The sequence below is a fragment of the Blastococcus colisei genome, from assembly GCF_006717095.1.
Classification (GTDB): Bacteria; Actinomycetota; Actinomycetes; order Mycobacteriales; family Geodermatophilaceae; genus Blastococcus_B; species Blastococcus_B colisei.
In genome coordinates, this window is sequence record NZ_VFQE01000001.1 from 2620038 (window position 1) to 3542783 (window position 922746).

The 922746-nt window shown below is 72.6% G+C and carries 868 protein-coding genes, 12 tRNA genes, 3 rRNA genes, 1 other RNA gene, 7 pseudogenes and 5 riboswitches (2 of these 896 running past the window's edge); of the genes and pseudogenes, 299 read left to right on the forward strand and 592 right to left on the reverse strand.

Going from position 1 to position 922746, the window contains the following annotated elements:
* The 5 genes from FHU33_RS12450 to FHU33_RS12470 all read right to left on the reverse strand — a co-directional run.
* Positions 1-298: the 5' portion of an NADH-quinone oxidoreductase subunit J gene (locus FHU33_RS12450; protein WP_142025636.1), read on the reverse strand. Its footprint begins 284 nt before the window's first position; only the first 298 of its 582 coding nucleotides appear in the window; it begins with the start codon at positions 296-298; its stop codon lies beyond the left edge, outside the window.
* 10 nt (positions 299-308) lie between these two features.
* Entirely contained in the window at positions 309-1247 is a 939-nt protein-coding gene (locus tag FHU33_RS12455; protein ID WP_142025637.1) for an NADH-quinone oxidoreductase subunit H, read from the reverse strand.
* Positions 1240-2376 (reverse strand): hypothetical protein, encoded by a 1137-nt coding sequence (locus FHU33_RS12460; protein ID WP_142025638.1) that lies wholly within the window; start codon positions 2374-2376, stop codon positions 1240-1242. The genes FHU33_RS12455 and FHU33_RS12460 overlap by 8 nt, the downstream gene beginning before the upstream one ends.
* Positions 2367-2708: an NADH-quinone oxidoreductase subunit A gene (locus FHU33_RS12465; RefSeq protein WP_142025639.1), complete on the reverse strand. Its 342-nt coding sequence runs from the start codon at positions 2706-2708 to the stop codon at positions 2367-2369. The genes FHU33_RS12460 and FHU33_RS12465 overlap by 10 nt, the downstream gene beginning before the upstream one ends.
* Before the next feature lie 176 nt (positions 2709-2884).
* Complete coding sequence (locus tag FHU33_RS12470; protein WP_142025640.1) at positions 2885-3262, reverse strand: ArsR/SmtB family transcription factor; 378 nt, start codon at positions 3260-3262, stop codon at positions 2885-2887.
* Between the two features lie 118 nt (positions 3263-3380).
* Between FHU33_RS12470 and FHU33_RS12475 the strand changes: the two genes are divergently transcribed.
* The gene (locus FHU33_RS12475; protein ID WP_142025641.1) at positions 3381-3788 is read left to right on the forward strand and encodes a four-helix bundle copper-binding protein; all 408 of its coding nucleotides are present in this window, start codon (positions 3381-3383) and stop codon (positions 3786-3788) included.
* A gap of 226 nt (positions 3789-4014) precedes the next feature.
* Here the strand turns inward: FHU33_RS12475 and FHU33_RS12480 are convergent, their stop codons facing one another.
* Both FHU33_RS12480 and FHU33_RS12485 read right to left on the reverse strand, forming a co-directional pair.
* A complete protein-coding gene (locus FHU33_RS12480) occupies positions 4015-4629 on the reverse strand; it encodes a DUF305 domain-containing protein (protein WP_142025642.1) in 615 nt (204 codons plus the stop codon).
* An 80-nt stretch (positions 4630-4709) separates the two neighbouring features.
* Positions 4710-5069 (reverse strand): hypothetical protein, encoded by a 360-nt coding sequence (locus FHU33_RS12485; RefSeq protein ID WP_142025643.1) that lies wholly within the window; start codon positions 5067-5069, stop codon positions 4710-4712.
* 383 nt (positions 5070-5452) lie between these two features.
* Here FHU33_RS12485 and FHU33_RS12490 point away from each other — a divergent pair, with 383 nt between their 5' ends.
* The gene (locus FHU33_RS12490; protein WP_142025644.1) at positions 5453-6055 is read left to right on the forward strand and encodes a DUF305 domain-containing protein; all 603 of its coding nucleotides are present in this window, start codon (positions 5453-5455) and stop codon (positions 6053-6055) included.
* A gap of 116 nt (positions 6056-6171) precedes the next feature.
* Here the strand turns inward: FHU33_RS12490 and FHU33_RS12495 are convergent, their stop codons facing one another.
* Positions 6172-7008 (reverse strand): TetR/AcrR family transcriptional regulator, encoded by an 837-nt coding sequence (locus FHU33_RS12495; protein WP_211355111.1) that lies wholly within the window; start codon positions 7006-7008, stop codon positions 6172-6174.
* 92 nt (positions 7009-7100) lie between these two features.
* Between FHU33_RS12495 and FHU33_RS12505 the strand changes: the two genes are divergently transcribed.
* Both FHU33_RS12505 and FHU33_RS24995 read left to right on the forward strand, forming a co-directional pair.
* Positions 7101-7628, forward strand: a complete 528-nt coding sequence (locus tag FHU33_RS12505) for a hypothetical protein (RefSeq protein ID WP_211355112.1) — start codon at positions 7101-7103, stop codon at positions 7626-7628.
* 261 nt (positions 7629-7889) lie between these two features.
* Positions 7890-8627, forward strand: coding sequence for an SCO family protein (locus FHU33_RS24995; RefSeq protein WP_211355113.1), 738 nt, complete (start codon positions 7890-7892; stop codon positions 8625-8627).
* A gap of 87 nt (positions 8628-8714) precedes the next feature.
* Here the strand turns inward: FHU33_RS24995 and FHU33_RS12515 are convergent, their stop codons facing one another.
* Both FHU33_RS12515 and FHU33_RS26205 read right to left on the reverse strand, forming a co-directional pair.
* On the reverse strand, positions 8715-9014 hold the full coding sequence (locus tag FHU33_RS12515) for an SHOCT domain-containing protein (protein ID WP_211355114.1): 300 nt from the start codon (positions 9012-9014) through the stop codon (positions 8715-8717).
* Between the two features lie 87 nt (positions 9015-9101).
* Positions 9102-9227 (reverse strand): hypothetical protein, encoded by a 126-nt coding sequence (locus tag FHU33_RS26205; protein WP_281281639.1) that lies wholly within the window; start codon positions 9225-9227, stop codon positions 9102-9104.
* A 616-nt stretch (positions 9228-9843) separates the two neighbouring features.
* Between FHU33_RS26205 and FHU33_RS12520 the strand changes: the two genes are divergently transcribed.
* Complete coding sequence (locus FHU33_RS12520; protein WP_170182439.1) at positions 9844-10800, forward strand: alpha/beta fold hydrolase; 957 nt, start codon at positions 9844-9846, stop codon at positions 10798-10800.
* A 6-nt stretch (positions 10801-10806) separates the two neighbouring features.
* Here FHU33_RS12520 and FHU33_RS25835 read toward each other — a convergent pair whose 3' ends face one another.
* The 8 genes and pseudogenes from FHU33_RS25835 to FHU33_RS12550 all read right to left on the reverse strand — a co-directional run bounded on the left by FHU33_RS25835 (position 10807) and on the right by FHU33_RS12550 (position 15116).
* Entirely contained in the window at positions 10807-11043 is a 237-nt protein-coding gene (locus tag FHU33_RS25835; RefSeq protein WP_246063965.1) for a TlpA family protein disulfide reductase, read from the reverse strand.
* 37 nt (positions 11044-11080) lie between these two features.
* Positions 11081-11392, reverse strand: a pseudogene (locus FHU33_RS25840) (TlpA family protein disulfide reductase); the annotation flags it as partial.
* Positions 11392-12261 (reverse strand): F510_1955 family glycosylhydrolase, encoded by an 870-nt coding sequence (locus FHU33_RS12530; protein WP_170182441.1) that lies wholly within the window; start codon positions 12259-12261, stop codon positions 11392-11394. The pseudogene FHU33_RS25840 and the gene FHU33_RS12530, both read right to left, overlap by 1 nt.
* 147 nt (positions 12262-12408) lie before the next feature.
* The gene (locus FHU33_RS12535; protein ID WP_170182442.1) at positions 12409-13365 is read right to left on the reverse strand and encodes a M56 family metallopeptidase; all 957 of its coding nucleotides are present in this window, start codon (positions 13363-13365) and stop codon (positions 12409-12411) included.
* Positions 13362-13796 (reverse strand): BlaI/MecI/CopY family transcriptional regulator, encoded by a 435-nt coding sequence (locus FHU33_RS25000; RefSeq protein ID WP_246063552.1) that lies wholly within the window; start codon positions 13794-13796, stop codon positions 13362-13364. The genes FHU33_RS12535 and FHU33_RS25000 overlap by 4 nt, the downstream gene beginning before the upstream one ends.
* Positions 13797-13818: 22 nt before the next feature.
* The gene (locus tag FHU33_RS12540) at positions 13819-14625 is read right to left on the reverse strand and encodes a prolipoprotein diacylglyceryl transferase (RefSeq protein ID WP_142025651.1); all 807 of its coding nucleotides are present in this window, start codon (positions 14623-14625) and stop codon (positions 13819-13821) included.
* A 93-nt stretch (positions 14626-14718) separates the two neighbouring features.
* The gene (locus tag FHU33_RS12545) at positions 14719-14907 is read right to left on the reverse strand and encodes a hypothetical protein (RefSeq protein WP_142025652.1); all 189 of its coding nucleotides are present in this window, start codon (positions 14905-14907) and stop codon (positions 14719-14721) included.
* Entirely contained in the window at positions 14904-15116 is a 213-nt protein-coding gene (locus FHU33_RS12550; protein ID WP_142025653.1) for a hypothetical protein, read from the reverse strand. The genes FHU33_RS12545 and FHU33_RS12550 overlap by 4 nt, the downstream gene beginning before the upstream one ends.
* Positions 15117-15269: 153 nt before the next feature.
* Between FHU33_RS12550 and FHU33_RS12555 the strand changes: the two genes are divergently transcribed.
* Both FHU33_RS12555 and FHU33_RS12560 read left to right on the forward strand, forming a co-directional pair.
* A complete protein-coding gene (locus FHU33_RS12555; RefSeq protein ID WP_142025654.1) occupies positions 15270-15866 on the forward strand; it encodes a TlpA family protein disulfide reductase in 597 nt (198 codons plus the stop codon).
* Positions 15863-16738, forward strand: a complete 876-nt coding sequence (locus tag FHU33_RS12560; RefSeq protein ID WP_142025655.1) for a cytochrome c biogenesis CcdA family protein — start codon at positions 15863-15865, stop codon at positions 16736-16738. The genes FHU33_RS12555 and FHU33_RS12560 overlap by 4 nt, the downstream gene beginning before the upstream one ends.
* Positions 16739-16961: 223 nt before the next feature.
* On the opposite strand, the gene FHU33_RS12565 is transcribed toward FHU33_RS12560, so the two are convergent.
* The 8 genes from FHU33_RS12565 to merA all read right to left on the reverse strand — a co-directional run bounded on the left by FHU33_RS12565 (position 16962) and on the right by merA (position 24073).
* A complete protein-coding gene (locus tag FHU33_RS12565) occupies positions 16962-17696 on the reverse strand; it encodes a ZIP family metal transporter (protein WP_142025656.1) in 735 nt (244 codons plus the stop codon).
* A complete protein-coding gene (locus FHU33_RS12570) occupies positions 17693-18346 on the reverse strand; it encodes a cation diffusion facilitator family transporter (RefSeq protein ID WP_246063554.1) in 654 nt (217 codons plus the stop codon). The genes FHU33_RS12565 and FHU33_RS12570 overlap by 4 nt, the downstream gene beginning before the upstream one ends.
* Positions 18347-18494: 148 nt before the next feature.
* A complete protein-coding gene (locus FHU33_RS12575) occupies positions 18495-19268 on the reverse strand; it encodes a cation diffusion facilitator family transporter (protein ID WP_142025658.1) in 774 nt (257 codons plus the stop codon).
* Positions 19265-19645, reverse strand: a complete 381-nt coding sequence (locus FHU33_RS12580; protein ID WP_142025659.1) for an ArsR/SmtB family transcription factor — start codon at positions 19643-19645, stop codon at positions 19265-19267. The genes FHU33_RS12575 and FHU33_RS12580 overlap by 4 nt, the downstream gene beginning before the upstream one ends.
* Positions 19646-19896: 251 nt before the next feature.
* Positions 19897-20865, reverse strand: coding sequence for an MFS transporter (locus FHU33_RS12585; RefSeq protein WP_246063556.1), 969 nt, complete (start codon positions 20863-20865; stop codon positions 19897-19899).
* Between the two features lie 109 nt (positions 20866-20974).
* The gene (locus tag FHU33_RS25845; protein WP_246063558.1) at positions 20975-21124 is read right to left on the reverse strand and encodes a hypothetical protein; all 150 of its coding nucleotides are present in this window, start codon (positions 21122-21124) and stop codon (positions 20975-20977) included.
* 152 nt (positions 21125-21276) lie between these two features.
* Positions 21277-22626, reverse strand: a complete 1350-nt coding sequence (locus FHU33_RS12590) for a dihydrolipoyl dehydrogenase family protein (RefSeq protein ID WP_142025660.1) — start codon at positions 22624-22626, stop codon at positions 21277-21279.
* A gap of 55 nt (positions 22627-22681) precedes the next feature.
* Complete coding sequence (merA, locus tag FHU33_RS12595) at positions 22682-24073, reverse strand: mercury(II) reductase (protein WP_142025661.1); 1392 nt, start codon at positions 24071-24073, stop codon at positions 22682-22684.
* A 90-nt stretch (positions 24074-24163) separates the two neighbouring features.
* Between merA and FHU33_RS12600 the strand changes: the two genes are divergently transcribed.
* A complete protein-coding gene (locus FHU33_RS12600; RefSeq protein WP_142025662.1) occupies positions 24164-24553 on the forward strand; it encodes a heavy metal-responsive transcriptional regulator in 390 nt (129 codons plus the stop codon).
* A 520-nt stretch (positions 24554-25073) separates the two neighbouring features.
* Here FHU33_RS12600 and FHU33_RS12605 read toward each other — a convergent pair.
* Together FHU33_RS12605 and FHU33_RS12610 are read right to left on the reverse strand one after the other, a co-directional pair.
* A complete protein-coding gene (locus FHU33_RS12605) occupies positions 25074-26144 on the reverse strand; it encodes a glycosyltransferase family 4 protein (RefSeq protein ID WP_142025663.1) in 1071 nt (356 codons plus the stop codon).
* Positions 26141-27211: a glycosyltransferase family 9 protein gene (locus FHU33_RS12610; protein WP_246063560.1), complete on the reverse strand. Its 1071-nt coding sequence runs from the start codon at positions 27209-27211 to the stop codon at positions 26141-26143. Before FHU33_RS12610 ends, FHU33_RS12605 begins: the two co-directional genes overlap by 4 nt.
* A 73-nt stretch (positions 27212-27284) precedes the next feature.
* Between FHU33_RS12610 and FHU33_RS12615 the strand changes: the two genes are divergently transcribed.
* Positions 27285-28553: a glycosyltransferase family 4 protein gene (locus tag FHU33_RS12615; RefSeq protein WP_142025664.1), complete on the forward strand. Its 1269-nt coding sequence runs from the start codon at positions 27285-27287 to the stop codon at positions 28551-28553.
* A 19-nt stretch (positions 28554-28572) separates the two neighbouring features.
* Positions 28573-30360 (forward strand): glycosyltransferase, encoded by a 1788-nt coding sequence (locus FHU33_RS12620; protein WP_246063562.1) that lies wholly within the window; start codon positions 28573-28575, stop codon positions 30358-30360.
* Positions 30361-30552: 192 nt separating this feature from the next.
* Here FHU33_RS12620 and FHU33_RS12625 read toward each other — a convergent pair whose 3' ends face one another.
* Genes FHU33_RS12625 through FHU33_RS12635 form a run of 3 tightly spaced genes read right to left on the reverse strand, consistent with a single transcriptional unit; the run spans position 30553 to position 33165 of the window.
* Complete coding sequence (locus FHU33_RS12625; RefSeq protein WP_142025666.1) at positions 30553-31656, reverse strand: zinc-dependent alcohol dehydrogenase; 1104 nt, start codon at positions 31654-31656, stop codon at positions 30553-30555.
* Positions 31649-32668, reverse strand: coding sequence for a Gfo/Idh/MocA family protein (locus FHU33_RS12630; protein WP_142025667.1), 1020 nt, complete (start codon positions 32666-32668; stop codon positions 31649-31651). The genes FHU33_RS12625 and FHU33_RS12630 overlap by 8 nt, the downstream gene beginning before the upstream one ends.
* A complete protein-coding gene (locus tag FHU33_RS12635) occupies positions 32665-33165 on the reverse strand; it encodes a hypothetical protein (protein WP_142025668.1) in 501 nt (166 codons plus the stop codon). The genes FHU33_RS12630 and FHU33_RS12635 overlap by 4 nt, the downstream gene beginning before the upstream one ends.
* Before the next feature lie 223 nt (positions 33166-33388).
* Here FHU33_RS12635 and folP point away from each other — a divergent pair, with 223 nt between their 5' ends.
* The 4 genes from folP to FHU33_RS12655 all read left to right on the forward strand — a co-directional run bounded on the left by folP (position 33389) and on the right by FHU33_RS12655 (position 36930).
* On the forward strand, positions 33389-34234 hold the full coding sequence (gene folP, locus FHU33_RS12640) for a dihydropteroate synthase (protein WP_142025669.1): 846 nt from the start codon (positions 33389-33391) through the stop codon (positions 34232-34234).
* Between the two features lie 220 nt (positions 34235-34454).
* The gene (locus FHU33_RS12645; RefSeq protein WP_170182443.1) at positions 34455-34946 is read left to right on the forward strand and encodes a DNA-methyltransferase; all 492 of its coding nucleotides are present in this window, start codon (positions 34455-34457) and stop codon (positions 34944-34946) included.
* 579 nt (positions 34947-35525) lie between these two features.
* Positions 35526-36149, forward strand: a complete 624-nt coding sequence (locus tag FHU33_RS12650) for a Rho termination factor N-terminal domain-containing protein (RefSeq protein ID WP_142025671.1) — start codon at positions 35526-35528, stop codon at positions 36147-36149.
* A 97-nt stretch (positions 36150-36246) separates the two neighbouring features.
* A complete protein-coding gene (locus FHU33_RS12655) occupies positions 36247-36930 on the forward strand; it encodes an endonuclease V (protein WP_170182444.1) in 684 nt (227 codons plus the stop codon).
* A 408-nt stretch (positions 36931-37338) separates the two neighbouring features.
* Here FHU33_RS12655 and FHU33_RS12670 read toward each other — a convergent pair.
* Positions 37339-37412 (reverse strand) — tRNA-Pro (locus FHU33_RS12670).
* A gap of 213 nt (positions 37413-37625) precedes the next feature.
* Between FHU33_RS12670 and FHU33_RS12675 the strand changes: the two genes are divergently transcribed.
* Entirely contained in the window at positions 37626-39785 is a 2160-nt protein-coding gene (locus tag FHU33_RS12675) for an MMPL family transporter (RefSeq protein WP_142025672.1), read from the forward strand.
* A 16-nt stretch (positions 39786-39801) separates the two neighbouring features.
* Here the strand turns inward: FHU33_RS12675 and der are convergent, their stop codons facing one another.
* The 10 genes from der to ald all read right to left on the reverse strand — a co-directional run bounded on the left by der (position 39802) and on the right by ald (position 48949).
* Entirely contained in the window at positions 39802-41148 is a 1347-nt protein-coding gene (der, locus tag FHU33_RS12680; RefSeq protein WP_142025673.1) for a ribosome biogenesis GTPase Der, read from the reverse strand.
* Positions 41145-41840 carry a (d)CMP kinase gene (gene cmk, locus FHU33_RS12685; RefSeq protein WP_142025674.1) on the reverse strand — a complete coding sequence of 232 codons (696 nt, stop codon included), beginning with the start codon at positions 41838-41840 and terminating at the stop codon, positions 41145-41147. The genes der and cmk overlap by 4 nt, the downstream gene beginning before the upstream one ends.
* Positions 41837-42199 carry a chorismate mutase gene (aroH, locus tag FHU33_RS12690; protein WP_142025675.1) on the reverse strand — a complete coding sequence of 121 codons (363 nt, stop codon included), beginning with the start codon at positions 42197-42199 and terminating at the stop codon, positions 41837-41839. The genes cmk and aroH overlap by 4 nt, the downstream gene beginning before the upstream one ends.
* Before the next feature lie 172 nt (positions 42200-42371).
* The gene (locus tag FHU33_RS12695) at positions 42372-43229 is read right to left on the reverse strand and encodes a pseudouridine synthase (RefSeq protein ID WP_142025676.1); all 858 of its coding nucleotides are present in this window, start codon (positions 43227-43229) and stop codon (positions 42372-42374) included.
* Between the two features lie 53 nt (positions 43230-43282).
* Complete coding sequence (gene scpB, locus FHU33_RS26210) at positions 43283-44173, reverse strand: SMC-Scp complex subunit ScpB (protein ID WP_142025677.1); 891 nt, start codon at positions 44171-44173, stop codon at positions 43283-43285.
* Positions 44170-45045: a segregation and condensation protein A gene (locus FHU33_RS12705; protein ID WP_142025678.1), complete on the reverse strand. Its 876-nt coding sequence runs from the start codon at positions 45043-45045 to the stop codon at positions 44170-44172. The genes scpB and FHU33_RS12705 overlap by 4 nt, the downstream gene beginning before the upstream one ends.
* A gap of 40 nt (positions 45046-45085) precedes the next feature.
* On the reverse strand, positions 45086-45601 hold the full coding sequence (locus FHU33_RS12710) for a hypothetical protein (RefSeq protein WP_142025679.1): 516 nt from the start codon (positions 45599-45601) through the stop codon (positions 45086-45088).
* A gap of 151 nt (positions 45602-45752) precedes the next feature.
* The gene (locus FHU33_RS12715; RefSeq protein WP_142025680.1) at positions 45753-46655 is read right to left on the reverse strand and encodes a ParA family protein; all 903 of its coding nucleotides are present in this window, start codon (positions 46653-46655) and stop codon (positions 45753-45755) included.
* 213 nt (positions 46656-46868) lie between these two features.
* Complete coding sequence (locus FHU33_RS12720; RefSeq protein WP_281281641.1) at positions 46869-47795, reverse strand: site-specific tyrosine recombinase XerD; 927 nt, start codon at positions 47793-47795, stop codon at positions 46869-46871.
* A gap of 38 nt (positions 47796-47833) precedes the next feature.
* Positions 47834-48949 carry an alanine dehydrogenase gene (ald, locus tag FHU33_RS12725; RefSeq protein ID WP_142025682.1) on the reverse strand — a complete coding sequence of 372 codons (1116 nt, stop codon included), beginning with the start codon at positions 48947-48949 and terminating at the stop codon, positions 47834-47836.
* 274 nt (positions 48950-49223) lie between these two features.
* Between ald and FHU33_RS12730 the strand changes: the two genes are divergently transcribed.
* The gene (locus FHU33_RS12730; RefSeq protein ID WP_142025683.1) at positions 49224-49886 is read left to right on the forward strand and encodes a hypothetical protein; all 663 of its coding nucleotides are present in this window, start codon (positions 49224-49226) and stop codon (positions 49884-49886) included.
* On the opposite strand, the gene FHU33_RS12735 is transcribed toward FHU33_RS12730, so the two are convergent.
* From FHU33_RS12735 to steA, 9 genes are all read right to left on the reverse strand, one after another.
* Entirely contained in the window at positions 49875-50297 is a 423-nt protein-coding gene (locus FHU33_RS12735; protein WP_142025684.1) for a nuclear transport factor 2 family protein, read from the reverse strand. The two genes, FHU33_RS12730 and FHU33_RS12735, sit on opposite strands and share 12 nt — an antisense overlap.
* 94 nt (positions 50298-50391) lie before the next feature.
* Entirely contained in the window at positions 50392-50988 is a 597-nt protein-coding gene (locus FHU33_RS12740; protein ID WP_142025685.1) for an NUDIX domain-containing protein, read from the reverse strand.
* The gene (locus FHU33_RS12745) at positions 50988-52724 is read right to left on the reverse strand and encodes a CTP synthase (RefSeq protein ID WP_246063564.1); all 1737 of its coding nucleotides are present in this window, start codon (positions 52722-52724) and stop codon (positions 50988-50990) included. The genes FHU33_RS12740 and FHU33_RS12745 overlap by 1 nt, the downstream gene beginning before the upstream one ends.
* The gene (locus tag FHU33_RS12750; protein WP_142025686.1) at positions 52699-55065 is read right to left on the reverse strand and encodes an alkaline phosphatase family protein; all 2367 of its coding nucleotides are present in this window, start codon (positions 55063-55065) and stop codon (positions 52699-52701) included. Before FHU33_RS12750 ends, FHU33_RS12745 begins: the two co-directional genes overlap by 26 nt.
* On the reverse strand, positions 55065-56213 hold the full coding sequence (locus FHU33_RS12755) for a glycosyltransferase family 4 protein (protein WP_142025687.1): 1149 nt from the start codon (positions 56211-56213) through the stop codon (positions 55065-55067). Before FHU33_RS12755 ends, FHU33_RS12750 begins: the two co-directional genes overlap by 1 nt.
* A complete protein-coding gene (gene murJ / locus FHU33_RS12760; RefSeq protein WP_142025688.1) occupies positions 56206-57846 on the reverse strand; it encodes a murein biosynthesis integral membrane protein MurJ in 1641 nt (546 codons plus the stop codon). The genes FHU33_RS12755 and murJ overlap by 8 nt, the downstream gene beginning before the upstream one ends.
* The gene (locus FHU33_RS12765; RefSeq protein WP_246063566.1) at positions 57843-58691 is read right to left on the reverse strand and encodes a hypothetical protein; all 849 of its coding nucleotides are present in this window, start codon (positions 58689-58691) and stop codon (positions 57843-57845) included. Before FHU33_RS12765 ends, murJ begins: the two co-directional genes overlap by 4 nt.
* Positions 58692-58702: 11 nt before the next feature.
* Positions 58703-59653: a copper transporter gene (locus FHU33_RS12770; RefSeq protein WP_142025689.1), complete on the reverse strand. Its 951-nt coding sequence runs from the start codon at positions 59651-59653 to the stop codon at positions 58703-58705.
* Positions 59650-60837: a putative cytokinetic ring protein SteA gene (steA, locus tag FHU33_RS12775; RefSeq protein WP_142025690.1), complete on the reverse strand. Its 1188-nt coding sequence runs from the start codon at positions 60835-60837 to the stop codon at positions 59650-59652. Before steA ends, FHU33_RS12770 begins: the two co-directional genes overlap by 4 nt.
* 243 nt (positions 60838-61080) lie before the next feature.
* On the opposite strand from steA, the gene FHU33_RS12780 reads away from it, so the two are divergent.
* Complete coding sequence (locus FHU33_RS12780; RefSeq protein WP_246063567.1) at positions 61081-61815, forward strand: TetR/AcrR family transcriptional regulator; 735 nt, start codon at positions 61081-61083, stop codon at positions 61813-61815.
* 119 nt (positions 61816-61934) lie between these two features.
* Here the strand turns inward: FHU33_RS12780 and FHU33_RS12785 are convergent, their stop codons facing one another.
* From FHU33_RS12785 to FHU33_RS12805, 5 genes are all read right to left on the reverse strand, one after another.
* Positions 61935-62651 carry a class I SAM-dependent methyltransferase gene (locus FHU33_RS12785; protein WP_142025691.1) on the reverse strand — a complete coding sequence of 239 codons (717 nt, stop codon included), beginning with the start codon at positions 62649-62651 and terminating at the stop codon, positions 61935-61937.
* Between the two features lie 80 nt (positions 62652-62731).
* Positions 62732-64528 (reverse strand): DNA repair protein RecN, encoded by a 1797-nt coding sequence (gene recN, locus FHU33_RS12790; protein ID WP_211355116.1) that lies wholly within the window; start codon positions 64526-64528, stop codon positions 62732-62734.
* Positions 64503-65561, reverse strand: a complete 1059-nt coding sequence (locus FHU33_RS12795; RefSeq protein ID WP_142025692.1) for an NAD kinase — start codon at positions 65559-65561, stop codon at positions 64503-64505. Before FHU33_RS12795 ends, recN begins: the two co-directional genes overlap by 26 nt.
* A gap of 73 nt (positions 65562-65634) precedes the next feature.
* Positions 65635-66432: a TlyA family RNA methyltransferase gene (locus tag FHU33_RS12800; protein WP_142025693.1), complete on the reverse strand. Its 798-nt coding sequence runs from the start codon at positions 66430-66432 to the stop codon at positions 65635-65637.
* Positions 66432-66719 (reverse strand): hypothetical protein, encoded by a 288-nt coding sequence (locus FHU33_RS12805; RefSeq protein WP_211355117.1) that lies wholly within the window; start codon positions 66717-66719, stop codon positions 66432-66434. The genes FHU33_RS12800 and FHU33_RS12805 overlap by 1 nt, the downstream gene beginning before the upstream one ends.
* Positions 66720-66821: 102 nt before the next feature.
* Here FHU33_RS12805 and FHU33_RS12810 point away from each other — a divergent pair, with 102 nt between their 5' ends.
* Positions 66822-67139: an alkyl sulfatase C-terminal domain-containing protein gene (locus FHU33_RS12810; RefSeq protein WP_246063569.1), complete on the forward strand. Its 318-nt coding sequence runs from the start codon at positions 66822-66824 to the stop codon at positions 67137-67139.
* Here the strand turns inward: FHU33_RS12810 and FHU33_RS12815 are convergent.
* Entirely contained in the window at positions 67087-68262 is a 1176-nt protein-coding gene (locus FHU33_RS12815; RefSeq protein WP_142025695.1) for an HAD-IIA family hydrolase, read from the reverse strand. The genes FHU33_RS12810 and FHU33_RS12815 overlap by 53 nt on opposite strands.
* Positions 68259-68651 (reverse strand): tetratricopeptide repeat protein, encoded by a 393-nt coding sequence (locus tag FHU33_RS12820; RefSeq protein WP_142025696.1) that lies wholly within the window; start codon positions 68649-68651, stop codon positions 68259-68261. Before FHU33_RS12820 ends, FHU33_RS12815 begins: the two co-directional genes overlap by 4 nt.
* 108 nt (positions 68652-68759) lie before the next feature.
* On the opposite strand from FHU33_RS12820, the gene FHU33_RS12825 reads away from it, so the two are divergent.
* A complete protein-coding gene (locus tag FHU33_RS12825; protein ID WP_142025697.1) occupies positions 68760-70070 on the forward strand; it encodes a DUF1015 domain-containing protein in 1311 nt (436 codons plus the stop codon).
* Between the two features lie 7 nt (positions 70071-70077).
* Here FHU33_RS12825 and FHU33_RS12830 read toward each other — a convergent pair whose 3' ends face one another.
* The 14 genes from FHU33_RS12830 to argC all read right to left on the reverse strand — a co-directional run bounded on the left by FHU33_RS12830 (position 70078) and on the right by argC (position 87801).
* A complete protein-coding gene (locus FHU33_RS12830) occupies positions 70078-70437 on the reverse strand; it encodes a single-stranded DNA-binding protein (protein WP_142025698.1) in 360 nt (119 codons plus the stop codon).
* Positions 70438-70536: 99 nt separating this feature from the next.
* Positions 70537-71445 (reverse strand): tetratricopeptide repeat protein, encoded by a 909-nt coding sequence (locus tag FHU33_RS12835; protein ID WP_142025699.1) that lies wholly within the window; start codon positions 71443-71445, stop codon positions 70537-70539.
* A gap of 1309 nt (positions 71446-72754) precedes the next feature.
* Positions 72755-72871 (reverse strand): 5S ribosomal RNA (rrf, locus tag FHU33_RS12840).
* 119 nt (positions 72872-72990) lie between these two features.
* Positions 72991-76140, reverse strand: a 23S ribosomal RNA gene (locus tag FHU33_RS12845).
* Between the two features lie 462 nt (positions 76141-76602).
* Positions 76603-78123: ribosomal RNA gene (locus FHU33_RS12850) — 16S ribosomal RNA — on the reverse strand.
* The 16S, 23S and 5S rRNA genes sit together here, the layout of an rRNA operon.
* A 378-nt stretch (positions 78124-78501) precedes the next feature.
* Positions 78502-79779, reverse strand: coding sequence for a tyrosine--tRNA ligase (gene tyrS / locus FHU33_RS12855; protein ID WP_142025700.1), 1278 nt, complete (start codon positions 79777-79779; stop codon positions 78502-78504).
* Positions 79776-80480 (reverse strand): DNA-3-methyladenine glycosylase, encoded by a 705-nt coding sequence (locus tag FHU33_RS12860; protein WP_342778681.1) that lies wholly within the window; start codon positions 80478-80480, stop codon positions 79776-79778. Before FHU33_RS12860 ends, tyrS begins: the two co-directional genes overlap by 4 nt.
* The gene (argH, locus tag FHU33_RS12865) at positions 80444-81919 is read right to left on the reverse strand and encodes an argininosuccinate lyase (RefSeq protein ID WP_142025701.1); all 1476 of its coding nucleotides are present in this window, start codon (positions 81917-81919) and stop codon (positions 80444-80446) included. Before argH ends, FHU33_RS12860 begins: the two co-directional genes overlap by 37 nt.
* Positions 81916-82455, reverse strand: a complete 540-nt coding sequence (locus FHU33_RS12870) for an arginine repressor (RefSeq protein ID WP_142025702.1) — start codon at positions 82453-82455, stop codon at positions 81916-81918. Before FHU33_RS12870 ends, argH begins: the two co-directional genes overlap by 4 nt.
* 46 nt (positions 82456-82501) lie before the next feature.
* Positions 82502-83446, reverse strand: a complete 945-nt coding sequence (gene argF / locus FHU33_RS12875) for an ornithine carbamoyltransferase (RefSeq protein ID WP_142025703.1) — start codon at positions 83444-83446, stop codon at positions 82502-82504.
* Entirely contained in the window at positions 83443-84630 is a 1188-nt protein-coding gene (locus FHU33_RS12880) for an acetylornithine transaminase (RefSeq protein WP_142025704.1), read from the reverse strand. The genes argF and FHU33_RS12880 overlap by 4 nt, the downstream gene beginning before the upstream one ends.
* Complete coding sequence (gene argB / locus FHU33_RS12885; protein ID WP_211355118.1) at positions 84627-85616, reverse strand: acetylglutamate kinase; 990 nt, start codon at positions 85614-85616, stop codon at positions 84627-84629. Before argB ends, FHU33_RS12880 begins: the two co-directional genes overlap by 4 nt.
* Complete coding sequence (gene argJ / locus FHU33_RS12890) at positions 85613-86764, reverse strand: bifunctional glutamate N-acetyltransferase/amino-acid acetyltransferase ArgJ (RefSeq protein WP_142025705.1); 1152 nt, start codon at positions 86762-86764, stop codon at positions 85613-85615. The genes argB and argJ overlap by 4 nt, the downstream gene beginning before the upstream one ends.
* Positions 86761-87801 (reverse strand): N-acetyl-gamma-glutamyl-phosphate reductase, encoded by a 1041-nt coding sequence (gene argC / locus FHU33_RS12895; protein ID WP_246063572.1) that lies wholly within the window; start codon positions 87799-87801, stop codon positions 86761-86763. The genes argJ and argC overlap by 4 nt, the downstream gene beginning before the upstream one ends.
* A 137-nt stretch (positions 87802-87938) precedes the next feature.
* On the opposite strand from argC, the gene FHU33_RS12900 reads away from it, so the two are divergent.
* Entirely contained in the window at positions 87939-88820 is an 882-nt protein-coding gene (locus FHU33_RS12900) for a diacylglycerol/lipid kinase family protein (RefSeq protein ID WP_142025707.1), read from the forward strand.
* A 15-nt stretch (positions 88821-88835) separates the two neighbouring features.
* On the opposite strand, the gene FHU33_RS12905 is transcribed toward FHU33_RS12900, so the two are convergent.
* The 5 genes from FHU33_RS12905 to pheS all read right to left on the reverse strand — a co-directional run bounded on the left by FHU33_RS12905 (position 88836) and on the right by pheS (position 95835).
* Positions 88836-89507: a class I SAM-dependent methyltransferase gene (locus tag FHU33_RS12905; protein WP_246063920.1), complete on the reverse strand. Its 672-nt coding sequence runs from the start codon at positions 89505-89507 to the stop codon at positions 88836-88838.
* Between the two features lie 5 nt (positions 89508-89512).
* The gene (locus FHU33_RS12910; RefSeq protein WP_142025709.1) at positions 89513-91309 is read right to left on the reverse strand and encodes a SpoIIE family protein phosphatase; all 1797 of its coding nucleotides are present in this window, start codon (positions 91307-91309) and stop codon (positions 89513-89515) included.
* A gap of 92 nt (positions 91310-91401) precedes the next feature.
* Complete coding sequence (locus FHU33_RS12915; protein ID WP_142025710.1) at positions 91402-92277, reverse strand: SDR family NAD(P)-dependent oxidoreductase; 876 nt, start codon at positions 92275-92277, stop codon at positions 91402-91404.
* Positions 92270-94756 (reverse strand): phenylalanine--tRNA ligase subunit beta, encoded by a 2487-nt coding sequence (gene pheT, locus FHU33_RS12920; protein ID WP_142025711.1) that lies wholly within the window; start codon positions 94754-94756, stop codon positions 92270-92272. Before pheT ends, FHU33_RS12915 begins: the two co-directional genes overlap by 8 nt.
* Positions 94753-95835, reverse strand: coding sequence for a phenylalanine--tRNA ligase subunit alpha (pheS, locus tag FHU33_RS12925; RefSeq protein ID WP_142025712.1), 1083 nt, complete (start codon positions 95833-95835; stop codon positions 94753-94755). The genes pheT and pheS overlap by 4 nt, the downstream gene beginning before the upstream one ends.
* A gap of 204 nt (positions 95836-96039) precedes the next feature.
* Here pheS and FHU33_RS12930 point away from each other — a divergent pair, with 204 nt between their 5' ends.
* The 3 genes from FHU33_RS12930 (at position 96040) to FHU33_RS12940 (ending at position 100810) form a co-directional block, all read left to right on the forward strand.
* Positions 96040-97431 (forward strand): transposase, encoded by a 1392-nt coding sequence (locus FHU33_RS12930; RefSeq protein ID WP_142025713.1) that lies wholly within the window; start codon positions 96040-96042, stop codon positions 97429-97431.
* A gap of 197 nt (positions 97432-97628) precedes the next feature.
* The gene (locus FHU33_RS12935; RefSeq protein ID WP_142025714.1) at positions 97629-98471 is read left to right on the forward strand and encodes an EamA family transporter; all 843 of its coding nucleotides are present in this window, start codon (positions 97629-97631) and stop codon (positions 98469-98471) included.
* A 71-nt stretch (positions 98472-98542) separates the two neighbouring features.
* Entirely contained in the window at positions 98543-100810 is a 2268-nt protein-coding gene (locus FHU33_RS12940; RefSeq protein ID WP_246063574.1) for a diguanylate cyclase domain-containing protein, read from the forward strand.
* A gap of 6 nt (positions 100811-100816) precedes the next feature.
* On the opposite strand, the gene FHU33_RS12945 is transcribed toward FHU33_RS12940, so the two are convergent.
* Positions 100817-101131, reverse strand: a complete 315-nt coding sequence (locus tag FHU33_RS12945; protein WP_142025716.1) for a DUF4873 domain-containing protein — start codon at positions 101129-101131, stop codon at positions 100817-100819.
* Between the two features lie 17 nt (positions 101132-101148).
* On the reverse strand, positions 101149-101835 hold the full coding sequence (locus FHU33_RS12950; protein ID WP_142025717.1) for a TetR/AcrR family transcriptional regulator: 687 nt from the start codon (positions 101833-101835) through the stop codon (positions 101149-101151).
* A 65-nt stretch (positions 101836-101900) separates the two neighbouring features.
* Between FHU33_RS12950 and FHU33_RS12955 the strand changes: the two genes are divergently transcribed.
* Complete coding sequence (locus tag FHU33_RS12955) at positions 101901-102839, forward strand: AurF N-oxygenase family protein (RefSeq protein WP_142025718.1); 939 nt, start codon at positions 101901-101903, stop codon at positions 102837-102839.
* An 18-nt stretch (positions 102840-102857) separates the two neighbouring features.
* Here the strand turns inward: FHU33_RS12955 and FHU33_RS12960 are convergent, their stop codons facing one another.
* From FHU33_RS12960 to FHU33_RS12980, 5 genes are all read right to left on the reverse strand, one after another.
* Positions 102858-103646 carry a TrmH family RNA methyltransferase gene (locus FHU33_RS12960; protein ID WP_142025719.1) on the reverse strand — a complete coding sequence of 263 codons (789 nt, stop codon included), beginning with the start codon at positions 103644-103646 and terminating at the stop codon, positions 102858-102860.
* A gap of 96 nt (positions 103647-103742) precedes the next feature.
* Positions 103743-104138, reverse strand: a complete 396-nt coding sequence (rplT, locus tag FHU33_RS12965; RefSeq protein ID WP_142025720.1) for a 50S ribosomal protein L20 — start codon at positions 104136-104138, stop codon at positions 103743-103745.
* A 39-nt stretch (positions 104139-104177) separates the two neighbouring features.
* Complete coding sequence (gene rpmI / locus FHU33_RS12970) at positions 104178-104372, reverse strand: 50S ribosomal protein L35 (protein WP_092200389.1); 195 nt, start codon at positions 104370-104372, stop codon at positions 104178-104180.
* Positions 104373-104465: 93 nt separating this feature from the next.
* A complete protein-coding gene (gene infC, locus FHU33_RS12975; RefSeq protein WP_142025721.1) occupies positions 104466-105053 on the reverse strand; it encodes a translation initiation factor IF-3 in 588 nt (195 codons plus the stop codon).
* Between the two features lie 449 nt (positions 105054-105502).
* Positions 105503-105988, reverse strand: a complete 486-nt coding sequence (locus tag FHU33_RS12980) for a PH domain-containing protein (protein WP_246063576.1) — start codon at positions 105986-105988, stop codon at positions 105503-105505.
* Positions 105989-105994: 6 nt separating this feature from the next.
* Between FHU33_RS12980 and FHU33_RS12985 the strand changes: the two genes are divergently transcribed.
* From FHU33_RS12985 to FHU33_RS12995, 3 genes are all read left to right on the forward strand, one after another.
* A complete protein-coding gene (locus FHU33_RS12985) occupies positions 105995-107113 on the forward strand; it encodes an MBL fold metallo-hydrolase (RefSeq protein WP_142025722.1) in 1119 nt (372 codons plus the stop codon).
* Positions 107092-107694 carry a uridine kinase family protein gene (locus FHU33_RS12990; protein WP_246063578.1) on the forward strand — a complete coding sequence of 201 codons (603 nt, stop codon included), beginning with the start codon at positions 107092-107094 and terminating at the stop codon, positions 107692-107694. Before FHU33_RS12985 ends, FHU33_RS12990 begins: the two co-directional genes overlap by 22 nt.
* 67 nt (positions 107695-107761) lie before the next feature.
* The gene (locus tag FHU33_RS12995; protein ID WP_142025723.1) at positions 107762-108877 is read left to right on the forward strand and encodes a uroporphyrinogen-III synthase; all 1116 of its coding nucleotides are present in this window, start codon (positions 107762-107764) and stop codon (positions 108875-108877) included.
* 14 nt (positions 108878-108891) lie between these two features.
* Here the strand turns inward: FHU33_RS12995 and FHU33_RS13000 are convergent, their stop codons facing one another.
* The 3 genes from FHU33_RS13000 to FHU33_RS13010 form a co-directional block, all read right to left on the reverse strand.
* On the reverse strand, positions 108892-109380 hold the full coding sequence (locus FHU33_RS13000; RefSeq protein WP_142025724.1) for a hypothetical protein: 489 nt from the start codon (positions 109378-109380) through the stop codon (positions 108892-108894).
* Positions 109381-109743: 363 nt separating this feature from the next.
* On the reverse strand, positions 109744-110316 hold the full coding sequence (locus FHU33_RS13005; protein WP_142025725.1) for a GNAT family N-acetyltransferase: 573 nt from the start codon (positions 110314-110316) through the stop codon (positions 109744-109746).
* Between the two features lie 40 nt (positions 110317-110356).
* Complete coding sequence (locus FHU33_RS13010; RefSeq protein WP_142025726.1) at positions 110357-111754, reverse strand: nitrate/nitrite transporter; 1398 nt, start codon at positions 111752-111754, stop codon at positions 110357-110359.
* Positions 111755-111899: 145 nt separating this feature from the next.
* On the opposite strand from FHU33_RS13010, the gene FHU33_RS13015 reads away from it, so the two are divergent.
* The gene (locus FHU33_RS13015) at positions 111900-112688 is read left to right on the forward strand and encodes a hypothetical protein (RefSeq protein WP_142025727.1); all 789 of its coding nucleotides are present in this window, start codon (positions 111900-111902) and stop codon (positions 112686-112688) included.
* Between the two features lie 354 nt (positions 112689-113042).
* Positions 113043-113480, forward strand: coding sequence for a hypothetical protein (locus FHU33_RS13020; protein WP_142025728.1), 438 nt, complete (start codon positions 113043-113045; stop codon positions 113478-113480).
* A gap of 4 nt (positions 113481-113484) precedes the next feature.
* Here the strand turns inward: FHU33_RS13020 and FHU33_RS13025 are convergent, their stop codons facing one another.
* From FHU33_RS13025 to FHU33_RS13035, 3 genes are read right to left on the reverse strand one after another with little or no spacing between them, the layout of a single operon-like run.
* Positions 113485-113811 carry a Rieske (2Fe-2S) protein gene (locus tag FHU33_RS13025; protein ID WP_142025729.1) on the reverse strand — a complete coding sequence of 109 codons (327 nt, stop codon included), beginning with the start codon at positions 113809-113811 and terminating at the stop codon, positions 113485-113487.
* A complete protein-coding gene (gene nirB / locus FHU33_RS13030; RefSeq protein WP_142025730.1) occupies positions 113808-116336 on the reverse strand; it encodes a nitrite reductase large subunit NirB in 2529 nt (842 codons plus the stop codon). Before nirB ends, FHU33_RS13025 begins: the two co-directional genes overlap by 4 nt.
* The gene (locus FHU33_RS13035) at positions 116336-118924 is read right to left on the reverse strand and encodes a molybdopterin oxidoreductase family protein (RefSeq protein ID WP_246063581.1); all 2589 of its coding nucleotides are present in this window, start codon (positions 118922-118924) and stop codon (positions 116336-116338) included. Before FHU33_RS13035 ends, nirB begins: the two co-directional genes overlap by 1 nt.
* A gap of 147 nt (positions 118925-119071) precedes the next feature.
* Between FHU33_RS13035 and FHU33_RS13040 the strand changes: the two genes are divergently transcribed.
* The 4 genes from FHU33_RS13040 (at position 119072) to FHU33_RS13055 (ending at position 122134) form a co-directional block, all read left to right on the forward strand.
* A complete protein-coding gene (locus tag FHU33_RS13040; protein ID WP_142025731.1) occupies positions 119072-119878 on the forward strand; it encodes a TetR/AcrR family transcriptional regulator C-terminal domain-containing protein in 807 nt (268 codons plus the stop codon).
* Between the two features lie 117 nt (positions 119879-119995).
* On the forward strand, positions 119996-120784 hold the full coding sequence (locus tag FHU33_RS13045; RefSeq protein ID WP_142025732.1) for a DUF2382 domain-containing protein: 789 nt from the start codon (positions 119996-119998) through the stop codon (positions 120782-120784).
* Complete coding sequence (locus tag FHU33_RS13050) at positions 120784-121380, forward strand: M48 family metalloprotease (protein WP_142025733.1); 597 nt, start codon at positions 120784-120786, stop codon at positions 121378-121380. The genes FHU33_RS13045 and FHU33_RS13050 overlap by 1 nt, the downstream gene beginning before the upstream one ends.
* A gap of 88 nt (positions 121381-121468) precedes the next feature.
* Positions 121469-122134 (forward strand): GNAT family N-acetyltransferase, encoded by a 666-nt coding sequence (locus FHU33_RS13055; protein ID WP_142025734.1) that lies wholly within the window; start codon positions 121469-121471, stop codon positions 122132-122134.
* Between the two features lie 46 nt (positions 122135-122180).
* Here FHU33_RS13055 and FHU33_RS13060 read toward each other — a convergent pair whose 3' ends face one another.
* Together FHU33_RS13060 and arfB are read right to left on the reverse strand one after the other, a co-directional pair.
* Entirely contained in the window at positions 122181-122570 is a 390-nt protein-coding gene (locus FHU33_RS13060; RefSeq protein WP_142025735.1) for a bleomycin resistance protein, read from the reverse strand.
* Positions 122571-122592: 22 nt separating this feature from the next.
* Positions 122593-123564 carry an alternative ribosome rescue aminoacyl-tRNA hydrolase ArfB gene (gene arfB, locus FHU33_RS26390; protein WP_342778651.1) on the reverse strand — a complete coding sequence of 324 codons (972 nt, stop codon included), beginning with the start codon at positions 123562-123564 and terminating at the stop codon, positions 122593-122595.
* A 39-nt stretch (positions 123565-123603) separates the two neighbouring features.
* Here arfB and mmuM point away from each other — a divergent pair, with 39 nt between their 5' ends.
* The gene (gene mmuM / locus FHU33_RS13075; protein ID WP_142025738.1) at positions 123604-124512 is read left to right on the forward strand and encodes a homocysteine S-methyltransferase; all 909 of its coding nucleotides are present in this window, start codon (positions 123604-123606) and stop codon (positions 124510-124512) included.
* An 81-nt stretch (positions 124513-124593) separates the two neighbouring features.
* Here the strand turns inward: mmuM and FHU33_RS13080 are convergent, their stop codons facing one another.
* Positions 124594-125451: an SDR family oxidoreductase gene (locus FHU33_RS13080; protein ID WP_142025739.1), complete on the reverse strand. Its 858-nt coding sequence runs from the start codon at positions 125449-125451 to the stop codon at positions 124594-124596.
* Between the two features lie 115 nt (positions 125452-125566).
* Between FHU33_RS13080 and FHU33_RS13085 the strand changes: the two genes are divergently transcribed.
* Both FHU33_RS13085 and FHU33_RS13090 read left to right on the forward strand, forming a co-directional pair.
* Entirely contained in the window at positions 125567-128119 is a 2553-nt protein-coding gene (locus tag FHU33_RS13085) for a DEAD/DEAH box helicase (protein WP_142025740.1), read from the forward strand.
* Positions 128120-128121: 2 nt separating this feature from the next.
* Complete coding sequence (locus FHU33_RS13090) at positions 128122-128706, forward strand: GNAT family N-acetyltransferase (RefSeq protein ID WP_142025741.1); 585 nt, start codon at positions 128122-128124, stop codon at positions 128704-128706.
* Here the strand turns inward: FHU33_RS13090 and FHU33_RS13095 are convergent.
* Positions 128649-129602 carry an arginase family protein gene (locus FHU33_RS13095; RefSeq protein ID WP_142025742.1) on the reverse strand — a complete coding sequence of 318 codons (954 nt, stop codon included), beginning with the start codon at positions 129600-129602 and terminating at the stop codon, positions 128649-128651. The two genes, FHU33_RS13090 and FHU33_RS13095, sit on opposite strands and share 58 nt — an antisense overlap.
* Positions 129603-129670: 68 nt before the next feature.
* Between FHU33_RS13095 and FHU33_RS13100 the strand changes: the two genes are divergently transcribed.
* Both FHU33_RS13100 and FHU33_RS13105 read left to right on the forward strand, forming a co-directional pair.
* Complete coding sequence (locus tag FHU33_RS13100; RefSeq protein ID WP_142025743.1) at positions 129671-130444, forward strand: sulfite exporter TauE/SafE family protein; 774 nt, start codon at positions 129671-129673, stop codon at positions 130442-130444.
* Positions 130441-131214, forward strand: a complete 774-nt coding sequence (locus FHU33_RS13105; protein WP_142025744.1) for a sulfite exporter TauE/SafE family protein — start codon at positions 130441-130443, stop codon at positions 131212-131214. Before FHU33_RS13100 ends, FHU33_RS13105 begins: the two co-directional genes overlap by 4 nt.
* 15 nt (positions 131215-131229) lie before the next feature.
* Here FHU33_RS13105 and FHU33_RS13110 read toward each other — a convergent pair whose 3' ends face one another.
* The 4 genes from FHU33_RS13110 to FHU33_RS13125 all read right to left on the reverse strand — a co-directional run bounded on the left by FHU33_RS13110 (position 131230) and on the right by FHU33_RS13125 (position 135432).
* The gene (locus tag FHU33_RS13110; RefSeq protein WP_142025745.1) at positions 131230-131790 is read right to left on the reverse strand and encodes a hypothetical protein; all 561 of its coding nucleotides are present in this window, start codon (positions 131788-131790) and stop codon (positions 131230-131232) included.
* A 108-nt stretch (positions 131791-131898) separates the two neighbouring features.
* Positions 131899-132615: an HNH endonuclease family protein gene (locus tag FHU33_RS13115; RefSeq protein WP_211355119.1), complete on the reverse strand. Its 717-nt coding sequence runs from the start codon at positions 132613-132615 to the stop codon at positions 131899-131901.
* A gap of 103 nt (positions 132616-132718) precedes the next feature.
* Positions 132719-134392: an alpha-amylase family protein gene (locus FHU33_RS13120; protein WP_142025746.1), complete on the reverse strand. Its 1674-nt coding sequence runs from the start codon at positions 134390-134392 to the stop codon at positions 132719-132721.
* Entirely contained in the window at positions 134389-135432 is a 1044-nt protein-coding gene (locus FHU33_RS13125) for a TIGR03885 family FMN-dependent LLM class oxidoreductase (RefSeq protein WP_142025747.1), read from the reverse strand. Before FHU33_RS13125 ends, FHU33_RS13120 begins: the two co-directional genes overlap by 4 nt.
* Before the next feature lie 175 nt (positions 135433-135607).
* Here FHU33_RS13125 and FHU33_RS13130 point away from each other — a divergent pair, with 175 nt between their 5' ends.
* Positions 135608-136525: an AEC family transporter gene (locus FHU33_RS13130; RefSeq protein ID WP_170182446.1), complete on the forward strand. Its 918-nt coding sequence runs from the start codon at positions 135608-135610 to the stop codon at positions 136523-136525.
* A 47-nt stretch (positions 136526-136572) separates the two neighbouring features.
* On the opposite strand, the gene FHU33_RS13135 is transcribed toward FHU33_RS13130, so the two are convergent.
* The 3 genes from FHU33_RS13135 to FHU33_RS13145 form a co-directional block, all read right to left on the reverse strand.
* A complete protein-coding gene (locus FHU33_RS13135; protein WP_142025749.1) occupies positions 136573-138078 on the reverse strand; it encodes a tripartite tricarboxylate transporter permease in 1506 nt (501 codons plus the stop codon).
* A gap of 7 nt (positions 138079-138085) precedes the next feature.
* Positions 138086-138541 carry a tripartite tricarboxylate transporter TctB family protein gene (locus FHU33_RS13140; protein WP_246063921.1) on the reverse strand — a complete coding sequence of 152 codons (456 nt, stop codon included), beginning with the start codon at positions 138539-138541 and terminating at the stop codon, positions 138086-138088.
* A gap of 83 nt (positions 138542-138624) precedes the next feature.
* On the reverse strand, positions 138625-139695 hold the full coding sequence (locus FHU33_RS13145; RefSeq protein ID WP_142025751.1) for a tripartite tricarboxylate transporter substrate-binding protein: 1071 nt from the start codon (positions 139693-139695) through the stop codon (positions 138625-138627).
* 167 nt (positions 139696-139862) lie between these two features.
* Here FHU33_RS13145 and FHU33_RS13150 point away from each other — a divergent pair, with 167 nt between their 5' ends.
* Positions 139863-141089 carry an MFS transporter gene (locus tag FHU33_RS13150; RefSeq protein ID WP_170182447.1) on the forward strand — a complete coding sequence of 409 codons (1227 nt, stop codon included), beginning with the start codon at positions 139863-139865 and terminating at the stop codon, positions 141087-141089.
* 64 nt (positions 141090-141153) lie between these two features.
* On the opposite strand, the gene FHU33_RS13155 is transcribed toward FHU33_RS13150, so the two are convergent.
* Entirely contained in the window at positions 141154-141822 is a 669-nt protein-coding gene (locus FHU33_RS13155) for a response regulator (RefSeq protein WP_142025752.1), read from the reverse strand.
* The gene (locus FHU33_RS13160; protein ID WP_211355120.1) at positions 141819-143453 is read right to left on the reverse strand and encodes a sensor histidine kinase; all 1635 of its coding nucleotides are present in this window, start codon (positions 143451-143453) and stop codon (positions 141819-141821) included. The genes FHU33_RS13155 and FHU33_RS13160 overlap by 4 nt, the downstream gene beginning before the upstream one ends.
* Positions 143454-143555: 102 nt before the next feature.
* Between FHU33_RS13160 and FHU33_RS13165 the strand changes: the two genes are divergently transcribed.
* Positions 143556-144029 (forward strand): enolase-like domain-containing protein, encoded by a 474-nt coding sequence (locus FHU33_RS13165; protein ID WP_142025753.1) that lies wholly within the window; start codon positions 143556-143558, stop codon positions 144027-144029.
* A gap of 260 nt (positions 144030-144289) precedes the next feature.
* Here the strand turns inward: FHU33_RS13165 and FHU33_RS13170 are convergent, their stop codons facing one another.
* Positions 144290-144691: a tautomerase family protein gene (locus FHU33_RS13170; protein WP_142025754.1), complete on the reverse strand. Its 402-nt coding sequence runs from the start codon at positions 144689-144691 to the stop codon at positions 144290-144292.
* Between the two features lie 88 nt (positions 144692-144779).
* Positions 144780-145415: a LysE family translocator gene (locus tag FHU33_RS13175; RefSeq protein ID WP_142025755.1), complete on the reverse strand. Its 636-nt coding sequence runs from the start codon at positions 145413-145415 to the stop codon at positions 144780-144782.
* 138 nt (positions 145416-145553) lie between these two features.
* Here FHU33_RS13175 and malQ point away from each other — a divergent pair, with 138 nt between their 5' ends.
* Entirely contained in the window at positions 145554-147404 is a 1851-nt protein-coding gene (gene malQ, locus FHU33_RS13180; protein ID WP_142025756.1) for a 4-alpha-glucanotransferase, read from the forward strand.
* A 69-nt stretch (positions 147405-147473) separates the two neighbouring features.
* Here malQ and FHU33_RS13185 read toward each other — a convergent pair whose 3' ends face one another.
* Positions 147474-151820, reverse strand: coding sequence for an ExeM/NucH family extracellular endonuclease (locus FHU33_RS13185; protein ID WP_142025757.1), 4347 nt, complete (start codon positions 151818-151820; stop codon positions 147474-147476).
* 320 nt (positions 151821-152140) lie between these two features.
* On the opposite strand from FHU33_RS13185, the gene FHU33_RS13190 reads away from it, so the two are divergent.
* From FHU33_RS13190 to FHU33_RS13205, 4 genes are all read left to right on the forward strand, one after another.
* On the forward strand, positions 152141-152497 hold the full coding sequence (locus FHU33_RS13190) for a hypothetical protein (protein ID WP_142025758.1): 357 nt from the start codon (positions 152141-152143) through the stop codon (positions 152495-152497).
* A 75-nt stretch (positions 152498-152572) separates the two neighbouring features.
* Positions 152573-152773, forward strand: coding sequence for a hypothetical protein (locus FHU33_RS13195; protein ID WP_142025759.1), 201 nt, complete (start codon positions 152573-152575; stop codon positions 152771-152773).
* Between the two features lie 135 nt (positions 152774-152908).
* Positions 152909-153235 (forward strand): hypothetical protein, encoded by a 327-nt coding sequence (locus tag FHU33_RS13200; protein WP_246063583.1) that lies wholly within the window; start codon positions 152909-152911, stop codon positions 153233-153235.
* Positions 153223-154017 carry a DUF998 domain-containing protein gene (locus FHU33_RS13205; protein ID WP_246063585.1) on the forward strand — a complete coding sequence of 265 codons (795 nt, stop codon included), beginning with the start codon at positions 153223-153225 and terminating at the stop codon, positions 154015-154017. Before FHU33_RS13200 ends, FHU33_RS13205 begins: the two co-directional genes overlap by 13 nt.
* Before the next feature lie 262 nt (positions 154018-154279).
* Here FHU33_RS13205 and FHU33_RS13210 read toward each other — a convergent pair whose 3' ends face one another.
* Entirely contained in the window at positions 154280-155224 is a 945-nt protein-coding gene (locus tag FHU33_RS13210; protein ID WP_246063586.1) for a DMT family transporter, read from the reverse strand.
* Positions 155225-155328: 104 nt separating this feature from the next.
* Complete coding sequence (locus FHU33_RS13215; protein ID WP_142025761.1) at positions 155329-156072, reverse strand: SDR family oxidoreductase; 744 nt, start codon at positions 156070-156072, stop codon at positions 155329-155331.
* Between the two features lie 79 nt (positions 156073-156151).
* Here FHU33_RS13215 and FHU33_RS13220 point away from each other — a divergent pair, with 79 nt between their 5' ends.
* Complete coding sequence (locus FHU33_RS13220; protein ID WP_211355121.1) at positions 156152-157696, forward strand: helix-turn-helix domain-containing protein; 1545 nt, start codon at positions 156152-156154, stop codon at positions 157694-157696.
* Between the two features lie 183 nt (positions 157697-157879).
* Here FHU33_RS13220 and FHU33_RS13225 read toward each other — a convergent pair whose 3' ends face one another.
* The 4 genes from FHU33_RS13225 to FHU33_RS13240 all read right to left on the reverse strand — a co-directional run bounded on the left by FHU33_RS13225 (position 157880) and on the right by FHU33_RS13240 (position 162811).
* Positions 157880-159271, reverse strand: coding sequence for a transposase (locus FHU33_RS13225; RefSeq protein WP_142025713.1), 1392 nt, complete (start codon positions 159269-159271; stop codon positions 157880-157882).
* 136 nt (positions 159272-159407) lie between these two features.
* Complete coding sequence (locus FHU33_RS13230) at positions 159408-160181, reverse strand: SDR family NAD(P)-dependent oxidoreductase (protein ID WP_142025762.1); 774 nt, start codon at positions 160179-160181, stop codon at positions 159408-159410.
* A 75-nt stretch (positions 160182-160256) separates the two neighbouring features.
* On the reverse strand, positions 160257-160970 hold the full coding sequence (locus FHU33_RS13235; protein ID WP_281281643.1) for a DUF5995 family protein: 714 nt from the start codon (positions 160968-160970) through the stop codon (positions 160257-160259).
* Between the two features lie 32 nt (positions 160971-161002).
* Positions 161003-162811: a PucR family transcriptional regulator gene (locus FHU33_RS13240; RefSeq protein WP_142025763.1), complete on the reverse strand. Its 1809-nt coding sequence runs from the start codon at positions 162809-162811 to the stop codon at positions 161003-161005.
* A gap of 402 nt (positions 162812-163213) precedes the next feature.
* On the opposite strand from FHU33_RS13240, the gene FHU33_RS13245 reads away from it, so the two are divergent.
* On the forward strand, positions 163214-164221 hold the full coding sequence (locus FHU33_RS13245; RefSeq protein WP_142025764.1) for an oxamate carbamoyltransferase subunit AllH family protein: 1008 nt from the start codon (positions 163214-163216) through the stop codon (positions 164219-164221).
* A gap of 18 nt (positions 164222-164239) precedes the next feature.
* Here the strand turns inward: FHU33_RS13245 and FHU33_RS13250 are convergent, their stop codons facing one another.
* From FHU33_RS13250 to pyrR, 28 genes are all read right to left on the reverse strand, one after another.
* Complete coding sequence (locus tag FHU33_RS13250) at positions 164240-164713, reverse strand: SSI family serine proteinase inhibitor (protein WP_211355122.1); 474 nt, start codon at positions 164711-164713, stop codon at positions 164240-164242.
* 11 nt (positions 164714-164724) lie between these two features.
* On the reverse strand, positions 164725-165591 hold the full coding sequence (gene hisG / locus FHU33_RS13255; protein WP_142025765.1) for an ATP phosphoribosyltransferase: 867 nt from the start codon (positions 165589-165591) through the stop codon (positions 164725-164727).
* 30 nt (positions 165592-165621) lie between these two features.
* Positions 165622-165885, reverse strand: a complete 264-nt coding sequence (locus FHU33_RS13260) for a phosphoribosyl-ATP diphosphatase (protein ID WP_142025766.1) — start codon at positions 165883-165885, stop codon at positions 165622-165624.
* The gene (gene ribH, locus FHU33_RS13265; RefSeq protein ID WP_142025767.1) at positions 165882-166406 is read right to left on the reverse strand and encodes a 6,7-dimethyl-8-ribityllumazine synthase; all 525 of its coding nucleotides are present in this window, start codon (positions 166404-166406) and stop codon (positions 165882-165884) included. The genes FHU33_RS13260 and ribH overlap by 4 nt, the downstream gene beginning before the upstream one ends.
* Positions 166403-167734 carry a bifunctional 3,4-dihydroxy-2-butanone-4-phosphate synthase/GTP cyclohydrolase II gene (locus tag FHU33_RS13270; RefSeq protein WP_142025768.1) on the reverse strand — a complete coding sequence of 444 codons (1332 nt, stop codon included), beginning with the start codon at positions 167732-167734 and terminating at the stop codon, positions 166403-166405. Before FHU33_RS13270 ends, ribH begins: the two co-directional genes overlap by 4 nt.
* A complete protein-coding gene (locus tag FHU33_RS13275; RefSeq protein ID WP_142025769.1) occupies positions 167731-168339 on the reverse strand; it encodes a riboflavin synthase in 609 nt (202 codons plus the stop codon). The genes FHU33_RS13270 and FHU33_RS13275 overlap by 4 nt, the downstream gene beginning before the upstream one ends.
* A gap of 1 nt (position 168340) precedes the next feature.
* Positions 168341-169417: a bifunctional diaminohydroxyphosphoribosylaminopyrimidine deaminase/5-amino-6-(5-phosphoribosylamino)uracil reductase RibD gene (gene ribD / locus FHU33_RS13280; RefSeq protein ID WP_246063588.1), complete on the reverse strand. Its 1077-nt coding sequence runs from the start codon at positions 169415-169417 to the stop codon at positions 168341-168343.
* Positions 169414-170085 (reverse strand): ribulose-phosphate 3-epimerase, encoded by a 672-nt coding sequence (gene rpe / locus FHU33_RS13285; protein WP_142025770.1) that lies wholly within the window; start codon positions 170083-170085, stop codon positions 169414-169416. The genes ribD and rpe overlap by 4 nt, the downstream gene beginning before the upstream one ends.
* Positions 170086-170206: 121 nt before the next feature.
* Positions 170207-171583: an RsmB/NOP family class I SAM-dependent RNA methyltransferase gene (locus FHU33_RS13290; RefSeq protein WP_142025771.1), complete on the reverse strand. Its 1377-nt coding sequence runs from the start codon at positions 171581-171583 to the stop codon at positions 170207-170209.
* Positions 171580-172569, reverse strand: coding sequence for a methionyl-tRNA formyltransferase (gene fmt, locus FHU33_RS13295; protein ID WP_246063591.1), 990 nt, complete (start codon positions 172567-172569; stop codon positions 171580-171582). The genes FHU33_RS13290 and fmt overlap by 4 nt, the downstream gene beginning before the upstream one ends.
* Positions 172506-173051, reverse strand: coding sequence for a peptide deformylase (def, locus tag FHU33_RS13300; protein WP_142025772.1), 546 nt, complete (start codon positions 173049-173051; stop codon positions 172506-172508). The genes fmt and def overlap by 64 nt, the downstream gene beginning before the upstream one ends.
* Positions 173048-173773 (reverse strand): aspartate/glutamate racemase family protein, encoded by a 726-nt coding sequence (locus FHU33_RS13305; protein ID WP_142025773.1) that lies wholly within the window; start codon positions 173771-173773, stop codon positions 173048-173050. The genes def and FHU33_RS13305 overlap by 4 nt, the downstream gene beginning before the upstream one ends.
* Before the next feature lie 78 nt (positions 173774-173851).
* Positions 173852-175843 (reverse strand): primosomal protein N', encoded by a 1992-nt coding sequence (locus FHU33_RS13310; RefSeq protein WP_246063593.1) that lies wholly within the window; start codon positions 175841-175843, stop codon positions 173852-173854.
* Between the two features lie 148 nt (positions 175844-175991).
* Entirely contained in the window at positions 175992-177188 is a 1197-nt protein-coding gene (gene metK / locus FHU33_RS13315) for a methionine adenosyltransferase (RefSeq protein WP_142025774.1), read from the reverse strand.
* A 105-nt stretch (positions 177189-177293) separates the two neighbouring features.
* Positions 177294-178508 carry a bifunctional phosphopantothenoylcysteine decarboxylase/phosphopantothenate--cysteine ligase CoaBC gene (gene coaBC, locus FHU33_RS13320; protein WP_142025775.1) on the reverse strand — a complete coding sequence of 405 codons (1215 nt, stop codon included), beginning with the start codon at positions 178506-178508 and terminating at the stop codon, positions 177294-177296.
* 139 nt (positions 178509-178647) lie between these two features.
* A complete protein-coding gene (gene rpoZ / locus FHU33_RS13325; protein ID WP_012949163.1) occupies positions 178648-178911 on the reverse strand; it encodes a DNA-directed RNA polymerase subunit omega in 264 nt (87 codons plus the stop codon).
* A 76-nt stretch (positions 178912-178987) separates the two neighbouring features.
* The gene (gene gmk / locus FHU33_RS13330; protein ID WP_142025776.1) at positions 178988-179575 is read right to left on the reverse strand and encodes a guanylate kinase; all 588 of its coding nucleotides are present in this window, start codon (positions 179573-179575) and stop codon (positions 178988-178990) included.
* A gap of 40 nt (positions 179576-179615) precedes the next feature.
* Positions 179616-179942 carry an integration host factor, actinobacterial type gene (mihF, locus tag FHU33_RS13335; RefSeq protein ID WP_026855236.1) on the reverse strand — a complete coding sequence of 109 codons (327 nt, stop codon included), beginning with the start codon at positions 179940-179942 and terminating at the stop codon, positions 179616-179618.
* A 343-nt stretch (positions 179943-180285) separates the two neighbouring features.
* A complete protein-coding gene (locus tag FHU33_RS13340; protein ID WP_142025777.1) occupies positions 180286-182394 on the reverse strand; it encodes a GAF domain-containing SpoIIE family protein phosphatase in 2109 nt (702 codons plus the stop codon).
* Complete coding sequence (locus FHU33_RS13345; RefSeq protein ID WP_142025778.1) at positions 182391-183554, reverse strand: acyl-CoA dehydrogenase family protein; 1164 nt, start codon at positions 183552-183554, stop codon at positions 182391-182393. Before FHU33_RS13345 ends, FHU33_RS13340 begins: the two co-directional genes overlap by 4 nt.
* A gap of 99 nt (positions 183555-183653) precedes the next feature.
* Positions 183654-184523, reverse strand: a complete 870-nt coding sequence (gene pyrF, locus FHU33_RS13350) for an orotidine-5'-phosphate decarboxylase (RefSeq protein ID WP_142025779.1) — start codon at positions 184521-184523, stop codon at positions 183654-183656.
* On the reverse strand, positions 184520-185485 hold the full coding sequence (locus tag FHU33_RS13355; RefSeq protein ID WP_211355123.1) for a dihydroorotate dehydrogenase: 966 nt from the start codon (positions 185483-185485) through the stop codon (positions 184520-184522). Before FHU33_RS13355 ends, pyrF begins: the two co-directional genes overlap by 4 nt.
* Complete coding sequence (locus FHU33_RS13360) at positions 185482-186390, reverse strand: iron-sulfur cluster-binding protein (protein ID WP_246063594.1); 909 nt, start codon at positions 186388-186390, stop codon at positions 185482-185484. The genes FHU33_RS13355 and FHU33_RS13360 overlap by 4 nt, the downstream gene beginning before the upstream one ends.
* Positions 186387-189683, reverse strand: coding sequence for a carbamoyl-phosphate synthase large subunit (gene carB / locus FHU33_RS13365; RefSeq protein WP_142025780.1), 3297 nt, complete (start codon positions 189681-189683; stop codon positions 186387-186389). Before carB ends, FHU33_RS13360 begins: the two co-directional genes overlap by 4 nt.
* 1 nt (position 189684) lies before the next feature.
* Positions 189685-190854 carry a glutamine-hydrolyzing carbamoyl-phosphate synthase small subunit gene (carA, locus tag FHU33_RS13370; protein WP_142025781.1) on the reverse strand — a complete coding sequence of 390 codons (1170 nt, stop codon included), beginning with the start codon at positions 190852-190854 and terminating at the stop codon, positions 189685-189687.
* The gene (locus tag FHU33_RS13375; protein ID WP_142025782.1) at positions 190851-192137 is read right to left on the reverse strand and encodes a dihydroorotase; all 1287 of its coding nucleotides are present in this window, start codon (positions 192135-192137) and stop codon (positions 190851-190853) included. Before FHU33_RS13375 ends, carA begins: the two co-directional genes overlap by 4 nt.
* Positions 192134-193057 carry an aspartate carbamoyltransferase catalytic subunit gene (locus tag FHU33_RS13380; protein WP_142025783.1) on the reverse strand — a complete coding sequence of 308 codons (924 nt, stop codon included), beginning with the start codon at positions 193055-193057 and terminating at the stop codon, positions 192134-192136. The genes FHU33_RS13375 and FHU33_RS13380 overlap by 4 nt, the downstream gene beginning before the upstream one ends.
* Complete coding sequence (gene pyrR, locus FHU33_RS13385) at positions 193054-193677, reverse strand: bifunctional pyr operon transcriptional regulator/uracil phosphoribosyltransferase PyrR (protein WP_142025784.1); 624 nt, start codon at positions 193675-193677, stop codon at positions 193054-193056. The genes FHU33_RS13380 and pyrR overlap by 4 nt, the downstream gene beginning before the upstream one ends.
* Before the next feature lie 274 nt (positions 193678-193951).
* Between pyrR and bldD the strand changes: the two genes are divergently transcribed.
* A complete protein-coding gene (bldD, locus tag FHU33_RS13390; protein ID WP_081788280.1) occupies positions 193952-194506 on the forward strand; it encodes a transcriptional regulator BldD in 555 nt (184 codons plus the stop codon).
* 47 nt (positions 194507-194553) lie between these two features.
* Here bldD and FHU33_RS13395 read toward each other — a convergent pair whose 3' ends face one another.
* The 24 genes from FHU33_RS13395 to FHU33_RS13510 form a co-directional block, all read right to left on the reverse strand.
* Positions 194554-197259, reverse strand: coding sequence for a helix-turn-helix transcriptional regulator (locus FHU33_RS13395; protein ID WP_142025785.1), 2706 nt, complete (start codon positions 197257-197259; stop codon positions 194554-194556).
* Between the two features lie 250 nt (positions 197260-197509).
* Positions 197510-200734, reverse strand: coding sequence for a hypothetical protein (locus tag FHU33_RS13400; RefSeq protein ID WP_142025786.1), 3225 nt, complete (start codon positions 200732-200734; stop codon positions 197510-197512).
* Between the two features lie 102 nt (positions 200735-200836).
* Complete coding sequence (locus FHU33_RS13405) at positions 200837-201028, reverse strand: hypothetical protein (RefSeq protein WP_142025787.1); 192 nt, start codon at positions 201026-201028, stop codon at positions 200837-200839.
* A 368-nt stretch (positions 201029-201396) separates the two neighbouring features.
* A complete protein-coding gene (locus FHU33_RS13410; protein WP_142025788.1) occupies positions 201397-201582 on the reverse strand; it encodes a hypothetical protein in 186 nt (61 codons plus the stop codon).
* A 449-nt stretch (positions 201583-202031) separates the two neighbouring features.
* Positions 202032-204236 (reverse strand): helix-turn-helix domain-containing protein, encoded by a 2205-nt coding sequence (locus tag FHU33_RS13415; protein WP_142025789.1) that lies wholly within the window; start codon positions 204234-204236, stop codon positions 202032-202034.
* Positions 204237-204275: 39 nt separating this feature from the next.
* Complete coding sequence (locus tag FHU33_RS26395) at positions 204276-204740, reverse strand: AAA family ATPase (RefSeq protein WP_142025790.1); 465 nt, start codon at positions 204738-204740, stop codon at positions 204276-204278.
* A 237-nt stretch (positions 204741-204977) separates the two neighbouring features.
* Positions 204978-208202 carry a DUF2968 domain-containing protein gene (locus FHU33_RS13425; protein ID WP_142025791.1) on the reverse strand — a complete coding sequence of 1075 codons (3225 nt, stop codon included), beginning with the start codon at positions 208200-208202 and terminating at the stop codon, positions 204978-204980.
* Positions 208203-208323: 121 nt separating this feature from the next.
* The gene (locus tag FHU33_RS13430; protein WP_142025792.1) at positions 208324-208515 is read right to left on the reverse strand and encodes a hypothetical protein; all 192 of its coding nucleotides are present in this window, start codon (positions 208513-208515) and stop codon (positions 208324-208326) included.
* A 129-nt stretch (positions 208516-208644) separates the two neighbouring features.
* Complete coding sequence (locus tag FHU33_RS13435) at positions 208645-208848, reverse strand: hypothetical protein (RefSeq protein WP_142025793.1); 204 nt, start codon at positions 208846-208848, stop codon at positions 208645-208647.
* A 1119-nt stretch (positions 208849-209967) separates the two neighbouring features.
* Positions 209968-210372, reverse strand: coding sequence for a transcription antitermination factor NusB (gene nusB / locus FHU33_RS13440; RefSeq protein WP_142025794.1), 405 nt, complete (start codon positions 210370-210372; stop codon positions 209968-209970).
* 13 nt (positions 210373-210385) lie between these two features.
* Complete coding sequence (gene efp / locus FHU33_RS13445) at positions 210386-210946, reverse strand: elongation factor P (RefSeq protein WP_142025795.1); 561 nt, start codon at positions 210944-210946, stop codon at positions 210386-210388.
* Positions 210947-212077, reverse strand: coding sequence for a M24 family metallopeptidase (locus FHU33_RS13450; RefSeq protein ID WP_246063598.1), 1131 nt, complete (start codon positions 212075-212077; stop codon positions 210947-210949). It abuts the gene before it with no gap.
* The gene (aroQ, locus tag FHU33_RS13455) at positions 212074-212508 is read right to left on the reverse strand and encodes a type II 3-dehydroquinate dehydratase (RefSeq protein WP_142025797.1); all 435 of its coding nucleotides are present in this window, start codon (positions 212506-212508) and stop codon (positions 212074-212076) included. Before aroQ ends, FHU33_RS13450 begins: the two co-directional genes overlap by 4 nt.
* Positions 212509-212581: 73 nt before the next feature.
* Positions 212582-213658 carry a 3-dehydroquinate synthase gene (gene aroB / locus FHU33_RS13460; RefSeq protein ID WP_142025798.1) on the reverse strand — a complete coding sequence of 359 codons (1077 nt, stop codon included), beginning with the start codon at positions 213656-213658 and terminating at the stop codon, positions 212582-212584.
* On the reverse strand, positions 213655-214191 hold the full coding sequence (locus FHU33_RS13465; RefSeq protein WP_142025799.1) for a shikimate kinase: 537 nt from the start codon (positions 214189-214191) through the stop codon (positions 213655-213657). The genes aroB and FHU33_RS13465 overlap by 4 nt, the downstream gene beginning before the upstream one ends.
* Positions 214188-215381: a chorismate synthase gene (aroC, locus tag FHU33_RS13470; protein ID WP_142025800.1), complete on the reverse strand. Its 1194-nt coding sequence runs from the start codon at positions 215379-215381 to the stop codon at positions 214188-214190. The genes FHU33_RS13465 and aroC overlap by 4 nt, the downstream gene beginning before the upstream one ends.
* 274 nt (positions 215382-215655) lie before the next feature.
* Entirely contained in the window at positions 215656-216318 is a 663-nt protein-coding gene (locus FHU33_RS13475) for a prepilin peptidase (RefSeq protein WP_142025801.1), read from the reverse strand.
* Positions 216319-216330: 12 nt separating this feature from the next.
* Entirely contained in the window at positions 216331-217134 is an 804-nt protein-coding gene (locus FHU33_RS13480; protein WP_142025802.1) for a shikimate dehydrogenase, read from the reverse strand.
* 1 nt (position 217135) lies between these two features.
* Positions 217136-218989 carry an endolytic transglycosylase MltG gene (gene mltG / locus FHU33_RS13485; protein ID WP_246063600.1) on the reverse strand — a complete coding sequence of 618 codons (1854 nt, stop codon included), beginning with the start codon at positions 218987-218989 and terminating at the stop codon, positions 217136-217138.
* Entirely contained in the window at positions 218986-219657 is a 672-nt protein-coding gene (gene ruvX, locus FHU33_RS13490) for a Holliday junction resolvase RuvX (protein WP_142025803.1), read from the reverse strand. Before ruvX ends, mltG begins: the two co-directional genes overlap by 4 nt.
* Positions 219658-219662: 5 nt before the next feature.
* On the reverse strand, positions 219663-222338 hold the full coding sequence (gene alaS, locus FHU33_RS13495) for an alanine--tRNA ligase (protein ID WP_142025804.1): 2676 nt from the start codon (positions 222336-222338) through the stop codon (positions 219663-219665).
* A gap of 56 nt (positions 222339-222394) precedes the next feature.
* Positions 222395-222679 carry a hypothetical protein gene (locus FHU33_RS13500; RefSeq protein ID WP_142025805.1) on the reverse strand — a complete coding sequence of 95 codons (285 nt, stop codon included), beginning with the start codon at positions 222677-222679 and terminating at the stop codon, positions 222395-222397.
* Entirely contained in the window at positions 222679-223104 is a 426-nt protein-coding gene (locus tag FHU33_RS13505; RefSeq protein WP_142025806.1) for a DUF948 domain-containing protein, read from the reverse strand. The genes FHU33_RS13500 and FHU33_RS13505 overlap by 1 nt, the downstream gene beginning before the upstream one ends.
* A 102-nt stretch (positions 223105-223206) precedes the next feature.
* The gene (locus FHU33_RS13510; RefSeq protein WP_142025807.1) at positions 223207-224544 is read right to left on the reverse strand and encodes a replication-associated recombination protein A; all 1338 of its coding nucleotides are present in this window, start codon (positions 224542-224544) and stop codon (positions 223207-223209) included.
* A gap of 143 nt (positions 224545-224687) precedes the next feature.
* Between FHU33_RS13510 and FHU33_RS13515 the strand changes: the two genes are divergently transcribed.
* The 3 genes from FHU33_RS13515 to FHU33_RS13525 all read left to right on the forward strand — a co-directional run bounded on the left by FHU33_RS13515 (position 224688) and on the right by FHU33_RS13525 (position 227622).
* Positions 224688-225557, forward strand: a complete 870-nt coding sequence (locus FHU33_RS13515) for an aldo/keto reductase (protein ID WP_142025808.1) — start codon at positions 224688-224690, stop codon at positions 225555-225557.
* 101 nt (positions 225558-225658) lie between these two features.
* Positions 225659-227182 carry an adenylate/guanylate cyclase domain-containing protein gene (locus tag FHU33_RS13520; RefSeq protein WP_142025809.1) on the forward strand — a complete coding sequence of 508 codons (1524 nt, stop codon included), beginning with the start codon at positions 225659-225661 and terminating at the stop codon, positions 227180-227182.
* Positions 227179-227622 (forward strand): CBS domain-containing protein, encoded by a 444-nt coding sequence (locus FHU33_RS13525; protein ID WP_142025810.1) that lies wholly within the window; start codon positions 227179-227181, stop codon positions 227620-227622. The genes FHU33_RS13520 and FHU33_RS13525 overlap by 4 nt, the downstream gene beginning before the upstream one ends.
* On the opposite strand, the gene FHU33_RS13530 is transcribed toward FHU33_RS13525, so the two are convergent.
* The 3 genes from FHU33_RS13530 to FHU33_RS13540 form a co-directional block, all read right to left on the reverse strand.
* The gene (locus FHU33_RS13530; RefSeq protein ID WP_142025811.1) at positions 227508-228965 is read right to left on the reverse strand and encodes an ATP-binding protein; all 1458 of its coding nucleotides are present in this window, start codon (positions 228963-228965) and stop codon (positions 227508-227510) included. The two genes, FHU33_RS13525 and FHU33_RS13530, sit on opposite strands and share 115 nt — an antisense overlap.
* Complete coding sequence (locus tag FHU33_RS13535) at positions 228962-230602, reverse strand: FAD-dependent oxidoreductase (protein WP_142025812.1); 1641 nt, start codon at positions 230600-230602, stop codon at positions 228962-228964. Before FHU33_RS13535 ends, FHU33_RS13530 begins: the two co-directional genes overlap by 4 nt.
* A gap of 105 nt (positions 230603-230707) precedes the next feature.
* Complete coding sequence (locus FHU33_RS13540; RefSeq protein WP_142025813.1) at positions 230708-231796, reverse strand: pyridoxal-phosphate-dependent aminotransferase family protein; 1089 nt, start codon at positions 231794-231796, stop codon at positions 230708-230710.
* 38 nt (positions 231797-231834) lie between these two features.
* Here FHU33_RS13540 and FHU33_RS13545 point away from each other — a divergent pair, with 38 nt between their 5' ends.
* A complete protein-coding gene (locus FHU33_RS13545) occupies positions 231835-232332 on the forward strand; it encodes an ASCH domain-containing protein (RefSeq protein WP_142025814.1) in 498 nt (165 codons plus the stop codon).
* A gap of 1 nt (position 232333) precedes the next feature.
* Here the strand turns inward: FHU33_RS13545 and aspS are convergent, their stop codons facing one another.
* Genes aspS through FHU33_RS13565 form a run of 4 tightly spaced genes read right to left on the reverse strand, consistent with a single transcriptional unit; the run spans position 232334 to position 237090 of the window.
* The gene (gene aspS, locus FHU33_RS13550; RefSeq protein ID WP_142025815.1) at positions 232334-234109 is read right to left on the reverse strand and encodes an aspartate--tRNA ligase; all 1776 of its coding nucleotides are present in this window, start codon (positions 234107-234109) and stop codon (positions 232334-232336) included.
* A 49-nt stretch (positions 234110-234158) separates the two neighbouring features.
* A complete protein-coding gene (locus FHU33_RS13555; RefSeq protein WP_246063601.1) occupies positions 234159-235148 on the reverse strand; it encodes an aldo/keto reductase in 990 nt (329 codons plus the stop codon).
* A complete protein-coding gene (hisS, locus tag FHU33_RS13560; RefSeq protein WP_142025816.1) occupies positions 235145-236410 on the reverse strand; it encodes a histidine--tRNA ligase in 1266 nt (421 codons plus the stop codon). The genes FHU33_RS13555 and hisS overlap by 4 nt, the downstream gene beginning before the upstream one ends.
* The gene (locus FHU33_RS13565) at positions 236407-237090 is read right to left on the reverse strand and encodes an MBL fold metallo-hydrolase (protein ID WP_142025817.1); all 684 of its coding nucleotides are present in this window, start codon (positions 237088-237090) and stop codon (positions 236407-236409) included. Before FHU33_RS13565 ends, hisS begins: the two co-directional genes overlap by 4 nt.
* Positions 237091-237282: 192 nt before the next feature.
* Here FHU33_RS13565 and FHU33_RS13570 point away from each other — a divergent pair, with 192 nt between their 5' ends.
* Entirely contained in the window at positions 237283-238119 is an 837-nt protein-coding gene (locus tag FHU33_RS13570; protein ID WP_142025818.1) for a peptidylprolyl isomerase, read from the forward strand.
* Positions 238120-239336: 1217 nt separating this feature from the next.
* On the opposite strand, the gene FHU33_RS13580 is transcribed toward FHU33_RS13570, so the two are convergent.
* The 20 genes from FHU33_RS13580 to FHU33_RS13675 form a co-directional block, all read right to left on the reverse strand.
* Positions 239337-241787 carry a RelA/SpoT family protein gene (locus FHU33_RS13580; RefSeq protein ID WP_142025819.1) on the reverse strand — a complete coding sequence of 817 codons (2451 nt, stop codon included), beginning with the start codon at positions 241785-241787 and terminating at the stop codon, positions 239337-239339.
* A gap of 103 nt (positions 241788-241890) precedes the next feature.
* Positions 241891-242493 (reverse strand): adenine phosphoribosyltransferase, encoded by a 603-nt coding sequence (locus tag FHU33_RS13585; RefSeq protein WP_142025820.1) that lies wholly within the window; start codon positions 242491-242493, stop codon positions 241891-241893.
* Positions 242490-243875 (reverse strand): protein translocase subunit SecF, encoded by a 1386-nt coding sequence (gene secF / locus FHU33_RS13590; protein WP_211355124.1) that lies wholly within the window; start codon positions 243873-243875, stop codon positions 242490-242492. Before secF ends, FHU33_RS13585 begins: the two co-directional genes overlap by 4 nt.
* Positions 243872-245521, reverse strand: coding sequence for a protein translocase subunit SecD (gene secD, locus FHU33_RS13595; protein WP_142025821.1), 1650 nt, complete (start codon positions 245519-245521; stop codon positions 243872-243874). Before secD ends, secF begins: the two co-directional genes overlap by 4 nt.
* 14 nt (positions 245522-245535) lie before the next feature.
* Complete coding sequence (gene yajC, locus FHU33_RS13600) at positions 245536-245886, reverse strand: preprotein translocase subunit YajC (RefSeq protein WP_142025822.1); 351 nt, start codon at positions 245884-245886, stop codon at positions 245536-245538.
* A gap of 184 nt (positions 245887-246070) precedes the next feature.
* Positions 246071-247213, reverse strand: a complete 1143-nt coding sequence (ruvB, locus tag FHU33_RS13605; RefSeq protein WP_425456770.1) for a Holliday junction branch migration DNA helicase RuvB — start codon at positions 247211-247213, stop codon at positions 246071-246073.
* Positions 247213-247851, reverse strand: coding sequence for a Holliday junction branch migration protein RuvA (gene ruvA, locus FHU33_RS13610; RefSeq protein WP_142025824.1), 639 nt, complete (start codon positions 247849-247851; stop codon positions 247213-247215). Before ruvA ends, ruvB begins: the two co-directional genes overlap by 1 nt.
* Positions 247848-248417: a crossover junction endodeoxyribonuclease RuvC gene (gene ruvC / locus FHU33_RS13615; protein ID WP_142025825.1), complete on the reverse strand. Its 570-nt coding sequence runs from the start codon at positions 248415-248417 to the stop codon at positions 247848-247850. The genes ruvA and ruvC overlap by 4 nt, the downstream gene beginning before the upstream one ends.
* Positions 248418-248495: 78 nt before the next feature.
* Complete coding sequence (locus FHU33_RS13620; protein WP_142025826.1) at positions 248496-249248, reverse strand: YebC/PmpR family DNA-binding transcriptional regulator; 753 nt, start codon at positions 249246-249248, stop codon at positions 248496-248498.
* Positions 249245-249907 (reverse strand): pyridoxal 5'-phosphate synthase glutaminase subunit PdxT, encoded by a 663-nt coding sequence (gene pdxT, locus FHU33_RS13625; protein ID WP_142025827.1) that lies wholly within the window; start codon positions 249905-249907, stop codon positions 249245-249247. The genes FHU33_RS13620 and pdxT overlap by 4 nt, the downstream gene beginning before the upstream one ends.
* Before the next feature lie 35 nt (positions 249908-249942).
* Entirely contained in the window at positions 249943-251043 is a 1101-nt protein-coding gene (locus FHU33_RS13630) for a heparan-alpha-glucosaminide N-acetyltransferase domain-containing protein (protein ID WP_142025828.1), read from the reverse strand.
* Positions 251040-251936, reverse strand: a complete 897-nt coding sequence (gene pdxS / locus FHU33_RS13635; protein ID WP_142025829.1) for a pyridoxal 5'-phosphate synthase lyase subunit PdxS — start codon at positions 251934-251936, stop codon at positions 251040-251042. The genes FHU33_RS13630 and pdxS overlap by 4 nt, the downstream gene beginning before the upstream one ends.
* A 49-nt stretch (positions 251937-251985) precedes the next feature.
* Positions 251986-252522: a LemA family protein gene (locus FHU33_RS13640; RefSeq protein ID WP_142025830.1), complete on the reverse strand. Its 537-nt coding sequence runs from the start codon at positions 252520-252522 to the stop codon at positions 251986-251988.
* Positions 252523-252532: 10 nt separating this feature from the next.
* Positions 252533-253735: a glycosyltransferase family 4 protein gene (locus FHU33_RS13645; RefSeq protein WP_142025831.1), complete on the reverse strand. Its 1203-nt coding sequence runs from the start codon at positions 253733-253735 to the stop codon at positions 252533-252535.
* Positions 253735-254700: a phosphatidylinositol mannoside acyltransferase gene (locus tag FHU33_RS13650; protein WP_142025832.1), complete on the reverse strand. Its 966-nt coding sequence runs from the start codon at positions 254698-254700 to the stop codon at positions 253735-253737. Before FHU33_RS13650 ends, FHU33_RS13645 begins: the two co-directional genes overlap by 1 nt.
* Positions 254697-255335: a phosphatidylinositol phosphate synthase gene (gene pgsA, locus FHU33_RS13655; RefSeq protein ID WP_142025833.1), complete on the reverse strand. Its 639-nt coding sequence runs from the start codon at positions 255333-255335 to the stop codon at positions 254697-254699. Before pgsA ends, FHU33_RS13650 begins: the two co-directional genes overlap by 4 nt.
* 1 nt (position 255336) lies before the next feature.
* On the reverse strand, positions 255337-255957 hold the full coding sequence (locus FHU33_RS13660; protein ID WP_246063603.1) for an HIT family protein: 621 nt from the start codon (positions 255955-255957) through the stop codon (positions 255337-255339).
* Complete coding sequence (thrS, locus tag FHU33_RS13665) at positions 255954-257990, reverse strand: threonine--tRNA ligase (protein WP_246063605.1); 2037 nt, start codon at positions 257988-257990, stop codon at positions 255954-255956. The genes FHU33_RS13660 and thrS overlap by 4 nt, the downstream gene beginning before the upstream one ends.
* 38 nt (positions 257991-258028) lie before the next feature.
* Entirely contained in the window at positions 258029-259120 is a 1092-nt protein-coding gene (locus FHU33_RS13670; RefSeq protein ID WP_246063606.1) for a CapA family protein, read from the reverse strand.
* Positions 259121-259130: 10 nt separating this feature from the next.
* Positions 259131-259664, reverse strand: coding sequence for an MOSC N-terminal beta barrel domain-containing protein (locus FHU33_RS13675; RefSeq protein WP_142025835.1), 534 nt, complete (start codon positions 259662-259664; stop codon positions 259131-259133).
* A 202-nt stretch (positions 259665-259866) separates the two neighbouring features.
* Between FHU33_RS13675 and FHU33_RS13680 the strand changes: the two genes are divergently transcribed.
* Entirely contained in the window at positions 259867-260703 is an 837-nt protein-coding gene (locus tag FHU33_RS13680; RefSeq protein WP_142025836.1) for a hypothetical protein, read from the forward strand.
* Positions 260700-262097, forward strand: a complete 1398-nt coding sequence (locus FHU33_RS13685) for a multicopper oxidase family protein (RefSeq protein ID WP_142025837.1) — start codon at positions 260700-260702, stop codon at positions 262095-262097. The genes FHU33_RS13680 and FHU33_RS13685 overlap by 4 nt, the downstream gene beginning before the upstream one ends.
* A 52-nt stretch (positions 262098-262149) precedes the next feature.
* Here FHU33_RS13685 and FHU33_RS13690 read toward each other — a convergent pair.
* The 4 genes from FHU33_RS13690 to FHU33_RS13705 all read right to left on the reverse strand — a co-directional run bounded on the left by FHU33_RS13690 (position 262150) and on the right by FHU33_RS13705 (position 264195).
* Positions 262150-262221: transfer RNA gene (locus FHU33_RS13690), tRNA-Val, on the reverse strand.
* Positions 262222-262277: 56 nt separating this feature from the next.
* On the reverse strand, positions 262278-262655 hold the full coding sequence (locus tag FHU33_RS13695) for a PGPGW domain-containing protein (protein WP_142025838.1): 378 nt from the start codon (positions 262653-262655) through the stop codon (positions 262278-262280).
* 122 nt (positions 262656-262777) lie between these two features.
* Positions 262778-263569, reverse strand: coding sequence for an anti-sigma factor (locus FHU33_RS13700; protein WP_142025839.1), 792 nt, complete (start codon positions 263567-263569; stop codon positions 262778-262780).
* Positions 263566-264195 carry a sigma-70 family RNA polymerase sigma factor gene (locus FHU33_RS13705; protein ID WP_170182448.1) on the reverse strand — a complete coding sequence of 210 codons (630 nt, stop codon included), beginning with the start codon at positions 264193-264195 and terminating at the stop codon, positions 263566-263568. The genes FHU33_RS13700 and FHU33_RS13705 overlap by 4 nt, the downstream gene beginning before the upstream one ends.
* Positions 264196-264399: 204 nt before the next feature.
* Here FHU33_RS13705 and FHU33_RS13710 point away from each other — a divergent pair, with 204 nt between their 5' ends.
* From FHU33_RS13710 to FHU33_RS13725, 4 genes are all read left to right on the forward strand, one after another.
* The gene (locus FHU33_RS13710; protein WP_142025841.1) at positions 264400-264867 is read left to right on the forward strand and encodes an SsgA family sporulation/cell division regulator; all 468 of its coding nucleotides are present in this window, start codon (positions 264400-264402) and stop codon (positions 264865-264867) included.
* Positions 264868-264962: 95 nt separating this feature from the next.
* A tRNA-Gly gene (locus FHU33_RS13715) sits at positions 264963-265035 on the forward strand.
* Between the two features lie 41 nt (positions 265036-265076).
* Positions 265077-265147, forward strand: a tRNA-Cys gene (locus tag FHU33_RS13720).
* A gap of 54 nt (positions 265148-265201) precedes the next feature.
* Positions 265202-265276: transfer RNA gene (locus tag FHU33_RS13725), tRNA-Val, on the forward strand.
* Between the two features lie 55 nt (positions 265277-265331).
* On the opposite strand, the gene FHU33_RS13730 is transcribed toward FHU33_RS13725, so the two are convergent.
* Both FHU33_RS13730 and coaE read right to left on the reverse strand, forming a co-directional pair.
* Positions 265332-265544, reverse strand: a complete 213-nt coding sequence (locus FHU33_RS13730) for a hypothetical protein (protein ID WP_142025842.1) — start codon at positions 265542-265544, stop codon at positions 265332-265334.
* Positions 265541-266137, reverse strand: coding sequence for a dephospho-CoA kinase (gene coaE / locus FHU33_RS13735; RefSeq protein ID WP_142025843.1), 597 nt, complete (start codon positions 266135-266137; stop codon positions 265541-265543). Before coaE ends, FHU33_RS13730 begins: the two co-directional genes overlap by 4 nt.
* A gap of 160 nt (positions 266138-266297) precedes the next feature.
* Here coaE and FHU33_RS13740 point away from each other — a divergent pair, with 160 nt between their 5' ends.
* A complete protein-coding gene (locus FHU33_RS13740; RefSeq protein WP_142025844.1) occupies positions 266298-266573 on the forward strand; it encodes a hypothetical protein in 276 nt (91 codons plus the stop codon).
* Positions 266574-266695: 122 nt separating this feature from the next.
* Here FHU33_RS13740 and rpsA read toward each other — a convergent pair whose 3' ends face one another.
* Positions 266696-268165 carry a 30S ribosomal protein S1 gene (gene rpsA / locus FHU33_RS13745; RefSeq protein ID WP_142025845.1) on the reverse strand — a complete coding sequence of 490 codons (1470 nt, stop codon included), beginning with the start codon at positions 268163-268165 and terminating at the stop codon, positions 266696-266698.
* Between the two features lie 219 nt (positions 268166-268384).
* Here rpsA and FHU33_RS13750 point away from each other — a divergent pair, with 219 nt between their 5' ends.
* A complete protein-coding gene (locus tag FHU33_RS13750) occupies positions 268385-269227 on the forward strand; it encodes a class I SAM-dependent methyltransferase (RefSeq protein ID WP_142025846.1) in 843 nt (280 codons plus the stop codon).
* Between the two features lie 232 nt (positions 269228-269459).
* Here FHU33_RS13750 and FHU33_RS13755 read toward each other — a convergent pair whose 3' ends face one another.
* Entirely contained in the window at positions 269460-270500 is a 1041-nt protein-coding gene (locus tag FHU33_RS13755; RefSeq protein WP_170182449.1) for an AI-2E family transporter, read from the reverse strand.
* Positions 270501-270615: 115 nt separating this feature from the next.
* Entirely contained in the window at positions 270616-273357 is a 2742-nt protein-coding gene (gene polA, locus FHU33_RS13760) for a DNA polymerase I (RefSeq protein WP_142025848.1), read from the reverse strand.
* A gap of 98 nt (positions 273358-273455) precedes the next feature.
* Here polA and FHU33_RS13765 point away from each other — a divergent pair, with 98 nt between their 5' ends.
* Positions 273456-273860: a PaaI family thioesterase gene (locus tag FHU33_RS13765; RefSeq protein WP_142025849.1), complete on the forward strand. Its 405-nt coding sequence runs from the start codon at positions 273456-273458 to the stop codon at positions 273858-273860.
* A 6-nt stretch (positions 273861-273866) separates the two neighbouring features.
* Here the strand turns inward: FHU33_RS13765 and FHU33_RS13770 are convergent, their stop codons facing one another.
* Positions 273867-274466, reverse strand: coding sequence for a GNAT family N-acetyltransferase (locus tag FHU33_RS13770; protein WP_170182450.1), 600 nt, complete (start codon positions 274464-274466; stop codon positions 273867-273869).
* Between the two features lie 219 nt (positions 274467-274685).
* Between FHU33_RS13770 and FHU33_RS13775 the strand changes: the two genes are divergently transcribed.
* From FHU33_RS13775 to FHU33_RS13790, 4 genes are read left to right on the forward strand one after another with little or no spacing between them, the layout of a single operon-like run.
* Positions 274686-276047, forward strand: coding sequence for a branched-chain amino acid ABC transporter permease (locus FHU33_RS13775; protein WP_246063608.1), 1362 nt, complete (start codon positions 274686-274688; stop codon positions 276045-276047).
* 3 nt (positions 276048-276050) lie between these two features.
* A complete protein-coding gene (locus tag FHU33_RS13780; RefSeq protein ID WP_142025851.1) occupies positions 276051-277049 on the forward strand; it encodes a branched-chain amino acid ABC transporter permease in 999 nt (332 codons plus the stop codon).
* Positions 277039-278079 (forward strand): ABC transporter ATP-binding protein, encoded by a 1041-nt coding sequence (locus FHU33_RS13785; RefSeq protein WP_142025852.1) that lies wholly within the window; start codon positions 277039-277041, stop codon positions 278077-278079. Before FHU33_RS13780 ends, FHU33_RS13785 begins: the two co-directional genes overlap by 11 nt.
* A complete protein-coding gene (locus tag FHU33_RS13790; RefSeq protein ID WP_211355125.1) occupies positions 278076-278999 on the forward strand; it encodes an ABC transporter ATP-binding protein in 924 nt (307 codons plus the stop codon). Before FHU33_RS13785 ends, FHU33_RS13790 begins: the two co-directional genes overlap by 4 nt.
* A 253-nt stretch (positions 279000-279252) precedes the next feature.
* Here FHU33_RS13790 and FHU33_RS13795 read toward each other — a convergent pair whose 3' ends face one another.
* On the reverse strand, positions 279253-280590 hold the full coding sequence (locus tag FHU33_RS13795; RefSeq protein ID WP_142025853.1) for an ABC transporter substrate-binding protein: 1338 nt from the start codon (positions 280588-280590) through the stop codon (positions 279253-279255).
* A 213-nt stretch (positions 280591-280803) separates the two neighbouring features.
* On the reverse strand, positions 280804-281421 hold the full coding sequence (locus FHU33_RS13800) for an ANTAR domain-containing response regulator (RefSeq protein WP_142025854.1): 618 nt from the start codon (positions 281419-281421) through the stop codon (positions 280804-280806).
* A gap of 72 nt (positions 281422-281493) precedes the next feature.
* Here FHU33_RS13800 and FHU33_RS13805 point away from each other — a divergent pair.
* Positions 281494-281567 (forward strand) — tRNA-Leu (locus tag FHU33_RS13805).
* Positions 281568-281779: 212 nt separating this feature from the next.
* Complete coding sequence (locus tag FHU33_RS13810) at positions 281780-283483, forward strand: aminotransferase class V-fold PLP-dependent enzyme (protein WP_246063610.1); 1704 nt, start codon at positions 281780-281782, stop codon at positions 283481-283483.
* On the opposite strand, the gene FHU33_RS13815 is transcribed toward FHU33_RS13810, so the two are convergent.
* The 19 genes and pseudogenes from FHU33_RS13815 to FHU33_RS13905 form a co-directional block, all read right to left on the reverse strand.
* Complete coding sequence (locus FHU33_RS13815; RefSeq protein WP_142025855.1) at positions 283461-284339, reverse strand: acyl-CoA thioesterase; 879 nt, start codon at positions 284337-284339, stop codon at positions 283461-283463. The genes FHU33_RS13810 and FHU33_RS13815 overlap by 23 nt on opposite strands.
* Positions 284336-285751 carry a pyruvate kinase gene (gene pyk / locus FHU33_RS13820; protein WP_142025856.1) on the reverse strand — a complete coding sequence of 472 codons (1416 nt, stop codon included), beginning with the start codon at positions 285749-285751 and terminating at the stop codon, positions 284336-284338. Before pyk ends, FHU33_RS13815 begins: the two co-directional genes overlap by 4 nt.
* Positions 285752-285924: 173 nt before the next feature.
* Positions 285925-287427: a glutamate synthase subunit beta gene (locus FHU33_RS13825; protein ID WP_142025857.1), complete on the reverse strand. Its 1503-nt coding sequence runs from the start codon at positions 287425-287427 to the stop codon at positions 285925-285927.
* Between the two features lie 114 nt (positions 287428-287541).
* A complete protein-coding gene (gene gltB, locus FHU33_RS13830; RefSeq protein WP_142025858.1) occupies positions 287542-292191 on the reverse strand; it encodes a glutamate synthase large subunit in 4650 nt (1549 codons plus the stop codon).
* 439 nt (positions 292192-292630) lie between these two features.
* On the reverse strand, positions 292631-293575 hold the full coding sequence (lgt, locus tag FHU33_RS13835) for a prolipoprotein diacylglyceryl transferase (RefSeq protein ID WP_142025859.1): 945 nt from the start codon (positions 293573-293575) through the stop codon (positions 292631-292633).
* Between the two features lie 73 nt (positions 293576-293648).
* Positions 293649-294434, reverse strand: coding sequence for a tryptophan synthase subunit alpha (gene trpA / locus FHU33_RS13840; RefSeq protein ID WP_142025860.1), 786 nt, complete (start codon positions 294432-294434; stop codon positions 293649-293651).
* Complete coding sequence (gene trpB, locus FHU33_RS13845; RefSeq protein ID WP_142025861.1) at positions 294431-295783, reverse strand: tryptophan synthase subunit beta; 1353 nt, start codon at positions 295781-295783, stop codon at positions 294431-294433. The genes trpA and trpB overlap by 4 nt, the downstream gene beginning before the upstream one ends.
* Positions 295784-295941: 158 nt before the next feature.
* Positions 295942-296856: an IS982 family transposase gene (locus FHU33_RS13850; protein WP_142025382.1), complete on the reverse strand. Its 915-nt coding sequence runs from the start codon at positions 296854-296856 to the stop codon at positions 295942-295944.
* 248 nt (positions 296857-297104) lie between these two features.
* Complete coding sequence (gene trpC / locus FHU33_RS13855; RefSeq protein WP_142025862.1) at positions 297105-297914, reverse strand: indole-3-glycerol phosphate synthase TrpC; 810 nt, start codon at positions 297912-297914, stop codon at positions 297105-297107.
* Between the two features lie 160 nt (positions 297915-298074).
* Positions 298075-298674 (reverse strand): Trp biosynthesis-associated membrane protein, encoded by a 600-nt coding sequence (locus FHU33_RS13860; protein ID WP_142025863.1) that lies wholly within the window; start codon positions 298672-298674, stop codon positions 298075-298077.
* Positions 298671-300167, reverse strand: coding sequence for an anthranilate synthase component I (locus tag FHU33_RS13865; protein ID WP_142025864.1), 1497 nt, complete (start codon positions 300165-300167; stop codon positions 298671-298673). The genes FHU33_RS13860 and FHU33_RS13865 overlap by 4 nt, the downstream gene beginning before the upstream one ends.
* Complete coding sequence (hisI, locus tag FHU33_RS13870; protein WP_142025865.1) at positions 300164-300538, reverse strand: phosphoribosyl-AMP cyclohydrolase; 375 nt, start codon at positions 300536-300538, stop codon at positions 300164-300166. The genes FHU33_RS13865 and hisI overlap by 4 nt, the downstream gene beginning before the upstream one ends.
* Before the next feature lie 43 nt (positions 300539-300581).
* A complete protein-coding gene (locus FHU33_RS13875) occupies positions 300582-301259 on the reverse strand; it encodes a hypothetical protein (protein ID WP_142025866.1) in 678 nt (225 codons plus the stop codon).
* Positions 301256-302929, reverse strand: coding sequence for an FAD-binding dehydrogenase (locus FHU33_RS13880; protein ID WP_142025867.1), 1674 nt, complete (start codon positions 302927-302929; stop codon positions 301256-301258). Before FHU33_RS13880 ends, FHU33_RS13875 begins: the two co-directional genes overlap by 4 nt.
* Positions 302930-303471: 542 nt before the next feature.
* Entirely contained in the window at positions 303472-304590 is a 1119-nt protein-coding gene (locus FHU33_RS25865; protein WP_342778682.1) for an RNA-guided endonuclease InsQ/TnpB family protein, read from the reverse strand.
* A 131-nt stretch (positions 304591-304721) separates the two neighbouring features.
* Positions 304722-304829 (reverse strand): annotated as a pseudogene (locus FHU33_RS26220) (helix-turn-helix domain-containing protein); the annotation flags it as partial.
* A gap of 65 nt (positions 304830-304894) precedes the next feature.
* A complete protein-coding gene (locus FHU33_RS13895; RefSeq protein WP_142025870.1) occupies positions 304895-305311 on the reverse strand; it encodes a hypothetical protein in 417 nt (138 codons plus the stop codon).
* A gap of 17 nt (positions 305312-305328) precedes the next feature.
* On the reverse strand, positions 305329-307164 hold the full coding sequence (locus FHU33_RS13900; protein WP_246063612.1) for an ABC transporter ATP-binding protein: 1836 nt from the start codon (positions 307162-307164) through the stop codon (positions 305329-305331).
* Positions 307161-308936 (reverse strand): ABC transporter ATP-binding protein, encoded by a 1776-nt coding sequence (locus FHU33_RS13905; protein ID WP_211355126.1) that lies wholly within the window; start codon positions 308934-308936, stop codon positions 307161-307163. Before FHU33_RS13905 ends, FHU33_RS13900 begins: the two co-directional genes overlap by 4 nt.
* A gap of 126 nt (positions 308937-309062) precedes the next feature.
* On the opposite strand from FHU33_RS13905, the gene FHU33_RS13910 reads away from it, so the two are divergent.
* The 3 genes from FHU33_RS13910 to FHU33_RS13920 all read left to right on the forward strand — a co-directional run bounded on the left by FHU33_RS13910 (position 309063) and on the right by FHU33_RS13920 (position 311665).
* Positions 309063-309674 carry a TIGR03085 family metal-binding protein gene (locus FHU33_RS13910; RefSeq protein WP_142025871.1) on the forward strand — a complete coding sequence of 204 codons (612 nt, stop codon included), beginning with the start codon at positions 309063-309065 and terminating at the stop codon, positions 309672-309674.
* Positions 309675-309786: 112 nt separating this feature from the next.
* Positions 309787-311139 carry an RNA-guided endonuclease InsQ/TnpB family protein gene (locus FHU33_RS13915; RefSeq protein WP_170182451.1) on the forward strand — a complete coding sequence of 451 codons (1353 nt, stop codon included), beginning with the start codon at positions 309787-309789 and terminating at the stop codon, positions 311137-311139.
* Positions 311140-311263: 124 nt separating this feature from the next.
* The gene (locus tag FHU33_RS13920) at positions 311264-311665 is read left to right on the forward strand and encodes a hypothetical protein (protein WP_142025873.1); all 402 of its coding nucleotides are present in this window, start codon (positions 311264-311266) and stop codon (positions 311663-311665) included.
* A gap of 19 nt (positions 311666-311684) precedes the next feature.
* Here FHU33_RS13920 and hisF read toward each other — a convergent pair whose 3' ends face one another.
* From hisF to FHU33_RS13945, 5 genes are all read right to left on the reverse strand, one after another.
* On the reverse strand, positions 311685-312479 hold the full coding sequence (hisF, locus tag FHU33_RS13925; RefSeq protein ID WP_142025874.1) for an imidazole glycerol phosphate synthase subunit HisF: 795 nt from the start codon (positions 312477-312479) through the stop codon (positions 311685-311687).
* Positions 312480-312582: 103 nt separating this feature from the next.
* The gene (locus FHU33_RS13930) at positions 312583-312975 is read right to left on the reverse strand and encodes a RidA family protein (protein WP_142025875.1); all 393 of its coding nucleotides are present in this window, start codon (positions 312973-312975) and stop codon (positions 312583-312585) included.
* A complete protein-coding gene (gene priA / locus FHU33_RS13935; RefSeq protein ID WP_142025876.1) occupies positions 312972-313703 on the reverse strand; it encodes a bifunctional 1-(5-phosphoribosyl)-5-((5-phosphoribosylamino)methylideneamino)imidazole-4-carboxamide isomerase/phosphoribosylanthranilate isomerase PriA in 732 nt (243 codons plus the stop codon). Before priA ends, FHU33_RS13930 begins: the two co-directional genes overlap by 4 nt.
* An 82-nt stretch (positions 313704-313785) precedes the next feature.
* The gene (locus FHU33_RS13940; RefSeq protein ID WP_142025877.1) at positions 313786-314046 is read right to left on the reverse strand and encodes a Txe/YoeB family addiction module toxin; all 261 of its coding nucleotides are present in this window, start codon (positions 314044-314046) and stop codon (positions 313786-313788) included.
* A complete protein-coding gene (locus tag FHU33_RS13945; protein WP_142025878.1) occupies positions 314043-314294 on the reverse strand; it encodes a type II toxin-antitoxin system Phd/YefM family antitoxin in 252 nt (83 codons plus the stop codon). The genes FHU33_RS13940 and FHU33_RS13945 overlap by 4 nt, the downstream gene beginning before the upstream one ends.
* Before the next feature lie 99 nt (positions 314295-314393).
* Here FHU33_RS13945 and FHU33_RS13950 point away from each other — a divergent pair, with 99 nt between their 5' ends.
* Together FHU33_RS13950 and FHU33_RS13955 are read left to right on the forward strand one after the other, a co-directional pair.
* Complete coding sequence (locus FHU33_RS13950; protein WP_142025879.1) at positions 314394-315005, forward strand: nitroreductase family protein; 612 nt, start codon at positions 314394-314396, stop codon at positions 315003-315005.
* Positions 314992-315753: an SDR family NAD(P)-dependent oxidoreductase gene (locus tag FHU33_RS13955; RefSeq protein WP_142025880.1), complete on the forward strand. Its 762-nt coding sequence runs from the start codon at positions 314992-314994 to the stop codon at positions 315751-315753. Before FHU33_RS13950 ends, FHU33_RS13955 begins: the two co-directional genes overlap by 14 nt.
* A 6-nt stretch (positions 315754-315759) precedes the next feature.
* On the opposite strand, the gene FHU33_RS13960 is transcribed toward FHU33_RS13955, so the two are convergent.
* Together FHU33_RS13960 and hisH are read right to left on the reverse strand one after the other, a co-directional pair.
* Positions 315760-318090 carry a M20/M25/M40 family metallo-hydrolase gene (locus FHU33_RS13960; RefSeq protein WP_142025881.1) on the reverse strand — a complete coding sequence of 777 codons (2331 nt, stop codon included), beginning with the start codon at positions 318088-318090 and terminating at the stop codon, positions 315760-315762.
* 40 nt (positions 318091-318130) lie between these two features.
* The gene (hisH, locus tag FHU33_RS13965) at positions 318131-318769 is read right to left on the reverse strand and encodes an imidazole glycerol phosphate synthase subunit HisH (RefSeq protein WP_246063614.1); all 639 of its coding nucleotides are present in this window, start codon (positions 318767-318769) and stop codon (positions 318131-318133) included.
* Between the two features lie 160 nt (positions 318770-318929).
* Between hisH and FHU33_RS13970 the strand changes: the two genes are divergently transcribed.
* Positions 318930-320024 carry a GGDEF domain-containing protein gene (locus tag FHU33_RS13970; protein ID WP_142025883.1) on the forward strand — a complete coding sequence of 365 codons (1095 nt, stop codon included), beginning with the start codon at positions 318930-318932 and terminating at the stop codon, positions 320022-320024.
* Positions 320025-320054: 30 nt separating this feature from the next.
* Here the strand turns inward: FHU33_RS13970 and FHU33_RS25010 are convergent, their stop codons facing one another.
* From FHU33_RS25010 to hisD, 4 genes are all read right to left on the reverse strand, one after another.
* Positions 320055-320231, reverse strand: a complete 177-nt coding sequence (locus FHU33_RS25010) for a hypothetical protein (RefSeq protein WP_170182452.1) — start codon at positions 320229-320231, stop codon at positions 320055-320057.
* Between the two features lie 3 nt (positions 320232-320234).
* The gene (gene hisB / locus FHU33_RS13975) at positions 320235-320831 is read right to left on the reverse strand and encodes an imidazoleglycerol-phosphate dehydratase HisB (protein WP_142025884.1); all 597 of its coding nucleotides are present in this window, start codon (positions 320829-320831) and stop codon (positions 320235-320237) included.
* 79 nt (positions 320832-320910) lie between these two features.
* Positions 320911-322017 carry a histidinol-phosphate transaminase gene (locus FHU33_RS13980; RefSeq protein WP_142025885.1) on the reverse strand — a complete coding sequence of 369 codons (1107 nt, stop codon included), beginning with the start codon at positions 322015-322017 and terminating at the stop codon, positions 320911-320913.
* A 73-nt stretch (positions 322018-322090) separates the two neighbouring features.
* Complete coding sequence (gene hisD, locus FHU33_RS13985) at positions 322091-323395, reverse strand: histidinol dehydrogenase (RefSeq protein WP_142025886.1); 1305 nt, start codon at positions 323393-323395, stop codon at positions 322091-322093.
* Positions 323396-323475: 80 nt separating this feature from the next.
* On the opposite strand from hisD, the gene FHU33_RS13990 reads away from it, so the two are divergent.
* Positions 323476-324306, forward strand: a complete 831-nt coding sequence (locus tag FHU33_RS13990; RefSeq protein WP_142025887.1) for an LON peptidase substrate-binding domain-containing protein — start codon at positions 323476-323478, stop codon at positions 324304-324306.
* A 189-nt stretch (positions 324307-324495) separates the two neighbouring features.
* On the opposite strand, the gene FHU33_RS13995 is transcribed toward FHU33_RS13990, so the two are convergent.
* From FHU33_RS13995 to FHU33_RS14075, 17 genes are all read right to left on the reverse strand, one after another.
* On the reverse strand, positions 324496-325812 hold the full coding sequence (locus FHU33_RS13995; RefSeq protein WP_142025888.1) for a PucR family transcriptional regulator: 1317 nt from the start codon (positions 325810-325812) through the stop codon (positions 324496-324498).
* Positions 325809-327224, reverse strand: coding sequence for a phytoene desaturase family protein (locus tag FHU33_RS14000; protein ID WP_142025889.1), 1416 nt, complete (start codon positions 327222-327224; stop codon positions 325809-325811). Before FHU33_RS14000 ends, FHU33_RS13995 begins: the two co-directional genes overlap by 4 nt.
* Positions 327221-329029 (reverse strand): DUF3556 domain-containing protein, encoded by a 1809-nt coding sequence (locus tag FHU33_RS14005; protein WP_142025890.1) that lies wholly within the window; start codon positions 329027-329029, stop codon positions 327221-327223. The genes FHU33_RS14000 and FHU33_RS14005 overlap by 4 nt, the downstream gene beginning before the upstream one ends.
* A gap of 76 nt (positions 329030-329105) precedes the next feature.
* On the reverse strand, positions 329106-330572 hold the full coding sequence (locus FHU33_RS14010) for a class I adenylate-forming enzyme family protein (RefSeq protein ID WP_142025891.1): 1467 nt from the start codon (positions 330570-330572) through the stop codon (positions 329106-329108).
* 208 nt (positions 330573-330780) lie between these two features.
* Entirely contained in the window at positions 330781-331506 is a 726-nt protein-coding gene (locus tag FHU33_RS14015) for an LPXTG cell wall anchor domain-containing protein (RefSeq protein ID WP_170182453.1), read from the reverse strand.
* Positions 331507-331606: 100 nt separating this feature from the next.
* Positions 331607-335167 (reverse strand): DNA polymerase III subunit alpha, encoded by a 3561-nt coding sequence (gene dnaE / locus FHU33_RS14020; protein ID WP_142025893.1) that lies wholly within the window; start codon positions 335165-335167, stop codon positions 331607-331609.
* Positions 335168-335373: 206 nt separating this feature from the next.
* On the reverse strand, positions 335374-335655 hold the full coding sequence (locus FHU33_RS25015) for a hypothetical protein (RefSeq protein ID WP_170182454.1): 282 nt from the start codon (positions 335653-335655) through the stop codon (positions 335374-335376).
* Entirely contained in the window at positions 335652-336449 is a 798-nt protein-coding gene (locus tag FHU33_RS14030) for a CPBP family intramembrane glutamic endopeptidase (RefSeq protein WP_142025895.1), read from the reverse strand. Before FHU33_RS14030 ends, FHU33_RS25015 begins: the two co-directional genes overlap by 4 nt.
* Positions 336450-336456: 7 nt before the next feature.
* Positions 336457-337404 carry an RluA family pseudouridine synthase gene (locus tag FHU33_RS14035; protein WP_211355128.1) on the reverse strand — a complete coding sequence of 316 codons (948 nt, stop codon included), beginning with the start codon at positions 337402-337404 and terminating at the stop codon, positions 336457-336459.
* Positions 337405-337441: 37 nt separating this feature from the next.
* A complete protein-coding gene (gene lspA, locus FHU33_RS14040; RefSeq protein WP_142025896.1) occupies positions 337442-338014 on the reverse strand; it encodes a signal peptidase II in 573 nt (190 codons plus the stop codon).
* A gap of 40 nt (positions 338015-338054) precedes the next feature.
* The gene (locus FHU33_RS14045; protein ID WP_142025897.1) at positions 338055-339698 is read right to left on the reverse strand and encodes a glycoside hydrolase family 13 protein; all 1644 of its coding nucleotides are present in this window, start codon (positions 339696-339698) and stop codon (positions 338055-338057) included.
* 98 nt (positions 339699-339796) lie between these two features.
* Positions 339797-341074: an ABC transporter ATP-binding protein gene (locus FHU33_RS14050; protein ID WP_142025898.1), complete on the reverse strand. Its 1278-nt coding sequence runs from the start codon at positions 341072-341074 to the stop codon at positions 339797-339799.
* 64 nt (positions 341075-341138) lie between these two features.
* On the reverse strand, positions 341139-341972 hold the full coding sequence (locus tag FHU33_RS14055; protein WP_142025899.1) for a carbohydrate ABC transporter permease: 834 nt from the start codon (positions 341970-341972) through the stop codon (positions 341139-341141).
* A 3-nt stretch (positions 341973-341975) separates the two neighbouring features.
* On the reverse strand, positions 341976-342941 hold the full coding sequence (locus tag FHU33_RS14060; protein WP_142025900.1) for a carbohydrate ABC transporter permease: 966 nt from the start codon (positions 342939-342941) through the stop codon (positions 341976-341978).
* The gene (locus tag FHU33_RS14065) at positions 342938-344182 is read right to left on the reverse strand and encodes an extracellular solute-binding protein (RefSeq protein ID WP_142025901.1); all 1245 of its coding nucleotides are present in this window, start codon (positions 344180-344182) and stop codon (positions 342938-342940) included. The genes FHU33_RS14060 and FHU33_RS14065 overlap by 4 nt, the downstream gene beginning before the upstream one ends.
* Before the next feature lie 249 nt (positions 344183-344431).
* Entirely contained in the window at positions 344432-345709 is a 1278-nt protein-coding gene (locus FHU33_RS14070) for a DUF4032 domain-containing protein (protein ID WP_246063616.1), read from the reverse strand.
* A gap of 120 nt (positions 345710-345829) precedes the next feature.
* Positions 345830-347341 (reverse strand): potassium/proton antiporter, encoded by a 1512-nt coding sequence (locus FHU33_RS14075; protein WP_142025902.1) that lies wholly within the window; start codon positions 347339-347341, stop codon positions 345830-345832.
* A 107-nt stretch (positions 347342-347448) separates the two neighbouring features.
* Here FHU33_RS14075 and ileS point away from each other — a divergent pair, with 107 nt between their 5' ends.
* On the forward strand, positions 347449-350619 hold the full coding sequence (gene ileS / locus FHU33_RS14080) for an isoleucine--tRNA ligase (protein ID WP_211355131.1): 3171 nt from the start codon (positions 347449-347451) through the stop codon (positions 350617-350619).
* A 22-nt stretch (positions 350620-350641) separates the two neighbouring features.
* Here the strand turns inward: ileS and FHU33_RS25020 are convergent, their stop codons facing one another.
* Positions 350642-351208 (reverse strand): hypothetical protein, encoded by a 567-nt coding sequence (locus tag FHU33_RS25020; protein WP_170182455.1) that lies wholly within the window; start codon positions 351206-351208, stop codon positions 350642-350644.
* Between the two features lie 52 nt (positions 351209-351260).
* Positions 351261-352373, reverse strand: a complete 1113-nt coding sequence (locus tag FHU33_RS14090; protein WP_142025903.1) for an ABC transporter ATP-binding protein — start codon at positions 352371-352373, stop codon at positions 351261-351263.
* Between the two features lie 294 nt (positions 352374-352667).
* Here FHU33_RS14090 and FHU33_RS14095 point away from each other — a divergent pair, with 294 nt between their 5' ends.
* The 3 genes from FHU33_RS14095 (at position 352668) to FHU33_RS14105 (ending at position 356089) form a co-directional block, all read left to right on the forward strand.
* On the forward strand, positions 352668-354041 hold the full coding sequence (locus FHU33_RS14095; protein WP_142025904.1) for an ABC transporter substrate-binding protein: 1374 nt from the start codon (positions 352668-352670) through the stop codon (positions 354039-354041).
* Between the two features lie 138 nt (positions 354042-354179).
* Positions 354180-355169 carry a carbohydrate ABC transporter permease gene (locus FHU33_RS14100; protein WP_211355132.1) on the forward strand — a complete coding sequence of 330 codons (990 nt, stop codon included), beginning with the start codon at positions 354180-354182 and terminating at the stop codon, positions 355167-355169.
* Positions 355166-356089: a carbohydrate ABC transporter permease gene (locus FHU33_RS14105; protein ID WP_142025905.1), complete on the forward strand. Its 924-nt coding sequence runs from the start codon at positions 355166-355168 to the stop codon at positions 356087-356089. Before FHU33_RS14100 ends, FHU33_RS14105 begins: the two co-directional genes overlap by 4 nt.
* Before the next feature lie 61 nt (positions 356090-356150).
* Here FHU33_RS14105 and wag31 read toward each other — a convergent pair whose 3' ends face one another.
* From wag31 to mraZ, 17 genes are all read right to left on the reverse strand, one after another.
* Entirely contained in the window at positions 356151-356870 is a 720-nt protein-coding gene (wag31, locus tag FHU33_RS14110; RefSeq protein WP_142025906.1) for a DivIVA-like cell division protein Wag31, read from the reverse strand.
* A 72-nt stretch (positions 356871-356942) separates the two neighbouring features.
* Positions 356943-357236, reverse strand: coding sequence for a YggT family protein (locus FHU33_RS14115; RefSeq protein ID WP_142025907.1), 294 nt, complete (start codon positions 357234-357236; stop codon positions 356943-356945).
* A gap of 83 nt (positions 357237-357319) precedes the next feature.
* A complete protein-coding gene (locus FHU33_RS14120; protein WP_142025908.1) occupies positions 357320-358072 on the reverse strand; it encodes a cell division protein SepF in 753 nt (250 codons plus the stop codon).
* Between the two features lie 25 nt (positions 358073-358097).
* On the reverse strand, positions 358098-358892 hold the full coding sequence (locus FHU33_RS14125) for a YggS family pyridoxal phosphate-dependent enzyme (protein ID WP_142025909.1): 795 nt from the start codon (positions 358890-358892) through the stop codon (positions 358098-358100).
* 41 nt (positions 358893-358933) lie between these two features.
* The gene (gene pgeF / locus FHU33_RS14130) at positions 358934-359665 is read right to left on the reverse strand and encodes a peptidoglycan editing factor PgeF (protein WP_142025910.1); all 732 of its coding nucleotides are present in this window, start codon (positions 359663-359665) and stop codon (positions 358934-358936) included.
* 28 nt (positions 359666-359693) lie between these two features.
* Positions 359694-360998, reverse strand: coding sequence for a cell division protein FtsZ (gene ftsZ, locus FHU33_RS14135; RefSeq protein WP_142025911.1), 1305 nt, complete (start codon positions 360996-360998; stop codon positions 359694-359696).
* Positions 360999-361428: 430 nt separating this feature from the next.
* The gene (locus FHU33_RS14140; protein ID WP_246063617.1) at positions 361429-362325 is read right to left on the reverse strand and encodes a cell division protein FtsQ/DivIB; all 897 of its coding nucleotides are present in this window, start codon (positions 362323-362325) and stop codon (positions 361429-361431) included.
* Complete coding sequence (gene murC, locus FHU33_RS14145; RefSeq protein WP_142025912.1) at positions 362322-363785, reverse strand: UDP-N-acetylmuramate--L-alanine ligase; 1464 nt, start codon at positions 363783-363785, stop codon at positions 362322-362324. Before murC ends, FHU33_RS14140 begins: the two co-directional genes overlap by 4 nt.
* A gap of 94 nt (positions 363786-363879) precedes the next feature.
* A complete protein-coding gene (gene murG, locus FHU33_RS14150) occupies positions 363880-364974 on the reverse strand; it encodes an undecaprenyldiphospho-muramoylpentapeptide beta-N-acetylglucosaminyltransferase (protein WP_142025913.1) in 1095 nt (364 codons plus the stop codon).
* Entirely contained in the window at positions 364971-366395 is a 1425-nt protein-coding gene (gene ftsW / locus FHU33_RS14155; RefSeq protein WP_142025914.1) for a putative lipid II flippase FtsW, read from the reverse strand. The genes murG and ftsW overlap by 4 nt, the downstream gene beginning before the upstream one ends.
* A gap of 238 nt (positions 366396-366633) precedes the next feature.
* Complete coding sequence (mraY, locus tag FHU33_RS14160; protein WP_142025915.1) at positions 366634-367713, reverse strand: phospho-N-acetylmuramoyl-pentapeptide-transferase; 1080 nt, start codon at positions 367711-367713, stop codon at positions 366634-366636.
* Entirely contained in the window at positions 367710-369104 is a 1395-nt protein-coding gene (locus FHU33_RS14165; RefSeq protein ID WP_142025916.1) for a UDP-N-acetylmuramoyl-tripeptide--D-alanyl-D-alanine ligase, read from the reverse strand. Before FHU33_RS14165 ends, mraY begins: the two co-directional genes overlap by 4 nt.
* Positions 369101-370699, reverse strand: coding sequence for a UDP-N-acetylmuramoyl-L-alanyl-D-glutamate--2,6-diaminopimelate ligase (locus tag FHU33_RS14170; protein WP_142025917.1), 1599 nt, complete (start codon positions 370697-370699; stop codon positions 369101-369103). Before FHU33_RS14170 ends, FHU33_RS14165 begins: the two co-directional genes overlap by 4 nt.
* A 115-nt stretch (positions 370700-370814) precedes the next feature.
* Positions 370815-372659 (reverse strand): peptidoglycan D,D-transpeptidase FtsI family protein, encoded by a 1845-nt coding sequence (locus tag FHU33_RS14175; protein ID WP_142025918.1) that lies wholly within the window; start codon positions 372657-372659, stop codon positions 370815-370817.
* A gap of 3 nt (positions 372660-372662) precedes the next feature.
* Positions 372663-373145 (reverse strand): cell division protein FtsL, encoded by a 483-nt coding sequence (gene ftsL, locus FHU33_RS14180; protein ID WP_142025919.1) that lies wholly within the window; start codon positions 373143-373145, stop codon positions 372663-372665.
* Positions 373142-374125, reverse strand: coding sequence for a 16S rRNA (cytosine(1402)-N(4))-methyltransferase RsmH (gene rsmH, locus FHU33_RS14185; protein WP_142025920.1), 984 nt, complete (start codon positions 374123-374125; stop codon positions 373142-373144). Before rsmH ends, ftsL begins: the two co-directional genes overlap by 4 nt.
* A 376-nt stretch (positions 374126-374501) precedes the next feature.
* Positions 374502-374936, reverse strand: coding sequence for a division/cell wall cluster transcriptional repressor MraZ (gene mraZ, locus FHU33_RS14190; protein ID WP_142025921.1), 435 nt, complete (start codon positions 374934-374936; stop codon positions 374502-374504).
* Between the two features lie 269 nt (positions 374937-375205).
* Here mraZ and FHU33_RS14195 point away from each other — a divergent pair, with 269 nt between their 5' ends.
* From FHU33_RS14195 to FHU33_RS14205, 3 genes are read left to right on the forward strand one after another with little or no spacing between them, the layout of a single operon-like run.
* Entirely contained in the window at positions 375206-376189 is a 984-nt protein-coding gene (locus FHU33_RS14195; RefSeq protein WP_211355133.1) for an AAA family ATPase, read from the forward strand.
* 6 nt (positions 376190-376195) lie between these two features.
* On the forward strand, positions 376196-377581 hold the full coding sequence (locus FHU33_RS14200) for a DUF58 domain-containing protein (RefSeq protein ID WP_142025922.1): 1386 nt from the start codon (positions 376196-376198) through the stop codon (positions 377579-377581).
* Entirely contained in the window at positions 377578-379950 is a 2373-nt protein-coding gene (locus FHU33_RS14205) for a transglutaminase TgpA family protein (protein WP_142025923.1), read from the forward strand. Before FHU33_RS14200 ends, FHU33_RS14205 begins: the two co-directional genes overlap by 4 nt.
* A 69-nt stretch (positions 379951-380019) precedes the next feature.
* Here FHU33_RS14205 and FHU33_RS14210 read toward each other — a convergent pair whose 3' ends face one another.
* A complete protein-coding gene (locus FHU33_RS14210; protein WP_142025924.1) occupies positions 380020-380439 on the reverse strand; it encodes a DUF3040 domain-containing protein in 420 nt (139 codons plus the stop codon).
* Positions 380440-380565: 126 nt separating this feature from the next.
* Positions 380566-381858 carry a DNA polymerase IV gene (gene dinB, locus FHU33_RS14215; protein WP_246063619.1) on the reverse strand — a complete coding sequence of 431 codons (1293 nt, stop codon included), beginning with the start codon at positions 381856-381858 and terminating at the stop codon, positions 380566-380568.
* A 225-nt stretch (positions 381859-382083) separates the two neighbouring features.
* Between dinB and FHU33_RS14220 the strand changes: the two genes are divergently transcribed.
* From FHU33_RS14220 to FHU33_RS14230, 3 genes are all read left to right on the forward strand, one after another.
* Positions 382084-382368, forward strand: a complete 285-nt coding sequence (locus FHU33_RS14220) for a BatC protein (RefSeq protein WP_142025925.1) — start codon at positions 382084-382086, stop codon at positions 382366-382368.
* A gap of 314 nt (positions 382369-382682) precedes the next feature.
* Entirely contained in the window at positions 382683-383651 is a 969-nt protein-coding gene (locus tag FHU33_RS14225) for a cupin domain-containing protein (protein WP_342778655.1), read from the forward strand.
* Complete coding sequence (locus FHU33_RS14230) at positions 383648-384583, forward strand: ferredoxin family protein (protein WP_142025927.1); 936 nt, start codon at positions 383648-383650, stop codon at positions 384581-384583. The genes FHU33_RS14225 and FHU33_RS14230 overlap by 4 nt, the downstream gene beginning before the upstream one ends.
* Before the next feature lie 12 nt (positions 384584-384595).
* Here the strand turns inward: FHU33_RS14230 and FHU33_RS14235 are convergent, their stop codons facing one another.
* The 6 genes from FHU33_RS14235 to FHU33_RS14260 form a co-directional block, all read right to left on the reverse strand.
* Positions 384596-384865, reverse strand: coding sequence for a hypothetical protein (locus tag FHU33_RS14235; protein ID WP_142025928.1), 270 nt, complete (start codon positions 384863-384865; stop codon positions 384596-384598).
* A 132-nt stretch (positions 384866-384997) separates the two neighbouring features.
* A complete protein-coding gene (locus tag FHU33_RS14240; RefSeq protein WP_246063621.1) occupies positions 384998-385327 on the reverse strand; it encodes an STAS domain-containing protein in 330 nt (109 codons plus the stop codon).
* A 223-nt stretch (positions 385328-385550) separates the two neighbouring features.
* Entirely contained in the window at positions 385551-386279 is a 729-nt protein-coding gene (locus FHU33_RS14245) for a GAF and ANTAR domain-containing protein (protein WP_170182456.1), read from the reverse strand.
* Positions 386280-386494: 215 nt separating this feature from the next.
* Positions 386495-387667 carry an alkaline phosphatase family protein gene (locus tag FHU33_RS14250; protein WP_142025931.1) on the reverse strand — a complete coding sequence of 391 codons (1173 nt, stop codon included), beginning with the start codon at positions 387665-387667 and terminating at the stop codon, positions 386495-386497.
* Positions 387664-388413 (reverse strand): class I SAM-dependent methyltransferase, encoded by a 750-nt coding sequence (locus FHU33_RS14255; RefSeq protein WP_246063623.1) that lies wholly within the window; start codon positions 388411-388413, stop codon positions 387664-387666. Before FHU33_RS14255 ends, FHU33_RS14250 begins: the two co-directional genes overlap by 4 nt.
* 163 nt (positions 388414-388576) lie before the next feature.
* Entirely contained in the window at positions 388577-389062 is a 486-nt protein-coding gene (locus FHU33_RS14260; RefSeq protein WP_142025933.1) for a VOC family protein, read from the reverse strand.
* 172 nt (positions 389063-389234) lie between these two features.
* On the opposite strand from FHU33_RS14260, the gene FHU33_RS14265 reads away from it, so the two are divergent.
* Positions 389235-389429: a hypothetical protein gene (locus FHU33_RS14265; protein WP_142025934.1), complete on the forward strand. Its 195-nt coding sequence runs from the start codon at positions 389235-389237 to the stop codon at positions 389427-389429.
* A gap of 69 nt (positions 389430-389498) precedes the next feature.
* Here FHU33_RS14265 and FHU33_RS14270 read toward each other — a convergent pair whose 3' ends face one another.
* From FHU33_RS14270 to FHU33_RS14295, 6 genes are all read right to left on the reverse strand, one after another.
* On the reverse strand, positions 389499-389786 hold the full coding sequence (locus FHU33_RS14270) for a CopG family transcriptional regulator (protein ID WP_142025935.1): 288 nt from the start codon (positions 389784-389786) through the stop codon (positions 389499-389501).
* Between the two features lie 303 nt (positions 389787-390089).
* Positions 390090-393860, reverse strand: a complete 3771-nt coding sequence (locus tag FHU33_RS14275; RefSeq protein ID WP_142025936.1) for a DNA polymerase III subunit alpha — start codon at positions 393858-393860, stop codon at positions 390090-390092.
* Positions 393861-393933: 73 nt separating this feature from the next.
* Positions 393934-394440, reverse strand: a complete 507-nt coding sequence (locus tag FHU33_RS14280) for an SAV_6107 family HEPN domain-containing protein (RefSeq protein ID WP_142025937.1) — start codon at positions 394438-394440, stop codon at positions 393934-393936.
* Entirely contained in the window at positions 394440-394763 is a 324-nt protein-coding gene (locus tag FHU33_RS14285; protein ID WP_142025938.1) for a DUF6504 family protein, read from the reverse strand. Before FHU33_RS14285 ends, FHU33_RS14280 begins: the two co-directional genes overlap by 1 nt.
* A gap of 285 nt (positions 394764-395048) precedes the next feature.
* Positions 395049-395384, reverse strand: coding sequence for a type II toxin-antitoxin system PemK/MazF family toxin (locus tag FHU33_RS14290; RefSeq protein ID WP_142025939.1), 336 nt, complete (start codon positions 395382-395384; stop codon positions 395049-395051).
* Positions 395381-395617 (reverse strand): hypothetical protein, encoded by a 237-nt coding sequence (locus FHU33_RS14295; RefSeq protein WP_142025940.1) that lies wholly within the window; start codon positions 395615-395617, stop codon positions 395381-395383. The genes FHU33_RS14290 and FHU33_RS14295 overlap by 4 nt, the downstream gene beginning before the upstream one ends.
* A 434-nt stretch (positions 395618-396051) precedes the next feature.
* Between FHU33_RS14295 and FHU33_RS14300 the strand changes: the two genes are divergently transcribed.
* The 5 genes from FHU33_RS14300 to FHU33_RS14320 are packed head-to-tail and all read left to right on the forward strand — an operon-like array spanning position 396052 to position 400829.
* Positions 396052-396603, forward strand: coding sequence for a YbaK/EbsC family protein (locus tag FHU33_RS14300; RefSeq protein WP_211355134.1), 552 nt, complete (start codon positions 396052-396054; stop codon positions 396601-396603).
* On the forward strand, positions 396600-397220 hold the full coding sequence (locus FHU33_RS14305; RefSeq protein WP_142025942.1) for a GNAT family N-acetyltransferase: 621 nt from the start codon (positions 396600-396602) through the stop codon (positions 397218-397220). The genes FHU33_RS14300 and FHU33_RS14305 overlap by 4 nt, the downstream gene beginning before the upstream one ends.
* A gap of 2 nt (positions 397221-397222) precedes the next feature.
* Entirely contained in the window at positions 397223-398908 is a 1686-nt protein-coding gene (locus FHU33_RS14310; RefSeq protein WP_246063625.1) for a phytoene desaturase family protein, read from the forward strand.
* Positions 398905-399735: a carotenoid biosynthesis protein gene (locus tag FHU33_RS14315; protein WP_246063627.1), complete on the forward strand. Its 831-nt coding sequence runs from the start codon at positions 398905-398907 to the stop codon at positions 399733-399735. Before FHU33_RS14310 ends, FHU33_RS14315 begins: the two co-directional genes overlap by 4 nt.
* Positions 399732-400829 (forward strand): glycosyltransferase family 2 protein, encoded by a 1098-nt coding sequence (locus FHU33_RS14320; RefSeq protein WP_246063629.1) that lies wholly within the window; start codon positions 399732-399734, stop codon positions 400827-400829. The genes FHU33_RS14315 and FHU33_RS14320 overlap by 4 nt, the downstream gene beginning before the upstream one ends.
* On the opposite strand, the gene FHU33_RS14325 is transcribed toward FHU33_RS14320, so the two are convergent.
* Complete coding sequence (locus FHU33_RS14325) at positions 400804-401724, reverse strand: alpha/beta hydrolase fold domain-containing protein (RefSeq protein ID WP_142025944.1); 921 nt, start codon at positions 401722-401724, stop codon at positions 400804-400806. The two genes, FHU33_RS14320 and FHU33_RS14325, sit on opposite strands and share 26 nt — an antisense overlap.
* A gap of 105 nt (positions 401725-401829) precedes the next feature.
* Here FHU33_RS14325 and FHU33_RS14330 point away from each other — a divergent pair, with 105 nt between their 5' ends.
* Positions 401830-402480: a flavin reductase family protein gene (locus FHU33_RS14330; protein WP_246063631.1), complete on the forward strand. Its 651-nt coding sequence runs from the start codon at positions 401830-401832 to the stop codon at positions 402478-402480.
* 135 nt (positions 402481-402615) lie between these two features.
* On the opposite strand, the gene FHU33_RS14335 is transcribed toward FHU33_RS14330, so the two are convergent.
* The 3 genes from FHU33_RS14335 to FHU33_RS14345 all read right to left on the reverse strand — a co-directional run bounded on the left by FHU33_RS14335 (position 402616) and on the right by FHU33_RS14345 (position 404740).
* Complete coding sequence (locus FHU33_RS14335; RefSeq protein ID WP_142025945.1) at positions 402616-403593, reverse strand: carbohydrate kinase family protein; 978 nt, start codon at positions 403591-403593, stop codon at positions 402616-402618.
* 116 nt (positions 403594-403709) lie between these two features.
* Positions 403710-404363 carry a CDP-alcohol phosphatidyltransferase family protein gene (locus FHU33_RS14340; protein ID WP_142025946.1) on the reverse strand — a complete coding sequence of 218 codons (654 nt, stop codon included), beginning with the start codon at positions 404361-404363 and terminating at the stop codon, positions 403710-403712.
* Between the two features lie 62 nt (positions 404364-404425).
* On the reverse strand, positions 404426-404740 hold the full coding sequence (locus FHU33_RS14345; RefSeq protein ID WP_246063930.1) for a hypothetical protein: 315 nt from the start codon (positions 404738-404740) through the stop codon (positions 404426-404428).
* Between the two features lie 309 nt (positions 404741-405049).
* Between FHU33_RS14345 and FHU33_RS25870 the strand changes: the two genes are divergently transcribed.
* The 3 genes from FHU33_RS25870 to FHU33_RS14355 all read left to right on the forward strand — a co-directional run bounded on the left by FHU33_RS25870 (position 405050) and on the right by FHU33_RS14355 (position 408149).
* Positions 405050-405700 carry a hypothetical protein gene (locus FHU33_RS25870; protein WP_246063633.1) on the forward strand — a complete coding sequence of 217 codons (651 nt, stop codon included), beginning with the start codon at positions 405050-405052 and terminating at the stop codon, positions 405698-405700.
* 41 nt (positions 405701-405741) lie between these two features.
* Positions 405742-407277 carry an HNH endonuclease signature motif containing protein gene (locus FHU33_RS14350; protein WP_246063635.1) on the forward strand — a complete coding sequence of 512 codons (1536 nt, stop codon included), beginning with the start codon at positions 405742-405744 and terminating at the stop codon, positions 407275-407277.
* 236 nt (positions 407278-407513) lie between these two features.
* Entirely contained in the window at positions 407514-408149 is a 636-nt protein-coding gene (locus tag FHU33_RS14355; RefSeq protein ID WP_142025947.1) for a hypothetical protein, read from the forward strand.
* On the opposite strand, the gene metF is transcribed toward FHU33_RS14355, so the two are convergent.
* On the reverse strand, positions 408139-409041 hold the full coding sequence (gene metF, locus FHU33_RS14360) for a methylenetetrahydrofolate reductase [NAD(P)H] (protein WP_142025948.1): 903 nt from the start codon (positions 409039-409041) through the stop codon (positions 408139-408141). The two genes, FHU33_RS14355 and metF, sit on opposite strands and share 11 nt — an antisense overlap.
* Before the next feature lie 259 nt (positions 409042-409300).
* On the opposite strand from metF, the gene FHU33_RS14365 reads away from it, so the two are divergent.
* From FHU33_RS14365 to FHU33_RS14375, 3 genes are all read left to right on the forward strand, one after another.
* Positions 409301-410419: a polyprenyl synthetase family protein gene (locus tag FHU33_RS14365; protein WP_246063636.1), complete on the forward strand. Its 1119-nt coding sequence runs from the start codon at positions 409301-409303 to the stop codon at positions 410417-410419.
* Positions 410419-411912 carry a phytoene desaturase family protein gene (gene crtI / locus FHU33_RS14370; protein WP_142025950.1) on the forward strand — a complete coding sequence of 498 codons (1494 nt, stop codon included), beginning with the start codon at positions 410419-410421 and terminating at the stop codon, positions 411910-411912. Before FHU33_RS14365 ends, crtI begins: the two co-directional genes overlap by 1 nt.
* A 73-nt stretch (positions 411913-411985) precedes the next feature.
* Positions 411986-412939, forward strand: a complete 954-nt coding sequence (locus tag FHU33_RS14375) for a phytoene/squalene synthase family protein (RefSeq protein WP_211355135.1) — start codon at positions 411986-411988, stop codon at positions 412937-412939.
* Here the strand turns inward: FHU33_RS14375 and FHU33_RS25875 are convergent.
* The 3 genes and pseudogenes from FHU33_RS25875 to FHU33_RS14390 form a co-directional block, all read right to left on the reverse strand.
* Positions 412936-413223: pseudogene (locus tag FHU33_RS25875) on the reverse strand (hypothetical protein); the annotation flags it as partial. The gene FHU33_RS14375 and the pseudogene FHU33_RS25875 sit on opposite strands and share 4 nt — an antisense overlap.
* The gene (locus tag FHU33_RS14385; protein WP_142025952.1) at positions 413142-413486 is read right to left on the reverse strand and encodes a lycopene cyclase domain-containing protein; all 345 of its coding nucleotides are present in this window, start codon (positions 413484-413486) and stop codon (positions 413142-413144) included. The pseudogene FHU33_RS25875 and the gene FHU33_RS14385, both read right to left, overlap by 82 nt.
* A gap of 43 nt (positions 413487-413529) precedes the next feature.
* Entirely contained in the window at positions 413530-413853 is a 324-nt protein-coding gene (locus FHU33_RS14390; protein WP_142025953.1) for a helix-turn-helix domain-containing protein, read from the reverse strand.
* Positions 413854-413866: 13 nt separating this feature from the next.
* Here FHU33_RS14390 and FHU33_RS14395 point away from each other — a divergent pair, with 13 nt between their 5' ends.
* The 4 genes from FHU33_RS14395 (at position 413867) to FHU33_RS14410 (ending at position 419569) form a co-directional block, all read left to right on the forward strand.
* Entirely contained in the window at positions 413867-414946 is a 1080-nt protein-coding gene (locus FHU33_RS14395) for an alpha-hydroxy acid oxidase (protein ID WP_142025954.1), read from the forward strand.
* Positions 414947-414950: 4 nt separating this feature from the next.
* Positions 414951-415034, forward strand: a riboswitch (ZMP/ZTP riboswitch).
* A 24-nt stretch (positions 415035-415058) separates the two neighbouring features.
* Positions 415059-416540: a glycine hydroxymethyltransferase gene (locus tag FHU33_RS14400; RefSeq protein ID WP_142025955.1), complete on the forward strand. Its 1482-nt coding sequence runs from the start codon at positions 415059-415061 to the stop codon at positions 416538-416540.
* 141 nt (positions 416541-416681) lie between these two features.
* Entirely contained in the window at positions 416682-418676 is a 1995-nt protein-coding gene (gene pknB / locus FHU33_RS14405; protein WP_142025956.1) for a Stk1 family PASTA domain-containing Ser/Thr kinase, read from the forward strand.
* A gap of 2 nt (positions 418677-418678) precedes the next feature.
* On the forward strand, positions 418679-419569 hold the full coding sequence (locus FHU33_RS14410; RefSeq protein ID WP_142025957.1) for a deoxyribonuclease IV: 891 nt from the start codon (positions 418679-418681) through the stop codon (positions 419567-419569).
* 50 nt (positions 419570-419619) lie between these two features.
* On the opposite strand, the gene FHU33_RS14415 is transcribed toward FHU33_RS14410, so the two are convergent.
* The 4 genes from FHU33_RS14415 to FHU33_RS14430 all read right to left on the reverse strand — a co-directional run bounded on the left by FHU33_RS14415 (position 419620) and on the right by FHU33_RS14430 (position 424066).
* Positions 419620-420540: a DUF559 domain-containing protein gene (locus FHU33_RS14415; protein WP_142025958.1), complete on the reverse strand. Its 921-nt coding sequence runs from the start codon at positions 420538-420540 to the stop codon at positions 419620-419622.
* Between the two features lie 131 nt (positions 420541-420671).
* Positions 420672-421682: a threonine aldolase family protein gene (locus tag FHU33_RS14420; protein WP_142025959.1), complete on the reverse strand. Its 1011-nt coding sequence runs from the start codon at positions 421680-421682 to the stop codon at positions 420672-420674.
* On the reverse strand, positions 421675-423012 hold the full coding sequence (locus FHU33_RS14425; protein WP_142025960.1) for a class II 3-deoxy-7-phosphoheptulonate synthase: 1338 nt from the start codon (positions 423010-423012) through the stop codon (positions 421675-421677). The genes FHU33_RS14420 and FHU33_RS14425 overlap by 8 nt, the downstream gene beginning before the upstream one ends.
* 28 nt (positions 423013-423040) lie before the next feature.
* Complete coding sequence (locus tag FHU33_RS14430; RefSeq protein WP_142025961.1) at positions 423041-424066, reverse strand: 6-phosphofructokinase; 1026 nt, start codon at positions 424064-424066, stop codon at positions 423041-423043.
* 381 nt (positions 424067-424447) lie between these two features.
* On the opposite strand from FHU33_RS14430, the gene FHU33_RS14440 reads away from it, so the two are divergent.
* Complete coding sequence (locus tag FHU33_RS14440) at positions 424448-426583, forward strand: methyl-accepting chemotaxis protein (protein ID WP_142025962.1); 2136 nt, start codon at positions 424448-424450, stop codon at positions 426581-426583.
* 80 nt (positions 426584-426663) lie between these two features.
* A complete protein-coding gene (locus FHU33_RS14445) occupies positions 426664-427056 on the forward strand; it encodes a PaaI family thioesterase (RefSeq protein WP_142027178.1) in 393 nt (130 codons plus the stop codon).
* Positions 427057-427068: 12 nt separating this feature from the next.
* On the opposite strand, the gene FHU33_RS14450 is transcribed toward FHU33_RS14445, so the two are convergent.
* Positions 427069-427554, reverse strand: a complete 486-nt coding sequence (locus FHU33_RS14450; RefSeq protein ID WP_246063638.1) for a polyadenylate-specific 3'-exoribonuclease AS — start codon at positions 427552-427554, stop codon at positions 427069-427071.
* 34 nt (positions 427555-427588) lie between these two features.
* Here FHU33_RS14450 and glpK point away from each other — a divergent pair, with 34 nt between their 5' ends.
* A complete protein-coding gene (gene glpK / locus FHU33_RS14455; RefSeq protein WP_142025964.1) occupies positions 427589-429064 on the forward strand; it encodes a glycerol kinase GlpK in 1476 nt (491 codons plus the stop codon).
* 102 nt (positions 429065-429166) lie between these two features.
* Here the strand turns inward: glpK and FHU33_RS14460 are convergent, their stop codons facing one another.
* Positions 429167-430081, reverse strand: coding sequence for a short-chain dehydrogenase/reductase (locus FHU33_RS14460; RefSeq protein WP_142025965.1), 915 nt, complete (start codon positions 430079-430081; stop codon positions 429167-429169).
* 136 nt (positions 430082-430217) lie between these two features.
* On the opposite strand from FHU33_RS14460, the gene FHU33_RS14465 reads away from it, so the two are divergent.
* The 3 genes from FHU33_RS14465 to FHU33_RS14475 are packed head-to-tail and all read left to right on the forward strand — an operon-like array spanning position 430218 to position 433302.
* Positions 430218-431750, forward strand: a complete 1533-nt coding sequence (locus FHU33_RS14465) for a flavin-containing monooxygenase (protein ID WP_142025966.1) — start codon at positions 430218-430220, stop codon at positions 431748-431750.
* Positions 431747-432697 (forward strand): alpha/beta fold hydrolase, encoded by a 951-nt coding sequence (locus tag FHU33_RS14470; RefSeq protein ID WP_142025967.1) that lies wholly within the window; start codon positions 431747-431749, stop codon positions 432695-432697. Before FHU33_RS14465 ends, FHU33_RS14470 begins: the two co-directional genes overlap by 4 nt.
* 17 nt (positions 432698-432714) lie before the next feature.
* On the forward strand, positions 432715-433302 hold the full coding sequence (locus FHU33_RS14475; RefSeq protein ID WP_142025968.1) for a TetR/AcrR family transcriptional regulator: 588 nt from the start codon (positions 432715-432717) through the stop codon (positions 433300-433302).
* Positions 433303-433545: 243 nt separating this feature from the next.
* On the opposite strand, the gene FHU33_RS14480 is transcribed toward FHU33_RS14475, so the two are convergent.
* Positions 433546-434307, reverse strand: coding sequence for a lysophospholipid acyltransferase family protein (locus FHU33_RS14480; RefSeq protein WP_246063640.1), 762 nt, complete (start codon positions 434305-434307; stop codon positions 433546-433548).
* 122 nt (positions 434308-434429) lie between these two features.
* On the opposite strand from FHU33_RS14480, the gene FHU33_RS14485 reads away from it, so the two are divergent.
* From FHU33_RS14485 to FHU33_RS14505, 5 genes are read left to right on the forward strand one after another with little or no spacing between them, the layout of a single operon-like run.
* On the forward strand, positions 434430-435257 hold the full coding sequence (locus tag FHU33_RS14485) for an alpha/beta hydrolase (protein WP_246063642.1): 828 nt from the start codon (positions 434430-434432) through the stop codon (positions 435255-435257).
* Positions 435254-435943 (forward strand): DUF308 domain-containing protein, encoded by a 690-nt coding sequence (locus FHU33_RS14490; protein ID WP_142025969.1) that lies wholly within the window; start codon positions 435254-435256, stop codon positions 435941-435943. Before FHU33_RS14485 ends, FHU33_RS14490 begins: the two co-directional genes overlap by 4 nt.
* Positions 435944-435960: 17 nt before the next feature.
* A complete protein-coding gene (locus tag FHU33_RS14495) occupies positions 435961-436962 on the forward strand; it encodes an asparaginase (protein WP_142025970.1) in 1002 nt (333 codons plus the stop codon).
* Positions 436963-437020: 58 nt separating this feature from the next.
* Positions 437021-438262 (forward strand): ornithine cyclodeaminase, nickel-pincer nucleotide-dependent, encoded by a 1242-nt coding sequence (locus tag FHU33_RS14500; protein ID WP_142025971.1) that lies wholly within the window; start codon positions 437021-437023, stop codon positions 438260-438262.
* Positions 438263-438266: 4 nt separating this feature from the next.
* Positions 438267-438455, forward strand: coding sequence for a hypothetical protein (locus FHU33_RS14505; protein ID WP_142025972.1), 189 nt, complete (start codon positions 438267-438269; stop codon positions 438453-438455).
* A 57-nt stretch (positions 438456-438512) separates the two neighbouring features.
* Here FHU33_RS14505 and FHU33_RS25025 read toward each other — a convergent pair whose 3' ends face one another.
* From FHU33_RS25025 to FHU33_RS14530, 5 genes are all read right to left on the reverse strand, one after another.
* A complete protein-coding gene (locus tag FHU33_RS25025; protein WP_170182457.1) occupies positions 438513-438857 on the reverse strand; it encodes a nuclear transport factor 2 family protein in 345 nt (114 codons plus the stop codon).
* Positions 438858-439234: 377 nt separating this feature from the next.
* Positions 439235-440224 (reverse strand): ROK family glucokinase, encoded by a 990-nt coding sequence (locus FHU33_RS14515; RefSeq protein WP_142025974.1) that lies wholly within the window; start codon positions 440222-440224, stop codon positions 439235-439237.
* Positions 440221-440538 carry a hypothetical protein gene (locus FHU33_RS14520; RefSeq protein ID WP_142025975.1) on the reverse strand — a complete coding sequence of 106 codons (318 nt, stop codon included), beginning with the start codon at positions 440536-440538 and terminating at the stop codon, positions 440221-440223. Before FHU33_RS14520 ends, FHU33_RS14515 begins: the two co-directional genes overlap by 4 nt.
* Entirely contained in the window at positions 440535-441680 is a 1146-nt protein-coding gene (locus FHU33_RS14525; protein ID WP_142025976.1) for an ArsA family ATPase, read from the reverse strand. Before FHU33_RS14525 ends, FHU33_RS14520 begins: the two co-directional genes overlap by 4 nt.
* Positions 441681-441685: 5 nt before the next feature.
* On the reverse strand, positions 441686-442117 hold the full coding sequence (locus FHU33_RS14530) for an SRPBCC family protein (protein ID WP_142025977.1): 432 nt from the start codon (positions 442115-442117) through the stop codon (positions 441686-441688).
* Between the two features lie 156 nt (positions 442118-442273).
* Between FHU33_RS14530 and FHU33_RS14535 the strand changes: the two genes are divergently transcribed.
* Entirely contained in the window at positions 442274-444067 is a 1794-nt protein-coding gene (locus tag FHU33_RS14535; RefSeq protein WP_142025978.1) for an AMP-dependent synthetase/ligase, read from the forward strand.
* 72 nt (positions 444068-444139) lie between these two features.
* On the opposite strand, the gene FHU33_RS14540 is transcribed toward FHU33_RS14535, so the two are convergent.
* From FHU33_RS14540 to FHU33_RS14560, 5 genes are all read right to left on the reverse strand, one after another.
* On the reverse strand, positions 444140-445285 hold the full coding sequence (locus tag FHU33_RS14540; protein WP_142025979.1) for a glycosyltransferase family 4 protein: 1146 nt from the start codon (positions 445283-445285) through the stop codon (positions 444140-444142).
* A complete protein-coding gene (locus tag FHU33_RS14545) occupies positions 445282-446562 on the reverse strand; it encodes a M48 family metallopeptidase (protein WP_246063643.1) in 1281 nt (426 codons plus the stop codon). The genes FHU33_RS14540 and FHU33_RS14545 overlap by 4 nt, the downstream gene beginning before the upstream one ends.
* 97 nt (positions 446563-446659) lie before the next feature.
* Entirely contained in the window at positions 446660-447628 is a 969-nt protein-coding gene (locus tag FHU33_RS14550) for a C40 family peptidase (RefSeq protein WP_246063646.1), read from the reverse strand.
* A 125-nt stretch (positions 447629-447753) separates the two neighbouring features.
* Positions 447754-447934: riboswitch (cyclic di-AMP (ydaO/yuaA leader) on the reverse strand.
* A gap of 187 nt (positions 447935-448121) precedes the next feature.
* A complete protein-coding gene (locus tag FHU33_RS14555; protein WP_142025982.1) occupies positions 448122-448448 on the reverse strand; it encodes a hypothetical protein in 327 nt (108 codons plus the stop codon).
* Between the two features lie 77 nt (positions 448449-448525).
* Positions 448526-450268, reverse strand: a complete 1743-nt coding sequence (locus FHU33_RS14560; protein ID WP_142025983.1) for a D-alanyl-D-alanine carboxypeptidase family protein — start codon at positions 450266-450268, stop codon at positions 448526-448528.
* 187 nt (positions 450269-450455) lie between these two features.
* Here FHU33_RS14560 and FHU33_RS14565 point away from each other — a divergent pair, with 187 nt between their 5' ends.
* Positions 450456-452303, forward strand: a complete 1848-nt coding sequence (locus tag FHU33_RS14565) for a DEDD exonuclease domain-containing protein (RefSeq protein WP_142025984.1) — start codon at positions 450456-450458, stop codon at positions 452301-452303.
* Positions 452300-452587 (forward strand): Lrp/AsnC family transcriptional regulator, encoded by a 288-nt coding sequence (locus FHU33_RS14570; RefSeq protein ID WP_142025985.1) that lies wholly within the window; start codon positions 452300-452302, stop codon positions 452585-452587. The genes FHU33_RS14565 and FHU33_RS14570 overlap by 4 nt, the downstream gene beginning before the upstream one ends.
* Positions 452588-452650: 63 nt before the next feature.
* Here the strand turns inward: FHU33_RS14570 and trpD are convergent, their stop codons facing one another.
* Entirely contained in the window at positions 452651-453706 is a 1056-nt protein-coding gene (gene trpD / locus FHU33_RS14575) for an anthranilate phosphoribosyltransferase (RefSeq protein WP_142025986.1), read from the reverse strand.
* 7 nt (positions 453707-453713) lie between these two features.
* Complete coding sequence (locus tag FHU33_RS14580; protein WP_246063647.1) at positions 453714-454154, reverse strand: ANTAR domain-containing protein; 441 nt, start codon at positions 454152-454154, stop codon at positions 453714-453716.
* 123 nt (positions 454155-454277) lie between these two features.
* On the opposite strand from FHU33_RS14580, the gene ctaE reads away from it, so the two are divergent.
* The 4 genes from ctaE to qcrB are packed head-to-tail and all read left to right on the forward strand — an operon-like array spanning position 454278 to position 458548.
* Positions 454278-454901, forward strand: a complete 624-nt coding sequence (ctaE, locus tag FHU33_RS14585) for an aa3-type cytochrome oxidase subunit III (RefSeq protein ID WP_342778657.1) — start codon at positions 454278-454280, stop codon at positions 454899-454901.
* Between the two features lie 37 nt (positions 454902-454938).
* On the forward strand, positions 454939-455775 hold the full coding sequence (gene qcrC, locus FHU33_RS26225) for a cytochrome bc1 complex diheme cytochrome c subunit (RefSeq protein ID WP_142027183.1): 837 nt from the start codon (positions 454939-454941) through the stop codon (positions 455773-455775).
* Positions 455772-456884 carry a cytochrome bc1 complex Rieske iron-sulfur subunit gene (gene qcrA / locus FHU33_RS14595; protein WP_211355137.1) on the forward strand — a complete coding sequence of 371 codons (1113 nt, stop codon included), beginning with the start codon at positions 455772-455774 and terminating at the stop codon, positions 456882-456884. Before qcrC ends, qcrA begins: the two co-directional genes overlap by 4 nt.
* Positions 456884-458548: a cytochrome bc1 complex cytochrome b subunit gene (gene qcrB, locus FHU33_RS14600; RefSeq protein ID WP_142025987.1), complete on the forward strand. Its 1665-nt coding sequence runs from the start codon at positions 456884-456886 to the stop codon at positions 458546-458548. Before qcrA ends, qcrB begins: the two co-directional genes overlap by 1 nt.
* 575 nt (positions 458549-459123) lie before the next feature.
* Here the strand turns inward: qcrB and FHU33_RS14605 are convergent.
* Positions 459124-459528: a cytochrome c oxidase subunit 4 gene (locus FHU33_RS14605; RefSeq protein WP_142025988.1), complete on the reverse strand. Its 405-nt coding sequence runs from the start codon at positions 459526-459528 to the stop codon at positions 459124-459126.
* Between the two features lie 51 nt (positions 459529-459579).
* Entirely contained in the window at positions 459580-460464 is an 885-nt protein-coding gene (ctaC, locus tag FHU33_RS14610; RefSeq protein ID WP_142025989.1) for an aa3-type cytochrome oxidase subunit II, read from the reverse strand.
* A gap of 264 nt (positions 460465-460728) precedes the next feature.
* On the opposite strand from ctaC, the gene FHU33_RS14615 reads away from it, so the two are divergent.
* Genes FHU33_RS14615 through asnB form a run of 3 tightly spaced genes read left to right on the forward strand, consistent with a single transcriptional unit; the run spans position 460729 to position 463406 of the window.
* A complete protein-coding gene (locus FHU33_RS14615; protein WP_142025990.1) occupies positions 460729-461097 on the forward strand; it encodes a metalloprotease in 369 nt (122 codons plus the stop codon).
* Positions 461087-461437 carry a DUF3817 domain-containing protein gene (locus tag FHU33_RS14620; RefSeq protein ID WP_142025991.1) on the forward strand — a complete coding sequence of 117 codons (351 nt, stop codon included), beginning with the start codon at positions 461087-461089 and terminating at the stop codon, positions 461435-461437. Before FHU33_RS14615 ends, FHU33_RS14620 begins: the two co-directional genes overlap by 11 nt.
* A 37-nt stretch (positions 461438-461474) precedes the next feature.
* Positions 461475-463406 carry an asparagine synthase (glutamine-hydrolyzing) gene (asnB, locus tag FHU33_RS14625; protein WP_142025992.1) on the forward strand — a complete coding sequence of 644 codons (1932 nt, stop codon included), beginning with the start codon at positions 461475-461477 and terminating at the stop codon, positions 463404-463406.
* Between the two features lie 167 nt (positions 463407-463573).
* On the opposite strand, the gene FHU33_RS14630 is transcribed toward asnB, so the two are convergent.
* The gene (locus tag FHU33_RS14630) at positions 463574-463945 is read right to left on the reverse strand and encodes a HesB/IscA family protein (protein WP_142025993.1); all 372 of its coding nucleotides are present in this window, start codon (positions 463943-463945) and stop codon (positions 463574-463576) included.
* Between the two features lie 154 nt (positions 463946-464099).
* On the opposite strand from FHU33_RS14630, the gene FHU33_RS14635 reads away from it, so the two are divergent.
* Positions 464100-464711: a DUF3043 domain-containing protein gene (locus FHU33_RS14635; protein ID WP_142025994.1), complete on the forward strand. Its 612-nt coding sequence runs from the start codon at positions 464100-464102 to the stop codon at positions 464709-464711.
* Between the two features lie 10 nt (positions 464712-464721).
* Positions 464722-466533: an aldo/keto reductase gene (locus FHU33_RS25450; RefSeq protein WP_142025995.1), complete on the forward strand. Its 1812-nt coding sequence runs from the start codon at positions 464722-464724 to the stop codon at positions 466531-466533.
* A 51-nt stretch (positions 466534-466584) separates the two neighbouring features.
* Here FHU33_RS25450 and FHU33_RS14645 read toward each other — a convergent pair whose 3' ends face one another.
* On the reverse strand, positions 466585-466797 hold the full coding sequence (locus FHU33_RS14645; protein WP_142025996.1) for a hypothetical protein: 213 nt from the start codon (positions 466795-466797) through the stop codon (positions 466585-466587).
* A gap of 120 nt (positions 466798-466917) precedes the next feature.
* On the opposite strand from FHU33_RS14645, the gene FHU33_RS14650 reads away from it, so the two are divergent.
* From FHU33_RS14650 to FHU33_RS14665, 4 genes are all read left to right on the forward strand, one after another.
* Positions 466918-467364: a phage holin family protein gene (locus FHU33_RS14650; RefSeq protein ID WP_142025997.1), complete on the forward strand. Its 447-nt coding sequence runs from the start codon at positions 466918-466920 to the stop codon at positions 467362-467364.
* Positions 467361-467834 carry a DUF3618 domain-containing protein gene (locus FHU33_RS14655; RefSeq protein ID WP_142025998.1) on the forward strand — a complete coding sequence of 158 codons (474 nt, stop codon included), beginning with the start codon at positions 467361-467363 and terminating at the stop codon, positions 467832-467834. Before FHU33_RS14650 ends, FHU33_RS14655 begins: the two co-directional genes overlap by 4 nt.
* Positions 467831-468103: a DUF4235 domain-containing protein gene (locus tag FHU33_RS14660; RefSeq protein WP_142025999.1), complete on the forward strand. Its 273-nt coding sequence runs from the start codon at positions 467831-467833 to the stop codon at positions 468101-468103. Before FHU33_RS14655 ends, FHU33_RS14660 begins: the two co-directional genes overlap by 4 nt.
* Positions 468104-468206: 103 nt before the next feature.
* Positions 468207-469349, forward strand: a complete 1143-nt coding sequence (locus tag FHU33_RS14665) for a YihY/virulence factor BrkB family protein (RefSeq protein WP_142026000.1) — start codon at positions 468207-468209, stop codon at positions 469347-469349.
* A 7-nt stretch (positions 469350-469356) separates the two neighbouring features.
* Here the strand turns inward: FHU33_RS14665 and gcvT are convergent, their stop codons facing one another.
* A complete protein-coding gene (gcvT, locus tag FHU33_RS14670; RefSeq protein WP_142026001.1) occupies positions 469357-470478 on the reverse strand; it encodes a glycine cleavage system aminomethyltransferase GcvT in 1122 nt (373 codons plus the stop codon).
* A 35-nt stretch (positions 470479-470513) separates the two neighbouring features.
* Here gcvT and FHU33_RS14675 point away from each other — a divergent pair, with 35 nt between their 5' ends.
* Positions 470514-472025, forward strand: coding sequence for a leucyl aminopeptidase (locus tag FHU33_RS14675; RefSeq protein ID WP_142026002.1), 1512 nt, complete (start codon positions 470514-470516; stop codon positions 472023-472025).
* Between the two features lie 180 nt (positions 472026-472205).
* On the opposite strand, the gene FHU33_RS14680 is transcribed toward FHU33_RS14675, so the two are convergent.
* Both FHU33_RS14680 and FHU33_RS14685 read right to left on the reverse strand, forming a co-directional pair.
* Positions 472206-473597: a transposase gene (locus FHU33_RS14680; RefSeq protein WP_142025713.1), complete on the reverse strand. Its 1392-nt coding sequence runs from the start codon at positions 473595-473597 to the stop codon at positions 472206-472208.
* A 131-nt stretch (positions 473598-473728) separates the two neighbouring features.
* On the reverse strand, positions 473729-474136 hold the full coding sequence (locus FHU33_RS14685; RefSeq protein ID WP_246063650.1) for an oxidoreductase: 408 nt from the start codon (positions 474134-474136) through the stop codon (positions 473729-473731).
* Between the two features lie 131 nt (positions 474137-474267).
* Between FHU33_RS14685 and lpdA the strand changes: the two genes are divergently transcribed.
* From lpdA to FHU33_RS14700, 3 genes are all read left to right on the forward strand, one after another.
* Positions 474268-475647, forward strand: a complete 1380-nt coding sequence (gene lpdA, locus FHU33_RS14690) for a dihydrolipoyl dehydrogenase (protein ID WP_142026003.1) — start codon at positions 474268-474270, stop codon at positions 475645-475647.
* A gap of 47 nt (positions 475648-475694) precedes the next feature.
* The gene (gene sucB / locus FHU33_RS14695) at positions 475695-477578 is read left to right on the forward strand and encodes a 2-oxoglutarate dehydrogenase, E2 component, dihydrolipoamide succinyltransferase (RefSeq protein WP_142026004.1); all 1884 of its coding nucleotides are present in this window, start codon (positions 475695-475697) and stop codon (positions 477576-477578) included.
* 72 nt (positions 477579-477650) lie between these two features.
* A complete protein-coding gene (locus tag FHU33_RS14700; protein ID WP_142026005.1) occupies positions 477651-478559 on the forward strand; it encodes a TIGR01777 family oxidoreductase in 909 nt (302 codons plus the stop codon).
* Positions 478560-478566: 7 nt separating this feature from the next.
* On the opposite strand, the gene FHU33_RS14705 is transcribed toward FHU33_RS14700, so the two are convergent.
* Positions 478567-480267, reverse strand: coding sequence for a protein kinase domain-containing protein (locus FHU33_RS14705; protein WP_142026006.1), 1701 nt, complete (start codon positions 480265-480267; stop codon positions 478567-478569).
* Between the two features lie 106 nt (positions 480268-480373).
* On the opposite strand from FHU33_RS14705, the gene FHU33_RS14710 reads away from it, so the two are divergent.
* The 3 genes from FHU33_RS14710 to lipB are packed head-to-tail and all read left to right on the forward strand — an operon-like array spanning position 480374 to position 483019.
* Positions 480374-481624 (forward strand): NAD(P)/FAD-dependent oxidoreductase, encoded by a 1251-nt coding sequence (locus FHU33_RS14710; protein WP_142026007.1) that lies wholly within the window; start codon positions 480374-480376, stop codon positions 481622-481624.
* Complete coding sequence (locus FHU33_RS14715) at positions 481624-482370, forward strand: Type 1 glutamine amidotransferase-like domain-containing protein (protein WP_142026008.1); 747 nt, start codon at positions 481624-481626, stop codon at positions 482368-482370. Before FHU33_RS14710 ends, FHU33_RS14715 begins: the two co-directional genes overlap by 1 nt.
* A 10-nt stretch (positions 482371-482380) precedes the next feature.
* Positions 482381-483019 carry a lipoyl(octanoyl) transferase LipB gene (lipB, locus tag FHU33_RS14720; RefSeq protein ID WP_142026009.1) on the forward strand — a complete coding sequence of 213 codons (639 nt, stop codon included), beginning with the start codon at positions 482381-482383 and terminating at the stop codon, positions 483017-483019.
* A 111-nt stretch (positions 483020-483130) separates the two neighbouring features.
* Here the strand turns inward: lipB and leuS are convergent, their stop codons facing one another.
* On the reverse strand, positions 483131-486025 hold the full coding sequence (gene leuS / locus FHU33_RS14725) for a leucine--tRNA ligase (RefSeq protein ID WP_142026010.1): 2895 nt from the start codon (positions 486023-486025) through the stop codon (positions 483131-483133).
* A 242-nt stretch (positions 486026-486267) separates the two neighbouring features.
* A complete protein-coding gene (locus FHU33_RS14730) occupies positions 486268-487197 on the reverse strand; it encodes an LLM class F420-dependent oxidoreductase (protein WP_142026011.1) in 930 nt (309 codons plus the stop codon).
* 111 nt (positions 487198-487308) lie between these two features.
* Between FHU33_RS14730 and FHU33_RS14735 the strand changes: the two genes are divergently transcribed.
* The 3 genes from FHU33_RS14735 to FHU33_RS14745 all read left to right on the forward strand — a co-directional run bounded on the left by FHU33_RS14735 (position 487309) and on the right by FHU33_RS14745 (position 490382).
* The gene (locus FHU33_RS14735) at positions 487309-488436 is read left to right on the forward strand and encodes a hypothetical protein (protein WP_142026012.1); all 1128 of its coding nucleotides are present in this window, start codon (positions 487309-487311) and stop codon (positions 488434-488436) included.
* A 76-nt stretch (positions 488437-488512) separates the two neighbouring features.
* Complete coding sequence (lipA, locus tag FHU33_RS14740; RefSeq protein ID WP_142026013.1) at positions 488513-489487, forward strand: lipoyl synthase; 975 nt, start codon at positions 488513-488515, stop codon at positions 489485-489487.
* A 61-nt stretch (positions 489488-489548) separates the two neighbouring features.
* A complete protein-coding gene (locus tag FHU33_RS14745) occupies positions 489549-490382 on the forward strand; it encodes a DUF4191 domain-containing protein (protein ID WP_142026014.1) in 834 nt (277 codons plus the stop codon).
* A gap of 136 nt (positions 490383-490518) precedes the next feature.
* On the opposite strand, the gene FHU33_RS14750 is transcribed toward FHU33_RS14745, so the two are convergent.
* Complete coding sequence (locus FHU33_RS14750) at positions 490519-490938, reverse strand: RDD family protein (RefSeq protein WP_142026015.1); 420 nt, start codon at positions 490936-490938, stop codon at positions 490519-490521.
* A 160-nt stretch (positions 490939-491098) separates the two neighbouring features.
* On the opposite strand from FHU33_RS14750, the gene glnA (FHU33_RS14755) reads away from it, so the two are divergent.
* Entirely contained in the window at positions 491099-492532 is a 1434-nt protein-coding gene (gene glnA / locus FHU33_RS14755; protein WP_142026016.1) for a type I glutamate--ammonia ligase, read from the forward strand.
* A gap of 34 nt (positions 492533-492566) precedes the next feature.
* On the opposite strand, the gene FHU33_RS14760 is transcribed toward glnA (FHU33_RS14755), so the two are convergent.
* From FHU33_RS14760 to FHU33_RS14800, 8 genes are all read right to left on the reverse strand, one after another.
* Entirely contained in the window at positions 492567-493682 is a 1116-nt protein-coding gene (locus tag FHU33_RS14760; protein WP_425456772.1) for a site-specific integrase, read from the reverse strand.
* 260 nt (positions 493683-493942) lie between these two features.
* Positions 493943-497629: a MobF family relaxase gene (mobF, locus tag FHU33_RS14770; protein WP_246063652.1), complete on the reverse strand. Its 3687-nt coding sequence runs from the start codon at positions 497627-497629 to the stop codon at positions 493943-493945.
* Positions 497630-498128: 499 nt separating this feature from the next.
* The gene (locus tag FHU33_RS14775; protein ID WP_142026018.1) at positions 498129-500684 is read right to left on the reverse strand and encodes an excinuclease ABC subunit UvrA; all 2556 of its coding nucleotides are present in this window, start codon (positions 500682-500684) and stop codon (positions 498129-498131) included.
* 597 nt (positions 500685-501281) lie between these two features.
* Entirely contained in the window at positions 501282-501590 is a 309-nt protein-coding gene (locus FHU33_RS14780; RefSeq protein WP_142026019.1) for a putative quinol monooxygenase, read from the reverse strand.
* 102 nt (positions 501591-501692) lie between these two features.
* Positions 501693-502541 carry an aldo/keto reductase gene (locus tag FHU33_RS14785; RefSeq protein ID WP_170182461.1) on the reverse strand — a complete coding sequence of 283 codons (849 nt, stop codon included), beginning with the start codon at positions 502539-502541 and terminating at the stop codon, positions 501693-501695.
* A 375-nt stretch (positions 502542-502916) separates the two neighbouring features.
* Positions 502917-503246, reverse strand: coding sequence for an MDR/zinc-dependent alcohol dehydrogenase-like family protein (locus FHU33_RS14790; protein ID WP_246063653.1), 330 nt, complete (start codon positions 503244-503246; stop codon positions 502917-502919).
* The gene (locus FHU33_RS14795) at positions 503243-503818 is read right to left on the reverse strand and encodes a type 1 glutamine amidotransferase domain-containing protein (protein ID WP_142026020.1); all 576 of its coding nucleotides are present in this window, start codon (positions 503816-503818) and stop codon (positions 503243-503245) included. The genes FHU33_RS14790 and FHU33_RS14795 overlap by 4 nt, the downstream gene beginning before the upstream one ends.
* Before the next feature lies 1 nt (position 503819).
* On the reverse strand, positions 503820-504974 hold the full coding sequence (locus FHU33_RS14800) for a glutathione-independent formaldehyde dehydrogenase (protein ID WP_142026021.1): 1155 nt from the start codon (positions 504972-504974) through the stop codon (positions 503820-503822).
* A gap of 174 nt (positions 504975-505148) precedes the next feature.
* Here FHU33_RS14800 and FHU33_RS14805 point away from each other — a divergent pair, with 174 nt between their 5' ends.
* The gene (locus FHU33_RS14805; protein ID WP_170182462.1) at positions 505149-506039 is read left to right on the forward strand and encodes a LysR family transcriptional regulator; all 891 of its coding nucleotides are present in this window, start codon (positions 505149-505151) and stop codon (positions 506037-506039) included.
* A 31-nt stretch (positions 506040-506070) separates the two neighbouring features.
* Here the strand turns inward: FHU33_RS14805 and FHU33_RS14810 are convergent, their stop codons facing one another.
* From FHU33_RS14810 to FHU33_RS14825, 4 genes are all read right to left on the reverse strand, one after another.
* The gene (locus FHU33_RS14810) at positions 506071-507237 is read right to left on the reverse strand and encodes a low temperature requirement protein A (protein ID WP_142026023.1); all 1167 of its coding nucleotides are present in this window, start codon (positions 507235-507237) and stop codon (positions 506071-506073) included.
* Positions 507238-507442: 205 nt separating this feature from the next.
* Positions 507443-508132 carry a LuxR family transcriptional regulator gene (locus tag FHU33_RS14815; RefSeq protein ID WP_142026024.1) on the reverse strand — a complete coding sequence of 230 codons (690 nt, stop codon included), beginning with the start codon at positions 508130-508132 and terminating at the stop codon, positions 507443-507445.
* Positions 508125-508781, reverse strand: a complete 657-nt coding sequence (locus tag FHU33_RS14820; RefSeq protein WP_142026025.1) for a hypothetical protein — start codon at positions 508779-508781, stop codon at positions 508125-508127. The genes FHU33_RS14815 and FHU33_RS14820 overlap by 8 nt, the downstream gene beginning before the upstream one ends.
* Positions 508782-509085: 304 nt before the next feature.
* The gene (locus tag FHU33_RS14825) at positions 509086-509289 is read right to left on the reverse strand and encodes a helix-turn-helix transcriptional regulator (protein ID WP_142026026.1); all 204 of its coding nucleotides are present in this window, start codon (positions 509287-509289) and stop codon (positions 509086-509088) included.
* A 412-nt stretch (positions 509290-509701) separates the two neighbouring features.
* Between FHU33_RS14825 and FHU33_RS14830 the strand changes: the two genes are divergently transcribed.
* Complete coding sequence (locus FHU33_RS14830) at positions 509702-510232, forward strand: hypothetical protein (protein ID WP_142026027.1); 531 nt, start codon at positions 509702-509704, stop codon at positions 510230-510232.
* Positions 510233-510377: 145 nt separating this feature from the next.
* On the opposite strand, the gene FHU33_RS14835 is transcribed toward FHU33_RS14830, so the two are convergent.
* From FHU33_RS14835 to FHU33_RS14895, 13 genes are all read right to left on the reverse strand, one after another.
* Complete coding sequence (locus FHU33_RS14835; protein ID WP_142026028.1) at positions 510378-510851, reverse strand: hypothetical protein; 474 nt, start codon at positions 510849-510851, stop codon at positions 510378-510380.
* Positions 510852-511453: 602 nt separating this feature from the next.
* A complete protein-coding gene (gene fliD / locus FHU33_RS14840) occupies positions 511454-512818 on the reverse strand; it encodes a flagellar filament capping protein FliD (protein WP_142026029.1) in 1365 nt (454 codons plus the stop codon).
* Positions 512819-513720: 902 nt separating this feature from the next.
* A complete protein-coding gene (locus FHU33_RS26480; protein WP_211355138.1) occupies positions 513721-514347 on the reverse strand; it encodes an SEC-C metal-binding domain-containing protein in 627 nt (208 codons plus the stop codon).
* Entirely contained in the window at positions 514262-514834 is a 573-nt protein-coding gene (locus FHU33_RS25460; protein WP_211355139.1) for a hypothetical protein, read from the reverse strand. Before FHU33_RS25460 ends, FHU33_RS26480 begins: the two co-directional genes overlap by 86 nt.
* A gap of 85 nt (positions 514835-514919) precedes the next feature.
* Entirely contained in the window at positions 514920-515648 is a 729-nt protein-coding gene (locus FHU33_RS14855; protein ID WP_142026030.1) for a glutamine amidotransferase, read from the reverse strand.
* 24 nt (positions 515649-515672) lie between these two features.
* A complete protein-coding gene (locus FHU33_RS14860) occupies positions 515673-516488 on the reverse strand; it encodes a mechanosensitive ion channel family protein (protein WP_170182463.1) in 816 nt (271 codons plus the stop codon).
* 23 nt (positions 516489-516511) lie between these two features.
* Entirely contained in the window at positions 516512-517636 is a 1125-nt protein-coding gene (locus FHU33_RS14865) for a 5-methyltetrahydropteroyltriglutamate--homocysteine S-methyltransferase (RefSeq protein WP_142026032.1), read from the reverse strand.
* A 54-nt stretch (positions 517637-517690) separates the two neighbouring features.
* Positions 517691-518107 (reverse strand): hypothetical protein, encoded by a 417-nt coding sequence (locus FHU33_RS14870; RefSeq protein WP_142026033.1) that lies wholly within the window; start codon positions 518105-518107, stop codon positions 517691-517693.
* A 264-nt stretch (positions 518108-518371) separates the two neighbouring features.
* Positions 518372-518848: a DUF1353 domain-containing protein gene (locus FHU33_RS14875; RefSeq protein WP_246063655.1), complete on the reverse strand. Its 477-nt coding sequence runs from the start codon at positions 518846-518848 to the stop codon at positions 518372-518374.
* 96 nt (positions 518849-518944) lie between these two features.
* Positions 518945-521242 (reverse strand): xanthine dehydrogenase subunit D, encoded by a 2298-nt coding sequence (gene pucD, locus FHU33_RS14880; RefSeq protein ID WP_142026035.1) that lies wholly within the window; start codon positions 521240-521242, stop codon positions 518945-518947.
* Complete coding sequence (locus FHU33_RS14885; protein WP_142026036.1) at positions 521239-521709, reverse strand: (2Fe-2S)-binding protein; 471 nt, start codon at positions 521707-521709, stop codon at positions 521239-521241. The genes pucD and FHU33_RS14885 overlap by 4 nt, the downstream gene beginning before the upstream one ends.
* A gap of 1 nt (position 521710) precedes the next feature.
* Positions 521711-522619 (reverse strand): FAD binding domain-containing protein, encoded by a 909-nt coding sequence (locus tag FHU33_RS14890; RefSeq protein WP_142026037.1) that lies wholly within the window; start codon positions 522617-522619, stop codon positions 521711-521713.
* A 134-nt stretch (positions 522620-522753) separates the two neighbouring features.
* The gene (locus FHU33_RS14895) at positions 522754-523599 is read right to left on the reverse strand and encodes an SDR family oxidoreductase (RefSeq protein ID WP_142026038.1); all 846 of its coding nucleotides are present in this window, start codon (positions 523597-523599) and stop codon (positions 522754-522756) included.
* A 29-nt stretch (positions 523600-523628) separates the two neighbouring features.
* Between FHU33_RS14895 and FHU33_RS14900 the strand changes: the two genes are divergently transcribed.
* Both FHU33_RS14900 and FHU33_RS14905 read left to right on the forward strand, forming a co-directional pair.
* Entirely contained in the window at positions 523629-524687 is a 1059-nt protein-coding gene (locus tag FHU33_RS14900; RefSeq protein ID WP_246063657.1) for an iron-containing redox enzyme family protein, read from the forward strand.
* 106 nt (positions 524688-524793) lie between these two features.
* Entirely contained in the window at positions 524794-526344 is a 1551-nt protein-coding gene (locus FHU33_RS14905; RefSeq protein WP_142026039.1) for a methyl-accepting chemotaxis protein, read from the forward strand.
* A gap of 69 nt (positions 526345-526413) precedes the next feature.
* Here the strand turns inward: FHU33_RS14905 and FHU33_RS14910 are convergent, their stop codons facing one another.
* The 6 genes from FHU33_RS14910 to FHU33_RS14935 form a co-directional block, all read right to left on the reverse strand.
* Positions 526414-527301 (reverse strand): bile acid:sodium symporter family protein, encoded by an 888-nt coding sequence (locus tag FHU33_RS14910; protein WP_142026040.1) that lies wholly within the window; start codon positions 527299-527301, stop codon positions 526414-526416.
* Between the two features lie 124 nt (positions 527302-527425).
* Positions 527426-527761: a CDGSH iron-sulfur domain-containing protein gene (locus FHU33_RS14915; RefSeq protein ID WP_211355140.1), complete on the reverse strand. Its 336-nt coding sequence runs from the start codon at positions 527759-527761 to the stop codon at positions 527426-527428.
* Between the two features lie 121 nt (positions 527762-527882).
* On the reverse strand, positions 527883-531026 hold the full coding sequence (locus FHU33_RS14920) for a bifunctional [glutamine synthetase] adenylyltransferase/[glutamine synthetase]-adenylyl-L-tyrosine phosphorylase (RefSeq protein WP_142026041.1): 3144 nt from the start codon (positions 531024-531026) through the stop codon (positions 527883-527885).
* A complete protein-coding gene (locus FHU33_RS14925; protein WP_142026042.1) occupies positions 531023-531754 on the reverse strand; it encodes a type 1 glutamine amidotransferase in 732 nt (243 codons plus the stop codon). Before FHU33_RS14925 ends, FHU33_RS14920 begins: the two co-directional genes overlap by 4 nt.
* A gap of 54 nt (positions 531755-531808) precedes the next feature.
* Positions 531809-533149, reverse strand: coding sequence for a type I glutamate--ammonia ligase (gene glnA / locus FHU33_RS14930; RefSeq protein ID WP_142026043.1), 1341 nt, complete (start codon positions 533147-533149; stop codon positions 531809-531811).
* Between the two features lie 128 nt (positions 533150-533277).
* Complete coding sequence (locus tag FHU33_RS14935) at positions 533278-533712, reverse strand: MarR family winged helix-turn-helix transcriptional regulator (protein WP_142026044.1); 435 nt, start codon at positions 533710-533712, stop codon at positions 533278-533280.
* Between the two features lie 150 nt (positions 533713-533862).
* Between FHU33_RS14935 and FHU33_RS14940 the strand changes: the two genes are divergently transcribed.
* The 6 genes from FHU33_RS14940 to FHU33_RS14965 all read left to right on the forward strand — a co-directional run bounded on the left by FHU33_RS14940 (position 533863) and on the right by FHU33_RS14965 (position 539770).
* Positions 533863-534789, forward strand: a complete 927-nt coding sequence (locus FHU33_RS14940; protein ID WP_142026045.1) for a universal stress protein — start codon at positions 533863-533865, stop codon at positions 534787-534789.
* Between the two features lie 83 nt (positions 534790-534872).
* Entirely contained in the window at positions 534873-535340 is a 468-nt protein-coding gene (locus FHU33_RS14945; RefSeq protein ID WP_246063659.1) for a GNAT family N-acetyltransferase, read from the forward strand.
* Positions 535341-535398: 58 nt separating this feature from the next.
* Positions 535399-537252 (forward strand): NAD+ synthase, encoded by a 1854-nt coding sequence (locus FHU33_RS14950; RefSeq protein ID WP_142026046.1) that lies wholly within the window; start codon positions 535399-535401, stop codon positions 537250-537252.
* On the forward strand, positions 537249-538079 hold the full coding sequence (gene panB, locus FHU33_RS14955; RefSeq protein ID WP_142026047.1) for a 3-methyl-2-oxobutanoate hydroxymethyltransferase: 831 nt from the start codon (positions 537249-537251) through the stop codon (positions 538077-538079). Before FHU33_RS14950 ends, panB begins: the two co-directional genes overlap by 4 nt.
* Positions 538080-538166: 87 nt before the next feature.
* Positions 538167-538604 (forward strand): ester cyclase, encoded by a 438-nt coding sequence (locus tag FHU33_RS14960; RefSeq protein WP_142026048.1) that lies wholly within the window; start codon positions 538167-538169, stop codon positions 538602-538604.
* 59 nt (positions 538605-538663) lie between these two features.
* Positions 538664-539770 carry a glycosyltransferase gene (locus tag FHU33_RS14965; protein WP_142026049.1) on the forward strand — a complete coding sequence of 369 codons (1107 nt, stop codon included), beginning with the start codon at positions 538664-538666 and terminating at the stop codon, positions 539768-539770.
* On the opposite strand, the gene FHU33_RS14970 is transcribed toward FHU33_RS14965, so the two are convergent.
* The 5 genes from FHU33_RS14970 to FHU33_RS14990 form a co-directional block, all read right to left on the reverse strand.
* Positions 539771-540136 (reverse strand): DUF2784 domain-containing protein, encoded by a 366-nt coding sequence (locus FHU33_RS14970; RefSeq protein ID WP_142026050.1) that lies wholly within the window; start codon positions 540134-540136, stop codon positions 539771-539773.
* Between the two features lie 29 nt (positions 540137-540165).
* Positions 540166-540918, reverse strand: coding sequence for a helical backbone metal receptor (locus tag FHU33_RS14975; protein WP_246063660.1), 753 nt, complete (start codon positions 540916-540918; stop codon positions 540166-540168).
* Between the two features lie 73 nt (positions 540919-540991).
* A complete protein-coding gene (gene npdG / locus FHU33_RS14980; RefSeq protein ID WP_142026051.1) occupies positions 540992-541687 on the reverse strand; it encodes an NADPH-dependent F420 reductase in 696 nt (231 codons plus the stop codon).
* Between the two features lie 104 nt (positions 541688-541791).
* Positions 541792-541974 carry a hypothetical protein gene (locus FHU33_RS14985; RefSeq protein WP_142026052.1) on the reverse strand — a complete coding sequence of 61 codons (183 nt, stop codon included), beginning with the start codon at positions 541972-541974 and terminating at the stop codon, positions 541792-541794.
* Positions 541975-542047: 73 nt separating this feature from the next.
* Positions 542048-542521 (reverse strand): cupin domain-containing protein, encoded by a 474-nt coding sequence (locus FHU33_RS14990; protein ID WP_142026053.1) that lies wholly within the window; start codon positions 542519-542521, stop codon positions 542048-542050.
* A gap of 123 nt (positions 542522-542644) precedes the next feature.
* On the opposite strand from FHU33_RS14990, the gene FHU33_RS14995 reads away from it, so the two are divergent.
* Positions 542645-543790 carry a GGDEF domain-containing protein gene (locus FHU33_RS14995; RefSeq protein WP_142026054.1) on the forward strand — a complete coding sequence of 382 codons (1146 nt, stop codon included), beginning with the start codon at positions 542645-542647 and terminating at the stop codon, positions 543788-543790.
* Between the two features lie 120 nt (positions 543791-543910).
* A complete protein-coding gene (locus FHU33_RS15000) occupies positions 543911-545212 on the forward strand; it encodes a M24 family metallopeptidase (RefSeq protein WP_142026055.1) in 1302 nt (433 codons plus the stop codon).
* Positions 545213-545304: 92 nt separating this feature from the next.
* Here the strand turns inward: FHU33_RS15000 and FHU33_RS15005 are convergent, their stop codons facing one another.
* Genes FHU33_RS15005 through FHU33_RS15015 form a run of 3 tightly spaced genes read right to left on the reverse strand, consistent with a single transcriptional unit; the run spans position 545305 to position 547139 of the window.
* Positions 545305-545733 (reverse strand): ChaB family protein, encoded by a 429-nt coding sequence (locus FHU33_RS15005; RefSeq protein ID WP_142026056.1) that lies wholly within the window; start codon positions 545731-545733, stop codon positions 545305-545307.
* Positions 545734-545785: 52 nt separating this feature from the next.
* The gene (locus tag FHU33_RS15010) at positions 545786-546670 is read right to left on the reverse strand and encodes an alpha/beta fold hydrolase (RefSeq protein WP_142026057.1); all 885 of its coding nucleotides are present in this window, start codon (positions 546668-546670) and stop codon (positions 545786-545788) included.
* A gap of 31 nt (positions 546671-546701) precedes the next feature.
* The gene (locus FHU33_RS15015; RefSeq protein ID WP_142026058.1) at positions 546702-547139 is read right to left on the reverse strand and encodes an Lrp/AsnC family transcriptional regulator; all 438 of its coding nucleotides are present in this window, start codon (positions 547137-547139) and stop codon (positions 546702-546704) included.
* A gap of 156 nt (positions 547140-547295) precedes the next feature.
* Here FHU33_RS15015 and ddaH point away from each other — a divergent pair, with 156 nt between their 5' ends.
* Entirely contained in the window at positions 547296-548144 is an 849-nt protein-coding gene (gene ddaH / locus FHU33_RS15020; protein WP_211355141.1) for a dimethylargininase, read from the forward strand.
* Positions 548145-548154: 10 nt separating this feature from the next.
* On the opposite strand, the gene FHU33_RS15025 is transcribed toward ddaH, so the two are convergent.
* Genes FHU33_RS15025 through FHU33_RS15040 form a run of 4 tightly spaced genes read right to left on the reverse strand, consistent with a single transcriptional unit; the run spans position 548155 to position 550210 of the window.
* On the reverse strand, positions 548155-548535 hold the full coding sequence (locus FHU33_RS15025) for an acyl-CoA thioesterase (protein WP_142026059.1): 381 nt from the start codon (positions 548533-548535) through the stop codon (positions 548155-548157).
* A 1-nt stretch (position 548536) separates the two neighbouring features.
* On the reverse strand, positions 548537-548788 hold the full coding sequence (locus FHU33_RS15030; RefSeq protein ID WP_142026060.1) for a hypothetical protein: 252 nt from the start codon (positions 548786-548788) through the stop codon (positions 548537-548539).
* A 1-nt stretch (position 548789) separates the two neighbouring features.
* Positions 548790-549047: a DUF2795 domain-containing protein gene (locus tag FHU33_RS15035; RefSeq protein WP_142026061.1), complete on the reverse strand. Its 258-nt coding sequence runs from the start codon at positions 549045-549047 to the stop codon at positions 548790-548792.
* Between the two features lie 32 nt (positions 549048-549079).
* Complete coding sequence (locus FHU33_RS15040) at positions 549080-550210, reverse strand: baeRF2 domain-containing protein (RefSeq protein WP_142026062.1); 1131 nt, start codon at positions 550208-550210, stop codon at positions 549080-549082.
* A 168-nt stretch (positions 550211-550378) separates the two neighbouring features.
* Here FHU33_RS15040 and FHU33_RS15045 point away from each other — a divergent pair, with 168 nt between their 5' ends.
* A complete protein-coding gene (locus tag FHU33_RS15045) occupies positions 550379-550717 on the forward strand; it encodes a DUF8129 domain-containing protein (protein ID WP_142026063.1) in 339 nt (112 codons plus the stop codon).
* A 286-nt stretch (positions 550718-551003) separates the two neighbouring features.
* Here FHU33_RS15045 and FHU33_RS15050 read toward each other — a convergent pair whose 3' ends face one another.
* The 9 genes from FHU33_RS15050 to FHU33_RS15090 form a co-directional block, all read right to left on the reverse strand.
* A complete protein-coding gene (locus FHU33_RS15050; RefSeq protein WP_142026064.1) occupies positions 551004-551903 on the reverse strand; it encodes a type II secretion system F family protein in 900 nt (299 codons plus the stop codon).
* Positions 551903-552850 (reverse strand): type II secretion system F family protein, encoded by a 948-nt coding sequence (locus tag FHU33_RS15055; protein WP_246063662.1) that lies wholly within the window; start codon positions 552848-552850, stop codon positions 551903-551905. Before FHU33_RS15055 ends, FHU33_RS15050 begins: the two co-directional genes overlap by 1 nt.
* The gene (locus FHU33_RS15060) at positions 552847-554280 is read right to left on the reverse strand and encodes a TadA family conjugal transfer-associated ATPase (RefSeq protein ID WP_142026065.1); all 1434 of its coding nucleotides are present in this window, start codon (positions 554278-554280) and stop codon (positions 552847-552849) included. The genes FHU33_RS15055 and FHU33_RS15060 overlap by 4 nt, the downstream gene beginning before the upstream one ends.
* Positions 554280-555470, reverse strand: a complete 1191-nt coding sequence (locus FHU33_RS15065) for a CpaE/TadZ family protein (protein ID WP_142026066.1) — start codon at positions 555468-555470, stop codon at positions 554280-554282. The genes FHU33_RS15060 and FHU33_RS15065 overlap by 1 nt, the downstream gene beginning before the upstream one ends.
* A 73-nt stretch (positions 555471-555543) precedes the next feature.
* Positions 555544-556296 carry a Flp pilus assembly protein CpaB gene (gene cpaB, locus FHU33_RS15070; protein WP_142026067.1) on the reverse strand — a complete coding sequence of 251 codons (753 nt, stop codon included), beginning with the start codon at positions 556294-556296 and terminating at the stop codon, positions 555544-555546.
* Positions 556297-556307: 11 nt separating this feature from the next.
* Positions 556308-557267: a pilus assembly protein TadG-related protein gene (locus FHU33_RS15075; protein ID WP_142026068.1), complete on the reverse strand. Its 960-nt coding sequence runs from the start codon at positions 557265-557267 to the stop codon at positions 556308-556310.
* A complete protein-coding gene (locus FHU33_RS15080) occupies positions 557255-557650 on the reverse strand; it encodes a TadE/TadG family type IV pilus assembly protein (RefSeq protein WP_142026069.1) in 396 nt (131 codons plus the stop codon). Before FHU33_RS15080 ends, FHU33_RS15075 begins: the two co-directional genes overlap by 13 nt.
* Positions 557651-557752: 102 nt before the next feature.
* The gene (locus FHU33_RS15085; protein ID WP_142026070.1) at positions 557753-557953 is read right to left on the reverse strand and encodes a Flp family type IVb pilin; all 201 of its coding nucleotides are present in this window, start codon (positions 557951-557953) and stop codon (positions 557753-557755) included.
* A 130-nt stretch (positions 557954-558083) separates the two neighbouring features.
* Positions 558084-558767 (reverse strand): prepilin peptidase, encoded by a 684-nt coding sequence (locus FHU33_RS15090; protein ID WP_142026071.1) that lies wholly within the window; start codon positions 558765-558767, stop codon positions 558084-558086.
* 124 nt (positions 558768-558891) lie between these two features.
* On the opposite strand from FHU33_RS15090, the gene FHU33_RS15095 reads away from it, so the two are divergent.
* The 3 genes from FHU33_RS15095 to FHU33_RS15105 all read left to right on the forward strand — a co-directional run bounded on the left by FHU33_RS15095 (position 558892) and on the right by FHU33_RS15105 (position 561482).
* The gene (locus FHU33_RS15095; protein ID WP_142026072.1) at positions 558892-560148 is read left to right on the forward strand and encodes an APC family permease; all 1257 of its coding nucleotides are present in this window, start codon (positions 558892-558894) and stop codon (positions 560146-560148) included.
* Between the two features lie 97 nt (positions 560149-560245).
* Positions 560246-560416, forward strand: coding sequence for a DUF1059 domain-containing protein (locus FHU33_RS15100; protein WP_142026073.1), 171 nt, complete (start codon positions 560246-560248; stop codon positions 560414-560416).
* Positions 560417-560438: 22 nt separating this feature from the next.
* Entirely contained in the window at positions 560439-561482 is a 1044-nt protein-coding gene (locus tag FHU33_RS15105) for a Gfo/Idh/MocA family protein (RefSeq protein ID WP_246063664.1), read from the forward strand.
* Positions 561483-561485: 3 nt separating this feature from the next.
* Here FHU33_RS15105 and cobU read toward each other — a convergent pair whose 3' ends face one another.
* The 3 genes from cobU to FHU33_RS15120 form a co-directional block, all read right to left on the reverse strand.
* Positions 561486-562037, reverse strand: coding sequence for a bifunctional adenosylcobinamide kinase/adenosylcobinamide-phosphate guanylyltransferase (gene cobU / locus FHU33_RS15110; RefSeq protein WP_246063665.1), 552 nt, complete (start codon positions 562035-562037; stop codon positions 561486-561488).
* 543 nt (positions 562038-562580) lie between these two features.
* On the reverse strand, positions 562581-562877 hold the full coding sequence (locus FHU33_RS15115; RefSeq protein WP_142026074.1) for a cupin domain-containing protein: 297 nt from the start codon (positions 562875-562877) through the stop codon (positions 562581-562583).
* 202 nt (positions 562878-563079) lie between these two features.
* The gene (locus tag FHU33_RS15120) at positions 563080-563487 is read right to left on the reverse strand and encodes a VOC family protein (protein ID WP_142026075.1); all 408 of its coding nucleotides are present in this window, start codon (positions 563485-563487) and stop codon (positions 563080-563082) included.
* Between the two features lie 54 nt (positions 563488-563541).
* Here FHU33_RS15120 and FHU33_RS15125 point away from each other — a divergent pair, with 54 nt between their 5' ends.
* The 3 genes from FHU33_RS15125 (at position 563542) to FHU33_RS15140 (ending at position 566365) form a co-directional block, all read left to right on the forward strand.
* Positions 563542-564201, forward strand: a complete 660-nt coding sequence (locus FHU33_RS15125; protein ID WP_142026076.1) for a TetR/AcrR family transcriptional regulator — start codon at positions 563542-563544, stop codon at positions 564199-564201.
* Between the two features lie 341 nt (positions 564202-564542).
* Positions 564543-565100: a DUF1643 domain-containing protein gene (locus tag FHU33_RS25040; RefSeq protein WP_170182465.1), complete on the forward strand. Its 558-nt coding sequence runs from the start codon at positions 564543-564545 to the stop codon at positions 565098-565100.
* A 416-nt stretch (positions 565101-565516) separates the two neighbouring features.
* Positions 565517-566365 carry a toll/interleukin-1 receptor domain-containing protein gene (locus tag FHU33_RS15140; protein ID WP_170182466.1) on the forward strand — a complete coding sequence of 283 codons (849 nt, stop codon included), beginning with the start codon at positions 565517-565519 and terminating at the stop codon, positions 566363-566365.
* A 378-nt stretch (positions 566366-566743) separates the two neighbouring features.
* Here FHU33_RS15140 and FHU33_RS15145 read toward each other — a convergent pair whose 3' ends face one another.
* Positions 566744-567301 (reverse strand): hypothetical protein, encoded by a 558-nt coding sequence (locus FHU33_RS15145; protein WP_142026079.1) that lies wholly within the window; start codon positions 567299-567301, stop codon positions 566744-566746.
* A gap of 250 nt (positions 567302-567551) precedes the next feature.
* Complete coding sequence (locus tag FHU33_RS15150) at positions 567552-568685, reverse strand: DUF429 domain-containing protein (RefSeq protein WP_170182467.1); 1134 nt, start codon at positions 568683-568685, stop codon at positions 567552-567554.
* 591 nt (positions 568686-569276) lie between these two features.
* Between FHU33_RS15150 and FHU33_RS15155 the strand changes: the two genes are divergently transcribed.
* The 4 genes from FHU33_RS15155 to FHU33_RS15170 all read left to right on the forward strand — a co-directional run bounded on the left by FHU33_RS15155 (position 569277) and on the right by FHU33_RS15170 (position 571555).
* On the forward strand, positions 569277-569489 hold the full coding sequence (locus FHU33_RS15155) for a helix-turn-helix domain-containing protein (RefSeq protein ID WP_142027196.1): 213 nt from the start codon (positions 569277-569279) through the stop codon (positions 569487-569489).
* An 89-nt stretch (positions 569490-569578) separates the two neighbouring features.
* Positions 569579-569776 (forward strand): hypothetical protein, encoded by a 198-nt coding sequence (locus FHU33_RS15160; RefSeq protein ID WP_142026081.1) that lies wholly within the window; start codon positions 569579-569581, stop codon positions 569774-569776.
* Complete coding sequence (locus tag FHU33_RS15165) at positions 569773-570174, forward strand: type II toxin-antitoxin system VapC family toxin (protein ID WP_142026082.1); 402 nt, start codon at positions 569773-569775, stop codon at positions 570172-570174. Before FHU33_RS15160 ends, FHU33_RS15165 begins: the two co-directional genes overlap by 4 nt.
* Before the next feature lie 406 nt (positions 570175-570580).
* On the forward strand, positions 570581-571555 hold the full coding sequence (locus tag FHU33_RS15170; protein ID WP_211355142.1) for a site-specific integrase: 975 nt from the start codon (positions 570581-570583) through the stop codon (positions 571553-571555).
* 129 nt (positions 571556-571684) lie between these two features.
* Here the strand turns inward: FHU33_RS15170 and FHU33_RS15175 are convergent, their stop codons facing one another.
* Complete coding sequence (locus tag FHU33_RS15175; protein ID WP_142026083.1) at positions 571685-572749, reverse strand: WD40 repeat domain-containing protein; 1065 nt, start codon at positions 572747-572749, stop codon at positions 571685-571687.
* Between the two features lie 680 nt (positions 572750-573429).
* On the opposite strand from FHU33_RS15175, the gene FHU33_RS15180 reads away from it, so the two are divergent.
* Entirely contained in the window at positions 573430-573663 is a 234-nt protein-coding gene (locus tag FHU33_RS15180; protein ID WP_142026084.1) for a hypothetical protein, read from the forward strand.
* A 520-nt stretch (positions 573664-574183) separates the two neighbouring features.
* Here the strand turns inward: FHU33_RS15180 and FHU33_RS15185 are convergent.
* The 7 genes and pseudogenes from FHU33_RS15185 to FHU33_RS15210 all read right to left on the reverse strand — a co-directional run bounded on the left by FHU33_RS15185 (position 574184) and on the right by FHU33_RS15210 (position 580436).
* Positions 574184-575596 carry an IS1380 family transposase gene (locus FHU33_RS15185; RefSeq protein WP_170182468.1) on the reverse strand — a complete coding sequence of 471 codons (1413 nt, stop codon included), beginning with the start codon at positions 575594-575596 and terminating at the stop codon, positions 574184-574186.
* Positions 575597-575699: 103 nt separating this feature from the next.
* Positions 575700-576308 (reverse strand): hypothetical protein, encoded by a 609-nt coding sequence (locus FHU33_RS26400; RefSeq protein WP_246063966.1) that lies wholly within the window; start codon positions 576306-576308, stop codon positions 575700-575702.
* A gap of 115 nt (positions 576309-576423) precedes the next feature.
* Positions 576424-577179: pseudogene (locus FHU33_RS26405) on the reverse strand (transposase); the annotation flags it as partial.
* A gap of 565 nt (positions 577180-577744) precedes the next feature.
* Positions 577745-578047, reverse strand: coding sequence for a hypothetical protein (locus FHU33_RS15195; protein WP_142026086.1), 303 nt, complete (start codon positions 578045-578047; stop codon positions 577745-577747).
* Between the two features lie 344 nt (positions 578048-578391).
* Positions 578392-578792: RNase P RNA component class A (gene rnpB / locus FHU33_RS15200), an RNA gene on the reverse strand.
* Between the two features lie 61 nt (positions 578793-578853).
* Entirely contained in the window at positions 578854-579504 is a 651-nt protein-coding gene (locus tag FHU33_RS15205) for a class F sortase (RefSeq protein WP_211355143.1), read from the reverse strand.
* Positions 579505-579665: 161 nt separating this feature from the next.
* Positions 579666-580436, reverse strand: coding sequence for an EF-hand domain-containing protein (locus tag FHU33_RS15210; protein WP_142026087.1), 771 nt, complete (start codon positions 580434-580436; stop codon positions 579666-579668).
* A 561-nt stretch (positions 580437-580997) separates the two neighbouring features.
* On the opposite strand from FHU33_RS15210, the gene FHU33_RS15215 reads away from it, so the two are divergent.
* Entirely contained in the window at positions 580998-581750 is a 753-nt protein-coding gene (locus tag FHU33_RS15215) for a class I SAM-dependent methyltransferase (protein ID WP_211355144.1), read from the forward strand.
* Between the two features lie 2 nt (positions 581751-581752).
* Positions 581753-582808, forward strand: a complete 1056-nt coding sequence (locus FHU33_RS15220) for an NAD-dependent epimerase/dehydratase family protein (protein ID WP_142026088.1) — start codon at positions 581753-581755, stop codon at positions 582806-582808.
* Between the two features lie 6 nt (positions 582809-582814).
* On the opposite strand, the gene FHU33_RS15225 is transcribed toward FHU33_RS15220, so the two are convergent.
* The gene (locus FHU33_RS15225) at positions 582815-584173 is read right to left on the reverse strand and encodes a hypothetical protein (RefSeq protein WP_142026089.1); all 1359 of its coding nucleotides are present in this window, start codon (positions 584171-584173) and stop codon (positions 582815-582817) included.
* 87 nt (positions 584174-584260) lie between these two features.
* Between FHU33_RS15225 and FHU33_RS15230 the strand changes: the two genes are divergently transcribed.
* From FHU33_RS15230 to FHU33_RS15245, 4 genes are read left to right on the forward strand one after another with little or no spacing between them, the layout of a single operon-like run.
* Entirely contained in the window at positions 584261-584935 is a 675-nt protein-coding gene (locus FHU33_RS15230) for a glycosyltransferase family 2 protein (protein WP_142026090.1), read from the forward strand.
* The gene (locus tag FHU33_RS15235; protein WP_142026091.1) at positions 584932-585594 is read left to right on the forward strand and encodes a TIGR04282 family arsenosugar biosynthesis glycosyltransferase; all 663 of its coding nucleotides are present in this window, start codon (positions 584932-584934) and stop codon (positions 585592-585594) included. Before FHU33_RS15230 ends, FHU33_RS15235 begins: the two co-directional genes overlap by 4 nt.
* Positions 585591-586823, forward strand: a complete 1233-nt coding sequence (locus tag FHU33_RS15240) for a molybdopterin-dependent oxidoreductase (RefSeq protein ID WP_142026092.1) — start codon at positions 585591-585593, stop codon at positions 586821-586823. The genes FHU33_RS15235 and FHU33_RS15240 overlap by 4 nt, the downstream gene beginning before the upstream one ends.
* Positions 586820-587344, forward strand: coding sequence for a hypothetical protein (locus FHU33_RS15245; protein WP_142026093.1), 525 nt, complete (start codon positions 586820-586822; stop codon positions 587342-587344). Before FHU33_RS15240 ends, FHU33_RS15245 begins: the two co-directional genes overlap by 4 nt.
* Positions 587345-587657: 313 nt before the next feature.
* Here FHU33_RS15245 and FHU33_RS15250 read toward each other — a convergent pair whose 3' ends face one another.
* Positions 587658-588374 carry a PIG-L deacetylase family protein gene (locus tag FHU33_RS15250; protein WP_142026094.1) on the reverse strand — a complete coding sequence of 239 codons (717 nt, stop codon included), beginning with the start codon at positions 588372-588374 and terminating at the stop codon, positions 587658-587660.
* Between the two features lie 86 nt (positions 588375-588460).
* Positions 588461-588820 (reverse strand): DoxX family protein, encoded by a 360-nt coding sequence (locus FHU33_RS15255; protein WP_142026095.1) that lies wholly within the window; start codon positions 588818-588820, stop codon positions 588461-588463.
* Between the two features lie 24 nt (positions 588821-588844).
* On the opposite strand from FHU33_RS15255, the gene FHU33_RS15260 reads away from it, so the two are divergent.
* On the forward strand, positions 588845-589600 hold the full coding sequence (locus FHU33_RS15260; RefSeq protein ID WP_142026096.1) for a sulfite exporter TauE/SafE family protein: 756 nt from the start codon (positions 588845-588847) through the stop codon (positions 589598-589600).
* A 19-nt stretch (positions 589601-589619) separates the two neighbouring features.
* Here the strand turns inward: FHU33_RS15260 and FHU33_RS15265 are convergent, their stop codons facing one another.
* Genes FHU33_RS15265 through FHU33_RS15280 form a run of 4 tightly spaced genes read right to left on the reverse strand, consistent with a single transcriptional unit; the run spans position 589620 to position 593756 of the window.
* On the reverse strand, positions 589620-590714 hold the full coding sequence (locus tag FHU33_RS15265) for a bifunctional RNase H/acid phosphatase (protein WP_211355145.1): 1095 nt from the start codon (positions 590712-590714) through the stop codon (positions 589620-589622).
* Between the two features lie 46 nt (positions 590715-590760).
* The gene (locus FHU33_RS15270) at positions 590761-591501 is read right to left on the reverse strand and encodes a zinc ribbon domain-containing protein (RefSeq protein WP_142026098.1); all 741 of its coding nucleotides are present in this window, start codon (positions 591499-591501) and stop codon (positions 590761-590763) included.
* A gap of 60 nt (positions 591502-591561) precedes the next feature.
* The gene (locus FHU33_RS15275) at positions 591562-591966 is read right to left on the reverse strand and encodes a hypothetical protein (RefSeq protein ID WP_142026099.1); all 405 of its coding nucleotides are present in this window, start codon (positions 591964-591966) and stop codon (positions 591562-591564) included.
* Positions 591963-593756 carry a carbon starvation CstA family protein gene (locus tag FHU33_RS15280; protein WP_142026100.1) on the reverse strand — a complete coding sequence of 598 codons (1794 nt, stop codon included), beginning with the start codon at positions 593754-593756 and terminating at the stop codon, positions 591963-591965. The genes FHU33_RS15275 and FHU33_RS15280 overlap by 4 nt, the downstream gene beginning before the upstream one ends.
* Positions 593757-593833: 77 nt before the next feature.
* Here FHU33_RS15280 and FHU33_RS15285 point away from each other — a divergent pair, with 77 nt between their 5' ends.
* A complete protein-coding gene (locus FHU33_RS15285) occupies positions 593834-594598 on the forward strand; it encodes a pyridoxamine 5'-phosphate oxidase family protein (protein ID WP_142026101.1) in 765 nt (254 codons plus the stop codon).
* Positions 594599-594605: 7 nt separating this feature from the next.
* Here FHU33_RS15285 and FHU33_RS15290 read toward each other — a convergent pair whose 3' ends face one another.
* A complete protein-coding gene (locus FHU33_RS15290) occupies positions 594606-595421 on the reverse strand; it encodes a Nif3-like dinuclear metal center hexameric protein (RefSeq protein WP_211355146.1) in 816 nt (271 codons plus the stop codon).
* A gap of 141 nt (positions 595422-595562) precedes the next feature.
* Between FHU33_RS15290 and FHU33_RS15295 the strand changes: the two genes are divergently transcribed.
* The 4 genes from FHU33_RS15295 (at position 595563) to FHU33_RS15310 (ending at position 601278) form a co-directional block, all read left to right on the forward strand.
* A complete protein-coding gene (locus FHU33_RS15295; RefSeq protein WP_142026102.1) occupies positions 595563-597527 on the forward strand; it encodes an FUSC family protein in 1965 nt (654 codons plus the stop codon).
* 44 nt (positions 597528-597571) lie between these two features.
* The gene (locus FHU33_RS15300) at positions 597572-598537 is read left to right on the forward strand and encodes an alpha/beta fold hydrolase (RefSeq protein WP_246063667.1); all 966 of its coding nucleotides are present in this window, start codon (positions 597572-597574) and stop codon (positions 598535-598537) included.
* Positions 598538-598693: 156 nt separating this feature from the next.
* Complete coding sequence (locus tag FHU33_RS15305; protein WP_246063941.1) at positions 598694-600205, forward strand: WS/DGAT/MGAT family O-acyltransferase; 1512 nt, start codon at positions 598694-598696, stop codon at positions 600203-600205.
* A complete protein-coding gene (locus FHU33_RS15310) occupies positions 600202-601278 on the forward strand; it encodes an NAD-dependent epimerase/dehydratase family protein (RefSeq protein ID WP_142026105.1) in 1077 nt (358 codons plus the stop codon). The genes FHU33_RS15305 and FHU33_RS15310 overlap by 4 nt, the downstream gene beginning before the upstream one ends.
* On the opposite strand, the gene FHU33_RS15315 is transcribed toward FHU33_RS15310, so the two are convergent.
* Positions 601279-602193, reverse strand: a complete 915-nt coding sequence (locus FHU33_RS15315; protein ID WP_142026106.1) for an alpha/beta fold hydrolase — start codon at positions 602191-602193, stop codon at positions 601279-601281. It abuts the gene before it with no gap.
* A gap of 221 nt (positions 602194-602414) precedes the next feature.
* Between FHU33_RS15315 and FHU33_RS15320 the strand changes: the two genes are divergently transcribed.
* Positions 602415-603224 carry an esterase/lipase family protein gene (locus FHU33_RS15320; protein ID WP_142026107.1) on the forward strand — a complete coding sequence of 270 codons (810 nt, stop codon included), beginning with the start codon at positions 602415-602417 and terminating at the stop codon, positions 603222-603224.
* Between the two features lie 58 nt (positions 603225-603282).
* Entirely contained in the window at positions 603283-603471 is a 189-nt protein-coding gene (locus tag FHU33_RS15325; RefSeq protein ID WP_142026108.1) for a hypothetical protein, read from the forward strand.
* Positions 603472-603611: 140 nt separating this feature from the next.
* Here the strand turns inward: FHU33_RS15325 and FHU33_RS15330 are convergent.
* From FHU33_RS15330 to FHU33_RS15340, 3 genes are all read right to left on the reverse strand, one after another.
* Positions 603612-603683: transfer RNA gene (locus FHU33_RS15330), tRNA-Val, on the reverse strand.
* 99 nt (positions 603684-603782) lie between these two features.
* Positions 603783-604244, reverse strand: coding sequence for a peroxiredoxin (locus FHU33_RS15335; RefSeq protein WP_142026109.1), 462 nt, complete (start codon positions 604242-604244; stop codon positions 603783-603785).
* Between the two features lie 15 nt (positions 604245-604259).
* A complete protein-coding gene (locus tag FHU33_RS15340; RefSeq protein ID WP_142026110.1) occupies positions 604260-604679 on the reverse strand; it encodes a DUF3052 domain-containing protein in 420 nt (139 codons plus the stop codon).
* A 449-nt stretch (positions 604680-605128) separates the two neighbouring features.
* Here FHU33_RS15340 and aceE point away from each other — a divergent pair, with 449 nt between their 5' ends.
* The gene (aceE, locus tag FHU33_RS15345; protein WP_142026111.1) at positions 605129-607948 is read left to right on the forward strand and encodes a pyruvate dehydrogenase (acetyl-transferring), homodimeric type; all 2820 of its coding nucleotides are present in this window, start codon (positions 605129-605131) and stop codon (positions 607946-607948) included.
* 119 nt (positions 607949-608067) lie between these two features.
* On the opposite strand, the gene FHU33_RS15350 is transcribed toward aceE, so the two are convergent.
* The 4 genes from FHU33_RS15350 to FHU33_RS15365 form a co-directional block, all read right to left on the reverse strand.
* Positions 608068-609474, reverse strand: a complete 1407-nt coding sequence (locus tag FHU33_RS15350; RefSeq protein WP_142026112.1) for a GH1 family beta-glucosidase — start codon at positions 609472-609474, stop codon at positions 608068-608070.
* 99 nt (positions 609475-609573) lie between these two features.
* Complete coding sequence (locus FHU33_RS15355; protein WP_142026113.1) at positions 609574-610779, reverse strand: M20 metallopeptidase family protein; 1206 nt, start codon at positions 610777-610779, stop codon at positions 609574-609576.
* 36 nt (positions 610780-610815) lie between these two features.
* The gene (locus FHU33_RS15360; RefSeq protein WP_142026114.1) at positions 610816-611364 is read right to left on the reverse strand and encodes a pirin family protein; all 549 of its coding nucleotides are present in this window, start codon (positions 611362-611364) and stop codon (positions 610816-610818) included.
* Positions 611361-612056, reverse strand: coding sequence for a phosphatase PAP2 family protein (locus tag FHU33_RS15365; RefSeq protein WP_246063669.1), 696 nt, complete (start codon positions 612054-612056; stop codon positions 611361-611363). Before FHU33_RS15365 ends, FHU33_RS15360 begins: the two co-directional genes overlap by 4 nt.
* A gap of 56 nt (positions 612057-612112) precedes the next feature.
* On the opposite strand from FHU33_RS15365, the gene FHU33_RS15370 reads away from it, so the two are divergent.
* The 6 genes from FHU33_RS15370 (at position 612113) to FHU33_RS15395 (ending at position 618841) form a co-directional block, all read left to right on the forward strand.
* Complete coding sequence (locus FHU33_RS15370) at positions 612113-613282, forward strand: PucR family transcriptional regulator (protein WP_246063671.1); 1170 nt, start codon at positions 612113-612115, stop codon at positions 613280-613282.
* Positions 613283-613420: 138 nt separating this feature from the next.
* The gene (locus FHU33_RS15375) at positions 613421-614623 is read left to right on the forward strand and encodes an acyltransferase domain-containing protein (protein WP_142026116.1); all 1203 of its coding nucleotides are present in this window, start codon (positions 613421-613423) and stop codon (positions 614621-614623) included.
* A 67-nt stretch (positions 614624-614690) separates the two neighbouring features.
* On the forward strand, positions 614691-615659 hold the full coding sequence (locus tag FHU33_RS15380) for a beta-ketoacyl-ACP synthase III (RefSeq protein ID WP_142026117.1): 969 nt from the start codon (positions 614691-614693) through the stop codon (positions 615657-615659).
* 118 nt (positions 615660-615777) lie between these two features.
* Positions 615778-616023, forward strand: a complete 246-nt coding sequence (locus FHU33_RS15385; RefSeq protein WP_135099764.1) for an acyl carrier protein — start codon at positions 615778-615780, stop codon at positions 616021-616023.
* Positions 616024-616109: 86 nt separating this feature from the next.
* Positions 616110-617351, forward strand: a complete 1242-nt coding sequence (gene fabF, locus FHU33_RS15390) for a beta-ketoacyl-ACP synthase II (protein WP_142026118.1) — start codon at positions 616110-616112, stop codon at positions 617349-617351.
* Between the two features lie 77 nt (positions 617352-617428).
* Positions 617429-618841, forward strand: a complete 1413-nt coding sequence (locus FHU33_RS15395) for an acyl-CoA carboxylase subunit beta (RefSeq protein WP_246063672.1) — start codon at positions 617429-617431, stop codon at positions 618839-618841.
* Positions 618842-619020: 179 nt separating this feature from the next.
* Here the strand turns inward: FHU33_RS15395 and FHU33_RS15400 are convergent, their stop codons facing one another.
* Positions 619021-619521 carry a DUF3145 domain-containing protein gene (locus tag FHU33_RS15400; RefSeq protein WP_142026119.1) on the reverse strand — a complete coding sequence of 167 codons (501 nt, stop codon included), beginning with the start codon at positions 619519-619521 and terminating at the stop codon, positions 619021-619023.
* 386 nt (positions 619522-619907) lie between these two features.
* Entirely contained in the window at positions 619908-621047 is a 1140-nt protein-coding gene (locus tag FHU33_RS15405) for a GGDEF domain-containing protein (RefSeq protein ID WP_142026120.1), read from the reverse strand.
* Positions 621048-621213: 166 nt separating this feature from the next.
* Between FHU33_RS15405 and FHU33_RS15410 the strand changes: the two genes are divergently transcribed.
* A complete protein-coding gene (locus tag FHU33_RS15410; RefSeq protein ID WP_142026121.1) occupies positions 621214-622089 on the forward strand; it encodes a maleylpyruvate isomerase N-terminal domain-containing protein in 876 nt (291 codons plus the stop codon).
* Here FHU33_RS15410 and FHU33_RS15415 read toward each other — a convergent pair.
* Complete coding sequence (locus FHU33_RS15415) at positions 622086-622742, reverse strand: TVP38/TMEM64 family protein (RefSeq protein WP_170182470.1); 657 nt, start codon at positions 622740-622742, stop codon at positions 622086-622088. The genes FHU33_RS15410 and FHU33_RS15415 overlap by 4 nt on opposite strands.
* A gap of 44 nt (positions 622743-622786) precedes the next feature.
* Positions 622787-624022: a peptidoglycan DD-metalloendopeptidase family protein gene (locus tag FHU33_RS15420; protein WP_246063675.1), complete on the reverse strand. Its 1236-nt coding sequence runs from the start codon at positions 624020-624022 to the stop codon at positions 622787-622789.
* Between the two features lie 12 nt (positions 624023-624034).
* Positions 624035-624193, reverse strand: a riboswitch (cyclic di-AMP (ydaO/yuaA leader).
* 185 nt (positions 624194-624378) lie between these two features.
* Here FHU33_RS15420 and FHU33_RS15425 point away from each other — a divergent pair.
* From FHU33_RS15425 to FHU33_RS15450, 5 genes are all read left to right on the forward strand, one after another.
* Positions 624379-624455 (forward strand) — tRNA-Ile (locus FHU33_RS15425).
* 100 nt (positions 624456-624555) lie between these two features.
* A complete protein-coding gene (locus FHU33_RS15430) occupies positions 624556-625452 on the forward strand; it encodes a tyrosine-type recombinase/integrase (RefSeq protein ID WP_246063677.1) in 897 nt (298 codons plus the stop codon).
* 1514 nt (positions 625453-626966) lie between these two features.
* On the forward strand, positions 626967-627497 hold the full coding sequence (locus FHU33_RS15440; RefSeq protein ID WP_142026124.1) for a hypothetical protein: 531 nt from the start codon (positions 626967-626969) through the stop codon (positions 627495-627497).
* Complete coding sequence (locus FHU33_RS15445) at positions 627494-627946, forward strand: hypothetical protein (RefSeq protein WP_142026125.1); 453 nt, start codon at positions 627494-627496, stop codon at positions 627944-627946. Before FHU33_RS15440 ends, FHU33_RS15445 begins: the two co-directional genes overlap by 4 nt.
* Positions 627943-629007, forward strand: a complete 1065-nt coding sequence (locus FHU33_RS15450; protein WP_170182471.1) for a response regulator transcription factor — start codon at positions 627943-627945, stop codon at positions 629005-629007. Before FHU33_RS15445 ends, FHU33_RS15450 begins: the two co-directional genes overlap by 4 nt.
* Positions 629008-629093: 86 nt before the next feature.
* Here the strand turns inward: FHU33_RS15450 and FHU33_RS15455 are convergent, their stop codons facing one another.
* The 3 genes from FHU33_RS15455 to FHU33_RS15460 are packed head-to-tail and all read right to left on the reverse strand — an operon-like array spanning position 629094 to position 629788.
* On the reverse strand, positions 629094-629405 hold the full coding sequence (locus FHU33_RS15455) for a response regulator (protein WP_170182472.1): 312 nt from the start codon (positions 629403-629405) through the stop codon (positions 629094-629096).
* A gap of 21 nt (positions 629406-629426) precedes the next feature.
* Positions 629427-629579: a hypothetical protein gene (locus tag FHU33_RS25045; protein WP_170182473.1), complete on the reverse strand. Its 153-nt coding sequence runs from the start codon at positions 629577-629579 to the stop codon at positions 629427-629429.
* Positions 629580-629590: 11 nt separating this feature from the next.
* Positions 629591-629788 carry a hypothetical protein gene (locus tag FHU33_RS15460; protein ID WP_142026128.1) on the reverse strand — a complete coding sequence of 66 codons (198 nt, stop codon included), beginning with the start codon at positions 629786-629788 and terminating at the stop codon, positions 629591-629593.
* Between the two features lie 213 nt (positions 629789-630001).
* Between FHU33_RS15460 and FHU33_RS15465 the strand changes: the two genes are divergently transcribed.
* Positions 630002-630334 (forward strand): hypothetical protein, encoded by a 333-nt coding sequence (locus FHU33_RS15465; protein ID WP_142026129.1) that lies wholly within the window; start codon positions 630002-630004, stop codon positions 630332-630334.
* A 359-nt stretch (positions 630335-630693) separates the two neighbouring features.
* Positions 630694-632085: a cytochrome P450 gene (locus tag FHU33_RS15470; RefSeq protein ID WP_142026130.1), complete on the forward strand. Its 1392-nt coding sequence runs from the start codon at positions 630694-630696 to the stop codon at positions 632083-632085.
* An 8-nt stretch (positions 632086-632093) separates the two neighbouring features.
* Here FHU33_RS15470 and FHU33_RS15475 read toward each other — a convergent pair whose 3' ends face one another.
* Positions 632094-633116: a cation diffusion facilitator family transporter gene (locus FHU33_RS15475; protein ID WP_142026131.1), complete on the reverse strand. Its 1023-nt coding sequence runs from the start codon at positions 633114-633116 to the stop codon at positions 632094-632096.
* 1 nt (position 633117) lies between these two features.
* Positions 633118-633507 (reverse strand): ArsR/SmtB family transcription factor, encoded by a 390-nt coding sequence (locus FHU33_RS15480; protein ID WP_246063678.1) that lies wholly within the window; start codon positions 633505-633507, stop codon positions 633118-633120.
* 105 nt (positions 633508-633612) lie between these two features.
* On the opposite strand from FHU33_RS15480, the gene FHU33_RS15485 reads away from it, so the two are divergent.
* Complete coding sequence (locus tag FHU33_RS15485) at positions 633613-634272, forward strand: DUF1775 domain-containing protein (protein ID WP_142026133.1); 660 nt, start codon at positions 633613-633615, stop codon at positions 634270-634272.
* Positions 634273-634297: 25 nt separating this feature from the next.
* Complete coding sequence (locus FHU33_RS15490; protein WP_142026134.1) at positions 634298-634498, forward strand: hypothetical protein; 201 nt, start codon at positions 634298-634300, stop codon at positions 634496-634498.
* A gap of 37 nt (positions 634499-634535) precedes the next feature.
* Here the strand turns inward: FHU33_RS15490 and FHU33_RS15495 are convergent, their stop codons facing one another.
* On the reverse strand, positions 634536-635117 hold the full coding sequence (locus tag FHU33_RS15495) for a hypothetical protein (protein WP_142026135.1): 582 nt from the start codon (positions 635115-635117) through the stop codon (positions 634536-634538).
* A gap of 159 nt (positions 635118-635276) precedes the next feature.
* Here FHU33_RS15495 and FHU33_RS15500 point away from each other — a divergent pair, with 159 nt between their 5' ends.
* Genes FHU33_RS15500 through FHU33_RS15530 form a run of 7 tightly spaced genes read left to right on the forward strand, consistent with a single transcriptional unit; the run spans position 635277 to position 642942 of the window.
* Positions 635277-635810: a Chromate resistance protein ChrB gene (locus tag FHU33_RS15500; protein ID WP_246063680.1), complete on the forward strand. Its 534-nt coding sequence runs from the start codon at positions 635277-635279 to the stop codon at positions 635808-635810.
* Positions 635807-636238, forward strand: coding sequence for a chromate resistance protein ChrB domain-containing protein (locus FHU33_RS15505; RefSeq protein ID WP_142026137.1), 432 nt, complete (start codon positions 635807-635809; stop codon positions 636236-636238). Before FHU33_RS15500 ends, FHU33_RS15505 begins: the two co-directional genes overlap by 4 nt.
* 14 nt (positions 636239-636252) lie before the next feature.
* Positions 636253-637698 carry a chromate efflux transporter gene (chrA, locus tag FHU33_RS15510; RefSeq protein ID WP_142026138.1) on the forward strand — a complete coding sequence of 482 codons (1446 nt, stop codon included), beginning with the start codon at positions 636253-636255 and terminating at the stop codon, positions 637696-637698.
* 17 nt (positions 637699-637715) lie between these two features.
* Positions 637716-638093 carry a hypothetical protein gene (locus FHU33_RS15515; RefSeq protein WP_142026139.1) on the forward strand — a complete coding sequence of 126 codons (378 nt, stop codon included), beginning with the start codon at positions 637716-637718 and terminating at the stop codon, positions 638091-638093.
* 6 nt (positions 638094-638099) lie between these two features.
* Positions 638100-639101 (forward strand): aminoglycoside phosphotransferase family protein, encoded by a 1002-nt coding sequence (locus tag FHU33_RS15520; RefSeq protein WP_142026140.1) that lies wholly within the window; start codon positions 638100-638102, stop codon positions 639099-639101.
* 11 nt (positions 639102-639112) lie between these two features.
* Positions 639113-641029 carry an ABC transporter ATP-binding protein gene (locus FHU33_RS15525; RefSeq protein ID WP_211355147.1) on the forward strand — a complete coding sequence of 639 codons (1917 nt, stop codon included), beginning with the start codon at positions 639113-639115 and terminating at the stop codon, positions 641027-641029.
* A complete protein-coding gene (locus FHU33_RS15530) occupies positions 641026-642942 on the forward strand; it encodes an ABC transporter ATP-binding protein (RefSeq protein WP_142026141.1) in 1917 nt (638 codons plus the stop codon). Before FHU33_RS15525 ends, FHU33_RS15530 begins: the two co-directional genes overlap by 4 nt.
* Here the strand turns inward: FHU33_RS15530 and FHU33_RS15535 are convergent.
* Together FHU33_RS15535 and FHU33_RS15540 are read right to left on the reverse strand one after the other, a co-directional pair.
* Complete coding sequence (locus FHU33_RS15535; protein ID WP_142026142.1) at positions 642933-643787, reverse strand: DUF3152 domain-containing protein; 855 nt, start codon at positions 643785-643787, stop codon at positions 642933-642935. The two genes, FHU33_RS15530 and FHU33_RS15535, sit on opposite strands and share 10 nt — an antisense overlap.
* Positions 643788-644010: 223 nt before the next feature.
* Positions 644011-645762, reverse strand: coding sequence for a copper resistance CopC/CopD family protein (locus FHU33_RS15540; RefSeq protein WP_246063682.1), 1752 nt, complete (start codon positions 645760-645762; stop codon positions 644011-644013).
* 553 nt (positions 645763-646315) lie between these two features.
* On the opposite strand from FHU33_RS15540, the gene FHU33_RS15545 reads away from it, so the two are divergent.
* The 3 genes from FHU33_RS15545 (at position 646316) to FHU33_RS15555 (ending at position 648849) form a co-directional block, all read left to right on the forward strand.
* Entirely contained in the window at positions 646316-647527 is a 1212-nt protein-coding gene (locus FHU33_RS15545; RefSeq protein ID WP_142026144.1) for a hypothetical protein, read from the forward strand.
* Between the two features lie 252 nt (positions 647528-647779).
* Positions 647780-648082, forward strand: a complete 303-nt coding sequence (locus FHU33_RS15550; RefSeq protein WP_425456788.1) for an ArsR/SmtB family transcription factor — start codon at positions 647780-647782, stop codon at positions 648080-648082.
* Positions 648079-648849 (forward strand): cation diffusion facilitator family transporter, encoded by a 771-nt coding sequence (locus FHU33_RS15555; protein WP_246063683.1) that lies wholly within the window; start codon positions 648079-648081, stop codon positions 648847-648849. The genes FHU33_RS15550 and FHU33_RS15555 overlap by 4 nt, the downstream gene beginning before the upstream one ends.
* A gap of 147 nt (positions 648850-648996) precedes the next feature.
* Here FHU33_RS15555 and FHU33_RS15560 read toward each other — a convergent pair whose 3' ends face one another.
* The 4 genes from FHU33_RS15560 to FHU33_RS15575 are packed head-to-tail and all read right to left on the reverse strand — an operon-like array spanning position 648997 to position 652503.
* Positions 648997-650172, reverse strand: coding sequence for an FAD/NAD(P)-binding protein (locus FHU33_RS15560; RefSeq protein ID WP_170182475.1), 1176 nt, complete (start codon positions 650170-650172; stop codon positions 648997-648999).
* A gap of 20 nt (positions 650173-650192) precedes the next feature.
* Positions 650193-651215: a WD40 repeat domain-containing protein gene (locus FHU33_RS15565; protein WP_142026146.1), complete on the reverse strand. Its 1023-nt coding sequence runs from the start codon at positions 651213-651215 to the stop codon at positions 650193-650195.
* Entirely contained in the window at positions 651212-652207 is a 996-nt protein-coding gene (locus FHU33_RS15570) for a CobW family GTP-binding protein (RefSeq protein WP_142026147.1), read from the reverse strand. Before FHU33_RS15570 ends, FHU33_RS15565 begins: the two co-directional genes overlap by 4 nt.
* Entirely contained in the window at positions 652204-652503 is a 300-nt protein-coding gene (locus FHU33_RS15575; protein WP_142026148.1) for a hypothetical protein, read from the reverse strand. The genes FHU33_RS15570 and FHU33_RS15575 overlap by 4 nt, the downstream gene beginning before the upstream one ends.
* Positions 652504-652586: 83 nt before the next feature.
* Here FHU33_RS15575 and FHU33_RS15580 point away from each other — a divergent pair, with 83 nt between their 5' ends.
* The 4 genes from FHU33_RS15580 to FHU33_RS15595 are packed head-to-tail and all read left to right on the forward strand — an operon-like array spanning position 652587 to position 655816.
* Entirely contained in the window at positions 652587-653567 is a 981-nt protein-coding gene (locus FHU33_RS15580) for a metal ABC transporter substrate-binding protein (protein WP_142026149.1), read from the forward strand.
* Positions 653564-654376 (forward strand): metal ABC transporter ATP-binding protein, encoded by an 813-nt coding sequence (locus FHU33_RS15585; RefSeq protein WP_142026150.1) that lies wholly within the window; start codon positions 653564-653566, stop codon positions 654374-654376. The genes FHU33_RS15580 and FHU33_RS15585 overlap by 4 nt, the downstream gene beginning before the upstream one ends.
* Before the next feature lies 1 nt (position 654377).
* Entirely contained in the window at positions 654378-655403 is a 1026-nt protein-coding gene (locus FHU33_RS15590; RefSeq protein ID WP_142026151.1) for a metal ABC transporter permease, read from the forward strand.
* Entirely contained in the window at positions 655400-655816 is a 417-nt protein-coding gene (locus FHU33_RS15595) for a Fur family transcriptional regulator (RefSeq protein ID WP_142026152.1), read from the forward strand. The genes FHU33_RS15590 and FHU33_RS15595 overlap by 4 nt, the downstream gene beginning before the upstream one ends.
* 15 nt (positions 655817-655831) lie before the next feature.
* Here the strand turns inward: FHU33_RS15595 and FHU33_RS15600 are convergent, their stop codons facing one another.
* From FHU33_RS15600 to mrf, 4 genes are read right to left on the reverse strand one after another with little or no spacing between them, the layout of a single operon-like run.
* Positions 655832-656281: a hypothetical protein gene (locus tag FHU33_RS15600; RefSeq protein WP_142026153.1), complete on the reverse strand. Its 450-nt coding sequence runs from the start codon at positions 656279-656281 to the stop codon at positions 655832-655834.
* Complete coding sequence (gene rpmF, locus FHU33_RS15605; RefSeq protein WP_142026154.1) at positions 656278-656439, reverse strand: 50S ribosomal protein L32; 162 nt, start codon at positions 656437-656439, stop codon at positions 656278-656280. Before rpmF ends, FHU33_RS15600 begins: the two co-directional genes overlap by 4 nt.
* Positions 656440-656441: 2 nt before the next feature.
* Positions 656442-656705, reverse strand: coding sequence for a type B 50S ribosomal protein L31 (locus tag FHU33_RS15610; RefSeq protein WP_142026155.1), 264 nt, complete (start codon positions 656703-656705; stop codon positions 656442-656444).
* On the reverse strand, positions 656705-658003 hold the full coding sequence (gene mrf, locus FHU33_RS15615) for a ribosome hibernation factor-recruiting GTPase MRF (RefSeq protein ID WP_142026156.1): 1299 nt from the start codon (positions 658001-658003) through the stop codon (positions 656705-656707). Before mrf ends, FHU33_RS15610 begins: the two co-directional genes overlap by 1 nt.
* Before the next feature lie 78 nt (positions 658004-658081).
* Here mrf and rpmB point away from each other — a divergent pair, with 78 nt between their 5' ends.
* From rpmB to rpsR, 4 genes are read left to right on the forward strand one after another with little or no spacing between them, the layout of a single operon-like run.
* Entirely contained in the window at positions 658082-658348 is a 267-nt protein-coding gene (gene rpmB / locus FHU33_RS15620) for a 50S ribosomal protein L28 (RefSeq protein WP_142026157.1), read from the forward strand.
* Positions 658348-658515: a 50S ribosomal protein L33 gene (rpmG, locus tag FHU33_RS15625; RefSeq protein WP_142026158.1), complete on the forward strand. Its 168-nt coding sequence runs from the start codon at positions 658348-658350 to the stop codon at positions 658513-658515. Before rpmB ends, rpmG begins: the two co-directional genes overlap by 1 nt.
* 1 nt (position 658516) lies before the next feature.
* Entirely contained in the window at positions 658517-658819 is a 303-nt protein-coding gene (rpsN, locus tag FHU33_RS15630; RefSeq protein WP_142026159.1) for a 30S ribosomal protein S14, read from the forward strand.
* Positions 658816-659040: a 30S ribosomal protein S18 gene (gene rpsR / locus FHU33_RS15635; protein ID WP_425456773.1), complete on the forward strand. Its 225-nt coding sequence runs from the start codon at positions 658816-658818 to the stop codon at positions 659038-659040. The genes rpsN and rpsR overlap by 4 nt, the downstream gene beginning before the upstream one ends.
* Before the next feature lie 286 nt (positions 659041-659326).
* Here the strand turns inward: rpsR and FHU33_RS25465 are convergent, their stop codons facing one another.
* Positions 659327-659761, reverse strand: a complete 435-nt coding sequence (locus tag FHU33_RS25465; protein ID WP_211355265.1) for an HAD-IC family P-type ATPase — start codon at positions 659759-659761, stop codon at positions 659327-659329.
* Positions 659762-660249: 488 nt separating this feature from the next.
* Here FHU33_RS25465 and FHU33_RS26570 point away from each other — a divergent pair, with 488 nt between their 5' ends.
* Positions 660250-660696: a hypothetical protein gene (locus tag FHU33_RS26570; protein ID WP_211355280.1), complete on the forward strand. Its 447-nt coding sequence runs from the start codon at positions 660250-660252 to the stop codon at positions 660694-660696.
* Here the strand turns inward: FHU33_RS26570 and FHU33_RS26575 are convergent.
* Positions 660615-660926 (reverse strand): annotated as a pseudogene (locus FHU33_RS26575) (hypothetical protein); the annotation flags it as partial. The gene FHU33_RS26570 and the pseudogene FHU33_RS26575 sit on opposite strands and share 82 nt — an antisense overlap.
* On the opposite strand from FHU33_RS26575, the gene FHU33_RS15650 reads away from it, so the two are divergent.
* The 3 genes from FHU33_RS15650 (at position 660925) to ftsH (ending at position 666091) form a co-directional block, all read left to right on the forward strand.
* The gene (locus FHU33_RS15650) at positions 660925-661122 is read left to right on the forward strand and encodes a hypothetical protein (protein WP_142026161.1); all 198 of its coding nucleotides are present in this window, start codon (positions 660925-660927) and stop codon (positions 661120-661122) included. The pseudogene FHU33_RS26575 and the gene FHU33_RS15650 overlap by 2 nt on opposite strands.
* Before the next feature lie 89 nt (positions 661123-661211).
* Positions 661212-664154, forward strand: a complete 2943-nt coding sequence (locus FHU33_RS15655; protein WP_142026162.1) for a WD40/YVTN/BNR-like repeat-containing protein — start codon at positions 661212-661214, stop codon at positions 664152-664154.
* Entirely contained in the window at positions 664151-666091 is a 1941-nt protein-coding gene (gene ftsH / locus FHU33_RS15660) for an ATP-dependent zinc metalloprotease FtsH (RefSeq protein ID WP_142026163.1), read from the forward strand. Before FHU33_RS15655 ends, ftsH begins: the two co-directional genes overlap by 4 nt.
* A gap of 33 nt (positions 666092-666124) precedes the next feature.
* On the opposite strand, the gene FHU33_RS15665 is transcribed toward ftsH, so the two are convergent.
* From FHU33_RS15665 to FHU33_RS25055, 3 genes are all read right to left on the reverse strand, one after another.
* Positions 666125-667009, reverse strand: coding sequence for a metal ABC transporter permease (locus FHU33_RS15665; RefSeq protein WP_142026164.1), 885 nt, complete (start codon positions 667007-667009; stop codon positions 666125-666127).
* Positions 667010-667726: 717 nt separating this feature from the next.
* A complete protein-coding gene (locus FHU33_RS15670) occupies positions 667727-669901 on the reverse strand; it encodes a heavy metal translocating P-type ATPase (protein WP_142026165.1) in 2175 nt (724 codons plus the stop codon).
* The gene (locus tag FHU33_RS25055) at positions 669901-670218 is read right to left on the reverse strand and encodes a DUF1490 family protein (protein WP_281281646.1); all 318 of its coding nucleotides are present in this window, start codon (positions 670216-670218) and stop codon (positions 669901-669903) included. Before FHU33_RS25055 ends, FHU33_RS15670 begins: the two co-directional genes overlap by 1 nt.
* A 199-nt stretch (positions 670219-670417) precedes the next feature.
* On the opposite strand from FHU33_RS25055, the gene FHU33_RS25910 reads away from it, so the two are divergent.
* Positions 670418-670753: a helix-turn-helix domain-containing protein gene (locus FHU33_RS25910; RefSeq protein WP_246063686.1), complete on the forward strand. Its 336-nt coding sequence runs from the start codon at positions 670418-670420 to the stop codon at positions 670751-670753.
* A gap of 315 nt (positions 670754-671068) precedes the next feature.
* On the opposite strand, the gene FHU33_RS15685 is transcribed toward FHU33_RS25910, so the two are convergent.
* The 3 genes from FHU33_RS15685 to thiC all read right to left on the reverse strand — a co-directional run bounded on the left by FHU33_RS15685 (position 671069) and on the right by thiC (position 676339).
* Positions 671069-672454, reverse strand: coding sequence for a S8 family serine peptidase (locus tag FHU33_RS15685; RefSeq protein WP_211355148.1), 1386 nt, complete (start codon positions 672452-672454; stop codon positions 671069-671071).
* A 383-nt stretch (positions 672455-672837) separates the two neighbouring features.
* The gene (bluB, locus tag FHU33_RS15695) at positions 672838-674595 is read right to left on the reverse strand and encodes a 5,6-dimethylbenzimidazole synthase (RefSeq protein ID WP_142026168.1); all 1758 of its coding nucleotides are present in this window, start codon (positions 674593-674595) and stop codon (positions 672838-672840) included.
* Between the two features lie 4 nt (positions 674596-674599).
* Complete coding sequence (gene thiC / locus FHU33_RS15700) at positions 674600-676339, reverse strand: phosphomethylpyrimidine synthase ThiC (RefSeq protein ID WP_246063688.1); 1740 nt, start codon at positions 676337-676339, stop codon at positions 674600-674602.
* A riboswitch (TPP riboswitch) is annotated at positions 676333-676445 on the reverse strand. Its footprint overlaps the gene before it by 7 nt.
* Before the next feature lie 417 nt (positions 676446-676862).
* Between thiC and FHU33_RS15705 the strand changes: the two genes are divergently transcribed.
* Together FHU33_RS15705 and FHU33_RS15710 are read left to right on the forward strand one after the other, a co-directional pair.
* Positions 676863-677420: an RNA polymerase sigma factor gene (locus FHU33_RS15705; protein ID WP_142026170.1), complete on the forward strand. Its 558-nt coding sequence runs from the start codon at positions 676863-676865 to the stop codon at positions 677418-677420.
* A complete protein-coding gene (locus FHU33_RS15710; protein WP_142026171.1) occupies positions 677417-678307 on the forward strand; it encodes a hypothetical protein in 891 nt (296 codons plus the stop codon). The genes FHU33_RS15705 and FHU33_RS15710 overlap by 4 nt, the downstream gene beginning before the upstream one ends.
* 393 nt (positions 678308-678700) lie before the next feature.
* On the opposite strand, the gene FHU33_RS15720 is transcribed toward FHU33_RS15710, so the two are convergent.
* Positions 678701-679084: a helix-turn-helix domain-containing protein gene (locus FHU33_RS15720; protein ID WP_142026173.1), complete on the reverse strand. Its 384-nt coding sequence runs from the start codon at positions 679082-679084 to the stop codon at positions 678701-678703.
* Positions 679085-679273: 189 nt separating this feature from the next.
* Entirely contained in the window at positions 679274-679612 is a 339-nt protein-coding gene (locus tag FHU33_RS15725; RefSeq protein ID WP_142026174.1) for a hypothetical protein, read from the reverse strand.
* Between the two features lie 224 nt (positions 679613-679836).
* On the opposite strand from FHU33_RS15725, the gene mobF (FHU33_RS15730) reads away from it, so the two are divergent.
* A complete protein-coding gene (mobF, locus tag FHU33_RS15730) occupies positions 679837-685440 on the forward strand; it encodes a MobF family relaxase (protein WP_246063948.1) in 5604 nt (1867 codons plus the stop codon).
* Between the two features lie 251 nt (positions 685441-685691).
* Here the strand turns inward: mobF (FHU33_RS15730) and FHU33_RS15735 are convergent, their stop codons facing one another.
* The 17 genes from FHU33_RS15735 to FHU33_RS15815 form a co-directional block, all read right to left on the reverse strand.
* Positions 685692-686681: a hypothetical protein gene (locus tag FHU33_RS15735; RefSeq protein WP_142026176.1), complete on the reverse strand. Its 990-nt coding sequence runs from the start codon at positions 686679-686681 to the stop codon at positions 685692-685694.
* Positions 686682-686824: 143 nt separating this feature from the next.
* Positions 686825-688393, reverse strand: coding sequence for an ATP-binding protein (locus FHU33_RS15740; protein WP_142026177.1), 1569 nt, complete (start codon positions 688391-688393; stop codon positions 686825-686827).
* A gap of 281 nt (positions 688394-688674) precedes the next feature.
* On the reverse strand, positions 688675-689367 hold the full coding sequence (locus tag FHU33_RS15745) for a hypothetical protein (protein WP_246063690.1): 693 nt from the start codon (positions 689365-689367) through the stop codon (positions 688675-688677).
* Positions 689368-689503: 136 nt separating this feature from the next.
* Entirely contained in the window at positions 689504-689986 is a 483-nt protein-coding gene (locus FHU33_RS15750) for a hypothetical protein (protein ID WP_142026178.1), read from the reverse strand.
* Positions 689983-691503, reverse strand: a complete 1521-nt coding sequence (locus FHU33_RS15755) for a type IV secretory system conjugative DNA transfer family protein (protein WP_142026179.1) — start codon at positions 691501-691503, stop codon at positions 689983-689985. Before FHU33_RS15755 ends, FHU33_RS15750 begins: the two co-directional genes overlap by 4 nt.
* A gap of 12 nt (positions 691504-691515) precedes the next feature.
* Positions 691516-692811: a hypothetical protein gene (locus tag FHU33_RS15760; RefSeq protein WP_142026180.1), complete on the reverse strand. Its 1296-nt coding sequence runs from the start codon at positions 692809-692811 to the stop codon at positions 691516-691518.
* Positions 692811-693119, reverse strand: a complete 309-nt coding sequence (locus tag FHU33_RS15765; RefSeq protein WP_142026181.1) for a hypothetical protein — start codon at positions 693117-693119, stop codon at positions 692811-692813. Before FHU33_RS15765 ends, FHU33_RS15760 begins: the two co-directional genes overlap by 1 nt.
* A complete protein-coding gene (locus FHU33_RS15770) occupies positions 693116-693736 on the reverse strand; it encodes a conjugal transfer protein (protein ID WP_170182477.1) in 621 nt (206 codons plus the stop codon). Before FHU33_RS15770 ends, FHU33_RS15765 begins: the two co-directional genes overlap by 4 nt.
* Before the next feature lie 54 nt (positions 693737-693790).
* Entirely contained in the window at positions 693791-694960 is a 1170-nt protein-coding gene (locus tag FHU33_RS15775; protein WP_142026182.1) for a M23 family metallopeptidase, read from the reverse strand.
* A complete protein-coding gene (locus FHU33_RS15780; RefSeq protein WP_142026183.1) occupies positions 694957-696462 on the reverse strand; it encodes an ATP-binding protein in 1506 nt (501 codons plus the stop codon). The genes FHU33_RS15775 and FHU33_RS15780 overlap by 4 nt, the downstream gene beginning before the upstream one ends.
* A complete protein-coding gene (locus FHU33_RS15785; protein WP_142026184.1) occupies positions 696459-697973 on the reverse strand; it encodes an SCO6880 family protein in 1515 nt (504 codons plus the stop codon). The genes FHU33_RS15780 and FHU33_RS15785 overlap by 4 nt, the downstream gene beginning before the upstream one ends.
* Positions 697970-699580 (reverse strand): hypothetical protein, encoded by a 1611-nt coding sequence (locus FHU33_RS15790; protein ID WP_142026185.1) that lies wholly within the window; start codon positions 699578-699580, stop codon positions 697970-697972. Before FHU33_RS15790 ends, FHU33_RS15785 begins: the two co-directional genes overlap by 4 nt.
* Positions 699573-700379, reverse strand: coding sequence for a hypothetical protein (locus tag FHU33_RS15795; protein WP_142026186.1), 807 nt, complete (start codon positions 700377-700379; stop codon positions 699573-699575). The genes FHU33_RS15790 and FHU33_RS15795 overlap by 8 nt, the downstream gene beginning before the upstream one ends.
* A complete protein-coding gene (locus tag FHU33_RS15800; RefSeq protein ID WP_246063693.1) occupies positions 700379-700759 on the reverse strand; it encodes a hypothetical protein in 381 nt (126 codons plus the stop codon). Before FHU33_RS15800 ends, FHU33_RS15795 begins: the two co-directional genes overlap by 1 nt.
* On the reverse strand, positions 700756-701526 hold the full coding sequence (locus tag FHU33_RS15805) for a hypothetical protein (RefSeq protein ID WP_142026187.1): 771 nt from the start codon (positions 701524-701526) through the stop codon (positions 700756-700758). The genes FHU33_RS15800 and FHU33_RS15805 overlap by 4 nt, the downstream gene beginning before the upstream one ends.
* A 338-nt stretch (positions 701527-701864) precedes the next feature.
* Positions 701865-702623 (reverse strand): hypothetical protein, encoded by a 759-nt coding sequence (locus FHU33_RS15810; protein ID WP_142026188.1) that lies wholly within the window; start codon positions 702621-702623, stop codon positions 701865-701867.
* Positions 702624-703198: 575 nt separating this feature from the next.
* Complete coding sequence (locus FHU33_RS15815) at positions 703199-703738, reverse strand: sigma-70 family RNA polymerase sigma factor (protein ID WP_142026189.1); 540 nt, start codon at positions 703736-703738, stop codon at positions 703199-703201.
* 29 nt (positions 703739-703767) lie between these two features.
* Between FHU33_RS15815 and FHU33_RS15820 the strand changes: the two genes are divergently transcribed.
* Genes FHU33_RS15820 through FHU33_RS15830 form a run of 3 tightly spaced genes read left to right on the forward strand, consistent with a single transcriptional unit; the run spans position 703768 to position 706952 of the window.
* A complete protein-coding gene (locus FHU33_RS15820) occupies positions 703768-704445 on the forward strand; it encodes a zf-HC2 domain-containing protein (RefSeq protein WP_246063695.1) in 678 nt (225 codons plus the stop codon).
* Positions 704442-706190 carry a copper resistance CopC/CopD family protein gene (locus tag FHU33_RS15825; protein ID WP_142026190.1) on the forward strand — a complete coding sequence of 583 codons (1749 nt, stop codon included), beginning with the start codon at positions 704442-704444 and terminating at the stop codon, positions 706188-706190. Before FHU33_RS15820 ends, FHU33_RS15825 begins: the two co-directional genes overlap by 4 nt.
* 27 nt (positions 706191-706217) lie before the next feature.
* On the forward strand, positions 706218-706952 hold the full coding sequence (locus tag FHU33_RS15830) for a YcnI family copper-binding membrane protein (protein ID WP_142026191.1): 735 nt from the start codon (positions 706218-706220) through the stop codon (positions 706950-706952).
* Positions 706953-707620: 668 nt separating this feature from the next.
* On the opposite strand, the gene FHU33_RS15835 is transcribed toward FHU33_RS15830, so the two are convergent.
* The 3 genes from FHU33_RS15835 to FHU33_RS25060 all read right to left on the reverse strand — a co-directional run bounded on the left by FHU33_RS15835 (position 707621) and on the right by FHU33_RS25060 (position 709893).
* A complete protein-coding gene (locus tag FHU33_RS15835; protein WP_142026192.1) occupies positions 707621-708406 on the reverse strand; it encodes a DsbA family protein in 786 nt (261 codons plus the stop codon).
* Positions 708390-708890, reverse strand: a complete 501-nt coding sequence (locus tag FHU33_RS15840; protein ID WP_142026193.1) for a MauE/DoxX family redox-associated membrane protein — start codon at positions 708888-708890, stop codon at positions 708390-708392. The genes FHU33_RS15835 and FHU33_RS15840 overlap by 17 nt, the downstream gene beginning before the upstream one ends.
* Before the next feature lie 175 nt (positions 708891-709065).
* The gene (locus tag FHU33_RS25060) at positions 709066-709893 is read right to left on the reverse strand and encodes a copper chaperone PCu(A)C (RefSeq protein ID WP_170182478.1); all 828 of its coding nucleotides are present in this window, start codon (positions 709891-709893) and stop codon (positions 709066-709068) included.
* A gap of 1 nt (position 709894) precedes the next feature.
* Between FHU33_RS25060 and FHU33_RS25065 the strand changes: the two genes are divergently transcribed.
* Genes FHU33_RS25065 through FHU33_RS15855 form a run of 3 tightly spaced genes read left to right on the forward strand, consistent with a single transcriptional unit; the run spans position 709895 to position 711692 of the window.
* Positions 709895-710461 (forward strand): SCO family protein, encoded by a 567-nt coding sequence (locus tag FHU33_RS25065; RefSeq protein ID WP_170182479.1) that lies wholly within the window; start codon positions 709895-709897, stop codon positions 710459-710461.
* A complete protein-coding gene (locus tag FHU33_RS15850) occupies positions 710458-710964 on the forward strand; it encodes a COG4315 family predicted lipoprotein (protein ID WP_170182480.1) in 507 nt (168 codons plus the stop codon). Before FHU33_RS25065 ends, FHU33_RS15850 begins: the two co-directional genes overlap by 4 nt.
* Positions 710961-711692 carry a hemerythrin domain-containing protein gene (locus tag FHU33_RS15855; RefSeq protein ID WP_142026195.1) on the forward strand — a complete coding sequence of 244 codons (732 nt, stop codon included), beginning with the start codon at positions 710961-710963 and terminating at the stop codon, positions 711690-711692. Before FHU33_RS15850 ends, FHU33_RS15855 begins: the two co-directional genes overlap by 4 nt.
* 513 nt (positions 711693-712205) lie before the next feature.
* On the opposite strand, the gene FHU33_RS15860 is transcribed toward FHU33_RS15855, so the two are convergent.
* From FHU33_RS15860 to FHU33_RS15915, 12 genes are all read right to left on the reverse strand, one after another.
* Complete coding sequence (locus tag FHU33_RS15860; protein WP_142026196.1) at positions 712206-715574, reverse strand: LysM peptidoglycan-binding domain-containing protein; 3369 nt, start codon at positions 715572-715574, stop codon at positions 712206-712208.
* Entirely contained in the window at positions 715571-715996 is a 426-nt protein-coding gene (locus FHU33_RS15865; protein WP_246063697.1) for a pilus assembly protein TadG-related protein, read from the reverse strand. The genes FHU33_RS15860 and FHU33_RS15865 overlap by 4 nt, the downstream gene beginning before the upstream one ends.
* Complete coding sequence (locus FHU33_RS15870; RefSeq protein WP_142026197.1) at positions 715993-716460, reverse strand: TadE/TadG family type IV pilus assembly protein; 468 nt, start codon at positions 716458-716460, stop codon at positions 715993-715995. The genes FHU33_RS15865 and FHU33_RS15870 overlap by 4 nt, the downstream gene beginning before the upstream one ends.
* The gene (locus FHU33_RS15875; protein ID WP_281281678.1) at positions 716457-716831 is read right to left on the reverse strand and encodes a TadE family protein; all 375 of its coding nucleotides are present in this window, start codon (positions 716829-716831) and stop codon (positions 716457-716459) included. Before FHU33_RS15875 ends, FHU33_RS15870 begins: the two co-directional genes overlap by 4 nt.
* Before the next feature lie 112 nt (positions 716832-716943).
* Positions 716944-717111 carry a hypothetical protein gene (locus FHU33_RS15880; RefSeq protein ID WP_246063700.1) on the reverse strand — a complete coding sequence of 56 codons (168 nt, stop codon included), beginning with the start codon at positions 717109-717111 and terminating at the stop codon, positions 716944-716946.
* A 98-nt stretch (positions 717112-717209) separates the two neighbouring features.
* Positions 717210-718106: a type II secretion system F family protein gene (locus tag FHU33_RS15885; protein ID WP_142026200.1), complete on the reverse strand. Its 897-nt coding sequence runs from the start codon at positions 718104-718106 to the stop codon at positions 717210-717212.
* On the reverse strand, positions 718103-718969 hold the full coding sequence (locus FHU33_RS15890; RefSeq protein WP_142026201.1) for a type II secretion system F family protein: 867 nt from the start codon (positions 718967-718969) through the stop codon (positions 718103-718105). Before FHU33_RS15890 ends, FHU33_RS15885 begins: the two co-directional genes overlap by 4 nt.
* Complete coding sequence (locus FHU33_RS15895; RefSeq protein ID WP_142026202.1) at positions 718966-720513, reverse strand: TadA family conjugal transfer-associated ATPase; 1548 nt, start codon at positions 720511-720513, stop codon at positions 718966-718968. Before FHU33_RS15895 ends, FHU33_RS15890 begins: the two co-directional genes overlap by 4 nt.
* Positions 720510-721292, reverse strand: coding sequence for a CpaE/TadZ family protein (locus FHU33_RS15900; protein WP_142026203.1), 783 nt, complete (start codon positions 721290-721292; stop codon positions 720510-720512). The genes FHU33_RS15895 and FHU33_RS15900 overlap by 4 nt, the downstream gene beginning before the upstream one ends.
* 4 nt (positions 721293-721296) lie before the next feature.
* Positions 721297-721941, reverse strand: a complete 645-nt coding sequence (locus FHU33_RS15905; protein WP_246063702.1) for an SAF domain-containing protein — start codon at positions 721939-721941, stop codon at positions 721297-721299.
* An 86-nt stretch (positions 721942-722027) separates the two neighbouring features.
* Positions 722028-722708: a hypothetical protein gene (locus FHU33_RS15910; RefSeq protein ID WP_246063704.1), complete on the reverse strand. Its 681-nt coding sequence runs from the start codon at positions 722706-722708 to the stop codon at positions 722028-722030.
* Positions 722709-722983: 275 nt separating this feature from the next.
* Positions 722984-723598, reverse strand: coding sequence for a hypothetical protein (locus tag FHU33_RS15915; protein ID WP_246063705.1), 615 nt, complete (start codon positions 723596-723598; stop codon positions 722984-722986).
* 260 nt (positions 723599-723858) lie between these two features.
* Here FHU33_RS15915 and FHU33_RS15920 point away from each other — a divergent pair, with 260 nt between their 5' ends.
* Positions 723859-724497 carry a peptidase gene (locus FHU33_RS15920; RefSeq protein WP_142026206.1) on the forward strand — a complete coding sequence of 213 codons (639 nt, stop codon included), beginning with the start codon at positions 723859-723861 and terminating at the stop codon, positions 724495-724497.
* A 151-nt stretch (positions 724498-724648) separates the two neighbouring features.
* Here the strand turns inward: FHU33_RS15920 and FHU33_RS15925 are convergent, their stop codons facing one another.
* A complete protein-coding gene (locus FHU33_RS15925; RefSeq protein ID WP_142026207.1) occupies positions 724649-725620 on the reverse strand; it encodes a coiled-coil domain-containing protein in 972 nt (323 codons plus the stop codon).
* Positions 725621-726491: 871 nt separating this feature from the next.
* Between FHU33_RS15925 and FHU33_RS15930 the strand changes: the two genes are divergently transcribed.
* From FHU33_RS15930 to FHU33_RS26240, 3 genes are read left to right on the forward strand one after another with little or no spacing between them, the layout of a single operon-like run.
* Complete coding sequence (locus FHU33_RS15930) at positions 726492-727064, forward strand: type IV toxin-antitoxin system AbiEi family antitoxin domain-containing protein (RefSeq protein ID WP_142026208.1); 573 nt, start codon at positions 726492-726494, stop codon at positions 727062-727064.
* Entirely contained in the window at positions 727061-727696 is a 636-nt protein-coding gene (locus tag FHU33_RS26235; protein ID WP_211355149.1) for a nucleotidyl transferase AbiEii/AbiGii toxin family protein, read from the forward strand. The genes FHU33_RS15930 and FHU33_RS26235 overlap by 4 nt, the downstream gene beginning before the upstream one ends.
* Positions 727627-727986, forward strand: a complete 360-nt coding sequence (locus tag FHU33_RS26240) for a hypothetical protein (protein WP_211355150.1) — start codon at positions 727627-727629, stop codon at positions 727984-727986. Before FHU33_RS26235 ends, FHU33_RS26240 begins: the two co-directional genes overlap by 70 nt.
* Positions 727987-728161: 175 nt before the next feature.
* Here the strand turns inward: FHU33_RS26240 and FHU33_RS15940 are convergent, their stop codons facing one another.
* Entirely contained in the window at positions 728162-728803 is a 642-nt protein-coding gene (locus tag FHU33_RS15940) for a class I SAM-dependent methyltransferase (protein WP_246063707.1), read from the reverse strand.
* Between the two features lie 312 nt (positions 728804-729115).
* Between FHU33_RS15940 and FHU33_RS15945 the strand changes: the two genes are divergently transcribed.
* On the forward strand, positions 729116-729532 hold the full coding sequence (locus FHU33_RS15945) for a PaaI family thioesterase (protein WP_142026210.1): 417 nt from the start codon (positions 729116-729118) through the stop codon (positions 729530-729532).
* On the opposite strand, the gene FHU33_RS15950 is transcribed toward FHU33_RS15945, so the two are convergent.
* Entirely contained in the window at positions 729533-730822 is a 1290-nt protein-coding gene (locus FHU33_RS15950) for a hydroxyacid-oxoacid transhydrogenase (RefSeq protein ID WP_142026211.1), read from the reverse strand. It abuts the gene before it with no gap.
* 143 nt (positions 730823-730965) lie between these two features.
* Here FHU33_RS15950 and FHU33_RS15955 point away from each other — a divergent pair, with 143 nt between their 5' ends.
* Entirely contained in the window at positions 730966-731934 is a 969-nt protein-coding gene (locus FHU33_RS15955; RefSeq protein WP_142026212.1) for a cyclase family protein, read from the forward strand.
* Positions 731935-731942: 8 nt separating this feature from the next.
* The gene (locus FHU33_RS15960; protein ID WP_142026213.1) at positions 731943-733592 is read left to right on the forward strand and encodes an AMP-binding protein; all 1650 of its coding nucleotides are present in this window, start codon (positions 731943-731945) and stop codon (positions 733590-733592) included.
* 11 nt (positions 733593-733603) lie between these two features.
* On the opposite strand, the gene FHU33_RS15965 is transcribed toward FHU33_RS15960, so the two are convergent.
* On the reverse strand, positions 733604-734875 hold the full coding sequence (locus tag FHU33_RS15965; protein ID WP_142026214.1) for a hypothetical protein: 1272 nt from the start codon (positions 734873-734875) through the stop codon (positions 733604-733606).
* 103 nt (positions 734876-734978) lie between these two features.
* On the opposite strand from FHU33_RS15965, the gene FHU33_RS26245 reads away from it, so the two are divergent.
* Both FHU33_RS26245 and FHU33_RS15970 read left to right on the forward strand, forming a co-directional pair.
* Positions 734979-735104: a hypothetical protein gene (locus FHU33_RS26245; protein ID WP_281281648.1), complete on the forward strand. Its 126-nt coding sequence runs from the start codon at positions 734979-734981 to the stop codon at positions 735102-735104.
* A gap of 26 nt (positions 735105-735130) precedes the next feature.
* Complete coding sequence (locus tag FHU33_RS15970; RefSeq protein ID WP_142026215.1) at positions 735131-736318, forward strand: serine/threonine-protein kinase; 1188 nt, start codon at positions 735131-735133, stop codon at positions 736316-736318.
* Positions 736319-736322: 4 nt separating this feature from the next.
* On the opposite strand, the gene FHU33_RS15975 is transcribed toward FHU33_RS15970, so the two are convergent.
* Both FHU33_RS15975 and FHU33_RS15980 read right to left on the reverse strand, forming a co-directional pair.
* Positions 736323-737354, reverse strand: a complete 1032-nt coding sequence (locus tag FHU33_RS15975) for an ion channel (protein ID WP_142026216.1) — start codon at positions 737352-737354, stop codon at positions 736323-736325.
* A gap of 61 nt (positions 737355-737415) precedes the next feature.
* The gene (locus tag FHU33_RS15980; protein WP_142026217.1) at positions 737416-737979 is read right to left on the reverse strand and encodes a universal stress protein; all 564 of its coding nucleotides are present in this window, start codon (positions 737977-737979) and stop codon (positions 737416-737418) included.
* A gap of 231 nt (positions 737980-738210) precedes the next feature.
* Between FHU33_RS15980 and FHU33_RS15985 the strand changes: the two genes are divergently transcribed.
* Positions 738211-739395 (forward strand): acyl-CoA dehydrogenase family protein, encoded by a 1185-nt coding sequence (locus FHU33_RS15985; RefSeq protein WP_142026218.1) that lies wholly within the window; start codon positions 738211-738213, stop codon positions 739393-739395.
* A 36-nt stretch (positions 739396-739431) separates the two neighbouring features.
* Here FHU33_RS15985 and FHU33_RS15990 read toward each other — a convergent pair whose 3' ends face one another.
* Entirely contained in the window at positions 739432-739692 is a 261-nt protein-coding gene (locus tag FHU33_RS15990; RefSeq protein ID WP_142026219.1) for a hypothetical protein, read from the reverse strand.
* Positions 739693-739874: 182 nt separating this feature from the next.
* Between FHU33_RS15990 and FHU33_RS15995 the strand changes: the two genes are divergently transcribed.
* A complete protein-coding gene (locus FHU33_RS15995) occupies positions 739875-740180 on the forward strand; it encodes a hypothetical protein (RefSeq protein ID WP_142026220.1) in 306 nt (101 codons plus the stop codon).
* Between the two features lie 54 nt (positions 740181-740234).
* Positions 740235-740978: an esterase/lipase family protein gene (locus FHU33_RS16000; RefSeq protein WP_142026221.1), complete on the forward strand. Its 744-nt coding sequence runs from the start codon at positions 740235-740237 to the stop codon at positions 740976-740978.
* A gap of 3 nt (positions 740979-740981) precedes the next feature.
* Here the strand turns inward: FHU33_RS16000 and FHU33_RS25485 are convergent, their stop codons facing one another.
* The 3 genes from FHU33_RS25485 to FHU33_RS16010 are packed head-to-tail and all read right to left on the reverse strand — an operon-like array spanning position 740982 to position 742007.
* Entirely contained in the window at positions 740982-741296 is a 315-nt protein-coding gene (locus FHU33_RS25485; RefSeq protein ID WP_246063709.1) for a dienelactone hydrolase family protein, read from the reverse strand.
* Positions 741242-741550 (reverse strand): dienelactone hydrolase family protein, encoded by a 309-nt coding sequence (locus FHU33_RS25490; RefSeq protein ID WP_211355151.1) that lies wholly within the window; start codon positions 741548-741550, stop codon positions 741242-741244. The genes FHU33_RS25485 and FHU33_RS25490 overlap by 55 nt, the downstream gene beginning before the upstream one ends.
* Position 741551: 1 nt before the next feature.
* Positions 741552-742007 carry a MarR family winged helix-turn-helix transcriptional regulator gene (locus FHU33_RS16010; protein ID WP_142026222.1) on the reverse strand — a complete coding sequence of 152 codons (456 nt, stop codon included), beginning with the start codon at positions 742005-742007 and terminating at the stop codon, positions 741552-741554.
* A 20-nt stretch (positions 742008-742027) separates the two neighbouring features.
* Here FHU33_RS16010 and FHU33_RS16015 point away from each other — a divergent pair, with 20 nt between their 5' ends.
* The 3 genes from FHU33_RS16015 (at position 742028) to FHU33_RS16025 (ending at position 745705) form a co-directional block, all read left to right on the forward strand.
* The gene (locus FHU33_RS16015) at positions 742028-743074 is read left to right on the forward strand and encodes an ABC transporter substrate-binding protein (protein WP_142026223.1); all 1047 of its coding nucleotides are present in this window, start codon (positions 742028-742030) and stop codon (positions 743072-743074) included.
* Positions 743075-743157: 83 nt separating this feature from the next.
* Positions 743158-744606, forward strand: a complete 1449-nt coding sequence (locus tag FHU33_RS16020; protein WP_142026224.1) for an APC family permease — start codon at positions 743158-743160, stop codon at positions 744604-744606.
* A gap of 73 nt (positions 744607-744679) precedes the next feature.
* On the forward strand, positions 744680-745705 hold the full coding sequence (locus FHU33_RS16025; RefSeq protein ID WP_142026225.1) for an acetamidase/formamidase family protein: 1026 nt from the start codon (positions 744680-744682) through the stop codon (positions 745703-745705).
* Positions 745706-745757: 52 nt separating this feature from the next.
* On the opposite strand, the gene FHU33_RS16030 is transcribed toward FHU33_RS16025, so the two are convergent.
* Positions 745758-747320 carry a bifunctional NAD(P)/FAD-dependent oxidoreductase/class I SAM-dependent methyltransferase gene (locus FHU33_RS16030; protein ID WP_142026226.1) on the reverse strand — a complete coding sequence of 521 codons (1563 nt, stop codon included), beginning with the start codon at positions 747318-747320 and terminating at the stop codon, positions 745758-745760.
* A gap of 76 nt (positions 747321-747396) precedes the next feature.
* Between FHU33_RS16030 and FHU33_RS16035 the strand changes: the two genes are divergently transcribed.
* Together FHU33_RS16035 and FHU33_RS16040 are read left to right on the forward strand one after the other, a co-directional pair.
* Positions 747397-747996 (forward strand): helix-turn-helix domain-containing protein, encoded by a 600-nt coding sequence (locus FHU33_RS16035; RefSeq protein WP_142026227.1) that lies wholly within the window; start codon positions 747397-747399, stop codon positions 747994-747996.
* A gap of 89 nt (positions 747997-748085) precedes the next feature.
* Positions 748086-748973 carry a siderophore-interacting protein gene (locus FHU33_RS16040; RefSeq protein ID WP_142026228.1) on the forward strand — a complete coding sequence of 296 codons (888 nt, stop codon included), beginning with the start codon at positions 748086-748088 and terminating at the stop codon, positions 748971-748973.
* Positions 748974-749034: 61 nt separating this feature from the next.
* Here FHU33_RS16040 and FHU33_RS16045 read toward each other — a convergent pair whose 3' ends face one another.
* The 9 genes from FHU33_RS16045 to FHU33_RS16085 all read right to left on the reverse strand — a co-directional run bounded on the left by FHU33_RS16045 (position 749035) and on the right by FHU33_RS16085 (position 757723).
* Positions 749035-750498, reverse strand: a complete 1464-nt coding sequence (locus tag FHU33_RS16045; RefSeq protein WP_142026229.1) for an aldehyde dehydrogenase family protein — start codon at positions 750496-750498, stop codon at positions 749035-749037.
* Between the two features lie 66 nt (positions 750499-750564).
* A complete protein-coding gene (locus FHU33_RS16050; RefSeq protein WP_246063711.1) occupies positions 750565-751158 on the reverse strand; it encodes a 5-formyltetrahydrofolate cyclo-ligase in 594 nt (197 codons plus the stop codon).
* A gap of 44 nt (positions 751159-751202) precedes the next feature.
* Positions 751203-752231, reverse strand: coding sequence for an amidohydrolase family protein (locus tag FHU33_RS16055; RefSeq protein ID WP_142026231.1), 1029 nt, complete (start codon positions 752229-752231; stop codon positions 751203-751205).
* Positions 752228-753040, reverse strand: coding sequence for a DUF1932 domain-containing protein (locus FHU33_RS16060; protein WP_142026232.1), 813 nt, complete (start codon positions 753038-753040; stop codon positions 752228-752230). Before FHU33_RS16060 ends, FHU33_RS16055 begins: the two co-directional genes overlap by 4 nt.
* A complete protein-coding gene (locus FHU33_RS16065; RefSeq protein ID WP_142026233.1) occupies positions 753037-753993 on the reverse strand; it encodes a VOC family protein in 957 nt (318 codons plus the stop codon). Before FHU33_RS16065 ends, FHU33_RS16060 begins: the two co-directional genes overlap by 4 nt.
* 41 nt (positions 753994-754034) lie before the next feature.
* The gene (locus tag FHU33_RS16070) at positions 754035-755114 is read right to left on the reverse strand and encodes a 4-oxalomesaconate tautomerase (protein WP_142026234.1); all 1080 of its coding nucleotides are present in this window, start codon (positions 755112-755114) and stop codon (positions 754035-754037) included.
* A complete protein-coding gene (locus tag FHU33_RS16075) occupies positions 755111-755815 on the reverse strand; it encodes a 4-carboxy-4-hydroxy-2-oxoadipate aldolase/oxaloacetate decarboxylase (RefSeq protein WP_142026235.1) in 705 nt (234 codons plus the stop codon). The genes FHU33_RS16070 and FHU33_RS16075 overlap by 4 nt, the downstream gene beginning before the upstream one ends.
* A complete protein-coding gene (locus FHU33_RS16080; protein ID WP_142026236.1) occupies positions 755812-756483 on the reverse strand; it encodes a GntR family transcriptional regulator in 672 nt (223 codons plus the stop codon). The genes FHU33_RS16075 and FHU33_RS16080 overlap by 4 nt, the downstream gene beginning before the upstream one ends.
* Before the next feature lie 43 nt (positions 756484-756526).
* Positions 756527-757723, reverse strand: a complete 1197-nt coding sequence (locus tag FHU33_RS16085; RefSeq protein ID WP_142026237.1) for an MFS transporter — start codon at positions 757721-757723, stop codon at positions 756527-756529.
* A gap of 488 nt (positions 757724-758211) precedes the next feature.
* On the opposite strand from FHU33_RS16085, the gene FHU33_RS16090 reads away from it, so the two are divergent.
* The 7 genes from FHU33_RS16090 (at position 758212) to FHU33_RS16120 (ending at position 765600) form a co-directional block, all read left to right on the forward strand.
* Positions 758212-759156 carry an ABC transporter permease gene (locus tag FHU33_RS16090; protein ID WP_211355152.1) on the forward strand — a complete coding sequence of 315 codons (945 nt, stop codon included), beginning with the start codon at positions 758212-758214 and terminating at the stop codon, positions 759154-759156.
* The gene (locus FHU33_RS16095) at positions 759153-759938 is read left to right on the forward strand and encodes an ABC transporter permease (RefSeq protein ID WP_142026239.1); all 786 of its coding nucleotides are present in this window, start codon (positions 759153-759155) and stop codon (positions 759936-759938) included. The genes FHU33_RS16090 and FHU33_RS16095 overlap by 4 nt, the downstream gene beginning before the upstream one ends.
* Positions 759939-759958: 20 nt before the next feature.
* Positions 759959-760741: an ABC transporter ATP-binding protein gene (locus FHU33_RS16100; RefSeq protein WP_142026240.1), complete on the forward strand. Its 783-nt coding sequence runs from the start codon at positions 759959-759961 to the stop codon at positions 760739-760741.
* 72 nt (positions 760742-760813) lie between these two features.
* Positions 760814-761812 (forward strand): ABC transporter substrate-binding protein, encoded by a 999-nt coding sequence (locus FHU33_RS16105; protein ID WP_170182482.1) that lies wholly within the window; start codon positions 760814-760816, stop codon positions 761810-761812.
* Positions 761813-761891: 79 nt separating this feature from the next.
* Positions 761892-763571: a thiamine pyrophosphate-binding protein gene (locus FHU33_RS16110; protein ID WP_142026242.1), complete on the forward strand. Its 1680-nt coding sequence runs from the start codon at positions 761892-761894 to the stop codon at positions 763569-763571.
* 97 nt (positions 763572-763668) lie between these two features.
* Positions 763669-765069: a vanillate/3-O-methylgallate O-demethylase gene (ligM, locus tag FHU33_RS16115; protein WP_142026243.1), complete on the forward strand. Its 1401-nt coding sequence runs from the start codon at positions 763669-763671 to the stop codon at positions 765067-765069.
* A gap of 318 nt (positions 765070-765387) precedes the next feature.
* Positions 765388-765600, forward strand: a complete 213-nt coding sequence (locus FHU33_RS16120) for a hypothetical protein (RefSeq protein WP_142026244.1) — start codon at positions 765388-765390, stop codon at positions 765598-765600.
* A gap of 97 nt (positions 765601-765697) precedes the next feature.
* Here FHU33_RS16120 and purU (FHU33_RS16125) read toward each other — a convergent pair whose 3' ends face one another.
* The 9 genes from purU (FHU33_RS16125) to FHU33_RS16165 all read right to left on the reverse strand — a co-directional run bounded on the left by purU (FHU33_RS16125) (position 765698) and on the right by FHU33_RS16165 (position 773070).
* A complete protein-coding gene (gene purU / locus FHU33_RS16125) occupies positions 765698-766570 on the reverse strand; it encodes a formyltetrahydrofolate deformylase (protein ID WP_142026245.1) in 873 nt (290 codons plus the stop codon).
* A gap of 32 nt (positions 766571-766602) precedes the next feature.
* Positions 766603-767460, reverse strand: coding sequence for a class III extradiol dioxygenase subunit beta (locus FHU33_RS16130; protein ID WP_142026246.1), 858 nt, complete (start codon positions 767458-767460; stop codon positions 766603-766605).
* Complete coding sequence (ligA, locus tag FHU33_RS16135; RefSeq protein WP_142026247.1) at positions 767453-767821, reverse strand: protocatechuate 4,5-dioxygenase subunit alpha; 369 nt, start codon at positions 767819-767821, stop codon at positions 767453-767455. The genes FHU33_RS16130 and ligA overlap by 8 nt, the downstream gene beginning before the upstream one ends.
* A 55-nt stretch (positions 767822-767876) precedes the next feature.
* Positions 767877-768155 carry a muconolactone Delta-isomerase family protein gene (locus tag FHU33_RS16140; RefSeq protein ID WP_142026248.1) on the reverse strand — a complete coding sequence of 93 codons (279 nt, stop codon included), beginning with the start codon at positions 768153-768155 and terminating at the stop codon, positions 767877-767879.
* 1 nt (position 768156) lies between these two features.
* Complete coding sequence (locus tag FHU33_RS16145) at positions 768157-768894, reverse strand: alpha/beta fold hydrolase (protein WP_142026249.1); 738 nt, start codon at positions 768892-768894, stop codon at positions 768157-768159.
* A gap of 226 nt (positions 768895-769120) precedes the next feature.
* The gene (locus FHU33_RS16150; RefSeq protein ID WP_246063713.1) at positions 769121-769420 is read right to left on the reverse strand and encodes a 2Fe-2S iron-sulfur cluster-binding protein; all 300 of its coding nucleotides are present in this window, start codon (positions 769418-769420) and stop codon (positions 769121-769123) included.
* A 153-nt stretch (positions 769421-769573) separates the two neighbouring features.
* Entirely contained in the window at positions 769574-770239 is a 666-nt protein-coding gene (locus FHU33_RS16155; protein ID WP_211355154.1) for a response regulator, read from the reverse strand.
* Positions 770236-771876: a GAF domain-containing sensor histidine kinase gene (locus FHU33_RS16160; RefSeq protein WP_246063715.1), complete on the reverse strand. Its 1641-nt coding sequence runs from the start codon at positions 771874-771876 to the stop codon at positions 770236-770238. Before FHU33_RS16160 ends, FHU33_RS16155 begins: the two co-directional genes overlap by 4 nt.
* A 183-nt stretch (positions 771877-772059) precedes the next feature.
* Positions 772060-773070, reverse strand: a complete 1011-nt coding sequence (locus tag FHU33_RS16165) for a zinc-binding dehydrogenase (RefSeq protein ID WP_211355155.1) — start codon at positions 773068-773070, stop codon at positions 772060-772062.
* 451 nt (positions 773071-773521) lie between these two features.
* Here FHU33_RS16165 and FHU33_RS16170 point away from each other — a divergent pair, with 451 nt between their 5' ends.
* The 4 genes from FHU33_RS16170 (at position 773522) to FHU33_RS16185 (ending at position 777080) form a co-directional block, all read left to right on the forward strand.
* The gene (locus FHU33_RS16170; RefSeq protein WP_142026251.1) at positions 773522-774385 is read left to right on the forward strand and encodes a methylenetetrahydrofolate reductase; all 864 of its coding nucleotides are present in this window, start codon (positions 773522-773524) and stop codon (positions 774383-774385) included.
* A 50-nt stretch (positions 774386-774435) separates the two neighbouring features.
* Positions 774436-775350 (forward strand): formyltetrahydrofolate deformylase, encoded by a 915-nt coding sequence (purU, locus tag FHU33_RS16175; protein WP_142026252.1) that lies wholly within the window; start codon positions 774436-774438, stop codon positions 775348-775350.
* Between the two features lie 10 nt (positions 775351-775360).
* Positions 775361-776221: a bifunctional methylenetetrahydrofolate dehydrogenase/methenyltetrahydrofolate cyclohydrolase FolD gene (gene folD / locus FHU33_RS16180; RefSeq protein WP_142026253.1), complete on the forward strand. Its 861-nt coding sequence runs from the start codon at positions 775361-775363 to the stop codon at positions 776219-776221.
* A 202-nt stretch (positions 776222-776423) separates the two neighbouring features.
* Positions 776424-777080 carry a cyclodeaminase/cyclohydrolase family protein gene (locus tag FHU33_RS16185; protein WP_142026254.1) on the forward strand — a complete coding sequence of 219 codons (657 nt, stop codon included), beginning with the start codon at positions 776424-776426 and terminating at the stop codon, positions 777078-777080.
* Here FHU33_RS16185 and FHU33_RS16190 read toward each other — a convergent pair whose 3' ends face one another.
* The 9 genes from FHU33_RS16190 to FHU33_RS16235 all read right to left on the reverse strand — a co-directional run bounded on the left by FHU33_RS16190 (position 777081) and on the right by FHU33_RS16235 (position 787911).
* Positions 777081-778667: an FAD-dependent monooxygenase gene (locus FHU33_RS16190; protein WP_142026255.1), complete on the reverse strand. Its 1587-nt coding sequence runs from the start codon at positions 778665-778667 to the stop codon at positions 777081-777083.
* 671 nt (positions 778668-779338) lie between these two features.
* Positions 779339-780523, reverse strand: coding sequence for an MFS transporter (locus FHU33_RS16200; protein WP_246063950.1), 1185 nt, complete (start codon positions 780521-780523; stop codon positions 779339-779341).
* A gap of 339 nt (positions 780524-780862) precedes the next feature.
* Positions 780863-781636, reverse strand: coding sequence for a PDR/VanB family oxidoreductase (locus tag FHU33_RS16205; protein ID WP_246063717.1), 774 nt, complete (start codon positions 781634-781636; stop codon positions 780863-780865).
* A 359-nt stretch (positions 781637-781995) separates the two neighbouring features.
* On the reverse strand, positions 781996-782505 hold the full coding sequence (locus tag FHU33_RS16210; protein ID WP_142026258.1) for a hypothetical protein: 510 nt from the start codon (positions 782503-782505) through the stop codon (positions 781996-781998).
* Between the two features lie 28 nt (positions 782506-782533).
* Complete coding sequence (locus FHU33_RS16215) at positions 782534-783646, reverse strand: zinc-dependent alcohol dehydrogenase (RefSeq protein WP_170182484.1); 1113 nt, start codon at positions 783644-783646, stop codon at positions 782534-782536.
* 17 nt (positions 783647-783663) lie between these two features.
* Positions 783664-784560 carry an ABC transporter ATP-binding protein gene (locus tag FHU33_RS16220; RefSeq protein WP_142026260.1) on the reverse strand — a complete coding sequence of 299 codons (897 nt, stop codon included), beginning with the start codon at positions 784558-784560 and terminating at the stop codon, positions 783664-783666.
* 50 nt (positions 784561-784610) lie between these two features.
* Positions 784611-785447 (reverse strand): ABC transporter permease, encoded by an 837-nt coding sequence (locus FHU33_RS16225; RefSeq protein ID WP_142026261.1) that lies wholly within the window; start codon positions 785445-785447, stop codon positions 784611-784613.
* A gap of 25 nt (positions 785448-785472) precedes the next feature.
* On the reverse strand, positions 785473-786579 hold the full coding sequence (locus FHU33_RS16230) for an ABC transporter substrate-binding protein (RefSeq protein ID WP_142026262.1): 1107 nt from the start codon (positions 786577-786579) through the stop codon (positions 785473-785475).
* 45 nt (positions 786580-786624) lie between these two features.
* The gene (locus FHU33_RS16235; protein ID WP_142027217.1) at positions 786625-787911 is read right to left on the reverse strand and encodes a Rieske 2Fe-2S domain-containing protein; all 1287 of its coding nucleotides are present in this window, start codon (positions 787909-787911) and stop codon (positions 786625-786627) included.
* A gap of 197 nt (positions 787912-788108) precedes the next feature.
* Between FHU33_RS16235 and FHU33_RS16240 the strand changes: the two genes are divergently transcribed.
* Both FHU33_RS16240 and FHU33_RS16245 read left to right on the forward strand, forming a co-directional pair.
* On the forward strand, positions 788109-788927 hold the full coding sequence (locus FHU33_RS16240; protein ID WP_142026263.1) for an IclR family transcriptional regulator: 819 nt from the start codon (positions 788109-788111) through the stop codon (positions 788925-788927).
* 216 nt (positions 788928-789143) lie between these two features.
* A complete protein-coding gene (locus FHU33_RS16245; protein WP_142024800.1) occupies positions 789144-790631 on the forward strand; it encodes an NF041680 family putative transposase in 1488 nt (495 codons plus the stop codon).
* Here the strand turns inward: FHU33_RS16245 and FHU33_RS16250 are convergent.
* The 3 genes from FHU33_RS16250 to FHU33_RS16260 form a co-directional block, all read right to left on the reverse strand.
* Positions 790628-790942, reverse strand: coding sequence for a hypothetical protein (locus FHU33_RS16250; RefSeq protein WP_142026264.1), 315 nt, complete (start codon positions 790940-790942; stop codon positions 790628-790630). The genes FHU33_RS16245 and FHU33_RS16250 overlap by 4 nt on opposite strands.
* A 250-nt stretch (positions 790943-791192) precedes the next feature.
* Entirely contained in the window at positions 791193-791951 is a 759-nt protein-coding gene (locus FHU33_RS16255) for a hypothetical protein (protein ID WP_142026265.1), read from the reverse strand.
* Positions 791948-792127, reverse strand: coding sequence for a hypothetical protein (locus tag FHU33_RS16260; protein ID WP_142026266.1), 180 nt, complete (start codon positions 792125-792127; stop codon positions 791948-791950). Before FHU33_RS16260 ends, FHU33_RS16255 begins: the two co-directional genes overlap by 4 nt.
* A gap of 268 nt (positions 792128-792395) precedes the next feature.
* Here FHU33_RS16260 and FHU33_RS16265 point away from each other — a divergent pair, with 268 nt between their 5' ends.
* Positions 792396-793541 (forward strand): site-specific integrase, encoded by a 1146-nt coding sequence (locus FHU33_RS16265; protein ID WP_142026267.1) that lies wholly within the window; start codon positions 792396-792398, stop codon positions 793539-793541.
* Between the two features lie 290 nt (positions 793542-793831).
* Here FHU33_RS16265 and FHU33_RS16270 read toward each other — a convergent pair.
* A tRNA-Asn gene (locus FHU33_RS16270) sits at positions 793832-793904 on the reverse strand.
* A 139-nt stretch (positions 793905-794043) separates the two neighbouring features.
* On the opposite strand from FHU33_RS16270, the gene FHU33_RS16275 reads away from it, so the two are divergent.
* Positions 794044-794253, forward strand: a complete 210-nt coding sequence (locus FHU33_RS16275; protein ID WP_142026268.1) for a hypothetical protein — start codon at positions 794044-794046, stop codon at positions 794251-794253.
* A gap of 13 nt (positions 794254-794266) precedes the next feature.
* Here the strand turns inward: FHU33_RS16275 and FHU33_RS16280 are convergent, their stop codons facing one another.
* From FHU33_RS16280 to dusB, 7 genes are all read right to left on the reverse strand, one after another.
* Positions 794267-794842, reverse strand: a complete 576-nt coding sequence (locus FHU33_RS16280) for a hypothetical protein (RefSeq protein ID WP_142026269.1) — start codon at positions 794840-794842, stop codon at positions 794267-794269.
* Positions 794839-796728, reverse strand: coding sequence for a DNA primase (dnaG, locus tag FHU33_RS16285; RefSeq protein WP_142026270.1), 1890 nt, complete (start codon positions 796726-796728; stop codon positions 794839-794841). Before dnaG ends, FHU33_RS16280 begins: the two co-directional genes overlap by 4 nt.
* A complete protein-coding gene (locus FHU33_RS16290) occupies positions 796728-797204 on the reverse strand; it encodes a hypothetical protein (RefSeq protein WP_142026271.1) in 477 nt (158 codons plus the stop codon). Before FHU33_RS16290 ends, dnaG begins: the two co-directional genes overlap by 1 nt.
* Positions 797205-797214: 10 nt before the next feature.
* Positions 797215-797844, reverse strand: a complete 630-nt coding sequence (locus FHU33_RS16295) for a YdcF family protein (protein ID WP_142026272.1) — start codon at positions 797842-797844, stop codon at positions 797215-797217.
* Between the two features lie 67 nt (positions 797845-797911).
* Positions 797912-800632, reverse strand: coding sequence for a pyruvate, phosphate dikinase (gene ppdK, locus FHU33_RS16300; RefSeq protein ID WP_142026273.1), 2721 nt, complete (start codon positions 800630-800632; stop codon positions 797912-797914).
* Positions 800633-800802: 170 nt separating this feature from the next.
* The gene (locus FHU33_RS16305; protein WP_142026274.1) at positions 800803-801237 is read right to left on the reverse strand and encodes a hypothetical protein; all 435 of its coding nucleotides are present in this window, start codon (positions 801235-801237) and stop codon (positions 800803-800805) included.
* Between the two features lie 82 nt (positions 801238-801319).
* Positions 801320-802462, reverse strand: coding sequence for a tRNA dihydrouridine synthase DusB (gene dusB / locus FHU33_RS16310; protein WP_142026275.1), 1143 nt, complete (start codon positions 802460-802462; stop codon positions 801320-801322).
* Between the two features lie 164 nt (positions 802463-802626).
* On the opposite strand from dusB, the gene FHU33_RS16315 reads away from it, so the two are divergent.
* Entirely contained in the window at positions 802627-803709 is a 1083-nt protein-coding gene (locus FHU33_RS16315) for a type IV toxin-antitoxin system AbiEi family antitoxin domain-containing protein (protein WP_142026276.1), read from the forward strand.
* A 99-nt stretch (positions 803710-803808) separates the two neighbouring features.
* On the opposite strand, the gene FHU33_RS16320 is transcribed toward FHU33_RS16315, so the two are convergent.
* The 8 genes from FHU33_RS16320 to era form a co-directional block, all read right to left on the reverse strand.
* Positions 803809-805212 (reverse strand): glycine--tRNA ligase, encoded by a 1404-nt coding sequence (locus FHU33_RS16320; RefSeq protein ID WP_246063719.1) that lies wholly within the window; start codon positions 805210-805212, stop codon positions 803809-803811.
* A 117-nt stretch (positions 805213-805329) separates the two neighbouring features.
* On the reverse strand, positions 805330-805758 hold the full coding sequence (locus FHU33_RS16325; protein WP_142026278.1) for a hypothetical protein: 429 nt from the start codon (positions 805756-805758) through the stop codon (positions 805330-805332).
* Positions 805759-805901: 143 nt separating this feature from the next.
* A complete protein-coding gene (locus tag FHU33_RS16330; protein ID WP_142026279.1) occupies positions 805902-806450 on the reverse strand; it encodes a hypothetical protein in 549 nt (182 codons plus the stop codon).
* 135 nt (positions 806451-806585) lie between these two features.
* Positions 806586-806861, reverse strand: coding sequence for an antibiotic biosynthesis monooxygenase family protein (locus FHU33_RS16335; protein ID WP_142026280.1), 276 nt, complete (start codon positions 806859-806861; stop codon positions 806586-806588).
* 106 nt (positions 806862-806967) lie between these two features.
* Positions 806968-807648, reverse strand: coding sequence for a hypothetical protein (locus tag FHU33_RS16340; RefSeq protein ID WP_142026281.1), 681 nt, complete (start codon positions 807646-807648; stop codon positions 806968-806970).
* A gap of 112 nt (positions 807649-807760) precedes the next feature.
* Positions 807761-808525 carry an isoprenyl transferase gene (locus tag FHU33_RS16345; RefSeq protein WP_142026282.1) on the reverse strand — a complete coding sequence of 255 codons (765 nt, stop codon included), beginning with the start codon at positions 808523-808525 and terminating at the stop codon, positions 807761-807763.
* Entirely contained in the window at positions 808522-809307 is a 786-nt protein-coding gene (gene recO / locus FHU33_RS16350; protein ID WP_142026283.1) for a DNA repair protein RecO, read from the reverse strand. The genes FHU33_RS16345 and recO overlap by 4 nt, the downstream gene beginning before the upstream one ends.
* The gene (gene era / locus FHU33_RS16355; protein WP_142026284.1) at positions 809307-810224 is read right to left on the reverse strand and encodes a GTPase Era; all 918 of its coding nucleotides are present in this window, start codon (positions 810222-810224) and stop codon (positions 809307-809309) included. The genes recO and era overlap by 1 nt, the downstream gene beginning before the upstream one ends.
* Positions 810225-810352: 128 nt before the next feature.
* Between era and FHU33_RS16360 the strand changes: the two genes are divergently transcribed.
* Positions 810353-810943, forward strand: coding sequence for a hypothetical protein (locus FHU33_RS16360; RefSeq protein ID WP_142026285.1), 591 nt, complete (start codon positions 810353-810355; stop codon positions 810941-810943).
* Here the strand turns inward: FHU33_RS16360 and FHU33_RS16365 are convergent.
* The 13 genes from FHU33_RS16365 to hrcA all read right to left on the reverse strand — a co-directional run bounded on the left by FHU33_RS16365 (position 810940) and on the right by hrcA (position 823861).
* Positions 810940-811275 carry a cytidine deaminase gene (locus FHU33_RS16365; protein WP_142026286.1) on the reverse strand — a complete coding sequence of 112 codons (336 nt, stop codon included), beginning with the start codon at positions 811273-811275 and terminating at the stop codon, positions 810940-810942. The two genes, FHU33_RS16360 and FHU33_RS16365, sit on opposite strands and share 4 nt — an antisense overlap.
* Positions 811276-811281: 6 nt before the next feature.
* Complete coding sequence (locus tag FHU33_RS16370) at positions 811282-812637, reverse strand: hemolysin family protein (RefSeq protein WP_142026287.1); 1356 nt, start codon at positions 812635-812637, stop codon at positions 811282-811284.
* Entirely contained in the window at positions 812634-813137 is a 504-nt protein-coding gene (ybeY, locus tag FHU33_RS16375) for an rRNA maturation RNase YbeY (RefSeq protein WP_142026288.1), read from the reverse strand. Before ybeY ends, FHU33_RS16370 begins: the two co-directional genes overlap by 4 nt.
* A gap of 5 nt (positions 813138-813142) precedes the next feature.
* Complete coding sequence (locus FHU33_RS16380) at positions 813143-814252, reverse strand: PhoH family protein (protein WP_246063721.1); 1110 nt, start codon at positions 814250-814252, stop codon at positions 813143-813145.
* Between the two features lie 151 nt (positions 814253-814403).
* Entirely contained in the window at positions 814404-815222 is an 819-nt protein-coding gene (locus FHU33_RS16385) for an enoyl-CoA hydratase/isomerase family protein (protein ID WP_142026289.1), read from the reverse strand.
* Positions 815223-815254: 32 nt separating this feature from the next.
* Positions 815255-815614 carry a histidine triad nucleotide-binding protein gene (locus tag FHU33_RS16390; RefSeq protein ID WP_211355157.1) on the reverse strand — a complete coding sequence of 120 codons (360 nt, stop codon included), beginning with the start codon at positions 815612-815614 and terminating at the stop codon, positions 815255-815257.
* A gap of 9 nt (positions 815615-815623) precedes the next feature.
* Positions 815624-816382: an ABC transporter ATP-binding protein gene (locus FHU33_RS16395; RefSeq protein WP_142026290.1), complete on the reverse strand. Its 759-nt coding sequence runs from the start codon at positions 816380-816382 to the stop codon at positions 815624-815626.
* Complete coding sequence (locus tag FHU33_RS16400) at positions 816379-818205, reverse strand: branched-chain amino acid ABC transporter ATP-binding protein/permease (RefSeq protein ID WP_142026291.1); 1827 nt, start codon at positions 818203-818205, stop codon at positions 816379-816381. The genes FHU33_RS16395 and FHU33_RS16400 overlap by 4 nt, the downstream gene beginning before the upstream one ends.
* Entirely contained in the window at positions 818205-819080 is an 876-nt protein-coding gene (locus FHU33_RS16405; RefSeq protein WP_142026292.1) for a branched-chain amino acid ABC transporter permease, read from the reverse strand. Before FHU33_RS16405 ends, FHU33_RS16400 begins: the two co-directional genes overlap by 1 nt.
* 76 nt (positions 819081-819156) lie before the next feature.
* The gene (locus tag FHU33_RS16410; protein WP_142026293.1) at positions 819157-820332 is read right to left on the reverse strand and encodes an ABC transporter substrate-binding protein; all 1176 of its coding nucleotides are present in this window, start codon (positions 820330-820332) and stop codon (positions 819157-819159) included.
* 589 nt (positions 820333-820921) lie between these two features.
* The gene (locus tag FHU33_RS16415; protein ID WP_142026294.1) at positions 820922-821689 is read right to left on the reverse strand and encodes a 16S rRNA (uracil(1498)-N(3))-methyltransferase; all 768 of its coding nucleotides are present in this window, start codon (positions 821687-821689) and stop codon (positions 820922-820924) included.
* A 1-nt stretch (position 821690) separates the two neighbouring features.
* A complete protein-coding gene (gene dnaJ / locus FHU33_RS16420; protein ID WP_142026295.1) occupies positions 821691-822824 on the reverse strand; it encodes a molecular chaperone DnaJ in 1134 nt (377 codons plus the stop codon).
* 14 nt (positions 822825-822838) lie between these two features.
* Positions 822839-823861, reverse strand: coding sequence for a heat-inducible transcriptional repressor HrcA (hrcA, locus tag FHU33_RS16425; RefSeq protein WP_142026296.1), 1023 nt, complete (start codon positions 823859-823861; stop codon positions 822839-822841).
* Here hrcA and FHU33_RS26485 point away from each other — a divergent pair.
* On the forward strand, positions 823821-824483 hold the full coding sequence (locus FHU33_RS26485; protein ID WP_425456777.1) for a type II toxin-antitoxin system VapB family antitoxin: 663 nt from the start codon (positions 823821-823823) through the stop codon (positions 824481-824483). The two genes, hrcA and FHU33_RS26485, sit on opposite strands and share 41 nt — an antisense overlap.
* 46 nt (positions 824484-824529) lie before the next feature.
* Here the strand turns inward: FHU33_RS26485 and FHU33_RS16435 are convergent, their stop codons facing one another.
* The 4 genes from FHU33_RS16435 to FHU33_RS16445 form a co-directional block, all read right to left on the reverse strand.
* Positions 824530-825807: an NAD(P)/FAD-dependent oxidoreductase gene (locus tag FHU33_RS16435; protein ID WP_142026297.1), complete on the reverse strand. Its 1278-nt coding sequence runs from the start codon at positions 825805-825807 to the stop codon at positions 824530-824532.
* A 1-nt stretch (position 825808) separates the two neighbouring features.
* Positions 825809-826126: a TraR/DksA family transcriptional regulator gene (locus FHU33_RS16440; protein ID WP_142026298.1), complete on the reverse strand. Its 318-nt coding sequence runs from the start codon at positions 826124-826126 to the stop codon at positions 825809-825811.
* Between the two features lie 83 nt (positions 826127-826209).
* A complete protein-coding gene (locus FHU33_RS25070) occupies positions 826210-826386 on the reverse strand; it encodes a hypothetical protein (RefSeq protein WP_170182486.1) in 177 nt (58 codons plus the stop codon).
* Between the two features lie 70 nt (positions 826387-826456).
* Entirely contained in the window at positions 826457-827374 is a 918-nt protein-coding gene (locus FHU33_RS16445; RefSeq protein WP_142026299.1) for an oxygenase MpaB family protein, read from the reverse strand.
* A gap of 332 nt (positions 827375-827706) precedes the next feature.
* Between FHU33_RS16445 and FHU33_RS16450 the strand changes: the two genes are divergently transcribed.
* Positions 827707-828561 carry a hypothetical protein gene (locus FHU33_RS16450; protein ID WP_142026300.1) on the forward strand — a complete coding sequence of 285 codons (855 nt, stop codon included), beginning with the start codon at positions 827707-827709 and terminating at the stop codon, positions 828559-828561.
* Positions 828562-828694: 133 nt separating this feature from the next.
* Here FHU33_RS16450 and FHU33_RS16455 read toward each other — a convergent pair whose 3' ends face one another.
* From FHU33_RS16455 to hemW, 3 genes are all read right to left on the reverse strand, one after another.
* Positions 828695-829294 (reverse strand): hypothetical protein, encoded by a 600-nt coding sequence (locus tag FHU33_RS16455; RefSeq protein ID WP_142026301.1) that lies wholly within the window; start codon positions 829292-829294, stop codon positions 828695-828697.
* Positions 829295-829526: 232 nt separating this feature from the next.
* Complete coding sequence (locus FHU33_RS16460) at positions 829527-829727, reverse strand: hypothetical protein (protein WP_142026302.1); 201 nt, start codon at positions 829725-829727, stop codon at positions 829527-829529.
* A 344-nt stretch (positions 829728-830071) separates the two neighbouring features.
* Positions 830072-831325: a radical SAM family heme chaperone HemW gene (hemW, locus tag FHU33_RS16465; protein WP_142026303.1), complete on the reverse strand. Its 1254-nt coding sequence runs from the start codon at positions 831323-831325 to the stop codon at positions 830072-830074.
* Positions 831326-831365: 40 nt separating this feature from the next.
* Between hemW and FHU33_RS16470 the strand changes: the two genes are divergently transcribed.
* Entirely contained in the window at positions 831366-832142 is a 777-nt protein-coding gene (locus FHU33_RS16470; RefSeq protein ID WP_142026304.1) for an enoyl-CoA hydratase-related protein, read from the forward strand.
* Positions 832143-832211: 69 nt separating this feature from the next.
* Here FHU33_RS16470 and selB read toward each other — a convergent pair whose 3' ends face one another.
* The 3 genes from selB to FHU33_RS25075 form a co-directional block, all read right to left on the reverse strand.
* Entirely contained in the window at positions 832212-833996 is a 1785-nt protein-coding gene (gene selB / locus FHU33_RS16475) for a selenocysteine-specific translation elongation factor (protein WP_246063723.1), read from the reverse strand.
* The gene (gene selA / locus FHU33_RS16480; protein WP_142026305.1) at positions 833993-835303 is read right to left on the reverse strand and encodes an L-seryl-tRNA(Sec) selenium transferase; all 1311 of its coding nucleotides are present in this window, start codon (positions 835301-835303) and stop codon (positions 833993-833995) included. Before selA ends, selB begins: the two co-directional genes overlap by 4 nt.
* Positions 835304-835380: 77 nt before the next feature.
* Positions 835381-835476: transfer RNA gene (locus FHU33_RS25075), tRNA-OTHER, on the reverse strand.
* A 64-nt stretch (positions 835477-835540) separates the two neighbouring features.
* On the opposite strand from FHU33_RS25075, the gene FHU33_RS16485 reads away from it, so the two are divergent.
* From FHU33_RS16485 to FHU33_RS16510, 6 genes are all read left to right on the forward strand, one after another.
* Complete coding sequence (locus tag FHU33_RS16485) at positions 835541-836125, forward strand: helix-turn-helix transcriptional regulator (RefSeq protein ID WP_142026306.1); 585 nt, start codon at positions 835541-835543, stop codon at positions 836123-836125.
* Positions 836126-836189: 64 nt separating this feature from the next.
* Entirely contained in the window at positions 836190-837197 is a 1008-nt protein-coding gene (gene selD / locus FHU33_RS16490) for a selenide, water dikinase SelD (RefSeq protein WP_246063726.1), read from the forward strand.
* 485 nt (positions 837198-837682) lie between these two features.
* On the forward strand, positions 837683-838267 hold the full coding sequence (locus tag FHU33_RS16495; protein ID WP_142026307.1) for a hypothetical protein: 585 nt from the start codon (positions 837683-837685) through the stop codon (positions 838265-838267).
* Between the two features lie 60 nt (positions 838268-838327).
* Complete coding sequence (locus FHU33_RS16500) at positions 838328-839293, forward strand: zinc-binding dehydrogenase (protein ID WP_142026308.1); 966 nt, start codon at positions 838328-838330, stop codon at positions 839291-839293.
* A 150-nt stretch (positions 839294-839443) separates the two neighbouring features.
* Positions 839444-839692, forward strand: coding sequence for a helix-turn-helix domain-containing protein (locus FHU33_RS16505; RefSeq protein ID WP_142026309.1), 249 nt, complete (start codon positions 839444-839446; stop codon positions 839690-839692).
* Between the two features lie 3 nt (positions 839693-839695).
* Positions 839696-840238 (forward strand): Clp protease N-terminal domain-containing protein, encoded by a 543-nt coding sequence (locus FHU33_RS16510; RefSeq protein WP_142026310.1) that lies wholly within the window; start codon positions 839696-839698, stop codon positions 840236-840238.
* Positions 840239-840293: 55 nt separating this feature from the next.
* Here FHU33_RS16510 and FHU33_RS16515 read toward each other — a convergent pair whose 3' ends face one another.
* From FHU33_RS16515 to FHU33_RS16545, 7 genes are all read right to left on the reverse strand, one after another.
* Positions 840294-841697, reverse strand: coding sequence for an FAD-binding oxidoreductase (locus FHU33_RS16515; RefSeq protein WP_211355159.1), 1404 nt, complete (start codon positions 841695-841697; stop codon positions 840294-840296).
* Between the two features lie 98 nt (positions 841698-841795).
* Complete coding sequence (locus FHU33_RS16520; protein WP_142026311.1) at positions 841796-843202, reverse strand: FAD-binding oxidoreductase; 1407 nt, start codon at positions 843200-843202, stop codon at positions 841796-841798.
* On the reverse strand, positions 843199-846801 hold the full coding sequence (locus FHU33_RS16525; protein ID WP_142026312.1) for an ATP-binding protein: 3603 nt from the start codon (positions 846799-846801) through the stop codon (positions 843199-843201). Before FHU33_RS16525 ends, FHU33_RS16520 begins: the two co-directional genes overlap by 4 nt.
* Positions 846802-846875: 74 nt before the next feature.
* Positions 846876-847190, reverse strand: a complete 315-nt coding sequence (locus FHU33_RS16530) for a DMT family transporter (RefSeq protein ID WP_142026313.1) — start codon at positions 847188-847190, stop codon at positions 846876-846878.
* Between the two features lie 10 nt (positions 847191-847200).
* A riboswitch (guanidine-III (ykkC-III) riboswitch) is annotated at positions 847201-847266 on the reverse strand.
* The gene (locus tag FHU33_RS16535) at positions 847267-848952 is read right to left on the reverse strand and encodes an MFS transporter (protein ID WP_246063728.1); all 1686 of its coding nucleotides are present in this window, start codon (positions 848950-848952) and stop codon (positions 847267-847269) included.
* Between the two features lie 46 nt (positions 848953-848998).
* Positions 848999-849703, reverse strand: coding sequence for an LppX_LprAFG lipoprotein (locus tag FHU33_RS16540; protein WP_142026315.1), 705 nt, complete (start codon positions 849701-849703; stop codon positions 848999-849001).
* 67 nt (positions 849704-849770) lie between these two features.
* Positions 849771-850331, reverse strand: coding sequence for an MOSC domain-containing protein (locus FHU33_RS16545; protein WP_246063730.1), 561 nt, complete (start codon positions 850329-850331; stop codon positions 849771-849773).
* Between the two features lie 466 nt (positions 850332-850797).
* Here FHU33_RS16545 and FHU33_RS16550 point away from each other — a divergent pair, with 466 nt between their 5' ends.
* The 9 genes and pseudogenes from FHU33_RS16550 to FHU33_RS16590 all read left to right on the forward strand — a co-directional run bounded on the left by FHU33_RS16550 (position 850798) and on the right by FHU33_RS16590 (position 860975).
* Positions 850798-851466: a GntR family transcriptional regulator gene (locus tag FHU33_RS16550; protein WP_142026317.1), complete on the forward strand. Its 669-nt coding sequence runs from the start codon at positions 850798-850800 to the stop codon at positions 851464-851466.
* Positions 851467-851570: 104 nt separating this feature from the next.
* Positions 851571-853172 (forward strand): ABC transporter substrate-binding protein, encoded by a 1602-nt coding sequence (locus tag FHU33_RS16555; RefSeq protein ID WP_142026318.1) that lies wholly within the window; start codon positions 851571-851573, stop codon positions 853170-853172.
* A gap of 25 nt (positions 853173-853197) precedes the next feature.
* Positions 853198-854154, forward strand: a complete 957-nt coding sequence (locus FHU33_RS16560; RefSeq protein ID WP_142026319.1) for an ABC transporter permease — start codon at positions 853198-853200, stop codon at positions 854152-854154.
* 17 nt (positions 854155-854171) lie between these two features.
* Positions 854172-855047, forward strand: a complete 876-nt coding sequence (locus FHU33_RS16565) for an ABC transporter permease (protein ID WP_142026320.1) — start codon at positions 854172-854174, stop codon at positions 855045-855047.
* Positions 855044-856072, forward strand: coding sequence for an ABC transporter ATP-binding protein (locus tag FHU33_RS16570; protein WP_142026321.1), 1029 nt, complete (start codon positions 855044-855046; stop codon positions 856070-856072). The genes FHU33_RS16565 and FHU33_RS16570 overlap by 4 nt, the downstream gene beginning before the upstream one ends.
* Positions 856069-857139, forward strand: coding sequence for an ABC transporter ATP-binding protein (locus FHU33_RS16575; protein WP_142026322.1), 1071 nt, complete (start codon positions 856069-856071; stop codon positions 857137-857139). Before FHU33_RS16570 ends, FHU33_RS16575 begins: the two co-directional genes overlap by 4 nt.
* A gap of 100 nt (positions 857140-857239) precedes the next feature.
* Entirely contained in the window at positions 857240-859027 is a 1788-nt protein-coding gene (locus tag FHU33_RS16580) for a gamma-glutamyltransferase family protein (RefSeq protein WP_211355160.1), read from the forward strand.
* Positions 859024-859782, forward strand: coding sequence for a sulfite exporter TauE/SafE family protein (locus tag FHU33_RS16585; protein ID WP_142026323.1), 759 nt, complete (start codon positions 859024-859026; stop codon positions 859780-859782). The genes FHU33_RS16580 and FHU33_RS16585 overlap by 4 nt, the downstream gene beginning before the upstream one ends.
* Before the next feature lie 280 nt (positions 859783-860062).
* Positions 860063-860975 (forward strand): annotated as a pseudogene (locus tag FHU33_RS16590) (IS982 family transposase).
* 32 nt (positions 860976-861007) lie between these two features.
* Here FHU33_RS16590 and lepA read toward each other — a convergent pair.
* Positions 861008-862852: a translation elongation factor 4 gene (gene lepA, locus FHU33_RS16595; protein WP_142026324.1), complete on the reverse strand. Its 1845-nt coding sequence runs from the start codon at positions 862850-862852 to the stop codon at positions 861008-861010.
* 233 nt (positions 862853-863085) lie between these two features.
* On the opposite strand from lepA, the gene rpsT reads away from it, so the two are divergent.
* Positions 863086-863346, forward strand: a complete 261-nt coding sequence (gene rpsT, locus FHU33_RS16600) for a 30S ribosomal protein S20 (RefSeq protein ID WP_142026325.1) — start codon at positions 863086-863088, stop codon at positions 863344-863346.
* Positions 863347-863449: 103 nt separating this feature from the next.
* Here the strand turns inward: rpsT and holA are convergent, their stop codons facing one another.
* The 11 genes and pseudogenes from holA to FHU33_RS16650 all read right to left on the reverse strand — a co-directional run bounded on the left by holA (position 863450) and on the right by FHU33_RS16650 (position 876267).
* Positions 863450-864457 (reverse strand): DNA polymerase III subunit delta, encoded by a 1008-nt coding sequence (gene holA, locus FHU33_RS25925; RefSeq protein WP_246063732.1) that lies wholly within the window; start codon positions 864455-864457, stop codon positions 863450-863452.
* 382 nt (positions 864458-864839) lie between these two features.
* A pseudogene (locus FHU33_RS25930) lies at positions 864840-866699 on the reverse strand (ComEC/Rec2 family competence protein); the annotation flags it as partial.
* 188 nt (positions 866700-866887) lie between these two features.
* A complete protein-coding gene (locus FHU33_RS16610) occupies positions 866888-867754 on the reverse strand; it encodes a ComEA family DNA-binding protein (protein ID WP_142026326.1) in 867 nt (288 codons plus the stop codon).
* A 140-nt stretch (positions 867755-867894) separates the two neighbouring features.
* Positions 867895-868785 carry a DegV family protein gene (locus FHU33_RS16615; RefSeq protein ID WP_142026327.1) on the reverse strand — a complete coding sequence of 297 codons (891 nt, stop codon included), beginning with the start codon at positions 868783-868785 and terminating at the stop codon, positions 867895-867897.
* 79 nt (positions 868786-868864) lie between these two features.
* A complete protein-coding gene (locus FHU33_RS16620) occupies positions 868865-869602 on the reverse strand; it encodes a histidine phosphatase family protein (RefSeq protein WP_142026328.1) in 738 nt (245 codons plus the stop codon).
* Positions 869599-870072, reverse strand: a complete 474-nt coding sequence (gene rsfS / locus FHU33_RS16625) for a ribosome silencing factor (protein WP_246063733.1) — start codon at positions 870070-870072, stop codon at positions 869599-869601. Before rsfS ends, FHU33_RS16620 begins: the two co-directional genes overlap by 4 nt.
* Positions 870069-870731 (reverse strand): nicotinate-nucleotide adenylyltransferase, encoded by a 663-nt coding sequence (gene nadD / locus FHU33_RS16630; protein ID WP_246063735.1) that lies wholly within the window; start codon positions 870729-870731, stop codon positions 870069-870071. The genes rsfS and nadD overlap by 4 nt, the downstream gene beginning before the upstream one ends.
* Positions 870732-871070: 339 nt before the next feature.
* Positions 871071-872558 carry an NF041680 family putative transposase gene (locus tag FHU33_RS16635; protein WP_142024800.1) on the reverse strand — a complete coding sequence of 496 codons (1488 nt, stop codon included), beginning with the start codon at positions 872556-872558 and terminating at the stop codon, positions 871071-871073.
* Positions 872559-872672: 114 nt separating this feature from the next.
* Positions 872673-874103, reverse strand: a complete 1431-nt coding sequence (locus FHU33_RS16640; RefSeq protein ID WP_142026329.1) for a vWA domain-containing protein — start codon at positions 874101-874103, stop codon at positions 872673-872675.
* Positions 874103-874990: an AAA family ATPase gene (locus FHU33_RS16645; RefSeq protein ID WP_142026330.1), complete on the reverse strand. Its 888-nt coding sequence runs from the start codon at positions 874988-874990 to the stop codon at positions 874103-874105. The genes FHU33_RS16640 and FHU33_RS16645 overlap by 1 nt, the downstream gene beginning before the upstream one ends.
* A 23-nt stretch (positions 874991-875013) precedes the next feature.
* Complete coding sequence (locus tag FHU33_RS16650) at positions 875014-876267, reverse strand: glutamate-5-semialdehyde dehydrogenase (RefSeq protein ID WP_142026331.1); 1254 nt, start codon at positions 876265-876267, stop codon at positions 875014-875016.
* Between the two features lie 72 nt (positions 876268-876339).
* On the opposite strand from FHU33_RS16650, the gene FHU33_RS16655 reads away from it, so the two are divergent.
* The 4 genes from FHU33_RS16655 to FHU33_RS16670 are packed head-to-tail and all read left to right on the forward strand — an operon-like array spanning position 876340 to position 879563.
* Complete coding sequence (locus tag FHU33_RS16655) at positions 876340-877308, forward strand: metal ABC transporter substrate-binding protein (RefSeq protein WP_142026332.1); 969 nt, start codon at positions 876340-876342, stop codon at positions 877306-877308.
* On the forward strand, positions 877305-878120 hold the full coding sequence (locus FHU33_RS16660) for a metal ABC transporter ATP-binding protein (protein ID WP_142026333.1): 816 nt from the start codon (positions 877305-877307) through the stop codon (positions 878118-878120). Before FHU33_RS16655 ends, FHU33_RS16660 begins: the two co-directional genes overlap by 4 nt.
* A gap of 1 nt (position 878121) precedes the next feature.
* Positions 878122-879150: a metal ABC transporter permease gene (locus FHU33_RS16665; RefSeq protein ID WP_142026334.1), complete on the forward strand. Its 1029-nt coding sequence runs from the start codon at positions 878122-878124 to the stop codon at positions 879148-879150.
* The gene (locus FHU33_RS16670) at positions 879147-879563 is read left to right on the forward strand and encodes a Fur family transcriptional regulator (RefSeq protein ID WP_142026335.1); all 417 of its coding nucleotides are present in this window, start codon (positions 879147-879149) and stop codon (positions 879561-879563) included. The genes FHU33_RS16665 and FHU33_RS16670 overlap by 4 nt, the downstream gene beginning before the upstream one ends.
* A 10-nt stretch (positions 879564-879573) precedes the next feature.
* On the opposite strand, the gene FHU33_RS16675 is transcribed toward FHU33_RS16670, so the two are convergent.
* From FHU33_RS16675 to ndk, 9 genes are all read right to left on the reverse strand, one after another.
* A complete protein-coding gene (locus tag FHU33_RS16675) occupies positions 879574-880056 on the reverse strand; it encodes a peptide deformylase (protein WP_142026336.1) in 483 nt (160 codons plus the stop codon).
* A gap of 23 nt (positions 880057-880079) precedes the next feature.
* A complete protein-coding gene (gene proB, locus FHU33_RS16680) occupies positions 880080-881204 on the reverse strand; it encodes a glutamate 5-kinase (RefSeq protein ID WP_142026337.1) in 1125 nt (374 codons plus the stop codon).
* Complete coding sequence (gene obgE, locus FHU33_RS16685) at positions 881201-882700, reverse strand: GTPase ObgE (RefSeq protein WP_142026338.1); 1500 nt, start codon at positions 882698-882700, stop codon at positions 881201-881203. Before obgE ends, proB begins: the two co-directional genes overlap by 4 nt.
* Positions 882701-882796: 96 nt before the next feature.
* Positions 882797-883054, reverse strand: a complete 258-nt coding sequence (rpmA, locus tag FHU33_RS16690) for a 50S ribosomal protein L27 (protein WP_142026339.1) — start codon at positions 883052-883054, stop codon at positions 882797-882799.
* 7 nt (positions 883055-883061) lie between these two features.
* Entirely contained in the window at positions 883062-883373 is a 312-nt protein-coding gene (gene rplU / locus FHU33_RS16695; RefSeq protein WP_142026340.1) for a 50S ribosomal protein L21, read from the reverse strand.
* 219 nt (positions 883374-883592) lie between these two features.
* Positions 883593-886568: an Rne/Rng family ribonuclease gene (locus FHU33_RS16700; protein ID WP_246063737.1), complete on the reverse strand. Its 2976-nt coding sequence runs from the start codon at positions 886566-886568 to the stop codon at positions 883593-883595.
* Between the two features lie 337 nt (positions 886569-886905).
* Positions 886906-887667 carry a TIGR03936 family radical SAM-associated protein gene (locus FHU33_RS16705; RefSeq protein ID WP_142026342.1) on the reverse strand — a complete coding sequence of 254 codons (762 nt, stop codon included), beginning with the start codon at positions 887665-887667 and terminating at the stop codon, positions 886906-886908.
* Positions 887667-889589, reverse strand: a complete 1923-nt coding sequence (locus FHU33_RS16710) for a TIGR03960 family B12-binding radical SAM protein (protein ID WP_142026343.1) — start codon at positions 889587-889589, stop codon at positions 887667-887669. Before FHU33_RS16710 ends, FHU33_RS16705 begins: the two co-directional genes overlap by 1 nt.
* Positions 889590-889707: 118 nt before the next feature.
* On the reverse strand, positions 889708-890130 hold the full coding sequence (gene ndk / locus FHU33_RS16715; protein ID WP_142026344.1) for a nucleoside-diphosphate kinase: 423 nt from the start codon (positions 890128-890130) through the stop codon (positions 889708-889710).
* 125 nt (positions 890131-890255) lie between these two features.
* Between ndk and FHU33_RS16720 the strand changes: the two genes are divergently transcribed.
* A complete protein-coding gene (locus FHU33_RS16720) occupies positions 890256-892793 on the forward strand; it encodes a S8 family serine peptidase (protein ID WP_170182487.1) in 2538 nt (845 codons plus the stop codon).
* Here FHU33_RS16720 and FHU33_RS16725 read toward each other — a convergent pair.
* Together FHU33_RS16725 and FHU33_RS16730 are read right to left on the reverse strand one after the other, a co-directional pair.
* A complete protein-coding gene (locus FHU33_RS16725) occupies positions 892790-893173 on the reverse strand; it encodes a DUF4233 domain-containing protein (protein ID WP_142026346.1) in 384 nt (127 codons plus the stop codon). The two genes, FHU33_RS16720 and FHU33_RS16725, sit on opposite strands and share 4 nt — an antisense overlap.
* Positions 893170-894525, reverse strand: a complete 1356-nt coding sequence (locus tag FHU33_RS16730; protein ID WP_142026347.1) for a bifunctional folylpolyglutamate synthase/dihydrofolate synthase — start codon at positions 894523-894525, stop codon at positions 893170-893172. The genes FHU33_RS16725 and FHU33_RS16730 overlap by 4 nt, the downstream gene beginning before the upstream one ends.
* Before the next feature lie 42 nt (positions 894526-894567).
* On the opposite strand from FHU33_RS16730, the gene valS reads away from it, so the two are divergent.
* Both valS and FHU33_RS25080 read left to right on the forward strand, forming a co-directional pair.
* Positions 894568-897195 (forward strand): valine--tRNA ligase, encoded by a 2628-nt coding sequence (valS, locus tag FHU33_RS16735; protein WP_246063739.1) that lies wholly within the window; start codon positions 894568-894570, stop codon positions 897193-897195.
* A 673-nt stretch (positions 897196-897868) separates the two neighbouring features.
* A complete protein-coding gene (locus FHU33_RS25080; protein WP_170182488.1) occupies positions 897869-898234 on the forward strand; it encodes an endonuclease domain-containing protein in 366 nt (121 codons plus the stop codon).
* A 56-nt stretch (positions 898235-898290) separates the two neighbouring features.
* Here the strand turns inward: FHU33_RS25080 and clpX are convergent, their stop codons facing one another.
* The 7 genes from clpX to FHU33_RS16775 all read right to left on the reverse strand — a co-directional run bounded on the left by clpX (position 898291) and on the right by FHU33_RS16775 (position 905260).
* Positions 898291-899559 carry an ATP-dependent Clp protease ATP-binding subunit ClpX gene (gene clpX / locus FHU33_RS16745; protein WP_142026349.1) on the reverse strand — a complete coding sequence of 423 codons (1269 nt, stop codon included), beginning with the start codon at positions 899557-899559 and terminating at the stop codon, positions 898291-898293.
* Between the two features lie 324 nt (positions 899560-899883).
* Complete coding sequence (locus FHU33_RS16750; RefSeq protein WP_142026350.1) at positions 899884-900513, reverse strand: ATP-dependent Clp protease proteolytic subunit; 630 nt, start codon at positions 900511-900513, stop codon at positions 899884-899886.
* A gap of 21 nt (positions 900514-900534) precedes the next feature.
* Positions 900535-901173, reverse strand: coding sequence for an ATP-dependent Clp protease proteolytic subunit (locus FHU33_RS16755; RefSeq protein WP_425456779.1), 639 nt, complete (start codon positions 901171-901173; stop codon positions 900535-900537).
* A 306-nt stretch (positions 901174-901479) separates the two neighbouring features.
* The gene (tig, locus tag FHU33_RS16760; RefSeq protein WP_142026351.1) at positions 901480-902907 is read right to left on the reverse strand and encodes a trigger factor; all 1428 of its coding nucleotides are present in this window, start codon (positions 902905-902907) and stop codon (positions 901480-901482) included.
* Between the two features lie 132 nt (positions 902908-903039).
* A tRNA-Pro gene (locus FHU33_RS16765) sits at positions 903040-903113 on the reverse strand.
* Between the two features lie 50 nt (positions 903114-903163).
* The gene (locus FHU33_RS16770; protein WP_211355161.1) at positions 903164-904615 is read right to left on the reverse strand and encodes an amidase; all 1452 of its coding nucleotides are present in this window, start codon (positions 904613-904615) and stop codon (positions 903164-903166) included.
* A 33-nt stretch (positions 904616-904648) separates the two neighbouring features.
* Positions 904649-905260, reverse strand: coding sequence for a TetR/AcrR family transcriptional regulator (locus FHU33_RS16775; protein ID WP_142026352.1), 612 nt, complete (start codon positions 905258-905260; stop codon positions 904649-904651).
* Positions 905261-905396: 136 nt separating this feature from the next.
* Here FHU33_RS16775 and paaA point away from each other — a divergent pair, with 136 nt between their 5' ends.
* From paaA to FHU33_RS16805, 6 genes are all read left to right on the forward strand, one after another.
* Positions 905397-906365, forward strand: coding sequence for a 1,2-phenylacetyl-CoA epoxidase subunit PaaA (paaA, locus tag FHU33_RS16780; RefSeq protein WP_142026353.1), 969 nt, complete (start codon positions 905397-905399; stop codon positions 906363-906365).
* On the forward strand, positions 906362-906730 hold the full coding sequence (gene paaB / locus FHU33_RS16785) for a 1,2-phenylacetyl-CoA epoxidase subunit PaaB (RefSeq protein ID WP_142026354.1): 369 nt from the start codon (positions 906362-906364) through the stop codon (positions 906728-906730). Before paaA ends, paaB begins: the two co-directional genes overlap by 4 nt.
* A gap of 34 nt (positions 906731-906764) precedes the next feature.
* Entirely contained in the window at positions 906765-907673 is a 909-nt protein-coding gene (gene paaC, locus FHU33_RS16790) for a 1,2-phenylacetyl-CoA epoxidase subunit PaaC (RefSeq protein ID WP_142026355.1), read from the forward strand.
* Positions 907674-907678: 5 nt separating this feature from the next.
* On the forward strand, positions 907679-908179 hold the full coding sequence (gene paaD / locus FHU33_RS16795; protein ID WP_246063741.1) for a 1,2-phenylacetyl-CoA epoxidase subunit PaaD: 501 nt from the start codon (positions 907679-907681) through the stop codon (positions 908177-908179).
* Between the two features lie 3 nt (positions 908180-908182).
* Positions 908183-909259, forward strand: coding sequence for a 1,2-phenylacetyl-CoA epoxidase subunit PaaE (paaE, locus tag FHU33_RS16800; RefSeq protein ID WP_142026357.1), 1077 nt, complete (start codon positions 908183-908185; stop codon positions 909257-909259).
* Positions 909260-909356: 97 nt separating this feature from the next.
* Positions 909357-909430: transfer RNA gene (locus tag FHU33_RS16805), tRNA-Gly, on the forward strand.
* On the opposite strand, the gene FHU33_RS16810 is transcribed toward FHU33_RS16805, so the two are convergent.
* From FHU33_RS16810 to FHU33_RS16820, 3 genes are all read right to left on the reverse strand, one after another.
* Positions 909419-909814 carry a DUF4386 family protein gene (locus tag FHU33_RS16810; protein WP_170182489.1) on the reverse strand — a complete coding sequence of 132 codons (396 nt, stop codon included), beginning with the start codon at positions 909812-909814 and terminating at the stop codon, positions 909419-909421. The genes FHU33_RS16805 and FHU33_RS16810 overlap by 12 nt on opposite strands.
* 457 nt (positions 909815-910271) lie before the next feature.
* The gene (locus tag FHU33_RS16815) at positions 910272-910913 is read right to left on the reverse strand and encodes a response regulator (protein WP_246063742.1); all 642 of its coding nucleotides are present in this window, start codon (positions 910911-910913) and stop codon (positions 910272-910274) included.
* A gap of 8 nt (positions 910914-910921) precedes the next feature.
* Positions 910922-912055 (reverse strand): sensor histidine kinase, encoded by a 1134-nt coding sequence (locus tag FHU33_RS16820; RefSeq protein ID WP_142026360.1) that lies wholly within the window; start codon positions 912053-912055, stop codon positions 910922-910924.
* Positions 912056-912243: 188 nt separating this feature from the next.
* Here FHU33_RS16820 and FHU33_RS16825 point away from each other — a divergent pair, with 188 nt between their 5' ends.
* Positions 912244-912723 carry a DUF6326 family protein gene (locus FHU33_RS16825; protein WP_142026361.1) on the forward strand — a complete coding sequence of 160 codons (480 nt, stop codon included), beginning with the start codon at positions 912244-912246 and terminating at the stop codon, positions 912721-912723.
* A 451-nt stretch (positions 912724-913174) separates the two neighbouring features.
* Here FHU33_RS16825 and FHU33_RS16835 read toward each other — a convergent pair whose 3' ends face one another.
* The 4 genes from FHU33_RS16835 to FHU33_RS16850 all read right to left on the reverse strand — a co-directional run bounded on the left by FHU33_RS16835 (position 913175) and on the right by FHU33_RS16850 (position 915520).
* Complete coding sequence (locus FHU33_RS16835; RefSeq protein ID WP_142026362.1) at positions 913175-913486, reverse strand: type II toxin-antitoxin system PemK/MazF family toxin; 312 nt, start codon at positions 913484-913486, stop codon at positions 913175-913177.
* Positions 913476-913709, reverse strand: coding sequence for a hypothetical protein (locus FHU33_RS16840; RefSeq protein WP_142026363.1), 234 nt, complete (start codon positions 913707-913709; stop codon positions 913476-913478). The genes FHU33_RS16835 and FHU33_RS16840 overlap by 11 nt, the downstream gene beginning before the upstream one ends.
* A gap of 220 nt (positions 913710-913929) precedes the next feature.
* Complete coding sequence (locus FHU33_RS16845) at positions 913930-914652, reverse strand: class F sortase (RefSeq protein ID WP_246063744.1); 723 nt, start codon at positions 914650-914652, stop codon at positions 913930-913932.
* Positions 914653-914749: 97 nt separating this feature from the next.
* Complete coding sequence (locus FHU33_RS16850) at positions 914750-915520, reverse strand: hypothetical protein (protein ID WP_142026364.1); 771 nt, start codon at positions 915518-915520, stop codon at positions 914750-914752.
* 420 nt (positions 915521-915940) lie between these two features.
* Between FHU33_RS16850 and FHU33_RS16855 the strand changes: the two genes are divergently transcribed.
* Positions 915941-916573 (forward strand): copper resistance CopC family protein, encoded by a 633-nt coding sequence (locus tag FHU33_RS16855; protein ID WP_170182490.1) that lies wholly within the window; start codon positions 915941-915943, stop codon positions 916571-916573.
* Complete coding sequence (locus FHU33_RS16860; RefSeq protein ID WP_142026366.1) at positions 916570-918024, forward strand: CopD family protein; 1455 nt, start codon at positions 916570-916572, stop codon at positions 918022-918024. The genes FHU33_RS16855 and FHU33_RS16860 overlap by 4 nt, the downstream gene beginning before the upstream one ends.
* 33 nt (positions 918025-918057) lie before the next feature.
* Here the strand turns inward: FHU33_RS16860 and FHU33_RS16865 are convergent, their stop codons facing one another.
* The 3 genes from FHU33_RS16865 to FHU33_RS16875 all read right to left on the reverse strand — a co-directional run bounded on the left by FHU33_RS16865 (position 918058) and on the right by FHU33_RS16875 (position 921251).
* Positions 918058-918435: a VOC family protein gene (locus FHU33_RS16865; protein WP_142026367.1), complete on the reverse strand. Its 378-nt coding sequence runs from the start codon at positions 918433-918435 to the stop codon at positions 918058-918060.
* Positions 918436-918519: 84 nt separating this feature from the next.
* Complete coding sequence (locus tag FHU33_RS16870) at positions 918520-919503, reverse strand: sigma-70 family RNA polymerase sigma factor (protein WP_142026368.1); 984 nt, start codon at positions 919501-919503, stop codon at positions 918520-918522.
* A 74-nt stretch (positions 919504-919577) separates the two neighbouring features.
* Positions 919578-921251 carry an MDR/zinc-dependent alcohol dehydrogenase-like family protein gene (locus FHU33_RS16875; protein WP_246063746.1) on the reverse strand — a complete coding sequence of 558 codons (1674 nt, stop codon included), beginning with the start codon at positions 921249-921251 and terminating at the stop codon, positions 919578-919580.
* Between the two features lie 145 nt (positions 921252-921396).
* Between FHU33_RS16875 and FHU33_RS16880 the strand changes: the two genes are divergently transcribed.
* Positions 921397-922641 (forward strand): GNAT family N-acetyltransferase, encoded by a 1245-nt coding sequence (locus FHU33_RS16880; RefSeq protein WP_142026369.1) that lies wholly within the window; start codon positions 921397-921399, stop codon positions 922639-922641.
* Between the two features lie 63 nt (positions 922642-922704).
* On the opposite strand, the gene FHU33_RS16885 is transcribed toward FHU33_RS16880, so the two are convergent.
* A protein-coding gene (locus FHU33_RS16885; protein ID WP_142026370.1) for a ribose-5-phosphate isomerase crosses the window boundary here: on the reverse strand, positions 922705-922746 show its end. It continues 438 nt past the right edge of the window; only the last 42 of its 480 coding nucleotides appear in the window; its start codon lies off the right edge, out of view; the stop codon is at positions 922705-922707.

Below are 922746 nucleotides of genomic sequence, written 5' to 3' on the forward strand. Positions count from 1 at the left end.
AGCCCTTGGCGTTGTGCACCATCGTCATCGGCATGAGCCCGGCCGGGTTCATCATGAACATGATCATGAAGACGGCCATGATCGCCATCTCGATCGTCATCATCAGTGCCGTCACGACGGCCAGGTAGACCAGGTCGAGGGCGAGCAAGATGCCCGCCACGGCGAGGAACGACGCCAGCAGGGCGAAGGTCGCCCGTGCCATCGAGTCGACGACGAAGACGGCGACCCCAGCGGCGACCGAGAGGACACCGAGGGCGGCGACTGCCGCGATCGCCCAGCCGGAGAGCTCGGTCAGCATCCCGCCCCCCTCACGCGTAGAAGCCGTTCAGAACGAGCACGGCGACGACCAGCGCCTGCAGCAGCGTCAGTGGGACGAGGACCATCCAGCCGACCTCCACCGTTCGGTCGGGCCGCAGCACCGGCATCCGTCGTCCCACCCAGACCAGAGCAGCGACAACGGCCAGCGTCTTCAGCAGGTGCCACAGCGGGCCGGGCAACCAGGGGCCGGAGTCGCCGCCGAGGAACAGCGCCGCCGCCATGGCCGCGCTCGCGCCGAGGAAGACGGCGCGACCGGCCTCCACCAGCAGCCGGTCCACCCCGGACAGTTCCGAGGCGACGCCGCCGGCGATGTCCGGACCGGCGGGTGCGGCGAACGGGCCCCAGAACGCGAAGGCCGCGGCGCTGGCCACGAAGACGACGAAGGCGACCGGCATCGTCACCACGAACCACAGATTCTCTTGGGTGGCGAGAATGTCCGTCGTCCGCAGGGAACCCGCTGCCAGGCCGGCCGTGATGAGCGCGAACATCAGCGGCAGCTCGTACGCCAGGCCCTGCGCGAGGAACCGGTATCCACCGGTCAGCGCATGGACCGCGTTCGGGCCCCAGCCGACCAGCCACACCGCCGCCCACAGCAACGCCTCCATGGCGTTGAACCACACGAGGTCGGCGCTGGTCGACCACAACGTCCGACCGCCTACGGGCACCACCGCCAGAGACAGCAGCGCCAGTGTCGGCACGGCGACGCATCCGATCCGCCACAGCAGCCGATCCGGCGCCAGCATCGTCCGCCGCTGCTCGACGAGCAGACGTGCGCCGAAGCGGATCGGCTCTACAGCGGCCCGCGACGCGCCGAGGACGACGACGCGGTCGACCGCCGCCACCACGACGCCCAGGACCAGACCGACCGCCACGATCCCAAGGACTGCCGGGACCAGCCCCCACACCTCCGCCAGAGTCTGCTCAGGCATGCACGTGCCCCGGAGCCGACACCGCGGACACGGGGCTGAGGTCGAGGCTGGCCACGATCAACCGTGCGCTCCCGATCTCCGCGCCCTCCACCAGGGCTGCGACGCCGTCCAGTGACATCGCGGGCAAGTCCTCGACCGACTGCCCCGACGCCATGTCGCACCAACGCCTGACCCGGTCCAGGGCCTCTCCCCCAGACCCGCGCCTCCCGATGCCGCCGGCCGTCCACGCCAAGGTCCGCGACCGGCTCACCCGCCGCGCCAGGGCCTCGGCAAGCCGTTGCGCCTCATCTCGGTTGGCCCCCTCGGCCGCCCCGTCCCTGGCACGGCGTGCGTCTCGGGCAGCCGTCGGCCAGCCGGCCACGTCCAGGAAGCGGGCGAGCCGGTCGAGTGCGGCCCGCTGGGAGTCGGACTGCTGCTGGGCGGGTGGGGCGGTGCCGGCGTCGAGCCAGGCCAGTTCTGCGGAGGTGAGGACGTCACCCTGCAGATCCGCCCGCAACACCAGACCCGTCGGCCAGCCCGGCAGTACCGGCCCGAGCGCCACCTTCAGAACGTCAAGTTCGAGCCCGTCCCGGTCCGGGCCGGTCGAGGCCATCGGCAGCCCGGCCACCTCACCACCGTGGTCCATGCCCTCGTGACCACTCCCGTGGTCCATGCCCTCGTGACCACTCCCGTGGTCCATGCCCTCGTGACCACTCCCGTGGTCCATGCCCTCGTGACCACTCCCGTGGTCCATGCCCTCGTCGTCGGCGTCCTCGTCCTCGTTCTTGCCGAGCAACGAGGCCGGCGACGACCGGTCGTCTCCTCTTGCTCCTGATCCGGCCCGCCGGACCAGCGCCGCTCGGCCCTCGTCCAGAGCGACGGCGACGTCTCTGGCGCGCTGGACGTCCACCCGGTGCCGCGGCTCGGGAACCTGGCTCCACAGCACGTCGACGGCTTCTGCGAGCGCCGGACCGGGCCCGCCAAGGACGACCAGCAGATCGGTGTCCGCGGGTGACACGGCGCGCCGCCAGCCGCGCCGGTCCAACTCGGCCTCGACGGACCACCGGAACGTCGTCGCACCCGGGGCATCGACGAGCAGCACCCGCGGCCTCGCCAGCGCCCAGTTCCGCAGGCGGGCGATCAGGTCCATCGCAGCGCACCTTCACGCCAGACGTAGGTGACACCGACAAGCAGAACGGCGAGGAAGCCGAACATCTCGACGACCGCCGCCGCCCCCATGTCCGCGACCACGACCGCCCACGGGTACATGAAGATCATCTCCATGTCGAAGGCAAGAAAGAGGACCGTGACCGCGTACCACCGCGCGTGGTAGCGAGAGACGGCGTGCTGCTGCGGGAGCAGGCCCGACTCGTACGACAGGACGGCGGCGGGCTCCCGGGCGGTGCGCAACGCCGACGACAGCGCGTACAGCCCGACGATCCCGGCCGCGACCAGGGCAGCCAGCGACAGCAGCGCAACCATGGCGCCCTCCTCGCCTCAACGGAGATGCCGCTGGGGACGGCCGGTACTGGGTCAGGGAAAGACAGTGATCATCCGGACGACCGTCCGGATGTGGCCGACTGTAGGGGCGGTCGGAGATGTTCGCGCGGCGACGATCACCCGCCTTGACAACCGCGCCAGCCTCGACACGCCACCTGTCAGTCGTCGTCCGGCGCCGCGTCTGAGAGGACCACCAACTGGCGGAGGCAGTGCTCCCGCAGTGGCTCGGGAAAGCCTTCGGCGAGGCGGTAGAACACGACGCGCCCCTGCTTCCGGTTGGTCACCAGTCCCGCCGTGCGCAACAACCGGAGCGCGTACCCCACGGCGTCCTCGTTGGCCTCCAAGGCCAGAGCCAGGTCGCCGACGCAGAGCTCCTCGACCAGGTCGAGCGCGAACAGGACGCGGGCCCGGGTGGGATCGGCCATCAGGCTCAGCACGCTGGTCAGCTGGGCGGCTTCCTCCCGGCTGGGCAGCCGGGCTCGGGCATGCGCGACACGTTCTGGGTCGACCGGATGCGCGTGATCAGGTTCGGACATCGAGAAACACCTCCTGGCCGCTCATACCCGTACGGGTCTGCGGGTACCGCCGGACTCGTCGGCGCCACATCCGGGCGACATCCGAGCCGTCCGGCGCCGAGCATCCGAGGAGACAACCATGACCGTGGCAGCCCAGATGCTCGACACCTACCCCAAGGACCTCGGCGGAGTGGACAAGCAGAAGCTCCTCGAGTGCATCGAGGCCTGCTTCGAGTGCGCCCAGGCCTGCACCGCCTGCGCCGACGCCTGCCTCAGCGAGGACAAAGTCGCCGAGCTGACCAAGTGCATTCGCAGCAACACCGACTGCGCCGACATCTGCGACACGACCGGTCGCGTGCTCTCCCGGCACACCGGCTACGACGCCAACCTCACCCGCGCCGTCCTCGAAGCCTGCGCCGCCGCCTGCAAGGCATGCGGTGACGAATGCGAGAGCCACGCCTCGATGCACGAGCACTGCCGCGTCTGCGCCGAGGCCTGCCGGCGCTGCGAGAAGGCCTGCCGAGACCTCATCACGTCGCTGGGCTGACACCGTCCGTTGATCCACAGCCCCGACCGGCTGCCGGACGCCCAGCCAAGGATATGCGGGTTGGGCGCCCGGCCCTGATGTCTCATGAATCATCGGCGTCGGGCCGACGACGCAGGTCTTCCCCCAGCACCGAGAGCCGCCGTCTTCTGACGTGAGTGCATCCGACGGATAGAGGCCGCGGGGAGCGCGGGGGCGGCACAAGAAGCCGCACCCCACGGCCCCCGACTCAGCCGCCGAGTTCGTTCAGCAGCTGCTGCATCTCGTTGATCTCGTCGTTCTGCGTCTCGACGATGACCCGAGCTAGGTCGATCGCTTCCTCGTTCGCGCCATCGTCGATTTCGATCTGCGCCATGATCACCGCGCCGTCGTGGTGCTCGATCATCGACTGCAGCCACATGACGTCGAAGTCGGGACCGGCGGCCGGCATGTCCCCCATGCCGTCCGAGCCATGGTCCATGCCGCCGTCGGATCCGTGATCCATACCCCCCGTGCCACTGGACTCCACCGGCTCTCCCCACTCCTCCAGCCAGCCGGTCATCAGATCGATCTCCGGTTCCTGACCGGCCTGGATGCGCTCGGCCAGGTCGAGCACGCGAGGATCGCTGGCGCGCTCCAGGGCCATCTCAGCCATCCCCAGGGCACCTTCGTGATGCGGGATCATCCCCTGCGCGAAGGCGACGTCGGCGTCGTTGAACTCTTCGGACACGATTGCCGAGCTGTCGGCGGAAGTGTTCCTGTCTGCCGCGGTGCCGTCGACGGCGCTGGAGCAGCCGCCGAGAAGGACTGCGCCGGCGACCAAGCCACCGGCGATACGGACGAGTCGAGCTGTCGTGCGGACCATTGCGAGTCTCCTGTCAGTGGGTTCTGGACCTGCCTGAGCGACCCCGCCCAGCGGACGCTGGCGGGGTCGGGGCGTTCGGCCTAGATCCGCAGGAGGCAGAGAGCCGAGAGATCCGGCGCAGGGGGCAGCCGGTGGAGCTGCCGCAGCCCGCGCAGGGGAGGTGGCGGGCCTCGCACGCAGAGGGCGGCCCACCCACGGACCAGCATCGCGATGCCCGCCAGCGCCAGCGCTGCGAACACCACAGCCAGGCAGATGGTCCAGATCTCCGCTCCATGGGCCGGCAAGCCGTCAGCAGCGGCGTGGTTTGGCATGGTCGCGTCCGCGCCGAGGGCGGCGACCTGGTGGGTTCCGGCAGGGAACGCGATCAAGCCGCCGTCGAACACGGTGAGAGAGGCGGCTGCTGACACGGTGACGTGGGCAGAGCCGACAGATCCGCTCATGCATTGCACCCCGTGCATGGCCAGGACGGCGGCCACGATGAGCAGTGCCCGGATCCGCCGGCCTCGCATGACACCCCCGCTCCACACCGCCGACCGACCGTGCCTGCAGGCTCGACGGCGGGCACGACGCTACCTGTTCCGATTGTCCGGACGAGAGCACCGAGCCACTCATGTTTGTCCGGACGACCGTACGGGCATGCGGACGCCGTTCCACAGACTCACAGTCTGCGCACGCACAGTCCCGGCCTCACGCGCGGACTTGCCGATCCCACGCCACGCGCCTGTGACGCAACCAGCATGTGACGGGCGGGCCCGGTGACGAGGAGCCGTACGACGTCCAGCGCCCTTCCAACCCGACGACAGCAGAAACGGAGATCGGTTCCATGGCGACGAAGAAGAGCGACGAGGCGAACGAACAGCAGCGTCACGGCGGCAAGCTGTCGCACGAGACGAAGATGTACCTGCGCTTCGCGGCCATGATCTCGACGGCCATGGTCGTCATGTACTGGACGATGTTCGCCGGCACGTGGGAGTGGAGCCACGTCCAATTCAGCGAGAGCCGTGTGTTCATGGCGATCACCATGGGCGGCACCATGGGGCTGGTCATGCTGGGCTGGATGCTCAACATGTACAAGAACATGAAGGGCAACATCGCCATCGTGGCGGCGAGCCTGCTGCTGCTGGGCGGCGGCATCGCCCTCGACCGCACCCAGGTCACCGTGGACGATCTCGGCTGGATGAAGGCGATGATCCCGCACCACTCGCTGGCCATCACGCGATCCGAGCGTGCCGACATCGATGACGTCCGCGTGTGCCAGCTCGCCGTCGACATCATCCGGGCACAGGAGATCGAGATCAGCGAGATGGAGTGGCTCATCGAGGACATCGAGGAGAACGGCGAGGCCGAGACCCTCGAGGAGGCGCAGGCGCGACCCGTCCCCGAGTTCGAGGCGTCGGCACTGCGCGACTGCCCTCCGTCGAACTGACCACGACATAACCGGCGCACCGGGGCCGGTGGGTGAGCACCCTTCCAGGGGCCCCGCCGGTGGAGTGGGAAGTGGCCGATGGGGCGACCAGGGGGGCCAATCGACCAGCACGGTTTTCAGCCTTGAGGACTGACCCCCGCCAAAGTGACATCGACCAGCCGCCGGACCGCAGCCTCGGACGGCAGGCTCCCCGCGGCCGTCAGAGCGTGTAGGCAGTAGCTCGCGAGCTCGTCCGGTGCCAGGTCGTCCCGGAGCCCGTCGGCGGCAGCCACTTCTACGAGCAGGTCCCGGATCAGGTCGACGATCTGCTGCTGCGCGCGGTCGACGCGCTCTCCACGGTTCAGGAGAGCACTGAGCTCCTCGGTGCCATGGCGTCCACGGTGATGCGCGATGAGGGCATACGCCTCCAAGACGCCTCTCAGTCGTGTGCCGGCGTCGCCGGGTCGGTTCCGCAGCTCGGCCAGGCGACCGAGGTGCTCGGCCACATGGCGCTCATGGCAGGCGAACAGGATCGTCTCGACGTCGGGAAAGTACTTGCACAGCGTCGCGCGGCCGATCCCGGCCTTCTCGGCGATCTGCGACATCGTCACCGCCAGCAGGCCGCGCTCGGTCACCAACGCCCAAGTGGTGTCCAGGAGCGTCTCGCGGACGGCGTGCCGGTGCGTCGCGATCGTCTCGGTCCACAGCTTCGGCACCGGGGAAGCCGACGATGCGCCGCTGGCCGAACACCATGTGTTGAGCGCAGACATGGTGTCTCGATAACCTGCACCCGGTCGCCCACTCGGTCGGCCAGAACAGAGGACGCTGAGATGGCCGAGACAACTCCCCGCCCAGGCGCCGACCACGGAACGCCGCCGCGTATGCCCCGTTGGGTGAAGGTGGCCGCGATTGTCGTCGGTCTGCTGGTCCTGCTGTTCGTCGTCCTGCAGCTGACAGGTATCGGCGGCGTGCACGGTCCGGAACGGCACATGTCCGGGGCACCCACACCCCACGCCGGTACGCCAGCCGTCGCGCACGCGTCGGCGGCCCCTGTTCTCGGATGACCATGCCGCCTCGCCTGCGCAAGGCGATCCTGATCACACATGTCACGACTTCGGTGGGCTGGCTGGGTGCGGCCCTCGCCTACATCGCTCTCGATGTCACCGCCGTCGTCAGCACGGACGTCGAGCGGGTGCGTTCTGCCTATCTCGCGATGGACGTCATCATCAGCTATGCCATCGTTCCGCTGGCCCTTGCATCGGTGCTCGTCGGGATCGTCAACGCATTGGGTACGTCCTGGGGCTTGTTCCGTCACTACTGGGTCCTGGTGAAGCTCCTGCTCACCCTCGTCGCCACGACCATTCTGCTGCTCGAGGCGCAGACGATCCGTTCGCTGGCCGAGGCCGCAGGGTCGGGTGCCGATCCGCATGGATTTCCGGGCTCGTTACCGCACTCCGTCGGCGGTGTCATGGTGCTGTTCCTCATCACGGTCCTCTCGATCTACAAACCAAGAGGCCTGACGCGGCACGGCTGGCGCAAGCAGCAGGACGAGCGGCGTCGCCACCAGGAGCAGCCCACGACACCGGTGGCCTAGTAGTAGTCCAGTCCTCGGACTCACCGACGACATCCTCGCCGTGGTCCCACTACCGCTGTCAGCGTGTTCTCGATCAGGCAGGTCATCGCGAACCAGCACCACCGCGAGGGTGGCGATCGTGCCGGGGGCCGCCGGCATCAGGCGCTTGTCGGCCAGCCCACCGCGCCTGCCACGATCGGACAGAGTGACCGGGGCCTACGATAGGCGATAGTAGAATATTGCTTGGTCCGAACCCGGACGGCCAGTAGCTCAGGAGGTCCCGTGCCAGGAGCCCCAGGCCGAGCCGCCCTCGGCTCTGCCGTTCTGGTCGGCGGGCTACTGCTGACCGGCTGCGGCCAGGGCGCCACGGGAGCGGTCGAGGCCTCGCCGGCGGGCGGGGCCCGCGTCACGACGCAGGACGATGGCTTCCACGGCACCCGGATGCAGCAGGCCCAGCCCCGACCGGACCTGACACTGCCCACCACCAGCGGCGACCTATTCGACCTCGGCGACCGCCCCGAGGACGAGATCACGCTGCTGTTCTTCGGCTACACGCACTGCCCGGACCTGTGCCCGACCACGATGGCCGACCTCGCGCTGGCGCGAGACATGCTCGCCCCGGAGATCCGCGACCGGGTGCAGGTGGTGTTCGTGACCGAGGATCCGGAGCGGGACACCCCGGAGGCGCTGCGGGAGTGGCTGGACCGGTTCGATCCGGAGTTCATCGGGCTCATCGGCGGCAACGAGGCCACAGCCGCGGCGCTGCGGGAGCTGTACCTGCCTGAGAGCGCGCAGGTGGCTGACCCGTCGACAGCGATCGTCCACCCGCACGAGGCCGACGAGCACGCCGGGGAAGCACACGGGCAGGACGGGGGCGGGCACAGTCACGGGAACTACGGGGTCGACCACGCCGGAGCGGTGTACGCCTGGGGGCCCGGGAGCCGGTCGATCGTCTACACCGGCGGAACCACGCCGGACCAGTACGCCGAGGATCTAACCCGACTGGCCGCCGCCGACTGAGCCGGCCGAACCGGCCCCGGCTGGAACGTGGCGCGGGCGAGTGGACCGCCGCTCCGGCGCGGGCCCACGCCTCGGCGGCCGGTCGGGTCAATCCCCGGACAGGTCGCGCTGCATCCGGAGGTACTCCTCGCGGTCGATCTCGCCAGCGGCGTAGCGGCGGCGCAGCAGCTCCTGCGCGCTAGCCACCTCGTCGCGCTTGCCCGGTGCAGTGGGGGTCGTGTCCGGCCGGGCCGGGGAACGGTGCTTGACCAACCAGATGGCCGCAAGGACCGCAACCACCAGGACGGCGATCCCGACCAGGGTCCAGAGCAGCATCCAGCCGCCCATCATCCCCATCATTCCGCCCTCCATCATCCCGCCTTCCATCATTCCGCCGTCATGGCCCACCGGCCGCTCCTTCCCTCGAGTCGGCGGGGCGCCCCCGGGAGCGCCCTGCCGCGTGTCGTCTGCCGCTACCGGCGGCCGGCTGACCGATCAAGCGTGGTCGGGGGCGCCCTGGTGCATCAGCTCGCACATCTGCGTCATGCCGGGGTTGCCCTCCTGCATGAGCTCGTGCATCTGGGTCATGCCGAGGTTGCGCTGCTCCATGAGCTCGTGCATCTGCGCCATTCCAGCGGGCGCGTCGGGCGGCCCGCCATCGCCACCGCCAGGGTGAGCCTGGGCCGCTCGGGCGGGAACTGCGACTCCTCCTGCGACCAGTGCAGCGACCAACGGAGACCTCACCATGACCTGTTCCTCATTCCCGTATGCGCTTTCGACTAGCTCGACTACTATGGAAGATAGTACGCCACTTTCACAGGGCGACCGTCTCCAGCTCGGGTAGCGACCAGAGGCGCGGGCGGGTCGACCAGGAGAACGTGGCGGGCAAAGGCACAGGAATCGCGATGGCGGTGAGGCCAGCAGATGACCACCAGTGAGCTTTTTGTCGTACTCGGCGGGATCGCGCTGGTTGCCGCGCTGGCCTGGCATCCGGGTACAACACCGCGGCCATCCCGGTTGCCGCCGGTCTGCTCTACCCGGTCACCGGCGCGCTGCTCTCCCCGATGATCGCCGCGACGGCGATGGCGCTGTCCAGCATCAGCGTCGTGCTCAACGCTGCCCGGCTCGATCGCTTCACCTCGCCGCCGGTACCCGAGACCGGGCGGACATCCCCCGCTCGGCACCCGACGCCGGTGGGCACGTCGGCCGGCCCGTCTCTGCCACCAGCGGAACGGCGGTGACAAGCGCGTCTGTCCTGCGCGGCTATCCAGTCCTCGGCAGTGGCGCCCTGGGGCTGGCGGCTGCCTGCAGTTGGTGGGCGCTGCGGCATCAACGGTCTCTGGCTGTGGCCCGGTGGGCTCCGGGCCGGGGCCGGCAGCGCCGGGCCGGGCCGCTGCACGTGCGCGTCCTGGGCTCGGGCGAACCGGTGCTCCTGCTGCTGCACGGCCTGGCCGGGGCGGGCAACAAATTCGGCGCCGCCTACGACGAACTGGCGCGAGCAGCGACTGTGGTCGTCCCCGATCTGCTCGGATTCGGCGGGTCGATGGACGTGACCGGACCTGCCGACGTGCAGGCGCACCTCGCGGCCCTGGACGCCGCCCTGGACGCCCTCGGCCTGCAGGACCGGCCGACCGTCGTGTCCGGGCACTCGATGGGCGGCGTCCTCGCGATCCGCTGGGCCGCTCAGCACAGCCAGAAGGTGCGCTCGGTGCTCACCTTCGGAGCGCCGCTATACCTCACCCGGGCCGAGGCCGACGCGCACATCGACGCGATCGGGCGGATGGAGGCCCTGCTCGCCGGCGACGGACCCCTGCCCCGCGCCGCCTGCGCCTGGATGTGCCGCCACCGGACGCTCGCCTCCTGGATCGCCGTCGCCGACCGCCCGGATCTTCCGGTCCCGGTGGCCCGGTCAGGGGTCAAGCACACCTGGGACACCTACTCCAGCGCGATGGACGGCCTCATCCGCGATGACGGGTGGCTTCCTGCCCTCGATGGACTGACTCGAGTACCGCTGACCCTGGCGGCCGGCCAGTGCGATCCCGTGCCGGTACCCGGGCGAGCTGTCGAGCTGGCCCGCACCCGACCTGCCCTCCGGCCCGTCGTCCATCCGGAGGCCGACCACGGGCTTCCGTTCACCCATCCGGACTGGTGCCGGCAGTTGATCGCGGAGGCGCTGACGATCGAGCCGCACTGAAGACGCTCAGGCGTCCCCGGAGCGGAGGAGGTCGTCGATCAGGCGCTGCAGCTCCTCGGAGGTCAGCTGGCCGACCACCCGGTCGATGACGCGGCCGTCGGCGTCGAGCGCGAGGGTCACCGGCAGCCCCCGAACTCCCAGCTCCTTCAGCAGTTCGCCGTCGACGTCGACGGCGTGCGGGTAGTCGATGTCGTGCTCGTCGAGGAACCAGCGGGCGGCCTGGATCGTCCTGCACGTCCACACCCAGGAAGCGGACCAGCTCGCCGTGTCGCGCGTAGGCCTCCTGCAACATCGGCATCTCCTCCCGGCACGGGCCGCACCAGGTCGCCCACAGATTGACCAGGGTCGGGCGGCCGGTGAGCCGGTCCAGCGCCACGTCCGTGCCCGGACCCAGGCAGGGCAGGGTGAGCTGCGGCAGGGCGTCCGCGCCGGCCGGCACGATGTCCTCGGGCAGCTGCTCGCAGGCCGGTGCCGGCGGAGCCGCCTCGGCGGTCGCGGGCCCAGTCCTCGCAGTGGTCACGTTCGGCTCGGCGGTGGCGCAGCCGGCCAGCAGGGCGGCCGTCAGCAGCCCGCCGGCCAGCCGCACCGGCATCAGGACTCCTGGTACAGCTCGGTGAAGGTCTCCCCACCGTCGGAGGAGGCCAGGACCGCGCCGTCAACGGCGACGTAGACGTCGTCCCCCTCCACGGTCAGCGCCTCCGGCGCGCCGCCGACACTGCCGCGCTCGGCCCAGGTCCGTCCGCCGTCGGTGCTCACGAACACCGTGCCGTCGGGGGCAACGCCGACCGTGGAACCGCCTTCGGCGGCGATGTCCACCAGCACCATCAGGGGGGCGCCGGCGACGGCGGTGAAGTCCTTCCCGGCGTCCTCGCTCACCATCAGGCCGGCCTCGGTGGTGGCCAGCAATCGTTGCGGATCGGTGGGATCGGCAGCCAGGTCGGCGATCCGCATCTCCCCGCGGTCAGCCCACTCGACGCCGTCCTCGCTGACCAGCAACCGGCCACCGCTGTAGCCGAAGATCACGCCGTCGGCGGCATCCAGAGCGTGGAAGTCGGCCTCACCCGCCAGCGACAGCGTCTCCCAAGTCTCCCCGCCATCGGTGCTTTCGATCAGACCCAGGTTGCCCGGGCCGTCCTGGCCTGCGCCGGGGTGTCCGCTGGCCAGATAGTGCTCGGGACCGACGACGGTGAAGCCCATGAAGTCCTGCACCCGGTCGGCGATGCGCGTCAGCTCCCCGTACGGAGAGATGCGCACCAGTCCGTAGTGCGTGCCGGCGTAGAGGGCCTCGTCGGCCGGGTCGACGCCCAGCCCGTGCACGTGCTCGAGGGTCAGGTCCTCCGGGTGGGGATGGGTGCCGTCGTCGTGGCTGTGCGTCTCGCCGTCAGCCGCGGTCTGGTCTCCGGCAGTTGCGTCGGTGCCGCACCCGGCGAGGAGCAGCGATCCCGCCGCAGCGGCGCCCACTAGTACCCGGCGGCGACCGGCTGCCCACGGGGCAGGCAGAGAGGACCGGGTGGATCGGGACGGCAGGACGGACGGTGACATGAGCTCCCCACAAGACCAGACGGACGTACTACCTCAGATAGTAGACGCTTCTGGCGGCCGCGGAGCTCAGCTCCAGTCGGCTCCGGGGAGGACGCACAGCCCGCTGGAGACCGCGGACACCAGCGGCCAGGCAGCCAGCGCCACCGGCCCGGCCACCACCAGCACCGCCGCTGTGGCGGCGACCATGCGTTGCGCGGCGCCGAGAGGAGCGGCCGGCCGCAGCAGCCGGCCCACACGGAGCACGCCGGCACCCTGCGCGGCGGCCAGCGCCGGGGCAGGGGCGCGCATGCCGGCGAGGGTCACCAGGGCGGAGGCGACCTCCACCCGGTTCACCTGCCGGGCGGCGGCGTCGTCGGCCAGCAGCTCGACCAGCCGCTCGATCTCCGCCCGGCTCCGGGAGAAGAGGGGCACTCCGGGGAAGGCCCGGTCCAGGATCCGGGCGGTGCCCACGGCCAGGTGGTGGCGACCGCGCAGATGGGCTCGCTCGTGGGCCAACACGGCGGCGAGCTCGTCGGCGGAGAGCGCGTGGAGGGCCGCGGTGGTCACCACGACCGTACGGAGCCGTCCGGGCAGGCAGAAGGCGGCCGCGTGGTCGGACTCCAGCAGCACTGCTCCGAGCGACTGCTCGGGGCGAGCACCAACCAGGATCGTCGCGCGCAGCCGGCGCCGCTCCCGCTGGTCGCGCAGGCGAGTGCGGACGGCGACCCAGCCCAGGCGTAGGAGCACCCCGCCCGACAGCAGGACGCCGGCGAGCACGGCGGCCAGTTGCCCGGGCGAGCCGTAGACGGCGGCGATGGTCGCCGCGCAGGCGTCGAGGATCGATGCCAGGCCGTCGGCCACCGCACCGGCCGGCACCAGCAGCGCCAGGCCCGCGAGCACCACGGACACGAGCACGCCGGCAGACACCGCCTGCCAGGCGGCGACCGCCAGCCGCGGCGAGCGATCGGCCCAGCCGCCGATCGCCCGCGGAGCCAGCACCACCAGCGCCGCGGCGAAGGTCAGCAGCGCGACGGTGGTGGTCACGACCTCTGCGCCTGCCGGGCCGATTCCACCGCTGTCCGCAGGCTGGCCACCGCATCGGCGTCGAGGTCGGCGACGAAGTGCATGAGCACCTCGTCGCGATCCCCGGCCGCACTCAGCACGTCCTGCAGCATCGCCGCGGAGTGCTCCGCGCGGGTCCGGGTGGGGCGGTACCGCCAGGCCCGGCCTTCCATCTCGCGGCTCAGCGCGCCCTTGCGGTGCAGGTTGTCCAGCACCGTCATCACGGTCGTGTAGGCCAGCGCGCGGGATGCGGTCAGCTCGGCGAGCACCTCCCGGACGGTCGCCGCCTCGCCACGGCGCCACAGCATGTCCATCACGACGGCTTCCAGCTCACCGAACGGGCGCACTCGCCACCTCCTCATCCCCTCCGCGCCGCTGCGCGACCCGGTCAGCTCCAGCAACCCGTCGGCCATGGCGCAGCTTCCCGTCACAGTACTACCGGCGGTAGTGGACGACGTCCCTGTCGGTGGTGCCGCCCGGCGCCATCTCATCAGGGCCAGCACCCCCGGGCGGCCGGCCCCGCAACGACCCGATCCTCAGCAGGGCCACTCCCACGGCGACCAGCAGCGCTGACCACAGCTGCGGCTGGGTCAACCCGAGCACCGCCTCCGGGTTGACCCGAATCTCCTCGACGAGGAACCGCGCCGACCCGCTGAGTACTGCGTACAGCCCGAAGACGTGCAGCGGTGACCACCGGGTCCGCAGAATCCACAGCAGCCCGCCGACGGCCAGTGCGACGACGGCTTCGTACAGCGCTGCGGGATGCACCGGCACGAAGGTGGGCACCATGCCGTCGGGGAACGCGGTCGCCCAAGGCAGGTCCGAGGGCTGGCCGTAGGAGCCGTCTCCGGCCAGGAAGCAGCCGATCCGGCCGATCCCGTAGGCCACCGACAGGGGCGCGGCCGCGACACCGGCCAACTGCGCCAGCGGCAGCCCGTAGCGGCGGGCCATCACCACCACTGTGGCGACCCCGGCGATCAGGCCGCCGTACCAGGTGAACCCCGACGGCCCGGAGGAGTGCGCCGACAGGTCCCCGGCGTGCTCGGCCAGGTAGTACAGCTTGCCGCCGACGAACCCGACGACGGTGGCTGCGACCACGATCGACCAGGCCCGGTCCGGATGCCAGCCCAAGCGGCGGAACTCCCGGGCCAGCAGGTAGCCGGCCACCAGCGCGGCCGCGGCCTTGCTCACTCCGTAGCTGTGGATGGGGAGGCTGAAGACCTCGAACAGGACAGGTCTCACCGCTGGGTGCCTCTCTCGGTGCTCGGGATGGAAGGTGTCGCAGTGGCCGCGATCACGAGCCCGGGAAGGACCGGAGCTCCGGCCGCAGGTCGATTACTGGGCGCGCAGCCGGTCCCGCTCGGCGCGCGCCTGACGGAGCTGCCGCTGCAAGCCGTCGTCCGCCGTCGGCGTCCGGGCCGGAGCGGGGTGGCAGACTCCGCCGCGCATTGGCCGCAGGCAGCACCGGTAGGTGGCGGCCAGGGCCGCCACCAGGACCAGGGCCGGCAGCAGCCAGCCGCTCATCGGCTGGACTCGGTCAACCTCGGGTCGCCGCCGTCGCCGGAGCGCTCTGCACGCAGCTGGTCGATCTCGGCACGCAGGCCGGCGAGCTCGGCCTGCTTGTCCTCGGCCGGCTGCGGCGCCGATCCGTGGCCGCGGCTCATCATCCACATCATGGCGCCCATGCCGACCGGGCAGGCCAACAACGCCAACAGGTAGAACAGCTCCGACATCGGTGCCTCCAACGGCTGTCGGGCGCCACACTGGCGCCACTATGCCCGATAGTAGACCGCTGCTCCTACCTGTCATAGTAGGGATGTGGTGAGGACGCATCTCAGTCGTACAGCCAGCCGCCGCCTCTCGGGTTCCACCGCGGCGGCACGCCGATGAGCCGGCCGCTCAGTCGCCGGACCCTCTTGCTGGCCGCCGGTGGCGCCGCCGCAGGCGCGCTGGTCGGCTGCTCCACCGGCGGGAACGACACCGTGAGCTCCACCGGGGAGTACGAGTTCACCGAACCCACGCCGGCGGCGACGGTGGTCGCTGAGGATCAGCGGTCACCTGCCCCGGCCTTCTCCGGCGAGCTGCTCGACGGCACTCCGTTCGAGTCCTCGTCGCTGGCCGGGGACGTCGCGGTCATCAACTTCTGGGGGTCCTGGTGCGTGCCGTGCCGGGTGGAGACCCCGGAGTTCCAAGCCGTGCACGCCGACGTCGCCGACCGTGGCGTGCAGTTCCTCGGCATCGACGTCAAGGACCAGCGGCAGATGGCCGTCGCCTTCGTCGAGCGGCTGGGGGTGGCCTACCCGTCGGTGTTCGATCCGCGCGGTGAGGTGGCGATGGCGTTCCGCGGGTTCCCGGCCAACGTGGTGCCCTCGACCATCCTGCTGGACCGCGACGGCCGCGTGGCCGCCGTCTACACCGGCCAGGTCCGCGGTGAGGACTTGCGCGCCGCCGTCGAACTGCTGCTCGCCGAGGACCGAGCGTGAGCGAGCTCGGGGCGACCTTCGCCCGCATCGTCACCGACGGCTCGCTGCTGGTGGCCATCGCGGTGGCCGCGCTGGTCGTGCTGATCAGCTTCGCTTCCCCCTGCTGCCTGCCACTGATCCCCGGCTACGTCAGCTACATCGCCGGGCTCGCCGGCTCCCAGGCCACCGCCGGCCGGCCCCGAGTTCCGCAGCCTGCTGGCGGTGGGCCAGCCGGCGCGACATCGGCCGGCTGTGCTGCCGAGGCCGGCACCGCCCCCTCACCGCCGGCGGCCCCGGCCGCTGCCGGCCGCGGCCGGGTGCTGGCCGGGTCCCTGCTGTTCATCGCCGGCTTCAGCGCCGTCTTCGTCTCCTTCGGCGCCCTCTTCGGCGGCCTGGGCCGGCTGCTGCTGGAGTGGTCGCCGGTGCTCACCCGGGTCGCCGGCGTCGTCGTGATCGCGATGGGGCTGTCGTTCCTCGGCGCGATCCCCTGGCTGATGCGCGAACGCCGCATCCACCGCCGGCCGCCGGCCGGCCTGGCCGGTGCCCCCGTCCTCGGCGTCGTGTTCGGCCTCGGGTGGACGCCCTGCCTGGGCCCGACGCTCGCCGCGGTGAACACGCTGGCCTACACCCAGGCCTCGGCCGGCCGCGGTGCCATCCTCGCCCTGGCCTACTGCCTGGGACTGGGCATCCCGTTCGTCCTGGTGGCCCTCGGCGCCCGCCGCGCCCTGGCGTTCTCCGACCTGGCCCGCCGGCACGCCCCTACCGTCATGCGGGTCGGTGGGGGCCTGATGATCGCCTTGGGCATCCTGCTGCTGACCGGCTGGTGGGACGCGCTGATGATCTGGCTGCGGGCCTGGCTGGGGGCTACGGGTCTTGGATCATCCGCGTTGTGACGGGACGAGTTGGTTCTCCGCGGATCTCACGGGCGTCCGGATCAAGCGGGCTTCTTCTCAGCGCCGTAATAGGTCACTCCGACGGCGCGAGCCAATGCGCCAACCACGAATTCCAGTAGTCATTCCACTTCTGGCATGGGACAGACGGGGAACACTGACAGCGACGACCGAAATCGCCCCTTCCGGGTCCCGCAGGACCACCGCCCGATCAAAGCGTCGCCGCTTACGCCCCCACGTAGACGGAGATGGCGCCGAAGACGGCGAATCCGGCGGTGAGGAAGATGGGCCCCAGCCGTGAAGTCTCACCTTCGTGCGCCTCTCCGATCATCTCCTCGACCACGACAGCCGTGAGCGCGCCACCGGTAAGCGCGAGCACCGACAAGGTGACGATCTCGGGGGCGTCCCGGAGGGCGAAGTAGCCGAGCGTGGCGCCGAGGAAGATCGGGACGGCGAAGCCTGCCGCGAGCAGCACCCGCCGACCGCGGCTGATGCCGGCCCTGCGCATCGTCGCGATGGCCGCAAAGCCCTCCGGGACATCGGCGGGGACCTGCCCAAGGGCAAGGAGAAGGCCCAGAGCTGGGTTGAGGACCGTGCCGGTGCCGATCATGACGCCGTCACTGAACAGGTCCAACGAGACGCCGGAGAAGATCCCCAGTGCGCTCCCCTGCTTCTCGCCCCCGCCCATCCTCGCCTGGACATAGCCGATGGCTCGGTCGAGGCCGATGAAGGCAGCGCCTCCCCCCACGAACGCCAACAAGGGGACCCACGGGAGACCTGCCGCCAGAGCCTCGGGCATCAGCTCGAGGCCCACGACGGCGAGCACGATGCCGGCCGCGAGGTGCAGCGCGAGGCTGAGCGTGCGTTCGGAGACGCGAAACGACTCGGCGAGCACTCCCCCGGCGAAGTTTCCGGCCGCGGGCAGAGCCGCGAGGCCCAGGACGAGCAGGTATCCGCTCACGTCTCGTCCTCGTCGTCCTCGACCAGCTCGCCTTCCCAGGCTTCACGGCCCTCGTGGACGGCGAAAGATGCGATCACGAAGCCGGCCACCGGGTCGAGCCACGGCCATCCGACCACGGCGTAGAGGCCGAGGCCGAGCAGGGTGGAGATGCTCAGCAGCACGCAGATCCGGGTCTCGGCGGCGTCAGCAAGGATGAGCGGGTCCCGCAGCCGCTCGCCGACGTGGCGCTTGGCGCGAGCCAGGAGGGGCATGACGACGATGGAGGCGGCGAGCAGCACGAGGGCGACAACCGACGTGTCGGGGTTGTCCCCGCCCACGAGGCTGCGGATGCCCTCGAACGTCACGTAGGCGGCCAGCACGAAGAAGGTGACGGCCACTGCCTTGAGGGTGCGGCGCTCCTTGGCCTCGTCGGCCTCGCCATGGCGCAGGCGCGCAGCCAGGCGCAGGCCGACCAGTACCGCTGCCACCGACTCGATACCGGAGTCGAACCCGAAGCCGATCATCGAAACGAGACCGGCGAGGATGCCGACCGTGACGGCGATGGCGCCCTCGACGACGTTGTAGGCGACGGTGAACTGTGCCAGGCGCAACCCTCGCCTGGTGAGCCGTTCGATCTGGACCGGGCTCAGGGTGGCATTCGTGTCGCTCACCGGACCGGTCCTCCGTGATGCAGCCATGGCGACCGGAGGCATGCATGCGGCTGCACAGAGAGCCATCGCCGTTCGGTGCTCGTTCCGGTGCCGGACGTGGCGCGTGCTCCGTGGTCGGTCCGGGCGGCCGCAGGCCTGAGCGGGCCGATCACCGGGCCTGTTCCCGGATCGTGATCTGAAGGGTCCCGGACGCCGGCGCGGCGCTGGGCACGCAGCAGGCGTCGGTGCACCCATCGGCGCAGCCGCACGTCGAACGTGCGTCGTCGGGGGTCCCACCGGGACGGGCAGGGGCACAGCAGCCCTCGCCGCGCCAGGCTTCAAGGCCCTCCTTGACCGCGACGGCAGCGATGACCAGCCCGGCGACCGGGTCGGCCCAGCCCCAGCCGAGCGTGGCGTTGAGGATCAGCCCCACGAGCAGTACCGCGGACAGGTAGGTGCACAGCAGCGTCTGGGTTCCGTCGGCGACGACGGCATTCGATCCGAGCGCGCGGCCGGTGCGCCGTTGTGCCCAGGACAGGAAGGGCATGACGATCAGCGAGGCGATCGCGAGGCCGATCCCGACCATCGACGACTTCGGTTCGGTGCCGGAGACGAGGGCGCGGACGGACTCGAAGGTGACGTAGCCGGCCAGGGCGAAGAACGACAGCGCCATCAACCGCAGCGCTGTCCGCTCCCGGCTTTCAGGTAGCCGGTGGCGGAACTGCCACAGGATGATCAGGCCGCTGGAGACCTCGACGATCGAATCGAGGCCGAAGCCGATCAGCGCCACCGAGCCGGCGGCGACCCCTGCGGTGATGGCGATGACCGCTTCGACGACGTTGTAGCTGACCGACGCGCCGGCCAAGAGCTGCGCCCGGCGACCGAGCCGGCGGCGCGTCTCCGCGGAGACCTCACGGTGGCCGTGGGCGGGAACAGCGCTCATCGGCTCGCTTCCTCGCCGTAGGCCGGACAGAGGGCCACGGCATCGCCGGTCGTGGCGAGCAGCCGCTCGGCGGCGGCGAGCACATCCAGCAGTTCTGCCCCGGTCGCCAGTGACCACATCGACGCCCGCCCCTGCGGCCGGGAGGTCACCAACCCGCAGTCCCGCAGGCAGGCGAGGTGCGCGGAGACTGTCGACTGCGCCAACCCGAGGTGGGCGGTCAGCTCGACGACCTTGTGCTCACCTAGCGCGAGGTGCCGGAGGATGGCGAGCCGCGTGGGATCGCCCAGGCTGCGGAACATGCACGCCGCCGCGGACAGTGCGGCGGCTTCGTTGACCCCCGCCTCCGCGGCGCTGTCCATCATCGAGTTCATCGCCATGCGGCGATGATAGCCAATATCACCGGCGGCAACCGGGCGACCAAGGAATCGAGTCTCGCTCACGCAAGGCCACCCCGTGGGCTGCGGTGACGCCTGTCCGGTCGTCTTCCCGGGCAAGCGCAACCTCGCTGCGTCCTGACGGACCAGGCTGGCAAGGGGGTCGAGTCGGTGAGCCATCCGCGACCAGATCGAAGCCCGCGTCCGCGGGCTGCTCACCGGGATGCAGGTGTGCATGCGCCCCAGCCACTGAGCTACGCATCGGCGGACGGTGCGGGTGTGCGGCTGGCGGCGAAGCCGACAGCGGCGGCCAGCAACAGCAGCATGCCCCCGAGGTAGTAGACGGCGCGGATGCCCACGGTGTCGGCGAGCAGCCCGCCGACGCCGAGGCTGGCCAGGCGCCCGCTCTGCCAGAGCAGGTCCATCAGGGCGAAGACCCGCCCGCGCGTGCGGTCGGTGACGTGCGACTGCAGCAGGCTGTTGAAGGTGACAGCGCCGGTGGAGGTTCCGACGCCGTACATGGCGAGGGCGGCGGCGGCGACCGGCAGCGAGCGGACCGAGGCCAGCACCAGGTCGACAACGCCCCGCAGCACATACGAGCCGAACACGTACAGCGGGCGGCGCGGATCGGGGATCAGCCGCAGCAGCAAAGTGGGACCCAGAGCGGCGCCCACGCCGATCGCGCCGACCAGGATCCCGTAGGCGTCCGCCGGCGCGCCCAGGTGCTCGGCGGCCAGCACCACCAGCAACGCACTGGTCGCGCCGGCCGACAGCGCGGCCAGCAGCTGTCCGATGGCCAGCGCGCGCAGCAACCGGTCCCGGCCGACCAGCGCCACACCCTCGCGGGCGTCGGCGAGCAGCCGGCGGCGGCCGACCTCGCCCGGCGGCTCGACCAGCCGCAGGCCACGCAGCGCCAGCGCCGAGACGAGGAAGCTCGCGGCGTTGAGGCCGAACGCCCAGCCGGGACCGACCAGTGCGACCAGGCCTCCAGCCAGCGGCGCGAGGACGACCTGTGACAGCACCGCCGCCGTCCAGACGGCGCTGTTGGCCGCGACGATCTCCCGGTCGGCCACGACCGAGGACAGCACGCTGTGGGCGGCCGGGTTGAAGAGCGCCGCACCGGCCGACAGGCCGAACGCGACCGCGTAGATGCCCAGCGGGTCGTCGTGCCAGACCACCAGCACGCCGGCCAGGGCGGCACGGAGTACGTCGGCGGCAACCATCCCCTGGACGCGGGCAGCCGGTCGACGACCACGCCGGCGAACGGGGCGATGAGCAGCACCGGGATGATCTCGGCGACGACGACGCCCGCCACGCCCAGCCCCGAGCCGGTCAGCCGGTCAGCCGGTAGATCAGGATGGCCAGCGCAACGAAACCGAAGATGTCACCCCACTGACTGACGGTGCGCGCCACCCACAGCCGCCGGAAAGCGGACTGCGCCAGCACCGCGCGCATCCCCGGCCGCCGTCGAGCCTCCGCCACGACCCGCCCGCCTCTCGCCGTCCCCGTCGTTCAGCCGTATCCGGACCACCTGTCCCGGGCCGGTCCTGCTGGCACGTGGCCAGCTCGCAGAGCCCCCGCACGGCAGTTCTGTCACACGCCGCGAGGCCCGTGCAGCCGAGCAACCGCCGGGCCTACAGGTCCAGCGCCTCGAGCGCGGTCAGGTATCCCTCGGTGTAGGTGGGGAACTGTGCGACCTGGTCGAGCAGGGTGTCGATGCCGATGCCGGCGCGGATGGCCAGGGACGCCTGGTGGATCCACTCCCCCGCCTGCGGGGCGACCGCCCAGGCGCCCAGCAGCACCCGGCGGTCCGGATCGGCGAGCAAGCCCAGGTGGCCGCGGGGATCCCGCTCGTAGGTCCACGGCCGGGCGATGGCCTGCGCGAGGTCGACCTCGGCGCTCACCGTCGTCAGTCCCTGCTCGTGGGCCTGGCCCTCGGTGAGCCCGGCGGCGGCGATCTCCGGATCGGCGAAGACGACGCGCGGGATGCCGTCGTACCGGGCGGCGCGAGGCCGGCCGAGAATGGCGTCGGCGACGATGCGGCCCTGGTACTTGGCGACGTGGGTGAACGGCAGGACGCCGGTGACGTCGCCGAGAGCCCACACACCCTCGGCGGCACGGCAGTGCTCGTCCACCACGATTCCACCGGACTCGGCGATCTGGACTCCGGCGTCCTCGAGGCCGAACCCCTCGGTACGAGGGATACGGCCGGTGGCGACGATGACCACGTCGCCGCGGACGGAGCTGCCGTCGGCGAGGTCGAGCACAGAGTCGGCACCGTCCCGGCGCGCCTGCACCGGCTCGTTACCCGTGCGGACGTCGACGCCGGCTGCCCGCAGGTGAGCCTCGGTCAGCTCCCCGACGCGCGCATCCTCGCGGCTCATCAGCCGGTCGCCGCGCTGCAGGAGCGTGACCTGGACACCGAAGCGGACGAGGAACTGCGCCGTCTCCACACCGACGGCGCTGCCGCCCACGATCAGAGCCCGGCCGGGCAGGTCCGCGGCGGTGTAGGTCTCGCGGTTGGTCCACACGGTGACCTGGCCGAGGCCGTCGATCGGTGGGACGCGCGACTCCGAGCCGGTGGCGATGATGACGTGATCGGCGGTGAGCTCCCGGCCGTCCACGGTGACCCGTCCCGGACCGCTGATCCGGGCATCGCCCTTCAGCACCAGCGCGCCAGCGTCCCGGTAGCCGCTGACCTGGCCGGCGTCGTCGAGGTGGCGGGCCATGTAGTCGCGATAGTCACGCGCGGTGGGCCAGTCCAGCCGCGCGCCCTCGGCGCCCGGAGCGCGATCGACCCCGCCGGCAGCTTCTGGGGACCGCAGCACGGTCTTGGACGGGATGCAGGCCCAGTAGGCGCATTCTCCCCCGATCAACTCACGTTCGATCACCGCGACCCGCCGTCCGCCGGACAGCAACCGACTTGCGGCGACCTCACCGCCCGGGCCCATGCCGATCACGGCGACGTCCACGTGCTCTGTCATCGCTCTTCCCCTCGTCGATGTGCGTGAACGGGCGGTCCTGCGGATGCGCTGGTACTCAGGCGCAGCAGGAGGTCGGCATCTGGTTGCGGAAGAGTCCGGCCGCGATGCGCAGGCCCTCCGCCATCGTCAGGTAGGGCGCCCATGTGTCGGCCACGTCGTCGACAGTCATCCGGGCCTTGATGGCGTAAGTAGCGGCGAGCATCATCTCGCCGGCCCCCTCGCCCAGGGCGTGCACACCCAGCACCCGGCCGGAGTCGGCATCGGCGACCACCTTCACCCCGCCGCGGGTGTCTCGGTTGACCAGCGCCCTCGGGACGTCGGTCAGTCCCAGCACCCGGCATTCGCAGCGGTGCCCGGCCGCGAGCGCCTCCGCCTCGGTCAAGCCGGCGGAGGCCAGCTGAGGACGCGTGAAGACGACGGCAGGCAGACCGGTGTAGTCGACGCGGGCCGGCTCGGTGCCGCCGCCGGCGCCCAGTGCGTTCAGTGCCGCTACCCGGCCGCCCGCGGCGGCGACGTAGACGTACTGCGGTGCGCCGCACACGTCCCCGGCCGCGAAGATCCGCGGGTTGCTGGTGCGCTGCTGGTCGTCGGTGACGACGAAGCCGCGAGCGTCGGTGCGCACCCCGGCGGCTTCGAGCGCCAGACCATCGGTCTGCGCCCGCCGGCCGGTCGCGACGAGCAACCGTTGCCCACTCACCTGCCGGCCCGATGCGGTCGTCACGGTCGCGCCATCACCGGTGCCCCTCACCGTGTCGGCGCGCTCCTCGACGACGGTGATCCCGTCGTCGGCGAAGATCTGGCACAACTCCTCGGTGAGTTCGGGCTCTGCGTGCGGAGCCAGGCGGCCGACGACGGTCACGTCCGCGCCCAGGTGGGCGAACAGTTGCGCCTGCTCCATTCCCACGTAGCCACCCCCGATCACGACCAGCGACTCGGGTACCGCAGTCAGCTCCATGGCGGTGGTGGAGGTCAGGTGCTGCAGCTGGTCCAACCCCGGCAGCGCCGGCACGTCCGGTACAGCACCGGTCGCGACCACGTAGGCCCCAGCGCGCAGCGGGACGCCGTCGATCTCCACGGTGTCCCTGTCGCGGAAACGTGTCTCCCCCTGCCGGACGGGAAAGCCGTAGGCGTCTGCAACGTCGGCGTACTTGGCCTGGCGCATTCCGGCGATCAGGCCGTCCTTCTGGGCGACCAGGGCCGCCAGGTCCACCCCGTCGGCGGACAGGGCCACCCCTGTGTACGGGTTGGTCATCGCGGCGTGCCGGAGACCGGCCGCGGCCAGCAGCGTCTTCGATGGCACGCATCCTACGTTGACGCACGTGCCTCCCAGGGTGCCTCGCTCGACGAGCACGACCTGCGCCCCGGCCTGTCGCGCGGCGATCGCCGCGGCCATCGCCGCGCCTCCGGAACCGATCACCGCCAGATCGACGTCCTGGTCGATGGCCATCGCACGCTCCCTCGGTTTGCCGGTCGGCCGTCCACGCCCAAGGCTGGACCTTCCAGTGCAGGGAAAGGTCAAGCCGGAAGGGGAACCGACGTGCGGATCGGCGAGCTGGCGGCGACCACCGGCACCACCACCAAGACGTTGCGCTTCTACGAGGCCGCCGGGCTGCTCCCACCCCCGCAGCGCACCTCCGCCGGCTACCGCACCTACGACCCGGCCGTCACCGAGCGGCTGGACTTCATCCAGCGCAGCCAACGCGCTGGTCTCACCCTGGCCCAGATCCGTGAGGTACTGGCGATCCGCGACGGCGGCAATGCGCCCTGCTCCCACGTGCAGCATCTGCTGGGCGATCGGCTGGCCGACCTCGACCGCCAGCTCGCCGACCTCACGGCGCTACGCGCCACCGTCGCCGCCCTGCTCGACCAGGCCGACACGGTCGCACCCGACGCCTGCCCGCCCGCCACTGTCTGCCGCTACCTCTGATCACTGATCCGGCTCAGCGGCCCGCGCAGGACTCCCGTGGCCTCAATTGCTGAGCCCCGCTGTCTTTTCGACGGCGGGGCTCAGTTCTTAGTGCTGCCAGATTCAGTCGGCATCACTGCGTCCGGCTCAACACGGAGGACGCCGCTGTCGCACATTCTGTGGATGGAGCGCTGGATGACATCGAGCGACTCTTGCTGCGCGAGGACCGGGCCTGACGCGTGAGTGCCGCCACCACGCGGTGGCACTGCCGGGCCAGCTCCTTCAGCTGGTCGCCCTCCAGGCTGCGCTGGACTCCCCGGAGGGCGCCGCCAAGTTCCCCGAGGCGGCTCATCTCCTCCCGGTTCCCGCCGGGTCAGCGTGTCGAGCACCCAGGCCGCGGTCGAGTGTTTCCGCAGCTTCCCGATCTCCCGCGCCAGCTGGCGGTCGCCGTCGGCACCTGCCTCCTTCCGGCGGCCCGTGCGGGTGTCGATGAACTCCTCCGGTGGCACGCCGTACAGGTCCTCGGCGACGTCGGAGAGCCTCACGGCGAACCCTCGGGTCCCCTACGCCGCGCGCGCTCGAGGACGGCGAAGGTCCGCTCGGCCATCAGGCCGGCGTCCATCTCCTGGACCGCGCGCCGGCGGGCCCGGACGCCCAGCCCCGCACGGCGAGCGGGATCGGACAACACGGCGGTGAGCGCCACGGACAGCGCCGTCACGTCACCAGGCGGGACGACCAGGGCGTCCTCCCCCACGGCCACGGCCACGTCGCCCACGTCGGTCGCCACACACGGCAGGCCCTCGGCCATCGCCTCGAGCAGCACCAGAGGCAGCGCTTCATGGCGTGAGGACAGGCAGAACACGTCGAGGCCGGCGAGGAACGCCCGGACGTCCGTCACGAAGCCGCAGAAGGTCACCGGCAGCCCCGCCGCCATGGCGCGCAGCGCGGCCTCGTCCCGACCGGCACCCCCGATGACCACCTCCACCGGCCTCCCGTCCGCGACCAACGACCCGACCGCATCGATCAGGACGTCGAAGCCCTTCTGCCCGGTCAGCCGGCCGAGCGCCCCGACCCGGGGCACCGAGCGGCCGGCCGGTCCGCTGGGGACGGCGGGGACGGCGACACCGTTGGGGACGACGTGCGCCCGCTCCCCCGACACGCCCAGCTCGGACGTCACCTGCCGGCGGCCCTCGGCCGAGGGGCTCACCACGGCCGCCAGACGCCGGTACAGCGCCGCGAGCGCGTTCCGTCGCTCCCCGGACCCGGTGTCCCCGGCCAGGTGGAGGACCCCCACGGTCGGCGCGACCGCGAGCCCGGCGGCGAGGGCGGCCGCGTTGGAGGGCGGGTCCACGAGGTTGACCGCCACGACGTCCGGATGCCGCGCGGCGACGGCGGAGCGGATCGCCGGGGCCTCGGGCCGGCGCCGGGCCAGCGGCACGACCGTGAGCCGGTCCGTGGGAACCATCGCGGCGAAGCGTTCGGCCACGGGCTCGGCGCAGACAAGTGAGGCCGCCCACTCGTTGTCCTCCGCCCGCTCCATCAGGTGGGTCAGGTACACCTCGGCACCGCCCCAGGCGTCGCTGTCGGCCACGAAGGCGACCCGGGGGCTCACCAGGCGCCCTGGCCGAGCAGGTCGCGGGCTGCCGCGAGCACCTCCCCGGGGCGGACCGAGGCCGCGCACCGGAAGTCGATCGGGCAGACCAGATGGGGGCAGGGCGCGCACTCCACGTCGGCGGCCACCGTCCGGTGCCGCGGGCCGGGATGCGCCCAGCGGACCGGATCGCCGGGCAGGAAGACCGTCACGGTGAACGCCCCCACGGCCGCGGCCAGGTGGGCGGAACCGGTGTCGTTACCGACGAGCACCGCGCAGTCCCGGAGGAGCGCGGCCAGGCCGCCGAGGCTGGTCGCCCCTGTGAGGTCGGTGGCCGGCGCGCCCATCCGCGACTGCACCGCGGCGCTGATCGGCCGCTCCCCCGCCACCCCGGTCAGCACGACGTCCCACCCGACGGCGGCCAGCGCGTCGCCGACCGCCGCATAGCACTCGGCCGGCCACCGCCGGGTCGGGGACGAGGCGCCCGGATGCAGCACCACGTACCGGCCGGGGACCAGACCGGTGTTCCCGAGCGTGGTGGCGTGCTCGGCGTCGTCCGCCTCCGAGATGGGGAAGCTCATCCGCGCCGGAGGCCCCGAAGGCACGCCGAGCTGTTCGAACAGCCGCAGATGACGATCGGTCTCGTGCAGGTGCGCCGGGTACCGCAGGTAGAGCGGCGCGGTGTCGGCGGGAGGGTCCCATCCGGTGGGGGCGAAGCCGCCGACCAGACGCGCGCCGAGGGCCGCGGTCACGCGGTTGGCGGCCGGCCGGTCCCCGTAGACCTGCAGAGCCAGGTCGAACCGCCGTTCTGCCGCAGCGCACATGAAGGATGCCCAGCCGTCGGGGTCCGGCGTCCGTTCGGGGATGCCCTCGGCACCGGGGAAGGGCAGGAGCTCGTCGACCATGCGCCCCATCCGGTCGACGATCGGGGCCGTTTCCGGCCAGGTGATGAGGCTGACGTGCACGTCCGGTCGGGCCGAGCGCAGCCGACCGAGCGCCGGCATGGAACAGAGCAGATCACCCAGCCCCACCCGCAGGCGGACCAGCGCCACCCGCCGGACGGACCGGTCGGCGAACGGGGCACGCACGGCGGGATCCTGCCCGCCCGCCCGAGCGGGCAATCCCGTGCTTCACTGCAGGTCGCCGAACAGGGAGGCGCGGATGCCGGGTTCCATCGACACCGTCGTCGAGCGTCACGTACTCCGGCTGTGCAGCGTGTTCGAGCCGTCGACGGGCACGGAACAGGGGGCGGCCGGCCATCCCGGTGAGCTGGATCCCCGGGCCACCCGGTTCGACCCGATCGGCGGCATGCAGAACCACACCGCCGCCCTCACCCGCGCCCTGGACACGCAGGCCGTCCAACAGACGGTGGTCACCTCCCGACTCGCCGCGCCGCGGTCGGTCACCCGGCTCGGGCAGTCGGCGCAGGTCCACCGGAGGGGCCTGCCCATCCCGGGCCTGCGTCAGCTGTGGGCTCTGACCGCCCTGGCGCACGTGCTCCGCCGTCCGCCCGCCGGCGCCGTCCGGCCGGTCGATCTGGTGCACGCCCACCAGGGAGAGGACATCGCGACGCTGCTGCTGGCGCGGCTGGCCGCGCGCCGGCACCGCGCCCGGCTGGTCGTCACCGTGCACTGCAGCGTGGGCCACACCCTGCGCGGCGGCACGCTCCGGGTCCGGCTGCTGCGTTCGCTGGGCGGCGTCGTGGAGCGGAGCACGCTCCACCGGGCCGACGCGGTGATCGTGCTGACCCAGCGGACCGCAGCTGCCCTGCGGTCCGACGGCGTCGACGCGGACCGGATCCACACGATCCCGTCCGGCTTCGAGCCGTCCCTGTTCACCGCGGCCGAGAACGACACGCGGCCGCCATCGGCGCGTCCCCGGATCGGCTACGTCGGGCGCCTGGCTCCGCAGAAGCGGGCCGACCTCCTGGTCCGCGCGTTCGGCCGGATGCGCCGGCGGGCCGAACTCGTGATCGTGGGCGACGGGCCCGACCGCCGGCGGGTCGCGCACCTGATCCGCGAGAGCCCGGCCGCCGACCGGATCACGATGACCGGGTTCGTCGAGCACTCCGCCGTCCCGGGGGTGCTGTCCTCCCTCGACGTGCTGGTGCTGCCCTCGGCCTACGAGGAGATGGGATCGGTCCTGGTGGAGGCCATGGCCGCCGGCCTGCCCGTGGTGGCGAGCGACGTCGGCGGCATCCCGGAGGTCGTGCGACACGGGGAGACCGGCCTGCTCGTCCCGCCAGGCGACGTGGACTGCCTGGCGGAGACGCTGGACCGGCTGGTGGCCGACCCCCAGCTCCGGGCCCGCCTCTCGGCCGGGGCGCGGGCCCGGGCGCGGGCCTACGCCTGGCCGGCGCTGGCCGCCCGCGTCACCGGCGTGTACGCGGCGGTCATGGAACCCGACGCGTCGTCCGTTCCCCTTGCGTGACCCCGCTCCCCGGGTCTCCGTGCTGGTCCCCGTCCACGACCAGTCCGCCTTCCTGCCCCGGGCCCTGGACAGCCTCCTCGGTCAGCAGGTCTGCGACTGGGAAGCCCTCGTCCTGGACGACGGCTCTCCCGACCCGGAGGCCGTGGCCGCCGTGGTCGCCGCGCTCGCGGACCCCCGGATCCGGCTCGTCGGCTGGCCGGACAACCGCGGGGTCGGTGCCACGCTCAACGCGGGACTGGACGGAACCGCCGCGCCGGTCGTCGCCCTGCTGCCCGCCGACGACGTCTGGCACTCCGACCACCTGTCCCGGGTCCTCGACTGCCTGAGCGACCCCGAGGTCGTGCTCGTCCGTTCCGGCCTGTCCGAGCCGGCGGGTACGCCCTACGCCCAGCTGGTCCAGGTGGCGCACCGCCGCACCGGGGACCGGTGGACGGAACGGGCCGAGCTGGAGACCGACGACCTGGAGCGGCTGTTCTGGGCACGGTTGGCGGCCCGCGGACGCACCGCGGACACCGGCCGGGTCACCTGTTCCTGGACCCGCCACCCCGCGCAGCGGTCCCGCGCCATCCGGGAGTCCTTCGACGGCGGCCTCAACGTCTTCCGCAGCCGGTACCGGGTCGCCGGGCCGCTGCGCTTCGCCTCCACCGACAGCGGAGAGGTCGACGAGGTGGCGCGATACGCCCGCTTCCGGGACGCCCGGTACCCGGCGGCACCGCACGGCCTCAACGTGCTCGTGGTCGGCGAGCTGGCGTTCAACCCGGAGCGGGTCCTCGCCCTGGCCGAGCGCGGCCACCGGCTCGGCGGCCTGTGGACGACCGACGGGCTGGGCGACGCCACCGTCGGGCCGTTGCCCTTCGGGCACGTCCCCGACCTGGCACGCGAGCGCTGGCCTGAGGCGGTACGCCGGCTGCGGCCGGACGTCGTCTGGGCGCAGCTCAACTGGCGAGCCGTCCCGCTCGCGCATGCGGTGCGGGCGGCCTTCCCCGAACTGCCCTTCGTCTGGCACTTCAAGGAGTCACCCCAGCGCAGCATCGTCCGCGGCGAGTGGCCGCTGCTCGCCGACCTCGTCACGCACGCCGACGCCTGCCTCCTGGCCACCGACGAGGAGCGGGACTGGTTCGCCGCGGCCCTGCGGGGACGGGTCGATCCCGCGCGGCTCGGCGTGCTCGACGGCGACCTACCGAAGCGGCAATGGCTGGACGCGCCGCTCGCCGACAAGCTCTCCGAGGCCGACGGTGAGGCGCACACGGTCGTCGTGGGCCGGCCGGCCGGCCTCGACGCTGCCTGGGTCCTCGACCTGGCCCGGCGCGGCATCCACACCCACCTCTACGGCCAGGTCCGGGCACCGGGCCCGAAGGGGTCATGGACCACCTGGCTCGACGAGGCGCTCACCGCCGCCCCCGACCACGTGCACCTGCACCCGCCGGTAGGCCCCGAGGACTGGGTCGGCGAGCTCTCCCGGTACGACGCCGGCTGGCTGCACCGCTTCGACAGCGACAACGGCGGCGAACTGCACCGAGCGGGCTGGGACGACCTCAACTCCCCCGCCCGGCTGCCCGTGCTGCTGGCCGCCGGGCTGCCACTCCTGCAGCAGGCCAACCCCGGATCGCTGGTCTCCGTCGAGCGGGTGCTGCGGACGGAGGGGACCGGGTTGTTCTACCGCTCGGCCGACGACGTACGGGCCGTCCTGGCCGGGGAGCTGGCCGACCGCCGCGGCGGCACGGCAGCCCTCGCCGTCCGGGAGCGGCACACCTTCGACGCCCACGCCGACCGGCTGGTCGAGCTCTTCCGGTCCGTGCTGCGCTGAGTCAGAGAGGGGCGGCTGTCGTTGTGACCTCTGGTCGCCCGGGGATGCGGACCGTGGGGTCGGCGCTTCGATGTCCCGCTGGGCGTGGACCGCACATCGGACGGGGCATCGCTGGCGGTTCGGTGTCCGGTCGCGCACGTGACTGGCAACCACTCGAGCGGCGGAGCCGACGAGTCGGACCCGCACGGCGGATCAGTCGGCGTCGAAGCGCAGCACCGCCTGGAGCGTGGCCCGCCGACGGGCGGCGAGGTCGGCCAGCAGCTGCGGGCCGTCGTCGAACGGCACGATGTCGGTGACGAGCTGGGTACGGATGTCCTGTCCCCGCTCGCGCAGCAGGTCGAGGGTGACGGCGGCCAGTGCCGCGCGCGGCCAGGTCCCGGCCATGCCGCGCGGCACGCGGCCGATCTGGGCGCAGACGACGCTCAGGCCGTTGTGGTGGAACTCCTCGCCCAGCCGGACCGCCTCGGCGCCCGCCTGGTAGAAGCCCAGGTCGACCACGGTGCCCTGCGGTCGCAGGGCCTTGAGGGCGGTGGCCAGGGAGACGTCGTGGCCCCGGCACTGCAGCACCACATCCGCGCCGACGTCCCCGGGACCGTGCCGCCACCGCTGCTTGACCTCGAGCCACGCCGCCCCGTCGGCGTCGTCGACGCTGTCCAGCCCCAGTGCCGCGGCGACGGCGCGGCGCTCCGGCGAGGGCTCGGCGACCAGCATGGCTGCCGCTCCGTGCCGGACTGCGAGCAGTGCGGACAGCAGGCCGATGACGCCGGCGCCGGTCACCAGGACGTGCCGGTCGCGGACGCCGGCGTCGACGGTCGCGCCGGGGCCGGCGAGGTTCGCGGCGGCGTGCAGCAGCCCGTTGACACAGATGGGACCCATCTGGGCCAGGTAGACGCCCAGCAGCGGATCGAGGTCGTCAGGCACCGGGACGACCGTCGTACGAGCGGGATCGGCGCACCGGCCGGTGCGGTGGCCGTAGGCCATGGCCACCAGGGAGCCTTCGGGCATGGAGCCGACGCGGCTCTCGGTGACCCGGCCGACCTCCATGTAGCCCAGCCCCCGGATGGGATAGCCGGCGGGCGGGCCGTTCCCGTCGAACGACCGCAGATCGGGATCCCAGCGCAGCTGGTGGTGCGGGTCGGTGCCGCGCACGAGCGCCACCTCCGTCCCCGCGCTGACGCCGCTCCACTCGGTTCGGACCCACGCCTGCCCGGGCCCGGGCTCGGATTCGACGTCGTCCAGCATCTCCGGCCGGCCCGGCGTGGCCACGCCGATGGACCGGACCGGTCGCTCACTCATGGAACGGCTCCGCCGCTGCCCTCGCGGCGGTGTCCAGCCGCACCGGGATCCCCTCGCGGGCGGAGCGATCGGCCGCGCAGGCCAGCGCGTGGGTGCGAAGCCCCTCCTCGTAGGGGACGCGGACGCGCGGGGCCTGTCCGAGCAGGACATCGAGGAACTCCCGGTCCTCGCGGGCGACCGGGTCCTGCTCCGACCGGACGAGCTGCTCCTCACCCGTGCCGCTGACCACCCGCAGCTCGTGGTCGGTCAGGCCCCGTTCGGAGACCTCGAGGGCCCGGCCTTCGGCCACCAGGTGCAGCCCGACGAGGTGCCGCCAGCCGAGGACGCGGGCCGACGAGATGCTTCCCACCGCGCCCGAGGTGAAGGCGAGCAGTGCCGTGGCGGCGGTCGGCACCTCACCGTCCCGCCCCGTCTCGGGAGTCACGGCGTGTTCGAGAGCCGAGACGCTGTCGACCTCGCCGACGAGCAGACGGGCCAGGTCGAAGATGTGCGTGGTCTGCTCGATGACCTGACCGTCCGACCCGGAGCGGAACGTCCACCACGGCACCCGCGGGGTCTTGTCCAGCCAGTAGCCGGAGACCAGCTGCGCCGGCGTCTCCCTCAGCATGTCCGCCGCCTGCTGCACCACCTCCAGGTGCCGCCAGTGGTAGCCGACCGCAGTGACCAGGCCGCAGGCGGCGACCTGCCGCGCCACGGTCCGGGCGGTATCCAGGGCCAGGGCGAGCGGCTTCTCCACGAAGAACGGCAGCCCTCGGGCGACGGCCGCCGTCTCCAGGGGGCCGTGCGCGAACGGGGGCACGCAGAGCCAGACGGCGTCGAGTTCCTCCTCCTCCAGCAGCGCGAGGCCGTCCGCGTACGGCCGGGCCCCGCATCGGATGGAGGCCGCCTCGGCGCGTTCGGGCACGGCGTCAGCGACCGCGACGACTTCGACGTCGTCGAAACCGGACAGGGCGCCGAGGTGCTGTCCGGCGATGAAGCCGGTGCCCACGCAGGCCACACGCAACCGGCTCATCCCCGCCTCACGACGGCGGCCAGCAGCTCTCGCTCGTAGACGTCGGCCGTCCGGGCGGCCGTCCGCTCCCGGGTGGACTCGGCCAGGTACCGGCGCCGGCCCGCGGCGCCTCGGCTGTGGCGGAGCCGGGGATCGGGGAACAGGGCCGCGATCGCGGCGCGCAGCGCGGCCGGATCCGCCGGCTGCACCAGGTACGGCAGGTGCCGGGTCTGCACCACGACCCGGCATCCGGCTAGGCGAGCGAGGCGGACCCCGTCCCGGTCCTCGGACCTCGTTCCGACGTGGCAGTGGAAGACGTCCGCCGGGTGGCCCGCGAGGAAGCCGCCGATCAACTCGGCGAACCGCGGATCGCGGGGCGACGGCAGCCGGAGCATCCGAGCTCCCAGCTCGGCCGCCCGATGCAGCATCCGTCGGCCACCGTCCGTCGGACGGACCATCACCGAGACGTCGGCCGCCCCGGAGTACTCGGTGATCAGGTCGAGCACGTGCACACGCATCCCCGACGGATCCGTCGAGGATGTGTGGAAGCAGATCGACCGCCGTCCGGGCACCGTTGCCCCCCACCGCCGCTGGCTTGACCCCGCCGTCTCCGGGGCTGGAGACGAGCTACCTCGGCACCGGCGACAGGAAACCCCCACCGGCTCCGTCGGCGCCCTCATCCCCTGGGAGCCGCGGCGGGGGTCTCCTGTGGATCGACCGCGGGTCTGGTAAGCCGGGCGGATGCTCCTTCGACTCGGCACCCGACACTTCGACCTCGCCGAGCGGCCGGTGGTCATCGGAATCCTCAACCGGACCCGCGACTCCTTCTCCGACCGGGGCGCCTACTACGAGCTCGACCGGTTGCTCACCCGCGCCGAGCAGTTGGTGGCCGACGGCGCCGACGTCCTGGAGGTGGGCGCCCGTCCGGGCGGGGTCGGGGTTGCCGAGGTCGGTCCGGACGAGGAACGCGACCTCGCGGCCGAGACCATCGCCGCGCTGCGATCGCGGTTCGACGTCCCCCTTGCCGTGGACACGACCCGGGCCGGCGTGGCCGAGGCGGCATTCGCAGAGGGAGCCGTGCTCGGCAACGACATGAGCGGCTGCCTCGACCCGGCCTACCTACCGACGGTGGCGGCGGCCGACGCGGCGGTGGTGGTGACCCACATCCGCCGTCCTCCGGGCGTCCCCGATCCTGACCCGGTCTACGCCGATCTCCTCGGTGAGGTCAGCGACCGGCTCACGGCGCTGGCGCAGGCGGCTCAGGACGCCGGTATCGACGGCGATCGGGTGATCGTCGACCCTGGCATCGACCTGGGGAAATCCTGGCGCCAGTCGCTGCAGCTGCTCGCCCGCCTCGACGACATCGTCTCGCTGGACTGTCCCGTCCTGGTCGCCGTCTCCAACAAGATCTTCCTGCGCCGCACCCTCGGGCTCGACGGCGCTCCCCTGGACGTCGCGACGGCGGCGGCCTGCGCGCTCGGCGCTTCGGTCGGAGGACACGTCATCCGCGTCCACGACGCCCGGATCGGCCGCCAGGCCGCCGACCTGGCCTATGCCCTCGCAGCGGCGCGGGGCCGAGGAACATGACTTCCGGGCGATGGTGACTCGAGAGGCCGGACGGCCGGACGGCGGACCGGAGAGACCGGCGAGGCACCGGCGGCCGCCCTCCGACGTGTCGGCGCGTGCCCTCGTGGTGTGTGCGGACGCGACGCAGATGCTCCCGGCGCTGCCGAGCGACTGCGTCGACGCGGTCGTCACGGATCCGCCGTGGAATCTGGGCCGGCCGTACGGGAGGAACCGGGATCAGTTGCCCGATGAGGACTACGTGTCCTGGCTCAACGAAGCACTGGCGGAGTGCTGCCGGGTCAGCACGGGACCTGTGGTCGCCTGCATCGGCGCCCACAACGCGCAACGGATCGACCAACTCCTCCTCGGAACGGGTCTGCAGGTCGCCCACCGGCTCTCCTGGCACCGCGAGTCCGGGAAACCGGAGACCGTGGTCGTCGCCGCACCGCCTGGCTGGGCAGCTGCCCGGCCTCGGGTCGACGCGGCAGACCGTGTGCTGCGACGGACGCCGGAACTCCGCCGGCGATGGGCCCACCCGGTTCCCAAGCCGGTCGCCATGATGGCCGCACTGGTGCAGCTGGCCTGCCCGCGGGGTGGCCTGCTGCTCGATCCCTTCGCGGGCACCGGCTCGACGCTCGTCGCCGCACACCGGGCCGGACGGCGATCGATCGGCCTGGAACTGGAAGAGGACTATTGCCGGACAGCCGTTCGCCGGCTGCGACATGGGCCCTGAACCGGGCGCCTCTCCAGGCACGGCTTGCTCGAGAACCGCCTGGACCCGGACGTGCACCGGCGGGTCGGCGGCCGCTACCGGCCGGTGCCGCGCCGGGTCACCGCATCCGCCGCGGTGCTGCATCCAGCTGAGCCGAGATCGCGTCGCCGACTTCGGCGGCCGGGACGGAACCATCATCTGTGTCGCCGCGGGCAGGGCTTCGTGGCCAGTAGCGCGTTGGCCGGCGTCCTGACGTCACCGGGACAGACAGACGCCGTCGACCTGCCCGATCGATCGCGCCCCTGATCAGCTGACCGACGCCGGTCGCCCCGTCAGGACGGAGGTCACCACGGGTTGCAATCAGATGCGGTCGACGTGGCCTTGCGTAGCCGCAGGATCCGCTCGCTCAGCCGCCTGGCCAAGGCCGGGACACCGGTGAGCTGGACCAAGGCCTCCTTCTTCCCTCGGACACGGCGAGGACGCCGTGCGTGCGCCGCGGCGCGACGGGTACGCCGGGGATCACGACAGGACGGTGCTCCTCCGACGTCGCCCCGTGGTCGGCCACGGCCATCGCCCCCGTTACGAGAAGGGATCCAGCGAATGAGCAACGAGACCCCCGACACCCCGGGGCTGAGCGAGACCGAGCTGCGGCAGATGAAGGTCGACGAACTCCGGGACAAGGCCCAGGAGGCCGGCGTCAGCGGCGCCTCCTCCATGAAGAAGGACGAGCTGGTCGAGGCCATCTCCCATGCCTACCGCGAGGACGGTAGCCACGAGAGCGACGGGTCGGCCGGCCCCGCGAACGGGACCGGTGAGGGAGAGGCTGGACTGCCCGGCGACCGCGGTCCCGACGACGGGCAGCTGCGCACCGGCGAGCAGACGTCCAAGTCACTCAAGTACTCGCAGGAGATCACCTCCCTCGAGGACGATCCCGAGCGCGAAGGTCGGAGCCTGGCCACCACGAGCCACGAGGTCATCCGCCGGTGGGCCGAGGAACGCAGCGCGGTACCGGCGACCGTGGAAGGCACGGAGCATGGTGACCATCTCGGCGTGCTGCGCTTCGACTTCGGCGGGGACTCCGAGCGGCTGCGACACGTGAGCTGGGACGAGTGGTTCGAGACCTTCGACGTCCGCAAGCTCAACTTCCTCTACCAGGATCAGCGCAAGGACGGGAATCAGAGCAACTTCTTCCGTCTGGAGAGCCCCGACCGCGAGGACGCCTGACCGACGAACGGGGGGGGCAACGGCCGGCCCGCGCGTGGCCGACCGTGGTCAGGCGGATGACGAGGTGGGCTGCGGAGGAAGCCGCGGACAGTGGCCGGTGGACGCCGATGCCGTCCTGGCCGAGCAGCAGCGGCTGGCCGCCCTGCAGCCATCGGCCTGGTACCCCGAGAGGACGCCCCTCGAGGTGGCGGCCGCGGTCGTGACCTACGGCTGCGGCGGCCAGGGACACAGCGGGGCCGATGAACCCGCCTGGGCGAGCGCTGTCCTGCTGCGCGGATCGCAGCTCATCGCCGCGCGGGTCCTCGAAGGCGTCGCCCGAGCCGGCTACGTCCCTGCCTTGCTGGCCGTTCGCGAGGGGCCGCTGCTCGCCGCAGCGGTGGAGTCCCTCGGGACACGGCCCGACGTCCTCCTCCTCGCCGCCGCTGGCCGGGATCATCCTCGACGTGCAGGCCTCGCCCTGCACCTGGGCGCCATGCTCGACGTCCCGAGCATCGGCGTCACCGACCGTCCCCTCCTCGCTCGGGGCGCTCAGCCCGGGGCCCACCGCGGGGACACCTCTCCGCTGCTGCTCCACGGCGCCGAGGTCGCGCGCTGGGTGCGGACGGCGACGGGCGTTCGTCCGCTCGCCGCCCACGCCGCGTGGCGCACCACCGCAACCGTGGCCGCCACCGTCCTGCTCACGACGACCTCAGGGGTACGGACACCGCAGCCCCTGCGCGAAGCACGTCGACTGGCCCGGGAGGCCCGGGACCGACGACGAGTCGAGCGACCTGGTTGGTGAGGGAGACTCTGTCCGTACAGGTCCAGCAGCACAACGAGTTCTTCGGGATCCGCACGCCGTGCCACTCGATCTCCGCGGTGCCCGGCCGCCGGTGAACGGGGCGAACGGGTAGAAGCGCCGCACCTCGTGGGGCTCGCTGCGGCGCTCCGCAGCGAGCTTCCTGCTGGCGGCCGGAACACACACCAAGATCGTCCAGGAGCACCTGGGTCACTCGTCGTACGCCATCACAGCGGACATCTACAGCCACGTCGGTCCCGTCAGCATCGGGAGGCGGCGGTTCGCTCGACGAGGCGCTCCGGTGGGGACCGTTGCTGCACTCCGGCCGCATTGCTGTACCCCGTTGCTGTATAAACGCAGGAGGCGGGCCGACCTTCACGGCCGACCCGCCTCTGACCTGCAGTTCTTCTGTCGGGCTGACAGGATTTGAACCTGCGACCCCCTGACCCCCAGTCAGGTGCGCTACCAAGCTGCGCTACAGCCCGCGTGCCGCGTGCTTCCCGGAGACTCCCAGGCCGCGCGACGACCGCCTGAGCAGGTTACCGCACCGCCAGGTCCTCTTCGCCGCCCCCTGGACCTCCCGCGCCGGGCCGCACGCAAAGGCGGTGACAGCCGACGGAGCCTGTCGCTAGCGTCGCGGCACGGGGATTCCACCGCGCAGCCGAGCGCGGGCACCACAGGTGCCGGAGGTGTCCGTCATGGGCAGGTCGTTCGCTTCCCGAGTCAGCCACCCGAAGCTGAAGTGGGTCGTCCTCGTCTTCTGGCTGGTGCTGGCCGCCGCCTCGGCGCCGCTGGCAGGCGGCCTCACCGACGAGCAGGACAACGAGATCTCCTCGTGGCTGCCCGGCGATGCCGAGTCGACGCTCGCCCTCGAGCAGCAGACCGACCTGGGCTCCGATCCCGACATCATCACCACGGTCCTCGTCTACGAGCGGCCCGAGGGGCTCACGCCGGCCGACCTCGCCGCCGTGGTGGAGAACGCGGAGGTCTTCGGGCAGCTCGCCGAGGTCGACGGCGACGTCCTGGGACCCATCCCGGCCGAGGACGGGCAGGCCGCGCAGCTCGTGGTGCCGCTCAACGTCGGCCCCGACGGGTGGGTGGCGATCGCCCCGCTCGTGGACGGCATGCGCGCCGAGGCCAGGGACGGACCGGACGGGCTCGAGGTCTACGTGACGGGCCCGGGCGGGTTCGCGGCAGACTCGTCCGATGCCTTCGCGGGCATCGACGGCACGTTGCTGTACGCCGCCCTGGGTGTCGTCATCCTGATCCTGCTGTTCACCTACCGCAGCCCGGTCCTGTGGATCCTGCCGATCTTCTCGGCGGTGGTCGCCCTGTTCTGCGCACAGGCGCTCATCTACCTGCTCGCCCGCTACGCCGATCTCACGGTGAACGCCCAGAGCGCGAGCATCCTCACCGTCCTGGTCATCGGCGCGGGCACCGACTACGCCCTGCTGCTCGTCGCCCGCTACCGCGAGGAACTACGGCTGCACGCCGACCGGCACGAGGCCATGACCGAGGCCGTCCACCGCACGGGCCCGGCCGTCCTGGCCAGCGGGAGCACGGTGATCCTCGGAATGCTGTGCCTGATCGCGGCCACCATGAACTCGACCAGGGGTCTGGGTCCGGTCGCTGCCATCGGCGTCGGTGTGAGCCTCGCGGTCCTCATGACCCTGTTGCCCGCGCTGCTGGTCATCTGCGGGCGCTGGGTGTTCTGGCCGGTGCGCCCGGCCCTGGGCAGCCCCGAGCCGACCGCGACCGGGCTGTGGGCGCGCGTGGGGTCGGCGGTCCGCCCGCGCCCGCGCGTGGTCTGGATCGTGACCAGCGCCGCGCTGCTGGTGGCCTGCCTGGGGGTGTTCACCCTGAACGCGAAGGGCCTGTCCCAGGCCGAGTCGTTCCGCGGCACGCCGGAGTCGGTCGTCGGCCAGGAGGTGGCGGCCCGGCACTTCCCCGCCGCCGCGGGCGACCCCCTCTACGTGCTCACGAGCGCCGGGACGGCCGAAGAGGTCGCGAGTGCGGTGGCCGCGAACGACGGCATCGGCTCGACCGCGGACCCGTTGATCATCGGGGACACCGCGCTGATCGAGGCGACGCTGGCCGACCCCGCGGACAGCCAGGCCGCCTACGACAGCGTCGACGCGCTGCGGTCCGAGCTCGACGACGTGGGTGACGGCGAGGCGCTGGTCGGCGGCAACACCGCCATCAACCTCGACGTCCAGACCGCGTCCCAGCGCGACAACCGGGTCATCATCCCGCTGATCATGGCCGTGGTGCTGCTCGTGCTCGGCGTGCTGCTGAGGGCCGTGGTGGCGCCGCTGATCCTCGTCGCGACGGTGGTGCTGTCCTACGGTGCCGCGCTGGGGTTGAGCGCGCTGATCTTCGACTGGACGATCGACGTCGACTCCACCGACAGCGCCTTCCCGCTGTTCGTCTTCGTGTTCCTCGTCGCGCTGGGCATCGACTACAACATCTTCCTGATGACCCGCGTGCGGGAGGAGGCGTCCGACCACGGCACGCGGCGTGCGGCGCTGGTCGGGCTCGCCGCCACCGGCGGGGTGATCACGTCGGCCGGCCTCGTCCTCGCCGCGACGTTCGCCGTGCTGGCGACGCTGCCGCTGACGTTCGTCACCCAGCTCGGCATCGCGGTCGCGCTCGGCGTGCTGCTCGACACGATCGTCGTGCGCTCGGTGCTCGTCACCGCGCTCACGCTCGACGTCGGGCGGTGGATGTGGTGGCCCAGCACGCTCACGCACCGACCCGACGAGCCTGAGCCGGCGTCCGGGGTGGGGGCCGAGGGCGCTCGGGTGCCGGTCCCGCGCGCGAACGCGGACGCCGTCCAGGACGTCCGGCCGGGGAACTGAGGGAGCGCCGCCCGGCTCAGCCCTTCGGGCGCTCGCTCCCCCGGCCCTCGCGGACCTTGACCGAGACCTCGATCGGCGTCCCCTCGAAACCCCAGCGCTCGCGCAGCTTGCGCTCGAGGAAGCGGCGGTAGCCGGCCTCCAGGAACCCCGTGGAGAAGACCACGAACCGCGGCGGCCGGACGTCGGCCTGCGTGACGTACTTGATCTTCGGGGCGCGCCCGCCGCGTGCCGGTGGCGGCGTCTCCTGGACCAGAGCCCGCACGAACGTGTTCAGCTCCGACGTGGGCACCCGCGACTCCCACGACGCCAGCGCCGACCGGAGGTGGTCGGCGAGCTTGTTCACCCCGCGCCCGGACTGGGCCGAGATGTTCACGCGGGTCGCCCAGCGCACCCGCGCCAGCTCGCGCTCGATCTCCTTCTCCAGCTGGAAGTGCCGGTCCTCGTCGAGGGTGTCCCACTTGTTGATCGCGATGACCAGTGCCCGGCCGGCGTCGACCACCTGGCTGATCACGCGCTGGTCCTGCTCGCTGATCACCTCGTCGGCGGCCAGCAGGACGACGGCGACCTCGGCCGCCTGGATGGCGGCCTCGGTGCGGAGGCTGGCGTAGTACTCCATGCCGCTGGCGGTGTTCACCTTGCGGCGCAGCCCCGCGGTGTCGACGAAGCGCCACTCCTCGCCGCCCAGGGTGACGATCGAGTCGACCGGGTCGACCGTCGTGCCGGCCACGGAGTCGACGACGGAGCGCTCTTCCTTGGCCAGCCGGTTGATCAGGCTGGACTTGCCGACGTTGGGCCGCCCGACCAGCGCCACCCGGCGCGGGCCGCCCTCCTCCAACTGCTCGCGTGGCGCGGTCGGCATCGCCTCGAGGACGAGGTCGAGCAGGTCGCCGCTGGAGCGGCCGTGCAGGGCGCTCACCGGCTGCGGCTCACCCATGCCGAGCGACCACAGCTCGGCGGCGTTGGCCTCGCTGCGCTCGTCGTCGACCTTGTTCGCCACGAGGATCACCGGACGGTCGCTGCGGCGCAGGATGCGGGCCGCGGCGAGATCGGTGTCGGTGGCCCCCACCTGGCTGTCCACGACGAACACGATCACGTCGGCGGTCTTCATCGCGTACTCGGCCTGGCGGGTGATCGCCGCGCCCAGGCCGGCGGCCTTCGGGTCCCAGCCGCCGGTGTCGACGACGGTGAACCGCTTGCCGTTCCACAGCGCCTCGTAGCTGATCCGGTCGCGGGTGACGCCCGGGACGTCCTGGACGACGGCGGCGCGCCGCCCCAGGAACCGGTTGACCAGCGTGGACTTGCCGACGTTGGGCCGGCCGACGATCGCGACGACGGGCAGCGGCCCGCTCTGCTCCTCGCTCATGCCCGCTCCCCTGCCGCGACGGTCGACGCCGCGAGCTCCACGATCCTGGCGACGACGCCCTGCTGGTCGAGGTCGGTGCTGTCCACCACGACGGAGTCCTCGGCCGGGCGCAGCGGGCTGTCGGCCCGGCTGCTGTCGTACTCGTCCCGGCGGCGCAGGTCGGCGGCGAGCACGGCGATCTCCGCCGCGTCGGTGATGCCCAGCTGACCGGCCCGGCGCTCGGCACGCACCTCCGGCGCGGCGGTCAGGTAGATCTTCAGCGTCGCGTCCGGGAGCACGACCGTGCCGATGTCGCGGCCCTCCACGACGACTACCTCGGCCGAGGCCACGAGCGCCCGCTGCTGGTCCACCAGCTGACGACGGACGGCGGGGACAGCGGAGACGGCGGACACGGCACGGGTGACTTCGGCGCTCCGGATGCGCGTGGCGACGTCCACTCCGTCGACCAGGACGAGCTCCGTGCCGGCCTCCGTGCCGACCTCGATCCGCGCCGCGGCGACCGTGCGGGCCACCGCGTCGGCGTCGTGCGGGTCGACCCCGGCGTCGAGGACGGCGACGGTGGCCGCCCGGTACATCGCTCCGGTGTCCAGGTAGGCGGCCCCGAGCCGCGCCGCGACGCCGCGGGCCACGGTGGACTTGCCGGTGCCCGACGGCCCGTCGAGCGTGATCTGCCCCCGGAACGCGCCTCTCACTGGGCGATGTCCCGTCGCAGAGCCACGGCGCCGCGCAGGTACACGTGCTGGATCTCGCTCCGCGGCCTGTCGGTCTCCACGTGGGCCATGAGTCGCAGCACCCGCGGCAGGGCGTGCGCGACGTCGATCTCGGAGGCGCACATCAGCGGCACGTCGCCGAACCCGAGCTCGCGCGCGGCCAGCGCAGGGAACTCCGAGACCAGGTCGGGAGTGGCGGTGAACAGGATGCTGATGACGTCGTCGCGGTCGAGCTGGTTGCGCTCCATCACCGTGCTGACCAGCTCACGGGTGGCCTCGAGCACCTGCTCCCGGTCGTCGGCGTCGACCTGGGTCGCGCCCCGGATGGCTCGGACGGCCATGTACAACTCCTCGATCGATTGCAGCACCCGGATCGCCGGGGCCCCGTCGAGTCTAGGGAGGCCGCGCGACCGGCCCGCTGCCACGTGCCTGAGGGCAACTGTGTGCGCGCATGCGCAGAAATCCAGACGGAAGCTGCGCATCCGCGCACACCGTTGCGTTCCCGCGGGAACGTCAGAGGCCGACGAGCTCCTGGAGGGTGCCGAGCTCCTCCTTGGACAGCTTGCGGATCGAGCCCGAGCGCATCCGCTGCAACTGGATGGGGCCGACGGCGGTACGCGTGAGCCGCGAGACGGGCAGACCGACGTGCGCCAGCAGGCGCCGGACGATGTGCTTGCGGCCCTCGTGCAGGACGACCTCGGCGACCGACTGCCCGGCGTGGGTGTCGACGACCCGGAAGCTGTCCGCCTTCACCGGCCCGTCGTCCAGCTCCACCCCCGAGCGGAGCCTGCGGGCCAGGTCGCGGGGCACCGACCCCGACACCTGGGCGAGGTAGGTCTTGCGGACCTCGTAGGAGGGATGGGCGAGCCGGTGAGCCAGTTCGCCGTCGTTGGTGAGGAGCAGCAGCCCCTCGGTGTCCTGGTCCAGCCGGCCGACGTGGACCAGACCCTTGGCCAGGTCGCCGACCATGTCACCGACGCAGGCGCGGTTGCGGTCATCACTCATTGCGGTGATGACGCCCGGTGGCTTGTTCATCGCGTAGGTGACCCGGTCCTCGCGGATCTCGATCCGGACGCCGTCGACGGCGATCTTGTCCTTGGCCGGGTCGACGCGCATGCCCTGCACCTGGACCACGGCGCCGTTCACGCTGATCCGGCCGGCCTCGATCATGTCCTCGCACACGCGTCGCGAGCCGACCCCGGCCCGCGCGAGCACCTTCTGCAGCCGCTCGCCCTCACGGTCCTCGTCGGGTTCGGCCGAGGGCCGGTCGCCGGGGTGGACCGGGGCCAGCTCCATGTCCTCCGACCAGCCCTCGCCGGCGTCGGTGGTGCTCTCGTCGAGCGGATCGGAGTCGTCGGGTACGGCGTTCATCGCCGCCCAGTCTCCCACCCCCGGGAAAGGTCGCCGGTCACACCGAAGGCGGGTCAGGAGTCGGGGTGTTCGTCCAGCATCGCCGCGGTCTCCGGCAGGAAGGGTGCGAGCTCCGGGAGGTCGGCCAGGCTCTCCAGCCCGAGCCGTTCCAGGAACAGCGGCGTCGTGGCGTACAGGCCACCACCGCTGTCGGGGTCGCTGCCCACCTCGTGCACCAGCCCGCGGGTGAGCAGGGTGCGCATGACGCCGTCCACCCCGACGCCGCGGATGGCCGAGACCCGGGCCCGGGTGACCGGCTGGCGGTAGGCGATCACCGCCAGCGTCTCCAGTGCGGCCTGGGTCAGCCGGCTGCGCTGCCCGTCGACCAGGTAGCGCTCCACGACCGGGGCGTGCTCGTCGCGGGTGTAGAGCCGCCAGCCCTCCCCCACCCGCCGCAGCACGAGCCCCGAGCGCCTCCGGTCGTAGTCCTCGGCGAGCGCTGCCAGCCCGGTGCGCGCCTGCTCGACCGGGCACCGCAGCGCGGCCGCGAGCGTCTCGACGTCGACCGGGTCGTCCATGACGAACAGCAGGGCCTCGAGGCCGCCCTGGAGCTCCTCGGGGTCGAGCAGCTCGAGCTCGTCCGCCGGCTCCTCGGGCGCCGGCTCCCCTGCCGGCACGTCGGCCGGCGTGGGGTCCTGCGGCGGGGCAGGCCGGGGATCGGGCTCCTGCGGGGCCGGCGCCGGCTCCGGAGACGGCTCGACCGGCTGCTCGGCCACCCGCGCGGCCAGCTCGGCAGCGACGGCGTCCCATGCGCCGGGGTCCTGCTCGCCGCGCCCCTCGGCGAGCTCACGGGTCGCGGCGAGCTCCGCGGCCAGCGCCTCCCAGGAGATGGGTGCGTGGTCCTGCTCCGGACGGTCGAGCCCCTCCGGGAGGTCCTGGCCCGGTGGTCCCTGTTCGCCGCTCACGTGTACTCCTCGTCCACGTCGGGTTGCGCGCCGGCATCGTCGCCGGCGCCGTCCACGTCACCGCTCCGGCTGTCCGCCGGGGCGGTGCCGCCGGTCCAGCGCACGTGCAGCTCACCGAGGGGTGTCAGCTGCTCGAACACGACGCGCTGCTGCCGGTAGAGCTCCAGCAGCGCGAGGAAGCGGGCGACCACCTCCAGGGTGTGCCCGCAGTCGGCGGTGAGCGCCCGGAAGGTCGCCGTCCCCGAGCGCACCAGGTGGTTGCGGACGGCCAGCAGCTGTTCGGCGACGCTGACCGGCGGGGCGTGCAGGTGGGAGACGCTCACGACCTCGGGCGCCTTGGGCGTCAGCACCCGGGCGGCCATGGCCGCGAACTGCTCGGGGCTCAGGTCCAGCAGCACCTCGGGCACGAGGTCGGCGAACCGCGGCTCGAGCGCCGCCGCGCGGGGATAGCGGTGCGCGGCCTCGGTCTCCCGTTCGCGCAGGAAGCGGGCCGCCTGCTTGTAGGCCTTGTACTGCAGCAGCCGGGCGAACAGCAGGTCACGCGCCTCCAGCAGCTCCAGGTCCTCCTCGTCCTCGACGTCGGCTGCCGGGAGGAGCCGGGCGGCCTTCAGGTCGAGCAGGGTGGAGGCCACGACCAGGAACTCGCTGGCCTGGTCGAGATCGAGCTGGTCGCCCAGCGCCCGCAGGTGGGCGATGAACTCGTCGGTGACCGTCGAGAGCGCGATCTCGGTGACGTCGAGCTTGTGCTTGCCGATCAGCTGCAGCAGCAGGTCGAACGGGCCCTCGAAGTTCGTGAGCTTGACCGTGAAACGCGCCGGCGCGGCCTCGGAGACCGGGGAGGTCTCCGAGGCCGCGCCGGCGTCACTGCTCACGGACACCGAGCCTAGGCCCGGCGGGTGGGAGGGCCGTCGTTCACTCCCCGCGCAGGCGCCGCACCAGGATGGACTCGTCGCCGCGCTCACCGAGGTCGGCGAGCAGGACCGAGATCGCCTCGCGCACGATCCGGCCACGGTCGGCCGCGACCCCGTGCTGGCCCCTGAGGGTCAGCCGGGCGCTCTCCAGGGCGAGCAGCTCGTCCGCGGAGATGTAGACGGTGATCTTCTCGTCGTGCTTGGTGCGGTCCGCCCGGCGGACCGGCCGGCCACGGGTCGGGACGTGGGGCTGCAGGGTCGGGACCGGCTGCGCCACGCCGCGGAAGCCGGCGAGCTGGTCGCCCTGGGCCGCCGCGCCACCGGGGACGAGGGTCAGCGGCATGCTCTGCTGCGCCTCCCCCGTCTCGTCGCGGCGACCGGCGGAGGACCCGCGCAGGGCCGGCGAGCTGGTGGTCGAGCTCAGGCTGGGCAGCTCGGTCACCTCGGGAGTCGAGGATGCCGAGTCGGTGCGCCGGAACAGCTCCGACGCTCCAGGCAGAACCGGACGACGCGTCATGCCGACACCTCTTCGCTGGCGCTCGTCGGCTGCATGACCCGAGTCGCTGTGCCCTTGGGCGATCTCGCAAGCTCGATCACGACGCTCCTCGCTTCGCTCGTCGTCGCCGTGATCGGCGATGCTGTGTCCTCTTGTGACCTCGCAAGCTCGGTCACAGTGACAGCACCTCCTTGGCGAGGTCGCGGTACGCCGAGGCGCCCGACGACGTGGGCGCCCACGTGGTGATCGGCTGTCCGGCGACCGTGGTCTCCGGGAACCGCACGGTGCGCTGGATGACGGTCTGGAACACCACGTCGTCGAAGGCCTCGACGACCCGGCTGAAGACCTCGCGGCAGTGCACGGTCCGCGAGTCGTACATCGTCGCCAGGATCCCGGAGATCTCCAGCGACGGGTTCAGCCGCTCCTTGACCTTGTCGATCGTGTCGACGAGCAGGGCCACGCCGCGGAGGGAGAAGAACTCGCACTCCAGCGGGATGATCACGCCCTGGGCCGCGGTCAGCGCGTTGACCGTGAGCAGGCCCAACGAGGGCTGGCAGTCGATCAGGATGTAGTCGTAGTCGTTGCGCACGTCGGCGAGCACCCGCAGCAGCGTCTGCTCCCGGGCGACCTCGCTGACCAGCTGCACCTCGGCCGCGGACAGGTCGATGTTGCTCGGGACCAGGTCCAGCCCGGGGATGTCGGTCGGCACGCGCACGTCGGCCAGCGTGGTCTTCCGCTCCATGAGGGCGTTGTAGATCGTCCGGTCCATGTTCTGGGCCGGGATGCCCAGACCGACCGACAGCGCACCCTGCGGGTCCAGGTCGATGAGCAGGACGCGGCGGCCGTACTCGGTCAGCGCCGCTCCCAGGTTGATGGTGGACGTCGTCTTGCCGACGCCACCCTTCTGGTTGCACATCGCGATGACGCGGGCGGGCCCGTGCTCCGTGAGGGGCTTGGGCTCCGGCAGGGGGCGCTGTCGTGCTCTCGCCGGGTCCTGCCGGGAGATCGCCCCCATCTCGGGGCCGCTGTCGTGCGGGCGCGCGACGGCAGAGGCCGCGTCCGCTCGGGTAGCCATGGGTCTCGTTGCCTCCACCTCGTGCCGATCCCGGTCGTGCCGGGTGCGGTCAGCCGTCCTGACCGCTCGGGTGATGAGGACGCTACGAAGGGTGGCGAGGATTCCCGAACAGGCACGCCGGACCACTTGTCGACATGGCGATTACTGACTACGCCTGTGACTGCTCCAGCCGAACCGGTTCCAGAACCTGCCAAAGCGCTCGGTCGCATGGTGTCAGGTCAGGGCCCTCGGATGACTGGTCGCGTACACCTCGCGGAGCCGGTCGACGGTCACCAGCGTGTACACCTGCGTGGTGGTCACCGACGCGTGGCCGAGCAGCTCCTGGACCACGCGGACGTCGGCCCCGCCGTCGAGCAGGTGGGTCGCGAACGAGTGCCGCAGCGTGTGCGGTGAGACGGTCGCCGGCTCCAGGCCGGCACGCTCGGCGGCCGACCGCAGGATCGCCCACGCGCTCTGCCGCGAGAGCGGCCCACCCCGCACGTTGAGGAAGAGCGTGCCGCCTCGGACGCCGCCTCGCTTACCTGTCAGCCCGTTGGCCGCCAGCGCCGGACGCGCGCGCACCAGGTAGTCCTCCACCGCACGCAGGGCGTAACTGCCCACCGGGACGACGCGTTCCTTGCCGCCCTTGCCCGCCAGCCGCACCGCCGCCTGCCCGCGGTCGAGGTCGTCGACGGCGAGGCCCACCGCCTCGGAGATGCGCGCTCCCGTGCCGTAGAGCAGCTCCAGCAGGGCGCGGTCCCGGAGGCCCCGCGGCGCCTCGACGGCACCCGCCGCCTCGATGAGGGCCACGACCGACTCGACCGGAACCGCCTTGGGCAGCCGGCGGGCGGGTGTCGGCGGGCGCACCTCGTGGGCGACGTCGTCGGGCACGATCCCGTCCAGCAACGCGAACCGGTGCAGGCCGCGGACGGCGACCACCGCGCGCGCCGCCGACGTCGCCGACAACGGCGGGTGGTCGTCGTCCCCCTGTCGCAGGGCGGCCAGGAAGCCGGAGACGTCGGACTCGGCGACCTCACCCAGACCGCGCACGCCGGCGGCGGCCAGGTACTCGGCGTAGCGGCGCAGGTCGCGGCGGTAGGAGGCGATGGTGTTGGGCGCCAGCCCGCGCTCGACGGTGAGGTGGTCCAGGTAGCCGGTCACCACCCGTTCGACGTGGGGGCCCGCGTTCAGCGTGGTCGTCAGGGCAGGACCTCCTGGAGCGGCACGGCGCTCAGGCCGTGCGCCTCGGCGACCTCCGGCAGGACCACCTGCCCGCCGACCACGTTGACGCCGTGGGCCAGAGCCGGATGGCTGCGGACCGCGGCAGCGGTGCCCTCGTCGGCCAGCGCCATCACGTACGGGAGCGTCACGTTGGTCAGGGCGTGCGTCGAGGTGTTCGGGACGGCGCCGGGCATGTTGGCCACGCAGTAGAAGACCGAGTCGTGGACGCGGTAGGTCGGGTCGTCATGCGTCGTCGGCCGGGTGTCCTCGAAGCAGCCGCCCTGGTCCACGGCGATGTCCACCAGGACCGAGCCGGGCTTCATCCGGGACACGAGCTCGTTGCTGATGAGCGTCGGCGCCTTGGCTCCCGGGACCAGTACGGCGCCGATGACCAGGTCGGCGTCGAGCACAGCCCGCTCCACCTCGTAGGCGTTGGAGGCGACGGTCTGCAGGTGCCCGCGGTAGATGCGGTCCGCGGCGCGCAGCTTCTCGACGTCGCGGTCCAGCACGATGACCTCGGCCTGCATGCCCAGCGCGATCGTCGCCGCATTCATCCCCGAGACGCCGGCTCCGATGACGACGACCTTGGCCGCGTAGACGCCCGACACCCCGCCCAGCAGGACGCCGCGGCCACCGTGCGCCCGCTCGAGGCTGTGCGCCCCGACCTGCGGCGCCATCCGCCCGGCCACCTCGGACATCGGTGCCAGCAGCGGCAGGGCGCCGTCCGAGGTCTGGACCGTCTCGTAGGCGATGGCCGTGGTGCCGGACGCCACCAGCGCGTCGGTGCACTCCCTGGACGCGGCCAGGTGCAGGTAGGTGAACAGCGTCTGGTCAGCCCGCAGCCGGCCGTACTCCTCGGCCACGGGCTCCTTGACCTTGAGGAGCAGGTCGGCGTCGGCCCAGACGTCGTCCGCGGTGGCGCGGATCTCCGCCCCGGCAGCGACGAAGTCGGCATCCGGGATGGAGGAGCCCTCCCCCGCGCCCTGCTCGACGAGCACGCGGTGCCCGCCGCGCACGAGTTCCGTCACACCGGCCGGGGTGAGCGCCACCCGGTACTCGCGATTCTTGACCTCTCGGGGAACCCCGACCCGCATCTTCGACTCCCTGCTCCGTGGCGGGCCGGCCCCCGAGGGTGTCGGGGTCGGCGTCCCGCGTCGTGGGCGACCCGGTCGGGGCGCGCCTCGGCCGGAGTCTAGGCACGGAGCTGCCGCTATCCGTGCAGACCGGCGATTCCCGTCCAGCTCCGGCGGACGGGTTCCGCCCGATTCGGACGTCGTGAGTGGTCAGTTGTCGCCGGCCCGGACGGCGTGGTGCACCGTGTCGCCGGCAGCACCTGCGCGCTGGGCCGTCGCGCCGGAGGATGCAGCGATGCAGCTCTACGCCCAGGATCCGGTCCAGCGCACCCGCCAGCTGGCCGCGGACGTGGGAATGCTCGCCTGGCTCGTGGTGTGGGCGCTGGTCGCGCGGGCCGTCCACGGTGCGGTGCTCGTGCTGGCCGAGCCGGGACTGGCCGTCGAGGAACTGGGCACCTCCGTGGCCGGCACCATGTCCTCCGCGGCGGGCGTCGCGGAGGACGTCCCGGTCGTCGGGGACGAGCTGGCCGTGCCCTTCGACGCGCTGTCCGACGCGGGCGGCTCGGTCACCGGCGCCGGCCAGGCCTCGCAGGACGCCGTCGGGACGCTGGCCACGATCCTCGCCGTCGTCCTCGTCGTCCTCCCGGTCGGCTGGCTGCTGCTGCGCTGGCTGCCCTGGCGGCTGCGCTACGTGCGGGAGGCCGGTGCCGCCCGCCGGCTGCTGGCCGGGACGCCGGGCCTGGAGATCCTCGCGGCGCGGGCGCTGGCCACCGCTCCGCTCGCCCGCCTGGCCGCCCTACCCGAGGGGACCGGCGCGGCCTGGCGAGCGGGCGATCCTGCGGCGGTCCGGGCACTCGCCGCGCTCGAGCTCCGCCGGCTGGGACTGCCTCCGTGCGACGCCGACCGCTCGGGCGCGACGGCCGTCCAGCGAGCCGGAGAGCCGCCGTCACGCAGGTGACGGCAGGTCCGACAGATGTTCGTGGGCGATCTTCCAGTCGCCTCCGTCGTCCACCATGACAGCGGTGACCCGTGTCCGGCTGGCCACCCGGTCGCCCTCCGCCATGGCCTCGAAGGCGAAGACGGCCGTCACGACCGCGACGGGCCCGAAGACGTCGATCTTCACGTCGTCGAACGCCCCGTGGATGTCACTGACGGACCGGAACTCCTCGGCCTCCAGTCGCATCGCCGTCGCGAAGTCCTGTCGCTCCCAGGGCGGCAGGTCGTTGAACTTGCTGAACTTGGGGCTGTCGAGATGGAAGTCGGTCAGCCGCCCCATGTCGACGGCCTGGACGGCTACGAGGATCTCGTCGAGCCGGCGCTCTATCGCGCGCCGCGCCTCGTCGTCCGGGTCTCCGGGGTGGCTCGTCACCGCAGATCGCCTCCTCGGCGCGACTGGCACGGTCCAGCGTCCGCTGCTGTGCCGGGCGCCGTCAATCCTCGGTCGCGAGCCGGCGCCGGCGCGGTCAGCCGGCGTCGGCCGGCCGCAGCCTCGGGGCGCTGCTCCGGACCTGCGCGGCGGCGAGCAGCCCGACGACGGCGGAGGAGTTGCGGATGTCGCCGTCGAACACCCGCTGGACGGCGTCGGCGAGGGGCACGCGCTCGACGGTCATGTCGAGCTCCTCGTGCTCGACGACGAAGCCGTCGGGGCGGGCAACCTCGGACAGCTCCTCCGCGAGGTAGACCAGGACCTGCTCGTCGCAGAAGCCGGGCGTGCTGTACGTGGTGGTGAGCAGCGACCAGCGGGCGGCGCCGAGCTGGACCTCCTCGGCCAGTTCGCGCTTCGCCGTCGCCAGCGGCGGCTCGCCGTCGGAGTCCCGGAGGCCGGCCGGCAGCTCCCACAGGTAGCCGCCGACCGGGTGCCGGTACTGCCGCAGCAGTACCACGCGGTCCTCGTCGTCGAGCGCGACGACTGCGACCGCCCCGGGATGGGACACGACCTCCCGGACGCTGTCACCGCTGCCGGGCATCGCCACCGTGTCGCGGCGCAGCGAGATGACGTGCCCCTCGAACACGGTCTCGCTGTCGAGCACCCGGTACTCGTGCGGTGCCGGGTCGCCCATCAGATGCCGACCTTCTCCGCCTCGTCGAAGGCGACGGGGAGACGCGCGGCCTCCTGGAAGTCGATCGCCGCCTGCACGAACCCCGCGAAGAGCGGATGCGGCCGGGTCGGGCGGCTCTTGAGCTCCGGGTGGGCCTGCGTGCCCACGTAGAACGGGTGCGCCTCGCGCGGCAACTCGGCGAACTCCACCAGCAGGCCGTCCGGCGAGGTGCCCGAGAACACCAGGCCGGCCTCGGAGAGGCGGTCGCGGTAGGCGTTGGCCACCTCGTAGCGGTGCCGGTGCCGCTCGGTGATCTCGGTGGATCCGTAGGCGGTCGCGGCCACCGAGCCCTTCTGCAGGCTCGCCGGGTAGCTGCCCAGCCGCATGGTGCCGCCGAGGTCGCGTTCGCCGGCGATGACGTCGACCTGGCTGGCCATGGTCGCGATCACCGCGTCCGGCGTCTCGGGGTCGAACTCCGCCGAGTTGGCCCGCTCCAGGCCGGCGACGTCCCGGGCGTACTCGATGACCATGCACTGCAGGCCCAGGCACAGCCCCAGGGTCGGGATGCCGTTGACGCGGGTGTACTTCAGGGCGCCGAGCTTGCCCTCGATCCCCCGGACGCCGAACCCGCCGGGGATGCACACCCCGTCGACACCGGACAGCGCCTTCTCGGCGCCCTCGGGGGTGTCGCAGTCGTCGGACGGCACCCAGCGGATCTGCACGCGACTGCGGTGGGCGAACCCGCCGGCGCGCAGCGCCTCGGTGACCGAGAGGTAGGCGTCGGGCAGGTCGATGTACTTGCCGACCAGCGCGATCGTGACGGTCTCCTTGGGCGCGTGCACCCGGTCGAGCAGGTCGCCCCAGACGGTCCAGTCGACGTCCCGGAACGGCAGCCCGAGGCGGCGGACGACGTAGGCGTCGAGGCCCTCCCGGTGCAGCACCTTCGGGATGTCGTAGATCGACGGCGCGTCGGCGCAGGAGATGACGCCCTCGGCGTCGACGTCGCACATCAGGCTGATCTTCCGCTTGAGCCCGGTCGGGATCTCGCGGTCGGACCGGCAGACCAGCGCGTCGGGCTGGATGCCGATGCTGCGCAGCGCGGCGACCGAGTGCTGCGTCGGCTTGGTCTTCAGCTCGCCCGACGGCGCGATGTAGGGCACCAGCGAGATGTGCAGGAAGAAGCAGTTGTCCCGGCCGATCTCGTGCCGCACCTGGCGGGCGGCCTCGAGGAAGGGCAGCGACTCGATGTCGCCGACCGTGCCGCCGATCTCGGTGATGACGACGTCGACCCGCTCCGGCCCCTCGGCGCCGGCCATGATCCGGGACTTGATCTCGTTGGTGATGTGCGGGATGACCTGCACGGTGTCGCCCAGGTACTCACCGCGCCGTTCCTTGGCGATCACCTCGGAGTAGACCTGCCCGGTGGTGACGTTGGCCCGCCCGGAGAGGTCGATGTCGAGGAAGCGCTCGTAGTGACCGACGTCCAGGTCGGTCTCGGCACCGTCCTCGGTGACGAAGACCTCACCGTGCTGGAACGGGTTCATCGTTCCCGGATCCACGTTGAGGTAGGGATCCAGCTTCTGCATCGTGACGCGGAGGCCACGGCTGGACAGCAGGGCGCCCAGCGAACTGGCGGTCAGCCCCTTGCCGAGTGAGGACACAACACCGCCGGTGACGAAGACGAACTTCGTCGGCTGGGAGTTGTGCAGGAGTCCGCGTGATGCGAGCGATTCAAGCGTTCCAGACGGTCGATCCACGGGAGACGACCGTAACACGATCCGGGCCCTCCGCCGGGCCGGAGTGGGGCGCGCCACCCGAGGACTCCCCCGACGTGGTGTCCTTCCCACCCCGTCCGGCGGCCAGCCAGACCAGCAGCGGCACGAGCAGCGCGGCGGCGGTGGCGGGCAGTGCGACCCCGGAGTCGTTGACCGCGGCCCCCAGGGTCAGGCTCAGGGCGCTGGCGAGCAGTCCGGCACGGAGGACGGCGGCGTCCCCGGCCGGCAGCCCGGCCCCCCCACGCAGCAGCCCGCCGGGACGCAGCAACCAGACGGCCGCGACGAGGGCGACCGGCAGCATCCACGCCAGGGGGCTCCCCAGCAGGATGTCGATGTTGGCCGACGCCTTGCGGCTGACCACCGTCCAGGCCTCGCCGGTGAGCACCTGCTCGACGAACCGGCCCAGGTGGGTGCGCTGGTCCGGCGGGCCGGTCCAGTCCAGGACGGCGACCGTGCCGACCGCCAGCACGGCGGCGAGCAGGATCGCGGCGAACCGCAGCAGGGTGACCCGGACGCGGGCCATCAGCATCGCCAGGAGCAGGAAGCCCGGCATCGCCGCCAGCACGCCACCGAAGTCCCGGCCCAGCGACGGCGCCCCGATGACGGCGACGGTGAGCAGTCCGATCCCGAGCACCGTGACGGCCGTGACCGCCCGCGCCCGCCTGCGCCCGCCCCGCCGCGCGGCGGCGGCCGCGGCGGCGGCGGTGACCAGCAGGGCGCTCACCGACAGCAGGCCGAAACCGAGGTTGCCGTACCCGGTGAACCGGCCGGCGACGATGGCGTCGTACCCGAGCAGCCCGTTGAGCTCCAGGGCGGAGCCGGTGAGCACGTCGAGCAGCAGCGTCGCCAGCGTCACCGCGAGGACGACCATCGGGGGGCCGATGCGGGAACGCCGCCAGGGCCCGGCGACGGCCAGCGCCACCACCGCCAGGTCGGCGGCGATGACGGCGGCGACGAGCGCGGGCACGGGCGACGCGGAACGCTCCCAGGGGAACAGCCCGGCGAGATAGGTCGCCACGGGCACCGCGGCGGCGACCAGCGCCAGGAGACGCAGCAGACCACGCGTGCGGGGCCCCGACGCAGCCGGGGCGGGCCGCCGCTGCCAGCCCCCGAGCAGGACGATGCCCGCCGCGACGACGAGCGCGGACACGAAGACCAGGATCCAGAAGAAGTTCCCGACGTTCCGGTGGTGCACCGTCGCCGCCACGTTCAGGTCGCGCAACTGCTCCACGGCGACGTCCAGGGCCGGCCGGTCCCCGACGGCGCGCATCGGCTGCCCGTTCATCGAGGGCGGACGCTCCAGGCCCAGGGCCCGGAGGACGGTCGGTGCCACGTCGATGAGCTGGACGTACGGTGCGCGTCCGGTGCTCGCCGAGGTGAGCCAGCCGGAGCCGAAGCCGGGCCCGGAGGCCATGCCGACGTGCAGCTGCGGCCGGCCGTCGTTGACCTCGGAGATTCCGGCGAGCAGCAGCAGCGTCTCCCCGGGCAGTGTCGCGATCGCGGCGCGCAGCTCCCCCACGGCCCGGTCGATGCGCATCAGCGCCGCCGCGCGGGGCTCCGGATCGGTGCCGTCGTCGGTCTTCTCGACACCCGGCCTGCCGGCGTCGGTCAGCTGGTCGAGGGACACCAGCGAGAGCGGGCAGTCGTCCAGGACCCCGGCCAGCTCGGCCGGGTCCGGCGGCAGGGCGTCGGCGCGGGTGAGCTCCACACCGGGGACGGCGGCCGCGAGGGTGGCTGCCCGGCCGGACACCGTGGCGCAGCCCACGGCCTCGCCCAGTGCCCCGGGCTCCGCTCCGAATCTGCGGGTTCCCTCGTCGCCGGCGGTGCGCTCCACGGTCGCGAACGGGTCCTCGAGCGCCCGGTTGGCGGCCCGCTCCTGGAGCCCGCAGTAGGACAGCGAGGTGTACAGCTGCGGCTCGGGGGCCGGCTCGCCGTCGGCACCGGGAGCCGACGTCGCGGGCGCGGACTGGTCATCGGGCAGCGGGACGGTCGGGAGCGGTACCGGTGGCAGCCCGTCGTCGGGCCCGGGGACGCGGGCCCGGTTGCCGGCCCCCAGCGTGGCCCAGCCGTCGAGCACGCAGGTCGTCCCTCGCGCGGCCCGCACGGAGAGGGCGCCGATGGTGGCGTCCCCGGCCAGGGCCCACAGCTCCGGAGTCCCCTCGGGGTCGACGTCGCCCCAGGTCAGGCCCGGCACCCCGACGACGACCACCGCATCGGCGACGCCCGGGCCGCCGTCGTCCGCCGCCGCCGCCGGCACCACGAGCACGGCCAGACCGACGAGGACCGCGGCCAGCACCGCACCGCAACGCCGGAAGGCTGTCATCAGCGCCCGCCGTCCGCGGGGCCGAGCAGCTCCCGGTAGACGGCGACGAGCTGGCGCGCCGTCGCCGCTTCGTCCGGCCAGCCGTCCGCCTGGCGCCGGCCCGCCTCGACCAGGTGCGACGCCCGGTCGGGGTCGCCCAGGACGCGGACGACCGCGTCGGCGAGGGCACCGGCGTCCCCGGGCGGCACCAGCTCGGCCGCGTCCCCCAGCAGTTCGGGCAACCCGCCCGCGCGGGAGGCGACGAGCGGCGTACCCGCCCGCAGCGCCTCCTGGGCGGTGAGGGAGCGCGCCTCCCAGCGGGAGGGCAGCACGCAGAGATCGGCCGCGGACAGGAGGTCGGCCACGTCGTCCCGGCGGCCGAGCAGCAGGACCGGGAGCCGCTGTGCACGGATGCGCTCGGCCAGCTCGCTCTCCAGGGGGCCGTCTCCCGCGATGGCGACGAGGGGAGCCGGGCGCAGGCGGTCCGCCCCTTCCCAGGCGGCCACCGCGTCGAGGAGGACGTCGTAGCCCTTCTGCGGGTGCAGCCGGCCGATGGCCACCACGAGCTGTCGCCCCTCGTCGAGACCCAGCTCCGCCCGGACCTCGGTGCGGGACCGGGATGCGGGCCGCAAAGGTGGCGCCGAGACCGGCGCCATCCGGACGTCCCGCGCGCCGAGCACCCGCGCGTTCGCCGCCAGGTCCTCGGAGGCCGCCAGCACCACGTCGGCGGCGCGCACGGTGGCCCGTTCGGCCCCGCCGAGGAGGCGGCGCCGGATCCCTCGGCTGTCGGGTGCCGCGTTGTGCAGGGTGAGGACGAACGCCGGTCGCCCCGGCGTGAGACGCCGGGCGGCGGCGGTCACCAGCCCGGCGCGCAGGCCGTGGGCATGCACGAGGTCGGTCCCGCCGAGCGCTCGACGGAGCGCGACCACCGCCGCCGCATCGGCGGCGGGCGCGAGGCCGGCGGAGATCTCGACCGGCCGGAAGCTCGCCGCGCCGGCGGCGGCGAACCCGAAGAGCTCGTCCGTGGCCCGGGGGCCGCAGACGCGGACGGCTGCCCCGGCCGATCCCAGCCGCGGGAGGAGCGATCGCACGTGCGTCCCGACCCCCCCGGTGCTCGTGGCGAGCACCTCGACGACGTGGCGGCCGTGCAGGGGCGAGCGCTCAGTCACCGTGCTCCTCCTGTCGGTCCGTTGCCGGCACCGGGCGCTCGGGTGCCCGCAGCGCTGCCCATGCCTCGGCCAGGGGACGCCGTGCCACGCCCATCATGACGGTCAGGGCGATGACCAGCACGATCCCTGCTCCGGTCAGGCCGCCTCCGACCGCCACCAGCAGCCCGCCGGGCACGGGGTCGGCGCCCAGGGCTCTGGTGGCCAGCAGCCCCAGGGCGGCGCCGAGGGCGGATCCGGCGAGCGCGGCCGCGCCGGTCCGGGGAAGGCCGGCCAACGCTCCGGGACCGGCGACGCGGAGAACGGTGACCAGCAGCCCGAGCCCCGCGACGACGACACCGAGGCTGTGCCCGGCCCCGAGCGCCAGGCCGCGGTCCTCGACCGGCAGCAACCGCGCGAGGACGACGTCGGCGGCGACGGCGAGCAGCCACCCGCCGACGACGCAGACCGTCGGTGCCTTCCACAGCCCCCGCGCGTACAGCGCACGGGTGAGCAGCGCGACGAGCGCGTACCCGGGCAGGCCGGGCGCGAAGGCGATGATCGTGTCGCGCAGCGCGGCGACGACGGGGTCGGGCTCGCCGGCCAGGAAGATGCGGGCCATGGGTCCCGCCACGGCGACCAGGAGCCCCGCCGCCACCGTCGAGGCGGCGACGACGAGCACCGTGACCGGCGCCAGGGCCCGGCGGTACCCCGGCTCGTCGCCGCCGTCGGCGCGCTCGGCGAGCCCGGGATAGGCCGACGTGGCCAACGGGACGGCGAGCGCCGCCCACGGGACGAGGAAGAGGGTGAGGCCCGCCGCGTAGACGACGAGCGTGCCGTCGGGGCCGTCCGTGGCCAGCCGGATGGCGACGGCGGCCACGAGCTGCTGCCCGGCGAGGGTGAGGACGCCGGCGACCGCCAGCCGCCGCACGCGCGGAGCGGCGCCCACGGGGAAGCGCAGCGCCGGCCGGAGCCCGAGCCGCAGTCCGCGCATCGGGACGAGCAGGCTCAGGCTCAGCGCCACCACGCCGAGCGTCGTCCCCACTCCCAGGACGAGTTCGGCGGGCCGCGAGAGGTCGTCGACGTCCTCCGCTCCGCCGATCGCGGCGAACGTGAGGTAGGCGCCCGCGACCACGAGGCTGGACAGCAGCGGCGCGATGGCCGGTCCGGCGAACCGCCGATGGGCCTGGAGGACACCGGTGAGGACGATGCCGATGCCGTAGAGCACGACCTGGGGCGCGAACACCAGCAGGAAGCGGGCGGCCAGCGCCACCTCGGCCTCGTTCCCGTCGCCCAGCAAGAGCTGCGCGATCGGCTCGGCCAGCACGGCGATCGCCACGGCCAGGGGCGTGAGGATCAGCAGCGTCCAGCCCAGCAGCGCCGACGCCGTCCGGCGCACCTGCTCGGAGTTCCCGGCGGCGATGCCGCCGGCCAGCATCGGGACGACGAGACTGGCCAGCGCCCCGCCGGCGACCACCTCGAAGACGATGTTCGGGACGGTGTTCGCGGCCTGGTACGTGTCGCCGGTGCTGTCGGCGCCGACGGTGTTGGTGAAGACGAGGGTGCGGCCGAAGCCGGCGAGCCGGGCCAGCAGGGTGAGGACGGCGATCAGGGCCGCGGCCCCGGCGACACCCTGCGCGACCGTGCGGCGGTTCACGACGCCCGGCGGCCGAGGCGGTCCAGTTCGCGGAGTCCCGGGGTGGCCTCGATGACCTTGGTGAAGCTGATCCGCTCGCTGGCCAGCGTCAGTGCGATCACGCCGGCGAGCAGGCCGGCCCGCGGTGCGCGCGCGGGGATGGCGGCCAGCCGCAGCCCGATCAGGGCGCCCAGGGCGTTGGCGCCGGAGTCGCCGAGCATGAGCCGCTCCCCCAGGTCGTCCGGGAGCACCGCCAGGGTGGCGCCGAGCGGGCCGGCGACCAACGATCCGCCCGGTCCGCCCAGGCAGGCCGAGGCGGCGAGCACGCCGGCCTTGCCCGCACGCCCGGGCCGCAGGTCGAAGAGGTTGACCAGGTTCGCCGTCCCGGCCACGAGGCCGGTGGTGAGCACGCCGTCGAGGAGGGCTCCCACCCCCGTGCCGCGGCGGGTGAGCACGGCGGCGGCTGCAGCCGCCGCCCCGATCCCCGCCACCTTCACGGCCCCGGCCGAGACCCGGCCGGCCCGGAGCGCGGCGAGGTGGCCGGCCAGCCCCTTGTCACGGGCCTGCTCGGGGCGGGCGCCGGCCAGGTCGTCGTATCCCCCGACCAGGCCCGAGACCGTCCCGACGAGGGCCGCCGCCGTGCGCGTCCCGGTGGGTGCGCCGAGCACCGCCGACGCCGTGGCGGAGGCGGCCAGGGCCGGCCCGCCCAGCAGGGTCACCGGTCGTCCGGCGTAGTTCATCCGGCGCCACGGCGCGCCTGCGGGGCGGCCGTCGAGAGCTGCCGCCCCGGCCAGCGCCGCACGCGCGGCGACCGCACCCGCAAGAGCGAGCTGCAGCCTCCGGCCGGCGCCCATGGTCGTGCCCACGCCAGCGACCCTCACGGTGCGGAGGCGGGCACCGGCGGCACCGGCTGGGCGCCCTCCCCCGTGCCGTAGACCCCGGAGGTGCCCTCGCTCTCCGCGCCGAGCGCGAGAACGGTGCTGATCTGCCCCGGCAGCGTGGCCACGTTGTCGACCGTGGACACCGCGGCTGCCAGCGACGGGTCGGCGCGGATGGCCCCGACCAGACCGGTCTCACCCGCGGAGGCCGCGTTCCCGGCGACGACGGCACCGGAACCCGCGGCGTCGAGGGCGGTGACCAGGTCGATCACCGTCTCGTTGCGTGCCTCACCATCCTCCCCGGTGAAGGCGTCGGCGGTGAGGACGACGGCGTGATCGGCGGGCGAGACCCCGTCGCTGTCCACCGCCAGCACGTCCAGCGAGGCGAGACCGGCCAGCACCGAGGAGACGACCGCACCGTCGCTCGCGGCCCCCTCGGCCGGGATCATCAAGGTCTGGGCGAGCAGGCTGCCGACCAGTTCGCCGGTGTCGTCGGTGGCAGGCAGTTCGATGCCCGCGGGCAGACCGCCGGGATCGGTCACGTAGTTCTGCAGGGCCGCGGACGTCGAGGGATCGCTGTACTCCGGCCGGAGCGAGAGCTCCCCGTTGATGGTGCCGCCGGCCTCGGCGATCAGCGTCCGGACCTCCTCGACGACCTCGGGGGCGACGTCCTCGTTGGTCGTGACCAGCAGCACGCTGCGCCCGGTCAGGGTGCCGTCGACCAGTACCGGCGCGACCGCCTCCTGGAAGGCGTCGGCGGTGTCCAGCTGGGTCTGCAGTTCCTGCGTCTGGTCCTCCAGGGCGCGCTTGTCCTGCTCGAGGTCGGCGACCTGGTTCTCGATGTCGGCGAGGATCGGCTCGTTGAGCGCGGTGGTGCCGATGACGATCCCCAACGCGACCGCCAGGAAGACGGCGATCAGCGAGACCAGGTGATAGCGGAAGTCGATCACGAGAAGAGGTTCTCCAACCAGAACATGAAGCTGTTCCATTGGTCGAACAGCAGGTCGAGGTACACCCGGCCGGCCGCGGACAGTGCGAGGGCCGAGCCGATGGCGAGGAACGCGGCGAGGACGAGCACCACCAGCGCGGCCGTGGAGATGCGGCTCTTGTAGAGGCGGCTCACGCCCTTGGCGTCGACGAGCTTGCCGCCCAGGCGCAGCCGCGTGAGGAAGGTCGAGGCCATGCCGCCCCGGCCCTTGTCGAGGAACTCGACCAGGGTGGCGTGCGTGCCGACGGCGACGATCAGGGTGGCCCCCTTCTCGTCGGCCAGCAGCATGGCGATGTCCTCACTGGTGGCCGACGCCGGGAAGGTGATCGCCTCGACACCGAGGTCCTGCACCCGGGCCAGGCCGGGCGCGCGGCCGTCGGCGTAGGCGTGCACGACCACCTCGGCGCCACAGGTGAGCGAGTCGTCGCTCACGGAGTCCATGTCGCCGACGATCATGTCCGGCTGGTAGCCCGCCTCGCGCAGCGCATCGGCGCCGCCGTCGACGCCGATCAGCACTGGCCGGTAGTCCCGGATGTAGGGGCGGAGGGCCTGCAGGTCCTCCTTGTAGTCGTAGCCGCGGACGACGACCAGCACGTGCCGGCCCTCGATCTGGGTGGCCACGTCGGGAACACCGACCCCGTCCAGCAGGAGCGCGCGCTCCCGCTTCATGTACTCCATGGTGTTGGTGGCGAAGGCCTCGAGCTGGGTGGACAGTCCGGCCTTCGCCTCGGCCATGGCCACCCCGACCGACGCGTCGTCGTGCACCCGGCCCTCGGCGACGACCTCGCCCTCGCCGGAGATCAGCTGGTTGCCGTCGAGCCGGAGGTGCGCGCCCTCCTTGCACTTGGCGAACACGTCCTTGCCGACGTCGTCGAGCAGGGGGATGCCGGCGTTGATGAGGATCTCCGGGCCCAGGTTGGGATACCGGCCGGAGATGCTGGGCGCGGCGTTGACCACTGCGGCGACCTTGCACCCGACCAGCGCGTCGGCGCTGACCCGGTCGATGTCGACGTGGTCGATGACGGCGATGTCGCCGGGCTGCAGCCGCTTGGTGAGGTTCTTCGTGCGGCGGTCCAGCCGGACGGTGCCGGAGACACCGGGCCCGGCATCCTGTCCCCGACCACGCCGAAGTGTGCCGATGCGCATGCGGCCGATGCTTTCACGACGCGCTGACCGGCCGGTCGTCCGACGCGCGTGCGCGACCTGCCAGTCACGCACCGTGTCCGACACCACGGTGGGGGCGACACGCCCGCTCCGGCCTCTCCGGCTCGCGAGCGAGACCGTTACCGAGTTGTGACTAGCGTTGCGCATGTGACTGGAGTGGCCCACGCCCTGCCCCGAACCACCCCCCTCCCTGCCGGTGAGACGTCCCCGGCTACCCCGGGTGCGGTGATCAGGGCAGTTCCGTCGACCCGTCCCGAGGTCCAGACGCCTCCCCCACCCGGTGGGCAGCCCGGGTTGGGGACCCGGCGGGGTCGCGCAGCCGAGCAGGGAACGGGCGTCCGGGAGCGCAAGCGTCAGGAGACGCGGGCGAAGATCGTCGACGCCGCCGCCGAGCTGTTCGCCGAACGGGGCTTCGACGCGGTCAGCGTCATGGAGATCGCCCGGCGCGCCGGTGTGGTGGAGAAGACGGTCTTCAACCACTTCCCGGTCAAGGAGGGCCTCGTCTTCGACGCCGACCCGCCGATGCGCGCCGCGCTGCTGGACGCGGTCCGTCGCCGGCCGGCCGGCGAGTCGGTGTCCGCGGCCGCCGGCAGCTTCGTCGTCGGGGCGGTCAGCCTGCTCGGGTCACCGGAAGCCGCCTCCGGAGTGGCTCGGATGGCCCAGGTGATCCGCGGCAGCCGCACGCTGCAGGTGCGCGAGCGGGAGATCCTCGGCGAGCTCACCGACGCCCTCGCCGGGCTGATCGCCGAGGAGACCGGGGCGCGCCCCGGCCAGGTGGAGCCGTGGCTGGCCGCGCACGCCGTCCTCGGCCTGTACGCCGCTCTGCTCGAGCTCGCCCGTGACCGCGTCCTGGCCGGCGTCGGCGGCCTCGAGCTGTCGGCGGAGCTGCGCCGGCAGGGCCGCCGCGGGCTCTCCCTCCTGCAGTTCGGCCTCGCCGGCTACGCCAAGCGGCGCCCCTGACCCTGGCGCCCGGACCCCTGTGATGATCAGGAGACCTGGTCATTCAGGGTCCTCCCTCGCGGTCGACGGTGAGGGAGGACCCATGGTGATCAGGGACCCTGATCACCATCGGGCCGTGGTCAGCAGCTGAGCTGCAGTGACCTCAGCAGCTGGTCGGCCCGATTCCCAGGGACGTCGGCGATCCGGGTGAACAGGGCGATGGCGACCATGTACCCGTCGTCGCCGGCCCAGCCGCGGCCTTCGTCGCACAGGCGCCGGATGTGGTCGCGGACCTTCGGCTCGCTGCTGTAGGGGCCGTAGTCCAGGCCCATGGCCAGGAAGTTCGCCACCCGGTAGCCCAGATCGCCGGCGGTGCGGACGGTCTCGACCGGGTCGGAGTAGCTCGCCACCGCCGCGATGACGGTGTCGTAGCCGGCCTTGAGCAGCTGGAGCATCAGGTCGTTGCCGTGGACGCCGCCCCACAGCTCCGGCATGCGGATGTCGGGGTCGGGTGCCGGGATGTAGGGGGGGTTGGAGATGACCGTCGAGACCGGCGGGCCCCCGGCCGAGTCGGCCTGGTCGAAGAAGTCACCGAGCTCGACGGTGTACCGGTCGGACACCCCGCGCACGGCGATGTTCGCGCGCGCCGTCTCGACCGACGGCCGGCTGATGTCGAAGCTGCGGACCCGAAGCGCCGGCAGTGATCGCACCACGTCGGCGATGGCGGTGGCGTCACCCGTGCCGAGCTCGACGACCCCCTCCTCTTCCCATCGCAGCTGCGCGCGGTACTGCTCCAGCAGCATGCACACCGAGAAGCCGTAGTGCGCCGACTCGTCGGCGGAGGAGAAGCACGTCACGGTGGCCGCCTACCCCGCGGTCGGACGTGGCACGCCCGCCCTCACCCTTCCGTGGCCCGTGCCACTCCCGCGGGCGTCGCTCAGCCGCGGCCGGCGGCCGCGACGGCCAGCAGCTCCCGCGCGTGCGCCTGCCCGGTGTCGCTGTCGCTGAGCCCGGAGAGCATCCGGGCCAGTTCCCGGACGCGGTCCTCGTCCTCGACGGCCCGGATGTCGGTCGCGGTGACCCCGGCCGCCGTGTCCGGCGACTTGTCGACGACGAGGTGCGTGTCGGCGAACGCGGCCACCTGCGCCAGGTGGGTGACGACGACGACCTGGTGGTCGCGCGCCAGCCGGGCCAGCCGCCGCCCGATCTCGCCGGCCGCCTGACCACCGACCCCGGCGTCCACCTCGTCGAACACCATGACCGGCACCGGGTCGGCACCGGCGAAGACGACCTCGATGGCGAGCATCACCCGGGACAGCTCACCGCCCGACGCGCCCTTGTGCACCGGGCGCGGCGGTGCGCCGGGGTGGGGTGCCAGGAGCAGCGCGACCTCGTCGATGCCCTCGGCACCCGGCTCGTCAGGGTGGCTGTCGATGGAGAAGGAGACGCCGGCGCTCTTCATGGCCAGGCCGGCGAGCTCGGCTCCCACCTCCGCGGCGAAACCCTGAGCGGCCGCCCGCCGGCCGGCCGAGACCTGCGCGCCGAGGTCGTCGACCTCCGCCCGGGCGGCGTCGCGGGCGGCGGACAGCGCCTCGAGGGCCTCGTCGGAGACGTCCAGCTCGGCCAGCCGGGCCACGGCGTCCTCCGCCCACGCGAGCACCCCGGCCACGCCTTCCCCCGGCCCCGCGAACTTACGCACCAGGGCGGTGATGGTGGCGCGGCGGTCCAGGACCTCGGCGAGGCGTCCCGGGTCGGCGTCGAGATCGGCGACGTAACCGGCCAACTGCGCGGACACGTCCGACACCACCGCCACGGCGTCGGCGAGGTCCTGGGCCAGGAGGACGAGCGTGGGGTCGTCGGATCCCGCGAGCGCCCGCTCGGCGATGGCCAGGGCGGCGGTCGCGTCCTGCGGAACCTCGCCGCCGCCGAGGTCGCCGGTCACGTCGCCGATCAGCGCCATCCGCGCCTCGTCGGCCGCGGCGCGAAGGGCGTCGGCGTCGGCCAGCCGTTTGGCCTGGGTGTCGAGGGCCTCGTCCTCCCCGGCCTCCGGTGCGACGGACTCGATCTCCTCGAGGCCGTGGCGCAGGACGTCGGCGGCCTGCGCCAGCTCCCGCGCCTGGCGGTGCCGCCGCTCGAGGTCGGCCGCCAGCTGCCGCCACCGCTGGTGGGCCTCGCGATAGCGGTCGAGGACCGCCAGGTGAGCGGCACCGGCGTAGCGGTCCAGGGCCCGCCGCTGCTCGGCGGGGCGGGACAGCCGTTGCTGATCGGTCTGCCCGTGGACGGCCAGCAGCCCCTCGGCCAGCTCCGCGACGACGCCGACGGGCACGCTGCGGCCGCCGAGGAAGGCCCGCGAGCGGCCTTCGGCACTGACGGTACGGGCCAGGATCAGGCTGCCGTCGTCGTCGGGGTCGGCGCCCGCGTCGGCGGCCCGTTCCCAGGCCGGGGACTCCGGCGGGAGGATCAGGCGGCCCTCGACGCCGGCCTTGCCGCTCGCACGGACGCGGCCCGGATCGGCCCGGCCACCGAACAGCAGGGTCAGGCCGGTGACGACCATCGTCTTTCCGGCGCCGGTCTCGCCGGTGACGACGGTGAGGCCGGCGCCGAGCTCGAGGGTGGCGTCGTCGATCGAGCCCAGCCCCCGGATCCGCAGCTCGGTCAGCCGGCCGGGGTGCCCGTCGACCACCGGTGCGGCCGGGGCAGCGGACCGCTCAGGCGTCGTCGTGCGAGCCGGCACCGGTCACCTCCGCGGCGGGCGCTCCTCCGTCGGTGACGCCGTTGCCGGCCACGACATCGCAGCTCAGCACGTTGCGGCTGGTGAAGAGCTCGTGGCCCGGTCCGGCGTGGCGGGCGTCCCGGAACCCCCGGACGGGCAGGCCGAACTTGGCCACCAGCCGGTCGCCGAACGTGGCGGCGTGCACGCGGGCGATCCGCACCGGGCGGTCGGCCCGGCGGACGTCCACCCGCCCGCCGTCGGGCACCTCGAGGATCCGGCGGCCGTCGGCCGACACGCGGGACCGGTTGCCGTCGGGCGGGACGGCGACGGTGAGGACCGAGTCCGGGGAGGTGACCAGGGGACGGGCGAAGAGGGCGTGGGCGTTGCTCGGGACCAGCAGCAGCGCCTCGACGTCGGGCCAGACGACGGGGCCGCCGGCGGAGAAGGCGTAGGCCGTCGAGCCGGTCGGGGTGGCGCACAGGACGCCGTCGCAGCCGAAGCTGGTGAGGGGCCTGCCGTCGATCGCCAGGACCACGTCGAGGACGCGGGAGCGCTGCGCCTTCTCCACCGAGACCTCGTTGAGGGCCCAGGTGCCGCCGACGACGGTGCCCGTGCCGTCGAGGACGTCGACCTGCAGGGCGAGGCGCTCCTCGACGGAGTACTCGCAGCGCTCGATCGCCAGGAGGGTCTCCTCCACCGCCTCGGGTTCGGTCTCGGCGAGGAAGCCCACCCGGCCGAGGTTGACCCCCATCAGGGCGGCGTCGGTGTACCGCGCCAGCTCCGCGGCGCGCAGGAAGGTGCCGTCGCCGCCGAAGACCATGACGATCTCCGCGCCGCTGGCCGCGTGGGAGTCGGCGGGTACGACCTCGGCGTCGGCGATGTCGAGGTCCTCGGCCTCGTCGACCAGCACCCGGACCACGATTCCCGCGGCGGTGAGCCGGGCGGCCGAGGTGCGGGCCAGGTCGACGATGTCGCGGCGGCCGGTGTGCACGGTCAGGAGGACCCGGCGTGGCTCCTCCTGCGGTGCGGGCGTGCCCTGGCGGGGCTGGCTCACGTGGTCTCCTCGCTGGCGCTGGTCGCGCGTGCTCGCGACCCTGTGCAGTCTCTGCGTGAGCTCGCGCCGGTGCTCACGGCGGGCCCTGCTGAACGGCCCGACGGACGTCGTCCTCCTGCGGTGGGGGCGCGTCGCGGCGCAGCCACAGGAAGAACTCCACGTTGCCGGCCGGACCGGGCAGCGGGCTGGCCACCACCCCCGCGGTTCCCCACCCCAGGGTCGCGGCGGCGGCGGCCACCTCGAGGACGGCCCGGACCCGGTGCTCGGGGTCGCGGACCACACCACCGGCGCCCAGGCGCTCACGGCCCACCTCGAACTGCGGCTTGACCATGGGCAGCAGGTCGGCGTCGTCGGTCGCGCAGGAGGTGAGGGCGGGCAGGACCAGGCGCAGCGAGATGAACGAGAGGTCGGCGACCACCAGGTCCACCGGTCCCTCGATCGCCTCCGGGGTGAGCGTGCGGACGTTGGTGCGCTCGAGAACCCGCACCCGCTCGTCGGTGCGCAGCGACCAGGCCAACTCCCCGTAGCCCACGTCGGCGGCGACCACCTCGGCCGCGCCCCGGCTGAGCAGGACCTCGGTGAAGCCACCGGTGGAGGCGCCCGCGTCGAGCGCACGGCGTCCCTCGACGGGGACCGGGAACGCCTCCAGTGCACCGAGGAGCTTGTGCGCGCCGCGGGAGACCCAGCTGGGTTGATCGGGATCGGTACGCACGACGACGGGAGTGGCCGCGTCGACGCCGGTCGCCGGCTTGGTGGCGGCCTGCCCGGAGATCGCGACCCGGCCCTCGGCGATGAGGGCGACGGCGTGCTCGCGCGAGCGGGCCAGGCCCCGCCGCACGAGCTCCGCGTCGAGCCGGCTGCGGCGGGCCATCAGAGCTGGTCGATCGTGCCGAGCTCGCGCTCGAGCCGGGCGTGCTCGGTCTCGAAGACCGCCACGTGCTCGGCGATGGGCCGCTCGGCGAGGTCGGTGAACGGGTCGGCGGCAGACGCCTGCTCGGGTGCGGCAGCAGTCGCCGGAGCGGGCTCGCCGGGGCGCGGCGGACCAGGGACCGGTCGCGGCGTGCTCGGCTCGGTCATCGCCCTGCCTTCCCGTGGAGTGGCCCCCAGCCGGCGTACCTCGGTCGGCTGGTTGTCGTCGCTGGCGAGGTTACCGGCCACGGACGACGGGCACGGGCGGACGAGCGGGGCGATAGCGTCTCGCGACCGGTACGACCCTTCCAGCGTTGGAGGCCCGCCCGCGTGGCGACGATGGATCAGTGCATGACGGCGCTCCGGAGCATCCTCGGAGACCTGGCCAGGAACCCGGCGGCCGAGGGACTCGATCGCAGCCTCTCCTGCCGGCTGACCGACCTCGACGAGGTGGTGCTCGGGCGACTGAGCTCCGGGGCGGTCCGGGATCTCCACGTACAGCCGCACGGCCCGGCGGTGCCGAAGGCCGACATCCGACTGACGATGACCAGCGACGACCTGGTGGCGATGGTCGACGGGCACCTGCACTTCGGTCAGGCCTGGGCGGGCGGACGGGTCAAGCTCGAGGCGGGCCTTCGCGACCTGCTGCGGCTGCGCAAGCTCCTGTAGGACGACGCCGCCACTCGCCGCTGCCGGTCGATGAGGTCAGGCTCCAGCGGCGGAGGGCCTCCTCCGCTCGCGTGCCGGCCGCCACGACGCGGGCCGGCGCCCCCTGGGCAGGGTGCCGGGACCAGTGCGCCGCGCACAGCACCCGGAGCCCGTCGAGACCGTCGTCGGCCCCCTCGCCCGCCGCCGACTCGAGGACGAGGACATCCCCGCCCTCGCCGGCCCGCGCCGTCCACTCCCCGCACCGCCACGACGGCCCATCGGGAACCACCGGCGGATGGGTACGCAGCAGGCCGGCGCAGTCCTCCGCCAGCAGGTCGGGGCGCTGCTGCGGCTCCGCGGCCAGCAGGACCGTGGGGTCGGTGACGCCGGTCAGGACCAGCAGGCTCGCCGCCCCGGCGCGGCGGGCCCCCTCGATGTCGGTGTCGAGCCGGTCGCCGACGACCAGCGGCCGGCGCGCGCCCGTCCTGCGGACGCACTCGGCGTGCATGGCCGGATCGGGCTTGCCGGTGACCAGCGGCGCCTGACCGGTGACGTTCCGGACGACGCCGACCATCGCCCCGTTTCCCGGGAGCGGGCCCCGCGGCGAGGGAACCGTCGCGTCGGCGTTGGTGGCGACGTGCCGGGCACCCTGCCGGACGGCGACCACTGCCTCGGCGAGTTCGGCCCAGCCCACCTCGCGCCCGTACCCCTGGACGACGGCGACCGGCTCGTCCTCGGCGCGCTCGACCACGGTCAGACCGGCGGCCGTGAGCGCGGCGGCGATCCCGGGGCCGCCGACGGGGAGCACCCGCGCGCCGGAGCCGAGCAGACCTGCCACCACGGTGGCCGCTGCCTGCGAACTGGTGATGACGTCGTCGGCGTCGGCGGGAACCCCGAGCACGGTCAGGTGGTCGGCCACCTGCTCGGGCGTGCGGGCGGCGTTGTTGGTCACGAATCCGAGGCGCATGCCGGCCCGCCGGGCGGCGGCCAGCGCGTCGGGCACGCCGGGAACGGCGTCCGGACCGACGTAGACGACCCCGTCGAGGTCGAGGAGCGCGACGTCGTAGACCTCGGCCGGGGGAACGCTGCTGCCGGCGAGCAGTGGGACGGCGGTGCCGGGGGTATCCGGGTGGGCGGCGGTCACGCGGACTCGGCCGCCTGCCGGGCCCTGACCCCGCGCAGCGCACGCGCGTAGTGGCCGACGTCCGGGCGCATGGCGACCGCCAGCGCCAGGTGCTCGGCCGCGAGCCGCAACTCCCCGGCCCGGCTGGCCGCCAGGCCGAGACCGAAGTGCGCGTAGTCGTCCGTGGGGCTGACGGCGGTCAGCGTGGTGAAGCTGATGACGGCCTCCTCGTAGCGGCCTGCGTCGTACTGGGCCCGTGCCAGCGCCTCGAGGATGCTGCGCGAGTCCGGCTCCGCCGCCGACGCGCGGCGGAGGAGGGTGGCCGCGGCCGCGGGATTGCCGTCCCGCAGGAGCTGGATGCCGCGCTGGTACCACTCGTAGACGCCGCCGTCGGGGGAAGTCTCCGGCACTCCTACCCCTCCTTCCTCGGCTGGGCCGAGCGCCTCCGGTCGGCGCGAGCCGGCCCGGACCAGACGGCTCGTGCCGGCCCGCAGCGGTGCGCTCCTACGATCGGTCACGTGCTCGAATCGACGTCGTCCCGGTCGTCCGCGTCGGCGACGGGACTCGACGTCCGTCCCTTCCGCGCCCTCACCTATCGGCACCGGGATCCCGGGCACCTCGCCCGGGTCAGCTCGCCAGCCTACGACCTGGTGACGCCGGCCGGCCGGGAGCGACTGGCCGGGGCCGACCCGCACAACATCGTCCGGCTGATCCTCCCGCTGCCTGGTCCGGGCTCCGATGACGAGGGCGATGCCGTCCAGCGCTCGACGGAGCTCGCCGCCGACACCCTGCGCCGCTGGCAGGAGGACGGGGTGCTGATCCGCGAAGCCGAACCGGCCTTGTGGCTCTACGAGCTGAGTCCGGCCGGCGGCGGTCCGACGACCGTCGGCTGGCTGGGAGCGGTCGCGCTGCCGCCGCCCGGCTCGACGGCGGTCCTCCCCCACGAGGACACCTACCCCCGCGCGGTCGAGGGCCGACGGGCGTTGCTGGCGGCGACCGGGACCGACCTCGAGCCCATCGTCCTCGCTCACGACCCGGACCCGGAGGTCACCGCGCTGAGCGAGGAGGTGCGCCGGGGCGAGCCGGACATGACCGTCCGGGACGTCGACGACGTCGGGCACCGGCTGTGGCGGGTGACCGATCGCGGATTGCTGGACCGGCTCACGCGCGCCCTCGCCCGGACCGAGGCGGTCATCGCCGACGGGCACCACCGCTTCGCGGCCGCTCGCGCCCATCAGCACGGCGCTTCCGCGGGGCCTGGCAGCGACAGCGTCCTGGCTCTGCTGACCCCGATGGGTCCGGGGGGTCTACGGGTCGATCCGATCCACCGCGTCGTTCCTGAACTGGACCTGAGCGCCGCCGTCGGCACCGCTGCCGCCGGCTTCCGCGTGGCCGACGTCCCCACGACCGGGGGTACGACGGCCGACGCAGTCCGGCGGTGGATGACCGCACCGCGGGAGTCCGGCTTCCTGGTCACCGACGGCAGGCGGCTGGTGCGGCTGTCCGATCCCACGGACGACGTCCGCGCGGCCGTGCCCTCCGAGGCACCCCCGGCCTGGCGCGGACTCGACGTGGTCGTGGCGCACCACAGCCTCCTCGGCCGGCTCTGGCAGCGCTCGGACGACCCTGACTCCGTGCTGATCTCGCACAGCGTGGAAGAGGCACTCCGGGTCGCGGTCGAACGCTCGGGAGTGGCGCTCCTGCTCAGGGCGCCGTCGCCCGCCGACGTCGCCGCCGTCGCCCGAGCAGGCGCCCGGATGCCCCGGAAGTCCACCCTCTTCGTGCCCAAGCCGCGGACGGGTCTGGTGCTGCGGCCGCTGGCGGACTGAGCTCGCCTCACGCGGTCCGCTCGCCGGCGCCGACGCCCGATCGGGGCACCTTCCGGCCCTTGCGGCAGTTCACCTCGCAGACGGACGCAGTGCCGCTGCCGGTCCGCCAGAACCGCCGCTGCAGGGCGCCTTCCACCTCGACCACGTCTCCGGGTTGCCAGAGCGCCGCACGACGCTGCAGGCCACGGTCGTAGGTGATGCAGGTGAGCACGTCCACCGACTGGCCCCGCGCTCGCGGTTCGAGGCGGCGCACCACGAGACGGAAGGTGAGCAGCGGATCACCGCTGGGCAGGGCCCGGATCTCCGCTGGGGCGGACAGCCGCCCGCGGAGCACCACGTCGTTCCGATCGATCACAGCAACGCTCATGCAATGAGCGTGCTGCGACCGGGGTCCGGCGCCCAGCGCCCGGCCGCATCTGTGGACGCCGCCGGGCGATGTGGACGACGCCGCCCCTGATGTGAGAGGTCAGTGCGTACCGGTGTGGCCCTCGCCCGGCTCGGCGGCGTCCGACGGCGGATCGACCTCTCCCAGCAGTTCGGCCACTTCGGCCTCGACCTCCTCGTCGAAGCTGCGCCCCAGACCGTGGTCGTCCTCGGGCAGGGGTGCGACGACCTCCGGCGGTGCCGGCTCCTCGGATCGCCCGGGCTGATACGGCGCCTGATCGTCGAAGGCCTGGGCGGTCTCCCTCGCGTCGACGTCGACGACGACGTCTTCCAGATCGGTGAACTCGATGCCCAGGCGGTCGACGGCTCCGGTGATGTCCTCCGGATCGGCCCCCGCGATGGCCACGAACCAGTCCATCGCCCGGTCGGCCTGCCCCTGCAGCTCCAGCAGTTCGGCGTAGGCGGAGGCCAGCCGCAGGCGGGCGTGGTCTCCCGGGTGCAGAGACGACGGGTCCAGCGGACTCCCGAGCGCCGCCTCGAGCACGAGCCGGGCCGCTGCGGCCTCACCGAGATCGAGCCGGGCCCCGGACTCCACGATGCGGAGTTCGACCGTCTCGTCCGCATCCGGTTTGTCCGCGAGAGCCTCGGCGACGAGTCGCAGCGCAACCTCCGGGCGTCCGAGTGCCCGCTCGCAGTCCGCGAGGACGGCTCGATAGCCCTCGTCACCGCTCATTCGGCGGTAGGCGCGCAGCTCGCGGGCTGCCTCGGCGTAGTCCTCGGCGTGGTAGGCAGCAACCCCGACGGCTTCCCGCACGGCGGCGACCCGGGACGCGCGGTCACGGGCGGCACGTGCATGCGCGAGCGCGGCCGCCGGGTCCTCTTCCACGAGAGTGCCGGCGGCGACGAGGTGCGCGGCTACCCGCTCCACGTTGCGCGGGTCCATACCTCGCAGCGCGCCGCGCACCGCAGGGTCCAGGTCACGGACGTCCACCCACTCCGGGATGGCCGGGCCGGGTGGGAGCGGCGGCCGACGCTCCTCCCCCGCTGTCGGCGGTCGCCGGGCTCCTCCGGCCGGAGCACCCCGGCGGTCGTCGGAGGGACGCCGATCACGCCAGCCGCCGCCGCCGCGTGGAGCGCCCGGACGTTCCGGACGGTCACCCCGCGACCGGTGGTCCTGCCACTGCGGCCGATCGCCGGACGCGCGATCAGTCTGCGGGCCACCGCGTTCGGCACGCTCCTGCCACTGCCCGCGGGTGTTCCGGGAGCCCCCGGAGCGCCCGTGATCCCCACTGCGGGGACGATCCCCCTGCGGACGGCGGTCCTGCCACTGGGGCCGGTCACCGGCCGGACGGTCACTGCGGGGTGCGCCGGAGCCCTGCGGCCGCCGACCGCCGGAGGGACGATCGCCCTGGGGACGGCGGTCCTGCCACTGGGGCCGGTCACCGGCCGGACGGTCACCGCGGGGCGCGCCGGAACCCTGCGGCCGCCGACCGCCGGAGGGACGATCGCCCTGGGGACGGCGGTCCTGCCACTGGGGCCGGTCACCGGCCGGACGGTCACCGCGGGGCGCGCCGGAACCCTGCGGCCGGCCACCGCCGGAGGGACGATCCCCCTGCGGACGGCGGTCCTGCCACTGCGGCCGGTCCCCGGCCGGACGGTCACCGCGGGGCGCGCCGGAACCCTGCGGCCGGCCACCGCCGGAGGGACGATCCCCCTGCGGACGGCGGTCCTGCCACTGCGGCCGGTCCCCGGCCGGACGGTCACCGCGGGGTGCGCCGGAGCCCTGCGGTCGCCCACCGCCGGACGGACGTTCCCCCTGCGGACGGCGGTCCTGCCACTGGGGCCGGTCACCGGTCGCACGGTCACCCGGCGGTCGGCGGCCCTGCCATTGCGGGCGATCCCCCGTCGGACCCGATCCCTGCGGACGCTCCTGCCGCTCAGGCTTTTCGTCACGGGACGAACCCCCGCTTCGCGCGCCGGCCGGCCGTCCCGCGGATGCCCCCGTGCCGCCACGCGGGTAGCCGCCACCTCCACGGCGAGGGCCACCACCGGTCCGGGCCCCGCCACGTCCGGCGGCGCCGCCCTGAGCGGCGCTGGACCTGTTCTTGCCGGCGGACCCTCGCCCCGCTCCGGAGCCGCGGTCGTTTCGCGCTCCACCGGAGTCGCGTCGCGGAGATGTCATGACTGCGGAGTACCTCTTCGATTGGCGGCGCTCATCGGCAGGGGGCCGACGGCATTACCGGACGCACACGCGAACGAGGGCCAGAGCCTGTGGCTCTGACCCCCGTTCGGTAATGGTTGTCCGGCGGCGTCCTACTCTCCCACCCCGTCTCCAGGGCAGTACCATCGGCGCTGAGAGGCTTAGCTTCCGGGTTCGGAATGTTGCCGGGCGTTTCCCTCTCGCCATGGCCGCCGTAACTCTGTGAACATGTACGAACCGTCTGGTTCGTGCGTTCAGAACCGCACAGTGGACGCGAAGCATTCTTCGAATAGTTGACTCTGACCAGGGTTCTGCACCCACCGCCGGTGGGTGTGTGTGGTCAAGCCCTCGGCCTGTTAGTACCGGTCAGCTGCACACCTCGCGGTGCTTCCACTTCCGGCCTATCAACCCGCTGGTCTGGGCGGGGGCCTTACCCGGTTGACCCGGTGAGAGACCTCATCTTGAAGCGAGCTTCCCGCTTAGATGCTTTCAGCGGTTATCCCTGCCGAACGTAGCCAACCAGCAGTGCACCTGGCGGTACAACTGGCACACCAGAGGTTCGTCCGTCCCGGTCCTCTCGTACTAGGGACAGCTCTTCTCAAGTCTCTTACGCGCACGGCGGATAGGGACCGAACTGTCTCACGACGTTCTAAACCCAGCTCGCGTACCGCTTTAATGGGCGAACAGCCCAACCCTTGGGACCTACTCCAGCCCCAGGATGCGACGAGCCGACATCGAGGTGCCAAACCATCCCGTCGATATGGACTCTTGGGGAAGATCAGCCTGTTATCCCCGGGGTACCTTTTATCCGTTGAGCGACACCGCTTCCACATGCCGGTGCCGGGTCACTAGTCCCAGCTTTCGCTCCTGCTCGACCCGTCGGTCTCACAGTCAAGCTCCCTTGTGCACTTGCACTCGACACCTGATTGCCAACCAGGCTGAGGGAACCTTTGGGCGCCTCCGTTACATTTTGGGAGGCAACCGCCCCAGTTAAACTACCCACCTGACACTGTCCCTGATCCGGATCACGGACCGAGGTTAGACATCCAATTCGACCAGAGTGGTATTTCAACGGCGACTCCACGAACACTGGCGTGCCCGCTTCACAGTCTCCCACCTATCCTACACAAGCCGAACCGAACACCAATATCAAGCTATAGTAAAGGTCCCGGGGTCTTTCCGTCCTGCCGCGCGTAACGAGCATCTTTACTCGTAGTGCAATTTCGCCGAGCCTGTGGTTGAGACAGCTGAGAAGTCGTTACGCCATTCGTGCAGGTCGGAACTTACCCGACAAGGAATTTCGCTACCTTAGGATGGTTATAGTTACCACCGCCGTTTACTGGCGCTTGAGTTCTGAGCTTCGCGCCCGAAGGCACTAACCCGTCCCCTTAACGTTCCAGCACCGGGCAGGCGTCAGTCCGTATACATCGTCTTACGACTTCGCACGGACCTGTGTTTTTAGTAAACAGTCGCTTCTCACTGGTCTCTGCGGCCCCCCACCGCTGCCCCGCGCAAGGCGGTTCACAGTTTGGGGCCCCCCTTCTCCCGAAGTTACGGGGGCATTTTGCCGAGTTCCTTAACCACAGTTCGCTCGATCGCCTCGGTATTCTCTACCTGACCACCTGAGTTGGTTTGGGGTACGGGCCGCTCGGAACTCGCTAGAGGCTTTTCTCGGCAGCATAGGACCATCCAATTCGCCTCATTCGGCTATGCGTCAGGCCTCACCCTGTGTGCGACGCGGATTTACCTACGTCGCGGGCCACACCCTTGCCCCGGTACTACCACTCACCGGTAGGACTACCTTCCTGCGTCACCCCATCGCTTGCCTACTACCAGTCCGGGTCCCGCGCTAGTCCCCGCCACCGATCCTCGAAAGAACCAGTCACGGGTGTTCGGGCGGTTAGCATCGCTGGGTTCAGCATGGGCGTTCCTTCGCGGGTACGGGAATATCAACCCGTTGTCCATCGACTACGCCTGTCGGCCTCGCCTTAGGTCCCGACTCACCCTGGGCGGATTAGCCTGGCCCAGGAACCCTTGGTCTTCCGGCGGGGGAGGTTCTCACTCCCCTCTCGCTACTCATGCCTGCATTCTCACTCGCGTGGCGTCCACGGCTGGATCACTCCGCCGCTTCGACCGCCACACGACGCTCCCCTACCCATCCACACACCTGGCCGGCTCCTGAAAGGGAACCGACGGGCTGCCATCCGAGGACGGCGCGTGAATGCCACGGCTTCGGCGGTGTGCTTGAGCCCCGCTACATTGTCGGCGCGGAATCACTTGACCAGTGAGCTATTACGCACTCTTTCAAGGGTGGCTGCTTCTAAGCCAACCTCCTGGTTGTCTCTGCGACTCCACATCCTTTTCCACTTAGCACACGCTTAGGGGCCTTAGCCGATGATCTGGGCTGTTTCCCTCTCGACTACGAACCTTATCGCCCGCAGTCTCACTGCCACGCTCTCACTTACCGGCATTCGGAGTTTGGTTGACGTCAGTAACCTTGTGGGGCCCCTCAGCCATCCAGTGCTCTACCTCCGGCAAGAAACACGTGACGCTGCACCTAAATGCATTTCGGGGAGAACCAGCTATCACCGAGTTTGATTGGCCTTTCACCCCTACCCACAGCTCATCCCCCAGGTTTTCAACCCTGGTGGGTTCGGTCCTCCACGCGGTCTTACCCGCGCTTCAACCTGGCCATGGGTAGATCACTCGGCTTCGGGTCTAGGGCACGCGACTGACTCGCCCTGTTCGGACTCGCTTTCGCTACGGCTACCCCACACGGGTTAACCTCGCCACGTACCACTAACTCGCAGGCTCATTCTTCAAAAGGCACGCAATCACCCCGCACCCGAAGGTGCTAAGGCTCTCACGGCTTGTAGGCACACGGTTTCAGGTACTATTTCACTCCCCTCCCGGGGTACTTTTCACCTTTCCCTCACGGTACTTGTCCGCTATCGGTCACCAGGGAGTATTCAGGCTTAGCGGGTGGTCCCGCCAGATTCACACCGAATTTCACGGGCTCGGTGCTACTTGGGAAACACGTCCGGGAGACAACGCGTTTTCGTGTACGGGGCTCTCACCCTCTACGGCGACCCCTTCCAGAGGCCTTCCACTAACGACGCTGTTTTCTTACTCCCCGCCGGATCGGCAGATCCGACTGGACGGTCCCACGACCCCGACCACACAACGCCTGCCGGCTATCACATGCAATCGGTTTAGCCTCATCCGCTTTCGCTCGCCACTACTCACGGAATCACGGTTGTTTTCTCTTCCTGTGGGTACTGAGATGTTTCACTTCCCCACGTTCCCTCCACACGCCCTATGTGTTCAAGCGCGGGTCACACCACATGACTGGTGCGGGGTTCCCCCATTCGGAAATCCTCGGATCAACGCTCGGTTGACAGCTCCCCGAGGCTTATCGCAGCCTCCTACGTCCTTCATCGGCTCCTGGTGCCAAGGCATCCACCGTGCGCCCTTAACAACTTGGCCACACAAAATCCCACCCATCCACGCCGGAAAGACATCGATGAGCGGGCCTACAAGAACTCTGCTAATCAGAGTCAAAAAGATGCTCGCGTCCACTGTGCAGTTCTCAACGTACGACCAGACACCCCCCACATGTCCCCGCCAGACCCACCACCCCACAGGGCGACAGCGGTACGAGAAGCAGGAAGGCCCCGACACGAGATCGCAGCACCCGGTTCCCCGGATGGCCCGCTCCCTCAGGACCCAACAGCGTGCCTACGAACCGACCACCCACACCCACCCCGTTCCCCACCCCGCGAACGGGGCCGTACTAGGAGCAGCCGCAGCTGCCGGCCGAACTGGTCAGCGTTCCACCCTCGAGCACCACCCCACACGCTCGCCGACCACTCCAGACGAGCGGCCGATCACGGTGCGGGCGCGGCTCTGCACCACACCCAGCAAGGGGTGCGGTGAAGTGCTCCTTAGAAAGGAGGTGATCCAGCCGCACCTTCCGGTACGGCTACCTTGTTACGACTTCGTCCCAATCGCCGATCCCGCCTTCGACGGCTCCCTCCACAAGGGTTGGGCCACCGGCTTCGGGCGTTACCGACTTTCGTGACGTGACGGGCGGTGTGTACAAGGCCCGGGAACGTATTCACCGCAGCGTTGCTGATCTGCGATTACTAGCGACTCCAACTTCATGGGGTCGAGTTGCAGACCCCAATCCGAACTGAGACCGGCTTTTTGGGATTCGCTCCACCTCACGGTATCGCAGCCCTTTGTACCGGCCATTGTAGCATGTTTGCAGCCCTAGACATAAGGGGCATGATGATTTGACGTCATCCCCACCTTCCTCCGAGTTGACCCCGGCAGTCTCCTATGAGTCCCCACCATCACGTGCTGGCAACATAGGACGAGGGTTGCGCTCGTTGCGGGACTTAACCCAACATCTCACGACACGAGCTGACGACAACCATGCACCACCTGTGCACGGCCCTTACGGACCCCCCATCTCTGGGAGATTTCCGTGCATGTCAAGCCTAGGTAAGGTTCTTCGCGTTGCATCGAATTAAGCAACATGCTCCGCCGCTTGTGCGGGCCCCCGTCAATTCCTTTGAGTTTTAGCCTTGCGGCCGTACTCCCCAGGCGGGGCGCTTAATGCGTTAGCTGCGGCACGGAACTCGTGGAATGAGCCCCACACCTAGCGCCCAACGTTTACGGCGTGGACTACCAGGGTATCTAATCCTGTTCGCTCCCCACGCTTTCGCTCCTCAGCGTCAGTTGTTGCCCAGAGACCCGCCTTCGCCACCGGTGTTCCTCCTGATATCTGCGCATTTCACCGCTACACCAGGAATTCCAGTCTCCCCTGCAACACTCTAGTTTGCTCGTATCGACTGCAGACCCGAGGTTGAGCCTCGGGATTTCACAGCCGACGCAACAAACCGCCTACGAGCTCTTTACGCCCAATAATTCCGGACAACGCTTGCACCCTACGTATTACCGCGGCTGCTGGCACGTAGTTGGCCGGTGCTTCTTCTGCAGGTACCGTCACTTGCGCTTCGTCCCTGCTGAAAGAGGTTTACAACCCGAAGGCCGTCATCCCCCACGCGGCGTCGCTGCGTCAGGCTTCCGCCCATTGCGCAATATTCCCCACTGCTGCCTCCCGTAGGAGTCTGGGCCGTGTCTCAGTCCCAGTGTGGCCGGTCACCCTCTCAGGCCGGCTACCCGTCGTCGCCTTGGTAGGCCACTACCCCACCAACAAGCTGATAGGCCGCGGGCCCATCCCCAGCCGATAAATCTTTCCACCACCAGACCATGCGGTCAGCAGTCATATCCGGTATTAGCCCCAATTTCTTGGAGTTATCCCAGAGCCGGGGGCAGGTTGCCCACGTGTTACTCACCCGTTCGCCGCTAGCACACCACCCCGAAAGGTGGGGCTCGCTCGACTTGCATGTGTTAAGCACGCCGCCAGCGTTCGTCCTGAGCCAGGATCAAACTCTCCGTAGATGAATTCGATACCGGCTGAGAACCGAGAGCTAGCACTCTCGATATCAATCAACCAAAGGAATCCCAAACCAGAACCCGAAGGGCCCCGGCACGGGGTATTACTTGGCACTGACTTTCGGCACGCTGTTGAGTTCTCAAAGAGCGGACGCGCTCGTACCCCACCCTCGCGGGCTTCGTCCGAGACGTTCTTCTCGTGTGTACGTCGCACAACGGTCAGGCCCCGCAGGGTCTTCCCGCCGGCCCCAGACGGGGTCTCGCGCGGCGCAGAGAGAAAGTTACGTCCGTGGGGGCCGCGGTGTCAAACCGGTTGGACCGTGACGCCCGACACGCAGCGGACACCGGCCTGCAACGCCACGGACACCGAGGCGAAAGCCCCGGTCACGGGGCCCGATGAACTCCGGCGACCGCCCGCTTCCCGCGGCGCAGGACCAGCCAGCCACCTGCCAGCCAGGCGTCCTCCCCCGGAACGGCGTCGGCATCGGTGACCCGCGCGTTGTTCAGGTACGCGCCACCCTCCTTCACCGTGCGTCGGGCCTCGGAGAGGCTGCTCACCAGCCCGGTGAGTTGCAGCAGCTGCGCGATCGACGGCACCTCGCCGTCCACGGTGACGCTGCCGGCCTCCCGGAGCGCCGCCGCGAGCGTCTCCTCGCCCAGCGCTGCGAGGTCGTCGCGCCCGAACAGTGCCCGGCCGGCTGCCTCGGCCTGACGGAGCTGCTCGGGGCCGTGGACGAGAATCGTCAGCTCCTCCGCCAGGGCCCTTTGCGCCGTCCGTGCCGCAGGTCGTTCGATGCTCTCGGCGATCAGCGCCTCGAGGTCCTCGGCGGAACGCTCCGAGAAGAGCGGCAGCCACGTGCGGGCGTCCGCGTCGTCGGCGTTCAGCCAGAACTGGAAGAACGCGTACGGCGTCGTCAGTGCGGGATCGAGCCAGACGGTGCCGCCCTCGGACTTGCCGAACTTGGTGCCGTCGGACTTGGTGACCAACGGCGTCGAGAGCGCGTGCACGGCAGCGCCCTCCGTCCGCCGGACGAGGTCGATGCCGGCGGTGAGGTTGCCCCACTGGTCGGACCCACCGGTCTGCAACGTGACGCCGTGCCGACGGTGGAGTTCCCGGAAGTCGTTGGACTGCAGGATCTGGTAGCTGAACTCGGTGTAGCTGATGCCCGCCTCGGAGTTCAGTCGCGCCGACACCGCCTCCTTGGCCAGCATCTTGCCCACCCGGAAGTGCTTGCCGAGGTCGCGCAGGAAGTCGATCGCCGAGATGGGTGCGGTCCACTCCAGGTTGTTCACGTAGATCGGGCCGGGCAGACCGTCCCGCTCCGCCGGGAGGTCCAGGAAAGGCGCCACCTGGTCGCGGATCCGCTGCACCCACGAGGCGACCGTGTCCCGGTCGTTGAGCTGGCGCTCGGCCGTGGGGCGTGGGTCGCCGATCAGCCCGGTGGCGCCCCCCACGAGGACGACCGGCTGATGCCCGGCGCGCTGCAGGGCCCGCAGCACCATGAACTGCACGAGGTGTCCGACGTGCAGGCTCTGCGCGGTGGGGTCGAAGCCGCAGTAGTAGGTGACCGGCGCCTCGGCGAGATGGGCGCGCAGCGCAGCCTCGTCGGTGCTCTGGGCGATCAGCCCTCGGCGGTGCAGGTCGTCGATCACGTCGTTCACAGCGCCCCATCCTGCCCGGCGCGGCGACGGCGCGGCTTCCCACCCGGCCGGAACACGCTGACCGAGGGTGCCTCGGTCTGCCAGAACCGCCAGGGAAGGTCGGTTGCCAGGCTGATGCCGACGCGGGGCCCCGACGAGATCGAGGCCGGCGCAGGTCCGCGGTGGAGCCGGACCACGGAAGCGGGATCGAGCAGGTCGGCGCCCCGGTCGTCAGGACCGATCGCCAGCGCCTGGGTGAGGCGGGCGGGCCCGCGCGCGAGGTCGCGGGCCGCACGAGCGGCCGGTCGGCGTGACCGGGCCAGCTCCTCCCCCACCACCACCTCACCGGCCCGCATCAGGACCGCCTGCCCGCGCCCCTCCGGCCCCACGACGACGTTGGCGCACCAGTGCACGCCGTAGCTGAAGTAGACGTACAGCCGGCCCGGCGGACCGAACATGATCGCGGCCCGCGGCGTCGGGCCACGGTGGGAGTGGGCGGCCGGGTCCATCCCGTCGCCCGAGTACGCCTCCACCTCGGTCAGCCGCAGCGCCACGCGCCCTTCCGGGCGGTCGGTGACCACCCAGCAGCCGAGCAGGGACGGCGCCACGACGTCGACCGGGCCGAGCAGGTCGTCCTCGGTGAGGAGTGGCCCCGGCTCGGGCAGGTCGGACGACGGCAGAGCACTCAGAGGGCGGCCGCCACGGGCGAGGACGCCGCCCAGTCGGCGTGCGCCGCGGCGAGTGCCTCGAGCGCGCTCAGCTGCTCGGCCACCCGCTCGGGCGCCGTCCCCCCGCGTGCCTTGCGGGCCGCCAGGGCCCCCTGCACCGACAGGACCGACCGGACGGCGGGGGTGAGCCGCTCGTCGATGCCGGCGAGCTGGTCGTCGTCGAGCTGGTCGAGCTCGAGCCCGGCCTCCTCGCAGAAGGCCACCATCGCGCCGGAGATCTCGTGTGCCGACCGGAACGGCACCCCTGTCGACACGAGCCACTCGGCCACGTCGGTCGCCAGGGCGAAGCCCTGCGGGGCTGCCGCCTCCAGCACCTCCGGGCGCAGGGTCAGCGTCGCGACCATGCCGGTGACCGCGGGGAGCAGGAGCATGAGCTGCTCCATGGAGTCGAAGACGGGCTCCTTGTCCTCCTGCAGGTCGCGGTCGTAGGCCAGCGGCAGCCCCTTGAGCATCGTGAGCAACCCGGTCAGGTTGCCCACGAAGCGGCCCGACTTCCCGCGGGCCAGCTCGGCGATGTCAGGGTTCTTCTTCTGCGGCATGATCGACGACCCGGTGGCCCAGGCGTCGTCCAGCCGGGCCCAGCCGAACTCCGTCGAGGTCCAGAGCACGACCTCCTCCCCCAGCCGGGAGAGATGGACGCCGAGCAGCGCGGCGGCGAAGCAGAACTCGGCGGCGAAGTCGCGGTCGCTGACCGCGTCGATCGAGTTGTCCGCCGCCCGGTCGAAGCCGAGTTCGGCCGCGACCGCATCGGGATCCAGACGGAGCGACGAGCCGGCCAGCGCGCCGGCGCCTAGCGGGCTGACCGCCGTCCGCCGGTCCCAGTCCTGGAGCCGGTCGACGTCGCGACCGATCGAGTGGGCGTGCGCGAGGAGCTGGTGGGCGATGAGGACCGGCTGCGCGTGCTGCAGATGGGTCATGCCCGGCGCGGCGACGTCCTGGTAGCGCTCCGCCAGCCCGAGCAGTGCCACCTCCAGCGACGACAGCTCGGCCACGAGTGCCCGGACGTTGTGCCGCAGGTACAGCCGCAGATCGGTGGCCACCTGGTCGTTGCGGCTGCGTCCGGCGCGCAGCTTGCCGCCGAGCGTGCCCAGCTTGTCGGTGAGACCGCGCTCGAGGGCCTCGTGCACGTCCTCGTCGCTCTCGATGGGCGCGAAGGTGCCGGCGGCGACCTCGGCCGAGAGCTCGGTCAGGGCGCCGACCATCTGCTCGACCTCGTCGTCGGTGAGCAGCCCGGCGCGGTGCAGGACACGCGCGTGCGCCCGTGACGAGGCCAGGTCGTAGGGCGCGAGCCGCCAGTCGACGTCCGTGGACTTGGACAGCGCCGCCATGGCCGGGGACGGGCCGCCGCCGAAGCGACCTCCCCACAGGCGCGTTTCGTTCGCTGCCGTCGCGGCGGGGATGCCGGGCGCGGCGGCAGGATCGACAGACGTCACGGGTGCGACTCCTCCTCCAGGTCGGACGTGAGTTCGGGGTAGTTGGGCGTGGTGCCGGCCGCCAGGGCCCGCAGGCGGTCGGCCAGGGCCGGTCCGCCGTCGGGGTCCCGCGAGACGACCAGCAGAGTGTCGTCCCCGGCGATCGTGCCCAGCACGTCGGGGAGGCCCACCTTGTCCAGCGCCGAGGCGAGGAACTGCGCGGCCCCGGGCGGAGTGCGCAGGACGGCGAGGTTGGCGCTGCCGTCGGCGTGGGTGAGCAGGTCGGCCAGGAGCCGGGTGAGCCGGGCCGGCGCCGCCTGCGCGGGCCGCAGCGGGGCGTTCTCCGGCGGGAGCACGTAGCTCGCCGGCGCACCGTCGGACCCGCGCATCTTCACCGCGCCGAGCTCCTCCAGGTCCCGCGACAGCGTGGCCTGGGTGACCTCGACGCCCGATTCGGCGAGCAGCGCCGCCAGATGGGTCTGCGAGGTGACCGGCTGGGCCTCGATGAGCGCCCGGATGCGGGCCTGCCGCGCCGAACGCGTGACCGCCGCCGTCATCGCCGGAGCAGTCGCGGACGTCGTCGGGATCGTCGTCGGGGATGCCTCATGACCGCTCCAGGAGCCACAGGAGAAGGGCCTTCTGGGCGTGCAGCCGGTTCTCGGCCTCGTCCCACACCACGCTCTGCGGCCCGTCGATCACGTCGGCGGAGATCTCCTTGCCCCGGTAGGCCGGGAGGCAGTGCAGGACGACGGCGTCGTGGGCAGCCCGGGCGAGGGCCGCCTCGTCGACGGCATACGGCTGGAACGGTGCGCTGCGTCCCCCGTACTCGCCCTCCTGGCCCATGGAGACCCAGGTGTCGGTGGCGAGGACGTCGGCGCCCTCGGCGGCCTTTCCTGCGTCCGGCGTCCATTCCACCGAACCCCCGGTCTGGGCCGCGATGCCGGCCGCGCGCAGGAAGATCTCGGGATCGGGCTGGAACGCCTCGGGGCAGCCGATCCGCACGTGCATGCCGGCGGTGGCCCCGCCGAGCAGGTAGGAGTGCGCCATGTTGTTGGCGCCGTCACCGAGGTAGGTCAGCGACCGGCCGGCCAGGGTGCCCTTGTGCTCGACGACCGTCTGCAGGTCGGCCAGGATCTGGCACGGGTGGTAGGTGTCGGTGAGCGCGTTGACCACCGGCACCCGGCTGACCGAGGCCATCGCCTCGATGCGGTCCTGGCCGAAGGTCCGCCACACGATGGCGGCGGCCTGCCGGTCGAGCACGCGCGTGGTGTCCTCGATCGGCTCGCCGCGGCCCAGCTGGCTGCCTGCCGCGTCGATGACCAGCGGGTAGCCGCCGAGCTCGGCGACGCCGACCGAGAAGGACACCCGGGTGCGGGTCGAGGGCTTGTCGAACAGCACCGCCACCGCCCGCGGCACGCCGTTCGGAGCGGCCAGCGGGGTCGGCGCCTCGGCGGTGTGCCGCGACGCCTTGAGCGAGGCAGCCAGCGCCAGCACCTCGGCCTGCTCGGCCGGGCTCAGGTCGTCGTCCTTGAGGAAGTGCCGGGTCACTGGTTCTCCAGGGAGGCGTCGAGGGCGGCGGGCAGGGCCGCGACGAAGGCGTCGACCTGCGCGTCGGTGAGGACGAGGGGCGGCGCGAGTCGCAGCACACCGGGTGCCACGGCGTTGGTGAGGAAGCCGGCGGCCCGCAACTGCGTCTCCAGCGCCGGGGCCACGTCGGCGGTGAGCACGACGCCGAGCAGCGCTCCCCTCCCCCGGACGCCGCTGATGCCGGCGTGGCCCAGTCCCTCGATGCCGGCGGTGAACCGGTGCTCGATCTCCTTGGCGCGCTCGAGCAGCCCGTCGTCGCGGATGGTGTCCAGGACGGCGAGGGCCGCAGCGGCAGCGATCGGGTTGCCGCCGAACGTGGAGCCGTGGGCGCCGGCGGTCAGCAGGTCCGCCGCGTCGCCGAAGGCCAGCAGCGCACCCATCGGCAGCCCCCCGCCCAGCGCCTTGGCCAGGGTGATGACGTCGGGCTGGAGCCCGTCCGCCTGGGAGGCGAACCAGTGCCCGGTGCGGCCGATGCCGGTCTGCACCTCGTCGAGCGCGAACAGCGCGCCCGCGGCCGCGGCCACCGACGCCGCGCCGGCCAGGTAACCCGCCGGCGCGGGCAGCACGCCGCCCTCCCCCAGCATGGGCTCGAGCAGCACCATGGCGGTCTGCCCGCCGACCGCGGCGGTCAGCGCGTCGGCGTCCCCGTAGGGCACGTACCGCACGCCGCCGGGCAGCGGGGCGAAGGCCGCGGCCTTCGACGGCTGCCCGGTGAGCGCCAGGGCGCCCATCGTCCGGCCGTGGAACGCGCCCTCGGCGGTGATGACCTCGGGCCGTCCGGTGAGCCGGCTGATCTTGAACGCCGCCTCGTTGGCCTCGGCGCCGGAGTTGCAGAAGAAGACCCGCCCCGGCCGGCCCGCGAGGTCCAGCAGCCGCTCGGCGAGCAGCACGCCCGGCTCGTGGATCGCCAGGTTGGAGACGTGGCCGAGCTTCTGCGCCTGGGTGGTGATCGCCTCGACGACCTTCGGGTGCGCGTGACCCAGGATCGTCGTCGCGATGCCACCGAGCAGGTCGGTGTACTCGCGGCCGTCGACGTCCCACACGGTGGCCCCCGCGCCGCGGTCGAGCGCCACCGGCGGGGTCCTGTAGTTGCCCATCATCACGGCCGACCAGCGGCGGGCCAGCTCCTCGGTGTGCGTCGTCATGCTGTGCCCTCCTTCTGGTTCCTCGCCGGGACGACCATCGTCCCGGTTCCCTCGGTGGTGAACGTCTCCAGGAGCAGGGCGTGCGGCGTCCGTCCGTCGACGACGGTCGCCCGCTTCACCCCGCCCTCGACCGCCCGCAGGCAGGCGGTCATCTTCGGGATCATCCCGGCGTCCAGCGTGGGCAGGATCTCGGCCAGCTCGCGGGCGTCGATCTGCTGGACCAGAGAGTCGCGGTCGGGCCAGTCGGCGTAGAGGCCCTCGACGTCGGTGAGGACGACGAGTTTCACCGCGCCCAGCGCCGCGGCCAGTGCCGCCGCGGCGGTGTCGGCGTTGACGTTGTGCACGACGCCGTCGGCATCGGGGGCGACGCTGGCGACGACCGGGATGTGGCCGGCCTCCAGCAGCGCGGTGACCGGGGTGGTGTCGACCGCGGCGACGTCGCCGACCAGGCCGACGTCGACCGGCTGCCCGTCCACCATGGCCGCGGTGCGTCGGGCCGTGAACAGGCCGCCGTCCTCCCCGGACAGGTGCACGGCCATCGGGCCGTGCTGGTTGATCAGCCCGACGATGTCCGGGCCCACCTGGCCGGTCAGCACCATGCGGACGACGTCGATCGTCTCCGGCGTGGTCACCCGCAGCCCACCCCGGAACTCGCTGCTGATGCCCAGGCGGGCGAGCATCTCGGTGATCTGCGGGCCGCCGCCGTGCACGACGACCGGCAGGATGCCGCACGTCCGCAGGAACACCATGTCCTCGGCGAAGGCACGCCGGCACTCGTCGTCGACCATGGCGTGGCCGCCGTACTTGATGACGACGACGTTGCCGTGGAACTCCCGCAGCCACGGCAGCGCGCCGGTGAGCACGGCGACCTTCAGCGCGTCCCCCTCCGGGTCGTTGGTGCGCATGACCCGGCTGGTGCCGACCTTCCTGCGCGGCGGTGTCTCGTCGAGGGCGACGTCCGGCGGGGTCGGGTCCTGTGCGGTCATGTCGAGTACGCCGAGTTCTCGTGCACGTAAGCGATGGACAGGTCGTTGGTCCAGATCGTGGCCTGCTCGCTACCGGCCTTCAGGTCGACGTCGATCGTGATGGCCCGGCCGGTGAGGTCGACGCCCTCGCGGGGGTCGCCGATCGCCCCGCCGCGGCAGACGGTCACGCCGTTGATGGTGACGTCGACCTGGTCGGCCTCGAACGCGGCGTCGGTCGTGCCGATCGCGGCGAGCACCCGACCCCAGTTGGGGTCGTTGCCGAACAGCGCGGTCTTGAGCAGGTTGTTGCGCGCGCAGGCCCGGCCGGCGGTGAGGGCGTCGTCGACGCCGGCGGCGTTGCGGACGGTGATCGCGATGTCCTTGGTCGAGCCCTCGGCGTCGGCCAGGAGCTGCATCGCGAGGTCCGTGGCCGCCGCGGTGAGCGCGTCGGTGAACTCCCCGGCGCTGGGCGTCATCCCGCTGGCGCCGCTCGCCATGACGAGAACCGTGTCGTTGGTCGACAGGCAGCCGTCGGAGTCGACGCGCTCGAAGCTGACGCTGGTCGCCGTCTTGAGCGCGCTCCGGAGCAGCTCCGGCGGAACGACGGCGTCGGTGGTGAGGACGACGAGCATCGTGGCCAGCGACGGGGCGAGCATGCCGGCGCCCTTCGCCATGCCGCCGACGCACCAGCCCTCGCGCTGCTGCACGGTCGTCTTGGGGACGCTGTCCGTGGTCATGATCGCGCGGGCGGCGTCCGGTCCGCCGTCCTCGCTGAGCGCCTCCACCGCCGCGGTGACCCCGGCGGTCAGCTTGTCCATGGGCAGCCGGACGCCGATCAGCCCGGTGGAGGCGACGGCGACGTCGATCGCGCCGATGCCGAGTGCGGCGGCGGCGTGCTCGGCCGTCGCGTGCGTGTCCTGGAAGCCCTCGGGACCGGTGCACGCGTTGGCCCCGCCGGAGTTGAGGACGACGGCCCTCGCCCGCTCGCCGGCCAGGACCTGGCGGCTCCACAGCACCGGCGCGGCCGGGAAGCGGTTGGTGGTGAAGACGGCCGCGGCGGCGTCGTCCGGACCGTGGTTGAGGACGACGGCGACGTCGAGGTCGCCGGAGGACTTGAGTCCGGCGGCGACGCCGGCAGCGGAGAACCCCTTCGGGGCGGTGGTGCTCATGGCGCTACTCCGACGAGGGGAAGACCGGTGGTCTCGGGCAGGCCGAGGGCGAGGTTGGCGCACTGCAGCGCCGCTCCCCCGGTCCCCTTGGTGAGGTTGTCGACGGCGGCGACGACGACCAGCCGGCCGGCGTCGGCGTCGACCGCCACCTGCAGGGCGACGGTGTTCGCGCCGAGCACCTGCGCGGTGGTCGGCCACTGGCCTTCCGGCAGCAGGTGCACGAACGGCTCGTCGGCGTAGGTTTTCGCGTACGCGGCCCGGGCGGCCTGGGTGTCGGTGCCGGGGGTCAGCTTCGCCGAGCAGGTGGCCAGGATGCCGCGGCTCATCGGCACCAGCGTGGGCGTGAAGCTCACGCTGACCGCCGCCCCGGCCGCCTGCGACAGGTTCTGGATCATCTCCGGCGTGTGCCGGTGCACCCCGCCGACGCCGTAGGCGCTCACCGAGCCCATGACCTCGCTGCCGATCAGGTGCGGTTTCGCCGACTTGCCGGCGCCACTCGTCCCGCTGGCCGCCACGACGACGACGTCGGGCTCGACGAGGCCGGCAGCCAGCGCCGGGGCCAGCGCGAGGGTGACCGAGGTCGGGTAGCAGCCGGGGACGGCGATCCGCCGCGCCGTCGCCAGCTGCTCCCGCTGACCCGGCAGCTCCGGCAGGCCGTAGGGCCACCAGCCGGCGTGCTCGCCGCCGTACCACCGGGTCCACGCGGCCGGATCGTTGAGCCGGTGGTCGGCGCCGCAGTCGATGACCAGCGTGTCGGCGGGGAGCTGGGCGGCGATGGCCGCCGACTCGCCGTGCGGCAGGGCAAGGACGACGACGTCGTAACCGGCGAGGTCCGCCGCGCCGCTCGGGGCGACCACCATGTCGGCGAAGGGCAGCAGGTGGGGCTGCAGCTCACCCAGGCGTCGGCCGGCGCTCGAGTTGGCATGCACCCCGGCGAGGCGGAGGTTCGGGTGCCCGGCCAGCAGCCGGCACACCTCCCCGCCCGCGTACCCGGTGGCGCCGGTGACCCCGACCGTCCACGTCTGCCCTGTGCTCACGATGCATGACCATACACGTCCATGCATGACCGTTCACTCGGTTATCGGGCGCGGGCGCGCCACCGTGCGTGCACGGATCAGCCCTCGGGCATGGATGGACACATCCACGGGCGCCGGCCCTTCTCGAGGAGCCCCCCATGACGCCGTTCGACCGGATCGTGATCATCTTCAACCCGCAGAGCACCGGGGACGCGCCCCGGTCGGCGGAGGAACTGCGGGCCGAACTGACGCGCCGACTGCCGGCCGTGCCGCTCGACCTCTGTCCCACCCGGCATGCCGGGCACGCGCGCGAGCTCGCCGGGGAGGCGGCCGGCACGGGGCGCCCGCTCCTCGTCTCCGTGAGCGGGGACGGCGGCTACAACGAGGTCGTCGACGGCGTCATGCAGGCCGGTAACGACCAGGCGGTCTGCGCCGTGCACGCCGCCGGCAACGCCAACGACCACCGCCGGGTGACGCGCGAGCGACCGCTGGCCGACGCCATCGTGGCCGGCGACGTCCGGAGGATCGACCTGCTCCGGCTGACGGTCGGCACGGGCGCCGGTGCACGGACCCGGTACGCGCACTCCTACATCGGCGTAGGGCTGACCCCCGTCGTCGCCGTCGACCTGGAAAAGGGCGGCAAGGGCTCCTGGAAGGAGATCCTGTCGGTGGTGCGGGCCTTCTCCCGCTTCCGGCCGTTCCCCATCCGGCTCGAGAACGGGCGACGGCGATCCATCGACAGCCTGGTCTTCGCCAACATCGCCGAGATGGCGAAGTACGCGACGCTCAGCGAGGACAGCCGCCCCGACGACGGTCGGTTCGAGGTGATCACCCAGCGGCAGACCGGCAAGCTGCGCGTGCTGTCCACCGCGATCAGGGCGGCGACGCGCGGGCTCGGTCCTCAGCCCAGCGCCACCCACTACGCCTTCACCACGCTGGCGCCCATGCCGCTCCAGTTGGACGGCGAGCTGATGGAGCTGGACGCGGACACGCTCGTCGCCGTCGACATCGAGCCAGGAGCGCTGGCCACCATCCTCTGACGGGTCCGCGGTGGCTCACCCGTGTGGCGATGCCCCTGCCCGTTCCGCGCCGGGGCCGGGCGCCGGCCGGAACGCACGTGCGGCCACGAACCAGGTGCCGGCCATCAGCACCTCTCCGCCCAGCTCCGCGGCCAGCTGGTCGGCGCCCAGGTAGCGCTTGTAGACCCCGTGGCGGGACCCGTCGTTGAGCACCCGCCTCTGCCACTCCTCGGCCTCGACGCCCGGCCGCAGCGCTGAGTCCACCACGACCAGTTCGGCTGCCACCCGCCGCGCCTCCGTGAGGAAGGCCGCCCGTTCGTCCGGCGGCAGGTGACCGTAGAAGTGCCCGGTGAAGAGCCGCTCGAAGGCGCCGTCGGGGAACGGCAGGGCGAGGGCGTCGCCGACGAGTGCGGCTCCGGATGCCATCCGTGACCGGGTGAGCGCCGCCATGGCCGGGCTCCGGTCCAGCCCCACGACCGTCCCCCGCAGGTGCCGGGTGAGGAAGCCGCTCCCGCACGCGATGTCGAGTGTCCGGCTGGGAGGCAGTCGCTGCACCAGCCCGACCAGCTCCGCGACCTCGTCGTCCCACCCGGGCCGGTCACGCCGGGCGAAACGGCCGTGCCCGAGGTACCACTCGTCGTACTCCGGCGCCCGCTGCTCGTAGTACTGCGCGGTGGCCGCGTCGCGGGCGAAGGCGGGCTCGCGCATCACGCTCACATTCTGTGCGCCGACGCGTCCCAGCTCTTGACGCGGGCGACGAGCAGGACGACGTCGTCCTCGGATTCGGTGATCAGCCGATCGAGCAGCGCGTCGCAGAATTCGTCAACGGGCAGGTAGTAGAGCTCGGCGGCCGCCGCCCGCAACCGTTCCAGGCCCTCGTCCAGCGACTGGCGGCGTCGCTCGACCAGGCCATCGGTGTAGAGCAGCACTGTCGCACCGGGAGCCAGGACCACCTCGTGGTCGGTCCGGGAGCTGTTCCCGTACACCCCCAGCAGCATCTCGGGACGGTGCGCCAGCACATCCACCGTGCCCTCGGGGTGGACCACCAGGGGCGCCGGGTGCCCGGCGTTGGACCAGCGCAGTACGAGGCGCCGACCGGCCGCGTCGTCGCGGTCCGGCCACGAGTGGCACACGATGGCGGTGGCCAGTGAGGTCACCTCCAGCCGGGCGAGAGCGCTGTCGAGCGCGGACAGGATCACCCCGGGGGACCCCTGGACGGTCTGGGCGACACCCCTCAGGACGTTGCGCACCTGCGCCATGGCAGCGGCGGCGGAACTGTCGTGACCGGCGACGTCACCGACGACCAGAGTCGTCGTGCCGTCTCGAGTGGAGAAGGCGTCGTACCAGTCGCCGCCGACCTCGGCGTCACGTGCCGCAGGCTGGTAGCGGGCTGCCAGCTGCAGGGTGTCGGACTGGGGAAGCGCGGTGAGCAGGCTGCGCTGCAGCGTCTCCGACAACCGCCGAATCTCCTGCGTCGCCTCCTGCTCCGCCTTCTCGGCGCGCAACCGGTCGAGCGCCTGCGCGGTGAGGGCCGCCAGGGCGAGCAGGAGTGCCTGGTCCGCGGGGCGCCACGGATTGGGCGTCTCGAACGCGACCGACAACGAGCCGATGGTCTTCGCCTGGGAGATCAACGGCACCGAGGCAGAGCCTTCCGTACGCGCGGAGCGGTACAGCTCTTCCGCACCCGGGAACAGCCGGACCACCTCCTCACGATCGGCCAGGAAGAGCGGCTCGCCGGTCACGGCCACGTGCACCATGGGCAGCGGGAAGTCGAGCGGGAGCTCGGCGACCTCGGCGCTGACCTCCTCGTCGAAGAAGGTCGTGGTGAGCGAGCGGATCGTGGCCGTTCCCTGCTCGAACAGGCAGAGCACCGCGCCCTGGGCGCCGACGACGGAGGCACCCGGACCGGTGACGACGGACAGCACGTCGATCTCCGTCTGCGCTTCGGCCAGCGCCTGCGCCACGTCGACGAGCGCACTCAGGCGGCCGGCGTCGACCGCAGCGGCACGCTCGGCCGTGACGTCCCGGAAGTACCACGCCCAGCCGATGTACTGGCCGTCCGGGCCGGGCAGCGCTGTCCCGTACCGGTCGAGAACCCGACCGTCCAGCAGCAGCAGCTCGTCCCGCGCCGATCCCTCCGCGCGGTCGTACAGCTCGTGGACCCGAGCAAGGAAGGCATCCGGGTCCGCGAGCTTGTCCAGCACCGATGCCAGGGCGGCCTCGTCGTCGCCGGAGGCGACGACCTCCGCAGGGATCGGCCAGATCTCCTGGAACTTCGCGTTGGACGAGATGATGACCCCGTCGGAGGAGACGACGACCATCCCGTCGAGTCCGCCCTCCACGGCGGCTCGAAGCAGCTGCGACTGTGGATCAGCGGCCGGCTGCGATTCCGATCCCTCGGTTGCCTCGCCCCCGGTCACCGTGGACACCGGTCGGGCAGCTCCGTCGGCGACGTCGTCCATCGCTCCCACGCCTCCCGACCGGCGCGGCAGCGCGCGTACGACCAACACGTCAGGCCGAGTTTACGGCGTAGTCGTAGGCCGTGGGGGCCGGCGGACGGCCCGTCTCGGGCGACCTGTCGGTGCCCCTCCGGACGAGCCGCTCAGGCCAGCGGGTCCACGTCGCCGTAGGGAACCAGGCGTAGCTGCCGGGCATCCCGCTCCGGCGTCACGCCTCGCACGACGTGGAGTTCGTCCGCTCCGGCACGCAGGAAGCGGCCGGACCAGGCGTCCAGCTCCCCCGCCGCGATCGCGAGGACCATCTCGACGACGCGCTCCGGCGGCGTCCAGTCCTCGAAGCCCTGCCACATCGCCATCGAGCGGGTCATCGGGGTGTCGACGGCGCCCGGGGAGACGTCGAAGGCGCGCACGTCGCTGCCCTCCAGCGCCGCGGCCAGCGCCTCGGTCATGCGCATGAGGCCGGTCTTGGCCACCGAGTAGGCCGAGTATTCGGGGCGCGCGCGCACGCTCATCCCGCTGGCGATGTTGACCACGCGGCCGCGGTTGCGCAGCACCATCCACGGCACCACGGCCCGCGAGAGCAGGAAGCCGCCCTTGACGTGACTGGAGACGACGTCCCACCACTGGTCGGGGTCGGCCTCCCAGAGCGGAACCTCGAGCGCGTCGATCAGCCCCGCGTTGTTGACCAGCAGGTCGACCTGACCCAGCTGCTCGACGACCCGCTCCACCGCCGCCTCGACCGATGCGCGGTCGGTGACGTCGGCGGCCACGGCCAGCGTCCGGGCACCGGTCGTCGCCGACACCTCGTCCATCGCCGCGCGCAGCCGCTCCTCGCCGCGGGCCAGTCCCGCCACGGCCATGCCGTGCGATGCCAGCGCCTCGACCAGGTGCCGGCCGATGCCCGTGGAGGCGCCGGTGACGAGCGCGACCTGCCCGGATAGATCTGCCTGTGCGGCCCCCTCCCGGGTCCCGCGCTGAGCTTGCGAGGGGTGGGGAGGAGGGGGTCCTTTCTCAGCCACGGAGCTCCGCCCCGTGCGCCTGCTCGGCGAAGCGCACGACGCGGTTGCGGACCTCGGCCGCCTCCTCGCCGCTGAGCGTCCGGTCGGGCGCCCGCAGCGTCAGCGAGTACGCCAGCGACTTCCGCCCTTCGCCGACCTGCGGACCGGTGTAGACGTCGAACAGGCGCAGCCCCTCCAGCAGCTCGCCGGCGCTCTCCCGGATCGACGACTCCAGGTCGGCGGCGGTGACCGGCGCATCGACGACGAAGGCCAGGTCGAGGTAGACCGGCGGGAAGGAGGAGATGTCCGGCCCCATGGGCACCCCGGCGGCGGGCAGGGCGTCGACGTCGAGCTCCATGACCGAGGTACGGGCCGGCAGCTCCAGCGCGGCGCAGACCCGCGGGTGCAGTTCGCCCGCGTGCCCGACGACCCGGCCGCCGGCGAGGAGCTCCGCGCACCGGCCGGGGTGCCACGGCGCCTGCTCCCCCGCCCGCACGGTCAGCTCGACCCCCGAGGCGGCCGCGACCCGACGCGCTGCCTCCACCGCGTCGGCCCAGCCGGCCGGGCGGCCCGCGCCCCACCAGCCGCGCGGTTCACGGTTGCCCACCAGGGCGACGGCCACGTGCCACGGCTGCGCGGGAACGGCGCCGAGCAGAGCCTCGAGGGTCGCGTCGTCCGGACGCCGGTCCACGCCGGGCAGCGGAGCCGACCCGCGGCTGCCTCCGTGGAAGACCGCGCCGTGCTCGAACAGCGCGAGGTCGCGCTGCCCGCGGGACAGGTTGCGAGCCAGCGTGGCGAGCAGGCCGGGCAGCAGCGTCGTCCGCAGCGCCGGCTCCTCCTCCGAGAGCGGGTTGCGCACCAGCACGACCTCGCGGCGCTCGTCGTCCTCGGGAAGGTTCAGCGCGTCCAGGGCCGCCGTCCCGACGAAGGGGTAGGACGGCGCCTCGACGTACCCGGTCTCGGCCAGCGTCCGGCCGACGCTGCGCCGCCGGCGCTGCACGTCGGTCAGCCCCCGGCCGGGCGGCGCCGTCGGCAGCACCGAGGGGACGTCGTCGTAGCCGGCGAGCCGGATGACCTCCTCGACCAGGTCGACCGGATCGGTCAGGTCGGGGCGCCAGCTCGGTGGCGTGACGGCCAGCGGGCTGGAGCTCGCATCGACGTCGCAGCCGACCGCCTCGAGCAGGTCCACCACCTGGGCCGCCGTGTAGGGAACCCCGGCCACCTGAGCCGGCTTGGCGGCGTCGACCTCGATCGCCGGCCGCGGACCACGCATGTCGATGTCGACGACACCGCCCACGACCTTCGCCCCGCCGTACTCGCAGAGCAGGTCGGCGGCGCGGGCCAGTGCGACGACGGTCATCTCCGGGTCGACGCCGCGCTCGAACCGCTTGGCCGCCTCGCTGGGGAGCCGGTGGCGGCGGGCGGTGCGGGCGACGCCGGCCGGTTCCCAGTGCGCCGCCTCGAGGAGGACGGCGGTGGTGCCGTCCCCGATCTCGGTGGAGGCCCCGCCCATGACGGCGGCCAGCCCGATGGGGCCGCTGTCGTCGGTGATCAGCAGGTCGTCGGTCGACAGCGTGCGCACCGTGCCGTCCAGCGTGGTGAGCTTTTCGCCCTCCCGGGCCAGCCGGACGGTGATCGGCCCGGTGACGGCGCCGCGGTCGAAGGCGTGCATCGGCTGGCCGAGCTCGAGCATCACGTAGTTGGTGACGTCGACGGCCAGGGAGATGCTGCGGACGCCGGCCTGCGCCAGCCGTCGGCGCATCCACCAGGGGCTCGACGCGGTCGGGTCGAGGCCCTCTATCGCGAGCATCGAGAAGCGGTCGCAGCGCTCGGGGTCGGCGACCGACACCTCCCATGCGGGAGCCCCGGACCACGCGGGCGGGGTGATCGTGCCGGGGTCGCGCCACGGCGCGGCCAGACCGGTGCCCATCTCGCGGGCGATGCCGCGCATGGCCAGGCAGTACCCCCGGTCGGGCGTGACCGCCAACTCGATGACGACGTCGTCCAGGCCGGTGACCGGGCCGGCGGGCGTGCCCGGCGGCGGCACGTCGGCGCCCTCGCCGCCCAGCACGAGGATGCCGGCGTGGTCGTCGCCGATCCCCAGCTCGCGGACCGAGCAGATCATCCCGTCGGAGACGTGGTCGTAGGTCTTCCGTGCGGCGATCGCGAACCCGCCGGGCAGCACCGCGCCGGGCAGCGCCACGACCACCGTGTCGCCCACCGCGAAGTTGGTGGCACCGCACACGATCCCGCGGACGTCTCTCCCACCCGCCCCGTCCTCCCCCACGTCCACCTGGCAGTAGCGGATCGGCTTCTTGAAGCCGGTCAGCTCCTCGATCTCCAGGACCGTGCCGACGACGAGCGGTCCGGTGACCTCCTCGGGGCGGTGGATCTCCTCCACCTCGAGACCCAGGCGCACGAAGGCGGTGTCGAGGTCCTCGACGGACGTTCCCGCGGGAACGTCGACGTACTCGGCCAGCCAGCCGATGGGAACTCTCACTGCTCCACCCCGAATGCCTTCGTGAACCGGACGTCGCCCTCGACGATGTCGCGCATGTCGCCGACGCCGGAGCGGAACTGCAGGGCGCGTTCGATGCCGAGGCCGAAGGCGAAGCCCGAATATTCGTCGGGGTCGATGCCGCAGGCGACGAGCACCCGCGGGTTGACCATGCCGCAGCCGCCCCACTCGACCCAGCGCGGGCCGTCCCGGTGCTCCGGGAACCAGACGTCGAACTCCGCCGACGGCTCGGTGAACGGAAAGTACGACGGCCGCCAGCGGGTGATGGCATCGGCGCCGAACAGGATGCGGGCGAGGTGGTCCAGCGTGCCGCGCAAATGCGCCATCGTCAGACCCCGGTCGACGGCCAGGCCCTCGACCTGGTGGAAGACCGGGGTGTGCGTCGCGTCGAGCTCGTCGGTCCGGTACACCCGCCCGGGCGCGACGACGTAGATCGGCGGCGTGCGCGACAGCATGGTGCGGGCCTGCACCGGGCTGGTGTGCGTGCGCAGGACCAGCCCGGAGTCCTCGTCCCCGTCCCGCCCGCCCGCGACGAAGAAGGTGTCCATCATCGTGCGGGCCGGGTGGTCACGGCCGATGTTGAGCGCGTCGAAGTTCAGCCACTCCGCCTCGAGCTCGGGGCCGTCGGCGACCTCGTAGCCCATGCCCACGAAGACGTCGCCGATGCGCTCCATGAGCGTGGTGATCGGGTGGCGGGCGCCGCGGGGGGTGCGGTCCCAGGGCAGCGTGACGTCGACCCGCTCCTCGGCCAGGGCGCGGGCGTCGCGCTCGGCCTCCAGCTCGGCCAGCCGGATCTCGTAGGCCTGGGTGACGGCCTGCCGGGCCGCGTTGACCCGCTTGCCGGCGTCGCTGCGGGCAGCGGGCGGCAGGGCGCCGAGCTCGCGGCGGGCCAGCAGCACCGGCGCTCGGTCGCCCAGGTGCGCCGGCCGGACGGCGGCCAGCGCCTCCAGATCACCGGCGTCGGCGAAGGCCTTCTGCGCGGCGGTCACCGCGTCGTCGAGGGCCTCCGGGGAGAGCGCGGCGACCTGCTTGGGGTCGTAGGGATCGTTGGCGCCAGACACGGGAGTCCATTCTGCCCGCCGGGCCCGACCGCCCGCGTCTGGGTTCCGCTACGAGGGTGCCCGCGCGGCGCCGGCAGCCGCGTCCTACCTCACCGCACAGGGTCCTACCTCACCGTCGACGCTGAGGGAGGACCCACCATGATCGAGCCTGTCGCACAAAGCGCGCCTGATTGATGATCATCCTGGGCGGCGGGAGACTGGGGTATGCCGCAGAACTTCATCCGCGGGGATGTCGATCAGGGGTTCCTGCTGCCGCCGGATGTGCGGGATTGGCTGCCCGACGGGGAGCTGGCCTGGACGGTCAAGGATGCGGTGGACTCGTTCGACCTGTCGGGGTTCAAGCGCTCGTATCGGGCCAACGGGCAGGGCGCGGCGGCGTTCGACCCGGCGCTGATGGTGGCGGTGCTGCTGTACGCGCACGCGGTCGGGGTGCGCTCGTCGCGGGCGATCGAGCGGCACTGTGTCCGCGATGTGGCGTTCCGGGTGCTGGCCGGCAATCGGGTGCCCGATCACGCCACGATCGCCCGGTTCGTCACGCGTCACCGCCAGCCGCTGCAGGAGCTGTTCGCGCAGGTGCTGCGGGTGTGTCACGAGGCCGGGATGGTGCGGCTGGGCGTGATCGCGGTGGACGGGACGAAGATCGCCGCGAACGCCTCCTGGTCGAAGAACCACACCTCGGCGTCGCTGGCCCACCAGGTCGCCGAGGAGCAGGCCCGCTACGACCAGCTGGCCGCCGAGCTGCTCGACGAACAGACGCGCATCGACGCGGCCGAGGACGCCGAACACGGCGACGACCGCGGGGATGAGCTGCCACCGCCGCTGCGCCGGCGGGCCGAGCGGTTGGCTCGACTGAAGGAGGCCAAGCAGCGCCTGGACGACGAGCAGGCCGCGGCCGTGGCCGAGCAGGAGGTGAGGAAGGCCGAGTGGCAGCGCCGCAAGGACGCCGGCACCCGCCGCGGCGCCCAACCGGGCGAGCATCCACCGGGCCGCAATCCGGACAAGGACAAGCCGCCGCGGGCCAACGCCACCGATCCGGACTCGCGGACGATGCGGGGCGGGCGGGGGCTGGTGCAGGGCTACAACGCCCAGGCCGCGGTCACCGAAGACCAGCTCATCGTCGGCCAGACGCTGACCCAGGCGGCCACCGACGCCCATCAGCTGTTTCCCGTCCTCGATGACGCCGCCGAGCAGCTGAACCAGGCCGGCATCGAGGAGACGCCCGACACCTGGGTCGCCGACGCCGGCTACGCCAACGAGGAGACCTTCACCGAGGCCGAGACCCGCGGCCTGCGCCTGCTGGCCCCGATGATCAGCGACGAACGCCGCGCCGCCGGCGAGGACCCCGCCGGGGACAAACCGCTGACCTCCCGCCCGGCCACCGCCCGCGCCCAGGACAGGCTGCGCACCCCCGAAGGCACGGAGAAATACGCCCTCCGAGGACGCACGGTCGAACCGGTCTTCGGCCAGATCAAAGACCGGCAGGGACTACGCCAGCTCCTCCGCCGCGGCCTGCAGAACGCCAAGACCGAGTGGTCGCTGGCCTGCACCGTGCACAACCTGCGCAAGATCCACGCCCACCGGCTGGCCACCGCCTGATCCGGGGGCGGCCGGCACCGCCGACAGCGCTGACCGGGCCACTATCCCCGCTCCCGACCACCATCAACCGGCGCCCGCCCCCCGACTCACAGCGCAACATCACCCAGCGATGCACCGCGGCGGCTCATCCGCCACCGTTCGCGCGACAGGCTCGATCAGGGAACCTGATCATCGGACGGGACAGCAGGAGGTCATTCGTGGCGGTGGTCCTGGCCCTGGCCTCCGCCGTGGTCTACGGCGCGTCGGACTTCCTCGGCGGGCTGGCCAGCCGCAGGACATCGGTCTTCGGCGTGGTCGCGGTGTCGCAGCTCGTCGGTCTCGCGGCCCTGCTCGCGCTGCTGCCGTGGCTCGGCGGCCCGGTGGACGTGGCCGACCTCGCCTGGGGCGCGGCCGCGGGGATGGCGGGCGCCGCCGGCCTCGTCGTCTTCTTCCGCGCCCTGGCCCACGGCGTCATGAGCGTGATCGCGCCGGTCACCGCGGTCACCGCCGCCGCGGTCCCCGTGCTGGTCGGCCTCCTCGGGGGCGAGACCATCGGCACGTGGGCGTCGGTCGGCATCGCGCTCGCCCTCGTCGCCGTCGTCCTGGTGTCCGCCGAGGCCGGGCTGTCCGCGCTGCGCGCGGCCCCGCCGTCGGCGCTGGCGCCCGCCCTGCTCGCCGGGACCATGTTCGGTCTCTTCTTCGTGCTCCTCGACCGGACGTCGGCCGACGCGGGACTCACCCCGCTGGTCACCGCGCGGCTGGCCTCGGTGATGCTGGTCGTCCTCATCGCCCTCGCCGGGAAGCAGTCCCTGCGGGTCACCCGGCCGGCGCTGCCGCTGGTCGCGCTCTCCGGCGTGGGCGACATGACCGCCAACGCCCTCTTCCTGCTCGCCACCCAGGCCGACGGGCAGCTGGCCATCACCGGGGTCCTCGCCTCGCTCTACCCCGTCAGCACCGTCGTCCTCGCCCAGGTCGTCCTCCGCGAGCGGCTGGTGGGAGCGCAGGTCGCCGGCCTGCTGTCCGCCGCCGTTGCGGTCGTGCTCATCACGCTGCCCGGCTGAGATCTCCCCCCATGGGAGGGCGCGGCGCGCGTGGGCTCACTCCGCCGTGCCACCCGGCCGATGGGAAGGACGTGGACTCATCTCCCCAGACGCTGGAGAGCGCGCTCGACGCGGCGCTGGCTCCCGGTGGCGTACGCAGCGTGTTCCAGCCGATCGTCGAGCTCGACACCGGCCGTGTCGTCGCCTACGAGGCACTCGCCCGCGGCCCGGAAGGACTGCTGCAGCGTCCCGACCTGCTCTTCGCGGCGGCGCGCGACGCCGGCCGGCTCGCCGAGCTGGACGAGATCTGCCGGGCAGCGGCCTTCCAGGGCGCGGTCGACCAGGGCCTGCTCGCCCCGCTGACGGTGTTCGTCAACGTGGAACCCGAGATCCTCGACAGCGCCCCGATGGACGACCTGCTGGCCATCGCCGAGGGCGCCCCGCGGAGCTTGCGGATCGTCCTGGAGATCACCGAGCGCGCCCTGGCCGCCCGGCCCGCGGAGCTGCTGCGCACCGTCGAGCGCGTCCGCTCGCTGGGCTGGGGGGTGGCGGTGGACGACGTGGGCGCGGACTCGATGTCCCTGGCCTTCCTGCCGCTGCTCGCCCCCGACGTGATCAAGCTCGACCTGAGTCTGGTGCAGGAGCGTCCCGGCCCGGCGATCGCCGAGATCATGAACGCCGTCAACGCCCACGCCGAGCGCACCGGCGCCGTCGTCCTCGCCGAGGGCATCGAGACGCACGCGCACCTGGCCACCGCCCGTGCCCTCGGGGCGACCCTCGGGCAGGGCTGGCTGTTCGGCCGGCCCGGCCCCGGGGCCGCCCCCGGCCTGACCGCCGGGGAGCTGACGCTGCCGGGCTCGGCCGCGGCCGCCCCGGTGGACTCCTCCCCCTTCGGCTGCCTGCCGGGCACCGTCCCGCTGCGCCGCTCGGCGAAGTCGCTGCTGATCGAGCTGAGCAAGCAGCTCGAGCGCGAGGCCATGCGGCTGGGCGACACCTGCGTGGTCGCCGCGACGTTCCAGGAGGCCCGCCACTTCACCCCCTCGACCATCCAGCGCTACCGCGACCTGGTCGACCGCACCGGCTTCGTCTGCGCCCTGGGCGAGGACCTCCCGGTCGAGCCGCTCCCCGGCGTGCGCGGGGCGGCCCTCGACCCCGCCGACCCCGTACGCGGGGAGTGGGACGTCGTCGTCCTCAGCCCGCACTTCAGCGCCGCGCTGCTCGCCCGCGACCTGGGCGACGGCGGACCGGACCTGGAACGCACCTTCGAGTACGCGCTCACCTACGACCGCGACACCGTCGTCCGGGCCGCGCATGCGCTGCTCAGCCGGGTGGCGCCGCGGACCGGCGTCCCCGTGGCGGCCGCTGCCTCCCGGCAGGGCGCTCCGGACGTCGTCGCCGTCGTTCCGATCCCGATCAGCGGGGACGGGGACGCGCTGCTGCGCAGTGCTCTCGCCGCCACGACGAGCGGGGTCACGATCGCGGACATGCGGCAGCCCGACCAGCCGCTGGTCTACGTCAACGAGGCGTTCGAGCAGCTCGCCGGCCTGCCGCGCGCCGACGTCCTCGGCCGCAACTGCCGCTTCCTGCAGTCGCCCGACACCGACCCGGCCGCCGTCGCCCGCATCCGGGCCGCGATCGGCCGGGGCGAGGAGTGCCGGGAGACCCTGCTCAACCTGCGCGGGCCGGATCGGACGCCGTGGTGGAACGAGATCCACCTGGCCCCCGTCCTCGACGCCGACGGCGCCGTCGCGCAGTACATCGGGGTCCAGCACGACGTGACCGCACGCGTCGAGGCCGAGCGGGCCCTGATCCAGGAGCGCGACCGCAACCGCGCCTGCCTGACCCGGATCGAGGAGCTGGCCTACACCGACCCCCTCACCGGCCTGCCCAACCGGCGCCGGCTCGAGGAGCAGGTCGAGACGGCGATCTGGAACGCCCGCAGCGGCTCGGACACCCTCGCCCTGCTGTTCGTCGACCTCGACGGCTTCAAGGCGGTCAACGACCGCCTGGGCCACGCGGCCGGGGACGAGCTGCTGCAGGCCGTGGCGCGGACGCTGCGCGGCCGCCTTCGCCGGGGCGACCTGCTCGCCCGCCTCGGTGGGGACGAGTTCCTCGTGGCGCTCACCGGGCTCGACCCGGAGTCCGCGGCGGCGGAGGCCCGCCGCGTGGCCGACGACCTGTCGGCGGCCGTCAGCGCCCCGATCGAGCTGGGCGCCTCCGACGTGGCCGTCGGCGCGAGCGTCGGGATCGGCGTCTACCCCGGGGACGGCGAGGAGTTCGGCGCGCTCCTGCACAGCGCGGACGTCGACATGTACGCCCGGAAGACGGCGGCGCGGCGGACGGCGGTCGCGCAGCGCTGACCGCCGTCAGTCGCGGGCGAGCCCCTCGCCGTCGCCGTCGAGGAGCTCCACCGGGAACGGCGGCCGGCCCAGGCCGCTGATCCGGGTGTTGCCCCAGGCGTCGCGCTCGGTGGCCTCTGCGGCGGCGCTGCCGTGCGGCGTGCTCAGCACCAGTGCCGTCCGGGCGGGCAGATCGGTGGCGACCCTGCCCGACCAGACGACGTGGCCGGCGAGCGGGTCGAACCGCGCGGCCAGTGCCGCGCGGGCCGCCCGTGGCGGCTCCCCTTCGAGGGCCAGGGTGACCTCCCCGTCGTAGCCCTCGGGTTCCTCGTGGCCGGACATCGGAGCTCCCTCCCGGATCAGCGGGGCGGCGGCAGCAGGGCGCCGAGCCCGCCGTGGGCCAGGGCGACCAGCTGCTCGATCAGCTCGGCGGTCGGGACGGTCCGGGCCGTGGACCACCAGTGCGCCGACAGCTGGACCATCCCGACCACGCCGTAGGCCCACGTGGTGGCGGGCTCCGTGGGCAGCCCGGCGTGGTCCAGCCGAGCCGCCATCAGGGTGGCCAGGGCGGCGGCGATCTGGTGCTCCGTGGCCGCCACGAGGTCCGCGCGCCCCGACCGGCCGGTCTGCGCGTAGGCGAACCGGTAGAGCTCGGGCTCGTCCTCGATCAGGGACACGAACGCGGTGATGACCGCGCGCAGGCCCGCTCGGTCGTCGGGCTGCTCGCGGGCGATCTCGCCGAGGAGCCGCGGGAGCAGGACCGTCCGGGAGATCCGCTCCAGGACGGCGTCGACGAGCTCGTCCTTGTCGGAGAAGTAGCGGTAGATGACGGTCTTCGAGACCCCCGCGCTCCGGGCGACGTCGTCCACCGAGAACTCCGGCCCAGCCGACCGCACGGCCTCCACCGCGGCGCCGACCAGGTCCTCGCGGCGGGCCCGGCGGTGCTCGGTCCAGCGGGACCGCCGGCCGTCCTGGTGGGGCGCCTCGGGAGCCGGTGAGCCGTCGGATCGTGGCGGCGCGCCCCGGTCCTCCGCCACATCTTGCATGTGTTTCACGGTAACAGCTACCTTTCCTCAACAGCCGCGTTCCGACGTCCCGGGGGAGCTCGCCGATGACTGCCACGATCCCGTCCACCATGCCCACTTCCACGCCGGCTCAGTCCGGCCGCAGGCCGGTCGACCGGGAGGAACTCTCCAGCCGTCTCCTGGGCTCGGCGGCCAAGAGGTCCTACGACCCTGTCGTGGACATCGACTGGGCCGCGCCGATCCCCGACGACCTCTACGGTCTGTCACCGGAGTGGTCCACGCTGTACGGCACGCCGATGTGGGACTCGCTGACGGAGGAGCAGCGCGTCACGCTCACCGTCCACGAGTACTGCTCGATCTCCGGCGTCGGCATCTGGTTCGAGTGCCTGCTCATGCAGCTCGTGCTCAAGGACGTCTACGGCGAGGACCCCGCGCAGCCGCACGTCCAGTGGGCCCTGACCGAGATCGCCGACGAGTGCCGGCACTCGGTGATGTTCGCCCGCACCGCAGCGACGTTCGGGGCGCCGTCCTACCAGCCACCCGCGACGATCCTGCGGCTGGGGAAGGCCTTCGTGCAGCGGTTCGACGGCCCGGCGGCCTACGCGGCGATCCTGGTGGCCGAGGAGATCCTCGACATCTTCCAGCGGGACCTGATGAAGGACGAGCGAGTCCAGCCGCTGACCCGCGCCACCAGCCAGATCCACGTGGTGGAGGAGGCCCGGCACATGCGGTTCGCCCGCGAGGAGATCGCCCGCCGGACCCCGGAGCTCTCGCGCTGGCAGCTGCGCAGGCACCGGACGGCGGTGGCCGCGGTGGCCGCCATCGTCGCCGAGAACCTGGTGCAGCCCCAGGTCTACGCGTCCGTGGGCCTGGACCCGAAGACGGCGAAGGCCGCGGCGCGGGCCAACGTGCACTACGCCGGCAAGCTGCGGGACGCCTCGAGCGGCCTGGTGACGTTCCTCCGCGACGTCGGCCTGATCGGCGGCCCCTCCGAGCGGCTCTGGCAGCGCGCCGGCCTGGTGTGATCAGCGCAGCGGAAGTGCTCAGCGCTGGGCGAGCTGGGTCGCATAGAGGCAGATCGCGGCGGCCGCGGCGAGGTTGAGGCTCTCGGCGCGCCCGCGCATGGGGATCCGCACCCGGTGATCGGCCACCGCCGCGAGGTCGGCGGGCACGCCGCGGGCCTCGTTGCCGAAGAGCCACAGCACGGGGCCGGAGAGCTCGTCGTGCAGCTCGTCGAGTGCCGCCTCTCCCCCGCCGTCGGCGGCGAGGACGGTCACCCCGGCCGCGCGCAGCTGCGTCAGCAGGGGCTCCAGGGGTGCACCACGGACGACGTCGACGTGGAAGAGGCTGCCCGCGCTGGCGCGCACCGCCTTGCCGCCGTACGGGTCGGCCGAGCCGGCCCCGAAGACCACCGCTCCGGCCCCGCAGGCGTCCGCCGTCCGCAGCACGGTGCCGGCGTTGCCGGGGTCTGCGAGCTCGGCCAGCGCCACGGACAGCTGCGGCGGCTGGGCGACGAGCGCGCCCGGATCGACGTCCCGGAGCTCACAGACGGCCAGCAGACCCTGGGGGGTGACCGTCTCCGAGAGGCCTGCGGCGGCTCTCTCGGTGATCAGCCGGACCGGGACGTGGGTCGCGGCCAGCAGGTCGCGGTGGGCGGCCGCCGCCGGCTCGGTGGCGAGGACCTCGCGGACGCCGTCCGGATCGGCGAGCGCCTCGGCAACGGCCTGCCGCCCCTCGGCGAGGAACAGCCCGGCGCTGTCGCGGCCGGACCGGCGGGTGAGCTTGCGGGCGGCGACGATGCGGCCGGACCGCTCGGTCAGCAACTCGGTCACGCCTGGGTTCCCTTCTCGGCCATGACAGACGCCGACGCCGCCGGCGCCGACCCGGAGGGGCCGGTCACCGACGGCGTCGGGACGGTGCTGCGGAGATCAGGCAGCGGCCGTGTCGGTCGAACCGTTCGCCGGGGCGGCGGCGACCGCGGCGCGCGCGGTCTCCACCAGGGCGGCGAAGGCGGCCGGCTCGTTCACGGCGAGCTCGGCGAGGACGCGACGGTCCAGCTCGATGCCGGCGAGCTTGAGGCCCTGCATGAACCGGTTGTAGGTCATGTCGTTCAGGCGGGCCGCGGCGTTGATCCGGGTGATCCACAGCTTGCGGAAGTCACCCTTGCGCGCCTTGCGGTCGCGGTAAGAGTACGTCGCCGAGTGGAGCAGCTGCTCCTTGGCCTTGCGGTACAGCCGGGACCGCTGACCGCGGTAGCCGGCAGCGGCCTCCAGGGTCGTCCGGCGCTTCTTCTGGGCGTTGACCGCCCGCTTCACGCGTGCCACGTGAGAGCTCCTGTCTGTTCGTTACGGGAAGAGGGGCGGTCAGAGACCGAGCAGCTTCTTCATGCGGCTGGTGTCGGCCGGGGACAGCACCCCGATGCCCTTGATCCGCCGCTTGCGCGAGGACGACTTGTGCTCGAACTTGTGCTGGTTGTTGGTGTGCTCGCGCACGAGCTTCCCGGACCCCGTCACGCGCACGCGCTTGGCCGTGCCCTTGTGGGTCTTCTGCTTCGGCATGTCCCTCGTCCTGTTCGTCTCTCGTCGGTGCTCGTCGGCAGCGTCCTGCTGCCGGACGGCCCGGCCGTCTCGGTGGTGCGGATGTGCGGCCGCTCAGGCGCTGGGCGCCTGCTCCTCGGTCGCCGATGCCTTCTCCGCCTTGGCGGTGCGGCGGGCGGCGTCGGTGGCGGCCTGGTTCCGGTGCGGGGCGATCACCATGACCATGTTGCGGCCGTCCTGCTTCGGGTTGGACTCCACGACGCCCAGCTCGCTGACGTCGGCGGCCAGCCGCTGCAGCAGCCGGTAGCCCATCTCCGGGCGCGACTGCTCGCGGCCGCGGAACATCACGGTGATCTTGACCTTGTCGCCGCCCTTGAGGAAGCGCTCGACGTGGCCCTTCTTGGTCTCGTAGTCGTGCGGGTCGATCTTCAGGCGCAGCCGCATCTCCTTGATGACGGTGAGCGCCTGGTTCCGCCGGGCCTCGCGGGCCTTCTGGGCGGACTCGTACTTGAACTTCCCGTAGTCCATGAGCTTGGCGACCGGAGGACGCGCCATGGGAGCGACCTCGACGAGGTCGAGCTCGGCGTCCTGTGCCAGGCGCAGTGCTTCGCCGATGGACACGACGCCGACCTGCTCACCCTCGGGTCCGACCAGGCGGACCTCGGGGACGCGGATGCGGTCGTTGATGCGGGGCTCGGTGATGGCCTCTCCTCTGCTCTTGCCTGTGAGGAGTCCCTGGCCCGTCCCGGGCGCCGGAAGGACGAAGGCCCCGGAGCATCAGCTCACGGGGCCCACTCTCCGGTGCCGCACGCACCTGGGGCGCGTACGCGACGCGACAGCCGACCGACGGCCGGCTCTCGCGATCCGGGGACCTGAGCGCCTGGACGGCGTCAGGTGGGAGCGGGCTCCTCTTGGATCAACGGCCCGGGAGGGCCGCTGGATGGTTCGCGTGCCTCGATGAAACAGAGAGGCACCTTCATGGTACAGCGCCCCGGCGGGTGCGGTCACACCGGACCGATCGGCCCGCACCGTCACCAGCTCCAGCCGCCTGAACGGCCGGTGGGCCGCCCCGGGGCCGGCTCGACGTCCGGGCGCGCGGCTCGACCCGCTCGACGTCGGCTTCCCGGTCGGTGGGGAGAGGGAGTCCTCCCTCAGTTGTCGTACAGCAGCGGCGGCGGGACCGGGTCGTTCGCCCGGGCCGCGTCGCGCAGCGCCCGCAGGCCTTCGACGGCGCGCACCGCGTGCTCCTTGTCCATCGCCTGGACGGCGAGCAGGGAGACCTCGTCCCCGTTCTCCAGCAGCAGCGACGCCCATGCCGACTTCCGGTCGAACCGGACCGCACGCACCGCCTGCCAGGACAGCTGGTGATGGACGACGACGTTGCGGACGCGCACCCCCTCGTCGTCGGCGTCCACCCGGGACCGGCCCAGGAAGAGGACACCCGCGGCGAGCACGAGTCCGATGCCGATGATCGCGACCTGGTCGGAGGTCCGGTAGGTGACGACGGTGTTGGTCGTCTCCTTCAACCCCAGGGCCACGAACACCATCACGCCCACCACGACCGCCGCCAGGACGGCGAGGAGCAGCCGCATCCGGCGGGGCACGGCCGACACCGGGCCGGCAGGGGTTCGCGTCACGGGTCCATGGTGGCAGCCCTCGCCGTCCGCGGGGCCGAACGGGGCGGAACGGGGCGGCTGGCAGAGTGCGAGCACGTGGAGATCACCGGCACCGCCCAGCACGCCGCCTGGCAGTCGCGCACGCTGCCCCCGGTGGAACGGGTGCGCGCCGGGCTGTGGTCGATCCCGGTGCCGATCCCCCACAACCCGCTGCGCTACGTCAGCGTGCACGCCTTCGCGCTCGACGGAGGAGGCCTCGGACTGCTCGACACCGGCTGGGAGAGCGACGAGAGCTGGGCCGCCCTGACCGACGGGCTCTCGTCGATCGGCGCCGCCGTCACCGACGTCCGCGGGGTCCTCGTGACCCACCTGCACTTCGACCACCTGGGGCTGGCCTCCCGCGTGCGCGAGGCCTCCGGTGCCTGGATCGCCATGCACCCGGCCGACGCCACCGTCGTCGCCGGCCTCAACGCCACCGGCGCCGCCGAGGCGGTCGCCGGTGAGATCGAGTTCCTCGTGGGCCTGGGCGCCGACCGGGAGGAGGCGACCTCCGACGTCGGGCCGCCCGAGCGGATGGAGGCGTTTCTGCGGATGGCCGTTCCCGACCGGTTCCTCGAGGACGGCGAGGTCGCGGACTTCCCGGGCTGGCGGATGCGCGCCGTCCACACCCCGGGGCACACGCCGGGCCACCTCTGCTTCGCCGAGGAGAATGCGCGACTGCTCTTCTCCGGCGACCACGTCCTCCCCCGGATCACCCCGAACATCTCCACCGGTCAGCGCGGGGCGGCCGATCCGCTGCGCGACTTCCTCGAGTCACTGGCCGCCGTCCGCGACCTCGACCCCGACGAGGTGCTGCCGGCGCACGAGTGGCGCTTCCGCGGCCTGGACACCCGGGTCGACGCACTCACCGGCCACCACGAGCAGCGGCTGACCGAGCTGCTCACCGCGATCCGCGACCATCCGGGCTCCACCCCGTGGGATCTCGCCGCCTACCTCACCTGGTCCCGCCCCTGGGAGCAGTACGAGCGGCGGATGCGGATCTTCGCCGTCACCGAGACCGACGCCCACCTGCGCCTGCTCGCGAGCCGGGGGCTGGTCGTCAGCAGCGGCGGGCCGGTGCCGACGTGGACCCTGGGCGTCCGCTGAGCGCCGTCCTGTCGATCGACGCGCTGGCCGAGCGGGTGCGGACGGCGCCCGCGCGGCTCGGCGACGTCCGGCTGGTCTGCGTGGACGGGCCGGCCGGCTCCGGCAAGACCACCCTCGCCACCCGGCTGGTGTCCGCGCTCGGCGACGCCGCCACGCTGGTCCACCTGGAGGACCTCTACGCCGGCTGGACGATCACCGGCGCCGTCGCGCGGCTGCAGGCAGGGGTGCTGCGGCCGCTGGCCGAGGGACGCGCCGGGGGTCACCACCGCTACGACTGGGCCACGAGCCGGTTCACCGCAGAGCCGGTGGCCGTCCCGGCGCCCGCGGTGCTCGTCGTCGAGGGCTGCGGGAGCAGCCCCCGCTCGCTCGATCCGTGGGCGACGCTGCGCCTGTGGGTGGAGGCGCCGGCCGGGCTGCGCCTCGCCCGGGGGCTGGCCCGCGACGGCGCCGACCTGGAGCCCGCATGGCAGCGCTGGCTGGTCACCGAGGCCGCGGAGTTCGCCCGGGAGCACACCCGCGCCCGGGCCGATCTCCGGGTCGACGGCACGTCCCCGACGGGCGACGCCCTCGTCCTGGTCTGATGGTTCCGTGCGCCGGGTCTCATCTTCCCGACACACGCCGGATACACCGGCGCAGCACCATGGGGCAATGAGCCAGAGCGCCCCGGAGACCGAGCTCCTGCCGCTGGCCGGCTACACGGTCGCGGTGACGGCCGCGCGACGCAAGGAGGAGCTGGGCGCGCTGCTGGACCGCCGGGGTGCCCGGGTGGTCTACGCCCCGGCGATCCGGATCGTCCCGCTGGCCGACGACGCCGAGCTGGTCGCCGCCACCCGCGAGGTGCTGGCCCGGCCTATCGATCTCGTCGTCGCCACCACCGGGGTCGGCTTCCGCGGCTGGCTGGAGGCCGCTGACGCCTGGGACCTGCCGCTGGTCGAGCACCTCAGGCCGGCCCGGGTGCTGGCGCGGGGCCCCAAGGCCCGGGGCGCGATCCGCGGCGGCGGCCTGGTGGACGCGTGGTCACCGGAGTCGGAGTCGTCGGCCGAGGTCCTCTCCCACCTGCTGTCCGGCGCCGAGGGGCCGCTGGAGGGACGCCGGATCGCCGTCCAGCTGCACGGGGACCCGTTGCCGGACCTCGTCGCCGGCCTGCGCGACGCCGGCGCCGACGTCCTGACCGTTCCGGTCTACCGCTGGGTGCTCCCCGAGGACGTCGGGCCCGTGCGCCGGCTGGTGGGCACGATCGCCGCCGGGGCTGTGGACGCCGTGACCTTCACCAGCGCACCCGCCGCGGCCAGCCTGCTCGCCGTGGCCGACGAGCTCGGGCTGCGGGAGGACGTCGTCACCGCCCTGCGCGAGCGGGTCCTGGCGGTCGCGGTCGGCCCGGTGACCGCCGGCCCGCTGGACGCCGCGGGCATCCCGTCCGCCCAGCCCGAGCGCGCCCGGCTCGGTGCGCTGGCCCGCGAGGTCGTCGCCCGGCTGCCCGAGCGCAACCCGATGCTGCGGCTCGGCCCGCACACGCTGCAGGTCCGTGGGTACGCCGTCGTCCTCGACGGTCGGCTCGTCGAGCTGGCCCCGGGTCCGATGGCCGTGCTGCGCGAGCTGGCCCGGCGTCCCGGTCACGTCGTCCCCCGCGCCGATCTGGTCGCCTCCCTGCCCGGCGGCGGGGACGGGCACGCGGCGGAGATGGCCGTGACCCGCCTGCGCGCAGCCCTCGGCGCGCCGGTCGTCGAGACCGTCGTGAAGCGCGGCTACCGCCTGAAGGTCTGACGGGCCGGACGCTCTTACGATCCTTCTGGCTGCTCCCCAGGCTCCGTCAGTGCGATGCGTTCCGTGTCGTCCACGAATCGCTCTAGCGCCTCCCAATCACTAACGGTGGCTGGATTCTGCTTGACAGTGGTTAGCTCGTTTCGAAGCCTGGCAAGTTCAACTCTGGTCTTTGCGTGCCCGATTCTTGCCCTGTTGACCCGCTCCCAGAGCCATATGACACCTCTGGAGGCAGCAAACGCCGCTCCCCAAGGGGCAATGTCGAATACGACTTCCATAGGGCTGGCGTAAGAGACGCGCCGAACCCGCAGTTCACTAGCGTCGAAATTGGATGCTACGTCGGCATCGTCTTCTTCGAGCTCAACCGCCACCCGGTAGCCAACCGTCATGACTGAACGGACTCCCCAGAAGTACCGCTGCAGTTCAGCAAAGTTCAATTGGTCGTCGTAGCGACGCACAAAGGTCAGTCGTAGCAACGTATCAGGCGGCGCGGAAACCGTGGTCACACGTGACAGCCTAGCGGCACGACGCATTACACGCCACAGTTCGCATTTAAGATGAATGGCACGGCGATTAGTATAAGTTGACAAGTCGCAAACGCGTTGCTTTGAATGTTGCCTTAGCGGCATTGATTTTAGACTACGTGTTACCAGAAAAGAGTTGTGCCGAGGGAGAATGTGCAAGGAGGTCAGCCCTCAAGCACATAACGTGTTATGACGTTATTGGTCCCCAGGGCGTCATACGCGGCCTGCGCCAGCGTCGTCATAGCCGTAACGCCAGAGCCGGTGGCGCTTCCGCGCGGGTGGCTGCCACACCGCAAATCTCGTCATCACCGGCACGCCCGGGGCGCGCTCGACATGGTCGAGACCTCAGCGCAGGTCTCGTCGCACCAGCACGCGGGGGAAGCCATTGAGCACCGACTGCGTGTCGGCCGCCTTAACGAACCCGGCCCGCTCGAACAGTGCCCGTGTACCGACGTAGGCCATCGTGAGGTCGACCTTCGCGCCGTCGTTGTCCACGGGGTACGCCTCGACCACGGGGGCGCCACGGTCGCGGGCGAACTCGACGGCGCCGCCGACCAGCGCGTGGCCGATGCCCTGTCCCCGGTGCCCGGGACGCACGCGGACGCACCACAGCGACCAGACGTCGAGGTCGTCGACGTGCGGGATCCTGCGGTTGCGGGCGAAGCTCGTGTCGGCGCGCGGATGGACGGCGGCCCACCCGACCACCTCGTCGCCGTCGAAGGCGAGGACGCCGGGCGGCGGGTCCTCCCGGACCAGCTGCCGTACGCGCTCCCCCCGCGCAGGCCCACGCAGCTCGAGGTTCTCCCTGGACGGGATCCGGTAGCTCAGGCACCAGCACACGTTCGCGTCCGGCCGTCTGGGGCCGACCATCGTCGCGACGTCGCCGAAGCTGCTCGCCGGACGCACCTCGATCGCCATGCCGCCATCGTGGCAGCACCCACCGACAGGACGAGGTCCGTCAGACGGCGCCGTGGAGGGCCTTCGGGCGCAGGTACACGGTCCAGGTGACGGGGACGCAGGCGACGTAGAACGCGATGAACACGAGGTAGGCGGAGTCGCCGGTGCCCGTCGTCATGAAGGACTGCCGGAACGCCAGGTTGACCAGCACCCCGCCGAAGGCGCCGATCGCGCCGGCGATGCCGATCAGCGCCCCCGACATCCGCAGCGCCCGGCGCTCCGCGGCCACCGCGTCCCCGCCGGCGGCCACGGTCTGCAGCGCCTGCGACCGGAAGATCGCCGGGATCATCTTGTAGGTCGAGCCGTTGCCGATGCCGCTGAGCACGAACAGCAGCACGAAGCCGACGACGAACAGGGGCAGCGACTCCACCTGGCTCGCCGTCCAGACCACGCCTGCGCCCAGGGCCATCGCCACGAAGTTGCAGCACGTGATGCGTGCGCCGCCGAACCGGTCGGCCAGGGAGCCGCCGACCGGACGGACGAGGGAGCCGAGCAGCGGGCCCAGCCAGGTGAGCGAGGCGGCGGCGAGCGGCGTCGCGAACGAGTCGGTGAACTGGTTCTGCAGCACCTGACCGAAGGCGAAGCCGAAGCCGATGAAGGAGCCGAAGGTCCCGATGTAGAGGAAGGACATGATCCAGGTGTGCGGCTCGCGGGTCGCCTCCCGGATGGCGCGGGGCTGGTTGCGCGCCGTCGTCAGGTTGTCCATGACCAGGGCCGCGCCGAGGGCCGCGACCACGATCAGCGGCACGTAGAGGAGCATGATGACCCGCGGGTGCTCGGCGCCGATCGTCGCCAGCACCAGCAGCCCGACCACCTGGACGACGGGGACGCCCAGGTTGCCGCCGCCGGCGTTGAGGCCGAGCGCCCAGCCCTTGAGCCGGTCGGGGTAGAAGGCGTTGATGTTGGCCATCGAGCTGGCGAAGTTGCCGCCACCGACGCCGGCCAGGCACGAGACGACGAGCAGTGTCGTGAACGAGACTCCGGGTTCCAGCACGACCGCGGTGGCGACTGTCGGGATCAGCAGCAGGGCCGCACTGATTATCGTCCAGTTGCGGCCGCCGAACTTCGCGACCGCGAACGTGTAGGGCAACCGGACGAAGGCCCCCAGTGCGGTCGGCAACGTGGTGAGCAGGAACTTGCCGGCCGGGTCGATGCCGTACACGGCCTCGGGCAGGAAGAGCACGAGGACCGACCAGAGACTCCAGATCGAGAAGCCGATGTGCTCGGAGAAGATCGAGAAGAGGAGATTGCGGCGCGCGACCGGCCGGCCGGTGGTCTCCCAGAACTGCGGGTCCTCCGGTCGCCAGTCGTCGATCCATCTCCCCCCACGGCCGGACGGCGGCGCGGCGACCGTCTCCTGCTCGATCGTCGTCCGGGCTGGGCGGGTGGGGGCGGCCATGGGACGACGGTCGCAACGGCGGGTAACACCTGAGTCGCCCCGGCGCTGAACTCGTGTTCCGTTCTCCTCACCGCGACTGCCCCCCAGTGGTGAGGGACCGCCTCCCGGCGTGCAGGTGCGCGCGGGAACGGACGAAGATCACCGGGTGACCGCATCCGAGCAGACCTCGACCGGCCGCGCCCTCGTCGAGGCCGGGAGCGCCGTGGCCGGGTCGATGTGCCGGGCGGCCGCGACCGTGCTCTTCGAGCCGACGGCGGCGATGGTCGCGGTGGACGACCGGTTCGCCGCCTGTCTGCGCGCGGTCGCCGACGAGGAGGCCGGTGTGACGGTCCTCCGTGAGCGGGTGCGCGCCGGCGCCGTCCTGGCCTTCGCCGTGGAGTACGCGGCGACGCTGCACCGCAACGGCCGGTCGGCGCGCACCGACGGGTGGTTCGATCCGCGGTCAGGTGACCGTCCATCTGCCGACGAGCTCGCCGAGGCGGTCGTCGCTGCCGCGCGCCGGTCGACCGAGGAGCGGCGGGTCCGGCACCTGGGCTATCTCCTGGCGGAGGTCGCCGTCTCCCCCGACGTGGACCTCGCCCTGGCCGGCCGGGCCCTGCGGCTCGCTGGATCGCTGACCTGGCGGCAGCTCGCGCTGATGGCCGGGGTGGGCCGCCGGGACCGCGTGCCGCTGCCGATGACCCCCTTGGAGGACGAGCCGAGGGCGTGGTCGGCGTGGGGCGCCCGCGAGGACGTGGCGGACCTGCAGCGAAGCGGCCTGCTGGACCCGCCACCGGTTCCGGTGCGCCCGGTGGCCACGCTCCCCCGGCTCCGCCCTGCCGACCTGCGGTTGACCCGTCTCGGCGTGCTCGTGCACCGGCTGCTCGTGCTCGATCTGCTGCACGAGGACGCAGTGACCGTGGCCCTTGCCGACCTGGGGCTCCCCCGCACCTGAGCACGACCGACTCCGATCGTTACCGGATCGTGGCCGGAGCGTGTCATCCTTCGCTCCCCCTCGCTGCGTCTTTACGTACAGGGGGCCGAGCGAGGGGAGCCTGCGTTGCTCGAGATCCACCGCACGACGACGGACACCGCATCGGTGATCGCTGCCCGCCAGCTGGCCGAAGACGCTCACCGACGCCGGTTGCCCGCCGATCTGAAGCGCCGTCACCGCCGTCCGCTCGTCGTCCCCCCGCTGCCCCCCGCACGGACGCAGGCCGAGACCATCTCTGAGTGACCCCACGGGGACTTTCGCGCGGGTAGTCCCCGAGGTGTCGGTGTAGGACGACGTCCAGGGCGTGGAAGAGGCATGGACGACGACCCGAGCCCCGCGTGGATCGCCGGTGGCGCGTGCGTCATGGCCGGCGCGCTGGCCCTCGCCGCCTGCACCGGAGGCATGCAGACGGTCTGCCCAGCCATCGGCTGGGGCAGCGCGCTGATCGTGGAGTTCGCCGAGGACTGGCCCGAGGTGCCGGGCGGCGTGACGATCGAGTGCCGCCCCACGTGCATGCAGGACGTGATGGCGGAGGCCTCGCCGGCGGAGCCGGAGCAGGCGACCGGACCGCTCGCCGGTTCGTCTGTGACCGTCAGCTACGTCATGTCGACCCCCGACCCCGTCGTCACCGTCCTCGCCGCCGACGGGACCGAGCTGGCGCGGGCCGACGCCGATCTGGACTGGCGCCGCGTCGGCGGTTCGGAGGAGTGCGGCGGGCCGATGGAGGCGAGCGTCGTCGTCCCGGCGCCGTGACGACTCACACCTCGACGACGACCTCCCCGTCCACCTCGCGGACCGGGAACAGCCGGATGGGCGCAGCCCCGCTGGTCGACGAGCCGTCGGACCACCGGTAGGCGTAGAGGTGTAGCGGGCAGACCAGGACGTCCACGTCGGTCTGCCCGTCGGCGAGCGGTCCGCCGGCGTGCGGGCAGGCCGCCTGGGTGGCGTGCAGCGATCCGTCGCGCAGCCGGAAGACCGCGACCTGCTCGCCGCCGACGACGAAGGTCCGTCCCTCCCCCGGAGGGATCTCCTCGACCCGTCCGAGGGCGTGCTCGGCCGTGATCCGGATGTCGGTCAGGCTCATCGGACGGGCACCTTCGGGAGCGGGATCAGGGGCAGGGACGGGCGGAACTGGCCGGGCGTCGCCGGCCGCCTGCCGTCCTGTCCCCAGGGGTCGACGTAGGCGTCGATCGACCTCTGGATCCCGGCGTCGAGGTCGGCGACGATGCTCTCGCTGTCCTCCAGCAGCACGGCTTTGATCTTCTCGAGCCCGATGCGGGGCACGAAGTCGTAGGTGCGCTCCAGCCAGTTGGCGTTCTCGCGGTAGTACTGCAGGAACCTCCCGGCCAGCGTGATCACCGCCTGGGGGGAGTCGACCGTCGCGAGCAGGTCCCCCTGGCGGACCGACGCCCCGGCCGCGCCGCCGATGTAGACCTCCCACCGGCCGCTGCCCACGGCGACGACGCCGACGTCCTTCACGTAGGCCTCGGCACAGTTCCGGGGACAGCCCACGACGGCCATCTTGATCTTCGCCGGGCTCTCGATGCCCTGGAACCGGGTCTCGAGGTCGATGCCGAGCTGGGTGGAGTCGTCGAGCCCGAAGCGGCAGAAGTCGCTGCCCACGCAGGTCTTCACGGTGCGGAAACTCTTGCCGTATGCGTACCCCGACGGCATGCCGAGGTCGTCCCACATGGCCGGCAGGTCCTCCTTGCGGACGCCGAGCAGGTCGATCCGCTGGCCGCCGGTCACCTTGACCATCGGGACCTCGTACTTCTCGGCAACGTCGGCGATCCTCCGCAGCTGAGCCGGGGTGGTGACGCCGCCCTTCATCTGCGGGACGACGGAGAAGGTGCCGTCACGCTGGATGTTGCCGTGCACGCGGTCGTTGATGAACTCGCCGTCCTTCTCCGGCAGGTGGTCGGTGCCCCAGATCATCTTCAGCAGCGACGTCAGGCCCATCTTCGACTTCGCGTCGTCCTTCCCGCCCGGGGCGAGCGCGGCGAAGACGGCGGAGACGCTGCGCAGGTCCCGCTCCCGGATGGCGGCCATGAGCGCGGGCTTGGCCATCGGGATGCCCGGCACGTACCAGGACGCCGCCGGGTCCTCGGCGAGGTCGCCGTCGGCTGCCCACTCGACGATCCGCTTGACGAGGGACGTGCACGACCCGCAGCCCTTGCCGGCGCGGGTGCGCTCCATGACCTCGCCGACGCTGCCGCAACCTCCGCTGACCGCGCCGCAGATGTCGCCCTTCGACACCCCGTTGCAGTTGCAGACCTGGGAGTCGGCGGGCATGTCGGCCACACCGACCTCCTCCGCCCCGTCGGAGAGGTGGACCAGCAGCGTGATCCGCTCCTCCGGCAGCGGTGTCCCGCGGTCGAAGGCCTGGGTCAGGAAGGCCACCTTGCGGGTGTCGCCGAGCAGGGTGGCGCCGACCAGCTTGTCGTCGCGGATGACCACCGACAGGTGCACCCCGCGCTTGGGCTCGGAGATGACCAGGAGCTCGTCCTCGTCCCGCTCCGGGGTGTTGATGCCCATGACCGCGACGTCGACGCCGGCGACCTTGAGCTTCGTCGCCGTCCGGCTGCCGTGGTATTCGGCGTCTGGGTCGGTCCCGGTCAGGACGTCGGCCAGCACCTTGGCGTGCTCCCACGCCGGTGCGACAAGGCCGTAGACCTCGCCGCGGTGCTGGGCGCACTCGCCGATGGCGTAGACGTCGGGGTCGTCGGTACGCAGCTGGTCGTCGACGACGATGCCTCGTTCGACCTCGAGCCCCGAGCGCACGCCGATGTCGGTGTTGGGCCGGACCCCGGCGGCGACGACGAGCAGGTCTGCCTCGATCTGCCGGCCGTCGGCCAGCCCCACAGCCCGCACCCGGTCGCCGCCGATGACCTCGGTGGCGAAGACGTCGAGGTGGACGGCGATCCCCAGGGCTTCGACGCTGCGCTCGAGGATCGCCCCGGCCTCGGCGTCGAGCTGCATGTTCATCAGGTACGGGGCGGCGTGCACGAGTTCGACGTGCAGGCCGTGGCTCTGCAGCGCCCGAGCGGCCTCCAGCCCGAGCAGCCCACCGCCCATGACGACGGCGCGGGTGCACGACCCGGTGGCCGCGAGCATGGCCCGGGTCTCGTCGATGGTGCGGAAGCCGTGGACGCCGGGCAGCAACTCGCCGTCGTCGGCACGCACGCCCGTCATCGGCGGGATGAAGGAGTAGCTGCCCGTGGCGAGGACGAGGTGGTCGTAGGGCGTCGTCGTGCCGTCGTCGGCGTGGACGAGCTTGGCGGCGGTGTCGATCCGCTCGATCCGCGTCCCGGCCCGCAGGACGACGCCGTTGTCGGCGTACCAGTCGTGGCTGTTCAGGACGATGTCGTCCTCGTGCTCCTCCCCGGCCAGGACCGGGGACAGCATGATGCGGTTGTAGTTGCCGTGCGGCTCGTCGCCGAAGACCGTGATCCGGAACTGCTCCCCGCCGCCGCGCTCGAGCACCTCCTCGACGAAGCGGGCGCCGGCCATGCCGTTGCCCACGACGACCAGGCGGCTGCGGGTCTCCAGCTCGTCGTCCACCTGCAGGGACGTGACGCCCCCTGGGCGCCCTCCGAGGATCGCTGTCATCAGACCTCCACCAGCCCGAGGTCGACCACGAGCTCGCCGGTGACGCCCTCGGACGCGGCGGCGTGCAGCTCGACGACGGTGCCGCCGGCGAGGTCCTCGACCACCCGCAGCGGGACGTGCACGTCACCCTTCGCGCCGATGGGGAACCAGCGCATCGGCTCCCCGTCGCGCACCAGGAGCACGTAGACCAGCTCGGCGGTCGAGTTGCCCCCGCGGAAGTACAGCGCCTGCGCGGACTGCCCGTTCGGGACGGTGTACCTCAGCGAGGCGTCGATCGGCCCGGGCTTGCTCAGCCCCTCGCCGGTGATCGGAAAGACGCCTTGCAGGAAGCGGGGGGTGCTCTTCACGCGGGTGCTCCTCTTCCGGGTGGGGTGTCGCGGTTCGGGGACGGTCGGCTGCCGGTGGCCGCGGGGCTGCGGCTGGGCGGCGGCCGGCGGTGGGGCGATGAGCTCGGCGGGACCGTCGACGCGGGCGACGTCGACCGCGCAGACCTTGAAGGCGGGCATCTTCGAGATCGGATCGAGGGAGTCGGCGTCGGTGAGCGCGTTGGCGCTGGAGCCGCCGCCCCAGTGGAAGGGCGCGAAGACGGTGTCGGGGCGGACGGCGTCGGTGATCAGCGCGTGGAAGCAGGCCCGGCCGCGGCGGGTGGTCAGCTCGACGACGTCGTCCGGGCCGATGCCCAGCCGCCGGGCCAGGTCGGGGTGCAGCTCCGCACGCGGAGTGGGGGCCACCATCTGCAGGCTGCGGGTTCGGCGGGTCTGCGTCCCGGACTGGTACTGGGCGAGCACCCGGCCGGTGGTGAGCACGTACGGGTAGTCGGCGTCCGGCCGCTCGTGGGCGTCCACGTGCTCGACCCGGACGAATCGGGCCCGGCCGTCGGGGGTGGCGAACCGCTCGGTGAACAGCCGCGGCGTGCCGGGGTGGCTGTCAGCCGGGCACGGCCAGAAGACACCCTGTTCGTCGTCGATGCGCCGGTAGCTGATACCCGAGTAGTCGGCCGCTCCCCCGGCGCTGGCCCGGCGCAACTCGTCGAACACCGTCTCCGGGTCGCCGCTGAAGTACCGGCCCGCTCCGAGCCGCTCGGCCAGCGTCGCCAGCAGCTGCAGGTCGTCGGGAACGCCGGACGGCGGCTCGAGCGCCTTCCGCCGCCGGATGACCCGGCCCTCGACGTTGGTCGTCGTCCCCTCCTCCTCCGCCCACATGGCGCTCGGCAGGACGACGTCGGCGAGCTCGGCGGTCTCGGAGAGGAAGAAGTCGCTGACGGCGAGGAAGTCCAGGTCGCCCAGCCGGCTGATGACGCGCCGGGCGTCAGGCGCGCTGACCGCGACGTTGCTGGCGAGGACGAGAAACGTCCTGACACCGCCGTCCGTGCCGAGGGCGTCCAGCAGCTCGAAGGCGCTCTTCCCCGGCATCGGCAGGTCGTCGGGGTCGACGCCCCACACGCGGGCGACGTGGGCTCGGGCCGCCGGGTCCGAGAGCGACCGGTAGCCGGGCAGCTGGTCGGCCTTCTGCCCGTGCTCGCGGCCGCCCTGGCCGTTGCCCTGGCCGGTGACCGTGCCCCAGCCACTGCCCGGGCGGCCAGGCAGCCCGAGCGCGAGCGCCAGGTTGATCCACGCCTGGGCGGTGTCCGTGCCGGTGCGGTGCTGCTCCGCGCCGCGGGCGGTCAGCACGATCGCCTTCTCCGCGCGGGCGACGGCGAAGACGGTCCGCCGCTGGTCGGCGACCGGCACGCCGGTGATCCGCTCGACCCGGTCGGGCCAGTAGGCGGCCACCCCGGCGCGGACGTCGCCGAAGCCCGTCGTCCGCTCGGCGATGTAGGCCTCGTCGACGAGCCCTTCCGCCAGCGCGATGTGCAGCAGACCGTTGGCCAGGGCCAGGTCGGTGCCGGGCAGCGGCTGCAGGTGCAATGCGGCATGACGGGCGGTCGCGGTGCGCCGGGGATCGACCACGACGTGCTGCGCGCCGCGCTCGCGGCCGGCGTCGAAGTACTGCATCGCCGGCGGCATGGTGTCGGCCGGGTTGCTGCCGACCAGGACGACGACGTCCGCCTCGGCGATGTCGCTCAGCGGGAACGGCATGCCGCGGTCGAGGCCGAAGGCGCGATTCGCCGCGCCCGCGGCCGACGACATGCAGAAGCGGCCGTTGTAGTCGATCGCGCTGGTGCGCAGCGCCACCCGGGCGAACTTGCCGAACTGGTAGGCCTGCTCGTTGGTCAGTGATCCGCCGCCGAAGCAGCCGACGGCGTCGCGGCCGTACCGGTCCTGGGTGCGCTCGATCGCCGCGACCAGCCGGCCGAGGGCGTCGTCCCAGGTGGTCTCGACAAGCGGGCTGGTGCGGTCGCCCGGCGTCGCGCGGACCAGCGGGCGGAGCAGCCGCTCGGGGTGGTCGAGCAGCTCGGTGGACGACCAGCCCTTCGAGCACAGCCCGCCCTTGTTGGTCGGGAAGTCGGCCGGGACGAGGGTTGCGGGCCGGTCGCCGGCGGTCACGTCCATGCCGCACTGCAGGGAGCAGTACGGGCAGTGCGTCAGCGTCGTCTGCGTCGTCCCGGCAGAGCGGGCCGGGAACTCGGGCGAGACGGCGGCGGGCACGCAACCGAGAGTCGGTGGTCGTCGTTTCCCCCTGTGGACACCGGCGTCAACGCTGGGTTCCGAGGACCTCACCAGGGGCCGCCCGACACTGTGCGGCGCGCACCGGCGCAGGATGGTCGGCGGAGCGGAGCAGAAGCGGAGGTGCGCATGACCGGGCCGGACCAGACGCCGGACGACGGCACCGACCCCGACTCCCCTGAGGGCCGGGGCGGCGCTGCCGGCGTTCTCCCGGCCGCTCGTCCGGGCAGCGGCCGCAGCGGCCTGGACCGGCGGCGGGTGCTCGGAGCGGCGATCGAGTTCATCGACGAGGAGGGACTCGACGCGCTGACCATGCGGCGCCTCGGCTCCCGTCTCGGGGTCGAGGCCATGGCGCTGTACCGCTACGTACCCGGACGGGAGCAGCTGCTCGACGGCGTGGTCGAGTCGGTGATCGACGAGCTCTACGGCGATCCGGACGTGCACCTGGCCGCCTCGCACGGCTGGCAGGACTACCTGCAGCGGCTGGCGCACGGGGTGCGGCGCATCGCGCTGGCACACCCCGAGGTGTTCCCGCTGGTGGCGACCCGCCCGCCGGCCGCGCCCTGGGTGCGGCCTCCGCTGCGCAGCCTGCGCTGGGTGGAGTCCTTCCTCGACACCCTGATCGACAGCGGGTTCAGCGAGGAGTCCGCCGTCGCCGCCTACCGCGCCTACTCCAGTTTCCTGCTCGGCCACCTGCTCCTGGAGGTGTCCCAGAAGGGGGTCAGCATCAGCCCCAGGGACCAGCCGGAGGGGGTACGGCAGGCGGCCGCGACGACGGACCTCAGCGAGTACCCCACCGTCGTCCGGCTGGAGTCGCTGCTGTCGCTGGACGAGTCCGCGGCCGAGTTCGAGGAGGCGCTGGAGAACCTGCTGGAGCGCCTCGAGGTGGTGCTGCGCGAGGGCCGGACGCCCCAGCGCGGGGACGCGGGCTCCTAAACCCGGAGCGAGCCGTTTACGTCGTATATCGACGGGCACCGCTGGAACGAGCCTCGGCGGAGCACGTACCCCGAGGAACGCACCGCCATCCCAGCCATGAGTCCGCGAGGAGCGCGCATGATCACCGACCAGCAGCTGCAGTCCGTCATCGGCAGTACGGCCGTCGGACCCGAGGGCAAGCTCGGCACGGTCGGGGAGGTCTACCTCGACGACGAGACCGGCCGTCCCGAGTGGGCCACCATCCGCACCGGGATGTTCGGCACCAAGGAGGCCTTCATCCCGCTGGCCCAGGCCGACCTCACCGGCGAGGACCTCCGCGTCCCCTACGACAAGGACACGGTCAAGAACGCCCCGCACATCGGCACCGACGGCCACCTCTCCCCCGCCGAGGAGACCGAGCTCTACCGCTACTACGGCATCGGGAACGAGGGCAGCGCCCCGGTCGCCGACACGACCGCCCGCGGGACGGCCGGCCAGGACACCGTCGGCCACGGCACCGTCGGCCACGACACCTCCGGCCCGACCACCGACGACGCCATGACCCGCTCCGAGGAGCACCTGCAGGTCGGCACGCAGCGCGTGGAGGCGGGACGCGCCCGCCTGCGCAAGTACGTGGTCACCGAGAACGTCACCCGGACCGTGCCCGTCTCGCACGAGGAGGTCGTCCTCGAGCGCGAGCCGATCACCGACGCCGACGTCGGCACCGCGCTGGACGGCCCGGCCATCTCCGAGGAGGAGCACGAGGTCGTCCTGCACGCCGAGCGTCCGGTCGTGGCCAAGGAAGCCGTGCCCGTCGAGCGCGTGCGGCTGGACACCGAGACGGTCACCGAGGAGCAGACGGTGACCGAGGCGGTCCGCAAGGAGCAGATCGAGCTCGACGCCGACCCCGACGTCCGGAGGTCCTGATGTCGGAGTTCTCCCGCGATGAGGGCGCCCACTCGACGAAGGGCGCTGCCCGCGACGCCGTCGACGCCCAGCGGTCCCGCTACGGCGGCATCAAGTGGGGGGCCGCCTTCTTCGGCTGGCTTTCCGCCAACGGCCTGGCCGTGCTGCTGATCGCCCTGCTCAGTGCGGCCGGCGTCGCGATCGGCCTCACCCAGGGCATCCCGTCCCCCGACGCGGCGGCCCAGGAAGCCGACACCATCGGCATCGTCGGCGGCATCGTGCTGCTGGTGATCCTGTTCCTGGCCTACCTGGCCGGCGGCTACGTGGCCGGCCGGATGGCCCGCTTCGACGGCGCCCGGCAGGGCATCGCCGTCTGGGTCATCGGGCTGCTCGTGGTCATCGCGCTGGCGGTGCTGGGGCTGGTGTTCGGCTCGGAGTACAACGTGCTCCAGCAGCTCAACCTGCCGCGCATCCCGATCGACGAGGGCACCGCGACCACCGGCGGCATCATCGCGCTGGTCGCCGTCCTGCTGCTGACCCTGCTGGGCGCCGTTCTCGGCGGCAAGCTCGGTGAGCGGTACCACCGCAAGGTCGACCGCGCCGGCTTCGACGTCTGAGCAGGGGCCTGGTGGGCCGATCCAGCACGGGGGCCGCCCTTCCCGGGGCGGCCCCCGTCGGCGTCGACTGCCGTGGTCGAATGCCGGGGTGACCCAGGGGCCCACCATCCGGCGGATCGACTCCCCGGACGAGGAGGGCCCCGACGTCCGGCGGGCCGAGCAGCGCGACGTCCCCTGCATCGCGGCCACGCTCACGATCGCCCTCGGCGCCTCCCGGTGGGCGCGGTGGGCGCTGCCCGATGACGGCCGCATCCAGCGGCTGACCCGCCTGCACGAGCTCGACGCCGGGCACCGCGGGGTGGGCACCGGCACGGCGTGGGTGACCGACGACGTCGACGCCGTGGCCGTCTGGGAACCGCCGCCGGGTGCCCAGGGCACCACTCCCCTGCCGTCCGACGTGCGGACCGCTCTGGCGAACGAGCTCCCGTACCTCTCCGCGCACCGGATCGGCGCCGTCCGCGACACCGCCGCCCTCGTCGACGCGGCGCGGCCGGAGCAGCCGCACTGGTGGCTGCGGCACCTGGGCGTGCGCCCCAGCTCGCGCCGCCGCGGGCTGGCCGCCGCCGTGCTGGCGCCCGCCCTGGTGCGCTGCGACACCGACGGCGTCCTGGCCGCGGCCGCCGTCCATTCCTGGGCCAACGTGCGATTCCTGCGCGGGTTCGGCTTCGAGGTCACGCTCACCGGCCGGACGACGGACGACGAGCTCCCGCTGTGGGTGCTGGTGCGGCAACCTCAGCCGAGCTTCATCGGCTGACAGGTTTCTGGCCGACCTGCTCCGCCGGCTGCGTGGGCGCCCTGGGCTAGCGAGCGTCCCCGTGTGTCTCTCGGGACGACGGCGAGCCGAAACGGACCAGGTTGCCGTCCGGGTCGACGTGGGCTCCTTCGTCGAGCCCGTACTCCGTGGGGCTCGGCGCGTGCAGCCGGCCCTCCACCCCCGCAGCGGACCACTCCTCGTGGAGCGCGGCGGCGTCGTCCACCCAGACGTAGGCGCAGGACGTCGTCGTCGCACGATCGATCGGTTCCACCGTGGCCAGGTGGATCTCGAGGCCGTCCCGTCGGGCGTAGCCGTAGAAGTCCGCCCCCGCGTAGGCCTCGACGGAGAATCCCAGACGCCGGTAGTGCCGCAGCGCCCGGTCGAGGTCCGTCGTGACGAACACCGGAGCGATGTGGCGGAGCGTGGTGGCGGGCATGCCGGGCACGGTAGCGACCCGGTCAGTCCCAGGAGCGGCGCTGCTTCTTGAGCTGTCCGCGCTGCTTCTTCGCCTCGATCCGGCGCTCCTGGGATCCGCGGGTGGGCTTGGTGCGCCGCCGGCTGGGCGGGGGCGGTGCGAGGGCGGCTCGCAGCACCGCGGCCAGCCGGTCCCGCGCCGCCTGCCGGTTGCGCAACTGCTGCCGGTGCTCGCTGGCGGCGATGGTGAGGACGCCGTCGACGAGCCGGTTGCTCAGACGCGCGGCCAGCCGGGCCCGCTGGGTGTCGCTGAGCCCCGGGAGGCCCAGCGGTGCGACGGAGAGCTCGACCCGGGAGTCCGCGGTGTTGACGCCCTGGCCCCCGGGCCCCGACGAGCGGGAGAACCGCCACGTCAGAGCGGCGGCGGGCACGACGACCGAGCCGGTGACGGGGAGGTCACCGGAGGCGTCGTCGATGCCGGGCATGCGCACAGTCTCACCCAGGGGCGCCGGCGGGCCCGTCCGGCGTCCTCCCCAGAGGTCGGGCGGGTACCGGGTCGGCGCCGCCCGCCGCGCCGGGGCGGCAGCGCAGCAGCCGGCGGACGGTGAGCCAGGATCCGGCCGGGCGCCGTGCCGTTCGCGCGCCTCGACCGCGTAGGCGGTGCAGCTCGGCGAGAACTGACAGCAGGGTGGGCGCGTCGGGCTGATCTGCCGTCGGTAGCCGCGGACGGCGGCGGTCAGCCGGTCTGCGGGGCGGGTGCCTCGCTGCCCCGTGCCGCTGTGCCGGACCTCCCGCAGCGTCGTCGGCGCCAGCAGCATCGAATCCATGCCGCAGCCGACCGCGTTGGCGAGGCAGCAGCCGGTGTTGAGGAAGAGCAGGTTCCGCAGGCAGCTGTCGTCGCGACCCCGGTACCCGAAGCGGGGCGGCCGCCCGTACCGGCCGCGGTAGTGGCCGGCGTAGTGCCCGCCGTAGCCCGTACCCCCGTCGCGGCCGGCGGCGTCGCGGACCCCGACCACTGCTCCAGATGAACACCATAGGGCTCCCAGGACCGCGGGATGATCGTCGGCATGCCCTCCTTCGCCGACGCGCTGACCGCGGGCCCGGTGGTCCTCGACGGCGGGCTGTCCACCGAGCTCGAGGCCCGGGGGCACGACGTGAGCTCCGCGCTGTGGTCGGCCCGGCTGCTCCGGGACGACCCGGCCGCGATCGTGGCGGCACACGCGGCCTTCGCCGCGGCAGGCGCCCAGGTCGCGACGACCGCGAGCTACCAGGCGACGGTGGACGGCTTCGCGGCCGTCGGCGTGGACGCGGGCGAGGCCCGCCGGCTCATCGCCTCGTCGGTGGCGCTGGCGCGGGAGGGGCAGGGCGCGGGCTGGGTGGCCGGGTCGGTCGGCCCGTACGGCGCGATGCTGGCCGACGGCTCGGAGTACACCGGCGCGTACGTCGGCTCCGTCGGTGTGGCCGCGCTCCGCGGCTTCCACCGACCCCGGATGACGCTGCTCGCCGAGGCCGGTGCCGACGTCCTGGCCTGCGAGACGGTGCCCGCCGCGGCCGAGGCGGAGGCGCTGCTCGCCGAGGCCGACGCGCTGGGCCTGCCCATCTGGCTGTCGCTCACCACGGTCGTGGACGACGCCGGCGTCGCCCGCACCCGGCGGGGCGAACGCGCCGCCGACGTCTTCGCGATGGCCGCCGACGTGGACGCCGTCGTCGCCGTGGGCGTCAACTGCACACTGCCCGCCGCCGTCCCGCCGTCCCTCGGCGCGGCGGCCGTCTCGGGGAAGCCCGTCGTCGTCTACCCGAACAGCGGCGAGGCCTGGGACGCCGAGGCGCGACGCTGGACGGGCAGCCCGGGCATCTCGCCGGACGTCGGCCCCACCTGGGTGGCCGCCGGTGCTCGGCTGGTCGGTGGCTGCTGCCGCGTCCGGCCGGCCGACATCGCCGCCCTCGCCGCGACGATCAGCTGACCTGGTCGTCAGGGGTCCTCCCGCACGGTCGACGGTGAGGGAGGACCCACTTCGATCAGGTCAGCTGATCGTGGGCGCGGCTCAGAGGATCGGGCGGCCGCCGGTGACGGCGACCCGCGCGCCGGACACGTAGGACGCCTCGTCGCTGGCGAGCAGCACGTAGACCGGCGCCAGTTCGGCCGGCTGACCGGCGCGGCCCAGCGGGGTGTTGCCGCCGAAGCTCTCCACCTTCTCCTCGGGCATCGTGGCCGGGATCAGCGGCGTCCAGATGGGCCCGGGCGCGACGCTGTTGGCCCGGATCCCCTTCTCGCCGTACATCTGCGCCAGGCTGGCGGTGAAGTTGGCGATGCCGGCCTTGGTCATCGCGTAGTGGATGAGATTCGGGCTCGGGTTGTCGGAGTTCACCGACGACGAGTTGATGATCGAGGCGCCCGACTGCATGTGCGGGATCGCGTCCTTGCACAGGGTGAACATCGCCGACAGGTTCGTCGCGAGCGTGTGGTCCCACTCGTCATCGGAGATCTCCTCCAGCGAGTCGTGGCTCATCTGGAACGCCGCATTGTTGACCAGGATGTCGATCTTCCCGAACTCCTCGATCGCCTTCGGCACGATCGTCTTGCAGTGCGCACGGTCGGAGATGTCGCCGGGCACGAGCACGCACCGGCGGCCGGCTTCCTCGACGTACTTGGCGGTGTCCTTCGCGTCCTCGTGCTCGTCGAGGTACGAGATCAGGACGTCGGCGCCCTCGCGGGCGAAGGCGATGGCAACGGCGCGGCCGATCCCGCTGTCGCCGCCGGTGATCACCGCCGCCTTGCCGGCGAGCTTCCCGGAACCGCGGTAGCTCTCCTCGCCGTGGTCGGGCTTCGGGTCCATCTTGCCCAGGACGCCCGGCACCTCCTGCTTCTGCGCGGGCTGGGACTCAGGGCGGGGCTCGGACATGTGCTGCTCCTGCGGGTCGCGGTACCGGATCGCCGACGGCCTACCCGCGAGGCGCGACGCGGAACCCGACACCTGCGCGGGAAGCGAACCGCCGTCGGGCACCCTGTTGCCCACGATGTCCTCCTCACTGACCGCCCCTCCCCTGCTCGACGACGCCGCCGACCTCTCCGCCCTGCGCGCGAAGGGGGACGACGCCGACGAGCTGTTCGCCTCCTTCGCGCACTGGGCCGAGAGCAGCGGGACGACGCTGTACCCGGCGCAGGAGGAGGCGCTGATCGAGCTGGTCAGCGGCGCGAACGTCGTCCTCGCGACGCCGACCGGCTCGGGAAAGTCGCTGGTGGCGACCGGCGCGCAGTACGCGGCCCTGGCGGCGGGACGGCGCAGCTACTACACCGCCCCGATCAAGGCGCTGGTCAGCGAGAAGTTCTTCGCTCTCTGCGGTGTCTTCGGGGCGGCGAACGTCGGCATGCTGACCGGGGACGCGAGCGTCAACGCCGGCGCCCCGATCATCGCCTGCACCGCCGAGGTGCTCGCGAACATCGCGCTGCGGGAGGGGGCGGACGCCGACATCGGGCTCGTGGTCATGGACGAGTTCCACTTCTACGGCGACCCCGACCGCGGCTGGGCCTGGCAGGTGCCGCTGCTGGAGCTGCCGAGGGCGCAGTTCCTGCTGATGAGCGCCACGCTCGGCGACGTCACGACGCTGACCGAGGACCTCACCCGCCGCACCGGCCGCCCCACCGCGCTGGTCGCCAACGCCGAGCGCCCGGTGCCGCTGCACCACTACTACGCGACGACGCCGATGCACGAGACGATCCAGGACCTCCTGGACACGAAGCAGGCGCCGGTCTACGTCGTCCACTTCACCCAGGCCTCGGCGCTGGAGCGGGCGCAGGCGCTGATGAGCGTCAACGTGTCGACCAAGGAGGAGAAGGCCGCGATCGCCGACATGATCGGCGGCTTCCGGTTCTCCTCCGCCTTCGGGACGACGCTCTCGCGGCTGGTCCGCCACGGCATCGGCGTCCACCACGCCGGGATGCTGCCCAAGTACCGGCGGCTGATCGAGCAGCTCGCGCAGGCCGGCCTGCTGAAGGTCATCTGCGGCACGGACACGCTCGGTGTCGGCATCAACGTGCCCATCAGGACCGTCGTCTTCTCCGCGCTGTCGAAGTACGACGGCACCCGCACCCGGCTGCTCACCGCGCGAGAGTTCCACCAGATCGCCGGCCGGGCCGGGCGCGCGGGCTACGACACCGCGGGCACCGTCGTCGTCCAGGCGCCCGAGCACGAGGTGGAGAACCTCAAGCAGTTCGCGAAGGTGGCCGACGACCCGAAGAAGCGCCGCAAGCTGGTGCGCAAGAAGGTGCCCGACGGCATGGTGCCGTGGAGCGAGGCGACCCAGAAGCGGCTGATCGAGGCCGAGCCCGAGCCGCTGACCAGCAACATGCGGGTGTCGACGTCGATGATCCTGGACGTCGTCGACCGGCCCGGTGACCCGTTCGCGGCCATGCGCCGGCTGCTCACCGACAACCACGAGCCGCGGAAGAAGCAGCTCCAGCACATCCGCGAGGCGATCGGCGTCGCGCGGTCGCTGCTGCAGGCCGGCGTCCTGGAGCGGCTGCCGGAGCCCGAGCCGGACGGCCGGCGCTACGACCTGACCCTGGACCTGCCGCCGGACTTCGCGCTCAACCAGCCGCTGTCGACGTTCGCGCTGGCGGCGATCGACCTGCTCGACCCGGAGAGCGAGACCTACGCGCTCGACGTCGTGAGCGTCATCGAGGCGACGCTCGACGACCCGCGGCAGATCCTGGCGGCGCAGCTGAACAAGGCCAAGGGCGAGGCCGTCGCGCAGATGAAGGCCGAAGGCATCGAGTACGACGAGCGGATGGAGCTGCTCGAGGAGATCAGCTACCCCAAGCCGCTCGAGGAGCTGCTCGGCCACGCCTACGAGGTCTACCGGCAGTCCAACCCGTGGGCCGCCGATGCGCTGCTGTCGCCGAAGTCCGTCGTCCGGGAGATGTGGGAGCAGGCGTTCACCTTCCGCGAGTACGTGTCCAACTACGGGCTCACCCGCTCCGAAGGGGCGGTGCTGCGCTACCTCTCCGACGCGTTCAAGGCGCTGCGCTCGGGCGTGCCCGCCGCCGCGCGCACCGAGGAGGTCACCGATCTCGTCGAGTGGCTCGGCGAGCTGGTCCGCCAGGTGGACTCGAGCTTGCTGGACGAGTGGGAGCAGCTCACCTCGCCCGACCAGCCGCTGGACGCGCCCGTCGCCGTGCCCGCCCGGCCCCGGCCGCTCACCGGCAACGTGCGGGCGTTCACCGCGATGGTCCGCAACGCGCTGTTCCGCCGGGTGGAGCTGTTCGCCCGGCGCCGCTGGTACGACCTGGGCGAGCTGGACAGCGGCTCGGGCTGGGACGCCGACCGGTGGGAGGAGGTCGTGCGGGCGTACTTCGCCGAGCACGACGAGGTGCAGACCGGCGCCGACGCCCGCGGCCCCGCGCTGCTGGTCATCGACAAGGACGAGCCCGGCCTCTGGCGCGTGCGCCAGATCCTGGACGACCCGGCCGGCGACCACGACTGGGGCATCGACGTCGAGGTGGACCTGGAGGCCTCCGACGAGGAGGGCACGGCCGTTCTCCGCGTCGTCGACGCCGGCCGCAAGGACTGAGCATGGAGTTGCGCCACCTCACGACCGCGCGACTGCGCCTGGACGCCGTCGTCCCCGGCGATCTGGAGGAGCACCACGCGCTGATGTCCGACCCGGATGTCTGGCGGCACCTCCCCTCGGGCCGGCACACCGACCCTGCGCAGACGATGGCGGGCATCGAGCACTCTGTCGGCCACTGGCAGCGGGACGGGCTGGGCTACTGGACCGCTCGGCTGCTCGTCGACCTGGCCGGTACCCCCCTGCGGGCGGGGAACGTGGTCGGCACCGGCGGCTGCGCGCTCCGCGTTGGGACGTCATGGTGGAACCTCTACTTCCGCTTCACACCGGCCGCCTGGGGTCACGGTCTGGCCGCCGAACTGGTGCGGACTGCCCTGGACGCGGCACGGGCGGCCGACCCCGACCGACCGGTGATCGCCTACCTGCTCGAGCACAACGCCGAGTCACGGGGACGGGCCGAGCGCTCCCGGCTGTCGCTGGTGTGGCGGGGCCCGGACGCCGGCAACGCCGATCCCGACGCGGTCCGCCTCGTCTACGCCGACCGACCACTCGACGACGAACTGCTCGCTCGGGTCGCAGCCCACCCCTGAGTCCCCCGTGGAGCGGCCGGGGTCGCCACCGCAGCGAGGTCGTCGAGCAGGTCCAGTGCCGTGTCGCGCATCCGGTGCTCGACGTCGTAGGCGGGGTCGTAGGACGCCAGGGTGCCCGACACGACCGGCAGCTGCGCGGCGGTGAGCCGGAGAACCCTGCGGACCTCCGCCGCCGAGAGCCCGTCGGGGGCGGCGTAGCCGTTGGCCGGCGCGATCGATGGATCGTGCACGTCCAGGTCGACGTGGAAATGGACGACGTCGACCCGCGCCGACAGCTGTTCCAGGGCCGCCACCAGGGTCGCGGGATCGCGCGCCTCCGCCGGGGGCAGCCAGGTGACTCCCGAGCGGAGCAGAACGGCCCGCTGATCCTCGCTGAGGTCGCGCGCCCCGATCAGGAGGACGTGCGACTCCGGGAGCGGCCGGAAGCCGGGGATCGTGGCCGCCAGGGCCGCCCAGCAGCGGCCGACCGCGATCGCGAGGCCGTGCCCGTCGAGGAAGCCGCCGGTGTCCTCCTCCGGCGTGTTGAAGTCCCCGTGGGCATCCAGCCACACCAGACCCTGCCGATGTGCCGGGTCGGCGAGCCCGGCCAGGACGCCCAACGTTGCGTTGCAGTTGCCCGCCAGCAGCAGCGGCACGTGGCCGGCCTCCTCTGCCTCCGCGACCGCGACCGCGATTGCCTGGTTGAGCTCGAAGGCCGTGGCCACTTCGGCCACCCAGGAGGACGACGGCTCGACGACCAGCTCGGTCACCAGGTGACCCCGCGCCCGCAACCGTTCCGACGCGCCGGCGCGCGCCAGGGCCTCCGGGCCGCCTCCCATGCGGGTGCCGCGATGCCCGGAGTCGAACGGCGCCCGGAGCAGCGTCACCGCGGGCCGCCGGGCTCTCGGCTCGGGCATGGCAGCGATCACACCATCGACCCGGGGTCGGCACCACCCCGGTGTGTCAGGCTCCTGGGGATGTCCGCATGACGGGGTGGGAGATGGTCGCCGTCGCGGCGGCGGGGTTCGCGGCAGGTGGCATCAACGCCGTCGTCGGCTCAGGCACCCTCGTGAGCTTCCCGGTGCTGCTGGCCGTCGGCCTGCCCCCTGTCCCGGCCACGATCAGCAACTCCCTGGGGCTGGTCGCGGGCAACCTGAGCGGTTCGATCGGCTACCGGCGGGAACTGCGTGGTCAGCGACGTCTGCTCCTGCGGCTGATTCCGGCCTCGATCCTCGGCGCGCTCACCGGCGCCTTCCTGCTGCTGCACCTGCCCGCCGAGGCCTTCGAGACGGTCGTGCCGGTGCTCATCGGGCTCGCCGTCGTCCTGGTCGCCGGCCAGCCCCTGCTGCAGCGACGGCTGAGGAGGGCGGCGGACGGCACCACTCCCCCGGTCCGCGGCCCGCGGCTCGCCGCGCTGTTCGCCGGCGCCTACGTCACCGGGGCCTACGGCGGCTACTTCGCCGCCAGCCAGGGCGTCCTGCAGATCGGCATCTTCGGGTTCCTGCTGCACGAGCCGCTGCAGCGACTGAACGCGCTCAAGAACGTCCTCACCCTCACCGTCAACACGGTGGCCGCCGGCGCCTACGTCGTCGTCGCCACCGAGCGCATCGACTGGGTGGCCGCCGGGCTGCTGGCCGTGGGCTCGCTCGTGGGCGGGGCGGTCAGCTCCCGGTACGGCCGGCGCCTGCCGTCGACGGTCCTGCGGACGGCGATCGTCGTCCTCGGGATCGTCGCCATCGTGGTGCTGGTGACCGGGTGAGCGTCTGGGAGTTCGGCTTCCTCGTCCTGGCCGGAGTGGGCGCGGGCCTCACCGGCAGCATCGCCGGGCTGGCCTCGCTGATCAGCTACCCGGCGTTGCTGGCCGTGGGCCTCCCCCCGGTGACGGCCAACGTCACCAACACCGCTGCCCTCGTCGTCGTCGGCGTCGGCTCGGTGAGCGCCTCGCGCCCGGAGCTGAAGGGGCAGGGCCGGCGTCTCCTGCCGCTGATGGTCGCCGGGCTCCTGGGTGGGGCCACCGGAGCGTTGCTCCTGCTGCTCACGCCGGAGGGCGGCTTCGAGAAGATCGTGCCCATTCTGATCGGCGCGGCCTCGGCCGCGATCCTGGTCCAGCGGTCCCCCCGGGAGCTCGCCCTGGAGGGCGCCCTCGCTCACGCCGGGCGGCCGCACCGCGACCAGTGGTGGCTGCCGGTCGCCATCTTCGCGATCTCGATCTACGGCGGCTACTTCGGCGCCGCGGCCGGGGTCCTCATGCTCGCCACGTTCCTGCTCACCACCGGCGAGGGGCTCCCCCGCAGCAACGCGATGCGCAACGTGGTCCTGGGCGTGGCCAACACCGTCGCCGCCATCGGGTTCGTCCTCTTCGCCTCGATCGTCTGGTCAGCGGCGCTGCCGCTGGCGATCGGACTGTTCCTCGGCTCGCTGATCGGCCCGCGCGTCGTGCGGAGGGCTCCGGAGACGGCGCTGCGGCGGGTCATCGCCGTGGCCGGGCTCGGGCTCGCCGTCTACCTCGCGGTCGAGGCGTACGGCTGACCCGAGCCCACGGGCTCACCGGCTGACGTAGGCCGCCAGGAAGAGCACGAACCCGCTGGACAGGAGCAGCAGCCGGGCCGGCGTCAACCCGTTGAGCAGGCCGGCGGTGGCCTCGACCCAGGCCGGCCGGACGACGGCGTCCCGGTCGCGCTGACGCATCATCCGCACCTCGTCGGCCAGCAGGATGCCGGCGCTGCCGAGCATGCCGAGCCCCAGCACCACGAACACCAGGGCCAGCCGGTCCTCGAAGCCCTCCGCCGTGCCGGCGAGCACCAGCACGGCGATCGCGCCCAGCACCAGGCCGAGCAGCCCACCGGCGACCGGAGCCCACGGGCCCATCACGGTCAGCGGGCCGCGCCGCGGCATACGGGGGCGGGGCCGGACCGTCACCGGCGCCGTCGGCTGCATGCCGGGCACGGCGTCGCTCTCGGGCGCGGCCTGCGTAGGACCCGCAGGAGCGGGTTCGGCCGCGGGCTGCCGGGGCGCGCTCTCCGCAGCCGCCGGCCCGGCGGGCCGCACGATCGGGATCTCGGCGGTCCCCGTGCCGACCGACGTACTTCCGTTGCGTTCACTCATGACTGATCACCTCACCCGCCACGCTAGGCGCAGGGGTCCCGCAGCCCTGGGAGGGCGCCCCCGCGGTGTGCTCACGCAGCGTGATGCCGCGCCGGGTGGGCCGCCGGCTCAGCAGGTGGCGAGCAGCGACCGCAGCGCCTCGGACTCCGCCGGCGTCACCGACAGGGCGTACGCGGACTTCACCGTGACCACCACGGTCGCGTAGGAGCAGCCGTACGCGGGGTCGGGGGGCTGCCACTCGTCGGCCGTGGAATCGCCCTTCGACGAGTTCTCCGACCGCGTCGTGGCGATCAGGTTGGCCAGGTCGTTGGCGAAGACCTCCCGCCGGCCGTCCGACCACTCGGCCGCCCCCTGCACCCACGCGGCAGCGAGCGGGACGACGTGGTCGACGGGCACCTCGGCGGCCTCGGCCTTCTCGAAGGGAACCGTCTCCCCGGTGTACGGGTCGTCGAGCACCCCGGCGATCACCACGCACCCCTGGGTGCCGTCGCGGACCTCCACCTCGGCGAGGTCGCGGTGCAGGACGTCGTTGCGCTGGTCGCAGCCGTTGCGGTCGACGTCGGACCAGGCCGGCCCGAACACGCATCCCTGGTCCTCGCCGCAGCCCCGCTCGTAGCCGGCCAGCGCGGTCTTCTCGGCGACCACGAGAGCGTCGAGCGCGGTGACGGCCGCAGCCGGGTCGAGCGTGCCCTCGGGAACGTCCCCCTGCCCCACCGCGGCGGCCGGCTCCGGCGGCCCCGGCTCGAGCCGCCACTCGACCTCGCACCCGGTCAGCGCGAGCAGGACGGCGAGCAGCACGAGCACGGCGGAGCGGGGGTTGCGCACCCTCGGACGCTACGAGCGGGAGCCCGCGGAAGTCGGCAACGCACGGCCCCGCGAGTGTCGGGCCCCTCCGACACTTATGGCCATAAATGCGGTTGTGACGCTGTCAGACCAGCCGGCGGCTGTCCTGGGCCACCACGCGCAGCCAGCGGTATCCGTAGCCACCCAGCGCGATGTCCGCCGTCCCGTCGTCGGAGACCGACGTGCTCCCCGGCTCGAGCAGGTCGACCAGGCGGTGCGAGGAGTCGCATCTCTCCAGTCGAAGCGGCACGGTCCGCGGTTCGGGCGAGAGGTTGTGCAGGGCCACCAGCGCCCCGTCGTCCCACGTGCACAGGTGGGCCAGCACCTCTGGGCACGGGTGCTCCAGCACCTGGAAATCGCCCCAGCCGAGCTCCGGGGACTCCCGGTACCGGCGGATGAGCAGCTTCATGAACGAGAGCAGGGAGTCGGGGTCGTTGCGCTGGTCGGCGACGTTGACGTAGTCAGGTGCGAAGCCGCCGTCGACGACCGGCCCGGGCAGCTTGCGGGGATCGGCGGACGAGAACCCGCCGTTGCGGCCGGAGGTCCACTGCATGGGAGTCCGGACGGCGAGCCGACCCTCGGCGTCGAGGTCCTCCCCCATGCCGATCTCCTCGCCGTAGAAGAGCACCGGGGTGCCCGGCAGCGAGAACATCAGGCTGTAGACCATCCGGACCCGCCGCGGGTCGCCGTCCAGCATCGGAGGCAGCCGGCGCCGCAGTCCCCGCCCGTAGACCTGCATCCGCTCCTCCGGGCCGAAGGCGGCGAACACCTCGGCCCGCTCGTCGTCGGAGAGCTTGTCGAGCGTGAGCTCGTCGTGGTTGCGCACGAAGTTCGCCCACTGGGAATCCGGCGACACCTGCGGGCGGCCGCTGAGCGCGGTGCTCAGCGGCCCGGCGTCGGCCCGGGCCAGGGACAGGTAGAGCGCCTGCATGCCGACGAAGTCGAACTGCATGGTCAGCTCGTCGCCGTCGGCGCCGCCGAAGAAGTCCAGCTGCTGCTCGTAGGGCAGGTTGACCTCGCCCAGGAGGACGCCGCTGCCCGACCGCCGCCCGAGGAAGGACCGCAGCGACCGCAGGTACGAGTGCGGCGCGGAGAAGCCGCCGTCGTCCTCGGCGAACTGGGTCTCGAGGAAGAACGGCACGGCGTCGACGCGGAACCCGTCCAGGCCCAGCTGCAGCCAGAACCCCATGACCTTGGCGACCTCGTCGCGCACCTGCGGATTGGTGACGTCGAGGTCGGGCTGCTCCTTGTAGAAGCGGTGCAGGTACCACTCCCCCGTCTTCTCCGACAGCGTCCAGATGCTGTTCTCCTGATCGGGGAAGACGACCTGGTCGGACGTGTCCGGCGGCGGGTCGGACCGCCACACGTAGAAGTCCCGGAACGGCGAGTCCTTCGACGCCTCCGCCGACCGGAACCACGGGTGCTTGCGCGAGGTGTGGTTGACGACGAGGTCGGCGATCACCCGCATGCCGCGGTCGTTCGCCGTCCGGATGACCTCGACCAGGTCGCCGTGATTGCCGAGGCGCGGGTCGACGCCGTAGAAGTCGGTGATGTCGTAGCCGTCGTCCCGCTCGGCGGTGGGATAGAAGGGCATCAACCACAGGCAGGTGACGCCGAGGTCGGCGAGGTGGTCGATGCGCTGCGCGAGCCCCTCGAAGTCGCCGATGCCGTCACCGTTCCAGTCCATGTAGGTCTCGACGTCGAGGCAGTAGACGACGGCGTTCTTCCACCAGAGGTCGGACGTGTCGGTGATCCTCACGGCGCCGACACCGCATCGAGGTCCGGACGGCGGTTCTCGGCCGGTCCCGGTGGATCGATGGCGACCGCCGCCAGCGGGGCGGTGACACCCAACTGCGGCAGCACGTGCTCGCCGAAGGCGTCGAGGAAGGGCCGTTGCTCCTTCCCGACGTGGTGCAGGTAGAGCTCCTCGAAGCCGAGATCCACGTACTCCTGCAGCCAGGCGGTGTGCTCCCCGAGATCCGCCGATACCCGGACGGCCCCGGTCACGTCCTGGGGGGTCACGTGCGCGCTGGCCTGCTCGAACGCCTCCGGACTGTCGAGGTCCCAGCACAGCGGCGGCGGGAACACGTTGCTGCGCCACTGGTCGTGCGCGAGACCCAGCGCGCGGGCGGGGTCGGGATCCCAGGAGAGGTGAACCTGCAGGACGAGCTTGCCCCGGCCCCCGGCGTCCCGGTAGGCGGCGATCATCTCGCGCAGCTTCTCGTGCGGCTGGTTGATCGTGACCAGCCCGTCGGCCCAGTCGGCACTGTTGCCGGCGGTCGCCACGCTGACTGCGGGGGCGATGAGCGCCGGCTGCTGCTCGGGCAGGGTGTAGATTTTCGCCCGGTCCACGGTGACCAGCCCGTCGTGGCTGACCTCCTCACCGGCCAGGAGCGCGCGGATGATCGTCACGCACTCCCGCAGCCGGGCGTTCCGCAGCTCCTTGCGCGGCCAGTTGTCTCCCGTGACGTGCTCGTTCATCGCCTCGCCGCTGCCCAGCGCCACCCAGAACCGGCCCGGGAACATCGCCCCGAGCGTGGCGATCGCCTGGGCGACGATGACCGGGTGGTAGCGCTGCCCCGGCGCGTTGACCGCGCCGAAGGGCAGGGTCGTGGTCGCCATGGCGGCGCCCAGCCACGACCACGCGAACCCCGACTCACCCTGCCTCGGGTTCCACGGCGTGAGGTGGTCCGAGCACATCGCGGCGGCGAAGCCCACCTCCTCGGCGTGCTGGACCGCTGTCAGCAGCTCCGCGGGATGGACCTGCTCGTGCGAATTGTGGAATCCGAGGACGGTCATGGGCTCTGCCTACCCAGGTTCGGGCGGCACGGCGACCTCAGCCCGGTGGAGCCGACCGCGCACCGATCCCCGGCGGACGAGTCGTCCGGCAGGACCCGATCGAGACGCCACCAGCGGCGGCACCGGCCGGCGGCGCGGCGGTGGGGACTCTCCACACCTGGCTAGGCTCCCCCCGGTGAACGCGGCTGCGCTGGTCCTGCCGGAGTTCGCCCTCCTCCTCATCGGCCTGCTCCTGCGCCGGTACGCCTGGCGGTCACCGACGTTCTGGGTCGACCTCGAGCGCCTGGTCTACTTCGTGCTCTTCCCGGTCCTCCTCTTCCGCACGACGCTGTCGGCGGACCTCGCCGCCGCCGGCTCCGGAGGGGTCGTCCTGGCCGCGCTGGGGGCGACGGGAGCAGGCGCCCTCCTGGGCGCGGCGGTCCGGTGGCTGCCGGGCGTGGACCGCATGACGGCAGCCTCGGGATGGCAGACGGCGTTCCGGTTCAACACCTTCATCGCCCTCGCGCTGGTCGACGACCTCGGGGTGGCCGCCCTGGCGCTCATGGGCGTGCTGCTCGGCGTCACCATCCCGCTCGTGAACGTGCTCGCGGTGACGGCGCTGGCCCGGAGCGCGCCGGATGGTGCGGGCAGGGGACGTGGACCCGGAGTCCTGGCCGCGGTCGCCCGGAATCCGTTGATCATCGCCACGGTCGCGGGCCTGGGCGGCAACCTCCTCGGGCTGACGCTGCCCTCGCCGGTCGACGCGACGCTCTCCCGGCTGGCCGCCGCGGCAGTGCCGCTGGGCCTGCTCGCGGTCGGCGCGGCCCTGAGGCTCGGCGGTCTGCCGCGCGGTCAGCGGCTCATGGCCGCCTATCTGGGGGCGGTCAAGCTCCTCGCCGTGCCCGCGGTGGCCCTCGGGCTGTGCGCGCTCCTCGGCGTGGACGGGGAACAGCGCTTCGTCGTCCTCGCCTTCGCGGCCGTACCGCCGGCCACGGCGGCGTACGTCCTGGCCGCGCGCATGAACGGCAACGGCACCTTCGTGGCCGCACAGGTGTCGGCGGCGACGACGGCGGCGCTCCTCACCCTGCCGCTGTGGTTGGCGTTCACGGCCTGACCGCGACGGCGGGTCGCCGACCGGTGGCCGGCGACCTGCCGAAGCGGTCAGTCCTCGTCCTCGAAGACCTCGTCGCGCTTGCGGCGGACCGAGGGGAGCACGGCCAGCACGAACGCGCCGAGGGCGAGGAGCAGGAGCACCAGGGAGATCGGCCGGGTGACGAAGACGCTCGGGTCCCCGTCGGAGATGATCAGCGAGCGGCGCAGGTAGGTCTCCAGCAGCGGCCCGAGCACGAAGCCCAGCAGCAGCGGCGCCGGCTCGTTGCCCAGCTTGATCAGGACGTACCCCAGGATGCCGAAGAACGCGATCGCGTAGACGTCGAAGGGGTTGCGGTTGATGGAGAAGGTCCCGATCGATGCGAACGCGATGATCGCCGGGAAGAGGATCCGGTAGGGAATCGTCAGCATCTTCACCCACAGCCCGATCAGCGGCAGGTTCAGCAGCACCAGGAAGAAGTTGCCGATCCACATCGACGCGATGAGGCCCCAGACCAGTTCCGGTTCGTCGGTGATGACGTTCGGTCCCGGCACGATCCCCTGGATGATGAAGGCGCCCAGCAGCAGCGCCATGATCGGGCTGACGGGCAACCCCAGGGTCAGCAGCGGCACGAACTGGGTCTGCGCGGCGGCGTTGTTCGCCGACTCCGGGCCGGCGACGCCCTCGATGGCGCCCTTGCCGAACTCCTGGGGGCGCTTGGAGACCCGCTTCTCCGCCGAATAGGAGACGAACGAGGCGAGCACGTGACCGGCGCCCGGGAGCACGCCCAGCACGGTTCCCAGGCCGGTGCCGCGCAGCACCGGGCCTCGGATCCGGCGGAAGTCGTCCTTGGTGAGCCAGAGGTTCTTGACCTTCTGCACCATGACGCTGCGGGTGATGTCCCCCTCGAGGTTGCGGAGGATCTCCGCGACGCCGAACAGGCCCACGGCCAGGGCGACGAAGTCGAGACCGCCGTACAGCTCACGGAGGCCGAAGGTGAAGCGCGGGGTGCCCGAGAAGGTGTCCTGCCCGACCGTGCCCAGCAGCAGCCCGAGCACGATCATCGCCAGCGCTTTGAGCACCGACCCGCTCGCCAGCGCGATCGAGGCGATGAGCCCCAGGACCACCAGCGAGAAGTACTCCGCCGGGCCGAACAGCAGGGCGGCCTTGGAGATCGGGACCGCGAACAGGGCCAGGGCGAGCGTGCCCACCGTCCCGGCGAAGAAGGAGCCCAGCGCGGCCGTGGCCAGCGCCGGGCCGGCCCGGCCCTGCCTGGCCATCTGGTGCCCGTCGATCGCGGTCACCGCCGCCGAGGACTCACCCGGCAGGTTGATCAGGATGGCGGTGGTCGACCCGCCGTACTGGGCGCCGTAGTAGATGCCGGCCAGCATGATCAGCGAGGTGACCGGCTCGAAGCCGAAGGTGATCGGGAGCAGCATGGCGATGGTCGCCGTCGGGCCGATGCCCGGCAGCACCCCCACCGCGGTGCCCAGCGCCACGCCGATGAAGGCGAAGAGCAGGTTGATCGGCGTGAATGCCGTCTCGAACCCGAGGCCGAGGTTCTGGAGGATGTCCATCGGCCGGTCAGCCCTGGAGCCAGAAGCCGAAGTACGGCAGCCGCAGCTGCAGCGCGATGACGAAGATCAGGATGCTCAGGGCGGTCAGGGAGGCGGCGATCACCGCGGACGGGATCACGCGGGCGTTGCGCCCGGCCATCGCCGTCATGAACACCGTCACCAGCATGGACGGGATCAGCCCCAGCCCCCGCACGGTGTAGCCGAAGAAGAGGAGAGCGGCCACCAGCAGGACCAGTGCCTTCCACGGCACAGGTCCGAGGTCGTCGCCCTCACCCGCGACGAACGCCTTCACGGCGATGGCGATGCCGAGCAGGACCAGAAGACTGCCCAGCACGAGGGGGAAGTAGCCCGGCCCCATGCGCAGTGCGCTGCCGACCTCGTACGTGTTCGCCGTGATCGCGAACGCCAGCCCGAAGCCGACGAATACCGCGCCCGCAAGGAGGTCCTTGCGCGCACCGTGCATGTTCACAAGCAGGTCCTCACGGATCGAGGACGACGGTGGGGCGGCTCGCGCCGCCCCACCGTCGTCGATGGTCTGTCCGCTGATCAGTCCGCCGCGACGCCGGCCTCTTCGATGATCGGCTGCCAGAGCTCGATCTGCTCCTCGAGAAGCTGGCGGTGGGCCTCCGGGGTGGCCTCCTCCTGGCTGTAGGGGGCGGCGCCGAGCTCACCGAGCTGGCTGACCACGTTCTCGTCCTCCAGGGACGCCAGGATGGCGGCGGAGAGCTTCTCCCGGACCCCTTCCGGCGTCCCGGTGGGGACGTAGAAGCCGTGCCAGACGCCGACCTGGAGGTCCTCCAGCCCGGCCTCCTCCGTCGTCGGGAGGTCCGGCAGCGTCTCCACCCGCTCGGGGGTGGTCACGGCATAGGCCTTGATCTGGCCGGCCTGGATCTGCCCGGTCGTGTTGGTCGTCTGGTCGCACATGAGGTCCACCTCGCCGGCGACCAGGTCCTGCAGCGCCGGGCCGGTGCCCTCGTAGGGAACCTCGGTGAGCTCCACGCCGAGCGCCTCCTGCAGGAGCAGCCCGCACAGGTGCGACGCGGCGCCGATGCCCGCGTTGGCGAGGGTGACGTCCCCCGCGTTCTCCTCGAGGTACGTGACCAGCTCCTCCATGGTCTGCGGCTCGAAGTCGTTGCGCGCCACGATCGTCATCGGCACCTGGGTGACCAGGCCCAGCGGCTCGAAGTCCTCGAGCGGCGCGTACGGCAGGTCGGGGTACAGCGACGGCGCCGTCGACATGCCGATGTGGTGCATCAGCACCGTGTAGCCGTCCGGGTTGGCCGCCGCGACCTGGCCGGCCGCGATGGTGCCGCCGGCACCCTCGACGTTCTGCACGACGACGTTGCCGCCCAACTCCTCGGCGATCGGCTCCGCGACCAGGCGGGTCACCGTGTCGGTCGGCCCGCCGGCCGAGAACGGCACGACGAAGGTGATGTCGTCCTCCGGGAACGCCTCGGCGGCCGCCGGATCCTCCTCCCCTCCGTTACCGCCCCCGCCGCCGCAGGCGGCGAGGACCAGGGAGGCAGCGGCGAGACCGGCCAGGCGGGAACACCGGCCGACGCCGTGCCGAGCCGAGCGAGGGCGCGCGACGACGGTGTCGCGGTGATACAGGGGCATGAAAGGACCTTCCGAGATCGCGGACCGGCTCCGGACGGACACACCATGCACCACCGGATGTGACCTGGACGACATTTCGGCCATTCTGTACACGGAGCGGCCTGCGATGGCCTCCCGACCGACCCCCCGCGGTCGCCCGGTCCACGGCCGGGACACACCATGGCGGAGTGACAGCGACCGGCACCAGCGCCGCCGGCCATGCCCGGGGCACCGCCGGTTACCGCCGCCTCGTGGCCGCCACCTGGGCCGCCGGCGTGGGCTGCTTCGCCCTGCTGTACGCGCCTCAGGCACTGCTGCCCCTCATCTCCGACGACCTGGGCGTCTCCCCGTCCGGCGCCGCGTTGGTCGTGTCGGTCGCCACCGGCACGCTCGCGCTGGCCCTCCTGCCGATGAGCTATCTCGCCGACCGGGTCGGCCGGACCCGCCTGATGACGGTCGCACTCGTGACCGCCGCGGTTCTCGGGGTCCTGGCCCCGCTCGCGCCCTCGATCGAGGTGCTGCTGCTGGTACGGGCGATGCAGGGTGTCGCGATCGCCGGACTCCCTGCCCTGGCGATGGCGCACCTGTCGGAGGAGGTGCGGCCGTCTGCGGTGGGGATCGCCATGGGCCTCTACGTGGCCGGCAACACGGTCGGCGGCCTGTCCGGACGGGTGCTGTCGAGCGTGGTGGCCGACATCGGCGGCTGGCGGGCCGGCCTGGCTGCCGTGGGGGGCCTCGCCCTGGGATGCGCCGTCGCCTTCCGCCTGCTGCTGCCGCGGCCGACCGCCCCGCCCACCACTGCACCCTCCGACGAGGAGCGCGGTCACCTCGGCCGACACCTGCGCGATCCCGGCATCCGGCGGCTGTGCCTGACCAGCTTCGTGCTGATGGCCGCGTTCGTCACCGTCTACAACTTCCTCGGATACCGGCTGCTCGACGAGCCGTTCGGGCTGTCTCCCACGCTCGTCGGGCTGGTCTTCCTCACCTACCTGGCCGGCACGACGAGCTCACCCGCCGCCGGCCGGCTCGGTGACCGCTTCGGCCGGCGGAGCGTCCTGCTCGCGGGCGTGCTGCTGACCCTCGCTGCGGTGCTCCTCACGCTGAGCAGCCTGCTCGCCGTGGTGCTGCTCGGCCTCGTCCTGTTCACGGTCGGCTTCTTCGCCGCCCACACCTCCGCCAGCGGCATGGTGGGCAACCGTGCGCGGGTCGGGCGCGCGCACGCGTCGGCGATGTACCTGTTCGCCTACTACACCGGCAGCAGTGTGGGCGGCTGGGTGGGCGGCCTCGCCTACGAGCGCGCCGCGTGGCCTGCCGTGGTGGGCTACGTCGCCGGTCTGCTGGTCGTCGCGCTCGGCGTGGCACTGCTGCTGCGCCGGACCCCGCCGCTGCCTGCCACACCCGTTCCGGCCGGGTGACCGTTCCGCCGGGGCGCTCCTCGGGCACGGCGCCCGGGCCGGCCCCGCGACGGAGCTGCACGGCTCACCGCCAGCGGTACTCGGTCTCGGGCCGGCCCGCGCCGCCGTAGCGCGGCGTGCGGGTGGCCAGCCCGGTCTCTGCCAGGTACTCGAGATACCGGCGGGCGGTGATCCGGGACGTTCCCGTCTCGGCGGCCGTCTCGGCGGCGGACAGCCCGGTGCCGGTGCGGAGCGCAGCCACCACGGCATCGAGCGTCTGGGGGTGCATGCCCTTCGGGAGGGGTGCCTGCCGCTGGGGTCGTGGGCCTTCCAGCGCCCGGTCGACGTCCTCCTGACCTCTCGCGTCACCGTCCGAGAACAGCCGGATGCGGTAGTCGGCGTAGGCGAGCAGCCGGTCGTGCAGCGCCGCGTAGGTGAACGGCTTGAGCAGGTACCCGACGACTCCATGGGCAGCGGCGGCGCGGACGGTGGACAGCTCCCGGGCCGAGGTGACGGCCAGGACGTCGACGTCGACCCGGGCGGCCCGGATCCGCCGGCACAGCTCGACGCCGTGCGTGTCGGGGAGGTTCATGTCGAGCAGCACCAGATCCACGGGCAGGCGGACCAGCGCGTCGAGAGCGAGGGCTCCGGTGCCGGCGACCGCGGCGGTGCTGAAGCCCGCCGTTCGGTCGACGTAGGTGCGGTGCGCCTCGGCGGCGACCGGCTCGTCCTCCACCACCAGGACCCGGATCACGGTGCGGCCTCCACGACCGCGCGGACCGGCAGGGACACGCTGAACTGCGCCCCCGGACCCGGACGCACGGTGACCGAACCACCGTTGCGGCGGACCGCCTGGGCGACGAGCGCCAGGCCGAGACCCCGCTCCGAACCCGGCGACGGCTTGTCGTCGGCGTCCTTGGTGGTCCATCCCCGCTCGAACACCCGCGGCACCTGGTGCTCGGCGACGCCCGGGCCGCTGTCCTCCACCCGGATCTCGAGGCAGTCGCTGTCGACCCAGGCGGCGAACTGCACCTCGCGCGGAGGTTCGCCGGCGAGCGCGGCGTCGATGGCGTTGTCCAGCAGGTTGCCGACGATGGTCACCAGCTCGCCGCTGGGGATGCCGGTCGCCGCAACCGCGGTGCCGGGATCGATCTCGAGTCGCACCCCTCGTTCGTGTGCCGTCGCGGATTTGCCCAGCAGCAGCGCCGCGAGCACCGGTTCCTCGACGGCGTCGACCACGCGATCGGTCAGCCGCTGGGCCGACGCGAGTTCGGCGGTGGCGAACTCCACGGCATCCTGTTCCCGGCCGAGCTCGATCAGGGACACCGTGGTGTGCAGCCGGTTGCCCGCCTCGTGGGCCTGAGCCCGCAGGGATTCGGCGAAGGCACGCACGCTGTCCAGCTCGCCGGTGAGTGCCTGGAGTTCGGTGTGGTCGCGAAGGGTCACCACGGCGCCGGCCGAGTTCCCCGAAGCACGGGCCGGCACCTGGTTGACCACCAGCACCCGCCCGCCGCTCACGTGCACCTCGTCGACCGTCTGCTGCTGCCGCCACAACGTCTCCGTGAGATCCGCGGACAGGTTCAGCTCGCTGACGGGCCGGCCGCCTGGATCGGCGTCGAGGGACAGCAGGCGACGCGCCTCGTCGTTGACCAGCTGCACCCGCCGGTCCCCGTCGACGACCAGCAGCCCTTCGCGCACGGCATGCAGCACGGCCTGGTAGTAGTCGAGCATCCGCGCCAGCGCCGGCGCCCCCAGGCCGCGCGTCTGCCGCCGCAGCCGCCGGCTGATCAGCCAGCTGCCCGTGCTGCCCACAGCGAGGGTGACGAGCCCGACGCCGAGGATGCCGGGCAGCGACCGGGCGAGATCCGCCCCGATCGCGTCCAGCGTGATCCCCGCCGAGACGAGCCCGACGACCTCGCCGTCCGGCCCGAAGATCGGTCCCGTTGCCCGTACCGACGGCCCCAGGGTGCCCGCGTACGTCTCGGTGAAGGTCCGGCCGGCCAGCGCCGGCTGGATGGTGCCGATGAACGACCGGCCGATCTGCGACGGATCGGGGTGGGTGTAGCGCGTCCGGTCCGGAGCGAACACGGTGATGAACGACGTGCCGGTGTCGCTCCGCACCGCCTCCACGTACGGCTGCAGCACCTCGGTCGGGCGGGGGCCGGTCACGGCGTCGACGACCAGCGGCGAGTTGGTCAGCGCTCCCACGATCGCCCTCGCCTGCACCTCGGCGTCGTGCTGCGCCGTGCGTTGCGCGTTGACGTAGGCGACGGCCGTCGCCGTGAGGACGATGACGGCGACCACCAGGCCCTGGAGCAGCAGCAGCTGGCGCGCCAGGCTGGTCGGCCTCGAGCGCCGCCGCAACGGGAGGTCAGGCCTGCGCACGGCGCCAGTGTGCCCCGCACCGAGGCGACGAGGCTCACCTGGTCGTCGAGCTGGGGTCACGAATTGGACGAATCCGTCCCCGACGTCACACCAGGGGTCATCGTGAGCATCGCCGTCCAGGCCTCCGCGGCCGGGCCCGGGTCACCGCGGCCCCTCACGGACGGCCCGTCGTCAGAGAGGTCGGAGGCCGTACGCATCATCGACATCCGCGAGAAGACCGTCCCCATCGAGGCGGACATGTCCAACGCGTTCACCAACTTCTCGAAGATGACCGTCAGCGTCCTTGCGCTCGTCACCGACGAGACCCGCGACGGGAGACCCGTGGTCGGATACGGCTTCAACTCCGACGGGCGGTACGCGCAGGGCGGCCTGCTGCGGGAGCGGATCATCCCTCGGGTCCCGGAAGCTCCGCCCGGGAACCTGATCGGCGACCACGGGGACCGGGACCCGGAACTCATCTGGCGCGCTGCGATGACCAACGAGAAGTCCGGCGGCCATGGCGACCGGGGTGTTGCGATGGGTGTGCTGACATGGCGTCCTGGGACCTGGCCGCCAAGCTGGCCGGCGTCCCGCTGAACCGGTTGCTCAGCGAGCGGGCCCGTGACCCCCCGTACCCCGGCGCCCCCGCCGAGAAGGTCTGGGTCTACGCCACGGGTGGCTCCTACCACCCGGGCCGCGGGATCGAGGACGGCCACGTGCGCCTCCCCGACGCACCGGCATCGGCCTCGAGCAGAAGGCGTCCCTCGCTCCGGTCCTCCGGGACGTCCTGGCCTGACCCCGCGCACCCCGAGGGCGGCCGTCGTCCTCGGGGCGTGCGCATCCGGGTAGGGGTCCGCTCAGCCGCTTCTTCCACCCGCGTCGGGCGCCCAGTCCGGTGCGAAGCCCCCCAGGTGCGGGTGGTACATCTCGTCGCCGGCGTGCTGGGTGAACTCCACCTTGAGGCGGCGCTCCTCGAGCTCGCAGACCCGGACGCACACGTCGACGATCCGGCGGGCCAGGAGTTCCCGCGTCGCGGCCGGCCGGCCGGCGCGGATGTCGCACATCACCAGTCCGGCCGGCTCCGGTTCGCCCGCACCGCACCGCCACACACCGCCGGGCCCGAGGTCGTGGATCGAGACGGTGATGAACTCGGGTGGGACCTGCATGACCTCGGCGTAGACGGAACCGATCTGACTGGCCAGGTACCTCTTGGTGTCGATGTCCAGGCGGAGCGGGAGGTCGAGCTGCAGCGACGGCACGCCGTCTCCTTTCCCGGTCGAGGAGGGCACTACCCGGGCGGCGAAGCCGGCCCCGGCAGCGGCGGGTGGACGAGCACCCGGTCGACGGTCATCCGCGCCCGCTCAGGGCCAGGCGGGCCCCGAAGCCGACCAGCATCACGCCGGTCACCGCGTCGATCGCGCGAACGGTGGCCGGCCGGCGCAGCCAGCGTCCGGCCAGCGTGGCCAGGCTGATCAGCAGGGTGAACCAGACGATCGACAGCACCGCGTGCACCCCGGCGAGCAGCAGGCCCACCAGGAGCGGATCGCTACCCGACGGCAGGAACTGCGGGAGCAGCGCGACGTAGAAGACACCGACCTTGGGGTTGAGCAGGTTGGCGGCCAGACCCGTGCGCGCCGCCCGCCACACCGATGTCGGGACGGCGCCGGTCGCGGGCGCAGTCTCGGCCGCACCGCCCAGGGCCCGGACCAGCAGGCGCACGCCGAACCACACCAGGTAGGCAGCGCCGGCGTAGCGCAGGACGTCGTATGCGACCTCGGAGGCGATGAGCAGCGCGGAGATCCCGGCCGCCGCGGCGGCTCCCCACACGAACAGACCGGCCACGATGCCGGCCGAGGTCGCGGCCGCCTCCCGGCGGCTGCGCGTGAGCGCCGCCCGGAGGACCAGCGCGGTGTCCAGTCCGGGCGTGACCGTCAGGACGGCGGCCACGACCGCGAAGGTGAGAACGGCGGCCTCCAGAGTCACGTCGCCATCATCGCGGCACGGCGCGGGAACCGGCGATGCACCACTGGACCCGGACTCGACCAGCCTTGGTCCGGGACGAGACGCCGGCTCATGCCGCTCTGCGCTGCGGCGGCCCCGCCGTCCGGTGAGGATCAGCCGGTGACTTCGACACCGACCACCGACGAGTGGGGCATCGACGCCGGCTGGCTGGACGCACTGGACGAGGAGCACGAGGTCGCCCAGGCCACCATCGACCAGCTGCGCGAGGTGATCGGGCAGCCGCCGGCCGACCTGGAGGAGCGGGCACCGATCGTCGCGCGCCCCGGTGACGCGCTGGAGGTCGACCGGGCCGATGTCGTCTGCGAGGACGGCGAGGTGCGCTCCATCGACGGCGAGCTGCCCGCCGACTTCCCGCTCGGCTACCACTGGCTCTCCTCGCCCGAGGGTCGCCGTCGCCGGCTGATCGTCTCCCCCGGCCGGTGCTGGCTGCCCGAGGACCGCGCCTGGGGCTGGGCGGTCCAGCTCTACGCGGCCCGCAGCCGGGACAGCTGGGGCATCGGGGACCTCGCCGACCTGCGCGCCCTGCGACGGATGGCCGCCGACCAGGGCGCCAGCTTCCTGCTCATCAATCCGCTGCACGCCGTCGCCCCCACCCCCGGGCAGGAAGCCAGCCCCTACCTGCCGGCCACCCGGCGGTTCCGCAACCCGCTCTACCTGCGGGTGGCCGAGGTGCCCGGCGCCGAGAACGTCGACCTCGAGGAGGACGCCGGCCGGGCACTGTCGGACGGCTCGCTGATCGACCGGGACGCCATCTGGGCCCGCAAGCGCGAGGTCCTGATGCGGATCTTCTTCGCCCACGGCGGCGGCGAGGCGTTCGCCCGCTGGCGCGAGGAACAGGGCCAGACCCTGCAGGACTGGGCGACCTGGGCGGCCATCGTCGAGGAGCACGGCGGCGAATGGCACACCTGGCCTGCCGAGCTGCGCCGTCCCGAGAGCCCCGAGCTGGCGGCGTACGTCGAGCAGCACGGTGCCGTCGTGGGCTTCCACGCATGGCTGCAGTGGGCGCTGGACCTGCAGTTCACCGCGGCGACGGGCGACATGACGGTGATCCAGGACCTGCCGATCGGCTTCGCCGGCGGCGGCGCCGACGCCTGGGCGTGGCAGGACGTGCTGGCCGAGGGCGTGAGCGTGGGCGCCCCGCCGGACGCCTTCAACAGCCAGGGGCAGGACTGGGGCTCGCCGCCGCTGATCCCGTGGCGGCTGCGCGACGCCGACTACGAGCCGTTCATCCAGTCCATCCGGGCCACCATGGCCGGGGCCGGGGGCTTGCGGATCGACCACGTGATGGGGCTGTTCCGGCTGTGGTGGGTGCCCTCGGGAGGCACAGCCGCCGACGGCGCATACGTCCGCTATCCGGCCGAGGACCTGCTGGACATCGTCGCGCTGGAGAGCTCCCGGGCGCAGGCGCTCGTCGTCGGCGAGGACCTCGGCACCGTCGAGGACGGCGTCCGCGAGGCCATGGCAGAGCACGGCGTCCTCTCCTACCGCCTGCTCTGGTTCGAGGACGACGCCCCCGCGGAGTGGCCCGCCGACGCGATGGCGGCCATCACCACGCACGACCTCCCGACCGTGACCGGCCTCTGGACCGGGGAGGACGTGGAGGAACAGCGGGAGCACGGCACCGGGACCGAGGAAGAGCTCCAGCGCGGCCGGACGGCGCTGCTCGAGCACCTGCCGGGCCTCGCGGAGGGAGCGCCGGTCGAGAAGGCGGTGACGCGCGCTCACGAGCTCCTGGCCACCGCGCCCTCGAAGCTGCTGTCCGCCACCCTCGACGACGCGGTGGGTGAGCTCCGCCGACCGAACATGCCGGGCACGGTCGACCGGCCGAACTGGTCGCTGCCGCTCCCGGTCCTCGTCGAGGACCTGCCCGGCCACCCGCTGCTGCAGGAGGTCGCGGCCACCCTGGCCGCCGGCACGGCGAACGACCGGAGGCCGGCCCCCGGGGAGTGAGGACCGGCCTCCGGCCGCGGTGCTCGCCAGGTGCCGACCGACCGTTCCCGGTCGGTCGGCACCGCCTGCTCAGTTGCCGAACCAGCCCCGGAGCAGCTTGCCGAACACCTCCTGGAACCAGCTCAGGAGCTGGCCCACGGCCCCGCCGTTGCCGGACCAGCCGCTGCCCGGCTGCTCAGGTGCGGTGATCTCCACCTGGACCGTCGCCGTGCGGTCGGAGTCCGACCCGGTGGCCACGATCTCCGCCGACCCGGCCTCGACCCCGCGAGGGATGCGGACCCGCAGCGAACCGGCGCCGTCGGCGTCGGTGCGCACCCGGCCCAGTCGGTCGCCGTCGAGCGTCACCACGACCCGCTCGGACGGTCCGAAGCCGGTGACCGAGACCGTCACCCGGTCGCGGGCCGCGAACGTCGTCGGAGACACCGTCACGCCGGTGACCGGGGCCGGCTCCTCGGCCTCCCCGACGGTGACCCGGTCGACGTAGTTCGCCGGGTCCAGCGCCGGGTTCTCCTCCAGGTAGGCCTGGAAGGAGTCGAAGTCGATCAGACCCGTCCCCTCCGTGGTGCCCTCGGCGAAGGCGGTGAAGTTGTCACCGCCGGCGGCCAGGAAGCTGTTGGTGGCCACCCGGTAGGTGGCACCGAGGTCGATCGGCTCGCCCGAGATCCGGATGCTGTCGACGATGATGCGCTCACCCGCGGGCGCCGCCGGGTCGTAGGACCAGGTCAGCTCCTCGGACGTGCCCAGCGCCAGGAAGGGACGCGAGCTGCCCTCGGGCTGCCACTGCTGCTCGAGCACCTGCACCAGCTGGGCGCCGGTCAGCGAGGTGACGACCAGGTCGTTGGCGAACGGGGTGACCGCGTTGGCCTCCGCCAGCGTGATCTGCCCGTCGTCCCCGTGGAGCAGGTCGGCGCGCAGGCCACCGGGATTGACCAGCCCGAGGTCGGCGGGCTCGATGGCGCTGAGCTCCGACCCGTAGACGTAGCTGTCCGCGACGAGCCCACCGAGAGCCGAGTACGACCCACGGTCCTCGGTCCCGTCGGCGGTGAAGGCCCGCGTGATGTCGGCCGTCACCGAACCGATCACCTCGCTGCCGACCGCCTCGGCGAAGGCCTGCGCCGCCGCCACGGTCGCGGCGACCTCGGCGACGCGCGGGTACGCGGCGACGAGCTCCTCCTCGGTCCGCTCGGTGAGCGGGAGGTTCTCCACCGTGAAGGCGGTGACCTCGTCGGTGGCCTCCTCGTAGGTGAGGGCGATCCGACCGAGCGCCATGGCGTACGAGCCGGTCTGGATCACCGGACGAACGCCCTCACCGCCCGGGACCGGGGCCTCCCACGCGTAGCTCTGGTGCGTGTGCCCGGTGAAGATCGCGTCCACCTCGGCGTCCACGCCGTTGACGATCGCGGCGAACGCGGTGTCCGCGGCGAGCTGCTCCTCCAGCGAGTCGCTCGCCGGCGCGCCCTCGTGGGCGAGCAGGACGATGACGTCGGCCTCGTCCCCGGCCCCGTCGGTGAGCTCGGCGACCACCCGGTCGGTGGCCTCCACCGGGTCCCCGAAGGTGATGCCCTCGATGCCCGCCGGCGAGACCAGCGAGCTGGTCTCCTGGGTGACCACGCCGATGACCGCGACCGTCACGCCCGCGGCGTCCAGCAGGGCGTACTCCGGAAGCGCCGCCGTCCCGTCCGCGCCGTAGACATTGGCACCGAGGTAGGGGAAGTCGGCCAGGCCGCTCTCCCCGTCCACACCGACCCGGTCGATCAGATCGGCGAACCCGCGGTCGAACTCGTGGTTGCCGACCGCCGAGGCCTGCAGCCCCATCTCGTTCAGCACCTCGAGCGTCGGCACGTCCTGCTGCACCGAGGACACGAACGGCGAGGCGCCGATGTTGTCACCCGCCGACAGCAGCAGCGTCGCATCGACGTCGTCCCGGGCCCGCTGCTCCTCCACCGTGCCCGCGAGAGCGACGGCCCCCTCCGCCGGCGGGCGGGTGGTGTCGCCCGCGGACAGCCGACCGTGGAAGTCGTTGATCCCGAGCAGCTGCAGCTCCGTGATGCCGTCGTCATCTCCGCCGTCGGTACCGCCGCCGGTGCCCGTCCCGCTCAGGTCGAGGCCGACCAGGATCGGGTCGTGGTCGCTGGACCGGAACGGGTCAGAGGCGTAGAGCCCCGGGGCGCCGTTGTACTGGTAGGCGAAGGACTCGACCGAGTTGATGTTCCAATGCGCGACGTCGGTCACCTTGGCGGTCAGGCCGTCGGTGGCCATCGCGTGGTCGAGCGAGCCGGACTCGTCGTCGAAGACGTAGCTGTAGCGGCCCTCGTCGAACTGCGTGCCGAGGTCGATGAGACCGGCGTCCCGGAGCACCTGGATCGGGTCCTCCTGGCTGTAGGCGTTGAGGTCGCCCAGCACCATCACGTCGTCGTCCCCGGTGCTCGCCCGGAGGTCCTCGACGAAGCCGGCCAGCGCCTCGGCCTGGCCGATGCGGTCGGGATTCGAGGCGCCCTGCCCGTCGCCCTGATCGGCGTTGGCACCGTCACCGCTGCCCTTGGACTTGAAGTGGTTGGCGATGACGGTGAACTGGTCGCCCTGCGCCTCGAAGGTCTGGGCGATGGGCTCGCGGGCGTTGTCGAAGTTCGCCTCGTCGACCAGTCCGACCGAGTCGCCGACCGGGGTCACGGCGGCGGGCTGGTAGATGATTGCGTTCCGGATGACATCGCGGTCGACCGCGAGGAGCTCGTCGGGAAAGGCGGTGAAGGCCCACTTCTCCGTGCCCGCAGCCTCGTTCAGCCGGCGCACGAGGTCCGCGACGGCCTGGTCGGGGCTGCTGTCGCCGAAGGCGGTCGAGGCGGTGTCCTCGATCTCCATCAGCGCCAGCACGTCGGCGTCCATCTCGTTGATGGCCGTGACGATCTTGGCGGCCTGCAGCTCGAACGCCTCGGGGGTCAGGGCACCGCGCGCGGTGTCGCTGTCGCCGAAGGTCAGGAAGTAGTTCAGCACGTTGAACGCGCCGACCTGGATGTCGCCGCCGACCTCGTCCGGCGCCGCCGGTCGGGTGTCCTGCGGCGCGAACGTGCCGTCCGCGGTGCCGTCGGCGGGCTGCAGGCGCCAGGAGTCGAAGCCGTAGCCCAGGACGAGCGGCGAGGTGAAGTCCAGCTCGTCGCCGACGCGGACCGGGTTCTCCGGCGAGAGGTAGGGCGCCGTCGCCGGGCTGACCCGCGCGGTGAGACCGTCGTCGAGGACGATCCGGCGGAGTGCGTTCTGCTCGGCGACGGCCTCGGCGTCCGGGCCCGGGCGGGCCAGCTCGGTCGGCTGCACGAGGATGCCGCCCTCGGACAGGGTCAGCTCACCGAAGCGCGTGAGGTCGTAGACCTCGCTGACAGTGAGGCCGTCGGCCGGCGCGACCAGCATGCCCTCGAACCGCTCCCGCGCGGCATCGTCGGCGGGCAGGTCGAGAGCCGCGGCGGCGGGCAGATCGGCGGTCGCCCCCTCCGCGCACACCTCGGCGGCGTCGCCGGCGCTGACCTGGGTCTGGTCGAAGTACTCCTCGGCGGTGCCGGCCGCGGTGACGGTGTCGCCGAGGTCGACCTCGAGCGGGCTGAACACGAAGATGCCGTCGGACGTGGCGGGGTTGCCATCGCCATCGACGTCCTGCAGGTAGAAGCCCGACATGTCCGGCAGATCGCCGACCACGACGCCCTGCACGGTGACTTGCTGGCCGTCGAGGGGGGTGACGCCGGACGCGCCCTGGACCTCGCCGATCTCGTGGGTCGGTGTCACGTCGCAGACGGCAGGGCCCTCGCCACCGGGCTCCCCGCCCTCGGCGCCGTTGACGACGCCGCGTGTAGCGGCAGCAGGGCCGGACCACACGAGCTCGTCGGCCGCAGCGTCGTGGACGCGGGACAGTGACTGGCCCTCGGGGACGCTGCGCTCCGATACCCCGATGTCCGTGGTGGTCGTCCCGGCAGCCATACCTTGGCCGGCCGCCGCCGTGACCAGTCCCTCGTAGGAGAGGAATTCGAGGACCGTCCCGTCCTCGTGGACCAGGGCCATCCCGTCCGTCGGGCCGTTCTGGATCCCGTCGGTGGGGTAGTCGACGACCACCACGGCGGCCCTCCCGGCAGGTGCCGTGAGCTCGGGAAGCGCATCGGTGTCGTAGTTCGAGCCTTCCTGGTTGTAGAGCTCGATCGACAGGCCCGCGGAACTCGTGCCGGCCGGCAGCTGGACCTCGATGAACTCGCCGGTGTCGGTGCCGTCGTCGTCGTAGTGGATCTCGGAGATGAAGGGCGTGGCGGGCGGCGCCGCGAGAGCGACGACGGGCATGCCCACGACTGCGATGGACGCAGCCGCGGTGCCGAGGACGGCACGTCGTGCGACCACACGGGCGGTGGCGCGAGGCGACGTGGTGCCGGGTTGTTCGGGCACGCGGTGTTCCTTCCGGAGAGGAGCTGACGGCGGGACCGTAAGAGCGCTCGGTGACCGAGGAGTAACGCGTTGGCAACGTTGTGACGGACGTGCCCAGTCGTCGTTCACCATCTCCATACGGACTGTATGGACTCGCAATCGGTGCGTGATGGCACATCGGCCATGCCTTCTCGGCTGATACGACGGCTCGCAACGGGCGGCCAATCGAAATCGCGTGAGGGTTGTCACAACGGGTACCGCCCGCGTGTCGGTGCGACGCGCCGTCGACGTGTCGAAGCCTCCGTCGAACAAGCGTTCGACCGACGTGTCAGACTTCGTGCATGGCCGGCGGAATGCACCCAGGACGTTCCGGGCGCTCCCTGGGCGAGCGCGCGGCCAATTCCGGCGTCCAGGCGGACACCCCGGCGCCACGGGTCGCCGCGGCTCCTCCGCGTCCCCCGGTGCCGCCCGCCGTCCAGCGTCCGGGCGGCTACGGGGCCGCCGGCGACGGCGGGGAGGGCCGGCACTGCTGGGTCCGTGATCCGCCGGACGCACCCGGCACCTGGCCCGGCCTGCTCGTCGAGTGGCGACAGCGCGGCGGGACCTGGCAGGGCCGCGTCGCCTACACCGTCACCGGCCTGCACGGACCGGCGCTGGTCGAGGCATGGCTGCCCGCCGCACGGCTGGAACCGCGCTGACGGCGCGGGGTTAGGGCTCCTCCCCTGCGGCTATGGGGCCGATGCAGACGATCACTCCATCTGGACGGAGCACCGATGACCGGCCCGCACGACACCCCGAACCTCGACGACGTCATCCAGCCCGAGGAGAACGTGACCCGCGACCGCACGCAGCACGCCAAGGACCCGCACCCGAGCGACGAGGCGCTCGCGCACCGGACCGAGCAGGAGCGCCAGGCGGTCGGCTCGGACGACGCCGACCCGGCCGGTGCCGACGTGCACTCCGCGACGGACTGAGCGCAGGACCCTGGCAGGCGACGTGACCCGGTTGTCCCCTGGCGACGTCGCCTGCTGGGTGCTCAAGACCAGTCGCCCGCCCGCAGAGCTGCCTCCGGCTGGGCGGCCACGATTACGCGGCTCCTGGACCGTTGCGTGAGCCCCTCTTACCGCCTGGACCTCATGGCCGTGGGACAGCCGAGCTTGCTCTGGCTCAGCGGCCGGGACCGGCCCGGTGTGCACGCGCTGGGTGAGGTCGCCGGGGACGTCGAGGACCGCGGCGAAGGCCCGGCCGTTCCGCTGCGGCTCACGCTGCTCCCCGAGCCGATCCCGCGGTCGGACCTCCTGGCCGATCCGCGGGTGCGCGACGCGGAGGTGCTCCGCATGCCCGCCGGCAGCAACCCGTCCTGGCTGTCGCCCGAGCAGTTCGCCGCCGTGCTGGACCGGGCCAATGAGATCTGCCTGGGACGATGGACGGCGTGAACCGGAACCGTCTCCGCTGGGGCGCCATCGCCTGGCTGCTGACCCTGCAGTTCTTCGTGCTGGAGACGCTCGCCCAGCGGCGGTTCGAGGGCTCCTACTCGCGCGTCGATGACGTCATCAGCGCCCTGGGCGCCTCCGACTCCGCCGGCCGCGAGCTGATGAACGCGTCCTTCGTCGTCCAGGCTGCGCTGATCCTGGCCGGGGCGCTGCTGCTCCGCCCGGCCCTGCTCCGCGGCGCCGCTCAGGCGGTTCCGTACCTGCTGGGTGCCGCGTCGCTCGGCGTCCTGCTGGTCGGCGTGTTCCCGACCGACGGGAACTCGACCCTGCACGCGGTCGGCGCCGTCCTCTACTTCGTGGGCGGCGGCCTGGGCCTGGTCGCCCTGGCCTACGCGGTGCGCCCCCGGTCGGAGGCCCTCGGCACGACGCTGGCGCTGCTCGGGCTGATCGCCACCGCCGCGACGGCCTTCTTCCTGACCGGCGTCACGAGCTACCTGGGCGAGGGAAGCACCGAGCGGGTCGCGGCCTATCCCCTGCCGCTGGGACTGGCGCTGGTTGCCGCCGCGCTCTGGCGGCTGGGCCCGCTGGACGCGGGAGCGGCGCCCGAGGAGGCGGCGCGTCCCGGCCGCCGCGAGGAACGCGCGCACGCGCGTGGCGAGCGGGCCGCCCGCGCGCGCGAACGGGACGAGGCGCTGGAGGCGAGCGCCCGACGCAAGTCCGAGACCCGGCCGGACGACGCCGAAGAGCTCGAGGACCCCTGGGCCGGCAGCAGCCGGCGCGAGTAGCCGTTACTGCTCAGCCCGTGGCCGGCTGGAACGGCAGCACGTCCCGGACCGGCCGGCGCCCGTCCCGGTCCTGTCCTCGTCACCGGAGGCGGTGCGCGGCCGCCGAACGGTCGCCTGGACGGGCCGCCCCATGACCGCCGCCTCCCCACGCCGCCGGAGCGACGGATGCAGGCCATCCCCGCCGACGAGCGCGGTCGCCCTTGGCCACGCCGCCGGATCGACATCGACGCCGAGCACGATCCGCTGACCGGCCGCCGGCCGCTCAGACCATGGGACGTGCCTCCTGCGGCACGGGCACCGGGGGCCGCACGCGGTCGCGACGGCGGGACAGCGCTACCCCGGCCAGGCACACCGCTCCGCCGACCAGGGCGAGCGCCGGCGGCACCTCGTCGAGCAGCAGCCAGCCGAGCAGGATCACCAGCGGCGGGACGAGGTAGGTGGTCACGCCGAGCTTGCCGGCATCCATCCGGCGGAGTGCGTAGGCCCACGTGCTGAACGCCAGCGCCGTGGGCACCGCACCCAGGTAGACCATGCCGAGGACCGAGCCCGCGGGTGCCGCCGCCAGGTCGTCGACCAGCGCACCGGCCCAGGGCAGGCAGCACACCGCGCCGGTGGCGCAGGCCATGAAGGTCACCTGCAGCCCGGGCAGTCGGCGCAGCAGCGGCTTCTGCGCCACCACCCCGGCGGCGTAGGTGACCGCGGCCACCACGCAGAGCAGCACGCCCACGAGATCGGTCTCCGCGCTGCGGGTGGCGACGCCGATGAGGACGACGCCGGCGAAGGCGACGGTGATGCCGGCGATCAGCCAGCGGGGAAAGCCCTCGCCGAGCAGCAGCCCGGCGAACACCGCGATCAGGATCGGTCCGATGTTGACCAGCATCGCGGTCGTGCCCGCATCCAGGTGCTGCTCGGCGGCGTTGAGCGCCACGTTGTAGACCCCGAACCAGCCGATGCCGCAGACGGCCAGCAGGCCCCACTCCCGGCCCTGCGGACGAACCCAGCCGCGACCCACCATGAGCAGGCCCAGCACCGCCGTGCCGATCAGCAGGCGGCCCAGCGCGAGTGCCCCCGGGGAGAGGTCCTGGCCCACTCCGCGGATGGCGACGAAGGCCGACGCCCAGGCGAGGAGGGTGACGACCAGGGCGGCGATCGTCCGGCCGTCGGGCGACGCCGCGGGCCCGGCGCGGAGGGGGACTTGGATGGTCACGGACGGACAGTAGGCGGCGGGTGCGACGGTTTCCGGCGGTTATCGGACTCCGCTCCCGCTCGGTCCGTCCCGCTGCGGGAACTGGCAGGGACGACGCGGTGGGCTCAGCCGTGCAGGTGCTGCCCGTACGTCCGCCGTCCCCGTTCGCCACCGGTGGGCACCGCCGCACCGTCCCGGAACGCGGCCCCTAGCTTCCCGGGCAGCGGGGTCGCGACGACGTGCGTCCCGGGGGCCCGGGCCACCGCCCACGCGCGGGCCAGGTCGGCGGCCGAGAGGTCCTCGGGACCGCCGTACTCGACGACGCCCCCCGTCGGCGGCCGGCCCACGACGTCGACGACGTGCTGCGCGACCTCGCCGACGTCGACGGGTTGCACCCGCCAGCCCATCGGCACCGGGAGGACCGGGCCGCGGCGGGCGCCGTCGAGCAGGACGTCCACGAGATGGTGGAACTGGGTGACCCGCAGCAGCGTCACCGGCAGGCCGGAGGCGAGCAGCACCTGCTCGGCGGCGAACTTCGCGCGGTAGTAGCCGTACGGGATCCGGTCCACCCCGACGATCGACACGTAGAGCAGGTGCCGGAGCCGGTCGCGGTCGAGCGCCTCCACCAGGCGGCGGGTGCCGGCGACGTCGACCTGCCACGCGTCCCCCCGGTCGCTCGCCGCGTGCACGACGACCTCGGCACCGGCCAGCGCCGTCGCCAGGTCGAAGCCGGTCGCGAGGTCCCCGCGCACGCCGCCGGGCCCCGTGCCCCGGCGCGACATCTGCCGCACCGAGTGCCCGGCCTCCTGGAGGGGTCCGATCAGCCGCTGCCCGAGTCGCCCGGTCCCGCCGGTCACCAGAACGTCCATGGGTTGCAGTCTGGCGGGGCGGCGCCGTCAGCGGGTCGCTGCCGAGCTCTATCTCACACGAGAGATAACGTGGGCAACCGTGACACTCACCGACGCTCCGACCGATACCGCAATGACGCGGATCGGTTCCCTCGTCCGCGACGCCCGCCGCCACCGGGGCCTCACCCAGCAGCAGCTCGCGGAGCGCCTGGGCACGAGCCAGAGCGCCGTCGCCCGGATCGAGCAGGGCAACCAGAACCTCACCCTCGAGCTGCTGGGCCGGCTGTCCGCGGCGCTGGAGAGCGAACTCATCAGCCTCGGACCGACCGGCCCCACCCACCTCCGCGTCGCCGGAGGCCACCCGCTGCGCGGCAGCGTCGCGGTGAAGTCGTCCAAGAACGCCGCCGTCGCCCTGCTCTGCGCCTCGCTGCTGAACCGCGGCCGGACGACGCTGCGCAACGTCGCCCGCATCGTCGAGGTGGAGCGCCTCCTCGACGTGCTGCGCTCCATCGGCGTCTCGGCGACCTGGGACGCCGCGGGTCACGACCTCACCCTCGTCGTCCCCGACGAGCTCGACCTGGCCGCCATCGATGCCGACGCCGCCCGGCGGACCCGCAGCATCATCATGTTCCTGGGGCCGTTGCTGCACCGCGCGCAGACCTTCGAGCTGCCCTACGCCGGTGGCTGCGACCTCGGCACGCGCACCGTCCAGCCGCACATGATCGCGCTGCGCCCGTTCGGCCTCGAGGTGGAGGCGCGGGCCGGGGAGTACCACGCGACCGTGCAGCACACCGGCGCGCCGGCCCGGGCGATCGTGCTGACCGAGCGCGGCGACACGGTCACCGAGAACGCCCTGCTCGCCGCGGCCCGCACCGACGGCACGACCGTCATCCGCAACGCCAGCTCCAACTACATGGTCCAGGACCTCTGCCTGTACCTGGAGCTGCTCGGCGTCGGCATCGAGGGCCTCGGGACGACGACGCTCGTCGTGCACGGCAAGCCGGTGCTCGACGCCGACGTCGACTACACGATCAGCGAGGACCCGGTCGAGGCGATGAGCCTGCTGACCGCCGGCATCGTGACCGGCTCGGAGCTGACCGTCCAGCGAGCGCCGATCGACTTCCTGGAGATCGAGCTGGCCGTGCTGGCCGAGATGGGCCTGCAGTTCGAGCTCTCCGCCGAGTATCTGGCCGACAACGGCCACACCCGGCTGGCCGACATCACCATCTCGCCGTCGGTGCTGCACGCGCCGATCGACAAGATCCATCCGATGCCGTTCCCCGGCCTCAACATCGACAACCTGCCATTCTTCGCCGTCATCGCGGCGCAGGCGAGCGGCTCGACGCTGATCCACGACTGGGTCTACGACAACCGGGCCATCCACCTGTCGGACCTGACGCGCCTCGGCGCCGACGTCCGCCTCATGGACCCGCACCGGGTCCTGGTGAACGGTCCGACCCGCTGGTCGAGCGCCGAGGTCATCTGCCCGCCGGCCCTGCGTCCCGCGGTGGTCATCCTGCTCGCCATGCTGGCGGCCAAGGGGACGTCGGTCCTGCGCAACGTCGACATCATCGCCCGCGGCTACGAGCAGCTCTACGAGCGGCTGGTCGAGATGGGCGCCTCCATCGAGGTCTTCCACGACTGAGGTGCCCCTCGATGATCAGGTGCCCTGATCGAGCCTGTCGCGCGAACGGTGGCGGATGAGCCGCCGCGGTGCATCGCTGGGTGATGTTGCGCTGTGAGTCGGGGGGCGGGCGCCGGTTGATGGTGGTCGGGAGCGGGGATAGTGGCCCGGTCAGCGCTGTCGGCGGTGCCGGCCGCCCCCGGATCAGGCGGTGGCCAGCCGGTGGGCGTGGATCTTGCGCAGGTTGTGCACGGTGCAGGCCAGCGACCACTCGGTCTTGGCGTTCTGCAGGCCGCGGCGGAGGAGCTGGCGTAGTCCCTGCCGGTCTTTGATCTGGCCGAAGACCGGTTCGACCGTGCGTCCTCGGAGGGCGTATTTCTCCGTGCCTTCGGGGGTGCGCAGCCTGTCCTGGGCGCGGGCGGTGGCCGGGCGGGAGGTCAGCGGTTTGTCCCCGGCGGGGTCCTCGCCGGCGGCGCGGCGTTCGTCGCTGATCATCGGGGCCAGCAGGCGCAGGCCGCGGGTCTCGGCCTCGGTGAAGGTCTCCTCGTTGGCGTAGCCGGCGTCGGCGACCCAGGTGTCGGGCGTCTCCTCGATGCCGGCCTGGTTCAGCTGCTCGGCGGCGTCATCGAGGACGGGAAACAGCTGATGGGCGTCGGTGGCCGCCTGGGTCAGCGTCTGGCCGACGATGAGCTGGTCTTCGGTGACCGCGGCCTGGGCGTTGTAGCCCTGCACCAGCCCCCGCCCGCCCCGCATCGTCCGCGAGTCCGGATCGGTGGCGTTGGCCCGCGGCGGCTTGTCCTTGTCCGGATTGCGGCCCGGTGGATGCTCGCCCGGTTGGGCGCCGCGGCGGGTGCCGGCGTCCTTGCGGCGCTGCCACTCGGCCTTCCTCACCTCCTGCTCGGCCACGGCCGCGGCCTGCTCGTCGTCCAGGCGCTGCTTGGCCTCCTTCAGTCGAGCCAACCGCTCGGCCCGCCGGCGCAGCGGCGGTGGCAGCTCATCCCCGCGGTCGTCGCCGTGTTCGGCGTCCTCGGCCGCGTCGATGCGCGTCTGTTCGTCGAGCAGCTCGGCGGCCAGCTGGTCGTAGCGGGCCTGCTCCTCGGCGACCTGGTGGGCCAGCGACGCCGAGGTGTGGTTCTTCGACCAGGAGGCGTTCGCGGCGATCTTCGTCCCGTCCACCGCGATCACGCCCAGCCGCACCATCCCGGCCTCGTGACACACCCGCAGCACCTGCGCGAACAGCTCCTGCAGCGGCTGGCGGTGACGCGTGACGAACCGGGCGATCGTGGCGTGATCGGGCACCCGATTGCCGGCCAGCACCCGGAACGCCACATCGCGGACACAGTGCCGCTCGATCGCCCGCGACGAGCGCACCCCGACCGCGTGCGCGTACAGCAGCACCGCCACCATCAGCGCCGGGTCGAACGCCGCCGCGCCCTGCCCGTTGGCCCGATACGAGCGCTTGAACCCCGACAGGTCGAACGAGTCCACCGCATCCTTGACCGTCCAGGCCAGCTCCCCGTCGGGCAGCCAATCCCGCACATCCGGCGGCAGCAGGAACCCCTGATCGACATCCCCGCGGATGAAGTTCTGCGGCATACCCCAGTCTCCCGCCGCCCAGGATGATCATCAATCAGGCGCGCTTTGTGCGACAGGCTCGATCACCGAGGGTCCTCCCTCGCCGTCGACGGTGCGGGAGGACCCCATGAGGTGAGGGAGGACGGCGTCCGGCGGCTCAGCGCTCCTGATCCGTGGGCCGGATCAGCACCTCGTTGACCGCGACGTGCGACGGCTGGGTGACCAGGTAGACGACGGCGCGGGCGATGTCATCGGCCTGCAGCACCCGCATGCTGGCGTGCATGGCCTCCGAGGCGGCCCGCGCGCCGGGGTGCGTGATGTGGCTGTTGAGCTCGGTGGTGACCGCTCCCGGCTCGACCAGGCCGATCCGCACGCCCCGGCCCGTCACCTCCTGGCGCAGTGACTCGCTGAAGGCGTTCACCGCCCACTTGCTGGCGTTGTAGACACCGGCGCCCTTGCGCGCCGTTCTCCCGGCGACGCTGGAGATGTTCACGATGTCGCCGGAGCCCTGCTCGACCATGCCCTCGATCGCCGCGTGGGTCATGTACATCAGGCCGAGGACATTGGTGTTCACCATCCGGCGCCACTCCTCGGTGTCGGCGCCGCGGATCGTGCCGAGCAGCATCACGCCTGCGTTGTTGACGAGGACGTCGAGCCCACCGAGCTCCTCGCGAGTGCGGCGGACGGCGTCCGCGCAGGCCTGCTCGTCGGTGACGTCGAGATCCAGTTGCAGCACCGTGCCGCCCCCGTCACGCAGTCGCACGGAGAGGTCGTCCAGACGGTCCTTCCGCCGGGCCCCGATCGCCACGGCGGCGCCTGCGGCGGTCAGCGCCGCGGCGGTGGCCTCGCCGATGCCGGAGGACGCGCCGGTCACCAGGGCGACCTTGCCGGTCAGAGGGCGCTCGGCGGGTGGACGGACGGTCTCGGTCACGCGATCCTCCTCGGGGCGCCGCCGGGTGCGGCGCTCCTACCCTGCCCCGCTCGGCGGCCCGGCACGCCCGCAGGTTCAGTCGAGGGTGACGCCGAACCCGTGCAGCGCCAGTCTGACCAGCACCGGCCCCGGGCGGAGCAGATCGGCGACGCGCTCGGCGCTCACCGCCTCCAGGTCGGCGAGCCGGACCGCGTAGGCCGCTGCTCCCTCCGTCCGTGCCGCGTGCAGCGCGTGCGTGCTGGCCCACACCTTCCGGCGCGACTCGCGCAGGAAGACACGGCTGGCGCCGCGGTTGACCGGCGCGAGCAGGCGGTCCAGCGGCGTCCGGCGGCCGCCCACCCGCTGGAGCGCGACGTCCTCCTCGCCGACACGGGCGGCCAGGACGTCGTCGATCCGCTCGTGGTCGCGCCGCCGGCGGTCCAGGAGGGACGGCGAGCCGAAGTGCTCGGCCGGGATCACCGCGATCAGGGACTGCGGCAGGTCGTAATTGATGTGCGCGTTCATCCCCAGCAGGACGTGCGCCTCGGGCGGCAGCCCGGGTCTCGCACCGAAGGCCAGCCGCCAGGGATCGGCGACCGCGTCCGGCGACGTCCGGTAGGCCTCGAGCGCGTCGAGGTAGAACCGCGCGAAGTCGACGTCCCACGCGGTGACCCAGGCCGGGTCCTCGAACCGGCCCCTGGCCAGCGCCACCCCGACCGCCCGCGTCGTGCGCAGGTAGGTGCCGAGGAAGAAGCGAGCCGGGTCGCGGTCGGCCTCCAGCGGGGCGAGCAGCGCCTCCATCCGGGCCACGAGCGCGGCGACGGCGTCCGCGGCGGGGCCGCTCAGAGGAGCGCGTCCAGGCCCTCGTCCGGCGACAGGACCATCCCGGCGTCGACCGGCGGCCGGTGCGGCTGGTCCAGGCCGCGCATGCGGGCCGCGTGCAGGGCCAGCAGCAGGTTCAGCCGCAGCGTCGGGTCGGTGGTGAACGGCCCGAGCAGGCGCTCGAGCTTCCCGATCCGGTAGCGCATGGTGTTGTAGTGGAAGTGCAGCCGTCGGGCTGACTCGGCGACGTTCAGGTTGGTCTCCAGCAGCACCCGCAACGTGTCGCGCAGATCGGCGGAGTCGGCGTCGGCCGCGTCGGCCAGCGGGCCGAGCACCTCGTCGACGTAGGTCCGCAGCTCGGTGCTGTCCGGGATCAGCGACAGCAGCCGGAAGACGCCCAGCTGGTCGAAGTGCGTCACCGCGGAGCCGCCGTGGATCTCCTGCCCCACGCCGAGGGCCCGCTGCGCCTGGCGGTGGGCCTCCTGCAGCGCGGACAGCGAGTTCGCCGGCCGGCCGATCCCGGTGCCGAGCACCCGGCCCACCCGGCGCAGCCGGCCGTTGACCCGCGAGGTGACGGCGGAGACCAGCCCGGACAGCTCCTCCGGGGTGCGGCCGTCCAGCGGCAGCAGGGTCACGATCTCGGTGGCCAGGCCGGCGACCGCCGCACCGGCCACCTCGGGCTCCAGCGCGGCGCGCCAGCCGTCGGCGAGCCGGTCCAGCACGTCGAGGGCCCGCGTCGGGTCGGCCGCGGCGTCGGCGACGGTCTCGGTGGCGGTGACCAGCACCGCGACCGGTCCGTCGAGCCGCCAGCCGAAGGACCGCGTGTAGGCCAGGGTGCGCTCGGTGTGCCCGACCGACCCGCCGACCAGCCTGCGGACGAGGTCACCCTGGAAGCGCAGCTCGACGGAGTGCACCGCCTGCAGCCGGATCACCGAGAGCGCCGCGATGACGGCGGCCCGCTCCAGCACGCCACCGGCGCCGAGCATCATGGCGCCGGTCCGGTGCACGGCCACCAGCCAGCCGTGCCGCTGGTCACCGGCCATGATCGGCGCGACGGCGTACTCCCCCACCCCGCCGGGCAGCTGGTGGTGGCCGGGAACGAGCAGGATGCCGTCGGCCGGCGAGAGGTCGGCGTCCAGGTCGGCCGGGGTGACCACCGTCTGGTCCGCCCGGACGCCGGACAGCCGACGGGACGGGGTCAGCTCGGCCAGGGCGTCGTCGGCCGCGGCGTCGAGCAGCCACAACCAGTCGCTGATCTCCGCCACGTCGTCCCGCGGCCCGGCGCTGGTGACGACCTCGCGGTCCGGCCCCAGGCCGAGGACGGCGGTTCCCTCAAGCATGACGGCCAGCCGCTGGGTGACCTCGGCGAGCCCGCCGCCGGTGAGGGCGACCTCCATGAACTCGTCGTCCATGCGCGAGGTGAGCGCCAGCGCCTGGCTCTGCTTGCTGACGACGGCGCCCAGGACCTCGGACACGATCTCGTCGAGGCGGATCCCGCCGGGCAGCGCGAGGACCGGCAGCCCCCTGCGCTCGGCCTCGGCGAGGACCTCACCCGGCACGGGCGCCGGCCCCTCGGTCCGACGGAAGGCCAGCGCCGCGGTGCCCATCGAGTCCAGTCGCTCGACGAGCGCGCGGTAGTTCGCGGGGTCGGCAGGTGGCAGCCGGGCACCGAGGACGACGAGCACGTCCGGGCCGGCCGCCGAGAGCGGGTTGGCCGGGTCGTCGACGACCATGTGCCGGACCACGCGCCCGAGCCCCGAGCCGCCCGCGGCGACCGAGGTACCGGCGAGCCCGGGGAGCTGCAAGGCCTCCTCGACCGTGAGGCCCATCCGTTCCTGCCAGCTGGTGCGGTCGTCCCGCGGGATCTCGACCCGCGACTCGTCGACAGCCCAATTACGCCGGAAAGGGATGGATCCATCACGGTGCGTTGGCGCTAGGAGTGAAGGATCACCCTGGGTCACGACGCATCCCCCTCTTGTCGCGGTCCAGGTTGCCACACCGCATGAGCCTGTCAGGAGTCCCCGGACGCCGGGGTCCATTCTTGGCGACTTCCGCCATGAGACGGCGTGCGACGCGCCGCATAGGTTCGAGACCCGATCGACCCCGTTCGCTGGATGGTAGGCCGTCGCCGCACCCGGGCGACCACCCACCCTCTCCTGCGGTCGGAGTGGATCGAGCCGGGCGGGGGGTACTGGGCGCCTCCCGTCGCCCCTCCGCCGAAGGGTGGCACCATGCGCACGATCGACGAGACCACTGCCCCGGGCAGCCGCCCCTCGACGGACGCATCGCAGCGCGGTCGCGCCGCGCGCGCCGGGGTCCCCACGATTCCCCTTCCTCGCGACTCGGCCCAGGCGGCGGCACGCACCGCCAGGCCGGCGCGGGCGGCTACCGCGGTGCCGGCCGCTGCGAGCACCGGCATCGCCGAGCTGCTGCGCGGGCCGGTCCGCCCGGCCCGGGTGCTCCTGAGCCTGCCGGCCGCCGTCTACGTCCACGTCCCCAACGACCGCGGGGGCGACGTCGTGGGCGTGATGACCAGTGACGCCGCACGGCTCCCGTTGGGCTGCGTGCTGTTCCGCCCGAGCAACGGCCGGCCGCTCGTCGCCCTGCCGGCCGGAGCGCCTGCCGAGGTCGGCGGTGGCCGCATCGTCGTGGGCGATCTCGCGGTGAGCGCCGCCGCCTGGTGGAACCCGCGGCCCAAGCTGCCGAGCCTGCGACCCGCGCTGCTCCCCGAGGGTGTGCGCCAGCTGCGCAACGCCCTCTACGGCGAGGGCGTCCCGCACAGCGCCTTCACGCTCCCCGGCCTGCCGGTCGGGCCGGGCGGCCCGCTGGCCGCCCTCCGCGGCGCCGTCCGGCGCGCCGACCTCGACGCCGCCCTGCGCACCGCGACCCGGCTCATCGGCCTCGGGCCCGGTCTGACCCCGGCCGGCGACGACGTGATGGCCGGGACGATCGCCGGGCTGGTCCTGCTCGGCCACCCATCGGCCGAGCGGTTCGCCGCGGGCGTCTACGCCCTGGCGGCCGGTCGCACCACCGAGCTGTCCCGTGCCCTGCTGCGGCACGCCGCGTGCGGCCGGGTCAGCGTGGAGTACGCGGCCGTCCTCCACGCTCTCGTCGGCGAGCGTCCGCTGGCACCGGCAGTCGCCGGCCTGCTGTCGACCGGTTCCACCAGCGGCCGCGCGCTCGCCCTCGGTCTGTCCACCGCCATCGATCTGGTGGAACGGACCACCCGCCCCCGCTGAGATCCGGGCGACAGGGGATCAGCCGACGGGAACGGGCAACAGCGGCCCGAGGCTGTCCCACTGCGAGATCAGGCATCCGTTGGTCCGGGAGAGCTGGACGTCGACCGGCTCCCCGCCCCACCGGCCGATCACGTGCGCGGTCTGCGGGCCGCCGAACTGCTGGGTGCAGAACACGTCCTCGGGCAGCGGCGCGAACGGGTCCTCAAGCGAGGTCAGGTGCGTGCACGCGGCCTCGGCCTCCGGGTGGCTGCCCTCCACGAATCCCACGCAGGTGAGCGTCCACTCCTCGGGCGGTGTGCCGTCCCCGCGATCGACGGTCACCTGCAGGTCGTAGTCGGCCTGGGAGATTCCGCCGCCCGCCGCTGCGTCGCCCGCACCCACGGTCGGTGCGCTGGAGGCGGTGGGTCCCGTGGCGCCGTCGTCACCGGACGGCGAGGCACAGGCACCCAGGAGGGCCATCGACGCGAGGGCGAGGACGAGCGACCGGCGCATGGTGTCCGTCATCAGACGCGGGACGCGTGGATGCTCGTGACCAGGATGGCGCGGGCGCCCAGCTCCCAGAGCTCGTCCATGACCCGGTTCGTGTCGGCCTGCGTCACCATCGCGCGGACCGCCGACCAGCCGGCCCGCTGCAGCGGGCTCACCGTGGGGCCCTCGATCCCGGGCGTGATCGCGGTGGCCTCCGCCAGGATCTCGTCGGGGCAGTCGTAGTCGAGCATCACGTACTGGCGGGCGACGAGGACACCCTTGAGGCGGCGCCGCAGCTGGGCGACGGCCGGGATCTCCTCCGCCCCCTCGCGGCGGACCAGGATGGCCTCGCTGGTGAGGACGGGCTCGCCGATGATGTGCAGCCCGGCGGCACGCAACGTCGTCCCCGTCTCGACGACGTCGCACACGGCGTCGGCCACACCCAGGCGGCAGGCGGTCTCGACCGCGCCGTCCAGCTTCACCACGTCGGCCTTGATCCCCGACTCCTCGAGAAAGCGCCGCAGGAGCACCGGGTAGGCGGTGGCGATCCGCTTGCCGGCGAGCTGCTCCACCTGCTCGATGCCCGACTCCACCGGTGCGGCGAACCGGAAGGAGGACCGGCCGAAGCCCAGCGACATGACCTCGACCGCAGCCGGTCCCTCGCCGTCGTCGGGCGCGGTCTCCAGCAGCATGTCGCGACCGGTGATGCCCACGTCCAGCGTGCCCGCCGCGACGTAGACGGCGATGTCGCGCGGGCGGAGGTAGAAGAACTCGGTGTCGTTGTCCGGGTCGTAGACCGCGAGGTCCTTGGTGCTGCGCCGCTGGCGGTAGCCGCTCTCGGCGAGCATCTCGGCCGCGGGTTCGCTCAGGACGCCCTTGTTGGGCACGGCGATGCGCAGCACGAGCGGGAACCTTTCAGCGGGTGATCGGGATCAGAGGTGAGCGTAGACGTCGTCCAGCGTCAGGCCCCGGGTCAGCATGAGGACCTGCACCCGATAGAGGAGCTGGCTGATCTCCTCCGCCGTCCGCTCGTTCGTCTCGTGCTCGGCGGCCATCCAGGACTCGGACGCCTCCTCCACGACCTTCTTGCCGGCGGCGTGCACACCGTCGCGCACCGCCTGCACGGTGCCCGACGTCGGGTCGGCGGCGGCCACCTTCGCCGACAGCTCGGCGAACAGCTCGTCGAAGGTCTTCACGATCGGCCTCCCCGGACCGGCGCGGCGGTGAACCCCGTCGTCCGCTGGGGGGCACGCACCTCACGCAGGGTCAGTGCCGTGGCGAGCGCGGCGATGGCGGCCTCCCAGCCCTTGTCCTCGGCCGAGCCGGGCAGCCCGGCCCGGTCCCGTGCCTGCTCCTCGGTGTCACAGGTGAGGACGCCGTTGCCGACGGGCCTGCCGGCATCGAGAGCCACCCGCGTGAGACCGGCGGTGACCGCGTCGCAGACGTACTCGAAGTGCGGCGTCCCCCCGCGGACGACGACCCCCAGCGCGACGACGGCGTCGTGCCGCTCGGCCAGCGCCTGGGCGACGACCGGCAGCTCGACGGCCCCCGGTGCGCGGACGACCGTCGGATCTGGCACGCCACTGGCCTTCGCCGCCTCGACGGCACGGGCCAGCAGCTGGTCGGTGATCTCCGCGTGCCACGTCGTGGCCACGACGCCCAGGGTCAGCCCGGTCGCGTCGACCGGCTCGACGACTGGTGCCCCTGATCCGCTCACGACGGCTGCTCGTCGACGCGCAGGGGAACGTTCGCCGGGATCGGGTCGGCGTGGGCGGGCTCGCCGGGGGTGTCGGCGGGGCCTGCCTCCGTCTCGGGCTCGATGATGTCGAGCAGGTGACCCATCCGGTCGCGCTTGGTCCGCAGGTAGCTGAGGTTCTCCGCCGTGACGGTGCTGGGCAGCGGCACCCGCCCGAGCACGCGGAGTCCGTAGCCCTCCAGGCCGGCGCGCTTGGCCGGGTTGTTGGTCAGCAGCCGCATCGTGTGCACGCCGAGGTCGACCAGGATCTGCGCGCCGGTGCCGTAGTCGCGGGCGTCGGCGGGCAGGCCGAGGTCGAGGTTGGCATCGACGGTGTCCACGCCCCGGTCCTGCAGCTGGTAGGCCTGCAGCTTGTGCAGGAGGCCGATCCCCCGGCCCTCGTGCCCGCGGATGTAGAGCACGATGCCGCGGCCCTCCTGGGCCACGGCGGCGAGCGCGGCCTGCAGCTGAGGGCCGCAGTCGCAGCGCAGCGAGCCGAACACGTCGCCGGTGAGGCACTCGGAGTGCACCCGGACCAGCACGTCGTCGCCGTCGCCGATGTCGCCGTAGACGAAGGCCACGTGCTCGCGGTCGTCGTAGGAGCTGGAGTACCCCACGGCGGTGAACGTGCCGGCGGTCAGCGGGACGGTGGCCTCAGCGACCCGCTCGACCAGCTTGTCGAAGCGCTTCCGGTAGGCGATGAGGTCGGCGATGGAGACCATCACCAGGTCGTGCTCGTCGGCGAAGACCCGGAGCTCCTCGCCGCGGGCCATGCCGATCGGGTCCTTCTCGCTGACGATCTCGCACAGCACGCCCGACGGTCGCAGCCCCGCGAGCACCGCGAGGTCGACGGCCGCCTCGGTGTGTCCAGGCCGCCGCAGCACGCCGCCGTCCTTGGCGCGCAGCGGCACGATGTGGCCGGGGCGGCTCAGGTCCTGGGCGGTGCTGTCGGCCGCGGCGAGCGTCCGGATGGTGGTCGCCCGGTCGGAGGCCGAGATGCCCGTCGTGATGCCCTCGCGCGCGTCGACCGTCACCGTGTACGCGGTGCCGTGGCGGTCCTGGTTGACGCGGAACATCGGCGGCAGGTCGAGCCGGTCGGCGTCGGCCTCCGTGACGGCCACGCAGATGTAGCCGGACGTGTAGCGGACCATGAACGCCACGAGTTCCGGGGTGGCGAGCTCGGAGGCGAAGATCAGGTCGCCCTCGTTCTCGCGGTCCTCGTCGTCGATGACGACGACCGGCCTGCCGCTCTTGATCGCGGCGATCGCGGTCTCGATGGTGTCCAGGCGCGCCAGGGGGCTCTCGTTCATCGCCGTCCTCCCAGCAGACGCTCCACGTACTTGGCGATCACGTCGACCTCCAGGTTGACGGTCTCCCCCGGGGCGCGCGCACCGAGCGTGGTCTCGCGGAGGGTGGTGGGGATGAGGCTGACCTCGAACCAGGGCTCGGGCACATCGGCGGCGCTCACGGCGCTCACGGTGAGCGAGACGCCGTCGACGGCGATGGAGCCCTTCTCGACGACGTAGCGGGCGAGCTCCTGGGGCAGCGCGACGCGCACGACCTCCCAGTGCTCACCGGGTGTGCGGCCCAGGATCCGGCCGACGCCGTCGACGTGGCCCTGCATGAGGTGCCCGCCCAGGCGGGTGTGCGGCGTGACGGCACGCTCGAGGTTCACCGGGGCGCCCTCGGCGGCGGACCCCAGGCTGCTGCGGATCAAGGTCTCGGCCATGACGTCGGTGCTCCAGACGTCGCCGTCGACCGCGGTCACGGTGAGGCACACGCCGTTGACGGCGATCGAGTCGCCGAGCTCCACGTCCTCCAGCACCCGCTGCGCGCGGATCCGGAGCACTGCGGAGTCCGACTGCTCCTCGCGGACGACGACGGTGCCCACCTCTTCGACGATCCCGGTGAACACCTCAGCTCCCTCCGTCCGCGTGCTGGTCCCCACCAGTGTGCCGGGTAGGTACCAGCCGGATCTGCACGTCCCCGCCCATCGGGATGAGATCGACGATCCGCAGGGAGAGCGCATCGGCCATCGTGCTGATTCCCAGGTCACCCACCAGGGAGGAACCCGCCCCCAGCAACGTGGGCGCCAGGTGCACGAGCACCTCGTCCACCAGCCCCGCTCGGAGAAAGGCCGCAGCGAGGGTGGGCCCGCCCTCCAGCAGGATCCGGCGGACGTCCCGGTCGAACAGCTCGGCCAGGAGGTCGGCGGGAGTACCGGCGCGACTGACGTGCGTCGGGGCGGCCTGGTCGAGCAGCCGGGCGGTGCCCGGGAGCCGCCCGCGGCGGTCCACGACCACCCGGAGCGGCTGACGCCCGGCGAGCCGTCCCTCCGCGTCGCGGACGGTGAGCTGCGGATCGTCGGTGAGCGCCGTTCCCGAGCCGACGACGACGGCGTCACAGGTGGCCCGCAGCCGATGCACCGCGGCGCGCGCCTCCTCGCCGGTGATCCACCGGCTGGTCCCGTCGGCCGCGGCGACCCGGCCGTCGAGCGTGGCGGCGGCCTTCCAGATGACGAACGGGCGCTGCTCGCGGACGCCGGTCAGCCACGCGGCCAGAGCGCCCTCCTCGGCCGCGCCCCGCTCGACGCCGACCTCCACCTCGATGCCCGCGGCCCGGAGGCGCTCGGCGCCCCCGCCGGCCAGCTCCGTCGGCTCGGGAACGGCCACCACGACCCTGGACACCCCGCCCGCGATCAGCGCGTCCGCGCACGGCCCGGTGCGGCCGGTGTGCGCGCACGGCTCCAACGTGACGACGGCGGTGCCACCGCGGGCGCGCTCGCCGGCCTGCGCGAGGGCGGCCACCTCCGCGTGCGGGCCGCCGGGCGGTGCCGTCGCCCCCTCCCCCACCGGCGTGCCGTCGGAGGCGAGGATCACCGCGCCCACCGCGGGGTTGGCGCTGGTCGTGCCGAGGACGGAGGCACCGAGCTCCCGGGCCCGGGCCATGGCGTCGGCCTCTCGCCCCCGCAGGTCGGTCGGGGTGGCGCTCACCCGCGCATCGCCGCGGCGGCCTGCTCGCGCAGTGCGGCGATGGCCTTGCCCGGGTCGTCGGCCCCGTAGACCGCGGAGCCCGCGACGAACATGTCGACCCCGGCCTCGGCGGCCTGCTCGATGGTGTCGGCGTTGATGCCGCCGTCGATCTCGACGATCAGCCTCAGCTCGCCTGCGTCGACGAGCCGCCGCGCCGTCCGGACCTTGTCCAGGACGCCGGCGATGAACGACTGCCCGCCGAAGCCGGGCTCGACGCTCATGACCAGCAGCGTGTCGAAGTTCCGCAGGACGTCGAGGTAGGCCTCCAGCGGCGTCCCGGGCTTGATCGCCAGGCCGGCCAGGGCTCCGGCGGCCCGGATGTCGCTGGCGACCGCGCGGGGGTCGGTGCACGCCTCGGCGTGCACGGTGACGTTGCGCGCGCCGGCCTCGGCGTAGCCCGGTGCCCAGCGGCCCGGGTTCTCGATCATCAGGTGGCAGTCCAGGGGCACCGGGCTGACCGCGTGCACCGCCGTCATCACCGGGAGGCCGAAGGTCAGGTTCGGCACGAAGTGCGCGTCCATCACGTCGAAGTGGAGCCAGTCGGCGTCGGCGACCCGCCGGGTCTCCTCACCCAGGCGCGCGAAGTCCGCCGACAGGAGGCTGGGCGCGATCAACGGTTCCCGGGACACGTCCGCCGAGTCTAGGTGGGCGCCGACGTCCCACGGCCGGGGTGTTCCGCCGTGGATCGGTGCCGGCGGCGGCGGTGCTCTGGCGGCCTACACGGCCGGGCGAGCGTTACCCGCTGCTCGCCTAGCGGGTGCGGCGGAGCAGGGCCATGAACATGGCGTCGGTGCCGTGCCGGTGCGGCCACAGCTGGCCGTACTTCCCGCGCTCGATGCCCGGCACCTCGGGGAAGAGCGGTGCGACCGGCAGGACCTCGACGTCGTCCCGGGCCGCCGCTACGTCCACGACGCCGATGGTCTCCTCCGTGTGCGGCGAGCAGGTCACGTAGGCCACCACTCCTCCGGGACGGACCGACGCCAGGGCCCCGGCCAGGAGCTCCACCTGCAGCTCCACCAGCGGGGCGACGTCCTCGGGCGTCCGGCGCCAGCGCACCTCCGGACGGCGGCGCAGCGCGCCCAACCCGGTGCACGGCGCGTCGAGCAGCACCCGGTCGAACGAGCCGGGTGCCCACGGCGCCTCCCGCCCGTCGGCGGCCAGCACCTCGACGTCGGCCTCCCCGGCCAGCGCCTTGCGCACCAGCTCGGCGCGGTGCGGCGCCCGGTCGGCGGCGGTCAGCCGGACACCCTCGGGCCGGACGGCGGCCAGCAGCCCGGCCTTGCCGCCGGGTCCCGCACACATGTCCAGCCACGCCCCGTCCCGGCCGTCGAGAGGCGCGCGGGCGAGCAGCAGCCCGGCCAGCTGGCTGCCCTCGTCCTGCACCGCCGCGACGCCGGACCGCACGGAGGCGAGCCGGCCGGGATCCCCGCCGTGCAGGCGCACCGCATGCGGCGACCACGGGCCTGCCTCGCCGCCGGACTCCCCCACCAGCTGCTCGCGGTCCATGCGCCGGGCCACCAGGTGGACCTCCGGAGCCGCGTCGTCGGCCAGCAGCGCCGGTTCGAGCTCCGCGTCGCCGCCGAGCGCGACGCGCCAGGCGTCGACGATCCAGAGCGGGTGGTTCGTGGCGAGGGCCAGCCGATGGGCGTCGTCCCCGCCGAGCGCGGCGAGCCACTGCTCGCGGTCGCCGCTCGCGGCCACCTTGCGGAGCACCGCGTTGACCAGACCCGAGGCGCCCGGGCCGACGATCGCGCGGGTGAGGTCGACGGTGGTGTCGACGGCGGCGTGCGACGGCACCCGGAGGTCGATCAGCTGGTAGGTGCCCAGCCGGAGCAGGTCCAGCACCCGCGGGTCGAGCTCCGCGAGCGGGCGCGAGACCAAGCCGGTCAGGACGGCGTCGAGGGTGCCCTGCGCGCGCAGCGTGCCGTACGCCAGCTGGGTGGCGAAGGCGGCGTCCCGCTCGTCGAGCTCCGGCCGCTCGCGCAGCAGCTTCGGCAGGAGCAGGTTGGCATAGGCGGCCCGCGAGGTGACGCCGTCGAGGACGTCGTACGCGGTCAGCCGGGCGCCGTCGAGGCGCGGGGGACGCGTGGCGGGATGGCGGCGGCCCCGGGAACGGCCCGGGCTCATGCGCCCATCCGCTCGCCGGGCTCCGGACGTGCGCCCCTGGCCCAGTCGGCCGCGGGGAACATGCGCTTGCCGGCGGGCTGCACGTTCCCGAGCCGGACGGCGCCGCGGCCGGTGCCGACCAGCACGCCGTCGGAGCCGACGGCCACCTCCCCTGCCTCGAGCAGCTCAGAGCCGGCGACCGGTTGGACCGGGCCCAGCCGGAGGCGGTCCCCGCGCCACGTCGTCCACGCGCCGGGCGCCGGGGTGACCCCGCGGACCCGACGGTCGACCACGTGCGCGGGAAGGTCCCAGCTCACCCGGGCGTCGGCCGGGTCCACCTTCGGCGCCAGGCTGATCCCCTCGGCGGCCTGGGGTTCGGCGACGAGTGTGCCTGCGGCGATGCCGTCGAGGGTCGCCACGAGCAGGCCTGCGCCGCTTCCGGCCAGTCGGTCGAGGAGGTCACCCGCGGTGTCGCGGGGACCGATGGCCTCGGTGATCGTGCCGTAGACCGGGCCGGTGTCCAGGCCTGCCTCCAGTCGGAACGTCGATGCGCCGGTGATCTCGTCGCCGGCCATGAGCGCGTGCTGCACCGGAGCGGCCCCGCGCCAGGCGGGCAGCAGGGAGAAGTGCAGGTTGATCCAGCCGTGCGCCGGCAGGTCGAGGGCCGCCTGCGGGACGAGCGCGCCGTAGGCCACGACCGGCGCGCAGTCGACGGCCAGCCCGGCGAGCTGCTCGAGGAACTCCGGCTCGCGCGGCGATCGCGGCTGCAGCACCGGCAGGCCAGCCGCGTCGGCCCGCTCGGCCACCGGCGACCGGCTCACCTTCCGGCCGCGGCCGGACCGGGCGTCCGGACGGGTGAGGACGGCGACGACCTCGTGCCCGGAGGCGAGCAGGGCCTCCAGCGACGGGACGGCGGGCGCCGGCGTACCGGCGAACAGGAGCCTCAGTGGGGGCTCACCTTGACGACCGGCGGCGGTGTGGGCAGGTACGCGGCCATGCCGGCCCACTCGGCCGCCTCCAGCTCGGCCAGGGCGGCCGCCCGGGCCTCGGCGTCGAGCCGGTCGACGAACAGGACACCGTCGAGGTGGTCGGTCTCGTGCTGGATGGCACGGGCCAGCATCTCCGAGCCCTCCACCCGAACCGGATCGCCGTGCATGTTCCAGCCCGTGGCCACGACGTGCAGGTGGCGGCGGCAGTCCCAGCGGAATCCGGGGATCGACAGGCAGCCCTCCGGGTCGATCTGCTCCTCGTCGCCCACCGGTGCCACGTCGGGGTTGACCAGGTGGCCCACCTCGCCGTCGACGAACCAGGTGAAGACGCGCAGGCCCACGCCGATCTGCGGCGCCGCCAGACCGGCACCGCCGGCGGCGAACATCGTCTCGGTCAGGTCGCCGACCAGCCGGCGCAGCTCCGCGTCGAAGTCGGCCACGGGAGCGGCCGGAGTGCGGAGGACCGGGTCGCCGAGCAGCCGGATCGGGGTGACGCTCACCCGACGATCGTATGCGGGGCCGCCGGACCGCCGTCCCCCAGCGCGGCACGGACGGCGGCGGCCACGTGCAGCGCCGTCGTCGGGAAGGTCGGGACGTCGACGTCGTCCGGTCCGAGCAGGAGTTCGATCTCGGTGCAGCCGAGCACCACGCCCTGCGCCCCGCGCGCGACCAGCCGGTCGACCACGTCGCGGTAGGCGCGGCGCGACTCCTCCCGCACGACGCCCCGCACGAGTTCCTCGTAGATCACGTGGTGCACCAGGTCGCGGTCGCCCCGATCGGGGACGACAACCTCCAGCCCGGCGGCGGAGAGCCGGTCGATCAGGAATGGCTGCTCCATCGTGTACCGGGTGCCGAGCAGGCCGATCCGGGTGAGCCCCGCCTCGGTGATCGCCTCGGCGGTGCTGTCGCCGATGTGCAGGAAGGGGACGTCCAGCCCGGCGGTCACGGCGTCGGCGACAGCGTGCATGGTGTTGGTGCACAGGACGACCACCTCGGCTCCGGCCGACTGCAGCGACCGGGCGTCGGCGGCCAGCAGCTCACCGGCGCGGGCCCAGTCCCCGGTCGCCTGCAGGCGCTCGATCTCGGCGAAGTCCACCGACAGCAGCACGCATCGAGCGGAATGCAGCCCACCCAGCTGCTCGGCCACCGACTCGTTGAGCAGCCGGTAGTACAGCGTGCTGCTCTCCCAGCTCATCCCGCCCAGCAGCCCGATCGTCTTCACGAGTTGATCATCGTCGGTGTGCGCGGGACACGCGCGAACACGCCGGCCTGCCGGGACGCACACGATGATCGACCCGCGTCACACCAGGTCGAGCGGGTCCAGCTGGACGCGTACGTGCTCGGGTGCCTTCTTCGCGCTGCGCACGCCCTGGACCTCCGTCAGCGCGTGTGCCAGGGCGCCGCCCTCGCTCCGCGGCACCCGCACCAGGTAGCGCTCCCGCTCGCCCTCCTGTCCCGGCCGCGGGCGCTCGGGTACCGGCCCGAGCAGGTCGGCGTCGTCCGGGAGCCGCAGCGCGTCGAGGAACTCGGCGAGCGCCGCCGGGGACCCGGAGACCGACGCGATGCGGGTGACGGGCGGGAAGCCGAGCTCACGGCGGTCGGCGAGCTCGCGGGCGGCGAGCCAGCCCGGGTCCCAGCGCACCAGGGCCTGGACGACGGGGTGCGCGGCGTCGGCCGCGACGACGACGTGGCCACCGGCCGACGCCGGACGCACCAGCGTGGCCGCGTTCATCCAGCGCCGCAGGGTCTCCTCGCCCGCCCGCAGGTCGGCGCGCCCCAGCAGCGCCCACGAGTCGAGCAGCAGCGCCGCGCCGTAGCCACCGTCGGCGACCGGCTCCGCTCCCGGCGTCGCGACGACGAGCGAAGCACCGGCCGGCACGGTGGCCAGGACTCCCGACGTGCTGCCGGAGGTGCGCACCGTCGCGCCCGGGAAGGCGCGGGCCAGCTCCTCCGCCGTCCGGGACTCACCCACCACCGAGGCCCGCAGCTTCGTCGCGTGGCAGTGCGGGCAGTCGAAGGTGGCCGCGGGCCGGGCGCACCACCGGCAGGCCGGGATCCTCGTCCCGCCCGGCCCGGGGCGCGGGGAGATCCCCAGCGGGCCGGCGCAGTGGGCGCATCGGGCCGGCGCACGGCAGCGGGCGCACGCCAGGGACGGCACGTAGCCGCGACGGGGCACCTGCACCAGCACCGGGGTGCCCGCGGCCAGCGCCCTGCGGGCGGCCTCGTGGGCCAGCGACGGCAGCCGCGCCGACCGGGCGGCCGGGTCGCGGGCCAGCTCGAAGTCCTCGCCGAGCGCCTGGACCCGGGGGGCGGCCGCGCGGAGGACGGCGCGGTCGGCGACCAGCTCGTGCGCCCAGCCCGACTCCACCAGCAGAGCGGCCTCCGCGGTGCGCGAGGTGCCCGCGACGACGGCGGCGCAGTTGTCCAGCCAGGCCCGCTGGACCAGGACGTCGCGTGCGTGCGGGTACGGCGCGTGCTCGTCGGAGTGCAGGTCGTCGCCGTCGTCCCAGACCGCCACCAGGCCGAGGTCACGGACCGGGGCGAACATGGCCGCCCGCGTCCCCAGCACCACCTGGGCGGCCCCCCGGGAGGCCGCCAGGAACTGCCGGTAGCGCTTCTCGGGCGAGTCGTCGGCACGCAGCACCGTGTACGAGTGCTCCGGCAGCAGTCCGGCGGCCGCGGCAGCGAGCCGGTCGAGGTCCTTGCCGTCGGGGACGACGACCAGCGCGCCCCGCCGTCCGGACAGGGCCGCCCGGCACAGCTCGACGAGCCGGGTCGGCCAGTCCTCGCCCGGGAGCGCGGTCCAGACCGCGCGGGCCGGGCGCCCCTCCGCCAGGGCGTCGAGCAGGGCCGGGCCGGCCTGGTAGCGCGCGAAGCCCGTCGGATCCGGCGGCTCGGGCAGCGACTCCGGCGTCGGCGTCGGCCGCTTCTCGGCCGCGGCCCGGCGCGGCGGGAGGGCCAACCGGAGCACGTCGCCGGCCGTTCCCGCGTAGCGGTCGGCCACCGTCCGGACCAGCCGGGCGACCTGCGGGGTCAGCACCGGTTCCCCGGAGGGGACGTGGGACAGCGGCTGCAGGGACCCGGGGAAGTCCGTGGTGTCCCCGAGCTCCCAGACGACGCCGTCGACGAGCCGCCCGTGGAACCGCACCCGCACCCGGCAGCCCGCCTGCACGGTGCCGGCGAGCTTCTCGGGGACGGCGTAGTCGAACGGCCGGTCCAGGTGCGCCAGGGGCACGTCGACGACGACCCGGGCCACCCGTGGGGACGCGGGCGGCGTCGGGTGATCCGGCACGGTGCGACGGTAGCCGGGAGCTGCGACACGACCGCCGTCGTCGGGACGGTCGAGCCGAGCCGTCGGTCGAGCAGTGGACCCGGTGGACCCGGATGGCAGTTCAGTCTGGGCTGCCCGGGTCCACTGCTCGTCCGTGAGCTGACTGGGGTCAGGCACCCACGGCTGCGCGGAGGGCGTCGACGCGGTCCAGACGCTCCCAGGGCAGGTCCACGTCGGTCCGGCCGAAGTGCCCGTAGGCGGCCGTCGGCGTGTAGATCGGGCGCAGCAGGTCCAGGTCGCGGACGATCGCACCCGGGCGCAGGTCGAAGACCGCGCTGATCGCCTTCTCCAGCGCGTCCTCCGGCACTGTGCTGGTGCCGAACGTCTCGACGAAGAGCCCCACCGGGTGGGCGGCGCCGATCGCGTAGGCGACCTGCACCTCGCAGCGGCGGGCGAGACCTGCGGCGACGACGTTCTTGGCGACCCAGCGCATGGCGTAGGCGCCCGAGCGGTCGACCTTCGACGGGTCCTTGCCCGAGAAGGCCCCACCGCCGTGCCGTGCCATGCCGCCATAGGTGTCGACGATGATCTTCCGGCCGGTGAGCCCGGCGTCACCCATCGGGCCGCCGATGACGAACTTGCCGGTCGGGTTCACCAGCAGCCGGTACCCGCTGGTGGGCAGGCCGAGGGCGGCCAGCTCCGGCTCGACGACGAGCTCCTGGATGTCGGGGGCGAGCAACTGCTCGATCGAGATGTCCTCGGCGTGCTGCGAGGAGACGACCACCGTGTCGACGGCGACCGGCTGGTCGTCCTCGTAGACCACCGTGACCTGGGTCTTCCCGTCGGGCCGCAGGTAGGGCACCGAGCCGTCCTTGCGGACGGCCGACAGCCGGCGCGCGAGGCGGTGGGCGAGGGCGATCGGCAGCGGCATGAGCTCGGGGGTCTCGTCGGTGGCGTAGCCGAACATCAGGCCCTGGTCACCGGCGCCCTGGCGTTCGATCGCGTCGTCGGCGGACCCCGAGGTGCGCGCCTCGTAGCCGGTGTCGACGCCCTGGGCGATGTCGGGCGACTGTGCGCCGATGGAGACGCTGACGCCGCAGGACGCGCCGTCGAACCCCTTGCGCGAGGAGTCGTAGCCGATCCGCAGGACGGTGTCGCGGACGATCGAGGCGATGTCGACGTAGCCGGCGGTGGTCACCTCACCGGCGATGTGCACCTGACCGGTGGTGATCATGGTCTCGACGGCCACGCGGCTGCTCGGGTCCAGGGCGAGCATCGCGTCGAGGATCGAGTCGCTGATCTGGTCGGCGATCTTGTCCGGGTGGCCCTCGGTGACCGACTCGGAGGTGAAGAGACGGCGTGGCACTCGGCACTCCCTAACGTGGTGGACGAGACGACTGACCGCTCGGAGCACGGCCCGGGCGAAACGCTACCGGCAGGGACGGACGGCCGGTGCGCCCACCCGAGGTACTCAGTCCGGCAGCCGCGGGGCGATGGTCGCCCAGATGCCGGCCGCGACGGCGTCCTTGCTGCCGCGCGGCACCTCGGTGGCCGAGCCGTCCGCGGCGAGGACCACGACCGTGTTGTCCGCCCGGCCGAACACCTGCCCGGCCGACACGTCGTTGACCACGAGCAGGTCGCAGCCCTTCCGGGCGAGCTTCGCCCGGGCGTGGGTGAGCACGTCGGCGTCGGCGTCCCCCGTCTCGGCGGCGAAGCCGACGACGAGCTGACCGGGCGACCGCTCGCCGACCAGCTCGGCGAGGACGTCGGGGTTGCGCACCAGCGGCACCGAGTCCGGCTCGGCGGCGGAGTCCTTCTTCAGCTTGTCCGCGGCGACCGACGCGGGCCGGAAGTCCGCCACCGCGGCGGACATGACGACGACGTCCGCGCCCGGGACCTCGGCGAGCATGGCCGTCCGCAGCTCGTCGGCCGTGGCGACGGGAACCACCCGCACGCCGAACGGCGCCGGCGCCTCGACGTTGGCCGCCACCAGGACCACGTCCGCCCCGCGGGCGGCGGCGACCCGGGCCAGCGCCCAGCCCTGCTTGCCCGAGGAGCGGTTGCCCAGGTAGCGGACCGGGTCCAGCGGCTCGCGCGTACCGCCGGCACTGATGACCACGCGCCGGCCGCCGAGGTCGGGAGCCAGCGCGTCCGCGCCGTGCTCGAGGACGACCATGGCCAGCGCCGCGATGTCCGCCGGTTCGGGGAGCCGCCCAGGGCCGGAGTCGGGGCCGGTCAGCCGGCCGACGGCGGGCGGCAGCACGACCGCGCCCCGGCGGCGGAGGGTGGCCACGTTCTCCTGGGTGGCCGGGTGCAGCCACATCTCGGTGTGCATCGCGGGCACGAAGACGACCGGGCAGGAGGCGGTGAGGAGGGTGGCGGTGAGCAGGTCGTCGGCGCGGCCCATGGCGGCGCGGGCCAGCAGGTCGGCGGTGGCGGGGGCGACGACGACGAGGTCGGCGTGCTGCCCGATCCGGACGTGCGCGACCTCGGGGACGTCGGACCAGACGTCGGTGGTGACCGGGTTGCCCGACAGCGCCTCGAAGGTCGCGGCGCCGACGAAGTGCAGGGCGCCGCGCGTCGGGACGACGCGCACGTGGTGACCGGCCTCGGTGAACGCGCGCAGCACGAAGGCGGCCTTGTAGGCGGCCACCCCCCCGCTCACGCCGAGCACGATCGACGACACGTGATCATCCTCCCAGCACGAGAACGCACCCGGCAGCGACTGCCGGGTGCCTTCTCATCAGTTCTGGCGACGTGCTGGAACGGCCACTTCGCAGGGACCCGCCGCGAGCGTGCGAGCGGTGGGGGGCGAAGTGGTCCTTTCAGTTCTCGCCGGCGGTGTGCGTCAGCAGACCCTCGTTGATCTCGCGGAGCGCGATCGACAGCGGCTTCTCCTGCGGCGCGGTGTCGACCAGCGGGCCGACGTACTCCAGCAGACCCTCGGAGAGCTGGCTGTAGTAGGCGTTGATCTGGCGCGCGCGCTTGGCAGCGAAGATGACCAGGCCGTACTTGCTGCTGGTGCGCTCGAGCAGCTCGTCGATCGGCGGGTTGGTGATGCCCTCGGGGGCAGGTGCGACTCCGGACACGGGCGGGCGTGCTCCTCATTCGATAGCGGGAGGAAGGCGCCGGCGGGTCCACCGGCGAGGCTCTTCCTCGTGGGCGCTACTCCCCTGGCACGAGGCCGGGCGAGGGCGCAGTCAGCAAGCCTACCAACTCGAAAGCAGCCCGGGCGACGTCGTCGTTGACGACCACCACGTCGAACTCGCCTGCGGCGTCCAGCTCGGCCTGCGCGAGAGCCAGCCGGCGCTCCTGGACGGCGGGCGGTTCGGAGCCCCGGCCGGCCAGCCGGCTGACCAGCTCGGCCCACGACGGCGGCGCCAGGAAGACCAGCTGCGCCTCGGGATCACGGGCCCGCACCTGGCGCGCCCCCTGGAGCTCGATCTCCAGCAGCGCGGGGGCGCCGGCGGCCAGCCGCTCCCGCAGCGGCGCCACGGGGGTGCCGTACCGGTTGCCCGCGTACTCGGCCCACTCCAGCAGGCCGTCGGTCGCGACCAGCCGGTCGAACTCGCCCTCGGCGACGAAGTGGTAGTGCACGCCGTCGACCTCGCCCGGACGAGGGCGGCGGGTGGTCACCGACACCGACAGCCAGACGTCGGGATACCGACGCCGGACCTCCGCCACGACCGTGCCCTTGCCGACCCCCGAGGGGCCGGACAGCACGGTCAGCCGTGCCGCATCGCCTGAAACCACTCGCCGTCCTCGTCCGGGTACATCCGTGGTCGGGCCGGGATCAGACGACCTTCTCGTCCTTGAACTCGGCCTCGAGCGCCTTCCGCTGGTTGGCCCCCAGCCCGCGCACGCGGCGGGTCGGGGAGATCTCCAGGCGCTCCATGATCTTCGCAGCCCGCGCCTTGCCCACGCCGGGCAGGGACTCCAGGACGGCGGAGACCCGCATCTTGCCGATCACCTCGTCGGTCTCGCCCTGCTTCAGGACGTCGCCGACCGTGGCGCCCTTGCTCTTGAGCCGCTCGCGCAGCTCGGCGCGGGCCTTGCGGGCCGCTGCGGCCTTCTCCAGGGCTGCTGCGCGTTGTTCGGGGGACAGGTCAGGCAAAGGCATGGCGACCCAATCGTGAGAGTTGGCCGGCGCGGTTTCGGCCGGGCAGTCGTCGTCAGGAAGTCGTAGGGAGTGGCTCGCCTCTGAGCCTCACGACCAACCTAGTTCCCGGTAAATGCGCTGGTCACGCGCACCCCCGCCGGGAAAAGCGCTGCTCGCGCGCCGTATCGGTTCACCCTGCGTCGACCTCCACGGTCACGATCGGTCATACACGCAGGTCGCACGGGGAACCGTGCTTTTCCGCTCCGAATGACCCGTCCGGCCGCCGCGGGACGGAAACCGTGCCCGCATCGGCGACACGCGGGGGCGGGACAGGCCGCGTCCACGCCATCCGTCGCCTCGTGACTCATCGGAGAGCGACCAGGTGGCGCCCCGAGGGACGCGGGCGGACGGCCACGATCGCGACGTCGTCCTCACCTGCCTGCGGCACCATGCTGCCCAGGATCGCGTCGCACAGTTGCTCGGGGTCCCGGGCGGCGTGCTGCCGGATCGTGTTCATCAGCAGGTCCAGCCCCTCGTCGAGAATCTGACTCCGGCGCTCGATCAGCCCGTCGGTGTAGAGCAGGAGGGTCGACCCGACCGGGAGCAGGGTCTCCTCGGTGACCCGGCGCGTGGTCGGATCGACCCCCAGGAGCAGGGCCGCCCGGCCCCCGGACGGCTCGAGCAGCCGCACGCGGCCGTCCGGGTCCACCAGTACCGGTGGTGGGTGCCCGGCGTTCGACCACCGGAGCCGGAGTCCGGCCGTGCCGTCGCCCCCCTCCTGCGGTGAGATCTGGGCGACGACGGCGGTGGCGATCGTGTTCAGCTCCAGACCGTCGATCGCCTCGTCGACCGAGGTGAGCACCTGGCTGGGCTCCTCCTCGGTCACGAAGCCGATGCTCCGCACGAGACCGCGCAACTGCCCCATCGCGGCGGCTGCGCGGGTGTCGTGTCCCGCCACGTCGCCGATCACGACCATCAGGTCCCCGCTCCGGCGCCGGAAGGCGTCGTACCAGTCCCCGCCCACCTGGGCCTCCTGCGCAGCAGCGAGATAGCGCACGGAGATGTCGGTGGAGGGAAGGGTCGGTGGTGCGGTGAGCAGGCTCTGCTGGAGCTCGCTCGCCAGGTTGCGCTGGCCGACGTACAGCCGGGCGTTGTCCACGGCGATCCCGGCGCGGCGGCCGATCTCCACCGCGAGCTCGAGATCGGCTGCGCTGAAGGCATCCTCGCCCGACGATCGCGAGAGGAGCAGGGATCCCAGCACGCCGGTCCGGCCCGGGATCGGCACGGCGAGGACGCCGGCCATGCCGAGCTGCCCGACCACGGCCCGCAGATCGGCGTCGGGCACGTGCAGGCGCAGCCCGTCGTCGTCGATCCGTGGCAGCAGGACGCTCTCCCCACGAGACGCCCGCCGGGCCGGCTCCAGAGCCGCACCGTTTCGTCCCACGAGCCGTTCCATCATCCGCGTCGCGATGGCGAGCGCCGGGTCCGAATGGCGCACGACGACGCCGGACACCTGCTCGTGCTCGTGCCGGACCTCGATGCCGACCCAGTCCCCGAGCGCGGGGACGACAGCGTCGGCCAACCGGGACAGGGACCGGGTGACGTCCAGCGACTCCATCAGCGACACCGAGACCCGCCCCAGGAGCTGGACCTGGCCCGCGAGACGGTCGCGTTCGCGCTCCGCCTCACGATGGGCCGTCACGTCGGCTGCGAGGAGCAGGACGACGGGCCGGCCGCGGTCCGTCTGGCTGCCCACCGCGCTGAGCTCCACGTCCAACCGACCGGCGACGCGCACCTGCAGCGGAGGCGCGGGCCGCGCCGGGGGCGCGCCCGGATCGGACGCGGGCGCGGCGGCGGCGACGAGCGCCGCCGCGCCGGGGACGACGGAGTCGACGCGTTGTCCACCGGCCGCCGACCGCAGGTCCAGCAGGGCCTCGGCCCGCCGGTTCCAGCCGAGCAGATCGCCTTCCGGACTGGCGACCAGCACACCGATCGGGGCGTGTTCGAGCAGCGCTCCGACAGCCGTCAGGCCCGACAGGGGTGCCGCTCCGGCGGCAGTGCGCCGTACGACGGCGTCGAGGACCGCGGCGTGCCGCCGTCTGTCGATGCTGCTCTCCCGCAACTGTTGCAGCCGCTCGGGGACGTCGCCCTCGTCGGTCCCGGCGACGAGCAGGTCGATCGGGACGCCGGGGGCGAAGGAGGCCTCGCGGCGTACGGGATCCGGATCGGCGGAGAGCACGGCGACGGCGGCAGCCGGAGCGAGCCGGTGTGCGTGCTGCACGGCCGCCACGGGCGACGGCGCGAGGGAACCGATCACGACCAGGTCCACCGGTCCGGCCCGGTTCCTCACCTGCGCCTCCAGCTCGGGCGCGGGCACGATCAGCAAGTCGGTGAGACCGGCGAGCAGCACGGCGGCCTCGGCGGCGGAGGGGTCGACGACCAGACAGCGCCCGGGCGTGGCCGCCCCGGTCACTCGCCCAGCAGGGGCAGGCCCAGAGCGGCCCGCCCCGTCCAGGTCCGCAGGATGTCGGTCGTCGGGCTCATCACGTCCGCCGCGCGAGCGTCTCGCAGGTGGCGCTCCAGCGGCGAGCGGTCGCGGTAGCCGATGCCGCCGACCAGCGTCATCGCCTCGTTGGTGACCTCCACGGCGCAGCGCGCGACCTCCGCCTTGGCCGAGGTGAGGCCGGGGAGCCCGGAGGGGCCGCCGCCATCGGCCTCCTCGGCGGCCCAGTAGACCAGCCGACGGGTGCGTTCCACCTGCGCCCACAGTTCGCCCAGGCGGTGCTGCAGCACCGGCTCGGACGCCAGCCGGCGGCCCGTGTGGGCGTGGGCCCGCCGCGACAGATGTGCCGTGGCCTCGTCGAGCGAGGCCTGCGCGACCCCGAGATAGGTGCCGGCCATGGCCATCAGGAAGTACGGGGCCACGACCTCGAAGACGTACCAGATCTGGTCGCCCTCCGCGCCGAGCAGGTGACCGGGACCGAGACGGACGTCCTCCAGGCGCATGCCGCGCGAGGAGTTCCCGCGCATGCCGATGCCGGACCACTCCGCGCCCCAGGTCAGTCCGGCGGCCTCCTTGGGGACGAGCACGCAGGAGAACTGGCCGGCCGGCGCCTCGGGGTCGGCAGCCACGGTGCTCAGGACGTAGGAGTCGGCCTGCGAGCCGTTCGTCACGAACGACTTCTCCCCGTCGATCCGCAGGCCGGCGTCGGTCCTCGTCAGGCGGGTCTGCGGCAGCCAGAACTGCGCGCCGGTGCCCGGCTCGGAGAGCGCCAGCGTGCTCAGGTGCTCCCCCGCCACGATCGCGTCGAGGAACTCGGTGCGCTGCCGTTCGGTCGGCCGGGCGGCGATGACCGCGGTCGCGACGCAGTGCATCCCGTAGCACAGGGCGGTCGATGCGCAGGTGCGCCCGAGCACCTCGCACACGGCCGCCACACCACGTAGCCCCAGTCCCGCCCCGCCCAGCGGACGAGGCGCGCTGAGGCCGGCCAGCCCCGCGACCTGCAGCGCCCGGACGGCCTCGGCGGGCCAGACACCGGAGTCCGTGCGTGCCGTCAGCGGCCCGGCGACCCCGGTAGCCACGTCACCGGCGCGGGCGGCGGCGTCCGCCACGCTCACCGGGGGTGCCGTCATGGTTGACGAGCATAGGTGTCGTGATCACCTACGGCCGACGTCAGGACGACGGCCGCGATGCCGAGGACCCGGGGATGTGCGTCCGGGCGCCTCCGACGGTCAGCCCGCGAGCTCCGCCGTCCAGCGGTCCGCTGCGACGCGCAACGCGGCCGGGTCGGGCCCGGCCGCCAGCACGTCCCGGGACACCGTGGGGACGACGGCGCGGTCGGACCCGAACAGCCGGCGCAGGTCGGCCACCGAGCCGCCCTGGGCGCCCAGGCCCGGGGCGAGGATCGGCCCGGAGAGGCCGTCGAGGTCCAGGTCCATCTCCCGCAGCGTGGCACCGACGACGACGCCGAACGATCCCGTGGCGGGACCCAATCGGCCGGCGACGTCGCGGACGGCAGGCAACGGGTCGCCGATCACCCAGCCGGGGGTGTTCCAGCCGCGCACGGTGTCGACGACGACCTGCGCCACCGACCGCCCTCCTACGAGGGCGTGCTGCAGCGTCCCGGCGTCGGGGTTCGACGTGCGGGCGAGCACGAAGAGCCCGCCGCCCTGCTGCCGGGCGGTGTCCACGGCCGGCTGGAGCGAGCCCGGACCGAGGTAGGGGCTGACCGTCATCGCATCCACCGACAGCGGGTGCTCGGGCCGCAGGTAGTCGCCGTAGGCGTCCATCGTCGAGCCGATGTCACCCCGCTTGGCATCCAGCAGGACCAGTGCACCGGCCGCCCGCGCACGGGCGACGGCGTCCTCCAGCACAGCCAGCCCCCGGGAACCGTGCCGCTCGTAGAACGCCAGTTGCGGCTTGAGCACGGCCACCGATCCGGCCAGGGCGTCGACGACGGCGTCGGTGAACCGGGCCAGCCCGTCCGGGTCGTCGGTCAGCCCCCACGCCGCGAGCAGCGGTGGATGGGGGTCGATCCCGACGCACAGCGGTCCCCGGGCGGCGACGGCGTCGGCGAGCCGCCGGCCGAACGGCGCGCTCATCGGTGTGCGTACCCGACGGCCTCGCGCAGCGAGGCGAAGCCCCGCTGCGCGAGAGCGGCAGCCAGCTCGTCGTGCACGCGCGCGACCGCCGACGGGTCGTTGAAGACCGCCGTCCCCACGGAGACCGCCGAGGCGCCGGCCAGCACGAACTGCAGGGCGTCCAGCCCGCTGCGGATGCCGCCCATGCCGAGGATGGGCGCCTCCGGCAGGGCCTGGTGCACCTGCCAGACGCAGCGCAGCGCGACCGGCCGGATGGCCGGGCCGGAGAGCCCGCCCGTGACGCCGCCGAGCACCGGGCGCATCGTGTCCGGGTCGATCACCAGGCCGAGCAGCGTGTTGATCATCGACAGGCCGTCGGCGCCGGCGTCGGTGACCGCGCGGGCCACGCTCACGATGTCGGTGACGTCCGGGCTGAGCTTCGCGTAGACCGGCTGCGCCGGGTCGGCGACGGCACGGACGGCGGATACGACGTCGGAGGCCGCGACCGGGTCGCAGGCGAACACCTCGCCGCGGCTCTCCACGTTCGGGCAGCTGATGTTGACCTCGAGCCCCAGCACGCCCGGGACGCCGCGCAGCCGTTGCGCCAGCTCGGCGAAGTCCTCCACCCGGGTGCCGGCGATGGAGACGAACGCCCGGGCCCCCCGCTCGGCCAGCCAGGGCAGGTCGTCGGAGAGCAGCCCGTCGATGCCCGGGCCCTGGAGGCCGATCGAGTTGAGCATCCCGCTGGGCGTCTCGGCCATGCGCGGCGTGGGCCGGCCCGAGCGCGGGCGCAGCTGCACCGACTTCGTGACGACGGCGCCGATGGCGGTGAGGTCGACGAACGGCTCCAGCTCCGCGCCGTTGGCCGAGCACCCCGACGCGGTGAGCACCGGGCTCGGGACCTCGACGGACCCGAGCGCCGTCCGCAGGTCGACCTCGAAGCGGCGTTTATGGCCATGAACGCCGGTCTCGGTGGCGGTCACGGGGCCACCACCCCCATCGCGTCGGCGCCCACGACGTCCCAGGGCAGGGCGCCGACGTCGGCGAACCGCACCCGGTCGCCCCCGAAGACGGGGCCCTCGGTGCACGAACGGGAGAACCGGGTGCGCCCGTCCTCCCCCACGATCGGCAGTACGCAGGTCATGCAGACGCCGATCCCGCAGGCCATCGACTCCTCGACGGCCACGTAGGACGGCAGCCCGGCGGCCGTGGCCGCGTCGGCGACCGCCCGCAGCATCCCCATGGGGCCGCACGCGTAGACCACGCCGACCTGCCCGATCACCGTCGCCACGGCGTCGGTGACCCACCCCTGCCGGCCGGCGCTGCCGTCGTCGGTCGTCACGACGACCTCGGCCAGGGCGCCCAGCTCGTCCACCGAGCAGAGCCGGTCGGCCGTGGCCGCGCCCACGACGGCGAGAACGGGCGACCCGGCGTCCCGAAGGGCGGCGGTCAGCCCCAGCAGCGCGGCCGACCCGTATCCCCCACCGACGACCAGCGCCGGGGTACCGCGCGGCGGCATCGGATATCGCCGCCCCAGCGGGCCGACCACGTCCACGGTGTCGCCCACCTGCCGCTCGGTGAGCCAGGTCGATCCGGGTCCGGCCGCGGACACGACGACGGAGACCTCGCCGTCGCCGGCGGTCGCGATCGCGATCGACCGGCGCAGCAGCAGCCCGGAGGTCTCGCCCCCGACCGCGAAGGCCACGAACTGCCCTGGTTCGGCACGCTCGGCGATCTCCGGGGCGGCGAGGGTCAGCTCCACGTAGGCGCCGACCGGCCGCCGGCCCGCCACCTCGACCACCCGCTGCACCGGCGGGTGCGCCGCCCGCGGCGCCGGCCGGGTCAGCAGCGCGGCAGTTATGGCCATAACTGCCGGATCACCGGTCATCGGGCGGCGCCGTTCAGGGCGGCGTGCACCTCTTGCACGCTGCGGACTCCGATGCCACCGGCGCGCAGGGCCTCGATCCCCTGCACCGCCGCGGCCATGCCCTGGACCGTGGTGATGCACGGGATCCCCGCGGCGACCGCGGCGGTGCGGATCTCGTAGCCGTCCAGCCGTGGGCCGCTGTTGCCCGGCGAACCGAACGGCGTGTTGACGACGATGTCCACGTCGCCGGCCAGGATCCGCTCCACGACGTTGCCCGGGCCTTCGCTGTACTTGCCGACCACCTCCGCGGCGACGCCGTTGCGCCGGAGCACCTGCGCGGTACCGGCGGTGGCGAGCACCCGGAACCCGAGATCGGCCAGCCGCTTGATCGGGAAGACCGCCGAGCGCTTGTCCCGGTTGGCCAGGGAGACGAACACCGTGCCCTCGGTCGGCAGGGAGCCGTAGGCAGCGGCCTGCGACTTGGCGAAGGCGGTGCCGAACTCGGCGTCGAGGCCCATCACCTCGCCGGTGGACTTCATCTCCGGCGACAGCACGGTGTCCACACCGTGGCCCTCGACCGTGCGGAACCGGTGGAAGGGCAGCACCGCCTCCTTCACCGCGATCGGCGCGTTCTCGGGCAGGTCGGTGCCGTCGCCGGTCGCCGGCAGCACCCCGGCCGCGCGCAGCCCGGCGATGGTCTCCCCCACCGCGATCCGGGCCGCGGCCTTGGCCAGCTGCACGGCCGTCGCCTTGGACACGAACGGGACGGTGCGGCTGGCCCGCGGGTTGGCCTCGATCACGTAGAGGATGTCGTCCTTGATCGCGTACTGGACGTTCACCAGGCCTCGGACGCCGATCCGGGCGGCCAGCTTCTCGGTGGCGGCCCGGATCTTCAGCAGGTCCGCCGAGCCCAGGGTGATCGGCGGCAGCGCGCACGCGGAGTCACCGGAGTGGATGCCGGCCTCCTCGATGTGCTCCATGACCCCGCCCAGGTAGAGGTCGGTGCCGTCGTAGAGCGCGTCGACGTCGATCTCGACGGCGTCCTCCAGGAAACGGTCCACCAGTACCGGGTGCGCCGCGCTGACGTCGGTCGCCTTGGCGATGTAGGCCTCGAGCGTGCCCTCGTCGTAGACGATCTCCATCCCGCGACCGCCGAGCACGTAGGACGGCCGGACCAGCACCGGGTAGCCGATCTCCGCGGCGATCGCCCGCGCCTCGGCGAACGTCGTCGCGGTGCCGTGCTTGGGCGCCAGCAGCCCCGTGTCGGCCAGCACTCGGGAGAACGCCCCGCGGTGCTCGGCGTCGTCGATCGCCTCCGGCGAGGTGCCCAGCACCGGCACCCCGGCGTCCTTGAGCCGCTGCGCCAGGCCGAGCGGGGTCTGCCCGCCGAGGGTGCAGATCACCCCGGCCACCGGGCCGGCCGCGCGCTCGGCCTCGACCACCTCGAGGACGTCCTCGAAGGTGAGCGGCTCGAAGTACAGCCGGTCGGCGGTGTCGTAGTCGGTGGAGACGGTCTCGGGGTTGCAGTTGACCATCACCGCCTCGTAGCCGGCGTCCTGCAGGGCCAGGACGGCGTGCACGCAGGAGTAGTCGAACTCGATGCCCTGCCCGATCCGGTTGGGGCCGGAGCCGAGGATCAGCACGGCGGGCTTCTCGCGCGGCTGCACCTCGTTCTCCTCGTCGTAGGAGGAGTAGTGGTACGGCGTGCGGGCGGCGAACTCGGCGGCACACGTGTCGACGGTCTTGTAGACCGGCCGGACGCCCAGCCGCCAGCGCAGCGTCCGGACGCCGTCCTCGCCGGCCAGCTCGGGCCGCAGGGCGGCGATCTGGCGGTCGGAGAGGCCGAACCGCTTCGCCCGGCGCAGCAGCTCCGGGGTCAGGGACGGCGCTTCGCGGACGGCGACCCCGATCTCGTGCACCAGCGCGATCTGGTCGACGAACCATGGATCGAAAGCACTGGCAGCCGCGACGTCTTCGACGGTCGCCCCGGCGCCCAGCGCGGCCTCGGCGAGGTAGAGCCGGCCGTCGACCGGGACCCGCAGCGCGTCCAGGAGCTCCTGGGCCGACCGGTGGTCCGGCTCCCCCGTCCAGAAGCCGGCGACCTTCGTCTCGGTCGACCGCATCGCCTTGCCCAGCGCCTCGGCGAAGTTGCGGCCCATCGACATGATCTCGCCGACGCTCTTCATGGTCGTGGTCAGTCGCGGGTCGGCGCCGGGGAACTTCTCGAAGGCGAACCGCGGGATCTTGACCACGACGTAGTCCAGCGACGGCTCGAAGCTCGCCGGGGTGACGCCGGTGATGTCGTTGGTGATCTCGTCGAGGGTGTAGCCGATGGCGAGCTTCGCGGCGATCTTCGCGATCGGGAAGCCGGTGGCCTTCGACGCCAGGGCCGAGGACCGGGACACCCGCGGGTTCATCTCGATGACGACCAGCCGGCCGGTCTCGGGGTGGACGGCGAACTGGATGTTGCAGCCGCCGGTGTCGACGCCGACCTCGCGCAGCACCGCGATGCCGACGTCGCGCATCTGCTGGTACTCGCGGTCGGTGAGGGTCATCGCCGGGGCGACGGTCACCGAGTCGCCGGTGTGCACGCCCATCGCGTCGATGTTCTCGATGGAGCAGATCACGACCACGTTGTCGCTGCGGTCGCGCATGAGCTCGAGCTCGTACTCCTTCCAGCCCAGCACCGACTCCTCGATGAGGACGGTGTGCACCGGTGAGTCGGCCAGCCCGTGACCGGCCATCCGGCGCAGCATCGCCTCGTCGGTGGCGATGCCGGAGCCGAGGCCGCCCATGGTGAAGCTGGGCCGGATGACGACGGGGTAGCCGACCTCCTCGGCGGTGGCCAGGGCCTCCTCGACGCTCGCGCAGACAGTGGACCGCGGGGCGTCGGCGCCGATGGAGCGGACGATGTCCTTGAACAGCTGCCGGTCCTCGCCGCGGTTGATCGCGTCGACGTCGGCGCCGATGAGCTGCACCCCGTACTTCTCGAGGACGCCGTTCTCGTACAGCCCGATCGCGATGTTGAGCGCGGTCTGCCCGCCGAGGGTGGCCAGCAGCGCGTCGGGGCGCTCCTTGGCGATGACCTTCTCGACGAACTCCGGGGTCAGCGGCTCGATGTAGGTGGCGTCGGCGATGCCGGGGTCGGTCATGATCGTCGCCGGGTTGCTGTTGACCAGGCTGACCCGCAGCCCCTCGGCCTTGAGGACGCGACAGGCCTGGGTGCCGGAGTAGTCGAACTCGGCGGCCTGGCCGATCAGGATCGGGCCGGAGCCGATCACCAGCACGTGCGTCAGATCGGTGCGCTTGGGCATCTCAGGCCTTCTCCCCCGTGCTGTGCTCGACCTGCGGCGCCGGCCCGCCGGCGTGCGCGTCCCCGTTCCGCGCGGTCTCCATCAGATCGACGAACCGCTGGAACAGCGGCGCCGCATCGTGCGGCCCGGCGGCCGACTCCGGGTGGAACTGCACGCTGAACGCGGGCACCTCCAGACAGCGCAGGCCCTCGACGACGTCGTCGTTGAGGCCGACGTGGCTGACCTCGACCGGCCCGTAGGGCGTGTCGGTGGGCCGGTCGAGCGGGGCGTCGACGGCGAAGCCGTGGTTGTGGCTGGTCACCCGCACCGTGCCGCTCACCCGGTCGAGCACCGGCTGGTTCAGGCCGCGGTGACCGAAGCGCAGCTTGTACGTGCCCAGGCCGAGCGCGCGGCCGAGGATCTGGTTGCCGAAGCAGATGCCGAACAGCGGACGCTTCGCGTCCAGCACCCCGCGGACCGCCTCGACGGCGTAGTCGGCCGCGGCAGGGTCGCCGGGGCCGTTGGAGAGGAACACCCCGTCGGGGCCGGCGGCCAGGAGTTCGTCGGCGGTGGCCGTCGAGGGCAGCACGCGCGTCTCGACGCCGAGCTCGGCCAGGTGCCGCGGGGTCGCGGTCTTGATGCCGAGGTCGAGGGCGGCGATCGTGTACCGCGTCTCCCCCACCGCCGGGACGACGTAGGCCTCACCCGTGCTCACCTGCGGGGCGAGGTCCGCGCCGGTCATGCTCTCGGCGGCCGTGACCTGCGCCAGCAGCTCGTCGACGTCGGTGATCACGCTGCTGATGCCGACGCGCATCGCGCCACGGTCGCGGAGATGGCGGGTCAGCGCCCGGGTGTCGATGCCGCTGATGCCGACCACGCCCTGGGCGACCAGTTCGTCATCCAGGCTGCCGGTGGCGCGCCAGTTCGCCGGACGGCGGGCGGGGTCGCGGACGACGAACCCGGCCACCCACATCTTCCGGCTCTCGTCGTCCTCGCCGTTCACGCCGGTGTTGCCGATGTGCGGGGCGGTCATGACGACGACCTGGCGGTGGTAGCTGGGATCGGTCAACGTCTCCTGGTAGCCGGTCATGCCGGTGGAGAAGACCGCCTCGCCGACCGTCGTCCCGACCGCGCCGTAGGCCTCGCCGCGGAACGTCCTGCCGTCCTCGAGCACGAGCAGTGCCTCTCTCACCGTGTCGCCTTTCCGTCCAGAACGGTCGGCGTCCCCCGCAGGAACGTCGCGACCACCCGGCCCGGGAGCTCCCGGCCGGCATAGGGGCTGTTGCGGCTGCGGCTGGCCAGGGTGGCCGGGTCGACGGGAGCCCGGACCGCTGGATCCAGCAGCAGCAGATTGGCCGGCTCGCCGGGGGCCAGCGGGCGGCCGTGGTTCTCCAGGCGGCCGATCGCCGCCGGGCGGGCAGACATGCGGTCGGCGACGCCCTGCCAGTCGAGCAGCCCGGTCTCGACCATCGTCTCGACGACGACCGACAGCGCCTGCTCCAGGCCGAGCATCCCGGGCCGGGCCTGCGCCCACTCGCTCTCCTTGTCCTCCACCGCGTGCGGGGCGTGATCGGTCGCGACGGCGTCGATCGTGCCGTCCGCGAGTCCGGCCCGGAGCGCCTGCACATCGGCGTCGGTGCGCAACGGCGGGTTGACCTTGAAGACCGGGTCGTAGCTCTCCGCGCAGGCGTCGGTGAGCAGCAGGTGGTGCGGGGTGACCTCGGCGGTCACCTGCACGCCGCGGCCCTTGGCCCAGCGCAGGATCTCCACCGACCCGGCCGTCGACACGTGGCAGACGTGCAGCCGGGCGCCGACGTGACCGGCCAGCAGCACGTCGCGGGCGATGATCGCCTCCTCGGCGGCCGCCGGCCACCCCGTGAGGCCCAGGCGGGCCGAGCGGTCGCCCTCGTGCATCTGGGCGCCGGCGGTCAGCCGCGGCTCCTCGGCGTGCTGGGCGACGACACCGTCGAAGGCCTTCACGTACTCCAGGGCCCGGCGCATGAGCGCCGGGTCGGCGACGCAGGAGCCGTCGTCGGAGAAGACCCGGACCCGGGCGGCCGAGTCAGCCATCGCGCCGAGCTCGGCCAGCCGCTCGCCCTTCAGGCCGACAGTCACCGCCCCGACCGGGACGACGTCGACGAGCGCGGCCTCCTGCCCGAGGCGCCACACCTGCTCCACCACGCCCGCGGTGTCGGCGACCGGGTCGGTGTTGGCCATGGCGTGCACCGCGGTGAACCCGCCCAGCGCGGCAGCCCGGCTGCCGGTCTCGACGGTCTCGGCGTCCTCGCGGCCCGGCTCGCGCAGGTGGGTGTGCAGGTCGACCAGGCCCGGGAGGGCGATCAGCCCCACGGCCTCGACCACCTCCGCGCCGGGCGCGGACAGGTTCTCGCCGATCGCGGCGATGCGCCCGTCCTCGATGAGGATGTCGGCGGCGTCGCCGCCGTAGGGACGGGCGCCCTTGATCAGGTAGGTCATGCGGGTTCGTTCCCCCCGAGCAGCAGGTACAGGACGGCCATGCGTACGGAGACCCCGTTGCCGACCTGCTCGACGATCGTGGAGCGGACGGAGTCGGCCACCTCGGCGGCGATCTCCATCCCGCGGTTCATCGGGCCGGGATGCATCACGATCGCGTCGTCGGACAGCGCGGCCATCCGCCGGCCGTCGAGGCCGTAGCGGCGGCTGTACTCGCGGGCGCTCGGGAAGTACGAGGCGTTCATCCGCTCGGCCTGGACCCGCAGCATCATCACCACGTCGGCCTTCGGCAGGACGGCGTCCAGGTCGTAGCTGACCTCGACCGGCCAGCTGCCGATGCCGACCGGGAGCAGCGTCGGCGGGGCGACGACGGTGACCTCGGCCCCGAGCGTGCGCAGCAACCAGACGTTCGAGCGGGCCACCCGGCTGTGCAGCACGTCGCCGACCAGGGCCACCCGCACGCCCTCGAGCCGGCCGAGCCGCTGCCGGATCGTGTACGCGTCCAGCAGCGCCTGGGTGGGGTGCTCGTGGGTGCCGTCACCGGCGTTCACGACGCTGCCGCGGACCCAGTGGGCCAGCCGGTGCGGCGCGCCGGAGGCGCCGTGCCGGACCACGATCGCGTCGCTACCCATTGCCTCGAGGGTGAGCGCGGTGTCCTTGAGGCTCTCGCCCTTGGAGACGCTGCTGCCCTTCGCGGAGAAGTTGATGACGTCGGCCGAGAGCCGCTTGGCGGCCAGCTCGAAGGAGATCCGGGTGCGGGTGGAGTCCTCGTAGAACAGGTTGACCACGGTGCGCCCGCGCAGGGTGGGGAGCTTCTTGACCTCGCGGCCGGCCAGCGCCTGGTCGATCTGGGCGGCGGTGTCGAGCACCATCGTCGCGTCGGCGCGGTCGAGGTCCGCGGATTCGAGCAGGTGGCGCTTCACCGGTTGCCCCCCTCGGTCACGAGCACCTCGTCGACGCCGTCGACCTCCGCGAGGTGCACCTTCACCTGCTGACTGCGCGAGGTCGGCACGTTCTTGCCGACGAAGTCCGCCCGGATCGGCAGCTCCCGGTGGCCGCGGTCGACCAGGACCGCCAGCTGCACCGCCCGCGGGCGGCCGAGGTCGCGCAACGCGTCCAGCGCCGCCCGCACCGACCGGCCCGAGAAGAGGACGTCGTCGACGAGGACGACCAGCCGGTCGTCGATGCCCGCAGCGGGCAGCACGGTGGGCTCCAGGGCGCGGACGCCGCGCAGCCGGAGATCGTCCCGGTACAGCGTGATGTCGGCGGTCCCGACGTCGACCGGCGTCCCGGTGAAGGCCTCGACCCGGGCGGCGAGCCGGCGGGCCAGCGGGGCGCCGCGGGTCGGGATGCCCACCAGGACGAGGTCGGAGAGGCCGGCTGTGCCGTCTCCCCGCCCACCCCCGGGTTCGATCGCCGCCGCCCGCTCGATGAGCTGGTGGGCCATGCGGTCGACGACGCGGGCGACGTCGGCGGCGGAGAGGAGGGTGCCGGGGGCGGTACCGGGAGACGGGCTCCGGGCAGGCTCGGGCGAGCGGGCCAAAGAAGGCCTCCTTCCCCGCCTCACTGGACGGGTCGTTAAAGGAGTGGGTCGGACCGCGGACGACGGTACTGCACGGAACGGACGCCGCCTCCAGCGCCTGTGCCATGGTCGCCGCCGCCCGTTCCATGCCAGGTCAGGGCCGCAATGGCTCACACTGCGTGCCCCGGCGCTCACTTACTCGTGTGGAGCGTCCGGGTGTTGCACGGCCTCGCCGACCAGTACGCTCAGTGACCAACAGGACCTTTCCGAGACGACGGACAGTGAGCAGACAGCGATGAGCACCGACTACTCACGGGCCCTCGGCGCCCGCCTCCGCGCCATCCGCAACCAGCAGGGCCTGTCCCTGCAGGGAGTGGAGGACAAGTCGCACGGCCGCTGGAAGGCAGTCGTCGTCGGCTCCTACGAGCGCGGCGACCGCGCCGTCACCGTCCAGCGCCTGTCCGAGCTCGCCGTCTTCTACGGCGTGCCCGTCTCCGAGCTGCTGCCCGACCCGCGTCCCAGCTCGGCCGTCACCTCCAGCACCAAGATCGTGCTGAACCTGGAGTCGCTGGGCTCGCTGCCCGCCGACGAGGCCGGCCCGCTCGCCCGCTACGCCTCGACCATCCAGGCGCAGCGGCACGACTACAACGGCAAGGTGCTGTCGATCCGCGCGGAGGACCTCAAGTCGCTGGCGATCATCTACGACATGAGCCCCGACGAGCTGACCACCCGGCTCATCGAGTGGGGCGTCCTCTCCCCCGGCATGGAGAGCGTCGTCGGCTTCGGCGGTCCCGATGACGACGACGAGGAGCTCGACCCGAACTGGGAGCGCCGCCGCTCCCCCCGCTGAGACTCGCCGGCGAGGGGCTGCTGCCGAGGGCATCGGGCCCTGCGGCGTCACAGACCGAGCAGATCACTCGGCAGGGGCCTCGGCGCGGGTCCCCCCGGAGTCGGACGCCCCCTCACCAGCGCCCACTCCGCCATCGTCAGGGTCGTACGGAGATCGGCGCGCCCCTTGATCCCGAACTTCGTGTAGACGTGCGCCAGATGGGCCTCGACCGTCCGCACCGACACCACCAGCTGATGGGCGATCTCCTGGTTGCTCAAGCCCTGGACGGCGAGCCGGGCCACCTCCTCCTCCCGCGAGGTCAGCGCGGGAGGAGCCAGGAGGTCGAGCGCGGGCGTGTCAGCCAGGCCGCAACCCCGCGCAAGGGCCGCCGCCCTCGCGCGGGAGACCGCCGCCGCACGCCGGTCTCCCGCCCGTTCGTGCGCAGCAGCCGCCTCCGCCGCGGCGTCCGCGGCGAACAACAGCGCTCCGGCCCCCTCGAAACGGTGGCCGATGGCGTCGAGTCGATCCCCGGCTCCGACGGCGACTGCCTCGGCGTGTGCTGCGAGATCGACCACGAAGGGCGAGTCGAGCCGCTCGGCGAGATCTCGCAGCCTCTCCACGACCTCGGCGGCACGCCCGTAGCGCAGGGCACAGTGCAGGACGATCGCCTCGACGGCCGACTGCCCTTGTCGAGCGGCGAGGGCCGCGGCATCGAGGACGAGGCAGCCGGCGTCCGCGCTGCGGTTCTCCGCACCCGCCAGCCATGCCTGGGCGAGACGGGCCTGGGGGTCGAACACCCTGACCGGCCCAGATGGGGTGCTGCCCAGGTCGCCCAGGAGCTCCCGGGCGCCGGGGCGGTCACCGCTGAGCGCCTTGGCCATCGCGAGCAGCTGACGGCAGAGCCCTTCCAGGCCGACCGGGTCACCCCGCCGAAGACCGCCGAGGGCCTCGACGAGCCAACGGGTCGCCGGGCGTATCCGGCCGCCGGCCAGTGCCGCCCACCCGCGGTGCAGGCAGGCGATGGCGTCTCCGGCCCATTCCGGCGCCATGAGGTTGCTGCGATGCAGTTCCGCCGCGCGACGTTCCAGGTCGTGGATGCGCCCGGTCAGGTGGAGCGCCATGACCTCCGCCTGAGCCAGGACCACGCGCGCGAACGCAGCTTCGACGCACTCCCTCTCGGAACGGAGGGCCGCCCATCCCGCGCTGGTGGTCGCGAGCGCCTCTGTGGTGCGACCGGTCACGGCCAGCCCCGCGGCCGCGGCCGCGGCGGCCAGGGGACGGGAGGCATCGCCGTGCCCGCCCGAGGACAGCACGGGCGTGGCCAGTCGCACGGCGCGCTCGGGGTCCCCGCCGAGGAACGCCAGGACCGCCTCGGCCGCCGCCAACACCGCACGAGCTTCTTCCGAACCGACGGTGGCGGCCGCCTCGCGGAGCGCGGCAGCGGCGTCCTCGCCCCGTCGCAGGCCACAGAAGAGCGTCAGCGCCCGCGCCGCGGTCAGCCGGGCGCGGTCGTACTCCGTGGCGACCACCCGCGTCGCCTCGATCGCGAGCTGGACGCTCCGCTCCGGTCGGCCCAGCCACCGGGAGGCATCGACGAGCTCGAGGTGGGCCCGTGGGTTCGCACCCGCGTCGATGCCGGCACGCGCCAGCCTTTCGGCCGCAGCGTGGTCCAGCATGGCGTTCGCGCGCCGGGCAGCCTCTGCCAGCATGGGGGCGTCCGGTGCCGACACACCGCTGTCGAGCAGGGCGACGCACCGGCGCACCAGCTGACCATCGAGCCCGTTCCCGGTCCGTTCCTCGGCGAGCCGGCGCTGGATGAAGCACATGGCCGCCGCGGGAGCCTGGCTGCGAACCACCTCCACGTACAGCGGATGGCCGGCACGGACCGCACCGGATCCGCCCTCGGCGTCCGTGACTACACCGCGGCGCGCCAGGGAGGCGACCGCTTCCGGACTGCTCAGCGCGGCGAGCTGGTGGACGCTCACCGGTTCAGCGGTCGCCAGCACCTCGAGCGCCCTCCACTCGGTGGCGTCCAGGTGCCCGAGCTGCGCGAGGACGATCTCGGTCAGGCGTCCTGACGGGACCACGGGCCCCTCCCAGCGCCACAACCCGCAGGAACTCCCCAACCGTCCGGTGCGCACGCCGTCCTCGAGGAGCTCCCGGAGGAACAGAGGGCTCCCCTGGCTCAGCCGCCAGAGCCGCTCACCGGTCCGCGTCTCGACGTCCCCGCCCAGCGCCTGGCTGATCAGCCGCTCCGTGTCGGACCGTCGCAGCGGCTGCAGCTCGATCCGCGTGGCCAGCCCGTCCTTCCACAGGGGCGCGGCGGGGTCCGGCGTGGCGTTCCCGGTGCGTACGGACAGCACGAGCGTGACCGCGCCACTGGCAGCCAACTGGTGCAGCAGGGTGACCGACAGTGGGTCCAGGAGGTGCACGTCGTCGACGCCGAGGACCGGCACGGGGCCGGATCCGTCGCCAGCGATGGCGTGTGCCGCTCGTTGGAGCAGCACGAGCGCGTCCGAGGAGACGTCGATGGTCGCCAGGAGGTGCGCCAGCGCACCCAGAGGGACGAACGCCGCCGCACCCGTTCCTCGGGCCCACCGTGTCGGCTGCCCCGCGCGCTGGGCCAGGGACAGGGCCTCGCGGGCAAGCCGCGTCCGTCCCACCCCGGCCGGCCCCACGATGACGAGGCTGCGGGGTGGCTCGTCCTCCAGCGCGGAGGCGATCGCCGCGCAGGCGGCGTCCCGGCCGACCAGTGCCCAGCGCCCCTGGTCCATCAGGAGCTCAGGGTGTCCGTCGGCCCACGAGGTGGACGCCGACCACGTCGCTGACCGGTCCCTCTCTGCAGACGCGTCATCTCGCGCTCGGTGACCACAACCGCTCCCCCCGGGACCCCATCCGCGAGCCCGTGCGGCGGACCCTAATGAGGTGGGGAGATCACCGGGGGTGACGCGACCACAGCGGTACGAATTCGTACAGGAACACACCCGTCCGCTCGTCGATTCCTGACCGAGCGTGGCCTGTCGGTCACCAGCCGGTGGCTGGAACGGGCGCAGGGGGCGACCAGCCGACGGACACTCCCGACGGCCCGGCTGTGACCACGGACGGCGCAAAGGGTGTTGGCTGCGCCTGCAGCCATTCCGTCAGGACGGCGACGACCTCGGGCCGGTCCGCCGAGCGGCCGTCCAGCCGGGTCACCACGATCTCGTGGCGGGGACCAGCGCCCGGGTCCTCCCCGCTCCCGGTGGGCACCGCCGCGACCTCGACGGTGTGTTCCACGGTCAGCCCGGCGAGCACCACGAGGACCCGGGCATCCACGCTGCCGTTCCGGAGTGCGGTCAGGACGTCGGGCTCCGCGAGCAAGCGGGGACTGGAGGCGAGAAGCCTGCCCAGCCTCTGCTGCGCCACGACCGCGGGCCCTGCCGCGTGCCGCCCGGCCGCCGCCTCGGCGGCGTGCCGCTCCACCGCCGCCATGCGATGTCGCATCTCGGCCGGCGGGAGCGGCAGGACCGTCAGCGACGTGGCTCCGGCGCCGAAGCCGGCCGCCGCGCCGGTCACGCCGCCGACATCGCCGACCTCCACCGTCCAGATCGCTGCGGCCGCGTCCGGCGCCGTGGTGAGGACCAGCCGATCCTCGGGGACGCCGTCGCGGAGGAGGTCTCCCCACAGACGGACGGGCACGGCGACGGTGCCGCCCGTGGAGGCGGGCCCGGTGATCCAGGCGGCCAGCTCCCGGTGCGGCAGGCCTCCGGCGGCCACAGGGAGGAACAACCCGCCCACCACGATCACGACCACCGCGGGGACGGCCACGGCGACGCGCAGCAGTGGGTGCGGCCGTTCCTCCGGACGTCCGCGCGCGAGCGCGTCGGTGACGAGGGCCGCCAGGCCGGCGGCCGCCACGACCGCCAGCAGGAGGGCCCCCTCGGCCCCCCTCCACGGCAGCACCGCCAGGACCACCAGCGTCGCAGCGGCCATGGCGTGCGGCCGGAGCCAGCGGACGACGAGCCCGACGACGACCACCAGCCCGACGGCCAGGAGGAGCACGGTCCGCTCCGACCCGTCCAGGGACAGGTCCCGGGACCTTCCCGCCGGCACCGCACCGAAGGCGCCGAATGCGCCGACTGCGAGCAGCAGGGCCATCGCGAGCCACACCGCGGGATCCGCCATCCCGCTCCGTCCCCGCACGGTCGTGTACCGCCGACCGGTGACCGGGTGCGCCGGATGCGCGGCGGTGCCGTTCGCCGGCACCGGTGCGACCGACCGTCGTGGCCGTCCCGTGCCCGGCTGGCCGTGGGTGAGGACGGCGGCGAGGCCGGCGGCCAGCGGCACCGCGAGCAGGGGCTCGGTGACCACCCCGACCGCGATCGCGAAGGCCCCGAGGAGCATCGCCGGCCGACGGCGCACCAAGGCCACTGTCAGCGCGCCGCCTGCGGCCCACGCGGCCCCGAGGAGGGAGGGCCCGGCCGTGGCCAAGGCCGTCACTGCCGGGCCCATGGCCACGGTCGCGGCCAGGGGCACGGCCACGGCGAGCGGTCGCAACCGGCGCGTGGCCACGAGCACCAGCACGCAGATCACGACGACGCCCGACGCGACGACGGCCGGTTCCCGGCCACCGGTGAGCACCGTGGCGTGGCGGTCGAAGGCCCCCGTCAGGGCGGCGTAGCCGACCAGCTGCTCACGTGCCGGCCACTCCCCCGGTCCGACCGTCGGGCCGCCGTCGATGCCCCGCACCGCGGCGAGCGCGCCGGCGACGAACCGCGCCTCCCCCGTCGTGGCGGGGTGCGCCGACGCGACGGCGGCTACCCGCGCGACGAGCAACGCACCGAGGGCACCCAACGCCGTGAGTGCCACTGCACGACGCACGGCCGGCTGCCCGGCGACGCTCATCCGCGCCCACCGCCAGCGCGCGGCGAGAACCCGGTGGAGGAGGCCCGCCAGTGACCAGAGGATCAAGCCGACGCCGATCCAGGGCAGGGCCAGGAGCAGGAGCTGGAAGACGCCCAGCGTGGTGACGGCGACGTCACCGGTCCGCGCCGCTGCGTCCAGGCGCCGGAGGTACTCCAGGGTCGCCTCCCAGGCCGCGGGCAGGAGCCGGGGCACCGCGATGAGGAAGGCCACCAGGTACAGGGTCAGCACCGGGACCACCACCACGACCCAGAGCAGGACCAGTCGCCGGGCCCGCGGCTTGAGCTGACGCATCAGCGGGTGCGCCGGGCGCCAGGGAAGGAGGCTCCCGAGCACCGGCCTGACGTACCCGAACAGGTCGGGGACACCGAGCAGGTCGGCGAGGACGTAGTAGCCATCCATCCGGAGCAGGGGCAGGAACTGCCAGGCCGTCTCGACGTGCTTCCCGATGAGCGCGAGGAGCAGCCACGGCTCGCCCGTGCCGATGTACACCAGGCCCAGCCCGAGCATGAAGACGGCGTTGAAGTAGACGCCACCCAGATCCGTCCGCAGCCGCCCGACGCGGTCCAGTCGGTAGCTGTCGGTGACCGTGCTGTAGAAGGCCGGCCAGACCAGGTAGAGGCCGACGCCGATGTCGCCCGGGCGGGCCCCGCCGTACCGGCAGGCGGTGACGTGGCCGCACTCGTGGACGGCGGACGCCACGATGCCGAGGCCCAGGATCGCGAGGATCAACGTGGGGTGCAGCGCTATGTCACGGACGCCGGCCACCATGCGGCCCACGACGTCCCCCTGCGCGACGATCCAGAGGTCGGTGACGACGAACGCAGTCAGGAGCCCGATCCAGACCGGCCGGACGAACAGGACCCGGAAGAATCCGGCGATGCGCCATGCCACACCGGCGGAGATCACCCCGACCCGGTAGCGCAGGGCGAGCAGGGGGTCCGACCGGACGGGGGCCGGAGTCGGGGTCGGGGCCACGGTCGTTCCGTCCTCGGCAGTGCGCTGGGAGCCGCGGTCGGGCGCGATCAACCCGACGGGCCGCAGCCGCTCCTCCACGAGGAAGGAGACCTGTTCGGCCGTGAGGTGCTGCTCCAGCTCCGCCCCGACCTGCGCCGCGACCTCCCCGTCGTCGCGCGTGCCGTCGAGGGAGCACGCCACGCGGTAGAGGAGTCCGGGCAGTTGCATCGCCTGCCCGTCGGCCCGCTGGACCAGGTACTTGGGTTCCTGGTAGGCCGAGTCCTTGTACTCCCCGAGGAGCTCGATGCCCTCCGCCAGGCGGTGCACGGGGAAAGCGCCCGCCGTCGAGGGCGTCAGGACGTCGCTGTCCGCCACACGCACCCCGGGCACCCCCTCCTCGAACGGAACTCCGGACACGAGGAGGGGCGGCCGTGTCCGGCCGCCCCTCCGTGCGACGCCGGGCGCTGCGCGTCAGCGATCCAGCGACCGGGCTCAGCCGCCGTAGAAGTTGCTGCCGGCGGCGGCCGCGGCGAACGCGCTGTTGAGCTGGTCACCACCGACGTTGATGTTGCCGGCATTCACGGCGACGGCGATGGCCAGGTTGCCGCTCTGGCTGGTGTAGCCGCCCCACGAGTCCATCGTGGTGCGCGCGGGCAGTAGCTCGACCTTCTGGTCCTCGAACATGGTGCTCTCCTCAGGGATCGGTATGCCGGGGATCCGCCACGGGGAGGACGACGGGGGCCTCCCGCCGAGCCTGTCCCGCTCGCCCCGTGGGCTGCCGAGATCGGGCCGCGGTCCGAAGTCGACGGCGGAAGTGTCTGCCGGTCCCGGTAGGCCGGACAACGGTGGGCGGCACCTAACCCGCCGGGCTTCGATCCCTACCTCCCGCCCGGATCACCACGTCCGGCCGGGGCCGCTGTACGTAGGGAGAGCACCGGCTACTGACCTCGGGACGCCCGCGCCGCAGTGCACGAACGGAAAGGAGGGGCGGTCGGGTCCCGACCGCCCCTCCCCGTCCCGGCCACCGGGAACCGGTGGCCGGGATCGATCCGTCAGCCGAAGTTGCTGCCGGCCGCGGCCGCGGCAAAGGCCTCGTTGGCCTGGAACCCGTACAGGTTGACGTTGCCGTGGTTCACGGCTGCGGCCACCGCGGTGTTGTAGCTCTGTGAGGTGTAGCCGCCCCACGTGTCCATCGTGGTGCGTGCCGGCAGCAGCTCGACCTGCTGATCCTCGAACATGGTGTCTCCTCAGGATCGGTACTGGGATGGGGTCCGCCAGGAAGAACGACGACAGCGGTCGTCGTCCGGCCTTCCCGCTCGCTCCGTGGGCGCCGGTTCCGGCCGCGGTCCGGAATCGACCTCGGAAGTGTCTGCCGGTCCCGGAAACGCGGGCAACGGTGGAGAGCACCTAAACCCACCACAGCGTGCCGAGGCCTCACCCGGATCACTACTGCGAGCGCACGGCGCCGGTACGCAGCAGAGCGGCCAGGTACGGATTCCCCGAACCCGGGGACCGGGGTGCCGCCCGGGGTCCCCGGCGACCGGCACGATCCGCCACCAGCACCCGGTTCGTCCGGTCGGGAAGTGCTTCCCGCGGCGGATCGCGCCGGGAACGCCGTCGTCCGCCGACCGGGACGGCCGCCTGGGGGCGTTCCCTGCCAGTGCGAGGAACCCTCGGTCCTCCACGGTCAGCGGTCAACGACGTTCCGCCCGATGCGGGCGACACCTGCGCCGTCGACCTCCGGATCCCGCCGAGGTAGCGGGGCCGCGCGCCTGTCCAGGGCATCGAAGAGCTCGGGGCGGCCTCTGATGCCGAGCTTGCTGTAGACGTGCGCCAGGTGCGCCTCGACGGTGCGGACCGACAGCACGAGCCGGTCGGCGATCTCCAGGTTGGTGAGGCCCCGGCTGGCGAACCGGGCCACCTCCCCCTCGCGCGCCGTCAAGTCCGGCGGAGAGAGAGCACCCAGGGCCGGCGTCTTGACGAGGCCGCCCTCCCGTGCCAGGGCCATGGCCCTCGTTGCCGCCGATGCCGCCGCTCGCCGGTCGCCGGCGCGCTCGTGCACGGCAGCGGCCTGCGCAGCGGCGTCCGCGGCGGGCAGCAGGGCGCTCGCCTGCTCGAAGGCACGACTGACGGTGCTCAGCCGATCGGCCGAGCGCGCGACGGTGGCCTCGGCATACGCCGCGAAGTGCACCCCCAGCGGTGAGTCGAGGCGCTCGGCCAGGTCCCGTAACCGGTCCACGACCTCCGCTGCTCGATCGAAGCTCAGCGCGCTGTGGAGCATGGCCGCCTCGACCGCCCACTGCCCGTGCTCGGCGGCGAGTCGCGCCGCCCCGAGGGCCAGCCGGCCCGCGTCGGCGGTCCGGCCCTCCGCCGCGGCGACCCAGGCGCGGGACAGGTGCACGTCCGGGTCGAAGGCAGTGATGGCCGGCTGAGGAGTTCGATCGACGACGCAGAGGAGCTCCTTCGCGCCGGCCACGTCGCCGGAGAGGGCCTTCGCCCTCGCCAGCAGCGCGACGCAGATCCGCCGCATGCCGGTCGGATCGAGTCGCTCGAAGCCGAGGAACGCCTCGTTGAGCCACCGCATCGCCGGCCGTGGTCGGCCGCACGCCAGCGCTGCCCACCCGCGGTGGAGGCAGGCGACGGCGTCCCCCGCCCACTCCGGGAGAGCCAGGTTGCGCCGGTGCAACTCGGTCGCGCGGCGGTCGAGTTCCAGGAACTGCCCCCCGAGGTGCAGCGCCATGATCTCCGCCTGCGCGAGGGCGATACGCGCGAAGCCCGGCTCGGTCACCTCGGGCAGCCCCCCGAGCGCCTCCCAACCGGCGCGCGCGGTGGCGAGGGCACGCCCGGTCTCCCCGATCATGGCGAGTCCCGTCGCGGCAGCGGCTGCTGCCAGCGGCCCGGCGACGCCGCCACCGGTGTCCGAGCCGAGCACGGCCGTGGCCTGCCGGACTCCACGCGTGGGATCACCGCCGAGGACCGCCAGGAGCGCCTCGGTGGCCGCGAGGACCGCCCGGTCCTCGTCTCCCCCGACAGTGCCGGCCACGTGGGCGAGGAGAGCCGCTGCATCCCGGGCCCGCCCCCATCCGCAGAAGAGAGTGAGCGCACGGGCGGCGGTCAGCCGCACTCGGTCCTCCTCCGTGACGGCGAGGCGCGTCCCCTCGATCGCCAGCTGCTCACCGGCCTCCAGATCGCCTCGCCAGTAGGTTGCCTGGAACAGGGGGAGGTAGGCCTCGGCCCCCCCTCCTGCACGGATGGCGGTGCGTGCCAACCACTCGGCCCGGGGATGGTCGGACATCGCGATCGCTCGCCGGGCGGCCTGCACGAGGAGTGGCGGACCCGGCGCCGGGGCGTCGCTGTCCCAGTCCACGGACGGCCTTCGCAGCAGCTCCTCGGGCGACGCGGCGTGCCGGTTCCCGTCGATGAGCCGTGTTCCGAGGAGCCTCAGTCCGGCTGGGGATGCCCGGCAGCGGACGACTTCGGCGTGCAGCGGGTGCGACACCTGCACCCCGGTCGAGCCGCCGGGGTCGGCGACGGTGATCAGCCCGCGGCGTTCCAGCCGGGCGACGGCGTCCTGGCCGGCGAGGTCGACCACCTCCTGGACGCTCGCCGCCTCCCCGGTGGCGAGCGCGTCGAGGGCCTTCCACTCACCGGCATCGAGCTCACCGATCTGCATGAGGACGATGTGCCTCAATCGCTCCGACGGTGTCATCGGGCCGTCCCACCGCCACAGACCCCGGTCGACGCGGAGCCGTCCGGTCTGCAGGCCGTCTTCCACCAGTTCCCGGAAGTACAGCGGCGTGCCTTGGCTCAGGCGCCACAACGCCTCGCTCGTGCGGGTCTCCACGTCGCCGTCGAGAACCATCCCGGAGAGACGCTCGAGGTCCGCACGCACGAGGGGATGCAACTCCAACCGCTTGGCCAGACCGTCCTTCTAGAGGGGTGTCGTGGGGTCTGCTGCGACCGGGTCGGTTCGAACCGTGAGGACCAGGGTGGCCGCACCTGTGACGGCCAGGTGGTGGAGCAGGGTGATCGACAGCGCGTCCAGGAGGTGCACGTCGTCGACACCCAGCACCGGAGGTGCCTCCGATCCGTCCCCGCCGATGGCGTGAGTAGCGCGCTGGAGCAGGACGACAGGGTCCGTGGCAGCGTCCGCGGCCGGGAGGAGGTGGGTCAGCGCACCGAGCGGTATCCGGCCGGCTGCGGCGCTTCCCACCGCCCATCGCGTCGGTCGGTGCGACGCCTCGGCGCGACGCAAGGCCTCCCGCGCGAGTCGCGTCCGACCGACACCGGCCGGCCCCGTGACGACGACACTGCGGCTGGGACGGGCATCCAGCGCATCTGCGACGGCCGCACTCTCCTGGTCACGCCCGACCAACGGCCAGCGGTCAGGCCGCATCAGCCCGACGCCTTCCCCGCATGCGGACCGTCGGCACTCCGCAGCGGGGCCCGCCGCACGCCCTGGGGCACACCACCTGCTCCGTCACGGCCGTCTCCCCCTCGCCCAGCCAGAGCGCTCGCCCGGGCACGCTACTTCGGAACGGAAGCGTCCGGATACGGGGCCGACGTCAGCCCTCACGACAGGTGGCGGCTGACACCAGCCGCCGTCGGGTCCTCACCGGCGGTGGGCGGGGCGTCACGCACCCGGCGGCCACGCGACCAGGACCCCCTCCGGACCCGGGGTCACCTCGGAGGGAGCGATTCCCGGCGCCCAGGCGGTGAGCCGCTGGGTCAGGGCGGCGACGACCTCGGGGCGTGCGACCGGGGCGTAACCGAGGGAGGTGATCAGGAGATGACGCCGGGGCAGCGCAGGATCGTCCCCGACGGCGACGGGCACGTCGGCAACGGTGACCGCGTACTCGTGCGTCAGGGAAGCCAGAACCACGAGGACCCGCATGTCCACACTGCCGTCACGAAGCGCACCCAGCACATGCGGCGACCCCACGAAACCGGGCCGCTCCGCGAGCAGGCCGCCGAGCGAACGTCGCGCGGCATCCTGCTCCGCCTGCAGGACGACGAGCTGTTCCTGGACCGCCTCCTGGTCACGGGCCGCAACCTCGGCGCGCTGGTCGGCCCGGGCCCGCGCGATCGCCTCGGACCGGGCCCGGGCGGACATCTCCACCGTCAGGGCGGTCCCGCCGCCGGCGAACGTAGCGGCGGGCTGCGTGCCCGGCCCGGGGGCGCCGACCACGACCGTCCAGTCCGCGTCGGCGTCGGTGCCCGCACGGACGAGGCGGGACGGAGGCACGCCGTTCCGCACGAGGTCACCCCACAGGCCCGCCGGGACCGCCACCGTGCCCGTCGGCCCGTCCGGTGCCGAGATCCAGGAGGCGAGCGCCGCGTGTGGTGGCACGGGGGCCGCAACGGGGAGGAAGAGAGTTCCGGCCAGGATGAGGAGCGCGGCCGGTACGGCGACGGCGGCACGGTGCAGCGGGTGAGGCCTGTTCGCGACCGGCCGACGGAGGAACGCCGCGGTCATGAGCACCGCGAGCAGTCCCGAGGTGACCACCGCCAGGGCGAGAGCGTCGCCCGACGCCGGCCACGGCAGCACCGCCAGCACGGTCGCCGACCCAGCCGCCGCGGCGAAGGGCCGCAGCGGCCACAGGGACCGCAGCACCAGGCCGCCGAGGACGACGACGGTGGCGGTGAGCAGGAGAACCATGCGCTCGGAACCGTCGAGGGGGCTACCGGCGGCGGCAGCCCCGAGGGTCGCGGCGCCTGCGCCCAACGGCAGGACCACGGCAACCGCGAGCCACCTCCGGGGGTTCCCCGGCGCCGACGTCGACTCGGCATGCCTGGCGTGCCCCGCCCTGTCCGAGGAGGCCGACGCGGCGATCCTGCGCCAGAGGTCACGCGGCCCCCGGTGATCTGCCGCGGCGTGCCCGGGCGTCTCGTGCCGGCCGGCCGGATGCCCTGTCCTGGCCAGCAGCAGCACCGCGATGGCGGCCGCCAGCGGAACGGCGAGGAGTGGCTCCGTGGCGGCCCCCACCGCGATCGCGACCGTCCCGACCGCTGCCACGCCCCTGCGCCGGGTGCACGCCACGAGCAGCACGCCGACCGCCGCCCAGGCGACGCCCACCGTGCCCGAACCGACCGTGGCCAGCATCGTGACAGCCGGTCCCATCGCGAGGATCGCCACGAGCGGCACGCCGACCGCCAGCGGTGGCAGTCGGCGCATGCCGACGAGAGCGACGAGGCAGACGACCAGCACCGCGCAGGCCAGCACGGCGATCTCCCGGGCGCCGGCGACCACGGTGGCGTGCCGATCGAAGGCCCCCGTCCCACGGGCGAACAGCACGAGCTGCTCGCGGAGAAGCCAGTCCCTCCACCCGGGAGCGAAGTCACCGTCGTGCCCGCGCACCTCGGCCAGCGCGCTGTCGGTCAGCGTCGTCTCATCCGGCGTCGCGGGACGCGACGACGCTGTGTGGACGACCCGCACGAGGAGGAGAGCGCCGACGGTGACGAGGCCGGCCAGGCTCGCCAGACGGCGCACCGCCGCCCTCGTGTCCGGGCGGAGCCGGGCCAGTCCCGAGCGGTCCGCGAGCCGGCGGCCGACCACGTCGACCAGCATCCAGAGGGCCATGACACCGCCGGCCCAGGGCAGCAGCAGGAACAGGAGCTCGGTGACTCCCAGCACCGTGGTCACGATGTTGCCGTCCCGAGCGGCGCGGTCGACCACCTGCAGGTAGTTCAGCAGCGCCTGCCAGGCAGCCGGCAGGAGTCGGGGCAGCGCGACGGCGAAGAAGGCCAGCCAGAAGAGCAGCGTCGGCACGACCGCCACCACCCACAGGACGATGATCCGCCGCGCCCGCGGCTTGAGCTCGCGCACTGCCGGGTGCGTCGGACGCCCCGGCAGCACGCTGAGCAGCGCCGGCTTGACGTAGCTGAACAGGTCCGGCACGCCGACGAGGTCGCCGAGGATGTAGTAGCCGTCCAGCCGCAGACTGGGGAGGAGCTGCCAGGCCGCCTCGACGTGCATCCCGAGGAGCGCGAGCAGCAGCCAGGGCTCTCCCGTATGGAGGTGGACCAGCCCGAGGCCCGCCATGAAGATCGCGTCGATGTACAGCCCGCCCAGGTCGGTGCGCAGCCGGCCCACCCGGTCGAGGCGGTAGCTGTCGGTGACCGTGCTGTAGAAGGCCGGCCACACCAGGTACAACCCCACGCCGATGTCGCCGGGTCGGGCACCGCCGTAGCGGCAGGCGCCCACGTGGCCGAACTCGTGGAGGACTCCGGAGAGCACCGTGAGTCCGAGGATGACGAGGAGGAGGCCGGGCCGACGGCCCATCTCCCCCAGGCCGGCGACCATCCGGTCCACCAGGTCGCCCCGGAGGAGGATCCAGGCGTCCACCGCGACGAAAGCCGCGAGGAGGAGGGTCCAGACGGGCCGGCGGAACAGCGGCTGGAAGAGCCCGGCGATGCGCCAGACGACTTCGGCCGGGATCACGCCCACCCGGTATCGCAGCGCGAGCAGGAGGTCCGACCGGACCGGCAGTGGGATGTCGGCCGCCCGGTCCTGCGGATCGTCGGGGGCAGTCCGGTCCGGGGCGACGACGCCCACCGGACGAAGTCGCTCCTCGATCAGGAACGCCACCTCGTCCGCGGTCAGGTCAGCGCCCGACTCCCTGCTCAGGACAGCGGCGATCTCGTCGTCCCGGCGGCCGTCCAGTGAGCACGCCACCTGGTAGAGAAGGCGGGGCAGCTGCATGGCCTGGCCGTCCGACCGCTGGACCAGGAACTTCGGCTCCTCGTAGGCCGAGTCGCGGTACTCACCGAGCAACTCCGTGCCCGGCGCCAGCCGATGAACGCCGTCCGCGTCGCCGGCAGGCTGCGGCACGGCGCCGCGCTCCGCCACGCTGGTCACGTCCGACACCTCACCCGCTCGGACTCAGGAGCAGACGAGAGAGGGGCGGCCGGGGACCGACCGCCCCTCCCTGTCACCTCGGATGACGGTGCAGCGTCGGGAGACGACCACACCGCCTGCATCAGCCGAAGAAGTTGCTGCCGGCCGCGGCCTCGGCCACGGCGACGTTGAGCTGGCTGCCGAACACGTTGACGTTGCCGTAGTTGACGGCTGCCGCCACGGCGAGGTTGCCGCTCTGGATGTTGGTGCTACGACCCCACTTCTTCATGGTGGTGCGCGGCGGAAGGAGCTCGACCTGCTGGTCCTCGAACATGGGATTCCCCTCAGCATCGGTTGTGGTGTGGACTGCGGAGCGAGGAGTCACGGGCGGGCCCGTGACACCTGTACGAGCTCTGCGTGGCCGGCCGGCCCCGGACACGGTCCGGGACCGGCCGGGCACACGTCAGGGAGCGCCGAAGTAGAAGAAGTTGCTGCCGGCCGCGGCGGCCGCGCTGGCGACGTTGACCTGGTCGCCACCGAAGTTGATGTTGCCCGCGTTCACGGCGATGGCGATGGCGATGTTGCCGCTCTGGATGTTGGTGCTGCGACCCCACTTCTTCATGGTGGTCCGCGCCGGTAGCAGCTCGACCTGCTGGTCCTCGAACATGGATGTTCTCCTCAGGATCGGTACTGGGATGGACTCGGCAGGAAGGATTCACAGCGGTGTCCGTGGGCCCTTCCGGCGTGCCCGGGGACTGACTGCCGCCTCCGGCCGCGGTCCGGGGACGACGGGCGAAGTCTCGACCCGTCCGCCGACGGCCAACAAGCGCGTCGATTACTGCTTCCAGCGCGACGAGCCACGTAGTCGACGACGCACAGCACTGCCTCTCGCACCAGGACCACGTACTCATCCGCGGGGACTGCGCAAGCAACGGTCCCGGAACTGCAAAGGGCTCGACGGAACGGTCTCCCGTGCTAGAGATGCGAGGTTTGCGCCCCGCCCATCGCGTCTCGGCGCACGTCGCCGGCGGTCAGGGACGCCGGCGCGGTGGAACCGGCGCGGCCGGACGGGTGTTGTGCGGCGAATTTCTCGGGTCATGCCTCGGCGCAGTAGTCGGCCGAGCAGGTATCGCTGCCCGCGAGCGCAGACCGTCAGCCACCTGGAGACGACGGCGTCGGCCGGTCGCCGGCACCGGTGCCCCGGAGGCGCTCCACCATCTTGTCCGCCGGGGGCTTCTGTGCTGGCCTTCTCGTCCATGAGCCGCGTGACACATCCCGCCATGGGTGCTCTCGTCCAGGCCCTGCTGCCCGTGCTGGTGACGGCCTGCGCGAACTCCTCCAGCTGGAGCACGAGCGGTTCCGCTGCTGCGGCCGGCTCTCCCGGCGCGGCCGCCCGACCCGGCCAGCCCCGCTCTGGCGGGCGGGGCGCTCCCGGCGGCGCGGGGGGATCCGGTGGATCCGGCGGAAGCGGTGGCATCAGCGTCGTGTCCTGCTTCGGCAGCACCTGCTCCGTGACGCTGTCGGGGGGTGGCTCGAGTGCGTCGCTCAACGGTAGGAGCTTCTCCGTCGAGGGCATCCGAGACGGCCGGGTGACTCTCCGGGTGAACGATCGATCCGTTTCCCTTGCCGAGGGAGAGACCGTCCCGGTCGAGAGCGTGCGGCTGACCTGCACGATGGTGACCGGCGGCACGGTCACGTTCACCGTGACAGATCGCTGACGGCCTCACGGGTATCGACGCCCTGTCTCACCGGGACGGCTCCGGCACGACCGCGGGCGAAGGGCGGCTCAGGCGGTGGGCACCTCGGCGGCCAGGATCGCGCCGAGGACGCCGTTGACGTACGCCGGCGAGTCATCGGTGGACAGCGCCTTGGCCAGCTCCACCGCCTCGTCGATGACCACGACGTCGGGGACGTCGTCGGCCCACAGCAGCTCGAACACCGCCATGCGCAGGATCGCCCGGTCGACGTCGGGCAGCCGGTCGATCGACCAGTTGGACGCGTGCGCGTCGATCAGCGCGTCGATGCGGACGGCGTGTTCGGCCACGCCCTCGACCAGGCGGATCGTGTGCTCGGGGACGGGCGGTGGGGTCTCCATCCGGTCGCGGAGGACGGCGAGGCGGTCGCCACCCCGTACGTCGGCCTCGTAGAGGACGTCGACGGCGCGCTTGCGCGCCTTGGAGCGGGCAGCCATGGAGGTGCCGGGCTCAGTTGACGCGGCCGAGGTACCGGCCGTCGCGGGTGTCGACCTTCAGCTTCTCGCCGGTGGTGATGAACAGCGGGACCTGGATCTGGGCGCCGGTCTCCAGCGTCGCGGGCTTGGTGCCGCCGGTGGAGCGGTCACCCTGCAGGCCCGGGTCGGTGTGCTCGACCACGAGCTCCAGGGTGACCGGGAGCTCCACGTAGAGCGGGGTGCCGTCGTGCACGGCGACGATGACCTCGGTGTTCTCGAGGAGGTAGTCCGCTCCCCCGCCGACGGTCTCGGCCGGCACGTGGATCTGGTCGAACGTGTCGCCGTCCATGAACACGAAGTCGGCGCCGTCCTTGTACAGATAGGTCATCGACCGCTTGTCGACGTTGGCCGTCTCGACCTTCGTGCCCGCGTTGAAGGTCTTGTCGACGACCTTCCCCGAGAGCACGTTCTTCAGCGTCGTCCGCACGAATGCACCGCCCTTGCCGGGCTTGACGTGCTGGAAGTCGGTCACCGTCCAGAGCTGGCCGTCCAGGTTGAGGACGATGCCGTTCTTCAGGTCGTTGGTGGTAGCCATCTAGAGAACCAGCAGTTCCTTGCTCGTGAGGGTCAACAACTCGGGCGCGTCGTCGGTGACGATCAGGGTGTCCTCGATCCGGACACCGCCGTGGCCGGGCAGGTAGACGCCCGGCTCCACGGTGACGGCCATGCCGGCGGCCAGCCTACCCGCGCCGAGCGGGCCGATGCCCGGCGCCTCGTGGATCTCCAGGCCCACGCCGTGCCCCAGGCCGTGGGTGAAGTGCTCACCGTGGCCGGCGGCGGCGATGACGTCCCGGGACGCCGTGTCCACCGCGACGACGTCGGCGCCGACGGCGAGCGCCGCCCGGCCGGCCGCCTGCGAGGCCGCGACCAGCTCGTAGACCTCCCGCTGCCAGTCCGCCGCGTGCCCGAGCACGACGGTGCGGGTCATGTCGGAGTGGTAGCCGTCGACGGTCGCGCCGAAGTCGAGCTTGAGGAAGTCGCCGTCGCGCAGCTCGGTGGCGTCCGGGCGGTGGTGCGGGATCGCCGAGTTGGCGCCGGTGGCCACGATCGTCTCGAAGCTCGGCGCCTCGGCGCCGAGGGTGAGCATGCGGGCGTCGAGCTCCCGGCCCACCTCCAGCTCCGTCCGGCCCGGCCGCAGCGCCCCCTCGGCGGCGAGCTCGGCCAGCGCCTGGTCGGCGACCGCGCAGGCGCGGCGCAGCGACTCGATCTCGTCGTCGTCCTTGATCGCCCGCTGCCCCTCCACCGCGCGGCGGACCGAGGCCAGCTCCGGCAGGGTCCCACCCGCCGCGGCGTCGGCGAGCACCTTCTCCAGCTGCGCCAGCCCGTCGACGGTGAGGTCGTGGGACTCGTAGCCGAGCCGTCCGGCGCCCCGGCGCACCGCCTCGCGGGCGATCCCGGCGACGGTGGCCCGGTCCACGAGCACCTCGACGCCGGGCACCTGGGTCTGCGCCTGGGTGGTGTAGCGACCGTCGGTGCCGAACAGGTCGGCCCCGGAGGCATGCACCAGGAGGACGCCGTTGGACCCGGTGAACCCGGTCAGGTACCGCACGTTGAGCAGATTGGTCACCAGGACGGCGTCGAGACCCCGCTCAGCGGCGACCCGCCGCAGGGCGTCCCGGCGACCAGCTCTGCTGTCCACCCGCCCCGCCGCCCCAGCGGTAGTCACTTCACGCCCTGCTGCGCGAGCCACCCCAGGGCCAGGATGTAGCCGCTCACGCCCAGACCCGCGATCACGCCGTCGGCCACGCCGGAGACGTAGGAGTGGTGCCGGAACTCCTCGCGGGCGTGGATGTTGGTGATGTGCACCTCGACCAGCGGCGCGTTGAGCCCGGCCAGGGCGTCCCGCAGCGCCACGGAGGTGTGCGACCAACCGCCGGGGTTGATCAGCACCGGGTCGGCGGCGTCGGAGGCCGCGTGGATCCAGCGCAGCATCTCCCCCTCGTCGTCGGTCTGCCGGACCTGCACCTGCACGCCCATCTCGCGGCCGGTCGCCTCCACCAGCTCCACGAGTTCGGCGTAGGTCGTCGTGCCGTACTTCTGCGGCTCCCGCAGGCCGAGCCGGCCGATGTTGGGGCCGTTGAGCACCTGGATCGTCACGACTTCTCCTCGCTGGCGCTCGTCGGCGCCGTGCCGAATCGGGCTGTGCCGTCGCATGACCTCGCGAGCTCGGTCATGTAGTTCCTCCGGATGTGGCCGCCCAGGCGGCGTCGAGCCAGGCCTGGGAGGGGTCGGTCATGATCGTGGGGTTGCCGAGCCCGTCGAGGACGACGAACCGGAGGGTGGCGCCCCGGGCCTTCTTGTCGACCCGCATCACCGACTGGAGCGTCGCCCAGTCGCCGGCGTACCGGGTGGGCAGGGCCATGGCGTCGATCAGCGTCCGGTGCCGCGCCACCTCGCCCGGGGTCAGCAGGCCGGCCTGACCGGCCAGCTCGGCGGCGAAGACCAGGCCGACGGCGACCGCCTCACCGTGCCGCCACCCGAAGTCCTCCACCCGCTCGATCGCGTGGGCCAGGGTGTGCCCGTAGTTGAGGAACTCGCGGCGGCCGAGGTCGTAGAGATCGTCGCCCACAGCGTCGGCCTTCACCTGCACCGCCCGCTCGATGAGCTCCGCGGTGCCCTGGCGACCGGTGGGGTCCTCGTCCAGGAGCCGCAGGATCGCCGCGTCGGCGATGAAGCCGCACTTCACCACCTCGGCCAGGCCCGACCGGAACTCCGCGTCGGGCAGACCGGCCAGGGCGTCGGTGTCGGCGAGCACGGCGGCCGGTGGATGGAATGCGCCGACCAGGTTCTTGCCGGCCGCGGTGTTGATGCCGGTCTTGCCCCCCACGGCGGCGTCGACCATCCCGAGCAGGCTGGTGGGCACCTGCACCACCCGGACGCCGCGCGTCCAGGTGGCCGCGACGAAGCCGGCGAGGTCGGTGACCGCTCCGCCACCGATGCCCACCACCGCGTCAGATCGGGTGAGCCCCAGGCGGCCGAGTTCCTCCCACAACCCGGCGGCGACCGCGGCGGTCTTGGCCGCCTCCCCGTCCGGGACGACGAGGGCCTCGGCCGCCACGCCGGCGCTCTGCAGCGTCTCCACGGCGGCGCCGGCGAGGGCGGCCAGCGGCGGGGCGTGCACGACAGCGGCCTTCGCCGTCCCGGCGAGGACGAGCCCCAGCTCTGCCTGAGCCCCCGGACCGATGACCACCTCGTAGGGCTTCTCCCCCGGGACGGTGACCCGCCGCGTCGCCGTGCGACCGCTCATCGGCCGGTCCTCGCTGCGGGCAGCGCGGCGAGGATCTCGGCGACGACGTCCTCCGGCGGCCGGCCGCCGGTCTGCACGGTGAGCGTCGCGACCTCGCCGTAGAGCGGCGCGCGGGTCTCGAGCATGTGGCGCAGCATCTGTCGCGGGTTGACCCCCAGGATCGGGCGGTCGCGGGACAGGCCCACCCGCTTGGCCGCCGACGGCAGGTCGACGTCCAGCCACACCACCGTCCCGCCGGCGCGGCCGTAGGCCACCAGCAGGTCGCGGGTGCCGGCGCTGGTCACCGCTCCCCCGCCCAGTGCCAGGACGCCGTCGTGGCCGGCGAGCGCGGCCGCCACCGCCTGTTTCTCCAGCGCCCGGAAGTGCGGCTCGCCCTCGGCGACGAAGAGGTCGGCGACAGTGCTCCCGGCGGCGGTCTCGATGTCGTGGTCGGTGTCGCGGAAGTCCGCGCCCAGGGCGTCGGCCAGCGCGATCCCCACCGTCGTCTTGCCCGACGCCGGGGGGCCGACGAGCACGAGGAGCGGAGTGCTCATCGGATCGGCAGCGAGTCGAGGTACGCCCGCGCGTTGCGGCGGGTCTCGGGCACCGAGTCGCCGCCGAACTTCTCCAGGACGGCGTCGGCGAGCACCAGCGCCACCATCGCCTCCATGACGACGCTGCCTCGGGGTACCGCGCACGCGTCACTGCGCTGGTTGATCGCGACGGCGGGCTCCAGGGTCGCGGTGTCCACCGTGGCCAGGGCGCGGGGAACGGTCGAGATCGGCTTCATCGCCGCGCGCACGCGGAGCACCTCGCCGTTGGTCATGCCACCCTCGATGCCCCCGGCCCGGTCGGTGCGGCGCTGCACGCGCTGCTGCCCGCCCTCGGGGCCCGCGTAGTCGATCTCGTCGTGGGCCACCGAGCCCCGGCGACGCGCGGTCTCCAGTCCGTCGCCCACCTCGACGGCCTTGACCGACTGGACGCCCATGAGCGCCCCGGCCAGCCGCGAGTCCAGCCGGCGGTCCCAGTGCACGTGGCTGCCCAGACCCGGCGGCAGCCCGTGGACGACGACCTCGATGACGCCGCCGAGGGTGTCACCGTTCTTCCGGACGTCGTCGATCTCGGCGATCATCCGCTCGCTGGTCGCCGGATCGGCACAGCGGACCGGGTCCTCGTCGATGCGCGCGTTGTCCTGCGGACCGGGGAGCACGCCCTCGGGCACGACGACCGGGCCGATCGCCACGACGTGGCTGACCACCTCGACGCCGAGCACCTGGCGCAGGAACGCCTGAGCGACCGCCCCGAGCGCCACGCGGGCCGCGGTCTCCCGGGCGCTGGCCCGCTCGAGCACCGGCCGGGCGTCGCCGAAGCCGTACTTCTGCATGCCGGCGAGGTCGGCGTGACCGGGGCGCGGGCGGGTGAGGGGCGCGTTGCGCGCCTGCCCGGCCAGCACGTCGGCGTCCACCGGGTCGGCCGACATCACGGTCGACCACTTGGGCCACTCGGTGTTCCCCACCTGGATGGCGATCGGGCCGCCCTGGGTCCGGCCGTGCCGCACACCACCGCTGAGGGTGACCTCGTCCTGCTCGAAGGACATGCGCGCGCCCCGGCCGTGTCCCAGCCGGCGGCGGGCGAGCTGGACGTCGATGTCGGAGGTCTGCACCTCCACGCCGGCGGGCAGGCCCTCCAGAATCGCGGTGAGCTGCTGACCGTGCGATTCCCCTGCGGTCAGCCAGCGCAACATGCCCGTGATTCTAAGAGGACCCCCTGCCCCCCTTCCCCTCGCAGGCTCGGGGCGGGCCCCTGCAGGGGGCCGTTCCATCACCTCACTGGCTCGGGCGGGCCACTGAAGGGGGCCGCTCCAGTCCCTCACCAGGCACCACGGGCGGCGGCAATCCTCGGCTCCGGACTGCGGGCCTCGCGTTGCAGCACGAGGTCCGCGGCCCGACGGGAGGAACGGTGGCGCTCGTCGGTGGCCGCGGGCCTCCGGTGCCGGAACGACGACGTCGGCTCGTCCGTTAGCCGAGGGAGACAGCGCCGAGCGTCAGTACCAGCACGGCCCCGGTCAACAGCGGCGGCCCGAACGGGATCGCCGTCCGCCAGCCCGCCCGCCGGGTCGCGAGCAGGAGCAGCGACACGACCGCGCCGGTCAGCAGCCCCAGGAAGACCCCCGTCATGAGGACGCCCCACCCGAACCAGCCGAGCACCAGCCCGAGCAGCCCCAGCAGCTTCACGTCGCCGAAGCCGAAGCCGTCGGGCGAGAGCACGGCGGCGCCGGCACCGACGGCGAAGGAGACGACCGCGGCCAGCAGGCCGCGGAGGAACGCGTCCCAGGTGCCGAGCACCGCCGCGTCGACGAGCAACGCGACGGCGCACACCGCGGCCGCCGGGTAGGTGACCCGGTCGGGCAGCCGATGACTGGCGAGGTCGACGGCGCCCAGGACGACCGCTGCCCCGGCCGCCCACCCCAGTGCCACCGTCGCCGGCCGGAGACCGGTCAGTTCGACCGCTCCGACCAGCAGGACCGCGACCAGCCCCGTCATGACGCCGATCCGTGCGAGCGAAGGGACGGCGTCGTGATCCCGGGTCGTGAGGCGGACGGCCACGCGGGCCAGCCAGGGCCCGAGCAGCACGGCGATCAGCAGGGCGGCGCCGAGCAGCACCGGTCGGGAGATCTCCACCGGGGACGGCCGTCAGGAGGTGGCGATAGCCGCGTCGAGGGCGGTGCGCATGGCCTCGAGGGGAGCCGGGAGGCCGGTCATGAGCTCGACCTGGGCCGTCGCCTGCCAGAACAGCACGTCCAGCCCGCCGGTGACCGTGCCACCGACGGAGGCCACGTGCGAGGCCAGGACAGTGGGCCAGGGCGCGTAGAGCACGTCGAGCAGCGTGTGGTCCGGGCGCCACGGCAGCGCGAGCAGCGCGGGCTGCGCCTCGACCGGCACCGTGCTGATCACGAGGGGGGCGTCCACCGTCGCCCGGGGAATCGGGGTGATGGTGGCGGGCACGTCGAGCGCAGCGAGGACGCGCACGACCTCCCGGGCCCGCGTCGGCTCCCGGACGACGACGTCGACGTGCTCGGCGCCCAGCGAGGCGAGGGCCACCGCCGCGGCAGCCGCCGTCCCGCCCGCACCGATGACCACCGCGGAGCCGACCTGCTCCACCCCGGCGAGCTGGAGCGCCATGCCGATGCCGGTGACGTCGGTGTTCTCCGCCCGCCAGCCCTCCGGAGTACGCACCAGGGTGTTCGCCGCGTGCAGCAGGCCCGGCAGCGGCGCGACCACGTCGGCGACGTCCACGGCCGCCTGCTTGCACGGCATGGTCACCGAGAACCCCCGCCACTCCTCGCCCAGACCGGCGAGGAGCACCGGCAGGTCGGCAGACCCGATGTCGAGGGCGTCGTAGGTCCAGTCGGTGAGCCCGAGCGCCACGTACGCGGATCGATGCAGGACCGGGGAGAGCGAGTGGGCGACCGGCCGACCGAGGACCGCTGCCCTCATGTCATCCCTCCGGGTTCTCCCGCAGCCACTGCCGGAAGAGCTCCACGTTCTGGTCGTGCTCCGCCTTGGTGGCCGCGAACCGGGTGTCACCGGTGTCGGGGTCGACGACGACGAAGAAGCGCCAGTCCCCCGGAGTGGGGTTCAGCACCGCGCGCAGCGCGTCCTCCCCCGGGTTGTTGATGGCGCCCGGGGGCAGGCCCGGATAGAGGTAGGTGTTGTACGGCGACGGGTTGGCCCGGTCGGCGGCCGTGGTGGTGATGCCGCCCTTGTCGTTGGCGTAGTTGACCGTCGTGTCGAGCTGCAGGGCCATGCCGTCGGCGAGCCGGTTCTCCAGCACGCGGGCGACCTTGCCCATGTCCTCGACGTTCCCGGCCTCGGCCTGCACGAGGCTGGCCTTGGTGACCACGGCCAGCCGATCGGCTTCGGGAATGCCGAGCCCGGTGAGGACCTCGGTGCCGCGGCTGACCATCTGGCGCAGCACGTCGACGGGTGCGTCGTCGGGCTCGACGTCGTAGGTGGCCGGGAAGAGGAAGCCCTCCAGCTGACCGTTGGCGTAGGCGGGCAGGCCCAGGGCGGCGGTGTCGACCGCGGCGGCCTGGAACTCCTCCACCGGGCGACCGGTCTCCTCGGCGAGGCGGGCCAGGGTGCGCTCGACGGTGAGCCCCTCCGGGATGGTGACCCGGGACAGCACCCGAGACGTGGGGTCGAGCAGCAGATCGAGGGCGGCCTGGCCACTCATCTGCAGTCGCATCTCGTAGACACCGGGCTGGATGCCGACCGACGCGGCGTTGCTCTCCGCCGCCTCCACGAAGGGGCCGACGGAGGCGACGACGTCGGCCCCGACCAGGGTCCGGCCGATGTCGCTGAGGGTGTCGCCGTCCTGCACGCGGATCGGGACCTCGCCGGTGCCCTGCCCCGTGTAGTCCTTCGCGGTCGGGTCGATCAGCTCGATCAGCTTCTGCCCCCCCAGGACGATGCCGACCACGATGCCGGCGAGCACGAGCAGCGACCCGATGACCGCGACGGGGCTCCGGCGCCGGCGAGCGCGGCCGTTGCGCGGGTCGTACGGCTTGACGGGAATGTCCTCGCCGAACGCCGGGTCGTGCACGAGGGAGTCCTCGTCGAGGTCGGAGTGGCCGATGAGGTGGCCGTCGTCGGCGTGCTCCTCGGCCCGGGCCCGGCGTCCGCGGCGGCCGCGGCGCCGGGGGGCGTCCTCCTCGACGTGGGCGCCGATGACCTCCAGGCCACCGGTCTGGTCCTCCCAGAGGTGCCCGTGATCAGGGTCCAGGACGTGCGCGTCCGTCGCGTCGTCGTCGGCACGATCGTCGTCGGACAGGTGGGAAGCGCCCACGGGTCCGGGAGTCTGCCTTCCCGACCGGGTCGTGTCGAGGGGGGCGCCCGGGAGCACCGGCGCGGCGACGGTCTCGTCGTCGGCGGTGTCCTGGCGGGGGTGCAACCGGTCCCACACGCCCAGGGGGCGGGGCGGCAGAGGTGCGGAGGGGTGGCTCGGCGGCAACCCGCCGCCGGTGCCCCAGCCGTCCGGATCCTGGCTGCCGCCACCGTGGCGGGCGCTCAGGGGATGGTCGGGGTGGTCGCTGGACCCGTAGGACCACCAGTCCGGCTCGACGAGCGGACCGGTCTGGTCGCCAGTGCGGTGAGCGTGGCGGTCGAGGACGCCGGGCGATCGCCGGGAGGCGCCGGAGGTCGTGCGCCCGACCGGGTCGAAGCCGCCGGTGACGTAGGGCGGGACCTCGTAGCGGGCCGGCTCGTAGCGCGGGACGCCGAATCCGTAGCCGTCCGTCCCGGGCAGGGAACCGTCGGGCGAGGAGTGCCGCCCCCCGCCGAAGTCCTTCACGAGCGCGGCCGCCGGCTGTCGAGGAACTGTTGCAGGATGACCACGGCCGCCGCCTGGTCGATCACCGCTCGCTGCTTGCGGCTGTCGATGCCGCCCTCGCGCAGGTGACTGGCTGCGGTCACGGTGGAAAGCCTTTCGTCGATCAGGATCACCGGCACATCCGGAATGCGGTCGGCTAGTTCCTGAGCGTAATCGGCAGCGTCGTGGGCGGACGCGCCCGACGCACCCGACAGGTGCACCGGCTCTCCCACCACCACCTCCGTCACCTCGTGTTCCACGACGAGGGCGGCGAGGCGGTCCAGATCCGACTTGTCCTTGGCCCGGCGGAGCGTCTCCAGCGGGCTGGCGAGCGTGCCGGTCGGGTCCGACAACGCCAGGCCCACGCGGACGGTGCCGACGTCGACACCGAGCACCCGCCCCGCGGACCGCTGCGCCGAGGGCCGGCGCGGCGGCACCTTGAGGTGCTCCGGCCAACCGCCGCTCAGGTCGATCTCGCTCGTCTCGTTGGAGACGGGCGGGAAGCCACGGCCGAGGTCCAGCTCGGTCGTCGGGTGGTACTGCGGCTGCGCCGGGGTCGCGCGGGGCCGTGCCGGCGGCACGGCCGGCAGCTCGCGCCGCCGCCCGCCGACCGGGCCGGTGTCCTCGGGGTTGTACTCGGATCCGGACACGTTGGTCACCTTCCCGTGGCGGTCACGACCGCCTGCTCGCCGGCCTGCAGTGCCGCGGGGATACCCGCGGGATCGGTGCCGCCCCCCTGGGCGACGTCGGCCTTGCCTCCGCCGCGGCCACCGACGGGGGCCGCGGCGGCCCGCAGCACGTCGTTGGCCGACAGCCCACGCTCCAGGGCCGCCGGGTTCAGGGCGGCCACCAGTGCCACCTTGCCACCGGACTCCGACGCCAGCAGGACCACGGCCGGCCGGTCGGCGAGTCGCCCACGCACATCGAGGGCGAGCGTGCGGAGGTCGCCCCCGCCCAGACCGGCGGGCGAGCCGGTGACCACGGCGACACCATCGACGTCCTTCGCGGCGGCGGAGAGCTGGCCGGCGGCGGCGACCGACTGCTGCGCGCGCAGCTCGGCGAGCTCCTTGTCGACGTCCCGCAGCCGGGCGAGCATGGCGCTGACCCGATCGGTCAGGCCGTCTGCCGGCGTCTTCAGCAGGTCCGCCAGCTGACGGACCAGGTCGCGCTCACGCGCGAGGTAGCGGAAGCCCTCGAGGCCGACGACCGCCTCCACGCGACGCGACCCGGAGCCGACGGACGACTCGCCGGTCAACGCCAGGGTGCCGATCTGCGCGCTGCCCCGGACGTGGGTGCCACCGCAGAGCTCGCGCGACCACGGCCCGCCGATCTCGACGACCCGCACCTGCTCGCCGTAGGTCTCGCCGAAGAGCGCGAGCGCCCCGAAGGCCTGCGCCTCGGGCAGCGTCATGTAGGACGCCGTCACCTTGTGGTCGGCCCGGACGGCGGCGTTGGCGACGTCCTCGATGTCGGTGCGCTGCTGGGACGTGAGCGCGCCCTGCCAGGCGAAGTCCAGCCGCAGGTAGCCCGGCCGGTTGTAGGAGCCGGACTGCAGGGCCTGCGGGCCGAGCACCTGGCGCAGCGCGGCGTGCACCACGTGCGTGCCCGAGTGCGCCTGGCAGGCCGACAGCCGCCACTCGTAGTCGACCTCGGCGGTCAGCTCCGCGCCCTCGCGGAGCTCGCCCTCGAGCACCCGCACCTGGTGGGCGACCAGGCCCTTGACCGGCCGCTGGACGTCGATCACCTCGGCGCGACCGCCGTCCCAGGTGAGGATGCCGGCGTCGGCCACCTGGCCGCCGGACTCGGCGTAGAACGGCGTCCGGTCCAGGACGACGCGGACGACCTCCCCGGGGCCGGGAACCGCTGCGTCGTCCTCGTCCTCGGCGACGACCGCGAGCACGCGCGAGTCGGTGCGCAGGGTGTCGTAGGCCTGCCAGTCCGTGGGGCCGTGCTCGGCCAGTAGCCGCCGGTAGGCCAGCACGTCGACCGCGCCGGTGCGCTTGGCGCGGGCGTCGGCGCGGGCACGGTCGCGCTGCTCCTTCATGAGCGCGCGGAAGCCCGCCTCGTCGACGGTCACGCCCTGCTCGGCGGCCATCTCGAGGGTGACGTCGATCGGGAATCCGTACGTGTCGTGCAGGGAGAACGCCTGCTCGCCGGAGAGCGCGGGGCTGCCGGCCTTCTTCGCCTGCGCGACGGCGGTGTCGAAGAGCGTCGTCCCGGAGGTCAGCGTGCGCCGGAACGCCTCCTCCTCCGCGTAGGCGACGGCGGAGATCCGGGCGAAGTCGGTGGCCAGCTCGGGGTAGCTGGCGCGCATGGCGTCGCGGGAGACCGGCAGCAGCTCCGGCAGCGTGGCCTCGTCGATGCCGAGCAGCTTCATCGAGCGGACGGCGCGGCGCAGCAGCCGGCGGAGGATGTAGCCGCGGCCCTCGTTGCCGGGCGTGACGCCGTCGCCGATGAGCATCAGGCCGCTGCGCACGTGGTCGGCGACGACGCGCAGCCGGACATCGGCCTCGTGATCGCGGCCGTAGGCGACCCCGGCCAGCTCGGCGGCCCGGCGCAGCACCGGCGAGACCTCGTCGATCTCGTACATGTTGTCGACGCCCTGCAGCAGGTAGGCCACCCGCTCCAGGCCCATGCCCGTGTCGATGTTCTTCTTCGGCAGCTCGCCGAGGATCGGGAAGTCCTTGCCCTCACCCGCGCCCCGCTCGTACTGCATGAAGACCAGGTTCCAGATCTCCAGGAACCGGTCGCCGGCCGTGTCCACCGCCGGGCCGCCGTCGGGGCCGAACTCCGGCCCGCGGTCGACGTAGATCTCCGAGCACGGGCCGGCCGGACCGGGCGCGCCGGTGGACCAGTAGTTGTCCTCCATGCCCAGTCGCTGGATGCGCTCCTTGGGCAGCCCGGCGATCCGGTGCCAGGCGTCCGCGCCCTCGTCGTCGTCGAGGTAGACCGTGGCCCAGATCTTCTCGGGGTCGAAGCCCAGTCCGCCGTCCTCGACTTTCCCGGTGATCAGCTCCCAGGCGTACTGGATCGCCCCCTCCTTGAAGTAGTCCCCGAAGGAGAAGTTGCCGTTCATCTGGAAGAACGTGCCGTGCCGGGTGGTCTTGCCCACCTCCTCGATGTCGAGGGTGCGGACGCACTTCTGCACGCTGGCCGCCCGCGGGTACGGCGCGGGCTCCCGCCCGGTCAGGTACGGGATGAACGGCACCATGCCGGCGACGGTGAACAGCAGCGACGGGTCCGGTGACACCAGCGAGGCACTGGGGACGACGGTGTGCCCGCGCTCGGCGAAGTGCTCGAGGAAACGGCGGCGGATCTCGGCGGTCTGCATCAGGCCTACTCAGTTCTGCGAATCGGGCACCCAGGGCAGGGCGCCCACGGCGGGCGTCAGCTGTCGGCGGCGTGGGCCCCGCGGCGCTGGGCCGCGGCGTCCTCGACGGCGGGCAGCGGTGCGTCCAGTCCCGTGCCCGCGCGCAATTCGGCCTCGCGCTCGGCCATCGCGTCGCGGATGTCGGCGCCGAAGTCACCGATGGCCTCGGCCAGGTCGCGCAGGCCCTCGGCGATGGACCCGCCGATACCGGCCGGGGTCATCTTCTCCGCGGCGCGGCCGAGCTTGCGCACGACGAGCGCGCCGATGGTGATGCCCATGGCCAGCCAGAACAGCCGGCGCATCAGGCGGCCCGCCGGGCGGCGCGGCGCTCACGGCGCGCGGCCTTGTCGCGGGCGGCGGCGTCGGCGATGGCCTGCCCCTCACGCTTCTTCCTGGTCGCGCTGCGGACGCCGTAGCTGAACGCGGCGACCTTGATCAGCGGGCTGCCGAGGGTGGCGGCGACGACGCTGGTCAACGCGGCCACGTTGCTGGACACGTTGGCCGCGTTGCCGGTGATGTCGTCCACGCGCTCGAGGTTGCTGTTGACGTGGGCCACCGTCGTGCTGGCCTGGCCCAGGATCGGCGCGCTCTGCTCGCGCACCTGGCGGATCGTCAGCGTGGTCTCGTCGAGCGTGCGCCCGAGCTTGAGCAGCGGCACCGCCACCAGCACCACCAGCAGCACGAAGGCCAGGGCGGCGATCAGTCCGGCCCACTCTCCTGCGGACACGCGGGTCTCCCGTTCCTCGATGACATGCGATGAGCGGGCGTCGGCCCGGCGTGGTCACAGTAGCCGCGCCGCCGTACCCGCCTTGAGCTGTATCGGCAGCCGTCAGCGCGTGCGCCGCACGATCGCCCGGAGTTTGGTGAGTCGTTCGCCCAGTCGCGACTCGGCACCGCGGCCCGTCGGTCGGTAGTAGTCCTTCCCGACCAGGGCGTCGGGCGGGTACTGCTGCGGGACCACGCCGTCGGGGTGGGCGTGCGGGTAGACGTAGGTCCTGCCGTGGCCGAGCTTCTTCGCCCCGGGGTAGTGCGCGTCCCGCAGACCGGGCGGCACGGGGCCGGCCAGCCCGGCGTGCACGTCGGCCATGGACTCGCCGATGCCGACGGTCAGGGCGTTGGACTTCGGCGCCGTCGCCAGGTGGACGACCGCCTGCGCGAGCGGGAAGTGACCCTCGGGCATCCCGATGAACGCCACCGCGTCGGCGGCCGCGACCGCCGTGAGGAGCGCGGTCGGATCGGCCATGCCGATGTCCTCGCTGGCGGAGATGACCAGCCGGCGGGCGATGAACCGCGGGTCCTCACCCGCCGCCACCATCCGGGCCAGGTAGTGCAGGGCGGCATCGACGTCGCTGCCTCGGATGCTCTTGATCAGCGCGCTGGCGACGTCGTAGTGCTGGTCGCCCTGCCGGTCATAGCGGACGGCGGCCTGCGCGACCGCGGTCTCGAGCGTGCCGAGGTCGAGCACGTCGGCGCCGGCCGCCGTCGCCGCCCCGGCGCCGGACTCCAGCGCGGTCAGGGCCTTGCGGGCGTCGCCGCCGGCGACCCGAACCAGGTGCAGCTCGGCCTCCTCGGTGAGGGTGACCGCGCCGTCGAGACCGCGTTCGCTGGTCAGCGCGCGGTGCAGGACGGCGCGGATGTCGTCGTCGGACAGCGGCTGCAGGGCGAGGACGAGACTGCGCGACAGCAACGGGCTGACGACGGAGAAGAACGGGTTCTCGGTGGTGGCCGCGATGAGGCTGACGATCCGGTCCTCCACCGCACTCAGCAGCGAGTCCTGCTGGGTCTTGGAGAAGCGGTGCACCTCGTCGATGAACAGGACCGTGCGGCGTCCGGCGTACGTGAGTTCCCGCTTGGCGGCGGTGATGACCGCGCGGACCTCCTTGACGCCGGAGTCCAGGGCCGAGAGCTGGACGAACTGCCGCTTGGTGGCCAGGGAGATGACGTGCGCCAGCGTGGTCTTCCCGGTGCCGGGCGGGCCGTAGAGCACCAGCGACATCGGCTCGTCGGACTCCACCAGCCTCCGCAGCGGCGCCCGCTCGCCGAGCAGGTGCTGCTGGCCGACGACCTCGTCCAGCGCACGCGGCCGCATCCGGACCGCCAGCGGCGCGCCCGCGTCGATCGCCGCCTCGGCCGCGACCTCCGCTGGGTCGTCGAACAGCGAACTCACACTGTCCTCGGTTCGCTCCCGCGGGGCGCTCCGCTCCTCGGTCGCTGTCCCCCGCAAGCGGGAGGTGCCCCCAGCCTGCGGCGATGCTCACGCCCCTGTCCGCTCACGTATGCGAACGCTACCCGCGGGGCACGACACCCTTCGTGCAGCAGCGAAGCATCGGGAACGACACCGTCGGCCGGGTCAGCGTCGGGGCCATCGGCCTGGGCGCCATGCCCCTGTCCACCAAGGAGGACCGCCCCACGCGAGAGAACGCGATCGGCGTCGTGCACGCCGCACTCGACGCGGGGGTGACGCTGATCGACACGGCCGACGCCTACTCCCGCGACGAGGCGGAGTTCGGCCACAACGAGTCGCTCGTCGCCGAGGCGGTGTCGTCCTACGGGGCCTCCGACGTCCTCATCGCCACGAAGGGCGGCCACACCCGGGAGGGCACCGAGTGGGGGCTCGACGGGTCGCCGTCCTACCTCCGGCGGGCCTGCGAGGCGTCGCTGCGGCGGCTCGGGGTGGAGGCGATCGGGCTCTACCAGTTCCACCGGCCGGACCCGTCGACACCGTGGGAGGTGTCGATGGCCGGCCTGCGCTCGCTGTTCGACGACGGCCTGGTGCGCATGGTCGGGATCTCGAACGCCTCGGTTCCGCAGATCGACTCCGCCCGCGCGGTCCTCGGTGAGGCGCTGGTCGCCGTCCAGAACCAGTTCTCGCCCGGCTACCGGTCATCGGCCGTCGAGCAGGCCCACTGCGCCGAGCACGGGCTGACGTGGCTGCCGTGGAGCCCGTTCGGCGGGGTGTCGGCGGCCGGGTCGCTGGGGGCTGCGGCGCCCGCCTTCGCCGAGGTCGCCGACGAGCTCGGGGTCTCGGTCTACCGGGTGACGCTCGCCTGGCACCTGGCGCAGTCCGACGTCGTCCTCCCCATCCCGGGGGCCTCGCGCCGGGAGTCCGTCCAGGACTCCGCGGCGGCCGCGGACCTGGAACTGACCGACGACCAACTCACCCGCCTGAACAGCGCCTGACCGGTCGGTCCGTCGCCCCCGGGGAGGCCGCCCGGGGGTAGCAGCGCGCGGATCGTGCAGGGCGCTGGTGCCGGCGGGGTGGTGGGGAGCACACTGACCCGGTGGACCCGGCCGGGCTCCCCCGCACGCAGGACGAGTCGGGCCGTCGGCACCAGGGGGTAGGCCGGCGGCTGGTCGGCGTCGTCCGGCCGGAGGACGTGGTCGTCCTGGTGGGGCTGCTGCTCCCGCTGGCCGGGCTGGTGTTCCTGCTCCGGCCGGACTACTCCGCCGTCCACTGGACCAGCCCGGCGATGCACTTCGTCTTCTTCCTGCTCGTCGGCTCCATCGCGGCCAGCCTCTCGCTGGTGGCCGGCGCGGCCGCGCGACGACGCGGCGACGCCCGGGTCTTCCTCCTGTCGCTGGCCTTCCTCGCGATCAGCGGCTTCATGGCCCTGCACGCCGCCGGAACCCAACACGTCCTGACCGACGAGTCGCTGCCCGGGTTCACCGTCGCCATCACGGTGGGGCTGCTCGTCGCCGCTCCGTTCGCGCTGGCGTCGGCGTACGTGGACATCCGGCCGTGGGCGGGGCCGGCGGTCATGCGGGCGCGGCCGTTGCTGCGAGGTGGGATCGTCGTCGCATTGGTCGCGTGGGGGGCCTGGTCGCTGGGGAACTGGCCGCCCATCGACGTCATCACCGGCGAGGGACCCAGCGGCGACGCGCTCGAGATCGCCGCCGGTCTCGCCGCCCTGGCCTACGTCGCCGCCGCCGCCCGGCTGTGGTGGGTGCACCGGGACCACCCTGGCTTCCTCGTCCTCAGCGTCGTCACCTGCTACGTCCTGCTGGGCGAGGCGCTCGTGGGGGTGGCGGCTGCCGGCGAACGGAAGTTCCACCCGTCGTGGTGGGTCTGGCACGCACTGATCGTCGCCGGCTTCCTGCTCGTGTTCCTCGCTGCCCGGCGGGAGTGGGGCGAGGAGCGGTTCCGGCCGCTCTACCTGCCCGGGACCCGCGAACAGCGGCAGGAGGTCTCGGTGCTCGTCGGCGATCTCGCCGGCTACACCGGCTTCGCCGAGCACCGGGACCCGGCCGAGGTCGCCGCGATGCTCCGGGCCTACTACGAGGTCGCCACGCCCCTCATCGCCCGCCGGTACAAGGGCGAGGTCGAGAAGTTCGCGGGCGACGGCATCTTCGCCACGTTCAACCGACGCGGCGACCAGGCCGACCACGCGCGGCGCGCCGTCGAGGCCGCGGCGGCCCTCCAGGGCGAGGTTGCCCGTATCCGGAGCGCACGGCCGGACTGGCCGGGCCTGCGAGTCGGCGTCAACAGCGGACCTGTCGTGGTCTCCGAGATGGGGGGCAGCGGGTACGTCGTCTACGCCGCCGTCGGCGACACGGTCAACGTCGCGGCCCGGCTGCAGGCCGCGGCGCCGGTCGGCGGTGTGCTGGTCGGGGAACGCACCGGGCGGTTGATCGACGACGCCGCCCCCCTGCAGCCGGCCCCTCGGATGCGGGTCAAGGGCAAGACGGACGAGGTCGACGCCTACCTGCTGCAGCTTCCCGAGCCCCGCACCTCCCCCGACCCGCGGCCCGCCGCTCCGTCGCCGGAGCCCGCGATGACCTTCTTCCGCACGAGGAGACGCCGATGAGCTCGTCTGCGGCCACCACGGGCCACCCCACCGTGCGGGAGGTGATGCGCCCGCCGGTGACGACGGTGGAGCGGGACGCGCACGTCGCCGCGGCCGCCTACCTCATGAAGAAGTCGCACGACAACGCTCTCGTGGTGGTCACCGACGGGGCCACCCGCACGCCCGTCACGCTGATCTGTGACAGCGACATCACGCAGGCCGTGGCGGACGGACGGAACCTCGAGGACGCGCGGATCAACCAGTTGCGGCTGCCGCCGATGGTCCTCCTGACCCCGGACACCCCGGTGTCCGAGGCGGCGGAACGGATGCTCGCGGTGGGGGTCGTCTACGCGCCCGTCGTGGCCGAGGGCGCGCTGGTGGGGCTGGCGGACCTGGCGGGCCTCTGCCGGGGGCTGCTCGTCGAGCGCGGCTCGGGCGGGCCGGCGGGCGAAGGGGCGTAGTACCGGCGCCAGGCACGCCGGGGCAGCACCACCCGCGCACGGGTGACGCCGTCGGCCGACGTCAGCGTCAGCTCGCCGCCGTGCTGCTGGGTGACGACGGCGAGCGACGTGGCCAGGCCCAGCCCGGTGCCCTCGCCGACCGGCTTGGTGGTGAAGAACGCGTCGAAAGCCCGCTCGAGCACCTCCGGCGGCACCGGGGGGCCGGTGTTCTCCACGTCGACCTCCACCCGGTCCCCGGCCGGTCGGGTGCGGACGGTCAGCGTCCCCCGCTGCCCCACCGCGGCCACCGCGTTGTCGAGCAGGTTGACCCACACCAGCGCCAGGTCGGCCGCCCGGCCCTCGACGTAGCGGGCTCCGGCGTCCAGATCACGGACCACGACGATCTCGGGCGGGATCTTGTGCCGCACCAGGACCAGGGCCTGCTCCAGACCCGCGTGCAGGTCGACCTCGGTCAGCCCCTGGTCGGCCGAGTACGCGAGTGGCCGCACCCCGGTGACGATGCGGGAGAGGTGCTCCGCCGCCGCGGCGAGCTCCTCCAGGAGGGCCGACACCTCCGTTGCGCGCAGGAGGTCGCGGACGGCTCCGGCGCGCTCCTCCGGACGGAGGCCGGCCAGCGCCCCCTCGAGGGCCCGCGGATCGACCCCGAGCCCGGCCAGCTGCTCCGCGGCGGCCCGGGTCAGGCCGGGCGCCGCCCGCCGCAGCACGCCCGCGATCGCGGTCGCCGCGTCGGACCGGGCCAGCGGATCCCCGGGCGCGGCGGCGGCCAGGGCCCGGAGGGGACCGGCGGGTGAGTCGGCCGACAGCAGCGCGCGCAGTCGCGCCGCGCTGCGCGCCACCGCGGCGGCGGGGTTGTTCACCTCGTGCAGCAGGCCCGCCGCCAGAGCACCCAGCGCGGCCATCCGCTCCCGCTGCCGCAGCAGCGCCTCCTCCCGGGCCAGCCGGCGGGTGATGGCCTGGACGAGCGCACGGGCCGACCCCGGATGGGCGAGCAGCCTGTCCAGGGCATCGCCGCCGATCCTCCGGACCCGCGCGCGCGTCCGGGCCCGGACGGTCGCCGACCTCGGCAGTCCCTGCAGCACACCCAGCTCCCCCAGGAGGTCGCCCCGCGTGCAGACGTTGAGCAGCAGGTGCGCTCCTCCCCCGTCCCGCGTCACCTCCAGCTCGCCGTCCAGGACGACGAGCAGCGCGTCCGAGGGATCACCCTCGGCCATGAGCACCGCGCCGGCCGGCACCTCGACCGTCCGTCCCTCGGCAGCCAGCTCGGTGACGTCCCGGTCGGGCAGCTCGGCGAACAAGTTCGAGCTCCGCAGCGCGGCGACCACGTCGCCGGCCGCGTCCGTCACCGCCCGGCCAGCCGCTCGTGGACGAAGCTGACCGCCATCGCCCCCTCGCCGACCGCCGAGGCGATGCGCTTGACCGATCCGCGGCGGACGTCGCCGGCCGCGAACACGCGCGGCACCGACGTCTCCAGCGGCAGCGGCGGCACCGGCAGCGGCCACCCCTCCGGCGGCTGACCGAGGTCCGCGCCGGTGAGCACGAACCCCCGCTCGTCCCGGCGCACGACGCCGTCCAGCCAGCTGGTCCTCGGGGCCTGCCCGATGAAGACGAACACCGCGTCGGCGGGCACCTCTCGCTCCTCGGCGCCGGTGCGCAGCCGCAGCCCCTCCAGCCGCCGTTCGCCCAGGACGCCGGCGACCTCCGTCCGGTTCCCGACGGTGATGGTGTCGGATGCCTCGATCCGGTCGACGAGGTAGCGGGACATCGTGCTCGCCAGGTCCTCGCCGCGGATCAGCAGCGTCACCGAGGCGGCGAACGCGGACAGGAACATCGCCGCCTGGCCGGCCGAGTTGCCGCCGCCCACCACGAACACCCGTCCACCGCTGTGGTCGACGGCCTCGGCTCGCCCGGCCCCGTAGTAGACGCCCATGCCGGTCAGTGCGGCGGCACCCGGGACGTCGAGGGTCCGGTAGGTCACCCCGGAGGTGATGACGAGGGCCGACGCGCTGACCTCGCCGCCGTCTGCGATCCGGACGATCGTGTACGGGTCGGCCCGCGCCAGGCCGACCGCCTCACTGGGCACCAGCATCTCCGCTCCGAACCGCGTCGCCTGCTCGCGTGCCCGCAGGGTGAGGTCCGCGCCGGACAGGCCGACCGGGAAACCCAGGTAGTTCTCGATCCGGCTGGTCGTGCCGGCCTGCCCGCCCGGCGCGCTGCACTCCAGCAGCAGGGTGGCGAGCCCCTCGGAGGCCCCGTACACCGCCGCCGCGAGCCCGGCCGGACCCGCGCCGGCGATCACCAGGTCGTAGGCCTCGCGCTCGGCACGCACGTGCAGGCCGATGCGCTGGGCGACCCCGTGCAGATCGGGTCGGGCCAGCACCTCGCCGTCCTCGAGCACCACGACCGGCAGTTCGCCGGCGTCGACCCCGGCGATCTCGAGCAGCTCCCGCGCCTGCGCGTCGGCCTCCACGTCCAGCCAGCGGTAGGGCACGAGGTTGCGGGCCAGGAACTGGCGCACGTCGTGCGTGGCCGGCGACCAGCGGTCCCCGATCAGGCGCAGGTTCGCCGCGGGCGCCGGGCGCCGCCAGGTCTCCAGCAGGTCGTCCAGCACCGGGTACAGCCGGTCCTCGGGCGGGTCCCACGGCTTGAGCAGGTAGTGGTGCACGTCAGCGTCGTTGATGGCCCGGATCGCGGCCTCGGTGTCGGCGTAGGCGGTGAGCAGCACCCGGCGCGCCTCCGGGTACAGCCGGCGTGAGGCGGTGAGCAACTCGATGCCGCTCATGCCGGGCATGCGCTGGTCGACCAGCAGCAGCGCGACCGGGTCCTCGCGCAGCCGCAGCCGGTGGAGCAGGTCCAGCGCCTGGTTCCCGGACGACGCGGTGAGCACCTGGTAGTGCTCGGCGTAGCGGTCCCGCAGGTCGCGCTCGACAGCGGCGAGCACCGGTGCGTCGTCGTCCACGGCCAGCAGCACCGGACTGCCCATGACAACCCCCACGCATTCGGCGGGCACCGCCGGATCGGGGCGGTGGGCGGACGCTACGCCCGATGGGCGGGTGCTGACCAGGCGCGGACGGGCGGCCGCCGGCTCTCAGCGGCCGAGCGTCTCCCTCAGCGCGGCCAGCACGAGGGCGACCTTGTCCGGCGTCGCGTTGGCGCCCATGAGCCCGATCCGCCAGACGGTGGCCGCGTAGGCGCCCACTCCCCCGCCGATCTCGACATCGAAGCGCTCCAGCAGCTCCTTGCGGACGGCGGCGGAGTCGACGCCGTCGGGAACCTTCACCGTGGTCAGCTCCGGCAGCCGGTGGCCCTCGGCGGCGAAGAGCTCGAGCCCCAGCTCGGCCAGCCCCTCGTGCAGCAGCCGGCCGGCCTCGGCGTGCCGGGCGTGGACGGCGTCCAGGCCCTCCTCGATGATCCGGCCCAGCCCCGCGTGCAGCGACACGACCATCCCGGTCGGCGCGGTGTGGTGGTAGGTGCGCCCCGATCCGGCCGCCTCGCCCGCGTAGCCGCCCAGCAGCCCGAGGTCGAGGTACCAGCTCTGCGGCTTCTCGATGCGCCGCTCCCAGGCCCGGTCGCTGATGGTGAACGGGGCCAGGCCGGGGGCGACGCCGAGGCACTTCTGCGAGCCGGAGTAGGCGAGGTCCACGCCCCAGTCGTCCAGCCGCACCGGGATGCCGCCGAGCGAGGTCACGCAGTCGGCGAGCAGCAGCGCATCGCCCTTGCCCGCGGCCAGCGGTTGGAGGTCCGACCGCACGCCGGTCGAGGTCTCCGCGTGGACGGCGGCGATGAGCTTCGGCGACGGGTGGGCGGCGAGGACGCGGTCGGCGTCGACCGGCTGCCCCCACTCGTGCTCCACGGCCACCACCTCGGCCCCGCACCGTGCGGCGACCTCGACCATGCGCTGGCCGAACAGCCCGTTGACCGCCACGACGACGACGTCACCCGGCCCGACGGTGTTGACGAAGGCCGCCTCCATGCCCGCGGAACCGGTCGCCGACAGCGGCAGGGTGCGCCGGTTCGCCGTCCCGAAGACCTGGCGGAGCCGGTCGGAGGTCTCGTCGAGGATGCCCAGGAACACCGGGTCGAGGTGGCCCAGCAGCGGCCGGCCGAGGGCGACGGTCGCCTCCGGGTACGGATTCGACGGACCGGGACCGAGCAGGGTGCGGGCACGTAGCGGCATGCTGAGCAAACTACCGGCGCCGACACGGAGGGGCAGGAATGACCGACCAGACCCTCGACCCCGTGCGACGGGACGACGCCCGGGCCATGTGGCACGCCTACGCCGCCGCGACGGGACGCCCCGCCGACGAGGAGCTGCCCGTCGAGCGGTTCGGCGACGGCGCCGCGCTCGCCGACGAGCTCATCGGTCTGGTGCTGGCCGGCACCAAGCGGGCGACGGCGGCCCTGGTCACCGACTTCCTCGACGACGGCGAGCCACTGCCCCGGATCGGCGGTCACTGGGTCGCCTGCGACGGCGCAGGCGCTCCCCGGGCGATCCTGCGCAGCGTCGATCTCCGGCTCGGCCCACTGGCCAGCGTCGACGACGCCTTCGCCCGGGACGAGGGGGAGGGTGACCGCACGCGCGACAGCTGGCTACGGGAACACGAGCGCTACTTCCGCCGGACCGAGGCCGCTCACGGGCGGCAGTGGAGCGACGACGCCGAGGTCCTCTTCGAGCGGTTCCGGGTGGTCTGGCCGCCGGAGATCGCGGACTAGCTCAGTTGGTCGGATCTGTCGGTCCCGGCGCGCCCGGCTGCCCGGGCAGCGCCGGCTCCTCCGGGGTGGCGTCGATACCCGCCTCCTTGCGCTGGGCCGCGGTGATCGGCGTCGGCGCGCCGGTCAGCGGGTCGAACCCGGCGCCGGTCTTCGGGAAGGCGATGACCTCACGGATCGAGTCCACGCCGGACAGCAGCGCCGAGAGCCGGTCCCAGCCCAGCGCGGCACCGGCGTGCGGCGGCGGGCCGTAGGCGAACGCCTCGAGGAAGAACCCGAACCGCTCGCGGGCCTCCTCGCGGGACATCCCGAGGGTCTCGAACACCCGCTCCTGCAGCTCGGCGTCGTGGATACGTACCGAGCCGCTCATGACCTCGTTGCCGTTGATCACCATGTCGTAGGCGTCCGACAGCGCTTCGCCCTTGTTCTCGGCGAAGCTTCCCCGCCACTCGGGGGTGGGCGAGGTGAACGGGTGGTGCATGAACGTCCAGGAACCGTCCTCGGTCTCCTCGAACATCGGGAAGTCGACGACGAACAGGAAGGACCAGGTGCCCGGCTCGATGAGCTCGAGCCGCTTGGCGATCTCGTTGCGGGCTGCGCCGAGGAGTTCCTGGGCCGAGCGGCGGGCACCGGCGGCGAAGAACACGCAGTCGCCCGGCTTCGCGCCGACGGCCTCGACCAGGCCCTCGCGCTCGGCGTCGGAGATGTTCTTGGCGACCGGCCCGCCCAGCGTGCCGTCCTCGGCGATGGTCACGTAGGCCAGGCCGCGGGCGCCGCGCGACTTGGCCCAGTCCTGCCAGGCGTCGAACGCGCGCCGCGGCTGTGAGCCGCCACCGGGCATGACCACGGCGCCCACGTAGGGCGCCTGGAACACCCGGAACGGTGTGTCCGCGAAGTAGGAGGTCAGCTCGGTGAGCTCGACGCCGAACCGCAGGTCCGGCTTGTCCGAACCGAACCGGTCCATCGCCTCGCGGTAGGTCATCCGCGGGATCTCGGGCACGTCGTAGGAAGCCAGCTCCCGCCACAGAGCCCGGACGACGTCCTCCGCGATCGCGAGCACGTCGTCGCGCTCGACGAAGCTCATCTCGAAGTCGAGCTGGGTGAACTCCGGCTGCCGGTCGGCGCGGAAGTCCTCGTCCCGGAAACAGCGGGCGATCTGGTAGTACCGCTCGAGTCCCCCGATCATCAGCAGCTGCTTGAACAACTGCGGCGACTGCGGCAGCGCGTACCACTTGCCGGGCTGCAACCGCACCGGGACGACGAAGTCGCGGGCTCCCTCGGGCGTCGAGCGGGTCAGCGACGGCGTCTCCACCTCGACGAACCCGTGCCGGGCCATCACGCCGCGGGCGATCCGGTTGACCTCCGACCGCAACCGGATCGCCTTGGCCGGCCCCTGGCGGCGCAGGTCGAGGTAGCGGTAGGCGTACCGGACGTCGTCGCCGGCGGCCTGGTCGGTCTCGATCGGGAAGGGCAGCGGCGCCGAGGCCGACAGCACGCGCAGCTCCGACGTCGCGACCTCGATCTCGCCGGTGGGCAGCTCCGGGTTCTCGTTGCCCTCCGGGCGCCGGCGCACCTCGCCGGTCACGAGCACGCAGTACTCGTTGCGCAGGTGGTGCGCCTCCTCCTCGCGGACGACGACCTGGACGTAGCCGGAGGCGTCGCGCAGGTCGAGGAAGACCACACCGCCGTGGTCGCGGCGACGGGCGACCCAGCCGGCGAGGGTGACGGTGGTGCCGGCGTCGGACGCGCGCAGCGTTCCGGCGTCGTGGGTGCGAAGCAACGGAGTGATCCTTCGGGCGGGAGGTGGGAGAAGGCGGAGCGGGAGAGTGCTACCAGCGGTCGTGCACGTGCGCGCGGACGCGCTCGTCGTACACCCGCTCGAGATCGGAGAGCTGGGAGTCTGACAGGGGTGCCATCGACGCGGCGGCGACGTTGCCACGCACCTGCGTGACGTTCCGGGCGCCGGGGATGACGGTGGTCACGCCCGGCTGGTCGATCACCCAGCGCAGCGCCAGCGCGGCGGTCGGGACGGCGTCGCCGGCGATCTCGGCGACCTCACGGGCGGCGACGACGCCGACCTCGAACGGCACGCCGGCGAAGGTCTCGCCGATGTCGAAGGCCTCGCCGTGGCGGTTGAAGTTCCGGTGGTCGTCGGCGGCGAACGTCGTCGACTCGTCGTACTTCCCGGTCAGCAGCCCGCTGGCCAGCGGCACGCGGGCGAGGATCCCGACCCCGGCCTTCGCCGCGGCCGGCAGCAGCTCCTCCAGCGGCTTGCGCCGGAAGACGTTGAGGATCACCTGGATCGACTGCACGCCGGGGTGCTCCAGCGCGGTGAGCCCCTCCGCGACGCTCTCCACCGAGACGCCGTACGCGGCGATCGCGCCGTCCTCGACAAGTGCGTCGAGGGCGTCGTACACCCGCTGGTCGCTGTAGACCGCCGGAGGCGGGCAGTGCAGCTGGACCAGGTCCAGGGTCTCGACGCCGAGGTTGCGGCGGGACCGGTCGATCCAGGCCCGCAGGTTGTCCGGCGTGTACTGCGCCGCCTCGAACGGGTCGGCGCGGCGGCCGGCCTTGGTCGCGACGAACGGGCGGTCCTCGCGGGTGACCAGCGCCGTGCGGATGCGCTCCTCCGAGCGTCCGTCGCCGTAGACGTCGGCGGTGTCGAGCAGGGTCACGCCGGCGTCGAGCGCGGCGTCGAGCACGTCGGCGGCCGCGTCGTCGTCGACGTCGCCCCAGTCACCGCCCAGCTGCCAGGTGCCCAGCCCGATCACGCTGACGTCTGCCCCGGTCCGCCCCAGCGGCCGCTGTTCCATGCTCATGCCCCCACAGTTCCACGCAAGGTTTCGAACAGCTCATCGACCCGTACCGCGCGCTGCTCCCCGGTGCGCAGGTCCTTGAGCTGGCCGACCCCCTCGGCGAGGTCGCGGTCGCCGATCACGACGGCATGCGTCGCGCCGGACCGGTCGGCCGCCTTCATGGCGCCCTTGAGGCCACGATCGCCGTACACGGTGTCGGCGGAGACCCCGGCCTGGCGCAGCTGCCCGACCAGCCGGACGGCGACCCGCTTGGCCTCGGCCCCCAGCGGGACGACGAACGCCTGCACGCCGGCCGTGGCCCCGATGTCGAGCCCCTCGGCCTGCACCGCGAGCAGCGTGCGGTCCACACCGACGGCGTAGCCGATGCCCGAGACGTCGGGGCCACCGAGCGCCGCCGAGAGGCCGTCGTACCGCCCGCCGCCGCCGATCGCCGACTGCGCGCCCAGCCCGTCGTGCACGAACTCGAACGTCGTCTTCGTGTAGTAGTCCAGGCCCCGCACCAGCTTCGGCGCCTCGGTCCACGGCACGCCGAGGTCGGTCAGGTGCTGGCGGACGGCGTCGTAGTGCGCCCTGGTGGAGTCGGAGAGGTGATCGACCATCAGCGGGGCGTCGTGCAGCTGTGCCTGCACCTCGGGGCGCTTGTCGTCGAGGACCCGCAGCGGGTTGATCGCCGCCCGCCGCCGGGTCTCCTCGTCCAGCTCGAGCTTGTCGAGGTAGGCCACCAGCAGCTCCCGGTACTGCGGGCGGCAGGTCGCGTCCCCGAGCGAGGTCAGCAGCAGCTCGAAGTCGGTCAGCCCCAGGTCGCGGAAGCCCTGCACGCCGAGCGCGACCACCTCGGCGTCCAGCGCCGGGTCGTCGACGCCGAGCGCCTCCATGTCGACCTGCGTGAAGTGCCGGTAGCGGCCGGCCTGGGGGCGCTCGTAGCGGAAGGCGGAGCCGACGGTCCAGAGCTTCACCGGCAGCGCGCCGTCGTGCAGCCGGTGCTCGATGAAGGCCCGCATGAGACCGGCGGTGAGTTCCGGGCGCAGCGTCAGCGAGCGGCCGCCGCGGTCGGTGAAGGTGTACATCTCCTTCGTCACGACGTCGGTGGACTCGCCCACCCCGCGGGAGAAGACGGCGGTCTCCTCGAACACCGGCGTCTCGACGTAGCCGTACCCGGCCCGGCGCAGCGGCGCCGTGAGCGTCTCGCGGACGGCGAGGAACCGCGCGGAGTCCGGCGGCAGGGTGTCGAACGTTCCCTTCGGCGCCGTCAGGCCGGCGCTCACAGGCCCGGCCCCGTCGGGGCCGAGGCCGCTTCCGCCAGGTAGGGGTTGGTCGCCCGCTCCCGCCCGATCGTCGTGGCCGGGCCGTGGCCGGGCAGCACGACCGTCTCGTCGTCCAGCGGCAGGACGACGTCGCGCAGGGAGCGCAGCATCGCGTCCCACGACCCTCCGGGCAGGTCGACCCGGCCCACGGACCCGGCGAACAGCACGTCACCCGCCAGCAGGCCAGGGGCCTCCCCCAGGTCGACGGAGAACATCACCGAGCCCTGGGTGTGCCCCGGGGCGTGCCGGACGGTGAGCTCGACGCCGGCCAGGGACAGCACGGCGCCGTCGTCGAGCGGGCGGACCTCCGACGGGTCGGGCAGCCGCACGCCGGTGATCAGCGGCGCAAGCTGGGGCCCGTGCCACCTCGCCGGGTCCGACAGCATGCCGAAGTCGCGCGGGTGCAGGTAGGCGGGGATGTCGTAGCCGTCGCACACCGGCAGCACCGAGAAGGTGTGGTCCAGGTGGCCGTGGGTGAGGACGACGGCCACCGGCTTCAGCCCGTCCTCGGCCAGCATCCGGGCCAGCGGCTCGACGGCGTCCATGCCGGGGTCGACGACCACGCACTCCTGCCCGGGCCCCGAGGCCACGGCGTAGCAGTTGGTGCCGAACGCGCCGGCGGGGAAGGAGCGGATGAGCACCCGTGCAGGTTACGCGGGCGGGCCCCACTCCCCGGGCGCCGCCAGGGAACGCGGAGGTTCGGCACCTAGACTCGCCGCCGAGCAGCAGGCGTTCGGTCCGGCCACGCCACCCACGATGGCCACCGACTGCGCCCGCCGGATCTCCCCCTCCCGCCCCACCGATGCACCCGTCCGTCCGAGGAGTACCGAACCGTGCCCACGAACAAGCAGCGGCGCCAGGCCGCGCAGCGTCACCTGCAGCGCCAACTGGAGCGCCGTGCCGAGCAGGCCAAGAAGCGCCGCCGCAACCTGGGCATCATCGCCAGTGCGATCGCCGTCCTTGTCGTCGTCGGTGCGGCCCTGCTGATCACCGGCGTGTTCTCGGACGACGACACCCAGGCCGCAGCCGACCCCACTGCCTCGGACACTCCCACCAGCGCGGCGGCGCCCTCGACCAACGCCGACGGCACGGTCACGTGCACCTACGCCCCGGACGAATCGGGGAACCCCAACCTGACCGACGTCGGCACGCCGCCGAACCCAGAGGCGACGCCGGCCCAGGGCACGAGCACGCTGCTCATGAGCACCGACCAGGGTGACCTGACGCTGACCCTGGACCGGGCCAAGGCCCCCTGCGCCGCGGCGAGCTTCACCTACCTCGCGCAGCAGTCGTTCTTCGACGGGAGCACCTGCCACCGCCTGGTCAACCAGCCGGGCTTCGGCGTCCTGCAGTGCGGCGACCCGACCGGAACCGGCTCCGGCGGCCCGAGCTACAAGTACGCGGAGGAGGTCACCCCCGGGACGACCTACCCGCGGGGCACCATCGCCATGGCGAAGACCAGCGCCCCCAACACCACCGGCAGCCAGTTCTTCCTGACGTTCGTCGACACGACCCTGCCGCCGGAGTACACCGTCGTCGGCACGGTGGACGAGGCCGGTCTCGCCGTCCTGGACGAGGTCGCCGCCGGTGGCATCGAGGGCGTCGGCCCCGAGGGCGACGGCGCTCCGGCCATCCCGGTCAGCATCACGGACCTGTCCGTCGTCTCCTGACGGCATGCCCCCTGACCGGGGGCCGGTCCTGCGATCGCCGCGAGCGACCTGAGCGCCTGAGCTACGACAGCGTGGCGGGATCAGTTGTCGTGGGCTCAGCCGTCGCCGTCGGCTCGGGTGTCGGCGTGGCTGTCGGCTCCGGCTGCGGCTCCGGCTCCGGCTCCGGCGTTGGCGTGGGCGTCGGCTCTGGCGTCGGCTCCGGCTCCGGCTCGGGCGTGGGTGTCGGCGTCGGATCGGGCGTGGGTGTCGGATCGGGCGTCGGCTCGGGCGTGGGTGTCGGCGTCGGATCGGGCGTCGGCTCGGGAGTGGGTGTCGGCGTCGGATCGGGCGTGGGTGTCGGATCGGGCGTCGGCTCGGGCGTGGGTGTCGGCGTCGGATCGGGCGTCGGCTCGGGAGTGGGTGTCGGCTCGACCGGCGCAGGAGCAGGCTCGACCGGCGCAGGAGCAGGCTCGACCGGCGCAGGAGCCACCGGCGCAGTCGTCGTCGGAGCCGGAGGAGGCGGCAGCTGCGTCACGGGCGCCACCGCTTCTCTTCCCTGTGCGAGTACTGCGTCCACGGTGGCCGACGCCGTCCGCGCAGAAACCGGCTGCCTGGCCACCCCGGAGCCCGTCGCGCGGGCAGGGGTGTCGCCGCTGCCACTCCGGCCTCCGCTGTCGCCCGCCCGCGTGCCCGCGGCGGGCTGGTCCGTTGCAGCGTTCGGCACCGGCCCAGGCACGGCCGGGTCCTGATCTGCACCGGGCGTCGCTACCGGCGCAGCGATGGAGAAACCTGTCCCGCCGATCGTCCCCGCGCCGTCCAGGGGCTCCGTCAAGACCCCGCCCCAGGCGAGCACCGCCACCGTGCACGCCACGAGTCCGCCCGCACAGGCCAATCCGATCCCGAACAGTCCATCGAACGGATCACGGCCCTGAGCCTCGGCGAGGAGCTGGTTCAGGTCGTGACCGTCCGTGGGGTCGGAAGCTTCCGCATCCGGGGAGATGATCAGCGGAGCCCCCTGTCGGGTCAGGCGAACAGCGCTCGCTCTTCCGATGAGCCGTTCTCCCATGCCTCCGCGCAGCACAGCAACAGGAGGGGGCACGGCGCCACGAATCGGTCCGGGTCATCCGCGAGGCGTGCGACGCCTGTGCCCGGCCGATTACGCAGGACAACCGCGACGTCCAGTACGTCGTCCCTGCTCCGAGCGTGTCCGGCGGACCTTCGGGCGGCAACTCCCCTGGTCAGGCGGTGACGCGCTCGACGTCGAAGACGCCGTCGACGTTGCGCACGGTCTGCAGGACCGCGCCGAGGTGAGCCGGGTCGGCCAGTTCGAAGGTGAACCGGCTGACGGCCACGCGGTCGCGGCTGGTCTGCACCGAGGCGGACAGGATGTTGACCCGCTCGTCGGCCAGCGCCTTGGTGACGTCGGAGAGCAGGCGGTGCCGGTCGAGGGCCTCGACCTGGATGGCGACGAGGAACACCGAGCCGGGTGCCGACGCCCACTCCACCTCGACCAGGCGCTCCGGCTTGCGCTGCAGGTCCGCGGCGTTCGTGCAGTCGGTCCGGTGCACGCTCACCCCGCCACCGCGGGTGACGAAGCCGAGGATGTCGTCGCCGGGCACCGGGGTGCAGCACTTGGCGAGCTTGGCCCAGACGTCGGACATGCCGTGGACCACGACTCCCGGGTCACCGCCGGAGCTGCGGCGCGGCACCGGCCGCCGGGTCGGGATCGCGGTCTCGGCGATGTCCTCGACCGCGCCCTCGCTGCCGCCGAGGGCGGTGATGAGCTTCTCCACCACCGAGGTCGCGGAGATCTGGTGCTCTCCCACCGCGGCGTACAGGGCGGTGACGTCGGCGTAGCGCAGGTCCTTGGCCAGCGTGCTGAGCGCCTCACCCCCGAGCAGCCGCTGCAGGGGCAGCCCGGCCTTGCGCATGGCGCGGGTGAGGGCCTCCTTGCCGGCCTCGACGGCGTCCTCGCGGCGCTCCTTGGTGAACCACTGGCGGATCTTGGTGCGGGCGCGGGAGGAACCCACGAACTGCAGCCAGTCCTGCGAGGGACCGGCCGTCGGTGACCGCGAGGTGAAGACCTCGACGACGTCGCCGTTGGAGAGCTTGCTGTCCAGGGAGACCAGGGAGCCGTTGACCCGGGCGCCGATCGTGCGGTAGCCCACCTCGGTGTGCACGGCGAACGCGAAGTCGACCGGGGTGGACTCCCCCGGCAGGCTGATCACGTCGCCCTTGGGCGTGAAGACGAAGACCTCCTGCGGACCGAGGTCGTAGCGCAGTGTCTCGAGGAACTCGCCGGGCTCCTGCGCTTCGCGCTGCCAGTCCAGGAGCTGGCGCAGCCACAGCATGTCGTCGGGCGAGCCGACCTTAGGCGCCCCGAACTCCCCGGCGCTGGGCCTGCCGCCGGCGCGGGCGCTCTCCTTGTACTTCCAGTGCGCCGCGATGCCGTAGTCGGCGGTGCGGTGCATGTCGTGCGTGCGGATCTGCAGCTCGACCGGCTTGCCGTGCGGGCCGATCACGGTCGTGTGCAGCGACTGGTACATGTTGAACTTCGGCATCGCCACGAAGTCCTTGAAGCGCCCGGGCAGCGGCTGCCAGTGCGCGTGCATGATGCCCAGCGCCGCGTAGCAGTCCCGCACCGAGTCGACCAGGATCCGGATGCCCACCAGGTCCCAGATGTCGGTGAAGTCGCGACCGCGGACGATCATCTTCTGGTAGATCGAGTAGTAGTGCTTGGGCCGGCCGGTGACGACCGCGTCGATCTTCGCGGCCTTGAGCTGCTCGCTGACCTGAGAGGTCACCTCGGCCAGGTAGGTGTCCCGGGACGGCGCCCGCTCGGCGACCAGGCGGACGATCTCGTCGTAGCGCTTGGGGTACAGGGTGGCGAACGCGAGGTCCTCGAGCTCCCACTTGATCGTGTTCATGCCCAGCCGGTGCGCCAGCGGGGCGAGGATCTCCAACGTCTCGCGCGCCTTCTTCTCCTGCTTCTCGGGCGGGAGGAAACGCAGCGTGCGCATGTTGTGCAGCCGGTCGGCGAGCTTGATGACCAGCACCCTGGGGTCACGGGCCATCGCGACGATCATCTTGCGGATCGTCTCGGCCTGGGCGGCGTCCCCCAGCTTCACCTTGTCGATCTTGGTGACGCCGTCGACGAGGTGGGTGACCTCCGAGCCGAAGTCGGCCGTGATCGACTCGAGCGTGACGCCGGTGTCCTCCACCGTGTCGTGCAGCAGGGCCGCGACCAGCGTCGTGGTGTCCATGCCGAGGCCGGCCAGGATCGTGGCGACGGCCAGCGGATGGGTGATGTAGGGGTCGCCGCTCTTGCGCTTCTGGGTGGAGTGCGCGGTCTCCGCGACGTCGTAGGCCCGCTGCAGCAGCGCCAGGTCGGCCTTCGGATGGCTCTGCCGGTGCAAGGAGGCCAGCGGCTCGAGGACCGGGCGCACCACGGGGGTCCGCGGGCTGGCCACGATCCGGCGAGCCAGGCGGTCGCGCACCCGGCGCCGCGGGATGTCGGCGTCACCGGGCTCGGGGCCGACGTCGTCCGGACGGCGGACGGCGGGCCGGTCGGGCAGCGGAGGACGACGCGACGCGGCGGTCTCCGGCGATCCGGCCGCCGTGGCGGCGTTCTCGGTGGCGGGCTCGCCCGGGCGCGCGGGAGCCGCGTCTGCGGCTATGTCCGAGGCCACGGCGACTCCTGCCCGACTGAGGAGAGATGACCCTCTCCATGCTAACGGGAGCTCGTCCCGCCTGACCCCGCACGACCCCGAACGAGGGGGACGTCTCCTCCGGTCACGTGGCCCAGAGAGCGTGCACGGTGTGCGGCGCGAGCCGCTCACGACCGCCGAGCGCGGTCAGCTCGACCACCACGGAGACCGCCACGACCACCCCGCCCAAGCGCTCGACCAGCTCGATGGCCGCCCCCAGCGTGCCCCCGGTGGCCAGCACGTCGTCGACCACGAGCACGCGCGAGCCGGCCCGGATGGAGTCGGCGTGCAGCTCCAACGTCGCCGTCCCGTACTCGAGCGCGTAGTCGGCGACGACGCGTTCCCGCGGCAGCTTGCCGGCCTTGCGCACCGGGACCACGCCCACCCCGCGGTCGAACGCGACCACGGCCGCGAGGAGGAAGCCGCGCGCCTCGACGCCGACGACGACGTCGAAGTCGCGCCCCGCCGACTCGGCCACGGCCGCGGCGCGTGGATCGGAGGCCGCCGGCGCGGCCAGTCCCTCGACCATCCGCCGGAAGGCGTCCCCGTCGGCGAAGACGGGTGTGAGGTCGCGGAACAGGATCCCGGGCTCGGGGTGGTCGGGGACGTCGACGGTCAACGAGGCGATCAGCTCGTCGAGCGGTGGCTCCCCCGGCCCGGGGGTGCCGACCACGGCTGCCTCGCTCACCGGCGCTTCTTGCCGGCGGGCCGCCCCCTGGCTCCGGGGCGCTGCGGCCGGGCGCCGGGACGGGGCGCCGCCGGCGCGACGCCTACCTCGCGACGGACGGAGTCCGGCGACTCGATGACGACGTCGGCCTCGACGGAGTCCGGCAGCTCGGCGACCGCGACACCACCGCGGGCCGGCCGCGTCCGCCGGGCACTGGCCACCGGACCGGTCGGTGCGGCAGCCTGTGGGCCGCCGGTGCGGGCCGCCGAGGAGCGACGGGCCTGGACGCGCCGGCGCAGGGCCTGCACCTCCGGCTCGCGCTCCTTGAGGTCGGCCACGATCGGCGTCGCGAGGACGATCGAGGAGTACGTCCCCGCCGCGAGACCGACGAACAGCACGAGGGCGAGGTCCTTGAGCGTGCCGACCCCGAGGATCCCGGCGCCGACGAACAGCAGGCCGGCCACCGGGAGCAGGGCGATCACGGAGGTGTTGATCGAGCGCATGAGGGTCTGGTTGACGGCCAGGTTGGCGGCCTCGCTCCAGGTCATGCGGGCGCTGCGCTCCAGGTCCTTCACGTTCTCGTCGACCTTGTCGAAGACGACGACGGTGTCGTACAGCGAGAACCCCAGGATGGTGAGGAAGCCGATCACCGTGGACGGCGTGACCTCGAAGCCGACGAGCGCGTAGATGCCGGCCGTCACGATGATGTCGTGGGCGAGGGCGGCCATCGCCCCGATCGCCATCTTCGGCTGGAACCGCACCGCGAGGAACAGCACCACGGCGACCAGGAAGACCACGAGCGCGATCAGCGCCTGGTCGGTGATGTCCTGGCCCCAGTCAGCGCTGACCGACTCGGGGCTGACGTCGTCCGCCTCCACCCCGGCGGCAGCGGCGATCGCCTCGACGACGGTGCGCTCGGCATCGTTGTCCAGCGTGCCGGTGCGCAGCAGGATGGTGTTGCCACCGACGATCTGCGCCGTGGAGACCTCGGCCCCGGCGTCCTCGGCGGCCGTCCGCACCTCCTCGAGCTGCTGCTCGGTGCCCGGCAGGCGGAAGCTGTTGCCGCCCTCGAAGTCGATCCCGAAGTTGAAGCCGCGGAACACCATCGACAGCAGGCACAGCAGCACGACGACAGCCGTGATCCGGTAGATCAGCCGGCTGCTGCCGACGACGTCCAGACCGGCCTCGCCGTTGTAGAGCCGGTGCCCGAGGCCGGAGAACCGGCCGCCACGCGGTGCGGCCGGGGCCGGCGCACCCTCCTGGGCCAGGCCCGCGTCGGCGAGTGACCGCTCGTCGGCCGAGGCGGCGTCGGCCCGCACGCGGTCGGCGTCCTGCTGCTCGTCGGCGTCGGTGCCCACGGGGACCTCGACGTCGTCGGGCTCTCGGGTGTCGTCCCGGGTCATGAACTGCTCCTGTCCTGCGCGCCGGCACCGGAGGCGCTGCTGCCGGCTCCGACGAGGTCGCGCTCGACCGCGGGCCTGTGGGGCGGACGACGGGTGTGCTCGACCCGCCCGAGACCCGACATCCGGCTGCTGCCGAACGACTTGAACCGGGAGAGCACAGCCATCAGCGGGTGGGTGAAGAGGAAGACGACGACCAGGTCCAGGACCGTCGACATGCCCAGGGTGAAGGCGAAGCCCTTCACGTCACCGATGGCGAGCAGGTACAGGATCGCCGCAGCCAGGAAGCTGACCGCGTCGGCCGACAGGATCGTGCGGCGGGCGCGGACCCATGCTCGCGGCACCGCGGACCGGAAGCTGCGGCCCTCGCGGATCTCGTCCTTGAGTCGTTCGAAGTAGACGACGAAGGAGTCCGCGGTGATGCCCAGCGAGACGATGAAGCCCGCGACGCCCGCCAGGCTGAGCGTGAAGCCGATCTGCCGGCCGAGCAGGACCAGGGCGGCGTAGACCACGACGCCGGACAGGATGAGGCTGGCGATCATCACCAGGCCCAGGAGCCGGTAGTAGACCAGCGAGTAGACGAAGACCAGCGCGATACCCAGGGCACCGGCGATGAGGCCGGCCCGCAGCTGCTCCGCGCCGAGCTCCGTCGAGATCGACTGCGCCGTCGCCTGGCTGAAGCTCAGCGGCAGGGCGCCGTACTTGAGCTGATTCGCCAGCTCGGTGGCCGACTCCTGGTCGAAGCTGCCCTGGATCTCGGTGCCGCCCCCCGCGATGGCGGAGTTGATGGTCGGGGCCGAGACCACCCGCCCGTCGAGCGTGATGGCCACCGAGTTCCCGACGTTCGCGGCGGTGTAGGCGGCCCAGGCCGCGGTGCCCTCGGAGTTGAAGTCGAGGTTGACGACCCACTCACCGGTGCCCGCCCGCGTCCCGGCACTGGCATCGGTGATGGCGGTACCCGGGACGACCGCGGGGCCGAGCAGGTACTTGGCCGTGCCGTCCTCGCTGCAGGCCACGATGTGGTCGTCGGGACGGTCGACCGAGCCGGTCTCGCTGTCACACGTGTAGGTCGCGAACTCGGCGGTGGCCTCTTCCAGGGTCACCGGCGGACGGGCGGTGTCCCCGGCCGGGTCCTCCACCGCGCCCTCGGAGGGAGCCGTCGTACCGGTGGGCGCGGCGGCGTCGGTCGGCGCGGCGGGGTCCGTCGGCGCGGCGGGATCCGTCGGTGCCGCGCCGTCGGTGGGGGCGGCGCTCTCCGTCGCCGCCGGGGTGGCGGGCAACGGGCCCTGGATGACGGGGCGGAAGCGCAGCTGGGCGGTCTGGCCGAGCTCGCGTGCCTGCTGCCCGTCGTCCCCGGGCACGGAGATGACGATGTTCGCGTCGCCCTCGGTGACCACCTCGGCCTCGGCGACGCCCAGACCGTTGACCCGCTGCTCGATGATCTGACGGGCCAGCTCCAGGTCCTCAGGGGCCGGCGCCTGCCCGTCGGGGGTCCGCGCGGTGAGCGTCACCGTCGTCCCGCCGCGCAGGTCGAGCCCCAGCTGCGGGGTACGGGCCGTCCCGGTGAGGTAGATGAGCCCGTAGAGGATGGCGACGATCAGCAGGAAGGCGGCGAAGTACCGGCCTGCCGGCAGCGAGCGGTTGGCCACGGTGGTCCCCCGGCTCAGAGCGAGCCGTCGGCCGGCCGTCCGCCGGCCGAGCCGGACGTGCCGGAGTCAGTGCCCTCGCCGGCAGCCGGGTCGCCGGGGGCCACGACCGGCTTGCGGATCTCCATGATCGCCGGTCGGGCGAATGTGGCGACGACGCCGGGGGCGATCTCGAGGTCGACCGTCTTCTCGCTCAGGGCGGCGACGGTGCCGTGCAGGCCGCTGGTGGTGATGACCGGCGTGCCGACGGTCAGGGAGTTCTGCAGCTCCTGCGCCTGGGCCTGCATGCGCTTGCGCTGCCGGGCCGGCAGGACGAACAGCAGGACCGCCAGCAGGGCCAGCAGGATGATCGGAAAGTACTGCTCCACGACAGGTGTGCCTCTCTACCGCGCGTTGCGCTCCGCGGTGGGTGCGGGCCCATGTCAGGCCCGCTCGGGTGCGTCGGTTGCTCGTTGCCTCTCGTGCACGGGCGCGCCGGGACGAGCCCAGCAGACGACCGGACGGGACGCGCACGGCCACGGCCGGACGAGTTGCGCGCCAGCGACCGGCAGTCTATGCGCCGAACAGGGGCTCTGACGACGGACCCGGGGTCGTCGGTGTGCCGGTGCCCGCCCCGAACGCCCCTCCGGCACCGCTGAGCAGCGCACCACCGCGCGGCAGCGGGTGCCCGAGGTGGTGCCAGGCTGCCTCCGTCGCCACCCGGCCGCGGGGGGTGCGGGCCAGCAGGCCGGCCCGGACTAGGAAGGGCTCGCAGACCTCCTCGACCGTGTTGGACTCCTCCCCCACCGCGACCGCCAGCGTCGCGACACCGACCGGCCCGCCCCCGAAGCGCACGACGAGCGCCTCGAGCACGGCCCGGTCCAGCCGGTCCAGGCCCAGCACGTCGACGTCGTACAGCGCCAGGGCGGCCTGGGCCACCTCGCGGGTGACCCGGCCGTCGGCCTCGACCTCGGCGTAGTCGCGCACCCGGCGCAGCAGCCGGTTCGCGATCCGCGGGGTGCCACGCGAGCGTCCGGCGATCTCCGCGGAGCCGTCCTCGGTGAGTTCCACGCCGAGCAGCGCGGCGCTGCGGCGCAGCACCTGCTGGAGCTCGGCCGGCTCGTAGAACTCCATCTGGCCGACGAAGCCGAACCGGTCGCGCAGCGGCCCGGTGAGCAGGCCCGCCCGGGTGGTGGCGCCGACCAGGGTGAACGGGCTGATCTCCAGCGGGATCGCCGTCGCACCGGGCCCCTTGCCGACGACGACGTCGACCCGGAAGTCCTCCATCGCCATGTAGAGCAGTTCCTCGGCGGGGCGGGCGATCCGGTGGATCTCGTCGATGAACAGGACGTCGCCCGGCGCCAGGTTGGACAGCATCGCGGCGAGGTCGCCGGAGCGCTCGATCGCCGGGCCGCTGGTGATCTTCACCGACGTGCCCAGCTCGGAGCCGATGATCAGCGCGAGGCTGGTCTTCCCCAGTCCGGGCGGCCCGGACAGCAGCACGTGGTCCGGCGGCCGGCCGCGTCGCTTGGCACCTTCCAGCACGAGCGCCAGCTGGCGGGCGACCTTGGGCTGACCGATGAAGTCGTGCAGCGAGTGCGGCCGCAGCGCGGACTCGACCACCCGCTCCTCGTCACCGGCCAGCGGCGAGACCCCGGCGTCCTGACCCAGACCTCCGTCGACCTCCCCTGCCAACGGCCGGTCGAACGAGGACATCAGGACCTACCCAGCAGCTGGAGGGCCTGCCGCAGGAGCACCGCGACCTCGACCGAGCCGGTGGCCGCGATCTGCTCGTCGGCGACAGGGGCGAGCTCCGCGAGCGCGGTGTCGGCCTCCTTCGTCGACCAGCCGAGCCCGACCAGCGCCGAGGTGAGCTGGTCCCGCCAGGGGGCCACCGGGGTGACCGAGGGCAGACCGGCGGCGACCGGGCCGTCGAGCACGGTGTCGGAGGTGGTGGAGCCGAGCCGGTCCCGCAGCTCCAGGATCAGCCGCTCGGCGCCCTTCTTGCCGATGCCGGGAACCTGCATGAGCGCCTTGACGTCGGCCATCGACACCGCGCGGCGCACCTCGCGCGGCGGGTGGATGGCCAGCACCGCCTGGGCGAGCCGGGGTCCGACGCCGTTGGCGGTCTGCAGGAGCTCGAAGAGCTGGCGCTCGTCGTCGTCGGCGAAGCCGTAGAGGGTGAGCGAGTCCTCGCGGACGACGAGGCTCGTGGAGAGCCGGGCGTGCTCGCCCACCTGGAGCCGGGCGATCGTGCCGGGCGTGCACTGGACGGCGAGACCGATGCCGCCGACCTCCACGACGGCGCCGTCCGGGGACACCGCCGCGACCCGGCCGTTCAGCGACGCGATCATCGGGCGGCCACCCCCGTCCACCGCGGGAGGGTGGTCGGCCGGACCGGCGCCCCGATCCCGCCTGCGATCGCCGCTGCACGCAGCCGCTGCTGGGCGGGGCCGCGCCAGGCGTGGCAGACCGCCAGTGCGAGCGCGTCGGCGGCGTCGGCCGGCTTGGGAGGGGACGGAAGTCCCAGGACCCGGGTGACCATGAGCGTGACCTGCTCCTTGTCCGCGCGGCCGTTGCCGGAGATGGCGGCCTTGACCTCGCTGGGGGTGTGCCAGGCGACCGGCCGGTCGGCCTGGGCCGCGGCGAGCGCGGCGACCCCGGCGGCCTGCGCCGTCCCCATGGCCGTGCCCTTGTTGTTCTGGGTGAAGACCCGCTCGATCGCCACGACGTCGGGCCGGTGCTCGCGCACCAGCGCGGTCACGGCGGTGTGCAGCTCGAGCAGCCTCAGCTCGAGCTCGAGCTCGGCCATCGTCCGGAACACGCCGACCCCGATCGCCGTCGGTCGTGCGCCGGGGCGCCCGTCGACCACCCCCCACCCGCACCGGGTGAGGCCCGGGTCGATGCCGAGCACGCGCATGAAGAGCCCCTTGGTCAGCCGAACGCCTGTTCGACCGAGGCTAGCTGCGGCCGACGACGATCGGCCCCCGACACACCGTCAGCCGACGCGCTCGAGCACCTCGTCGGACACGTCGTAGTTCGCGTACACGTTCTGGACGTCGTCGCAGTCCTCGAGGGCGTCGATCAGCCGGAACACCTTGCCGGCGGCGTCCTCGTCGAGTTCGACGGTGACGCTCGGGACGAAGCCGGCCTCGGCGGAGTCGTAGTCGATGCCCGCGTCCTGCAGGGCGGTGCGGACGGCGACCAGGTCACCGGGCTCGCTGACCACCTCGAATCCGTCCCCGAGGTCGCGCACCTCCTCGGCGCCGGCGTCCAGGACCGCCATGAGCACGGTGTCCTCGTCGACGCCGTCCGTCTTCGGCACGACCACGACGCCCTTGCGGGAGAACAGGTAGGAGACCGAGCCGGGGTCGGCCATCGACCCGCCGTTGCGGGTCATGGCGGTGCGGACCTCCATGGCCGAGCGGTTCTTGTTGTCGGTCAGGCACTCGATGAGGACGGCGACGCCACCCGCGGCGTAGCCCTCGTAGGTGATGCCCTGGTAATCGACACCTCCGGCCTCGGCGCCGGACCCCCGCTTGACCGCGCGGTCGATGTTGTCGTTGGGGACCGAGCTCTTCTTCGCCTTCGTGATGGCGTCGAACAGCGTCGGGTTCCCGGCCGGGTCACCGCCGCCGGTGCGGGCCGCGACCTCGATGTTCTTGATCAGCTTGGCGAAGAGCTTGCCGCGCTTGGCGTCGATCCCGGCCTTCTTGTGCTTGGTCGTCGCCCACTTGGAATGGCCGCTCATCTCGCCTTGCCCCTCTCGTTCCCGGCAGCTGTGCCGGCCTGCTCGGCCAGGTGACGGCGGACGATCTCGACGAACAGCGCGTGCACCCGGCGGTCCCCGGTCAGTTCGGGGTGGAAGCTCGTGGCCACCAGGTTCCCCTGGCGGACGGCCACGATCCTACCGTCGGCCGCTCCACCCACGACCCGCCCGAGGACCTCGACGTCGCTGCGTGCCTCCTCGACCCAGGGCGCGCGGATGAACACCGCGTGCAGCGGCCCGCCGTCCAGGCCGAGCTCGACCTCGGACTCGAAGGAGTCGACCTGTCGGCCGAAGGCATTGCGCCGCACCGTCACGTCGATGCCGCCGATGGTTTGCTGGTCCGGCGGGGCGTCGAGCAGCCGGTCAGCGAGCAGGATCATCCCGGCGCACGAGCCGTATGCCGGCAGGCCGTCGCGGACGGCGGCGCGCAGCGGCTCGAGCAGGCCGAACCGTTCGGCGAGCTTGTACATCGTGGTCGACTCACCGCCCGGGATGATCAGCCCGTCGACGGCAGCCAACTCCTCCGGTCGGCGGACCGGAACGGCTTCGGCACCCTGCTCGCGCAGGGCGGCCAGGTGCTCGCGGACGTCGCCCTGAAGGGCGAGCACGCCGACGACCGGGCGGGCGGGAGCGGTGGACACGAACGGTCACGCTACGGCGGCCCGTCCGGCCGGGGTCAGCCCGGAGGGTGCACGGCGGCGGCCCGGGTCGAGCTCCAGGTGAGCAGCCGCTCCAGCGGGCCGCGGCCCAGGCGCGCCCGCCACACGGTGGCCGTCGCCGTCGCGCAGAGCGCGAACAGCACCCAGTCGCCCAGGCCCTGCGCGGCGGCCGGATCGACGGCGGTCAGGGCCCAGATGACGACGATGTGGGCGCTGTAGACCGACAGGGCCAGCGCACCGACGGCGGCCAGCGGAGCGACCAGGACAGGCACCAGATCGGCGAGCACCAGGCAGCCGGCGATGACGAGCACCGCGAACCCGGTGGAGCCGACGATCTCGAAGGTCGTGCCGCTGTGCGGCTCGGCGCCGGTCAGCCAGGCGGGCTCCCACTCCCCCACGGGCGACGCGAAGCCCTCCTCCGGACCGGAGGACGGGACGCCGCCGGCGAGGGCCCGGGTGCTCAGCCAGCCGCCGCCGTAGCCCACCACGGCGGCGGCTGCGCCGAGCCCGGCCAGCTGCGCCCGGACGCCGGTGGCAGCCAGATCGAGCCGGCCGACGGCCAGTCCCGCCAGCAGGAACGCCAGCCACAGCATGGCCGGGTAGGTGCCGGTGACCAGCAGTTCGGCCACGTAGTGCGACTCCGCGTCGGCGACCGACAGGACCTGCCCGAGGAACGCGTTCAGCGGCGGTCCCGCCACGGCGACGACCCCGGCGGCCGCGAGCAGCCGCCGCGGCGACCAGCGCAGGAACGGCCACGCGAGGACGAACAGGACCGCGTAGACGCCGAGGATGATCGCGACGAAGGTGTCCAGCCACTCCAGCACCGCGCCGATCGCGAAGATCCAGGCCGCCCGGACGGCGATGCGCAGCCGGGCCCGGACGAGGTCGACGCCGTCGGCCGGCCGGGTCCGGCCCGACAGCAGCGCGACCGAGACCCCGGCCAGGGTGGCGAACAGGACCGACGAGCGGCCGTCGACGACCGCAGTCCAGCTCGCCGGGTCCACGGACAGCTCGCCGCTGATGCCCAGGTGGGCGCCGAACATGCCCAGTACGGCCAGCCCGCGGGCCAGGTCCAGACCCGCGATGCGGTCCCGGCCGGTCCCCGGGTCGTGCGTCACCAGCCGCGGGTGGAGTACCGCTCGCTCTCCGGCAGGGTCGACACGTTGATGCCCACCATCGGCTCGCCCAGACCCCGCGAGACCTTCGCGATCACCTCGGGGTCGTCGTGGAAGGTCGTGGCCTGCACGATCGCGGCGGCGCGCTGGGCCGGGTCGCCGGACTTGAAGATGCCCGAGCCGACGAAGACGCCCTCGGCGCCCAGCTGCATCATCATCGCCGCGTCGGCCGGGGTGGCGATGCCACCCGCGGTGAACAGCACGACCGGCAGCTTGCCCAGCCGGGCCACCTCGACCACCAGGTCGTACGGCGCACGCAGCTCCTTGGCGGCGACGAACAGCTCGGTCTCGTCCAGGGTGCCCAGCGCCCTGATGCCGGCGCGGATCGCCCGCATGTGGCGGGTGGCCTCGACGACGTTGCCGGTACCGGCCTCGCCCTTGGAGCGGATCATCGCCGCGCCCTCGGAGATGCGGCGCAGCGCCTCGCCGAGGTCGGTGGCGCCGCAGACGAACGGCACGGTGAACTCGCTCTTGGCGATGTGGTGCGCCTCGTCGGCCGGGGTCAGCACCTCGGACTCGTCGATGTAGTCGACGCCCAGCGCCTGCAGCACCTGGGCCTCGACGAAGTGCCCGATGCGGGCCTTGGCCATCACCGGGATCGAGACGGCGCCGATGATGCCGTCGATCATGTCGGGGTCGCTCATCCGCGAGATGCCGCCCTCGGCGCGGATGTCCGCGGGCACACGCTCCAGCGCCATGACGGCGACCGCGCCGGCGTCCTCGGCGATCTTCGCCTGCTCGGGGGTGACGACGTCCATGATGACGCCGCCCTTCAGCTGCTCTGCCATGCCGCGCTTGACGCGGTCGGTGCCGGTGGAGGGGGTCTGCGCTGACACGGGATGCTGCCTCTGATAGACGGTCGTGGAACCCCGATACTACGGCGCGTCAGCCACCGCCCCGCCCGGCACCGGCCACCTGGTCGAGGCGGTCGTCGATGTCGAAGTAGCGCGGCAGCGGGCGGCGGGCGTGCAGGCCGAGCAGCCGGGGCATCCGCTGCCCCCGCAGCGCGCAGGTGTCACGGACGGCGTCGTTGTAGAAGCGCCGGGCCAGGCCCACGCGCGTGGCGGTGCCCTCCAGGTCGGCCTGCAGTGCGGCCGGGACTCCGGGCAGATCGGGGGGCAGCTCCCGCAGCTCCCGGCCCAGGGCGTTCTCGGCCAGCTCCCGGTCGCCGTCGACGGGGATCCGCGCATCGACCGCGAAGGCGGCGAGGTACGGGGCCCGGTCCTGCCCCACGGCGGCCGGATGGTTGCGGGCCAGCTCCTCGGCCAGCCCCGCCCGCCGTTGCAACTGCGTGTCCAGGGCGATCCACGCCCGGGCCACCCGGTCCTCGAGCCGGCTCAGCCGGCTCAGCGTCCAGGCCACCCACGCGACCAGCAGCAGCGCGAGGACGCCGCCGAGCAGCAACCAGGCGTCGGGCGTCACGGGGCGCAGGCTAGCGGGGGGGCCGTGGGCTTGTCCGCACCTGCCCGCGGGCCGGTGGCACCCCGGGGAATTGGTCGTCGTCCGTCGCGGTCACGGCGCTGCCGCCCGGGAGCACCACCGTCTCGTAGACGGCCAGGATGCGGCGGGCGAGGATCTGCCAGTCGTAGGCGGCGGCCGCGGCCGGGCCCCGGGCGGAGAGCTCGGCCAGCCGCGGGGGGTCGGCGAGGAGGTCGCAGAGGGCACGGCCGAGCGCGGCCGCGTCGCCGCGTCGGACGAGCACGCCGGCCGCGCCGTCCTCGAGCACCCGGGTGAAGGCGTCGAGGTCGCTGGCCACGATGGGCGCCCCGGCGGCGAGCGCCTCGATGAGGATGACGCCGAACGACTCCCCGAGCAGGTTGGGCGCGCAGTAGACGTCCACCGATCGCAGGAGGGCGGCCTTGTCCGCCTCCGAGATCTCGCCGAGGAGGCCCACGTGCGGGCGCAGGTCCTCGCCGACCAGCCGGTCCAGCTCAGCGGCGTCCCCCCGGCCGGCGATCAGCAGCCGCGCCCCGGGATGGCGGCGGACGACGGTGCGCATGGCCTCGAGCAGCACCGGCAGGCCCTTGCGCGGCTCGTCGAACCGGCCGAGGAAGCCGATGGTCGGCCCGTCGACGCCCCGGGCGATGCCGGGCAGCGTCGGGCCGTGGGTGAACGCGTCGACGTGCACGCCGTTGGGGATGATCACCGCGTCGCCGCCGAGGTGCTCCACCTGGACGCGGCGGGCGAAGTCGGACACCGCGATGCGCCCGCTGATCCGTTCCAGCCAGGGCCGCACCATCGGCCCCATGGCGGCGAGCCACTTCGACCGCGTCGTCGCCGTGTGGAACGTCGCCACGATCGGGCCCTTGGCGATCATGCAGACCAGCAACGAGACCGACGGCGGGGCCGGCTCGTGCACGTGGACGACGTCGAAGTGCCCGTCGCGCAGCCACCGCCGCACCCGGGTGGCCGAGACCGGCCCGAACTGCAGGCTGGCCATCGACCCGTTGTACGGGACCGGCACCGTCCGGCCGGCGAAGGTCGCGTACGCCGGGAGGGAGTCCTCGTGCTCGGCGGGGGTCAGCACTTCCACGTGGTGCCCCAGACCGAGGAGGGTCTCGGCCAGGTCGCGGACGTGGAACTGCACCCCGCCGGGCACGTCCCACTGGTACGGGCACACCAGGCCGATGCGCATCAGAGGGCGGCCGGGGTCGGAGAAGGGCTCGCGCTCGACCCAGCGGGTGGATCCGGCGGCACGTCGGCCCAGATCCGCCCGAGCATGTGCCAGTCCTCGGGCCGGTCGGCGATCGAGGCGGCGAAGGCGTCCGCCACGGCCTGCATGGCGGTGGTGGCCCGGTCCTTGAGCCGGCCCGGTCCGGCGACCGGGACATCCGCGGAGAAGACCAGCCGCCAGCCGCCCTCGGTGAACTGGCACACCGTCGGGACCAGCGCGGCCCCCGTCTGAGCGGCCAGCAGCGCGGCACCGCCGGGCAGGGTCGCGGTGCGGCCGAAGAACTGCACCGGCACTCCCCCGCTGCCGAGGTTGCGGTCGACCAGCAGGCAGGTGGCCCCACCCTTCCCCAGCCACTCCCGGAGCACCTCGGTGCTGGGACGCGGCCCGCCGGTCAGCGGAACCACCCGGAAGCCCAACGACTCCCGGAAGGCCACGAAGCGCTCGTACAGCGACTCGGGCTCGAGCCGCTCGGCGACGGTCATGAACGGGCCGCCGAGCCAGTCGATGAACCACATCCCGGCGGCGTCCCAGTTGCCGCTGTGCGGCAACGCCATGATCACCGGGCGTCCGCCGGCGCGGGCCTTCTCGAGGTGCCCGAGACCGACGACCTCGGTGCCGGCGACGATCCGCTCGCTGCGCAGCGCCGGCAACCGGAACGCCTCTTGCCAGTAGCGCGCGTAGGAGCGGACGGCCCGGGTGGTGAGGTCGGTGAGCTCCGGCTCGCTCAGCCGGCCCCCCGTGACCGCGCGCAGGTTGGCCCGGAGCTGCCGGGTGCCCTTGCCGTCGCGGCCGGCAGCCCAGCGGCCTGCCCGGTCGAACGCGCCCCGGGCAGCCGGCTCGGGGAGCAGCCGGACGGCGTGCCAGCCGGCGGCGAAGCCGGCGTCGGTCAGCCGGGCGGTCGCCCGGTCGACGAAGCCCCGGCTCACGGCGCCGGTGGGGACGGCGGGACGGGCAGGGGCCGGCCGGCGGCGGCGCGGCGGACGGCGAGGAACCGCTGGCCGACCGTGACCGCACTGCCGACGAGGAGCACCCACAGTGCCGCGTGCACCGCGTAGGGGATGCCGAGCCCGGTGAAGCCGGCCCCGACCAGCACCAGGATCAGTCGCTCGGTGCGCTCGACGACCCCGACGTCGCAGGCCAGCCCGACCCCCTCGGCCCGCGCCTTGATGTAGGAGGTGAGGATCCCGAGCACCAGGCAGACGAGCGCCAGCAGGACCAGGAGCCGGTTGTCGCCGTCCCCGGAGTACCACCAGACCAGCGCCCCGAAGATCGCCGCGTCGGCCGCCCGGTCGCCGGTGGAGTCGAGGACCGCGCCCCAGACCGATCCGCCACCGCGGGCGCGGGCCAGCGCGCCGTCGAGCATGTCGAGCAGGACGAACACGGTGACGGCGAAGGAACCCCAGAAGAGCCACCCGTTCCCGATCAGGAAGACGGCGGACGCGACCGCGCCGACGGTGCCGGTGATCGTCACCATGTCCGGGGTGACCCCGGCCTTCGCCAGCCGCCCGACGACCGGCGCCCAGAAGCGGGCCACGGCCGGCCGGACGTTGCTGCCGAGCACCTCAGGTTCCTGCCGGGGTGGTGGGGTGGGCGGACGGCGAGGCGGTGGTGGGGTGGGCGGACGGCGAGGCGGTGGTGGGGTGGATGGACGACGGCACACGGACGGCGTGCCCGCTCCAGGCGGCAGCGAGGAGATCGCGCGTCTCCTTCAGCACCTGCGGGAGCACCCGGGTGAGCCCGATGACCGGCATGAAGTTGGTGTCGCCGCCCCAGCGGGGCACGGCGTGCTGGTGCAGGTGGTCGGCGATGCCGGCGCCGGCGACCGACCCCTGGTTCATCCCGATGTTGAAGCCGTGGGCCCCGCTCACCGTCCGCACCGTGCGCATCGCCGTCTGGGTGAAGGCGCCCAGTTCGGCGACCTCCTCGGAGGTCAGGTCGGTGTAGTCGGGCACGTGCCGGTACGGGACCAGCATCAGGTGCCCGGCGTTGTACGGGTAGAGGTTGAGGACGGCGAAGACCGTCGTCCCCCGGGCCACGATCAGGCCCTCCTCGTCGTCCATGGTCGGGATGACGCAGAACGGGCAGTCGTGCGGGCCGGTGGGTTTGCCCTCCCCCCGGATGTAGGCCATCCGGTAGGGCGTCCACAGATGCTCGAAGGCCGCGCCCGGACCGTCGTCGCTCATCCCGAGGACCCTGCTGACGGATCGAGGGCCGACGGATCGAGGTTGGAGCGGGAGGCGACCCACGCGGCGACCTGCTCCACCGCCTCGTCGACCGGGACACCGTTGCGCTGACTGCCGTCGCGGTAGCGGAACGAGACCGCGCCGGCCTCGGCGTCGGTGCCGCCGGCGATGAGCACGAACGGGATCTTCTGCTTGCTCGCGGTGCGGATCTTCTTCTGCATCCGGTCGTCGGAGTCGTCGATCTCGACCCGCAGGCCCCGGGCGCGCAACTTCAGCGCGACGTCGGTCAGGTAGGGCACCTGCTCGTCGGTGATCGGGATGCCGACCACCTGCACCGGGGCCAGCCAGGCCGGGAAGGCCCCGGCGTAGTGCTCGGTGAGGACGCCGAAGAACCGCTCGATCGAGCCGAACTTCGCCGAGTGGATCATGACCGGCTGCTGCCGGCCGCCGTCGGCCGACGTGTACTCCAGGCCGAAGCGCGCCGGCTGGTTGAAGTCGTACTGGATCGTCGACATCTGCCACGTGCGCCCGATCGCGTCACGGGCCTGGACGGAGATCTTCGGCCCGTAGAACGCCGCGCCGCCCGGGTCGGGCACCAGCTCGAGGCCGGAGTCCTTGGCCGCCTGCTCGAGGACGGCGGTGGCGACGGCCCACTCCTCGTCCGACCCGATGAACTTGTCCTTCTTGTCCGGGTCGTCGCTGCGGGTGGAGAGCTCCAGGTAGTAGTCGTCCAACCCGAAGTCGCGCAGCAGCCCCAGCACGAAGCCCATGAGGTGCCGGATCTCGCCCGGCGCCTGCTCGGCGGTGACGTAGCTGTGCGAGTCGTCCATGGTGAGGCCGCGCACCCGGGTGAGGCCGTGCACGACGCCGGACTTCTCGTACCGGTAGACCGAGCCGAACTCGAAGAACCGCAGCGGCAGCTCGCGGTAGGACCGCCCGCGCGACCGGAAGATCAGGTTGTGCATCGGGCAGTTCATGGCCTTGAGGTAGTACTTCGAGTTCTCCAGGTCCATGGCCGGGAACATGGTGTCCTCGTAGTACGGCAGGTGCCCGGAGGTCTCGAACAGCCCGCCCTTGCTGATGTGTGGCGACCCGACGTAGTCGAAGCCCTCCTCGATGTGCCGTGCGCGGACGTAGTCCTCCATCTCCCGCTTGACCACGCCGCCCTTCGGGTGGAACACGGCCAGGCCGGAGCCGATTTCGTCCGGGAAGCTGAAGAGGTCCAGCTCGGCGCCCAGCCGCCGGTGGTCGCGGCGCTCGGCCTCGGCCAGCTGCTCCAGATAGGCCTTGTGCGCGTCCTTGCTCTCCCACGCGGTGCCGTAGATGCGCTGCAGCTGCGGATTCTTCTCGCTGCCCCGCCAGTACGCGGCTGCCGACCGGGTGAGGCTGAACGCCGGGATGGTGCTGGTGCGCGGCAGGTGCGGGCCGCGGCACAGGTCTGTCCAGACCCGCTCACCGGTGCGCGCGTCGAGGTTGTCGTACATCGTCAGCTGCGCGCCGCCGACCTCGACGTCGGCGCCCTCGCCGGCACCACCCTTGAGGCCGATCAACTCGAGCTTGTAGGGCTCGTGGGCGAGTTCGGCCTGCGCGTCGGCGTCGCCGATCTCCCGGCGGGCGAAGTTCTGCCCGGCGCGGACGATCTCCTGCATCTTCTTCTCCAGCGCCGTGAGGTCCTCGGGGGTGAACGGCCGCTCGGGGTCGAAGTCGTAGTAGAAGCCGTTCTCGACCGGCGGGCCGATACCCAGCCGGGTGCCGGGGAACAGCTCCTGGACCGCCTGCGCGAGCACGTGGGCGGCCGAGTGGCGGATGACCGCGCGACCGTCGGCGCTGGCGGCCGGGACCGGCTCCACCTCGGTGTCGGCCTCCGGGGTCCAGGCGAGGTCCCTGAGGTCACCGCTGACGGCGTCGCGGACGACGACGGCGCCGTCGGGACCCTTCAGCGGGATTCCGGCGTCCTTGAGCGCCTGCATCGCCGTCGTCCCGGCCGGCACCCGGATCGGGGGTACGGCGGTCGGCGAGGGCGGGGTCGACACAGGAACTCCAGAGGGTCGGTGGAACGGGCCTCCCGAGCCTAGTGCGCGACGACCTGGAGGCCCGCCGCGACGCCGCCCCGACGAGCCAGCACCTCGGCGACCCGTGCATAGGTCTCCGGGTCGGCCGGCTGGACGGTCACCCGTTCCCCGCCGAACTCGATGGCCAGCGGCACCGCCTCCGCCGTCGTCACCGTGAATCGGCCGTCGTCGCCGCGGGTGAAGGCGAACCGCGCGGCCACCGAGTCCTCGGTCCGGTGGCCGCGGGTGGCGTGCTCGGCGATGTGGTTACCGAGCCCGTAGGCCACCCACTCCCCCGCGATCTGCTCGATCGGCTGGACGACGTGGGCGTGGTGGCCGAGCACGAGGTCGACATCCGGCGAGGCGAGCAGCGCCTGCACCGCTGCGACCTGCGCGTCGGTCGGGTCGTGCCGGTACTCCGCGCAGCAGTGCAGGCTGGCGACGACGACCTCGGCGCCCGCCGCACGGGCTCGGCCGGCCGCCGCCAGCATCCCGCCGACGTCGGGCACCGGTGCGACGTCGACCGACCACTCCCGCCGGGCCGGCAGCGGGACCCCGTTGAGGCTGAAGGTGCCGGCCACGAGGCCGACGGTGACCCCACCGGCGTCGACCAGCGTCGGGTCGAGGGACTCCGCCTCGCTGCGATACGTACCGGCGTGCGCGATCCCGGCGGCGTCGAGGATGTCCAGCGTGCGGACGAGGCCCTCCGTCCCGTCGTCGAGGGAGTGGTTCGACGCCGTGGAGCAGAGGTCGTACCCCGCGTCGGCCAGCGCGTCGACGATCTCGGGCTGGACGGCGAAGCTCGGGTAGCCGCGGTACGGGCCGCCGCGCGGGGCGACCGGTGTCTCCAGATGGCAGATGGCCAGGTCGGCGGCGCCGATCAGCGGGGCGACCGGCTCGAGGACGCCGGAGAAGTCGTAGGAGCCGTCGGGCTGCTCCGCGCCGGCCGTGAGCGCGCGGTCCTGGTGGATCAGCACGTCGCCGGTGGCCACGAGGGTGAAGCTCTCCGCCGGCGGCGGAGCCGTGGGAGGTGCGACGACCGGCTCCGGATCTTCCGTGCAGGAGGTCAGGAGCACGGCGACCCCGACGAGCCACGTCCGGCGGCATGCCACGACGAGGACGTTAGACGAGCAGGACGGCGTCCTCGATGCGCACCGCGCCGGGCGTGACGACCTCGGCATAGACCCCCAGGCAGTGCTTGGGAGTGCGGCTGAGGCGGAGGACGGCGTCGCCGATCCGCAGGTCGCGACCCACCCACGTGCGCTCGTCGCCGTCCAGCGCGAGCACGAGGTTGGCGCGCGGATCCTCGGCCGAGCAGCCCTCGGGCACCTCACCCTCCGCGGCCCGCTCGACGGCCGCCCGGGAGACGAGGTGGACCGGGGCCGCCCCCGGCTGCGGCGGGAGCCGCTGCAGGCGCACCGGCCGGCCGAGCGCGGCGGACAGGGACGCGGCATCGGCGCCCGCTGGAGACAGCGTGGCGAGCACGGGCTCGTCCTTGGCCCGGACCGGCCGGTCATCCGCGACCACGGTCCACGCCCGGTCACCGGACAGCCCGTCCGGGCCGATCTCGACGGTGGCCACGGCGGTGCCGGCCAGCGACTTCACCGGGTAGAGCCAGATCTCCTCGACCCGGCCCACCTGTCGTCCCGTCGTCATCTCCCGGACGGTACCGGCGTCGTCCGGTACGGATCCGTACTACGGAGCGAGCACCCGCTGCGACATCGCGTGACGGATCGCAGATCCGGCACCGCGTCCGGCTCCGCACCGTGTATCCGACGACGCCACACGCCCCTCCTCATCGCGACATTGCCCGTCGACACGGTCGGCGCGGCCGTCCATGGCAGAGAGGTTGGAGAACATGCACAGGACGACTGGCACCCGGGCGTTGCGCCGCCTGGTCCTCGGCGGCGCCTCGCTCGCGCTGGCGACCACCATGGTGGCCTGCGGATCGGACGACTCCGGTGGCGAGGAGACCCAGGCCGCGGAGAGCAGCGCGGCGGAGGCCGGAGGCGACCCCGCAGAGTTCTGCGAGGCGGCGGTCGACGCGGAGGGCGCGATCGCCATGGGCCCCCCCATCGACTTCGAGACCGCCACTCCCGAGGAGATCCAGGCGGCGCTCGAGGAGTTCGGGACCCAGGTCGAGCCGCAGCTCGCCGCTGTGGAGGAGACCGCCCCCGAGGAGATCAGCGACGCCGTCACCACGCTGACCGGCAACATCCGCGAGGTGCTCTCGACCGGCGACGACACGATCTTCGAGCAGCCGGAGTACACGGAGGCCGACGACGCCATCGACGAGTACATGCTCGCCGAGTGCGGCTACGAGCAGCTCGAGGCCACCGGGGTCAACTACGAGTACGAGGGCATCCCGGAGACGATCCAGTCCGGCGTCGTCGCCATCACCTTCACCAACGAGGGCGACGAGATGCACGAGATCGGTCTCGCCCGCATCAACGACGACGTGACGATGCCGGTCGAGGAACTGCTCACCCAGCCGGAGGAGCAGGTCATCTCCATGATCGAGCTCAAGGGCGTCGCCTTCGCTGCGCCGGGCGAGTCCGACACCACGTTCATGCGCCTGGAGGAGGGGCGGTACGGAGCGGCGTGCTTCATCCCGCAGGGGACCACGCATGAGCACGAAGGCGACGGCCCACCGCACTTCACCCTGGGCATGTTCGCGGAGTTCACCGCCGAGTGACGGGCTTCGCATCGCAGCCGGCGACACGACGCCAGTTCCTGGGGCTGACCGCCGCCGCCGGGCTCGCGCTGGTCAGCGGCTGCTCGGGCCGCGAGCCGTCGGCCGCAGGCCCTCCCACCACGGGGGGCCTGCGGCTGACGGCCGCACCGATGCGGGTCGACCTGGCCGGCCACGCGGTGCCCACCTGGGGCTACGGCACCGTCCCGGGTCCGGAGATCCGCCTCCGGGCCGGTGAGGTCCTGCGGGTGCAGCTGGAGAACGAGCTCACGGAGGACACCACCGTGCACTGGCACGGGCTGGCGCCGCCGAACGGGATGGACGGCGTCCCCGGGATCACCCAGGACCCGGTGGCGCCCGGCGAGGGCTTCACTTACGAGTTCGAGACGCCGATCCCCGGCTCGTTCATGTACCACGCGCACGTCGGCATGCAGCTGGACCGGGGCCTGTACGGGCCGCTGGTCGTGGAGCCGCGGACCGAGGAGCTCTCCTACGACCGCGAGTACACCCTGATGCTCGACGACTGGCGCGACGGCATGGACGACCACGCCGGCCACGCGGCGCCGGCCGGCGACACGGATCCGGACCCCGCCGACACCGTCTCCTTCGGCGGCCGGGCCTATCCCCTGCTGCTGGTCAACGGGCGCCCTCCGGAGGACCCCGCGGTGCTCGAGGCGCGGGCCGGCGACCGGGTGCGTCTGCGGGTCATGAACATCGCCGCCGACACCGGCTTCCGCTTCGCGATCGCCGGCCACCGGCTGACGGTCACGCACACCGACGGGATGCCGGTGGAGCCCACGACGGTCGACGCGCTGCGGCTGGGGATGGGCGAGCGCTACGACGTCCTGGTCGACGCCGCTGCACCCGGCGGGGTGTGGCAGATCGGCGTCCAGCCGGAGGGGCGGGGTGGATGGGGCCGGGCCCTGCTGCGCTACACGGGCAGCGACGCCTCCCGGGCCCCGGAGGTCGGGGAACGACCGGCCGAGCTGGCCGGGCAGCTGGCGGTCTACGACGACCTGCTGGCGCGGGAGCCGCTGGCACTGCCGAACGGGACGCCGGACCGCCGGTACGACCTCGTGCTGTCGGGCACGCAGATCGGGGGGCAGAGCTATCCCGACGCCGACCCGCTGCCCGTCGCCGAAGGCGAGTGGGTGCGGTTCACGATGCGCAACACCAGCGCCAAGTGGCACCCCATGCACCTGCACGGCCATCACTTCCAGGTGCTGACGGCGAGCGGACGGGGGCCGGTGAAGGACACCGTCGCCGTCCCCGCCCGCGGCGGTGAGGTGACGTTCGACTTCCTGGCGACCAACCCGGGGCGGTGGCTGTTCCACTGCCACAACCACCACCACATGGAGGACGGGATGGTCCGGCTGGTCGAGTACGGACGGCGGTGAGCACGGACGACGGAAGGCCCGGTCCGCGTCGCGGACCGGGCCCTCCGGCGAGTGGGCGATACTGGGTTCGAACCAGTGACCTCTTCGGTGTGAACGAAGCGCTCTACCACTGAGCCAATCGCCCTGCGCATCTCGGACACGGGCACTCGCGTGCACCGCGCCGACGATTGTGCCAGAACGTCACCGCCAGAGCGGCACCCACCCCGGCACCCAGTCGGGCACGCCCATCACGTGCAGGGCGACGACGAGGATGCCGTAGACGAACGCCGCCGTGGCCGCGGCGAGCAGCACCCGCACCCACACCGGCCGGGCGCTCACCCAGTCGGTCCAGTGCTTGACGTGCTTCTTGGTGAACTCCAGGAGCCGCTCGGCCCACAGGAATTCGCTGGCCAGGACGAAGAGGCCGGCGATCACCGTGAGCCAGCCCGGTCCCGGCAGCGGGATCGTCGCCAGGCCGAGCGCGACGATCAGCCCGCCGACGATGCCGACGCACAACCGATAGGCCTGGTCGACGGCCCGACGAACCGCCAGTCGACGCCGCCAGCGCGTCTCGGCCACCCGCTGACGCAGGCTGTGCGTGTCGTCGGCGTCGTACCGGGCGCGGCGCTCCGCCGACGTCTCCCGATGGTCGGCCGAGTCCGGGATCGGACGTACCGGCGCGGCCGCCGTCCTCTGTTCGCTCAGCTGGTCACCTGCCCGGTCGCCACGACCTCCGTCGGTGTCGACGGAGCCTCCCGACCGGGCTCGAGACTGATGGCGAAGCTGGTGAAGTCGTCGAGACCGGCCAGCCCGGAGCCTACGGTTTTCAGCTCGATCTGTGACCGCTCCACGTCGAAGGTTCCGAGCGGATTCGTCTCGTCGCCGTCGAGGCCCCACAGGACGTACGTCGTGGACGCGGTCTCGTTCTCGGACAGCCCGTAGCTCACCACCTGCACCTCCTCGCCCCGGGGCACCACCGTGGCGACCGGGCGACCGTCGGCCCCCAGAGACGTGACCGTCGTCCCGTCCGGACTCAGCAGCGCGGCCATGGCCTTGCTCTGCTCGGCGACCTGCGCCTGCAGGTCCCGCCGGTCGGAGTTGAGTGCCACGTTCCACAGCCCCAGACCGACCACTGCCGCCACGGCCGCGGCCACGAGGGTGATCGCCAACGGGCGCCGCCGGGCAGCCGGTACGCCCGGGGCAACCGGAACCAGCCGCGGGACCTCGGCCTGCCGTGGCGGGACGGGCGGCCGCTGCACCTGCTCGGTGGCCTGCACCGCGGCGGCCAACCGCACGCGCAGCGCCTCGGAGGGTTCGGCCTGGGGCAGGTCCGCGGCCATCGCCCCCATCACCTCCGTGGTCTCCGCAACGGTCTCCGCGCACCGGGCGCAGCCGGACAGATGCCGGGTGAACTCGGTCTCGTCCTCGGGCTCGAGCGCATGCAACGCCCAGCCCACGGCGAGCTCGTCGAAGCGCTCGTGGTCCGCGGTCATCGCGAGTCCTCCGTCGACGAGATGGTGTCCAGGGCACTGTTGCCGGCGGGTCCGCCGAGCTCCTGCTTGAGCCGGCGCATCCCGGCGAGCATCCGGGTCTTGACGGTGCCGAGCGGGGTGCCGGTGAGCGCGGCCACCTCCCGCTGGGTGTACCCGCCGTAGTAGGCGAGGGTCAGCGCCTCGCGCTGCGGCTGGGAGAGCAGGCCCATCGCCGTCCGCACCTGTTCGGCGACCACCCGGGACCAGGCGTCGTCCTCGACGTCGCGCGTCGCGGTGGGCGCGTCCAGCGCCATCTCGTCCTCCGCCTGCGCCTGTCGGCGGCGCTGGGATTCCTCGCGACGTACGGAGTCCACTGCCTTGTGGTGGACGACGGCCAGCAGCCACGAGGCCACGCTGCCCCGTCCCCGGTCGAACGCCGCCGGATCGCGCCACACGCTGAGGAAAACCTCCTGCAGCACGTCCTCGGCCAGGGCGTCGTCGCCCAGGATCCGGCGGGCCAGCGCGAACGCGGGCCGACGGAACCGTTCGTAGAGGTCGTCGATGGCGCTGCGGTCCCCCGCCCGGATCCGACGCATGACGTCGGCGTCCCCGGCGGTGTCCTCAGATCGCCGCGGCGGGGAGGTCACAGCTCCCATGATCACACGCATCGTTCGGGCGCTCCCGCCCCAACGGTTCACTCCCGGTGCGATGCGACGGTTCACCGGTGCCCCGCCCGGGCATGGCAGAGAGGGCCAGCAGCATCGACTCGTGGCGCCCGTGTGACGGGTGTGACGGATGTGAAGGAAGTGCAATGCGACGTCACTCCGAGAACCGACGGTCGTTGACCTGACATGCGCAGCGGTTGGACCCCCGGGTACTCGTCCCCCCTCACCCTCCAGCTGGTCGGTCCGCAGTCGTGGACCGAGGTACCGGCATTGCTCTGCTACGACGCGGCCGACCCGTTCGCCGTCCGCATCGCCTTCGGCGACGTCGGCGACGAGAACGGTGTCGTCGACCTCGACGAGGGCGGTATCGCCTGGCTGCTGAGCCGCGAGCTGCTCCAGGCCGGTCTCCAGGCCCCCACCGGCGACGGCGACGTCCGGCTGTGGCCGGCGTACGGGGCCACCGACGTGCTGTTCCTCCACCTGCGCGCCCCCTCGGGCGAGGCGCTGTTCGAGCTGTCGCGGGCGACCGTGGCCGCCTTCCTCCGGCACACCGAGGCACTGGTCCCCTCGGGTTCGGAGAGCGGGCTGCTCGACCTCGACGACGAGCTGCACGTGCTGCTCTCCAACGGTGGGGCGGACCCATCGGGCCGCTGACCAGCGGTTTCGGTCCCCGACCCCTCTCCGGGACGGCCGCTGGGACCCCCCTGCTTGGAGGGCTCGAGGGCGTCGGTTAGAGTTCTCCACGCAACGCGGACGTGGCTCAGCTGGTAGAGCATCACCTTGCCAAGGTGAGGGTCGCGGGTTCGAATCCCGTCGTCCGCTCGGAACCTCGGGCGCTGGTCGAGAGACTGGCGCCCGCGTGCGGTGGAGTGGCCGAGAGGCGAGGCAACGGCCTGCAAAGCCGTCTACACGGGTTCAAATCCCGTCTCCACCTCGTCTCCTCTGCGGAGCACGAGCGCGGAGGAGGGTCCGGTCGCGAGGCCGGAACGGGCGATTGGCGCAGCGGTAGCGCGCTTCCCTGACACGGAAGAGGTCACTGGTTCGATCCCAGTATCGCCCACCAGCTCAGCCCCAGGTCACCGACCTGGGGCTTTCGCTGTTCGTGGGGGCGGGAGCGCTCAGCGCCGCCAGTTCTGGTTCCGCCTCCAGTGCAGCGCGATCATGATCTGCAGCGCGGCGACCACGGCGAACATCCCGTGCACGACCGGGTTGACGTCCACGTACAGGAACAACAGGACCGTGATCCCCACCGGGACGACCACCAGCGCGGTCCAGGTGCCGACCTGCGCCCGGCACACCTCCGGGGCCGGAGCGGACCGGGTACCGGTCATCCCGTCACCGGGGGCACGTGGTCGGCCCAGAACCGGTCGACCTGCTCCTCGAGCTGCTCCCGGGTCCCGCTGTTGTCCAGGACGACGTCGGCGACCGCCTGACGCTCCTCGTCGGAGGCCTGGGCAGCCATCCGGGCCCGCGCATCCTCGGCCGTGAGGCCCCGCTGGACGAGCCGGGCCACGCGAACGGCCGGATCGGCCTCCACCACCAGGACCAGGTCGTAGGAGGGCGCCTGGCCGGTCTCCACCAACAGCGGCACGTCGTGCACGACGACGGCGTCCGGCGGGGCGGCCCCGGCGAGCTCGGTGGCGCGGGCACGGACCAGGGGATGCACGATCCCGTCGAGTCGCTTCCGAGCGTCCGCGTCGGTGAAGACGACCGCGGCCAGCGCGGTCCGGTCGAGGGCGCCGTCGGCGGCCAGCACATCGTCCCCGAACGCCTCCGCGACCGCCGCGAGTCCCGGGGTGCCCGGCTCGAGCACCTCGCGGGCGATCCGGTCGGCATCGACGATCACCGCGCCCCGGGCGGCCAGCAGAGCCGAGACCGTGCTCTTGCCGGACCCGATCCCGCCGGTCAGTCCGATGCGCGTCACGACCGGACAGTAGTTGGCCAGCCGGGGGCGCCTCGAACGCGCAAGGTCACGGCCGGATAACACCCGCACGTCCCGTCCGGCGCGTCGCACCAGTCACACGCGTCACGCGCATAACGTCCGCCTCGGCGATCTTCCCCCGCCGAGAGAGGCAGAACCCGACATGTCCCGTACCACCGCTGACGCATCCCCCTCGACGCGCGCCGCCCGCCGGCAGGGCGCCGGCCGTCACCGCCTGGGCTCGGCCGCCGGGGTCCGCTGCGACGACATCCCCGCCGTCCGCGAGCGCATGCAGTTCCAGCGTCCCGCCTCGCCGCGACGCAACACCTTCCTGCAGTGGCTCTTCCAGGCCCCGCCCGCCGGCCGCCACACCTGGACCTTCCTCGCCGGTTCCGGTGGTCGTCCGCGCACCGCCTTCGCGATCATCCTCAGCCTCTGAAGAACGCGAGAGGCCCCACGGACGACGTCCGTGGGGCCTGTTCGTGTGCCTGAGAAGGCGGTGAACCACGGAGGCCCAGAACCGGATCGGTTCTGGGCCTCCGTGGTTCAGAGCACTACTGCTCACTCACCGCCGGCGAGCTTGGCCCGCAGCGCGGCCAGGGCCTCGTCGCTGGCCAGCGTGCCGCCACCGGTGGCCGGGACGTCCGGGCCGGCGGCGTCGTCGCTGGAGTAGCTGCCGCCGGCAGCGGCCTCGGCGTCGGCCTCCTTCGCCGCGGCGATCTGCTTGCGGTGCGCCTCGAAGCGGGCCTGGGCCTCGGCGTACTGCCGCTCCCACTCCTCGCGCTGCGCGTCGAAGCCCTCGCGCCACTCGCCGGTGTCGGCGTCGAAGCCCTCAGGGTAGAGGTAGTTGCCCTCGGCGTCGTAGGACGCGGCCATGCCGTAGGCGGCCGGGTCGAACTGCTCCTCGTCGCCGACGACGCCCTCGTTGGCCTGCTTGAGCGACAGCGAGATGCGGCGGCGGTCCAGGTCGATGTCGATGACCTTGACCAGGATCTCGTCGCCGACCTGCACGACCTGCTCGGGGATCTCGACGTGGCGCTCGGCCAGCTCGGAGATGTGCACCAGGCCCTCGATGCCCTCGTCGACGCGCACGAACGCACCGAACGGAACGAGCTTGGTGACCTTGCCCGGGACGACCTGACCGATCTGGTGCGTGCGGGCGAACTGACGCCACGGGTCCTCCTGCGTCGCCTTCAGCGACAGGGAGACCCGCTCGCGGTCCAGGTCGACGTCGAGGACCTCGACGGTGACCTCCTGGCCGACCTCGACGACCTCGGACGGGTGGTCGATGTGCTTCCAGGACAGCTCGGAGACGTGCACCAGACCGTCGACGCCACCCAGGTCCACGAACGCACCGAAGTTGACGATCGAGGAGACGACGCCCGTACGGACCTGACCCTTGGCGAGCTTGTTGAGGAACTCGCTGCGGACCTCGGACTGCGTCTGCTCGAGCCACTGGCGGCGGGAGAGGACGACGTTGTTGCGGTTCTTGTCGAGCTCGATGATCTTCGCCTCGAGCTCGCGGCCCACGTAGGGCTGCAGGTCGCGGACGCGGCGCATCTCGACCAGCGAGGCGGGGAGGAACCCACGCAGGCCGATGTCCAGGATGAGGCCACCCTTGACGACCTCGATGACGGTGCCGGTGACGACCTCGTCGGCTTCCTTCTTGGCCTCGATCGTGCCCCAGGCGCGCTCGTACTGTGCGCGCTTCTTGGAGAGGATCAGCCGCCCTTCCTTGTCCTCCTTCTGGAGGACCAGGGCTTCCACCTCGTCGCCGACGCTGACGACCTCGTTGGGGTCGACGTCGTGCTTGATGGAGAGCTCGCGCGAGGGGATGACGCCCTCGGTCTTGTAGCCGATGTCCAGCAGCACCTCGTCCCGGTCGACCTTGACGATGACGCCTTCGACGATGTCGCCATCGTTGAAGTACTTGATCGTCTGGTCGATGGCCGCGAGGAAGTCCTCGGCGGAACCGATGTCGTTGACGGCGACCTGGGGGGTGCTGGAAGGACGGACCTGAGTGGAGGTCATGTGGTTGGTTGCTCCGGACGGTTTATGCGTAGGGACAGGACGACCCGCGGCCACGCGGCCGCGGGGGTGATCAGCGGGGAGAACCGGCGCAGGCCTTCCCTGTGGGGAAGAGCACGACAGACCTCTGGCGCATTCCCCATCGTACGGACGACGAGACCGCCGGGTCCACCTGGGTCGGCGGTCGATGAGCACTCCCCCGCGTGTCACGATCGGCGCGTCATGAGCGAGATCCCGTCGTCCCCGCCGCTGGGCAGCGACGGCTATCCGGCCGCCGGTGGCGTCGCCCGGCGGCCGGCCGGCGTCGAGGAGTCCGCCCGGGCGAACCGCCGCTGGTGGGACGCGGCGGCTCCGGCGTACCTGACCGAGCACGGCGCCGACCTCGGGGACGCCGACTTCCTGTGGTGCCCGGAAGGGCTGCGGGAGGCCGATGCGCACCTGCTGGGCGACGTCGCCGGCCGTCGGGTGCTGGAGATCGGCTGCGGTTCGGCGCCCTGTTCCCGCTGGATGCGCACCGCCGGCGCGGACGTCGTCGCCCTCGACCTGTCCGCCGGGATGCTGGCCCGCGCCGCACAGCTGAACCGCTCCACCGGTATCGACGTGCCCCTCGTGCAGGGGGAGGTCGGGGCGCTGCCCGTCGCCGACGGGGCCGTGGACGTCGTGTGCTCGGCGTTCGGCGGACTGCCCTTCGTGGCCGACGCCGAGGGCGCGCTCCGGGAGGTGGCCCGGGTGCTGCGGCCCGGGGGCCGGTTCGTCGCGTCGGTCAACCACCCGATGCGCTGGCCGTTCCCCGACTCCCCCGATCCCGAGGACCTCCGGGTGGTCTCCTCCTACTTCGACCGCATGCCCTACGTGGAGACCGACGGCGCCGGCCGCGCGGTGTACGTCGAGCACCACCGGACGGTCGGCGACTGGGTCCGCGCCGTCGTCGGCGCCGGCCTGCTCATCGAGGACCTGATCGAACCCGAGTGGACGCCCGGCCGGACGCAGAACTGGGGACAGTGGTCGCCCGAACGCGGCGCGCTCGTGCCCGGCACGCTGATCCTGGTCTGCTCCAGGCCCTGAGCCGAGTCCGACGTACCACCTCGCCCCGCCGCCGAAGAGCAGACTCCCGCCGTCGGCCGGCACGCCCGGGGCCGGCGACCTGGGGAAGGCGAGAACATGCCGCTGTTCATGGACGTCCGCTTCTGCCTGGTCGAGGCACCGGACGCCGAGGCTGCGGCCTCGAGCCACCGCATGGCGGCGCTACCCGTGCATGTCACCGGACCCCTCGGTACGCCGTCCCCGGCGGGGCGGTTCAGCCGCCTGCGACCGGCGGGGACCCGTGCCGCACCCAGACCTCGTGCGCGGCGGCCGACATCGCCGCGGCCAGTGGGACGAACAGGAGAGCACCGGCGATGCCCCAGAGCAGACCTCCGGCGGTCACGGCCACCAGCACCATCGCCGCGTTGAGCGGCAGCCGGTTCTTCATGACATAGGGCTCGATCACGTCGTTGCCCACCTGCTGCACGACGACGACCAGTGCGAGCACGAGGGCCGCCGTGCCGAGGCCGCCCGATCCGTAGGCGACGACGACCGCAAGTGCTCCGGCGACGAAGGCGCCGATCGTGGGGATGTAGGACGCCAGGAACTGCAGGGCGGCCAGGACGAGCGCCAGCGGGACGCCGAGCAGGAGCAGTCCGACGCCGATGCCGACCGCGTCGAACACCGCGACGATGGTCAGGCCGCGGACGTATCCCCCGACGGTCGTCCACGCGGCCCGCCCTGCGGCGTCGACGTCCTCGCGGACGCGACCGCCGAACTTGCCGAGCAGCCACGTCCACATGCCCGGGCCGCTGGTCAGGAAGAGGAAAGCGAGCGCGAAGGTCAGGAAGATGCCGATGAGCACCTCGGCGGCCGTCTGGGCCGGTCCGAGGAAATCGCCGGCGCTGGTACCGCCGCCGGACGAGCCGCCCTGCGAAGTGCCCGAGCCTCCGCCGGACGAGGAGCCGGCGCCCGGCAACTGGATGCCGAACCGTTGTGACAGGTCGGAGGCAACACTCTGGAACTGGTCGCGCAGCTGGGGTAGCTGATCGGCGATCCGCGCACCCAGTCCGACGGTGGCACCGACGAGAGCGGCCAGCAGCAGCAGGACGGCGCCACCCGCGGCGACCCAGCGCGGCACGCCCCTCCCGTGGGCCCACCCCACGAGCGGTGCGGCCACCCCGGCCAGCAGCAGCGCGACGGCCACGGTGACCAGCAGGAGGGTCAGCTTGACGGCGAGTCCCGCGAGCAGCCAGACCAGGACCGCCAGCAGGAGCAGCCGGCCCCCGATGGCCGCGGTGCGGACCAGCCACACGGGAGCCGGCTCGCGGCCTCGATCAGGCGCAGTTTCCGATGCCATCCGTCAGGTGTTGTCCCGGCGATCCGGATTGACACATCCACGGCGATGTCCCGACCACAGGCGACCGGCGTCAGTGGGCGGCGGCGTCCCAGCTGGCGCCGAAGCCGACCGACACCTCCAGGGCGACCGACAGCTCGGCAGCACCGGCCATCTCGCGGCGCACCAGGTCCTCGAGCTTCTCCCGCTCCCCCGCGGCGACCTCGAGCACGAGCTCGTCGTGCACCTGCAGCAGCATCCGGGAGTTCAGCCCCTCGGCGGCGATCGCCTTCTCCACGTTGAGCATGGCCACCTTGATGACGTCGGCGGCCGAGCCCTGGATCGGAGCGTTGAGCGCCATCCGCTCGGCCATCTCGCGCCGCTGTCGGTTGTCGCTGGTGAGGTCGGGCAGGTAGCGACGCCGGCCGAGCGTGGTCTCGGTGTACCCGGTCAGCCGGGCTTCCTCGACGACCGTGTCGAGGTAGTCGCGGATGCCGCCGAAGCGCTCGAAGTAGGCGTGCATCTGGCCACGCGCCTCCTCGGGCGTGATGCGCAACTGCTGGGAGAGGCCGTACGCCGACAGCCCGTAGGCCAGGCCGTAGCTCATCGCCTTGATCCGGCGGCGCATCTCCGGGTCGACGTCCTCGATCGGGATGTCGAACGCCCGCGAGGCGACGAAGGAGTGCAGGTCCTCCCCCGACGTGAACGCCTCGATGAGCCCCTCGTCGCCGGAGAGGTGGGCCATGATCCGCATCTCGATCTGGCTGTAGTCCGCCGTCATCAAGGACTCGTAGCCCTGACCGACGACGAAGGCCTGCCGGATCCGGCGGCCCTCGGCGGTGCGGATCGGGATGTTCTGCAGGTTCGGGTCGGTCGAGGAGAGCCGGCCGGTCGCCGCGATCGTCTGCTGGAACGTCGTGTGGATGCGGCCGGCGTCGTCGACCATCGGGATGAGCCCGTCGATGACGGTGCGCAGGCGGGTGACGTCGCGGTGCCGGAGCAGGTGCTCGAGGAACGGGTGCCCGGTCGAGGCCAGGAGCGAGGTCAGCGCCTCGGCGTCGGTCGTGTACCCGGTCTTGTTCTTCTTCGTCTTGGGCAGGCCGAGCTCGTCGAAGAGCACCGCCTGCAGCTGCTTGGGCGAGCCGAGGTTGACCTCCCGGCCGATGACGGCGTAGCACTCGGCCGCCGCGGCGGCGACACCGTCGGCGAACTCCTTCTGCAGCTCGTGCAGGAAGTCCAGGTCGGCGGCGATGCCGCGGTACTCCATCGCCCCGAGAACCCGCGTCAGCGGCAGCTCGATGCCGCCGAGGAGGTGGTCCCCGCCACGCTGGCCCAGCACCGTCTCCAGGGCGTCGGAGAGGTCGTTGACGGCGACGGCCTTGAGGACGTCGGCGTGCGCGGCCTCGCGGGCGACGTCGTCCTCGCTCGGGCCGAGACCGTCGAGGGTGAGCTGGCCCTCGGGCTCGGCGGCGTCCTTGAGCTCGCGCCGCAGGTAGCGGACGGCGAGGTCGCCGAGGTCGAAGGACCGCTGGCCGGGCAGCGCCAGGTAGGCGGCCAGCGCGGTGTCGCTGATGAGCCCGTCGAGCTCCCAGCCACGGGCCCAGATCGCCAGCAGCGGGCCCTTGACCTCGTGCACGGCCTTGAGGGCGGACGGGTCGGCCAGCCACGCGGCCAGCGCCTGCTCGTCGGCGGCGTCGAGGTCGGGGCCGACGTCGACGAACGTGGCGTGGTCGTTGCCCGCGGCGAGCGCCAGGCCGGTCAGCTCCCCGGCCCCCCGGCCCCAGGTGCCGCGGAAGATGACACCGGTCCGGCCGCTGCGCGCGTTGGCGTCGAGCCACTCCCCCAGCCCACCGGCGGGGACCTCGTCCTCGACGACGTCGAAGCCGCCCTCCACCTCGGGCTCCGCGCTGGTGAGCGTGGCGAAGAGCCGGTCGCGCAGCACCCGGAACTGCAGGTTGTCGAAGAGGGTGTGCACCTCGTTGCGGTCCCACGGCTGGACGGCCAGGTCGGCGGGGCCGAGGTCGAGCGGGACGGCGCGGTCGAGCTCGGTGAGCCGGCGGTTCTGCAGCACCGACGACAGGTGCTCGCGCAGCTTCTCGCCGACCTTGCCCTTGACCGTGTCCACCTGGTCGACCAGAGCGCCGAGCGAGCCGTACTCCCGCACCCACTTGGCCGCCGTCTTCTCCCCCACGCTGGGGATGCTCGGCAGATTGTCGCTCGGGTCGCCGCGCAGCGCCGCGAAGTCGGGGTACTGGGCCGGACTGAGGCCGTACTTCGTCTCGACCTCGTCCGGCGTGAAGCGCGTCATGTCCGAGACGCCCTTGCGGGGGTAGAGGACGGTGACGTGCTCGTTGACCAGCTGGAGGGCGTCGCGGTCGCCGGTCGCGATGAGCACGTCCATGCCCCGCTCGACGGCCTGGACCGTCAGCGTGGCGATGACGTCGTCGGCCTCGTAGCCCTCAGCGGTGATCACCGGGACGTGCAGCGCGGCGAGGACCTCCTGCACGAGGCTCACCTGGCCCCGGAAGTCGGTCGGGCTCTCGGACCTGTTGGCCTTGTACTCGGCGAAGATCTCGCTGCGGAACGTCTTGCGGCCCACGTCGAAGGCGACGGCGAGGTGCGTCGGCTTCTCGTCGCGCAGGATGTTGATCAGCATGGACGTGAAGCCGTAGACGGCGTTGGTCGGCTGGCCCGTGGTCGTGGAGAAGTTCTCGACCGGCAGCGCGAAGAAGGCGCGGTAGGCCAGCGAGTGACCGTCGAGGAGCAGCAACCGCGGCCTGTCCCCCGGGGCGGAGGAGGCGGCGGACGAGGCGAGGGTGGAGCTGGGCGCGGACATCGGGTCCGATCCTAGTAAGAGGACCCCCCTGCCCCCCCGGCCCTCGCAGGCTCGGGTCGGGTCCCTGCAGCGGGGCCAGACGTCGATACCGTGCCCGCGTGACCACCCCGCCGCCCGACTGGGTGCCGACCGACCGCTGCAGCCCGCTCGACGACAAGCTGGGCATCCAGATCATCGACTTCGACCCGGACCGGCTCGTCGCGACGATGCCGGTGAAGGGCAACGAGCAGCCGTTCGGTCTGCTCCACGGTGGTGCCACGTGCTCGCTCGTGGAGACGATCGGCTCGTGGGCGGCGACGCTCGGGGCGGGTCCCGACCGCAAGCCGGTCGGCATCGAGTTGAACGCGACCTACGTGAGAGCGGCGACGTCCGGCGTCGTCACGGCGGTCTGCACGCCCGTGCGCCGCGGGCGGACCCTCGCGACCTTCCTCATCGAGGTCACCGACGAGGCGGGCAGCACCACCGCCAGCGCACGGCTGACCTGCATGCTCGTTCCCGCCTGAGCGGGCTCAGGCGGACAGGCTCCGGGTGACCGGACGCCGGCGTGCCGCCGACGTGCGACGCGGACCCGGCACCGGATAGCCGCCACGCTGCCAGGACGTGAGGGAGCGGGTCAGCGACTCCACGGTGACGATCCGCCGGGTGGTCAGCGGCGCGAAGCCCATGCGGGCGAGGAACCGCTGCCGCTCGGCCTCGTGCCCGCCGGCGGCGGCGACCACGTGCGCCGCACCGTTCTCCTGCGCGTACGCCGTGGCCGCGGCGAGGAGGACGGCACCGGTCCCGCGACGGCGGTGGTCACGGTGGACGACGAACGTGTCCACGGTGACCTGCGGACTGCCCAGCACGAGGGACAGCGGGTCGACACCCACGACGGCGAGGCCGACGGCGGCCACCTCCCCGGTCGCTGCCCCGTCGGCCGCGTAGGGGCCGGGGAGGACGGCCAGGACGACCCGGTGCCCCGGATCCTCGAGCAGGCGGCGGAACCCGGAGGCGGCGGCGTTCACCAACGTGTGGCCGGTGAGCACGTCCTCGGCGTGCGCGTCGGCGCGGTGTTGGCGGACCAGCGCGAGCACGGCGGGCAGATCGGCAGGACGCGCTGTCCGCGCCACCACACGGGACCGCGAACCGGTTCGTGCCACACGAGCCTCCCCTGGCAGGTGCCCGAAGATTGCACCGTTGAGCAGCTTTCATCACGGCGGCGCGCCGGACGACCACGCTCGGTCACTGTCGCGGCGTGTCGCGGAAAGGTCACAGGTCAGCACGAAGGGACGGCTCCACGTCCCGTCTGGGTTACGGTCCCTCCGCATATCCATCCGCCAGGAGGTCGAGTGACGCACGCACCGGACCTTGCCAGCCGGCACGGTCGACGGAAAAGGCCCGCTACCGCGGCCCCCGCCGACCGGCCGGCCAGTCCGCCGTCCCACCGCTGGACCTTCCTGCGGCTGGTGCTGGTGGCTGTCTTCACCGCCGGCCTCGCCGCCTTCACGCCGGGCGTGGCCCATGCCGAGGTCGAGGGCGAGGGGGTCTCGGGAACGCTCCGGACGAGCGTCAGCGGTCCGATCGAGGGCGTCGAGATCCTCGTCGAGAGCGCCGACGGCGAGCGGATCGACGAGGTGCAGACCGATGAGGACGGCCGGTGGGCGGTGGACGTCCCGGGCCCCGGCGAGTACGTGGTCACCGTCGACCCCGACGACCTGCCGGAGGGCGTGACCCTCAACGGGGCCGAGAGCCGCACCGTCACCGTCGATCCCGGGCGGAACCAGGGCGTGCTGATCGGGCTGAACGACGGCAGCCGCAACTCGGGTGGTGGGACCGTCCAGTGGATCCAGCTGCTGGTCGACGGCCTCCGGTTCGGCCTGCTCATCGCCATGGCGGCGGTCGGCCTGTCGCTCATCTTCGGGACCACCGGGCTGGTGAATTTCGCCCACGGTGAGCTGGTCACCGTCGGTGCGATCGCGGCGTGGTTCATCAATGTCGAGGGCGGCGTGCCGTTCATCCCCGCCGCGCTGATGGCCCTCGTCATCGGCGCCGGCGTCGGTGCGCTGAACGAGTTGGGGCTCTGGCGACCGCTGCGCCGCCGCGGGACCGGGCTCATCGCGGCCCTGGTGGTCTCCATCGGCCTGTCGCTGCTGCTGCGCTACCTGTACCAGGTCATCTACGGCGGCCGCTCCAACGCCTTCGCGGCCTACCGGGGCCAGCGCGCCGTCGACTACGGCCCGTTCACGATGACGAACAAGGACCTCGCCTCGCTGGTCATCGCACTCGTGGTCCTGGTGCTGGTGGCCCTGATGCTGCAGCGCACGAAGATCGGCAAGGCGATGCGCGCGGTCTCGGACAACCGCGACCTGGCGGCATCCTCGGGCATCGACGTCAACCGGGTGATCCTGTTCGTCTGGATGATGGGTGGCGCGCTCGCCGCTCTCGGCGGTGTCCTGCTCGGCCTCTCCGACGAGGTCCAGTGGGACATGGGTTTCCGGCTGCTGCTGCTCATGTTCGCCGGCGTGACGCTGGGTGGCCTCGGCACGGCCTACGGCGCGCTCCTGGGCAGCATCGTGGTCGGCGTCTTCGTCCAGATGTCCACGCTCGTCATACCGAGCGACATGAAGTACGTCGGAGGGCTGCTGCTCTTGATCGTCATCCTCATCATCCGCCCCCAGGGCATCCTGGGCAGCCGGGCTCGGGTGGGCTGACGCATGAGTGAACTGATCGACGCGCTGGCCACCGCGCTGAAGGCCGGCATCGGCTTCCAGGCGATCCTCTTCGCGCTGCTGGCCATCGGGATCAACATCCAGTTCGGGTACACCGGGCTGCTGAACTTCGGCCAGATCGCGTTCGCCATGCTCGGCGGGTACGGAATCGCCATCTCGGTCGCGCAGTGGGGGCTCTCCTTCTGGTGGGGCGTCATCATCGGCATCGCCGCGGCCGTGGTGCTCGCGCTGCTCCTGGGCCTGCCCACGCTGCGTCTCCGAGCCGACTACCTGGCGATCGCCACCATCGCCGCCGCGGAGGGCCTGCGCCTGACGTTCCGATCGGTGTCGGCCACGCCCGTGACAGGAGCCACCCGCGGCCTGACCGGGTTCAACGACGAGTTCGTCGCGCTGGCCCCCTGGGACACCACCGACCGCTTCCAGATCCTCGGCTCGACGTGGAGCGGAGCGGACCTGTGGGTCACCACGGTCGGCTGGGTCATCGTCGCGCTCTCGTGCCTCCTCGTGTGGTCCCTCGTGCGCAGTCCCTGGGGACGCGTGGTCAAGTCGATCCGCGAGGACGAGGACGCCGTGCGCTCGCTCGGCAAGAACGTCTACGTCTACAAGATGCAGTCCCTCGTGCTGGGCGGCGTGTTCGGTGCACTCGGCGGCATGATCTACGCGCTCGGAACCGCCTCGGCGACGCCGGACCAGTACCAGAACGCCAACACCTTCCTTGCCTACGCCGCGCTGATCCTCGGCGGCGCCGCGCGCGTCCTCGGTCCCGTGATCGGGGCGATCCTGCTGTACTTCATCATCCAGTTCGCCGACACCGGCCTGCGTACGCTGATCAGCAACGGCATCATCCCGGAGACCCTGCTCTCGGCGACCGACGTGGCCCAGATCCGGTTCGTGCTGATCGGGCTCGGCCTGATGCTCCTGATGATCTTCCGCCCGCAGGGGATCTTCGGGGACCGACGAGAGGTGATGCTCGATGCCCGCTGACCCGACACCGCACGGTGCCACGGCCTCCGGCGCGGGCGCGTCCGGCGCCGGTGCGTCCGCCGCCTGGAAGTCCGGTGACACGCCCCAGCGGCTCGCCCAGATCGCGCTGCGCGACCTCCCGTGGGAGATCGGCGTCGCGAAGCCCGACCCGGCGATCGTCGTCGACGGCGTCAGCCGGACCTTCGGTGGCCTCACGGCCGTCGCGGTGGACCACCTGGAGATCCAGCGCGGCGGGATCACCGGGCTGATCGGACCCAACGGCGCAGGCAAGACCACGCTGTTCAACCTGCTGACCGGCTTCGACCAGCCCGACACCGGGACCTGGTCGTTCAACGGCAAGTCGCTGGGGAAGCTCGCGCCGCACAAGGTGGCCCGGCTCGGCGTCGTCCGCACCTTCCAGCTCACCAAGGCGCTCTCCCGGCTCACCGTGCTGCAGAACATGCTCCTCGGCGCCCAGGACCAGAAGGGCGAGGGCTTCTTCCGAGCGCTGGTACCCGGCATCTGGCGGGCCCAGGAGCGGGAGAACACCGAGAAGGCGATGGAACTGCTCCGGCGGTTCAAGCTCGACGCCAAGAAGGACGACTTCGCCGGCACCCTCTCCGGCGGCCAGCGCAAGCTGCTCGAGATGGCCCGCGCCCTCATGAGCGACCCCGAGGTCGTCATGCTCGACGAGCCGATGGCCGGGGTGAACCCCGCGCTCACCCAGAGCCTGCTCGGCCACGTCAAGGACCTGCGCGAGCAGGGCATGACGGTGATCTTCGTCGAGCACGACATGGACGTCGTCCGCGACATCAGCGACTGGGTCGTGGTGATGGCCGCCGGCAAGGTCATCGCCGAAGGCCCGCCGGAGTCCATCAGCCAGAACCAGGCCGTCGTCGACGCCTACCTCGGCGCGCACCACGACGCCCCCCTCACCGTCGAGGAGGAGGACCAGGTGCTGGCCGAGGCCGAGCAGTCGATCGCCCGGAGCGAGGGTCACGCCGACGTCCTCGACTCCGACCGGGCCACGCGAGGAGACACCAAGCGATGACGATCGACCCGAGCCAGGGCAAGGATCCCCGGGAGAGCACGAATCCGGAGTACGAGTTCGACCGTCCGGTCGCCGACTCCGACGCCCCCGGCGGCTCCGTGACCGAGTCGACGACACGGGCCGCGCAGCAGGCCGGACAGGAGCTGTCCCCCGCCGAGCTCGCCGCCACCCGCGGGGAGCACGAGCGCCTCGCAGAGGGCGCGCTCGTGCGGGCCGACGAACTGATCGCCGGGTACGTGCCCGGGGTCAACATCCTCAACGGCTGCGACTTCTACCTGCAGGACGGCGAGCTCGTCGGCATCATCGGGCCCAACGGCGCCGGCAAGTCGACGCTGCTGAAGGCGCTCTTCGGTCTCATCCCGGTGCGCTCCGGCTCCGTCACCTTGCGGGGCGAGGACATCACCGCGGCTCCGGCTCACCGGCTGGTCTCTCTCGGGGTCGGCTACGTGCCGCAGAACAACAACGTGTTCCCCTCGCTGACCATCGAGGAGAACATGCAGATGGGCGTCTACCTGCGCCCGAAGAGCTTCCGGGACCGCTTCGACTACGTGGCGGAGCTCTTCCCCATGCTCGGCCAGCGGCGCCGCACCAAGGCGGGTGCCCTGTCCGGCGGCGAGCGTCAGATGGTGGCGATGGGCCGGGCGCTGATGATGGAGCCCTCGGTCCTCCTGCTCGACGAGCCGTCTGCCGGCCTCTCGCCGGCGTACCAGGACGAGGTGTTCATCCGGTGCCGCCGGATCAACGCGACCGGCGTCTCCATCATCATGGTGGAGCAGAACGCACGTCGGTGCCTGCAGATCTGCGACCGCGGTTACGTCCTCGACCAGGGGCGCAACGCGTACACGGCCACCGGGGAATCGCTCATGCACGACCCGAAGGTCATCGAGCTGTACCTGGGGACCCTCGCGAAGGCTCAGTAGCCCTCGCTCCGCCCCACCGGCGGCGCCGGCCCCTCCCCCTGCGGGGAGGGGCCGGCGCCGTGCTGCGTCCCGCCCTACGGCCCGGACGCCTCGGCGCTCCCCCCACCCCACGTCCGGGCGCTGCCGTGCCTCGTGCGCTCCGACCGGCGCAGGGCGGATCTCCGACACCGGCCGCACAGCACAGTGGCCCGGCACCGTGAACGGTGCCGGGCCACTGTGATGGCGTCCCGCGGATCGCAGATCCGCGGCTACCTCAGCGCTGGGGGCCGATGCCCTGAGCGTTGAGGCCCTCGATGATGCGGGCCGACTCCTCGAAGCCGATGACCACGATGGCGTCGGGGTTGAAGTCCACCATCTCCTGGATCTCGGCGTCGAAGTTCGCCGCCTGCGGGTCGTAGGTCAGCGTCTGGATGCTGTCCTCGGACAGACCACTGTCGATCAGGTTCTCGACGGTGTTCTCCATCAGGCCGGTGCCGTACGGGTCGTTCAGGGCCATGATGCCGACCGTGTTGTTGCCGTCCTCGATGATCAGGTCGGCCAGGGCGCGGGCCTGCAGGGTGTCCGGCGGGGCGGTGCGGAAGTACAGCCCGCTGTCGTCGTAGTTCGTGAACTGGTCCGACGTGTTGGCCGGCGAGAACTGCACCACGCCGGCACCGGTGATCCGGTCGATGACCGTGAGGCTCACGCCCGAGGACGCCGCACCGATGATCGCGTCGACGTTCTGCTGGAGCAGGCGGTCGACCGTCTGGGTCGCGGTGTCGGTGGAGGCGTCGCCGGAGTCACCCTCGACGAGCTGCACCGGCTGACCGAGCACGCCACCGGCGTCGTTGATCTCCTGGACGGCCAGCCGGGCGCCGGCGACCTCCGGGGGGCCGAGGAAGGCGAGGTTGCCGGTCAGCGGCAGCAGGGTGCCGATGACCAGCGGGTCGGTGGACGTCGCGTTCGGGTCGGCCGGGGCCGGTCCCTCGTCCGCGGTCGCGTTCTCCGCGTCACCGGCGATGACGAACTCGGTCGCAGAGTCGTCGAGCGAGTTGTCCTCGCCGAACTGCAGGATGCCGAAGCTGGCCTCCGCGGGCTCGCCGGGGTCGGTGAAGCTCAACGGTCCGGAGACACCGTTGTAGTCGGGGTTCTCACCGTTGTTGACGAGCTCGAGGCACGACGAGTACGAGTCGCACTCGGTGCCGCCGCTGGTGACACCGTTGACGTACGGGGCGAACACCGTCGCCTCCGTGCTGCCGGCCAGCTCGGCCGCCAGGGCCGTGATGATCGCGGCGTCGTAGGTCTCACCGGCGTAGTTGAAGTCCTGCAGGTTCGGGTCGATGGCGAGCAGCCGGTCGGTGAAGTCGCCGGACAGCTCGGTGAGCGGCGTGGTTCCCCGCATGCCGGCGAGGGCACCGTCCTCGGTGAAGGATTCACCCAGGGCGTTGCCCATGTTGCCGTCGGTGCCGTAGACGTTGACCTGCTTCTCGCCGCCGCCGTCGCCGCCTTCAGCAGCGGTGCCGCCGTCGTCCCCGCCGCCGCCGCAGGCGGTGATAGCGAGGAGGGCGGCACCGGTGACGGCGATGCTGCGGGCAGTGGTGCCAGTGCGCATCAAGCAACTCCCAGTGTCATCGTTCTCTGCATCGCTGAGCGGGTTCGCAGGACGAACACCGCCGATTGGTGCGGAGAACCTAACTGCTAAGAGAAACGATGCACCCAGCCTCGCACCGATAGTGATGAGGTCGTGATCTAGAGGTTTCCGGCCGAGAACACGCCGGAACCCACCGTCACCGGACGACGGGCCACCCCGCCGGCGGCCGCGGCGTCAGGTCGTCGTGCCCTCCGAGGCGGCCCCGGGAACCGCGTCGGCCACGGCGTCGACGATCGACTGGGCGAGCGCCTTCATGGAGGTGCGCTGGTTCATGGCGGTCTGCTGGATCCGGCGGAATGCCTCTGCCTCGGTGATGGACAGGTCCGCCATCAGCAATCCCTTGGCCTTCTCGACGACCTTGCGCGTCTCCAGCCGCTCCTCGAGCGTGCGCACCTCGCCGTCGAGCGCCGTCATCTCCGAGAAGCGCGCCCGGGCCACCTCGATGGCCGGCACCAGGTCGTTCTTCGAGAACGGCTTCACCAGGTAGGCCATGGCGCCGGCGTCGCGGGCCCGCTCGACGAGCTCGCGCTGGCTGAACGCGGTGAGGACGATGACGGGGGCGACGCGGGAGGAGGCGATCTGCTCAGCGGCGGACAGCCCGTCCAGCACCGGCATCTGGATGTCGAGGATGACCAGGTCAGGCCGCAGTTCGCGCGCACGGTCGACCGCCTGCTGCCCGTCGCCGACCTCCGCGACGACGGAGTAGCCCTCCTCCTCCAGCATCTCCTTGAGGTCCAGGCGGATGAGCGCCTCGTCCTCGGCGATGATGACCCGGACCGTCTCGGTGCTCACGACGGAAGAGTAGCCACGTCGGGTCCGCGGCACCGCACCGCTACGCTGCTCCAGCAGCCGGCCCGCCGGCGAGCCCCCGTACCCCAATCGGCAGAGGGAGCGGATTCAAAACCCGCGCAGTGTGCGTTCGAGTCGCACCGGGGGCACTGTGCTGGATTCGTCGTCCTCCGGACGACGACCGCGGCCAGGTGCCGTTCCCCTGTGGCGTGAGCCCCTCCCGGCACTCGTCGTGGACCCTTCGGGCCCGCTCCTCCTGCCGCCTCGCAGGGCGGCTCTCGTCCCAGCGCCTTCGTCTCGCGTCCCGACATGTCTCGGGGACCCTTCGGGCCCCGCTCGGCATGCCGAATACGGTGGGCGGGTGACCGAGCCTGTTCCGCACATGACTCCTGAGCAGTTCCGGCAGCACGGCCACGCGGTCGTCGACTGGATCGCCGACTACTGGTCGCGGGTCGGCGACTTCCCGGTTCGATCGCAGGTCTCCCCCGGCGAGGTGCGTGCGGCCCTCCCGGCGCAGCCCCCGGAGCAGGGGGAGCCGTTCTCCGCCGTCCTGGCCGACCTCGAGCGGGTCGTCCTCCCGGGCACGACGCACTGGCAGCACCCCGGCTTCTTCGGCTACTTCCCGGCGAACACCTCCGGCCCGTCCGTCCTCGGCGACCTCGTCTCCGCGGGCCTCGGCGTCCAGGGCATGTCGTGGGTGACCAGCCCGGCCGCGACCGAGCTCGAGCAACACGTCATGGACTGGTTCGCCGACCTCCTCGGCCTGCCCGCCTCGTTCCGGTCCACCGGCACCGGCGGGGGCGTCGTCCAGGACTCCAGCTCGGGCGCCAACCTCGTCGCGCTGCTGGCGGCCCTCTACCGGGTCAGCACCGGCGCCACGGTCCGCCACGGCGTCGAGCCCGAGCGCGCAACCGTGTACGTCTCCGCGGAGACCCACTCCTCCATGGAGAAGGCGGTGCGGATCGCCGGACTCGGCAGCGACGCCGTCCGCATCGTCGAGGTCGACGGCGACCTGGCCATGCGCCCGGCGGCCCTGGCCGCCCGGCTCGAACGTGACGTCGCCCTGGGCTACACCCCCGTGCTGGTCTGCGCCACGGTCGGGACGACGTCGACCACGGCCATCGACCCGCTCGCCCAACTCGGCCCGATCTGCCAGAAGTACGGCGTGTGGCTGCACGTCGACGCCGCGTATGCGGGGGTCAGCGGGATCGTCCCGGAGCTGCGCGAACTGCAGGCCGGCGTCGAGTGGGCCGACAGCTACACGACCGACGCCCACAAGTGGCTGCTCACCGGCTTCGACGCCACCCTCTTCTGGGTCGCCGACCGGGCGGCTCTCACCGGCGCGCTGGCGATCCTGCCCGAGTATCTGCGCAACGCCGCCACGGACGCCGGAGCGGTGGTGGACTTCCGCGACTGGCAGATCCCGCTCGGCCGTCGCTTCCGGGCCCTGAAGCTCTGGTTCGTGCTCCGCTGGTACGGCGCCGAGGGCCTGCGCGCGCACATCCGCTCGCACGTCGCCATGGCACAGCAGCTGGCCGCGTGGGCCCGGGCCGACGAGCGCTTCGACGTCGTCGCCCCCCACCCGCTCTCGCTGGTATGCCTGCGTCCGCGATGGTCCGAGGAGGTGGACGCCGACGTCGCGACCATGACCCTGCTGGAGCGGCTCAACGACGCCGGCGACGTGTTCCTCACGCACACGAACGTCGGCGGGGAGGCCGTCCTGCGGGTCGCGATCGGCTCCCCGGCGACCACGCCTGCCCACGTCGAGCGGCTCTGGGCGTCGCTGGGCGAGAACCACGACTTCCTCGCCACCGACTTCGCCGCCGTGGCCGCGGAGCGGGAGGCCCGGCGGGCAGCGGAGCGCGCCGCGGCCGAGCAGGCCGCCGCGGAGCAGACCGCCGCCGAGCAGGCCGCCGCCGAACAGACCGCGGCTCGGACGGAAGCAGAGCAGGAGTCGGCAGAGCAGGCCGCGGCAGAGGGGACGCCGAAGCAGGACGTCGAGCCCACCGAGGAGACCGTGCAGGAGACCGCCGAGGCGCCCGTCAGTCCTTCAACGACCGGATGAGGCCCTCCTGGGCGACCGTCGCCACGTGCGTGCCGTCGGCCGACCAGATCTTCCCGAAGCACAGCGCCCGCCCCGACGAGGCGGCCGGGCTGTCGGTCTCGTAGAGGAACCAGTCGTCGGCCCGCACGGGCTGGTGGAACCACACGGCGTGGTCGAGGCTCGCGCCCGCGAAGTCCGGCCACCCGCCACCGAGCCGCGCGAAGCCGGCCGACAGCAGCGTCAGGTCGCTCACGAAGGTCAGCGCCGCCGCGTGCACCGCGGGGTTCTCACCCAGCTCGCCGGCCACGCGCAGCCAGGTCCGGGTCTGCGTGTCCGGCGGGGACTTCGGCGGCGCCGTGAACGGGTCCTGCAGGAAGCGCTGGTCCACGACCCTCCCCATGGCACCCATCCACGCGGCGCGCTCGCCGTGCTCGGCGACGATCTCGTCCGTGCCGGGCAAGGTCTCGGGCCGCGGCACGTCGGGCATCGGCGTGGAGTGCTCGGCGACCGCCTTCTCACCGGCGTGGAAGTCGGCGGTGAGCGCGAAGATCGCGACCTCCTCCCCCTTGCGCTCCTGCCAGGCCACGACCCTCCGGGTCGTGAACGACCGGCCGTCGCGGATGCGGTCGACGGCGTAGCGGATCTCGGCGAAGGGGTCGCCGGGCCGCAGGAAGTAGGAGTGCAGCGAGTGCACGCCGCGCTCGGGGTCGACCGTCCGTCCGGCCGCCATGAGCGCCTGCCCGGCGACCTGCCCGCCGAAGATCCGCTGGCGCTCGGTGCTCGGGGTCTGACCGACGAAGACGTCGGTGTCGCGCTCCTCGAGGCCGAGCACGGCCATGAGCGCCGCGGCCTGGCTGTGCCCTGCGCCGCCGCTCACGAATCGGTGCCCACCTCGTGCACGCGGATCAGGTTCGTGGAACCCACCGTGTTCGGGGGGCTGCCGGCGACGACGACGACGCGGTCGCCGACCTTGAGCCGACCGATGGACAGCAGCGAGAAGTCCACCTGGGCGACCATGTCGTCGGTGTGCTCGACCATGGGCACCAGGAACGTCTCGACGCCCCACGACAGCGCGAGCTGGCTCCGCACGCGCGCGTCGACCGTGAAGGCCAGCAGGGGCTGACGCGGGTGCAGGGCCGCCAGCCGACGCGCCGTCTCCCCGGTCTGGGTGAAGGTGGCCAGCGCCTTGACGTCCAGCGCCTCCCCGACCTCCTTGGCCGCGCGGACGATCGCCCCCGAGCGGGACCGGGAACGCCGCAGCACCTCGGGAACCCAGAGGTGGTCGCTCTCGACGGCGCCGATGATGCGCTCCATCGTCCGCACGGCACCGATGGGGTGCGCACCCACCGAGGTCTCCCCCGACAGCATCACCGCGTCCGCGCCGTCCAGGACGGCGTTGGCGACGTCGGAGGCCTCGGCGCGGGTGGGGCGCGAATTGGTGATCATCGATTCGAGCATCTGGGTGGCCACGATGACCGGCTTGTTGCGCTCGCGGGCGGCCTGGATCGCGCGCTTCTGCACCAGCGGCACCTGCTCCAGCGCCAGCTCCACGCCGAGGTCGCCGCGGGCGACCATGATCCCGTCGAACGCCTCGACGATCGCCTCGAGGTTCTCGACCGCCTCGGGCTTCTCGAGCTTCGCGATGACGGGGACGGTGATGTCCTCCTGCGCCATGATGTCGCGGACCAGGTCGAAGTCCGCCGGCGAGCGGACGAACGACAGCGCGATGAAGTCCGCACCGAGGTGCAGGGCGAAGCGGAGGTCCTCCTCGTCCTTGTCCGACAGGGCCGGGACGCTGACCGCCACGCCGGGAAGGGACAGCCCCTTGTTGTTCGACACCTCGCCGCCCTCGACGACGAGGCAGAAGACGTCGGGCCCCTCGACCCGGACCACGGTCAGGGCGAGCTTGCCGTCGTCGACGAGCAGGCGGTCACCGACACGGACGTCGTCGGAGAGGTTCTTGTAGGTCGTGGACACCCGCTCCGCGGTGCCCTCGACGTCGTCCACCGTGATGCACACCTGGGCGCCGGTCGGCCACTGGACCGGCCCGTCGACGAAGGTGCCCAACCGGATCTTCGGGCCCTGCAGATCGGCGAGGACGGCGACGGCGTGACCGGTGGCGTCGGAGGCCTCGCGCACCAGCCGATAGGCGTCGGCGTGGTGCTCGTGCGCCCCGTGGCTGAAGTTCAGCCGGGCGACGTCCATCCCGGACTCGACGAGGGCCGTGACCTGCTCCGGGGAGCTGGTCGCCGGTCCGAGCGTGCAGACGATCTTGGCGCGGCGGGACATAGGCAGAACGGTAGTGGGGTGGTCGGCACCACGCTGGACCGCCCTAACCCTCACCCGCGCAGCGTGTGGACCGATCGCGGGGGCCCGGAGGGTCCCCGACCGGGATACGGGAAACGGCTCCGCGCCGGTCGGGGACGGCACCTGGTCGCGGTGCGGTCCGGAGGACCGCAGTGTTATCGCAGCGCGACCATCGTCGGGGTCACCGGCGCCGGGAGCATCGAGTTGCCGGTCAGCCAGGTGTCGGCCGCCGCGGCCGCCGCGCGGCCCTCGGCGATCGCCCACACGATGAGCGACTGGCCGCGGCCCATGTCACCGGCCACGAACACGCCGGGCTCGGTGGACATGAATCCGTTGTCGCGGGCCACGTTGCCACGGCCGTCGACCTCGACACCGAGCGAGTCGACGAGCCCCTCGCGCTGCGCGCCGGTGAACCCCATGGCGAGGAAGACGAGGTCGGCCGGCAACTCGCGCTCGGTGCCGTCGATCTTCTGGAACCGGCCGTCGACCCGCTCGACCTCGTGCAGCAGCAGCGCGCGCACGCGACCCTCCGTGCCGTCGGCTCCGTCCCCCACGAACCGCTCCGTGTTCACCGAGTACAGCCGCTCCCCGCCCTCCTCGTGCGCGCTGGAGACGCGCATGATCATGGGGTAGGTCGGCCACGGGTTGACGTCGTGAACCCGGCGGTCCGGCGGCGCCGGCATGATCTCCAGCTGCGTCACCGAGGCCGCGCCCTGGCGGTGCGCGGTGCCCAGGCAGTCGGCCCCGGTGTCACCGCCACCGATGATCACCACGTGCTTGCCCTTGGCGTCGATCGGCGGCTCGTCGAGCTCCCCGAGCGCCTGGAGGTTGCCGTAGGGCAGGTACTCCATGGCCAGGTGGATGCCGGAGAGCTCGCGGCCGGGTGCGGGCAGGTCGCGGCCGACGGTGGCCCCACCCGCCAGGACGACGGCGTCGTACTCGGCCCGCAGCTGCTCGGTCGACAGGTCGCCGTCCTCGCCGCCGCCGACCTCGACGCCGGTCACGAACCGCGTGCCCTCGGCACGCATCTGGTCCAGCCGCCGGTCCAGGACGGCCTTCTCCATCTTGAACTCGGGGATCCCGTAGCGGAGCAGCCCACCGATGCGGTCGGCCCGCTCGAAGACGGTCACGTCGTGCCCGGCCCGGGTGAGCTGCTGCGCCGCGGCGAGCCCGGCGGGACCCGAGCCGACGACGGCGACCTTCTTGCCGGTCCGCTGCGCGGGGGTCTGCGGCTGGACCCACCCCTCCTCGAAGGCGCGGTCGATGATCTCCCACTCGATCTGCTTGATCGTCACCGGGGACTCCTGCAGGTTCAGCACGCAGGACCCCTCGCACGGCGCGGGGCAGAGCTTCCCGGTGAACTCCGGGAAGTTGTTCGTCGAGTGCAGCCGCTCGATCGCCTCGTGCCAGTCGTCGCGGCGCGCGAGGTCGTTCCACTCCGGGATCAGGTTGGCGACCGGGCAGGCGTGGTGGCAGAAGGGGATGCCGCAGTCCATGCAGCGGGCGGCCTGCTTGCGCACCTCGCCGACCGGGAAGACGGCGTCCTCCCCGTTCGCGCGGGAGAGGTAGACGTCCTTCCAGTCCATGATCCGGACGTCGACCGGACGGCGCGGCGGGAGCTCCCGCTCGAACTTCAGGAATCCGGTCGAGTCAGCCACGTGCCGCCTCCTCCTGCGCGACGTGCGTAAGACATTCGGTGTCGTAGCGCGGCTCACCCACGAGCGGCCTCCTCCTGCGCGACGTGCGTAAGACATTCGGTGTCGTAGCGCGGCTCACCCACGAGCGGCCTCCATCACTGCGAGATCCACATCGGTCCCGTTCGCCTCCGCCATCCGCTGAGCGTCCAGCGCGCGACGGTAGTCGCGCGGCATGATCACGCTGAACTGCTCCGACCAGCGGCCCCAGTCGGCCAGCAGCGCCTGCGCCACCGTCGACTCGGTGTCGGCGGCGTACCGGACGAGGACGTCGCGCAGCCACTGCGCGGACTCCCCGTCAAGCGGCTCGATGTCGACCATCTCGCCGTTCACCCGGTGCCGGGCGAGATCGAGCACGTAGGCGATCCCACCGGACATGCCGGCCGCGATGTTGCGCCCGGTCGCGCCGAGGATCACCGCCCGCCCACCGGTCATGTACTCCAGCGCGTGGTCGCCGACGCCCTCGACGACGGCCAGCGCGCCCGAGTTGCGCACGCAGAACCGCTCGCCGACCCGGCCGCGCAGGAAGATCTCCCCGCCCGTGGCGCCGTAGCCGATGACGTTGCCGGCGAGGACGTTGTCCTCGGCCGGGAACGCCGCCTCCCGGGACGGCCGGACGACGATCCGCCCGCCGGAGAGGCCCTTGCCGACGTAGTCGTTGGCGTCGCCGAACAGCCGCATGGTGATGCCGCGGGGCAGGAAGGCACCGAAGGACTGGCCGGCCGACCCGCCGAACGTCAGATCGATCGTGCCGTCGGGCAGCCCCTCGCCACCGAAGCGGCGGGTGACCATCGAGCCCAGCATCGTGCCCACGGTCCGGTTCACGTTGCGCACCGGCAGCTCGAGGCTGACCGGCCGCGCATCGAGCAGCGCACCCTCGCAGAGCTGGATGAGGGTCTGGTCCAGGGCGACGTCGAGCCCGTGGTCCTGGGACCTCACCCGGCGCAGCGGCGCACCCTCGGGCAGCTCGGGGACCACGAGCATCGGCGAGAGGTCCAGCCCCCGCGCCTTCCAGTGGCCCACGGCCTCACGGGTGTCCAGCAGCTCGGCGTGCCCGACGGCCTCGTCGATCGAGCGGAAGCCCAGCTCGGCCAGGTAGGAGCGCACCTGCTCGGCCAGGAACTCGAAGAAGGTGACCACGAACTCCGGCTGCCCGGTGAACCGCTTGCGCAACTCGGGGTTCTGCGTCGCGACGCCGACCGGGCAGGTGTCCAGGTGGCAGACCCGCATCATCACGCAGCCGGAGACCACCAGCGGTGCGGTGGCGAAGCCGAACTCCTCGGCACCCAGCAGCGCCGCGACGATCACGTCCCGGCCGGTCTTCATCTGCCCGTCCACCTGGACGGTGATGCGGTCGCGCAGGCCGTTGGCCAGCAGCGTCTGCTGCGTCTCGGCGAGCCCCAGCTCCCACGGGGAGCCGGCGTGCTTGAGCGAGGTGAGCGGCGCGGCACCGGTGCCGCCGTCGTGCCCGGAGATCAGGACGACGTCGGCGTGGGCCTTGCTCACCCCCGCCGCGACCGTGCCGACCCCGACCTCGCTGACCAGCTTGACGTGCACCCGCGCGTCGTCGTTGGCGTTCTTGAGGTCGTGGATGAGCTGCTTGAGGTCCTCGATCGAGTAGATGTCGTGGTGCGGCGGCGGGCTGATCAGGCCGACGCCCGGCGTCGAGTGCCGGGTCCGCGCCACCCACGGGTAGACCTTGCTGCCCGGCAGCTGGCCGCCCTCGCCGGGCTTGGCGCCCTGCGCCATCTTGATCTGGATGTCGTCGGCGTTGACCAGGTACTCGCTGGTGACGCCGAAGCGGCCCGAGGCCACCTGCTTGATCGCCGAGCGGCGGAGGTCACCGTTCGGGTCGGGCGTGAACCGGTCGGGGTCCTCGCCCCCCTCACCGGTGTTCGAGCGACCGCCGAGTCGGTTCATCGCGACGGCGAGGGTCTGGTGTGCCTCCTGCGAGATGGAGCCGTAGCTCATCGCCCCGGTGTTGAACCGCTTCACGATCTCGCTGGCCGGCTCGACCTCGTCGAGCGGCACGGGCGGGCGGGCGCCGGTCCTCAGCGTGAACAGCCCGCGCAGGGTGGCGGCCTCCTCCGACAGCTTGTCGACGGTCTCGGTGTACTGCTCGAAGACGTCGTACTGCCGCGAGCGGGTGGCGTGCTGGAGCAGGAACACCGTCTCGGGGTTGAACAGGTGCACCTCGCCCTCGCGGCGCCACTGGTACTCGCCACCGGTCTCCAGCCGGCGGTGTGCCCGCTCGGTCGGGTTCTCCGGGTAGGCCCGCCGGTGGCGCATGGCCACCTCCTCGGCGAGGACGTCGATGCCGACGCCGCCCAGCGGGCAGGAGGTGCCGGTGAAGTACTCCTCGATCAGGTCCTGGGACAGGCCGACAGCCTCGAAGATCTGCGCCATCGTGTAGGAGCCGACGGTGCTGATGCCCATCTTGCTCATGACCTTGAGGACGCCCTTGCCGAGCGCCTTCACCATGTTGCGCACGGCCTGGGCGGGCTCCACGCCGGTGAGCGAGCCGTCGCGGATCAGGTCCTCGATCGACTCGAACGCCAGGTACGGGTTCACCGCGGCCGCGCCGTAACCGAGCAGCAGCGCGACGTGGTGCACCTCGCGGCAGTCACCGGACTCGACGACGAGTCCGACCTCCATGCGGGTCTTCTCGCGCACCAGGTGGTGGTGGACGGCGGCGGTCATGAGCAGCGACGGGATGGGCGCGCGCTGCTCGTCGCAGTCCCGGTCGGACAGCACGATGATCCGCGCCCCCGCGGCGATGGCCTTCGAGACCTTGGTCCGCAGCTGCTCGATCGCCTCGGCGAGCGCCGCTCCCCCGCCGGTGACGTCGAAGTGGCCGGTGATCCGGACGGCGGCGTACCCGGGCAGGTCGCCGTCGTCGTCGATGTGCAGGATCTTGGCCAGCTCGTCGTTGTCGATGACCGGGTAGGGCACGGTCACCTGCCGGCAGGATGCCGGCACCGCCTCCAGCAGGTTCTGCTCCGGCCCGAAGGTGCGGCCGAGGCTGGTCACCAGCTCCTCGCGGATGGCGTCCAGTGGCGGGTTGGTCACCTGGGCGAACAGCTGCCCGAAGTAGTCGTAGAGCAGCCGGGACCGGTCCGACAGCGCGGCGACGGGGGTGTCGGTGCCCATCGATCCGATCGGCTCGGCGCCGGACGACGCCATCGGCGTCACCAGGACGCGCAGCTCCTCCTCGGTGTAGCCGAAGAGCATCTGCCGGCGGACGACGGACTCGTGGCTGGGCCGCGACCGGCGGCGCTCGGGCAGCTGCGGCAGGTGCACCAGGCCGGCGTGCAGCCAGTCCTCGTACGGGTGCTCGGCGGCCAGCGCGCCCTTGACCTCCTCGTCGGAGACGATCTTCCCCGACGCGGTGTCGACCAGGAACATGCGGCCCGGCTGGAGGCGGCCCTTGGCGACGATGTCGGCCGCCGGGATGTCGAGCACGCCGACCTCGCTGGCGAGGACGACGAGGTCGTCCCTGGTCCGCCACCAGCGGCCCGGGCGCAACCCGTTGCGGTCCAGGACGGCGCCGATGAGCGTGCCGTCGGTGAAGCAGACCGCGGCCGGCCCGTCCCACGGCTCCATGATCGAGGAGTGGAAGCGGTAGAAGGCCCGGCGGGCCGGGTCCATCTCGTCGTGGTTCTCCCACGCCTCCGGGATCATCATCAGCACGGCGTGCGGCAGCGAGCGGCCCGACAGGTGCAGCAGCTCCAGCACCTCGTCGAAGGTCGCCGAGTCGCTGAAGTCGCTGGCGGTGACGGGGAAGATCCGGTCCAGGCCCAGCTCCGACGCCGGGCCCGCCGGGCCGTCGAACAGCTGGGTGTCCAGCTTCGCCTCGCGGGCCCGCATGCGGTTGCGGTTGCCCTTGATGGTGTTGATCTCGCCGTTGTGCGCGATGAAGCGGAACGGGTGCGCGAGCGGCCAGCTCGGGAAGGTGTTGGTCGAGAACCGGCTGTGCACCAGCGCGATGGCCGACTCGTAGCGCTCGTCGCGCAGGTCGGGGAAGAACAGCGGCAGCTGGTCGGTGGTCAGCATGCCCTTGTAGGTGATCGTCCGCGACGACAGCGAGGCGATGTAGAGGGAGCTGCCGGCCTCGACCGCGGCCCGCTCCGCGCGCTTGCGCAGCACGAAGGAGCGCCGCTCCAGCCGGGTGACACCGTTGCAGACCACGTTCCCGCCGAAGGCCTTCTCGTCGGCGCGGGCGCCCATCGTCTCGGCGACGAAGAGCTGGGCGAAGTGTGGCATGACCGCGCGGGCGGTGGGCCCGAGGTCGGCGCCGTCCGGGTCGACCGGCACGTCGCGCCAGCCGAGGACGGTCAGCCCCTCCTCCTCCGCGAGCCCGGCGACGTCGGCGTAGCGGGCGGCCCGCTCGGCCCCGTCGGTGGGCAGGAAGGCGATGCCGACGGAGTACTCCCCCAGCGGCGGCAGGTCGAAGTCGACGCTGGCCCGCAGGAGCGCGTCGGGGACCTGCGTCAGGATGCCGGCGCCGTCTCCGGAGTTCGGCTCGGAGCCGGCCGCACCGCGATGGTCGAGGTTGTGCAGGGCGGTCAGGCCCTGGGCCACGATGGCGCGCGAACGGCGGCCCCGGGCGTCGGCCACGAAGGCGACGCCGCAGGCGTCCTTGTCGTTGGCCGGGTCGTACAGGCCTGTCTTCGCCGGAACGGCGGAGAAGGGAACGCCGCGTGCGGCGGGGGCGGTGAGGTCGGGCATGTCACTCCCGTCGTCGGCGGCCGTCCGCGCCTCGGGGAGGTCACGGGCGGGGGCTCGAGGCCCGGGGCCGGGGGGCAAGGGGCCGGTGTCTGAGGGGCCAGGGTCTGAGGTACTGGGCGGGGCGGCACTGCGGAGACCGGCGGCCGGGGGGACGTCGGTTCCGGCTGCGGCAGGCTGGAGTCCATCGGGTGGTGGCCGACGGGCTGTCGTCCGCGGGGCGACACTGGCCCGGTCCGACTGTGCGACCCGGCCAGGATCACTGGTGGGTCTGGTGCGAAGGGTACACAGCCGTAACACCGGCCCTCGCTGCACAAACCTCTGTTCCGGCGCGTCGGCAGGATCACTGCGCTCACTGGCCGGACCCGACGTGCACGCACGCCTCGACCGGCCCGCGTGGGGCGGTGATCGTCCTCACGGACGGACGGCCCACCCGGTCGACTCAGGTGGGCCCGGAGGGCGAGTGGTCGTCCTCGCTCGAGGCCGTGGCGGGCCGCTGCCGGTCGTCCGTCGTCGCCGCGGTGGCTTCGGCCTCGGCGCCGCGCGTGATGACCTCGCGGGGCTTCCCGCGCTGCCAGAAGAAGTAGGCCAGCGCCAGCAGGCCGACGACGATCGAGGTGAAGACGTTGAGCCGCACGCCGAAGAACGTCTCGGCCGGGTCGGTGCGCAGCAGCTCGATCCACAGCCGGCCCGTGCAGTAGGACACGACGTAGAGCGCGAAGGCCCGCCCGTGCCCGAGCCGGAACCGCCGGTCGGCCCAGATCACGAAGGCCGCGGCCGCGAGGTTCCAGAGCAGCTCGTAGAGGAACGTCGGGTGGAAGGTGCCCAGCAGCACGGGCTCGCCGTCGGCGCCGAGCACGGCCCGTCCGCCGCCCCACTCGTAGATCTCCAGCGCCCACGGCAGGTCGGTGGGCCCGCCGTAGAGCTCGTTGTTGAACCAGTTGCCCAGGCGGCCGATCGCCTGCGCGACGAGCAGCCCCGGCGCGATGGCGTCGGCGAATGCCGGCAGTGGGATCCCCCGTCGGCGGCAGGCGATCCAGGCCCCCACACCGCCGAGGGCGATGGCGCCCCAGATCCCGAGACCGCCCTCCCAGATGGCGAACGCCCGCATCGGGTCCCCGCCCTCGCCGAAGTAGGCCCGGGGGCTGGAGATCACGTGGTAGATCCGGCCGCCGATGATGCCGAACGGCACCGCCCAGACGGCGATGTCCAGGACGTCGCCCGGCGCGCCCCCGCGGGCCACCCACCGCTTCTCGGTGAGCAGCACGGCGGCGACGATGCCCGCGACGATGCAGAGCGCGTAGGCGCGGAGGGGTAACGGCCCCAGCTCCCAGACGCCCTGGGTGGGGCTGGGGATGGCGGCGAGGGTGTCGACGACGCCGGTCATGGGCTCTCCTCGCTGGCGCTCGTCGAACCCGTGACCGCCGGTGCTCTGCTCATGCGTGCCCTCGCAAGCTCGGTCACGACCGGACGCCCTTCGCCAGGTCCTCGGACAGCGCGCGGACGCCGTCGGCGCCGCGACCCTCCAGCAGCTCGCGCACGTAGGCGGAGCCGACGATGACGCCGTCGGCGAAGGCGGCGACCTCGGCGGCCTGGGCGCCGTTCGAGACCCCGAGCCCCACGCAGACGGCCAGGCCGGGCGCCGCCTCCCGGGTCCGGGCCACCAGCGTCTCGGCCGCGTCGCCGACGGTCGCCCGGGTGCCGGTGACGCCCATGGTCGACGCGGCGTAGACGAAGCCCCGGCAGGCGGCCGTGGTCGAGCGCAGCCGGGCGTCAGTGGAGGACGGCGCGACGAGGAAGACCCGGTCGAGGTCGTGCTCCTCGGCCGCGGCCAGCCAGTCGGCCGCCTCGTCGGGGATCAGGTCGGGGGTGATCGCGCCTGCTCCCCCGGCCGCAGCCAGATCGGCGGCGAACCGCTCGACGCCGTAGCGCTCGATCGGGTTCCAGTAGCTCATCACCACGGGGACAGCGCCGGCCTCGGCCACCGCCGCGACCGCCTGCAGCACGTCCCGCATGCCCACCCCGGCCCGGACGGCGGCGTCCACCGCCTCCTGGATGACCGGCCCGTCCATGCCCGGGTCGCTGTAGGGGACGCCGATCTCGATCACGTCGGCACCGCCCTCGACCGCGGCCACCATCGCGGCGATCGAGTCCGAGACGGTCGGGTAGCCGACCGGGAGGTAGGCGATCAGCGCGGCGCGCTCGTCGGCCCTGGCGGCGGCGATGCGGTTCCGCAGGGCGCTCACAGCTCTTCTCCTGCGTCGGGACCGGCGACCGCGTCGCCCTGCGACACGGCTCCTTCGGTCGGCTGCTGGTCGGTGTCCAGTCCGGGGCCGGGGTCGACGTCCTCGCGGTCGCCGAGGCCGAACCAGCGCGACGCCGTCTCCACGTCCTTGTCGCCGCGGCCGGACAGGTTCACCAGCAACACCGCGTCAGAGCCGAGTTCCCGACCGAGCTTCATCGCCCCGGCAAGGGCGTGCGCGGACTCGATCGCCGGGATGATCCCCTCGGTCCGGCACAGCAGCGCGAAGGCCTCCATGGCCTCGGCGTCGGTGACCGCGCGGTACTCCGCGCGGCCGATGTCGTGCAGGTAGGAGTGCTCCGGCCCGACGCCGGGGTAGTCGAGGCCGGCGCTGATCGAGTGCGACTCGATCGTCTGGCCGTTGTCGTCCTGCAGCAGGTAGGACCGCGCGCCGTGCAGGACCCCCGGTGAGCCGCCGGTGATCGTCGCCGCGTGCCGGCCGGTGTCCACGCCGTCGCCGCCGGCCTCGAGGCCCACCAGCCGCACCCCCTCGTCGGGCACGAAGGCGGTGAAGATCCCGATGGCGTTGGACCCGCCTCCGACACAGGCCAGGACGGCGTCGGGCAACCGGCCCTCCCGCTCGAGCAGCTGGTCGCGCGCCTCGTCGCCGATGACCCGCTGGAAGTCGCGGACCATCGCCGGGAACGGGTGCGGGCCGGCCACCGTGCCGAAGACGTAGTTCGTCGTCTCGACGTTGGTGACCCAGTCGCGGAACGCCTCGTTGATCGCGTCCTTGAGGGTGCGGGAGCCGGTGGTCACCGGGATGACCTCTGCGCCGAGCAGTCGCATGCGGGCGACGTTGAGCGCCTGCCTCCGGGTGTCCTCCTCCCCCATGTAGACCGTGCAGGACAGCCCCATGAGCGCGGCGGCGGTCGCCGTCGCGACCCCGTGCTGGCCCGCGCCGGTCTCGGCGATGACCCGGGTCTTGCCGATCCGCTGGGTGAGCAGGGCCTGACCCAGCACGTTGTTGATCTTGTGCGAGCCGGTGTGGTTGAGGTCCTCGCGCTTGAGCAGCACGCGCGCGCCGCCGCAGTGCTCGGCGAACTTCGGCACCTCGGTGACCGGGCTGGGCCGGCCGGTGTAGTCGCGCTGCAGCCGGTCGAACTCGCTGAGGAAAGCCGGGTCGACGCGCATCGCCTCGTAGGCCTCGGTCAGCTCGTCCAGCGCGGCGATCAGCGCCTCGGGCACGAAGCGGCCGCCGAAGATGCCGAAGTGGCCGGTGGCGTCGGGCCAGCCCGGGCGCGCCGGCAGGAGACGTTCCCCGGGCTGCGTCGTCGGACTGGTCGTCGTCATGACCAGAGTGTCCCGCGTCGCAGGCCCGCTGCGGCGCAGGGGGGTCGGCCCGCCCGCAGAACCCTGGTGGCAGATCCGGCGGTAGACACCGGCCACGGGCGCCGACGTCGAGGGGTCCAGCCGCGCGCCCGGACGTCTAGATGACCTATTCCAAGGGTTTAGTGGTCGTAGACGGTGAGGCAGCGGGCGACGGGGGCGCCGATGCGGTCGTTGTGCCAGATTGCGGCGGTCAGGGCCAGGACGCGTTGCAGGACTCGGACCCAGACTCCTCCGGGGGTGTGTCCGCCGTGTTGTTCGAGGTCGAGTTGGCCTTTAAGGGTGTCGTTGATCGACTCGATGACCTGGCGTAATGGCCTGAAGAAGCGCGTCCCCGGGCGTTCGGCTTCACCCTTGCGTGCCGGGCGCAGCAGGTTCAACCCCGCGTCGGCGAGGGTGCCTTCGAACTCGCGGCCGTAGTAGTTCTTGTCCGCAATCACGACCTGCTCGCGGCGGTCAGCGGTCAGGGCGGGGTCGGCGTCGAGGATGTCGAGGAGCACCGCGCGCTCGTCGGCCTTGGCGCCGGTGAGGGCGAAGCCGACCGGCAGCCCGTGCAGCGTGCACAGCAGGTGCAGCCGCAGGCCCCAGAACAACCGGGAGTGGCTGGCGCAGTAGCCGTACTCCGCCCAGCCGGCCAGATCCGAGCGGCGGACGGTCTCCCTGGAGCGGGCGCACTCGACTGGCGTGGAGTCAACGACCCACACGTCATCGGTGAACAGGCTGGTGTCGCGGGCGAGCGCGGTGATCAGCCAGGCGATCGTGTCGGCCAGGCGTCGCAGCCGCTTGTTGTAGGCCGGCTGCAGGGGCAGATACGGGAACAGATGCCGCAGCTCCGCGTGGGCGTAGCGCAGCCAGCGGGCCTCACTCGGACGGCCGGCCAACGCCTGCATGACGGCCAGCGTGACCAGCTCCGCGTCGGTGATCTTCGGGGCGATTCCGACCCTCGGCCGGGCCGGAGCCCGCTCCGGAAAGGCCTTCAACAGGTCATCGGCGCGGACATAGAGTGCGGTTGCGAGGGTGTCCAGATCGGCGTCCACGAGGACCTCCGAGGTTCGACGTTGGGTTCCAACGCCGAGCGTGGGCACCCTCGCCTCTCACCTGCTCAAGGCTCGCCGACCGATACCGCCGACGTTCCCGCGGGAACGCGGTCAAGGCTCTCAGCTTGACGACGTTCCCGCAGGAACGTGATCGAGAACGGCAACCCCTTGGAATAGGTCATCTAGCCGGGCCATGGCGCGGCTAGACGTCCGCTCAGGCGGCTCGACGTGAAGAAGGTGCGCCGGGCTCAGCGGGTCGTGCGCGGGGTGGCCGGGTGCGAGCCGGCCGTGACCAGGTCGGCGACCGCCTGGCGGGCGTCACCGGCGGTGACCAGACCCTCCCCGACCAGGACGGCGTCGGCGCCGGCCGCCGCGTAACCGATCAGGTCGTGCGGGCCGCGGACACCGGACTCGGCCACCTTGACCACGCCCGACGGCAGGCCCGGGGCGATCTTCTCGAAGGTGGAACGGTCGACCTGCAGCGTGGTGAGGTCGCGCGCGTTGACGCCGATGACCGAGGCACCGGCGTCCATGGCGCGGTCGGCCTCGGCCTCGGTGTGCACCTCGACCAGGGCCGTCATCCCGAGGGACTCGATCCGCTCCCGCAGACCGACGAGCGCGTTCTGCTCGAGCGCCGCCACGATCAGCAGGACGACGTCGGCGCCGTGGGCCCGGGCCTCGTGCACCTGGTAGCTGCTGACGACGAAGTCCTTGCAGAGGATCGGCACCTCGACCACGGCGCGGACGGAGTCGAGATCGGCCTGCGACCCGCCGAAGCGCCGGCGCTCGGTGAGGACGCTGATCACCCTCGCCCCGCCGGCGGCGTACTGGAGGGCCAGCTGCGCCGGGTCGGGGATGTCGGCGAGCTCTCCCTTGGAGGGGCTGCGCCGCTTCACCTCGGCGATCACGCCGACGCCGGGGGCGCGCAGCGCGGCCAGCGCATCGAGGGCGGGGCGGGCGTCCAGTGCGGCGGCCTTGACCTCCCCCAGAGGGGTCAGCGCCTCGCGGGCGGCGAGGTCCTCGCGTACGCCGGCGACGATCTCGTCGAGCACGTTCACGGCCGCGGGCCTGCCGATACCGCTGCGCGGCTGCTCACGCGGTCCTCCGGAAATCGCACCAGAACGTCCCCTCACCAGGCGGATGGGTGACAGCCACTGTAGAGGCGGTGACCGCCCGCCCCGGCCGGGGGGCCGGGTGCACCGGCCTCGGGCAGTTCCGCTATGCGGTGGGGTCCTCGCCCCGGTCGAGGGCCTTCCAGGCGGCCTGGGCGCGGTCCTCGTCGGTCTCGGGCCGGGCCGGTGCGGTGGCGGAGGTGTGTCCCGTGGCGGGGTCGGTGGCTCGCTCGTACCGCCGTCCCATGGCCGGCCAGGTGCGGCCCCGGAGCACGACGAGCACGCCGACCGCGACGGCCAGGACGCCGGCCAGCACGGCGACCACCGGCCAGGCCGTGACGCCGCCGACGGTGACCTCCCCTACCCATCCGCCCACGTCGCCGGGCTCGACCCCCGTGACGAGAGCGCCCAGCCCGGACCGGGTGAGTACTCCGCCGGCCGCCGCCACCAGCACGCCGAGCACCAGGCGAGCCCAGCCGCGGACGGCGAGCACCGCGACCGCGGCCGCGAGCAGCACCAGTCCGGACGCGGGGACCAGCGGCGCGGCATCGGCGCCGGAGAGCGTGCCCTCGATCGGCGGCAGCGGGGCCGGGCGCTCGACCGTGTACCCGACCCACGCCCCGCCCCCGGCGATCAGGGCGAGGGCGCCCGCCAGCACCGCCCCGCCGACGACGGCGCCGAGCTCGCGCCGTGCCGTCGCGGTCATCTCAGCTCCCGCAGTCCTTCGGCCGTCGCGATCGCCGACAGCACGGCACGGGCCTTGTGTCGGGTCTCGGCCTCCTCGGTGGCCGCGTCGCTGTCGGCGACGATGCCCGCACCGGCCTGCACGTAGGCGCGCCCCTGGTGCAGGACGGCGGTGCGGATGGCGATCGCCATGTCCATGTCGCCGCTGGCGTCGACGTAGCCGACGGTGCCGGCGTAGAGCGCCCGGCGGGTGGGCTCCAGCGACTCGATGATCTCCATGGCCCGCGGCTTGGGCGCCCCCGAGACGGTGCCGGCCGGGAACGTGGCGTCGAAGACGTCGAGGGCATCGTGCTCCGGCGCCACCGTGCCGGTCACCGTGGACACCAGGTGCATGACGTGGCTGTAGTGCTCGACCCGCATGAAGTCGGGCACCTCGACGGTGCCCGGGACGCACACCCGGCCCAGGTCGTTGCGCGCGAGGTCGACCAGCATCACGTGCTCGGCACGCTCCTTGGGATCGGCCAGCAGCCCCTCGGCCAGCCGGACGTCCTCCTCCGGCGTCGCGCCGCGGGGCCGGGTGCCGGCCGGCGGGTGGACGACGGCCGCGTCCCCCGTGACGGTGACCAGTGCCTCCGGCGAGGACCCGACGACGTCGAACGGGCTCTCCCGCCCGGCGAAGCGCAGCAGGTACATGTACGGCGAGGGGTTGGTCGCCCGCAGCACCCGGTAGAGGTCGAGCGCCTCGACGTCGGTGGTCAGCTCGAACCGCTGGGCGAGGACCACCTGGAACGCGTCGCCCGCGCGGATGTGCTCCCGGATCCGCTCGACGCCGTCCTCGTACGCGCCGGGCGCCAGGTTGCTGGTCACCGCCGGCGGGTCGGCGCGTTCGAGCACCGCCACCCCGGGCGGCACCGCCTCGGTCAGGTCCGCGGCCATGGCATCGAGCCGCGCGACGGCGTCGTCGTAGCCGCCCCCGGCGCGCAGGGCGTTCGCGATGAGCAGGATGGAGCCGTCGGTGTGGTCGAGCACGGCGAGGTCGGTCACCAGCATCATCGCCAGCTCGGGCATCCCGAGGTCGTCGGTGCTGGTCCGGGGCAGGCGCTCGAGCCGGCGGACGACGTCGTACCCGAGGTAGCCGACCAGACCGCCGGTCAGCGGCGGCAGCCCGTCGACGCGCGGCGACCGCAGCCGCCGGGCCAGCGTGCGGACGGCGGCGAGCGGGTCCTCCGGCAGGTCGTCGGTGAGCCCGGGCAGGTCGTCGCCCAGCCACTGCGTGACGCCGTCCCGCTCGGTGAGGACGCCGGCGCTGCGCACCCCCACGAAGCTGTAGCGCGCCCAGCGCTTGCCCTGCTCGGCGGACTCCAGCAGCACCGTGCCCGGCCGGTTGCCCGCCAGCTTGCGGTAGACACCGACGGCGGTCTCGCTGTCGGCGAGCAGCTTCCGGGTCACCGGTACGACCGCCTGCTCCAGCGTCGCGAACTCCTCGGCCGACGGGCTGGTGACGCCGAATCTCACGACGGCTCTCCCTCGACCGCCGGGAGCGACCGGAAGAAGCAGCTGCGCTCGCCGGTGTGACAGGCGGCGCCCTCCTGGTCCACCAGCACGAGCAGCGCGTCGCCGTCGCAGTCCACGCGGACCTCACGCACCCACTGGCGGTTGCCGGAGGTCTCGCCCTTGACCCAGTACTCCCCGCGGCTGCGCGACCAGTAGGTGGCGCGTCCCGTGGTCAGGGTCCGGCGGAGCGCCTCCTCGTCCATCCACGCGAGCATCAGGACCTCGAGGCTGTCGTGCTGCTGGACGACGGCGGCCACCAGGCCGGCCGGATCGCGGCGCAGCAGCGCGGCGACCTGGGGATCGAGGGCGGGTTCGGCGGACGGGACGGACATGCCACCCAGTCTGCCGTGCGCCGTGCCCGCCGCTGCCCGGTGGTCAGGCGGGCGCGGCGCGGCCGAACCAGTGCCGGCCGGGGCCGATCAGCAGCATGCCGAGTCCGACCAGCGGGCCGACGGCGAAGAACAGCGAGAACGCCGCGATCGTGCCCTCGGTGCCCAGACCACCGATCAACGAGTCCAGGCGCGCGGCCCAGTAGACCGCCAGGACGATCTGGGCGGCCAGCGCACCGGCGAGCAGCAGGCCGGCGGCCCGTCGGCGGCTGTTGAGCGCCCACACCCCCGATCCGATGAGCAGCACCACCGACAGCAGCTGGACGACCGCGAGCGTGACCCCTTCGTTCGCCAGCGCGTTCAGTGCGGTCGGCGAGTAGGGGGCGCCGGCCTCGGCGACGGCGACGTCGGCGATCGAGGCGAAGAACCACAGGTAGAGCGAGGCGATCAGCACCACGACGGCCTGCGCGAACGCCAGCACGGCAGCGGTGATGACCTGCCCGGGCCGCTGCGGGCGGCGCGGCGGCAGCGGATAGCCGTACGGAGCCGGCGGCCCCCAGGGCGGGACGGCTGCGTACGGCGGCGGGTACCCGTAGGCCGGCGGCGCGGCGTAGGGCGCGACCGTGGGCGGCGGGCCCGCGTACGGCGCACCCGGCTCGGTCGGCGTGGCCGGATCGGCCCACGGGCTCCCGCCGGCCGGCCCCCAGTTTCCCGGTCCGCTCACAGTGCGGCCGCCGCGGCGCGCCCGGCGGTTCGCCCGGAGAAGAGGCAGCCGCCGAGGAAGGTTCCCTCCAGCGACCGGTAGCCGTGCATTCCCCCTCCGCCGAAGCCGGCGATCTCACCCGCCGCGTACAGCCCGGGGAAGACCTCGCCGCCCGGCCGGAGCACCCGGCCCGACAGGTCGGTCTCGAGCCCGCCGAGCGTCTTGCGGGTGATGATGTTGAGCCGCACGGCGATCAGCGGGCCGGCCTCGGGGTCGAGGATGCGGTGCGGCTGCGCGACCCGGATCAGCTTGTCGCCGAGGTAGTTGCGCGCCGCGCGCATCGCGTTGATCTGCATGTCCTTGCCGAACTCGTGGGCGATCTCGCGGTCACGGGCGACGATCTCCCGCTCGATCTGCGCCAGGTCCAGCTCCGGCGTCCCGCCGGTGATCCGGTTCATGCCGGCGACCAGCTCGGGCAGGGTGTCGGCCACGACGAAGTCCTCGCCCTTGTCCAGGAACGCCCGGACGGGGGCGGCCATGCCGGCCCTGACCCGGGTCGCCAGCAGACGGACGTCCTTGCCGGTGAGGTCGGGGTTCTGCTCGGAGCCCGAGAGCCCGAACTCTTTCTCGACGATCTTGTGCGTCGCGATGAACCAGGTGTGCTCGTAGCCGGTCGTGCCGATGTGGGCGAGGGTCCCGAGGGTGTCGAATCCCGGGAACAGCGGCACCGGGAGCCGCTTCCCGGTGGCGTCGAACCACAGCGACGACGGCCCCGGCAGGATCCGGATGCCGTGGTCGGCCCAGACCGGCGAGTGGTTGGCGATGCCCTCCGTGTAGTGCCACATGCGGTCGCTGTTGACGACGCTCGCGCCGGCGTCCTCGGTGGCCTGCAGCATCCGGCCGTCGACGTGGGCCGGAACGCCCGAGAGCATCCGCTGCGGGGCCGGACCGAGCCGGGCCGGCCAGTTCCGGCGCACCAGCTCGTGGTTGGCGCCGATGCCGCCCGCCGTCACGACGACGACCTGGGCGCCGATCTCGAAGTCACCGGTCTCGGTGCGGGAGCTCGCCTCGCCGCGGGCGACGGAGCTGGGCTCCAGGACGGCACCACGGACGCCGCTGACCGCACCACCGGTGACCACGAGCTCGGACACGCGGTGCCGGAAGCGCAGCTCCACCCGGCCGGCCGCGACCGCGGCGCGTACCCGGCGGGCGAAGGGCTCGACGATGGCGGGGCCGGTGCCCCAGACGATGTGGAACCGCGGCACGGAGTTGCCGTGCCCGGTGGCGGTGTACCCGCCGCGCTCGGCCCAGCCGACCACCGGGAAGAAGCCGATGCCCTGCTCCTTGAGCCAGGACCGCTTCTCCCCCGCGGCGAACTGTAGGTAGGCCTCGGCCCACTGCCGCGGCCAGTGGTCGGACTCCCGGTCGAACCCCGCGGTGCCGAACCAGTCCTGCCGGGCGAGCTCGAGGGAGTCGTGCACCCGCAGCCGGCGCTGCTCGGGCGAGTCGATGAGGAACAGCCCGCCGAAGCTCCACCAGGCCTGCCCGCCGAGGGACGCCTCGGGCTCCTGCTCCAGGAGGATCACCCGCTTGCCGGCATCGGCCAGCTCCGCGGTGGCCACCAGGCCGGCGAGGCCCGCTCCCACGACGACTGCGTCTGCTTCCGTCCGGCCCGTCTCGTTGCTGGTCACGTGTCCTCCTCGCTGGCGCTCGTCGGCCACGTGCCAACGGTGCTCTGTTCCCTGCGTGACCTCGCACGCTCGGTCACGTGTCCTCCTCGCTGGCGCTCGTCGGCCACGTGCCAACGGTGCTCTGTTCCCTGCGTAACCTCGCACGCTCGGTCACGTGTCCTCCTCGCTGGCGCTCGTCGGCCACGTGCCAACGGTGCTCTGTTCCCTGCGTGACCTCGCACGCTCGGTCACGTGAGCGACGCTAGCGCCAACCGGCCGGCGTGCGCTGTCGCCCCGGGGAACGACGCGGGGTGGGAGGCGCCCGGACCGGCCGGCGCCGATGGTGCGCACGGCGGTGAGTTCGGCGATCGAGCGATCTCCTGTCGTCAGGAGCCGGTCCGCGCGCCTCGCCCGACAGCTGATGAGTGGACCTCAGCAGCCCAGATGCGGTCGTCGAACGGGTCGCGCAGGTCCACTGGTCGCCTGGCCCCCCTCACGATTTGGGTGAGATGCCGGAGCACCGTCACGTCGTCGTGAGCGCCCCTGTCCGGGGCGTCCAGTGCTTACGCCGCGCCGGGGCGTGGCTGGCTGGTTCTTGCTTCACCGGGCAGCACCGCCGCGACCTGGCTGGCCGTGGCTGACACCCACCCTCCACAGGCATGCCGACGTGTGCCGGCTGACGGGCCGCCCGGGTGGCGGTCCCCGGCCTGGGTCACGCACGGGCAGGACCCGAGCGTGTGCTCGCCCCAGGCGGCGAGGTTGGCGGCGGCGTTGACGTCCCGGTCGGCGACATGGCCGCAGGAGTCATCTGCACACCGGTAGCTGCGCTCGGCGAGGGTGAGCTTGGGTCTCACTCCTCCGCACGCCGAGCACGTCTTCGAGCTCGCTAACCAGCGGTCCGCGACGATCAGGCGCCCACCGTGGCGGGCCGTCTTGTAGGCCAACTGCCGGGCCAACTCTCCCCAGCCCTGGTCACCGATCGCGGCCGCGAGTGACCGGTTGGCCATCAGGTTCTTCGTCGCCAGATCCTCGACCACCACGTCGCCATGCTCGCGGGCAAGCTCGGCGGTGAACCGGTGCAACGCGTTCGCGCGGACGGCGGCAGCGCGGGCGTGTGCGCGACCGAGCCGGGCGACGGCCTTGCGCCGGTTCGCCGAGCCCCTCTGCGCCCGGGGGACGGCGCGCTGCAGGTGCTGAACGTGGCGCAGCCGGTCGCGGAGCGCCCGGACGCCGGCAACTCGACGATGACCTGGCCGTTCGCGTCGGCGACGACAGCTGCGGTCTTCACACCACGGTCCACGCCGACGACCGGCCCACCAGGGGCGGTGTGCTGCTCGACCGACGCCCGCGCCTCGCGGGTGAAGTTCACTGTCGCGTACCAGTGACCGTCGGAGTGCCTGGTGATGGTGATGTGCTGCAGGGTCGCGTGGCCGCGGCGCAGCAGCCGCCGGAGCTTCGCCTGCTGCGGGCACGCCGCCGCGATCCGCACGCACCCGTACTTCGCGATCCGCACCCGGCCGTGCTCGAGCGCGAGCCCGTCGCGGACGGTGAATCGGGCGCGGGCGCGGTGCCTGGCCTTGAATCGCGGGAACCGGCGCCTTCCGGTCAGGAACGCCTGGTGGGCGGTTGCGGCGTCCCGGAGCGCGTACCGGAACGTCCACGTCGAGTGCTCCCCGGCCCACGGCGCGACGTCGGGCTTTTCCGCCGTCCAGAGCTTCGCGAGAGTGAAGAACGTCAGGGGCCGGACCCGGTCGGGCTTGTCGATCCCGTAGGTCGCCTCAGCGGCCCACTGGTCGGCGTTCGCCTTGATCTTCGCGACCGCCCAGTTCCACGCGAACCGGCGAGCGCCGGCGGCACGCAGCAGCATCCCGGCGTGGACGTCGGTGGCGTCCAGCCGTACTCGCACCGCTCCGTGGCCCACACCCCGGATAGTGCCGGGTGGGTCGGACAGTTCATCTCACCCAAATCGTGAGGGGGGTCGCCTGGTCAGGAGCCGGTCCGTGCGCTTCGCCGTGCGGCCACCCAGGAACGGACTCGGGGCAGGACGGCGAGCACCGTCGTGAGCAGCGGGACGAGGACCGTCAGCACGCCGAACGCGCCGCCGCCCCAGCCACCCATCAGGTATCCGGTGAGCACCAGGGCGGCCATGGCGCCGGCGCAGAGTGCGAGGACCAGCCACGACCGACCGGCGAGGAGCAGGACCACTCCGACGAGGAGCCCGGCCAGGATGACGAGGGGCACGAGGATCAGCAGCCACTCGTTCCCGGCGAACTCCCCACCGGAGAAGGCGAGCGCGATGAGCGCGAACACGGCGGGGACCCCTGCGCTGAGGACGCCGAGGACGGCGGCGGCGATGGCCGGGACGGGTGGAATGCGGCGGTCGGGCGCGGGCGCAGGGTGCACGTGCGCAGCGTAGGGCGTCAGGCCGCCGGAGCCGGGCTCCCGGACGACGAACGGCGCCACGAGGCGTGCAACCGGGCGTAGGGGCCCTCGGCGTCGACGAGGTCGGCGTGCGTCCCCCGCTGCACCACGTGCCCGGCGTCGACGACGAGCACCTCGTCGGCGCGCTCCGCGGTGGACAGCCGGTGGGCGATGGTCAGCGTCGTACGCCCGTCGGTGAGCCGGTCCAACGCCCGGGTCAGCCGCTGCTCGGTGGCCGGGTCGACGGCGCTGGTCGCCTCGTCGAGCACCAGCAGGTCGGGGTCGGCCACGTAGGCGCGGGCGACGGCCACGAGCTGCCGTTCCCCCGACGACAGCGACTCCCCGCGCTGGCCCACCGGGGTGCGCACGCCGTCGGGGAGACCGGCCACCCAGGCGTCGAGCCCGAGGTCCTCGAACGCCGCCACCACCTCGTCGTCGGTCATCCCCGGGCGCCCGTAGCGGACGTTGTCAGCGACGGTGGCGTCGAACAGGAAGCCGTCCTGCGGCACCATCACCACCCGCGCGCGCAGGGACGAGAAGGCCACCTCGTCCAGCGGCACCCAGTCCCCGTCGTCCGACCCGAGCAGCACCCGCCCGTCGACCGGGTCCATCAGCCGGGTGACCAGCTTCGCGAACGTGGTCTTGCCCGAACCGGTCTCCCCCACGATCGCCACCCGCCGGCGCGGATCGATGGTGAGCGAGACGTCCCCCAGCGCCAGGCGGGCACCAGGCACGTAGCGGAACGAGACGGAGTCGAAGCGCACTCCCAGCGGGCCTGCCGGCAGTTCGTGCACCCGGCCCGGGTCGGCGATGGCGGGGTCGCGAACGTCCGGCTCGGTGTCGATGACGTCGAGCACGCGGCGGAACCCGGCGACGGCGTTCTGCGCCTCGTTGAGCACCTCGCTCGCGGTCTGGACGGGGGCGACGAACAGGGTGACCAGGAAGAGGAAGGCCACGAGCGTTCCCGCGGTGATGTCCCCGGCCAGCCCGAGCAGCACGCCGACGACGACCACCGCGGCATTGGCCAGCGCAGCGACGAACTCGCCGCTGACGAAGACCGCTGCGGTCACCTTCTGCGCGTCGACCTGCGCGCGGTACTGCCGGTCGATCGCGGTGTCGATGCGGGCCGCCGTCCGGGCGCCGATCCCGTAGGCGCGCACGGTCGGGGCGCCGACGACGGACTCCGCCACGGCCCCGAGGACGTCACCGACCCGTTCCCGGACGACGCCGTAGGCGGTCGCCAGGCGCTGGGCGAACCACCGGACCGCGATCGCCAGCGGGACGAAGCAGACGAGCACCAGCAGGGTCAGCTGCCAGGAGTAGACGGCCATGACGGCGGTGGCCACCACCAGCTGCCCGACGCTGATCAGGCCCAGCACCCCACCCCATTGCATGAAGGTGGAGAGCTGGTCGACGTCGCTGGTGACGCGGGAGACCAGGGAGCCGCGGCGCTCGCCCTGCTGGTGCAGGACGGAGAGATCGTGCACGTGCCGGAAGGCGCGCACCCGCAGGTTGGCCAGCGCGGTCTCCGTCGTCCGGAAGAGGCGGACGTTCATCCGGTAGACCGCGACGGCGGTGATCAGCACGACGACCGCGCAGAGCAGCACCAGCTGCGTGATGAGCCCCATGTCGGGGTCGCCGTCGGCCAGGCCGCGGTCGATGACCTGCTGGACGGCGATCGGGACGACCACCCGGCCGGCGGTGGCCAGCAGGGCGAGCGCGAAGGTCGCCGGCAGCCCGCGACGGAACTCGGGCATCATCCGCAGGCCGCGACGCAGGGTGGCGAACGCACCCTCGCGCCGTCGGTCGGCGGGCAGGAGCGGGGCGTCGCTCACGCGACCGCCTCCGCCTGGGAGTACGCACGGACCAGCGCCGCGTACCCGGGGACCTCGTCGAGGAGCTGCTCGTGGGTGCCGCGCGCGAGCACCCGGCCCTGCTCGAGCCAGACCACCTCGTCGGCGAGGGCGATCGTCGCCTGCCGGTAGGCGATGACCACGACGGTCGCGGGCTCGTCGCTGTCGCGGAGCGCGTCGAGGATGCGGGCCTCGACCGACGGGTCGACGGCGCTCGTCGCGTCGTCCAGGACCAGCAGCCGCGGCCGCCGGACGACGGCCCGCGCGAGTGCCAGCCGCTGGCGCTGACCGCCCGACAGCGTCGCCCCGCGCTCGCCGACCCGGGTGTCGAGGCCGTCGGTGAGCGCGGCGACGAACTCGTCGGCGGCGGCCACGCGCAGGGCTGACCGGACGTCGTCGTCGGAGAACGGCTCGCCGAGGGTGACGTTGCCGCGCACCGTGTCGTCGAAGAGGAACGTGCCCTGGGCGACGAAGGCCGCCTGACCGCTGACCTCGCCCTCCCGGAGCCGGCGCACGTCCACGCCGTCCAGCAGGACCCTGCCGTCGGCCGGATCGACCAGCCGGACCAGGAGCCCGGCCAGCGTCGACTTCCCGGAGCCGGTGGGGCCGACGACGGCGACCGTCGTCCCGGCCCGGACGTCGAAGGTGACCCCGCGCAGGGTCGGCGCGGAGGCGTCGGCGAAGGCGAAATCCACCCCGGCCACCCCGACGGCGGCTCCGCCCGTCGCCACGGCGGAGGCCTCGGACCCGTAGGGCGTCTCCCCCGTCGCCTCGAGCACCGGGGTGACCCGGTCGAAGCCGGCCAGCGCCCGGGGCAGGTCGGCCAGCACCCAGCCGATCGCACGGATGGGCAACGCCAGCAGGGTGAACAGGTAGGCGATGGAGACCAGCTCGCCGGCGTCGGTGCTGCCGTCGGCCACCCGGCCGGCGCCGATCAGCAGGACGGCGAGGGTGCCCAGGCTGGGCAGCGCCTCCATCATCGGGTCGAACAGGCCGCGCACGCGGCCGACGGCGACCAGCCCGTCGCGCAGCTCGTCGGCCCGGGCCGCGAAGCGCTCGGTCTCCGCCGACTCACGGCCGAGGGTCTTGACCACCAGCGCAGCGTCGAAGCTCTCGTGGGCGATCTCGCTGACCTCGGCGCGCAACTGCTGGGCGCGCTGCATGCGCGGGCTCATCACCTGCGAGTAGACGACGTTGACCGCGAAGACCAGCGGGAAGACGACCAGCCCGACCAGGGCCAGGAGCGGGTCGGTGAGCACCAGGACCACCGAGGTGATGGCGATCATCACCAGCGCGCCGACGGCGAAGGGCAGCGGCGCGACGAAGTACCAGGCGGCCTCGACATCGGAGTTGGCGTTGGACAGCAGCTGCCCGGTGGGATGCCGCGCGTGCCAGGACAGCGGCAGCCGCAGGTACTGGCGGGTGACCCGGCGGCGGTAGTCGGCCTGCAGCCGGAAGCTCATGATCCCGGCGAAGAGCCGGCGGCCGAGGATGCCGACGATCTTCAGCAGGGCCACGCCCACGATCGCGGCCGACGCGAGGGCGAGCGCGGCGGCCGTGGTGGCCCCCTCGTCGAAGGACGGCAGGAGCACGCGGTCGGTGATCTCGCCGATCACCCACGCGCTGGCCACCGTCATCGCGCCGTAGAGGCTGCTGGCGAGGACGGCGAAGGTGAACATGCCCGGCTGCTCGACGATCCCCCGCCCCACGTGACGGAGCCCGCGCCGCACGACGGCGTCTCGGCGGCGGGCCACTGGACTCCTCTGGGCGGGACGGTGGGGGGAACGAGCGTCGGACGTGCTCGGCGATCCTACGTGGTCCTGAGCTCGGCTAACCGTCGTCGGGAGGCCGTGCCAGGGGCATCTCGGTAACCTCCGCCGGTGCCCGCCTCTTCCCGTTCCTTCGCCGAGACCGAGCGCGCCGAACTCGCCGACCTGCTGGCCGAGCTGGGGCCGGACGCACCGACCTGCTGCGCCGGATGGACGACGGGCCACCTCGCCGCCCACCTCGTGGTCCGCGACCGCCGTCCCGACGCGCTGCCCGGCTACGGCGTCGAGCAGCTCGGCGTCGCCCGCCCGCTCACGTCGTGGGCGCACCGGCTGGAGGACCGGCTGCGGAGCTCCACGCCCTACGCGGAGGTGGTCGATCGGGTCCGGTCGGGGCCCGCCCCATGGTTGCCCATGGCCTGGCCGCCTGTCGCGCGGCTGCTCAACACGAGCGAGTACGCGATCCACCACGAGGACGTCCGCCGTGCCCAGCCCCGCTGGGAGCCGCGCGTCCTGCCCCGTGCCGCCCAGGACCAGGTGTGGTCGGCCGTCGAGCTGTTCGCGCGCCGGGCCGCCGGGCGCCGCGGTCTGGTCCTGCGGCGCAGCGACGATCCCGGGGTCGAGAAGCGCTACGGCGCGGGCGGGCGCACGGTCGAGGGCACGCCGCTGGAGCTGCTGCTCTGGGCGTCGGGCCGCCGCGACGTCGCCCGCGTGACCGTGTCCTGACACGCGCGGCGCCGCCTCTTGCCGCCCCCCACTGACAGCCGCTCCTCCCTTACGGTGAGGGTGAGATGGAGGCTGCCTAATCTTGTCGGTGGTCACCGGCACGATGCCGGTTGTGAGCCACGGCGCGGTGCGGGTGCGGCTGGACGTGACCGACGTCCAGGCCGGGATGCTGCTGCGCGCCGCGGGGGCCCGCCGGTTCGCATGGAACTGGGCGGTCGCGAAGATCAAGGCGAACGCCGACCAGTGGACGGCGGAGGCGACCTACGGCCTGGAGCGTGCCGACCGGGTCCGGCCGTTGTCATTCTTCACGCTCGCCAAGATGTGGACGACGGAGAAGCCCGACGTCGCACCCTGGGCAGGCGAGCACTCCACGTGGACGTTCCGGTACGCGCTGCGCGACGCCGCCAACGCGCACGCGGCGTTCCTCGCCGGGGAGCGGCGGTTCCCGCGGTTCAAGTCCCGGCGCCGGGACCGGTCGCGGTTCACCGTCCGCGACGGTCTCGCCCTCAAGGCCGGCTGGGTGCGGCTGGCGAAGTACGGCTGGGTGCGCATCAGCTCGGCGTGTCCGCAGCAGGCGAAGCTGCGCCGACTGCTCCGTCGCGGGAACGCGGTGCTGCAGCACATCACCGTCACGAAGCACTCCGACGGCCGGTGGTACGCCACCGTCAACTTCACGCGTGAGGCGCGCACCCCAGCCGCGCAGCGCACCGCGCCGGCCGGGCCGGTGGTCGGCGTCGACCGTGGAGTGAAGACCGCTGCAGTGGTCGCTGATGCGAACGGCCAGATGGTGGCCGAGTTGCCCGCCAGCCGGGCGCTCCGGGACCGGCTGCGCCACGTCAGACACCTGCAGCGCTCGGTATCCCGGGCACAGAAGGGCTCGGCGAACCGCCACAAGGCCGTGGCCCGCCTCGGCCGGGCGCACGCCCGCGCCGCCGCGGTCCGCGCGGATGCGCTGCATGCCTTCACCGCACGGCTGGCACGCGAGCATGCTGTCGTGGTGGTCGAGACCCTGGCGACGAAGAACCTGATGGCCAACCGGGCGCTGGCGGCCGCGATCGGCGACCAGGGCTGGGCCGAGCTCGCCCGGCAGCTGCAGTACAAGACGGCCCGTCACGGCGGGCAGCTAATCGTCGCGGACCGCTGGTTCGCCTCCTCCAAGACGTGCTCGTCATGTGGTGCGGTGAAACTCAAGCTCACCCTCGCCGAGCGCAGCTACCGCTGCGATGCGTGCGGCCTGATCTGCGATCGGGACACCAACGCCGCGGCCAACCTCGCCGCCTGGGGCGAGCACACGCTGGGCACCTGCCCGTGCGTGATCCAGGCCGGGGACCGCCACCCGGGCGGCCCGTCAGCCGGCGCGAGCCGGCATGCCTGTGGAGGGTGGGTGTCAGGACCAGCCGTCTCGGCTGGTCCGGTGCTGCCCGGTGAAGCAGGAACCAGCCGGCCACGCGTCAGCGTGGCGTAAGCACTGGACGCCCCGGACAGGGGCGCTTACGGAAGAAAGCGGATGGCACCGCCATCTCACTCTCACCGTAAGGGGGGCAGCCGCTTCACTGCCGCGACGTGGCGCGTCGAGGGGAGCAGGCCTCATGGGTGACCGGACGATGCTCGCTGCAGGAACCTTCTTCGCGGCGGCGACCGCTTGTACGACAGCCGTCTCCCTGCGGCAGCCGCAGCTTCCCGACGAGCCGTTCGGGATCCGGTTCCCCGGCCGGGTGCCCGTCCACCTGGCGCTCGGACTCGGGTCCGGGGTGGCGGCACCCTGGCCCATGCCGGTCATCGCGCTGGCCGCCGCGATGCGGGCGGGGTCCGGCGCCTCGTGGCCCGAGCGGACGAGCGCCGTCCTCGGTGCGGTCGTGCTCGTGGGAACGATCGCCGAACCCGCGTCGTGGGGACTGCGGCCCAGGTCGTCCGCGGCTCGGGCGACGGTCGCCCTGAACCTGCTGTCCGGCGCCGCGCTCTTCCTCGCAGGGACCCGGGCGCGGCGCTAGCCCGGGCAGGTCGCCCCGGTCAGCGCAGCGGGGTGTCGGCCTCGTGGCGGACCGGGACACCGGCCCCGGCGAGAGCGTCCTTGACCTCACCGACGCGCAGGACGCCGAAGTGGAAGACGCTGGCCGCCAGGACGGCGTCGGCGCCGGCCGCGACCGCGGGCGGGAAGTGCTCGGCGGCGCCGGCTCCCCCGCTGGCGACCAGCGGCACCCTGACCTCGCGGCGCACCTGACGGATCAGGTCGGTGTCGAAGCCCGCGCGGGTGCCGTCGGCGTCCATGGAGTTGAGCAGGATCTCCCCGGCCCCGAGCTCCGCGGCCCGGATGCACCACTCGACAGCGTCCTGACCGGTCCCCCGGCGCCCGCCGTGCGTGGTGATCTCGAAGCCCGAATCCGTCGCCGCGCCGTCCTGGCAGCGCCGGGCGTCCAGGGACAGCACCAGCACCTGGTTGCCGAACCGGTCGGCGATCTCGGCGATGAGGTCGGGGCGGGCGACCGCGGCGGTGTTCACCGCCACCTTGTCCGCGCCCGCCCGCAGCAGCCGGTTCACGTCCTCGGCGCTGCGCACCCCGCCCCCGACGGTCAGCGGGATGAAGACGCTCTCCGCCGTCCGGCTGACCACGTCGTAGGTGGTCGCCCGGTCACCAGAGCTCGCGGTGATGTCGAGGAAGGTGAGCTCGTCGGCGCCCTCGGCGTCGTACACCCGGGCCATCTCGACCGGGTCGCCGGCGTCGCGCAGGTCGACGAAGTTGACGCCCTTGACCACGCGCCCGGCGTCGACGTCCAGGCACGGGATCACCCGAACGGCCAGACTCACGACGCCTCCTCGCTGTCCCCCGCAAGCGGGAGGTGCCCCCAGCGCGGCGACGCCGTTCGTCTCCGACGAGCCCTGCCCCTGGACGAGCTCGCACGCTCGCTCGTCATGCCGGCACCCCGCGGACGGCGTCGGCCTCGATCTCCACCAGCATCGCCGGGTCGATCAGCGCGGCGACCTGCACCATCGTCGTCGCCGGCCGGATGTCACCGAACACCTCCCCGTGGGCGCGGCCGACCTCCTCCCAGCGGGCGATGTCGGTGACGAACATCCGGGTGCGGACGACGTCGTTGAGCGTGAAGCCGGCCCGCTCGAGGGACTGCTCGATCGCCGCGAGGCACTGTCTCGTCTGGGCGCCGGCGTCACCCGGGTGGACCACCTGCCCGTCGACGGTCGCCGTCGTCCCGCTCACCCAGGCGGCCTCACCGCGGACGACGACCCGGCTGTAGCCGACGATCCCTTCCCAGGGCGCCCCTGAGCCGAGGCGAACGACGCTCATGCACCCTCCCCGGTCACTCGCAGCGCCTCGGGCAGGGTGAACGCTCCGGCGTACAGCGCCTTGCCGACGATGGCTCCCTCGACGCCGACGGCGGTCAGCCCGGCCAGCGCCCGGATGTCGTCCAGCGAGCTCACGCCACCCGAGGCGATCACCGGCTTCGGGGTGGCGGCGCAGACCTCGCGGAGCAGGTCGAGGTTCGGGCCGCGGAGCGTGCCGTCCTTGGTGATGTCGGTGACCACGTAGCGAGCGCAGCCCTCGGCGTCCAGGCGGGCGAGGGTCTCGTAGAGCTCCCCGCCCTCCTTCGTCCAGCCGCGGGCGGCCAGCCGGGTGCCTCGGACGTCCAGGCCGACGGCGATCCGGTCGCCGTGATCGGCGATCGCGCGGGCGCACCACTCCGGGGACTCCAGGGCGGCGGTGCCCAGGTTCACCCGGCGGCAGCCGGTCGCCAGCGCGGCGGCGAGCGACTCGTCGTCCCGGATGCCACCGGAGAGCTCCACGTCGACGTCGAGCTCGCCGACCACGCGCGCCAGCAGCTCGCGATTGGAGCCGCGGCCGAAGGCGGCGTCGAGGTCGACCAGGTGCACCCACTCGGCGCCGTCGCGCTGCCACTGCATCGCGGCGTCGAGCGGATCGCCGTAGGAGGTCTCGCTGCCCGCCTCCCCCTGCACGAGACGGACGGCCTGACCGTCGGCGACGTCGACGGCGGGGAGCAGCTGCAGCTTCGGCACGGCGACCAGACTAGGGAGGGCGACGCGGGACTCAGCGCATCGGCCCGGACGGTCACCGGCGGGCGAGCTTCGTGATCTCTGATCAGCTCTCGTAGTGGTACCGGCAGGCCGCGATACGGATCTCGTCGGCCACGTACTTGTAGATCAGGCGGTGTTCATCGGTGATGCGGCGCGACCAGTAGCCGTGGAACCCGTGCTTCAACGGCTCAGGCTTGCCGATCCCGGCATTGCCGTTGCGCTCCACATCCTTGATCAGCGCGTTGATCCGCCTGACGACCCGCCTGTCCTGGGCTTGCCACCAGACGTAGTCGGCCCAGGCGGCCTCATCCCAGACCAGCTTCACTCGTCGAGGCCGCGCTCGGTGCCTTCGCCTTTCTCCAGCCGCTCGATGGACGAGAGCAGCCGCCGGGCATTCGCCGGACTCCTCAGCAGGTAGGCGGTCTCCTTGAGTGACTCGTAGTCTTCCAACGCGACCATGACGACGGGATCGCGTCCCGACCGGGTGATGATCACTTCCTCGCGGTCGTCGATGACCGCGTTGAGCGTTTCCGCGTACTTGGCGCGGGACTCCGAGTACGTCATGGTTCGCATGCCACACCCCTCCTGAATACGTACGAGAAATTGTACGTCGGTTGCAACCATCCGGCAACCGCCCGCTACCCGTTCATCTGTGCTGGCAGGGTGGTGGGCGTGGAGTTCGCCGAGGTCGTCCGCCGCCGTCGCATGGTGCGCGACTACGACCCCGACCGCCCGGTGCCGCCCGAGGTCCGGGAGCGGCTGCTCGAACACGCGATCCGGGCGCCCTCGGCCGGGTTCAGCCAGGGCTGGGCATTCCTGGTCCTGGAGACGGCAGAGGACCGCGACCGCTTCTGGACGGCGACCAGCCCTGCCCCCGAGGACCCGCCCTCCCCCGACGGCTGGCTGATCCGCATGCGCCGGGCGCCGCTGCTGGTGATCCCGCTGTCGCACAAGGCCGCCTACCTGGACCGCTACGCCGAGCCGGACAAGGGCTGGACCGACCGCGACGGGGCGCGCTGGCCGGTGCCCTACTGGGACGTCGACACCGGCATGGCCGCGCTGCTCATGCTGCTCACCGCCGTCGACGAGGGACTGGGCGCCTGCTTCTTCGGGGTCCCACCGGAGCGCGTCGACGCCTTCCGCGCGACCTTCGGCGTCCCCGAGGCATATCGGCCGGTGGGCTGCGTGTCGGTCGGCTACCCCGGGGACGGCGACCGCCGCTCCCCGTCGCTGCGCCGCGGTCGGCGCCCCGTCGAGGAGGTCGTGCATCGTGGCAGCTGGTGAGGGACGGGCGGTGCTGGTCACCGGGGGGTCCCGTGGCATCGGCCGGGCGATCGCCCGGGCGTTCGCCGAGCGGGGCGACCGGGTGGCGGTCCACTGGGGCGCCTCCCGGGAGCGCGCCGAGCGCGTGCTGGCGGAGCTGCCGGGCGAGGGTCATGTGCTGGTGCAGGGGGACATGACCGACGCCGAGGCGGTCGGGACGATGGTCGACCGCGCGGCCGAGGAGCTCGGCCGGCTCGACGTCCTGGTCAACAACGCCGGCGTCTTCACCGCCCACCCGCCGCTGGAGACCTCCTATGCCGACTGGCAGGCCGCCTGGTCGCAGACGCTCGCGGTGAACCTCGTCGGAGCGGCCAACGCCACCTTCCGTGCCGTCCCGCACCTGATCGCGGCCGGCGGCGGCGCGGTGGTCAACGTCTCCAGCCGCGGCGCTTTCCGGGGCGAGCCGAACACACCCGCCTACGGCGCGTCCAAGGCCGGCCTCAACGCCTTCGCCCAGTCGATGGCGCTGGTACTGGCGCCGCACGGCATCTCGGTCACCTGCGTCGCCCCGGGCTTCGTGCAGACCGAGATGGCCCGCGAGGTGCTCGACGGTCCGGGCGGGGACGCCGTCCGCGCCCAGTCGCCGTTCAGCCGGGTCGCCCGGGCCGACGAGGTGGCGGCGGCGGTGCTCTGGCTCGCCTCACCGGAGGCGCGGTTCTCCAGCGGCACGATCGTCGACGTCAACGGGGCCTCCTACCTGCGCAGCTGAGCGGCCTCAGCCCAGCCCGGTCGTCGCGGCCACGTGGACGACGTCGGAGCTGTGCGAGCCGGCCGCGTCGACACCCTCGGGCCGGGGCTCGCGACCGGGCAGCCCGTCCAGCCCGTCGCTGACGTCGACGACCCGCAGCTCCACCGCGCCGTCGCCCTCCACGCTGAACGACGCCTGCAAGCCGTCCTCGGGCGGGGCGTGGAAGACGATCCACGCCCGGTTCCCCCCGAGCTCCTCGACCGGCACGGCGCGACCCCCGATACGGGCGGCGACCACCGTGCCGCCGTCCACGCGCAGGTCCAGGACGAGCATCCGGACGCCCGCGCGCTGCGGGGTGACGCGGACCGACAGCTCCCGGCGGTCACCGACGACGGAATCGGTGACGGTCTCGACGTTCGCGGCCGGGAGGTCGGCCGGCTCGGCCCGACCGGACCACACCGGCCCGCCGAGGTACGGGTAGTCGGCGGGCAGCTCGTCCCGGCTGCCGACGAACTCCACGGTGTACGCCCCCGGGGACTGCTCCGTGCTCACCCACGACGCCTGCCCGGTGTCGCGGTCGAGCACGTAGGCCAGCCGGCTGGGCACCGGGTGGGCCGCGTCGAACCGGTCCACCGACAGCCCGACTCCCGTGCAGGCGACGGCCACGACGAGCGCCGCGGCCGGCACCGCGGTCACCGCCCACGGCCGGTGGTCCTCCTCGGCCGGGAACAGCAGCTCGAGGGCCGGCAGGAGGGCGATCAGCAGCAGCGTGGCGACCGCCGAGGGCGCGGCCGCCGTGCTGAGCCCGAGGGCCGGGAAGAACAGCGCGACGGTCGGCGCGAGCACCACGACGGCCACCGCGCCCGCGAGCAGCGCCGTTCCCAGCCGGAGCAGCCGCGAGGCGGTGACGGCCACCAGCAGTCCGGCCAGCGCTCCGGCGAGGGCCGGCCAGACCGCCAGGTACGAGCCCCCGGGGGCGGCGGCGGCGAGCACGACGCCCAGCACCGCGAGCCAGACCAGGCCGCCGACGGCGAGCGGAACGGCGCCCACCCGCCGGCGCAGCACCGCGTACCAGCAGAGCACCACCCCGGCCAGCAGCGCGACGGTCGCCAGCCGGTACCAGCCCGGCCGCCACGGGTCCAGCAGCTGCCCGTATCCGGGACGCACCGCCACCAGCAGCAGCCACAGCCCCTGGGCGGCCAGCGGCGCGAGGACCAGCGGAAGGGCGGCCAGCGCCGTGGCTCCCGCCGTCCGACGGAGCGAGCTGATCCTCCGCCGGTGCACGACGAGGACCAGCAGGCCGGTGGCGACCAGGGCCCCGGCCGCCAGGGGCCAGACCAGCGTCCCCGGGTAGCGGACCAGCTCCCCCAGCACCGGGAAGTAGGTCGCGTCGTCCGCGCCCGGGCTGGCCAGGACGGCGAGGTCCCGGTCGCCCAGTTCACGGGCGGTGGCCAGGGCGTTGTCCCCGAGTGCCTGCAGCGTCCCCCGGTCCAGTCGCTCCGGCACGTCCTGCGGGCTGTGGTAGGCGGCCGCGCCGTCGATGAAGGCGGTGTTGAGACCGGTGAAGTCGCCGTCGGCCATGAACACGCTGAAGTCGGTGAAGTTCGGCAGCGCCCGGTAGACCTCGACGGCGAGGCTGCTCGCGACAGGGTGCGGAGCGGCCGTGGCGTAGGCCTCGGCGAGGCGGGCGTTGCCGCCCGATGTCTCGAACATGATCGGCGGGCCGCTGGTGCCCCGGGCCTCCAGGTTGAGGACGACTCCACCGGCGGAGGCGAGCGGGTGCGCGGCGGCGAACGCCTCCGCGCCGCACGAGCAGGCCTCTTCCGCGTCGGTGAGCACGACGACGACGTCGTTGCGCAGCCGAGGTCCTGCGGTCAGCGCGCGCACCGACTCCAGGACGGCGGCCACGCCGGCCGCGTCGTCAGCCGCGCCCGGGCCGGTCTCGACGGAGTCGTGGTGGGCGGTGAGGAAGAGCCGGCCGGTGGGCTCCGTGCCGGGCAGCACCGCGACGACGTTGCGCACCCGCGCCATCCGGGTCTCGCCGGCGGCCGTGCGCACCGCGCCGACGGCGTTCTGCACCCGGGTGTCCAGGCCGAGACCGCTGAGGATGTCGACCAGGTCGTCCACGACCCGGTCGGACTCCGCGCTCCCGGTCACGCGCACCTCGGCCGCGATCGCCTCGACGTGGCCGAACGCGCGGGCGGCACTGAACTCCGTCGCCGGCGCGTCGGCGGGGGCGGGAGCCGGGGGGCGCAGGCTCACGACGCTCCAGCCGGCCAGGACGAGCAGGAGCGCGACGACGATCAGCCCGGCGACACGGCTCGGCCGTAGGGCGCTCCGTGACCGGGTCGCTGGCACGGCGTCACCCTAGGTGTGCGCCGGGCCGATCCTCTGCAGGTCAGTCGAGTGTCTGGAGCCAGTTCGTGAGGAGCTGGGCGCCGGCGTCGCCGCTCTTCTCCGGGTGGAACTGCGTCGCGGAGAGGGGGCCGTTCTCGACGCCCGCGACGAACCGGTCGCCGTGCTCGGCCCAGGTGACGCGGGGCTTGGCCAGCGGGGTGGGCGGTCCGTCGGCGGCCAGCGGGAAGTCGCGCACCCCGTAGGAGTGCACGAAGTAGAAGCGCTGGTCGGCCAGTCCGTCGAACAGCACGGAGCCCTCGGGCGCGTCCACGGTGTTCCAGCCCATGTGCGGGAGTACCGGCGCCTCGAGGTGCTCGACGACGCCCGGCCACTCTCCGCAGCCCTCGGTGTCCTGCCCGTGCTCGACGCCGCGGTCGAAGAGGATCTGCATGCCCACGCAGATGCCGAGGACCGGCCGGCCACCGGCCAGGCGGCGGCCGATCATTCGGGGACCGTCCACGGCGCGCAGCCCCTCCATGCAGGCGGCGAACGCACCGACGCCGGGGACGACGAGGCCGTCGGCGTCGAGGACCGCCTGCGGGTCGGCGGTCACCGTCACGTCGGCACCGACGCGGGCCAGCGCCCGCTCGGCCGACCGGAGGTTGCCCGACCCGTAGTCGAGGATCGCCACCTTCTTCACCGCTGCCACGCTACCGATCAGCGGCGGCGGAGCCCCAGGCATTCCCGCCGGGACGCACGAGGCCGCGGTGTGAGGGAGGACGGAGCGACTCCCTCCCCCACCTGGGTGAGGGAAGGTGGACTCACTCAAGTCTCCGGCGTGCCCGCTCGATGACAGGGGCATGCGCGCACTCGCCCAGGACGAGGAACGGGTGGCCTTCTGGCGCCGTCACACGGTGAGTGGCGTGGTCCTGTGCGTGGTCCTCCCCGCGATCGTCGCGCTGCGCACCTGGGTCGCTCCCGCGCCTCCGAACGGCACCGTGGTCCTGCTCCTGTGCGCGGCGATAGCCGTTCCGGCTCCGCTGCTGCTGCTGGCCCCGGTCGAGCGGCTGGTCCGCCATCCGCGAGGACGGCTGTTCTTCGATGCCTGGGAGGCAGTCGGCATCGCACTGGTGCTCCTGTTCTGTCTGCTCGACGGGGGCGTGCGGAGCCCCTACACCCTGTTCCTCTTCGTCCTCCTGGCCCATGCGGCCCTGGCCTATCCCCCGGTGGGCGTGGCACTGGCCGGATCGTTCGTCGTCACCGGCTACCTGGCCGTAGGGCTGGTGGCCGGCGGCATCCCGGCACACGACCTGACCCTGGTCACACTCGCCCTGATGGTGACCACCGCGGTCTGCGCCTTCGCGTCGGCCAACCACGTCCGGGTCTACGAGCGCACGGCGGCCTACGCGCGGGAGATCGCCGCGCTGGCCGAGCGGGACGGGCTCACGGGCACCCTGAACCACCGCGCGTTCCACGAGCGGATGCAGCTGGAGGCCCGACGGGCAACCTCCGACCACCCGGTCAGTCTGCTCATCGTCGACGTCGACGAGTTCAAGACCGTCAACGACACCTACGGCCATCCCGCCGGGGACGGCGTCCTCGTTCTCGTGGGGGGCGTCCTGACCGGTCTGACCCGTCCGGGCGACTCGGCCGGTCGCCTGGGTGGCGACGAGTTCGCCCTGCTGCTGCCGGGTACCGGGTCGCAGCAGGCCGCCGCCGTGGCCGAACGACTGCGCGAACAGGTCCGCACCGCTGCCTCCGCCTACGGCGCGACGGTCAGCGTCGGCCTGGCCGCGGTCACCTCTCCCGATGCCACCGCGTTGCACGCGGCAGCCGACGCCGCCACCTATCGCGCCAAGCGCAGCGGCCGGAACCGCGTCGTCAGCGCGACGGAACCCACGGTGGACGAACCCGCCGACCTCGCCCCGGTCCGCACTGCGCTCAGCGGTTCGTGACGCCGGAGCCCGTCCGGCCGGGAGGCTTCCTCAGACCAGGCGGAGGATGCCCGCCGCGCTGGCGAGCAGGGCGGCGAGCAGGAGGACGACGGCCAGGGCCACCTGCGGGCCACCCCGGTCGGGGCTGTCCTCGTCGGTGCGCCAGACGCTCCAGGCGCCGCCGAGGAGGAACCCGCCGAGGAGCAGCAGGACGAGACCGGAGGTCACCGGTTACAGCGCACCCTTGGTCGAGGGCACGTCGGTGACGCGGGGGTCGATCGCGACCGCCTGGCGCAGCGCGCGGGCCAGCGCCTTGAACTGCCCCTCGACGATGTGGTGGGCGTCCCGGCCGGCGTAGAGCACGCGCACGTGCAGGCTGATCCGGGCGTTGAACGCGAAGGACTCCAGCACGTGCTTGGTCAGGCTGGTCGGGTAGTCCGGCCCGATCATCGGCGTCATGTTCTCGGGCTCGGCGTGCACGAAGTACGGGCGGCCGGACAGGTCGACGGCGGCCTGGGCGAGCACCTCGTCCATCGGGATGGTGGCGTCGCCGTAGCGGGTGATGCCCCGCTTGTCGCCCAGCGCCTGCGCGAACGCCTGGCCGAGCGCGATGGCGACGTCCTCGACCGTGTGGTGGGCGTCGATGTGCAGATCGCCCTCGGCCCGCACGGTGAGGTCGATGCCGCTGTGCTTGCTCAGCGCGGTGAGCATGTGGTCGTAGAAACCCACGCCGGTGCTGATCGAGCTGGTGCCGGTGCCGTCGAGGTCCAGTTCGACGACCAGCTTGGTCTCGTTGGTCTCGCGCTCGACGCGTGCTGTGCGACTCATGCGGTCGATCCTCCCTCATCGGCGCGCATCGCTGCCGCCAGCTCACCCAGGGTGGTGGCCGGAGGCAGGTGTGCGGCCATCAGGTCCGGCCACCGTGCTCGGCGACAACAGCCGCCAAGGCCGTGAGGAAAGCGTCGGTCTCCGTGGCGGTGCCGGCGGTGACGCGGAGCCAGCCGGGCAGGCCGACGTCGCGGACCAGGACGCCGCGGTCCAGCAGCGCCCGCCAGGCCGCCGGCGCGTCGGCGAAGTGCCCGAACAGCACGAAGTTGGCGTCGCTGGGCACGCTGGTGAGCCCCAAGGCGGGCAGCGCCTCGACGATCCGGTCGCGCTGGGCCTTCACCTCGTCGACGGTCGCCAGCAGCGCGTCGGTGTGCGCCAGGGCCATCCGGGCGGCGGCCTGGGTGAGCGAGCTCAGGTGGTAGGGCAGCCGCACCAGCTGGAGCGCGTCGACGACCGCGGCATCGGCGGCCAGGTAACCCAGCCGCAGGCCCGCCATGCCGAACGCCTTGCTCATGGTGCGGCTGACGATCAGCCGGGGCCGGCCGGGCAGCAGGGTCAGCGCTGATCGCGTCCCGGCCCGCGCGAACTCCGTGTAGGCCTCGTCGACGACCAGCACGCCGGCGGTCGCCGAGTACAGCTGCTCGATCGTCTCCAGGGCGACGGCGGTGCCGGTCGGGTTGTTCGGGCTGGTCACGAAGACGACGTCCGGGCGCACCTCGCGGACCTGCGCAGCGGCCGCGGCGGCGTCGATCGTGAAGTCGCCGCGGCGGTGCCCGTCGACCCAGGCCGTGCCGGTGCCGGCGGAGATGATCGGGTGCATCGAGTAGGACGGCGTGAACCCCAGCGCCGTCCGGCCCCCGCCGCCGAACGCCTGCAGGATCTGCTGCAGCACCTCGTTGGAGCCGTTCGCGGCCCAGACCTGCTGCGGGGTCACCGCCTCCCCGCTGGTGCGGGAGAGGTAGCCGGCCAGGTCGGTGCGCAGGGCGACGGCGTCCCGGTCGGGATAGCGGTTGAGCTCCAGGGCCGCGTGCCCGAGGGCGGCGCCGAGGTCGGCGAGCAGCTCGGCGGGCAGCGGGTGCGGGTTCTCGTTGGTGTTGAGCCGGTAGGCGGCCGGAACCTGCGGGGCACCGTAGGGCGAGCGGCCCCGCAGCTCCGGCCGCAGCGGGAGCTCGTCCGGGCCGGTCATGCACCGTCCTCGATGGCGCTCGTCAGGCGCATGCCCAGGGGTGCTGTGCCACTGCGTGACCTCGCGAGCTCGGTCACGAGGTCTGCCGGATCCTGACCGCGGCCGCGTGGGCCGGCAGGTCCTCGGCGCCGGCGAGTGCGTCGATGTGCCCGGCCACCCCGGCCAGGGCCGCCTCGTCGTACTCGACGACGTGGATGCCGCGCAGGAAGGACTGCACCGACAGGCCGCTGGAGAAGCGCGCGCAGCCGCCGGTCGGCAGCACGTGGTTGGACCCGGCGCAGTAGTCGCCCAGGGAGACCGGGGACCACGCCCCGACGAAGACCGCGCCGGCGTTGCGGACGCGCGCCGCCACCGCGCGCGCGTCCCGGGTCTGGATCTCCAGGTGCTCGGCGGCGTAGGCGTCGACGACGCGCAGACCGGCGTCGAGGTCGTCGACCAGGACGATGCCCGACTGGCTGCCGTCCAGCGCCGTGGTGATCCGGTCGGAGTGCTTGGTGGCGGCGACCTGGCCGGGCACCAGCTCGAGGACGGCCTCGGCGAGCTCCTCGCTCGGGGTGACCAGCACGGCGCCGGCGAGCGGGTCGTGCTCGGCCTGGCTGATCAGGTCCGCGGCCACGTGGGCGGGGTCGGCGGTGTCGTCGGCGAGGATCGCCACCTCGGTGGGACCGGCCTCGGAGTCGATGCCGATGAGCCCGCGCAGCAGCCGCTTGGCCGCCGTCACATAGACGTTGCCGGGGCCGGTGACCATGTCGACCGGCTCGCAGGAGCCGGCGCCGTAGCCGAAGACGGCCACGGCCTGGGCGCCGCCGACGGCGTACACCTCGGTGATGCCGAGCAGGGCGCAGGCGGCGAGGACGCCGGGGTCGGGCAGCCCGCCGTGGTCGCGCTGCGGCGGTGAGGCGACGGCGATCGACTCCACGCCGGCGATCTGCGCCGGGACGACGTTCATCACGACGCTGGACAGCAGCGGGGCCAGCCCGCCCGGCACGTAGAGGCCGACACGCCGCACCGGAACCCACCGCTCGGTGACCGTTCCACCCGGGACGACCTCGGTGGTCACGTCGGTGCGCCGCTGGTCGGCGTGCACCTTCCGGACCCGGGCGATCGCCTCCTCCAGCGCCGCCCGCAGGGTCGGGTCGGCCTCGGCGAGCGCCCGGTCGAGCGCGGCCCGCGGGACGGCGAAGTCCTCGGCGTCCACGCCGTCGAGCCGGGCGGTGATCTCGCGGACCGCCTGCGCGCCCCGGATGCGCACGTCCTCGCAGAGCGGCCGGACCGTCGCCATCACGGAGTCGATGTCGGTGCCGGCACGCGGCAGCAGGCCGGCGAGGTCACGTCGTCCCGGCAGCGCGGATCCGCGCAGGTCGATGCGGGCGAGCACGGGCCACCTCCAGCTGTGGAACGGGATTCCAGCGTAGCCAGCGGCGGCACGGGCATCCGCGCCGCCCGTACGGTGGGCCGATGGGTGATTTCATCCCGCTGTTCCCGCTCGGGACGCCGCTGTTCCCCGGGATCGTGCTGCCGCTGCAGATCTTCGAGCCCCGGTACCGACGGCTCATGCGTGACCTGCTCACCCACCCCGAGGCCGGTGACCGGCGCTTCTTCGGTGTCGTCGCCATCCGTCAGGGCTGGGAGGTCGAGCGGGTCGCGCCGGCCGAGGCGCTGTACGACATCGGCTGCACCGCCCGGGTCCAGGCCGTCCGGCCGCAGGCCGACGGCGGTTTCCGGATCGTCACCGTCGGCGGGGAGCGCTTCCGCCTGCTGGACGTCGTGGTCGCCGACGATCCGCCCTACCTGCAGGCCGAGGTGGAGTGGCTGGGCGAGGAGGAGGCCGCCGAGGAGGCCGCGGGCGACACCGACGGGCTGCTGATCCCCGGTGCCGCCGAGGGCGCCCCGCCGTGCGACGACGGACTGGACGAGGTCGTCACCTCCGTGGCCCGCGGCTCCCTGGACGTGCTCACCCGGGGAGTCCGGGACCTGTTCACCCGCTACGTGGCCGAGGTGTCCGATCTCGGCAGCGGCGGCGGGGGCGGCGGCGGGCCGACGCTGGATGCGGAGACCGCCGTGCTGCTGGATGCGGTCAGCGACGATCCCGCCGCGCTGTCCTACCTGGTCGCCTCCGCGGCGCTGCTGACCACCGAGGACCGGCAGGCCCTGCTCGCGGAGTCGGCCACCCGGCGGCGCCTGGCATCGGAGTCCCGCATGCTGCGCCGCGAGCTGACGCTGCTGCAGGAGCTGGGTGCGGTGCCCGTGCCGCTCCAGCAGTTCGCCAGCCCGATGACGGTCAACTGAGACACGACCATCCCGTGGAGACGTGGACCCGCGGTACTACTCGATCTAGGCCCGCAGACAGCGGTGCATCGGGCGTCAGCTCGAGCACGGAGGCCTCCTCGCCTACCACCGGGTGACCGGGCAGGGTCGCCGTAGGCGAAGCCGCGACGTCGCTCCTGCATAGCCGCCGTCGCCCTCGGCCCGGACCGCTCACCGGCCGACCGGATCGGCCAGTACGGAGGCCTCCAGGAAGTGGCAGACGTTGAGCGCGACGGCGAGGTCCACCCGGTTCGAGCGAACCCCTCCACCGCACTGCTCGAGCGCTTTCGCGACGCGGTAGCGCACCGTGTTGCGGTGCAGGTTCATGAGGACCGCGGTGTCGGTGTAGCTCTCGCCGGTCAGGTAGAAGACACGCAGCGTCTCGCGCAGCGCGTGCATGTTCTCGTTGTTCACCGCGAGGCCACCGAGGACCTCCATCACCCATGCACTCGTGGATTCCAGATCGTTGGCCAGCAGCGACGTGATCGCGACCCCGTCGTCACCGAAGCTGATGGCAGCTGCGGTCTCCCCGGACGTGACGGCGACCCGCCGCGCAGCCTGGGCCTGCTCGTGCGTTCGACGGAATCCGGCGACCCCGGCGCCGGACAGTCCCAGGGACGCCCGGCACGTCCGGGCCTGGCCCACGATTCGCCGGATCTCCTCCAGGTTCATCCCTGTCGGCTTGGCGACGAAGGGCAACCACACCCAGGCGGTGGTGCGGTCCACGGCCGTGGTCAACGGGGGGCCGGACGTTCCCACCGCGGCCGCCACCTTGGAGACGACCTGCGTCAGGATGCGCAATTCGTCCGGTGCCGGGTCGCCGTCGACCGACCAGATGATCATGCCGACGTGGTGAGCATCGAGCCGGTACCGCGTCTCCTTCTCGAAGTCCCGGGGCGCGACGCTGCGCCTGCCCAGGACGTCATGGATGAGGGTGGCGCGCACGTTGCCCTGGGTGCTGATCCAGCGCTCCCGCTCCTTCTCGTACACCTCGAAGACGTACTGCGAGATCCAGTCGATGTAGCGCCCCACCACCGAGGACATGTGCTGCAGGACGGCGAACTTCTCCTCCGCCGAGCAGTCCAGCGACTGGACGTCGGGGAAGATCTGCTCGATGAAGTCGTCCTTGCCGACGTTGTAGGCGCGCACGAGCGAGTTGGCCGGGATGTCCCGCTGTGCCAGCCGCAGCGCGTACTCGACCGCCGCGGTCGTCGGCTGCAGCCGCTCGATCGGGATGTCGTTGATGAGGATGTGCGTGATCGTCTTGGTGTTGGCGTCGACGCTGGCCCGCAGCAACTCGATGAAGGCCCGGTCGACGTCCAGTGACTTGATCTCACGGGCGATCAGGTCGCTCATGTCGCGTGCGATCTGCGGCTGCCGGCGGTCCAGCCGCAGCGCGGCCTCGGCCACGAGGGCCTGCAGGCTCTGGGGCGGAGGGCCCACCCCCTCCCCCGCGCCGAACTGATCCTCCCGCGTCTGCACGCTCACCTCGCCAGTCGGCCGAGAGCGGATCGGGCAGCGTTGTAACCACACATCCCGTGGGCACCGGCACCGGGCGGGGTGGCCGCCGAGCACAGGTACACGCCCTCGACGCCGAGTGCGTAGGGATCCAGCGCGATGCGCGGCCGGAACACCAGTTGCAACGGGTCGTTGGCGCCGGTGACGACGTCCCCGCCGACGTAGTTCCTGTTGTGCGCCTCCAGGCCGGCCGTCGAGGTGACGTGCCGGGCCAGCACCCGGTCACCGAAACCGGGAGCAAACCGTTCGATCTGCGCCTCGATCGCCGCGGTCGCGTCACCGGTGTATCCGGCCGGCACGTGTGCGTAGGTGTAGAGGGGATGGACGTCGTCCCGCGACCGGGTCGGATCCGCGACGTACTGCTGCCCGACGAGCACGAACGGCCGTTCCGGCATGCGCCCCCGGACGACGTCCTTCTCGGTGGCGGCGATCTCCTCGAAGGTGCCACCCACGTGCACGGTGCCGGCCCGCCGTGAGTCCTCGTGAGTCCAGGGGACGCCGCCCTGCACGGCGAACTCCACCTTGAACGAGCCCGGCCCATGGCGGTAGCGCGTCAGCGCCCGTGCGATCCGCCGCGGCATCCGGTCCCCGACGATGCGGGCCGCCGCCGCGGGGGCGACGTCGAGCATCACGATGTCCGGGTCGCCGAGCTCGTCGAGGGAGCCGACCGTCACGCCTGTCTCCACCTTGGCACCGTGCTCGGCGAGCAGGGCGGAGACCACCCGGCCGATGGCCGCCGACCCGCCCTCGGCCACGGGCCAGCCGTACCGGTGCGCCGCCGTGCCCAGCGCCACGCCGATCGCCGAGGACGCCGGGGAGCCGAACGGCCGGAACGCATGGGCCGCGACGCCGGCGAACAGCGCCCGCGCCTCCGTCCCCGACCACCGGCGTGCCAGCACCGCCGCCGGCAGCAGGGAGTAGGCCCCGAAGCCGGCGAGCTTCACCGGATGCCGCGGCACGTGCAGCATCGGCCGCAGGAAGTCCTCGGCGATGTCGTCGAAGCGCCGCGTGAGCGGGCCGAACAGGCTGCGCCAGCGTCGTCCGTCCGGTCCCAGGCGCGCGGCGGTCTCATCCACCGAGCGCCAGACGGCTGCACCACCGCCGCCGTCCAGGGGGTGGGACCACTCGATGTCCGACCACCGCCAGGTCAGCCCGTGCGCTTCCAGGTCGAACGCCCGGGAGAACGGAGTGTCCACGGCCAGCGGGTGGAAACCGGAGCACTCGTCGTGGATCAGCCCGGGCAGGGTCAGGGCGCTGCTCCGGGTTCCTCCCCCGATGGTGTCGGCGGCCTCCACGACCGTCACCTGGACACCCGAGGCGGCAAGAGTGAGGGCGGCAGCGAGCCCGTTGGGCCCGCTGCCGACCACGACGGCGTCGGTCATGCACTCACACTGGCACGGACCACCGGGTGGGGGTGCTCCCCGGCCGGCGTGTAACCGGGACTGCGCCACGTGACGGTGTGCGGGATGGGCCCGTTGGGCAGCCAAGGCTGCTCCGCCACCGCGTCGGCCACCTTCCAGTAGCCCCGTTCCACGACACCGAGTGCCGCGTCGATGACCTTGTACTCCTGCGTCGACCGGTGGATGGGCTGCGACTCGACCCACACGACGATGCACTCGCCGGGCTCGAACGCGCAGCGCTTCTGCACGGCCGTGATCGTCTGCTCGTTGTGCAGGTGCGCGTCACCGAACTGCCAGCCGACCAGCGTGGTGCAGACGAACTCGCCCTCACGGATGCGGTAGTTCTCCAGCCGGTCGAGGTGGCGCATCATCAGCGACATCAGGCCGCGCCCCTGGCTGTGCATGGTCCGCCAGGCCATCGCCTTCTGCATGAAGATCTCCGCGATCTCCTTGCCGAAGGCCCCGGCGAGCTGGTCGACCTGGTTGGCGTTGTACTTCACCAGGTGCTTGTTGAGCTTGTCCTCCGCCTCGTCACCCCGGAAGGCCCAGGTGGCCGACGCCCAGTTTCCCGCGTACTGCCGCATCGACGGCAGGAACGAGACCAGGTCGGGCCGCAGGTTGCCCAGGATCGGGAAGGCGACGAAGACGGCGAGGATGGCGGCGAGCAGCCACGGCGAGCTGATGTCGCCGACGCCGTAGCCCTCGGAGGCGGGGAAGCCGCCGAAGAGCCAGACGGGGGCGAACATGAAGAAGACGTTCCACTCGAGCGGCACCGCGAGCGGGAAGGTCGAGGTGATGAAGATGTGGAAGACGATCATGCCCACGATCGCCAGCCAGGTGATCGTCGAGTTGGTCGAGAACAGCAGCACCAGCGGGAGCACGAGCTCGACGACGGTGCCACCGATGTGGGCGAAGGCCCACGCCACCTTCGACGGCCGCAGGTCGTTCGGGTAGTCCCGGTAGAGCGCCCGCTTGAACTTCAGCGACGTCAGCCAGGGGGTGTTGCTCATCATCGGCGGGACGACGTTGGTGAAGTGGTGGCCGAACTTCGAGATGCCGGCGCCCATCCAGATCGTGACCAGGGCGATCTTGGCGGCGAGGACCATGTCGACGTGGTTGCTCAGGATGCCGAAGAAGAAGAGCGCGGCGACGTACTGCTCGGAGCGCGCCGCCAGGAAGACGACCCGATCACGCAGACCCATGACGATGATCAGCGCCACGTAGGTCAGCAGCCCCCACTGCGGCAGCAGCCCCGCGTCGCTCCCCGGCAGGGCCGACGACTCGAATCCCGGGGTGAGCAGCAGGAAGGCCAGCGTGGCCAGGATGCTGCAGTAGAGGACGACGTCGAAGGTGGTGCGGTGGTCGCCCTTGGTGAACGGCACCTTGCCCGGCCACGGAGGCAGCCGCAGCGTGTTGCGCCGCGTCCAGTACAGGAAGCCGCCGATGAACGGCTTGAACTTGAACGCCAGTGGACCGGACGACGAGGCCCACCCGGTGATCTCGAAGAGCACCGTCCAGATGATCAGCTTCTGGTAGACGATCAGCTCGCCCCACCAGGCAGCGAAGTCGCCGATGCCTCCGAGGCCGGGCGTCGTGAGGGCGACCACGGCGACGCCGCCGACGACGTAGAAGACCAGCTTGTAGAGGTAGAGCATGTGGTTGGTCTTCGGGCCGCCGAAGCCGTACTCGCACCAGTGGGTGGCGAGCATCCGCATCCGTTCCATGAACGGCATCGACTCGAACTGGGCCGGGTCCACCGGCGGCATGTCTGCGGTCTTGAAACCCATGGTGTCTCCTCGTGCGGGCAGGGGCGTCCGGCACGAGGGGTGCTCGTGCAGTGGACGGGGCGGAGTGGAGGTGCGGTCAGGCCGTCTGCGGTTGCAGCGAACGACGGAGTGCCGGCTTGTCGATCTTGCCGACGGGGTTCTTCGGTAGCGCGCTGACGACGTCCACGGTCTCGGGGACCTTCACCCTCGTGAGGTGACGCCGGCAGTGATCGAGGAGGTCGTCCTCGGTGAGCGCGGAGCCGGGGTAGAGGCTGACGTAGGCGATCGGGGCCTCGCCGAGGACCGCGTCCGGTCGCCCGACGACGGCGGCTTCCAGCACCTCGGGCAGGCCGTGGAGCACCGCCTCGATCTCCTTCGGATAGATGTTCTCGCCGCCGCGGATGATCATGTCCTTCACCCGGTCGACGAGGGTGAGGTATCCGTCCTCGTCGAGGCGACCGACGTCCCCGGTGTGCAGCCACCCGCCGACGACGGTGGCCGCGGTCGCCTCCGGCAGGTTCAGGTAGCCCCGCATGACCGTGGGTCCGGAGATCACGACCTCGCCCGGCTCTCCCGTCGGCGCGAGGGACCCGTCCTCGGCCCGGATGGCGATGCGCTGCCCCGGCAGGGCGGGCCCCACCGTGCCGAGCTTGCGGATGCCGTCGACGGGGTTGCATGCCGACGCGCAGGTGCCCTCGGTCAGGCCGTAGCCCTCCACCATCGTGAACCCGAACCGCTGCTCGCAGCGGTCGAGCAGCTCGGCCGACACCGGGGCGGCGCCGCAGACCACGAATCGCAGCGACGAGGTGTCGGGTCGGACGTCGTCGGGCAGCGAGGCCAGCAGCGCGTAGATCGTCGGCACCGCGGAGAAGTACGTCGGACGCAACCGCTCGATCTGGTCGAAGAACCGGCTGGCGGAGAAGCTGCCGACGATGCTCAGCTGTCCACCCGACCGGAAGCTCGCCAGCGCACTGACCATGATCGCGTTGACGTGGAACAGGGGCAGTACCAGCAGGCAGTGGTCCTGCTCGGTCAGGGAGAAGTGGTCCGCCATGATGCTCGACATCGCCTCGGCGTTGCCGTGGTCGAGCATCACGCCCTTGGGCCGTCCGGTGGACCCGCTGGTGTAGATCAGCAGCGCCAGGTCGTCAGGCCGCAGGGCGACCGGCCGGAGCGGTGCGCCTCCGGCGGCGACCCGCATGTCCCGCACATGGACTGCCGGCCGTCCACCGGTGGGCGCCTCCGGCCCCAGGTTCACCACGACGAGGGCCCCGGAGTCCGCGATCTGGTGCTCGGCCTCGCTCCGGGTGAACACAGGGTTGACCGGGGTGGCCGCGCCGCCGAGCCGCCACGCGGCGAACAGCGCTACGAGCAGCTCGACCCGGTTGGGGAGCATGACGGCGAGCACGTCGCCACGACCGAACCCAAGGTCAGCCAGCTGGCCGGCGAACGCCGCGATCCGGGCATCGAACTCGGCGTAGTTCAGCTCCACGCTGTCGTCCCGGACGCATGGCTTGCCCGCAGAGGAACGGAGCCGCTCCCAGGGCAGGTAACCGAAGCTCATGCGCCGCCGACTCCTTCGGTGCTCGTGCACTGTGACCCGCACCACCGGGCCCTGTGATGCACGACACTAGGGAGGCGGGTGCGGTCGGCCCACGTCCGTCAGACACCAACTTGGTGTGCGGACTTGTGCGCCGTGCACATCTGAGCCGGTGACCGGTCGCTCCACACCGGTACCGACGTACCGGCGACCCGAGCGTCCGGCGGTCGGGTCAGGTGGAGGGGGATGCCGGCGGAGGGGCGTCGACCAACGGTCGTTCGTCCGGAAGAAGTGCTCCGCCGCCGGCCGAAGCCGCCCGTCCGCCGGCGTCGGACTCGGTCCGGCCGAGGCCGTCGTCGAGCGCGTAGAGGACGGCGGCGACGTAGGCCAGGAGCGCGGTGAACGGGGTCAGCGCCAGCGCCGGCAGCGATCCCAGGGTGAGGGAGGTGGTCACACGGGCGCCGATGTCGGTGAGCTCCGCCTCGGAGGGGCCTCCCCCGAGGAGCTCGCCGGTCTGCCAGGCGACGACCCCCGTGAGGCAGGCACCCACCGCCAGCGCGAGCACCGTGGCCACGCCGCGACGCCGGCGGAGGAGCCAGGCCGCGCTCCCGGCGAGCAGGCCGACGCCGGCCAGGATCAACGCGAGGACGGCGTCGTCGGCGGCCAGGAGCTCCGGTGAGGGGTTTCCGATCGGCACCGGACCGGCCTCGGTGACGCGGAAGTCGGCCCGCGGGGCGAGCCACCACCACAGCAGGCCGGTGGGAATTCCGGCCAGCGCCAGCGCCAGCACGATCCCGGCCGAGCTGCGCGAGTCGGCCCGCACCTCCGCCCGGCCCCGCCAGTAGGCCGACGCCACGGAACGTGTCGTGCCACGGCCCTCGGGGGCCGCGGGTCCCAAGGCGCCGTTCGGAAGGCCGTGGGCTGCCACCGCGTCGGTGGTGGGTGCGGGGTAGGTCACCGCTCCAGTGAACAACGGCTTCCTGGCAGCTGCCGGATCGCGGTCCGACGACCGGGACGGTTCCGCCGGCGGGCCCGGTTCCGTGGTCAGCGGACCCCCGTCACAGCAGCGCCACGCTGGTCGGGCCCAGCAGTGCCTTGATGTCGCCCATGAGCGCCGTGCTCGGGCGCACCCGCAGCCCCTGGTCGAGGCGGAGCACCGTCTCCCGGCTGCCGTTGACGAGCTTGAGCTGCACCTCGGTGGTGCCGGGATGGCTGCCGAGCACCTCGCGCAGCCGCTCCACGACCGGCGGCGTGCAGCGCGCCGCCGCCATCGACACCAGCACCGGTCCGCGCGGCCCCTCGGTGAGCTCGGGAATGGTCACCTCGGAGCCGAACAGCGACGGCTGGTCGTCGCGCCGGCTGATCCGCCCCTTGACCACGATGATCTGGTCGCGGACGACCTTCTCCGAGACCTCGGCCCACGTCTTGGGGAAGAACAGCACCTCGATGCCGGACTCGAGGTCCTCGAGCGTGGCGATCGCCCACGGCGCGCCCTGCTTGTTCGTCCGCGGGGAGACGGAGGTGAGGATGCCGGCGATGGTCACGTTCGCGCCGTCCTCGACGCCGCCGGCGTTGATCTCGGCGATGGGGGTGTCGGCGTTCGCCGCGAGCACGTGCTCCACGCCGTGCAGGGGGTGGTCGGAGACGTAGAGGCCCAGCATGTCGCGCTCGTAGACCAGGCGCTCGGCCTTCGACCAGTCGGCCGTGGGGATGACGATGTCCAGCGCCCCGCTGAACGGATCGTCCTCCCCCGCGCCGGCGCCGAAGCTGCCGAACAGGTCGAACTGGCCCTCCGCCTCCTTGCGCTTGAGCGCCATGGCCGAGTCGACGGCCTGGACGTGAACCGCGGCGATGCCCTGCCGCGAGTGGCCCAGCGAGTCGAATGCGCCGGCCTTGGCCAGGGACTCGATCACCTTCTTGTTGCAGGCCACCGTGTCGATCTTGCGCATGAAGTCGGCGAAGTCCTTGAAGGCGCCCTTCTCCTCGCGGGCCCGGACGATCGAGTCGACGACGTTGTGCCCGACGTTGCGCACGGAAGCCATGCCGAAGCGGATGTCGGTGCCGACGGCGGTGAAGTCCCAGGACGACTCGTTGACGTCGGGCGGGAGGACCTTGATGCCCATCCGGCGGCACTCGGCCAGATAGATCGGCCGGCGATCCTTGTCGTCGCCCACGCTGGTGAGCAGGCCGGCCATGTACTCGGCCGGGTAGTTCGCCTTGAGGTAGGCCGTCCAGTACGAGATCAGCCCGTAGGCCGCGGAGTGCGCCTTGTTGAACGCGTAGTCGGCGAAGGGGACGAGGATGTCCCACAGCGTCTTGATGGCAGCGGCGGAGAACCCGTTGGCCTTCATTCCGGCCTCGAAGCCGACGAACTCCGCGTCCAGGACCGACTTCTTCTTCTTGCCCATCGCACGGCGCAGCAGGTCGGCCTTGCCGAGCGAGTACCCGGCGACCTTCTGCGCGATCGCCATGACCTGCTCCTGGTAGACGATCAGGCCGTAGGTCTGGCCGAGGATCTCCTCGAGCGGCTCGGCGAGCTCCGGGTGGATCGGGGTGATCTCCTGCTGGCCGTTCTTGCGCAGCGCGTAGTTGGTGTGCGAGTTCGCGCCCATCGGGCCGGGGCGGTAGAGCGCGCCCACGGCCGAGATGTCCTCGAAGTTGTCCGGCCGCATCAGCCGCAGCAGCGAACGCATCGGGCCACCGTCGAACTGGAAGACGCCGAGCGTGTCCCCCCGGCCCAGCAGCTGGTAGGTGGCCTTGTCGGTGAGGTCCTTGCTGAGCTCGTCGAGGTCGATGGCCTCCTTGCCGTTGATGACGATGTTGCGCAGCGCGTCGTCGATGACCGTGAGGTTGCGCAGCCCCAGGAAGTCCATCTTGAGCAGCCCGAGCGTCTCGCAGGTCGGGTAGTCGAACTGCGTGATGACCGCGCCGTCGGCCTCGCGGCGCATGATCGGGATGCTGTCGATCAGTGGGTGCCGGCCGATGATGACGCCGGCGGCGTGCACGCCCCACTGCCGCTTCAGGCCCTCGAGCTTGCGGGCCTGGTCGACGACCTCGGCCGCGCCCGGATCGGCCTCGTACCGGGCCCGGAACTCCGAGGCCTCCTTGTAGCGCGGGTGGGCCGGGTCGAAGATGCCCGACAGCGGGATGTCCTTGCCCATCACGCCCGGGGGCATGAGCTTGGTCAGCTCGTCACCGACCGAGTAGGGGCGGTCGAGCACCCGGGCGGCGTCCTTGATCGCGGCCTTGGCCTTGATCGTGCCGTAGGTGACGATCTGGCTGACCCGCTCCTCGCCGTACTTCTCCGACACGTAGCGGATGACCTCGCCGCGGCGGCGGTCGTCGAAGTCGATGTCGACGTCGGGCATGGAGACGCGCTCGGGGTTGAGGAACCGCTCGAAGATCAGGCCGTGGGACAGCGGGTCAAGGTCGGTGATGCCCATCGCGTAGGCAGCCAGCGACCCGGCGGCCGAGCCACGGCCCGGACCCACCCGGATGCCGTTGTCCTTGGCCCAGTTGATGAAGTCGGCGACCACGAGGAAGTACCCCGGGAAGCCCATCTGGCAGATGATCGCGGTCTCGTAGTCGGCCTGCTTGCGCACGTGGTCGGGGATGCCGCTCGGCCACCGCTTGTGCAGCCCGCGCTCGACCTCCTTGACGAACCAGGAGGTCTCGTCCTCCCCCGGCGGCAAGGGGAAGCGCGGCATCAGGTCGGCGCCCTCGGTGAACGTCACCTCGCACTGCTCGGCGACCAGCAGCGTGTTGTCGCAGGCGACCTGGAGGTCGCCGGGGAAGAGCGCGCGCATCTCGGCGGCGCTCTTGAGGTAGTAGCCGTCGCCGTTGAAGCGGAAGCGGTTGGTCTCGTTGAGGCGCGACCCCGTCTGGATGCACAGCAGGGCGTCGTGGGCGGCGGCGTCCTCCTTGTGCGTGTAGTGCAGGTCGTTGGTGGCCAGTAGCGGGATGCCGAGGTCCTTCGCGATCGCCAGCAGCGCGGGCCGGGTCTTCTTCTCGATGGACAGGCCGTGGTCCATGAGCTCGGCGTAGAAGTTCTCCCGCCCGAAGATGTCCTGGAAGTCGGCCGCCGCCTGCCGCGCGCGGTCCTCCTTGCCGGCGCGCAGCCACATGTTCACCTCACCCGACGGGCAGCCGGTGGTGGCGATCAGGCCCTTGCCGTAGCGCTCCAGCAGGTCGCGGTCGAAGCGCGGCTTGCGGTACTGGCCCTCGAGGCTGGCCAGCGAGGAGATGCGGAACAGGTTGTGCATCCCCTCCGTCGTCCGGGCCAGCAGGGTCATGTGCGTGTACGCGGCCTTGCCGCGGTTGGACCCGCCGTCGCCCTCCTCGTCGATGAGGTTGTCGCCGAAGTCGAACGGCGCGCGGTCGAAGCGCGACCCGGGCGTGTAGTAGCCCTCCATGCCGATGATCGGCTTCACCCCGGCGCCTGTCGCCTGCTTGTAGAAGTCGTAGGCGCCGAAGACGTTGCCGTGGTCGGTCATGGCCAGGGCGGGCATGCCCTGGGCGGCTGCGGCGGCGGTGACCTCGGGCAGCTTGGCCGCGCCGTCCAGCATCGAGTACTCGGTATGTACATGCAGGTGCGCGAACGAGTCGGACGTGCTGCTCACGGTGCGGCGCTACTCCTCAGTGGTCGTGCGTGCCCGCCGGGGAGGTGCTCCGGCAGGCGACCGGTGGGGAGACCGGTGGTTGCGGGTGCCTGCGTTCGGTGGTGCGGGGGCCGGTACGTCGATCCTCGCACTCCCGGAGGTCTACTCCGAGGGTCTGACAGGACGTGTCTCCTCACAGGCGGACCGATCCGTCACACCCGCCCCGGCTACCGCAGCGGCAGCGGCAGCGGCAGCGGCAGCGGCAGCGGCAGCGGCAGCGGCAGCGGCATGGTGACGTGGACGATGCCCGCCTCCTCGTAGTCACCGCCCCGTCGCGTCGCCGCCGAGCGCGTGCACCGCGATCGAGCCGGCGGCGTGCTCCTCGATCTCCGGCGGCACGCTCCGCTGTCGACGAAGACCCGGGTGCGCAGAGCGGCGGCGTCCGGCCCGTCGGCCGGTGTCATCACGACCGCGGTCATGGCCGGCCCCGCCCCACGGCCCTCGCTCACGCCGTCCTCCCGGCGGGCAGCACCCGCGCCGGCACGAGGAGGAAGCGCAGGTCGATGAGGGCGTGCAGGAGGACGGGCAGCAGCAGCGAGCCGGTCTGCAGGTACACCGCGGCCATGACCCCGCCCAGGACTCCGGTGGTGACGACGCCGACCCTGCCCTGGTAGGCGTGGGCGAGGCCGAACGCCACGCCCGCGACGACGACCAGGACCCCCGTCGGCAGCCCGCCGGCCAGGGCGGCGACCACCGCGAGGAAGAACCCCCGGTACAACCACTCCTCGCAGACCCCGGCGGTCACGCCGACCAGGGTGAACAGCCGTCGCTCACCGGCCGTGCGCGGCAGGAGCGCGAGCGTGGCGGCACCGGGGGGCTCGGCATGCCGCCCCTGGGCGGGCGGGGAGTGACCCCGACGGCGCACCGGCTCCGCCGCCTCGAGCAGCGCCCCGCCGCGCAGTGCCCGGGTCGAGACGGCGACGAAGAGGAGCACGAGCACGATGACCAGGCCGGTCAGCGGGCCGGGCCACTGCTGCGGCCAGCGGAGCCCGACCTGGCCGGCGTCCACGCCCGGGGCCGAGAGGAAGACCACCAGCGCGAGCAGCGCCAGGCCCCACTCCAGCACGAGCAGGCGGCCGTAGAAGGAGCGGCGGGCGCCGGGATCGGTGCGCAGCCGACCCTCGAACCGGCGGTGCAGGACGTGCCCCACCATCGGTTCGCCCACCACCAGGTAGCCCGCGACCACGACCGCCGCGAACGCTGCGGGCCCGAAGTCGGCGAGGGAGCCCGGCAGGTCGCTCACGCCGGACTCAGGTCTCCGCGCGCAGGAGGGCCAGCGCGCCGGCGAGGTCGTCGGGGTACTCGCTGGTGAACTCCACCCAGCGGCCGTCGGCGGGGTGCGGGAGGCCGAGCCGGACGGCGTGCAGCCACTGCCGCGCCACGCCGAGGCGGGCCGCGAGGGTCGGGTCGGCGCCGTAGGTCGTGTCGCCCACGCAGGGATGGCGCAGCGCGGAGAAGTGCACCCGGATCTGGTGGGTGCGCCCGGTCTCCAGCCGGATGTCGACCAGGCTCGCTGCCGGGAACGCCTCCATCACCTCGTAGTGGGTGACCGAGGGGCGGCCTCCCTGGACCACCGCGAACCGCCAGTCGTGCCGGGGGTGGCGGTCGATGGGCGCGTCGATCGTCCCCCGCGACGGATCGGGGTGGCCCTGCACGAGGGCGTGGTAGCCCTTCTCGACGGTGCGCTCCTTGAACGCCGCCTTGAGCGCGGTGTAGGCGCGCTCGCTCTTCGCGACCACCATCACGCCGGTCGTCGCCGCGTCCAGCCGGTGCACGACGCCCTGCCGCTCCGCCGCGCCCGACGTGGAGATCCGGTAGCCGGCCGCGGCCAGGCCGCCGATGACCGTGGGACCGTCCCAGCCCGGGCTCGGGTGCGCAGCCACGCCCACGGGCTTGTCGACCACGACCATGTCGTCGTCGTCGTGCAGGATCGTCATCCCGACGACCGGCCGGGGCGCCGCGGGCTCCCCCGGCGGCGGAGGCAGCTCGACCTCCAGCCAGCTGCCACCGGTGAGCCGGTCGCCCTTGCCCCGTACGCGCCCGTCGACGACCACGTTCCCGGCGTCGGCGACGTCGGCCGCCACGGACCGGGAGAGGCCGAAGAGCCGGGACAGCGCCTGGTCGACCCGCTGGCCCTCCAGCCCGTCGGGCACCGGGAGCGCACGGTGCATGCCGGGAGAGGAGATCACGGATCCCATTGTGACGTGCGCAGCCCGGCGAACCTCTGAAGGTGGCTCAGGCGACGTCGGGGGCCGCCGCCTCGTCCTTCCCCCGCGAACCGTCGAACTCGATGCCGCGCAACGCGAGGACGACCCCGAGGATCCCGCCGCAGACGATCGCGGAGTCGGCGACGTTGAACACCGGCCAGACGCTCCCGTCGGGCGCGAACACCGAGAGGAAGTCGACCACTCCGCCGCGCAGGAAGCCCGGGTCCCGGAAGATGCGGTCGACCAGGTTGCCCAGGGCGCCACCGAGGACCAACCCGAGCGTCACGGCCCACGCGGTGGAGAACAGCCGCCGCGCCGTCCGCACGATCACGACGGCGACGGCCACGGCGACGAGGGAGAACACGACGGTGAAGCCCTCGGCGAAGGAGAAGGCCGCCCCGGTGTTGCGCAGGTTGGTCAGGTACAGCGCTCCCCCGAGCACCCGGATGTCCTCACCCGGCTCGATCGTCGCCACGACGATCAGCTTGGTGATCAGGTCGGCCGCCAGGATCCCTGCGGCGAGGGCGAGCAGCAGCCGCGTCCGCGGCCGGCGCCCAGGGGTGGACTCCGGGCCGTCCGCCGGATCGGGCTGCTCGCTCACCCCGACGACGATAGCCGCGCGGTGTGCCGGGGCGACCGCGTCACCGGCCCGGGGAGTCGTCGAGTGCCAGCCAGACGGCCGCGTCTGCGGGCAGGCCCTCGGTGCACGGGGCGCTGGACAGGACGACCCGACCCGGTCCGGTCAGGGCCAGCGGCTCGGCAGAGAGGTTCACGACGCAGCGGAACGACGTGCCCCGGTCGAAGGCGAGGACGTCGGGCTCCGTGCTCCGCCAGGTCATGCCCGTTCCCCCCAGGCCGCGCCGCAGGCGCAGCGCCGTGCGGTACAGGGCGAGCATCGACCCCGGGTCCGAGCGCTGGGCGGCCACGGTAGACGCCGCCCAGTCCGCCGGCTGCGGCAGCCAGGGCTCGGCGTCGTCCGCCGTGAAACCGAACGGCGGCCGGTCGCCCTCCCAGGGCAACGGCACCCGACAGCCGTCCCGACCGCGGACGGTGTGGCCGGAGCGCTCCCAGGTCGGGTCCTGGAGCGCGGACTCCGGCAGGTCCTCGACCTCCGGCAGACCGAGTTCCTCCCCCTGGTAGACGTAGGCGGAGCCCGGCAGCGCGAGGGAGAGCAGGGCGGCCGCCCGGGCGCGGCGGCGCCCCAGGGTGAGGTCGCTGGACGACGCGGGAAGGGGCGCGCCCCCGAAAGCCGCTCCCGTGTACGCGCGCCCGAAGCGGGTGACGTGCCGGGTCTCGTCATGGCTGGACAGCACCCAGGTCGCCGGCGCACCGACGGGTTCCAGCGCGGCCAGGGTGCCGTCGATCACCTGCCGCAGGGCACCGGCCTCCCAGGGCGCCGTCAAGTAGTCGAAGTTGAAACTGGTGTGCATCTCGTCCGGGCGCACGTAGCGGCTCAGCCGCTCCGGACCGTTCACCACGGCCTCGGTCACGAAGAACCGGCCGCCCGGATAGGAGTCCCCGATGCGCCGCCAGCGCCGGAGGATGTCGTGCACCTCGTCGACGTCCCAGTGCGGGTTGCCCACCCAGCTACGTGACTCGAACGCCGCCCCGGGCCCGTGCCCGGCGTCGGGAAGCCCGGCCACCTTGGCCATGGCGGGAGCCGCATCCACCCGGATCCCGTCGACCCCGCGGTCGAACCAGAACCGGAGGATGTCGTCGAAGTCCTCCCGCACGCCCGGATGCTCCCAGTCGAGGTCGGGCTGCTGCGGGGCGAACAGGTGCAGGTACCACTGCCCCGGGCGCCCGTCCGGCTCGCGGACCCGCGTCCAGGCCGGCCCCCCGAAGGCGCTGATCCAGTCGTTGGGTGGTTCGCCGCCGCCGGCCCGTCCGTCGCGGAAGAAGTACCGCGCGCGTTCAGGCGAGCCCGGTCCGGCTGCGAGCGCGGCGATGAACCACGGGTGCTGCTCCGAGGTGTGGTTGGCGACCAGGTCGATGATCAGCCGCAGTCCGAGCGCGTGCGCCTCACCGAGCAGGGCATCGGCGTCCGCGAGGGAGCCGAAGCGCGGGTCGATGTCGCAGTAGTCGGCGACGTCGTAGCCGCCGTCGGCCATCGGTGACGGATACCAGGGCGTCACCCAGACGGCGTCGACGCCCAGGTCGGCCAGGTACGGCAGCCGTCGCCGGAGGCCGCCCAGATCCCCGGTCCCGTCCCCGTCGGAGTCGGCGAAGCTCCGGAGGTACACCTCGTAGACGACGGCCTCCCGCCACCACGCGTCCGATCCCATCGATGCCATCCCCGAGCCTGGTGACGTGCTGGATCGGCCGCCCCTTGCGGATCCCGCGCAGTGCCTGGAGGCGTGGGGGAAGGGCGGTACTCCATGTGTCAGGCCGATGTCGCCGTGGCCCCGCCCCTCTGCGCGTCGACCGTCTGCGCCTGAGAGTCCTCGAGCTGCTCGACGCGGTCCTGGGTCGCCAGCCGGGTGAGCTCGGCACCGGCCTCGGCGTCACGGGTGAGGTTCTCCCCCGATTCCGGGTCGAACACGTGCACCTTCCGGCTGTCGAGCCAGAACTCCGCCTCGCGGCCCTCGCGGATACGGCTGGTCGCGTCGATGGACACGATCGCCTGCGTCCGCAGCTCCTCCGCGTCCAGCTCGCGGGACAGGTCGCGCAGCTGGGCCTGGATCGCCTCGGGGGCTTCGTACGGGATGTAGGCGTACTGGGAGTCACCGAGCCACTCGGTGACGTCGACGCGGGCCCGGAAGATCGAGCCGAGCGGCCGCTTGGCGTCGTCCACGAGGGAGGCGTCCTCGAAGTACTCCGGCCGGATGCCGACCAGCAGCAGGTCGCGGCCGGTGACGGCCGCCGCACGCTTCTCGTCGAGTTCGATGTCGCCGAACGGCGTCCTGAGCCGGCTGCCCTCCGGGGTGGCGGGCAGGAAGTTCATCGGCGGGGAGCCGATGAACCCGGCGACGAACAGGTTGACCGGCTGCTCGTAGAGCTCGCGCGGGGAGGCGACCTGCTGGATCTTGCCCTTCCGCAGCACGCAGACCCGGTCGCCCAGGGTCATGGCCTCGGTCTGGTCGTGGGTGACATAGACGGTGGTGATGCCCAGGCGGCGCTGCAGCCGGGAGATCTCGGTGCGCATCTGCCCGCGGAGCTTGGCATCGAGGTTGGACAGCGGCTCGTCGAACAGGAACGCCTCGGCCTGCCGGACGATCGCGCGGCCCATGGCGACGCGCTGACGCTGACCACCGGAGAGGTTGGCCGGCTTGCGCTCGAGGTGATCCTTGAGTTCGAGGACGTCGGAGGCTTCGGTGACGCGGCGGCGCACCTCGTCGTCCGGGGTCTTCGACAGCCGGAGCGGGAAAGCGATGTTCTCGTAGACCGTCATGTGCGGGTAGAGCGCGTAGTTCTGGAACACCATCGACAGGTTCCGGTCACGCGGAGCCAGGTCGTTGACCCGCTTGCCGCCGATGACCATGTCGCCGCTGGTGATGTCCTCCAGGCCGACGATCATCCGGAGCAGTGTGGATTTGCCGCAGCCGGACGGGCCGACGAGGATCATGAACTCCCCGTCGGCGATGTCCAGGCTGACGTCGTTGACCGCCGGGAAACCGTCGCCGTACTGCTTGACGATGTTCTTCATCTCGATGGAGGCCATCAGTGCTCGTCCCCTCGGTGGGATGTGGTTCGGGAGTTCGGGATCGGGGGTCGGTTCATGCCGGTCAGCCCTTGACCGCGCCGTTGGTCAGGCCGGCGACGATGCGACGCTGGAAGAGCAGGACCAGGACGACGACCGGGATCGTGACGATCACCGCGGCCGCCGCGATCGCCCCGGTCGGGTCCTCGAACTGTGAGGCGCCGCTGAAGAGGCCCAGCGCCGCGGGCACCGGTCGCGCCGCTTCGGTGGAGGTCAGCACGATGCCGTAGACGAAGTCGTTCCAGGCGATGAAGAACGCGATGATCGCCGTGGTGAACACACCCGGGGCGGCGAGCGGGACGATCACCCTGCGGAACGCCTGCCAGGTCGTGGCGCCGTCGACCTGGGCGGCCTGCTCCATCTCCCACGGGATCTCGCGGAAGAACGCCGACATGGTCCAGATGGAGATGGGAAGGGTCAGCGACAGGTACGGGAGGATGAGCCCCGGCCAGGTGTCGTACAGCCCGATCTGGCGCCAGACGTTGAACAGCGGCGTCACGATCGAGATGACCGGGAAGATCGCCACCGCGAGCGCCGTCGACAGGATCAGCCGCTTGCCGGGGAAGTCCAGCCGGGCGATGGCGTACGCGGCGAACATCGCGAGCAGACACGAGATCGCCGTGGCGATCAGGCAGATCCCGAACGAGTTCCGCAGCGCCGGCAGGAACAGTTCACTGGCGTTCCCGGTGAGGATCGTGGAGTAGTTGTCCCACGACACATTCGTGGGCGCGAACTGGCCGTTGGCGATGTCCGACGGCGCCTTGAGCGAGATCGAGATGATCCAGGCGATCGGGAACAGCGCGTAGAGGACGATGATCGCGCCGCCGACCCACCACATGACCTTCTTCCGAGTGGACATCGGTCACTCCCCCCGCGCCGAAGACAGGTCGACCTTGAACGCCTTGATGAAGCTGAACGCGATCAGCACCACGGCGATGAACAGCAGGACGGAGACTGCCGATCCCAGCCCGATCTCCAATCGGGCGATGGTTTGTCGGTAGGCAAGGAACGACACCGATTCCGTGCCGTTCGCGCCGCCGGTCATGATGAAGATGCTGTCGAACACCCGGAAAGCGTCGAGCGTGCGGAACAGCAGGGCGACCATGATCGCCGCCTTCATGTTCGGGATCGTGACCCGCCACAAGCGCTGCCACCAGGTGGCGCCGTCTACCTGCGCGGCCTCCTGCAGCACCTCGGGCACCTGGGCCAGGCCGGCCAGGAGCAGCAGCGAGATGAACGGTGTCGTCTTCCAGATCTCGGCCAGGCAGATGACCAGGATCGAGGTCCCCCAGTCACCGAACCAGTCGGTGTCGGCCGACACCCCGGGTATCCAGGTGAACCAGGAGTTGACGAACCCGGTGTTGATGTCGAACGCGAACTGCCAGGCGAAGGCCGACACCACCGTGATGACCGCGTACGGGATGAGGATTGCCGCCCGCACGACGGGCCGGATGGAGCTGAGCGCCTTGGCCATCACCATGGCGAGGCCGAAGCCCAGCACGAGCTCCACCGCCACCGTCACCACGGTGATGAGGACGGTGACCCAGATGGCCTGCCACCAGAGGCCGTCGCTCAGGATCACCCAGTAGTTCGTCAGCCCGATGAACTCCCGGTTCGCGGGGTCGGTCAGCCGGTAGGAGAACAGCGACTCGTAGACCGCCTGCAGGATGGGGTATGCGGTCACCGCCAGCATCACGAAGAACGCAGGACCGGCCAGCATCCAGCCGAGTTTCCGTTCGCTGCGGGACCTGTCGCTGATCCCGGCCTTCTTCTTGGGCGCCGACTTCGGCTGGGTCTTCTCACCGGGTGGGAGCGTCGTCGTACTCACAGCAGTTCCTCCCCTCGCAGGACGGCGAGGATGAGCTCGCTCGCCTCTTCGCCCGTCTCTCCTGGTTCCACCGACGACGCGGGGTGGTAGACGCGCTGCAGCGCTCCGGACACCTCGCTGTAGTAGACGGTCTGCGGCCGTGGCGCCGCCATCTCCAGCGACTCCCGGATGAGGGGGGCCTGGGGGAACACCTCCAGCACCTCGGGATCGTCGTAGACCGAGGCCTTGCTGGCGGGGTTGCCGTTGCTGATGAAGTAGTAGGCCTGGTTCTCCTCGGAGACGATGCACTCCGCCGCCTCGAAGGCGGCGTCGACGTTCTCGCTGAAAGCCCCGATGCCGAGGTTGATCCCGCCGTAGGGCGGCGCGCTCGGCTCGCCCTCGACGGTCCGGGGGTAGAGCGCCCAGCCGTAGTCCTCGGGCACGCTCGCGTCCAGCGTGCCGGCCTCGACCGCACCGAGGGCCCGCCCCCAGACGAACGGCCAGTTCACCATGAACGCGGCGTCGCCGTCCTCGAAGTCGGTGACGTTCGCGTCCTCACCGGCGGTGGAGAACGCCGGCCCTCCGACGGTGCTGACGTTCTGCATCACCTCGGCGGCCTCGACAGCGGCGTCCGAGGTGAGCCCGAGCTCGATGTCTCCCGGATCCTCCGCGGTCTCCTCGATGATCGAGCCGCCGGCGGACTCGATGAGGGCGTTGACCCAGACGGTCAGGGCTTCGGCCCGGATGCCCTGCGCCGCGATCTGGGTGTCCTGGGCCTCGGCCGCCTCGACCAGCTGTTGCCAGGTGACCGGCTCCTCCATGTCGAGTCCGGCCGCCTCGGCGACCGATTGCTTGTACCAGAGCAGTTGCGTGTTGGCCCAGAACGGGATGGCGACGATCTCGTCGTTCCACGTCGAGCCGTCGATGGCGCTCTGCACGACGTCCTCGGTCACCCGCTCGGCGACGTCCTCCGGGACCGGCGCCAGGAAGCCCGCCTCGGCGAACTCGGGGATGTAGGGCGGGTCGAGGCTGATGAGGTCGATCGAGGAGTCCTCGGCGGCGAGCCGCCGGATCAGCTGCTCACGCTGCTGGGAGGACTCGCGCGGCAGTTGCGCGGTCTCGATGCGGTACGCCCCACCGGCCTCCTCGGTGCACCGGCTGGCGATCTCGGCCTGACCACCGGCATCCGGATTGATGTACCAGGTGAGCGTTTGCGCGCCGCCGTCGTCGCTGCCGCAGGCAGCCAGGGTTCCGGCGGCCATCAGCGCGGCGGCCGCACCCGCGACCCCTCGTCGCCGGGGCAGCCTCCCTCGGGCGCCCCGCGGAACGGCCGATCTCTCTCTGGGTCGTCCCTGGCCAGCAGCTTTCGGCATTCGTCATCGCCTCCGTTGGCGCGACAGCGACAGGTGGTCACCGCGGTCTTCGGAGCGTGGTGCAGGTCACATGGAGTGTCAATTCGAACCGTTGCGGTGCGGCGATCGTGACCGTCTCGTCATGCGGAACGGCGGACCTCACGCGTCGGGCCGCAGCTCGGCCCGCACCGACGGCGTGGTGATCTCCTTGGGGGTCTGCGGCAGCACGTGGGCGACGTAGGACTTGGTCGCCTCCGCGGTTCCGACGTCGCGCCGGGCCTTCTCCGACAGGAACCACCGGTGCTCGAGCACCTCGTGGAAGACCTCGGCGGGTGCCAGCCGGCCGGCGAGCTCGCGCGGGATCGCGGCCACCACCGGCTGGTACACCTCGGCCAGCCAGCGGTGGGCGGCGAACGACTCCGACACCGGGTGCCCCACCTTCTGCTCCAGATGGGCGCGGAAGGCCACGATGTCGTTGAGGAGCCGGCGGGCCTGGCGCTCCTGCACCTCCAGGCCGGTGAGCCGCAGCAGTTCCCGGCGGTGCTGACCGGGCTCGGCGACCCGCGTCTCCACGCGCAGCTTCGCGCCCTCCGGCGAGGTGATCAGCTCGACCTCGCCCACGTCGAACCCCAGGTCGTTGAGCCGCCGCAGCCGCTCGGTGATCCGCCACTGCTGCTCGTCGACCCCGAACACCTGCTCGGCGGTCACCTCCTCCCACAGCGCCTCGTAGCGCGGGGGCAGCCCGGCGGCCACGTCGACGGGGTCGATGCTCTCGGGAAGCAGCCCGCCGTACTGCAGGTCGAGCAGCTCCGCTCCCACCCGCTCCCGGGCGAGGTCCACGTCGTAGGCGCGCTGCCCAGGCGACAGCGACGGGTGGCGCTCGACGGTCTCGGCGTCCACCAGGTAGGCCGCGAGCGCCCCGGCGTCGGGCCGGAACAGGGTGTTGGACAGCGAGCAGTCACCCCAGAAGATCCCGGCCAGGTGGAGCCGGACGAGCAGCTCCACCATCGTGTCGAGGAGCTGCTCGGCCGAGTGCTCGGCCCGGGGGCTGGAGAACAGCCAGCGGTAGGACATCGAGTACTCGAGGTAGCGGGTGACCAGGATGGCCTCCTGGTCCTCCGACCGGTCGACGCAGATCCCCAGGACGGAGACCGTCGGCAGCCCCTCCTCCTCGAACCGGGTCAGCAGGGCGTACTCGTGGCGGGCGAGGCGCTCGTTGATCTCCTTCAGCGCGAAGACGCGTCCCCCGGTGGCGACGAAACGGACGACGTGCCGCGAGATGCCCCGCTGCGGCACCTCCAGCAGCCGGCTCGGGTCCCACTCGGCCAGCGGCCGGTCCCAGGGCAGGCTCAGCAGTCCCGTCGCCTCGGCAGCGGGTGGCCGGAACAGGAACCGCATGTCCGCGCTCCCACCCGTGAACGGTGCTGTCGAGCTCACGATGCCACGGCAGCGGCCCTCCTGCAGGGACCCGCCGCGAGCCAGGTGACGTACTGGAGCGGCCGCCCTCCAGGGTCCCGCGCCGGGCGTGCGAGACGTCGGGGGAAGGGTGGTCCTTCTTCAGTCCAGGTCGGTGGCCCGCCCGTCCTCGCCCCGCCAGCTGGCCAGTCGCCCGGCGCGGCTGACGGCCCGCAGCCGCCGCTCCGCCTCCGGCCTCGAGCGTCTGGCCGACACCAGCAGCGCCTGGTCGCCCCGCATCAGCCTGGTCGTGTCGTCGGGGACGAACGCGCGGCCCTCGCGCACGATCAGCACCACCGCGGCGTCCTCGGGCAGCCGCAGCTCGGGGAGGTACACGCCGTGCAGCCGGGAGCCGGGTGGCACGGTCAGCTGCATCAGGTCGGCATCGAGCTGCTCGAGCGGCGCCGACTCGACGTCGACGTCGCGGGGGGTGACCGGCGCGGCGATCCGGAGTCGCCGGGCGACCCATGGCAGCGACCACCCCTGCACCAGGGTGAAGACGACGACCAGGACGAACACGGTGTCGAAGATGTTCTCCGCGCCGGGAACCCCCGCGGTGAGGGGGAAGGTCGCCAGGACGATGGGGACGGCGCCCCGCAGCCCCGCCCAGGACACGAAGGCCTGCTGGGCCCCGGGCCAGCGGAAGAAGGCCAGGCTCACCACGACCGAGATCGGCCGGGCGACCAGCAGCAGCGCCCCGCCGACCACCAGGGCGGGCCCGAGGGCGTCGAGCAGCCGGGACGGCGATGCCAGGAGGCCCAGGAGCACGAAGAGGCCGATCTGGGCCAGTGACGCCATGCCCTCCGCGAAGCCGATGCTGGCCGAGCGGTGCGGGAGGGCGGCGTTGCCGAGCACCACGCCGGCCAGGTAGACCGCCACGATGCCCGACGTGGCCGCCAGGGTGGCGACGGAGAAGGCGAGCACGCACAGCGCGAGCATGGCCAGCGGGTAGAAGCCGGCCAGGGGCAGAGCCACCCGCCGCAGGAGCTCCGCGCCGGCCAGGCCGATCGCGATGCCGAACACCGCTCCCCCGACCAGCTGTCCGACGACCTGCAGGACGACCAGCCACCAGGCCGCGGCATCGGAGTCGGTCAGGTAGGCGGCCAGCGTGGTGACGAGCAGGATCGCCGGGGCGTCGTTGAGCCCGCTCTCGGCCTCGATCGCGGCGGCGAGCCTGCGCGGCAGGGGTAGCCGGCGCAGCGCCGCGAACACCGCGGCCGCGTCGGTGGACCCGATCACGGCGGCCAGCAGCAGGGCGAAGCCCCAGGTGGCGCCGAGCAGCCAGACGGTGATCGCCGCGGTGATGCCGACGCTCACGGCCACCCCGACGGTGGCCAGCGTCAGGCCCGGCCCGATGGCCCGGCGCACGTCGGACCACCGGGTGGTCAGACCGCCCTCCGCGAGGATGATCACCAGTGCCGCAACGCCGAGGTTCTGGGTCAGCTCGGCGTCCTCGAACTGCACCCCGAGCCCCGCCTCGCCGATCGCCAGGCCGATGCCGAGGTAGATCAGCAGGCTGGGCAGACCCAGCCGGTCGGCCAGTCGCAGGGCGACCGCGGCCACGAGCACGACGACGCCGCCGATCGCCAGGGCGACGGTGACCGTGGTGTTCACCGGGCGCCGTCCATGGGGGCAGTCTCCCGTACGCCCGCACCACCGCCGCCGCCGCAGATCCAGGATGCGCCCCGCAACCCGTTTGGCGGGTCGGGGAGAATGGGGGCGTGAGTTCTCCCTCCCCCGCCGGTCCGTTCGCCGCGCTGCCCCCACAGGTCGACCTGCCGGCCATGGAGCAGCAGATCCTGCGGCGCTGGGAGGACGGCAAGGTCTTCGCCCGCTCCCTGGATGCGTCGGCCGGCCGGCCGCAGTGGAACTTCTACGAGGGCCCGCCGACGGCCAACGGCAGGCCGGGCACCCACCACATCGAGGCGCGCGCGTTCAAGGACGTCTTCCCGCGGTTCAAGACCATGCAGGGCTGGCACGTGCCCCGCCGGGCCGGCTGGGACTGCCACGGCCTGCCGGTGGAGATCGCGGTCGAGCAGGAGCTCGGCTTCGCCGGCAAGCCCGACATCGAGCGCTACGGCATCGCCGAGTTCAACGCGCGCTGCCGCGAGTCGGTCGAGCGGCACGTCGACTCGTTCTCCGAGCTCACCCGCCGCATGGGCTACTGGGTCGACATGTCCACGGCCTACTGGACGATGGACCCGGCCTACATCGAGAGCGTCTGGTGGTCGCTCAAGCAGATCTTCCAGAAGGGCCTGCTGGTCGAGGACCACCGCGTCGCGCCGTACTGCCCGCGCTGCGGAACCGGGCTGTCCGACCACGAGGTCGCCCAGGGCTACGAGACGCTCACCGACCCCTCGGTCTACGTCCGCCTGCCGGTCACCAGCGGGGAATGGGCCGGCAAGGCCGACCTGCTGATCTGGACGACGACGCCGTGGACCCTGCCGTCCAACACCGCCGTCGCGGTGCACCCCGACGTCACCTACGTCGTCGTACGCACGGACGCCGGCACCTTCGTGGTCGCCGAGCCGCTGGTGACCGCCGTCCTCGGCGACGACGCCGAGGGCCATGGCATCGAAGTACTTGCACGGACCACCGGCCGCGACTGGGAGCGGGTGAGCTACCAGCGGCCGTTCGAGCTGGTCGAGTTCCCGACCGACGTGCCGACCCACTACGTGGTGCTGGCCGACTACGTGACGACCGAGGACGGCACCGGGCTGGTCCACCAGTCCCCCGCGTTCGGCGCCGAGGACCTCGCGGTGTGCCGTGGCTACGGCCTGCCCGTGGTCAACCCGATCGACCCGACCGGGCACTTCCTGCCCGAGGTCCCGCTGGTCGGCGGCCACTTCTTCAAGGCCGCGGACGCCGCGCTGGTGGAGGACCTGCAGAACCGCGGCGTCCTCTTCCGGGAGCTGCGCTACGAGCACAGCTACCCGCACTGCTGGCGGTGCCACACGCCGCTCATGTACTACGCCCAGCCGTCCTGGTACATCCGGACCAGCCAGATCAAGGACCAGCTGCTCGCCGAGAACGAGCAGACGAACTGGTACCCCGACAGCATCAAGACCGGCCGCTACGGCGACTGGCTGAACAACAACGTCGACTGGGCGCTGTCCCGCGACCGGTACTGGGGCACGCCGCTGCCGATCTGGCGCAACGACGCCGACCCGAGCCGCCTGGTCGCCGTCGGCTCGCTGGCCGAGCTGTCGGAGCTGACCGGACGCGACCTGTCCGACCTGGACCCGCACCGGCCGTTCATCGACGACGTGACGTTCACCCTGCCCGGCGAGGAGGGCACCTTCCGGCGGGTCCGCCAGGTCATCGACGCCTGGTACGACTCGGGCTCGATGCCGTTCGCGCAGTGGGGCGCCCCGCACCGGAACGAGGCGGAGTTCGAGGCGTCCTACCCGGCGCAGTTCATCGCCGAGGCCATCGACCAGACCCGCGGCTGGTTCTACACCCTGATGGCCATCGGCACGCTGGTGTTCGAGAAGAGCTCCTACGAGAACGTGCTGGTGCTGGGCCACATCCTCGCCGAGGACGGCCGCAAGATGAGCAAGCACCTGGGCAACATCCTCGAGCCGATCCCGCTGATGGACCGGCACGGCGCCGACGCCGTCCGCTGGTTCATGCTGGCCGGCGGCTCGCCGTGGTCGGCCCGCCGCGTCGGGCACGAGACGCTGTCCGAGGTCGTCCGCAAGGTGCTGCTCACCTACTGGAACACCGCCAGCTTCTTCACCCTCTACGCCGAGGCCAACGGCTGGGACCCCACCACCTCGCCGGCGCCGGCGCGGGCGGAGCGGCCGCTGCTGGACCGGTGGGCGCTGGCCGAGCTGGCCGCCGTCACCGACGGGGTCACCGCGGCGCTGGAGGACTTCGACACCCAGGGCGCCGGCCGGCTCATCGCGGAGTTCGTCGACGACCTCTCCAACTGGTACGTGCGGCGTTCCCGGCGACGCTTCTGGGACGGCGACCCCGCCGCGCTCGCCACGCTGCACGAGGTGCTCGACGGCCTGACCCGGCTCATGGCGCCGTTCACGCCGTTCGTCACCGAGGAGGTCTGGACCCGTGCGGTCCTCCCGGGCCTTCGGGACGACGCCCCGGACTCCGTGCACCTGGCCTCCTGGCCGGCTGTCGACGAGGACGCCCGTGACGACGCGCTGGTGGCGCAGGTCGACCTCGTGCGTCGCCTCGTGGAGCTGGGCCGGTCGGCCCGCACGTCCGCCAAGGTGCGCACCCGTCAGCCCCTGGGCCGCGCCGTCGTCGCCGCTCCCGGCTGGGCGTCGCTGCCGCGCGACCTGGTGGCCGAAGTGGCCGACGAGCTCAACGTCCTCGACGTCGCCGAGCTGTCGGTCGCCGAGGGCGACCTGGTCGACGTGAGCCTGAAGGTCGACTTCCGGGCCGTCGGCCGTCGCCTGGGCAAGCAGGTCCAGGCGGTGGCGAAGGCCGTGGCCGCCGCCGATGCCGTCCAACTCACCGCCGCCTACCGCGCCGGCACGGCCACCGTCGAGGTGGACGGGGCACAGGTGGGCCTGGAGGACGGCGACCTGATCGTCACCGAGACGCCGCGCGAGGGCTGGACGGTGGCCAGCGGGAGCGGCCTGACCGTCGCGCTGGACCTCGCGCTCACGCCGGAGCTGGAGCGGGCCGGTCTGGTTCGCGAGGTGGTCCGCCTGATCCAGGAGGCACGCAAGACCAGCGGCCTGGAGGTCAGCGACCGGATCGAGCTGTGGTGGGCCGGGAACGGCGCGGTGGCCGAGGCGCTCACCGAGCACGCCGAGCAGGTTGCCGGTGAGGTGCTGGCCACCACAGTGCACGCCGGCACCGCGGGGCAGGGAGCCGGCTTCGAGGGGCCCGAGGGGCTGCGATTCTGGGTGGCCCGCGCCGCATAGGCCCCGGCCCGGCTCGGTCCGGCTACCTCCGGTCGCGGGCGCGCTGGGCCAGCGTGCGGTCCGGGGCGCAGACGGCGCAGGGGGTGAAGCCGTCGGCGCGCGCCTCGTCGAGCGGCAGCGGGATGGCGGTGCGACCACCCAGGTACGCGCACCCGGTGAGGTGGTACCGGGGGTGCTCGTCGACGACCAGCACCTCGTCGGTGAGGTCGACCACCAGCAGCAGGTCGGTGACCTCCACCTCCTCCACCGGCGGGTCGCCGAGGTCCTCCGGAGGAGCCGGGGTGGTGCGCTCCGCGGAGGTTCCGCCGGCCGGGGCGTCGGCCACCTCCTCCTGGCTCGCGCTGCCCGCGGCAGCGGGGGCCACCGCCGTCACCGGGTCGGTCGATGCGCGGACCGTGGGCGCGCCCTCCGATGCTGTCGCGGCCCCGGCGGACCCGGTGCGCAGCCGGCGCCACACGACGACGAGCAGCACCGCGGCCACCAGGCACGCCCCGACGCAGGCCCAGTAGTAGGCGGTCAGCCCGGTGAGGATGCCTCCGACGAACAGCCCGAGGCCCAGGAGGACGAGGAGTGCGGCCGCCGCGATCACGGGCGATCCCCAGGCTCCGGGGCCCCGCGGCGGCCGGCGGCGGGCACGGCCCTCACCGGTCGACCTGGGCGACCCGCAACCCTGTCTGGGACGAGAAGACGTGCGCCTCACCGGGGCGGATGGCCACGTGCACCGTCTCGCCCTTGGCCGGCGGACGGCGGGCGTCGGCCCGCAGGACGAGGAGCATGTCCTCGCCGTCCTGCGAGGACTCGCCGTGCAACCGGCCGTACGCGAAGGCGTCCGAGCCGAGTTCCTCCACGACCAGGACCTCGACCGGGAACCCCTCCCCCGCGCCCACGAACTCGACCGCCTCGGGCCGGAACCCGAGCGTCGCCGTGCGGCTGCCCTCGGTGGCGAGGGTGGCGGCGGCCGAGCGCGCCAGCGGCACGGGGTGGCCACCGAGCATCGCCCCGCCCTCGGACAGCGGCACGGACACCAGGTTCATCGCCGGGGAGCCGATGAAACCGGCCACGAACTCGTTGGCGGGGTGGTCGTACAGGTTGCGCGGGGTGTCGACCTGCTGGAGGACGCCGTCCTTGAGCACCGCCACGCGGTCACCCATGGTCATGGCCTCGACCTGGTCGTGGGTGACGTACACGGTCGTCGTCCCGAGCCGGCGTTGCAGCCCGGCGATCTCGGTGCGGGTCTGCACGCGCAGCTTGGCATCGAGGTTGGACAGCGGTTCGTCCATGAGGAAGACCTGCGGCTGACGCACGATGGCCCGGCCCATGGCCACGCGCTGCCGCTGCCCGCCCGAGAGCGCCTTCGGTTTGCGGTCGAGGTACTGCTCCAGGTCCAGCAGGCGCGCCGCCTCCCGGACGCGCACCAGCCGCTCCTCCTTGGGCATGCCGGCGATCTTGAGCGCGAACGCCATGTTGTCCGCCACCGTCATGTGCGGGTACAGCGCGTAGTTCTGGAACACCATCGCGATGTCCCGGTCCTTGGGCGGCACGTGCGTCACGTCCCGGTCGCCGATGCGGATCGTCCCGTCCGTGACCTCCTCCAGGCCGGCGAGCATCCGCAGCGAGGTGGACTTGCCGCAGCCCGACGGGCCGACCAGGACGAGGAACTCCCCGTCGGCGATCTGGAGGTCGAGCGCGTCGACCGACGGGCGGGTCGCGCCCGGGTACACGAGCGTGGCGCGGTCGTAGGTGATGGCGGCCATGGGTCCCTTCCTGCGCCGGTGGACGATCGGCCCACTCTGGCACGCGGGGGTGCCCGCAACCAGGGTCCGGCGGTGGCCGGACACCTCCCGGGCGACAACCGTGATCCAGCCGTGACCTGCCCGTTCACGAAGGGATGACGCCTTCATAACGGTTGTCGAACCGAACCGTGACCCCCGCCTTCCCGACGTTATGGTCCGCGGGCAGGCACCCCGGCCGGCCCGGCCGGGGGCGCCCGTGTGGAGCCACGCAGTGCGGCGAGGCAGCCGCGGACGTCTGAGAGGGAACACATGAACATGCGCGCGAGAGGCCGGCGCTCGTCGGTCCTGGCCGGCGGCCTGGGTGTGGCACTGCTGCTCACCAGCTGTGGCGCCGACGAAGTGGACGGCGGCAGCGCCGGCGGCGGCTCCGCCGAGGCCTCCGAGTTCGAGCTCGACTGCGCGCCCTACGAGGAGTTCGGTGACCTCGAGGGCGAGACGGTCACCGTCTACACCTCGATCACCGACCCTGAGGACCAGCCGCACATCGACTCGTACGTGCCCTTCGAGGAGTGCACCGGCGTCGACGTGCAGTACGAGGGCTCCCGCGAGTTCGAGGCGCAACTGGTCGTGCGCGTCCAGAGCGGCAACGCCCCCGACATCGCCTTCATCCCGCAGCCCGGTCTGCTGGCGACTCTCGTCGACACCGGCGCGGTGGTCCCCGCTCCCGAGCAGGCCGCGGCGAACGTCGACGAGTACTGGGACGAGAGCTGGAAGGCCTACGGCACGGTCGACGACACCTTCTACGCCGCTCCCCTGGGCGCCAACGCCAAGTCATTCGTCTGGTACTCCCCGTCGATGTTCGAGGAGGCCGGCTACGAGATCCCGCAGACGTGGGACGAGATGATCGAGCTGTCGGACCAGATCGCCGAGAGCGGCGCCAAGCCGTGGTGCGCCGGCATCGCCTCCGGTGACGCCACCGGCTGGCCGGCCACCGACTGGCTCGAGGACGTCGTCCTGCGGACGGCCGGTCCCGAGGTCTACGACCAGTGGGTCAACCACGAGATCCCCTTCGACGACCCGCAGATCGTCGAGGCCCTCGACACCGTCGGCGGCATCCTGAAGAACCCCGACTACGTCAACGGCGGCCTCGGCGAGGTGCAGTCCATCGCCACCACCGAGTTCGGCGACGCCGGTCTGCCCATCCTCGACGGCAGCTGCTGGATGCACCGGCAGGCATCCTTCTACCAGGCCAACTGGCCGGAGGGCACCGAGGTCGCCGAGGACGGTGACGTCTTCGCGTTCCCGCTCCCGCCGATGGAGGGCGACGCCGCTCCGGTCCTCGGCGGCGGCGAGTTCACCGCGGCCTTCAACGACGACCCGGCGACCCAGGCGTTCCAGACCTACCTGTCCTCTCCGGAGTGGGCCAACATCAAGGCCCAGGTCTCCGGCCCGGGCTGGGTCAGCGCGAACACCGGTCTGGACGTCGAGAACCTCACCTCCCCCATCGACCAGCTCGCCGCCGAGCTGTTCCAGGACCCGGAGGCGGAGTTCCGCTTCGACGGCTCGGACCTGATGCCCGGTGAGGTCGGTGCCGGTGCGCTCTGGACGGGACTGACCGACTGGATCGCCACGGACAAGCCGACCGAGGAGGTCCTCACCGCGGTCGAGAACGCCTGGCCGGCGTCCTGATCGACGCGGGCCCGTCAGCGGACAGCTGACGGGCCCGCCCCGTCCCATCGTGGTCGGCCGGGGTATGGCGGCGGCGCGGCACGGGCAGCGCCGCCGCGATCCCCCGGCAGGCCCGTTTCCGAGGAGAGGTCGTCAGCGGTGCAGTGGTTCCTCGACGCGACCACCACGGGGCACAAGCTCGCCCTGATGGTGGTCGCCATCCTGCTGTTCGCCGCCGTGATGGGAGCCATCCTGTTCATGGTGGACCGGCCGAAACGGGTGCCGACCTGGGTTGTCGCCGCCGGCTTCCTCGGTCCCACGGTCCTGCTGCTCCTGATCGGCCTGGTGTACCCCGCCCTGGAGACCGTCCGCGGTTCGTTCTACGACCGCGACGGCTCGAACTTCGTCGGGTTCGACAACTACGTCACGGTCTTCACGACCGACAACTTCCAGACCGTCCTGCGCAACACCGTCCTGTGGGTCGTGCTGGTGCCGCTGGTCACCACCGCGCTCGGCCTGGTGTACGCCTACCTGGTCGACCGCACCCGGTTCGAGTCGCTGGCCAAGGCCCTCGTCTTCCTGCCGATGGCCATCTCCATGGTCGGCGCCGGCGTCATCTGGAAGTTCGTCTACGAGTTCCGCCCCGACCAGCCCGGGGTGAACCAGATCGGCCTGCTCAACAAGCTGCTGACGATGGTCGGGATGGAGCCGCAGCAGTTCCTCCTGAACGCACCGTCGAACACGGTGTACCTGATCGTCGTCATGATCTGGATCCAGGCCGGCTTCGCGATGACCGTGCTGTCGGCCGCGATCAAGGCGATCCCCGACGACATCGTCGAGGCCGCCCGGCTCGACGGGGTGAGCGGCGTGCAGATGTTCCGCTACGTCACGGTGCCCAGCATCCGGCCCGCGCTGGTGGTCGTCCTCACCACGGTCGCGATCGTCACGCTCAAGGTCTTCGACGTGGTCCGGACCATGACCGGCGGGCAGTTCAACACCAGCGTCGTGGCCAACGAGTTCTACACGCAGTCGTTCCGACAGTTCAACTTCGGCCTCGGCGCGGCCCTCGCGGTGCTGCTGTTCGTGCTGGTGATCCCGATCGTCGCCTACAACGTCCGCCAGCTGCGCCTGAGCGAGGAGATCCGATGACCACGACGACCCCCGTCATGGCCCCGGTTCCTCCTACGGATCGGAAGGTCTCCCGCACCGAGCGCCGAGCGGCGAAGGCGAAGAACAAGCTCAGTTCCCCCGCTGCCTCGGTCATCGCGATCGTCATCGCCGTCCTCTGGACGGTGCCCACTCTCGGCCTGCTGATCACCTCGTTCCGGCCGGAGCTCGACATCCGCCGTACGGGCTGGTGGACCGCGTTCACCGATCCGCAGTTCACCCTCGACAACTACAACGAGGTGCTCTACGGCGGGCAGACCAACTTCGCCTCGCTCTTCGTCAACTCGCTGGTCATCACGCTGCCCGCGGTGGTCATCCCGATCACCCTGGCGCTGCTGGCGGCCTACGCCTTCGCCTGGATCCCGTTCCGCGGCCGCAGCATCCTGTTCGTCGCGGTCTTCGCGCTGCAGGTCGTGCCGATCCAGGTGACGCTCATCCCGTTGCTGACGCTCTACGTCGACACCGGGCTGGCAGGCTCCTTCTGGACCATCTGGTTGTCGCACTCGATCTTCGCGCTGCCGCTGGCGGTCTTCCTGCTGCACAACTTCATGAAGGAGATCCCGGCCTCGCTGGTGGAGGCGGCCCGCATGGACGGCGCGGGCCACGTGAAGATCTTCTTCCAGGTGCTGCTGCCGCTGCTCACCCCGGCGATCGCCGCCTTCGGCGTCTTCCAGTTCCTCTGGGTGTGGAACGACCTGCTCGTCGCGCTCACCTTCGCCGGTGGCGCCCCGGACGTCGTCCCCCTGACGGTGCGGGTGGCCGAGCTCGCCGGTACCCGGGGCTCGGACTGGTACCTGCTCGCGGCGGGCGCCTTCGTCTCCATGGTGCTGCCCCTGCTGGTCTTCCTCGCCCTGCAGCGGTACTTCGTCCGCGGGCTCCTGGCCGGCAGCGTCAAGGGCTGACGGAGTACGACGAAGGGGCCCTGGACCATACGGTCCAGGGCCCCTTCGCGTGGGTACTTCGTCAGGCGGGTGCGTGCTGGTTCTGCCGGTTGGCCCCCGCGGGCTCGGCCGAGCCGCGGCTGTCGAGGTCGCGCAGGTGCGACTCGAGGTAGGACCGCAACCGCGTGCGGTACTCGCGCTCGAAGGTCCGCAGCTCCTCGATCTTGCGCTCCAGGCTGCTGCGCTTCTCCTCCAGACCGCTCATCGCCTCGACGTGCCGGCGCTCGGCGTCCTGCTCGAGGCTGGCGGCCTTCGAGCGGGACTCCCGCTCCATCGTCTCGGCCCGGGTGCGCGCCTCGGTCACCATGGACTCGGCGCGGTGCTTGGCCTCGGCGACCATCTGCTCGCTCTTGGCGCGGGCGTCGGACATCAGCCGCTCGCTGTTGGTCTTGGCACCGGTGAGCATCTGCTCGGCCTGCGCCTTGGCCTCGTTGACGTAGCGGTCCGCCGTCTCGGTGGCCAGGGCGAGCATGCGGGAGGCGCGGGCGCTGTCGTCCTCGCGGGGCTGCTGCACCGGCGGAGGCGGAGCGGCCACCGGGGCCGGGGCCGGCGCAGGCGCCTCGTCCATGCGGCCGCCGCGACCCACACCGGCCCGCAGCTCGTTGTTCTCCTCGATGAGCCGGGCGAGCTCGGCTTCCACGACGTCGAGGAATGCGTCGACCTCGTCCTCGTCGTAGCCCCGCTTGCCGATGGGCGGCTTCTTGAAGACGACGTTGTGCACGTCGGCAGGCGTGAGTGGCATCGGGGTCACCTCGGGTCGGACGGCGGGAACAGGGACGTTCTCGGACGGGCGGCGGCTCTGGTCCCGATGGGCTCAGGCATAGGCGAGCGACTGCGTGATGCTCCGGAGGATCAGCACGGCGATCAACAGCACCATAAACCCGAGGTCCAGTCGGATGGACCCCAGGTTCAGTGGTGGGATGACCTTCCGGACCGCCTTCAGCGGAGGGTCGGTCGTGGTGTAGACGACCTCGAGGCCTGCGGCGACGAGGCCGGTGGGGCGCCAGCTACGGGCCAGCACCATCACCCAGTCGACGACGAACCGCGCGAAGAGCAGGACGAGGAAGACGAGCAGCACCGACGAGACGATCTGCCAGAAGAGAGCCACGGTCCTCGTTCGTTCGGGGCACCTCGCGTGCCGTGTCCACAGTCGCGCGAGCTCCGGGAGCGCGCCTCACCTACCGCCTGGCCTCAGGACTGGTTGAAGAAGCCGCCTTCGCGGATCCGGGCCTTGTCCTCGGCCGTCACGTCGACGTTCTGCGGACTGAGCAGGAACACCTTGGCCGTGACGCGCTCGATACTACCGCGCAGTCCGAAGGACAGTCCCGCGGCGAAGTCGACGAGCCGCTTGGCGTCGGAGTCGTCCATCTCCGTCAGGTTCATGATGACCGGCATCCCGTCCCGGAACCGCTCGCCGATGATCCGCGCCTCGTTGTAGGTGCGCGGATGCAGCGTGGTGATCCGGTAGGGCTGCGGCGTCGGCGCGGGGGCCGGCTCGGCGACGACGGCGACCGGCTCACGGACGGCGAGCTTGGCCGCGGTGGCACCCACCGGGCCGCTGCCCATGGCGGCGCCGCCGCCACCGCCCATGGCCGAGCCACCGCCCATCGCGGAACCGCCCATGGCGCCGATCCGGGCCGGGCCCGCACCGGCGCCCGCCGGGGCGAGACCGATCGGGCGCCCGGCGCGCTCGCGGCGGACGGGGAGGGGCTCGGGCTCGCGGGTCGCGGGGAGCTCGTCCTCGAGGTCCTCGTCGACGTATCCGCGACCCGCGTACTCGTCGTCGTAGTGGTCGTCGTACCGGTCGTCGGCGTAGCGACCGCCGTAGCGACGGTCGTGCTCCGGGTGCTCGGACTGGCGGGCGTCGTACCGGCCGTAGCCGCGGGCGTCGTCGTCCTCGACGAGCCCCAGGTAGATACCCATCCTCCGCATGGCTCCGGCCATCGGACCTCCCCCTCTGCTGGCGTCCTCAGCGTCGCGTCTGAGTGCGATCGGCCGGGTCCGCGGGATGCTCCCGAGGACCGGGTGACCGGTGTGACTCGTGTGGCTGGTGAGTTCTGGTCTGGTCGCAGGGTAGGGGCCGATCCCCGAAGAGCGCGGTTCCGACACGCACGAGCGTGGCGCCGGCCGCGATCGCCGCTTCCAGGTCCCCGCTCATGCCGGCGGAGAGCTCGTCGGCCTCGGGATGGTCGGCCCGCACCTGCGCCGCCAGCACGGCGAGGCGGTCGAAGGCATCGCGCGGGTCCTCCCCACGCGGGGCCACCGCCATGAGGCCGCGCAGCCGCAGGCCGGCGGCGTCGCCCACGAGGTCGGCCAGGGCCGGCACGTCGGCCGGGGAAGCCCCACCACGCGCCGCCGCTGCCCCGGGCGCACCGCCGAGGTCGACCTGGAGGAACACCTCGATCGGCTCCTCTTCCCGCTCCTGGCCGGCCCGGTCCAGGACGCCGACCAGGGACGCGCGGTCGACCGAGTGCACCACCGCGCCGAGCCGGGCCACGGCGGCGGCCTTGTTGCGCTGGAGCTGCCCGACGAAGTGCCAGCGCAGCGGCACGTCGGGGAGTTCGGCCGACTTCTCCTGCAGCTCCTGGGCGCGGTTCTCGCCGAAGTCCCGTTGCCCCAGGGCGGCCAGAGCGCGCACGTCCGCGGCCGGCCAGGTCTTGCTGACCGCCAGCAGGTGCACCGAGGACGGGTCCCGCCCGGCCGCCCGCGCGGCGGCGGCGATGCGCACCCGGACCGCGTGCAGGTTCTCTTCGAGTCCGGCCATGCCCGCATCCTCCCAGCCCGGAGGAAGCGCCCGACCGTGATTCAGCCGAGCCAGACGATGCCGGCCTGCCGCCCGGTGACGCCGTCGCGTCGATGGGAGAACAGATGCGGGTCCTCCACGGTGCACCGGGGGTCCTGGACCACCTCCGGGATCCCTGCCCTGCGGAGGATCTCCTCGACGCCGGCCCGAAGGTCGAGACCGGGGGTCCCGCGCCGGGTCGGCACCGCGGCGGACGGCGCGACGCGGGCGACGTCGGCCTGCATGTGCTCCGGGACCTCGTAGCAGGCACCGCACACCGCGGGGCCGAGCAGCGCCGTCACGTGCCGCGCACGGGCTCCCAGGCTCGCCATGGTCGAGAGGGCGGCGGGCAGCACTCCCCGCCGGACCCCCTCGCGGCCGGCGTGCACAGCGGCGACCACACCGGTGTCGTGCTCGGCCAGCAACACCGGGACGCAGTCGGCGACGAGGACACAGAGGACCAGGCCGGGCGTGGCGGTCACGAGCGCGTCGGTGTCGGGCACCGGACCGCTCGGGGGCCCGTCGACGATCGCGACGCCGGTGCCGTGCACCTGCGACATCCAGACCAGCCGGTCCTCGGGCACGGACAGTTCGCGCGCGACCCGGCTGCGGTTGGCGGCGACGTCGGCCGCGTCGTCGCCGACGTGGTCGCCGAGGTTGAAGGAGTCGTACGGAGAACGGGACCGGCCGCCCCGCCGGTCGGTGACGACCCGTCGGGGCCGTACCGCCGGCGGGGCGGCCGGGGTGGAGCTCATCCGGCAGCCCTGGCTGCACGCGTGCCGCTCACTGCTTGAGGAACTCCGGGATGTCCAGCTCTTCCTCGAAGTCCTCGTTGGACAGCGGGCGCCGCCCGGCGACCGGCCCCGGGATCGGCGGCAGCGGAGGCACGGTGATGCCCCCGCCGTTCACCGCCGGGGCGGGACGGGACGACGTCGCCGCGGGCCCCGCCGGGGCGGCGTCGTTCGCCGGCGCGGCAGGTGCTGCCTGGGTCGCCTGCGGGACGACCCGCCGCTCCCCCGCCGGCTGGTTGGCCGCCGGGGTCATCGGCCGCCGGTACGGCGGCAGGCCGGCGGGTGCGGCGGCAGCCCCTGCCGGTGCCCCACCGACGACTCCGGCGGTGGTGGCGTCCTTGCGGGTGGGACGGCCGCTGTCGAAGCCGGCGGCGATGACGGTGACCCGCACCTCGTCACCGAGGGCGTCGTCGATGACGGCGCCGAAGATGATGTTGGCGTCGGCGTGCGCGGCGTCGGACACCAGCGAGGCCGCCTCGTTGATCTCGAACAGGCCCAGGTCCGAGCCCCCGGAGATCGAGAGGAGCACCCCGTGGGCGCCCTCCATCGACGCCTCGAGCAGCGGGCTGGCGATCGCCTGCTCGGCGGCCAGCAGCGCGCGATTGTCGCCGCGCGCGCTGCCGATGCCCATCAGCGCCGAGCCCGCCCCCGACATCACCGACTTCACGTCGGCGAAGTCCAGGTTGATCAGGCCGGGCGTGGTGATCAGGTCGGTGATGCCCTGGACACCGGACAGCAGCACCTGGTCGGCGGTGCGGAAGGCGTCCATCACGCTGACGTTGCGATCGCCCAGCTGCAGCAGCCGGTCGTTCGGGATCACGATCAGCGTGTCGCACTCGTTGCGCAGCTCCTCGATGCCCGACTCGGCCTGGACCGCGCGCCGCTTGCCCTCGAAGGCGAACGGGCGGGTGACCACGCCGATGGTCAGGGCGCCGAGCTTGCGCGCGATGGATGCCACGACGGGCGCCCCACCGGTACCGGTGCCGCCGCCCTCGCCCGCCGTCACGAAGACCATGTCGGCCCCCTTGAGGACCTCCTCGATCTCCTCGCGGTGGTCCTCGGCGGCCTGACGGCCCACGTCGGGCTGGGCGCCGGCGCCCAGGCCACGGGTGAGCTCACGGCCGACGTCGAGCTTGACGTCGGCGTCGCTCATCAGCAGCGCCTGCGCGTCGGTGTTGATCGCGATGAACTCGACCCCCTTGAGGCCGACCTCGATCATGCGATTGACCGCGTTCACCCCGCCGCCGCCGATGCCGACGACCTTGATGACCGCTAGATAGTTGTGCGGAGGTGTCATGCGGCGCTCCCCAACTGGACCCTCATCCTCAAGTTCAGCCTTACAGTTATGTCAACTCGGTCGACGGAGATGAAGTTAGGTGGGCCCGGAGAGGCCCTACAAGCACCCTCCGCGGGTCGGCGTGTCGGTAGCCTCGTTTCGCACCGTTCCCTGGCGACCCGTTGGTCACATCGACACCACTAGCTGTGACGACCCGCCCCGAAAACGTCTCATGCCGGGGTGCAGACCCTGTGAGCTCCCTGGGTCGGGAACTCGCAAAAGAGATGTTGCGTGTCGGGCGTGTCGCGGACCGCGGCGTGTCGGTCCGCCAGGCCCGGTGGAGCGGTCCGGAACCGCGGGCACACCGTCCGCGACCGGCAGCGGATGGAACGGCCCCGCGTCAGGGGCCCGCCCGAGCGTGCGAGGGATGGGGGGACGCGGGGTCCTTCTCCTAGCGGAGCACCACCGCGTCGGGGGTGCTGACGTCGATCGTCCCGGCCGGCTCGAGGCCGCCGGCGTCGATCTCCTCGAGCAGCCCGACCAGCGCCGCGGATTTCGCCCGCGACTCCGACGCGTCGCCCCAGCGCACGAGCGTCCCGTCGGTCAGCGTCAGCGAGATGTCGTCGGGAGAGGCCGCGGCCGCCCCGGACACCTGGGCCCGGACGTCGGCCGGCAGCGCGCTCACCGCGGCGATGCCGGCGAGCGTGGCCGGATCCTGCGGCCCGGGCGAGGCGACATCGAGCGGCACGACCCCGTCGGGGGTGCTGCCGGTCACCATGTCGAAGAGCACGCCCTCGGCGTCGACGAGCGACCGGCGTCCCGGCTCGCCGACAACGGCGACCGGCACCCGTTCCACGACGGTGATGACGACGCTGTCGGGCCAGTTCCGGGTGACCTCCACCTCGGCGACCTGCGGCAGCCGGGCCACCCGCACCTCGGCGGCCTCGACGTCGACGCGCAGCAGCGGCGTCCCGTCGCCGATGCCGGCGACCTCCTGCACCTGATCGGCGGGGAGGGTGACCAGCCCGTCCACGTGCACGTCGCGCACCGCGAGCACCGGCCCGGCGAGCAGCAGCCAGGCGAGGACGCCGACGGCGACCAGGGCCACCGCCGCCTGCAGTGCGCGACGGTTGCGCCGGTGCGGACGCCCACGCCGGCGGGGCAGTGGGGTGACCGGCGTGGCGGCACGCCGGGTGCTGCCGGCCCGCTGGTTGCCGTGCCGCTCGCGCCCCCGACGTCCCCGGGCCTGCCGCTCGGCTCCGGCCGACGTCTGCCGGTCACCGTTCCGGCTCCCTCGCCGCCGGGACGGTCCGCCGCGGTCCCGCGTCGTGGTCCCCGAGCGGCTCACCGCTCCCGGTCCTCCGCGACGCCGTCCGCGATCCCGTCGCCGTCGTCGGCCGCCAGCGCCTTCAGCACCTCCGGTCCCACCATCGACACGTCACCGGCGCCCATGGTCATCACCAGGTCGCCGGGCCGGGCCCGCGCGGCCAGCGCCGGAGCGGCGGCCGACCAGGAGGGCTCGAACAGCACCCGGCCCGGTGGCAGGGGCACCGCGTCGGCGACCATGGCGCCGGTGACGCCGGGGACCGGGTCCTCCCGGGCGCCGTACACGTCCATCACCACGACCTCGTCGGCCAGGCCCAGGGCCTGCCCGAAGCCCTCGGCGAACTCCTGGGTCCGGCTGTAGAGGTGCGGCTGGAAGGCGACGACCAGGCGCCCCTCCCGGGCGACGGCGCGAGCCGCCTTCAGCTGCGCGGTGACCTCGGTCGGGTGGTGGGCGTAGTCGTCGTAGACGCGCACACCCCCGACGACGCCCTTGAGCTCGAACCGGCGGTGCACGCCGCCGAAGCGGCCCAGGCCCTCGATCAGGTCGGCGACGGGCAGGCCGAGTTCCAGACCGGCCAGGAGGGCGGCGGCGCTGTTGAGCGCCATGTGCTCGCCGGGCACCTGGATCGCGACCCGGCCGAGCTCGGTCCCGTCGAGGGTGGCGGTGTAGCTGGTGGCGTCCGGGCCGACCTCCAGGCCGGTGAGTCGCAGGTCGGCGTCGCCGGTCAGCCCGTAGGTGCGCAGCCGGGCCGGGGTGGGGACCGTCCGCAGCCGGGCGGCGCCCGGGTCGTCGGCGCAGACGACGAGGAAGCCCGCGGGGTCGAGGGTCTGCAGGAACCGGTCGAACGCGGCTTCGACCGCCGCCAGGTCGCCGTAGTTGTCCAGGTGGTCGGCCTCGACGTTGGTGACGATGGCGCTGAACGGCGCCAGGAGCAGGAACGACCGGTCGCTCTCGTCGGCCTCTGCGACGAAGATGTCGCCCTCCCCGGCGTGCGCGTTGCTACCGGACTCGTTGAGGTCGCCGCCGATCGCGAAGGAAGGGTCGACACCGCACGCCTGGACGGCGACGGTCAGCATCGACGTGGTGGAGGTCTTCCCGTGCGTGCCGGCCACGGCCACGCTGCGCCGCCCGGCCATGACGGCGGCCAGGGCCACTGCGCGCGGCAGCACGCGGAGGCCACGCTCCCGGGCCGCGGCCAGCTCCGCGTTGTCGGGGCGGATGGCCGTCGAGACGACCACGGTGTCCGCCCCGGCGATGTTCGCGGCGTCGTGCCCGAGGGCCACCTCGGCCCCCAGTGCCCGCAGCGCCAGCAGCGTCGGGGTGTCGCGGCGATCGCTGCCCGAGACGCGGACGCCGCGGGCCAGCAGGATGCGGGCGATCCCGCTCATCCCGGCGCCCCCGATCCCGACGAAGTGCACGGCGCCCAGCTCCGCCGGCGTCGGGACCGGATCGGTCCACGCCGCCACGTCCGCGGCGCTCATCGCTCGACTCCGGACTCGTTCCGCTCCTCGCTCGACGCCCCCGGCCGCCTCCGCGGTCGCTCCGCTCCTCGCTCGCCCGTCGTTCTCGCGGCGCTCATCGGGCCACTTCGAGCACGATCCCGGCCAGCCGGTCGTCGGCGTCGGCCACCCCGGCGGCAGCGGCGTGACGGGCGTACCCGGCGAGCGCAGCCGGATCGGTCAGCAGGGGCGTCAGCTTGCCGGTGATCCAGCCCGCGTCGAGGTCGCCGTCCTCGACCAGCAGCCCGCCCCCGGCCTCGACGACCGGGAGCGCGTTGCGCCGCTGCTCGCCGTTGCCGATGGGCAGCGGCACGAAGGCCGCGGGCAGACCGACGGCCGACAGCTCGGCGACGGTGACCGCCCCGGACCGGCAGAGTGCGAGGTCGGCGGCGGCGTAGGCGAGATCCATGCGTTCCAGGTAGTCGACGAGCACGTAGGGGGCACTACCCGCGGGGCGCGCCGGGACAGTCACGTGCGTGTTCCTGGGCCCACGGGCGTGCAGCACCTGGATGCCGGCGTCCGTGAGCGCGTCGGCCGCCGCGACGGCCGCCCGGTTCAGCGTCTGCGCGCCCTGCGACCCGCCGAACACCAGGAGCGTGGGCCGGTCGGCGTCCAGGCCGAACGCGGCCCGCGCCTCCGCGCGGCGGGCCGCGCGGTCCAGCGAGCCGATGGCCGTGCGCAACGGCATCCCGACGTGCTCACCGCGGTGCAGCGGCGTGCCGGGCGCGGTCACCGCGACCCGTGCGGCCAGCCGGGCACCGATGCGGTTGGCCAGTCCCGGCAGCGCGTTCTGCTCGTGCACCACGATCGGCACCCCTGCCCGCCGGGCCGCCAGGTAGGCCGGCAACGCGACGTAGCCACCGAAGCCGGCCACGACGTCGGCGGACAGCTCCTCCAGCAGCGCGCGGGTCTCGGCCACTGCCCGGCGGACCCGGCCCGGCACGCGCAGCAGGTCCACCGTCGGCTTCCGGGGCAGGGGCACCGGCGGGATCAGCCGCAGGTCGTACCCACGGGCGGGGACCAGCCGGGTCTCCATGCCGCGGGCGGTGCCCAGGCAGGTGATCCGCAGGTCCGGGTCCCGGCGGCGCAGCGCGTCGGCCAGGGCCAGCATCGGCTCGATGTGGCCGGCGGTACCGCCACCGGCCAGGACGACGCTCGGGGAGACGCTCATCGAGCGCCTCCGGGCCGGCGCGGTGCCCCGGACGGCGGCGCCTGCCGGCGGGCGCTCCCCGCTCCGGCGGGTCGCCGCTCGCGAGGCTGGACGACCCGCCCACGGGACTCCGCGGCGCTGCGGGCGGCACCTCGCTCGAGGGGTACGGCCCGCGGCGGGACCCGCCGCGGCGGACCGGACCGCGGGTGCAGGACGGTGCGTCCGCCACCGGCGACCGTCCGGGCGGGCTCGCGGTCCGCCGGCAGGCGGCGCGGCCGGACCGGGTCGACGGCGGCCGCCGGCACGGGCAGCAGCAGCCGGGCCAGCCGGCCACGGGACTGCGCGCGCTGGAACTCGATCGCGGCGGGCTCGGACCGGGCGAAGCGAGCGAGCAGCCCGACGATGAACAGCGTCAGGATGAGGGACGTGCCGCCCGCCGAGATGAGCGGCAGGGTCACCCCGGTCACCGGCAGGAGCCCGACGACGTAACCCATGTTCATCGCCGCCTGGCCGACGAGCCAGACCGTGATGCCGACGCAGGCCAGCTGCACGAACCGGTCGGCCGAACGCCAGGCGATGCGGAAGCCGGCCCAGGCCAGGACGCCGTACAGCGCGATCACGACCAGGCAACCGAGGAAGCCGAGCTCCTCGCCGATGATCGCGAAGATGAAGTCGGACTCGGCCTCGGGCAGGATGTTCCACTTCATCGCGCTGTTGCCCAGACCGACGCCCCAGAAGCCGCCGGTGGCCAGCGCGTACATGCTGCGGATCGCCTGGAAGCCGCTGTCGCTGGGATCGGCGAACGGGTCGAGGAACGAGGTGACGCGCGCCATCCGGTAGGGGGCGGCCCAGACCATGACGGCGGCCAGGAGCGCCGCCGCGCCCAGGAACACGCCGAAGTACTTCAGGGGCATCCCCCCGGCCCAGAGCAGTCCGACGAGGACCAGGCCGAGGCTGACGACGCCGCCGAAGTCCGGCTCGGCGATCAGCAGCACCGCCAGGACCCCGAAGACCGGCAGCACCGGCACCAGCAGGGACGTCGTCGTCAGGTAGCGCTCGCGCAGGGCGAGGACGTGCGCACCCCAGAGCGCGAACACGAGCTTGGCGATCTCCGAGGGCTGCAGGAGCGCGAAGCCCAGGTCGAACCACTGCCGGGCCCCGTTGAGCTCCACGCCGATCCCCGGCACGAGGACGAGCACGAGCATCGCGACGACCACGAGCAGGCCGATCGGCGACCAGCGGCGGATCAGGCCCGTCGGCAGGCGCAGGGCGATGAGCATCGCGATCAGGCCCAGACCCGCCCAGACCACCTGCTGCACGCCCGGCGCCCAGGCGGACTGGTCGTCGAGGGCCGCCTCGATCGAGGAGGCGGAGAAGACCATGACCAGGCCGATGGCCAGGAGCAGCCCGGCCGGACCCAGGACCAGGTGCGAGCTGGTCATGGGCCCGTCGAGCCATGCCGGGCCGCGGAACCGCGGCGGGCGCTCGGGGCGGGACGGGGCGGCCCGGTCCCGGGCGGACCGCTCCGGAGACCGAGTGCGGGTACCGGCGGTCACCGGAGCCCGCCCGACCCGTCCGCCCACATGGCCCCATCGTCGCTGCTGAGGGCCCCGGCCAGGCCGATCCCCGGCGCGTGTCGCGGCAGGAGGGCAGATCGACGGCGGCGCTGTGATCGGCCGGTCACAGTCCGACGAAGCTCAGCCAGTCGGCATAGAACAGGCCGATCCCGAACGCCACGGCCATCGCCGTCACCAGCCAGAACCGCACGATGACGGTGTTCTCCGTCCAGCCGGCGAGCTCGAAGTGGTGGTGCAGCGGCGCCATGCGGAACACCCGCCGGCGGGTGGCACGGAAGAAGGCCACCTGGATGACCACCGAGAGCGTGACGGCGACGAACAGACCGCCCAGGACCACGAGCAGCAGCTCCGTACGGGTCACGATCGCCAGACCCGACAGCAGCCCGCCGAGGGCCAGCGAGCCGGTGTCTCCCATGAAGATCCGGGCCGGGCTGGTGTTCCACCACAGGAAGCCCAGACAGGCGCCCAGTCCCGCGGCGGCCACCAGGGTGACGTCCAACGGGTCCCGCACGGTGTAGCAGCCCTCGATCAGCTCGTTGGCGCAGTCGTGGGTGAACTGCCAGAAGGAGATGAAGACGTAGGAGGCGAACACCATCGCCGAGCAGCCCGCCGCCAGTCCGTCGAGGCCGTCGGTGAGGTTCACCGCGTTGGAGAACCCGGCGATGAACAGGTACGCCAGGATCACGAAGGCAACCGTGCCCAGCGCGAACGGGGCGATGTCCCGGACGTAGGAGACGACCGTGGACGCCGGCGTGACGCCGACGGTGTTCGGGAAGTTGATCGCCAGCACCGCGAACGCCACGCCGACGACCAGCTGGCCGACGAGCTTGGCGGTCTTGTTGAGCCCCAGGCTCCGGCGGTGCCGGATCTTGAGGTAGTCGTCGAGGAACCCGACCGTGCCCATGCCGACCATCAGGAACAGCAGCAGCAGCCCGCTGGCGGTGAAGCCCCAGTTGTCCTGGTCGGCGAGGAAGAGGTGCGCGGCGACGTAGCCGCCGACGGTCGCCCCGACGATCACCGTGCCGCCCATCGTGGGCGTGCCCTTCTTCGACAGGTGGCTCTCGGGGCCGTCGTCCCGGATCTCCTGACCCAGCCCCTGCCGGCGGAAGGCACGGATGGCCAGCGGCGTGAGCAGGATCGAGATGATCATGCTGAACCCCGCCGCGATCAGGACCGACCTCATGCGCCGGTCCCGGTCGTCAGCAGGTCGGCGGCGAGCAGCTCCAGCCCGTAGGCGCGGCTGGCCTTCACGAGGACGACGTCACCTGGACGGAGCACCTCCGAGAGCAGCTCACGGGCAGCGGCCCGGTCCGGCACGTGCACCGACTCCTCTCCTGCGCGGCGGCCGGCGGCTGCCGCACCCTCCGCTATGCCTACCGCATCGGCACCCACGGCAACGATCAGGTCGACCCCGGCGTCCGCCGCGTCCCGGCCCAGCCGCTCGTGCTCGGCCGGCGCGTCGGGGCCCAGCTCCCCCATCGCCCCGAGCACGGCGATCCGCCGGGCCGCGGGCAGGCCGGTGAGCGCCGCGAGGGCGGCCCGCATCGACTCGGGGTTGGCGTTGTAGGCGTCGTTGACGACGGTCACCCCGTCGGCGCGCCGGTCGACCTCCATGCGCCAGCGGCTGCGGGCGGTGGCGCCCGACAGGGCGGTGGCGACGTCGGCCGGGCGCATCCCGGCGGCCATCGCGGCGCCGGCAGCCGACAGCGCGTTGGCCACCTGGTGCTCGCCGGCCACCTGCAGCGCGACCGGGTGCTCCTCCCCCGCGGTAACCAGCGTGAAGCGGGGCCGGGCGGCGTCGTCCAGCGTCACGCCGGTCGCCCGCACGTCGGCGTCGGCGCCCCGGCCGGTCGTGACCACCCGGGCGCGCGTGCGCGCCGCCATGCCGAGCACGCGCGGGTCCTCGGCGTTGAGCACGGCGGTGCCCTCCTCGGGCAGCGCCTCGACCAGCTCGCCCTTCGCCTGCGCCGTCCCCTCGGGGGTGCCGAACTCGCCCAGGTGCGCGGACCCCACGTTGAGCACCACGCCGATCCCGGGCGGAGCGATCCGGCACAGCCGGGCGATGTGCCCCGGACCGCGCGCCCCCATCTCGAGCACCAGGAACCGGGTCGTCCCGTCGGCGTCGAGCACCGTGAGCGGCAGGCCGATGTCGTTGTTGTAGGAGCCGGGCGGGCTCACCGTCGGCCCGGCCGCGGCGAGCACCTGGCCCAGCAGGTCCTTGGTGGAGGTCTTGCCCGAGGAACCGGTGATGCCCAGCGTCCGCAGTCCCCCGGCGGCCAGCCGGGCGTGGACGCCCGCCGCCAGCCGGCCCAGCGCCACGACCGGGTCGTCGACCACCACCGTGGGCAGTGCGTCGTCGGCCCGGGTGGCGAGCGCGCCCACCGCACCGGCCGCCGCCGCGGCGCCGAGGAAGTCGTGGCCGTCGACCCGCTCGCCGACGACCGCCACGAACAGGTCGCCCGGTGCGACGGCGCGCGAGTCCAGCGTCACCTTCCCGGTGACCCGAGCGTCGGCGGGCACGGTCAGGGCCCCACCGGCGAGCGCCGCCACCTCGCGCAGGGTCAGCTCGATCATGCCGAAGTCTCCAGGGCGGCCGTGGTCCCGCCGATGACCTCGCGGAGCACCTCGCGGTCGTCGAACGGGTGCACGGTGCCGGCGACCTCCTGGCCGGTCTCGTGTCCCTTCCCGGCCACCATCAGCGTGTCGCCCGGCCGGGCCAGCGCGACGGCCGCCGCCAGCGCCTCCCGCCGTCCTGCGACCTCGTGGACCTCCGCCCGACGATCCGGCGGCACGTCCTCCACCCCGGCGAGCATCGCGGCGCGGATCGCCGCGGCGTCCTCCGAGCGCGGGTTGTCGTCGGTGACCACCAGGACGTCGCTGCCGGCCGCGGCGGCCGCGCCCATCGCGGGCCGCTTGCCCGGGTCGCGGTCGCCTCCGCATCCGAGCACGGTGATCAGCCGGCCGCCCGTGGCGCCGCGCAGCGCGGCCAGGGCGGTCGTGACGGCGTCCGGCGTGTGCGCGTAGTCGACGACGGCCACGAACGGCTGGCCGGCGTCCACGGGCTCCATGCGACCGGGCACCACGGTCGCGGCGATGCCGGTCAGCGCCGTCTCGACGGGGATCCCGACGGCGTCGAGCAGCGCCACCGCCAGGACGGCGTTGGCCACGTTGAAGCGCCCCGGCAGCCGGACGCGCGCCGGCCAGGTGCGCCCGCCGGGCCCGGCCAGCGTGAAGGTCGAGCCACCGTCGGGGGCGGCCGAGACGTCCGAGGCGACCCAGTCGGCAGCCCGGTCGGAGGAGCCCTCGATCGACACCGTGCCGGCGTCGGGTCGCAGCCCGGCCAGGCGGCGGCCACCGTCGTCGTCCACGGTGATCACCTCGCGGCCGGCCCGGCCGTCGAAGAGCATCGCCTTGGCCTGGAAGTAGTCCTCGAGGTCGCCGTGGAAGTCCAGGTGGTCGCGGCCCAGGTTGGTGAAGCCGGCGGCGGCGAACCGCACGCCGCCCACCCGGCCGAGCACCAGGGCGTGGCTGGAGACCTCCATGACCACCGCCGAGACCCCCGAGCCGGCCATCGTGGCGAGCAGTGCGTGCAGGGCCGGCGCCTCAGGGGTGGTCCGGACGCTCGGGAGGGCCGTGACGGTGGGCGAGCCGTCGGCGTCCCGGCCACGGGTCCGCGTCTGCACGGTGCCGATCAACCCGGTGCCCAGCCCGGCCTCGGCCAGGCCCGCCTCGACCAGGTAGGCGGTGGTGGTCTTGCCGTTCGTGCCGGTGATGCCGATGACCGTCAGGTCCCGGCTGGGGCCGCCGTACACGCGGTCGGCGACCACGCCGAGGAGGGCCCGCGGATCCTCGACGACGCAGATCGGCAGGCCGGTGCCGCGGGCGGCCTCGAGGCCCGTCGGGTCGGTGAGGACGGCGACGGCACCCCGCTGGGCCGCGTCGGCGGCGAAGCACGCGCCGTGCGTCCGCGCACCGGGCAGGGCCGCGTAGAGGTTCCCCGTCCGCACCTCGGTGGACGCGAGGGTCACGCCGGTGATCAGCGGGGCCTGATCGGGAGTGCCGGCGACGGGCACGCCCACGAGATCGGCCAGGTCGGCCAGGGTCAGTGCGCTGGCCTGCGGTCGGTCCCCCGCGGGCCGGGGCGCCGACCCGCCGTCGGTCGGGGTCACGGGGCTCCAATCTACCGGCGGGCGCCGGTCGGACCGCGCACCTCGGCCGGACCGTCGTCCGCGGGCAGTGCGGAAGTGCCCGCCGCCGCAGGGCCGGCCGGATGCGGGGTCGGGTTCAGGGGGTGCCGGTGAGCGCGAAGTCCGGCCGGGCGGTCCCCGAGGGGACGACGCCGTCGGCGGTCAGGGCGAAGCGCAGGATGTCGGCGAACACCGGCGCCGCCACCTGCCCGCCCTCGGCATTGCTCGTCGGGCGCTCGAGGTCGACGGCCACCACGTACTGGGGGTCGTCGGCCGGCGCGAAGCCGACGAAGGTGGTCACGTACCCACCGCCGGCGTAGCAGTTGCACTCGGGGTTGGCCCGCTGGGCGGTGCCGGTCTTCCCGGCCACCCGGAAGCCCTCGATCTGGCCGAGCGGCGCGGTGCCGCCGGGCCCGACCACCGCCTCGAGCATGTAGGCCATGTCGTCGGCGGTCTCCTCGCTGATGACCCGGGTGCCCTCGGGGTCCGGGGTCTCGGCGGCCCGGCCGTCGGGGCCGGTGAGCGAGTCGACGACGCGCGGGGGGATCCGCACCCCGTCGTTGGCGATGGTCTGGAAGACCGAGGCCATCTGCAGCGTCGTCACCGACACGCCCTGGCCGATCGCGACGTTCGCGGCGCGGATGCCGCTCCAGTCGTCGGAGTCCTGCAGGATGCCCGCGCTCTCTCCCGGCAGCTCGATGCCGGTGGCCTCGCCGATGCCGAAGGCGCGCAGGTACTCCCCCAGCTTCTGGTTCCCCACCTCGCGGGCCAGCATGATCGTGCCGACGTTGCTCGACTTGGCCAGGATCCCGGTGACCGTCCAGTCGACCGGCTCGTGGTTGGACGCGTCGGAGACCACCCGGTCGCCTGCCTGGATCTGCCCGTCGACGGACAGGACGGTGTCCGGCTCGGCCACCCCTTCTTCGAGGGCGGCCGAGAGCGTGACGGCCTTCATGACCGATCCGGGCTCGAACACGCTGGACACGATGGGGTTGCCGAGCAGGTCGGGATCGGTCGCCGAGTAGTTGCCCGGGTCGTAGCCGGGGCACGAGCCCATGGCGACCACCTCGGCCGTTCGGACGTCGAGGACGACGGCGGAGGCGCGGGTCGTCGCGCCGTCGGCACACGCCTCCCCCAGCCGCTGCTCGGTCACGTACTGCAGGTCCTGGTCGATGGTCAGGTTCACCGAGTCGCCGTCGGTCGCGGGCGTGGACTCGTCGATGCCCGACGGGATGGGATGGCCGCCGCTGCCCACCTCGACCCGGCGCTCACCGGGGGTGCCCGCGAGCTCGTCCTGGAACGTCTGCTCGATACCGGCGAGACCCGCGCCGTCGTGCCCCACGAACCCGATGACCTGACCGCCCACGGTGCCTGCCGGGTAGAGCCGGACGGGGTCGTCCTGGAGCACGATCCCCGGCAGCTCCAGCGCCTCGATGGCGTCGGTCGTCTCCGGCGGGACCTGCGCGGCCAGGACGACGTACCGCCCTTCTTCCGAGAGTTTCCCGGTCAGTTCCGGGACCGGGACGCCCAGCAACGTCGTCAGGGCCAGTGCGGTGCGCTCCGGGTCGCGGACGACGGTGGGGTCGGCGACCACCCGGGACGCGTCGACGGTGTAGGCGAAGGGGTTGCCGTCGCGGTCCAGCACCGCCCCCCGGAGAGCGGCCACGGAGAAGGTCCGCAGCCGGTCCTGCTCGGCCGCATTGGCGTAGTCCGCGCCGTCCACTCCCTGCAGGTGGGCCAGCTTGCCGACGACGAGGACGAGCAGGGTGATCATGATGGCGAGACCCCACCGGTTGCGGAGGCTGCGCTGGCCCATCGACAGGCCGACGTCGCTGCGCCTGCTGCCCGGGGTGCGCCGGGGCGTGAACGGGCCGGGCCGGCCGGTCGCGCGGCCGACCGACCGCGGACCCGCCCCACCACTCCCTGGGCCGGTGTTCGGCACGTGTCAGTTCCCGTCCCCGGGTGCGGCCGGAGCGCCTTCCAAAGCAGGGGCCGGAGCGGGGCTGCCGCGCAGCACGGACCCGCCGTCGGGGTCGATGACGAGGTAGGCGGCCGGGCCGGCCGGGACCAGGCCGGCCGCGACCGCTGCCGCCGCGATCTCGGCGGGCGTGCCGCCGCTGACGACCTGCTGCTCGAGCCGCTGCACCTCCTGGGCCCGGGCGGCGTTGTCCGCCCGCAGCTCGGTGGCCTGGAGGGAGTCGACCGCGATCGCGGTGTTGAGGATCAGCAGGCCCAGCGTGGTGCCGACCAGCATCGCCACGACCAGCAGCACGAAGGGCGCGCGCGGGGAACGCAGCGCGCGGGGCGCCCGGCGCCGCGACCGCACGCTGGGGATGCCGGGGACCAGGCGCAGGTCGGGGCGGGGTGTGGTCCGGGCACCGGTGCGCGGTCCGGCGACGCCGGGGACTCGGGCGGTGGCGCGGGTCATGCGGCCCTCCGGATGCGTTCGGCGGCGCGGACTCGCGCGGACGCGGCCCGGGGGTTGGCGGCGAGCTCGTCGGCCGAGGCAGCCTCGCCGCCGCGGGTGAGCAGGCGCAGGACCGGTCCCAGCTCGGGCACCGGCAGGGGGAACTCCGGTGGGGTGCGGTCGACCGCCTCGGCGGCGAGGGTCTGCTTGACGATCCGGTCCTCGAGGGAGTGGAAGGTGAGAACGACGACCCGCCCGCCGACGGCGAGGGCCTCGATCGCCGCCGGCAGCGCCCGCTCGAGCACGCCGAGCTCGTCGTTGACCTCGATGCGCAGCGCCTGGAACGTCCGCTTCGCCGGGTGCCCTCCGGTGCGGCGGGTGGCGGCCGGGATCGACTCGCGGACGAGCTCGGCGAGGCGGCCGGTGCTGGTGAACGGCTCCCGGGCCCGCTCGCGCTCGATGGCCGCGGCGATGCGGGAGGCGAAGCGCTCCTCGCCGTAGACCCGGAGGACGCGGGCGAGCTCCTTCGGCGAGTAGGTGTTGACGATGTCGGCGGCGGTGCGCGGTGTCTCCGGGTCCATCCGCATGTCCAGCGGGGCGTCGGCGGAGTAGCTGAAGCCGCGGTCGGGGCGGTCCAGCTGCAGCGAGGAGACACCGAGGTCGAACAGGACCCCCTGGACCTCGTCGATGCCCAGGCGGGCGAGCACGTCGGGCAGCTCGTCGAAGACGGCGGGCACCAGGGTGGCGCGGTCGACGTGACCTGCGGCCTCGATCCGCCGGGCGGCTTCGGCGCGCGCCTCGGGGTCGCGGTCCAGGCCGATCAGCCGGAGGCCGGGGTGGGCGTCGAGCATCGCGAGGGCGTGCCCGGCCAGCCCCAGGGTGGCGTCGACCAGGACGGCGCCGTCGGCGGAGCAGGCGGGGGCGAGGAGGTCGGTGACCCGCTCGAGGAGGACGGGCACGTGCACCGGGCGGCCGGGCTCCGGCGCCTCGGTGCTGCTCATCGTCGCTGCCTCTCGAACGGTCCGGGGTTGCTTCCCGGAATGGTGCCGCGCGGCCGGACCCGAAAGTGGGACGCAACGGTTCCGCTGGGGGTGGTGGGGCGGGGAGGAGACAGTGGGGCGGAGTGGGGGCGGGAGTTCTGCGCCCGGGGGGAGCCCGCCCCCCGCGGGGCCGCCTGGCGTCGGGGAAGAGCGTCAGGTGGCGTCCCGCGGGGGCGGGGTGGTCCGCCCACCCGCGTGGCGAGCTCTGCGAGGACGCGGGACCGAGCCGCGGGGAAGGCGGCTGGGGCCCGGGCCGGTCGAGCCGCGGGGAAGGCGGCTCGAACGGAGGAGGCGTCCTCGAGAGGCCCGCTCTGGCGGGAGGAGGCGATCCCGGGGATCACGACAGCGTCGGCATCCCCTCGCTCTCCAGGTCGGCGTAGGCGGCCTCCAGTTCGGCCACGTAGGCCTCCCAGTTGGCGGCGTCCCAGATCTCGAAGCGGGTGTCCACGCCGACGATGACGACGTCGCGGTCCAGCCCGGCGTACTCGCGGAGGCTCGCGGGGATGGTGATGCGGCCGGTCTTGTCCGGCTCGATCTCGACCATCGACCCGAAGCTCATGCGGGCGGCCATGCGCGCCCGGGCGGTGTCCGACGGCGCCATCGCGGCCATCGCGGCGCTCTGCTCGGCGACCCGGTTCATGGTGAGGCCGTAGATGCAGCGCTCCTGGCCCTTCTTGATCACCATGCCGTCGGCCACCTGGTCGCGGAAGCGGACGGGGAGGGCGAGCCGGCCCTTCTCGTCGAGCCGCAACGGGTAGCTGCCGACGAACACCGGATCACCCCCTGCATCTGTCCTCCACTGGCTCCGCAGCGACCCCTGGTCGGCCCCTGCCTCCCCACCGGGCGACACAGTAACCCACCAGCCCCCACTCGACACCACTCGACGCCGTGTCGTGACCTGCTCCCCCACGGGGGCCGAGCCGGGACGCCCGGAGCCCGACGGCGCAGGTCACGGGGCGGAACCGGCCTCCGGCGTGGGGTGCGGTGGGGAGCGGGGGCGGGCTCCGGTCCAGATCCGGTTCCGCCACGTACGGTGGGGACGTGACGGAGGCGACACGCACCGCCGACGGAGCGGCCGGTCCGTCGGTCGACGTCGCCGCGGTCGGGGCTGGTATCGCGGCCAACATCGGCCGCGTGGTCCAGGGCAAGGACGACGTGGTCCGGCTGGCGATGGTGGTACTTCTCGCCGAGGGCCACCTGCTGATCGAGGACGTGCCCGGGGTCGGGAAGACCACCCTGGCCAAGGCGCTGGCCGCCTCGGTGGATGCCTCGGTGCGGCGGATCCAGTTCACGCCCGACCTGCTGCCCAGCGACGTCACCGGGGTGGCGGTCTACGACCAGGAGTCGCGGGCGTTCGAGTTCAAGCCGGGCGCGGTCTTCGCCAACATCGTCGTCGCCGACGAGATCAACCGCGCCTCCCCCAAGACGCAGTCGGCCCTCCTCGAGTGCATGGAGGAGCGCCAGGTCACCGTGGACGGCGTCAGCTACGAGCTGGCCCGGCCGTTCATGGTGATGGCGACGCAGAACCCGCTCGAGATGGAGGGGACCTACCCGCTCCCCGAGGCACAGCGCGACCGCTTCACCGCACGGGTGTCCATGGGCTATCCCGGTCGGGACGCCGAGCTGGCGATGCTCGACGAGCGGTCGACCACCGATCCGCTCGCCTCCCTCACCCCGGTCGCCGACGCCGCCACGGTGCGCGACCTGGTGCACGCCGTGGGCACCCTCTACGTCTCCGACGCCGTCCGGCGCTACGTCGTCGGGCTGGTGGAGGCCTCGCGGCGGTCCCCGCACCTGCGCCTGGGCGCCTCGCCGCGGGCCGGGCTCCAGCTCCTGCGGGCGGCCCGCGCCTCGGCGGCGCTGTCCGGACGCGACCACGTGCTGCCCGACGACGTCCAGCTGCTCGCCGCACCGGTCCTGGCGCACCGCCTGCTCCTGACCGCCGACGCCGCGCTCGGCCGGCGCGGCCCCGAGCAGATCGTCGCCGAGCTGCTGTCCACCGTCCCGGTTCCCCGCGGGCGCTGAGCCACCGTGCCGACGCAGGCTGGCCGGGTGCTCTCCTCCCTGACCGTCCGCGGGCGGTGCGTGGTCGCGGCCGCGGCGACGCTGCTGCTGGTCGGCGCCCTGCTCGGCGAGCGGCCGCTGGTGCAGCTCGCGGTGTTCACCCTCGCGCTGCCCCTGCTGTCCGCGGTGGCGGTGGCCCGGCAGCGGTTCCGGATCAGCGCCCGGCGCACCGTCACCCCACCACGGGTGCCCCGCGGCGAGACGGCGGACGTGGTGCTCGAGCTGACCAACTCCGACACCCGCACCGGTGGGCTCTGGTTGCTGACCGAGCAGCTGCCCGCCGACCTGGGCTCCTCCCCCCGCTTCCTCGTCGAACGGCTCGCCCCGGGTGCGCGCACGGCGCTGTCCTACCGGGTGCACGGTGCCCGGCGGGGGCGGCACGTGCTCGGCCCCCTGCGGCTGCGGCTGGTCGACCCGTTCGGGCTGGTCGAGCGCAGCGCCGTCGGCGCCGACAGCGCACCGCTGCTCGTCGTCCCCCGGGTCCGACCGCTCGGGACCGACGGGCCGGCCGGCGGGCACGGCGGGGGCGGCGAGGGCTCCCGGCGCACGATCGCCGTGCACGGCGAGGACGACGTGAGCATCCGGGAGTACCGCCAGGGCGACGACCTCCGGAAGGTGCACTGGCGCGCGACCGCCCGCACCGGCGAGCTCATGGTCCGGCTCGAGGAGCGGCCGTGGCGGGCCCAGGCCACCCTGCTGGTCGACACGCGCGCCCGTGCGCACGTCGTCGCCCCGCGCGTCCGGACGGCCGACGCGGTCCGGATCGGCCCGGCCGGGGACGACGCCCCGCCGGTGGACAGCCTGGAGTGGGTCGTGGAGGCCGCGGCGAGCATCGGGACGGAGCTGGGCCGCAGAGGCGCGGCCCTCCGCGCCGTCACCGACACCGGGGAGCTCGTGCCGGCCTCCGGGCGCGGCCGGCTCGGCGCCGAGGACCTCCTCGACCGGTTGGCCGCGATCGGCCCGTCCCGGCACTCCGGCCTGGGCGTCGGCGTGGAGCAGGTGTGCCGGGCCGCCGGCGACGGGCCGGTCGTCTGCCTGCTCGGGGCGGTCGGCCCCGACGACGTGGTCGAGCTCATCCGCAGCCGGACGGGCCCCACGACGGACCTGGCGATCCTGACCGACATCGAGAGCTGGGTCGCCCCCGCGCCCGGCCGTGGCCGACGGATGTCGACCGCCTCCCGCGGCGCGCTGGCCGCTGCGCGGGAGGACGCCGCGACCCTGTTGCGGACGGCCGGCTGGCGGGTGGCCGTGGCCCGCGCGGACCGGACCGTCGCCGAGGTGTGGGCCGAGCTCGGTGGACCGCTGCAGGCGGAGACGACGACCGTCGCGGAGCTCCACGGGACTCGCGCATGACCGACCAGGACGTCCGTCCCGCCGTGGCCGCCGCGGTGGCCACGTTCCTGGGCGCTGCGGCGCTCACCCCGGTCTACACCTCGGGCGCATGGGTGGGTCCGGTGCTCGCCGTCGTCCTCACCGTCCTGGCCGGTGGGCTCCTGCTGCGCACCGGAGCCAGGGCACTGTGGGCGGGCCCCCTGCGTGGAGGCGCCCCTTCGGCCCGGGTGTCGGCGCTCGGCGTCGCACTCGTGCCGGTGGGTCAGCTGCTGCTCGTCCTGGCCGTCCTCACCGCGCTGTTCGCCCCCGCGGAGGCGATCGCGGGGGTGGTTCCGACGTCCGCGAGCCTCGAGCAGCTGGTCGCGGTCTTCGCCGACGGCTCCGCCGAGCTCCGCGAGCAGGCCACCCCGGCCCTGCCACTGACCGGCCTGCTCTCGCTCACGGTATTCTTCGTCGGGCTGATCGCCGTCCTCGTGGACCTGGTGACCGTCGCGGGGCGGCAGGCGACCCTCGCGGGGCTCGGTCTGCTCGTCCTGTACTGCGTGCCGGTGGCCACGGTCACCGGCGGCATCGGGCTGGTGGCGCTGGCCGCCCCGGCCGCCGGCCTCGCCCTGCTGATGTGGAGCGACCAGCGGAGCCGGCTGGCCTCGGCCGGGCGCACGAGCCGCCGTAGCGGCGGCACCGGAGGGCGGACCGCCGTGCGGATCGGGCTCGCGGCCCTGGCCGCCGGCCTGGTCCTCGGGTCCCTGGTGCCCACGCTCGCCGAGGGTTCGCTGGCCACGGGCTTCGGCGGCGGATCAGGGGGCGCCACCGGCACGTCCATCGATCCGGTCGCCACGATGCAGGGGCAGCTGACCCTTCCCGAGCCGATCGACCTGCTGCGGCTGGAGACCACGGTGGAGGATCCCGGCTACCTGCGCGCCGTCGCCATCGACGAGTACGACGACGAGTCCGGCTGGACGCTCTCCAACCTCAGCGGTGAGGAGTCCATCGCCGACGACGACCGTCTGGCGCCCCTGCCGGGCCGCCAGACGGCCCGGCCGGTCACCGCGACGATCCGGGTCCTCGAGCACGACGACCGGTTCCTGCCGACGCTCTTCTCCCCCCAATCGGTCCGCCTGGACGACGAGAGCCAGGGAGGCGCCGACGGATGGCGGTTCGACCCTGCGACGGGCACGGTCTACGGCCGCGAGGTGACCAGCGGGGGCCTGAGCTACACGGTGACCGCCAGCGAGCCGCGCCCGACGGCCGCCCAGCTGGCCGGGGCGGGCCAGCTGAGCCCCGACGACCCGGTGCAGCAGCTCTTCACCGCTCTCCCGCTGCTCGACCCCCGGGTGACCGACCTGCTCGCCGAGGTGACCGCGGGGGCGAGCACCCCCTACGAGCGCGTGCGCAGCATCCAGAACTTCCTGACCGACCGGGACAACGGCTTCATCTACAGCCTCTCCACCTCACCGGGCACCACCGGAGACGACCTCGTGGACTTCCTGCGCCTGCGCCGCGGCTACTGCGAGCAGTACGCCGGCGCGATGGCGGTCATGGTGCGGGCAGCCGGGGTGCCGGCGCGGGTGGCCCTGGGGTACACGCCGGGCACCGAGCAGGAGGACGGCAGCCGGCTGGTCACCAGCGACGACGCCCACGCCTGGGTCGAGGTGTACTTCCAGGACCTCGGCTGGGTGCCCTTCGACCCGACGCCCATCGCCCGGGACCGCGCCGTCGACCTGCCGTGGGCGCCCCGCGCCGGCGAGGAGGACCGGACCGACGACCGGGCGGCGGTCCCCGTGCCGACGGCGCCGTCGCAGCCGCTGCCCTCCGCCCCCCGGGATCTCGCCGAGGGTGGGGCGCCTGGGGCGCAGCAGGGTCAGGGTGCCGAGGACGCGCTGTGGCCCCTGCTGGGCGCCGTCGGTCTCGCCGTGCTCGTCGGTGGGCTCGTGGCGTCGCCGGCCGCGACGCGCACCCTCCAGCGCCGGCGCCGGATCGCGACCGGGACGGCCGGGGCCCTATGGGACGAACTGACCGCCACCGCGCTGGACGTCGGTGTGCCGACACAGCCGACGTGGACCCCACGGCGGACCGCCCGCGAGCTGGGAGCCGTCCTGGGCCGGACCGGCACGCCCGGCGAGGGCGCCGACGCGGTGCTGCGGCTGGCCCTGGCCGAGGAGTCCGCCAGCTACGGGCCGGCCGCCGATCAGCGCGTGCACCCCGACCTGGCCGACGCCGTGCAGACCGCCCGGCGGGGGCTGCTGGCCACCCTGCCCCGCGGCGCCCGCCTGCGCGCCCGGCTCTGGCCGGCGTCCCTGGTCAGCGGCGCCGGGAGCCGGCTGGCCACCGCGGTGGCCCGGAGGGTCCCTCGCCGGTTCCTGCTCCGCCGGTGGACCCGCCCGGCCTGAGCATCCGCTCCCCCGACGCCGAGAGCCGCCGTCCGGAGGGGCGGCGGCTCTCAGGGCATGCGCGGTGGGCTACTGGTCGTAGCGCCGGCGGAAGCGCTCCTCGAGGCGGCTCTTCAGCGGCTGCCGGCCCGGCCGGTTCGCACGGCCAGGGCGCCCGGGTCGCCCGGGCCCGGCCGGCCCACGACTGTCGGCCGGCGCGCTGCCGGCCTCGACCACGCCGGTGGCCGCCTTGTAGTTCAGGACGGCGAGGGCCGCACCGGCGAACATCACCAGCGAGCCCAGGGCGCCGACGGGGACGGACTGGGCGACGGCGCCGCCGACCAGACCCGCGAGCCCGATGACCACCAGGACGACGCCGACCTGCAATGCGCGGCGGGCCTTCAACCGGCGGTCACCGGTGCGTACAGACGAGGCGAACTTGGGATCGTCATCGACGAGGGCGCGCTCGATCTGCTCCAGCAGACGCTGCTCGTGCTCGGAGAGCGGCACGTCGACCTCCAGGTGGGCGGAGCCAGGGCCGTCGGTGGCTCCCGCCGACGGTGACTTCGAGGATACGAGGCCTTTGCGGGCTGCGAAAGGCGACCACGCGACGACCCGTGTTCGATCGTCGCTCGATCACTCCTCCGGGTAGGCAACGACCGGGGGGCCGCTGCGGTTCCTGGCTCGCTGACCAGCGGATGCGCCCTGCCCACTCCACTCCTGCCCACCCTGCCCACCCGGCCGCCCCGACCGGTGGAGCAGCGTCGCCGGCCGGACCGCGCCGGCGCCGAACCGGCGCGCCGCGCGGTCCGCGGCGAGCTCGGCCTCCCGGCGGCCGCGCTCCCGGGCACCGAGCTCCAGCTGCTGCGGAGCGGAGCCCGCGTCGATCAGGCGCTCGGCCCGGACGCCGACCAGCCGGATGCGGGCCCGCTCGAGGCCGAGCGCGTCGTAGAGGGCCCGCGCGGTGTCGTAGAGCTCCTGTCCCACGTCGGTGGGGACGTCGAGGGTGCGGCTGCGGGTGATCGTGGCGAAGTCGGCGAACCGGACCTTGATGCTGACCGTGCGGGCCAGCCATCCTCCGGCGCGCAGCCGGCCCGCCGTCCGCTCGGCCAGCAGGAGGAGCTCGCGGTGGATCACCACCGGGTCGTCGACGTCGGTGCCGAAGGTCTCCTCGTGCCCGGTGGACTTCTCGGGCTCGTGTGGAACCACCCGGCGCGGATCGCGGCCCCAGGACAGCTCGTGCAGGTGCGAGCCCGAGGTCGCGCCCACCGCCCGCTGGAGGGTCCTGGCCGGCACGTGCGCGAGGTCGCCGACGGTGCGCAGCCCGAGGCGGAGCAACTGCTCCTCGGTCTTGGGGCCCACGCCCCACAGCGCTCCCACGGGCAGCGGGTGGAGGAAGTCCATGACCTCCGGCGGGCGGACGACCAGCATCCCGTCGGGCTTGGCGCGGGTGGAGGCCAGCTTGGCGACGAACTTGGTGCCGGCCACCCCGACCGAGCAGGTGATCCCCTGCTCGTCGAAGACCCGGGCGCGGATGTACTCGCCGATCTCCGCCGCGTCCCCCAGCCGGCGCCCGGCACCCGAGACGTCGAGGAAGGCCTCGTCCAGCGAGAGGGGCTCGACCAGCGGGGTGATCGAGCGGAACAGCGCCATCACCGACCGCGAGACCTCGCTGTAGAGCGCCATGTCCCCCGGCAGCACGGTCGCCGTCGGGCACAGCCGGAGGGCCCGGGCGGTCGGCATGGCTGCGTGCACGCCGTAGCGGCGGGCCTCGTAGGTCGCGGAGGTGACCACTCCCCGGTTGCCGGCTCCGCCGACGATCACCGGGGTGCCGGCCAGGTCGGGGCGCCGTCGCACCTCGACGCTGGCGAAGAACGCGTCCATGTCGACGTGCAGGATTGTGCAGCCCGCCACCCGTCCCGATCCCATCACGCCTCCCCTCGTCTCGAACAAGTGTTCGATCCTGTGATCCGGACAGTACCGACCCGGACAGCGGGACGCGCGCGGCGGCGCGGCGTCGTGTCGTGGTCGTGACCTGGCGGCGTCGTCGCTGGTCGGCTGGTGAGGAGTGCAGGTGTCGGACGAGGATGACGGAGGTATCAGCGACGGGAGGCTGCCGGCCGGCAGCCCCGGACCGACCTGGACGGAGATGCCATGGCTCTCGACGACGACGACATGACCAGCACGGAAGGTCCGGCCGACGGCGGGGCCTCGGGCAGCCCGGGCACCCACGACGGCGGCGCGGACGGCGGAGCCGACAGCGGCGCCCACGGCCCGGCTGACGGCGGAGCCGATGGCGGCTCCGACGGCGGAGCCGATGGGGGCGCGGACGGCGGTGCCGACGGGGGTGCCGACGGGGGTGCGGACGGCGGAGCCGACGGTGGTGCCGACGGTGGCGCCGATGGCGGTGCCGACGGTGGCGCGGACGGTTCGGCCTGACCGAGGGCCTGACCATCCAGGGCCGGGCGGAGCATGAGCTCCGCCCGGCCCTGCGGCGGTGCACGAACATCGACCCGCGCGTCTTCGCCGAGCAGTACTGGTCCCGCCGGCCGCTGCTGACCCGCGCCGAGGACACCGGCGGCTCCTTCACCGACCTGCTCGACCTGGCCGCCGTCGACGAGCTGCTCTCCCGCCGCGGACTGCGCACGCCCTTCCTGCGCATCGCCAAGGACGGCGCCGTCGTCGACCCCGAGCGCTTCACCACGTCCGGGGGCGCGGGCGCCGAGATCGGCGACCAGGTGTCGTCGGACGCGGTGCTGCGACTGTTCGCCGACGGCAGCACCGTCGTGCTCCAGGGCCTGCACCGGCTCTGGCCGCCACTGATCGAGTTCGCCGACCAGCTGGCCGCCGACCTGGGCCATCCCACCCAGGTCAACGCCTACGTCACCCCGCCGTCCTCGCGCGGGTTCAGCCCGCACTACGACGTGCACGACGTCTTCGTCCTCCAGGTGGCCGGCGAGAAGCACTGGACCATCCACGAGCCGGTGCTGCGCGACCCGCTGCGCACCCAGCCCTGGAACGACCGTGCGGCCGAGGTCGCCGCGGCCGCGGAACGCGAACCGGTCATCGACGCGGTGCTGCGACCCGGCGACGCGCTCTACCTGCCCCGCGGCTACCTGCACTCGGCGAGGGCCCTGGGCGAGATCAGCGCGCACCTGACCATCGGGGTCCACTCGGTGACCCGGTGGGCGGCGGCCGAATCCGCCCTGGACCTGGTCCGCACCCTCGCCGCCGACGACCCGGAGCTGCGCGGCTCCCTGCCGCTCGGGGTCGACCTGAGCGATCCCGGCTCGGTCCGCGACGAGGTGGCCGCGGTGATCGCCGGCCTGCAGGAGTGGCTGGGCCGGGTCGACCCCGCCGAGGTCGCCGACCGGCTGCGCGCCGGCACCTGGGCGCAGGTGCGCCCCGAGCCCGTGGCCCCGCTGACCCAGTCCGCCGCGGCCGCCGCGATCGGCCCCGGCACGGTCCTGCGGCTGCGCCGCCGGCTGCGGTGCAGCCTGCGGGACGCCGCCGACGGCCGGGTGACCCTGCTGGCCGGACGGCGCTCGCACTCCTTCCCGGCCGACGTGGGAGACGCGCTGGCCGCGCTCCTGGAGGTCGGTGAGCTCGAGGTCGGTGACCTGCCCGGCCTGGACCCCGACGATCGGATCACCCTCGCGAGGCGGCTGGTGACCGAGGCGATCGCCACCGTCCCCGATGCGGGGACGACCACCGCGCCGTGACGGCGAACAGCGCCCCGCCGGAAGGCACCCGGCCGCTGGGGCGGCTCGACGACAGCCGCTGCTCGGTCCAGGCCCTGGTCCGGGGCGACTCCCCCGTGGCGACCGCCTCCCCCGCCCAGCGCTGGCTGCTGATCGAGCAGCCGGGCCCCTGGGGACGCGACGCGCTGACCGAGTCACGGTTCGACGCCGAGGTGGCGCCGCTGCTGGCGAGACGGTCCCGCGCCGAAGGGGTGCGGCTCCTGCTGGTCCGCCGCCCCGGGGACCGGCTGGCCGACTCCGGGCGCCGCTGGGCCTACGCCGACAGCCGCCCGGGGCACGAAGGGCTGTGGTGGTCGGTGCGGACGTCGGACGCCGACCTGCTCACCGCGCCCTGGGACGGATCGGTCGGCGCAGCGGCACCCGGCCCCACCTACCTGGTGTGCACGCACGGCGGGCACGACGCGTGCTGCGCGTTGCGCGGCCGGCCCCTGGCCCGCGCCCTGCCGGCGCCGGGACCGGCCGACGTCTGGGAGTGCAGCCACCTCGGCGGTGACCGGTTCGCCGCCAACGTGCTGGTGCTGCCGCACGGCTTCTACTACGGGCAGGTGCCGGGCGACGGCGCCGACCTGGTCGCCGCGCACACCCGCGGCGAGGTGGCACTCCCCTGGTTGCGCGGGCGGGCCGGCGTCCCCCCGCCCGGGCAGGCCGCCCAGCACTTCGCCCGCGGCGAACTGGGACTGTTCGGCCTCCACGACCTGCCGGTGGTCTCGATGGAGCAGCGGACGCCGCCGGGCTCGGAGATCGAGCGGTGGGTGGTGACCCTGGCCGGCCCCGACGGGGACGTCGTCACCCGCGTGGAGAGCCGCCCGTCGACCGTGGCCGCCCGGCTGACCTGCCGGGCCACGCATCAGGCGCACTCGCGCACCTGGCACGTGACGTTCGCGGCGGCCTGACCGGGTGCCGGCTCACGCGCCCCGTCGCGCCAGCCGTGGTCGTCGGTGATCGCTGTCGTTGCGGAGGCGGAGGTGCACGGGGACGGCGCCGTGGCGGAGCGCGTCCGAGGTGATCTCGTCGATCACCAGAACCAGCTGCTCGACCCAGTCCGAGAACGGGACGACGGGCGCATCATCATCGGCCAGGAAGGCACGGATGCTGGCCCGGATGCTCGGCAGATCGACCAGCTGCGTCGGGTCCCGGTGCCACATCACGGTGAAACCCGAGGGAAGGCGGGCCACCGGCCATCCTGTACCGGGCACAGGACCTCGGATCGCGCGTCGTCACAGCGCTCGCATGCCGGTCGCGCCAGCGTCCGGTCAGGGGAACTGGCCAGTCCATGGAAACACGGCACGGGGCTCAGCGGCCCTTCATCAGCTCGCCGGTACTGCCATGAGTTCCCAGAGACCGGTGATCTGCAACGGCCGCCGCACTGCCCGGCCACCACCGCGGACAGCGAGCTCGATTCCGTCGGCCCGGGCCAGGCGGTGAGCCTCTGCCAGAACGGTGAGCCCGGCGGAGTTGAGGAACGTGACTCCGGTCAGGTTCACGATCACCTGCGTGCACGGTGGCCGCAGGCAGCTGACGAGTGCCGAACGGAGCACCGGCGCGGAGACGGAATCGATCTCACCGGTCGGCGCCACCGTCACGGCTGTGCCGGAATCCGACGACACCACCTCGATGCCGAGCAGATCGTCTGCCACGAACAACTGAACATCGTCGGTGTCCGAGCCGTCGCGCCCAGCAGAGGAATCCACGAAGATCCAGGCCTCTCGACCAGAGCCCGACCGTCGAGCACTGCGCCGGACCGGCGCGGCTGGGAGGCGGACGCTTCCTGATCGCGGCTGAGGCCTAACCGCTGGGGCGAGATTACCGCCGTGTCGTCGGCTCGACTACCCCCAGCCGAACCACGCGACGACGTGGCGGCTACCCGGAGGTCTCGTCGGATCCCTCGCCGACGGCCCGCACGATGTCCGCGGCAATCGTGCGGAGCTTGACGTTGCGGCCTTGCGAGGCGCTGCGCAAGATCTCGAAGGCCATTCCCGACGAGCATCGCTGCTGGGCCATCAGGATGCCGATGGCCTGGTCGATGATCGAGCGGGAGGTCAGCGCCTCCGCCAGCTGCTGACCGTGGCGCGTGCGCTCGGCCAGGCGGAGCGCGACGCCGACCGCACCGGAGGCCTGCTGTGCCCAGCGTTCGGCCTGGGCTCGGGTCTCGGCGTCGAAGGTGCCTGCTTCGGTCGAGTACAGGTTCAGTGCCCCGAAGTGCCGGCCATCGACTCCCATCGGGGTCGAGAGCACCGACCGCACTCCTTGAGCCAGGGCATAGCTGCGGTAGTTGCCCCACCGATCGTCGACGGCCATGTCCGGGGCGGACACGACGGCGCCGGTGCGCATGGACTCCAGGCACGGACCCTCGTCCTGGGCGTACTGGATCTCGTCGGCCCGTGCGGCCAGGTCGTCGCTGCTGGCCACAGTCCGCGTCTTGTCGTCCAAGCGCACGGTGATAGCGCACGACCCGTGCCCGGCCGCGGCCAGTTGCACCAGCTCGTCGAGGAACTCGGTCATCCCCTCCGTGCTCAGGATCAGTTCCTGCAGGGCGGACTGGTCGACGCGTGCATCCTCGTCCGTCGTGGGCGTGGGGGTGTCAGCCATCGAGTCGGCCATCGTGGTGTCGTTCCCGCAGCCAGAGCTGGTGCTGTTCGCCGTCGTTCACCAAGGACGGTGAACCCCGGGCTCGGCTCACTCGAGGAGACCTCGATCGACATCGAGCCTACGCGCACCTGCGGCGGATGCGGTGAGAACCGGCCGCCCGGTCGATCAGCCGCCGGAGCGCGTCAGCCCACAGCGGCTGTGCGAATGCCTGATGGTCAGCCGAGTGCGCGTCCCCGCGCCATCAGCAGCGGGATGGCGAGTTCGGTGGCGGTGAGCGAGCCGTGGTACCCGATGAGGCTGCTGGGCCCGGGCTCCCGCCGCGGCGCGGTGAGTGCCCAGGTGCCGCGGGCCAGGGCGACGACGTCGCCGATCCGCTCCGCGACGCCGTCGTCCACCGGGCCGAAAACGCCGCTCACGACGGCGTCCTCCCGGCTGCCCACCCACGCCCGGTCGCCGAGCACCTCGCGCCAGCGGTGCAGGACGTCGTCCTCGGCGCCCGGCTCGGCGTGCACGTAGCGGGCGCGCGGCTCCCCCGCCAGCAGCCGGACGCCGTCGGCGAGGTCGGGCTCCTGGTCGAGGTCGAAACGGGTGGCGTCGGGGACGTCCAGCATCCCGTGGTCGGCGGTGACCATCAGCGCCGCGTCGTCGGGTAGGCCGGCGACGAGCTCCTCGACGACGCGGTCGACGAAGGCCAGCTGCCTCCGCCACGCCGCCGAGCCGACGCCGCGCACGTGGCCGGTGAGATCGAGCTCGGGGATGTAGCCGTAGACGAGGGCGCGGGGCGTGGCGGCCAGCGAGCCGAGCACGAGGGCGCAGAGGTCGCCGTGGCTGACCGCGCCGGTGTAGGTGGCGCCGCGGTAGACCGCCCGGGTGAGACCGGAGCCGGCATAGCTGTAGGGCCCGACGGCGGTGGCGGGGACGCCGGCGGCGTCGGCCTGCTGGAAGACCGTGCGCTGCGCCTGCCAGACGTCGGGGTCGGGGTCGTCGCCCCACTGGACGTGGTTGAGCGCGCGCTCCTCCCCCGGGACGGCGGTGACGAAGCCGAGGATGCCGTGGGCGCCCGGCGGGAGGCCGGTGCCCAGCGTCGCCAGGCTGACCGGGGTGGTGCTGGGGCACGGCGCGGAGAGGTCGCCGACCGGGCTGCTGAGCGCGGCGAGGGTCGGGGCGAGGTCGGCGTGGGTCCGTACGAGGTCGGCGCCCAGGCCGTCGATCAGGAGCACGGCAACCCGGCGGGCGCCGCCGAGGGCCCCGGTGAGGCCGAGCGGATCGGTGGGGAGGTCGCCGCGCTCGACCGGGACGCCGAGCGCCGCGGCGGCGCTGGGAAGCACGTCGGCGAGCGTCGCGGTGCCGTACGGGGGGACGGCGAGGTCGTCTGGGAGGCGACTCACGCGCGGGCGGCCAGGACGTGCAGGCCGGTGGCGACGTCCCGGTACGGCGAGGCCTCGGCGAGGGCCACCTCGAGGGCGCGGACGGCCTGCGGGTCGGCCCCGGACATCCCCTCCAGAAGCTCGGCGACGACGGAGACGCCGCGCCACGGCCCCGGGGTGAGGGCCGCCCCCGCGACGAGGGCGAGCAGGTCGTCGGGGCTGAACCTTCGCCGGGCGGGCCTGGCGCGCCCCGGGGCGGGATCCCGGTCCTCGAGGAGGGCGAGCGCCTCGACGGGGTGCCCGGCGACGGCCCTCGCGAGCACGGCGCCGGCGCGGTTGACCGTCGCGACGCTCACCTGACCGCCCGGCCGGAGGGCGCGGGCGATCTCCCGGAGGGTGACGGCCGGGTCGTCGACGACCTCGAGCACGTAGTGGCACAGGGCCAGGTCGTAGCCCGCGGACGCGTCGTCGACAGCGGGCAGGACCTCGTGCAGCAGGTCGCCGTCGCCCTGGACGCCGTGCACCCGGGCACCGACGCCGTCGGTGTCGGCCCGCCGTCGCAGGGTGGCGAGGGCGTCGGCGCTGGGGTCGACGACGGTGACGTCGTGGCCCAATCGGGCCAGCGGGACGGCGAACATGCCGCTGCCGCCGCCGACGTCGAGCACCCGCAGCGTGCTGCCCGCGCCCACCAGCGGGTCGAGCGCGGCCCACACGGCGGCGGTCCGGGCGGGTAACTGCTCCGTCATCGACGCAGGGGGCGTGGGCACCTCAGCGAGCCTAGTGGCGGCAGGCTGCGACCACTCGCTCGCGCGAGCCCGAGCCGGCGAGGCCCGCCGTCCTTCCCTTCGAGCCACCGACCTCGCGCTCCGACACGAGGACGGCAACCCGCAGGTGAGGTTCGCCGCTGTCTCGTGGGAGGGGCGGGTCCTCTCAGGCGGGGACGCTGTCGGCGGCCCGCTTGATCTCGGCGATGTCGATCCGGCGCATCTGCAGCATGGCCTGGGTGGCTCGCTGCGCCCGGCCGGGGTCGGGATCGTTGAGCATGCTCATCAGCTCCGTGGGGGTGACCTGCCAGGAGACGCCGAACTTGTCCTTGAGCCAGCCGCACATGCTCTCCTCGCCGCCCTCGGTCAGCCGGGTCCAGTAGTGGTCGGCCTCCTCCTGGTCCTCGCACATGATCTGGAAGGAGACCGCCTCGCTGAACGGGAACTGGGGCCCGCCGTTGAGGGCGGTGTAGGGCTGCCCGTCGAGGGTGAAGTCGACGGTCAGGACGTCGCCCTCCTTCATCGGCGGGGGCATGTCGGGCCCGTAGCGCGTGACGTCCCCGATGCTCGAGTTCGGGAAGATCGAGGTGTAGTGCCGGGCGGCCTGCTCGGCCGTGCCGTCGAACCAGAGACAGGGAATCTGCTTGGGCATGGGGCCGTCCTCTCTCGCGTCCGGCCGGGTCGCCGGCTGATGGGTAGACCGTGGCCCGGCGCAGGACTCATCGGTTGGCTCCGGAGCAGCCGCCGGCGCGATGGTCGTTTGCCGACCGGCCGTTCACGGGCACCCCTCCACGGTCAACACCGCCGTCGACCGAGGAGTGCCCATGCCCACGTCCACCCGCCCACGCCTGCTCCGTTCCACCGCGGCGGCCTTCGCGATCACTGCCGCATCCCTCACCACGGTCGCGTGCGGGTCGGACGTCGTCGACGACGGTGTCGAGCAGAACATCGAGGAAGGTGTCGAGGACGCCGAGCAGGAGGTCGAGGACGCCACCGACGGCGAGGACGAGGAGGGCTGAGCCCCCTCGCGCGCGGCCCGGTTCGGAGGGCCACCGGCCTTCGACCTCAGCGGTTCACGGCCCCTTTGCTCAGGACGCGAGGTACCGCTCGAGGGCTTCGCGAGCGACATCGGAGATGCGCCGCCCCTGCCGGGCAGCCTCAGCGGCGGCCTTCGCCCGCAGCTCGGGTGTCACCCTGAAGGTCACCTGTGGAGACGGCGCCTTCGCTCCGGTCAGGGACGGTCGTCCCCGGCCGACAAAGGCCAGCGCGTCATCAGTGGCGCGCTCGGCGTACTCCTCGGTGATCCGCCGCCCCTGACTGTCTCGTACGTCCTCTCTTCGGAGGTCGACGTCAGGTCCCATCCGGTACTTCGTCATGACTTCCTCCGTAGTGCAGTCGGCATGACGTGAATGACCAGGAGCCCGGTAGGCAGAACCACTGTCACGATCTCCAACTCCACACCTCGGTCGTCAGGTCCGATCCAGACCTTGCGGGCATCGAGCTCTCCATCAGCCGGAATCTCGTGTGGCGCGACGTTCTCGATCACATGCACCGCGTGTGCTTTACCGACTCGATGTCGACGGGCTGACTGGGTGAACCTGATCTCCTCGCTCAGTGAATTTTGCACTGCATTAATCTTTCGGTCAACGACCCGTCCGTCATCTACCCTCCGGCGCGGATCAGTGGCCCGAGCTGCCGGGACTGGAGTGCCAGAGCTTGCGGGGCGGTCCGGACGCCGCCCGCCGGGCTGCCACCTTCGAGTCCTCCCCGGCGGGCTTGATGTCGGCGTAGGGCGACATCCGGAACCCCGTGGGATGGACCAGCACCGGCCGGACGACGACCGGCCGCGAACCGTGCGATGCCGCGGCCCCCGCGATCGCCTGCTCCGTGAACTCCCCCGAGGCGGCCATCAGCTCGCGCACGCCGTCCGGTCCGTCGGCCTCCCACGCCTCGTGCAGGGCCGGCAGTTCCCACGCCCCGGTCGCCCGCAGCGAGACCCCGCGCGGGCCGGTGCGGCGCAGCACCCCCCGGATGACCAGCAGCCACGAGTGGAAGACCGTGGTGGCGTAGGGGCCCTGCGCGTCCTCGAAGAACGTCGAGTCGGTGCAGCCGGTGCCGTCGTCCAGGGTCACGAACACCACCCGCCGTCCGGAGCGGATCGGCGGCGTCTGGGTCGCCACCTTGACCCCGGCGACCAGCACCTCCGCACCGCTGCGGCAGGTGAGCAGCTCCCCCGCCGGAACTGCGCCGATGGCGGACAGGAACGGCCGGTAGAAGTCGACGACGTGCCGGCTGGCGTCCAGGCCGAGCACCTCCAGCTCGGCGCGCACCAGCTCGGCGTCGGTGAACTCCGGCAGACCGCTCCCCTCTGCCCAGCTGAGCCCCGCCGATCCGTCGTCCTCCCGTCCTCCTTCCCCTGCGACTCCCTCCTCCTCGAGCCCCAGCCCCATCAGGTCCAGGCTCAGCTGGCCGCTCGAGTTCACGCGGGCACCGCTGCGGCTCCACCGGTCGAGCTCCCCGATCTGCAGCAGCAGGTCGCGTCGGGTCACCTGTTTCCGGCGGTGCGTCGGCCGGCCGGCCTCCCGGTCGCGGACCCCGAAGCCGTAGAGGGAGTCGAAGCCCCCGGCCAGCACCAGCCGTTCGACCACGGGTCGGGAGACCGACGCGCGGTGCCAGAAATCCGTCAGTGACCGATAGGGCTGGCCGGTGACGATCCGGGCCACCTCGTCGTCGGAGATGCCCTTCACGTCGGCCAGGGCCAGTCGGATCCCGTAGCGGGACGGGTCGCGCATGGTGGCCGGCATCCATTCCGGCCGCAGCCAGTGCTCGATCTCTACTTCAGCCTCAGAGTTATCGGCCTCGAGCCGCTCCACCCGGTAGGGGCCGGTCGATGCGTTGACGTCCAGGCCGAGCACCCGGATCCCGAAGTTGCGGGCGTCGTCGAGGATCAGCCGCTTCGGGTACATGCCCGGGTCGTGGGTGAGCACCCCGGCGAGGAAGGCCGCCGGATGGTGGGTCTTCAGCCAGGCCGACTGGTAGGTGGGCAGCGCGAACGCCGCGGCGTGGGCCTTGCAGAAGCCGAACGACCCGAAGGCGGCGAGCACCTGCCAGACCTGCTCGGCCACCTCCACCGGGTAGCCCTTGTCCAGCACCCGGGGCACGAACCAGGCCCGGACCTCGGGATGGGCGTCCTTCTCCCCCAGCGCCCGCCGCACCTCGTCGGCCTCGGCCAGGGTCACCCCGGCCATCCGGGCCACGATCTGCAGCACCTGCTCGTGGAAGACCACCACCCCGGCGGTCTCCTCGAGGCAGAACTCGAGGTCGGGATGCGGGTACTCGGTCGCCCGCCAGCCGTTCCGGGCCATGAGGAACGGGGTGACCATGTCGCTCTTCACCGGCCCGGGCCGGAACAGCGAGATGTCGATGACGATGTCCTCGAACGTCCGCGGCCCGAACTTGCCCACCAGCTCCCGCTGCCCCGGCGACTCGATCTGGAACATGCCGAGGGTGCGGGTGCTGCGGATCAGCTCGAAGGTCGTGGGGTCGTCCCGCGGGACGGCGTCGATGTCGACGGTCTCGCCGTCGACCCGGGCCACCTCGTCGAGGGCGTGCGCGATCGCCGACTGCATCCGGATGCCCAGCAGGTCGAGCTTGAGCAGCCCCAGCTCCTCGACGTCGTCCTTGTCGAACTGGCTCATCGGATAGCCGAGATAGCTGTTCTCCACCGGTGTGCGGTCGAGCAGCGTGGCATCCGACAGCAGCACCCCGCACGGGTGCAGCGCGATGTGCCGGGGCAGACCGTCGAGCCGGGACACGAGGTCGAACATCAGGTCGAGATCACCGCTGCCGCCGGATCGCTTCGAGCCCAGGCGGCTGGCCCGCAGCTCCGGGAGGTCCTTGAGCGCGGCGTGCACCTGGTTGGCCCGGATGTGCGGAAACGCCTTGGCGACGGCGTCGATCTCGGCCGGGGGCAATCCGAGCGCGGCCCCGACGTCGCGGATGGCGTGCCGCACCCGGTAGGTGTCCATCATCGAGATGCAGCTGACCCGGTCCGCGCCGAAGCGGTCGATCACCGCGTCGTAGACCTCCATCCGCCGGGCGGACTCCACGTCGATGTCGATGTCGGGCAGCTGGTGGCGCAGCGGGGAGAGGAACCGCTCCATCAGCAGCCCGTACCGGAGCGGGTCGACGTCGGAGATGCCGAGCAGGTAGGTGACCAGGCTGCCGGCGCCGGAACCGCGGGCAGCGGCCCGAACCCTCAAGCTCTTGATGAGGTCGACCACGTCGGCGACGGTGAGGAAGTAGGACGGGTAGCCGAGTGAGTCGATCACCGCCAGCTCCTCGTCCAGCCGCTGCCGCACCCGCTCCGACGGCGCCATCCCGCGCCGGCCCAGGCCTGCCTCGCACCGCGCCCGCAGCACCCGCGACGGGCCCATCCCCCGCTCGGCGGGGGTGGTGACGACGTCGAGCTCGGGATAGCGGACGCTGCCGATGCCGAGGTCGTCGCGGATGTCGACGGTGCACTGCTCGGCCAGCCGGGCGGTGCCCTCGAGGAGGCGCAGTGCGGCGTCCCGGTCGGGGCCGACCAGGTCCTCGGCCACCGCGGCCATCTCCTTGCCCGACTTGAGGTAGCCCTCGGCGGTGCGCCGGTCGACGTGCCGCTCGTCGAGCGGGACCAGCCGGCGTGCGGCGTCCAGCACGTCGGCGGTCGGCGCGTCGAGGGCGTCGACGTACCGGACGGCGTTGCTGAGCACCACCGGGACGCCCTGCTCGGCGGCGAACCGGAGCATCGCCTGCGCCCGCACCCGGTCGCCGTGGCCGCGGTGGTGGACCAGCTCGAGCACCAGCCGGCCCGGACCGAAGGCGGCCCGCCAGGCGTCCAGATGGGCTGCCGCGTGGTCGGCCCGGCCGGTGAGCAGCGCCCGGCCGACCGCCGAGTCGGGGCCGAGCAGTGCGATCAGCCCGTTCGCGTGCTCGGCCGCCATGGCCAGCGAGCTCACCGGCTCCCCGCGCGTGCCGCGTAGATGGGTGGCGCTGGTCAGCCGGCACAGCGAGCGCCAGCCGACGCCGTCCCGGGCGAGGAAGGTGACCCGCGGCAGTCGCGGGTCGACGCTCGCCCCGCCACGGGCAGGACTGCGACGGCCGGGCGCGCGCAGCCGGGGCGGCCGAGCGCCGGACTCCTCCCCGCCCAGGGCACGGGCCAGCGCCGGGGGCACCGTCGCGTCGAGGGCCGGGGCGACGGCGAGGTCCACCCCGAAGATCGGCCGCACCCCGGCCGACCGGCAGGCCAGCGCGAACTTCACCGCGCCGTACAGCCCGTCGCGATCGGTGAGCGCCAGCGCCGGCATGCCGTGCTCGGCGGCGCGGGCCACGAGATCGGCCGGGTGGTTGGCTCCGTACCGCATCGAGTAGCCGGAGGCGACGTGCAGGTGGACGAAGGGGTCGCTCACGCGGCCTCCTCGCTGGCGCTCGTCAGCCCCGTGACCGTGGCTGCTGTGTCTACTGGTGAGCTCGCAAGCTCGCTCACCGCCTGGGCCCGGATGCGGTGCCGCCGACCACCCGCGGACGGGTGTAGGTGCTCCGGGCCGGTTCGGGCGCGGACAGGTTCCCGTACGAGGCGGCGAGGCAGTTCTCCACGACGCCGAGGAAGGCGCCGACGTCGCGGACGAGGTCATCGGCCTCTCGCTCGGTCACCGCTCGGGACAGCCCGGCCTCGGCGGCGGCCCGCTTCGCGGCGCCGGCGGCGAAAAAGGTGGCCCACTCGCCCAGCTCGGGCGCGACCTGCCCGAGCAGCACCCACGCACTGCGGGGACGACGGCGGGCGGGCTCGGGGCGGGTGCGGGCGGCCAGCACCGCCGCCGCGCCGCGCAGCGCGCCCAGGTGGGCGGTGGCGTAGCGCTGCCGCGGATCGGTTGCCGCAGCCGCCTCGGCCAGCCCGCGGTGCGCCTGGTCGAGGAGCTGCGCCGCCGCGGCGGGCATCGCGGGGGGCAACGGCAGCTGGCCGACGGGGACGGCTCGGGCGGCGCCCATCAGTCGTGCACCCGCACGAGCCACCAGCGGTTGCCCGCCGCGTCCCAGGTGAGGTCGTAGACCCCCGCGAAGCTGGTCCGCGACCGCCCGGCCCGCACCGCCTCGACCCGCCACACCTCCTGGGTGGCGACCAGCTCGGCGGAGGCCCCACCACCGGTGGCGTCTCGTCGCCACCACGGCGCGGTCTCGACCCAGGAGTCGAGCAGTTCGCCCACCAGGTACCGGGACTGCCCGCGCCAGAACTGCACCGGCCCCAGCGGTCCACGCTCGACCTGGACCTCCTCGCCGGCCCGTCCGACGACCTCACCGAGCACCCGGCTCACGACAGCCTCCCCACGCTCCGACTCCCCCGCCGGTCCGGACCGCCGCTCCGGGTGGGGAAGGACCGTGGAGCGGCGGAAGACCGACCGTACTCGAACATCTGTTCGAACACAGGTTCCAGTAGACCTGACCCCGGGGGCGGCGTCAAGACGCGGCGACCGTGTCGGCGTCGAGCCAGCGACCGACCGCTGTCGTCCTACCTCGCCGGGCCTGACACGCGAGATCCCTGGTTCGGGAGAGGCGGCAGCTCCGCACACCCCTGCTCCGGATCGGGGCGCGCGCTGCCCTCAGAAGCCCGCTGGAGGCGCGAGGTCCAGCAGCAGGGCCAGCGCGAGGTCGATCTGCTGCTGCTCGGCGTGGGTCAGGTGGCCCACCTGTTCGCCGAGGCGCACACCCGGGTCCACCGCCGTCAGGGCATCGCACAGCACGCGTGTCGGTCCGGCCCCCCAGTCGACCTCCGGTCGGACGACCATCGAGCGCGCCCTGGTGCTGGTCGGCGCCACGATCCATCGGGACAGCAGGTCGAACCGTGAGGCCGGCAGCACGACCGCGTAGCGCGGCCCGGTCTGCTCGTGACCCCGGGCCTGCCGGTCGGCACGGAGCCGGTGGACGGCGCCCCTCACTCCTCGGCGCCGGTCAGTTCTCGGACGGCGGCAGCCAACTCGGCGCGATCGGCTGGATCTGCCGCGGCCTCGGCGATCTCCAGCTCCGCCTGGCGACGGAGCGCCTCCCAGCGGGTGAGTCGAAGAGCCTCGGCCAACACCTGGTCGGCACTCACACCGCGCTCGGCGGCCAGCCGGCGGACCTCGTCCCTCGTCTCGCGGGAAACCCGGACAGTGGTGTCACCCTGCGCCATGAGTACAGCATACGTTATGCATACACATGCTGAAAGGCGTCGCACGGTCGCGCCCGAATTCACGATGCGGGACATGGCACCTCCGTTCCCGCGGGAAGGCGATCGACGACGACCTCGCTCACGACGCGGCGAACACCCAGGGCTACTCGACAGGGACAACACCCTGGCCACCACCGGTTGGCGCGTTGGCGTCGAGACCGAGGCAGGTCTTCTCCTGCTCATCAGTACTGACCCGCAGGTGCGCCATGGACTTCTCACCCCGTCACGCCTTGCATCCTGCCCGACGGCATCACCGATCGTCGGGACCCAGAGGGTGCCGCCCCGGTCACGGCCATCGGGCAGACATCGGCCCCGCGATGCGTGTCCCCGGTCCGGAAGCGACCACGGGGGCAAGCCTCCCGGGCCGGTGGCAGGATCGGGCCATGGATCCGGCCATGCCTCCACCGACCTCGCCGGAGCATCCCCGGGTCACCGAGGTGGCGCGCCTCCTGCGCGCCGCCGGTGCCGCCGGCGAGGTGCACCACCTGCCCGACAGCGCGCGCACCGCCGCCACGGCCGCCGCGCAGCTCGGCGTCCCCGTCGGCGCGATCGCGAACAGCCTCGTGTTCGACGTCGACGGCAACCCGCTGCTGGTGCTGACCAGCGGCGCCCACCGGGTCGACGAGACCCTGGTCGCCACTCTGCTCGGCGTCCCCCGGATCAGCAGGGCGACGCCGGAGTTCGTCCGCCGGCACACCGGGCAGGCGATCGGCGGCGTCGCCCCGATCGGCCACCCCGAGCCGATCGGCACGCTCGTCGACGTCGAGCTGGCCCGCTACGACCGGGTCTGGGCCGCCGGCGGGCACCCGCACACCGTCTTCCCCACGACCTACGACGAGCTGCTCCGCCTCACCGGCGGCACGGCGGCGGAGGTCGGCACCGGGCCGACCGCGACGACCGCGAACCCTGCAGCCACCCACTCCACCGCCCCGGCGGCCCTCCCGTGACCGACACCCGGCCCGCCACCCGCGTCATCGAGCTGCCGACGTCGTGGCTGCGCGAGCACATGCACGAGGCGCTCACCATCTACGGCCTGGCGATGGGGTACGACTCCGCCGTCGTCGCCGGCCGCTACGGCTACGCGATCCAGCACACCGAGCGCCCCGGCTTCCGGGCCGTCGGCGCCTTCGCCGAGACCGGGACGGGTGGGGGCGAGCCAGCCGAGCAGCTGGTGGGCTTCGGCTACGGCTACGTCGTCGCGCCCGGCCAGTGGTGGCACGACCAGGTGCGCGCGGCGCTGGACCGGCGGACGGCGAAGAAGTGGCTGCCCGACGCCTTCGAGGTCTGCGAGCTGCACGTCCACCCCGACCACCAGAGCCGCGGACTGGGCCGCCGCCTCCTGCGCGCCCTGGTCGCCGGCGTCCCCCAGCCCGTCGCCCTGCTCTCCACCCCGGACGCCGACACCAAGGCGTTCCGCCTCTACCACGCCGACGGCTTCGTGGACCTGGCGCGCGGCTACCACTTCCCGGGCGACTCGCGGCCGTTCGCCATCCTCGGCGTCCGGCTCCCCCTCCACCCCCGCGAACCCCTGCATCCGGACGACCGGGACCGGGCGAACAACTGAGCGTGCCGACCTCACTGCCAGCCACAGATGCCCGTGTCGACGTCGTGGTGATCGGTTCCGGCCACAACGGGCTGGTCGCCGCCTGCTACCTGGCGCGCGAAGGACTGTCGGTGGAGGTCGTCGAGTCCGACGCGGTGCTCGGCGGCGCGGTCTCGACCGTCGAGCGCTGGCCCGGCGTCCTGGTCGACCGGGGCTCCAGCGCGCACGTGATCATCCGGCAGAGCGGCATCGTCGAGGAGCTCGAGCTGGCCGCCCACGGCCTGCGCTACATCGACTGCGACCCGTGGGGCTTCGCGCCCGCGCCATCGCCGGGCGACGCGGGGCCCGACGGCCGTCCGCTGGTCTTCTCCGTCGACCTCGATGCGACGTGCGCCTCGATCGCCGAGGCGTGCGGCCCCGACGACGCCGAGGCCTACCGCCGCTTCGTCGAGGTGTGGGGGCCGCGCAGCCGCGCGGTCGCCGCCTCCTTCGGCCGACGGCCGAACGCGGCGGGGCTGCTCCGGTCGTTCTGGCCGCTGGGGGCACCGGCGGACGGGCGGCCGCGCACCCCCGGCGGCGAGCTCGCCGTCGACTTCCTGGGCTCCGGCGACGCCCTGCTGGACCGCTGGTTCCGGAGCGAGCGCCTCAAGGCGGCGCTGGCCTGGTTCGGGGCGCAGTCCGGGCCACCGATGTCCGAACCCGGCACGGCCGCGATGGTCGCCTGGTTCGCGCTGCTCCACGATGTCCCGCCCGGACATCCGGTCGGTGGCTCCGGAGGGCTCACCGCGGCGCTGCGCCGCCGGCTGGAGTCCGACGGCGGGCGGGTGGTGCTCGGCGACGGCGCCGCCCGGCTGCTGACCGGGGACGACGGCGCCGGCGGCCGGCGGGTCACCGGGGTGCAGACGGTCGGCGGACGGCGCCTGCACGCCGACGCCGTCGTCGCCGCCTGCCACGTGAACGTGACCCGGGAGCTGGCGGGAAACGACGCCCCTCCCGCGCTGGCCGACGCCGATCCGCCCCTGGGCAACGGCTTCGGACTGGTGGTGCGCGCGCTCACCGACTCACCCCCGGTCTATCCCGGAGCGCCCCCCGAGCAGGCCCTCCAGGGACTCCAGCTGCTCTGCACCGACCGCGCGGAGCTGGCCTCGGCGCACGGCGACTGGGCGGCCGGACAGCTCCCGCGCAGCCCGGTGCCGCTGGCGATGTGCTTCTCGGCGAGCGACGACACCCTCGCCCCGCCGGGGCAGCACGTCGTCACGATCTGGGGCCAGTGGTACCCGTACGCGCTCGCGGACGGCGCCGACTGGGACGCCCTGGCCGAGGGCGAAGCCCAGCGCCTCGTCGCCGCGGTCGACCGCTACGCCCCTGGTTTCGCGACGTCGGTGCAGGAGCTCTACGTCCAGACGCCGCTGCGGCTCGAGCAGGAACTGTCCCTGCTCCGTGGCAACGTCATGCATGTGGAGATGGGCCTGGCCAGCATGTTCGCCTTCCGGCCGACCCCTGCCCTGTCGGGCTACACGGTCCCGGGCCTGCCCGGCCTGTACCTGGCCGGCGCCTCGACCCACCCCGGTGGCGGCGTGTCCGGCAACTCCGGACGGACGTCGGCACGCGTGCTGCTGGCCGACCGGCGCGCGCTGCCGCGGGCCCGAGCCACGGCCGGCCGGGCGCTGCGCCGCACCGCCGCCCGACTGCGGCGGACGTCCGCGTGACCACGGCGCTCGCGGCGCGCACCCGGGCCTGGCGGCCGGCCCCCGGGAACGTGCTCCCGCTGCTGATCGCGGTGGCACTGGTGCTCACCGCCATCGCCTATCCGCTGAGTTCGGGGGCCGCCCGCGACACGGTCAGCTGGACGATCGTCGTCCTCGGCTCGCTGCTGTCGGTGGTCCACGCCGGGCTCAGCCGCGGGGTGCGCACCGCGGCCGGCGTGCTGGCCCTCGTCACCGCGACGGCGATCGCGTTCGAGTCGATCGGCCTGGCCACGGGGTTTCCCTACGGGACCTACCGCTACAGCGACGCCCTCGGCCCGACCCTCCTGGGCGTGCCGTTCCTCGTCCCGCTGGCCTGGCTGATGATGGCGTGGCCGAGCTGGGTGCTGGCCGACCGGCTCGCCCGCCCGGTCCGGACCGCGTTGCGCCGCCCCGGCCGCGTCGTCTGGGCGGCGGCGATCTTCGCCGCCTGGGACGTCGTCCTCGACCCGCAGATGGTCCAGGCCGGCTACTGGACCTGGACATATCCGCAGCCCGGGCTGCCCGGTATCGACACCGTGCCGCTGACCAACCTCGGCGGCTGGCTGCTCGCCGGGCTGGTGCTCATGGCGCTGCTCGACCTGCTGGTCACCCGCACCGCCATACCGGACGACGCCCGCATCAGCGACGCGGCGCCCTTGCTCGTGCTCGGGTGGATGACGCTGGGCGGCGCACTGGCGCACGCCGGATGGCTGGGGCTTCCCGGGTCGGCGGCCTGGGGTGCGGCTCTCGCCGTCCCCGTGCTGGTCGTGCTCGTCCTCCAGCACCGGGCCGCCGCGGGCCGCCGGTGAGCCTCGTCCGCGTCCTCGCGGGGGTATCGGTCCTCGGGGCTCTGCACGCGGCGCTCAACGTGGTGCTGCTCCGCCGTCCGCCGGTCGACCCTCCGCCCGTCCGCCGGCCGGTCACCGTCGTCGTGCCGGCCCGGAACGAGGAGGAGCAGATCGGCGGCTGCCTGACCGCCCTGCTCGACCAGCGCGGGGTGCCCGCCCTCCGGGTGGTCGTGGTGGACGACGGCTCCACCGACGGGACGGCGGCCGTCGTCGAATCGGTGGCCGACCCGCGCGTCCGGCTGGTCCGGGCCGCCCCTCCGCCGGCCGGCTGGCTGGGCAAACCGCACGCGTGCGCCACCGGGGCGGCCGCCGCCGACGATGGTGACGACGGGGTGCTGGTCTTCGTCGACGCCGACGTCCGGCTCTTCCCCGACGCGATCGCCGGCGCCGTCGCCGTCCTGGAGCGGCACGGCCTGGACCTGGTCTCGCCCTGGCCGCGCCCGCTGGCGCACGGCCCGGCCGAGCGGCTCGTGCAACCCCTGGCGCCGTGGCTGTGGGCGACCACGCTCCCGCTGCGGCTCGCCGAGCGCTCCCGCCGGCCGTCGCTCGCCGCCGCGAACGGTCAGTTCCTGGTGCTCGGCCGGCGCGGGTACGACCGGGCAGGGGGCCACGCGGCCGTCCGGGGCGAGGTGCTCGAGGACATCGCCCTGCTGCGCGCGGTCAAGCGCGCGGGAGGGCGCGGCGTCCCGATCGACGGCTCGCGCCTGGCCGCCTGCCGCATGTACTACGGGTGGCCGGCGCTGCGGGACGGCTACGCCAAGTCATTGTGGGCGGCGGTCGGCGGTCGCCCCGCCGCGAGCGTCGCGGCGGCGGTCGCCCTCACCGCCGTCTGGGTGGTGCCCCCCGTCGCCGCGCTCCGCGGCTCCCGCGCCGGGCTGGTCGGCTGGCTGGCCGGCGCGGCCGGTCGTGCCGCCGTCGCCGCGGCGACCGGCGGCCGGATCTGGCCGGACGCCCTGGCCCACCCGGTGTCGATCCTGGTGTTCGACGCGCTGATGGCTCGGTCGGTCGTCGGCCACCGGCGCGGCACCCTCACCTGGCGGGATCGGCACCTGTAGGTCGCTCCGCCGTCCCCGCTGCCACCGACGCGACGATCTCGCGGGCCGCGGCACGGCCCTCGGGAGCCGGAACCAGCGGGTAGACGTGGACCGCCCCCTCGCAGACGGTGAGGCGGAGCGCCGGGCCCTCGGCCGCGGCGCGGTCCCGGAGGAGGAGGGCGTCGGGCAGGCAGATGTCGCGGGTGCCGACGTAGAGGTCCGTCGGAGGGAGCCCGGCGAGGGAGCCGCCCAGCGGGCTGAGCCGCGGGTCGGTCGGGTCGTCGCCCCCGGCCCACGCGTTCGCCGCCTCGTGCAAACCCGCGGTGCTCAGCCAGGGGTCGCGCTCCTCGACGGCAGGCAGGTCGGGGTTGCTGAGGGTCAGGTCCAGCCAGGGGGCCACGAGCACCAGCCGGCCCGGCTGCGGCAGCCCGGCGTCGCCGAGGGTCTGCGCGAGTCCGAGGGCCAGTCCCCCGCCCGCCGAATCGCCCACCACCGTGATCGCGGCGGCGTCCACGTCGGCCACGAGCTGCCGGTAGACCTCGGTCAGGAACGGATACGCGTCCCGGTAGGTGTGCTGCGGCGCGAGGCCGTAGCTGGGCACCTCCACGCGGACGCCCGCGTCGGCCATCCTGGAGATCAGCGTCCAGTGCTGCGGGGAAATCTCGCTGATGTAGGCGCCGCCGTGGAGGTAGATCGCGGCGCGTGCGGCACCTCCACCTCGCGGAGCCACGGTGTGGCAGTCGAACCCGCCGACCCGCCGGGTGCTCACCGCGTGCCGCCTGCGCACCTTCGCGGGCGGTCCGGACGGGCCCTTCGGCGCCGCGACCCGTGCGCGACCACGTTCGGCGGTGGCCATCCGCGGCTTGTAGGCCAGGCGCAGGACCGCGGCGACCACCTTCATCTGCAGACTGCTCATGTGCGGACCATCGCTCCCGTCGTCCGGCGGCTCGCGACACCCTAGACGGCGGTATCCCCCGGCCCCGCCTGCGCGGACGGATCGGGTGCCGGCGACGATGGGCCGGTGACCGACTCCGCCGAGCGCGCGCTCTTCGACCCCACCGAGATGGAGACGGGCGCGTTCTACCGCGTGATGAACTCCGTCGTCGTCCCCCGCCCGATCGCGTGGGTGTGCAGCCGCTCGGCCGACGGCGTCCTCAACCTGGCGCCGCACTCCTTCTACACGGTGGCCTGCGTCGACCCGCCGGTGGTCCAGTTCACCTCGGTCGGCCGCAAGGACTCGCTGCGCAACGTGGAGGCGACGGGCGAGTTCACCGTCAGCCTCACACCCGAGGCGCTCTTCGAGCAGATCAACGCCACGGGCACCGACTTCCCCGCGGGCGTGAGCGAGGCCGAGGAGTGCGGCGTCCGGCTGGAGCCGAGCGAGCGGGTCTCCGTGCCGCGCGTCGCCGAGTCACCGGTGTCGGTCGAGTGCACGCTGCACTCGACCGTGCGCCTGGGCGACAGCACGGTGGTGTTCGGCCGGGTCCGGTTGATCAGCGTGCGGGCGGATGCCGTCCGCGACGGTCGGCCCCGGATCGAGCACCTGCGTCCACTCGCCCGGCTGGGCGGCAACGAGTGGACCACGATCGGGGAGATCAAGGAGATCCCGCGGATCCCCTACCGCCGCTGGGCCGAGGACCCCACCATCGGCGAGCAGGTCCGCGGGGACTGACGGAGGATCCCCTCGCCGCTCGACATCCCGGCTGCTGAGAGGTGCTCGACCACGGGGGTTGACCCGGTGCGGCGGACGTTCAGCCGCACTACGGCCCGGCTCAACGTCGGACGGCGAGGGTCAACCCGGGCCGCCTCAGCCCGGCAGGTGTGGCGCGATCTCGTCGGCGGCGTCGGCGCCGAAGGCCTCGGCGAACCGGGCGAGGAAGCTCTCCTCGGGCAGGTCGTACTCCTGGGTGCCGATCACCTCGACGGCCGCGGTCGCGACGGCGGAGCCGAGCTGGGTGGCCCGCTCGAGGCCCAAGCCCCACGTGCGGCCGGCGATGAACCCGGCACGCAGGGCGTCACCGCCGCCGGTCGGCTCGACCGGCTTGGTCTCCGGGACGGCGATGACCGAGATCTGCTCGGCATCGGCCTGGCGGACCAGGACCCCGTCGGCGGCACGGGTGGTGATCCACGTGCCGACCCGGGCGAGCACCTCGACCTCGTCCCAGCCGGTCTTCTGCTGGAGCAGGTGGGACTCGTACTCGTTGGTGAACAGCAGGTCCGCGCCGTCGACGAGGTCGCGGATCATGTCGCCGTCGGCCCAGGCCAGCTGCTGGCTCGGGTCGGCAGCGAACCGGTAGCCGCGCTGCCGGCACTCCTGGGTGTGCCGCACCATCGCCTTGGGATCGTTCGGGCCGACGACCACGAGGTCGAGCCCACCGACGCGGTCGGCCACGGGGGCGAGCTCGATGGTGCCCGCCTCCGACATCGCGCCCGAGTAGAAGGACGCGATCTGGTTGTTGGCGGCGTCGGTCGTGCACACGAACCGGGCGGTGTGCTTCAGCTCCGACCAGTGCACGCTGCGGGTGTCCACCCCGTGCCGCGTCAGCCAGGCGTCGTACTCCGCGAAGTCGCTCCCGACCGCCCCCACCAGGACCGGCCCCAGACCGAGCAGGCCCAGCCCGTAGGCCATGTTCGCGCCGGCACCGCCCCGGTGCTGCACCAGGTCGTCGACGAGGAAGGAGAGCGACACGTTCTCCATCTGGCCCTCGACGAACTGCTCGACGAACTTCCCCGGGAAGGTCATCAGGTGGTCGGTGGCGATGGAGCCGGTGACGACGACGGGCACGGAACGCTCCCTCGGTGCTGGATCGGCGGAACGCACACCGCACGATGTCGGGTGCCCTGACGCGGTGCAGAACACCCGCACACCTTAGGAGCACGGTGCGTACGCGGCCCGACGAGTCACTCCGCCAGCATCCGGCGGAGCGAGATGCCCAGTTGCACGACTCCGACCGCGCCGAGCAGTGCACCGACACCGGCGCCCGCGGTCACCACCAGCTCGTCGGCCCCCGTTCCCGCGAGCACCCCGGCGCCGCCCAGGGTCATCCCCGTCATGGCGACGCGGGTGGGCCGCTCCCACACCGACAGCGCCCCGGTCTCCCCCACGCCCGCCTGGCCTGCCCGTGCCCGCAGGTAGTCGGGCAGCCAGCACAGGGCGCCGAAGAGGACGGCCAGCCAGCCGGGCGCGCCGGCGACCCACAGCGCGCCGGCGTAGGCCGCCTCGCTGAGCCGGTCGACGACGGAGTCGAGGACGAACCCGCGCCGGGAGGCGCGGCCCGTGCCGATCGCCAGCGCCCCGTCGAGGGAGTCGAGCAGACCGGACAGTCCCACGAGAACGCCTGCGGCGATCAGCCACGCCCCGCCGGCTGCTGCGGGGACCAGCGCGGCGGCCGCGACGAGCAACCCGAACGCGGTGGCGACGACGGGGGGCAGCCCGGCGAGCGGACGCGCCAGGGTCCAGGCGGCGGTCAGCCAGCCGCGCACCAGGGGGCGGGCGGTGTCGGTGTCGCCGTGCCAGCGCGACCAGGCGGCGAGGTACTCGTCCCGGCTCAGCACGTCTCCCCCTCGCCCGCGGATTCCGGACAGGGGGCCACGGCCCGAACCCTAAGGTGCGCGGCCTATCCGAGGGCGACGAGCAGGCAGGCGGCGCCCAGCAGCAGGGCGACCGGCGTCATCACGAGCCGCTCCGCCCTGCTGCGAGACGCGGCGTTCATGACGACACCCAGCGGGAAGTAGCCCACCAGGACCCAGATCCACACGCCGGAGAAGCCGGCCGGCAGGAAGGACGGGACGCCCGCCGCCTGGAGGACCACCCCGGCGATCATGACGTAGAACAGGACCGACACCGCGCTGCTGATCCGGAGGTTGCGCGGCAGGACGACGTGCTGCCCGCCCCACGCCAGCCGGCCGTACGGCATCCCGGCAGCGAGCATCACCTGCAGGACGGCGAGCCCCCCCGAGGACGAGGCAGGCCAGGAGGGCAGCGATCTCGCTCACCCCGGCAGGTTAGGGGTCGGCTCAGAGATCGAGGTGGAGGCAAAGCGCGTCGTCGACCGTCATCAGCCACGCCGGCACGCGACCCAGCGTCGGTCCGATGCGCTCGATCTCAGGACCCGTACGCGCGCGGTCCAATGGCCGAGCTGCCCGACCAGCCCCGCCACGCCCACTACTGATTCGGCATCAACCGCCTGAGCAGCGCTTCCGGCTTGCCGAACACAGCATTCGAACGTATGATCGAACACATGACGACGGAAGCGGCGACGGGCGACTGGTACGCCGCGGCGCGCCGCCGGGCCGTTGCGGCGGGCCGGCGGCGTCGAGCGGCGAAGGCGTCCACCGAGTTGCCCGAGCTGGCGCCACCGGTCGCACTGTCTGACGGCCCGCTCGGCGCCGTCCAGGCGGCGGACCGCGAGATCGGCCGGCAGACCGCCCTGAGGGCACGCGCGGTGGCCGAGTTCGCCGCCACTCGCCCAGCCACCGCCGACCGGGCGCAGGGCGAGCCGGGGGCGATGAGTCCCGAACGCTGGGCCGCCCGCCCCGAAAACCTGCGGCCGGTCAGCGAGTGGGCCGCCCGCGAACTCGTGGTGGGCCTGTCGATCAGCGCGTCGGCGGCCGATGTCATGCTGAGCCGGTCACTGAATTTGGTGTACCGGCTGCCGGGCACGCTGGCCGCGCTCGAGGCCGGAGCGCTGCACCCCGGCCACCTCTGGACGATGCTGGACAAGGTCGCCCCCATCGACGACCCGATCGTTCGGGCCGAGGTGGAGGCCGAGCTGCTGCGCTGGGCCGCTGGCCGGATCGTCGCGCCGGCGCAGTTGGCCGACAAGGCACGCCGCTTGGTAGCCACGCGGGACGCCAGATCCGCCGCCCGGCGGCTGGAGAAGGCCCCCTGAAGCAGCGCGGTGTCTACCTCCGACCGGACGATGTCGATGGCATGGCCACCGTCACCGTGGTCACCACCATGCCGGAGGCCCAGGCGCTGTACCGGGCACTGATCGCCTGCGCGGAGGCCCTCGACGGAGACGACGACTCGCGCACGCGAGGACAGAGGATGGTCGACTGCCTGCTCGATCTGGTCCTACGCCCCGGTGAGAGCGACCTGCCGCCGGTGCAGGTGCTGCTCACGGTGGTCGCCTCGATCGCCACACTCGCCCGCGGTGATGCGCCCGGCGAGGTCGACGCGCAGGTCGTCCCCGCCGAGATGATCCGCCAGTTCCTCGCCGCCCTGACCGGCTGTGACCGGCAAAGCCCCACCGATGTCGACGAAGCACAGCAGGAGCAGCCCGCCGACCGGGCCGCGTGGCACCAGCGGGAGCAGCCTGTCGACCCGGCCCTGTGGCCGCAGCAGGACGAACTGGAGCGCTGGTGGGCTGAGATGGAAAGGCGGGTGCTGGCCGATGAACTCGTCGATCCCGACCCCGAACGCTGTCCCCACCCCACCTCGGGAGACCCCGTCGCGGTATCTCCTGACCCGGATCTGTGGCTCGACGGCCACTGGGTGGAACCGCCCGACGACCTCTGGGCGGAAACCTCCGACGAGCCGCCACCCGAATGGCTGCTACGTGAGCCGCCGTCGTGGTCGCTCGATGAGCCGCCACAGCCGCCACACTCACCGCTGACCGATCCGGCGCGCGTCGCTGAGTCGTCCCCCGACGCGAGTCCGCCCGGCAGGTCCTCGCCGGCAGGCGCGCATGCAGCCGCCGGTGCAGGGACGTCACCAGTCGATGGAGAGCAGTCGACCGGGCCTGCTTGGTGGGTCACCGCCGACCGGGCGGTCGACGACGCCGGGCAGGCGATGTTCCGAGCCGGACAGGCGCTGACCCATGCCGAACGGATGGTGCGTGCCGCCGCGGCAGCCGACGCCGCGGACGAGGACGCCTGGCAGGCCGGCCCCGGGGGTGGGCTCACGGGCGCCGCGGACGCGCTGGACGCGCTGCGGTGGGCAACCGACGCCCAGCGTGAGCTGCTCACCGACCTGCTGACGACCACCGGCGGAGGTGGGTTGGCCGAACGACCCCGGATCGCCCTCACCGACGCACTCTCCGGCACGCTGCTCGCCCTCACCGACCTGCCCGGGCTGCGCCGCGCGGGCAGCTGCGGTCGGGCCGCGTGCCGCCGGCACGCGGCCGACTGCAGCCACGATCTCAGCGACCGGCCCGGGCTGGGCCCGCCCGGTCCGACGGACGGCTACCGTCCCTCGGCCGAACTCGATCGCTGGATGCGCGCCCGCGACCGGCGCTGCCGATTTCCGGGCTGCCGTCGCCGTGTGCCCCGGGGCGGCGAACTCGATCACGACCGCCCGTACCCGCTGGGGCCGACCAGCGCCGAGAATCTCGTGGGGTACTGCACCGCCGATCACCGCGGCAAGCATCAGGCGCCCGGGTGGGAGCACCGGCTCGAGCCGGACGGCACCCTGACCGTCACCACACCGACCGGCCTGGTCGCCGTCACCACCCCTCCCCCGTACTGAGAGTCTCCCGCGCAGTCACTTTCCGCACCGAGCGTTCCCAGCCGTCGTGCTGCGTGCGAGCGCAGGACTTGACCGCCGCACCGGCCCGTGGGGATGCTGTTCGCGGGCGGGGCGACCTTTCTGTCGCACCTCCGGGTGCTGACCTGACTGCAGCATGACTGCCACGGGGCGCCCCGCCCACCATCTCGCATCGGCTACAGGGGATGAACTCGCAAGCCCCGGGGCACCCCGAGCCCATGGCACCGATCAGTGACGCCGTCGTCGTCGACGTCCTCCGCCGGGTCGACCGGCTGACCGCGCCCCTCGTCCGGCGGCTCGGCCGCCCACCGGCCCTTCCGCAGGAGGAGCGGGACGCGTGGTGGGCCGACCGCGTCTCCCGGGTGGCGGCCGGCGTCTCCGCGGCACCGCGCATCGCCGGAAAGCTCGCCGACCTGCTCCCGCTGCAGAACACCGTCGGGACGGCGGTCCAGTCCGTTGTCGTCCTCGGGGTCGCGTCGGAGCACGGCGTCGAGGACCCGGCCGCCCGGATCTCCCTGCTCACGAAGGTGCTCCTCCAGCGCGACCTGACCGCCGAGCAGGTGCAGGCGCTGCTCGAGCGCGCCGAGGGCGCCTACACCGAGGAAGCGCTGGGAGCCAAGGACCAGCGCAGCGGGATCCGCGGCACCGCCCGCACCCTGTGGCGCGTCGCCCGCCTGCTCGGCCGGATCGACGACGCACTGGACGCCCGCCCCAAGGGCAAGCGACGCTTCCGCCTGCTGTCGAACCTGCCGGTCGTCGGCCTGGCGGGCGGCTACTTCGCCGAACGCGAGGGTCTGCGCCGCGCGGCGGCCGACGCGGCTGCCGTCCTGGAGGGCCGCCCGGTCAGGAGGTGACCGGGAGGTGCGCGAGGTTCTCGTAGACCTCGCGTGTCGCGGTCGAGCGGTTCATGGTGATGAAGTGGATGCCGGGGACTCCTTCGGCGAGCAGCGTCCGGCACAGCTCGGTGGCCACCTCGACGCCGAACGCACGGACGGCGGCCTTGTCCTCGGGCCGGTCGCCGTCCAGCGCGGCGAACCGGTCGGCGAGGTCGGCGGGGAACGCCTGACCGGACAGCTGCACGATGCGGCTGATCTGGCGGGCGCTGGTGACCGGCATGACCCCGGCGATGATCGGGACGTCGCAGCCGTGGCGGGCCACCCGGTCGCGCAGCCGCAGGTAGTCCTCGGCCCGGAAGAACATCTGCGTGATGGCGAAGTCCGCGCCGGACCGGCACTTGTCGACGAACCGGGCGATGTCGGTCTCGAAGTCCGGAGAGCGCGGGTGCTGCTCGGGGAAGGCGGCGACGCCCACCGAGAAGTCACCCATCGACTTGATCAGCTCGACCAGCTCGGCGGCGTAGTTCAGCCCGGCCGGATGAGCCCGCCACTCGGCCTGCGGGTCGAGGCCCGGCGGGTCGCCGCGCAGTGCGAGCAGGTTGCGCACCCCGGCGGCGGCCAGGCGGCTCACCACGTGCCGCAGCTCGGCGACGCTGTGGTCGACCGCGGTCAGATGGGCCATCGGCGTCATCGTCGTCTCGGCGGCGATGCGCTCGGTGATCGCGACGGTGCCCTCGCGGGTGGAGCCACCGGCCCCGTAGGTGACCGACACGAACGACGGCTGCAGGCGCTCCAGCTCGCGCAGCGCCGTCCAGAGCTGCGGCTCGGCCTCCGGCGTCTTCGGCGGGAAGAACTCGAACGACCACGTCGGCCGCCCGGCGGCGAGGAGCTCGTTCACGGTCCGGGTCACGGCCTCCCACGGTACGTGCGGTCCCCGGAGCGGCGGGCGCCGGCGGGCTACGACATTTCTCACCCCTGCGCATCCAGGCGGACGGCGCCGACGGAAGAAGGGATCGGCAGCGGCTTCGGCCGTCACCGCCGAGAGCGACCCTCGCCGCTCCCGGTCGACCGTCGCGCGCTGCGCGAGGAGGGTGGAGAAGATGAGCCGGAGCCCGGGACCTGCTCTGCTGCAGAGGTCGAGCGCGATCGGGTTGGGCAATACTGGGCCGGTGACCGCCGCCCGGACCCAGCACCGCGAGCCCGCGGCTCCACCACTGGCAGCAGCCGAGCTCGACCGCCTCCGGACGGCGGTCAGCGCGGCCCTCACGGAGTTCCTCGACCGTCAGCGGGAGACGCTCGCCGCGATGGACCCGAGCCTGATCCCCGTCGTCGACGAGGTCTGCGCCCTGGCCGCGGGCGGCAAGCGGCTGCGCCCGGCGTTCGCCTACTGGGGCTGGCGCGGCGCCCAGGACGGCGTGGCCGGCGAGGACGACGCCGCCGTCCTCACGGCGGTCGCGGCCCTGGAGTTCGTGCACGCGAGCGCCCTGGTGCACGACGACGTCATGGACGGCGCGACCACCCGGCGCGGCCGGCCCGCCACCCACATCGGCTTCGCCACCCGCCACACCGGCGACGAGCTCGACGGCGACCGGGAGATGTTCGGCACCGGGGCGGCCATCCTCGTCGGCGACCTGGCCCTCGTCTGGTCCGACGAGCTGCTGCGCAGGTCCGGCATCTCCGTCGCGGCGCTCTCGCGGGCGCGGACGGTCTGGGACACGATGCGCACCGAGGTCACCGCCGGGCAGTACCTGGACCTGCTGCGGGCCGCCGGCGGCCTGCCCGGCCCCGACGGCGCGCTCACCGTGGCCCGCTACAAGAGCGCCGGGTACACGGTGCAGCGTCCCCTGCAGCTGGGTGCCGCCATCGCCGGCGCCGGGCCGGAGATCACCGACGCGTACACGGCGGTCGGACTGCCCCTCGGGGAGGCGTTCCAGCTACGCGACGACGTCCTCGGCGTGTTCGGCAACCCGGCCGTGACCGGCAAGTCGGCCGACGACGACCTGCGCGAGGGTAAGCAGACGCTGCTGATCGCCCTCGCCGAGGAGGCCGCGGACGCCGACGGCCGGCGACTGCTCGATGACCTGCTCGGCAACGCCGGCGCCGGCCCCGAGGAGTTCGACGCCCTGCGCGCCCTGCTGGAGTCCACCGGGGCCCGCACCCGCGTCGAGGAACGGATCACCGAGCGGACCGCCCTGGCCCGCGAAGCCATCGCCGACGCCCCGATCGCCGACGACGCCCGCGCCGCCCTCGACGCCCTCGCGGTGGCCGCCACCTCCCGCACCGCCTGATGGTCCGCACCGTCCCCGGGCACACCGAACGCGTCGTCGTCGTCGGGGCCGGCCTCGCCGGACTGGCCACGGCGCTGCGCCTGCGTGGAGCCGGGCGCGAGGTCACGGTCGTGGAGCGCGCCCCCGGACCAGGGGGCCGGGCGGGCCGCATCGACCGCGGGGGCTACTCCCTCGACACCGGGCCGTCGGTCTTCACCGCACCCGAAATCGTGGCCGACACGCTCGCCGCGGTCGGCGACAAGCTCGAGGACCGGCTCACCCTCGTCCCGCTGGAGACCACCTATCGGGCGCAGTACGCCGACGGCTCGCATCTGGACGTGCACGCCGACCCCGACGCCTTCGCCGCCGAGGTGGCTCAGCTCTGCGGGCCGGCCGAGGCGACGGCCCTGCGCCGGTACCTGGCCGACCTCGCCGAGCTCTACCGGCTGCAGCTGACCACCTTCATCGACCGCAACCTCGACTCGCCGCTGGACCTCCTGGGCCCGGAACTGCTCGCCCTCGCCCGCAGCGGCGGCTTCGGCCGGCTGTCCCGGCACGTCGAGCGGTACTTCGCCGACGACCGGCTGCGCCGGCTGTTCAGCTTCCAGGCGCTCTACGCCGGGGTCTCCCCGTTCCGCGCCATCGCCGCCTACGCCGTCATCGCCCAGCTCGACATCGGGGCCGGCGTCTGGCACCCCATGGGTGGGATCGCCGCCGTCCCGACCGCCCTGGCCGCCGCCGCGGCCGACGCGGGGGTCACCTTCCGCTACGACGCCGACGCCGAACTGGAGGTCGATGGCTCCCGGATCACCGCGGTCCGGACGTCGGCCGGCGAGCGGTTGCCCGCTGACGCCGTCGTCGTCACCGCCGACCAGCCCTGGCAGCTCGTACCCGGGCTCCGGCCGCCCCGCCGGCCGGTGTACTCGCCGTCCTGCGTCGCCCTCCACGTGGGCGTGCGCTCCGAGCTGCCCGGCCAGGCGCACCACACGATCAGCTTCGGCGAGTCGTGGCGCGGGGTGTTCGAGGACCTGACGCGCGCCGGCCGACCGATGACCGACCCCAGCCTGCTGGTCAGCATGCCGAGCCGCACCGACCGCAGCCTCGCCCCCGAGGGCGGCCAGGTGCTGAGCATCGTCGCCCCGACGCCCAACCTGGACCGGCGCAGCGGCGGCAACCCCGACCTGGACTGGACGACGCTCGGCCCCCGCTACCGCGACGAGGTGCTGGCCATCCTGGAGGCCCGCGGCTGGACCGGGCTGACCGGCGCGATCGAGGTGGAGGAGATGGCGACGCCGCTGGACTGGGCCGCCCAGGGCATGGCTGCGGGCACCCCGTTCGCCCTCGCGCACACCTTCGGTCAGACCGGGCCCTTCCGGCCCTCGACCCTCCCCCGCCGCGGCCCGGAGAACGTGGTCCTCGCCGGCTCGTCCGTGCAGCCCGGCGTCGGGGTGCCGATGGTGCTGATCAGCGGCCGGCTGGCCGCCGAGCGGATCACCGGGCCGGTGCCGAGATGACCGAGCTCGCGAGGTCGTCCAGAGGCAGAGCACGCTTCGGCACGAGGCCGACGAGCGCCAGCGAGGAGGACTCGTGACGCTGCTGCGGCCCCCGGGCACCCAGGCGGCCCGGCAGGAGCAGCTGGCCGCCGCCTACCGGCACTGCGCCGCGATCGCCGCCCGGCACGGGAAGAGCTACCACCTGGCGACCCGGCTGCTGACCCCCGACCGGCGCCCGGCCGTGCACGCGCTCTACGCCGCCGCCCGCACCGCCGACGACCTCGTCGACCATCCCGGCGCCGATCCCGAGGGCGACCTCGCCGAGTGGTCGCGGGCGGTGCTGGCCGAGCTGGAGGCGGGCTGGTCCGACGATCCGGTCCGGCTGGCGCTGGTGCACACCTACCGCCGTCACGACATCGCCGTCGAGCACCTGGTCGACTTCCTCGCCGCGATGACCAGCGACCTCGACGTCGACTCCTATCCCGACATGGCCGCCCTGGACCGGTACATGTGGGGCTCGGCGTCGGTCATCGGCCTGCAGGTGCTGCCCGTCCTCGGGACCGCGCGCGGGGTGACCCGCGAGGAGGCCGCGCCGTACGCCATCGCGCTCGGCGAGGCGTTCCAGCTGACGAACTTCCTGCGCGACGTCGCCGAGGACGTCGACCGCGGCCGGGTCTACCTGCCTGCCGATGCCATGGCCGCGCACGGGGTGACCCGCGAGCAGCTGGTGCAGAAGCGGCACGACGAGCGGTTCGCCGCGCTGATGCGTGAGATGGTCGCCGTCGTCCGCCGCCGGTACGACGACGCCGCCCCCGGCACGCCCCTGCTGGCGCCGGAGTCGCGCGACTGCGTGCGGGCGGCGACCGCCCTCTACGGCGGCATCCTCACCGAGATCGAGCGCGCGGACTACCGGGTGCTCGACCGGCGGGTGTCGGTGTCCAAACCGCGGCGCCTGGCGGTGTTCGCCCGCCGGTTGACCGCCGCCCAGCTGGCCAGGGTCAGGGTGACCATGGCGAAGCCGAAGAGCAGGTCCTCCACCGGTGCGTAGGCGATGCGCGGGCCCCAGATCGTGTCCGGGTCGTAGGTCACGACGTCCAGCCCGGTGAGCACGCCGTTCATCAGCAGCTGGAAGGTCACGATGATCGCGTAGGCGGTCCAGAAGACCTTCCGGGTCACCATCCGCGTCCGGTAGACGGCCAGGTCGACGACGAGGACGCCGACGACGGCGAGCAGCGCAAGGGTGGAGTAGGTCACCGCTCGGCCTCCTCGGCGGGATAGCCGGCGTCCCAGCCGGTCACCCGGCGCACCGCCTCCAGCGCCAGCACCGAGCACAGCGGGACGACGACGAAGAAGAGCACCTCCTCGAGCGGGATGCCGCCGGGCAGCCGGACGCCGAGGGTCAGCTCGTCGCTGTAGTCCCAGTGCCCCTGCGCGATGGCGTAGAGCACCCAGACGACGAAGACGGCGAACTCGGGCAGCGCCGCCAGCAGGAAGCGGCGCCAGCGGGCGTAGACCCGCACCTTCAGGACGATCTCGAGCGGCGCGGTGACCACGAGGCACCCGGCGAGCAGCGCCAGGTACGTCAGGGAGCCCACGGGATCAGCTTCGTCCCGGTGCCGCCGTCCGGATGCACCCCGCTCAGAACGCCAGGGCCTGGGCCCGGCGGGTGACCTCGGTGTGCCGGTCGTCGCGGAGCGCCTGCACCGGCGTGCCGGGAAGCGTGTCGTCCTCCCGGAACAGCCAGTCGAAGGCCTCCTCGTCGGTGAAGCCGCCGTCCTCGAGCACGGTCAGCAGCCCCGGCAGATGCTTGAGGATCACGCCGTCCTGCACGAAGTCGGCGGGGATCTTGCCGTTGCCGCTGCCGGGGACGGCCATGAGCTTCCGGTCGCGCAGCAGCTGGCGGACCCGGTTGGGCGAGGTGCCCAGGAGCTGGGCGACCTCCGCGGGGGTGAGCGTGTCCATAGAGTCCCAGCCTATGGCTCCGACGTCCGACCCCGCCGCGTACCTGCCCGGCACGGGTCCCGAGCACCTCGATCTGGCCGCCCTGGAGGACCAGGCCCGCACCCTCCTCCCGCCGGCGGTCGCCGACTTCTACGCCGGCGGTGCGGAGTCCGAGGTCACGCTCGGGGAAGCCCCCGCCGCCTGGCGGTCGTGGCGCCTGCGGCCCCGCGTCCTGGGCGGCCTGTCGGCGGTCCGGCTCGGCACGTCCCTGCTCGGCAGCGAGGTCGCGACGCCGATCGGCGTCGCCCCGTGGGCCTTCCAGGCCCTGGCGCATCCCGACGGCGAGCGCGGGACCGCGCGGGGTGCCGCCGCCGCGGGTGCGCTGATGACGGTGTCGACGTCGGCGACCGCTCCACTGGCCGCCGTCGCCGCCACCGAGGCGGACTCGCCCAAGTGGTTCCAGCTCTACCGGCAGCACTCCCCCGCCCACACCGACGACCTCGCCCGCCGGGCGGGGCAGGCCGGCTACCGCGCGCTCGTCCTCACCGTCGACCTGCCGGTCTTCGGCCGCCGTCTGCGCGACGTCGCCAACGACTTCGCCGTCCCGGCCGACCTGCCGCCGGGCAACGTGCCGGCATCCGGCTCCGTCGCCGCGGAATCCCCCGTCTGGACCTTCGACGACATCGGCCGGTTCGGGGAGCTGTCCGGCCTTCCGGTGGTCGCCAAGGGTGTTCTCCGCGGCGACGACGCCGCGCGATGCGTGCAGGCCGGCGCCGCCGGGATCTGGGTGTCCACCCACGGCGGCCGGCAGGCCGATCCGGTGATCGCCAGCGCGCACGCCCTTCCCGAGGTGGTCGGCGCCGTCGGCGACGAGGCCGAGGTCTACGTCGACGGAGGGATCCGGGCCGGCTCGGACGTGCTCACCGCGCTCGCCCTCGGCGCGAGCGCCGTGTTCGTCGGGCGCCCGGCGATCTGGGGCCTGGTCACCGGTGGCGAAGCAGGGGTGGCACGGATGCTGGACGGGCTGACCGCCCAGCTGGCCCACACCATGCTGCTGTGCGGAGTGCCCGACGTGCGGGCGGTGCCACGGGACGCGATCACGCCGGCGCGATAACCTTCCGGCGGGCCGTGACTGGCGCGTCGAGGTGGGCCACCACCGGGGAGCGGCCTGGAGGACCCCGCCGTGCGCCTGGGCACCTTCCCGACGTCTCGCGCAGGAGCCCCCGATGACCCCGCCCGTAGGAAACCAGCCGCCCGCAGGAACCCACTCGTTCGACGGCGCCGCCGCCTCGGCCGCGTACCGCGGCGCCCTCCAGGTGATCGGCGAGGTGGAGCCACGGGTCGCCGAGGCCATCGGCGCCGAGCTCACCGACCAGCGCGCCTCGCTCAAGCTCATCGCCAGCGAGAACTACGCCAGCCCGGCCGTGCTCCTGACCATGGGCAACTGGTTCAGCGACAAGTACGCCGAGGGCACCGTCGGGCACCGCTTCTACGCCGGCTGCCAGAACGTCGACACCGTCGAGGCGCTGGCCGCCGAGCACGCCCGCGAGCTGTTCGGCGCCCCCTACGCCTACGTCCAGCCGCACTCGGGAATCGACGCCAACCTGGTGGCCTTCTGGGCCGTCCTCGCCCAGCGGGTGGAGCTGCCGGCGCTGGAGAAGGCGGGCGCCAAGCACGTCAACGACCTGACCGACGCCGACTGGGCGCAGCTGCGCCGCGCGCTGGGCGACCAGCGCATGCTCGGCATGTCGCTGGACTCGGGGGGCCACCTCACCCACGGCTTCCGGCCGAACATCAGCGGCAAGATGTTCGAGCAGTCCTCCTACGGCACCGACCCGGGCACCGGCCTGCTCGACTACGCCGCCGTCCGCGCACGGGCGAAGGAGTTCCGTCCGCTGATCATGATGGCCGGGTACTCCGCCTTCCCCCGCCGGGTGAACTTCGCGACGATGCGCGAGATCGCCGACGAGGTGGGCGCCACCCTCGTCGTCGACATGGCCCACTTCGCGGGCCTGGTCGCCGGCAAGGTCTTCACCGGCGACTTCGACCCGGTGCCGCACGCCCACGTCGTCACCAGCACCAGCCACAAGTCGCTGCGCGGTCCGCGCGGCGGGTTCGTGCTCGCCCAGCCGGAGTTCGCCGACGCCGTCGACCGCGGCTGCCCCATGGTGCTCGGCGGGCCGCTCCCCCACGTGATGGCCGCCAAGGCCGTGGCCTTCGCCGAGGCCCGGCAGCCGGGCTTCGCGACGTACGCCCAGAACATCGTCGACAACGCGGTCACGCTCGCCGACGGGCTGCGCGAGCGCGGCGTGCGGCTGGTCACCGACGGCACCGACAACCACCTCGTGCTGCTCGACGTCAGCTCGTTCGGGCTGACCGGGCGGCAGGCCGAGTCCGCCCTGCTGGACGCCGGCATCGTCACCAACCGCAACTCCGTGCCGGCCGACCCCAACGGCGCCTGGTACACCTCCGGCGTCCGGATCGGCACGCCGGCCCTCACCACCCGCGGCTTCGGCGCCCCGGAGTTCGACCGGGTCGCCGAGCTCATCGCCGGCGTCCTCGAGGGGACGACGCCGACGACGACGTCCTCCGGCGAGCCGTCGCGCGCCAAGTACACGCTGGCCGAGGGGCTGGCCGGGCGCACCCGTGACGCGGCGGCGGAGCTGCTCAGCGGTCACCCGCTCTACCCGGGCCTCGACCTGGCCTGAGCGGCCCCCCGCAGGGGCCCACCGCGAGCGTGCGAGTGATGGGGGGCAGGGGGTGTTTTTCATCTGCACCACGGGCCACGGCGGCCCCCTGTACCGCGTGGTTGGCCGACCCTCGCCGAACTCCTACCTACACTCGCTCGAGTGGACACTGCCGTGACCGACCCCGTGGTGGGACTGGTCCTCGAGGGGCGTTACCGCCTCGAGGAGCGGCTCGCGCGTGGCGGCATGTCCACGGTCTACGCGGCCACCGACCTCCGCCTGCACAAGACCGTCGCGGTCAAGGTGATGGCCGAGCACCTGGCGCACGACCCGACGTTCGTCGACCGGTTCACCCGCGAGGCGCGCGCCGCGGCCATGCTCAGCCACCCCAACGTCGTCGGCGTCAGCGACCAGGGCAGCGACCAGGGGCTGGTGTTCCTGGTCATGGAGCTCGTCCGCGGCCGCACCCTGCGCGACCTGCTCACCGCCCGCGGCCGGCTGACCGTCGCCGAGGCGTTCGCCGTCCTCGAGCCGACGCTCTCCGGCCTCACCGCCGCCCACCGGGCCGGCATCGTGCACCGCGACATCAAGCCCGAGAACGTGCTCATCGGCGTCGACGGCGTGGTGAAGGTGGCCGACTTCGGGCTCGCCCGGGCCGTCGTCGGCACCGGTCAGACCAGCCAGACCGGCGGCGTCCTGATCGGGACGGTCGCCTACCTGTCCCCCGAGCAGCTCGAGCGCGGCCGCGCCGACGCCCGCAGCGACATCTACGCCGCCGGCATCGTGCTGTACGAGATGCTCACCGGCCACCCGCCCTTCGGCGGTGACACCCCGCTCGCGGTGGCCTACCAGCACGTGCACCACGACGTGCCCGCGCCGTCGGCCGAGGTCCCCGGGCTGCCGTGGGCCGTCGACGAGCTGGTCGCGCGCACCACCCGCCGCGACCCGGCGGGCCGCCCGCTGGACGCCGGCGCGTTCCTCGCCGAGCTCGGTCACGTGCGCAAGGACCTCGGCATCGAGCCGGTCCCGGTGCCGACCGGCCGCAGCACCGCGGGTCCGGGCACCCTGCGCCCGACCAACCGGCCCACCCGGCCGCGCCCCCATGACCGGCACCCCAGCGATCCGGGCACCGCCGTGTTCGGCAGCCAGCGCACCGACCGGGCCGGGCGGACCAGCATGCTCCCGACCGTGGGCCCCGGCGCGACGATGAACGTCAACGGCCGCCGGCCGGCCGGGCTGGAGCGGCCGCGTCCGGGCGTCCCGCAGCACATCCGGCGCCGCCGGGCCCGGTTCGCCGTCGCGATCGTGGCGCTGCTCGCCATCACCATCGGCGCGGTCGGCTGGTGGCTGGGCAGCGGACGGTGGACGCAGATCCCCCAGCTGGTCGGACAGGACCAGGCCGCCGCGATCGACCTGCTGCAGGGGGCCGGGCTCGACCCCGACTGCTGCGAGGAGGTCTGGAGCGAGGAGTTCCCGGCCGGCGTCGTCATGTCGACCGAGCCCGGGGTCGGGGAGGCCATCCGCGGCACCGACGTCCGCCTCGTCGTCTCCCAGGGGCCCGAGCGCTTCATCGTGCCGACCGAGCTCGTCGGCAAGCCCTACGACGAGGTCGTCGCCCAGCTGCAGGAGAGCGTCCCGGTCCAGCTGACCAGGGACGACGAGTACGACGACAGCGTCGCCGCGGGCCTCGTCGTGGGGTTCGTGCCGGCCGCCGGAACCGAGTTGCGGCGCGACCAGGTCGTCACGGTCGTCGTCAGCGCCGGGCACGCGCCGGTGCCGGTCCCGGACGTGACTGGACAGAGCCCCGAGCAGGCGCAGGCCAACCTCGAGGCGCTCGGCTTCACCGTCGCGCGTGGCGAGGACGGCCGCAGCGCCGCCGTCGACACCGGCGAGGTCATGTCGGTCAGCCCCGGCCCGGCCGACGGGCCCGCGCCCTACGGCAGCGAGGTCACCGTCGTCGTCTCCGCCGGGGTTCCGCTGGTCACCGTGCCCGACGTGACGGGCATGAAGGAGGACGAGGCGACCGCCGCCCTGCAGGCCGCCGGGCTCACCGTGGACGCCACCAAGTTCTTCGGCAACAAGGTGCGTCAGCAGCAGCCCGCCGCAGGCGAGAGCGTCGAGCAGGGGACCGCGGTCAAGATCCTGGTGGCCTTCTAGCGGTGCTCCCCCGTTCCACGCCCCCCATCGGGGCGCACATCCAGATCAAGGGCGGCCTCGCCAAGGGCGGGCTCGCCTACACCGACGCCGTCGGCGCCCGCGCCGTGCAGGTGTTCGTGGGCAACCCGCGCGGCTGGAAGCTGACCGCCGGCGACCCGAGGCAGGACGCGCTCTTCATCGAGGGCTGCGCGGAACGGTCCGTGCCCTCGTTCATCCACACGCCGTTCCTGGTGAACGTCGGCTCCCCCACCGAGGCGACCGTCGAGCAGTCGATCGCCTCCATCGCGCACAACCTGCGGCGTGGCGCGGAGCTCGGCTGCGCCGGCGTCGTCGTGCACGCGGGCTCAGCAGTGGGCGAGGACCGCTACGAGGCGGCGCTGCGCCAGCTGCACGACCGCCTGCTGCCGGTGCTGGACGCCGCACCGGACGGCGGGCCCCGGCTGCTGATCGAGCCCACGGCCGGTGGCGGCAAGGCCCTGGCCGCCACGGTCGAGGACCTCGGCCCCTACTTCGCGGCGCTGGAGGACCATCCGCTGCTCGGCGTCTGCTTCGACACCTGCCACGCCTGGGCGGCCGGCCACGACCTGGCGGTGCCGGGCGGGATGACAGCGACCCTGGACGCCCTGACCGCCACCGTGGGCCCGGGCCGGCTCGGGCTGGTGCACGCCAACGACTCGCTCGACGAGTGCGGCTCCAAGCGGGACCGGCACACGACGATCGGCGAGGGCTCGATCGGGGTGGCGCCGTTCGCGGAGCTGCTGGTCCACCCCTCGACGTCCGGCGTCCCCGTGGTGGTGGAGACGCCGTCCGAGCTCGACGGCTCGCCGTCCGCCGGCCACAAGCGCGACATCGCGCTGCTCAATTCACTCGTGCAAGCCCGCGCCGCCGCCTGAGGCCGCGGCGCTGTGCACTGATGCGCAGTTCCTCGGCCTGGAAGTGCGCATCAGCGCACAGTGCCTCCCCGAAGGAGGCGGAGCCGGGCGGTGTGGACGGCGACGATCTCGTGGCGGCATGCCTCCGGTGAACGCGTCAGGCGGGCGAAGCTGAAGCGCAGGGTCTGCCAGCCCACCGTCGCCAGGAGCGCATCGCGCCTGATGTCGCGCTCGCGCTGAGCCCGCGACCCGTGCCAGGCGGCCCCGTCCATCTCGACCGCGAGCATCGACTCCTCGCACGCGGCATCGAGCACGAACGTCTCGGCGCCGACCGCCACGCGGCGCTGCTGCACGAACCGCGGCATGCCCGGCGCACGCAGGACGTGCAGGCAGCCCCAGATCTCGAGTTCGCTCTGACAGCCGTCAGCCAGCAGGTCGACGAGGCGGGACAGCTCAGCGCGGCCGCGCAGGGAAGTGTTCCTCGACAGCTCGTGGCGCAGCTCGCGAGCTGAGCAGATGCGGCGGCGGACACCGGTGATCGCCGCCGCCCGGATGGCCGCGATCGCCGGTGGTGCGGTGATCGCCCAGGCATCGAGCACGGCCTTCTCGGCGGAGCTGACCGCGGATCCCTGGACCCGACGCCTGTCCGTCCAGGCGCCGGTGGCGCGATGCACGACCACTCCCGCCGGACCTCGACCGCTGGACCGGGGGTCCACGCTGATGTGGACGGGACCGGGCGGATGCTGCGTCAGCTCCCACAGGGCCAGCGCGGTCACGTGACTCGCGACGGCTTCGCGCCCCAGGAGTGCCGCGGCCAGCCGGGTCCGCCAGTCCGCCGCGACGCCGGGGAGCGCGAGGACGCCGGGCCGGAGGCGCACGAGCTTTCCCGCAGCCACCCAGTTGCGCAGCGTGCTCCGGCTGACGTGCGCGAGCAGCTCCGGCACCGTGACCCAGCCGGCCTCTCCGACAAGTTGCCGAGGGTCCCGCGCCACGGCCTCAGCGTGCCGAGCCGACCGCCGCGACGGTGCGCGCCCTCGGGATCTGTGGACGGCGGTCAGCGCTGTGCGCTGATGCGCAGTTCCTCGGCCCGGAAGTGCGCATCAGCGCACGATGCGACCGCGGCTCAGCGGTGCAGCAGCTCCGCGAGGACGTCGGCGGCGCGGTCGATCGCGGCGCGGTCCACGTCCAGGTGGGTCACCAGCCGGATCTTGCGGGCGCTCACCTGGCTCACCAGCACACCACGGGCCTTCGCGGCCTCGGCCAGCATCGGCGCGGCGACGTCGTCCAGCACGACCATGTTGGTCTCGACCGACGACGGATCCACCCCGAGCCGCTTGGCCAGTACCTGCGCGTGCTCGTGGTCCTCGGCCAGGCGGGCCAGGTTGTGGTCCAGCGCGTAGGTGCAGGCGGCGGCCAGGACGCCTACCTGGCGCATGCCGCCGCCGAGCCGCTTGCGCCACAGCCGCGCGGTCGCGATCCGCTCCGCCGACGCCACCAGCACCGAGCCGACCGGCGTCCCCAGGCCCTTGGAGAAGCAGACCGACGCCGTGTCGGCCAACCTGCCGTAGGTGGCGAGGTCGATCCCGGAGGAGATCGAGGCGTTCCAGATCCGCGCACCGTCGAGGTGCACGGCGACGCCGGCCTCCCGCGACCAGTCCCAGAGCCTCTGCAGCTCATCGCGGGGCTGGACGAGGCCTCCGCCCCGGTTGTGCGAGTTCTCGACGGCGATCGCGGCGGTGGCGGTGAGGTGCCAGTTGTCCTGCGGTCGCACCTGGTCGATGAGCTGCTGGGCATCGAGCCGGCCCCCCGACGACACCACCGTGCGCGTCGAGATCCCGAAGATCGCCGCCGCCGCACCCATCTCGTAGGTGACGACGTGCGCGTCGGCGTCGCAGAGGATCTCCTGACCCGGCTCGCAGACCAGCCGCATGCCGATCTGGTTGCCCATGGTCCCCGAGGGCACGAACAGCGCCGCCTCGTGGCCGAAGAGCTCCGCCGTCCGCTCCTCGAGCGCCCGCACGGTCGGGTCCTCGACGTACACGTCGTCCCCCACCTCGGCCTCGGCCATGGCCCGCCGCATGCCAGGCGTCGGCTTGGTGACGGTGTCGGACCTGAGATCGATCAGCTCAGCCACGGAGCATCTCCGCCACGAGGAACGCCAGCTCCAGCGACTGGCCGGTGTTCAGCCGCGGATCGCAGGCCGTCTCGTACCGGCTGTCGAGGTCCTCGTCGCTGATCTCCATCGCGCCGCCGAGGCACTCGGTGACGTCCTCACCGGTGAGCTCGACGTGGATGCCGCCCGGCCACGTGCCCAGCGCCCGGTGGACGTCGAAGAACCCGAGCACCTCGTCGACCACGCGGTCGAAGTGCCGGGTCTTGTAGCCGGTGGAGGACTCGTGGGTGTTGCCGTGCATGGGGTCGCACTGCCACACCACCTGGTGGCCGCTCGCGGTGACCTTCTCCACGATCCCCGGGAGGACGTCACGGATCTTGCCGTTGCCCATCCGGCTGATCAGCGTGAGCTTGCCGGGGAGGCCGTCGGGGTCGAGCCGCTCGACGAGCTCGGTGGCCTGCTCGGGCGTCGTCGTCGGGCCGATCTTCACGCCGACGGGGTTGGCCAGCTTCGAGGCGAACTCGATGTGCGCGCCGTCCATCTGGCGGGTCCGCTCCCCCACCCACACGAAGTGCGCCGACGAGGCGTAGGCCCGCCCGTCGTGCACCCGCAGCAGCGCCCGCTCGTAGTCGAGGATCAGCGCCTCGTGCGAGTTGTACAGCTCCACCCCGCGCAGCGCGTCGGAGTCGATGCCGCAGGCCTTCATGAACGCCAGCGCGCGGTCGATCTCGCGGGCGATGACCTCGTAGCGCACGCCGGCGGGCGAGTTGGCGACGAAGTCCTTGTTCCAGTCGTGCACCGCGTGCAGGTCGGCGAGGCCACCGCGGGCGTAGGCGCGGATCATGTTCATCGCCGCGGCCGAGTTCGCGTAGGCGCGGACCAGCCGGTACGGGTCCGGGATCCGCTTCTCGAGCACCGGCTCCAGGTCGTTGACCATGTCGCCCCGGTAGGAGGGCAGACCGAGAGCGTCGGTGTCCGACGAGCGCGGCTTGGCGTACTGCCCGGCCACGCGGCCGACCTTCACCACCGGCACGCTCGCGCCGTAGGTGAGGACGACGGCCATCTGCAGCAGCGTCCGCGTGGTGCTCTGCAGGTGCGGCTCGGTGTTGAGGTCGAAGGTCTCCGCGCAGTCGCCGCCCTGGAGCAGGAACGCCTTGCCCTGGGCGACCTCGGCCAGTTGCGCACGCAACCCGTCGATCTCCGCCGGCGCGACGATGGGCGGCACGGTCGACAGCGTGCCGAGAACGGCGTCGAGAGCGGCACGGTCGGGCCACTGCGGCTGCTGGGCGGCGGGGAGGTCCTTCCACCGGTCGAGACCGGGCACCAGCTCAGCAGGTTCGGGGAGGCTCACGCACCCGAGGGTACGGCGGGCGCGCAGCTCACCCGAAGAAGACCTCCGCCTCCGCGTACCGCTCCGGGGGGACCAGCTTGAGCTGGGCGGTCGCCGCGCTCAGGGGCACCCGCACGATGTCGGTGCCGCGCAGGGCCACCATCACCCCCGACTGCCCGTCGTGGACGGCGTCCACGGCGGCCAGCCCGAACCGGGTGGCCAGCACCCGGTCGAAGGGCGAGGGCGTGCCACCGCGCTGGATGTGCCCGAGGACGACGGCCCGCGCCTCCCGGCCGGTGCGCTCCTCGATCAGCGAGGCCAGCGCGGCCCCGATCCCGCCGAGCCGCACGTGCCCGAACGCGTCCCTCTCCCCCGTGGAGAGCATCAGGTCGCCGTCCTTGGGCTTGGCCCCCTCGGAGACGACGACGATCGGCGAGTACCCGGACCCGAAGCGGTGCAGGCAGTGCGCCACGACCCCGTCGACGTCGAACGGCTTCTCCGGGATGAGGACGACGTTCGCCCCGCCGGCCATCCCGGCGTGCAGCGCGATCCACCCGGCGTGCCGGCCCATCACCTCCACGACCAGGGTGCGGTGGTGGCTGTCGCCGGTGGTGTGCAGCCGGTCGATCGCCTCCATGGCGACGCCGACGGCCGTGTCGAAGCCGAACGTGTAGTCGGTGGAGTCGAGGTCGTTGTCGATGGTCTTCGGCACGCCGACCACGCGCACCCCCGCTCCGGCCAGCCGGGTGGCCACTCCCAGCGTGTCCTCGCCGCCGATCGGGATCAGCGCCTCGATGCCCAGTCGCTCGACGGTGGCGAGCACCCGCTCCGGGCCGCCTTCGACGGCGTAGGGGTTCGTGCGCGAGGTCCCGAGCACCGTGCCCCCGCGCGGCAGGATCCCGCGGACGGACCCCAGGTCCATGGGCACGGTGTCGCTCTCCAGCACGCCCCGCCACCCGTCGCGGAAACCGACGATCTCGTCGCCGTGCTCACCGATCCCCTTGCGGACCACGGCCCGGATCACGGCGTTGAGCCCGGGGCAGTCACCGCCGCCGGTCAGGATGCCGATCCGCATGCTGGTCCTCCGGGAAAGGAGTCGGGGCCTCGCAAGGTTGGACGACGACATGATGCCGCAGGTCACGGCGGCACAGGCAAGTCGCCAGACCCCGGTGACGCCGTCGATCCCCGCGCGGTCAGGTCCGCGTGCCCGTTGTGCCGGGCGTGGCCCGGTGCCAGTCGAGGTAGGCGCGCAGCGTCTCCCGCTCGCCGCCGGTGAGGGGCGGCTCGATCCGGTCGATGGTCATGGTGGCTCCTTCCCGCCGTCCGTCCGGTGTCGCTCCGGTCACGATCCTGCCGATGGGTACCGGTCGGCGGTCCAGCTGCCGAGTACCGGAGCGACAGCTGAACGAGAAGCCGCGGACGACACACGAGGGAACCGGACATGCGCAGGATTGCGATGCCCAGCTGGGCAGGCCCGAGCGGCTGGGGCATCAGGACCAAGGTGGTGGCGCTGGCGGTGGCCAGCGTCGCCGTGACCGGCGTGGCCATGGGTGGTGTCAGCGCCTGGCAGAGCGGCATGTTCGCCGACGACGCCGAGCGGGACGTCCGCGCCCTCGTGGACCAGACCGTCTCCCGGACCGCGGCGGGCGTGCACGACGTCGTCGCCACCCAGGGCGCCTCGACCGCGGCCAAGGTCGACTCCGACCTCGCGGCGGCGCACTACGTCCTGGCGCAGGCCGGCGGCTTCACCATCGAGGACGATCCGCGCCGGCCCCCGGTCGTCTGGCAGGCCAAGAACCAGTTCACCGGCGAGGTGACCCCGGTCGCGCTGCCGCAGGCGCTGGCGGGTGACCAGTGGCTGGGCCAGAACAGCGACCCCGCCGTCCCCACCCCGGTGGTCGACACGATCAAGTCGATGGTCGGCGCCACCGTGACGATCTTCCAGCGCACCCCCGACGGAAGCTTCCTGCGGGTGGCCACCAACGTGGAGTCCGGCGGCGCCCGAGCCATCGGCACCTACATCCCCGCCACCAACCCGGACGGCACCCCCAACGGGGTCGTCGCGACCGTGATGAGCGGCGAGACCTTCCGCGGCAACGCATTCGTCGTCGACTCCTGGCTGGTGTCGGCCTACGCGCCCCTGTTCGGTCCGTCCGGCGACGTGACCGGCGTGCTCTACGTCGGCGTCAGGCAGGAGAACCTGCCCGCGCTGCGGGAGAGCCTGAACGGGACGACCGTCGGCGACACCGGGCACATCGAGGTCTACGGCGGCACCGGCGACCGCGCCGGCACCGTGCTCATCAGCCCCGACGCCGTCCGGGACGGCGAGAACATGCTCGAGGCCACCGACGCCGAGGGCGCCCCCTACGTGCAGCAGATGGTCGATGCGGCCGTCGGCCTGGCGGACGGCGAGCAGGCGACCGTCCGGTATCTCGACCCCGACGCCGGGCCCACGACGGTGCGCCTCACCTACTACGCCCCGTGGGACTGGGTGATCGCCACCGTCGCCCGCGACGGCGACTTCTCCGGCCCGGTCGACTCCCTCGCCGACGGCCGCTCGTCGATGCTGAAGGCCCTGCTGGTGGCCGGCATCCTGATCGCCGCTCTCGGCGCTGCGGTCGCCTACTGGATCGGCCGCCGGCTCACCAGCCCCCTGCACCACCTGCGCGACCGGATGGCCGAGATCGCCGACGGCGAGGGCGACCTGACCCAGCGGATGGACGACTCGCGCTCCGACGAGGTCGGCCAGCTGTCGGCGGCGTTCAACCGGTTCGTCGACAAGGTCGCCGGCACGGTCCGCGACATCGGCCGGTGCGCTCAGGAGGTCGCCGCCTCCGCGGCCGGTGTCTCCACCGTGGCCGACGGCCTGGCCCAGCGCGCCGCCCGGAGCCGCGGCCAGGCGCAGGGCGCGCACTCCTCGGCCGCCGAGATCAGTGCGAGCGTCTCCTCGGCCGCTGCGGGTGCCGAGGAGATGGGTGCCTCCATCTCCGAGATCGCGCGCAGCGCGGCCGAGGCCGCCGAGGTGGGACGGCAGGCCGCCGACCTCGCCCAGCAGACCGAGACCACCATCGCCGCCCTCGGCGCCAGCTCCGCGGAGATCGGCGACGTGGTCAAGGTGATCTCCGGAGTCGCCGAGCAGACCAACCTGCTCGCGCTGAACGCCACCATCGAGGCGGCCCGCGCCGGTGACGCGGGCAAGGGCTTCGCCGTCGTCGCCAACGAGGTCAAGGAGCTCGCGCAGGAGGCCGGCAAGGCGAGCGAGGAGATCGCCCAGCGGGTCCAGGGCATCCAGGCCGAGACCTCCGCCGCGGTGCGCGCGATCGCCCAGATCGCCGAGGTGGTGCGGACGATCAACGACCACCAGACGACGATCGCCAGCGCCGTCGAGGAGCAGACGGCGACGACCAACGAGCTGACCCGCAGCGTCGCCACCGCGGCCGAGGGCGCCGGCGCGGTGACCACGACGCTGACCACGGTGAGCCAGGACGCCGACGACAGCGCCGCGGACGTCGGCCGCGCCCGCACTGCCGCCCAGGAGCTGGACGGGCTCTCCCGCGAGCTCAACCGCCTGCTGGGGGTCTTCACGGTGTAGTCCCGCGTCCACGGCGACGAAGGCCCTGTCCCCACCGGGACAGGGCCTTCGTCGTCCGACGGGGCCAGGATGAGGCCGTGATGCCCCCCACCGAACTGCTCGCGGCCATGCCCTTCGCGGTCACCTCCGGCGTCCTGCTCGACCGTGCCGAGCCCGGGGAGGTCTCCGGGCGGCTCCCGTGGGCTCCCGAGCGGTGCACGGCGGGCGGGGTGCTGCACGGCGGAGCACTGATGACGCTGGCGGACTCCGTGGGTGCGGTCTGCGCCTTCCTCAATCTGCCCGCTGGGACCGTCACGTCGACCGTGGCGTCGTCCACGGCCCTGATGCGGGCGGTCCGGGGCGGCATGGCCCACGCCGTGGCCCGGCCGCTGCACGCCGGCCGCTCGTTCGTCGTCGTCTCGGTGGAGGTCACCGACGACGAAGGACGGCGTGTGGCCCAGGTGACCCAGACCCAGGCCGTGCTCTCGGGCTGAGGCCGCCACGGGTCAGCGGCGGGCCGCCTCCATCGCGTTCCAGCGCTCGAGGTTGTACCGGGCGTCGACCAGCGCGTCGTGCGTGCCGGTGGGCTTGGGCGGGAGCACCGGCTGACCGAGGTCGTCCCACCGCTGGCGCAGCTCGCGGGTGAACCGCGGGATGGGCCGCGGCAGCGCGGGCATCGCGCCCCACAGCTGGCAGAGCGCGACGTGGTCGTAGGCGGCGAACCAGGCCCAGAGCTCGATCTCCTCGCCCGGCCCGGTGAGGAAGGCGAGCAGGTCCTCGCGGATGCGCTCCCGGCTGCGCCATGCCTTGTCGGCCGGTGGGGGCAGCTGGTCCAGGACGTTGCGCCGCACCCACGGGATGGCCTTGTCCGGGTCGAACTGGGTGCTGACGGCGTAGAACTCCCGGCCGGTCTCGTCGACGACGCCGATCGAGACGAGGTCGATGGTGGTGCCGTCCTCGATGAACTCGGTGTCGTAGAAGAAGCGCCGCACGCAGGACACGGTAGGCGGCACTAGTTTCAGGCCCATGCCGGTTCTCGCCATCGATGCAGGCACGACGGGAGTGACCGCGCTGGTCGTGGGCGAGCAGGGCGACGTCCTGGCCCGCGGCTACCGCGAGTTCGCGCAGCTCTTCCCCCGCCCGGGCTGGGTGGAGCACGAGCCCGACGACATCTGGACGGCGACGGTCGCGGCGTGCCGCGAGGCGCTGGCCGGCACCGACACCGAGCCCACGTGCGTCGGGATCACCGACCAGCGGGAGACCGCCGTGGTCTGGGACCGGCGCACCCTCCGCTCCCCCCGTCCGGCGATCGTCTGGCAGGACCGCCGCACCACCGGCATCTGCGACCGGCTGCGCGACGAGGGGTCCGAGCCCCGGGTCGCCGAGCTGACCGGCCTGCGGCTGGACCCGTACTTCACCGCGACCAAGTACTGCTGGCTGGCGGCCGAGGAGCCGCGGGTGTGGGCCGGCGTCCGCGACGGCTCCCTGGTCCTCGGCACCGTCGACTCCTACGTGATCGCCCGGCTGACCGGCGGCGCCGCGCACGTCACCGACCCCAGCAACGCCAGCCGAACGCTTCTCTACGACCTCGAGAAGGGCGGCTGGTCCGACGAGCTGTGCGAGCTGTTCGACGTCCCGAAGGCCGCGCTGCCGGAGGTGGTGCCGAGCTCCGGCGTCGTCGGCACCACCGACCCCGACGCGTTCCTCGGGCTCGCGCTGCCGATCGCCGGCATCGCCGGCGACCAGCAGGCCGCCCTGTTCGGGCAGGCCTGCTACTCCGCCGGCATGAGCAAGTGCACCTACGGCACCGGCTCGTTCGTGCTCACCAACACCGGATCGGAGGTCGTCCGCTCGGACGCCGGCCTGCTCACCACCGTGGCCTGGGACCTCGGCGACGGCCTGGTCTACGCGCTGGAGGGCGCGATCTTCGTGACCGGATCGGCGGTGCAGTGGCTGCGCGACGGGCTCGGGATGATCGACTCCGCCAACGAGATCGAGGGCCTGGCCCGCACGGTGCCCGACTCTGGCGACGTCGTCTTCGTGCCGGCGCTGACCGGAATGGGCGCACCGCACTGGGACCCGCACGCCCGCGGCGCGATCCTCGGCATCACGCGCGGCACGACCCGGGCACACCTGGCGCGGGCCACGCTGGAGGCAATCGCGTTCGAGGTGCGCGACGTCGTCGACGTGATGGTCGACGAGGCGGGGCTCGAGGTGCCGGAGCTGTCGGCCGACGGCGGTGCCAGCGCCAACGACCTGCTCCTGCAGCTGCAGGCCGACCAGCTCGGCGTCCCCGTCCGGCGGCCGAAGGTCACCGAGACGACGGCGCTGGGTGCGGCCTTCCTGGCCGGTCTCGGCACCGGGGTGTGGGGCAGCACCGACGAGCTGGCGCAGACGTGGGCGCTGGACCGGCGGTTCGAGCCCGAGGAGGGCCGGCGGGACGACGGGCGGCACGCCCGCTGGCGTGCCGCCCTGCCCCGCGCCGGCGGCTGGACGAGGTAGTCGTCCGCCGCGGACGCTCGCGCCGTGGGTCACCGCGGTGCGGGGCTCGGTACCGCGCTGCAGCGCGGTACCCGACGGCGTTACCGCGCACAGCTCAGCGGGTCAGGCGGCGCCCTTGGAGCGGTCGCCGACGGAATTCTTGCCGAACTCCCGCCCGTTCAGCGCCGCGATGTCGCGCTCGAGCTGCGGCACCCGCTTCGCGGACACGGCCATCGCCACCTTCTCCGCGACGACGCCGGTCACCAGCTGGCGCAGGGCCGAGACGACCCCCACCGAGCCAGGGACGAAGACCCGGCGACCGCGGGTCTCCAGGTTCTCCACGAGCGCGTCCGCACAGGCCTCCACCGAGGTGAAGGCGCCCAGCGGGCCGGGCAGCTGCTTGCGGGTCGCCTCGAACGTCGGGAGCGCCTCCTCGGTGTCGCGCACCATGTCGGTGTCGATCCACGTCGGGTGCGCGCTGGCGACCGTGATCCCGCGGTGGGCGACCTCCAGGCGGAGCGCGTCGCCGAACCGCTCCACACCGGCCTTGGCGGCGCAGTAGGCGCTCATGCCGGGCAGCACGGTGAAGGCGGCGGCGGAGCTGATCAGCTGCACGTGACCCTTGCGCTTCGCGATCTCGGGCAGCGCCGCGTGCGCGGTGAGCATCGCGCCGATCAGGTTGACCTCGATCGTGCGCGCGAGGGCGTGCGCGGAGCTGGTCATCACGGTGGTCAGCGGGGCGATGCCGGCGTTGGCCACGACGACGTCGAGCCCGCCGAAGGTGTCCACCGTGCGCTGGACGGCGGCCTCCAGTGCGGCGGCGTCGGTGACATCGGCCTCCACCCACAGGTGCTCGGGGCCGAGCTCGTCGGCGACCGTCGCCAGCTGCTCGGGTTCCAGGCCCACGAGCGCGACGCGGGCCCCTCGCGCCGCGGCGCGGCGCGCCAGCTCGGCACCGATGCCGCGGGCCGCGCCGGTGATCAGCACCGCCTTGCCGGCCAGGGGGGTGCGGGGACGCTGCCTGCGGATCGACGCCATGGGTGCTCCTCGGTGCGGGGGCTGGGCTCTCTGGGTGACGGGCTCTGGGGTGATGCGGCTCGAATTGAGCACTGCTCAACATCGTTGTAGCTTGTTGAGCGTTGCTCAGCAAGCCGGAACAGCGAAGGAGCGATCGGTGACCAGCACGCTCGAGAACCACCCCGTCGCGGCGGCCGGAGCCGTCCGCGAGGTGGGCATCGCGATCATCGGCTCGGGCTTCGCCGGCCTCGGCATGGCGATCGCGCTCCGGCGCCGCGGGGAGACCGACTTCGTCGTCCTGGAGCGCGCCGACGACGTCGGCGGCACGTGGCGGGACAACACCTATCCCGGTGCGGCCTGCGACGTGCAGTCCAACCTCTACTCCTTCTCCTTCGCCCAGAATCCCGACTGGGGCCGCTCCTACTCCGAGCAGCCGGAGATCCAGGCCTACCTCCGGAAGACCGCCGACCGGTTCGAGGTCCGCCGGCACTGCGTCTTCGGCGCCGACGTCACCTCCGCACGATGGGACGACGCCGCGCGACGCTGGCTCGTCGCGACCACGGCCGGCGAGTTCCGGGCGCGCGTCCTGATCTCCGCGGCCGGCGCCCTGGCCGATCCGACCTACCCCGACATCCCGGGGCTGGACTCCTTCGCCGGCACGGTCATGCACTCCGCGCGCTGGGACCACGCGCACGACCTGGCGGGCGAGCGGGTCGCCGTCATCGGCACCGGCGCCTCCGCCATCCAGGTGGTCCCGGCGATCCAGCCGGTCGTCGGCAGCATCGCGGTCTACCAGCGAACTCCGGCCTGGGTCGTCCCCCGCACCGATCACCCGGTCAAGCCGTGGATGCGCCGGCTCTACCGCGTCGTCCCCCGCCTCCAGAACGCGATCCGCGCCTTCCTCTACCTCTTCCGGGAGTTCCTGGTCATCGGGATGGCGAAGAACCGGCGCTTCCTGAAGCCGGTCGGCAAGCTCGCCAGGGCCCACCTGCACCGCCAGGTGCGCGACCCGAAGCTCCGCAAGGCGCTGACGCCGGACTACACGATCGGCTGCAAGCGGATCCTGATCAGCAACGACTACTTCCCGGCGGTCGCGGCACCCAACGCCGAACTCGTCACCGCCGGGATCGCCGAGGTGCGCCCGCACTCGATCGTCACGCGGGACGGCGTCGAGCGCCCCACCGACTCCATCGTGCTGGCCACCGGCTTCCATGTGACCGATCTACCGATCGCCGGGAAGATCTGCGGCCGCGACGGCCGCACCCTCGCCGACGTGTGGTCGGCAGGGATGGTCAGCAACCGCAGCGCGACCGTCGCCGGGTTCCCGAACCTCTTCCTGCTGGTCGGGCCGAACGTGGGCGTCGGCCACACGTCGATGGTCTACATGATCGAGTCGCAGGTGGCCTACGTCGACGACGCGCTGCAGACGATGGACGCCGAGGGGCTCGCCGTCCTGGAGACCACCCCCGAGGCGCAGGAGGCGTGGCGCTCGCTGATCGCGGAGAAGTCGAAGGGCACGGTGTGGCTGGCCGGCGGGTGCGCGAGCTGGTACCTCGACGAGCACGGGCACAACACCACGCTGTGGCCCGACTTCACGTTCCGGTTCCGGAGACTCACGAGGAAGCTCGACCGGGAGAACTACGTCGGCATCCCGGCCGTCCCGGCCGAACGCCCGGAGGTGGCGGCATGAGCGCGGCAACCGTGCTCCGCCGGGTGGCGGCGGTCCGGACCACCGACGGCGCCGTCCTGCATGCCGTCGTCGACGGGGCCGACGACGCCCCGGTCACCCTCGTCCTCGCCCACGGCTGGACCCTGGCGCAGGCCGCCTGGGACGACGTCGCCGAGCTGCTCCTCCCCCGGCTCGCCGCCGGCGAGCTGAGGCTGATCCGGTACGACCAGCGCGGCCACGGCCGCTCCAGCTGGGGCCGCTACGCCGACGCCGTCGGCGAGCTCTCGATCGACCAGCTCGGCGCCGACCTCGGCGAACTGCTCGACGAGCTGGCCCCCAGCGGTCCGGTCGTCCTGGCCGGCCACTCGATGGGCGGCATGACGATCATGTGCCTGGCCGCCGCGCGGCCCGAGCTGTTCGGCGACCGGGTGCGCGGCGTGGCGCTGGTGTCGACGTCGGCCGGCGACCTGGCCCCGGCGGGCGATACGCCGGCCGAGCGGCTCCAGCTGAAGCTGGCCCCCGGCATGGTCTCGGCCGCCATCGGCGGCGCTCGGGCGCTCGAGCGGATGCGGCAGCTGCTGCCGCCCTCGCACCCGCGCCACCGGAAGCTGGTCCGCGAGCTGCTCTACGGCGCCGACGCCACCGACGAGATGGTGGTCGCGGGCGCGGAGATCATGCACGCCTCGACGGTGCGCGCGTTCGCCGCCTTCTACCCGGCCCTCGGCGAGCACGACAAGCGCCAGGAGCTGACGGCGCTCACGAGCGTGCCCGTCGAGATCCTCGTCGGGGACAGCGACAAGCTGACGCCCAAGCGGCACAGCCGGCAGCTGGCCGAGGCGATCCCCGACGCCGCCCTGCACGTAGCCGGGCGGACCGGGCACATGCTCCCCCAGGAGCGGGCCCGGCTGGCGACCGACGCCGTCGAGCGGCTGCTGGCCCGGGCTGTCCCCGACCGGGTCGCGGCCTGAGCGGGTCGCCGAAGCTGATGACGGCGTCCTCCCGGCCCGGCCCGCCCCGGCTGCGCCGCTCGGCCGGTGACCGGCGGGCGCAGCTGGTGCAGATCGGGCTCGAGCTGCTGCCCACCACCCCGGTGCAGGAGCTGACCATCGACGAGGTGGCCAGGCGGGCGGGCATCAGCCGCAGCCTGCTGTTCCACTACTTCGCGACCAAGCGCGAGTACTACACCGCGGTGACCCGCGCCGCCGCCGACCTGCTGTGGGAGCATCTGCTGCCCGCGCCAGGGACGCCGCGCGAGGAGCAGGTCACCGGGATGCTCGACCGCTACGTCGGGTGGGTGGAGACCTTCCGCGAGAGCCACCTGGCCTTCGTCCGCGGCGCCGGCGGCGGTGACCCGTGGGTCTCGGAGGTCTACGAGGAGACCCGAGGCCGCCTGGTGGAGCTGGCACTGACCGCGCTGGAGCTGCCCGACGACGCGCTGCGCCGTCAGCTCGTGCTCGCCTGGTTCGCCTTCACCGAGGACCTGGTGGGCCAGTGGGTGCAGGAGCCGACCATGACCCGCGAGGAGCTGCTCGACCTGCTGCGCGACGTCCTCGCCCGGCTCACCGGCCGCTGAGTTCGGCAGCAGGGTGACTCTCGGGTGGGAAAGTCCCCGCCCGTCATGACAGGCCGCCGCTCCGGGGGCCGGGATCGCCGCGCCGAGTTCCGCAGCGCCCTGTTGGCATGCGGGTTGAGCCGCGCCAACGGACGTTGAGCCGCGCCGTGACGCGGCTCAACGTCCCGTGGAGCGGCTTTACCTGCTCCTATTCTCCACCCCGAGATCACCCTGCTGTGAAACTCACCGACCGCTGAGGGCCCCTCAGCCGGCGAGGGAGGTGGGGGCGCGGTCGGCCGCCTCGTCCGGCGGCGGCTGCAGGCGAGCGACGACATCCGGCGCGCTGGCGCCGGTCGCGTCCATCGACTTCTTGACCGTCGCGCCGTACACGTCGACGTACTCCTGGCCCGACAGCGTCATGATCTCGTACATGATCTCGTCGGTGATCGACCGCTCGACGAAGCGGTCGCCCGACATCCCCTCGTAGCGGGAGAAGTCCAGCGGGGCGCCGAACCGCACGGTGACGCGGGCGATGCTCTTGCCGAACGGCAGCTTCCTCGTGCTGTAGACCATCCCGACCGGCACGACCGGGGCGCCGGTCTCCAGCGCCATGCGGGCCACCCCTGTCTTGCCGCGGAAGAGCCGGCCGTCCGGGGATCGCGTGCCCTCCGGGTAGATGCCGAGGATCTTCCCCTCGTGCAGGATGCGGATCCCGGTCTGGATGGCGTTCTCGGCGGCAGAGGCGCTGGACCGGTCGATGGGCACCTGGCCGGCGCCGGTGAAGAAGGCGCGCTGGGCCGCCCCCTGGATGCCCGTGCCGGTGAAGTACTCGGCCTTGGCGAGGAAGGTCACCCGCCGCTTCAGCGACATGGGCATGAAGATCCAGTCGGCGGCCGACAGGTGGTTGCTCGCGAGGATCACGGCACCCGTCGCCGGCACGTTCCCCGTGCCTGTGGCGCGCGGGCGGAAGACGGCACGCACGGCAGGGCCGATGGCGACGAACTTGAGGAACCAGTAGAACAACACGCCTCCCAGTTGAACTGCCAGACTAAGGAGCCCGTCGGCCGAATCACAATCGGCCGGAGGTGTGACCTGTTCCGAGCACGCCCTGCCGGTCGGCACCGCCACCGGACGCCGAGGAGGACCCTGTGTCTGGACCGACCGAGCCCCACGGCGTCATGCCCGGCGCCGAGCCGTTCGCCTTCCCCGGTGGGGACGGTCCCGACGGCCGGACCGGCGTCCTCCTGGTGCACGGCTTCACCGGGACCCCGATGAGCATGCGGCCGTGGGGTGAGCACCTCGCGGCCGAGGGCTTCGCCGTGCGGTGCCCGTTGCTGCCGGGCCACGGCACGCGCTGGCAGGACTGCAACACCAGCACCCACGACCAGTGGACGACGACGGTCGAGCAGGCCTTCGACGAGCTCGCCGCCGAGTGCGACCGGGTCTTCGTCGCCGGCCTCTCCATGGGGGGCACGCTCGCCACCCGGCTGGCCCAGGTCCGCCCGGACGACGTCGCCGGGCTCCTGCTGGTCAACCCGGCGCTGCTGACCCAGCGGGTGGACGCGAAGCTGCTGCCGCTGCTCGCGCGGATCACCCCCAGCTGGGCGCCCATCGCCAGCGACATCAAGAAGCCGGGCGTGACGGAGCTGGCCTACCCGAAGCTGCCGACCCGCGCCATGATGCAGCTCCGCCGGCTGTGGGCCGCCACCCGCGCGGACCTGGGCACGGTCACGGCGCCCGTCATCGTCTTCCACAGCGTGGAGGACCACGTCGTCGAGCCGATCAACAGCACGATCCTGCTCGCCGGCGTCGGCAGCTCGGACACGACCGAGGTGCTGCTCGAGGACAGCTACCACGTCGCCACGCTGGACAACGACGCCCCGAGAATCTTCGCGGGCTCCGTCGACTGGATCCGTGCGCGCGTGGGGGCCGGCGACCACCCGGTCACGGGGAGTCCCGCCGCGGAGACGCGGTGACGGTCCGCCGCGGGCGCGGCCGGCGCGACAACGGCCTGCAGGCCACGCTCTGGAGCCCCCTGCGCGACGTCGACCCGCGCATCGGTGAGCACCTGCTCGACCTGCTGCACGCCGTCGGCATCGCCGCCTACCTGGAGCCGTCGGCCGACGTGGAGCCCTACACGCGGACGGTGAGCCTGCCCAGTCCGCCGTCGGACCGGTTGTTCGTCGACCGGTCCCGCCGGGCCGAGGCACGGACGGTCGTGGACCAGCACGCACCCCCCGTCGACGTGCCGCCGGCACCCGCGCCCGAGCCGGCCACCGCACGCCGGGAACTCGACGAGGACGCCGAGTGGGCGCGGATCGTGTCGGCGTACGAGGCGGAGCACGGCCGCGCCGTGGTCGAGGACGAGCCGGCAGACAGCGCGCCGCCTCCACCGCACGAGCTGCCCGTGCTGGACCGGCCGGACGAGCACTTCGAGCCACCGCCGCCTCCGCCGATCCCGGCCCCGGCTCCCGCCTCGCTCTACGCGGTGCTGCTGATCGTCGCCGGCGTGCTGGTCATCGCCGCGCCGGGGATCCTCGAACTGTCCGCCGACCTCGGCCTGCTCATCGGCGTCGCGGGCATCGCCGGTGGTGTCGTCCTGCTGGTGTCGCGGATGCGGGACCGCTCCGAGGACGACGGCGACGACGGCGCCGTGGTCTGACCGAGGGATTTCCGCACATGACCGGTCGGAGCCGACCGCTCGTCGCCTTCGGGTCGCTCGGCGGCACCATCACCATGACGCCGTTCCCGAGTTCCGGTGGGATCGAGCCACGGCTCACGGCCGAGGACCTCGCCGCGTCGGTCCCCGGTCTGGACGGCGTGGCCGAGGTCCGGGTCGCGACGCTGGCCCGCGTCCCGAGCGCCTCCCTGCTGCCGCAGGACGTGGTCGACGCGGTGGCCTGGGCCCGGGAACAGGTGGCGGCAGGCGCTGCCGGCGTCGTCCTCGCGCAGGGGACGGACACCCTGGAGGAGACGTCGTTCCTCGCCGGCCTGTACTGGGACCTGCCCGAACCACTCGTCGTCACCGGAGCCATGCGCGGCCCCGCCCAGGCCTCACCCGACGGGCCCGCGAACCTGCTCGCGGCCTGTCGCGTGGCCACGGCCCCGGCGTTCCGCGACGCCGGGGTGCTGGTCGTGCTGGACGACACCGTCCACGCCGCCCGCACCGTCCGGAAGACCCACAGCTGGTCGCTCGGTGCGTTCCACTCCGCCGACGGCGGGCCGGTCGGTCAGGTCGTGGAAGGAGCCGTGCACGTGCACCGGCTGCCGCGCCGCGGCGCTCCGCTGCCACGTCCCCGGACCGACCCGGACGTGCCGCTGCTGGAGACCTTCCTCGGGGACGACGGCGCCCTCCTGCGCACGGTGCGGGAGCACGGTGCCCGCGGCGTCGCCATCAGCGCGTTCGGCGCGGGACACACCTCCACCGGTCTGGCCGAGGAGATCAGCACGACCGTCGCCGCCGGGATCCCCGTGGTGGTGAGCACGCGGACCGGAGCCGGCGGGACGTTGACGGGCACCTACGGCTTCGCCGGGTCCGAGATCGACCTGCAGGCCCGCGGCGCCGTCCTCACCGGCGCGCTCGACGCCCGCAAGTCCCGGCTGCTGCTGTGGGCCCTGCTCGCCGGCGGCGTGCCCCGCGAGCGCGTCACAGGCCACTTCCTCGAGCACAGCGGGCGGTAGCGCGGGCCTGGCACGGGGATCGTCGTCGAGGACGACCACATGGCATAGCGTGCGCCGCGTGAGCTCCGCCGCGCACTCCGCCACCGTCACCGTCACCGGTCATCTGATGGACACCGGGATACTCGCGCGCATCCTCGACGACGTCCTCGAGTACGGCGGGGACTACCGCATCGAGACCCTCGACCTCGGCCGGCAGCACGAGGACGAGTCACGGGCCCTCGTCGAGATCAGCGCCGACGGGGCGGACCTGCTCGACCGGATCCTGATGCGGGTGCAGATCCACGGGGCCAACGCCGTGGACCCGGGGACGGCGACGACCCGGCCGGCCCCCGCCGACGGCGTCTTCCCCGACGACTTCTACTCGACCACCAACCTGGAGACCCTCGTTCGGCTCGACCGGGAGTGGCTCCGGGTGCGGCAGCCGGAGATGGACTGCGGGCTCGTCGTCACCGACGAGGACGGGCAGCAGGTGGTCCGCACAGTGCCGGTCAGCGACGTGCGAGCCGGGGATGCGGTGGTCTGCGGCGCGCACGGCGTGCGCGTCGAGCTGCCGGTGCAGGCGCCGCGCGGCGAGGAGGACGACTTCGGGTTCATGTCCTCGGCGGTGTCCAGCGAGAAGCCGCAGGCCCTGCTCGTGCGGCAGATCGCCGAGCGGATGCGCGAGGTCAAGGCCGAGGGCAAGCGGATCCTGTGGGTCGGCGGTCCGGCGGTCGTGCACACCGGCGCCTCCCCCGCGATGGTCCGCCTGGTCCGCGCCGGCTTCGTCGACGTCCTGTTCGCCGGCAACGCCCTGGCCACCCACGACATCGAGTCGGCGCTGTTCGGCACCTCTCTGGGTGTCGACCTCGCCAAGGGATCGGGGGTGCCCCACGGCCACGAGCACCACATCCGCGCCATCAACACGATCCGCGCGGCCGGGTCGATCTCGGCGGCCGTGGAGTCCGGCGTGCTCACCGGCGGGGTGATGCACGCGATGGTGCAGGCGGGCAAGCCGTTCGTCCTGGTCGGGTCGGTGCGCGACGACGGCCCGCTGCCCGACGTCTACACCGACGTGATCGAGGGCCAGCGGGCGATGCGCGCGCAGCTGCCGGACGTCGGCTTCGCGATCATGGTCGCGACGATGCTGCACTCCATCGCGACGGGGAACATCCTGCCCGCGTCGATCCCGCTGGTGAGCGTGGACATCAACCCGGCAACGGTTACGAAACTCGCCGACCGCGGCAGCGCCCAGGCGATGGGGATCATCACCGACATCGGCCTGTTCCTCGAGCAGCTCGCGCGGGAGCTGGCCCCCGAGTGAGGGGATGACCGTGGGCGTACTCGGTCTGCTGTGCGTCGTCGTCGGCCTCGTGCTGATCATCGGTGCGGGCTTCGCGGGCCGGAGCACCCGAGGGCGCGCTGCCTGGACGCCCTACAACAAGGTGTCGGCCGGGTTGGCGGGCGTGGTGGCGATCGTCGTCGGGGTGCTCCTGTTGACCGGCGGAGTGAACTAGTGCCGCGCTCTCCTGCTGTCCCAGCACCCTGAGATTGGCTGCGAGAAGCTGAGCAAGTCAGGCAGGCTCCACGTGGAAGACGGTTGTCTGGAGTCTGATCTTGCCGTCGGCGAAGACGAAAGTGTCCACCGCGTCGGTGATCTTTCCCTTGGGGGACGTGACGCTCCAGACCAACAGCAGCGCATCACCCTCGAAGACTGCTGCGCCCACAGTGAACTCCGCCTCCGGCAGGGCACCGAGGGCAGCCGTGAGGAACTCACCTATGGCTTTGTGCCCATGGAACGGCCCGTCGGCGGTCAGCAGTACGGCATCGTCGCTGTAGTCCTCGAGGATCCTGCCGATGTCGCCGGCGGCGAGAGCCGATGCGTGTGCTGCGAAGACGTCCTGCGGTGTGCGTGCCATGGCCCGGGGCTCCTCGGTGCCGATGTTGGATCCGGTGCGTCTCGCGTCGGTAACGGGAAACACACTGACCGTGCGAGCATCCTGACACCGGACGTCGCACAGGACTACCCCACTCGCCGCCGGGGGACTCCGTCGCCTGCCGAGCCCGGTTCCGGCCGACAACTTCGCCTGGGATCGTCCCGATGCCGAGCAGGAGCAGCGCCGGGATGATGCCGCGAGCCGACTTACGGTTCGTCCGAGGCATGGCCGGCCGCAAGCGAGCGCACGTGTCCCAAATTGGCCGCTCAGGGACACGCCAAGGCCACGTCCGCGCCGCATCGGCAGGGCCAACGTTGGCGGCCTGGGTACTAGCCGTCCCCGCGCCAAGTCCGGACGAGCTACGCCTCGCCCTCGTTCACGGCCTGCCGCACCAGATCGGCGGCCCCGACCATCCCGGCCTGCGGGCCGAGCTCGGCGACCACCACGCGGGGACCGGGGCGGAAGCCACGCCCGGGAAGCGCCCGCTCCAACCGGTCACGAGCCGGTGCGAGCACCATCTCGCCGAGTTTGCTCACGCCTCCGCCGATCACGACGACGTCGGGGTCGAGGACGGCGGCCAGGTCGGCGATGCCCTGCCCGAGCCAGATCCCCACCTCGGTGATCAGCTCGAGGGCCAGCGGGTCGCCGTCCGCGGCCGCGCGCGCGACGTCCTCGCCGGTGAGCCGGTCGGGCTCGCAGTCCACACGCTCCAGCAGCCGTGCCGCGGCGGCCGGCGAGGTGCGGGCGACCTCGCGCGCGGTCTGGCCCAACGCCGTCCCGCTGGCGTACTGCTCCCAGCAGCCGCGGTTGCCGCAGGCGCAGAGCCGGCCGTCGGGGACGACCCGCATGTGGCCCCACTCCCCCGCCACGCCGTGCGACCCCCGCCGCAGCCGCCCGTCCATGACGATCCCGCCGCCGATGCCGGTGCCGAGCGTGATCATCAGGGCGAGGTCGGCGCCCCTCGCGGCGCCGTAGCGGTACTCCGCCCAGGCCGCGGCGTCGGCGTCGTTGCCGACCCAGAGCGGCCGCTGCAGCCGGGCGGCGAGGTCCTTGCGGAGGCTGGAGTTCCGCCAGGCCAGGTGCGGGCTGAACAACACCGTGTCGCCATGGCGGTCGAACCAGCCGGCGGCCCCGACGCCGACGCCCACCAGCTCGCCGTCGTGCCCGGCGGCCAGCTCCTCGACCACGGCGACGATCGCGTCCTCGGTGTCGGTGACCGAGGCACCGGGGGTCGCCCGGCGGGCGGTGGCGAGGATCGTCCCGTCGCCGGCGACGACTCCTCCGGCCACCTTGGTCCCGCCGATGTCGATGCCGAGCGCGGCCGGCCCGGCCGTTGCCGGGTCCGTCACGCGATCTCGATCTGCTGGACCGGCGCGGGCGGCTCGCTCTCCTGCGGGGTCTCGGCGGTCGACTCCGCCGGTTGCCCGGCGGCCGCCACGGTGCGCAGGGCCGTCGCGGCCGCGGTGAGCAGATCGGCCAGGGCCGCGCTCACCTCGGGGCGCTCGCCGCGCACGACGGCAGCCGCCTGGCAGATCGGGCACCACCGGCAGTCGGCGGAGTGTGCAGGCCTGTCCGGAACGGAGGCTTCGTGGGAGGCGAGGTTGTCACGCACGGCCTCGACCAGGCGCTGGGCCTGGTCGATCCAGTCGGTTCCGGGAGTCATGGGGTCCTTTTCTCGGCACTGAGGAGATCGGCGGGCCAGAGCTGGGGGTCGGGGCGGAAACCCACCTCCAGACGGGCGGCGGCGGTACCGGGGGCGGCGAGCCGGCCGCCGGTCACCTCGCACCGGCGGAGCAGCGCGTCCAGCCGGACCGACCGGCGGATCCCGCCGACGGTCAGCACCAGGTCGTCGACCCACCGGGTCAGCGTGACGGCGCCGCGCTCGGCGAACGGAAGCGGGAGGCTGAGCCGCCAGGCCCCTTCGTGCCGCTCGGGCGCGGGCACGGCGAACCCGGTGCTCTCCGGCAACCCGTCGCCCAGCAGCGTGCTCAGCTGGTCGGGGCCCTCCGGTGCGACGGGGAGTTCGGGAACGCGCCGCACCGGTGCCACGTCGGCGAGCGCGACGAGCGCCGCCTCCTGCTCGGCGGCGCGGGCCGTCGTCCACTCGTCGCCCCCCGCCAGCGGGAGGACCCGGCTGAGGACGGCGCCGGCCGCCAGGCCGTGCAACGCCAGGACCGTCGCCACTGCGCGGAGCCCGGCCGCCGACGACGTACGGGGCTCGGCCACCAGGTACACGCCGGTGCCGGTCGGATCGGCCAGCCGGTCACGGGCGAGCAACGCCTCGACGACCGGGACGGCGGCCAGCGCGGCGTCCACCGGCCCCCGGCGCACCACGCCGGAGGCGACCGCCGCGGTCCGGACGGCACCGAGGGCGCGCACGCTCGGCGGCATCAGCTGCTCCAGCCACCACCGCAGGGTCGTGGGCAGGTTGACCAGTGCCAGTGCCGATTGGATCGGGCCGGCGTCGACGACGACGAGCTCGGCCTCGGCGCGGGCGAGCTCGGCGAACAGGGCGAGGTCGGCGGCGCCCGGGAGGGGGACGACGGAGGTGGCCGGCGGCAGGGTCAGCTGCGGCAGCACGGCGCCGGCCGCGTCGGCGGCACCCGCCCAGAGGCCTTCGACGGCCGCCTGCGGGTCGACGGTGACCACGGTGAGGCCCGGCTCGACGTCCAGTCCCGCAACCGGGGGCGCCTGCCGTGAGAGCAGGACGGTCCGGCGCCCGGATCGGGCGGCGCGCACCGCCGCAGCCGCGGCCATGGTCGAAATGCCGGCCCCGCCCGGGCCGGTGAGGAGGAGCGTGCGCACGCGGGTCAGCCCTCGACGCGCTTCTTGAGCTCCTTGAGAGCCGTGTCCAGGATGACCTTCTCGGCCTTCCGCTTGATCATCCCGAGCATCGGGATCGACAGGTCGATGGTGATCGCGTAGGTCACCTCGGTGGCGCCGTCGGTCTCGGTGAGCGTGTAGGACCCCTCCTGGCGCTTCTGCATCTGGCCCTCGACGAGGGTCCAGGACACCTTCCGGTCGTCGTCCCAGGTGTAGTCGAGGACGTAGTCGTCCTTGACCGCTCCGGCGTCGAGCACGAAGTGCACCCGCTGCGCCCGGCCGTCAGGTCCGGTCTCGAGGACCTCGACCTTCTTGGCGGAGGCGACCCACTGGGGGTAAGAGCCGAAATCGGCGATGACGGCCATGACGTCGGCCGCCGGCGCATCGATGACGATCGACTGGGTGGACTGCTCGGCCATGGGCAGCAGGCTAGCCGTTTCCCGCCGTCCGGCGAGCCGGCGGTCCAGCACTCTGCTACTCACGAGTAGGGATCACCGGCTAGATTCTCCTGCGACGTCCCTGGCCGGGGCCGGGGGCGACGGTGCCCCCGGACGGCGGGGAGGAGAGGACCAGGCGTGCGCGAGTTCAGCGTTCCTGCGACCACCGAGGTGGGCCCGGACGAGGCCCTGACCGACATGCTCGCCACCAACGTCGCCGAGCACGGCGACGAGGTCGGCCTGCGGGCACGGCGGAACGGTCAGTGGCAGGACGTCACCTGGAAGGAGTTCGGCGCCCAGGTCGACGGGGTCGCCAAGGGGCTCATCGCCGCGGGTGTCGCCGCCGGTGACCGGGTGGCCCTGCAGGCGAAGACCCGCTACGAGTGGACGGTCCTCGACTACGCCATCTGGACCGCCGGCGCTGCCGTCGTCCCGATCTACGAGACCTCCAGCCCCGACCAGGTGGCCTGGATCCTGTCCGACTCCGGCGCGACCGCCGTCATCGTCGAGCGCGACGAGCACGCCGCCGCCGTCGAGTCCGTCCGGGAGCAGACACCCGACCTGCGGTCGGTCCACGTGATCGAGGACGGCGCGGTCGACCAGCTGGTGCAGGCCGGCGAGGACGTCCCCGACAGCGAGCTGCAGGCGCGCCGGGCCACGCTCACGGCCGACAGCCTCGCCACGCTGATCTACACCAGCGGCACCACCGGCCGCCCCAAGGGCTGCGAGCTCACCCACGGCAACTTCCTGTTCGAGATCGGCAACGGGATGAGCCTGCTCGGCCGGTTCATGAACGTGCAGGGCTCCCTGCTGCTGTTCATCCCGCTGGCGCACGTGCTCGCCCGCGTCCTGCAGGTCGGCGCCATCAAGACCCGCACGGTCATCGGCCACACCCCCGACGTCTCGAACCTGGTCGCGGACCTCGGCGAGTTCAAGCCGACGTTCGTCCTCGCCGTCCCGCGGGTGTTCGAGAAGGTCTACAACAGCGCCAAGGCCAAGGCCGAGGGCGACGGCAAGGGCACGATCTTCGACAAGGCCGCCCAGGTCGCCATCGACTGGTCGCGGGCGCAGGACGACGGCGGGCCGGGGCTCGCGCTCCGGGCCCAGCACACGCTGTTCGACAAGCTGGTCTACGGCAAGCTGCGGGCGGCCCTCGGCGGTCGGTGCCTCGGCGCGATCTCCGGTGGCGCCCCCCTGGGCGAGCGGCTGGGCCACTTCTTCCGGGGCATCGGCGTCACGGTCTACGAGGGTTACGGCCTCACCGAGACGACGGCCGCCGCCTCGGTCAACCACGACGACGCCCTGCGCATCGGCACCGTGGGCCGCCCGCTGCCCGGCGTCGAGTTCCGCATCGCCGACGACGGCGAGGTGCTCATCCGCGGCGGCATCGTCATGCGTGGTTACTGGCGCAACGAGGACGCCACCACCGACGCCATCGACGCCGACGGCTTCTTCCGCACCGGCGACCTCGGCGAGCTCGACGCCGACGGCTTCCTGAAGATCACCGGTCGCAAGAAGGAGATCCTGGTGACCGCCGGCGGCAAGAACGTCGCCCCCGCGGTGCTCGAGGACCGGCTGCGCTCGCACCGCCTGGTCAGCCAGTGCATCGTCGTCGGCGACCAGCGGCCGTTCATCGGCGCGCTGATCACGCTGGACGAGGAGGCCCTGCCGCAGTGGCTGGAGTCCAAGGGCAAGCCCGCGGACCAGACCGCCGAGCAGGCGCGGGAGGACCCGGAGCTGAAGGCGGAGATCGACGCCGCGGTGAAGGAGGCCAACAAGGCCGTCTCGCAGGCCGAGGCGATCAAGAAGTTCACGATCCTCGGCACCGACTTCACCGAGGGCAACGGCATGCTCACCCCGAGCCTGAAGCTCAAGCGCGCCGTCGTCATGAAGGAGTTCGGCACCGAGGTCGAGGGCCTCTACGCCCGCTGAGCAACGACTGCGACTCAACAGGCATAGGAACCTATACCCGCATCCGGAGGCCCCTGACGTAGGTATTGGTTCCTATGCCTGGTTGCAGCCGGGCTCGAGGAGCTCGGCGAAGGTGGCGGCGATCCTCCTCCACGACCACCGCTCCTCCACCCACGTGCGCCCGGCGACACCCATGGCGCGGGCGCGGTCGGGCTCGGCCAGCAGCCGGACGAGCGTGTCCGCCACGGCGGCGGGTGAGCGCGGGTCCACCACGTGCCCCGTGACGCCCTCCCGGACGGTCTCGGGGGCGCCCCCGGAGGTACCGGCGACCACGGGCCGGGCGCACGCGGCGGCCTCGAGGAAGACCATCCCCAGCCCCTCGACGTCCAGGCCCCCGCGCCGGGTCCGGCAGGGCATGGCGAAGACGTCGCCGGCGGCGTAGTGCCCGGGCAGCTCCGCCGGATCGACCGGACCGGTGAAGAGCACCGAGCCGGTCAGGCCGCGTGCGGCCACGGCCCGACGGAGCGAGGCCTCGGCCGGCCCGCCCCCCACGAGGAGCAGCCGGGCGTCCGGACGCCGGACCAGCACCCGCGGCCACCCGGCCACCAGCACGTCCTGGCCCTTGCGGGCGACCAGCCGGGAGACGCACACCACCACCGGCGCCGACCCGAGGCCGTAGCGCTTCCGGACGGCGGCCCCGTCGGCGTCGGGTGTGAACCGCTCGACGTCGACCCCCGGCGAGAGCTGGGCCAGGCGGGTGCGCCCGCCCAGGGCGGGAGCCAGCCGGTCGCGGGTGTAGTCGCTGATGTAGGTGACGACGTCCAGCCCCGAGGCGATCCGCTGCATCACCTGCCGGCTGCCCGGCAGCGCCACCCAGCCCGTCTCGTGCCCGTGGGTCGCCCCCACCAGGTGCCGCACGCCGGCCGCGCGCAGCGTCGGAGCCATGAGGCCGAGGGGTGCGGCGGCGCCGAAGAAGGTGGTGTCGCACCCGTGGCGCCGGGCAAGCTCGACCGCGGCGCGACCCGCATGGCGGGTGGGCAGCAGCATGCCGGTGGGCAGCCGCACGACCGGATACGGCAGCGCGGCGTCGTACTCCTCCCATCCGGGCGACCGGGAGGCGAGCACCACGAGCGACTCCGGTGGCCGCCTCGCCAGCAGCTCGGCGACGAAGGTCTGGATGCCGCCCTGGCGGGGCGGGAAGTCGTTGGTGACGACGAGGGTCCGGCCGGGGCCGCTCACGGGCGCTCCAGTCGGGCCCAGTCCGCGGCCATGGCCAGCCGCTGCGCCACGGTCGGGTGGGAGCCGAAGAGCCAGTGCCACGCGTCCGGCGGATCCGGGTCGTTGAGGTTGGAGCCGGCCAGGTCCTGCTGCATGGCGGCGAAGGCTTCCGGATCGCCGGTGAGGTCGAGAGCACGTACGTCCGCCCGCGACTCGACCTGCCGGGAGACCGCGTTCTGCACCGGCGTGGAGAGGAGGGTGCCCACCGCCATGAGGAAGAGCAGCAGCGGGATCACCCGGGGATCCCCCGGGCCGTCGGCGCCTGCCCGCCGGAGCAGCCGCGGTGCCGAGAGCAGCCAGCCCAGCGCCGCCACGCCGGCTCCCGCTCCGAGCGCCCCCATGAGGGTCCCGGCGAGGACGTCGTCGGTGGCCACGTGCCCCAGCTCGTGGGCGACGATCGACTCGACCTGGTCGTCGGGCAACCGGTCCAGCACGGTGTCGTAGAGGACGATCCGGCGGGTGGAGCCGAACCCGGAGACGTAGGCGTTCAGTGCCGTCGTACGCCGGGAGGCGTCCGACACCAGCACGTCCTCGACCGGCGTCCCGTTCTCCTCGGCCAGCTCGAGCAGGTCGCTGCGCAACTGACCGGCCGCCAGCGGCTCGAACCGGTTGAAGGCCGGCTCCATCAGGACCGGCCAGAGGAACGAGCCGACGACCACCAGCGCGGCGGCCCCGGCCCCCGCCCACGCCCACCAGGTCCTCGGCAGCCGTCGGGCCAGCAGCACCAGCACGAGCACGCTCACGGCGGTCAGGCCGGCGTCGATCGCCGTGGAGACGCCGACATCGCGCAGCCAGAGCCCCCAGCTCCGCGTGGACAGCCCGTAGCGCTGCCGCACCACCTCCCCGTAGGCCGAGAGGGGCAGGGTGACCAGCCGCCCCACGACGGCGAGCGCGAGGACGCCGAGCAGCACCTGCCAGACCCATCCCCCACCGAGCGGTGCGGTGACCGCCCGCACCAGCCGGCCGCCGGCCCGGGTGAGGCCGAGCAGCGCCGAGACGGCCAGGCCGAGCAGCAGCGAGGCCACGGAGGCAGGACGGAGCGCCGCCGCGAACGCCTCGGCGCGGTCCACCTGCTCCGGCGAGAGGCCGGCGGTGGGGTCGACCGGACTGTGCCCGCCCACCGGTTCGGGCAACGGCGTCCAGGGCGTGGTAACGACGATGACGGCGGCGAGCGCGATGCCGAGGATCACCGCGGTGGCCAGCGCGGCGCGAGCACCTTCCCGACCCACCCGGCTCACTCGACCGATCCTATGCGGGGATCCCGGCATCCCCGGACGACGAGGGCCGGCGACCCCACGCGGAGGTCACCGGCCCTGGCCGTGGGGTGCGAGGTCGTCAGCCGATGCGGCGCGCGTGCGTGAAGCCGCTCATCGAGTTAAAGTCCACCACCATGACCGGCTTGCTGGAGGTCGAGGCGTGGACCATCTTCCCGCCGCCGACGTACATCGCCACGTGGCTGGTCGGCTCGTAGTAGAAGAGCAGGTCGCCCGGCTGGAGATCACCGACGGACACCGGGGAGCCCATCTGCGACTGGCTCCTGCTGGAGTGCGGCAGGCTCACCCCCGCAGCGGAGTAGGCGTACTGCGTGAGACCTGAGCAGTCGAACGCGTTCGGACCGCCGGCGCCCCAGACGTAGGCGTCGCCGACCTGGGCGAGCGCCGTGTCCACTGCGACCTGAGCCGCGCCGCTCGGGGCCACGACGCCGCTGGGAGCGGGCTGCGCCTCCGTGCCACCGTGCGCCCGGGCGACCTCCTCCTGCTGGGGAGCGCTCAGCGCCGCGTACTGGCGCTGGAAGTCGGCGATCTGCGCCTCGAGGTCCTCCTGCTGGGCGGCGATCTCGTCGACGGCGCGCTGCGCCTCCGCCGTGGCCTCGTCCGCGGCGGTCTGTGCCTGCTCGGCCGCGGCGGCGGCCTCGGCGACCTCGGCGAGCTGCTGGTTGGTGTGCCCGGCGATGGCATCGAGGGTGCCGAGCTGGTGCACCAGCTCCTCGGCCGAGTCGCTGGTCAGCAGCACGTCCAGCGGGGAGAAGCCCTCGCTGGTGTAGGCGGAGCGGGCCAGCTGGCGCACCTGGCCGTCGAGGGAGTCCAGCTGCGCCTGCGCGTCGGCCGCGGCCTGCTCGGCGCTGGCGACGGCAGCGTGCTGTGCCTCGAGCTGGACCTTGGCCTCGTTGAGTTCCTCGGTGACCACCTCGAGCTCGTGCTCGGCGTCGGCGACGGCCTGAGCGGCCTGCCCAGCGGTGGTGATGTCCCGCGGGTCGGCAGTCGCGGTGCCCGGGAGGACGGTGAAGGTCAGGGCCGCGGTCACTCCGAGGAGGAGACCGGACCGGAGCCATCCGACGTGTCCAGGAGCGGACGGACGAACGGTGGCGGACTGATCAAGGGCGTGCGGCAGTACGGCGTGTGGGGTCGCCACGAGCGGCGGCTCTCCGTTTCTTCCTCGACTACCGCCTACCGAGTTAGCTGACGGGTTCGGGCTGGGAAGACTGGCCCTATCTCCTGCGCACCGGCGAACCGGCCCAGCAGGAGAACTCACCCCAGGACTGCGGTGGGTCCCCGGCTCGCCGTCCGACACCTGTGCAGGCGCCGTCAGGCGATTAGGCGGTGCCCGTCCGAGGTCACCCCTCTGCGGGTGACGACCACTCGGTCGGACCCGGCGACCCTACGACCGTGACGATCATGTGACAAACGGAAGATCTTGTGACGCCTGTGACGAGCGCCCCATCCCGGCCTGTCAGTGCAGGCCAGAGCCGCACGAGCACTCGATGTGACATGGACCGGACCGTTCCGTCCACACGCCCTCAGCCCGTCCTCCAGTCGCCGTCCCGAGCCTCTCCCGAGGGGTCCCGATGACGCAGCGGCGGCACCAGACCGACCTCGGCGAGGGCACGGACGGCCCGGCGCTCGACGTCGTCGAACTCCACGACGACCCCGGCCGGGGGTACGACGACGTCCTCGGCCGCGATGCCCCCCACAGCCGTGTCGGTGCCCGCACCGCGACGCCCGTCGAGCGGGATGACGACCGGGTCGCTGCTCTGCCAGCCCGGGGGCGCCCCGAGCAGGACGGTGACGACGCAGTCGGCGCAGCCCGTCGGGCGCGCGGTGCAGGTGTCGCAATCGATCAGCATGGTTTTCTCCTCCGTGAGTCATCCGCACGGTAGGAGCGGCCACCGACAATTCCGCCGGATCCAGCGCGGCCGGGGACTCAGGTGCCGGCGAACTCCCAGTGCCAGGGCTCCTCGCGCCCGTTGCCGGGCTCGGCCCAGTCGGGGTGGAGGAAGCCGAACCGGCCGGCGTTGGCCTTCATCCAGGCGTACTGCGGCGTGCCGAACCGGTCGATCCCGCCGCAGAGGTCCACCGCCAGGCCCCAACCGTGGTTGCTGGTGCCCGGGACCGCCGCCAGGGCCGGCTTCTGTCCGTAGAGGCGCACCTGGCCGGCATAGGTGCGGTAGGAGTCGGTGATGCAGATCGGCGTCCCGAACGCACCGGCGTACGCGGCCGACAACGCCCGGTAGGCCGCCGCGGCGTCACAGCGCAGTGTGTGGGCACCCGCGCCGATCGGGCACATGGCGCTCGGCGGGATGAGGCCGTTGGGATAGCCGCCCCAGGAGCGCGTGCCGTCGTAGCTGGGCGGGTAGACGGTGTTCCCGCACTCCACGCGCAGCGCTCCGCCGGTGGGACCGGGGGCGGCGACCGGCGCCCGCTGCCCCAGACCCGGGCGCCCGATGCCGAGGACCTGGTCTGCAGGCAGCGTGCGGACCACGACAGCACCGGCCCGCGCGTCGGCGGCCAGCATGGTCCTCGGGTCCAGCGCGATCCCGACGTGGCCGAGTCCCGACTCGGCGGAGCCCAGGAAGACCAGGTCGCCCGGGAGGACGTCGGCCGGGGCGACCGGCGTGGTGGCGGCGAAGAGATCGGCCTGGGTGCCGGGCAGCTGGATACCCGCCGACCCGTAGACCGACTGCACGAGCGATCCGCAGTCCCACGAGTCGGGCCCGGCGGTTCCAGGGGCGTAGGGACGCCCGAGTGCGCCCATCGCCGCGGTGACGGCGCCCAGCGTCTCGGCCGGCAGGACCAGCAGGGACGTGGGCTGCCGGGGCAGCTGGGCCGCGCCGCGCTGGGCACCACCGTCGACGGCCCCGACCGGCACCAGGCCGGCCGGCAGCCCTGCGGGCGGGTCCAGGAGGGCAGCCGCGGGCGGAGGGGTGATGCCGGCTGCGGTCAGCTGCTCGACGTAGGCCCGCCAGTTGGCTGCCGTCCGGTCGTTGACGTCGAGCTGCTCCTGCTGCAGCTGGGCGAGCTGGCGGTCGACGACGCCGAGGGCCTCGTCCAGCTCGTCGGTGACCGCGTCGGCGGCGGCCTCGAGCTCGGCCACCTTCCCGGCGACCGCGTCGGCACGCGCACGGGCCTGCGTCAGCGCGGCCGTCGCCCGCTGCTGCTGATCCAGCGCCGTCTGCCGGAGTCCTGCCGCGACGCCGATGACCTGGGCTGCGTGTCCGTCGACGACCTCCAGGAATCCCAGCGCCGCCACGACGTCCCCCGGATCGCCACCGGACAGCAGAAGGGTCAACGGGGTGACCGCCCCGCCGTCCCGGTAGACCGCCGCCGCGTAGGCGGCGACCGCCCGCTGGTGGACGGCCAGCTCGCTCTCGGCCTCGGACACCACCGCCTCGGCGTCCGCGACGGCCCGCTCGGCCCGCGCCAGCTCCTCCCGCGCGGCGGCCACCTCGGCCTGCTGCTGCTGGAGCCCGGTCTGCACCTCGGCGGCGCGCTGCTGCAGCTCGTCCAGCGCCCGGCTGTCCAGTACCGCCGAGGTGCCGCCGGGCTGGTCGCTGGGTGCCGCCGACGCCGGCGCGGTCACGGCGGCCGCGAGGGCGGCGGCGGCCACCACCGCGAAGGCCGTCCGAACCGCAGTCCCACCAGTGCGCCGCCCGGAGCGCGGGAGCATCAGACCACCTCTACGTGTCCGGGCCGCCCTCGTCCACGGGCGCGGCCCACCGGGGGAGATGGTGTCCTGATCATCCGCGCGCCGCCAGGCGAACCGGCCCGGAACCCCCGCCCGGGCGACATCGGCACGGCCCGGGCCCCCGGCGCGGCATCACAGGAGTGTCATTACCGCGACCTACCGTCCGGCCGTGCCCTCCTCCCCCGCTCTCCCCCGCGATGTTCCCCTGCGGCAGGACCCGCAGCGGTACGAGCAGGTCACCATCGACGAACTCGGCACGCCGCTGGCCGACGTCACGTTCGTGGTGGTGGACCTCGAGACGACGGGCGGGTCGCCGAAGGACAGCGCGATCACCGAGATCGGAGCGGTGAAGGTCCGCGGCGGGCTCGTCCTCGGCGAGTTCCAGACGCTGGTCGACCCGGGCCGGGAGATCCCGCCCTACATCAGCGTCCTGACCGGCATCACGTCGATGATGGTCGCCGCGGCGCCCCGCATCGGCACGGTGCTCCCTGCCTTCCTGGAGTTCGCCCGGGGGGCCGTCCTGGTCGCCCACAACGCCCCCTTCGACATCGGGTTCCTCAAGGCGGCCTGCGCCGAGAACGGCATCGCGTGGCCGGCCGCGGCGTCGGTGGACACCGCGGTGCTGGCCCGCCGGCTGCTCACCCGCGACGAGGTGCCCAACTGCAAGCTGGCCACGCTGGCGCCCTACTTCTCCGCCACCACCTCGCCCACCCACCGGGCCCTGGACGACGCACGCGCCACCGTCGACGTCCTGCACGGCCTCTTCGAGCGGCTCGGCCCCCTCGGCATCACCTCCCTGGAGGAGCTGACGGGGCTGACCCGCCAGGTCGACCCCGAGCGGCTGCGCAAGCGGCACCTGGCCGACAGCGTGCCGCGGGGACCGGGCGTCTACCTGTTCCGCGGTCCGCGCGACGAGCCGCTGTACGTCGGGACGTCGAACGACCTCCGCAGCCGGGTGCGCAGCTACTTCTCCGCCAGCGAGCAGCGCAGCCGGATCACCGAGATGGTGGCGCTGTCCCAGCGGGTCGACGCCATCCCGTGCGCGCACGACCTCGAGGCCGCGGTCCGCGAACTACGACTGATCGCCGAGCACAAGCCGCGGTACAACCGCCGCTCCCGCTTCCCCGAACGGGCGCTGTGGATCCGCCTGACCGAGGAGCCCTTCCCGCGGCTGTCGGTCGTCCGCCGCGTCCGCCCCGGCGCGGGCGTCTTCCTCGGCCCCTTCCCCGACCGGCGCGCCGCCGACGCGGCCGTCGCCGCGGTCCACGAGGCGCTGCCCCTGCGGCAGTGCACGACCCGCATCTCGCCGCGGGTGTCCAGCTCGGCCTGCGCCCTGTTCGGCATGGGCCGGTGCGGCGGTCCCTGCACCGGCGCCCAGTCGGTCGAGGAGTACGCGTCGATCGCGGCGGTCTTCCGGGCGGCCGTCGACCACGACCCCCGCGACCTGCTCGCGCCGCTGCTCGCCCGGGTCGACCGGCTCGCCACCGAGGAGCGCTACGAGGACGCAGCGATTCTCCGTGACCGGGTGGCGGTCCTGGTGCGGGCCGTACGGCGCCGGCAGCGCCTGGAGTCACTCGCGGCCGTGCCCGAACTCGTCCTCGCCCGGACCGACGGCTCGCGGGGCTGGCACCTCTCCGTGGTCCGCCGCGGGCGGCTGGTGGCCGCGGGCGGCGCCCCGCGCGGCACGTCGGTGCGCGCCACGCTGCCGGGCCTGCTGGCCACCGCCGAGACCCCGGTAGGTCCCGACGACGAGCTCGCGGCCACCGTCGACGAGACCGAGCTCATCCTGCGCTGGATGGAGAAGCCCGGAACCCGTCTCGTGGAGCTCACCGGCACGCTGGCCTGCGCGGCCCCGGGCACGGGGGCGTTCAGCTCGTTCCTGGCCCGGGTGGGGACCGGGCACTCCGGTCGGGATCCCTTCGCCGACGACCGGTCGCTCGGCACGCGCGCCCGTCCGGAGCGGGTCACGGCAGGAACGGGCGGCCGTGGGCGGTCCCGGCTAGGCTCCCCCGCGTGATCACCGCCATCGTGATGATCGACGCGGCCACCGACGCGATCCCGGAGGTGGCGGCGGCGATCGCCGACCTCGAGGGAGTCAGCGAGGTCTACTCGACCGCCGGCGAGGTCGACCTGATCGCCATCGTCCGGGTCCGCGAGTTCGAGCAGATCGCCGAGGTGATCGCCGGGCGGATCAACAAGGTGCCCGGCGTGCTCGAGACCGAGACCCACATCGCCTTCCGCGCCTACTCGCGGCACGACCTCGACGCCGCGTTCTCCATCGGCTTCGAGACCGCCGACTAGTAAGAGGACCCCCTTCCTCCCCACCCCCTCGCACGCTCGGGGCGGGCCCCTGGAAGGGGGCCGTCAGCCGCGGGCGACTCTGCTGACCTGTACCCAGCGCTCGAGCTGATCCCTCGCGCGGCCGTCGTCGATGGCGGCCGACGCCCGCTCCATGCCTGCCGCGATCGCGTCGTGCAGGCGGGCGGGTCGCTCGTCGAAGGCCGCCAGCGCCGCGGCCGCGTTCAGGACCACCGCGTCACGGACCGCCCCCTGCTCGCCGTCGAGCACTCGCCGGAAGACGTCGGCGTTGAACTGCGCCGAGCCACCCCGCAGCGCATCCGGTGTGGACGCGGGGATCCCCAGTGCGGCGGGGTCCAGCCGGTCGGCTTCCACCTCGCCGTCGCGCACGACCCACACCGACGACGTCGTCGCCGTCGTCAGCTCGTCCAGACCGTCGTCGCCCCGGAACACCAGCGCACGCCCCCCACGGGCGGCCAGCACATCGGCCATCACCGGCGCCATCCGACCGTCGGCGCAACCGATCGCGGCTGCGACGGGCCGGGCGGGGTTGGTCAACGGACCGAGGAAGTTGAAGACGGTGGCGATGCCCATCTCCCGCCGGGCCGGGCCGGCGTGCCGCATCCCGGGGTGGAAGACCGGCGCGAAGAAGAAGCCGATGCCGGCGTCCTCCACACAGCGCGCAACGCCGTCCGCGGGGAGGTCGATGACCACGCCGAGCGCCTCCAGCACGTCCGCGGATCCCGAGGACGACGACGCCGCGCGGCCACCGTGCTTGGCGACCGGAGCACCCGCCGCGGCGGCGACCACAGCCGCCATCGTGGAGATGTTCACGGTGTGCGCACCGTCGCCACCGGTGCCGACGATGTCGACGCAGTCGCGGGACAGCCGCACCGGAGTGGCTTGCGCGATCATCTCCGCGGCGAGGCCCGCGACCTCCTCGGCCGACTCACCCTTCGCCCGGAGCGCGACGGCGAACGCCGCGACCTGGACGGGCGTGGCCTCGCCGGTCATCACCTCGCGCATCGCCCAGGAGGTGTCGGCCGAGGAGAGGTCCTCACGGGAGAGCAGGCGGTTGTACAGCTGCGGCCACGTCCGCCGTCCGGCCGCGGGGGCGCTCATCGGCGGCTCACCGACGGACGACGGGACGCTGCGCATGGACGCGCAGCAGGCCCGCGACAACCCCGGGGGCGGTCAGCGGGTCGACCGGCAGCGGCAAGGTTCCCTCCGCCCGGGACCAGTGCGCCAGCCAGCGGTCCGGCTGCCGGGCGATGAGAACGCACACGGCCGGCCGGTCGGCCACCTCCTGGTCCATCTGGCGGGCCACCGCCAGACCGCCCATCGGCTGGGCCTCGCCGTCGAGGATGCAGAGGTCCACGCCACCGGCGTCGACCGTGGCGACGACGTCGTCACCGGTCTCGCACTCGAGCCAGGTCACGGGGCCGACGTCGGCGGCGGGGCGGCGACCTACCGCGGTGCGGACGGCGTCGCGGACCTCGGGACGGTGGCTGTAGACCACCACGGTGACCGGCATCGAGGCGAGGTGGGTGGCGTCGGAGGCGGGACTCACCCCGCCGAGCCTAGTGGCAGAGCAGGACATTCCCCGGGCAGGCGCCGGGAACGGTAAAGAGCTGATCACTTTGCCGCCACGCCATCGCACCCGCAGTCGTGACGACCCCTTGCCGATGCCATGATGACCCTCGTGACAACGGCCCCCGTCGCGAGCAGCACCTTCGACACATCGCGGGTGCACTCCCTGACCCGACCGAACATGGTCAGCGTCGGCACCATCATCTGGCTCTCCAGCGAGCTGATGTTCTTCGCCGGCCTGTTCGCCATGTACTTCACCGCGCGAGCCCGGGCCACCGAGGGGTGGCCGCCGGAGCCGACGGAGCTGAACCTGCCGTACGCCACCGTCTTCACGGTCATCCTGGTGCTCTCCTCGGTGACCTGCCAGTTCGGAGTGTTCGCCGCGGAGAACGGCAACGTCTACGGCCTCCGGCGCTGGTTCACGATCACGTTCGTCATGGGTCTGATCTTCGTGCTGGCCCAGGCGAACGAGTACCGCGTCCTGGTGACGGACCACGGCACGACGATCTCGTCGTCGACGTACGGCTCGGTCTTCTACATCACGACCGGGTTCCACGCCCTGCACGTCATTGGAGGCCTCGTCGCCTTCGTCTACCTGCTCGTCCGGTCCACCATGGGCCGGTTCACGCCAGCACAGGCGACGGCCGCGATCGTGGTCTCCTACTACTGGCACTTCGTCGACGTCGTGTGGGTCGGGCTCTTCGCCACGATCTACCTGATCCGCTAGGGAACCGGTGTCCACCACGAACCCGCAGTCCGAGGCCATGTCACAAGAATCCGGGTCTCACGAAACCGGGCCCGGCGACGGCAACCCAGCCGGCCGGGCCCGTGCCCGGCGCCGCTCCAAACACCGCCGCCGGCTGGCCAACGTCGCGGGGCTGATGACCGCCCTGGTCCTCACCGGCGCGATGTACTCCGTGTTCGCGCCCGCCCAGGCGGCCGACGAGACGACGGAGTCCGCCGCCGAGGCCGCCGGTCGCGAGCTGTACGAGCGCAGCTGCATCACCTGCCACGGCGAGAACCTCGAGGGCGTGCCCAACCGCGGGCCGTCGCTCATCGGGGTCGGCGAGGCGGCCGTCTACTTCCAGGTGCACACCGGCCGCATGCCGCTGGTCCGCCAGGAGGCCGACGCGCCGGACAAGCCGGCCGTCTTCTCCGACGAGGAGATCGACCAGCTGATGGCCTACGTACAGGCCAACGGTGGCGGTCCGACGCTCCCGTCCGGCGACCTGCGCGCCGGCGACCTCGCCGAGGGCGGTGAGCTCTTCCGGCTCAACTGCGCCTCGTGCCACAACTTCGTGGGCGAGGGCGGTGCGCTCTCCTCGGGCAAGGCCGCTCCCAGCCTCGAGAGCTCCAACGATCTCGAGATCTACACGGCGATGCTGACCGGCCCCGAGAACATGCCGGTGTTCGGTGACAATCAGCTGACGCCGGAAGAGAAGCGCTCGATCATCAACTACGTGCAGACGATCAACGCGCAGGCCGACCCCGGCGGCGCCGGCATCGGCCGCACCGGTCCGGTCGCCGAGGGATTGGTGATCTGGGTCGTCGGCATCGGCGCCCTGATGTTCGGAATCTTCTGGATGGGGAGCAAGGCGTGAGCGTCCGCGACACCCGCCCCGGTTCCACCGGCGGCGCCGACGTCCCCGACACGCTGTACGGCGGGCCGGACGACGACTACACCCCCGAGCAGCTCGCGGCGATGAGCCGCCAGGAGCTCGACCGCCTCGGCGCGCGGTACGACGGCGTCGAGATCATGCACGTCGACCCCGGCCCCGAGCCGGACTCGGTCATGGAGAAGCGGGCCGTCCGGCAGGTCGGCACGGTCTTCGCCCTGGCCGGACTCTTCGCCTTCCTCTTCATGGTGGTCTACGTCGGCTCGGGCTGGTTCCTGCCCGACTGGCACTGGGACATCACCGAGGGTGGCTGGAGCGCCCTGTTCACGCCGATGCTGGGCCTGTTCATGGGCCTCTCGCTCCTCTGCGTCGGCGTCGGCCTGGTGCTCTTCACCAAGAAGCTGCTGCCGCACGAGACCGCGGTACAGGACAAGCACGACGGCTCGCACTTCGACCGCGTGACCGCCGGTGCGACGCTGGTCGGCGGCTGGCACAACAGCGGGCTGGCCCGCCGCAAGCTGATCACGCGGTCCCTGGCGTTCATGGGGGGCGGCGTGGGCGTCATGCTGATCATGCCGCTGGGTGGCCTGATCAAGGACCCGACCGACGGCGACCCGCTCGGCACCACCAGCTGGGCGGAAGGTGTGCGTCTCCTCCGCGATGACGGCACCCCGATCCGTCCCGGCGACCAGGAGCCGGGCTCGCTGGAGACGGTCTTCCCGGCCGTTCCCGGCGGGAACCGACAGGCCGACGCCGCCACGATGCTGATCCGGCTGCGTCCGGAGCAGACCGACAACCTGCAGCCCCGGGAGGGGCAGGCGGGCTTCGCGTACGGCGACTACGTCGCGTACTCCAAGATCTGCACCCACGCCGGCTGCCCCGTGTCGCTCTACGAGCAGGAGACCAGCCGGATCCTCTGCCCGTGCCACCAGTCGCAGTTCGACGTCACCCAGGGCGCCAAGCCGGTGTTCGGCCCAGCCACCCGGGCTCTCCCGCAGCTGCCCATCGGCGTCGACGACGAAGGCTTCTTCATCGCGCGCAGCGATTACATTGAGGCCGTAGGCCCCACCTACTGGAACCGGGAGCGCATCTGATGGCTCGTACCGCCACCGCACCTGGCGCCCCGACGACGAGGCTGGGCAAGGCCGGGCACGCCATCGACGAGCAGCTCACGGTCGCCCCGTGGCTCCGCCGGACGATGAACAAGGTCTACCCCGACCACTGGTCGTTCCTGCTCGGGGAGATCGCGCTCTACTCTTTCCTCATCCTGCTGCTGTCGGGCACCTACCTGACCTTCTTCTTCGACGCCTCCATGCGCGAAGTCGTCTACGAGGGCTCCTACGCGCCGCTTCGGGGCGTGGAGATGTCGGCGGCCTACAACTCGGCGCTGAACCTCTCCTTCGACGTGCGCGGTGGCCTGTTCATGCGGCAGCTGCACCACTGGGCAGCCCTGCTGTTCGTGGCGTCGATCGTCGTCCACCTGCTGCGCATCTTCTTCACCGGCGCCTTCCGCCGGCCGCGCGAGACCAACTGGCTGATCGGCGTCGTGATGCTCGTGCTCGCCCTGCTCATGGGCGTCACCGGTTACACGCTGCCCGACGACCTGCTCTCCGGCACCGGGTTGCGGATCATCAGCGCGATCCTGTTGTCCATCCCGGTCGTCGGTACCTGGGTGCACTTCGCCGTCTTCAACGGCGACTTCGTGGGCACCGAGATCATCGGCCGCTTCTACATCCTCCACGTGCTGCTGATCCCGGCGATCCTGCTGGCGCTCATCGCGCTGCACCTGATCATCCTGGTCAAGCAGAAGCACACGCAGTTCCCGGGCGCCGGGCGGACCGAGCACAACGTCGTCGGCAACCGGCTGTTCCCGACCTTCGCGGCCAAGGCCACCGGGCTGATCTTCATCGTTTTCGGCGTCTGCGCCGCGCTCGGCGGGCTGGTCCAGATCAACCCGATCTGGCTGTGGGGCCCGTACAACCCGGCGCAGGTCTCGGCGGGTTCGCAGCCCGACTGGTACATCGGCTTCCTCGACGGGTCGACGCGCATCTTCCCGCCGTGGGACATCAACCTTCCCGGCGACTACAACATCCCGGCGCTCTTCTGGCCGACGGTCGTCATCGCCGGCCTGATGTTCACGCTGTTGGCGCTGTATCCGTTGATCGAGCGCAAGATGACCGGCGACACCGCCCCGCACCACCTGCTGCAGCGTCCCCGCGACGTCCCCGTGCGCACGTCGCTCGGGGCCATGGCGTTGGCGTTCTACCTGTGGCTGATGGTCGCCGGCGGCAACGACGTCATCGCGGACAAGTTCGACATCAGCCTGAACGCGATGACGTGGGTGGGGCGGATCGGCGTGATCATCCTCCCGGCGATCGCGTACATGGTCACCTACCGGATCTGCCTGGGTCTGCAGCAGCACGATCGCGAGGTGCTCGAGCACGGCATCGAGACCGGCGTGATCCGCAGGCTGCCCAGTGGCGAGTTCATCGAGGTCCACCAGCCCCTCGGTCCGGTGGACGAGCACGGCCACGGTCAGCTCGCCTACGGCGGCGCGCCGGTGCCGAAGCGGATGAATCACGTGGGTGGCGCGCGCCGGGCCATCCGCGGATTCTTCACCCCCGTCGAGGAGCCCGCGCAGGTGGAGCTCGAGCAGCGGGGCGAGGGCCGCGGCCTGGCCGCCGGTGAAGGCGAACGGGAACTCACGTCGTCCGGCCGTCCGGCCGACGGTGGCCGGCCTCAAGAGCCGCGCGACTGATCGCAAGGCACAGAGCACGACCAGTAGGGCCCCGGTGGATCTCCACCGGGGCCTTGCTGCTGTCCGGCCTGGGCCACGGCTCCGGGGTGGGGTGCCTGACGGCGGGGTGAGGTGCCTGACGGCCTCGACCGCTCCTGGCGACATGTCCCCGGGACGGGTGCGGCAGTCGACCAACGCCTGGAGAAGCGTCGGCCCGCCGGCCCTGCGTCGCAACCTGGCATCCCACCGCGTCGACCCTCCCGTCGGCCCACGCCCTCCCGGCTGCCGCTGCCGTCCCTGCCGGAGTCGTGGCCCGCCACTGCGGAGCCTGATCGGCCTGGTGGTGCGGCGTCCGCATCAGGTGGCGCCCCATCCCTCCGCGCGGCCTGCTCGACCGCGAGGACATGAGCGCGCAGCCTCCCTTCGCGCCGTCGACGCGAGACGACTCCTCCCGGACGGCGGAAAGAGCATCGTGGAGGAGTCGAGAGGCGACGCACCCGCTAAGCACCCGCTGAGCACCCGCTGAGCACCCGCTGAACGGCCGAGGGCCCCTCCCGCGTGGGAGGGGCCCTCGGCCGTGAGCGGTGCTGGGAGGGTCAGCTCTGGGTGGCGTTCTGGCCCACGTAGTACTCGAACAGCAGCCCACCGATGGTGATGAGCAGCGCTGCTGCGGCGATGAGGATGAGCCACGCGTAGAAGTACGCCAGCCCCAGACCCATCAGGCCGACCGACAGCGCCAGCGCGAACGGCCAGTAGCTGGCCGGCGGGAAGAAGCCCAGCTCACCCGCGCCCTCGGCGATGTCGGCGTCCTTGCGGTCCTCGGGCCGAGCGTCGATGCGCCGGGAGACGAACCAGAAGAACGCACCGATCATGCCGGTGAGACCGCCGGACAGCGTCAGCGCCGTGGTGCCGATGGGCTCCCGCGCCCAGACGCCGTAGACGACGGCGGCGATCACGCAGAACACCGCGATGACGTTGAAGATGAGCGCCTCGACCTTCACGGTCGTGCCTCCTCGCGCGTCGGAACGATCAGGGCTGGGACGGTGGGCATCTCAGCCACCGGCGGTCTGCTGGTCGATGTTCTTGTTCTGCAGCGACTCGAACGGCGTCGTGGAGGTCGACAGGCCGGGCTGCCCGATCTCCTCGAGCGCCTCGAACGTGTCCAGGCCGGACTCGCGGGCCTCGAGATAGGCGTCGTAGTCGTCGCCGGAGACGGCGCGGACCTCGAAGTTCATGTACGCGTGGTACGTGCCGCACAGCTCGGCGCAGCGCCCGACGTAGGCGCCCTCCTCCTGGACGGTCACCTGGAAGACGTTGTCGCGGCCGTTCTCGTTGCCCGGGATCACGTCGAGCTTGAAGAGGAACTCGGGCACCCAGAACGAGTGGATGACGTCGGCCGACGCGAGCTCGAACCGGATGTTGCGTTCGGTGGGAAGCACCAGGATCGGGATCTCGGAGGTGGTGCCGACGGTGTCGACGGGCTCGCCATCGGGCCCGGCCGTCTCCGGGTAGACGAACTGCCAGTTCCACTTGAAGGCGTTGACCGCGATCGTCTCGTCAGCGGGGGTGTCGCGGTCCAGCACCCGGTTCTGGACGACCACGGTGTAGAAGAACAGCCCGGCGATGATCACGAACGGCACGATCGTGTAGACGATCTCCAGCGGCAGGTTGTACGCCGTCTGCTTCGGCAGCTCGTCGCTGCGCTTGCGGTGCCGCACCACCGACCAGCCGATAAGAGCCCAGACGGCGAAACCGACGATGAGCGCCGCGATGACCGAACCGGTCCACAGCTCGCGCATCAACTGCGATTCCTCGGTGATGCCCTCCGGCCAGCCGAATCGCCAGAACTCGTTGTTCGGCATCGCACATCCGGTGAGGGTCACGACCCCCAGGAGACCGAGCGCGGCCAGCCGCGCGAGCCTGCTGCCTCGAGCCACTGCTCGCTGCCTCCTCGTCCTCCGTCCGGGTGCGTGGACGGTCCTCCCAGCGGGTCGTCCGCCGGTTTCCGGCGGACGGCATCCTGCCGATCACAGTGTGGGGCGAGACTAGCCGACTGCGCTCGGCGGCTGACCACCGGAGACACCCCACCGGCGCGTCCCGGTTCCACCGGCCGGTCGGCACGCGCAGCTCGGCACCTGGGCGGGCCGGCGATGCGCCCGACCTCGCCCGGTGCCGCCGGGCCGACGGTTAGAGTCGGCAGCGTGTTCTCCCGGCTGCTGACGCCCAAGTGGCTGCTGCTGCACCTGCTGGTGGCGGCCATGTTCGTGGCCACCTTCTTCCTCGGCTACTGGCAGCTGACCAAGGCCGAGGCCGGGGGCGGCGCCGTGAACTGGAGCTACGCCCTGCAGTGGCCGCTCTACGGGTTCATGGGCCTGTGGTTCTACCTGCGCATGGTCCGGATCGAGATGCACCGCGACCCGGACGACGACCGGCCGAGCACGGAGGTCGTCCTCTACCAGCGCCCCCGCATCGACACGTCAGGAGACCCCGAGCTGGCCGCCTACAACGCCTACCTCGCGGAGCTCAACGAGCGCGCCCTGGGTCAGCGGAACGCCGGCCATGGTCGCTGACCGGACCGCCCCCGCCCGCGACTCCGAGCAGGCGATCGCCGCGGCACTGCAGCGCTACCGCGTGATGGCCACCGTCGTCGGCGTCCTCCTGGTCCTGCTGTTCGTCGTCGCCATACCGCTGAAGTACCTGGCCGACATCCCCGAGCCGGTCACCGTCCTGGGGACGGCGCACGGCTGGCTCTACGCGCTCTTCTTCCTGTCCGCCGTCGACCTGGCGCTGCGGGCGAAGTGGACGCTGCAGGGCGCCGTCGTGGCGCTGGCCCTGGGCACCATCCCGTTCCTCTCCTTCGTCGCCGAGCGCACCGTCACGCGGAAGATGCGCGCCGGCGAGCGCGTGTGACCGCGAACTCCACCCCCACCCCGAGGACCTGCGCCTGATGTGTGGCCTGCTCGCCTATTTCTCCACCGACGCCGACCGGGTCGACGACGCGACCGTCGACTCTGTGCGCGGCGCGCAGCACTGCATGCGGCACCGCGGTCCCGACGAGAACGAGGCCTGGTGGGACGACCGTGCGGTGTTCGGCTTCAACCGGCTGTCGTTCATCGACATCGAGCACAGCCACCAGCCCATGCCGTACGCGGACGGCCGGTACCGGATCGTCTTCAACGGCGAGATCTACAACTACCTCGAACTGCGGGCCGAGCTGGCCGCCCAGGGCGCGCAGTTCGCGACCGAGGGCGACACCGAGGCCATCGTGGCCGGCTACCACCTCTGGGGCGAGGACGTCGTCAACCGACTCCGCGGCATGTTCGCCTTCCTGATCTGGGACACCGAGGAGCGAACCGTCTTCGGCGCACGTGACCCGTTCGGCATCAAGCCGCTGTTCGTCGCCCGCCTGGCCGACGGCGGCCTGGTCTTCAGCTCGGAGAAGAAGGCGCTGCTGGAGATGCTCGGCGGCAGCGCAGCGGCCGGTGGCGTCGACGGCGCGTCGCTGCAGCACTACCTGACGCTGCAGTACGTCCCCGAGCCGGCGACCCTGCACACGGGCATCCGCCGGATCGAAAGCGGGACGCGCTTCACCGTCGTCGACGGCGAACTCAGCACGGCGCGCTACTTCCACCCGACCTTCCCGATCCGGCCGGTCGCCAAGGACGAGCAGCAGGCCCTCTACGACCGGATCGCCGACGTCCTCGACGACTCCGTGCGGATGCACATGCGCGCCGACGTGACGGTGGGCTCGTTCCTCTCCGGCGGCATCGACTCCACCGCGATCGCCGCACTGGCCAAGCGGTACAACCCGAAGCTGCTCACCTTCACCACCGGCTTCGAGCGCGAGGGCTTCTCCGAGATCGACGTCGCCGCCGAGTCGGCGGCCGCCATCGGCGTCGAGCACATCACCAAGGTGGTGACCGCCGAGGAGTTCGCCGAGGCCATCCCGCTCGTCGTCTGGTACCTCGACGACCCGGTCGCCGACCCGGCTCTGGTGCCGCTGTACTTCATCGCCCGTGAGGCCCGCAAGCACGTCAAGGTGGTGCTCTCCGGCGAGGGCGCCGACGAGCTGTTCGGCGGCTACAACATCTACCGCGAGCCGCTCTCGCTGGCGGCGTTCGACCGCATGCCGGCCGCCCTGCGCCGAGCCCTGGGAACGCTGTCCACGCGGCTGCCCGACGGCATGCGTGGCAAGGACCTCCTCCGCCGCGGCTCGATCCCGCTGGAGCAGCGGTACTACGGCAACGCCCGGATCTTCCGCGACGACGAGCTCGGCTTCCTCGAGCGCCGCGATCCCGATCTGTCGCACGTCACGGTCACGCGGGCGCTCTACGACCGCACCCGGGCCGCGGGCTACGACGACGTCACCGCCATGCAGTACGTGGACCTGTTCACCTGGCTGCGCGGCGACATCCTGGTCAAGGCCGACAAGATGACGATGGCCAACTCGCTGGAGCTGCGGGTGCCCTTCCTCGACCCCGAGGTGTTCCGGGTCGCCAGCACCCTGCCGGTCGACCAGCGGGTGACGAGGGAGACGACGAAGTACGCCCTCCGGCGGGCGCTGGAGCAGATCGTGCCGGCGCACGTGCTCAACCGGCGCAAGCTCGGCTTCCCCGTGCCCACCCGGCACTGGCTGGCCGAGACGCTGCACGACTGGGCGCGCCAGGTCATCGAGGAGAGCCAGACCGACGAGTGGCTGGACAAGAAGCAGGTGCTGGCCATGCTCGCCGCGCACCGCGAGAACCAGCGCAACGGCTCCGCGGTCGACTACTCGCGCAAGCTCTGGACGCTGCTGGTCTTCATGGTGTGGCACGGCATCTTCGTCGAGGAGCGGATCAAGCCCGTCGTCCCCGAGACGGTCTACCCGGTCCGGCTATGACACTGCGATCCTCCGGATCGCACCGCGGCCACGTGCCGTCCCCATCGACGTCGAGCCGCTTCGTCGTTCCTCGGGGGGACCCTCCGGGCCCCACTCGTCACGACCCATGAACGACACAGAGCCCGGTCCCTCACAAGAGGACCGGGCTCTGCTCGCGTCGTGCTACCTCAGCTGAAGCTGTCCCCACAGGCGCAGGAGCTGCCCGCGTTCGGGTTGTCGATCGTGAAGCCCTGCTTCTCGATGGTGTCGACGAAGTCGATCGTGGCGCCACCGAGGTACGGCCCGCTCATCCGGTCGACGATGACCTCGACACCACCGAACTCGTAGGTCTGGTCGCCGTCGAGGAACCGCTCGTCGAAGAACAGCTGGTAGCGCAGACCGGAGCAGCCGCCCGGCTGGACGGCGATGCGCAGCCGCAGGTCGTCCCGCCCCTCCTGGTCCAGCAGCGCCTTCACCTTCGCGGCGGCCGGGTCGCTGAGCACGACGCCGGTGACGCCGGGCGCCCCGCCGTCGAGGGTGGTGGTGTCCTGCACCGACATGTTGTGTCCTCCCAGATACGAGGTGCCCGCTGCGGCACTTCCTGCAGCGAGCCAACACCGCCGTGGCGGTGACTCTTCCCCTGCTGCCGACCACTGTACGGCGCTGGACGCGCTTTCCGAGGTCTCCTTCCCCACACACGTAGACTCCGAACCCGTGAAGCTCCGCCTGCCCGGCCGCCGCGACCGTGCCGAGACGACGACCGACACCACCGCCTCGGCCGATCTCACCGAGCAGCTGGTGAAGGCCTCCGGCAAGGGCCGCCCCACCCCCAGGCGCAGCGAGGCCCAGGGGCGACGTCCCGGCCCGCCGCCCCCGCCGCCCACCACGCGCAAGGAGGCGTACAAGCGGACGCGGGAGCAGCAGGCCGCGCGGCGCGCCGAGACCCGCCGGGGCGCGGCGCGCGGTGACGACGCCTACCTGCCTGCCCGTGACCGTGGGCCCGTGCGCAAGCTGGTGCGCGACGTCGTCGACTCGCGGCGCAACGTCGGCAGCTTCTTCCTCGCGATCGCCGGCGTCGCCCTCGTCGGCACCGTCGTCCCGAGTCTCGTCGTCCGGAACTACGCGAGCTTCATGCTCTTCGGCTTCTTCCTGATGCTGATCGTCGACTCCGTGATCCTGAGCCGGAAGATCAAGCGCAAGGTCGCCGAGCGGCACCCGGAGACGACGAAGACCCGCGGGCTGGTCTGGTACGGCATCAGCCGGGCGACCATGATCCGCCGCTGGCGTTTCCCGAAGCCCGACGTCCCCCTGGGGGCCGACGTCTGATCGTCGTCCGATGGAGGTCGCCCTCCTGGGCACCGGAGCCGCCGACGGCTGGCCCAACCCCTGGTGCTCCTGCGCGTCGTGCACCGACGCCCGCCGTCGGGGGGAGCAACGGCGGCCCACGTCCGCCCTGGTCGACGGCGTCCTGCTGCTCGACCTGGCACCCGGCGTGCCGCCTGCCGGCCACTCGCTGGAGCGCGTGCACACCGTCCTGGTCACGCACGCGCATCCCGACCACTGCTCGCCGTTCGCCCTGCTGTGGCGGCACTGGGCACGCCTGCCCGCGCCGCTCATGGTCGTCGGCCCCGCAGCGGTCCTCGACGAGTGCCGCCCCTGGCTGGCCTCCGGCGACCCGGTGGTCCTCACCGAGGTGCGGCCCGGGCAGTCGCTGGAGTGCGGCGGCTACCGGGTCCGGGTGCTCGCCGCCGACCACGAGGTGCCCACCGTCCTGTACGACGTGACAGGTCCCGGCGGCGACCGGTTGCTGTACGCCACCGACACCGGTCCGCTGCCCGCGGCCACCGTGGAGGCGACCCGGGGAGCGCAGTACGACCTGGTGCTCCTGGAGCAGACCTTCGGCGACGTCCACGACCACGGCACGTCGCACCTGGACCTCGCGACGTTCCCCGACCAACTGGCGCGGCTGCGCGCCGCCGGGGCGGTCACCGCAGCCACCGACGTGATCGCGGTGCACCTGAGCCACCACAACCCGCCGGCGGCGGAGCTGGACCGGCGGCTCGCCGACCACGGCGCCCGTACCGTCCTGGACGGGACCACCCTGGTGACGAGGGGCCGGACGGGCGGTCCTCCCCCGCGGCGCCTAAGACTAAGGTCGCGGTCCGTGGAATTCCGACGCCTCGGCCGCTCCGGCCTGAACATCTCCGAGATCGCCTACGGCAACTGGCTCACCCACGGTGGCCAGGTCGAGGAGGACGCCGCATTCGCCTGCGTGCAGGCCGCCCTCGACGCCGGCATCACCACCTTCGACACCGCCGACGTCTACGCCGGCACCCGGGCCGAGGCCGTGCTCGGTCGCGCGCTGGAGGGCCGGCGGCGCTCCTCCTACGAGCTGTTCACCAAGGTCTACTGGCCCACCGGCAAGGGGCGGAACGACCGCGGCCTGTCCCGCAAGCACATCATCGAGAGCTGCCACGCCTCGCTGGACCGGCTGAAGACCGACTACGTCGACCTCTACCAGGCCCACCGCTACGACACGACGGTGCCGCTCGAGGAGACGATGACCGCCTTCGCCGATCTGGTGCGGGCGGGCAAGGTGCTCTACATCGGCGTCTCGGAGTGGAACGCCGAGCAGATCGCCGCCGGCGCCGCCCTGGCGCGGGAGCTGAACGTCGCGCTGATCAGCAACCAGCCGCAGTACTCGATGCTCTGGCGGGTCATCGAGCCCGAGGTCGTGCCGACCTCGGAGAAGGAGGGCCTGTCGCAGATCGTCTGGTCCCCGCTCGCCCAGGGCGTGCTCACCGGCAAGTACCTGCCCGGCGAGCAGCCGCCGGCCGACAGCCGCGGCGGCCACGCCGAGGCCGGGACGTCGATGCGCGGGTTCCTCCGCGAGGACATCCTGACCGCGGTCCAGGGACTCCGCCCGATCGCCGACGACCTGGGCCTGTCGATGGCGCAGCTCGCCATCGCCTGGGTGCTGCAGAACCCGAACGTCGGCGCCGCGATCATCGGCGCCACCCGGCCCGAGCAGGTGCACGACAACGTCAAGGCGGCCGGGGTCCGGCTCGAGGACGGCGTCCTGCAGCGCATCGACGAGGTGCTCGGCGACGTCGTCGAGCGCGACCCGACCAAGACCGCCCGCGGCTGACGGTGCCGTCGTCCGGGCCGGTGCCAGGCCCGGACGACGGTCGCCGGCGGTTCAGGGAGCGGCGAGACCCATCGGGCCGTAGACCTCGTCGTCACCGTCGAACAGGGTGACCGTGGCGACGCCCTTGTCCAGCAGCTCGCGCCAGTTCTCGCCGAGCCAGGACTCCGCGTCGCCCTGGTTGTCGGCGCCTGGTACCTCCACGCCGATGGAGGAGGGCTCGACAGCCGCTCCGGAGGGGTCCTCGAGACGCCAGGTCCAGGTCATGGCACGCAGGCTAGTGACCGGGCTCTGCCCGCGCTGTGCCCGTGCTGTGACCGACCGCCCGGTTACGGCCCCGCGAGCGGGGGCATGGCAGTCCATCGACCCGCCCCACCCGGAGGACCGATGACCGCACCCATGCCCCAGGCCGGCACAGGCGCCACCCGTGCCGGCGAGAACCCGCTGCCCGAGAACGCGACGACCGGGCAGCTGATCGGCCAGCTCACCGAGCAGATCACCCGCCTGGTCCGTGACGAGACCCGACTCGCCCAGGCCGAGGTGACCCAGAAAGCCAAGAAGCTCGGCGTGGGAGCCGGCCTGTTCGGCGGTGCGGGCCTCTTCGCATTCTTCGGCCTCGCCGTCCTCATCGCCACCGCGATCCTGGCGCTGGCGCTGGTCCTGCCGGACTGGCTGGCCGCGCTGATCGTCGCGGTCGTCCTGTTCGCCGTCGCCGGCGTACTCGCACTGGTCGGCAAGAAGGACGTCCAGAAGGGCTCCCCGCCGGTGCCCACCGAGGCCATCTCGAGCGTGAAGGCCGACATCGCGACCGTGAAGGAGAGTGCGCGCCGGTGAGCACACCCAGTGGTTCCCGCCCCGAGGGTGGGAAGGGACAGGATGCCGGCGCGAACGGCCCGACCGATCCCGATGCGATCAGGGCCGACATCGAGGCCACCCGCGAGCAGCTCGGTCGCACCGTCGACGAGCTCAGCCAGCGCCTCGACGTCCCCTCGCGGGCCAAGGAGAGCGCGACGCGGGCCAAGGACACGGCCGTCGAGACCTACCGCGAGAGCCCTCCTGCGGTCGTCGGCGCCGGTGCGGGTGTGACCGCTCTGCTGGGGCTCGTCCTGTGGCTCCGGCGGCGGAAGCGGCGGCGGGCCAGCACCGAGGAACTCCTCGTCGGGGCGCGCGTGGGCCGCAAGCGCGAGGCGAAGCGGGCGCGCAAGGAACTGGCCGCCCGGCGTACCGCCGCGCGGAAGGCCGCCAGGAGGGCCGGGAAGAACGCCCAGATCAAGGCCCGCCGGGTCGCGAGGGGGAAGCGTTGAGCAAGGGAGCAAAGTTCGCCTACCGGCCGATCGGCCTCGTGGCCGGGGTCCTCGCGGGGGCCGTGTCCGGGGCGGTCTTCAAACAGGTGTGGAAGCGGGTCAGCGGCGAGGACGACGCGCCGGACGCGCTGCAGAGCGAGTACCCGATGTGGGAGATCGTGCTCTCCGCGGCGCTCCAGGGCGCTATCTTCGCGGCCACGAAGGCGGCCATCGACCGGGCCGGCGCCCAGACGTTCACGAAGCTCACCGGCGCCTGGCCCGGCGACTGACCCGCCGCCGTGGTGCCCGGCTTCCGGGCACCACGGCACCGGAGGCACGAGAGCACCGACCACCCGGCCGGACGACGGCCCGCCACCCAGGGGGATACCGGCCATGACCGGCACGAGGCGCCGCGAGAGCAGCGTCGACAGGATCCGTCAGCGGGTCGAGGAGAAGGCGGCCCGGCGGGCGGCGACCGCCGAGGCGGCGAAGGCCGGTGGACCACCCCACGACCCCCGGACGCTGCCCCCGGACGCCCCGACGCCCCGGGAACTGCCGGGCGTCGACGCCCACTCCCCCACGCAGATCCCGGCGCGCGGGTGGAAGCAGATCGTCAAGCGCGCCTGGGCCGAGAACAACGCGGACAACATGCCGATCATCGCCGGCGGGGTCGCGTTCTTCGGCTTCCTGGCCATCTTCCCGTCGCTGCTCGCGCTCATCTCGATCTACGGACTGGTCGCCTCGCCCGCGCAAGCGGCCGCCCAGGTCGAGTCCTTCACCACCGGCCTGCCCGAGAGCGCGCAGAGCTTGATCCGGGACCAGGTCACGGCCATCACGCAGAACGCCGGCGGCGCGCTGACCCTCAGCCTGATCGTCTCCATCCTGGCCGCCCTGTGGAGCTCGTCGGGAGGGGTCAACAACGTCGTCAAGGCCGTGAACATCGCCTACGACGAGGCCGAGACCCGGAACTTCATCAAGCTCCGCGCCTTGTCGCTGGCGCTCACCCTCGGGGCGATCGTCTTCGTCATCGTGACGATCGGGCTCATCGCCGTCGTGCCGATCGTCCTCGACGCCCTGCCCCTCGGCGCCGTGGGCACGGTGCTGGCAGAGATCCTGCGCTGGGTGCTGCTCCTGGTCGTGGTGGCCGGTTCCCTCGCCGTCCTCTACCGGGTGGCGCCCGACCGCGACGCCCCGAAGCTGCGCTGGGTGAGCCTCGGTTCGATCGTCGTCACCGTGGTGTGGGCCCTGGTGAGCCTGGGCTTCACCTTCTACGTGAACAACTTCGGCTCCTACGACGCGACCTACGGCGCGATCGCCGGGGTGATCGTGCTGATGCTGTGGCTGTACCTCACCTGCTACCTCGTGCTGTTGGGCGCCGAGATCAACTCCGAGGCCGAGCACCAGACGGCGCGGGATACGACCGACGGCGAGCCGCAGCCGATGGGACGCCGGGACGCGGTGAAGGCCGACACGTTGCCGGAGAAGGCGGAACCGGAGAAGGGCGACAGCGACCCGACGCGCAAGAACTCAGGCTGAGGCGTGGTCAGCGCACGTGGGACTCGACGAACGGCGGCTTGACCACCTCGACGGCCTGCGGACGGCCCCGGACGTCGACGGCCAGCGAGCTGCCTGTCTCCACCCCGGCCACCGAGTCGATCAGCGCCAGCGCGATCCCGGTGCGCAGCGTCGGGGAGAACGTGCCGCTGGTGACCTCGCCGACCCGTTCCCCGGCCGCGTCGAGCACGGCCATGCCCGGCCGCGGGATGCCACGGCCCTCGGCCCGCAGCCCCCACAGCAGCCGCGCGGGACCCGCCGCCTTCTCCGCCAGCAGCGCCTCCCGCCCCCAGAACGCGGGCTTCTTCCACCCGACCGCCCAGCCGGCCCGCGCCTGGTTCGGGCTGACGTCCGGCGACAGCTCGTGGCCGTGCAGCGGATAGCCCATCTCGGTGCGCAGCGTGTCCCGGGCACCGAGGCCGCACGGGCGGATGCCCTGGTCCTGACCGGCCTCCAGCACCGCGTCCCAGAGGTCGGCGGCGTGCCCGGCGTCGACGAGCAGCTCGTAGCCGTGCTCACCGGTGTAGCCGGTGCGGCAGACGGTCACCTCCGCTGCCCCGTGCGCGCCGGTGCCGGTCACGAACGACATGTACGCCAGCTCGCCGGGCAGGCCCAGCAGCTCCAGCACCTGCAGGGCACGCGGCCCCTGCAGCGCCAGGACGGCGACCTCGGCGTGCCGGTCGGTGACCGTGACCCCCGCGGGCGCGGCGTCGGCCAGCCGCCCGAGGACCTCCGCGGCGTTGGCGGCGTTCGGGACGAGGAGGACGTCGTCCGGGCCGTGCAGGTAGACGATCAGGTCGTCGACCACGCCCCCGGCCTGCGGGTCCCCGTCCGGCAGGCAGCACATCGTGTACTGCGCCTGGCCCGGACCGATGCGGGACAGATCGTTGGTCAGGCAGGAATCGACGAACGCCGCCGCACCGGGCCCCCGCACCGTCGCCGTCCCCAGGTGCGAGACGTCGAAGAGGCCGACGCCGGTGCGCACCGCGGAGTGCTCGGCCAGCACGCCCCCGCCCGCGTACTCGATCGGCATCGACCACCCGCTGAAGTCGGCGAGCTTGGCGCCGGCCGCCACGTGCCGGTCGTGGAGTGGGGAGGTCAGCGGGCTCATGCCGGCCACGCTAGTGCGGCCCCTAGGATCGAGCGGTGCCGCCGACGATCACCGCCACCGACCACCCGCTGGAGAAGCTGACCGGGGACGCCGTCGTCGTCGCCGTCGGCAAGGGCCCCGACGGACCGCTCCCGACACCCGGCGCGGAGGCCGTCGACCGGCTGCTCGGGGGCCGCCTCCTGCCGGCGCTGGCCGACCTCGGCGCCCGCGGCGCCGAGGACGAGGTCACCCGGATGCCCTCGTTCGGCCAGGGCCCCTTCCCCGTCGTGGCCGTCGTCGGGCTGGGCGCGCCCGACGCCGCCGGCGCCTACCGGCCCGAGGCGGTGCGCCGGGCCGCCGGCGCCGCCAGCCGCGCGCTCGGTGGACGCCGCTCGGTCGTCAGCCTGCTGGCCGCCGTGGGAGGCACGCCGGACGCCGCCCGCTTGCACGCCGTCGGCGAGGGCGCGCTCCTGGGCGCCTACGAGTTCACCGCGTACAAGTCCGAGCTGCCGGCGGGCCGACCGACCCCGCCGAGCGAGTTCACCATCGTCGTCCCGGATGCCGGCGCCGCCGAGGACGCGCTGCGCCGGGTGCGGGCGGTGGCCGACGCCGTCGCCCTCGTACGCGACCTGGTGAACACCCCGCCCAACGACCTCTTCCCCGCCGAGCTGGCTGCCCGCGGTGCCGCGGCCGGCGAGAAGGTCGGGCTGGCCGCGGAGATCCTCGACGAGGAGGCGCTGACCGCCGGCGGCTACGGCGGCATCCTCGCCGTCGGCCAGGGCTCGACCCGCAAGCCGCGCCTGCTCCGGCTCTCCTACGCCGGCCCCGGCGCGCGCAAGAAGGTCGCGCTCGTCGGCAAGGGGATCACCTTCGACAGCGGCGGTCTCTCCATCAAGCCCGCGCTGAAGATGGAGGACATGAAGAGCGACATGGCCGGTGCCGCGGCCGTGATCGCGACCGTCTGCCTCGTCGCCCAGCTCCGCCTGCCCGTCGACGTCGTTGCCACCGTGCCGATCGCCGAGAACCTGCCCAGCGGCACCGCCTACCGGCCGGCCGACGTGGTGACGTTCCGCAACGGCAAGAAGGCCGAGATCACCAACACCGACGCCGAGGGCCGCGTCGTCCTCGCCGACGCCATCGCCCGCGCCGCCGAGGACCGGCCGGACGTGCTGCTGGAGACCTCGACGCTCACCGGCGCGCAGCTGGTCGCGCTGGGTTCCCGCACCGCCGGGGTCATGGGCAGCGACGACCTCCGGGACGCGGTCGTCGCCGCGTCGGAGCGCAGCGGTGAAGGCATGTGGCCGATGCCGCTGCCGCCGGAGCTGCGCAAGGGGTTGGACTCCCCCATCGCCGACTTCGTGAACGCCAACCCCGACCGGATGGGCGGCATGCTCGTCGGCGGGCACTTCCTCGCCGAGTTCGTGCCCGACGGGCTGCCGTGGGCGCACATCGACATCGCCGGCCCGAGCTACAACACCGGCTCGCCCTGGGGCTACACGCCCAAGGGGGGAACCGGCGTCCCGGTACGCACCCTGCTCGCCACCATCGAGGCCCTCATCGCCGACTGAGCGCGTCGATGATCAGGTTCCCTGATCGAGCCTGTCGCGCGAACGGTGGCGGATGAGCCGCCGCGGTGCATCGCTGGGTGATGTTGCGCTGTGAGTCGGGGGGCGGGCGCCGGTTGATGGTGGTCGGGAGCGGGGATAGTGGCCCGGTCAGCGCTGTCGGCGGTGCCGGCCGCCCCCGGATCAGGCGGTGGCCAGCCGGTGGGCGTGGATCTTGCGCAGGTTGTGCACGGTGCAGGCCAGCGACCACTCGGTCTTGGCGTTCTGCAGGCCGCGGCGGAGGAGCTGGCGTAGTCCCTGCCGGTCTTTGATCTGGCCGAAGACCGGTTCGACCGTGCGTCCTCGGAGGGCGTATTTCTCCGTGCCTTCGGGGGTGCGCAGCCTGTCCTGGGCGCGGGCGGTGGCCGGGCGGGAGGTCAGCGGTTTGTCCCCGGCGGGGTCCTCGCCGGCGGCGCGGCGTTCGTCGCTGATCATCGGGGCCAGCAGGCGCAGGCCGCGGGTCTCGGCCTCGGTGAAGGTCTCCTCGTTGGCGTAGCCGGCGTCGGCGACCCAGGTGTCGGGCGTCTCCTCGATGCCGGCCTGGTTCAGCTGCTCGGCGGCGTCATCGAGGACGGGAAACAGCTGATGGGCGTCGGTGGCCGCCTGGGTCAGCGTCTGGCCGACGATGAGCTGGTCTTCGGTGACCGCGGCCTGGGCGTTGTAGCCCTGCACCAGCCCCCGCCCGCCCCGCATCGTCCGCGAGTCCGGATCGGTGGCGTTGGCCCGCGGCGGCTTGTCCTTGTCCGGATTGCGGCCCGGTGGATGCTCGCCCGGTTGGGCGCCGCGGCGGGTGCCGGCGTCCTTGCGGCGCTGCCACTCGGCCTTCCTCACCTCCTGCTCGGCCACGGCCGCGGCCTGCTCGTCGTCCAGGCGCTGCTTGGCCTCCTTCAGTCGAGCCAACCGCTCGGCCCGCCGGCGCAGCGGCGGTGGCAGCTCATCCCCGCGGTCGTCGCCGTGTTCGGCGTCCTCGGCCGCGTCGATGCGCGTCTGTTCGTCGAGCAGCTCGGCGGCCAGCTGGTCGTAGCGGGCCTGCTCCTCGGCGACCTGGTGGGCCAGCGACGCCGAGGTGTGGTTCTTCGACCAGGAGGCGTTCGCGGCGATCTTCGTCCCGTCCACCGCGATCACGCCCAGCCGCACCATCCCGGCCTCGTGACACACCCGCAGCACCTGCGCGAACAGCTCCTGCAGCGGCTGGCGGTGACGCGTGACGAACCGGGCGATCGTGGCGTGATCGGGCACCCGATTGCCGGCCAGCACCCGGAACGCCACATCGCGGACACAGTGCCGCTCGATCGCCCGCGACGAGCGCACCCCGACCGCGTGCGCGTACAGCAGCACCGCCACCATCAGCGCCGGGTCGAACGCCGCCGCGCCCTGCCCGTTGGCCCGATACGAGCGCTTGAACCCCGACAGGTCGAACGAGTCCACCGCATCCTTGACCGTCCAGGCCAGCTCCCCGTCGGGCAGCCAATCCCGCACATCCGGCGGCAGCAGGAACCCCTGATCGACATCCCCGCGGATGAAGTTCTGCGGCATACCCCAGTCTCCCGCCGCCCAGGATGATCATCAATCAGGCGCGCTTTGTGCGACAGGCTCGATCATCGGTGGTCCTCCCTCACTGTCGACGGTGAGGGAGGCCCCTGAACGGTGAGGCAGGACGACGTCGCCTACAGGCGGTTCTGCTTCTGGCGGGCGCTCCAGTCGCGCATGCGCTGGGGATAGCCGGTCACCTGGGCGTCGTAGACGGGGATGGCCAGGTCGCGGGAGAGCCTGCGGGCCACGCCCGGGCCGTCGATGCGCCGGCGGGTCCACTCCCCATCGGCGGCGACCAGCACGATCGTCGTCTCGGTCACCGCTGTCCGCGGCTCGACGTACCCCTCGACCCCGCGACGGCTGGCCACGAACTGCTCGAGGTGGGTCAGGTCCACCCGCTGGGAGCCGCGGTCCAGGGTGCCCCGCCGCCCGTCGTCCCGCGTACGCCCCGGACGACCGCGCCCCCTGCCGCGCAACCGGTCGAACAGCCCCATCGCGCCTCTCCCGTCGTCGGTCACCTTGCTCGGCGGCTCGGCGATCACGGCTCGGTGATCATCGGCACGCTCGGGAAGGGCAACGGCGCCCCGGGCCAGGTCGTTCCCGGAGTGGCAGGATGAGCACCAAGCCCCCGCCCGCACGAGCGGGACGCCGACCACTGCATCGAGGAGAACTCGTGAGCTCACCCACCTCCCCCGCCGACCTGGTCATCCTCGGTGGTGGCTCCGGTGGCTACGCCGCGGCCTTCCGCGCGACCGAGCTGGGCCTGAACGTCGTCCTGATCGAGAAGGACAAGGTCGGCGGCACCTGCCTGCACCGCGGCTGCATCCCGACCAAGGCGCTGCTGCACGCCGGCGAGGTCGCCGACCTCGCGCGCGAGGGCGAGCAGTTCGGCGTGAAGACGTCGCTGGCCGGCATCGACATGGACGGGGTCAACGCCTACAAGGACGGCGTCGTCTCCAAGCTCTACAAGGGTCTGCAGGGCCTGGTGAAGGCGCGCAAGATCACCTACGTCGAGGGCGAGGGCCGGCTGACCTCGCCGACGACGGTCGAGGTGAACGGCCAGACCTACGAGGGCAAGCACATCCTGCTGGCGACCGGGTCGTACGCCCGATCGCTGCCCGGTCTGGAGATCGACGGCAAGAAGATCATCACCAGCGACCACGCCCTCAACCTCGACCGGGTCCCGGCGTCGGCGATCATCCTCGGTGGCGGCGTCATCGGATGCGAGTTCGCGAGCGCCTGGAAGTCCTTCGGCGTCGACGTCACGATCGTCGAGGCACTGCCCCACCTGGTACCGCTGGAGGACGAGTCCGCCTCCAAGCTGCTCGAGCGCGCGTTCCGCCGTCGCAAGATCGCCTTCGAGCTGGGCAGCCGCTTCTCCGGCGTGCAGGACACCGACAACGGCGTCAAGGTCTCGCTCGAGAACGGCAAGGAGATCGAGGCGGAGCTGCTGCTCGTCGCCGTCGGCCGCGGCCCGGTCAGCCAGGGCCTCGGCTACGAGGAGGCGGGCGTGCAGATGGACCGCGGATACGTCCTCGTCGACGAGTACTGCCGGACCAGCGTCCCGACGATCTCCGCCGTCGGCGACCTCATCCCCACCCTCCAGCTGGCCCACGTCGGCTTCGGCGAGGGCATCCTCGTCGCCGAGCGCATCGCCGGGCTCACGCCCGCCCCGATCGACTACGCCGGGGTTCCGCGCATCACCTACTCCGACCCCGAGGTCGCCTCCGTCGGGCTGACCGAGGCCCAGGCCAAGGAGAAGTACGGCGACGTCAAGACGCTGACCTACGACCTCGCCGGCAACGGCCGCAGCCAGATCCTGAAGACGACGGGCGCGGTCAAGCTGATCCAGGCCGAGGACGGTCCGGTCGTCGGCATCCACATGGTCGGCAGCCGGGTCGGCGAGCTCATCGCCGAGGCGCAGTTGATCTACAACTGGGAAGCCGAGGCCGACGACGTCGCCAGCCTCATCCACCCCCACCCGACGCAGAGCGAGGCGCTGGGTGAGGCCCACCTCGCCCTCGCCGGCAAGCCCCTGCACGTGCACGGCTGATTCGTCCGCTCGTCCCCTCCCCCCACGCCAGAAGGAGCACTGCCCCGATGCCGACGTCCGTCACCATGCCCGCCCTGGGCGAGAGCGTCACCGAGGGCACGGTCACCCGCTGGCTCAAGCAGGAAGGTGAGCAGGTCGAGGTCGACGAGCCCCTCCTCGAGGTGTCGACCGACAAGGTCGACACCGAGATCCCCTCCCCGGCCGCCGGGGTGCTGACCAAGATCGTGGTCGCCGAGGACGAGACCGTCGAGGTCGGCGCGGAGCTGGCCGTCATCGGTGGAAACGGCGACAGCGGTGGCGGCGGGCAGGCGTCCGGCCAGGGTTCGGCCGAGGACGCCGAGACCCCGCAGACCCCCGACCAGCAGGTCGAGGACGCGGGCGCGGAGCCGCAGCAGGAGGAGCAGCCTGCCCCGCAGGAGGAGCCCGCCCCGCAGGAGGAGCCGGCGCCCGCGGCGGCCGACAGCGGTTCCGGCGGCGGTGACGGCGGTGGCGGCGGTGGCGAAGGCACCCCGGTGACCATGCCCGCGCTGGGCGAGAGCGTCACCGAGGGCACGGTCACCCGGTGGCTGAAGTCCGTCGGCGACGAGGTGACCGCGGACGAGCCGCTGCTCGAGGTCTCCACCGACAAGGTGGACACCGAGATCCCCTCGCCGGTCAGCGGCACGCTGCTGGAGATCACGGTCAACGAGGACGAGACCGTCGACGTCGGCGCGCAGCTCGCCGTGATCGGCAGCGGGACCGCCGGCGGCGGCTCGGCTCCCGCGCCTGCCCAGGAGGCTCCCCAGCAGGAAGCCCCGAAGCAGGAGACGGCTGAGGAGAAGCCTCAGGCCGCGCCGGAGGCCAAGCCCGCTGCTGCCGCGACCGCCCAGCCCGGTGGCGACTACGGCGCCAGTGGCGCGCAGCCCGCGCAGTCGCCGACGTCCGCGCCGCCGCCCCAGGTGGCGCCGCAGGCGCCCGCCGCGCAGCAGTCGTCCGGCGGCGACGGTTCCGGCGCCTACGTGACGCCGCTGGTGCGGCGGCTGGCCGCGGAGAAGGGCGTGGACCTCGCCAGCGTGTCCGGCAGCGGTGTCGGCGGACGGATCCGGAAGCAGGACGTGCTCGCCGCGGCGGAGAAGTCCGCCGCTCCCGCGGCCGCTCCAGCCGCCGCAGGCGCAGGCGCAGGCGCTCCGAGGACGCCGTCGCCGGCGGCCACGCCGGACACCTCGGTGCGGGGCCGTACCGAGAAGATGTCGCGGCTGCGCACGGTCATCGCCCGCCGGATGGTGGAGTCGCTGCAGGTCAGTGCCCAGCTGACGACCGTGGTCGAGGCCGACGTCACCCGCATCGCGAACCTGCGCCAGCAGTCGAAGAAGGACTTCGAGTCGCGCGAGGGCGTCAAGCTCTCGTTCCTGCCCTTCTTCGCCAAGGCGGCGGTCGAGGCGCTCAAGGCGCACCCGTCGGTGAACTCCTCGATCGACCAGGAGGCGGGCACCGTCACCTACCACGACGCCGAGAACCTCGGCGTCGCGGTGGACACCGAGCGCGGGCTGCTGGTGCCGGTCATCCACGACGCCGGCGACCTGAGCCTGGGCGGCATCGCCCGCAAGATCGCGGACCTGGCCGAGCGCACCCGCTCCAACAAGGTGACCCCTGACGAGCTGGGTGGCGGGACGTTCACGCTGACCAACACCGGCAGCCGGGGCGCGCTCTTCGACACCCCGATCATCAACCAGCCGCAGGTGGCCATCCTCGGCGTCGGCTCGGTGGTCAAGCGTCCGGTGGTCGTCAACGATCCGGAGCTCGGCGAGGTCATCGCCGTCCGGTCGATGGTCTACCTGGCCCTGACCTACGACCACCGCATCGTCGACGGCGCGGACGCGGCCCGGTTCCTCACGACCGTCCGGGAACGGCTCGAGGCCGGCCAGTTCCAGGGCGAGCTCGGGCTCGCCTGAGCGGGTTCCCCCTGCCCCCACCGCTCGCGGCGGGGGCAGGGGTCGCCGTCACCAGCTGTCGGAGGAGGGGTCCTGAAGGTCGCGGTCACGGGCGCGTCAGGAAACATCGGCAGCGCGCTGGTCCCGGCGCTGCGGGCCGACGGTCACGAGATCATCCGGCTCGTGCGGCGCACCCCGCGGACGGCCGACGAACACCGCTGGGATCCGGAGCACCGCCGCATCGACCCCGCGGTGCTGGCCGACGTCGACGCCGTGGTGAACCTCGCCGGGGCCTCCATCACGCCTCGTCCGTGGACGCGCGCCTACGAGCAGCGGCTGCTCACCAGCCGGGTCGACAGCACGGCCACGATCAGCGAGGCCCTCGCCGCCGTCGCGGCCGACGATCCCGGGCGTCCCCGGGCGCTGCTCTCCGGCTCCGGAGCGGGCTTCTACGGGGACACCGCTGACCGGCTGGTCACCGAGGACGACCCGCCGGGCGACGACTTCATCGCGCGCATGGCCGTCGAGTGGGAGGCCGCCACCGCACCGGCGCAGGAGGCCGGTGTGCGAGTGGTGTGCCTGCGCACCGGTCTCGTCCTCGCCCCGGGGGCGCCGCTGGTACGGGTGCTCGGCCTGGTCTTCCGGCTGGGGCTGGGGGGGCGCATCGGATCCGGGCGCCAGTACTGGCCGTGGATCGCACTGGCCGACCAGATCGGCGCCATCCGGCATCTGCTCGCCGCCGACGTGTCCGGGCCGGTGAACCTGACCGCACCGAGCCCGGCGACCAACGCCGAGTTCGCCACGACCTTCGCGCGCGTGCTGCACCGCCCCGCCGTCCTGCCCGTTCCCGGTGTGCTGCTCACGGTCGCGCTGCGTGACTTCGCCCGCAACGGAGTGGTGGGCGGGCAGCGGGCCCTGCCCACGCGGTTGCAACAGTCCGGCTACACGTTCGCCGAGACCTCGCTGGAGGGTGCGCTCCGCACGGCCGTCGGCCGGGACTGACCTGCCCTCAGGACAGCCGGCGCGCGCTCTCGATCCGCCACCCGTCGGTGGTGCGCACCAGGACCATCCGCACCGTCGCCTCGGCGCGGCCGGGCACAGTCCGCACGGCCGGCCCGTCCGGAGCCCCGGCCGGAACCACTGCGTAGTCGGCCCACCGGTCGACCAGGTCGAGCGCCACCCGGTCACCCGGGGTTCCGGCGGCGGTCACCGCGACCACCCTGGGAGCGAACCCGCGCAGCACCTCACCGGCGGCCGACAGCGCCCGGACGTGTTCCTCGTCGGCGGTGCGCACGCCGCTTCCCTCCGTGTAGACGTCGGCCAGCCGCTCGACCGATCCGGAGGCGAATGCCGCCGCCCGGTGCGCGTAGAGCTCGGCGACCACCGCCCGCCAGCCCTGGACCGAGTCCGGCACCCCGGCAGGGGCCGGCGCCTGCGCGGCTTCGGGGCGGGGTGCCACCGCGCCCACGTCGGGTGCACGGGATCTGCCTGGGCCCGCCGCACCGCCCTCCCCGTCAGGTGTGGGCGCTCTCCCGCGCCCGGGCAGGTCGGCGACCACGGCGGCGACGACGGTCTCCGCCGAGCTGTCACCGGTGGGCACGGTGTCCGTCAGCCGGTACACGCCCAGCGCGCCGGCGCCCACGAGCAGCACCGCCAGCGCCCCGAGTGCCACCCGGCGGACGGCGGGAGCACCGGCGCGCCGGGCGGTCCGATCCGCTGACGTCCGGCGCCAGCGTGCCCACCGCCCGGGCGCCTCGGCGATCACCGGCGCGGGCCGGGGCCGGCGGCCGGCCACCTGATGGGTCAGTTCCGTCCGCGGCCCACGACCGGTGCGGCCCAGGTCCGCATCGGGAACGCCGTCGACGGGCAGCCGGACCGGCTCGGGACGGCAGGCGTGCCGCAGGTCCAGGGCGAACGCCGCAGCCGACCCGCGGTCGTGCGGGTCGTCGGCCAGGCCCCGGTTGATGACGGCAACGAGTTCGGGCGGCGCATCGGGCGCCAGTTCCGCGAGGTCGGGAAGCAGCCCTACGGCCGCCACGGCGAGGGTGTCGGCCGGCGTCGCGGCGTTCCAGGGGGCGATGCCGGTCAGGGCGTGGAACGCCGCCGCGGCGATGCCGAAGACGTCGGATGCCGGTCCAGGTGCGCCGCCCCGAGCGACGGTGGGGTCGACGTAGGGCGGCGTGACCTCCGCGGCCGCGGCCTCCCCCAGCACCCGTCCCACGCCCAGGTCGGTCAGGACCGGGCGGCCCTCGGCGGTGAAGACGATGTTGCCCGGGGAGAGGTCGCCGTGGACCACCCCGTTGCCGTGGGCGTGCGCCAGAGCAGCGGCGACGGGGGCGATCGCCGTCACCACCTCCCCCGGACGGAGGCGCCCCCGCCGCGCCAGCAACGCCGCCAGGCTGCCACCGGCCAGCAGTTCCAGGACGAGGGCGACGCGGGTGGCCCCGCCGCGCTGCGGCTGGTGGACCACCTCGATCAGCCGCACCAGATGGGGGTGGTCGAGCCCACCGAGCAGGGCCGCCTCCCGTGCCTGCCGCTCCGGATCCCCCGCTACGAGCACCTTGACGGCGACCGGTTCGCCACCGCGCCGCGGCGCCGCGCGCCAGACCTCTCCCGAACCACCTCGACCGAGCAGCGTCTCCAGCGTGTAGCCGGGAACCACGGGCGGCCGGAGAGCACCGGCATCCGCGGGCGGAACTGCGGCAGGCATGCCCGGGACGGTAGGGCCCACCGGTGCGGGCAGCTGCGGTTGTCCACAGGCGGGACGCGCAGGGTCCGTCCGGTCGCCCTCTCCCGTCCCCGGCTACCGTCGGACGATGTCGTCGCGGGCCGAGGTCGTGGTGGTGGGGGCCGGGCTGGCCGGCCTGTCGGCCGCCACCCGGCTGGCGGCTGCCGACGTGGACGTGCAGGTGCTCGAGGCAGGCACCCACGTCGGCGGGCGGTTGGCCACCGAGCGCATCGACGGGTTCGTCGTCGACCGGGGCTTCCAGGTGCTCAACACGGGCTATCCGCGCGCGGCCGACCTGGACCTCGACGCCCTGCGGCTGGGCTGGTTCCGGCGTGGTGCAGTCGTCCGCGTGGACGGCCGCGCCCACCGGGTGGTCGACCCACGGCAGGCCCCGGGTGACGTCGTCGGAACGGCGACGGCCCCGATCGGCTCACTGCGGGACAAGGCCGCGCTCGCCGCCTTCTCCCTGCGTTCCGGGTACGCCCCCGTGGACCGGCTCCTCGCGTCCCCCGAGCGGACCGCGGAGCAGGCACTTCGATCGGCGGGCGCGGGCGACGTCGCCCTGGAGCGGTTCTTCCGGCCCTTCCTCGCCGGGGTGCTCCTCGAGGACGAGCTCGCCACGTCCAGCCGCTACCTCGACCTGCTGTGGCGCAGTTTCGTGCGAGGCTCCATCGGCCTCCCCGCCGCGGGCATGCAGGCCGTCGGTGAGCAGCTCGCCGGCCGGCTGGACCCCGAACGCCTCCACCTGCGGACCGCCGTGCGCGCCGTCTCCCGCGGCTCGGTCGTCACGGACGCCGGCACCTGGACGGCCGGCGCGGTCGTCGTCGCCACCGATCCGGGCACCGCGGCGCGGTTGCTGCCGGCCGTCGAGGCGTCGGCACCCCGGCAGGTCACGACCCATTTCCACGTGCTGCCGGAGTCACCGTGGCGGGAGCCCCTGATCGTCCTCGGACAACCGGCCGGCCGGCTGGTCAACAGCGTGGTCCTGTCCGACGCCCAGCCGCGCTACAGCCCCGACGGACGCGCGCTGGTGGCCAGCTCCAGCCTGGTGACGACCAGGGAGGACGAGGTCCGCACCGAGATCGCGGAGGCGCACGGCGTCGCTCCCTCGGACCTCGACCACCTCACGTCCGTCACGGTCCCCGGCGCCCAGCCCGCCGCCGTCCCGCCGCTGCAGCTGCGGCGCCCGGTCGACCTGGGCGACGGCATCTACGTCTGCGGCGACCACCGCGACACCCCGTCCATCCAGGGCGCGATGGCCAGCGGAGCCCGCGCAGCACGCGCCGTCCTCCGCGCGCTACGTCCCACGACCGCCCCCGACGACCGGAGTGCCTCCTGATGCCTGCGTCGCAGCCGACGATCCTCGCCACCAGCATGGGCTTCGCCTCTCGCGGCCGCGGCCCGTACGACTGGCGGCCGGGGCCGGTGTTCGACCTGGCCGTAGAGCTCGCCGGGGCGCCCGAGCGGCCGAGGCTCTGCTACCTCGGCACCGCCACCGGCGACGACCCGGTGCGGATCGCCGGCGTCTACGGCGCCTTCAGCGGGAGCGCCGTGCAGGTCAGCCACCTGAGCCTGTTCACCATGCCGACGGTGCCCGACATGCGCGCCCACCTCCTCGCCCAGGACGTCGTCTGGGTCGGCGGCGGCAGCGTGGCGAACCTGCTCGCCGTGTGGCGGGTGCACGGCCTCGACGCGATCTTCCGCGAGGTGTGGGAGGCGGGAGTCGTGCTCGGCGGGGTGTCTGCCGGCTCCCTGTGCTGGCACGTGGGCGGCACCACGGACTCCTACGGGCCCGATCTGCGCCCGGTGACGAACGGGCTGGGCCTGATCCCGACGTCCAACGGCGTGCACTACGACTCGGAGGAGCAGCGGCGTCCGCTCTACCACCAGCTGGTCGCCGACGGCACGCTCCCGGGAGGGCACGCGACCGACGACGGCGTCGGGCTGGTCTACCGGGGCACCGAACTCGTCGAGGCGGTCGCCGACCGTCCGGACAAGGCCGCCTATCGCGTCGAACGCGGACCGGACGGCACCGCGGTGGAGACCCGCCTCGAACCGAGGCGGCTGGGCCGAGCGGAGGCCTAGGGTGGTGCCCGTGAGCGAGCTGCGGATCATCCGGGCGGGCACCGTTCCCTACGAGGAGGCCTGGGCCCAGCAGCGGGAACTGCACGCCCAGCGGGTGGCCGGCGAGGCGCCGGACACGCTGCTGCTCCTCGAGCACCCGCCGGTCTACACCGCCGGCCGGCGCACCGAGCCCCACGAGCGACCGTTCGACGGCACCCCGGTGGTCGACGTCGACCGCGGCGGCAAGATCACCTGGCACGGGCCGGGGCAGCTCGTCGGGTACCCGATCGTGGCGCTGCCGGACCCGGTCGACGTCGTCGCCTACGTGCGCCGGCTCGAGGGCGCGCTCATCGACGTCTGCGCCGGCTTCGGCCTCGAGACGGACCGGGTGGAGGGCCGCAGCGGCGTCTGGCTGCCCGCCGACCAGCCGGGCGTGGGCTTCCGTCCCGAGCGGAAGGTGGCCGCGATCGGCATCCGCGTCGCCCGGGGCGTCACGATGCACGGCTTCGCGCTGAACTGCGACCCTGATCTCGGCGCCTTCGGCGCCATCGTGCCGTGCGGCATCCCCGACGCCGGCGTCACGTCGCTGACGGCCGAGCTCGGCCGCGACGTCACCGTCGACGAGGCCATCGAGCCGGTCGAGAAGGCGATGCGCGCCGTCCTGGCCTGACCTGCCGGAGCGGTGTGCGCGGATGCGCAGTCCTCCCGCTCAAGAGTGCGCATCCGCGCACAGCGTCCCTCCCGGGGCCCATCCGCACCACGACCGGCACCGGGACGGTGATCAGCCGAGGACGAAGTTGACCAGCCGGCCGGGGACGGCGACGACGCGGCGCACGGTCGCACCGTCGAGGTAGCCGGCGATCTTGTCGTCGGCCCGCGCCGCCGCCTCCAGAGCGGCGGCGTCGGCGTCGGCCGGCACGCTCACCTGCGACCGCACCTTGCCGTTGACCTGGACGGCGACCTGCACGGTGTCCTCCACCAGCCACCGCTCGTCGGCACGAGGGAACGGCGTCCAGGCCGACGACCCGTCGTGGCCCAGCCGCGTCCACAGCTCGTCGGCCATGTGCGGTGCCAGCGGCGCGACGAGCAGCACCAGCGGCTCCACGACCGATCGCGGCACCGGGGACGATGCCCCGTAGGCCTGGGTCAGGTGATTGGTCAGCTCCGTGATGCGCGCGATCGCGATGTTGAACCGGAGCGTCGCGAACCCGTCGCGCACGCCGGCGATGGTCCGGTGCAGCGCCCGCAGCGTCTCCTCCCCCGGTTCGCCGTCGGAGGCCCGGACGACGCCGGTCTGCTCGTCGACGACCACCCGCCAGATGCGCTGGAGCAGCCGCTGCGAGCCGACGACGGCCTTGGTCTCCCACGGGCGCGACTGGTCCAGCGGGCCGGTCGACATCTCGTACACGCGGAACGTGTCCGCCCCGTAGGCGCCGATCATCTCGTCGGGCGTGACCATGTTCTTCAGGCTCTTGCCGATCTTCCCGTACTCGCGGGTGACCGGCTTGCCCTCGTAGAGGAACCGGCCGTCCTTCTCCACCACGTCGGCCGCGGGCACGTAGAAACCGCGCTCGTCGGTGTAGGCGAAGGCCGAGATGTATCCCTGGTTGACCAGCCGGCGGAACGGCTCCTCGCTGGAGACGTGGCCGAGGTCGTGCAGCACCTTGTGCCAGAACCGCGCGTACAGCAGGTGCAGGACGGCGTGCTCGACACCGCCGACGTAGAGGTCGACGCCGCCGACGTCGCCGGGTCCGCGCGGTCCCAGCCAGTACTCCTCCAGCTCGCGGTCGACCATGCGCTCGTCGTCGGCGGGATCGAGGTAGCGCAGGTAGTACCAGCAGGAGCCGGCCCAGTTGGGCATCGTGTTGGTCTCGCGGCGGTACTTCCTCGGGCCGTCGCCCAGGTCCAGCTCGACCGTCGTCCAGTCCGAGGCGCGCGACAGCGGCGGCTCGGGTGCGGAGTCGGCGTCGTCGTCGGCGAAGGTCTTCGGCGAGTAGTCGTCGACCTCGGGCAGCAGCACCGGCAGCATGGACTGCGGCACGGCGACCGGCAGGTCGTCCTCGTCGTAGACGATCGGGAACGGCTCGCCCCAGTAGCGTTGGCGGCTGAACAGCCAGTCGCGCAGCTTGTAGGTGGTGGTCGCCTCGCCGTGGCCGTGCTCCACCAGCCAGCCGGTGATCGTGGCGATCGCGGTGACCCGGTCCAGCCCGTCGAGCGAGATCTCGTCGTTCGCGGAGTTGATCATCGGTCCGGGGCCGGTGTACGCGCCGCTGTCCTCGTCGAAGCCCTCGGGGCGCTCGACGGTCGGCACGACGTCCAGCCCGAACGCCTTCGCGAAGTCCCAGTCCCGCTGGTCCTCGCCGGGAACGGCCATGATCGCGCCGGTGCCGTAGCCGGTCAGCACGTAGTCGGCGATGAACACGGGCAGCTCCCGGCCGTTGACCGGGTTGACGGCGGAGACGCCCAGCCAGACGCCGGTCTTCTCCCGGCCCGCGTCCTGGCGGTCCAGTTCGGAGCGGCGCGAGGCCTGCCGCTGGTAGGCCGCCACCGCCTCGGCCGGGGTCGCCGCACCCCCGGTCCAGCGCCGGTCGGTGCCGTCCGGCCACGAAGAGGCAGTCAGCGTGGCGACCAGCGGATGCTCGGGCGCGAGCACCATGTAGGTCGCGCCGAAGAGCGTGTCGGGGCGGGTGGTGAAGACCTCGACCGACTCGGTTCCGCAGCGGAAGCGGACCTTGGCGCCGGTCGACCGGCCGATCCAGTTGCGCTGCATCAGCTTCAGCGAGTCCGACCAGTCCAGCCGGTCCAGGTCGTCGATCAGCCGGTCGGCGTAGGCGGTGATCCGCATCATCCACTGCTTGAGCGGGCGCCGGAACACCGGGAAGTTGCCGCGCTCGGACCGGCCGTCGGCGGTGACCTCCTCGTTGGAGAGCACGGTGCCCAGGCCGGGGCACCAGTTGACCGGCGCCTCGTGCAGGTAGGCCAGCCGGTGGGCGTCGACGACCTTGCGGCGCGACACCTCGTCCAGCTCCGCCCAGGGCAGCCCCGACGGGTTCGTCCCCGAGGCGGGGGCGCGCGTCCCCGCGTCCAGCTCGGCGACCAGGTCATCGATCGGGCGCGCCCTGCCGGCGGTCTCGTCGAACCAGGCGCCGAACAGCTGCAGGAAGATCCACTGGGTCCACTTGTAGTAGCCCGGGTCGATCGTGGCGAAGCTGCGGCGGTCGTCGTGGTCGACGCCGAGGCGGCGCAGCTGCGCCTTGATGGCCTTGATGTTGGCCTCGGTGGTGACCCGGGGGTGCTGGCCGGTCTGGACGGCGTACTGCTCGGCCGGCAGGCCGAAGGCGTCGTAGCCCATGGGGTGCAGCACGTTGTCGCCGTCCATCCGGCGGAACCGGCTGGTGACGTCGGTGCCCAGGTAGCCCAGGGGGTGCCCGACGTGGAGCCCTGCGCCCGAGGGATAGGGGAACATGTCCATCAGGAAGTACTTCGGCCGGTCGGCTACCCGCTCGAAGCCCTCGCTCAGCCGGCCGGACGGGTTGGGCGTGTGGAACGTGCCCTCGCCCTGCCAGCGGTCCTGCCAGGCGAGCTCGATCTGCTGGGCCAGCGCCGGGGTGTAGCGGTGCGGCGGGACGTCACCCGGCGCCTGCTCGACGTTGGGCTGATCGGCGGTCTGGCTCATCGCTGGTGCTCCCGGGTCCTCTGCTGCGATGTGAATCCGGCGGTAGACATGAAGAAACCCCTCACGCAGGAGGGGTTGCCGTGCTGTCTGAACGTCTCAGGTCAGCACGGCCGGTGAAGCAGGAGCCGCCCGGTCACCCCGCGAGCCTACCGCGACCCGCCGTCGGCTGGTCCCGCCGGGCGGGAGGCGATCCGGGCGGCAGTCCCACCCGCCCGGGAGGGTGGGACGCTCGCGGTGACAGCTCAGCCGAGCTGCGGCAGGACCTCGCTGGCCACCAGGTCGAGGTGGTCGAGGTCGGACAGGTCGAGCACCTGCAGGTAGACGCGCTCCGCCCCGGCCTCGGCGTACCTCCCGAGGACGTCGACCGCCTCCGCCGGGGTCCCTGCCACGCCCTGCTGGCGCAGCTCGTCCACCTCGCGCCCGACGGCGGCGGCACGGCGGGCGATCTCGGCCTCGTCCTTGCCGACGCAGAGCACCAGCGCCGAGCTGTACACCATGGACGCCGCGTCGCGGCCGGCCTGCTCGCACGCCTCCCGCACGCCGGCGAAGAGCCGGGCGTTGTCGTCGGCGGGCATGAACGGCACGTTGAACTCGCTGGCGTACCGGGCCGCCAGCCGCGGCGTCCGCTTCCTGCCCTTGCCACCGACGAGGACGGGGATGCCGCCCTCCTGGACGGGCTTCGGCAGCGCGGGCGAGTCCGACAGCCGGTAGTGCTGCCCCTCGAAGTCGAAGGTCTCCCCCGTCGGGGTGTTCCAGAGTCCGGTGACGACGGCGAGCTGCTCCTCGTACCGGTCGAACCGCTCGCCCAGTGACGGGAACGGGATCCCGTACGCGGTGTGCTCGGCCTCGAACCAGCCCGACCCGAGACCGAACTCCACGCGCCCGCCGCTCATCTGGTCGACCTGCGCGACGGAGATCGCCAGCGGCCCCGGCAGCCGGAAGGTGCCCGCCGTCATCAGGGTGCCCAGACGGATGCGGCTGGTCTCCCGGGCGAGCCCGGCGAGGGTGACCCAGGCGTCGGTGGGCCCGGGCAACCCGTTCCCGCCCATGGTCAGGTAGTGGTCGGACCGGAAGAAGGCGTCGAAGCCCGTCTCCTCGGTGCGCCGGGCGACGGCCAACAGGTCGTCGTACGTGGCGCCCATCTGAGGCTCGGTGAAGATCCGCAGCAGCACACCGCGACGCTAGCCACGGCCGGCCGGTCCCGCTGTCCGGCCCTCCGGGGTGTGCTCGCCGCCCGGACCGGGCAGGATGATCGCGAGACGATCAACTTGGAGGTGCAGCTCGTGTTCCGCAAAACGACGCGTGGTCAGGTCATCGGCGCCGAGCTCCAGGAGGGTTTCGCCCACATCGGGGTGGCGGCCACCGAGGCCGGCCGCCTCGCGGCCGAGCAGCTGGGGCCGCGGGTCGCTGCGGCCCGCGTAGCAGCCGGTCCAGCGCTCGATGCCGCCCAGACGGCAGCCGCCCTGAAGGTGGCACCCAAGGTCGCCGCCGCCGTGGCAGCAGCCGCCCCGGCCGTCGCGAGCGCCCGCGACACGCTCGCCCCGAGGGTGGATGCCGCCCGTGAGGCCATCGAGGTGGCCCGCGAGGCGCTCGGCCCGCGGGTGGAGGCGGCCCGGGAGGCCGCAGCTCCGCGGGTTGCGGCCGCGCAGGCAGCAGCCGCGAAGGCGGCTGCCGATCTGGCTCCGCGCGTGGAGGCGGCCCAGAAGGCGGCGCAGAAGGCGCTGCACGACGACGTCGTCCCGCGGCTCGAGGCCGCCCAGCTCGCCGCGCTCGCCTACGCCACGCCGCGCGTGGCTGCCGCTCGGGAAGTCGTGACGCCGGCGCTGGAGAGCGCCCGCGAGACGCTGGCCGCCGGCGTGGACAGCGCCCGCAGCGAGCTGGACGCCCGTCGGGCGGAGCTGGCCGCCGCTGCGGCGGAGTCCGACCGCAAGGCCCGCCGGGCGGCGAAGAAGGCCCGCAAGCAGGCCGGCAAGAAGCACCGCGAATTCGAGAAGGCGGCGCTCGCGACCGCGAATACGGTCCGGCGGAAGGTCGACGTCGAGCCGGCGTCCCGCCGGTGGCCGTGGGTGTTCGTGTTCCTCGCCGCGGGTACGGCGGTGTTCGTCCTGCTGCGCCGCAAGAAGGACGACTCCTGGACCCCCGCCCCCGCCGGCGACGGTCCCGTGCCCAGCTACCGAGAGGACCCCGTGCCCAGCTCCGACAGCACCTCCGGCAAGACCGTCTCGACGGCCTCGCAGACCAGCGACTCCGCCCCGGCCGAGTCCGACATGGGAGTCCGTGACGCCCAGCTCGTCGACGGCGACGGTCCCGACGACGCGACGGTGAACGGCTCCGACGCCCCCGAGCCGTTCACCTCCGGTGGCGGCGCCGACGAAGGACCGACCGCCGGGCCGGCCGACAAGCAGGTCTGAGCACCTCGTCACATCCGACGCCCCCGTTGCCTCCGGGCAACGGGGGCGTCGTGCGTCCGGGGGTACCGTGGAGATCATGAGTGAGCCGGCTGTTCCGACGTCCTCCGCGGGATCGACGATCGAACCGGCCGGCCGCAAACTCCTCCGCCTCGAGGTCCGCAACAGCCAGGTGCCGATCGAGCGCAAGCCCGAATGGATCAAGACCCGGCTCAAGACCGGACCGGAGTACACCGAGCTGAAGTCGCTGGTCCGCCGCGAGGGCCTGCACACCGTCTGCGAAGAGGCCGGCTGCCCCAACATCTACGAGTGCTGGGAAGACCGCGAGGCCACCTTCCTCATCGGGGGCGACCAGTGCACCCGACGCTGCGACTTCTGCCAGATCGACACCGGCAAGCCCGCTGACTTCGATGCCGACGAGCCGCGCCGCGTCGCCGAGAGCGTGGCCACGATGGGCCTGCGGTACGCCACGGTCACCGGCGTCGCCCGCGACGACCTGCCCGACGGCGGGGCCTGGCTCTACGCCGAGACCGTGCGGCAGATCCACGCCCAGCTCCCCGGCTGCGGCGTGGAGCTGCTGATCCCGGACTTCAACGCCGACCCCGACCAGCTCGCCGAGGTGTTCTCCTCCCGTCCCGAGGTGCTCGCGCACAACGTCGAGACCGTGCCGCGCATCTTCAAGCGCATCCGGCCCGGCTTCCGCTTCGACCGCTCGCTGGCGGTGATCACCTCGGCCCGCGAGGCGGGCCTGGTCACCAAGTCCAACCTGATCCTCGGCATGGGCGAGGAGCCGCACGAGGTCGCGCAGACCATGCAGGCCCTGCACGACGCCGGGTGCGACCTGCTGACCATCACCCAGTACCTGCGCCCCTCGCCGCGGCACCACCCGGTGGTCCGCTGGGTGAAGCCCGACGAGTTCGTCGGCTTCCAGGCCGAGGCCGAGCGCATCGGCTTCCCGGGCGTGCTCGCCGGTCCCCTCGTGCGCAGCTCGTACCGGGCCGGGCGGCTCTACCAGCAGGCCGTCGAGGCCCGCGGCCTCACCCCGCGGAGCTGACTCCGGCCGGTCCCGCCGATGCATGCGGGATCAGCGGCGGAACCGGCCCTATCCTGGGGTCATGGCACGCAGCAAGCCCACAGACGCGACCGCTCCGAGCGGCAAGGCCGGCCGCGGTCCGAAGGACGGTGGGCGCGGGCGTACTTCCGGGTCCACAGCCGTCGGCGCCGAACCGGTCAAGCTGAACCGCAAGGGCAAGCCGAAGAAGCAACGGCTGAAGAAGCTCGCCGGTCAGGCCCGCATGATCAAGCAGGCCTACTCGCTGACGCGCAAGAACGACGCCAAGCTGCCCTGGATCATGCTGATCTGGTTCGTGGCGGTCGCCGCCGTCGTCGAACTGATCGGCATCCTGCTGAGCTCGCCGTTCCTCTTCCTGCCGCTCGCCCTCGTCACCGGTGGCCTGGCGGCCCTCATCGTCTTCGGCCGGCGGGCGCAGGGTTCGGCCTACCGCCAGGTCGAGGGGCAGCCCGGCGCGGCCGCCTGGGTGCTCGAGGGGATGCGCGGTGACTGGCGGGTCACCTCCGGCGTCGCCGGCACCCAGCAGATGGACGCCGTCCACCGCGTCCTGGGCCGGCCCGGGGTGATCCTGGTGGCCGAGGGCGTCCCGGCGCGCGTGCGCGGACTGCTGGCCCAGGAGAAGAAGAAGGTCGCCCGCGTCGTCGGCGACGCCCCGATCTACGACATCGTCGTCGGCGACGAGGAGGGGCAGATCCCGCTGCGCAAGCTGAGCACGCACGTCATGAAGCTGCCCCGCAACCTCAGCGCCGGCGAGGTCAACGCGCTGGGACGGCGCATGAGCGCGCTGGGCGGGAGCCGCATGCCGGTGCCCGGCGGCCCGCTGCCCGGCGGCCGGCAGATGTCGATCAGCCAGCGCCAGGTCCGGCGACGGGGATAAGAGGGGTCCCGGCCGAGCTCGCTCGGCTTCGTGGACGCGGCGCGGGCCGGAGGCTCCCGCCGCGGACGCGAGGAGCGGCCTCAACGCCGGTCGGGGACGGCTCCTGGCCGCGGTGCGATCCGGAGGATCGCCATGTCTAGTCCTTGACGACGGCGGTGTCGGTGAGCCGGTCGTGCAGCCCGCGGCCGTCCGCGTCGACGACCAGCGCCGGGACCAGCAGGCAGAGCAGGGCGGTGCGGACGGCGGCGCGCCACGGGGCCAGCCGCTCCCCCGGCCGGGGATGGGCCAGGCGCAGCCCGAGCAGCCGCATGCCGGGGGTCTGTCCGAAGGCCATCAGCGTGAGGACGGTGATCGCGGCGAACGCCACCAGCGCCCAGTTGCCCGGCAGGTCCGGCGCGGTGAACAGCCCCGCGACCAGCGCGGACCCGAGTGCGTCGATGCAGAAGGCGCCGACCCGGCTGCCGAAGGTCGCCAGCGCACCCGGCCCCGCCGCGGGCAGCCCCAGAGAGGCGCCGCGGACGCGGTCCTGAGAGGGTGGCTGCACATCACTGACCATGCACGCCAGCGTAGGACCCGGTTCGAGCGGCGCCCGAGAACCCGGAGACGCCCGGCGACACGCCGGGAGCGTTGTTACGCCTCCGAAACACTCGGGACACCGGGGGGCAACTCCCCGCTCGTACCGTGCGGTTCGGTAGTTCGCCAATCCCGGAGGATCGATGTTCACCAGCCCCGACGAGGTCGCCGCCTATATCCGCGACAACGACGTCGAGTACGTCGACGTCCGTTTCTGCGATCTCCCCGGCGTCATGCAGCACTTCACCATCCCGGCGTCGACCTTCGGCGAGGACACGTTCTCCGAGGGCCTGGGCTTCGACGGCTCGTCGATCCGCGGTTTCCAGGCGATCAACGAGTCGGACATGCTGCTGCTGCCCGACGCGAACAGCGCCTTCCTCGACCCGTTCCGCCGGCACAAGACGCTGAACGTCAATTTCTTCATCCACGACCCGATCACGCGCGAGGCCTACAGCCGCGACCCGCGCAACGTGGCGAAGAAGGCGGAGGCGTACCTGGCCAGCAGCGGCATCGCCGACACCGCCTACTTCGGCGCCGAGGCGGAGTTCTACATCTTCGACTCGATCCGCCACGGCACCGGCATCAACGAGGGCTACTACCACATCGACGCCGTCGAGGGTTCGTGGAACTCGGGCTCCCACACCGGTGAGAACGGCGGCCCGAACCTGGGCTACAAGACCCGCGCCAAGGGCGGCTACTTCCCGGTCGAGCCCTTCGACCACCAGAGCGACCTGCGCGCCACGATGATGACCAACCTGACCAACGCGGGTCTCGAGCTCGAGCGGGGTCACCACGAGGTCGGCACCGGTGGCCAGGCCGAGATCAACTACAAGTTCGACACGCTGCTGCGGTCGGCCGACAGCCTGATGCTGTTCAAGTACGTCGTCAAGAACACCGCCTGGGCCGAGGGCAAGAGCGTCACCTTCATGCCCAAGCCGCTGTTCGGCGACAACGGCTCCGGCATGCACTGCCACCAGAGCCTCTGGAAGGACGGCGAGCCGCTCTTCCACGCCGAGACCGGCTACGCGGGCCTCTCGGACATGGCGCGGCACTACATCGGTGGCCTGCTCAAGCACGCCCCGTCGCTGCTGGCGTTCACCAACCCGACGGTGAACAGCTACCACCGCCTGGTGCCCGGCTACGAGGCGCCGATCAACCTGGTCTACTCCGCGCGCAACCGCTCGGCCTGCACGCGCATCCCGATCTCGGGTGACAGCCCCAAGGCCAAGCGCATCGAGTTCCGCGTGCCCGACCCGTCGGCCAACCCCTATCTCGCCTTCTCGGCGATGCTGATGGCCGGCCTCGACGGCGTGAAGAACAAGATCGAGCCGCCGGCGCCGGTCGACAAGGACCTCTACGAGCTGCCGCCCGAGGAGGCCCTGGGCATCGAGAAGGTGCCGGCGTCGCTGGACGCCGTCCTCGACCGGCTCGAGGTCGACCACGAATACCTCATCGACGGCGGGGTGTTCACCCCCGACCTGATCGAGACGTGGATCGAGTACAAGCGGGAGCACGAGATCGACCCGATCCGCCTGCGCCCGCACCCGCACGAGTTCGCGATGTACTACGACATCTGAGCGAGTCGAGGTGTTGACCTGCGGTTTTCTGTAGCTAGACACCGCCAGTCCGCACACAGTCCGCACGAGCCGCCAGCACTGCCCCCACGGCGGCTCGTGCGGACTCGTCACTGTCCGGCCACAGATGGCCGTAAGTGTCGAGCGTCGTCTTGGCGCTCCCGTGCCGGAGCCGGTGCTGCACGACCTTCACGTCGAGGCCGCTGCCGATCATCAGCGAGGCCAGGTAATGCCGGAGGTCGTGGAAGCGGAACTCCTCCGGTAACCCGTCGACCTTCGGCCGGGTCGCTCGTATCGCGCGTTCGATGGCCCACGTCGAGGACTGCCGCCCAGCGCCGTCCGTGACGACGTAGTCGCCGCCCCAGCGTGCCACCGCGGCGGACAGCTCGAGCGCGAGCTCGGACGGGATCGGCAACGGCGTCCGGCTGGTCTCGGACTTCAACGGCTCGCCGTCCCGCTGCTGAACCGGCCTGACGATGCAACGCATGAAGTCGACGTCGGTCACCCGCAGGCCGACGACCTCGGCCGTCCGCAGACCGACGAAGGCGCCGAGGAGGATCGCCGGCCGCAAGTGCTCGGCGACGGCATCGTGCAGCGCCCACACCTGCTCGGTGCTGGCCACATAGGGACGCGGCTTACCGGCGCCTGGCGTGGTGCGCCGCGAGCAGGGATTGCGCGCCAGGATGCCGTCATGGACGGCGTCGCTCATCAGCTGCGACAGCCGGTTGTGCAGCGCATAGACGTAGCTGTCAGCGAGGCCGTCAGCCTTGAGCCTGGCCGTCCATGACTTCACATCCGACGGACGCACCGCAGCCAAGGGACGGTTGCCGAAGGCGGTCGTGATCTGCGCGATGTGCACCCGCGCTTGCCGGACGGTCCGAGGGCGCCGGCTGGCGTAACCGGACAGCCACGTCTCGCACCACTCCCCCACCGTCGTCTTGACCGCTGTGGGATGCACGTAAGTCCCCTGTAGCAACTGCGCCGCCTGCTCGTCGAGCCACCGCTGCGCGTCCCGCTTCAACGCGAACGCTTTGGTGACCTCGCGTCCCGAGGGGTCCCGGAGGTGCGACAGGTAGCGCAGTCCCTTGCCGTCGCGCGCCGTCGGCACGAGCTTCCCGGTGGCGCGGTCCATCCTGCGCCAGCGGTCGATCACTACGGCCATCGTTCAATCCTCCTGCTGTTGCGGGCGCCGCTGGACGTCGACGACGGATGCGGGTGTCCGAGCAACGGTGCACTCAGGTGCCGACACAACACCTTTGCCAGAGTCGACCGGCGCCCCGTAGCCGTGCTGGACGTCGATCCAGTCGTGCAGATCGTCGAGGCGGTAGAAGACGCGGCGGCCGACGCCGAGACTCTGCGGTCCGGGGCCGAGGTGCCGCCAGGTCGGTCTGCGCCGTGTCTCGAAAGTTGTGCTCATCGCGGAACGCTCCGGCCCGGTGCACGCCGGCGAGAAAGGGACGGCACGTCCTCGGATTTCGTGACGTGCCCGGCCCCGGGCGACACGATGTTGCGGCTCACGGCCGCCCGTGCGGCAGCGTGCTCGGCGTCGTAGCCGGCGCGCCAGGTGTCGTGCTCGCGGGTGAGCTGTTCGGGCGGCAGGGCGCGCACGGCCGGTTCGGCGGTCAGCGCGGTGCTGTAGGTGCGTGCGTCGGTCAGCAGCTGGGACCTGTCGACGACTTCGCGCTCAAGGTCGGTCAGCAGCGCTACGGGGTGCGAGGCGAAGGCGAGCGGACCCAGGGGGGTCAGCCGCTCGTCGCGCCGGTGACGGGCGTCGGCCAGGGCACGCCGCGCCTCTTCGGCGGTTTGCCGAGCGGTATCGGCAACCGCATGCAGCTGCGCCTGCTCCGGATGGCGGTACTCGGCGGTGCGGCGGGCGGCGGTGTCGAACGCCTGCCACAGCGCGGCGCGGTCGTCGTATCCGTCGGCCTCCTGGGCGAGCTGGGTCGGGTCGGTAGGCAGGTCCGGCCGAAGTGCGCGCCACCGGTCGGCCCAGCCGTTCAGGTGCTGGCTGGCGCGGGCGACGGCGGCCCGGCGCAGGTGCAGCCGGCCGGGCCCGTCGAGCACGACCCGGGCCGCGACGCGCGCGCTCGGGCGGGCGCCGTCCCAGGCGGTGAGCAGGCTGTCGCGGATGCGGTCGGCCTCGGCGGCGGCCGCCCTCGTACTGGCCTGGGCCGTCTGCTTCGCCCGCTCGGCGACAAGCGCCGTCTGCCGACACTGGGCGTCGAGTCGGGTGAGCTCGCCGGCGTGACCGGCCTCTTGTACGACGACTTGGCGCAGGGTGTCGCGCCACAGCTCGAGCAAGGCCAGTTGGTCGGCGCAGCGCTGCTCGACCGACCACGCCTGGTGCAGCTCGGCCAGCACCTGCTCCAGTGGACGGGGGCTGGCGTAGGAGGCGGCCTCGGCGGCGGCCTGCTCCGCGGCGTGCGCGGGGCCGAGGTCGGCCCGGTCGCGGGCGAACACCGCGATCCACTGCTCCCGCGCCTCGTCGGCGTTGGTGGCCACGAGGTGGGCGGTGTTTGCCTGCCGGCCGCGGGTCATCCCCACGTAGGCGGTCGCGGCGCCGGTGGACTCGCCGACCACCAGATGTGCGGCGGGAACGGTGTCGCCCTGAGCGCCGTGCGCGGTGCTGGCGTAGGCCAGCTCCACGTGCTCGGCGACGTAGTCGGCGGGCAGCGTCCGCTGCCGCGACCCGGTCGGGGTGACACCGGCTGGGGGAACGTTTCCACGGTCGGGAGCGGCGGGGGTGACAACGAGCCCGCCGCCGTCGACGGCGGTGACGGTCCAGGTGTCGCGGTTGGCCACACCCATGGTCCGGTCGTTGCGGCGGGTGGCGACCCGGTCCCCGACGCTGATCCGCTGCCCAGCCGCGGTGACGACGGCTCGGGTGTCATCGACCCGGCGGTCGGCGACCAGCCGCTCGCGTACGGCGGCGTTGAGGGCGGCGGCCTGCTCGCGGGTGTCCACCACCACCGCCACCGGTTCGCCCTGCGTGCAGGAGCGGGCGGCGGTCGTGGCCAGCGCCTCCTGCAGCGTCGCCGCGTCGGGATGCAGCCGGATGTGGCTGCCGGCTACGAGTGCGTCGAACACCGTCCCGGGGTCGGAACCGGCGCGCATGGCCAACGTCAGCTCGGCGTAGGCGGTGTCCGGCACGGTGTGGCCGGCGCTGTCGGTGCGGATGAAGCGGTGCACGCGGTCCAGGGTCAGCGCCGCGGCTGGGTCGGCGGCACGAACGGCCAGGTCCAGGACGCCGCCGCGGCCGACCGCGGCCAGCTGCCGGCGGTCACCCAACAACGCCACCCGCACCCGGCACTCGTCGGCCACGGTCAGCAGGGCGCGTGCGGTGTCCTGGTCGAGCATCCCCGCCTCATCCACCACCAGCAGATCCCCAGCCCGCAGGCGCGCGGCCTCCTCTGGTCCGGTGTAGACAGCGCCGGTGGCCGCGTCGGCCTGGCCGATCGCGAGGCGGGTCCAAGTGCCGTCGTCCGTCCAGCGCCACCCGTGCTGGTGTACCAGCCACGCCACCGACCCCCCGGCGGCGCCGACCTCCTGCTGCACGACCTGGGCGGCCTTGAGTGTCGGGGTCACCACCATCAGCCGTTGCCCTTGCTCATCGAGGAGGGTGGCGGTGGTGGTCAGGGTGGTGGTTTTGCCGGCGCCGGCAGCGCCCTCGACCACCACCAGCTGCCGGTCGCCGGCCAGCGCCGCGACCGCAGCGGCCTGTCCGGCATCCAGCTGATGCAAGTGGGCCAACGACTCGGAAGGTGAGGTCGGCTCCCTACCGGGCGGCTCGTCCAGATGCCGTGACAGGTCGGCGTCGGTCAGATCGGCCTCAAGCCCGGCGGCGCGGTCGGCCAGCCGGATGGTCAGCTCGGCCTCGACATCGAGTACCTGCTGGCATGTCAACGCCCGGATGTGCTCGGGCACGCCGTCGCGGTCCAGCAGTGGAACGCACCGGACCAGAGCGCGGGCGGTGAGGTCCTCGGCCAGCTCGATGCGCACCGCCGGCTCTGCCACTACCCCGGCAGCAGTGATCAGCTGCTCGACCTCGCCCCGGACATCGGCGGCGTTCCACGCCGAGCGGCCGGCGGCCAGCTTTGCCAGCACCCGGCCGACCGCCCCGTCGCGGTCCAGCGCCCCGACCGGCGTGGGTGCCAGGTCCACCGGCCGGTCGCGGTCGCGATACCCGAGGGCGGCCAGCTCGCCCATCCACCGGGCGGTGAGGTCCTCCCCGGGCTGAGGGGTGACCTTGTCGGGGCGGCCGTCGGCCCAGGCGCGGGCGTCCCAGGCGCGGCGCAGCGCCGGTCCCGGCGTTTCGCCGGGGTGCGCCGCGATCCATTCGGATTCGTAGCGGTCCACATTCCGAGCGATCTGTGTCGCGCGGGCGCTGAACGGCCCGACGACGTCCGACATTTGCCGTATTTCACCGTCGCTATCCAACGTGTATCCGTGCGCGGCGAGCGCGGCGCGAAATCGCGGGTCGCAGGCGACCGCGGCGTGCCCGATCCCGTTGATCGCCGCGAGAGAGTCGCGGATGCCGACGGTGTGCAAGCCACGCCATTTGCCGGCGGCGTACACCCGCGCGTTGATCTGCAGGTGCAGATGCCGGTGCGGATCACCGGCGCGGGAGGTGTAGTGCCGCACGGTCACCGCCTCCAGCACCTCGACCGGCACCTGTAGTTGGCCGCCGCGCGGGCCGACCCGGGTGGTGGCGTGCTCGGTGAGCCAGCCGATGATCTGAGCGGCGGCGCGGTCCTGCGCCGCGTCGTAGGCGGCGGCGACATCCGTGTGCAGCGCCGCGGCCAGCGACCACGACTTCGGCCCGTTGACCACCACCTCGACGAACCGCACCGCGCGATCGTCGGTGCGCAGCCAGCCACGCGGCTCACCAGTGTCGGGATCCAGCCCGGCCACCCAGGCCTGGTAGCCATCCCCGGCCAACGGCGCCAGCTCCTGCACTCGCCCATCGGTGCCGGTGGCGTAGCGGCGGGCCAACCCGGCGTCCTCGGCCAGGTAGTAGTCATCCGCCCGGCCCCGGCCAGCCTCCACGTAGTGCCGGGCAGCGGCCGACGAGCCCGCGTACACCTTGATACCGCCGCGCATTGTCAGCGTCGCCCAACGATGGCCAACACGTCACCCCTAGAAACGGCGAAAGGCCCCGCGAAGCGGGGCCCGAACGTTTACCGAAGGTAGCATTCGTGCCGTTCTTTGGCGAAGGCCTGAGCTTGCCCGGGAAGGGCTGGAGTGGCGGGCGTAGAGTCGTCGCGGGCGCCATGGCGTTGGCCGTTTACGGCGATTGCCGACTGAGAGCAGGTCGCGTTCTTCCCGGCTATAGGCGGGGTGTCCCGGTTGTCCTCCCCGTGCGGGAAGGTTCACCGGGCGGGTCTTACGGGACGGCGGACGAGGGGCACCTGCTCTGTCCTGCGGTGTTCCCGGTTGGGGTTCGTCCATCGGCACCAAGCCGGTCACGCCGAGCACGAACGCGTTCTCTGCACGATGTAGAGCAGGAACCGGGGCATCCACGCGTAGTCCCCGCGCCCGATCCGTTTCAGGGTCCAGAAGTGCTGGTGCGCATCCAGACGGCGTCCTGTCGGGCTCGTGGTCACTTTCCTGGGGGTGCAGTCGTGGTTGGCGCCAGCGCTTCGGCGAGGAACCGGGCCGTGCGGCTGGTCGGTGCTGCGGCGACCTGGTCCGGCGTCCCCGCGGCGACGATCTGCCCTCCCTCGTCCCCGGCCCCGGGGCCGAGGTCGATGACCCAGTCGGCGGCGGCGACGACGTCCATGTCGTGCTCGACGACGACAACGGAGTTGCCGGCGTCGACGATGTCGGAGAGCTGGCGCAGGAGCAGCTCCACGTCGGCGGGGTGCAACCCGGTGGTCGGCTCGTCGAGGATGTACAACGTGTGCCCGCCGCGGGCCCGCTGCAGCTCGCTGGCGAGCTTCACCCGCTGCGCCTCTCCACCCGAGAGCTCGGTCGCCGGCTGACCGAGGCGCAGGTAGCCCAGGCCGACGTCGCGCAGCGCGCGCAGACTGTTTGCCGCGGCCGACAAATCGGCGAGGAACTCGGCGGCGTCGTCCACGGTGAGATCGAGCACCTCGGCGATGTTCTTGCCGCGGTAGGTGACCTCGAGCGTCTCCGGGTTGTAGCGGGCGCCACGGCAGGTGGGGCAGGGGGCGTACGTATCGGGCAGGAAGAGCAGCTCGACGGTGACGAAGCCCTCCCCCTGACAGGTCGGGCACCGACCGTCGGCCACGTTGAACGAGAAGCGCCCCGCCGCATAGCCCCGCGCCCGGGCCTCGTCGGTTGCCGCGAACACCCGGCGGACAGCGTCGAAGAGCCCCGTGTAGGTCGCGACGTTTGACCGGGGGGTGCGGCCGATGGGCTTTTGGTCGACCCGCACCATCCGGTCGAAGGCCTCCAACCCCTCCGTCTCGACCTCGGCCCCCGCGTCGTCCCCGTCGTCGGACGAGAGCACCTCGGAGGGGTCGTCGGAGGGGTCGTCGATCACGGCCCTGGAGGGCACGCCCGAGCAGAGGTGCCGCGAGACGACGTCGGCGAGCACCTGGCTGACCAGCGTCGACTTGCCGGATCCGGAGACGCCCGTGACCGCAGTGAGGACGCCGAGCGGCAGGTGCGCGTCGAGGTCGCGCAGGTTGTGCCGGTTGACGCCGTGCAGGTGCAGCCACCCGATCGGTTCCCGCGGAGGCCGGGCCCGCGCCCGGCCTGCCCCGTCGAAGAGGAAGCGCCGGGTGACCGACTCGGCGACGCCCGCGAGGTCGGCGACCTTCCCGCTGAACAGGACTCGGCCGCCGCGAACGCCGGCCTGCGGGCCGACGTCGACGATCCAGTCGGCGCGCCGGGCCACGTTCATGTCGTGCTCCACCACGAACAGCGAGTTGCCGGCCGCCTTGAGCCGGTCCAGGACGTCCAGCAGCGGCTCGGCGTCGGCTGGGTGCAGCCCCGCCGAGGGCTCGTCGAGGACATACACGACCCCGAAGAGCCCCGAACGCAGCTGCGTGGCGATCCGCAGCCGCTGGAACTCCCCCGGTGAGAGGGTGGGGGTGGCCCGGTCCAGGCTCAGGTAGCCCAGCCCGAGGCCGGTGAGCACCTTGATGCGCGCCACGAGGTCACGGGTGATCGTCACGGCCACGTCGGTGGCCTCGCCCGAGTCCGACGACTCCCACGCCGCCGTCGGGTCGATGACACCGGCAGCGGCCCGCAGCGTGCCGACCAGCTTCGTGAGCGGCGTGGCGGCGAGCTCGGCGATGTCGTGCCCGGCGAAGGTGACCGCCAGCGACTCCGGACGCAGCCGGCGACCGTGGCAGACCGGGCAGGGCACCATGCGGACGAACCGGAGGGCGCGCCGCCGCATCGTCGCGCTGGTCGAGTTGGCCAGCGTGCGCAGGACGTAGGAGCGGGCGCTGGTGTACGTCCCCTGGTACGGGCCCTGCACGCGGTCGGCCTCGCGCACGGGATGGACGGTGACGACCGGCTGCTCGTCGGTGAACAGGATCCAGTCGCGGTCCTCCTGCGGCAGGTCCCGCCACGGCCGGTCGATGTCGTGGCCCAGGGTGGCCAGGATGTCGCGCAGGTTCTTCCCGTACCAGGCGCCCGGCCAGGCGGCGATGGCCCCCTCGCGGATGCTCAGGGACGGGTCCGGGACCAGGGTCTCCTCGGTGACCTCGTAGATGGTGCCCAGGCCGTGGCACTCGGGACAGGCGCCCGCGGCGGTATTGGGCGAGAAGGCATCGGAGTCCAGCCGCTGCGTCGTCCCCGGCGGATACGTGCCGGCCCGGGAGAACAGCATCCGCAGCGAGTTCGACAGCGTGGTCACCGTGCCGACGGTTGACCGGCTGGAGGGGGCGCCCCGGCTCTGCTGGAGCGCCACGGCCGGCGGCAGCCCGGTGATCTCGTCCACGTCGGGGGCGCCCACCTGCTGGAGGAGACGGCGGGCGTACGGCGCGACGGACTCGAAGTACCGGCGCTGCGCCTCGGCGTAAATCGTGCCGAACGCCAGGGACGACTTCCCCGACCCCGAGACACCGGTGAACACGACCACCGCGTCCCGTGGGACGTCGACGTCGACGCTGCGCAGATTGTGCGTCCGGGCCCCGCGCACGCGGACGGCCGGGTCGGTCTCGCCGGGGCTGACGTCCACGCGTCGTCCCTTCCTGCACCGGATCACGCCCGGACCGGTGGGCGCCCGGTCCCGGATCGCCGGGGCTGGACGGTCCGCACTGACGGAGTACCCGTCGTCGTCCTCGCGGAACCCGTCGGATCAGCCCTCGACGGGCAGGACCAGCTGGCGCAGCAGCCGGTCGGCGTCGGCGGCGCCGGACTACGGAATCCCGCGAGCGTCGCCGTTAGAGGGTTCGGGACGGGTGCTCTCGGTGGCCAGGTAGCCGGGTCCGTCGTTGCTGACCTTGCTCTCGCAGGGTTGGCGGTCGTCTTGCTGGGCAACATCCCGCGTTGCGCCGACCCGGGTGAACCCGTGGCATGTGACTGGGGGTCTCAGACTGATGGCAGGCCGAGCGGTATGTCTGGCGCCTTCGGGACGGAGCTGTCCGGGCACCAGACACCGGGCAGGTAGCGGCTCCGCGGCACCGTCCACGTGGAGATGCCGCAGATCAGCGCCGAAGAATGCGGACCCGTTCGGTTCGACAGCGCGTCCTCAATCGTCGCTTCCGCGCACCGGCCGCGGCCGCGGTCGGCGGACCTTGGGCTGATCCACGCCGCACCGTGGGCTCCACCTGTTCTACGTGGGCTGCTTCTCCGCAACGACATCGAGCTGCTCGATCGTGGGCTCCTCAAAGAGCTCACCCGTGTTCTCACCGAGCGCTTTCGCAACCTCACCCGAGAGGTGCGCCTGGCGCCCGTCGTCGTCGGGAAAGGCGTCGAAGATCCCGAACGAGGAGGGTCCGAACTGGATCCCGAACCACCTGACGGTCTTCGGCTCCCCTTCGACGATCGACAACCCCTGGTTCAAGAAGGCGCGGACGTCTTCCTCCCTGCCGGGCAGTGCTTCAAGGCGTACCAGAAGGGCTTTGCTGACCTGTGTTGACATCTTGGATCTCTCTCTCCTTGCTCGGTTGGCGTCGTGATGCGGGAAGGGTCGGGAGAGCGGCCACATTTTGCGAGGCGCCCCGACAGTCGGAGGTGGCGGAGATCAGAGCATCTCTAGCGGCACCTTACTGGACGGCGGTGGGAACATCCGGTCGAGCTGCTCCAGCTCCGCCGGGCTGAAGCTGATCTCCATCGCGGCGCGGTTCTCCATCACCCGCGCCGGGGTGGAGGCTTTAACGACGGCGAAGAACTCGGGGAGTCGCAGCACCCAGGCGAGGGCCAGCTGGGCCGGGGTCACTCCCTTTGCGCCAGCCATGTCGCGGACCGCGGGATGCTCGAGCAGCCGGCCGTGGTCGACCGGGGAGTAGGCCATCAGGGGCATGCCGGCCTCGCGGCATCTCGGGAGAAGGTCGTACTCGAGTCCGCGGCGGGCGAGGTTGTAGAGCACCTGATCGGTCTGCACCCGCGCTCCGCCCGGCACTGAGGCCAGCTCGTCGAGGTCCGGGGCGTCAAGATTGCTGACGCCCCAGCCGCCGATCAGCCCTGCCTGCTGCAGTTCCTCGAACCCCGCCACCGTCTCGGCCAGCGGCACTCGCCCGCGCCAATGCAGCAAGTACATGTCGAGGTAATCGGTGCCCAACCGCCGCAGGCTGGCCTGGCAGGCCTCCACCGTCCCTCGTCGCGTGGCGTGGCTGGGCACCACCTTGCTGACCAGATAAACACTGTCCCGCCGCCCTGCGATGGCCTCGCTGACGAGTTCTTCGGCGGCGCCGTCGCCATACATCTCGGCGGTGTCGATCAGGATCAGGCCGCTCTCGATGCCCGTACGCAGGGCGGCCACCTCGGTGGCCCGCCGGGCGGACTGCTCACCCATGTACCAGGTGCCCAGGCCCAGTGCCGGGACGGTGCCCCCGTTGGGCAGGGACACCGCGCGGATGGCGGGTGCGGTCATGACGGGTGCTCCTCGGGGGGTGCGGGTAGCGAGACAACGAGGGTTCGAGCAGTCCTCGACGGTTGGCGTGTCTGTGGTCCCGGGCCGCTTGTGCCGCGCGATCCATGGTGGAGCGGCGGCAGCACCCGTCGGATCGGACGGCAAGGCAGTAGGCGATCGTCACGGCACGCTGCGGCCGGTTTCCTTCGCGGGATGCGGGACGTCGGCAGCTGGCACGTCGACCCGGCGATGCGTCCCCTCGTCGAGCGCTACACCGCCACGCGGCTGGCCGCCGCCAAGCCCGGCGCTTACGTCTACCAGGCCCTGACCGCCCGGCGCCGGCCCGCCGAGCGGCTCGGCGCCGGGCCCCGGGGCCGGTCCGCCCGTCGGCGCGCCTCACGCCCCCGGACGGAAGACGGCACGGACGCACCCGTCCTCCTTGTTCTTGAACATCTCGTACCCGCGTGGCCCTTCGTCCAGGGGCATCACGTGGGTCGCCAGGTGCTCGGTCCTGACCTCGTCCCGGCTCATCAGGTCGAGGATCTCGGGGATGTAGCGGTGCCCGTGCTGCTGGGCGCCGCGCAGCGTGAGCGCCTTGTTCATCACCGCCCCCATCGGGAACTTGTCCACCAGGCCGCCGAACACGCCGAGGGCGAACACCGTCCCGCCCTTGCGGCAGGCGTAGATGGCTGCCAGCGACGCCACGCTCCCCAGCGCGCTCGTCACGAGCCACCGCCCGCGCCGGCGGTCTGGGGCGCCCGGGCGAACTCCTGCACGATCCGCTCGCAGAACGCCGGCAGGTCGTCGGGCGACCGGCTCGTGGTGATGTTGCCGTCGGTGACGACCTGCTCGTCGACCACCTCGGCCCCGGCGTTGCGCAGGTCGGTGCGGATGCTCGGGAACGAGGTCAGCCGCCGGCCCCGGGCGACGTCGGCCTCCACGAAGTTCCACGGGCCGTGGCAGATCGAGGCGACCGGCTTGCCCGACTGCACGAAGTCCCGGACGAACTGCACCGCGGCGGGTTCCATCCGCAGCTTGTCCGGGTTCACCGTCCCGCCGGGCAGCAGCAGCGCGTCGTAGTCGTCGACCGAGGCGGCCCCGACCAGCCGGTCGACGCCGAAGGAGCCGGCGTCCTCCAGGTCGTTGTTGCGGGCCAGGATCTCGCCGCTGGTGATCGAGACGACGTCGGTGCGTGCGCCGGCGTCGTCCAGGGCCTGCCGTGGCTGCTCGAGCTCGACCCGCTCCACGCCGTCGGCGGCGAGGATGGCGACCCGGCGTCCGTTCAGCTCCCCGGCCACGTCAGCTCCCCGCCATCGCCGGGTGCAGGACGACCTTGGTCCAGCCGTCGTCTCGGGCGTCGAAGTGCTGGTACGCCTCGACCGCCTGATTCAGAGGCAGGTCGTGGGAGACGATCCAGGAGGGCTTGGCCTTGCCGGCCGCGATGAGGTCGCGCAGCCGGCGGTTGTACTTCTTGACCGGGCATTGTCCGCTGCCGATGGTCTGGCCCTTGAGCCAGTGCAGGCCGTAGTCGATGGCGACCTTCCCTTGCTTGGCGTCCTCGTCGGGGCCGCCGGGATCGGCCGGCAGGAAGACCCCGACCACGCCGATGCCGCCGGTGAAACGCACCGACTGGATCAGCCGGTTCAGCGTCATGGCCGGGTCCTCGGTGCCCTGCGGGTCATGGGCCTGGTAGCCCACGCACTCACATCCGCGGTCGGCGCCCAGGCCCATGGTCTGGTCGAGCACGAACTGCACCGGGTCGGTCTTGGAGTCGTCCACCGGGATGGCGCCGATCTGTTCGGCCAGTCGCAACCGGTCGGGGTGCCGGTCGACGACCATCACCTTGGCTGCGCCCTTGATCGTGGCCGACAGCGCGGCCATCAGGCCCACCGGGCCAGCGCCGTAGATCACCACCGAGTCGCCGGGGATGACCCCGGCCATCTCGGTGGCGTGGTAGCCGGTGGGGAAGATGTCGGCCAGCATCACGTAGTCGTTCTCCTTCTCCTGGGCGTCTTCGCCCAGGCGGAGGCAGTTGTGGTCGCCGTAGGGCACCCGCAGCATCTCGGCCTGCCCTCCTGCCCACGGACCCATTGCAGCGAAGCCATAGGCCGCGCCAGCCGCTGCCGGGTCCGGCTGGGTGGTCAGGCAGTAGTTGGTCAGGCCGCGCTCGCAGTTCTTGCAGAACCCGCAGGAGATGTTGAACGGCAGGACCACCCGCTCGCCGACCTTGACCTTGTCGACGCCGTCGCCGACCTCGATGACTTCACCGAGGTTCTCGTGGCCGAACCAGCGGCCGGTCTCGAAGTCGGTCCGGCCCTCGTACATGTGCAGGTCCGAGCCGCAGATGTTGGTGGCGGTGACCCGCACGAGGACGTCGGTGGGCCGTTCGATCTTCGCGTCCGGGACGTCGGTGACGCTGACGTCGCGCGGTCCGTTGTACACGACTGCCTTCATGGGAAGCCTCCTGTTGGGGCGTGCTGGGGAGCCTGCGACCCAACGGGGTCCGCCGGCTGTTCGGACTGGTCCTGATCTCGGCTACGGCCCTCCTGCCCAGTCGTGCGGTGGTCATGGCCCACTGGCAGGACGCGTTTCCTCCGGCCCATCAGCCAGGGGCTAACGTGCCTGGTCGTGGAGCTCCGCCAGCTCAGATACTTCGTTGCCGTAGCCGAGGAACGGCACTTCGGGCGCGCCGCCCGCAGGCTGCACATCGCTGCGCCGTCGCTGTCCCAGCAGATCCAGGCACTCGAGCGGGATCTGCACGTCACCCTCTTCGAGCGCAGCCCGCGCAGCGTGACGCTCACGCCGGCCGGGGAGGTGCTCCTCGAGCACACCCGCATCCTGCTGGAGCGAGCCGACCGTGCCCGCGCTGAGGTCCGCTGCGCCGACGGGCGGCACCGGCACCTGGAACTCCGCGTCGTCTCCGCCGTCGAGTACGTCCTGGACGGGGCGCTGCACCAGCTGTCCGGACCGGCCTCCCAGCTAGAGGTCATCACCGCGACGGCTACCGGCAAGGAGGCGATCCGCGCGGTCCGCGAGGAGAGCGCCGACGCCGCGGTCGTCTGGGTCCGCTCCGCCCAAGAGCAGGACCTGTCCGGGACGGTCCTCCGCCAGGTGTCCGTGCACCTGGCGCTGCCGGCCGGGCACCGACTCGCCGCCTCGCCGGCGATCCGGGTCGCCGAGCTCGCCACCGAGGCAATCGTGCTGTTCCCCCGCGACCTCTTCCTCAGCATCTGGGAGCACATCCTCGGTCACCTGCTCCCCGCCGGGATGTCCCGACCCGGCCAGGTGCTCACCCAGCCCGACCTCATCAACGCCCCCGAAGCCATGCTGCGGTCGGTCGCCACCGGCCACGGGGTGGCTCCCGTCGCCCCGGCGATGGCCGAGCACCTGGCGGTCGCCGGAACCGTGATCCGTCCCCTCGACCCGCCCCTGCTGATCCCCGTCGAACTCGTCTGGCGCGAGCCGCCGCACCCCGGGCTGGAGCGCGTCATCGCCATGCTGGCCGGCGCCGGAGGGTAGGACGAACGGGGACGTAGAAGGCGCTGAATGGTCAGGAGCAGTCGACCGGCCCGATCGCGGGGCGTCGCCAGAGCTCCCAACCGATCAGGAGCACGCACACGACGGTCAGTCCGGCGAGCGCCGCCAACGCCGGCACGACCACAGCGACCGGGATCAACGCGGCAGCCCCCACCGCCGCAAGGAGGCGACCGGCGGCCAGCTGATGGTGATCGCGCCACCGGTAGGCCACGTCACCGACGAAGAACAGCGCGACGCCACCGGCCAGGGCGACGGCGGACAACAGCGCGAGCGGCTCGGCCGCACCCGCGACGGCTTCGTGGACCCCGAGCGCGAAGAACACCACCCCGGCTACCAGCGGCAGGTGCAGGTAGCTGTAGGAATCGCGCGCCAGCCGGGCCCTCTCCCGGTTCCCGGTGGCGCGCAACCGCCGTTCGGCCCCGCCGCGGAGATAACCGAAGTAGGACCACCACAGGCCGGCCGCGATCAGCACGGCGAGGAGGACGGCTGTCACCACGCTCGGCCGCCCCAGCGAGTCTTCGGCGCCGGCGCCCACCTCGACGATCGCCTCACCCAGCGCGATGATGACGATGAGCCCGTGCCGCTCCACGAAGTAGGCCGGCGCCACAGCCCAGCCGGCGGTACCGACCAGTACCGGTCCGGAGAAGTCGATCACCACGGCCGCGATCCACAACAGCTCCCGCCCCGGTGTGTCGACGAACGCGGCGGCCACCAGTAGCGCCGGCCCGCCGAGAAGGGTGGGGACGAGCCGCAGCGCGGCCGCACCCACATTCGCCTCGCCCCGCACGTCGAGAGCCAGCAGCGCCACGTGGATCAGTCGCACCGCCAGGAATGCGAGCCCGAACACGAGCGCCCGTGCGCCGAAGGCCTGCGGCAGCGCGACCGCGGCGACCAGCATCGCCGCCATCGCGAGGAAGATCAGCAGGCGGTGCGCGGGCCCGGCGTGGTCGGAAGTGTTGGTCAGCCAGGCGTAGCAGACCCACGCCCACCACACGGCGGCGAGCGCCAGGAGCCCCCGCCCGAAGCCCGCCCACGAGATGTCCGCCAGCATCAGGATCGTCACCTGGGACATCGCGTAGACGAACACCAGGTCGAAAAACAGCTCCAGCGTCCCGACCGACCGGTCCGCCGTCTCCTCCGGTGCCTGCTCAGCCGCACCGCCGCCGTCATCGCCGCGCATACTTTGCTCCACACCCACCTCGCCGACCTCGACGTTGCGTAGCCCAGGCCACATAACGCGCCCTCCGGGCGACGATCACCTTCCACAGTGGGAACCGCCAGCGGAGCAGCTCGTGGTGGTCAACGAGAACGAGAGCCCGTTCCACTCAGGGATCCCCCTGTGGGACACCAGGAGGGGGCAGTGATGGGCCCCCATGCCTGATCCTTCAATAGAGGTAGCGGTCGATGCCGGAGCCGAGGGCCCACATGCGATTCATTCGGTCGGCCGTGCGGGCGTAGGCGGCTTCCTCGGCCTCACTGAGCGTGCAGTCCGTGCCGGGCGGCCTGGCCCGCAGCCGGGCGATGAGTAGGCGGGTGTCGTATGTCGCGGCGAGGTCGAGCAGGCCGGCCAGCCGGGCGAGCAGCGAGACCAACCCGGCGCGGCCGGCCCAGCGGTAGGTGTCGCCGAGCTGCCCCGCGTGGGCGTCGACCACCTCGGCGATGTCAGCGTCGAGGGCGGGATGGCCGAGGGCGGCCGCGGTGGCCGACAGCAGGTCGATGTCGGCGGCCGGCATGGTCAGGGCGGTCAGCGGCGCGTGCTCGTAGCAGCCGTCCGGAGCGAACAATCGGCCCCGCCCAGCTCCGAGGGACTGCGTCGGCGCCAGGGCGGTGAGCAGGCGCTGCACGGCGTCGAGGGCGACCCGATCGGCCAGCGGCGCCGGCAGCCGCAGCGGCTCGACGTCGGCGGCCGGACCCTGTCGTTCCTCGTACTCCCACAGACCGAGGCACAGCAGCACCTCCTCCACCGCGCGCAGCGGCACGAGCAGCTCACCGTCGAGGTCGACGACCAGCACGGTTCGCTGCCCCGCCGCCGCTCCCCCGGCCGGTGCAGGCTGACCGGCTGCGCGCTCAGCCACCGGCGGACCACCGCTCGAGGGCGGACCGGCAGGTCACACCGGTGGCCCGGCCGATAGCGGGCCACGAGGCCCCGGCCGCCCGCGCGGCGTACACCGCGTCGTCTAGGGCGCAGGCAGCGGCGGCCTGCCGGACCGCGGCCTGCTCGACGTCTTCAAGGGTCTGCCAGGGCTCGATGTGGCGGCGCCACTCCAGCATGACCCGCTTCTCGTCGTCGGCCGCCAGATCGACCCACGGGCCGGTGACTGCTAGCCGCCGCGATGCCGGGTCGGCCAGCTCCGGTGCGGGCACCCGGGTCCAGTGGGTGCCGCGCCAGCCGCAGGTGCAGCCGGCGACCCAGCCGACCACCTCCGCGGCCGGACGCCACTCCTCCGCTTCGTCGATGACCTCCCGACGGACCTGACCGCCGGTGTGATGCACGATCCCGTCGCCGCCGATGACCGCGCCGTCCTGCCAGGCGCCCTCGACAGTGCAGCCGTCGCGGTAAGTCAGCCGCACCCGGTCGCCGTTCCGCGGCCCGTCGTCGCGTCGGCGGGCCACCAACACTCCGCGGGCGCTGGTGCTCCCAGCGCCTTGCGCGCCGTCGGCGAAGACCGGCACCACCCAGCCCTCGTGCGCCTGGTCACCCACAACCGGGCCCATCCGTCCCATCGGCCCTCCTCGTGCTGCCTCGTGCTGCGTCGTCACCGCAAGCTGGTGATGTCGGTCCCGTCTCGATCAGCGTCGGTCGACCTTGCCCAGCCGAGACGCCGCGTGCCTGAATCTGGGGACGGCGACGAGGGCTGTGGACAGCGCTCCGCTGCGGCTGTTCCCGTCGGGGGCACCGAGGGCTGCGTAGCCTCCCGGTCCGCTCCGGTCGCGCGTAGCCGGCTTGGCCGGCGCGTAGGACTGAAGGACGACGGAGGAAGAGCGCCGACGCCCCCCAGCACATGACTACGGACGGGCGGCGACCGGTTCAGCGGCGAGCGTCGACCCAGGCGTAAAGATCCTGGCGCCGGTAGAGAACGCGGCGGCCGAGGCGGAAGCTGCGCGGTCCGGTACCGAGGTGACGCCAGTACCGCAACGTGGCGACGGGAGCGCGCAGCAGTGCGGCTGCCTCGCTGATCGCGAGCAGGTCGGGCTGCTTGTCGACGGCGTGGTCGACGGTGGGGTCGGGCATGGCTGACTCCAGGCTGGGCAGGCGGTCACGGGTTCACTCGTAGAAGGCGCCGTTTCACGGCTCTTGGTGACAGCTCACAGCCAACTTCTCCAGAACTTCTCCCGTGAAGCTCCGGTCCTCCTCCGGTTCCTCCTGCCGTCTTGCTTCTGTGTCTCCGAGCAACGGCGTCCTGCGGGAGGCCATTGACCGTCGCCCGTCACGCCGGGACCGCGGTCAGCGCCTCGGCCTGCTCGCCGATCCGCTCGTGCAGCGCGGCGAACTTCGCCGCGCAGGCGGCGGCGCCCAGCCCGAGACCGCACCTCATGAGGGAGTCGTTCAGGATGCTGCTCGTGCGACAGATGACCGCGCCGGTGGCGTCACACCCGCGGCACCGGGACGAAAGACGAGTCCGCACGGACCTCTCGGAGGCGAGTTGAGCGCCCAGGCCTTCGTCGACGAGTCCGCCCGCGGATCGCGGTACCACGTCTGCATCGCGGTTGTTCTGGATGGGGACGTCGATGAACTGCGCCGCCTCGTCCGTTCATTCTGTCTGCCCGGGCAGCGGCGGTGGCACTTCGTCACCGAACGCGACAGCCGCCGCCGGCAGATCCTCGACGCGTTGATCGGGAGCGGACAGATCTCGGCGTTGGCGTTCTCCGGCAAGGGCCGCGATCACGATCTACGCGCCGAGAGCTTCCGCCGGATGGTCGCTGCACTGGTCGACCGTGGCGTGCACCGACTGGTCATCGAGTCCCGGCAGGGGCGAGACCAGCGTGACCGGCAGGTCCTGGTCGAGGAGCTGCATCGCCTGGGCGACCCGGTGCTGCAGTATGTCCACCTGCCGCCGAGCGGCGACCCGCTGCTATGGGTCGCCGATGCACTGGCCTGGAGTCACTCGGCCGGAGGCGCGTGGCGACAGCGCATCGCGACGATCACCAGTGCCCAGGACGTGACCGGCCGGTAGAAACCGCGGAGCCCGGCTGCTCACCGTCCGGAGAGGAGCCGGGCCCACTTCCTGAAGCTCAGCGCAGCAGGCGACTCCAGTGTAGGGGTGACCGGCTCGGTCGCCAAGCGGCCGACGGAGCCCCTGATCGGCGCCGCCCCCCGCCTCAACCACGACTCCCCGGTGACCCGATGGCGATGAGGCGCTGAGGGTGTTCGCCCACATTCCTGGCCGCTCCCGCGCAACCGGCCTCTCCTGGCTGCGGCGGATCGGGGGAAGGGTGGGCCGCAGGCCCATCCCGAAGGGACGCGCAGCGCCCTTCCGGCGAGCCGTTGCAGCCGGCATCCTCGGCCGGCTGCGGGGCGGCACCGCCGGTACGGGAGGAAAACCGGAGATTGGCGAGCACGCTTCTCCCGTGCAGCACCGCATCGGATCGGCTTTTCCTGTCCTCCTGCAGGTTGAGCGTCCGGTGCCCGACCGGGGGCTCCCCCGAGGCATCGAAGGGCGGTCCTTCGGGGACCGCATCGGTGCGGATGCGCGCGTCGAACTCCCGCAGCGCAGCGGCCAGCCGGTCCAAGTTGTCGCGGGTCGTCGCCCGGGTGACGTCGACGTCACGGGTGAGCCGCGTCGACCAGTGCATCCGGGCGGGCGTTCACAGGTGAACACGTACGCGACGCCGTGGCGTTCGAGCACCGCCAGGATCGGCTCGGCGTCGACCTGGTCCGGCTCGGGACGCCTGCGTCGCTCACCGCTGGGCGGATCGGCTGGCCGTCCACCAGGGCGATCGAGCACGGGCGCGCTTGGCGTCGAGGGCCACGCGGAGGCCGTCGCCAGTCCGCACACAGTCCGCACGATTTCCAATCGAGCCCCCGATGGACCAATCCCTTCCAACATCATAAGCGCAGGTCAGAGCCGTGTTCCATCGAAGACCATCGACCACCAGTCACGCGGGGAGAGTTCGCGATGTACTACGACATCTGAGTCCTACCCGGCGTTGACCTGGGGTCTATCCCTGAGAGGCGCCAGCAGTCCCCGACGAGTCCGCACGGGCCGCCAGCACAGCACCGACGGCGGCCCGTGCGGACTCGTCACTGTCCGGCCACATGTTCCCCGCAGGTGTCGAGCGTCGTCGGCCAGTCGCAGCTGGGCCGCATCAACCCGGCGGTGATCTCCTTCCGCCGACACGGGGAGCACTGCTGGACGACCGCCCCGACGAGGCGCGCGGGGCGTTGCGGACGACGGTCAGGACCAGGACGGCAGCGAATTGATCTGGCCGGCCAGCCACGAGGACTGGTTCTGCAGGCCGCTGAGCGCCGTCTCCATGGCGCTGAACTGGCGGGTGAGGGCCACCTTGCGCCTGACCAGCCGGACGTCCCAGGCCTCGATCTTGTCCTGGAGGTCGCCGGCCAGGTCGTCGCGACCCTCGGCCAGCAGGGCGAGCGTGCCGATGGTCGTGTCTGATGCGGCCTTGGCGACGTCGAGCAGCCGCTGGGCCACGCCCGGGACGACGTCGTCGGCGTTGCCGCTGATGCCGTCCGGGCCCGGGCCGGCGGGCCCGCCGGCACCGAGCCGTTGCGCCAGCGCCGGGTCGTCGGCCAGCGCGGCGCTGAACTTCGTCGCGTCGAAGGCGATCGTGCCGTCCCTGTTGAGCTGGAGCCCGATCGTCGCGGCCGAGCCGTCACCGCCGACAGCGAAGGACACCGCCTCGAGCACCCGACCGGTCAGCGTGCGCAGGGCGCTGTCGCCCTTGAGGGTCGACGCGGCCCCGCCGTCGGGATCGGTGTTGGCCTCGATCCCGCTCAACGCGTAGTTGGCAGCATCCACCAGCGCCTGCATCTTTGTCGCGACGGCCGTGGGATCGGCAGCGACCTCCACGGTGACGGCGGCCTCGGGCTTGCTGACGGTGATCGTCACGCCACTCATCAGGTCGGCGAAGGTGTTCGTCGAGGAGGTCACGTCGTAGGCGCCAGTGTCGCTGCCCACGGTGAGCCTGGCGTCGACCCCCTGGGTGGCAACGGCGAAGGTGCCGGCCTCGCCGAGGTCGAAGGAGGCCGCTGCGCCGGAGGCCGCGGCGGTCACCTGCAGCCGGTACTGCCCGTCGTCGACCTTGACCGCGGTGGCGCTGAGCCCGAACTCGCTGTCGTTGATGGCCTTCACCGCGTCGGCGAGGGTGCCGTCCCCCCCGACGGTGATCGTGCCCTTCACGGTGCCGTCGGCGGCCCGTACCTCGATCGGCGAGGTCATCCCGTAAGGGTCGGTCGTTGCCGTCCAGTTGATGCCGCTCACCACCGAGTGGGCGGCGGCAGTGGTCTTCACGTCGAAGGTCAGCGACCCGGTGGGCGCGCCCGCAGTGGCGGTCGCGGCGACGCTGGTCGCGCTGCTGGTGGCCTTCACCGCCGTCCAGGTCTCCGGCTCGAGCATGCTCTCCGCGGCGGTGCGCAGGGCGTCGAACCGGGTGTTGACCGACCGGTACGCCTCGGCCGTGGCCTTGGCGATCGACAGCCGGGTCTTCAACGCCGTCTGCGGGATGGCCTCGGCCCGGAGAAGCTGGGTGATCAGAGAATTCGTATCGAGCCCGGAGATCAGGCCGCCGATGCTCATCGTCATGTTTCTACCTCCTGCGTTCGCAGTTCGTGATCCGGTTGGATGTGGGCCTGTCACGTCTCTCGCGCAAGCCACGGGTAATGAATGAAATTGCCGTCACAACAGGGAAGAGTCGCCCTCGGGATAGAACGACGAGCGCGTTCAGCCCCACCTTCGAGCATGGGTGACCAGTGTCGAATTCGCTCCTCTTCGTCGAGATGTTGTGCAGGCCGAGGTGAAGCAGTTTCAGGGACGCCTCGTCGGACGGGAAGTGACCGGGGGTCTTGTTACCTTCCGCAACCGATGGTTGATCAACGCGATCATGTTCGTGGTGTCGCCGTTCCCCCTCAGGACGACCCGATCGAGCGGGCAAGACCGGCAACCTGGCCGAGTTCGGCGTGGTGCTGCAGGTGCTTGTCGGTGGAGACCCTGAAGTCCAGGACCTTTCAGCCTCTACATCGACCAAACCGCCCTTTGGGCTACGCCGGACGCGCCATTCCACCCCACCGGGGGAGAGTGAGTTCGGATCGACCCAGCTCGCCGTCGCCGCCAGAGCAGGCGTAGCGGGTTCCGGCGGTCCGGTCGCCCTGACCGCGTTGTCCCTGCGGGAACGTGGCCCGGAAGCGGCTTCTTCAGTGACCCCGGCAGGCCACTTCAGTTCGCGTGATCTGCTGGAACGGAACGGCGCGTCGACCGACGGTTGCCTCACTCGTGAACAGGACCAGGCGACCAGCAGGAGCAGCCGGTCTCCGGGGTGAGGGATTCCGTCCGTGTCGCGGTGACGAGCCCGTGTTCGTGGCTTTCGGCAGCATGCGCGATCGCGGCGAGCACGAGAACGAGCGCACCGCGGTCGAGGCCTCCGGCGAGGTCGCCGAGGTCGACAGGGGCGACTCGGCAATGCTTGCGGCGGCGTGCAGCACCGCAGTTCACCGCTGCTGCCAAGGGGCCTTTCGGCGCACAGCTCGGCGTCCAGTCAGGGCCAGTCGATCCGCGCCCACGGCCCCTCCAGACCCTGCATGAGGGTGATCAGCCCAGCGGATAGCAGCTGCGGCAGCCAGTGGCCGAAGCCGATCAGAAGCAGGATCGCGGCCTCGTCGGCGTAGTCGCCGACGGGCGCGCAGTAGGGCGTTCTGGAATTCGACCGACTCGACCGCTCCGCCGCGGCGCTCGAGGCAGGCGAGCGCCTTGCGGCGCAGCCACGCCACGCGCTCGGGCAGCGGCGGCAGCTCCGCGGGGTGACCGAGGTAGCAGTGCTTGTACTTGCGTCCCGAGCCGCACCACAGGGGCTGGTTGCGACCCAGAGTCGGACTGTCGTCGGCCGGTGCCTCGAAGCGCTCGACCGTGGCCAGGTCAACGCTGTCCCCGGCGGTGAGTCGCAGCCAGTGCCACCGAGCCGCGGCAGCGGCACGTCCCCGCGATCGGACTCGTACCAGGCCGCGTGAGGTCGGGGGCCGCCGTCCGTTCGCATCAGGTGCGCTCGAAGAGAGCTCTCCAGGCGACCGCGGTAGCGCCGCAGTCGAAGCCCTGAATCGTGGACTCCTGGTAGCTGCCACCCAGGCGTCCGTCCCGGACGACCAGCTCCAGCCGCCACAGCGCACTGCTGGTGGGCGCCCCGCCGCAGATGGGCGCGACGTCTGCCGGCACGGGCCCCGAGGCCCGGTAGACGCCCTCCTCGAACCGCAGCGGCGGGCTGCCGTAGAAGCGGTCGAACGGCGTCACGGCGCAGCGTCCCCCAGGGCAGTCGATGGTGAGGGTGATCTGCCGTCCGGAGCAGCCCTCCGCGTCGAACCCGGCGCACAGCGTCAGCTGCCCCTCACCGGTCCAGTGCCCTTCCAGCTCGGACGACGGCACCCGGCTACCGGACGCCGCTGAGCCGCCGACCTGCGTATCGGGGCGGTCACGGCCGTCGAGGACGAGGAACACGGCACCGGTCAGGACCACGAGAAGCGCCACGGCCACCGGCAGACCGACAGCCACCCATGTCGGCATCCCACCCGGCGGCCGTCCCGTTCCGCCCGGGCGCCCGTACGGATCGGTCACCGACTCACCTCCTCAGCGGAGCAGCGACCGCAACGTACCCACGCTCGGAGATGTCACCGGCGGCATCCTGTCGGGGCAGCCGGCCTCACCCGTAGCGCGCCACGAAGTTGGCCAGCATCCGGCCCGGCTCGGTCACCAGGGCAGGCCGCAGGCGGGCGATCAGGTCGTCGCGCTCCGCCGGCGGGAAGTAGCCTGCGTGCTGGTAGACGTGCACCCTCGTCACGATGCCCTCGACGTCCAGCTCCGGGTGGAACTGCGTCGCGTAGAGGTTCTCCTTCACCCGGAACATCTGCACCGGGCAGGCGGCAGAGCCCGCCAGAAGGACGGCGTTGCGCGGGAGGACGCTGCAGGCCTCCTTGTGCCCGACGAAGGCGTCGAACTCCGGAGCCATCCCGGCCAGCACCGGATCGGCACGGCCGGCATCGGTGAGGCGGATGCGCACCGCCGAGATCGGCTCGGCGTACGTCCGGTCGATGACCCCGCCCTGGTGCACGCCCAGTGTGCCGACGCCGTAGCAGGCCCCGAAGAAGGGGAAGTCCCGGGCCACGACCTCGTCCAGCAGCGCCGACAGCTCCCGCTCCACCCGGTGCTGGACGGCGGACTTGGACCCGGCCTCGTCGCTGGAGTTGAACGGCCCACCGCCGACGAAGACTCCTGCGTAGTGGTCGAGATCGATCGGTGGGAGCGGCCCGGCATCCATGCGGATGCGCTGCAGCCGCTCGGTCGGCAGCCCGCTGAACCGCAGGAAGGCGGCGTACTCGCCGTCGGCGGCCACGTCCTCCGCGCGGGAGGAGAGCAGGAGGAAGGGCCGCACGGGCAGAGATCCTAGGCCGCTGCATCACCCGTTCTCGGGGAACCAGATGACCCGCTGCGGGAAGGGGATCGTCATCCCGGCACGGTCCAGGGCTGTCTTCAGCGAGACCGCGACCGCGCTGCGCACCCGCCAGCGGCTGGCGATGTCCGCCGGGTGCCAGTAGCGCACCGCGACGTTGATGGAGGAGTCGGCGAACTCCTCCACCCACACCTCCGGTGGAGGCACGGCCTGCACTCCGTCCGCCGTGATGCAGGCGTCCAGGAGCACCCGGCGCGCCCGCTCCAGGTCGGTGTCGTAGGCCAGCCCCACGGTGAGGGACGTCCGACTGATCGGCGTCCGCGTGTAGTTGACGATCGGGTTCTTCAGCACCTCGGCGTTCGGCAGGTAGACGACGAGGCCGTCGTAGGTGCTGAGCACCGTGGTCCGCAGGTTGACGTCGTCGACGACGCCCTCGTAGTCGCCGCTGCCGATCTGCTCGCCGACCCGGAACGGACGGCGCACCTGCAGGAGGATGCCGGCGATGAAGTTGGACAGGATGTCCTGCGCCGCGAAGGCGATGGCGATGCCCCCGACGCCGAGGGCACCGACCAGAGGTCCGATCCGCACGCCGAGGAGGTCGAGCGCGTAGACGAGCCCCACCCCGACGACGGCGATGCTGAGGAAACGGCCCAGCAGCCGGCCCGCGTGCCGGTCGGCGTCCCGGTCGATGACCCGCACCAGCCCACGGCGGAGGAGAACGGCCAGCAGGAGGGCGGCGACCAGCACCGCGGCGGCCTGGAGACCTTCCGTCCAGCCGATCGACCGCTCGACGATGATCGCCTCCTCCTCGGCACCCAGCACGGTGCCCGAGGGATCGAACGCGCTCAGCCCCAGACCTCCTCGGCGGTCTCCACGATCAGCTCGAGCTTGGCGATCTGCTCGTCACGGGTCAGGGAGTTGCCCTCCACGGTCGAGGAGAAACCGCACTGCCCCGACAGGGCCAGCTGCTCCAGCGGCACGAACGTCGCGGCCTCGTCGATCCGCCGCTTGAGGTCGTCCTTCCGCTCCAGCTCCGGCCGCTTCGTCGTCACCAGGCCGAGGACGACGCGCTTGCCCGGGGGCACGAAACGGAGCGGCTCGAAGCCGCCGGACCGGGCGTCGTCGTACTCCAGGAAGAAGCCGTCGACGTCCAGCTCGCCGAACAGCGCCTCGGCGACGAAGTCGTAGCCGCCCTCGGCCACCCACGAGGAGCGGAAGTTGCCCCGGCACAGGTGGGTGGTGACCGTCAGGGATTCGGGCCGGCCGGCGAGCGCCGCGTTGATCTGCCTGATGTAGCGCTCGTGCAGGTGCTCGGCGTCCCGGCCCTGCGCGGCGAGCTCGGCGCGCTGCTGCGGGTCGTTGAGGTAGGCCAGGCTGGTGTCGTCGAGCTGCAGGTACGTGCAGCCCTGGGCCGCGATCCCCTGCACCTGCTGCGCGTAGGCCGCGGACAGCGCGTTCCAGAAGGACTCCTCGTCGGGGTACACCGCCGGATCGATCGCGGCCGCACCGCCGCGGTAGTGGACCATCGACGGCGACGGGATGGTCAGCTTCGCCGTCTGCCCCTCCCCCACGACCGACTGCAGATAGCCGAAATCCGCACCGAAGATCGGCTCGTCGATCCTGAGCGGGCCGTCGACGTGCAGGCCGGCCGGCGTGTAGTCGAGGCTGCCGTCGGGGTTCTTGAAGTGGACGACGATGTTCTGGTCGGTCACCTTCGTGATGCCGTCGATGGCGTAGATGAAGTCCATGTGCCACGACGCCCGGCGGAACTCGCCGTCGGTCGCCGTCCGCAGCCCGACGTCGGCCTGCATCCGGACGACGTCGGCGATCGCCGCGTCCTCTGTACCTCGCAGTTCCGCGTCGTCGATCTCCCCGGCGGCGTGCCGCGCGCGGGCGTCGAGCAGATTCTTCGGGCGGAGGAGGCTGCCGACGTGGTCGGCGCGGAACGGCGGGCCAGAGGTGTCGGTCATGCCTGGCAGCTTGACCCAGATGAGCCCGCCGTGCAGCCCCTGCCCGGGGACACCTCAGACGCGGCCGGCACCGTCCAGGGCCAGGGAGGCCATCATCGCGTCGAGCACCTCAACGTTGCGGTCGTGGTCGGAGCCGGGCAGTCCCACCGTGTCGGCCACGAGGACCTCGTCGCCGTCCCGGGCCGGGCCGAGGTCGACGACGTAGGTGGTGATCGGGGTGCCCTCGGGATAGAAGCCGGGGCCGGTCACCTGCTCCACGCGGAGGGCCGGACGGCCGCCGACCTCGACCGTGCTGCGCGCGATCTCGTCGGGCCAGCGCGCGAACAGATCGGTGCCCGGCTGCACGGACAGCGTGATGTCGGCGAGCCGCACATCGGATGCCTCCGGCACGGTGAAGGGCTCCGCAGCGAACCAACTGCACCCCGGCAGCACGTCGCCGCGGTTGACCGACCAGTCCGCGGGGTGAGCCACGCTGAACCCTGCGGCGTTCGTGCAACGGACGGTCTCCTCGGCAGCCACCGGAGCTACCCCCTCAGGGGCCGCCGGAGCCGGAGCCGGAGCCGGGCTGCCGGCCACCCCGCCGCCGCACGCGGTCAGGAGGAATAGCGAGCACGCTCCGACGAGAAGGTGGCGCATACAGCGGGACCTGCTTCCGGCTCGGGGTCGGTCGGTCCCTCCCCCTGTAACCCGTCTGCGCCGATCCGGAACGCGACGATCCGTAAGACAACAGGATCGTCACACTCGAAGGACCAGTTCCCGAGACCTCGTCGGGGCCACCAGCGCCACCACCCGTTCGGCCAGCGCGAGGACCAACAGCCCCGGCACGATGAGAAGCGCCGGAGGCAGGACCAGCGGAGCCGCCAGCAGCGAGATCGCCAGTACGCCGGGGGCGCTGACCAGCCATCCGGTCCGCCGCCGCTCGCTGGTCAGGGCGGCCCACCGCACGCCGGCCCACATCAGCCAGCGCCGCAGCACCGGCACTCCCGCCTCCCGCATCACCCGCCGGAAGATGCCGTCGGCCTGGCGGGACGTGACCACTCCCGAGCGGATGCCCTCCGTGACCAGCCAATCGTGGAGGATCGCCGCCAGCGTGTACGTGCCGAACCGCGGGACGAGCCAGCGGACCAGCGCGGGCACCGTCGCGAAGTCGGTCACGAACCCGTCGGGGACGACGAAGCGGTCACGATTTCCCTGGTAGACCAGCACGTCCACCAGAGCCCACCTGTCGGCGTCGACACGGGTGACGGTCAGAGATCCGGGGAGGAAGGGCACGGCTCACTGTCGGTCACCCGCCGCCGCGCCGCAGCTTCACGTGCCGGTGATGTGCTCCGGGCGGATCGGCACCCGGCGCAGCGGTTTGCCGCACGCGGCACGGACGGCGGCGGCCACGGCGGGCCCCGACGAGATCGTCGGCGGCTCCCCCACCCCGCGGACGCCGTAGGGCGCGTGCGGGTCGGCGTACTCGAGCACCTTCACCCGCATCGGCGGCATGTCGAGGATGGTCGGGATCAGGTAGTCGGTGAACGACGGGTTCCGCACGTGGCCGTCGGTCACCACGATCTCCTCCATCAGCGCCAGGCCCATGCCCTGCGCCGAGCCGCCGTGGATCTGGCCGACGACCGCGTCGGGGTTGATCGCCTTGCCGACGTCCTGCGCGGTGTCCAGCGCGACGACCTTCACCAGCCCGAGCTCGACGTCGACGTCGACCACCGCGCGGTGCGCCGAGAACGCGAACTGCACGTGCGCGTCGCCCTGCCCGGTCTCCGGGTCGATCGCGTGCGTGGGCCGGTGCCGGTATTCGACCGTCTCCTCGACCGCCTCGTCACCGAGCACCTCGGCCAGGCCGGTGAGGACCTCGCCCGACGCCCCGACGATCTTCTCGCCGTCCAGCCGCAGCTCGGCGGCATCGCGGCGGAGGGACAGTGTCGCCCGCTTCAGGACGACGGCCCGCACCGCCTCGCACGCCGCCTTCACCGCTCCCCCGGTCACGTACGTCTGGCGGGACGCCGACGTGGAGCCCCCCGATCCGACGGCGGTGTTCTTGGGGTGGACGACGACCCGCTCCACGCCGAGTTCGGTGCGGCAGATCTGCTGCTCGACGGTGATCAGGCCCTGCCCGACCTCGGCGGCCGCGGTGTGCACGGTGGCCACCGCCTCGCCGCCGGTCATCTCCAGGCGTACGCGGGCGGTCGAGTAGTCGTCGAAGCCCTCGGAGAACCCGACGTTCTTGTAGGTCACGGCGTAGCCGACGCCGCGGACGACGCCTTCGCCGTGCGTGGTGTTGCCGACCGACCCCGGCAGCGAGCGCAGGTCCGGGTCCGCCGGCAGCGGAGCGGGCATGGGCAGGTCGTGTACGATCTGCAGCAGTTCGGCGACGGGCGCCGCGGAGTCGATGACCTGGCCGGTGATGTTGCGGTCGCCCTCGCTCATCCCGTTGAGCTGCCGGATGGCCACCCGGTCGAGCCCGACGGCGTCGGCGAGGTCGTCCATCAGCGCCTCGTGCGCGAACGCCGCCTGCACGCAGCCGAACCCGCGCATCGCGCCGCAGGGCGGATTGTTGGTGAACACCCCGAACGCGTCGACGGCCACGTTCGGGATCCGGTACGGGCCCAGCCCGAGCGTGCCGGCGTTGCCCACCACCGCCGCGGTCGACGACGCGTAGGCCCCGCCGTCGAGGAGGACACGGGTCCGGGCGTAGACCAGGGTGCCGTCGCGCTCGGCGCCGAACTCGTAGGTCAGCCACGCCGGGTGCCGGTGGACGTGACCGAAGAAGGACTCCTCCCGGCCGTAGGACATCTTCACCGGCCTGCCGGTGCGCAGCGCCAGCAGGCAGGCGTGCACGTGCACCGACAGGTCCTCCCGCCCGCCGAACGCGCCACCGACGCCGGCCAGGTGCAGCCGCACCAGCTCGCTCGGCATGCCCAGCGCCAGGCACATCTGCCGCTGGTCGACGTGCAGCCACTGCGTGGCGACGTACAGGTCGACGCCGCCGTCCTCGGCCGGGACGGCGAGCCCGGACTCCGGGCCGAGGAAGGCCTGGTCCTGCATGCCGACCTCGAAGTCGAGCGACACGACCACCGGTGCGGTGGCCGCGGGATCGCCACGACGGAGCTGCAGGTGCCGGACCAGGTTGCCCGGCCGGTGCACCGGCGGCGCGTCGGAGTCCATGGCGCGGCGAGGATCGGTGACCGCGGGCAGCACCTCGTAGTCGACCCGTATCCGGGCCGCGGCCCGACGCGCGGTCTCGGGGTGGTCGGCGGCCACCAGCGCGACCGGTTCCCCCTCGTAACGCACGAACTCCGAGGCCAGCACCGGCTGGTCGGCGTGCTCGAGGCCGACGGCGTTCTCCCCGGGGACGTCGTCGGCGGTGAGCACCGCGGTGACGCCCGGCACCGTCAGCGCCTCGGTGATGTCGACGCCCCGGATGCGCGCGTGCGGGTGGGGGCTGCGCAGGGTCACGCCCCACACCATGTCGTCGTGCCAGAGGTCGCTGGCGTAGGCGAACTCGCCGGTGACCTTGAGGGTCCCGTCCGGGCGCAGCGGACTGTCCCCGATCCGGCCCGGTGGGGTGGTGGTCGTCGTCCGCGTGCCGGCGTCGGTGCTCATGCCTGCGCCTGCCGCGCTGCGGCCAGCCGGACGGCGTCGAGGATCTTCTCGTAGCCGGTGCACCGGCAGAGGTTGCCCGCCAGCGCCTCCCGGATCTCCAGGTCGGAGGGCTGGGGCACCCGTTCGAGCAGGTCGTGGGCCGCGACGAGCAACCCGGGTGTGCAGAAGCCGCACTGCACGGCGCCGGCCTCGACGAAGGCCTCCTGCACCGGATGGAGCCCCTCGTCCGTGGCCAGCCCCTCGACCGTCGTCACCTCGCGGCCGATCACCTGGCCGGCCGCGACCAGGCAGGAGCAGACCGGCTCGCCGTCGAGGTACACGGTGCAGGAGCCGCACTCCCCCTGCTCGCAGGCGTTCTTCGACCCGGGCAGGCCCATGCGCTCGCGCAGCACGTAGAGCAGGCTCTCGCCCGGCCAGACGTCGTCCACCTCGTGCTGGATCCCGTTGACGGTGGTGGTGATCCGCATGTCAGGCCGCCTTCCGCAGGTCGTGCTGGTACTGGGCCCACGCCCACATGGCGGCCCGCCGGGCCATCACCGACAGGGAGTGCCGCCGGTAGGCCGCACTCCCCCGGACGTCGTCGATCGGGGACGACGCGGCAGCGACCCGCTCCCCGAAGGCTCGGGCCAGCGGCTCGGGCAGCTCCGCGCGGGAATCCCAGAGCCCGGCGGCGTCCAGCTCGCCGGCCAGGAACTCCTCGGCCTCCCGCGCCCGGCGCGGCGTGGGGGCGGCCGAGCCGATACCGGTGCCGACCGCCCGCCGGTCGGGATGCAGGGCGCAGGCGAACGCCGACACCGCGATGACCATCGCGTTGCGGGTGCCGACCTTGCAGAACTGCTGGGGCCCCACCGCCGTCGGGACCAGGACCCCTGCGATCAGCTCGTCCTCGTCCAGTGCGCTGCGCTTCACCCCGGTGTAGAACTCCGCCGCCGGGATCCGGCGCACTCCTCGCGCCGCGGACTCCACCTCGATCACCGCGCCGGCCGCCAGCAGCGGCGGATGCGCGTCACCGGCGGGCGACGCCGAGCCGAGATTGCCGCCGACCGTCCCGCGGATGCGGATCTGCGGGGAGCCCACGGTGCGGGCGGCCATGGCCAGACCGGGCAGCTGTACCGCCAGGTCGTCGATGATCCGTGAGTAGGGCACGCCCGCGCCCAGCCGGACCCAGCTGCCCCCACCCACCCCACCGGCGCCGTCGTCGACCGACCACTCCCGCAGCTCGGGCACCCGGCCCAGGTCCAGCAGGGCGCCCGGGCGGCGACGGTCGAAGTTGAGGTCGACCATGACGTCGGTGCCTCCCGCGATGGGCACCGCGTCGCGCCGCTCGGCACGGACGGCGAGGGCGTCGGCCCACGACGTCGGTTGCAGGAAGTCCATCGATGCCCCTCACCGTGTCCGCCGGTCGTCTTGCTGGAGACAACCGCTCCGGGCGGGGCGTGGCAAGGGCGCCACGGCCAGTGTTACCGGACCGCGCGACGACCACTGGCGGTGGCCGGTCAGCCGTGACCCGTTCAGTCGGTGCGTGCGTCGACCGAGCGCGCGGCGAGCGCCCGGATCCGGTCGGTCTGGCGGGAGAGCACCGCGTCCAGCAGCCGGTTCACCGGCGGCGCCTCCCCCAAGCGGGCCAACCCGGCCCACCGGGGGACGGCGACCGTCCGCGACCGCGACGCCGTCAGGCATGTGCCGATCGCCTCGGCCACCCGAACCGGTGCGATCCCGCGGGAGAGGCGACCACGGGCATCGGCGTCGGACCCCGGTGCGTGCCCGTGCCCACGGGCCAGCCACTCGGTCCGGACGAAGAACGGGTTGACGGTGTGCACCCGGACGCCCCGCGCGGTCACCTCCCGGCGCAGTCCCTTCACGAATCCGTGGACTCCCGCCTTGGTGGCCGAGTAGACCGTCAGCGGAGGCACCTGCGACCACGCGGCCACCGAGGACACCGCCACCACGTCGGCGCGGCCCCGCTCACGGGCAGCTATCAGCAGGTGCGGGAGCGCCAGCCGGGTCACCTCGATGACCCCGGTGAGGTTGACCGCGACGATCCCCTCGACCGCCTCCCCCGGCATGTCCTCGAGCAGCCCGGCCCACCCGAGACCGGCGTTGAGGACGACGGCGTCCAGGCGACCGTGCTCCTCGAGGACGCGGTCGACCAGCATCGCCCGGTCGGCCGGGTCGGCGACGTCGGCCACCACCCCCGAGACTCCCGCCAGCCCGCCGACCGCCTCGTCCAGCCGCTCCCCGTGACGGGCGCAGGTGACCACCCGGGCCCCCTCCTGGGCGAGCCGCGCCACGGTCGCGCGGCCGATCCCGGCACTACCGCCGGTGACGAGCACGACGCGATTCCACGGACGGGTCATGGCCGGGTACTACCCGCGGGGGACATCACATGCGCGGGCGCATCGTTTCCGGGTCGGCGGGCATGATCGGGACCATGCACCTGCCCGAGTCACGCGGTCCGTTGAGCGAGGCCCTCTGCCGCGACCTGGCCACCCGCACCGCACTGTCCTCGACGACGATCGAGCGGGCCGACCGGATGGCGTCCGGCGGCGCGTGCGCGCTGACCGACGAGGACCTGCAGATCAGCCTCGCCGTCCTCTACGAGCTGCACTACCGCGGTTTCGACGGCGTCTCCGAGGACTGGGAGTGGGATCCGGCCCTGCTGCGCCTGCGCGCCGGGCTCGAACGTCGGCACCTGGCCGCGCTGCGCGAGCTCGTCGGCCGGCTCGAGGTCACCGACGGGTCCATCGACCGCCAGCTGACGGCACTCATCGCCGCCGACGACGGTCCGTCGCTGTCCTCCTTCATGGCGAAGCAGGGCACCCTCGAGCAGTGGCGCGAGTACCTGACGCTGCGGTCGGTCTACCACCTCAAGGAGGGCGACCCGCACACCTTCGCCATCCCCCGGCTGTCCGGTCGGGCCAAGGCGGCCATGGTCGAGATCCAGGCCGACGAGTACGGCGGGGGCTCCGCCGCGCGCATGCACAGCGAGCTGTTCGCCGGCCTGATGGACTCCCTCGGCCTCGACTCCCGCTACGGCGCGCTGTGGGACGAGTCCCCCGCCGCAGCATTCGCGTCGGTGAACACGATGTCGCTGTTCGGCCTGCACCGTCGCTGGCGCGGCGCCGCCCTCGGCCACCTGACGGCGGTCGAGATGACCTCCTCGGAGCCCAGTCGGCGCTACTCGGCCGGCCTGCGGCGCCTCGGGTTCGACGAGCGGGTCACCGTGTTCTACGACGAGCACGTCGAGGCCGACGCGGTGCACGAGCAGATCGCGTCGGTCGACATGTGCGGTTCCCTCGTCTCCGGTGAGCCCGACCTCGCGGCCGACGTCCTGTTCGGGGCGGCGTGCTCCCTGGCCATGGACGGAGTCGCCGCGGTTCACCTGCTCGGCGCCTGGGAGACGGGGCGGTCCGCCCTGCGGACGGAGCGCACGCTCGCCGCCTGAGATTTTCGATCGCGCAGCGATCCGTTGCGTACGACTGGAGTCCGGACCACTGGTGCCGAACCTTTGTTCGGTCGGAACCGACGGTATCGGAACAACAGGAGCGCACATGTGGGGTCGTCAGGGCACGTCGGGACAGCCGGCGACCGCCGTGTTCCCGAAGGACGTCGAGGCGCTGGAGCGGGTGATCGCGGCGCTCGGCACTGACGTCAGCGACGAGGTCGCCGCCCACGAGCGGATCAAGCGCAGCCTGGTCGAGTCCCTCGACCTCGCCTACGGCGCCGCGTGGCTGCCCGACCGATCGGGCGAGCTCGTGCTGCGGGTGACCGAGGGCGACCTCGCCCCCACGATGGCGGCGGCCTGGGTCGAGGGCACCGCGATGGTCTCCGGTGCGGGCTACGGCGGGGAGGCGCTCCGCGACCACCGCACCGTGCTGATGGACGGCACGTCCAGCACCTCCGGGTGCCCCCGGTGGGCGACCGCCGCCGCGGCCGGCGCACGCCAGGGCTGCTTCCTCCCCGTCGTGGAGGACGGCAAGGTCACCGCCGTCCTCGAGTACTACAGCCGCCGGGAGCTGCCCTTCTTCGGCGGGCGCGCCGAGAAGTGGGAGGCCATCGGCCGGCTGGTCGGGCACGCCCGGCGCAGTGCTCTGGCCACCGCGCAGCTACGGGAGAACCTCGACGACCGGCTCGCCGTCACGACCGTCGTGGCCAAGGTCGGCGAGGCGCGTGACGAGGCGGAGGCCCTGCGCACCGCGCTGGAGACGGTGCGGACGGCGTTCGGCTGGGCCTACGGCTCGTTCTGGGCGCTGGACGAGGCCGAGAACGTCCTGCGCTTCGACGTGGAGTCCGGTTCGGCCGGCGACGAGTTCCGGAAGGTCACGCTGAGCGCCAGCTTCGCCGAGGGCGTCGGTCTCTCCGGCCGGGCGTGGCGGCAGCGCGACCTGGTGTTCGTGCGCGACCTCGCCGAGGTGACCGACTGCGTACGCGCACCGGCCGCCCAGCGGGCCGGCGTCCGGTCGGGGGTGTGCTTCCCGGTCACCGCAGGCGGGCGCGTCATCGGCACCATGGACTTCTTCGTCACCGAGACCATCGAGCTGTCGGAGTCGCGGGCGTCGGCCCTGCGCAACGTGGCCCAGCTGGTCTCCCAGCGCCTGGACATCCTGCGTCGCGCCGAGGCGGACGCCGTCAACTCCCGGGCCCTGCTGGAGACCGTCGACCGCCTCCGCCAGGCGGCCGACGACGCAGGCCGGGTGGCGGAGAAGGCCGTCGCGCAGGCGTCGTCCATGACCGCCGAGGTCGAGGCCCTGGGCACCGCCTCGACGGCCGTCGACGACGTCATCCGCATCATCGGCGCCATCGCCGACCAGACCAACCTGCTCGCGCTCAACGCCACCATCGAGGCGGCGCGGGCGGGCGAGCTCGGTCGCGGCTTCGCGGTGGTCGCCAGCGAGGTGAAGGACCTCGCCCGCGAGACCGCCGGCGCCACCCAGCGCGTCTCCGAGCAGGTCGCCGGGATCCAGAACAGCAGCCGTTCGGTCTCCGCCGGCATCCACGCCACGAGCGAGGTCATCGGAGAGCTGGACGCCGTCCAGGCCCGCATCGGCGAGGTGCTCGAGGAGCAGGTGGAGATGGCGAAGGCGTTCGACACCGGACGCTGAGCCTCCGCCTGACCTCAGGCATAGGTACCTATACATGCGAATCGAGGTCGGATCCGCATGTATAGGTACCTATGCCCGGGGGGCCGCTGCGGGCACGGGGCCGCGCGTGGACCGGGTGATCGCCCAGCCGAAGACCGCGGCGACGGGGAACATCAGGACCCCGTAGACCGCCGCGGGCACGGCGAGCTCGATGCTGCCCAGCACGCTGATCGCCACCGCGATGGCGAGCGTGCTGTTGTGGATGCCGATCTCGAACGCGCTGGCGATGGCCTGCCGCTGCACGACGCCCAGCGCACGTGGGACCAGGAAACCCATCAGCAGGCTGAGCCCGCAGAACAGCAGCGCCGGCACCCCGATGGCGCGCAGGTAGCCGGTGATGTTCTCCCGCTCGGCCACCATCGTGCCCACGATCACCAGGGCGAGGACGACCGCGGAGAGGATGCGCACCGGCTTGTCCATGCGGTCGGCGAACTCCGCGGCACGCTGCCGGACCAGCATCCCGATCGCGACCGGGACGAGCACCACGGCGAAGACCTGGACGGTCTTGCCGAACTGCAGGCCGAGCGAGCCCGCCGCGGCGGGGTCGAACCAGGCGATGGCCAGATTGGTGATCACCGGCAGCGTGATGACGGCGATCATCGAGTTGACCGCGGTCAGCGTGATGTTCAGGGCCACGTCGCCGCGGAACAGGTGACTGAAGAGGTTGGCGGTCGTGCCCCCGGGCGAGGCGGCCAGGAGGAGCATCCCGACGGCGAGGATCGGCGGCAGGTCGAAGGCGAGCACGATGCCGAAGCAGACCGCGGGCAGCACCAGCAGCTGCAGCCCCAGCGCGATGACCACGGCCTTGGGCGAACGCCCCACCCGGGCGAAGTCGCCCAGGGTCAGGGACAGTCCCAGGCCCAGCATCACGATCGCGAGTGCTGCGGGCAGCAGGACGGTGGCGAGTGGCGAATCCACGGAACCCTCCGATCAGGCGGCGGAGGACCCCGGGGGACGGTCCGCCAGGACGTTCCGTGCATCCTGCGTCATCGCCGACCACTTGTCCGACCGTCGGACACGCCCGGGTGAACAGCCGGTCGAGTCAGTCCTCGGATCGGCGGGTCTCGCGCTGGAGCTGTGCCGCGGGACGCGGCCGGCTCGGTGCGCTCGGAGCCGAGAACCCGGACCGCTTGTGCGCGCCGTCGCAGAAGGGCTTGATGCCGGACTTCCCGCACCGGCAGAGCGCGATCGTGGCGCGACCAGGGTCGATCTCCACGCCGTCCTGGTCGACCAGCCGGAAGTCCCCGCGCACGATCAGGGGCCCGTCCCGGTACGGCGTGATCGTCGCCCCCGCGTCGTCGCCAGGACCGGCATCGACCTCGGCAGGCGACCCGGCCTCGTCGACCAGCTCGGGCTCGGCGGAGAGGTGTCGCGTCACGCCTCCACCCTGCCCCGCCCGCCCGCCCGGCACACGCCGCCGGGGTAGCCGGACCCGCACGGGGGACCTACCCCGGCGGCAGGGTCCTCCGGTGCGGGCGAGCGGGTCATGCGGGCACGGCTCAGGTTCGGCCGGCCGCCCGCTGCCCGTAGAACACCCGCTCGACGACGCTCCGGGCGTGCCGCGAGGTGCGCCGGTAGTCGTCGAGGAACTGTCCGGGATCCATGTCCGGGCCGTAGCCGCAGGCGCGGGCGACGCCGGCCAGTTCCAGCCCGGGCCGGGGAAGCTGATCGCTGGCCCGCCCGCGCACCAGGAAGATGGCGTTGCGCGCACGGGCGGCCAGTTCCCACGCCGCGCGCAGCGCCTCGCCGTCCTCGCGATCGAGCAGGTCGGCGTCCCCCAGGGCGTGCAGCGCCTCGCCCGTCGGCTGCACCCGCAGCGCCGGGATCTCGGCGGCGTGCTGCAGCTGGAGGAGCTGGGCGGTCCACTCGACGTCGGCCAGGCCGCCCCGGCCGAGCTTCGTGTGCGTGGCCGGATCGGCTCCGCGCGGCAGCCGCTCCCGCTCCACGCGAGCCTTGATCCGGCGGATCTCGGCGACCTGCTCGTCGGTGAGGCCGCCCTCCGGGTAGCGGATCGGGTCGATCATGGTGACGAAGTCGGCGCCCAGTTGCGGGTCACCGGCGACCGGGACGGCGCGCAGCAGCGCCTGCACCTCCCAGACCGACACCCACCGCTCGTAGTACTCGCGGAAGGCCGAGAGACTGCGCACGAGCGCACCCTGCCGGCCCTCGGGACGCAGGTCGGCGTCCACCTCGAACGCCGGATCGGGCCCGGGCTCGCTCAGCAGCCGCCGGAGGGTGTGGGCGACGGCGTTGGCCGCCGAGGCCGCCTTCCCCTCGTCGGCTGCGCCTCCTCCCGCCCCACCGCCCCCGACCGCCCGCGGGCGGTGGACGAACAGCACGTCGGCGTCCGAGCCGAAACCCAGCTCGCGCCCGCCGAGCCGGCCCATGCCGATCACCGCCATGTCCATGGGCAGATCGGCGGCATCGAGGCCGGCCTCCAGCGCGTGCGCCCGGACCGCGACGTCCAGGCCGACCTGCAGGGTGGCGGCCGCGATGTCGGTCAGCGCCTGCCCCAGCCGGACCACGTCCAGCCGGCCGAGCAGGTCGGCGGCGGCGACCCGGAGCAGCTCGTGCCGGCGCAGGCCGCGCAGCACCCGGATCCCGGACTCCGGGTCCGGGGCGCGCCCGGCGGCCTGCCGCCAGGCACCGGCCAGCGCCGCGGCGTCGCGGGGCTCGAGCTGCTCGTCGTCGGCCAGCAGGCGCAGCGCCTCGGGCGTGCGGGTCAGCAGGGAGGCGACGAACTGGCTGGACCCGAGCAGGTGCGCGAGCCGCTCGGCGACCTGCCCCTCGTCACGCAGCAGGCGCAGGTACCACTGGTTGCCGCCGAGCGCCTCGCTGACCTGCCGGTAGGCGAGCAGCCCCGCATCCGGGTTCGGGCAGGACGCGAAGGTCTGGAGCAGCACCGGCAGCAGGTACTTCTGCATCGACGCCGAGCGGGACACCCCGCCGGTGAGGGCGGCCAGGTGGCGCAGGGCGCCGTCGGGGTCGGCGAAGCCGAGGGCGCGCAGCCAGTCCCCCGCCGCCTTGGAGCCGAGCTGCAGGTGCTCACCGGGGACGCGGGCGACCGCCGAGAGCAGCGGCCGGTAGAAGAGCTTCTCGTGCAACCGGCGGACCTCGCGGGTGTGCAGGTTCATCTCGGCGTCCAGGACGTCCACCGCCTCCCCGCGGTGGTCGGGCTTGTAGCCGAGGGAGCGCGCCAGCCAGCGCAGCTGCTGCTCGTCGGTGGGCAGCAGATGGGTCCGGCGCAGCCGGAGCAGCTGCAGCCGGTGCTCGACGGTGCGCAGGAAGCGGTAGGACGCGATGAGGGTCGCGGCGTCCTCCCGGCCCACGTAGCCGCCGGCCGAGAGCGCCTGCAGTGCCGGCAGCGTGCCGCCGACCCGCAGCGACGCGTCCGCCCGGCCGTGGACCATCTGCAGGAGCTGGACGGCGAACTCGACGTCGCGCAGCCCGCCGCGGCCGAGCTTGAGCTCGCGCTCGGCCTGGGCGGGCGGGATGTTGGCTTCCACCCGGCGGCGCATGGCCTGGACCTCACCCACGAAGCCCGGCCGGTCGCCGGCCTTCCACACCAGCGGCCAGAGCACCTCGACGTAGGCCCGGCCGAGGTCGGGATCCCCGGCGACCGGCCGCATCTTCAGCAGGGCCTGGAACTCCCACGTGCTGGCCCACTGCTCGTAGTAGGCCTGGTGCCCGGCAAGGGTCCGGACCAGCGCGCCGGCCTTGCCCTCCGGGCGCAGCGCGGCGTCGACCTCCCACGCCGCCTCGTGGCAGATCCGCATCAGGGCCGCGGCCACCCGGGTCGCGCTGGACAGGGCCGCGCTCTCGGAATCGCTGGGGTGGACGGGCTCGGCGACGAAGACGACGTCGACGTCGCTGACGTAGTTCAGCTCGCGGCCGCCGGTCTTGCCGAGTGCGATGACGGCCAGGCGGCACGGCGCGGCCGACGCCGGCTGCTCGGCCACGGCCAAGGCCAGCCCCGCGGTCAGGACGGCGGCGGCGATGTCGGCGAGCTCGGCGGCGGCCTCCTCCGCCGGCAACCCCTCCCCCAGGTCGCGGCCGGCCAGCGACAGGATGGCCCGGCGGTAGGCCAGCCGGAGCTGCCGGATCCGCTCCGCCGAGGCGTCGGGGGCCGCCTTGCCGAGCCGGACCCCCCAGGGCGGGTCGTCCGGGTCGGCGCCCACGGCGGCCAGCATCCGCCGCTGCAGCTCCTGGGCCGACGGCCCGGTGGAGCCGCGGAAGATCCCCTCCCCGTCGTCCTCGAGGGCGGTCCAGTCGCCGGGGTGGGCGGCGAGGTGATCGGCCAGCCCGGAGCTCGCGCCCAGCACCGACAGCAGCCGGCTGCGCAACAGGCCGGATCCGCGCAGGTGCGCCAGGAGCGCGGCGGCGGCCTCCCCGGAGGAGTCGGTCGAGTCCAGCGCCTCCACCAGGCGGTGCAGCGACCGCAGGGCCAGGTCGGGGTCGCCGGCCCGGGCCAGTGCGGCCACCACCGGACCGGCCTCCGGGTCGGCCGGCTCGTTGCGTTCGAGGTCCCAGAGGCCCAGCGCCGGGTCCGACAGGAGCAGCGCGGCACGGGCGCCGTCCTCGAACCCGAAGCGGATCAGCCGGACGACCGCCCGCCGCGGGATCTCCGTCTCGGGGGTCGTCACGCTGCCTGCTGCGTGCGCGCGCGGACCAGCTCGGCGAACCGGCCGGCGAACGGTCGCCAGGCTTCCTCGATGTGCGGATGGGCGGCGTCGGACAGGAGGCAGATCGTTTCGCGGTCGTACGGGCTGGCCGCCACTCCCACCACGTCCCGCTCGGCCCACTCGTGGACGATCTCCGGCGTCGTCTCGATGTGGAACTGCATACCGTAGACGTGCCTGCCCACGCGGAAGGCCTGGTTGGCGTACATGGGACTGCTCGCCAGGAGCGTGGCCCCGGTAGGCAGCTCGGAGATCTCGTCGTGGTGGAACTGCAGCACGTCCGGCGTGAGGGGCAGCGGGCGGAACAGCGGATCGGTGTCCGCGGCGTCGCGCTTCGCCACGAGGAGGGCCCCGACCTCCGGCCCGTCGATGCCCTTGCGGACCTTCCCACCACCGACCTCGGCCAGCAGCTGGGCGCCGAGGCAGATCGCCAGGGTGGGGAGGTCGGCGTCGAGCGCCTGCCTCAGCACCGCCCGGACGCCGACCAGCTCGGGGCTGGTCGCCTTGTCGTCCATCGCCGACTGCGGACCGCCGAGGACCACGAGCCCGTCGAAGCCGTCCAGGGTGGCCGGCAGGGACCCACCGGCGTCCACGTGGCGCTCGTCGAGCTCCAGACCGGCATCGCGCAGCCAGGCGCCGAGGCGGGCCGAGGGGTCGGTCTCGTGCACGACGACGACGAGCAGGCGCTTCACGCCGACGAGGTTAGTTCCCGTCGGCCCAGGGGCGTTTATGGCCATTAACGCCCTTCAGAGGCCGGGCAGGTAGCGCCGCAGCTCGAAGGGCGTGACGTTCTGCCGGTAGGAGTTGAACTCCTCCCACTTGTTGCGCAGGAAGTGCTCGAAGACGTGCTCGCCCAGCGTCTCGGCGACCAGTTCGCTGCCCTGCATCGCGGTGAGCGCCTCGCCGAGGGAGACCGGCAGGTCCTCGTAGCCGGCAGCGCGCCGCTCGGTGTCGGTGAGCGACCAGACGTCGTCCTCGGCCTCGGGCGGCAGGTCGTAGCCCTTCTCGATGCCGCGCAGCCCGGCGGCCAGCAGGACGGCGAAGGTCAGGTACGGGTTGCAGGCCGAGTCCGGCGACCGGACCTCCACGCGGGCCGACTGGGCCTTGCTCGGCTTGTAGGAGGGCAGCCGCACCAGCGCCGACCGGTTGGCCCGGCCCCAGGTCGCCGCCGTGGGCGCCTCGGTGCCGGCCAGCAGCCGCCGGTAGGAGTTCACCGTCTGGTTGGTGACGGCGGTGTACTCGCGGGCGTGGGTGAGCAGACCCGCGATGAACTGCTTGCCGGTGGTGGACAGCCGCATCGGGTCGGCCGCGTCGTGGAAGGCGTTGCGGTCGCCCTCGAACAGCGAGAGGTGGGTGTGCATGGCCGAGCCGGCCAGCTCGGTGAACGGCTTGGGCATGAATGTCGCGTGCACGCCCTGGGTGAGCGCGACCTCACGGACCACGTGCCGCAGCGTCATGATGTTGTCGGCCATCGACAGCGCGTCGGCGTAGCGCAGGTCGATCTCCTGCTGGCCCGGCGCGACCTCGTGGTGGCTGAACTCCACCGAGATGCCCATCGCCTCCAGCGCGAAGACCGCCTCGCGCCGGAAGTCGTGCGCCACGTTGTGCGTGGACAGGTCGAAGTACCCACCGGTGTCGGCGGGCTCGGGCGGCGAGCCGTCCGACGGCAGGTCCTTCAGCAGGAAGAACTCCACCTCGGGGTGGGTGTAGAAGGTGAAGCCCATGTCGGCGGCCTTGGCCAGCGTGCGGCGCAGCACGTGCCGCGGGTCGGCCCAGGCCGGTGACCCGTCGGGCAGCGTGATGTCGCAGAACATCCGCGCGGTGTCGCTCGGGCCGCCCTTCGCCGCGGGCATCACCTGGAAGGTGCCCGGGTCGGGCTTGGCGAGCATGTCGGACTCGTAGACGCGGGCGAAGCCCTCGATCGCCGAGCCGTCGAAGCCGATGCCCTCGGCGAACGCCGCCTCGATCTCGGCCGGCGCCACCGCCACGGCCTTCAGGTAGCCGGAGACGTCGGTGAACCACAACCGGACGAACCGGATGTCGCGCTCTTCCAGGGTCCGCAGGACGAATTCCTGCTGTCGGTCCATGCTCGGCATGTTCGCGTCCGCTCGTTTCCAGGATGTGACGTCGCCTGCTGTCGACCCCAAGCCTGCCCCTTCGGGGTACCCCGTACACAGCCGGACGCGCCGCGGAGCAGGCGATGCCGGCCCCCGGATCAACCGGTCGTGTGCCAGTCCGGCGGGGCCAGGACCGTGTCCAGGCGCTGGAGTTCGTTCCGGTGCAGCGCGCCGAGCCGGCCCAGCACCCGCTCCCCCTCGGCGGTGAGCAGCACGCGGACCGAGCGCGCGTCGTCGGGATGCGCGGCCCGCTCGACGAGCTCCTGGGACTGCGCCCGGTTCACCAGCTCGACGACGCTGTGGTGCCGCAGCTGCAGCCGGTCGGCGAGCTCGCCGACCGTGGCCCAGTCCCGCCCGGGAAAGCCCTTGAGCGCCAGCAGCAGCTGGTACTGCTGGGGAGTCAGCCCGTGCCGGCGCACGATCTCCTCGCTGAAACGCAGGTAGCGCCGGATACCGAACCGGAAGCGGGCCAGCGCCTCGAAATCCGCCTTGGTCAACGGCGCGGCGCCGGAGTGCTCGTCCTCGCCCGCCACGGCGCCATCACATCACGGGACCGCGGCCACGGTGCTACCGATATTTATCGTGTTGCGATACGTTCGCGGAACTCCGGGCGTCCCTCGCCCGGCGGTCGGCGAGGAGGCCCTCGTGTTCGACGAGCCCGGTGGACCGGTACGGGGACGGCGATGAGCAGCCCGGCGGACCGTCCGCCGGTGGTCGTGCCGGTTCCCACCGCTTCCGAGGACGCCCTCGACTGGGCTGCGGCCGAGGCTGCGGCCCGAGGCCTGTCGCTGCGTCTGGTGCACCCGTTCCGCACCCCGCTCCCGGTGGACCCCTTCGGACTCGCACCGCCGGCCGACGTCCCACCACCACGCACCACGGCGGCGCAGCTGCTCGACGACGCGCTGAGACGGGCCCGGGCGGTCGCCGCCGACCTCGTGGTGGAGACGGCCCTGGTGCCGGGCTCGACCCGGCGGGTCCTGCTGCACGAGAGCCGGACGGCGGGACTGCTCGTGCTCGGCGGCCACTCCTCCGATCCGTTCAGCCGGGTCCGGGCCGTGCGCGCCAGGCTGCGGCTCGCGGCCGTCGCTGCGTGCCCGGTCACCGTGGTGGGCGCCCTCCCCCGGGCCGCCGGGCCGCGACCGTCCCCCCGGGTCGTCGTGGGCATCGACGGCACGCCCACCTCCGGCGCGGCGGTCGGGTTCGCCGTCCGGGCGGCGCGTCAGCGGGGCATCGCGCTGGCGGTCGTGCACGCGTGGACCGCCGACCCGCCCGCAGACCTCGAAGGGGTCTGCGCCTGCCGCGTCGCGACCGAGGCCGACGCGCTCCGGCTGGTGGACCGGACGCTGGCCCCGTGGCGGGCGGAGTTCCCCGACGTGCCGGTGACGGCGGACGTGCGATCGAGCGACGCCGCCTCGGCGCTGGTCGCCGTCTCCGACGGTGCCGCACTCGTCGTGCTGGGTGCCCCCGGCCGGCATCCGCTGACCAGGGGCTTCGGAGCGGTGGGCCCGGCCGTGCTGGCCAGGGTCGGTAGCCCCGTCGTGGTCGTGGGCCACGAGGGGTGGGGTACGGCGACCACGCGCCGTGGGGTGCGCCGCCTCTCCAGCCGGTGACCGGCCCGCACAGCAGTCTTCCCGGGGGACGCGCCGGCCTCCGGCTCTGGCCTCGGCGCCCATGGGACCGGCATGCTTCGGCCATGATGCCGCGCCTGCGTACGACGGCCAGTCGGGTCGACGTCCGGCGCGCCGGCCCCGACGACGCCGCCACCGTCCTGCTGATGGTCCGCGAGATCGCGGCGCACGAGGGGGACGTCAGCGACGTCGCGAGCGACGTCGACACCTGGACGGCGATGCTCGCCCGGCCGGACGTCGTCGTACTGCTCGCCGAGCGGGACGGCGAGCCGGCCGGCTACGTGTCCGCCGTCCGCCGGCTGCACCTGTGGCTGGGGCGCGACATCCTCGGCCTGGACGACCTGTTCGTGCGGAAGGGCTACCGGAGCGCCGGCGTCGGCCGGCTGCTCATGACGGAGCTGGCCGCCCTGGCCGCGCCCGAGCAGCTGGCCGTCCGGTGGGAGGTGCGCGAGGACAACGTGGCCGCGCACCGCTTCTACCGGCGACTGGGCGCCGAGCTGCGCACCAAGGTCGTGGCCTTCTGGCGACCGTGATCATCGAGACAGCCGACCCGTCTGGCAGCCGACCACCGCAGACCACCAGACTGACGCCGTGAGCGATCAGCGAACGAGGCAGCTCAGGGTGGGCCTGGCCCAGATCGACACCCGCGTCGGTGACATCGCGGGCAACGCGGAGCTGGTGACCACCTGGACGGCGAAGGCCGCCGAGGACGGCATCCATCTCGTGGTGTTCCCCGAGATGACGCTGACCGGCTACCCGCCGGAGGACCTGGTGCTGCGCGAGTCGTTCGGGCACGCCAGCGAGCAGGCCGTCGCAGACCTGGCCCGCACGCTGGCCGAGCAGGGCCTGGGAGACGTCGCCGTCGTCGTCGGGTACCTGGCGCACAGCCCGGACGGCGCCCCGGGACCGGCCGCTGCGACGCCCGACGGCGAACGGGAGGACGACGCCGAGCTGCCGGGCGACGCCAACCCCCGCACCGGCACCCCCCGCAACGCCGCGGCCCTGCTGCACGGCGGGCGGGTCGTGGCCCACTACTACAAGCGGCACCTGCCCAACTACGGCGTCTTCGACGAGGCGCGGTACTTCGTGCCGGGCACGGAGCTGCCGGTCGTCCGGCTGCACGGCGTCGACGTCGCGCTGACCATCTGCGAGGACCTCTGGGTCGAGGGCGGCCCGTGCGGCGTCGCCGGTCAGGCCGGAGTCGACCTCGTCGTCTCCCCCAACGCCTCGCCCTACGAGCGGGCCAAGGACGACCTGCGGCTGCCGATGGTGCGCCGGCGGGCGGCCGAGGCGCGGGCCCCGATCGTCTACTGCAACCAGGTCGGCGGGCAGGACGAACTCGTCTTCGACGGCGACTCGATGATCGTCGCCGCCGACGGGGCGCTGCTGGCGCGCGCGCCGCAGTTCGTCGCGCACCTGCTCACCGTCGACCTGACGGTCGACCCGTCGGTCGCCCCCGAGCGCCGGGACGGCCGCATCGGGCCGATGACCGTCACCCGGCACACCGTGTCGGAGGAGCCGGTGCCCGCCTTCGAACCGCGCACCGGCACGGTCGCGGACCCGCTCAGCGACTGCGAGGAGGTCTGGCGGGCGCTGGTCCTGGGCCTGCGGGACTTCATCGACAAGAACGGCTTCCCCTCGGTCGTGCTGGGCCTCTCGGGCGGCATCGACTCCGCGGTGGTCGCCGTCCTCGCCGCCGACGCGCTCGGAGCCGACCGCGTGCACGGGGTGGGACTGCCGTCGAAGTGGTCCAGTGAGCACTCCCTCGCCGACGCCGAGGACCTCGCGACGCGGGTCGGCCTGCACTACTCGGTGGTGCCGATCGCACCGATGGTCGACGCCTTCCACGGGGCCGCCGAGCTGACCGGCGTCGCTGCGGAGAACCTCCAGGCCCGGGTGCGGGGCACGCTGCTCATGGGGCTGTCGAACCAGCACGGGCACCTGCTGCTGACCACGGGCAACAAGAGCGAGGTCGCCGTCGGGTACTCGACGCTCTACGGCGACTCCGCCGGTGGTTTCGCGCCGATCAAGGACGTGCCCAAGACCCTGGTGTGGGAGCTGGCGCGCTGGCGCAACGCCCATGCCCGCGAGTGCGGGGAGACCGAGCCGGTCCCGCAGAACTCCATCGACAAGCCGCCGTCGGCCGAGCTCGCACCGGGCCAGCAGGACAGCGACTCGCTGCCGTCCTACGAGGAGCTCGACGCCGTGGTCGTCGACTACGTCGACCGCGACCTCGGGATGGCCGAGCTGCTCGAGCGCGGGCATGGCCCCGAGGTGGTGGCCCGGGTCCTCCGTCTGGTGGACGCCGCGGAGTTCAAGCGCCGCCAGTCGGCGCCAGGAACGAAGATCAGCCTGAAGGCGTTCGGCCGCGACCGGCGCCTCCCGATCACCAACCGGTGGCGGGAGACCCTGCCCACCGTCCGCGAAGGAGTAGAGCACGCATGACTGAGTCGGTCGTCTACGGCGGGCAGTCCTCCGCGCGCGTCCGCGTGCACCACCTGCAGCAGGCCAAGGAGCGGGGCGAGAAGTGGGCGATGCTCACCGCCTACGACACCTACAGCGCGGCCATCTTCGAGGAGGCCGGGATCCCGGTGCTCCTGGTGGGCGACTCGTCGGGCAACGTCGTCCTCGGGTACAGCAGCACCGTCCCCGTCACGGTGGACGATCTCCTCGTCATGACCAAGGCGGTGACCCGCTCGACCAGGCGTCCGCTGATCGTCGGCGACCTACCGTTCGGCAGCTACGAGTCCGGCCCGCAGCAGGCGTTCGACACCGCCGTCCGGTTCCTGAAGGAGGGCGGCGCGCAGGCGGTCAAGCTCGAGGGCGGTGCGCGGGTCGCGCCCCAGATCAAGCTGCTGCACGACGCCGGCATCCCGGTGATGGCACACATCGGTTTCACGCCGCAGAGCGAGAACGCCCTCGGCGGCTTCCGGGTGCAGGGCCGCGGCGCCGGCGCCGAGCAGCTGCTCGCCGACGCGCACGCGGTCCAGGAGGCCGGGGCGTTCGCCGTCGTCCTGGAGATGGTGCCTGCCGAGATCGCCGGCCAGGTCACCAAGGAGCTGTCCATCCCGACCATCGGCATCGGCGCCGGCGTCGACTGCGACGCCCAGGTGCTGGTCTGGCCGGACATGGCCGGGCTCAACGGCGGCCGGGTGCCGAAGTTCGTGAAGAAGTACGCCGACCTGCGCGGGGAGCTGCTGCGGGCCACCCGCGAGTTCGCCGACGAGGTGCACAACGGCGTGTTCCCGGGGCCCGAGCACTCCTTCGAGTAGGTGCCACCCTCGCTCCAGCGAGTGTGCTCCCACCGGCCAGAGGCCGCGGACCCTGTCGTTCGCGGTCACCCGGTGCGACGGTGGTCCATGGCCATCGAGGACAACAAGGACGTCGTCCGGCGTCTGGTCGAGGAGTGCGTGAACGCGCACCGAGCGGAACTGTTGTCGGACTTCGTCGGCCACGACGTCCACGTGCATCCCGGGACGCCGGGCGCAGCACCCGACACCGTGGGCCTCGATGCTCTTCGCGAGGCCTTCCACGGCTTTCGCGCCAGCTTCCCGGACCTCCGCATCCGCCTCGACCACCTGCTCGCCGAGGATGATCTGGTCGCCGCCCGGTGGACCGCGACCGGCACGCACACCGGTGCGCTGGCGGGGATTGAGCCGACGGGGGCGCACGTCCGCTGGGGCGGGACGGACATCTACCGGCTGTCCGGTGGCAAGGTCGTCGAGTGGTGGCGCAACGACGATTTCGTCTGGCTGCTGCACCAGGTCGGCCGGGACGTCGCGTCTGCCGTCCCGTAGACCGCAGCGTCGCGCGTGAAGGGCTGCCCGAAAGTTCTCCGGTACGGGAGCCTCGACCGGTGCGTGTCCTGTTCGTCGCCTCCCCGATGGTGGGGCACGTCCTGCCGTTGCTCCCGCTCGCCCGCGCTTTCTGCGCCGCCGGGCACGAGGTCCTGCTGGGCACCGGCCCGGAGGGCATGTCCGCCGCGCGGTCGGGCGGTCTCGAGGTCCGCGACGTCGCACCGGGCCTGACGGTGGGCCCCTCGTTCGGCAAGGTCGCCCTGCGGCACCCGGTGCTGGCCGTGCGCGGGGCCGACGGCCGGGACCGGGGCACCCGCTTCGTGGGCATGCTGTTCGCCGGCCTCGCCGCTCGGATGGTCGACGGTGTGGGGGCACTGGCCGAGGAGTGGGCGCCCGACCTCGTCGTCCAGGAGCCGTTCGCCGTTGCCGGAGGCGTCGTCGCGGCGTTCCGCCGCGTCCCTGTGGCGCTGGTCAACATGACGCTGTTCGACGCCGAGGAGCTGTTCGCCTCGACGGTGTCAGCACTGGGATCGGCGACACGGGTACCGCCCCCGGCCGAGGTGCTGAACCTGGCCCCAGCTGGCCTGGTGGAGCCGGCGTCGGGGCGTCCGTTGCGCTTCGTCCCGGAGGCCGGCGGGAACACTCCGGCGCCGCCGGACCTGACCCGGCCCGGCGAACGGCCGCGGATCGTGGTCAGCCGGAGCACCGTGGCCGATCCTCGTCCCGACCGGCTGATGAGCAACGTGGTGGCTGCCGCCGCGGACGCCGACGTCGACGTGGTACTGGCCCGCCCCGACAAGCGGGTGGCCGGCCGCCCCCTACCGGCCAACGTGCGGGCGACGGACTGGCTGCCCTTCCCCGCCGTCTTCCCGGCGGCCGCCGGCGCCGTGCACCACGGCGGCGCCGGCACGCTCCTCACGGCGCTGACCGCCGGGATCCCCCAGCTGCTCGTGCCCGGGGCCGGCGACCGTCGCGTGAACGGTGAGCTGCTCGCCCGCAGCGGCGCCGGGCTGGCGGTGCCGGTCGACCGCATCACCGCCCGCGACCTGGAGCGGCTGGCCACCGACGATGCCCTGGCCGCCGCCGCACGGGTGCTGGCCGCCCAGATCGCGGCGATGCCGGACCCTGCCGAGGTCATCGACGACCTGGTGGCCCTGACGCGCTGATCAGACCGGCGTGCGAACGGCGTGCCTGCTCAGGAGCAGGCCGTAGCCGATCAGGTTGGGCACGAACGCCACGACGTAGATGCCGACCTGGGTGGACGTCGCCTCGATCGGAAACCCCAGCGGCTCGGTGATGTAGTGCCCGATGAAGCCGCCGCGGTAGCCGGGCTCACCTGCGCGCTCCCGAAGCGCGAGCTCCCAGGTCGTCAGCGGGCAGTCGGAGCCGGTGAGGTACAGGCCGAGGATCGCCAGACTGACCGGCACGTGCAGCCACAGCACGCGCGGCCATCGCAGCGCGAGCAGCGAGCCGGTGAGCATGAACAGCACCGCAGCGGCGTGCAGCACCGCCACGGCGTTCGCGAGCAGCACGCCCGCAGTCTCGCACCCGAGGGACCCGGTCAGCCCCGGAGCTGCACGAGCAGGACCTGCGGCGCCTCGACCAGCGACGGCCCGTACCAGGTGAGGTGCCGTCCGCTGACGAACACCGGACGCGCCTGCGGCCATGCCTCGGGGCCGTCATCCGGGGCGAACGCGTACGGCTCGTCGGGGAAGACCACCAGGTCGGCGTCCACATCCGCGAGGTCACCCGGCGCGAGCTTCGGGTACCGGTCCGGGGACCCGGCGAAGACGTTCCGGACGCCGAGGCGCGCCAGGAGGTCGCCCGCGAAGGTGTCGCGGCCCAGCACCATCCACGGCCGCCGCCAGACCGGGACGACGGCCCGCACCTCCGGCAGCCGCGGCGGATCGGCCCAGATCTCGCGGGCCCGCGTCAGCCAGCCCGGGTCCGGACGGTCGAGGACGGCGCACAGCCGGCCGAGGGAGTCCAGCGCCTGGGCGACCGTGGCCGGCGCGGTGACCCAGACCGGGATGCCGGCGGCCCGCAACGCGACGACGTCCTCGTCCCGGTTCTCCTCGGCGTTGGCGATCACGAGATCGGGGCGCAACTGGACCACTCGCGACACGTCCGGCCACTTGGTGCCGCCGACCCGGGCGACGTCGAGACCGGCCGGGTGCGTGCACCAGTCCGTGGCGCCGGCCAGCAGGGCGGCGTCGGTGGCTGCGATCGCCTCGGTCAGCGACGGGACGAGCGACACGACCCGGCGGGGCGGCGCACCCTCGTACGCCGTCCCCCGGTCGTCGGTCGAGGTCACCGGTTCTGCAGTTCCGGCCGCGTCCCGGGCCCCGGCCTGAGCCTGCGAAGGCTGGGGAGGACGGGGTCCTTCTTCAGACGTCGGTGATCCGGACGCCGGCGTGCACCTTGTACCGGCGGTTGACCGACACGAGGTTGACCGTCAGCGCCTCGACCTGCCGGGCGTTGCGGAGCCGGCCGGCGTAGATGCCCCGCATCCCGGGCAGCCGGCTGGCCAGCGCCTGGACGGTGTCCATCGAGGCGCGGTCGTCGCCGACGACCATCACGTCGCCGTCGAGAGTCGGGCGGGAGAGGTCCTCCAACAGGACGGCGGACAGGTGGTGGAACGCCCCGACGACGTGGCTGTCGGGCAGCAGTGCCGCGGCCTGCTGGGCGACGCTGCCGTCGGCGACGTCGAGGACGTAGGCGCCGAGCTCGTCGAAGCCCATGGGGACCACGCAGTCGACGACGATCTTCCCGGCCAGTGGCGTGGCCAGCTCGGCGAGCGTGTCGGCGTGGCCGGCGTACGGGACGGCGACGATCACCAGGTCGGCGGCGCCCGCGACGTCGACGTTCGAGCCGCCCTGGACGGAGACCTCGGTCCCACCGGCGGCCGTGGTGGCACGCTGTGCGACCTCGGCGGCCACCTCCGACGCGCGCTCGGCGTCCCGGCTGCCCAGGAGGATCCGCTGTCCGGCGGCGGCCAGCCGGACGGCCAGACCGCGCCCCTGCGGGCCGGTGCCGCCCAGCACCCCGATGACCAGATCCTCGACCGTGCGTCCGTCAGACACGAAAGTCCCCTCCACCGGCCCCGGACCGCCCCGGGCACTTCCGCGATCATCCCCCGAGCGGACGACGCACCTCGCACCCGGTCAGGTTCAGCGGGTGAACGGCGTCAGTCGCCTTCCCACTTCCGGTCCTGCTCGTCGAGCTGCTCGTTGCGTTCGGCGACGGTCTGCAGGGCGCGCTCGGCTTCCTGCCGCGTCTCGTACGGGCCCAGCCGGTGACGTTCGGCGCAGCCGTCGCGGGGCTCCACGGTGTGGTGCTTGAGACAGAAGAACCAGGGTCCTGCGGCCATGTGCGCCTCCTCGGTCGGCTCGGTGGCGGTCGTCTCCGCCGGTCCCACCCTTCCACCGGCCGGGCGCCACTGCTCAGCCGTCGACCATCACCTGGTCGTGCCGGGCGTAGAAGGCGGTCATCTCCTCCGGCGAGAGGGTGCGGCCGCTGCGGCGCAGCTCGGCCATCTCCAGGAAGAACTGCTCCCGGGCGATACCGGGGGCGAACAGGATGAGGAACGACGTCCATTCGTCGCTGTCGTTGCGGAAGCCGTGCGCGCCGCCCTCGTGGACCAGCGCGTAGTCGCCCGGTCCCAACGGATCCCACGAGCCCGCGTGGTAGACGGTCAGCTGCCCCGACAGGATGTAGAAGGACTCCGAGAAGGTCTGGTGGAAGTGCGGCGCAGCTCCCGGGCTGTGCGGTGCCACGTGGTACTCGACCAGGCCGTAGCGCCCGGCCGTGACCGAGCCGGGCGCGACCATGCGCAGCTTGCTCGTCGCGCCGTTGGACACCAGCGGGTGGTCGGCCAGCGGGCGGACGTCGACGAGGGCGGGATCGACGTGGGACATGGCGTCACCCTGGCAGTCCGTCGGGCTCCTCGACACCCCTGCACCGCGTGGACCAGGCATCCTTCGGAAATTGTGGTTACCGCAACCAGTTACAGAACGGCTCCGGTACGGCATCCTGCAGTCATGACTGGCCGGTGGCAGCCCCGCCTCGACCCCGAGGTCCCTCCGATCGGCGCCACGTCGACCAGCCGCGGCCCGGAGCAGCGGGTCGCCGCCTTCACGCTCGCCGCCCTGCTCGTCGTGGGCGCGCTCATGGGATCGATCAACCTGTTCGTCGACGAAGTGCTCCGCGACGGTCCCGCGCGCTGGGTCTACGGCGCGACCATGGGGCTGCTGGTCGTGATGGCCGCGCCTCTGTTCGTCCGGCAGCGGGCCGGTCGCTGGCACATGTTCGGGCTGGTCCTGCTGGGCGACCTCATCTACGTGGTCGTGGTGCTGTGCGTCCAGGACCCGGTCCTCTACGCCACCCCGCTCATGCTCCTGTTCCCGGCCTTCGTCGCCGCGTGGTTCCTGGGCCCGTGGGAGTTCGGCGCGAACCTGATCGCCACGACGGCCGCGTGTCTGGTCGGCCTCTGGCCGAGCCACGACGATCCCGTCGCCCTCGGCGTCCAGGTCGGGGTCAGTGCAGGGATGCTGAACGCGGGTGCACTCGGCGTCTTCGTGCTCCGCCGCCGGGTGCAGCGACTGCTGGTCGCCACCCAGACCCTGACGAGGCTCGACCCGCTCACCGGCCTGTTCAACCGGCGCTTCCTCGTCGAGCAGGCGCCGCGGCTGTGGCGGCAGGCCCGTCGCGACGGCAGCCGGGTGGCGGCGCTGGTGCTCGACCTCGACCACTTCAAGCGGCTCAACGACGCCCACGGGCACGCGGCGGGCGACGCCGTCCTGCGTGCGGTGGCCGAGTCCCTGGCTTCCACCGTCCGGCCCAGCGACATCCTGGCGCGTACCGGCGGCGAGGAGCTGGTGGTGATCGGACTGGTCAGCGACCCCGATGAGGCCGCGCACCTCGCCGAGCGGCTGCGGTTCGCGGTCGCCGGCGGCCGTACGCCCGACGGCCACGCGGTGACGGCCTCGATCGGCGTCGCGCTGACGCGGCCCGCCGACGGCGAGAGCCCCACCGACGGGTTGTGGCGGCTGGTCGACCGGGCCGACGCCGCGATGTACGAGGCGAAACGGCAGGGTCGGGACCGGGTCGTCGCCCGCTGGGTGCCGCAGGCCCGGTCGCCGCTGGCCGACGAGGTAGCGGTACCTGCCGCCAGCGACGTCGCCTGAGCGAGGATTCGCCGGCCCCGCGCTCGAGCGGCGGCCTCCCTGCAGGGTCCCGTCGCGAGCCTGCGAGTGACGGGGGGCAGGGAGGTCCTTTTTCTGCAACGCTCTCGGCATGACGCTGGGGTGGCGCCCGATCCCACCCGCGCGGTGCCGTTGCCGCTGCGCGAGCAGGCCGACGTCCGCGACCGCTGGCTCACCCAGCGGCTGCTCGACGTGCTGCCCGAGCTGATGGATCGCGCCGGCATCGACGTCTGGCTGGTCATCGGCCGCGAGAGCAACGAGGACCCGGTGCTGGCCACGTTTTTGCCTGCGACGTGGCTGTCGGCCCGCCGGCGCACGATGCTCGTCCTGCACCGCAGCGACGACGGCGTCACCTCCTCCGCGGTCTCGCGCTACCCGGTGGGGCAGTTCCTGCCGGCCTGGTCACCCGACGACTCCCCCGGCCGGCCGGTCGAGGAGTCGCAGTGGGCCGAGGTGCGCCGGATCGTGGAGCAGGCCGAGCCTCGTCGCATCGGCATCGACGTCTCCGAGGCCTTCGCCCTGGCCGACGGGCTCTCCCACACCGAGCACCGGCTGCTGGTCGCGGCCCTGGGCCCGTACGCCGACCGGCTCGTCCCCGCCGAGGACCTCGTCGTGGGGTGGCTGGAGACGCGGCTGCCCGAGGAGATCCAGGCGCTGCACGGCCTCAACCGCCTCGTGCACGACGTCATCGCCGAGGCCTACTCCCCCGCCGTCCTCGTTCCGGGGACGACGACGGCCCTCGACCTCGCCTGGTGGATCCGCCAGCGCCTCCACGACCTCGGCGTCGAGCCGTGGTTCCACCCGAGCGTCTCCCTGCAGCGCGCCGGTGTCCCGCTGGTCGAGCAGGCCGGGACGCTGCTGCCCGCCGTCCCCTACGACGCGGTCATCGAACCCGGCGATCTCGTCCACTGCGACGTCGGACTGTCGAGCCTGGGCCTGCGGACGGACACCCAGCGCAACGGTTACGTGCTGCGACCCGGTGAGACCGAGGCCCCCGCCGGACTGCGGGAGGCCCTGCACGTGGGCAACCGGATGCAGGATCTGACCACCGAGGCACTGTCGGCCGGCCGGACCGGCAACGAGGTGCTGGCCCACGCACGCGCGGCCGCGGCGGCCGCAGGCATCGACGGTGACGTCTACTCCCATCCCGTCGGCTTCCACGGGCACGGCGCCGGTCCGGCGATCGGCCTGTGGGACGAGCAGGGCGGCGTGCCCGGCGCGGGCGACTACCGCGTCCACCCCGACACCGTCTACGCCCTCGAGCTCGCCGTGCGCCGGCCGGTGCCCGAATGGGGCGGGCAGTGCGTGCGGATGGCACTGGAGCAGGGCATCGCCCTGACCGGCGAGGGCGTGGAGTACCTCGACGGCCGGCAGACCGGACTCATCCTGATCCCGCCCGGCTGACCTCCCCGCTGCTCGGGACGTTGTCCCTCAGGCGGACTATCCGCGGTCGAGAATGACCGGCTGAGGGGCATCGTTAGTCAGCCGCGCGAGACCTACTTCTTGCGGGCGTCGGCCGTCTTCTTGCCGTTCGCCTTCTGGATGGCGTCGACCAGCTGCTTCTTCTTCATCTTCGAGCGGCCGGAGATGTCGAGCTTCTTCGCCAGGGTGAGCAGATGGTCCTTGGTCGCGTTCGCGTCGACCCCGCCCTTGGTCTTCTTGTTCGTGTTCCGGCCGCCCGCTGCCTGGGCGTCGGACGGACCCTTCTTGCCGCCGGCCTTCTTCTCCCAGTGGTCGCCGACCTTCTCGAAACTGTGCTTGACCGCGGCCCACGCGACCTGGTTGGCCCGCTTCTCGTCGCCGTACTCGTCGGCCGCCGAGTCGTGCGCCTTCGCGAACGTGCGCTGGGCCTTCTTCGGTGAGCGCTGCAGCGTGCTGGGCAGCTCGGACTGCTTCGCCTTGCCGTCCTTCGTGGTCTTCGGCATGACCGCTCCTCTCGGGTCGTGGGTCCACCCCTACCCCCGAGCACCGCGATGATCACATCCGCAGGAACGGGACCAGTGCGGCGGCCAGCTCGTCCGGCGCGTCCTCGGCCATGTGGTGGCCGCTGTCGATCCGCGCGCCGCCGCGCAGGTCGGTGGTCCAGCCGGCCCAGATCGCCCGGGGATCGCCGTGCAACTCCTCGAGGTCGTCCCGCGCGGACCACAGGACCAGCGTCGGGCAGGCGATCCGGCGTCCGGCCGCACGGTCGGCCTCCTCCGTGGCCCGGTCGATGCCCAGCCCGGCGCGGTAGTCCTCCAGCATCGCGTGCACCGTGGCGGGGTCGCGGATCGCCGCCAGGTGGTCGGCGTGGTTCTCCTCCCCCATCTGCTCGGTCCTGCCGGGCGCCAGCGAGCCGTACCAGGCCTCGGGGTCGGCCGTGATCGCCCGCTCGGGCTTGTCGGGCTGGGCGAAGAAGAACCAGTGCCACCAGGCGGTGGCGAACCGGGCGTCGGTGCGCTCGAGGTGCTCGACGATCGGCACGCAGTCGAGCACGGCCAGATGCGTGACCGCGCCCGGGTGGTCCATCGCCGTCCGCATGGCCACGTAGCTGCCCCGGTCGTGCCCGACCACCGCGAACCGCTCGTACCCGAGCCGGGTCATGAGCGCGACGACGTCGCCGGCCATGGCCCGCTTGGAGTAGGGGGCGTGGTCCTCGGTCGTCGGCGGTTTCGACGACCGCCCGTAACCCCGGAGGTCGGGGCACACCACCGTGTGGCCGGCCGCGACCAGCTGCGGCGCCACCCGGTGCCAGGTCGTGTGCGTGCGCGGGTGACCGTGCAGCAGGACGACGGGCGGCCCGCTCCCCCCGGTCCGCACGCGGAGCTCGATGCCGTCCCCGACGTCGATCCGCGACTGGTCGAACTCCGTGAAGAACTCCACGGCCGGATCCTCGCCGATTCCGGGCGCGCGCTCAGGTCCGCGGACGGTCGATGAGCCGGGACAGGACGATCACGCTGCGCGTGTGGTCCACGTTGGGCTCGTCGCGGATGCGCTCGAGCGCGCGCTCCAGTTGCTTGACGTCGGAGGCGAGCATGTGGACCAGTGCGTCCGCCGCGCCGGACACCGTCGCCGCGCCGACCACCTCGGGCACCCGCTCGAGGCTCCGCCGCAGGTCCTCCGGTGCGACCGTGCCCTTGCAGTACAGCTCCACGTAGGCCTCGGTCTGCCAGCCCAGGACGTCGGGGTCGATCTGGGCGGTGAAGCCGCGGATCGCGCCCGAGGCCACCAGCCGGTCGACGCGCCGCTTCACCGCCGGCGCGGAGAGGCCGACCTCCGACCCGATCTCGCTGAAGGTCGCCCGTGCGTTGCGCAGGAGGCAGCCGATCACCTGCTCGTCGATGCTGTCCATTATCGCCTCCACGCAACGGATCGCTCTCAGTGATCAATGGACACAACGTATCGCCCGTGAACACGCAAGGGAACAGCGTTGTATTGCGTCACCGCCGTCCCTAGCGTTCGCGTCGTCCGGCAGTGGCGCCGGAACCGTTGTTCCGAGGAGCCCCTGGTGACCGTTGTCCTGCCCCTTCCCCGGGCCGCCGAGCCGCTCGAGCGGGTCGCGACCCCGAGGCGCTACCTGATGTGCGCACCGCAGCACTTCGAGGTCAGCTACGCGATCAACCCGTGGATGGACGTCACCCGCGGCGCCGACCGCGACCTCGCCCTCCGGCAGTGGGAGACGCTCCGGCGGACCTATCTGGACCTCGGCCACCAGGTCGAGCTCATCGAGCCGGTGCCGGGCCTGCCGGACATGGTCTTCGCCGCCAACGGCGGCCTGGTGATCGAGGGACACGCCCTCGGTGCCCGGTTCACGCACGCCGAGCGACGCGCCGAGGGGCCGGCCTACCTCCGCCGGCTGGGCAGCCTCGACCTCAAGACGGTCAGCGAGCCGGTGCACGTCAACGAGGGCGAGGGTGACTTCCTCGTCGTCGGCGAGCTCGTGCTGGCGGGCACCGGCTTCCGCACCGACCCGGGTGCGCACACCGAGGTCCAGGAGCTGTTCGGCATCCCGGTCGTCTCGCTGCAGCTGGTCGACCCGCGCTTCTACCACCTCGACACCGCGCTGGCGGTCCTCGACGACCGGAACGTCGCGTACTACCCGGACGCCTTCAGCCCGGGCAGCCGCGCGGTCCTGCAGCGGCTCTTCCCTGACGCCGTCCTCGCCTCCGAGGCCGACGCCACCGTGCTCGGGCTGAACGCGGTGTCCGACGGCCGGCACGTCGTCCTGCCGTCCGCGGCCGCCGGCCTGGCGGCGCAGCTGCGCGAGCGCGGCTACGAGCCCGTCGGCGTCGACCTCGGCGAGCTGCTGAAGGCCGGCGGCAGCGTCAAGTGCTGCACCCTGGAGGTCCGCGCCTGAGCCGTACCGGTCAGCTCTCCAGGTAGGCCGACCAGTGCGCCCTCTCGCTCTCGGTGAGCGCGCGGCTGGTGTCGGTGGCGAAGTCGAACATCACCAGGACGACGTCGGCGCGGATGGCCACCTGGTCGTCCTGGACCAGCTCCTGCCGCACGGTCAGCGACTTGGTGCCGATCCGGGTCACCCAGCTGGAGACGCACGGCCGCTCGCCGACCCGGTAGTACAGCTGCCTCAGGTAGTCGACCTCGAGGCGGGCCAGGATCACCCCGCCGCCCGGGCCGTCGACCATCGCCAGCCTCGCGTCCTCGATCAGGCTCAGCGCGCGGGCGTGGTTGACGTGCCCGAGCGAGTCGGGATCGGACCAGCGCAGCTGGACCGGGTGCTCGTGCCGCACGTCAGGGCAGGTCGGCAGTGTCCGACGACTGCCGGTGCCCGCCCTGGGCGTCGTCCGGGTCGGCGTGGATCGTGCGTTCCTCGGACTCGGCCAGGATGACCGCCGCCTGCACCTTCGGGTCCAGATCTCCCTGCGCCGGGTCCGGGTGACCCTCCACCGCCACCTCCTCGGGCAGCAGCTGGGCCCGCGTCTCCACGTTGCCCTCGGTGACGTTGGCGACCGCCTCGGGCGAGGGGTCCTTCATCGACGGCATGTCAGAACCGCTGCTGCTCGGTGCCGAGTCCCAGGGTGCGGGCGACATCCTGGACGTTCTCGAACTGCCGCCCCTCGGGCAGCCGCCTCAGCTGGGCCAGGACGTTGTCGGTGGCGTTGCCCTCCTGCGCCTTGGCGACGAGCGTGTCGCGGTCGGCCGGCCAGACCTCCTTGCCCAGGGCTTCGGACAGCGCCGCGCGACGCTCGATGTCGCCTTCATCGGTGCCGGGCGGTGTCGCCGGCTGGTGCGGGTCGCTCACGGGAAACGATCTCCTTCGGTCGGACGAATGAGTCAGGAGGCCGACGCCGTGGAGGCGTCGGTGTAGCGGAGGACGGCGGCGACGAGCGCCCCGTCCGGCATCGCGGAGGCGGGCACGACCACGACGCCGGCGCTGCTGGCGACGGCGGCTGCGAGCAGGGCCCGGTCGGCCGGGACGACCTCACCGTGGATCCCGAGGGCGTCCATGTCGTGCTGGTCCACGCCCAGCTCGAGCGGAGAGCCGCCCACCAGGAGCGTCTCGTCGGCGAACTCGTCGGCCAGGACGAGGGTCTCGACCTGGCCCTTGCGCAGGGCCTCCACCACCTGATCGGTGCCGGTCACCGACAGTCCGTGCGCCCCGGCCGCCTGGACCTGCTCGATGGCCTCGGCGATCGCCCGCGCCTCGTGCTCGGCGACCAGCTCGGCCGCACGGCGCTGCACGGGCTCGCGATCGGCACCGGCGGCGCGGCCCCCCTCGTCCATCGAGACGACCAGGTCCGACCAGGAGTCGCTCGCCCGGTCGGTGAGGATCTGGCGGGCACGCACGTCACCGGCCACGAGGACGAATCCCAGCGGGAGCCTCCTGGCCAGCGAGGCGATCTCCTCGGCCACCTGGTCGGCGTTCTCGACCCACTGGTTCTCGGCGGTGTGCATGTAGGTGTTGTGGGCCCACCCGCCCACCTTCACCTTCTGCATGTGGAAGGTGTCGCCCTCCAGCTGCTTCTCCTCCTCCGTCCGGCCGGCCGGGCCCACCACGGAGATGTCGGCGCCCACCCGATCGGCGATGACCACGAGGTGCGGGACCCGCCCCGCCAGCTGCCTCAGGACCGGCAGCAGCGCGGGCTGCGGCGACCATTCGCTGGTTTCCTGGCGCGGGGAGTCGGCCAGCGCCTCGTCGAGCACCACCGAGCCGTCCGCGGCGACGACCACGGCGCGCCCCCGCAACGTCCCCGCCTGGCCGCCGTCGTTGCCCTCCAGCAACCGGCTGCGGACGGCCTCCACCGCGGTCTCGGGAGCGCCCTGCTCGGTCAGCCGCTCGGTGATCGCGCGCACGCGCAGGTCGAGTTCGGTGTCGGCGTTCTCGGTGGTGTGCGTGACATCTGCGCAGACGGTGGCGAAGGGCCCCTCGGCAGCGAAGACGGGTTCCAGGAAGGACACGTCCATGACGGTGGCGCAACTCCTCGAGTCGGTCGGTCGGTGCCCTGCACTGGGCACCCTCGCCGTCGCCGCCTACCCACCGACCAGGTCCTCACACCCGGTGTCGGACGCGCAGGACCGGGTAGGCGAACCTCGGCCCGGCCATCACACGGGTGACCATCTCGAGGAGGAACCTTGACCGAGCGCGACGATCTGCCGCTGTCCGACTACGACCACCTGCCCGTGGGTTCGCTGACCTCCCGGATCCGCACCCTGGGGTCCGGTGACCTGAAGACGCTGCTGGAGTACGAGCGCTCGCACGCCAATCGCATCCAGGTGGTCAGCGCGATGCAGCACCGGCTCTCCGGGCTCGCCGACGGCGCCCAGCCGTCCGGAGGTGACCCGGCCGCCACCGGGGCGGACGCTCCCCCACCGCCGGCCGGCGGGTCGCAGGTGTCCGAGGCGACGACGGGGCCGCCGGTCAACCCGCCGTCCCAGGGCGACCCGACCAACCCGGCCCAGCCACGGCAGTAAGGAGCCGGCCGGGTCGTCCCGAGTGGGCCCCGAAGGGGTCCGCGCAGGGACGACGAACACGCTCAGCGCAACCGAGGAACGGTGATTGGCCGCGGTGCGACCCGGAGGGCCGCCATGTCATGGTCCGCGCAGGGACGACGAACACGCTCAGCGCAACCGAGGAACGGTGATTGGCCGCGGTGCGACCCGGACCGTCGCCATGTCATGGTCCGCGCAGGGTCGACGAAGCGGCTCAGGTCAGGCCGGGACGGCAACTGGCCGCGGTGTCGTCCGGAGGACGACAGTGTCATGTGCTGAATGCGGCCACGATGTCCATGACCGCCGGCCCGAGCAGCACGATGAACAGGGTCGGCAGGATGCAGAGGATCAGCGGGAAGATCACCTTCACGGGGATCTGCATCGCCTTCTCCTCGGCCCGCTGTCGGCGCTTGAGCCGCATCTCCTGGGCCTGTGTGCGCAGCACGTCCGCGATGGAGACGCCGTACTGGTCGGCCTGGACGACGGCGCGGATGAAGCGCCGCAGGTCCTGGACGCCGGTCCGATCGGCGAGCGCGAGGTAGGCCTCACGGCGGGGCTGGCCGACCGCGATGTCCTGCAGGGTGCGCACCAACTCCTCGGCCAGCGGTCCCCTGCCGTTGTTGCCGGCCCGCGCCATCGCCGATTCGAAGCCGAGGCCGGCCTCGACGGCGATCGTCATCTGGTCGAGGGTGTCCGCCAGCTCCAACGTGATCGCCTGCTGCCGCTCCTGCCCCCGGCTGTGCAGCAGCAACTCGGGGAGGAAGTAGGCGACGAGCGTGCCCACGACGGCCGTGCCGATGGTCAGTGCACTCGGTCCGCCACTGACCACGAGCAGGCCGAGACCACCGGCGACGAGGCCCAGCACCAGCTTGGCGGCCACCAGCCTGGGTATCGGCCACGCCGCCGGCCGGCCGGCGGTGCCGGCCAGGCGGTTGAGCCGGGCCACGGTTCCCCGCGGGGTCAGGCCCTCGACCAGCCGGGCGAGGAGCCCGGGTCCGGTGCGCCCCGCTGCGGAGCTGCCGGGGCCGGACTCGATGCCACGGAGCAGGTTGTCCCGCGACTGGACGGCGACGGCGTCCGGACGGGCGAACAGCGACCAGCCCAGCACCGGGACGGCGACGGCGACGGCGATGCCGGCCGCGAGCACGGAGATCGGGAGGACGCTCATCAGAACTTGATCGCCACGGTCTTCTTGAGCCAGAGCGCGCCGATCAGCAGCATCACCGCGGCCGCCCCCAGCATCCCGTAACCCGTCGCGCTCTCGGTGAACTTGGCGAGGTATCCCGGGTTGGTGAGGGAGATGAACCCCGTGACGCCGAACGGCAGGGCCATGAGCACGATCGCCGACAGCTTCCCCTCGGCCGACAGCGCCTTGACCTGACGGCGGATGGTGTTCCGCTCGCGGATGGTGTGACCCACGGCGTCGAGCACCTCGGCCAGGTTGCCGCCCACCTCCCGGTGGATGGCGATGGCCTGGGCCACCCAGGTGAAGTCGTCGCTGCCCATCCGCTCGGCGACCTCGTCCAGGGCATCGTTGAGGTCACGACCGACGCGGGTCTCGTTGACGATCCGCGCGAACTCCTCCGACGTCGGGGCGTCCGCCTCGGACGCGACCGAGTCGACCGACCGCAGGAGGCTGTGGCCCGCGCGCAGGCTGCCGGCCATCAACTGCAGCGAGTCGTCGAGCTGATCGGCGAAAGCGGCCTGACGGCGGGAGGCACGGACCTTCAGCAGCAGCTTCGCCGCGAGGGGTACCCCGGCCAGGGAGAGCACGCCGAGGAGGAAGCCGCCGAGCACGAAGGCCAGGACCCCGAGCACCACGGTGCCCAGCCCGACAACCAGCACGAAGTCCGGCAGGCGCATCGACATGCCCGCCCGCTCCAGTGCGGCCTCGCCGGCGGCCACCCCGCCGCGCTTGACCAGCACCTTCTCCACGGCCGCACCCGCCGCAGCGCCCGCACCGGCCAGCGCCGAGGTCGGCGGCGCCACCGAGGGGTCGAGCCGGCTCAGCGGCACCCGGCGGGGCCCGGCCGGCAGCACCACGAAGGCGAGGACGAGCACAGCAGCGGCGACCGCCATGACGCCGACGGCGAGCAGCAACGGGGACACGATCACCAGCCCCGCCCGCCGGCCGGCTCCGCGACCCCGAACACCCGGGGCGACAGCTTGATGCCGAGGTCGTCGAACTTGTCGGTGAAGCGCGGCCGGACACCGGTGGGCACCGGCTTGCCGAGGAACTTGCCGTGGGCGTCGACCCCGGCGGAGTAGTCGAAGAGGAAAGCGTCCTGGAGGGTGACCGTCTCCCCCTCCATGCCCTGCACCTCGGTCACGTGCGTCACCCGGCGACTGCCGTCGCGCAGGCGGGTGATCTGCACGACGACGTCGACCGCGGAGGCGATCTGCTCGCGGATGGCGCGCAGCGGCAGGTCCATGCCGGCCATCAGCACGAGGGTCTCCAGCCGGGCGATCGCATCGCGGGGAGTGTTCGCGTGCACGGTGGACAGCGAACCGTCGTGGCCGGTGTTCATCGCCTGGAGCATGTCGAGGCTCTCCCCGCCACGGCACTCCCCGACCACGATCCGGTCGGGCCGCATGCGCAGCGAGTTCCGGACCAGGTCCCGGATGCTGATCGCACCCCTGCCCTCGATGTTCGGGGGGCGGGACTCCAGCCGGACCACGTGCTCCTGCTGGAGCTGCAGCTCGACGGCGTCCTCGATGGTGACGATCCGCTCGCCCTCCGGGATGAACGAGGACAGCACGTTGAGCAGCGTCGTCTTACCGGTACCCGTACCGCCGGAGACGATCACGTTGAGCCGGGCCTCGACGCAGGCGTTCAGCAGTTCGGCCATCTCCGGCGACAGGGTGCCGAAGTTGATCAGGTCGTCGACGGTGAACGGGTCCTTGGAGAACTTGCGGATCGTGAGCGTGGACCCGCTGAAGGCCAGCGGCGGGATGATCGCGTTGACGCGGGACCCGTCGGCCAGGCGCGCGTCGACCAGCGGCGAGGACTCGTCGATGCGCCGTCCCACGCGGGAGACGATGCGGTCGATGACCCGGCGCAGATGCTCCTCAGAGGTGAACCGCGTCGGGGTGCGCTCGAGCCTGCCGCTGCGCTCGACGTAGATCGCGTCCGGCCCGTTGACCATGATCTCGCTGACCGCGTGGTCGTCGAGCAACTTCTGCAGCGGGCCGTAGCCGAGCACGTCGTCGGCCAGTTCGGCGGTGAGCCGCTGCCGCTCCTCGGCGCTGAGCGGGACGTTCTCCTCCTCGACCACCTCGTCGAGCTCGCCGAGCACGATCGTGCGCAGCGCCCCCTCGCTCAGGCTCGGGTCGTTCATCCGGCTGCCCATGCGCTCGAACAGCGCCTTGCCCACGCGATCCTTGAGTCGGGCGAGGGCATCGGTCGGCGGAGGAGGGGTCGGGGTCGGGGTCGCGACCGGGCGCGGCGCCGGGACGCCCGTGGTCGCGGATCCGCCGGTGGCCGGGGCCGCGGAGACCACGGCCGGGACACCGCGCGCCGCCTCGAAACGGGAGGCGAGGTTCATCAGCCGGCTGCCCGGTGCTTGGCCCGGTACCTGCCGGGCTTCATGAGCGGGGTGGCCGCGAAGCGGGAGACCAGGCGACGCATCTCCTTGGCCATCGGGTCGCGTCGGTGGCTCTGCAGGATGGGCACCCCCTGGTTGGTGGACGCGGGCACGGCCTTCGAGCGCGGCAGGACGACGTCGACTCCGGTGCCGATCGTCGTCTCGACGTCGCGCACCGACAGGCCGCCCTTGGCGTCGGCGAAGTTCATGACGATGTGCCGGCCGGCCGGGATCATGGCCAGCTCACGGAGCACGTCGAGCTCTTTGCGCAGCCCACGGACGCCGGGGACGTCCATGCTGGTCAGCATCACGACGTCGGAGGCGCGGTCCAGCGCGGCCAGCGTCTGCTCGGACAGCCCGGGCGCGGTGTCGACGACGACGTAGCGGAACTCCCGCGCCAGCGAGGCCAGCAGTCGAGTGACGTCCTCGCCGCTGACGGCGTCCCCGGCCGCCGGGTTCTCCGACCCGCAGACCGCGTACAGCCCGCTCGGGTGCTGGGTGAGGAAGGTCTTGAGGACCATCGTGTCCTCGCTCGCCGGGCCCCGGACGGCGTCCGGGAGCGTGTATTCGGGAACGAGGCCGAGAGCCGAGGCGACGTCACCGAACTGCACGTCGAGGTCGACCAGCACGGTGGACTGCGGGGCTGCGGCGGTCAGCCCGATGGCCAGGTTGGTCGACACGGTCGTCTTGCCCACCCCGCCCTTGGGCGAGGCGATGGTGATGACCCGGCCTGCGTACCGCTCGGTCTCGCCCCCCGGGCGCAGCACCCGCCGCCGGCTCGCGGCGGTGTGGCCGGCCCGCTCGACGGCGGCCTGGATCTCGGCCACGTCCGCGGTGGGCGGCAGGAGGTCCCGGATGCCGGCACGCATCGCGGCCTGCCACATGTCCAGGGACGGCTCGGCCATGAGGACGACGGTGATCCCGGGGCTCTGCACGTCCAGCCGCGAAGCCAGCATGAGCACCTCGGGCGCCGGCGCGTGCGGACCCACGAGCAGCACGTCGGGCAGCTCGCCGTCGACGAGCTGCTCGAACAGCCGGGCGGGGTCACCCGGCAGCCGTCCGGGGGGCAGGACGTGCACGTCCCCGTCCGTCGCCTGCTTCACCCGCAGGATCAGCTCCTCATCGGCACCGGCCAGCACGACGCGGCTCATCTCTCCTCCTCCCTGGCGCTCGTCGGCTGCATTCGCCGCGCTGCTGTGCTCACTGGTGAGCTCGCGAGCTCGCTCACTGGAACGCCCTTCCGTGGATGGTGGTCGCGGTGACGACCTCGGTGCCGTCGGTCACGGCGCCGTCCGGCTCGAGGGAGAGCCAGAGGGTGCCGTGCTCCATGCCGAACACGACGGCCTCGGCCTGGGCGGCGGTGACGGCGAGAGTGATCAGCAGGTTGTCGGCAGGAGCCGGAGCGCCGGCCGACGCCGCCTCCGGTTCCCCCGAGGCCGCCGGGTCGACCGGCGCCGGCGCACCCTGCACCTGGGTGACGAGCACCCGGTGCAGGACCGCGTGCGAGGCCGGTCCGGCATCCGATGTCAGCGACACGAAGACACCCACCGTGTTCCCGGCCGCGAGTCGGCCACCGACGGCGCGCTGGGGCTCCAGCAGGACGCTGACCTCCTGGAGACCTTCGGGCACCGCGACGGTGCCGGGCGCCCGGAGGTCGATGGCACGGGCGAAGCGGCTGGTCAGCAGCTGTTCCCCGGCCTGCAGGTCGACGGTCGCGACCTGCCCGGCCAGGGCCGAGAGGTCGGTCACCCGACCGTCGAGCGCGGCCATTGCCGGCATCGTCCGGATGGTCACCAGCGCGGCCAGCTGATCGCCCGCCGTGCCCGCCGGGACGAGTTCCTCCGCCACCAGCACCTCGACGGTGCGGGTGCCGGCCAGGGCGCGGCTGTCCGCGTCGCGCACGTAGGCCAGGAGCACCGAGGTGCCGACGACGAGGAGCACGAGGGCCGCGAACGCGGCGAGCAGTCGACGTCTCACGAGAGAGGCCCCTATCGGATCAGTCGGAGGACGGAGGACCCCAGCTCAGGGGCCGTGGGGTCGTAGTCCCAGGCGTCGGACAGCTCGACGAAGCGCGTGAAGTAGCCGGTCACGCACCGGTCGTTGCCGCCGCAGGGCTTGGGGCTGGAGCTGTACTGCCCGCCGAGGTGGTAGCCGGTGAGCCGGAAGGCCGCGTAGCCGTAGACGCGGTACCAGGCGTTGTTGCCGCTCTCGCCGAACTCGTCGAACAACGGCAGCAGGACGGTCTGGTCCAGCCACTCCGAGAAGTCTGTCGTCGAGCACGTGGACGGCACACTGTTACCGGTCTTGGAGGACCACTGCCCGCCGATCCCCGTGGTCGCCTCGCACCGGTCGGGGTCGGTGTCGAGATAGGCGAACCCGCCCGGGACGGTGTTGTTCGACGGGCCCGTGCAGCCGTCGGTGTCCGACGTCTTGGTGAAGTAGACGGTCCGGACGATGTCGCCGGAGGGCAGACCGCCCCCGGTCTGCTGTTCGAACTCGCACCAGGAGAAGGTCAGGGGAAGTACCGCGGTGCCCCGGCTGGGCGAGCCCCAGCCCACGGTCGCCGTGGCCGAGACGGTGGTGGACTCGAACCCGATCACCGGAGCGAACCAGTGCTCCGTGGGGGTGCCACCGGTGACCGTGACGCTCAGCGGGTCGCTGCTCAGTTCCGGCTGCGCAGCCGTGCCCTCGGTGTCGTTGGCGGTGATGAGCGCCTGCGCGGTCGCCTGCATGTCGCCGCAGTTGCCACGGGAACAGTCCTGGGCGACCGCGATCGCGGCGGCATCGGCACCGACCTGGAGCCGGGCACGCTCGGCGTAGAGCGCCCCGACGTCGACGGCGATGGCGGCGAAGCCGAGCATCGGCACGAGCAGCAGGGCGAAGACGACGGCGGTCGCGCCGCGCTCGCCGTCCAGCCGGCGCCGAAGGGAAGGAGTCAGCCGTTGCATCGCATGACTCCCGTTCCGGTCAGCTCGACGCTCGTGCCGAAGAAGCCCGTGAGGAAGGGCATCGGGTAGGTGATGGTGAGGCGGACCTGGGTGCTGCCGGCGTCCATGGTCGGGCAGGAGGCCGGGCTGATCTCGATCTGCGCGTCGGTGACGCCGGGGTCCAGTGCCGTCGCGGCGTTGCGAACCGCCTCGCGGGCGAGCGCCGGGTCGTTCTGCAGAGCCATGAGTCGCACGCCCTCACGGGCGGCGGCCGAGAGAGTCCCCTGTACCTGGAAGGCGTGGCCGAACTCGGCGATGCCGAGGACGAGGACGATGAGCAGCGGCACGATGAAGGCGAACTCCACCGCCGTGGCGCCGCGTTCGTTGCCAAGTCGTTCCCGCATCACTGCTCACCTCCTCTCTCGTTCACCGCTGGTACGTGCAGCGGCGCAGCGGCCCACGAAGGGGCCGCTGCGCCGGATATCCGCGACCGGACGTCGGACGGGTCAGCCGGGAAGGGCGTCGGTGATCGCGGTGAAGAGGCCGTTGAGCTCGGTCCCGAGCAGGGTCACGGCGGCGATGATGACGACGGCGATCAGGCCCACCATGAGGCCGTACTCGACGGCGGTGGCGCCCTTCTCGTCGCGCTTCAGCCGGTCCTGGGCGAAGGCGACCAGGCTGACCAGGGTGGCGTACGTGTTCAGCACGTGTACTCCAGAGTGGTGTCGGCCGGCCAGTCCGGGTCGGTTGACCCGGCATTGCGGCTTCTGGGAGCGATGTCGTCCGGAACGGGACGCCGCTTGAGCCCCTGTCACCCGAAAGGGGCACTGGCGGGCTTCAGCCCAGCAGCGCGTCGCTCCAGCCGATCGCCAGCACAGCGCCCACCAGCAGGGCGGGCCCGAAGGGCAGTTCCCCTCGAAGCCCGATCCTCCGCGCTGCCAGCAGCGTCAGCGCAAGGGCGGCCTGGACGACGAATCCGGCGGCCGCACCCACCGCGAGGACAGCCCATCCCAGCCAGCCGAGGTACAGGCCGAGCAGGCCGGCGAGCTTCACGTCACCCATGCCGAGACCACCAGGTGAGATCAGTGCCAGGACGAGGAAGACAGCGAACAGGACGACCGCACCGAGCCCCGCCCTCAGCAGCGGGTCCCAGTCATGGTCGAAGGCGGCCGCCAGGAACAGGAGTCCCGCGCCGATCCCGACCGAAGGCACGATGACGCGGTTGGGCAGCAACCGGTGCTGCAGGTCGATGACGGCGAGCAGCACGCCCACCGCCGCGAGGAAGAGGAACGCCGGCAACGCCCAGGAGAGGCCGAAACGCAGCGCGACGAGCGCGAACAGCAGCGCGGTACCGCCTTCGAGGACCGGCGGCGGCACAGCGAGAGGCGTGGTCGCCGCGTCCCCGCCGGGTCGGCGCAGTCGTAGCCGAGGCGGCCATGAGAAGCGGCCAGCGGCCCCGTTCAGGAACCGGCCCACGAGGAGGCCGAGCGCCCCGGCGACGAGGGCGGTGACCGCTGTCATCTCGGCAGGCGGGTGCAGTCGGCGGACACGGCGGTCACCCTCGCACAGCTCCCGGTGCCGTCCGGGGAGGCGGCGGGGAGGTGTGGTGGGGTCAGCACGGACGAACGCACGGACGAGGGGGACCATGACGAACAGCCCGGGGCTCGCCCGCCGGCTGGGCACCACGGACGCCGTCGTCATCGGGCTCGGCTCGATGATCGGCGCGGGCGTCTTCGCCGCCTTCGGCCCGGCGGCACGGGCCGCCGGCACCGGCCTGCTGATCGGTCTGGCCCTCGCCGCCGTCGTCGCGTACTGCAACGCCACCGCGTCCGCGCAGCTGGCCGCCCAGTACCCCGAGTCCGGCGGGACCTACGTCTACGGCCGGGAACGGCTCGGCCCGTGGTGGGGGTTCCTCGCCGGGTGGGCGTTCGTCGTCGGCAAGACCGCGAGCTGTGCCGCGATGGCGCTGACCTTCGCCGCCTACACGGTCCCGCCGGACTGGCAGCGCCCGGTCGCCGTCGCCGCCGTCGCGGTCCTGGTGGCGGTCAACTACCGCGGCGTCACCCGGACCGCCGGGCTGACACGCGTCCTCGTCACCGTCGTCCTGTGCGCGCTGACGGTCGCGGTGCTCGCCGGCCTCGTCGGCGGCGGGGCCGCCGGCGGCGGGCCCCTGACCTGGACCGCCGGTGAGCAGGGCTGGTACGGCGTCCTGCAGTCGGCCGGGCTGCTGTTCTTCGCCTTCGCCGGCTACGCCCGCATCGCCACCATGGGCGAGGAGGTGCGCGATCCCGGGCGCACCATTCCCCGGGCCATCCCCCTGGCGCTGGGCATCACGGTCGTCGTCTACGCCGTCGTCGCCGTCACGCTGCTGCTCACGCTCGGGCCGGACCGGATCGCCGGCTCGGCCGCCCCGTTGGCCGACGCGGTCGGCGCCGGGTCGTGGGACTGGGCCTCCCCCGTCGTCCGGCTCGGTGCGGCCGCCGCCGCCCTGGGGGCCCTGCTGGGGCTCGTCGCCGGAGTCGGCCGGACCGGTCTCGCCATGGCCCGCACCGGCGACCTCCCCCGCTGGCTCGCCGCCGTGCACCCCCGTCACCGGGTGCCGCACCACGCGGAGGTCGCCCTGGGCGCGCTCGTCTGCGTGCTCGTGCTGACGGTCGACCTGCGCGCCGTCATCGGCTTCTCGTCCTTCGGCGTGCTGCTCTACTACCTCGTCGCGAACCTGGCCGCATTCACCCAGTCCGCCGCGCACCGACGCTGGCCCCGCGCGCTCCAGATGGCCGGAGCGGTCGGCTGCGTCGTCCTCGCCGCGACCCTGCCGTGGCAGTCGGTGGTCGCGGGGGTGGTCGTCCTGGTCGTCGGGGTGCTGTACCGCGGCATGCGCCTGAAGCTGGCCGGTCGCTGAGTCCTGCCGCGCGCGGACGCCTGTCCGGGACGAGGACGGAGGAGCAGGGTGTCCGGCACGGGGGTGCCAGGTTCCCGCTGCCCACAGGAGGCCACCGATGAAGGAACTCAAGTGCCGTGACGCCGGGTTCGACTGCGACGCCGTCGTCCACGGAGAGACCGTCGACGACGTCATGGCGCAGGCGGGGCCCCACGCCAAGGAGGCACACGGCGTGGACGTCAGCCCGGAGATGGCCGGGCAGATCAAGACACTCGTCCACGACGCCTGACCTCGCCGGGCACAATCGCCCGGTGACCTCAGACGCCCTGAACTCGCCCGTCCGCTTCGGGCTGGTCGGCTACGGCTTCGGCGGGCGGTACTTCCACGCGCCGCTGCTCGGCGCCGCGCGCGAGTGCGAGTTCGTGGGCGTGGTGACCTCCTCGCCCGAGCGGCAGGCGCTGGTGGAGCAGGACGCCCCCGGCCGCGCCACCTTCGGTTCGCTGGAGGACCTCGCCGCCGCCGGCGCCGAGGCGGTGGCGATCTCGACGCCCGCCGCCACGCACAGCGAGCTGACCGACCGGGCGCTGGAACTGGGGCTCGCGGTCGTCTGCGACAAGCCGTTCGCGCTCGACGCCGCCGCGGCCCGCCGATCGGTGGGACTCGCCGAGCGACACGGCCTCGCGCTCTCGCCGTACCAGAACCGGCGGTGGGACTCCGACTTCCTGACCGTCCGCCGGCTCGTCGACGAGGGCGAGCTCGGCGAGGTCCTGCGCTTCGAGTCCCGCTTCGAGCGGATGGCCCCGGAGACCGGGCCCGGCGCCGCCGGCGGCGGCACGCTGCTGGACTTCGGCAGTCACCTCGTCGACCAGGCGCTGGTCCTGCTCGGGCCGGTCGAGTCCGTCTACGCCGAGTGGCGGCTGCGGGAGAACGGCCTGGACGACGACGTCTTCGTGGCGCTGACCCACGCGAACGGGGCACGGTCGCACCTGTGGGGCAGCTGGAGCCAGAGCGCGCCCGGACCGCGGTACCGGGTGTCGGGCACGGCCGGCGGTTACGTGAACCGCACGCTCATGGACGGTCAGGAGGACCTGCTCCTCGCCGGGCACACCCCCGGCACGCTGGGAGCGGAGTGGGGCGCCGAGCCGGCCGAGCGCTGGGGACGGATGTACCGCGGGGCCGACGGGCAGACGGTGCCCACCGAGAACGGCGCCTGGGACACCTTCTACCCGGCCTTCGCCCGTGCGGTCCGCGGCCTGGGCACGGTCCCCGTCGCCCCACGGGACGCCGTCGCCTCGATGACCGTGCTGGACGCCGCCCGGCGGAGTGCCACGGACGGCGGCGTGGTCAGGATCTGAGCCTCACCGGAGCCGCTGCGGCAGGCCGGCGGTCACCAGCCAGACCCGGTCGGACGTCCCGGCGATGCGGGCGTTGAGCACGCCCAGCTCGTCGCGGAACCGCCGTCCCGACGGCGTCGCCGGGACGATGCCGGAGCCGACCTCGTTGCTGACCGCGACGACCCGTCGGCGGGTGCGAGCCCAGGCCGCGACGACCTCGTCGATCGCCGCCGCCAGCTTCGCGTCGGAGCCGGGCTGGTCGGTCCACACCTCGCACTCGTCCATGACGCGGGCCAGCCAGGTGGTCAGGCAGTCGACCAGCACCGGTGGGCCCGGGCGACCCAGGACGTCGACCAGGTCGATCGTCTCGACTGTGCTCCACGACGCGGGCCGGCGGGCGCGGTGCAGCGCCACCCGGCCGGCCCACTCGAGGTCGTCGTCACTCGGTGCCAGGCCGCAGGCCACGTAGTCGACCGAGCGCTCACGGCGCAGCAGGCCCTCGGCGTGGGAGGACTTGCCGGAGCGGGCACCGCCGAGCACGAGGACCCGTGACCGGCGGTACGGAATGCGCAGCACCGGGCAACGCTATCCGCGGTCGATCTGCCGCCCGTGCACCCCGGGGAGTTCAGCGCCGCCGGGTCGCGTCACCGGGCGCGGACGAGTGTCCGCAGTCCACAGGAGACCAGCGCGGAGCGGACGGCTTCCACCGCGTTCGCCGCCCGTCGAGGTCCGGAGGCTCCCAGCTGTGCCTCGACCTGCGCCAGGCGGAGCTCGAGTTCGTGGACGCGCCGCACGTCGCCGGCATCCGGGCTCGTGCGTCGGCGCCTGCGTGGCGATCTCCGCGAGGCCCTCGGTCAGCCCGTTCGCCAGCTTGGCCACGTCCGCAGGGCAGAGCTGGGCGGTGCCGACGCAGGTGCCGCCCCGCCAGAGGCTCAGATTCAGCAGGCCGACGTCGACGTGCGCCGAGATCCGGACCCTGCGGCCCTCGCGACGCAGGTCCCACGCCCATTGCCCGTGCCGGGGAAGCGGGATCACCGTCATGGGCAGAGGCTGGTGAGCCGCGGCACGGCTGCCAAGACGGGCACGTATCGGACCCGGACCCGCCTGGTGGACGAGGCCTCAGGCCCGCGTCTCGATCTCGTCCAGCGACAGCGGGGGCCCGACGATGTCGCTCCCGTGGCGCCGGCCCGCCTCCACCAGTCGGGGCACGTCGGGAATCGACGGCTCGGGGAGTCCCGGGCCCTCCGGAAACCGGCCGATCTCCTCCACGAAGGCCTCGAAGCCGGCGGGGGTGGTCAGCTGCAGGCCGTGGACCGGGCCTCGGGAGACGACGAACACGTGCGCGATGCCACGCGGCAGGAAGACGAAGCCCCCGGGGCCCGCCGTCCACCGTTGGCCGCCGCACTCGACGACCATCTCCCCTCCAGCACGTAGAACATCTCGTCCTCGGCGTCGTGCACGTGCCGTGGAGGCCCGAATCCCACCGGCGCCGACCACTCGATGACGGTGAGCGCACCTCCGGTGTGGGCGCCCCGCGCCTTCACGGTCATGCGAGTGTCGAGGAACCACCGGGTGTCCCCGGCTCCCGCGCCCAGGAAGTAACCCGGTCCGTCGGAGTTCATGTCGTCGTCCGTTCGTCGTGCCGTTCGATGGTGTAGAGCCGGACCTCGATGCCGTCCGGGTCGTGCAGTCCAACCAGGACCCATCCCTGGTGGCCGGTCACGATCCCGCCGTGCCGCTGGCCGAGGACGTCGAGCCGGGACGCCCAGGCCTCGAGGTCACTGCGGGTCGGGACGCCCACGGCGATGGGGTCGAATCCGGCGAGCACTGCTGCCCGCTGGGGGTCGTGCCGGGCCGCCAGGGTCACGGTGCCGGACGGGTCGCGGAGGGCGACGCCCATCAGCACGCCGTCCTCCACGAACTCGACGTCCACGACGAGACCGAGGACGGCCTGGTACCAGTTCCGGCTGCGGACGACGTCCCCCACCGGCAGCTTGACATGGTGGAAACCGCTCAACGGGGGCATGGCGACCTCACGACGGCTGTTCGCTAGAGTTGGCTCTAGCGTAGAGTCCAGCGGGTGGACGAGGATGTCAAGGGGCGCACCACCCGCATCTCGCGGGCCCATCAGGCGGTGGCTACCCGGCGCCGCATCGTCGAGGCGGCCGGCCGGTTCTTCATCCGGGATGGCTACGCGGCGACGACGCTCCAGCAGATCGCCGACGAGGCAGGCGTCGCCGTCCAGACGGTCTACTTCCACTTCGGGAACAAGCGGACCCTGCTCAAGGAGCTCGTCGACGTCGCCAGCGTGGGTGACGACCAGCCCGTTGCGCTGCTCGACCGCCCCTGGGTCCAGGAGTTGCACACGGCGCCCGGCGGGGCCGAGACCGTGGCCGTCTGGCTGCGGACCAGCTGCGAGATCTTCGGACGGGTCACTCCCGTCCTGCGCATCGTTCGGGACGCTGCAGGCAGCGACCCGGAGATGGCCGCGCAGTGGGAGATCAACCAGCAGCAGCGCCACACCGCGCACCGGGCGCTCGCCGAGGTTCTCGACGCCAAGGGCGCGCTGCGTCCCGGGCTGACGGTGGACGAGGCCGCCGACATCCTGTTCGCGCTGATCAGCCTGGAGATCTACGTCCTGCTCACGGTCGAGCGAGGATGGGCGCCGGAGCAGTGGGAGCGCTGGGCCGGGCGTACGGTCTCCGACGCGGTGCTGGCGCAGCCGGGTCCGGCCGACTGACTCCTGAGGAACACGGCCCCCCTCGGACTCGGGAGCCTCACTGTCAGCCGAGGATGACGGACGAGTCGGCCTGTACGCCGGGGATTGTCACCGGGTGGTTGGTAGCCGTCGGGAGTTTGCGGATGGCGCCGCTGACCTGCGGTTATGCCGTTGACGGCCTATGGCGCCGACCGGCCGTTATCGGACGAGTTGCGGACTCTCTGCGGACTGGCCGCGGACTCGAATATCCCAATCGACGTCCGGGTCCGCATCCTTCGTCCCCGCACCGCCGCGACCCCGTACCCGTACCGGATCCCGCTGCGCGACTTAAGAACGACCCCTTGCTGGCTACCGTCCTGCATGTGCAAGACGTATTCGCGATGCTGGCGGCCCGGCACGGGCTGAAAGAGCGGAAGGGCGTGTCCCCCGAAGGGCTGCCCGAGCGGTACCTCTACTCACCGGACATGGCCTACCGCTATGGGTTCGGCCGCTGGTGGGGTGACGAGGACCTGGCGACCACCGACGTGTGGGTGCTGCTGAATCCGGCCACGGGAGACACTGAGCAGCGTCGGCGCCCAACGCTGGAACGGTGCATCACCCGCAGCAGGGAAGCTGGCCATAGCGGGCTGGTGATCGTAAACCTGTTCGCGCACCGGCACACCGACCCGAAGACCCTGCAGCAGGTGGCCCACCCGGTCGGCCCAGCGAACGACGACGCGCTCCGACGGCTGACCGCCGCCGCGACGAGGACGATCGTGGCCTGGGGCGCCGCAGGCGGTCTCTACGGCCGGTCCCGAGCCGTTGCTCCGCTGCTCGACCGGCCACTCTGCCTGGGGACGACTCGGCGCGGCGAGCCGCGCCACCCGCTGTACGTGGCCGCGGACGCGCCGCTCAAGCCGTGGGTCGCCCCCGCCTCTTGACCTGGGGTAGCCGCACCGGTCCGTCCGACACCACGCAGGCAAGAACGTCCCATCCAGAGACCCGAAGATGCGCACGATCGCCGGCCCGTACGGTCCCCTTGGCCCCCGGACTGCCAGGCCGTCATGATCGCGTCCGGCAGGGGCACCGGGTGTTCGCACTCGTCCTGACATTGGCGGTTCATGACGGCATCCCGCGAAACCCGGCCACCGGCGTCCCGTCTGCCGAGGACCGTGCGGGCAAAGCCCCGCTTCCTCACCCGCGATCAAGTGGAGCAACAAAACCGGGTCTACCCCCGGATGCTGAACGCCGTCGCACGCACGTTCGAGTGATGTTGCCTACGTGTCCCGTTGGTCCGCGGGCGGCGACTCGGCGCCTCGTACGAACCATCCACAAGGCCGTCAGTACCCTCACGGCCGTGAAGGTCTTCCTGAGCTGGTCAGGGGATGTCAGCAGACAAGTCGCCGGACTACTGCGCGAGTGGCTTCCGCTCGTGATCAATGAAATCGAACCCTTCATGTCCTCGGAGGACATCGAGAAGGGCAGTCGCGGACTGAACGTCATCGCGTCAGAGCTGCAAGATAGTTCACACGGCATCGTCGTAGTAACAGAGGAGAACTTCGAGAGGCCCTGGATCAACTTCGAGGCGGGAGCGCTATCAAAGGTTGTGGTGGGGAGCCGAGTGACACCTCTCCTCTTCGGGGTTGAGTACACCCAGATTACCGGCCCGCTGACGCAGTTTCAGTATGTCCTGCCGAAACAAGAGGAAATGCGGAAGCTCATGGACAGCATCAACCGAGACTGCGACCGGCCACTCTCGGAAGGCTTCCTTGGCAAGGCGTTCGATCAGTGGTGGCCCCAACTTGAGACGGACCTCCGAAATGTGCGCAAACGGGACACCCATGTGAGCAGGAGAAGCCCCGAGCAACTCTCGAGCGAAACGCTCCAAATAGTCCGCAGCATCCAACGCGACTTGAAGGAAACGCGATGGGCCACTGGATCGTCGTACGCGGGCCCCATGCCAACGTTCAGAGTGGAGTACTCGCTTGAGAACGCCGATGCCGAACTGCAGCAGGAGTTCATCAGCACCATGAACACCGTGGCCGGCAGATATGGACTAGTCCCCGTTCGGCTTCATGATGCGGACTATCCAACCTTCGTCTTCTTCAACATCGAGAAGGAGTTCCGCAAGGTCATTGATGCGGACATCGGTGACCGGTTCTGGGATATGGGTCTCGAGAAGAACGTCCTTGAGATTGAGCCTTGACGCCCACACTGGGAGTGGTCAAATAGAGTGCCTACAGGGGGGTATCCCGTACGGGGCGTACGGGTCTGTTTCGGAGCATCCCTTACGGCGTTCCGCACTGAGTCGGTCACATGAGACATCGACCGCTGAGTGTTCGAGTCGCTCGGACGTTCGATGTCGTGTCGACCTTCCGGCCGCACACCACACCATGCCGGCACCTCGTCCACGCTCTACTAGAGATCAAGATCACGAGCCATCACACTTCTTGCATTTGCGGTATCGGGACTCGTTGTGACGAAGAGGCAAGCAGTCCCGCTACCTGTTCGGACGCTTGGTCCGACTGCCCCTGAGCGCGCCACTATGGGACAACGTGAGACCCGTCGAGCCTCGGACCGACCCTTACTCGGTCGGCTTCAGGGGAAGTGGCCTGAGCCAAGTGTGTCGTTGGCCCCCGTCCCCTGCGCGGCCGTCCGCCCAATTCACCGTCACGACGTCATCGCGGGTGTACGGCTTTCTCTCTGCTACCACCTTTAATGAGCCGCCCGGCGGCACGTCCTGCCCAGACATTGGACGTACGCCCACCATGTCCCCGATCTCTACCGTCACGTCGTACGCGGTCGCGCGCCCAGCATTTGACAACTGGTAGGCGTCCGCTGAGAGGTGTTGCAACCGCCAGGCCACGCCCGGCTCGTCCGACTGGCGTTCGGTCTCAATCTCCCGCCGCTCGAGCAATTCGGCCGCCGTGTCCCTCGACACGGCCTTCACTAGGGCCTCGAGTTGTGCGACTTGCCCTTCCTGAGCTTGGGCTTGCCTCTCCGACAGAGCCTTCTGATCTTTGCTCAACTGAATCTGCGTTTTCGCGACGTCGTCGGCCTGTTGCTGTGCACGCTTCGAATGGCGAAGTGCTAACAGGGCCACCAGCGCTGCGGCGATGGCGCCAACCGCCTCCCATGTCACAGCGGCAGCTTAAGGCCTCGTCCTTTCTCCGGAGGCCAAGCGCCGTCGTGTCCGAATGCTTGCGACAACGATCGACCACCGCGGGGGGCGAGACGAAGCCGTGGTTTCGGTGTGCACCGACGGCTGCGCCTATAGGAGACGCGCAGAACTTGTGGCTGGAGGCCCATGGGTCGGGTAACCAGGTCGGCCTCGTCTGGTCGGTCTTGAGGTCCCGTGGCCCTGAAGCCGCCTTCAGTGACACGTTGCCCCGTTAGAGCTCGGCAACGGTAACGTGGGCGCCGGGGTCTTCGTTCCCGCCGGCATGGCGCTTGGATGCCGTGATGCGGTCAACCCGTACGTCGTCCGCTTCCGCGCGTAGCCCTGTCCCTGTGCGCACGCCCAGTACGCCGTCGAGGGCATCGATCGCCGCTTTGATCAAGTTGTCGAGGTCCGGCTCGTTGCGCCCTCTCTGGTCCTGACCGAGCAAGAACTCGAGGTCCACGTGAACTCGACAACCGGCCGGAAGGGTGCAGCCGGAGAACGCCGACCGGACATCCGCCTTCCAGCGCTGCTCGTTGGCTCCGGCTGAGTAGCCGGTGGGCCTGCCGTGGACCACCCGCTCGAAGCGGCCGGGTGCCGGCACGCTGGCGGCTTCACCACGGCGTTCGGGTTGCTGGGGTCGATGCAGCGGCGGGGGCGGCGCGACGATGTAGCCGACTTCGACATTGCCGTAGATCTTCAGCGCGCTGCGCCGGCGGTGCCACAGCCACGCCAGGTGAGCACAGACGATGGCGTCCAGTTCGTCTTCCACGCGGGTGAGGTCGCCGGGGCGCGGCGAGGCAAGTACATGTTTCAGCTGCCGCCACCGGGGACTACCGGCCAGGGCCAGTTCCGGGATGGATTCGAGGTGCTGCACGAACAACCGGAATCCCGGCGCCCGTCCTTGATCGTTGCCCTTCTTGTAATCCAAGCGGTACGGGAGCTCGAGAAGGCCCACGAGCGCAGGATGCGGATAGACCTCGATGCAGACGCCGACGTTGCCGCCAGTGGGCGTTCCGGGATCCACCGCCCATCCGAAGCGCTGAGCCAACCTCATGGCCCGCGTGTCGCCGCCTGGAAAGCGGGTGTGGTTGGAGGTGTGAGCAGACGCGCCGAAACCGCCGAAGGCCTGACCTATGAGCCTCTCCGGAACGCGTTGACCAGTCTCGTTCGGCACGATCAGAGGGGCGTCGACGGCAGCGACGACGACCTGACCGGGCTGCGCCGCTATCCATTCGGCGATCTCATCGTCGGTCTTGACACGCGCAGATGCCGTCAGGCGGCCCGTCTCGTCGACGGCCGCCAGTCCGGTAGCACCGGTTGACCAACCGAGATCGACACCCAGGAAGACCGACGTGCTGCGCACCGCCTCAGCACCATTCATCTTCTAGTCTGCCAAGCTGGCGCTCACTGCCGTGATGGCGCAGTCCAGCTGGAGAAACAAGACCACGGGCCCTCACACCTCATGCACTGTGGGCTCGAGCATTCGTTGTGACGGGTGCGTCGATGGCACCAGCGGCGCGTCAGGCGCCTCGCGCCCATGAGCGAGGCGGCCTTCCATGATGCTGTCGGCGTCCCTCGTGGCCGAAATGCAAGACGTGTGACGGTCCGCGATCTTGATTGCGGTGGCAAGGATGAGAGCGCTGCGTCCGCCGCGCGGCATCAGCAGGGCCCGGCGGAGTTCAGGCCTCGAATCGGCATCCGGCGAGACGAGCTTCGTGGCGCTTGGAAGCCGCCGGCGGCCAACACGGCGTCTGCGTGTGCGCTTGCGGGGGAAGACCGGGCCGACGCGCTGCACGTCCCCGTCGAAGCTGCACGGCGGCGACAAACAGGGGAACTACGGGAGGGACGTGTCCCAGCATGGACGCAGGACGATGCGGCCAGGGCCACTTTCGGCGGCGGGCCCCACGGTCGCGCTTTTCCCCCATCACTCGGAGTGCCGGAGGAACCGCTCGTGATGCCGAAGAACGCCCCTGACTCGACTTCCGACCTGCTGACGCTCACCGAGGCGGCCGCGTTCTTGCGCGCTCCAGTTGCCACGCTGCGCTACTGGCGTCATCTCGGTATCGGACCGGACGGCTTCCGCCTCGGGCGCCGAGTCCTATACCGACGGCAAGACCTGGACCGCTGGGTGACCGAGCAGCGCGAAGCTCAGTCAACGCGTCGGTGAGCGACCACCCCTGCGGACGAGAGTCGATCGTTGTCCTCGATGCGGAACTCTGTCGAACTGGCACCATGGACCCGAGGAGGTGAGCTGCCGTGACCACGACACCGAAGAAGCCCGCGCACCACTCGGGTGATGACTTCGTTCCTACAGATGAGCTGATCCGCCAGCAGGGGGTGCGGCCCATCGCCTCCCCGAACGACCCGGCCGCGGACGATCCGTTCGCCTCCGACGACGAGCACGCGGACTTCCTCGCAGACCTCTACGCCTCCCGGCGGTCCAGCATCTCGTGAGCGTCGTCGTCCTTGACACGGACGTCGCCTCCTCGCTGCTGCGCCACCGCACTCCCGACGCGGTCGCCGCACGGCTTGCCGGTCACGTCGCCGCCGTCACCTTTGTGACCGTGGGCGAGCTGACCAAGTGGACGCTGGTCCGGCACTGGGGACCGCGGAACGTCGCCGCTATGCGGGAGTTCCTCTCGCAACTCCTGCTCCTTCCCTACGACCAGCGGGTGGCCGCCCGGTGGGGCGAGCTGCAGGCCGGCGGCCAGCTGCGCGGCCGACCACGGCCGGTCAACGACAGCTGGATCGCCGCTTGCTGCCTCGTGCGTGACCTCCCGCTCGCCACCTTCAACGCCAAGGACTTCCACGACTTCGCCGAGCACGATGGACTGACGCTCGCCCTCCGCTGAAGGCCACAGCTCCTTCCAATAGGCGGCTGGCTCGTCACTCAGGCGTGCCTATCCGGCACCCGCCCACGCGTACCGGAGAAAAACAGGAGGATGCCGAGGCACTGTCGCGCGGTGCGGCATCGGCAGCGCACGAGCTCCCGGCGTCGGCCCTCGCTGCCGTCTCCGGCTATCCCCAGCCCCGTGCCCATCCACAGATCGGTCCAGCAGAGGGACGAGCCACCCCCGCTGGTGCTACCCCGGCTGCACGCCATGGCTGGCGGCGACCGCGTGGAACGGAGTGAGTGGGATGGCGAGCATCGCCCGCAGGCCCGACGGCACCTATCGGCCGCGCTTCCGCGACGCCACCGGCAAAGAGCACGCCCGGCACTTCAAGCGGAAGGTCGACGCCCAGCGATAGCTCGACGAGATGACCGCGGCCATGGTCACCGGCCAGTACGTCGACCCCGCGGCCGGACGCCTGACTGTTCGGGACTACGCCGAGCAGTGGCGGGCTACTCAGGTTCACCGGCCGACCACCGCGGCTCACGTGGAGACGATGCTCCGGCGTCACGTCTATCCCGCCCTCGGGCAGAAGCGGCTTTCGTCGGTCCTGCCGAGCGACGTCCAGGCCCTCGTCAAGCGGCTATCCCTGGACCTGGCTCCGTCCACTGTGGGTGTGGTCCACCGCATCCTCGCGGGCATCTTCAAGGCCGCCGTGCGCGACCGGCGGATCGTCGCCTCACCCTGCGAGGGCACCAAGCTGCCGAAGGTCCACCGCCGGCGCGTCGAGCCGCTGACGCTCGAAGCGGTCCAGGCTCTGACCAACGCCGTGCCTGACCGGTACAGGGCGCTGGTCACCCTCGCTGCCGGGACCGGACTGCGGCAAGGGGAGGCATTCGGCCTGACCGTCGACCGGATCGACTTCCTCCGCCGACAGCTCACCGTCGACCGACAGCTGATCACCATGCCCGACCGAGCGCCCTACCTCGCGCCGCCGAAGACGCAAGCCTCCGTCCGGGTCGTGCCGCTCCCCCAGGTCGTCGTCGATGCGCTGGCCGCGCACCTCTTGACCTGGCCGGCCGATGAGTTGCTTTTCACCACCGAGCTGGGTGCCTCGATCCGGCGGACGGCCTTCTCCGAGCGAGTGTGGCGCCCGGCGGTGAAACGGGCCGGTCTCAGCGGGGTGACGTTCCACGCCCTGCGGCACTTCTACGCGAGTCTGCTCATCCGGCACGGCGAGTCGGTCAAGACCGTCCAGGCCCGGCTGGGGCACGCGAGCGCCGCCGAGACGCTCGACACCTACAGCCACCTGTGGCCCGACTCGGACGACAGGACGAGGGCCGCCGTCGATTCGGTGCTTGGCGTGATCGCGGGGGTCCCGCGAACCAGCATGGGCGGTTGATCGAGGGGCCACACGCCGCACGCGCGGAATGGATGGGCCTGTCCGCGGCCGGAAGACTCCGGCGACCGCGTCAGCAAGACTCGCCCTGAAGGCGGCTTCAGGGACAGTTGACGGCCGTCCGAGCACGGTTCACTGGTTGACTCCACGTGCGCATTCGGCGATCACGAGTCGACTAGGTCGCGTGAGCACGTCGGGCAATCTCATCTCGGAGACGATGCTTATGCGGTTGTCTGTCAGGCGCAGCGATCGCAGGATCGGAATGGTTCCTTTTGGTAGCACGATGGCGAGCAGATCGCGCCCGTCGCTCGAGGCGTAGGCGAGACCGGAGACGATCTCCCCGCCGAGGGAGAGGGTGGTGACTGTGCCAGTGTCCCTCTGGATCTCGTAGGCGAGATACTCACTCGTCGCACTGTCCGTAAACGCCAAGACCAGGACCAGAAGCCGCTTGCTGTCTGGCGACCAGTCCAGGTCGATCACGTTGTCGTAGGGCAGCGCAAATCCCTGGATCTCTCCGCTGTTCGCATCCACAGTGATGACTTGGCGTTCGGGTCGATCGTTCAACCTTCCGAACAGAGCGAAAGTGGTGCCGTCTGGACTCCAAGCGAGATTACTAGGAGTCGTGATGCTTGAAAGTTCCTGCTGCTTCACGATTGAGCTGTCAGCCAAGTCGAAGATTAGCATTTCGACCGACGATGTGGATGGGTTCCGAGAGATGATGGCGGCATGTTGACCATCAGGGGATTCCGCCACAGAGCTGATGCCCTCGTGGGTGATCACAGTCCTGACCTTCTCGACACCAGTTGCCACCATGAGCAGGCGGTATGGGTTCCGCGGCATGTACGAGCCGTCCGCCAGGATGGTGCCCGGGTCGCTGGGTGCCCCGTACGGCACGGCGAGGACATGACTGGCGTCAGCGGCCAGGTCATACTCATAGTTGGCCGGTTCACTGGTCAACCGTTGGACAGTCCCATCGGGCCGCAGACCATAGACGTGGCTGATGTCGGAGGGCGCCGTCAGATCGATCTTCGGGTCCTCGCTCGAGGAACTTGTGAGCGCGGCGACGAAAGAACTGCCGGGGCAACGGCTCAGACCCCCTAGGGGCTCGCCCGCCGCTGCTTGTGGAGCAGGCCGCACCCCACAGGCGACTAGGGCAAGGATCGAGCACAGAAGGGCCATGGGCAGGGTGGACCGCACCAAACGAACCGTCCTTATCGAGGTGGACATGCGAGAAGTAGGCTCGCTGAGCGGAGAACTTCTGTCAATTGGCCCGGATCTCTCGCGATTGAACGCAGATCCACCGCCGAGTCGGGCTCGGCCAAATGCGGCGTAGGACACAATGCGCCTTCCTGGACAATCAGCCGTACAACTCGCTGTCACCTTGCTCCGGTTGAGGTGAACCAGATGAGTGGGTCCTGGTCAGTCACCCCCGATCCCCACTGTCGCAACATCGCATCCACCTCGTCCGCCGGGACCTCGACGTAGTCGTCCCCTACCCAGGGACCGCGATAGAGGTTGGTCAGGTCCGCTGTCAGCAGGTCTCCAATGACTTCCTCGGCCAGTGTCGGGCGTTGGCTCCGGCAGGTCTGGTAGCAGACCGTTCGCTTCCCCCCAGGCTTCCCACAGTCTTGTGTAGTCGTGGCTGGCCGAATTGAGGAGTTCGGACCGTAAGGCAACGCGCTGATCACTCACCGACGGAGTATTGCCCGCCCCGCAGAGGATCGAGCCTGGCACTCCTGGCCATGTGTCCCATAGTGAGCCGCTCAGGGACAGAAGGCGGCTCTGGGGAAACTGAGGCAGCCAGGATGGTCGCCCATTGTGACGAACGCTAGTCCACGTCCACGGCCCGTCTGCGCGACACGACTACCTTCCTCGACGTGGCGAGGCTGCGGTTCACCGACGACGTGTCAACGAGCGTCGGATTCCAGGCAATTGTTGCGCTGGGTGCGCTGGCCAATGCCTCCGTGCTGGTGCTGTATGCCGTCGAAGGTGAAAGTTCGGTATGGGGAATCGTGCTCAGGATCTTGGGCGTCCTCGTCCCACTGCTGCTGCTGATTGCGAGCGTCAATGGCCGGCGCTTCCGCCGAGAGCAGGAGGCGGATCGTTCCTGATCTGGCCGCGTGTTCCTAGTGGGCCGCTAAGGGACACAGCACATCGGGTAATGGTAATGCCGTCGTCCGGGGGGTCACACTGTTGGAGTCGGCGAGGTGGTGGCCCGTCGGCCTTGGCCGCAGCCTCGGCGCATGGGTTGCCCCGCCTGGCCCATGCGTCCGTTGTGGAGGGGAGCTGCCCGTTCGAGCCGGGCCTGTGCAGGCACCCGGGGTGGGCGCGCCAGAAGTACCCAACGCCCACCCCGGCCACCATTCGCAGCGCTGCGCTGGGTGTCTCATAGTAGGCCGCTATGGGACAGCCTGCCCCTCGCCGGCAGGACGCTGAAGGGGCAGACGCACCTGCTTGGACGGGCTAACCCGGATCTTTCGTCGGGCCGGCGTTGATCATCGGGATGCGACTCGGTGGGCCGCCGGTGCGTGATTGTGGCTTTGGGGTGTGACTGTTCGGCCGAGGTCGCTCGGGTGGGCGCCGGTGCCACGGTCCGGGGTGGTGCGGGTGGTCGGGACGAAGATGCGTGGGTCAGCCGGGAGCGGCTACCGGTCCGCCGAGGAGGTCGCGTAGCCGAACGATGGCGTCGCGGACGACGGCCGCCCACGGGTGGTGCTCGGCCAGATGCAGTAGCCGGCGGCGTCCGGTGCGGGCCAGGGTGGCCGGAACGGTGAACAGCCTGGTGCGCAGCCGTTTCGGCTCCCACCGTCGGGCGGCGGTGTCGGTGAGGGCGAGCATTTGCATCCAGGCGACCAGTTCGCAGGCCAGAGCGACGAGGGCGCACCAGATCTGGTTCTGGGCGAAGTCGTGCAGCGGCAGGTTGGTCAGCCCGGTGTCCTTGGCGCAGCGGATGCGGTCCTCGGCGCGGGCTCGGCGGCGGTGCCGCAGCTCGAGGTCGGGCAGCTGGCCGCGGGTGCTGTTGGTGGCGAACGCGGTGACCCGCAGCCCGTCGGCGTCGGTGATCCGCAGCTGCGCGCCCGGGTGCGGACGCTCTTTGCGGGCGATGACCCGCATCCCGGGCGGCCAGCCGGTCAGGTCGAGCAGTCCGGTGAGTTCGGCGACCCAGGCGCCGTCGCGGATGGCGTCGTTGCCGTCGTAGGCCGGCGTCCACACCTCGGCGGGGATCTGGGTGAGCAGGTCGGCGGTGTTGGCCGGCAGGCCGAAGCCGATCGAGTAGGACAACCGCTGCCCGTGGCACCAGTCCAGGAAGGCGTGGCTGGCTCCGGCACCGTCGGTGCGGATCAGCACCTTGCGCCCGGGGCGGGTGCCGGTCCGGTGGCCGGGCAGCTGCACCAGCGCCTGCTTGGCGATCGCGATGTGGTCGGCGGCGGTGTTGGAGCCGGCGTTGCCGGCCCGCAGCAGCACCGCCAGGGGCTCCCCGCTGCCCTCTGGTCCGTGGTCGACGAAGGAGCACAGCGGGTGGTGGCCGAACCCGCGCTTGAACGTCGGCGCAGCCTGCTCCTTCTCCGAGTGGGAGGTGACCAGGGTGGCGTCGATGTCGATGATCAGCGGCGCCGCGGCGTCAGCGGCGTGATCGGGGGCGTGCTCTCCGGCCAGCGCCCACACCGCCGCCCGCGCCGTGGCGCGGGCGGTGTTGATCGCCTTCAGCGCCGCGGGCGCGTCGGCGGCCAGGGCGTCGATGGTGCGGGAGACCGTCGGATCAGAGGCCACCGGGCCGTAGACCCGAGGTTCGGCGCGTAGCAGCGCGATGTCGGCCAGGCAGTCTCCGCCCACCGCCAGGGTCACCGCGAGGTCGAGGATGACCTTGCCGGGGTCGTGAATGGCCAGCGGCTTGCGCCACGGAGACAGCGCCGCCGCCATCGCCGAGTCCAGGCCGCTGGCTCGGACGGTCTCGGTCAGCAGGACGCCCCCGGCCTGACCGACCGCTGGCACGTCGGCCGTGTCGACCGTGAGGCGGGGATAGAAGCGGCTACGCTTGTTCACCTGGAAGGTGCTCCTTGAACGGCTCGGACAGGTCCCTCGACAAGACCTATCCTTGCTGGTCAGGAGCACTTTTCAGTTGATCAACACCCGCTCAGCTTGTCGTTTAACCCCTGATCTGGTGGTCGCCCGGGCTGGTGGTGTCCCGTCTGACGGTCTTGCCGACGTCATGACGGGTGGCTTGGCGCCGGTTTTTCACTCCGGGAGGGCGTCCCGGTCCCGGGCGGGAGGGTTTCGGCGCGCTGGCCGGGTGGCCGGTCTTCGCGCGCAGGTGGCGAAACCCCCGGCGCACCCGCGCCGGGGTCAGCCGCTCGGGAGGTAGCGGCTTCTCCCAGGGCCGCCGGAGATCGACGGCGAGGTGGCGGGCCAGGCGCAGCTGGGTGTGGGCGGCGATGACCAGCCAGGTCCAGCGGTCGCCGGCCTCCGGTGAGCGGATCTTCGGGGCGGTCCAGCCCAGGGTCTGCTTGAACAGGCGGAAGGTGTGCTCCAGGTCGAAGCGGCGCAGGTAGGCCTGCCAGCAGCGGGCCACCTCCTCGACCAGGTCGTCGATGTCGACATCGTCGGGGCCGGTCACCGATGACCACAGCCAGACCGGCTTGGCCTCGCGCTGTCCGGGCAGGTGCTCGACCTGCAGCCGAATCACGGTGCCTTCCACGATCGGCAGCGGGCCGTCGTGGTCGGCCCAGGGGCCGCGGTGAGCCAGCCGCGGATGCATGCGATCCCAGGAGCACACCTGCGCCGTTCCGTAGCGCGCGGTGGGGTGAGCTGGCCTGCGTGGTCGGTACCGGCCAGGTGGCCTCATCGGCCAGGGCCATCACGGCGCCGTGCTTGCGGGGGCGTCCGCCGCGGGAGTCATGGCCCCGCGGCGGCGTGGCGGCCAGCATCACCCGGTCGGCGCGGATCCGCCCGACCAGGTGCACGGGCAGGTCGGCGAGCACGAACGCCAGCCGGGCCACGTCGTACCCGGAGTCCATCACCACCATGATCGCCGGGTCACCGGGGCGCCAGTGCCCGGCGCCGGTCAGCCGACCCACGACCGCGCGCAGCTGGGCGGCGGTGACCGCGGTCGCGTCATCTGCCGGGCCCAGCCGCACCGCATCCAAGATCGCCGTCCAGCTGGTGGGCCCGCTCTCCAGGGCGGCCACGACCTGATAGGGCCAGCCCGGAATCCGCTGATCGGCGTTCCGCCCGCGCCCGTAGACATGGCAGAACAGCCGGTCGGGACAGGTCGCGGCGTCCGGGCGCAGCCACGGGGAGACGTCGACGGCCAGCACGATCCGCCCACCGAACATCCGCGGCAGCGGCAACGCGGCCAGCGCGACGCGCAGCCGGTCGGCGTCGACTCGTCCGCTGTTGAGCGCGTCGTACAGCGCGCCGTGACCACGGCGATGCTCCGGAGCAAGGCACAGCCCCACCAGGGATTTCACCGGTCCCTCGGCGCACAGCAGTGCGTCGGTGAGCTCGAACAGCTCATCGCCACGCCGGCCCAGGCACTGGTACACCTCGCCGCGGAACTCCCGCAGCCGCGTCAACCCTGCCGCGGCTGAGCTCTGGTCAACCGCACCGGCTGGGTCCAGACTGTCCATCGCGGCCACCGCCGTTTCCTTCGAAGCGTCGCAACTTCAAAGGATCACGCGGTGGCCGCCCTCACGACCAGACCCTGAACCACATCCGTGTAACTCACCGGCATCAGGGGTTAAACGACAAGCTCAGGCGGCCATTCCGTGAAAGCCCCGGGCTAACGGGGGCAGGGGGCGTGTCCTGTTGTTTCCCATGCCTGGTGGCGGGTTCTCACGCGTCGTCCGCATATTCACGGAGAAACCTCCAGAACCTCCAGAACCTCATGGCCCAAGGAGGTAACCCGGCAAACCGTCACGCCGCCGAAGCCAGACGTGGAGTCGACCAGACCGCGGGCGACAAGGGCAGCGAGACAGAGGATCGGTCGCTCGAGAGGACAGAGCCGATCGGCGCTGGAGCAACTCTGGCGTCCAGACCAGGGCCGTCCCGGAGAACTCGGGGGGCTCTGTAGTTAACAGTTGCAGCGTGCGAGCATAATCTCCGGTCAGGTCGGCGATTGCGGTGAGGATCAACTCGCACTCCTCCATCGCGTCGGGTTCGCGCGTCGCACGGCCGAAGGCAGCTCCCATGGCCTTAAAGGGTGCGGTCGTGCCCATTCATCCCGGCCGCGTAGAGGAGCCGCGTCACCAACGGGATCAGGCGAGGGTCCTCAGTGATCCTCTCGCGGAGGTCATCGAGGGTCAGGCCGGACGTGCTCACCGCTGCGCGGAGGGCCGTGGAGCGGTGACGGATCCACTCCTCGCGCACCTTGCGGAAGAAGGGCTGCGCCACGAGCCCGGCTCCGGGGATTCCAGCGCCGACGATCTCCAAGACGAAGTCCGTAACTTCGCCGCCGAACTGGTCGGGCAGGTTGGCTCCGTCCGTAGCGTCCGGCATGGCGGTGACCGTAGCCGCGAAGGCGTCTGCTGGTGCCGACTCGCTTAGGGACCGTTCGGAGACCCCCCGCAGCCTCGACCGAAAAGTGCCAGCCACCTCGGACGGCTGGAGGCCAGCAGGACCACCGCGCGAGGCTGCCAATCTCGGGCCTGGACAGTCGGTGAAGACTGTCCAGGCGCAGCTCGGGCAAGCCCGCGCCGCGGACCTCGACGGCTACCGCGACCCAGGCCCGACTCCGACGACCAACGAAGGCCGCCGTCGACACGACGGTCGTGAGAGTTGCGGTCTCTGTGCGGACCGCCGCCCCCCCGCTGACCGCATAACCACAGGTCAGCGGCGGACGACGGACGAGTCGGCCTGTACGCCGGGTTCTGTCCACGGGTGCCTCACGGCCTCCCGATGGGCGGTCATCCATCTAGGCCTGCCGTTGCCGGCAGGCTCGAGCGGTCTACCCGCAGGCTCGGGCGGGCCGCCCTCGAACGCCTGCGCAGGACGGCGGCGGACCGCCGTCCCTTCTTGACCTTGCTCCGGGTGGGGTTTACCGAGCCACACCGGTCACCCGGTGTGCGGTGGTCTCTTACACCGCCGTTTCACCCTTACCAGTGCGAGCACTGGCGGTCTGTTCTCTGTGGCACTGTCCCGCGGGTCACCCCGGGTCGCTGTTGACGACCACCCTGCCCTGTGGAGCCCGGACGTTCCTCGGCGACGGGGTCTCCCCCGCCGACGCGACCGCCCAGCCGACTCGTCCGTCGTGCCGGCCAGTCTAGGCGAAAGTTCTCTCGGTCCGGAGCGCCGAGTCGCAGCGCTCACGCCGGACGGGTGGCGACGAGGGTGGCGTAGGCGACGACGTTGTCCTCGTAGCTGCGGGCCACGGGGTCGAACTCGCCTCCGCAGGTGATCAGCCGCAGCTGCGCGGCCGGCGTGTTCCCGTACACCGCGAGAGTCGGGAACTCGTCCTTGGCGTAGCGCTCGACGCGGTCGACGGCGAAGACGGCCACCGATCCGTCGCGGCGGGGCACTTCCACCTCGGCCCCGGCAGTGAGGGCACCGAGTTCGAAGAAGATGCCGGGGCCGTGCTCGGCGGAGTCGACGTGACCGAGCAGCACGGCCGGCCCGACCGCACCGGGAGCCGGTGAGTTGCGGTACCAGCCTGCCTGGTCGACAGCCGACAGTGACGGCACCTCGACGGTCCCGTCGTCCCGGAGGCCGAGATCCAGGAGATCGCTGCTGACGTCGAGGGCGGGGATTCGGAGGGCCACCGGTTCGGGGACCTCGACGGGCTCCACCGCCGGCGACGTGGGCGCCGGCGGGGCTGCCTGCGGCCCTGTCGTGGAGGGCGTGCTGGGCGACTGCTCCGGCGTGGAGGGGCTCGCGGACGGCTGTGGAGCGCGCTGCTGGCCGGCGATCGCGATGCCGAGCGCCACCACCGCGACGACGGCGAGGACGACGGCGAGCACCGTCCAGGCAGCACGGCCGGGGGCCCGGATCGATCGATCGGACAGGGGGCCACCTCCACGGGGCGGTCGGGATGGCCGGGGTCACGGGCCATGGGCGCTGACGGCCGTGCCGTGCCGGGCAGGCGGCGCCTGCCCGGCACGGCGGTCGGTCAGCCGTTCACTCAGGCCTGGTCGGTGGCCTGACGACGCCGGTAGGCGACGGCTCCCGCGGCGACCGCACCGGCCGCGGCGAGAGCGCCGACGCCGATGGCGGCCTCGTGCTCGATGCCGCTGGTGGCACCGGCGCCGGTGTCAGCCCCACCGGCGGGCATCTGCCCCATCTGGGATGCCGAGAAGGCACCGCAGGCAGCGGGAGCGGTGGCCTCCAGCGGCAGCGACGGGTCGAGCGAGCTCTGGCCGGCCTCGGCGTCGTACGAGCCGTTGCCGTTGACGTCGATGCCGTGCACGACCAGCACCGCGGTGCCGGCCTCGAAGGCGGCCTGCGCGTCCTGGGTCACCGAGAAGGTGCGCTCGTAGGTGTAGCTCTCCCCGTCGGGCGTCGGGAAGCGGTCGACGGCCAGGCCGCTGTCCGGGCCGGTGTCGCCCTCGGTGGTCAGCGAGGTGCCGATCATGCCGTAGAAGGGCTGGCCCTCGGCGGTGCTGATGATGCCGTCGCCGTCGGAGTCGGCGGAAGCGGGCGGGCAGACGCCCTGAGCGCCGATGTGGAAGTGCTGGGCGTGCGGCGAGCCTGCGAGGACACCATTCGCCTCGACGGTCACGGTCGCCTGATCCCCCTCGAAGGTGACCATGCCCGTGCCGGTGACACCGGAGTCGTTCAGCGTGCCCAGGTCGGCCTGGTAGCTGCCGGTCGCTGCCGACGCGGCCGTCATCGTCAACAGCGGGAACGCCGCGGCCGCGAGGGCGACGGTCGGAAGTGCGAATGCCTTGCGCATGAAGACTCCTTTGTCTCAGGGTCGTGCCCCCGCGGTGCGAAGGGCGCCGAGCCCGGTTCGGAACCGGCTCGCGGTGTTTCTGACCGGCGCATCGGTACGCCGGTCGGCCCGGTCGGGGAGGACCCGGCGGAGTGGCTACGTGCACGAGGTCGGGTGGCCGCGTGGCCGCCGCATGTGCACCGGACCCTCCGTGAGGGCCTTCGACGCCCATGCCCGGTCCGGTTCACTTCGAACACGCTCGACCAGATTGAGCGCATTACAGTTCCGTGACACGCCGTCGCTGAACTGCAACAACAGCCTCGGCCAAGGGTCTCGGTCGTCCGTCGCGGCGCTGGGGCACTCCCGTGCGCCGACGTCGCCGGCGAGCGGTCACGGGGCCGCGACGGTTGCCCGGCGGAAGTGCGGGGCATCCCCCGGTTCCACCGGTAGAGAGACACGAGGACGGACCCGGGTGAGACCGAGCACTGCTGTGAACCGATCGGATCGGCGACGTCGAGTGCTCGGGGTGTTCCGCCGACGACGCCTCGACGCAGCTCGCCGACCGGTCCAGGGCATGCGCCGATGAGTCTCACGACCACCTACCGAGCGGCCACGGACCAGGAGACCAGCGACGGCGCGCGCACCGACCTGTACGCCACCGCCCTGCGCTCGATGGAGGAAGCGGACGGTCACCGTCACTGGTACGTCCGCTACGAGGGCGGACCGCGTCGCTCGCTGGCCGAGGCGCTCCGCCGGTGGTGCGGCACAGCAGACGCCACCGATCGGGACCTGCTCGACCGCGCCCGGGGCGCGGTGCTCGACGCCGGCTGCGGACCAGGTCGGCTCGTCATCGAGCTGGCCCGCCGGGGACGCGAGGCCGCCGGTCTGGACACCTCCGGGACGGCGGTGCGGCTCGCCCGGAGCGAGGGCGCGACGGCCGTGCGACGGTCGATCTTCGACCCGGTCCCCGGCGAGGGGAGCTGGGACACGGTTCTGCTCGCCGACGGCAACGTGGGCATCGGCGGCGACCCGGCCGCCCTGCTCACCCGCTGCCGCGACCTGGTCGGCCCCACCGGCCAGGTGCTCGTCGAACTCGACCCTCCCGGGACCGGGCTCCGCTATCACCGGGTCCGGCTCGAACACGGCGCCCAGCGGGGCAGCTGGTTCGACTGGGCACACGTCGGCGTGGACGCCGTCGACGATCCCGCTGCGAGGGCGGGGCTGTGCGTCCACGAGACCTGGGAGAAGGCCGGCCGCTCGTTCGCCCTCCTCGCTCCCCAGCCGGAGGGCGATGCCCGCACCGACGTCGTCCGTCCGCTCCGCCGGGCCTCCTGACCGTGCGGGTCCTGGTCACAGGTGGGGCGGGGTTCATCGGCTCGCACGTCGTCCACGCCTGCCTCGGGAGGGGCCACGAGGTGCGCGTGCTCGACGCGCTGTTGCCGGCGGTCCATCCGGCCGGCGTCGCGCCGACCGTGCCGGACGGGGTGGAACTGCTCGTCGGTGACGTCCGGGATCGCGAGGTGGTCGACCGGGCACTCGAGGGAGTGGACGCGGTCTGCCACCAGGCCGCGATGGTCGGCCTGGGCGTCGACGTCCAGGACATGCCCGAGTACGCCGGCATCAATGGGTTCGGCACCGGGGTGCTGCTCGCCGGCATGGCCGGGGCCGACGTGGGCCGGCTGGTCCTGGCCAGCTCGATGGTCGTCTACGGCGAGGGCACCTACGAGTGCCCCGTGGACGGGGTCGTCCCCGCCGCACCTCGGCGCCGGGCGGACCTGGACGAGGGCCGGTTCGACCCGCCCTGCCCGGTGTGTGGGCGACAGCTGTCCTGGGGACCGGTGACGGAGGAGACCGCGCCCGACCCGCGCAACACCTATGCGGCGACCAAGCTCGGGCAGGAGCACCTCGCGTCGGCATGGGCCTCCTCGACCGGCGGGGGCGTGATCGCGCTGCGCTACCACAACGTCTACGGCCCCCACATGCCGCGGGACACCCCGTACGCCGGCGTCGCCGCTGTCTTCCGCAGCGCCCTGGAGTCCGGCCGGGCGCCGCGGGTCTTCGAGGACGGCGGGCAGCAGCGCGACTTCGTGCACGTCACCGACGTGGCCGAGGCGAATCTCCGGGCGTTGGAGATCGAGCCCCCACCGGCGGCGCTGCGCGCCTACAACGTGGCCTCGGGGCAGCCGCACACCGTCGCGGACATGGCGCGCGCCTTGGCCGACGCGTTCGGTGGACCGGCGCCGGAGGTCACCGGTGAGTACCGGGTCGGCGACGTGCGGCACGTCGTCGCCAGTCCGGTGCTGGCGGAGGAAGAACTCGGCTTCCGTGCAGAGGTCGCCTTCGCGGACGGCATGCGGGCCTTCGCCACGGATCCCCTGCGTCCCGCGCCCTGACGCTCCTCACCACGGAGTGCGGACGGCGACCTCGACGGCGATCCCCAGCAGCGCGGACAGCGCCAGCCAGAACCGCCGTGATCCCGGCGGCAGCGTCGCCGTCGCCGGGAGCAGCCAGACCAGGAGCGGCAGCCAGATCCGCTCGGTCTCCCCGAGGACGTGCCCCGAGACGTCGCTGACCGCCATCGCGCCGAGGGCGGCCAGGGGCAGCCAGCGCAGCCGGCCCCGCAGGCCGGCCAGACCGGCGACCACGGCCGGGCCGGCCGCGACGGCTCCGGCGGCGACGTTCGCCACGAGGAAGTAGAGATACGGGCGGTCGTCGTAAGCGGCGCCGTCCCGCACGCGCTGGGCAACGACCGCGAGGCCCTCGAACCACCAGTAACCACTGACGGCGAAGGCGGCGAAGACCAGCAGCACACCCCCTGCTGCGGCGGCCAGGATGCGGACGACGCCGCGCCACCTCAGCCGCTCCTTCTGCACGAGGACGACGGCGAGGGCGAGCAGGCCGGCCGCGGTCAGCCCGAAGGACAGGAACAGGCTGAGCCCGAGCAGCAGCCCGCCGGCGAGGGCCTGGAGGTAACCGGCGGGCAACGGTCCGCGCACGGCCGCCAGGGCCAGCAGGGCCACCCCCCAGGCGGTGACCCCGGCGAAGAACGCGTCCGCGCTCGTGGCGATCCACACGGCCCCCGGGAACAGAACGGCGAAGGGCGCCACGGCCCGCGCGGAGATCTCGTCGGCGACGGCGCGAACGGTGACCAGGACGGCGGGAACCGCCAGCGCGCCGCCGACGATGCAGAGGGCGGCGGCCCAGCCGGTACCGCCCAGACCGACCCGGTCGAGCAGCACGAAGGCGAGCAGCGCACCCGGCGGATGACCGGCGACGTGCGTCACCCAGGGGTCGACGGAGCCCGCCGGGACGGAGTCGATGTACGTCGCGATGAAGGTGCCGATCCCCTGCACCCGGCCGACGTCATGGACGTACTCGTGCCTGCTGGCCATCGGCTCGGCGAGTCGCCCCCAGCCACTGGTCAGGGCGAGCGTGACGGACCATCCGGCCGCCCCCAGGGCACTTCCGGCCAGCAGCCACGGCCAGCGCAGTTGGTGGGCCAGCGACGGTCCCCACAGCACGCCGGCAGCCGCGACCGCGAGCGGCAGGAGCACGCGAGCGGTCAGGACCGGGTCGATCCCGCCGACCAGCACGTAGCCGCCGGCCAGGTGCAGGTCGCCGCCGCCCTGCGTGAACGCACGGCCCACGAGCCACACGACGGCGACGCCGGCAGTGACGAGGAGGACGAGGACCCCGCGGGCGGTCCGCCCGGTCGTCGGAGCCTGCTTCTCCTCGACATCGTCGGACACGGCAGTCATCACGCCGGAGACTAGGTCCCCCGGCAAAGCGCTGCGTGACCGGATCGTCGAGCGAACCGCGCCGCGCTTCGGTACGAATGACCGGTGATGGCTGCTCCCGACGACCCTGCGCTGGCCGACGTCGTCCTGCCCTGCCTGGACGAGGCGACGTCGCTGCCCTGGGTGCTGTCCCGGCTGCCGGGCGGGTATCGGGCGATCGTGGCCGACAACGGGTCGACCGACGGCTCCGCGGCCATCGCGGCCGAGCACGGGGCGACCGTCGTGCACGTCCCGCAGCGCGGATTCGGGGCGGCCGCCCACGCGGGCCTGGAAGCAGCCACGGCCGAGCTCGTCTGCTTCTGCGACGCCGACGGCTCGATGGATCCCACGCAGCTGCCTCGTGTCCTCGATCCTGTGCACGCCGGGGAGTACGACCTGGTCCTCGGACGCCGCCGTCCGGCCCGGGGCGCGTGGCCGCTGCACGCCCGGGTCGCCAACATGGCTCTCAGCCGCATGCTGCGCACCCGCACCGGGCTGCGGCTCCACGACCTCGGCCCCATGCGGGCGGCCCGTCGGGAGGCGCTGCTGGACCTCGGCATCACCGACCGGCGGTTCGGCTACCCGTTGGAGATGGTGACCCGGGCCGCGGACGCCGGCTGGCGCGTGCACGAGGTCGACGTCGACTACGGCCTGCGGACCCAAGGCAGCCGATCGAAGGTGACCGGCACCGTCCTCGGGACGGTGCGCACCATCCGCGACATGCGCGGGGTGCTGGCCCGATGACGAACGTGCGGCTGCTGGTGATCACCAAGGCCCCGGTGCCCGGCCGGAGCAAGACCCGGCTCACCCCGCCGTGCTCTCCGGAGCAGGCCGCCGCGATCGCTGCGGCTGCGGTGGGCGACACCCTCGACGCGGTGCGGGCCGCACCGGTGGCGCGCCGGGTCGTCGCGCTGGACGGCGCACCCGGTGGACTCGAGCTCGACGGTTTCGCCGTGGTGCCGCAGACCGACGGGGATCTCGGCACGCGGCTGGCGGCGGCCTTCGCCGACGCCATGGCCGGCAGTTCCCTGCCGACGCTGCTCATCGGCATGGACACGCCGCAGGTGACGCCGGATCTGCTGGCCCGCTGCGCGGACCTGCTCGTGGCATCCGGGCCCGGGACCGCGGTGCTCGGAACCGCGCCGGACGGCGGCTGGTGGGCGCTCGGGCTGCACGGCGCGGAAACGGCGGAGCTGCTGACGACCGTGCCGATGTCGCGGGCGGACACCGCCGAGCTCACCCGGGCCGCACTCGAGGGAGCCGGACTGACCGTGCTCGACCTGCCGGAGCTGACCGACATCGACCACTTCCCGGACGCGCTGGCCGTCGCTGTCGAATGCGCGCCGGAGAGCCGCACCGCGCGCGTGGTGGCCTCCGTCGCGGCGGCCCTGGAGCCGGCGTGAGCAGCGGCCTCGACCGGCTGCTGGGCGCCCGCCTCCCCGGTCCCCCCGAGGCGGTGCGCCGCGGCCCGTTCCGCGCCGAGGCCTTCCGCAGTCCGCTGCACTCCGAGCGGCGGTCGGCTCGCGTCGGCGCGTGGCTGGGGCTGGCCTTCGTCGTCTGCTTCCTCACCGGGCTCACCAGCCACCTGATCCAGCAACCGCCGGGCTGGTTCTTCTGGCCGGCGTCCCCCGTCTGGCTCTACCGGGTGACCCAGGGCCTGCACGTGGCCACCGGGCTCGCCGCCATCCCGCTGCTGCTGGTCAAGCTGTGGACGGTCTACCCGAAGCTGTTCGAGTGGCCGCCGGCCGGCTCGGTGTCCCGGGTGATCAGCCGGCTGTCGATCCTGGTGCTGGTCGGCGCCGGCGCCATGCAACTGGTCACCGGCCTGTTCAACATCGCGCAGTGGTACCCGTGGAGCTTCTTCTTCACGGACACGCACTACTGGACCGGCTGGATCGCGATCGGCGCCGTCGCCGTGCACGTCGGGGCGAAGGCGCCGGAGATCCGGCGCGGGCTGGCCCGCCGCGGCACACCGGCGGCCGTCGTGGGACTCACCGAGGAGCAGGCGAGCGAGCGGGCCGCGGTCGACGACGCCGCCGAGGACCAGGACGTGTCCCGGCGGGCCTTCGTGCTGGCGGCCGGACTCGGGGTCGGCGCGGTCACGCTGACCACCGTCGGCCAGAGCCTCTCCCCGCTGAGCCCGATCTCGTTGCTGGCGCCGCGCGCACCGCACGTGGGCCCGCAGGACCTGCCGGTCCGGCAGACGGCGCAGGGCGCCGGCGTGACCGACGTGGGCCCGGACTACCGGCTGGTCATCGACGGACCGAACCGGCTGGAACTGACCCTCGACGACCTGGCGGCGTTCCCGCAGCGCACCGAACGCCTCCCGATCACCTGCGTCGAGGGCTGGAGCGCGAGCGGCACCTGGACGGGCGTGCGACTCGGCGACCTGCTCGAGGAGGCCGGCCTCCCCCGCGACACGGAGGTCGTCGTCGAGTCGCTGCAGGAAGGCGGCCTCTTCCGGATGTCGACGGTCGCGCCGCCGCACGCGAGCAGCCCTCGAACGCTCCTGGCCACGGGCCTCAACGGAGCGCCGCTCGTGCCCGACCACGGCTACCCGGTACGGCTGATCGCCCCGAACCGTCCGGGGGTCATGCAGACCAAGTGGGCCACCCTGGTGCGGCCGGCATGAGCCTGTCCGGCGAAGCGCTCCCGGGGCACGACGACCGCGCCGCGGCGTTGGTGCCCGACGACCCCTACGCCTCCGATCCCACGCGCCCGGCCACTTCGGGGCTGCGTCCGTGGTGGCGGTGGCTGTTCGTGCTGCCGGGGCTCGCCGCGACCGGGTACGGGGTGTTCGGCCTGGTCACCGCGGGCAGCCGGGTGCCCCTGGACTCGTGGCTGACCTGGTTCGTGGGCAGCGCTCTGCTGCACGACCTGGTGATCGCGCCGATCTGGATCGGCCTCGGGTGGCTCGCGGCCAGGCTGCTGCCGAAGCCGGCCCGTCCCGCGGCCGTGGTCGGCGCCGCCGTGACGGGGGTGCTGACCCTGGTGGCGATGCCGTTCGTCCTCGGTTTCGGGGAGAACCCGCTGAACCCGTCGTTCCTGCCCCGTGAGTACGGCCGGAACCTGCTGCTGATCAACCTGGGCGTACTCGCGGTCGCCGCCGTCTGGGGAACCGTCGCGACGATCCGTGCGCGGAGACAGGACTGAGCCCCTGCCGACGCGACCGCCCAGCCGACTTCTCCGTCGTGCGGGTCAGTCCAGACCCGCGGGTACATGGACGCGGGCCTCGCGGGTAGGTAAGCCGAGGTCAGGGCTCCACCGCATCGAGGAGGAACGACATGGGACTCATCTCCGGACTCGTCAAGTTCAACCTGCTCAAACGACTGTTCAGCCGCTTCAGCCGCCGGCGGCGCACCTACTGACCCGCGCGGAGTGCCGGCGAGCGATCGGCGGTTCGGTCGGACGCCGTAGCCGCCGGGACCGATGACCGATGCTTCCTCCGGAGCACGCCGGCTGACCCTCACCCCCAGTAGAGCCGGAAGCCGACCCGGCGCCGCCCGTCCTCGGTCGATGTCGACATGTCGACGACCTGACGTGCCTGCATGTCGACAGGGTCGTCCGAGAGCAGCTCCAGGTACCGCTTGTGCTCCGCCAGCGACGCGACGGCCAGTTCCACCGTGTCGCTGACGTCCACCTCGTGCGGCGGGTCGCTCAGCTCGCTGACGGCGATGTACTGGACGCCCGTCCACGGGGGCTCGGTCAGGTCCGGGAAGATCCACTCGTTGGCGGCGTCGGCCACCGCGTCGATCACCGACTGGCCGAGTGCCCGGTGATCGGCGGAGTTCACGTAGGACGGCGAGACGCCGGGCGGCGTCCACGTGGCGCCGAAGTACCCCGTGACGACCAGCTCGGGACGGTGCCGCCGGATCGCCGCGGCGAGGTCGCGCCGCAGCTCCGGCCCGGCCACGAGAGTGCCGTCCCGGTGATCGAGGAACTCGACCTCGCTCACCCCGACGACGGCCGCTGAGCGCCGCTCCTCGTCCTCGCGCAGTGGCCCCGCCTCGCTCGGCGGCACGCCGGCCATCCCCGCCTCGCCACGGGTCGCCAGGAGGTAGTGCACCACCTTGCCGGCCGCCGTCCAGACCGCCACGGCCGCGGCCAGCCCGTACTCGATGTCGTCGGGGTGCGCGGCGACGACCAGGGCGCGCTGCCAGTCGTCGGGCATGGGAGTCGGCATGGGCGCAGTCTGCCGCGACGGCGGACCTCGCGGTGGAGTCGCCGTCCTCACGCCGGAGCGCGAGGACGGCGACCCGAGCGCGAGGATCAGCCGCCGCGGGCCACCCGCAGCGCAGCGGCGACCAGCGGCGCCTGCAGCGGCAGGCGGACGGCGGCGACCGTCAGCGGGAGCGGCTTCCTCGGCACCACGCGGAACGTGTGCAGGTGCGCCGGCACGAACGCGAGCAGCAGGCCGGCCGCCGCCCATCCCCCGGTCCGCCGGGTCACGGACGCCGACAGCAGCGCCGCCGTCCCGATCTCGGCGACACCGCTCACGAGCACCCAGCGCCGGGCATCGCCCAGCTCCGGCGGCACCAGCCACTCGTAGGTCCGCGGGCGCACCAGGTGCAGCACCCCCGACCCACCGAGCAACGCCGCCAACCCCATCGCCCCGCCCGGTCTCCGCATGCGGTCACCGTAGGCTCGCCTGCCGTGCCCGCCGTCGACCTGGTCATCGCCGCAGCCGTGGCCTTCCTCGCCGGGGTCATCAACTCGATCGCCGGTGGCGGCTCGCTGATCCTCTTCCCCACCCTGGTCGCGCTGGGCCTGCCCACCGTCGCCGCGAACGTCACGAACTCCGTCGCCCAGTGGCCGGGGTACCTGGGCGGGGTCGTCGGCTTCCGCAGCGAGTACGCCGGTCAGCGCGGCCGGCTCGTGCGGTTCGGGCTGGTCGCGCTCCTGGGCGGGACGGCGGGCAGCGTCCTCCTCCTGACGACGCCGTCGGCGGCCTTCGACGTCGTCGTCCCGGTGCTCGTCCTCCTGGCCAGCCTGCTGCTGGCCGTCCAGCCGATCGTGACCCGGCGGCTGAAACGGGACGAGGACGGCGGTCCGCGCCGCGACCCCGTCTGGGTGTACGTCGCTCTCTTCGCCGCGACCGTGTACGGCGGCTACTTCGGCGGCGCGCTCGGCGTGATCCTCGTCGGTGTGCTGGGCATCGCGCTGCACCGGCTCAAGCTGGCCAACGCGCTGAAGTCCGCGCTGTCGGCGATCACCGCCACTGTCACGCTCGTCGTCTTCGGATTCTTCGGCGACGTGCACTGGGACGTCGTCGCGGTCGCGGCGCCCGCGAGTCTGGTCGGCGGCTTCCTCGGGGCCCGCATCGCCACCCGCATCCCCACGACGCCGCTGCGGGTTTTCATCGTGACCTTCGGCGTCGCCGTCTCGGTCTACCTGTTCCTCCGGATCTGAGCTCGATCGGCGAGTCTGCTCAGCGCAGGTGCGAGGTGTCGTTCACCAGGCGCACCGACGCCCGCCCGTCCGAGGACCAGGCGACCGAGCAGAGCGACGCCGCCTCCAGGAACACCCGGTGCACCACGTCGTCACCGGCGCCCAGCGCGGCCGCCAGCATCAGCTTGATCGGCGTCACGTGGCTGACCACCAGCACGGTCCGGCCGGAGTGCTCGGAGAGGATCCGCCGACGGGCCCGGGCCACGCGGGCGCTCACGTCGGCGACGGACTCACCGCCCGGCGCGGAGACGGTGACGTCCTCGAGGAGACGACGGGCGGCAAGCGGGTGCCGGGCGCGCGCCTCGTCGAAGGTCAGGCCCTCGAGGTCACCGAAATCGAGTTCGACCAGGTCCTCGTCGACGGTGACCGGGAGTCCGAGCTCCGCGGCGATGATCTCCGCGGTCTCCCGCGTCCGCCGCAGCGGCGAGGCGATCACCACCTCGATCCCGAGACCCTTGGCCCGGTCCGCGGCGGCCTCCGCCTCGGCGCGCCCGGTGCGCGACAAGGGCAGGACGTTACGGCCACTGAACCGTCGTTCGGGGGTGTGCTCGGTCTGCCCGTGGCGCAGCAGGTGCGTGACCGTGGTGACGACCGGCGCAGGTTCCGCGGCCGGCTGGACGTCGTCCTCCAGGACGACGGGCTCGGCGGCCGGGTCCCGGTGGACCGGCCTGCCGTCCATCGCGCTGTTGGCCAGGGCATCGGCGGCGCCGTTCTGCGCGCGGGGCACCCAGGTGTAGCGGACGTCGGCGAGCTGCCGGGCGAGCTTGCGCGCCTGCAGGGCGAGCTGCTGCATGTCGGGGTGCTTGATCTTCCAGCGGCCCGACATCTGCTCGACGACCAGCTTGGAGTCCATCCGGACCTCGACGCTCGCGGTCGGGTCGAGGTCGAGGGCGGCCTGCAGCCCGGCCACCAGGCCGCCGTACTCGGCGACGTTGTTCGTCGCCCGCCCGACGGCGGCGGCCCGCTCGGCCAGGACCCGCCCGGTGTCCGCGTCACGCACGAGCGCGCCGTAACCGGCCGGGCCGGGATTGCCCCGCGACCCGCCGTCGGCCTCGACGACCAGCCGCCGGCTCACGGCCACGACCAGGGAGCAGTTATGGCCATAACTGCCGGGACAGTGCTCACAGCCCGGACTCGGCGGTGCGCACCAGGATGCGGCCGCAGTTCTCGCAGCGCACGACCTCGTGCGGGTCGGCCTTGCGGACGGCGGCCAGCTCGTTGCCGTAGAGCTCGAGCCGGCAGCCCTGGCACGCCCGGGCCCGGAGCATGGCCGCGCCGGTGCTGCCGGTCTGCACGCGGATGCGGTCGTAGAACGAGAGCAGCGGCGCGGAGATGACCCCGGCGACCTCCGCCCGTGCGGCCTCGTGGCGCGCCGTGCCGTCGGCGATGTCGGCGAGCGCGCCGTCGCGCAGCTGCTCGGCCCGCTCCCGGTCCGCGCGCGCCTGCTCGAGGCCCTGCTGTGCGGCGCGGAGGGTGGCCTCGGCGTCCTCGAGGCGCTGCATGAGCTCGAGCTCCTGGTCCTCCAGATCGGACTGGCGACGCTTCAGCGACTCCAGCTCGTGCTGGAGGTTGGTCATCTCCTTGGGCGAGACGCTGCCGGAGTCCAGCAGCCGCTGGTCCTTGGTCTCCCGCGCCCGCACCGTCTCGACGTCGGACTCCAGGCGCTTCACCTCGCGGCCCAGGTCGCGCACCTCGGTCTCGGACCGGACGACGTCGGCGGACAGCGCCCGCTCGGCCTCCTCGGCCGCTGCCACGGCGGCGACCTCCGGCAGGTTCCGCTGCCGGTGCGCCAGCTGGGTCAGCGCAATGTCTTCAGCGGCAAGGTCCAGCAGCTTCTGCTGCTCGAAGTGGTCGGCCTTCACCCGGTCAACCTACCTGCGCCGGGTTCCCGCTCCGCCGGCCGCGACGGCCGACCGGGGCGGTCACCGGAGAGCGAGGTCCGCCTCCACCGCGGCCACCGCTTCCGCGGGCGCGGGCAGGCCCCCCGACGCCAGCACCGCGCCGTCGACGATCAGCGAGGACACCGCGAGCCCGGCCCGGACCGAGCGTCCCAGCGCCGCCCCCCGGAGGCCGCGCCGGCGGCCACCCCTGACCAGCTCCGGCACGAGCCACAGCCAGTTGGACGGCGAGACGATCTCGACGGCGACGTCGGCCGGCAGTGCCGCGCGGAGTTCGCGGTACACCGGACCGACGTCGTCGTCGGGGTCGTCGAGCCGCTCGTGGCAGTGCGAGCCGCCCTCGTCGAACGGCCGCACGTCGCCGCTGCAGCACCCACCGGACGCTGCGACGGCGCGCGGACCGCGGACGAGGACGACCCGCGAGCTCACTGCCGATCGCTCCCGGACGGTCCGCCCAGCGGACGGTCCGACGTGGCCACGTCCGGATTGGCCTTGGCCACCGCGTCGGGTTCCCCGCCGTCCGTCGTCACCCCGGCGGCCCGGTCGCGGAACGCCGAGCGCAGCGCGAGGGCGGCCTCCGCGATCAGCCAGACGGCCAGGACGAAGATGAGCGCGTCCAGCGGAGCGAGCACCCACTGGTCGGCCTCGATGAAGTTCCGCAGGTTCAGCACCAGCGCCCACGTCGTGACGATCATCAGGAACACCAGCGGGATGATCACCGCGACCGGGTTGCGGCCGCGTCGGGTCACCCACACCGCGATGACGGCCAGCGCGAGCCCGGCCGTGAGCTGGTTGGTGGTCCCGAACAGCTGCCACAGGACGCCGAACGTGTACCCGGCCTCACCGCCGCCCGGCAGCAGTGCCATGGCCAGCGGGATCACGACCGCGACGGTGGTGGCGACCGTGAGGTTGCGGGCCAGCACGCGCACCCTGATGAGTTCGCCGATCTCCTGGACGACGTAGCGCTGCAGGCGCACGCCGGTGTCCATGGTGGTCGCGGCGAAGCTGATCACGACGACGGCCGCGAAGATGGTGGCGAGGTCCAGCGGGATGCCGATGTTGTTGGCGAAGACGGCGACCCCGTTCACGAAGTTGCCCACCGCGCCCCCGGACGCGGTGGCGAAGTCGGGGTACAGCGCCTCCCAGTCCGCCTGCGAGGCGGCGACGCCGGCCGTCGCGGCCAGGACGGCGCCGGTGGCCAGCGAGCCCTCGCCGACCGCCCCCATGTAGCCGACGTAGCGCCCGTCGGTTTCCTTGTCCAGCTGCTTGGACGTCGTCCCCGACGAGACCAGCGAGTGGAAACCGGAGACCGCGCCGCAGGCCACGGTGATGAAGAGGAACGGGAAGAAGCTCGGGGAGCCCTCGGGCACGTCGTTGAGCACCGGCGCCTGGATCGTGTTCATGCCGACGATCAGGCCGAGGCCGATGATGCCGAGCGCGATGAACAGCTGGTGGCTGTTGATGTAGTCACGCGGCTGCAGCAGCATCCAGACCGGGATGCGCGAGGCGACCCAGGTGTAGACGAAGAGCAGGACGACCCAGACGTTGCGGGTCTGCTCGACGCCGAGCGCCTCGGCCAGCCCGTCGAGCGAGATCGGGAACGCGTTGCCGACGAGGATCAGCGCGTACAGCAGGATCACGCCGACGATCGACGGGATCAGCGCCGACGAGCGCGTCTTGTAGATGTACTGCCCGATCGCCATGGCCAACGGGATCTCCACGACGATCGGGATGACCGCGCCCGGGTTGGCCACGAACAGGTTGCCGATGACGACGGCGAACACCGCGTTCACCAGGGTCAGCAGGAAGAAGATGATCGCGAGGAACAGCATCCGCGCCCGGCCGTTGATGACCTCGCCGGCCAGGGTGCCGATGCTCTTGGCCTTGTGCCGCACCGAGACGGCGAGGGCGCCGAAGTCGTGGACGCCGGCGGCGAAGATGGTGCCGAGGACGATCCAGGTCAGCGCCGGGCCCCAGCCCCAGAAGACCGCGATGGCCGGGCCCACGATCGGGGCCGCACCGGCGACCGAGGTGAAGTGGTGGCCGAAGACCACGTGCTTGTTGGTCGGCACGAAGTCGATGCCGTCGTTGAACTGGTGCGCCGGCGTGACGTACGCCGGGTCGAGCGCGTACACCTTCTTGGCCAGGTAACTGGAGTAGTAGCGGTAGCCGAGGAAGAACAACACCCCGACCACGGCGGCCACGACGAACGCGGGCAAGGCAACTCCCAGATCCAGGGGCGGCACGATTGCCGCCGTCAGAGGCAGTAGACAACCAGGTAAGCGAGGTCACAAGGGTGCGGGAGTCGCTTCACTCAGCCGGTGTAGCCGAACTGTTATGGCGCACCGAGGACGGCCCTCCGGGCGCGACCGGCGTCGTCCCGCTGATGCTGGGTGGCCGGCCGGCCGTGGCGCTGCCCTGGGTGCACGCCGAGACGGCGCGTGCAGCGGCCGGCGCCGACACCGCCGCCCTGGTCCTCTCCGACCCGCGGCTGACCGGTTCGAACTGGGAGCCCCTCGCCGCCGTCGGTCGGCTCACGCTGCTCGAGGACGGCGACGGCAGCGTCTTCACCGAGTCCCTGCTCGACCAGGAACTGCGCAAGCACCCGCCGTCCCGGGTTCTCGCCGATTCGCACATGCTCCGCCGGGAGCACTGGTGGTACCTGCCGCGCCTGATCCTGGTGCTCGACGTCGACCGGGTCGCGCCGGTCGCCCGGCGTGAGGGGCCGGCCGACGCCGTCCTCGCGGTCGACGACGGCGGCCTGCAGATCGCGACGGTCCGGGTCGCCGACTGGTCGGCGTCACCGCTGGAGCTCCGCGGACCCGTGCCGGACGCCGAGGGACCGGCCGTGCTCATCGGCCAGGAGCTGTCGGTGCCCGACGTCGAGCGCTGGACGGTGCACACCACGACGGGGCGGTACGCCGGCGATCGGCTCTCCGACGTGCGGCCGGCCGGGAACCGCGACCTGGAACCGGTGCCGGGCCTCTTCGCCCGGGTGCGCCGCCAGCGTGCGCTGGAGCGGGGCTGCATCTCGGCGCTCCGGGCCGCCGGCCACGCGTGAGGGCGGATCAGGCTCCCGCGCGCCAGGTCCAGGGGTCAGTGCGCAGCTGCGACACGGCCACCTCCACCTGCCCCGCCAGGTCGCGGGAGAGCCGGTCGGCGGCCACCGGCAGCCAGGGCCACTCGGACGCGTAGTGCGCCACGTCGCAGAGGGCGGGGCCGTCGACCTCGCCGGCGTCCGACACGGGGTGGTGCTTGAGATCGCTGGTCAGCAGCACGTCGGCGCCGGCGGCTGCCGCCGCGGCGAGCAAGGATCCCCCGCTGCCGCCGCAGACCGCGACCCGGCGGATCACCCGGTCGGGATCGCCGGCCGCTCGCACGCCGCCGACCGTCGTCGGCAGGGCGGCGGCCACGTGCCCGGCGAAGGCACTCAGCGTCATCGGTTCCGGGAGCTCCCCCACCCGGCCCAGGCCGGCCCGCGGATCGGCCGTCGTGGGCTCCAGCGGCCGGGCGTCGAGCAGGCCCAGCACGTCGGCGAGCGCCGCGTTCACCCCCGACCCGGGAGCCCGGTCGGCGTTCGTGTGCGCGACGAACAGCCCGGCGCCGGCCCTGATCAGCCGGTGCACCAGCCGGCCCTTGAGGTCGTCGGCGGGCACGCCGTGCACGGGCGTGAGCAGCAGCGGATGGTGCGTGACCAGTAGATCGGCCCCGGTCCCGATCACCTCGTCGACCACGGCGGTGGTCGGGTCGACGGCGAACAGCACGCGGCCCACCGGCTCGTCCGGATCCCCGCAGACCAGGCCGACGGCGTCCCAGCTCTCGGCCAGCGCGGGGTCGTAGCGGGCGTCGAGCGCGGCGATCACCTCGCGCAGGGGCACTGGCACGGCTCCGGACTGTAGGTGCCCGCCGGTCCGGCGCCGGGAGGGGCGTCGGTGACAAGCTCTGGTCGTGACCGAGCTTGCGAGGTCACCGAGAAGCAGAGCAACCCCGGGCACGTGGCCGACGAGCGCCAGCGAGGAGGACACGTGAACGACCGCGGGCCCCGGCAGCGCGGCCTCCGGGCGCCCGCCTGGCTCGAGGAACTGGTCCGCACGACGCCTCCGCCGGTGCCCTGGCGCGACGTCGTCCGCTTCGCCGTCAGCGTGCCGGCGCCGCTGGCCGTCGCCGTGGCGGTCGAGGGCGGCGTCGCAGCCGGACCGACCCTCGCCGCCGGCGTCTTCGCGACCATGGGCTCGCTCGCCGGAAGCCTGGCCCCTCAGTCGGGCCCGCTGCGCGACCGCCTGCGGCGCACCGCCGCCGCCATCGGTTTCGGCGCCGTCGGCCTGCTCGTCGGCCAGTACGCCATCGGCGGCGGCTGGGAGCCGGTGGTCGTCATCGCCGCGATCTCCGCGGTGGCGGCGCTGATCAGCTCGGTGAACGCCGCGCTGTCCCTGGGCTCTCTGCAGCTCCTCGTCTACACCGCCCTCTCCTCCGGCCTGATCACGCAGCTGTCCCTGCCGGCGGAGGTCGGCTTCTTCTTCTGCGGAGCGGCCTGGGCCACGTCCACGACGCTCGTGCAGGCCCGCACCGAGGCCCTCGATCCCGACCGCGAGTCCGTGGCCGCCGTCTTCCGCAGCATCGCCGACCTGCTCGACGCCAGCGGCACCGAGCGGTCGGACGAGATCCGGCGGGGGCTCACCGCCTCGCTGAACGCCGCCTACGACCGCGTCATCCGCAGCCGCAGCCACTCCGCCGGGCGGATCAGGGAACTCTCCGAGCTCGCCGGCGTGCTCAACGCGGCCGCTCCCCTCGTCGAGGGTGCGGTCGCCGCTGCGCGGACCGGCGTCCCGGCCGATCCGCAGGACGTCACGGCCGTCCGCGCGCTGGCTGCGGCGCTCGAGGGGAACGCCGAGCTGACCGTGGAGCGGCCCCCGCCGCTCGAGGACGCACCGCCGGGCCGGCGCGCGGTGCGCCACGGGATCCGGCTGGTCTGGAACGTCGTCGGCGACCCCGAGGAGCGGGCCGGCGCCGCCGCCGAGCGCGCGGTGGTGCCCCTGCGGACCCGGCTGCGCGAGCTGTCCGACCGCACGCTCGCGAGCCCCGAGAGCCGCGGTTTCGCCGTCCGCCTGGCGCTGTGCATGACCGTCGCCGAGGTGGCCCGCCAGTACCTGCCGATCGAGCGCCCCTACTGGGTGCTGCTCACCGTGGCGATCGTCCTCAAGCCGGACTTCGGGTCGGTCTTCACCCGGGCGATCCAGCGCGGGGCGGGCACGCTGCTCGGCGTCCTCATCGGCTCGGCACTGCTGGCCGTCCTGCCGCGGAACGCCTGGGTGCTGGTCGCGATGGCCGGCTTCGCGGCGCTGCTTCCCTGGGCGCGGAACGCCAACTTCGGGCTCTTCAGCGTCTTCCAGACCCCGGTGATCATCCTGCTGCTGGAGCTCGCGCTGCCCGGTGGGCCCGGTCTGGTGGGTGCGCGGCTCACCGACACCCTCATCGGCTGCGCGATCGTGCTGGTCTTCGGCTACCTGCTCTGGCCGCAGACCTGGCGGGCACCGCTCGACGAGGCACTCCGCGCCGCCGCGCTCGCCCTCGACGCCTTCGTCGAGGCGGCGTTCACGGGCAGTCCGGCCGACCGGCGCCGCGCCCGCCGGCGCAACTACCGCGCGCTCACCGAGCTGCAGACCCAGCTCCAGCGCCGGCTCGCCGAGCCGCCGCCGATCAGCAACCGGGCCGCGGCCTGGTGGCCGGTCATCGTGCAGCTGGAGCGCACGTCGGACGCCGTCACCGCGGCCGTCATCGCCCAGCGGGAGGGCGAGCCCGCGCCCGACCTCGCCCAGGTGGCGGTGCTGCGCAAGGCGATCCGTCAGCTCGAGGAGGACGTGCGGGTCCACCGCGTCCCCGACGACGCCGAGATCCACGCCGACGGCGTGCTGGGCCCGGTGGCCCGCGAGGTGGACACCGCCCGGCGGCTGGTGCGCGAGAACGCCCCCGGACGGCGCGGCGGCGTCTGAGCCCCCGGTTGCGGCCCGCTGGATGCGGCCCTGGGATGAGCGGCGTGCCGTCCGACGTCCCGCCCCTGTCCCTGCCGAAGCCGACCGCTCCCCCGCCGCCGGGGTCCCGGACGGTGACCACCGACGACGGCGTCCCCCTGCACGTGGAGTTCGACGGCGCCGAGCGCGCGCCGGTCAGCGTCGTCTTCTCCCACGGGTTCACCGCGCGGCTGGCCGAGTGGCAGTTGCAGCGTGCCGCCCTCCGCGACCGGGCACGGTTGGTGCTCTGGGACCAGCGGGGGCACGGGCGCTCCGGGTGGACGCCGCTCACGAAGGCGACCATCGACCGCACCGGCCGGGATCTCGGGCAGGTGCTCGACGCCGCCGTGCCGGACGGCCCCGTCGTCCTGGCCGGGCACTCCATGGGCGGCATGAGCATCATGGCGCTGGCCCGGCAGCGACCCGAGCTGTTCGGCGACCGCGTCGTCGGGGTCTTCCTCCTCGCGACGTCGGCCGGCGGGCTGGTCGAGACCGGCCCGCTCGGGTTCGCGGTGAAGGGAATCCGCCGCCTCGGGTTGCTGCCGCTGTACCTGCGCCTCCTGCAACTCCTCGCGCCGCTGCTGGAGCGCTTCCGCCGACGCGGGACGGCAGTGGGCCGGCGGGCCATCCGCCGGCTCCTCTTCGGGCGGGACGACGCCGACCCGGCCAGCGTGCGACTGGTGCAGGAGATGCTCGAGGAGACACCCCTCCCCGTCACGATGGCCTTCTACGCGACCTTCCTCGACCACGACGAGACGGCGGCCCTCGAGGTCCTGCGCCGCGTGCCGGTGACCGTCGTCGCGGCCACCCACGACCGGCTCACCCCGGCACCGCACGGCCGCCGGATCGCGGAGACGATCGGCGGGAGCGCGGAGCTCGTCGTCGTCCCGGGCGCCGGACACAGCGTCAACCTCACCCGTACCCAGATCGTCGACGACGCGTTGAACGCCCTGATGGACCGCGTGGAGACCCGGCTGCGAAAGGCCGGTTGACCGGGCCACGCGCGGGGCAGTGCACTGTGGCGACCGCCACAGATCAGTTGTGCAGCAACTCAGCGACACGCTTGACTTCAGCGGCCACCCGACGACGTGACGGCCCCGGTCCGAGCACCGCGACCAGGGCGGCGAGGAGCAGAAGACGTGGACCGGATGAGCGCCCTCGATGCGAGCTTCTTCTACGCGGAGAGCGAGAACACCCCGATGCACGTGGGGTCGGTGGCCGTCTTCGACGGCCCCGCCCCCACCTACGGCGACGTCGTTCGGCTGATCCTGGGCAAGCTGCCGAAGGTGCCGAGGTACCGGCAGCGGGTGCGCCCGGTGCCCATGCAGCTCGGCCGGCCGCTGTGGGTGGACGACCCGCACTTCCAGATCCTGTACCACGTGCGGCACACCGCGGTGCCGAAGCCGGGCAGCGACGAGCAGCTGCGCAACCTGGCCGGACGCGTCCTGGGTCAGCGGCTGGACATGGCCAAGCCGCTCTGGGAGCTGTGGCTGGTCGAGGGCCTGGCCGACGACCGCTGGGCGCTGATCTCCAAGGTCCACCACTGCATGGTCGACGGCGTCGCCGGTACCGACCTGATGCAGCTGATGTTCGACCTGGACCCGGAGGCGACGCACGAGGCCGTCCAGGACTGGACGCCGCGGCGCAGCCCGTCCAGTCTCGAGATCATGGCCGGCTCGGTCACGGACAGCCTGACCAGCCCGATGCAGCAACTGGCCAACGCCCCGGCGATCGGCAGCCCGGTCCGGGCCGTCCAGGAGCTGGCCGCGTCCGGGAAGACGCTGGCCCGGACGGTGCCCTCCCTGGCGAAGCAGGCGATCACCCCCACCGCGCGGTCGCTCAACGGCCCGATCGGCCCGCACCGGCGCTGGGCCTGGACCGAGGGCAGGTTCGAGGAGTTCAAGGCCGTCCGGACGGCGTTCGGCGGCACGGTCAACGACGTCGTCCTCACCGCGATCACCGGCGGGTTCCGCGACCTGCTCAAGGGCCGCGGCGAGCTGTCGTCGGAGAAGCTCGTCGTCCGGTCGATGGTGCCGGTCTCGGTACGCCGCGAGAACCAGAAGGGCAGCCTCAACAACCAGGTCTCGGCGGTGTTCGTGGACCTGCCGGTCGGGCTGTCCGACCCCATCGACCGGCTCAGGTCCATCCGCGGGCAGATGGACGAGTACAAGCGCGCCATGCAGGCGGTCGACGCCAACTCGATCATCTCGATGGGCAACTTCGTGGCGCCGACGCTGCTGTCCATGGGCGTCCGGGCCGGACTCCAGGCCGGCCAGATGTGGTGCCAGGCGGTCACCACCAACGTGCCCGGTCCCCGGGTGCCCCTGTACGTCCTCGGCAAGCGCATGTGCAGCGCCACCGCGTACGTGCCGATCGCCGGCGGCACCCGCTGCTCGATCGGGATCTTCTCCTACCTGAACACGATGACGTTCGGGATCAACGCCGACTTCGACGGCTACCCCGACGTCGACGTCCTCTCGGGCGGCATCCGCCGCGGCATCGAGCAGCTCCTGGCGCTGGCGAAGAAGCAGACCCAGCAGGAGGTCCGGGCGGAGGCCGACGCGGACGCGGCGACGGGGCGGGCGGCCGCGGCACCGAGGAAGGCGCCGGCGAAGACCACCCGGCCGGCCAAGAAGACGACCACGGCAGCCGCTCGGTGAGCCCCGCGAAACGACGCGACGCCGGCGCCCTCGGCAGGGGGCCGCGCGGGCTCGACGAGCCCGATGACGCCGATCGGCAGCTCACCGTCGCCGTCACGGGGCCGACCGGCACGTTCGGCTCCGGCCTGGTGCCGCTGCTGCAGGACGACGACCGCATCGGCCGGATCATCGGCATCGCCCGGCGTCCGTTCGACCCGGCCGAGCGCGGCTGGACGAAGATGGAATACCGGCAGGGCGACGTCCGCGATCCCGAGGCGCTGCGGGCGGCGTTCGACGGCGTCGACGTCGTCGTGCACCTGGCGTTCCTGATCACCGGCAACGCCTCGCGCGAGACGACCCGGTCGATCAACGTCGACGGCACCCTCAACGTGTTCCGGGCGGCGGCCGCGGCGCAGGTCGACCGGTTCGTCTACGCCTCCTCGGTGGCGGCCTACGGCTTCCACGCCGACAACCCGGAGCGGATCGACGAGGAGTGGCCCACCCGCCCGGCGGCGCGGCTGTTCTACGCGCAGGAGAAGGCCGAGCTCGAGGAGCTGCTGGAGGAGGAGGCCGGCAAGCACCCGGAGCCGGCGCTGTTCCTGCTCCGGCCCCCGGTCGTGCTGGGGCCGAACGCGATCGGGGGCAAGGACGTGCTGCCCGGTCCGCTGGCACCGCTGGGCCGGAAGCTGTTCGGCCGTCCGCGGCGGCTACCCGTCCCCGTGCCGATGTTCGTGCCCCAGCTCCCGATGCAGTTCATCCACGAGGAGGACGTCGGCCGTGCCCTGGTGCAGTGCATCGTCGGTGCCGGTCCGCCGGGGGCCTACAACATCGCCGGTGACGGCATCCTGACCGCGGCGGACGTGGCCCGGGAGTTCGGCGCGCTGCCGATCCCCCTGCCGGCCGCGCCGGCGCAGGTGGCCGCCCGCGCGTTCTCCCGGCTGCCGTTCCTGCCCCCGGTGGCGGAATGGGTCGAGGCGGCCAGCCGGCCGGCGATCATGGACACCACGAAGGCACGGGAGCAGCTGGGCTGGCGACCGCGGTACAGCGGCCTGGAAGCCCTCCGGGACACCCTGCGGGATCAGCCCCGCACGTAGTCAGACGGCGGAACGAGCCTCGGCGGTCTCCTCCAGCCAGGCCAGGACGGCCTCGGCGACCCGGTCGGGCACCTGGAGCTGCGGCACGTGCCCGACGCCGGGCAGCTCCAGGTAGCGCCACCCGGGGTGCGTGCCGGCGACCTCACGGGCGGCGGCCACCGGGACGAGGCGGTCCGCGTCGCCCTGCACCATCAGCACGGGCACCCGGATCGAGGACATCGCCTCGCGGTACCGGCGCGGGTCGAGCAGCACCCGGACCAGCGACCGGGTCGCCGAGAGGAATGCCCTGTCCATCGCCGGGACGTCCTGCCGCTGCTCCACGAGGGCGAGCGACCTGTCGATGACCGATGGCGGCAGCGCATCGGGGTCGACCCCGCACAGCCGGAGCATGTCGCGGACCTGGCGCAACGGCGTCGAACGCTTGCGGCGCAGGGCCAGGAAGCGCTCCCCCACCCGCGGGATCGCGTAGGCGGCGAAGGTGGCCGCCACCAGCGGGTCCAGCGCCCGCCGCGGCCCGGGGACGGCGGCGTCGAGGAGGACCAGGCCGTCGACGGTCCGCGGCGAGGCGGCGGCCTGCAGGATGGAGATCATCCCGCCCATCGAGTTCCCCACCAGGACGGCGGGCGTGCCGGCCACCTCGGCCAGGAACCGGTCGAGCACCTGCACGTTGTCGTGGACCGTGGTGCGACGGTCCCCAGGTTCGCTGCGACCGAAGCCCGGCAGGTCCAGGGCCAGGACGCGGGCGTGGTCGCTGAGAAGCGGCGCGAACAGGTCCCAGTTCAGGTGGGAGCCCCCGAGCCCGTGCACGAGGACGACCGTGGGGGCGGCGTCCGGCCCGCCGAAGTCCACGTAGTGGACCGGACCTCCCAGGTCCACCGTCCTGCTCCGCCCGTACTGGTCGCGCTGCTCGGTCACCCCTGCATCCTTCCTCGCTCCGTCCGGCGAGGTGACATGCCCGTCGTGCGCCCGCCGAACCGCTCATCGGAGTCCGCCGTGTAGCAGCGGAACATGAACGGCTGATATGACCCAGAACACATTTGAGCAACATCTGCCCGCGCTCCCTGTCGACGGGGTGTGACCCAGGCCCCATCTTGGTACACGTCCGTACCAACGGAGGCCGGCACCAGGAGGACGAAGTGGCAGCACGACGAGACGGCGGGCCCGCACTCCCGCTCTACCTCACGGAGCCAGGCCGGGCCATGGGCGACTACGGGCTCTACCTGGCCGCCAAGCCCCTGATGTCCCGCCTCCCCCATGGCGACGGCCACCCCGTCCTGGTCCTGCCGGGCCTGCTCGCCGACGACATCTCCACCCGCGCGCTCCGCGCCGTGCTGCGGAAGCTCGGCTACGACGCGCACGGCTGGGGCCTGGGCCGCAACATCGGCCCGACGGCCAGCTGCGTGAAGGGCACCCGCGACCTCCTCGACCACCTCAGCGACAAGCACCAGCGGCCCGTCTCGCTGATCGGCTGGAGCCTCGGCGGGATCTTCGCCCGCGACCTCGCCCGCCGCTCTCCCGAGTCGGTCCGCCAGGTGGTCACCCTCGGCAGCCCGTTCCGCCTGGCCCGCCACAGCCAGAGCCGGGCGACGAAGGTCTTCGACCGCTACTCCCACCTGCACGTCGAGCACCGCACCCTGCCGCTGGAGTCTGAGACGACGCCGCTGCCGGTGCCGGCAACCTCGATCTACTCGCACTACGACGGGATCGTGCACTGGCAGACCTGCCTGGACACCCCCGGCGAGCGCTGCGAGAACATCGCCGTCATGGCCAGCCACCTGGGGCTGGGGCACCACCCGGCCTCGATCTGGGCGGTGGCCGACCGGCTGGCCCAGCGCGAGGGCTCCTGGAAGAAGTTCAAGGCGCCACTGTTCCTGCGCCCGGCGTTCCCGAAGCCCGCACAGCCCACGGCGGCCGACCCGGTCGCCGCGCACGGCACCGCCGCCTGACACTCCTCTCCGGGAGGCGGCCATGGGTGCGTGATCAGCCCCGACTACCGTGATGTCCATGCCGCTGATCTCGCACTGGGGCGGCCCACGCCACGGTGAGGTCGACGAGGTGCCCGCAGAGCAGCTCGTGTCCTCCGTCCTCGTCTACGACGGTCCCCGCTGGTTCGGCGTCTACGAGCGCTTCGAGCCCCGCCAGCTCCAGGAGACCCCCCGAGGTCCCGCAGAGGTCTGGGTCGTCCGCGAGTAGCCGCCCGCTCCGGGCTGCGAAACAACCGCGCGCCCGCGAGACGTGCACGGCGCCGAGATGCGCCTGGGACCGGTCACCCGCGCCGGATGACCGTTCTGGAGCTGACCTCGGTGAGGCGTGGTCCGGACGGCGGAACGGAGTGGGCGCGGCAGGGATCGAACCTGCGACCGCTCGCTTGTAAGGCGAGAGCTCTCCCGCTGAGCTACGCGCCCCGCGCGCCCAGGGTAGTAAGAGGACCCCGTCCCCCTCACCCCTCGAACGCTCGGGGTGAGCCTCTGGACGAGGCCAGGGCTACATCCCCGGGCCGCAAGTCAGGAGGTTAGCTTGCTGACGGCGTCCTTCCAGCCCGACTGCTCGCGGACGTCACCGGGCGAGTTGACCTCGGCGAAGGTGATCTTCCCGTCGGCGTCGACGAGGAAAGTGGCCCGCAGGGCCATGCCTGCCTTCTCGTTGAACGCGTCGTAGGCCTGAGCGGTGGCGCCGTGCGGCCAGAAGTCCGAGAGCAGGGCGAAGTCGAAGCCCTCCTTCTCGCGGAAGGCCTTGAGGCTGAAGACCGGGTCGGTGCTGATGGCCAGCACCCGCACGCCCGCGTCGGTATAGACCGACAGCTCGTCCCGCAGCTGGCACAGCTCGCCGGTGCACAGGCCGGAGAAGGCGAAGGGGTAGAAGACCAGCAGGGCCGGCGTCCCACGCAGCTCGGCGAGGGAGACGACCTGCCTGTCCTGGTCGGGGAGGCTGAACTCGGGTGCGACGTCGCCGACGGAGAGGCTCATGCCCCCGATCGTGCCTCAGCGCCGGGAGCGGGCGGCCTTCGGGGTGACGAGCCGGATGCCCGACCAGTCCTTGGCGGCGGAGATGCTGCTCGTCTGCGAGAGGCCGGCCGTGGGCGCGACCTCCGTGACGTCGCCGGGCTCGACGTGCCCGGGCCGGCCGGACTTGGGCACCAGCAGCCAGACGACGCCGTCGTCGGCCAGCGAGGTGATCGCGTCGGTCAGCGCATCGAAGAGGTCACCGTCGTCCTCGCGCCACCACAGCACGACGACGTCGGCCACCTCGTCGGTGTCCTCGTCGACCATCTCGCCGCCGGAGACCTCGATGATCGCGTCGCGCAGATCCTCGTCGGCGTCCTCGTCCCACCCGAGCTCCTGCACGACCATGCCCGGCTTGATGCCCAACCGGGCCGCCATGCCGGTGCTGTCGACGCTCATCCCTGCTGATCCTCCATGGAGTGGTCTGCTGCTGACCGGTCGTGGGGTGGATGGTGCCCTGTCGCGGCGCCGAGCGCGCGCGGACGCGTCACAGTCGCTGTTCCTCGTCGTCCCGACGAAGGAAGCAACCGCCGAGCCGGGCTGCACCGGCGATGTCGAGGGACAGGGCGCACGCGACGGACACGACCGGCGGGTGGCTTCCCCGCTGCCTGGTCATGTCACCCCTCTCGCTCTCTCCGACGTCCGCTGCCCGGATCGACTCCGGGTATGCGGTGCGGAACCCGTCACGCCGAGCCACCGCTGGCGGAAGCGTAGGGCATGACACGTCTGGCGCAAGCCGCCCGTAGCGGGCGACGACCCGTGGAGGACGATCAGCGGGAACGCACGACTCGGCACACAAGCGGCCGGTGGACGTGACGACGGTGGCCCCGACGGGAGACGATGGACACATGAGCGCACCGCAGCAGTCGGACGGCGACCCCGCCCGCGAAGCCGGCACGCCCCGCGCGGTCATCACCGACGGGCTGCCGAGCCAACTTCCCGACACCGATCCCGACGAGACGCAGGAGTGGCTGGACTCGCTCGACGCCGTCGTCGACAACGCCGGCCGCGAACGCGCCCGGTACGTGATGCTCCGGCTGCTCGAGCGCAGCCGCGAGCAGCAGGTCGGCGTGCCGGGCCTGCGCAGCACCGACTACATCAACACGATCGCGCCCTCCCGCGAGCCGTGGTTCCCCGGTGACGAGCACGTCGAGCGCCGCATCCGCGCCTACATCCGCTGGAACGCCGCGATCATGGTGCACCGCGCGCAGCGGCCGGGGATCGCCGTCGGCGGGCACATCTCCTCCTACGCCAGCTCCGCCTCGCTCTACGAGGTCGGCTTCAACCACTTCTTCCGCGGCAAGGACCACCCGGGCGGCGGCGACCAGATCTGGTTCCAGGGTCACGCCTCTCCCGGCATCTACGCGCGCGCCTACCTCGAGGGCCGGCTGAGCGAGCAGCAGCTCGACGGCTTCCGCCAGGAGGTCAGCCACCCCGGAGGCGGACTGTCCTCCTACCCGCACCCGCGGCTGATGCCGGACTTCTGGGAGTTCCCCACCGTCTCCATGGGCCTGGGCCCGCTCAACGCGATCTACCAGGCCCGGTTCAACCGCTACCTGCACGACCGCGGCGTCAAGGACACCTCCGACCAGCACGTCTGGGCGTTCCTGGGCGACGGCGAGATGGACGAGCCGGAGTCGCTCGGCGCGATCGGCCTGGCCGCCCGCGAGGAGCTGGACAACCTCACGTTCGTCATCAACTGCAACCTGCAGCGGCTCGACGGCCCGGTCCGCGGCAACGGCAAGATCATCCAGGAGATGGAGTCGTTCTTCCGAGGCGCGGGCTGGAACGTCATCAAGGTCATCTGGGGCCGGGAGTGGGACGCGCTGCTGTCCGCCGACCGCGACGGCGCCCTGGTCAACCTGATGAATCAGACGCCCGACGGCGACTACCAGACCTACAAGGCCGAGGACGGCGCCTACGTCCGCGAGCACTTCTTCGGGCGCGACCCGCGGACCCGCAAGCTCGTGGAGAACATGAGCGACAAGGAGATCTGGAACCTCTCCCGCGGCGGGCACGACTACCGCAAGGTCTATGCGGCGTTCAAGGCGGCACAGGAGCACAAGGGTCAGCCCACGGTCATCCTCGCCAAGACCATCAAGGGCTGGACGCTGGGCAGCCACTTCGAGGGCCGCAACTCCACCCACCAGATGAAGAAGCTGACCGCCGAGGATCTCGCCGCCTTCCGCGACCGGCTCTACCTCGACATCCCCGACTCGGCGCTCGACAAGACCCTGCCGCCGTACTACAGGCCGGAGCCGGGGTCCGACGAGCTGGAGTACATGCTCGAGCGGCGCCGTCAGCTGGGCGGCGCGGTCCCGCGGCGCCGCTCGGAGGCCAAGCTGCTCAAGGCCCCCGAGGACAAGGCGCTCGAGGTCCTGCGCCGGGGTTCCGGCAAGCAGGAGGTGGCGACGACGATGGCGTTCGTCCGCCTGCTGAAGGAGCTGCTCAAGGACAAGGAGCTCGGCCCGCGCTTCGTGCCGATCATCCCGGACGAGGCCCGCACGTTCGGCCTCGATTCGCTCTTCTCGAGCCACAAGATCTACAACCCGGCCGGCCAGCGCTACACCTCGGTCGACCGCGAGCTGATGCTGGCCTACAAGGAGTCCGAGCAGGGCGTGATCCTGCACGAGGGCATCAACGAGGCCGGCTCCACCGCGTCGTTCACCGCCGTCGGCACCTCGTACTCCACGCACGGCGAGCCGATGATCCCGATCTACATCTTCTACTCGATGTTCGGGTTCCAGCGGACCGGTGACGGTTTCTGGGCGGCCGCCGACCAGATGACGCGCGGCTTCATCCTGGGCGCCACCGCCGGGCGGACGACGCTCAACGGCGAGGGCCTCCAGCACGAGGACGGGCACTCGCTGCTGCTCGCCCACACCAACCCCGCGGTGGTGTCCTACGACCCGGCGTTCTCCTTCGAGGTCGCCCACATCACCCGGGACGCCCTCGTGCGGATGTACGGCGACGACCCGGGCGCCCCGCTCGGCGGGCACCGCTCCCCCGACGTCATGTACTACCTGACGGTCTACAACGAGCCGTTCGTGCAGCCGGCCGAGCCGGAGGACCTCGACGTCCAGGGTGTGCTGGCGGGCATGTACCGCTACGCCGAGGGGCCGCAGAGCGCTGCTGACGGAGCCCACCCACCCAAGGCGCAGGTGCTCGCCTCGGGTGTCGCGGTGCCGTGGGCGCTGCGGGCACAGGAGCTGCTGGCCAACGACTGGAACGTCTCCGCCGACGTCTGGTCGGTGACCTCGTGGGGCGAGCTGCGCCGCCAGGCCGACGCGGTGGCCGAGCACAACCTCCTGCACCCCGAGGAGGACCCGCAGGTCCCCTACGTCACCTCGCGGCTGCAGGACGCCGAGGGCCCGGTCATCGCGGTGTCTGACTGGATGCGCGCGGTTCCCGACCTGATCGCGCCGTACGCGCCGCACGGGCTGCACTCGCTGGGCACCGACGGGTTCGGTCTCTCCGACACCCGCCCGGCGCTGCGCCGGCACTTCCACGTGGACGCCGAGACGATCGTCGTCCGCACGCTGGCCTCGCTGGCCGACTGGGGTCATGTGGACCGCTCGGTCGTGCGGCAGGCGGTGGAGAAGTACCAGGTCCGCGACGTGCAGGCGGCGCCGACGGACGAGCGTTCGGACCCCAGCCCGGCCACCTGACCCCAGGCATAGGAACCTATACGTGCGGAATGGAGCCCATGCCGCATGTATAGGTTCCTATGCCCGACGACGTGAGAGAGCGGGCGGCGGCGCAGACCCTTGCGCCGCCGAACCCCCGCTCAGCCTTCTTGCGCCTGCCGGTGGCGACGGAGGAGGTCGGCGTACACGCGGGCGCTGTCCTTGAGGATGCGCTGCTGGGTCGCGTAGTCGACGTGCACCAGCCCGAACCGCTGCTCGTAGCCCCGCGCCCACTCGAAGTTGTCCAGCAGCGACCAGGCGAAGTAGCCGCGGACGTCGGCGCCCTGGTCCATGGCCGTGCTCATCGCGTCGAGGTGACGGAGCAGGAAGTCGGTGCGCTCCGGATCGTGCACGGCCCCGTCGTCGGAGATCTCGTCGGGCCATGCGGACCCGTTCTCGGTCACCACCAGCGGCAGGTCCGGCGCCTGGTCGCGCAGCCACAGCAGCAGCCGGGTGAACGCCTCGGGGCTGACGCCCCAGCCCATCGACGTCGTCGGGCCCGTCGGGTCGAGGTCGACCACGTCCTCGCCGCCGATGAACGACGTCGGCGGCTTGTCGGCGGGGCGTGCGCCGGCCCGCACGGTCTGCTCGAAGTAGTAGTTCACGCCCAGCCACTCGATCGGGGCAGCGATCACCGCGAGGTCCCCGTCCTCGACCGGCAGGGGCGCCCCGGCCGCGGCGAGGTCGGCCTCGACGTCGGCGGGGTAGGCGCCGCGGACGATCGGCTCGAGGAACATGCGGTTCTGCTGGCCGTCCAGGCGCCGGGCCGCGTCGACGTCCTCGGGCCGGTCGCTCGCCGGCGTCATCGGCGTGAAGTTGAGGGTGACGCCGAGGTGGTCGGCGCCCCTGTCGCGCAGGACCTGGGTGGCCAGTCCGTGCCCCAGCAGCAGGTGGTGCACCGCCCGGGCCGCCGAGACGGGGTTGCGCACGCCCGGTGCGTGCTCGCCGGACTGGTGCCCGAGCAGCGCGCTGACCATCGGCTCGTTCAGCGTCGACCAGTGCCGGACGCGGTCCCCGAGCGCGTCGTGGACGATTCCGGCGTAGTCGGCGAAACGGGCCGAGGTGTCCCGCGCGGTCCAGCCGCCCTGTTCCTGCAATGCCTGCGGGAGGTCCCAGTGGTAGAGCGTGAGCCACGGGTCGACGCCGGCGGCGAGGAGCTCGTCGACCAGCCGGCGGTAGAAGTCCAGGCCGCGCTGCTCCACCCGGCCGGCACCCTCGGGCAGCACCCGCGACCAGGCGACGGAGAACCGGTAGGCCGACAGCCCGAGCTCGACCATCAGCGCGACGTCGTCCCGGTAGCGGGTGTAGTGCTCGACGGCGACGTCGCCGGTGTCGCCCCGGAAGGTCCGGCCCGGCGTGTGGCTGAAGGTGTCCCAGATGGAGGGGCCCCGTCCGTCCGCGTCGACCGCACCCTCGATCTGGTAGGCGGCCGTGGCCGCACCGAAGACGAAGTCCGGCGGGAAGGTCAGCCCGGCGGCGAGGTCGGGCCGGCCGTCGGTCGAGGTCATGCGCGCTCCTTCACAAGGACGAACGACGCCGGCGGAGGCCCGCGGCGAGGGATGACGACGTTCTCACGGGCCCTCCGCCGACCCCGCGAGCCGTGCGGCTCAGCCGGCGAGCGCCCGCATCGCCATCTGCGCGTACAGCGCCACCCCGGCCGGCAGCGGCTCCTCGTCGAAGACGACCAGGTTGGAGTGGTTGGCCGGCGCGGTCGCCGGGTCCAGTCCCGGGGGGCACGCCCCCAGCCAGGCCATCGCGCCGGGCACCCGCTGCAGCACGTAGGAGAAGTCCTCGGCGCCCATCAGCGGCGCCGGCGCGAGCGTGCTCGCCCGCTCCCCCAGCAGCTCGGCCGCCACCTCCAGCACCGTGGCCGCCGCGGCCGGGTCGTTGACCGTGACCGGGTAGCCCTCCTCGTGCTCGAACTCGACCTCGAGGCCGTGCGCCGCGCCGATGTTCACGGCGACCCGCCGTACAGCGGCGAGCACCTCCGCGCGGTTCCTCGCCGAGAGCGTCCGGATCGTCCCCTCGAGGAACGCCGTGTCGGGGATGACGTTGTTGGTCGTACCGGCCTCGATGTGCGCGACGGTGACGACGGCCGGGTCGAAGACGTCGACCCTCCGGGTCACCATCGACTGGAGGGCCAGGACGATCTCGGCAGCCACCGGGATGGGGTCGGCCGCGGCGGACGGGTCGGACGCGTGACCGCCCCGGCCGCGGACGGTCATCCGCCACGTGTCGCCGGCGGCCATCATCGGTCCGGGCCGCACGTGCACGCTCCCGCTGGGCAGGGTCGAGAAGACGTGCAGCGCGAACGCGCCGCTGACCGGCGCTCCGGGGACGACGTCGAGCAGCCCCTCCTCGAGCATGTAGCGGGCGCCGTGGAACCCCTCCTCGCCCGGCTGGACCATGAAGACGACCTGGCCGGTCAGCTCGTCACGCCGCTCGGCCAGCAGGCGAGCGGCGCCGAGCAGCATCGCCACGTGCGTGTCGTGCCCGCACGCGTGCATGGCGCCGGGGTGCTCGGAGGCGAAGGGCAGCCCGCTGTCCTCCTGCACCGGGAGCCCGTCCATGTCGGCACGCAGCAGGTGGGTGGGGCCGGGTCGCCCGCCGCGGAGCACGGCGACCACCGAACTGGTCGACGTCCCCGTGGTGATCTCGACGGGCAGATCGGCGAAGGCCCCGAGCACCAGCTCCTGGGTGAGCGGCAGGTGCAGGCCGATCTCGGGACGGCGGTGCAGCCGGCGGCGCAGGTCGATGGTGCGGTCGGCGTCGTTGTAGGCGGCGGAGAGCAGATCCGCGGCACTGGTCGGCATGCGGCCCACTCTCTCGCAACCGGTCTCCGGGCGCCGTCAGCCCCTCGCCCACGCCGGACGGTCGGTGTCCAGCTGCCAGACCAGCAGCACACCCGGGCCGGTCACCCGGCGGCCGGTCTGCTGCTCGACGACGACGCCGTCCACCCCCCGCACCACGAGCAGCCCGGCCGGCACGCGGACCGACTCCCCGGGGGCGGCCCGGCCGAGCCAGAGGCGGGCGTCGTCCCGGCCCAGGTCCACCCAGCCCGAGGCCGCGCGGTGCACGTCGTGGGCAGGGGCGGCGGCCGGGTCGGCGCTGCGCAGGTAGCACTGCAGCACCCGCACGCCGTCGGGCCCGGCCACCTCGTCGTGCTCCAGCCCCGTGCCGGCCCGCAGCACGGCGACGTCCCCGGCGGCCAGCTCCGCGCCGCCGGCCCAGCGGTGCCGCAGCGACCCGGAGAGGACGACCGCCACGACGTCGACCGCCCGGTGCACGTGGCGGCCGTACCCGGCGTGCGGATCGAGCCGGTCGTCGGCGAGGCGCAGCAGCGGGCCGAGCGACCCGTCCTCCGGCGCCAGGACGACGCGCTGGTCGACTCCGGTCACCGGAGGGCCGCCCGGCCACCGGGGAGGGCCCCGAAGAGCAACGCGGTCCCGAGCGTCCACGCCAACCCGAACGACCAGCCGCCCAGGACGTCGGACAGGTAGTGCACGCCCAGCCACATGCGCGTGAAGCCGACGAGCAGGACGATCCCGGCACCGGCGACGAGGGACCAGCGCCGGGCACGGGCGCGCAGCAGCGGCCAGGCCAGCACCAGGGCGACCGCGACGAGGGCGGCGATGCCCGCCGAGTGACCACTGGGGTAACTCAGCGACTCGTACCGCGCACCCCCCTCGTCGAAGGCCGGCCGGACCCGCCCGACGTACTCCTTCAGGACGGTCGTCAGCGGGCCCACCAGGACGACGGCGGTGACCAGCCACGCCGCCGTCCACCAGCTGCGCTGCAGGAGCAGCCAGAGGAGCACCGGCAGGAACACGAGATACCGCACCCACGACACGCCCGGAGCGGTCAGCACCTCCAGCAGCCCGTCGAGGCCGGCGGCCCGGCCGTCCCCGGCGTACATCGCCTCGCTGACCGCCGCGTCCACGCGCAGGAGCGGCGCGACGTCGCTCCAGACGGCCGCGCCGAGCAGGGCGAGCACGACCAGGCACAGCGCGGTGCTCACCCAGGCGACACGGACCGTGCCGGCGGTACGCGTCCGGGTGAGGGCGACGGCGCCGTCCGGGGGAACCTCCACCGCCCCACTCTCCCCGACGGCGCGCACCGTGACACGCTGGCCCGGTGAGGAGCCGGGTGACCGACCGCCCGCCGACCGAGGCCACGATCCGTCGGCTGGAGCGCTCCTCCGGCGCGCTCGCGACCCGCGCCGTGGCCCGGATGGACGACCAGCTCCCCTGGTTCCGGGCCATGCCCGCCGACCGCCGGTCGTGGGTGACCCTCGTGGCGCAGGCCGGGATCGCCTCCCTGGTGGAGTGGTGCCGCAACCCCGGACGCCCGCCACGGCTCACCGGCGACGTCTTCGGCGCGGCACCCCGCGAGCTCGTCCGCGTGGTCGCGCTCAAGCAGACCGTCGACCTCATCCAGGTCGTGGTCGACGTGCTGGAGGATCACGTCGCCTCGGTCGCCGAACCCGGTGACGAGGAGGCCCTCCACCTCGCCGTCCTGCAGTTCAGCCGCGAGGTCGCCTTCGCCACCGCCCACGTCTACGCCAGCTTCGCCGAGAACCGCGGTGCCTGGGACGCACGGCTGGAAGCGCTGGTCGTGGACGCGCTGGTCCGGGGCGAGCGGTCCGAGGAGCTCTCCGGGCGGGCCGCCGCGCTGGGCTGGGCGACGAGCACCCCCGTCCTCGTCCTCGTGGGCCCGACCCCGACCGGCGAGGACGATCCGCACGCCGCCGTCCGCCGCGCTGCCCGGTCGTTGGGCAGCGAGGTCCTCGTCGGCGTGCATGCCGAGCAGCTGGTCGTCGTCCTGGGGCGCAGCGACGACCTCGACGAGGTGGCGGAACGGGTCAGCGACGAGTTCGGCGAGGGGCCGGTGGTCACCGGGCCGGTGGTGGACGGGCTCGGCCGGGCCGGTGAGTCCGCGGCGGCCGCGCTCGCGGCGCTGCGGGCCGCGCGGGCCTGGCCCGAGGCGCCCCGCCCCGTGGCCGCCGACGCGCTGCTGGCCGAACGGGCCCTGGACGGCGACCCCCTGGCCCGTGCCGCGCTCTACGAGCGGGTGGCCGCCCCGCTCCGGGCCGCCGGCGGAGAGGTGCTCGAGACCGTGCGGGCGGTGCTGAGCAGCGGCGGGAACCTGGAGGCCAGCGCCCGCGCGATCTTCGTGCACCCGAACACGGTGCGATACCGCCTGAAGCGGGCCGCCGAGATCACCGGTGTCTCGGCCACCGATCCCCGCGGCAGCTGGACGCTGCAGGTCGCCCTCGCGCTCGCGGAGCTGGACCGCGAGCGGTCGCTCTGGCATTGATGGGGTGTTTCCCACGAGTCGCGGCGGTGAACGGGCCGTTGCAGGCCGCGAGTCTTGGAGGGTTCCTACAAAGATCACCGGTGTCCTTTCGTGGCGAACGCAGCCGCGCGCCCGGATGATCACTGGCACGGTGAAGGGGTGCTGGCCGTACTCGCTCCCGGACAGGGCGCGCAGAAACCCGGAATGCTCACCGACTGGCTCGACCTCCCCGGCGCCGAGTCCTTCTTCCGCTGGGCCGGCGCGATCGCCGATGCCGATCTCCTGACCCTCGGCACGACCGGCGACGCCGAGGCGATCAAGGACACCGCGGTCACCCAGCCGCTGGTCGTGGCGATGAGCCTCTTCGTCGCCCGCGAGCTCGGCGGCCTGCCCGGTCCGGTGAACCACAGCCCGCACGCCGGCCGCGACGTCGTCATCACCGGGCACAGCGTCGGCGAGCTGACCGCGGCCGCGCTGGCCGGCGTCCTCTCCGTCGAGGCCGCGATCGCCCTGACCGCCGTCCGGGGCCGGGCGATGGCCGCGGCCTGCGCGCAGACGCCGACCGGCATGTCCGCCGTCCTGGGTGGCGAGCCGGACGACGTGCTGGCCGCGATCGAGAAGCACGGCCTCACCCCGGCCAACATGAACGGCGGCGGGCAGATCGTGGCCGCCGGTGCGCTCGACGGCCTGGCCGCCCTCAAGGCGGACCCGCCCGCGAAGGCCCGGATCATGCCGCTGTCGGTCGCCGGCGCCTTCCACACCGAGTACATGGCCCCGGCACGCACCGAGCTCGAGGGCCTGATCGACGGGCTGACCCCGGCCGAGCCGAGCCGCCTCCTGCTCTCCAACGCCGACGGCCACGCGGTGCCCACGGGCGCCGGGACGGTGTCCCGGCTGGTCAGCCAGGTGACCAGCCCGGTGCGCTTCGACGCCTGCCTGGCCACCATGCGGGAACTCGGCGTCACCGCCGTCATCGAGCTGCCGCCGGCCGGCGCGCTGGCCGGGCTGGCGAAGCGGGAGTGGAAGGGTGCCGGGATCGAGATCCTCGCGCTGACGAGCCCCGCCGACCTCGACCGCGCCCGCGAGCTCATCGCCGCCGAGCGCGGCCGCACCGAGGCCGAGCACCTGCCCGACTGGCGGGTCGTCGTCTCCCCCGTGCGCGGCACGGTCAGCCCGGCCGAGGTCGCCGAGGGCACGCATCTGCCCGCCGGGACGCCGCTGGGCCTGGTGCGCAGTCGTCGCGACGAGGTTCATGTCTCCGCGGGCTACGACGGGGTATTGGCGGAGTGGCTCGTCCACGAAGGCGATCTCGTGGACGCCGGTGATCCGATCGCCCGCCTCTACCCGGAGGCGTCGTCGTGAGCGAACGCGCACGACCGCCAGTCACGGCGCGACACATGCCCACGACGAGCGCCAGCGAGGAGCAAGCATGACCACACTGACACTGCCGGCCGGCGCTCCCGGCGCGCGCATCCTCGGGTTCGGGAGCTACCGGCCCCGCCGCCGGGTCACCAACGACGAGCTGGCCCAGCGCATGGACACCAACGACGAGTGGGTCCAGTCGCGGGTGGGCATCGCCGAGCGCCGGTGGGCCGAACCGGACGAGACGCTCGTCGAGATGTCGGTCGCCGCCGGCGGCAAGGCGCTGGCGGCGAGCGGCCTGGGCGCCGACGACATCGACCTGGTGCTGCTGGCCACCACCAGCCCGCCGAAGGCCATCCCCGGGCTCGCCCCGCGGATCGCCTACCAGATCGGCGTGCCCCGGCCGGGCGCCTTCGACGTCAACGCCGGCTGCGCGGGCTGGTGCTATGCCCTCAGCGCCGCGGCCGATGCGATCCGCTCCGGGTCCGCGCGCAACGCCCTGGTCATCGGCGGCGAGCGGCTCACCGACTACACCGACCTCGACGACCGGTCGACGGCGGTCATCTTCGCCGACGGCGCCGGAGCCGCCGTCGTCGGGCCGTCCGACGAGCCGGCCGTGGGCCCGGTCGTCTGGGGCAGCGACGGCGACCTCCACGAGGCGATCGCCATCCCCGAGAACGAGACCGGCATGAGCATGGCCGGCCAGGCGGTGTACCGCTGGGCCACCACGAAGCTCACCGACACCCTCGTCGAGGCCATGCGCCGCGCCGGAGTCGGCCCCGACGACATCGACGTCTTCGCACCGCACCAGGCCAACCTGCGCATCATCGAGCTCATGGCCAAGCGGCTGAAGCTGCCCGAGCGCACGGTCATCGCCCGCGACGTCGTGCGCTCCGGCAACACGTCGTCGGCGTCGGTGCCCCTGGCCCTGTCGGCCCTGCAGGAGAGCGGCGAGGCCAAGAGCGGGGACGTCGCCCTGCTGCTCGGCTACGGCGCCGGGCTGACCTTCGCCGGCCAGGTCGTCGTCCTGCCGTGAGCGCCACCACCCTCATGGGCGACCTTCCAGCGAACAGCCCCACCCCAGATTGCCGGGACACCGTGTCCCGGACGACGGCGGTTTCCACCCGCCCCATCCGAGAGAGAGGACCCGCCGCATGAGCAGCACGCAGGAGATCCAGTCCGGTCTGGCCGAGATCCTGGAGGAGGTCGCCGGGGTGACCCCCGCCGACGCGACTCCCGAGAAGTCGTTCACCGACGACCTCGACGTCGACTCGCTGTCGATGGTCGAGATCGCCACCGCCGTCGAGGACAAGTTCGGCGTCGCCATCCCCGACGACGAGCTCGGCAACATCAAGACCGTCGGCGACGCCATCAGCTACATCGAGAAGAACCAGGGCTGAGTCCCTCGGGCCCTGCCGCCGGCGCGGCGGCGGGCCCGGACCGCTGAACCCCCGGCCGCCCGGCCGACGTCCCAGGAGGAATCGTCATGAGCACGCCCGTCACCGACGTCGTCGTCACCGGACTCGGTGCCACCACGCCCCTCGGCGGCGACGTCGCCAGCACCTGGGACGCGCTGCTCGCCGGGCGGTCCGGGGTCAGCCGCATCACCGACGACTGGATCAAGGACTACCCCGCCCAGCTCGTCGCCCGCCTGGCCACCGACCCGGTCGGCCAGATCGATCGGGTCCGGGCCCGCCGCCTCGACCGCAGTCAGCAGGTGGCCGTGATCGCCGCCGAGGAGGCCTGGCGCGACTCCGGGGCCGCCGAGGCCGGTGTCCCGGCCGAGCGGGTCGCCGTCGTCGTCGGCACCGGCATCGGTGGGGCGCTCACCCTGCTCGGTCAGGACGACGTGCTGGAGGAGAAGGGCCCCAAGCGGGTCTCCCCCTTCACCATCCCCATGCTCATGCCCAACGGCCCCGCCGCCGCCGTCGGTCTGGCGATCGGCGCCAAGGGGGGCGTGCACGCGCCGGTCAGTGCCTGCGCCTCCGGCGCCGAGGCGATCCGCTGGGGGCTGGACCTGCTGCGCTTCGACCGGGCGGACGTCGTCCTGGTCGGCGGCACCGAGGCCTGCGTGCACCCGCTGCCCATGGCCGGGTTCGCGGCGATGCGGGCGATGTCCACCCGCAACGACGAGCCCGAGCGCGCCTCCAGGCCGTTCGACAAGGCTCGCGACGGCTTCGTGCTCGGTGAAGGCGCGGCCTGCATCGTGCTGGAGAAGGCCGACGCCGCCAAGGCCCGCGGCGCGCGCATCCACGCCCGGCTCGCCGGCGCCGGGGGGACCGCCGACGGCTACGACCTCGTCGCGCCGCACCCGGAGGGCGAGGGCGCGTCCCGGGCGATCTCGGCCGCCCTCCGCGACGCCGGGCTCTCCCCCACCGACGTCGGCCACGTGAACGCCCACGCCACCTCGACCCCGGTCGGCGACACGGCCGAGGCGGCCGCGATCCGCTCGTCGCTGGGCGACCACGTGCTGGTCAGCGCCACCAAGAGCCAGACCGGGCACCTGCTCGGTGCGGCCGGCGCCCTGGAATCGGTCTTCACCATCCTGGCGCTGCGCGAGCAGATCGTGCCCGCGACCGCGAACCTGGACGATCCGGACGACGACGCGGCCGTCCAGGCCCTCGACATCGTGCGCCACGAGCCACGGCGCGCCACCCTCTCCGCCGCCGTCAACGACTCCTTCGGCTTCGGCGGCCACAACATCGCGCTGGTCTTCACGACGGCCTAGCAGAAGGACCCCGTCCCACTCACCCCTCGCAGGCTCGGGGCGAGCCTCCGGACGGGGCCACACGACCCGGAGGACATGTGACCACCGTTCAGGCTGCCCCCACCCTGCCCACCCCGGATCCGCGCGACCCCGAGGACCGCCTGCAGCGGTTCTTCGACGACGGTTCGATGGAGCTGCTCGCCGCCCGCGACACGTCCGGTGTCCTGGCCGCCCGGGGCACGGTGAGCGGCGCGCCGGTGGTCGCGTTCTGCACCGACGCCACCGTCATGGGCGGGGCGATGGGGGTCGACGGCTGCCGGCACATCGTCGACGCGATCGACACCGCCCTGCGCGAGCGCGTGCCCTCGGTCGGGATCTGGCACTCCGGTGGCGCCCGCCTGGCCGAGGGCGTCACCGCTCTGCACGCGGTCGGTGAGGTGTTCGCGGCCATGGTCCGCGCCTCGGGCCGGGTGCCGCAGATCTCCGTCGTCCTGGGCGCGGCGGCCGGCGGCGCCGCCTACGGCCCCGCCCTCACCGACCTGGTGATCATGGGGCCGGCCGGCCGGGTGTTCGTCACCGGACCGGACGTCGTCCGCTCGGTCACCGGCGAGGAGGTCGACCAGGAGAAGCTCGGCGGCCCCGACACACACGGCCGGCGCAGCGGCGTCGTCCACGTGGTCACCGACTCCGAACCCGCCGCCCTGGAGACCGCCCGCCTGGCCGTCGACCTGCTGGCGAACCAGGGCACGTTCGCGCCGCCCGACACCGCGCCGGACACCGACCTCAGCGCGCTGCTGCCCGAGCAGAAGCAGCGCGCCTACGACGTCAAGCCGGTGATCTCCAACCTGCTGGACGGTCCAGGGCTCGAGATGCACCCCCGCTTCGCACCCAACGTCGTCACCACCCTCGGGCGGCTGGCCGGCCGGACCGTCGGCGTCATCGCCAACAACCCGCTGCGCCTGGGCGGCTGCCTGGACTCCGCGTCGGCGGAGAAGGCGGCCCGCTTCGTGCGGATGTGCGACGCCTTCGGGGTGCCGCTGGTCGTGCTGGTCGACGTGCCCGGCTACCTGCCCGGCGTCGGCCAGGAGTGGGACGGCGTGGTGCGGCGCGGGGCCAAGCTGCTGCACGCCTTCGCCGAGGCGGTCGTGCCGCGGGTGACGCTGGTGACACGCAAGTCCTTCGGCGGGGCCTACATCGCGATGAACGCCCGCTCCCTGGGGGCGACAGCGGTGTTCGCATGGCCGGGCGCAGAGGTCGCCGTCATGGGCGCCAAGGCCGCCGTCGGCATCCTGCACCGCAAGAAGCTGGCCGCCGTCCCGCCCGGCGAGCGCGAGGCCCTGCACGCGCAGCTGGCCGAGGAGCACGAACGGATCGCCGGCGGCGTCAACCGGGCACTCCAGATCGGCGTGGTCGACGAGGTCGTGGAGCCCTCGCAGACCAAGCGCCGGCTGATCGCGGCACTCGCCGCCGCGCCGCCCGGGCGCGGAGCGCACGGCAACATCCCGCTGTAGCGCCACTAACGATCAGGTTCGCTGATCATCGGTGCGGCCACCGTGGAATCGGTCCGGGCAAAGAGAAAGGTCGTCCGGACGCCGCTTCCCCGACGGCGCCCGGACGACCTCTGTCCCAGGCTACGACGCGCCGCCGAGTCGACCCGGGGTGTCGTAGTGCATTCGTGACCTGCGCGACCTCAGACGACCTGGTGCAGCCAGGTGGCCGGGCTGCCGTCGCCGGCGTGGCGGTACACCTCGAGGTCGGAGTCCCACGCGGCACCGAGCAGCTCGTCGACGCCGTGGCGGAAGGCCTCGGCGGACGACGCGGTGGCCGCCAGGTGCCGCAGCTGCTGCTCGCTGATCATGATGTCGCCGTTCGCGCTCGTGGGCGCACGGAAGACACCGTGACCGGGCACGTAGGACATGCGCTCGCCGTCGTTGCCGTGACTGGCTTCCTCGGTGACCTCGAAGCGCAGCATCGGCCACGCGCGCAGCGCAGCAACCAGCCGGGCGCCGGTTCCGGGCGAACCGGTCCAGGCGACCTCGGCACGGTAGGACCCGTGCGCCGCGGGCTGGTCAGCCCACGACAGGGAGACCGGCGCGCCGACGACGCGTTCCAGCGCCCACTCGACGTGCTGGCAGAGCGCCTTCGGGCACGCGTGCACGAAGACGACACCCTGGGTAGACCGTCGCTGCACGAGGCACCTCCATCGACTCGATTGGTCTCGTCTTCCCCTACGGACCATCGATTCGGTGACGCGCTGTATTCGGCAGTGGCGGAACAGGGCTCCCGGCAACAGTCTGCACGATGAGGTGCCCATCGCGCCAGCCCGGCTGAGGTAGATGAGGCGAATGTGACGGATGGTCACCGCTGGTGTGTCTTATCGCTGGTCAGACGCCTTTACCACGATGCTGGGCGCGGCGTCCAGCGGATGGGGCGCGTTCCGGAGGGGCACGCCAGAGAGCCGTGACCGCTGCTCGGGTGCCTCATCCGGCTGTGTGAGCGGCATCGCATCGTCGCTCACGCAACGTAACCGGTCGGGTCAAGAGCCGGTCGATCCGGCGCGCGGAAACTCGGACCGACTCAGTGCGCGAGGCTGGTGACGCGGTCGCCGCCGGCGGTCTTGGACCGGTACATGGCGACGTCGGCGCGGTGCAGCAGATCCTCGACGGCGTCGCCGGGCTCGACCTCGGCGACGCCGACGCTGGCGGTCACCCCGAGCGGACCGCCCACCTGGGCGACGGCGGCGCGGAGCCGCTCGGCGAGCATCTCGCCGGATGCGCTGACCGAGGTGTCGGCCAGGACGGCGAACTCGTCACCGCCCAGCCGAGCGACGGTGTCGGTCTCGCGGACGACGCCGCCGAGGGCGATGCCCACCGCCTTGAGCATGGCGCCACCCGCGGCGTGCCCGCCGGCGTCGTTGACGGCCTTGAAGCCGTCTAGGTCCACGAGGCAGACGACGCTCTGGTGTCCCCAGGCGGCGTCGTGCACCGCGCCGGTGACGCGGTCGATGAACGCCCGCCGGTTCGGGATCCCGGTCAGCGGGTCGGTCGCGGCCAGCGTCACCTGGATGCGGATCAGCTCGACCTGGCGGTCGTAGGCGGCCCACGAGTTGGCCGAGGCCATCGCGCAGATCATGGTGATCGAGGCCATGAGGGTGAAGAAGAACAGACCCGAGGTGGTGACGTCCGGGAGCTCGACGAAGAGGAAGTAGCCACCGGTCATCACGCTGCCCATCGCCACCACGCCGTACGGCGAGTACGCGACGGCCATGTAGGTCAGCGTGACGAAGAGCAGCCCGTCGAGAGGGCTCGAGGAGCCCCCGTCGAGTCGGGTGCCGATGATGACCAGCACCGTGGTCGCGATGCTCCAGGCATAGAAGAGGGTCGGCCCGCGGGAGTCCCGCATCATCGCCTGCAGCGGCAGCAGCAGCAGGCAGGGGACGGTGAGGATCGCCAGGACGGCCACGCCCAGGAGCACCGGGTGGTGGCGGCCAGGGGTGTCGGTCAGGAACACGTAACCGACGACCGACCAGGCGGCGACCTCGGTGAGCAGCACGCCGTTGCGCACGTGGCGCACCCAGTAGGCGGCGCGCGTCTCGTCCTCGGCGAGCGGGCGGTAGAGGCCGGCCCGGACCGTGCCGACCAGCCGGCGGAGGCGGCTCGGCCGGGCGGCGTCGGGCGCCCTGCTGGCCCGGCGGTCTCCAGGCGGTCGTTCGGTCACGGTGGTGCGATCGGCGCCCTGACCAGCTTCCTTGACGGTCGGGTCACCCCTCGGAGGGAGGGAGGTTGCCGGGCGGACGTGGCGCGTGCCACCTGCGCATCGGGGCCCCCCATGCCTGGTCCGCGACGGGACGGGTAGAGCGGCAACCGTGGGACGACACCAGGGAATGGCGGACGCCGGACGCGACGAGATCGCCCGCCGGGTGCTGACCGCGTGGGACGCGTTCATCGAGCGCGCGGAGACCGTCGACCTGGACCGCCCGTCGCGGCTGTCCGGCTGGCGGGCGCAGGAGATCTGCGTCCACCTGGGGTGCTGGGACGACCACACCGCCATGGCGGACCTGATCGCCTCGGCGCGGGCCGGTGGCACGGGCACTCCCCCGGACGTCGACGGCACCAACGCGCGCGTGACCGCCGCCCACCGCGACGCGTCCAGGAGCGAGGTGCTCGACGCGCTGCGACGCAACCGCGAGGCCACCGCCCGCTACCTGGCCGAGGAGCCGGAGGAGCTCGACACCGCTCTCACGGTGTCGGTCGTGGGGCGCATCCCGCTGCTCAGCGTCGTCCTCGGGCAGGCCTACGAGCTCGCCGTCCACGGGCTGGATCTGGTGTCCTGCGGCGCCGCTCCCCCGCCGCCCGAGGTCCTGCAGTCCGGGCTCGCCGCCCTCGCCGATGTCACCGGCGGGCTGGCCGCGTCGATGGACATCGACGGCGAGGTCGCCCTCGTCACGCCGGACGGCGGCTGGAGCTTCGTGTCCACGAGCGGCGGCTGGACCGTCGCGCAGGTGCCGCCCGGCCGCATCGACGGCCCTGCGGTGGAAGGGGCGGCCGATCTGCTGCTGGAGGCAGCGTCCGGTCGCATCAACCCGGTGCCCGCGGTCGCCCGGCGCAGGCTCAAGGTCCACCACGTCGGCGGGCTGCTCCAGCTGGCGCCGATCGTGCAGGCGGTGCCGGGCATCCCGGGCGGCCCGATCCTCCAGCTCGCCGCGCGCACCGTCGGTGGCGCGGGGGGCATGCTCGGCCGGGTGTTCGGGAGGGGCTAGGCCGGTTTCCGGCCGAGGCGCCGACGTCGCCGGGCAAGGGTTCCGACGGCTCCGAGCACGAGCACGGCGACCACCGCCGGCACGACGGTGAACGTCGTGGCGTGGGCCACGAGTACTCCCGCCGACGCGCCGACGCCGACCTGGACGGCGGTGCTGGGGATCAACCCGAGGGCCGTCGAGAGCGCGTACGGGGGAAGCCGGACGGCGGTGAGGCCTGCGCCGTAGCTGAGTGCGACGAACGGGATGATCGGGATGAGCCGCCCGGCCAGCAGCGCCCAGAACCCGCGGTCGACCATCAGCCGGTCCACGCTCGCCATCCGCCGGCCGGCGAGTCGTGCCACGGCGGGGCGGCCGAGGGCCCGACCGAGCCCGAACGCGGCCAGCCCGCCGAGCAGGCCGCCGGCGAGCGCGACCGCCAGGCCCGCCGGGAAGCCGGCGACGAGGCCGAGGAGAACCGAGACCGCCGAGCGCGGCACCGGCGCCAGGAGCACCAGCGCCACGCCCAGCACGATGCCGGCCCAGCCCCAGGGCCCCGCTCCGTCCACCCAACCGCGGACCGATGCGACGTCGGGCACGTCGACGGCGACCACGAGCACCAGGGAGACGAGCAGGAGCAGGGCCAGGACGGCGGCGCGCACCCAGGTGCTGTCCACCGCCGTCCGCACCGGCCCGTCGTCGCTCAGGCGACGTGCTGTGCTCAGCAGCCCCCGCCGAGGGAGATGCCGCGGGCGCTCAGCCAGGGCACGGGGTTGCCCCGGTTGGCGTAGAGGCCGCCGGTGTGCACCTCGAAGTGCAGGTGCGGGCCGGTGGACTGACCGCGGTTGCCGACCTCGGCGATCTGGTGACCGGCCGAGACCACCTCGCCGGCGGACACGAACATCTGGTTGACGTGCCCGTAGAGCGTGATGGAGCCGTCACCGTGCTCCACCGCGACGGCCAGGCCGAAGCCGCTGGCCGGGCCGGCCTGGAGCACGATGCCGTCCTCGGGGGTGTAGACCGGCGTCCCGATCGGCGCCGCGATGTCGATCCCGGCGTGCAGGGTTCCCCAGCGGGAGCCGTAGCAGGAGGTGACCCGGCCGCTGGTGGGGGCGACGGCTCCGCCGGCGGAGCTCAGCGTGTTCACGGCAGCGGCGGTCGCCTGCTGCGCCGACCACGCGGCCTCGGCGTCGTCGGCACCCTGGAGCGTCAGCAGCCGGATCTCGGCCTCGCGCAGCTCCGCGTCGAGCGCTGCCTTCTCGGCGGCGACGGCGTCGTAGGTGCCCTGGGCGGCGGCGAGCTGCGCGTCGGCGGTGGTCGCAGCCTCCTCGGCCGCCCGGGCGAGCTCGTTCCGCTCGGCGACGGCGGTGCGGGCCGCGCGGTCGGCACGCGCCTCCATGGCCTCCACCGCCTCCATCTCCTCGAGCACCTTGGTCCGCTCCAGACCGAGGTGCTCGAGGGTGGCCGCCTGTTGGAGCACCTCGGTCGGGCTGTCGGCGTCGAGCAGGATCGCGACGTCGCCGAATGTGTCGTCGGCGCCCATGTAGGCCTCACGGCCGATCGCCGAGACCTCGTCCTCGGTCTCGGCGACGGCAGTGCGGGCCTCGGCGAGCTGGGTCGCGGTGGCGGTGGCCTCTTCCTGCGCGGCGGCGAGCGCGGCCTGCGCGGCGAGAGCCTCGCCGCTGGCGGCCTCGGCCTCGATGGTCATCCGCTGCAGCGTCTGCTCGGCCTCGCTGACGCGGGCGGCGATGGCGGCCACCCGGGCGGCGGCCGCGTCGTGAGCGGACTGCGCCTCCGCGGTGCGGGCGCTGGGCGCGGCCTGGGCGATGGAGCCGCTCAGGAGAGCGGCGGTGAGGGCGCCGGCGACGAGGGTGGCTCGTCGGACGCGCTGTCGGGGACGGCGCCGGCTGGGCGGCTGGACGGGTGCGGGTGTGACCGTGTGGTGCAGGGTCGCCAAGGCGACGCGTCTCCTGTTCTTCGCGACCGCCTACCGAGTTAGCTGACGGGTTCGGGCCGGAAGTGCCCTACTCACCCGCGTCCCCCAACGCGGGCGTGATTCACCCCAGTACTGCGGTGGTTCCCCGGTCCACGCGGCCATCGGGCCGACGCGGTTCGGCGGGGCCCGTTCGATGCCCTCGGGTGCGAGGGGCGGAGCTCGTCCGGGCCGCGGATGAAGCTACATCGGGATCGACCGGATGTCACAGGCGGATAACAAGACGCACGTCAGGTCACAACCGATGGTTCCGGTACCGCTCAGAGCACGTCGGGACGGCGCTCCGCGGGGCGGACGGCGTCTGGCAGGCTGTCGGCATCGGGGCGGTAGCTCAGCCGGTCAGAGCATGGGACTCATAATCCCTGGGTCGTGGGTTCGAGCCCCACCCGCCCCACCACCAGGCAATACGCGGGTACTGAATCCCGCACAGCGCTCCAACAGACGGGGATTCGGCTAGTCTGTACGGCATGTCTTCGGCCCCGTCTCCGCGTGTCGCGGTGGCCGTCGATGACCTGGCGGTGCTGCTGCCCGACTGGCGCACCCACCTGCGCGCCCGCAATGTCGCCCCGTCCACCATCGCCAGCTACCTACGCGTTGGTGAGAACTTGGTCGGGTTCCTGCGGGAGGCGGGGATGCCGACCACCGCGGGCGCGATCACTCGCGACCACCTTGAGGCCTTCTTGGCCGCCCTCGTCGAGCGCGTGTCCCCAGCGACCGTCGCCAAGCACTACCGATCCATGCAGCAGCTCTTCCGCTGGCTGACCGAGGACGGCGAGATTCCACGGTCCCCGATGGAGCGGATGCGCCCGCCGACTGTGCCCGAGCAGCCGGTCGACATCCTCACCGATGACGAGCTGCGGGCCCTGTTGGACGCTGCCCGCGGCAACACCTTCGAGAACCGCCGGGACACCGCGATGCTGCGCATGCTCATCGACACCGGCATGCGCGCCGGCGAGCTGGCCGGGCTGAACGTCGACGACCTGGATTCCGAGCAGAGCGTGGCCCTGGTGATGGGCAAGGGACGGCGCGGCCGTGCGGTGCCTTACGGCGCCAAGACCGCCGACGCCTTGCGCCGCTACTTGCGCGCCCGCACAACACACCCCCAGGCCGCCCTCCCGGCACTGTGGCTGGGCAAGAAGGGAAGGGTGACCGACTCGGGCGTCCGGCAGATGCTCGAACGCCGTGCTGCCGAAGCCGGTGTCTCTAACGTGCACCCGCACCGCTTCCGGCACACCTACGCCCATACCTGGCTGGCCAGCGGCGGACAAGAGCAGGACCTCATGCGGCTCGCCGGCTGGCGTTCGCGAGAGATGGTCGGCCGTTACGCTGCGAGCGCCGCCGACGAGCGGGCCCGTGCCGCGTTCCATCGCGCCGCCCTCGGCGACCGGCTGTAGCGAACGTTGTGCTGGGTGCCGCGGGTTGCGGCGATCTCCCCGAGTCGCGTTGTCCCCACTGGCGCGGCGGGCCAGCCGAGGGACGCGCAGCCTCGTGTCGGAAGGGCAGGTGGGCCGATACTCGGTTCCGGACGGGGGCGCTCCGGGCGAAGAGGCGGGCCGGCTGAAGGGCGCGAGACCGGGCAAACAGCGCCTACAGCCTGAGCGAACCGTCCGCGCATGTCGCTGCTGCGGCTCCTCCTGCGAATGATCGCTCCCGCCCGCGCTACATCGACCAGCCCTGGCTCGACCCGGAGGTCGGTCAGCATCTCGTCTACCGACGAGCCACCTCCTACGGACCCGTGCTGTCCCGGTCGGATAGAGGCCGTTGACGGCGAACGCGCCGAGCTGGCGGAGGAGTCCGTCCGACACCGCAACGGCTACGGGGCCACTCTCGCCGACACGAAGCGACGCTGGACGCCAAAGCTGAATTGATCGCAGCCAGCCGCGTACAGGGGGCATGTCCCGATGTGGGTGTGGATGAGGGAGAGCCCCCTGGAGTGGTGTAGATCGGCCCTCGGCAAGCGGCGCGCCGCGAACCTATGCCTCGCCTCCAGCCGAAAACCTCGAACCGCCACCGCCGCTGCGGCGCAAGCCACGAGCGTGGCTTGAGGCGAGCGCAAGACGGACGAAGTACGCCTTGCGTGCATGCTCGGCCCGACGAGCTCGCTCACGGGGATCAAGAGATCCGTCGGGGTCCACCTCCCGTTCGAACCGCGACAAGAACGCAGCCCGCGCAGGCGCCGTATGTGCTGCGGCGTCCCGCACCCTCGCATGGAGCTGATGTGCTGCCATGCGTGCCCGCAGCGCCCGCTGGCTGACAGCGGACGGGCTTGCAAGATCGCGGTGCTTGCGTCCGGCCCGCCCGGCGCCAGCAAGGTGGCACTCGCGCTCCTGCGGCGACGACTGATGACCCGCCATGGCGACTCCTTCGATCGCTGTTTTTGCGTCAACTTGGCGGCTCAGCCGTCTCTCCTCGGCGTCCGCTGCCTTCACGAAGGAGAAGGCGCTATTCGATGCCGTTTGGTGACACCGCTTGAGCGTCTTATCGAGGTTTCCTACATCCCCCGGTGCGGCCTCCTCGGCCGCGACGCCGCCGGTGCGCAGCGCCGCGGCCCACAGCGGCGGGAGCGCCGCTGCCTGCGCGGTGCTGGGTGGGCGGCATCCCGGAGCTCGGGCGCACCGCGACCCATTGACCAGGCGGGCGCCAGCTCGCGCCGGGCGCCAACCAGCCCGCCAGACCGGCGGTCCCACCGCCCGAACCAGCCGATGTCAACGCCCTATAGGTGCACCAGCGCCTTGACCGCCCCGAACCCCACGAGCAGGGGCCTGACCACCGGACTTCTGCCGCGACCGGGCCTCTTGGCAGATAGCTGATCCGCGGCACCCGGCATCCCCAATTCTTCGGCGGGTGTCACCAATCGGCTCCGAATAGCGCCTTCTTCCGGTGAGCGGTCCTCACCCAAGGAGCAGCCATGTGCAGTCGGCCGGGAGAACCGGCAGCGGCAACCGTTGCGCCGCACTCCCCCAGCAGCGAAACGCTTCGCTCGCCGGCCTGTGCCGCCGGCATCGCTTGCGAGCACGCGCGGCACGACGGGCTGACTGGCGGCGGCGACCACGGCAGCCAGCTGTCCTGGACCGTCCTGGGCGTCCGGATGGGCTTCACGAGCGAGCAGTCGCAGCGCATCGAAATCCTCACCGCGATCGACCGACTGAGCTGGACCGAGGGTCCACCTCAGCATCCCTGCCTCGACGGCTCGGCCGCCCGTGCGGTCGTCAACGTCGTTGTCTGCCGACGCCCCCACAGGCGGCTGTACCGGATTGGTATGGCCGATCTTGGCGAGAAGCGCCGGCTGATCGGTCTGGAGGACACCGCCGGTGTCAGCAGCTTCGTGCTCGACCTCGGCGTCGAAGTGATTCACGTGCTGACCATCTCCCGCGACCCCTTCCCCGCACCGACGCCGTCTTCGGCTCGTCACTGCGGCGCCGTCGAGGAGGCTCGATGAGGGAGAAGGTCACCCTCTCACCGGAGCAGGCCTGCCCCCGTGACGTGCTGGCCACTGGCAACAGCCGGGCGATCAGCCGCCGGGCCTGCAACGCCGCACTACTTCCTCAACTCCGGCGGCAGACTGCCTGCCGGGGGGTGCTGCAGGCCCTCGTCGACAGCTACGGCGGCGACACTCACCGGCTGCTCGCCGACCTGGCCGACGTCATCGGCGCCAGCATCGCCTACGTCGACCGGCCCACCGTCGAGGCCCACCTCGAGCGGCCCCTGTCCGACCGGGAGTGGGCCGCCGCCGCCCAACAGTTCACAGCCATGGCCTTCGACGACCACGTCGGAGACGCCGGCAGCCTCCGCACCGATTGGATCGAGGACGTCCTGGCCAGGGCCGACCTGCCCGGTCGTGGCCACACCGGTCAGCCGGTCGCCGTATGTCCATTGGGCGGGGCATGAACGCCACCCTGACCTGCCCCGCCTGCGGCTACAGCGGCACGTACGCCAGCGACGCCCTCGCCGACGTCCACCACGCGCGCCATTCCTGTGCGAAACACCGACAGGCCATCGAGCGAGCACGTCGCCGTGTCCACCGCGCTCAGGGGCGGGTGAAGCGGGACTGCATTCATCCGCGTGCTCGGCATGTGCACGGAACCCGCGTCGCCTATGTGAAGGACCGCTGCCGATGCACCGACTGCACTGCCGCCAACACCGCGGCCGGCCGTGCCGTGCACCGCGCGCAGACCTTCGGCCGATGGCGGCCATTCGTAGACGCCGCTCCGGTGCGCGAGCACATCCGCGCGCTACGCGCGGCCGGCATCGGCGTCGAGCAGATCGCCAGGCTCGCGGGCATCTCCAACAGCCACGTCCGCGAGCTGGCCGACCCCGGACGCAACGGCAACCCAGGCATCCGGCGGGTCCGGCCCCAGACCGCCCAGCGGGTCTTGCGCATCCGGGTCGACCAAGCCAGCCGGGCGCCGCGCAGTCACGTCGTCGCCACGGGCACCCATCGCCGACTGCAGGCCCTGATCGCCGTCGGCTGGCCCCACGACGAGCTGGCCGCCAGACTCGGCCGAAGCTCCGCCGGCCTCCGACGCAGCATGCTCAGCGACTCCGTCACCGCGCAGACCGCGCAGGACGTCGGCACCCTTTACGAGCAGCTGTGGAACCTGCGGCCACCGCAGTCCACCCATGACCAGCGCGCCGCCGCCGACGCCGCCCGAGCCCTCGCCGCAGAACGGGGCTGGCTGCCGCCTCTGGCTTGGGACGACATCGACACCGACCCAGATCCCCGACACCACGCTCAGCATGCAGAAACAGACGATGACCTGGATGAGATCGCCGTCGAGCGCGCCCTCGCCGGCGACGGCGTCCGCCTCGAGCACCTGACCCCGGCTGAGCAAGACGAAGTCGTCCGACGCCTCACCGAACGCGGCAGGTCCATCCGCGACATCGCCCAACAGCTCGCCACCACCAAACGCACGATCTCCCGCCGGCGTGCGTCCATCAACGTGGCATGACCATGTGAGCACCGGCTTCGTCCCCTGCCACATGCTGGACCGCCTCCCACGCCAAGCGCGCATCGGCATCCGGATCGTCCATGTCGTCAGTACCTGCAGCGAGCTGGGTGCCTCATCGTCGCGACGCCGAGCACGAAGGCGTCGACCTGCGCTGGAAGATCACGGAAGCAGGAGCAGCACAGATGGTGGCGTTGAACCTGTGAGACGCAAAGCGGTTCGGGATCGAAGCCGAGTCCCGGTGGCGTCAGGAGCATCACGTCGAGCAGAGCGGCGTTCGGGTCGGACTCCACCGCCACCGCCACCGCCACCGTGCCGTCGTCCGCCGTGCGGACCTCAGACCCCTCGTAGCCCAACAGCGGCAGCTCCAGCACCTCGCGGATGCTCGGCTCGTCATCCACGACGAGCACCCGGGCGGGCCGTCAGCGGGCACGTCGCGGATCGGGTGCTGGAGTGCTGCAGTCGTCGTCATCGTCGCGCGGCGGCTCCAGCACCACCGGCGCCAGCTGGAACGCGCCCTTCTCCCGGACGACGGCCGCGGTGATCTCCCGGCTCGCGGCTGCCGAGTCGCTCATGGCGGCCACGCTCAGCGGTACTCATACATGGCCCACGCGACCATCTCGGCGTTGGGCAAGGTTGCTTCCTCGAAGCCGTACAGCTGGCCGTACTTTCCGCGCAGCGCCTCGGTGGCCTCCCGCGAGATGGTCGCGAAGAAGTTGGCCAGGAAGCCGGTGTGCGCCCGGGCCGTGGGGTCGACGAAGTCGGTGAACGGGTGCACGCCCATCGCCTGTCCGACCGCTGCCTTGAGATCGGCGATGAACGAGAGCTCGAAGTCGATGTCGACGCGGGTACCGAGGGGTGCCGTGGCTGCCGGACAGGTGGTCCCAGCCCACGTAGTAGATCTGCTTGAGGTTGTCCTCGTGCCAGTGGAACCGCTCGTTGCCGGCGAACCGCCAGAACGGGCGGCTGGTCGGGGTTGATCAGGTCCGAGGAGTGGATGATGCGCTCGTCGGCGAGCAGCCAGGCGGCGTGGTCGTCGGTGTGGGCGGCCCATTCGAAGCCGTGCAGCTCCACGGCGAGTCCCTCCAAGTCGAACTGGCCGCGCGGCCAGTCGAGCAGCTCGGTGGGCCGGGGGAAGGAGCTGTGGCTCAGGTGCATCGCCTGGGCGGTCATGGCGCTGCCGCTGATGCGCACGCTCGGTGACCGAGGTGATCGCCTGGACGACGCTGTCGTAGACGCCCTCCAGGGCGTCCAGGACGAGCACTCCCTGCTCCCCGACGTGGAACAACGTGCCGTAGTTGAACGACTGCACCCACCACGCCCGCTCTGACAGTCGCTGCAGCACGTATGGCTGGCTCATGTTCCGCCGGAACGGCTCCCGATCTTCAGGCCCGGCTGCAGCACCTCCTCCGCGGACGGCTCCACGTAGCTGGCGCCGCCGGTGGACGGAACAGAGTTCGACTCGTCCATGGCAGGCGCCCAGGGTGTCGCCTCCGGGCACCCGTACATCCCCGTCGCCCGCATCCCCGTCGCCCGGTCGGTGCTGGAGGAGTGAAGCGCCCCTGGGGACGGCGTCACCATCCTGCCGATGTCAGGGAGGCCCTGCTCGACGAAGACGGGCGGGATGCCACGGTGAGCACGGCGTGGCGTTCCGTCGCGCCGGCCACTGGAAGCCGACGACGAGGACTCATGCCCACAATCGACCTCTCACCACTCCGCCCCGAGCGTCGCCGGACCAGCCGGACCGACCCCCGTGCCAACCGCGCGACGGAACCCGTGGCTGCCGGGCGGTCGGGGTTCCGCCGCGGCGCACGGGCGCTGAGCCGGGCGTGGCTGGGACGCTTGGTGGAGCGCCGGATCCGCAGGAAGGGCCTCGACCTCTCCGAGCTGACGTTCCTCCCGGAGGGCGCGCGGCTGCCGCTGCTGCGGATCGGCACCGACCCGGTGCCGGAGCTCGCCGAGCTGCGGGCGCGTTGTCCGGTGGAGCGGCTGGACATGCCTTTCGGCTTCGCCGTCCACCTCGTGACCGGCTACGAGCAGGCCCGCACCATCCTGGCCGACCGCGACTCCTACAGCAACGACATCCGGCACCTGTTCCGCGATGCCGGCCCGGGCTCGACCGCGGACATCGGCGGGCTGGGCTTCACCGATCCGCCGCTGCACACCCGGCTGCGCAAGCTCGTGGCCCCGGAGTTCACCCGGCGCCGGCTGGACCAGCTCGAGCCCACGATCGAGGCGGTCGTGACCCGCCGGCTCGACGAGCTCGCGGCCGCCGGATCGCCTGCGGACCTGGCCGAGTACGTCTCCTGGCGGGTTCCCATGGACGTGATCTGCGGGCTGCTCGGGCTCGACGACGCCGACCACGAGGCCTTCGTCCGGCTGGGCACCCAGCGGTTCGACGCCACGGGAGGTACGGCCGCGGCGCTCGGCGCGGTGTCCGCCCAGAAGCAACTGCTCCTCGACGTAGTGGCCCGGCAGCGCAGCGCCCCCGGAACCGGCCTGATCGGACGGATCCTCCAGGCCGAGGGGGACGCGATCAGCGACAACGACCTCGCCGGCCTGGTAGACGGGATCGTCACCGGCGGCTACGACACCACGGCCAGCTCGATCTCGCTGGGCACCATGGTGCTGCTGCGCGACCCCGCCCACGCCGCGATCGTCCGCGACGGTTCACCCGCCGACGTCGACCGCCTGGTGGAAGAGCTGCTGCGCTACCTGTCGGTCGTCCAGGTGGCCTTCCCGCGGTTCGCCAAGCGGGATCTGGAACTGTCCGGGTGCCCGATCCGGAAGGACGACGTCGTCGCGGTCTCGCTCAGCGGGGCCGACCGCGACCCGGCCTGGGCGGGCCCGGAGGCCGATCGGTTCGACCCGACACGGTCCCCCGCCGGCGGGCACCTGGCGTTCGGCCACGGGATGCACCGCTGCGTCGGAGCCGAACTCGCCCGCATTGAGCTGCGGATCGTGTTGCCGGCGCTGTTCCGCCGCTTCCCGGATCTGGCTCTCGCCGTCCCCGAGGAAGGGCTCCCCTGGCGCCGGCTCTCCTTCGTCTACGGCGTGGAGGAGCTCCCGGTCTCCTTCTGACGGCACAGTCAGTGGGCGCCCAGCGGCTCCCGATGGGCCGGGTACGCGTGGATGGCGGCCGCCTCCAACTTGGGGAGGTCGAGGGTCAATCGGTGCTCGGCGTCGTGGGCCAACCGGTGGGCGTCGGTAACGCTGAGCCGGCCGTCGATGTCCAGGTCGGCCTCGGCGTGCAGGCGGTGGCCGATCCAGCGCATCCGGATGGCACGAACCTCGAGCACACCGGGCGTCGCGCGCAGTGCGCTCTCGGCCCGGTCGACGAGGTCGGGGTCGACGGCGTCCATGATGCGGCGGTAGACGTCGCGGACGGCGGTGCGCAGCACGGCGAGGATGGCGACGGTGATCAGCAGGCCGACGATCGGGTCGGCGAGCGGGAAGCCGGCGGCGACGCCGGCCGCGCCGCCCAGGACGGCCAGCGACGTGAACCCGTCGGCCCGTGCGTGCAGTCCGTCGGCGACCAGGGCCGCCGAGCCGATGCGCCGCCCCACGCGGATGCGGTAGACGGCGACCAGCTCGTTCCCGATGAAGCCGATCAGCCCGGCCAGCGCAACCCAGCCCACGTACTCGATGGGCACCGGGTCGATCAACCGGCGGATGGCCTGGACTCCAGCGACGACCGCCGAGAGGGCGATCATCGCCACGATGAACAGCCCGGCGAGGTCCTCGGCGCGCCCGTAGCCGTAGGTGTAGCGACGGTTGGCCGCCCGGCGACCCAGTACGAAGGCGATCCAGAGCGGCACCGCGGTCAGCGCGTCGGAGAAGTTGTGGACGGTGTCCGCGAGCAGCGCGACCGATCCGCTGACCGCCACGACAAGGATCTGCAGCCCCGCGGTGACGGCCAGGGCGACAAGGCTGATCTTGACCGCCCGGATGCCCTGGGCGCTGGACTCCAGCGCCGAGTCGACCGAGTCGGCCGCGTCATGACTGTGCGGCCGGAACAGACCGCTCAGCCAGCCGCCCAGACCACCCGAGTGCTCGTGGTGATCGTGGTCGTGGTGGGCGTCCGCGTGGTCGTGGTCGTGCTGGTGTGTCATCTCAGGCGCCCTCGGCGTCGCGGTGCAGTTGCACCAGGTCGGTGTCGGCCAGGTGGTGGCCCGGTACGTCCGGCCCGCCGTGCTCGGCGTTGTGGATGGCGTCGGTGACCAGCTGGGCGACGTGCTCGTTCTCCAGCCGGTAGAAGACCGTGGTGCCTTCCCGGCGGGTCTGCACCAGCCGGGTCATCCGCAGCTTGGCCAGATGCTGGGACACCGCGGCGGGCAGCTTCCCGACCTGCGTGGCGAGCTCGTTCACCGACAGTTCCCGGCCGATCAGGGCCCAGAGGATCCGGATCCGCGTGCCGTCGGCGAGCATTCGGAACACCTCGACCGCGAGGTCAACCTGGTCCTCAGGGAGCTCGCGACGGCATGTCTGGTTATCTGCGCGCACACGCAGACAGTACCACCGTGGAACGGCGGGAACTTACCGACCGTGAGGAACGACTATTACTGCGTGATCTTCTCCCCTACCTCCATCTGTCGACGCGGTGCCGTGATGGCCGCTTCCGTTGTCGGGCTCGTGCTGATGAGTGCCGGTTCCGCGGGCGCCCACATCGAGGTGTTCACCGACGCTCCTGTCCAGGCCGGGACGGGGCCGGTGACGCTGCATTTCATGGCGGAGTCGGAATCGCAGACCGTCGGGATCGTGAGCGTCAAGACACAGCTGCCCGAGGGCATCGCTCCCGGGGACGTGGCGCTGGCCAGTGGGCCGGAGGGCTGGGCACTGACGCCGACTGCGGACGGCTTCGAACTGGGCGGGCCACCCGTCGCGCCGGGAGTGGACGCGGAGTACAGCGTCACCGTCGCCCTGCTGCCCGCCGACAGCACCGAGCTGCCGTTCAAGACGTTGCAGCGCTACGCGGACGGCCGCGAGGACGCCTGGATCGAGCTTCCCAGCGATGCAGCGCCGGAGCCCCAGATGCCCGCACCCGTCCTGACCGTGACACCGGCGGCCCCGGGCGCGGCGACTCCGTCGGCCCCGACCGCTGACGAGACGGCCACCTCCGGCAGCGCTGATACTGCCGCGCCCGTAGAGGCGTCGCAGTCCACCGACGAAGAGTCGAACGCCGGAACCATCGCGCTCGTCGCCGGCCTGCTGGTGGCCGTGGCCATCGGTGCGGGCGTCTGGTTCTGGCGGGCGCGCCGCAGCTCCTAGCACCGGCCGGGCAGGTGAGGCGTGGATGCCTCACCTGCCCCGGGCCGGGCATTGCTGGTGCACCGGCCTGATGGCGATCGTCGTGGCGCGACTGCTGCTCTCACATGGGCTGCCAGACGTCGACACGCTGTGGACGGCGGTCGCGCTGCCGACCGGCCGGACACCTCCTCGCTGGCGGGTCCGGGATGCAGAGGCGCCCGGGGAGCTGACCCAGGCGGCTGCCTGAGCCCAGAGCGCAGGCCGGCCTGGGCCTCACATCGAGGTCACAACACCGGCGGCCAGCCGGGTTGGGGAAGCTGCCGTCCGCGCCAGCCGGCGACGAGCCATCCGGGGCTGAGGAGCGGTGCTCGCCGGACCGCGAGCGGCCAGCACGGAAGAGCCGACGCCGACGCCGAGTTCAGCTCCTTAGCCGGCCCGACGCCGGAGATGTGGGTCTCGGGCCCGGTGAGGGCCGCGGACGGCACGACCACGACGAGCTCGTGTCGGGCGTCCAGCACCCGCGGTCGGCTGCCGACCGAGAAGCGCCCGGTACGCCCGACGTCATAGCCGGCCAGATGTGCCAGCACCGAGCGCTCGAACAGCGGCCACTGAGCCTGCGCGGTGTCGCCCGCCGCGAGGGCATCTGCCACGTCGGAGCTGCAACCCTGCGGCAGGATGCCGCTCTCGAGCCCTCGATGCACGAATGCCTGTGCGACAGCGAGGCGTAGTTCCGGCGTGCACTGTGCCGCGGCTCGGTCCCACCGCGCCAGCTCGAAGACGGCTCTCAGCCACAGCGCCACCACCAAGGTTGGCCCCTCCGGCGACAGGCAGGCGGCGACCTCCTCATGGCTCTGGTGGTCACTCATCTCGGCCTCACGCGGCAGGCGCCCCATGCAGCACTGTAGGACCGTCGACGGCCGATTGGGGCCTCCCGACAGCGACACGGACGCGACAGACCGACGGCCCTGCCTCGCGGCAGCAAGTGGGGGCTGGACGAGATGCTGCAACCGTGGTTGCATCGTCATGTGTCTGATAGGTCGTCCCGTCCGCCCGGTGCCGGCGAATGGGTGCTGCTCTCCTACCGGTTGCCGCGCGAGCCGTCCGGGCCACGGACCACGCTGTGGCGGCGGTTGAAGCGGCTGGGCGTGGCCCAGCTGGCCGACGGCCTGGTCGCGCTGCCGGCAGACGCCCGGACGCGGGAGCAGTTGGAGTGGCTGGCCGGGGACGTGCAGGAGGCCGACGGGACCGCGGGACTCTGGGTCGCGCGGCCGGCCACCGCGGAGCAGGAGCGAGAACTGGCGGCCGGGATGGCGGCCGCCCGGGCTCAGGAGTACCGAGCCCTGGCCGAGGCATGCCGCGCGGCAGCCGACGCGGACCAGCCCGACCGGGTCCGGGCGCTGCGCCGGTTGCGGACCGAGTGGCGAGCAGTGAACCGGCGGGACTTCTTCCCGCCGCTGGAGCGCGAGCTGGCCGCCGCGGCCATGCGCGATCTCGCGGCTGCAGTGGCGGACGTAGAGCATGGCGATCCGGCCGCCCTCGCGTCGGAGCCGGCACCGTGAAGTGGGCGACCCGGATCGGCGTGCACATCGATCGTGCCGCCTGCGCCTGGCTGATCCGGCGCTTCCTCGATTCGGGGGCCGAGTTCCTCTTCGTCGCCGACCCGACCCAGGTGCCGGCCGACGCGATCCCGTTCGACATGCGCGGGGTCGACCTCGGCCACCACGGCGGTGACTGCTCCTTCGAGACGATCCTGCGCCGCCGCGACTTGACCGACCCGGTGCTCTGGCGGATCGCCGAGGCCGTCCACGAGGCGGACCTCGAGGACGAGCGCTTCGACGCCCCCGAGGCCGCCGGCCTGGACGTCATCCTGCGCGGATTGTCGATGACCGGCACCGACGAGCACACCCTGGCGGTCTCCGGCCCGATCTTCGACGGGCTCTACGAGTACCACCGCCGCCGCCTGCTGCTCGGCCGCGAGCCGGCCTGAATCCGGGGAAGCCCATGAACCGCGACGCCCGCCCCGAGCAGGACCCCGGCCGCTCAGCGCCGGCCGAAGTCTCGGAACCCGAACCCTCGGTGGTGCGACCGCACGAGCAGACGGTGGTGCCCTTCGGCACCGCGGTGCGTGCCTGGTTCGCCATCTCGCTGCAGACCTTCGGCGGTCCGGCCGGCCAGATCGCTGTCATGCAGCGCTCCCTGGTCGACGAGAAGCGCTGGATCGGCCAGCGCCGCTTCCTGCATGCCCTCAACTACTGCACGCTGCTGCCCGGCCCCGAGGCCCAACAGCTCGCGACCTACGTGGGCTGGTTGCTGCATGGGACCCGCGGTGGACTCGTCGCCGGCGGCCTGTTCGTTCTCCCCGGAATGGTCGCGCTGCTGGCGCTCTCGGCGATCTACGTCGCCTTCGGCACCACGACCGCGATCACCGCCGTGTTCGCCGGGCTCGGCGCGGCCGTGCTGGCCATCGTCGTGCAGGCCGTCATCCGCGTGGCCAAGAAGGCGCTGGACAGTCGAGCATTGGTCGTCCTCGCGGTCGCCTCGTTCGTCGCGCTGGCGCTTTTCGGCGTGCCCTTCCCGGTGGTCGTTGCCCTCGCCGGGGTGGCCGGCTGGGCACTCGGCCGGTGGTTGCCGTCCGCGCTCCCCGACAAGAAGGCATCCGACGGTCCGGACGAGGGTCCGCCGCCGGTGATCTCCGACGACGTGCTGCACCACGAGGCTCCCACCACCCGCCGCACGCTCAAGGTGCTGCTCGTCGGGCTGCTCGTGTGGGGCGTGCCGATCGCGGCGGTCGCGCTGCTGACCGGCGCGGGCAGCGTCTTCACCGAGCAGGGCCTGTTCTTCTCGGGTGCCGCCGTGGTGACGTTCGGCGGCGCCTACGCGGTGTTGGCCTACGTCGCCCAGCAGGCCGTCGAGGTCTACGGCTGGTTGGCCCCGCGCGAGATGGTCCGCGGCCTGGCGCTGGCCGAGACGACGCCAGGCCCGCTGATCATGGTGGTGCAGTTCGTCGCCTTCCTCGGCGCCTACCGCAACCCCGGCGACCTCGACCCGTGGGTGGCCGCCGTCCTGGCTTCGCTGCTGGTCACCTGGGTGACGTTCGTGCCGAGCTTCCTGTTCGTTCTGCTCGGCGCGCCGTACATGGAGCGGCTGCGCGGCAACCGGTCGCTGTCCGCGGCGCTGACCGGCATCACCGCCGCCGTCGTCGGCGTCATCGCCAACCTGGGCGTCTACTTCGCCGTCCACACGCTGTTCTCCGACACCGTCGACGTCGACAGCGGCCCCCTGGCGTTCGAGCTGCCCGACCTGACCACGCTGCGGCCCGTCGCCGTCGCGATCGCCGTCGTGGCCGCCGTCCTGCTGCTCAGGGTCAAGTGGTCGGTGCTGCGAACCCTGGGCGTCTGCGCCGTTCTCGGTCTTCTGGCCGGGCTCACGGGACTACCGGTCGCCTAGCCACCGCCGGCACGACGATGCTCACCTACGCGCAGATCCTGTACGGCGTCGCGTTGACGGCCGTCGGCGTGGCCGTACTCACCGTGCTGGTGCCCCGATGGCGCCGCCTCGAGCTGGTCCTCACGGCCGTCGTCGTAGCGTCCGTCGCGGTGCTCGCTTGGCAGTTCGTCCTGCGTGCCACCCATGCGTCGCAGTTCTTCACCGACCTTCCGTTCCGGCTGTTCCCGATCAGTCGGCAGGACCCCGGCAGCGGTGTGGCCGCGTTCGCGCTGACCGCGCTGGTCCTGGCCTACGGGCCATGCGCAAGCAGCCCGCACCAGAAGTCGCGAACCTTGCGCTGGCCGCTGGGGCGGTTGCCCTGCTGGTGGACGTCTACCTCTACTGATTGGGGATGAGTGCTGATGGGGCGCGCCGATGTGTACAGCCAGCCGGACGCGCCGGACCCGGTGCTGCCTGCCGCGCTCGTGGCGGAGCTGGGCCGAGGCCATCTCCCCGACGACCTCGTACTCGATGGGGACGCGACGGTGGAGGTGGACGAGTCGGGCGGTGAGGCCCGCGTCTACCTGCTCAACGGGGCGGCACGTGACGGGCGGGGACCGGCGCCGGCACGCGGCCACGGCGGTGTGGTGGTCAAGACGCAGCGGCCGCACCGGCTGCGGCCGCGCACGAGCCTGGCGAAGGAAGCCGCGCTGCTGACCGCGCTGGCGGGTGCGCTGGCCGGCCGGATCCCGCGGGTGTACGGCTACGACTGCGTGGAGACCGACGTCGGCTGGGTCGAGTTCATCGTCATGAGCCGGATCCCCGGGCGGGCCGTGGGGCGCACCTCGCTGCCGCCCCCGACGCGGCGTGAGCTGCTGCGCGAGCTGGCCGGGGTGCTGCGGGTCGTGCACGCCCTCGACGCCGGCGGCCTCCGGACGGCCGGGGTGCTGCCGGTCGCGGAGGGCGCGGCCGGGCTTCGGGAGCGGTTGGAGCCCAACTTCGCCGACCTCGTCGAGAACCTGACGAGCCGGCCGGACCGGTGGCCGCTCGACGTGTCTCCCGGTCACGTCGCGGAGAGGGCGCTGGCGGCGCTCCCCCGGCACCTGGACCAGCCGCCCGTGGCGCTGCACTCCAACCCGGGTCCCACGCACGCGTTCACCGACCCGGCCGGCCGGTTCACGGGGCTGATCGACTTCGGTGACGCCTACGCATCCCACCCCGCGCTGGACCTCCGGTCGTGGCCGGACCCGCACGACCGACTCGCGCTGCGCGAGCACTACCTGCAGGGGGCAGCCCCGAGCGCCGAGTGGGACGCGGTCTGGACGGCAGCGATGATCTACGCGGACCTGGCCGCGCTGGCCGGCTCGTCGGCGCACGCACACAGGGCGGCTGCCGACCTGACCGACCGGCTCGGGCAGGTGTGAGCCGAGCCGCCGTGGCTGTGCACGAGCCCCGCAGGACGGCGGCTCCGTCGCTGTGGCGGGGCATGCGCCCCTACGCCCGCCAGGTCGCGGGGCTGCTCACCATCGGATCGCTGTGCGGCCTGCTGATGAACACCGCGGTCGTGCTGCCCGCCGTACTGCTCGGCCACGCCGTGGACACCGTGCTGGCCCACGACCGAGGTGCGGTGAACGGCGGCGCGGTGACCCGCGCCGTCCTCCTCCTGATCGCCGGAACCCTGGCCACCGAGATCCCCAGGATCGGGAAGCGCTACTGGCTCGGCGTCTGCCGAAACCGGATCAAGGCCAACGTGCGGGCCGACGCCGTCCGCGGGGTGCTGTCCTGGCCGGCCGACCGGCTGCACCGGACCTCGGTCGGCGAGGTCATGGGCCGCGTCGTCGGCGACGTCGAGGTGCTGGGTCGCGGCGTCGGCGAGGTGATCGTGGAGACCTGGGACACGCTGCTGTTCTCGCTCGCCCTCGCGGTCGCCATGCTGATCTACGACCCCAGCCTGGGCCTGCTGGCGCTCGCGCCCGTCCCGATCGCGCTGGCACTGGCGAAGGCGGTCGGCGCGAGGGTCAGCCGTCGCACGCTGCGGGCCCGGGAAGCGAACGCCGCGGTGACGACGTTCGCCCAGGAGGGGCTGACCGGTCTGCGGGCACTGCGTGCGTCGGGCCGGGGTGGCGCCTACGCAGCGCGGCTCCGCGCACTCGCCGTCGAGCAGGCGGACGCCGAGCTCGCCGCGGCCCGCCTCGAAGCCGTCTTGGCGCCGGTCTACACGCTGCTGGTCACCAGCGGCGTCCTGGCCATCATCGGGGTCGGCGGCGGGCGGGTCATCGCCGGGGAGCTCAGCGTCGGCGACCTGGTCGCCCTACTGGGGCTCTTCGGCCGGTTCACCGGCCGGGCCTTCCGGATCCCGCAGATGGTCAACCGGGTGCAGGCGGCCGGAGTCGCCTACACCCGGCTCGCGCCGCTGCTGGCCACCCCACCGCCGCTCGCCGCGGAGCCCCGGCGGGCCAGCTGGCTCACCGACCGGATCGCGGGGATGCCCGACGACGACCCACCCACGCCCCGACTCCCTGTGCCCTCGCCCCGCGCCGGGCCGGCCGAGGTGAGCCTGCGACGCGTGACCTTCGCCTATCCCGGAGCCGGCACGCCGGCGCTGCGCGACGTCACCCTGGACATCCCACCGGGCGCCCTTGTCGCGGTGACCGGCTCGGTCGGATCGGGCAAGTCGGCGCTGGCCCGCCTGGTGGCGGGTCTGTATCCGCCCGGCACCGGGCAGGTGACGGTGGACGGCGTAGAACCGCACGCCTGGCCGCCGAGGAACCGCGACTCCGTCGGCTACCTCCCGCAGGGCCATCCGGTGTTCTCCGGAACCGTCGCCGACAACGTGCTGCTGCACGACCCCGGGCAACCCGCCGACCGCGCCCGGCTCGACGAGGCCCTGACCGTCGCCGCGCTGAAGGAGGAGGTTGCCGCCATGCCGGCCGGGGCCTGCACCGGCATCGGAGAGCTGGGCGTGCAGGTGTCCGGTGGGCAACGGCAGCGGATCGCCCTGGCCCGCAGCCTGGCCGCACCGGCGCTCCGTCCCCGGTTGCTGGTGTTGGACGACCCGTTCTCCGCCCTGGACCTGCAGACCGAGGTCCGCATCATCGGCGCACTGCGCGCCGCGGTCGGCCCCGACGCGCCGGCCGAGCACCGCGCCACGGTGCTGCTGTTCTCCACCCGCCTGGCCTCCTTTCCCTGCGCCGAACTCGTGGTGGTGCTCGACGCTGGCCAGGTCGCCGAGCAGGGCAGCCACGAGGCCCTGCTGGGCAGCGGGGGCCTCTACGCGCGGATCTTCCAGGCCCAGCGGCACGCCAGGCAGACGCCGGTGATGGCCGGGCCCCCTCCCGGGGTCGACCAGTGACCGCCCGCATCGTCGGCCGGCCCCCGCCGGTTCGGCTGAGCCGCCACCTGGGGTCTCTGGTCTCGCCCTGGCGGGCGCGGCTGCTGGCCGTCGGAGTGCTGGTGCTCGCCGCCGCCGTCGTGGAACTCGTGCCGCCCCTGGTGGTGCGCCACGTCATCGACCACAGCCTGGTCCGAGGCAACGTTCGGGAGCTGGGCACCGCCGCCGCGGTCTACCTAGCCGCGGCGACCGCGGTCGCCGCGCTCAGTGCCGGATACGGCTATCTCGCGGCCACCGTCGCGCAACGCAGCCTCGCCGTGCTCCGGACGCGGCTGTTCTCCCACCTGCTCGCTCTCCCCACCGGCTATCACGACCGCACCCCCGTCGGGGACTCGATCTCCCGGACGACCGCCGACATCGACGCCATCGACGACCTGTTCTCCTCCTCGGTCGCCGGACTCCTCGGCCAGGTCGTCCGACTGCTCACCTTGGCCGTGGCCATGACCGTGCTCAGCCCGATCCTGGCGGCTGCGGCCGCCCTGGTCATCCCGCCGCTGCTGCTCGTCACGAACGTGCTGCGCCGCCGTGTCCGGGACGCCGAGCGCGCCACCCGGATCGCGGTCGGCGCGGTGAACGCCCGGCTCGCAGAGGACCTGTCCGGTGTCGAGGTCATCCGCGCCTTCGGACGCCAGCTCAGCTTCGCCGACCGGGTCCGCCGCGCACTGCGGACCTGGCTGCAGGCGGGCAACCGCTCCGTGCTGTTCAACGCCTTCTACGCGCCCGTGCTCGGAGTGCTCGCCGCGGTCGTGACCGCACTGCTGCTGTGGCTGGGCGGGCGGGACGCCCTCGGCGCATTCGGCGTCACGGTCGGCACGCTGACCGCGTTCGTGCTCCTGTTCGCCCGCTTCTTCACCCCGCTGGTCAACCTCGGCGACGAGTGGCAGACCGTGCAGGGGGCACTCGCCGGGGCCGAACGCGTCTTCGCCGTCCTCGAGCTGCCCACCGACGCCGGCGGCCCCACCGGTCCGGCCGATCTCGCCGTAGGCGGGAGCCCGCCGGCGGCTGCGGCCCCGAGCGCGCCCGGCGCAGCGTGCCCCCGCACTCGGCCGGTCATCGAGGTGGAGGACGTCAGCTTCGGCTACCTGCCCGGCCGGCCGGTCCTGCACGGGATCAGCCTGACCGTCTCCGCGGGTCAGCACGTCGCGATCGTGGGGCGCACCGGCGCGGGCAAGTCGAGCATCCTCTCGCTGCTGGCGGGACTGCACGCGCCGTGGAGCGGGCGGGTAGCCCTCGCCGGCGGCGATCCCACCGGGATGGACGACGGCACCCGCCGGGCTCTGCTCGGGTACGTCCCGCAGACCGTCGCCCTGTTCAGCGGCACTGTCGCCGACAACATCACCCTCGGCGATCCCGAGCTGACCGCCGAGCAGGTCCGCGGAGCCGCTCGCATCTCCGGCGCGGACTCGTTCATCGAGGCTCTGCCGGACCGGTACGACACCGTGCTGTCGGACACCGGCCGTGGCTGTGGCGTCCAGCTGTCCGCGGGCCAGCGCCAGCTGCTCGCCCTGAGCCGAGCCCTGGTGACCGAGCCCGCCGTGCTGCTCCTCGACGAGCCCACCTCCGTCGTCGACGGTGCCGGCGACGCGGCCTTCCGGGACGCGCTGCGCGACCGGGTCCTTCCCGGCGGCACAGCCGTGCTCACGGTCGCCCATCGGCTGGCGACTGCCCGGGACGCCGATCACGTGCTCGTGGTCGCCCACGGCCGCGTCGTGGAAGAGGGTGATCCGTCATCGCTCCTTGCCAGGCAGAGCCGACTCGCTGATCTGGCCGCCCTGGAGCTGGCGGGGTGGGACTGGCAGGACCAGCCCGACGCGTCGGGCGCCGACGACGGAAGGCCGTCGCTGCAGAGATCGCCCGGGGCCGGTCAGGGATAGGGCCAGGGGTTCTTCGCGCACCCGTTCAGGCCCAGCGTCTGCTGCTGCATCACCGGCGCGAGCTGACCGGGGCCGGGGCACGGCGGGTGCTCCCGATTCCCGATTGCATGACCGACCTCGTGGTTCACGACGTAGTGGCGGTAGGTGGCGACGTCGCCCTCGTAGTCCGGGACGGCGGTCGCCCAGCGGGCCAGGTTGATGACAGCCCGCTCGCCGTACCGGCAGGAGGTGTATCCGCCGGTCCCGACGCCCGGGCAGTACGTCTCCATGCTCCCGGGGCTGACCAGACTCACCCGGAAGTCGTACTGCCCCGCCGTCGCCTCGGCCGCCCCGACGCGCTGGAAGGACATCCGGCCACCGTTACCCCACGACCGTGGGTCGGCGAGCGTCCCCTCCACAGCCTGCGCGAACGTCACACCGTCGACCCCGATGCCGTCCTCGACCTCCACGACGAAGCGCTGCAGGGGGCCGGTCCCGTAGACCGCTGAGGCGCCGTCGACGACGGCGAGGCTGCCGGCGCCCTGCTCGACGTAGGTCTCCAGGCCGGCGACCTGCGGCGGCAGGCTGGGCCCGACCTCTCCCTCGGCCGGGGCGGTAGGCAACGGGGTCTCCTCCAGGAGAGGCAGCGTGACGGCTGGCACCGCCTCCGCCGCGCCCTCACCGGTGGGCGAGCGCACCGCCGCGTCGCGGAACGCCACATCGACCAGGACGGCAACCGTGGCGACGATGAGCAGGGGGATGGCATAGGCGCGCCAGCCGTACTGCCGGGCGAAGCGGCGGACCCGACCCTCCCGAGAATTCGATTCCCGCAGACGGGGGCTCTCCCGCAGGTCGAGCCGGGCCACGAGGGGGCCGCTGGGAGCACCAGTCGAGGATCGGGGCGGAAGTGGGGGCCGGCCCCCGGCTACCCGCTGTACGTCTGCGGAGCGGCCGTCGGTCTGTCCTCTTCGCACAGACCGCCTCCTGCGTCTCGTTAGTGTGCCGCCGTCCGCGAGTGAGCGTCCCACGCACCGTGGCGGGGGGCCGAGGGCCTCGGGCGGGCGCGCCGCATGGCCACGACGCCTCTGCCTAGCGAACCCGGATGTCCGTGCTGGCGCTCGCGGCGGTGAACTCGTCCAGCCGGACGATTACCGTGAGCGCCCAGGTGCCCGGACCGGGGATGGAGAAGCCGCTGCCCGCGAGGTGTCCGGGGCCACGGCGGACCAGCTCGACATCGAGCGGGCCGACCTCCTGCTCGGCCTCGGTGAGCGTGACTCGGATCCCCCGCGGTTGCACGAGTCCTCCGACCTCATCGAAGAGGTAGACGTCCAGTGCGTTCTGACCGGGTTCGGCGGGGGCGACCGAGATCCGGACCGAGCCGGTCGTGGCGCCGGCGTCCGACTGCAGCGGCACGGTCACGTCAACGGCTTGCGAGAGCGCCGATCGGGCCGGCGGCGTGCCGACCAGGAAGGCCGAGGCGACGAGGACGACGGCCCCGATCGCGACCTCCAGCAGCACTGAGCCGCAGAGGGACCGGATGTCGTCGACCCCCGCCGTGGCGGGCACATCGACCTGCGGGTCCGGCACCTCGTCGCCGACCGCCTCGCCGCCGACCGCGGCGAAGGCGTGCGCTGTGACCCGACGACTGGGCGGACGCCGTCGGGCCGTGCCGAGATGCCGCTGCACCCAGGCCCTGGAGACGCCGGCGACCCCGAGCAGGCAGAGGACCACGACCAGCTTGGCCATCAGCAGCCGGCCGTAGGTCGTCGACACCAGGGCGGACAGGGCGCCGACCTCACGCACCGCCTGAACAAGACCCGTGAGGGCCAGCGCGACGACGGCCCCGAAGGCCAGGACGGAGAACCTTGGGAGCACGCTGTGGAGGTCGTGCACGGCGGCGCCGGTCCGGAGGACGCCGACCAGCAGTGCGATGAGTCCCCCGAGCCACACGGCCATCGCGGCGACGTGAACGGCGGCGACGGCGACGGCGAGTCCGGGTAACGGACCAGCGGCAGGATGCCCAGCCGCGGCCGTCGTAGCGACCACCTCGCTGGCCATGAACGCGAAGCTCGCGACCACCGGAGCTGACGGCGCTTCTCCCCAGTCCCACGCCAACTGGAGCAGCATGGCGAGCATCACCGCCACGACCACCCGGGCGATCACGGCCACGCCGAACAGGGACGCGGCCGTGGCCTCCAACAGCAACGGGTCGAACACGGAGCCCAGCCCGGTGCCTGCCGTGTACGGGCCCTGCAGCAGGAAGGTGGCGGCTCCCCCGACGACGATGCCCGTCAGCCCGACCGAGGTCAGCCTCTGCATCCGCGGCACGGCCCAACCACTCGGCCAGCACACGAGCAGGAACACCGGCACCCCGATCGCCAACGCGACGCCGGTGAAGCCGAGCCAGCGAGCCAGAGGGAGCAGGGCGGCCACCAGCGGGTCGGTGTCCTGGCCGGCCGCCGCCTCTACCGCGGACACCAGCTCGCCGTCGCCGACGACGAAGGCGTACCCGCCGGAGATCGGGTGCGCGTCCGCGGAGACCACCCGATAGGTGACGACGTAGCTCCCCTCGGGCACGTCGTCCCGCATGGGAACCGTGATGACGGCGCCGTCCACGGTGGCTGCATCGGCGTCCAGCCGTCGGCCCTCGACGCTCAGCACCCGCACGAATCCAGCACCGAGTGACACGCCCTCCGAGAACTGCAGCGTCACCTCGCGGGGGGCGGCCGCGAGCCGCGCAGACTCCCCCGGCGTCGTGGCGACCAAAGTGGCGTGCGCTGCAGCGGGCGGAGCGGTGACGATGTCCGCCGACAGACCGCCGACGACCGATGCCACGAGCATGAGGGCAACGATTCCGAGCCGTCTCGTGCGGCCACCGGGACGAGGCGGCGGTCGCTGGGGCGACCCCGGCCGGATGCTGACGCACCGCATGCCGTGATCCTCCCCGCAGGGTGGCGGTCACGGGGCTCGTGTTTCCCTGGCGCAATCCCCCCGCGCTCGACTCACGCCGCGCTCCCATAGCAACTCCTATCGAACAGCAGCGCGCCGGACCGCGGCGTCGGCGAAGGCGAGCGGGATCTCACGCTCCTCGCTTGGCGCCTTCGCACGAGGTGGCGGTGCACCACGCCATCCCTGCGCTCACCGGCCAGGCGGTGACGCCCGGGGCGCACGTCGGAGGGGCTTCGGCTCGTCACGACTCTCAGGGCTGGTGTCGGCGACGGTAACGAGTAGGGCAAACGGGGGTCACCAAGAGAGACGCTATGGTGGCCTCATGAAAACGCGTATCATTATCGGTAAGCATCGTGCACTGCGCCTCGCCGCGGCGTGCACCGTTGCCTCTCTCGGAACACTCGGGGTCATCGGTCCTGCGCATGCGCGGGGCAGCGAGCCGGCGGTGCTCCCTCAAGGAAGTGAGGTCCTGGTCAACACCACCACGGCCGGTGACCAGTACTTCCCTGCGGTGGCCACCAATGCCTCCGGGCTGACGCTGGTCGCCTGGACCGATACCAGCGAGCTCGCGACCGGGCACTCGCACGGAGCTGACGCGGGGCACGTCGTCGTGCGGGCCCGCCTGCTCGACAGAAGTGGCAGCCCCATGGGCGAGGACTTCGAGGTGGCCCACGGTGACGGCGGCAACCGGCTCTACCCCGCTGTGACCGCCTTGGACAACGGCGACTTCGTGGTGGTGCACCTCGGCGTGGTCCCGGGCAACCTGAACGAGGTGTGGGCCCAGCGGGTCGGTGCCGACGGCCTCCTCGCGGGCGATCCGGTGCTGCTCAGCGAGCAGGCCACCAGCGTCCAGTTCGCGCCGGCGGTCGCCGCGCTGCCGGGCAACCGCTACGTCGCAGCGTGGACCGGGTCCCAGGAGGCGGACCGGAACGACTGGGACGCCAAGGCCCGCGTGCTGCAGTTCGACGGGACGCCCATCACGGGCGAGATTCGGCTCAACGAGGTGATGACCGGCCGCCAGTCCCGGCCGGCAGTCACCCCGGTACGCGGCGGGTTCGCAGCCGCCTGGACCGACGCGTCGCTCACCACGGACACGTCCGTCTCCGGGATCGCGGGCCGGTCCTTCACCGTCGACGGCACGCCGCTCGCGCCCGATGTCCCACTCAACGAGGTCACGCCCGGCGCCCAGTCGCGGCCCTCGCTGACCACGCTGCGCTCGGGGCGCGTCGCCGCGGCCTGGGAGGACGGCAACACCGGGCGGGACGGCGCCGGCTCGGCCGTGATCGGGCGCACCTTCGCCGCAGACCTAAGCTCGCCGGATACCGAGCGGGTCCTCAACACAACCACGGTAGGGAACCAGCAGAAGCCACGCGTGGCGGCCACCGGGGACGGCGGCTGGATGGTCGTGTGGGAGGACTCCAGTCGCAAGGACGACCCGATCTGGCTCGGCATCCGCGGCCGGGCACTGCCCGGCGACGGCGAGCCCATCGGCGGCGACCTCCCGGTCAACACGGCGACGGCCAACAACCAGCAGCAGCCGGCGGTCACCGTGGTCCGCGACCGAGGTGTGGTCGTGTGGACGGACGAGAGCCACGCGTTCGCCGACACCGACCGCACAGGCGTGGTCACGCGCGCATTCACCGTCACCACCCGCTGACCCGCCGGGGGCCGTGCAGTGTTCGCCCGAACAAGGCTCGGCCCCCGCGGGCACCTATCGTCCGACTCGGCAAGCCTCGACGCTTCTGCGGGAGCTATCTCGTCACCATCCACCACCTGAAGAACGCCGCCGCACCACGGCAGATCTGACTCTGAGCGCTATCATCGCCATGTGACGATGGGAGTGCGGCGGTCGGGGACGACTTTGGAGCCGCAGATCAGTGAGGCCGCGGCACTGTCCGCCGCGGCGTGCATGTTCCGCAGCCTGGGCGATCCGGCCCGCCTGGCGATCCTGCGCCACCTGGCGTTGGGCGAGCACCGGGTCGTCGACCTGACAGCCCACCTGGGTCTGGCTCAGTCGACGGTGTCGGCACACCTGGCGTGCCTTCGCGACTGCGGCCTGGTCACGTCCCGGCCGCAGGGGCGGGCGTCGATGTGGTCGCTCGCCACCGCGCCGGAACTGCTCGACGTGCTGGCCGCTGCCGAGCGATTGCTCGCGACAACCGGTGATGCCGTCGCACTCTGCCCCGCCTATGGCGAGGCGGCGACGCAGTGAGCGGCACCCGGACTCACACCAGTCCCCCGCTGACCTCCGCGGAGCGCACGCGGCTCGGGCGGCGGGCCCGCATGCTGGCCGGAGCCTCGGTGGCCTACAACATCGTCGAGGCGGTCATCGCTGTCGCTGCGGGCATCGCCGCGGGATCGGTCGCGCTCATCGGTTTCGGCCTGGACTCGGTCGTGGAGGTGTCCAGCGGTCTGATCATCCTCTGGCAGTTCGGCCACCGGCTGCCGGAGACCCGGGAGCGTCGGGCGCTGCGGCTGATGGCGTTCGCGTTCTTCGCCTTGGCCGGCTACGTGGTCTTCGAGTCGGTCCGCGCCCTGCTGTTCCGAAGCGAACCGGAGCCCTCGCCGCTCGGGATCGGTCTGGCGATCGCCTCCTTGGTGATCATGCCGTTCCTGTCCTGGGCGCAGCGACGCACCGGCCGGGCGCTCGGGTCCCACGCGGTGGTCGCCGACGCGATCCAGACGCTGCTGTGCACCTATCTTTCCGCGGTGCTGTTGGTCGGTCTGATCCTGAACGCGACCCTGGGGTGGGGCTGGGCCGACCCGATCGCCGGGCTCGTCATCGCCGCGGTCGCGGTCCGGGAAGGCGTGGCAGCGTGGCGCGGCAACGGATGCTGCGCGCCGACGCCACCGGGCCAGGACGGCGAGGACTTCCCGCCGCGGTGCGACGGCGACGATGGGGACGGCGACGCCTGCTGCACCCCCACCGCCGACACGGCACCGGCCATCCGGATCACCACACAGCAACCCGCCGGGTGAGCCGCCGCGGTCCCGGACGGCGCCTCTTCGAGCTTGTCGCTCCCGCCGCCGCGGCTCCACATAAAGGCCGCAGCCTGATCCGCCAGTCCGGACGCCCGACTCCTGCCCCTCGCGAAGCGGCCCCCAAGGGCGGGAACGGCGGCTGGATCACCGCAGACGCCTGTGATCCGGTGACGAACTCGGCGTCGGGTACTGCCGGCGCGGAGGCTCGACGCCGGTGATCGCCTCCGCGTAGCGCTCAGCCGCCATCCGTGCGCCGGCGAGGCCGCGGGCCGCCGGTCCGATCTGCAGCGCGGCCAGGCCGCCGCTCAGGTGCACCCGCGTCGCTCCCCAGGCCAGGTCGGTACCGAGCAGTGGCAGACCGGCCACCGTCGCCACGGGCACCTCGGCGGCGAGGGCGGCGGTCAGCGGGTCCCCGTCCACCGCGTAGGAGTAGCCGGTCGCCCACCAGAGGTGGTCGGCGGCGACCTCCCGGCCGTCGTCGAGCCGGACGCGGCCGCAGGCGGTCGCGTCCGTGACGGCGCCGAGGTGCACGTCAATGCGGGGGTCGGAGAGCAGGGCGTGGCGCACGCCCGCGGGCACCGTTCCCGGCCGGGCACGCCGGACCTCCTGGGCGCGGGCCGACGCAGGCAGGGCCGCGAAGCGCAGCAGGTCGGCACCCAGCCACCCGGCCTCGACGTCCATCGTCCGGGCGCGCAGCGGCGCGCGGACGACGAGGTGGACACGCGCGCCGCGCGCGGCGGCGCGCAGCGCGAGATGCCCCGCGGTCAAGCCAGCGCCGACCACGACCACGACCTGACCGGCCCGGACCTCGGCGGGTTGGACCGTCTCGCTGTGCCGGCCGATCTGGCCCGCGTCGCCGGCCGGCGCCGGCTCGCACACCGAAGCACCCCCGGTGGCCAGCACGACCGAGCCGGCGCGCAGCCGGCGAGCGCCGAGCACGACGTCGATCCGACCGTCGTCGCGGGGGTGGAGGCCGGTGACCGACGCCGGGACGCGGGCGGCGGCGAGGCCGTGGCGGAGGACCAGCCACCGGCAGAAGTCGGCGAACAGCCCGGCCGTGGGCGTCCCCACGGTCCCGGTGAGCTCCGGTGAGCGTCCCCGCGCCTGGGCCCAGTGCAGCATCGCGTACGGCTGCGGGTCCGGGTGGTGCACGCAGGCCGATCGAAGAGCGGTCAGCTCGAGCCGGGCGAACTGCGCCTGCCATGCCGCCAGCCAGGGCCGCGGATCGGCGACCGCGATCCGCCCCGCCAGCGCCGGATCGGCGGCGAGGAGATAGCAGGCGGCGGTGAGCCCGTGTGGCCCGGCGCCGACGATGAGCACCTCCGGGGTCGACGGCGCGGTCAGGACGGCGTCACCGCTAGCAGCGCACCGTCGACGGTGGCGGCGGCCACCCGCGTCCCGTCGGGGCTCCAGGCCAGGGACGTCACCCGTGACCGCGCGTCCAGTCGCAGCCGCGGCGTGCGGCGTGCCGGCGTCCCGGGCGCCCACACCGCGACGCCGCCGTCCCGGCCGGCGGAGGCCAGCAGGTCGCCGGTGGGTTGCCAGGCGAGCGCACTCAGCTGCGCGTCGTGCCCGGGCAGTCGCCGGGGGGCCCGCCCCATGGGCCCGGGGCCGGAGAAGTCCCACAGGTGGACCTCGTTCGTGCCCCCGTTGGCCATCCACCGGCTGGTGCGGTCGAAGGCGAGGATGTCGACCTTCTCGGGGTACCCGGTCATCTCGGCGTCCTCGCCCGACCACAGCCGCCAGACGTGCACGCTGGCGTCCTGGTTGCCCGACGCCACCCAGCGCCCGTCCGGGCTGACGCGGGCCAGGAGGAGCGAGCCCTTCCAGTCGAACACCCGTACCGGGTCGGCCGCCGGTCTCGCGGCTGCGTACCAGCGCAACCCGCCGTAGGCCGCGGCGCCGACCCGGTTGCCGTCGCGGCTCCAGACCACGTCGGTGACCGTGCTGGGCTGGGCGTCCCAGCGCGCCACGAGGGCACCGTCGGCGGCGAGCAGCACCAGGCTGCGGCCGGCCCCGACGGCCAGGTGGCCGCCGGAGCGCGACCAGGCCAGCGCCTGCACCCAGCCGCCGACGTCGACGTACGTCGGCACAGTGCGGTCGGTGCCGAGCAGGGCCACGCGGCCGTCGGCGCCGCCGGTGGCCAGGACCGATCCGCCGGGTTGCCAGGCGAGCGCGAACGCCCCGCCGTCGTGGCGGGGGCCGGGGTCCAGGACGACGCCGTCGCGGCCGTCGAGCAGGGTGACCTGCCCCCCGAGGTCGGCCACGGCGATCCGCGCGTCGTCGGCCGACCAGCCGACGACGCTGATCGACTCCTCGACCTGCGCCCGCCAGGCGGTGGCCTCCTTCGTCGGGCTGGTCACGCCGGCACCGGCTGTGCCAGGCAGCCGCGCAGGCCGGCTTCGAGCGCGGCACGGTCCAGGTTCCGGCCGATGAAGACCGCCTTGCTGACCTTGTCCTCGCCACCCCACGGGACGCCCTGCGTGCCGTCGAAGAGCATGTGCACGCCCTGGAAGACGTAGCGCTCGGGCATGCCGCGGACGGCGAGGATCCCCTTGCTGCGGAAGATGTCGGCGCCCTTGGTCGCCAGCAACTCGCCGAGCCAGGCGTTGAGCTTCTCGATCTCCAGCTCGCCAGGGAGCTCGATGCCGACGCTGCCGACCGACGTGTCGTGCTGGTGCTCCCCCTCCTCGAGGAAGGCCGGGTCGAGGTCGAGCGCGCGGGAGAGGTCGAAGCCGCCGACGTCGAGCACGGCGGCGAGGTCGACGTCGGCCTGGACCGCCTCGTGGATCTCGGCGAGCGCGTTGATCTCGCGGACCCGGCGACGCACCTCGGCCAGCTGCGCTCCGTCGACCAGGTCGGTCTTGTTCAGCACGATGCGATCGGCGAAGGCGATCTGCTCGACCGCCTCGTTCTCGACACCGTCGGGCTTCTCGTCGTCGAGGTGGGGCAGCAGATGGGCGGCGTCGACGAGGGTGACGATGCCGTCGAGACGCAGCTGGCTGCCGATCTCGTCGTCCATGAAGAAGGTTTGCGCCACGGGGGCGGGGTCGGCCAGTCCGGTGGTCTCGATGAGGATGCGGTCGAACTTCTCTCTGCGCCGCATCAGGGTGCCGAGAATGCGGATGAGGTCACCCCGCACCGTGCAGCAGATGCACCCGTTGTTCATCTCGAACACCTCCTCCTCGGCGTCGATGACCAGCGCGTCGTCGATGCCGATCTCGCCGAACTCGTTCTCGATGACGGCGATCCGCTGTCCGTGCTGCTCGGTGAGGATGCGGTTGAGCAAGGTCGTCTTGCCCGAGCCGAGGAACCCGGTGAGAACGGTCACCGGGACGGTGGACGGTGAGGTCATGAGGCACTCCTGTCGAGGCCGGAGGACACCGGGATGGCGAAGGCCGCCTGCACGTCGGCCACCGTGATGCGGTCAGCCGGCAGCGGGATGGTCCGATGCACGGTGGTTTTCGGGGTGAGGACCGCGAGAACCGTCTCGACCGGTGCGCAGCCGGCGTCCGGGCAGGCGAGCTGGGCGACGCTGACGACCACCTCGTCGTCCAGGCGCAGGCAGGTGCGCACCCAGTGGCGCAGACGGCCGACGACGTCCGGTGGCAGGCGGTCAGGGCGCCGCGCGGCGTTGGGAGGGGAAATCATGACGGACAGCGTAGTCAAGAATGATTCTCGAAATCATCTGACCTACCGCGAGGGTCGGCTAGGGACGTGCGAGAATGATTCCCATGACTCTTCGCACGGCACGATGGACCACCCTGGCGGCCGGGTCCGCAGCGACTCTGCTGATCGCGGGATGCGGGGGCGGCGGGGGCTCCCCGGAGAACGCCGCCACCTCGGGCGAGGGCCTCACCGTCCTCGCCGGGTTCTACCCCCTGGAGTGGGCTGCGAGCCGGGTCGGGGGGGACCTGGCATCGGTCTCATCGCTCACCCCGGCTGGAGCGGAGGCGCACGACCTCGAGCTGACCCCGCAGGACGTCGCCGCGGTCTCGGAGGCCGACCTGCTCGTCTACATCGAAGGGTTCCAGCCGGCCCTGGACGAAGCCGCCGAGAGCGAGGCACGTGAGGCGGCGTGGGATGCCGGCCAGGCAGCGAGCCTGACGCTCACCGCCGAGGAGGACGAGGACGGTCACGGCGCCGAGGACCAGCACGCCGACGAGGAGGAGGAGCACGCCGACGAGGGCGAGATCGTCGATCCGCACTTCTGGCTCGACCCGACGCGTCTGGCCGACGTCGGCGACGCCCTGGCCGAGCGCATGGGCGAGCTGGACCCCGACAACGCCGCCGCCTACGCGGAGAACGCGGTCGCGCTGCGCGCCGACCTCGAGGAGCTCGACGGCGAAATGCAGGAGGCGTTGTCGGGCTGCGCGATCAACACGCTCGTCACCTCCCACGATGCCTTCGGTTACCTCGCCGACCGGTACGGGTTCGAGGTGGTTGGCATCAGCGGACTGGACCCCTCCGAGGAGCCGAGCCCCGCACAGATGGCCGAGATCGCCGAGCTCGTGCAGGAGCGAGGCGCGACCACCGTGTACACCGAGACGCTGGTCGACCCGGCCGTGGCCGAGACGGTCGCCGCCGAGGCCGGGGTCGGGACCGCCGTGCTGGACCCCCTGGAGGGGCTGACCGACGAGTCCGCGGGCGACGACTACCTCGAGGTCATGCGGGCCAACCTGGAGACCCTGCGCGAAGGCCAGTCCTGCGCATGAGCTCCACCCGGGCCGCGGAGCCGGCGGTCGGTGACGCGTTCCGGCTCCGCGGCGCGAGCATCGGCTACGGCGACGTGCCGGTCGTGAAGGACGTCGATCTGACCGTGGCCCGTGGCGAGGCGGTGGCCGTGCTCGGGTCCAACGGCTCGGGCAAGACCACGCTCGTCCGGGGTCTGCTCGGTCTCGCCGCCGTGCTCGGCGGCGAGGTGCGCGTGCTGGGTCATCCGGTCGGGCACGCTAGGGTGCGCCGAGCCATCGGCTATGTGCCGCAACGGCACACCGTCACCGGGGCCGTCCCGGCCACCGTGCGCGAGGTGGTCAGCGTGGGCCGGCTGGCGCGGCTGGGCGTGTTGCGCCGGCCGGGCGCGGCCGACCGCGCCGCCGTGGCCAACGCCGTGGCGGCCGTCGGCCTCGCCGACCGGCTCCGCGACCCGGTCGCCTCGCTCTCCGGAGGTCAACAGCGCCGCGTCCTCGTTGCTCGGGCACTGGCCGCCGAGCCCGAACTGCTCGTCATGGACGAGCCCACCGCCGGCGTCGACGCGGCCAGTCAGGCGACCCTGGCAGCTGTGCTGGCCCGGGTCGCCGCCACGGGGACGACACTGGTCGTCGTGACCCACGAGCCCGGGGCCCTGGCTGACGTCCTCACCCGCGCCGTCGTGGCCGATCACGGGCGGATCAGCTACGACGGCCCGCTCGCTGGAGCCGACGGCTTCGCCAGCAGTGATCACCACCATCCGCCGACGGGACCGGCCGGTGACTATTTGGAGCCCGAGCACCTCCGCTTGCGCGCCTCGGGACGGGAGTACTGACGTGGAGGTTCTCGAGTACGGCTTCATGCAGCGCGCCCTGCTGGCCTCGCTGATGGTCGGGCTGGCCGCGCCGGCTGTCGGCATCTTTCTGGTGCAGCGGCGCCTGTCACTGCTCGGCGACGGTCTCGGGCACATGGCGGTCACCGGCGTCGCCGTCGGCGTCCTCACCGCCACCGCACCGGTCGCGTCCGCGCTCGTCGCCGCCGTGCTGGGCGCCGTGCTCATCGAGCTGGTCCGCGCGCGCGGGCGGACCAGCGGTGACGTGGCCCTCGCCGTCCTGTTCTACGGCGGCATCGCCGGCGGCGTCGTCCTGCTGAGCCTGGCGCCTCGCGGGCAGTCGACCAACCTGGACGCCTATCTCTTCGGGGCGATCACCACCACCAGCCCGCAGGACGTGGCGGCCTTCGCCGTCATCACGGTCGTCGTCATCGGCGTGATGTGGCTGCTCGGGCAGCGGTTGTACGCCGTTAGCGACGACGAGGAGTACGCGCGGGCCGTCGGCCTGCCGGTGCTCGCGCTCAACATCGTGCTGGCCGCTCTGGTGGCCGCCACCGTGGTGCTGTCCATGCGCGTGGTCGGCCTGCTGCTCATCAGCGCGCTCATGATCGTGCCGAGCGCCATCGCCCAGCTGGTGGCCCGGAGCTTCCGCCAGGCCGTCCTGCTGGCCTGCGGCGTCGGTCTGCTGGTCAGCCTCTCGGGCACCACGGCGTCCTACTACACCGGAACGCCGTCCGGAGGCACGATCGTGCTGCTCGCCATCGGGCTGTTCCTGGTGGTGACCGCCGGCGTCAGCCTGCGCGACGCGCTGAGGCACCGCCGGCACCGGCGCCGCACGAGGATCCACGCGGCCCATCCGCATGAGCACGGCTCCGGCTGCGGACACGCGGGGGTACCGCACGACGACCACGTCGACTACGACCATGATGGTCACCTGCACGCACCGCATACCACCCGCGGCGGCGTGCACTACGACGAGCACGGCGACCGGCAGGTGACCGCGTCGCCCACGGGACGGAGGGCGCCATGACCGCGGTCGACGGGCCCGATCCCGCTCCTCGCCGGGTGACCCGGCAGCGCACCGCCCTGGTCGGACTGCTGGACGAGCTCGACGACTTCCGCACCGCACAGGACCTCCACGCGCTGCTGCGCGAACGCGGCGAGGGCGTCGGCCTGGCGACGGTGTACCGCACCCTGCAGTCGCTGGTCGACGACGGACAGGTCGACGTCCTGCGCAGCGACGACGGCGAAGCCGCCTACCGGAGCTGCTCCCCCGCGCACCACCATCACCTGGTGTGCCGGTCCTGCGGCAGGACCGTGGAGGTCGCCGATCCCCCGGTCGAACGCTGGGCCGCGAAGATCGCCGCCGAGCACGGCTTCGCCGACGTGGCGCACCATCTGGAAGTCTTCGGCACCTGCGCGACGTGCGCCACGCCGCGCTGAACCGGCTGACCGCAATCAGCCGTCAACGGGAGGCCGCCGCCCGTCCGCCAGCCGAGGCGGCGGCCCGACCCCGACGACCGCGTCGGCCAGCGCCGGGGGCACGGCCAGGTCGGGGCGCAGCCGCGGCGGCGGGCCACCGGCGCGCACCCACTCGACGAGCGCGCCGGCCCGGCCGCGGTCGTCGACCCCGCTGAGCCAGACCGCCCGACCCGCCCCGCCCTCGCCGCCGTCCCAATGAGCAACGGCGGCCACGGCCGCCAGCGCGCACGCGCCCGGGCAGTCCAGAGTCACGAGCACGGCACCCCGTGTGCCTCCGACGGCGTCCCGCAGCTCCGGCACGGCGGCCTGCCCGCCGGCCAGCTCCCGCAGCGCGGAGCAGCGTCGCCCCTGGCACACCGCGACGAGCGGGCCGCCCGCGCCGCCGGCGTGCGCCGTGGCGGCCGCCGGCCGCGAGCGGCGGCTCACCGCAGCAAGCCGCGCTCGGCGGCCTTCCTCAGCCGCAACGGCACCAGCATGGGCTTGCCGTCGACGATCACCCGGGTGAGCTGCACCGGCTGCGCCTTCCACTGCGCCCGCCGGGAGCGAGTGCGGGCCCGGGACGTCCTCCGCTTGGGAACCGCCATGATCAGCCCTTCCTCGATCGCGCGGTCCGGGTGCCGTACCGCTGGTTGAACCGCTCGACCCGTCCGGCGGTGTCGAGCACCCGCTGGTTGCCGGTCCAGAACGGGTGCGAGGCGGCGGAAATGTCGACGACGACGAGCGGCAGCGTCTCGCCGTCGAGGTCGATGGTCTGCGTCGCGGCGACCGTGGATCGCGTGCGGTACAGGGCGCCGCTGGCCGCGTCGCGGAACACGACGGTGCGGTACTCGGGGTGGATGCCGGGGCGCATCAGGAACGGTCCTCTCGGTAGGTGACGTGCGTGCTGTCGTCGTCGGCGGGCGTGCCGGCCTCGCAGGGCTCCTCGTGCCAGGCGCCGAAGGGATCGGGAAGCTCCGCCCAGGCGTCGGGTCCGAGCGCGTACTCCTCGTCGGTGAGCAGCGCCGCGTCGAGCGCCGCGATGACCGCGCCGGGGATCTGCTGGTGGACCAGCACGACGATCTCCACGTCGCGGTCGCCGTGCTCGGCGTCCCACCGGAGCGCTGCGGACACCTGCCGTTGGGGGTCCACGTCCACCCAGCGCTGCGGGTCGTCGCCGTAGGTGGCCAGCCACGGGCCGGCGTCACCGAGGCGCAACCCGGCGCCGGCCGATTCGAGCCACAGCGCGGAGTCCTGCCGGCTGGCCAGCCAGAACCGCCCACGGCTGCAGACCACCCCGTCGAGCAGGACGTCGAGGGCGTCGTGCAGCCGCTCCGGGTGGAACGGGCGGCGTGCACGGAAGCGGACCAGGCAGACCCCGGCGTCCTCGCCGAGCGGCGGGGCGCCGCGCAGCAGCGGCTCGTGGGCGGTGAAGCACCGGCTCCACCGCCCTTCCGGGCCGAGTCCCGCCAGGACCTCGGCCGGTCGCCAGCGGTCCAGGTCGGCGCGCGCGGCGTCGGGCACGAGGCGGTCGAGGACGGCAGCCAGACGGACCGCCGACCAGGCGTCGTCGGGACGGCCGGCGAGGAGCACGACGTCGGCTATCGCCACCTGGCCGACGGCGAGCTGGGCCAGCGTGCGGTCGTCGTCAGGCGTTGCCGCGAGGCCTCGGTCGGCCAGGACGTCGGCACCCGTGGCGTCGTCCAGCCAGGTGCGGGCGTCGACGGTGGCGACCACCGCCTCGACCTCGACGAAAGCGGCGGCCGGCTCCGCCCGGCCCGTAGCGGCCGCCCGTGGGGTGTCGTCGAGGAGGAGGTTGTCGATGGCCCAGCACAGGTGCTCGGGCTCCAGCGTGGGGTCCAGCTGGAGGACTACGCGGGAGACGTCCGCCCGGTGCGCGAGGTCGACCAGGAGCGGCAGCAGGTCGAGGCGGAGGGTGCAGCTGAGGCATCCGTGCGCCAGCTCGACCGCGGTGGTTTCGGCACGGACGCCGTCGGCGGCGTGCATGTGCACGGTGCGGACCACGACTCCCTGTCCGAGCTCCCGGACGTCGTGGTGCACCAGAACGGCACCGGGGAGGTCACCGAAGAGGGCGGTCGCGGCGCGGGCGACCGCCGCACGGTCGACACCGGCCACCAGGACGAGCGGGGTACGCAGGGCGGAGGTGCTCATGACTCCGACCCTAACTCATACTGAGAATCGTTCTTAGATAAGGTCCTGTCTCATCGACCACCGAGGAGGCAGAACAGCATGGCGACCTACTGCGAGGTCACCGGACGCAGGCCCAGGTTCGGCAAGACGGTGAGCCACTCCCACCGGCGCACCAGCCGCCGCTTCGACCCCAACCTGCAGCGCAAGCGGTACTTCCTGCCGGGCGAGAACCGGTGGATCCGGCTGACCGTCTCGGCCAAGGGCATCAAGACCATCGACGCCCAGGGCATCGAGGCCGTCGTGGCGCGACTGCGCGCCACCGATCCCGACGTGCGCCGCCGCCTGGGCCCGGGGCGGTCGAGCTGATGGCGCGCGCGACCGACATCCGCCCGATCGTCCGGCTCAAGTCGACCGCGGGAACCGGCTACACCTACGTCACCCGCAAGAACCGGCGCAACGATCCCGATCGGCTCGTGCTGCGCAAGTACGACCCGATCATCCGCCGACACGTCGAGTTCCGGGAGGAGCGCTGAGATGGCCAAGAAGTCGAAGATCGTCATGAACGACCGGCGCCGCGAGATCGTCGGCCGCCATGCCGAGCGGCGGGCAGAACTCAAGGAGGCCGTTCGCACCGCGGCCACGGCTGAGGAGCGGGCCGCCGCCCAGGCGGCCCTCCAGAAGCTGCCGCGCGACGCCAGCCCCACCCGGCTGCGCAACCGGGACGTCGCCGACGGCCGGCCACGCGGGCACCTCCGGAAGTTCGGCCTCTCCCGGGTCCGATTCCGGCAGATGGCCCACGACGGCGAGTTGCCCGGCATCCGGAAGTCCAGCTGGTGAGCGCCGAGCGCGGTAGCCCCAGACCGCTTCGGAAGCGCCGACTGGAGGGGCCGGTCAGCTATGCGGACGTGCACCTGCTACGCACCTTCGTCTCCGACCGCGGCAAGATCCGCTCCCGGCGGGTGACCGGCCTGGACCCGCAGCAGCAACGCCAGGTGGCGCGGGCCATCAAGAACGCCCGCGAGATGGCCCTGCTCCCCTATCCGACGAGAGGCCGCTGAGCTGTTCCCGCGCCGCTCGAGGCGGGGTCCCCCACGCGGCGACCCGGCCTCAGCGCTCCCTGCGGACGACACTCGCCACGGTCCCCAGAGCGCTCAGGCCGAGCGCCGGCACGGCGACCACCCAGCGTGTTCCGCCCCAGCAAGACGGCCGCATCAGCGAGCGTGCGGCCCGCACTCCAGCGACTCGGCACCGGCACCCGATGCCGAGGAACCTCAGTCCGGTGAGGCCAGTGCCGCTGAGCGGATGCCGGATCACAAGTGGCACGACCACCGGCAGCTTCCGCGGTCAACTGTGCTTCGTTCGCCATGCCGAGGCGCGCAGCAGCCGTAGGCCGTTGAGGGCCACGAGCACCGTCGACCCCTCGTGGCCGGCGACCGCGAGCGGCAGGGGCAGCGTGCCTACCAGGCCCCAGACGACGAGCACGCCGATGAGGACGCCGGCGATGAGGAGGTTCTGCAGCACCACCCGACGCGCACGGCGGGAGAGCGCCACGACCGCGGGCACCGCGGACAGGTCGTCGCGGACGACGACGACGTCGGCGCTGTCGAGCGCCAGGTCCGATCCGACGCCGCCCATGGCCAGACCCACGTCCGCGCCGGCCAACGCCGGGGCGTCGTTCACGCCGTCCCCGACCACCAGGACGCGATGACCGCCGGCCTGCAGGGCCCGGACGGCCTCGACCTTGTGGTGCGGCAGCAGGCCCGCCCGGAGGTCGCGGATGCACCTGGGCGGCCACCGTGCGGGCCGCCTGCTCGTTGTCGCCGGTCAGCAGCACGGGCTCGCCGGGCAGCAGTCCGCGCAGGGCGGCGACGCCGGCGCGCCTCCGGGCGCACCCGGTCGGACAGGCCCAGCGCCCCGGCGGGTCGGCCGCCCACGGCGACCACGACCACGGTCCGCCCCTGGGCCCGGAGAGCGTCGATGGCGGCGGCCGACTCGGCGTCGAGGTCATCCCCCGGCGCCCGCACCTCCACGACCCGCCCCCCACGGTCGCCGACACGCCGGACCCGACGTGCGCCCGGAAGCCGGATGCCTGGGCCAGCGGGACTCCGCGGCCGACGGCCTCGCGGACGATCGCCCGGCCGACCGGGTGCTCGCTGGCGGCCTCCGCCGACGCGGCCAGGCGCAGCAGCTCGTCCTCCGAACCCACGGCGCTCCCGATGAGCCGGACCTCGACCACCGCCGGCCGGCCGTCGGTCAGGGTGCCGGTCTTGTCCAGCGCTACGACGACGGCGCCGCCCAGTTGCTCCATCGCCACCGCGGAGCGCACGAGGACGCCGTGCCGACCGGCGTTGGCGATGGCCGACAGCAGCGGCGGCATGGTCGCCAGCACGAGCGCGCAGGGGGAGGCGACGATCATGAATGTCATCGCCCGCAGCAGCGCGTCCTCGACCGCCGAGCCCAGCAGCATCGGCACGCCGAACACCGCCAGGGTGGCGACGACGACACCCAGGGAGTACCGCTGCTCCACCCGCTCGATGAACAGCTGCGTCCTCGCCTTGGTGGAGCTCGCCTCCTCCACCAGCGCACCGATGCGGGCGATCACCGACTCGCGCGCGTCGCGCTCCACCCGGACGACGAGCGCGCCGGTGCCGTTGACCGTGCCGGCGAAGACCTCGTCGCCGGCACGCTTGTCCACCGGCAGGGCTCCCCGGTGATCGAGGCGTGGTCCCCTGGTGCACGCCGACCGCCTGCACGGACCCCGCACCGCCGCGCCGACCGGCACCGGAGCCCCCGCCCAGGCCTGACCGCTCCCCCGACGAACGGCGAAGATTTGCACCGCCGCCGTAACTTTCGAGAACGACTCTCGTTCTCTCGGTGACGTCGCCTCCCCGCGACGCCAACACCGGCCCGGGCGACGCCCCGGCCACCACCGAGAGGAACGCATGTCCCGCACCCTGGCCCGCACCGCCGTCCTCACCGCGACCGCCGCGACGGCGCTGCTCGCCTCCGCCGGCACGGCCGCCGCCGCACCTGCGTGCAGCGACCCCGTCGCGGACGCACTGCACACGGTCCACGACACGACCGGCGACCCGGCCGGTGCCGTGCACGCGGTCGAGGAGACCTACTGCTCGGTGAGCTGACGCGCGAAGGCTCGAGCGCCGCTCCCCACCGGTAGCGCCGGTGGGGAGCGGCTTCCCGCATGGCCGTCGGCCCGCACCGGAGGAGACCCGTGAGAACCGCAGCCACCCGCACCGGAGCCGCACTCGCCGTCCTGGCGCTGATCGCGGCGGTGTCGGTGACCCTCGCCCGTCCGGTCACGGCGGCACCGGCCTGCGCACAGGTGGTCCCGGGACAGGTCGGCACGTGGACCGTGCGCTCCGCCCCGGCCTTCCCCACCGGCGACGCCGTACTCCTCGGGCACGCCGTCGACCCACGGCAGCCGCTGCGGCAGTACGCGACCAACGGGGTCTCCCTGCTGGTCACCGACGACGGCTGCGCCTGGCGGGAGACGTTCCGGCTGCAGGAGGCGCCGTCGGCCGAACTGCCGGCGTCGTCGCTGACCGACCGCATCCTGGAGGTGGTCGTGCACCCGCGGGCACCCGGCCGCATGTGGCTGGTCGTCGCCACGGGGAAGGAGGTCGTGGACCGGATCCGCGTCAGCGGCCACCGCCCCGGCATCCCGCTGAGCCCTGGTTATGAGGAGAAGCGCGACGGCACCCAGACCCTGATCCTGTCCAGCGCGGACGCCGGAGCCTCCTGGACCGCGATGGCCGGCGGGCCGCTGGTCGGCGCATCCGGGCCTCTGGCGCCCGCCCCCAGCACCCCGGCGGTGCTCTACATCCCGACCTTCTCCGGCTTGTACGCCAGCCTCGACGGTGGCCGGACGTGGACGGCCCGCCCGCCGGCGGTCACGCCGCCGGCGGAGGGCCCGCAGCAGGGCGCACTCGGCGGGGTCCGCGGGGTCGAGACGGTGCAGGTCGCCGTCGACCCCACCGCGCCCAGCACCCTCTACGGCCGCAGCGGCACCGCGATCCGCCGCTCCGACGACGGCGGCCTGACCTGGTCGGTCTACCCCCTGCCCGCCGAGTCGACCACCGGCCCGTTCGTCGACCGCAGCCTCTCCGACGCCCGCCGCATCCTGGTCACCACCCAGACGTACTCCACCGACCCGGTGCGGGCCCTGTGGTTGCACCGGCCCGGTGCCGATGGCTTCGCCGAGGTCCCGGTCCCACCGGACACGATCGCCGGCGTGCCGCACCACGCGGTGTGGCACCCCACGCGAGACGAGCTGGTGATGAACACCTGGGACCGGGGCAACGGGGCAGCCTTCCCCGACGTCTCGCTGTACCGGTCGAACTCCCGCGGCACGGTCGAGGACATCAACGAGCTCGACCTCCCAGCGGTGCACGCCGTCGACGTCGACGACTACGGCACCTACCACCTGCACACCAGCAGCGAGATCGTCACGCTCAGCACGTCCGCGGCACCGGGCGCCGCGGCGCCCGACCTGGGCCCCCCGCAGGTCGAGATGAACCCGTTCGCCTACCGGCCCCCGGATCCGCCGCGTCCGGCCACGCTCGACGGCCCTGCCGCCGTCGAGTTGAACCCCGGCGAGACCACCGAGCTGACCTGGACCCTGGACCTGCCCCGCCGACCCACGCCGCTGGACACCTACTTCCTGGTCGACACCTCCAACAGCTTCGAGCCCGACATCCAGGCCATGGCCGACGGCATGGCCGACGTCGTGCGCACCCTCACCGGGGCCGGCATCGACGTCCACGCCGGCATCGGCGAGCTCGGCACCCGGGAGGCGCGCCGCTACAGCCGGCTCGCCGACATCGCGCCGCCGGGCACGCAGCTGCAGCGCGGCTTCGAGCGGCTGCGCACCGGCGGAGGCTACGAGTCCCACCTGATCGCCCTGCACCAGGCGGCCACCGGCTCCGGCGTCGAGGGCACCAGCGGCCCCGCCGTGGCTGCCGGCCAGGATCCCAGCTGGCGTACCGGGTCGCTGCGCACGCTGGTGGTCATCACCGACGTCCAGTACTGGGACGAGGACGACCCGGAGGCGCCGACCCGGCAGCAGGTGTACGACGCCCTGGTCGCCCGCGACGTCCAGGCGATCGGCCTCGAGGTCGTCCGGGAGGGCGGCGACGACGGGGTGCCGGGCAGCTACGCGGCCGTCGAGGCCGCCGACGCGGCCTCCACGACGGCGCCGACCCCGGCGCGGGCCGATCTGGAGGAGCTGGCCGCGGCCACCGGCTCCTTCGCCCCGCCGGGAGGCGTCGACTGTCGCGCCAACGGGACGACGGAGATCGAGGCCGGAGACCCCATGGTCTGCACCACCACGGCGCTGCAGGTGGCCCGGATCTCCACGCTGGCCGACGTGCTCACCCGCGTCCTGCTCGCCCAGGTCGACGAGCGGCCGGTGACCCTGCGCGCGACGGGCGACCCGCCCGTCCGCCCCATCTCCCCGGCCGACTGGCGGTATCCGGCCGTCGACGTGAAGTCCGACCAGCGGCTGGACTTCACCGCCGAGGTCGGCTGCACGGAGGCGCAGGCTGGGCAGGCGCTGCCGGTGACCGTCGAGGCCCTGCTCGGGAACGGCGCCGGCGGCGAGGACGTCGTGGCGACGGCGGTCACCCGGGTGCAGTGCGGCCCGTCGTCATCCCCGGCCGCCGTCCTCCCGGGGAACGAGCCTGGGGCCGCACCGCCAGAGCCCGCACTCGCTCCGGAACCCGCGCCCGCCGCAGGACCGCCGGCCGCCCCGCACGCCGCCGCCGTCGTCCCAGGGGTGCCGCCGGTGGCACCCATCCCTGTCGGCGGCACCGCGACCGCTCCGGGCAGCGCGCCCGGAACAGCCCCGGGAACGGCTCCCGGGGCCGCCCCGGCGCCGGCCGCCGGCGCGGCGACCGCCCTGTCACCCGGGGTGTCGGTGCAGGCGGCTCCGGCGGGCAGTCCGGCGGCGGCCGCCGCGACTCAGCAGGAGGACGGCCCGGCGCTGGCCCACGCATCGCTGCAGATGACCGCCCGGCAGCGACATCCGGTCGGCGCGCCTCCCTGGCTGCTGCCTGCGGCCGGACTGATGACCGCCGCGGCCGCCGCCCGGTTGCGCTTCCCGCGCGCACTCCGCACCGGACCCATCCACGCAACGACCAGAGAGCGGAGACGATGACCGACACAATGACCGAGGCGGACCCCGCCACGAGACCGCGCCGCGCAGAGAGCCTGCACGGCCGGCCCGCCACGAGCGACCGACGCAGGGAGCCCTCCCCCCGCCGGCGACCGACGCTGCCCCGGCTGTCGCCACGCCACTGGCTGGTCGCCGCCGTGGTCGGACTGCTCCTGCTGTTCGGCGCGGCCCTGGCGTACCTCACGGCCGACCCCTCCGGCCGCGAGGTCGGTCTCGACAGGCTGAGCGAACTCGCCGGCGCCGGGGCCGTCGAGAAGGCGACGTTCCTCGACGAGGACGCACGCGTCGTCGTCACGACGGCCGGTGGTGAGCAGTTCTGGGTCGCCTACCCCGCCAGCGACTCGGCCACCTCGGCGCTGCTGCAGGAGCTGACGGCATCGGGGGCCCAGGTGAGCGTGGACGCCCAGCCCGGCAAGGCAGTCACCCGGATCGTCGCCACCGGCCTGCTGCCGCTGATGGTCCTGGCGGCCCTGTTCGGGCTGTTCTTCGTCGGCGGCCGCGACGGCGGGGCCTCGGACATCCGCGGCTTCGGCACGCTGGGCAAGCGCGGCGGTGGGCGCGCCACTCCCCCGGCCGTCACCTTCGCCGACGTCGCCGGTGCCGACGAGGCGGTGACCGAGCTGCGCGAGGTGGTGGAGTACCTGAACGACCCCGGCCGCTACGCGGCGCTCGGCGCCAACCCGCCCAAGGGGGTGCTGCTGTTCGGGCCGCCGGGAACCGGCAAGACGCTGATCGCGCGCGCGACAGCGGGTGAGGCCGGGGTGCCGTTCTTCTCCGTGGCCGGCGCGGAGTTCGTCGAGTCACTGGTCGGCGTGGGCGCGGCCCGCATCCGCGACCTGTTCGCCAGCGTGCGGGCCGTCGCCCCCGCGATCGTCTTCATCGACGAGCTCGACGCCGCGGGCCGGCGTCGCGGGGGCGCGGAGACCGGCGGTTCCGAGGAGCGGGAGCAGACGCTCAACCAGCTTCTGGTCGAGCTGGACGGGTTCGCCGCGTCGGCCGGCATCGTGGTGATGGGCGCCACCAACCGCCCCGACATCCTCGACCCCGCCCTGCTGCGGCCGGGCCGGTTCGACCGGCACGTGACGGTCGATCAGCCCGACCGGGCGGGCCGGGAGAAGATCCTCCAGGTGCACAGCCGCGGCAAGCCGCTGGCAGCCGACGTCGACCTGGCCGTGGTCGCCCGGCGCACGCCCGGCTTCACCGGCGCGGACCTGGCCAACGTGGTCAACGAGGCGACGCTGCTCGCCATCCGCGAGGGTCGGTCGCTCATCGGCATGCCGGACCTGGTCGAGGCCATCGAACGGGTGCTCGGGGGGCCGCAGCGGCGAGGCCGCATCCTCGGTGATGAGGTGCGCCGCCGCATCGCCGTCCACGAGGCCGGGCACGCCGTCGTCGCCGGAGCGATGGGCCAGGAGGTGCACCGGGTGTCCGTGGTCTCTCGCGGCAGCGGACTGGGCACCGTCGGGCTCGCCGGCGGCGAGGAGGCCGTGCTGCTCACGGCCGCCGAGCTCGCCGACCGGATCACCGTGGCCATGTCCGGGCGCGCGGCGGAGGAGATCCTGCTGGGCTCGGCATCGACCGGCAGTGAGGATGACCTGGCACGAGCCACGGAAATCGCACGAGAGATGGTGCTCCGGCACGGCATGAGTCCCACGGTGGGCCGGGTGCGGCTGACCGGCTCGGCGGCCGACGTGTTCCTCGGCGGGCAGGCGGCCACCGGGGAACTGTCCCAGGACCTGCGCCGGCGGGTGGAGTCGGAGACCGCCCGGCTGCTGGACGCAGGCTTCGAGCGGGCCGCTGACGTCCTGCTCGCACATCGCGCCGTCGTCGAAGGCCTCGTCAGCGTCCTGCTGGCAGAGGAGTCCCTGGAGGGATCGGCGCTGGAGCGGCACCTGCAGGCGGTCGTCCCGACGACCTGAGGGCCGCCGCGGACGGGACCAAGCGTCAGCCGCTCAGAGCAACAGGCTGACCTGGGAACGTATCCCCGGCCGAGCCGGGCCGACGGCGGGGCGACCGCGGCCCACGGCGGCGTTGCCGCGAGCGAGCAGTCGTCGCAGGATCAGGTGAGCACCCGGGGCACCACTAGCTCCAGCGAACAGCACGACGGCCAGAAGCACGATCGCCCCGCCCGCGGGCAGGCCCGCGTAGTAGGCAGCGGTCGTCCCGACGACCGCGACGACGGCGCCGATGGCCACCGCAGCCACCAGCGTGCCTCGGAAACTACGGGCCATCGCCATCGCAGCGGCAGCCGGAAGGACCATCAGGGCGCTGACCAACAACAGGCCCAGGATGCGCATCGAGGCCACCACGGTCGCCGCCGTGGTGGCAGCGAACAGGAGGTTCAGCGGGACGACGGGCAGGCCCGCGGCGCGCGCGCACTCCTCGTCGACGGAGACGGCGAACAGCGCCCGGCGCCACCCGACGGTGACCGCCAGCACGGCGGCCACCGTCCCGCTGAGGACGAGGAGGTCGGTGCGGGTGGTCGTCAGGATGGCGCCGAAGAGATAGGCATCCAGGTTCATCGAGCCGCCGGCGGGCGCCCAGGAGAGGACCACGACCCCGCCGGCGATGCCCCCCGCGAAGAGGATCGCCAGGAGGACGTCGGCCTCGCTGCGGCGCAGCCCTCGCAGCAGCTCCATCCCCACGGCTCCGGCCACGGCCACGGCCATCGCGGTGCCGGTCGGCGCCCAGCCGGCCACCACCCCGAGCGCCACGCCGGACAGCGCCACGTGCCCGATGCCGTCACCGATGATCGACATCCGACGCTGCACCAGATGCACCCCCACGGTCGGCGCCATGACACCCACCAGCACGCCCGCCACCAGCGCTGACTGCATGAAGCCGTACCTGAGCACGTCGCTGCCCTCCCAAGCCCTAGGGCCACCACATCGCGCTATCGAGAATCGTTCTCATATAAGACTAGACGAGACGGCGCCCAAGCGGACCTGGGGAGCAGCGATCCGTGCCCGGAGCACCCGAGCCGGCTCGGCGGCGGGCCAGCCGGAGGCGTGTCTCACCCGCTCCCGGGCCACGCTCGGGTCAGGACCATGCCGGGGGGCGATCATCGCGTCGGCCTGCCGGTCTCGGTCAGGAGCGCATCACGGTGGGGCACGAGGGATCCTGGGTCTGGTCGGGTGCTTGGCGGCTCCCCCCACCAAACCCGGAGGCCCCTCCTCACATCAGGATCAGTCGCTCAGCGACTCCCCGCACCAACCTGTCCGAGCAGTCAGCTGCCGTGGGCCCGTGTGGCGTCACCTGCGTGCGCCGCAGCTGTCCGTGGCGCCGCGGGACCAGCTCGGCCTCATCGCCGGGGAGGTCGACGGCATCGACGTGACCGGACGGACCCGACGGCAGGGCCGGCCAGCGCCGCCGAGGCACCGTCCCGCAGCAGGCGTCGAGCGCCGGCTCCCCGGGCTGCAGGTCGACCGGGACCACGGTGGCCTGATCCAGGGGATCCCACCGAAGCGGCGCTCAGACGGCAGAAGTCGCTGGCCGCTCGGTCAAACGCCCCGGCCCAGCGCGCCGGCGCCTCCGGCTCGGCTCCCCCGGGAGGTTCACGGTGCCGCCGCCTCCGGCTCGATCGCCGGGTCCGAGCGGGGCACGCCGCGGTAGCGCACCAGCCGGGAGGAGTTGAGCGCGACCGCCACCGAGGAGGCGTTGTGCAAGACGGCGGCGAGCACCGGCGACAGCGCGCCGCCGGCACCGGCCAGGAGCCCCGCGCCGTTGACGGCGATCGACATGCCGTAGTTCTGGCTGACGATGTCGAGGGTGCGGCCGCCCAACTGGCGCAGATCGAGCAGGTGGCGCAGGTCGTCCCCGACGAGGGCGACGTCGGCGGTCTCGACGGCGACGTCGGTACCCGAGACGCCCATGGCGATGCCGATGTCCGCGGCCGCCAGGGCGGGCGCGTCGTTGGTGCCGTCGCCCACCATGGCCACGGTGTAGCCCTCCGCCCGTAGCTGCGCGATCACGTCCTGCTTGTGCTCGGGCAGCGTCTCGGCCCGCCACTCCTCGATGTCGAGCGACCGGGCGACCGCGGCTGCGGCGGTCGCGTGATCCCCAGTGAGCATCACCACGCGCCGCACCCCGTCGGCGCGCAGCGCGTCGAGGACGTCCTTGGCCTCCGGCCGCACCTCGTCGCGCAAGCTGACCAACCCCACCAGCCGGCCGTCGACGGCCAGCAGCAGGGGCGTCTCGGTGGCCTCACGCAGCCTGCGCAGCCAGTCCAGCGCCTCGGCACCGACCGGCACGCCTTCGGCGGCCATCAACGCCTCGCTACCCAGCAGGAGCACCCTGCCGTCGGCCTGGGTGCGCATACCCAGCCCGAGCAGGACCTCGCACTCCTCGTGCGGCGGGATGAAAACGTGGCGTTCCTCGGTGGAGCGGATTACCGCCTGGGCCAGGGGGTGGCGCGAGTGCACTTCGGAGCTGGCCGCGTAGCCCAGCACCTGCTCCGGCGTCCAGCCGTCGGCGAAGGAAACGATGTTGGTCACCACCGGAGTACCCACGGTCAGCGTGCCCGTCTTGTCGAAGACGACCGCGTCCACCTGCCCGGCAGCCTCCAGATGTGCGCCGCCCTTGATAAGGACGCCCCGCGAGGCACCGTTACCGATCGCCGCGCTCACCGCGGTGGGGGTGGACAGGCCGACGGCACAGGGGCAGGCGATGAGCAGCATGGTCATAGCCCGCCGCACGTCCCCCGTGACCAGCCAGGTGAGCGCGGCCAGGGTGAAGGACGCGGGGACGAACCGTCGGGAGAAGGTTTCCCCGACCGTCTGGATGGGTGCCCGGTCGTCCTGGGCTCGCTCGACGCGGGCGATGATCCGGCCGATGGCGGTGTCCTCGCCGGTGGCCGAGGCCCGGACCACCAGGCGACCCCGGAGGTTGACTGATCCCGCGTGCACCCGGTCTCCCGACGCCACCGCGATCGGCAGCGACTCGCCGGTGATGGCCGCCTGGTCCACCACACCGGTTCCCTCGACCACCTCGCCGTCCACGGGCACGGTCACCTGGTCGTGCAGGATCACGTGGTCGCCTACGCGGAGCCGAGTGATGTCCAGTTGGACCTCGGTGCCATCCGACAGTCGCACCCAGGCCGCGCTCTCAGCACCGGCCAGCAGCGCGGAGATCGCCCGCCGGGTGCGCCGCAACGTGAGCGCCTGCAGCCATTCCCCGATGTTGAGCAGCCACAGCACGGTCAGGGCGACGACGTTCTCCCGCAGCAGCAGGCTCGCCACGGTCGCCGCGGTGACCAGTGCGTCGGTGCCGGCGGTGCGCCGGCCGGCCAGCGTGCCCACCGCCCCCTTAGCGAAGGGATACCCGGTGAAAAGGGTCACCAGGGAGGTCGCGAGCCGGCTCCGGCCGGAGAGCGCCGGCGGGCGGCCGAGCCCGTAGCGGCGGATCCCCAGCAGCACGAGTGCCCCGCCGCCCACGGCGATGCGGATGAGGTCGCCGTTGGTGACATCGGCCGAACGGGGAGCGCGGGTGACGGGTGCGTCGACGGGGGAATCTGCCGCCTCGGAGACGACCTTGAGCACCTCCGCATGGTCGGCCTCGGCATCCAGCCAGACCACGACGTGCCCGGTGACCGGGAACGCCTGAACCGCGACGACCCCGAGCACCTCATCGAGGGCGTCCTCGACGAGCACCGCCCGCGACGGCGAGCCGGTCAACTGGGGCGCGAACAGCCGCACCCGACCGCCGGCGTCGGCAACGACGACCGGGCGCATCAGTGAGCGTGGCCGTGCGGCTCTGCGCTGCGGGTCGAAGGCGGCGGAGCCTGCTCCCCCAGTTGGGCGTAGGCCGCGGCACGGATGTCGCCGGCGGCCAGCCGCGCCCGCTCCACCGCGGCCTCGGCCCGACGGGCCCCCACGATGCCCCAGCGGGTCACCCGCACGGCGACCTTGCGGGGCAGGGTGCCCGGCTCCACGCCCTCGATGAGACGGACCGCGAGAACCCCCGTCACACCGGTAGCCAGCGTGCCGGCCGCCTTCCTCAGGACCCGCGTCGCTCTTGGACGGCGGTCTGCCGTCTCGTGCTCCGACACGATGTGCTCCTCCCTCGCCGGCGGACGTGCGACCGTAGCCGACAGTAGACGAGAACCATGTTCAGCAAGCAGGGGGTGTGCATGTCCAGCCCGGCCGCGGGTCCGCGCGCACCGTCACGTCGACCCAGTCCTCCTCCCGCCGGGGGTCGCCGTCCGAACGGCTCCGGCCGGTCCCGTGGTCGCGGGACGTCCTGTTGGCTTGCTGGGGACCACCATTGTGCTCGTTCTCCTGTGGCCAGGCCTGCTTGTCCTCCCCGCCCAGTTGCCACGATTCGGGCTGCGTGGCGTCGACCTCGACATCCCGCCCGGAGACCGGGTGGTGCTGGTCGGGCCGTCCGGCGATCTCGACGAGATCGCCATCGAGCGCGCCCTCGCCGGCGACGGCGTCCGCCTCGAGCACCTGACCCCAACTGAGCAGGACGAAGTCGTCCGGCGCCTCACCGAGCACGGCAAGTCCATCCGCGACATCGCCCAACAGCTCGCCACCACCAAACGCACGATCTCCCGCCGGCCTGCGTCCATCAACGCCGCATGACCATGTGAGCGCCGCGTCGGCTCCGGAACACCAGCGTCAACAGGATCTCCGGCTTCGCCGGAAGGGCGTGCGGGACCGTGGTGACAGCAACGTCGGCCACGCCGCGTATGCCATTGAGTCGGTGAAAGCCTTGTGTCCCGGTTTGCTACACGGTCGGAAGTGCGAGGCGGCGTGAGCGGCCCTCCTCGCATGGACTGCGTCGGACCGCGATGCCGCCTGCTGTCGAAGTGGGCGAACACGAATTCAGGCGTGGAGGGGCAGCTACGGGAGAGAACCCGTGGCCGGCACCGGGGCCCCCGGCGCGGAACGCTCGGGTCAACGCTTCGGCACGACCTCGTTGCTGGGCGCCGACTCGGGGCTGGTGCCGACCGCGTTGGTCGCCGTGACCGTGAAGGTGTACTTCGCACCCGCGGTCAGGCCGGTGATCTTCACGCTGGTGGCACTGGCGCTCACCGAGACGCTCCCGACGTAGCTGCCTGTCTTGTACACACGGACGGTCTGGTCGGTGACCGCCGAGCCGCCGTCGCTGCCCTGCGTCCAGCTGAGGGTCACCGAGCGCTTGCCGGCGACCGCCTGCACGTTCGTCGGAGCGGCAGGGGCGGTGGCTGTCGGGCTGGTGGTCGCGATCGGGGCCGGGTCGGCCCACAGCATGCGGTTCGGCGAGCCCGTGCCGCCGCCGGTCACTACGCCGGTCGTCGCCGTGGCCACCAGCCGGTCCCCGAGGGCGGCGGGCGACAGGCCCGGCTCCACCTCGAGCAGGGCTGCCGCGGCGCCGGCCCCGTGCGGGGAGGCCATCGAGGTGCCACTCAGGGTCGCCGTAGCGGTGCTTGAGGTGTACCAGGTCGACACCACGCCGACGCCGGGTGCGAACAGGTCTAGGCAGCTGCCGTAGTTGGAGAACGAGGCGCGCGCGTCCGCCTTGTCGGTCGCGCCGATGGTGAGGGCCGCCGCAACGCGGGCGGGCGAGGTTGCGCACGCGTCCTCGTTCGCGTTGCCGGCGGCGACGACGACCGCCACGCCGTCGTTGATCGTGGACTGAACCGCGTTGTCCAGCGTCGTCGAGGCCGGACCGCCGAGGGAGAGGTTGGCCACCGCCGGCGCGCCGGCGGCGTGCTGTGCGATCACCCAGTCCAGGCCACTCACGACGCCCGACATCGTGCCGGAACCGTCGCAGCCGAGGACGCGGATCGGGACCAGGCGCACCGCTTTGGCGACCCCGTGGCTGCCACCGCCCACCGTGCCGGCGACGTGCGTGCCGTGACCGTTGCAGTCGCTCGTGCCGTAGCCGTCGCTGATTGCCGTGTAGCCCGCGGCGATGCGCCCCTCGAAGTCGGCGTGGTCGGCGCGGATGCCGGTGTCGATGACGTAGACGCTGACGCCGTTTCCGGTCGGCGTGTAGCTGTACGAGCCGCTCAGCGGCAGCGAGCGCTGATCGACCCGGTCCAGACCCCACGGCGGGGAACTCTGCGTCGTCGTCGCCCGCACGACGGAGTCGGCCTCGACGTGCAGCACGCGCGGGTTGCGGGCCAGCACGGACGCCGCCCGCTCCGACAGACGCGCCACCGCGCCGGAGAAGACATGCTCGAGGATGCGGTCCACCTGACCGCCCTGGGCGCGCACCTCGCGGGCGCCGTCCGCCGGGGTCGTGCCTGCGGCGAACTGGACGACGTACCGGCGCTCCTGGGCCGGCTGCTCCGCCATAGCCGGAGCGGCGACCGCGGGAACGAACAGGGCAGCTGCGAGGATTGCGACACTGAGGCGCATGCTCGATGTATCGGCAACTCGCCCTCAAGCCTTTAGGCACAATCGGCAACCGGGACACGAACCACCCGACAAGGTGACTCGGAGGGCCGCCGCGAATCGCAGCAGCTGTGCCGGCGACAGCGGCGCGGCCGAGTCCTTGCGGGGGCGGTCAGCACGGCCCGTATGGGAGTCCGGGCGAGGTCGAAGCAGCCAGTCCAACTGGATCCGGCCCCGGCCCTCGTTGCAGCGCGGGCTGGAGGCCGGCGGCGAACTCGGTATCGGCTCCGGGCACGGACCGGTGCACCACTTCTCCGGGATCTGGCCGGACTGACCCGCTGCGGTCAGAAGTCGACCCGCGCGGTGCCGCGCCGGAGCGCGAGGCCGTCGAGGAGCAGGCCGGTGGCGAGAGAGGCGCCTACGCCTTCACCAGCGCGCATCCGTAGGTCCAGCAACGGCTCGCACCCCAGGTGCTCGAGGACGAGGACATGCCCCCGCTCGCGGCTGCGCTGTCCGGCGATCAGGCACGCCTGGACGGCGGGCTCGAGCTGCACGGCCACCAGGGCCGCCAGCGAGACGGCAAAGCCGTCGACGACGACGACCGCGCGCGCCTGGGCGGCCCCCGAGGCGACCCCGGCGAGCACCGCCAGCTCAGGGCCCCCGAGTTCGGCCAGGGCCGTCAGCGGATCGTCGTCCAGCGCCGGATGGCTCCGTCGCGCCCGGCCCAGCGCGGCGGAGACCGCGTCCCGCTTGCGATCGAGCATGGCCGCGTCTGCGCCGGATCCGAGGCCGGTCACCTCGTCGGGGTTGGCGCCGAGCAGCGCACAGGCGAGGGCGGCCGCCACGGTGGTGTTGGCGACGCCGATCTCGCCGAGCGCGACGATGCCTGTGGTCCCGACTTCACGTCCCAGCCCGCGCCCGGCTTCTACCAGGCGCCGGGTGTCGGCGACCGTCATCCCCGGCGTGTTCACCAGGTCCCCGCGGAGTCCCCACGGTCGCAGGGCCGTGACACCGGGGACCGGTTCCCCGGCCACGCCGGCATCGACGATCCTCAGCCCCAGGCCGACCGTTCGCGCGGCCGTGGCACCGAGCGACGTCCCCGCGACGGCGGCACGCAACAAGTCCCCGGTGATGGTCGGGTCGTAGGGGGAGACCTCGTGCGACGCGACGGGATGGTCTGCGGCGGCCAGGACCAGCACCCCGCCGGTGGCCGCGCCGCGGCCCAGCGCGATGGCGCGGTCAACGGCCCGGTCCAGGACCCCCAGGGAGCCGGGAACAGCGAGCAGCCGATCGGCCTCGTCACGAGCGCCGACTACCGCCGGTTGATCGGGCGCGCGCAGCCGTGACGGCGGTACGGGCGGCGCGCCGGCATCGTCGGGCCATCGGTCGGCGAGCACGACGTCGCGCAGCGCGAGCCGCCGCGACCAGCCTGCGCGTTCCAGGCCCGGCGCGGGCGGGCGTTCGTCGGGCCAGCCGAGGCACAGCCAGCCCAAGGTGACCACGCCGTCGGGCAGGCCGAACAGTTCGGCCAGGTCCTCGGGCTGGAAGAGCGTCACCCAGCCGAGGCCCAGCCCCTCGGCCCGCGCGGCCAGCCACAGGTTTTGGATGGCCGCCGCGCAGCTCCACAGGTCGGCGTCGGGGAACGTAGCCCGGCCCAGCACCCCCGCGGCGGGGGTGCGTCGGTCACAGCAGACGACGATCCCGAGCGGGGCCTCTCGGACACCTTCGAGCTGCAGGTCGAGGAGACGACGAGCCGCGTCTGCGTCGAGTCCGGCGGCCTGACGCAGCCGCTCACGATCGGTGAGGACGGCCGCCCGGTCCCGGATCTCCGGATCGCGGACAACGAGGAACCGCCAGGGCTGGCTGTGCCCGACCGACGGAGCGGCGTGCGCGGCCCCGAGGACTCGCTGCAGGACCTCGTCGGGCAGCGGGTCTGGACGGAACCGGCGGACGTCCCGCCGGACCCCGATCGCCTCGTACAGCCCCGCCCGGGCCTCGGTCCCCAGCGCCCAGCCGGTCGGGTCGGCGGCCCGCTCGGAGGCCGCGGTCGCATCACCGACGAGCGGCACCGGCCGGGGCCACACCCGCTCGTCCGGCGTCACGGGGCTACTCGGCCAGAGGCAGCTGGATGCGGCCGCCGTGCGCAGTGAACTCGGCCGCCTTCTCCCGGAGGCCTGCGTCGATCGCCTCCTCCGACGTCAGCCCCCGCTCCTCGGCGTAGCGGCGCACGTCCTGCGAGATCCGCATCGAGCAGAAATGCGGGCCGCACATGGAGCAGAAGTGCGCCGTCTTGGCTGGGGCGGCCGGCAGCGTCTCGTCGTGCATCGACCGGGCGGTGTCCGGGTCGAGCGCGAGGTTGAACTGGTCCTCCCAGCGGAACTCGAAGCGGGCGTCGGAGAGGGCGTCGTCCCACATCTGGGCGCCGGGGTGCCCCTTCGCGACGTCGGCTGCGTGCGCGGCGATCTTGTAGGCGATCATGCCGTCCTTGACGTCGTCCCGGTCGGGCAGGCCCAGGTGCTCCTTGGGCGTGACGTAGCAGAGCATCGCGGTGCCGTGCCAGGCGATCATGGCCGCGCCGATCGCGGAGGTGATGTGGTCGTACCCCGGCGCGACATCCGTGGTGAGGGGCCCGAGGGTGTAGAACGGCGCCTCGTGGCACAGCTCGAGTTGCAGGTCGACGTTCTCCTTGATCTTGTTCATGGGCACGTGGCCGGGGCCTTCAATCATGACCTGGACGTCGTGCTCCCAGGCCACGGTGGTCAGCTCGCCGAGGGTGCGCAGCTCGGCCAGCTGGGCCTCGTCGTTGGCGTCAGCGACGCTTCCCGGCCGGAGCCCGTCGCCGAGGGAGAAGGTGACGTCGTAGGCCCGGAGGATCTCGCAGAGCTCCGAGAAACGGGTGTAAAGGAAGTTCTCCTCGTGGTGGGCCAGGCACCACGCCGCCATGATCGACCCGCCACGGGAGACGATGCCGGTCTTCCGCCGGGCGGTGAGCGGCACGTAGCGCAGCAGCACGCCGGCGTGCACGGTTATGTAGTCGACGCCCTGCTCGCACTGCTCGATCACCGTGTCCCGGTAGACCTCCCAGGACAGCTCCTCGGCCTTGCCGCCGACCTTCTCCAGCGCCTGGTAGATCGGCACGGTGCCGATCGGCACCGGCGAGTTGCGGAGGATCCACTCCCGGGTGCTGTGGATGTTACGGCCGGTGGAGAGGTCCATGACGGTGTCGGCACCCCAGCGGGTCGCCCAGGTCATCTTGTCCACCTCCTCCTCGATCGACGAGGCCACGGCCGAGTTGCCGATGTTGGCGTTCACCTTCACGAGGAACTCCCGGCCGATGATCATCGGCTCGGACTCCGGATGGTTCACGTTGGCCGGGATCACGGCCCGGCCCCGGGCCACCTCGGCTCGCACCTGCTCGGCCGGCACACCCTCCCGGACGGCGATGAACTCCATCTCCGGGGTGATCTGCCCCCGCCGGGCGTGGGCGAGCTGGGTCACGGCGGCACCGTCCCGAGCCCGCAGGGGCCGGCGTCCGTCGGCGGCGAACACCGCGTCGAGGTTGCGCAGGTCGCCGGAGCGACGACCGTCGTCCTCGGGCCGGACCGGGCGGCCCTCGTACTCCTCGGTGTCGCCGCGCTCGGCGATCCATGCCGCCCGCACCGACGGCAGTCCGCTGCGGACGTCGGCCTCGAAGGTCGGATCGGTGTACGGCCCCGACGTGTCGTAGAGGACGACGGAGTCGCCGGTGCTGAGCACGATCTCGCGCATCGGCACCCGCATGCCAGGACGCGGACCCGCCAGGTAGGTCTTACGGCTGGCCGTGGAGGTCGTGGACGGAGCTGTCAAGGGAATCCCCTCCCTACGCCGGTACGAACCGGATCAGGTTGTGGCGGTCAGCGGCCGTCTCAGCCGACTTCTCAGCCCGGTACGCCGGGCTCCCGCGGTGGCGAAAGGGACCCTAGACCTTGCCCCCGGGCGGCCCGCCACGACCCCGACGAGTCCTGTCACGCGAGCATCGCCACGGCGGCGGAGGCCGGCGAGCTACGTGGTGACCGCGTCCCGGTCCCGCTCCCGGGCGCACGAGCGCACGAGCACACGAGCGCGACCTGACCACCTACAGCTGCCAGTGGTCCACGGCGGAGGACCGGACCGGGAGGGCGGCGGGGGCCCTTCTCGCCACTTTCCGCGGGCTGGGCTGGGCGCGGACTCGAGTCAAGCAGCCAGCCGCGTCGAAGAGGCACGTTCCCGGGGAGGATGACCGACTCGATCGTTGATGCCTCAGGCTGCGACCCGCGGTTCCGCCATGCTCAAGACCGCACCTGTCGCTGCCGATGAATGAGCCGACGTCCATTCGAGCCGGAGGTGCCGGATGTCAGTAGGGATGCCCTTCCCCGGGGTGCTGGCGGCCGCGCAGGCGGGCGCCTCCTGGGCGCTGGAGGTGCTCTATCGGGAGCTGGCGCCCTCCGTGACCGGCTACCTGCGGCTGCACGGCGCTCTGGAGCCGGATGACCTGGCCAGTGAGACGTTCATCGGGGTCTTCAACGGCCTGTCCTCGTTCGAGGGGGACGAGGCCGCGCTGCGCGCCTGGGTCTTCACCATCGCGCACCGCCGCCTGATTGACGACTGGCGGCGCAGGAGTCGCCGACCCGAGCTGGTCGACTGCGGTGAGGAGGTCCTGCGGGGCTCCGTCGGCGGCGACGCCGAGGATGACGCACTCGCGGTGCTGGGCTCAGGCGCCGTCCAAGAGATGTGTGCCGCCCTGCCCGCCGATCAGCGCACGGTCCTGCTGCTGCGCATCCTCGCCGACCTGTCCGTCGAGCAGGTCGCCTCCGTGATGGGCCGCTCCGCGGCAGCGGTCAAGGCGCTGCAGCGGCGAGGACTGGTCACCCTTCGGAGTGAGCTCGTGCAGGAGGTCGCGCCCCTATGAGCCGGTCCAGCGATGTCGGGGATGAGATGACCAACGACCAGTTCGACGAGGCTTTCGAGTGCTTCCTCGTGGGACGACCCGTCCCGGCAGAGGCCGCTCCGCTCGTGGCATTCGCCGAGACGGTCCGGAACAGCTCCGCCCGTCCCGGGCGGCCCAGCCCGCAGCTGGCCGAGCTGCTGGCGACCGGTCTTCTCACCGATCCCGTCGGCCCGTCGACGGGGACGACCCCCACTGCTCCGGAGTCCGCGCGCGCCGCGGCCCCCGGGCCATCCACAAGGAGACGCCGCACAATGTTCACCGTCCTCGCCGCCGCCGCGGCCAAGTTCGCCTCTGCCGGAGTCGCTGCCCAGGCCGCGACCGGCGTGGGACTTGCGCTAGTCAGCGTGACCGGTGCCGGAGCCGCCGGGGTCCTGCCCGCTTCCATCCAGGACGGTGTCGCAGAAGTGATCGAATCCGTCACCCCCTTCGACCTGCCCGAGGCAGCCGATCGTCCGGTTCTCCCCGAGCAGGCCACCGTGCCTCACCCCGACGAGACAAGGCGCACACCCGAGGACCTGCCCGGTCCTGGGGACGTCCCCACCAAGGAGCAGTTCGGTACGTCCGTCAGGGAGGACGCGCAGGACGGCGGTGTCGACGGTGCGCAGGTCAGCACTGACGCCCGCGAGACCCACCAGCCCGAGCAGCCGGCGACCCCGGGAACCCGGGCCGCCGAGCGTCCGTCCGAACAGCCGGCGACCCCGGAAACCCGGGCCGCCGAGCGTCCGGCCCAGCAGTCTGCGGCCCCCCCGGCGCCCGAGACCCCCGGGGCGCCCGAGCCCTCGAGCGGAGGATCCGCGCGGCAGGGTTCTGCGGACGGTCAGGCGCAGGGCAGCTCCGGCCGGCCCTGACCCCGACGGCACCAGTTCTGCATACCCGCCATCGAGACCTGCGACGTCGTGGGCATCCGCGCGATGCCCACGACGTCGCAAACTCAGTGCGCTGACCGCGCCCAGATCCATCCTTAGCTCGCGCAGCTGGCGGGACCAGGGCAGATCCTGCTGCTGTTCGCCGACCGCAACGAGCGGTCGTGCGGTACTCCGTGGGCAACACCGCCCAACCGATGGCGGTGTCCATCTCCACCTACGACACGCTGCCGCCCGCCGAGCAGCGGGCGCTGCCCCGCAGCGGACAAGGTGGCTGCAGCCCTCGACACGCGGTGCAGGTGCACGGCCAGCGAATGTCGCTGGCCGAGTACATCGAGCGCCTGGAGCAGCAGCGGAGCGCGGCCCGCCGATCGACTACTAGCTGGCAGGGATGCCGAGAGCGCGGGATATCCGGTTCAGTGCCGTCAGATCGTGCCGGTGGCCCCGGCCCTGCTCGATGCGCTGGCAAGTCATGATCGGCACACCCGCCAGCTCAGCCAGCTGCTGCAGGGACAGGCCGCGAGCCAAGCGCAGTACCCGCAGCGGTGGCCGGGCCGGGTCGACGTCGTACAGAACGACCGAGTCAACGCCGAGGGCGGCCGCCAGCCGCGGCACGTACCGCGCTTGCGGTGCGTGCGCGCCCCGCTCCCAGTCCCGTATACGGTCCGCCGAGCGCACGCCGGCCCGCTGGGCGAGGTCTTCGCGGGTCAACCCGGCGGCGAGCCGAGCCTGCCGCAGCCGATCGCCGGAGAAGTGCCCCACCGGCGCATCCTCGTACCGACCGTGGATTCATCACCACCGGTTCGTCACAGTCCTCGACCTCGCTGACGCTGCGCCTGGTCGGTCCAGGGCTTCCCGGTGGTGGCACCGCTGCCATGTCCACGGCCGCCCGAGTAGCACCGCTCGAGTCACCTCAGCAGCCCCTGTGTCACTCGGTCGGCTCCGGCGGCCTCAGGAAGTCAGCGTCGCGACCGGCTTCGCGGCAGCGGGCGATGGCCGGTTGGCCGCCTTCGTCAGCCGCCGGACCTCGGCGGTGTCCAGTTCCAGTAGCGCGGCCGCCCGCTCGGCCGGCACGCCCTCGGCGAGCAACCTGCGCAGCGTCTCGCCGAGCGCCGCCGTCGCCGCCGCCAAGGCCTGCTCGGCTTCGCTCCGCGCCTCCAGGGCCACGAGCGCCTCGGCCGTCGCCTCCTCGATCCGACGGTCGTGTTCATCGCGGGCGCCGTCCAGCGCCCGTCGTCGTTCCCGCGCCTTCGTCAGCGCCGCCGCCTGCCGACTCACCGTTCTGGCCACCGCTTCCTCCGCTCGTCCAGCTGACCGACCGCCGGATCGTCACACGGCCTCATGACACGGCTCCTGACCCGGGCGTCACCCCAGCAGCAGACCAGCACCCCGGAGCCGGCGTCACCCCACCCCCTCCGACCTGACACACCTCATGCATCACGGCCCGAACCGCCCCTGATCGAGGCGCCGCGGCGCCGGCCCGTGGCAGACGGGCTCGCGACTGTGGGGTCGTGATGACGCTGCACAAGCTCACCGCGGGGGACGGATACACGTATCTGACCCGCCAGGTGGCTGCGCACGACGCCACCACCCGCGGGTTCGACAACCTGGGCGCCTACTACAGCGAGAAGGGTGAGGCTCCGGGCGTCTGGATGGGACGCGGGCTTGCCGCCGTGCCCGATTTTCCGGTCGGTGATCGGGTCACCGAGGCGCAGATGGTCGCGCTGTTCGGGGAGGGGCGGCACCCGAACGCCGACCAGATCGAGCGCGATGCGCAGCTGGCCGGCAAGAACCCGCAGGAGGTCGATCAGGCCAGCCGCCTGGGCGCGCCCTACCGCATTCACGAGCAGGCGAACATGTTCCACCGCCGCTCGGCAGGGGCGTTCCGCGACCACAACACCGCGCTCGGCCTGCCCGCCGACACCCCCGTGCCGGCCGAGGAACGAGCCCGCATCCGCACCGAGCTGGCCTCGGCGATGTTCGTCGAGACCTACGGCCGCCCCCCGGCCGACGCCCGCGAGCTGTCCGGTCACCTGGCCCGCATCTCCCGCCAGGCCACCACCGCGGTCGCCGGGTACGACCTGACGTTCAGCCCTGTCAAGAGTGTGTCCACGCTGTGGGCGATCGCCCCGCAAGAGGTCGCGGCCGTCATCGAGCAGGCGCACGCCGACGCCGTGGCAGACACCCTGGCCTGGTTGGAGGACCACGCCGCCTACACCCGCACGGGCCGTAACGGAGTGGCGCAGGTGGAGGTACGCGGGCTGATCGCGGCGGCGTTCACCCACCGCGACTCGCGCGCCGGCGACCCGGATTTGCACACCCACGTGGCCGTCAGCAACAAGGTGCAGACCCGCGACGGGCGGTGGCTGGCGCTGGACGGTCGACTGCTCTACAAGAACAACGTCACCGCCTCCGAGCGGTACAACACCCGCCTGCAGGCCCTGCTCACCGAGCGGCTCGGCGTCTGCTTCGCCGGCCGCCCCGGCGCGGATCCGAACAAGCGGCCGGTGCGGGAGATCGTCGGCGTCGACGGCGAGCTGCCCCGGCTCTGGTCGTCGCGGCGAGCGTCGATCGATACCCGCCGCGCGGCGCTGTCGGCAGAGTTCCAGGCCGACCACGGGCGGCCGCCGACGCCGAAAGAGGCCGTGTCCCTGGCGCAGCGGGCCAATCTCGAGACCCGGCAGCGCAAGCACCAGCCCCGCTCCTACGCCGAGCAGCGCGCCGCCTGGCGCACCGAGGCGCTGGCGGTGCTGGGCGGGGAGAGCGGTCTGCGTGACTACCTCCACGAGGCACTCGCCCCCCGCCGCGGACCCCTGGCGAAGCTCCCGACGCGTAGGTGGCTGGACCAGACCGCCCAGCACGTGCTGTCGGCGGTGCAGAGCTCGCGTGCGACCTGGCAGGTGAACCACGTGCGCGCGGAGGCCGAGCGGCAGGCCCGCGCCGCCGCGATCCGGCTGACCGACCTCGACGGAGCCATCGACGCCGTCGTGGACAGGGCGCTGTCCCTGTCGACGCCGTTGGGCAGCCGCGAGCCGGTGACCGAGCCCCCGGCGCTGCGCCGCTCGGACGGCAGCTCCGTCTACACCGTGGCCGGCTCGACGCTGTACACCTCGACCGCGATCCTCGCCGCCGAGCGGGCCATCCTCGCCGCGGCCGGACGCCGCGACGGACGCGTGGTGCCGGCCGCGGCTGTCGACGTCGCGCTGCTGGAGTCCACCGCCAATCGGGTCGAACTCAACCCCGGCCAGGTGCAGCTCGTCCGCGAGCTGGCAATCTCCGGCGCCCGGGTGCAACTGGCACTGGCCCCGGCAGGCACCGGCAAGACCACCGCCCTTCGCGCGCTCGCTGCGGCGTGGCGGGCCGACGGCGGGAACGTGGTCGGCCTTGCTCCCTCGGCAGCTGCGGCGGCGGTGTTGGGTGAGGAAGTCGGCACCGACACCGACACTCTCGCCAAGCTGATCCACGCACTGGCCACCGGCAGCGCCGTCCCGACCTGGGTCGCCCGCATCGGCCCGGACAGCCTCGTGGTCATCGACGAAGCGGGCATGGCCAGCACTTCCGACCTGGCCCGGGCGATCGCGTTCGTCACCGAGGCCGGCGGGTCGGTCCGGCTGATCGGCGACGACCAGCAGCTGGCCGCGATCGGCGCCGGCGGAGTGCTGCGCGACATCGTCGCCACCCACGGTGCGGTCACCCTCTCGCAGGTACTGCGCTTCACCGACCCTGACACCGGCGCCCCCGACCACGCCGAAGGCGCCGCGTCCCTGGCGCTGCGCGACGGCGACCCGGCCGCCCTTGCCTACTACATCGATCACGGACGGGTGCACGTCGGCGATCTGGCCACGGTCACCGGTGACGCCTACACCGCCTGGTCGACCGACCGGGCCGCCGGGCGCGACGCCATCATGCTGGCGCCCACCCGCGAGCTGGTCGCCGAATTGAACACTCGCGCCCGCCGCGACCGCCTCGCCCAGCAGAACGACCCGGTCGGGCCTCAGGTCACCCTCGCCGATTCCTCGCAGGCCTCCGCCGGGGATGCGGTCATCACCCGCCGCAACGAGCGCACCCTTGCCATCAGCGCGACCGACTGGGTCAAGAACGGCGACCGGTTCACGGTCACCGCCGTCCGCGATACCGGCGCCCTCGACGTCGTCCACCAGCGCACCGGACGGCGCCTGACCCTGCCTGCCGATTACGTCACTGACCACGTCAGCCTCGGCTACGCCACCACCGTCCACGGGGCACAAGGCCTCACCGCCGACACCTGCTACACCGTCGCCACCGGCGAGGAGTCCCGCCAGCTGCTCTACGTCGCCCTGACCCGCGGCAGGCACGCCAACCACGTCTTCCTCACCACCGCCGGCGACGGCGACCCGCACAGCGTGATCACCCGCGACGCGCTGCTGCCGCCTACCGCCGTCGACGTCTTGACTCGTGTGCTCGCTCGCGACGGCGCCCCGACCTCGGCCACCAGCCAGGCCCGCGCGCTGGCCGATCCCGCCGCTCTGCTCTCTCACGCCGCAGATCGGTATTACGACGCGCTCAATGCCGCCGCGGAGGACCGCCTCGGGCTGGAGGCGCTCGAGGCCATCGACGCTGCCGCCGACGCCGCGATGCCGGGCCTGACCACGCAGGCTGCCTATCCCGTCCTGCGCGCGCACCTGGCGCTGTGTGCGGTCTCCGGCCGTGATCCCTCCGAAGTGCTCGGGCAGGCCCTGGCCTCGGGTCGAAGTGTGGACGACGCCCGCGATGTGGCCGCGGTCCTGGACTGGCGTATCGACCCCACCGGGCGACACTCGGCTGGGACCGGCCCCCTGCCGTGGCTGCCCGCCCTTCCGAAGACGCTCGGTGACGACCTCGAGTGGGGCCCCTACCTCGCCAACTCCGCCGACCAGGTCACCTCACCGGCCGGCGACGTCGCCGCCCGTGCGCGCACCTGGACCCCGAACAGCGCCCCTACGTGGGCGCTTCCGCTCATCGACCGCGATTCCCAGCTGGTCGCCGACCTCGCCGTCTGGCGCACCGCCCACGGCGTTGACGACACCGACCGGCGTCCCACCGGTCCGGCGCTGCCACGCACCGCCGACGCCCGAACCCAGCGGGCGCTCGACGACCGCGTCACGCGGCTGCTCGGCGATGGGCGCACGCTCACCGCACGATGGGCGCCGCTCGTCGACAGCATCGACCCACGCATCGCTGGCGACCCCTACTGGCCGATCCTGGCCGAACGGCTCGCCGTCGCCGACCGGGCCGGCATCGACATCACCGCGATTACCCACGCCGTGGCCGCCGAACGTCCCCTACCGGACGAGCAGCCCGCCGCCGCGCTGTGGTGGCGACTGTGTCGGCACCTCTCCCCCGCCGCGATGACCGCCAACGGTGGCTCCGTCTCCGAGACGCTGCGCCCGGAATGGACTCCAGTCCTGGCCGACGTCGTCGGCCCGGTAGCCGCCGAGCGGGTGGTCGCCGACCCTGCCTGGCCCGCGCTGGTTGCCGCCGTCACCGCCGCTCGCGGCGCCGGCTGGCAGCCCGACCAGGTGCTGTCCACGGCCCATGACCTGCTGCGCGCTGGTCATCCCGACGACGATCAACTGCGCCCGGACGAGCTGGCCACCGCCCTGGTGTGGCGGATCCGCGTGCTCACCGATCCGGCGTCTGCCGCAGGCACCCACGCACCGATGTCGCCGTCCGACCTCGATCTGCTGCCTACAGCCAACGGAGTTGCCGACGACGACTGGCTGGCCGGTCTTGTTGAACCCGACGACGCCGAAGTGCTCCATGGACAGCTGGACGGCGACGACCCGGCAGCTGCCGAGCACCCCGTCACGGGACTCGATAGCCGAGCCACCGACGCTCGCCGTCGAGCCGCAGCCGACCGGCCCGACGAGGGAGTTCGCGTTGACCGGCACCGCCTCCTGGAACTCAACCAGCAGGCCGCCGACTTCTTCACCGCTCACTTCCGCGACTCCTGGGCACCGGCCTACCTCACCGACCGGCTCGGCACCGACCTTGCCGACGACGAGCGGTTCACCCTGGGCTACGCACCCGTGGGCTGGACCGCGCTGACCAGTCACCTGCGCCACCTCGGCGCCACCGACGCCGAGATCGTCGCCGCCGGCCTCGGCAGCTACGCCTCCACCGGCCGGGTCATCGACCGCTTCCGCAACCGGCTTGTCTTCGCCATCCGCGACGGCGAAGAGATCCACGGCTGGATCGGCCGCCGAAACCCCGACCACGAGCAGGACGGGAACAACGCCGTCCCCAAGTACCTCAACACCGCGGTGACCGAGCTGTTCGCCAAGGGTCACGAGCTGTACGGCCTTAGCGAAGGAGCCGCTGCACTGGCCGCCGGCGCCGTCCCGGTCATCGTCGAAGGCCCCCTCGACGCGCTGGCAGTCACCCTCGCCGGCGACGGCGACTACGTCGGCATCGCCCCACTGGGCACTGCCTTCACCGACGCGCAGACCGAGGCGCTACGCCCATTCCTCGGCGATGGAAAGCGCGGGATCATCGTCGCCACCGACGCCGACCGTGCCGGACAGCAGGCCGCCCAGCGCATCTTCTGGCAACTCACCGCCCGTGGCGACGATCCCCGCCACCTCGCCATCCCGACCGGCAAGGACCCCGCCGAACTGCTGCAGACGGCCGGCGCCACCGCTCTGCGTCAGGCCCTCGCGGCCTCTCCCAGCCTGGCCAGCGCGCTCATCGATGCCCGCGTCGCCGTCTACGCCGACCGGCTGGACACCGTCGAAGGCCGGGTGTACGCCGCCCGCCGCGCCGCGGAGGTCATCGCCGCTGTCCCGTCAACGAGTTGGCCGGCGCACCTCACCCACGTCGTGGCCCGCACCGGTATCGCGCCCGACATCGCGCTGTCGGAAGTCCTCGACGCCGCTCGGACTCGGACAGAAGATGATCGGGTGCCGGCACGGACAGCGTCGCCCGGCCGGCTGCTCGAGCCGGCCACTGATCCGGCATTGGAGCCCCGCGTCCCCGTGATGTCCGCAGCGGAGACAGGGTCGAAAACTCTGGCCGACAGCGTGCAGGCGGCGCAGCGGGTTGCATCCGGGCGGCCACCTTTTCGCCCCCCAACTCGGCCGAGGCCACGCCAACGGTTCTGACGTCTGAGGATTTGGCTCGCAGCGCTCCTACCCCGATTAGGCAGCCTGCCCCCCTGAGGGCGGCTTCAGGGCAATGTGGCGAGCGCGCGGAGGCGTGGCCAGGAGAGAGCCGCTGCGCCGTCAGTGATGGGGGTATCAGCGCCGAGCGCACCCGCTATTACCGCTCGCAGCGGTGCCCGGACTTTGAACAACCGACGCTGCCGGCCGTGCCCGATCGTCGACCCCTTGCTTCGCCGGATTTGGGGCTACGCTCAACGGAACGTTTGGCGGATAACGCCAACCCAGATGCTCACAGTCTCCTCGTCGCGAGACTTCAGTAGTCTCATGTGAGAGAGCCTATTCCGGACTGGAAGAACCTGCTCCCTAAACTTTTGCCAGATGTGCGAGGCGACGCCTAAGCCACCTATTCGCGTAGACGTAATGACGTCGAGCAGTTCTGACAGTGTCAGCCACTCAAGCGGGTCGCGCAATTCGCGAACGCTCACGGCTGACAGGCTTGAGTCCAGTTGTGCTCGCTTGAGTACTTCGGTCGCCAAGCCGCCGACAGCGGCGACCCTCCAGCGTTCCCCTTCTGACTGGGAGACGTGCCGCCGCAGAGCTGACCGCATCGTACGTTCAATGAACCACAGTCCACTGCTGACCGCTGCAAGCTCGGCGGGAGCGTCGGTTAGAGTGCCGAGAAGATGAGCTACTGCCGCCTTAATCTCGGCCAGAGACCGGCGATTAGCCAATTCGATGCCGCCATCGGACGAAACGACTATGAGACCAGCCCCGCGTAAGGCCTCCGTCTCGCGAATTGACAAGAAAGAGAGGCCGTTCGATGAGCGTGGGTCTATCTCGAACAGACAGTGGTCGAGGGCGCTCAGCACCCCAGTCCCCAACTCGCCGAGTACCTTTTCCATGAGATCGCCGTCTTGCTCCCCGAACGACGCCTCCGGGAGGTGCCATAGCGGGGCCCGCTCTTCTGTACCGCTAAGCTCACTCTCGTCGAGGAAATCAAGTAGAGCGAGTGATGCGTCCTCCAGCAGCGAACTGCCGGGCACACTTCCAAAAGCGACGCGTGGGGCGGTCGACACAAGGCAAACCCGGTGCCCATTGTCTAATAGACGCAACGAGCGTTCGCGGAGCGCACTCAGTCGGTCACTGCCGTTGGCGGCGAGGGATAGCGATTCTACATTACAGATTGCAATCGTGGAGGGCGGCTGCTCGTCGAACCCCGCCAGGACCTCCTCAACACTCACGACCGTGTCCGCGATTAGTTCCAGAAGATCACTGCGCAGTACGCGGAAGCTTGAGCCTAGCTGCAGAAAGACAAGTCGATGCCGGGCTAAGCTAGCCTCCAGCCGCCCCGCGCGTCGCTGCAATACAGCCTTGAGCGCCTCGCTCATACAAGGCTCAGGACGGTTGTCGTCTCGTACCCTCTCCCGTCCTCCTGGATCAAACCTAGGTTGATCAAGTGCTGAAGAGCCAGCGGATACTCGTTGGCGAGGTCGTCGAAGGCTTCAGGTTCATCCTGTAAAGCGTCTAGCAGTATCCCTTCGATGGGATAATAGCGCCTGACATGATTCAGCATTTCACTAAGGTTGCCAGCCACGGAGCGCTTCCATGAGCCGAGTGCACGAAGCACGTCGCCGCGGGTCACCCTTCGCTGAAATACGTCTACCGGCAGCGTTTGAACTACGTTGGACGCGAGGCTGCGATACAGGAAGGCGTGACCGCCCGTAGCTTCAAAAAAGGCCTGCAGTGCACCTTGCTCGATCTCGATCCCCATTCTACCGCCCAGGGAGACGGCCAGTTCATCCGCCTCGCCTCGATCAAATGGAGAAAGATAGTGAGTCTTGGCCCAGCTGAAGAGCGGATTTGGGCGCCCGTACAATCTCCCACTCTCAACTATGGCACTAGTTAGACCCGACACCACAAAAGTAAAATTCCCGTTTTCTTGAACTAGGCTCCGGAGCACTCCCAGGAACTGTGCGATGCTAGGCATCGCCCCCTCTTCTATGTCGATGCGATCCGAGGGCGTGAGGTATTCGATCTCATCTAGCATGAGCACTACGTCAACTTCCCGGAGGGCTAGTGAGCGCAAAGTCGACTGCACGGCTCGCCGGAACTCCGAGAGGTCTGCGTCCCTCGACAACTGGCGCAGACCTGTGACATCGAAGTGTCGTATGCCCAATTGGTCAATGAGGTCCGCCACGAGATCCCGAATGAGGCCTGGGATCGGATCCTCGGGAGGAGATGGCAGACTTTCCAAGTCCCGCAGGATAATCATCCGCTTTGAATCTTGCATGGTTTCGGCGAGCTGAGTCAAAACGCTCGTCTTCCCAGCTTTTCGCAACCCAAAGAGCCCAGCCACTCGTCGAGACGTGACGTCATCTCTCAAGCTGCGCAACAACTGCCGCCTACCGAAGAAGCTATCGCCTCGGACCGGAGTCGACTCGTAAAACAGGTCTCGTGCGTAGATGTAATCCCGAAGAACGGAAATCAGTGAAACTGGCGAGCTGCTTGTAGCATTCGCTAGGGGGATGGCCAGGACCCGCCCTCCCTGTGACCAGTCGTCCAGCTTCTGCCGCGCTCGCGGATCGGGTGACCATATGAAAATGATGTCGGGCGTTATGTCTCGACGAGCCATCTTTATTGCCGTCTTGGCCGCTTCGAATTCCCTGATTTGGAGGTCGGCGTACGGACTGTAGAAGAACATGACCTCGCGCGTCAGCCCGAAGGCCAACTCGATTGCGCCCGAGAACCTGACCAGAGCCCAATGACAGTCGCGCAGCCCATTCACTTCAGATCTCTGGGTGTACACCATCTGAGAGCCGAGCTGTTCGAGTATAAGGCGGTGATCCTCGACGATCGGGAATTGTCGTTCGAGCCGGCGAAGAGCTTCGTGCAGTTTTGGATTCGAGGTTGGCCTCACCGCACCGGCGGTCCAACCACTTGATGGGTGAGTCACTTTTCATCCTCTTGTGGTGGGGCCGACCCAGATACAATAGTCCGGTTCGGCTTCGGTTGAAGCTGGCGTCAGCCCGGGTGATCGGTTATGTGTGTTCGAGGACTTCGGTGCGGCCATCGTAAGCATGGGTCAGCGCGAACCACGGATTAAGCGTGAGGGGAGTGAACGAAAGACTCGTCGAGTCTGGAATCGCGTCCCATCACAAGGTCGCCGAAGGTTCGGACAGTTCCCTGCAGCGCCGACCTCCGCCGCTCGGCCACAGTCGCAGCCGTAGGGCAACCCTAGGGCCGGCTGGCCAACAGGCTGGCAACGGTGCTGGTTGCCTGCAGGTACTGACCCAGTTGGGGATCGAGACGGGCGGCGACGCCAATTAGGTCGGCCAGTCGTCCGGCGACGTCGGTGGTCAGCAGGGGTTCATGGTGGGCCACGCGGTTACGCAGATCGTGCAGGCGGCCGACCGGACCGTCGACATGGACGGCGCGGTCGGTGCCGGACGGGAAGGCGCGGTGCAGCGCGGGCACCCACAGGGTCTTCTCGTGCGCCGCGGAGCTGAGGTAGCGCCAGAAGCCGAACATGAGCTCGGCGACGATCTTTCCTGGCGGGGCGGTCCGGCCGCCGGCGTTGGCGATCGCATGGCGCAGGCTGTCCCGGGGCTTGTCGTTGACGTCGACGCGGCGTCGTCCGCGCGTGCGGTAGACCGGAGCGAAGACGGCGTTTGCAGCCAGCGTCCAGTGCGGAGGCCCCGGCCAGCGGGCGGACAGGGCGACGTCGTAGGCGTTGCGCAGCCCGACCTCCACGTGCGCCAGGTCGTGGAGCAGCGCGTCGCTGAGTTGGGCGTTCCACTCGTACAGAGCTAACGCCCGGTCTCGGTCCGCGCTCGCAGCGGTTAGGTAGACCGCGAATCGCGGGGCACTGAGCCAGGCCTCCACCCAGCGACCGGCCGGCGGGAAGGCCGGTGGCGTCGGCGTTGTCATCGGGTTGCATCCTGGCGTACAGTGATCGTGAAAGCCCCGGTGGACCGCTGACCTCTGGTCATGTCGCCGGGGCTACGTCTTTTCCTGGCCTCGTCCGCCCGTTTCCTCGCGGTGATCCGCTGGGCGCCTGCGCTGATCATCGAGGGGAGGCGTCGAGGAAGGCGGTGTAGCGGCTTTCGGCGGGCCAGTCCTGGTGCCGGCCGGTGCGGCAGGTGCTCTCCCCGAGCCGCTGGGCCATGCGATCGCAGAACATCGGGAAGGCGTACCGGTTCCATTCCTCCATCAGCTGGGGACCTGCTGCGTTCTCCGCTTCCCACCGCAGCACCGTCAGCACGGGCAGTTCCCGGGCGATGTGGGCGTGGCGGGGCCAGCAGACCGGGACCATCTGCGCGGGCCGCCACGCGTACTCATGGTTGATCCATGCGACGACGTCGTCACACCAGCTCCAGACCGCTGTGCTGAGCTCGCCGCTGCAGCCGGCGGGCTCCCAGGGGCGCTCCAGGTCGGCCACGGCGCCGGCTTGGGCCGCTCCCCCGCGGTCGCCTCGACGCGTGTTCCCCAGGAGTTCGAGCGCACGCAGCACCGCGAGGGGTGGCGGCGGGAACGGCAGGACGATCACCAGGACCACGCCTCGGGCTGCGGTGCGGCCGGCGGGTCGGCCGGGTCGACGTGCCGGCTCGGGCCGAGCCGGTGATCGCGGGCGTATGCCAGCGCGGCAGCCGTGCGCTGCTCGACGTCGACGGTGTCGACGCGGGAGCGGCTGACCCGCGCACGGGCGGCGTCGAGCTCGGTCGTGAGCCGCTGACCGTCCTTGCCGTCGAGGCAGCGCCGCAAGCGGGCGACGATCGGCGGCGCGGTGCCTGCGACGACGAGAGCGTGCCGCTCGGGGATGCGACGGATGTCGCCGGGGCGCAGCACCCGCACGTCCTCACCCGAGCGCGACGTGCCGATGCCGCCGGGTCCGTCGGTGACGGTCCGCCGGCTGATCCGCACGTCGTCGAGCAGGTCGGACAGTTCTCGGTAGAAGTGGACGTCCTTGCCGCCGCCGAAGATGACGAGGTTGTTGGTGAGCCCGAAGAGCGAGCGGGCCTCGTCCTCGCCGTAGGAGACGACCATCTGTTTCCAGGTCTGGGCGGCGTAGATGAACGAGAGCCCGAGCGCGCGTTCGTTGGCCATCCGCACCCGCAGGGTCGGCAGCGGCGTGGTGGACGGCAGTTCGTCGAGGCAGGCCAGGAAGCACGGGGTCAGGCGCCCGTGCGGCGAGGTGGTGGCGACGTGCAGGGCGGTGTCGAGGACGTGTTCGGCGACCGCGGTCATCAGCGGTGCCGCCGAGGCGTAGGGGTCCTCCCGGCCGAGCAGGTACACCGTTCCCTGCCGAACGATCAGGTCGGCCAGATCGGTCGCCGACCGTCCGCGCGAAGGCACGCAGCGCGCCCTGATGTCCGGCTGGAAGAACAGCGCCATCGCTTGCTGGACGGTGGTCACCGTGTTGCCGACGGTGTCCGGGCTGCCGTGCAGGGCGCCGATCAGCAGCCCGTCCCAGAACCGGGCTGCGTGCGGATGCTGCTGCAGGATCTCGGCGGGCTGCTCGGCGGCGACGGGGTTAGCGACCCACTCCAGGACGTGCTCCAGGGTGCGGCTGGTGAGTGCCGCCGCGTGCAGGAAGCCCTGGAGCACCTTGGCGGTCTCCGCGGCGTAGAACCGGGCGGCGTTGTCCTGCCGGCCGCCGGTGACCGCGCCGGCGACGGTGCCGGCGGCGAACGCCTTGGCTCGTCGTTCGGCGATCCGAGGATCGACGCAGCCGGCGACCGGATCCCACACCAGCTCCGGCAGCCCTGGTGCGGCGCCGAAAGGATCGAGCACCGCGACCGGGCGCGGCGGCTCGTCGGGACCAGAGGGCAGTTGACGCCGTCCGGCGGTCAGCAGCAGGTCGTCGACCTTGGTCAGCGTCGCCAGGCCGGCACCGCGGTGGGCCAGCAGGGCGGGAGCGAGCAGGTCGAGGGTCTTGCCGGACCCCTGCTCGCCGTAGACGCCGGTGGTGCGGTCGTAGCGGCACCACAGTTCCACCCCGTGCGGCTGGGAGGAGCGGCCCAGCCGCCAGCCGACGTCGGTCGGGTCGAACCCGGACGTGAGCATCCGATTCCCCTTTCAGCGTGCCCGGCCGGGGCTGGGCCGCTGGGGTCGCGCCGCCTGCAGCTGCTGGTGGGCCTGCTGAATGGCCACGCTGAGCGCGACCGGCGTCTGCGGGTCGTCGAGCAGCGCCCGATTCGCGGCCCAGGCCCGGCGCGGGAAGCCGGCCGTCGCGCGGGCACCCGGATCGGCTACCTGGTCGGCGACGGCGAGGGAGAGCAGTCGGGCGTTGTGCAGGGCGCCGGCGACCGGTTGCAGGTCGGTGGCGGTGACGCGGACCAGTCCGCCGGGCTGATATCCGCGCAGGTACGCGGCCACCCGCTCCTCGCGCGGCGGCACGTCGCGGGCGTAGGCGATCAGGGATCCGGTGTCGGCCCAGGACCGGACGGTGCGGTACAGCAGTTGCGTGGCGAGAGTGGGCAGGTGCTGAGCCGCGGACGTGACGGATGCGCGCAGGGACGCCGTCCAGGTGGCCGGATCGGGCTGGGCAGAGCGGAGGACGGTATGGAGTCGACCGGCTGCGGTGACGCCGGATGGTGTGTGCTGGTGGAAGTGGCGGCTGCCGTCGTCGTACGGACGCAGGGCCGCTCGGACGGCGCGCCAGGCGTCGGCGGCCGTCGTCTGACCTGCGGGTGGTGCGTCGGCCGAGCCGAGGCGCTCCGCGGCGGAGCTGAGTGTCTGGGCGGCGATCGTGTAGGCCAGGACCTCGGTGACCGACGGCGGATCATTGGCGCGGGCCGTGGCCTGGAGGAGGACGCCGATGGCGTCGGGGACCACGCGTGCCGGGTCGACGGACGCAGTGACCGCGGGGCCTGGAACGGGGCGGTCGAGGATGGCGACGTCGGCGCGTGTCGGCGGTTGCAGCGCGGCTGTCTGCTGGACCAGGACCGCCTGACGCTCTACCTCGGCCAGCCACTGCGTCGCCGGGCCGGCGGGCAGGCGGTGGGCGACCACCTCGGTCAGCGGCGCCACTGTCTCGGCTACGGCGGTGGCGACGGCCCACCGGCTGGTCACGCTGGTGTGGTCGTACAGGACGCCGACGGTGTCGGCCGCGGCGGCCGCCAACCGGGTCAAGGCCGACTCGGTCGCTGGAGCGCGGACGCCGAGCTCGGTGCAGGCGGCAGCCAGGGCGGCGACCTGCTGTTCGCGGCGATCGCCGGCGAATGGGGATACGCCGTCGCGGCGCAGGTGGGCCAGCGCCCGACCCAGGTGGCCCAACGCGGTGCCTGCATCGGCGCGCGCGGCTGCGCTGTCGTCCGTGGTCCGCGCTGTGTCGGCGAGGGCGTCGAGCAGCTGCCCGAGCGAGGTGGCCATCAGCGTGGCGCACGCAGCGCGCGGTGGCCGTGCTGAGCCGCGGCGAGGACGTCGGGGTGCGCGAAGTCGTCAGCCGGCAGGTTGCCGAGGATGCGCAGCGCCTGCTCGACGAGCCGGTCGGGGTCGGTGGCGTCGGCGGTCGCGGGCACCGGGCCGCTGGGCGCGCGCAGGGCGGTGGCGGCGGCGAGGCAGTGCAGCTGCGCTGTCGGCCCGGCCTGGTCGTTGCGGGAAGCGGCGGCGAACAGTGCCGCAGCCTCGGCGCGGGCGGCGAGCAGATCGGCGTTCAGGTCGTCGTCGGTCGAGCTCATCGAGGGGTCTCCTTCACAGTGTGGACGGGTGGTGCCTCGATCGACGGTGCTGGGGACGTCGATCGGGAAGTGGTGCTCGGGACGGATCTGTGGGTACGACCGCGGATCGCGTCACCGCCTGTGGACAGGAGGCGATGGACACGTCCTCGGCTGCCTCTGGACGGGTAGCGGTCCGGGCGGATGACCGCTCGCCCGGCGCGGAGCTGCCGCAACCCGAGGGCTTGCTGGGCCTCCCTGCGGGTGGCCATGCCGCCGCGGGCGTCGCCCGGTCGCCGGTGGCGGGCGACCAGGACAGCGGTGATGACCGCGGCGGTCAGCAGGACGAGCTCGGCGACGGCAACACACGCGTACACCGGGATGGGCTTGGCGACCTGACGCAGTTGGTCGGGCGGCAGGCCGCGGCCGGGGTTGCCGCCCAGGAGCCCGCCGAGGACGTGGGTGATCGTCTCGGTGCCCTGCGGCCACACCCAGCCACCGCCCCACAACGCCGAGGCGAGTCCGAGACCGACCAGGGCCGCCAGCGCGACAGCGATCAGGGCGCCACCGACTGCGGCGACCGCCAGTTCCCATCCCCGGGCGATCGGCTGCGGATCGCGACGCCGGAAGGGCATCGTCATGCGCCGGCCCCGTTTCGGTGGTGGATGTCCACGTCCTGGTTCCCTCTCTGCCGGTCAGCCGGCGGTGGCGGCATGCAGGTCGACGCCGCGGTCGGCCAGCCACGGCACGGGATCGACGGACGCGCCGTCGAGGCGGACCTCGAAGTGCAGGTGGACGCCGGTGCTGTTGCCGGTGGACCCCTGGAAACCGAGCAGTGCCCCGGCGCTGACGCCCTGGCCGGCGTTGACGGTGTAGGCCGACAGGTGCGCGTAGCGGGTGGTCACCCCGCCGCCGTGGTCGAGTTCGACGAGGTTGCCGTAGCCGGGCAGGCTCAGGCTGCCGTCGCGGTCGCAGTAGGCGCTGGTGCACGCGGCGGTGACCACGATGCCGTCGGCGGCGGCGTAGACGGGAGTGTCGCGGGGGCCTGCGATGTCGACACCGGCGTGCAGGGCGCCCCAGCGGGACCCGTAGCCGGAGGTGAAGGTGCCCGCGGTAGGCCGTATCCACGACCCGGCCGGCACCGGCAGGTCCGGGCAGACGCCGGCCGCCGCACCGCTCCCGTCGGCCGCAGTGGCCTGGGTGGTCGGCCACAGCATGGCGGTCAGCTCGCGGGCGAGCGGCTCCCAGCGGGCGTAGGCACCTCCATAGGCCGAGACCTGCACGGCCTGTGCGGCCTGGGTGAGCGGCATCGCCCGCCAGTCGGGCACGGCCACGAGTCGGCGGTAGAAGGCCTCGGCGGCGTAGACGGGGTCCATCAGCTGAGCGACGGTGCCCCAGCCGGCGATCCAGCGCTGTTGGAAGGTGTTGACGCTGTCGTGGTCGGAGCCGAGCCCGTCATGCGGATAGGTCAGGCTGGTGGCGGTCACCGCGGCCTGCTCGGCGGTGAGTTCGGGGCTGCTGCCGTCGTTGGCCAGCATCCGGATGCGCGACTCCTGGTAGGCGGTGGCCAGCGCCACGGTCGCCGCGTACGGGTCGAGCTCTTGTGCCGCGGCGACGGTGACGATGGTCTGCGCGTGGCCCATCTGGACGGCGTTCAGGTCGGTGCCGGCGACGGTGGCGCCGGTGCCGCCGATCGAGCAGACCGAGGACGCCGCCGCCGGCGACGCCTCCGGAGCGGCGAGAACCGCGAGAGGGATCAGCAGCAGCGTCAGTACGCCGAACACCGGGACGGCGACGGGAGCGGCGGCCTTCCACAGCCATCGCTTCGCGTACGCCCGCGCCAGTCCTTCGGCCGTCCCGCTCATGCCGGACGTCCTGTGAGGGCCTCGTTGGTGTCGGTCAGGGCCAGCTCGGGCGCCGTGAGGACGGTCTGCACCTTGAAGGCCCGGTCGCCGACCAGCCACAGGGCACGGCCCTTGCCGGCGATCGCCCAGCCGGTGACCACCCGCTGGGCGATCGGGGTCAGCCCGAGCATGGTGGCGAGCTCGTCGGCGACGGCCTGGTCCTGGCCGTGCAGCACCTTGACGTCGCACAGGTGCAGCAGGTCGCGGGCGATGGCCACCGCCTGGGAGGAGGCGTCGCCGGCGGTGAGCATGTCCGAGGGCTTGTGCGCGAGCAGGATCTGCACGTCGGCGTCGCGGCGGGACAGCCGCAGGTTGGCGTCCAGGCTCTTCATCGCCTCGGCACCGAGGCGCATCTGCCGCCAGGTCTCGTCGCGGATGACGATGCGCAGGTCGCCTGGGTCGGCGATCTCGCGCATCGCCTGGCCCCAGGAGTTCAGGCAGGTCAGCGCGATGCCGACGGCCTGGTCACCGAGCGGCTCGAGGCGGGACAGCGACAGCGACTGGATCGGCGCGCGCCAGTCGACCTCGATCGACGTGTGGTCGTCGAACAGCCCGGCCAACGAGCCCTTGACGAGGGAGCCGAGGGCATCGCGCAGGGTGCGGGTGGCGTCGAGGAAGTGCCGGCGGTCGGCGTAGCGGCAAGAGGCGACGAGATCGTCCGTGGGCTCGTCCAGAGCTTGCCACAGCTGCGGGATGGTGGGCTCGGTCAGCCGGGTGGCGCCGGAGCGGTAGCCGGTGAGCAGTCGCAGCGCCTCGCCGACGGCGGTCTCCTCCACGGGGCCGAAGGGCACGTTCTGCGAGCCGACCAGGCCACGGATCAGTACCAGCCAGCGGGCGAACATGATGGCCTCGCGGCGGCGGGCCTCGGCGGCGGCGAGCCGGTCCCAGCCGTGCCCGAGCGGCCCGAAGGCCAGCGGATTGACCCGGGCAGAGAATCCGTGGCCGATGACGAACGGCTCCACGCCGAGCGCGCGGCACAGCGGCTCGTACTCGTCCTTGGTGTCCCCCAGGATCAGCGTGCGGTAGCCGTAGGCGAGCATGCGTAGCGCGAAGGCCTTGACGGTGGCGGACTTGCCGCGGCCGGGCTTGCCGAAGACGACGACGTTGGGGTTGGTGACCGGGATGGCGTCGTCGGTGACCCAGCCGACCGGATCGCAGTAGAACGCCCCGCCCGACAGCAGGTCGATGCCCATCTGCGCGCCCGTGGGCGGTAGCCCGCTGGTGGCGATCAGCGGCCACACCACCGGCGTCTGCTCCGACGTCATCCGCCACACCGACAGCGGCGCCGGTGTCGCCGCCCGGCCCCGGCCCCGGCCACGCGGCCCACGGCGGGGCACCAGCGCGGTGAATGGCCCGCGCTCCCGTCGCGCCGTCTCGACGGCGGGGACGGCGGGGAGCCGGTGGCCGAAGTCGTCGAGCAGGACGGCAACGTCTCGGCCCCGACGAGCGGTGCGTCGGGTCATCGTCGTCCCCTGCGGTTGGGCAGCCCGACACCCAGCGGAATGGCGGCGGCGGCAAACCCGGAGTCCTGGGCCAGGTCCAGCCGCAGCGGCACGTAACCGGCGGCACGGATGGAGGCGGCGAGCCGGCGGCCGTGCTCGTCCACCGGCCAGGTGGCCGGGACGGTGACGCAGGCGGCGACGGCGGGGCGAACCAGCGCTCGGCCGGCGGCCAGCTTCTCGTCGGCGGCACCGATCCGCTCCGAGTCGCGCCGCTGCCGGGCCCGCTGCCGGAATCCCATGCGGGCGCGCAGCTCGTTGCCGGTGGTGGCGCTCATCTCTTCCCGGCCGACCAGCCGGGTGGCGCGGTCCAGCGGCAGCGGGGCGAGGAACACCGTCAGACAGCGCCGCTCCCCCGCCGTCGTCGGGACCAGCACCGGGGCCAGTGCGCCGAGCACCGCACCCGAGTCGGGTAGCAGGATCGTGTCGGTGACCGACGCCCATGCGTCGTGCGCGTAGTGCCGTAGCTCGGCGCGGGCGTGGGTGGGTCCGGCGGCGGCCATCGGCACCCCGGTCGCCAGCTGGGCGCCGTTGGCGGCGGCCAGGTCGGCGGCGATCAGTTGGCCACGGTCGCCGGGGGCGAAGCCGGTGCGCACCGCGGCAGCGAGTGCTGCCGAGTCCAGCCAGGTGACGGCGGTGCAGCCGACCGGGCCGCGCAGCGCGCTCTCGACCTCGGCCATCACCCCGTGCAGCACCCGCGCGCGGCCGTCCACCCCGCCGCCGGACTCTTTTGCAGACCGGCTCATCCGTCCCTCACCGACCACGACGGTCACGAAGGCTTCCGTGCGCACCGCGGCCGGCGTGAGGGTGGCACCCAGCAGCGCGTTCACCCGGGCGGCCAGGGGCGCGGCGTCCGCACGAGTGTGGGCCTGCTCCCAGGCGGCGCGCTCAGCACCGTCGTCGGGCACGGTGCGCACCTGCAGCGCCAGGGTGTCGATCAGTTCGGTGCGCGCGGCGATCTCGCACAGCTCGGCCAGGCCGGCGCCCATCCGGTCCCGCTCGGCCGGCTCGGCGAGGCCGATGCCGGGGTGGTCGATCCGCGCCACGGCCGCCCAGGTGTCCGCCGCGGAGTTCTGCACGATCACCGGGCGGGTGAACAGTTGCCCGTAGGGCGGTCCGTCGTGAGTGCGGATGCCGGCGAGCACTCCGGGCAGGTCCGCCTCGGACAGGTCCTCGGCCGTCCCGGACGCGGCTCGGGAGCCGAACACCGTCCAGCCCATCGCTCCTCCGATCGCGTGCAGACAGAGATCGGCGAACCAGCGGCCAGCAGCCCGCCCTCGGATGGGGATCAGCAGCACGGCGGCCAGCAGTGCCCACACCGGCAGCCAGATGGCGAGCAGCGCCCATGCCTGCGCGTTCAAGGTCAACAGCGCCGGTACGCCGGCGAGGGTGACGAGGGCCAGTTGGGTGCCGGTCATGCCGAGGAACCAGCCCGAGACGTCGCGGGAGTAGTCGCCGTAGCGGACGGCGTTCATCGCGCGTCGTCCTGGTCGGGACCGGATGGGTCGCTCTCACCGGGCCGGTCAGGTGCCATGCCGTCGAGGCGCTCGGCGGGCCAGGCCGCAGAAGATGCGCCTCCGGGAGAGTGGACGTGCCCGTTCCCGGTCGGTCTTGTCGGCTGTGTTCCGCCGTCGTCGGGACGGTGCCCTCCGCCGTGCACGCCTCCGGTCGCCGTCCCTCCGCCGGAGCCGTTGCCGCGCACCGGTACCCGGGCGGGCAGCGGCTGCCCGTAGTACGGGTGGGTGTGCCCGACTCCGGCGCCCGACAGCACGTCTGACGCCGAGGCGGCCACCCCCGCGGCCAGTCGGCCGGCCGTGGAGGTGCCCGTGGTCAGCGCACGCAGCGCGCCGGCGAAGCGCCCACTGGTCGTCGCGTCTGCGGTTGACTCGCCCTGCGCGCGGTCACCAGCCAACCGAGCCGCGGCACCTGAGGCGGCCACCCCACCGGATGCGGCACCCGCCGCCGCGGTGGCCACGGCCGCTCGCCCGCCTCCAGCCTTCTGCAGCGCGCCCATGACTCCGCCGGAGGCGGCCAGCGACGAGCGCAACGCCGCCCCAGACGACGTGCCGGGATCGACGAAGGCCAGCAGCCGGAACAGCGCCAGCGGACAGATGGCTCCGAGCAGGATGAGCAGACAGCCGACCACCGCCATGCCGCTCGCGGCCTCGGTGCTCGTTTCCTCGGCTCCGGTGATGATGCCCTCGGTGATGGTCACTCCGACGCCGAGGACGAGCACGGCGACGGGGGCAACCAGCAGCGCGGCGAGGAACCAGCGCAGGCTGCGCCAGAACCAGGTACTCGACGTCTGCGCCAGCAGTCCTCCTGCGGAGATCGCCGAGGTCGCGGCCAGCACGATCAGCGCCGCCTCGCGGACCAGCATGAGCAGCAGGTAACCCACGCTGGCCGGAACGAGCAGGAAGATGGAGCTGACCCCCAGCACGGTGGCGACCGTGCCGTCGACCATGTCGCGGCCCACGCTGATCGACGGGTCGAAAGCGGCCAGGGTGTCTATACCGAGAAGGCTGCGCAGCAGGGCGGTGGTCAGTCCGGAGACGCCGGTGACCAACAGCGCCGCCACGCCGACGTAGCCGACCCAGACCAGCCCGAACTGAAGCAGGCCGATGAGCAGCCGGCCGAGGGTCTGCCCGTCCCGGCGCGCCGCCGCGACACCGAGCTGCACCATGACCATCAGCGCCGCGACCGTGGCGCCGATGCCGAAGGTCACCGGATAGACCGCGGCCAGCGGGCCGCCGGCGGACAGGTCGGGGGTGGCCAGTGCGTCGATCACCGAGAAGGCCAGGCCCAGCAGCCACAGCCCGGCCCCCCACAGAGACAACATGGCGCTGATCCACACGTCGGCGACCACGGCTCCGGCCGCCTCGCCGATCACACAGAACGGGTTGATCGGCAGACACGGGAGCGAGCCGTCGTCCGCAGCCGGAGCCGTCGGGAAGGCCATCACCGCCGTGTCTGCCCAGGCAGGAGCGGCGGTCGCCAGCCAACCCACCGCCGCCAGCAGGAGCACGACCGAAGCCCTCCGCCGGACCCAAGGAATCCGCCGTCGCGACTGCGGCCTAGACATGGCGCAGGTCCCGCCAGCCAGCCGCGATTGCGGTGTCGGTACCCGGCCAGACCGACGGAGCCGGCGCCGGCTCCGGCCCGGGGCCGATCACCCACCGATCCCCGGCCCATGACATGCGCTGGCAGTCGGCGATCGCGATCCGCGAGGTCTGCTCCACGGTGACGGTGAACTCGAAGTTCACGCACACCACCGCGAACTCCTCGCCCACCGTGCCCTTGATCAGCCCCATCACCGGGCGGACGACGATCGCCAGCTGCGGCGACCCAGCACCGGACAGGCCCGCTGCAGACAACAAGCTCGCCATGCCGTCCACCCCGGACCACGTCTCCGGGGTCGGCCCGCCGGGAGCGGCCCACTCGGCGATCACCCGCCGCACGCCGTCCATCGAGCCGCTCTGCATCGCCGTCACGTCGATCGCCGCCAGCTGCGCCAGCGAACCCTCTGGAGTTCGCGGGAAGCCGGTGGGCACGTCCGCCGCGCCCGCGCCGGTGGCGCGCGGCAACTCGAGAACGTCCGCAGCCTGCCTCGACACCGGGCCAGGGAGCGCGTCATCCGGGTCGGCGGTCGGCATCGGCGCGGCGGCCAGCGCATCGTGCCGCGACATGTCCGGGGAGGGAGCTGCAGCCTGTAGTGCGGCGTCCCTCTCGTCCGGCTCCTCGCTCAGCCCTCCGACAACCGCCAAGACCAGGCCCGCCAGCACCGCCAGCGCTACCACCGCGCTGACCACGAGCGCCGCAAGGAGACGCGCCGGGCTCCACTCCGGCGCACCGCTCCTCTGGATGTCGGGACGGCGGCGCATCAGGTGCACCCACTGCCGGTGATCGAGTCCAGGATGACGAGGATGACCGTGTAGGTGATGGCCACCATCACGACCACCGCGACGCCCATCGCCCCAAAGCGGGAGGCATGCGGATGGGAGAACATCCGGCCCACCAGGACCGAGCCCAGCGACACGACGGCGGCGATCCCGATCAGCGCCAGCACGCCCCACTTCACCCACGCCGTCACCTGATCGGCGAAGGCCTGCACTCCCGGCGGTGCCTCCGGGCAGACCGCCGCGGTCAACTCCACCGGCGCTGCGGTGGCCGGCCACGCGGTGAGCGCGACCAGGCCGGCGGCGACGAACGCGACGGTCGAGGCCGCTCGTACCGCTGCAGGTGCAATCCTGCGGGGGTTCACCGGGCCTCCCCCGCCGCCCCCGGCTGGGACGATGCCGCCCGGTGCCGATGCCGAGGCTGCGGTGGCACGGCCGGCATCAGCAGCGCGGTCAGCGACCGGCCGGCAGCCTCCACAGCCTTGGGCAGCCGGTCCCCGGTCAGACCGGCTGTCTGCAGTCGTCGGTCGACCGGTACTCGGACCACCCGCCCCTGCGACCGCAACTCGCGAAGCCGCGGTCCGCAGTTGGCCTTCACCGCCTGGGGCCAGCGCGCCGGGCCCACGATGGCCACCACCACCGGCTGCTCGGCCAGCTGGCTCAGCACGTGCTCGGTCAATCGCACCCCGGGCACGGTCGGCCGGCAGACGACGACGGTGCGCGTGCGGTCGGCGGCCAGTCGGGCCAGGTTCTCCGGAGCAGGCAGCCCGAGATCGAGGACGGTGACCGCCGGTTCTTCGCTGATCGGGAGGACCGGCCAGCCGCCAGGCTCCACGTCCTCAACGCGGCGGTCGATCGTGACGCGGTCGCGGGAGCCACGTCGCCAGGCGCCGGCGGCGTCGGTGCCCATCTCCGCCGACGCCGCGGCAATCAGCCCCGACCGGCGGGGATGCGCAGTCTCCACCAGGTGCACCCGCCGGTCGGTGGCTGCGGCGGCGTCGCTGATGGCCAGCGCCACCGTGGAGGCGCCGGCACCGGCGTGTGCCGCTACGACCGTGATCCAGTCAGCTGCCAGGGCGTCGCTGTCACCCCTGCCTGGGACAGCCGCGGGCGCGCTGTCACCCCTGCTCACGCTTCCCTGCGGCGCTCTGTCACCGCTGTCAGGCCAGCGCTCGCGGTGCATGTCGTCCCGAGCCGGAAGCGAGGTCCTGCCCTCGTCTTTTCTGGGGCGGCGGGCGGGTGGAACCGGTGTACCCGCCGGAGCAGTGCCCTCGGATTCGAAGGGCTCATGGAGACGCGTCGGCTCGGCCAGCCCTCGTGCGGCGAGTCGGGAACGACGGGCACGCAGCTCGTGGAAGGCCTGCTGTATCTCCGCAACCGATAGCAGTCGATCGTCGGGGCCGACGTCGCCGCCATTGGCTACACCGCCCGTCACGGCGCCGGCTTCATCAACGTCCTGCAGCAGAGGGCTCACGCGACGGCCGCCAGATACTGCGGAGCCACGCCGCGCAGGGCGGTCAGCGTGCGGTTCCGCCGGCGGTACAGGGTGCGCGTCGTGATGCCGTGTGCGGCGGCGACCTTCTGGTCGGCCCGCCGGTGTCGACGGTCGCGGCTGCACTCGGTGGCGATCAGCAGTGCGACGTCCTCGGCGTCGACCCCTGAGCGCACCGCCCACTGCAGCAGGTCGACTACGTCGAGGTCCTCCCCCTCCTCGTCGGCGCTCGCAGTTGCGATCCGAGTGATGTCGCCCGTAGCGGTCAGGACCTCGACCCGGTCGGGGTGGTAGCGGCTGCTGGGTCGCAGCTCGGCGAGTACCGCCCGCCGGGTCTCGGCGCGCAGGTTCGCCGCGATCGCCCGAGGCCGGCGTCGCCATGGGTAGCGGCGGATCTGGCAAGCGAGTTCGCCGACGACCACGGCGAGGATGTCGGGGGTCAGGTCTGCGAGCTGCCTGGCCATCGTCCGCACCAGTCCGCTGAGCAAGTGAAGCGTCACCAGCAGCGCGTCGTCGTCGCGGCCACCGTCCACAGCGGCCAGCCGGACGAGCGCGGCGAGCACGACGTCGGGGCGGTCGCCCGCGCCGCCATCGGCCCAGACGGCGAGCAGGTCATCGACGCTGCTCAGCCCGGTCAGGGCTGGCTCGGTAGCTGCCCAACGGACGAGGATGGCGTCGCCGTCCAGGCGAGCGGCGAGCGCCGGCCAGCTGCCGACGATGGTGGGGTCGTGGAACATGTGCGGGTCCTCCGGCATCGGTGTGATGCCGTCGACGCTCCGCAGGGACGTTCAACGGGCCGTCACCCTAGGCAGGGGTGACAGGAGGCGGTCACGTCAGCCCGTGACCAGCGCTGCCCCGCTATCGCGTCTGGGGACATTCGGCTCCTGCAGCGGGGGGTGACGGAGCGAGAAGCGAGGGGTGACGTACGCGAGGTGCAACGACGAAGGCGGCGTGTTGCGGGGTGACGCCTGGGTCAGCATTTCTTGCGCCCTTCGACTGGGTCGCTACCGCCCGTGGGCCCGACTCGCGTCGCCCTCGACACATAACATTGCCCGCCTATGGCGATACCCAGTCAGCGGCCCTATGCGGGAATCCTCACCGGGCGGGTCTTCCGGGCACGTCTTCCACCACACCGGCCGGGGCGGCTGCTCACTCCGTCGCGCCGACGAGGGGATGCCGGAGCGGGCGTTCGTCCGCCGCTCAGAGTCTGCCGGGGTGCCGCCGCTGGCCCGACGGTGCGGTTTCGCTGAGCTCAGGTGACCACGTCCCCTGCCATCACCCCAGCCCGGCGCGGGAACAGCCCGGCGCCACGTCAGCCCAGCGCCGCGTCGTCCGCCGCGTCCAGGGCCGCCATCAGGTCGGTGCGGGCCCGGGCGACTCGTGACCGGATGGTGCCAATCGGGCACCCGACCACCTCGGCGGCTTCGGCGTAGGGCAGCCCGAGTAGCTGTGTGAGCACGAACGCCTCCCGCCGGTCGCGGTCGAGCCGGGCGAGCAGGTCGTCGACGGCGGCCTGCTCGCCGACCCGGTCAGCACCGTCGGACATCTCGATGTCGGCGGCGTCCACCCCGCGCACGAGGGTCGGCCGCCGGCGGCGGGAGCGGACGGCGTCGGCGCAGACCCGCCGGGCGATGGCGAGCAGCCAGGTGCGCAGCGACGAGCGGCCCTCGAAGCGGTGCAGCCCGGCGAATGCCCGCAGGTAGGTCTCCTGGGTTAGGTCGTCGGCCGACTGGCGGTCGCCGAGCGCGGCGCACAGTCGCCAGACGTCGGATTGCGTGGCCCGGACCAGGGTGGCGGCGGCGAGCGGGTCGCCGTCGGCGGCGGCCGTGGCGAACCGTGCCAGCTCGTCCACCGGACTCCCTCCATGAGACCGGGAACCGGATGGCTCCCCTCGACGACTACTTCACCATGCAGTGTTCCGCGTTCCGCGAGGCGGCCTCGGCGCGTCTCGATGGCGAGGCGCTCGGCATGCCCGAGTCGGCCCTCGACCGGCACCTGGCCGCCTGTCGGGGCTGCGCCGTCTGGGTGGCCGAGGCTGCGGTGGTGTCCCGCCGCGCGCGTCTGACTTCCGCACCGCCGGTGCCCGACCTGACCGCGCGGGTGCTCATCGCGTTGCCGAAGGAGCTACCGGGCGTGCGCGCGGCCGCTCGCGTCCGGTTGGTTGGCAGCGCGCTGCGGCTGGCCCTGGTGGCCGTCGCCGTGGCGCAGGCCGGAGTGGCCTGGCCTGCGCTGCTGAGCGGGACGGCGGCGATGAGCGCGCCGGTGCACATGGCGCACGAGACCGGCGCGTGGAACGCCGCGGTCGCCGTTGCGTTCATCGCCGTGGCTGCCCGGCCGCGGTGGGCGGCCGGCTCGCTGCCGTTTCTCGGCGCCTTCACCATCTTCCTGCTCGCCACCACGGTGGCCGACCTGGCCGCCGGACACGTGCACCTGGACCGGGCGCTCGTCCACCTGCTGCTGCTGGCGGGGGTCGTGCTCATCTGCGTCGTGGCGTGGCGCGGACGTCCGCCCCGGCAGCGGTCGGCGCTTGCTGTGGCACGGCGACGGGCGGCCGCGTGACGGGAACCGCCCGGGCACGTGCCGTCGGCGTGGCCCTCGTCGGCTGGCTGCTGACCTTCGGTGTCACCGCGGGCCCCGCCGCTGCGCACGCCGAGCTGGTGGCGACCACGCCGGGTGAGAGCGCGGCGCTCGAGACGGCGCCCGGTGAGGTGACCCTCCGATTCACCGAGGCGGTGTCGCTGGGCGCCGGCTACGCGCGGGTGCTCGACAGCGACGCCGAGCGGGTCGACACCGGAGCGCCGTCCGTCGACGGGGCCACGGTGACCATTCCGTTGCGCGAGGACCTGTCGGACGACGGCTATCTGGTCACCTATCGGATGATCTCGGCCGACTCGCACCCGGTCAGCGGTGCGTTCGGCTTCGTCGTCGGCGACGCCGAGCCGGTCGACCAGGCGCTGGCCGACGCCGACGCCGACAGCGGCCCGTTCGTCGCCGGGCTGCTCGTGGTCGCCCGCTGGCTGGGGTTCGCCGGGCTCGCGCTGGGGCTCGGCGTCCCGGCGTTCCTGCTGCTGTGCTGGCCGGCCGGTTGGGGGGTTGCCCGCTTGCGCCGGCTCGCCGCCGCCGGCGCGGCCGCTGTCGCGGCCGGCGGTCTGCTCATGTTCCTGCTGCAGGGGCCGTACGCGGCCGGCAGCGGCCTCGGCGCACTCGTCGCGCCGGACCTGCTCGCGGCGACAGCATCTTCCACCTACGGCCTCACCGTGCTGGCCCGCGTCGTGCTGGCTCTCCTACTGCTCGCCGCGCTCCGGTTCGCGCCACGACGAGCCGCCGTGATCGTCGGCGCCATCCTGGCGCTTGGGTTGATCGCCACCACCGCCGCCGTCGGGCACCCGGTCGCCGGCGCCATGCCGGTGCTCGCCGTGGTCGTCACCTCTGTGCACGTCGCCGGGATGACCCTGTGGCTGGGCGGGGTGGTCACGCTGCTGACCGGGCTGCTCCGCCCGGGCGTCACGGCCGGCGAACTGGCAAGAGCGCTGCCACGGTTCTCCCGGCTGGCGTTCGGCTCGGTGGTCGCGCTCGTCGTCACCGGTGTCGTGCAGACCGTGCGCGAGGTCGGCACACCGACCGCGCTGTTCATTACCACCTACGGCTGGGTGCTGGTGGCCAAGGTCGCGCTCGTCCTGCTCGTGCTCGGCGCCGCAGGCGTCGCCCGAGTGTGGGTGCAGCAGCACCTGGGCGGGCCCCGGCCCCGCCGCGGCGGCCGGCGGGTCACCGCGCAGGCCTTCGTCGCAGAGGCCGAGTCACTCCAGGTAGCCGCGCGGGCCCGGGCCGCCGCACAGGCCGACGCCGCAATCGAGGACATCGACCCGTTCCGCCGGTCGGTGCTGCTGGAGGCGACGGTCGTGGCCGTCGTCCTCGTGCTGTCGGCCGTGCTGGCGGGTACGCCACCGGCGCGCTCGGCGGTCGCCGACCCGGTGGACGCCACCCTGGCCCTGGAGGGGGCCGCCGGCACCGAGGGAACCGTCCAGATATCTCTCGTGCCGGCCCAGACGGGGCCGAACACCTTGCACGTCTACCTGTTCGACGTGAATGGCCGACTGACCCAGCCACAGGACCTCCAGGTGACCCTCACCGAGCCCCAGCAGCAGATTGGTCCGCTCGAGGTCGACCTCGAACCCGTCGGGCCCGGCCACTACATCGGCGACGGCCTCACCATCCCCACCGCCGGCACCTGGACCCTCGCGGTCACCGTCCGGCTCGACGAGTTCACCGCGACTACCGCGCGCACCACCTTCCCGGTGCGCTGATCCCACACAGAGAAAAGAAGGAGAACCGTGTCCCACACGATCCACCGGCTCGCCGTCGTCCTGGCGGCCGTCCTTACCACCCTTGTGGCGCTCGCCGGCGTCGCCGCCGCGCACGTGGGCGTTTCGTCACCGGACGCGGAACCCGGCGGCTACGGCAAGCTGACCTTCCGGGTGCCCAGCGAGAGTGACACCGCCAGCACCGTGGGGGTGCGCATCGCCATCCCGGAGGAGGCCGCCATGGCCTCGCTGCGTGCGATGCCGATGCCCGGCTGGACGGTGGACATGACCACCACCCGGCTCGATGACCCGCTGGAGGCGCACGGCCAGGAGATCACCGAGTACGTGTCGGTGGTCGAGTTCCGCGCCGAGAACGAGGGCGTCGGCATCGGTCCCGGCGAGTTCGGCGAATTCGGGTTGTCCGGCGGACCCTTCCCGGACGCGGAGACGCTCAGCTACCCGACGGTGCAGACCTACAGCGACGGCAGCGAATCCGCCTGGATCGAGCCGACCGTCGACGGGGCGGAGCCGGAGTCCCCTGCCCCGGTGCTGGCGCTGACCGGCGAGGCCACCGGTCATGACGCCGACGCGGACGACGCTGCGGACGAGGCCGCCGTGGAGGAGGCGGCCACCAGCAGCGAGGCCGCGGACGGCGGCTCGGCGACGGCCACCACGGCCCTTGTCGTGGCCATCCTGGGGCTGCTCGCCGGGCTCGGCGGTCTCGCGCTCGGCTGGACGGCGCGTCGCCGCACCGTGTCCTCCTGATTCGCTCCGCCCGCAGCAGCTGCCGCCTGACTCGCCGTAGGCGGGTCGGCGGCAGCGGCTGCAGCAGCGCGGGTGTTGACACAACCCCGCCGGGCACGCCAGGCACCGTGACGCCGCCGCGACGGCGGGGCTGGATGACCGCTTCGCTGGCATCAGCCTGCCCGAGCATTACCACGCCCGTCCTTTCCCCTCACCGACACCGTCGGCGAGACCAACGACCGCGCCATGGAGACCGGTGGCCAACCGCCACTGCTGTTCTTCCAACCAGCTACTGGACCTTGACCTGTCCTCCGGCTTGACCGGCGACCAGGAGTCCGTGCTCGGGGAGCACCCGACTGTCGAGTCTCGGCCGCTCCACTTCGCCGCCGCCTTGAGGGTCTCGCCGGGCCGGCGCAGCGCCAGGTTCCCTGCCCGCGGCCGGTGCAACTCGGCCGATTCCTCGCTGCTACTCACCCCGGCCGCTGACTGGCGTCGACCACGACGCGGCGCACAGACTTGCGCACCGTCTCGGTTGATCCGATGCCACCTTCCGCGCCACCGAGCCGAGCGCGTGGCCTCGAAGCCGGTGGCGTGATTTGCCCGTTTGCTCAGGCCAGACTGAACTGAAGGTTGGGATTCGGGCGCCGGCTTTCGGTGGGGACCCGACGTGCCGGTCGGATGCTCGCGGCTCACTCGGTTGCGGCCTGCACGGCGGCGAGCAGCGCTTCGGCGGTCGGCACGGCCAGCGGTTCGCCGTTTACCAGCACCGTGGGTGTGCCGGTCAGCCCCTCCTGGCTGGCCTGATCGGTCACCCGCGCCACCCAGTCGCCGAACCGCAGCTCGCGGATGCCGGTCTCCACGTCGGCGCCCGTGGCACCGGCCTGGGCGGCGAGTGAGACCAGCTCCTGATCGGACAGGCCGGGGCCACCTTCGGCGGGCTGGTTGGCGAAGAGCAGGTCCGAGAACTCGAGGAACGTCTCGACGCCGGCGGCGTCGGCGACGACCGCGGCCGCGTTGGCAGCCCGGGTCGAGTAGTCGTCGGCTGAGAGCCGGTCGAGGATGGCCACCGGCCGGTAGCGCACCAGGGCCTCCCCCTCGGCAGCGAGCTGGTCGAGCGCGTCGCCGGCCACTTCCTCGAAGGCCCGGCAGGCCGGGCAGAGGTAGTCCTCGTAGACGTCGATGGTCACCGGCGCGTCGGCCGGGCCGGTGGCGAAGCCGGCGCCGCCGGTGCCCTCGGCCACGGTGGCCGGCGTGGCGGCATCAGCGGTGTCGGTGCGCGCCGACTGCACGATGATCGCGACCACCACGATGACCGCGACGATGGCGGCGACCACGGACCCGGTGACCAGCCGGGCGCGGCGCTTGCGCGCCTGCTCCTGGCGCGCCTTCTCCGCGGCCCGCTTGGTCGCGATGCGGTCCCGGGCGGCCGGTCGGCCGCCCGGGCGGCCGGTCGTGCGGTCAGATGCGGACGGCATAGCGGTCTCCCGTCGTCGTGTCGTCGGCTGATTCGGCGCGGTCGGCCAGGGCGAGGCGCGATCGGGGCCACACCGCCAGGACGGCGGCCGGCACCAGCAGAACCAGGTCGCGGACTATTTCGCTGAGGTAGGCGGTCTGCCCGGGGTCGACCTGCCCGCCGCCACCGAAGCAGCCGCAGTCGATCGTCAGCCCACGTGCCCAAGCGGAGGCGACCGCGGCGACGAACACGCCCAGCAGCACCGCCGAGGCCACGGCCGCCGCCCGCACGAAGACGCCGAGCAGCAGCAGGACGCCGACGGCGATTTCCAGCGCGGGCAGGCCGAAGGCGACCGGCGCCACGAACGGCTCCGGCAGCAGCTGGTAAGCCCGCACGGCGCGTTCGGCCGCAGCCGGGTCAGGCAGCTTCAGCCCACCGGCGACCAGCCACACGATGCCAAGCACGGCGCGGCAGCCGGTGCGCAGCCACGGTCTGATCGTTCGCATACCTGATTTGTCGTCGTCGCGGCCGGCATGGTTCCGCCGTCGCCGCAAAAGGTGCACCGGAGCGAAGGCCGGCCCCACCCGCCGCCCAGCTGACACGGCGGTACCGTGATCCGGCGTCCTCCCGGCGGCAACCCTCAGTCGAGGGCGGCCCGCGGGTGACGGAGGCCCAGTTCCGTCAGTCGGTTCCGTCCGCACCGTGGTGCAGGGGCGCGTTAATCGGCTCGACCGGCAGAACGATGTCGACCGCGCCGGCCCGCTCGAAGGTCAGCGTGAGCGTCACCGTGTCACCGGCGGCCGGCGCCGTCTTCAGCGGCTCGAGCATGAGATGCGCCGCCCCGGAGCGGAACCGGAAGGCGTCGTGCGCTGGCACGACCACCTCGTCGAGATCGGTCATGGTGCCCACGCCGTCCTCGGACGTCTCGGTCATCGGCATCACCATCGCCGCGACGTCGCTGGTGACGAAGATGAGCCGATCATCGGTGTCGCCGTTGTTGACGATCGTCAGGTACGCCGCGGCCACCGACGGGGACGCCGGCTCACGGACGTACCCGTCGCCGGCGCTGAGCTCTCCCAAAGTGGCCTGCACGTGCTCGATCGCGCCGCCTGCGGGCGCGGTCGTGGCCGAGGGCGGTGACGACGTCGACGGGGCGCCCACGGGCGGGCCACTGCCGCAGCCGGCGATCGGCCCGATCAGCGCGAACGCCGCCGCCAGGGTGAGGCGCGACAGGATGGGGTGCGACCGGGAAAACATGGAGGACACGAAGAAGGAGTCGTGCCCAGACCCAGCGGAATTCCCCCGGTTTCCCCAGAGCCGGAATTTGAACACCATCGGTGGGAACCCGGATCGCGCACCAAGCGACGAAGAGAACATGCACCCATCTCCCGTCGATCGCCCCAGCCGCGCCGTTCGCCGTCGCCGTCGCGGCGACGCGGCGGCGCTCGTCGCGACCGGCCTGCTGCTGGCCGGCTGCGGCGCCGGCGACACCGCCTCGGCCCCGGCCACGATGAGCACCTTCAATGACAGCTCCGGCTTCCGCGGCACCTCCCTGCCGGAGCCGGTATCACTGACCGATGCCGCGGCGACGGCCGTGTTCGACACCGCCGTCGAAGGCACGACGACGCTCGGCGAGCTGCAGCAGGATCGGGTGATGCTGGTCTCCTTTGGCTACACGCACTGCCCGGACGTCTGCCCGACCACGATGGCCGACCTGGGCATCGCGCTGCAGCGGGCGCCAGAGCGTGTGCAGGAGCGGACCCAGGTCGTGTTCATCACCTCTGACCCCGAACGGGACACGCCTGCGGTGCTGGCCGACTGGCTCGCCCACTTCGACACCGGGCTGGCAGCCCCGTTCGTCGGGCTGACCGCGTCGCCGGGGCAGGTGACCGCGGTCGCCGAGTCGATGGGCGTCTCGCTGGCCCCGCCCCAGGTCGCCCCGGATGGCACGGTGACCGTCCAGCACGGCGTCCAGACGCTGGCGTTCGTCGACGGCCGCGCGGGCCTGGTCTGGACCTCCGGCAGCACACCCGACGACTACCGCGCCGACCTGGAACGACTGGTGGACGACGCGTGAGCCGCCGCCCGCGCGCCGCCGCACTGCTCCTCCTCCCCGTCCTGGCCGCGGGCTGCGGCGGTGCCGACACGGCCGCGGCCGGGGATCCGTTACTGCCGCAGGACGCCGCCTCCGCCGCCGAGGTAGGGTTGGTCGACGTTCCCGGCCTCGGGGGGGTGCTCGCCGACGGCGAAGGCTTCGTGCTTTACATGTTCCCGCCCGACGTCCGCGCGCGGGTCACCTGCACCGGGCCGTGCGCGGGATCGTGGCCGCCGCTGGCCGTGGCCGACGGGGTCATCCCCGCGGGCGGCGACGGGATCGACGCCGAGCTGCTGGGCACGCTGCCCGATCCGAACACCGGCGGGCAGATCGTCACCTACGGGGGCTACCCGCTGTACCGCTACGCCGGCGACGTCGATCCCAGCACCGCGCACGGCCAGGCGCTGCTGCTCAACGGCGCCCCCTGGTACGTGCTCGACGCCTCCGGGCAGCCGCTGACCACCGACCCGAGGGCGACGCCGTGACCGCCAACCCGGTCCCGCGGGTGGGACGTGGCTCGCTCAGCCGCCGCGGCCTGCTCACCGGCGCCGCAGGCCTGGTCGCTGGCGTGGGCGGCACCCAGGCGGTACACCTCCTGGTTGACGCCGACGACAACGCCGCAGCGCCACGCCCGCCGTCGCCGGGTGAGGAGCTGATGACCGAGCACGGCGTGCTCAAGAGGATCCTGCTGGCCTACCGCGCCGCCGCCGATCAGCTCAACGCTGGCGTCACGCCGCCGGTCGGCGCCGTCGTCGACGCCGCCCGGCTGGTCTACGACTACGTGGAGAGCTTCCACGAGGGCCTGGAGGAGGCCTACGTCTTCCCACGGGTCCGCGCGGCCCACCCCGACCTTGTCCGCACCCTGCTCATCCAGCACGACCGGGGCCGGCACCTCACCGCCCGGATCTACCGCGCCGATGACCTCGACCTCACCCGCGCTGATGTCCGCGACCGGCTGCGCACCATGCTCGACCAGTTCGTCCGCATGTATGAGCCGCACGAGGCATGGGAGGACACCGTCATCTACCCGGCGCTGCGGCGCGGCACCCCGCAGCGCGAGTTGGACCTGCTTGCCGAGCGGTTCGCCGACCTCGAAAACAGCCACTATGGCGACGCCGCACTTCAGCAGGTACTGGACCGGGTCGCCGGCATCGAGGAACAGTTGGGCGTCGCCGACCTCGCGGCGTTCACCCCGGACGACAACGGCTCCTGACCGCTGTGCCCGGCGGTGCGGCGCTTCGCCGTCTCGTGCGTTGCGCAGCCCGACAGTCCCACCCCGAGCCGGCCGGGCCCTGGTCACGCCGTCACGTTGACCGGGATGGCGGTGAAGATTGCAAACCCGACGGTGAAGAAAGTCGGCGCTGAGCCGGGAAGTCTCGCCCTGGCTTCGCCCTGCTCCGGTCATCGGCTCGGGGTCCTTCAACAGGTGGTGCCGAAGCCGAACCTCGTGTGGGAATGGTGGAGGTCAGTGAGGGATCACCGGATCCCCGTCCCGGAAGACCCGCGCGAGAAGATGCCCAATGACCGGGGGCTATGCGGGGCACGCGGTTCGGTCCCGCAGGCGGCGACGCTGCAGCAGGCACTGCCGCGCCGAATGGCTCGAGCCTTCCCTCCCCCGTGGGCAGAGCACTGATTGTCCTACCGCCGTCCGGACGGCTACTCGAAGTTGTGCAGGTTCGTCGGCCCATCCGTAGCGGTTCGCACCTCGAGCCAGCTCCGTCGTCGGTCAACCGGCCCTGCTGATCCACTGTCGGCGGAAGAGGATCTCGGCGGTTCTGGGTGGAAGGTCTTCTTCCACCTCGGCATCGTGATTGGCCAGAATGCGGGCAACGTAGGCGTCGGCCTCCGCCCGGTTGTCCTGCGCGTCGCAGGCGGCGACCAGGTCGAGCAGCGGCACGTCCTCGTAGCTGCCGGCTTTCAGCGCCACGTGCGCGGCGGCCGCAGCGAGCGCAGGCTCACCGGCGGCTAGGTGGTGCGTCGCGACGGTGTGCGCGACGTCGACGATCATGGCGGCGTACTCGTGGTCTAGCCGCGAGTTCTCCTCGACCAGCCAGCTGTAGCCGCCGGGCGCACCCTGCCGCAACGGGGACAGGTCGAACGGCCGCCCGGTAACAAGGTCGAGAGCGGCGCGCAGGTCGGCAATCCCATCGACACCGCGGGCCAGCCCGCGGACTCGGAGTCGGCGGAACAGCCCGGCGTCGATGAGGACGTCGTCGATGCGGTAGCGGCCAAGCCCACCGGCGGTGACCCCCGACGGGAGGTAGTCCCGGCCAGTCGCCGGGTTGGCGCCCAGCCAGGCGCGCACGATCGAGATCGACTGCCGCACCTTGGTCTTGCCGACGACATCGTGCTCGTTGGGCCACATCGCGGTGGCGTAGCGCTCGCTGGTCACGCCGCCGGGCCGGGTGGCCAGGTAGGCGACGATCTCGGTGTAGAACTGCCGCCGCGGGTTGCGCTCGGGCAGCGTGCCCTGCGCCCGCACTTCGACCGGGCCGAGCAGGGTCAACTTCGGCCGCGGGCAGGACGGGTCGGCCCAGTCGGCGAGGTCGGCGTCCAGGGCAGGGTCGGCGCCCTCGACCTGGCCGCGGATGCCTTCGTCGGTGGCCGGAGCCAGTGCCTGCAGATCCTGCTCCGTGGTCGCGGCTCGGTCCAGGTAGGTCTGCGCGGACAGCGGCAGCACCGAGTTCGTCATCCGGGCCGCTATGCCTGTTTGGCAGGCCACCGGCACGTCCTCCGCCTCGGCCGGCGCCGGTGGCGTTCGCCGGGCGGCGCGGGACGGGTTGACTCGAAGGCCGCCGCAGGCGTCGGCGTGCTCGTCCCAGGACTCATCACCGCGAGAGGGTGGGACCGGGCGGTCGTCGGTGACGGTAGCCAGCGCGAGCACCTGGGCCAGCTGCGCGGCCTCGTCGGCCGGGATCTGCTGCGCGATCAGCTCGACTCCCAGGGCGGGGATAGTGAGCGTGCCGGCCTCATCGACAGTCAGCTGCCAGCGGGCGGCGTCCGCGTGGTCCGGGTCGTCGATGAGCACCAACGCGGCCGCGCCGCGGGCGCGCTGCTGCTTCATGGCGGTCAGCAGCCGTTCCAGCCCGGCGCTGTCCTCTGCCACATCCGGGGCGATGAGCAGCACGTGCGGCGCCCACGCGTCGCCGGCCACGTCGCGCAACCGGCCCGACAGCACGTCGACATCGGCCATCTGCATGGCTTCGGTGACCGACTGGACCTGGCCGCCGAGCACCGCGATCGCCTTCTCGACGTCGTCGGTGTAGGTCAGCCGGTCGGGATTGATCTGGGCCAACTCTTTGCCGAAGCCGACCAGGGTCACCTGCAGCATCTCCGACCACGTGTTGTGCGCCAGCTCGGCAGCCAGGAACCGGGCCAGATTCAGACATCGTTCGGCGTCCCCGAAGAGGGACAGGGTCGCGACCCGTTCCAGGTCGAGCAACCAGTGCTCGCCTTCGGCCGTGTAGCCCACCGACGCGAGCATGGGGAACGGTGCGAAGAAGTACGGCCGCCGCTGCTCGTCATACGTCAGCGGATCATCGCGCCGGATCGACCAGCGGGTACCGGCCGCGTCCACCGTCCACGGCTCCGGGACCTCCGAGGCTGGCTCGGTGAGTACCAGAGTCAGGACGTCGTCGGTCATGCAGGCCGCCACCACGTCGGGCAGGCGAGCACCGTCGACGCTCGCCAGGGCTTGCACCAGGGCGCGCAGCGCCTGATCAAGCCAGGTGACGTCGGCACTGCCGGCGCTGCCGGCCCTCTGCAGTGCTCGTTCAACGTGCAGCAGCTCTGGTGGCGTGCTGCCGATCGTGCGGCCGGGACGTCGCTGCCGGAACTGCCTGCGGCGGTAGCGCAGCAGCGCGGTCAGCGAGGCGCCGGCCAGCAGCAGCCCACCGCCGGCGAAGGCGATCATCGGCAGGTCCGAGGTGCTACCCGTCGAGGCCTCGTCAGGCCTCGCGGGCGACGGCTCGGCGCTGCTCGGTGCAGCCGTGGGAGACGAGGTCGGGGCGTTGGTGGCCGAACTGGGCGCGGCCGGAGGCGGCGCATTGGTGCCCGGCGTGGTCGGGTCAGCTGGAGGGGCGGTGCTCGGGACTGGCGCTAATGGCGGTGCCGGCTCGGTCGTGGGCGGTGCCGGTTCGCCTGCAGGAGGCGACGGTGCGCTGGGCGCGGGCGTCCCAGGACCGGCCGGGCCCGGGATGCGCAGCGTCCAGCCCGGTCGGATCAGTGACGGGTCGGTGAAGGTGGCGCCTCCGGGTTGGCTGCGTCCCCGGTTGAGCTCCCAGGCCTGTTGCCAGTTGTGCCCACTGCCGGTGATCTCCTCCGTGAGGTCCCACAGGGTGTCACCGGGTTCCACCGTGACGTCCTCGACGGTCATCGCGGTGTCCGGGGCCAGGCCCATCGGCGGCAGGCCGACCGCGTCAGGCGGCAGCACCAGCACCGTGCCCGGAAGGATCTCGTTGTCCGAACCGACCGCGGTCGGGTTGAGCCTGGCGATCTCCGGATAGCGCAGCGGGTCCCCGAGATGCCGCTCGGCCAACGCCCACAGAGTGTCCCGGCGCTGCACCTGGTAGGTCGTGGTCGCGACCGGAGGCGCGTACTCGTCCGGCATGGCGTACGCGACCGGTGTCTGCGCTTTGACGGGCGCGCTGGCGTACTGCGCCGACGCCGGGACGACGGTGGATGCGGTCGCGACCGGCAGCGGCGGCGGTGCCGTTGCGGTGGTTGCGGGGGTGCCGGCCAGCGGAGCGACGGTGAAGCCGACCGCGACGGCGGTGACCAGGGCGGCGGCCGGACGCTGGAAGATCCCGAGGCCAGGTAGCGCCGGAACCGGCCGTGCGCGAGCGAACGCCACGACCTCCGCCACTGTCGCGGCCGTGAACAGTGCCCAGCACACCCACACGCCGGCCGCGAGGACGAGTCCAGCCAGCTGCCCGTTGTCGCGGGACGTCAGGACGGCGCCGACCTCGTCCAGCGACGGCAAGGTCTCCGGCACCAGATGAAGCACCGCCATCAGCACCGGTACGCCGACGACGACGGCGAGCAGCGCCATGAGGGCACCGGCGGCCCTGAGCAGGCGGGCGGCGTGGCCGGTCACGACAATCCCTCACCGGAGGTGACCCCGACCAGCAGCTGGGCGGTGTGCACGCGGGTCTGGCTTACCGCGATGCCGAGCAAGGGTGTCGAGTCTGTGACGGTCACACTGACCTCGACGATGCCGGGGCCGGTGACGGTCACCGTGCCGGTCGCGCCGGCTTGCTCGAGGTAGGAGCGGGCCGCGGTCGCCGCCAATTGCGCGTCGGTGCTGCCTCCGGTGGGAACCGGGCCGATGGCGATGCTGGCCGCGCGGGCTGCCTCAGCCGAGTATGTGTCGGCGCGGTTGGCGGCTTGGATCGCGGTCCCTGCGTCGACGAGTGCGGTGACCAGGACGCCGACGATGAGCACGATGAAGCAGAACAGCACGGCCACCGACCCGCGGTCGTCCCGGAACCGAGCGCTGACATGCGGGCGGGGTGTCACGACAGGTCCCGGGCAGGGTCGAGCGGGCTGGTGGCGCTGTCGTGCAGCGTCCGGGAGCCGGGCAGGCCGGCAACTCCACCAATGTCGGACAGGTTGACGGTGCACGACACGACGACGGTGACCGATGCCGAGGTGCCCGGTGGCGCGGTGAACCCCGCGGTGTCGACGCTGACCTGGACGTCGATGCAGTGCAGGCCCTGGCTGGCCAGTGCGGTGGCGGCGGTGTCGGTGGCGATCTGCTGGGCCGCGGCGGCCGATCGGGCCAGCGAGGCGTCCCGGGCCGCGATGCCGGCGACGCCGCTCATGCGGTCGCCGGCCAACGCGATCCGGGCGCCGACCACCAGCATGGCGACCAAGAGGAGCCCGACCGGCAGCAGGATCGCCAGCTCGACCGACTCCGAGCCTCGGTCGTCCCGCCGCGGCTTTTGACGGCCGTTCGTGGCCGGTTGCAGGTCGCGCCTCATGGTGAGTCCGGTGTGGTGAAGCGTTCCTTGCCGCGCACCACGGTGACATCGACGGTCGGGGCGAAGCCGGGCAGGGGGATCACGTTGGGCACGCTGGCTGTGACGTGCACCGTGACCGTGGTGGCGGTGTCGGACTCGGTCACCGAGTAGCCGGTGATCGCGCCGGTCCCGAGTCTGGCCAAGTACGTGTCCGCCGCAGCCTGCCCCGCTCCCCCGACCGCCCCGTGGACGCTGGCGGCGCGGGCTCCGACGTGCGCCGCGGCGTCGGCCGCTTCCCGGGCGAAGTACCACAGCGCGAGCTGCGGGCCGGCCAACAGCAGCGCGACGATGATGGGAAACAGGATCGCGAACTCGACGCTGGATGAGCCCAGCTCGCTTCCGCGGCCGCGGTCTCGGCGGGATCCTGGACGCGCGACCGGACCGCGCGGCGAGGATGCCGCACGGTCCGGAGTACGCGCCTCGAGCATGGAACGGCTGCCGGTTCTACTGGAACAGCGACGTCTTGCTGGCCACGAACGCGATGGCCGCTGCGCTGACGGCGCCGCCCAGCGCGATGGCCAGGATGACCATGAACGCCTTCTCCGAGGAGTCCGAGCCTCGGTCGTCGGTGACCTGATCGGCGCGCAGCCAGGCCAGGACCGACAGGGCCATGACAGACAGGGCCGTGACGCACTGCGCAACGACGGCCTGGGCACCCCGACGTCGGATGGTGAGCTGGAACATGGGAAGCCTCCCGGTTGGCGGTGCGGTCAGGACGAGATCCCGAACATGCGGAGCATGAAGGGCACGAGCACGAACAAGGTCAGCCCGGTGACCAGCAGGGCCAGTGGGCGGGACATCCGCTCGCTGACCTGGTTTGCCTCGGTACGTGCGTCGGACAGCTCGGCGTGCCGAAGCGTGCGGGCGCTGGCCAGGAGGGTGTTGTAGACCGAGGCACCGTCCGCGGCCACTGCCGCGATGTCCGCGAGGTTGCGCAGCTCGGCGACCTGCAGCTCCTCGCCGAGGTCACGCAGCTCGCTCCACGGTTTTCGGCCGGACAGCGCTGCACGGCGGATGGCGCGGCGCATGCGGACGAACGGCATGCTGCCTGAGATCTCGGCGGCCTCCTCCAGTGCCTGCTCCACCGAGCCTCGCGCCCGACGTTCACCGGCCACCAGGGTGAGGAAAGACTCGAGGTTGCTCCGGAACTCCACCCGCGCCTTGTCCGCCAACTCACGGGCCTCGGCCGAGGGCAAGAACCACCCAACGACGGCGATCCCCAGCCCGACCGCGGCGGGCAGGACGAAGGGCACCGGAACATCGAGCAGCACGAACACCAGGCCGAACAGCGACGGGGTCAGCAATCCGGCGAGTGCCAGGGTCAGCTTGCGGGCCGCGAGCTGAGCGCGGGTCCAGCCGATGATCGCCAGGTCGGCGTCCGAAACGCCCAGATGCCCGTCCAACGCCCGAGCCACCGGCACCGGCACCGGCAGCCAGTCCCACCGGTCTCGAGTGGACGTCGGCGCCGTTCGCACGGTTGGCTCGGCCGCCAACTGCTCCAGTGCGGCCACCAGCGACGGCGGCGCCGGACGCAGCGCACGGACCGCGAGTACGAGGCCGCCAGCGATGAGCATCCCGGCGAGGGTGGCTGTCTGCAGCCCGGTCACGGGTTCACCGGAGCCGGGTCGGGGTCGAAGAGCACCCGCGGGGGCTTGACCGGCTCGGACAACCGGCGCATCCATCGCAGCGACGTCGTGAAGATCGCCACCACCGCCAGCAAGGCGATCTGCCCGAACGGCGTCGAGTAGCCCGACAGGAAGGTCCGGGCGAACAGCGTCATCCCGACCACCAGCACCAGGGTCACCACGACGATGGTGCGCATGTTCGACCGCGGCTTGGCGCGTTCGGACTCCACCTCACGGACCATGCGGGAGCGGTCGTCCAGGTCGGCGGCCAGCGCGGTGAGCACCTCGGCGAGCCCCGGCCCACCGTTGCGCTCCCGCAGGATGAGCACCATGGCGATCTTCTCGGCGGCCGGGTCGTCGATCTCGCGGGCGAACTGCCGCAGGGCCGTCTCGGTGCCCTGCGGTCCCATCCTGGTCACCAGGTTGGTGACCGCCGGCGCGATCGGCTCCGGCACCGAGTTCAGGGAGCGACGCAGCGCATCGCGCGTCGACCCGGCGGCGCCGGAATTGATCAGGTCGGCCAGCCGCCGCGTCCAGTCCGCCAGCGCCTCGGACGTGGCGATCAGCCGCTTGGCTTCCTTGCTGCCGCCGAGCACCTTCGGGATGAACACGACGCCGCCGGCAGCGCCCAGTGCCGCGGCCGGCCAGCCGGTGACCAGTAGGACGAGCACGCCGGCGGCCAAAGCACCGGGGAGCAGTGGAGTGGCTCGTCGCCGCGAGGATGAGCGCACCGACGGCGAGCGCTCCGGAAGGAAGGAGACGCCGCGCACCGCCCCGACGACGCCGACCAGGCCGGCCGAGAGCAGCAGCCCGGCCAGGGTCAGCAGCAGCCCACCGGCGGTCACGACGCACGCTCACGGCGGTGGGGACCGGTGTGCCAGTCCGAGGCGCCCGGGTGCAGCCAGTTCAGGTCGAAGCCGACCGCGGTCAGCCGCTCGGCCAGTGACTCGCTGAGCATCCCTGGCCCGGTGGCCTGCCCGCGCCCGTCCTCGGCGCGGGGCGCGAAGATCGGCTTGAGGTCCGGTCGACCGGAGTCGCCGATCGGGCCGAGTTCGTAGATGCCCGAGACGTACCGGGCGTAGTCGCGGTCGCGATGCACGTGCACGACCAGGTTCAGGGCGGCCAGCGAGCGCAGGACCAGCTCCGGGGACGGCGCCGGATGCGCCTTCAGCGCGTTGATCAGCACCTTGTCGAACACGCCGTCGGCCGACGGCGAGTGAATCGTGCACATGACCGACGAGATGCCGCTGGTCGCGGCCTCCAGCAGAGCGGTCACGTAGGCGCCGCGGACCTCCCCCACGAGCACCCAGGTCGGGGACGCGCGCAGCGCCAGGTGCAGCGCATCCCCCATGTCGAACCCGCCTCGACCTTCGGCGTTGGGCAGCCGGGACTCGAACGTCCGGCACACCGCGTGCCGCCTGACCAGCTGACGGTGGTCGGAATCCCACCGAGGCAGGTGCAGACCAAGCTCCCGCTCGTCCTCCACGGTGATGACCACGTTGCTCCACGGGATCGCGTTGCCCAGCGCACGCAGCAGCGTTGTCTTGCCGACCCCCGGCGCTCCACTGACCAGCGGCGATGCGCCGGCGAGGATCGCGGCATGCAGGAAGGCTCGCATCGGTGAGTCGACCATGTTCATCTCGTGCAGGTCGTCGAGGCTCGGATCACTGAACCGGTGCACCCGGATCACCCCGGCCGGGCGCGGGAGCACGTCCATCGCCGCCTGTAGCCGGGCGCCCAGCTCGGTCACGCCCTTCAGCCGCACGTTCAGGATGGGGTTGGCCGAGGAGAACTCGCGGCTGGTCTGCCCGTCGTCCGACCGTGAACCGATCGACCGCAGCAGCTGCTCGAGCTCCTCGTCGCTGGAGGCGATCGCCGGCCCGGGCACCAGTTGACCGCTGGCCATCCGCAGCATCGTCGGCTCACAGCCCTCGAAGTGGATGTCCTCCACGTCGTCCCGGGCCAGCAGCGGAGCCAGTCGCCCCAGCCCGTCCAGCTCGGCCAGCACGGCCGCGAAGATCCTGTCCTCGGTGGTCACTGCCGGAGCCGGACGGCCGAGGTTGGCCTCGTGCAGCAGCCACTGGTCGTACTCGTCGCGGATCAACTTCCGGGTCAGCTCGCGCCGCGGGCCCGGGGCGTAGTTCCTGTCTTCCACCGTCAACCGGGTCGACACCCGGTCACGCAGCTCCACCACGATGCGGTACTCGCTGCTGCTGACCTCCCTGGTTTCGACGGGCGTCGCGTCGACCGGCGCGGCCGCCGGCCGCTGCGCGTCCGCCGCAGCCAGTTGCTCCGGCGCCGGCAGCGGCGGACGCTCCCGAGCGGGCCGCGACAGGTCGCGGGCGGCCGCGACTCCCAACCGCGGCGACGCGGTGTCCTCGGTGCTCATCCGGCCACCGCCTCGGCGACGCGGGACGCCTCCGTCGGACTGGTCAGCGTCTCGGCCAGGGATGACGCCGCCCGGAGCAGTGCCGACCGGTGCAGAGTCTTCGGACTGACGGTCGCACCGTCGGAGAGCGCCTGCGCTGCGGTCCGGTCATAGGGCAACGTGCCGCCCAGCGGCAGGTCCAACGCCTTGGTCACTTCGCCCGCGGAGTACGGCCCGTCCCCGACCACGAGTGCGGTGACCTTCGCCAGGTCGCCGAGCTCGTGGCGCAGTCGTTGCGTCGCATCCTGCGCCGCGTGCACCGACCGGACGCTGGGCCGCACCGCCACCAGCACCCGGTCGGCGGCCCGCAGCACCGGCCAGCAGCCGCGGTCGGTCACCAGGCGTCCTGCGTCGACCAAGGCGTCCCGCCCGATCGACGCACTTGACGTCTTCAGGGCCGACGCCAACCGCTCCCACGCCTCGGCGGTGAACGAGGTGCCCTGCGCGGCGGTCGTGACTCCTGGAAGCAGCCACACCTGCGGCTGCTCGGGAAGCTGCACCGCATGCTCGGCGACCATGGTGGCGGCCTGCATCGCCGGGACACCCCGCCGGGCCGCCGTCGACCATGACAGCAGTCCCCGGTCGGCGCTGACCCGGCCGGCCAGCAGCCCCGGCGCCATGTCCCCGCCTGCCGGGTCACAGTCGGCGACCAGCAACGGCCCGGGCCACGCCAGAGCCAACGCCCAGGTCGAGGTGGTCACCCCGGGCGCGGCCTTCCCGGAGGTCACGACGGTGAGCATCAGTTCACCGCCCAGCCGGCAGCACGATCAACGCCAGGTTGCCGGTCGATGCCAGCTCGGCCACCCGCACGCCGTCGTCCGCGCTGACTCGCACGTCGATCACCGTCACCTGTGTGGCCTGGTTCAGCGGACCGACCTCGGCGACCGTCGCGTCGATCTGCTGATCACGGGCACCGTCTGTGCCGGCAGCCGGGGTACCGCTGCCGCTGGTCGAGCCGGTACTGCCGGGCGTCGCCACGATCAGTACCTGCCGGCCTGGGCTCAGCCCGCGGGCCGGGAACTGCCCCTCCTTCAATGGCAGGGCGACCAGCATCTCCCCCGCCGTGAACCCGCTGTCCGGGCCGACCTGGGCGCCGGTCAGCAGCTCTCCCCGGGTCAGTGGAACCTGGGCGACCATCCCGACGATCTGTGACAGCTGCGAGGCAGGGATCGGTGACAGGTTGGGATCCGACGTCACGTTCGCGACCGTCAGGTCCTCCGTGGTGATCGTCGAGCCCAGTTGCACGTCTCGGGCGACCGCCAGCACCTCGGTGCGCGCGGTCAGCATTTGGCCGGCGGCGAGGGCCAACAGCCCCCCGAGCAGCACGAGCAGCACGCTCAGGACCAGCGACTTGCGGCTGGCACGTCTCCTCGCCGCTGCGGTACGCACCGGAGGCGCCGGCGGCGGCGCTGCCCCTGGCGCCGGAGCCGCATAGCGCCCGGCCGCCGGCGCCGCCATCCCGTCGACTCGTGTTGTCACCTGATAACCACCGACTGCACCTCCGCTACCGCGAACGTCGCGTTCGAGGTCGTCGTCAGGTCCGGCAGCGTGCCGGTGGCGCCCGTCGACGACGTCCAGGTGACCGACCACTGGATGCCGTACGTCGCCGTCACCCGCCCATCGGCCTGGTGGATCGATGAGTGCGGGTACCGGTAGTCACAGCCCGCCGGCGACGCGGCCCACACCCCGTCGCCCGGCTGCCAGACCACACCAGGACCCGGGCACGACACCGCGGAAGCCCCATCGCCCGGCGTGAACGACAGCGCCGTCGGAGCCACGCTCACCTCCGCCCACACGCCTCCAGCGTCGGCACGTGCGGTCAGCGCTCGGAACGATCCCGGGTCGGTCCAGAACCAGGTGTAGGCGTTGACGACCGTGAACGGCTGCCCGTCCTGCAGAGTGCCGGCCGGATACCGGCCCGTCGTCGGTGACGGCACCGTCAGTGTGCTGAGCGCCTGTAGCGCGAGCTGCGCTGGATCGATCGCGGCCGGAGCCGCCGGCGGAGTCGCCGACCAGAAGGTGAAGCCGTTGGTACCGGGGAACGCCCCACCGCCGGTGTAGGAGAGGCAGCTGTAGATGGCGCCATCCGTGCGACCGCCCCAGATGGGCGAGTTCTTCGGAGGCTGATGGGCCATCGCCTCCACGTAGCACTGCATGTCCTGTGCCCACCATGCCTGGCCGTCCTGGCAGGGAATGACGGTGCCGGAGGGGCTGACCGTGCAGACAGCCGCAGACGTGCCGCCACCGCCGCCGCCGGGAGTCGTCGCGCCCGGTGGGGCCGCCGTCCCACCGTCATGGTCGCCCGTCTCGACTTCGATCACACAGATGCCGTGCGAGTCGTACTGCTGGCAGGTCGCCGGATCAGCGACAGCAGTTGGCGAAAGGACCAGCGAGGCGCAGACGCACAGCAGCGCAGCCGCCAGGGCGAGGGCTACTCGTCGCACGACTGCGCCTGCCTGTTCGGAGCCTCGCTGACCCGCCACGACGACGTGTCCGGATAGTTCGGGTTCACCACGGTGACTTGCTGGATGAGGTACCTCGGACGACCTGAAGGCACGATGGACGTCCCGGAGGCATCGATCGCGTCCACCTCGCCCACGTCGACGCAGGCGGTGACGACGACGGTCGGGAAGACAGGTAACGGTGAAGCGGCGGGACTGTTCGAGAGGTCGGTGCTGGCGGCCGACGCAGTCACCAGCTGCGACCTACCGGTCTGGCGGTAGCCCTGGGAACGGAACTTGCCGATCGCTGTGGCCTGGGCAGTGGCCTCCGGAGCCACCGCGACCTGGTAGATCCCGTCGAGCGGGAGTGACGGGTCGAGGTACAGGTCGTCGATCGTGGCCAGGTAGTCCGGAACGAGGGCGACCGCCTGTGCCTGCGCTTCTTCGGCGGGGTTGGGAGTGGTCGGCGCGGGGCTCGACGGGCGGGAGGTCGAGGTACCGGAAGTCGGCGAACTCGACGAGCCGGGAGCGGACGACGAACAGCCCGAGGCCGTCAGCGCCAGGAGCATTGCGGCTGCCCCCGCTGCCGTCCGTATCACCGTCACGCCTGATCACCTCCTAGCGCGTCACCGTCCGTCGACCGAGGTTGCCCTCCGTACTGAACAGACGTGTGACCCTCGTCGCCTTCCCACCCTTTCGGGTGACAGTTCGTCCCTGGGTCCGTCACTCGTCCTCCCCGTCTGGGTGTACCGCGCGCTGGTGACACGCTGCCGCACCGCAAGCTGGGGTGGCGCAGATATCCACAGGGTCCGCGCGGCGAGGAACGCGACGAGATCCCTGTGGAGGCGAGGGTGGCCGCCAGCGGATGAACGGCACGTGGATGGTCGCCTCGGTGGCGGGAGCGCTGTTCGGCGCCGCGGCTACGCCCCGGCTTACTACGCACGGACTCGCGCAGCTGGCGCGGATCGACGCTGTCCGTCCGGGCCTGGCGATGGCCAGCGCCGCCGCCGGTGGCGGGGCGGGGGCCGCAGCGATCGTGACGTCCCATCGTGCGGGGACGTGGTGGCTGGTGCCTGCCCTGCTGGTCTGGGGATGCGCCTTGGTCGCCGCAGCCTCCTGCGATGCGGTCACCCAACGCATCCCGACACCACTCGTCCGGCAGGCCGCCGTCGTCACCGGCGTATTGCTGACCGTCGGCTTCGCCATGCACGGTGACTGGCGCGGCCTGTTCTTCAGCGGCCTCGCTGCTGTGGCGGCGGGGGTTGTCCTGCTGTTGTGCTGGCGGTTCGCGGGAGCAGGGTTCGGCGACGTTCGCCTGGCTATGCTTGGTGGTTTGGGTCTCGGACACGCCACGCATCACGGCTTGTTGTTGGCCCTCGCCGCGTTCACCTTGATCACCGTGACGCAGGCCGTGATCACGTTGATGCGTGGCGGAGGTCGCCAAAGCACCTTCCCCTACGGCCCTGCCCTCGCGGCGGGCTTTCTACTCGCGGCCACCCTTTGACTGTGACGTCCATCCGAAACCGTTGGCGGTGGGTTCCCCGAGCAACATCTATGGCACGGCAGCAGGGCGCCGGTCCCCATGGGGCGATTTCGTCGCCGCCTCCATCACCGCGCAAGGCGCGCAGAACAAGCTCGGCCGCGGTGCTCCAGTGTCAGTCGCGGGTCTCTTCGGTTCCTGTGGCCGCGATATCGCCTCGACGCCGTGCGCGTCCCGCGGGTGACTGGGGGCGCCGCGCCTTGGTGGTTAGGGCGTTGTCGAGTCGGGCTTCGGCTCGGTCAGCTCTGCTGCGCTGCACAAGGGTTTCGTCGCGCGCCGTATTGAGCTCTCCGCGCGACTCCGCGAGTTCCTCGCGCACCCGGCGGTTCTCCTCCTCGTGACGGGCACGCAGGTCGTCGACTCGCTGGTAGCCATGGGTCTTCTCGCGCTCGGCGTCGTGTACGGCAGCGTCCCGCTGGGCGGTCATCGCCGCCAGCTTCCCGCGCAGGTCGCTGACCTCGTCACGGAGCTCTGCGACTTGCTGGTCAGCCTGCGCCAGGCCCCGACGTACCGACTCGACCGCATCCTCGGCACGGGCAGCGCGCGCTGACTCCGCGTCAGCCCGCTCGACAGCGTTGCGGGATCGCGCTTCCGCCTCGGACTGGGCGATGATCGCGGTTTCCGCTCGTCGGACCGCGGCGTCGCGGTCGCCGTGTGCCTCGACCAGCCGCGCCTCGACGATGATCAGCTCGGCGTTCAGCCTGTCTCGCTCGGTCTCGGCCTGCGTTAGCCGCTGGCGAGCCTCTTCTAGCCCGGTACGGAGCTGCTCGCTCAGCGCAGAGGCATCCTCAGCGGCGGCGTCGGCCTCCGCGCGCTCGGCCTCGGCATACTGTTGCGCCTGCTCGGCCCGGCTGGCGCGAGCCACGGCGGTCGCCACCTGCTCGGCCGCCTCACTCGTCACAGCTTCGATCTGTAGCTGGGCGGCCTCCGGATCGGCCACCGTCCGCAGCTCCTCGAGCAACACCTTCAGCTGCTGAGTCAAGTGCTCGATCATGCCGGCGATCTGGCCGTGCAACTCACTTGCCCGCTGTCGCGCGGCATCAATCGGCCGCTGGTCGATCTCGGCCGCGTGCCCGGACTGCTCCATGCGCAGCCGGCGACGGGCGTGCCAGGCGGCGGTCCGATTGTGCGCGCTGTCGTCGCAGTACTCCGGCGGGCGGCCTGCCCCGGATTGCGAGGCTGCCGTCGGCCGTCGGCAACCGGGAAACCGGCAGGTACGCCGTTCCGTATCAGTTGGCTCGCTCATAACGTAAAGCTGCACCGACGTAATGACGACAGAACGCTACGAGGACCGTCCTGTGGACAGCGAGCCAGCTTCCACAGCCTCCGCTGGCGGATCCTTTCCCTGTGGAGCCGAGTCGACGTGGGTGTGACCTCTCCAGCAGTCGATGGCGAGGAGCGCATCGTCGGTGACCCCGTCGTCGCCGTCGCAGATGACATTGGTTCAGTCGCGGCGGATCACGGCTGACGGCCTCTACAGGAAGGCCCGCTCGCTTCGGGCCGTTCGGCTGCCGAAGGCCGGTGACCGGGTCCAGGATGGCCATGTCGTGGGCAGCTGCGTCAGGCCGAGCGATCATCGTCAATGGGTGGTGATTCCGCCAGATCGCGTTACAGCCGGGTACTGGGTGCTGCACGCTCGCTGGCGACCTGCGTTTACGCAGGTCAGCACAGCGTTCAGCCGGGAAGTGCTCATAATCCCTGGGTCGTGGGTTCGAGCCCCACCCGCCCCACCACCAGGCCGTACGCCCAAAGCACACGCAGATCCGGTGCGGCACAGCGCTCGTACAGGCTGGGACTGCGTCAGGCGGGGAAGCATGACACGCGCTGGGAAGCGGGTTCTGTCGATGACCTGGTCGTGCTGCCGGCCGGGACACGCGCCCGTGCGGCCACCATCCATCGCACGGAACTTTCCTTTACAGTTGCACCCTGTCTGTATTGGTTAGTTCCGAGGAGATGTGATGGCCTGGAGCGGTCTGCCAGCGACGTTCACCTACTCGCAGGCGCGTGCAGCCGGTCTGACCAAGCACGAGCTGTACCGGCTGCGAGACCGTGGCGACGTCGAAGCGATCGGCCGCGGCCTATACCGCCAGACCAGCGCACCCCTGGCCGACCTGGACCTCGTCACAATCGCGGAACGGGCCCCCGAAGCCACCCTCTGCCTGACGTCGGCACTGGCCGAGCACGGGCTGACCGACACCATCCCGATCGAACACGACGTCGCGCTGCCGCGCGGCACCTGGCACCCGCACGTCGACGTTCCGGTTCACTGGCACAGCTTCGCGACGGACACCTTTCGTATCGGTCGTGACCGACTGGCCCTCGACGATGACACGGAGATCGGCCTCTACAGTGCTCCGCGCACCATCGTCGACGTCTTCCGTATGCGCGGTGCGGTCGGCCCGGACCTGGCCTATGAAGCGCTTCGCCGCTGGTTGCGACGCGGCGGACAACCGGTCGAGCTGCTCCGTATCGCGAAGTCCTTTCCCCGTGCGACTTCGTCGCTTCGGCAGGCTCTGGAGGTCCTGCTGTGACCCTGCCGCGCCGCGTCAACGCCACCCGCGCCACACCCGATGGCCGCGCATACCTGGACCTACGGTCCGAAGCCAAGAAGGCCGGCCGCGCCACCGCCGAGTACCTGCGCCTGTACGCGCTCGAAGGATTCCTGACCCGGCTCGCCGCGTCGCCGCATGCCCGCCACCTCGTCCTCAAGGGTGGCGTGCTGCTGGCTGCCTATGACCTGCGCCGCCCGACCGCAGACATCGACTTCGCCGCGCTGGCTCAATCTCGGGAGATCGACCATGTCCGTCAGCTGGTCGCCGAGGTGGCCCGAACCGTCCTACCGCCCGGCCAGGACGACGGGCTCGAGTTCGACACCTCCGACGTTCACGCCGAGTCCATCCGAGACGAGGACGAGTACAACGGCGTGCGAGTCACCTTGCGCGCCCGGCTCGCCACCGCCCATGAGACCTTTCACGTCGACGTCAACGTCGGCGACCCGATCTGGCCGCAGCCCGAGACGGTGCACGTTCCGCGACTGCTGGGCGGGCAGATCGACCTGCTCGGCTACCGATCCCCATGGTGCTCGCAGAGAAGGTGGTCACCGCCGCTCAGCGCGGCACGGCGAGCACCCGCTGGCGGGACTTCGGCGACATCTACCTGCTGACCGGCTCCCACTCCTTCGACGCACGGGCCGCACGAGGGGCCCTGCTGACGGTGGCCGCCCACCGCGGCGCAGACCTTCGGCCGCTACGCGGGATCCTCGACGGCTACGCCGAGCTCGCCCAGACCCGCTACCGCCGGTGGCCCGATCGCCAACATCTGCAAGACCGGCTGCCCGAGCAGTTCGGCGAACTCCTCAAAGCCACCGTGCGGTTCGCCGACCCGCTGCTCGACACAACAACCGTGCCGGACACGGCGACGTGGGCCCCGGCCACGCGCAACTGGATAGCGTGAGCCTGGAACCATGACGACCAGATGCAGCATGCGCAGTGGGTGGCTGATGGCCGACGGTGCTTCGGCTGATCCTTGACGCTCTCTCGATGAGGGAGCTGAGCGTGGCAGAGCAGTGCTGGGCTCAAGGGGGCCGACCGATCGCATCGTCGGTCCCCGTCCCCCTACATACTCACTGTCAGGCGGCGACCGCGGTGGCGAAGACGCAGATGCCTTCCCCTCGGTCCGCTCGTGCGCGCAGGCCCACGAGGCTCAGCAGCGACAGCTCGATCCGGTGCACGAGGAGACGGGCGCCGCTGTACTCGGCGCTACCGCCGCGGCGCACCTCGATGCGGTCGAACCTCGCCTGCCGCAGGTGCTCGGTCAGCATCCAGTCCGGGAGGATCGAGATGTGGCCGGGCCGGTGGTAGAGGTCGGGTCCGAAGAGGAACGGGTCGCCGGTCAGCAGCGCCTTCAGCCGCGAGTGCGGATGCCTGACGTTCGGCGTGCTCACCAGCAGCCGGTCGCCCGCCCCGAGCAGTGACCGGATCGACCGCAGCACCTGCCGCGGATTCTCCACGTGCTCGAGGGTCTCGATGCAGACGACCATGTCGAAGGGGCCCCGGGTCTCGTCGGTCCACTCGGGAGCGTTCAGGTCGAGGCGGAAGATCCAGTCGTGCGGAGGATCGAGATCGGTGGGCACGACGTCGAACCCGGCCTCCCGCAGCCGCAGTGTCAGAGCGCCGCACCCGGCACCGACCTCCAGGATCCGCCCGCCGTCCGGAAGGGCGGCCCGCGCGAGTTCGACGGCGTACTCGTGCACCCCCAGAGCGGCGTGCACGGCGTGCCCCTTGTACGACCGCGTGCTCGCCGTCCGTTGGACTGATTCCTGTACGGGCCGGCTCACGCGCCAAGCATGCATCGGGGGGACCACACCCGGCATGTCGGCGTAGATCCGACGAGTCGTCGGCCACGACGGGCCAGAGGCCGCTCCGACCTGGCCCCCGACAGGCTGCTCCGATCTTGTGCCGATCGCAACGGTGGCCCCGCGACCCGGCACTCGACGAGCGGAGAGGCGCGCCGCAGGGGTGGCCCAGCACGCGGGCCGGGCCCCCGTGCGAAGCTCGGCAGAACCCCGACGAGAGGTGGTTCTGTGCTTTCCGACAGCGTGCTCGCCAGCCGAGTGCAGGCCGTGCTCGACATCCCGCTGCACCGTTTCCTCGGCATGCAGCTGCGCGACGTCTCCGAGCCGTCGGCCGGCATCTGGTTCCCGGTGGCCGAGCCGACGCGGAACCAGGCGACGGTGCTGCACGGCGGCGTGGTCTACACGCTGATGGACGTCGCGTCGTTCCTGGCCCTGCTGCCGTCCCTGTCGGACGAGGAGCACGCGGTGACCCACGACCTCACCGTGTCCCTGCTCCGGCCCGTCGCCGCCGACGCGCGGGTGGACATCACGGGAACGGTGCTGCGCAGAGGCCGGCAGGTCGCGTTCATGCGCGCGGAGGCGACGGTGGACGGGCAGGTCGTCGCCGCCGCGCAGGTCACGAAGAGCGTCGTCCGGCTCGGCTGATCACCACAGCGACATCGACCGGCGAAAGATGCCGGCGATGTCGTCCTCGGTGACGTCACGGGGGCTGGTCGCGAGCAGCCGCTGCTGCTTCATCGTCCCCTCGACCAGGTCGGGGATGTCGTTCTCCCCGAAGCCCACGGCACCCACACCGTTCGGGATGTCGATGTCGCGCATCAGGTCCACCAGGACCATGGGCAGGAACTCCTCCGCGGCGGTCGGCAGACCCGCGTTCGGCGCCAGCAGCTGGGCCGCCCGCACGTGCCGCTCCGGGGACGCCTCGAAGGTGAAGCGGAAGGCCTCCGGCGCGGTCAGCGCCACCGACATGCCGTGCGGGACCATCGGCTCCTCGGCCGGGTAGTCCTTGGGATGGAAGTCCTTGACCTGTCCGGCGATCGGATAGGCGTTGGCGTGCGGGATGTGCACCCCGGCGTTGCCGAATCCCATGCCGGCGAAGGTCGCGGCCATGGCCATGTCCGATCGCGCCTGCACCTCGTCGCCGTGCCGGACCGCCCGCCGGAACGAGCCGGCCATCAGGGTGAGCGCCTTCTCCGACCACATGTCCGAGATCGGGTTCGATCCGCAGTAGGGCACCCGCTGATCAGGGGTCTTCCGGTCGTAGGTCGTGTACCAGCGGGCGGTGTAGCTCTCCAGCGCGTGGCAGAGGATGTCCATGCCCGAGGCCGCGGTCACCCCGGGCGGCTGCGTGCGGGTGAGATCGGGGTCGATGACGGCAAGCGTCGGGCGCAGGCGGGCGTGGCTGATCCCCGTCTTCACCCTCGCGGAGATGACGTCCATGATGCAGATCGTCGTGCTCTCCGAGCCGGTGCCCGTCGTCGTCGGGACGGCGACCAGCGGCTTCAGCGGCTGCGACGGCGCCTCTCCCCTTCCGACCGGCACGTTCACGTAGTCCATGAGCTCACCGGGATTGGTCGTGAGCAGGTTGATGGCCTTGGCCGTGTCGATGCTCGAGCCACCGCCCACGGCGACGAAGGCGTCCCAGGGACCGGTCGACCGCGCCTCCTCGATGGCGGCGATCAGGCTGACGTCCGTCGGCTCGACGTGGACGCCGTCGTACACCCGCGCCTCGATGCCGAACCCGGTCATCTGGTCGGCCACCCGCTGCGGGATCCCGGTCGCCGCCAGGCCCGCGTCGGTGACCACGAGGACCCGCTGGACGCCGTACCGGCTGAGGTCGTAGCCGATCTCGTCCGAGGCCCCGCTTCCGAACTTCAGCAGCGGCGCGCCATAGGTGAAGACGCTCTCCGGGTTCGCGGGCACGGCGGCGCTCATGGCATCCCTCTCGGCGGTCGGACGGCGGTTCTGCTGCGGTCAGTTGCACCGAATGTTGCACGCGGTTGTGGTCCGCACCACACCGGGGAGATAGTCCGGGGACGCATTCCGCTGCCTGACCGAGCCCATCCCTGGAGGCCCCCGTGACCGACTCCCCCGCGACTGCTCCGGCCCTCGGCGAGCTCCTCAAGGACGCTCCGACGAACTGGGGCAAGTGGGGGCCCGACGACGAGATCGGCGCGCTCAACTACCTGGGCCCGGAGCAGGTGCTGGCCGCGGTGCAGTTGGTCAGCGCGGGCAAGGTCTTCACCCTGCAGCGGCTGATCGGCGACCCGAAGGGCGATCCGGTCTGGCCCGGCCGCACCCCGGCCGAGCGCACGCAGATCCTCGATGAGAGCGACTGGGACGAGGGCGGCAAGGGGGCGGCCTACCCGGGCGGGCTGCACTACGCCGACGACAAGATCAACGCCTTCCTGCAGGGCTCGACGCAGTACGACGGGCTCGGCCACGTCTGGTACGACGGCCAGATCTGGAACGGCTACGACGCCCGGACCACCGTCGGCGGGCTGGACAAGGCCAGCGTGGAGCCGATCGCCCAGCGCGGCGTCGTCGGCCGGGCCGTCCTCCTCGACATGGCCCGCTTCCGCGGCAAGGAGAACCTCGACAAGGCCGAGACCTACACCCACGAGGACCTCATGGCGTGCGCGGAGGCGCAGGGCACCCCCATCCAGAAGCGCGACATCCTGATCATCCGGACGAACTTCCTGCGGTTGTTCTTCGAACAGGGTGATGCCTTCTACGAAGGGTTCAACGAGCCGGGCCTGGTCTACAGCCCCGAGCTCGTCCAGTGGTTCCAGAACATGGAGATCCCGAACCTGGTCACCGACACCATCGCCAACGAGGTCACCTTCGACCCGAACAACGGCGTCGCCCTCGTGCTGCACAACGCCCTGATGCGCAATCTGGGCGTCACGCTGACCGAGATCACCGATCTGGAGGAGCTCGCTGCCGACTGCGCCGAGGACGGCCGGTACGCATTCCTCTACGTCGCGGCGCCGCTGAAGGTCTCGAAGGCCAGCGGCTCGCCGGTCAACCCCGTCGTCATCAAGTAGCCGCACCCATGAGCGCCTACGACGAGCGTCCGTGGCTGGCCCTCTACGGCGACCAGCCCGCCGACTACGACATCGAGTTCGACGACGCCCTGAGCATGTTCCGGGCCGGCGTGGCGAAGGACCCCTCCGCCGTCGCGCTGCGGTACTTCGACGGCGTCCTCACCCGCCAGGAGCTCGACGAGCTCAGCGACGGGCTGGCCGCCGGCCTGCTCGCCAACGGGTTCGCGCCCGGCGACCGGCTGGCCGTCTACCTGCAGAACGTCCCGCAGTTCGTCATCTCGATGGTGGCGGCCTGGAAGGCCGGCGGCGTCATGGTGTCGATCAACCCGATGAGCCGCACGCGCGAGCTGTCCTACCTGCTGAAGGACTCCGGTGCCACGGTCCTGGTGTCCCTGGAGTCGCTGTACGGGGAGGTCGCGAAGGACGTCGTCCCGGACACCGACGTGCGCCTGGTGCTCACCACCAGCGAGCTGGAGTTCCAGAGCCGGAACGACGAGCGGTTGTTCGCCGGCACGAGCCGGCAGCGCCACGAGGGGACGACGGACTTCAGCGAGTTCGCCGCCGCGCACGGAGGGACGGTCCCACCGCCGGTGGAGCTGGGCCCGGACGACGTCGCGTTCCTGACGTACACCTCCGGGACGACGGGTGTGCCCAAGGGCGCGATGAACACCCACCGCAACGTCGTCTTCACCGCGCAGGTCTACCGCGACTGGGTGCACGCCGGCCGGGACGGCGCGATCTTCGGGATCGCACCGCTGTTCCACATCACCGGGCTGATCGGGCACATCGCGGTGAGCCTGCTGGTGCCGGCGCCGCTGGTCCTCGCCTACCGGTTCGAACCGCAGGTCGTGCTCGACGCGTTCGCCGAGCACCGGCCCACGTTCACCATCGGCGCGATCACGGCCTTCAGTGCCCTGCTGAACGCGCCGGGGTTCAGCAAGGACCACTTCGACTCGTTCACGTCGATCTACTCGGGCGGCGCGGCGATCTCTCCCACCGCCGAGCAGGGCTTCCTGAAGGCGACCGGCACGCAGGTGCACAACGCCTACGGCCTGACCGAGACCACCTCCCCCATGACGGTCACGCCGTTCGGCTCGCCGTCCCCCGTGGACCCGACGTCGGGGGCGCTGTCGGTCGGCGTCCCGGCGCCGAACACGATCGTCCGCATCCAGGACGACGACGGCAACGACCTGCCGCTGGGCGAGATCGGCGAGATCGTCGCCGACGGGCCGCAGGTCGTCGCCGGGTACTGGGGCAAGCCGGAGGAGACCGCCGCCAACCTGCCCGGCGGTGCGCTCAAGAGCGGCGACGTGGGCTTCATGAACCCCGAGGGCTGGGTGTTCATCGTCGACCGCAAGAAGGACATGATCAACGCGTCGGGCTACAAGGTGTGGCCGCGGGAGGTCGAGGACGTCCTGGCCGAACACCCGGCGGTCCGGGAGTCGGCGGTGGTGGGCGTCCCGGACGAGAAGCGCGGCGAGACGGTGAAGGCCTTCGTCAGCCTGAAGTCCGGCGCCACGGTCACCGAGGACGAGCTGATCGCGCACTGCAAGGAGCGCATGGCCGCCTACAAGTACCCGCGCAGCGTGGTCCTCGTGGACGAGCTGCCGAAGACGGTCACGGGCAAGATCCTCCGCCGCGAGCTGCGCGACGGGTAGCCGACGAGGCGTCAGCCCTTGAGCAGCTCCACCAGCTTCGGCAGCTGACCGGTCGCCACGAGGGCCACGACGACGCCGACGACCAGCAGCACCTTGACCGCCGGCCAGTACCGCACCACCGACTCGCTGGCCCCCTCCAGGAGGAGCCGGGTGCGGCTGGGCACCCTGTGCTCCGGCTGCTCCTGCACGGGGAAGACGGTGTTCACGGTGTCCAGCGTGCGGGCCAGGTCGTCGGTGAACACCAGCGCGACAGCGGCCCGCACGGCGTCCGTCAGCTGCTCCTGCGCCGCCCCCCCGAGGTGCGCGGTCACCGCCGCCTCCCGCAGCCGGCCGGACACGCCCACCGCCACGAGCGCGAGCTGCCCGTACTGCTCCCCCGTCAGCCGGTGGCGGAAGCGGGGGATGCACCGACGCAGGGCACCGGCCGCGGCGAACGCCGCCCGGTGCCGCGGGCTCCGCCAACGGGCCGGTCCGCCGCGCAGCCGCGTAAGTACCTCAGGTTTTGTGTCCTCGGCCCTCGGCGGGGGCGACAGATCCTCGTCGTCCTCCTCGTCCGGCCGACCCGATCGCCTCAGGACCTCGATGGCGTGTTCGGCCAGGTACCAGTCGGGCCGCCACAGCATCGTGCCGACGACGACGAGGCCGACAGCGACGACGGTCGAGAGCAGGCCCGCGACCGACTCGGTGAGCCGCAGCTGGGTCACCTCGTCGTCCTGCGCACCGGCGACCGCCGCGCGGCCGATGTCCCACACGAACGGGAGGAGGACCAGCAGCAGAGCGACCACGGCTGCGCTGAGTACGAGCCGCGCCTGCCAGGCAGCGAAGGCGACGGCGCGGGGGACCCGCTGCTGCCAGCAGGGTTCCAGCCACGCCCCCCACTGCTTCTCGCAGGTTAGAACGTCCTGCCGCCGGCGGATCCACCGCGCGGACGTGACCCCGATGACCACGGGTAGCAGCGCGACCCCCACGACGACGCCGAGGAGCAGCACGGCTCGGTGGTACGACCACTCGCCGGCCTCCTCCCCCGGGATGCCGGCCGCCCCGGCCGTGACGGCAGCGCCGAGGAGGAGCGAGATGACGCCCAGGGCGCCCGTCAGCAGCAGCGCCACCGTGGTCCTGGTCCACCGGCCCGCGCGCCGCCAGCGCCCCTTCCCCTCGCCCTTGGCCAGGGAGGCCCAGACGTAGGAGCTCATCGACCCGCGCAGGGCCGCGGCGGAGGCGAGCACGCCGACGTCGACCGCCACGGCGTAGACAAGGGCCACGTCGGTGGACGACGATGCCACCCAACCTCCCCCTGGTCGCGCTTCGACCTTCCCACGACCGGGCTGACGGCGCGACGGGTCGCGCCGACCGGCAGGCCACCGCCGGCTGCGGCAGGCTCGCCCCATGACGACGCCCGGGTCCGAGACCCCGCAGCCGCGCGACATCGCACTCGAGCAGGAGACCCCGGAGCTGGAGGCCGACCTGGAGGCGCAGAGCGAGCCGGAGAGGGGATCCCCGGACGAGTCTTGAGCAGGTCGCCGGGGTATCCGCCGTCCATGAGCGCTGACACCGGTCGCGGGAACCGCGTGCTCGCGGGCCGGTACGCCCTGGCCGGCCTCCTCGGCCGGGGCGGCATGGGCACCGTCTGGCTGGCGACCGACCAGGTTCTCGGGCGTCAGGTGGCGGTCAAGGAGCTCACCTTCTCCGTCGAGCTGACCGACGAGGAGCGCGGCATCCTGCGGGAGCGCACGATGCGCGAGGCCCGCGCCGCCGCCCGGCTGGACCATCCGCACGTGACCACCGTGTACGACGTCGTCGAGGAGGACGGCAAGCCCTGGCTGGTGATGAAGCACGTCTCCGCCCGGAGCCTCCAGGAGGTCCTGGAGGAGCGGGGGCCGCTCCCGCCGGCCGCGGTCGCCCGCATCGGCCTGGACCTGCTCGAGGCGCTCGACGCCGCGCACGCCATCGGCATCGTCCACCGTGACGTCAAGCCGGCCAACGTGCTCGTCGACGCCGCCGGCCGCGCCTGCCTCACCGACTTCGGCATCGCCACCACCACCGGCGACTCCAGCCTGACCACGCAGGGTGCACTGATCGGCTCCCCTGCCTACATGGCCCCCGAGCGGGCCAACGGCTCGACCCCGGGGCCACCGGTCGACCTCTGGTCGCTGGGCGCCACGCTCTACACCGCGGTGGAGGGGCGCCCGCCGTTCGACCGGGGTGAGGCGATGGCGACGCTCCTGGCCGTCGTGTCCGAGCATCCCGCCCCCATGCTGCGGGCAGGACCGCTGGAGCCGGTGCTCCGCGACCTGCTCACCAAGGAGCCGGCCCGGCGCGGCACCACTGGTTCCGTCCGGCCCCAGCTCCAGGCGGTCGCCACCGGCCGGGCGGCCGCGCCGGCCGACGCCCCCGCTCCGCCGCCACCGGTCCCCGGCCCGGTGCCGGGCAACTCGATGACACGGATCGAGGGTGACGACCTGCGCGCAGTGGCGTCGGCCTCCCGGGCCCTGCTGGGCTCCGTGGCCCGCGACGCCCGCGACCACGCCCGGGTCCTGGCCGACCGACGGCGGGAACGCAAGGCCTCGGAGCGCCCGGCGGCCGGCCGGCCGGTGGCGGGACCGCGCCCGCGGCACCGTCGGTTCCGGCGGTGGGTGGTCATCCCGGTTCTCACGACCGTCGTCCTGGTCCTGGTCCTGCTGGTCGGTGCCGGTCTCGCCCTCGCCGCGCTCCTCGACCTGTTCTGACCACTCAGCGCCGGCCGGCGAGCCGCGCGTCGTCGATCCGCTGTCCCGCGACGTAGTAGAGCGTCGCGCCTTCCGGGACCGGGGTCTCCCAGGGCGGGCTCACCACGAGGTCGTCGCTCTCGCGAACCGCCAGCACCGTTGCCCCGAAGGTGCGGCCGAAGTGGGCCTGGCAGTCGCCGAACGTCCGGTGCGGAAAACCGGCGGGCACCCGCATCGAGTAGGTGTTGCCGCGCCCGGCGCTGCTCATCAGCTCGTTGTAGATCTGGGTGATGCCCGGATCGGTGGCCTCCTCGGTCAGCAGGAAGGGCATGTGCCACTGGACGACCTGCACGCCGGGGTTCACGTAGCGCAGGCTGTCCCGGCGGCCCAGGTCGCGCACGGCAGCGACCAGGTGCACGTCGGGGTGGGCGTGGTCGACGGCCACCGCGATCGCCAGGGTCTCGTTGTCGTCCCGCCCGTCGATGACCACCGTCCGCGCGTCCCGGACGCAGGCCCGGTTCATCACGTCCTCGTGGCTCAGGTCGCCGCGGACGAAGTGCACCGCCGGCCGGTCGGGCAGCGGATTCTCCGGGACGTCGTCCCAGGCGCAGAGCGCCACCTGGCAGCGGCCCTCGGCGGTCAGCTCGGCGACGATCCGCTCGGTGCGCCCCGGCCAGTAGCCGAGCAGGACGACGTGGTCGGACAGGTCCAGGGGAACCACACCTCTCAGTCGCCGGCCCCGGATCGACTGCAGGGCACCGGCCAGCTGGGTGAACAGGAGCGTGAGCGTGACGATGCCGCCGACGATCACGTAGGCACCGACGATCCGGCCGCCGATCGACGCGGGGAAGACGTCGCCGTACCCGACGGTCGCCGACGTGACGAGGAAGTACCACCAGTAGGTGCCGGGGCGGGCGATCTCGCTGCCCGCCGGCTCGACCAGCGCCATCGCCAGCCAGCTGGAGCCGAAGACGAACACGGCGACGGCCAGCGGCAGCCGCCATCCGGTCAGGCGCAGGCGCACGAACCGCGACAGGCGGTAGATCAGGAACGGCACCGCGCACTCCCACGTCGTCCGGACGGACAGCGCAAGTTACCGCTTCCTCGCCTGCGCCTCCTCAGCCGACCGGCGTGCCCTCGTGATCGGCGCCGTCGTGCCGCCGGCTCCGGCGCAGGTGCAGTCGCTCGTGGCGAGCCTCCGGCGAGTGGACGACGGTGACCGGGCAGGACGCGTGGAGCGCGCACTGCATGCTCACCGAGCCGAGCAGCATGCTGGTGAACCCCCCGTGGCCCCGGCTACCGACGACCAGCAGGTCCGCCCCGTGCGACTCACCGATCAGCACGTCGGCGGCCGTGCCCATGGCCGCGCGCAGCTGCACCTCCGGCGGTGGCTGCGGCCCCTCGGCCACGACCCCGGCCACGAACTGGCGCAGCCGATCGATGGCGGCCACCCGCTGCTGGTCGGGCTCATAGGTGCCCACCGCGTAGAAGTCCATCCAGTACTCCGGCGGCCGGTAGGCCGTCACCGCCTCCACCGGCACGCCGCGCCGGGACGCGTCCTGCAGGGCGAAAAGCAGCGCCGCCCGCGCGCCGGACGAGAAGTCGATGCCCACGACCACCCGCGGTCCGGGCTTCTTCTCCCCCTCGCCGACCGGCGCGCGCGGGTCGAGCGGCTCGGTCATGACGCCACCTCCACCGGACCGGTCCCAGCGGCCCGGCTGCGGTCCGGACGAGCGCCGCGAGCCGTCCGCGGTCCTGACCGGAGGATGCTCCGTGCGCGAGCGGCTGGCCAGGGTCCTTGGTCGTTCGGCGCACCAACGGCGGCAGGGGCCGGGCCGCGTCGAAGGAGGCGGGAGCGATGACGATGCGCGACGCCGGGCAGCATGCCGCGCCGGGTCGTAGCGTCCGAAGACGTGACCGCCGAGAGCCCGGACTTCTACGCCATCGAGGAACTGCTCGAACCCGCCGAGATCGAGATGCGGAACCGGGTCCGCGCCTTCTGCGCGCAAGAGGTCACCCCACGGGTGAACGAGTACTGGGAGCGGGCCGAGTTCCCTCATCTCCTCGTCCCGAAGATCGCCGAGCTGGGCATCTCCGGCGGCACCGTGCAGGGCTACGGCTCACCGGGGATGAGCGCCGTCGCGGCCGGCCTGGTCGCGGCCGAGTGGGCCCGCGCCGACGGCAGCATCGGCACCTTCTACGGGGTGCACAGCTTCCTGGCGATGCAGTCGATCGCCATGCTCGGCGACGAGGAGCAGCGCGAGCGCTGGCTGCCGGGGATGGCCCGGCTGGAGAAGATCGGCGCCTTCGGACTCACCGAGCCCCGGCACGGCTCCGACGCCGTCGGCCTGGAGACCTCGGCCCGCCGGGACGGCGACTCCTTTCTGCTGAACGGTCAGAAGAAGTGGATCGGCAACGGCTCGATCGCCGACTACGTGCTCATCTGGGCGCGCGGTGAGGACGGCGCCGTCGGTGGTTACGTGGTGGAGAAGGGAACACCGGGCTACGAGGCGACCGTCATGACCGGGAAGACGGCGCTGCGGGCGGTCTGGCAGGCCGAGATCACGTTGACCGATGTCCGGGTGCCGGCGGAGAACAGGCTGGCGAACTGCCACTCGTTCACGGACGTGTCCCGGGTGCTCGACCGCACGCGGTACACCGTCGCCTGGCGCGCGCTGGGCCTCGCAACGGCCTCCTACGAGCTGGCGCTCGCCCACGCGCTACGGCGGGAGCAGTTCGGGCAGCCGATCGCGGGCTTCCAGCTGGTGCAGGACAAGCTCGCCCGGATGCTGGCCGAGATCACCTCGATGCAGCTGATGTGCTGGCGGCTGTCGAAGCTGGCCGACTCCGGCCGGATGACCGCCGCGATGGCCTCCCTGGCGAAGATGAACCACGCGGCCAAGGCCAGGGCCATCGTCGCCGACGCCCGCGACATCCTCGGCGGGGACGGGATCCTGCTGGAGAACCACGTGGCCCGGCATCACGCCGACATGGAGGCGATCTTCACGTTCGAGGGCACCGACTCGGTGCAGGCCCTCATCGTCGGCCGGGAGATCACCGGCCTGTCGGCCATCAGCGGCCGCAAGCCCGCCCGCTGAGCGCGCGGCGTCGGCCCGCCGGCCCGGGGCGCGGGCTCAGCGGGCCGACGTCAGCGGCTTGGCGAGGGCGGTGAGCCGCCGGCAGTCGGGGCAGGCGGTGCGCCCGCTGCCGACGCGCTCCCACTTCTGCGATCCCCAGACCTGGACGATCGCGCCGCACACGGCCAGCTCCACCTCCCCGTCCAGCTCGGCTGCCGGACGGTGCGCCTCGACCGCGTGCCAGGGAAAGCTGTGCTCGGCCGACTGCCCACGCGACCAGCGATCCGGTCTCGCGAACCCCACGGCATACGTGTCCACGGGTAACGTGTGCCCCGCCTCACAAGCGATCAATCACCACGAACGGGCTAATCAGGACGCTTCCGGCCCGTTCGCAGGGGGCGCGAGCACGGACCGACGAACGAGCGGCCGGGGCAGGACCAGCGACGGCACCGCCGTGCCGCCCGCCGCGTTACCGTCGTAGCGGACGAGAGGGGTCGGGCATGGATCCGGTCAGCCTGCTGGTGGGCGGCGTGCTCCTGGCGGTCGGCTTCGTCAGCGGCCGGTTCGGGCGCCGCCGGGCGGCACCTCCCCCGCCGGTCACCCCGCTGTGCGGCTGCGGGCACACGCTCAGCCAGCACGACCGCGAGACGCACACCTGCTACGCCGAACTCCGCCGGGACACCTTCGACAAGCGCGGGCGCTGGGCCGGCGTGAACTGGGTGCCCTGCACCTGCCGCCAGTACGTGGGCCCCCGCCCGATCGACGAGGTCTTCGCCCCCCGCCTCCTCCCTCCGACCGCCGACTGATCCGACGGCAGGGCGCAACGACTGTCCGGGGCGCTTCCCGGGCATGAGCGCGGCATGGACCCACGCCCCGACCCGCGCGCGGCCCGCCGTCGCGCGCTGGTCCTCGCCGCCACCGAGCCCGCGCGCACGCTGGTCAGCGCCGGTGGCGCTGCGGCCACCGCACTGCCGCTGCTGCGGTGGGCGCCGCGGGGCGAGCCGCATCCGGTGCTCGTGCTCCCCGGCCTGCTGGCCTCCGACGTCTCCACGCGCGTGCTGCGGACGTGGCTCCGGCGGCTGGGCTACCCGGTCGCCGGCTGGGCGCTGGGCCGCAACCGGGGGCCCAGCCAGGAGATCGACGACGAGCTGCCGCGGCTGGTGGACCGGCTGGCCGGCGAGCACCGGACGTCGGTGAGCATCGTCGGCTGGAGCCTGGGCGGTATCTACGCGCGGCGGCTGGCCCGACGTGCCCCTCGCCAGGTCCGCCAGGTCATCTCGCTCGGCTCACCGTTCGCGTCGACCCAGCCGTGGGCCACCGCGCCCCCGCAGCCGACCCGCCGCTCCCTCGCCCGGCCGCTGCCGGTCCCGAGCACCGCCGTCTACTCGAGGTGGGACGGCGTCGTCGACTGGCGCAGCTGCCGGCAGGAGCCCGGGCCGATCAGCGAGAACGTCGCCGTCCGGAGCAGCCACCTGGGCATGGGGCACGACCCCGCCGTCCTCTGGGTGGTGGCCGACCGGCTGGCCCAGCCCCGTCACGACTGGCAGCCCTTCCAGCGGCCGAACCGGTTCGGTCTCGGCACCCTCTTCCCGCCGGAGGGCTGAGCACTACCCGGCGCGGTCGAGGAATTCGAACACCCGCTGCTCGAGCAGCGCCGCGGCCTCGGCGTCGAAGCCGGGCAGGCTGTCGTCGGCGAACAGGTGCCGATCGCCGGGGTACAGGAAGAGCTCGGAGGACTGCACCGTCGCCACGAGCTCCTGGGCGACGTCGGCGTCGCCCAGGTCGTCGTCAGCCTGCGTGTGGACCTGCGCGGGCAGCCCCGCCGGCCAGGCCCCGCCGAACTCCTCGGGCGGGACGCAGCCGCTGATCAGGACGGCGCCGCGGGCGCCTGGCCGCGTCTGGGCCAGCTGCTGCGCCGGCACGACCCCGAGGGAGAGAACCCGGCGTAGACCAGCTCGTCCGGAAGCCCCGAAGCGGCCCGGATCCCGCGCTCCACCACCGTGCCGAAGCCGATCTGCTGGGCGTGCGCCACCCCGTCGGAGAGGTCGGTGAACGTCCTGCCCTCGAACAGGTCGGGCACGTGGACGACGTGACCCGCGGCGCGGAGGCGGTCGGCGAACGAGCGGATCCCGGGTGTCAGGCCGAGCGCGTGGTGGAAGAGCAGGACCTCGGCCACCTCAGTGCTCCGTCGCGGCGAGGTCGGCGAGGGCACGGGCGAGGGCGGACACGCGCTCGGTTCCCAGCGACGCGGCCAGGGCCGCCTCGTGGGCGGCGACGAGCGCCTCCAGCCGGACGAGCCGGACCCGTCCCGGCTCCGACAGGTGGACGACGACCTTCCGGCCGTCCCGGGGGTCGGGCAGCCGGTAGGCGAGAGCCGCGTCGACCGCGCCGTCGACGAGCCTCGTCAGGGTCGGCGGGGGCAGGTGCAGCGCCGCCACGAGCTCGCCCATCGACCGGCCGCCGCCACCGGCGAGGGAACGCAGCAGGCGGTAGCCGTCGAGGGTCGCGCCGTCCTCGGCCAGGACCGCCGCGACACCGCGGGCCACCCGCCGCTGGGTGACCGTGAGCAGCTCCACGAGGTCGTCCGACACCCGGACGGGCGGTCCGGCTGCAGCCTCCGCGCCCGGCACCATGGCCGCACCATACTCAGGGGATGCGCAACCAGCCCGGACTCCTGGACCCGTGGGAGGTCCTGCTGTCCGGTCCCCGCCCGGACGTCGTCCGCGTCGGCTTGGCCGTGCCGCTGTCGGGACCGCTGGCCATGACCGCCCCTTCGGCCCTCGACCTGGCGGGGCTCGCCGCCGACGAGATCAACGCCGCCGGCGGCGCGGCCGGCCGGCCGGTGGAACTCGTCGCCGTCGACTCGGGACGGGCTCCGGACGTCGTCGCCGCCGAGGCCGCGATGCTGCACCGCTCCGGCGCCTTCGACCTGCTCGTCGGCTTCCACACCAGCGACGTCCACCGGGCGCTGGAGAACGCGCTGCCACCCGGGGCGCGGTACGTCTTCACCCCGCCGCACGAGGGCGGGCGTCGTCGCTCGGGCGTCGTGCGGATCGGCTCCTCACCCCTGGAGCAGCACGCCGCGGCGGTGGCGTGGCTGGTCCGGCATCGCCGTGCCCGGCGCTGGGTGCTGCTGGGGACCGACTACGTGTGGCCGCGGGCGGTGCACCGCGCCGCGCAGCGGGTCCTGGCCGACGTCGGCGGGGAGGTCGTCGGCGAGGCGCTGGTCCCCTTCGGCCCCGGTGACCCCGGCGCCCTGCTGGACCTGGTCGTGCAGAGCCGGGCCGACGCCGTCCTGCTGAGCCTCGTGGGCCGCGACCTGGTGGCCTTCAACCGGGAGTTCACCCGTGCCGGGCTGGATCGCCGCGTGGTGCGGCTGTCCGGGGCGCTGGAGGAGAACGGTCTCTACGCCCTCGGCGGCGACGCCACCGGCGGGCTGTTCGCCTGCATGCCCTCCTTCGCCGCCGCCGACGCGGCTGCCGACGAGGGTCAGCTGGCCCTGGAGGAACGGCATGCGCGCCGGTCGGGCCCCGGCGCGCCGGTCGTCTGCGCCTACGCGCGCGGGCTCTACGACGGCGTGCGGTTGGCCGCTGCGCTGGCCGACGGACGTCGTCGCATCCGGTCCGGCCGGTCCACCGCGCGGCTGGCCCAGGCCGACGGCCTGACCTTCCGCGAGCTGCCCGGGATGCGCTCCGCCTGAATCGTTACTTCCACATGGAAGCAGTGGGCTCTACTCTCTCCCCGGCCCGGCTCCCCGCCGGATGCAGAGATTCAGGAGTCGTCATGAGCGAGCCCCGCACCACCCACGACCCGGCCGGGCCGCTGCCCGGCGCCGCCCGTGGCCCGATCCCCGCCACGGGCGATCCGGGCGTCGAGGCCTTCGGCTACAAGCAGGAGCTGAAGCGCTCGCTGAGCTTCACCGACCTGCTCGTCTACGGCCTCGTGTTCATGGTCCCGATCGCGCCGTTCGGCATCTTCGGCGGCGTCTTCCAGGCCTCGGGCGGCATGGTCGCCCTCGCCTACGCGATCGGCATGCTCGCCATGGCGTTCACGGCCGCTTCCTACTCGCAGATGTCGCGGGCGTTCCCGATGGCCGGCTCGGTGTACACCTACGCCGGCCGCGGCATCGGCCAGCCGGTCGGCTTCCTCGCCGGCTGGATGATCCTGCTCGACTACGTGCTGGTTCCCGGCCTGCTCTACCTGATCGCGTCGATCGCGATGAACTCCATCGTCACGTCGATCCCGGTCTGGATCTGGCTGGTCGGGTTCGTCGTGCTGAACACCGTCGTCAACTACATGGGCATCGAGTTCACCGCCCGGATCAACAAGATCATGCTGGTCGGCGAGCTGATCGTGCTGGCCATCTTCCTGGTGATCGGCGTGGTCGCCCTGGCCAGCGGTGAGGGCCGCGGCTTCGACTTCTCCCCGGTCTACAACAGCGACACGTTCTCCCTCGAACTCGTCTTCGGCGCCGTCTCGATCGCGGTGCTGAGCTTCCTGGGGTTCGACGGCATCTCGACCCTCGCCGAGGAGAACCGGGACGCCGCCCGTTCGCTGGGCAAGTCGATGATCGCGGCGCTCGTGCTGGCCGGGACGCTGTTCATCGTCCAGACCTGGGTCGCCGCCCTGCTCGTGCCCGACCCGGAGACGCTCATCGCCGACGGCGACGCCGCGGGGACGGCGTTCTACGACGCGGCCGAGGTCGCCGGCGGCGCATGGCTGGCCACCCTCACCGCGGTGGCCACGGCGATCGCCTGGGGCTTCGCGAACTCGCTGGTCGCACAGGCGGCCACCTCGCGGCTGCTGTTCGCCATGGCCCGCGACCGCCAGCTCCCGTCGATCCTCGCCAAGGTCGACCCGAAGCACCGGGTGCCGGTCAACGCCACCCTGGTCGTCGCCACCATCTCCCTGGCCCTGGGCATCTACATGAGCCAGCGGGACGACGGCATCACGCTGCTGTCCACGCTGGTCAACTTCGGCGCGATGACGGCGTTCCTGCTGCTGCACGTCTCGGTCGTCGTGCATTTCGTCATCCGGAAGAAGAGCCGGAACTGGGGGCTGCACCTGGTGGTCCCGGTCGTCGGCTTCGCGATCCTGGCCTACGTCGTCTACAACGCGCAGGTGGCCGCGCAGGAACTCGGCTTCGTGTGGCTGGGCATCGGCGTCGCCGTGCTCGTGTTCCTGCTCGCCACCGGTCGCAAGCCGGAGCTGAAGGCGGAGGAGAACCTGTGACCGAGCTTGCGAGGTCACGCGAAGGTAGAGCACCGGCGGTCACGTGGCCGACGAGCGCCAGCGAGGAGGACGCGTGACCGCGAGCCTCGAGGTCGTCTCGGTCCAGCCGACGACGGACCAGCTCCGGTACACCTTCGGTGGCGGGGACCCGCTGATCACCGTGCGGCCGGGCACGGTGGTCGAACTCGCCACCGAGGACTGCTTCGGCGGCCGCGTGCGCAGCGCCGAGGACCTGCCCAGCCAGGTGTGCGAGTTCCCCTACCTGAACCCGGTGACCGGGCCGATCGCCGTCGAGGGGGCCGAGCCCGGGGACACCCTGGCCGTGCACCTCGTGGAGATCGCGCCGGCCCGCGACTGGGCGGTGTCGGCGACGTTCCCGCACTTCGGCGCGCTGACCGCCACGCACAACACGGCGATGCTGCACGACCCGCTGGAGGAGGTCGTCTGGGTCTACGAGGTCGACCGGCAGAAGGGCACCTGCCTGTTCCGTCCGCGCAAGGGCGGCCCGGAGGTGGAACTCCCGCTCGACCCCATGCACGGGACGATCGGTGTCGCCCCGGCCGGCGGCGAGGTCTTCGCCAGCATCACCCCGGGAGCCCATGGCGGGAACATGGACACCCCGGAGATGCGGGCGGGGACCACGGCCTACTTCGGCGTCAACGTCCCCGGCGGGCACCTCTCCCTCGGTGACGGGCACTGCCGGCAGGGCGAGGGCGAGGTGTGCGGCACCGCCGTGGAGGCCGCGATGCGCACCGTGGTGGTGGTCGACCTGATCAAGGGCGGCGGCCCCGCCTGGCCGCGGATCGAGAGCGACGACTTCCTGATGTCGACCGGGTCCACCCGGCCGCTGGAGGACGCCTACCGGGTCAGCCAGCACGACCTCGTCACCTGGGCCGCCGAGCTGACCGGCTGGGACAGCCTGGACGCCTACCAGCTGGTCAGCCAGGCCGGCCTGGCGCCGGCCGGGAACGTCGTGGACACGAACTACACGATGGTCGCCAAGCTCGCCAAGAAGTACCTCGGCTCGAGCGCGATCGTGGCCGACGGCGTGCACGACCGGCTGCGGGAGACCGCCGCGGCCTACCTCGCCCAACGCTGAGTCGTCGAGTCGTCGCCGTGTCGGCACGTCGACACGGCGACGACTCGACATGTCAGCGGCGGCGGGCCACGACGACGGCGTCGTGGACGGTGGTCACGTCGCCCTCGTGCGCCTTCGCCTCGCGGGGCCGCGCCTCGGCCACGACGACGTCCCAGCCCGCGGGGTCCAGGGACGAGGCCACCTCCTCGGCGGTGAAGTACAGGTCCGGCGAGTGCGGGCGGTTGGCCCCGGCCGCCAGGTCGCTGACGTCGTGCCCCACCAGCAGCAGCGTGCCGCCGGGGGCGACGGCCGCAGCGAGCCGGGCGAACACCCTGCGGCCCAGCACCCCGCCGAGGTGCACGAAGTGCGACGTCACCAGGTCGTACGCCTTCTCCTCCGGAACCCAGTCGGTCACGTCGGCGCGCTGCCACGCCACGTCGACGCCGGCCTCGGCGGCATGGCAGGCCGCCCGCTCCAGCGCCGTGGGCGAGAGGTCGACAGCGGTGACGCGCCAGCCCCGTTCGGCGAGCCAGATGGCATCGGCACCCTCGCCGCATCCCACGTCGAGCGCCGTTCCGGGCGAGAGGTCGGCGGCCTCGGTGACCAGCGGCGGGTTGGGGCGGCCGCTCCACACCGTCGAGTGCGCGCGGTACTGCTCCTCCCAGTCGTGCTCGCCGGACGGCGCGAGGTGCTGGTGCGCGGCGGCGACCGCCAGGCGGGTGTCCTCGGTGATCAGGTCGACGTTGATCTGGCCGGCGGCGTTGAGACCCCCCGCGGCGGACGTGATCACCTGGGCCTGCAGGTTCGCCACGTTGCCGGCCACCCAGACGCCGGGGACGGCGGTGGCACCCATCGGCTCGGACGGGATGTACGTGCCGAAGACGTTGCCGTTCACCTCCATCTCGACGGGCTCCAGCCCGAGCGAGCGCAGCACGGATGAGTTGGCGACGAACCGCGGCGGTGCCACGACCGCCTCCCGGCCCACGACCTCCCCGGACGCCAGCCGGACGCCGGCCAGCCGCCCGTCACCGGTCTCGAGGGCAGCGACCTTCCCGTCGACGACCCGGACCCGCAGCGCCGCCAGCTGCTCGCGCTCCTCGTGGGTGAGCTCCGGCCCGGTGTGCCGGAAGAGGGTGACGTCGGCGCTCCACTGCCGCCACAGCAGCGCGGCGTGGACGCCCATCGGGCCACCGAGGATGCCGAGGGCACGGTCGCGCACCTCCCAACCGTGGCAGTACGGGCAGTGCAGGACGTCGCTCCCCCACAGCTCGCGCAGCCCGGGGATGTCGGGCAGCTCGTCGGTGAGGCCCGTCGTCACCAGCAGCCGCCGGGCGTGCACGGAACCGCCGTCGGCGAGGTCGACGCGGAAACCGTCGTCCAGCCGCTCGGCGCCCACGACCTCGCCGGTTCCCACCTCGCCGCCGTAGCCGGCGACCTCCTCGCGCCCGATGGCCAGCAGCTCGCCCGGGGGCGTGCCCTCGCGGCCCAGGTAGTTGTGCACGTGCCCGGCCGGCGCGTTGCGCGGCTGTCCCGCGTCGATCACCAGCACCTTCCGTCGTGCCCGGGAGAGTGCCAGCGCCCCGCTGAGCCCGGCCGCGCCGCCTCCGACGACCACCACGTCGTACCGCTCGTCCATCTGACTTCTCCTCACCTCGGGGTCTGCGGCCGACTCTCCGCTCCCTTCCGCCGAATTGACAACTATCGTTGCCGGTATGGCAAACGACGACGATCCGGGGCTCGGCGAGGTGCTGTCGGCGGTGGGGCCCCGGCTCCGTGCGCTGCGTGTGCAGCGAGGTGACACGCTCGGCCAGCTCTCGGCGACCACCGGGATCTCGGTGAGCACGCTGTCCCGGCTGGAGTCGGGGCAGCGCCGGCCGACCTTGGAGCTCCTGCTCCCCCTGGCCCGGGCGCACCAGGTGCCGCTCGACGAACTGGTCGACGCGCCGGAGACCGGCGACCCACGGATCCACCAGCGCTCGTTCGAGCGGCACGGCGTCACGATGATCCCGCTGACCCGCCGGCCCGGCGGGCTCCAAGCCTACAAGCAGGTCTACCCGGCGGGGTGGCCGGGCGGCGAGCTCGAGCAGAAGGTGCACGAGGGCTACGAATGGCTCTACGTGCTCTCCGGCCGGCTGCGTCTGCTGCTCGGCGAGCACGACGTGACCCTGTCGGCCGGCGAGGTCGCCGAGTTCGACACCCGCACCCCGCACGCCATGGCCAACCCAGGACCGGCCCCGGTCGAGGTGCTCGCTCTCTACGGCCCCCAGGGCGAGCGGATCCACGTCCGCGCCCGTCCCGCGCAGCGGACCTGACCCCCGCGCGCCGCGTACGCCCCGACGTCGCGAGTAAGGTCAGCCTTACCTAGTCGCGCACGCCCGGTCGTCCGGGCCCGGGAGGACCCATGACCGAGCTGCCCACGGCACGACGCCCCCGCGACCCCTCGCCTCCCGATGGGGCACCCCGCAAGCGCGCACCGCGGGTCGCCGAGGTGCTGCGCACCTCGTGGCTCACCCCGCACATGGTCCGTGTGGTGCTCGGGGGCGACGGGCTGGCCGGTTTCCCGGCCGGCGCCTTCGCCGACCACTACGTCAAGCTGCTCTTCGCCCCGGCCGGCGCGTCCTACCGCGCGCCGTACGACGTCGAGCAGCTGCAGGCGGAGCTGCCGCGCGAGCTGTGGCCGGTCACGCGCACCTATACGGTGCGCGCCTGGGACGCCCGGGCGGGTGAGCTGACGATCGACTTCGTCCACCACGGCGACGAGGGGCTGGCCGGTCCGTGGGCCGCCGCCGCCCGGCCCGGGGACCTGATCCAGATGATGGGCCCGGGCGGCGCCTACGTGCCCCATCCGGAGGCTGACTGGCACCTGCTCGCCGGTGACGAATCGGCACTGCCGGCGATCGGCGCCACGCTCGACACGCTGCCCGCCGGTGCGCGCGCCCTGGTGTACGTCGAGGTCGACGGGCCCGCCGAGGAGCAGGACGACCTCGCGGTCGGGCCGGGCGTGGAGCTGGTGTGGCTGCACCGCGGGGGCGCCGCTCCCGGGGAAGCGCTGGTCGCCGCCGTGTCGGGCGTGTGCCTGCCCGACGGCCGCGGGCACGTCTTCGTGCACGGCGAGGCGGGCGCCGTCCGCGAACTGCGCCGTCACCTCCGCGCCGAGCGTGGCCTGGACCCGGAGTTCACCTCCATCTCCGGCTACTGGCGGCGGGGCGACACCGAGGATCGCTGGCAGGCCGGCAAGCGGGACTGGAACGCCGCCATCGCGGCGGAGGACGCCGCCATCGCCGGGTGATCGCCGCAGGCCACGGCCCGTGGGACCCGCGCGGGTCCCACGGGCCGTGGCCGGAGAGCCGTCAGGCCGGGAGGCCCACCGAGTGGGTGTCCATGAACTCCCGCAGGCCCTCGATGCCCATCTCGCGGCCGAACCCGCTGTGGTTGAACCCACCGAACGGCGCGCGCTCGTCGAGGAACGCCGCCCCGTGGCAGTTGACGAACGTGTAACCGGTGCGCAGCCGGGCCCCGATCTCGGCGGCGCGGTCGAGGTCCGCCGTCCACACCGACGAGCACAGGCCCGACCACGTGTCGTTGGCGCGGACCACGGCGTCCTCGACGTCGTCGAAGGGCAGGATCGGCAGGGTCGGCCCGAACTGCTCCTCGACGACGACCCGGGCGTCGTCGGCCGGGTCGAGGACCAGCGACGGCGTGAGGAAGTTGCCGACCGAGATGTCGGCTCCGTCGACCGGCTCGCCGAACTCGCGCACCTCGGCACCGGACTCCCGGGCCTGGGCGAGGAGCTCCTGCACGTACTCCTTCTGCCGCGTCTGGTGCAGCGGGCCCATCGTGACGCCCTCGTCGAGGCCGTGGCCGAGCCGGGTGGCCGACAACAGTCCCGACAGCCCGTCCACCACCTCGTCGTACCGGGACCGGTGCACGTACAGCCGCTTGGTGGCCATGCAGATCTGCCCGGTGGAGTCGAACGTGCCGCCGAACATCTTCTGCATCGCCTCTGCGCTCAGGTCGGCGTCGGGCAGCACGATGGCGGGGTCGTTGCCGCCCAGTTCCAGCGCCACGCGGGTCAGCGACCGCGATGCCATCTCCATGATCTTCTTGCCACCGCCGGGGCTGCCGGTGAAGCACACCTTCTTCACCCGGTCGTCCTGGATCAGCGCCGAACCGATCTCGGCGTCGGCCCCGGTCACGACGTTGAGCACACCGGGCGGCAGCAGCTCGGCCACCTTCTGCACCGTGCGGGTCGTGGCCAGCGGCGTGGTCGGCGGCGGCTTCACCACCACGGTGTTGCCGGCGACCAGCGCGTACGGCAGGGAGGCCGCCAGGATGGCCATCGGCCAGTTGAACGGCACGATGACGGTGACCACGCCCAGCGGGAGGTAGGACACCGTCGTGCGGTACGGCGGGGCGGGCAGCGTGACCGACTCCTCGACCCGGTCGGCCAGCCCGACGGCGAGCCGGAAGCGGTGCTCGAACACGATGGAGTCGATGAAGGACTCCATGCGGATCTTGCCGTTCTCGCGGGTCAGGATCTCCGCGACCGCCGGCCGGTCGGCCTCCAGCGGGGCGAGGGCGGCGGTGATCAGCTCGGCCCGCTCCTGCGGGGTCCGGGCCGCCCACTCGGGGAAGGCCCGGTGCGCCGCCGCGACGGCCTCCTCGGCCTGCTTGGCGCTGGCCGCGGCCGCGTAGCCCACCACCGAACGGCCGTCGGCGGGGTCGATCACCTGCAGGTGGTCGTCGGCGCTGCGTACCTCACCGGCGATGAACAGCTCGGTCCTGATCTCCGGCAGCTGGTCCAGAGACACCATTGTCTTCTCCTCGGATAGTGGACGGTGCCTGCGTCTGCAGGCCACGGATGGGGGTGCGGCCGGCGCTCACGGGGAACGCCCCGGGAGCTCCCGCCAGCCGGACGGCGTCACGATGGCGTCGACCGGCCGGTCGTGCGCCTCGGCCGGCAGCTCGTCGACGACCTCGTCGTCGAAGACCAGCGCGACGAGGACGGCGTCCGGGCGGGCGTGCGGGAGGGCGCGGTCGTAGTAACCGCCGCCCCGGCCCAGCCGGATCCCCGCACGGTCCACCGCCAGCGCCGGCACGATGACGACGTCGGCGGTCCCGATCGCGGTGGTGTCGAGCCAGGGGCCGTCCGGCTGCAGCAGACCGAAGCGCCCCGGCACGAACCGGCCGGTGTGCTCCGCCCAGCCGAGTTCCCGGCCCTGGGCGGGGATGACCGGCAGCAGCACCCGGGCGCCGAGCTCTGCGTAGGCCGCCGGCAACCGGCCGTGCCCGGGCTCGGTCGGGTCGGGCACGAAGGCCGCCACGGTGCCGGCACCGGCGAGCCTGCGGACGAGAACGGCGGCGACGGCGGCGGCGGCGGCGGCGCGCTCGGCCTCCGGCCTGCCGATCCGGCGGGCGAGGAGACGCGCCCGCAGCGCGGCCTTGGCCGCGACGGGGTCACCGGGACCGGTCACCGCGGAACCCGCATCCGGAGGCCGCCGACCGCGCGGAACCATGCTCAGGCCCCGGCACCCAGCAGGGCGTCCAGTCGCGGGTAGACCCGCCGGACGTTGCCCTCGAAGACGGCGGCACGCGCCTCCTCGTCGAGCGCCCCGTTGTCGAATGCAGCCTCGACGTACCGGCGGGTGTCGTCGAAGTGGTGGCCGGTGCGCGGGTCGATCCCGCGGACGGCACCCACCATCTCGGAGCCGAAGAGGACGTTCCGGCTGTCGATCACGTCGAGCAGCAGGTCGATGCCCGCCTGGTGGTAGACGCAGGTGTCGAAGAAGACGTTGCCCATGACGTTGGACTCCACCGGGGGCTGGCCGAGCATGTCGGCCAGTCCCCGGTAGCGGCCCCAGTGGTAGGGCACCGCTCCCCCGCCGTGCGGGATGACCAGGCGCAGCTCGGGCAGGTCCGCGAACAGCGTGCCCTGGACCAGCTGCATGAACGCGGTCGTGTCGGCGTTGATGTAGTAGGCGCCCGTCGCGTGGAACACCGGGGTCGCCGAGGCGGAGACGTGGACCATCGCGGGCACGTCCAGCTCGATCATCGCCTCGTAGAAGGCGTACCAGCTCCGGTCGGTCAGCGGCGGCGACGTCCAGTGACCTCCGCTGGGATCGGGATTGAGATTGCACCCGACGAAGCCCAGCTCCTCCACGCAGCGCCGGAGCTCCTCGATCGACGCCCCGACGTCCGCGCCCGGGGACTGCGGCAGCTGGCTGACCCCGACGAACCGGTCGGGGAAGAGCGTGGTGACCCGGTGGACCAGGTCGTTGCACCGCCGGGCCCACTCCAGGCTGACGGCGGCGTCTCCGACGTGGTGCGCCATCGCCGAGGCACGCGGCGAGAAGAGGGTGACGTCGATGCCGCGCTCGTCCATCAGCCTCAGCTGGCTGGTCTCGATGGTCTCGCGGATCTCGTCGTCGCTGATGGCCGGGTAGGCCGGTGGCGTCGTCCCCGCTGTCCAGGCGGCGACCTGCTGCTCGCGCCACGCGGTGTGCGCCGCCGGAGCGGTGGTGTAGTGCCCGTGACAGTCGATGATCATGGCTGCTCCGTCTCCCCGGCGGCCCCTGGCCGGTCGACCGGCACGGCGTCGCGCAGCTCCACGAGCAGGTCGCGGGCGGCCGGGGCGATGCGGGCCGGAACCCCCAGCTCCCGTAGCTGCTCGGTGGCGGCGGCCATCTCGTCCGCCCGCCGCCGGGCATGGGCGTGCGTGCCGTTGACGACGCGGTCGAGGCTCCGCTCGTCGAAGCCGGCCATCTCCGCCGCGATGTTTCCCCGCAGCCAGTCGGCGCACCCGGCTGCCTCGGCGCCGCGCAGTGCCTCCACCACCGCGGCGGCGAGCCCCTTGTAGAAGACGCTGCGCAGCAGTTTGCGGGAGATCGCCGTCCCGACCGGCCCTTCCTGGACCACCACGTCGGCACCCAGGCCGGCGAGCAGGTCGCGGAACCGGTCGGCCCCCTCGCCCGAGACGAGCATCGGCGTGCGCAGGCCCTTCCCGGGCACCGGCGACATCAGCGCGACGTCGATGACGGGGACGTCACGCGCCGCCGCCCGCTCGCCCAGGGTCACCTTCAGTCCCGGGCTGGCCGTGTTGAGGTCGGCCCACAGGGTGCCGGCGCGCAGTTCGGGCAGGGCGTTCTCCAGCGCCGTCATCGCGTCGTGGGAGCTGTTGACGCTGATCACGACGTCGGCGTCGGCGACCGCCTCGGCCTCGGAGCCGCGCGGCTGCACGCCGTCCACGGTGATGCCCTTGGGGTCGTACCCGCGGACGTCGGCCCCGGCTGCCACCAGGTCGCGGGCGATCTCCGAGCCGGCCTCACCGAGCCCCAGGACGGCGAACGCGGCGGTCACTCCTGGACCTCGACCGGCGGGGTGCCGTGGGTGTGGAACGTGTCGATGGTCTTCAGCCCCCAGGCCTGGCCCTTGGCGCGCTCGGCCTCGGACCAGTCGATGGGCTGCCAGTCGGGGGCGAGGACCAGCCGCGCGGCGGGGTTGTCCAGCTCGATCCGGTTGCCCGCCGGTTCCCAGACGTAGAGGAAGAAGCTCTGCTGGATGGTGTGCTTGTGCGGCCCGGTCTCGATGTGCACGCCGTGCTCGAGCGCGAGGTCGGCGGCCCGGATGATGTCGTCCCGGCTGTCGACGGCGAACGACAGGTGGTGCAGCCGGCCGGAGGTGCCGGTCCTGTCCTTGGTCCACACCACGTCGTAGCCCTTGTTGGTGAACGTGGTCCAGGTGCCGGCGACCGTCCCGTCGTCCAGCACGATCTGCTCGGTGATCATCGCCCCGAGGGCGTCGACGAAGAAGTCGCGGTTCTCCACCGGGTTCACGCCGAGGTAGTTGATGTGGTCGATCCGCCGCACGCTCACCCCGCGCCCGGGGTAGGCCTGTGCCTGGTTCTTCAGCGCGGGCTTCAGGTCACCCTCCGGCCGGTACCACTCCGTCTCGTAGTAGACGCCCATCTCGTGGCCGTCGGGGTCGGTGAAGACGTACACCGGTCCGTAGCCGGGGTCGCCGTCCTGCCAGCCCTTACCGAGCCCGGTCGCCTCGATGGCGGCCACCCGGCGCTGCAGCGCCTCCGGCGTGCCGGCCCGGAAGTTGGTCCGCCCCACGCCGGGCCGTGCGGCGGCGGTGAGCTTGACGGTCGTGTTCTCGTAGTCGTCCCAGGCGCGCAGGAACACCGAGTCGCCGGCCGACCCGTTCTCCGTCATCCCCAGGTACCGGACGAAGAAGTCCAGGCTCTCCTCGGGCTTGTGGGTCAGCAGCTCGACGTGGGCGAGGTGCGCGATGTCGTGCAGCGGCGGCACGGGCTCTCCTGGGACTCAGGGGTACACGGGACGGGCAGGGTTCAGGCGCGCGGGTACGCGGTGCCGTCGAAGAGCTTGCGGGCGGTGCGGACGACGCCGGACCGGACGACGCGCGGCGGGGTCGTCGAGCTGTCGACCGCGACGTCGACGAGCAGGTGCCCCGTCGGGTGCTCGACGTCCACGCGCGAGGTGCCGGCCGGCCAGCCGACGGTGAGCTCGTGGCCGACCGCATCGGGCAGCAGCATCCCGGTGACCACGCTGACGGCGCCCAGCACGCCGATCGACGTGTGCGGCTGCACCGGGATGAACGACCGCGTGCACACCTGGCCGCCGTCCCGGGCGGGCGCGAGCAGCGCGGTCTTCGGCACGGAGGCCGACGACACGTCGCCCATGCCCATCAGCTGCGCCGCCTTGCGCCGGAACGCGTCGATGCGCTGCAGCAGCGCGGTGTCGGCGGCGAGCTCCTCGTGCGACTCGTAGCCGGTCAGCCCGAACGACTCGGCCAGCGCGAGGACGACCGGCATGCCGTTGTCGACGCAGGTCGCCTCGACGCCCTCGACCGTGTCGCGCACGTGCCCGGTCGGCAGGAGGCTGCCGGTCGCCGAGCCCTCGGTGTCGGTGAACGCGAGGACCACCGGGGCGGCGGTTCCGGACACGCCCGCGATCGCCACGTCGCCGCGGTACTCCACCCGGCCCTCCGGGGTCGAGAAGGTCGCGACGGCGACGCTGCCGGAGTTGACCATGCGGATCCGCACGGCGGTCTCCTCACCGCCGGCCGGCACCAGCCCGCGCTCGACGGCGAACGGCCCCACTCCCGCGAGGATGTTGCCGCAGTTCTGCCGGTCGCTGACCGTCGCCTCGTCGACCCCCAGCTGCAGGAACAGGTAGTCGACGTCGACCTCGGGCTCGTCGGACGGCGAGACGACCGCCACCTTGCTGGTCAGCGTCGTCGCACCGCCGAGCCCGTCGATCTGCCGCGGGTCCGGCGTGCCCATGAGGCGCAGCAGCAGGTCGTCGCGCTCGGCCGGGTCGGCGGGCAGGTCGTGCGCCTCGACGTACAGGCCGCGGGAGGTGCCGGCCCGCAGCATCGTGCAGCGGACACCCGTGTCGTCGTACGTCACGTTCCCTCCTCCGCGTACGTCGAGTAGGGGACGTACTCGATGCCGAAGTCGCCGAGCCGGTCGCGCAGGCCGTAGCGGTCGAGGCCGAGCTCGCCCTGCTCGAAGGCGGCGCGGCTGGCGGCCTCCTTGTCGATCCGCGCCTGCGAGGCGGTCAGCGCCCGCGGCACGTCCGACCGCGGCACCACCATCACGCCGTCGTCGTCGGCGACCACGACGTCCCCGGGGCGGATCGTCTGACCGCCGAGCACGATCGGCACGTTCACCGCCCCGGCCGTCGCCTTGACCGTCCCCTGCGCGCTCACCGCCCGGGACCAGGCCGGGAAGCCCATCTCCCGCAGCTCCGCGACGTCGCGCACCCCGCAGCCGAGGACCACCCCACGCACCCCGCGCTGCGCCAGCGCGGTGGCGAACAGCTCGCCCAGCAGCCCGTCGGTGGACGGCGAGTTGGTCGCGACGACGAGCACGTCACCGGGCCGGCACTGCTCCACGGCCACGTGGATCATCAGGTTGTCGCCCGGCCAGCACAGCACCGTGACGGCGGTCCCGCCGATCCGGGCCCCTGCCCAGGCGGGCCGGAAGTCCGGGCCCAGGTAGCCGACCCGGCCCAGCGCCTCGTGCACGGTGGCGACGCCGAACCCGCCGAGCTGCTCGGCGTCCCCCGCGTCGGCGCGCGGCGGATCGGTGACGACGACGGTTTTCATGCGGGATCTCCGGTCTGCTGGGCGGGGTCGGTCAGCGCGTCGATGATGCTGCGGACGTGGGCGACGGCGGCCGCCTCGGCCCGGTCGGGGTCGCGGTCGGTGACGGCGTCCACCAGGGCGGTCAGCTCCGCCAGGCTCACCCGGGGCCGCCCGGGCCGCAGCGAGAGCCGGAACTGGTGGCGCACCAGCTGGGCCTGCAGCCGCCCGACGAGCCCCGCGGCGATGGGATGGCGCGCGGCGTCGTGGACCATGCCGTGCAGCTGCTGGATCAGGTCCGAGTACTTGAGCAGGTCGCCGGAGTCGACCCGGTCCACCATCGCGTGCAGATGGGTGCGCAGGCGGGCGATCTCGGCATCGGTGACGCGCTCGGCGGCCTTGCGGGCCAGGAGGCCCTCCAGCGGCATCCGGCACTCCGTGATCGCGACCGCCTCCTCGGTGGACACGACCCGGACCCGCGCCCCCCGGTGCGGGATCCGCTCGACCAGACCTTCGGCGATCAGCGCGTCGATGGCCGCACGCACGCTGCTGCGGTTCACGCCGACCAGCTCGGTGAGGTCGGCCTCGACCAGGCGGTACCCCGGCAGCAGATCGCCCCGGGAGATGGCCGCGCGGAGCGCCTGTTCGGCGGCGTGGCGTTCCGCTGCGCCCACCAGGCCCCCTCTGCTCATCGGTCCGGCCGATGGCGACGCTAGGAGCGTGTCAGCAGGATTGTCAACAGTCCGAGTAGCGGCCGTCGGAGCTCCGGTCATGCCCGCCGGGCCGGGGTGCGAGCGGCTTGTCCAGACGCCGGTACAGCAGCCCGCCGGCGAGGACACCGGCGGCCAGACAGGCCAGCGCCGCCGGGCGACCGGTCCACGAGGAGACGCCGGAACCCACCGCCACGACCAGTGGGGGCCCGAGGAGCTGCCCCACGCTCGACCCCTGCATGAGGAGGCCGACCGCCGCGCCGGCCGAGGCGGTACCGGCCGACATCGCGACCACGCCGCTGAACAAGGCGGACGGCACGATGCCGACGACGAGCGAGTAGGCCACGACCGAGCCGATGCGCACCGACAGCGGCAGGTCCGGGGCGTGCACCGCCCACACCGTTGCGGCGATCCAGCCGCTGCCCGCGACGATCAGCAGCCACCGGCTCACCCCGCGGTGCAGCAGGAACGCGCCGAGCAGGTTCGCGGGGACGTTGGCCAGGAAGACGATGCCGGTGACCAGTCCGGCGGCCCGCAGCGAGAGCCCGCCGTCGACCAGCATCGTGGGCAGCAGGCCGACCACCGCTAGGTACTGGCCGGCGTAGAGGCCGAAGACGACGGCCAGGCAGAGCACCCCCGGCGACCGGAACGCCCCCAGGAGCCCGCCCATCCCCTGCGGCCTGCGGGCCGGGCCGGACGGGACCCAACGGGCCACCGCCAGCAGGACGGCGGCCGTGACCCCGGCGTCGAGGAGCCAGGCGCTGCGCCAGTTCAGCACCGTGATCGCCAGGGGCACGAGCAGCGTGGCCAGCCCGGCGCCGAGAGGCATGTAGATGCCCCACGCCCCGATGACCAGCCGGCGGTGCTCGGGGGCGGCGACCTCCGGCAACAGGCCCGGCGCGGCCAGGACGACCAGCACGAAGCCGAACCCCTCGCCGACCCGGGCGGTGAGGAGCCACCCGGCGGAGGTGGCGGCGGCACCACCGAGGTTGGCCAGCACGATGGCGAGCAGCCCCAGGAGGACCTGCCGCCGGAAGCCGAGCGCCTGGCCGAGCCAGCCGAGGAGAGCGCCGGCGACCGCACCGATCGCGCTCACCACGGAGAGGAACCAGGCGGCGCCGGAGGAGCTGAGCAGGAACTCGTCCTGCAGGACCGGCAGGGCGGCGGACCCCTTGCCGATCTGCGCGGCCCCGACGACGCCGGCGGCCATCAGGCTCAGCACGGCCCCCCACGAGGTGGTGTCCCGCCCGGGCCCGACTCCGGCACCCGGGGGCCCGTGCCGGTCCCGAGCCGTCGTACGAGGCCCCACTGCACCGCCCTCCCGCGCCGGGCCACGTGCCCATGCGTGTCGATCCGGATCGGACGCGCCGAGCACGACGCCGTCCCCGGCGGCCCGCGGCCACGGTAACGGCCGGATCACGGGCACCGGACCGATCCGGCGCAGTGCGCCGGCGGCCTACGTCAAATGACGCGAGGGGCGAGTCATCCGGCTCGACGCCTCGTGCCGGATCGGCTGAACAGGTGCCACCATCTCGCTGTGTCGGAGGCCACAGGAGACCCCTACGGTTCTCGTGGGGAGTGGCGGACGCCACTGTCCCGCGCGCGTCCGGACCGGTCCGGACGTCGGTCGCACGAGCGGCGTCCGACGCTCCGGTCCAGCACGGAGCAGCGCGAGCTGTCCGATCCACCGAGGCCCCGAAGGGGAGGCACGTGACGAGGCCGAGCCGGCACGCGGACTCCCGCGCGACGTCGCCACCGGGCGACGCGACCGCGGGTGGGCAGGATGACCGCCTCCGCCCGGCGTCCGCCGACCAAGCGGCCGCGGACGCCGCGGCCCCGGGAACGGCGGTGGACCGCCGTCCCGACGCCTCGCCCCCGCCTCGCGACCGCCTGAGCGCCTGGGGGCTGCCCCTGCTCGGCGTCGTCCTGGCGATCGCCGTCTTCGAGGTGCTCCCTCGCATCGGCCTCGTCGACCGGCGGTTCCTCCCGCCGGCGTCGGAGATGTTCGGCGCCCTGTTCGGGCGGATCGCTGACGGCTCGATCTGGGAGCCGACGGTCCAGACGATGCAGGGCTGGGCCCTCGGACTCGGAACGGCACTGGTCATCGCGCTGCCGCTCGGCATCCTGATCGGCTCGGTGTTCCTGCTGTTCATGTCGACGCGGACGATCGTGGAGTTCCTCCGTCCGATCCCGTCCGTGGCGCTGATCCCGCTCGCCGTCCTCGTCTTCGGGGCCGGGCTGGAGAGCAAGTGGTTCCTGGCCGCCTTCGCGGCGACCTGGCCGATCCTGCTGCAGACCCTCTACGGCGTCCGCGACGTCGACCCCACCAGCATCGAGACCGCCCGTTCCTTCGGCATCAAGACCCCTGAGCGACTGTGGCGGGTGGTGCTGCCCAGCGCCCTGCCCTACATCGCCACCGGGGTGCGCATCTCCTCCGCGGTGGCGCTGATCCTGGCGGTCACCGCCGAACTGGTCCTCGGCGCTCCGGGGCTCGGCCAGGAGATCAACATCGCGCGGCAGAGCGCGGCGGTCGACCAGATGTACGCGCTGATCATCGCGACCGGCCTCATCGGGTGGCTGCTGAACATCGTCCTGTCCCTCGCCGAGCGGCGTCTGCTGCACTGGCACCCGTCACAGCGGGAGCGCAACCGATGAGAGAGACCAGTCGGCCGGCGCGGGTGCTCGGCGTCGGCCTCGAGATCGCCGTTCCCATCGCCCTGCTGGTGGTGTGGGCGCTGACGTCGGCGAACAGCACCTCGTTCTACTTCCCGCCGCTGCTCGACATCTTCGGCGCGTTCGCCGACAACTGGTTGTTCGCGCGGTTCGGCAGCGACGTCGTCCCCAGCATGACCCGCCTGTTCGTCGGCTACACGGTCGCCGTGGTCGCCGCCGTGGTCATCGGGGTGGCTCTGGGCTCGTCCCGGACGCTGGGCCGGATGGTCGACCCCGTCGTCCAGTTCCTGCGCGCGATCCCACCGCCGGTGCTCATCCCCGCCGGCATCCTGGTCCTGGGTGTCGGCTCGGAGATGAAGATCGCGCTGATCGGCTTCGTCTGCCTCTGGCCGGTGCTGCTCAACACGATCGACGGCGTCGCCGGGGTCGACCCGGCGCTGCGCGAGACGGCCCGCAGCTTCCAGATCCCGTGGCGGGAGCGGCTTTTCCGGGTCGTGCTCCCCTCCGCGTCGCCCCAGATCTTCGCCGGCGCCCGGATCGCCCTCTCCTTGGCCGTGATCATGATGGTCGTCTCGGAGATGGTCGCCAGCACCAACGGGATCGGCTATTTCGTCCTGCAGTCCCAGCGCACGTACGCCATCACCGCGATGTGGTCGGGCATCTTCCTGCTGGCCATCCTCGGCTATGTCCTCAACGCCCTGTTCCTGCTCGTCGAGCGCCGAGTGCTGCGGTGGCACCGCGGTGCCCGCGCCGGTGCCGGCTGACCCGCGGAGGTATCCCAGAGATGTTGCGCGTCGAGAACCTTCGGAAGGTCTATCAGGAGGGCACCAAGCGTGCCTTCGAGGCGTGCGCCGACCTGACCTTCGAGGTCAAGGAACAGGAGCTCGTCTGCATCGTCGGGCCGTCGGGAGCCGGCAAGACCACGCTGCTCAAGATGATCGGGGGGCTGCTGAAGCCCACGTCCGGCACGGTCTACCTCGACGGCGATCAGGTGACCGGCCCGCCGGAGAAGATGGCACTGGTCTTCCAGGACTACTCGCGGTCGCTGTACCCCTGGATGACCGTCGAGGAGAACGTCGCCTTCCCGCTCAAGCACCGCAAGCTCGGCAAGGCCGAGACCGCCGAGCTCATCCGGGACACGCTGCAGTCGGTGGGTCTGGCCGGGGCGGGGAAGAAGTACCCCTGGCAGCTGTCGGGCGGCATGCAGCAGCGGGTGGCGATCGCACGGGCGCTGGCCTACCAGCCCGAGATCCTGCTCATGGACGAGCCCTTCGCCTCCGTCGACGCGCAGACCCGCGCCGACCTCGAGGACCTCGTGCTGGAGCTGCGGGGCCGGTACGGCGTCACGGTCGTGTTCGTCACCCACGACATCGACGAGTCGGTGTACCTCAGCGACCGGGTCGTCGTCCTGACGCCCTCCCCCACCCGGGTCCAGGAGATCGTCGACGTCCCGCTGCCCCGGCCTCGCGACCAGGTGGAGACCAAGGAGCTCGCCGAGTTCGCGCAGCTCCGGGCCTACGTGTGGCGCTCCATCAAGCGCCCCGAGGCAGCCGACGTCCCCGCCTAGACCCGTCGGGCGGCCCCACCAGGGCGCCGCCCGGAGACAGACCTGATGCACCACCTCGGAGAAGGAGAGCTGATGAGCCACCGTTCGTTCACCCGCCGCACGACCTCCACGGTCGCCGGCCTGGCCGTGGTCGCGCTCGCGGCCACCGGATGCGGCGGCGACGACGCCGACACCGGCGGAGGGGGTGGCGGCGACGCGGCCGAGATGGAGACGATCCAGATCGGCACCCTGCCCATCGCCAACGCCGCGGCCATGAACCTCGGCGTGCAGGAGGGCTTCTTCGAGGAGGAGGGCCTGGAACTCGAGCAGACGGTCACCCAGACCGGTAACGAGATCATCACCGGCATGGTCGGCGGCGACTACGACTTCGGCTTCGTCGGTTACATCTCCGCCGGCATCGCCGCCGCCCAGGGGGTGCCGGTCTGTGCGCTCGTCGCGAACGATGCCACGGGAACTTCTCCCGAGGACGACTGGCAGGTGCTGGTCGCCGCCGGCGACAGCCCCATCGACGGGCCCGAGGACCTGGCCGGCGCGACCGTCAGCGTCAACGGCCTGGGCGGGGTCGCCGAGGTGATGCTCAAGGCGGCGCTCGACAAGGCAGGCGTCGACTGGAGCACCGTCGAGCTGATCGAGGTGCCGTTCCCGGAGGTGCCCGCGGCGGTGGCGGCCGGCCGGATCGACGCCGGCTACACGTCCGAGCCGTTCGTCACCACCGTGCTGGACCAGGGCGGCAAGGTCGCCTTCGCACCGCAGTCCTACATCGCCCCCGAGTATCCCAACGGGATGTATGCGACCAGCCAGCAGTTCCTGCAGGAGAACCCGGAGATCGCCGAGCGGTTCGAGGCGGCGATGATCAAGTCGCTGGAGTACGCCCAGGAGAACCCGGACGCCATCCGGGAGATCATCCCGACCTACACCCAGATCCCCGAGGACGTCGCTCAGCGGATGCGCCTGCCGGTGTTCCAGACCGAGATGAAGATGGACGCCATCGAGGAGCAGATGGGCTTCCTCGAGGCGTACGACATCGTCGAGGAGGCCCCCTCCGCCGAGGAGCTCGTCTGCGGCGACTGATCGGTCCCGCCGCGCCCGAGGGCGACCCCGGGCGCGGCGGTCCGGCCACGCACCACCCCACCCGTCTAGAGGAGACATCGTGCGAGTAGCGGAAGCGATCGGCCGCGAACTGGCCCGCCTGGGTGTGGACCAGGTCTTCGGCGTGGTCGGCAGCGGCAACTTCCACGTGACCAACGCCCTCGTCGGCTCCGGTGCCCGGTTCGTGGCCACCCGCCACGAGGCCGGCGCCGCCATCATGGCCGACGCCTACGCGCGCACCACGCAGCGCGTCGCCGCCGTGACCGTCCACCAGGGGTGCGGCCTCACCAACGCCCTCACCGGACTCACGGAGGCCGCGAAGAGCCGCACGCCGTTGCTCGTGCTGGCCGGGGACACCCCGGGCTGGAACGTGCTCTCCAACTTCGACATCGACCAGCCGGCCGTGCTGCGCGGGCTCGGCATCGAGTCCGTGACGATCACCACGGCCCGCACCGCGGTGCACGAGGCCGTGCGCGCGTTCCGGCGCGCGGCCGTCGACCGCCGCACCGTCGTCCTCAACCTGCCGCTGGACGTGCAGGAGGCACAGGTGCCGGCGGACGCCCTCCCACCCCTGCCGCCCCCCGTGCTCGAGACGACACGTCCCGGCCCGCGGTCGGTCGAGCAGCTGGCCGAATTGCTCCGCTCCGCGGAACGCCCCGTCCTCGTCGCCGGGCGCGGCGCTCGGCTCTCCGGTGCGCGCGACGCGCTCGCCGAGCTCGGCGACCTCAGCGGCGCCCTGCTCGCGACATCCGCGGTGTCCCGCGGCCTGTTCGCGGGCCTCGACTGGTCGATCGACGTCTCCGGTGGCTTCTCCCCTCCGCTCCCGGCCGAGCTGATCGCCTCGGCCGACCTGGTCGTCGCCTGGGGTGCATCGCTCAACGTGTGGACCCTGCGGGCCGGCGAGCTGCTCGCCGCCGGCGCGACGGTCGTGCAGGTGGACGAGGACCCCACGGCGATCGGCACGCACGTGCCCGTCGACCTCGGCATCGTGGGCGACGTGCGGGCGACCGCGGAGGCGACGGCCGAGCACCTCCGGTCCCGGCCGAGGACGGCCCCGTCCTGGCGGACGCCGGAGCTGCTGGACCGGATCGAGGCCGGACGGCGCTGGCGGGACGTCCCGTACCAGGACACCGGCACCGACGAGCTGATCGACCCTCGCACGCTCACGATCGCGCTCGACGACATCCTGCCCCGGGAGCGCGTCGTCGCCCCCGACGGCGGCAACTTCAACGGCTACCCGGCCATGTTCCTCGACGTCCCCGACGAGCGCGGCTTCTGCCTCACGCTGGCGTTCCAGTCCATCGGCCTCGGGCTGTCCACGGCCATCGGCGCGGGACTCGCCTCACCGGGACGGGTCGCCGTCGCTGGAGTCGGTGACGGCGGCTTCATGATGAGCCACGTCGAGCTGGACACCGCCGTGCGACTGGGGCTGCCCCTGGTGGTCGTCGTCTACAACGACCACGCCTACGGCGCGGAGGTCCACCACTTCGGCCCCGAGGGCCATCCCCTCGACATCGTCGAGTTCCCCGAGACCGACATCGCCGCGATCGCGCGGGGTTACGGCTGCGAGGCGGTGACCGTGCGGACCCTGGAGGACCTCAAGGGAGTGCGGGACTGGGTCGACGGCGCTCGGCAGCGACCACTGGTCGTCGACGCCCGGATCACGACGTTCGCCTCGTGGATGATCGCCCACTCGTTCGCGACGGAGCGTGCGGTGGAGGACGCCGACGGGCCGGACTGACGTCTGCCCACGACACACACAAGCCGGCCGCTACCTGGCCACGAGCCGTCTCCAACGAAGGCGGCGTTCAGGAGAGATCACACGAGGACGGATGCACATGACCGCGAACAACCTGCAGGAGCTGCTCGACGAGAACGGCGACACCGTCCAGCTGCTGCGCAACTCCCAGCTCGGCGCCTACATCTACCCGGTCGTCCCCTCGGAGTTCACCAACTGGCGGCGCGAGCAGAAGGCCTGGCGCGAGACGGCCGTGCTCTTCGACCAGTCGCACCACATGTTCAACACGTTCATCTCCGGACCTGACGCGCTGAAGCTGATCTCCGACACGGGCATCAACAGCGTGGCCAACTTCCCGGTCAACATGGCCAAGCAGTTCGTCCCGGTCGGCCCGGAGGGCGGGGTCATCGGAGACGGGATCCTCTTCCACCTCGACGAGGAGGAGTACGTCTTCGTCGGCCGTGCGCCCGTGGCGAACTGGCTGGAGTACAAGGGCTCGAACGGCTACAACCTGGAGATCCGTCAGGACCCGCGCTCCCCCTCGCGTCCGTACGGCAAGGCGGTCTCGCGCGACGTCTGGCGCTTCCAGATCCAGGGCCCCAACGCCTGGCAGGTCATCGAGAAGCTCCACGGCGGTGACCTCGAGCAGCTGAAGTTCTTCCGCATGGCCGAGATGAACATCGGCGGCGAGCCGGTGCGCACGCTGCGGCACGGCATGGCCGGCGCCCCGGGCCTGGAGATCTGGGGCCCCTACGAGTCCTACGAGAAGGTCCGGGACACGATCCTCGAGGTAGGCCAGGAGTTCGGGCTGGAGCCGTGCGGCTCGCGCGCCTACTCGTCCAACACCCTCGAGTCGGGGTGGATCCCCTCGCCGCTGCCGGCGATCTACACGGCCGACGAGCTGCGTCCCTACCGCGAGTCGCTTCCCGCGAACGGTTACGAGGCGACCAACGCGCTGGCCGGCAGCTTCGTGTCCGGCAACATCGAGGACTACTACCTCAACCCCTGGGAGCTCGGGTACGGCTCGTTCGTCAAGTTCGACCACGACTTCATCGGCCGCGACGCCCTGGAGGCCGTCGACCCGGCCACCCAGCGCCGCAAGGTGACGCTGGCGTGGAACGACGAGGACCTCGGGAAGGTCCTGGGATCGCTGGTGGACCCGGCTCCGGGCTACCAGTTCTTCGACCTGCCGAACGCGAACTACGGGTCGTCGAACTTCGACGCCGTCCTGGACGCCGACGACAGCGTCGTGGGCCTCTCCCTCTTCACCGGCTACAGCGCCAACGAGCGCAAGGGCCTGTCCCTGGCGACGATCAACCCCGACGTGCCGCTCGGCGCCGAGGTGCGCGTGCTGTGGGGCGAGCCGGACGGCGGCACCAAGAAGACCACCGTCGAGCCGCACGAGCCGTTCGCACTGCGCGCCGTGGTGAGCCCTGCTCCCTACGCGGAGACCGCACGGGAGAGCTACCACGAGGGGTGGCGCAGCGCCGCCAAGGCCTGACCTGTTCGGAACTGTGGCCGGGCGACGCTTCTCGTCGCCCGGCCAGAGTCATGTCAGGACGCGTACGGCGACTCTGGCTCGTCATGGTCTGCCCGAGCGCTTGGTCGCGGACGCGCCAGCACATTTGATCGACGCCGGTACACGGAGTAGACGGACCATCGCCACAAGGTCGGTTCTCGAGGGCCTCGTTTACCCCCGTTGGCTTGCCCGGCTACGCGCTCCTGTCTATTACGGCGTACTGCCGGCGACGGCCCGACTGTCCCATAGCGGCCCACTTAGGGACACCTGCGGGGCAGACTCCGACTACCGTTCCCAGTCATGGCCAATCCGCAGGTCAAAGACACGCTTGCAGTCATGGCCGTCAGCGCGGGCCTTGCCACCCTCGCGCTGCTCATCGTGTCCATCCTGACGGGCAACAACTGGTGGATCGTTGTCTTCATGGTGATAGCGACGCTCGTGTTCGCCTTCCGCTACTACGAGGAGCGGCGGCGGTTCGGAGGGGATGAGGAGCGCCCCTACCGCGTGGGCTGACTGTCCCGAAGGCCGCCTTCAGGGCGTATCTCAGACGCAGCACCAGCCCGACGTCAGTGCCGTTCGCGAGCAGCTGGAGCCACTCATCCAGCCGTACTCACTCGAAGACGACGGTCCGGTTCCCGTGGATGACGACGCGGTTCTCGGTGTGCCAGCGGACGGCGTGCGAGAGGGCCCGGGTCTCGGCCTCACGCCCCCGGGCGGCCAGCTGCTCGGGACTGAGCGAGTGGTCGACCCGCAGCATCTCCTGCTCGATGATCGGCCCCTCGTCCAGGTCCGCGGTGACGTAGTGCGCGGTGGCGCCGATGAACTTCACGCCGCGGGCGTGCGCCTGGTGGTAGGGCCGGGCGCCCTTGAAGCTCGGCAGCATCGAGTGGTGGATGTTGATCGCCCGGCCTTCCAGCTCCCGGCACAGCCCGTCGGACAGGATCTGCATGTACCGGGCGAGGACCACCAGCTGCACCCGCTCCTCCCGCACGATGTCGAGGAGTGCGGCCTCGGCCTCGGGCTTCGTCTCGCGGGTCACCGGGATGTGCCGGAAGGGGACGCCGTAGAAGTCGGCGATGTGCTGCAGGTCGGGGTGGTTGGACACGACCGCGACGACGTCGAGGTTCAGCTCGTCGATCGAGTTGCGGAAGAGCAGGTCGTTGAGGCAGTGCGCGTACTGGCTGACCATGATCAGCACGCGCTGCCGCTCCGAGGCGTCCGCGATCCGCCAGTTCATCCCGAAGCGCTGGGCGGTGTCCTCGAAGGCCTGGCAGAGCCGCGGGAAGTCCAGCGGCGTCCCGTCGACGTGCGCGAATTCGACGCGCATGTAGAACATGTCGCTCACCGGGCTGTCGAACTGATGGCTCTCCAGGATGGTGCACCGCTCCTGCACGAGCAGGCCGGACACCGCGTGCACGATGCCGGGGGCGTCCTGGCAGGACAGCACCAGGACACCGTGCTGAGCCTCGGCGGGTCGCGTCATCGCTCCTCCTCCTGATCGGCCGGACCGGTACGTCAGGCCGGCTGGGACACCCGGTTGTCGAAGAGCGCCACGCCGGCCGCGGTGTTGGACGCCGGCACGAAGTAGTGCGAGTGGATCTTCGCCACCTGGTCGTTCATCGCGCCGCGCATGATCAGCCACATGATCAGCTCGATGCCCTCGGAGCCCGCCTGCCGGATGAGCTCCTCGCGGCTGAGCGCCGCCAGCCGGGCGGGATCGGTCTGGATGGTTTCCATCCACATGGTGTCGAACTCGGGGTTGATGTAGCCGGCGCGGGCGCCGGCCAGCTGGTGGGACATGCCCCCGGTGCCGAGGATGCCGACCGTGGCGTCCTTGGGGTAGCCGGCGATCGCCCGCCCCAGCGCCTGGCCCAGGGCGTAGCAGCGGGCGGCGGTCGGCTGCGGGTACTGGATGACGTTGACCAGGATCGGCACGACCGGGCAGGGCCAGGCGTCTCCGGGGTCCGGCGTCCACACCGACAGCGGCACGGTCAACCCGTGGTCCACCTCGAGCTCCTGGAACACGGTGAGGTCGAAGCCCTCGTCCACCAGGTGCTCGAGGAGGTGCAGCGACAGCTCGGGGTCGCCGATCACGTCCGGCACCGGCCGCTGGCCGAAGCCCTCGTCGGCGACCTGGTAGCGGTCGGCCGTACCGATCCCGAACGTCGGGATGATGTCCAGGTCGATGCCGTTCGCGTGGTCGTTGTAGATGACGATGGCGACGTCGGGCTCGTGCTCTGCCAGCCACGCACGCGCTGGTGCGTAGCCGTCGAAGAGGTCCTTCCAGGTGGGGTCCTCGGTCTTCCCCCGGTCCATGGCTGCGCCGATCGAGGGCACGTGGGAGGTCGCCAGACCCCAGATCACCTCAGCCATCGCGCCGTCCTCCTGCTCGCATCGCAGCCTGGAACTCCTGCTCGGTCATGCCGGTGAACACGCCGCCGAGGTACTGCATCGACAGGCCGTCCATCATCGCCAGCTTGTAGACGTAGAAGATGCTGCCGCCCAGGTCGATCATCGCCTGCCAGTCCCGGTCGAGGACCGCGCGCTGCTGCTCCGGCGTCAGCCCGAACTCCTCGCAGTAGCCGGACTGGTCGGCGAGGAACCGCTCCCGGTTCTGCGCGGTGCGCAGGCTCATGAACATCTTGTTCATGCGCAGGCCCCGCCGGCTGGTCTGCCCGTCGAAGACCGGTGTTCCCGGCAGGTCGAAGCGGCCGGCGGGGGTCTCCGGATTCATCGTCGCCTCGGCCCTGCTCCCGCTCCCGGGCACGACGAGCGGCGCCCCGGCGCGGTCACGTGCGCTCCTGTGGGTGGGTGGCCAGGGGCTCCACGTGGACGTCCAGCCACGGCGACATCGGCAGCGACATGAGCGCGTCGTGCAGGGCCGCCGGATCGTCGGCCTCGTACAGGCCGATCGTCGCGTTGCGTCCGGGCACCCGCCACAGGCGCTTCAGCACGCCCGCCGCGCGCAGCTCCGTCGCGCGGACGCGCTCGGCGCCGCGCAGCTCCTCGCGCCGCTCGGCCGGGGTGTCGGCGGGCAGCCGGTTCTCCGCCCGCACCAGGAACTCCACGTCAGACCCCTGCCTCTCCTGATCGGACCGGCCGTGGGCCGGCGAGTTCGAGCAGCACTGCGGCGAGCTCCTCCGGCGCGGTCACCATCGCCTCGTGGCCGGTCCGCAGCTCGTGGACGGGCCATCCCTTCGCGCGGGCGCGGTCGGCCTGAGCGGCGAACACCCGCATCCAGTCGGTGCACTCGACGAACGCCGCCGGGACGTCGTCGACGGCGCCGGTCAGCCGCAACCGGTCGGTGTAGGTCTTCCACGGGTGCGCGGTGAGCTTCGGGATCAGCCAGTCGACGTCGGCCTGCTCGGTCACCCCGAGGACGGACAGCTTGCGCACCGCCACGAGCCAGCCGAACCCCTGCTCGGCGGCGGACTCCGCCCAGTGGTGCTCCACCGTCTCCGGCAGCAGGTCCCGAGCCGCCTCGCCGTCGGATCCGACGAACGCGTCGAGGTAGACGCGCTGCGCGACCGCCTGCGGACGGCGGTCGGCGACGGCGGTCACGATCTGCCCGGCGTAGCTGTGCCCCACGAGGACGACGTCGTCGAGCCCCAGCACGTCGAGAAGCCGGACCACGTCCTCGACGTGGGTCTCCAGACCGACCAACGGACTGAGCAGATGCGCCCGCTCCGACAGCCCGGTCAGGGTCGGAGCGTGCACGGCGTGGCCGGCGTCCCGCAGCCGTGGGGCCACGCGGTCCCAGCACCAGCCGCCGTGCCAGGCCCCGTGCACCAGGACGAAGGTGCTCATGCCTGCGTGCTCCTCGGCGCCGCGCACGTCACGGGTACGCCCTCCTCGGTGGGTCGGGTACGGCGGCGGTCGTATCCACGGCCGCGCTCCTCGTGGACGGTAGAGGGGATCGGCTCCGTCGAGGATCGTCCCGATGTACCGCCGCGGCCGCCGTTGGGGCACGCATGGCCTACGTCATCCGTCGTGGGTGCTGTCCCGGGTACCGCGCCGCTCGACCGGGCAGCGGTCACAGGTCGAGGACCAGCCGTCCGGTCCGGGCTCGGGAGACGCAGATCATCATCGTGTCCCCGAGAGCCCGCTCCTCGGCGGTGAGCACGCCGTCCCGGTGGTCCGGGTGCCCCTCCAGGACCCTCGTCTCGCAGATTCCGCACCGGCCCTCGGCGCAGGCGGGCGGGACCTCGAGCCCGGCGTCCCGCACGGCCTCGAGGATGGACGTCTCCGGCGGGACGACAAGGGTGAACCCTGCGGTGGCACAGACGACCTGGACCGGCGCCGCAGGCTGTTCGGGCGCGGGGACGACGCTCACGGCGTACCTCCCTCGGGAAGCGTTCGACCGGCGGGAACTGCCCGGTCCGGTTGTCGACGCTAGGAGGAGGGCCCCGCGGGCGGATCGCCCCGTTGACCGACGTCGGGAGGCGGAACTGTCGCGCAGGGGCCGCGACAAATGACGCCCTCTCGATCAGCGCGGCCGGACCAGCCCTTCCTTCACGGCCAGCAGGGCCGCCTGCGTCCGGGAGCTGAGACCCATCTTGGTGAGCAGGTGGCTCACGTGGGTCCGGGCCGTCCGCTCGCTGATGAACAGGTGAGCGGCGATGTCCTTGTTCGACTTCCCCTCGGCCACCAGGACGAGGACGTCCCGCTCCCGGGCGGTGAGCACCCCCAGCCCCGTGCGGGGCGCCCGGATCTCCTGGGTCAGGCGGCGGGTGACGGCAGCGTCCAGGAACACCTCGTCGCGCACCGCTGCCCGCAGCGCCTCCTCGACCTCCGCGGGACTGGCGTCCTTGAGCAGGTACCCGGAGGCGCCCTGCTCGAGGGCGGCGTGCACCCGCTCGATCTCCCCGAAGCTGGTCAGGATCACCACCTTGACGTCCGGGAACCGGCGCACGATCTCCCCGGTCGCCTCGACGCCGTCCATCCCCGGCATCTGCAGGTCCATGAGGACGACGTCGGGCAGCGCACCGTGCGCGGCCGAGCGCGCGAGGCTGTCCAGCGCCTCGCCGCCGTGCCCTGCCTCGCCCGTCACCACGACGTCCTCGAGCGCCTCCAGGTAGGCCACCACGCCGCGGCGCACGACCGCGTGGTCGTCCACCACGAGCACCGTGATCTGGGGCGAGGGCGCGCTCACGGCGCTCCCGTCGCGGGCGGGATCGGATCCGCCGGCAACGAGGTGACCAGCGGCAGGGTCAGGCGCACGCACGTGCCGCCACCGGAGACCTCGTGCACCCGCACCACCCCTCCCCAGCGAGCTGCCCGCTCGCGCATCACGGTCATGCCGAACCCGCTCGACGGGGTCCGGTCCTCCTGGTCGGCGTCGGCCCGGGCGCCGATTCCACGACCGTCGTCGGTGACGTCGGCCACCAGGCGTCGCCGGCGGCCGTGGGACGTGACCGCGAGCCGGACGCGGACGGAGGTGCCCCCCGCGTGCTTGACGCTGTTGTGCACCGCCTCGGCGACGATGCGGTAGACGTCCTCGACCAGGTCGACGTCGAGCGCATCGAGCTCGGCCCCGGGGTCGGCGACGTCCAGGTCCACCTGGAGCCCGGCTCTCGCGACCGTGGTGTCCACCAGCGAGCGCAGGGCCGAGACCAGCCCCCGCCCCGCCGTGGTCGCCGGCCGCAGTTCGACCACCATGCCGCGCAGATCGGCGAGGACGTCCTCGGCGGTGCTGCTCAGGTCGTCGGCGACCTGGGCCACCTTCTCGGGCGCCGGCTGGAGGCCGCGGCCCACGAGCACGCCCAGGGATCGCGCCTGCATCATCATCGAGAAGACCTGCTGGACGACGGAGTCGTGCAGGTCCCGAGCCAGTTTCTGCCGCTCCTCACGCCGGACCAGATCCCGCTCGCGCTCCAGGAGCTCGGCATGGTCGACGGCCATCGCGGCCTGCTCGGCCATCGCCAGGAGGAACTCCAGTTCGGTCTCCCCCACCGTCTGCCCTGGGGCGAAGAAGGCGTTCAGGATGCCCACCGGTTCGCCCCTGGCGAGGAGGGGAACGCTGGCGAACCAGTCCCACCGCGGCTGCCGCATGAGCTCCCGCAACGGCTCCCACGCCGGGTCGGTCATGGTCTGCTGGTACCGGTTCGGCACGACCATGGGCTCACGCTTCTCGAGCGCCTCGAGCATGATCAGCCGGGCGCCCCGGGCACGACACTCCATGAGCTTGTCGAAGAACTCGCTGGACCGGAACCCGGACGCCCCCATGACGTGCAGCCGGTTGCCCGCCGAGTTGACCGTCAGGACCTGCACGCCGGCCAGCGCGTCGGTGCGGGCCACCTCCTGCGCGAGCGCCTCGAGCGTCCCGACGAGGGACCGCTTCGACGCCACGCTCGACGCCGCCTTCGCGATCGCGGCCAGCCGCCGCTGCTGCAGCCGGCTCACGGTCACGTCCCGGAAGGAGACCACCCAGCGGGGCCGGCCCGGCACCTGGTTGAGCACGTAGGCGAACTCACGCCTCGTGCCCGGGGCCGCCGTCCACTCGACCGTGAGGTCTCCGGACCTCGAGGTGGTCCCCGGCTCCTCCGGCGCGGGGAACGGGGACCTGGCGCCTGCCACGGCGCCGGGAGCCAGACCGCACAACTGCACGGCAGCGGGGTTCGCCTCGACGAAGCGACCGTCGGCGTCGATGACCGCCAGCCCGTCCGGGGCGTGCTCCACGACGTCCTCGGATGCGGTGTCGGTGATGGCGGTGTCGGTGATGGCGGTGTCCGTCATGGCGGTGTCGCTGATGGCGACGGAGCCCGGGACGGCTCGCCGATCGGCATCCACGTCGTCCCCCTTCCTGGGCGCCTCCGGGACCGGCTCGTGGTGGCGCGGGTCACCTAGGACGATCGTGACACTCGACGGCCCCGGACCCGAAGCGGAACGCCCACCGTCGCCGGAGCCAACCATGCCGCCCCGTCGCAGGTCGATCCCACTCACCCGCCGGCATCACACTCCGGTGCGACGCGTTCAGCCCATCGAGACGACCACCTTGAGCCGCTCCCCCGGCGAGCGGAAGGCGAGGTCGTAGGCCTGCTGCACCTCGGCCACCGGGAACCGGTGGGTGACGAGGACGTCGACCAGGTCGGGGTGCCGGGCGAGGTGGTCGTGGGCGTCGGCGAGCAACCGCCGCCGATCCATTGCACCGCCCGACATCAGGGTGAGGTTCTTGCGGATCATGGCTTCCATGTCGAGCGGGTAGACCGGGTCGTCGGGAACACCGAAGTAGAAGATCTGCCCGCCGTCGGCCACGGCGTCGAGGGCGTGCTGCAACGTGGACGTCTGGTGCCCCACGGCCTCGACCACGACGTCCGGTCGCTCGTCCTCGGCCAGGCCGCTCGACCACTCACCGCTCGCCGCCCACACGAACCGGTCCGCCCCCACCTGCCTGGCCGCCGTCGACCGGTCGACCCGGTCCACCGACGTGACCGAGCGAGCGCCCCACGACCGCAGGACGTGGGTGAAGAGCAGCCCGATGGCGCCCTGACCGATCACGGCGCAGTTCCGGCCGGTGAGGTCGCCGAGCCGCTCGACCGAGGAGAGCACGCACGCCAGGGGCTGGACCAGGACCTCCTCCTCGGGCGGCAGCCGCCCGGTGTACGGCCACACGCCCCGCGAGTCCGTGACCACGTACTCGGCGACGGCGTCGAAGGAGCTGGCCCAGCCGACGACCATCTGCCCGGGAGCGAGGTCCGGGTCGCTGGTGGCGACGACCTCCCCGACCACCTCGTGCATGGGGAACCCGGGGGCCGCTCCCGCCGAGCCAGGTGCCGACCACCGGTTGGGCGCGCCGAGGAAGAAGGGGCCGTCGCTGCCGCAGATCCCACCGGCGACCACGCGGAGCAGCACCTCGGCCTCGCCCAGCCGTCCGGAGGAGGGGCGCGGGACGTCGATCCGGTGGAACCGTCCCGGGCCCGCCAGCGCGTACGCCCACATGCTCATCTCCGCGTCCGGGGCGTCCGGCCGCACCCCTCCGGCCACCGGCCTGCTCCCCCGTGGGCCTCCCCCCGGCGGCACCGCATCCGGCGGATCGCTCGGGAACTCGTGCACTGCGGTGTCTCCTCTCGGGCCGGCGGCCCCACGAGGCTGTCGGACGTGCTCCCGTCACGCCACAGGGAGAGCCGGCCCGGCCGCGCCGCCGCACCTCGGCGCCGGCCCGCGTACGTCAGATGTCTCGTGGTCGACCGGCCGAACCGGCCAGGAGGGTGCCGACGTTCCACCGTGGCCTGCGCCACAGTGCAGTTCCTAGGCTCGTCTGGCGGGGCGGTCGCCGTCGCCGGCACTCGCGCGTCCCGGCGACCGTGCCGCCCCGACCGCTCGGTCGAGGTGTTCGCGAGAGGCGATCGATGGTCTCCGGCCGGCACCCGTCCCGACGAACTGCGGAGCCCGACCCACAGCGACCGATCTGCCGGCCCAGAGAGAAGGCGACTTCGTGAACCGCGCCATCACCGTCCGCGAGCCCGCGGCCCGCGCTTCCCTGAAGAAGGCATTCGAGACCCTCGGCTACGAGGTGATCCCGTTCAAGAAGACCGAGCAGGCGGTGCTGCAGCACGTGCCGAAGGACGTACGGCTGACCGTCACCGCGTCCGCGGCCAAGGGCCAGGACGTCACCATCGACCTCACCGTCGCGCTCGTCGGGCACGGTTACACGGTGGCCCCGCACCTCTCGGCCCAGCAGATCCGCGACCGCGCCCACCTCGCCGAGATCGTGGCCCGCTGCCGCGAGGCCGGCGTCACCGAGGTGTTCGTCGTCGGTGGCGACCCGACCGACATCCCCACCGAATTCAGGCACGCGCACGACGTGCTCGTGGCGCTGCACGAGATGGATCACGGCTTCACCGACATCGGCATCGCCGGCCACCCGGAGGGGCACCCCTCCGCGTCGGAGGACGTGCTGTTCCAGGCGCTGAAGGACAAGGCCCCGCTGGCCACCCACATCAAGACCCAGATGGTGTTCGACCCGAAGGTGATCCTGGACTGGGCGCGGGAGCTGCACCGCCGCGGCATCGACCTCCCGGTCCACATCGGCGTGCCCGGGGCGGTCCACCGCCAGAAGCTGCTGCGCGTCTCCAGCGGACTGGGCATCGGCGAGTCGGCGAAGTTCCTGAAGAAGCAGCAGACACTGCTCTGGCGGTTCTTCCTCCCCGGGGGCTACAACCCTGCCAAGATCATCAAGGGACTGGCGCCGCACATGGGTCAGCCGGACAACACCATCGCCGGTTTTCACGTCTTCACGTTCAACGATCTGGAGCCCACCGAGGAGTGGCGGAAGAAGACGTTGCAGAGTCTCTCCTGACCGCCACCATCCGCTCCCGCCCCCGCGGCCGGGCCCGACCCGGAGAGGCCATGACCTCAGCAGCCCCGACCACCTCCACCCTGCCCCGCTCCCCGCACGCCGGGAAGGAGGACGTCGACCACGGCCGCCTGCTCGTGCAGTGCCCCGACAAGCCCGGGATCGTCGCCGCGGTCAGCACGTTCCTCACCAAGGCGGGCGCGAACATCGTCACGCTCGACCAGCACTCCACCGCGGAGGAGGGGGGCTCCTTCTTCCAGCGCACCGAGTTCCATCTGGCGGGACTGCCCGCGGCACGCGACGAGCTGGAGCGCGGCTTCGCCATCGAGGTCGCGGAACAGTTCGGGATGGAGTTCCGGTTCAGCGAGGCGGCCAAGCCCAAGCGGGTCGCGATCCTCGCGTCCAAGGCCGACCACTGCCTGCTCGACCTGCTGTGGCGCGACCGCCGGGGCGAGCTGGACATGCAGGTCGCGATGGTCATCTCCAACCACCCCGACCTGGCCGATCAGGTCCGCCCGTTCGGCGTGCCGTACTTCCACGTCCCGGCCACCCGCGCCAACCGGGCGGAGGCCGAGCAGCGGATCCTCGACCTGCTGCGCGGCAACGTCGATCTCGTCGTCCTGGCCCGGTACATGCAGATCATCACGCCCGGGTTCCTGACCGAGGTCGGCGCCCCGCTGATCAACATCCACCACTCGTTCCTGCCCGCCTTCATCGGCGCCGGCCCCTACCAGAAGGCCAAGGACCGGGGCGTGAAGCTGATCGGGGCGACGGCGCACTACGTGACCGCGGACCTGGACGAGGGACCGATCATCGAGCAGGACGTCGTCCGGGTCGACCACCGGCACAGCGCCGGCGACCTGGTCCGCCTCGGCGCCGACGTCGAGCGGGCGGTGCTGTCCCGGGCCGTGCGGTGGCACCTCGAGGACCGGGTCGCCCGGCACGGCAACACCACGATCGTCTTCTGAGGAGCATGCGATGACAGCACAGGTGATCGATGGCAAGGCGGTCGCGCGGCAGGTGCGCGAGGACGTGGCGAAGGGCGTCGAGCAACTGGTCGCCGGGGGCGGAACCGCGCCCGGGCTCGCCACGGTGCTCATCGGCGACGACCCCGCGTCCGAGGTCTACGTCCGGAACAAGCGCAGGTCCTGCGTCGCGGCGGGCATGCAGGACCTGCACCGGCACCTGCCCGGGGACGTCGGACAGGCGGAGGCCGCCGCGCTGATCGACGAGCTCGCCGCCGACCCGGCCGTGTCCGGCATCCTGCTCCAGCTGCCCACGCCGGCACACCTGGACTCCGAGTCGCTGCTCGCCCGCATCCCGGCCGAGAAGGACGTCGACGGGCTGACCACGGCCAACGCCGGTCTCCTGGCGCAGGGCCGGTCCGGGCTGCGGCCGTGCACCCCCTCCGGCGTCATGGCCCTGCTGGACCAGTACGACGTCCCCCTCCAGGGGGTCGAGGCCGTCGTCGTCGGCCGGTCCGTCCTCGTCGGCAAGCCCATGGCGCAGCTGCTGCTGGAGCGCCATGCCACGGTGACCATCTGCCACTCCCGCACCCGCGACCTCGCCGAGGTGTGCCGTCGCGCCGATGTGCTCGTCGTCGCAGCCGGCATCCCGGGGCTGGTCGGGCCGGACGCGGTCAAGCCCGGGGCCACCGTCATCGACGTCGGCATCCACCGCGGCGAGGAAGGCCTGCACGGCGACGTCGACACCGCGGCCGTCGCGGAGGTCGCCGGCCTGGTCACCCCCGTGCCCGGGGGCGTCGGGCCCATGACGATCGCCATGCTGCTGGCGAACACGCTGATCGCGGCCAAGGCACAGCAGGGCCGCAGCGACTGATGGCCCCGCCCCGGGCCCGAGCTGGGGCGGGGCGGGCCGGGCCGGGCCGGGCCGGGCGGCTGAGCATGCCTCGGCCCCGGGGAGGCGTCGCCGGCTCCGAGTGGCCGGACCGGCGCGGGAGACCGACGATCACATCTCCGCAGGCCCGACCGGCGCCCGTCGGCGCCTTCCCCAGCCGTGCCCCTACCCCCGCATCGAGGCCATGGACGCGAACGCCACGACAGCAGAGTCCCCGACCGCCGACGAGCTCGACGGCCAGTCGCTCGGTGAGTTCCTCGGCCAGCTGGCCGCCCGCATGGCCGCTCCTGGCGCCGGCGCCACGGCGGGGATCGAGGCCGCGCTGTCCGCCTCTCTCATCGCGATGGTCGGTCGCTTCACCACCGACGAGGAGCACGCCGACGTGGTGCGCGAGATCGTCGCGGACGCCGATGCCCAGCGTGACGCCTGCCTGGAGGGCGCTGCCGAGGACCAGCAGGCGTTCTCCGCGGTGGCCGAGGCGATGAAGCTGCCCAGGGAGTCCGAGGAGCAGCAGGAGTCCCGCCGCCGCGCCCTCAGCGCGGCACAGCTGGACGCGGCCCAGCCGCCGCGGAAGATCATCGAGTCGGCCGTGCAGCTGGCGTCGCTGGCCGAACGGCTGCTGCCGATCGCCAACCGCAATCTCATCAGCGATGTCGCCGCAGCCGTCGCGGCTGCCCGCGCCGCTGCCTCGACGGCGCGGCTCGCCGTCGAGACGAACCTCGCCGGCATCGACGACCAGAACGCCTACGCCGAGCTGAGCGCCGCCGTCGCGGTGGTCGACGACCTGGCTCGGCGGGCCGACGCCGTGGAGGCGGAGGTCCGCGACCTCATCCGCCGCTGATCAGCGGACTGTCCGCCCGACCGCGGTGGCGACCAGCGCCTCGGCGTCCTCGCACGCGTCTCCGGCCCAGGCGACGTACTGGTCGGGGCGCACCAGCACGAGATCCGCGCCGTAGGCGTTCCGTACGTCCTCGCCGACGTCCACCATCCGCACGGGCACCGAGGCCCGCTCCGCTGCCGCGACGAGCTCGTCCCCCGACGTTCCGGCGCGCACCAGGACGAATCCGCCGGCTGCCAGCTGGTCGAACAGGTCGACGTCCGTGCCCTCCGGCTGGGCGGCCAGGTGGTGCCCCGCCCGGGCGCGCGTCTCATGGGACCCAAGGGCGCTGGGCGGCCCACCGCCACCGGCCGGGATGACGGGGGAGCCCTCGTAGTGGGGTTCGTAGGCGCCGACCTCCACCGCGGCGGCCTCCGCCCGGGCCGCCCACGCGGCCTCGAAGGCCTCCCGGTCGATGTCCGGGTCGTGCGAGGCGAGGAAGTCCCTGTCGACCTGGATGGAGCGGGCGATGAAGTCGTCCCTGGTCGAGGCGAAGACCGGCCGCCGTTCCGCGTCGTAGGAGTCGAGCAGGTGGGGTCCGCCCCATCCCTGCAGGGTGGCCGCGAGCTTCCAGCCGAGGTTCGCGGCGTCCTCGAACCCGGTGTTGATGCCGTAGCCGCCGTAGGGCGGGTGGCTGTGGGCGGCATCCCCGGCGACGAAGAGGCGCCCGTTCCGGTAGCGCTCGGCGAGAGCGAACCTCATGTCCCAGAACCCAACGTGCTGGAGCTCGACGTCGAACTCGGCGCCGACCGCCCGCCAGAGCAGCGGACGGAAGTCGATGGAGGCGTCCGCGGCTTCCACGTCCACGGGGGCGTGAAAGAACCACGTCTTCTCGGCATCCACGCGGCCGAGGAACTGCCAGTAGCCCTCGAGAGCCGGGTGCAGGACGTTGAAGAATGACGTGCCCGGATGACGCCCGACCAGTTCGTCGAGCCGTGTCGACCGGAAGACGAGCAGCACCATCATCTGCTCGTGGTCAGTCCGGTCCTGGCCGATGCCCGCTCCCTCCCGCAGCCGGGACCGGCTGCCGTCGCAGCCCACCCCGTGCTCGGCCTCGACCTCCAGCACCTCGCCCGACGCGTCGCGTGCCTGGACGCGGACCCCTTCCTCGGACTGGCTCACGTCCTCCGCCCGCCAGCCGTAGTGCACCGAGACGCTGGGCAGCTCCGCGACGCGGTCCCGCAGCGCCCGCTCGGTGGCGTACTGCGGGAGCCTCTCGTTGTCCGTCGCGTAGAACCGGCGGACGGCGCTGCGCCGCAGCCACTCGTAGGAGTACTCCCCGAGCAGCGTGCCGTAGGCGGTCAGGCCCCGGGCCCCCTCCCCGGCCGGGAGGGGGCGGCCGGCCCGGACGCGCTGCTCGACCCCCCAGGCGCGCATGTGCTCCATCGTCCGCTGGGTGAGGTTCTGGCCCTTCGGCACTGGCTGCGGCTCGACGCGCCGCTCGATCACGGCGCACCGGATGCCGCACTGGCCGAGGTCGATCGCCAGACCCATCCCGACCGGCCCGCCACCCACGATGACCACCTGGGACCGGATCCGCCGGCCGGTCATCGGGCGGCTGCCCGGAGGCTGGCACCGGAACGGTGAGGGTCGCCGCCGGCCCAAGGGGTGGCAGGGTAAGTGATCATGCGCGTTGCTCCTCCTGTGGGATGGACGACGGGTTGCTGCTCCTGGCCTGCGACGGCGGCCGGCCCCACGCGGCGCCCGCCAACGCCCTCGAGGGCTCGACGAGCACACGCGGAATGACCGTCCCCACACCCGAACCGCGACGGGCACGGGACTGCCCCGACGCTGGACGATCGTGGGATTCCGTGCGGCACCGGCTCGGAGAAATTCGGACGCGCCACACCGTAAGAGTTCCCTTCCGCAGATGACGAGAGCTTCGTTGGGCGGACCTGCGGCTCGACCGGGAGAGACGCCGGCGCACCGACGTGGGCGGCATCTGTCCCCACCGCAACTCCCTGACCCAAATGGTTGGCGCCGTCGTTGCGGAGCAATACGACAATGGACCCAAGACCAGTGCTACCTCGGCGTAGACGACGCCGGTCGCCGGCGACTGTGACCATTACCGACAGCGAAACCGATACCGACGGGTAGGTGACCACCCAGCCGACCATCCCGGGGCGCGGCTCCCACTTCGAATCGAGGGTCAGGCGGTAGCCGTCACGCAGCACGCACTGAGGCTTGAGGGAAAAAGAACCGCAGTTCGGCAACATTCTTCCTTAGACGTTTCTTGTGCTGTCCGTGACGGCTTGTCGCCGGCCCCAGAGGAGTCCCAGGAGCGACGCAGCACCGTACGCCACCGTCATGGCCAGCCAGCCGAAGTGGTAGGAGCCTGAGGCGTCGACGATGAAGCCGAAGGAGATCGGCCCCAAGGCGAAGCCGAGGTAGAGACCGATGGCCACGGTGCCGGAAGCGGTACCGACGATTCGCAGCGGGCTCACTCGCAGCAACGCGATCATCACGACGACGTTCGTGGCAATACCCCTCGCACCGAAGATGGCCGCCCCTGACCACATCAACCACGACAGGCCGGTGATGCTCGCAGCGAGCAGAGACATGGCCCCCAGGGCAGCGGTCCCCGCGAGAGCACTCAGTGCTCGATGGGGGTGCGCCATCCGGTCCGCGACGTGACCGAAGCCGATTCTGGCGATCAGCCCAATTCCACCGACCACCGCTGCGCTCAAGCCCGCCACGGTGACGGACAGCCCGAGCTCTTCGTAGGCGAACAGCGGGAGATACGTATTGGCCGCCTGCAGGGCAGCACCGGTGAGGACTGCGTAGGCCGCCAGCCACCAGACCGCCGTGGGCAGCCGCCCAGGTGGGGAGCGCACGACGGATGCTGCAGCGGTCAGCCGGTCGGCGGGGATGGACCTCCGCACGAGCATGAGTCCGACGACGGCCACGAGTGAGCAGAGAGCCATCGCCCCACGCCATCCCAAGAGCAGCGCGAGCGCCGGCAGCGCCGCTCCCGCGAAGAACTGACTCATCTGGACACCCGCCTGCTTCGTCCCCATCAGCAGGCCTCGGCGTCCGGTGACGACATGCGTGGAGATCAGACGGTTGGTCACCGGGTTCGACAGCGACTGAGCACAACCGGATATGGCTACGGCGACCAGGAGCCAGGCCATCGACCCGGCGACCGCGGCAAGGATGATCGCCAGAGCACATCCGACATAGAGCGCGATCATGACCGACCGGCCGCTGTAGCGGTCTACCGACCGCCCCAGGACTGCCGAGCTGGCGGCGGCAACGACGAAGGCGAAAGTCGCGAGGGAACCGAATTGAGTTCGGCTCAGCTCCAGGTCGGTGATCACCAGAGCGCTCATTGCGCTCAGTGCGTAGAGCAGGAGCGGGCCGGCTCCCATCGCGATCGCCAGATTGGTCCCGAAGGCGAACTTCCGCATCACGTGTTCGCCGTCCTGGTGGCCGTTGGGTCCGCGAGCCGCCCTTCCAGACCGGAGCATGCTCGTCTCTCGTCTACTCATCGTGCGTGGACTCACGATCTCCAGTCGGGCGATGGCAGGCCGCTCGGAGCCTCTCGCCGGCGGGCGCGCTGACTCATCCACCTGCCGCGGCTTCGTCGGAGCACTCCTGCCGACCCCGCCCCGCGACGGTGGGACGGCGCTACGGGCGGAAGCGTCGTGAATTGCGGGTTGGCGTCATGCTCCCTCCGCCGGCGACGTCCGACGTCCTCGGCATCGCGCGACAGCCGCTCGCCCGTACCTTCGGGCCGGCAAGGGAGGTCAGAGATCGAGCACGAGCCGTGGCGTCTTGGATCGACCGACACAGATCATCATGGTCTTCCCCTTCTCCCTTTCCGCAGGAGAGAGGATGGTGTCGTGGTGCTCCGGAATTCCCTCGAGGACCTTCGTCTCGCACGTGCCACAGAAGCCCTCCTCGCAGGATGACATCGCCTCAGGCACGGCCTCGCGGACGACCTCGAGGATGGTTCGGTCCGGCGGGACGGTCATGGTCGCGCCGGACCGGCGCAGCTCCACCTCGAAGCTCTGCTGGTCCGTGTCCTCGACGACGGGGACCGCGACCGCAGCCTTCTTGAGGGCGCCGGTGGCTCCGAAGCGTTCGACGTGGATTTCCCGGGCCGGTGTGCGCAGACACCGTTGCTCCACCGATCGGATCAGCCCCTCGGGCCCACAGCAGTAGACGACCGTGTCCGGCTCGGCCGTCTCCAGCACGGCGTCAAGGTCGAGCATGCCCTTTTCGTCCTGAGGGACCAGCTGGACGCGGTCCTCACCGTAGCCGGTCAATTCCGAGAGGAACGCCATGGAGCTCCGAGAACGACCGCCGTACACCAGACGCCAATCGTCGCCTCTCCTGTTGACGTGTTCCACCATGGCGCGGATAGGGGTGATGCCGATGCCCCCGGCGATGAAGAGATAGCGCTTGGCCGGGACCAGCTCGAAGTGGTTGCGCGGGCCGCGAACGGTGAGGAGCTTGCCGACCAGTGCGGTGTCGTGCACTTCCTTCGACCCGCCTCGGCCGTACGGCTCGCGGAGCACCGCCACGATGTAGGAGAACCGGTCCTCGGGGTCCCCGCAGAGCGAGTACTGCCGGACGAGTCCTGAGGTCAACAGGAGATCCAGGTGGGCACCGGGCTCCCAAGGGGGCAGCTCACGCTGGTCCGGGTCGACCAGGCACAGCGACATGACTCCGTCCGCCTCCCACGTCGCCTGCCGAACCAACAACTTCCGTGGCGCGAACTGATCATGCGGCTCGGGCACCGGAGCGGTACGGGTTCCTGCGGCTTCCGCCGGCTCGGTCGCCAGAGGGGCATCCCGATCGGCCGCCGGGTTTCCCGACTCAGGCAATGCGGACATTCGAAAGCTCCTGACTGTCTTTTCCTGAGTGGTGGGCGGGTTCAGGCAACGACGACGTCCGGTCGGGCTCCGCCACGCAGCACATCCAGGAAGGGCGCCGCCAACTGCAGACCCTTGACCACCACGAGCATGTCGACGGACCGGCGCAGGGCCACCATGCCGGTGCTTCCTGCGTGCGTGTCCCAGTGCCCCGATCCGACGACGACTGCCGCCGTCAGCGCTCCACTCCTCGAGGCAGCCGCAGCCGCCTCCTCGCACAGGGCGGCAGAGACGTCGCTGAGGTCAGATGCCAGCAGGATGACGATGTCGGCGTCACGAACCACGTGGTGCAGCGGCTCACCGGGCGACGGCTCCCGCCAACCGTGGGCGCCGAGCGGCCGGCTGACTGCGATCAATCCTTGGCCGTCCTGCTGCGGAACCGACGGATCCACCGTCGCCACGACGAGTCCGTCCAATCCGGCCCTTGCCATCTCGTCGGCCGTGCGTAAGCCGGACGGTCCCAACGGGATGAGCAGGACGCGCGCCTCGTAGGAGCGCCTGAGCTTGTTCATCGCTTCTCCGTCCTCATCGTCGATCTGTTCAGTGGACGCCTGGACGAACGACCACGTGAGGCGTGTCCGGCCCCCTCCCCTCGCTCAGTCGACGCAGCATGGGACCGACATCGCTCAGTCCGATCGCGTGGGTCGGGACGTGCCCGAGCGTGGATGCGCCCACTGACAACAGGTCGATGCTGCGTCGCACGTTGTCCGGGGAACGACCGCGCACCCCTCGGACCGTGAGCAGGTCACGGACCAGTCGAGCGGTGTCGATCGATGCCTCCGAGGGGCTCTTCGCCCCGGCCACGACCAGACGGCCGAAGCGTCCGACCAGCGAAGCGGCCAGGCTGAACGTCGCTGGCCCCGAACCCGCGGTGTCGAGCACCAGATCTGCCATGCCGCCGTCGGTCATGTCAGCGATCGCGGCCGCGACGTCGACGGTCGAGACGTCGACGACCACGGCCCCCTGCTTCTCGGCGAGGGCGAGGCGCTGCCGGTCCTCGGTACGACCGCAGACGATTACCATGCCGGCGTTGCCCTGGACGGCGGCCTCGACGGCGGCCAGTCCGTGGTAGCCCGGACCGATGATCACCACCGTCTCTCCGGCCCGGAGTTCGCCGGCACCCTGGACCCAGTCGAGGGCGTTGGCCAAGGGCAGGGTCCAGGACGCAACCTCCGGGTCGAGAGAAGCGGGGAGTGCATGCATCACCGTGTTCTCGGACAGGTAGACGTACTCCGCGTTCCCTCCCCACAACGACGGACTCTCCTCGACGGGCACCAGTCCGACGCGCCGACCGCCCCTCCACAGGTCGGTGGTGGGACACAGGCGGTAATGCCCGTCGCGACAGGTCGTGCACCTCCCACAGGGCAGGTACTCCTCCAGGACCACGCGATCCCCGACGGCAACTCCCCATGAGCGCGCCGCGGCAGCGCCGAGTTCGGCGATCTCGCCGACGACGTGGTGACCCAGGATCGTCGGTGCGCTGATCGTCGAGCTCAGCGCGACATCCGTTCCGCAGATCCCGCTGGCCTCGACGCGCAGCCAGCCGGTGCCGGCATCGCACCCGGGCATCGGGAACCGCCGGGTCTCCGCGTCGCCTCCCGGAAGGGCGACGCTGGCCAGTGCTCCGCCCGCGAATGAGACGGTGGAAGCCACCGAACGACTCGCGGTCGTCATCGGCGGAATCTCCGCTTCCCCGTCGGGACGTTCGCCTGGCTCTCGCTGTGGCTGCGCGCGACCTCATCACGGAGGTTCTGCCAGATGTCGTAGACGATCTCGCCGTACTCGGGCCGGTGCCGAATTTCCAGAACGTCCCTCGGCCGCTCGAACGGGACATCGACGAACGCCTTGGCCGCACCGGGACGCGCGGTCATGACCATGATCCTGTCCCCGAGCGTGACGGCCTCGTCCACGCTGTGGGTGATGAAGAGCACCGTCTTGCGTGTCTCGTCCCAGATTCGCAGGAGCTCCGATTGGAGGAGTGTCTTGTTCTGCTCGTCCAGGGCGGAGAACGGCTCGTCCATCAGTAGCACGTCGGGGTCGTTGGCGAAGGCCCGGGCGATCGAGACCCGTTGGCGCATCCCACCCGAGAGCTGGTGCGGATAACTGTCCCGGAAGTCGCTCAGCCCCGTCTTCTGGAGGTACTCCCCCACGGTTTCCTTGATCTCCTTCGCCGGGACGCCCCGCAGCCGGAGGCCGTACGAGGCGTTCTCCCACACCGTCATCCACGGGAAGATGGAGTCCCCCTGGAAGACCATCGAGTTGGCCGGCCTCTCCTTGCTGTGCTCGCGGACCACCACCTCACCGGCGGTGGGTTCCTCCAGGCCGGCCACGATGCGAAGCAAGGTGGTCTTCCCACAGCCACTCGGCCCCACGATGACGAAGAACTGTCCCCGTGGGATGTCGAGGTCCAGCTTCGACAGGGCCGTGACCGCCCTGCCCTTGGTGTCGAACTGCTTCACGAGGCCTCGGATCGAGACCTTGATGTCGGTCTCGGCAGCGTCGCCCGCAGTCGGCGTGGCGCCGACGTGCGTCGCGACTGCTGCCGATGAACTGGTCCCTACGGCCATCTTCTGTCCCCTCACCGGGCGCGCAGGCGCGCTTCCCCTTGGTTCCTGGATCACCGCTCGGCTCTCCAGGGCATGACCAGTCGGGCGACCAGGCCGATGACGACCGAGAGCAGGTAGCCGATGATCGCGATGACCAGCAAGCCGACGTACATGGTCTCGACCGAGAACAACTGCCAGGCGTTCCAGATCATGAATCCGAGCCCCGACGTGGCGCCGACCATCTCGGCGATGGCGATCAGGATCAGTCCCAGGCCTGCGCCGAGTTCGATTCCCGTCATGATGTTTGGCATGGCGCCCGGCACGGCTACCGATCGGAACACCTGCCACTTACTGGCCCCGTAGTTATTGGCCACGTCGTAGTAGATGGGAGCGACCTGCATGACTCCCGCCATGGTGTTCATGACGACGGGGTAGAACACGCCGATGGCGACCATGACGATCTTGGAGCTCTCGCCGAGTCCAAAGATCAACAGGATGAGCGGCAGGAGCGCGCTCTTGGGAATGGGATACGTGCCGGAGACCAGGGGACTGAATGCGGCGCGAACCGGTCGGCTCAGCCCCATGATCACGCCGAGGATCAGCGCCGGGATCAGCCCTACCCAGAATCCGATGAACAAGCGCTGGAGGCTGGCGAGCATGTGGTCCAGCAGCTGGCCGGTCGCCATGAGGTCGAGCATCCGCTCGAAGATTCTGCTCGGTGCCGGGAAGAAGCGGGTGTCTATGACACCGGTTTGGGCCAGCAACTCCCAGAGAGCCAGCAGCAGGACCGGGGTCGCGACGGCGAGCAGATTGTCCCGGGTCCGACCGGTGAATCGTCGCCGCCGGGCCTTGGGTGGCTCGAGGACGGGGTTGGTGACGTCGGTCTGTGGAAGTGCGGTGGTGGTCATGCCGATCCTTCCGCGCCGTTCAGGCTCAGTCGTCGCCCGGGCTGTACTCACCCAGGTCTTCGACCGCGGCTTCTGCGAACGACGAGTCGACGATGTCCTCCACCGCGACCTCGCCGTCGATGAGTCCCTGTTCCGAGAGGAACTCGTAGTCCTTCTGCAGGCTGTCCATGTTCACCGCACCGCTCGGGTCCACGTAGTTCGGGACGATCTCGCGGTACAGCTCGGGGTCGAGACCGGTGGCACCGGTGACGATCTCCGCGATCTCGTCACCCGCCTCGCCGGTCAGTTCCCCGTCCTGGAACGCATCCACGTAATCCCGCGCGGCTTGCATGTAGGCGCGCATGAAGCAGTGTCCGACCTCGGCCGACTCGTCGGCGAACGCTCCGCTGTAGAGCAGGACGGCGAGCTGCTGGTTGTCGTAGAACTCCGGCGGGGTGGCCATGCGGACCGCGACGCCCCGCTGCTCGGCCACCGTTGCGTTCGGCTCCGTGGTCAGGCTGGCGTCGATCGCTCCGTTGTCGAACGCGGTGGCGTGCTCGCTGAAGCCGATGTACTCGTGCTGGACGTCGTCGTAGGTGAGGCCCGCGCTGTCGAGCATCGTGCCGAGCGTCGAGGAAGTCGCCGTCCCCTGCGCGGGTTCAGCCACGGTTCGACCTTCGAGGTCAGCGATCTCGGTGACCTCCCCGGAGTCGAACAAGTCCTTACGGACCATGAGGGGCATGTAGCCATAGTTCTCGGGCATGGAACCCTTGTCGGCGACGATGCGCAGCTCCACACCGCTCGCCACCGCGTTGTAGAACCCGGCCGAGGGAGCGCCGGCCCCGACCTGCAGATCGCCCGCACCCAATGGCGCGATCATCTGCGCGGCGGAGTTGAAGGGCTGGAGGGTCACCGACAGTCCCTCGTCCTCGAAGTAGCCCTTGTCCTGGGCGATGTAGAGCGGAGCATCGCTGGCGCTGTTCGTGGTGCCGACGGCCACTTCTTCGCCGCTGCAGGCATCACCGCCCGCCGCCTGCGTCCCCTCTCCACCCCCGTCTCCACCACTGTCCCCTGCACAGGCGGCGAGCATGGTGGCGACCATCAGCGTTGCCCCGGCGGAGCAGGCGCGGGCGAGTCTCAGGTTCGTGGGCATTGGATGCTTCCTTCCTAGCGCTATCTCGAGAACGGGTCGTGGGTCTCAGACGGAGACGAAGGTCTGTCCGGGGGTAGCGATGAGCGCCTCCTGAGCTCCTTCCTCGAACGGAACGGAGCGCGGGAGCAGAAGAGAGGTAGAGCGCACGCGTTGGTGCTCCGGGGCTGAGCCGGGCAGCACGTCGAGCTCGTCCAGCTGCTCGACGGCGGCCAGGAGTCGCCGGCGGGCAAGGATGATCGCCGCGTCCGACGTCCCGAGGCGTTCCTTGGTGCGGTCACAGATCGCGCCCATGCTCTCTTGCAGGGAGAAGTCCTGGGCCGAGATCCCTTCGACGCCGCTGAAGGACTTGTTCTCCGCCTGCGCCTGCCGGTCGATCAGGTAGTCGTTCGAGCGGTTGGCGAGGGGCCGGAAGGTTCCGGGAATGTACTTGACGTGAATTCCGTCGCCGGCCCGCATCGCGTCCAGCTCGGCCTCGGACAGGGGCCTCGCGGGGTGGTAGTTCCAACTCCAGGCCCAGCAGTTTTCGTCGTCGATCGGGACCCAGGCGTGCCCGCCGAGGGGGTTGTGCGTTCCGAACGGCGGGATGATCGTGTACCACGGCATGATCCACTGGGTGATCCGCCAGTAGTAGTTCTCCTCGTCGGCCGTCCGCCGCGCGCCGATGAGCAGCCCACCGTCGGATTCGGCGACCTCGAACTTCGGCCGCGTGTCCGCTTTGAGGTACTTGTTCCCCTCTGTGCCGCTGTGCATCGGGTCGTCGTCGAGGTTGAAGCGGTGGGCGAAGGAGACGTGGCTGGAGTCGATTCCGCCCTCCATCGCCTGCAGGTAGTTCGACTCCTGCAGACGCTTGGAGATGAAGCGCTGATCGTCATCGAGGAGCATCCACTCGAGTTCCGGCACGGGCGGCTGCAGGTCCGGCGGGCCCATGTAGGTCCAGATGACGCCGCCACGCTCCACGCAGGGGTAGGCCGTGTGCTTGACGCGTTCCTTGAACTTGGAGCCTTCCGGCTCCGATGGCATGTCGACGAGGTTTCCTTCCACGTCGTATTTCCACCCGTGGTAGGCGCACCGCAGTCCACATTCTTCGTTGCGGCCGAAGAAGAGCGAAGCAGTTCGATGGGCGCAGAATTCGTCGAGCAGCCCGATTCGGTTTTGCGTGTCCCGAAAGGCGATCAGGTTCTCGCCGAGCAACTTCACCCGAACAGGCGGGCAGTCAGGACTCGGAATCTCCTCGGCCAGCAGGGCAGGGATCCAGTACCTCCGGAACAACCGACCCATGGGCGTTCCCGGGTCGGTTCGAACGAGCAATTCGTTCTGCTCCCTTGTCAGCATCACTACCTCTTCCGTCGCATCTCACAGCTGGGCTCTCGGGCAGTCCGGGTTCACGGCAGCGACGTCGTTGATGACCGCGACGACACCTCGGAGAGCGGCTACCGCTCGGCGGCCGTCGATTCACCAGTGACGGCCGTCACCGCAACAGGTTGGCAGAGATTCCCCAGAGCGGGAAGCAGGCAAGGTAAAGTTCCGCCATGCCGAATCATCTGCGCCGCAATCGACAACCGGCAGCGCAAGCTCCTACGCCGTCGGAACCGGTGACCAGCTCCGTCGACAACGCCCTCTGGCTGCTCCAGCTCGTGGGCGAGCGGCCGGCGCTGCGTGTTGCCGAGGCCGCCGAGCTGCTGGGGGTCGCGCGCTCGACCGCCCATCGGCTCCTCACGTCGCTGCGCCGGCGCGGCTTTGTCATCCAGGACCGGCCGAACGGCGCCTACCGCCCCGGACCGGTGCTGTACGAGGTCGGGCTCGCCGCCGTCAGCCGCATCGACATCCGGGATGTCGCCCGCCCTGTCTTGGAGCACTTGCGCGACACGACTCAGGAGACGGTCAGCCTCGCCGTACTGGAGGGCGTAACGGTTCGCTTCATCGACTGCATGGAAAGTCCCCGATCGGTTCGTGTCGGGAACCGGACGGGCGTCGTACGTCCAGCGCACGCCACGGCGCTCGGAAAGGCGATCCTGGCAGGTCTGCCGGAGACCGAGCTCGAACGCCGCTATCCCGGCGGCCTCCTCCCGCCGACCGCCACGTCCGCGGCGATGACGGAGATGACAGAATTGCGGGAAGAGCTGGACGAGACGCGCCAACGCGGATTCGCGACGAACTGGGAAGAGAGTGCCGACGGCGTCTGCGCCATCGCGATAGCACTCCGCGACACTGTTGGTCAACCATTGGCCGGGTTAGGCATCTCAGCGCCGAGCTCCCGGATGGGAACTCCCGAAGCCATCCTGGAATTCGCCCCGGCCCTCCTCGCAGGCGGCGAGCTCGTGCGAGAGCGGCTGCACGTGGCTCGGTGAGGTCGGCGTCGAGTCGCACCTCGGGTGAGGGGCAAGGCTCAGACGTCGAGACGACCGTCGATCATTCTTTCCGCTTCACTGATCTTTGCTCGCATGTTCTTAGCTTGTCGTTTAACCCCTGATGCCGGTGAGTTACACGGATGTGGTTCAGGGTCTGGTCGTGAGGGCGGCCACCGCGTGATCCTTTGAAGTTGCGACGCTTCGAAGGAAACGGCGGTGGCCGCGATGGACAGTCTGGACCCAGCCGGTGCGGTTGACCAGAGCTCAGCCGCGGCAGGGTTGACGCGGCTGCGGGAGTTCCGCGGCGAGGTGTACCAGTGCCTGGGCCGGCGTGGCGATGAGCTGTTCGAGCTCACCGACGCACTGCTGTGCGCCGAGGGACCGGTGAAATCCCTGGTGGGGCTGTGCCTTGCTCCGGAGCATCGCCGTGGTCACGGCGCGCTGTACGACGCGCTCAACAGCGGACGAGTCGACGCCGACCGGCTGCGCGTCGCGCTGGCCGCGTTGCCGCTGCCGCGGATGTTCGGTGGGCGGATCGTGCTGGCCGTCGACGTCTCCCCGTGGCTGCGCCCGGACGCCGCGACCTGTCCCGACCGGCTGTTCTGCCATGTCTACGGGCGCGGGCGGAACGCCGATCAGCGGATTCCGGGCTGGCCCTATCAGGTCGTGGCCGCCCTGGAGAGCGGGCCCACCAGCTGGACGGCGATCTTGGATGCGGTGCGGCTGGGCCCGGCAGATGACGCGACCGCGGTCACCGCCGCCCAGCTGCGCGCGGTCGTGGGTCGGCTGACCGGCGCCGGGCACTGGCGCCCCGGTGACCCGGCGATCATGGTGGTGATGGACTCCGGGTACGACGTGGCCCGGCTGGCGTTCGTGCTCGCCGACCTGCCCGTGCACCTGGTCGGGCGGATCCGCGCCGACCGGGTGATGCTGGCCGCCACGCCGCCGCGGGGCCATGACTCCCGCGGCGGACGCCCCCGCAAGCACGGCGCCGTGATGGCCCTGGCCGATGAGGCCACCTGGCCGGTACCGACCACGCAGGCCAGCTCACCCACCGCGCGCTACGGAACGGCGCAGGTGTGCTCCTGGGATCGCATGCATCCGCGGCTGGCTCACCGCGGCCCCTGGGCCGACCACGACGGCCCGCTGCCGATCGTGGAAGGCACCGTGATTCGGCTGCAGGTCGAGCACCTGCCCGGACAGCGCGAGGCCAAGCCGGTCTGGCTGTGGTCATCGGTGACCGGCCCCGACGATGTCGACATCGACGACCTGGTCGAGGAGGTGGCCCGCTGCTGGCAGGCCTACCTGCGCCGCTTCGACCTGGAGCACACCTTCCGCCTGTTCAAGCAGACCCTGGGCTGGACCGCCCCGAAGATCCGCTCACCGGAGGCCGGCGACCGCTGGACCTGGCTGGTCATCGCCGCCCACACCCAGCTGCGCCTGGCCCGCCACCTCGCCGTCGATCTCCGGCGGCCCTGGGAGAAGCCGCTACCTCCCGAGCGGCTGACCCCGGCGCGGGTGCGCCGGGGGTTTCGCCACCTGCGCGCGAAGACCGGCCACCCGGCCAGCGCGCCGAAACCCTCCCGCCCGGGACCGGGACGCCCTCCCGGAGTGAAAAACCGGCGCCAAGCCACCCGTCATGACGTCGGCAAGACCGTCAGACGGGACACCACCAGCCCGGGCGACCACCAGATCAGGGGTTAAACGACAAGCTTAGGCGGAGTGGCCGCTGGCCGTTTGGTCGCCTTCGTCAGCCGCCGTACCTCGGCGGTGTCCATCTCCAGCAGCGCGGCCACCCGCTCGGCCGAGACATCCTCGGCCGAGAGTGCGCGCAGCGTCTCAGCGAGGGTCGCCGTCGCCGCCTGCAGCCCCTGCTCGGCCTCACGTCGCGCCTCCAGCGCCACGAGCGCCTCGGCCGTCGCCTCCTCGACCCGGCGGTCGTGCTCATCGCGAGCGGCGTCCAGCGCCCGTCGTCGCTCCCGCGCCTTCGTCAGCGCCGCCGCCTGCCGACTCACCGTTCTGACCACCCCTACCTCCGCTCGCTCAGCTGACCGACCGCCGGATCGTCACACGCCCTCATGACACGGCTCAGACCGAGCGTCACCCCTCGCAGCAGACCGGAACTCGGAGCCGGCGTCACCCCACCCCTTCGACTTGACACACCTCCTGCTCGCTGGCCCGGTTCGGTCAGCGCGGGACGGGCAACGCGACGAGTCAGCAACCAATGATCCGAGTCCGCCTGGTCGACGGTGTGGCGCTTGCCCGCTACAGCTCACGGAGGCGGTCGCGGTTGCCTTGGGGGGCGACCGTGCCGTCGCGCAGCTGGATGTCGTAACCCAGCGCTGTCAGGGCTGCGATGGCTTCGACGGGCGCGTCTCGCACAACAGCTGCGGTCTGCATGCGGCGCCACCGCTCGCGCCCATCCGCGAGCGCGTCTCGCCATGCATGCGCATGATCCACGCCGAGCTCCCGGACCAGCATGTCGAGGACGTCTTCCAAGCAGGGACGGAACCGGGTTCCGCCTACCGGGAAGTGCAGGTCCGACATCCGAGGTACCGCGGTGCCTTGGGCGACCCGTCCGGCCAGTTGCTGACCTCGAGGTGATCCACTACCGGCTCGTGTCATCACGAAAGCCAGAGCGTCCCGGTGCCCGTGGATCTGCACATGCGCTCGGGGAACATCGCCTGTCGTCCCACGGGTGTACTCGTACCGAAATAGCGGCTCGCCAGCGGCCTTCGCACCGGCATAGACCTTGACGGCGGACTCGTCGACAGCCAGGAACTGGCCCGGGCTGTCCCAGACGCAGTAGTACTCGGCCGTGAGGTTCAGCAGCGGAGCTCCATCGACGGTCAACGGGATCCCGGTGCGGGGTTCCTGGTGGACGCTGACGTGGTCGAGGCCGGGATGGTGCAGCGCCCGCGCACGAAACGCCTCGACGTGGTCACCGACCACTGCCCGGACTGTGGCGGTCAGGTCAGTGGCGAAGCGCTGCGCTTCGACTACGAGGGCATCGCCGGTGGTCACTCCGACAGGAGGAAGTCGAGTTCGTCCAGCTCGGTCAGGGCGGCGAGCTCCTCGGCGTTGAGCATGTATCGGGCGGCGCGTTCGCGGAGGTCGCACTCGTCCCCACCCACCGAGCCGAGGACCTCGTCGCGGCGACGCCTCGCCTCTTCGACGGACAGCGTCTCAACCACTGGCACGCCGCCTCCCTTCCTAGTTCCTGGCTATCCCTTGCGGACACCGCCACTATGCCCATCGGCACCGACAGTTTCGACCTCAATCGGAACGGAGGCCTCCAACCCTCGATTGGGCCAGTCGACGCGGGACCGGGTCGGTGCGTGTCCACAGGCCCCATCGTTGTCCCCAGGCTTGGGCCGGGCGGGACAGCAGATCGCATACTGCGGCGGGAACGCCCAGGTTGCGATCGGATGGGCGGTCCCGCCCGCGCGCCGGAGCCGAAGGAGTCGTATGGGAAGGCCGCCTCTGCCAGTCGGCACCTTCGGCAAGATCGATTTCCTGGTGCTCGGCAAGGACCGGGTTCGGGCACGCGCGAGCTTCCGGGACTACGACGGCCACCGTCGCCTGGTCACCCGCTACGGATCCAGCCGCGCACACGCCGAGCGGCGGCTCCGCGAGGCGCTGCGTGACCGCGGCACCGGGGACGATCCGGTCGCCAGCGCTACCAGCCGGCTCAGCGAGGTGGCGGCCCTCTGGCTCGCCGAGGTGGACGACAGCGACCTGGCCTGGGGCACCAAACGGCTGTACCGGTTCACCGTCGAGTCCTACATCCTGCCCGGCCTGGGCGAGCTGCGACTGCGCGAGGTCACCGTCCCCGCCGTCAACCGGCTACTCGCCACGGTGAGCAGCCTCCACGGGCCCGCGGCGGCCAAGTCCACCCGCAGCGTCCTGTCCGGCATCCTCGGCCTGGCCGTGCGCCACGGGCTGCTGCCCGCCAACCCGGTCCGGGAAGCCGCAATCCGGCGCGGGTCCCGCACGTCCCGCGGCCCCCGGGCGCTGACCGTCGAGGAGACCCGCCAACTGCGGGCCCGACTGGCCGCCGACCCCGACGCGGTGCGCCGGGACCTGCCGGACCTGGTCGACTTCATGCTCGGCACCGGCGTGCGCATAGGCGAGGCCTGCGCTATTCAGCCCTCCGCGATCGACTTCGAAGCGGCCACCCTCACGGTCGATGCCACCGTCATCCGTATCCGCGGGCTGGGACTGGTTATCCAGGACTCCCCCAAGTCCACCGCGGGCCGCCGCACCCTCGTGCTCCCGTCAGCCGTTGTCGACCTGCTCCGCCGCCGAATCGCCGTCCACCCGAGACCCGACGCGGACGCTTTGGTCGTCTTTCCCAGCCCGCAGGGCCGACTGCGCGATTCGAGCAACACCAGCGGCGACCTGCGCTCGGCTCTCGACCGCGCCGAGTTCCCGTGGGTCACCTCGCACGTGTTCCGCAAGACGGTCGCGACCCGACTGGACGACGCCGGCCTGTCCGCTCGGCAGATCGCCGACCACCTCGGGCACAGCCGACCCAGCCTTACCCAGGACGTCTACCTCGGGCGCGGTCACGCCAGCCCCGAGGCCGCCGCAGCGCTCCAGCGGTCTCGGTAGCAGCCCGCCCCCCGGGGCTCACCCGAGCGCCTTCCGACAACCGGTCAGGCATTTCGCGCCACCTCACCCTGCTCGTGGTGAGAACACGTGCCTTCGTCCCGGGGGACCGTAGCGGTCCGGCGTGCCAGAGAAACGGTCCCCGTCTGCAAGCGCGCCCCGACACCGTCCCGGGGGTCCTGATCAAGGACCGACAGGAACCCGCCGGCAGGTCGTGGCAAACGTATCTTGGTCGTTCATTGGACATTTTATCCGCACGGTTGACCAGACTTGCCACCTGAATTGGGCTTTTGCTCCCCCGACTGGACTTGAACCAGTAACCCTGCGATTAACAGTCGCATGCTCTGCCAATTGAGCTACGGGGGACGAGCGGGTGCGACCCGCTGGCCCGACGAGACTACCCCACGCCCGATGGCCCTCCGGGACCGCCTCGCCCGCTTCTCGCGTTGCGCACAACACAGGTAGCGTGATCACCGATCTCGCCCGACCGTCTGCGGAGGTTCTCGTGGCCAAGCTGTCCTTCCTCGCCGGATTCGGCGCCGGCTACGTCCTGGGCTCGAAGGCCGGGCGTGAGCGGTACGAGCAGATCCGCCGCGGCTGGGAGCACGCCAAGGACGACCCGCGCCTGCAGAGCATCGCCGGCGTCGCGCAGGCCAAGGCCGACGACGCGCTCTCCTCGCTGCGCGCCCGCATGGGCAGCGAGCCGCCCCGCTGAGTCGAGCGACGGGTCAGTCGGGCTGGTCCGCCGCGACCAGCTCGGCCAGCTTCTTCCGCGCGGCCTCGCGGGCGACCGGGTCGCTGCGGCGCTCGTCGTCGTCGAAGACGACGGTCCACTCCCGCACCGCCTGACCGGGGATCCGGCGGGCGACCAGCAGCACTCCTCCGCCACCGGGCAGCGGTGACCGCTGACTGGCCACGACGGTCTGGTCCACCCGCCGGCGGACGGTGGCCGGAAGGTCGCCGGCGTCGGCGAGCACGTACCGCCGCTGCGGCTGACGGGCCTGGACGCCGGGTTCCACCTCGACCAGCGCGGTGACGGTGAAGCTGCCGCCGCCGTCGCTGGTAGCCGACCAGCGGGCCTCCGCGACCTCGTGCCAGCGCAGCACCGCGGAGTCCTCGACCGAGGTCACCACAGGTGGCACCACGCTCAGGCCGCGAGATGTGGCGACCAGCCACCCGCCCTCGCCCGTCAGCGTTCCCCAGGCCAGCACCCGCTCGTCGGGGTCGGTCGAGGCCAGGACGGCGACCCGGACGGGCTCCGGCGGCCGGGCGAACCGGCGCTTCACCTTGTCCAGCAGGGTCACGGGGTCAGCCCGCCCGTCGCCCGCTTGCGCAGCGAGATCGCCAGCTGTTCGAGGTCCATCAGCTGCTTGAACGCCTTCATGTACGCGTCGGAGGACTCGACCGGGTTCATCCGCTGCAGTTTCCCCTTCACCGCCGCGATCTGGCGGACGGTGTAGATCTCCTGGAGCCGGGCCATCAGGGCGTTCACGTAGTGGGCGTCGCCCTCCCCCACCGTCCGCATGGGCTCGACGGCCAGCGCCGTCAGCTGCGCGCGGGCGGACTCCCGGGAGCAGTGGGCGGTGAGCTGCTCCAGCCAGGCCGCGCCGGTGACCGTCGTGCCCGCCGCGCCTCCGGCGGCCGCGACGGCGGCGGCCACCGCCGCGTAGTCGGGGTCGGTGTAGGCGTCGGGGGGGACGGCGTCGAACGACGGCCCGGCGATCTCCGGGACCTGGAGGGCCGCCTTCACCGCCTCCCGTTCGATCTCGACGGCGACGTCGTCCGGGCTCTTCTGCGGCATCCGCGCGCGGGGCCGGCCGCGGCCGGCGTCACCCCCCTCCCCGGTGAGCCGCCGCAGCCGCTCCATGACGTCGGACTCGTCGGGCAGGCCGAGCAGCCCCGCCAGCCGCCGGGCGTAGGCGGGACGCAGGGCGTGGTCCTTGATCTGGGCCAGCAGCGGCGCGGTCTTCTCCAGCGCGGCGACGCGGCCCTCGACGGTGTCGAGGTCGTAGCCGGCCAGCGTCGTCTTCAGCACGAACTCGATCAGCGGGCTGCGCCGGGCGACGAGGTCGCGGACGGCGGCGTCGCCGTGTTCCTGACGCAGCTCGCACGGGTCGTGCCCGTTCGGCTCGACCGCGACGAACGTCTGCCCCACGAACCGCTGGTCCTCGGCGAAGGTCTTCATGGCCGCCGCCTGGCCCGCCGCGTCCCCGTCGAAGGTGTAGACGACCTCGCCGCGGAACTCGTCCTGGTCCATCAGCAGGCGCCGCAGCACGCTGATGTGCTCGCCGCCGAACGCCGTGCCGCAGGAGGCGACCGCCGTCGTCACCCCGGCCAGGTGGCAGGCCATCACGTCGGTGTAGCCCTCGACGACGACGGCCTGGTGCCGCTTGGCGATGTCCCGCTTGGCCCGCTCGATGCCGTAGAGCACGGTGCTCTTCTTGTACAGCGGCGTCTCGGGAGTGTTGAGGTACTTCGGCCCCGGGTCGTCGTCCATCAGCTTGCGGGCGCCGAAGCCGATGACGTCGCCGGTGATGTCGCGGATCGGCCAGACCAGCCGCCGGTGGAAGCGGTCGATGAGCGTGCCGCGGGAGGACTCCTTGGCCAGCCCGCCGGTGACCAGCTCGGCCTGGGCGAACCCCTTGGCGCGCAGGTGCCGGGTAAGCGCGTCCCAGCCGCCGGGTGCGAAGCCGCAGCCGAAGTCGAGCGCCACCTGCCGGTCGAACCCGCGCTCGGCGAGGAACTGCCGGGCGGGGGCCGCCTCCGGCGTCCCCAGCTGCTCGGCGAAGAATGCCGCGGCGGCGGTGTTGGCCGCGACAAGGCGGGCCCGCTGGCCGACGTTGGCACGGTCGGGAGCGCCGGTGGCCCGGCCGCTGTCGTCCTCGTAGTGCAGCTCGACGTTCGCCCGCCCGGCTAATAGCTCGACGGCCTCGGAAAACGACAAATGGTCGATGTTCTGCACGAAAGAGATGACGTCGCCGCCTACTCCGCAGCCGAAACAATGGTAGAGATTTCGCGTTGGAGTCACCTGGAACGACGGCGACTTCTCGTCGTGGAACGGGCACAGACCCTTCAGGCTGCCGCCGCCCGCGCGCTTGAGCTGCAGGTGCTCACCGACGATCTCGTCGATCTTCGAGCGTTCGCGGACCAGTGCGATGTCCGCGGCCCGGATGCGTCCCCGGCCGGCCATCAGGCAGCCGCCGCCGCTGCGGCCCGCCGGCGGACCACGTGCTCCCACCACAGCAGGAAGACCTGCTGGTCGACCGGCAGCGACCCGTCCATCGTGACCGTGGCCCGCGGGGTCCACCCCGGGGTGGTGCCGCTCTCGGCCACCGGCCTGCCGTGCATCAGGAATCGGTGCGTGGCCTTCCATCGGGAGGCGGGGCGCACGTCGATCGTCGTCCCCTCCAGCTCGATGGCCCAGGTGCCCTTCCAGGCCGACGTCTGCCGTGCCCGCAGCCGTGCCGCGCCCTCGGGGTCGCCCGACCGGCGCGCGACGAGCTCGCGCCTGTGCCTGGCGTACTCCCAGACGCGCCCGCCCACCGTCACCGTCGCCGCTTCCCTCCACCGCGCGCTCTGCACCGTGGCGACGACGGAGCCGTCGCACAGCACGGGGAGCACACCCTTCCCGGTGCCGGCGGTGCCGGCCTTGCCCAGTTCGAGCACCGTGCCCTCCTCAGCCGATCCCGGGTGCCCCGGCGACGCTCTCGCCGGTCGCGCGGTAGAGCAGATAGGCAGCAGTCTCCCGCAGGATGTAGCGGAACTGGGTGGCGCGGGTCTGCACGGCCGGGCCCTGCCGGGTCGGCGAGCTCTCCGCCTCGATGCCGGAGTCCTCGGCCATCCGCTCGGCCCGCATCGCGTGCCACGGGTCGGTGACGACGACGGCGGTGTTCCAGCCGCGCTCGGCGAGGGCCGCCGCGACCACGCGCATGCTCTGCAGGGTGTCGACGCCCTCCTCCACGGCGAGCAGGGCCTCCTCCGGGATCCCGGCCTGCGCCAGGTACTCCCGGCCGGCCACCGCCTCGGTGAACTGGTCGCCGGCGGCCCGGCCGCCGACGGTGACGATCACCGGTGCCACACCCTGCTCGTAGAGGGCGATCGCGTGCTCCAGGCGCGCCTCGAAGATCGACGACGGGACGCCGTTGTACTGGGCCGAACCGAGCACCACGATCGCGTCGGAGACGGGGCGCGAGTCCTGCCGGGCGTTCCACCAGATGGCCAGCCCCGTCGAGGTGATCAGCAGCACGAGGGCGAGAACGGCGGCTCCAGCCACCCGGTTCAACAGGTTCCCGATGCGCACCCCCACGAGTCATGGGTACCACGACGGGCTGACGGTCCGGGACGCCTGGGGACAGCGGTGTCCGCAACCCTCCTCAGGCGCCTGCGCGGTCGCCCTCCAGGGCGGCGCGGCCGGCCTCGAGCCGGGCGACCGGCACGCGGAACGGGGAGCAGGAGACGTAGTCGAGCCCGACCTCGTGGAAGAAGTGCACCGAGTCCGGGTCGCCGCCGTGCTCACCGCAGATGCCGAGCTTCAGGTCGGGGCGCGCGGCTCGGCCGGCCTCGGCGCCGATCTGCACGAGCCGGCCGACGCCGTCGCGGTCCAGGGACTCGAACGGGGAGATGCCGAAGATCCCCTTGTCCAGGTACTGGTGGAAGAACGCGGCCTCGACGTCGTCCCGGGAGAAGCCCCACGTCATCTGGGTGAGGTCGTTGGTGCCGAAGGAGAAGAACTCGGCGTACTCGGCGATCTCCCCGGCCGTGAGCGCGGCCCGCGGCACCTCGATCATCGTGCCGATCAGCGGCGTGACGTCGATGCCGCACTCCTCGCAGACCTGTGCGAGAACCCGTTCGGACTCCTCGCGGATGGCCTCGAGTTCCTGCACGGCGCCGACGAGCGGGATCATGATCTCCGGCCGCGGGTCGCCGCCGGCCCGCTTGCGCTCACAGGCCGCCTCGGCGATCGCCCGGACCTGCATGGCGAACAGCCCCGGGACGACGAGGCCGAGCCGCACCCCGCGCAGGCCCAGCATCGGGTTGGACTCGTGCATCCCCCGCACGGCGGCCAGCAGGCGCAGGCTGCCCTCGTCGGGCTCGCCCCGCTCTTCGGCCAGCGCGACGCGGACCGACAGCTCGGTGAGGTCGGGCAGGAACTCGTGCAGCGGCGGGTCGAGCAGCCGGACGGTCACTGGCAGCCCGTCCATCGCCTCGAAGATCTCCAGGAAGTCCTGCTTCTGCAGCGGCTCCAGTGCGTCGAGCGCGGCCTGCCGCTCGTCGTCGCCGTCGGCCAGGATCAGCTTTTCCACCAGCTGCCGGCGATCGCCGAGGAACATGTGCTCGGTCCGGCACAGCCCGATGCCGCGAGCACCGAAGCGCCGGGCACGGGCGGAGTCCTCGGGGGTGTCGGCGTTGGTGCGGACGTCGAGCCGCCGCACCTCGTCGGCGTGGGTGAGGAGCCGGTGGACGCTGCGCACCAGGTCGTCGGCGTCGTCGGACTCCGGGTCGATCTCGCCCTCGAAGTAGCGGACCACCGACGACGGCTCCACCGGCACCTCGCCCAGCCAGACCCGGCCGGTCGACCCGTCGATGGAGATCACGTCACCCTCGTTGACCTCGGTGCCGTCGGGGGCGGTGAACTTCCGGGCCTTCGTGTCGACCTGCAGCTCCTCGGCACCGCAGACGCAGGTCTTGCCCATCCCCCGGGCGACGACGGCCGCGTGCGAGGTCTTGCCGCCCCGGCTGGTCAGCACGCCCTGGGCGGCGATCATCCCGGAGAGGTCGTCGGGGTTGGTCTCCCGGCGCACCAGGACGACCTTCTCTCCGCGGTCGGCCCACTTCGCGGCCTCCTCCGACGAGAAGACCGCCTTGCCGACGGCGGCGCCCGGTGAGGCGTTCATGCCCTGGGTGAGCTGCGTGGCGTCCCCACCCGAGACGAAGCGCGGGAACATCAGCTGGGCCAGCTGGTCGCCGGTGACGCGGCGGACCGCCTCGTCCATGTCGATGAGGCCCTCGTCGACCAGCTGGGTGGCGATGACGAAGGCAGCCGCGGCGGTGCGCTTGCCGACGCGGGTCTGCAGCATCCAGAGCTTGTTGCGCTCGATCGTGAACTCGATGTCGCACAGGTCGCGGTAGTGCGACTCCAGGCGCGACATCGTCGTCATCAGCTCGTCGTAGGCGTCGGAGTCGATGTCCTGCAGGTCCGTCAGGGGAACCGTGTTCCGGATGCCGGCGACGACGTCCTCGCCCTGGGCGTTCTGCAGGTAGTCGCCGTAGACGCCCTGCGCGCCGCTGCCCGGGTCACGGGTGAAGGCCACCCCGGTGCCCGAGTCGGCCCCCAGGTTCCCGAACACCATCGAGCAGACGTTGACGGCGGTGCCGGCGTCACTGGGGATGCGCTCGCGGCGGCGGTAGATGATCGCCCGGTCGGCGTTCCACGAGTCGAAGACGGCGTTGATCGCCATGTCCATCTGCTCGCGCGGGTCCTGCGGGAAATCGGTGCCGGTGTGCTCCCGGACGATGGTCTTGAACCGGTCGACGACGTCCTTCAGGTGCTCGGCGTCGAGGTCGAGGTCCAGATCGGTGCCCTGCTCGGCCTTGGCCTCGTCGAGGGCGTCGTCGAACAGTTCGCCGTCGATGCCGAGGACGGTCTTGCCGAACATCTGGATGAGCCGGCGGTAGGAGTCCCAGGCGAAGCGCTCGCTGCCCGACTGCTGCGCCAGGCCGTGCACCGACTCGTCGTTGAGGCCGACGTTGAGGACGGTCTCCATCATCCCGGGCATGGAGGCCGCGGCGCCGGAGCGCACCGACACCAGGAGCGGGTCGGCGGGGTCGCCGAGCGTCTTGCCCATGGCCTTCTGCAGGGCATCCAGGTACTCGGTGACCTGCTCGTCGAGGTCGGGCGGGGTGCCGCCGTTCTCCAGGTAGTAGCGGCAGGCGTCCGTGGTGATCGTGAAGCCGGGCGGTACGGGCAGGCCCAGGTTCGTCATCTCGGCCAGGTTGGCGCCCTTGCCGCCCAGCAGGTACTTCTGGTCCTTGTTGCCCTCGCTGAAGTCGTAGACCCACTTCGTCCGCGTCGACTGATCCGTACCGCTGGTCACCGTTGACACCTCCGCGCTCGAGAGCCGACCTCTCGCATGACCGAGATGGTGCCGCACCGGAAGCCCCCGGTCTGCCCCGTCCCGGCCGGTGACGGCCGACCACCGGGGCCAGGCCTTACCGGCGAGTAGATCGATCTTGGCCCAGGCGCAGCGACGGCGCGAACCGGGGCTCACCCGGCCGGGGTGACCCCGCAGATCTTCAGCCCGTCCTCGCCGATGACCGTCAGCTCGCTCGTTTCGCCGTCCGCCCACTCCACCGGCACGAGCCGCGCGTCGCCGTCCTCTGCGGGGGTGCCGAGCCGGCCGGCGCCCTCACCGAGGTAGGCGCCGGCGAGCTCCTCGGGGTCCAACCGGACGCGCTCGGCCTGGCACAGCAGGTCGTAGGCGGTCTCGGTGTCGTCCTGCGAGAGGGCGACGACGAAGACCCCGGCAACCTCCCGCGCCTGATCGGCGCCGGAGCCCCTCAGGACGAGCGTCAGCACCACCATGAGGACGGCGAAGGCCACGGTGCCGCCGAAGATCCAGAGCAGCGGGCCGTTGGCGCGCCGCGGCGTCCCGGTGTGCAGCGGAGCCGGACCGTCGTCGTACAGGAACGGGCCACTCATGGCTCGACTCCGGTCTCGATCCGCTCCTCGGTCGCTGGCGCTCCCTGCGATGCTCCCTCGACCGTCGTTTTCGCGAAGGCGGTCATCCGCCGCTGACCTCCAGCTCGGCTCCGGCCGGCGGCCGGGGGTCGTCGCGGTCGGCCAGCCAGCCCTCGGGCAGGGCGACCGCCCGCGGCGGGCTGGTGCGCCCGCGCGGGGCGCCGAGGACGGCGACCGGGTAGGGCTGGTCGGGGATCCTCGCGAGCAGCTCGGCGATCTCGTCGAGACCGCTCACCATGGCCAGCGCCCGGCGGACGTCGGAGCCCACCGAGAAGCCCTTGAGGTACCAGGCGACGTGCTTGCGGAAGTCGGTGCAGCCGTGCACCTCGCCCTGCTCCTCCGACAGGAGGGTGGCGTGCCGGTGCATGATCGCGGCCACCTCGGCCATGGTCGGCAGCGCGCGCCGGGGCGCGCCGGCGAAGGCGGCCGCGAGGTCGCCGAACAGCCAGGGCCGGCCCAGGCAACCGCGGCCGATGACCACGCCGGCGCAGCCGGTCTCGGCCACCATCCGCAACGCGTCGTCGGCCTCCCAGATGTCGCCGTTGCCCAGCACCGGGATGTCGACGGCCTCGACCAGCCGCGCGATGGGCGACCAGTCGGCGGTGCCGCTGTAGAGCTGGTCGGCGGTGCGCCCGTGCAGCGTGATGGCGGCGGCGCCCTCGTCCTGCGCCGTCCGGCCGGCGTCGATGTAGGTGACGTGGTCGGCGTCGATGCCGATGCGGGTCTTGACGGTGACCGGCACGTCCTTCGCCGCCCGGACGGCGGACCGCACGATGTCGCGGAAGAGCACCCGCCGCCACGGCAGCGCCGATCCGCCGCCCTTGCGGGTCACCTTGGGCACGGGGCACCCGAAGTTGAGGTCGATGTGCGCGGGCCGGGTGCCGGCGACGCCCTCGTCGACCAGCATCTCCACCGCGCGTCCGACCGTGGCCGGGTCGACGCCGTAGAGCTGGACCGAGAACGCGTCCTTCTCGTCGGCGGTGGCCCGCACCATCTGGAGGGTCTTCGCGCTGCGCTCGACCAGCGCCCGCGTCGTGATCATCTCGCAGACGTAGAGACCGGCCCCGAACTCCCGGCACAGCGTGCGGAAGGCCGGGTTGGTGATCCCGGCCATCGGCGCGAGCACCACCGCGGGGTCGACCGCCAGCGCACCCAGCTTCAAGGCAGGCAACGGCGAGGCGGTCACCCCACCAGGGTAGGTGGAGCCGCTCGGGCGGACGTTCAGCCGGGCTGCATCGCGGCTCAACCCCGACCGGCGCGGCTCGAGCCGCGCCGTCCCCAGGTACTACTTCGTCCACAGATTCGTTCGCCGGCGGCTCGCCGCGGCCGTCGTGGCCCACCGTCGGGCCGGTGCGCACCCATCCCGCCGTCCCGCTGGCCGTCGCCGAACCAGCCCGCCGCAGGCTCGGCATCTTCACCACGGCTGATCTGGCCGAGCGTGGCGTCAGCAAGGAGGAGGTCCGGACGGCAACGCGTGCCGGAACATGGGTGCGACTCCGGACCGGGGTGTTCGTCAGCGCGGCCGACCTGGCCGAGGTGGAGCGGAGCGGGCGCCGTCCTGGCCTGGAAGCGCTCGCCGTCACCACCAGCCTCGGTCGCCCGTCCGCGGTGCTGAGCGGCGTGACTGCGGCGTGGGTGTGGGGACTCCCCCGTCCGCGGACGAGCCAGTCGATCGTGCAGCTCACCGACCCGCATCGGTGGCGCCGTGGTCGCGGCTGGCTCATGACCCGCGCCGAACTGCCCGACGCCGAAGTGACGCAGCGGGGCGCCTACCGGGTGACGACCGCTGACCGCACCCTGGTCGATGTGGCCCGCACCTGGCCCGAGATCCACGCCGTCGCCGCCATCGACGCCGCGCTGCTGCGCCGGCTGACCACCGAGGAGGACCTGCGCCGGGTGCTCGACCGCCAGGCGAACGTGCCGGGCATCCCGCGGGCGGTTCGGGCGGCCGCTCTCGCCGACGGCCGGGCCGAGTCGTGGCTGGAGACCTGCGGTCGGTTGACCTTCGCTGCGCTCGGACTGCCACCGTTCGTGCCGCAGGTCGAGTTGTGGGCGGAGGGCCGGCTGCTGAAGGTCGTCGACGGCTGGTACCCCGAGGCCGCGCTGGCGGTGGAGTTCGACGGGCGGGTCAAGTACCTGCGTCCGAGGTACGGGCGCACGCCGGAGGAGGAACTCTGGCAGGAGAAGCGCTCCGAGGACCTGCTCCGCTCGCTCGGCGTGCGCTTCGTCCGCCTCGCCGCCGAGGATATGCCCGCGGCTCGCCGCACCCGGCTCGAGACCCTCGTGCGCCGGCAGCTGGCCGTCGACGGACCTCGCGAGCGCGAGTTCAGCGAGGTGCCACGGGAGGCCGGACGGTGGCGCGGCACCGACGCCGGGGACGATGGGTGGCTGTCCCGGGCGGATGACGGTGTGGGCACCCGTCGCCCGGGTTGAGCCGCACGGGCCGGCGTGGAGCCGGGTCGTCGCACGGTCGAACGCCCCCCGGGCCGGGTTGAGCCGCACGAGCGCGAACGCAGGTGGCGGCGGCGAGGATCAGCAGCCGGGGAGACGGGCCGCCAGGTAGGCCTCGACGGCGTCCAGGCCGACTCGATCCTGGCTCATCGTGTCCCGCTCGCGGATGGTCACGGCCTGGTCGTCGAGGGTGTCGAAGTCGACCGTGATGCAGAACGGCGTCCCGACCTCGTCCTGCCGGCGGTACCGGCGGCCGATCGCCCCGGCGTCGTCGAAGTCGACGTTCCAGTTCCGCCGCAGGGTCGCCGCCAGGTCCTTGGCCTTCGGCGAGAGGTCGGCGTTGCGCGACAGCGGCAGGACGGCGGCCTTCACCGGCGCCAGCCGCGGATCGAGCGTGAGCACGGTCCGGGTATCGACGCCGCCCTTGGCGTTGGGCGCCTCGTCCTCGGTGTAGGCCTCGATGAGGAAGGCCATGAGGGAACGGGTCAGCCCGGCCGCCGGCTCGATGACGTACGGGGTCCAGCGGGTGTTGCTCGCCTGGTCGAAGTAGGACAGGTCGACGCCGGAGTGCTCGCTGTGCGTGGACAGGTCGAAGTCGGTGCGGTTGGCGATGCCCTCGAGTTCGCCCCACTCCGAGCCCTGGAAGCCGAACCGGTACTCGATGTCGACGGTGCGCTTCGAGTAGTGGGAGAGCTTCTCCTTCGGGTGCTCGAAGTGCCGCAGGTTGTCCCGGTCGATGCCGAGGCCGGTGTACCAGCTCGTGCGCTGGTCGATCCAGTACTGGTGCCATTCCTCGTCGGTGCCGGGCTCGACGAAGAACTCCATCTCCATCTGCTCGAACTCCCGCGTGCGGAAGATGAAGTTGCCGGGCGTGATCTCGTTGCGGAAGGACTTGCCGATCTGTCCGATGCCGAACGGCGGCTTCTTCCGCGCCGCGCCCATCACGTTGGCGAAGTTCACGAAGATGCCCTGGGCCGTCTCCGGGCGCAGGTAATGCAGGCCGGACTCGTCCTCGACCGGGCCGAGGTAGGTCTTGAGCATCATGTTGAAGTCGCGCGGCTCGGTCCACGCGCCCTTCGTGCCGCAGTTCGGGCACGAGATGTCGGCCAGGCCGTTCTCGGGCAGCCGGCCCTTCTTCGCCTCGTAGGCCTCTTCGAGGTGGTCGGCACGGAAGCGCTTGTGGCAGCTCTGGCACTCCGTCAGCGGGTCGGTGAACACCCCGACGTGACCCGAGGCCACCCAGGTCTGGCGCGGCAGGATCACCGACGAGTCCAGGCCGACGATGTCGTCCCGGCTCTGGACGACGGTGCGCCACCACTGCTTCTTGATGTTGTCCTTGAGCTCGACGCCCAGCGGGCCGTAGTCCCAGGCGGAGCGCGTACCGCCGTAGATCTCCCCCGCGGGGAAGACGAATCCCCGTCGCTTGCAGAGGTTCACCACCTTGTCGAGGCGGGCGGGGTCGTGCTTGGCGGTGCTCTCGCTCACGGGGCGGGGCTCCATCCGGCTGGCGGTCGGCGGTTGACTCGCCCACGGTAGTTGCCGGCCCGGCGCTCCCCTCGGTCGGTGACCGGATCCAGGTCGGACTCGATCCGGTGCGGCAGTTCAGCCCGCGAGCGAAGCAGTGACGCCGGACGCGGGACGGCTGCCGGCCCCGACGAGGTCGGTGTCGGCGTCGATGGTCGCTCCGCGCAGCATCATGACCAGCAGGACGGCGCCCAGGACGAGGAGCGCGAGGACGACCGCGGCGATCCACGGCCAGGTGCGATGCCTGCGCCTGGGCTTCTGGCGAGGGCCGACCGTCACGTGGACGGCGGCGGGTGAGCCGAACTCCAGGGTGCGGTGCGGTGGCCTCCGAGCGTCGTGGGTCACGGTCGGCTCGTCCGGGTGGATGGGGGGCGTCGCGAGGTTCCCGGCCGCGACGTCGGCCCGGACCGCGCGTCCCGGTGTCGGAGGCCGGGCGACCTTCATGGTCGGGTCCGCCGATGTCGGTGGCGCCGCCGTTCCCTGTTCGCCGGGCGTCGGTTCGGACATCGGGTCCTCCCTGATCGTCGGCCGAGCCGCTTCCTCGACCTGTTCCCGGCCCGACCTTGCCCACGGGACGCCGGATCACGCCTCCTGGCGGACCCCTGAGATCGTCGATCGGCAGGCGGGCGTCCGCGTCGGTCGACAGTCACTCACGGAATCTGCGACGGGTGGCCGAATCCGCACACGGACATTCCCCACTCCTCGGAGACGACCGACACCATGACCTCGACGTCCGCACCGGATTCGACGGTCCCGGACATCGTGACGTAGTACCGCCCGTCCACGACCACCGCATCGACGACCTCAGCGGAGACCAACCGGCCCCCGAGGAAGCCCTCGAACTCGGCCTGTAGCCGACCGTCGAATGCGCTCCCGTACTCCTCGTGCGCGGCGTCGCACATCTGCACCCACGCGGGCAGTCCGCCGCCCTCCGCCATGGCCGACACCCACTCGAGGGCCCGGAAAGCGCTGTCCTCCACGAACGGCTCGAAGACCGCGTCGTCGGGCGAGGCGGCGCTGCGCTCGACCGGACCGTCCGGAGCCCGATCGTTCAGCAGGAGAACGACCGTGACGGTGACGAGCGCGATGAGCGCTCCTGCCCACAGCCCGCGCCGCCGCTTCCCACGGCCGCGAGGTCGAGCCCCCGGGTCGATCACGGCGGAGTCCGCCGCACCGTCGTCGTTCACCAGCACCGTCATCGAAACCCCTCCACCACGGTGACGGGGCCCAGTGCTGCACCCCGGAGGTCGGCTCATCGACCGTCCGCCGGATCCTCCGTCCTCGATGACGCGCGCTGCTGCGGTTGTCCACAGGCGCTCCGCCCGCGCGGGACGTCAGTCGGTGAGGTAGACACCGGGTTCGTCGAGGGCGTGCGCCCAGACCGGCGCACCGGCGATCTTCACCTCGGCGGCCGAGAGCCCGCGGCGGTAGGAGCCGACACCGTCCCAGCGGGTGACCAGCGCCCACAGCGAGGGGTCGTCGGCGGACCTCCCCAGCTCGCCGTGCAGGAAGCCGGGCCGTGTAGCCAGCGCCGCCAGCAACGGCTCGACGGCGGCCGCCAGAGCCTCGCCGTCGTCGCCTGCGGCCCGTAGCCGCGTCACTGCGAACACCGTGGTCCTCCCCGTCCGTCGCCGTCGGCCCCAGACGTTGCCATGCGCCGCGGATGGACGCGGCACAGGCGGGCGCGCCGCCGGAGTGCGCGCCCACCTGGCCGGCTCAGAAGAAGTCGCAGACCGTCAGGTCGTCGGTCACGTAGACCAGCAACGTGAACGTCTCGCCGTTCTCCATGGCCAGCGTGAAGGTGCCGACGTCGGCGCCCGTGAGCTCGTCGTACCGGATGCTGTCGAACGTGCCCTCGGTGAAGCCCACACCGCCGAGCACCTGCGTGTAGAAGTAGCGCCCCAGCTCGTAGGCCGGGTCACCGCCGGCCGCGGCGCTGATCGAGGCGTCCTGCACCTCGGTGCACGAGAGGTCGAAGGCGGTCTGCCACTGCCCGTCGGCCAGGGCGTCGACCCAGGCCAGCGCCACCTCGTCGGAGCCGGGGAACGCATTCGCCGCGACGGCGGTGGGCTCGGCCATCTGCGCCCCACCGGGCAGGTCGCCCCTGGCGGGCTCCTCGCTCGCGTCGGCCGGCGACGACGCCGCAGGTGCGCTCGACGACGACTGGGCGGCGGCCGGGTTCTCGTTGCCCGAGTCCCGACCGGTGAAGAGCAGGACCAGGGCGATCCCGATGCCGGACAGCAGCACCGCTCCGCCGATGATGAGCCACGGGAGCAGGTTCGTCCTCGGGGGCTGCGGGGGCGGACCGTAGGGGCCGGGCTGGTTCTGCGGAGTGGGCGGACCGTAGGGGACGGGCTGGCCGTACGGAGCGCCGTACGGTCCGGGCGGTGGGGTCATGGTCTCTGGTGAGCTCTCTCGAACGGCGCAGGGGGCGGTGCTCGCCCGGAGGATGAGCACCGTAGTCAGGAGCCGACCGGTTCGGGACCGGATACAGCGCCGCTGCTGCTGTTCAGGCGCTCCCGAAGCGCCGCTGCCGCGACGCGTACTCCTCGCAGGCCGCCCACAGGTGCCGCCGGTCGAAGTCGGGCCACAGCGTGTCCAGGAAGACCAGTTCGGCGTAGGCCGACTGCCACAGCAGGAAGTTGCTGGTCCGGTTCTCGCCGGAGCTGCGCACGAACAGGTCGACGTCGGGCATGTCCGGCTCGTCGAGGAACCGGGCGACCGTGGACTCGTCGACCTTGTCCGGGTCCAGCCGGCCGGCCGCCACCTCACGGGCGATCGCCGCCGCGGCATCGGCGATCTCCGCCCGGCCGCCGTAGTTGACGCACATGGTCAACGTGAGGACGTCGTTGTCGCGGGTGAGCTCCTCGGCGACCTCGAGCTCCCTGATGACGCTGCGCCACAGCCGCGGGCGGCGACCGGCCCAGCGCACCCGGACGCCGAGGTCGTGCATCTCGTCGCGCCGCCGGCGGATGACGTCACGGTTGAAGCCCATGAGGAAGCGGACCTCGTCGGGGCTGCGCCGCCAGTTCTCGGTGGAGAAGGCGTAGGCGCTGATCGCGGTGACGCCGAGTTCGATGGCGCCCTCGACGCAGTCGAACAGCGACGACTCCCCCGCCTCGTGGCCCGCCGTCCGCGGCAGGCCGCGCTGCTTGGCCCACCGCCCGTTGCCGTCCATGACGATCGCGACGTGCTTGGGGATCTTGTCCTTGGGCAGGTCCGGCGGCAGGGCGCCCGACGGGTGCGGGTCGGGCGCCTTCACCTCGCGCGTCACGGTGTCATCAGCTCGCTCCCGCGGGGCGCCGCCTGATCGGACCGGTCGACCAGCGGCAACGAGCGCAGGCCGCGCTCCAGGTGCCACTGCAGCAGGGCGGCGACCAGGCCGCTGCCCTCCCGGCGGTTGGTGCCCTGCGCCGCTTCGGCGCGGTCCCAGTCGCCGGTGAGCAGCGCGTCGAGCAAGTCGATGGTCACGGGGTTCGGCATCGCCGAACCGGTCGGCCGGCAGGCGGGGCACACCGAGCCGCCCGCGGGCACGGAGAAGTGCCGGTGCGGACCGGGCTCGGCGCACCGGGCGCAGTCGGTGAGCGCCGGCTCCCACCCGGCCACCGACATCGACCGCAGCAGGAACGCGTCGAGGACCAGCCCGGCGGGGTGCGTGCGGTCGGCCAGCGCCCGCAGCGCCCCGACGACCAGCAGGAACAGCCGGAGCGACGGCTCCTTCTCCTCCGACGTCAGCCGGTCGGCGGTCTCCAGGACGGCGGTGCCGGCGGTGTAGGACGGGTAGTCGTCGACGACGTCGTTGCCGTAGGAGCGGATCGACTCCGCCTGGTTCACGATGTCGAGGTTGCGCCCGGTGTAGAACTGCAGGTCCACGTGGCTGAACGGCTCGAGCCGGGAGCCGAACTTGCTCTTGGTGCGCCGCACGCCCTTGGCCACCGCGCGCACCTTGCCGTGCCGGCGGGTGAGCACGGTGACGATCCGGTCGGCCTCGCCCAGCTTCTGGGTGCGCAGGACGATGCCCTCGTCCCGGTACAGCGCCTTCGGCGTGTGCGCCATCAGTACCCCAGGCGGTTCAGCTTCTTGGGGTCGTCCTGCCACTCCCCCAGCACCGTCACGTGCAGCTCGAGGTGCACCCGGGCACCGAGCAACGTCTCCATCCCGGCTCGCGACTCACTGCCGATCGCCTTGATGATCTGCCCGCCCTTGCCCAGCAGCATCGGCTTCTGGCTGTTCCGCTCGACGTGCAGCAGCGCGTGCACCTCGACCAGCTCGCTCCCGGCCTTCTTGGGGTCAGGACGGCGGACGATCTCCTCGATGCTGACCGCGAGCGAATGCGGCACCTCCTGGCGCACCTTCTCCAGGGCCGCCTCGCGGATGAGCTCGGCGAGCTGGCGCTCGACGTCCTCGTCGGTGGTCTGCTCCTCGGGGTAGAGCGGCGGGCCCTCGGGAAGCAGCCCGATGAGCAGGTTCTCCAGCAGCTCCACCTGGTCGCCGCTCACGGCGCTGACCGGTACGACCTCGGCGGCCTCGACCAGCCGGCTGGCGGCCATCAGCTGCTCGGCGACCTGCTTCTTCGAGGCGGCGTCGGTCTTGGTGACCACGACGACGATCGGCGCCGTGACCTCGCCCAGTTGGCGGGCGATGAACGCGTCGCCGGTGCCGACGGGCTGGTCGGCGGGGATGCAGAAGACGATCACGTCGACGTCGGAGAGCGTGTCCCGGACGACGTCGTTGAGCCGCCTGCCCAGGAGGCTCTTGGGCTTGTGCAGGCCGGGGGTGTCGACGAGGACGATCTGACCGTTCGGCTTGTGCACCACCCCGCGGATCGCGTGCCGCGTGGTCTGCGGGCGGTTGCTGACGATGCCGACCTTCTCGCCGACCAGCGCGTTGGTCAGCGTGGTCTTCCCGGCGTTGGGGCGGCCCACGAGGGCTGCGAAGCCGCTGCGGTGCGGCGGCTGGTCCGGGGTGCTCACCGCTCCAGTCTCCCACCGGGGTCCGACGGCGCCGATCTCGCTCCGGGAGTGTTCGTCCCGCTCCTGGGCTTCGGCACCACTCCAGGAGCAGGAGCACCACCCCGGGAGCGGGCTGGGATGATCGCGGCGTGGCAGGACGACGGAGCGGCACACGACCACCGCAGGCGACCGTGGCCCGGGAGCGCCGGCTGCACGTCGAGCAGACCCGTGCCTTCCGCTTCGTCGTCGGCTGGGGCCCGAAGCGCTCGGCCACCGTCGTGCCGAGCCCGCTGCGCTACTGGCAGTACCGCCCGGCCGGACCGACGGCGATCGGCTTCGTCGTCCTCGTCGTCGGCCTCTGGCTGGGAGCCTTCGCCTGGGTCGGGGGCTGGCCGGAGGTCCGCGGCGAGCTGCCCCTGGCGCTCGCGGCGGGCATCACCGTCCTCGTGCTGAGCACCGGCCGGTTCACCGTCTCGGCCCACGGGATGTCCTTCGACGTCGCCGCGACGCGTCCCGATCCGACGCGCGTGCTCCCGCTGCTGCTGGTGCGGGAGGCGCGCGTCGGTCGTCCGCCGGAGGGCTGGCCCACACCGAAGCGCCGAGGCGGGTGGTGGCCGGGGCGGACCCGTGTCGCCGTCCGGCACCTGGCGGAGGGCGAAGGCGACGAGCAGGCGTTCACCCTGTGGGTGCGCGACCCCGAGGCGTTCTCGGCGGCCCTCGGGGTTCCCCTCGACCGCTAGACGGTGGTGCGCAGGCTCCCGTCCGGGGCGGCGAGGTGCACCGGTGCGGACGGCGTCAGGTCGTGGACGGCGGCCAGACCCTCCTGCTCCACGGCGTCGGCGGCCGAGACGATCGCGGCCGCCTCCAGGCCCTCGATACCGCTGGAGACGGCGGCGGCGACCGCGGCCTGCAGGGCCGACAGCTTCAGCGACGGCAGGTCGACGGTGGTGGCGAGGTAGGTGCGCCCGTCGGTGTCGCGGACGGCCGCCCCCTCGAGTGCACCGGTACGGCCGCGGGCGGAGCGGGCGAGGGTGACGAGCTTGGCGTCCTCGGGCTGCAATTCATCGGCCACGGGGCGTCAGCCTTCCACCGGGGCCGGCTCCTCGTAGCGGGTGGCCCCCTTGCCCGACGTCCCGCGCGACTTCTCCGCGTCCTCGTCCTCCGGTTCCTCGACCCGGCAGACCAGCATCGTGTCGATGCGGTTGCGGCGCCCGCCGGTGCTCTCGGCCACCAGCCGCAGCCCGCTGATCTCCGCCGACGCCCCCTCGATCGGCACCCGGCCCAGCTCGCGGGCCAGCAGGCCGCCGACGGTCTCGACGTCGTCGTCCTCCGGCAGCTCGACGCCGAACAGTCCGGCGAGGTCCCCGACCGGCAGCCGGGCGGTGACCCGCACCGAGCCGTCGGCCAGTTCCTCCACCGGCGGGCGCTGGAAGGCGTCGTGCTCGTCGGCGATCTCCCCGACGATCTCCTCGAGGATGTCCTCGATGGTCAGCAGGCCGGCGAAGCCGCCGTACTCGTCGACCACGATCGCGATGTGCACGCGGGCCGCCTGCATGTCCCGCAGCAGCTCGTCGACCGGCTTCGACTCCGGGACGAACGTGGGCGGCCGCATCAGCTCCTCGACGCGCGGACCGCGGCTGTCGTTGCTGTTCTGCGACCGCCGGACCAGGTCCTTGAGGTAGACGACACCCACGACGTCGTCCACGTTCTCGCCGATCACCGGGATGCGGCTGAACCCGCTGCGCAGCGCGAGCGCGAGCGCCTGGCGCACCGTCTTGGTGCGCTCGATCCAGACGACGTCGGTGCGCGGAACCATGACCTCGCGGGCGATCGTGTCGCCCAGCTCGAACACCGAGTGGATCATGTTGCGCTCGCCGGACTCCACGACGCCGCGCTCCTCGGCCATGTCGACCAGCTCGCGCAGCTCGACCTCGGAGGAGAACGGGCCGTCGCGGAAGCCGCGGCCGGGCGTGAGCGCGTTGCCGATGAGGATGAGCAGCGTCGCGACCGGTCCGAGGATCCGGCCGAGCAGCTTGACGACCCCGGCGGTGGCCAGCGCGACGCCGTAGGAGTGCTGGCGGCCCAGGGTGCGGGGCCCGACGCCGACCAGCACGTAGCTGACCACGATCATGGTGCCCGCGGCCCCGAACACCGCCTGCCAGGTGCTGTCCCACAGGTCGAAGAAGAACAGCGCGACCAGCACCGCGGCGAACATCTCGCAGACGATCCGCAGCAGCAGCAGCAGCGCCACGTGCCGGGCGCGCTCGAGCACGACCTCCTCGAGGCCGTCCGCGCGCTTGACGCCGTCGCGTCGCATCTCCTCGACCCGGGCCTTGGAGACCCGCTGGAGGGCTGCCTCCATGGCACCGAACAGGCCGGCCAGGGGGACCAGCAGGATCGCGATCACGAGCAGCGTGATCGCACCGGAACTCATCGGGGACCGGACTCCCGCGTCACGGGCGCACCGGTCACCGGCTCGCGCGGCGCCGTCCGCCACCCCTCGATGAGCTTCTGCTGGAGACCGAACATCTCCTTCTCCTCGTCGGGCTCCATGTGGTCGTACCCGAGCAGGTGCAGCACCCCGTGCGTGGCCAGCAGGATCAGCTCGTCGTCCATGGAGTGCCCGGCCGCACGAGCCTGCCGGACCGCCACCGCGGGGCAGAGCACGACGTCACCCAGCAGGGCCGGGCCGGGCTCGGGGTCGTCGGGACGGGCGGTGTCGAGCTCGTCCATCGGGAAGGCGAGGACGTCGGTCGGCCCCTTCTCCCCCATCCAGCGCTCGTGCAGGCTGCTCATGTACTCCACGTCGACGCAGAGCACCGACAGCTCGGCCATGGGGTTGACCTGCATCTCGCCCAGCACGAACCGGCAGACCCCGGCCAGCTCGGCCTCGTCCACCGCGATCTCGGACTCGTTGGCCACCTCGACGGGCACGCCGGTCAGCTCCCCGATCGGCGCGGTCGGGACGTCCGGACCGGTGCGCCGGCACCCGGTCGGGTCGCGGTGGGCTGCCGGGTGGCGTCCCACCGCTCGTAGGCGTCGACGATGTTGCCCACCAGGCGGTGGCGGACGACGTCGGAGCTGGTCAGGTTGGCGAAGTGCACGTCCTCGAGCCCGTCGAGGATCTCCCGGACGATCTTCAGCCCGCTCTGCGCGCCGCCGGGCAGGTCCACCTGGGTGACGTCACCGGTGACCACGATCTTGGACCCGAAGCCGAGCCGGGTGAGGAACATCTTCATCTGCTCGGCGGTGGTGTTCTGCGCCTCGTCGAGAATGACAAAAGCATCATTAAGACTTCTACCCCGCATGTACGCCAATGGCGCTACTTCAATTGTTCCCGACGCCATCAGACGCGGAATCGACTCGGGGTCGACCATGTCGTGCAACGCGTCGTACAGCGGCCGCAGGTAGGGGTCGATCTTCTCCGACAGCGAGCCGGGCAGGTAGCCCAGCCGCTCCCCGGCCTCGACGGCCGGCCGGGTGAGGATGATCCGGTTGACCTGCTTGGTCTGCAGCGCCTGCACCGCCTTGGCCATGGCCAGGTAGGTCTTGCCGGTACCCGCCGGCCCGATGCCGAACACGATCGTGTGCTGGTCGATCGCGTCGACATAGTGCTTCTGGTTCAGCGTCTTGGGCCGGATCGTGCGGCCCCGACGGCTGATGATGTCGAGGCTGAGGACGTCGGCCGGGCGTTCGGACCCGCCGCTCTTCAGCATCGCGATGACCCGGCGGACCGAGTCGGGACGCAGCTGCTGACCGGTGCCGAGCAGCGCGATCAGCTCGTCGAAGACACGGACGGCGAAGGCGTTGTCCGCCGGCAGCCCGGTGACGGCGATCTCGTTGCCGCGCACGTGCACGTCGGCGTCGACCTCGGCCTCGACCAGGCGCAGCAGCTCGTCGGCCGACCCCAGCAGGGCGACCATCGAGACGGACTCGGGGACGGTGATGGTGGCCCGGACCGGCGTCGCCGCCTGTCCGGGAAGCGGAGCAGGCGACGCGACTCGGGCGACGTCCGCGGCGGCGGCCTGCGCGGACGCCTCACGGGACATGTGGGCACCCGGCGCGGGGACGCCTGGGGAGGTGTCGGGCAAGAACCCTCGACCCTGCCTTCCTGAGAGGGGCAAAGCGGACCCGTCGAGTCTACCCGCGTCGGGCCACCGGAATCGCGGCTCCGCTCCTCAGGGGTAGCGCCGCGCCCGGTCACCGGCCGGAGTACGTCGCCTTCCCCGGGCCCTCCGTGAGGAACGAGGCGACGGCGCCGCGGAGGTCCGCGGTGGCGAAGAGGGCACCGGAGACCTCCGGCACGAGATCGTCGGCGGCGCGGGCGCCGTCGCGGACCGTCGCGGCCACCAGCTGCTTGGTCGCGGCGTGGGCGACGGTCGGCCCCGCGGCGACGCGGTGCGCGTACTCGCGGGCCGCTGCGGCGAAGCCCTCGTCGGGCAGCACGCGGTTGACCACGTTCCAGCGCTCCAGCACGGCGGCCGGGTAGCGCTCACCGGTGAAGACGAGCTCCCGCGCCCGAGCCGGCCCCGCCCGCTCGGCCAGCCGCTGCGGCCCGCCCATCGAGGGGGTCAGGCCGACGACGATCTCCACCAGGCCGAAGGACGCCTTCTCGGCGGCCAGCAGGATGTCGCAGGCCAGGGCGAGCTCGAAGGCCGCGGTGAGGGTGAGCCCGTGCGCGGCGAAGACGGTCGGCACCGGCAGGTCCTCGAAGGTCTGCGACACCTTCAGCAGCCGCGCCCAGAGTTCCGCGCCCCGCTTCGCCGGCTCGGGCCCTTCGGCGATGGCCTGGAACTCGGTCACGTCCACCCCGCCGGAGACCACCTTGCCGCGGGCCTCGACCAGCACCGCCCGCGCGCGGTCGGCGCGTGCGGGGTCGGTGAGGGTGACCAGCTCGCCCGCGACGGCCTCGAGCGCGTCGAAGGCCGCCCCGTCGAAGAGGTTCAGCGGCGGGTTGTCCAGGACGACGACGGCGACGTCGCCGTCCCGCTCGATCCGGAGGGGTGCGGTGTCGGTCATGAGCCGATCCTCGCAGGGCGCCTCGTCCTGGTTCAGCCGGGCGGCCAGCCGAGGCCGCGGCCGCCCAGCACGTGCAGGTGGAGGTGGTCGACGGACTGGCCGGCCTGCGGGCCGGTGTTGGTGACCACCCGGTAGCCGGGCTCCACACCGCCGTCGTCGACCAGGCCCTCCTGACGCGCCACGTCGCGGGCGGCCAGCACCACCTCGCTCAGCAGCCCGGCGTCGGCCGTGGCCAGGGCACCGAGATTGCGGTGGTGCTCCTTCGGGATGACCAGCACGTGCGTCGGCGCCTGCGGGTTGATGTCGCGGAACGCGATAACGCGGTCGGTCTGGTGGACGACGTCGGCGGGGATCTCACCGGCGACCATGCGGCAGAACAGGCAGTCGCTCACGGCCCGACCCTAGAGCCCACCGCGGTCGGTGGCACCGCCCCGCCGTCGGGAGTCGGTGTCGACCCCGAGGTAGGCCTCGACGATCCGCTCGTCGGCGAGCAGGTCGGCGGCCGGGCCGGAGTGGACCACCTCCCCGGTCTGCAGCACGTACCCGTGGTCGGCGGCGCGCAGGGCCCGGCGGGCGTTCTGCTCGACCAGCACCACCGTGGTGCCCGACGCCCGGATCTGCTCGATGACGCGGAACACCTCGTCGACGATCTTCGGCGCGAGCCCCATCGACGGCTCGTCCATGAGCATCACGGTGGGCTCCGCGACGAGCGCCCGGGCGATCGCCAGCATCTGCTGCTCACCGCCGGAGAGCGCCCCGGCGGGCAGCGCGCGACGCTCGGCCAGCACCGGGAAGCGCTCGTACATCGCCGCGATCGACTTCTGCGCCGTCCCGCTGGTGTGCCAGGCCCCCATCTGCAGGTTGTCCTCGATGGTCAGGGTGGCCAGGATCTGGCGCCCCTCGGGCACCTGCACCAACCCCCGCTTCACGAGCGTGTGCGCCGGGGTACGGGTGACGTCGTGCCCATCGAAGGTGATCCGTCCGCCGGACGGGCGAAGCATCCCGGAGACGGCATTGATCACCGAGGATTTCCCGGCACCGTTGGCCCCGACGAGCGTCACCAGGGAACCCTGCTCGGCCTGGAACGAGACATCACGGACGGCCTGGACCCGCCCGTAACTGACCCGCAGTCCCTCGACGCTGAGGATGGGGTCGCTCACGTCGCATCCCTCGATGTCGTGTCCGGTGGTTCCAGCGTGCCGGCCGCACTCGGGTCCACGTTCGTGACGGCGCCGGCCGGAGCGTTCACTCCTGCGCCCCCGGTCGGGTCATCGGCGGTGCCCTCGGCGACCGCCCCGGTCAGCGGCTCGTCGTCCTGGGTGCCGAGGTAGGCCTCGATGACCGCAGGGTTCGCGGCGATCTCGTCGGGGGTGCCGCTGGCGATGACCTCCCCGAAGTTCAGCACCACCACGCGCGTGCAGGTCTCCAGGACCATCCCGACGTTGTGCTCGATGAACAGGATGGTCAGGCCGTCCGCGGCCAGCGATGTGATGAGGGCCGACAGCTTCGCCGCCTCGACGTGGTTCATGCCGGCGGCCGGCTCGTCGAGGATCAGCAGCGAAGGGTCGGAGGCCAGGGCGCGCGCGATCTCCAGTCGGCGCTGGTCGCCGTAGGAGAGGGACGACGCGCGCTTGCCGGCCAGGTCGCCCAGCCCCACGCGATGCAGGCACCGGGCGGCGTGCTCGAGGGCCGCCCGTTCGTCGCGACGCGCCGAGGGCAGCCACAACAGCCGCCGCAGGAACGTGGGCCGGCTGACGAGGTGGCCGCCGACCAGCACGTTCTCCAGCGCCGAGAGGCGGTTGAACAGCTTGGAGTGCTGGAAGGTGCGGCTCACGCCCGCCCCGGCCAGCTTGTGCACCGGGGTGCGGCCGATGCTCACCCCGAGCACCGTGGCGCTCCCCGAGCTGGGCGGCACCAGCCCACTGATCATGTTCACCAGGGTCGTCTTGCCGGCCCCGTTGGGACCGATCAGCCCGACGACCTCGCCGCCGCGGATCTCCAGGTCGATGTCGCGGACGGCATGGACGCCGCCGTACTCCTTGCCCAGCCCCGCCAGCGTCGCGACCGTCTCGCCGGCGGCCGGGTGACGCCGTGTGGCCAGGCGTGCCCCGCGGTGGCCGCCGTCGCCGTCGGACGTCGGCATCCGGCTGCGCCGCGGGATGAGGCTCGCCAGGCCGCCGGGCAGGAAGAGGATCACGACGAGCAGCAGCAGGCTGGCGATGAAGGGACGGATCCAGCCCGCCTCCACCCCGACGGCCCGCTGGATCTCGGGGATCATCGTCTGGAAGCCGCTGCCCAGCAGCGGGCCGAGGAACATCGTCGAGCCGCCGACCACCGCGGTGACCAGCCCCTCGACCGCGGCGACGAAGTCGAAGTCGCCGGGCGCGATGAGCCGGACGTAGTACGCGTACAGGACCCCGTAGAGCCCCGCCACCGCGCCGGCGGTGACGAACGCCGCGAGCCGGTGGCGGCCCACGTCGATGCCCATCGAGCGGGCGGCGAGCTCGTCCTCGCGGATCGCCTCCAGCGCCCGCCCGTAGCGCGACCGTCCCATCCGCCAGAACCAGTACGCGACGACGGCCAGCGCCGTCCACGCCATCCCGACGGTGAGGACCCGGGGCACGCCCAGCCCCTGCGCGCCACCGGTCCACTCCTGATTGAGCAACACGATGCGCACGGCCTCGGCGAACCCGAGGGTGGCGATGGCGAGGAAGACCCCGCGCAGGTGCATGGTCGGCAGGCCGAGGACGACGGCCGCCACCGCACCGACCGTCATGCCGATCACGACCGCGATCAGCAGCGCCGGCACGTCGCCGACGTCGTCCGCACTGGGCGCCAGGCTGGCGCCGGTGAACGCGGCCAGGGAGGCGAAGCCGGCCTGGCCCAGGCTCAGCTGACCGGCGATCAGCACGGCGTAGAAGGAGTAGGCGAAGATCGCGCCCAGCGCGATGAAGGTCAGCGGGGTGGCGTACTCGAGCAGCATCAGACCTCCCGCACCTTCCGGGCGCCGAGCAGCCCTTGCGGTCGCAGCAGCAGGATGACGAACAGCAGGCCGAAGGCGATGACGTCACGCCACGACGAGCCGATGTACTGCACGGCGAAGACCTCGGCCAGCCCCAGGGCGAGCCCGCCGATGAGGGCACCCGGCAGCGAGCCCATTCCCCCGACGATGATCACCGCCAGACCCTTGAGCTCGATGGCAGAGCCCATGCCCAGCTGCGCGGTGTTCACGTTGATGGCGAACAGCACGCCCGCGACGGCGCCCAGCGCCGAGGAGATGGCGAAGGTGACCGCGGTGATCCGGTCGACGTTCACGCCCAGCACACGCGCCGCCGTCGGGTTCTCGGCGACGGCACGCATTCCCCGGCCGAGCCGGGTCCGCGTGACCATGTAGGTCAGGCCGACCATCAGCGCGAGCGAGACGGCCAGGATGACCACCTGGACCAGGGTCACCTGCGCGCCGGCGACGTCGAACCGCGTGTCGGGGAACGAGCCCGCCGGAAAGCGGCGCGTGTCCGGTCCGTACCGCCACTGCAGCAGGGCGATCAGCATGCCGGCGAGCGCGATCGATGAGATGAGCCCGGCGAAGTGGGCGTCGGCCCGGCCCTTGAGCGGCCGGAACGCCAACCGCTCGATCACCAGCCCGAGGACCGCACCGAAGACGAACACGATCGGCAGCGCCGCCCACAGGGAGAGCCCGCCGCGCTCGACGAGCTCGATGCCCACGAATGCCGAGGCGGCGAACACCGCGGGGTGGGCGAGGTTCAGTCGGTCCAGGATGCCGAAGACCAGGGTGAACCCGATCGCGAACAGAGCGTAGATGGAGCCGATGAAGATGCCGTTGAGCAGTTGCTGCACAGCGGTCCTAACTGGTGGTGGATGCGGGCAGCGTCCTTGCCCGGCCGGTCTCCCGGCCGGGCAAGGATGCCCGGGATCACTCGAGGACGGCGAACTGCCCGTCCTGGACGACCTGCACGACGGCCGGGTGGACGGCGTCGCGGTTCTCGTCGATGGAGAACTCGCCGAGCACGGTCGGGATGTTCTCCAGCTCGCCGAGCGCCTCCTTGATGCTCTCGCGGTCGGCCGAGCAGTTGGCCCGCACGGCCTGGTCGACGAGCATCAGACCGGTGTAGGCCTGCGCGGCGAACTGGTCCGGCTGCGCGTCGTACGCCGCCTGGAAGTCCTCGAGGAAGGCCTGGTTCTCCGGGTTGTCGGACGAGGAGTTCCACGCGGCGCCGACGACGACGCCCTCGGCGGCCTCTCCGGCGTCGGCCATCAGCCGCGGGTTGTTGAACCCGTTGCCGCCGATGATCGGCACGTCGATGCCGAGCTCGCGGGCCTGGGTGACCAGCGGGATCGCCGCCTCGATGAGCGCCGAGACGATCAGCGCGTCGGGCTCGCTCTGCTGCGCCTGGGTGAGCAGGGCGCGGAAGTCGGTGTCGGACTTGGAGAAGGTGATGGTCTCGCTGACCTCGACGCCCTCCTCCTCCAGCGCCGCAGCGAACGCCTCGTAGCCGGACTCGGTGAACGCGTCGTCGTTGCTGTACATGACGACGACGTTCTCCAGGCCGTACTCCTCGGTGGCCTTGGCGATGGTCTGCGGGATGACCGCGGACTCGGTGAGCGAGTTCCGGTGGATGTAGTCACCGATCTCGGTGACCCCGGCGGCGGTGTTGGAGATGCCCAGGACCGGCACGCCGGCCTCCTGCGCGATCGGGTCGGACTGCACCGCCGCGTTGGAGAGCGTGGGTCCGATGATCAGGCTGACGTCCTGGGAGACGAACTCGTCGAAGAGCGTGATGCCCTGACGCGGGTCGGTCTGGTCGTCCTCGATCGTGAGGTCGTAGGTGACGCCCTCCTTCTCGTTGAGCTGCTCGAGGGCCAGCTCGAGACCGCGCTGCTGGGACTCCCCGTAGCTGGCGGCCGCACCGGTCAGGCTGAGGACGGCGCCGATCGGCACCTCGCCCTCGATGGAGCAGGAGTCACCGGTGCCCTCACCCGCGAGTTCGCCGGATGCTGCCGAGCCGCCCTCCCCGTCGTCGGAGGAGCAGGAGGCAAGGACGACGACGGCCGCGGCGGCCGCGGCGACGGTGCTGAGCTTGGTGCGCATGTCTCTCCAGTTGTCGTGCGCTGCGACCGCACCGGGCGCGGCATGATCCGCGTCCGGAGCCCTACGCGAGGGCGGCGTCCGGCTTCCGCCTTCCGGCGGAACGCTGCGGCCGACGTGTCCGGGCCGGCTTGCTGCAGGCGTCACAGTAGGCACAGACGGGCTGCCCTCGGCCGTGGTACGGGGCGACCGTTCCCAGAACGTGACCGGCCGCCGTCCCGGGACGCCAGGGGCATGGTTGCGTCCGGCCCCGGGGAGCGATCGCGCCGCCGTCGGGGGGCGCTGATGCCGTCCAGAACTCGATCGAAGGGTTCGAACCCTTCCGGGAGCCGGAACGGCGTCGGCTTCCTGTCCTCCCCACCGGGCACGCGCCGTCAGGGCGTCGACGGGAGTGCCGGGAGAGTTCGAGCGGCAGCGCCACCGATGCGGCGGAGAGGAACCCGGTCAGCCGCTGCTGCTGAGGAGTGCGGTGGCCGGCGCAGACCTCGGCTCGCTTCACGGCGTCCTACCTCACCGTTCAGGGACCTACCTCACCATCGACGGTGAGGGAGGACCCCTGTTGACCAGGAGACCTGATCATGAGGGCGCTCGGTCAGGCCCAGCGGGTGCGCATCGACAGGGCGGCGAGGGTGGCGGCTCCCGCCGTCGACGTCCGCAGCACCTCGGGGCCCAGGCGAACCGCCTCGGCGCCGGCCGCGCGGAAGGCGACCACCTCGCCGTCGGTGAGCCCGCCCTCGGGGCCCACGATGACCGCGATCGTGCCGCTCTGCGGGATCTGCAGCCCGGAGAGCGGCCGGCGGGCCTGCTCGTGCAGCACGACGGCGAGGTCGACGTCGGCGAGCATCCCGCACACCTCGCGGGTGGTCATCGGCTCGGTGACCTCCGGCACCCGCGGGCGCCGCGACTGCTTCGACGCCGCCCGGGCGGTCGACCGCCACTTGGCCACGCCCTTGGCGACCCGGTCCTCGCGCCAGCGCGTCACGCACCGCGCGGCCGTCCACGGCACGATGCGGTCCACCCCGAGCTCGGTCGCGAGGTCGACGGCCAGCGGGCCCCGGTCGCCCTTCGGCAGCGCCTGCACCAGGACGAACCCGGGGTCGGGCTCGGGCACCTCGAAGCGGGCGCGCACCGCCACCCGCAGTCCCTCGGCTCCGGCCGACACGACGTCTCCCTCGGCCACCGTGCCCTGACCGTCGCCGACCCGCACCCGTTCCCCCGGCGCGAGCCGCAGCACCTCGACCGCGTGCCGGCCCTCGGCACCGTCGACGAGCAGCTCTGCACCGTCATCGAGGGCCTCGGGCAGCGCGTCGAGCAGGAACAGCGGGGCGCCGTCGAGCTCCGGGGCGCCGACGTCGGTCATCTCAGCGGCCGTTGAACGCGTCGCGGACCCGGGAGAACAACCCGCCCTGCGCCTCGCGGTTGGCGTCGGCCCGGTCCTCTCCGCGCAGCGCCGCGAGCTCGCGCAGCAACTTCTCCTGCTCGGCGTCCAGACGGGTCGGGGTGGCGACCTCGACGTGCACGACCAGGTTGCCGCGGCCGGTCCCGCGCAGCCGGGGCGCCCCGTGCGCCCGGAGGGTCAGCACGCTGCCGGACTGGGTGCCGGGCCGGATGTCGAGATCCTCCTCGCCGTCCAGGGTCTTGAGGCTCAGCGTCGTCCCGAGGGCCGCCGAGGTCATCGGCAGCGTGACGCGGCAGTGCAGGTCCTCGCCGTCCCGGGTGAAGACGTCGTGCGGCCGCTCGTGGATCTCCACGTACAGGTCACCGGCCGGGCCGCCGCCGGGGCCGACCTCACCCTGGCCGGTGAGCCGGATGCGCATGCCGTCCTCGACGCCCGCGGGCACCTTGACCTGCAGCGTGCGCCGCGAGCGGACCCGACCGTCGCCGCCGCACTCCCGGCACGGGTCGGGGATGACCTGGCCGGTTCCTGCACACGTCGGGCAGACCCGGCTGGAGACGACCTGCCCGAGGAAGCCGCGCTGGACGCTCTGCACCTCTCCCCTGCCCGAGCAGGTGGTGCAGGTGGTCGGGTGGGTGCCCGGCGCGGTGCCGGCACCGGTGCACACGGTGCAGAGGACGGCGGTGTCGACGGTGATGTCCTTCGTGATGCCGAAGACCGTCTCGTCCAGTTCCAGCTCGACCGGGATCAGCGCGTCCCGCCCGGCCCGGGTGCGGCTGCGCGGTCCGCGCGTCGCCGCCCCGCCGAAGAAGGCGTCCATGATGTCGCCGAGCCCGCCGAACCCGGCGCCGCCGAAGCCGCTGGCGCCGCCGCCACCGCTCGGGTCGAACGGGTCGCCGCCGAGGTCGACGATGCGGCGCTTGTCGGGGTCGGTCAGCGCCTCGTAGGCGCGGGTGACCTGCTGGAAGCGCTCCTTGGCCCCCGGGTCGGGGTTGACGTCAGGGTGCAGGTCCCGCGCCATCTTCCGGTAGGCGCGCTTGATGTCGTTGTCACTGGCATCGCGGGCCACGCCCAGCACGCCGAAGTAGTCGGTCGCCATCGGGTTTCTCAGCCTCAGCTCTCGGCCAGCAGGTGGCCGACGTAGCGGGCCACGGCGCGAACCGCGGCCATGTTCATCGGATAGTCCATGCGCGTGGGCCCCACGACCCCGAGCCCGCCGAGGGCGCGATCTCCGGCGCCGTAGCCGACGGAGACGAACGATGCGCCGGTGAGCGCCTCGTGGGCGTTCTCCTCGCCGATCCGCACCAGCACCGTGCTCGCGTCCACCTGACTCATCAACCGCAGGACGACCACCTGTTCTTCCAGCGCCTCCAGCAGCGGCCGGAAGGTGCCCGGGAAGTCGAGGGCGTTGCCGCGCGCCAGGTTCGCCGTCCCGCCGATGACCAGCCGGTCCTCGCTGGGCTCGACGAGGGTCTCCAGGAGGGTCGCGCTGACCGTGGCGACCAGGCCCCGCAGGTGCGAGGGGGCGGTCTCGACCAGGTCGGGCACCTTGTCCCCGGCGTCCACCAGCTTCACGCCGACGAAGGCGGTGTTGAGCAGGGTGCGCAGCTCGGCCACGGCCTCGGCGTCGACGTCCACGGGGATGTCGACGACCCGCTGCTCGACCCGGCCGGTGTCGGTGATCAGCACCAGCATCAGGCGGGCGGCCGCCAGCTGCACCACCTCGAGATGGCGCACGGCACTGCGCGACAGCGTCGGGTACTGGACGACGGCGACCTGGCGGGTGAGCTGTGCGAGCAGGCGGACGCTGCGGCTCAGGACGTCGTGCAGGTCGACGGCGCCGTCGAGGAAGCGTTCGATCGCCCGCCGCTCGGCCACCGACAGCGGCTTGACCGCCGACAGCCGGTCGACGAAGAGCCGATACCCCTTGTCCGTGGGCACCCGGCCGGCGCTGGTGTGCGGCTGGGTGATGTAGCCCTGCTCCTCCAGCACCGCCATGTCGTTGCGGATGGTGGCCGGGGAGACGCCGAGGTCGTGCCGCTCGGCGAGGGCCTTGCTGCCCACGGGGTCGTTGGTCGAGACGTAGTCCTGGACGATGGCCCGGAGCACTTCCAGGCGGCGTTCGTCGTGCGCCACGGTGACACCTCCCCGTACCGGTCGACGTGCCGTGCGGCGCCATGTCTCCCGGTGCGGTGCCTGGGAGCGGTACTGGCACTCGCACGGGCAGAGTGCCAGGCCAGCATACGTCCGACCGGGCGGCCCGTCGCGTGGCTCGCGGGTGTGCTCACCCACCCTGGTGGACGACGGCGCCGGCCCGGCCCGGCGACTAGGGTGGGCCCTTCGGCGTCCCCGCACGGGGCAGAGAGCGGAGGTCGGTTCCCTGATCTTCAAAGCGGTACGTGACGGCCGCCCGTACCCCGACCACGGCTTGTCCACCCGGGACTGGGCGATGATCCCGCCCCGGCAGGTGCGGATGGACACGCTGACGACGACGAAGAAGGAGCTGGCGCTCGACGCGCTCCTCGCCGACGACTCCACGTTCTACGGCGACCTGTTCCCGCACGCGGTGCAGTGGCACGGCGACCTGTACCTGGAGGACGGTCTGCACCGCGCACTCCGGGCGGCCCTGCAGCAGCGCAACGTCATCCACGTCCGGGTGCTCGACCTCGACGCGCTCACCCCGGTGCAGGCGCCCTCGGGCCCCGCCACGGCCTCGATCCCCGCGCAGCCGCCGGTGCCCAACCCGCGCCGGGTCTAGGAGCCTCCCCATCGCCCGGTGAGCTGGAGCAGGCCCGACGCCCGCCTCAGCGCAACGGGTCGAACGGGCGCAGCTCCTGCGGCGCCTTCCCCTCGAGCACGGTCCGGGCCAGGAGCATGCCGGTCACCGGCCCCAGGGCGATCCCCCACATCCCGTGCCCGCCGGCGACGAAGACCCGGGGCGAAGTGGTCCCACCCAGCAGCGGCAGGCCGTCGGGGGTGACCGGCCGGGAGCCGACCCACTCGTCTCGCCGGTCGTCGAGGTCGACGCCGGAGAGGAACGGGCGGACGGCGTCCACGACCGCCTCGATCCGGCGGTGGTCGAGCGCGTCCTCCGGACGGCGGAACTCCATCATCCCGGCGATGCGCAGCCGGTCCCCGAGCGGCGTGCAGGCCACCCGTTCGACGGGGAAGTACAGCGGTCCGCCCGGCATCCGTGTCACCGGCACGCTGAAGCTGTAGCCCCGGCCCGCCTGCACCGGCTGCCGGACGCCGAACCGCTGGACGAGCGCGCCCAGCCAGGCACCGGTCGCGACGACGACGGCGTCGTGCCGCTGCTCCCCCGCGCCGGTGGCGACGACCACGCCGTCCCCGGTGTCGGTGAGGTCGGTGACGCCCTCGCCCTCCACGATCGCGCCGCCCCGGGCCCGGACAGCGGCGGCGAGTGAGTCCACGAATTCCGGCGGGTTCAGGTAGCGCTGGCCGGAGATGCGCAGCGCCGAGCCTGCCTCGCCGGTCAGCACGGGTTCCATCGCCCGGGCCTCGGCACCGGAGACGAGGCTGAACCGGACGTCGCGCTGCCCGGCCTCCTGGACGCCCCGCAGCTCCGCGAGCAACCCCTCCCGCTGCCGCTCGGACCGGTAGACGGCGAGGAACGGCTCGCTGCGCCTCGTCCGCGCGGTCACTCCACCGACGGCCAGGGTGTCGAAGGTGCCGAGCGCCTGCTCGTTCAGCGGCACGAAGGCGGCCATCCCGCGGCGCCACTGCCCGTGCGTGCTGTGGCGGGCGAACGAGGCGAGGAAGCGCAGCAGCCCGGCGTCGGCGCGCAGCGGCAGGTAGACCGGTGAGCTCGGGTCGAGGACGGCCTTCAGCCCGTAGCGGAGAACGGCCGGCTCCGGCAGCGGCGCGGCCAGGGTGGGGGTGAGCCAGCCGGCATTCCCCCACGAAGCGCCGGCCGCGACCCGGTCGCGCTCGTAGACGGTGACCGACGCTCCGCCCTCCTGCAGGAACCAGGCGGTCGCGAGGCCGACCATCCCGGCGCCGACGACGGCGACGTCGCGGGGTCCGCCGCCCCTCGACGCCGTCCGCGGGCCTCCTCCGCCCATGTCAGCGCGCGGCGGTGCAGGCGACGCAGGTGCCCGCGAACGGGCGGAGCTCGAGGCGCTCCTCGGGAATCTCCGACCCGCAGCCGGTGCACCGGCCGTACGTGCCGGCCTCGATCCGGGCGAGCGCGGCGTCGATCTCACCGATGGTCACCAGCAGGTCGGCGCTGCGCCGCTGCGCGACCGGGTCGGGAACGGACTGGGCGCACTCGGCGAGGGCCTCCTCCCGCTGGCGGACGCTGTCGGCGCGGTGCTCGTCGAGCAGGGCGCGGAACCGGTCGTGCGAGCCGGCGGGGGTGGTGGTGTCGACGCTGGTGGACATGCGGAACTCCTTCGGGCAACACGGGAAGACGCGGTCACCGGTGGTGGCGCGTCAGGACGGGCGGTTGCGACTCCGGGAGGGAGTCAGGAGCCCTGCGGCGGGGCCCTGTCCTGGCTGCGGCGGAGGACGTCGAGTCCTCGCAGTCCGCGCGCTCGCCGGTTCATCGCCAGGGCGAGCAGCATCCCGCCGGAGAGGGCGGGGACGGCGGCGGCGCGGGAGCCGTGCGGGGAGCCTGCATCTCGGAACGCGTACGCGTCCATCGCCGACCACCCCCTTGCACAGTCCGGCGCCGTTGCCGGAACTTGGCACCTTAGCCCAGAACGGCCCAGGCTACCCGGCCCTTTCGGGTGACGGGAGCGTCGCGACCGCCGGTCGAGGATGCGGGACCGGGCAGCCGTCCGGGAACGTGCCGAGGCGCGCCACGTCGTACCCGTGGGGGTAGCTGCGGATCTGCGGCAACTGGCGGGCGAAGAAGGGCGTCCGGCGGGGCGGGAGGAACCGCACGAAGCGGCCGCGCGCCACGAGCCCGCCGCGGACCAGCGCGCGGAACACCGGGTGCGGGTGGGGGAAGCCGAAGGCGTCGAGCAGCGGTGCCTCCATCACGGCCAGCGAGATCCGCCGGACCAGCGCCGTCGGAAGGCGGTCGTTGGGCGGGAAGGTCGACAGCAGGGCGAGCGTCGACTCGGCGACGTCGCGGGCCCCGGCGTCGACACCGAAGTGCTCGCGCTCGTAGGCGTCCAGGCAGCGGGCGAACGACTGCCAGGTCTGCGGGATGTCGCGGATGCCCATGCGCCGGCCGAGGTCGCGGTAGTAGTTGGCGCTCGCGACCCGCTCGGTCTCGGTGAGCCGCCGCCACCCGTAGGCGTCGATCCACCGGATCGGCAGGACGACGAAGGTGGCCAGCACGTACCGCAGGTCGTCGTTGCCGATGTCGTACGCGCGGTGCATCCGGTTCATCCGCCGGATCGCTGTGCGGCCCTCGTCGCTGGCCGGGCCGTGCTCCAGGACGGCATCGAGGATCAGGACTGTGTCGTCGTAGCGCTTCTGCGTCCGCTGGGTGAACTCCCCCGTGCGCGCCAGGAGCCCGCCGATGCTCGGGACGGCGTAGGTGCGGAAGAGCGCGAAGCTCAGCGCCTGGTTGAGGTCCCACGGGAACTCGTGGGTGCCCATCAGCCGGTAGATCTCGGCGAACTCCCGGGCCGGGTCGAGGGCCTCGATGCACCGGCGGATCTCGAACCGTCGTCCCATGCCGGCGGAGCATGCTCGCCGGACGGGCGGAACGGTAGGCCACCGCCCGCCCGCCGGGCTCTCGCGGTGTCCCGCTGCATCCCCGCTGCTGCATGACCGCACGAGCAGACGGACGACGCAGGAGGAACGGCCCGCTCTCGAGGCAGTGCCGGCTCCGGCAATCGTTCGCCCTGAAGGCGGCCTATGGGACAGGAACTGCCCGACTGCAGACCGACTCGTCGAGTGACGGCGGGGCTTCCCTCGTGACCTGCGAGGAGCGTCATGTCGTCGAAGATCACGTCGATAGGGAAACCCCTCGCGCCTGCGCAGCTGGTGCGGCACCATGCTGCCGCGTGTCCACACGGACTTCCGATCCAGGCCTGAGCCGAGGCCGCCGCATCTCCGTGCGAGTTCTCGCGGGGCTCGGCCTTGTCACGTACTCCCTGCTCTTCGCGTTCGTGGCGGCGGAGACCAGCGGCATCGTGACGTCCTCGCCGGTCGGCTCACCCGATGATCCGCTGCCCTCCCCGGAGGCCCTGGCGGGGGCTGCGGCACCGGGAGAGGCCGTGCACCTCGTGGGCGCGCTGGGGGTTCTCGCCCTCGGCGCCTCCGGTCTGATCGCACTCCTGCTGGGGCCACATCGGTTGGGCGCATCACGGCAGGTTCTCGCGGCCGTCCTGGCCTTCCTCGTGGCGGTGCCCATAGTGGGGAACCCCGATAACGTCGGTGGACAGGCCGGAGCCGTGGATCCGGTCCTTCTCGTGCTGGGGGTGCCTCCGCTCTTGGCGGCCCTCGTTGCCGGTCCGTTCCGGGCCGTCGGATCTGATCCGCTTCGGCCTCTGCCGCTGATCCTCGCCGCGGTGGCCATTCCGATTGCTGCATCGTGGGGCGTCGGTCAGGCGCTGAATCAGCGCAACACCTTCCCGCCCACGGCGGACCCGCATCACCAAGCCCACTGGCAGGCCATGGCGGTTTTTGCGTTCGCAGTGGTCCTCGTCCTCGCTGCAGCCGCCTTCGCCGGCAGTGGCTGGCGCCTAGGCGCCACGATGGCCGGCATGTGCGCGATGGCCTTCGGGGTGACCACGATCGTCGCTCCGACTGCCGCGTCAGCGGCCGAGCCGATCTGGGCGGTGGCCGCCCTTGTCTGGGGTGTAGCCGTCTTGTATGCGGCCTGGAGTGACAAACCTCGTGCCGACGGCCGGCGCTAGGCGCTCTGATCCCCGCCCCGCAAGAGACAGGCTTTCCCTTAGCCTCAATCCACCGACGGGCCGGGGCGGTCGGTGGATTGATGCTTAGGTCGCGGCTAGGGGGCCCGAGGGTGGCTCGTCGGATGGCTGGGTATCAGGAGACTCTGCTGCATCCTCCCGTCCGGGAGCGGCGGCGTCGGGCTTGGACGGGGTGCCGAAGCCGAGGGTGAACCTCGACGTCTGCAAGCCGCAGCGGTATCAACCGCCCGTCTTTGTCTCGCTTCCACAGCCGTCCGGCTGCGTCCCGGAACTCCACCTCGGGAAGTGGTCCACCGCTGACCTCATAGCCGGTGGCGACGTTGCCGGTTGCGAACTTGATCAGCATTCCCGCCCGCTCCCGAGGCAGCTCCCGCTCGGAAGTTGCCTTTGCCGGCACCTGATCCAGCCGGTACGGCAGGGCGGTTCCAGGTACCCGGACATTCACCTCGGATACCGGAGAGTCGCTGCCGTTGTGGACCAGCAAGACGCGGTCCGTCGTGCCCGTGGCCCGGTGCTGCGTCCGGTCCTCGCCCGACCGTCGCGCAATCCAGGCGGCGACCGTGCTCGCCTGAGCGCGTTCCCTGTCGAGGACGCTTCGCCGGTAGGACAGTGCGGCAACCGTGAAGAAGCTGCTGGTCACGATGGTCCCGATCCACGTCGGCACGTTGCCCCAGTCGAGCCCCAGCCAGCCGCTGACCATGAGCACCACCGCCATTGCCGATCGTGTTGGCGGACGGTACAGCTGATCAGCCCCGCCACGCGGGATGCGCGGCGGCGCCGATCCGCCTTCTTGACCCCTCCGCGGGATGCCGCCGAGGTATCCCATAGTGGGCCGCTCGGGGTCACGGAGTCATGGGATATAGGGCGTGTTTACCTGCGAGCGCCGGACCCGAGCCGCTCGGCGTGCTGGAAAGCCGTGTGGTGCTAGGGCCGGCTCCGCCGGCGCGTCACGCCGCCACGGGGCCGGGGCCGGGCACGGTCAGATGTACAGCGACATACCCGCCACCGCCGTCATCGTCGTCGGGATCTCCGCAGCCGACCAGTCCCATGGTGATGAGGGCCAGCACGGCCACCAACGAGATGCGCCGGCGCACAGCACGGCGACGGGCAGCATCAGGGTTCGACGGGTTCGCCAATGTCCCGACCACGGGTTCCTCCTCTGGCAAGCTGCGCTCCCCGGAGGCACAGCATCCTCCACGCGGGCAGCGCGCGCAGATGTGACGCAGCTCCGGTGTGCCGGCTGCCCCTGCCAGGGCCAGTTGACGAGATGACCTCGCAACGGCCGTCGGTGTCCCTCGATCGGCCGCTCGGGACACGTGTCGCAGCGACTCAGACGTTCCCGCGGGGATCGTCGACAGTCGTCACCCCGCTCACCTTGACCACGCTTTCGCGGGAACGGCTCGGCGACCCCAGCCTGTCCTCACGTGGGCCGCTCGGGGACAAACTCCCGCCGCCCCGCTGCGCCGGCAGGGGGAACGTCGGTGACGCAGGACTAGTCCGTGAGGTCGCGGACGACGGCGTCGGCCAGCAACCGCCCGCGGTCGGTGAGGACGGCGCGGCCGGCTGCGTGCGCCTCCGGGTCCAGCAGCCCGCGCGCGACCGAGTCCACTGCCCGAGCCCGGCCGACATCGGACAGGTTCCCGAGCGGCAGGCCCTCACGGAGCCGTAGCCCCAGCATGATCGTCTCGAGCGCGCGGTCCGCGTCGCCGAGCAGTTCGGCGTCCTGGGCCGGGCTCATCCCGGCCGTGAGCCGGTCGGCGTAGGCCGCCGGGTGCTTGACGTTCCACCAGCGCAGGCCGCCGACGTGGCTGTGCGCGCCCGGCCCGATCCCCCACCAGTTGGCGTTGGCCCAGTACAGCTCGTTGTGCCGGCAGCGGGCGGCGTCCGACGTCGCCCAGTTCGACACCTCGTACCACTCGAACCCCGCCGTCCGGAGGGTCGTGTCCGCCTGCTCGTAGCGGTCGGCGAGGACGTCGTCGTCGGGCATGGGCAGCTCGCCGCGGCTGATCCGGCGGGCCAGCCGGGTGCCCTCCTCGACGATCAGCGCGTAGGCGCTCACGTGGTCGACCGGGCCGGACAGGACGGCGTCGAGGGAGGCCGCCCAGTCCGCGTCGGTCTCCCCCGGGGTGCCGTAGATGAGGTCGAGGTTGACGTGCTCGAAGCCGGCGGCCCGCGCCTCGTGCGCCGCCTCCACCGCCCGGCCCGGGGTGTGCCTGCGATCGAGCACCGCGAGCACGTGCTCGGCGGCCGACTGCATGCCCAGGCTGACGCGCGTGAAGCCGGCCTCGCGCAACCGGGCGAGGTAGTCGCGGTCGACCGTCTCGGGATTGGCCTCGGTGGTGACCTCGACGTCGCGCGACACCGGGAACAGGCGGTGGATCTCGGCGAGGACGGCGGCGAGGTCGCCGGCCGGCAGCAGGGTGGGCGTCCCTCCCCCGACGAAGACGGTGGAGACGGTCGGCAGGTCCGGGCCCAGCGTCTCGGCGGCGCGGCGCAGCTCGGCGATCGCTGTCCCGGCGTACTCGGCGCGGTTCGCGCCCGGGCCGAGCTCGTCGGAGGTGTAGGTGTTGAAGTCGCAGTAGCCGCAGCGGGTCGCGCAGAACGGCACGTGCACGTACAGGCCGAACGACGTGGTGGCCAGGTACTCACGCGCGCTCTGCGGAAGTGCGTCGGGGCCGGGCGACCCGGCCAGCGGCGCAGAGTCGGGGAGTGTCGCGGCCGGCAGCAGCGGCAGGACGGTGTTCATCTGCTCCCAGTGTGCCGCGCGGAGGCCATGGCCCGGCAGGATGACGGGTGTGACTTCCGATCGTGTGGTGCAGGTCGACGTGTTGCGCGGGGTCGCGACGCTGACCCTCGACTCCCCCGCCAACCGCAACGCCCTGTCCCGCGCGATGCGGGCGCAACTGCGGGCGGAGCTGTCCGAGGCGCTCGCCGACGACGCGGTACGGGCGGTCGTGCTCGACCACACCGGGCGGGTGTTCTGCTCGGGCATGGACCTGGCCGAAGCCGCGGGTGGCAGCGTGCAGGACCAGGGAGTCCGCGAGTTCCCCGACCTGCTGGAGCTGATCTGGTCGTCGCCGAAGCCGGTGGTCGCCGTGGTCCGCGGCCCGGCGCGGGCGGGCGGTGTGGGGCTCCTGGCCGCCTGCGACATCGTCGTCGCGGGTGCCTCGGCCACGTTCGCGTTCTCCGAGGTGCGGCTGGGCCTGGTCCCGGCCGTGATCTCCGCCGTCGTCCGGCCCCGGATGGTGCCGCACGTGGCGCACCGACTGATGCTCACCGGCCAGGTGTTCGACGCGGACACCGCAGTGGTCGGTGGCCTGGTCGACCTGGTCGTGCCCGACGCCGACGTCGACGCCGAGGTGCGCGCCCAGCTGGTGCACCTCACCGCCGGCGCTCCGGCTGCGCTGGCCGAGACCAAGCGCCTGCTCCGGGCCGGCACCGCCCTGGAGTTCGACGAGCTGCTCGACCTCTCGGCGCGCTTCTTCGCGAGCGAGGAGGGCCAGGAGGGCATCGCGTCGTTCCGCGAGAAGCGCCCCGCCCGCTGGGTGCCGACGACCGACTGAGTCGGTCGAGAGTCGTGCTCTGCCCACCACCGTGGGCAGAGCACGACTGCCCCCCGACCGATGTCGGGGTCAGCGCAGGCGGCGGGTGTTGTCCGGCAGCCGGACGGTGACCCCCTGGGCGTCGAGCCACTCGGCCAGCGGGACGGCGACCCGGCGACTGGTGCCCCACGCCTGCCGGGCCTGGCTCAGCGTGAACGGCTGCGCGACGGTCGCGAGGCGGGCGCGGGCGACCTCGGCGATACCGGGGGCGAGGTAGACGCCGTCGGCGATCCGCACGAGGCGGCCGCTGCGGACGGCCGCGGCCAGCTCCCGCACCCCGAGCCCGGCCGCGACCAGGTCCGGCGCCTCCGGAGCCGCGAAGGGGTCCCGCTCGAGCCGGGCCCGGATCTCGTCCACCGCCCGTTGCACCTCCGGCGGGAGCGCGGAGGCGCCGTCGACCACCCGCCCCTCGCGCAGCTCCAGGGGCGGCCGGACCACCGCGGTCACCAGGTCGACGTCGGGCAGATCGAGGGCCCGGCGCACCACCTCGACCGGCGGGCCGGGCTCCAGCGGCCGCAGGGTCCGATAGCGGACCACGACGCCGGGCACGCGCTCAGCGAGATCGTCCTGCAGCCCGGCCGCCATCAGCCACCGTCCGTGGACGGTGGCACCGTCCGGCACCGGCCAGCCCATGGCCGTGAAGTCGTCGACCCGCACGATCCGGCGGCGCGCCAGGTCGACCGCGGCACCCGCCGTCCCTCCAGGCTGGGCGGCCAGTTCCGCGGCGCGCGCGCTGGCCGCCCCCCGACGGCGGAGCTCCGGCGGGTCGACGTCGCGGACGTCGGCACCGAGCACCCGCCGGGTGCCCGGATCGCGCAACAGCAACCGGTCGCCCACGCGCAGCGGCAGGGCGGCGGCCAGCCGCAGCCGGACCACCGATCCCTCCAGGGGCCGCAGCCGGGCGCCGACGGTCGCGGAGCCGATGTGCACCACCGGTTCGGCCGGCAGCCGCTCCCCCGGCTCGCCCTGGAGCGTCACGTCGACGACGTCGGTCGAGCGGAAGGCGCCCGGGCTGAGCAGGACGTCGCCGCGGGAGAGGTCCTCGACCGCGACGTCCCGGAGATTGAGCGCCACGCGGGCGGTGGCGGTCGCGCGCTCGACCGGCGCCCCCAGCGACTGCACCCTGCGGACCACGACCTCCCGGCCGCCGAGCACCAGCCGGTCGCCGGCCGCCACGCTGCCGGCGGCCAGGGTGCCGGTCACCACGGTGCCGGCGCCCCGGATGGTGAAGGCGCGGTCGATCCACAGCCGCACGGGCGCGGACGGATCGGCCGGCGGCAGACCCGCAAGCAGGCTCTCGAGAGCGGTCCCGAGGTCGCGGACCCCCTCACCGGTCACCGAGCTGACGGCGACGGCGGGCACGTCACCCAGGGAGGTCGTCGCCAGCCGCGCGCGGACGTCGGCCGCCACGGGCGCCGGGTCGGCGAGATCGGACTTGGTCACCGCCAGCAGGCCGTGCCGCACCCCGAGCGCGTGGAGCACGTCGACGTGCTCGGCGGTCTGGGCCGACCAGCCGTCGTCTGCCGCCACCACGATCAGCACGGCCGGCACCGGGCCGACCCCGGCGAGCATGTTGCCCACGAACTTCTCGTGACCGGGCACGTCGACGACCGCCACCCGGCGTCCGGAGCGCAGCGTCGTCCAGGCGAAACCGAGGTCGATGGTCAGGCCGCGGCGCCGCTCCTCCGCCCAGCGGTCGGGCTCCATGCCGGTGAGCGCCCGGACGAGAGCGGACTTGCCGTGGTCGACGTGCCCGGCCGTGGCGACGACGTCCATGTGGTTGACGTCCGACTGGTCGACCGAGGGGGGTGTCATCGCGCGGCGGCCGCCAGCACGGCGCCGGCGAGCTCCTCGTCGGCCGACGGCGGAACGCTGCGCAGGTTCAGCAGCGTGCGGTCGCCCTCGACGTAGCCGACCACCGGCGGGCTGCCCCGGCGCAGCAGCGCCGCGAAGGGCTCCGGCAGCGAGACCGCCGCACTGGCCAGCGGGTGCTCGGGGGCTCCTCCCCCGCCCACGCGGGCGTCGGCGTCGACGGCTCGGGCATCGAGGCCGGCGCCGGTGAACCGCGCGGCCAGCGAGTGGGCCCGCGCCCGCAGCCCGTCGAGGTCCGCGGCGAGCATCTCCTGCACCGGCGGCAGCGGACCACGCAGCGTCGCCTCCAGCGCCGCGAGGGTCGTCTTGTCCACCCGCAGGGCCCGGTACAACGGGTGCCGCCGCAGCCGCTGCACCAGGTCGGCGCGGCCCAGCACGAGCCCGGCCTGCGGGCCGCCCAGCAGCTTGTCCCCGCTGGCCAGGACGACGTCGGCGCCGGCGGCCAGAGTGCTCTGCAGGTCCGGCTCGTCGGGCAGGAGCGGATGCGGGCGCAGCAGGCCGGAGCCGACGTCGGCCACCAGCGGCGTGCCCGTCCCCGCCAGGGCGGCGGCCAGTTCGGCGACCTCGACCTGCCGGGTGAACCCGCGCACGACGAAGTTCGACGGGTGCACCTTGAGCACGGCTCCGGTGTCGGGACCGAGAGCGCCTCGGTAGTCGGCGAGCGTCACGCGGTTCGTCGTCCCGACCTCCCGCAGCCGGGCGCCGGTGGCGGTCAGCAGCTCCGGGATCCGGAAGCCGTCACCGATCTCGACCAGCTCGCCCCGGGCCAGGACGAGCTCGCGGCCCTGGCCGACGGCGTTCGCGACCAGGGCCAGCGCGGCGGCGCAGTTGTTGACGACGATCGCGGCCTCGGCGGCCGGGACCGCGGCGAGCAGGGCCCCGATGGCCGCCTCGCCCCGCGGACCGCGACGACCGGTGGTCAGGTCCAGCTCGACGTCGGTGGTGCCTGCGGCCGCGGTGATCGCCTCGACGGCGGCCGGCGACAGCGGCGAGCGACCCAGGTTGGTGTGCACCAGCACCCCGGTCGCGTTCAGCACCGGCTGCAGGCTGCTCGCGGTCCCCGGCAGCGACGCCAGCACCGCGTCGACCGCTGCCGTCGGGGCGACCTCGCCGTCGCGGATGCGCTGCTGCACCTGCTGGACGGCGCCCTTGACCAGGCCGCGACCGAGCCGCTCGCCGGCGGCGGACAGCCGAGGGTCGGCGAGCAGCGTGTCGGTGCGCGGCACGTGACGACGGGGGTCGGCGCTCATCGCCCGCAGCCTAGGGGGAACCGGAACGTCCCCACCGGCTGGTCGACCCGGGCCCTCAGCGGACCCATGAGAAGTTCTGGCGGAGGCGGACGGGAATCGAACCCGCCTGACCGAGATGCTCGGCCACGTCGGCTTTAGAGGCCGCGGGGGTCACCAGACACCCTGACGCCTCCAGCGGCCACCTTACGTGCCGACGATCATCGGAAAACTGTCGGTGGGCAGTGCCAGCATCCGCGCATGACCCGCTCCGAGCACCGCACCGCCGCGACACTGCCTCCGGTCACCCTGACGCCCGAGGAGGCCGCGGCCGTCGCCGTCGCCCTCGCGGCTCGGCCCGACGGGCCTTACAGCGACGCCGGTCGCGGCGCTCTGGAGAAGGTGCTCGACGTGCTCGAGCCCGATCCGGCCCGGCGGGCCCAGTTGCTCGCCACGAGCCTGTGGGTGTCGGCCGAGGCGGGGCACTCCGCCGACGTGCGAGCCGTCGTCGAGGAGTCGGTCGCACGGCGTCGCGTGGTGTCGCTGCGCTACCGCGACGGCAAGGGTCTGGCGTCCCGGCGCGAGGTGGAGCCGCAGCTGCTGGTCCAGAGCAGCGATCACCTGTTCCTGGTGGCGTGGTGCCGCGAGCGCGACGCACTCCGCTGGTTCCGCATCGACCGCATCGAGGCCGCCGAGGTCACCGGCGAGGCCGCACCCCGGCGCGACCTCGCCGGACTGGGTGCTCCGCCGTCCTCCGGCCACCCCGCGGGCCGGCGGCTGGGCCGGACGCCGCCGGTCACGACCGAGCCGCCCCGGCTCACGGTGCTGCCGGGTGGCCGCCGTTGACCGGGCGACCTCCGACGACCGGCGCATGATCACGCCGTCGATCGCCGGGGCTACCGTCGGACGCGTGACTACCGCACCGGCCCGTATCCGGCTCACCCAGTACGCGCACGGCGGCGGCTGTGCCTGCAAGATCCCGCCCGGCGAGCTGGAGTCCGTCGTCGCCGGGCTCACCTTCACCGGCCCGGCCTCGCCCAACGCCGAGCTGGTGGTCGGCCTTGACGACGGCGACGACGCCGCGGTCGTGCGCCTCCCCGGCGGCCAGGGGCTGGTGCTGACCACCGACTTCTTCACCCCGGTTGTCGATGACGCCTACACCTTCGGCCGGATCGCCGCGGCCAATGCGCTGTCCGACGTCTACGCCATGGGCGGCACCCCGGTCGTCGCGGTCAACCTGCTCGGCTGGCCGCGGGACGTGCTGCCCGGCGAGCTCGCCGCCGAGGTGCTGCGCGGGGGGCTCGAGGTCGCGCAGGAGGCAGGCTGCCACGTCGGCGGCGGGCATTCGATCGACGATCCCGAGCCGAAGTACGGCATGGCCGTCACCGGCCTGGTCGACCTGGACCGGATCATCCGCAACGACGCCGCCGTGGCCGGGACGGCGATCTCCCTGACCAAGCCGCTCGGCGTCGGCGTCCTGAACAGCCGGATGAAGGCCACCGGCGAGGTGTCGGCGGAGGCGGTCGCCTCGATGACCGCGCTCAACCGGTCGGCCGGCGAGGCCGCGGTCGCCGCCGGGATCCGGGCCGGCACCGACGTCACCGGCTTCGGCCTGCTCGGGCACCTCTACAAGATGGCGCGGGCCAGCGGCGTGACCGCGGTGGTCGACGCTGCCGCCGTCCCCTACCTCGCCGGGGCACGGGAGGCGCTGGCCGACGGATTCGTCTCCGGCGGCACCCGGCGCAATCTCGACTGGGTGCGTCCGCACACCGACCTGTCGGGGGTGTCGGAGGACGAGGCGCTCCTGCTCGCCGACGCGCAGACCTCGGGCGGGCTGCTGCTCGGCGGCGAGGTGTCTGGGGCCCCGGTGATCGGCGAGTTCGTGGAGCGCGGGGAGTTCGTCGTCATCGTCCGCTGAGTTCGGCAGCAAGGTGACTCCCGGGTGGGAAAATCCCCGCCCGTCATGACATGTCCGCTTCCGGGGCCGGGATCACCGTCCCGAGTCCCGCAGCGCCCTGTTTGCATACGTGTTGAGCCGCAACAGCGGACGTTGAGCCGCGTCAGGGCGCGGCTCAACGTCCGCTGGAGCGGCTCGACCTGCCCTTCGGGACTCGAGGGCATTTCCCACCCCGAGGTCACCCTGCTGCCGAACTCATCGTCCGCTGACGGCCCCGGGAGCATCGCAGCGAGCGCTGGCGAGCGAGGAGCGGACCGGCTCGCGGAAGCGGACCGGAGCCGTCGTCCGCTGAGCCTCCGGGGGTGCTGCTCCGGCATGTCGCCGGGAACACGCCGCCGTCTGCGCGCCCCCGCGCGCGGAACGCTCGCCTGCCGAGTCACCGCGCTGCCACGCTGCCGCCCGCGACGGATCCAGAGAGCCCGCGGTCCGGCACCGAGGAGGACGGGATGGGAACGCGGACGGCCGGGAGGGTGCTCGGAGCGGCATTGCTGACGGCCATCACGGTGGGGGCAGCCGTGCCCGCGGCGGCCGCCACCGAGGAGCGGATCGGCTTCGCCAGCACCGGGCTCGACGGCACCGATCAGCGGACCGGACGGACCCTGCACAGCGCCTTCGAGATCTTCGACCCGCCGGCCGAGCAGCCGTTCGGGGTGACCGACTTCTTCGTCGGCGGTGCGGTGGCCGGGGGCGGCGAGGGCATCGTCTACGAGTGCACGACCGAGGACCGAGTGCCGGCGCAACTGGACGGGTTGGACTCCGCCTTCGCGGTGGGCGTACTGCGTGTCGACTGCGCGTCCCCCGTGGGGCTGCCGGACCGGAGCGGTTACGCGCTCGTGGGTCTGTTCTGGCGCGGCAGGGGGCCGGTCGAGCACCACGTCTTCGAGCGCGAGACCTGCACCGAGTACCTGGACGTGCGCCGCGCCCGGGTGACCGGTCGGGTGGTGCTCGTCGTGCCGGGTGTGGCCCTGGCACCGCTGGCCAATGAGGACCCCGCCGAGAACGACCTCCGTCAGCAGCGGATCGTGTGCTGAACCTGCCTGCAGAGACGGGTGGTGTCGCCTGCGGCCCGGCCGTGCCATAGCGTCCGGATCATGCTGGCTGCCTTCGTCTCCGCCCCTGCCCCGAAGGACCCGCTCTCCGTGCTGGAGGTCGGCGACCGGCCGGAGCCGGAGACGCTCGACGGCTGGACGACGATCCAGGTGAAGGCCGTCTCGCTCAACCACCACGACCTGTTCAGCCTGCAGGGCATCGGGCTGCCCGCCGAGCGGATGCCGATGATCCTCGGCACCGATGCGGCCGGCATCGACGAGGACGGCAACGAGGTCGTGGTGCACGGCGTCATCTCCACGCCCGGCTGGACGGGCGACGAGACGCTGGACCCGAAGCGGTCGCTGCTGTCGGAGGTGCACCAGGGCTCGATGGCGGAGAAGGTCGCCGTCCCCAGGCGCAACCTGCTGCCCAAGCCCTCCGAGCTCTCCTTCGGCGAGGCCGCCTGCCTGCCGACCGCGTGGCTGACCGCCTACCGGATGCTCTTCGTGAAGTCCGGCCTGAGGCCGGGCCAGACCGTCCTGGTGCAGGGCGCCAGCGGTGGTGTGGCGACGGCGCTGATCACGCTCGGCCGCGCCGCCGGATACCGGATCTGGGTGACCGGGCGCAGCGAGGAGAAGCGGGCCGCGGCGCTCGCCCTCGGCGCGGACCAGGCCTTCGAGTCCGGTGCCCGGCTGCCCGAGCGCGTCGACGGCGTCATGGAGACCGTGGGAGAGGCGACCTGGTCGCACAGCGTCAAGTCGCTCAAGCCCGGCGGCGTGCTGGTCACCTCCGGCGCCACGACCGGCTTCAACCCGGGCGCCGAGCTCAACCGGGTCTTCTTCACCCAGCTGTCGGTGATCGGCTCGACGATGGGCACCAAGCCCGAGCTCGAGGCGCTGATCGAGATGTGCCGGGTGACCGGGATCCGCCCGCAGATCGACGTCGAGCTGCCGCTCACCCAGGCGCGTGAGGGCTTCGAGCGGATGCTCGAGGGCCGCACGGCCGGGAAGATCGTCTTCACCGTCTGACCCGACGAGCGGCCTTCCGTTCGTCCAGTGAGGAGTTGTGGTCGCCTCGCCCGGCGCGTCCGCGCGTGTCGGCGACCACAACTCCTCACTCGGCCTCCCACTGTCAACCAGCATTGACAACGCGCGTCGACGCAACCTAGGTTGACAGGCATGGCGGACACAGCGCAGGTGGCATCGGCCGCCGGCAGCCGGGATCCCGCGATCGGCCTCAAGGCCGTGCGTTCCCTCCGGACGCTCGTCGAGCGGCTGGAGGCCCTCCAGGTGGGCAACGCGCGCGACCAGGGCTGGACGTGGGAGCAGATCGCCCAGCTCCTGGGCGTGACCCGGCAGGCGGTGCACAAGAAGTACGCGAGCGGCAGGTCCATCAGCGGCAGGGCGCCGCTCCGGCGGAAGGACTGACCCATGTTCGAGCGGTTCACCACCGAGGCCCGGCAGACCGTCGTCGGGGCGCAGACCGAGGCCCGACGGCTCAGGCACGGCTGGATCGGGACCGAGCACCTGCTCTTGGCGCTGCTCGCGCAGGAGACCCCGAGCACCGCCGTCCTGGTCCGGTACGGCCTGACGCACGACACGGTGGCCGAGTCGGTCTCGGCGCATCGCGGCGACGACCTCGACGCCGACGCCCTCAGCGCGCTGGGCATCGATCTCGACGCCGTCCGGGACAGCGTGGAGGCGAGCTTCGGGCCGGGCGCGCTCGACGCTCCGGCACGGAAGCCCGGGTGCGCGGAGCCGGGAAAGCACATCCCGTTCAGCCCGCGGGCGAAGAAGGTCCTGGAGCTGTCCCTGCGCGAGGCCCTCGCGATGAAGTCCAGGAGCATCCGCGACGGGCACATCGCCCTCGGCCTGCTCCGCGAGGGGGACGGCATGGCCATGACGGTGCTGGCCGACCGCGGCGTCGACACCGCGGAGCTTCGTCGCGAACTGACGGTCGCCCTGCGCTCCTGACCGCGTGATGATGCCCGGACGCAGATGCTCTGCGTCCGGGCACCGGTGCGACGGGTCAGGCCACCGCTCGGGTGTAGGCGCCGGCCTGCAGGACGCCCTGCGGGTCGTAGGTGTCGACGACCTCGCGGAGCCGGGCCAGCGTCGGCTCGTCGTAGGACCGGCGGGCGGAGACGGCGTCGTGCGGGATCCCGAAGTTCGGCCACACGCCTCCGGTGTCCCAGTCGCCCAGAGCCGCGAACACCGACTGTGCGTGCGCCATCGCACCCGCCGCCATCTCCTCGTCGATCGCCATCCCGACGGTCAGCACGCTGAACCGTGCAGCACGGTGGGCGAACGCGCTCGGGTGCGCGCCCTCGCGGGCGTAGGCGCCGCCGAGGTGCCGCACCTCGACGATCACCTGCGGGGACCTTGATCCGTGCCCGGCCACGGCGAGCAGCCGCTCGGCCGCCTCGGCGGGGAACCCGTTCAGCAGGATCGCCGGGTCGACGACGGGCATCGGGTCGACCGGGTCGGCGTGCACCGAGTCGATCTCGGTGTAGGGCCGCAGCCGGGCGTCGTCCAGGATCACCGGCGCCACCTCCCGGAGCTCGTTCAGCAGCCGGGCGCCCTCCGACGGCTCCCCGGCCCACAGGAACCGGACGGCCAGGGTCATCCGGCCGGCGAGCGGCGGCGGGATCTCGGGCAGCGGCGGCAGCTGGAAGATCGCGAAGGACGTCGTCCCCAGTTCGGGCAGGTCGTCCGCCCAGCCCCGCCACCGGTCGATGACCTCCGCGGCGTCCTCGGCGGCGAAGTAGATCGCCCCGCCGTAGAACTCCGGCATGCGGATCAGGTCGAACTCCATCGCGGTCACGATGCCGGCGGCCCCCTTGCCACCGCGGAGCGCGAAGAACAGGTCCGGGTGCTCGGTCGCGGTGACCCGGCGGAAGACGCCGTCGCCGGTGACCACCTCGAAGGCGCGCACGCGGTCGGCGTTGATGCCGTAGGTGCGGGCCAGCGGGCCGACGCCGCCGCCGGTCGTGTAGCCGACGATGCTGACGTCGGTGGTCGAGCCGTTGACGCCGGCCAGCCCGTAGGGAGCCGCCTTCGGGACCAGCGCGGACCACTTCACACCGGACCCGATACGGGCCCAGCCCTCGGGGTGCACGGTCACCTCGTCGAGGCCGCGGGTGAGGACGAGCAGGTGCCCCGCGAGCGACCGCTCCGCGCCGTGGCCGGTGGCCTGGACGCCGGCGGTGTAGCCGTGGGCGCCGGCGAAGCGCACGGCGGCGACGACGTCCTCGGCGGTGCGGACGGCGACGACGGCGGCCGGCCGCATCGGGACGGCCAGGTTCCAGGGCGAGACGAGCTGGTCGTACTCCGGCTCGTCCGGGGTGTGCAGGGAGCCGGTCAGCTCGGCGCGCAGGGCGTCGATCGCGGTCCGGGTGTCGACGGCGACGGGGGCGTCGAGGATGGCGGTCACGGGGTCCTCCAGGTCGGTGAGAACTGATGGAGGAACGGTGGCGCGCTGCCCTTGACGGCCGATTGCGACGACCTTGAGGCCGGGCTTGAGACGCGGCCTCAAGCCTGCGGACGGGAGTCCACGTGGTGGGCCGCCAGGAAGAGGTTGCCCGGGTCGACGGCCCGGCGGACGGCGGACAGCCGGGCGTGCACCCCGGGCGGGAACACCTTCCGGGTGTCGGTGCGCTCGTCGAGCATCGGCAGGTAGTGGCGGCCGGTGGCCCACGGCTCGACCGCGGCCAGGAAGCGGGCGGCGTCCTCCCGCTGCCGCTCCCAGTCGTGGTCGTCCCCTCCGCCGAGACCCAGGCCCAGCGCCAGGAACCGGCCGTCGAGGGCGGACAGGGCGCCACCGGCGGGGTCCGGGCGGGCCAGCGCGCCCCCGAGCTGCCGCAGCTCGGCCGCGGCCAGCCGGGTCCCCGAACCCGGGCCGACGGCGTCGACGATCCCGGCGATGGCGGCGTCCGGCAAGTCGGAGACGAGGGTGCTGCTGGCGTACGCGGGCGTCGGCCCCTCCGGGTCCAGGTGCAGCCTGACCAGCGAGGCCGCGGGCATCCGGACCACCGTGTCGAACTCCGGCCGGAGGGCGCGCAGCGGCGCGAGCACCTCGGCGGCGTAGCCGTCCTCCCCCAGGACGGCGCCGTCGATCATGGCGATCCGCCGTCCGCGCAGCTCGGCGGGGACCAGTTCGTCGGCCGGCACGTCGAGCAGCCGGAACGCCGTCGTCGCCTCCTCCGGGGCGTCCGCGCACCAGGCCACCCAGGCCGGCAGGACCCGCTCGACCTCGGTCCAGTCCCACGTCAACGTGCCCGCGACGACGGTCTCCAGCGGGAACAACCCGAACTCCAGCGCGGTGACGACGCCCAGGGGCGCCGCCCCACCGCGGAGCGCCCAGAACAGGTCGGCGTCCCGGTCGGCGGTGGCCCGCACGGACGTGCAGTCGGCCAGCACCAGCTCGACCGCCGTCACCGCGTTGCACTGCAGCCCGAGCTTCCGGGCGTACCAGCCGATGCCGCCGCCCAGGCTGTAGCCGACCACGCCCACGTCCGGGGACGACGGATGCCGGCCGGCCAGTCCGTGCCGCCCGGCGGCGTCGGCCAGGTCGCCCCACAGCACTCCGGCACCCGCCCGGACAGTGCGGCGGACGGGGTCGATCGCCAGCTCGGTCATCGCCGAGGTGCGCAGCAGCACCGCGCCGGACAGCCGGCCCTCCAGCGGCGGGGCTCCGTGGCCGGTCCCCTGTGCGGCCACCTGCAGTCCGGCGGCCGCCGCCGCCCGCAGCACCTCGGCCACCTCGTCCGGGAAGGCCGGATAGGCCACCGCAGCCGGGTAGTCGCGCATCTGCAGGTTCCACGGTGAGCGGGCCATGTCGTAGGCCGGGTCGCCGGGGAGCTGCACCGAACCACCGCACAGTCCGCGCAGCCCCTCGGCCCGGGACGGCGCGGCCGTCGCGATCTGCTGCTGCGTCACGGGGTCCTCCCGGTTGCCAGTGTCCGAGCCTCGCCGGTCGGACTTGAGAGGAACTTGAGGCCGTCGGCGGACGCCCGCTCGAGCACCGACCGGACCGTCCCGGGGGTCAGGAACAGCTCCTGGGCGACCTCCCGGATGCCGAGGCCGGCCGCCGACAGCTCGAGGACCCGGCGTTCGGTCGCCGTCGCCGAGCGGACCGTCGGCCGGCAGACCGCGTCGGCGAAGCCGCGGGACCGCAGCGCGGCGCGCGCCCGTTCGCGGACTCCGAGCGCCCCCCGGGCGTGCGCCTCCTCCATCGCGGCCTGCAGCAGCGGCACCGCCTCGTCGTCGGCCACCTCGGGGCGGGCGCCCAGGGCACACCGCGCGCGGGCGAGATCCACGGCGGACGACGTCGTGGCCAGCAGGGCGGCCGACTCGCGCAGGTCGGCCAGCCCGTCCGGCGCGCGGAGCTCGCCGAGCAGCCGCAGCGTCGCGCCCAGGTGGCTCGGGGCTCCCCAGCGATGCAGCAGCCGAGCCTCCTCCTCTACGAGAGCGATCGCCTCGCCGGTCCGGCCCAGTCCGCGCAACGCCAGGGCCGCGCTGCTGCGCCAGGGGTTCCACACGGGGTTGGGCACCGGCACCGGCGTCGGGATCGCGTCCAGCAGGCCGAGCGCGCTCTCGTGGCGCCCCTCGGCGGTGAGCAGCCGGGCCAGCGCGTGCTGCAGGAGCCGGCCGCCGTCCCCGATCCCGGGACCGGTGCCGGCGGCGTCGGCCGTGGCGCGGGCGGCGGCGAGGTCGCCGCGGTCGAGGTGGCAGCCGATCAGGAACGCGTACGCGAAGGGGGGAGCCACCCCCGCACCGCCCCACATCCGGCTCTCGTCGAGCGCGTTCGTCAGGGACGAGTCGGCCTCGGCGAGCTCGCCGCGGCGCCAGTGCCAGAACCCCTGCCACAGGTTCGTCGAGAGGACGGCGAACAGCGACCCGCGCGCGTGGGCCTCGGCACGGGCGCGGGCCCAGAAGTCGCCCAGGTCGTCATCGGCCAGCATCCGGATGATCGCGGCGATGACCCAGAAGAGCCCGTGGTCCACGGCCCAGAGCCGGTTCCCCTCCAGCGCGAAGCGGGCCAGCCGCACCGCCCGCTCGCGGTCGCAGCCCTCGATCGTGACGTCGTAGGCCAGTGCCGCGGCCAGCATCTGTGCGCCGTGGCCCTCGCCGTCCGGCTCGGGCACGGGCCGGCGCCAGCGGACCGGGTCGAGCGCGTGCATGTATCCGCTCACCAGCTCGATCGCCAGCAGGGCCTGCCGGTGGTCGGCGAGCTCGTCGGGCAGGGCGTCCGCGGCCCGCCGGGCGAACGCGGTGGCCTGGCCCGGCGGGCTGGCGAAGACCTGCGTCCGGGCGATCGCCACCGCGAGGTCGGCACGGTCCCGCGGATCGGCCATCCCCTCGTAGGCCTGGAGCAGGTGCTCGGTGCTCGCCGCGCCGTCCACGAGCGACTCGAGCAGACCCAGCTCGCGCAGCACGTCGCACCGCGGCGCACCGGCGGGCAGCTCCGCCAGGGCACGGCGCAGGTAGGTGACCGCGCTGTCCGGCGCGCCGCGCTCGGCCGCCGTCCGGGCCGCCCGGCGCAGCGCCTCGGTCGCCTCGCCGTCGCCGCGGACCGGAGCGAGCAGGAGGTGCGCGGCCACCTGCTCGTCGCTGGCCCCGGTCGCGCGGAGCAGCCGGGCGGCACGCTCGTGCCGCAGGGCACGCTCCGCGGCGGGGAGGTCGCGGTACACGGCCTCCCGGACCAGCGGGTGGACGAACGCCAGCGGCTGTTCGTCCTTCACGATCTCCGCGCGGGCGAGTGCGGCCAGGGCCGCGGCGGTGTCGGGCTCGGACAGCTCGGCGAGCGCGGCGACCACCGGGAGCGGCGCCCCGTCGCCCAGGATCCCGGCGGCGCGGGCCACGACCGGGGCCGCTCCGCCGAGCCGGCGCAGCCGCATCAGGACCATGCTCGAGACCGCGCGGGACCCGACGGCCACGACCATGTCGGCGTGCGCGGCGTCCGGCCGGACGCCGTCGGCCTCCAGGGCACGCAGCAGCTGGCGCAGCAGGAGGGGGTTGCCCGAGGTCGTGCGATGGCAGGCGAGCGCGAACAGCGGGGAGACCGGCTCGCCGAGCCGCCGCCCGACCAGGGCGCCGACGGCGTCGGCGGAGAGGGTGGCCGGCCGGAGGACGACCGCCACCGGCTCCAGCGCCAGCTCGCCCAGCAGCTCCTCGTCCTCGTGCGGTTCACCCGTCCGCACCGTGCCGACGACGAGCACCGGCACCGCCTCCAGGCGGCGGACCAGGAAGGCCAGCGACCGCAGGGATGCGCCGTCGCACCACTGCACGTCGTCGACGGCGAGCACGAGCGGCCCGTCGGCGGTGAGGTTGACCGCCAGCCAGTAGAGCCCGTGCAGGGCGGCGAACGAGCCATCGGGAGACTCCCCGCCCATGGGGTCGAAGACGCCTCGCGCGCTGGCCGCCGCCCCCGCGAGCAACTCGTCCCGGCGCCGGGGATCGGTCAGCCGGGGCTCGAACAGCTGCCGGACGACGCCGAAACCGAACGCCTTCTCGAGCTGGCTCCCCCGCGCTGCCAGCACCCCCACCGACCGCTCCGCGGCCAGCCGCCGGATCTCGGTGAGCAACCGGGTCTTGCCGATTCCCGCGGGCCCTTCGATGAGCAGCAGCCGCGGCTCGCCGGCGACCAGGTCGTCGAGGGCGGCGCGGACCGCGGCCAGTTCGGCGTCGCGGTCGAGCAGGTCGTCCGGCGCCGGCGCGGCGGCAGGCACGGACGGTTCGGTGCGGCGGGAGCGCTGGGTGGGGACGGCGAGTTCCGGCGCCTGGGCGAGCACCTGCCGCTCGAGTTCGCGGAGCGCCGGACCCGGGTCGACGCCCAGCTCGTCGGCGAGGGTCGTGCGCGCGCGGCGGAACGCGCCCAGCGCGTCCGCCTGCCGGTGCGCCCGGTAGAGGGCGAGGGCCAGCAGCCGCCACCGCTCCTCCCGCATCGGCGCCTCGGCGACCATGACCTCGAGGTCGGGTACGAGCAGGGCCGCCTCCCCCAGCGCGAGCTGGGCGGCCACCAGCCGTTCGCGCGCGACCGCGCGCAGCTCCTCCAGGCGCGCGATCTCCGGTGTCGCCCACGGCTCGTCGGTCCACTCGGCCAGCGGCGGCCCCCGCCACAGCGCGAGCGCCCGGGACAGCAGTTCCGCGACCTCCGCCGGCTCCTGCGCGGCCCCGCTCCGGTCGAGCAGGTGCTCGAACCGCCAGACGTCGACGGCATCCGGTGGCAGCCGGACGGCGTAGCCGCGCCCTTCGCTGACGATGACGGCCGAGCGGGTGCGGGCGGCGCTGCCGGGCTGCAGGCGCCGGCGCAGGTGCGAGACGTAGGCCTGCAGCGCACCCGCGGGGTCCGCCGGGGCGTGCTCGCCCCAGACGGACTCGGTCAGTCGATCGACCGGCACGACCTCGCCCCGGGCGAGGACCAGGGCGACGAGCACGGCCCGCTGGCGGGGCCCGCCGAGGTCGAGCGGCTCCCCTCCGGTGGAGGCCGCGCACGGGCCCAGCAGGCTGATCCGCAGCTGCCCGGTGCCCTCCACAGCGCCTCCTCGCGGGAGAAGCTAGACGAGCGGGCGCGCCGTGAGGAGCGGTTGCGTCCTGAGCGCCTCGCCCGTCAGTGGACGAGCTTGAGCCCGACGACGCAGCCGATGAGCCCGACGATCAGCAGCACCTTCGCCAGCGACACCGCCTCGGTACCGGTCACCATCGCGTAGACCACGGTGAGCGAGGCGCCGATGCCCACCCAGACCGCGTAGGAGGTGCCGACGGGCAGCTCACGCATCGCGTAGGCCAGTCCGGCCATGCTGAGCACGAGCGCCACCACGAACACGACCGACGGGACCAGCCGGCTGAACCCCTCCGAGCGGCCGAGGGCCGTGGCCCAGACCGCCTCCAGCACGCCGGACACGACGAGCACCAACCACGCCACGACGGCCTCCACAGCACCGTCTTGTCGCCCACCGGGTACGGCACCCCTCGTCCGGGAGCCGGATCGCGGCTCCGGTTCAGCTTCGCACGATCGCGGGTGCGGCCGCCCGGCCCTCGCGCAGCAACAGCAGCGAGGCCAGCGCCGCGAGGCCGGCCGCGATCGCCGCCCCGGCGAAGACGGTGTGCAACTGGGTGAGCACGGCCGCCTCCACAGCGGCGTCGTAGACGGCGCAGTCGGTAGGTGTCTCGGGGCAGAGCTCGAACGGGGTGCCGATGGCATCCACCTCGGCGGTGAACCGGCGCAGCGCCACGGCGGTCAGGAGCGACAGCCCCGCGAGCATGCCCACGGTGCGGGCCACGACGGCGAGCGCGCTGGCGCTGCCGTGGACCTCGGCGCGGGTCACCGCCAGCAGGACGGCGTTGACCGGCGCGATCGCCAGGCCGAACCCGAGGCCGGCCGCGACCAGGACGACGGTCGAGGCGACGCCGTCCAGTGAGCGGGCGTCCCAGAGGGTCATGAGCACGAAGGCGACCGCGGTCAGCGCCATCCCCCCGGCGGCGACGAAGCGCGCGGGGACCGCGCGGCACAGCCAGCCGCCCGCCACCGCACCGACGGGGACGGCGACCAGCAGCCGGAGGAGCACGAGGGCGGCACCGAGCTGGTCGCCCGGCGTCGTGGTGGCGCGCGCGAAGAGCGGGATGTCGACGAGCGCCGCGACCAGCGCAGCCCCCACGAGCAGGTTGACCAGCAGGGCGCCCCACGCGCCGACCGGCCGCAGCGCCCGCAGCGGCAGCACCGGCTCGGCCGTCCGGCGCTCGTGCCACACGAAGGCCACCGTGGCCGCCAGCGCCACCGGGAGGAGCACCGGGCCGTGCGCCACGATCTGGGTCGCCGGGTCCGCGGCGGCGAACGCCCACACGAGGCTGCCCAGGGCGACGACGGCCAGCGCCGAGCCGACGACGTCGACCTCGCCGGCCAGCCGGCGCAGACCCCGCAGTGGCAGGACGGCGCCGTCCGGGGCCTTGAGGCTTCGCACCACGAGCGCCGCCCCGGCGGCCAGCGAGACCAGGACGAGGGGCGTCGTCCACTCCAGGGATTCGACGACGGGCACGTACAGCAGGCCGAGCGTCACGTCCTCCGCGAGCGCCACCGGAGCCGCCAGCTGGAGGCCGAGGGCGAGCGCGGTGACCGCCGCGAGGGCCAGCCCGAGGGCATCGGGGCGGCGCACCCCGCCGGTGACCACGGCGCCGACCGCGAGGGCCAGCCCGAGCAGCAGGTTCAGCCAGAAGATGGCCCGCCAGTCCGCGAACGCGAGCACCGCCGCTCCGGCCAGGGGGCCGAGCACCGCGCCGGCCTCCTGGACCGCGCCCACGACGCCGAGGGGCAGCGCGCGACGCTCGGGGGGCCAGCGGTCGGCGACCAGGGCGAGGGTCGCCGGCACCAGGCCACCGGCGCCGATGCCCTGCAGCCCCCGGCCGAGGACGGCGGGGCCCAGGGCGTCGGCGGTGGCGGTGAGCAGCGAGCCGAGGGCGAACAGCAGCAGGCAGCCGACCAGGACGGGCACCCGCCCGCGCAGGTCGGCCAACCGGCCCAGCAGCGGGAGCGTGGCGGTGTAGCCGAGCAGGAAGCCGCCGACGATCGGCGTGGCCCGCTGCAGCTCGTCGAGCCCGACGCCGACCCCGGCGAGGATGTCGGGCAGGGCGAGGACGACGACGTAGGTGTCGGCCGCGGTGACCAGGACGGCCAGTGTGGCGAGGACCACGAGCGGGAGTCCGGGCGCCGGGTGCCGCTGGGCGCCGGGGACCTGCTCAGCCGGTGGGCGGTGCGGTGATCTCGACATCGGCGCCGAAGTCGGTCAGGTCCACGGTGAACGTCGCGTTCTCGCCCGCGGTGTAGAAGGGCCCGGTGAGCTCGGCCCGCCGCAGCTCTCCGCTCTCGGTCGCGATGGAGAAGCGGGCCTGCACCGGCGTGCTGGGGTCCTCGCTGGTGAGGATCTGCTCCACCAGCTCCCCGGGCAGCTCTGCGGTCACCTCGCGCACCACCTCGCCGTCCACCCGGCGCTCCTCCCCCAGCTCGGCCGACTCCGCCTCGGCGAGCAGCTGCGAGATGCCGGTCTCCGGATCGAGCAGCGCACCCGGATCGCCGAAGCCGAAATCGGCGGGGTCGACGACGCTGAACCCGGTGGTGAAGGGCAGCTGCGCGTAGACGGTGCCGTCGACGGAGACCACCTCCAGGTCGAGGGTGGAGCCGAGGGCGCGCACGTCGAGCGTGCCCTCGAAGGACGACGGGCGGGCGATGTCGCCCTCGCCACCCAGCAGGAGAGTGCCCGTCTCCGGTGCCCCCTCGCTGGTCAGCACGAAGTGCGCGCTGCTCGCCTCGTCCAGGGTCGTCTTGGCGCGCGCCAGGAGGTCGCCCGCGGACTCCTCGGGCTCACCACCCCCGCAGCCGGTGAGAGCCGGGATGCCCATGACGGCCAGCGCGAGCAGCGACGTGACCGTGCGGCGCAGCTGCATGGCGACCTCCCCGTCGACCGGGCGGCCCCGGCGTACCGCGGCGGACAGTAGCGCGCCGCCGCGCCGCTCAGGCGCCGGCCGCGGTCCGCGCGTCGATGCGCGTCCGGACCTTGGGCTGGTCCTTGAGCGGCAGGTGGTGCAGGGCCGGGGCGAGCTCCGCGACCCGGGCCTTCTGCGTCGTGAAGATCCGGAACGCCCGGCCCGTCGTGACGCCGTGCCCGGGACGGTGGACGACGCGGACGCCGTCCCCCGCGCCGATCCTGCCGGTCTCCAGGACGCGGAGGTAAGCCCCGGTCGCGCCGTACGCGGTGAAGCGCTTGACCAGCTGCGGCTCGTCCCAGAACCGGGCGAAGTTCGCGCAGGGGATGCGCGGCGCGGTCACCTCGAACATCGCCGTCCCGATCCGCCACCGCTCGCCGAGCAGGGCCCCGGTCAGGTCCAGACCGCTGGTCCGGAGGTTCTCGCCGAACCGCCCCGGCGGCAGTTCACGACCGAGCTCGGCGATCCAGAAGTCGGCGTCCTCCTGGGCGTAGGCGTAGACCGCCTGCCCCTCCCCACCGTGGTACTTGCGGTTGACCTGCACGTCGCCGTCCAGGCCGAGCTCGTGGACGGCGACCCGACCCGTCACCGCCTTCTTGTCGATGCCGCTGCGGTCGGGCTTGCGACCGGGCAGCGGCAGCAGGTCCGCGCCCGAGACGCAGACCGCGTCGAGCCTCCCCCATCACGCACTCTCCGCCGCTCGCCCTCGTCGACCGCGTTCTCGAGATGCTCTGCTCCCCGGTCAGCTCGCTCACTCCTGCGCGACCCCTCCTGCCCATCCCAGCTTCGACGTGATGTCCACCGCCCCCACACGGTGAGAACGACCGTCGCGGAACGCGCGGATCGTCCCGGAACATCGGGCGAGGGACGCCGGAGCACGAGCCGCGGCCATACTGCCCGGGCACGCCGGAGGTCACGAGGTCGGACCCTGCCACTCGCGCGCCCTACCTTGCGAGTGCACGCCTCACCCTTTCCAGCCCTCTTTGTGTCACGAGGAAGGCACCCAGCGGGGATTTGTATACAGTCCTCTGTTCAGCATCGAGAGGAGGGCCACTGTGACGCCTGGAACAGCGCACCAGCCGTTGCGCTCGCTGGTCTCTGACGAACTCCGCCACATGGTCATCACCGGCGAGTTCCCGCCCGGCACGCGCCTGGTCGAGGATCGACTGGCGTCCCGGCTCGGGGTCTCGCGCAACCCTGTGCGGGAAGCCCTGCAGACGCTGGCGAGCGAAGGATTCGTCGACCTCCACCCACGGCGCGGTGCCGTCGTCGCACAGATGACCCCCGAGCAGGCGGACGAGCTGTTCGACGTACGCATGGCCCTGGAATCGCTGGGCGCCCGATTGGCGGCGCGCCGGGCCGGGCCACCCGAGATCGCCCGGTTGCGCGCCACCCTCGAGCGCGCTCGGCAGGCCACCGATGCCGGTGAACTCGGCGTGGTCGCCGACTGCAACACCGAGTTCCACCAGTTGGTCGTCGAGATCGCCGGCAACGACTACCTCCGGCTGCTCGTAGCGCCCATGGCGCAACGCGTGCAGTGGGTGTTCCGGGCGAACGCCGAGACGCGGGCCCCGCACTCGTGGAAGGAGCACGAGGAACTGCTGCATGCCATCGCCGACGGCGACGAGGAGTACGCCGAGGCGGTCGCGCGCGCCCACGTCGCCGCGGCGCGCGCGTCCTACCGCCGGGGCGCCACCTCGGGGCGGTCGCAGCCGCCTCCCTGAGCGGGGGCCGGGACGAATCTGAAGCTTCTTTCGCCAAAATCTTGCATACAGTCCACCGTGATGTGAGTCTCAGCGCCGAGCTTCATTCACCCCGAGGAGGGCCCGTGCTCGGTCACCGCCGTTTCACCCACCTGTCGGTCGCTGTCGCGGCCGCAACCCTGGTCAGCGCCTGCGGTAGCGGATCGACCGACACCGGTGACGACGCCTCCGCGGACAACCGGGAGGCCCAGGCGGGGGGCACCCTCGTCCTCGCGCTCGCAGAGGACCCGGACGCACTCGATCCCACCCTCGCCCGGACGCTGGTCGGGCGCGAGGTCTTCGTCAACATGTGCGAGAAGCTCTACGACGTCAACGAGGAGCTGGAGCTCATCCCGCAGCTGGCCGAGGAGCTCCCGGAGGTCTCGGAGGACGGCACGGTCGTCACGATCAAGGTGCGCCAGGGCATCACCTTCAACGACGGGACGCCGTTCGACGCAGCGGCGGTGAAGACCTCGCTCGACCGGCATCGCACGCTCGAGGGCTCGGCGCGCACCGGCGACCTGGCCCAGGTCGAGTCGGTCGAGGTCCTCGATCCCACCACCGTCCAGCTCACCCTGTCCTCAGCGTTCGCCCCGCTTACCGCCCAGCTCGCCGACCGGGCAGGGATGATCATGTCGCCGGCCCAGCTGGAGACGCTCGGGGACGCGTTCGGCAGCGACCCCGTCTGCGTCGGGCCGTTCGAGTTCGAGAGCCGGACGCCGGGCAACGAGATCGTGCTGACGAAGGCGACCGACTACTACGACGCCGACAACGTGAAGCTCGACGGCGTCACCTACCGGGTCATCACCGACGGCAACGTCCGACTGGCCAACGTCAACTCCGGCGACGTGCACGTCGCCGAGCGCATCGCCGCCACCGACGTCGCCAAGGTGGAGGGCGACACCTCGGTCAAGCTCATCGGCCAGGAGTCGCTGGGCTACCAGGGCATCAGCATCAACATCGGCAACGTCAACGGGATCGGCCAGCCGGTCGGCCCGGTCGACACTCCACTCGGCAGTTCACCGGAACTGCGTGAGGCCTTCGAGCTGTCGCTGGACCGCGACGTCATCAACGAGGTCGTCTTCGCCGGCAAGTACACCCCCGGGTGCACTCCCCTGCCGCCGGCCAGCCCCTACCACGACGAGTCGTTCGAGTGCAGCCAGCGGGACGTCGAGCGGGCCAAGGAACTCATCGCCGACGCGGGCGTCTCCACGCCCGTCCCGGTCACCCTCGTCGTCAACACCAGCCCTGAGAACCTCCGCCTGGGACAGGTGATCCAGTCACAGGCCAAGGAGGCCGGTTTCGACGTGACGGTGGCCCCCACCGAGTTCGCCTCCGCGCTGGACGCCAGCGACGCCGGGAACTTCGACACGTTCCAGGTCGGCTGGTCGGGCCGGGTGGACCCGGACGGCAACATCTACAACTTCCTCCACACCGGCGCACCGCTGAACATCACCGGTGAATCCAACCCGGAGCTCGACCAGCGCCTCGAGCAGGCCCGGTTGACCAGCGACCAGGAGGAGCGCAAGCAGCTCTACGCCGAGGCGCTGCAGATCGCGGCGGAGGACCGGCCGATCCTGTACCTCTACCACCCGGTCAACTACCTCGTGACCGGACCCGACGTCGTCGGCCTGGAGTACTACGCCGACGGCCTACCGCGCCTCGCGACCGCCGGCTTCGCCCAGTAACCGCCGCGGACGACAGGACAGCAGGATGGGCTCATACCTGCTGCGCCGGCTCGGCACGTCTGCGCTCGTGCTGCTGCTCGCCAGCATCGTCGTCTTCGTCGGGGTGCGCGCGCTGCCGGGGGATGCCGCCCTGGCCCTCGCAGGAGAGGAGCGCGATCCCGCCGCACTGGAGGAGATCAGGGAGAAGTACGGACTCAACGACCCGGTCCCCGTGCAGTACCTGCGCTACATCGGGAACTCCCTCCAGGGCGACCTCGGCTCCTCCACCCGGACCGGGGCCGACGTCAGCGAGGTGATCCTCGACCGCCTGCCGGTCACGCTGGAGCTCGCGCTCCTGTCCCTGCTCGTCGCCCTGCTCATCGGGATCCCGGCGGGGATCCTCGCCGCGCTGCGACGCGGCTCGTGGATCGACAACGTGAGCAACGGCTTCGGGTTGCTCGGGCTGTCCATACCGAACTTCTGGCTCGGTCTGGTGCTGATCCTGGTCGTGTCCGTACAGCTCGACCTGCTCCCGGCCTCGGGCTACGTACCCTTCCTGGAGGACCCGATCGAGAACCTGAAACGCATGATCCTGCCGGCGATCGTCCTCGGGACCGGGCTGTCAGCAGTGCTGATGCGCCAGATGCGCTCGGCCATGCTCGAGACCATCTCCGCCGACTACGTCCGCACCGCCCGGTCGAAGGGACTGTCCGAGCGTCAGGTGGTGCTCGTGCACGCCCTGCGCAACAGCCTGATCACGGTGGTCACGGTGCTCGGACTGCAACTGGGCGCCCTCATCTCCGGCGCCGTGATCACCGAGCAGATCTTCGTGATCCCCGGCTTCGGCAAACTCATCGTCGACGGGGTGTTCACCCGGGACTACCCGGTGATCCAGGGAGTGGCTCTGGTGACGGTGTTCGGTTACGTCGTCGTCAACCTGCTCGTGGACCTGTCCTACTCGTTCCTGAACCCACGCATCCGCGTGGGAGGGGGTGCGTCGTGACCGTGAGCTCGGCACCCATGGCTCAGCCCTCTGCCGCCCTGCCCAACCCCCCTCCCCGCCAGCGGCGTGGGCGGCGGCTGCTCAAGCGCTTCCTCCGGATGCGGCTGCCGGTCTTCGGACTCGTCGTCCTCGCGCTGATCGGGGGGCTGGCAATCTTCGCCCCCCTGTTCGGCGACGCCGAGACGAACGACTTCGGCGCGCTGCTCCAGCCGCCGTCCGCGGACCACCTGCTGGGAACCGACGACCTCGGCCGGGACACCCTGGCCCGGATCGCGTACGGCGCGCGCGTGTCCATGCAGGCCGGCGTCCTTGCGACGCTCCTCGCGATGGCCATCGGGGTGCCACTCGGGCTCATCGCGGGCTACTACCGCGGCTGGGCCGACCTGGTCATCAGCCGCCTGACCGACCTGCTGCTCGCCTTCCCCTTCCTCATCCTGGCGGTCGGACTGGCCGCGATCCTCGGCCCGTCGCTGCGCAACGTCGTGATCGCGCTGGGCATCAGCGCCCTTCCCAGCTTCATCCGGGTCACCCGAGGAGAAGTGCTCGGCCTGCGCGAGCAGGACTACGTCGCCGGAGCGGTGGCAGACGGCGCCGGGGACATGCGAATACTGCGGAGGTACATCCTGCCCAACGCCTTCAGCCCGCTGCTGGTGCAGGCCACCGTCACCGTGCCCCAGGCGATCATCGGTGAGTCCGTGCTGTCCTTCCTCGGCCTGGGCGTCCAGCCGCCGACGCCGTCGTGGGGGACGATGCTGTCGGCCGCGCAGAGCTTCCTGGCACAGGCCCCCTTGCTGGCCGTGTTCCCCGGCGTCGCCATCGCTCTGGCGGCCCTGTCGTTCAACCTCGTGGGAGACGGCCTTCGCGACGTCCTCGACCCGAAGGCCGTCCGATGACGACCAGCCCCGTCGACGGTTCTCTCGCGGTTCACCCGGAGACCGGTCCCCTGCTGGCCGTCGAGGATCTGCGGATCCGTTTCCAGACCGAGGACGGACCGGTCCACGCGGTCAACGGCGTCTCCTTCGAGCTCGCCCGCGGGGAGATCCTGGCCCTGGTCGGGGAGTCGGGATGTGGCAAGTCGGTCACCGCCATGTCCATCCCCGGCCTGCTGCCGGCCACCGCGACGGTGACCGGCAGCATCCGGCTCGAGGGCACCGACCTGCTGTCCCTGAGCCCGAAGCAGCTGCGCGAGGTGCGGGGCAAGGACGTGAGCTTCGTGTTCCAGGAGCCCATGACCAGCCTCAACCCGGCCTTCACCGTGGGCCGGCAGATCCGCGAGGTCCTGCAGCGGCACGAAGGCCTGTCCAAGCGTGCGGCGCACCAACGTGCCATCGAGCTGCTCGAGCTCGTGCGGATCCCCGCTCCGCGCCAACGCGTCGACGAGTACCCGCACCAGCTCTCGGGCGGGATGCGACAGCGCGTCATGATCGCGATCGGTGTCGCCTGCGGGCCGAAGATCCTGGTCGCGGACGAGCCGACGACTGCTCTGGACGTGACGATCCAGGCCGGGGTGCTGGACATCCTGCGCCGCCTGCGCAGCGAGCTCGGGACGTCGATCATCCTCATCACGCACGACCTCGGCGTCGTCGCGGACCTGGCGGACCGCGTCGTCGTGATGTACGCCGGGCGGCCGGTGGAGCAGGCAGAGGTGCACGAGCTGTTCGCCCATCCGCAGCACCCGTACACCAACGGGTTGCTCAGTGCCATCCCGCACCGCGAGAAGGGTCCGGAGGAGGTCGCCGTCCGGCGGCTCGTCGAGATCCCCGGTCTCGTCCCGTCGCTGCGGTCGGACCCGGACGAGTGCGTCTTCGCCCCCCGCTGTCCCCGGCGGACCGAGATCTGCGTGGAGCACCGGCCGCCACTGGAACCGACCCGGCCCTTCCACCCGACCGCGTGCTATCACCCCGGGGAGCAGGCATGACCACGTCGCCGCATCAGGGTCCGGTGCTCGAGGTCACCGACCTGGTCAAGCACTTCGCCACCGGCTCCGGGTTCCGGGGCGGCTCGGGTGTCGTGCGCGCCGTCGACGGCGTCTCCTTCACCATCGGCCCAGGGGAGATCCTCGGGCTCGTCGGCGAGTCGGGCAGCGGCAAGTCGACCGTCGGCCGGTGCGTCACGCGGTTGATCGAACCGACCTCCGGCAGCATCAAACTGCTCGGCACGGAGATCTCCCAGCTGTCCCGGCGGCGGATGCGGCCGCTGCGGCGGCAGGTCCACATCGTCTTCCAGGACCCTTACTCCTCGCTCAACCCGCGACTCACGATCGGTCAGATCATCGGCGAGCCGATGCTGCTGCACCGGGTGGCGTCCGGATCCGCGCTCGACCGACGCGTGCGCGAGATGCTCGAGAAGTGCGGTCTGCGCGCGGACATGATCGACCGCTACCCGCACGAACTCTCCGGCGGTCAACGCCAGCGGGTCGGCCTGGCGCGGGCACTCGCGCTGGAGCCCGCCCTGGTCATCGCGGACGAGCCGGTGTCCGCGCTGGACGTCAGCGTGCAGGCGTCGATCCTCAACCTCATCACCGACCTGCAGCGCGACCTCGGGTTCTCCTGCCTGTTCATCACCCACGACCTGTCGGTGGTGGAGTACATCAGCGACGCGATCGCCGTCATGTACCTCGGCAAGATCGTGGAGAAGACGTCGCGGCAGCAACTGTTCGAGGACCCGCAGATGCCGTACACGCAGTCGCTGCTCACCGCGGCACCGGTTCCCGACCCGGCGGCGCAGCGCTCGCGTACACGGATCGTCCTCGGCGGGGACATTCCCAGTCCGCTCGATCCGCCGCCCGGGTGCCCCTTCCACACGCGCTGCCCGGTCGCGGTCGAGCGGTGCAGGGTGGAGGTACCGCCACTGGCCGGTGTCACCTCGGCCGACCATCTCGTGGCCTGCCACCTCGTCGACCGCGAGACCGGGGCACCGGACGTCAGCGCCGCGGCCGCCGCACAGGGGGCGGTCGAGGGTGCGACGGTGCGCCCGAGCGGCTGAGCCCCGCAGACGACCGCCGCGGGACCGCGGCGACCGAGCAAGCACGACCCCAACCAGGCGGCCTCGACCGCCGCACTCCGACGGGCGAGGGAGTCCCTACGTGTTCACGACGCGACCGGAGCTTGTGGGCACCACAGGCATGGTCACCTCGACGCACTGGCTGGCCAGCGCGACCGGGATGGCAGTCCTCGAGCGTGGCGGCAACGCCGTCGATGCCGCGGTCGCCGCCGGCTTCGTGCTCCAGATCGTCGAGCCGCACCTGAACGGGCCAGGCGGCGACGTCCCCATCCTCGTCGCCGACCCGACGGGCCGGGTCGAGGCCTACTGCGGGCAGGGACCGACCCCGGCTGCGGCGAGCATCGAGCACTACCGCGACCTGGGCCTGGACCTGGTGCCGGGCACCGGTCTGCTCGCCGCCGTCGTACCCGGCGCGTTCGGAGCCTGGACCCTGCTGCTCGAGCAGCGCGGGACCTGGACGCTGCGGGACGTCCTCGAACCGGCGATCAGCTATGCCGCGGACGGTTTTCCGCTGTTGCCGAACACGGTCGCGACGATCCGCACCGTCGAGCAGCTGTTCCGCGACGAGTGGCTGACCTCGGCGCAGACCTACCTCACCTCCGGCGGTCCGCCGGCCGCGGGATCCCGATTCCGCAATCCGGTGCTGGCCGACACCTACCGGCGGATCGTCACGGAGGCCGAAGCCGCCTCGGCCGGACGCGAGGAGCAGATCCGGGCGGCACGCGACGCCTTCTACCGGGGCTTCGTCGCCGAAGCCGTCGACGAGTGGTGCCGGACGCAGCAGGTCATGGACACGTCAGGACGCCGCCACGGCGGGCTGCTCGACGGCGAGGACCTCGCCCGGTGGCAACCGACGGTCGAGGAGCCGGCATCGCAGGACTACGCCGGCCTGACGGTGCACAAGACCGGCCCCTGGGGACAGGGGCCGGTGATGCTCCAGCAGCTCGCGCTGCTGTCCGGGTTCGACCTGCCGGCGATGGGTCACCTGTCGGTCGACTGGATCCACACGGTCGTCGAGTGCGCGAAGCTCTCCTTCGCCGACCGGGAGGCCTGGTACGGCGATCCGGCGCACGTCGACGTCCCGCTCGAGGCCCTGCTGTCGCCGGCGTACGCCGAACAGCGGCGGGCATTGGTGGCCGACACGGCGTCGTACGAGCTGAGGCCCGGGAGCCCGGGCGGACGCACGCCCCGGCTGCCGGCCAGGGACGCCGGCGAGGGACTGCGCCCGGCCATCACCGCCGACGGCGCGGGTGAGCCGACGGTGCTGTCCGACGGGACCACCAGGGGCGACACCTGCCATGTCGACGTGGTCGACCGCGACGGGATGATGGTCTCCGCCACGCCCAGTGGCGGCTGGCTGCAGAGTTCGCCCGTCATCCCGGATCTGGGCTTCTGCCTCGGCTCGAGGGCCCAGATGATGTGGCTCGAGCCAGGCTTGCCGTCGTCGCTGGCCGGCGGCAAGCGCCCGCGGACGACGTTGTCCCCGTCGCTCGCCACCCGCGACGGGATCCCCTACCTCGCGTTCGGGACGCCCGGTGGCGACCAGCAGGACCAGTGGTCGCTGGCCTTCCTGCTCGCGCACCTGCACGCCGGGCTCGACCTGCAGGCGACGATCGACGCGCCGATGTTCCACAGCGAGCACTTCCCGAGCTCCTTCTACCCGCGTCAGGCCTCGCCGGGCCGGCTGGTCGTCGAGGGACGGCTCACCCCGGACGTCATCGCCGGCCTCCGGGCACGCGGGCACGACGTGCAGGTCACCGGCGACTGGTCACAGGGACGGCTCTCCGCCGTGTCACGGGATCCGCAGACCGGATTCCTCAAGGCCGCGGCCAATCCGCGGGGAATGCAGGGCTACGCGGTGGGCCGGTGACGCCCGAGACCGTCGCGCTGTTGGCGGCCGCCGGGCTGCTGGCGGGCGGGGTCAACGCGATCGCCGGAGGGGGGTCGCTGATCTCGTTCCCGGCGCTGCTCGCGGCGGGCTACCCGGCCGTCACCGCGAACGTGACCAACACGGTGGCGCTGTTCCCGGGATACGCCGGCAGCGTCGTCGGCGGCCGGCCCGAGCTGGGCGGGCAGCGCGCGCGGATCCGTGCGATCGGGGTGACGAGCATCGTCGGGGCCATCGGCGGCGCCGTCCTGCTGCTCGTCAGCCCGGGCGACGTGTTCAGCGCGATCGTGCCCTTTCTGATCCTGCTGGCGTGTGCGCTCCTCGTGCTGCAGCCCTGGCTGGCGCGCCTCGTCCAGCGAAGCAGCGGATCGAGGAAAGGTGACCGCTCCCCCACTCTGCAGATCGGGATCCTGCTCGCCTCCGTCTACGGCGCCTACTTCGGGGCCGGGCTCGGCGTGCTGCTGCTCGGCGTGCTCGGCATCTTCCTCCCCGAGCGACTCGCCCGTACCAATGCGCTGAAGAATCTGCTGTCCCTGGTCATCAACACCGTGGCGCTGATCGCGTTCGGGATATTCGGGCCGGTGGCGTGGGAGGCCGTTCTCGTCGTGGCCGTGACGTCGCTCGTCGGCGGCTACCTCGGCGCCCGGCTCGCCCGGCGCATCCCGTCGATGCTCCTGCGCATCATCGTCGTCGTCTACGGCGTCGTCGTCGCGGTCCTGCTGTTCCTGGAGGGATGAGCCGGCCGCGGTGGCACGTGCGGTGCCCACTGCCCCCGCGGTGCGGGGGCCCCGCCCGGGGATGCCGTCACATACCGGCGACGGGAACCCCGACCTAGATGACCTATTCCAAGGGGTTGCCGTTCTCGATCACGTTCCTGCGGGAACGTCGTCAAGCTGAGAGCCTTGACCGCGTTCCCGCGGGAACGTCGGCGGTATCGGTCGGCGAGCCTTGAGCAGGTGAGAGGCGAGGGTGCCCACGCTCGGCGTTGGAACCCAACGTCGAACCTCGGAGGTCCTCGTGGACGCCGATCTGGACACCCTCGCAACCGCACTCTATGTCCGCGCCGATGACCTGTTGAAGGCCTTTCCGGAGCGGGCTCCGGCCCGGCCGAGGGTCGGAATCGCCCCGAAGATCACCGACGCGGAGCTGGTCACGCTGGCCGTCATGCAGGCGTTGGCCGGCCGTCCGAGTGAGGCCCGCTGGCTGCGCTACGCCCACGCGGAGCTGCGGCATCTGTTCCCGTATCTGCCCCTGCAGCCGGCCTACAACAAGCGGCTGCGACGCCTGGCCGACACGATCGCCTGGCTGATCACCGCGCTCGCCCGCGACACCAGCCTGTTCACCGATGACGTGGGTCGTTGACTCCACGCCAGTCGAGTGCGCCCGCTCCCGGGAGACCGTCCGCCGCTCGGATCTGGCCGGCTGGGCGGAGTACGGCTACTGCGCCAGCCACTCCCGGTTGTTCTGGGGCCTGCGGCTGCACCTGCTGTGCACGCTGCACGGGCTGCCGGTCGGCTTCGCCCTCACCGGCGCCAAGGCCGACGAGCGCGCGGTGCTCCTCGACATCCTCGACGCCGACCCCGCCCTGACCGCTGACCGCCGCGAGCAGGTCGTGATTGCGGACAAGAACTACTACGGCCGCGAGTTCGAAGGCACCCTCGCCGACGCGGGGTTGAACCTGCTGCGCCCGGCACGCAAGGGTGAAGCCGAACGCCCGGGGACGCGCTTCTTCAGGCCATTACGCCAGGTCATCGAGTCGATCAACGACACCCTTAAAGGCCAACTCGACCTCGAACAACACGGCGGACACACCCCCGGAGGAGTCTGGGTCCGAGTCCTGCAACGCGTCCTGGCCCTGACCGCCGCAATCTGGCACAACGACCGCATCGGCGCCCCCGTCGCCCGCTGCCTCACCGTCTACGACCACTAAACCCTTGGAATAGGTCATCTAGCGGGCCCGCGTCACTTCTTGGAGGCGGTGGACTCGTTGGTGGACAGCGCGGCGACGAACGCCTCCTGGGGGACCTCGACGCGGCCGACCATCTTCATCCGCTTCTTGCCCTCCTTCTGCTTCTCCAGCAGCTTCCGCTTGCGGGTGATGTCACCGCCGTAGCACTTGGCGAGGACGTCCTTGCGGATGGCGCGGACCGTCTCGCGGGCGATGACCCGGGAGCCGACGGCGGCCTGGATGGGCACCTCGAACTGCTGGCGCGGGATGAGCTCGCGGAGCTTGCCGGCCATCATCACGCCGTAGCTGTAGGCCTTGTCCTTGTGCACGATCGCGCTGAACGCGTCGACCGCCTCCCCTTGCAGCAGGATGTCGACCTTCACCAGCGAGGACTCCTGCTCGCCGGCCTCGGAGTAGTCCAGCGAGGCGTAGCCGCGGGTGCGCGACTTCAGGGCGTCGAAGAAGTCGAAGATGATCTCGCCGAGCGGCAGCGTGTAGCGCAGCTCGACGCGGGACTCCGACAGGTAGTCCATCCCGCCGAGCTGGCCGCGTCGGCCCTGGCACAGCTCCATGATCGCGCCGGTGTAGTCGCTGGGCGCGATGATCGTGGCGTTGACGATCGGCTCGTGGATCGAGGAGATCTTGCCGGCGGGCCAGTCACTCGGGTTGGTCACCGTGATCTCGGTGCCGTCCTCCATGACCACCCGGTAGACGACGTTCGGCGCGGTCGAGATGAGGCTGATGCCGGCCTCGCGCTCCAGCCGCTCGCGGACGATCTCCAGGTGCAGCAGGCCCAGGAAGCCGACGCGGAAGCCGAAGCCGAGCGCCGCCGAGGTCTCGGGCTCGTAGGTCAGCGCGGCGTCGTTGAGCAGCAGTTTGTCCAGCGCCTCGCGCAGCAGCGGGTACTCGCTGCCGTCGATCGGGTAGAGGCCGGAGTAGACCATCGGCTTGGGGTCGCGGTAGCCGCCGATCGACTTCGCCGCAGGCTTGTGCTGCAGGGTGACGGTGTCGCCGACCCGGGACTGGCGGACGTCCTTCACGCCGGTGATGAAGTAGCCGACCTCGCCGACGCCGAGGCTCTCGACCGGCTTCGGCTCCGGGGAGATGACGCCGATCTCCAGCAGCTCGTGGGTGGCGCCGGTCGACATCATCTTGATCTTGTCGCGGGCGGAGATGCGGCCGTCGACGACGCGGACGTAGGTGATGACGCCGCGGTAGATGTCGTAGACCGAGTCGAAGATCATCGCCCGGGCCGGGTCCAGCGCCTCGCCGGTGGGTGCGGGGATCTCCTCGACGATCCGGTCGAGGAGTTCGGGCACGCCGACACCCGTCTTGCCGCTGACCCGCAGCACGTCCTCGGGCTCGCACCCGATGATGTGCGCGATCTCCTCGGCGTACCGCTCGGGCTGGGCGGCCGGCAGGTCGATCTTGTTGAGCACCGGGATGATCGTGAGGTCGTTCTCCAGCGCCAGGTACAGGTTGGCCAGCGTCTGGGCCTCGATGCCCTGGGCGGCGTCGACCAGCAGGACCGCGCCCTCGCAGGCGGCCAGCGACCGCGACACCTCGTAGGTGAAGTCGACGTGCCCCGGGGTGTCGATCATGTCGAGGACGTACTCGGTGCCGGTGTGGGCGCCCGAGCGCGGGGTCCAGGGCAGCCGCACGTTCTGCGCCTTGATGGTGATGCCGCGCTCGCGCTCGATGTCCATGCGGTCGAGGTACTGGGCGCGCATGTGCCGACCCTCGACGAGTCCGGTGACCTCGAGCATCCGGTCGGCCAGCGTCGACTTGCCGTGGTCGATGTGGGCGATGATGCAGAAGTTCCGGATGAGGGCCGGATCGGTGGTGGCAGGAGTCGTCACAGTGCCGCCATCGTCCCACGACCGCGGGCCGGTCCGGGCGAGTGCCGGGAATCCGGTGCGCCCCCGGGCTGGGAAGGCACCGGATCGAGGTGTGCCGAGCGTCGCCGGACCGCGGGGTGGGGTCCGGGGATCGGCGCTGGTAATCTTGCAGGCCGGTCCTGTGGCGCATGCCGTCCGGACGCACGAACGACTGTCAGAAGTACTCCCTCCTGTCGAGACACCGAGGCTCACGCGTGGCGAACATCAAGTCCCAGCTCAAGCGGATCAAGACCAACGAGAAGGCGCGTCAGCGCAACGTCGCGGTCAAGTCCGCCCTGAAGACCGCCGTCCGGCGTGTCCGCACCGCTGCCGAGTCCGGCGACGCCGCCGCCGCCGCGACCGCCTATCAGGTCGCCGCCAAGCAGCTGGACAAGGCCGCGAGCAAGGGCGTCATCCACAAGAACCAGGCGGCCAACCGCAAGTCGGGTCTGGCCAAGCAGGTCGCCGGCCTCTGAGCCGGTGATCCGCGCTCCGGCGCGGACCGGACGAGCCCCCTTCCCTCGCGGGACGGGGGCTCCTCGCGTTCCGGGGCCGGTGGCCCGGTGCGGACCGCCGCGGTCAGCGCCCGGTGTACGCGGCCCGGCCGCCGCGGCCGGTCTCGGCCCTGATGGTGACGATGCGGCGGACGGCGCGCTCGAGCGCGTAGTCGGCGCTCGCAGCGGCACCCTTGACGTCGGCGTTGAGCTCGGCGGCGACACCGATCGCCTGCTGGAGCCCGTCGATGCTCCACCCCCGCGACTGGACCTGCGCCTTCTTGACCTTCCAGGGCGGCATCTTCAGCGTGCGGGCCAGCTCGCCGGGGTTCGTCGAGCTGAGCGAGGCGACGCGGGCGGCGGTGCGCACGCCGTCGGCGATGGCGTCGGCGATGAGGACGTGGGGAACCCCGCGCTCCAGCGCCCAGCGCAGCATCTCGATCGAGCCGGCCCGGTCGCCCACCAGCACCCGCTCGGCCACGGTGAAGCCGGTGACCTCCGCCTGGCCGCGGTGGAACCGTGCGACGGCGTCCCCGTCGATGGTGCCTCCGAAGTCCGACACCAGCTGGCTCGCCGCCGCCGAGAGCTGCCGCAGGTCGTTGCCGATCGCGTCGACGAGCGCGGTCACGGCGTCCGCGGTGATCCGCCCACCGAACTGCCGGACCTCGTTGCGGGCGAACGCCGCCAGATCGCCGGGCGACTTCAGCTTGGGGCACACGTCGAGCGCCGCTCCGGCCGTCGTGAAGGCCTTGACCAGGGCCTCGTTCCGCTTGCCGCCGAAGTGGACGATCACGAGCGTCAGGTCGGGGTCGGGGTCCTTCGCGTAGCCGACGAGTGCGTCCGACAGCGCGCCGGCGGCTTCCTGCACCCCGAGCACCACGACGAGCCGGTGCTCGCCGAACAGCGAGGGGGCCAGGACGTCGGCCAGCTGACCGATCGGCAGCCCGGCGGCGGGCAGCTCGTGGATCTCGGCGTCGGGGTGGCGGCCGAGCACGGCGGTGCGGACGGCACCGACCGCCCGCGCCCGCAGCAGCTCCTCCTCGCCCATCACGACGCGCAGCCGGGAGGTGGGTTCCACAGGTTGAGCCGGCACGTCCGCATCGTGTCACGGAGGACCGACGCTCCCACTCGGACGCGGGAGTGCGCCCGTCCCCGCGCGACCGGACAGCCAGGTCGGTCAGGTCGCCGGCGGCCGACGTCCCCGCTGTCCTCCCTCGGGTCGCGACACCCCATTCGTCGCCCGAGCCGACCACCGCCAGGTCGCCCTCCTGGTCGGTGCGGTGCACCCGCATATCCGCCCGGGCCAGCCAGGTGAGCAGCCGGTCCGTCGGGTGCCCGTAGGTGTTGTCGCCACCGACCGAGATCAGCGCCACCTGCGCACCGCTGGCAACGAGGAACTCCGGGTCGGCGTCCCCGCTGCCGTGGTGCGGCACCTTGAGGACGTCGGCGCGCAGGTCGGTTCCGTCGGCGACCAGGCGCGCCTCCGCCTCGGCCCCGAGATCTCCGGTGAAGAGGATCCGCACGCCGTTGACGGTCACCCGGACGACGAGAGACAGGTCGTTCGCCTCGGCGGCCGCGGTCGCCCGCTCGGGGGCCGGCGCCAGGACCTCCACCGCCACGAATCCCGTGGTGCGCCGGTCCCCGGGCACCAGGACGGCGCGGTGGCCCCCGGCCCGCCGCACGAGGCCGTCGAAGGCGCGCGCCCGGTCGTCGGCCGGCGACAGGGTGCCCGTCGCGACGACTCCCACCTCGCGCCCTCCCAGAGCGCCGGCCAGACCACCGATGTGGTCGGCGTCCAGGTGGGAGATGAGCACCATCGGCAGCGTGTCGATGCCGAGCCGGTCGAGACAGCGGTCCACCGCGCCGACGTCGGGCCCGGCGTCGACGAGCACCCCGGCGCCGGCACCGGTGGGCAGCACGAAGGCATCGCCCTGGCCGACGTCGCAGGCCACGACCAGCGTGCCGGTCGGCGGCCATCCAACAACGACCTGGCGCACCGGCCAGCCGATGACGAGCAACCCGACGACCGCGGCGAGCGCGAGCGGGCGCAGCCTCCGGAACCGCCACAGCGCCCAGCCGACGGCGACCAGGAGCACGGTCAGCAGCGCGGCACCCTCCGTTCCGGCCGGCCAGCCCGTCGCGCCGTCCGGCACGTCCGCGGCGCGTCCGGCGACGAGGACCAGCCACCGCGTCGGCCATCCGGCTCCCCAGACCAGTGCATCCGCCACCCAGGGCAGCACGACCCCGATCACCGCCGCGAGCAGCCCGAGGACGGTGGCCATCGGCACCGCCGGCGCGGCGAGCAGGTTCGCCGGGAGCGAGACGAGGCTGACCGTCCCCGACAGGCCGGCGACGATCGGCGCGGTCACCACTCCCGCGGCCGCGCTGACGGCCACCGCATCGGCGAGCAGAGCCCAGCAGCCGCGCTCCCGGAGGCGGCGCGACCATCCGGGTGCCAGCAGGACGATGCCCGCGGTGGCCGCGACGGACAGCGCGAAACCAGGATCCCTGGCCAGCCCGGGATCGAGCAGGAGGAGCACGCACACCACCGCGCCCAGTGCCGGCACGGCCGCCCGAGCACGGCCCGACGCCAGCGCCAGCAGGGTCACCGCGCCCATGGCGGCGGCGCGGACGACGCTCGGTTCAGGACGGGCCAGGACGACGAAACCGGCGAGCGCGAGGCCGGCGACCACGGCCTGCACCCTCCGGTCGAGCGCTCTGCGGCGGAGCGGCCGCAGCACGCCGGCCAGCACGATGGCGACGTTCGCCCCGGACACCGCGGTGAGGTGCGCCAGGCCGGCCCGGCGGAAGTCCTCCTCGAGCACCGGGTCCATCGCCCGGGTGTCTCCGACGACCAGACCCGGCAGCAGGCCGGCGGCCGAGGGATCCAGCACGCGCTGCGCGGAGGCTGCCAGGGCTGCCCGAAGACTTCCGGCGGTCCGCTGCAGACGCCCGGGACCGCCGACCAGTCCCGGTGGCCCGCGAGCGGAGAGCACTGCGACGACCTCGTCCCCGGCGTCGGGCAGGGAGACGCCGACCCGCACGCGTGCCCGCTGACCCGGGAGCAGCTCCCGCCAGTCGTCCGCGGGGCCGAACAGCACCACGTCCGCCTCCAGCAGGAACGTCGTCCTCCCGTCCTCGAGGCGCGTCACGGTCGCGTCGGCGACGACGCGCGGCGTCCCCGCGCCGCCCAGGACGTGGGGGTCGCCGTCCAGTTCCAGGACGACCGACACGGTCCGCGCCTCCTCGGCGGCCCCTCGCAGGGGTGAGTCCTCACGCGCAGCACCCCTGACCGCCGACGACGCGGAGGCGATCGCCAGCCCGGCCAGGACCATCAGCAGCACCGCGGTCGCCGGGCTCCGGCCGCGTCGCACCGCGATCGCCAGCACGCACGCCGCGACACCGGCCCAGCCGAGCGACGCGGGCGTGGTCAGTGGCGCGAGCAACGTCGTGCACCAGATCGCGGCAGCGGTCGGGACGAGCCGCAGATCCACCCAGCTCCAGCGGGCTGCCGCGGGAGGACTCACACCGTCACCAGCTCGGCCAGCTCCGCTGCGATCGCCGGCCCGATGCCGGGGACGTCGTCGAGCTGCTCCACGCTGCGGAACGGCCCCTGGCGGGTGCGGTGCTCCACGATCCGCTGAGCGAGCACCGGCCCGATGCCCGGCAGCGCGTCCAGCTCGGGAACGTCCGCGGTGTTGAGGTCCACGCGGCCTCCGGTTGCCGCATCCGTCGCGGCACCGGCCGGCGCGGCGGCGGGCCCCGCCCCGCCCGGCAGTCCGACGGTCAGCTGTTCACCGTCGCTCACCACGGCGGCGAGGTTCACCGAGGCCGGGTCCGCTCCGGGCAGGAGGCCCCCGGCGGCCGCGACGGCGTCGGCCACCCGGGAACCGGCGGGAAGGGTCACCAGGCCGGGAGTGGCGACCGGGCCCACGACGGAGACGACGACCATCTCCGACGTCTCGGCGACCTCTCCCACCGGCGGTGTGGCGGGGGCGCTCGACCGGACCTGCGCCCCCTCCACCGGCTCCACGCGGGGACGATCCAGCCACGTCCAGCCGGCCAGCACGAACGCGGCCACCAGGGCCGCGATCCAGAGGGAGCGAGCGCCGGGGCGGCCCGGATCCCAGCGGGCCTCCGTGCCCGGGGCGCGGTGGCGGCCGATCCCGGCCGGCAGGCCCACGCCGGTGTCGGCGTCGGAGGTCAGCGGTGCGGTGACCGTGTCGTCCCCCGGCCACCCGGCGTCCGGCGGCGACGGGACGAACGGTCGGCCCTCCTCCTCCAGGTCCTCGGGAACCCAGCCGCCCGCGCGGTCCCGCTCGGCCAGCAGGAGCCGCAGGCGCGCACGGATGACGTCGGCGTCGTCGCTGCGGCGGGGAGGGAAGCGCACCGACGGGACGCTAGGGAGAGGAACTTCCTCCGGCCGCCCCGTCGGCAGGTCTGTGGACGCAGGCACCGGCTGTGGACGACGGGCAGCGGCTCATCGGTGGACGGCGGCAGGCTGCCGTGCATGCCTTACCAGGTTCTGCGTCAGCCCTCCGCCGGCCCCGACAACGTGCCCTCGTCGGCGTCCCGCCAGAACGGCGCCACGACGATGCCGACGGCGCCCGGTCCGACGTGCGCCCCGATCGCGGCGCCGAGTTCGCTGACGTGCAGCTCGCGCAGCTGGGGCAGCCGGTCGCGGAGCTCCGCGGCCAGCCGCTCGGCCTTCTCCGGCGCGGCGAGGTGGTGGACCGCGATGGAGACCGGTCCCTGACCGGCGGTCTCGACCGCGCGCTGCACCAGCCGGTTCAGCGCCCGCGCCGACGTCCGCACCTTCTCCAGCGGGACGACGCGGCCGTCCTGCACGTGCAGGACCGGCTTGACCGCCAGGGCCGACCCCAGGACGGCGGCGGCCGCGCCGATGCGACCACCGCGGCGCAGGTGCTCGAGCGTCTCGACGACGAACAGGGTCGTCGTCGCCGCGGCGGTCTCCACCGCCGTCCGCGCGACCGCAGCCGCGTCGGAGCCGGCGGTGGCGGACCGGGCAGCGGCGAGGACGGCGAACCCGGCGCCCATCGCTGCCGACCGGGAGTCGACCACGGTGACGACGTGCTCCCCCACCTGGGAGGCAGCCAGCCGCGCGGCGTCCCACGTACCCGAGAGTTCCGACGACAGGTGGATGGAGACCAGTCGGTCCGCGCCCTCGTCCAGCGCCCGGCGATACGCGGCCACGAAGTCACCGGGTGTGGGACGGGAGGTCGAGACGGCCTGCCCACGGACGGCGAGCGTCCGGGCGACCTCGTCGGGACCGATGTCCCAGCCTTCCCGGCCCGAGCGACCGGGGAGCACCACGTAGAGGGGAACGAGGTGGATGCCGTAACCCTCGACCAGCTCGTCGGGAAGGTAGGCCGACGAATCGGTGACGACGGCGACGCGCACCGGGCGAGGTTAGCCCGCCGCCGCCCGGAGGCCCGGAGGCCCGGACGACAGCGGGGGCAGCAGGACCCCGCCGTCTCCCTCAGACGGCGTCCGCGTCGCCGGGAGGCGGCGGAGGGCCCGCCTCCGGCGTCGCGCGGGCATCCGGCGCCGGCACCGGTCCGACGCCTTCGACGCGACCACCCGGCTGTGGCTGCACCGCACTGTTGTGCCGCAGCAACCGCCAGCGGCCGCCCTGCACGACCAGCTCGCTCCAGGCGCAGTTGCCGAGCGGGCCGAACACGCGGCGGTGTTCCGAGCCGAGGCCCAGCAGGCGCTCGATCAGCCGCCCGGCCGTACCGCCGTGCGTCACGACGACGGTCGCCGCTGCCGCAGGGAGATCCGCCAGGGCGGCCACCGCGCGCTCGGCCACCTCGGCGGGGTCCTCACCACCGCGGCCGAGCACGGGACGACCGGCCATCCAGTCCGCGTACTGCTCGGGAAAGCGGTCGGCGACCTCCTCGCGGGTCAACCCCTCCCACGAGCCCATCCCGTGCTCCCGCAGCCGCTCGTCCAGCCGCACCTGCACACCGAGCACCCCGGCCAGCGCCCGGGCGGTCTCGGCGGCTCGGGTCAGGTCGCTGGACACCACCAGGGTGTCCTCCGGCGGCAGGCCGGCGGCCACGTACGGCGCGGCCACGGCGGCCTGTCGCCGGCCGCGGTCGTCCAGCGGCGGGTCGAGCTGTCCCTGGAACCGGCCCGCGGCGTTCCACTCGGTACGCCCGTGCCGCCACAGGACGAGTCGCGGCACGGGGAGTGCGGGCAGCGGTCCGGAGGTCACCGGCCGGCCGTCTCCCCGTCACCGGGCGGCACGTCGTCGGGCCTCGCGTCGCCGGGCATCGCGTCGCCGGCCGGCTCCTCCGCGGAGCCGGCCTCGGTCGCCGCCGCGTTCCCACCGTCGTCGAACGGGATCGTCGGGCAGTCCTTCCAGAGGCGCTCGAGGGCGTAGTAGGCGCGCTCCTCGGCGTGCTGGACGTGCACGACGACGTCGACGAAGTCGAGCAGGACCCAGCGGGACTCGGCGACCCCCTCACGCCGGACGGGCTTGATGCCGCGCCCGCGGAGCCGTTCCTCCACCTCGTCGACGATCGACTGCACCTGGCGCTCGCTGGGAGCCGACGCCAGCACGAAGGCGTCGGTGATGGCGAGCCGGTCGCTCACGTCGACGATGGAGACGTCGGTGGCGAGCTTGTCCGCAGCCGCCTGAGCGGCGAGCAGCGCGGTGTCCCGCGCCTCGGCCGAGGCGGTCATCGGGGTACCTCCTGGAGGTGGTCGGTGGCGGGTCGGGCCTCGGGTCGGCGGGCGCCGTCGGCCCGCCGCGGGACCTCGCGGTAGAGGCCCCGCTTCTCGATGTACTGCACGACGCCGTCGGGCACCAGGTACCAGACGGGCATCCCGCGGCCCACCCGATCGCGGCAGTCGGTGGAGCTGATCGCCAGGGCGGGCACCTCGACGAGGCTGACCACGCCCTCGGGCAGGTGGGCGTCGGCGAGGTGGAAGCCCGGGCGGGTCACGCCGATGAAGTGGGCCAGGTCGAACAGCTGCTGGTTGTCCCGCCAGCTGACGATCTGGGCCAGCGCGTCGGCCCCCGTGATGAAGAACAGCTCGGCGTCGGGCCGCTGCTGACGGAGGTCGGAGAGGGTGTCGATGGTGTACGTCGGGCCGCCCCGGTCGACGTCCACCCGGCTGACGGAGAACCGTGGGTTGGACGCGGTCGCGATCACCGTCATGAGGTAGCGGTCCTCGGGCGGGCTGACCTCCCGCTCGCTCTTCTGCCACGGCTGGCCGGTCGGCACGAAGATGACCTCGTCGAGACCGAACAGGCCCGCGACCTCGCTGGCGGCGACGAGGTGGCCGTGGTGGATGGGATCGAACGTCCCGCCCATGATCCCGACCCGGCCACCTGCCACCGCACGAGCCTATCCGGGACCCCCGGAGCCGGCCCCGTCAGGACCGGCCCCGGCGAACGGTCCCTGGGCCCGGCCGGAGGCAGAGCGCATGGATCCGCCGCGACCGGCTCCCCCGTGCAGCCGGTCGCAGTCCGCGCCGTGCGTCGTCGTACGGATGGTGCGGCGCGGTCAGCTGCCCCGGCGCCGCGTTGACCAACGCGCCATCGGGCGATGGGTTACGGGCGTCCGGCGTGTCGCCTTGTGGTCCTCGGCACAGGCCGGGCGTCGCACGTCGACGGGGCGACTCGTCGACACGGCGACATGTCGACGCGTGAGCAGAACCCAGCCTCAGCTTGTCGTTTAACCCCTGATCTGGTGGTCGCCCGGGCTGGTGGTGTCCCGTCTGACGGTCTTGCCGACGTCATGACGGGTGGCTTGGCGCCGGTTTTTCACTCCGGGAGGGCGTCCCGGTCCCGGGCGGGAGGGTTTCGGCGCGCTGGCCGGGTGGCCGGTCTTCGCGCGCAGGTGGCGAAACCCCCGGCGCACCCGCGCCGGGGTCAGCCGCTCGGGAGGTAGCGGCTTCTCCCAGGGCCGCCGGAGATCGACGGCGAGGTGGCGGGCCAGGCGCAGCTGGGTGTGGGCGGCGATGACCAGCCAGGTCCAGCGGTCGCCGGCCTCCGGTGAGCGGATCTTCGGGGCGGTCCAGCCCAGGGTCTGCTTGAACAGGCGGAAGGTGTGCTCCAGGTCGAAGCGGCGCAGGTAGGCCTGCCAGCAGCGGGCCACCTCCTCGACCAGGTCGTCGATGTCGACATCGTCGGGGCCGGTCACCGATGACCACAGCCAGACCGGCTTGGCCTCGCGCTGTCCGGGCAGGTGCTCGACCTGCAGCCGAATCACGGTGCCTTCCACGATCGGCAGCGGGCCGTCGTGGTCGGCCCAGGGGCCGCGGTGAGCCAGCCGCGGATGCATGCGATCCCAGGAGCACACCTGCGCCGTTCCGTAGCGCGCGGTGGGTGAGCTGGCCTGCGTGGTCGGTACCGGCCAGGTGGCCTCATCGGCCAGGGCCATCACGGCGCCGTGCTTGCGGGGGCGTCCGCCGCGGGAGTCATGGCCCCGCGGCGGCGTGGCGGCCAGCATCACCCGGTCGGCGCGGATCCGCCCGACCAGGTGCACGGGCAGGTCGGCGAGCACGAACGCCAGCCGGGCCACGTCGTACCCGGAGTCCATCACCACCATGATCGCCGGGTCACCGGGGCGCCAGTGCCCGGCGCCGGTCAGCCGACCCACGACCGCGCGCAGCTGGGCGGCGGTGACCGCGGTCGCGTCATCTGCCGGGCCCAGCCGCACCGCATCCAAGATCGCCGTCCAGCTGGTGGGCCCGCTCTCCAGGGCGGCCACGACCTGATAGGGCCAGCCCGGAATCCGCTGATCGGCGTTCCGCCCGCGCCCGTAGACATGGCAGAACAGCCGGTCGGGACAGGTCGCGGCGTCCGGGCGCAGCCACGGGGAGACGTCGACGGCCAGCACGATCCGCCCACCGAACATCCGCGGCAGCGGCAACGCGGCCAGCGCGACGCGCAGCCGGTCGGCGTCGACTCGTCCGCTGTTGAGCGCGTCGTACAGCGCGCCGTGACCACGGCGATGCTCCGGAGCAAGGCACAGCCCCACCAGGGATTTCACCGGTCCCTCGGCGCACAGCAGTGCGTCGGTGAGCTCGAACAGCTCATCGCCACGCCGGCCCAGGCACTGGTACACCTCGCCGCGGAACTCCCGCAGCCGCGTCAACCCTGCCGCGGCTGAGCTCTGGTCAACCGCACCGGCTGGGTCCAGACTGTCCATCGCGGCCACCGCCGTTTCCTTCGAAGCGTCGCAACTTCAAAGGATCACGCGGTGGCCGCCCTCACGACCAGACCCTGAACCACATCCGTGTAACTCACCGGCATCAGGGGTTAAACGACAAGCTCAGAGGGTGGTGACGAACTCCGCCAGCTGCGCCGCGTTCCGGCACTCGACCATGTCGATGACCTCGCCGTAGCGGTTCGCGGCCGAGTCACCGCTCCCCCACAGACGCTGTGGTTCGGGGTTGAGCCAGTGCGCCGAGCGGGAGCGGCGCACCAGGTCCGCCAGCACCGGCAGGCCGGGCTGCCGGTAGTTCGTCCGGCCGTCGCCGAGCACCAGCAGCGACGTCTTCGGACCGACGGCCGAGGCCCAGCGGTCGGCGAACACCTCGAACGCGGTGCCGTAGTCGCTGTGCCCGTCGAAGCCCACGACGTCGGCCTCGCGCCCGATCCGGGAGACCGCGTCGACGACGTCAGCGCCGGGCCGGAAGAACCGGGTCACCTCGTCGGTGGTGTCGACGAACGCGAAGGCCCGCACGCCGGTGAAGTGCTCGCGCAGCGCCTGGGTGAGCATCAGCGTGAAGTGGCTGAAGCCGGCCACCGACCCGCTGACGTCGCAGAGCACGACGAGTTCCGGCTTGTGCACCTTGCGCGGGCGGTGGTGGGTGACGACGGGGACTCCCCCGGTGCCCAGCGAGGCGCGCACCGTCTTGCGGAAGTCGAGCCGGCCCTCCCGTCCCAGTCGGCGGCGGGCGGAGAGCCGGACCGCCAGGCGGCGGGCCAGCGGCGCGACCGCCCGCCGCAGCTCGGCCAGGTCGCCGGCCTGGGCGCGGAGGAAGTCGACCTGGTCGGCGAGCGGCCGGACGGCGTTCTTCGCGACCTTGTCCCGGCCCTTCTCCGCCGCCGTCCGCCGGCGTACCTCGGACTCGATCGCCGCCCGGAGCGCGGTGAGCCGTTCGCGGATGGTCTGGCGGGCGACCTGCTCAGCCAGCCCGCCCCGGTCGCCCTCGGCGAGCAGCCCGGTCAGCAACTGCGCGACCAGGGTGTCCGGGGAGAGCGCGCGCAGCACCCGGTAGCTGAAGAACGACTGCCCCGACGGCGAGGGCTGGCCCCGACCGAGCATCTCGACTGCCTCGCGGGCGAACCGGCGCAGCGCCTCCGGATTTCCCTCCAGCAGCAGCTGCAGCAACTGCTCCCGCATGCGCGCGGCCAGGTCGATGCCGTCGTCGCCGGGCACGTCCAGGGTCGACTCCCCGGGCTCACCGTCGGCGTCGCCGTCCGCGTCGCTCTCGACGGTCGTGCGCGGTCGGTCCGACAGCGGCCACCACAGGTCGAACAGGACGTCGTAGGTGGGGCGCTGGGCGGCCCGCTGCAGCAGCACCGCCGCCAGGCCGTGCCGCAGCTGCTCCCGGTCCAGCAGGTCGACGACGGTCAGGATCTCGGCCGCGTCGACGGCCTGGCTGATGCCGACCGGGATCCCGGCCTCGCGGATCGCCCGGACGAACCCGTCCAGGTGCCCGGCGAGCCCGCCGTCGGCAACAGCCGGACCGGTCATCAGTTCAGCCGGAGCTCGGCCGCGGCGCGGTCCTGATCGCTGGCGTGCTTGAGCACCACGCCGAGCGTCGAGCGCACCGCCGACTCGTCGAGGGTGTCCAGCCCGAGCTCGAGCAGGGTCTGCGCCCAGTCGAGGGTCTCCGAGATCGACGGCGACTTCTTCAGCTCCAGGGCGCGCATCGCCCGCACGGTGCGCACCAGCTGCTCGGCCAGCCCCGGCGCGAGGTCGGGCACGCGGGACAGCACGATCTCCCGCTCCCGCTCGGCCGACGGGTAGTCCAGTGCCAGGTAGAGGCACCGCCGCTTCAGGGCCTCGGACAGCTCTCGGGTGGCGTTGGACGTGAGCACGACCATCGGCCTGCGCGCCGCGGTGATCGTGCCCAGCTCGGGGATGGTCACCTGGAAGTCCGACAGCACCTCCAGCAGCAGCCCCTCGACCTCGACGTCGGCCTTGTCGGTCTCGTCGATGAGCAGGACGGTGGGCTCGGCGCGCCGGATGGCGGTCAGCAGCGGCCGCGAGAGCAGGAACTCCTCACCGAAGATGTCGTCGTGGACGGTGTCCCAGTCCGCGCCGTCCGTGCCCTGGGAGGCCTGGATCCGCAGCAGCTGCTTCTTGTAGTTCCACTCGTACAGCGCCCGCGCCTCGTCCAGGCCCTCGTAGCACTGCAGCCGGATCAGCTCCGAGCCCGTCGCGGTGGCCAGCGCCTTGGCCAGCTCGGTCTTGCCCGTGCCGGCCGGCCCCTCCACCAGCAGCGGCTTGCCGAGCCGGTCGGCCAGGAAGACCGTCGTCGCGATCTGGGCGTCGGGCAGGTATCCCGCCGTCGACAGCCGCTTGCTGACGTCCGCGACCGAGGAGAACTGGGGGAACTGGGACGGCGGGCGGGCCATGGAACTCCTAGCGCGAGGGAACGTCAGCGGGTGTGGCCGTTGCCGGTCACGACATAGGTGGTCGACGTCAGCTCCGGCAGGCCGAGCGGCCCGCGGGCGTGCAGTTTCTGGGTGGAGATGCCGATCTCGGCGCCGAAGCCGAACTCGCCGCCGTCGGTGAACCGGGTCGACGCGTTGACCAGCACGGCCGCGGCGTCCACGCCGGCGGTGAAGTCGGCGACGGCGGACGCGGAGTCGGCCACGATCGCCTCGCTGTGCCCGCTCCCCCACTGCGCGATGTGCTCCAGCGCGGCGGGCAGGTCGTCGACCACGCGCACGGCCATGTCCATCGACAGGTACTCGGTCGCCCAGTCCTCGTCGGTCGCCGGCACGACCGCGTCGTGCGCGGCGCGGGCGGCGTCGTCGCCGTGCAGGGTCACCCCGGCGTCGGCGAGGGCCGAGAGCAGGCGCGGCAGGAACGGCACGTCGCGGTGCACCAGCAGGGTCTCCGCGGAGTTGCACACGCTCACCCGGTGGGTCTTCGAGTTGAGGACGATCGCCTCGGCGATCGCGGCGTCGGCGGAGGCGTCGACGTAGACGTGGCAGTTGCCGACGCCGGTCTCGATCACCGGCACGGTCGACTCCCGGACGACGCGCTCGATCAGTGACGCCCCACCGCGCGGGATGACGACGTCGACCAGGCCCCGTGCGTTCAGCAGTTCGCCGACCGAGGCGCGGTCCGCGGGCAGCAGCTCGACCGATCCGGCGGGCAGCCCGGCCTTCTCCGCCGTCTCGGTGAGGATCGTGACCAGCGCGGTGTTGGTGCGGAAGGCCGACGCCGAGCCGCGCAGCAGCGCCGCGTTGCCGCTCTTGAGGCAAAGCCCCGCGGCGTCGACGGTCACGTTGGGCCGCGCCTCGTAGATGATCCCGACGACGCCCAGCGGCACTCGGACCTGGCGCAGCTGCAGCCCGTTGGGCAGGCGCGAGCCGCGCACGACGTCACCGACGGGGTCGGGCAGGGCCACCAGGTCGCGCAGCGCCGTGGCGACCCCGGCCACCCGGCCGGCGTCCAGCCGCAACCGGTCCAGCACCGATTCCGGGGTGCCGTCGGCCGCGGCCGCGTCGACGTCGGCGGCGTTGGCGGCCAGCACCTCGTCGGTGCGCTCGACGAGCGCGTCGGCCATCGCCGCCAGCGCCGCGTCCTTGACATCGGTCGGCAGGGTGCGCAGGACGCGGGCGGCCGCTCGCGCGCGCAGCGCGGCGGCTCCGATCAGCGGCAGGGAGGAGACGTCGGGCACGCACGAGAGGTTACGCGGAACCGGGCCCGGCCCACGTGAGATCCCGACGACGGCTATGCGAGAATGATTCTCATGAGCACTCACGTCGCCCGATGGACCGCCACCCTCGCCGCTGCCTCCACCGCCGCCCTGCTGACCGGCTGCGGCTCGGGGGACGAGGGGACCGGCGCCGACTCGGGCGAGCTCACCGTGCTGGCCGGCTTCTACCCGCTCGAGTGGACCGCCGCCCGGGTCGGCGGGGACCTCGTCTCCGTCTCCTCGCTCACCCCTCCCGGTGCCGAGGCGCACGACCTGGAACTGGCTCCGCAGGACGTCGCAGCCGTCTCGGAGGCCGACCTGCTGGTCTACCTCGACGGCTTCCAGCCCGCCCTGGACGAGGCCGCCGACTCCGAGGGCGGCGACCACGCCTGGGACGCGGGCCAGGCCGCCGACCTGCTGGCCGGCGAGGCCGACGAGCACGAGGAGGAGGAGCACGCCGACGAGGAGCACGCCGAGGAGGAGCACGCCCACGAGGACGGCGCCGTCGACCCGCACTTCTGGCTGGACCCGACCCGCCTCGCCTCGGTCGGCGACGCCCTGGCCGACCGGATGGCCGAGCTCAATCCCGACAACGCCTCCACCTACGAAGCGAACGCGGCCGCCCTGCGAGCCGACCTCGAGGCGCTGGACCAGGAGATGGAGACGGGCCTGTCCAACTGCTCCGTCAGCACCGTGGTCACCGGCCACGATGCCTTCGGTTACCTCGGTGCCCGCTACGGTCTCGAGGTGGTCGGCATCAGTGGCTTGAGTCCCTCGCAGGAGCCCTCCGCCTCCCAGCTGGCCGAGCTCGCGACGCTGGTCCGCGAGCGCGGCGTCACGACCGTCTACACCGAGACCCTCGTCGACCCCGCGGTCGCCGAGACGGTGGCGGAGGAGGCCGGTGCCCGGACCGCCGTGCTCGACCCGATCGAGGGGCTGACCGACGAGTCCGATGGCGAGGACTATCTGCAGGTGATGCGCGCGAACCTCGCCACCCTGCAGGAAGGCCAGTCCTGTTCATGACCGCAGCTCCGACCGCACCGGCCGCCGTCCGGCTCCGCGACGCCAGCATCGGCTACGGCGACGTCCCGATCGTCGCGGGCGTCGACCTGACCGTCCGGCACGGCGAGGCGCTCGCCGTCCTCGGCTCCAACGGCTCAGGCAAGACCACCCTCGCCCGAGGGCTGCTCGGCCTCGCCCCCGTGCTCGGCGGCGAGGTGGAGGTGCTCGGTGCGCCGGTCGGCCGGCTGCGCGAGCGGGGCCGCGTCGGCTACGTCCCGCAGCGGCACACGGTCAGCGGGGCGGTGCCGGCCACGGTCCGCGAGGTCGTGGCCGTGGGGCGACTGGCACGACTCGGTCTCTTCCGTCGACTCGGTGCCGCCGATCGCGCCGCCGTCGGTGACGCGGTCGCTGCGGTGGGCCTGGCCGACCGCATGGAGGAGCCGGTCGCCTCCCTCTCGGGCGGGCAGCAGCGGCGCGTGCTCGTCGCGCGGGCGCTCGCCGCCCAGCCCGAACTGCTCATCATGGACGAGCCGACCGCCGGCGTGGACGCCGCGAGCCAGGACGCCCTGGCCGCGGTGCTCGCGCGCGTCTCCGCCACGGGCACCACCGTGCTGGTGGTCACGCACGAGACCGGCCCGCTGTCCGGCGTCCTGACGCGGGCGGTGGTCGTCGACCACGGGCGCCTTCGCTACGACGGCCCGCTCGCCGGGGCCGAGTCCCCGGCCGGCTTCGGGCGCCACGACCACTGCGGCGCACCGGACGAGCCCGTCGGCACCGGCTACCGGCTCGACCAGCCGACCGTCACGACCGGGCTGCGGACGGGGAGCCGCTGACGTGGACCTGCTCGAGTACGGCTTCATGCAACGTGCGCTCCTGGCGTCGGTCATGGTCGGCCTGGTCGCGCCCGCGGTGGGCATCTTCCTGGTCCAGCGGCGCCTCTCCCTGCTCGGGGACGGCCTGGGGCACGTGGCTCTGACCGGCGTCGCGATCGGCGTGCTCACCTCCACCGCCCCGGTGGGTACGGCGCTCGTCGCCGCGATCCTCGGCGCGGTGCTCATCGAGCTCATCAGGGCGCGTGGCCGCACCAGCGGGGACGTGGCGCTGGCCGTCCTCTTCTACGGAGGGATCGCCGGCGGCGTGGTGCTGCTCAGTCTGGCTCCGCGCGGCCAGGCGACGAACCTGGACGCGTACCTCTTCGGGGCGATTACCACGACCGCGCCCGCGGACCTCGCGGTCTTCGCCGTCATCACCGTCCTCGTGCTGGCCGTCGTGGGCCTGCTGGGGCAGCGGCTCTACGCGGTCAGCGACGACGAGGAGTACGCCCGCGCGGTGGGCCTGCCCGTGCTGGCCCTGAACGTCGTGCTGGCCGCCCTCGTGGCGGCCACGGTCGTGCTGTCGATGCGGGTGGTCGGTCTGCTGCTGATCAGCGCGCTGATGATCGTGCCCAGCGCGGTGGCCCAGCTGCTCGCGCGCAGCTTCCGGCAGGCCCTGTTCCTCGCCTGCTCCATCGGGCTGGTCGTGAGCCTCTCCGGGACGACGGCCTCGTACTACACGGGCACCCCGTCCGGCGGCACGATCGTGCTGCTGGCGATCGCCCTGTTCCTGCTGGTCTCCGTCGGGACCGGCCTGCGCGACCTCACCGCGCGCCGACGCCACCGCCGGCGTGGGGACGTCCACGCCGCCCACCCGCACGAGCACGGCGAGGGCTGCGGGCACCAGCCGGTGCCTCACGGGGACCACGTCGACTACGACCACGACGGGCACCGGCACGCGCCGCACCTGACCGGTGCGGGCGTGCACTACGACGAGCACGGGGAGCACGCCGTCCCGGTGCCCCCCTCCGCGGCGCGGGGCGCCGAATGAGCGCCCCGGAGCCGGTCGAGGCCACGCCCCGGCGTCCCAGCCGCCAGCGCAGCGCGGTCCTGGCGCTCCTCGACGACCTCGACGGCTTCCGGAGCGCGCAGGATCTGCACGCCCTGCTGCGTTCCCGCGGCGACTCCGTCGGGCTGGCCACCGTCTACCGGGCGCTGCAGGCGCTGGTGGACGACGGTCAGGTGGACGTCCTGCGCGGCACCGACGGCGAGGCGGCCTACCGACGGTGCTCGCCGGTCCACCACCACCACCTGGTCTGCCGCTCCTGCGGCACGACCGTGGAGGTCACGGACCCGCCGGTGGAGAGGTGGGCGGCTCGGATCGCCGCCGAGCACGGTTTCGCCGACGTGCAGCACCACGTGGAGGTCTTCGGCACCTGCGCCGACTGCTCCGGCCGGGCCTGACCCGCGGGCGTCAGCGGTCGCGCAGTGCGCGGAGGGCGCCCTTGCGCGCGTCCCCGGTGAGGCGGTCGAGGAACACCTTCCCGTCGAGGTGGTCGACCTCGTGCTGCAGGCAGCGCGCCATGAGGCCCTCGCCCTCGAGCCGCAGCGGCGTGCCGTCGACGTCGAAGCCCTCGGCGACGCAGTGCATCGCGCGGACCGTCGGCGCCCAGATGCCGGGCACCGACAGGCAGCCCTCGTCGCCGTCCTGGGTCTCCTCGGAACGCTCGACGATCACCGGGTTGACCATGTGCCCGATACGTCCGTCGATGTTGTAGGAGAACGCGCGCACGTTGACGCCGATCTGCGGTGCGGCCACACCGGCCCGGCCGGGGTGGTCCACGGTCTCGACCAGGTCGCGGACGAGCGCGGCCAGCCAGCCGTCGAACGCCGTCACCTCGTCGGAGGGGGTGCGCAGCACCGGGTCGCCGAGTTCGCGGATGGGGCGGATCGTCACGCGGGCAGTGTCTCAGCCCGCGCTCAGCGCCCGACGTGCCGCCCGACCAGGACCATCTCGTCGCGGTGCACGACCTCGCGGCGGTACTCCGGCGCGAGATCGCCGGTCTTCCGGCCGAGCACGGCGGGCATCTCCCGGGCGTCGTAGGCGACCAGCCCCCGGGCGACGACGACGCCGTCCGGGCCGACCAGCTCCACCGGGTCGTCGGCGAGGAAGTCGCCGGTGACGCCGGTGACGCCGGCCGCCAGCAGCGAGGCGTGCCGCTCCCGGACGGCGCGGACGGCGCCCTCGTCGAGCAGCACGCGGCCCCGCGGCCGGCTGGCGTAGCGCAGCCAGAACTGGCGGGCGCTGGGACGGCGGCCCATGGGGTCGAACAGCGTGCCCACCTGCTCCCCCGCGAGCGCCGCGGCGGCCTGCTGGGTGGAGGTGACCACGACCGGGACGCCGGCGTGGGCGGCGATGAAGGCGGCCTCCACCTTGGTCGCCATGCCCCCGGTGCCGACCCCGTTGCGCTTGGCGGTGCCGAGTACGACGGCAGCGAGATCGGCCGGCGAGGTCACGGTGTCCACGAGCTCCGCCGGGCCGATCCGGGGGTCGCCGTCGTAGACGCCCTCGACGTCGGAGAGCAGGACGAGCGCGTCGGCCTGGGCGACGTGCGCCACCAGCGCGGCGAGCCGGTCGTTGTCGCCGAACCGGATCTCCTCCGTGGCCACCGTGTCGTTCTCGTTGACGATCGGCAGCGCGCCCAGGGCCAGCAGCCGCTCCATCGTCTGGTGGGCGTTGCGGTAGTGGCTGCGGCGGGTCAGGTCGTCGGCGGTCAGCAGCACCTGGCCGACGGTGATGTCGTGCCGGGAGAACGCGTCGGCGTAGGTCTGCACCAGCCGGAGCTGGCCGACGCTGGCCGCGGCCTGCGCCGTCGCCAGGTCCCGCGGCCGCCCGTCGAGCTGCAGCGGCGCGAGACCGGCCGCGATCGCACCGGAGGAGACGAGCACGACCTCGCGTCCCGCGGCCCGCACCGCGCCGAGGACGTCGACCAGCGCCGACAGCCGCGCCGCATCCAGCCCACCGGGCAGGGTGGTCAGCGACGAGGACCCCACCTTGACGACGACGCGGCACGCGCCGGCGATCTGCGGACGCGCGGCGCTCACGGGGCGTCGTCCGGAAGATCAGCCGGCAGGTCGTCGTCGGTCCAGGTGTCGTCGCTGAGCTCGTAGGGCGTGCGTCGGGCCTTCTTGGCGGCGAGCCGTTCCTGCGCGCGGACGCGGTGCGGCGCGTCCACGCGGGAGTCGGTGCCGCGGCCGCCGAGACCGGCGGACTCCTCCACCGTCAGCGTGCCGGCGGGCAGCGTGGGCACCCAGTCGAAGGTCACGCCGCCGATGGTGACGGCGTCGCCCTCGCGAGCACCTGCCTTGGCCAGTTGCTCCTCGACGCCGAGGCGGTTGAGCCGGTCGGCGAGGAAGCCGACGGCCTCGTCGTTGGTGAAGTCGGTCTGGCGGACCCAGCGCTCCGGACGCACCCCGTGCACGACGAAGCCCTCGTCGTCCTCGGGGTCGCGCTCGACGGTGAAGCCGGAGTCGTCCACGGCCTTCGGCGTGATGGTGACCCGCGCCGGCTCCATCGTGGGCAGGCTGGCGCGGTGCGCCTCGACGTGGGCGGCGAGTGCGAAGCCGAACTCCTTCAGCCCCTCACCCGTCGCGGCGCTGACCGGGTAGACGTCCAGGCCGCGCTTCTCCAGGGAGGCGCGGACCAGGTCGACCAGCTCCCGCCCGTCGGGCACGTCGATCTTGTTGAGGACGGCGACCTGCAGCCGGCCCACGAGGTCGAGCTCGTCCCCACCGTATTCGGCGAGCTCGTGCTCGAGCGCCTCGATGTCGCTCTCCGGGTCGCGGCCGGGCTCCATCGTCGCCATGTCGACGACGTGCACCAGGACGGCGCAACGCTCGACGTGCCGGAGGAACTGCACTCCCAGGCCCTTGCCGGTGGACGCGCCGGGGATGAGGCCGGGGACGTCGGCCATCGTGTAGACGGTGTCGCCGGAGCGGATCACGCCGAGGTTGGGCACCAGAGTGGTGAACGGGTAGTCGGCGATCTTCGGCCGCGCCGCGGACATCGCGGCGACCAGCGACGACTTGCCCGCCGAGGGGAAGCCGACGAGGCCGACGTCGGCGATGCTCTTGAGCTCGATGACGGCGTCGAACGCCTCCCCCTCCTCGCCCAGCAGGGCGAAGCCGGGCGCCTTGCGGCGCGCGTTGGCCAGCGCGGCGTTGCCGAGCCCGCCCTTGCCGCCCTTCGCGAGCACCACGCGGGTGCCCGCGCCGACGAGGTCGGCGATCACCCGGCCGTCGGGGGTGGACACCACGGTGCCGGCCGGGACCTTGAGGATCCGGTCCTCGCCCCTGCCCCCGTGCCGGTTGCTGCCCTCACCGGGGCGGCCGTTGCCGGCCTTCTGGTGCGGGCGGTGGTGGAAGTCCAGCAGGGTGTGCACGCTGGGATCGACCTCGAGGACGATGTCCCCGCCGTTGCCACCGTTGCCCCCGTCGGGCCCGCCGAGGGGCTTGAACTTCTCCCGATGGACCGAGGAGACGCCGTGGCCACCGTTTCCGGCGGCGACGTGCACGACTACCCGGTCGACGAAAGCGGCCATCTCCGCCGCCTCCTACCTGCTGAGCGCCGCGAGCGCACGGGCGGACCGCCCGTGCGCTCGTCAGCGTGTGTCCGGAAGTGCTGTGTGTGAGAGTGCTCAGGCCCCGACAGCCGAGATGGAGACGGTCTTCCGTCCCCGGCGCGTGCCGAAGGTGACCGCGCCCGGCGCGAGCGCGAACAGCGTGTCGTCACTGCCGCGACCGACACCGAGACCCGGGTGGAAGTGGGTCCCGCGCTGGCGAACGATGATCTCCCCGGCCTTGACGACCTGGCCGCCGAAGCGCTTCACGCCGAGGCGCTGGGCGTTCGAGTCGCGACCGTTGCGGGACGACGAGGCGCCCTTCTTGTGTGCCATGTCGGTGTCAGCCCTTCGAGATGTCGCGGACCACGACGCTGGTCAGGGGCTGACGGTGCCCCTGCCGCTTGTGGTACCCGGTCTTGTTCTTGAACTTGTGGATGTGGATCTTCGGGCCCTTGCCGTGCTCGACGATCTCACCGGTCACCGTCACCTTGGCCAGGGCCGCGGCGTCGCTGGTGACGGTGTCGCCGTCGACCAGCAGGATGGCCGGGAGGGCCACCGTGTCACCGGCTGCGCCCTGCAGGCGGTTGATCGTGAACATGTCGCCCACGGCCACCTTGTGCTGGCTGCCACCGGCCTTCACCACTGCGTACACCACTGACTCCTCGTTCGCTTCTTCGTGTCTAGCTCTGTTCCGGCGCGCAGACCGGAGCGATCGCCGGGTGCTGGACGGGTCGCTGTCGCCTGACCCGGCGGCACCCGAAGGCGCCCGCACGGTGGCGGTGCAACCCGACCAGCGTACCCGAGCGGCACACGGCCGGTCGACACGGGCCGGTCAGGCGTTCGTCACGTCCGGAGGGCCCCCGGACGTCGTTCAGGAGACGGGCGGACCCGCCGGACGGCTGGCGGCCCGGCGGCGACGCGGACGGGAGGTCGCCTCGGCCTCTACCGGTGCCGCAACGGCCTGCTCCTCGACCACGGGCTCCTCGGCGACCGGCTCCTCGACAGCCATTCCCTGGACGGCGACGGCCTCGGCCTGCGCCGGCTCCGTGGTGGAGCCGTCAGCGGACGGCTGCTCCCCGACCGCCAGGACCTCGACCGCGTCGCTCGCCACCGGGGCCGCCTCCGTGTCGGCGGACTCCATGTCGGCGCTCTCCGTGTCGGCGCTCTCCGTGTCGGTCGCCTCGATGTCGGCGGTCGCGGCCGGCTCGGCCTCCGCGTCGTCGGCCGTGCCCGCGAGGACGGCTGCGTCCTCGGCCGCGCGCTCCTCACCGGACTGGCCACGGTTGCGACGTCCCCGGTTCCGGCGGCCGCCACTTCGGGTGCCCTCGGGAGCCTCGCCGTCCCCGGATGCGACGACGTCGGGTGCCGTCTCCTCCGACTTCTCGGCCGCCGCGACGGCGTCCTTGCCGGCGTCCTTGGCGTTGTCCCGGCCGCCGGCGCGGTCCCGGCGGCTGCTGCCGCCACCGCCGTTGCCGCTGCCGGCGTTCCCGCCTCCGCCGCCGCTGCTGCGGCGCTTCTCGTCCACCGGGTCGGTGCTGACGACGACGCCACGACCGCGGCAGTGGTCGCACGGCTCGGAGAAGACCTCGAGCAGGCCCTGGCCCACGCGCTTGCGGGTCATCTGGACCAGGCCCAGCGAGGTGACCTCGGCGACCTGGTGCTTGGTGCGGTCGCGACCCAGGCACTCGGTGAGCCGCCGCAGCACGAGGTCGCGGTTGCTCTCGAGCACCATGTCGATGAAGTCGATGACGATGATGCCGCCGATGTCGCGCAGCCGGAGCTGACGGACGATCTCCTCCGCGGCCTCCATGTTGTTGCGCGTCACCGTCTGCTCGAGGTTCCCGCCCGAGCCGACGAACTTGCCGGTGTTGACGTCGACGACGGTCATCGCCTCGGTGCGGTCGATGACCAGCGAGCCGCCCGAGGGAAGCCAGACCTTGCGGTCGAGCGCCTTGGCCAGCTGCTCGTCGATGCGCAGGTCGCGGAAGACGTCACCCTCGCCGGTGAACCGGGTCAGGCGACCGGTCAGCTCCGGGGAGACGTGCGCGACGTAGGCCTCGACGGTGTCCCAGGCGTCGTCGCCCTGGACGACGAGCTCCTTGAAGTCCTCGTTGAAGACGTCGCGGATGACGCGGATCGCGAGGTCGGGCTCGCCGTAGAGCAGCGTCGGCGCGCTCGACGTCGACTCGGCCTTCTTCTGGATGACGTCCCACTGCGCGGTCAGCCGGTTGACGTCGCGGGTGAGCTCCTCCTCCGAGGCGCCCTCCGCGGCGGTCCGGATGATCACGCCGGCGTCCTCGGGGACGATCTTCTTGAGGATGTCCTTGAGGCGCGTCCGCTCGGTGTCGGGCAGCTTGCGGCTGATGCCGGTCATCGAGCCGCCGGGCACGAAGACCAGGAACCGGCCGGGCAGGTTGATCTGCTGGGTCAGGCGGGCGCCCTTGTGCCCGATCGGGTCCTTGGTGACCTGCACGAGGACCTTGTCGCCGGACTTCATGGCGGTCTCGATCGAGCGCTGCTTGCCGGACAGGCCGGCGGCGTCCCAGTTGACCTCACCGGCGTAGAGGACGGCGTTGCGCCCCTTGCCGATGTCGACGAAGGCGGCCTCCATGCTGGGCAGCACGTTCTGCACGCGGCCGAGGTAGACGTTGCCCGCGAACGAGGTCGCGGACGCCTGGGTCACGTAGTGCTCGACCAGGACATCGTCCTCGAGGACGGCGATCTGCGTCCGCTCACCGCGCTGCCGGATGACCATCGTGCGGTCGACGGCCTCGCGGCGGGCGAGGAACTCGCTCTCGGTCAGGATCGGCGCGCGGCGGCGACCGGTGTCCCGGCCGTCCCGGCGGCGCTGGCGCTTGGCCTCCAGGCGGGTGGACCCGGCGACCCCGCGGACGTCGTCGTCGCTGGTGAGCCGGCCGTTGCGGCCGGCGCGCTCGGGACGGTCGTCGTCGTCGGAGTCCTCGCTGCGGTCCTCCCCGCCTCCCCCGCCACCGCTGCGGCGGCGGCGACGGCGCCGGCGACGGGTGCTCGAGCCACCCTCGGAGTCGTCGGACTCGGTCTCCGCGGCGTCGTCGGCGGACTCGTCGTCGTCGTCCTCGTCCTCGTCGGACTCGGTGTCGGAGGTGTCCTCCGTGGCGTCCTCGTCGCCGCTGTCCTCTCCGCTGCGGCCACGGCCACGGCCTCGGCGGCCACGGCGGCGACGCCGACTGCCGGTGCCGCTCTCGTCGCGGTCGTCGGCGTCCTCGGAGTCGGCGCCTTCCGTGTCGGTGTCCTCGACGTCCTCGCTGGACTCCTCCACGTCCGCCTGCTCGGCGGGCTTGCGGCGGGAGCGGCTGCGCCGGGGACGGGACGGGCCGGTGTCGCCCTCGGTGTCGTCACCCGCGGCCGCCGGCTCGTCTGGGGCCTCCTCGTCGGCAGGTGCGGCCTCGGGGGCCTCCGCCGGACGGCGGCTACGGCGCCGCGGGGGTGGCGGGACGTCGGTCTCGCTGGGCGCCACGAAGCTCACGAAAGCGGGGATGGCCGGCGCGGGCGCCGGGGCCTCGACGGAGTCGGGGTCGGCCGCGATGACCGAGCGGGTCGCGCGGCGCCGGGGGCGGGCGACCACGGCGGTCGGTTCCGGGGAGCTGAACGCCGTCGCGAACCGCGGCAGAGCGGGCTCCGGTTCGGGCTCGGGCTCCGGCTCGGGCTCGGCGGGCGTCTCCTCGACGGCGGTCTCCGCCGCGTCCTCCTCCGGATCGGCCGGGACCGAGGAGTCCTCGGACACGGTGGGGACCTCGGTGACCTCTGCGTCCGGGTCGGGCCCGGTCGCGGTCTCGCCGGTGGTGTCGGTGCTGTCGGTATCGGCCACGAGGGCTCGTCTCCTCATGTGCTCCCGGGCGCCGATCGGATGACTGGCGGCCGCGCAGGAGCACGGGTTGGGCGGAACGAGCCGTCGCACGGGGTACGGCGAGGGTGGCTCGTCCTGCGGAAGTCTGATGTCGGCCACCGCGCGACGGTTGCCGCGGCGGAGACCGCACTGCTGGTGGTGCCCGTCCCGGCCGGGGGCCGGTGCGGTGGTGCTGGTCTGGCTGGTCGGTCGGTGGTGCGAGGGTCTGCGTGGTCCGGACCGGCTGGCCCGGATCGGGGTGCGTCACGCCTGGCAGCCGTGGCGCTCGACGGCGCGCGGCCCCTCGGGGATCCACCGGTCAGATCGCCGCGTGCTCCCGGAGGGGGCGCGCCGCGCGGTCGGGACCGAGCGGATCGGCCACGGTCCCGGTGTCGTCGAGCCGGCCCTGCGCCTCACGCACGGCCCGGGGGGGCAACGGCGGGTGCAGGTCGGCGACGGCAGCCAGGGCGGCCAACACGTCGTCTGGTCGTACAGCGGGCGTCAGCTGCCGGACGACCATGTGCAGTATGGCACAACCTGCCTCCTCGCCCGCCGACGCGCTGGCGACCGACGCGCGCGCGTCGACGTCCTTGAGGCCGTTCTTCGTCCGCTTGGCGACGGTCACGACGTCGCGGGAGAGGAACTCCTCGACGGCCGGCCGCAGGTCCGCGAGGGCGACTCCGGGCAGCTCCACGCGCCAGACCGAGGTGTCGATGCGGTCGGCCAGTGACCCGGTCCCCTCGGCCGCCTGGACGCACTCCAGGATTGCCACCTCGTCGGGCAGCGCGGCGTCCAGCGCGGCCCGGACGGCCTCTGGGTCGCAGGCGACCGCCAGGCCGATCTCCACGTACTCGGCCTCGCTGGCGGCACCGGTGGGCGCCGCCCCGAGGTAGGAGATCTTCGGGTGCGGGCTGAAGCCGGCCGAGAACGCCATCGGCACCTGGGCGCGGCGCAGCGCCCGCTCCAGGGTGCGGGCGAGGTCGCGGTGACTCGCGAACCGGAGGCGGCCCCGCTTGGCGTAGCGGATGCGCAGTTTCTGGACGGTCGGCGGTGGGGGCGGACCGTCGGGCTGACGGGCCATCAGACGACGGTGAGCGGCAGCAGGCTGCGGCCGGTGGGGCCGATCTGGATCTCGGTGCCCATGGTCGGGCAGACGCCGCAGTCGTAGCAGGGGGTCCACCGGCAGTCGGCGACCTCCTCCTCGCTCAATGCCTCCTGCCAGTCCTCCCAGAGCCACTCCTTGTCCAGCCCGGAGTCCAGGTGGTCCCAGGGCAGGACCTCGTGCTCGGTGCGCTCGCGGGTGGTGAACCAGTCGAGGTCGACGCCGAGGGGCGCGAGCTCCTCCTCCGCCGCCGTCGTCCAGCGGTCGAACGAGAAGTGCTCGCTCCAGCCGTCGAACTTCCCGCCGTCCCGCCAGACCCGCTCGATGACCCGGCCGACGCGGCGGTCGCCGCGGGACAGCAGCCCCTCGATCACGCCGGGCTTGCCGTCGTGGTAGCGCAGGCCGATCGAGCGGCCGATGCGCCGGTCCTCGTTGATCTTCTGCCGCAGCACGCGCAGCCGGTGGTCGATGGTCTCGGCGCTGGCCTGGCTGGCCCACTGGAACGGCGTGTGCGGCTTGGGCACGAACCCGCCGATGCTGACGGTGCAGCGGATGTCCTTCTGCCCGCTGGCCTCCCGGCCGGCCTTGATCACCTCGACGGCGAGGTCGGCGATCTCCAGCACGTCCTCGTCGGTCTCGGTGGGCAGGCCGCACATGAAGTAGAGCTTCACCTGGCGCCAGCCGTTGGCGTAGGCGGTGGTGACCGTGCGGACGAGGTCGTCCTTGGACACCGTCTTGTTGATCACCCGCCGGATCCGCTCGCTGCCGCCCTCGGGGGCGAAGGTGAGGCCGGAACGCCGTCCGTTGCGGGACAGTTCGTTGGCGAGGGTGACGTTGAAGGCGTCGACACGGGTGCTCGGCAGGCTGAGGCTGACCTTGGAGTCCTCGTAGCGGTCGGCGAGTTCCTTGGCCAGCTGGCCGATCTCGGAGTGGTCGGCGCTGGACAGCGACAGCAGCCCCACCTCCTCGTAGCCGGTCGCCTTGAGGCCCTGCTCGACCATGGAGCCGATGCCCGTGATGGTCCGCTCGCGCACCGGGCGGGTGATCATCCCGGCCTGGCAGAAGCGGCAGCCGCGGGTGCAGCCGCGGAAGATCTCGACACTCATCCGCTCGTGGACTGATTCCGCCAGCGGGACGATCGGCGTCTTCGGGTAGGGCCACTCGTCGAGGTCCATGACGGTGCGCTTGCCGACCTTCGCCGGGACGTCGTCCCGCGTGCGCTGCACGCCCGCGATGGCGCCGTCCGGCCCGTAGGCGACGGCGTAGAACCGCGGCACGTAGACGCCCTCGACGCGGGCCAGGCGGGCGAGCAGCTCGACGCGGCCGCCGGGCCGCCCCTGCGCCTTCCACGCCTTGACGACGTCGGTGATGTCGCCGACGACCTGCTCGCCGTCACCCAGCACGGCGCAGTCGACGAAGTCGGCGACCGGCTCGGGGTTGAAGGCGGCGTGCCCGCCGGCGACGACGACGGGGTGGCTCTCGTCCCGGTCGACGGCGTGGATGGGAACGCCCGCCAGGTCGAGCGCCTCGAGCAGGTTGGTGTAGCCGAGCTCGGTCGCGAAGCTGACGCCGAGGAGGTCGAAGTCGCGGACCGAGCGGTGCCCGTCGACGGTGAACTGGGGGACGCCGTTCTCGCGCATCAGCGCGGCGAGGTCGGGCCAGACGGCGTACGTGCGCTCGGCGAGGGCGTCGGGGCGCTCGTTGAGCACCTCGTACAGGATCATCAGGCCCTGGTTGGGCAGCCCCACCTCGTAGGCGTCGGGGTACATCAGCGCCCAGTGGACGTCGGCGTCCTCCCAGGGCTTCACCTGCGAGTTCAGTTCACCGCCGACGTACTGGATCGGCTTCTGGATCTGAGCCAGCAGGGGCTCGAGGCGGGGGTACAGAGTCTCACCAGTCATGACCGGTCCAGGGTAGCCGCCGCTCGTCCGACGATCAGGTGTCCTGATCGATCTGGGTCCTCCCTCACGGTCGACCGCGAGGGAGGACCCCACAAGGTGAGGTAGGACGGCGCCGGCGTCAGCCCAGGTCGGGGAAGAAGAGCTTCACCTCGCGCGCGGCGGATTCTGGCGAGTCCGAGCCGTGCACGATGTTGTTCTGCACCTCGAGGGCGAAGTCGCCCCGGATGGTGCCGGGGGCGGCCTTCACCGGGTCGGTGGCGCCGGCGAGAGCGCGGAACGCCTCGATCGTGCGCGGGCCCTCGACGACCAGCGCCATCAGCGGGCCTCCGGTGATGAACTCGACGAGGTCGGCGAAGAAGGGCCGCTCGCTGTGCTCGGCGTAGTGGGTCTCGGCGGTCTCCCGGGTCAGCGTCCGCAGCTCCGCGGCGACCAGGCGCAGCCCCTTGGCTTCCAGCCGCGACAGCACCTCCCCCACGAGGCCGCGGGCGACGCCGTCGGGCTTGACCAGGACCAGAGTGCGCTCGGGCGCGGAGGTGGACACGAGCCGGGAGCCTACGTCGACCAGGTCGCCACCCGTCACGTGGCCGGATGGCACGGCACCGGGCATCTCCCCCCGACGAGGGGAACGATGTCAAGAAGCGGCCCGCGCCTGCCGATCGGGATGCCGTGACCACCCGAGCCCGCCGGACCCTGACCGTCGTCGCCACCGTCGGCGTCCTCGCGGCTGCCTCCGCCCCGGCGTCCGCCGAGACGCCGGTGAACCCCGAGGTCGAGGCCGTCCCGTCCGTCCTGCGCGCGGAGCTGTCGGCCGCCGAGGAGCAGTCGCTCTCGCAGCTGACCGAGGGCGCCGGGGTGCAGGTCGAGGCCTTCGTGGTCACGCCGGGCGGCGCGGAGATCATCACCCTCGACGCAGGCTCCGAGGCCGACGCGCACGTCGCCAGCGGATTGCTCCTGGATCAGCCGTCGGTCGAGGCGGCGAACCTCACCGTGCCGGTCTTCGCGGTCGGCGGCGCGTTGCCGCAGTACGGCAACGTGATGGTGCGCTCGGCCGAGGCCCTCGCCGAGGTCGACAACCCGCTCGCCGACGTCGTCGTCGCCGTGCTGGACACCGGGGTCAACCCGCACACCGAACTGGCCGCCGCGTTGGCGCCCGGCCAGAACTTCACCGACTCGCCCGGCGGCGCATCGGACACCAGCGACCGGCACGGGCACGGCACACACGTGGCCGGCACCGTCGGCGCCGATGCCGGCAGCCAGGTGGAGGGCGTCGCACCGGGCGTGCGGATCATGCCGGTCAAGGTCCTCGGCGACGACGGAGGGGGTTTCTCCAACTGGGCGAACTCGGGCATCGTCTACGCCGCCGACAACGGCGCCGACGTGATCAACCTGTCGCTGGGCGGCCCCGACGCGTCGGGGGTCTTCCGGTCGGCGGTCGACTACGCGCGGTCCAAGGGAGTCACGGTCATCGCCGCGGCCGGCAACGAGGGCAACTCGATCCCCCTCTACCCGGCGGCCGAGGTCGGCGTCATCGCCGTCGCCGCGGTCGACGAAGCCAAGCAGAAGGCCTTCTTCTCCAACTACGGCAGCTACGTCGACGTCGCCGCCCCGGGGGTGGGGATCACCTCCACCGACAAGTCCGGCAGCTACTCGTCCATGAGCGGGACCTCGATGGCCGCGCCGCACGTGGCCGGAGTCGCAGCGCTGGTGAAGGCGGCCGCCCCTGGCTTCACTCCCGATCAGGTCGAGCAGGTACTGATCGCCGTGGCCGAGGACCGCGGTGCCACCGGCCGCGACGACGTCTTCGGCCATGGCCTGGTCGACGCGCTGGGCGCGGTCCGGGCGGCCAACGCCATCGAGACGGGGACGCCGCCGGGCGCGCCGACGATCGGAGCGGTGACCCCGGGCGCCCGCTCGGCGGTCGTCAACTGGTCGCCGCCGACGTCGGACGGCGGGACGCCGGTCACCGCCTACACCGTGCAGACCCAGGCAGCCGGCACGCTGGTGCGCAGCGACCAGGTGGCCGCGCCGGCCACGAGCGCCACGCTGAGCGGGTTGACGACCGGCACGACCTACACGTTCTCGGTCACGGCGACCACCCTGGCGGCGACCGGCCCTGCCTCCGCGGCGAGCGAGCCGGTGGTGCCCACGGAGCCTGCGCACGTCCCGGCCACCGATGTGGTGACCTCCCACCGGCTCGGCGTGGACTCGCTGAACCTCTGGCAGATGCACGTCTCCGAGCCGCACGCCGGCTACGGCACCAGCCGGCTGGTGGAGACGCTCGACTTCGGCGGCTTCTCCTACAGCCGCTCACGTACCGTCTCCGGCTCGTTCGGCGACCTCACGTCGAGCGACGACGGCACCGCCGACCACGTCATCTGGCACGCCCAGCCCAACGGTGGCGTGCTGCTCTGGGCCATCGGCGGCGGCGGCGACACCACTCCACGGGTGCTGCAGGACCTGCGCACCGGCGGCTGGTCGTGGGCGGCCTCCACCCCGATGGCCGCCGATGTCACCGGTGACGGCCTCGATGACGTCGTCGTCCGCCACACGAACGGACCCTCCGCGTCCAACTACTGGGTCTTCCCCGCCACCGGCGGGGGCTTCGGCAGCCCCCAGCTGTGGACCCAGCTGTCCGGCGCCACGCAGCGACCGGTCGTGGCCGACGTCGACGGCGACGCCCGCGCCGATCTCGTCGTCGCCCGTCCCGCCGGTACCGGCGGCGGGCTGACATACGCGGTGCACCGCAGCACCGGTGATGCCTTCGAGTCCACCGGCCAGACCGTGTTCACCGGCCCGGTGTCCGGCGGCTGGTCGTTCGACCGCTCGCGCACGCTGGCCGGCGACGTCACCGGCGACGGACTGGTCGATCTCGTCACCGCGCACGACCAGTCCGCCGGTGGCGGCCTGCTCGTCTGGGTGCACGTCAACTGCACGGCCGGCGTCACCGCCTGCACTGAGCCGGTCCAGATCTGGCAGGACCTGCGCACCGGCGGCTGGTCGTACGCGGGGTCCCGCCAGCACATGGCCGATACCGACGGCGACGGCGACGACGACCTGATCAGCATGCATTCCCAGGGCGGCAACCCGGGCATCCTGGTCTGGCGGCACCGCAGCACGACCACCCGCCTGTCGACACCCGACGTCGTGGCCGACCTGCGCACCGGCGGGTGGACCTACGCCGTCAGCCGCGACACCACGGCCTAGGAGGAGCCGGACGACCCGTCCGCCGGCCGACCGAACGGCGAGCCGAGGAGCTCCCTGCGCACCTGCAGTAGGTACAGCCAGATGAGCACGAACGCGCCGGCGACGAACCACATCACCCCGTCGAGGAGCCCGGTGAGCAGCAGCGGCACCTGCAGGGCGGTACCCACCACCAGTCCCCGCGGTCGCCGCTGGATCCCCGCGGCCAGGACGAGGAGGACGGCCAGCACGAGCAGGTAGGTGAGGCGCCCGCCGGTGAGTCCCTCGCCGGTCTGCGCGATGCCCCGGGGCACGAACAGGGTGGCCAGTCCCTCGAGCACGAGGACGCCGGCAGCGGCACCGCCCAGAGCGCGACCCGCGCGAACCGGGTCCGGGGCCGTCATCCGCCCCGCCGGCTCAGGAGGGAGCGGGCCTCGCCCGCCGTGATCACGCTGCCGGTGACCAGCACCCCGGAGCCGCCGAGGGCGTCGTCGGGGCCCGCCTCGGCCAGCTCCATCGCCTCGCTCAGCGCATCGGGGAGGCTCGGCGAGACGCTGACCCGGTCGGCACCGAAGACGTCGACGGCCAGGGCCCCCAGCTCGTCGGCGGGCATCGCGCGCGGCGAGCTGTTCTGCGTGACCACCAGCTCCGCGCACACGTCCTCGAGCGCGGTCAGGATGCCGCTCACGTCCTTGCCGCTCACGCAGCTCACGACGCCGACCAGCCGGGTGAAGTCGAAGGACTCCTTGATGGCGTCGACCGTGGCCGCCATACCGGCCGGGTTGTGCGCGGCGTCGACCAGCACCGTCGGGCTGGTGCGCACCCGTTCCAGGCGGCCGGGCGAGCGGACGCCGGCGAAGGCCGCCCGCACCGTCTCCTGCTCGATGGGCCCGGTCGCGGCGCCCGCGCCCAGGAACGCCTCGACGGCGGCCAGCGCGGTGACGGCGTTCTGCGCCTGGTGCGCGCCGAACAGCGGGAGGAAGACCTCCTCGTACTCGCCGCCCAGGCCCTGCAGGCGCACCTGCTGCCCGCCGACGGCGACCCGCCGTTCCAGCACGCCGAACTCGGTGCCCTCGCGGGCGACCACGGCCTCGACCTCGACCGCGCGGCGGACGAGGGCGTCGAGCGCGCCCGGCTGCTGGCGGGCGAGGACGGCGATGGCGTCGGCCTTGACGATCCCCGCCTTCTCCCCCGCGATCGTCGCGACGTCGGGTCCGAGGTACTCGGCGTGGTCGAGGTCCACCGGGGTGACGACGGCGACCCGGGCGTCCGCGACATTCGTGGCGTCCCAGCTGCCGCCCATGCCGACCTCGATGACGGCGACGTCGACCGGGGCCTCGGCGAAGAGGGCGTAGGCCATGCCGACCATGACCTCGAAGAAGGAGAGCGGGTGGTCACCGGCGGCGTCCACCATCTGCACGTACGGCGCGATGTCCTCGTAGGTCTCGACGAACCGCTCGGGGCTCACCGGCTCGCCGTCCAGCACGATCCGCTCCCGGATCGACTCCAGGTGCGGGCTCGTGAACCGGCCCACCCGCAGGCCGAAGCCGCGCAGGAGCTCGTCGATCATCCGCGCCGTCGTCGTCTTGCCGTTGGTACCGGCCACCTGGATGACCGGCATCGCGCGGTGCGGCGAACCGAGCAGGTCCACCAGGGCCGTGATGCGGGTCAGCGAGGGCTCCAACCGGCTCTCGGGCCACCGGGCCAGCAGCTCGTTCTCCACCCGGGCCATGTCACCGGTGCCGCTGCCGCTCATCCTGCTCAGGATGCCAGCCCCCATGTTCCTAGACTGAGGCCCATGGTTCCCGACATCGCCGCCCCGAACGCCACCGTGCCACCGGCACCGATGGACGTAGCCCCGGCAGCGACCGTCGGCGTGCCCGAGAAGCCCACGCTGGACGGGCTCGAGGAGAAGTGGGTCGAGCACTGGGCGTCCGACGACACCTACGCCTTCGACCGTGCGGCGGCACTGGACCCGGCGACGCCGCGGGAGCGGATCCACTCGATCGACACTCCCCCGCCGACGGCCAGCGGCTCGCTGCACGTGGGCCACGTCTTCAGCTACACCCACACCGACTTCGTCGCCCGCTACCAGCGGATGCGTGGCAAGCACGTCTTCTACCCGATGGGCTGGGACGACAACGGTCTGCCCACCGAGCGGCGGGTGCAGAACTACTACGGCGTGCGCTGCGACCCTGCGCTGCCCTACGACCCGTCGTTCGAGCCGAAGGCCTTGCCGGACAAGAACCAGCTGCCCATCTCCCGCCGCAACTTCGTCGAGCTGTGCATGCGGCTGACCGAGGAGGACGAGGCGGAGTACGAGAAGCTCTGGCGCCGCGTCGGGCTCTCGGTCGACTGGTCGAACGTCTACCGGACCATCTCGGAGTCCTCCCGCGCCACGGCCCAGCGGATGTTCCTGCAGAACCTGGCCCGTGGCGAGGCCTACGCCCAGGAGGCGCCGACCCTCTGGGACGTCACCTTCCGCACCGCCGTCGCCCAGGCCGAGCTGGAGGACCGGGAGCGCCCGGGCGCCTACCACCGGATCTCCTTCCACTCCGCCGACGGCCCGGTCTTCATCGAGACCACGCGGCCAGAGCTGCTGCCGGCCTGCGTCGCGCTGGTCGCCCACCCCGACGACTCGCGATACGCAGATCTCTTCGGGAAGACGGTGCGGACGCCGCTGTTCGACGTCGAGGTGCCCGTCGTCGCGCACCGCCTCGCCGAGCCGGACAAGGGCTCCGGCATCGCGATGATCTGCACCTTCGGCGACCTCAACGACGTCACCTGGTGGCGGGAGCTGCAGCTGCCAACCCGGGCGATCGTCGGCTGGGACGGCCGGATCCTGGCCGACCCGCCGCCCGGCGTGCCCGCGCAGCCCTACGACGAGCTGGCCGGCAAGACCGTGTTCAGCGCGCAGCAGCGGATCGTCGAGCTGCTGACGGAGTCCGGCGACCTGCACGGCGAGCCGAAGCCGATCACGCATCCGGTGAAGTTCTTCGAGAAGGGCGAGCGCCCGCTGGAGATCGTCACCACGCGCCAGTGGTACATCCGCAACGGCGGTCGCGACGCCGACCTGCGCGATGCCCTGGTGGCCCGCGGCAAGGAGATCCAGTGGGTCCCCGAGCACATGCGGCACCGGTACGACAACTGGGTCGAGGGACTCAACGGCGACTGGCTGATCAGCCGCCAGCGGTTCTTCGGCGTCCCTTTCCCGGTCTGGTACTCCCTCGACGCCGAGGGCGAGCCGGACTTCGAGAACCCCCTGCTCGCCCCGGAGGCGTCGCTGCCGGTCGACCCGTCGTCCGACGTGCCCGAGGGGTACACCGAGGACCAGCGCGGCACGCCGGGCGGCTTCATGGCCGACCCCGACGTGATGGACACCTGGGCGACGTCGTCGCTGTCGCCGCAGGTCGCCTCGGGCTGGGACACCGACCCGGAGCTGTTCGCGCGTGTCTTCCCGATGGACCAGCGTCCCCAGGCGCACGACATCATCCGGACCTGGCTGTTCTCGACCGTCGTCCGCGCGCACTTCGAGCACGGCACGGTGCCGTGGACGCACGCCACCATCTCCGGCTTCGTGGTCGACCCCGACCGCAAGAAGATGTCGAAGTCGAAGGGCAACGCGACCACGCCGATCGACGTGCTGGAGCGCTACGGCACCGACGCCGTCCGCTGGCGCGCGGCCGGCGCCCGGCCCGGTGCCGACTCGCCGTTCGACGAGGCGCAGATGAAGGTCGGCCGGCGGCTGGCCATGAAGATCCTCAACATCGGCAAGTTCGTCCTCGGACTGGGCGTCGGCTCCGTCGACCTGGGCTCGGCCGTCGACCGGATCACCGAACCGATCGACCGCGGTCTGCTGGCCGGGCTCGCGGCTGTCGTCGACGAGGCGACGGCCGCGATGGAGGCCTACAACTACACCCGCGCGCTCGAGGTGGCGGAGTCCTTCTTCTGGTCGTTCTGCGACGACTACGTCGAGCTGGTGAAGTCGCGGGCCTACCGCTCGGACGCCGCGGCCGAGTCGGCGCAGGCCACGCTGGCCCTGGCGCTGGCCGTGCAGCTGCGGCTGTTCGCCCCGGTGCTGCCGTTCGTGACCGAGGAGGTCTGGTCGTGGTGGCGGTCGGGCTCGGTGCACCGCGCGTCGTGGCCGGTCGCCGCGGAGCTGCCCGCCGGAGGTGACGCCGCCGTGGTCGCGACTGCCGCGGAGGCGCTGGCCGGCGTGCGCAAGGCCAAGTCCGACGCCAAGGTCTCGATGCGGGCCGACGTCGAGACAGCGACCGTGACCGCACCGGAGGCCCAGGTGGCGATCGTGGAGGCCGCCCGGTCGGATCTGACCGACGCCGGCCGCATCGCGACGCTGTCGGTGGTGTCCGGCGACGGCCCGATGACCGTCCAGGTCGTGCTGGCCCCAGTCGAGCCGGCCGAATGAGCTTCGACTGAACGCAAGGGGGCCATTTCTTTGCGCGGAATGGCCTCCTCGCGTTCAGCCGGTCGGCTGTCCACAGGGGCGCCACGAATGGGGCATCGGATCGGTCACCCTTCGCTCCGTGCACCGGCTCCCCGAACTCCTTCCCGACGGCCTCATCGGCCGGGCAGAACTCCTGGCCTGCACCAGCCCGAGCAGCGTGAAGCGATGGCTTCGCAACGGCGCGCTGGTGCAGCTGCAGCCCGGCGTCCTCGCCCTGCCGGAACGAGCCGACGACTGGACGCTACGAGCTCGGGCGGCGAGCCGGTGGGCCGGCGGACCGGTCAGCCACGTCTCAGCGCTCGTCGCCGGCGGGCTCGCCGCTGCGAACGACGGCCCGGTGCACGTGACGGTGCCCTCGGCACGCTGCCCGAGAGGGGGCTGCGGCGTCGTGGCTCACCGGTCCGATCGGAGGTTGGTAACCGTTCGGTACGGGACACTCGAGGCGGTCGAACCCGAGCGAAGCCTGGTCGACGCTTGGGCATGGGCACACACCCCACGGCGGAACCCGCGCGCCCGTCAAGAGCAACCCATAATCCGTCGAGCCGTCATCGAAGGCGTCCGCGGCCGCGCCGTCCACGCCGCTGCGGTCCGCCGGGCGTCGGTGCGCCTGGGGCCCCATCCGGGAGGGCCGGCGTTGCTCGACCTGCTCGCGCTCATCGCCGGTGGCTGCGACAGCGAGCTGGAGATCTGGGGCGTGCAGCAGGTGCTGCCGAGACCACCCGCCGTGCCGCCTTACGTCCAGCAGTACCGCCTTGCCTTACCGGATGGGCGACGCATCAAGCTGGACGCGGCCTGGCCTGAAGCTCTCGTCGCCGTGGAGCTCGACGGAGCGGCCTTCCACGGCAGCCGGGAGGCCCGGGAGCGCGACTTGCGGCGGGACAGCGCGCTCGCCGCACTCGGCTGGGTCGTCCTGCGCTTCAGCTACGCGCGTCTGGTGGCGGACCCAGAAGGCTGCCGGCGCGAGATCGTCGCCGCGGTCCTCGCGCGACTCGCCCACTGAACGCGAGAGGCCCAGAACCTCGCTGGTTCTGGGCTTCTGGCGTGCAATCGAAGTGGCTAGGCGGACTTCTCGCGGCGCTCGCGGGTGGGCTTGCGCGGGACGATCGTCGGGTTCACGTGCTCCAGGACGACCTCCTTGGTGATCACCACGGAGGCGACGTCCTCCCGGCTGGGGATGTCGTACATCACCGACTGGAGCACCTCCTCCATGATCGCGCGGAGCCCACGGGCGCCGGTGCCGCGGAGGATGGCCTGGTCGGCGATCGCCTCGAGGGCGTCGTCGGTGAACTCCAGGTCGACACCGTCGAGCTCGAACAGCTTCCGGTACTGGCGCACCAGGGCGTTCTTCGGCTCGGTGAGGATGTTGATCAGCGCCTCGCGGTCGAGCTTCTGCACGCTGGTGATCACCGGTAGGCGGCCGATGAACTCGGGGATCATGCCGAACTTCAGCAGGTCCTCGGGCATGACCTCGGCGAAGGCATTGGCCTCGGCGATCTCGGCCTTGCCGCGGACCTGGCCCGCGAAGCCGATCCCCTGCTTGGTCGTGCGGTCCTCGATGACCTTCTCCAGGCCGGCGAAGGCGCCGCCCACGATGAACAGCACGTTCGTCGTGTCGATCTGGATGAACTCCTGGTGCGGGTGCTTGCGGCCGCCCTGCGGGGGCACCGACGCCGTCGTCCCCTCGAGGATCTTCAGCAGCGCCTGCTGCACGCCCTCACCGGAGACGTCGCGGGTGATCGACGGGTTCTCGCTCTTGCGGGCGATCTTGTCGACCTCGTCGATGTAGATGATGCCGGTCTCGGCCCGCTTGACGTCGTAGTCGGCGGCCTGGATCAGTTTGAGGAGGATGTTCTCGACGTCCTCACCGACGTAGCCGGCTTCGGTCAGCGCGGTGGCGTCGGCGATGGCGAAGGGCACGTTGAGCATGCGGGCGAGGGTCTGCGCCAGGTGCGTCTTGCCGCAGCCGGTGGGGCCCATCAGCAGGATGTTGGACTTGGCCAGCTCGACGCCCTCGTCGCGGCGGTCACCGCCGGCCTGGATGCGCTTGTAGTGGTTGTAGACGGCCACCGACAGCGTGCGCTTGGCCTTGTCCTGACCGATGACGTACTGCTCGAGGAAGTCGTGGATCTCCTTCGGCTTCGGCAGCTCGTCGAACTTCAGGTCGGAGGACTCCGAGAGCTCTTCCTCGATGATCTCGTTGCAGAGGTCGATGCACTCGTCGCAGATGTAGACCCCGGGGCCCGCGATGAGCTTCTTGACCTGCTTCTGGCTCTTCCCGCAGAAGGAGCACTTGAGCAGGTCACCGCTCTCACCGATTCGTGCCACCTGCTGACCTCCACCTGTGAATCGCCGGTCCTGGTGTCAGGAGCCTGCGCCTTGATTCTGACTGCTCAGCCCCTGCTCGGCCTCATTGTTCCGGGCCCATCTTCTGGGCCATCGCCGCGAGGCTGTCCTCCCGGCGCCATGTGCCGGGGATCGGGCGTCCGCAGACCGTAACCCCCGCTGCCGACGTCGCCGGGCAATGACTCACCCGGTTCCGGCGACCGTCCCACTTCTGTCCCGAGGGCGCCCTCTGCCCCTCGGTCCCCGACCCCGTCGACGGTACGGGTCGAGGCCACGACACGCGCGGCCTCGACCCGTCCGAAGGGGTCAGACCGCCGGAAGAGCGTTGAGCTTCCGGCTCTGGATGACCTCGTCGACGATGCCGTACTCCTTGGCCTCGGGGGCCGTGAGGATCTTGTCGCGGTCGATGTCGGAACGGACCTGGTCGACCGACCGGCCGGTGTGCCGCGCCAGGATCTCCTCCATCTGCGCGCGCACCCGCTGGATCTCGGCGGCGTGGATCTCCAGGTCGGACACCTGGCCGCCCGCCTCACCCGACGGCTGGTGGATGAGCACCCGCGAGTACGGCAGGGCCAGGCGCTTGCCCGGCGTCCCGGCCGCCAGCAGGACGGCGGCGGCCGAGGCGGCCTGGCCCATGCAGACGGTCTGGATGTCGGGGCGGACGAACATCATCGTGTCGTAGATCGCCATCAGCGAGGTGAACGAGCCACCGGGCGAGTTGATGTAGATCGTGATGTCACGGTCGGGGTCGGCGGACTCCAGCGTGATCAGCTGGGCCATCACGTCGTTGGCCGACGCGTCGTCGATCTGCACGCCGAGGAAGATGATCCGTTCCTCGAAGAGCTTGTTGTAGGGGTTGGACTCCTTCATGCCGTAGCTCGTGCGCTCCACGAAGGAGGGCAAGATGTACCGGCTGGAGGGCATCTCGAAGCTCATGGGGTCAGTTCCTCCGAACCGTCAGTTGTCCGTGACCGGGTTGGCGGGGCCGGTCATCGTCGCGCGGCTGACCACGTGGTCGACCATGCCGTACTCGAGGGCCTCCTGGGCGGTGAACCAGCGGTCGCGGTCGGAGTCCTTCTCGATCTGCTCGACCGGCTGCCCGGTGTGGTGCGACTGCAGCTCGTTGAGCTCGCTCTTCGTCCGGCGGAACAGGTCGGCCTGGATGGCGATGTCGGCAGCCGTGCCGCCGACGCCGGCGGACGGCTGGTGCATCATGATCCGCGCGTGCGGCAGGGCGTAGCGCTTGCCGGCCGTGCCGGCGGTGAGCAGGAACTGGCCCATCGAGGCGGCCAGACCCATGCCGTAGGTGGCGACGTCGCAGTCGATGAACTGCATCGTGTCGTAGATCGCCATGCCGGCGCTGACGGAGCCGCCCGGCGAGTTGATGTAGAGGTGGATGTCGCGCTTCGGGTCCTCCGCCGACAGCAGCAGCATCTGCGCGGCGAGCTGGTTGGCGATCACGTCGTCGACCTGGCTGCCCAGGAAGATGATCCGCTCGCGCAGCAGCCGCTCGTAGACGGAGTCGCCGAGATTCATCATGCCGCTGGCGCCGCGCATCATCGGTGCGCTCGCGAGGTTCGGGTGGGTGGTGCTCACGGGTGCGGTGACCTCCGTAGGACTCGCAGTGCAACTAGGTCTCGGTGGGCGGGTTGCTCGGTTGGTGCAGGCCAGAACGGCCCTCCGGGAGGCGTTACCCCCCGGCGATCGCCTGAGTCCTGTCGACCCTAACGCGGACCTCCGACGACACAGTCCCCGTCGGGGCAGTGTTCGCCGACGGCGCAGCGGAAAGGCCGGATACGCCGACGCCGCCCGGCCCCGGCAGGGGCAGGACGACGTCGTGGTCAGGCCCCGTCCCGAGGCTCACCCCGAGCGTGCTCGGGGTGAGGAGGACGGGGTCCTTTCTCAGCCCTGCGCGCCCTCCTGCGCCTCGACCGGGGCGGCCTCGACCGGCACATCGCCGGTCTCGTCGGCGCTAGGGTCGGCGGCGGCCGGCTGAGCGGGCCGCACGGTCTGCGGGCGCAGCGCCTCGAGGTCGACGACGTTGCCCGACGCGTCGGTGATGGTCGTCTCCTCCAGGAGCTGGGCCAGCGTCTTGGTGCGGCGGACGTCGGCGACGAACTCGGCGATGTTGCCGCCCTGCTGCAGCTGCTGAGCGTACTGCTCCGGGGCCATCCGGCTGCGCTGCGCCTGGGCCATGATCTGCGCGGAGAGGTCGTCGTTGTCGACGGTGACCTCACGGGCGTCGGCGATCGCGTCGAGGATGAACTGCGTCTTGACCGCCTGCTCGACGGTCTTGCGCTGGTCGGCGTCGTACTCCTCGCGGCTCTGACCGCCCGACATCTGCAGGAAGCTGTCCCAGTCCATGCCGGCCCGCAGCAGCTCCGCCTGGAAGGCCTGGTTGCGCCACTCGATCTCGCGCTCGACGAGGTTCTCGGGCAAGGGGACCTCGACAGCGTCGATCAGGTGCTCGACGATCTTGTCGCGGGCCTGTGCTCCCTGGCTCAGCGTCTTGGTGCGGGCGAGCCTGGTGCGGACGTCCTCGCGCAGCTCGGCGAGGGTGTCGAACTCGCTCGCGGTCTGGGCGAAGTCGTCGTCGAGCTCCGGGAGGTCCTTGGTCTTCACCGAGCGGACGGTGACGGTCACCTCGGCGTCCTGGCCGGCGTTGGGGCCCGACAGCAGCGCGGTGGTGAAGGTCGTCGACTCGTCGCCCGACAGGCCGCGGACGGCGTCGTCGAGGCCTTCCATGAGCTGGCCGGAGCCGACCTCGTAGGACATGCCGGTGGTGGACCCGTCCTCGAGCACCTCGCCGTCGAGCTTGGCCTCCAGGTCGATGGAGACGAAGTCGCCGTCCTCGGCCGCGCGCTCGACGCCGGTGAGCATGCCGAAGCGCTCCCGCATGACGTCGACCTGCTTGTCGATCTCCTCGTCGGTGACCTCGACGTCCTCCACCGTGACGGCGAGGCTCTCCAGCGACGGCAGCTCCAGCTGCGGGGCGACGTCGACCTCGGCGGTGAAGGCGAGGGTGTCGTTGTCGTCGAGCCGGGTGACCTCGATCTCGGGCTGGCCGAGCACGCGCACCTGGTTCTCTCGGACGACCTCGGAGTAGACCTCCGGGATCGCGTGCTGGACGACCTGCTCGAGGACGACCGGGCGCCCGATCCGCTGGTCGAGCACGCGGTTGGGCACCTTCCCAGGGCGGAAGCCGGGGACGCGGACCTGCTTGCCCAGCTCCTTGTAGACCTCACCGAAAGCGTGGTCCAGGTCCCCCCAGGGCACCTCGATCGCCATCCGGACCCGCGTGGGGCCCAGTTCCTCGATGGTGCTCTTCACAGCGGCAGTGCTCCTCGGTGCAGACAGCAGGGGGATCGGGCGCTCCGCGGGCATGCGGGCGCCGGCTGCCCACGAGTCTAGAGACGCGTGGGCCGCCTGGGGGCGGCGGGATCGGGCGCATGACGACGACGGTCGGGGTGACAGGATTTGAACCTGCGGCCCCCTGCTCCCAAAGCAGGTGCGCTACCAAGCTGCGCCACACCCCGTGGCCGCCCGAGTCTAGGCGGCTCGGCGCGCGCCTCCGCCCAGAGACCCGTCAGGCCGACACGGCAGGACGCCGATCCGCCCACGGCGCCGCCTGCTCCAGGGCCGCGGCCACCCGGACCAGGACGTCCTCCCGCCCGTACGCCGCGACCAGCTGGACGCCGACCGGGAGTCCCTCCTCCGTCCAGTGCAGGGGCAGGCTGATCGCCGGCTGCCCGGTCACGTTGAACTGGGCCGTGTACGGGATGAAGCTCTGGATCCGCCGGCCCTCCTGGTCGGGGCCGTCCGCGGTGAACCAGCCCAGCTCCGGCGGCGGCGCTCCCACCGTCGGGGTGACGAGCAGGTCGAAGCCCTGGCCGCCGAGCTCGCGCGGCGCCCACCACGCCGCCATCCGGCGGACCCAGGCCCCGAGCAGGAACCGGGCGCCGAGGTAGTCCTCCGCGGTCATCTTCTTGCCCAGCGCCCGGTACCTCACGTTGCGCGGTTCCAGTTCGTCGTCCCTCACGGGTCGGCCGAGGGCGCGCTCGAAGGCCGAGATCGTCAGCGAGACGTCCGCCGCGATGGTCGCGGGGAAGAAGCGCGCGAACTGCGGGTCGAACATGCCGTCCGGGGTTCCGGGCTCGACGATGCAGCCGAGTTCCTCCAGCAGCCGCCCGGCCTGCTCCACGGCGACGCGGCACTGCGGGTGGTCGAGGTAGGGCTCCCCCGGGTCGACGTCGAGCACGCCGACGCGCAGCCGGCCCACGGGGGCGCCGACCTCCTCGGTCAGGGGTCGCGCCAGGGGCGGGGCGACGTAGGGGTCGCCGGGCATCGGGCGGCCGATGTGGTCGAGCACGGCTGCGGTGTCGCGGACCGAGCGGCTGACGACGCCGTCGATCGTGGCGCCGGCCCAGCTCTCGCCGATGTCGGGGCCTTGGCTCACCCGCGCCCGGGTGGGCTTGAGCCCGACGAGGCCGCACTCGCTGGCCGGGATCCGGATCGACCCACCGCCGTCGTTGGCGTGCGCGACCGGCACCAGACCGGCTGCCACGGCAGCGGCGGAGCCACCACTGGACCCGCCCGTCGAGCGGCCCAGGTCGTAGGGATTGCGCACCGGCCCGTTGGCGTCGGGCTCGGTGGTGACCGTGGTGCCGAACTCGGGCACGTTCGTGCGGCCGAGGAACACGAAACCGGCGGAGCGGAAGTGCCGGGCCAGGTAGCTCTCGGACGGCCAGTGCCAGGACGCCTCTCGCAAGAAGGAGGTGCCGTAGTGCGTGGACTCGCCGGCGAGGTGGCAGCCGAGGTCCTTCAGCAGCATGGGGACGCCGCGGAACGGACCGTCCGGCAGTTCTCCGGCGGCCTCCTTGCGGGCCTGGTCGAAACGGTCCCGGACGACGGCGTTGAGCTGGGGGTTCACTCGCTCCACCCGGTCGATCGCGGCCTCGACGAGCTCCGTCGGGCTCACCTCGCCACTCCGGACCAGCTCTGCCTGCGCGGTGGCGTCCAGCCATGTGGTGTCGGTCACGCGTGCGCACGCTAGCGGTCGCCGTCCGCACGGTCACGACCTGGTGCGGAGGCCTCGGAAGGTGGTCGCGACCAGTGCGTCGGCGAGGTCGTCGGCGGACAGCCCCCCGTCGGGCCGGTACCACTCGGTGAGCGAGTTGACGGTGCCGAACAGGAGCCGGCTGATGACGGCCGGACCGACGTCGGGACGCACGTCGCCTTCGTCCACGGCGGCGCGGACCAGATCGGTGACGATCCGGTCGAACTCGCGGCGTCGCTGCAGCGCCGCCCGCTCCACCTCGGAGTTGCCCCGCACCCGCAGCAGGAGCGTGACGAACGGGAGTTCCGCGGTGAGCACGTGCACCGAGCGACGGACGACGTGCTCGAGACGGTCGATGGCCCGGCCGGTGGTCGCACCCGGCTCCTCGGTGACGGCGAACAGGGCGTCCAGCGCCCGGTCGACGGCGAGCCGCAGCAACTCGGCTTTGCCGGACACGTGGTGGTAGATGGCCGACTTCGTGAGCCCCAGCCGGGTCGCGATCTCGTCCATGCTCGTCGCGTCGTACCCGCGCTCGTTGAAGGCCGCGACGGCGACGTCGAGCAGCGAGTCCAGCGAATGACCCGGCCGGCCCCGGCGCGCGGGGGCGGGGGTGGCGGTCGTCGTCATCGCTGGCCGTCCTATCGGGGTCGAAGGGCACCGGCGCCCGTGCAGTGTGCGGCTCTTGTGCGACCGCGTGTGCCAGGTCACACTATTACCGACCGCACGGTCAGTAAATGCCTCTCGCACCTCGGAGGAAACCACGATGTCGGCGCCCACGCTGGACCGCCCGGAAGCAGCCGACGAGGCCGCGCTGCAGGAGCACTTCGACGCCACGATCGCCGCGCAGCACCGGATCGAGCCCCGCGACTGGATGCCCGAGGCCTACCGGAAGACGCTCATCCGGCAGATCGCCCAGCACGCGCACTCCGAGATCATCGGCATGCAGCCCGAGGGCGACTGGCTGCTCGCGGCACCGAGCCTGCGCCGCAAGGCGATCCTGCTGGCCAAGGTGCAGGACGAGGCGGGCCACGGCCTCTACCTCTACTCGGCGGCGGAGACCCTCGGCGCCGACCGGGCCGACCTGACCGACAAGTTGATCGAGGGCCGGCAGAAGTACAGCTCGATCTTCAACTATCCGACGCTCACCTACGCCGACGTGGGCGTGATCGGGTGGCTGGTCGACGGCGCGGCGATCTGCAACCAGGTGCCGCTGTGCCGGTCGAGCTACGGCCCCTACGCCCGGGCGATGATCCGGGTCTGCAAGGAGGAGTCGTTCCACCAGCGGCAGGGCTACGAGCTGCTGATGGCGATGATGCGCGGTACCGGCGAGCAGCGGGCGATGGTGCAGGACGCCGTCGACCGGTGGTGGTGGCCGTCGCTGATGATGTTCGGCCCCCCGGACGACGAGAGCCCCAACTCGGCCCAGTCGATGGCGTGGGGCATCAAGCGGCACAGCAACGACGAGCTGCGCCAGCGATATGTCGACATGACCGTGCCGCAGGCGGAGTTCCTCGGCGTGACGCTGCCCGACCCCGAGCTCTCCCTCGACCCGGCGTCCGGCCGCTACCGGTTCGGCGCCATCGACTGGGACGAGCTCAAGCGCGTCATCAGCGGCGGCGGTCCGTGCAACGCCGAGCGGATCGCCCGCCGGCGGGCCGCCCGTGACGACAACGCCTGGGTGACCGAGGCGGCGACCGCCTACGCGCAGAAGCACGCGGAGCGGGCGGCATGAGCGCCGATCTCACCGCCGAGGGGGGCCACGGTGCCGTCCCCACGGGACCGGAGGTGCCCGTAGAGCCCAGGCCGCCCGTGAGCCGCCGCGACTGGCCGCTGTACGAGGTGTTCGTCCGCGGCAAGCGCGGCCTCAACCACGTGCACGTCGGCTCACTGCACGCGCCGGACGACGAGATGGCCGTGCACGCCGCCCGCGACCTCTACACGCGACGCAACGAGGGCGTGAGCATCTGGGTGGTCAAGGCCGCCGACATCACCGCGTCCAGCCCCGACGAGAAGGACCCGATGTTCGCCCCCAGCGGCGACAAGGTCTACCGCCACCCGACGTTCTACGAGATCCCGGACGGCGTCCCGCACATGTGACGGACCCCTCCCAGGGAGGGGCCGAAGGAGGGCCATGCACGAGGAGACCGTCTACGAGGCGCTGGACCACGCCCATGGCGGCGAGGGGCACTGGGCCTTCGGCACGGGGTTCGACGAGCCGCTGGCCGGCATCGACACCACCGTTCCCGAGGGCGTCGACCACGCCGACCTCGGCGAGTACTGCCTGATGCTCGGCGACGACGCCCTGGTGCTGGCCCAGCGGCTGACCCAGTGGATCACCGCCGCCCCCGAGCTCGAGGAGGAGGTGGCGATCGCCAACATCGCGCTCGACCTGCTGGGCCAAGCGCGCCTGCTGCTCGCCCGGGCCGGGTCGGTCGGCGTCCTGGGCCGCAGCCGGGAGAAGGCGACCGACAGCATCCCCGACGAGGACGCCCTGGCCTACTTCCGCGATGCGGACGAGTTCCGGCACACCGCCCTGGTCGAGGCGCCCAACGGCGACTTCGCGCAGACGATGATCCGCCTGCTCGCCGCCACGACCGTGCGGCTCGCCGTCTTCGCCCGCCTGCGCGGGTCCCGCGACCCGGTGCTGGCCGCCATCGCGGCGAAGGGCGTCAACGAGCTGGCCTACCACCGCGACCACGCCGCGCGCTGGGTCCTGCGCCTCGGCGACGGCACCGCGGAGTCCTCCCGCCGCGCGCAGGCCGGCGCCGACGCCGTCTGGCCGCTGCTCGCCGAGGTCTTCACCGCCACCGATCTGGAACTGCGGCTCACCGACGCCGCTGTCGCCGTCGACCCGGCCGACGTGCGCGACGAGGTCGTCTCCGTGCTCACCGAGGTGCTGGACCGCGCGACGCTGCAGGTGCCGGCATGGCCGGCCGACGCTCCGCCGCGCGGCCGGCGCGCCGAGCACGGCGCGGAGCTGGCCGAGCTGCTCGGCACCCTGCAGGGACTGGCGCGGCAGCACCCGGCGGCGACGTGGTGACGGACGTGCGCCGGGCCCCGGACCCGCGGGAGGTGGCCGCCCGGGTCACCGACCCCGAGCTGCCGATGGTCACCCTGGCCGACCTCGGCGTGCTGCGTGACGTCCGGGTGGAGGAGGGCGTCGTCGTCGTCGAGATCACGCCCACCTACAGCGGCTGCCCGGCGATGGGCACGATGCGCGCCGACCTGGTGCACGCGCTGCACCGCGCCGGGTTTCCCGACGTCGACGTCCGCACCGTCCTCTCCCCCGCCTGGAGCACCGACCGGATCAGCGACGAGGGCCGCCGCAAGCTCGCCGTCGCCGGTATCGCGCCGCCGGGGAGAGCACCCGTGCCCACCGACGGTCCGGTTCCGCTGCAGCTGGGCCCCAGCCGACGGACGGCGGACTGCCCGCTGTGCGGCTCGAGCGACACCGAGGAGCTGAGCGAGTTCGGCGCGACCGCCTGCAAGGCGCTGCGCCGCTGTCGCAGCTGCCGGGAGCCCTTCGAGCACGTCAAGGAGATCTGACCCGTGACGACGAGCACCCGGCGCCGGCCGCAGTTCCACCCGCTGCGGGTCGCGCACGTCGAGCGGCTGACCGATGACGCGGTCGCCGTGACCTTCGACGTACCGCCGGAGCTCGCGGAGGACTACGCGTTCCGGCCTGGGCAGGCGCTGACCCTGCGGCGGGTGGACGGCGACCGCGACGAACGCCGCTCCTACTCCATCTGCGCGCCGATGGGAGCCGCACCGCGGGTGGGCGTGCGCGAGGTGCCCCGCGGCTTCTTCTCGTCGTACCTCGTCCACGAGGTCCAGCCGGGCGACGAGATCGACGTACTTCCGCCGTCGGGCACGTTCACCGCCGACCTCTCGGTGCCCGGGGACCACGTCTTCGTCGTGGCCGGGTCCGGCATCACGCCGGCCCTGTCGCTGGCCGGGACGGTCCTGCGCGACGGCCGGTCGACGGTCACGGTCTTCTACGGCAATCGACGCACGAACACCGTCATGTTCGCCGACGAGCTGGCCGACCTGAAGGACCGCTACGGCCCCCGCCTGCAGCTGGTGCACGTGCTCTCCCGCGAGCCGCGGGACGCCGAGCTGACCAGCGGCCGGCTGGACGGCGCACGGCTGCGGACGCTGATCGACAACCTGGTCGACGCCGAGCAGGTCGACCACTGGTGGCTGTGCGGGCCGCACGGGATGGTGAGCGACGCCCGGAAGCTTCTCGCCGAGCTCGGAGTGCCGGCCGACGCGGTGCATCAGGAGCTCTTCTACGTCGACGACGTCCCGCCCTCACCGGTGCGCGGGGACGAGGAGACCGTCGACGGGCCGAGCGCCCAGGTGACGGTCGTCCTCGACGGCCGGAAGACGACGCTGGCTCTCCCCCGCGACGTGCCCGTGCTCGATTCGGCCCAGAAGGTTCGGGGGGACCTGCCCTTCGCCTGCAAGGGCGGGGTGTGCGGAACCTGCCGGGCGCGGGTGACCGACGGCGAAGTGACGATGCGCCGGAACTACGCCCTCGAGCCGGGGGAGGTCGAGGCGGGGTACGTGCTCACCTGCCAGAGCCTGCCTGTGTCCGACACGGTGACTGTCGACTTCGACGCGTGACCCGCGGAAGCCCGGACGGCGAGGCCCACCCCGCACGCCCCTGCAACGTCGCCAGCAGGCGTCGCGCTAGGCTCACTGCGGACCTCTTCCAGGTCTCGCGGGTGTAGCTCAATGGTAGAGCCCCAGCCTTCCAAGCTGGCCATGCCGGTTCGATCCCGGTCACCCGCTCCACGTTCTGACCAGCACAGATGCCCATACGCGCCCTGCTCTGGCGACCAGGTACAGGACCAGCCAGAAGTCCGCGATGGGCGGCGGCGCGAGAGCCTGCTGAACGAGCTCTGGCAGGCCGGGGCATGCGTAGGCGGTAAGCGTGCTGACGCCCAGGCCGACGATGAGCAGGGCGCCTATCACGCGCGGTAGCCGGCTTGACCGGTAGGCCAGGGAGCCGAGAGGAAGCAGGCACAGTCCCAGGGCGGCGCCGGCCACGGTGTACCCGCGGTCGCTCAGGTCCAGCAGCATCGACACGAGGCCGTTGACGCTCTGGGCGCCGAGACCGCCGGTGGAGGAGGCGGAGGGAGCCAGCAGCGCGGCATGGTGGAACAGCAGGTTGACCACGAGCAGCCCGACCGACGGCCAGGTAGACGACCGGGGCCGCCGCAGTCCGCCGGTCGACGTGCCGGAACAGCAGGTGACAGCGTGACTCCGACGAGCAGGAAGGACACGGCCATCGACACGTCGACGTCGCGGGTGACAGCTGGCAGCGTCGAGCCGGCGCCGGAGTCCTGAGCGCCGGCGTTCGCAGTTCCGGGGACGTTGATGCCGGCGTGCACGCTCACCTGGACGATGGCGGCGACGACCACGACGAGCAGGTAGACGGCACCAGCGGCTCGGGCGAAGCGCTTGGCCGCCGTCACCAGCGTTCCTCGACCGATCAGCATGACGTCACGATGGCGGGGCCTTGTGACGGCCGCATCCCCTCTGTGGGCTCGTGCTGCCCTGGGCGCGGGGACGACCGGCGCCTCGCACTTTCGGCTGAGGCGTCACCGCTGTGGCCTCGGGGCTTGCGAGCGGATCAGGTGTCGCGGCGCGTCTCGTAGGCCCACATGACGATCTCAACGCGGTTGCGGGCATTGAGCTTGCGCATCAGGGCGGCGATGTGTGTCTTGACGGTGCTGAGGCTGATCGACAGCTCATCGCCGATCTCGCTGTTGGTCCTCCCGCGAGCGGCAGCGAGCAGGACCTGTTCCTCCCGAGAGGTCAGCGGCTCGACGGGCTCGGGTGGCACTGAGCGTGAGCGGCTGTTGGCGAAGGAGGACAGGAGCCTCGCGGTGATGTTCGGTGCGATCAGGGCGTCGCCGCGGGCGGCGGCATGGACGGCTTGGGTGAGCAGTTCAGCACCGGCGTCCTTGAGGAGGAACCCGCGGGCCCCTGCCTTCAGCGCGCCGTAGACGTACTCGTCGAGGTCGAAGGTGGTGATGACGACGACGGCCAGAGGATCGGCGATGTCGGCTCCGGCGAGCTGCCGGGTGGCTTCGATCCCGTCGACCTCGGGCATGCGGATGTCCAGCAGGCACACATCGGGGCGCAGCGAACGGGCCATCGAGATGGCCCGACGGCCGTCGGCGGCCTCGCCGACGACGGTAATTCCCGGTTGAGCGTTGAGGATCATGCACAGCCCGGCCCTGACGATGTCCTGGTCGTCGGCGACGAGCACGCGGATGGTCATGACGCGCGAACCGTCAGAGGCAGCGAGGCGTCGACGCTCCAGCCGCTGTCCGGGTCAGGTCCCGCCCGCAGGGTGCCGCCGAGCAGGCTCGCCCGCTCGGCCATGCCGCGCAGCCCGTAGCCGGCGGGCGTAGGGCTGGCCGTACTCGCCTCGCCGTCATCGCGCACTCGCAGGCGCACCTGACGGCCGGATGCGGTGACGTCGACGGTGACGTGGGTGGCGCCTGAGGCGTGGCGGGTCGCGTTGGTGACCGCCTCGGCGGCGATCATGTAGAGGGCGGTGCTGACTGCTGGGTCGACGGCCTCGACGTCACCGGAAACCTGGACGCGGACGCCCAGCACCTCGCCTCCGGGGCGAGCGAGCCGCTCGATGTCCGCCAGGCCCCGGCGGGGGGCGAGATCGGCGTCGGTCCCATCGCGCAGCACGCCCACCAGCGCCCGCATCTCCTTGAGAGTCCTGGAAGCCTCCTCCTCGATGGTGACCAGCGTGGCCAGCGCGCGTACAGGATCTGCGGCCGACAGCGCGCGACCTGCCTGCGCCTGGACCGCGATCGCCGAGACGCGGTGCCCGACCGTGTCATGCAGCTCGCGTGCCAGCTCGTTGCGCTGGCGCAACCGCACCTGCTCGATCTCGCGGACGCGGCTGCTGGTGCGGTAGCGCACTGCCGCGCCGAGGGCGGCCGAGAACAGGAAGAAGCCGTAACCGGCGACCCTCTCCGCAGGTGAGGTCGGGTCCACTACGAGGGTGACGGGCAGCCAGATGAGGATGATGCCGAGTCCGAGGGCACCCTCGCGACCTGCCCCCCAGCGCAGGAGGGCGTAGGGCAGCACGAGCACCCCGGCGATGCTCTGCAGGCCGGTGGCATCGACGGCCACGATCCTCGCGATATCGAAGGCAAGGAGGGCTCCGAAGGCGACGGCGACCGCGGCCAGCGGGCTCGTGCGCCGCCACAGCAGGCACGCTGCGACGACCAGGCTCACGCTGAGGACCAAGGGCGCCCAAGCCCTGTCGTCGCGCAGCAGCATCTCGACGAACGAGCTCGTGACGAGAACCGCCACGACAGCCCAGTCCCGCCAGACCCGCGCAGGCGGGCGATCCGGGCGCGGCTCGGCCCACAACGCAGCCAGCATGCTTCCCCCTCCCCGCCAACGTAGAGGGGCCGCCGCTCGGGCGGATCAGCCGAAAGTACTGCGGATGTCCCGTCCCTGCGGCCAGGACAGCTGGAGCCCGCAGGCGGATGTGTCGCCTGTCAACGCTGGTCATGGTGAAGACATCGACTGAGCCGACCTGGCCAGCTCGCCAGCACACAGGAGAAGTGATGACCAGAAGCAGCACAACCGCCGGCGCATTCCAGCAAGCGCAGCTCCCGGTACAAGCGAAGCTCGCAGCAGCCTGGACCAGCTTCATGTTCCTCTACATCTACGTCGACTACCTCCACCTGTACAAGCCCGGCTCTATCGACGAGATCCTGGTCGGCGTCGTCCATGAGTTCGACACCGGCCCAACCTTCGTCGCCCTTGCGCTCACGCTCATGGCCATCCCGATCCTCATGATCATGCTCTCCACGACACTGCCCGCCCGTGTCAACCGCGCCACCAACCTCGTCGTGGCAACGCTCTACATCCCCGTCTCGATGTACAACGTGGCCGGCGAGGAGTCCTGGACCTACTCCTACTTCTACGGCCTCTCCATCGGACTCGAGGTGCTGCTCCTGGCCTTCATCCTGCGCGCCGCATGGACCTGGCCCCGGACCACTCGAGCCACCGCCGGCCGCGACCTCGCCCAGGCCCGGGTGTGACGCTCGAGGCAGGCCCGGTCCCCGCGTCGGACCTCCGCCGCGGCGACCAGCACCCGACCCAGCTCGGGCATCAGCTGCGTGGCAACGGCCGGGTAGTCGCCCAGCGCCCAGATGGCGCGGTGCCGGGCCTTGAGCGCGCGATCGGCGGTGATCGCGTCGATGGTGTCGGTCCTTACTCGCTCCTCGCGGTCGGGCGGTGGTTCCGCCGTGCGCCGACCATGGCCCCGGCACGTTGCAGAGCGGCTGCAGCCCGGATGCATGCAGCCGACTGCGATTCGTCACGCCTGCGCGGAGCCCTACGGGGTTGCGTGGGAGGAGACAGTGACCACGCGGGCCGTGGCCCTCCCCTTCAGCCGCTCGAGGAGCAGGTTGGTCACGAGGAGCGACTGCTGGTGGGGGATCACTCGTGCTCGGCGGTGAGCCGCTGGCGGGACAGGTTGCGGGGTGTTGGTCACAGGCCGAGGACCAGGCGCAGCGCGGCGTCAACCTGGCGCAATTCATCGAAGCTGAGGTGTCCGGCCGACTCACCTAAGCGCTGCGGGTCCACCGCACTCGTCTGTTCGGCCAGCACCCGGGTTGGGCGGCCCTCGATGGACACCTCAGGACGGAACGTGGCCGCTCGGGCCGAGGTGGACGTCGGCGCGACCAGCCAGGTCGACAGGGGCAGCAGGCTGGACTGGACGACGACGGCATAGCGGGTGCCGGCCTGCTCATGGCCCTGGGCGCCGCGGGGAGAGCGCAGGCGGTAGACCTCACCACGCACGCAGCGTCTCCATGTCCCGGAGGACCTGAGCGCTCTCGGCACGGTCGGTGTCATCGGCTGCCAGCGCAGCGGCCTCGGCGCGCAGCCTGTCCTGCGCCGCTGCCTTGGCGGCATCGATCAAGGCCGCTCGAACGGCTGTGGAGACAGAGGTGCCGTCTTGCGTCAGGACGGCCAACGCTCGGCGCGCGTCTTCGTCGGGGCGGAAGGTGATCGTCTCGGCCACTCCCGAAGTGTCTCACGGGAAGTAAGACGTGGAGACGGCGCTGTGCACTGGCCCCCGAAGGCGGGTCCGACACGAGCCTCAGCGGCGCTTAAGGCAACTGAAAGGCACGAGTGCTGTCGGCTGAGCCCCTGACCAGCAAGGACACCACGCAGAGTCCCCAGCCTTCCAAGCTGGCCATGCCGGTTCGATCCCGGTCACCCGCTCCACGCATGCACCGGCGTCAGGCCGGGCGGACGTCCACCAGCGTCGCGAACGCGATCACGTTGTCCTCGTAACTGCGGACGGCGGAGTCGAAGTCGCCCCCGCACGTGATCAGGCGCAGCTGGGGGTTCTCGGTGTTGCCGTAGACCTCCAGGGTCGGGAAGTCGTCCTTCGGGTGGGTCTCCACCCGGTCCACCGCGAACACGGCCACGCTGCCGTCCGCGCGGGCGACGGTCACCTCGGCTCCCGGCTGCAGCGCACCGAGCTCGAAGAAGACGCCGGGGCCGTGCTCAGCGGAGTCGACGTGTCCCAGGATGACTGCGGGGCCGACGGCGCCGGGGGCCGGGCCGCGCTGGTACCAGCCGGCCTGGTCGTTCGGTCCCAGCGGCGGCACCTCGACGGTGCCGTCGTCGTTGAGGTCGAGGCGCAGCAGCTCACTGGTGACGCCGATCGACGGCACGGACACCGAGACGGGCTCGGCCACCTGCTCGCTCGCGGCATCGGCGGACGGCGCCGACGGCGGGGTCGTCGGCGGGGGCGCGGCCTCCCCGGCGGCCGAGGGCGACGGCTCGGAGGGTGCGGCCGACTCCGAGCGGTCCTCCGCCGCTGCGGCCGGTTGCGGGGGGCTCTGCTGCCCGGTCACCGCCAGCACGACCGCCGTCACGGCTACCAGCAGGAAGACGCCGGCGACGGCCGCCCAGACGCGCCAGCTCGGGCGACGGGTGCGGGATGGCTCGGTCACGGGAGTCCCTCCGGGGGGTGCGGCGACGGCGGTTTCAGAAGATGGGGCCTGCGCCGCGCGGGGATCGAGTGACCCCCGCGCGGCGCGGGTGGGTCGGTCAGGCCTGGTCGGCGGCCTGGCGACGGCGGTAGGCGACAGCCCCCGCGGCCGCGGCACCGGTCAGCGCGAGCGCCCCGATGCCCATCGCGGCCTGCTGCTCGGTGCCGGACGTGCTGCCGGCGCCCGTCTCGGCGCCACCGCTCGGGGCGGTACCCATCTGCGCCAGCTTCAGGGGACCACACGCAGCGGGAGCGGTGGCCTCCATGGGCAGCGACGGGTCGAGGTCGCTCATGATGTCGCCGTCGTAGGCACCGCTGCCGTTCTTGTCGACACCGTGCAGGACCAGCACCGCGGTGCCGGCGGCGAAGGACTCCTGGACGTCCTGGGTGATGGAGAACGTCCGCTCGTAGCTGACCGTGCCGTCATCGGCCGTGGGGAAGCGGTCGATCGCGAGCCCGCTGTCGGGGCTGGTGTCGCCCGTGGTGGTCAGCGACGTCCCGATGGCGCCGTACTCCTCGGAACCTTCGGTGGTGCTGACGAAGCCGTCGCCGTTGGCGTCGTCGCCGTCGGTCGGGCAGGTGCCCATGGCGCCGATGTGGAAGTGCTGGGCGTGCGGCGAGCCCGCCAGCAGGCCCGTCGCCTCGATCATCACGGTGGCCTGGTCGCCTTCGAGGGTGACCATGCCGGTGCCGGACACGCCGGACTGGTTGAGGGCGCCGAGGTCGGCCTGGTAGCTGCCGTCGTGGGCGGCGGAGGCGGCCGTCATGGTCAGCAGCGGGAACGCGGCTGCCGCGATGGCGACGGTCGGGATAGCGAATGCCTTGCGCACGATGTGCTCCTCTGGATCGAGAGGTTCTCGTCGGCGCCCGGGTGGACGACGACGTCGACAGCGGTTCAGAACCGCTCTCGCGTGGATCGGACGGTCGCAGTGGTGCGGCCGCCGGCGCCTGGGTCGGGAAAGACCCGTTCAGCGGGCGGTCCCCCGGCCGATGCCACTGGCCGCCACCGCGCTGTCCGATCAGCGTTCGGTCGCACTGCCCGCATCGGTTCACTCGGTAACGCGCACCACCCGATCGTGTTCAAAACGATTGCGCGACATCGGTTCCGGGGATCGGCCTGCCGGACGCCCTACGGCCACGCCGAAGGCATCCCGCGACCCCTGTACCTGCCCCGGCCGTGTCATCCTCCCCAGGGAGGCGACCGGTGACCGCCCCTGAACCGGGAGTGGCCCCGCATGCGAAGGACTGTCATGGCTGATCACGTGCCCACCCACCGCCGTACGGCGCTCTCGAGGTTCGCCATACGCATGGCCGCGGGCGTGATGACCACCCTCGCCCTCCTGCTCGGATTCGGGGCAACCTCCGCCTCGGCGCACGACGCGCTGGTCGCGATCACCCCGTCCGCCGACGCGACCCTGGACGTCCCGCCTGCGCAGGTGACGCTCGAGTTCAGCGGCCGCCCGCAGGCGCTGGGCACCCAGGCCCTGGTCAGCGGTTCGGACGGCGGTCAGGTGTCCGTCGGCGCAGCCGAGCTACGCGATACGAGCGTCGTCCAGCCGCTCTCCGACGACCTCCCCAGCGGGACCTACACGGTCGAGTGGCGCGTCACCTCCTCGGATGGTCACGCCCTGTCGGGCACGTCCACCTTCACGATCGCGGAGACCTCCTCCGCAGCAGCGGATCCGTCGGCAGCCACGGTGCCGCCGGCAGCCACGACCCCGTCCGACCCCGGTCCCGCAGCACCGGCGGCGGGATCCGCGAACGCTGCGGCACCCGCGTCGGAGACGGACGGCCTGTCCTCCCCGGTGGCCTGGACCGCCGCGGGCACGGTCCTCGCGGCGGCCGGGGTCCTCATCGTCCGGCGACGGCGCGCGCGGCCGTGACGACCGGTCGCGCGGCCGGCGCGACGGCCCTCGCCGAGGCTCCCGGGACGGCTGCCGCCGGCACCTCGACGGCAGCCGCTCCGGAGGACGCCGCACCACTCCGGGGCCGCGTCCTCGGGGCCGTGGCCGCGGGCATCGCGGGCCTCGTCGCGCTGCTCCTGCTCGCCCTCGCCGTGGGCGGTGGCGGCCAGGCCGATGCATCGGGGCTGGACCAGTCCGGCCGGCTCGTCGACCTGGGACTGCCGATCTCCGCGCTGGCCGCGCGGGTGGCCGCACTGGGCACGGTGGGCACCCTGCTGTTCGCCGCCGTCCTGCTGCCCGGCCCCGGGCGCGCACTGCCCGCCGCGGCACAGCGCGCCGCCCGGGCGGCGTCCCTGTGGGCGGCGGCCTGGGTCGGCGCGACCGCGCTCAACGCCCTCTTCACGGTGAGCGAGCTGGTCGGCGTCCCGCCGACCTCGCTGACGTCGTCCTCGGTGCGGATCTTCGTCACTGACGTGGCGGCGGGACGGGCCGCTGTTGCCGTGATCGCGGCAGCCGGCTTCCTCGCCCTGGTCGCCCGGCGGTGCCGCGGCACTGCGTCGGCGGCCCTGCTGCTCGCCGTGGCGCTGTCGGGCCTGGTCGTCCCCGCCGTCCTCACCGGCCACTCCGCCGCTGCCGACAACCACCTGCTGGCGGTCACCAACCTGAGCGTGCACGTGGTCAGCGCGGCCGTGTGGGTCGGCGGCCTGATCGCCCTGCTGGTGCACGGACGCGGCCGCGATGATCTGGCACCGGCTGCCGCCCGGTTCAGCGCGGTGGCGCTGGTCTGCTTCCTCGCCACCGGGGCGTCCGGGCTGCTGGCCGCGTGGCTGGTGCTCGGCGGGGACACCGATGCGCTGGCCGCGGTCACGGGCACCGGCTACGGCTGGCTGCTGGTCGGCAAGGCGGCCGGGCTCGCAGCCCTCGGGGTGTTCGGCTGGCAGCATCGACGCCGCACGCTGCCCGCCCTGAGGGCCGGTCGGCGACGTGCCTTCCGCCGCTTCGCCGCCCTGGAGGCCGTCGTCATGCTGGCGACGATCGCCCTGGCCGTGGCCCTGTCCGCTTCTCCCCCGCCCGCGGCGAGCTCCCCGCCGGCCGTGGCGCAGTCGGTCGCGCCGGGTGCGCAGCCCGGGCCGGCGGCCCCGGAGCCGGGTATCGAGGACATGGCCGGCCACGACCACGGGGATCTGTCGGTCACCGTGCTGATCGACGAGACGCGCTTCCACGTCTCGGCCCCGGTGTCTCCCGACACTGCGGTCACAGTGCACAACGCCACGGGCACGGAGGTCACCATCACCGCGGTCGACGGCAGCTTCGACGTCGTCGTCCCCGGAGGGACCCTCATGACGTTTCCCGCCCCGGACGAGCCGGGCAGCTACCCGTTCGAGAGCCGTCACTCGGCGTCCTTCACCGGGGTGCTCGTCGTCCGCTGAGCGGATACCCGCTGCGCAACCGGGCGTGCCCGGTCAGTCCTCCTGGATCACCGAGAAGACGTTGCCCGCCGGGTCGGTGAACCAGGCGATCAGCGGCCCGCCGGCGCGCATGATGCCCCGCTCGTCGGTCGGCGGGTTCTCGTAGTGCTCGAACCGGACCCCTCGATCGACCAGCGCGTCGACGGCCTTCTCCACGTCGGGCACCGGAAAGTTGAGCACCGTGAAGGTCGCCGGCGCGTGGTCGGCCTTGGCGTATACCAGCACGTCCGTGCCGCCGCCGAGGTGGAGCCGCATGATGCCGTCCATCGCCTCATCGGTGACGCGGAGCCCCAGCGTCTCCTCGTAGAAGCGGCGGGCCGCGACCGGGTCGTCGACGGAGAAGCCGCTGTAGGCCGGGCTGTCGGTGAGCATGAGAAGTCCCCTCTCGAAGGTCCTTCTCCTAGGACCGAGCGTCCACCCGGGAATCATCGGTGGCCGGTCCGCCGCGCCGACGGGTCAGTCCACGAGCGTCGGGAGGCCGAGCGTCCGGAACAGCGGGGTGTCGAGGTCGAGGAAGCTCGAGATGTGGGCGATCCGCCCGTCCGCCAGCTCGAGCACGTGCAACGCCCACGGCTCGTGGCCACCCCCCTCCCGTGGGCGGTACTGCGCGAAGGCCGGCGTGCCGTTGGCGCTGAGCGGCACGACCACCGCCCCCCGGCAGCCGGCGCCCGGGCCCAGCATCCAGGTGCCGATGTCGTCGCGGCCGCGCAGCCACATCTCGAACGGCGGCATGTGCTGGGTGGCGTCCTCGTGCAGCAGCCGGACGAAGGCGTCGATGTCGTAGCGCTCGAACGCGTCGACGTAGCGCGCGAGCAGCTCCCGGTCGTCGGCGTCCAGCGCCCGGGGTGCGGGCACACCGCCCGCCGCGGCCAGCGTGGCCCGGGCGCGCTGCAGGGCGCTGTTGACCGACGCCACCGTCGTGTCGAGCAGCTGGGCCACCTCGTCGGCCTTCCACCGCAGCACCTCGCGGAGGATCAGCACGGCCCGCTGGCGCGGGGGCAGGTGCTGCAGGGCAGCGACGAAGGCAAGCCTGATCGACTCCTTGGCCACGGCGTGCTCCGCGGGGTCGCCGTCCTCGAGGAGTACCTGCCGGTCGAGCACCGGCTCGATCCAGGCCGTGGCGGGACGCCGTCCGGCGAGCGAGGCCTGCACCGGCGGGAACGGGGAGCCGGCCAGGTCCATCGGCAGCGCCCGGCGCTGCCGGCCGGACAGCTGGTCGAGGCAGACGTTGGTGGCGATCCGGTAGAGCCAGGACCGCAGTGCCGACCGGCCCTCGAAGTCGCTCAGGCCCCGCCAGGCCCGGACCAGCGTCTCCTGCACCGCGTCCTCGGCGTCGAAGGAGGAACCGAGCATGCGGTAGCAGAAACCCGTCAGCTCACGACGGTGCTCGAGCAGGCGGGGATCGAGCTGATCCGCCGGGCCGATCGCGACGCTGGTCACCTGAGACCACTCCTCGCAGTAGGTGTGCGCGCCAGCACACCACAGGACACCGACAGTTCGGGAGGGTCGTCGTCCTACTGGTAGGTGACCAGCTCGGGAACGGGGCTGACCTGCCCGATCGTCTGCTCGGGCGTGAGCATCGGCAGGTCCTCGTCGTAGAAGTTCTTCCAGCCCCAGTACAACCCCGGCGGCGCCGTCTCTTGCAGCGCGCGCCAGGTGGCCTGCTTGTCGCCCTGACCACCCTGCCCGTCCGCGTGGATCATCACCGCGAGCTCGTCGCGGGAGGTGTCGACCCGTTCGCGGCCGGGGAGCATGTCGAGCCGGAACTGGTGCAGGACCAGCAGCTTCTGCGGCAGGGCGTTCTCGCGGGTGAGGTCGGCGAGCCAGGTGATGACCCGGTTGACCTCGTCGATCTCCACCGAGCCGATCTGGGTCAGGTGCACCTCGCCCGGGCCCAGCCGCCACTCCGGGTCCAGCGCGAGCCCGACGTGCGGCAGCTCCAGCAGGGAGCGGTACAGCTCGGCCTGGGTGACGAAGTCCGTGCGCCCCGGCTGGAGGTCGAGCACGACGTACAGCCCCGCCTCCCCGGCCGCCTCGACCCACGGGCGGAGGAACTCGGGATCGGCCTCGGCCGAGTAGTCGCCGTCCGCACCCGCGGACGACGACGCGACGGTGGCGATGATCTCGAACGCCGGCACGACCGTGGCCTCGACCAGCGGCTCGTAGGGAGCGGCGTGCGCGCGTGCCCGCTCGATCGCCGCGTCGAGCGGCTGTTCGCCCAGCACGCCGAGGGCGCCCGTGCCGGGATGGCCGTAGAGGGCGACCAGCATCCGGCCCGGGAAGAGCAGCTGTCCGCCACCGGGCAGCTGGGTGCCCGTGGCGGCCGTCTCGAGCTTCCACTCGAGCCCGTCCTCGGCGGCGAAACCGGCGCCCAGCGCGACGACGGACTCCGGCTGCTCCTCCGACAACGACTCGACGACGTCCGCCGATGCGCGGGGGTCGGTCTGCTCGCCGGTCAGCACGACCCGAGCGCCGGCGGCCCGCGCAGTGGCGATCCCGGCCAGGGACTCCGGCCCGTCGCCGGCCAGGACCACCGTCCCGGACAGCTCGTCCGCGCGGTCCACGGCCGGCAGTTCGGCGTCCGTCCCGTCGCCTGACGCCGGCGCGGTCGCGCCGTCGCCCTGCAGAGCGACCAGCTCGTCGGGGTCCAGCGCGGCGACGGCGGCGGCCTCCCCGTCCGCCGCCACCGACTCCGCCGTCCACTCCAGCCCGGTGGCCGCGGCGACGGCGTCCGGGTCCGCAGGCACCTGCACGACCTCGGGTCCGCCCGCACCGGCCGACTCGTCCGACGCGGTCCCCGCCGCATCGCCGACGGCGAGCACCGTCACCGTCCCCAGCCGGTCCAGCTCGGCCGCCACCTCGGCGGCCACCGCCCCGCCGGCGGGCTCCAGCAGCAGCGGAACACCCAGGCCCACCGCCGCGGAAGCCGCCAGCAGGGTCCCCGCGGTATCGCCGTCCCGCGCCACGACGGTCACGTCGGCGCTGTCGAAAAGGGCCCGGCTCGTCGCCACGGCCGAGGCCACTGCCTCCGCATCGGCGACCAGCGTGAAGGCCGCGTCCGGCGGCGACGTCACCACCTGCGCGGCGTCCCGGGGGGCGTCGGCCTCGTCGCTGTCGGCTGCGTCCGAGGTGCAGCCGACGACGAGCGAGGCGGTGGCCAGACCGGCCAGGGTGGCGCGCAGGCGCACGGGCTCCTCCGTCCGCCGGCATGCCGGTGGCGCAGGGGCGCGACGACGGCGGCACGCTCGGCTCCTGGCGAGCTTAGTGCGCCCGGCCATCGCGCCCGGCGGAACTCGTTGGCGAACCGTCGGACCCGCCCGGTAGACAAGTCCCGTGGCCGACGACCTCTACGACCAGCTGCGACCGGCGTCTCCTGCGGAGTGGCCCGACTTCCTGCAGGCGATGACGGGTGCATTCGGCGAGACGCCGACCGGGCCCTATCTCGACAGCCCCTCGCCGGTCGCCGAGCTGGACCGCTCCCTGGGTCTCTGGGAGGACGGCCGGGTCGTGGCCACCTCCGGCATCTACAGCCGTGAGCTGAGCGTGCCCGGCGCCGTCGTGCCCTGCGCCGGCGTCACCTGGGTGACCGTCGCCCCCACCCACCGCCGGCGCGGCGTCCTGACGGCGATGATGCGGCGCCAGCTGACCGAGCTGCACGAGCAGGAGCGCGAGCCGGTCGCGGCGCTGTGGGCGTCCGAGCACACCATCTACGGCCGGTTCGGCTACGCGCCGGCGACCGTCCGCGCCCCGCTCGCCGGACCGACCGCCCGGCTGCGCCTGCGCCCCGACGTCGACCTCGGCACCGGCCGGGTCACGCTCGTCGACCAGGCCGCCTACCGGCCGGCCGCGGTCGCCGTGCACGAGAAGGTGCGCCGCTTCGTGCCGGGCAACATGGCGCGGGACGACCGCTGGTGGGACCGCCTGCTGCTCGACCTGCCGGAGCACCGGCACGGCGCCACGGCCCTTCGGTTCCTGCTGCACACCGAGGAGGACGGGACGGTCACCGGCTACGCCGCCTACCGGATGAAGGAGAACTGGACCGACACCGGCCACCCCGACGGCACGCTCACCGTCGAGGAGGTGCGCGCACTCAGCACGCCCGCATACGCCTCGCTGTGGCAGGTGCTGCTCTCGATCGACCTGGTGAGCACCGTCCGCGTGCAGCGGGCGTTCCCCGACGACCCGGTCCGCCACCTCGTCACCGACGCCCGGGCGCTGACCGGTCCCGTCCGCGACGGGCTGTGGGTCCGGCTGGTCGACGTCGGCCGGGCGCTGTCGGCCCGCCGGTACCCGGCGCCGATCGACCTGGTGCTCGAGGTCCGCGACCGGTTCTGCCCGTGGAACACCGGTCGCTGGCGGCTGTCGGGACACCCGGCCGGGGCCTACTGCGGCCCGACCGACCGCGACCCCGACATCGTCCTCGGCATCGAGGAGGTGTCCGCGGCCTACCTGGGCGGCACGTCGCTGGCCACGCTGCAGGCCGCCGGGCGGGTCACCGAGATCAGCCCTGGCGCAGTGACGCTGGCCGCCACGGCGTTCCGCTGGCCGGTGACCCCCTGGTGCCCGGACGACTTCTGACGAAGGCCCCCAAGCGCCTCGCCCGCTCGGCGCGGGACCCTGCAGCGGGGCCGTTCCATCAGCTCACCTGGTGGGCTGGCCACCGGCCGGGCGGTGGCGGTCGCG

Excerpts from the sequence above, each read along its gene's own strand:
- FHU33_RS12455 (WP_142025637.1), bottom strand. The coding sequence starts at position 1,247 with ATGCCTGAGCAGACTCTGGCGGAGGTGTGGGGGCTGGTCCCGGCAGTC.
- FHU33_RS12460 (WP_142025638.1), bottom strand. The coding sequence starts at position 2,376 with ATGGACCTGATCGCCCGCCTGCGGAACTGGGCGCTGGCGAGGCCGCGG.
- FHU33_RS12465 (WP_142025639.1), bottom strand. The coding sequence starts at position 2,708 with ATGGTTGCGCTGCTGTCGCTGGCTGCCCTGGTCGCGGCCGGGATCGTC.
- FHU33_RS12470 (WP_142025640.1), bottom strand. The coding sequence starts at position 3,262 with ATGTCCGAACCTGATCACGCGCATCCGGTCGACCCAGAACGTGTCGCG.
- FHU33_RS12475 (WP_142025641.1), top strand. The coding sequence starts at position 3,381 with ATGACCGTGGCAGCCCAGATGCTCGACACCTACCCCAAGGACCTCGGC.
- FHU33_RS12480 (WP_142025642.1), bottom strand. The coding sequence starts at position 4,629 with ATGGTCCGCACGACAGCTCGACTCGTCCGTATCGCCGGTGGCTTGGTC.
- FHU33_RS12485 (WP_142025643.1), bottom strand. The coding sequence starts at position 5,069 with ATGAGCGGATCTGTCGGCTCTGCCCACGTCACCGTGTCAGCAGCCGCC.
- FHU33_RS12490 (WP_142025644.1), top strand. The coding sequence starts at position 5,453 with ATGGCGACGAAGAAGAGCGACGAGGCGAACGAACAGCAGCGTCACGGC.
- FHU33_RS12505 (WP_211355112.1), top strand. The coding sequence starts at position 7,101 with ATGCCGCCTCGCCTGCGCAAGGCGATCCTGATCACACATGTCACGACT.
- FHU33_RS26205 (WP_281281639.1), bottom strand. The coding sequence starts at position 9,227 with ATGCACGAGCTCATGGAGCAGCGCAACCTCGGCATGACCCAGATGCAC.
- FHU33_RS25000 (WP_246063552.1), bottom strand. The coding sequence starts at position 13,796 with ATGGCCGACGGGTTGCTGGAGCTGACCGGGTCGCGCAGCGGCGCGGAG.
- FHU33_RS12545 (WP_142025652.1), bottom strand. The coding sequence starts at position 14,907 with ATGAGCGGCTGGCTGCTGCCGGCCCTGGTCCTGGTGGCGGCCCTGGCC.
- FHU33_RS12550 (WP_142025653.1), bottom strand. The coding sequence starts at position 15,116 with ATGTCGGAGCTGTTCTACCTGTTGGCGTTGTTGGCCTGCCCGGTCGGC.
- FHU33_RS12555 (WP_142025654.1), top strand. The coding sequence starts at position 15,270 with ATGAGCCGGCCGCTCAGTCGCCGGACCCTCTTGCTGGCCGCCGGTGGC.
- FHU33_RS12575 (WP_142025658.1), bottom strand. The coding sequence starts at position 19,268 with ATGAGCGCTGTTCCCGCCCACGGCCACCGTGAGGTCTCCGCGGAGACG.
- FHU33_RS12580 (WP_142025659.1), bottom strand. The coding sequence starts at position 19,645 with ATGGCGATGAACTCGATGATGGACAGCGCCGCGGAGGCGGGGGTCAAC.
- FHU33_RS12585 (WP_246063556.1), bottom strand. The coding sequence starts at position 20,865 with ATGGTTGCCGCCGACGTACTCCGTGCCGCCCTGGCCGGCGTGCTGGTG.
- FHU33_RS12590 (WP_142025660.1), bottom strand. The coding sequence starts at position 22,626 with ATGACAGAGCACGTGGACGTCGCCGTGATCGGCATGGGCCCGGGCGGT.
- merA (WP_142025661.1), bottom strand. The coding sequence starts at position 24,073 with ATGGCCATCGACCAGGACGTCGATCTGGCGGTGATCGGTTCCGGAGGC.
- FHU33_RS12615 (WP_142025664.1), top strand. The coding sequence starts at position 27,285 with ATGCCGGGTTCCATCGACACCGTCGTCGAGCGTCACGTACTCCGGCTG.
- FHU33_RS12625 (WP_142025666.1), bottom strand. The coding sequence starts at position 31,656 with ATGAGTGAGCGACCGGTCCGGTCCATCGGCGTGGCCACGCCGGGCCGG.
- FHU33_RS12630 (WP_142025667.1), bottom strand. The coding sequence starts at position 32,668 with ATGAGCCGGTTGCGTGTGGCCTGCGTGGGCACCGGCTTCATCGCCGGA.
- FHU33_RS12635 (WP_142025668.1), bottom strand. The coding sequence starts at position 33,165 with ATGCGTGTGCACGTGCTCGACCTGATCACCGAGTACTCCGGGGCGGCC.
- folP (WP_142025669.1), top strand. The coding sequence starts at position 33,389 with ATGCTCCTTCGACTCGGCACCCGACACTTCGACCTCGCCGAGCGGCCG.
- FHU33_RS12650 (WP_142025671.1), top strand. The coding sequence starts at position 35,526 with ATGAGCAACGAGACCCCCGACACCCCGGGGCTGAGCGAGACCGAGCTG.
- FHU33_RS12675 (WP_142025672.1), top strand. The coding sequence starts at position 37,626 with ATGGGCAGGTCGTTCGCTTCCCGAGTCAGCCACCCGAAGCTGAAGTGG.
- der (WP_142025673.1), bottom strand. The coding sequence starts at position 41,148 with ATGAGCGAGGAGCAGAGCGGGCCGCTGCCCGTCGTCGCGATCGTCGGC.
- aroH (WP_142025675.1), bottom strand. The coding sequence starts at position 42,199 with ATGGCCGTCCGAGCCATCCGGGGCGCGACCCAGGTCGACGCCGACGAC.
- FHU33_RS12695 (WP_142025676.1), bottom strand. The coding sequence starts at position 43,229 with ATGAACGCCGTACCCGACGACTCCGATCCGCTCGACGAGAGCACCACC.
- FHU33_RS12710 (WP_142025679.1), bottom strand. The coding sequence starts at position 45,601 with ATGACGCGTCGTCCGGTTCTGCCTGGAGCGTCGGAGCTGTTCCGGCGC.
- FHU33_RS12715 (WP_142025680.1), bottom strand. The coding sequence starts at position 46,655 with ATGGCTACCCGAGCGGACGCGGCCTCTGCCGTCGCGCGCCCGCACGAC.
- ald (WP_142025682.1), bottom strand. The coding sequence starts at position 48,949 with ATGCGGGTCGGGGTTCCCCGAGAGGTCAAGAATCGCGAGTACCGGGTG.
- FHU33_RS12730 (WP_142025683.1), top strand. The coding sequence starts at position 49,224 with ATGCAGCTCTACGCCCAGGATCCGGTCCAGCGCACCCGCCAGCTGGCC.
- FHU33_RS12740 (WP_142025685.1), bottom strand. The coding sequence starts at position 50,988 with ATGGGCGACCCGGCACCGCACGAGTACCGGGTGCTCGACAGCGAGACC.
- FHU33_RS12750 (WP_142025686.1), bottom strand. The coding sequence starts at position 55,065 with ATGACAGCCTTCCGGCGTTGCGGTGCGGTGCTGGCCGCGGTCCTCGTC.
- steA (WP_142025690.1), bottom strand. The coding sequence starts at position 60,837 with ATGCGCATCGGCACACTTCGGCGTGGTCGGGGACAGGATGCCGGGCCC.
- FHU33_RS12800 (WP_142025693.1), bottom strand. The coding sequence starts at position 66,432 with ATGGCCCGCCGCAGCCGGCTCGACGCGGAGCTCGTGCGGCGGGGCCTG.
- FHU33_RS12810 (WP_246063569.1), top strand. The coding sequence starts at position 66,822 with ATGACGGCGCTCCGGAGCATCCTCGGAGACCTGGCCAGGAACCCGGCG.
- FHU33_RS12830 (WP_142025698.1), bottom strand. The coding sequence starts at position 70,437 with ATGAGCGTTGCTGTGATCGATCGGAACGACGTGGTGCTCCGCGGGCGG.
- FHU33_RS12870 (WP_142025702.1), bottom strand. The coding sequence starts at position 82,455 with ATGACGGCGGCGGTCACGCGTTCGGCGCGGCAGGCCCGCATCCGGGCG.
- FHU33_RS12880 (WP_142025704.1), bottom strand. The coding sequence starts at position 84,630 with ATGACGACGCACACCGAGGAGCTGGCCCGCCGCTGGTCGGCCGTGATG.
- argB (WP_211355118.1), bottom strand. The coding sequence starts at position 85,616 with ATGACCGCACAGGACCCGACCCCGCCGGACGTCGCCCTCGACGAGACA.
- argJ (WP_142025705.1), bottom strand. The coding sequence starts at position 86,764 with ATGAGCACCACCGCCCCGAAGGGGTTCTCCGCTGCCGGCGTCGCCGCC.
- FHU33_RS12900 (WP_142025707.1), top strand. The coding sequence starts at position 87,939 with ATGACGCCGTTCGACCGGATCGTGATCATCTTCAACCCGCAGAGCACC.
- FHU33_RS12905 (WP_246063920.1), bottom strand. The coding sequence starts at position 89,507 with ATGCGCGAGCCCGCCTTCGCCCGCGACGCGGCCACCGCGCAGTACTAC.
- FHU33_RS12930 (WP_142025713.1), top strand. The coding sequence starts at position 96,040 with ATGCCGCAGAACTTCATCCGCGGGGATGTCGATCAGGGGTTCCTGCTG.
- FHU33_RS12945 (WP_142025716.1), bottom strand. The coding sequence starts at position 101,131 with ATGTCCGGCCACGAGGAACCCGAGGGCTACGACGGGGAGGTCACCCTG.
- FHU33_RS12950 (WP_142025717.1), bottom strand. The coding sequence starts at position 101,835 with ATGCAAGATGTGGCGGAGGACCGGGGCGCGCCGCCACGATCCGACGGC.
- FHU33_RS12955 (WP_142025718.1), top strand. The coding sequence starts at position 101,901 with ATGACTGCCACGATCCCGTCCACCATGCCCACTTCCACGCCGGCTCAG.
- rpmI (WP_092200389.1), bottom strand. The coding sequence starts at position 104,372 with ATGCCGAAGCAGAAGACCCACAAGGGCACGGCCAAGCGCGTGCGCGTG.
- FHU33_RS12985 (WP_142025722.1), top strand. The coding sequence starts at position 105,995 with ATGGTGGCAGCCCTCGCCGTCCGCGGGGCCGAACGGGGCGGAACGGGG.
- FHU33_RS12995 (WP_142025723.1), top strand. The coding sequence starts at position 107,762 with ATGAGCCAGAGCGCCCCGGAGACCGAGCTCCTGCCGCTGGCCGGCTAC.
- FHU33_RS13005 (WP_142025725.1), bottom strand. The coding sequence starts at position 110,316 with ATGGCGATCGAGGTGCGTCCGGCGAGCAGCTTCGGCGACGTCGCGACG.
- FHU33_RS13010 (WP_142025726.1), bottom strand. The coding sequence starts at position 111,754 with ATGGCCGCCCCCACCCGCCCAGCCCGGACGACGATCGAGCAGGAGACG.
- FHU33_RS13020 (WP_142025728.1), top strand. The coding sequence starts at position 113,043 with ATGGACGACGACCCGAGCCCCGCGTGGATCGCCGGTGGCGCGTGCGTC.
- FHU33_RS13025 (WP_142025729.1), bottom strand. The coding sequence starts at position 113,811 with ATGAGCCTGACCGACATCCGGATCACGGCCGAGCACGCCCTCGGACGG.
- nirB (WP_142025730.1), bottom strand. The coding sequence starts at position 116,336 with ATGACAGCGATCCTCGGAGGGCGCCCAGGGGGCGTCACGTCCCTGCAG.
- FHU33_RS13040 (WP_142025731.1), top strand. The coding sequence starts at position 119,072 with ATGACCGGGCCGGACCAGACGCCGGACGACGGCACCGACCCCGACTCC.
- FHU33_RS13045 (WP_142025732.1), top strand. The coding sequence starts at position 119,996 with ATGATCACCGACCAGCAGCTGCAGTCCGTCATCGGCAGTACGGCCGTC.
- FHU33_RS13050 (WP_142025733.1), top strand. The coding sequence starts at position 120,784 with ATGTCGGAGTTCTCCCGCGATGAGGGCGCCCACTCGACGAAGGGCGCT.
- FHU33_RS13060 (WP_142025735.1), bottom strand. The coding sequence starts at position 122,570 with ATGCCCGCCACCACGCTCCGCCACATCGCTCCGGTGTTCGTCACGACG.
- mmuM (WP_142025738.1), top strand. The coding sequence starts at position 123,604 with ATGATCGTCGGCATGCCCTCCTTCGCCGACGCGCTGACCGCGGGCCCG.
- FHU33_RS13080 (WP_142025739.1), bottom strand. The coding sequence starts at position 125,451 with ATGTCCGAGCCCCGCCCTGAGTCCCAGCCCGCGCAGAAGCAGGAGGTG.
- FHU33_RS13085 (WP_142025740.1), top strand. The coding sequence starts at position 125,567 with ATGTCCTCCTCACTGACCGCCCCTCCCCTGCTCGACGACGCCGCCGAC.
- FHU33_RS13090 (WP_142025741.1), top strand. The coding sequence starts at position 128,122 with ATGGAGTTGCGCCACCTCACGACCGCGCGACTGCGCCTGGACGCCGTC.
- FHU33_RS13095 (WP_142025742.1), bottom strand. The coding sequence starts at position 129,602 with ATGCCCGAGCCGAGAGCCCGGCGGCCCGCGGTGACGCTGCTCCGGGCG.
- FHU33_RS13100 (WP_142025743.1), top strand. The coding sequence starts at position 129,671 with ATGACGGGGTGGGAGATGGTCGCCGTCGCGGCGGCGGGGTTCGCGGCA.
- FHU33_RS13110 (WP_142025745.1), bottom strand. The coding sequence starts at position 131,790 with ATGAGTGAACGCAACGGAAGTACGTCGGTCGGCACGGGGACCGCCGAG.
- FHU33_RS13125 (WP_142025747.1), bottom strand. The coding sequence starts at position 135,432 with ATGACCGTCCTCGGATTCCACAATTCGCACGAGCAGGTCCATCCCGCG.
- FHU33_RS13135 (WP_142025749.1), bottom strand. The coding sequence starts at position 138,078 with ATGGACATCCTCCAGAACCTCGGCCTCGGGTTCGAGACGGCATTCACG.
- FHU33_RS13140 (WP_246063921.1), bottom strand. The coding sequence starts at position 138,541 with ATGCACGGTGCGCGCAAGGACCTCCTTGCGGGCGCGGTATTCGTCGGC.
- FHU33_RS13145 (WP_142025751.1), bottom strand. The coding sequence starts at position 139,695 with ATGCCCCTGTATCACCGCGACACCGTCGTCGCGCGCCCTCGCTCGGCT.
- FHU33_RS13190 (WP_142025758.1), top strand. The coding sequence starts at position 152,141 with ATGGCCGGCGGAATGCACCCAGGACGTTCCGGGCGCTCCCTGGGCGAG.
- FHU33_RS13195 (WP_142025759.1), top strand. The coding sequence starts at position 152,573 with ATGACCGGCCCGCACGACACCCCGAACCTCGACGACGTCATCCAGCCC.
- FHU33_RS13205 (WP_246063585.1), top strand. The coding sequence starts at position 153,223 with ATGGACGGCGTGAACCGGAACCGTCTCCGCTGGGGCGCCATCGCCTGG.
- FHU33_RS13215 (WP_142025761.1), bottom strand. The coding sequence starts at position 156,072 with ATGGACGTTCTGGTGACCGGCGGGACCGGGCGACTCGGGCAGCGGCTG.
- FHU33_RS13225 (WP_142025713.1), bottom strand. The coding sequence starts at position 159,271 with ATGCCGCAGAACTTCATCCGCGGGGATGTCGATCAGGGGTTCCTGCTG.
- FHU33_RS13240 (WP_142025763.1), bottom strand. The coding sequence starts at position 162,811 with ATGGGCCTCACGGTCGAGGAGGCCTTGCAGCTCCCCGGGCTCGCCGGT.
- FHU33_RS13245 (WP_142025764.1), top strand. The coding sequence starts at position 163,214 with ATGCGCACGATCGACGAGACCACTGCCCCGGGCAGCCGCCCCTCGACG.
- FHU33_RS13250 (WP_211355122.1), bottom strand. The coding sequence starts at position 164,713 with ATGCGCCGGTCGCTCGTCCTCGCCCTCGCGTCGATGGCCCTCCTGGGT.
- FHU33_RS13270 (WP_142025768.1), bottom strand. The coding sequence starts at position 167,734 with ATGAACGAGAGCCCCCTGGCGCGCCTGGACACCATCGAGACCGCGATC.
- FHU33_RS13290 (WP_142025771.1), bottom strand. The coding sequence starts at position 171,583 with ATGAGCCCGGGCCGTTCCCGGGGCCGCCGCCATCCCGCCACGCGTCCC.
- mihF (WP_026855236.1), bottom strand. The coding sequence starts at position 179,942 with ATGCCTTTGCCTGACCTGTCCCCCGAACAACGCGCAGCAGCCCTGGAG.
- FHU33_RS13345 (WP_142025778.1), bottom strand. The coding sequence starts at position 183,554 with ATGACGGCACCCCCGGTGAGCGTGGCGGACGCCGCCGCCCGCGCCGGT.
- pyrF (WP_142025779.1), bottom strand. The coding sequence starts at position 184,523 with ATGAGCGCGCCGTTCGGCCGGCGGCTCGCCGACGCCGTCGCCGCCCGG.
- FHU33_RS13360 (WP_246063594.1), bottom strand. The coding sequence starts at position 186,390 with ATGACCGGTGATCCGGCAGTTATGGCCATAACTGCCGCGCTGCTGACC.
- carB (WP_142025780.1), bottom strand. The coding sequence starts at position 189,683 with ATGCCCAAGCGCACCGATCTGACGCACGTGCTGGTGATCGGCTCCGGC.
- FHU33_RS13375 (WP_142025782.1), bottom strand. The coding sequence starts at position 192,137 with ATGACCTACCTGATCAAGGGCGCCCGTCCCTACGGCGGCGACGCCGCC.
- bldD (WP_081788280.1), top strand. The coding sequence starts at position 193,952 with ATGAGCACCGACTACTCACGGGCCCTCGGCGCCCGCCTCCGCGCCATC.
- FHU33_RS13395 (WP_142025785.1), bottom strand. The coding sequence starts at position 197,259 with ATGGACCAGGGGCGCTGGGCACTGGTCGGCCGGGACGCCGCCTGCGCG.
- FHU33_RS13405 (WP_142025787.1), bottom strand. The coding sequence starts at position 201,028 with ATGTTCGAGGACCAGAAGGTCGAGCTACTGCCCGCGCGCACCACGATG.
- FHU33_RS13410 (WP_142025788.1), bottom strand. The coding sequence starts at position 201,582 with ATGTTCGAGGATCAGCAGGTCGAGCTGCTGCCGGCACGCACCACGATG.
- FHU33_RS26395 (WP_142025790.1), bottom strand. The coding sequence starts at position 204,740 with ATGCGGCCTGACCGCTGGCCGTTGGTCGGGCGTGACCAGGAGAGTGCG.
- FHU33_RS13430 (WP_142025792.1), bottom strand. The coding sequence starts at position 208,515 with ATGTTCGAGGACCAGCAGGTCGAGCTCCTTCCGCCGCGCACCACCATG.
- FHU33_RS13435 (WP_142025793.1), bottom strand. The coding sequence starts at position 208,848 with ATGTTCGAGGACCAGCAGGTCGAGCTGCTACCGGCGCGGACCACCATG.
- nusB (WP_142025794.1), bottom strand. The coding sequence starts at position 210,372 with ATGGCTGCCCGCTCCAAGGCGCGCAAGCGCGCCGTCGACGTCCTCTAC.
- efp (WP_142025795.1), bottom strand. The coding sequence starts at position 210,946 with ATGGCTACCACCAACGACCTGAAGAACGGCATCGTCCTCAACCTGGAC.
- aroB (WP_142025798.1), bottom strand. The coding sequence starts at position 213,658 with ATGAGCGGTCGCACGGCGACGCGGCGGGTCACCGTCCCGGGGGAGAAG.
- FHU33_RS13465 (WP_142025799.1), bottom strand. The coding sequence starts at position 214,191 with ATGAGCACTCCGCTCCTCGTGCTCGTCGGCCCCCCGGCGTCGGGCAAG.
- aroC (WP_142025800.1), bottom strand. The coding sequence starts at position 215,381 with ATGTTGCGCTGGCTGACCGCAGGGGAATCGCACGGTCAGCAGCTCACC.
- FHU33_RS13480 (WP_142025802.1), bottom strand. The coding sequence starts at position 217,134 with ATGAGGGCAGCGGTCCTCGGTCGGCCGGTCGCCCACTCGCTCTCCCCG.
- alaS (WP_142025804.1), bottom strand. The coding sequence starts at position 222,338 with ATGCAGACCGCCGAGATCCGCCGCCGTTTCCTCGAGCACTTCGCCGAG.
- FHU33_RS13500 (WP_142025805.1), bottom strand. The coding sequence starts at position 222,679 with ATGCGCCGGCTGTTCTGGCTGGCCATGGGCATCACCATCGGCGCGCTC.
- FHU33_RS13525 (WP_142025810.1), top strand. The coding sequence starts at position 227,179 with ATGAGCTCGTCTGCGGCCACCACGGGCCACCCCACCGTGCGGGAGGTG.
- FHU33_RS13535 (WP_142025812.1), bottom strand. The coding sequence starts at position 230,602 with ATGGGCAGTCCGGTGCTGCTGGCCGTGGACGACGACGCACCGGTGCTC.
- FHU33_RS13540 (WP_142025813.1), bottom strand. The coding sequence starts at position 231,796 with ATGCCGCTACGTGCCCGCACCCTGCTCGGTCCCGGTCCGTCGAATCCG.
- FHU33_RS13545 (WP_142025814.1), top strand. The coding sequence starts at position 231,835 with ATGACCGACCAGACCCTCGACCCCGTGCGACGGGACGACGCCCGGGCC.
- FHU33_RS13555 (WP_246063601.1), bottom strand. The coding sequence starts at position 235,148 with ATGAGCATGGAACAGCGGCCGCTGGGGCGGACCGGGGCAGACGTCAGC.
- secF (WP_211355124.1), bottom strand. The coding sequence starts at position 243,875 with ATGACCCGGGACGACACCCGAGAGCCCGACGACGTCGAGGTCCCCGTG.
- ruvB (WP_425456770.1), bottom strand. The coding sequence starts at position 247,213 with ATGTCCTCGTTCGACCGGCCGTTGGCAGGGGAGGTCGACGGAGGTCTG.
- ruvA (WP_142025824.1), bottom strand. The coding sequence starts at position 247,851 with ATGATCGCGTCGCTGAACGGCCGGGTCGCGGCGGTGTCCCCGGACGGC.
- ruvC (WP_142025825.1), bottom strand. The coding sequence starts at position 248,417 with ATGCGCGTGCTCGGCATCGACCCGGGCCTCACCCGGTGCGGGTGGGGG.
- FHU33_RS13620 (WP_142025826.1), bottom strand. The coding sequence starts at position 249,248 with ATGAGCGGCCATTCCAAGTGGGCGACGACCAAGCACAAGAAGGCCGGG.
- FHU33_RS13645 (WP_142025831.1), bottom strand. The coding sequence starts at position 253,735 with ATGCGCATCGGCCTGGTGTGCCCGTACCAGTGGGACGTGCCCGGCGGG.
- FHU33_RS13660 (WP_246063603.1), bottom strand. The coding sequence starts at position 255,957 with ATGAGCGACGACGGTCCGGGCGCGGCCTTCGAGCATCTGTGGACGCCC.
- FHU33_RS13675 (WP_142025835.1), bottom strand. The coding sequence starts at position 259,664 with ATGACGACGGGACGACAGGTGGGCCGGGTCGAGGAGATCTGGCTCTAC.
- FHU33_RS13680 (WP_142025836.1), top strand. The coding sequence starts at position 259,867 with ATGCACAGGACGACTGGCACCCGGGCGTTGCGCCGCCTGGTCCTCGGC.
- FHU33_RS13700 (WP_142025839.1), bottom strand. The coding sequence starts at position 263,569 with ATGACCGCGGACCACGAGCGCTTCGACGAGCTCGCCGTGGGCTGGGCG.
- FHU33_RS13710 (WP_142025841.1), top strand. The coding sequence starts at position 264,400 with ATGCGCAGCGGTTGGACCCCCGGGTACTCGTCCCCCCTCACCCTCCAG.
- FHU33_RS13730 (WP_142025842.1), bottom strand. The coding sequence starts at position 265,544 with ATGACCGGTACCCGGTCCGCTCCGGCCCCGGAGGTGTGCCGGGCGCAG.
- FHU33_RS13740 (WP_142025844.1), top strand. The coding sequence starts at position 266,298 with ATGTCCCGTACCACCGCTGACGCATCCCCCTCGACGCGCGCCGCCCGC.
- rpsA (WP_142025845.1), bottom strand. The coding sequence starts at position 268,165 with ATGACCTCCACTCAGGTCCGTCCTTCCAGCACCCCCCAGGTCGCCGTC.
- FHU33_RS13750 (WP_142025846.1), top strand. The coding sequence starts at position 268,385 with ATGAGCGAGATCCCGTCGTCCCCGCCGCTGGGCAGCGACGGCTATCCG.
- polA (WP_142025848.1), bottom strand. The coding sequence starts at position 273,357 with ATGTCCGCGCCCAGCTCCACCCTCGCCTCGTCCGCCGCCTCCTCCGCC.
- FHU33_RS13780 (WP_142025851.1), top strand. The coding sequence starts at position 276,051 with ATGAGTGAACTGATCGACGCGCTGGCCACCGCGCTGAAGGCCGGCATC.
- FHU33_RS13785 (WP_142025852.1), top strand. The coding sequence starts at position 277,039 with ATGCCCGCTGACCCGACACCGCACGGTGCCACGGCCTCCGGCGCGGGC.
- FHU33_RS13790 (WP_211355125.1), top strand. The coding sequence starts at position 278,076 with ATGACGATCGACCCGAGCCAGGGCAAGGATCCCCGGGAGAGCACGAAT.
- FHU33_RS13795 (WP_142025853.1), bottom strand. The coding sequence starts at position 280,590 with ATGCGCACTGGCACCACTGCCCGCAGCATCGCCGTCACCGGTGCCGCC.
- pyk (WP_142025856.1), bottom strand. The coding sequence starts at position 285,751 with ATGTCCCGCCGCGCCAAGATCGTCTGCACGCTCGGACCGGCGACCAGC.
- gltB (WP_142025858.1), bottom strand. The coding sequence starts at position 292,191 with ATGCCCGACCTCACCGCCCCCGCCGCACGCGGCGTTCCCTTCTCCGCC.
- lgt (WP_142025859.1), bottom strand. The coding sequence starts at position 293,575 with ATGACCGGCGTCGTCGACACCCTCGCCGCCATCCCCAGCCCCACCCAG.
- trpB (WP_142025861.1), bottom strand. The coding sequence starts at position 295,783 with ATGACGACGACCAGTCCGACGACGCAGCCCGGGGAACGTCTCCTGCCG.
- FHU33_RS13860 (WP_142025863.1), bottom strand. The coding sequence starts at position 298,674 with ATGACCGCGACGGCACGGCGCGAGCTCGGCGCCGTCGTCGGCGGGGCG.
- hisI (WP_142025865.1), bottom strand. The coding sequence starts at position 300,538 with ATGTCCGTCCCGTCCGCCGAACCCGCCCTCGATCCCCAGGTCGCCGCG.
- FHU33_RS13920 (WP_142025873.1), top strand. The coding sequence starts at position 311,264 with ATGGGTGACCGGACGATGCTCGCTGCAGGAACCTTCTTCGCGGCGGCG.
- FHU33_RS13930 (WP_142025875.1), bottom strand. The coding sequence starts at position 312,975 with ATGAGCGTCGTTCGCCTCGGCTCAGGGGCGCCCTGGGAAGGGATCGTC.
- FHU33_RS13945 (WP_142025878.1), bottom strand. The coding sequence starts at position 314,294 with ATGCGAACCATGACGTACTCGGAGTCCCGCGCCAAGTACGCGGAAACG.
- FHU33_RS13970 (WP_142025883.1), top strand. The coding sequence starts at position 318,930 with ATGCGCGCACTCGCCCAGGACGAGGAACGGGTGGCCTTCTGGCGCCGT.
- hisB (WP_142025884.1), bottom strand. The coding sequence starts at position 320,831 with ATGAGTCGCACAGCACGCGTCGAGCGCGAGACCAACGAGACCAAGCTG.
- FHU33_RS13980 (WP_142025885.1), bottom strand. The coding sequence starts at position 322,017 with ATGACCGGCCCGGACGAGCTCCCGCTGCGGCCGGAGCTGCGGGGCCGC.
- FHU33_RS13990 (WP_142025887.1), top strand. The coding sequence starts at position 323,476 with ATGGGTGATTTCATCCCGCTGTTCCCGCTCGGGACGCCGCTGTTCCCC.
- FHU33_RS14000 (WP_142025889.1), bottom strand. The coding sequence starts at position 327,224 with ATGACCGACGCCGTCGTGGTCGGCAGCGGGCCCAACGGGCTCGCTGCC.
- FHU33_RS14005 (WP_142025890.1), bottom strand. The coding sequence starts at position 329,029 with ATGGGTTTCAAGACCGCAGACATGCCGCCGGTGGACCCGGCCCAGTTC.
- FHU33_RS14010 (WP_142025891.1), bottom strand. The coding sequence starts at position 330,572 with ATGAGCTTCGGTTACCTGCCCTGGGAGCGGCTCCGTTCCTCTGCGGGC.
- FHU33_RS14035 (WP_211355128.1), bottom strand. The coding sequence starts at position 337,404 with ATGGGATCCGTGATCTCCTCTCCCGGCATGCACCGTGCGCTCCCGGTG.
- FHU33_RS14045 (WP_142025897.1), bottom strand. The coding sequence starts at position 339,698 with ATGGGATCGGACGCGTGGTGGCGGGAGGCCGTCGTCTACGAGGTGTAC.
- FHU33_RS14050 (WP_142025898.1), bottom strand. The coding sequence starts at position 341,074 with ATGGCCTCCATCGAGATGAAGAACATCGTCAAGCAGTACGGCGACGGT.
- FHU33_RS14055 (WP_142025899.1), bottom strand. The coding sequence starts at position 341,972 with ATGTCCACTCGGAAGAAGGTCATGTGGTGGGTCGGCGGCGCGATCATC.
- FHU33_RS14065 (WP_142025901.1), bottom strand. The coding sequence starts at position 344,182 with ATGGCCGCCGGAACCCTGGCTGCCTGCGGCAGCGACGACGGCGGCGCG.
- FHU33_RS14090 (WP_142025903.1), bottom strand. The coding sequence starts at position 352,373 with ATGGCCGCCATCACCTACGACCGCGCCACGCTCGTGTACCCGGGCGCG.
- FHU33_RS14095 (WP_142025904.1), top strand. The coding sequence starts at position 352,668 with ATGCGCGCGAGAGGCCGGCGCTCGTCGGTCCTGGCCGGCGGCCTGGGT.
- FHU33_RS14105 (WP_142025905.1), top strand. The coding sequence starts at position 355,166 with ATGACCACGACGACCCCCGTCATGGCCCCGGTTCCTCCTACGGATCGG.
- wag31 (WP_142025906.1), bottom strand. The coding sequence starts at position 356,870 with ATGCCACTCACGCCTGCCGACGTGCACAACGTCGTCTTCAAGAAGCCG.
- FHU33_RS14120 (WP_142025908.1), bottom strand. The coding sequence starts at position 358,072 with ATGGCCGGAGCCATGCGGAGGATGGGTATCTACCTGGGGCTCGTCGAG.
- FHU33_RS14125 (WP_142025909.1), bottom strand. The coding sequence starts at position 358,892 with ATGGCCGGACTCGAAGAGAACCTGCACGCGGTCCGGGTGCGCATCGCC.
- pgeF (WP_142025910.1), bottom strand. The coding sequence starts at position 359,665 with ATGAGCTCCACCCCGGCCGCCCCGCCGGCGGTACGGCCCCGACGGGTC.
- ftsZ (WP_142025911.1), bottom strand. The coding sequence starts at position 360,998 with ATGACACCTCCGCACAACTATCTAGCGGTCATCAAGGTCGTCGGCATC.
- murC (WP_142025912.1), bottom strand. The coding sequence starts at position 363,785 with ATGAGCGCCGCGGACGTGGCGGCGTGGACCGATCCGGTCCCGACGCCG.
- murG (WP_142025913.1), bottom strand. The coding sequence starts at position 364,974 with ATGAGCGTCTCCCCGAGCGTCGTCCTGGCCGGTGGCGGTACCGCCGGC.
- ftsW (WP_142025914.1), bottom strand. The coding sequence starts at position 366,395 with ATGACCAGCTCGCACCTGGTCCTGGGTCCGGCCGGGCTGCTCCTGGCC.
- mraY (WP_142025915.1), bottom strand. The coding sequence starts at position 367,713 with ATGAGGTCGGTCCTGATCGCGGCGGGGTTCAGCATGATCATCTCGATC.
- FHU33_RS14165 (WP_142025916.1), bottom strand. The coding sequence starts at position 369,104 with ATGATCGAGCTGACCCTGCGCGAGGTGGCGGCGCTCGCCGGTGGGGCC.
- ftsL (WP_142025919.1), bottom strand. The coding sequence starts at position 373,145 with ATGACCCGCGCCACCGCCCGAGTCCCCGGCGTCGCCGGACCGCGCACC.
- rsmH (WP_142025920.1), bottom strand. The coding sequence starts at position 374,125 with ATGAGCAGCACCGAGGCGCCGGAGCCCGGCCGCCCGGTGCACGTGCCC.
- FHU33_RS14205 (WP_142025923.1), top strand. The coding sequence starts at position 377,578 with ATGACCGACCAGGACGTCCGTCCCGCCGTGGCCGCCGCGGTGGCCACG.
- dinB (WP_246063619.1), bottom strand. The coding sequence starts at position 381,858 with ATGGGATCGGGACGGGTGGCGGGCTGCACAATCCTGCACGTCGACATG.
- FHU33_RS14220 (WP_142025925.1), top strand. The coding sequence starts at position 382,084 with ATGGCTCTCGACGACGACGACATGACCAGCACGGAAGGTCCGGCCGAC.
- FHU33_RS14245 (WP_170182456.1), bottom strand. The coding sequence starts at position 386,279 with ATGGCTGACACCCCCACGCCCACGACGGACGAGGATGCACGCGTCGAC.
- FHU33_RS14260 (WP_142025933.1), bottom strand. The coding sequence starts at position 389,062 with ATGCCCAAGCAGATTCCCTGTCTCTGGTTCGACGGCACGGCCGAGCAG.
- FHU33_RS14265 (WP_142025934.1), top strand. The coding sequence starts at position 389,235 with ATGCCCACGTCCACCCGCCCACGCCTGCTCCGTTCCACCGCGGCGGCC.
- FHU33_RS14270 (WP_142025935.1), bottom strand. The coding sequence starts at position 389,786 with ATGACGAAGTACCGGATGGGACCTGACGTCGACCTCCGAAGAGAGGAC.
- FHU33_RS14280 (WP_142025937.1), bottom strand. The coding sequence starts at position 394,440 with ATGGGCGCCGCCCGAGCCGTCCCCGTCGGCCAGCTGCCGTTGCCCCCC.
- FHU33_RS14295 (WP_142025940.1), bottom strand. The coding sequence starts at position 395,617 with ATGGCGCAGGGTGACACCACTGTCCGGGTTTCCCGCGAGACGAGGGAC.
- FHU33_RS14300 (WP_211355134.1), top strand. The coding sequence starts at position 396,052 with ATGCCTCCACCGACCTCGCCGGAGCATCCCCGGGTCACCGAGGTGGCG.
- FHU33_RS14325 (WP_142025944.1), bottom strand. The coding sequence starts at position 401,724 with ATGAGCAGTCTGCAGATGAAGGTGGTCGCCGCGGTCCTGCGCCTGGCC.
- FHU33_RS14345 (WP_246063930.1), bottom strand. The coding sequence starts at position 404,740 with ATGCTCGCTGCCGGGATGCCGTACGGCCGGCTGGCGTGGGGCGGGCAG.
- FHU33_RS25870 (WP_246063633.1), top strand. The coding sequence starts at position 405,050 with ATGACGACGGAAGCGGCGACGGGCGACTGGTACGCCGCGGCGCGCCGC.
- FHU33_RS14350 (WP_246063635.1), top strand. The coding sequence starts at position 405,742 with ATGGCCACCGTCACCGTGGTCACCACCATGCCGGAGGCCCAGGCGCTG.
- FHU33_RS14355 (WP_142025947.1), top strand. The coding sequence starts at position 407,514 with ATGGCACCGATCAGTGACGCCGTCGTCGTCGACGTCCTCCGCCGGGTC.
- crtI (WP_142025950.1), top strand. The coding sequence starts at position 410,419 with ATGGTCCGCACCGTCCCCGGGCACACCGAACGCGTCGTCGTCGTCGGG.
- FHU33_RS14390 (WP_142025953.1), bottom strand. The coding sequence starts at position 413,853 with ATGGACACGCTCACCCCCGCGGAGGTCGCCCAGCTCCTGGGCACCTCG.
- FHU33_RS14395 (WP_142025954.1), top strand. The coding sequence starts at position 413,867 with ATGGCTCCGACGTCCGACCCCGCCGCGTACCTGCCCGGCACGGGTCCC.
- FHU33_RS14400 (WP_142025955.1), top strand. The coding sequence starts at position 415,059 with ATGACCCCGCCCGTAGGAAACCAGCCGCCCGCAGGAACCCACTCGTTC.
- FHU33_RS14430 (WP_142025961.1), bottom strand. The coding sequence starts at position 424,066 with ATGCGGATCGGCATCCTGACCGGCGGCGGTGACTGCCCCGGGCTCAAC.
- FHU33_RS14440 (WP_142025962.1), top strand. The coding sequence starts at position 424,448 with ATGCCCAGCTGGGCAGGCCCGAGCGGCTGGGGCATCAGGACCAAGGTG.
- FHU33_RS14445 (WP_142027178.1), top strand. The coding sequence starts at position 426,664 with ATGCCCCCCACCGAACTGCTCGCGGCCATGCCCTTCGCGGTCACCTCC.
- glpK (WP_142025964.1), top strand. The coding sequence starts at position 427,589 with ATGCCGGTTCTCGCCATCGATGCAGGCACGACGGGAGTGACCGCGCTG.
- FHU33_RS14460 (WP_142025965.1), bottom strand. The coding sequence starts at position 430,081 with ATGGCGTCGATCCGCAGGCAGCGTCCCCGCACCCCCCTGGCCGGCAAG.
- FHU33_RS14470 (WP_142025967.1), top strand. The coding sequence starts at position 431,747 with ATGAGCGCGGCAACCGTGCTCCGCCGGGTGGCGGCGGTCCGGACCACC.
- FHU33_RS14475 (WP_142025968.1), top strand. The coding sequence starts at position 432,715 with ATGACGGCGTCCTCCCGGCCCGGCCCGCCCCGGCTGCGCCGCTCGGCC.
- FHU33_RS14495 (WP_142025970.1), top strand. The coding sequence starts at position 435,961 with ATGACCGGTCGGAGCCGACCGCTCGTCGCCTTCGGGTCGCTCGGCGGC.
- FHU33_RS14505 (WP_142025972.1), top strand. The coding sequence starts at position 438,267 with ATGACCGTGGGCGTACTCGGTCTGCTGTGCGTCGTCGTCGGCCTCGTG.
- FHU33_RS25025 (WP_170182457.1), bottom strand. The coding sequence starts at position 438,857 with ATGGCACGCACACCGCAGGACGTCTTCGCAGCACACGCATCGGCTCTC.
- FHU33_RS14520 (WP_142025975.1), bottom strand. The coding sequence starts at position 440,538 with ATGACTCCCGGAACCGACTGGATCGACCAGGCCCAGCGCCTGGTCGAG.
- FHU33_RS14530 (WP_142025977.1), bottom strand. The coding sequence starts at position 442,117 with ATGGCCGAGCAGTCCACCCAGTCGATCGTCATCGATGCGCCGGCGGCC.
- FHU33_RS14555 (WP_142025982.1), bottom strand. The coding sequence starts at position 448,448 with ATGCTGATCGATTGCGACACCTGCACCGCGCGCCCGACGGGCTGCGCC.
- FHU33_RS14560 (WP_142025983.1), bottom strand. The coding sequence starts at position 450,268 with ATGCTCCCGCGCTCCGGGCGGCGCACTGGTGGGACTGCGGTTCGGACG.
- trpD (WP_142025986.1), bottom strand. The coding sequence starts at position 453,706 with ATGAGCGCCCCCGCGGCCGGACGGCGGACGTGGCCGCAGCTGTACAAC.
- ctaE (WP_342778657.1), top strand. The coding sequence starts at position 454,278 with ATGACCCTCGTGACAACGGCCCCCGTCGCGAGCAGCACCTTCGACACA.
- qcrC (WP_142027183.1), top strand. The coding sequence starts at position 454,939 with ATGTCACAAGAATCCGGGTCTCACGAAACCGGGCCCGGCGACGGCAAC.
- qcrB (WP_142025987.1), top strand. The coding sequence starts at position 456,884 with ATGGCTCGTACCGCCACCGCACCTGGCGCCCCGACGACGAGGCTGGGC.
- FHU33_RS14620 (WP_142025991.1), top strand. The coding sequence starts at position 461,087 with ATGGTCGCTGACCGGACCGCCCCCGCCCGCGACTCCGAGCAGGCGATC.
- asnB (WP_142025992.1), top strand. The coding sequence starts at position 461,475 with ATGTGTGGCCTGCTCGCCTATTTCTCCACCGACGCCGACCGGGTCGAC.
- FHU33_RS14630 (WP_142025993.1), bottom strand. The coding sequence starts at position 463,945 with ATGTCGGTGCAGGACACCACCACCCTCGACGGCGGGGCGCCCGGCGTC.
- FHU33_RS25450 (WP_142025995.1), top strand. The coding sequence starts at position 464,722 with ATGGAGGTCGCCCTCCTGGGCACCGGAGCCGCCGACGGCTGGCCCAAC.
- FHU33_RS14645 (WP_142025996.1), bottom strand. The coding sequence starts at position 466,797 with ATGACCTGGACCTGGCGTCTCGAGGACCCCTCCGGAGCGGCTGTCGAG.
- FHU33_RS14650 (WP_142025997.1), top strand. The coding sequence starts at position 466,918 with ATGACCGCACCCATGCCCCAGGCCGGCACAGGCGCCACCCGTGCCGGC.
- FHU33_RS14665 (WP_142026000.1), top strand. The coding sequence starts at position 468,207 with ATGACCGGCACGAGGCGCCGCGAGAGCAGCGTCGACAGGATCCGTCAG.
- gcvT (WP_142026001.1), bottom strand. The coding sequence starts at position 470,478 with ATGAGCCCGCTGACCTCCCCACTCCACGACCGGCACGTGGCGGCCGGC.
- FHU33_RS14680 (WP_142025713.1), bottom strand. The coding sequence starts at position 473,597 with ATGCCGCAGAACTTCATCCGCGGGGATGTCGATCAGGGGTTCCTGCTG.
- sucB (WP_142026004.1), top strand. The coding sequence starts at position 475,695 with ATGCCGACGTCCGTCACCATGCCCGCCCTGGGCGAGAGCGTCACCGAG.
- FHU33_RS14705 (WP_142026006.1), bottom strand. The coding sequence starts at position 480,267 with ATGCCTGCCGCAGTTCCGCCCGCGGATGCCGGTGCTCTCCGGCCGCCC.
- FHU33_RS14710 (WP_142026007.1), top strand. The coding sequence starts at position 480,374 with ATGTCGTCGCGGGCCGAGGTCGTGGTGGTGGGGGCCGGGCTGGCCGGC.
- FHU33_RS14715 (WP_142026008.1), top strand. The coding sequence starts at position 481,624 with ATGCCTGCGTCGCAGCCGACGATCCTCGCCACCAGCATGGGCTTCGCC.
- leuS (WP_142026010.1), bottom strand. The coding sequence starts at position 486,025 with ATGAGCCAGACCGCCGATCAGCCCAACGTCGAGCAGGCGCCGGGTGAC.
- lipA (WP_142026013.1), top strand. The coding sequence starts at position 488,513 with ATGAGTGAGCCGGCTGTTCCGACGTCCTCCGCGGGATCGACGATCGAA.
- FHU33_RS14745 (WP_142026014.1), top strand. The coding sequence starts at position 489,549 with ATGGCACGCAGCAAGCCCACAGACGCGACCGCTCCGAGCGGCAAGGCC.
- FHU33_RS14750 (WP_142026015.1), bottom strand. The coding sequence starts at position 490,938 with ATGGTCAGTGATGTGCAGCCACCCTCTCAGGACCGCGTCCGCGGCGCC.
- glnA (WP_142026016.1), top strand. The coding sequence starts at position 491,099 with ATGTTCACCAGCCCCGACGAGGTCGCCGCCTATATCCGCGACAACGAC.
- mobF (WP_246063652.1), bottom strand. The coding sequence starts at position 497,629 with ATGCGCGGCGGTATCAAGGTGTACGCGGGCTCGTCGGCCGCTGCCCGG.
- FHU33_RS14780 (WP_142026019.1), bottom strand. The coding sequence starts at position 501,590 with ATGTCAACACAGGTCAGCAAAGCCCTTCTGGTACGCCTTGAAGCACTG.
- FHU33_RS14785 (WP_170182461.1), bottom strand. The coding sequence starts at position 502,541 with ATGACCGCACCCGCCATCCGCGCGGTGTCCCTGCCCAACGGGGGCACC.
- FHU33_RS14800 (WP_142026021.1), bottom strand. The coding sequence starts at position 504,974 with ATGAAGGCAGTCGTGTACAACGGACCGCGCGACGTCAGCGTCACCGAC.
- FHU33_RS14810 (WP_142026023.1), bottom strand. The coding sequence starts at position 507,237 with ATGCGCGGCGATGACGGCGGCGGTGCGGCTGAGCAGGCACCGGAGGAG.
- FHU33_RS14820 (WP_142026025.1), bottom strand. The coding sequence starts at position 508,781 with ATGGGACGGATGGGCCCGGTTGTGGGTGACCAGGCGCACGAGGGCTGG.
- FHU33_RS14825 (WP_142026026.1), bottom strand. The coding sequence starts at position 509,289 with ATGCCCGACCCCACCGTCGACCACGCCGTCGACAAGCAGCCCGACCTG.
- FHU33_RS14835 (WP_142026028.1), bottom strand. The coding sequence starts at position 510,851 with ATGCACTGGTCGACGCGGCTCACCCGTGACGTCGACGTCACCCGGGCG.
- fliD (WP_142026029.1), bottom strand. The coding sequence starts at position 512,818 with ATGACGATGAGCATCGGCGGCCTGATCTCCGGGCTCGATACGAATTCT.
- FHU33_RS14865 (WP_142026032.1), bottom strand. The coding sequence starts at position 517,636 with ATGACCGACACCTCTGGCCCGCCGTTCCGCGCCGACCACGTCGGCAGC.
- pucD (WP_142026035.1), bottom strand. The coding sequence starts at position 521,242 with ATGAGCACCGACGCCGGCACGCGGACGACGACCACCACCCCACCGGGC.
- FHU33_RS14885 (WP_142026036.1), bottom strand. The coding sequence starts at position 521,709 with ATGCGGATCACCACCACCGTCAACGGGATCCAGCACGAGGTGGACGAC.
- FHU33_RS14890 (WP_142026037.1), bottom strand. The coding sequence starts at position 522,619 with ATGGACTTCCTGCAACCGACGTCGTGGGCCGACGCCCTCGCCGTCCGT.
- FHU33_RS14895 (WP_142026038.1), bottom strand. The coding sequence starts at position 523,599 with ATGACCCGTCCGTGGAATCGCGTCGTGCTCGTCACCGGCGGTAGTGCC.
- FHU33_RS14900 (WP_246063657.1), top strand. The coding sequence starts at position 523,629 with ATGCGCGGGCGCATCGTTTCCGGGTCGGCGGGCATGATCGGGACCATG.
- FHU33_RS14905 (WP_142026039.1), top strand. The coding sequence starts at position 524,794 with ATGTGGGGTCGTCAGGGCACGTCGGGACAGCCGGCGACCGCCGTGTTC.
- glnA (WP_142026043.1), bottom strand. The coding sequence starts at position 533,149 with ATGGACCGACAGCAGGAATTCGTCCTGCGGACCCTGGAAGAGCGCGAC.
- FHU33_RS14940 (WP_142026045.1), top strand. The coding sequence starts at position 533,863 with ATGAGCAGCCCGGCGGACCGTCCGCCGGTGGTCGTGCCGGTTCCCACC.
- FHU33_RS14945 (WP_246063659.1), top strand. The coding sequence starts at position 534,873 with ATGATGCCGCGCCTGCGTACGACGGCCAGTCGGGTCGACGTCCGGCGC.
- panB (WP_142026047.1), top strand. The coding sequence starts at position 537,249 with ATGACTGAGTCGGTCGTCTACGGCGGGCAGTCCTCCGCGCGCGTCCGC.
- FHU33_RS14960 (WP_142026048.1), top strand. The coding sequence starts at position 538,167 with ATGGCCATCGAGGACAACAAGGACGTCGTCCGGCGTCTGGTCGAGGAG.
- FHU33_RS14985 (WP_142026052.1), bottom strand. The coding sequence starts at position 541,974 with ATGGCCGCAGGACCCTGGTTCTTCTGTCTCAAGCACCACACCGTGGAG.
- FHU33_RS14990 (WP_142026053.1), bottom strand. The coding sequence starts at position 542,521 with ATGTCCCACGTCGATCCCGCCCTCGTCGACGTCCGCCCGCTGGCCGAC.
- FHU33_RS14995 (WP_142026054.1), top strand. The coding sequence starts at position 542,645 with ATGACTGGCCGGTGGCAGCCCCGCCTCGACCCCGAGGTCCCTCCGATC.
- FHU33_RS15005 (WP_142026056.1), bottom strand. The coding sequence starts at position 545,733 with ATGCCGAAGACCACGAAGGACGGCAAGGCGAAGCAGTCCGAGCTGCCC.
- FHU33_RS15015 (WP_142026058.1), bottom strand. The coding sequence starts at position 547,139 with ATGGACAGCATCGACGAGCAGGTGATCGGCTGCCTCCTGCGCAACGCA.
- FHU33_RS15030 (WP_142026060.1), bottom strand. The coding sequence starts at position 548,788 with ATGCCGTCGATGAAGGACCCCTCGCCCGAGGCGGTCGCCAACGTCACC.
- FHU33_RS15040 (WP_142026062.1), bottom strand. The coding sequence starts at position 550,210 with ATGGACGTGTCCTTCCTGGAACCCGTCTTCGCTGCCGAGGGGCCCTTC.
- FHU33_RS15050 (WP_142026064.1), bottom strand. The coding sequence starts at position 551,903 with ATGAGCGTCCTCCCGATCTCCGTGCTCGCGGCCGGCATCGCCGTCGCC.
- FHU33_RS15060 (WP_142026065.1), bottom strand. The coding sequence starts at position 554,280 with ATGAACCTCGCCTCCCGTTTCGAGGCGGCGCGCGGTGTCCCGGCCGTG.
- FHU33_RS15065 (WP_142026066.1), bottom strand. The coding sequence starts at position 555,470 with ATGAGCCGCGTCGTGCTGGCCGGTGCCGATGAGGAGCTGATCCTGCGG.
- FHU33_RS15075 (WP_142026068.1), bottom strand. The coding sequence starts at position 557,267 with ATGCAACGGCTGACTCCTTCCCTTCGGCGCCGGCTGGACGGCGAGCGC.
- FHU33_RS15080 (WP_142026069.1), bottom strand. The coding sequence starts at position 557,650 with ATGCGGGAACGACTTGGCAACGAACGCGGCGCCACGGCGGTGGAGTTC.
- FHU33_RS15090 (WP_142026071.1), bottom strand. The coding sequence starts at position 558,767 with ATGACAGCGGTCACCGCCCTCGTCGCCGGGGCGCTCGGCCTCCTCGTG.
- FHU33_RS15095 (WP_142026072.1), top strand. The coding sequence starts at position 558,892 with ATGACGAACAGCCCGGGGCTCGCCCGCCGGCTGGGCACCACGGACGCC.
- FHU33_RS15100 (WP_142026073.1), top strand. The coding sequence starts at position 560,246 with ATGAAGGAACTCAAGTGCCGTGACGCCGGGTTCGACTGCGACGCCGTC.
- FHU33_RS15115 (WP_142026074.1), bottom strand. The coding sequence starts at position 562,877 with ATGGTCGTCGAGTGCGGCGGCCAACGGTGGACGGCGGGCCCCGGGGGC.
- FHU33_RS15120 (WP_142026075.1), bottom strand. The coding sequence starts at position 563,487 with ATGCCCCCGTTGAGCGGTTTCCACCATGTCAAGCTGCCGGTGGGGGAC.
- FHU33_RS15155 (WP_142027196.1), top strand. The coding sequence starts at position 569,277 with ATGCCGAAGAACGCCCCTGACTCGACTTCCGACCTGCTGACGCTCACC.
- FHU33_RS15170 (WP_211355142.1), top strand. The coding sequence starts at position 570,581 with ATGACCGCGGCCATGGTCACCGGCCAGTACGTCGACCCCGCGGCCGGA.
- FHU33_RS26400 (WP_246063966.1), bottom strand. The coding sequence starts at position 576,308 with ATGCATCCGCGGCTGGCTCACCGCGGCCCCTGGGCCGACCACGACGGC.
- FHU33_RS15195 (WP_142026086.1), bottom strand. The coding sequence starts at position 578,047 with ATGCCGGACGCTACGGACGGAGCCAACCTGCCCGACCAGTTCGGCGGC.
- FHU33_RS15210 (WP_142026087.1), bottom strand. The coding sequence starts at position 580,436 with ATGCGCAAGGCATTCGCACTTCCGACCGTCGCCCTCGCGGCCGCGGCG.
- FHU33_RS15215 (WP_211355144.1), top strand. The coding sequence starts at position 580,998 with ATGAGTCTCACGACCACCTACCGAGCGGCCACGGACCAGGAGACCAGC.
- FHU33_RS15225 (WP_142026089.1), bottom strand. The coding sequence starts at position 584,173 with ATGACTGCCGTGTCCGACGATGTCGAGGAGAAGCAGGCTCCGACGACC.
- FHU33_RS15230 (WP_142026090.1), top strand. The coding sequence starts at position 584,261 with ATGGCTGCTCCCGACGACCCTGCGCTGGCCGACGTCGTCCTGCCCTGC.
- FHU33_RS15235 (WP_142026091.1), top strand. The coding sequence starts at position 584,932 with ATGACGAACGTGCGGCTGCTGGTGATCACCAAGGCCCCGGTGCCCGGC.
- FHU33_RS15245 (WP_142026093.1), top strand. The coding sequence starts at position 586,820 with ATGAGCCTGTCCGGCGAAGCGCTCCCGGGGCACGACGACCGCGCCGCG.
- FHU33_RS15250 (WP_142026094.1), bottom strand. The coding sequence starts at position 588,374 with ATGCCGACTCCCATGCCCGACGACTGGCAGCGCGCCCTGGTCGTCGCC.
- FHU33_RS15255 (WP_142026095.1), bottom strand. The coding sequence starts at position 588,820 with ATGCGGAGACCGGGCGGGGCGATGGGGTTGGCGGCGTTGCTCGGTGGG.
- FHU33_RS15305 (WP_246063941.1), top strand. The coding sequence starts at position 598,694 with ATGAGCGCCCTCGATGCGAGCTTCTTCTACGCGGAGAGCGAGAACACC.
- FHU33_RS15325 (WP_142026108.1), top strand. The coding sequence starts at position 603,283 with ATGCCGCTGATCTCGCACTGGGGCGGCCCACGCCACGGTGAGGTCGAC.
- FHU33_RS15335 (WP_142026109.1), bottom strand. The coding sequence starts at position 604,244 with ATGAGCCTCTCCGTCGGCGACGTCGCACCCGAGTTCAGCCTCCCCGAC.
- FHU33_RS15340 (WP_142026110.1), bottom strand. The coding sequence starts at position 604,679 with ATGAGCGTCGACAGCACCGGCATGGCGGCCCGGTTGGGCATCAAGCCG.
- aceE (WP_142026111.1), top strand. The coding sequence starts at position 605,129 with ATGAGCGCACCGCAGCAGTCGGACGGCGACCCCGCCCGCGAAGCCGGC.
- FHU33_RS15350 (WP_142026112.1), bottom strand. The coding sequence starts at position 609,474 with ATGACCTCGACCGACGGCCGGCCCGACCTCGCCGCCGGGCTGACCTTC.
- FHU33_RS15355 (WP_142026113.1), bottom strand. The coding sequence starts at position 610,779 with ATGCCGACCAGTGCCGCGGATCTGCTCTCCGCCGCCTACAACGACGCC.
- FHU33_RS15380 (WP_142026117.1), top strand. The coding sequence starts at position 614,691 with ATGACCACACTGACACTGCCGGCCGGCGCTCCCGGCGCGCGCATCCTC.
- FHU33_RS15385 (WP_135099764.1), top strand. The coding sequence starts at position 615,778 with ATGAGCAGCACGCAGGAGATCCAGTCCGGTCTGGCCGAGATCCTGGAG.
- fabF (WP_142026118.1), top strand. The coding sequence starts at position 616,110 with ATGAGCACGCCCGTCACCGACGTCGTCGTCACCGGACTCGGTGCCACC.
- FHU33_RS15410 (WP_142026121.1), top strand. The coding sequence starts at position 621,214 with ATGGCGGACGCCGGACGCGACGAGATCGCCCGCCGGGTGCTGACCGCG.
- FHU33_RS15440 (WP_142026124.1), top strand. The coding sequence starts at position 626,967 with ATGTGCAGTCGGCCGGGAGAACCGGCAGCGGCAACCGTTGCGCCGCAC.
- FHU33_RS15445 (WP_142026125.1), top strand. The coding sequence starts at position 627,494 with ATGAGGGAGAAGGTCACCCTCTCACCGGAGCAGGCCTGCCCCCGTGAC.
- FHU33_RS15450 (WP_170182471.1), top strand. The coding sequence starts at position 627,943 with ATGAACGCCACCCTGACCTGCCCCGCCTGCGGCTACAGCGGCACGTAC.
- FHU33_RS25045 (WP_170182473.1), bottom strand. The coding sequence starts at position 629,579 with ATGAGCGACTCGGCAGCCGCGAGCCGGGAGATCACCGCGGCCGTCGTC.
- FHU33_RS15460 (WP_142026128.1), bottom strand. The coding sequence starts at position 629,788 with ATGGGCGTGCACCCGTTCACCGACTTCGTCGACCCCACGGCCCGGGCG.
- FHU33_RS15465 (WP_142026129.1), top strand. The coding sequence starts at position 630,002 with ATGATGCGCTCGTCGGCGAGCAGCCAGGCGGCGTGGTCGTCGGTGTGG.
- FHU33_RS15470 (WP_142026130.1), top strand. The coding sequence starts at position 630,694 with ATGCCCACAATCGACCTCTCACCACTCCGCCCCGAGCGTCGCCGGACC.
- FHU33_RS15475 (WP_142026131.1), bottom strand. The coding sequence starts at position 633,116 with ATGACACACCAGCACGACCACGACCACGCGGACGCCCACCACGACCAC.
- FHU33_RS15485 (WP_142026133.1), top strand. The coding sequence starts at position 633,613 with ATGGCCGCTTCCGTTGTCGGGCTCGTGCTGATGAGTGCCGGTTCCGCG.
- FHU33_RS15490 (WP_142026134.1), top strand. The coding sequence starts at position 634,298 with ATGCCTCACCTGCCCCGGGCCGGGCATTGCTGGTGCACCGGCCTGATG.
- FHU33_RS15495 (WP_142026135.1), bottom strand. The coding sequence starts at position 635,117 with ATGAGTGACCACCAGAGCCATGAGGAGGTCGCCGCCTGCCTGTCGCCG.
- chrA (WP_142026138.1), top strand. The coding sequence starts at position 636,253 with ATGAACCGCGACGCCCGCCCCGAGCAGGACCCCGGCCGCTCAGCGCCG.
- FHU33_RS15515 (WP_142026139.1), top strand. The coding sequence starts at position 637,716 with ATGCTCACCTACGCGCAGATCCTGTACGGCGTCGCGTTGACGGCCGTC.
- FHU33_RS15520 (WP_142026140.1), top strand. The coding sequence starts at position 638,100 with ATGGGGCGCGCCGATGTGTACAGCCAGCCGGACGCGCCGGACCCGGTG.
- FHU33_RS15540 (WP_246063682.1), bottom strand. The coding sequence starts at position 645,762 with ATGCTCGTGGCATCGGTCGTCGGCGGTCTGTCGGCGGACATCGTCACC.
- FHU33_RS15550 (WP_425456788.1), top strand. The coding sequence starts at position 647,780 with ATGTTCCGCAGCCTGGGCGATCCGGCCCGCCTGGCGATCCTGCGCCAC.
- FHU33_RS15570 (WP_142026147.1), bottom strand. The coding sequence starts at position 652,207 with ATGACCTCACCGTCCACCGTCCCGGTGACCGTTCTCACCGGGTTCCTC.
- FHU33_RS15575 (WP_142026148.1), bottom strand. The coding sequence starts at position 652,503 with ATGATTTCCCCTCCCAACGCCGCGCGGCGCCCTGACCGCCTGCCACCG.
- FHU33_RS15580 (WP_142026149.1), top strand. The coding sequence starts at position 652,587 with ATGACTCTTCGCACGGCACGATGGACCACCCTGGCGGCCGGGTCCGCA.
- FHU33_RS15585 (WP_142026150.1), top strand. The coding sequence starts at position 653,564 with ATGAGCTCCACCCGGGCCGCGGAGCCGGCGGTCGGTGACGCGTTCCGG.
- FHU33_RS15595 (WP_142026152.1), top strand. The coding sequence starts at position 655,400 with ATGACCGCGGTCGACGGGCCCGATCCCGCTCCTCGCCGGGTGACCCGG.
- rpmF (WP_142026154.1), bottom strand. The coding sequence starts at position 656,439 with ATGGCGGTTCCCAAGCGGAGGACGTCCCGGGCCCGCACTCGCTCCCGG.
- FHU33_RS15610 (WP_142026155.1), bottom strand. The coding sequence starts at position 656,705 with ATGCGCCCCGGCATCCACCCCGAGTACCGCACCGTCGTGTTCCGCGAC.
- mrf (WP_142026156.1), bottom strand. The coding sequence starts at position 658,003 with ATGAGCACCTCCGCCCTGCGTACCCCGCTCGTCCTGGTGGCCGGTGTC.
- rpmB (WP_142026157.1), top strand. The coding sequence starts at position 658,082 with ATGGCGACCTACTGCGAGGTCACCGGACGCAGGCCCAGGTTCGGCAAG.
- rpmG (WP_142026158.1), top strand. The coding sequence starts at position 658,348 with ATGGCGCGCGCGACCGACATCCGCCCGATCGTCCGGCTCAAGTCGACC.
- rpsN (WP_142026159.1), top strand. The coding sequence starts at position 658,517 with ATGGCCAAGAAGTCGAAGATCGTCATGAACGACCGGCGCCGCGAGATC.
- FHU33_RS15650 (WP_142026161.1), top strand. The coding sequence starts at position 660,925 with ATGTCCCGCACCCTGGCCCGCACCGCCGTCCTCACCGCGACCGCCGCG.
- ftsH (WP_142026163.1), top strand. The coding sequence starts at position 664,151 with ATGACCGACACAATGACCGAGGCGGACCCCGCCACGAGACCGCGCCGC.
- FHU33_RS15665 (WP_142026164.1), bottom strand. The coding sequence starts at position 667,009 with ATGCAGTCAGCGCTGGTGGCGGGCGTGCTGGTGGGTGTCATGGCGCCG.
- FHU33_RS15670 (WP_142026165.1), bottom strand. The coding sequence starts at position 669,901 with ATGCGCCCGGTCGTCGTTGCCGACGCCGGCGGTCGGGTGCGGCTGTTC.
- FHU33_RS15685 (WP_211355148.1), bottom strand. The coding sequence starts at position 672,454 with ATGGCGGAGCAGCCGGCCCAGGAGCGCCGGTACGTCGTCCAGTTCGCC.
- FHU33_RS15705 (WP_142026170.1), top strand. The coding sequence starts at position 676,863 with ATGTCAGTAGGGATGCCCTTCCCCGGGGTGCTGGCGGCCGCGCAGGCG.
- FHU33_RS15710 (WP_142026171.1), top strand. The coding sequence starts at position 677,417 with ATGAGCCGGTCCAGCGATGTCGGGGATGAGATGACCAACGACCAGTTC.
- mobF (WP_246063948.1), top strand. The coding sequence starts at position 679,837 with ATGACGCTGCACAAGCTCACCGCGGGGGACGGATACACGTATCTGACC.
- FHU33_RS15745 (WP_246063690.1), bottom strand. The coding sequence starts at position 689,367 with ATGACAACGCCGACGCCACCGGCCTTCCCGCCGGCCGGTCGCTGGGTG.
- FHU33_RS15755 (WP_142026179.1), bottom strand. The coding sequence starts at position 691,503 with ATGCTCACGTCCGGGTTCGACCCGACCGACGTCGGCTGGCGGCTGGGC.
- FHU33_RS15760 (WP_142026180.1), bottom strand. The coding sequence starts at position 692,811 with ATGGCCACCTCGCTCGGGCAGCTGCTCGACGCCCTCGCCGACACAGCG.
- FHU33_RS15765 (WP_142026181.1), bottom strand. The coding sequence starts at position 693,119 with ATGAGCTCGACCGACGACGACCTGAACGCCGATCTGCTCGCCGCCCGC.
- FHU33_RS15770 (WP_170182477.1), bottom strand. The coding sequence starts at position 693,736 with ATGACGATGCCCTTCCGGCGTCGCGATCCGCAGCCGATCGCCCGGGGA.
- FHU33_RS15775 (WP_142026182.1), bottom strand. The coding sequence starts at position 694,960 with ATGAGCGGGACGGCCGAAGGACTGGCGCGGGCGTACGCGAAGCGATGG.
- FHU33_RS15780 (WP_142026183.1), bottom strand. The coding sequence starts at position 696,462 with ATGACCCGACGCACCGCTCGTCGGGGCCGAGACGTTGCCGTCCTGCTC.
- FHU33_RS15785 (WP_142026184.1), bottom strand. The coding sequence starts at position 697,973 with ATGAACGCCGTCCGCTACGGCGACTACTCCCGCGACGTCTCGGGCTGG.
- FHU33_RS15790 (WP_142026185.1), bottom strand. The coding sequence starts at position 699,580 with ATGTCTAGGCCGCAGTCGCGACGGCGGATTCCTTGGGTCCGGCGGAGG.
- FHU33_RS15795 (WP_142026186.1), bottom strand. The coding sequence starts at position 700,379 with ATGCGCCGCCGTCCCGACATCCAGAGGAGCGGTGCGCCGGAGTGGAGC.
- FHU33_RS15810 (WP_142026188.1), bottom strand. The coding sequence starts at position 702,623 with ATGTTCCACGACCCCACCATCGTCGGCAGCTGGCCGGCGCTCGCCGCT.
- FHU33_RS15820 (WP_246063695.1), top strand. The coding sequence starts at position 703,768 with ATGGCTCCCCTCGACGACTACTTCACCATGCAGTGTTCCGCGTTCCGC.
- FHU33_RS15835 (WP_142026192.1), bottom strand. The coding sequence starts at position 708,406 with ATGCCGTCCGCATCTGACCGCACGACCGGCCGCCCGGGCGGCCGACCG.
- FHU33_RS15840 (WP_142026193.1), bottom strand. The coding sequence starts at position 708,890 with ATGCGAACGATCAGACCGTGGCTGCGCACCGGCTGCCGCGCCGTGCTT.
- FHU33_RS25065 (WP_170182479.1), top strand. The coding sequence starts at position 709,895 with ATGAGCACCTTCAATGACAGCTCCGGCTTCCGCGGCACCTCCCTGCCG.
- FHU33_RS15870 (WP_142026197.1), bottom strand. The coding sequence starts at position 716,460 with ATGAGGCGCGACCTGCAACCGGCCACGAACGGCCGTCAAAAGCCGCGG.
- FHU33_RS15880 (WP_246063700.1), bottom strand. The coding sequence starts at position 717,111 with ATGGCCCTGTCGGTCCTGGCCTGGCTGCGCGCCGATCAGGTCACCGAC.
- FHU33_RS15895 (WP_142026202.1), bottom strand. The coding sequence starts at position 720,513 with ATGAGCACCGAGGACACCGCGTCGCCGCGGTTGGGAGTCGCGGCCGCC.
- FHU33_RS15900 (WP_142026203.1), bottom strand. The coding sequence starts at position 721,292 with ATGCTCACCGTCGTGACCTCCGGGAAGGCCGCGCCCGGGGTGACCACC.
- FHU33_RS15910 (WP_246063704.1), bottom strand. The coding sequence starts at position 722,708 with ATGCAGTGCTACGTGGAGGCGATGGCCCATCAGCCTCCGAAGAACTCG.
- FHU33_RS15920 (WP_142026206.1), top strand. The coding sequence starts at position 723,859 with ATGAACGGCACGTGGATGGTCGCCTCGGTGGCGGGAGCGCTGTTCGGC.
- FHU33_RS15925 (WP_142026207.1), bottom strand. The coding sequence starts at position 725,620 with ATGGAGCAGTCCGGGCACGCGGCCGAGATCGACCAGCGGCCGATTGAT.
- FHU33_RS15930 (WP_142026208.1), top strand. The coding sequence starts at position 726,492 with ATGGCCTGGAGCGGTCTGCCAGCGACGTTCACCTACTCGCAGGCGCGT.
- FHU33_RS15950 (WP_142026211.1), bottom strand. The coding sequence starts at position 730,822 with ATGAGCGCCGCCGTGCCCGCGAACCCGGAGAGCGTCTTCACCTATGGC.
- FHU33_RS15960 (WP_142026213.1), top strand. The coding sequence starts at position 731,943 with ATGAGCGCCTACGACGAGCGTCCGTGGCTGGCCCTCTACGGCGACCAG.
- FHU33_RS26245 (WP_281281648.1), top strand. The coding sequence starts at position 734,979 with ATGACGACGCCCGGGTCCGAGACCCCGCAGCCGCGCGACATCGCACTC.
- FHU33_RS15970 (WP_142026215.1), top strand. The coding sequence starts at position 735,131 with ATGAGCGCTGACACCGGTCGCGGGAACCGCGTGCTCGCGGGCCGGTAC.
- FHU33_RS15980 (WP_142026217.1), bottom strand. The coding sequence starts at position 737,979 with ATGACCGAGCCGCTCGACCCGCGCGCGCCGGTCGGCGAGGGGGAGAAG.
- FHU33_RS15995 (WP_142026220.1), top strand. The coding sequence starts at position 739,875 with ATGGATCCGGTCAGCCTGCTGGTGGGCGGCGTGCTCCTGGCGGTCGGC.
- FHU33_RS16000 (WP_142026221.1), top strand. The coding sequence starts at position 740,235 with ATGGACCCACGCCCCGACCCGCGCGCGGCCCGCCGTCGCGCGCTGGTC.
- FHU33_RS16010 (WP_142026222.1), bottom strand. The coding sequence starts at position 742,007 with ATGGTGCCGGGCGCGGAGGCTGCAGCCGGACCGCCCGTCCGGGTGTCG.
- FHU33_RS16015 (WP_142026223.1), top strand. The coding sequence starts at position 742,028 with ATGCGCAACCAGCCCGGACTCCTGGACCCGTGGGAGGTCCTGCTGTCC.
- FHU33_RS16020 (WP_142026224.1), top strand. The coding sequence starts at position 743,158 with ATGAGCGAGCCCCGCACCACCCACGACCCGGCCGGGCCGCTGCCCGGC.
- FHU33_RS16030 (WP_142026226.1), bottom strand. The coding sequence starts at position 747,320 with ATGGACGAGCGGTACGACGTGGTGGTCGTCGGAGGCGGCGCGGCCGGG.
- FHU33_RS16035 (WP_142026227.1), top strand. The coding sequence starts at position 747,397 with ATGGCAAACGACGACGATCCGGGGCTCGGCGAGGTGCTGTCGGCGGTG.
- FHU33_RS16040 (WP_142026228.1), top strand. The coding sequence starts at position 748,086 with ATGACCGAGCTGCCCACGGCACGACGCCCCCGCGACCCCTCGCCTCCC.
- FHU33_RS16045 (WP_142026229.1), bottom strand. The coding sequence starts at position 750,498 with ATGGTGTCTCTGGACCAGCTGCCGGAGATCAGGACCGAGCTGTTCATC.
- FHU33_RS16055 (WP_142026231.1), bottom strand. The coding sequence starts at position 752,231 with ATGATCATCGACTGTCACGGGCACTACACCACCGCTCCGGCGGCGCAC.
- FHU33_RS16075 (WP_142026235.1), bottom strand. The coding sequence starts at position 755,815 with ATGAAAACCGTCGTCGTCACCGATCCGCCGCGCGCCGACGCGGGGGAC.
- FHU33_RS16080 (WP_142026236.1), bottom strand. The coding sequence starts at position 756,483 with ATGAGCAGAGGGGGCCTGGTGGGCGCAGCGGAACGCCACGCCGCCGAA.
- FHU33_RS16095 (WP_142026239.1), top strand. The coding sequence starts at position 759,153 with ATGAGAGAGACCAGTCGGCCGGCGCGGGTGCTCGGCGTCGGCCTCGAG.
- FHU33_RS16100 (WP_142026240.1), top strand. The coding sequence starts at position 759,959 with ATGTTGCGCGTCGAGAACCTTCGGAAGGTCTATCAGGAGGGCACCAAG.
- FHU33_RS16105 (WP_170182482.1), top strand. The coding sequence starts at position 760,814 with ATGAGCCACCGTTCGTTCACCCGCCGCACGACCTCCACGGTCGCCGGC.
- ligM (WP_142026243.1), top strand. The coding sequence starts at position 763,669 with ATGACCGCGAACAACCTGCAGGAGCTGCTCGACGAGAACGGCGACACC.
- FHU33_RS16120 (WP_142026244.1), top strand. The coding sequence starts at position 765,388 with ATGGCCAATCCGCAGGTCAAAGACACGCTTGCAGTCATGGCCGTCAGC.
- purU (WP_142026245.1), bottom strand. The coding sequence starts at position 766,570 with ATGACGCGACCCGCCGAGGCTCAGCACGGTGTCCTGGTGCTGTCCTGC.
- FHU33_RS16130 (WP_142026246.1), bottom strand. The coding sequence starts at position 767,460 with ATGGCTGAGGTGATCTGGGGTCTGGCGACCTCCCACGTGCCCTCGATC.
- ligA (WP_142026247.1), bottom strand. The coding sequence starts at position 767,821 with ATGAATCCGGAGACCCCCGCCGGCCGCTTCGACCTGCCGGGAACACCG.
- FHU33_RS16145 (WP_142026249.1), bottom strand. The coding sequence starts at position 768,894 with ATGAGCACCTTCGTCCTGGTGCACGGGGCCTGGCACGGCGGCTGGTGC.
- purU (WP_142026252.1), top strand. The coding sequence starts at position 774,436 with ATGACCTCAGCAGCCCCGACCACCTCCACCCTGCCCCGCTCCCCGCAC.
- folD (WP_142026253.1), top strand. The coding sequence starts at position 775,361 with ATGACAGCACAGGTGATCGATGGCAAGGCGGTCGCGCGGCAGGTGCGC.
- FHU33_RS16185 (WP_142026254.1), top strand. The coding sequence starts at position 776,424 with ATGGACGCGAACGCCACGACAGCAGAGTCCCCGACCGCCGACGAGCTC.
- FHU33_RS16190 (WP_142026255.1), bottom strand. The coding sequence starts at position 778,667 with ATGACCGGCCGGCGGATCCGGTCCCAGGTGGTCATCGTGGGTGGCGGG.
- FHU33_RS16200 (WP_246063950.1), bottom strand. The coding sequence starts at position 780,523 with ATGCGGAAGTTCGCCTTCGGGACCAATCTGGCGATCGCGATGGGAGCC.
- FHU33_RS16210 (WP_142026258.1), bottom strand. The coding sequence starts at position 782,505 with ATGAACAAGCTCAGGCGCTCCTACGAGGCGCGCGTCCTGCTCATCCCG.
- FHU33_RS16220 (WP_142026260.1), bottom strand. The coding sequence starts at position 784,560 with ATGGCCGTAGGGACCAGTTCATCGGCAGCAGTCGCGACGCACGTCGGC.
- FHU33_RS16225 (WP_142026261.1), bottom strand. The coding sequence starts at position 785,447 with ATGACCACCACCGCACTTCCACAGACCGACGTCACCAACCCCGTCCTC.
- FHU33_RS16230 (WP_142026262.1), bottom strand. The coding sequence starts at position 786,579 with ATGCCCACGAACCTGAGACTCGCCCGCGCCTGCTCCGCCGGGGCAACG.
- FHU33_RS16235 (WP_142027217.1), bottom strand. The coding sequence starts at position 787,911 with ATGCTGACAAGGGAGCAGAACGAATTGCTCGTTCGAACCGACCCGGGA.
- FHU33_RS16240 (WP_142026263.1), top strand. The coding sequence starts at position 788,109 with ATGCCGAATCATCTGCGCCGCAATCGACAACCGGCAGCGCAAGCTCCT.
- FHU33_RS16265 (WP_142026267.1), top strand. The coding sequence starts at position 792,396 with ATGGGAAGGCCGCCTCTGCCAGTCGGCACCTTCGGCAAGATCGATTTC.
- dnaG (WP_142026270.1), bottom strand. The coding sequence starts at position 796,728 with ATGGCCGGCCGGGGACGCATCCGGGCCGCGGACATCGCACTGGTCCGC.
- FHU33_RS16305 (WP_142026274.1), bottom strand. The coding sequence starts at position 801,237 with ATGAGTGGCCCGTTCCTGTACGACGACGGTCCGGCTCCGCTGCACACC.
- FHU33_RS16325 (WP_142026278.1), bottom strand. The coding sequence starts at position 805,758 with ATGTCCGAACCGACGCCCGGCGAACAGGGAACGGCGGCGCCACCGACA.
- FHU33_RS16330 (WP_142026279.1), bottom strand. The coding sequence starts at position 806,450 with ATGACGGTGCTGGTGAACGACGACGGTGCGGCGGACTCCGCCGTGATC.
- FHU33_RS16340 (WP_142026281.1), bottom strand. The coding sequence starts at position 807,648 with ATGACCCCACCGCCCGGACCGTACGGCGCTCCGTACGGCCAGCCCGTC.
- recO (WP_142026283.1), bottom strand. The coding sequence starts at position 809,307 with ATGGCGCACACGCCGAAGGCGCTGTACCGGGACGAGGGCATCGTCCTG.
- FHU33_RS16370 (WP_142026287.1), bottom strand. The coding sequence starts at position 812,637 with ATGAGTTCCGGTGCGATCACGCTGCTCGTGATCGCGATCCTGCTGGTC.
- FHU33_RS16380 (WP_246063721.1), bottom strand. The coding sequence starts at position 814,252 with ATGTCCCGTGAGGCGTCCGCGCAGGCCGCCGCCGCGGACGTCGCCCGA.
- FHU33_RS16385 (WP_142026289.1), bottom strand. The coding sequence starts at position 815,222 with ATGACCGACACCGCACCCCTCCGGATCGAGCGGGACGGCGACGTCGCC.
- FHU33_RS16400 (WP_142026291.1), bottom strand. The coding sequence starts at position 818,205 with ATGCTGCTCGAGTACGCCACCCCGCTGACCTTCATCGCGCTGGGCGCG.
- FHU33_RS16410 (WP_142026293.1), bottom strand. The coding sequence starts at position 820,332 with ATGCGCACCAAGCTCAGCACCGTCGCCGCGGCCGCCGCGGCCGTCGTC.
- FHU33_RS16415 (WP_142026294.1), bottom strand. The coding sequence starts at position 821,689 with ATGACCGACGTCGGCGCCCCGGAGCTCGACGGCGCCCCGCTGTTCCTG.
- dnaJ (WP_142026295.1), bottom strand. The coding sequence starts at position 822,824 with ATGGCGACCGACTACTTCGGCGTGCTGGGCGTGGCCCGCGATGCCAGT.
- FHU33_RS26485 (WP_425456777.1), top strand. The coding sequence starts at position 823,821 with ATGGCCCGGAGCACTTCCAGGCGGCGTTCGTCGTGCGCCACGGTGACA.
- FHU33_RS16435 (WP_142026297.1), bottom strand. The coding sequence starts at position 825,807 with ATGGGCGGAGGAGGCCCGCGGACGGCGTCGAGGGGCGGCGGACCCCGC.
- FHU33_RS16440 (WP_142026298.1), bottom strand. The coding sequence starts at position 826,126 with ATGTCCACCAGCGTCGACACCACCACCCCCGCCGGCTCGCACGACCGG.
- FHU33_RS25070 (WP_170182486.1), bottom strand. The coding sequence starts at position 826,386 with ATGGACGCGTACGCGTTCCGAGATGCAGGCTCCCCGCACGGCTCCCGC.
- FHU33_RS16445 (WP_142026299.1), bottom strand. The coding sequence starts at position 827,374 with ATGGGACGACGGTTCGAGATCCGCCGGTGCATCGAGGCCCTCGACCCG.
- FHU33_RS16455 (WP_142026301.1), bottom strand. The coding sequence starts at position 829,294 with ATGGCGGTGGTGCTCATGGTCAGCGGCTGGCTGGGGCTCGACTGGGGC.
- hemW (WP_142026303.1), bottom strand. The coding sequence starts at position 831,325 with ATGAACACCGTCCTGCCGCTGCTGCCGGCCGCGACACTCCCCGACTCT.
- FHU33_RS16470 (WP_142026304.1), top strand. The coding sequence starts at position 831,366 with ATGACGGGTGTGACTTCCGATCGTGTGGTGCAGGTCGACGTGTTGCGC.
- selB (WP_246063723.1), bottom strand. The coding sequence starts at position 833,996 with ATGACACCCCCCTCGGTCGACCAGTCGGACGTCAACCACATGGACGTC.
- selA (WP_142026305.1), bottom strand. The coding sequence starts at position 835,303 with ATGAGCGCCGACCCCCGTCGTCACGTGCCGCGCACCGACACGCTGCTC.
- FHU33_RS16485 (WP_142026306.1), top strand. The coding sequence starts at position 835,541 with ATGACCCGCTCCGAGCACCGCACCGCCGCGACACTGCCTCCGGTCACC.
- FHU33_RS16495 (WP_142026307.1), top strand. The coding sequence starts at position 837,683 with ATGGGAACGCGGACGGCCGGGAGGGTGCTCGGAGCGGCATTGCTGACG.
- FHU33_RS16500 (WP_142026308.1), top strand. The coding sequence starts at position 838,328 with ATGCTGGCTGCCTTCGTCTCCGCCCCTGCCCCGAAGGACCCGCTCTCC.
- FHU33_RS16505 (WP_142026309.1), top strand. The coding sequence starts at position 839,444 with ATGGCGGACACAGCGCAGGTGGCATCGGCCGCCGGCAGCCGGGATCCC.
- FHU33_RS16510 (WP_142026310.1), top strand. The coding sequence starts at position 839,696 with ATGTTCGAGCGGTTCACCACCGAGGCCCGGCAGACCGTCGTCGGGGCG.
- FHU33_RS16540 (WP_142026315.1), bottom strand. The coding sequence starts at position 849,703 with ATGCAGCTGCGCCGCACGGTCACGTCGCTGCTCGCGCTGGCCGTCATG.
- FHU33_RS16560 (WP_142026319.1), top strand. The coding sequence starts at position 853,198 with ATGGGCTCATACCTGCTGCGCCGGCTCGGCACGTCTGCGCTCGTGCTG.
- FHU33_RS16565 (WP_142026320.1), top strand. The coding sequence starts at position 854,172 with ATGGCTCAGCCCTCTGCCGCCCTGCCCAACCCCCCTCCCCGCCAGCGG.
- FHU33_RS16570 (WP_142026321.1), top strand. The coding sequence starts at position 855,044 with ATGACGACCAGCCCCGTCGACGGTTCTCTCGCGGTTCACCCGGAGACC.
- FHU33_RS16575 (WP_142026322.1), top strand. The coding sequence starts at position 856,069 with ATGACCACGTCGCCGCATCAGGGTCCGGTGCTCGAGGTCACCGACCTG.
- rsfS (WP_246063733.1), bottom strand. The coding sequence starts at position 870,072 with ATGACCGCCTCGGCCGAGGCGCGGGACACCGCGCTGCTCGCCGCTCAG.
- FHU33_RS16640 (WP_142026329.1), bottom strand. The coding sequence starts at position 874,103 with ATGACCGGTCCGGCTGTTGCCGACGGCGGGCTCGCCGGGCACCTGGAC.
- FHU33_RS16645 (WP_142026330.1), bottom strand. The coding sequence starts at position 874,990 with ATGGCCCGCCCGCCGTCCCAGTTCCCCCAGTTCTCCTCGGTCGCGGAC.
- FHU33_RS16655 (WP_142026332.1), top strand. The coding sequence starts at position 876,340 with ATGAGCACTCACGTCGCCCGATGGACCGCCACCCTCGCCGCTGCCTCC.
- FHU33_RS16660 (WP_142026333.1), top strand. The coding sequence starts at position 877,305 with ATGACCGCAGCTCCGACCGCACCGGCCGCCGTCCGGCTCCGCGACGCC.
- FHU33_RS16670 (WP_142026335.1), top strand. The coding sequence starts at position 879,147 with ATGAGCGCCCCGGAGCCGGTCGAGGCCACGCCCCGGCGTCCCAGCCGC.
- obgE (WP_142026338.1), bottom strand. The coding sequence starts at position 882,700 with ATGGCCGCTTTCGTCGACCGGGTAGTCGTGCACGTCGCCGCCGGAAAC.
- rpmA (WP_142026339.1), bottom strand. The coding sequence starts at position 883,054 with ATGGCACACAAGAAGGGCGCCTCGTCGTCCCGCAACGGTCGCGACTCG.
- FHU33_RS16705 (WP_142026342.1), bottom strand. The coding sequence starts at position 887,667 with ATGGCCCGTCAGCCCGACGGTCCGCCCCCACCGCCGACCGTCCAGAAA.
- FHU33_RS16710 (WP_142026343.1), bottom strand. The coding sequence starts at position 889,589 with ATGACTGGTGAGACTCTGTACCCCCGCCTCGAGCCCCTGCTGGCTCAG.
- FHU33_RS16725 (WP_142026346.1), bottom strand. The coding sequence starts at position 893,173 with ATGACGGCCCCGGACCCGGTTCGCGCGGGTCGCGCTCTGGGCGGTGCC.
- FHU33_RS16730 (WP_142026347.1), bottom strand. The coding sequence starts at position 894,525 with ATGAGCGGCAGCGGCACCGGTGACATGGCCCGGGTGGAGAACGAGCTG.
- valS (WP_246063739.1), top strand. The coding sequence starts at position 894,568 with ATGGTTCCCGACATCGCCGCCCCGAACGCCACCGTGCCACCGGCACCG.
- FHU33_RS16750 (WP_142026350.1), bottom strand. The coding sequence starts at position 900,513 with ATGAGCTTCGAGATGCCCTCCAGCCGGTACATCTTGCCCTCCTTCGTG.
- FHU33_RS16775 (WP_142026352.1), bottom strand. The coding sequence starts at position 905,260 with ATGACGACGACCGCCACCCCCGCCCCCGCGCGCCGGGGCCGGCCGGGT.
- paaA (WP_142026353.1), top strand. The coding sequence starts at position 905,397 with ATGTCGGCGCCCACGCTGGACCGCCCGGAAGCAGCCGACGAGGCCGCG.
- paaB (WP_142026354.1), top strand. The coding sequence starts at position 906,362 with ATGAGCGCCGATCTCACCGCCGAGGGGGGCCACGGTGCCGTCCCCACG.
- paaC (WP_142026355.1), top strand. The coding sequence starts at position 906,765 with ATGCACGAGGAGACCGTCTACGAGGCGCTGGACCACGCCCATGGCGGC.
- FHU33_RS16820 (WP_142026360.1), bottom strand. The coding sequence starts at position 912,055 with ATGCTGGCTGCGTTGTGGGCCGAGCCGCGCCCGGATCGCCCGCCTGCG.
- FHU33_RS16825 (WP_142026361.1), top strand. The coding sequence starts at position 912,244 with ATGACCAGAAGCAGCACAACCGCCGGCGCATTCCAGCAAGCGCAGCTC.
- FHU33_RS16855 (WP_170182490.1), top strand. The coding sequence starts at position 915,941 with ATGGCTGATCACGTGCCCACCCACCGCCGTACGGCGCTCTCGAGGTTC.
- FHU33_RS16865 (WP_142026367.1), bottom strand. The coding sequence starts at position 918,435 with ATGCTCACCGACAGCCCGGCCTACAGCGGCTTCTCCGTCGACGACCCG.